Origin of the sequence: Streptomyces sp. NBC_01723 (assembly GCF_036246005.1) — a bacterium.
GTDB lineage: Bacteria > Actinomycetota > Actinomycetes > Streptomycetales > Streptomycetaceae > Streptomyces.
This window is the reverse complement of the sequence record NZ_CP109171.1, coordinates 5,101,986-6,019,171: the sequence shown is the minus strand read 5'-3', so window position 1 is coordinate 6,019,171 and position 917,186 is coordinate 5,101,986. Positions and strand designations below refer to the sequence as shown.

General features: G+C 71.7%; 806 protein-coding genes, 9 tRNA genes, 3 rRNA genes, 9 pseudogenes and 5 riboswitches (1 of these 832 only partly in view). Of the genes and pseudogenes, 311 read left to right on the top strand and 516 right to left on the bottom strand.

Annotation, left to right across the window (positions count from 1 at the left end):
- From OIE75_RS27900 to OIE75_RS27880, 5 genes are all read right to left on the bottom strand, one after another.
- Window positions 1-1,355, bottom strand: partial view of a sensor histidine kinase KdpD gene (locus tag OIE75_RS27900; RefSeq protein WP_329472444.1) — the 5' portion only. 1,192 nt of this gene lie to the left of the window's left edge; only the first 1,355 of its 2,547 coding nucleotides appear in the window; its start codon is at window positions 1,353-1,355; its stop codon lies off the left edge, out of view.
- Between the two features lie 120 nt (window positions 1,356-1,475).
- Complete coding sequence (locus OIE75_RS27895; RefSeq protein WP_329472443.1) at window positions 1,476-2,171, bottom strand: ABC transporter ATP-binding protein; 696 nt, start codon at window positions 2,169-2,171, stop codon at window positions 1,476-1,478.
- Between the two features lie 171 nt (window positions 2,172-2,342).
- Entirely contained in the window at window positions 2,343-3,095 is a 753-nt protein-coding gene (locus tag OIE75_RS27890; RefSeq protein WP_307015513.1) for a DUF3710 domain-containing protein, read from the bottom strand.
- A gap of 1 nt (window position 3,096) precedes the next feature.
- Window positions 3,097-3,648, bottom strand: coding sequence for a dUTP diphosphatase (gene dut, locus OIE75_RS27885; protein ID WP_307015512.1), 552 nt, complete (start codon window positions 3,646-3,648; stop codon window positions 3,097-3,099).
- Window positions 3,645-4,229: a PaaI family thioesterase gene (locus OIE75_RS27880; protein ID WP_064730235.1), complete on the bottom strand. Its 585-nt coding sequence runs from the start codon at window positions 4,227-4,229 to the stop codon at window positions 3,645-3,647. The genes dut and OIE75_RS27880 overlap by 4 nt, the downstream gene beginning before the upstream one ends.
- A 57-nt stretch (window positions 4,230-4,286) precedes the next feature.
- Between OIE75_RS27880 and OIE75_RS27875 the strand changes: the two genes are divergently transcribed.
- Complete coding sequence (locus tag OIE75_RS27875) at window positions 4,287-4,748, top strand: DUF3093 domain-containing protein (RefSeq protein WP_307015511.1); 462 nt, start codon at window positions 4,287-4,289, stop codon at window positions 4,746-4,748.
- Between the two features lie 31 nt (window positions 4,749-4,779).
- Here the strand turns inward: OIE75_RS27875 and OIE75_RS27870 are convergent, their stop codons facing one another.
- The 4 genes from OIE75_RS27870 to OIE75_RS27855 form a co-directional block, all read right to left on the bottom strand.
- Window positions 4,780-5,709: a hypothetical protein gene (locus OIE75_RS27870; RefSeq protein ID WP_329472441.1), complete on the bottom strand. Its 930-nt coding sequence runs from the start codon at window positions 5,707-5,709 to the stop codon at window positions 4,780-4,782.
- Between the two features lie 13 nt (window positions 5,710-5,722).
- The gene (locus tag OIE75_RS27865) at window positions 5,723-6,019 is read right to left on the bottom strand and encodes a DUF4193 domain-containing protein (RefSeq protein ID WP_003993510.1); all 297 of its coding nucleotides are present in this window, start codon (window positions 6,017-6,019) and stop codon (window positions 5,723-5,725) included.
- 405 nt (window positions 6,020-6,424) lie between these two features.
- Window positions 6,425-7,669 (bottom strand): sensor histidine kinase, encoded by a 1,245-nt coding sequence (locus tag OIE75_RS27860; RefSeq protein ID WP_329472440.1) that lies wholly within the window; start codon window positions 7,667-7,669, stop codon window positions 6,425-6,427.
- Between the two features lie 6 nt (window positions 7,670-7,675).
- Window positions 7,676-8,329 (bottom strand): response regulator transcription factor, encoded by a 654-nt coding sequence (locus tag OIE75_RS27855; RefSeq protein WP_122618459.1) that lies wholly within the window; start codon window positions 8,327-8,329, stop codon window positions 7,676-7,678.
- Between the two features lie 414 nt (window positions 8,330-8,743).
- Here OIE75_RS27855 and OIE75_RS27850 point away from each other — a divergent pair, with 414 nt between their 5' ends.
- Complete coding sequence (locus OIE75_RS27850; RefSeq protein WP_163016070.1) at window positions 8,744-8,917, top strand: hypothetical protein; 174 nt, start codon at window positions 8,744-8,746, stop codon at window positions 8,915-8,917.
- Between the two features lie 284 nt (window positions 8,918-9,201).
- On the opposite strand, the gene OIE75_RS27845 is transcribed toward OIE75_RS27850, so the two are convergent.
- Window positions 9,202-10,020: an inositol monophosphatase family protein gene (locus OIE75_RS27845; RefSeq protein WP_307015507.1), complete on the bottom strand. Its 819-nt coding sequence runs from the start codon at window positions 10,018-10,020 to the stop codon at window positions 9,202-9,204.
- An 8-nt stretch (window positions 10,021-10,028) separates the two neighbouring features.
- Window positions 10,029-11,156 carry a ferrochelatase gene (locus OIE75_RS27840; RefSeq protein ID WP_329472439.1) on the bottom strand — a complete coding sequence of 376 codons (1,128 nt, stop codon included), beginning with the start codon at window positions 11,154-11,156 and terminating at the stop codon, window positions 10,029-10,031.
- A 164-nt stretch (window positions 11,157-11,320) separates the two neighbouring features.
- Between OIE75_RS27840 and OIE75_RS27835 the strand changes: the two genes are divergently transcribed.
- A complete protein-coding gene (locus OIE75_RS27835; RefSeq protein ID WP_307015505.1) occupies window positions 11,321-12,577 on the top strand; it encodes an MFS transporter in 1,257 nt (418 codons plus the stop codon).
- A complete protein-coding gene (locus OIE75_RS27830; protein ID WP_329472438.1) occupies window positions 12,519-13,856 on the top strand; it encodes a D-arabinono-1,4-lactone oxidase in 1,338 nt (445 codons plus the stop codon). The genes OIE75_RS27835 and OIE75_RS27830 overlap by 59 nt, the downstream gene beginning before the upstream one ends.
- Here OIE75_RS27830 and OIE75_RS27825 read toward each other — a convergent pair.
- Complete coding sequence (locus tag OIE75_RS27825) at window positions 13,780-14,634, bottom strand: hypothetical protein (RefSeq protein ID WP_329472437.1); 855 nt, start codon at window positions 14,632-14,634, stop codon at window positions 13,780-13,782. The two genes, OIE75_RS27830 and OIE75_RS27825, sit on opposite strands and share 77 nt — an antisense overlap.
- A 473-nt stretch (window positions 14,635-15,107) precedes the next feature.
- On the opposite strand from OIE75_RS27825, the gene sepH reads away from it, so the two are divergent.
- Window positions 15,108-16,169: a septation protein SepH gene (gene sepH / locus OIE75_RS27820; protein WP_329472436.1), complete on the top strand. Its 1,062-nt coding sequence runs from the start codon at window positions 15,108-15,110 to the stop codon at window positions 16,167-16,169.
- A gap of 263 nt (window positions 16,170-16,432) precedes the next feature.
- Here sepH and OIE75_RS27815 read toward each other — a convergent pair whose 3' ends face one another.
- A complete protein-coding gene (locus tag OIE75_RS27815) occupies window positions 16,433-17,284 on the bottom strand; it encodes a sulfurtransferase (protein ID WP_329472435.1) in 852 nt (283 codons plus the stop codon).
- Between the two features lie 238 nt (window positions 17,285-17,522).
- On the opposite strand from OIE75_RS27815, the gene OIE75_RS27810 reads away from it, so the two are divergent.
- Complete coding sequence (locus tag OIE75_RS27810; RefSeq protein WP_307015500.1) at window positions 17,523-18,362, top strand: VOC family protein; 840 nt, start codon at window positions 17,523-17,525, stop codon at window positions 18,360-18,362.
- Here the strand turns inward: OIE75_RS27810 and OIE75_RS27805 are convergent.
- The 4 genes from OIE75_RS27805 to OIE75_RS27790 all read right to left on the bottom strand — a co-directional run bounded on the left by OIE75_RS27805 (window position 18,351) and on the right by OIE75_RS27790 (window position 23,855).
- Complete coding sequence (locus OIE75_RS27805; RefSeq protein ID WP_122618467.1) at window positions 18,351-19,001, bottom strand: thymidine kinase; 651 nt, start codon at window positions 18,999-19,001, stop codon at window positions 18,351-18,353. The genes OIE75_RS27810 and OIE75_RS27805 overlap by 12 nt on opposite strands.
- Before the next feature lie 48 nt (window positions 19,002-19,049).
- Window positions 19,050-20,297 carry an alkaline phosphatase family protein gene (locus OIE75_RS27800; protein ID WP_307015498.1) on the bottom strand — a complete coding sequence of 416 codons (1,248 nt, stop codon included), beginning with the start codon at window positions 20,295-20,297 and terminating at the stop codon, window positions 19,050-19,052.
- On the bottom strand, window positions 20,297-20,893 hold the full coding sequence (locus OIE75_RS27795; RefSeq protein ID WP_307015497.1) for a DUF5998 family protein: 597 nt from the start codon (window positions 20,891-20,893) through the stop codon (window positions 20,297-20,299). The genes OIE75_RS27800 and OIE75_RS27795 overlap by 1 nt, the downstream gene beginning before the upstream one ends.
- Window positions 20,894-20,954: 61 nt before the next feature.
- Window positions 20,955-23,855, bottom strand: coding sequence for a bifunctional acetate--CoA ligase family protein/GNAT family N-acetyltransferase (locus OIE75_RS27790; RefSeq protein WP_329472434.1), 2,901 nt, complete (start codon window positions 23,853-23,855; stop codon window positions 20,955-20,957).
- 209 nt (window positions 23,856-24,064) lie between these two features.
- On the opposite strand from OIE75_RS27790, the gene OIE75_RS27785 reads away from it, so the two are divergent.
- The 5 genes and pseudogenes from OIE75_RS27785 to OIE75_RS27765 all read left to right on the top strand — a co-directional run bounded on the left by OIE75_RS27785 (window position 24,065) and on the right by OIE75_RS27765 (window position 28,336).
- On the top strand, window positions 24,065-24,346 hold the full coding sequence (locus tag OIE75_RS27785; RefSeq protein WP_122618470.1) for an HPr family phosphocarrier protein: 282 nt from the start codon (window positions 24,065-24,067) through the stop codon (window positions 24,344-24,346).
- Window positions 24,347-24,433: 87 nt separating this feature from the next.
- Window positions 24,434-24,775 (top strand): annotated as a pseudogene (locus OIE75_RS27780) (aminotransferase class I/II-fold pyridoxal phosphate-dependent enzyme); the annotation flags it as partial.
- 61 nt (window positions 24,776-24,836) lie between these two features.
- Window positions 24,837-25,166 (top strand): hypothetical protein, encoded by a 330-nt coding sequence (locus OIE75_RS27775; RefSeq protein ID WP_329472433.1) that lies wholly within the window; start codon window positions 24,837-24,839, stop codon window positions 25,164-25,166.
- A 582-nt stretch (window positions 25,167-25,748) separates the two neighbouring features.
- Window positions 25,749-27,146: an MFS transporter gene (locus OIE75_RS27770; RefSeq protein WP_329472432.1), complete on the top strand. Its 1,398-nt coding sequence runs from the start codon at window positions 25,749-25,751 to the stop codon at window positions 27,144-27,146.
- Window positions 27,143-28,336: an FAD-dependent monooxygenase gene (locus OIE75_RS27765; RefSeq protein ID WP_329472431.1), complete on the top strand. Its 1,194-nt coding sequence runs from the start codon at window positions 27,143-27,145 to the stop codon at window positions 28,334-28,336. The genes OIE75_RS27770 and OIE75_RS27765 overlap by 4 nt, the downstream gene beginning before the upstream one ends.
- 187 nt (window positions 28,337-28,523) lie before the next feature.
- Here the strand turns inward: OIE75_RS27765 and OIE75_RS27760 are convergent, their stop codons facing one another.
- From OIE75_RS27760 to OIE75_RS27745, 4 genes are all read right to left on the bottom strand, one after another.
- Window positions 28,524-29,219 (bottom strand): GntR family transcriptional regulator, encoded by a 696-nt coding sequence (locus OIE75_RS27760; protein WP_329472430.1) that lies wholly within the window; start codon window positions 29,217-29,219, stop codon window positions 28,524-28,526.
- A 200-nt stretch (window positions 29,220-29,419) separates the two neighbouring features.
- Entirely contained in the window at window positions 29,420-30,184 is a 765-nt protein-coding gene (locus OIE75_RS27755) for a M23 family metallopeptidase (protein WP_307015491.1), read from the bottom strand.
- Window positions 30,185-30,196: 12 nt separating this feature from the next.
- A riboswitch (cyclic di-AMP (ydaO/yuaA leader) is annotated at window positions 30,197-30,359 on the bottom strand.
- Between the two features lie 191 nt (window positions 30,360-30,550).
- Window positions 30,551-31,939, bottom strand: a complete 1,389-nt coding sequence (locus tag OIE75_RS27750; RefSeq protein WP_307015490.1) for a M16 family metallopeptidase — start codon at window positions 31,937-31,939, stop codon at window positions 30,551-30,553.
- On the bottom strand, window positions 31,936-33,288 hold the full coding sequence (locus OIE75_RS27745) for a M16 family metallopeptidase (protein ID WP_307015489.1): 1,353 nt from the start codon (window positions 33,286-33,288) through the stop codon (window positions 31,936-31,938). The genes OIE75_RS27750 and OIE75_RS27745 overlap by 4 nt, the downstream gene beginning before the upstream one ends.
- 312 nt (window positions 33,289-33,600) lie before the next feature.
- Here OIE75_RS27745 and OIE75_RS27740 point away from each other — a divergent pair, with 312 nt between their 5' ends.
- Window positions 33,601-36,060 (top strand): DNA gyrase/topoisomerase IV subunit A, encoded by a 2,460-nt coding sequence (locus OIE75_RS27740; protein ID WP_329472429.1) that lies wholly within the window; start codon window positions 33,601-33,603, stop codon window positions 36,058-36,060.
- Window positions 36,061-36,272: 212 nt separating this feature from the next.
- Window positions 36,273-36,470: pseudogene (locus OIE75_RS27735) on the top strand (helix-turn-helix domain-containing protein); the annotation flags it as partial.
- 223 nt (window positions 36,471-36,693) lie between these two features.
- Here the strand turns inward: OIE75_RS27735 and OIE75_RS27730 are convergent.
- Window positions 36,694-37,785, bottom strand: coding sequence for a CobW family GTP-binding protein (locus OIE75_RS27730; protein WP_329472428.1), 1,092 nt, complete (start codon window positions 37,783-37,785; stop codon window positions 36,694-36,696).
- Between the two features lie 318 nt (window positions 37,786-38,103).
- Between OIE75_RS27730 and OIE75_RS27725 the strand changes: the two genes are divergently transcribed.
- The 3 genes from OIE75_RS27725 to OIE75_RS27715 all read left to right on the top strand — a co-directional run bounded on the left by OIE75_RS27725 (window position 38,104) and on the right by OIE75_RS27715 (window position 39,132).
- Complete coding sequence (locus OIE75_RS27725) at window positions 38,104-38,655, top strand: DUF6082 family protein (protein ID WP_234958488.1); 552 nt, start codon at window positions 38,104-38,106, stop codon at window positions 38,653-38,655.
- A gap of 122 nt (window positions 38,656-38,777) precedes the next feature.
- Window positions 38,778-39,014 carry a hypothetical protein gene (locus OIE75_RS27720; RefSeq protein ID WP_307015486.1) on the top strand — a complete coding sequence of 79 codons (237 nt, stop codon included), beginning with the start codon at window positions 38,778-38,780 and terminating at the stop codon, window positions 39,012-39,014.
- Complete coding sequence (locus OIE75_RS27715) at window positions 39,007-39,132, top strand: hypothetical protein (RefSeq protein ID WP_307015485.1); 126 nt, start codon at window positions 39,007-39,009, stop codon at window positions 39,130-39,132. Before OIE75_RS27720 ends, OIE75_RS27715 begins: the two co-directional genes overlap by 8 nt.
- A gap of 44 nt (window positions 39,133-39,176) precedes the next feature.
- Here the strand turns inward: OIE75_RS27715 and OIE75_RS27710 are convergent, their stop codons facing one another.
- A complete protein-coding gene (locus OIE75_RS27710) occupies window positions 39,177-40,370 on the bottom strand; it encodes a citrate synthase/methylcitrate synthase (protein ID WP_307015484.1) in 1,194 nt (397 codons plus the stop codon).
- Window positions 40,371-40,482: 112 nt separating this feature from the next.
- Here OIE75_RS27710 and OIE75_RS27705 point away from each other — a divergent pair, with 112 nt between their 5' ends.
- The 4 genes from OIE75_RS27705 to OIE75_RS27690 all read left to right on the top strand — a co-directional run bounded on the left by OIE75_RS27705 (window position 40,483) and on the right by OIE75_RS27690 (window position 45,276).
- Window positions 40,483-41,742 carry a citrate synthase gene (locus OIE75_RS27705; protein WP_329472425.1) on the top strand — a complete coding sequence of 420 codons (1,260 nt, stop codon included), beginning with the start codon at window positions 40,483-40,485 and terminating at the stop codon, window positions 41,740-41,742.
- 54 nt (window positions 41,743-41,796) lie between these two features.
- Window positions 41,797-42,741, top strand: a complete 945-nt coding sequence (locus tag OIE75_RS27700; protein ID WP_307015482.1) for a sucrase ferredoxin — start codon at window positions 41,797-41,799, stop codon at window positions 42,739-42,741.
- Window positions 42,742-42,907: 166 nt separating this feature from the next.
- Window positions 42,908-44,599: a sensor histidine kinase gene (locus tag OIE75_RS27695; protein WP_329472423.1), complete on the top strand. Its 1,692-nt coding sequence runs from the start codon at window positions 42,908-42,910 to the stop codon at window positions 44,597-44,599.
- Entirely contained in the window at window positions 44,596-45,276 is a 681-nt protein-coding gene (locus OIE75_RS27690; protein WP_307015480.1) for a DUF7342 family protein, read from the top strand. Before OIE75_RS27695 ends, OIE75_RS27690 begins: the two co-directional genes overlap by 4 nt.
- Window positions 45,277-45,305: 29 nt before the next feature.
- On the opposite strand, the gene OIE75_RS27685 is transcribed toward OIE75_RS27690, so the two are convergent.
- The 6 genes from OIE75_RS27685 to OIE75_RS27660 form a co-directional block, all read right to left on the bottom strand.
- Window positions 45,306-46,898, bottom strand: coding sequence for a solute symporter family protein (locus tag OIE75_RS27685; RefSeq protein WP_329472420.1), 1,593 nt, complete (start codon window positions 46,896-46,898; stop codon window positions 45,306-45,308).
- On the bottom strand, window positions 46,895-47,473 hold the full coding sequence (locus OIE75_RS27680; protein ID WP_329472419.1) for a DUF485 domain-containing protein: 579 nt from the start codon (window positions 47,471-47,473) through the stop codon (window positions 46,895-46,897). The genes OIE75_RS27685 and OIE75_RS27680 overlap by 4 nt, the downstream gene beginning before the upstream one ends.
- Window positions 47,474-47,542: 69 nt before the next feature.
- Window positions 47,543-48,226, bottom strand: a complete 684-nt coding sequence (locus OIE75_RS27675) for a response regulator transcription factor (RefSeq protein WP_329472418.1) — start codon at window positions 48,224-48,226, stop codon at window positions 47,543-47,545.
- A complete protein-coding gene (locus OIE75_RS27670; protein ID WP_329472417.1) occupies window positions 48,223-49,377 on the bottom strand; it encodes a sensor histidine kinase in 1,155 nt (384 codons plus the stop codon). The genes OIE75_RS27675 and OIE75_RS27670 overlap by 4 nt, the downstream gene beginning before the upstream one ends.
- A complete protein-coding gene (locus OIE75_RS27665) occupies window positions 49,374-49,514 on the bottom strand; it encodes a hypothetical protein (RefSeq protein WP_307015475.1) in 141 nt (46 codons plus the stop codon). Before OIE75_RS27665 ends, OIE75_RS27670 begins: the two co-directional genes overlap by 4 nt.
- A 202-nt stretch (window positions 49,515-49,716) precedes the next feature.
- Window positions 49,717-51,840, bottom strand: coding sequence for a DNA gyrase/topoisomerase IV subunit B (locus OIE75_RS27660; protein ID WP_122618488.1), 2,124 nt, complete (start codon window positions 51,838-51,840; stop codon window positions 49,717-49,719).
- Window positions 51,841-52,280: 440 nt separating this feature from the next.
- Here OIE75_RS27660 and OIE75_RS27655 point away from each other — a divergent pair, with 440 nt between their 5' ends.
- Window positions 52,281-52,511 carry a DUF7455 domain-containing protein gene (locus OIE75_RS27655; protein WP_059297960.1) on the top strand — a complete coding sequence of 77 codons (231 nt, stop codon included), beginning with the start codon at window positions 52,281-52,283 and terminating at the stop codon, window positions 52,509-52,511.
- A gap of 102 nt (window positions 52,512-52,613) precedes the next feature.
- Here OIE75_RS27655 and OIE75_RS27650 read toward each other — a convergent pair whose 3' ends face one another.
- From OIE75_RS27650 to OIE75_RS27625, 6 genes are all read right to left on the bottom strand, one after another.
- Window positions 52,614-53,492, bottom strand: a complete 879-nt coding sequence (locus OIE75_RS27650; RefSeq protein ID WP_307015474.1) for a S1 family peptidase — start codon at window positions 53,490-53,492, stop codon at window positions 52,614-52,616.
- A gap of 133 nt (window positions 53,493-53,625) precedes the next feature.
- The gene (locus OIE75_RS27645; RefSeq protein WP_307015473.1) at window positions 53,626-55,164 is read right to left on the bottom strand and encodes an RNA polymerase sigma factor; all 1,539 of its coding nucleotides are present in this window, start codon (window positions 55,162-55,164) and stop codon (window positions 53,626-53,628) included.
- 429 nt (window positions 55,165-55,593) lie between these two features.
- A complete protein-coding gene (whiH, locus tag OIE75_RS27640; protein WP_329472415.1) occupies window positions 55,594-56,481 on the bottom strand; it encodes a sporulation transcriptional regulator WhiH in 888 nt (295 codons plus the stop codon).
- A 161-nt stretch (window positions 56,482-56,642) separates the two neighbouring features.
- Window positions 56,643-59,033 carry an ATP-binding cassette domain-containing protein gene (locus OIE75_RS27635; RefSeq protein ID WP_329472414.1) on the bottom strand — a complete coding sequence of 797 codons (2,391 nt, stop codon included), beginning with the start codon at window positions 59,031-59,033 and terminating at the stop codon, window positions 56,643-56,645.
- Between the two features lie 68 nt (window positions 59,034-59,101).
- On the bottom strand, window positions 59,102-59,860 hold the full coding sequence (locus OIE75_RS27630) for an NUDIX hydrolase (RefSeq protein ID WP_329472413.1): 759 nt from the start codon (window positions 59,858-59,860) through the stop codon (window positions 59,102-59,104).
- Window positions 59,861-60,022: 162 nt separating this feature from the next.
- On the bottom strand, window positions 60,023-61,519 hold the full coding sequence (locus OIE75_RS27625; RefSeq protein WP_329472412.1) for a DUF4192 domain-containing protein: 1,497 nt from the start codon (window positions 61,517-61,519) through the stop codon (window positions 60,023-60,025).
- A gap of 153 nt (window positions 61,520-61,672) precedes the next feature.
- Between OIE75_RS27625 and OIE75_RS27620 the strand changes: the two genes are divergently transcribed.
- Together OIE75_RS27620 and OIE75_RS27615 are read left to right on the top strand one after the other, a co-directional pair.
- Window positions 61,673-63,838, top strand: coding sequence for a RecQ family ATP-dependent DNA helicase (locus OIE75_RS27620; protein ID WP_329472410.1), 2,166 nt, complete (start codon window positions 61,673-61,675; stop codon window positions 63,836-63,838).
- Window positions 63,839-64,087: 249 nt separating this feature from the next.
- Entirely contained in the window at window positions 64,088-64,702 is a 615-nt protein-coding gene (locus tag OIE75_RS27615; protein WP_307015467.1) for a hypothetical protein, read from the top strand.
- Window positions 64,703-64,904: 202 nt separating this feature from the next.
- On the opposite strand, the gene OIE75_RS27610 is transcribed toward OIE75_RS27615, so the two are convergent.
- From OIE75_RS27610 to OIE75_RS27600, 3 genes are all read right to left on the bottom strand, one after another.
- On the bottom strand, window positions 64,905-65,573 hold the full coding sequence (locus OIE75_RS27610; protein WP_307015466.1) for a hypothetical protein: 669 nt from the start codon (window positions 65,571-65,573) through the stop codon (window positions 64,905-64,907).
- A gap of 68 nt (window positions 65,574-65,641) precedes the next feature.
- A complete protein-coding gene (locus OIE75_RS27605) occupies window positions 65,642-66,343 on the bottom strand; it encodes a ribonuclease HII (RefSeq protein ID WP_161328815.1) in 702 nt (233 codons plus the stop codon).
- Between the two features lie 81 nt (window positions 66,344-66,424).
- A complete protein-coding gene (locus OIE75_RS27600) occupies window positions 66,425-67,045 on the bottom strand; it encodes a TetR/AcrR family transcriptional regulator (RefSeq protein WP_307018168.1) in 621 nt (206 codons plus the stop codon).
- Window positions 67,046-67,230: 185 nt separating this feature from the next.
- Here OIE75_RS27600 and OIE75_RS27595 point away from each other — a divergent pair, with 185 nt between their 5' ends.
- Complete coding sequence (locus OIE75_RS27595) at window positions 67,231-68,778, top strand: MFS transporter (protein WP_329472406.1); 1,548 nt, start codon at window positions 67,231-67,233, stop codon at window positions 68,776-68,778.
- A gap of 236 nt (window positions 68,779-69,014) precedes the next feature.
- On the opposite strand, the gene OIE75_RS27590 is transcribed toward OIE75_RS27595, so the two are convergent.
- From OIE75_RS27590 to OIE75_RS27580, 3 genes are all read right to left on the bottom strand, one after another.
- Entirely contained in the window at window positions 69,015-69,920 is a 906-nt protein-coding gene (locus tag OIE75_RS27590) for an ADP-ribosylglycohydrolase family protein (RefSeq protein WP_307015464.1), read from the bottom strand.
- A 12-nt stretch (window positions 69,921-69,932) separates the two neighbouring features.
- On the bottom strand, window positions 69,933-70,592 hold the full coding sequence (locus OIE75_RS27585) for a histidine phosphatase family protein (protein ID WP_122618500.1): 660 nt from the start codon (window positions 70,590-70,592) through the stop codon (window positions 69,933-69,935).
- A gap of 107 nt (window positions 70,593-70,699) precedes the next feature.
- Complete coding sequence (locus OIE75_RS27580; RefSeq protein WP_307015462.1) at window positions 70,700-71,305, bottom strand: YdbC family protein; 606 nt, start codon at window positions 71,303-71,305, stop codon at window positions 70,700-70,702.
- A gap of 158 nt (window positions 71,306-71,463) precedes the next feature.
- On the opposite strand from OIE75_RS27580, the gene OIE75_RS27575 reads away from it, so the two are divergent.
- Window positions 71,464-71,997 carry a TerD family protein gene (locus OIE75_RS27575; RefSeq protein WP_307015461.1) on the top strand — a complete coding sequence of 178 codons (534 nt, stop codon included), beginning with the start codon at window positions 71,464-71,466 and terminating at the stop codon, window positions 71,995-71,997.
- A gap of 72 nt (window positions 71,998-72,069) precedes the next feature.
- Here the strand turns inward: OIE75_RS27575 and OIE75_RS27570 are convergent, their stop codons facing one another.
- Complete coding sequence (locus tag OIE75_RS27570) at window positions 72,070-74,973, bottom strand: vitamin B12-dependent ribonucleotide reductase (protein ID WP_307015460.1); 2,904 nt, start codon at window positions 74,971-74,973, stop codon at window positions 72,070-72,072.
- A 167-nt stretch (window positions 74,974-75,140) separates the two neighbouring features.
- The gene (gene nrdR, locus OIE75_RS27565; RefSeq protein WP_122618504.1) at window positions 75,141-75,698 is read right to left on the bottom strand and encodes a transcriptional regulator NrdR; all 558 of its coding nucleotides are present in this window, start codon (window positions 75,696-75,698) and stop codon (window positions 75,141-75,143) included.
- Window positions 75,699-76,260: 562 nt separating this feature from the next.
- On the opposite strand from nrdR, the gene lexA reads away from it, so the two are divergent.
- Window positions 76,261-77,040, top strand: coding sequence for a transcriptional repressor LexA (gene lexA, locus OIE75_RS27560; protein ID WP_122618505.1), 780 nt, complete (start codon window positions 76,261-76,263; stop codon window positions 77,038-77,040).
- A gap of 121 nt (window positions 77,041-77,161) precedes the next feature.
- On the opposite strand, the gene OIE75_RS27555 is transcribed toward lexA, so the two are convergent.
- The 4 genes from OIE75_RS27555 to OIE75_RS27540 form a co-directional block, all read right to left on the bottom strand.
- Window positions 77,162-79,180, bottom strand: coding sequence for an ATP-dependent DNA helicase (locus OIE75_RS27555; RefSeq protein WP_329472403.1), 2,019 nt, complete (start codon window positions 79,178-79,180; stop codon window positions 77,162-77,164).
- Window positions 79,181-79,346: 166 nt separating this feature from the next.
- Complete coding sequence (locus OIE75_RS27550; protein WP_307015458.1) at window positions 79,347-80,003, bottom strand: GNAT family N-acetyltransferase; 657 nt, start codon at window positions 80,001-80,003, stop codon at window positions 79,347-79,349.
- 76 nt (window positions 80,004-80,079) lie between these two features.
- Complete coding sequence (locus tag OIE75_RS27545) at window positions 80,080-82,044, bottom strand: IucA/IucC family protein (RefSeq protein WP_443078394.1); 1,965 nt, start codon at window positions 82,042-82,044, stop codon at window positions 80,080-80,082.
- Between the two features lie 45 nt (window positions 82,045-82,089).
- A complete protein-coding gene (locus tag OIE75_RS27540) occupies window positions 82,090-83,391 on the bottom strand; it encodes an aminotransferase class III-fold pyridoxal phosphate-dependent enzyme (protein WP_443078393.1) in 1,302 nt (433 codons plus the stop codon).
- A gap of 293 nt (window positions 83,392-83,684) precedes the next feature.
- On the opposite strand from OIE75_RS27540, the gene OIE75_RS27535 reads away from it, so the two are divergent.
- On the top strand, window positions 83,685-84,911 hold the full coding sequence (locus tag OIE75_RS27535; RefSeq protein ID WP_307015456.1) for a trypsin-like serine peptidase: 1,227 nt from the start codon (window positions 83,685-83,687) through the stop codon (window positions 84,909-84,911).
- Window positions 84,912-84,976: 65 nt separating this feature from the next.
- The gene (locus tag OIE75_RS27530) at window positions 84,977-86,194 is read left to right on the top strand and encodes a trypsin-like serine peptidase (RefSeq protein ID WP_329472398.1); all 1,218 of its coding nucleotides are present in this window, start codon (window positions 84,977-84,979) and stop codon (window positions 86,192-86,194) included.
- 112 nt (window positions 86,195-86,306) lie between these two features.
- On the opposite strand, the gene hflX is transcribed toward OIE75_RS27530, so the two are convergent.
- The 6 genes from hflX to miaA form a co-directional block, all read right to left on the bottom strand.
- Complete coding sequence (hflX, locus tag OIE75_RS27525) at window positions 86,307-87,800, bottom strand: GTPase HflX (protein ID WP_122618511.1); 1,494 nt, start codon at window positions 87,798-87,800, stop codon at window positions 86,307-86,309.
- A 146-nt stretch (window positions 87,801-87,946) separates the two neighbouring features.
- Window positions 87,947-89,530: a M1 family metallopeptidase gene (locus OIE75_RS27520; protein ID WP_329472395.1), complete on the bottom strand. Its 1,584-nt coding sequence runs from the start codon at window positions 89,528-89,530 to the stop codon at window positions 87,947-87,949.
- 75 nt (window positions 89,531-89,605) lie between these two features.
- Complete coding sequence (locus tag OIE75_RS27515; protein WP_329472394.1) at window positions 89,606-91,831, bottom strand: RelA/SpoT family protein; 2,226 nt, start codon at window positions 91,829-91,831, stop codon at window positions 89,606-89,608.
- A gap of 216 nt (window positions 91,832-92,047) precedes the next feature.
- Window positions 92,048-92,932, bottom strand: a complete 885-nt coding sequence (gene dapF, locus OIE75_RS27510) for a diaminopimelate epimerase (RefSeq protein ID WP_329472393.1) — start codon at window positions 92,930-92,932, stop codon at window positions 92,048-92,050.
- Window positions 92,933-93,004: 72 nt separating this feature from the next.
- Window positions 93,005-93,505 carry a hypothetical protein gene (locus OIE75_RS27505; RefSeq protein WP_307018165.1) on the bottom strand — a complete coding sequence of 167 codons (501 nt, stop codon included), beginning with the start codon at window positions 93,503-93,505 and terminating at the stop codon, window positions 93,005-93,007.
- A 107-nt stretch (window positions 93,506-93,612) separates the two neighbouring features.
- Entirely contained in the window at window positions 93,613-94,551 is a 939-nt protein-coding gene (miaA, locus tag OIE75_RS27500) for a tRNA (adenosine(37)-N6)-dimethylallyltransferase MiaA (RefSeq protein ID WP_307015451.1), read from the bottom strand.
- A 183-nt stretch (window positions 94,552-94,734) separates the two neighbouring features.
- Between miaA and OIE75_RS27495 the strand changes: the two genes are divergently transcribed.
- Both OIE75_RS27495 and OIE75_RS27490 read left to right on the top strand, forming a co-directional pair.
- Window positions 94,735-95,010 carry a hypothetical protein gene (locus tag OIE75_RS27495; RefSeq protein WP_307015450.1) on the top strand — a complete coding sequence of 92 codons (276 nt, stop codon included), beginning with the start codon at window positions 94,735-94,737 and terminating at the stop codon, window positions 95,008-95,010.
- Window positions 95,011-95,034: 24 nt separating this feature from the next.
- Complete coding sequence (locus tag OIE75_RS27490; protein ID WP_329472390.1) at window positions 95,035-95,325, top strand: antitoxin; 291 nt, start codon at window positions 95,035-95,037, stop codon at window positions 95,323-95,325.
- Window positions 95,326-95,435: 110 nt separating this feature from the next.
- On the opposite strand, the gene OIE75_RS27485 is transcribed toward OIE75_RS27490, so the two are convergent.
- From OIE75_RS27485 to OIE75_RS27470, 4 genes are all read right to left on the bottom strand, one after another.
- The gene (locus tag OIE75_RS27485) at window positions 95,436-96,158 is read right to left on the bottom strand and encodes a class III extradiol dioxygenase subunit B-like domain-containing protein (protein WP_307015448.1); all 723 of its coding nucleotides are present in this window, start codon (window positions 96,156-96,158) and stop codon (window positions 95,436-95,438) included.
- A 49-nt stretch (window positions 96,159-96,207) separates the two neighbouring features.
- Window positions 96,208-97,725 (bottom strand): tRNA (N6-isopentenyl adenosine(37)-C2)-methylthiotransferase MiaB, encoded by a 1,518-nt coding sequence (gene miaB / locus OIE75_RS27480; RefSeq protein ID WP_307015447.1) that lies wholly within the window; start codon window positions 97,723-97,725, stop codon window positions 96,208-96,210.
- 67 nt (window positions 97,726-97,792) lie between these two features.
- Window positions 97,793-98,452, bottom strand: a complete 660-nt coding sequence (locus OIE75_RS27475) for a response regulator (RefSeq protein ID WP_307015446.1) — start codon at window positions 98,450-98,452, stop codon at window positions 97,793-97,795.
- Window positions 98,452-99,522, bottom strand: a complete 1,071-nt coding sequence (locus OIE75_RS27470; RefSeq protein WP_307015445.1) for a sensor histidine kinase — start codon at window positions 99,520-99,522, stop codon at window positions 98,452-98,454. Before OIE75_RS27470 ends, OIE75_RS27475 begins: the two co-directional genes overlap by 1 nt.
- 102 nt (window positions 99,523-99,624) lie before the next feature.
- Here OIE75_RS27470 and OIE75_RS27465 point away from each other — a divergent pair, with 102 nt between their 5' ends.
- Both OIE75_RS27465 and OIE75_RS27460 read left to right on the top strand, forming a co-directional pair.
- The gene (locus tag OIE75_RS27465; RefSeq protein WP_329472387.1) at window positions 99,625-100,110 is read left to right on the top strand and encodes a cation:proton antiporter regulatory subunit; all 486 of its coding nucleotides are present in this window, start codon (window positions 99,625-99,627) and stop codon (window positions 100,108-100,110) included.
- Window positions 100,111-100,114: 4 nt separating this feature from the next.
- Window positions 100,115-101,353, top strand: coding sequence for a cation:proton antiporter (locus tag OIE75_RS27460; RefSeq protein ID WP_307015443.1), 1,239 nt, complete (start codon window positions 100,115-100,117; stop codon window positions 101,351-101,353).
- Between the two features lie 8 nt (window positions 101,354-101,361).
- Here OIE75_RS27460 and OIE75_RS27455 read toward each other — a convergent pair.
- Window positions 101,362-101,843: pseudogene (locus OIE75_RS27455) on the bottom strand (hypothetical protein).
- Between the two features lie 105 nt (window positions 101,844-101,948).
- On the opposite strand from OIE75_RS27455, the gene OIE75_RS27450 reads away from it, so the two are divergent.
- The gene (locus tag OIE75_RS27450) at window positions 101,949-102,944 is read left to right on the top strand and encodes a TAXI family TRAP transporter solute-binding subunit (RefSeq protein WP_307015442.1); all 996 of its coding nucleotides are present in this window, start codon (window positions 101,949-101,951) and stop codon (window positions 102,942-102,944) included.
- Between the two features lie 12 nt (window positions 102,945-102,956).
- On the opposite strand, the gene OIE75_RS27445 is transcribed toward OIE75_RS27450, so the two are convergent.
- Both OIE75_RS27445 and OIE75_RS27440 read right to left on the bottom strand, forming a co-directional pair.
- Entirely contained in the window at window positions 102,957-104,402 is a 1,446-nt protein-coding gene (locus OIE75_RS27445; protein WP_329472386.1) for a HAMP domain-containing sensor histidine kinase, read from the bottom strand.
- A 9-nt stretch (window positions 104,403-104,411) separates the two neighbouring features.
- Window positions 104,412-105,098 carry a response regulator transcription factor gene (locus OIE75_RS27440; RefSeq protein WP_329472385.1) on the bottom strand — a complete coding sequence of 229 codons (687 nt, stop codon included), beginning with the start codon at window positions 105,096-105,098 and terminating at the stop codon, window positions 104,412-104,414.
- Between the two features lie 296 nt (window positions 105,099-105,394).
- Between OIE75_RS27440 and OIE75_RS27435 the strand changes: the two genes are divergently transcribed.
- From OIE75_RS27435 to OIE75_RS27400, 8 genes are all read left to right on the top strand, one after another.
- Window positions 105,395-106,171, top strand: coding sequence for an amino acid ABC transporter ATP-binding protein (locus OIE75_RS27435; RefSeq protein ID WP_122618525.1), 777 nt, complete (start codon window positions 105,395-105,397; stop codon window positions 106,169-106,171).
- A gap of 59 nt (window positions 106,172-106,230) precedes the next feature.
- Entirely contained in the window at window positions 106,231-107,067 is an 837-nt protein-coding gene (locus tag OIE75_RS27430) for a glutamate ABC transporter substrate-binding protein (protein ID WP_307015439.1), read from the top strand.
- A gap of 85 nt (window positions 107,068-107,152) precedes the next feature.
- Entirely contained in the window at window positions 107,153-107,818 is a 666-nt protein-coding gene (locus tag OIE75_RS27425; RefSeq protein WP_307015438.1) for an amino acid ABC transporter permease, read from the top strand.
- On the top strand, window positions 107,815-108,702 hold the full coding sequence (locus OIE75_RS27420; RefSeq protein WP_307015437.1) for an amino acid ABC transporter permease: 888 nt from the start codon (window positions 107,815-107,817) through the stop codon (window positions 108,700-108,702). Before OIE75_RS27425 ends, OIE75_RS27420 begins: the two co-directional genes overlap by 4 nt.
- A gap of 184 nt (window positions 108,703-108,886) precedes the next feature.
- Window positions 108,887-110,512, top strand: a complete 1,626-nt coding sequence (locus tag OIE75_RS27415; protein ID WP_329474068.1) for an FAD-dependent monooxygenase — start codon at window positions 108,887-108,889, stop codon at window positions 110,510-110,512.
- Window positions 110,513-110,581: 69 nt separating this feature from the next.
- Window positions 110,582-110,668 carry a putative leader peptide gene (locus OIE75_RS27410; protein WP_309546919.1) on the top strand — a complete coding sequence of 29 codons (87 nt, stop codon included), beginning with the start codon at window positions 110,582-110,584 and terminating at the stop codon, window positions 110,666-110,668.
- A gap of 79 nt (window positions 110,669-110,747) precedes the next feature.
- Window positions 110,748-111,287, top strand: a complete 540-nt coding sequence (locus OIE75_RS27405; RefSeq protein WP_329472381.1) for a cysteine dioxygenase — start codon at window positions 110,748-110,750, stop codon at window positions 111,285-111,287.
- Entirely contained in the window at window positions 111,284-111,682 is a 399-nt protein-coding gene (locus tag OIE75_RS27400; RefSeq protein WP_329472379.1) for a rhodanese-like domain-containing protein, read from the top strand. Before OIE75_RS27405 ends, OIE75_RS27400 begins: the two co-directional genes overlap by 4 nt.
- On the opposite strand, the pseudogene OIE75_RS27395 reads toward OIE75_RS27400, so the two are convergent.
- The 5 genes and pseudogenes from OIE75_RS27395 to OIE75_RS27375 all read right to left on the bottom strand — a co-directional run bounded on the left by OIE75_RS27395 (window position 111,676) and on the right by OIE75_RS27375 (window position 116,489).
- Window positions 111,676-112,418: pseudogene (locus tag OIE75_RS27395) on the bottom strand (sugar ABC transporter substrate-binding protein). The gene OIE75_RS27400 and the pseudogene OIE75_RS27395 sit on opposite strands and share 7 nt — an antisense overlap.
- 366 nt (window positions 112,419-112,784) lie before the next feature.
- Entirely contained in the window at window positions 112,785-113,561 is a 777-nt protein-coding gene (gene recX, locus OIE75_RS27390) for a recombination regulator RecX (protein WP_329472377.1), read from the bottom strand.
- Window positions 113,562-113,564: 3 nt separating this feature from the next.
- A complete protein-coding gene (recA, locus tag OIE75_RS27385) occupies window positions 113,565-114,680 on the bottom strand; it encodes a recombinase RecA (RefSeq protein ID WP_307015433.1) in 1,116 nt (371 codons plus the stop codon).
- 270 nt (window positions 114,681-114,950) lie between these two features.
- Entirely contained in the window at window positions 114,951-116,234 is a 1,284-nt protein-coding gene (locus tag OIE75_RS27380; RefSeq protein ID WP_307015432.1) for an AI-2E family transporter, read from the bottom strand.
- Window positions 116,235-116,294: 60 nt separating this feature from the next.
- On the bottom strand, window positions 116,295-116,489 hold the full coding sequence (locus tag OIE75_RS27375) for a DUF3046 domain-containing protein (RefSeq protein ID WP_122618534.1): 195 nt from the start codon (window positions 116,487-116,489) through the stop codon (window positions 116,295-116,297).
- A gap of 81 nt (window positions 116,490-116,570) precedes the next feature.
- Between OIE75_RS27375 and OIE75_RS27370 the strand changes: the two genes are divergently transcribed.
- Complete coding sequence (locus tag OIE75_RS27370) at window positions 116,571-117,536, top strand: hypothetical protein (protein WP_329472374.1); 966 nt, start codon at window positions 116,571-116,573, stop codon at window positions 117,534-117,536.
- Between the two features lie 6 nt (window positions 117,537-117,542).
- Here the strand turns inward: OIE75_RS27370 and OIE75_RS27365 are convergent, their stop codons facing one another.
- Genes OIE75_RS27365 through OIE75_RS27355 form a run of 3 tightly spaced genes read right to left on the bottom strand, consistent with a single transcriptional unit; the run spans window position 117,543 to window position 119,475 of the window.
- Window positions 117,543-117,851, bottom strand: a complete 309-nt coding sequence (locus OIE75_RS27365) for an AzlD domain-containing protein (RefSeq protein ID WP_161331283.1) — start codon at window positions 117,849-117,851, stop codon at window positions 117,543-117,545.
- Window positions 117,848-118,612: an AzlC family ABC transporter permease gene (locus tag OIE75_RS27360; RefSeq protein WP_329472372.1), complete on the bottom strand. Its 765-nt coding sequence runs from the start codon at window positions 118,610-118,612 to the stop codon at window positions 117,848-117,850. Before OIE75_RS27360 ends, OIE75_RS27365 begins: the two co-directional genes overlap by 4 nt.
- The gene (locus OIE75_RS27355) at window positions 118,609-119,475 is read right to left on the bottom strand and encodes an AraC family transcriptional regulator (RefSeq protein ID WP_329472370.1); all 867 of its coding nucleotides are present in this window, start codon (window positions 119,473-119,475) and stop codon (window positions 118,609-118,611) included. The genes OIE75_RS27360 and OIE75_RS27355 overlap by 4 nt, the downstream gene beginning before the upstream one ends.
- A 157-nt stretch (window positions 119,476-119,632) precedes the next feature.
- Between OIE75_RS27355 and OIE75_RS27350 the strand changes: the two genes are divergently transcribed.
- Window positions 119,633-124,651, top strand: a complete 5,019-nt coding sequence (locus OIE75_RS27350; protein ID WP_329472369.1) for an ATP-dependent helicase — start codon at window positions 119,633-119,635, stop codon at window positions 124,649-124,651.
- A gap of 18 nt (window positions 124,652-124,669) precedes the next feature.
- Complete coding sequence (locus OIE75_RS27345; protein ID WP_329472368.1) at window positions 124,670-125,539, top strand: Fpg/Nei family DNA glycosylase; 870 nt, start codon at window positions 124,670-124,672, stop codon at window positions 125,537-125,539.
- Here the strand turns inward: OIE75_RS27345 and OIE75_RS27340 are convergent.
- The 11 genes from OIE75_RS27340 to OIE75_RS27290 all read right to left on the bottom strand — a co-directional run bounded on the left by OIE75_RS27340 (window position 125,469) and on the right by OIE75_RS27290 (window position 140,884).
- Window positions 125,469-125,954 carry an SRPBCC family protein gene (locus OIE75_RS27340; RefSeq protein WP_307015426.1) on the bottom strand — a complete coding sequence of 162 codons (486 nt, stop codon included), beginning with the start codon at window positions 125,952-125,954 and terminating at the stop codon, window positions 125,469-125,471. The genes OIE75_RS27345 and OIE75_RS27340 overlap by 71 nt on opposite strands.
- A gap of 48 nt (window positions 125,955-126,002) precedes the next feature.
- The gene (locus OIE75_RS27335) at window positions 126,003-126,302 is read right to left on the bottom strand and encodes a hypothetical protein (RefSeq protein WP_307015425.1); all 300 of its coding nucleotides are present in this window, start codon (window positions 126,300-126,302) and stop codon (window positions 126,003-126,005) included.
- Between the two features lie 6 nt (window positions 126,303-126,308).
- Complete coding sequence (locus tag OIE75_RS27330) at window positions 126,309-126,779, bottom strand: Dps family protein (RefSeq protein WP_307015424.1); 471 nt, start codon at window positions 126,777-126,779, stop codon at window positions 126,309-126,311.
- 171 nt (window positions 126,780-126,950) lie between these two features.
- Window positions 126,951-127,331 carry a helix-turn-helix domain-containing protein gene (locus OIE75_RS27325; RefSeq protein WP_007387871.1) on the bottom strand — a complete coding sequence of 127 codons (381 nt, stop codon included), beginning with the start codon at window positions 127,329-127,331 and terminating at the stop codon, window positions 126,951-126,953.
- 109 nt (window positions 127,332-127,440) lie between these two features.
- Window positions 127,441-127,986, bottom strand: coding sequence for a CinA family protein (locus tag OIE75_RS27320; RefSeq protein ID WP_307015423.1), 546 nt, complete (start codon window positions 127,984-127,986; stop codon window positions 127,441-127,443).
- Complete coding sequence (gene pgsA, locus OIE75_RS27315) at window positions 127,983-128,756, bottom strand: CDP-diacylglycerol--glycerol-3-phosphate 3-phosphatidyltransferase (protein WP_307015422.1); 774 nt, start codon at window positions 128,754-128,756, stop codon at window positions 127,983-127,985. Before pgsA ends, OIE75_RS27320 begins: the two co-directional genes overlap by 4 nt.
- Complete coding sequence (gene rimO, locus OIE75_RS27310) at window positions 128,753-130,234, bottom strand: 30S ribosomal protein S12 methylthiotransferase RimO (RefSeq protein ID WP_329472366.1); 1,482 nt, start codon at window positions 130,232-130,234, stop codon at window positions 128,753-128,755. Before rimO ends, pgsA begins: the two co-directional genes overlap by 4 nt.
- A 91-nt stretch (window positions 130,235-130,325) precedes the next feature.
- Window positions 130,326-131,189 (bottom strand): helix-turn-helix domain-containing protein, encoded by an 864-nt coding sequence (locus OIE75_RS27305; protein WP_307015420.1) that lies wholly within the window; start codon window positions 131,187-131,189, stop codon window positions 130,326-130,328.
- A gap of 261 nt (window positions 131,190-131,450) precedes the next feature.
- Entirely contained in the window at window positions 131,451-134,198 is a 2,748-nt protein-coding gene (locus tag OIE75_RS27300) for a DNA translocase FtsK (protein ID WP_329472365.1), read from the bottom strand.
- Between the two features lie 173 nt (window positions 134,199-134,371).
- The gene (locus OIE75_RS27295) at window positions 134,372-135,046 is read right to left on the bottom strand and encodes a response regulator (protein WP_114529589.1); all 675 of its coding nucleotides are present in this window, start codon (window positions 135,044-135,046) and stop codon (window positions 134,372-134,374) included.
- A 366-nt stretch (window positions 135,047-135,412) separates the two neighbouring features.
- A complete protein-coding gene (locus tag OIE75_RS27290; RefSeq protein ID WP_307015418.1) occupies window positions 135,413-140,884 on the bottom strand; it encodes a HAMP domain-containing protein in 5,472 nt (1,823 codons plus the stop codon).
- A 392-nt stretch (window positions 140,885-141,276) separates the two neighbouring features.
- Here OIE75_RS27290 and OIE75_RS27285 point away from each other — a divergent pair, with 392 nt between their 5' ends.
- Complete coding sequence (locus tag OIE75_RS27285; RefSeq protein WP_307015417.1) at window positions 141,277-144,027, top strand: SpoIIE family protein phosphatase; 2,751 nt, start codon at window positions 141,277-141,279, stop codon at window positions 144,025-144,027.
- Window positions 144,028-144,073: 46 nt separating this feature from the next.
- On the opposite strand, the gene OIE75_RS27280 is transcribed toward OIE75_RS27285, so the two are convergent.
- From OIE75_RS27280 to thyX, 8 genes are all read right to left on the bottom strand, one after another.
- Window positions 144,074-144,149, bottom strand: a tRNA-Thr gene (locus tag OIE75_RS27280).
- 75 nt (window positions 144,150-144,224) lie between these two features.
- Complete coding sequence (locus tag OIE75_RS27275; RefSeq protein ID WP_329474067.1) at window positions 144,225-144,890, bottom strand: DegT/DnrJ/EryC1/StrS family aminotransferase; 666 nt, start codon at window positions 144,888-144,890, stop codon at window positions 144,225-144,227.
- Window positions 144,891-145,004: 114 nt separating this feature from the next.
- A 5S ribosomal RNA gene (gene rrf / locus OIE75_RS27270) occupies window positions 145,005-145,121 on the bottom strand.
- A gap of 87 nt (window positions 145,122-145,208) precedes the next feature.
- Window positions 145,209-148,330, bottom strand: a 23S ribosomal RNA gene (locus OIE75_RS27265).
- Window positions 148,331-148,627: 297 nt separating this feature from the next.
- Window positions 148,628-150,153: ribosomal RNA gene (locus tag OIE75_RS27260) — 16S ribosomal RNA — on the bottom strand.
- Together the 16S, 23S and 5S rRNA genes form the textbook arrangement of a ribosomal RNA operon.
- A gap of 501 nt (window positions 150,154-150,654) precedes the next feature.
- Window positions 150,655-152,340 (bottom strand): ribonuclease J, encoded by a 1,686-nt coding sequence (locus OIE75_RS27255; RefSeq protein ID WP_307015416.1) that lies wholly within the window; start codon window positions 152,338-152,340, stop codon window positions 150,655-150,657.
- 153 nt (window positions 152,341-152,493) lie between these two features.
- Complete coding sequence (dapA, locus tag OIE75_RS27250; protein ID WP_122615090.1) at window positions 152,494-153,393, bottom strand: 4-hydroxy-tetrahydrodipicolinate synthase; 900 nt, start codon at window positions 153,391-153,393, stop codon at window positions 152,494-152,496.
- Between the two features lie 197 nt (window positions 153,394-153,590).
- A complete protein-coding gene (thyX, locus tag OIE75_RS27245; protein ID WP_329472364.1) occupies window positions 153,591-154,331 on the bottom strand; it encodes an FAD-dependent thymidylate synthase in 741 nt (246 codons plus the stop codon).
- 177 nt (window positions 154,332-154,508) lie between these two features.
- Here thyX and OIE75_RS27240 point away from each other — a divergent pair, with 177 nt between their 5' ends.
- Together OIE75_RS27240 and OIE75_RS27235 are read left to right on the top strand one after the other, a co-directional pair.
- Window positions 154,509-154,748: a hypothetical protein gene (locus tag OIE75_RS27240; protein WP_125492860.1), complete on the top strand. Its 240-nt coding sequence runs from the start codon at window positions 154,509-154,511 to the stop codon at window positions 154,746-154,748.
- A 119-nt stretch (window positions 154,749-154,867) separates the two neighbouring features.
- Entirely contained in the window at window positions 154,868-155,422 is a 555-nt protein-coding gene (locus tag OIE75_RS27235) for a hypothetical protein (protein ID WP_307015414.1), read from the top strand.
- Window positions 155,423-155,434: 12 nt separating this feature from the next.
- Here OIE75_RS27235 and OIE75_RS27230 read toward each other — a convergent pair whose 3' ends face one another.
- The 5 genes from OIE75_RS27230 to rpsO form a co-directional block, all read right to left on the bottom strand.
- Window positions 155,435-155,890 carry a hypothetical protein gene (locus OIE75_RS27230; RefSeq protein ID WP_125492862.1) on the bottom strand — a complete coding sequence of 152 codons (456 nt, stop codon included), beginning with the start codon at window positions 155,888-155,890 and terminating at the stop codon, window positions 155,435-155,437.
- Window positions 155,891-155,927: 37 nt separating this feature from the next.
- The gene (dapB, locus tag OIE75_RS27225) at window positions 155,928-156,680 is read right to left on the bottom strand and encodes a 4-hydroxy-tetrahydrodipicolinate reductase (RefSeq protein WP_307015413.1); all 753 of its coding nucleotides are present in this window, start codon (window positions 156,678-156,680) and stop codon (window positions 155,928-155,930) included.
- 26 nt (window positions 156,681-156,706) lie between these two features.
- Window positions 156,707-158,086, bottom strand: a complete 1,380-nt coding sequence (locus OIE75_RS27220) for a M16 family metallopeptidase (RefSeq protein ID WP_307015412.1) — start codon at window positions 158,084-158,086, stop codon at window positions 156,707-156,709.
- Complete coding sequence (locus OIE75_RS27215; protein ID WP_307015411.1) at window positions 158,083-160,302, bottom strand: polyribonucleotide nucleotidyltransferase; 2,220 nt, start codon at window positions 160,300-160,302, stop codon at window positions 158,083-158,085. Before OIE75_RS27215 ends, OIE75_RS27220 begins: the two co-directional genes overlap by 4 nt.
- A 300-nt stretch (window positions 160,303-160,602) precedes the next feature.
- Window positions 160,603-160,890, bottom strand: a complete 288-nt coding sequence (rpsO, locus tag OIE75_RS27210; protein WP_064730122.1) for a 30S ribosomal protein S15 — start codon at window positions 160,888-160,890, stop codon at window positions 160,603-160,605.
- A 334-nt stretch (window positions 160,891-161,224) separates the two neighbouring features.
- Between rpsO and OIE75_RS27205 the strand changes: the two genes are divergently transcribed.
- From OIE75_RS27205 to OIE75_RS27175, 7 genes are all read left to right on the top strand, one after another.
- Window positions 161,225-161,518 carry a DUF397 domain-containing protein gene (locus OIE75_RS27205; protein ID WP_307015410.1) on the top strand — a complete coding sequence of 98 codons (294 nt, stop codon included), beginning with the start codon at window positions 161,225-161,227 and terminating at the stop codon, window positions 161,516-161,518.
- 373 nt (window positions 161,519-161,891) lie between these two features.
- On the top strand, window positions 161,892-165,065 hold the full coding sequence (locus OIE75_RS27200; protein ID WP_329472363.1) for an SCO5717 family growth-regulating ATPase: 3,174 nt from the start codon (window positions 161,892-161,894) through the stop codon (window positions 165,063-165,065).
- Between the two features lie 305 nt (window positions 165,066-165,370).
- Window positions 165,371-167,233, top strand: coding sequence for an ABC transporter substrate-binding protein (locus OIE75_RS27195; RefSeq protein ID WP_329472362.1), 1,863 nt, complete (start codon window positions 165,371-165,373; stop codon window positions 167,231-167,233).
- A complete protein-coding gene (locus tag OIE75_RS27190; RefSeq protein ID WP_307015407.1) occupies window positions 167,226-168,287 on the top strand; it encodes an ABC transporter permease in 1,062 nt (353 codons plus the stop codon). The genes OIE75_RS27195 and OIE75_RS27190 overlap by 8 nt, the downstream gene beginning before the upstream one ends.
- Window positions 168,284-169,228, top strand: coding sequence for an ABC transporter permease (locus tag OIE75_RS27185; protein WP_307015406.1), 945 nt, complete (start codon window positions 168,284-168,286; stop codon window positions 169,226-169,228). Before OIE75_RS27190 ends, OIE75_RS27185 begins: the two co-directional genes overlap by 4 nt.
- Complete coding sequence (locus OIE75_RS27180) at window positions 169,225-170,265, top strand: ABC transporter ATP-binding protein (RefSeq protein ID WP_329472361.1); 1,041 nt, start codon at window positions 169,225-169,227, stop codon at window positions 170,263-170,265. The genes OIE75_RS27185 and OIE75_RS27180 overlap by 4 nt, the downstream gene beginning before the upstream one ends.
- Window positions 170,262-171,296 (top strand): ABC transporter ATP-binding protein, encoded by a 1,035-nt coding sequence (locus OIE75_RS27175; RefSeq protein WP_307015404.1) that lies wholly within the window; start codon window positions 170,262-170,264, stop codon window positions 171,294-171,296. The genes OIE75_RS27180 and OIE75_RS27175 overlap by 4 nt, the downstream gene beginning before the upstream one ends.
- 3 nt (window positions 171,297-171,299) lie before the next feature.
- Here OIE75_RS27175 and OIE75_RS27170 read toward each other — a convergent pair whose 3' ends face one another.
- The 9 genes from OIE75_RS27170 to rimP all read right to left on the bottom strand — a co-directional run bounded on the left by OIE75_RS27170 (window position 171,300) and on the right by rimP (window position 183,521).
- Window positions 171,300-172,259 (bottom strand): bifunctional riboflavin kinase/FAD synthetase, encoded by a 960-nt coding sequence (locus OIE75_RS27170; RefSeq protein WP_307015403.1) that lies wholly within the window; start codon window positions 172,257-172,259, stop codon window positions 171,300-171,302.
- 91 nt (window positions 172,260-172,350) lie between these two features.
- A complete protein-coding gene (locus OIE75_RS27165) occupies window positions 172,351-176,199 on the bottom strand; it encodes a trypsin-like peptidase domain-containing protein (protein ID WP_329472360.1) in 3,849 nt (1,282 codons plus the stop codon).
- Window positions 176,200-176,454: 255 nt separating this feature from the next.
- Window positions 176,455-177,360, bottom strand: a complete 906-nt coding sequence (truB, locus tag OIE75_RS27160) for a tRNA pseudouridine(55) synthase TruB (protein ID WP_329472359.1) — start codon at window positions 177,358-177,360, stop codon at window positions 176,455-176,457.
- Window positions 177,357-177,830: a 30S ribosome-binding factor RbfA gene (gene rbfA, locus OIE75_RS27155; protein WP_307015400.1), complete on the bottom strand. Its 474-nt coding sequence runs from the start codon at window positions 177,828-177,830 to the stop codon at window positions 177,357-177,359. The genes truB and rbfA overlap by 4 nt, the downstream gene beginning before the upstream one ends.
- Window positions 177,831-177,889: 59 nt before the next feature.
- Entirely contained in the window at window positions 177,890-178,183 is a 294-nt protein-coding gene (locus OIE75_RS27150; protein WP_064730112.1) for a DUF503 domain-containing protein, read from the bottom strand.
- 153 nt (window positions 178,184-178,336) lie between these two features.
- A complete protein-coding gene (gene infB, locus OIE75_RS27145) occupies window positions 178,337-181,405 on the bottom strand; it encodes a translation initiation factor IF-2 (RefSeq protein WP_329472358.1) in 3,069 nt (1,022 codons plus the stop codon).
- A gap of 176 nt (window positions 181,406-181,581) precedes the next feature.
- Window positions 181,582-181,863 (bottom strand): YlxR family protein, encoded by a 282-nt coding sequence (locus OIE75_RS27140; RefSeq protein WP_079163683.1) that lies wholly within the window; start codon window positions 181,861-181,863, stop codon window positions 181,582-181,584.
- Between the two features lie 102 nt (window positions 181,864-181,965).
- Window positions 181,966-182,988 carry a transcription termination factor NusA gene (nusA, locus tag OIE75_RS27135; RefSeq protein ID WP_307015398.1) on the bottom strand — a complete coding sequence of 341 codons (1,023 nt, stop codon included), beginning with the start codon at window positions 182,986-182,988 and terminating at the stop codon, window positions 181,966-181,968.
- Between the two features lie 2 nt (window positions 182,989-182,990).
- Window positions 182,991-183,521, bottom strand: a complete 531-nt coding sequence (gene rimP, locus OIE75_RS27130; protein ID WP_307015397.1) for a ribosome maturation factor RimP — start codon at window positions 183,519-183,521, stop codon at window positions 182,991-182,993.
- Window positions 183,522-183,784: 263 nt separating this feature from the next.
- Here rimP and OIE75_RS27125 point away from each other — a divergent pair, with 263 nt between their 5' ends.
- The 3 genes from OIE75_RS27125 to OIE75_RS27115 are packed head-to-tail and all read left to right on the top strand — an operon-like array spanning window position 183,785 to window position 185,802.
- Window positions 183,785-184,342, top strand: a complete 558-nt coding sequence (locus tag OIE75_RS27125; RefSeq protein WP_307015396.1) for a hypothetical protein — start codon at window positions 183,785-183,787, stop codon at window positions 184,340-184,342.
- A 2-nt stretch (window positions 184,343-184,344) separates the two neighbouring features.
- Complete coding sequence (locus tag OIE75_RS27120; protein ID WP_161331256.1) at window positions 184,345-184,836, top strand: ferritin-like domain-containing protein; 492 nt, start codon at window positions 184,345-184,347, stop codon at window positions 184,834-184,836.
- Between the two features lie 39 nt (window positions 184,837-184,875).
- Window positions 184,876-185,802 (top strand): aminoglycoside phosphotransferase family protein, encoded by a 927-nt coding sequence (locus tag OIE75_RS27115; RefSeq protein ID WP_307015394.1) that lies wholly within the window; start codon window positions 184,876-184,878, stop codon window positions 185,800-185,802.
- A 324-nt stretch (window positions 185,803-186,126) separates the two neighbouring features.
- Here OIE75_RS27115 and OIE75_RS27110 read toward each other — a convergent pair whose 3' ends face one another.
- The 7 genes from OIE75_RS27110 to OIE75_RS27080 all read right to left on the bottom strand — a co-directional run bounded on the left by OIE75_RS27110 (window position 186,127) and on the right by OIE75_RS27080 (window position 195,409).
- A complete protein-coding gene (locus OIE75_RS27110) occupies window positions 186,127-187,830 on the bottom strand; it encodes a proline--tRNA ligase (RefSeq protein WP_329472357.1) in 1,704 nt (567 codons plus the stop codon).
- A gap of 73 nt (window positions 187,831-187,903) precedes the next feature.
- The gene (locus tag OIE75_RS27105) at window positions 187,904-188,434 is read right to left on the bottom strand and encodes a GNAT family N-acetyltransferase (protein ID WP_329472356.1); all 531 of its coding nucleotides are present in this window, start codon (window positions 188,432-188,434) and stop codon (window positions 187,904-187,906) included.
- 30 nt (window positions 188,435-188,464) lie between these two features.
- Window positions 188,465-189,313 carry a GNAT family N-acetyltransferase gene (locus OIE75_RS27100; RefSeq protein ID WP_307015391.1) on the bottom strand — a complete coding sequence of 283 codons (849 nt, stop codon included), beginning with the start codon at window positions 189,311-189,313 and terminating at the stop codon, window positions 188,465-188,467.
- Window positions 189,314-189,410: 97 nt separating this feature from the next.
- Complete coding sequence (ispG, locus tag OIE75_RS27095; RefSeq protein ID WP_125495191.1) at window positions 189,411-190,568, bottom strand: flavodoxin-dependent (E)-4-hydroxy-3-methylbut-2-enyl-diphosphate synthase; 1,158 nt, start codon at window positions 190,566-190,568, stop codon at window positions 189,411-189,413.
- Window positions 190,569-190,785: 217 nt separating this feature from the next.
- The gene (locus OIE75_RS27090) at window positions 190,786-192,078 is read right to left on the bottom strand and encodes a M50 family metallopeptidase (RefSeq protein ID WP_307018157.1); all 1,293 of its coding nucleotides are present in this window, start codon (window positions 192,076-192,078) and stop codon (window positions 190,786-190,788) included.
- A gap of 8 nt (window positions 192,079-192,086) precedes the next feature.
- On the bottom strand, window positions 192,087-193,343 hold the full coding sequence (gene dxr / locus OIE75_RS27085; RefSeq protein ID WP_307015390.1) for a 1-deoxy-D-xylulose-5-phosphate reductoisomerase: 1,257 nt from the start codon (window positions 193,341-193,343) through the stop codon (window positions 192,087-192,089).
- Window positions 193,344-193,462: 119 nt separating this feature from the next.
- Window positions 193,463-195,409 (bottom strand): acyl-CoA dehydrogenase family protein, encoded by a 1,947-nt coding sequence (locus tag OIE75_RS27080; protein ID WP_329472355.1) that lies wholly within the window; start codon window positions 195,407-195,409, stop codon window positions 193,463-193,465.
- A 289-nt stretch (window positions 195,410-195,698) separates the two neighbouring features.
- Here OIE75_RS27080 and OIE75_RS27075 point away from each other — a divergent pair, with 289 nt between their 5' ends.
- A complete protein-coding gene (locus OIE75_RS27075) occupies window positions 195,699-196,712 on the top strand; it encodes a LacI family DNA-binding transcriptional regulator (RefSeq protein WP_122615118.1) in 1,014 nt (337 codons plus the stop codon).
- A 39-nt stretch (window positions 196,713-196,751) separates the two neighbouring features.
- On the opposite strand, the gene OIE75_RS27070 is transcribed toward OIE75_RS27075, so the two are convergent.
- From OIE75_RS27070 to OIE75_RS27050, 5 genes are read right to left on the bottom strand one after another with little or no spacing between them, the layout of a single operon-like run.
- A complete protein-coding gene (locus tag OIE75_RS27070) occupies window positions 196,752-197,459 on the bottom strand; it encodes a glycoside hydrolase family 12 protein (protein ID WP_307015388.1) in 708 nt (235 codons plus the stop codon).
- Between the two features lie 40 nt (window positions 197,460-197,499).
- Window positions 197,500-199,476: a beta-galactosidase gene (locus OIE75_RS27065; protein WP_329472354.1), complete on the bottom strand. Its 1,977-nt coding sequence runs from the start codon at window positions 199,474-199,476 to the stop codon at window positions 197,500-197,502.
- A complete protein-coding gene (locus tag OIE75_RS27060; protein ID WP_443078392.1) occupies window positions 199,476-200,429 on the bottom strand; it encodes a carbohydrate ABC transporter permease in 954 nt (317 codons plus the stop codon). Before OIE75_RS27060 ends, OIE75_RS27065 begins: the two co-directional genes overlap by 1 nt.
- Entirely contained in the window at window positions 200,426-201,466 is a 1,041-nt protein-coding gene (locus OIE75_RS27055) for an ABC transporter permease (RefSeq protein ID WP_329472353.1), read from the bottom strand. Before OIE75_RS27055 ends, OIE75_RS27060 begins: the two co-directional genes overlap by 4 nt.
- A gap of 27 nt (window positions 201,467-201,493) precedes the next feature.
- Window positions 201,494-203,179 (bottom strand): extracellular solute-binding protein, encoded by a 1,686-nt coding sequence (locus tag OIE75_RS27050; protein WP_329472352.1) that lies wholly within the window; start codon window positions 203,177-203,179, stop codon window positions 201,494-201,496.
- Between the two features lie 311 nt (window positions 203,180-203,490).
- On the opposite strand from OIE75_RS27050, the gene OIE75_RS27045 reads away from it, so the two are divergent.
- Window positions 203,491-206,349, top strand: coding sequence for a glycoside hydrolase family 3 C-terminal domain-containing protein (locus OIE75_RS27045; protein WP_329472351.1), 2,859 nt, complete (start codon window positions 203,491-203,493; stop codon window positions 206,347-206,349).
- On the opposite strand, the gene OIE75_RS27040 is transcribed toward OIE75_RS27045, so the two are convergent.
- Together OIE75_RS27040 and OIE75_RS27035 are read right to left on the bottom strand one after the other, a co-directional pair.
- A complete protein-coding gene (locus tag OIE75_RS27040; RefSeq protein WP_307015383.1) occupies window positions 206,314-207,009 on the bottom strand; it encodes a response regulator in 696 nt (231 codons plus the stop codon). The genes OIE75_RS27045 and OIE75_RS27040 overlap by 36 nt on opposite strands.
- A gap of 29 nt (window positions 207,010-207,038) precedes the next feature.
- Complete coding sequence (locus OIE75_RS27035; RefSeq protein WP_307015382.1) at window positions 207,039-208,235, bottom strand: sensor histidine kinase; 1,197 nt, start codon at window positions 208,233-208,235, stop codon at window positions 207,039-207,041.
- A gap of 143 nt (window positions 208,236-208,378) precedes the next feature.
- Between OIE75_RS27035 and OIE75_RS27030 the strand changes: the two genes are divergently transcribed.
- The 3 genes from OIE75_RS27030 to OIE75_RS27020 all read left to right on the top strand — a co-directional run bounded on the left by OIE75_RS27030 (window position 208,379) and on the right by OIE75_RS27020 (window position 211,203).
- Entirely contained in the window at window positions 208,379-209,521 is a 1,143-nt protein-coding gene (locus tag OIE75_RS27030) for a glycosyltransferase 87 family protein (protein ID WP_329472350.1), read from the top strand.
- Window positions 209,518-210,699 (top strand): glycosyltransferase family 4 protein, encoded by a 1,182-nt coding sequence (locus OIE75_RS27025; RefSeq protein ID WP_329472349.1) that lies wholly within the window; start codon window positions 209,518-209,520, stop codon window positions 210,697-210,699. Before OIE75_RS27030 ends, OIE75_RS27025 begins: the two co-directional genes overlap by 4 nt.
- Before the next feature lie 90 nt (window positions 210,700-210,789).
- Window positions 210,790-211,203 carry a cytidine deaminase gene (locus OIE75_RS27020; protein ID WP_329472348.1) on the top strand — a complete coding sequence of 138 codons (414 nt, stop codon included), beginning with the start codon at window positions 210,790-210,792 and terminating at the stop codon, window positions 211,201-211,203.
- Window positions 211,204-211,276: 73 nt separating this feature from the next.
- Here OIE75_RS27020 and OIE75_RS27015 read toward each other — a convergent pair whose 3' ends face one another.
- The 3 genes from OIE75_RS27015 to OIE75_RS27005 all read right to left on the bottom strand — a co-directional run bounded on the left by OIE75_RS27015 (window position 211,277) and on the right by OIE75_RS27005 (window position 216,789).
- On the bottom strand, window positions 211,277-212,722 hold the full coding sequence (locus tag OIE75_RS27015) for an aldehyde dehydrogenase family protein (RefSeq protein WP_329472347.1): 1,446 nt from the start codon (window positions 212,720-212,722) through the stop codon (window positions 211,277-211,279).
- Window positions 212,723-212,897: 175 nt separating this feature from the next.
- Entirely contained in the window at window positions 212,898-214,532 is a 1,635-nt protein-coding gene (locus tag OIE75_RS27010) for a PucR family transcriptional regulator (RefSeq protein ID WP_307015377.1), read from the bottom strand.
- Between the two features lie 124 nt (window positions 214,533-214,656).
- Window positions 214,657-216,789 (bottom strand): ATP-binding protein, encoded by a 2,133-nt coding sequence (locus OIE75_RS27005; protein ID WP_329472346.1) that lies wholly within the window; start codon window positions 216,787-216,789, stop codon window positions 214,657-214,659.
- A 268-nt stretch (window positions 216,790-217,057) separates the two neighbouring features.
- On the opposite strand from OIE75_RS27005, the gene gabT reads away from it, so the two are divergent.
- Entirely contained in the window at window positions 217,058-218,392 is a 1,335-nt protein-coding gene (gene gabT, locus OIE75_RS27000) for a 4-aminobutyrate--2-oxoglutarate transaminase (protein ID WP_307015375.1), read from the top strand.
- Window positions 218,393-218,821: 429 nt separating this feature from the next.
- Entirely contained in the window at window positions 218,822-219,451 is a 630-nt protein-coding gene (locus OIE75_RS26995; protein WP_443078453.1) for a phosphatase PAP2 family protein, read from the top strand.
- On the opposite strand, the gene OIE75_RS26990 is transcribed toward OIE75_RS26995, so the two are convergent.
- The 8 genes from OIE75_RS26990 to OIE75_RS26955 form a co-directional block, all read right to left on the bottom strand.
- Window positions 219,439-221,289 carry a chitinase gene (locus tag OIE75_RS26990; protein WP_307015374.1) on the bottom strand — a complete coding sequence of 617 codons (1,851 nt, stop codon included), beginning with the start codon at window positions 221,287-221,289 and terminating at the stop codon, window positions 219,439-219,441. The genes OIE75_RS26995 and OIE75_RS26990 overlap by 13 nt on opposite strands.
- 87 nt (window positions 221,290-221,376) lie before the next feature.
- Window positions 221,377-221,832 carry a hypothetical protein gene (locus tag OIE75_RS26985; RefSeq protein ID WP_329472345.1) on the bottom strand — a complete coding sequence of 152 codons (456 nt, stop codon included), beginning with the start codon at window positions 221,830-221,832 and terminating at the stop codon, window positions 221,377-221,379.
- Window positions 221,833-221,952: 120 nt separating this feature from the next.
- Window positions 221,953-223,380, bottom strand: a complete 1,428-nt coding sequence (locus OIE75_RS26980) for an NAD(P)/FAD-dependent oxidoreductase (protein ID WP_329472344.1) — start codon at window positions 223,378-223,380, stop codon at window positions 221,953-221,955.
- Between the two features lie 35 nt (window positions 223,381-223,415).
- Window positions 223,416-224,216, bottom strand: a complete 801-nt coding sequence (locus OIE75_RS26975) for an ABC transporter permease (protein ID WP_234960135.1) — start codon at window positions 224,214-224,216, stop codon at window positions 223,416-223,418.
- Window positions 224,217-225,149 carry an ABC transporter permease gene (locus tag OIE75_RS26970; RefSeq protein ID WP_307015371.1) on the bottom strand — a complete coding sequence of 311 codons (933 nt, stop codon included), beginning with the start codon at window positions 225,147-225,149 and terminating at the stop codon, window positions 224,217-224,219.
- Entirely contained in the window at window positions 225,149-226,309 is a 1,161-nt protein-coding gene (locus OIE75_RS26965) for an ABC transporter ATP-binding protein (protein WP_329472343.1), read from the bottom strand. Before OIE75_RS26965 ends, OIE75_RS26970 begins: the two co-directional genes overlap by 1 nt.
- 5 nt (window positions 226,310-226,314) lie before the next feature.
- Entirely contained in the window at window positions 226,315-227,562 is a 1,248-nt protein-coding gene (locus OIE75_RS26960) for a polyamine ABC transporter substrate-binding protein (RefSeq protein ID WP_329472342.1), read from the bottom strand.
- A gap of 54 nt (window positions 227,563-227,616) precedes the next feature.
- The gene (locus OIE75_RS26955) at window positions 227,617-229,152 is read right to left on the bottom strand and encodes a gamma-aminobutyraldehyde dehydrogenase (RefSeq protein WP_329472341.1); all 1,536 of its coding nucleotides are present in this window, start codon (window positions 229,150-229,152) and stop codon (window positions 227,617-227,619) included.
- A gap of 202 nt (window positions 229,153-229,354) precedes the next feature.
- Between OIE75_RS26955 and OIE75_RS26950 the strand changes: the two genes are divergently transcribed.
- Entirely contained in the window at window positions 229,355-229,951 is a 597-nt protein-coding gene (locus OIE75_RS26950; protein ID WP_329472340.1) for an NADAR family protein, read from the top strand.
- 79 nt (window positions 229,952-230,030) lie between these two features.
- Here the strand turns inward: OIE75_RS26950 and OIE75_RS26945 are convergent, their stop codons facing one another.
- The gene (locus OIE75_RS26945; protein ID WP_329472339.1) at window positions 230,031-230,810 is read right to left on the bottom strand and encodes a hypothetical protein; all 780 of its coding nucleotides are present in this window, start codon (window positions 230,808-230,810) and stop codon (window positions 230,031-230,033) included.
- Window positions 230,811-231,083: 273 nt separating this feature from the next.
- Between OIE75_RS26945 and OIE75_RS26940 the strand changes: the two genes are divergently transcribed.
- The 3 genes from OIE75_RS26940 (at window position 231,084) to OIE75_RS26930 (ending at window position 234,187) form a co-directional block, all read left to right on the top strand.
- Window positions 231,084-232,145, top strand: a complete 1,062-nt coding sequence (locus tag OIE75_RS26940) for an adenosine deaminase (RefSeq protein ID WP_307015365.1) — start codon at window positions 231,084-231,086, stop codon at window positions 232,143-232,145.
- A 13-nt stretch (window positions 232,146-232,158) separates the two neighbouring features.
- Complete coding sequence (locus tag OIE75_RS26935) at window positions 232,159-232,869, top strand: glycerophosphodiester phosphodiesterase (protein ID WP_307015364.1); 711 nt, start codon at window positions 232,159-232,161, stop codon at window positions 232,867-232,869.
- 148 nt (window positions 232,870-233,017) lie between these two features.
- A complete protein-coding gene (locus tag OIE75_RS26930; RefSeq protein ID WP_329472338.1) occupies window positions 233,018-234,187 on the top strand; it encodes a serine hydrolase domain-containing protein in 1,170 nt (389 codons plus the stop codon).
- On the opposite strand, the gene OIE75_RS26925 is transcribed toward OIE75_RS26930, so the two are convergent.
- The 3 genes from OIE75_RS26925 to OIE75_RS26915 all read right to left on the bottom strand — a co-directional run bounded on the left by OIE75_RS26925 (window position 234,165) and on the right by OIE75_RS26915 (window position 237,255).
- The gene (locus OIE75_RS26925; protein ID WP_329472337.1) at window positions 234,165-234,452 is read right to left on the bottom strand and encodes an HXXEE domain-containing protein; all 288 of its coding nucleotides are present in this window, start codon (window positions 234,450-234,452) and stop codon (window positions 234,165-234,167) included. The two genes, OIE75_RS26930 and OIE75_RS26925, sit on opposite strands and share 23 nt — an antisense overlap.
- Before the next feature lie 12 nt (window positions 234,453-234,464).
- The gene (locus OIE75_RS26920; protein ID WP_307015362.1) at window positions 234,465-235,655 is read right to left on the bottom strand and encodes a polyamine ABC transporter substrate-binding protein; all 1,191 of its coding nucleotides are present in this window, start codon (window positions 235,653-235,655) and stop codon (window positions 234,465-234,467) included.
- Between the two features lie 160 nt (window positions 235,656-235,815).
- Window positions 235,816-237,255, bottom strand: coding sequence for a gamma-aminobutyraldehyde dehydrogenase (locus OIE75_RS26915; RefSeq protein ID WP_307015361.1), 1,440 nt, complete (start codon window positions 237,253-237,255; stop codon window positions 235,816-235,818).
- A 165-nt stretch (window positions 237,256-237,420) separates the two neighbouring features.
- Here OIE75_RS26915 and OIE75_RS26910 point away from each other — a divergent pair, with 165 nt between their 5' ends.
- From OIE75_RS26910 to OIE75_RS26885, 6 genes are all read left to right on the top strand, one after another.
- Window positions 237,421-237,936 carry an Lrp/AsnC family transcriptional regulator gene (locus tag OIE75_RS26910; RefSeq protein ID WP_329472336.1) on the top strand — a complete coding sequence of 172 codons (516 nt, stop codon included), beginning with the start codon at window positions 237,421-237,423 and terminating at the stop codon, window positions 237,934-237,936.
- Window positions 237,937-237,938: 2 nt separating this feature from the next.
- The gene (locus tag OIE75_RS26905) at window positions 237,939-239,312 is read left to right on the top strand and encodes an aspartate aminotransferase family protein (RefSeq protein WP_161328385.1); all 1,374 of its coding nucleotides are present in this window, start codon (window positions 237,939-237,941) and stop codon (window positions 239,310-239,312) included.
- Between the two features lie 214 nt (window positions 239,313-239,526).
- Window positions 239,527-240,303 carry an ABC transporter ATP-binding protein gene (locus OIE75_RS26900; protein ID WP_307015360.1) on the top strand — a complete coding sequence of 259 codons (777 nt, stop codon included), beginning with the start codon at window positions 239,527-239,529 and terminating at the stop codon, window positions 240,301-240,303.
- Entirely contained in the window at window positions 240,285-241,685 is a 1,401-nt protein-coding gene (locus tag OIE75_RS26895; RefSeq protein ID WP_307015359.1) for a hypothetical protein, read from the top strand. The genes OIE75_RS26900 and OIE75_RS26895 overlap by 19 nt, the downstream gene beginning before the upstream one ends.
- A 128-nt stretch (window positions 241,686-241,813) precedes the next feature.
- Window positions 241,814-242,221 (top strand): VOC family protein, encoded by a 408-nt coding sequence (locus OIE75_RS26890; protein ID WP_161328180.1) that lies wholly within the window; start codon window positions 241,814-241,816, stop codon window positions 242,219-242,221.
- Window positions 242,222-242,428: 207 nt separating this feature from the next.
- A complete protein-coding gene (locus OIE75_RS26885) occupies window positions 242,429-243,139 on the top strand; it encodes an LAETG motif-containing sortase-dependent surface protein (RefSeq protein ID WP_329472335.1) in 711 nt (236 codons plus the stop codon).
- A 96-nt stretch (window positions 243,140-243,235) separates the two neighbouring features.
- Here OIE75_RS26885 and OIE75_RS26880 read toward each other — a convergent pair whose 3' ends face one another.
- The 9 genes from OIE75_RS26880 to rpsB all read right to left on the bottom strand — a co-directional run bounded on the left by OIE75_RS26880 (window position 243,236) and on the right by rpsB (window position 253,178).
- Window positions 243,236-244,255: an ABC transporter ATP-binding protein gene (locus tag OIE75_RS26880; protein WP_307015357.1), complete on the bottom strand. Its 1,020-nt coding sequence runs from the start codon at window positions 244,253-244,255 to the stop codon at window positions 243,236-243,238.
- Between the two features lie 31 nt (window positions 244,256-244,286).
- Entirely contained in the window at window positions 244,287-245,969 is a 1,683-nt protein-coding gene (locus OIE75_RS26875; protein ID WP_443078452.1) for an ABC transporter permease, read from the bottom strand.
- On the bottom strand, window positions 245,945-247,030 hold the full coding sequence (locus OIE75_RS26870) for a thiamine ABC transporter substrate-binding protein (protein ID WP_329472334.1): 1,086 nt from the start codon (window positions 247,028-247,030) through the stop codon (window positions 245,945-245,947). Before OIE75_RS26870 ends, OIE75_RS26875 begins: the two co-directional genes overlap by 25 nt.
- Window positions 247,031-247,108: 78 nt before the next feature.
- Window positions 247,109-247,214: riboswitch (TPP riboswitch) on the bottom strand.
- Window positions 247,215-247,255: 41 nt separating this feature from the next.
- Window positions 247,256-248,362, bottom strand: coding sequence for a 23S rRNA (adenine(2503)-C(2))-methyltransferase RlmN (gene rlmN, locus OIE75_RS26865; protein WP_329472333.1), 1,107 nt, complete (start codon window positions 248,360-248,362; stop codon window positions 247,256-247,258).
- A gap of 113 nt (window positions 248,363-248,475) precedes the next feature.
- Entirely contained in the window at window positions 248,476-249,600 is a 1,125-nt protein-coding gene (locus tag OIE75_RS26860; protein WP_329472332.1) for a phosphatidate cytidylyltransferase, read from the bottom strand.
- Entirely contained in the window at window positions 249,600-250,157 is a 558-nt protein-coding gene (gene frr, locus OIE75_RS26855; RefSeq protein ID WP_307015353.1) for a ribosome recycling factor, read from the bottom strand. The genes OIE75_RS26860 and frr overlap by 1 nt, the downstream gene beginning before the upstream one ends.
- Before the next feature lie 179 nt (window positions 250,158-250,336).
- The gene (gene pyrH / locus OIE75_RS26850) at window positions 250,337-251,095 is read right to left on the bottom strand and encodes a UMP kinase (protein ID WP_064730053.1); all 759 of its coding nucleotides are present in this window, start codon (window positions 251,093-251,095) and stop codon (window positions 250,337-250,339) included.
- A gap of 206 nt (window positions 251,096-251,301) precedes the next feature.
- Window positions 251,302-252,147: a translation elongation factor Ts gene (gene tsf, locus OIE75_RS26845; protein WP_329472331.1), complete on the bottom strand. Its 846-nt coding sequence runs from the start codon at window positions 252,145-252,147 to the stop codon at window positions 251,302-251,304.
- Between the two features lie 95 nt (window positions 252,148-252,242).
- Complete coding sequence (gene rpsB, locus OIE75_RS26840) at window positions 252,243-253,178, bottom strand: 30S ribosomal protein S2 (protein WP_307015350.1); 936 nt, start codon at window positions 253,176-253,178, stop codon at window positions 252,243-252,245.
- Between the two features lie 312 nt (window positions 253,179-253,490).
- Between rpsB and OIE75_RS26835 the strand changes: the two genes are divergently transcribed.
- Entirely contained in the window at window positions 253,491-254,198 is a 708-nt protein-coding gene (locus OIE75_RS26835; protein ID WP_329474063.1) for a murein hydrolase activator EnvC family protein, read from the top strand.
- Here OIE75_RS26835 and OIE75_RS26830 read toward each other — a convergent pair.
- From OIE75_RS26830 to OIE75_RS26750, 17 genes and pseudogenes are all read right to left on the bottom strand, one after another.
- Window positions 254,152-254,709 carry a TetR/AcrR family transcriptional regulator gene (locus OIE75_RS26830; RefSeq protein ID WP_307018151.1) on the bottom strand — a complete coding sequence of 186 codons (558 nt, stop codon included), beginning with the start codon at window positions 254,707-254,709 and terminating at the stop codon, window positions 254,152-254,154. The two genes, OIE75_RS26835 and OIE75_RS26830, sit on opposite strands and share 47 nt — an antisense overlap.
- Window positions 254,710-254,837: 128 nt before the next feature.
- Entirely contained in the window at window positions 254,838-255,680 is an 843-nt protein-coding gene (gene whiG, locus OIE75_RS26825; protein ID WP_307015347.1) for an RNA polymerase sigma factor WhiG, read from the bottom strand.
- A 280-nt stretch (window positions 255,681-255,960) separates the two neighbouring features.
- On the bottom strand, window positions 255,961-257,103 hold the full coding sequence (gene dprA, locus OIE75_RS26820) for a DNA-processing protein DprA (protein WP_329472330.1): 1,143 nt from the start codon (window positions 257,101-257,103) through the stop codon (window positions 255,961-255,963).
- 386 nt (window positions 257,104-257,489) lie between these two features.
- Window positions 257,490-259,115 (bottom strand): YifB family Mg chelatase-like AAA ATPase, encoded by a 1,626-nt coding sequence (locus OIE75_RS26815; protein ID WP_307015343.1) that lies wholly within the window; start codon window positions 259,113-259,115, stop codon window positions 257,490-257,492.
- Entirely contained in the window at window positions 259,115-259,477 is a 363-nt protein-coding gene (locus OIE75_RS26810) for a YraN family protein (protein ID WP_329472329.1), read from the bottom strand. The genes OIE75_RS26815 and OIE75_RS26810 overlap by 1 nt, the downstream gene beginning before the upstream one ends.
- Window positions 259,478-259,605: 128 nt before the next feature.
- Window positions 259,606-259,914 carry a DUF2469 domain-containing protein gene (locus OIE75_RS26805; protein WP_003965949.1) on the bottom strand — a complete coding sequence of 103 codons (309 nt, stop codon included), beginning with the start codon at window positions 259,912-259,914 and terminating at the stop codon, window positions 259,606-259,608.
- Window positions 259,915-259,971: 57 nt separating this feature from the next.
- A complete protein-coding gene (locus tag OIE75_RS26800) occupies window positions 259,972-260,502 on the bottom strand; it encodes an NUDIX hydrolase (protein WP_329472328.1) in 531 nt (176 codons plus the stop codon).
- The gene (lepB, locus tag OIE75_RS26795) at window positions 260,492-261,262 is read right to left on the bottom strand and encodes a signal peptidase I (protein ID WP_307015339.1); all 771 of its coding nucleotides are present in this window, start codon (window positions 261,260-261,262) and stop codon (window positions 260,492-260,494) included. Before lepB (OIE75_RS26795) ends, OIE75_RS26800 begins: the two co-directional genes overlap by 11 nt.
- A 101-nt stretch (window positions 261,263-261,363) precedes the next feature.
- The gene (lepB, locus tag OIE75_RS26790; protein ID WP_307015337.1) at window positions 261,364-262,353 is read right to left on the bottom strand and encodes a signal peptidase I; all 990 of its coding nucleotides are present in this window, start codon (window positions 262,351-262,353) and stop codon (window positions 261,364-261,366) included.
- Window positions 262,247-263,326 (bottom strand): annotated as a pseudogene (gene lepB, locus OIE75_RS26785) (signal peptidase I); the annotation flags it as partial. The gene lepB (OIE75_RS26790) and the pseudogene lepB (OIE75_RS26785), both read right to left, overlap by 107 nt.
- On the bottom strand, window positions 263,319-264,071 hold the full coding sequence (gene lepB / locus OIE75_RS26780; RefSeq protein WP_307015335.1) for a signal peptidase I: 753 nt from the start codon (window positions 264,069-264,071) through the stop codon (window positions 263,319-263,321). The pseudogene lepB (OIE75_RS26785) and the gene lepB (OIE75_RS26780), both read right to left, overlap by 8 nt.
- 44 nt (window positions 264,072-264,115) lie before the next feature.
- Complete coding sequence (rplS, locus tag OIE75_RS26775) at window positions 264,116-264,466, bottom strand: 50S ribosomal protein L19 (RefSeq protein WP_122615168.1); 351 nt, start codon at window positions 264,464-264,466, stop codon at window positions 264,116-264,118.
- Window positions 264,467-264,602: 136 nt separating this feature from the next.
- The gene (gene trmD / locus OIE75_RS26770; RefSeq protein WP_307015333.1) at window positions 264,603-265,436 is read right to left on the bottom strand and encodes a tRNA (guanosine(37)-N1)-methyltransferase TrmD; all 834 of its coding nucleotides are present in this window, start codon (window positions 265,434-265,436) and stop codon (window positions 264,603-264,605) included.
- Window positions 265,436-265,999: a ribosome maturation factor RimM gene (rimM, locus tag OIE75_RS26765; protein ID WP_307015331.1), complete on the bottom strand. Its 564-nt coding sequence runs from the start codon at window positions 265,997-265,999 to the stop codon at window positions 265,436-265,438. Before rimM ends, trmD begins: the two co-directional genes overlap by 1 nt.
- A gap of 127 nt (window positions 266,000-266,126) precedes the next feature.
- Complete coding sequence (locus OIE75_RS26760) at window positions 266,127-266,366, bottom strand: RNA-binding protein (RefSeq protein WP_003973401.1); 240 nt, start codon at window positions 266,364-266,366, stop codon at window positions 266,127-266,129.
- Between the two features lie 2 nt (window positions 266,367-266,368).
- Complete coding sequence (rpsP, locus tag OIE75_RS26755) at window positions 266,369-266,797, bottom strand: 30S ribosomal protein S16 (RefSeq protein ID WP_307015329.1); 429 nt, start codon at window positions 266,795-266,797, stop codon at window positions 266,369-266,371.
- A gap of 256 nt (window positions 266,798-267,053) precedes the next feature.
- Window positions 267,054-267,650 (bottom strand): hypothetical protein, encoded by a 597-nt coding sequence (locus OIE75_RS26750; RefSeq protein ID WP_122615172.1) that lies wholly within the window; start codon window positions 267,648-267,650, stop codon window positions 267,054-267,056.
- A 681-nt stretch (window positions 267,651-268,331) separates the two neighbouring features.
- Between OIE75_RS26750 and OIE75_RS26745 the strand changes: the two genes are divergently transcribed.
- The gene (locus tag OIE75_RS26745) at window positions 268,332-269,219 is read left to right on the top strand and encodes an SAM-dependent methyltransferase (protein ID WP_307015327.1); all 888 of its coding nucleotides are present in this window, start codon (window positions 268,332-268,334) and stop codon (window positions 269,217-269,219) included.
- Between the two features lie 171 nt (window positions 269,220-269,390).
- Window positions 269,391-269,996: a hypothetical protein gene (locus OIE75_RS26740; RefSeq protein WP_329472327.1), complete on the top strand. Its 606-nt coding sequence runs from the start codon at window positions 269,391-269,393 to the stop codon at window positions 269,994-269,996.
- Between the two features lie 13 nt (window positions 269,997-270,009).
- Here OIE75_RS26740 and ftsH read toward each other — a convergent pair whose 3' ends face one another.
- The 6 genes from ftsH to nsdA form a co-directional block, all read right to left on the bottom strand.
- Window positions 270,010-271,956 (bottom strand): ATP-dependent zinc metalloprotease FtsH, encoded by a 1,947-nt coding sequence (gene ftsH / locus OIE75_RS26735; RefSeq protein WP_329472326.1) that lies wholly within the window; start codon window positions 271,954-271,956, stop codon window positions 270,010-270,012.
- A 105-nt stretch (window positions 271,957-272,061) separates the two neighbouring features.
- Window positions 272,062-273,612 (bottom strand): signal recognition particle protein, encoded by a 1,551-nt coding sequence (gene ffh, locus OIE75_RS26730; RefSeq protein WP_307015322.1) that lies wholly within the window; start codon window positions 273,610-273,612, stop codon window positions 272,062-272,064.
- A 103-nt stretch (window positions 273,613-273,715) separates the two neighbouring features.
- On the bottom strand, window positions 273,716-276,187 hold the full coding sequence (locus OIE75_RS26725; protein ID WP_329472325.1) for a [protein-PII] uridylyltransferase: 2,472 nt from the start codon (window positions 276,185-276,187) through the stop codon (window positions 273,716-273,718).
- Window positions 276,188-276,215: 28 nt separating this feature from the next.
- Window positions 276,216-276,554, bottom strand: coding sequence for a P-II family nitrogen regulator (locus tag OIE75_RS26720; RefSeq protein WP_122615177.1), 339 nt, complete (start codon window positions 276,552-276,554; stop codon window positions 276,216-276,218).
- A complete protein-coding gene (locus OIE75_RS26715) occupies window positions 276,551-277,888 on the bottom strand; it encodes an ammonium transporter (RefSeq protein WP_307015319.1) in 1,338 nt (445 codons plus the stop codon). Before OIE75_RS26715 ends, OIE75_RS26720 begins: the two co-directional genes overlap by 4 nt.
- A 315-nt stretch (window positions 277,889-278,203) precedes the next feature.
- On the bottom strand, window positions 278,204-279,691 hold the full coding sequence (gene nsdA / locus OIE75_RS26710; protein ID WP_307015317.1) for a transcriptional repressor NsdA: 1,488 nt from the start codon (window positions 279,689-279,691) through the stop codon (window positions 278,204-278,206).
- A 446-nt stretch (window positions 279,692-280,137) separates the two neighbouring features.
- Between nsdA and OIE75_RS26705 the strand changes: the two genes are divergently transcribed.
- Entirely contained in the window at window positions 280,138-280,809 is a 672-nt protein-coding gene (locus OIE75_RS26705) for a bifunctional DNA primase/polymerase (RefSeq protein WP_329472324.1), read from the top strand.
- A 337-nt stretch (window positions 280,810-281,146) separates the two neighbouring features.
- On the opposite strand, the gene ftsY is transcribed toward OIE75_RS26705, so the two are convergent.
- Window positions 281,147-282,355 carry a signal recognition particle-docking protein FtsY gene (gene ftsY, locus OIE75_RS26700; protein WP_307015315.1) on the bottom strand — a complete coding sequence of 403 codons (1,209 nt, stop codon included), beginning with the start codon at window positions 282,353-282,355 and terminating at the stop codon, window positions 281,147-281,149.
- A gap of 176 nt (window positions 282,356-282,531) precedes the next feature.
- Here ftsY and OIE75_RS26695 point away from each other — a divergent pair, with 176 nt between their 5' ends.
- On the top strand, window positions 282,532-283,986 hold the full coding sequence (locus OIE75_RS26695) for a cytosine permease (RefSeq protein ID WP_329472323.1): 1,455 nt from the start codon (window positions 282,532-282,534) through the stop codon (window positions 283,984-283,986).
- Window positions 283,987-284,385: 399 nt separating this feature from the next.
- Here OIE75_RS26695 and OIE75_RS26690 read toward each other — a convergent pair whose 3' ends face one another.
- The 4 genes from OIE75_RS26690 to OIE75_RS26675 form a co-directional block, all read right to left on the bottom strand.
- Window positions 284,386-285,804, bottom strand: a complete 1,419-nt coding sequence (locus tag OIE75_RS26690; protein ID WP_307015312.1) for a sugar porter family MFS transporter — start codon at window positions 285,802-285,804, stop codon at window positions 284,386-284,388.
- Window positions 285,805-285,989: 185 nt separating this feature from the next.
- A complete protein-coding gene (gene smc, locus OIE75_RS26685) occupies window positions 285,990-289,550 on the bottom strand; it encodes a chromosome segregation protein SMC (protein WP_329472322.1) in 3,561 nt (1,186 codons plus the stop codon).
- 262 nt (window positions 289,551-289,812) lie between these two features.
- The gene (locus tag OIE75_RS26680) at window positions 289,813-290,025 is read right to left on the bottom strand and encodes a hypothetical protein (RefSeq protein ID WP_329472321.1); all 213 of its coding nucleotides are present in this window, start codon (window positions 290,023-290,025) and stop codon (window positions 289,813-289,815) included.
- Between the two features lie 380 nt (window positions 290,026-290,405).
- Window positions 290,406-290,687 carry an acylphosphatase gene (locus OIE75_RS26675; protein ID WP_125491686.1) on the bottom strand — a complete coding sequence of 94 codons (282 nt, stop codon included), beginning with the start codon at window positions 290,685-290,687 and terminating at the stop codon, window positions 290,406-290,408.
- A gap of 167 nt (window positions 290,688-290,854) precedes the next feature.
- Between OIE75_RS26675 and OIE75_RS26670 the strand changes: the two genes are divergently transcribed.
- A complete protein-coding gene (locus OIE75_RS26670; protein WP_329472320.1) occupies window positions 290,855-292,018 on the top strand; it encodes a CAP domain-containing protein in 1,164 nt (387 codons plus the stop codon).
- A gap of 73 nt (window positions 292,019-292,091) precedes the next feature.
- Complete coding sequence (locus tag OIE75_RS26665; protein WP_307015304.1) at window positions 292,092-292,496, top strand: winged helix-turn-helix transcriptional regulator; 405 nt, start codon at window positions 292,092-292,094, stop codon at window positions 292,494-292,496.
- Here the strand turns inward: OIE75_RS26665 and mutM are convergent.
- From mutM to OIE75_RS26620, 9 genes are all read right to left on the bottom strand, one after another.
- Entirely contained in the window at window positions 292,486-293,346 is an 861-nt protein-coding gene (mutM, locus tag OIE75_RS26660; protein ID WP_122617669.1) for a bifunctional DNA-formamidopyrimidine glycosylase/DNA-(apurinic or apyrimidinic site) lyase, read from the bottom strand. The genes OIE75_RS26665 and mutM overlap by 11 nt on opposite strands.
- A gap of 102 nt (window positions 293,347-293,448) precedes the next feature.
- Window positions 293,449-294,279, bottom strand: a complete 831-nt coding sequence (gene rnc, locus OIE75_RS26655; RefSeq protein ID WP_051783480.1) for a ribonuclease III — start codon at window positions 294,277-294,279, stop codon at window positions 293,449-293,451.
- Window positions 294,280-294,286: 7 nt separating this feature from the next.
- Window positions 294,287-294,460, bottom strand: coding sequence for a 50S ribosomal protein L32 (gene rpmF / locus OIE75_RS26650; protein ID WP_003951102.1), 174 nt, complete (start codon window positions 294,458-294,460; stop codon window positions 294,287-294,289).
- A gap of 2 nt (window positions 294,461-294,462) precedes the next feature.
- Window positions 294,463-295,116, bottom strand: coding sequence for a YceD family protein (locus tag OIE75_RS26645; protein WP_307015300.1), 654 nt, complete (start codon window positions 295,114-295,116; stop codon window positions 294,463-294,465).
- Window positions 295,117-295,265: 149 nt separating this feature from the next.
- Window positions 295,266-296,378, bottom strand: coding sequence for a cell division initiation protein (locus OIE75_RS26640; RefSeq protein WP_329472319.1), 1,113 nt, complete (start codon window positions 296,376-296,378; stop codon window positions 295,266-295,268).
- 121 nt (window positions 296,379-296,499) lie between these two features.
- Window positions 296,500-296,979 (bottom strand): pantetheine-phosphate adenylyltransferase, encoded by a 480-nt coding sequence (coaD, locus tag OIE75_RS26635; RefSeq protein WP_307015296.1) that lies wholly within the window; start codon window positions 296,977-296,979, stop codon window positions 296,500-296,502.
- Window positions 296,980-297,005: 26 nt separating this feature from the next.
- Entirely contained in the window at window positions 297,006-297,593 is a 588-nt protein-coding gene (rsmD, locus tag OIE75_RS26630; protein ID WP_307015294.1) for a 16S rRNA (guanine(966)-N(2))-methyltransferase RsmD, read from the bottom strand.
- A 104-nt stretch (window positions 297,594-297,697) separates the two neighbouring features.
- Window positions 297,698-299,920, bottom strand: a complete 2,223-nt coding sequence (gene recG / locus OIE75_RS26625; RefSeq protein ID WP_329472318.1) for an ATP-dependent DNA helicase RecG — start codon at window positions 299,918-299,920, stop codon at window positions 297,698-297,700.
- A gap of 41 nt (window positions 299,921-299,961) precedes the next feature.
- The gene (locus OIE75_RS26620; protein ID WP_329472317.1) at window positions 299,962-301,692 is read right to left on the bottom strand and encodes a DAK2 domain-containing protein; all 1,731 of its coding nucleotides are present in this window, start codon (window positions 301,690-301,692) and stop codon (window positions 299,962-299,964) included.
- A gap of 263 nt (window positions 301,693-301,955) precedes the next feature.
- Here OIE75_RS26620 and rpmB point away from each other — a divergent pair.
- Window positions 301,956-302,066: pseudogene (gene rpmB, locus OIE75_RS41480) on the top strand (50S ribosomal protein L28); the annotation flags it as partial.
- 200 nt (window positions 302,067-302,266) lie between these two features.
- Here rpmB and thiD read toward each other — a convergent pair.
- Window positions 302,267-303,064 (bottom strand): bifunctional hydroxymethylpyrimidine kinase/phosphomethylpyrimidine kinase, encoded by a 798-nt coding sequence (gene thiD, locus OIE75_RS26610; protein WP_329472316.1) that lies wholly within the window; start codon window positions 303,062-303,064, stop codon window positions 302,267-302,269.
- Window positions 303,061-304,029, bottom strand: a complete 969-nt coding sequence (locus OIE75_RS26605) for a thiamine-phosphate kinase (protein WP_064730013.1) — start codon at window positions 304,027-304,029, stop codon at window positions 303,061-303,063. The genes thiD and OIE75_RS26605 overlap by 4 nt, the downstream gene beginning before the upstream one ends.
- A gap of 227 nt (window positions 304,030-304,256) precedes the next feature.
- Between OIE75_RS26605 and OIE75_RS26600 the strand changes: the two genes are divergently transcribed.
- Window positions 304,257-304,490: an Lrp/AsnC ligand binding domain-containing protein gene (locus OIE75_RS26600; protein ID WP_122617661.1), complete on the top strand. Its 234-nt coding sequence runs from the start codon at window positions 304,257-304,259 to the stop codon at window positions 304,488-304,490.
- 227 nt (window positions 304,491-304,717) lie between these two features.
- Here the strand turns inward: OIE75_RS26600 and OIE75_RS26590 are convergent, their stop codons facing one another.
- From OIE75_RS26590 to OIE75_RS26580, 3 genes are all read right to left on the bottom strand, one after another.
- Window positions 304,718-305,875, bottom strand: a complete 1,158-nt coding sequence (locus tag OIE75_RS26590; RefSeq protein ID WP_329472315.1) for a D-alanine--D-alanine ligase family protein — start codon at window positions 305,873-305,875, stop codon at window positions 304,718-304,720.
- Between the two features lie 92 nt (window positions 305,876-305,967).
- On the bottom strand, window positions 305,968-306,978 hold the full coding sequence (locus OIE75_RS26585; RefSeq protein ID WP_307015284.1) for an NAD(P)H-dependent glycerol-3-phosphate dehydrogenase: 1,011 nt from the start codon (window positions 306,976-306,978) through the stop codon (window positions 305,968-305,970).
- On the bottom strand, window positions 306,975-307,778 hold the full coding sequence (locus tag OIE75_RS26580) for a lysophospholipid acyltransferase family protein (RefSeq protein WP_307015282.1): 804 nt from the start codon (window positions 307,776-307,778) through the stop codon (window positions 306,975-306,977). The genes OIE75_RS26585 and OIE75_RS26580 overlap by 4 nt, the downstream gene beginning before the upstream one ends.
- Window positions 307,779-307,921: 143 nt before the next feature.
- Here OIE75_RS26580 and cofC point away from each other — a divergent pair, with 143 nt between their 5' ends.
- Together cofC and OIE75_RS26570 are read left to right on the top strand one after the other, a co-directional pair.
- Window positions 307,922-308,560: a 2-phospho-L-lactate guanylyltransferase gene (cofC, locus tag OIE75_RS26575; protein WP_329472314.1), complete on the top strand. Its 639-nt coding sequence runs from the start codon at window positions 307,922-307,924 to the stop codon at window positions 308,558-308,560.
- A 9-nt stretch (window positions 308,561-308,569) separates the two neighbouring features.
- A complete protein-coding gene (locus tag OIE75_RS26570; RefSeq protein ID WP_122617656.1) occupies window positions 308,570-308,773 on the top strand; it encodes a hypothetical protein in 204 nt (67 codons plus the stop codon).
- 87 nt (window positions 308,774-308,860) lie between these two features.
- Here the strand turns inward: OIE75_RS26570 and OIE75_RS26565 are convergent, their stop codons facing one another.
- The 4 genes from OIE75_RS26565 to leuC all read right to left on the bottom strand — a co-directional run bounded on the left by OIE75_RS26565 (window position 308,861) and on the right by leuC (window position 312,188).
- Window positions 308,861-309,517 carry an HU family DNA-binding protein gene (locus tag OIE75_RS26565; RefSeq protein WP_307015279.1) on the bottom strand — a complete coding sequence of 219 codons (657 nt, stop codon included), beginning with the start codon at window positions 309,515-309,517 and terminating at the stop codon, window positions 308,861-308,863.
- A gap of 137 nt (window positions 309,518-309,654) precedes the next feature.
- Window positions 309,655-309,885, bottom strand: coding sequence for a hypothetical protein (locus OIE75_RS26560; RefSeq protein WP_122617654.1), 231 nt, complete (start codon window positions 309,883-309,885; stop codon window positions 309,655-309,657).
- A 273-nt stretch (window positions 309,886-310,158) separates the two neighbouring features.
- Window positions 310,159-310,752, bottom strand: coding sequence for a 3-isopropylmalate dehydratase small subunit (gene leuD / locus OIE75_RS26555; protein WP_329472313.1), 594 nt, complete (start codon window positions 310,750-310,752; stop codon window positions 310,159-310,161).
- A gap of 5 nt (window positions 310,753-310,757) precedes the next feature.
- Window positions 310,758-312,188, bottom strand: a complete 1,431-nt coding sequence (gene leuC / locus OIE75_RS26550; RefSeq protein ID WP_307015276.1) for a 3-isopropylmalate dehydratase large subunit — start codon at window positions 312,186-312,188, stop codon at window positions 310,758-310,760.
- Between the two features lie 198 nt (window positions 312,189-312,386).
- Here leuC and ndgR point away from each other — a divergent pair, with 198 nt between their 5' ends.
- The gene (gene ndgR / locus OIE75_RS26545) at window positions 312,387-313,103 is read left to right on the top strand and encodes an IclR family transcriptional regulator NdgR (protein ID WP_053137572.1); all 717 of its coding nucleotides are present in this window, start codon (window positions 312,387-312,389) and stop codon (window positions 313,101-313,103) included.
- 167 nt (window positions 313,104-313,270) lie between these two features.
- On the opposite strand, the gene OIE75_RS26540 is transcribed toward ndgR, so the two are convergent.
- The 9 genes from OIE75_RS26540 to OIE75_RS26500 all read right to left on the bottom strand — a co-directional run bounded on the left by OIE75_RS26540 (window position 313,271) and on the right by OIE75_RS26500 (window position 317,379).
- Window positions 313,271-313,343, bottom strand: a tRNA-Glu gene (locus tag OIE75_RS26540).
- A 44-nt stretch (window positions 313,344-313,387) separates the two neighbouring features.
- Window positions 313,388-313,459, bottom strand: a tRNA-Gln gene (locus OIE75_RS26535).
- Window positions 313,460-313,479: 20 nt separating this feature from the next.
- Window positions 313,480-313,552, bottom strand: a tRNA-Glu gene (locus tag OIE75_RS26530).
- A gap of 29 nt (window positions 313,553-313,581) precedes the next feature.
- A tRNA-Glu gene (locus OIE75_RS26525) sits at window positions 313,582-313,654 on the bottom strand.
- A 22-nt stretch (window positions 313,655-313,676) separates the two neighbouring features.
- Window positions 313,677-313,748 (bottom strand) — tRNA-Gln (locus OIE75_RS26520).
- A 93-nt stretch (window positions 313,749-313,841) separates the two neighbouring features.
- A complete protein-coding gene (locus tag OIE75_RS26515) occupies window positions 313,842-314,576 on the bottom strand; it encodes an HAD family hydrolase (RefSeq protein WP_329472312.1) in 735 nt (244 codons plus the stop codon).
- Window positions 314,577-314,787: 211 nt separating this feature from the next.
- A complete protein-coding gene (gltX, locus tag OIE75_RS26510; RefSeq protein WP_307015273.1) occupies window positions 314,788-316,275 on the bottom strand; it encodes a glutamate--tRNA ligase in 1,488 nt (495 codons plus the stop codon).
- Window positions 316,268-317,053, bottom strand: coding sequence for a fumarylacetoacetate hydrolase family protein (locus OIE75_RS26505; RefSeq protein WP_307015271.1), 786 nt, complete (start codon window positions 317,051-317,053; stop codon window positions 316,268-316,270). The genes gltX and OIE75_RS26505 overlap by 8 nt, the downstream gene beginning before the upstream one ends.
- Window positions 317,054-317,190: 137 nt before the next feature.
- Window positions 317,191-317,379, bottom strand: coding sequence for a hypothetical protein (locus OIE75_RS26500; RefSeq protein ID WP_064730001.1), 189 nt, complete (start codon window positions 317,377-317,379; stop codon window positions 317,191-317,193).
- A 602-nt stretch (window positions 317,380-317,981) separates the two neighbouring features.
- Between OIE75_RS26500 and OIE75_RS26495 the strand changes: the two genes are divergently transcribed.
- The 8 genes from OIE75_RS26495 to OIE75_RS26460 all read left to right on the top strand — a co-directional run bounded on the left by OIE75_RS26495 (window position 317,982) and on the right by OIE75_RS26460 (window position 328,759).
- Entirely contained in the window at window positions 317,982-321,899 is a 3,918-nt protein-coding gene (locus OIE75_RS26495) for a sensor histidine kinase (protein ID WP_329472311.1), read from the top strand.
- Between the two features lie 9 nt (window positions 321,900-321,908).
- Window positions 321,909-322,322: a roadblock/LC7 domain-containing protein gene (locus tag OIE75_RS26490; protein ID WP_005479910.1), complete on the top strand. Its 414-nt coding sequence runs from the start codon at window positions 321,909-321,911 to the stop codon at window positions 322,320-322,322.
- Between the two features lie 111 nt (window positions 322,323-322,433).
- Window positions 322,434-322,832, top strand: coding sequence for a DUF742 domain-containing protein (locus OIE75_RS26485; RefSeq protein WP_003973454.1), 399 nt, complete (start codon window positions 322,434-322,436; stop codon window positions 322,830-322,832).
- Entirely contained in the window at window positions 322,813-323,388 is a 576-nt protein-coding gene (locus tag OIE75_RS26480) for a GTP-binding protein (RefSeq protein ID WP_003973455.1), read from the top strand. The genes OIE75_RS26485 and OIE75_RS26480 overlap by 20 nt, the downstream gene beginning before the upstream one ends.
- Before the next feature lie 421 nt (window positions 323,389-323,809).
- Complete coding sequence (locus OIE75_RS26475) at window positions 323,810-327,106, top strand: nitrate- and nitrite sensing domain-containing protein (protein WP_329472310.1); 3,297 nt, start codon at window positions 323,810-323,812, stop codon at window positions 327,104-327,106.
- Between the two features lie 10 nt (window positions 327,107-327,116).
- Window positions 327,117-327,530 (top strand): roadblock/LC7 domain-containing protein, encoded by a 414-nt coding sequence (locus OIE75_RS26470; RefSeq protein WP_004983065.1) that lies wholly within the window; start codon window positions 327,117-327,119, stop codon window positions 327,528-327,530.
- Window positions 327,531-327,624: 94 nt separating this feature from the next.
- Window positions 327,625-328,197, top strand: a complete 573-nt coding sequence (locus OIE75_RS26465; RefSeq protein ID WP_064729998.1) for a DUF742 domain-containing protein — start codon at window positions 327,625-327,627, stop codon at window positions 328,195-328,197.
- On the top strand, window positions 328,178-328,759 hold the full coding sequence (locus tag OIE75_RS26460) for a GTP-binding protein (RefSeq protein ID WP_009314218.1): 582 nt from the start codon (window positions 328,178-328,180) through the stop codon (window positions 328,757-328,759). Before OIE75_RS26465 ends, OIE75_RS26460 begins: the two co-directional genes overlap by 20 nt.
- A 228-nt stretch (window positions 328,760-328,987) precedes the next feature.
- On the opposite strand, the gene OIE75_RS26455 is transcribed toward OIE75_RS26460, so the two are convergent.
- The 3 genes from OIE75_RS26455 to OIE75_RS26445 all read right to left on the bottom strand — a co-directional run bounded on the left by OIE75_RS26455 (window position 328,988) and on the right by OIE75_RS26445 (window position 333,310).
- Window positions 328,988-329,185, bottom strand: coding sequence for an acyl-CoA carboxylase epsilon subunit (locus OIE75_RS26455; protein ID WP_307015262.1), 198 nt, complete (start codon window positions 329,183-329,185; stop codon window positions 328,988-328,990).
- 17 nt (window positions 329,186-329,202) lie between these two features.
- Window positions 329,203-330,786: an acyl-CoA carboxylase subunit beta gene (locus OIE75_RS26450; RefSeq protein ID WP_125491979.1), complete on the bottom strand. Its 1,584-nt coding sequence runs from the start codon at window positions 330,784-330,786 to the stop codon at window positions 329,203-329,205.
- A gap of 154 nt (window positions 330,787-330,940) precedes the next feature.
- Window positions 330,941-333,310 (bottom strand): polysaccharide lyase 8 family protein, encoded by a 2,370-nt coding sequence (locus OIE75_RS26445; protein ID WP_443078391.1) that lies wholly within the window; start codon window positions 333,308-333,310, stop codon window positions 330,941-330,943.
- Window positions 333,311-333,478: 168 nt separating this feature from the next.
- Here OIE75_RS26445 and OIE75_RS26440 point away from each other — a divergent pair, with 168 nt between their 5' ends.
- Window positions 333,479-334,036, top strand: coding sequence for a YceI family protein (locus OIE75_RS26440; protein ID WP_329472309.1), 558 nt, complete (start codon window positions 333,479-333,481; stop codon window positions 334,034-334,036).
- On the opposite strand, the gene OIE75_RS26435 is transcribed toward OIE75_RS26440, so the two are convergent.
- Both OIE75_RS26435 and OIE75_RS26430 read right to left on the bottom strand, forming a co-directional pair.
- Window positions 334,023-334,571 (bottom strand): cysteine hydrolase family protein, encoded by a 549-nt coding sequence (locus tag OIE75_RS26435; RefSeq protein ID WP_329472308.1) that lies wholly within the window; start codon window positions 334,569-334,571, stop codon window positions 334,023-334,025. The genes OIE75_RS26440 and OIE75_RS26435 overlap by 14 nt on opposite strands.
- 25 nt (window positions 334,572-334,596) lie before the next feature.
- Window positions 334,597-335,196 carry a TetR/AcrR family transcriptional regulator gene (locus OIE75_RS26430; protein ID WP_329472307.1) on the bottom strand — a complete coding sequence of 200 codons (600 nt, stop codon included), beginning with the start codon at window positions 335,194-335,196 and terminating at the stop codon, window positions 334,597-334,599.
- A gap of 87 nt (window positions 335,197-335,283) precedes the next feature.
- On the opposite strand from OIE75_RS26430, the gene OIE75_RS26425 reads away from it, so the two are divergent.
- Entirely contained in the window at window positions 335,284-336,240 is a 957-nt protein-coding gene (locus tag OIE75_RS26425; protein ID WP_329472306.1) for a DMT family transporter, read from the top strand.
- A gap of 14 nt (window positions 336,241-336,254) precedes the next feature.
- Here the strand turns inward: OIE75_RS26425 and OIE75_RS26420 are convergent, their stop codons facing one another.
- From OIE75_RS26420 to ureA, 6 genes are all read right to left on the bottom strand, one after another.
- A complete protein-coding gene (locus OIE75_RS26420) occupies window positions 336,255-337,598 on the bottom strand; it encodes a hypothetical protein (RefSeq protein ID WP_329472305.1) in 1,344 nt (447 codons plus the stop codon).
- Window positions 337,599-337,669: 71 nt separating this feature from the next.
- Window positions 337,670-339,274 carry a citramalate synthase gene (gene cimA, locus OIE75_RS26415; RefSeq protein WP_307015250.1) on the bottom strand — a complete coding sequence of 535 codons (1,605 nt, stop codon included), beginning with the start codon at window positions 339,272-339,274 and terminating at the stop codon, window positions 337,670-337,672.
- A gap of 304 nt (window positions 339,275-339,578) precedes the next feature.
- Window positions 339,579-340,181: a TetR/AcrR family transcriptional regulator gene (locus OIE75_RS26410; protein WP_307015249.1), complete on the bottom strand. Its 603-nt coding sequence runs from the start codon at window positions 340,179-340,181 to the stop codon at window positions 339,579-339,581.
- Between the two features lie 9 nt (window positions 340,182-340,190).
- Complete coding sequence (locus OIE75_RS26405) at window positions 340,191-341,225, bottom strand: agmatine deiminase family protein (protein WP_307015248.1); 1,035 nt, start codon at window positions 341,223-341,225, stop codon at window positions 340,191-340,193.
- An 11-nt stretch (window positions 341,226-341,236) separates the two neighbouring features.
- Complete coding sequence (locus OIE75_RS26400) at window positions 341,237-342,952, bottom strand: urease subunit alpha (protein ID WP_329472303.1); 1,716 nt, start codon at window positions 342,950-342,952, stop codon at window positions 341,237-341,239.
- Complete coding sequence (ureA, locus tag OIE75_RS26395) at window positions 342,949-343,665, bottom strand: urease subunit gamma (RefSeq protein WP_329472302.1); 717 nt, start codon at window positions 343,663-343,665, stop codon at window positions 342,949-342,951. The genes OIE75_RS26400 and ureA overlap by 4 nt, the downstream gene beginning before the upstream one ends.
- Before the next feature lie 145 nt (window positions 343,666-343,810).
- Between ureA and OIE75_RS26390 the strand changes: the two genes are divergently transcribed.
- On the top strand, window positions 343,811-345,256 hold the full coding sequence (locus tag OIE75_RS26390) for a cytosine permease (RefSeq protein ID WP_329472301.1): 1,446 nt from the start codon (window positions 343,811-343,813) through the stop codon (window positions 345,254-345,256).
- Between the two features lie 58 nt (window positions 345,257-345,314).
- Here OIE75_RS26390 and OIE75_RS26385 read toward each other — a convergent pair whose 3' ends face one another.
- The 5 genes from OIE75_RS26385 to OIE75_RS26365 all read right to left on the bottom strand — a co-directional run bounded on the left by OIE75_RS26385 (window position 345,315) and on the right by OIE75_RS26365 (window position 350,839).
- Window positions 345,315-346,403 carry a branched-chain amino acid aminotransferase gene (locus OIE75_RS26385; RefSeq protein WP_329472300.1) on the bottom strand — a complete coding sequence of 363 codons (1,089 nt, stop codon included), beginning with the start codon at window positions 346,401-346,403 and terminating at the stop codon, window positions 345,315-345,317.
- 259 nt (window positions 346,404-346,662) lie between these two features.
- On the bottom strand, window positions 346,663-347,715 hold the full coding sequence (locus OIE75_RS26380) for a 3-isopropylmalate dehydrogenase (RefSeq protein ID WP_307015243.1): 1,053 nt from the start codon (window positions 347,713-347,715) through the stop codon (window positions 346,663-346,665).
- Between the two features lie 72 nt (window positions 347,716-347,787).
- Window positions 347,788-347,919 (bottom strand): hypothetical protein, encoded by a 132-nt coding sequence (locus OIE75_RS26375; protein WP_107420291.1) that lies wholly within the window; start codon window positions 347,917-347,919, stop codon window positions 347,788-347,790.
- A gap of 306 nt (window positions 347,920-348,225) precedes the next feature.
- Window positions 348,226-349,866 carry an L-glutamate gamma-semialdehyde dehydrogenase gene (pruA, locus tag OIE75_RS26370; protein WP_307015242.1) on the bottom strand — a complete coding sequence of 547 codons (1,641 nt, stop codon included), beginning with the start codon at window positions 349,864-349,866 and terminating at the stop codon, window positions 348,226-348,228.
- 46 nt (window positions 349,867-349,912) lie between these two features.
- Window positions 349,913-350,839 carry a proline dehydrogenase family protein gene (locus OIE75_RS26365; protein WP_307015241.1) on the bottom strand — a complete coding sequence of 309 codons (927 nt, stop codon included), beginning with the start codon at window positions 350,837-350,839 and terminating at the stop codon, window positions 349,913-349,915.
- A gap of 164 nt (window positions 350,840-351,003) precedes the next feature.
- On the opposite strand from OIE75_RS26365, the gene OIE75_RS26360 reads away from it, so the two are divergent.
- Complete coding sequence (locus OIE75_RS26360) at window positions 351,004-352,194, top strand: PucR family transcriptional regulator (RefSeq protein ID WP_329472299.1); 1,191 nt, start codon at window positions 351,004-351,006, stop codon at window positions 352,192-352,194.
- Here the strand turns inward: OIE75_RS26360 and OIE75_RS26355 are convergent.
- Entirely contained in the window at window positions 352,175-352,762 is a 588-nt protein-coding gene (locus OIE75_RS26355; protein ID WP_329472298.1) for a TetR/AcrR family transcriptional regulator, read from the bottom strand. The genes OIE75_RS26360 and OIE75_RS26355 overlap by 20 nt on opposite strands.
- Window positions 352,763-352,846: 84 nt before the next feature.
- Here OIE75_RS26355 and OIE75_RS26350 point away from each other — a divergent pair, with 84 nt between their 5' ends.
- Window positions 352,847-354,394: an MFS transporter gene (locus OIE75_RS26350; protein WP_329472297.1), complete on the top strand. Its 1,548-nt coding sequence runs from the start codon at window positions 352,847-352,849 to the stop codon at window positions 354,392-354,394.
- Between the two features lie 12 nt (window positions 354,395-354,406).
- Here OIE75_RS26350 and serA read toward each other — a convergent pair whose 3' ends face one another.
- The 6 genes from serA to OIE75_RS26320 form a co-directional block, all read right to left on the bottom strand.
- Window positions 354,407-355,996, bottom strand: a complete 1,590-nt coding sequence (gene serA / locus OIE75_RS26345) for a phosphoglycerate dehydrogenase (RefSeq protein ID WP_307015237.1) — start codon at window positions 355,994-355,996, stop codon at window positions 354,407-354,409.
- 261 nt (window positions 355,997-356,257) lie between these two features.
- Complete coding sequence (ilvC, locus tag OIE75_RS26340; protein ID WP_329472296.1) at window positions 356,258-357,256, bottom strand: ketol-acid reductoisomerase; 999 nt, start codon at window positions 357,254-357,256, stop codon at window positions 356,258-356,260.
- Between the two features lie 118 nt (window positions 357,257-357,374).
- A complete protein-coding gene (gene ilvN / locus OIE75_RS26335) occupies window positions 357,375-357,899 on the bottom strand; it encodes an acetolactate synthase small subunit (protein WP_122617626.1) in 525 nt (174 codons plus the stop codon).
- A gap of 34 nt (window positions 357,900-357,933) precedes the next feature.
- On the bottom strand, window positions 357,934-359,781 hold the full coding sequence (locus OIE75_RS26330; RefSeq protein ID WP_307015236.1) for an acetolactate synthase large subunit: 1,848 nt from the start codon (window positions 359,779-359,781) through the stop codon (window positions 357,934-357,936).
- Between the two features lie 243 nt (window positions 359,782-360,024).
- Window positions 360,025-363,087 (bottom strand): EAL domain-containing protein, encoded by a 3,063-nt coding sequence (locus OIE75_RS26325; RefSeq protein WP_329472295.1) that lies wholly within the window; start codon window positions 363,085-363,087, stop codon window positions 360,025-360,027.
- Window positions 363,088-363,425: 338 nt separating this feature from the next.
- Window positions 363,426-364,367: a 2-hydroxyacid dehydrogenase gene (locus OIE75_RS26320; RefSeq protein WP_329472294.1), complete on the bottom strand. Its 942-nt coding sequence runs from the start codon at window positions 364,365-364,367 to the stop codon at window positions 363,426-363,428.
- Window positions 364,368-364,443: 76 nt separating this feature from the next.
- On the opposite strand from OIE75_RS26320, the gene OIE75_RS26315 reads away from it, so the two are divergent.
- Together OIE75_RS26315 and OIE75_RS26310 are read left to right on the top strand one after the other, a co-directional pair.
- The gene (locus OIE75_RS26315) at window positions 364,444-365,442 is read left to right on the top strand and encodes an aldo/keto reductase (protein WP_161331433.1); all 999 of its coding nucleotides are present in this window, start codon (window positions 364,444-364,446) and stop codon (window positions 365,440-365,442) included.
- A 99-nt stretch (window positions 365,443-365,541) separates the two neighbouring features.
- Window positions 365,542-366,711, top strand: a complete 1,170-nt coding sequence (locus OIE75_RS26310) for a PQQ-dependent sugar dehydrogenase (protein ID WP_329472293.1) — start codon at window positions 365,542-365,544, stop codon at window positions 366,709-366,711.
- 6 nt (window positions 366,712-366,717) lie between these two features.
- Here the strand turns inward: OIE75_RS26310 and OIE75_RS26305 are convergent, their stop codons facing one another.
- From OIE75_RS26305 to OIE75_RS26235, 15 genes are all read right to left on the bottom strand, one after another.
- Window positions 366,718-366,918: a DUF6191 domain-containing protein gene (locus OIE75_RS26305; protein WP_329472292.1), complete on the bottom strand. Its 201-nt coding sequence runs from the start codon at window positions 366,916-366,918 to the stop codon at window positions 366,718-366,720.
- A 39-nt stretch (window positions 366,919-366,957) separates the two neighbouring features.
- A complete protein-coding gene (locus OIE75_RS26300) occupies window positions 366,958-370,044 on the bottom strand; it encodes a helix-turn-helix transcriptional regulator (protein WP_307015230.1) in 3,087 nt (1,028 codons plus the stop codon).
- Between the two features lie 98 nt (window positions 370,045-370,142).
- Complete coding sequence (locus OIE75_RS26295; RefSeq protein WP_307015229.1) at window positions 370,143-370,328, bottom strand: hypothetical protein; 186 nt, start codon at window positions 370,326-370,328, stop codon at window positions 370,143-370,145.
- A 199-nt stretch (window positions 370,329-370,527) separates the two neighbouring features.
- Complete coding sequence (locus tag OIE75_RS26290) at window positions 370,528-371,091, bottom strand: hypothetical protein (protein ID WP_307015228.1); 564 nt, start codon at window positions 371,089-371,091, stop codon at window positions 370,528-370,530.
- Window positions 371,092-371,126: 35 nt separating this feature from the next.
- Window positions 371,127-371,702 carry a GNAT family N-acetyltransferase gene (locus tag OIE75_RS26285; protein WP_122617616.1) on the bottom strand — a complete coding sequence of 192 codons (576 nt, stop codon included), beginning with the start codon at window positions 371,700-371,702 and terminating at the stop codon, window positions 371,127-371,129.
- Window positions 371,680-373,926 carry an MMPL family transporter gene (locus OIE75_RS26280; protein WP_329472291.1) on the bottom strand — a complete coding sequence of 749 codons (2,247 nt, stop codon included), beginning with the start codon at window positions 373,924-373,926 and terminating at the stop codon, window positions 371,680-371,682. The genes OIE75_RS26285 and OIE75_RS26280 overlap by 23 nt, the downstream gene beginning before the upstream one ends.
- A gap of 211 nt (window positions 373,927-374,137) precedes the next feature.
- Window positions 374,138-375,652 carry an Asp-tRNA(Asn)/Glu-tRNA(Gln) amidotransferase subunit GatB gene (gene gatB, locus OIE75_RS26275; RefSeq protein WP_307015226.1) on the bottom strand — a complete coding sequence of 505 codons (1,515 nt, stop codon included), beginning with the start codon at window positions 375,650-375,652 and terminating at the stop codon, window positions 374,138-374,140.
- A 15-nt stretch (window positions 375,653-375,667) separates the two neighbouring features.
- Window positions 375,668-375,907 carry a hypothetical protein gene (locus OIE75_RS26270; RefSeq protein ID WP_055421828.1) on the bottom strand — a complete coding sequence of 80 codons (240 nt, stop codon included), beginning with the start codon at window positions 375,905-375,907 and terminating at the stop codon, window positions 375,668-375,670.
- Window positions 375,904-377,397, bottom strand: a complete 1,494-nt coding sequence (gatA, locus tag OIE75_RS26265) for an Asp-tRNA(Asn)/Glu-tRNA(Gln) amidotransferase subunit GatA (protein WP_329472290.1) — start codon at window positions 377,395-377,397, stop codon at window positions 375,904-375,906. The genes OIE75_RS26270 and gatA overlap by 4 nt, the downstream gene beginning before the upstream one ends.
- A 5-nt stretch (window positions 377,398-377,402) precedes the next feature.
- A complete protein-coding gene (gene gatC, locus OIE75_RS26260) occupies window positions 377,403-377,699 on the bottom strand; it encodes an Asp-tRNA(Asn)/Glu-tRNA(Gln) amidotransferase subunit GatC (protein ID WP_003973500.1) in 297 nt (98 codons plus the stop codon).
- Window positions 377,700-377,927: 228 nt separating this feature from the next.
- A complete protein-coding gene (locus tag OIE75_RS26255) occupies window positions 377,928-380,165 on the bottom strand; it encodes a putative bifunctional diguanylate cyclase/phosphodiesterase (RefSeq protein WP_329472289.1) in 2,238 nt (745 codons plus the stop codon).
- A 268-nt stretch (window positions 380,166-380,433) separates the two neighbouring features.
- A complete protein-coding gene (ligA, locus tag OIE75_RS26250; protein ID WP_307015223.1) occupies window positions 380,434-382,638 on the bottom strand; it encodes an NAD-dependent DNA ligase LigA in 2,205 nt (734 codons plus the stop codon).
- A gap of 9 nt (window positions 382,639-382,647) precedes the next feature.
- On the bottom strand, window positions 382,648-383,655 hold the full coding sequence (locus tag OIE75_RS26245) for a methionine synthase (protein ID WP_329472288.1): 1,008 nt from the start codon (window positions 383,653-383,655) through the stop codon (window positions 382,648-382,650).
- 30 nt (window positions 383,656-383,685) lie between these two features.
- A complete protein-coding gene (locus OIE75_RS26240; protein ID WP_307015221.1) occupies window positions 383,686-384,375 on the bottom strand; it encodes an SDR family oxidoreductase in 690 nt (229 codons plus the stop codon).
- 26 nt (window positions 384,376-384,401) lie between these two features.
- Window positions 384,402-384,941, bottom strand: a complete 540-nt coding sequence (locus OIE75_RS26235; RefSeq protein ID WP_329472287.1) for a TIGR00730 family Rossman fold protein — start codon at window positions 384,939-384,941, stop codon at window positions 384,402-384,404.
- Between the two features lie 89 nt (window positions 384,942-385,030).
- Between OIE75_RS26235 and OIE75_RS26230 the strand changes: the two genes are divergently transcribed.
- Together OIE75_RS26230 and OIE75_RS26225 are read left to right on the top strand one after the other, a co-directional pair.
- Window positions 385,031-385,354: a DUF427 domain-containing protein gene (locus OIE75_RS26230; RefSeq protein WP_307015219.1), complete on the top strand. Its 324-nt coding sequence runs from the start codon at window positions 385,031-385,033 to the stop codon at window positions 385,352-385,354.
- Window positions 385,355-385,407: 53 nt separating this feature from the next.
- Window positions 385,408-386,187 carry an alpha/beta fold hydrolase gene (locus OIE75_RS26225; protein WP_307015218.1) on the top strand — a complete coding sequence of 260 codons (780 nt, stop codon included), beginning with the start codon at window positions 385,408-385,410 and terminating at the stop codon, window positions 386,185-386,187.
- A 70-nt stretch (window positions 386,188-386,257) separates the two neighbouring features.
- Here OIE75_RS26225 and mnmA read toward each other — a convergent pair whose 3' ends face one another.
- The gene (gene mnmA / locus OIE75_RS26220) at window positions 386,258-387,388 is read right to left on the bottom strand and encodes a tRNA 2-thiouridine(34) synthase MnmA (protein WP_329472286.1); all 1,131 of its coding nucleotides are present in this window, start codon (window positions 387,386-387,388) and stop codon (window positions 386,258-386,260) included.
- 61 nt (window positions 387,389-387,449) lie between these two features.
- On the opposite strand from mnmA, the gene OIE75_RS26215 reads away from it, so the two are divergent.
- Complete coding sequence (locus OIE75_RS26215; RefSeq protein ID WP_329472285.1) at window positions 387,450-388,178, top strand: N-acetylmuramoyl-L-alanine amidase; 729 nt, start codon at window positions 387,450-387,452, stop codon at window positions 388,176-388,178.
- A gap of 18 nt (window positions 388,179-388,196) precedes the next feature.
- Here the strand turns inward: OIE75_RS26215 and OIE75_RS26210 are convergent, their stop codons facing one another.
- The 3 genes from OIE75_RS26210 to OIE75_RS26200 are packed head-to-tail and all read right to left on the bottom strand — an operon-like array spanning window position 388,197 to window position 389,886.
- Window positions 388,197-389,366, bottom strand: coding sequence for a cysteine desulfurase family protein (locus OIE75_RS26210; RefSeq protein ID WP_307015216.1), 1,170 nt, complete (start codon window positions 389,364-389,366; stop codon window positions 388,197-388,199).
- Between the two features lie 56 nt (window positions 389,367-389,422).
- A complete protein-coding gene (locus tag OIE75_RS26205; RefSeq protein WP_307015215.1) occupies window positions 389,423-389,698 on the bottom strand; it encodes a DUF4190 domain-containing protein in 276 nt (91 codons plus the stop codon).
- Between the two features lie 20 nt (window positions 389,699-389,718).
- Window positions 389,719-389,886 carry a hypothetical protein gene (locus OIE75_RS26200; RefSeq protein WP_122617602.1) on the bottom strand — a complete coding sequence of 56 codons (168 nt, stop codon included), beginning with the start codon at window positions 389,884-389,886 and terminating at the stop codon, window positions 389,719-389,721.
- A 105-nt stretch (window positions 389,887-389,991) separates the two neighbouring features.
- Between OIE75_RS26200 and OIE75_RS26195 the strand changes: the two genes are divergently transcribed.
- Window positions 389,992-390,618 carry a TetR family transcriptional regulator gene (locus tag OIE75_RS26195; protein WP_307015214.1) on the top strand — a complete coding sequence of 209 codons (627 nt, stop codon included), beginning with the start codon at window positions 389,992-389,994 and terminating at the stop codon, window positions 390,616-390,618.
- A gap of 45 nt (window positions 390,619-390,663) precedes the next feature.
- On the opposite strand, the gene OIE75_RS26190 is transcribed toward OIE75_RS26195, so the two are convergent.
- Both OIE75_RS26190 and OIE75_RS26185 read right to left on the bottom strand, forming a co-directional pair.
- Entirely contained in the window at window positions 390,664-391,524 is an 861-nt protein-coding gene (locus OIE75_RS26190; RefSeq protein WP_329472284.1) for a thioesterase family protein, read from the bottom strand.
- A gap of 76 nt (window positions 391,525-391,600) precedes the next feature.
- Complete coding sequence (locus tag OIE75_RS26185; RefSeq protein WP_329472283.1) at window positions 391,601-392,389, bottom strand: TioE family transcriptional regulator; 789 nt, start codon at window positions 392,387-392,389, stop codon at window positions 391,601-391,603.
- Window positions 392,390-392,447: 58 nt separating this feature from the next.
- Here OIE75_RS26185 and OIE75_RS26180 point away from each other — a divergent pair, with 58 nt between their 5' ends.
- Window positions 392,448-393,668, top strand: a complete 1,221-nt coding sequence (locus tag OIE75_RS26180) for an erythromycin esterase family protein (protein ID WP_329472282.1) — start codon at window positions 392,448-392,450, stop codon at window positions 393,666-393,668.
- Between the two features lie 3 nt (window positions 393,669-393,671).
- Here OIE75_RS26180 and OIE75_RS26175 read toward each other — a convergent pair whose 3' ends face one another.
- The 9 genes from OIE75_RS26175 to OIE75_RS26135 all read right to left on the bottom strand — a co-directional run bounded on the left by OIE75_RS26175 (window position 393,672) and on the right by OIE75_RS26135 (window position 403,611).
- Window positions 393,672-394,331, bottom strand: a complete 660-nt coding sequence (locus OIE75_RS26175) for a trimeric intracellular cation channel family protein (RefSeq protein WP_122617597.1) — start codon at window positions 394,329-394,331, stop codon at window positions 393,672-393,674.
- A gap of 68 nt (window positions 394,332-394,399) precedes the next feature.
- On the bottom strand, window positions 394,400-395,713 hold the full coding sequence (locus OIE75_RS26170) for an ABC transporter ATP-binding protein (RefSeq protein WP_329472281.1): 1,314 nt from the start codon (window positions 395,711-395,713) through the stop codon (window positions 394,400-394,402).
- Between the two features lie 29 nt (window positions 395,714-395,742).
- On the bottom strand, window positions 395,743-396,840 hold the full coding sequence (locus tag OIE75_RS26165) for an ABC transporter ATP-binding protein (RefSeq protein ID WP_307015209.1): 1,098 nt from the start codon (window positions 396,838-396,840) through the stop codon (window positions 395,743-395,745).
- Entirely contained in the window at window positions 396,837-397,835 is a 999-nt protein-coding gene (locus OIE75_RS26160) for an ABC transporter permease (RefSeq protein WP_307015208.1), read from the bottom strand. Before OIE75_RS26160 ends, OIE75_RS26165 begins: the two co-directional genes overlap by 4 nt.
- A 108-nt stretch (window positions 397,836-397,943) precedes the next feature.
- On the bottom strand, window positions 397,944-399,737 hold the full coding sequence (locus OIE75_RS26155; protein ID WP_307015207.1) for an ABC transporter substrate-binding protein: 1,794 nt from the start codon (window positions 399,735-399,737) through the stop codon (window positions 397,944-397,946).
- A gap of 70 nt (window positions 399,738-399,807) precedes the next feature.
- Window positions 399,808-400,815 carry an ABC transporter permease gene (locus tag OIE75_RS26150; RefSeq protein WP_122617592.1) on the bottom strand — a complete coding sequence of 336 codons (1,008 nt, stop codon included), beginning with the start codon at window positions 400,813-400,815 and terminating at the stop codon, window positions 399,808-399,810.
- 313 nt (window positions 400,816-401,128) lie between these two features.
- On the bottom strand, window positions 401,129-401,926 hold the full coding sequence (locus tag OIE75_RS26145) for an enhanced serine sensitivity protein SseB C-terminal domain-containing protein (RefSeq protein ID WP_329472280.1): 798 nt from the start codon (window positions 401,924-401,926) through the stop codon (window positions 401,129-401,131).
- Window positions 401,927-402,091: 165 nt separating this feature from the next.
- Window positions 402,092-402,868: an enhanced serine sensitivity protein SseB gene (locus tag OIE75_RS26140; protein ID WP_307015205.1), complete on the bottom strand. Its 777-nt coding sequence runs from the start codon at window positions 402,866-402,868 to the stop codon at window positions 402,092-402,094.
- A gap of 74 nt (window positions 402,869-402,942) precedes the next feature.
- On the bottom strand, window positions 402,943-403,611 hold the full coding sequence (locus tag OIE75_RS26135; RefSeq protein WP_307015204.1) for an AAA family ATPase: 669 nt from the start codon (window positions 403,609-403,611) through the stop codon (window positions 402,943-402,945).
- A 178-nt stretch (window positions 403,612-403,789) separates the two neighbouring features.
- Window positions 403,790-403,884: riboswitch (glycine riboswitch) on the top strand.
- Window positions 403,885-404,001, top strand: a riboswitch (glycine riboswitch). It abuts the riboswitch before it with no gap.
- Between the two features lie 43 nt (window positions 404,002-404,044).
- Here OIE75_RS26135 and gcvT point away from each other — a divergent pair.
- The 4 genes from gcvT (at window position 404,045) to OIE75_RS26115 (ending at window position 408,425) form a co-directional block, all read left to right on the top strand.
- Window positions 404,045-405,178: a glycine cleavage system aminomethyltransferase GcvT gene (gcvT, locus tag OIE75_RS26130; RefSeq protein WP_307015203.1), complete on the top strand. Its 1,134-nt coding sequence runs from the start codon at window positions 404,045-404,047 to the stop codon at window positions 405,176-405,178.
- Between the two features lie 111 nt (window positions 405,179-405,289).
- The gene (gcvH, locus tag OIE75_RS26125) at window positions 405,290-405,667 is read left to right on the top strand and encodes a glycine cleavage system protein GcvH (RefSeq protein WP_122617587.1); all 378 of its coding nucleotides are present in this window, start codon (window positions 405,290-405,292) and stop codon (window positions 405,665-405,667) included.
- Between the two features lie 14 nt (window positions 405,668-405,681).
- On the top strand, window positions 405,682-406,959 hold the full coding sequence (gene glyA / locus OIE75_RS26120; RefSeq protein WP_307015202.1) for a serine hydroxymethyltransferase: 1,278 nt from the start codon (window positions 405,682-405,684) through the stop codon (window positions 406,957-406,959).
- 98 nt (window positions 406,960-407,057) lie between these two features.
- Window positions 407,058-408,425: an L-serine ammonia-lyase gene (locus OIE75_RS26115; RefSeq protein ID WP_329472279.1), complete on the top strand. Its 1,368-nt coding sequence runs from the start codon at window positions 407,058-407,060 to the stop codon at window positions 408,423-408,425.
- A 55-nt stretch (window positions 408,426-408,480) separates the two neighbouring features.
- On the opposite strand, the gene OIE75_RS26110 is transcribed toward OIE75_RS26115, so the two are convergent.
- The 4 genes from OIE75_RS26110 to OIE75_RS26095 form a co-directional block, all read right to left on the bottom strand.
- Entirely contained in the window at window positions 408,481-409,821 is a 1,341-nt protein-coding gene (locus OIE75_RS26110) for a serine/threonine-protein kinase (protein WP_329474060.1), read from the bottom strand.
- An 11-nt stretch (window positions 409,822-409,832) separates the two neighbouring features.
- On the bottom strand, window positions 409,833-411,752 hold the full coding sequence (locus OIE75_RS26105; protein WP_329472278.1) for a caspase, EACC1-associated type: 1,920 nt from the start codon (window positions 411,750-411,752) through the stop codon (window positions 409,833-409,835).
- Window positions 411,753-411,754: 2 nt separating this feature from the next.
- Window positions 411,755-412,180 carry an effector-associated constant component EACC1 gene (locus tag OIE75_RS26100; protein WP_329472277.1) on the bottom strand — a complete coding sequence of 142 codons (426 nt, stop codon included), beginning with the start codon at window positions 412,178-412,180 and terminating at the stop codon, window positions 411,755-411,757.
- A 205-nt stretch (window positions 412,181-412,385) separates the two neighbouring features.
- The gene (locus tag OIE75_RS26095) at window positions 412,386-413,015 is read right to left on the bottom strand and encodes a TetR/AcrR family transcriptional regulator (RefSeq protein ID WP_329472276.1); all 630 of its coding nucleotides are present in this window, start codon (window positions 413,013-413,015) and stop codon (window positions 412,386-412,388) included.
- A gap of 161 nt (window positions 413,016-413,176) precedes the next feature.
- On the opposite strand from OIE75_RS26095, the gene OIE75_RS26090 reads away from it, so the two are divergent.
- Window positions 413,177-413,965 (top strand): SDR family NAD(P)-dependent oxidoreductase, encoded by a 789-nt coding sequence (locus OIE75_RS26090; RefSeq protein WP_329472275.1) that lies wholly within the window; start codon window positions 413,177-413,179, stop codon window positions 413,963-413,965.
- An 83-nt stretch (window positions 413,966-414,048) separates the two neighbouring features.
- On the opposite strand, the gene OIE75_RS26085 is transcribed toward OIE75_RS26090, so the two are convergent.
- Complete coding sequence (locus OIE75_RS26085) at window positions 414,049-415,857, bottom strand: flavin-containing monooxygenase (protein ID WP_329472274.1); 1,809 nt, start codon at window positions 415,855-415,857, stop codon at window positions 414,049-414,051.
- Between the two features lie 172 nt (window positions 415,858-416,029).
- Between OIE75_RS26085 and OIE75_RS26080 the strand changes: the two genes are divergently transcribed.
- Complete coding sequence (locus OIE75_RS26080) at window positions 416,030-417,058, top strand: SMP-30/gluconolactonase/LRE family protein (protein WP_329472273.1); 1,029 nt, start codon at window positions 416,030-416,032, stop codon at window positions 417,056-417,058.
- Between the two features lie 12 nt (window positions 417,059-417,070).
- Here OIE75_RS26080 and OIE75_RS26075 read toward each other — a convergent pair whose 3' ends face one another.
- Both OIE75_RS26075 and OIE75_RS26070 read right to left on the bottom strand, forming a co-directional pair.
- Entirely contained in the window at window positions 417,071-417,664 is a 594-nt protein-coding gene (locus OIE75_RS26075) for a TetR/AcrR family transcriptional regulator (protein WP_307015196.1), read from the bottom strand.
- A 38-nt stretch (window positions 417,665-417,702) separates the two neighbouring features.
- A complete protein-coding gene (locus OIE75_RS26070; RefSeq protein WP_307015195.1) occupies window positions 417,703-418,437 on the bottom strand; it encodes a D-Ala-D-Ala carboxypeptidase family metallohydrolase in 735 nt (244 codons plus the stop codon).
- Between the two features lie 177 nt (window positions 418,438-418,614).
- On the opposite strand from OIE75_RS26070, the gene OIE75_RS26065 reads away from it, so the two are divergent.
- Window positions 418,615-419,172, top strand: coding sequence for a GH25 family lysozyme (locus tag OIE75_RS26065; RefSeq protein ID WP_329472272.1), 558 nt, complete (start codon window positions 418,615-418,617; stop codon window positions 419,170-419,172).
- 5 nt (window positions 419,173-419,177) lie between these two features.
- Here OIE75_RS26065 and OIE75_RS41475 read toward each other — a convergent pair whose 3' ends face one another.
- From OIE75_RS41475 to OIE75_RS26035, 7 genes are all read right to left on the bottom strand, one after another.
- A complete protein-coding gene (locus OIE75_RS41475) occupies window positions 419,178-419,624 on the bottom strand; it encodes an endonuclease domain-containing protein (protein WP_443078390.1) in 447 nt (148 codons plus the stop codon).
- Window positions 419,625-420,063: 439 nt separating this feature from the next.
- The gene (locus OIE75_RS26060) at window positions 420,064-420,279 is read right to left on the bottom strand and encodes an EF-hand domain-containing protein (protein WP_064729931.1); all 216 of its coding nucleotides are present in this window, start codon (window positions 420,277-420,279) and stop codon (window positions 420,064-420,066) included.
- A gap of 92 nt (window positions 420,280-420,371) precedes the next feature.
- A complete protein-coding gene (locus OIE75_RS26055) occupies window positions 420,372-420,983 on the bottom strand; it encodes an ADP-ribosyltransferase (RefSeq protein ID WP_307015193.1) in 612 nt (203 codons plus the stop codon).
- A gap of 98 nt (window positions 420,984-421,081) precedes the next feature.
- Window positions 421,082-421,585, bottom strand: a complete 504-nt coding sequence (locus OIE75_RS26050) for an ATP-binding protein (RefSeq protein WP_307015192.1) — start codon at window positions 421,583-421,585, stop codon at window positions 421,082-421,084.
- Window positions 421,586-421,882: 297 nt separating this feature from the next.
- Window positions 421,883-422,650 (bottom strand): enoyl-CoA hydratase/isomerase family protein, encoded by a 768-nt coding sequence (locus OIE75_RS26045; protein ID WP_122617576.1) that lies wholly within the window; start codon window positions 422,648-422,650, stop codon window positions 421,883-421,885.
- 179 nt (window positions 422,651-422,829) lie between these two features.
- Window positions 422,830-424,038 (bottom strand): L,D-transpeptidase, encoded by a 1,209-nt coding sequence (locus OIE75_RS26040; RefSeq protein ID WP_393567645.1) that lies wholly within the window; start codon window positions 424,036-424,038, stop codon window positions 422,830-422,832.
- 141 nt (window positions 424,039-424,179) lie between these two features.
- Window positions 424,180-425,406, bottom strand: a complete 1,227-nt coding sequence (locus OIE75_RS26035) for a L,D-transpeptidase (RefSeq protein ID WP_307015191.1) — start codon at window positions 425,404-425,406, stop codon at window positions 424,180-424,182.
- A 155-nt stretch (window positions 425,407-425,561) separates the two neighbouring features.
- Between OIE75_RS26035 and glgX the strand changes: the two genes are divergently transcribed.
- The 8 genes from glgX (at window position 425,562) to OIE75_RS25995 (ending at window position 440,108) form a co-directional block, all read left to right on the top strand.
- A complete protein-coding gene (gene glgX / locus OIE75_RS26030) occupies window positions 425,562-427,829 on the top strand; it encodes a glycogen debranching protein GlgX (RefSeq protein ID WP_329472270.1) in 2,268 nt (755 codons plus the stop codon).
- Between the two features lie 101 nt (window positions 427,830-427,930).
- On the top strand, window positions 427,931-429,772 hold the full coding sequence (locus OIE75_RS26025) for an ABC transporter ATP-binding protein (RefSeq protein WP_329472269.1): 1,842 nt from the start codon (window positions 427,931-427,933) through the stop codon (window positions 429,770-429,772).
- Window positions 429,769-431,640 (top strand): ABC transporter ATP-binding protein, encoded by a 1,872-nt coding sequence (locus OIE75_RS26020; RefSeq protein ID WP_329472268.1) that lies wholly within the window; start codon window positions 429,769-429,771, stop codon window positions 431,638-431,640. The genes OIE75_RS26025 and OIE75_RS26020 overlap by 4 nt, the downstream gene beginning before the upstream one ends.
- A gap of 37 nt (window positions 431,641-431,677) precedes the next feature.
- Entirely contained in the window at window positions 431,678-433,474 is a 1,797-nt protein-coding gene (locus tag OIE75_RS26015) for an ABC transporter ATP-binding protein (RefSeq protein WP_329472267.1), read from the top strand.
- On the top strand, window positions 433,471-435,240 hold the full coding sequence (locus OIE75_RS26010; protein ID WP_307015186.1) for an ABC transporter ATP-binding protein: 1,770 nt from the start codon (window positions 433,471-433,473) through the stop codon (window positions 435,238-435,240). Before OIE75_RS26015 ends, OIE75_RS26010 begins: the two co-directional genes overlap by 4 nt.
- Before the next feature lie 290 nt (window positions 435,241-435,530).
- Entirely contained in the window at window positions 435,531-437,582 is a 2,052-nt protein-coding gene (locus OIE75_RS26005; protein WP_443078389.1) for a M4 family metallopeptidase, read from the top strand.
- Between the two features lie 307 nt (window positions 437,583-437,889).
- Complete coding sequence (locus OIE75_RS26000; RefSeq protein WP_307015185.1) at window positions 437,890-439,527, top strand: M4 family metallopeptidase; 1,638 nt, start codon at window positions 437,890-437,892, stop codon at window positions 439,525-439,527.
- Between the two features lie 71 nt (window positions 439,528-439,598).
- Complete coding sequence (locus OIE75_RS25995; protein WP_307015184.1) at window positions 439,599-440,108, top strand: DUF1990 family protein; 510 nt, start codon at window positions 439,599-439,601, stop codon at window positions 440,106-440,108.
- Between the two features lie 38 nt (window positions 440,109-440,146).
- Here OIE75_RS25995 and OIE75_RS25990 read toward each other — a convergent pair whose 3' ends face one another.
- Complete coding sequence (locus OIE75_RS25990) at window positions 440,147-442,765, bottom strand: glycosyltransferase family 1 protein (RefSeq protein WP_329472266.1); 2,619 nt, start codon at window positions 442,763-442,765, stop codon at window positions 440,147-440,149.
- 397 nt (window positions 442,766-443,162) lie between these two features.
- On the opposite strand from OIE75_RS25990, the gene OIE75_RS25985 reads away from it, so the two are divergent.
- The 4 genes from OIE75_RS25985 (at window position 443,163) to glgB (ending at window position 450,887) form a co-directional block, all read left to right on the top strand.
- Window positions 443,163-445,205: an alpha-1,4-glucan--maltose-1-phosphate maltosyltransferase gene (locus OIE75_RS25985; RefSeq protein ID WP_329472265.1), complete on the top strand. Its 2,043-nt coding sequence runs from the start codon at window positions 443,163-443,165 to the stop codon at window positions 445,203-445,205.
- A complete protein-coding gene (gene treS / locus OIE75_RS25980) occupies window positions 445,202-446,920 on the top strand; it encodes a maltose alpha-D-glucosyltransferase (protein ID WP_307015181.1) in 1,719 nt (572 codons plus the stop codon). Before OIE75_RS25985 ends, treS begins: the two co-directional genes overlap by 4 nt.
- 88 nt (window positions 446,921-447,008) lie before the next feature.
- Window positions 447,009-448,403, top strand: a complete 1,395-nt coding sequence (locus tag OIE75_RS25975; RefSeq protein WP_329472264.1) for a maltokinase N-terminal cap-like domain-containing protein — start codon at window positions 447,009-447,011, stop codon at window positions 448,401-448,403.
- A 42-nt stretch (window positions 448,404-448,445) separates the two neighbouring features.
- Window positions 448,446-450,887 (top strand): 1,4-alpha-glucan branching enzyme, encoded by a 2,442-nt coding sequence (glgB, locus tag OIE75_RS25970; RefSeq protein WP_329472263.1) that lies wholly within the window; start codon window positions 448,446-448,448, stop codon window positions 450,885-450,887.
- 48 nt (window positions 450,888-450,935) lie between these two features.
- Here the strand turns inward: glgB and OIE75_RS25965 are convergent, their stop codons facing one another.
- The 4 genes from OIE75_RS25965 to OIE75_RS25950 form a co-directional block, all read right to left on the bottom strand.
- On the bottom strand, window positions 450,936-453,188 hold the full coding sequence (locus tag OIE75_RS25965) for a HelD family protein (protein WP_329472262.1): 2,253 nt from the start codon (window positions 453,186-453,188) through the stop codon (window positions 450,936-450,938).
- A 137-nt stretch (window positions 453,189-453,325) separates the two neighbouring features.
- Window positions 453,326-453,640, bottom strand: a complete 315-nt coding sequence (locus tag OIE75_RS25960) for a thioredoxin family protein (protein WP_329474056.1) — start codon at window positions 453,638-453,640, stop codon at window positions 453,326-453,328.
- An 11-nt stretch (window positions 453,641-453,651) separates the two neighbouring features.
- The gene (locus OIE75_RS25955; protein ID WP_307015177.1) at window positions 453,652-454,050 is read right to left on the bottom strand and encodes a MerR family transcriptional regulator; all 399 of its coding nucleotides are present in this window, start codon (window positions 454,048-454,050) and stop codon (window positions 453,652-453,654) included.
- Window positions 454,051-454,194: 144 nt separating this feature from the next.
- Window positions 454,195-455,586, bottom strand: coding sequence for a cation:dicarboxylate symporter family transporter (locus OIE75_RS25950; RefSeq protein WP_307015176.1), 1,392 nt, complete (start codon window positions 455,584-455,586; stop codon window positions 454,195-454,197).
- Between the two features lie 154 nt (window positions 455,587-455,740).
- Between OIE75_RS25950 and OIE75_RS25945 the strand changes: the two genes are divergently transcribed.
- A complete protein-coding gene (locus tag OIE75_RS25945) occupies window positions 455,741-457,408 on the top strand; it encodes a sensor histidine kinase (protein ID WP_307015175.1) in 1,668 nt (555 codons plus the stop codon).
- The gene (locus OIE75_RS25940; RefSeq protein ID WP_307015174.1) at window positions 457,405-458,091 is read left to right on the top strand and encodes a response regulator; all 687 of its coding nucleotides are present in this window, start codon (window positions 457,405-457,407) and stop codon (window positions 458,089-458,091) included. Before OIE75_RS25945 ends, OIE75_RS25940 begins: the two co-directional genes overlap by 4 nt.
- A 31-nt stretch (window positions 458,092-458,122) precedes the next feature.
- Here OIE75_RS25940 and OIE75_RS25935 read toward each other — a convergent pair whose 3' ends face one another.
- Window positions 458,123-458,662, bottom strand: coding sequence for a hypothetical protein (locus OIE75_RS25935; RefSeq protein ID WP_329472261.1), 540 nt, complete (start codon window positions 458,660-458,662; stop codon window positions 458,123-458,125).
- A gap of 27 nt (window positions 458,663-458,689) precedes the next feature.
- Here OIE75_RS25935 and OIE75_RS25930 point away from each other — a divergent pair, with 27 nt between their 5' ends.
- The 6 genes from OIE75_RS25930 (at window position 458,690) to OIE75_RS25905 (ending at window position 465,733) form a co-directional block, all read left to right on the top strand.
- A complete protein-coding gene (locus tag OIE75_RS25930; protein WP_307015172.1) occupies window positions 458,690-459,556 on the top strand; it encodes a 5'-methylthioadenosine/S-adenosylhomocysteine nucleosidase in 867 nt (288 codons plus the stop codon).
- Between the two features lie 148 nt (window positions 459,557-459,704).
- The gene (locus tag OIE75_RS25925; protein WP_329472260.1) at window positions 459,705-461,654 is read left to right on the top strand and encodes a tetratricopeptide repeat protein; all 1,950 of its coding nucleotides are present in this window, start codon (window positions 459,705-459,707) and stop codon (window positions 461,652-461,654) included.
- Between the two features lie 77 nt (window positions 461,655-461,731).
- Window positions 461,732-463,102: an extracellular solute-binding protein gene (locus OIE75_RS25920; protein WP_329472259.1), complete on the top strand. Its 1,371-nt coding sequence runs from the start codon at window positions 461,732-461,734 to the stop codon at window positions 463,100-463,102.
- Complete coding sequence (locus OIE75_RS25915; RefSeq protein WP_443078388.1) at window positions 463,099-464,061, top strand: carbohydrate ABC transporter permease; 963 nt, start codon at window positions 463,099-463,101, stop codon at window positions 464,059-464,061. The genes OIE75_RS25920 and OIE75_RS25915 overlap by 4 nt, the downstream gene beginning before the upstream one ends.
- Window positions 464,062-464,075: 14 nt before the next feature.
- Window positions 464,076-464,915, top strand: a complete 840-nt coding sequence (locus OIE75_RS25910) for a carbohydrate ABC transporter permease (RefSeq protein WP_329474054.1) — start codon at window positions 464,076-464,078, stop codon at window positions 464,913-464,915.
- A gap of 104 nt (window positions 464,916-465,019) precedes the next feature.
- Window positions 465,020-465,733, top strand: a complete 714-nt coding sequence (locus tag OIE75_RS25905; protein WP_373463016.1) for a helix-turn-helix domain-containing protein — start codon at window positions 465,020-465,022, stop codon at window positions 465,731-465,733.
- Between the two features lie 38 nt (window positions 465,734-465,771).
- Here the strand turns inward: OIE75_RS25905 and OIE75_RS25900 are convergent, their stop codons facing one another.
- Window positions 465,772-466,797: an ATP-dependent 6-phosphofructokinase gene (locus OIE75_RS25900; RefSeq protein WP_064729906.1), complete on the bottom strand. Its 1,026-nt coding sequence runs from the start codon at window positions 466,795-466,797 to the stop codon at window positions 465,772-465,774.
- Window positions 466,798-466,994: 197 nt separating this feature from the next.
- Between OIE75_RS25900 and pta the strand changes: the two genes are divergently transcribed.
- The 3 genes from pta to pyk all read left to right on the top strand — a co-directional run bounded on the left by pta (window position 466,995) and on the right by pyk (window position 471,822).
- Window positions 466,995-469,088 carry a phosphate acetyltransferase gene (pta, locus tag OIE75_RS25895; protein ID WP_307015168.1) on the top strand — a complete coding sequence of 698 codons (2,094 nt, stop codon included), beginning with the start codon at window positions 466,995-466,997 and terminating at the stop codon, window positions 469,086-469,088.
- Window positions 469,085-470,317: an acetate kinase gene (locus OIE75_RS25890; protein WP_329472257.1), complete on the top strand. Its 1,233-nt coding sequence runs from the start codon at window positions 469,085-469,087 to the stop codon at window positions 470,315-470,317. Before pta ends, OIE75_RS25890 begins: the two co-directional genes overlap by 4 nt.
- A gap of 74 nt (window positions 470,318-470,391) precedes the next feature.
- Window positions 470,392-471,822 carry a pyruvate kinase gene (pyk, locus tag OIE75_RS25885; RefSeq protein WP_307015166.1) on the top strand — a complete coding sequence of 477 codons (1,431 nt, stop codon included), beginning with the start codon at window positions 470,392-470,394 and terminating at the stop codon, window positions 471,820-471,822.
- Between the two features lie 99 nt (window positions 471,823-471,921).
- Here pyk and OIE75_RS25880 read toward each other — a convergent pair whose 3' ends face one another.
- The 4 genes from OIE75_RS25880 to OIE75_RS25865 all read right to left on the bottom strand — a co-directional run bounded on the left by OIE75_RS25880 (window position 471,922) and on the right by OIE75_RS25865 (window position 476,314).
- Window positions 471,922-473,337 carry a hypothetical protein gene (locus tag OIE75_RS25880; RefSeq protein ID WP_329472256.1) on the bottom strand — a complete coding sequence of 472 codons (1,416 nt, stop codon included), beginning with the start codon at window positions 473,335-473,337 and terminating at the stop codon, window positions 471,922-471,924.
- Window positions 473,327-473,965 (bottom strand): DUF6114 domain-containing protein, encoded by a 639-nt coding sequence (locus OIE75_RS25875; RefSeq protein ID WP_307015164.1) that lies wholly within the window; start codon window positions 473,963-473,965, stop codon window positions 473,327-473,329. The genes OIE75_RS25880 and OIE75_RS25875 overlap by 11 nt, the downstream gene beginning before the upstream one ends.
- Window positions 473,966-474,085: 120 nt before the next feature.
- Window positions 474,086-474,718: a DUF6230 family protein gene (locus tag OIE75_RS25870; protein WP_307015163.1), complete on the bottom strand. Its 633-nt coding sequence runs from the start codon at window positions 474,716-474,718 to the stop codon at window positions 474,086-474,088.
- A gap of 618 nt (window positions 474,719-475,336) precedes the next feature.
- A complete protein-coding gene (locus tag OIE75_RS25865; protein ID WP_307015162.1) occupies window positions 475,337-476,314 on the bottom strand; it encodes a tetratricopeptide repeat protein in 978 nt (325 codons plus the stop codon).
- A gap of 247 nt (window positions 476,315-476,561) precedes the next feature.
- Between OIE75_RS25865 and OIE75_RS25860 the strand changes: the two genes are divergently transcribed.
- Window positions 476,562-477,209: a TetR/AcrR family transcriptional regulator gene (locus OIE75_RS25860; RefSeq protein WP_307015161.1), complete on the top strand. Its 648-nt coding sequence runs from the start codon at window positions 476,562-476,564 to the stop codon at window positions 477,207-477,209.
- Between the two features lie 126 nt (window positions 477,210-477,335).
- On the opposite strand, the gene OIE75_RS25855 is transcribed toward OIE75_RS25860, so the two are convergent.
- The 5 genes from OIE75_RS25855 to OIE75_RS25835 all read right to left on the bottom strand — a co-directional run bounded on the left by OIE75_RS25855 (window position 477,336) and on the right by OIE75_RS25835 (window position 480,751).
- Window positions 477,336-479,036: an acyl-CoA mutase large subunit family protein gene (locus tag OIE75_RS25855; RefSeq protein WP_307015160.1), complete on the bottom strand. Its 1,701-nt coding sequence runs from the start codon at window positions 479,034-479,036 to the stop codon at window positions 477,336-477,338.
- A gap of 74 nt (window positions 479,037-479,110) precedes the next feature.
- Complete coding sequence (locus tag OIE75_RS25850) at window positions 479,111-479,449, bottom strand: DUF3817 domain-containing protein (RefSeq protein ID WP_163015798.1); 339 nt, start codon at window positions 479,447-479,449, stop codon at window positions 479,111-479,113.
- A gap of 80 nt (window positions 479,450-479,529) precedes the next feature.
- Window positions 479,530-480,039 (bottom strand): MarR family winged helix-turn-helix transcriptional regulator, encoded by a 510-nt coding sequence (locus tag OIE75_RS25845; protein ID WP_125493325.1) that lies wholly within the window; start codon window positions 480,037-480,039, stop codon window positions 479,530-479,532.
- Window positions 480,040-480,116: 77 nt separating this feature from the next.
- Window positions 480,117-480,410, bottom strand: a complete 294-nt coding sequence (locus OIE75_RS25840) for an MTH1187 family thiamine-binding protein (RefSeq protein ID WP_329472255.1) — start codon at window positions 480,408-480,410, stop codon at window positions 480,117-480,119.
- Window positions 480,407-480,751, bottom strand: coding sequence for a DUF3817 domain-containing protein (locus OIE75_RS25835; RefSeq protein WP_307015159.1), 345 nt, complete (start codon window positions 480,749-480,751; stop codon window positions 480,407-480,409). Before OIE75_RS25835 ends, OIE75_RS25840 begins: the two co-directional genes overlap by 4 nt.
- 170 nt (window positions 480,752-480,921) lie before the next feature.
- Here OIE75_RS25835 and OIE75_RS25830 point away from each other — a divergent pair, with 170 nt between their 5' ends.
- From OIE75_RS25830 to OIE75_RS25815, 4 genes are all read left to right on the top strand, one after another.
- Entirely contained in the window at window positions 480,922-481,554 is a 633-nt protein-coding gene (locus OIE75_RS25830; RefSeq protein WP_122616283.1) for an AIM24 family protein, read from the top strand.
- A gap of 2 nt (window positions 481,555-481,556) precedes the next feature.
- Window positions 481,557-482,207, top strand: a complete 651-nt coding sequence (locus OIE75_RS25825; protein ID WP_122616282.1) for an AIM24 family protein — start codon at window positions 481,557-481,559, stop codon at window positions 482,205-482,207.
- Window positions 482,204-482,980, top strand: coding sequence for an AIM24 family protein (locus OIE75_RS25820; protein WP_307015158.1), 777 nt, complete (start codon window positions 482,204-482,206; stop codon window positions 482,978-482,980). Before OIE75_RS25825 ends, OIE75_RS25820 begins: the two co-directional genes overlap by 4 nt.
- A 101-nt stretch (window positions 482,981-483,081) precedes the next feature.
- Window positions 483,082-483,558 (top strand): MarR family winged helix-turn-helix transcriptional regulator, encoded by a 477-nt coding sequence (locus OIE75_RS25815; RefSeq protein ID WP_122616280.1) that lies wholly within the window; start codon window positions 483,082-483,084, stop codon window positions 483,556-483,558.
- Between the two features lie 12 nt (window positions 483,559-483,570).
- On the opposite strand, the gene OIE75_RS25810 is transcribed toward OIE75_RS25815, so the two are convergent.
- On the bottom strand, window positions 483,571-485,004 hold the full coding sequence (locus OIE75_RS25810; protein ID WP_329472254.1) for a sensor histidine kinase: 1,434 nt from the start codon (window positions 485,002-485,004) through the stop codon (window positions 483,571-483,573).
- Window positions 485,001-485,723 (bottom strand): response regulator transcription factor, encoded by a 723-nt coding sequence (locus OIE75_RS25805; RefSeq protein ID WP_307015156.1) that lies wholly within the window; start codon window positions 485,721-485,723, stop codon window positions 485,001-485,003. The genes OIE75_RS25810 and OIE75_RS25805 overlap by 4 nt, the downstream gene beginning before the upstream one ends.
- Window positions 485,724-485,849: 126 nt before the next feature.
- On the opposite strand from OIE75_RS25805, the gene OIE75_RS25800 reads away from it, so the two are divergent.
- Complete coding sequence (locus OIE75_RS25800; protein WP_329472253.1) at window positions 485,850-486,569, top strand: PepSY domain-containing protein; 720 nt, start codon at window positions 485,850-485,852, stop codon at window positions 486,567-486,569.
- Here the strand turns inward: OIE75_RS25800 and OIE75_RS25795 are convergent.
- The 3 genes from OIE75_RS25795 to OIE75_RS25785 all read right to left on the bottom strand — a co-directional run bounded on the left by OIE75_RS25795 (window position 486,505) and on the right by OIE75_RS25785 (window position 490,369).
- The gene (locus OIE75_RS25795; RefSeq protein WP_329472252.1) at window positions 486,505-487,800 is read right to left on the bottom strand and encodes an MFS transporter; all 1,296 of its coding nucleotides are present in this window, start codon (window positions 487,798-487,800) and stop codon (window positions 486,505-486,507) included. The two genes, OIE75_RS25800 and OIE75_RS25795, sit on opposite strands and share 65 nt — an antisense overlap.
- 324 nt (window positions 487,801-488,124) lie before the next feature.
- On the bottom strand, window positions 488,125-489,081 hold the full coding sequence (meaB, locus tag OIE75_RS25790; protein ID WP_329472251.1) for a methylmalonyl Co-A mutase-associated GTPase MeaB: 957 nt from the start codon (window positions 489,079-489,081) through the stop codon (window positions 488,125-488,127).
- Window positions 489,082-489,163: 82 nt separating this feature from the next.
- Window positions 489,164-490,369, bottom strand: a complete 1,206-nt coding sequence (locus OIE75_RS25785) for an acetyl-CoA C-acetyltransferase (protein WP_329472250.1) — start codon at window positions 490,367-490,369, stop codon at window positions 489,164-489,166.
- Window positions 490,370-490,518: 149 nt separating this feature from the next.
- On the opposite strand from OIE75_RS25785, the gene mce reads away from it, so the two are divergent.
- From mce to OIE75_RS25750, 7 genes are all read left to right on the top strand, one after another.
- Complete coding sequence (mce, locus tag OIE75_RS25780; RefSeq protein WP_307015152.1) at window positions 490,519-490,959, top strand: methylmalonyl-CoA epimerase; 441 nt, start codon at window positions 490,519-490,521, stop codon at window positions 490,957-490,959.
- Window positions 490,960-491,192: 233 nt separating this feature from the next.
- Window positions 491,193-495,107 (top strand): polarized growth protein Scy, encoded by a 3,915-nt coding sequence (gene scy, locus OIE75_RS25775; RefSeq protein ID WP_329472248.1) that lies wholly within the window; start codon window positions 491,193-491,195, stop codon window positions 495,105-495,107.
- Between the two features lie 207 nt (window positions 495,108-495,314).
- Complete coding sequence (locus OIE75_RS25770; RefSeq protein ID WP_307015150.1) at window positions 495,315-496,250, top strand: cellulose-binding protein; 936 nt, start codon at window positions 495,315-495,317, stop codon at window positions 496,248-496,250.
- A gap of 96 nt (window positions 496,251-496,346) precedes the next feature.
- A complete protein-coding gene (locus OIE75_RS25765) occupies window positions 496,347-497,342 on the top strand; it encodes an ABC transporter ATP-binding protein (protein WP_329472247.1) in 996 nt (331 codons plus the stop codon).
- A gap of 2 nt (window positions 497,343-497,344) precedes the next feature.
- Window positions 497,345-498,115: an ABC transporter permease gene (locus tag OIE75_RS25760; protein WP_307015148.1), complete on the top strand. Its 771-nt coding sequence runs from the start codon at window positions 497,345-497,347 to the stop codon at window positions 498,113-498,115.
- A 143-nt stretch (window positions 498,116-498,258) separates the two neighbouring features.
- The gene (locus OIE75_RS25755; protein WP_307015147.1) at window positions 498,259-499,497 is read left to right on the top strand and encodes an ABC transporter ATP-binding protein; all 1,239 of its coding nucleotides are present in this window, start codon (window positions 498,259-498,261) and stop codon (window positions 499,495-499,497) included.
- Window positions 499,494-500,363, top strand: a complete 870-nt coding sequence (locus OIE75_RS25750; RefSeq protein WP_307015146.1) for an ABC transporter permease — start codon at window positions 499,494-499,496, stop codon at window positions 500,361-500,363. Before OIE75_RS25755 ends, OIE75_RS25750 begins: the two co-directional genes overlap by 4 nt.
- 6 nt (window positions 500,364-500,369) lie before the next feature.
- Here the strand turns inward: OIE75_RS25750 and OIE75_RS25745 are convergent, their stop codons facing one another.
- Complete coding sequence (locus OIE75_RS25745) at window positions 500,370-500,702, bottom strand: ATP/GTP-binding protein (protein WP_307015145.1); 333 nt, start codon at window positions 500,700-500,702, stop codon at window positions 500,370-500,372.
- Between the two features lie 212 nt (window positions 500,703-500,914).
- On the opposite strand from OIE75_RS25745, the gene OIE75_RS25740 reads away from it, so the two are divergent.
- The gene (locus OIE75_RS25740; protein WP_329472246.1) at window positions 500,915-501,943 is read left to right on the top strand and encodes an LLM class flavin-dependent oxidoreductase; all 1,029 of its coding nucleotides are present in this window, start codon (window positions 500,915-500,917) and stop codon (window positions 501,941-501,943) included.
- Window positions 501,944-502,022: 79 nt separating this feature from the next.
- On the opposite strand, the gene OIE75_RS25735 is transcribed toward OIE75_RS25740, so the two are convergent.
- A complete protein-coding gene (locus tag OIE75_RS25735) occupies window positions 502,023-502,415 on the bottom strand; it encodes an SCO5389 family protein (RefSeq protein ID WP_055421911.1) in 393 nt (130 codons plus the stop codon).
- A gap of 279 nt (window positions 502,416-502,694) precedes the next feature.
- Between OIE75_RS25735 and nucS the strand changes: the two genes are divergently transcribed.
- Window positions 502,695-503,366 (top strand): endonuclease NucS, encoded by a 672-nt coding sequence (gene nucS, locus OIE75_RS25730; RefSeq protein WP_064729874.1) that lies wholly within the window; start codon window positions 502,695-502,697, stop codon window positions 503,364-503,366.
- A gap of 84 nt (window positions 503,367-503,450) precedes the next feature.
- Here the strand turns inward: nucS and OIE75_RS25725 are convergent, their stop codons facing one another.
- The 4 genes from OIE75_RS25725 to OIE75_RS25710 all read right to left on the bottom strand — a co-directional run bounded on the left by OIE75_RS25725 (window position 503,451) and on the right by OIE75_RS25710 (window position 508,437).
- Window positions 503,451-506,087, bottom strand: a complete 2,637-nt coding sequence (locus OIE75_RS25725; RefSeq protein WP_329472245.1) for an ATP-binding protein — start codon at window positions 506,085-506,087, stop codon at window positions 503,451-503,453.
- 226 nt (window positions 506,088-506,313) lie between these two features.
- Window positions 506,314-506,637 carry an STAS domain-containing protein gene (locus OIE75_RS25720; protein WP_003973611.1) on the bottom strand — a complete coding sequence of 108 codons (324 nt, stop codon included), beginning with the start codon at window positions 506,635-506,637 and terminating at the stop codon, window positions 506,314-506,316.
- Window positions 506,638-506,810: 173 nt separating this feature from the next.
- Window positions 506,811-507,659, bottom strand: a complete 849-nt coding sequence (locus tag OIE75_RS25715; RefSeq protein WP_307015143.1) for a 3-hydroxyacyl-CoA dehydrogenase family protein — start codon at window positions 507,657-507,659, stop codon at window positions 506,811-506,813.
- Window positions 507,660-507,795: 136 nt separating this feature from the next.
- The gene (locus tag OIE75_RS25710) at window positions 507,796-508,437 is read right to left on the bottom strand and encodes a TetR/AcrR family transcriptional regulator (protein ID WP_329472244.1); all 642 of its coding nucleotides are present in this window, start codon (window positions 508,435-508,437) and stop codon (window positions 507,796-507,798) included.
- Between the two features lie 81 nt (window positions 508,438-508,518).
- On the opposite strand from OIE75_RS25710, the gene OIE75_RS25705 reads away from it, so the two are divergent.
- The 3 genes from OIE75_RS25705 to OIE75_RS25695 all read left to right on the top strand — a co-directional run bounded on the left by OIE75_RS25705 (window position 508,519) and on the right by OIE75_RS25695 (window position 510,704).
- Window positions 508,519-509,301: an ABC transporter ATP-binding protein gene (locus OIE75_RS25705; protein ID WP_307015141.1), complete on the top strand. Its 783-nt coding sequence runs from the start codon at window positions 508,519-508,521 to the stop codon at window positions 509,299-509,301.
- 67 nt (window positions 509,302-509,368) lie between these two features.
- Complete coding sequence (locus tag OIE75_RS25700; protein ID WP_122616260.1) at window positions 509,369-510,118, top strand: ABC transporter permease; 750 nt, start codon at window positions 509,369-509,371, stop codon at window positions 510,116-510,118.
- A 13-nt stretch (window positions 510,119-510,131) separates the two neighbouring features.
- The gene (locus OIE75_RS25695) at window positions 510,132-510,704 is read left to right on the top strand and encodes a cob(I)yrinic acid a,c-diamide adenosyltransferase (RefSeq protein ID WP_122616259.1); all 573 of its coding nucleotides are present in this window, start codon (window positions 510,132-510,134) and stop codon (window positions 510,702-510,704) included.
- 37 nt (window positions 510,705-510,741) lie between these two features.
- On the opposite strand, the gene OIE75_RS25690 is transcribed toward OIE75_RS25695, so the two are convergent.
- Entirely contained in the window at window positions 510,742-511,344 is a 603-nt protein-coding gene (locus OIE75_RS25690; protein WP_329472243.1) for a hypothetical protein, read from the bottom strand.
- A 152-nt stretch (window positions 511,345-511,496) separates the two neighbouring features.
- Between OIE75_RS25690 and OIE75_RS25685 the strand changes: the two genes are divergently transcribed.
- The 3 genes from OIE75_RS25685 (at window position 511,497) to OIE75_RS25675 (ending at window position 515,349) form a co-directional block, all read left to right on the top strand.
- A complete protein-coding gene (locus OIE75_RS25685; RefSeq protein ID WP_329472242.1) occupies window positions 511,497-512,693 on the top strand; it encodes a sensor histidine kinase in 1,197 nt (398 codons plus the stop codon).
- Window positions 512,690-513,331, top strand: coding sequence for a response regulator (locus tag OIE75_RS25680; protein WP_122616255.1), 642 nt, complete (start codon window positions 512,690-512,692; stop codon window positions 513,329-513,331). The genes OIE75_RS25685 and OIE75_RS25680 overlap by 4 nt, the downstream gene beginning before the upstream one ends.
- A gap of 158 nt (window positions 513,332-513,489) precedes the next feature.
- The gene (locus OIE75_RS25675; protein ID WP_307015137.1) at window positions 513,490-515,349 is read left to right on the top strand and encodes a glycoside hydrolase family 18 chitinase; all 1,860 of its coding nucleotides are present in this window, start codon (window positions 513,490-513,492) and stop codon (window positions 515,347-515,349) included.
- A gap of 74 nt (window positions 515,350-515,423) precedes the next feature.
- On the opposite strand, the gene OIE75_RS25670 is transcribed toward OIE75_RS25675, so the two are convergent.
- The 26 genes from OIE75_RS25670 to OIE75_RS25545 all read right to left on the bottom strand — a co-directional run bounded on the left by OIE75_RS25670 (window position 515,424) and on the right by OIE75_RS25545 (window position 543,483).
- Window positions 515,424-515,870, bottom strand: coding sequence for a DUF2550 domain-containing protein (locus OIE75_RS25670; RefSeq protein ID WP_122616253.1), 447 nt, complete (start codon window positions 515,868-515,870; stop codon window positions 515,424-515,426).
- A gap of 129 nt (window positions 515,871-515,999) precedes the next feature.
- Window positions 516,000-516,374: a F0F1 ATP synthase subunit epsilon gene (locus tag OIE75_RS25665; protein WP_064729863.1), complete on the bottom strand. Its 375-nt coding sequence runs from the start codon at window positions 516,372-516,374 to the stop codon at window positions 516,000-516,002.
- Window positions 516,375-516,504: 130 nt separating this feature from the next.
- Window positions 516,505-517,953: a F0F1 ATP synthase subunit beta gene (gene atpD / locus OIE75_RS25660; protein WP_307015136.1), complete on the bottom strand. Its 1,449-nt coding sequence runs from the start codon at window positions 517,951-517,953 to the stop codon at window positions 516,505-516,507.
- Window positions 517,953-518,870 carry a F0F1 ATP synthase subunit gamma gene (locus OIE75_RS25655; protein ID WP_307015135.1) on the bottom strand — a complete coding sequence of 306 codons (918 nt, stop codon included), beginning with the start codon at window positions 518,868-518,870 and terminating at the stop codon, window positions 517,953-517,955. Before OIE75_RS25655 ends, atpD begins: the two co-directional genes overlap by 1 nt.
- 21 nt (window positions 518,871-518,891) lie before the next feature.
- Window positions 518,892-520,481, bottom strand: a complete 1,590-nt coding sequence (atpA, locus tag OIE75_RS25650; protein ID WP_307015134.1) for a F0F1 ATP synthase subunit alpha — start codon at window positions 520,479-520,481, stop codon at window positions 518,892-518,894.
- Window positions 520,482-520,638: 157 nt separating this feature from the next.
- The gene (locus OIE75_RS25645; protein ID WP_329472241.1) at window positions 520,639-521,454 is read right to left on the bottom strand and encodes a F0F1 ATP synthase subunit delta; all 816 of its coding nucleotides are present in this window, start codon (window positions 521,452-521,454) and stop codon (window positions 520,639-520,641) included.
- Window positions 521,451-522,011: a F0F1 ATP synthase subunit B gene (locus OIE75_RS25640; RefSeq protein WP_185832462.1), complete on the bottom strand. Its 561-nt coding sequence runs from the start codon at window positions 522,009-522,011 to the stop codon at window positions 521,451-521,453. Before OIE75_RS25640 ends, OIE75_RS25645 begins: the two co-directional genes overlap by 4 nt.
- A 40-nt stretch (window positions 522,012-522,051) precedes the next feature.
- Window positions 522,052-522,273: an ATP synthase F0 subunit C gene (atpE, locus tag OIE75_RS25635; RefSeq protein ID WP_004925497.1), complete on the bottom strand. Its 222-nt coding sequence runs from the start codon at window positions 522,271-522,273 to the stop codon at window positions 522,052-522,054.
- Window positions 522,274-522,350: 77 nt separating this feature from the next.
- Complete coding sequence (gene atpB / locus OIE75_RS25630) at window positions 522,351-523,190, bottom strand: F0F1 ATP synthase subunit A (RefSeq protein WP_307015132.1); 840 nt, start codon at window positions 523,188-523,190, stop codon at window positions 522,351-522,353.
- A 210-nt stretch (window positions 523,191-523,400) separates the two neighbouring features.
- Window positions 523,401-523,835 carry a hypothetical protein gene (locus OIE75_RS25625; RefSeq protein ID WP_114529189.1) on the bottom strand — a complete coding sequence of 145 codons (435 nt, stop codon included), beginning with the start codon at window positions 523,833-523,835 and terminating at the stop codon, window positions 523,401-523,403.
- A 287-nt stretch (window positions 523,836-524,122) separates the two neighbouring features.
- Window positions 524,123-525,436 (bottom strand): MraY family glycosyltransferase, encoded by a 1,314-nt coding sequence (locus OIE75_RS25620; protein ID WP_307015131.1) that lies wholly within the window; start codon window positions 525,434-525,436, stop codon window positions 524,123-524,125.
- A gap of 130 nt (window positions 525,437-525,566) precedes the next feature.
- Window positions 525,567-526,823, bottom strand: coding sequence for a serine hydroxymethyltransferase (gene glyA / locus OIE75_RS25615; RefSeq protein ID WP_329472240.1), 1,257 nt, complete (start codon window positions 526,821-526,823; stop codon window positions 525,567-525,569).
- An 86-nt stretch (window positions 526,824-526,909) separates the two neighbouring features.
- Window positions 526,910-527,590 (bottom strand): arsenate reductase/protein-tyrosine-phosphatase family protein, encoded by a 681-nt coding sequence (locus OIE75_RS25610; RefSeq protein ID WP_122616248.1) that lies wholly within the window; start codon window positions 527,588-527,590, stop codon window positions 526,910-526,912.
- A complete protein-coding gene (locus OIE75_RS25605; RefSeq protein ID WP_122616247.1) occupies window positions 527,587-528,234 on the bottom strand; it encodes an L-threonylcarbamoyladenylate synthase in 648 nt (215 codons plus the stop codon). Before OIE75_RS25605 ends, OIE75_RS25610 begins: the two co-directional genes overlap by 4 nt.
- 50 nt (window positions 528,235-528,284) lie before the next feature.
- Entirely contained in the window at window positions 528,285-529,130 is an 846-nt protein-coding gene (gene prmC, locus OIE75_RS25600; protein WP_307015129.1) for a peptide chain release factor N(5)-glutamine methyltransferase, read from the bottom strand.
- A gap of 51 nt (window positions 529,131-529,181) precedes the next feature.
- Entirely contained in the window at window positions 529,182-530,258 is a 1,077-nt protein-coding gene (gene prfA, locus OIE75_RS25595; RefSeq protein WP_125493192.1) for a peptide chain release factor 1, read from the bottom strand.
- Window positions 530,259-530,366: 108 nt separating this feature from the next.
- Window positions 530,367-530,591: a 50S ribosomal protein L31 gene (gene rpmE / locus OIE75_RS25590; protein WP_064729851.1), complete on the bottom strand. Its 225-nt coding sequence runs from the start codon at window positions 530,589-530,591 to the stop codon at window positions 530,367-530,369.
- A gap of 136 nt (window positions 530,592-530,727) precedes the next feature.
- Window positions 530,728-531,873, bottom strand: a complete 1,146-nt coding sequence (locus tag OIE75_RS25585) for an LCP family protein (protein WP_329472238.1) — start codon at window positions 531,871-531,873, stop codon at window positions 530,728-530,730.
- Between the two features lie 340 nt (window positions 531,874-532,213).
- Window positions 532,214-533,989 (bottom strand): trypsin-like serine protease, encoded by a 1,776-nt coding sequence (locus tag OIE75_RS25580; RefSeq protein WP_329472237.1) that lies wholly within the window; start codon window positions 533,987-533,989, stop codon window positions 532,214-532,216.
- Between the two features lie 204 nt (window positions 533,990-534,193).
- The gene (rho, locus tag OIE75_RS25575; protein ID WP_329472236.1) at window positions 534,194-536,248 is read right to left on the bottom strand and encodes a transcription termination factor Rho; all 2,055 of its coding nucleotides are present in this window, start codon (window positions 536,246-536,248) and stop codon (window positions 534,194-534,196) included.
- A gap of 411 nt (window positions 536,249-536,659) precedes the next feature.
- Window positions 536,660-537,589: a homoserine kinase gene (gene thrB, locus OIE75_RS25570; RefSeq protein WP_329472235.1), complete on the bottom strand. Its 930-nt coding sequence runs from the start codon at window positions 537,587-537,589 to the stop codon at window positions 536,660-536,662.
- Window positions 537,590-537,872: 283 nt separating this feature from the next.
- Window positions 537,873-538,931, bottom strand: coding sequence for a threonine synthase (thrC, locus tag OIE75_RS25565; RefSeq protein ID WP_307015124.1), 1,059 nt, complete (start codon window positions 538,929-538,931; stop codon window positions 537,873-537,875).
- A gap of 6 nt (window positions 538,932-538,937) precedes the next feature.
- A complete protein-coding gene (locus tag OIE75_RS25560; RefSeq protein WP_307015123.1) occupies window positions 538,938-540,230 on the bottom strand; it encodes a homoserine dehydrogenase in 1,293 nt (430 codons plus the stop codon).
- Window positions 540,231-540,402: 172 nt separating this feature from the next.
- Window positions 540,403-541,794 (bottom strand): diaminopimelate decarboxylase, encoded by a 1,392-nt coding sequence (gene lysA / locus OIE75_RS25555; protein WP_307015122.1) that lies wholly within the window; start codon window positions 541,792-541,794, stop codon window positions 540,403-540,405.
- Window positions 541,795-541,819: 25 nt separating this feature from the next.
- Window positions 541,820-542,923 (bottom strand): ArgS-related anticodon-binding protein NrtL, encoded by a 1,104-nt coding sequence (gene nrtL / locus OIE75_RS25550; protein WP_329472234.1) that lies wholly within the window; start codon window positions 542,921-542,923, stop codon window positions 541,820-541,822.
- Window positions 542,924-543,021: 98 nt separating this feature from the next.
- A complete protein-coding gene (locus OIE75_RS25545) occupies window positions 543,022-543,483 on the bottom strand; it encodes a response regulator (protein WP_307015120.1) in 462 nt (153 codons plus the stop codon).
- A 188-nt stretch (window positions 543,484-543,671) separates the two neighbouring features.
- Between OIE75_RS25545 and OIE75_RS25540 the strand changes: the two genes are divergently transcribed.
- Both OIE75_RS25540 and OIE75_RS25535 read left to right on the top strand, forming a co-directional pair.
- Window positions 543,672-543,743: transfer RNA gene (locus tag OIE75_RS25540), tRNA-Arg, on the top strand.
- Window positions 543,744-543,980: 237 nt separating this feature from the next.
- Window positions 543,981-544,430 (top strand): hypothetical protein, encoded by a 450-nt coding sequence (locus OIE75_RS25535; protein ID WP_329472233.1) that lies wholly within the window; start codon window positions 543,981-543,983, stop codon window positions 544,428-544,430.
- Between the two features lie 43 nt (window positions 544,431-544,473).
- Here OIE75_RS25535 and OIE75_RS25530 read toward each other — a convergent pair whose 3' ends face one another.
- The 4 genes from OIE75_RS25530 to OIE75_RS25515 form a co-directional block, all read right to left on the bottom strand.
- Complete coding sequence (locus OIE75_RS25530) at window positions 544,474-544,914, bottom strand: VOC family protein (protein ID WP_329472232.1); 441 nt, start codon at window positions 544,912-544,914, stop codon at window positions 544,474-544,476.
- A gap of 115 nt (window positions 544,915-545,029) precedes the next feature.
- Window positions 545,030-545,593: a dihydrofolate reductase family protein gene (locus tag OIE75_RS25525; RefSeq protein WP_307015117.1), complete on the bottom strand. Its 564-nt coding sequence runs from the start codon at window positions 545,591-545,593 to the stop codon at window positions 545,030-545,032.
- 130 nt (window positions 545,594-545,723) lie between these two features.
- Window positions 545,724-546,608 carry a patatin-like phospholipase family protein gene (locus OIE75_RS25520; protein ID WP_307015116.1) on the bottom strand — a complete coding sequence of 295 codons (885 nt, stop codon included), beginning with the start codon at window positions 546,606-546,608 and terminating at the stop codon, window positions 545,724-545,726.
- A 138-nt stretch (window positions 546,609-546,746) separates the two neighbouring features.
- Window positions 546,747-548,699: an FAD-dependent oxidoreductase gene (locus OIE75_RS25515; protein WP_329472231.1), complete on the bottom strand. Its 1,953-nt coding sequence runs from the start codon at window positions 548,697-548,699 to the stop codon at window positions 546,747-546,749.
- Between the two features lie 329 nt (window positions 548,700-549,028).
- Here OIE75_RS25515 and OIE75_RS25510 point away from each other — a divergent pair, with 329 nt between their 5' ends.
- The 11 genes from OIE75_RS25510 (at window position 549,029) to OIE75_RS25460 (ending at window position 557,950) form a co-directional block, all read left to right on the top strand.
- Window positions 549,029-550,273 carry a SchA/CurD-like domain-containing protein gene (locus OIE75_RS25510; protein WP_307015114.1) on the top strand — a complete coding sequence of 415 codons (1,245 nt, stop codon included), beginning with the start codon at window positions 549,029-549,031 and terminating at the stop codon, window positions 550,271-550,273.
- 160 nt (window positions 550,274-550,433) lie between these two features.
- Window positions 550,434-550,874: a cupin domain-containing protein gene (locus OIE75_RS25505; RefSeq protein WP_122616220.1), complete on the top strand. Its 441-nt coding sequence runs from the start codon at window positions 550,434-550,436 to the stop codon at window positions 550,872-550,874.
- A complete protein-coding gene (locus tag OIE75_RS25500; protein ID WP_329472230.1) occupies window positions 550,871-552,154 on the top strand; it encodes a beta-ketoacyl-[acyl-carrier-protein] synthase family protein in 1,284 nt (427 codons plus the stop codon). Before OIE75_RS25505 ends, OIE75_RS25500 begins: the two co-directional genes overlap by 4 nt.
- Window positions 552,151-553,419, top strand: coding sequence for a ketosynthase chain-length factor (locus OIE75_RS25495; RefSeq protein ID WP_307015112.1), 1,269 nt, complete (start codon window positions 552,151-552,153; stop codon window positions 553,417-553,419). Before OIE75_RS25500 ends, OIE75_RS25495 begins: the two co-directional genes overlap by 4 nt.
- Window positions 553,420-553,491: 72 nt before the next feature.
- Window positions 553,492-553,761 (top strand): acyl carrier protein, encoded by a 270-nt coding sequence (locus OIE75_RS25490; RefSeq protein ID WP_064729823.1) that lies wholly within the window; start codon window positions 553,492-553,494, stop codon window positions 553,759-553,761.
- A 1-nt stretch (window position 553,762) separates the two neighbouring features.
- Entirely contained in the window at window positions 553,763-554,242 is a 480-nt protein-coding gene (locus OIE75_RS25485) for an SRPBCC family protein (RefSeq protein WP_329472229.1), read from the top strand.
- Window positions 554,243-554,280: 38 nt separating this feature from the next.
- Window positions 554,281-554,616, top strand: coding sequence for a TcmI family type II polyketide cyclase (locus OIE75_RS25480; RefSeq protein WP_122616215.1), 336 nt, complete (start codon window positions 554,281-554,283; stop codon window positions 554,614-554,616).
- A gap of 234 nt (window positions 554,617-554,850) precedes the next feature.
- Window positions 554,851-555,702 (top strand): DUF3152 domain-containing protein, encoded by an 852-nt coding sequence (locus OIE75_RS25475; protein WP_329472228.1) that lies wholly within the window; start codon window positions 554,851-554,853, stop codon window positions 555,700-555,702.
- Window positions 555,703-555,770: 68 nt separating this feature from the next.
- Complete coding sequence (locus tag OIE75_RS25470) at window positions 555,771-556,205, top strand: PPOX class F420-dependent oxidoreductase (RefSeq protein WP_307015109.1); 435 nt, start codon at window positions 555,771-555,773, stop codon at window positions 556,203-556,205.
- A 103-nt stretch (window positions 556,206-556,308) separates the two neighbouring features.
- Window positions 556,309-557,055, top strand: a complete 747-nt coding sequence (locus tag OIE75_RS25465; protein ID WP_307015108.1) for a DUF4142 domain-containing protein — start codon at window positions 556,309-556,311, stop codon at window positions 557,053-557,055.
- 304 nt (window positions 557,056-557,359) lie between these two features.
- On the top strand, window positions 557,360-557,950 hold the full coding sequence (locus OIE75_RS25460) for a hypothetical protein (RefSeq protein WP_329472227.1): 591 nt from the start codon (window positions 557,360-557,362) through the stop codon (window positions 557,948-557,950).
- 258 nt (window positions 557,951-558,208) lie between these two features.
- Here the strand turns inward: OIE75_RS25460 and ku are convergent, their stop codons facing one another.
- Window positions 558,209-559,300, bottom strand: coding sequence for a non-homologous end joining protein Ku (gene ku / locus OIE75_RS25455; protein ID WP_329472226.1), 1,092 nt, complete (start codon window positions 559,298-559,300; stop codon window positions 558,209-558,211).
- Window positions 559,301-559,391: 91 nt separating this feature from the next.
- Between ku and ligD the strand changes: the two genes are divergently transcribed.
- Window positions 559,392-560,273: a non-homologous end-joining DNA ligase gene (ligD, locus tag OIE75_RS25450; protein WP_307015105.1), complete on the top strand. Its 882-nt coding sequence runs from the start codon at window positions 559,392-559,394 to the stop codon at window positions 560,271-560,273.
- A gap of 36 nt (window positions 560,274-560,309) precedes the next feature.
- Here ligD and OIE75_RS25445 read toward each other — a convergent pair whose 3' ends face one another.
- Window positions 560,310-561,113, bottom strand: a complete 804-nt coding sequence (locus tag OIE75_RS25445; RefSeq protein WP_329472225.1) for a nuclease-related domain-containing protein — start codon at window positions 561,111-561,113, stop codon at window positions 560,310-560,312.
- A 131-nt stretch (window positions 561,114-561,244) separates the two neighbouring features.
- On the opposite strand from OIE75_RS25445, the gene OIE75_RS25440 reads away from it, so the two are divergent.
- From OIE75_RS25440 to OIE75_RS25390, 11 genes are all read left to right on the top strand, one after another.
- Window positions 561,245-561,697 carry a protein-tyrosine phosphatase family protein gene (locus OIE75_RS25440; RefSeq protein ID WP_329472224.1) on the top strand — a complete coding sequence of 151 codons (453 nt, stop codon included), beginning with the start codon at window positions 561,245-561,247 and terminating at the stop codon, window positions 561,695-561,697.
- 234 nt (window positions 561,698-561,931) lie between these two features.
- Window positions 561,932-562,708 carry a hypothetical protein gene (locus tag OIE75_RS25435; protein ID WP_329472223.1) on the top strand — a complete coding sequence of 259 codons (777 nt, stop codon included), beginning with the start codon at window positions 561,932-561,934 and terminating at the stop codon, window positions 562,706-562,708.
- Window positions 562,705-563,949, top strand: a complete 1,245-nt coding sequence (locus OIE75_RS25430; RefSeq protein WP_329472222.1) for an ATP-binding protein — start codon at window positions 562,705-562,707, stop codon at window positions 563,947-563,949. The genes OIE75_RS25435 and OIE75_RS25430 overlap by 4 nt, the downstream gene beginning before the upstream one ends.
- A gap of 144 nt (window positions 563,950-564,093) precedes the next feature.
- Window positions 564,094-564,528, top strand: coding sequence for an SH3 domain-containing protein (locus OIE75_RS25425; RefSeq protein ID WP_329474052.1), 435 nt, complete (start codon window positions 564,094-564,096; stop codon window positions 564,526-564,528).
- Window positions 564,529-564,571: 43 nt separating this feature from the next.
- A complete protein-coding gene (locus OIE75_RS25420) occupies window positions 564,572-565,933 on the top strand; it encodes an FtsW/RodA/SpoVE family cell cycle protein (protein ID WP_163015790.1) in 1,362 nt (453 codons plus the stop codon).
- Complete coding sequence (locus OIE75_RS25415; protein WP_329472221.1) at window positions 565,930-567,387, top strand: penicillin-binding transpeptidase domain-containing protein; 1,458 nt, start codon at window positions 565,930-565,932, stop codon at window positions 567,385-567,387. Before OIE75_RS25420 ends, OIE75_RS25415 begins: the two co-directional genes overlap by 4 nt.
- Window positions 567,388-567,432: 45 nt before the next feature.
- Window positions 567,433-567,936 carry a DUF3291 domain-containing protein gene (locus OIE75_RS25410; RefSeq protein ID WP_329472220.1) on the top strand — a complete coding sequence of 168 codons (504 nt, stop codon included), beginning with the start codon at window positions 567,433-567,435 and terminating at the stop codon, window positions 567,934-567,936.
- Window positions 567,937-568,071: 135 nt separating this feature from the next.
- Complete coding sequence (locus OIE75_RS25405; RefSeq protein ID WP_307015099.1) at window positions 568,072-569,010, top strand: AurF N-oxygenase family protein; 939 nt, start codon at window positions 568,072-568,074, stop codon at window positions 569,008-569,010.
- 62 nt (window positions 569,011-569,072) lie between these two features.
- The gene (locus OIE75_RS25400; protein WP_307015098.1) at window positions 569,073-569,726 is read left to right on the top strand and encodes a TetR/AcrR family transcriptional regulator; all 654 of its coding nucleotides are present in this window, start codon (window positions 569,073-569,075) and stop codon (window positions 569,724-569,726) included.
- Window positions 569,727-569,757: 31 nt separating this feature from the next.
- Window positions 569,758-570,087: a hypothetical protein gene (locus OIE75_RS25395; RefSeq protein ID WP_307015097.1), complete on the top strand. Its 330-nt coding sequence runs from the start codon at window positions 569,758-569,760 to the stop codon at window positions 570,085-570,087.
- 103 nt (window positions 570,088-570,190) lie between these two features.
- Window positions 570,191-571,345, top strand: coding sequence for a C40 family peptidase (locus OIE75_RS25390; RefSeq protein WP_329472219.1), 1,155 nt, complete (start codon window positions 570,191-570,193; stop codon window positions 571,343-571,345).
- Between the two features lie 162 nt (window positions 571,346-571,507).
- On the opposite strand, the gene OIE75_RS25385 is transcribed toward OIE75_RS25390, so the two are convergent.
- From OIE75_RS25385 to OIE75_RS25365, 5 genes are read right to left on the bottom strand one after another with little or no spacing between them, the layout of a single operon-like run.
- A complete protein-coding gene (locus OIE75_RS25385; protein WP_307015095.1) occupies window positions 571,508-572,761 on the bottom strand; it encodes a styrene monooxygenase/indole monooxygenase family protein in 1,254 nt (417 codons plus the stop codon).
- A 33-nt stretch (window positions 572,762-572,794) separates the two neighbouring features.
- Window positions 572,795-573,436 carry a GTP-binding protein gene (locus OIE75_RS25380; protein ID WP_122616199.1) on the bottom strand — a complete coding sequence of 214 codons (642 nt, stop codon included), beginning with the start codon at window positions 573,434-573,436 and terminating at the stop codon, window positions 572,795-572,797.
- On the bottom strand, window positions 573,417-573,857 hold the full coding sequence (locus OIE75_RS25375; RefSeq protein WP_122616198.1) for a DUF742 domain-containing protein: 441 nt from the start codon (window positions 573,855-573,857) through the stop codon (window positions 573,417-573,419). Before OIE75_RS25375 ends, OIE75_RS25380 begins: the two co-directional genes overlap by 20 nt.
- Window positions 573,854-574,357, bottom strand: a complete 504-nt coding sequence (locus OIE75_RS25370; protein WP_163015789.1) for a roadblock/LC7 domain-containing protein — start codon at window positions 574,355-574,357, stop codon at window positions 573,854-573,856. Before OIE75_RS25370 ends, OIE75_RS25375 begins: the two co-directional genes overlap by 4 nt.
- Entirely contained in the window at window positions 574,354-577,176 is a 2,823-nt protein-coding gene (locus OIE75_RS25365) for a sensor histidine kinase (protein WP_329472218.1), read from the bottom strand. Before OIE75_RS25365 ends, OIE75_RS25370 begins: the two co-directional genes overlap by 4 nt.
- A gap of 450 nt (window positions 577,177-577,626) precedes the next feature.
- Between OIE75_RS25365 and OIE75_RS25360 the strand changes: the two genes are divergently transcribed.
- A complete protein-coding gene (locus OIE75_RS25360; protein ID WP_329472217.1) occupies window positions 577,627-578,418 on the top strand; it encodes a protein phosphatase 2C domain-containing protein in 792 nt (263 codons plus the stop codon).
- A 16-nt stretch (window positions 578,419-578,434) separates the two neighbouring features.
- Here OIE75_RS25360 and OIE75_RS25355 read toward each other — a convergent pair whose 3' ends face one another.
- Entirely contained in the window at window positions 578,435-578,929 is a 495-nt protein-coding gene (locus tag OIE75_RS25355) for a MarR family winged helix-turn-helix transcriptional regulator (RefSeq protein WP_307015092.1), read from the bottom strand.
- Window positions 578,930-579,366: 437 nt separating this feature from the next.
- On the opposite strand from OIE75_RS25355, the gene OIE75_RS25350 reads away from it, so the two are divergent.
- Window positions 579,367-580,194, top strand: a complete 828-nt coding sequence (locus OIE75_RS25350) for a lysozyme (RefSeq protein ID WP_307015091.1) — start codon at window positions 579,367-579,369, stop codon at window positions 580,192-580,194.
- Between the two features lie 51 nt (window positions 580,195-580,245).
- Here OIE75_RS25350 and OIE75_RS25345 read toward each other — a convergent pair whose 3' ends face one another.
- The gene (locus OIE75_RS25345) at window positions 580,246-581,187 is read right to left on the bottom strand and encodes an EamA family transporter (RefSeq protein WP_307015090.1); all 942 of its coding nucleotides are present in this window, start codon (window positions 581,185-581,187) and stop codon (window positions 580,246-580,248) included.
- 69 nt (window positions 581,188-581,256) lie between these two features.
- Between OIE75_RS25345 and OIE75_RS25340 the strand changes: the two are divergent.
- A pseudogene (locus OIE75_RS25340) lies at window positions 581,257-582,105 on the top strand (LysR family transcriptional regulator); the annotation flags it as partial.
- Between the two features lie 91 nt (window positions 582,106-582,196).
- Here OIE75_RS25340 and lon read toward each other — a convergent pair.
- Entirely contained in the window at window positions 582,197-584,620 is a 2,424-nt protein-coding gene (gene lon, locus OIE75_RS25335) for an endopeptidase La (protein WP_329472216.1), read from the bottom strand.
- 164 nt (window positions 584,621-584,784) lie between these two features.
- On the opposite strand from lon, the gene OIE75_RS25330 reads away from it, so the two are divergent.
- The 4 genes from OIE75_RS25330 (at window position 584,785) to OIE75_RS25315 (ending at window position 591,558) form a co-directional block, all read left to right on the top strand.
- Window positions 584,785-585,483, top strand: a complete 699-nt coding sequence (locus OIE75_RS25330) for a spermidine synthase (protein ID WP_307015088.1) — start codon at window positions 584,785-584,787, stop codon at window positions 585,481-585,483.
- 113 nt (window positions 585,484-585,596) lie between these two features.
- Window positions 585,597-586,337 carry a response regulator transcription factor gene (locus OIE75_RS25325; protein ID WP_064729795.1) on the top strand — a complete coding sequence of 247 codons (741 nt, stop codon included), beginning with the start codon at window positions 585,597-585,599 and terminating at the stop codon, window positions 586,335-586,337.
- The gene (locus tag OIE75_RS25320; RefSeq protein WP_064729794.1) at window positions 586,334-587,458 is read left to right on the top strand and encodes a sensor histidine kinase; all 1,125 of its coding nucleotides are present in this window, start codon (window positions 586,334-586,336) and stop codon (window positions 587,456-587,458) included. Before OIE75_RS25325 ends, OIE75_RS25320 begins: the two co-directional genes overlap by 4 nt.
- Window positions 587,459-587,739: 281 nt before the next feature.
- A complete protein-coding gene (locus OIE75_RS25315) occupies window positions 587,740-591,558 on the top strand; it encodes a multifunctional oxoglutarate decarboxylase/oxoglutarate dehydrogenase thiamine pyrophosphate-binding subunit/dihydrolipoyllysine-residue succinyltransferase subunit (protein ID WP_329472215.1) in 3,819 nt (1,272 codons plus the stop codon).
- 85 nt (window positions 591,559-591,643) lie between these two features.
- Here the strand turns inward: OIE75_RS25315 and fxsT are convergent, their stop codons facing one another.
- From fxsT to OIE75_RS25280, 7 genes are all read right to left on the bottom strand, one after another.
- Complete coding sequence (gene fxsT, locus OIE75_RS25310) at window positions 591,644-594,604, bottom strand: FxSxx-COOH system tetratricopeptide repeat protein (protein ID WP_329472214.1); 2,961 nt, start codon at window positions 594,602-594,604, stop codon at window positions 591,644-591,646.
- Window positions 594,605-594,706: 102 nt separating this feature from the next.
- Entirely contained in the window at window positions 594,707-595,924 is a 1,218-nt protein-coding gene (locus tag OIE75_RS25305; protein WP_393566412.1) for an FxsB family cyclophane-forming radical SAM/SPASM peptide maturase, read from the bottom strand.
- Window positions 595,921-596,073, bottom strand: a complete 153-nt coding sequence (locus OIE75_RS25300) for a hypothetical protein (RefSeq protein ID WP_307015085.1) — start codon at window positions 596,071-596,073, stop codon at window positions 595,921-595,923. The genes OIE75_RS25305 and OIE75_RS25300 overlap by 4 nt, the downstream gene beginning before the upstream one ends.
- Window positions 596,070-599,441 (bottom strand): SAV_2336 N-terminal domain-related protein, encoded by a 3,372-nt coding sequence (locus OIE75_RS25295; protein ID WP_329472213.1) that lies wholly within the window; start codon window positions 599,439-599,441, stop codon window positions 596,070-596,072. Before OIE75_RS25295 ends, OIE75_RS25300 begins: the two co-directional genes overlap by 4 nt.
- A gap of 3 nt (window positions 599,442-599,444) precedes the next feature.
- Entirely contained in the window at window positions 599,445-600,443 is a 999-nt protein-coding gene (locus OIE75_RS25290) for an AAA family ATPase (protein WP_307015083.1), read from the bottom strand.
- Between the two features lie 136 nt (window positions 600,444-600,579).
- Window positions 600,580-602,538: a VMAP-C domain-containing protein gene (locus OIE75_RS25285; protein ID WP_329472212.1), complete on the bottom strand. Its 1,959-nt coding sequence runs from the start codon at window positions 602,536-602,538 to the stop codon at window positions 600,580-600,582.
- A complete protein-coding gene (locus tag OIE75_RS25280) occupies window positions 602,535-602,855 on the bottom strand; it encodes a CU044_2847 family protein (protein WP_329472211.1) in 321 nt (106 codons plus the stop codon). Before OIE75_RS25280 ends, OIE75_RS25285 begins: the two co-directional genes overlap by 4 nt.
- A gap of 197 nt (window positions 602,856-603,052) precedes the next feature.
- On the opposite strand from OIE75_RS25280, the gene OIE75_RS25275 reads away from it, so the two are divergent.
- The gene (locus OIE75_RS25275) at window positions 603,053-603,241 is read left to right on the top strand and encodes a DUF6104 family protein (protein ID WP_136236161.1); all 189 of its coding nucleotides are present in this window, start codon (window positions 603,053-603,055) and stop codon (window positions 603,239-603,241) included.
- Window positions 603,242-603,404: 163 nt separating this feature from the next.
- Here OIE75_RS25275 and OIE75_RS25270 read toward each other — a convergent pair whose 3' ends face one another.
- Window positions 603,405-604,214 (bottom strand): hypothetical protein, encoded by an 810-nt coding sequence (locus OIE75_RS25270; protein WP_329472210.1) that lies wholly within the window; start codon window positions 604,212-604,214, stop codon window positions 603,405-603,407.
- Between the two features lie 137 nt (window positions 604,215-604,351).
- On the opposite strand from OIE75_RS25270, the gene OIE75_RS25265 reads away from it, so the two are divergent.
- Together OIE75_RS25265 and OIE75_RS25260 are read left to right on the top strand one after the other, a co-directional pair.
- Window positions 604,352-605,302, top strand: a complete 951-nt coding sequence (locus OIE75_RS25265; protein WP_329474050.1) for a DUF4097 family beta strand repeat-containing protein — start codon at window positions 604,352-604,354, stop codon at window positions 605,300-605,302.
- A gap of 1 nt (window position 605,303) precedes the next feature.
- Window positions 605,304-606,359, top strand: coding sequence for a PadR family transcriptional regulator (locus OIE75_RS25260; RefSeq protein WP_329472209.1), 1,056 nt, complete (start codon window positions 605,304-605,306; stop codon window positions 606,357-606,359).
- A gap of 59 nt (window positions 606,360-606,418) precedes the next feature.
- On the opposite strand, the gene OIE75_RS25255 is transcribed toward OIE75_RS25260, so the two are convergent.
- The 4 genes from OIE75_RS25255 to OIE75_RS25240 all read right to left on the bottom strand — a co-directional run bounded on the left by OIE75_RS25255 (window position 606,419) and on the right by OIE75_RS25240 (window position 609,623).
- Window positions 606,419-606,991, bottom strand: a complete 573-nt coding sequence (locus OIE75_RS25255; RefSeq protein WP_307015077.1) for a Clp protease N-terminal domain-containing protein — start codon at window positions 606,989-606,991, stop codon at window positions 606,419-606,421.
- Window positions 606,991-607,200: an HTH domain-containing protein gene (locus OIE75_RS25250; RefSeq protein WP_122616179.1), complete on the bottom strand. Its 210-nt coding sequence runs from the start codon at window positions 607,198-607,200 to the stop codon at window positions 606,991-606,993. Before OIE75_RS25250 ends, OIE75_RS25255 begins: the two co-directional genes overlap by 1 nt.
- A 56-nt stretch (window positions 607,201-607,256) precedes the next feature.
- Complete coding sequence (locus OIE75_RS25245) at window positions 607,257-608,222, bottom strand: zinc-binding dehydrogenase (protein ID WP_122616178.1); 966 nt, start codon at window positions 608,220-608,222, stop codon at window positions 607,257-607,259.
- Window positions 608,223-608,393: 171 nt separating this feature from the next.
- Window positions 608,394-609,623, bottom strand: coding sequence for an NAD(P)-dependent malic enzyme (locus tag OIE75_RS25240; protein WP_329472208.1), 1,230 nt, complete (start codon window positions 609,621-609,623; stop codon window positions 608,394-608,396).
- Between the two features lie 641 nt (window positions 609,624-610,264).
- Between OIE75_RS25240 and OIE75_RS25235 the strand changes: the two genes are divergently transcribed.
- The 3 genes from OIE75_RS25235 to OIE75_RS25225 are packed head-to-tail and all read left to right on the top strand — an operon-like array spanning window position 610,265 to window position 612,963.
- Window positions 610,265-611,224: an ABC transporter substrate-binding protein gene (locus tag OIE75_RS25235; RefSeq protein ID WP_307015075.1), complete on the top strand. Its 960-nt coding sequence runs from the start codon at window positions 610,265-610,267 to the stop codon at window positions 611,222-611,224.
- Window positions 611,225-611,254: 30 nt separating this feature from the next.
- A complete protein-coding gene (locus tag OIE75_RS25230; protein ID WP_161331681.1) occupies window positions 611,255-612,205 on the top strand; it encodes an amino acid ABC transporter permease in 951 nt (316 codons plus the stop codon).
- Entirely contained in the window at window positions 612,202-612,963 is a 762-nt protein-coding gene (locus tag OIE75_RS25225; RefSeq protein ID WP_329472207.1) for an amino acid ABC transporter ATP-binding protein, read from the top strand. The genes OIE75_RS25230 and OIE75_RS25225 overlap by 4 nt, the downstream gene beginning before the upstream one ends.
- A 77-nt stretch (window positions 612,964-613,040) precedes the next feature.
- Here OIE75_RS25225 and OIE75_RS25220 read toward each other — a convergent pair whose 3' ends face one another.
- The gene (locus OIE75_RS25220; RefSeq protein ID WP_329472206.1) at window positions 613,041-613,829 is read right to left on the bottom strand and encodes a class I SAM-dependent methyltransferase; all 789 of its coding nucleotides are present in this window, start codon (window positions 613,827-613,829) and stop codon (window positions 613,041-613,043) included.
- 99 nt (window positions 613,830-613,928) lie between these two features.
- Here OIE75_RS25220 and OIE75_RS25215 point away from each other — a divergent pair, with 99 nt between their 5' ends.
- Window positions 613,929-614,579, top strand: coding sequence for a CGNR zinc finger domain-containing protein (locus OIE75_RS25215; RefSeq protein ID WP_329472205.1), 651 nt, complete (start codon window positions 613,929-613,931; stop codon window positions 614,577-614,579).
- Here the strand turns inward: OIE75_RS25215 and sodX are convergent.
- Complete coding sequence (gene sodX, locus OIE75_RS25210) at window positions 614,462-614,899, bottom strand: nickel-type superoxide dismutase maturation protease (protein WP_329472204.1); 438 nt, start codon at window positions 614,897-614,899, stop codon at window positions 614,462-614,464. The genes OIE75_RS25215 and sodX overlap by 118 nt on opposite strands.
- Window positions 614,900-615,044: 145 nt before the next feature.
- Here sodX and sodN point away from each other — a divergent pair, with 145 nt between their 5' ends.
- Complete coding sequence (gene sodN / locus OIE75_RS25205) at window positions 615,045-615,440, top strand: superoxide dismutase, Ni (protein WP_064729779.1); 396 nt, start codon at window positions 615,045-615,047, stop codon at window positions 615,438-615,440.
- Window positions 615,441-615,568: 128 nt separating this feature from the next.
- On the opposite strand, the gene OIE75_RS25200 is transcribed toward sodN, so the two are convergent.
- The 4 genes from OIE75_RS25200 to OIE75_RS25185 all read right to left on the bottom strand — a co-directional run bounded on the left by OIE75_RS25200 (window position 615,569) and on the right by OIE75_RS25185 (window position 619,764).
- Entirely contained in the window at window positions 615,569-616,153 is a 585-nt protein-coding gene (locus tag OIE75_RS25200) for a dihydrofolate reductase family protein (protein WP_329472203.1), read from the bottom strand.
- A 76-nt stretch (window positions 616,154-616,229) separates the two neighbouring features.
- Window positions 616,230-616,850 (bottom strand): GNAT family N-acetyltransferase, encoded by a 621-nt coding sequence (locus tag OIE75_RS25195; protein ID WP_329472202.1) that lies wholly within the window; start codon window positions 616,848-616,850, stop codon window positions 616,230-616,232.
- Between the two features lie 259 nt (window positions 616,851-617,109).
- On the bottom strand, window positions 617,110-618,270 hold the full coding sequence (locus OIE75_RS25190) for a family 2 encapsulin nanocompartment cargo protein polyprenyl transferase (RefSeq protein WP_329472201.1): 1,161 nt from the start codon (window positions 618,268-618,270) through the stop codon (window positions 617,110-617,112).
- A gap of 87 nt (window positions 618,271-618,357) precedes the next feature.
- Window positions 618,358-619,764, bottom strand: a complete 1,407-nt coding sequence (locus OIE75_RS25185; protein ID WP_307015067.1) for a family 2B encapsulin nanocompartment shell protein — start codon at window positions 619,762-619,764, stop codon at window positions 618,358-618,360.
- Between the two features lie 329 nt (window positions 619,765-620,093).
- Between OIE75_RS25185 and OIE75_RS25180 the strand changes: the two genes are divergently transcribed.
- Both OIE75_RS25180 and OIE75_RS25175 read left to right on the top strand, forming a co-directional pair.
- Entirely contained in the window at window positions 620,094-620,672 is a 579-nt protein-coding gene (locus tag OIE75_RS25180) for an N-acetylmuramoyl-L-alanine amidase (RefSeq protein ID WP_329474049.1), read from the top strand.
- A gap of 36 nt (window positions 620,673-620,708) precedes the next feature.
- Window positions 620,709-621,617, top strand: a complete 909-nt coding sequence (locus OIE75_RS25175) for a 1-aminocyclopropane-1-carboxylate deaminase/D-cysteine desulfhydrase (RefSeq protein ID WP_329472199.1) — start codon at window positions 620,709-620,711, stop codon at window positions 621,615-621,617.
- 22 nt (window positions 621,618-621,639) lie between these two features.
- Here the strand turns inward: OIE75_RS25175 and OIE75_RS25170 are convergent, their stop codons facing one another.
- Complete coding sequence (locus tag OIE75_RS25170) at window positions 621,640-623,232, bottom strand: Na+/H+ antiporter (protein WP_329472198.1); 1,593 nt, start codon at window positions 623,230-623,232, stop codon at window positions 621,640-621,642.
- 60 nt (window positions 623,233-623,292) lie between these two features.
- On the opposite strand from OIE75_RS25170, the gene OIE75_RS25165 reads away from it, so the two are divergent.
- The 3 genes from OIE75_RS25165 to OIE75_RS25155 all read left to right on the top strand — a co-directional run bounded on the left by OIE75_RS25165 (window position 623,293) and on the right by OIE75_RS25155 (window position 625,311).
- Complete coding sequence (locus OIE75_RS25165) at window positions 623,293-623,553, top strand: UBP-type zinc finger domain-containing protein (RefSeq protein ID WP_122616162.1); 261 nt, start codon at window positions 623,293-623,295, stop codon at window positions 623,551-623,553.
- A gap of 250 nt (window positions 623,554-623,803) precedes the next feature.
- Window positions 623,804-624,217, top strand: a complete 414-nt coding sequence (locus OIE75_RS25160) for an anti-sigma regulatory factor (protein ID WP_003973726.1) — start codon at window positions 623,804-623,806, stop codon at window positions 624,215-624,217.
- A 29-nt stretch (window positions 624,218-624,246) separates the two neighbouring features.
- Window positions 624,247-625,311, top strand: coding sequence for an RNA polymerase sigma factor SigF (locus OIE75_RS25155; protein WP_307018128.1), 1,065 nt, complete (start codon window positions 624,247-624,249; stop codon window positions 625,309-625,311).
- 34 nt (window positions 625,312-625,345) lie between these two features.
- Here OIE75_RS25155 and OIE75_RS25150 read toward each other — a convergent pair whose 3' ends face one another.
- The gene (locus tag OIE75_RS25150; protein ID WP_125492797.1) at window positions 625,346-625,792 is read right to left on the bottom strand and encodes a hypothetical protein; all 447 of its coding nucleotides are present in this window, start codon (window positions 625,790-625,792) and stop codon (window positions 625,346-625,348) included.
- Window positions 625,793-625,918: 126 nt separating this feature from the next.
- Here OIE75_RS25150 and OIE75_RS25145 point away from each other — a divergent pair, with 126 nt between their 5' ends.
- A complete protein-coding gene (locus OIE75_RS25145; protein WP_307015064.1) occupies window positions 625,919-626,887 on the top strand; it encodes a diacylglycerol/lipid kinase family protein in 969 nt (322 codons plus the stop codon).
- A 319-nt stretch (window positions 626,888-627,206) separates the two neighbouring features.
- The gene (locus tag OIE75_RS25140) at window positions 627,207-627,464 is read left to right on the top strand and encodes a WhiB family transcriptional regulator (RefSeq protein ID WP_003973730.1); all 258 of its coding nucleotides are present in this window, start codon (window positions 627,207-627,209) and stop codon (window positions 627,462-627,464) included.
- A 194-nt stretch (window positions 627,465-627,658) separates the two neighbouring features.
- On the opposite strand, the gene OIE75_RS25135 is transcribed toward OIE75_RS25140, so the two are convergent.
- Together OIE75_RS25135 and OIE75_RS25130 are read right to left on the bottom strand one after the other, a co-directional pair.
- Complete coding sequence (locus OIE75_RS25135) at window positions 627,659-629,134, bottom strand: sensor histidine kinase (protein WP_329472197.1); 1,476 nt, start codon at window positions 629,132-629,134, stop codon at window positions 627,659-627,661.
- 354 nt (window positions 629,135-629,488) lie between these two features.
- On the bottom strand, window positions 629,489-630,190 hold the full coding sequence (locus OIE75_RS25130) for a TetR/AcrR family transcriptional regulator (RefSeq protein ID WP_329472196.1): 702 nt from the start codon (window positions 630,188-630,190) through the stop codon (window positions 629,489-629,491).
- 97 nt (window positions 630,191-630,287) lie between these two features.
- On the opposite strand from OIE75_RS25130, the gene OIE75_RS25125 reads away from it, so the two are divergent.
- A complete protein-coding gene (locus tag OIE75_RS25125) occupies window positions 630,288-631,040 on the top strand; it encodes an SDR family NAD(P)-dependent oxidoreductase (protein ID WP_307015061.1) in 753 nt (250 codons plus the stop codon).
- Window positions 631,041-631,160: 120 nt separating this feature from the next.
- A complete protein-coding gene (nagB, locus tag OIE75_RS25120; RefSeq protein ID WP_329472195.1) occupies window positions 631,161-631,946 on the top strand; it encodes a glucosamine-6-phosphate deaminase in 786 nt (261 codons plus the stop codon).
- A gap of 160 nt (window positions 631,947-632,106) precedes the next feature.
- Here nagB and OIE75_RS25115 read toward each other — a convergent pair whose 3' ends face one another.
- Window positions 632,107-632,739: a type III effector protein gene (locus OIE75_RS25115; RefSeq protein ID WP_329472193.1), complete on the bottom strand. Its 633-nt coding sequence runs from the start codon at window positions 632,737-632,739 to the stop codon at window positions 632,107-632,109.
- A 128-nt stretch (window positions 632,740-632,867) separates the two neighbouring features.
- Between OIE75_RS25115 and OIE75_RS25110 the strand changes: the two genes are divergently transcribed.
- Both OIE75_RS25110 and OIE75_RS25105 read left to right on the top strand, forming a co-directional pair.
- Complete coding sequence (locus tag OIE75_RS25110; protein ID WP_307015058.1) at window positions 632,868-633,299, top strand: Hsp20/alpha crystallin family protein; 432 nt, start codon at window positions 632,868-632,870, stop codon at window positions 633,297-633,299.
- Between the two features lie 266 nt (window positions 633,300-633,565).
- Window positions 633,566-634,009: a DUF2267 domain-containing protein gene (locus tag OIE75_RS25105; RefSeq protein WP_307015057.1), complete on the top strand. Its 444-nt coding sequence runs from the start codon at window positions 633,566-633,568 to the stop codon at window positions 634,007-634,009.
- A gap of 82 nt (window positions 634,010-634,091) precedes the next feature.
- On the opposite strand, the gene OIE75_RS25100 is transcribed toward OIE75_RS25105, so the two are convergent.
- The 4 genes from OIE75_RS25100 to OIE75_RS25085 all read right to left on the bottom strand — a co-directional run bounded on the left by OIE75_RS25100 (window position 634,092) and on the right by OIE75_RS25085 (window position 638,779).
- Window positions 634,092-635,582 (bottom strand): glycoside hydrolase family 3 protein, encoded by a 1,491-nt coding sequence (locus tag OIE75_RS25100; protein ID WP_307015056.1) that lies wholly within the window; start codon window positions 635,580-635,582, stop codon window positions 634,092-634,094.
- Between the two features lie 9 nt (window positions 635,583-635,591).
- On the bottom strand, window positions 635,592-636,422 hold the full coding sequence (locus OIE75_RS25095; RefSeq protein WP_307015055.1) for a carbohydrate ABC transporter permease: 831 nt from the start codon (window positions 636,420-636,422) through the stop codon (window positions 635,592-635,594).
- Window positions 636,419-637,405: a carbohydrate ABC transporter permease gene (locus OIE75_RS25090; RefSeq protein ID WP_064729764.1), complete on the bottom strand. Its 987-nt coding sequence runs from the start codon at window positions 637,403-637,405 to the stop codon at window positions 636,419-636,421. The genes OIE75_RS25095 and OIE75_RS25090 overlap by 4 nt, the downstream gene beginning before the upstream one ends.
- A 96-nt stretch (window positions 637,406-637,501) precedes the next feature.
- Window positions 637,502-638,779, bottom strand: coding sequence for an extracellular solute-binding protein (locus tag OIE75_RS25085; RefSeq protein WP_307015053.1), 1,278 nt, complete (start codon window positions 638,777-638,779; stop codon window positions 637,502-637,504).
- Window positions 638,780-639,232: 453 nt separating this feature from the next.
- Here OIE75_RS25085 and OIE75_RS25080 point away from each other — a divergent pair, with 453 nt between their 5' ends.
- From OIE75_RS25080 to OIE75_RS25055, 6 genes are all read left to right on the top strand, one after another.
- Window positions 639,233-639,997, top strand: a complete 765-nt coding sequence (locus tag OIE75_RS25080; protein WP_104633722.1) for a GntR family transcriptional regulator — start codon at window positions 639,233-639,235, stop codon at window positions 639,995-639,997.
- Between the two features lie 146 nt (window positions 639,998-640,143).
- On the top strand, window positions 640,144-640,401 hold the full coding sequence (locus OIE75_RS25075) for a DUF3311 domain-containing protein (protein WP_234954777.1): 258 nt from the start codon (window positions 640,144-640,146) through the stop codon (window positions 640,399-640,401).
- Window positions 640,398-642,008: a monocarboxylate uptake permease MctP gene (gene mctP / locus OIE75_RS25070; RefSeq protein WP_307015050.1), complete on the top strand. Its 1,611-nt coding sequence runs from the start codon at window positions 640,398-640,400 to the stop codon at window positions 642,006-642,008. The genes OIE75_RS25075 and mctP overlap by 4 nt, the downstream gene beginning before the upstream one ends.
- A gap of 87 nt (window positions 642,009-642,095) precedes the next feature.
- Window positions 642,096-642,602, top strand: a complete 507-nt coding sequence (locus OIE75_RS25065) for a GNAT family N-acetyltransferase (RefSeq protein WP_329472191.1) — start codon at window positions 642,096-642,098, stop codon at window positions 642,600-642,602.
- Between the two features lie 64 nt (window positions 642,603-642,666).
- A riboswitch (cobalamin riboswitch) is annotated at window positions 642,667-642,811 on the top strand.
- Between the two features lie 123 nt (window positions 642,812-642,934).
- Window positions 642,935-645,340, top strand: a complete 2,406-nt coding sequence (locus tag OIE75_RS25060) for a ribonucleoside-diphosphate reductase subunit alpha (protein WP_329472190.1) — start codon at window positions 642,935-642,937, stop codon at window positions 645,338-645,340.
- Window positions 645,341-645,396: 56 nt separating this feature from the next.
- A complete protein-coding gene (locus tag OIE75_RS25055; protein WP_329472189.1) occupies window positions 645,397-646,404 on the top strand; it encodes a ribonucleotide-diphosphate reductase subunit beta in 1,008 nt (335 codons plus the stop codon).
- Here the strand turns inward: OIE75_RS25055 and OIE75_RS25050 are convergent.
- The gene (locus tag OIE75_RS25050; RefSeq protein WP_307015046.1) at window positions 646,317-646,562 is read right to left on the bottom strand and encodes a hypothetical protein; all 246 of its coding nucleotides are present in this window, start codon (window positions 646,560-646,562) and stop codon (window positions 646,317-646,319) included. The two genes, OIE75_RS25055 and OIE75_RS25050, sit on opposite strands and share 88 nt — an antisense overlap.
- A gap of 92 nt (window positions 646,563-646,654) precedes the next feature.
- Between OIE75_RS25050 and OIE75_RS25045 the strand changes: the two genes are divergently transcribed.
- Window positions 646,655-647,623, top strand: coding sequence for a GlxA family transcriptional regulator (locus OIE75_RS25045; protein WP_329472188.1), 969 nt, complete (start codon window positions 646,655-646,657; stop codon window positions 647,621-647,623).
- A gap of 3 nt (window positions 647,624-647,626) precedes the next feature.
- Here OIE75_RS25045 and OIE75_RS25040 read toward each other — a convergent pair whose 3' ends face one another.
- The 10 genes from OIE75_RS25040 to OIE75_RS24995 all read right to left on the bottom strand — a co-directional run bounded on the left by OIE75_RS25040 (window position 647,627) and on the right by OIE75_RS24995 (window position 657,731).
- Window positions 647,627-649,003 (bottom strand): bifunctional albaflavenone monooxygenase/terpene synthase, encoded by a 1,377-nt coding sequence (locus tag OIE75_RS25040; protein WP_329472187.1) that lies wholly within the window; start codon window positions 649,001-649,003, stop codon window positions 647,627-647,629.
- Window positions 649,000-650,085 carry an epi-isozizaene synthase gene (cyc1, locus tag OIE75_RS25035; protein ID WP_329472186.1) on the bottom strand — a complete coding sequence of 362 codons (1,086 nt, stop codon included), beginning with the start codon at window positions 650,083-650,085 and terminating at the stop codon, window positions 649,000-649,002. Before cyc1 ends, OIE75_RS25040 begins: the two co-directional genes overlap by 4 nt.
- Before the next feature lie 259 nt (window positions 650,086-650,344).
- Complete coding sequence (def, locus tag OIE75_RS25030) at window positions 650,345-650,995, bottom strand: peptide deformylase (RefSeq protein ID WP_307015041.1); 651 nt, start codon at window positions 650,993-650,995, stop codon at window positions 650,345-650,347.
- Window positions 650,996-651,145: 150 nt separating this feature from the next.
- Complete coding sequence (locus tag OIE75_RS25025; protein WP_122616143.1) at window positions 651,146-652,126, bottom strand: tetratricopeptide repeat protein; 981 nt, start codon at window positions 652,124-652,126, stop codon at window positions 651,146-651,148.
- 113 nt (window positions 652,127-652,239) lie between these two features.
- Window positions 652,240-653,559, bottom strand: a complete 1,320-nt coding sequence (locus OIE75_RS25020) for an HD-GYP domain-containing protein (RefSeq protein ID WP_443078387.1) — start codon at window positions 653,557-653,559, stop codon at window positions 652,240-652,242.
- The gene (locus OIE75_RS25015; RefSeq protein WP_329472184.1) at window positions 653,556-654,890 is read right to left on the bottom strand and encodes an HD-GYP domain-containing protein; all 1,335 of its coding nucleotides are present in this window, start codon (window positions 654,888-654,890) and stop codon (window positions 653,556-653,558) included. The genes OIE75_RS25020 and OIE75_RS25015 overlap by 4 nt, the downstream gene beginning before the upstream one ends.
- A gap of 109 nt (window positions 654,891-654,999) precedes the next feature.
- On the bottom strand, window positions 655,000-655,311 hold the full coding sequence (rsrA, locus tag OIE75_RS25010) for a mycothiol system anti-sigma-R factor (RefSeq protein WP_125491929.1): 312 nt from the start codon (window positions 655,309-655,311) through the stop codon (window positions 655,000-655,002).
- The gene (gene sigR / locus OIE75_RS25005) at window positions 655,308-655,991 is read right to left on the bottom strand and encodes an RNA polymerase sigma factor SigR (RefSeq protein ID WP_234955406.1); all 684 of its coding nucleotides are present in this window, start codon (window positions 655,989-655,991) and stop codon (window positions 655,308-655,310) included. Before sigR ends, rsrA begins: the two co-directional genes overlap by 4 nt.
- A gap of 257 nt (window positions 655,992-656,248) precedes the next feature.
- Entirely contained in the window at window positions 656,249-656,914 is a 666-nt protein-coding gene (locus OIE75_RS25000; RefSeq protein ID WP_329472183.1) for an alpha/beta hydrolase family protein, read from the bottom strand.
- A gap of 1 nt (window position 656,915) precedes the next feature.
- Window positions 656,916-657,731, bottom strand: coding sequence for an SOS response-associated peptidase (locus tag OIE75_RS24995; RefSeq protein WP_307015037.1), 816 nt, complete (start codon window positions 657,729-657,731; stop codon window positions 656,916-656,918).
- A gap of 50 nt (window positions 657,732-657,781) precedes the next feature.
- Here OIE75_RS24995 and OIE75_RS24990 point away from each other — a divergent pair, with 50 nt between their 5' ends.
- The 4 genes from OIE75_RS24990 to OIE75_RS24975 all read left to right on the top strand — a co-directional run bounded on the left by OIE75_RS24990 (window position 657,782) and on the right by OIE75_RS24975 (window position 661,465).
- The gene (locus tag OIE75_RS24990; protein ID WP_122616139.1) at window positions 657,782-658,504 is read left to right on the top strand and encodes a M50 family metallopeptidase; all 723 of its coding nucleotides are present in this window, start codon (window positions 657,782-657,784) and stop codon (window positions 658,502-658,504) included.
- 134 nt (window positions 658,505-658,638) lie between these two features.
- Complete coding sequence (aroA, locus tag OIE75_RS24985; RefSeq protein WP_329472182.1) at window positions 658,639-659,955, top strand: 3-phosphoshikimate 1-carboxyvinyltransferase; 1,317 nt, start codon at window positions 658,639-658,641, stop codon at window positions 659,953-659,955.
- A 12-nt stretch (window positions 659,956-659,967) separates the two neighbouring features.
- The gene (rsgA, locus tag OIE75_RS24980; RefSeq protein ID WP_307015035.1) at window positions 659,968-660,981 is read left to right on the top strand and encodes a ribosome small subunit-dependent GTPase A; all 1,014 of its coding nucleotides are present in this window, start codon (window positions 659,968-659,970) and stop codon (window positions 660,979-660,981) included.
- Between the two features lie 160 nt (window positions 660,982-661,141).
- The gene (locus OIE75_RS24975) at window positions 661,142-661,465 is read left to right on the top strand and encodes a DMT family transporter (RefSeq protein WP_122616136.1); all 324 of its coding nucleotides are present in this window, start codon (window positions 661,142-661,144) and stop codon (window positions 661,463-661,465) included.
- A gap of 7 nt (window positions 661,466-661,472) precedes the next feature.
- Here the strand turns inward: OIE75_RS24975 and OIE75_RS24970 are convergent, their stop codons facing one another.
- The gene (locus OIE75_RS24970) at window positions 661,473-662,084 is read right to left on the bottom strand and encodes a TetR/AcrR family transcriptional regulator (protein WP_307015034.1); all 612 of its coding nucleotides are present in this window, start codon (window positions 662,082-662,084) and stop codon (window positions 661,473-661,475) included.
- Window positions 662,085-662,273: 189 nt separating this feature from the next.
- Here OIE75_RS24970 and hisN point away from each other — a divergent pair, with 189 nt between their 5' ends.
- Together hisN and OIE75_RS24960 are read left to right on the top strand one after the other, a co-directional pair.
- Complete coding sequence (hisN, locus tag OIE75_RS24965; RefSeq protein WP_161329941.1) at window positions 662,274-663,074, top strand: histidinol-phosphatase; 801 nt, start codon at window positions 662,274-662,276, stop codon at window positions 663,072-663,074.
- Between the two features lie 133 nt (window positions 663,075-663,207).
- The gene (locus OIE75_RS24960) at window positions 663,208-663,615 is read left to right on the top strand and encodes a CBS domain-containing protein (protein ID WP_307015032.1); all 408 of its coding nucleotides are present in this window, start codon (window positions 663,208-663,210) and stop codon (window positions 663,613-663,615) included.
- An 82-nt stretch (window positions 663,616-663,697) separates the two neighbouring features.
- Here the strand turns inward: OIE75_RS24960 and OIE75_RS24955 are convergent, their stop codons facing one another.
- On the bottom strand, window positions 663,698-665,149 hold the full coding sequence (locus OIE75_RS24955) for a catalase (protein WP_329472181.1): 1,452 nt from the start codon (window positions 665,147-665,149) through the stop codon (window positions 663,698-663,700).
- Window positions 665,150-665,292: 143 nt separating this feature from the next.
- Between OIE75_RS24955 and OIE75_RS24950 the strand changes: the two genes are divergently transcribed.
- A complete protein-coding gene (locus OIE75_RS24950) occupies window positions 665,293-665,709 on the top strand; it encodes a Fur family transcriptional regulator (RefSeq protein ID WP_125491922.1) in 417 nt (138 codons plus the stop codon).
- A 138-nt stretch (window positions 665,710-665,847) separates the two neighbouring features.
- Here the strand turns inward: OIE75_RS24950 and OIE75_RS24945 are convergent.
- The 4 genes from OIE75_RS24945 to OIE75_RS24930 all read right to left on the bottom strand — a co-directional run bounded on the left by OIE75_RS24945 (window position 665,848) and on the right by OIE75_RS24930 (window position 671,169).
- A tRNA-Met gene (locus tag OIE75_RS24945) sits at window positions 665,848-665,921 on the bottom strand.
- 77 nt (window positions 665,922-665,998) lie between these two features.
- Window positions 665,999-667,810, bottom strand: coding sequence for a tetratricopeptide repeat protein (locus OIE75_RS24940; protein ID WP_329472180.1), 1,812 nt, complete (start codon window positions 667,808-667,810; stop codon window positions 665,999-666,001).
- A gap of 240 nt (window positions 667,811-668,050) precedes the next feature.
- Window positions 668,051-668,124, bottom strand: a tRNA-Met gene (locus OIE75_RS24935).
- Window positions 668,125-668,202: 78 nt separating this feature from the next.
- Window positions 668,203-671,169, bottom strand: coding sequence for a UPF0182 family membrane protein (locus OIE75_RS24930; protein WP_307018124.1), 2,967 nt, complete (start codon window positions 671,167-671,169; stop codon window positions 668,203-668,205).
- A 164-nt stretch (window positions 671,170-671,333) separates the two neighbouring features.
- Between OIE75_RS24930 and OIE75_RS24925 the strand changes: the two genes are divergently transcribed.
- Window positions 671,334-671,876, top strand: coding sequence for a PPA1309 family protein (locus tag OIE75_RS24925; RefSeq protein WP_307015029.1), 543 nt, complete (start codon window positions 671,334-671,336; stop codon window positions 671,874-671,876).
- A gap of 32 nt (window positions 671,877-671,908) precedes the next feature.
- Here OIE75_RS24925 and OIE75_RS24920 read toward each other — a convergent pair whose 3' ends face one another.
- The 4 genes from OIE75_RS24920 to OIE75_RS24905 all read right to left on the bottom strand — a co-directional run bounded on the left by OIE75_RS24920 (window position 671,909) and on the right by OIE75_RS24905 (window position 675,088).
- On the bottom strand, window positions 671,909-673,003 hold the full coding sequence (locus OIE75_RS24920) for a YlbL family protein (protein ID WP_307015028.1): 1,095 nt from the start codon (window positions 673,001-673,003) through the stop codon (window positions 671,909-671,911).
- Window positions 673,004-673,054: 51 nt separating this feature from the next.
- Window positions 673,055-673,219: a hypothetical protein gene (locus OIE75_RS24915; RefSeq protein WP_007444545.1), complete on the bottom strand. Its 165-nt coding sequence runs from the start codon at window positions 673,217-673,219 to the stop codon at window positions 673,055-673,057.
- Window positions 673,220-673,367: 148 nt separating this feature from the next.
- On the bottom strand, window positions 673,368-673,826 hold the full coding sequence (locus OIE75_RS24910) for a molybdenum cofactor biosynthesis protein MoaE (RefSeq protein WP_125491918.1): 459 nt from the start codon (window positions 673,824-673,826) through the stop codon (window positions 673,368-673,370).
- A gap of 140 nt (window positions 673,827-673,966) precedes the next feature.
- Window positions 673,967-675,088 (bottom strand): SDR family oxidoreductase, encoded by a 1,122-nt coding sequence (locus OIE75_RS24905; RefSeq protein ID WP_307015027.1) that lies wholly within the window; start codon window positions 675,086-675,088, stop codon window positions 673,967-673,969.
- A gap of 192 nt (window positions 675,089-675,280) precedes the next feature.
- Here OIE75_RS24905 and OIE75_RS24900 point away from each other — a divergent pair, with 192 nt between their 5' ends.
- Both OIE75_RS24900 and OIE75_RS24895 read left to right on the top strand, forming a co-directional pair.
- Window positions 675,281-676,753 (top strand): zinc-dependent metalloprotease, encoded by a 1,473-nt coding sequence (locus tag OIE75_RS24900; RefSeq protein ID WP_329472179.1) that lies wholly within the window; start codon window positions 675,281-675,283, stop codon window positions 676,751-676,753.
- Complete coding sequence (locus OIE75_RS24895) at window positions 676,750-677,265, top strand: NUDIX hydrolase (RefSeq protein ID WP_307015024.1); 516 nt, start codon at window positions 676,750-676,752, stop codon at window positions 677,263-677,265. Before OIE75_RS24900 ends, OIE75_RS24895 begins: the two co-directional genes overlap by 4 nt.
- A 99-nt stretch (window positions 677,266-677,364) precedes the next feature.
- On the opposite strand, the gene OIE75_RS24890 is transcribed toward OIE75_RS24895, so the two are convergent.
- The 4 genes from OIE75_RS24890 to OIE75_RS24875 form a co-directional block, all read right to left on the bottom strand.
- Window positions 677,365-678,120, bottom strand: a complete 756-nt coding sequence (locus tag OIE75_RS24890) for an AIM24 family protein (protein WP_307015023.1) — start codon at window positions 678,118-678,120, stop codon at window positions 677,365-677,367.
- Between the two features lie 15 nt (window positions 678,121-678,135).
- Window positions 678,136-678,816 carry an AIM24 family protein gene (locus OIE75_RS24885; protein WP_307015022.1) on the bottom strand — a complete coding sequence of 227 codons (681 nt, stop codon included), beginning with the start codon at window positions 678,814-678,816 and terminating at the stop codon, window positions 678,136-678,138.
- A gap of 13 nt (window positions 678,817-678,829) precedes the next feature.
- The gene (locus OIE75_RS24880; protein WP_329472178.1) at window positions 678,830-680,557 is read right to left on the bottom strand and encodes a TerD family protein; all 1,728 of its coding nucleotides are present in this window, start codon (window positions 680,555-680,557) and stop codon (window positions 678,830-678,832) included.
- Window positions 680,558-680,695: 138 nt separating this feature from the next.
- Complete coding sequence (locus tag OIE75_RS24875) at window positions 680,696-681,292, bottom strand: M48 metallopeptidase family protein (protein WP_307015020.1); 597 nt, start codon at window positions 681,290-681,292, stop codon at window positions 680,696-680,698.
- Between the two features lie 257 nt (window positions 681,293-681,549).
- Between OIE75_RS24875 and OIE75_RS24870 the strand changes: the two genes are divergently transcribed.
- Window positions 681,550-682,764 (top strand): TOMM precursor leader peptide-binding protein, encoded by a 1,215-nt coding sequence (locus tag OIE75_RS24870; RefSeq protein ID WP_329472177.1) that lies wholly within the window; start codon window positions 681,550-681,552, stop codon window positions 682,762-682,764.
- Window positions 682,757-684,172: an ABC1 kinase family protein gene (locus OIE75_RS24865; RefSeq protein WP_307015017.1), complete on the top strand. Its 1,416-nt coding sequence runs from the start codon at window positions 682,757-682,759 to the stop codon at window positions 684,170-684,172. The genes OIE75_RS24870 and OIE75_RS24865 overlap by 8 nt, the downstream gene beginning before the upstream one ends.
- A 108-nt stretch (window positions 684,173-684,280) precedes the next feature.
- Here OIE75_RS24865 and OIE75_RS24860 read toward each other — a convergent pair whose 3' ends face one another.
- The 4 genes from OIE75_RS24860 to OIE75_RS24845 all read right to left on the bottom strand — a co-directional run bounded on the left by OIE75_RS24860 (window position 684,281) and on the right by OIE75_RS24845 (window position 687,841).
- Window positions 684,281-684,604 carry a hypothetical protein gene (locus OIE75_RS24860; protein WP_307015016.1) on the bottom strand — a complete coding sequence of 108 codons (324 nt, stop codon included), beginning with the start codon at window positions 684,602-684,604 and terminating at the stop codon, window positions 684,281-684,283.
- Window positions 684,601-684,969 (bottom strand): WhiB family transcriptional regulator, encoded by a 369-nt coding sequence (locus tag OIE75_RS24855; protein WP_003973786.1) that lies wholly within the window; start codon window positions 684,967-684,969, stop codon window positions 684,601-684,603. The genes OIE75_RS24860 and OIE75_RS24855 overlap by 4 nt, the downstream gene beginning before the upstream one ends.
- A gap of 173 nt (window positions 684,970-685,142) precedes the next feature.
- Window positions 685,143-685,475 carry a hypothetical protein gene (locus OIE75_RS24850; protein ID WP_307015015.1) on the bottom strand — a complete coding sequence of 111 codons (333 nt, stop codon included), beginning with the start codon at window positions 685,473-685,475 and terminating at the stop codon, window positions 685,143-685,145.
- Between the two features lie 164 nt (window positions 685,476-685,639).
- Window positions 685,640-687,841: an ATP-dependent DNA helicase UvrD2 gene (locus OIE75_RS24845; RefSeq protein ID WP_329472176.1), complete on the bottom strand. Its 2,202-nt coding sequence runs from the start codon at window positions 687,839-687,841 to the stop codon at window positions 685,640-685,642.
- 187 nt (window positions 687,842-688,028) lie between these two features.
- On the opposite strand from OIE75_RS24845, the gene OIE75_RS24840 reads away from it, so the two are divergent.
- Complete coding sequence (locus tag OIE75_RS24840; RefSeq protein WP_122616113.1) at window positions 688,029-688,286, top strand: mycoredoxin; 258 nt, start codon at window positions 688,029-688,031, stop codon at window positions 688,284-688,286.
- A gap of 261 nt (window positions 688,287-688,547) precedes the next feature.
- Here the strand turns inward: OIE75_RS24840 and nudC are convergent, their stop codons facing one another.
- From nudC to OIE75_RS24815, 5 genes are all read right to left on the bottom strand, one after another.
- Complete coding sequence (nudC, locus tag OIE75_RS24835) at window positions 688,548-689,492, bottom strand: NAD(+) diphosphatase (RefSeq protein WP_307015014.1); 945 nt, start codon at window positions 689,490-689,492, stop codon at window positions 688,548-688,550.
- Between the two features lie 74 nt (window positions 689,493-689,566).
- On the bottom strand, window positions 689,567-690,979 hold the full coding sequence (locus tag OIE75_RS24830; protein ID WP_329472175.1) for a dipeptidase: 1,413 nt from the start codon (window positions 690,977-690,979) through the stop codon (window positions 689,567-689,569).
- Between the two features lie 10 nt (window positions 690,980-690,989).
- Window positions 690,990-694,481 (bottom strand): ATP-dependent DNA helicase, encoded by a 3,492-nt coding sequence (locus OIE75_RS24825; protein ID WP_329472174.1) that lies wholly within the window; start codon window positions 694,479-694,481, stop codon window positions 690,990-690,992.
- Between the two features lie 166 nt (window positions 694,482-694,647).
- Entirely contained in the window at window positions 694,648-698,169 is a 3,522-nt protein-coding gene (locus tag OIE75_RS24820; RefSeq protein WP_329472173.1) for an ATP-dependent helicase, read from the bottom strand.
- 275 nt (window positions 698,170-698,444) lie between these two features.
- Entirely contained in the window at window positions 698,445-698,831 is a 387-nt protein-coding gene (locus tag OIE75_RS24815) for an MGMT family protein (RefSeq protein ID WP_307015010.1), read from the bottom strand.
- 185 nt (window positions 698,832-699,016) lie between these two features.
- On the opposite strand from OIE75_RS24815, the gene OIE75_RS24810 reads away from it, so the two are divergent.
- From OIE75_RS24810 to OIE75_RS24800, 3 genes are all read left to right on the top strand, one after another.
- Window positions 699,017-701,821, top strand: a complete 2,805-nt coding sequence (locus tag OIE75_RS24810; protein WP_329472172.1) for a lysylphosphatidylglycerol synthase transmembrane domain-containing protein — start codon at window positions 699,017-699,019, stop codon at window positions 701,819-701,821.
- A 100-nt stretch (window positions 701,822-701,921) separates the two neighbouring features.
- Complete coding sequence (locus tag OIE75_RS24805) at window positions 701,922-703,472, top strand: alpha/beta hydrolase (RefSeq protein WP_329472171.1); 1,551 nt, start codon at window positions 701,922-701,924, stop codon at window positions 703,470-703,472.
- Between the two features lie 139 nt (window positions 703,473-703,611).
- Window positions 703,612-705,153: an alpha/beta hydrolase gene (locus tag OIE75_RS24800; protein WP_329474048.1), complete on the top strand. Its 1,542-nt coding sequence runs from the start codon at window positions 703,612-703,614 to the stop codon at window positions 705,151-705,153.
- 83 nt (window positions 705,154-705,236) lie between these two features.
- On the opposite strand, the gene moeZ is transcribed toward OIE75_RS24800, so the two are convergent.
- From moeZ to OIE75_RS24765, 7 genes are all read right to left on the bottom strand, one after another.
- Window positions 705,237-706,415, bottom strand: a complete 1,179-nt coding sequence (gene moeZ, locus OIE75_RS24795; RefSeq protein ID WP_161331531.1) for an adenylyltransferase/sulfurtransferase MoeZ — start codon at window positions 706,413-706,415, stop codon at window positions 705,237-705,239.
- A 63-nt stretch (window positions 706,416-706,478) separates the two neighbouring features.
- Window positions 706,479-707,228, bottom strand: coding sequence for a spherulation-specific family 4 protein (locus OIE75_RS24790; protein WP_329472170.1), 750 nt, complete (start codon window positions 707,226-707,228; stop codon window positions 706,479-706,481).
- Window positions 707,216-708,274, bottom strand: coding sequence for an NAD-dependent epimerase/dehydratase family protein (locus tag OIE75_RS24785; protein ID WP_307015005.1), 1,059 nt, complete (start codon window positions 708,272-708,274; stop codon window positions 707,216-707,218). Before OIE75_RS24785 ends, OIE75_RS24790 begins: the two co-directional genes overlap by 13 nt.
- A 99-nt stretch (window positions 708,275-708,373) precedes the next feature.
- A complete protein-coding gene (locus OIE75_RS24780) occupies window positions 708,374-709,642 on the bottom strand; it encodes a hypothetical protein (RefSeq protein ID WP_329472169.1) in 1,269 nt (422 codons plus the stop codon).
- Complete coding sequence (locus OIE75_RS24775) at window positions 709,639-711,357, bottom strand: DUF3492 domain-containing protein (protein WP_329472168.1); 1,719 nt, start codon at window positions 711,355-711,357, stop codon at window positions 709,639-709,641. Before OIE75_RS24775 ends, OIE75_RS24780 begins: the two co-directional genes overlap by 4 nt.
- A 211-nt stretch (window positions 711,358-711,568) precedes the next feature.
- Window positions 711,569-713,023 (bottom strand): DUF3152 domain-containing protein, encoded by a 1,455-nt coding sequence (locus OIE75_RS24770; RefSeq protein WP_329472167.1) that lies wholly within the window; start codon window positions 713,021-713,023, stop codon window positions 711,569-711,571.
- An 8-nt stretch (window positions 713,024-713,031) separates the two neighbouring features.
- A complete protein-coding gene (locus OIE75_RS24765; protein ID WP_307015001.1) occupies window positions 713,032-714,066 on the bottom strand; it encodes an alpha/beta fold hydrolase in 1,035 nt (344 codons plus the stop codon).
- Between the two features lie 212 nt (window positions 714,067-714,278).
- On the opposite strand from OIE75_RS24765, the gene OIE75_RS24760 reads away from it, so the two are divergent.
- From OIE75_RS24760 to OIE75_RS24745, 4 genes are all read left to right on the top strand, one after another.
- Window positions 714,279-714,500 carry a hypothetical protein gene (locus OIE75_RS24760; RefSeq protein ID WP_125492222.1) on the top strand — a complete coding sequence of 74 codons (222 nt, stop codon included), beginning with the start codon at window positions 714,279-714,281 and terminating at the stop codon, window positions 714,498-714,500.
- Window positions 714,501-714,678: 178 nt separating this feature from the next.
- On the top strand, window positions 714,679-715,320 hold the full coding sequence (locus OIE75_RS24755) for a TetR/AcrR family transcriptional regulator (protein WP_055418932.1): 642 nt from the start codon (window positions 714,679-714,681) through the stop codon (window positions 715,318-715,320).
- 156 nt (window positions 715,321-715,476) lie between these two features.
- On the top strand, window positions 715,477-715,704 hold the full coding sequence (locus OIE75_RS24750; RefSeq protein WP_125492221.1) for a DUF3107 domain-containing protein: 228 nt from the start codon (window positions 715,477-715,479) through the stop codon (window positions 715,702-715,704).
- Window positions 715,705-715,913: 209 nt separating this feature from the next.
- Window positions 715,914-716,183: a hypothetical protein gene (locus tag OIE75_RS24745; RefSeq protein WP_307015000.1), complete on the top strand. Its 270-nt coding sequence runs from the start codon at window positions 715,914-715,916 to the stop codon at window positions 716,181-716,183.
- 40 nt (window positions 716,184-716,223) lie between these two features.
- On the opposite strand, the gene OIE75_RS24740 is transcribed toward OIE75_RS24745, so the two are convergent.
- Window positions 716,224-716,997 (bottom strand): ferritin-like domain-containing protein, encoded by a 774-nt coding sequence (locus OIE75_RS24740; RefSeq protein WP_122616098.1) that lies wholly within the window; start codon window positions 716,995-716,997, stop codon window positions 716,224-716,226.
- A gap of 493 nt (window positions 716,998-717,490) precedes the next feature.
- On the opposite strand from OIE75_RS24740, the gene OIE75_RS24735 reads away from it, so the two are divergent.
- Complete coding sequence (locus tag OIE75_RS24735) at window positions 717,491-719,983, top strand: DEAD/DEAH box helicase (RefSeq protein ID WP_329472166.1); 2,493 nt, start codon at window positions 717,491-717,493, stop codon at window positions 719,981-719,983.
- A 96-nt stretch (window positions 719,984-720,079) separates the two neighbouring features.
- Window positions 720,080-720,976, top strand: a complete 897-nt coding sequence (locus tag OIE75_RS24730) for an alpha/beta fold hydrolase (protein ID WP_329472165.1) — start codon at window positions 720,080-720,082, stop codon at window positions 720,974-720,976.
- On the opposite strand, the gene OIE75_RS24725 is transcribed toward OIE75_RS24730, so the two are convergent.
- On the bottom strand, window positions 720,973-721,866 hold the full coding sequence (locus tag OIE75_RS24725; RefSeq protein WP_307014997.1) for an NYN domain-containing protein: 894 nt from the start codon (window positions 721,864-721,866) through the stop codon (window positions 720,973-720,975). The two genes, OIE75_RS24730 and OIE75_RS24725, sit on opposite strands and share 4 nt — an antisense overlap.
- A 244-nt stretch (window positions 721,867-722,110) precedes the next feature.
- Here OIE75_RS24725 and OIE75_RS24720 point away from each other — a divergent pair, with 244 nt between their 5' ends.
- Window positions 722,111-722,263 carry a hypothetical protein gene (locus OIE75_RS24720; RefSeq protein WP_087807363.1) on the top strand — a complete coding sequence of 51 codons (153 nt, stop codon included), beginning with the start codon at window positions 722,111-722,113 and terminating at the stop codon, window positions 722,261-722,263.
- An 87-nt stretch (window positions 722,264-722,350) separates the two neighbouring features.
- Here OIE75_RS24720 and OIE75_RS24715 read toward each other — a convergent pair whose 3' ends face one another.
- The 3 genes from OIE75_RS24715 to OIE75_RS24705 all read right to left on the bottom strand — a co-directional run bounded on the left by OIE75_RS24715 (window position 722,351) and on the right by OIE75_RS24705 (window position 724,661).
- The gene (locus OIE75_RS24715) at window positions 722,351-722,956 is read right to left on the bottom strand and encodes a MarC family protein (RefSeq protein ID WP_122616094.1); all 606 of its coding nucleotides are present in this window, start codon (window positions 722,954-722,956) and stop codon (window positions 722,351-722,353) included.
- A gap of 62 nt (window positions 722,957-723,018) precedes the next feature.
- On the bottom strand, window positions 723,019-723,876 hold the full coding sequence (locus OIE75_RS24710; RefSeq protein ID WP_329472164.1) for a PHP domain-containing protein: 858 nt from the start codon (window positions 723,874-723,876) through the stop codon (window positions 723,019-723,021).
- Between the two features lie 143 nt (window positions 723,877-724,019).
- A complete protein-coding gene (locus OIE75_RS24705; protein ID WP_329472163.1) occupies window positions 724,020-724,661 on the bottom strand; it encodes a DUF6758 family protein in 642 nt (213 codons plus the stop codon).
- A gap of 171 nt (window positions 724,662-724,832) precedes the next feature.
- Here OIE75_RS24705 and OIE75_RS24700 point away from each other — a divergent pair, with 171 nt between their 5' ends.
- Complete coding sequence (locus OIE75_RS24700; RefSeq protein WP_307014993.1) at window positions 724,833-726,092, top strand: MFS transporter; 1,260 nt, start codon at window positions 724,833-724,835, stop codon at window positions 726,090-726,092.
- Between the two features lie 30 nt (window positions 726,093-726,122).
- On the opposite strand, the gene OIE75_RS24695 is transcribed toward OIE75_RS24700, so the two are convergent.
- Entirely contained in the window at window positions 726,123-726,719 is a 597-nt protein-coding gene (locus tag OIE75_RS24695) for a suppressor of fused domain protein (protein ID WP_122616090.1), read from the bottom strand.
- Between the two features lie 524 nt (window positions 726,720-727,243).
- Here OIE75_RS24695 and OIE75_RS24690 point away from each other — a divergent pair.
- Together OIE75_RS24690 and OIE75_RS24685 are read left to right on the top strand one after the other, a co-directional pair.
- Window positions 727,244-728,359 carry a magnesium and cobalt transport protein CorA gene (locus OIE75_RS24690; RefSeq protein WP_329472162.1) on the top strand — a complete coding sequence of 372 codons (1,116 nt, stop codon included), beginning with the start codon at window positions 727,244-727,246 and terminating at the stop codon, window positions 728,357-728,359.
- Between the two features lie 33 nt (window positions 728,360-728,392).
- The gene (locus OIE75_RS24685) at window positions 728,393-728,902 is read left to right on the top strand and encodes a hypothetical protein (RefSeq protein WP_329472161.1); all 510 of its coding nucleotides are present in this window, start codon (window positions 728,393-728,395) and stop codon (window positions 728,900-728,902) included.
- A 29-nt stretch (window positions 728,903-728,931) separates the two neighbouring features.
- Here OIE75_RS24685 and OIE75_RS24680 read toward each other — a convergent pair whose 3' ends face one another.
- A complete protein-coding gene (locus OIE75_RS24680) occupies window positions 728,932-729,672 on the bottom strand; it encodes a hypothetical protein (protein ID WP_307014989.1) in 741 nt (246 codons plus the stop codon).
- Between the two features lie 272 nt (window positions 729,673-729,944).
- On the opposite strand from OIE75_RS24680, the gene OIE75_RS24675 reads away from it, so the two are divergent.
- The 3 genes from OIE75_RS24675 to OIE75_RS24665 are packed head-to-tail and all read left to right on the top strand — an operon-like array spanning window position 729,945 to window position 733,010.
- Window positions 729,945-731,252, top strand: a complete 1,308-nt coding sequence (locus OIE75_RS24675; RefSeq protein WP_307014988.1) for a magnesium transporter MgtE N-terminal domain-containing protein — start codon at window positions 729,945-729,947, stop codon at window positions 731,250-731,252.
- A complete protein-coding gene (locus OIE75_RS24670; protein WP_307014987.1) occupies window positions 731,236-731,832 on the top strand; it encodes a DUF1003 domain-containing protein in 597 nt (198 codons plus the stop codon). Before OIE75_RS24675 ends, OIE75_RS24670 begins: the two co-directional genes overlap by 17 nt.
- 44 nt (window positions 731,833-731,876) lie before the next feature.
- A complete protein-coding gene (locus OIE75_RS24665; protein WP_122616084.1) occupies window positions 731,877-733,010 on the top strand; it encodes an Mrp/NBP35 family ATP-binding protein in 1,134 nt (377 codons plus the stop codon).
- A gap of 72 nt (window positions 733,011-733,082) precedes the next feature.
- Here OIE75_RS24665 and OIE75_RS24660 read toward each other — a convergent pair whose 3' ends face one another.
- From OIE75_RS24660 to sigE, 5 genes are all read right to left on the bottom strand, one after another.
- Window positions 733,083-733,754 (bottom strand): hypothetical protein, encoded by a 672-nt coding sequence (locus OIE75_RS24660; RefSeq protein WP_163015780.1) that lies wholly within the window; start codon window positions 733,752-733,754, stop codon window positions 733,083-733,085.
- Window positions 733,755-733,971: 217 nt separating this feature from the next.
- On the bottom strand, window positions 733,972-734,430 hold the full coding sequence (locus tag OIE75_RS24655; protein ID WP_307014986.1) for a sec-independent translocase: 459 nt from the start codon (window positions 734,428-734,430) through the stop codon (window positions 733,972-733,974).
- Window positions 734,431-734,551: 121 nt separating this feature from the next.
- The gene (locus OIE75_RS24650) at window positions 734,552-736,405 is read right to left on the bottom strand and encodes a S1C family serine protease (protein WP_329472160.1); all 1,854 of its coding nucleotides are present in this window, start codon (window positions 736,403-736,405) and stop codon (window positions 734,552-734,554) included.
- 94 nt (window positions 736,406-736,499) lie between these two features.
- Window positions 736,500-737,501 carry an anti-sigma factor family protein gene (locus OIE75_RS24645; protein ID WP_329472159.1) on the bottom strand — a complete coding sequence of 334 codons (1,002 nt, stop codon included), beginning with the start codon at window positions 737,499-737,501 and terminating at the stop codon, window positions 736,500-736,502.
- On the bottom strand, window positions 737,498-738,169 hold the full coding sequence (sigE, locus tag OIE75_RS24640; RefSeq protein WP_122616079.1) for an RNA polymerase sigma factor SigE: 672 nt from the start codon (window positions 738,167-738,169) through the stop codon (window positions 737,498-737,500). The genes OIE75_RS24645 and sigE overlap by 4 nt, the downstream gene beginning before the upstream one ends.
- 288 nt (window positions 738,170-738,457) lie before the next feature.
- Here sigE and OIE75_RS24635 point away from each other — a divergent pair, with 288 nt between their 5' ends.
- Window positions 738,458-739,156: an O-methyltransferase gene (locus tag OIE75_RS24635; RefSeq protein WP_163015818.1), complete on the top strand. Its 699-nt coding sequence runs from the start codon at window positions 738,458-738,460 to the stop codon at window positions 739,154-739,156.
- 91 nt (window positions 739,157-739,247) lie between these two features.
- On the opposite strand, the gene OIE75_RS24630 is transcribed toward OIE75_RS24635, so the two are convergent.
- Window positions 739,248-739,415 (bottom strand): DUF3117 domain-containing protein, encoded by a 168-nt coding sequence (locus OIE75_RS24630; RefSeq protein ID WP_003966491.1) that lies wholly within the window; start codon window positions 739,413-739,415, stop codon window positions 739,248-739,250.
- A 349-nt stretch (window positions 739,416-739,764) separates the two neighbouring features.
- Between OIE75_RS24630 and OIE75_RS24625 the strand changes: the two genes are divergently transcribed.
- Window positions 739,765-740,568, top strand: a complete 804-nt coding sequence (locus tag OIE75_RS24625) for an enoyl-CoA hydratase/isomerase family protein (protein WP_329472158.1) — start codon at window positions 739,765-739,767, stop codon at window positions 740,566-740,568.
- 93 nt (window positions 740,569-740,661) lie between these two features.
- Here the strand turns inward: OIE75_RS24625 and OIE75_RS24620 are convergent, their stop codons facing one another.
- Together OIE75_RS24620 and OIE75_RS24615 are read right to left on the bottom strand one after the other, a co-directional pair.
- Window positions 740,662-741,249, bottom strand: coding sequence for a DNA-3-methyladenine glycosylase I (locus OIE75_RS24620; RefSeq protein ID WP_307014982.1), 588 nt, complete (start codon window positions 741,247-741,249; stop codon window positions 740,662-740,664).
- Window positions 741,246-741,605 (bottom strand): DivIVA domain-containing protein, encoded by a 360-nt coding sequence (locus OIE75_RS24615; RefSeq protein WP_122616075.1) that lies wholly within the window; start codon window positions 741,603-741,605, stop codon window positions 741,246-741,248. Before OIE75_RS24615 ends, OIE75_RS24620 begins: the two co-directional genes overlap by 4 nt.
- A 128-nt stretch (window positions 741,606-741,733) precedes the next feature.
- Between OIE75_RS24615 and folP the strand changes: the two genes are divergently transcribed.
- Complete coding sequence (folP, locus tag OIE75_RS24610; protein ID WP_307018122.1) at window positions 741,734-742,594, top strand: dihydropteroate synthase; 861 nt, start codon at window positions 741,734-741,736, stop codon at window positions 742,592-742,594.
- Window positions 742,595-742,627: 33 nt separating this feature from the next.
- Here folP and OIE75_RS24605 read toward each other — a convergent pair whose 3' ends face one another.
- A complete protein-coding gene (locus tag OIE75_RS24605; protein WP_307014981.1) occupies window positions 742,628-743,386 on the bottom strand; it encodes a TIGR00730 family Rossman fold protein in 759 nt (252 codons plus the stop codon).
- A gap of 118 nt (window positions 743,387-743,504) precedes the next feature.
- Window positions 743,505-744,584, bottom strand: a complete 1,080-nt coding sequence (gene dapE / locus OIE75_RS24600; RefSeq protein ID WP_125494855.1) for a succinyl-diaminopimelate desuccinylase — start codon at window positions 744,582-744,584, stop codon at window positions 743,505-743,507.
- 84 nt (window positions 744,585-744,668) lie between these two features.
- Between dapE and OIE75_RS24595 the strand changes: the two genes are divergently transcribed.
- Both OIE75_RS24595 and OIE75_RS24590 read left to right on the top strand, forming a co-directional pair.
- The gene (locus tag OIE75_RS24595) at window positions 744,669-745,649 is read left to right on the top strand and encodes a heavy metal transporter (RefSeq protein ID WP_329472157.1); all 981 of its coding nucleotides are present in this window, start codon (window positions 744,669-744,671) and stop codon (window positions 745,647-745,649) included.
- Window positions 745,650-745,971: 322 nt separating this feature from the next.
- Window positions 745,972-746,418: an ATP-binding protein gene (locus OIE75_RS24590; RefSeq protein WP_329472156.1), complete on the top strand. Its 447-nt coding sequence runs from the start codon at window positions 745,972-745,974 to the stop codon at window positions 746,416-746,418.
- 232 nt (window positions 746,419-746,650) lie between these two features.
- On the opposite strand, the gene OIE75_RS24585 is transcribed toward OIE75_RS24590, so the two are convergent.
- Window positions 746,651-747,748, bottom strand: a complete 1,098-nt coding sequence (locus OIE75_RS24585; RefSeq protein ID WP_329472155.1) for a bifunctional succinyldiaminopimelate transaminase/glutamate-prephenate aminotransferase — start codon at window positions 747,746-747,748, stop codon at window positions 746,651-746,653.
- Between the two features lie 111 nt (window positions 747,749-747,859).
- Window positions 747,860-748,180 carry a ferredoxin gene (gene fdxA, locus OIE75_RS24580; RefSeq protein ID WP_003973842.1) on the bottom strand — a complete coding sequence of 107 codons (321 nt, stop codon included), beginning with the start codon at window positions 748,178-748,180 and terminating at the stop codon, window positions 747,860-747,862.
- Between the two features lie 140 nt (window positions 748,181-748,320).
- Between fdxA and OIE75_RS24575 the strand changes: the two genes are divergently transcribed.
- Together OIE75_RS24575 and OIE75_RS24570 are read left to right on the top strand one after the other, a co-directional pair.
- Window positions 748,321-749,331, top strand: coding sequence for a GNAT family N-acetyltransferase (locus tag OIE75_RS24575; RefSeq protein WP_307014976.1), 1,011 nt, complete (start codon window positions 748,321-748,323; stop codon window positions 749,329-749,331).
- Window positions 749,328-750,182, top strand: a complete 855-nt coding sequence (locus OIE75_RS24570) for a transglutaminase-like domain-containing protein (RefSeq protein WP_329472154.1) — start codon at window positions 749,328-749,330, stop codon at window positions 750,180-750,182. The genes OIE75_RS24575 and OIE75_RS24570 overlap by 4 nt, the downstream gene beginning before the upstream one ends.
- Before the next feature lie 63 nt (window positions 750,183-750,245).
- Here the strand turns inward: OIE75_RS24570 and OIE75_RS24565 are convergent, their stop codons facing one another.
- From OIE75_RS24565 to OIE75_RS24545, 5 genes are all read right to left on the bottom strand, one after another.
- A complete protein-coding gene (locus tag OIE75_RS24565) occupies window positions 750,246-752,486 on the bottom strand; it encodes a hypothetical protein (RefSeq protein ID WP_329472153.1) in 2,241 nt (746 codons plus the stop codon).
- Window positions 752,487-752,643: 157 nt separating this feature from the next.
- Complete coding sequence (locus tag OIE75_RS24560) at window positions 752,644-753,066, bottom strand: DUF6113 family protein (protein ID WP_329472152.1); 423 nt, start codon at window positions 753,064-753,066, stop codon at window positions 752,644-752,646.
- Window positions 753,063-753,956, bottom strand: coding sequence for an N-acetyl-1-D-myo-inositol-2-amino-2-deoxy-alpha-D-glucopyranoside deacetylase (gene mshB, locus OIE75_RS24555; protein ID WP_329472151.1), 894 nt, complete (start codon window positions 753,954-753,956; stop codon window positions 753,063-753,065). Before mshB ends, OIE75_RS24560 begins: the two co-directional genes overlap by 4 nt.
- A 10-nt stretch (window positions 753,957-753,966) precedes the next feature.
- A complete protein-coding gene (locus OIE75_RS24550; RefSeq protein WP_307014971.1) occupies window positions 753,967-754,581 on the bottom strand; it encodes a Uma2 family endonuclease in 615 nt (204 codons plus the stop codon).
- A gap of 49 nt (window positions 754,582-754,630) precedes the next feature.
- Window positions 754,631-755,524, bottom strand: coding sequence for a helix-turn-helix domain-containing protein (locus OIE75_RS24545; protein ID WP_329472150.1), 894 nt, complete (start codon window positions 755,522-755,524; stop codon window positions 754,631-754,633).
- A 377-nt stretch (window positions 755,525-755,901) separates the two neighbouring features.
- On the opposite strand from OIE75_RS24545, the gene OIE75_RS24540 reads away from it, so the two are divergent.
- Complete coding sequence (locus OIE75_RS24540; RefSeq protein ID WP_329472149.1) at window positions 755,902-756,765, top strand: helix-turn-helix domain-containing protein; 864 nt, start codon at window positions 755,902-755,904, stop codon at window positions 756,763-756,765.
- The gene (locus OIE75_RS24535) at window positions 756,762-756,956 is read left to right on the top strand and encodes a DUF397 domain-containing protein (protein WP_329472148.1); all 195 of its coding nucleotides are present in this window, start codon (window positions 756,762-756,764) and stop codon (window positions 756,954-756,956) included. The genes OIE75_RS24540 and OIE75_RS24535 overlap by 4 nt, the downstream gene beginning before the upstream one ends.
- Here the strand turns inward: OIE75_RS24535 and OIE75_RS24530 are convergent.
- The gene (locus OIE75_RS24530) at window positions 756,946-757,140 is read right to left on the bottom strand and encodes a hypothetical protein (protein ID WP_029393692.1); all 195 of its coding nucleotides are present in this window, start codon (window positions 757,138-757,140) and stop codon (window positions 756,946-756,948) included. The two genes, OIE75_RS24535 and OIE75_RS24530, sit on opposite strands and share 11 nt — an antisense overlap.
- A 196-nt stretch (window positions 757,141-757,336) precedes the next feature.
- Here OIE75_RS24530 and OIE75_RS24525 point away from each other — a divergent pair, with 196 nt between their 5' ends.
- Window positions 757,337-759,460 carry a S9 family peptidase gene (locus OIE75_RS24525; RefSeq protein ID WP_329472147.1) on the top strand — a complete coding sequence of 708 codons (2,124 nt, stop codon included), beginning with the start codon at window positions 757,337-757,339 and terminating at the stop codon, window positions 759,458-759,460.
- 133 nt (window positions 759,461-759,593) lie between these two features.
- Here OIE75_RS24525 and OIE75_RS24520 read toward each other — a convergent pair whose 3' ends face one another.
- From OIE75_RS24520 to OIE75_RS24465, 12 genes are all read right to left on the bottom strand, one after another.
- On the bottom strand, window positions 759,594-760,658 hold the full coding sequence (locus OIE75_RS24520) for an ABC transporter ATP-binding protein (RefSeq protein ID WP_307014966.1): 1,065 nt from the start codon (window positions 760,656-760,658) through the stop codon (window positions 759,594-759,596).
- A complete protein-coding gene (locus OIE75_RS24515; RefSeq protein ID WP_307014965.1) occupies window positions 760,651-761,634 on the bottom strand; it encodes an ABC transporter ATP-binding protein in 984 nt (327 codons plus the stop codon). Before OIE75_RS24515 ends, OIE75_RS24520 begins: the two co-directional genes overlap by 8 nt.
- Before the next feature lie 9 nt (window positions 761,635-761,643).
- Window positions 761,644-762,624, bottom strand: a complete 981-nt coding sequence (locus OIE75_RS24510) for an ABC transporter permease (RefSeq protein WP_307014964.1) — start codon at window positions 762,622-762,624, stop codon at window positions 761,644-761,646.
- On the bottom strand, window positions 762,617-763,540 hold the full coding sequence (locus OIE75_RS24505) for an ABC transporter permease (RefSeq protein ID WP_122616061.1): 924 nt from the start codon (window positions 763,538-763,540) through the stop codon (window positions 762,617-762,619). The genes OIE75_RS24510 and OIE75_RS24505 overlap by 8 nt, the downstream gene beginning before the upstream one ends.
- A 9-nt stretch (window positions 763,541-763,549) precedes the next feature.
- The gene (locus OIE75_RS24500) at window positions 763,550-765,181 is read right to left on the bottom strand and encodes a peptide ABC transporter substrate-binding protein (RefSeq protein WP_329472146.1); all 1,632 of its coding nucleotides are present in this window, start codon (window positions 765,179-765,181) and stop codon (window positions 763,550-763,552) included.
- 189 nt (window positions 765,182-765,370) lie between these two features.
- Window positions 765,371-766,516 (bottom strand): ABC transporter ATP-binding protein, encoded by a 1,146-nt coding sequence (locus OIE75_RS24495; RefSeq protein WP_329472145.1) that lies wholly within the window; start codon window positions 766,514-766,516, stop codon window positions 765,371-765,373.
- A gap of 27 nt (window positions 766,517-766,543) precedes the next feature.
- Window positions 766,544-767,605 (bottom strand): ABC transporter ATP-binding protein, encoded by a 1,062-nt coding sequence (locus tag OIE75_RS24490; RefSeq protein ID WP_329472144.1) that lies wholly within the window; start codon window positions 767,603-767,605, stop codon window positions 766,544-766,546.
- Between the two features lie 10 nt (window positions 767,606-767,615).
- Window positions 767,616-768,593 (bottom strand): ABC transporter permease, encoded by a 978-nt coding sequence (locus tag OIE75_RS24485; protein ID WP_307014960.1) that lies wholly within the window; start codon window positions 768,591-768,593, stop codon window positions 767,616-767,618.
- Window positions 768,594-768,704: 111 nt separating this feature from the next.
- On the bottom strand, window positions 768,705-770,504 hold the full coding sequence (locus OIE75_RS24480) for an ABC transporter substrate-binding protein (protein ID WP_307014959.1): 1,800 nt from the start codon (window positions 770,502-770,504) through the stop codon (window positions 768,705-768,707).
- 112 nt (window positions 770,505-770,616) lie between these two features.
- Entirely contained in the window at window positions 770,617-771,648 is a 1,032-nt protein-coding gene (locus OIE75_RS24475; RefSeq protein ID WP_307014958.1) for an ABC transporter permease, read from the bottom strand.
- 865 nt (window positions 771,649-772,513) lie between these two features.
- On the bottom strand, window positions 772,514-774,421 hold the full coding sequence (typA, locus tag OIE75_RS24470; RefSeq protein ID WP_307014957.1) for a translational GTPase TypA: 1,908 nt from the start codon (window positions 774,419-774,421) through the stop codon (window positions 772,514-772,516).
- A 142-nt stretch (window positions 774,422-774,563) separates the two neighbouring features.
- Window positions 774,564-776,795, bottom strand: a complete 2,232-nt coding sequence (locus tag OIE75_RS24465) for an ABC transporter family substrate-binding protein (protein ID WP_329472143.1) — start codon at window positions 776,793-776,795, stop codon at window positions 774,564-774,566.
- A 306-nt stretch (window positions 776,796-777,101) separates the two neighbouring features.
- On the opposite strand from OIE75_RS24465, the gene OIE75_RS24460 reads away from it, so the two are divergent.
- Genes OIE75_RS24460 through OIE75_RS24445 form a run of 4 tightly spaced genes read left to right on the top strand, consistent with a single transcriptional unit; the run spans window position 777,102 to window position 781,003 of the window.
- The gene (locus OIE75_RS24460) at window positions 777,102-777,392 is read left to right on the top strand and encodes a hypothetical protein (RefSeq protein ID WP_307014955.1); all 291 of its coding nucleotides are present in this window, start codon (window positions 777,102-777,104) and stop codon (window positions 777,390-777,392) included.
- A 27-nt stretch (window positions 777,393-777,419) separates the two neighbouring features.
- Complete coding sequence (locus OIE75_RS24455; protein WP_307014954.1) at window positions 777,420-778,256, top strand: hypothetical protein; 837 nt, start codon at window positions 777,420-777,422, stop codon at window positions 778,254-778,256.
- A 36-nt stretch (window positions 778,257-778,292) separates the two neighbouring features.
- Window positions 778,293-780,239, top strand: coding sequence for a fumarate reductase/succinate dehydrogenase flavoprotein subunit (locus OIE75_RS24450; RefSeq protein ID WP_329472142.1), 1,947 nt, complete (start codon window positions 778,293-778,295; stop codon window positions 780,237-780,239).
- Window positions 780,236-781,003 (top strand): succinate dehydrogenase/fumarate reductase iron-sulfur subunit, encoded by a 768-nt coding sequence (locus tag OIE75_RS24445; RefSeq protein WP_307014952.1) that lies wholly within the window; start codon window positions 780,236-780,238, stop codon window positions 781,001-781,003. The genes OIE75_RS24450 and OIE75_RS24445 overlap by 4 nt, the downstream gene beginning before the upstream one ends.
- Window position 781,004: 1 nt before the next feature.
- Here the strand turns inward: OIE75_RS24445 and OIE75_RS24440 are convergent, their stop codons facing one another.
- The 9 genes from OIE75_RS24440 to OIE75_RS24400 all read right to left on the bottom strand — a co-directional run bounded on the left by OIE75_RS24440 (window position 781,005) and on the right by OIE75_RS24400 (window position 791,910).
- On the bottom strand, window positions 781,005-782,165 hold the full coding sequence (locus OIE75_RS24440) for a glycoside hydrolase family 18 protein (RefSeq protein WP_329472141.1): 1,161 nt from the start codon (window positions 782,163-782,165) through the stop codon (window positions 781,005-781,007).
- 91 nt (window positions 782,166-782,256) lie between these two features.
- Window positions 782,257-784,851 (bottom strand): SpoIIE family protein phosphatase, encoded by a 2,595-nt coding sequence (locus OIE75_RS24435; protein WP_307014950.1) that lies wholly within the window; start codon window positions 784,849-784,851, stop codon window positions 782,257-782,259.
- A 229-nt stretch (window positions 784,852-785,080) separates the two neighbouring features.
- Window positions 785,081-785,491 (bottom strand): ATP-binding protein, encoded by a 411-nt coding sequence (locus OIE75_RS24430; RefSeq protein ID WP_307014949.1) that lies wholly within the window; start codon window positions 785,489-785,491, stop codon window positions 785,081-785,083.
- Between the two features lie 134 nt (window positions 785,492-785,625).
- Window positions 785,626-786,048 carry a (deoxy)nucleoside triphosphate pyrophosphohydrolase gene (locus tag OIE75_RS24425; RefSeq protein ID WP_307014948.1) on the bottom strand — a complete coding sequence of 141 codons (423 nt, stop codon included), beginning with the start codon at window positions 786,046-786,048 and terminating at the stop codon, window positions 785,626-785,628.
- A gap of 54 nt (window positions 786,049-786,102) precedes the next feature.
- Complete coding sequence (locus tag OIE75_RS24420) at window positions 786,103-786,294, bottom strand: SPOR domain-containing protein (RefSeq protein ID WP_307014947.1); 192 nt, start codon at window positions 786,292-786,294, stop codon at window positions 786,103-786,105.
- Window positions 786,295-786,884: 590 nt separating this feature from the next.
- Window positions 786,885-787,637, bottom strand: coding sequence for a GntR family transcriptional regulator (locus tag OIE75_RS24415; protein ID WP_307014946.1), 753 nt, complete (start codon window positions 787,635-787,637; stop codon window positions 786,885-786,887).
- Between the two features lie 147 nt (window positions 787,638-787,784).
- Window positions 787,785-788,999, bottom strand: coding sequence for a DUF4190 domain-containing protein (locus OIE75_RS24410; RefSeq protein WP_329472140.1), 1,215 nt, complete (start codon window positions 788,997-788,999; stop codon window positions 787,785-787,787).
- A 246-nt stretch (window positions 789,000-789,245) separates the two neighbouring features.
- Window positions 789,246-790,826, bottom strand: coding sequence for a S8 family peptidase (locus tag OIE75_RS24405; RefSeq protein ID WP_329472139.1), 1,581 nt, complete (start codon window positions 790,824-790,826; stop codon window positions 789,246-789,248).
- Window positions 790,827-791,046: 220 nt separating this feature from the next.
- Window positions 791,047-791,910: an SDR family NAD(P)-dependent oxidoreductase gene (locus OIE75_RS24400; RefSeq protein WP_329472138.1), complete on the bottom strand. Its 864-nt coding sequence runs from the start codon at window positions 791,908-791,910 to the stop codon at window positions 791,047-791,049.
- A 115-nt stretch (window positions 791,911-792,025) separates the two neighbouring features.
- On the opposite strand from OIE75_RS24400, the gene OIE75_RS24395 reads away from it, so the two are divergent.
- The gene (locus OIE75_RS24395; RefSeq protein ID WP_329472137.1) at window positions 792,026-792,958 is read left to right on the top strand and encodes a LysR family transcriptional regulator; all 933 of its coding nucleotides are present in this window, start codon (window positions 792,026-792,028) and stop codon (window positions 792,956-792,958) included.
- A 7-nt stretch (window positions 792,959-792,965) separates the two neighbouring features.
- On the opposite strand, the gene OIE75_RS24390 is transcribed toward OIE75_RS24395, so the two are convergent.
- Window positions 792,966-795,191, bottom strand: coding sequence for a DEAD/DEAH box helicase (locus OIE75_RS24390; RefSeq protein ID WP_329472136.1), 2,226 nt, complete (start codon window positions 795,189-795,191; stop codon window positions 792,966-792,968).
- A gap of 53 nt (window positions 795,192-795,244) precedes the next feature.
- Window positions 795,245-795,817, bottom strand: coding sequence for a helix-turn-helix domain-containing protein (locus OIE75_RS24385; protein ID WP_125492664.1), 573 nt, complete (start codon window positions 795,815-795,817; stop codon window positions 795,245-795,247).
- 134 nt (window positions 795,818-795,951) lie between these two features.
- Here OIE75_RS24385 and OIE75_RS24380 point away from each other — a divergent pair, with 134 nt between their 5' ends.
- Window positions 795,952-796,578: a class I SAM-dependent methyltransferase gene (locus OIE75_RS24380; RefSeq protein ID WP_307014939.1), complete on the top strand. Its 627-nt coding sequence runs from the start codon at window positions 795,952-795,954 to the stop codon at window positions 796,576-796,578.
- A 118-nt stretch (window positions 796,579-796,696) separates the two neighbouring features.
- Window positions 796,697-797,197 carry a DinB family protein gene (locus tag OIE75_RS24375; RefSeq protein ID WP_329472135.1) on the top strand — a complete coding sequence of 167 codons (501 nt, stop codon included), beginning with the start codon at window positions 796,697-796,699 and terminating at the stop codon, window positions 797,195-797,197.
- Here the strand turns inward: OIE75_RS24375 and OIE75_RS24370 are convergent, their stop codons facing one another.
- Together OIE75_RS24370 and OIE75_RS24365 are read right to left on the bottom strand one after the other, a co-directional pair.
- On the bottom strand, window positions 797,198-798,451 hold the full coding sequence (locus OIE75_RS24370; protein ID WP_329472134.1) for a hypothetical protein: 1,254 nt from the start codon (window positions 798,449-798,451) through the stop codon (window positions 797,198-797,200).
- Window positions 798,448-798,825: pseudogene (locus OIE75_RS24365) on the bottom strand (ThiF family adenylyltransferase); the annotation flags it as partial. The pseudogene OIE75_RS24365 and the gene OIE75_RS24370, both read right to left, overlap by 4 nt.
- Before the next feature lie 296 nt (window positions 798,826-799,121).
- Between OIE75_RS24365 and OIE75_RS24360 the strand changes: the two are divergent.
- Both OIE75_RS24360 and OIE75_RS24355 read left to right on the top strand, forming a co-directional pair.
- Window positions 799,122-800,438 (top strand): M14 family zinc carboxypeptidase, encoded by a 1,317-nt coding sequence (locus tag OIE75_RS24360; RefSeq protein ID WP_307018119.1) that lies wholly within the window; start codon window positions 799,122-799,124, stop codon window positions 800,436-800,438.
- Window positions 800,439-800,731: 293 nt separating this feature from the next.
- On the top strand, window positions 800,732-801,310 hold the full coding sequence (locus OIE75_RS24355; RefSeq protein ID WP_122616033.1) for a dihydrofolate reductase family protein: 579 nt from the start codon (window positions 800,732-800,734) through the stop codon (window positions 801,308-801,310).
- Here OIE75_RS24355 and OIE75_RS24350 read toward each other — a convergent pair.
- On the bottom strand, window positions 801,292-802,014 hold the full coding sequence (locus OIE75_RS24350) for a helix-turn-helix domain-containing protein (protein ID WP_329472133.1): 723 nt from the start codon (window positions 802,012-802,014) through the stop codon (window positions 801,292-801,294). The genes OIE75_RS24355 and OIE75_RS24350 overlap by 19 nt on opposite strands.
- A gap of 48 nt (window positions 802,015-802,062) precedes the next feature.
- On the bottom strand, window positions 802,063-803,151 hold the full coding sequence (gene ychF / locus OIE75_RS24345) for a redox-regulated ATPase YchF (protein ID WP_329472131.1): 1,089 nt from the start codon (window positions 803,149-803,151) through the stop codon (window positions 802,063-802,065).
- 178 nt (window positions 803,152-803,329) lie between these two features.
- Here ychF and OIE75_RS24340 point away from each other — a divergent pair, with 178 nt between their 5' ends.
- The gene (locus OIE75_RS24340) at window positions 803,330-803,941 is read left to right on the top strand and encodes a DUF6542 domain-containing protein (RefSeq protein ID WP_329472130.1); all 612 of its coding nucleotides are present in this window, start codon (window positions 803,330-803,332) and stop codon (window positions 803,939-803,941) included.
- Between the two features lie 28 nt (window positions 803,942-803,969).
- Here OIE75_RS24340 and ppgK read toward each other — a convergent pair whose 3' ends face one another.
- Window positions 803,970-804,710, bottom strand: a complete 741-nt coding sequence (ppgK, locus tag OIE75_RS24335) for a polyphosphate--glucose phosphotransferase (protein WP_329472129.1) — start codon at window positions 804,708-804,710, stop codon at window positions 803,970-803,972.
- Window positions 804,711-804,740: 30 nt separating this feature from the next.
- Window positions 804,741-805,757 (bottom strand): 4-hydroxy-3-methylbut-2-enyl diphosphate reductase, encoded by a 1,017-nt coding sequence (locus OIE75_RS24330; protein WP_329472128.1) that lies wholly within the window; start codon window positions 805,755-805,757, stop codon window positions 804,741-804,743.
- Window positions 805,758-805,897: 140 nt separating this feature from the next.
- On the opposite strand from OIE75_RS24330, the gene OIE75_RS24325 reads away from it, so the two are divergent.
- The 3 genes from OIE75_RS24325 to OIE75_RS24315 all read left to right on the top strand — a co-directional run bounded on the left by OIE75_RS24325 (window position 805,898) and on the right by OIE75_RS24315 (window position 809,122).
- The gene (locus OIE75_RS24325) at window positions 805,898-807,271 is read left to right on the top strand and encodes an APC family permease (RefSeq protein WP_329472127.1); all 1,374 of its coding nucleotides are present in this window, start codon (window positions 805,898-805,900) and stop codon (window positions 807,269-807,271) included.
- A 369-nt stretch (window positions 807,272-807,640) separates the two neighbouring features.
- Complete coding sequence (gene xseA / locus OIE75_RS24320) at window positions 807,641-808,849, top strand: exodeoxyribonuclease VII large subunit (RefSeq protein ID WP_329472126.1); 1,209 nt, start codon at window positions 807,641-807,643, stop codon at window positions 808,847-808,849.
- A 9-nt stretch (window positions 808,850-808,858) separates the two neighbouring features.
- Window positions 808,859-809,122, top strand: coding sequence for an exodeoxyribonuclease VII small subunit (locus tag OIE75_RS24315; protein WP_307014926.1), 264 nt, complete (start codon window positions 808,859-808,861; stop codon window positions 809,120-809,122).
- Here OIE75_RS24315 and OIE75_RS24310 read toward each other — a convergent pair.
- Complete coding sequence (locus tag OIE75_RS24310; RefSeq protein ID WP_122616024.1) at window positions 809,119-809,337, bottom strand: DUF4287 domain-containing protein; 219 nt, start codon at window positions 809,335-809,337, stop codon at window positions 809,119-809,121. The genes OIE75_RS24315 and OIE75_RS24310 overlap by 4 nt on opposite strands.
- A 238-nt stretch (window positions 809,338-809,575) precedes the next feature.
- On the opposite strand from OIE75_RS24310, the gene OIE75_RS24305 reads away from it, so the two are divergent.
- A complete protein-coding gene (locus OIE75_RS24305; protein WP_329472125.1) occupies window positions 809,576-810,166 on the top strand; it encodes a malonic semialdehyde reductase in 591 nt (196 codons plus the stop codon).
- 85 nt (window positions 810,167-810,251) lie between these two features.
- On the opposite strand, the gene OIE75_RS24300 is transcribed toward OIE75_RS24305, so the two are convergent.
- The gene (locus OIE75_RS24300) at window positions 810,252-810,785 is read right to left on the bottom strand and encodes a DUF4245 domain-containing protein (protein WP_307014923.1); all 534 of its coding nucleotides are present in this window, start codon (window positions 810,783-810,785) and stop codon (window positions 810,252-810,254) included.
- Between the two features lie 126 nt (window positions 810,786-810,911).
- On the opposite strand from OIE75_RS24300, the gene glpX reads away from it, so the two are divergent.
- The gene (gene glpX / locus OIE75_RS24295; RefSeq protein WP_161325871.1) at window positions 810,912-811,943 is read left to right on the top strand and encodes a class II fructose-bisphosphatase; all 1,032 of its coding nucleotides are present in this window, start codon (window positions 810,912-810,914) and stop codon (window positions 811,941-811,943) included.
- Window positions 811,944-812,137: 194 nt separating this feature from the next.
- Here the strand turns inward: glpX and OIE75_RS24290 are convergent, their stop codons facing one another.
- Together OIE75_RS24290 and OIE75_RS24285 are read right to left on the bottom strand one after the other, a co-directional pair.
- Complete coding sequence (locus OIE75_RS24290) at window positions 812,138-812,518, bottom strand: WhiB family transcriptional regulator (RefSeq protein WP_307014921.1); 381 nt, start codon at window positions 812,516-812,518, stop codon at window positions 812,138-812,140.
- A gap of 104 nt (window positions 812,519-812,622) precedes the next feature.
- Window positions 812,623-813,303, bottom strand: coding sequence for a DUF1707 SHOCT-like domain-containing protein (locus OIE75_RS24285; RefSeq protein WP_307014920.1), 681 nt, complete (start codon window positions 813,301-813,303; stop codon window positions 812,623-812,625).
- 199 nt (window positions 813,304-813,502) lie between these two features.
- On the opposite strand from OIE75_RS24285, the gene OIE75_RS24280 reads away from it, so the two are divergent.
- The 4 genes from OIE75_RS24280 to OIE75_RS24265 all read left to right on the top strand — a co-directional run bounded on the left by OIE75_RS24280 (window position 813,503) and on the right by OIE75_RS24265 (window position 819,798).
- Complete coding sequence (locus tag OIE75_RS24280; RefSeq protein WP_307014918.1) at window positions 813,503-815,170, top strand: fumarate hydratase; 1,668 nt, start codon at window positions 813,503-813,505, stop codon at window positions 815,168-815,170.
- A gap of 59 nt (window positions 815,171-815,229) precedes the next feature.
- Complete coding sequence (locus tag OIE75_RS24275; protein WP_329472123.1) at window positions 815,230-816,615, top strand: class II fumarate hydratase; 1,386 nt, start codon at window positions 815,230-815,232, stop codon at window positions 816,613-816,615.
- Between the two features lie 104 nt (window positions 816,616-816,719).
- Window positions 816,720-817,421: a cytidylyl-2-hydroxypropylphosphonate hydrolase gene (gene fomD / locus OIE75_RS24270; RefSeq protein ID WP_122616016.1), complete on the top strand. Its 702-nt coding sequence runs from the start codon at window positions 816,720-816,722 to the stop codon at window positions 817,419-817,421.
- A 283-nt stretch (window positions 817,422-817,704) separates the two neighbouring features.
- Window positions 817,705-819,798, top strand: a complete 2,094-nt coding sequence (locus OIE75_RS24265; protein ID WP_307014914.1) for a SpoIIE family protein phosphatase — start codon at window positions 817,705-817,707, stop codon at window positions 819,796-819,798.
- Between the two features lie 70 nt (window positions 819,799-819,868).
- Here the strand turns inward: OIE75_RS24265 and OIE75_RS24260 are convergent, their stop codons facing one another.
- Entirely contained in the window at window positions 819,869-822,172 is a 2,304-nt protein-coding gene (locus OIE75_RS24260; protein ID WP_329472121.1) for a transglycosylase domain-containing protein, read from the bottom strand.
- A gap of 246 nt (window positions 822,173-822,418) precedes the next feature.
- Between OIE75_RS24260 and OIE75_RS24255 the strand changes: the two genes are divergently transcribed.
- The 5 genes from OIE75_RS24255 to OIE75_RS24235 all read left to right on the top strand — a co-directional run bounded on the left by OIE75_RS24255 (window position 822,419) and on the right by OIE75_RS24235 (window position 827,371).
- Complete coding sequence (locus OIE75_RS24255) at window positions 822,419-823,357, top strand: SPFH domain-containing protein (RefSeq protein ID WP_307014911.1); 939 nt, start codon at window positions 822,419-822,421, stop codon at window positions 823,355-823,357.
- Complete coding sequence (locus OIE75_RS24250) at window positions 823,354-823,641, top strand: hypothetical protein (RefSeq protein ID WP_307014909.1); 288 nt, start codon at window positions 823,354-823,356, stop codon at window positions 823,639-823,641. The genes OIE75_RS24255 and OIE75_RS24250 overlap by 4 nt, the downstream gene beginning before the upstream one ends.
- Window positions 823,642-823,821: 180 nt before the next feature.
- Entirely contained in the window at window positions 823,822-824,346 is a 525-nt protein-coding gene (locus OIE75_RS24245; RefSeq protein ID WP_122616012.1) for a PadR family transcriptional regulator, read from the top strand.
- The gene (locus tag OIE75_RS24240; RefSeq protein WP_125492687.1) at window positions 824,343-825,032 is read left to right on the top strand and encodes an ABC transporter ATP-binding protein; all 690 of its coding nucleotides are present in this window, start codon (window positions 824,343-824,345) and stop codon (window positions 825,030-825,032) included. The genes OIE75_RS24245 and OIE75_RS24240 overlap by 4 nt, the downstream gene beginning before the upstream one ends.
- Complete coding sequence (locus OIE75_RS24235; protein WP_329472120.1) at window positions 825,029-827,371, top strand: ABC transporter permease; 2,343 nt, start codon at window positions 825,029-825,031, stop codon at window positions 827,369-827,371. The genes OIE75_RS24240 and OIE75_RS24235 overlap by 4 nt, the downstream gene beginning before the upstream one ends.
- Before the next feature lie 91 nt (window positions 827,372-827,462).
- On the opposite strand, the gene OIE75_RS24230 is transcribed toward OIE75_RS24235, so the two are convergent.
- Window positions 827,463-828,401 (bottom strand): LysR substrate-binding domain-containing protein, encoded by a 939-nt coding sequence (locus tag OIE75_RS24230; RefSeq protein WP_329472119.1) that lies wholly within the window; start codon window positions 828,399-828,401, stop codon window positions 827,463-827,465.
- Between the two features lie 133 nt (window positions 828,402-828,534).
- Between OIE75_RS24230 and OIE75_RS24225 the strand changes: the two genes are divergently transcribed.
- Window positions 828,535-829,089 (top strand): peroxiredoxin, encoded by a 555-nt coding sequence (locus OIE75_RS24225; RefSeq protein WP_122616009.1) that lies wholly within the window; start codon window positions 828,535-828,537, stop codon window positions 829,087-829,089.
- A gap of 6 nt (window positions 829,090-829,095) precedes the next feature.
- Window positions 829,096-829,632 (top strand): alkyl hydroperoxide reductase, encoded by a 537-nt coding sequence (locus OIE75_RS24220; protein ID WP_307014905.1) that lies wholly within the window; start codon window positions 829,096-829,098, stop codon window positions 829,630-829,632.
- 90 nt (window positions 829,633-829,722) lie between these two features.
- On the opposite strand, the gene OIE75_RS24215 is transcribed toward OIE75_RS24220, so the two are convergent.
- The 3 genes from OIE75_RS24215 to OIE75_RS24205 form a co-directional block, all read right to left on the bottom strand.
- Window positions 829,723-831,099, bottom strand: a complete 1,377-nt coding sequence (locus OIE75_RS24215) for an AI-2E family transporter (RefSeq protein ID WP_307014904.1) — start codon at window positions 831,097-831,099, stop codon at window positions 829,723-829,725.
- 150 nt (window positions 831,100-831,249) lie between these two features.
- Window positions 831,250-831,948 (bottom strand): transglycosylase SLT domain-containing protein, encoded by a 699-nt coding sequence (locus OIE75_RS24210; RefSeq protein WP_307014902.1) that lies wholly within the window; start codon window positions 831,946-831,948, stop codon window positions 831,250-831,252.
- Between the two features lie 439 nt (window positions 831,949-832,387).
- A complete protein-coding gene (locus OIE75_RS24205) occupies window positions 832,388-833,713 on the bottom strand; it encodes a PhoH family protein (RefSeq protein WP_122616005.1) in 1,326 nt (441 codons plus the stop codon).
- A 1,098-nt stretch (window positions 833,714-834,811) separates the two neighbouring features.
- Here OIE75_RS24205 and OIE75_RS24200 point away from each other — a divergent pair.
- Window positions 834,812-836,011, top strand: coding sequence for a winged helix DNA-binding domain-containing protein (locus OIE75_RS24200; protein WP_329472118.1), 1,200 nt, complete (start codon window positions 834,812-834,814; stop codon window positions 836,009-836,011).
- A 46-nt stretch (window positions 836,012-836,057) separates the two neighbouring features.
- On the opposite strand, the gene OIE75_RS24195 is transcribed toward OIE75_RS24200, so the two are convergent.
- The 10 genes from OIE75_RS24195 to OIE75_RS24150 all read right to left on the bottom strand — a co-directional run bounded on the left by OIE75_RS24195 (window position 836,058) and on the right by OIE75_RS24150 (window position 844,791).
- On the bottom strand, window positions 836,058-836,858 hold the full coding sequence (locus OIE75_RS24195; protein ID WP_329472117.1) for a class I SAM-dependent methyltransferase: 801 nt from the start codon (window positions 836,856-836,858) through the stop codon (window positions 836,058-836,060).
- Between the two features lie 120 nt (window positions 836,859-836,978).
- The gene (locus OIE75_RS24190; protein ID WP_329472116.1) at window positions 836,979-837,851 is read right to left on the bottom strand and encodes an LLM class flavin-dependent oxidoreductase; all 873 of its coding nucleotides are present in this window, start codon (window positions 837,849-837,851) and stop codon (window positions 836,979-836,981) included.
- 42 nt (window positions 837,852-837,893) lie between these two features.
- Window positions 837,894-838,547, bottom strand: a complete 654-nt coding sequence (locus OIE75_RS24185; RefSeq protein ID WP_329472115.1) for a hypothetical protein — start codon at window positions 838,545-838,547, stop codon at window positions 837,894-837,896.
- 36 nt (window positions 838,548-838,583) lie between these two features.
- On the bottom strand, window positions 838,584-839,243 hold the full coding sequence (locus OIE75_RS24180; RefSeq protein ID WP_329472113.1) for a hypothetical protein: 660 nt from the start codon (window positions 839,241-839,243) through the stop codon (window positions 838,584-838,586).
- 16 nt (window positions 839,244-839,259) lie between these two features.
- A complete protein-coding gene (locus OIE75_RS24175; protein ID WP_329472112.1) occupies window positions 839,260-839,577 on the bottom strand; it encodes a hypothetical protein in 318 nt (105 codons plus the stop codon).
- A 298-nt stretch (window positions 839,578-839,875) separates the two neighbouring features.
- Window positions 839,876-841,252, bottom strand: a complete 1,377-nt coding sequence (locus OIE75_RS24170; RefSeq protein WP_329472111.1) for an IS1380 family transposase — start codon at window positions 841,250-841,252, stop codon at window positions 839,876-839,878.
- An 85-nt stretch (window positions 841,253-841,337) separates the two neighbouring features.
- Complete coding sequence (locus tag OIE75_RS24165) at window positions 841,338-842,255, bottom strand: putative T7SS-secreted protein (protein WP_329472110.1); 918 nt, start codon at window positions 842,253-842,255, stop codon at window positions 841,338-841,340.
- Entirely contained in the window at window positions 842,252-842,569 is a 318-nt protein-coding gene (locus OIE75_RS24160; RefSeq protein WP_329472109.1) for a hypothetical protein, read from the bottom strand. The genes OIE75_RS24165 and OIE75_RS24160 overlap by 4 nt, the downstream gene beginning before the upstream one ends.
- Window positions 842,570-843,106: 537 nt before the next feature.
- Window positions 843,107-844,135, bottom strand: coding sequence for a hypothetical protein (locus tag OIE75_RS24155; RefSeq protein ID WP_443078386.1), 1,029 nt, complete (start codon window positions 844,133-844,135; stop codon window positions 843,107-843,109).
- The gene (locus OIE75_RS24150; protein ID WP_329472108.1) at window positions 844,123-844,791 is read right to left on the bottom strand and encodes a hypothetical protein; all 669 of its coding nucleotides are present in this window, start codon (window positions 844,789-844,791) and stop codon (window positions 844,123-844,125) included. The genes OIE75_RS24155 and OIE75_RS24150 overlap by 13 nt, the downstream gene beginning before the upstream one ends.
- A 256-nt stretch (window positions 844,792-845,047) precedes the next feature.
- Between OIE75_RS24150 and OIE75_RS24145 the strand changes: the two genes are divergently transcribed.
- Window positions 845,048-845,440 (top strand): DUF192 domain-containing protein, encoded by a 393-nt coding sequence (locus OIE75_RS24145; RefSeq protein ID WP_329474046.1) that lies wholly within the window; start codon window positions 845,048-845,050, stop codon window positions 845,438-845,440.
- A gap of 7 nt (window positions 845,441-845,447) precedes the next feature.
- On the opposite strand, the gene OIE75_RS24140 is transcribed toward OIE75_RS24145, so the two are convergent.
- The 13 genes from OIE75_RS24140 to OIE75_RS24080 form a co-directional block, all read right to left on the bottom strand.
- The gene (locus OIE75_RS24140) at window positions 845,448-845,972 is read right to left on the bottom strand and encodes a hypothetical protein (protein ID WP_329472107.1); all 525 of its coding nucleotides are present in this window, start codon (window positions 845,970-845,972) and stop codon (window positions 845,448-845,450) included.
- Window positions 845,973-845,979: 7 nt separating this feature from the next.
- A complete protein-coding gene (locus tag OIE75_RS24135) occupies window positions 845,980-846,600 on the bottom strand; it encodes an OmpA family protein (RefSeq protein ID WP_122615994.1) in 621 nt (206 codons plus the stop codon).
- A 7-nt stretch (window positions 846,601-846,607) separates the two neighbouring features.
- A complete protein-coding gene (locus OIE75_RS24130) occupies window positions 846,608-847,186 on the bottom strand; it encodes a hypothetical protein (protein WP_329472106.1) in 579 nt (192 codons plus the stop codon).
- A 33-nt stretch (window positions 847,187-847,219) separates the two neighbouring features.
- On the bottom strand, window positions 847,220-847,819 hold the full coding sequence (locus OIE75_RS24125) for a pilus assembly protein TadG-related protein (protein WP_329472105.1): 600 nt from the start codon (window positions 847,817-847,819) through the stop codon (window positions 847,220-847,222).
- Window positions 847,816-848,016 (bottom strand): Flp family type IVb pilin, encoded by a 201-nt coding sequence (locus OIE75_RS24120; RefSeq protein ID WP_329472104.1) that lies wholly within the window; start codon window positions 848,014-848,016, stop codon window positions 847,816-847,818. The genes OIE75_RS24125 and OIE75_RS24120 overlap by 4 nt, the downstream gene beginning before the upstream one ends.
- Window positions 848,017-848,360: 344 nt before the next feature.
- On the bottom strand, window positions 848,361-849,260 hold the full coding sequence (locus tag OIE75_RS24115) for a DUF5936 domain-containing protein (protein ID WP_329472103.1): 900 nt from the start codon (window positions 849,258-849,260) through the stop codon (window positions 848,361-848,363).
- A gap of 11 nt (window positions 849,261-849,271) precedes the next feature.
- Entirely contained in the window at window positions 849,272-850,216 is a 945-nt protein-coding gene (locus tag OIE75_RS24110) for a type II secretion system F family protein (protein ID WP_307014882.1), read from the bottom strand.
- A 55-nt stretch (window positions 850,217-850,271) separates the two neighbouring features.
- On the bottom strand, window positions 850,272-851,609 hold the full coding sequence (locus OIE75_RS24105; RefSeq protein ID WP_307014881.1) for a CpaF family protein: 1,338 nt from the start codon (window positions 851,607-851,609) through the stop codon (window positions 850,272-850,274).
- Between the two features lie 18 nt (window positions 851,610-851,627).
- Window positions 851,628-851,999, bottom strand: coding sequence for a TadE/TadG family type IV pilus assembly protein (locus tag OIE75_RS24100; protein ID WP_307014879.1), 372 nt, complete (start codon window positions 851,997-851,999; stop codon window positions 851,628-851,630).
- Between the two features lies 1 nt (window position 852,000).
- Window positions 852,001-852,390 (bottom strand): TadE/TadG family type IV pilus assembly protein, encoded by a 390-nt coding sequence (locus OIE75_RS24095; RefSeq protein ID WP_307014877.1) that lies wholly within the window; start codon window positions 852,388-852,390, stop codon window positions 852,001-852,003.
- The gene (locus tag OIE75_RS24090) at window positions 852,387-853,643 is read right to left on the bottom strand and encodes an AAA family ATPase (RefSeq protein ID WP_329472102.1); all 1,257 of its coding nucleotides are present in this window, start codon (window positions 853,641-853,643) and stop codon (window positions 852,387-852,389) included. Before OIE75_RS24090 ends, OIE75_RS24095 begins: the two co-directional genes overlap by 4 nt.
- Window positions 853,644-853,651: 8 nt before the next feature.
- Window positions 853,652-854,359 carry a Flp pilus assembly protein CpaB gene (gene cpaB, locus OIE75_RS24085; protein ID WP_307014874.1) on the bottom strand — a complete coding sequence of 236 codons (708 nt, stop codon included), beginning with the start codon at window positions 854,357-854,359 and terminating at the stop codon, window positions 853,652-853,654.
- A 71-nt stretch (window positions 854,360-854,430) separates the two neighbouring features.
- The gene (locus OIE75_RS24080; protein ID WP_329472101.1) at window positions 854,431-855,378 is read right to left on the bottom strand and encodes a hypothetical protein; all 948 of its coding nucleotides are present in this window, start codon (window positions 855,376-855,378) and stop codon (window positions 854,431-854,433) included.
- Between the two features lie 263 nt (window positions 855,379-855,641).
- Between OIE75_RS24080 and OIE75_RS24075 the strand changes: the two genes are divergently transcribed.
- The 5 genes from OIE75_RS24075 (at window position 855,642) to OIE75_RS24055 (ending at window position 862,218) form a co-directional block, all read left to right on the top strand.
- Window positions 855,642-857,354 carry a chitinase gene (locus OIE75_RS24075; protein ID WP_307014871.1) on the top strand — a complete coding sequence of 571 codons (1,713 nt, stop codon included), beginning with the start codon at window positions 855,642-855,644 and terminating at the stop codon, window positions 857,352-857,354.
- 180 nt (window positions 857,355-857,534) lie between these two features.
- Window positions 857,535-858,044, top strand: a complete 510-nt coding sequence (locus OIE75_RS24070) for a SigE family RNA polymerase sigma factor (protein WP_307014870.1) — start codon at window positions 857,535-857,537, stop codon at window positions 858,042-858,044.
- A 56-nt stretch (window positions 858,045-858,100) separates the two neighbouring features.
- Window positions 858,101-859,351 carry a hypothetical protein gene (locus OIE75_RS24065; protein ID WP_329472100.1) on the top strand — a complete coding sequence of 417 codons (1,251 nt, stop codon included), beginning with the start codon at window positions 858,101-858,103 and terminating at the stop codon, window positions 859,349-859,351.
- Window positions 859,352-859,572: 221 nt separating this feature from the next.
- Complete coding sequence (locus OIE75_RS24060; RefSeq protein ID WP_307014868.1) at window positions 859,573-860,475, top strand: hypothetical protein; 903 nt, start codon at window positions 859,573-859,575, stop codon at window positions 860,473-860,475.
- A 453-nt stretch (window positions 860,476-860,928) separates the two neighbouring features.
- Entirely contained in the window at window positions 860,929-862,218 is a 1,290-nt protein-coding gene (locus tag OIE75_RS24055; RefSeq protein WP_307014867.1) for a hypothetical protein, read from the top strand.
- A gap of 13 nt (window positions 862,219-862,231) precedes the next feature.
- Here the strand turns inward: OIE75_RS24055 and OIE75_RS24050 are convergent, their stop codons facing one another.
- From OIE75_RS24050 to OIE75_RS24025, 6 genes are all read right to left on the bottom strand, one after another.
- On the bottom strand, window positions 862,232-863,557 hold the full coding sequence (locus OIE75_RS24050) for an Nramp family divalent metal transporter (protein WP_307014866.1): 1,326 nt from the start codon (window positions 863,555-863,557) through the stop codon (window positions 862,232-862,234).
- Window positions 863,558-863,624: 67 nt separating this feature from the next.
- Window positions 863,625-864,326 (bottom strand): hypothetical protein, encoded by a 702-nt coding sequence (locus tag OIE75_RS24045; RefSeq protein ID WP_329472099.1) that lies wholly within the window; start codon window positions 864,324-864,326, stop codon window positions 863,625-863,627.
- A gap of 64 nt (window positions 864,327-864,390) precedes the next feature.
- Window positions 864,391-865,869: a GntP family permease gene (locus tag OIE75_RS24040; protein WP_307014863.1), complete on the bottom strand. Its 1,479-nt coding sequence runs from the start codon at window positions 865,867-865,869 to the stop codon at window positions 864,391-864,393.
- A 132-nt stretch (window positions 865,870-866,001) separates the two neighbouring features.
- A complete protein-coding gene (locus tag OIE75_RS24035) occupies window positions 866,002-866,412 on the bottom strand; it encodes a RidA family protein (protein WP_114532128.1) in 411 nt (136 codons plus the stop codon).
- Window positions 866,409-867,173, bottom strand: a complete 765-nt coding sequence (locus OIE75_RS24030) for an IclR family transcriptional regulator (RefSeq protein WP_307014861.1) — start codon at window positions 867,171-867,173, stop codon at window positions 866,409-866,411. The genes OIE75_RS24035 and OIE75_RS24030 overlap by 4 nt, the downstream gene beginning before the upstream one ends.
- Window positions 867,170-868,219, bottom strand: a complete 1,050-nt coding sequence (locus OIE75_RS24025) for a sugar kinase (RefSeq protein ID WP_329472098.1) — start codon at window positions 868,217-868,219, stop codon at window positions 867,170-867,172. The genes OIE75_RS24030 and OIE75_RS24025 overlap by 4 nt, the downstream gene beginning before the upstream one ends.
- A gap of 182 nt (window positions 868,220-868,401) precedes the next feature.
- Between OIE75_RS24025 and OIE75_RS24020 the strand changes: the two genes are divergently transcribed.
- From OIE75_RS24020 to OIE75_RS24005, 4 genes are all read left to right on the top strand, one after another.
- Window positions 868,402-869,697, top strand: a complete 1,296-nt coding sequence (locus OIE75_RS24020) for an amino acid deaminase (RefSeq protein ID WP_329472097.1) — start codon at window positions 868,402-868,404, stop codon at window positions 869,695-869,697.
- 10 nt (window positions 869,698-869,707) lie between these two features.
- On the top strand, window positions 869,708-871,318 hold the full coding sequence (locus OIE75_RS24015; protein WP_329472096.1) for an N-acyl-D-amino-acid deacylase family protein: 1,611 nt from the start codon (window positions 869,708-869,710) through the stop codon (window positions 871,316-871,318).
- A gap of 83 nt (window positions 871,319-871,401) precedes the next feature.
- The gene (locus tag OIE75_RS24010; RefSeq protein WP_122615972.1) at window positions 871,402-872,613 is read left to right on the top strand and encodes a pyridoxal phosphate-dependent aminotransferase; all 1,212 of its coding nucleotides are present in this window, start codon (window positions 871,402-871,404) and stop codon (window positions 872,611-872,613) included.
- Between the two features lie 65 nt (window positions 872,614-872,678).
- Window positions 872,679-873,104 (top strand): SCO4983 family protein, encoded by a 426-nt coding sequence (locus OIE75_RS24005; RefSeq protein WP_329472095.1) that lies wholly within the window; start codon window positions 872,679-872,681, stop codon window positions 873,102-873,104.
- Window positions 873,105-873,340: 236 nt separating this feature from the next.
- On the opposite strand, the gene OIE75_RS24000 is transcribed toward OIE75_RS24005, so the two are convergent.
- Complete coding sequence (locus tag OIE75_RS24000) at window positions 873,341-875,179, bottom strand: phosphoenolpyruvate carboxykinase (GTP) (RefSeq protein WP_307014855.1); 1,839 nt, start codon at window positions 875,177-875,179, stop codon at window positions 873,341-873,343.
- A 286-nt stretch (window positions 875,180-875,465) separates the two neighbouring features.
- Between OIE75_RS24000 and trhA the strand changes: the two genes are divergently transcribed.
- On the top strand, window positions 875,466-876,170 hold the full coding sequence (trhA, locus tag OIE75_RS23995) for a PAQR family membrane homeostasis protein TrhA (RefSeq protein WP_307014854.1): 705 nt from the start codon (window positions 875,466-875,468) through the stop codon (window positions 876,168-876,170).
- Between the two features lie 29 nt (window positions 876,171-876,199).
- Window positions 876,200-876,934: a Mut7-C RNAse domain-containing protein gene (locus OIE75_RS23990; RefSeq protein WP_329472094.1), complete on the top strand. Its 735-nt coding sequence runs from the start codon at window positions 876,200-876,202 to the stop codon at window positions 876,932-876,934.
- A gap of 61 nt (window positions 876,935-876,995) precedes the next feature.
- Here OIE75_RS23990 and OIE75_RS23985 read toward each other — a convergent pair whose 3' ends face one another.
- On the bottom strand, window positions 876,996-877,364 hold the full coding sequence (locus OIE75_RS23985) for a MerR family transcriptional regulator (RefSeq protein WP_329472093.1): 369 nt from the start codon (window positions 877,362-877,364) through the stop codon (window positions 876,996-876,998).
- Between the two features lie 67 nt (window positions 877,365-877,431).
- Between OIE75_RS23985 and OIE75_RS23980 the strand changes: the two genes are divergently transcribed.
- Window positions 877,432-877,767, top strand: coding sequence for an EthD domain-containing protein (locus OIE75_RS23980; RefSeq protein ID WP_329472092.1), 336 nt, complete (start codon window positions 877,432-877,434; stop codon window positions 877,765-877,767).
- A 34-nt stretch (window positions 877,768-877,801) separates the two neighbouring features.
- Here OIE75_RS23980 and OIE75_RS23975 read toward each other — a convergent pair whose 3' ends face one another.
- Window positions 877,802-878,995, bottom strand: a complete 1,194-nt coding sequence (locus OIE75_RS23975; protein WP_329472091.1) for a glycosyltransferase family 2 protein — start codon at window positions 878,993-878,995, stop codon at window positions 877,802-877,804.
- A gap of 177 nt (window positions 878,996-879,172) precedes the next feature.
- Complete coding sequence (locus OIE75_RS23970; RefSeq protein WP_307018113.1) at window positions 879,173-881,200, bottom strand: thioredoxin domain-containing protein; 2,028 nt, start codon at window positions 881,198-881,200, stop codon at window positions 879,173-879,175.
- Between the two features lie 269 nt (window positions 881,201-881,469).
- Here OIE75_RS23970 and OIE75_RS23965 point away from each other — a divergent pair, with 269 nt between their 5' ends.
- A complete protein-coding gene (locus OIE75_RS23965) occupies window positions 881,470-881,673 on the top strand; it encodes a hypothetical protein (RefSeq protein WP_329472090.1) in 204 nt (67 codons plus the stop codon).
- A gap of 9 nt (window positions 881,674-881,682) precedes the next feature.
- Here OIE75_RS23965 and OIE75_RS23960 read toward each other — a convergent pair whose 3' ends face one another.
- Entirely contained in the window at window positions 881,683-882,543 is an 861-nt protein-coding gene (locus tag OIE75_RS23960; RefSeq protein ID WP_329472089.1) for an SDR family oxidoreductase, read from the bottom strand.
- A gap of 90 nt (window positions 882,544-882,633) precedes the next feature.
- On the opposite strand from OIE75_RS23960, the gene OIE75_RS23955 reads away from it, so the two are divergent.
- Window positions 882,634-883,362, top strand: a complete 729-nt coding sequence (locus OIE75_RS23955) for a TetR/AcrR family transcriptional regulator (RefSeq protein WP_307014846.1) — start codon at window positions 882,634-882,636, stop codon at window positions 883,360-883,362.
- Window positions 883,363-883,589: 227 nt separating this feature from the next.
- Entirely contained in the window at window positions 883,590-886,799 is a 3,210-nt protein-coding gene (locus OIE75_RS23950; protein ID WP_329472088.1) for a tetratricopeptide repeat protein, read from the top strand.
- A 26-nt stretch (window positions 886,800-886,825) separates the two neighbouring features.
- Here the strand turns inward: OIE75_RS23950 and OIE75_RS23945 are convergent, their stop codons facing one another.
- Window positions 886,826-887,068: a hypothetical protein gene (locus tag OIE75_RS23945; protein ID WP_307014843.1), complete on the bottom strand. Its 243-nt coding sequence runs from the start codon at window positions 887,066-887,068 to the stop codon at window positions 886,826-886,828.
- A complete protein-coding gene (mca, locus tag OIE75_RS23940) occupies window positions 887,061-887,921 on the bottom strand; it encodes a mycothiol conjugate amidase Mca (protein ID WP_307018111.1) in 861 nt (286 codons plus the stop codon). Before mca ends, OIE75_RS23945 begins: the two co-directional genes overlap by 8 nt.
- A gap of 146 nt (window positions 887,922-888,067) precedes the next feature.
- On the opposite strand from mca, the gene OIE75_RS23935 reads away from it, so the two are divergent.
- Both OIE75_RS23935 and greA read left to right on the top strand, forming a co-directional pair.
- Window positions 888,068-888,466: a DUF4307 domain-containing protein gene (locus OIE75_RS23935; protein ID WP_122615958.1), complete on the top strand. Its 399-nt coding sequence runs from the start codon at window positions 888,068-888,070 to the stop codon at window positions 888,464-888,466.
- Between the two features lie 180 nt (window positions 888,467-888,646).
- Complete coding sequence (gene greA / locus OIE75_RS23930) at window positions 888,647-889,144, top strand: transcription elongation factor GreA (RefSeq protein WP_125492249.1); 498 nt, start codon at window positions 888,647-888,649, stop codon at window positions 889,142-889,144.
- A gap of 84 nt (window positions 889,145-889,228) precedes the next feature.
- On the opposite strand, the gene OIE75_RS23925 is transcribed toward greA, so the two are convergent.
- The 3 genes from OIE75_RS23925 to ilvA form a co-directional block, all read right to left on the bottom strand.
- The gene (locus OIE75_RS23925) at window positions 889,229-890,086 is read right to left on the bottom strand and encodes an ABC transporter permease (protein ID WP_329472086.1); all 858 of its coding nucleotides are present in this window, start codon (window positions 890,084-890,086) and stop codon (window positions 889,229-889,231) included.
- Window positions 890,083-891,102: an ATP-binding cassette domain-containing protein gene (locus OIE75_RS23920; RefSeq protein ID WP_329472085.1), complete on the bottom strand. Its 1,020-nt coding sequence runs from the start codon at window positions 891,100-891,102 to the stop codon at window positions 890,083-890,085. Before OIE75_RS23920 ends, OIE75_RS23925 begins: the two co-directional genes overlap by 4 nt.
- A 255-nt stretch (window positions 891,103-891,357) precedes the next feature.
- The gene (gene ilvA / locus OIE75_RS23915) at window positions 891,358-892,587 is read right to left on the bottom strand and encodes a threonine ammonia-lyase (protein ID WP_234955082.1); all 1,230 of its coding nucleotides are present in this window, start codon (window positions 892,585-892,587) and stop codon (window positions 891,358-891,360) included.
- 162 nt (window positions 892,588-892,749) lie between these two features.
- Between ilvA and OIE75_RS23910 the strand changes: the two genes are divergently transcribed.
- The 3 genes from OIE75_RS23910 (at window position 892,750) to OIE75_RS23900 (ending at window position 894,438) form a co-directional block, all read left to right on the top strand.
- A complete protein-coding gene (locus OIE75_RS23910) occupies window positions 892,750-893,256 on the top strand; it encodes a MarR family winged helix-turn-helix transcriptional regulator (RefSeq protein WP_307014839.1) in 507 nt (168 codons plus the stop codon).
- 110 nt (window positions 893,257-893,366) lie between these two features.
- A complete protein-coding gene (locus tag OIE75_RS23905; protein WP_329472084.1) occupies window positions 893,367-893,873 on the top strand; it encodes a sigma factor-like helix-turn-helix DNA-binding protein in 507 nt (168 codons plus the stop codon).
- 307 nt (window positions 893,874-894,180) lie between these two features.
- On the top strand, window positions 894,181-894,438 hold the full coding sequence (locus OIE75_RS23900; RefSeq protein ID WP_307014836.1) for a hypothetical protein: 258 nt from the start codon (window positions 894,181-894,183) through the stop codon (window positions 894,436-894,438).
- A gap of 16 nt (window positions 894,439-894,454) precedes the next feature.
- Here the strand turns inward: OIE75_RS23900 and OIE75_RS23895 are convergent, their stop codons facing one another.
- Entirely contained in the window at window positions 894,455-895,609 is a 1,155-nt protein-coding gene (locus tag OIE75_RS23895; protein ID WP_307014834.1) for a cystathionine gamma-synthase, read from the bottom strand.
- A gap of 96 nt (window positions 895,610-895,705) precedes the next feature.
- On the opposite strand from OIE75_RS23895, the gene OIE75_RS23890 reads away from it, so the two are divergent.
- Window positions 895,706-896,824: a hypothetical protein gene (locus OIE75_RS23890; RefSeq protein WP_307014833.1), complete on the top strand. Its 1,119-nt coding sequence runs from the start codon at window positions 895,706-895,708 to the stop codon at window positions 896,822-896,824.
- 71 nt (window positions 896,825-896,895) lie between these two features.
- Here the strand turns inward: OIE75_RS23890 and msrA are convergent, their stop codons facing one another.
- A complete protein-coding gene (msrA, locus tag OIE75_RS23885) occupies window positions 896,896-897,408 on the bottom strand; it encodes a peptide-methionine (S)-S-oxide reductase MsrA (protein ID WP_125492241.1) in 513 nt (170 codons plus the stop codon).
- A gap of 195 nt (window positions 897,409-897,603) precedes the next feature.
- Here msrA and OIE75_RS23880 point away from each other — a divergent pair.
- Window positions 897,604-897,759, top strand: a pseudogene (locus OIE75_RS23880) (DUF4291 family protein); the annotation flags it as partial.
- 235 nt (window positions 897,760-897,994) lie between these two features.
- Entirely contained in the window at window positions 897,995-898,279 is a 285-nt protein-coding gene (locus tag OIE75_RS23875) for a hypothetical protein (protein WP_329472083.1), read from the top strand.
- Between the two features lie 556 nt (window positions 898,280-898,835).
- On the opposite strand, the gene OIE75_RS23870 is transcribed toward OIE75_RS23875, so the two are convergent.
- On the bottom strand, window positions 898,836-899,075 hold the full coding sequence (locus tag OIE75_RS23870) for a hypothetical protein (RefSeq protein WP_307014829.1): 240 nt from the start codon (window positions 899,073-899,075) through the stop codon (window positions 898,836-898,838).
- A 62-nt stretch (window positions 899,076-899,137) separates the two neighbouring features.
- Between OIE75_RS23870 and OIE75_RS23865 the strand changes: the two genes are divergently transcribed.
- Window positions 899,138-899,809: a hypothetical protein gene (locus OIE75_RS23865; protein ID WP_307014828.1), complete on the top strand. Its 672-nt coding sequence runs from the start codon at window positions 899,138-899,140 to the stop codon at window positions 899,807-899,809.
- A gap of 842 nt (window positions 899,810-900,651) precedes the next feature.
- Here OIE75_RS23865 and OIE75_RS23860 read toward each other — a convergent pair.
- Complete coding sequence (locus OIE75_RS23860; RefSeq protein WP_307014827.1) at window positions 900,652-901,263, bottom strand: TetR/AcrR family transcriptional regulator; 612 nt, start codon at window positions 901,261-901,263, stop codon at window positions 900,652-900,654.
- Between the two features lie 157 nt (window positions 901,264-901,420).
- On the opposite strand from OIE75_RS23860, the gene OIE75_RS23855 reads away from it, so the two are divergent.
- Entirely contained in the window at window positions 901,421-902,440 is a 1,020-nt protein-coding gene (locus tag OIE75_RS23855) for an aldo/keto reductase (protein ID WP_329472081.1), read from the top strand.
- A 29-nt stretch (window positions 902,441-902,469) separates the two neighbouring features.
- On the opposite strand, the gene OIE75_RS23850 is transcribed toward OIE75_RS23855, so the two are convergent.
- Together OIE75_RS23850 and OIE75_RS23845 are read right to left on the bottom strand one after the other, a co-directional pair.
- On the bottom strand, window positions 902,470-903,273 hold the full coding sequence (locus OIE75_RS23850; protein WP_329472080.1) for an SDR family oxidoreductase: 804 nt from the start codon (window positions 903,271-903,273) through the stop codon (window positions 902,470-902,472).
- Window positions 903,274-903,435: 162 nt separating this feature from the next.
- Window positions 903,436-904,476 carry an NAD(P)-dependent alcohol dehydrogenase gene (locus OIE75_RS23845; RefSeq protein WP_307014822.1) on the bottom strand — a complete coding sequence of 347 codons (1,041 nt, stop codon included), beginning with the start codon at window positions 904,474-904,476 and terminating at the stop codon, window positions 903,436-903,438.
- A gap of 168 nt (window positions 904,477-904,644) precedes the next feature.
- Between OIE75_RS23845 and OIE75_RS23840 the strand changes: the two genes are divergently transcribed.
- On the top strand, window positions 904,645-905,520 hold the full coding sequence (locus OIE75_RS23840; protein ID WP_307014821.1) for a helix-turn-helix transcriptional regulator: 876 nt from the start codon (window positions 904,645-904,647) through the stop codon (window positions 905,518-905,520).
- Between the two features lie 110 nt (window positions 905,521-905,630).
- Window positions 905,631-906,059, top strand: a complete 429-nt coding sequence (locus tag OIE75_RS23835) for a hypothetical protein (protein ID WP_329472079.1) — start codon at window positions 905,631-905,633, stop codon at window positions 906,057-906,059.
- Window positions 906,060-906,095: 36 nt separating this feature from the next.
- Here the strand turns inward: OIE75_RS23835 and OIE75_RS23830 are convergent, their stop codons facing one another.
- On the bottom strand, window positions 906,096-906,377 hold the full coding sequence (locus OIE75_RS23830; protein ID WP_329472078.1) for a Scr1 family TA system antitoxin-like transcriptional regulator: 282 nt from the start codon (window positions 906,375-906,377) through the stop codon (window positions 906,096-906,098).
- Between the two features lie 34 nt (window positions 906,378-906,411).
- A complete protein-coding gene (locus OIE75_RS23825) occupies window positions 906,412-907,014 on the bottom strand; it encodes a TetR/AcrR family transcriptional regulator (protein WP_329472077.1) in 603 nt (200 codons plus the stop codon).
- Between the two features lie 101 nt (window positions 907,015-907,115).
- Between OIE75_RS23825 and OIE75_RS23820 the strand changes: the two genes are divergently transcribed.
- Window positions 907,116-907,898 (top strand): MBL fold metallo-hydrolase, encoded by a 783-nt coding sequence (locus OIE75_RS23820; protein ID WP_307014814.1) that lies wholly within the window; start codon window positions 907,116-907,118, stop codon window positions 907,896-907,898.
- Between the two features lie 30 nt (window positions 907,899-907,928).
- On the opposite strand, the gene OIE75_RS41470 is transcribed toward OIE75_RS23820, so the two are convergent.
- The 6 genes from OIE75_RS41470 to OIE75_RS23795 all read right to left on the bottom strand — a co-directional run bounded on the left by OIE75_RS41470 (window position 907,929) and on the right by OIE75_RS23795 (window position 912,713).
- Window positions 907,929-908,279, bottom strand: coding sequence for a hypothetical protein (locus OIE75_RS41470; RefSeq protein ID WP_393566168.1), 351 nt, complete (start codon window positions 908,277-908,279; stop codon window positions 907,929-907,931).
- A complete protein-coding gene (locus tag OIE75_RS41465) occupies window positions 908,207-908,461 on the bottom strand; it encodes a hypothetical protein (RefSeq protein WP_443078451.1) in 255 nt (84 codons plus the stop codon). Before OIE75_RS41465 ends, OIE75_RS41470 begins: the two co-directional genes overlap by 73 nt.
- Before the next feature lie 51 nt (window positions 908,462-908,512).
- Entirely contained in the window at window positions 908,513-909,196 is a 684-nt protein-coding gene (locus OIE75_RS23810) for an ABC transporter ATP-binding protein (protein WP_329472076.1), read from the bottom strand.
- Window positions 909,197-909,228: 32 nt separating this feature from the next.
- Entirely contained in the window at window positions 909,229-910,722 is a 1,494-nt protein-coding gene (locus tag OIE75_RS23805; protein ID WP_329472075.1) for an ABC transporter permease, read from the bottom strand.
- A gap of 170 nt (window positions 910,723-910,892) precedes the next feature.
- Entirely contained in the window at window positions 910,893-912,137 is a 1,245-nt protein-coding gene (locus OIE75_RS23800) for a L,D-transpeptidase (protein WP_307014811.1), read from the bottom strand.
- Window positions 912,138-912,359: 222 nt separating this feature from the next.
- Complete coding sequence (locus tag OIE75_RS23795) at window positions 912,360-912,713, bottom strand: hypothetical protein (protein WP_307014809.1); 354 nt, start codon at window positions 912,711-912,713, stop codon at window positions 912,360-912,362.
- A gap of 109 nt (window positions 912,714-912,822) precedes the next feature.
- On the opposite strand from OIE75_RS23795, the gene OIE75_RS23790 reads away from it, so the two are divergent.
- Entirely contained in the window at window positions 912,823-913,149 is a 327-nt protein-coding gene (locus OIE75_RS23790; RefSeq protein WP_206328607.1) for an LPXTG cell wall anchor domain-containing protein, read from the top strand.
- Window positions 913,150-913,284: 135 nt separating this feature from the next.
- Here OIE75_RS23790 and hutH read toward each other — a convergent pair whose 3' ends face one another.
- The 3 genes from hutH to OIE75_RS23775 form a co-directional block, all read right to left on the bottom strand.
- Window positions 913,285-914,877 carry a histidine ammonia-lyase gene (gene hutH / locus OIE75_RS23785; protein WP_373463011.1) on the bottom strand — a complete coding sequence of 531 codons (1,593 nt, stop codon included), beginning with the start codon at window positions 914,875-914,877 and terminating at the stop codon, window positions 913,285-913,287.
- Window positions 914,878-914,983: 106 nt separating this feature from the next.
- Window positions 914,984-916,132, bottom strand: coding sequence for a GGDEF domain-containing protein (locus OIE75_RS23780; protein ID WP_307014807.1), 1,149 nt, complete (start codon window positions 916,130-916,132; stop codon window positions 914,984-914,986).
- A 56-nt stretch (window positions 916,133-916,188) separates the two neighbouring features.
- Window positions 916,189-916,989, bottom strand: coding sequence for an enoyl-CoA hydratase/isomerase family protein (locus tag OIE75_RS23775; protein ID WP_234955107.1), 801 nt, complete (start codon window positions 916,987-916,989; stop codon window positions 916,189-916,191).
- Between the last annotated feature and the right edge of the window lie 197 nt (window positions 916,990-917,186).

The window sequence follows — 917,186 nt, the reverse complement described above, 5'->3', positions numbered from 1 at the left end:
GCGATCGTGATCCGGTTGACGGGCGGTGTGAAGAACCAGTTCAGCAGGACCGAGCCGACCGCGGCCGAGGCCAGCGCCGGGTACAGCCCGCCGAGCAGCGCGGCGGCCACCGTCAGCGCGAGGTAGAGCAGCACGTCGTTGGCGAGCCCGAGGTTGACGGCGTTGAGCAGCAGGGTCAGCAGCACCGGGCCGACCAGGCCCACGAACCAGCCCCAGACGCTCCGGGAGCGCCCCAGGCGCGCGCCCCTGGCCACCGGCAGTCCGCGGCCCTTGGCGACCTCCTCGTGGGTCACGATGTGGACGTCCAGGTCCGGGCCGGACTCGCGGGCGACCGTGGCGCCGACGCCGGGGCCGAAGACGTACTGCCACGTCTTGCGGCGCGAGGAGCCGAGGACGACCTGGGTGGCGTTGACGCCGCGCGCGAAGTCGAGGAGGGCGGCGGGTATGTCGTCGCCCAGGACGTGGTGGAAGGTGCCGCCGACGTCCTCGACGAGGGTGCGCTGGAGTGCCAGCTCCTTCGGGGACGCCGAGGTCAGCCCGTCGCTGCGGGCTATGTACACGGCCAGCACCTCGCCGCCGGCGCCCTTCTCCGCGAGGCGCGCGGCCCGGCGTATCAGCGTGCGGCCCTCGGGGCCGCCGGTCAGGCCGACCACGATGCGCTCGCGCGAACCCCAGATCTTCGAGACGCGGTGCTCGCTGCGGTACTGCTGGAGGTACTCGTCGGCCCGGTCGGCCACCCAGAGCAGGGCCAGCTCCCGCAGGGCGGTGAGGTTGCCGGGACGGAAGTAGTTGGACAGGGCCGCGTCGACCTTGTCGGGCTGGTAGATGTTGCCGTGCGCCATGCGCCTGCGCAGCGCCTGGGGCGACATGTCGACCAGCTCGGTCTGGTCCGCGCGCCGCACCACCTCGTCCGGCACGGTCTCCCGCTGCCGTACGCCGGTGATCGACTCCACGACGTCGCCGAGTGACTCCAGGTGCTGGATGTTGACGGTCGAGACCACGTCGATCCCGGCGGCCAGCAGCTCCTCGACGTCCTGCCAGCGCTTGGCGTTGCGCACACCTGGGACATTGGTGTGCGCCAGTTCGTCCACCAGGGCGACCTGCGGCTTCCGGGCCAGTACGGCGTCCAGGTCCAGCTCCGTGAAGGACCCGCCGCGGTACTCCAGCTCCCGGCGCGGCACCTGCTCCAGGCCGCGCAGCATCACCTCGGTGCGGGCCCTGCCGTGGTGCTCGACGAAGGCGACCACGCAGTCCGTGCCCCGCTCGACGCGGCGGTGCGCCTCGGCGAGCATCGCGTACGTCTTTCCGACGCCCGGGGCCGCCCCCAGGTAGATCCGAAGCTTGCCGCGTCCCATGGCCTCATTGTCTTCCGGTCACCGCTGATTGCGCAGCGTCGACCCTACGACCCACAAACGCGACATAACGGGGCGGGGTGCGGTGGCGGGCCGTCTTTGACGGAACCCTGACGCCCGGCGTCACTGCTCGACGATCTCCCCGTCCCGCAGTTCGAGCACCCGGTCGGCGAGGTCGAGGAGGGTCGCGTCGTGGGTGGCGACCAGGGCGGTGACCCCTTCGCTGCGCACGACGGCCCGCAGCAGCTCCATCACGGCGTGCCCGGTCTCGGCGTCCAGCTGGCCGGTGGGCTCGTCGGCGATCAGCAGGGCGGGGTTGTTGGCGAGGGCGCGGGCGATGGCGACCCGCTGCTGCTGTCCGCCGGACAGTTCGCCGGGCCGCTGGGCCGCGTGGTCGGCGAGGCCCACCAGGGCGAGCAGGAGGGCGACGCGCTCCTCGCGCTCGCGGGCCGCGGCCCGGCGCAGCCGCATCGGGACGCCCACGTTCTCGGCGGCCGTGAGGATCGGGATGAGCCCGAAGGACTGGAAGACGAAGCCGACGCGGTCCCGGCGCAGGGCGAGCAGCCCGTCCTCGTCCAGGTCCGCCAGGTCACGGCCGTCGACCTCGACCCGTCCGGCGTCCGGTACGTCGAGTCCGCCGACGACGTTGAGCAGCGTGGTCTTCCCCGACCCCGACCGCCCCTTGAGGGCGACCAGCTCGCCCCGCGGCACCTCGAAGGAGACGCCGCGCAGGGCGTGCACGACGGCGGTCCCCTGGGCGTACGACTTGCGTACGTCCTCGACCCGCACCATGGTCTCGGTGACCACCACCTGGCTCATGAGCCCCTCCCCCGCCGGACGGCCGGGCGCCAGTATCGCCAGCGGAGGCCGCCGGATTCAACGGCCCGGCACCTCGGTCCCGCCGGGCGGGCCGGCAGCACGAAGGGCCGCATCCCCCTGGGGAAGCGGCCCTGGTGGCGCGCGTACGGAGAAACCGCACGAAGTCTTTGCCTAGCGGACCTCGGTGATCTCCGGTCCGCGCTGGAGCTGGCCCATGCCTCCGGAGAAGCGGGAGCCCTCTTCCTGCTGGACACCCTCGGGGACCATCTGCGCGTCGTCCGGCAGCTTGAGGACGATCGGGTCCCGGGGGGCCATGGGGCCGTCGCCACGGACCACGACCGTGTCCCGGAAGATCTGCTCCAGCAGACCCGCGGCCTGCGGCTGCACCGCGCCCTGACCCGAGATCACGCCCCGCAGGAACCAGCGGGGACCGTCCACGCCGACGAACCGCACGACCTGGAAGCCGCCCGTGCCGTCCGGCAGCTGCACCGGCACCTGGGCCCGCAGCTCCCAGCCCAGCGGACCCTCGACCTCGTCGATGATGCCGCCCTGCTGGGTGATGCCGGAGCCGATCTCCTCGCGCACCTCGCCCCAGATGCCCTCGCGCTTGGGCGCGGCGAATCCCTGGAGCTGGATGGCGCTGTCGCGCAGCACGACGGTCGCGGCGACGATCGCGTCTCCGGCGACCTCCACCCGCAGTTCCATGCCCTCCACACCAGGGATGAACATGCCGCCCAGGTCCACGCGTCCCTCGGCGGGGTCGCGGACCTCGGTGCTGTCCCAGGGCCCGTCGGGCCGCGGCTCGGGGTCGAGCCGCACGCGCTCGCGCTCTCCGTCCGCCTCGGTGTCGACGCTGTCGACGACCTGCTCGGTCTCGCCGGCCGCGTCCTCGGCGGCATCCCTCTTCTTGCGACGTCCGAACACGTCACTGTCCTTCCCGGTCGGATACGACCGAAGCGTATCGATTCCCACCCGTCGGGCCGCCCTCGGCGGCCTGACCGCTTGTGCCGCTTGCACGGTCCGTCCCGGCGTGGCCGCCGGTGGACCCGAAGCCCCCCTCGGCCCGCGCCGAGCCGGGAAGCTCCGCGACCTGCCGGAAGCGGACCTTCTCGACCTGCTGGACGACCAGTTGGGCAATCCGGTCGAAGCGCTCGAACCGCACCGTCTCGCGCGGGTCGAGATTCACCACGATCACCTTGATCTCCCCACGGTACCCGGCATCAATCGTCCCCGGGGCATTCACGAGGGCGACACCGCAGCGCGCGGCCAGTCCGGAACGTGGGTGCACGAAACCCGCGTACCCCTCCGGGAGCGACACAGACACGCCGGTGGGCAGTACGGCGCGCTCACCGGGGGCCAGCGCGCAGTCGACGGTGGTGCGCAGGTCGGCGCCCGCGTCACCGGGCTGCGCGTACGTCGGAAGCGGTACGTCGGGGTCGACGCGGCGGATCAGCACCTCGAGCTCGGCGCGGGTCACGGGTTCACCTCGAAGGCACGGGTGCGGCGGATCTGGTCGGGGTCGTCCATGGCCGCGCGGATCTCCTCCTCGCGGCCGTGGTTCACGAAGTGGTCGACCTTGACCTCGATGAACAGGGCGTCGGCACGGACGGCCACGGGCCCGTCCGGCCCGCCGATCCGGCCGGTGGCGGTGGAGTAGATCTTCCGGCCGGCCACCGCGGTCACCTCGGCCTCCAGGTACAGCGTGGTGTCCACGGGCACCGGCCGCCGGAAGTCGGTCTCCAGCCGTCCGGTCACCGCGATCGTCCGCAGCAGCCAGTTCAGCGAGCCCAGGGTCTCGTCCAGGGCGGTGGCGAGGACGCCGCCGTGCGCCAGACCGGGCGCGCCCTGGTGGGCGGGCCGGACCAGGAACTCGGCGGTGATCGACACGCCCTCGCCGGCCCGCGCCTGGAGGTGCAGGCCGTGGGGCTGGTCGCCGCCGCAGCCGAAGCACTGGCCGTAGTGGGCGCCGAGCAGCTCGCCGGGGGCGGGCGCGTCGGGGTGCCGTACGGGTTTCACGGCGTCGGCGGGAGGCTGAAGACCTGGGGAAGTACCACTCACAGGCGCAGACCTTACCCGCGCGTCGGCCGAACACCGCCACCGTGCCAAGCTTGTTGCATGCAGCCCTCCCCCGCCCCGTACGAAGAACGCCTCACCGCGCCCCGCTCCTGGTGGCTGGTCTCCTTCCTGGTGGGGCTCGCGTTCGCGCTGATCCTGCTGCCCTTCGGGACGCTGCCGATGCTGGGCGGCCTCGCCGGCGGCACCGCGGTGGCGGCGGTGGCGGCCAGCTCGTACGGCGCGGTCCGTATCCGTGTCGTGGGCGACTCGTTGATCGCGGGCGAGGCGCGGGTGCCGGTCTCGGCGCTGGGCGAGGCGGAGGTCCTCGATCCGGAGGAGGCTCGCGCCTGGCGCACGTACAAGGCCGACACCCGGGCGTTCCTGCTGCTGCGCGCCTACATCCCGAGGGCCGTGCGCGTGGTGGTCACGGACCCGCAGGACCCGACTCCGTACCTGTACCTGTCGACGCGCGAGCCGGAGCGGCTGATCGAGGCCCTCACGGCGGCGAAGGCGGCCGCGTAGCCGGACCGCACGCGCGCGGGCGCGTGCGTGGTCAGTGGTCCGGCCGGCCGACGGGTCCGGGTCCTCTGCCCAGCTCGCCCATCTCGAGGGCGTCCTTGGGCCGTTCCAGGGCCGGGAGGTCGCCGAGGGCGCTCCAGGGGACCTGGCGCTTGCGCAGGTCGTTCCGGATCTTTTCGGCGAGCTTTCTGGTGTCACGGCGGTTCATGACGGCTCCTACGGCCGCTCCCACCATGAAGGGCATCAGGTTCGGCAGGTTGCGCACCATCCGCTTCATGATCTGCTGGCGCAGCTGGCGCTTCATGTGGCTGTTCATCGCCGCGCCGAGGGTCGACGGTTTGGCCACGTCGACGCCGCGTTCGTCCGACCAGGAGTTCAGGTACGCGGTGCTGCGCTGCCCGAGGCCACCGGGCGGACGTACGCCGTAGACCTCGTGGAGTTCGGCGATCATCTTGAGCTCGATCGCCGCCACGCCGGTGACCTCGGCGGCCAGTTCGGTGGGCATCGCGGGCGGTACGGGCATCATCGCCGCCGCGCCGATCCCCGCTCCCACGGTCGCGGTGCCCTTGGCGGCGCCGGCCACGAGGCGGTCGGCGAGCTCTTCGGGTCCGAGGCCCGGGAACTGTCTGCGCAGCGTCGCCAGGTCCCGTACGGGCACGCGCGGGGCCAGATCGATGATCCGGTCGGCGAGGTGCCCCAGGGCGGCTCTGGCGCGGGTGCCACCCTCGCGGACGGTCTGTCCGGCCTTTTCCCGGAACGCCGCTGCCCGGCGCCGGGCAGCGGGCGCCGGGGTGTTCGTGGTCGCCGGGAGGTCACTCCGGCCGGCCACTGCTTCGAGCGAGGCCGTACCGGAGTCGGTCGTGCCTCGCTCGTCGTCACGCGCGCTGTGCGGACCGTCGGACGGTCCTTGGTCCGCTCCCCGCTGGGGGAAGCGGCGCTTCCAGGGAGGGGTCGAGCCGGTCACGGCCGACCCCGCCTCAGTCGCAGTCGCGGCAGATGGGCTGGCCGTTCTTCTCCCGGGCCAGCTGGCTGCGGTGGTGCACCAGGAAGCAGCTCATGCAGGTGAACTCGTCCTGCTGCTTCGGCAGTACACGGACCGCCAGTTCCTCGTTCGAGAGGTCGGCGCCGGGAAGTTCGAGGCCTTCCGCGGCCTCGAACTCGTCGACGTCGACGGCCGAGGCGGACTTGTCGTTCCGCCTCGCCTTCAGCTCTTCGAGGCTGTCCGAGTCGACGTCGTCGTCGGTCTTGCGTGGAGTGTCGTAATCGGTTGCCATGGTCGCTCTCCCCCTCTGGGTGTCTGCGGTGTCTCCAGCGCACGTAACGCGTGAGAGGCCGGACTTGTGCCCGACCTGAGGCGGAGATTTTGCCTCACATCAAGGTCTGTTACTCAATCGACACCCAACCGGACCCCTCATGAGTGATCGGCTTGGATGGCGATGGGGACCGTACACGGTCCCAATACCGCACTTCAAAGGCGTCTCACCGTGTACTTCCCGTGATCAAGACCCCTGAAAACCGGGATTTTCCCGGCTTTCCGACAGGGTGCATGATCACGGAGAGTAGATGGCGCGAAAGCCGCTGCTGTGATCGATCACACAGGCGACTCCAGGGCCGCTGGCCTGGAAATTCCGCTCAAAGCGAACATCCTCGGTTCTCGGTGAGATGTCGGGGTCATGATCTCAGACGGGCAGCGTGACGCGCATGACGAGCCCCCCGCCCTCGCGCGGCTGCGCGTAGATGTGCCCGCCGTGCGCCCGGGCCACGGACCGCGCGATGGAGAGGCCGAGCCCCACACCCTTGTCGCTGCCCGTCCGCTCGGTGCGCAGCCGCCGGAACGGCTCGAAGAGGTTGTCCACCTCGTACGCCGGTACGACCGGGCCCGTGTTGGTGACCACCAGGACCGCCTGGCCGTTCTGCACGGCGGTGGAGACCTCGACCCAGCCCTCTTCCGGCACGTTGTACCGCACGGCGTTCTGGACGAGGTTCAGGGCGATCCGCTCCAGCAGGACGCCGTTGCCCTGGACCACCGCGGCCTCGCGGGCGCCGCGGACCTCCACGCCCTTGCTCTCCGCCTCGGCGTGCACCTGGTCGATGGCCTGACCGGCCACCTCGGCGAGGTCCACCGGTTTGCGCTCGACGATCTGGTTGTCGCTGCGGGCGAGAAGCAGCAGGCCCTCGACGAGCTGCTCGCTGCGTTCGTTGGTGGCCAGCAGCGTCTTGCCGAGCTGCTGGAGCTCCACCGGGGCGTTCGGATCGGACAAGTGCACTTCCAGGAGGGTGCGGTTGATCGCCAGGGGCGTGCGCAGCTCGTGGGAGGCGTTGCCGACGAAGCGCTGCTGGGCGGTGAACGCCCGCTGCAATCGCTCCAGCATGTCGTCGAAGGTGTCGGCCAGCTCCTTCAGCTCGTCGTCCGGTCCGTCCAGCTCGATCCGGCGGGAGAGGTCGGAGCCCGCCACCGCGCGGGCGGTGCGGGTGATCCGGCCCAGGGGCGACAGGACGCGCCCGGCCATGGCGTAGCCGAACGCGAAGGCGATCACGGCGAGGCCGAGCAGTGCCAGCAGCGAACGGCTGAGCAGGTTGTCCAGGGCGACCTTGCGCTGGTGGTCTATGCAGTCGCTGATCGCGGCGTTGAACGCGGACAGCGACAGGTTGCCGTTGTCCACGACCGGACAGTCGCTGCTGGAGACCCTGAGGTCGGTGAAGTCGACGATCTTGTACAGCGGTTCGTTGCCGGTGCGCACCGCCTGGGCGGCGAGCAGATAGATGATCGACAGCAGCAGGATGCCGGCGATCAGGAACATGCCGCCGTACAGCAGCGTGAGCCTTATGCGGATGGTGGGGCGCAGCCACGGCAGGGGGGTGGCCGAGCGCGGGTCCCACGTGGGCTTGGGGGGCGCCCCGGGGGGCGCGGGTGTCGTCGCCACGGCCGGTCAGATCCGGTAGCCGGAGCCGGGGACGGTGACGATGACGGGCGGCTCGCCCAGCTTGCGGCGCAGGGTCATGACGGTCACGCGTACGACGTTGGTGAACGGGTCGGTGTTCTCGTCCCAGGCCTTCTCCAGAAGCTGCTCCGCGGAGACCACGGCGCCCTCGCTGCGCATGAGCACCTCCAGCACGGCGAACTCCTTCGGGGCGAGCTGGACCTCCGTGCCGTCGCGGAAGACCTCGCGGCGGTTCGGGTCGAGCTTGATCCCGGCGCGCTCCAGGACGGGCGGCAGGGGCACGCTGGTGCGGCGGCCCAGGGCGCGCACCCGGGCGATCAGCTCGCTGAAGGCGAAGGGCTTGGGGAGGTAGTCGTCGGCGCCGATCTCCAGGCCCTCGACGCGGTCGCTGACGTCGCCGGAGGCCGTGAGCATCAGCACGCGCGTGGGCATGCCCAGTTCGACGATCTTGCGGCACACGTCGTCGCCGTGCACGAGGGGGAGGTCGCGGTCGAGGACGACCACGTCGTAGTCGTTGACGCCGATGCGCTCCAGGGCGGCCGCACCGTCGTACACGACGTCGACGGCCATGGCCTCCCGGCGCAGTCCGGTGGCCACCGCATCGGCGAGCAGTTGCTCGTCCTCGACGACGAGTACGCGCACGTCGCTTGTCCTTCCTGTGTCCACCCGCGTAGCGCCGTCGGCGCACGAGGGCAGGGGCCTGGTGGGTGTGTTGCCTCCATCCTGCCCTTTTCGGCCATAAGTCGGCTGTAAGGCGGGAGACGGGGCGGCGACGCGGAAAGTCCCGTGGGCGGGAATGAAGGATTTTCTCGCGTGGTTGAGGTTTCCGCGAAGAGGAGCGGGGGGAGGACGGCTTTACACCCCGCGATCACGCTCTGCCTGTACCGCGTTACCGCGCGGTACGCCGCGGTCCGCTTCCGCAGAGCGGGCGTGGGTGTCCGGCACCGTCGCCGCCCGGCAGGGCAGCGCTGGGCACTCCACCGGAGACGTGATCGCCCCTTCCGAACGGCACACCCCCGTGCCAACGACCCACGACCCAGGACGAGGGGGCGCAGCATGGACGCTTTCACCGCAGGACTTCTGCAGCGCATACAGACGACCGAGTCCGACCTGTCCCGGGCCCGAGACGAGGGCGACGAGTTCCTTGTCGACGTGGAACTGGGAGAGCTCGACGACCTGCGCCGCCTCGCCGCCGAGCACGGCGTGGAGGTAAGGGCGACCAACGCCTGACCGACCCAGGAATGACGAAGCCCCGGCGATCCAGCGCCGGGGTTTCGTCGCGTCCGGGTGCGCTGCCGGGCGCGGAGGCGGCGGGCCGGCGCGCGGACTCGGGCCGAGGCCCGTGACGACGGGCACCCGGGGCCGGCCCCGCGGTGGCCCGGCCGGCCCTGCCAAGTGGCCCCGGGCCGCGCCGCCCGCGCATCGCGCGGGAGCCATGGGACCGGCCGGGTCGTGCCCTGCCGCGCCGATGGGCCCGGGGTCCGGCCGCCCCCCCCTGATCCACCGCCGGAGGCCTACGCCCCGAAGTCCGTCAGCAGGTGCTGGAGGGGTTCGAAGACGGATGGGGTGGCCGCGATGGTCAGGGTGCCGGAGGGGCGCTCACCCGGGCGTCCTCCGGTCACCGCGCCCGCCTCACGTGCGATCAGGTCGCCTGCCGCGAGGTCCCAGGGGTGCAGCCCGCGTTCGTAGTAGCCGTCGAGGCGTCCCGCGGCCACGTCGCACAGGTCGATCGCGGCCGAGCCTCCGCGCCGGATGTCCCGCACCAGCGGGATGAGCCGCCGCGCGATCTCGGCCTGCTCCGCGCGGACGTCGGCGACGTAGTTGAAGCCGGTGGAGACCAGCGCCTGGTCCAGCGGGGCCGCGGGCCGGCAGGCGAGCGCGCGTTCGCCCTCCCAGGCTCCGGTCGCCCAGGCTCCGCCGCCCAGCACCGCGTGGTAGGCCTCGCCCCGCATCGGGGCCACGACCGCCGCCGCCACCCGCTCGCCGTCCTGCTCGGCGGCGATGGAGACCGCCCAGGTGGGCAGCCCGTACAGGTAGTTGACCGTCCCGTCGAGCGGGTCGATGACCCAGCGGATGCCGCTCGTGCCCTCGGCGGCTGCGCCCTCCTCGCCGAGGAAGCCGTCCTCGGGGCGGCGATCGGCGATCAGCCCGGTGATCAGCTTCTCCGCCGCGATGTCCATCTCGGTGACCACGTCGATCGGGCTGGACTTGGTGGCGGCGACCGCGAGGTCGGCCGGCCGTCCGTCGCGCAGCAGCGCGCCCGCGCGGTGGGCGGCCTCCCGGGCGATCGTCAGCAGCTCGGCGTGGAGCGGGTCGGTCGTCAGGTCGGTCACGGGCTTCCTCACGCGTAGGGGCTGTCGGCGCCCGCCGCGGCGGGCCGGGGGGCGCGGGCGGGGCAGCAGCCGACCGGGCACAGGTTGTGGCTCGCGCCGAGCGCGCCGAGCGCGCACGGGTCGGCCTCCTCGCCGCGTTCGTCGGCGGCCCGCTCCACGACGAGGTCGCGGACCGCAGCCGCGAACCGCGGGTCGGCACCGACGGTCGCCGAGCGGCGCACCGGCAGCCCCAGCTCCCCGGCCTTGGCGGTGGCCTCGGTGTCGAGGTCGTACAGGACCTCCATGTGGTCGGAGACGAACCCGATGGGGGCCATCACCACCGCGGGCGCACCAGCCGCCCGGCGCTCCTCCAGGTGGTCGCAGATGTCGGGCTCCAGCCACGGGATGTGCGGGGCGCCGGAGCGCGACTGGTAGACGAGCTGCCAGGGGTGGTCGACGCCGGTGCGCTCGCGGACGGCGTCGGCGATCACCTGGGCGACGTCGAGGTGCTGGCGGACGTAGGCCCCGCCGTCGCCGTGGGCCTCGACCGGACCGGAGGTGTCCGCGGCCGAGGTGGGGATCGAGTGGGTCGAGAAGGCGATGTGCGCGCCGTCGCGGACCTCGTCGGGCAGCTCGGCGAGGGACCGGACCACCCCGTCGACCATGGGCTCCACGAACCCCGGGTGGTTGAAGTAGTGCCGGAGCTTGTCGACCCGGGGCGGCTCCAGCCCCTCGGACTCCAGGGCGGCCAGCGCGTCCGCGAGGTTCTCCCGGTACTGGCGGCAGCCCGAGTACGAGGCGTAGGCGCTGGTCGCGAGGACCAGGACCCGGCGGCGGCCGTCGCGGACCATGTCGCGCAGGGTGTCCGTCAGGTACGGCGCCCAGTTGCGATTGCCCCAGTAGACCGGCAGGTCCAGGCCGTGCTCGGCGAAGTCCTTGCGGAGGGCTTCGAGCAGGGCGCGGTTCTGGTCGTTGATCGGGCTGACCCCGCCGAAGAGGAAGTAGTGCTGCCCGACCTCCTTGAGGCGTTCCTTCGGGATGCCCCGCCCTCGCGTCACGTTCTCCAGGAAGGGGACCACGTCGTCCGGGCCCTCCGGGCCGCCGAACGAGAGCAGGAGCAGGGCGTCGTACGGACTGACATCGAGCACGTCTGGCATGTCTCGATCCTGCCACCAGGCACTGACAGCGAGGAAACGGCGGGGTACCGACCGTGCGTTTCACCAGGTCCGCGGGGGTGTTTCCGGGCGTTCCGGCGAGTAATCTGTATCGACTGTGTTCGCACCTTACTGAGCGCGTTGCCGAGCCTTTTCCGGAGACCTCGTTGGCCAGCCCCTACCGCGCCCTGTTCGCCGCCCCCGGAAGCAAGGGCTTCTCCGCCGCGGGCTTCCTCGGCCGGATGCCGCTGTCGATGATGGGCATCGGCGTGGTGACCATGATCTCGCAGCTCACCGGGCGGTACGGACTGGCCGGGGCGCTGTCGGCCACCATCGCGCTCGCCGCCGCCGTGGCCGGACCGCAGGTCTCCCGTCTGGTGGACCGCTACGGGCAGCGGCGGGTGCTGCGCCCGGCGACCCTGGTGTCGCTGACCGCGGCGGCGGTGCTGCTGCCGGCCGCGCACTACGGGTGGCCGGACTGGGTGCTGTTCGCGGCCTGCGTCGGCATCGGCTGCGTGCCGAGCCTCGGCGCGATGGTCCGGGCCCGCTGGGCGGCCCTGTACCGGGGCACCCCACAGCTGCACACCGCGTACTCCTTCGAGTCCGTGGTGGACGAGATCTGCTTCATCTTCGGGCCGATCATCTCCATCGGCCTGTCCACGGCGTGGTTCCCGGAGGCCGGGCCGCTGCTCGCCGCCTGCTTCCTGGCGACCGGCGTCTTCTGGCTCACCGCGCAGCGGGCCACCGAGCCGGTACCGCATCCGCGTGAGCACAAGGGCGGCGGCACCGCGCTGCGCTCGCGGGGCCTCCAGGTCCTGGTCTGCACGTTCGCGGCCACGGGGACGATCTTCGGTGCCATCGACGTCGTCACCGTGGCGTTCGCCGAGGAGGAGGGGCACAAGGCCGCCGCCAGCCTCGTCCTCGCCCTGTACGCGGCGGGGTCGTGCACGGCGGCCATGATCTTCGGGCTGCTGCGCTTCGCCGGTCCGCCCGAGCGTCGCTGGCTGCTGGGCGTGTGTGCGATGGCCGTGAGTATGATCCCCCTGCTACTGGTCGGAAACCTGCTGTTTCTGGCCGCGGCGCTGTTCGTTGCGGGTCTGTCCATCGCTCCGACGATGATCACGACGATGTCCCTCATCGAAGAGCACGTACCACGCGCGCAGCTCACCGAGGGCATGACCTGGGTGAGCACCGGACTCGCGGTCGGGGTCGCGCTCGGCTCCTCGGGGGGCGGCTGGGTGATCGACGCCTCCGGGGCGCGTGCGGGGTACTGGGTTCCGGCGGTGGCCGGGGCTGTCGCGGTCGCGGTCGGTTTCCTCGGGTACCGCCGGCTCAAGCGGCCGGATCCGCGTCGGGGAGGCACCGTTGAGCAGCACACGCACGGCGAGCGGCAGGGCGAACGGCCGGAACGGCACATGGCGTAACTGGGGCGGCAACGTCTCCGCGCGCCCCGCGCGGGAGGTCACTCCCGCCTCCGTCGAGGAGCTGGCCGACGCGGTCCGCGCGGCGGCCGGGGAGGGACTGCGGGTCAAGGCGGTCGGCACCGGGCACTCCTTCACCTCCATAGCGGCGACGGACGGCCTGTTGATCCGCCCTCAACTGTTGACGGGCATCCGCGACATCGACCGTGCCGCCATGACGGTCACGGTGGAGGCGGGCACCCCGCTCAAGCGGCTCAACCTGGCCCTCGCGCGTGAGGGGCTGTCGCTGACCAACATGGGCGACATCGTGGAGCAGACCGTCTCCGGGGCCACCAGTACCGGCACCCACGGCACGGGCCGCGAGTCGGCCTCGATCGCCGCCCAGATCCGGGGGCTGGAAATGGTCACCGCGGACGGCTCGGTGCTGACCTGTTCCGAGCGGGAGAACCCCGAGGTGTTCGCCGCCGCCCGGATCGGCCTGGGCGCGCTGGGCGTCGTCACCGCCATCACCTTCGCCGTGGAGCCGCTCTTCCTGCTCACCGCGCGTGAGGAACCGATGCCCTTCGAGCGGGTCCTCGCCGACTTCGACGAACTGTGGACCGAGAACGAGCACTTCGAGTTCTACTGGTTCCCGCACACCGGGAACACCAACACCAAGCGCAACAACCGCAGCGCCGGACCGGAGCAGCCCGTCGGCCGGCTCCAGGGCTGGTTCGAGGACGAGTTCCTGTCCAACGGCGCCTTCCAGGCCGCCAACTGGATCGGCCGCGCCGCCCCCGGCGCCATCCCGGCGATCGCCCGGTTCTCCAGCAAGGCGCTCTCCGCGCGGACGTACACGGACACCCCGCACAAGGTCTTCACCTCGCCACGCCGGGTGCGGTTCATGGAGATGGAGTACGCCGTGCCGCGCGAGGCGGTCGTCGAGACGCTGCGCGAACTCAAGGCGATGGTCGACCGGTCACGGCTCAGGATCAGCTTCCCGGTCGAGGTGCGCACGGCCCCGGCCGACGACATCACGCTGTCCACCGCCTCAGGCCGCGACAGCGCGTACGTCGCCGTGCACATGTTCCGGGGCACGCCCTACCAGGCGTACTTCACCGCCGCCGAGCGCATCTTCACGGCGCACGAGGGGCGGCCGCACTGGGGCAAGGTGCACACCCGGGACGCCGAGTACTTCTCCCGGGCCTACCCGCGCTTCGGCGAGTTCACTGCGCTGCGGGACCGCCTTGACCCTGACCGTCTGTTCCTGAACGACTACTTGCGCCGGGTTCTGGGGCCGTAGCCGAGTCGTCGGGGGCGGGGCTCCCGGAGTCGCCGGAACCCTCGCCCTCGGTGGCACCCGGGGTGGGCGTCGGGCTGGTCGCCGTACCGCCGTCCTGCCCGGCGTCACCTCCCGAGGATGTGTCGTCGCCGGTTCCGCTCGGGGTTCCGGACGGCGTGGCGGCCGGGGTGTCGCTTCCCGACCCGTCGCCCCCGGAGTTCCCGGAGCCGCCCGGGTCGCCCTTGCCGTTCTCGGAGTTCCCGGAATCGCCGGAATCGCCCGAATCATCGGAGTTTCCCGAATCCGAAGCGGACTTGTTGTGTCCGGAGAGGGCGTTGCCGACCGTGGTGCGGTGACCTCCGCTCAGGTTCTCGCCGGAGGCGACCTCGTACGTGGTGATCCCGGCCATGGCGACCCCGAAGACGAGGGCCGCCGCGAGCACCGGGCGCTTCCAGCCCGTGGTGCGCGCGCGGTAGACGGTGCCCTTGGAGAACTCGCCCGGAGGCGGCGCCGCTCCGTGTCCCGCCCCCTGGGCGACGGCGGCCGTGCGCTTGACCCGGAACTGCTCCCCGGTGCGCTTGAAGAAGTGCTGGAGGACCGAGCCCCCGCACGTGGCGACCACACTGATCACACCGGCACCCAGGATCGTGCCGTAGACGCCGAACGAGGAGGCGAGCTTGGCGGCCACCACCGCGGCCAGCGCGCTGCCCGCGACCTGGGCCACGCTCAGGTCGATCCGCCTGGCCTCCCCCTCCGTACGCACGTCCGCCTCCCCGGCGCCATCGGACTTTTCGCGCATCCTCTGACCTTGCCTGCCTTTCCCCTACGGGACCGATCAACTGCACGAGAAAGGGACGTGCGACCGAAACCATTAGTTCCGTTTCTGGTGATTGCGTGAAGTACGCCACGTCCAAGATCGCGCAATTCGCGGCGGGGGCGGCCGAGTACCCCCTCTTGCCAGAAGTTGGGCGGCGCGCCAATCCACGCACGTGGCCCGAATGGAGTACTGTTGCGAGCCCTGGGTCCGGTCTCCCGACAGGGGGTTCGGAGCCTTGAAGGACCGCCGGGAGGGGAGCTAGTTGCACAGGGTGACGGAGTTGGTCACTTAGCGTTGCGAACAAGTAACCGTGCCATAACGGCGATCCAGGGCCCGCGCCCGACACGCCGGGCAACTCGGCAAGGTTGTGGCAGGCTGCACCCGGGCAGGCCACACTCGACAGAGCGGAAGCAGCGACGCACGTGACGTCGGCAGGCACCACCCGGGAGGTCCCCATGCCCGAACTGCGTGTCGTGGCCGTCTCGAATGACGGCACACGGCTGGTGCTGAAGGCTGCGGACAGCACGGAGTACACGCTTCCGATCGACGAACGACTCCGGGTCGCCGTGCGCGGCGACCGTCCCCGCCTCGGCCAGATCGAGATCGAGGTGGAGAGTCATCTCCGCCCCCGCGACATCCAGGCGCGTATACGTGCCGGCGCGACCGCGGAAGAGGTCGCCCAGATGGCCGGCATCCCCGTCGACCGCGTACGGCGCTTCGAGGGTCCCGTGCTGGCCGAGCGCGCCTTCATGGCGGAGCGGGCCCGCAAGACCCCCGTCCGCCGCCCCGGCGAGAACTCCGGGCCGCCCCTTGGCGAGGCGGTCCAGGAGCGGCTGTTGCTGCGCGGCGCCGACAAGGACACCGTCCAGTGGGACTCCTGGCGCCGCGACGACGGCACCTGGGAAGTACTCCTGGTCTACGTGGTCGCCGGGGAACCGCACTCGGCGAGCTGGACGTACGACCCGCCCCGGCGGCTCGTCCAGGCCGTCGACTCGGAGGCACGCGCGCTGATCGGCGAGTCCGACGACCTCGCCGCGGCCGAGCCCAGCTTCCCGTTCGTGCCGCGCATCGCACGGCTGCCGCGCGACCGGCCGCTGGACCGTTCCCTCGACCGGGAGCAGCGGGAGCGGCCGAGCCTGCCCCCGCCGCCGTCCGAGCCCGCCGAGGAGAGCGCGGCCACCGCCTCCGCCGAACGCGAACGGGACTCGCTCACCAGCCTCCTGGAGGCCGTACCGAGCTTCCGCGGCGACCTGGTGGTGCCCGAGCGCGCCCCGGAACCGATGGTGGAGGAACCGGCCGAGGAGCCCGAGGTGGAGGAGCCCCCGGCGCCCGCAGCGTCGGCCGGTTCCGCCTATGCCGACGTGCTGATGCCGCGCTCGGTGGCCAGTCACCGCGACCGGCTCACCGGCTCCACCGACCGCCAGGCGGAGGCCGACGGCGTCCGTCCGGGCCGCCGCGCGGCGGTGCCGAGCTGGGACGAGATCGTCTTCGGCACCCGCCGCAAGAAGCAGGACTAGGGCCCGGGCACCCTTACGTCCGGGACCGGGGCCGTACCCACGCGGGTGCGGCCCCGGTGCCGTGCGCGGGACCCTCGTGCTGTTCGGTCGCGGGGCCGACCGGTCACCCGTCGGGTGCGCCCTGGCCGCCCCGCCCGCGTCCGCCTCCCCGGCCGAGCGCGCACACGGCCCGTTGGCTCCGGTCGCCACCGACTGGCGCCACCGGAGCCCTGCGTCCACCCCGCTCCGCGAACAGGCCCGCCCCGTATGCGCCTTCCGCGCCCCTACTGCGGGTCCGGTCCCACCGCGACCGGCCGGGACGGGTCCGAGGACCACTCCGACCACGAACCCACGTACAACGCCGCCGGGATGCCCGCCACCGCCAGGGCGAGCACCTCGTGGGCGCCCGACACGCCCGAGCCGCAGTAGACGCCGACCTCGTCGCCCTCCGTGGCGCCGAGTGTCTTGAAACGCGCCCGGAGTTCCCCGGCGGGCAGGAAGCGGCCGTCCGCCGTCACGTTGTCCGTCGTCGGTGCGGACACGGCCCCCGGGATGTGACCGCCGACGGGATCGATGGGCTCGACCTCGCCCCGGTAACGCTCGCCCGCGCGGGCGTCGAACAGCACCCCGGAGCGGGCCAGCGCGGCGGCATCGTCCGCCTCCAGCAGCCCCGACACGCCCGGCGACGGGGCGAAGTCGCCCTCCTCGGGGACCGGGACGTCCGTCGACAGCGGCGCCTCCCAGGCCGGCAACCCGCCGTCGAGAACCCGCACGTTCGGGTGACCCGTCCAGTGCAGGAGCCACCACGCGCGGGCCGCCGCCCACCCCTGCCCGCCGTCGTAGGCGACTACCGGACGGCCCGACGACACGCCCGCCCGGCGCATCGCCGCGCCGAACTCGGCCACGTCCGGCAGGGGATGCCGGCCGCGTCCGCCGGGCGCGGAGGCGAGGTCCCGGTCCAGGTCGACGTAGACGGCGCCGGGAAGATGCCCGGCGGCGTACTCGGCCCGGCCGTCGAAGGGCGGGGCCCCCGCCGCCCTGGCCGTGCTCAACTGCCAGCGGACGTCGAGCAGGACGGGCGGGTTGGCGCCCGCCAGCTCCTTCATGAGTTCGGATGCGGAGATGATGGCGTTCATGGCCCCATCCTGGCGTACCGAGTGGCCGAGGCGCCGATGTCGGGCTACTCTGCCCGCCGGACAGTACCGATCACGAGGCGTGCGGGTTCGGGCACATGCTGTACCACCCGGGCAGGCCGGGCCGCCCCACGAGCGCACCCGAGGCGCACGGCGCCGGGACCGGTGCCGGCATCGGCGCGGGGTCCGTCGGAGCGAAAGCGGACGCACGGCCCGCGCAAGGGCCGAGAAGAGAGTGACGATGACGGACGCACGGGGGTCGGTCGGCCGGAACGGTGAGACGAACGCCCGGCGCACACCCGGCGCACCCTGCTGGGTGAGTCTGATGGTGCACGGACCGGCCGCGACCCACGAGTTCTACGGGGGCCTGTTCGGCTGGGAGTTCCGGCCCGGACCCCAGCAACTGGGCCCCTACGTGCGGGCCCTGCTCGACGGGTACGAGGTGGCGGGAATCGGCCAACTGCCGCCGGACCGCCAGCTCCCCACCGCCTGGACGCCCTACTTCGCCTCCGACGACGTGAACCGCACGGCCGAGACGGTGCGCCTGTGCGGTGGCACGGTCGGCGTCGGCCCGCTGGACGCGGGCGAGGCCGGCCGGCTGGCCATCGCCTCGGACCCATCGGGCGCCGTCTTCGGCGTCTGGCAGGCGGCGGAACACCTCGGCACCGCCGTCACGGGCGTGCCCGGCACACCTGTGTGGAACGAACTGATCACGTTTGAGACGGCGAACGTCGCCAAGTTCTACGAGACGGTGTTCGGCCTCGAGTCGGCGCCGTCGGTCTCGGCCGGCTTCGACCACGTGACCCTGCGCCTCGACGGCCGCCCGGTCGCCGGCATCCACGGTCTGGGCAACGCGCTCCCCCGGGAACGGGGGCCGCACTGGCTGACGTACTTCGAGGTGGCCGACGCGGACGCGGCCCTGGAGCGGCTCGTCGGCCTCGGCGGGCATGTGGTCGAGCCGGTCCAGGACTCGCCCCGGGGCCGGACGGCCATGGTCGCGGATCCGGAGGGGGCGCGGTTCTCGCTGCTGCAGAACCTGGAGGGCGGGGCTCCGGCCCCCACGGGTCCCTCAGGCGGGTGACACCGGCAGCACGTCCGGCGACAGCGCCGCCGCGCGGGCCGTCGCAGCGGTCGTACGGCGACGATGGTGGCGTCGGCACAGCACCTCGTAGCCGATCTCGTCTGGGGACTGGGCGACGTCGCCGACGACCACCTGGGCGCCCTCGACGACCATGACGCCGCCCACGGTGCGGGCGTTGTGCGTGGCGCGGGCGCCGCACCAGCACAGGGCCTCGACCTGGAGCACCTCGACCCGGTCGGCGAGTTCGACCAGGCGCTGGGAGCCGGGGAAGAGCTTGGAGCGGAAGTCGGTGGTGATGCCGAACGCGTACACGTCGATGTCGAGATCGTCGACGACGCGCGCGAGCTGGTCGATCTGGTCGGGCGCGAGGAACTGCGCCTCGTCCGCGATCACGTAGTCCACGCGTCCGCCCTGCGAGAGGTGGTCGACGACGTGGGCGTACAGGTCCTGTCCGTCCTTGACCTCCGCCGCGTCGGTGACCAGACCGAGGCGCGAGGAGAGCTTGCCCTCGCCCGCGCGGTCGTCGCGGGTGAATATCATCCCGGCGAGTCCGCGCGCCGAGCGGTTGTGCTCGATCTGGAGAGCCAGTGTCGACTTCCCGCAGTCCATCGTTCCGGAGAAGAACACCAGCTCGGGCATGAGGGGTTGGGCACCTTTCGGCAACGGGGTCGGGTGTGCGGCAGGGCGTCAGGAGCGTACTTCGAGCAGGGGGACGAGCTGCTCGGCAGGGGTCATCGAACCGTGGTTGCCGACCATCGCCGACTCCTTCGGCTCGCGCTCGGAGGCGATGAGCAGGACGTCGTCCCGCGCGGCGGCGACCACGTCGCCGATGCGGTCGTACACCCGGTCGTCGATCCGGGGGCCGAACCAGCCCGCCTCGATCGCCTCGTCCCGGGACGCCACCCAGAACTGCTCGCCCAGCACCTCGCGCCAGCAGGTCAGCACGTCGTTGCGGGCACCCGGGACGGCGTACACGTGCCGGGCGCGGCCCTCGCCGCCGAGGAGGGCGACGCCTGCCTTCAGCTCCCAGTCCTCGTCGAAGTCGATGCGGTGCTCCTCGTCGAAGGGCACGTCGACCATGCCGTGGTCGGCGGTGACGTAGAGGGCGCTGCGCGGTGGCAGCTGCTCGGCGAGGCGCTGGACGAGCCGGTCGACGTGCCCGAGCTGGCCGCGCCAGGTGTCGGAGTCGACGCCGAAGCGGTGGCCGGCGCCGTCGACCTCGGAGTAGTACGTGTACACGAGGGCGCGGTCGGCTCCGGCCAACTGCGCGGCGGCGCTGTCCATCCGGTCCTCGCCGGACAGCCGGCCCACGAACGTGCCGCCGCTGAGCGCGACCTTGGTCAGCGGGGTGTTCACGAACGTCGGCGAGGACACCTGCGCCGCGTGCACGCCCGCCTGCTCGGCGAGTTGGAAGACGGTGGGGTACGGCTGCCAGACGGCCGGCGCGGTCCACGGCTGCCAGCGCAGCTGGTTCATCAGCGCGCCGGTGGCCGGGTCGCGCACGGTGTATCCGGGCAGGCCGTGGGCGCCCGGCGGCAGGCCGGTGCCGACCGAGGCGAGGGAGGTCGCCGTGGTCGCCGGGTAGCCGGCGGTGATCGGACGCCCGGTGCCGCCGCGCGAGGTGCCGAGGAGCGAGCACAGGAAGGGGGCTTCGTCCGGGTGGGCCATCAGCTGCTCCCAGCCGAGGCCGTCGATCAGGAACACGCAGTTCCGATCGGCCGGGGTCAGTTCGGTGATGCCCGCGGTCATGCCGGGGACACCGAGTCCGGCGGCCAGGGTGGGCAGCAGGTCGGCGAGGGAGCCCTTGCCGTACTCGGGTACGGGGGCGGAGTCGACGGGGAGCGGTTCCGGGTCGGTGTCCCAGGGGGCGGAATCGAGAGGGGTGGGCGCGAAGCGCCCTCGGTCATGGGCGGCGGAGGGAGGCGGGTGGGCCATCAGCGGCCGGTCTCCGCGGTCGCCTCGGAGAGGGCCTGCGCGAAGGTGAGCGCCTGGCGCACCGTCTCGGGGCCGTCCCCGGCCTCGCTGACCCGCAGGCTGAGGTCGTCGGCCGTCGAACTGCCCGTGTAGCCGTGGTCGGCCTCGCAGTTGGGGTCGCCGCAGGCGGCCGGCTCCAGGTCGAGTCTGGAGACGGCGCCCCAGCCGATGGTGAGCACGATCTCGCGGGGCAGGGTGCCCGGCTTGTACTTCTCCGGGTTGGCGACGACGCGGCTGACGACGATGGACGAGATCCGGCCGAGCTTGACGGACTCCGTGGACGTCGTGGCGTACGGCGTCGGGGAGGTGTCGTCGGCGGCCTGCTCGTCGGTGTGGCTGACGATGAAGCGGTTGCCGGTGAGCACGAGCACGGTCACGTGCCGGCGCACCTCGTTCTGGTCGAACGTCGTCTCCTGGTGGACCAGGTACGACCGCACGGGCTCGCCGCCCACGGCGGCCTCCACCGCCTCGGCCACGAGGGCCGGGTAGTAGCCGCTGCGCTCGATCGCCGCTCGCAGCCCCTGGGTCGTCGTACTGGTCTTGGCCATGCCCTCCATCCTAAGGGGGCCCACTGACTGTGCGGCACGCTCCCGCGGGACCCGGTCCGGCCGTGCGCGTTCAGTACGCGGGGAGGGTCCGGGGGCCGAGGTCGTCCCTGGCGGGAGGGGGCGCGAGCCGGACGGAGGCGCCGAGGACGCTCAGGCCGTGCGGGGCCACCACCACCGGTTCCAGGGTGACCGCGACGACCTCCGGGTGGTCGTCGACCAGCCGCGAGACCCGCAGCAGCAGCTCCTCCAGGGCCGGGGCGTCGACCGGCGCCGAGCCGCGCCAGCCGAAGAGGAGGGGGGCGGTGCGGACCGAGCGGATGAGCGAGGTGGCGTCGCGGTCGGTGACCGGAATCAGCCGGTGCGCCGTGTCGCCGAGCAGCTGTGTGGCGGCGCCGGCGAGTCCGAAGGAGAGCACCGCGCCGGCCGCCGGGTCGATGACGGCCCGTACGACGGTGTCGACGCCGCGCGGCGCCATCCCCTGCACCACCGGGCGCAGCTCCGCGGGCTTGCCGAACAGCTCGGTCAACTCGGCGTACGCCCGGCGCAGTTGCTCCTCGTCCGCGAGGTCCAGGCGTACGCCGCCCAGGTCGGCGCGGTGGCGCAGGTGGGGAGCGGTGGCCTTGAGGGCGACGGGGTAGCCGATGGTCCGCGCGGCGGACGCGGCCTCGTCGGGGTCGGGGGCGGGCAGCGCGCGGTGGACGTCGATGCCGTACCTGCCGAGCAGCTCGCAGGTCTCCGCCGCGCCGAGGGTGAGCCCCTGCCCGCGCGGGAGGTACCCGGCAATCTGCTCGGCGGCGCCCTTCTCGTCGATGTCGTCGTACTCCGGCACCTTCCCGGGGTCCCCGGCGTCGCGCCGCCACTGGGCGTAGGCGACGGCCTCGGCGAGGGCGCGGACCGCGCGTTCGGCGGCGGGGTAGGCGGGGATGAGCCGGGTGTCGTCGCCGGGGGCGGGAGCCTCCCGGGGTCCGGGAGGCTCCGGGGCCGTGGCCGCTCCGGGCTCGGCGGGCGTCGGCCGCCGGGGCTCAGCGGGTGGCGGCGCCTGCGGCGCGGTGCTGGCCGCGGCCGAGAGGGCCTCCGCCAGGCCGCCCAGTTCCACGTGGACCACCAGGACCGGCTTGGCGGGCACCGCTGCCGCCGCCGACCGCAGGGCCTCCGCCAGCGCGGCGTCCCCGGCCGGTCCCTCCCCCACCGTCGGGATGGCGGTCACCACCACCGCGTCGCAGGTGTCGTCGGCGAGCGCCCGGGAGAGCGCCGCGTGGAAGTCGTCCGGCGAGGCCGCCGTCGTCAGGTCCAGCGGAGGGTGCGGCCGCAGCCCCTCGGAGAGGCACGCGTCGTAGGTCAGGAGGCCCAGTGATTCGGAGTTCCCCAGGATGGCGACCTTGGGTCCGGCGGGCAGCGGCTGGCGGGCGAGGAGCAGTCCCGCGTCCACCAGGTCGGTGATCGTGTCGACCCGGATCACGCCGGCCTGGCGGAGCAGCGCGGAGACCGTGGCGTGCGGCAGCCGGGTCGCCCGTACGGCGTGACCCTGCGGGGCCACGCCGCCGTGTCGTGCGCCCTGCACCACGACCAGCGGCTTGACGGCCGCGGTCCGGCGCGCCAGGCGGGTGAACTTGCGCGGGTTGCCGATGGACTCCAGGTACATCAGCGCGACGTCTGTCTCCGGGTCGTCGTACCAGTACTGGAGGACGTCGTTGCCGGAGACGTCGGCCCGGTTGCCGGAGGAGACGAAGGTCGACACGCCCGTGACGCCGGTGACCCCCCCGCCGCGCCGGTGCAGCCGGGACAGGAGGGCGATGCCGATGGCGCCGGACTGGGCGAAGAGGCCGATCCGTCCGGGGCGCGGCATCTCGGGGGCGAGGGAGGCGTTGAGCCGGACCTCCGGTGAGGTGTTGATGATCCCGAAGGCGTTGGGACCGATGATCCGCATGCCGTAGCTGCGCGCCTGCCGTACGAGGGCCCGCTGGCGTTCGCGTCCTTCGGCGCCGCGGTCGGCGTATCCGGCGGAGACCACCACCAGTCCCTGCACCCCGTGCTCGCCGCACTCGTCGACGACCTCGGGGACCTGCTCGGCGGGCACGGTGACCACGGCGAGGTCGACGGGGCCGTCGACGGCGCGCACGGAACGGTGCGCCGGCACGCCGTCGAGATCCGTGAGGTCGTCGGCGAAGGACCTGTTCACGGCGTAGAGCCGGCCGGTGTAGCCCGCGTCGCGGATGTTGCCGAGGACGCTGCGGCCGACACCGCCCGGCGTCCGGCCGGTGCCGATGACGGCCACCGAACCCGGCTGGAGCAGGCGCTGGACGGAGCGGGCCTCCGCGCGGTGCTCGCGCGCGTACTGCACGGCGAGGGAGCGGTCGGTGGGTTCGAGATCGAACTCCAGGCGGACCACGCCGTCCTCGAAGCTGCGCTTCTGGGTGTACCCGGCGTCCATGAACACCTTGATCATCTTGGTGTTGGCGGGCAGCACCTCGGCGGCGAAGCGGCGGATCCCGCGCTCGCGGGCGACGGCGGCGATGTGCTCCAGGAGCGCGGAGGCGACCCCTCGGCCCTGGTGGGCGTCCTGGACGAGGAAGGCGACCTCGGCCTCCTCGGAGACGGAAGGGGTGGTCGCGAAGCGCTCTCCGGCAAGGGTGGACGTGGGCGACGGGTGGGAGGAAGCAGGTGCTCCGGTGGGGCCGATCCGGTCGTAGCGTACGGTGGCGATGAACTCGCCGCCGATGGTGGCCGCGAGTCCCACCCGGTCCACAAAGTCGTGGTGGGTGAAGCGGTGGACGTCCTTGGCGGACAGGCGAGGGTACGGCGCGAAGAAGCGGTAGTACTTCGACTCGTCGGAAACCTGCTCGTAGAAGCTGACCAGGCGCTCGGCGTCATCAACGGTGATGGGGCGGACGCGCGCGGTGCCGCCGTCGCGCAGCACCACGTCGGCTTCCCAGTGGGCGGGGTACTCGTGCCGGTCCGACGAGGTCTGCATGGGCCCCAGAGTACGGCTCGCGTACGACAACGGCGCGGGGCAGTCTGTGGGGTACACGAGGACGGCACGAGCTCGGACCGAGGCCGCGGTCCGACCGCCACACGGGACGGCACAGGGCCGTCCCGGCACGCTTCACGATGTGGGAAACTGGTCTAGACAACACTGGTCTAGACAACTCAACCCTCTGAACACCTGAAGGGCAGCATCACATGGCTGAGCGCCGCGTCAACGTCGGCTGGGCCGAGGGTCTCCACGCCCGCCCCGCCTCCATCTTCGTCCGAGCCGCCACGGCCACAGGCGTCCCGGTGACGATCGCCAAGGCCGACGGGTCCCCCGTCAACGCGGCCTCCATGCTGGCCGTCCTCGGCCTCGGCGCGCAGGGCGGCGAGGAGATCGTCCTCGCCTCCGACGCCGAGGGCGCGGACATCGCCCTGGACCGGCTGGCGAAGCTGGTCGCCGAGGGCCTCGAGGAGCTTCCCGAGACCGTCTGACGGACGGCAACCCCGCGACGACGGCCCGCACTGCCCGCTTGGGGCAGTGCGGGCCGTCGTCGTGGTCGGGCCGGCCGACTGCTCTTGATGGCGTTCGGGCCGGTGGGTTCTCGCCCGCCCGGGCCACGACGCCGTCGGGACGGTGGTGACACATCCGGCCGCTACTGTCGGCGGCGATACAGGTGGCGGGCGGGAGACCTGACCGGGCCGCGCGAGGTGGTGGACGCGGTGGCGCAGGCGCACCGAGCCTGGAACGGCGCGTCGAACACGGCGGTCCAGCACGCGGTCCTCGCCGCCCTCGGCCTGCCGGACGGCGTCGTCGACGCCATGCCCGACCGGTACCGGAGGCGTCGCGAGCCGGCGGTCGCACGGCTGTCCGGGGTGCTCGGCCTGCACCTGGGCCGGCCGGAGGGAGCGCTCTACGGGTTCCTCCGTCACGACACCGGCCTGGCCTCCGAGACGGCGGGGGCGCCCGCTGTTCGACGCCCTCGTGGACACGTGGGTGGACCTTCTCGCCGAGCACGGTCCGGCACTGGTGCGGCTCGGGTCCCGGCGCGGCTACCTGGAGCGGCTGCGCGACGGCGACGAGATCGTCGTCGCCCTGCGGGACGCCTGGCGCGAGCCCGTGCGCGGGCTGCTCGGCGACATCGGCCTGCCGGACGCGCCGCTCGAGCACGCCCTCTTCCTCAGCAACATGATCTTCGATCCGCGGGAGATCCGGGACCTGCTGCGGGAGACGGGTCCGTCCCGCCGCGAGGTCGTCGCCCGGCTGACCGAGGCGTACTGCGGGACGCCGCGCGGGTGGGTGCGGGCCGGCTGACCGGACTCGTCTCCCCTGCACCCCCTACCGCGGTATCACTCCCACCTTGGCTCCCGGGTATGACGCCCGGCGCATAGCCGTCCACCCACTCTGAACCCCGTCGCCCGGCACCACCGCACCCGCGTTGGAGCCCGGCTTCACGCGGCTCGTGAAGTGACAGCTCTCTCTCAAATAGGACAATTGCTCCTTTTTCTGTATCCGTATGGGAGGTCCAGCGGTGATCAGTTCGCCCCGCTCCACGCGCGGCTCGGCGCGGGGATCCCGGCGATCTCCCACGACCAACCGTGAACCCGCCGGATCCCGCGTGCCGAACGCCGAGCTGTGTCCGATCGAAGGCGGGGACCACGCCGGAGTGATCAGCGCCGCCGACTCAGTTGTGTCGCGCCGTACACACCACCGCTCGTCGCTCGCGGTACCCCCGACGGGCCGACGGCGTGGGAGAGCCCACGTCGGCGCCGACGGCTACGGCGCCCGCGCGTGGAGGGCGGCGCCGGGCGGTTCAGCGACAACGGCTGGTTCCGCGACCACTTCCTCGACCGCTCCTTCGACGGCCCTCACCCGGCCATGACGGAAAGGACGCCCATGACCACAACCCTGGCTCCCCCGGTCCCCATCAGGAAGGCCGCTGTCGGGGCCCTCGGCATACTGGCGCTGTCCACCGGTGCCCTGGAGTCGGTGGTGGCACCGACGATCCCGCTCCTGGAACGCGAACTGGACATGAGCCAGTCCGAGGGGGCGCTGCTCAGCATCATCCTCCTCATCACCGGTGCGCTCATCACCCCGCTGGCGGGCAAGCTCGGCGACCGCTACGGCGGGAAGAAGATCCTGATCCGGCTGATGGCGGTGGTCTCGGTCGGCGGCACGGTGTCGGCCCTGGCCCCGAACCTGCCCGTGCTGCTGGTCGGCCAGGTGTTGCAGGGCGCGATGATCGGCGCGCTGCCCCTGTCGTTCATCGTGGTCCGCGAACACCTCCCCGCCGGGGAGTCCAAGGTGGCCATCGGTGTGGTCAGCGGACTCTTCGTCGGCGGGTCGATGGTCGGCATGCTGTCGGCCGGTCCGGTGGCGGAACAGCTCTCCCGGCACTGGATGTTCGCGCTGCCGACGCTCGCGGTCATCGGCGCCACCCTGCTCGTGAACCGGCTGATGCCGACCGATCCGCCGGGCCGGTCGGACGGCTCCGGGATCGACTGGCCCGGCCTGCTGCTGCTGAGCGGGATGCTGGTCACCCTCATGCTCCTCCTCGCGCTGGCGCCCGAAGCCGGCTCGCAGCCGCTCGCGTTCGTCGCCCTCGTGCTGGTTCTGGCCGCGTTCGTCGCCGGATGGGTGAGGGTCGAACGGCGCGCGGCGGCGCCGATGATCGACCTGCGCATGCTGGCGCGGCCCGCGATATGGAAGGCGTGCGTGCTCACGTTCGTCATCTGCCTCGGTGCCACGATGGCGGTCTATCTGATTCCGCAACTGCTCGACGAGCGCGGCGACGGGTACGGATTCGGGGCCGGCGCCACCGAGATCGGCTTCTTCCTGCTGCCCGGCGCCGTCGCCGCCACCCTGGCCGGACCGCTCGGCGGGATCGGGGAACGGCGTTTCGGCTCGCGTGCCGTGGTCAACACCGGCGTCGTCATGATGACCGTCGGCCTGCTCGCCGTGGCGGCCGTGCACACCGAGGTGTGGCATCTCGTCGTCGGCAAGATGCTGATCGCGCTGGCCAACGGCCTCTGCGTCACGGCGATGATGACCAGCACCGCCACCGCCGTCGACCAGGGCGACACCGGCATCGCGACCAGTCTGATCCTGGTGAGCCGCGTGGTCGGCTCCGCCGTCGGCGGGCAGCTGGGCGGCGCTCTCCTCACCGCCGGAACCCCCTCCGGGACGAAGGTCGCGGCCGAATCGGCCTACGTCACCGGGTTCGTCATCGCCGGCGTCGTCGTGTCGCTGGCCCTGTTCGTCACCCGCACCATGAGCAAAGGAGTCAAGGCATGACCCGCACCGCACCGGGGCCCAAGGTCCTGATCTGTGGGGCCAGCATCGCCGGTCCCGCCCTGGCCTTCTGGCTCAACCGCCAGGGGTTCGAGGTCACCGTGGTGGAGAAGGCCGGCACGCTCCGCAGCGGCGGCTACCCCATCGACGTACGCGGCACCGCACTCGACGTCGTGGAGAGGATGGGGATCCTGCCGCGATTGCGGGACGCGCACATCGACCTGCGCCGGCTCACCTTCCGGGACGGGGACGGCGGCGAGGTGGCCTCGCTCCACCCGCACGCCGTCACCGGCGGTGTCGCGGGACGGGACCTGGAGATACGCCGCGGGGATCTGACGGACGCGCTGTACATGGCGGTCCGGGACGACGTGGAGTTCCTCTTCGACGACTCCGTCGACACCCTCGACCAGACCGGGCACGGGGTCGACGTCACCTTCCGCGGTGGCGGCAGCCGCACCTTCGACCTGGTGTTCGGCGCGGACGGCATGCACTCACGTACCCGGGAGATGCTCTTCGGTCCCGAGGAGCGGTTCCACCGGTACCTCGGCTACTGCTTCGCCGTGTTCACCATGCGCAACACCTTCGGCCTCTCCCACGAGACGGTCATGTGGAACACGCCGGGCCGGGCCGCCGCCCTCTACGCCGTGGGGGACGACGACGAAGTGCACGCCTTCCTGAACTTCGCCCGGCCGGAGCCGCCCGTCGACGCCTTCGGCAGCCCGGACGCCCAACGGGACCTGCTCGCCGAGGTCTTCGCCGACGCAGGCTGGGAGGTCCCGGGCATCCTTGCCGCCCTCCACGACGCGGACGACGTGTTCTTCGACGCGGTGGGCCAGATCCGCATGCCCCGCTGGTCCCGCGGCCGGATCGCGCTGCTGGGCGACGCCGCCTACGCGCCCTCGTTCCTCACCGGGCAGGGCACCAGCCTCGCCCTCGTCGGCGCCTACATGCTGGCCGGTTCCCTGGCCGACCGGGACCACGCCGCGGGCTTCGCCGCCTACGAGAGCGGCACCCGTGACTTCGTGACCCTGAACCAGAACCTGGTCGGCCAGGGCGGCGCCACCCTCTTCCCGACCACCGCGCGGGCCCTGGACCAGCGCAACGACCGGCTGCGCGGCCTCAGCGCCATGCCCGCACCGGAGCCCCGCCCGGCCCATTCGGCCCTCACGCTGCCCGCCTTCGGCGACCGCTGACTCCGCTCGGTTCTCGCGGCGCCGTTGCCCGAGCGGAAGGCACCCGGTCACCCCGAATACCCCGCCGGGGTGACCGGGTGCCTTTTTGTCGCACCGTTCCGCTGCCCGTATTTCCGCCCGACGGCAGAAATACGGGCAGGCTAAAAAAGCCCCTCGAATTTCCTGCTCTTTGTATACGGGACCCGTGTTAATGTCGCAGGCTCGCCGTGTTTACGGGACGTTGCGAGTTCCTCACACGCTCCGTTCTGCCTCCGCCGGAGGCGAATCGCAGGCGGTGCCCCGGCGCCGACCGCTCGGCGTGCAGCGCCATGAGCGCCCGCGCGCGGTCGCCGTCGCCCCGGGCCACCGCGTCGAGGATCGCGCCGTGCTCGGCCCAGTACTCCACCGGCCCGGCCGGCGCCTCCACGTCGTACATCCAGGCGATCTTGTGGCGCAGCTGGGTCAGCAGCGCCGTCAGGGAGGGGCTGCCGGCGGCCTGCGCGAGCGTCTCGTGGAACCAGCCGCCCAGGGAGCGCAGATCCTCGCCGCTGCCCTGCCTGGCGCGTTCCTGCCCCAGGCGGACCAGGCCGCGCAACACCTTGAGGTGGGCGTCGGTCCGGCGGCGGGCGGCCCGGGCGGCGCCGAGGGGCTCCAGGAGCGTACGGGTCTCCAGCAGATCGGCGGCCTCCTGCTCTGTCGGTTCCGCGACGCAAGCGCCCGCGTGCCGCCGGGTCACCACGAAGCCCTCGGCCTCCAGCGTGCGCAGGGCCTCGCGGACGGGGACGCGGGAGACGCCGTAGCGGCGGGCGAGGAGTTCCTCGGTGAGCCGGACCCCGCGCACGTGGACGCCGGCGACGATGTCGTCCCGGATCGCCGTGCACACCGAATGCGCCGGAATACGCATGACCGACCTCCGCCTTAATCCCCGTGAAACGTCGATGATTGACGTTTCCAGCGACTCTAGGCCAATCAAGAGGATATTCCGACGGCGGAGCGGATTTCATGGATGTTTTTTGGCCTACTACGGGCGGCCGCGCGCCGAGGAAAGCCGAAAGCCCCGGCTCGGACGGCCGGGGCTTTCGGGTGGTGTCGCGGGGTCCGCCGTCAGACGTTCACGCCGTGCGAGCGGAGGTAGGCGACGGGGTCCATGTCCGAGCCGTACTCGGGGCTCGTACGGGCCTCGAAGTGCAGGTGGGGCCCGGTGACGTTGCCGGTGGCGCCGGAGAGGCCGATCTGCTGGCCGGGGTCGACCGACTGGCCGACGGAGACGCCGATGGACGACAGGTGCCCGTACTGCGTGTAGGTGCCGTCGTGCATCTTGATCACGACCTGGTTGCCGTACGCCCCGCCCCAGCCGGCCTCGACGACGGTGCCGACGCCGACCGCGTGCACGGTCGTACCGCTGGAGGCGTGGAAGTCGATGCCGGTGTGGCTGCCGGAGGACCACAGGGAGCTGCCCGCCTGGTACGCGGTGGAGACGTAGGACGCGGTGATCGGCGGGACGAAGGTGTTGAGGCGCTTGCGCTCCGCCTCCCGCGCGGCGCGCTCCTTGGCCTCGCGTGCCTCCTTGGCCGCCTCGGCGGCCCGCTCGCGCGCGGCCTCCTGGGCCGCCTCACGGGCGGCGGCGTCCGCGGCGGCCTGCCGCTGTGCGAGGGCCTGGGCGTCGATCTCCTCGGCCAGGGAGTCGCCGATGGTGATGACCGGGGTGATTCCGCTCCGCTCCACCTCGGGCTCGGCGGCGAGCGCCGGAGCCGCGAGGGTGCCGACGACGCCGGTGGTGGCGAGGGCCGCGACACCCGCCGCGCGGGCGGTACTGCGATGCATCCTGCTGGGACGCCGGTGCTTCCCGGTGGCGCGCGTGAACGCCATGTAGAGGCTGGTCCTTTCCTTCCCTCTCGCCTACCGGGTTAGCTGACGGGTTCGGAGGTGGAAGGTCTCCTACGGACCCCCTCGCTGCGCGCGGGCGTCCGATTCACCCCAGGGACTACGGTGGGTCCCCGGCTCCCCTGGCTCGCGCCGTACGGGGACTCGGCGATGACTGTCCGGTGCCGCGGGTGCGGCGCACTGCCTGACGAACAGCCCGGACGACGCTAAACGCGGCTGTCTTCAATCCTCAAACGCAACAGCGTTTTTGTAGCGCATGCCACAGGGCAGACGGGCAGCCTCTCCCTCAATTCGGACAAACGGCGGCCCCGGTGACACTCCGGTCACCGGGGCCGCCCTCCGCGCGTACCGCTACTCGGCCGCCACCACCGTGACTTCACCGATACCGAGGGCCTCGACGGGCTCCTTGATCTGCGCGGCGTCACCGACGAGGACGGTCACCAGCCGGTCGACCGGGAAGGCGTTCACGACCGCCGCCGTGGCCTCCACGGTGCCCGTGGCGGCCAGTTGACGGTAGAGCGTCGCCTGGTAGTCGTCGGGCAGGTGCTGCTCGACCTGGTCGGCCAGGGTGCTCGCCACGGCCGCGGCCGTCTCGTACTTCAGCGGCGCCACACCCACCAGGTTCTGCACGGCCACGTCGCGCTCGGGGTCGGTGAGCCCTTCCGCGGCGAGCTTGCGCAGCACCGTCCACAGGTCCTCCAGGGCGGGACCGGTGTTCGGGGTGTCGACGGAGCCGCTGATGGCGAGCATGGCGGCGCCGGTGCCGTCCGGCGCGGACCGCAGCACCTGCCCGAACGCCCGGACGCCGTAGGTGTAGCCCTTCTCCTCGCGCAGGACGCGGTCCAGGCGGGAGGTGAGGGTGCCGCCGAGGCAGTAGGTGCCGAGCACCTGTGCGGGCCACACGCGGTCGTGCCGGTCGGACCCGGTGCGGCCGATCAGCAACTGCGTCTGAACGGCGCCGGGCCGGTCCACGATGACGACGCGGCCCCGGTCGTCGGCGGTCACCGGCGGCACGGGACGGGGTTCGGCGGCGGAGCCGGTCCACGCGCCCAGGGTCTCGCCCAGCAGCGCGTCCAGGTCCAGGCCGGTGAGGTCGCCGACGACCACGGCGGTGGCCGTGGCGGGGCGGACGTGCTTCTCGTAGAAGGCGCGTACGGAGCCGGAGTCGATGGCCTCGACCGTCTCCTCGGTGCCCTGGCGCGGGCGCGACATGCGGCTCCCGGCCGGGAACAGCTCCTTGGAGAGCTCCTTGGCCGCGCGGCGGGCCGGGTTGGCCAGCTCGTGCGGGATCTCGTCGAGGCGGTTGCGGACCAGCCGTTCGACCTCGCTGTCCGCGAAGGCGGGTGCCCTCAGGGCGTCGGCGACGAGGCCGAGCGCCTTGGCGAGGCGCGAGGCGGGCACCTCCAGGCTGAGCCGGACGCCGGGGTGGTCGGCGTGCGCGTCGAGGGTGGCACCGCAGCGCTCCAGCTCGGCGGCGAACTCCTCGGCGGAGTGCTTGTCGGTGCCCTCGGAGAAGGCGCGCGCCATGATCGTGGCGACACCGTCGAGGCCGGCCGGCTCGGCGTCCAGGGGCGCGTCGAGGAGCACCTCGACGGCGACGACCTGCTGGCCGGGGCGGTGGCAGCGCAGTACCGTCAGCCCGTTGTCCAGGCTGCCGCGGCCGGGAGCGGGGAACGCCCACGGCTTGGGCTCGCCGGCCTGCGGCTGGGCGTGGAAGTCCATGGTGGCGAGGTCGGTCACTTGGCCGCCTCCTCGTTCTCGTCGGTGGCGTCGTTCTCGGCGGTGGGGGCGGTCGGCTCGTAGACGAGCACCGCGCGGTTGTCGGGGCGCAGGCGGGCCTTGGCGACCTCCTGGACTTCCGCCGCCGTCACCTCGAGCACCCGCTGCACGGCGGTGAGGGCGAGCTGCGGGTCGCCGAACAGCACGGCGTACCGGCACAGTTCGTCGGCGCGGCCGGCGACCGTGCCCAGCCGGTCCAGCCACTCGCGCTCCAGCTGGGCCTGGGCACGCTCCATCTCCTCGGCGGTGGGGCCCTCCTCGGCGAACCGGGCCAGCTCCTCGTCGATGGCGGCCTCGATGACCGGCACCTCGACGTCACCGGACGTCTTCACGTCGAGCCACCCCAGGGAGGGCGCCCCGGCGAGCCGCAGCAGGCCGAACCCGGCGGCGACGGCCGTACGGTCGCGCCGCACCAGCCGGTTGTACAGGCGGGAGGACTCGCCGCCGCCCAGGACGGTGAGCGCCAGGTCGGCCGCGTCGCTCGCGCGCGTGCCGTCCTCCGGGAGGCGGTAGGCCGCCATCAGGGCGCGGGCCGGGACCTCCTCCTCGACGACCTCGCGCAGCTGGCCGCCCATGACGTCGGGCAGCGAGCCGTCCCGGGGGGCCTGCTTGCCGTCGTGCGAGGCGATGGAACCGAAGTACTTCTCGATCCAGGCCAGCGTCTGCTCGGGGTCGATGTCGCCGACGACCGACAGCACCGCGTTGTTCGGCGCGTAGTACGTGCGGAAGAACGCGCGGGCGTCCTCCAGGGTGGCCGCGTCCAGGTCGGCCATGGAACCGATCGGCGTGTGGTGGTAGGGGTGACCCTCCGGGTAGGCGAGGGCGGTCAGCTTCTCGAAGGCCGTGCCGTAGGGGACGTTGTCGTAGCGCTGGCGGCGCTCGTTCTTGACGACGTCCCGCTGGTTCTCCATCGACTCTTCGTCGAGGGCGGACAGCAGGGAGCCCATGCGGTCGGCCTCCAGCCAGAGGGCGAGCTCCAGCTGGTGGGCGGGCATGGTCTCGAAGTAGTTGGTCCGCTCGAAGCTGGTGGTGCCGTTGAGCGAGCCGCCGGCGCCCTGCACCAGCTCGAAGTGACCGTTGCCCTTGACCTGGGCGGAGCCCTGGAACATGAGGTGCTCGAAAAGGTGAGCCAGGCCGGTACGTCCCTTGACCTCGTGGCGGGAACCGACGTCGTACCAGAGGCACACCGCAGCGACCGGGGTCAGGTGGTCCTCGGAGAGCACCACGCGCAGGCCGTTGGCCAGGCGGTGCTCGGTCGCTGTCAGGCCGCCGGAGTCTGCCTGGGCTGTGGCCGTGTGACCCATGGGCATGTACGTCCCTTCGATCGCGGAATCCTTGGTGGAATCACTGGGTGGATCATTGGGCGGAACTGCGGAATTCCGCCGATCCTGCCACTGTATGCAAGCGTGCGGGCCGCCGGTGGAGTTCCCGGGCCTCCTACGCCGAGAGCGAGAACGGGGTTGGCGGCCCGCCGGGAACGAGGGCGCGGGAGGAGGGCGTACCCTGCGGGCAGCGCCGGGCCGGGCAGCCCGTGACGGGTCCTGGTCGGTGGCTGTCAGTGCCGCAGTCCACAATGGACGGCGTCAGATCACCGTTCACGCTTCAGCAAGGAGCCGGCAGCGATGGCCCGCCGTAGCACGAAGACCCCGCCGCCCGACGACTCGTACGAGGAGAAGATCCTCGACATCGACGTCGTCGACGAGATGCAGGGCTCCTTCCTCGAGTACGCGTACTCGGTCATCTACTCCCGTGCACTGCCGGACGCCCGCGACGGCCTCAAGCCGGTGCACCGCCGGATCGTGTACCAGATGAGCGAGATGGGCCTCAGGCCGGAGCGCGGCTACGTGAAGTGCGCCCGCGTCGTCGGCGAGGTCATGGGCAAGCTGCACCCGCACGGTGACTCGTCCATCTACGACGCGCTGGTGCGCATGGCCCAGCCCTTCTCGATGCGCGTGCCCCTGGTGGACGGCCACGGCAACTTCGGCTCCCTCGGCAACGACGACCCGCCGGCCGCCATGCGGTACACCGAGTGCCGGATGGCCGAGGCCACCAGCCTGATGACGGACTCCATCGACGAGGACACCGTCGACTTCGGGCCCAACTACGACGGCCAGGAGCGGGAGCCGGTGGCCCTGCCCGCCGCCTTCCCGAACCTGCTGGTCAACGGCGCCTCCGGCATCGCGGTCGGCATGGCGACGAACATGCCGCCGCACAATCTGCGCGAGGTCATCGCCGCCGCCCGGCACCTGATCCGGCACCCGAACGCCGATCTCGACGCCCTGATGAAGCACGTGCCGGGCCCCGACCTGCCCACCGGCGGCCGGATCGTGGGCCTGCCCGGCATCCGGGACGCGTACGAGACCGGCCGCGGCACCTTCAAGATCCGCGCGACGGTGTCCGTGGAGACCGTGACGGCCCGGCGCAAGGGCCTCGTCGTCACCGAGTTGCCCTTCGCGGTCGGCCCCGAGAAGGTCATCGCGAAGATCAAGGACCTGGTGGGCTCGAAGAAGCTCCAGGGCATCGCGGACGTCAAGGACCTCACCGACCGCGAGCACGGACTGCGCCTGGTCATCGAGATCAAGAACGGCTTCGTGCCCGAGGCCGTCCTGGAGCAGCTGTACAAGCTGACGCCGATGGAGGAGTCCTTCGGTATCAACAACGTCGCCCTGGTGGACGGCCAGCCCCTCACCCTGGGCCTCAAAGAGCTGCTGGAGGTCTATCTCGACCACCGCTTCAACGTCGTACGGCGCCGCAGCGAGTTCCGCCGGGGCAAGAAGCGCGACCGCCTGCACCTGGTGGAGGGCCTGCTCACCGCGCTGGTCGACATCGACGAGGTCATCCGCCTCATCCGCTCCAGCGAGAACTCCGCGCAGGCCAAGCAGCGCCTGATGGAGCAGTTCTCGCTGAGCGACGTGCAGACGCAGTACATCCTGGACACGCCGCTGCGCCGGCTCACCAAGTACGACCGCATCGAGCTGGAGTCCGAGAAGGAGCGGCTGAACGCGGAGATCGAGGAGCTGACCCGGATCCTCGACTCGGACGCGGAGCTGCGCAAGCTGGTCTCCACCGAACTGGCGGCGGTCGCCAAGAAGTTCGGCACCGACCGTCGTACGACGCTGCTGGAGTCGGGCGGCGTCCCGGTCGCCGCCGTGCCGCTCCAGGTGGCGGACGCCCCGTGCCGGGTGCTGCTCTCCTCGACGGGCCTGCTGGCCCGCACCGCGAACGCCGACCCCCTGGTCACTCAGGCCGGTGCCAAGCGCGTCAAGCACGACCTGATCGTCTCGGCGGTGGCGGCCACCGCGCGCGGCGAGGTCGGCGTGGTGACGTCCGCCGGGCGCCTGCTGCGGGTGAACGTCGTGGACCTGCCCCAGCTCCCCGAGTCCATGCCCGCACCGAACCTGGCGGGCGGCGCGCCGCTGGCCGAGTTCGTGTCCCTGGAGGACGACGAGACCGTCGTCTGCCTGACCACCCTGGACGAGTCCTCGCCGGGCCTGGCGCTCGGCACGGAGCAGGGTGTGGTCAAGCGGGTGGTGCCCGACTACCCGTCCAACAAGGACGAGTTGGAGGTCATTTCCCTCAAGGAGGGCGACCGCATCGTCGGCGGCGTCGAGTTGCGCACCGGTGACGAGGACCTGGTCTTCATCACGGACGACGCGCAGCTCCTGCGCTACCAGGCCTCACAGGTGCGCGCCCAGGGCCGTCCGGCGGGCGGTGTGGCGGGCATCAAGCTCACCGACGGGGCCAAGGTCATCTCCTTCACGGCGGTGGACCCGGCCGTGGACGGGGTGGTCTTCACGGTGGCCGGTTCACGCGGCACCCTGGACGACTCCGTGCAGACCACGGCCAAGCTCACGCCGTTCGACCAGTACCCCCGCAAGGGGCGGGCCACGGGTGGCGTGCGCTGCCAGCGGTTCCTGAAGGGCGAGGACTGCCTGGCCTTCGCCTGGGCGGGCCCGACCCCGGCGCTGGCCGCCCAGAAGAACGGCACACCGGCCCAGCTCCCGGACATCGACCCGCGCCGCGACGGCTCCGGCGTGTCGCTGCCGAAGACGGTGTCGGTGGTGGCGGGCCCCGCCCAGTGACCTGGTTTTGAGGTCGTGGGTCGCCACGTGAGGCGTCCCATGCTTCAGATCTCCGACAGCACGACCGGTTCCAGCCGGGTATCGCCCATGCCCACAGCACAGCGCGAACGTGTGACCTGCCGCAGGCGAAAACCGCTGCCGAGCGGCTGACGCTGGAGAACTGGGCCAAGCGCCGCTCGACCGCGCAGGGGCTGGCCGTTCGCGCACGCATCGTGCTGGCGTGCGCGAACGGCTGGAACAACACCGCCGTCGCCGCGCGACTCGGTGGCGGCAGAGACACCGTGCGCCGCTGGCGCACACGGTTCCTGGCCCAGCGCCTCGACGGACTCGCGGATGAGCCCAGGCCCGGGGTGCCGCGGACCGTTACCGATGCCCAGGTGGAAGAGGTCGTGGTCCGCACCCTGGAGCAGACGCCGCCCGCAGGGACGCAGGTCGAACGGTGGTTCGCCGAGCTGGAACGGCGCTGTCTCGCACGCGGCGTGTTCTGCTCCCTGGACGACCTCCAAAAACCGCCCTCGAAGAGTGGCTCAAGGTCTGGAACGACGATGCCCGGTCCTTCAAATGGACCAAGACCGCCGACCAGATCCTCGACCGCATCTGTCGCTACTGCTCACGCATCTCCGAACCAGGTCCCTAGGCGGTGGGTGGCGGCTCCTCACCGTCCGGGGCTTCGCCGTCCGGGGCTTCGCCGTCCGGGGACGGTACGTAGCGCAGGACGCCCCACATGCCGTGCTCGTCGGCGTGCGGGGTGTCGCCGCGGCAGGCGTCGAGTTCCTTGTCGAGGGCGGGCGCGTCGATGCCCGAGCCGATGAGGACGAGTTGGGTGCGGCGGGCGGCGCCGGGCGGCCAGGGCTCCGGGTAGAAGCGCAGGAAGCGTCCCACGGCGTGCACGGCGTATCGGTTGCGCGGGTCGTACGGGCCGAAGTCGACGTACCCCTTGATCCGGTACAGGCCCTCGGGCCGGCTGTCGAGGAACCGCATGAGCCGGCGCGGGTCGAGCGGCTCGGCGGAGACGAACGAGAGGGTGTCGTACGCCGCGTGCAGGTGCTCGGTGTGTGCGCCGTCCGCGTCGCGGTCGTGCAGGTCGTCGAAGGACAGCTGCCCCACACGCTCCTCGCTCGGCCGGCACTCGTAGAGGAACGCGGGGTCGATACGGCCGTAGGTCGCGGGCACGACGGCGGCGCCGTCGCTGAGCGAGCGGACGAGGGCGAGCACGCGCTCGGCGTCCTCGGCCCGGTCGGTCTTGTTGACCACGACCAGGTCGGCGAGGGCCAGGTGCCGGTCGATCTCGGGGTGCCGGGCGCGCGTGTCGTCGAACTCGGCGGCGTCGACGACCTCGACGAGTCCGCCGTAGACGACCTCCGGCTGTTCGCCGGCGAGCACCATGCGCACGAGTTCCTGCGGCTCGGCCAGGCCGCTCGCCTCGATGACGATGACGTCGATGCCGGCCTCGGGCCGGGCGAGCCGCGCCAGGTACCCGTCGAGTTCGCCTGCGTCGACGGCACAGCACAGGCAGCCGTTGCCGAGCGACACGGTGGAGTCGCCGAGGGCGCCGGCGACGGCCATCGCGTCGATCTCGATCGAGCCGAAGTCGTTGACGACGGCGCCGATCCGGTTGCCTCCGCTGCGGTGGAGGAGGTGGTTGAGCAGTGTGGTCTTCCCGGAACCGAGGAACCCGGCGAGTACGACGACCGGGATCTGCTGCCGTGTCGGGCGCTGCCCCACCGTGCGACCTCTCTCTCACCTACGCGTACGCCGTTGCGCGGCAAGTCGTGCACCGCGCGCGGAATGGCCTGCTCAGGATACGAGTCGCCGCGGCCGACGCGGAGTGAACGATTGTTAGCAGCACTCTCGGGGCATGCGTCTGGCAAGGCGCCGGAGTGTGCGACCCTCGCTTCCCTCCGTGCGCCTCCTCTCCGCCTCCCCGCCGATCAGCGCCGCTCGGCACTCTGGAGGTGGCACGCGCCGCCCATCGCTCGCCGGTCCCCGTCAGCCGACCCGCACTCGACGACCGGCGGGCGGTCGCCTGATTCGGGGGTTGACATGGCCACACGCAAGAAGATCACGGGGAGGTTCGGCTCCGCGGCGACCGGGCTGCTGCTCGCCACGGCGGGACTGTCGCTGGCCGCGCGGCAGTGGCGGCTGGAGACGGTGCGCTTGCAGGAGCGAATACTGGAGCTGGAGGAGCTGACCAGTCGGCGGCAGTCGCTGGCGCATCAGCAGCGTATGCACTGGGAGTTGCTCACCAGGGCGATCGACGACCCGTCCCTCGCCGAGGTGATCGACACCTACGACAAGGGCATCCCGGCCGAACGGCGCCGCCAGTTCTTCTACGCGAACGCCTGGTACGTGAACCTCTACCACGTGCACCAGGCAGGACTCCTGGATCAGGAAGGGCTCCAGGGGCGCCTGCGGGAGTTCTTCCAGAGTCCGATCTTCCGTGAGTACTGGGAGGCGTCGAGGAACATGCGCGCCTCCCTCGACGAGCGCTCCGAGGAAGCCCGACTGGGGCGGGTGGTCGACGCTCTCGTCAGGGACCTGGACGAGGCCGACACGGAAGAGTGGTGGGTCGTGGGCACGCCTCCGAACGACTGAGGCCACCCAACGGAGTTAGCGACGGAGTGTCTCTCGGCGTACGGGCCGACGTGGTCCGCGATCACCCAGTACGGTGTGGCCTCGTCACTCCGCCAGCCCCTGTCTCTAAGGACCGGTACCCCTTGAAAATCGTGCGCCGCATCGGTGTGCCTCCCAGCGCTCGTGGCAGTACCACGGGATCCACCTGCCCGGACGTCTTCGAACTGAGCGACGGCAACTTCGCCGTCATCGGCACCGAGGCCACCGAGACGCTGGAGCGTGAACTGCCCGCCGACGCCGCCCGCGCCGACTACGAACGCATCGTCGTCGTGAGCCGGGAGACCCTCATCCGGGCCAAGGCGGACATCCCCGATGTCTGAGATAGCCAACCTGGTGGGCGCCATCGGCGGATTCCTGGGCGGCCTCGCGGCGATGGTCATGGCTGTTCGCTCGTTGCGCAAGCGCCGCGACGACACCTCCGAGGACCCTCCCGCATAGGCCCGCCGGCCGAGCCCGGCACCTGATCGTGCCGGGCTACGTGCTCACGCGGACGCCGGCACCACGGCCGGCGCCCCCGGCCCCACATACCGCGCCGCCGGACGGATGATCTTCGAGTCCCGCGCCTGTTCCAGGATGTTCGCGCTCCAGCCCACCACCCGCGCCGCCGCGAACGTCGGGGTGAACATCTCGCGCGGCAGACCGCACAGTTCCATGACCACGCCCGCGTAGAACTCGACGTTGGTGTGCAACTCCCGTCCCGGTTTCAGCTCCGCGAGGATCGCCTCGACCCGGCGCTCCACCTCGACGGCGAACTCCACGCGCGGACCGCCGAACCCCTGCGCCACCTCACGGAGCATCCTGGAGCGCGGGTCCTCGGTGCGGTAGACGGCGTGGCCGAAGCCCATGATGCGGTCACCGGCGAGCACCCGCTCGCGGATCCAGCCGTCGATGCGTTCCGGTGTGCCGATGGCGTCCAGGGTGTCCAGCGCCCGGCTGGGCGCACCGCCGTGCAAGGGCCCGGACAGCGCCGCCACGGCTCCGGTGAGGCCCGCCGCGACGTCCGCGCCCGTCGAGGCGATGACCCGCGCGGTGAACGTTGACGCGTTGAAGCCGTGGTCAATGGTGGAGATCAAGTACTGCTCGATCGCCCGTGTGCGCCGGGCGTCCGGCTCCTCGCCCGTCAACATGAAGAGGTAGTTCGCCGCGTAGGACAGGTCCTCGCGCGGCTCGACCGGGTCGAGTCCGCGTGCCAGCCGGTGCAGGGCGGTCAGCAGCGTCGGGACGGCGGCCGCGGCCACCAGGGTGTCCTGGCGGCGCTGCTCTGCCGACAGGTCGTACACGGGTCTGAAGCCCCGGGCCGCGCCCAGCAGCGACAGGGCCGTGCGCATGCCGGCGAGTGGGCCGGAGTGCCCGCCGGCCGCAGCGATGGCAGGAAGCGCCGCGCGCACCGCGTCGGGGAGGCTCCGCATCGCCGCGGTCTCGGCGGCGAAGGCCGCGCCGCGCCGCGCGTCCGGGAGCTCCCCGTGCACCAGGAGATGCCAGACGTCCTCGAAGCCGCGGCTGCGCGCGAGTTCGACGGCCGAGTACTGGCGGTAGTGGTAGAAGCCCTCGAGCCCCCGCACGTCGCCGACCTCGGTCTCGGCCACCACGACACCGGCGAGCCCGCGCGGTACCTCGACGGACGCCGCTGGGGACGCCACTGGGGACGGACCGGCCGCGGTTCTGTTGACAGACATGATTGCCTCCTCGAACTTGAGTCAACTGTCTATACTTGACCGAGCCACTGTCAATATTGATTGCATCAATATGCAGCTCGGGCCGGACCCTCAGGATCGATACGGTGACCCCATGCGCGATCAAGACCCCGGCCGCCCGGACGACGCCGAACGGCGCCTGACCACCAAGGAGGCGGCCGAACTCCTCGGCGTGAAACCCGAGACCGTGTACGCGTACGTCAGCCGCGGCCGGCTCGGCAGCCGGCGCACCCACGACGGCAGGGGCAGCACCTTCGACGCGGAGGAGGTACGGGCCCTCGCCCGGCGCAACCGGCGCGACACCGGCACCCCCGCGACCTCCGGCCAGGAACTGGCCGTGCGCACCCGCATCACGCTCATCGAGAGCGACCGGTACTACTACCGGGGCGTCGACGCGGTCGAACTCGCCGCGCGCCACAGCTACGAAGAGGTCGCCGAATGGCTCTGGACCGGGGAGCTGCGCTCCGGTGCCGCCTTCTCCGCACCCGAGTCCTCCGTGACCGTCGCCCGCCGGGCCGTCGGCGCCCTGCCCGAACACGCCGCCCCCACCGACCGGTTGCGGGTCGCGGCGATCGCCGCCGCGGTCGCGGACCCGCTCCGCTTCGACCTGTCCGAGGGCGCGGTACTGGGCACCGCGCGCATCCTCATCCCCACCCTCGTAGCCGCGCTGCCGCCCGTAGCGCGCGACAGCGACGACCGGGCTCCCCTCGCCCACCGCCTGTGGACCCGGCTCAGCGGGCGTCCCGCCGACGAGCCGACACTGCACGCCCTGGACACCGCGCTCTCCCTGCTCGTCGACCACGACCTGGCCGCCTCCACGCTCGCCGTGCGCGTGGCGGCGTCGGCCCGGGCGCACGCCTACGCCGCGGTGTCCGCCGGGCTCGGCGTGATCGAGGGGCCGCTGCACGGCGCAGCGGGCGGGCTCGCGCACCGGATGCTGCTGGAGGTGCTCGACCAGGGCAACGCGGCACCCGTGGTCGCCGAGGAGCTGCGGGCCGGCCGGCGCATCCCGGGCCTGGGGCACCGGCTCTACCCCGGCGAGGACCCACGCGCGCGTGCCCTGTTCGCGCTCCTGGAGGACATCCCGCGAGCCGGGCCCGCGCTCGCCGCGGCCCGGGACGTCCAGGCCACCGCCGCCCGCCACACCCCGCTGCACGCCAACGTCGACCTGGCCCTCGCCGTCCTCACCGCCTCCTCCGGCATGGCGCCCTCCGCGGCCGAGACGATCTTCGCGGTGGCCCGCACGGCGGGCTGGATCGCGCACGCGCTGGAGGAGTACGGGGAGCGCCCCCTGCGGATGCGGCCGAGTGGGCTCTATACGGGCCCGCGGCCGCCGCAGCCACTGCCGGAGTAGCGTTCCCGCGCGGTGGGAAGTCACCGCGCGGGAAGTCAGGTTAGGCTCACCTCTGTGAGTACGTGCTCAACCGTCTCCCGGGACCTCGACGAGCCCGTTTCGGGCACCGCGCCCACCGCGACGACCTGGCTGCTTCTCGAACAGCCCGGCCCGTGGGGCGCCAAGGCGCTGACGTCGAGCCACCTGGACCCCGCACTCGGCCGCACGCTGGAAGAGGCGGTGAAGGGTACGGGTGTGCGCGTCGGGCTCATCCGCCGGCCCGGACGGCACGCGGACCGCGGCACTCCGGTCGAACGCAGGGTGTACGCGGCCCACACCGTGCCGGGGAACGTGTGGGTGCACGCCACCACGATCAGGGATCCCCGACGACTGCTCGACCTCGATTTCGCGGCGCTCGGCCGGGGCGATCACCGCGGCTTCGACTCGGCCCTCGACGGCGGCCCCCATCTCGGCGATCCTCTGGCTCTCGTCTGCACCAACGGCAAGCGGGACCGCTGCTGCGCACTCCTCGGCCGCCCGCTGGCGGCCGAACTCGCCGCCTCCGGGGCGACGGGCGTCTGGGAGGTCACGCACCTGGGAGGCCACCGCTTCTCGCCGACCGTGCTCGTCCTGCCCCACGGATACGTCTACGGCCGCGTCCAGGCCCACGACGTCAAGGAGATCCTGCACGGCGCCCGGGAGGGCCGGATCGTCGTCGAGGGCTGCCGCGGGAACTCGGCGTGGGAGCGTCCCGGCCAGGCCGCCGAGCTGGCCCTGCGCTCGACCCTGGGCGAGGCCGGGGCCGGGGCGCTGAGCGTCGTACGGACGGACGGTGCCGCGCCCCGCTGGGAGGTGACCCTGGCCCACGCGGACGGGCGGCACTGGCGGGTCACCGTCGCCCAGGGCCCGTCGTCGCCGCCGCGCCCGGAGAGCTGCGGGGCCTCGGTCCTCGGCTCACCGGCGCGCATGGAGGCCACGGCGGTGCGCGCACTGACCGTGACGGCGGCTCTCGCGAGCTGACGCACCGGCCCGCGCGGACGCGTCATACGCACCGGCACGCCCGTCCCGCGGGGCCGCACCGCCCCGCCGGAACGCGTGGACGGACCGGCCCGCCCGGAGCGCGTACGGGAGATCCGCGCCACATCCCTCTACGGGATGCCCCCGCCTCCCACGTACGGTCATGGGTATGAGCTCCACTCCCCCCGTACGCCGCAGGCGCCTCGGCCTGCCGCGGCGGGTGTTCTCGCAGGTGCTGCTGATGCAGCTGGCGATCGCCGCGGGAGTCGCGGTGCTCGCGACCGGGCTGTTCCTGGCACCCCTCGGCGACCAGCTGGACGACCAGGCGATGCGCCGGGCGCTGGCGATCGCGCAGACCACCGCGCAGCAGCCGCAGGTCGCCGAGGAACTGCGGACCACCCGTCCGACGACGGACGGGCCGGTGCAGGCGGAGGCGGAGCGGATCCGGAAGGCCACACAGGCCGAGTACGTCGTCGTGATGGACCGGCAGGGCGTGCGCTGGTCGCACACCGACCCGTCACGGATCGGCGAGGTCGTCTCGACCGACCCCGGGCAGGCGCTGGCCGGACGGGACGTGATGGAGATCGACGACGGCACCCTCGGCCGCTCCGCACGCGGCAAGGTGCCCCTGCGCGACGCCGACGGCGACATCGTGGGAGCGGTCTCGGTCGGCATCGCCTACGACAGCGTGCGGGCACGGCTGATCCACGCCATTCCGGGCCTGTTCGCGTACGCCGGGGGCGCCCTGGCCGTGGGCGCGCTGGCGGCCTGGCTCATCTCGCGCCGGGTGCAGCGGCAGACCCGCGACCTGGCCTTCTCGGACATCGCAGGCCTGCTCGCGGAGCGCGAGGCCATGCTGCACGGCATCCGGGAGGGTGTGGTCGCCCTGGACCGCGAGGGCAGGATGCGGCTGCTCAACGACGAGGCGCAGCGGTTGCTCGGCCTCGGCGCCGAGGCCGTCGGCCGCTCCCCCGACGAGGCGCTCGGCGCGGGGCGCACGGCCGACGTCCTGGCGGGCCGGGCGACCGGCACCGATCTGCTGACGGTCCGCGGCCAGCGGGTCCTGGTGGCCAACCGGATGCCCACCGACGACGGAGGCGCGGTCGCCACCCTGCGCGACCGCACCGAGCTGGAGCAACTCGGCCGGGAGCTGGACTCGACACGCGGCCTGATCGACGCCCTGCGCGCTCAGGACCACGAGCACGCCAACCGCATGCACACCTTGCTGGGGCTGCTCGAACTGGAGATGTACGACGACGCCGTGGAGTTCGTCGGGGAGGTGGTCGGCGATCACCGGGTGACCGCGGAGCAGATCACCGAGCGGATCCAGGACCCGCTGCTGGCCGCCCTGCTGGTCGGCAAGGCGACCGTCGCGGCGGAACGCGGAGTGACCCTCTGGGTGTCGGACCGGACGCGGCTGCCGGACCGGCTGGTCGACCCCAGGGGGCTCGTCACGATCGTCGGCAACCTGGTGGACAACGCCCTCGACGCCACCGCTGGGACGCCGCACGCGCGCGTGGAGGTCGAACTGCGCGCACAGGGGCGCGCCACCACGCTCCGGGTGCGCGACACCGGGCCCGGGATCCCGGCGGAACACCGCGAGCTGGTGTTCACGGCGGGATGGTCGACCAAGGAGCCGCCGGCCCACCGCCGGCGCGGTATAGGGCTGTCGCTGGTGCGCAGGCTGGCCGAGCGGCAGGGCGGCAGCGCCACCGTCGACGCGGCGCACGGCGGAGGCGCGGAGTTCGTGGTCGTCCTGCCCGAGGCACTGGCGGAGGCGGACCTGGAACGCGTCCCCAGTGCCCGCGCGGTACCGGCCCCCACCCCCGTGAACACCGCTGCCGAGGAGGAGTCCCGATGATCGAGGTCCTGATCGTGGACGACGACACGCGGGTCGCGCGGGTCAACGCCGCCTACGTCGAGAAGGTGCCGGGCTTCCACGTTGCGGGCGAGGCGCACAGCGCCGTGGAGGCGCTGCGCAGCGTGGAACGGCTGCCGCGCCTCGACCTGATCCTGCTCGACCACTACCTGCCCGACCGGACCGGCCTGGAGGTCGTCCAGGAGATGCGGCGGCGTGGCCACCAGACGGACGTGATCATGGTGACGGCCGCCCGGGACGTGTCGACCGTCCAGGCGGCGATGCGGCAGGGAGCCCTGCAGTATCTGGTGAAGCCCTTCGCCTACGCGGGGCTGCGCGCCAAGCTGGAGGCGTACGCGGAGCTGCGGCGCACCCTCGACGGGGGCGGTGAGGCGGAGCAGGCGGAGGTGGACCGGATCTTCGGCGCCCTGTCGGCGCCGTCGGAACCGGGGCTGCCCAAGGGCCACTCCCCCACCACAGCCGAGTCGGTGCGCCAGTGCCTGATGAAGTCCGAGAGACCGCTCTCAGCCCAGGAGATCGCCGAACGGACCGGGGTGAGCCGCCAGACCGCACAGCGCTATCTGAAGCTACTGGAGCGCACGGGACGAGCCAGGCTGACGCTCAAGTACGGCGACGCGGGCCGCCCGGAACACCGCTACGAGTGGGCGACCCGCCCGTGAACCGGGCGTGTCGCACCTGCACCCACTCACTACACGGCCCCCGCCCCGGTCAGTGACCGCACCTCCGTCTCGGCGTGCTTGGCCTCGTCCGGGCTTTCCGGCGAGGTGACCGTGCCCAGCCAGCCGGCGAGGAAGCCGAGGGGGACCGAGACCAGACCCGGGTTCTGCAACGGGAAGTACTGGAAGTCGACGTCCGGGAAGAGCGACTGCGGACCGCCCGACACCACCGGGGACAGCAGCACGAGCACCACCGCCGGGACCAGGCCGCCGTAGACGGCCCACACCGCTCCGCGCGTGGTGAAGCCGCGCCAGAACAGCGAGTAGAGCAGCACGGGCAGGTTTGCCGAGGCGGCGACGGCGAAGGCGAGGCCCACCAGGAACGCGACGTTGAGATCGCGGGCGAGCAGGCCGAGTCCGATCGCGACGGCACCGATCCCGACAGCGGCGATCCGCGCCACGGCGACCTCGCTGCGCGGCTCCGTCTCGCGGCGGCGCAGGGACGCGTAGAGGTCGTGGGCCACGGACGCGGAGGACGCCAGGGTGATGCCGGCGACCACCGCCAGGATGGTGGCGAAGGCGATGGCGGCGACGACCGCGAACAGCACCGTCCCGCCGGTGGAGCCCGCGCCCCCGCCCAGGTCGAGGGCGAGCAGCGGGACCGCCGTGTTGCCGGCCGCGTTGGACGCGCGCACGGCGTCCGGTCCGACCAGGGCGGCGGCGCCGAAGCCGAGCACGATCGTCATCAGGTAGAAGCCGCCGATGAGTCCGATCGACCAGACGACGGACCGCCGCGCCGCGCGGGCCGTGGGCACCGTGTAGAAGCGGGACAGGATGTGCGGCAGCCCGGCCGTGCCCAGCACCAGGGCCAGCCCCAGGCTGATGAAGTCGAAGCGGGAGGTCCAGTCCCCGCCGTACGCCAGCCCCGGCGCCAGGAACGCCTCCCCGTGGCCACTGCGTTCGGCCGCCGTGCGCAACAGTCGGTCGAAGTCGCCCTGGAAGCGCACCAGGACGAGCGTGGTCAGGGCCGCGGTGCCGCCGAGCAGCAGCACCGCCTTCACGATCTGAATCCAGGTGGTGGCGCGCATCCCGCCCAGCGACACGTAGATCACCATCAGGGCGCCGACGCCGATGACGGTCCAGGTCCGCGCCGCCTCGGTGGTGCCGCCGAGCAGCAGGGCGACCAGACTGCCCGCGCCGACCATCTGCGCCACCAGGTACAGGACGGACACGGTGACCGAGGAGGTCCCCGCCGCTATCCGCACCGGCCGCTCCCGCATCCTGGAGGCCACGACGTCGGCGAGGGTGAACCTGCCGCAGTTGCGCACCAGTTCGGCGACTAGGAACAGCACGACGAGCCAGGCCACCAGGAAGCCCACCGAGTACAGCATGCCGTCGTAGCCGTAGAGCGCGATGAGCCCCGAGATGCCGAGGAAGGACGCGGCGGACATGTAGTCGCCCGCGATGGCAAAACCATTCTCCATCGGTGAGAAGAGACGGCCGCCCGCGTAGAACTCCTCCGCCGACCCCTGCCGGTGGCGGCTCACCCACGTGGTGATGCCCAGTGTGACGGCGACGAACGTGCTGAACAGCAACAGCGCCAGCGTCTGGTGGTCGCCGGTCATGACGCGCCACCCCGTACGCCGCGGGTCAGTTCCTGGGTGTCCCAGCGCAGTTCGAGCGCTGCCCGGTCCCTGCGCAGTCGGGCATGCCGGGCGTAGGCCCAGGTGAGCAGGAAGGTGGTGAGGAACTGCCCGAGCCCCGCGACCATCGCCACGTTCACCGCGCCCGCCACCGGACGGGCCATCAGCCCGGGTGCCGTGGTGGCGGCCACCACGTAGGCGAGGTACCAGACGAGGAAGGCGGCGACCGCCGGCCCCACGAACCTCCGGTACCGGCTGCGCACCTCCTGGAAGGCGGGGCTGCGCTGCACCTCCAGGTACACCTCGGCCGCACCCCGGGACGGTTCCCCGGCCGGTTCCCTGCGCATCCCCGGCAGCGCCGGCTCAGGGGGCGCGGCATCCGCGGACTCACCCCAGCCGGACGCGAGCGCGTCGTACCACGGGTCGTCGTACCGGATGTCGTCGTACCGGGGGGCCGGGGACGTCTCGACGTATGCCCGGCCCGGTACGGCGCGGGGGTCGACCGCGCTCTCGGGACCACTCCCGGCGCCGCGGGAACGGTCATTGCTTGACTGCATGCCCAAGGATGGACAGAACGGGAAGATCCCCGACTCTTCTTCCCTTACCGCTTCACCCCATCAGGTGACTCAACCCCTGGGCGGTGGGACCAGCCCCTTCCCGTAGGCGTAACGCACCGCCTGAGCGCGGTCCTTGAGCCCCGTCTTGGCGAACAGGTTGTTGATGTGCGTCTTCACGGTCGCCGTGGAGACGTGCATTCTGCTCGCGATCTGCTGGTTGTTGAGCCCTTCGGCGATCAGGACCAGGACCTCGGTCTCCCGGGTGGTGAGTCCGTCCGGCGGCTCCTGCGGGCCGGCCGGCCGGGGCCCGGACTCGGACAGGTGCTCCAGCAGTCGCCGCTGGATGCTCGGCGAGAGCCCCGCGTCCCCGGACAGGACGCTGTGCACCGCCCGGACGATCTCCTCCCCGCCCGCGTCCTTGGTGAGATAGCCCCGCGCTCCCGCCGTCAACGCCGGGAACAGCGAATCGTCGTCCGCATACGTCGTGAGCACGACGACCTGGGTCCCGGGGTGCTCGGCGCGGATTCTGCGGGTCGCCTCGACGCCGTCGCAGCGGGGCATGCGCAGGTCCATCAGCACCACGTCCGGGGCGAGTTCGGCGACCAGGCGCACCGCCTCCTCGCCGTCGCCCGCGGCGCCCACGACCTCGACGCCGGGCAGCAGTCCGAGGAGCATCACGATCCCCTCCCGCACCACGGTCTGATCGTCCGCGACGACCACCCGCGCGGGTGTCGCCCGGGCCTCCTCCGTCATACCGGCACCTTCAACGTCACCACGAACCCCTCCTCGCCCGGACCGGCCCGCAGCGAGCCGCCCAGCAGTTCGGCACGCTCCCGCATGCCCAGCAGACCGTACCCGCCTCCGGTGGTGGTGAGTTCGCCGCGCGAGCCTCCGGAGTCCCGCACGTCGAGCGTCACCTCATGGGCGCCGTAGTCCAGGCGCACCCGCACGCCGGCGCCCGGGGCGTGCTTGCGGACGTTCGTCAGGGCCTCCTGGGCCACTCTGCGCACGGCCTGCGACGCCTCCGCCGGCAGAGGTCTGCGGTCCCCCGCAATGGTCACCTCGGCGTCGCTCTCGGTCGCCCGGACGAGGTGGGCCAGGAAGTCCTCCAACGGCGTCAGCTCACCGCGCAGGGCGGACAGCGCCTGCCGGGTCTCGGTGAGTCCGTCGCGGGCCATGCCGCGCGCCGCCACCACCCGGTCGAGGATCCGCTCCCGGTCGGCTCCCCGCTCGATCAGCAACCGGGCCGCCTCCAGGTGCACCAGTTGCGCGGAGAGGCTGTGCGCCAGTACGTCGTGGATCTCCCGGGCGATGCGGGCCCGCTCGGCGAGCGCGGCGGACTCGGCCTCGGCCGCCCGCGCGGCTCGCTCCTGCGCCAGCAGCCGTATCGTGCTGCCTCTGCCCTCGGCGTCCAGCCGCAGCACGTACCCGGCGAGGGCCAGTCCGGCCGTCGTCGCCAAGGTGGTCAGCCACGGGTCGTCCGCGGCGATGGCGTAGGAGGTCAGGGCCACCGCCGTCATGGGCAGTGCCGCCACGAGGGGCATCCTCTCCATGGCCGCGACGGCGCTGGCGCACCAGATGACCAGGGCGGGCACCCGGAAGCCTCCGCTCTGGGCGGCGACCGCCACCCCCAGCAGCGCCGTGAGGAGCGCAAGGGAGGGCCACAGCTGGTGCGCGAGCGTGGTCCTGGAATAGGCCCATGCCAGGAACACCGCCACCAGCAGTCCGGCGGCCGCCGCGGCCGCGCCCCAGCCGTGCACATGACTGCTCGTGAACGCTCCCCACAGCAGCGCCCCGAACACCACCAGCCGCGCGAACCAGGCCAGCAGGCGACGGGGTGTGGAGACTCCCTCGTGGCGGAGCGCCTCCTTGGAGGGCCACCTCGTCCAGACGTCCTCCGTCACGCGGGCTCCTTCCAGGCGGGCCGGGAGACGGCGGCACCGTACGCGGGCCCGGTCGCTCCCGCCGCGAGAGCGAAGGCGGGGAGCGGGGCGGAGCTGTCCTGGCGGACTCCGAGGGCGGCGCACGGCCCGAGCATCATGCCTCCGTGAGCGGGAGAAGGATGTGCCGGCGGCGGATCCCGCCGGCGCCTTCGACGTTACGGAAACGGCGAGGCCACGGGATCGGAGCCCGGGTGGATCATGGGTGGAGCCCGGCACGGCCGGGAACTCCACCCATGGGTGGAGAAACCAGTACCGGGCCCGGACACGAGTCCCGGGCCCGGCTTCAGCGGCTGAGCGTGGTCACGCGTCGATGCGCGACCGGTCCAGCGTCGCCGCCGAGTTGGAGATGAACTCCTTGCGCGGCGCGACGTCATTGCCCATCAGCAGGTCGAAGACCTGCTCGGCGGATTCCAGGTCGGTCAGGTTGATCCGGCGCAGCGTGCGGCGCCGGGGGTCCATAGTCGTCTCCGCGAGCTGGTCGGCGTCCATCTCGCCCAGACCCTTGTACCGCTGGATGGAGTCCTTGTACCGGATGTTCTTGCTCTGGAACTCCATGAGCCTGTCCCGCAGCTCGCGGTCCGAGTACGTGTAGACGTACTTGTCCTGGCCCTTCTTCGGCTGGATCAGCTCGATGCGGTGCAGCGGCGGCACGGCGGCGAAGACCCGGCCGGCCTCCACCATGGGCCGCATGTAGCGGTGGAACAGGGTGAGCAGCAGGGTGCGGATGTGGGAGCCGTCGACATCGGCGTCGGTCATCATGATGATCTTGCCGTAGCGAGCCGCGTCGATGTCGAAGGTGCGGCCGGACCCCGCTCCTATGACCTGGATGATCGCGCCGCACTCGGCGTTCTTGAGCATGTCGGTCACGGACGACTTCTGTACGTTGAGGATCTTGCCGCGGATCGGCAGCAGCGCCTGGAACTCCGAATTCCGGGCGAGCTTCGCCGTACCCAGCGCGGAGTCTCCCTCGACGATGAAAAGCTCGCTGCGGTCGACGTCGTCGCTGCGGCAGTCCGCGAGCTTCGCCGGCAGCGAGGAGGACTCCAGGGCCGTCTTACGGCGCTGTGCGTCCTTGTGCTGGCGGGCGGCGATCCGGGTCCGCGCCGCGGCGACGGCCTTCTCCATCACCACGCGAGCCTGCTGGGCGGCGTCCCGCTTGGTGGAGGTCAGGAACGCCTTCAGTTCCTTGGTGATGACGTTGTTCACGATCCGGCGGGCCGCCGAGGTGCCGAGGACCTCCTTGGTCTGACCCTCGAACTGCGGCTCCGCGAGCCGGACCGTGACGACCGCCGTGAGCCCTTCCAGGGCGTCGTCCTTGACGACGTCGTCCTCGGCGACGCGCAGCATCTTCTTGGTCCGCAGCACCTCGTTCATCGTCCTCGTCACCGCCTGCTCGAAGCCGGCGACGTGGGTGCCGCCCTTCGGGGTGGCGATGATGTTGACGAAGGACCTGAGCGTGGTGTCGTAGCCGGTGCCCCAGCGCATGGCGACGTCGACGCCGAGGTCGCGGGTGACCTCGGTGGGCGTCATCTGGCCGTGCTCGTCGAGCACCGGGACCGTCTCCTTGAAGCTGCCCTGACCGCTGAAGCGGAGGACGTCGCAGACGGGCCGGTCGCTGGCCAGGAACTCGCAGAACTCGCTGATGCCGCCGTCGAAGCGGAACGACTCCTCGCCCTTGCTGCCGCCGTCACCGAGGCCGAGCTCGTCCCTCACCACGATGGTCAGTCCGGGCACCAGGAAGGCGGTCTGCCGGGCCCGCTGGTGCAGCGTGTCCAGGGAGAGCTTGGCGTCCTTGAGGAAGATCTGGCGGTCGGCCCAGTAGCGCACACGCGTGCCGCTGCGGGTCTTGGGGATCTTCTTGGCCTTGCGCAGCCCGTTCTTGGCCTCGAACTTGGCGTCCGCGCCCGCCCCCGCGAAGGCGCCGGGGACCCCGCGCCGGAAGCTGATGGCGTGGGTGTGCCCGTCGCGGTCCACCTCGATGTCCAGGCGGGCGGACAGGGCGTTCACCACGGAGGCACCGACGCCGTGCAGACCGCCGGAGGCGGCGTATGAGCCGCCTCCGAACTTGCCGCCGGCGTGCAGCTTGGTCATGACGACCTCGACGCCGGACAGGCCGGTCTTGGGCTCGACGTCGACGGGGATGCCCCGCCCGTTGTCCCGGACCTCCACCGAACCGTCGTCGTGGAGGATCACTTCGATGTGGTCGCAGTAGTCGCCCAGGGCCTCGTCGACGGAATTGTCGATGATCTCCCACAGGCAGTGCATCAGGCCGCGGCTGTCGGTGGATCCGATGTACATGCCCGGACGCTTGCGTACGGCCTCGAGCCCCTCGAGGACGAGCAGGTGCCGCGCGGTGTAGTTGGACCCGTCCCGGTCTGCTCCTGCCAGCAGCGCAGTGGACGGCACGGATGTCTCGGCGGTCACGCGGTTCGCTCCTCGCTGAATTTCAGATGGGGCCCCGCTGGGTAAGGGCGCGGCTCGGTTCACCGGTCAGAGGGTACCGAGCCCTGGTAGAGCCGTTGCAACGCCACCCTCGTCGCTGTCCCACCCTAGTCCAGAGTCGTATGCCTGTTCGATCCCTCGATGGGGTGAAGTACACATCACGTTCCCTTCGAGGCATGAACCATTTAGGCTCCGGGCACGTCCTCATGAACAAACCGGCAACCCAGCCGGCCGGACCGACACTGACCGACTGCGCGAACCCGTACGACACAGAGACACGCAATACGGCACATTCGCCGCCAATCGGCAACAGCCGGCCCCTCGGAAAGTTTTTTCGAGGAAAAGCCACGAGCGGGAACGTTTTGGGGCTGGTTGGATGTTGACCCTGGTACGACAGCTCGTCGAGCTAGAGAAGAGGCGACGTGACTACTGTTCTGACTTCCGCAAGCCCGCTGACGGCCGCCGATCGCTGCGACCGCTGCGGCGCCCAGGCATACCTGCGCGTCGTCCTGCTGAGCGGCGGAGAACTGCTCTTCTGCGCCCACCACGGGCGCAAGTTCGAGCCGGAACTCAAGAAGATCGCCGCTGAGATACAGGACGAGACGGAGCGGCTCACGGCCGTTCCGGCTTCTTCCACCGAGGAAGAGCGCTGACACTACGCGCCCGACGACGAGCCGAATCGGCGCTAGGCCGATGAACGGGCGGCCGCCTCCGGAATCCGGAGGCGGCCGCCCGTGCTCGTGTCCCAACGGCCCTCAGCGGCCGTCAGGCGCCTCGCGCCGTCGCTCGGCGGCGCTCACGGTGGGCCTGTCCCAGCCGAGCGTCCGCAGCATCGAGGAGACGCGCGTGTACACACCGGGACTGCCCGGGCGCCCGCAGCCGCTCCCCCAGGACACCAGGCCAATCAGCCTGCCCTGGCCTACCAGCGGCCCCCCGCTGTCCCCCTGGCAGGCGTCCCGCCCGCCGGCGTCCTCGCCCGCGCAGAGCATGCCGCTCGCGAGGTAGCGCCCCTCGTCGCTCCCCGGGTACGCCCGTTGACAGCTCGCGTCGGGGAGTACGCGCACGCGTGCCGCCCGCAGGCCGTTCGCGTAGTCCCCGGCCCCCGAAGCGTCCCCCCAGCCGTACACCAGCGCTCCCGTGTCCGGCGTGTAGGCCGGGTCGCCCTCGGCCGCCATCCCTATGACCGAGCCCGCGGGCAGGGCTTCGGAGAGGGTGAGTACCGCGAAGTCGCCGGCGTTGCTGGCGTCGTCGTGCCCCGGGTTGACCCAGACGGCACGGACGCGGATCTCCTGGCCCTTGTCCGACTGCAGGTCCGTCCGGCCGGCGATGACCTTCAGATCGTCCACCTGCTCCGGCGGCGAACCGAGCACTTCCTCCCCCAGGCAGTGGGCGGCCGTGAGTACGGTGGTCCGGCCGACGGCCACTCCCCCGCAGAACTGTCCCGCCCGCGCACCTCCGAACCGGTCACGGCTGGACAGGGCGACGGTCCACGGGCTGTCGGCGACTTCGACCGGAAAGCCCCCGACGACGATGCTGTCGGCGGACGCGGGGGCCGCTGATCCCAGCGGTATCGCGGTCGCCGCGGCCGCCAGGACCAGCGGCCGGGCCAGTGCCCGGGCAAAGAGGCGACGCATGCAGGCTCCTCACTCCTAGGTGATCGTGGGACACCCAGAGTGATCCAGTACGCCCGGACATGCACCCGCTGATCAACGCGAAGGCCCGGTTCCGCTGTGCCGGAACCGGGCCTTGTCGCTCGTACGACGAGTCCTAGTCGAGGTAGTCGCGCAGCACCTGGGAGCGCGACGGGTGACGCAGCTTCGACATGGTCTTGGACTCGATCTGGCGGATGCGCTCGCGCGTGACGCCGTACACCTTGCCGATCTCGTCGAGGGTCTTCGGCTGACCGTCGGTGAGACCGAAGCGCATGGAGACGACGCCTGCCTCGCGCTCGGACAGGGTGTCGAGAACGGAGTGCAGCTGCTCCTGCAGGAGGGTGAAGCTGACCGCGTCGGCCGGGACGACCGCCTCGGAGTCCTCGATGAGGTCACCGAACTCGCTGTCGCCGTCCTCGCCCAGGGGGGTGTGCAGCGAGATGGGCTCGCGACCGTATTTCTGGACCTCGATGACCTTCTCCGGGGTCATGTCGAGTTCCTTCGCCAGCTCCTCCGGGGTGGGCTCGCGGCCCAGGTCCTGGAGCATCTGGCGCTGCACACGGGCCAGCTTGTTGATGACCTCGACCATGTGCACCGGGATACGGATGGTGCGGGCCTGGTCGGCCATCGCGCGGGTGATCGCCTGGCGGATCCACCAGGTGGCGTACGTGGAGAACTTGTAGCCCTTGGTGTAGTCGAACTTCTCCACCGCGCGGATCAGACCGAGGTTGCCCTCCTGGATGAGGTCCAGGAAGAGCATGCCGCGGCCGGTGTAGCGCTTGGCCAGGGAGACCACCAGCCGGAGGTTGGCCTCCAGGAGGTGGTTCTTGGCGCGGCGCCCGTCCTCGGCGATGATCTCCAGCTCGCGCTTGAGCTTGGGCGCGAGCTTGTCGGAGTTCGCGAGCTTGTCCTCGGCGAACAGGCCGGCCTCGATGCGCTTGGCGAGCTCGACCTCCTGCTCGGCGTTGAGCAGGGGGACCTTGCCGATCTGCTTCAGGTAGTCCTTGACCGGGTCGGCGGTGGCACCGGCGGCGGCGACCTGCTGGGCCGGGGCGTCGTCCTCGTCGTCGTCGGACAGCACGAAGCCCGCGTTCTCGGTGCCCTCGGGCTCCTCCGTCGCGGCCTTCGGCTCCTCGATCGCCTCGTCCTCGGGAAGCTCGCCGTCTTCCTTCTTGGCGGTCGTCTTCTTGGCCGCGGTCTTCTTGGCGGTCGTCTTCTTGACCGCCGCCTTCTTGGCGGTGGTCTTCTTGGCCGCCGCCTTCTTGGCGGGCGCCTCCACCTCTTCGTCGACGGCGGGCTCGGGGGCGGGCGCCGTCGGGGTGGCGGGAGCGGCGGCCTTCCTGCCGGGCACCGCCTTCGCCGCGACCGCCTTCGTGGCGGTGCGCTTGGCGGGGCTCTTCGCTGCGACGCTCTTTCGGGTGCGCTTGGGCTCTGCGGCACTGACCATCAGCGTCACACCCTCTTCCTCGAGGATCTGGTTGAGGCTGCGCAGTACGTTCTTCCACTGAGTGGCCGGAATCTGGTCAGCTTCGAAGGCCCGACGCACGTCGTCGCCGGCGATCTGCCCCTCAGCCTTTCCCCGCTCAATGAGCGCCATGACAGAGACGGACTCGGCGATCTCCGGCGGGAGCGTACGGGATGTGCTGGCCGACACGAACAACCTCTCGGAACGTTGGAAAACGGCTTCCGGCCCCGTCCACGGTGGACTGGAGCCGACCACCGGCTTGGGGATGGGCCGACGGCGCGGGCGCCGCCGGGGGAGATGCACAGCGCCGTGAACGGCGCCCGTATTCCCTCCGCGGCTGTCACCTCTTAGGTCATCGTGTTGTTCCCAGGAGCGTTACGCCCAATCCGCGTGGCCCGAGTCACACCCCGTAAGCAATCAAAATCAGTCATACACGGATAAACAAGGTCATCAACTCACACGATTCGACCGAGCGGGGAGGCTCAGCCTCTCATCACACGGTCGGACCCCGTGGCGTCACGGAGGACTCCACGGGGTCCGACGGTGGCGGCGCTCGTCCGGTCACTGCCACAGGAGGGGTCTGGCGTGCCCGGACCGCGCCATTCCGGCGGGACGCGGTCAGTGCTCGCGCGGGGCGGGCACCACGCGTTCCACCTCGGGGTGGACGGTCAGAACCTGGCGCATGGCGGCTTCAGCCGCCGCGCCGTCGCCCGTGGCGAGGGCGTCGACGATCCTGCCGTGCTGGGCCAGCGACACGTCGTTCGGCCGGTCGCAGCCCGTGACCGGGCCGCCGGAGACGTGGAGGGCGGCGGAGACGATGCCCGAGAGGTGGTCCAGCATGCGGTTCCCGGCAATCTGGATGAGCAGTGCGTGGAACTCGGTGTCGGCACGCGAGAAGGTCAGCGCGTCACCCTGCCCCATGGCGTGGCCCATGATCCCGACCATGTCCGACAGGCGCTGCTGGATGTCCTCGCGCCCGTGCCCGGCGGCCAGGCGCGCGGCGAGCGGCTCGATCGTCCAGCGCAGCTCGCTCAGCTCGCGGCGCTGGTCGTCGCGCTGCGGCCCGAAGGCACGCCATTCGATGATGTCGGGGTCGAGCAGGTTCCAGTCGCTCACGGGACGCACACGCGTGCCCACGTTCGGGCGCGCGCTGACCAGGCCCTTGGCCTCCAGCACCCGGAGCGACTCCCGGACCACGGTGCGGGACACCTCGAAACGCTGGCCGATCTCCTCGGGCACCAGCGGGCGGTCGGCACCGAGGTCACCCGAAACGATCATCTGGCCAAGCTGCTGGACGAGTTGCCCGTGCAGCCCGCGGCCACGGTTGCCCGCGGTGCGTCGGCCCACGCGCCCCAGCTCGGGTTCCACCCCTTCCCAGGAGGGCGTCCCGACGCGGTCGACGGCGGGCGTCTCCGCGTAGGGGTAGCGGTCGAGTTCGCCCGGGTTCGCGAGGCCGGAGTCGGCGGAGCGGGCGGCGGTCATCATGGTGTGCGCAAGGGTACTCACGCATCCTTTGTCGGCGCCGTTCCCAACTCCCTTGAGGTCTTTGGTGAAAAGCACACGAAAGGGTGATCGCTCACCCCGTCGCAATTGACGCCTTATCGGAAAGAAATGGGCTTTCCCCGGGGACTTGCGCGCAGGGTCGGACCGGAAGAGCGCGACGACCGTCACCGGACCCTGCTGCGCAGGCTCGTGAGCAGGAAGGCGCAGAGCAGAGCGGTCAGCGACAACGTCATTGCGCCGCCCACCGGTTGGACGACGACGCGCAGCACCTCTGCCACATAGCGCTCCCCCCCGAACGGCCACTGCGTCAGGAGGACCTCGCGCACCCGCAATGGAAGGCCGGCAGCGGTCCGTACGTCCGGGCCCTCCCAGGCCTTCTGTACGAGCGGCACGACGACGACCGGAACGGCGACCACCGCGGCGAGTCCGGCGGTGGTGGAACGGAAGAGACCCGCGGCGAGCACACCGGACCAGGCGCACCCGACGACGAGCCCGGCCCAACCGGCGCCCAGCACGGACCAGTCTGCGGGAATTCGCGCGAGTTCTCGCCCGTAGAACAGATGGAGCACTTCGGCGTTGCAGCCGGCCGTCAGGGCGGCCAGCACGAGTGCGACGGCGGCGGACACGACCAGTTTCGCGGTCAGCAGCCCCAGCCTGCGCGGCACGGTGCCGCGGTCCGCCGCCAGGGCGGGGTGGCGGAACTCGTCACCGAAGGCGAGCGCCCCGAGCAGCCCCGCGCCGAGCGCCGCCGGCGGCAGGGGCAGTTCCCGCGGCCACGCCGCCAGGAGCCGCGCCTGGGGGGTGTGGCCGACCCGCGCGAGGACGACAGCCATGACGGCGGACACGACGAGCACGACGGCGCCGATGACGAACCCGGTGCTGATGCCGACCGCACGCCGGATCTCGTAGCGGAGCGGACGGAGCGGGCTGGGGGCGGAGCGCACGGAGATGGGTGGCGGAAGCACGGACGCCGCGCCGGGGGTGAGGGCGGCGTACGTGCGCTGGGTGTGCCGGGGGCGGTCGGTGGGGCCGGGAATCGCGGGGGCTGCTGGAGCCGCGGGAGCTTCGACGGCGATGGACTCGGCGACTTCGGGACGCCGGTCCCCGGCGGGGGACGTCCGGTCATCGCTGCTTGAGGATGCCTGGTCGCCACTGGTGACGGTGGGGTGCTCGCCCGGGGGCGGCTGTGGGGCGTCGGCACGGGGAGGGTCGGAGGCGGGCGACGAGGGAGCCGTCGGCGGCAGCGCGGTCATCGGCGGGTCGACCGCCGGTGACTCTGGCGCTTGTGGCTCGGTCGCCGGCGACTCTGGCGCATGCGGCTCGGTCGCCGGCGACTCTGGCGCATGTGGTTCGGTCGCCGGTCGATCGGTCGCCGCGGGGCCAGCCCCCGGCAGCTCGGCCGCCGCGGCTCCGGTCGCCGCAGGATCCATCGCCGAGGAATCGACCACCGCAGAATCGACCACCGACGGCTCGGGCTCCGGTGGATCGGTGGCGGCGGTCGGGCGCGGTGGGCCCGTGGGTGAAGGCCGGGTGACGGTCGGCCTGCGGGGGGCCGGTGCCCGTTCGCCGTCCGCCGCCCGGTGACGCGCCGGGGGAACGACCGCGCCGGCCCCGGCATCCGCACAGGCACCGCTGCTGTCACCGGCCCCACACGCGTCACCGGCACCGGCACCGGCACCGGGGCCCATGTCGCCCACCTCGTCAGCGAGTTGATGTACGAGGATCCCGTGCCGGAAGGCGGTTTCGCCGATGTCCGCGCATGTGCTGCCGTACACCGCGAGCCGGTTGCCGCCCTCGCGTACGACCTCGACCGAACGGCGTGCCGAACGGGCCTCTTGGGCCAGCAGAGCGCCGAGGCGCGCGGCATGCGGGCTGCGGACGGCGACGCGTGGGCGCAGCCGGGTGCGGGAGAAGTCCGCCGCCTCCTGGTCGGCGACCACCCGGCCCTGTTCCAGCGTGACGACGTGGTCGGCGGTACGCGCGGCCTCCTTGGGGTCCGCGGTGCTGAACAGGACGGTGCCGCCCTGGACGGCGTGCGCGCGCAGGGCGCCGTGCAGCCAGCGGGCCTCGCGCGCGGAGAGTGCGCCCGCCGGGTCGTCGAACACCAGGGTGTGCGGATCGGGGACCAGCGCACAGGCCAGTCCCAGGCGGCGGTCCATGCCCCGGGACAGGGTGCCGAGGCGTTCGTCGCGCAGGCTCACGAGTCCGACCGACTCCATGACTTCGTCCGCCCGCTGGACCGGGACGCCTGCCGCCGCGCACAGCATGCGGAGGTGCCCACGCACGGTGCGGGCCGGATGTCCCGGGACGTCTCCGAGCAGTACGCCGACCTCGCGCGAGGGGTGGGCGATGCGGTGCAGGGGGCGGCCTCTGAAGTAGGTGAGCCCGCGACCGTGTTGCAGTTCGAGCATCAGTCTGAGTGCTGTCGTCTTGCCGGCGCCCGGCGCTCCGAGCAGTGCGGTGACGCGGCCCGCGCGCACTTCGAAGGAGACGTCGTCGACGGCGGGCGGAAGCTCCTTGCGAGGGCTGCTGGTCAGTCCGAAGGCCTGGATCACCCGCAGCAAGATAGCGTGCCAATTCCGGTTTTTCGGGCACCGCAGGGCCTATCGGGGGCGAGGAACCCTCAGACCTCGGGACGCAGCATCGGGGGGTTGAGGAGCGTGGCGCCGCCCGCCCGGAAGAGTTGGGCGGGCCGGCCGCCCTGGCGGGTGGTCGTGCCCCCGGTGGGGACGAGGAATCCGGGCGTGCCCGTCACCTTGCGGTGGAAGTTGCGCGGGTCGAGGGCCACGCTCCACACCGCCTCGTAGACACGGCGCAGCTCGCCGACGGTGAACTCGGGCGGACAGAACGCGGTCGCCAGCGAGGAGTACTCGATCTTGGAGCGGGCCCGCTCCACCCCGTCCGCCAGGATCTGGGCGTGGTCGAAGGCAAGCGGCGCCAGAGGCTCGCCCACGCGGCCGTAGCCGCTCTGTTCCAGCAGTTCCTCGACCGGCGCCCAGCGTGCGTTGCTGGCGTCACCGCCCGCGCGCGGTGCGGGGAGGTCGGGGGCGAGCGCGAGGTGGGCGACACTGACCACGCGCATCCGGGGGTCGCGCTCGGGGTCGCCGTACGTGGCGAGCTGCTCCAGGTGGGCACCGTTGTCCTGGGTGGGCGCGGCCGGGTCGTGGACGCACAGCCCCGTCTCCTCGGCGAGCTCGCGCGCCGCCGCCTGCGCCAGATCCTCGTCCGCCCGTACGAAGCCTCCGGGCAGGGCCCAACGGCCCTGGAACGGCGGCTCCCCCCTGCGCACCGCCAGCGCGCACAGGGAGTGACGGCGCACGGTCAGCACGACCAGGTCCACAGTGACGGCGAAGGGCGGAAAGGCTGACGGGTCGTAGGGCATGCGGCGATCATAGTCGTCTGCCTGACGATAAACACTCCCTTCCCCGACCGCTTCGCACGCTGATCCACATCAGTTCGACGGGTACCTCACCGTCTCCTCCCGATGTCCGGGCGGGGCCATGTCATGCCAGGTCAGGCTCAACTTGCGACCTCCACTCCGCCATCACTCACCGCCTCCTTCGGCCGCTGTCCCCGGGGTACGCGAACACGTCCGTCCAGTCCGTCCGGCTCCAGAGCGTTCAGCCCTGGACGGGGGACGGGGGCGCCCGTTCTCCGGCCGCGGTTCGCGGTTCTGCGGCTTCGCACGGCGCCGGGTGCCGTCCGCCGAGGTGAGGGGGCGCTCGCGGCGCCGACGGCCGGACGGCGGCCGCGGAGCAGGGGAAGGCGCACCCGACCCGCGGGACCCGGTCGCGCCGGCCCGCTCGCCTTCGTCGGGGCTGCGGACTTCCGCGCCGCCACGGTCCTCGCGTTCCGCGCGCAGGCAGCGGCGGATCGACTCGGGGTCCAGGCCCTCGTTGCACGCCTGGTGCAGGAGCCGGGCGAAGAGGTAGTCGGAATCGGCGCCGAGTGCCATGGCCAGCGCCTCGCGTGCCTCCAGTTCGTCACCCGTGGACCAGGCGACCCAGCCCGCGAGGGTGAGCGGCGCGGCCGCGTGTTCCCCGTACGGCCCGACGCAGCGACGGGCGAGGGCCCGCCAGAGGCGCAGCGCGGGTCCTGCCTCGTCGCCCTCCATCCACCCGGCCGCGCGGTCGCGGGTCGTGCGGTCCTGGAGGCCAAGGATCAGGGCCGCCGCCTCGTCGTGCCCGAGCAGGTGGTCGTCGCGCAGATCCTCGGCCGGCATGCCGGACACCGGCGGGGCACCGGCGAACCGTCGCATGACCCGCTCCGCCGTCTCCAGCGTCTCCCGGGCCACCTCCGAGCGGCCGTCGGGGTCGAGGATCCGCGCGACCAGAGTCGTGGCGGCGGCGTCCAGGGCGGCGGTCTGCTCGTCCGCCATCGCGTTCTCCCCCGGCAGCAGCCTGGCGCGCAGGTCGCTCAGCGAGCCGCGCACCTGAATACCGGCGTAGGCGGCCGCCGCGGCCAGCACCGAGGTCCCCGGCAGCCCCATGGGCAGGCCCTCGGCCGGGCAGCATGCCTCGTCGTCGCAGCAGTACGACCAGAAGCGTCCGGCCGAGATGCACAGCGCCTCGACCACGGGCACGTCGAGCGCGCCGCACTCGACGCGCAGGCGCTGGGCGAGTGGTCGCAGTCGCTCCATCACGTCTCGGCCGGTCTCGCCCCGTGCCGGCTCCTGGCAGAGGTAGGCGACCATCTGCTCGGGACGGACGCCTCGGCGCTCGCTGCCGGTGACCAGGCCGTGGACCAACTGTCCGGCCGCACACGCCCAGTCGTCCGGACTCGCCGGGATACCGAGCCGCGCCCGTCCGCCGAAGCGCCCGCGCCCCTCCCTGTCACGCAGGGCGGCCAGGACGATGCTGTCCTCCGGGCGGTAGCCGAGGAGATAGGGCAGGGCGTCGGCCAGTTCGGCGGGCGTGCGCAGAGTGACCTGGTGCTCGTCACCGGGACCCTCGTACGAGGTCAGGGCCTTTCGGCTCGGCTGCTCGGGGCGCGGGATGTCACCGCTGTCGGAGGGTCCGGTCGTTTCGCTGTGGTTCGTCATGACCCGACGATCTCGCGGATCGAGATGTTCCGCTTTGCCCTGTGGATAACTTCAATCAGGGACACGTCATCCTCGGACGTCGAGCCGGCTTCGGCACCGTCCTCCCGTCCACAGCTCGCCCGCTTGTCGGTCCCGTCCTGTTGTATGGAACGCATGGAGCACACGAACAACGCGGATCTGCGGACAGCGGCCGACGCGGTCCTCGCCCGTCTCGTCGGGGACACCTCCTGCGGCGCCCGGCTGCGGGAGGACCAGTGGCGGGCGATCGAGGCGCTGGTCGCCGAGCGACGCCGGGCCCTGGTGGTCCAGCGCACGGGGTGGGGCAAGTCCGCGGTGTACTTCGTGGCGACCGCTCTGCTCCGTGACCGGGGCGCCGGGCCCACGGTGATCGTCTCCCCACTGCTCGCGCTGATGCGCAACCAGGTCGAGGCCGCGGCCCGGGCCGGCATCCGCGCCCGGACCATCAACTCCTCCAACACCGAGGAGTGGGACACCGTCCAGGACGAGATCGCGGCGGGCGAGGTCGACGTGCTGCTGGTGAGTCCCGAGCGGCTCAACAACCCGGACTTCCGCGACCAGGTACTGCCCAAGCTCTCCGCCGCGACCGGACTGCTCGTGGTGGACGAGGCCCACTGCATCTCCGACTGGGGCCACGACTTCCGCCCCGACTACCGGCGGCTGCGCACCATGCTCACCGACCTCCCGCCCGGTGTCCCCGTCCTGGCGACCACGGCCACGGCCAACGCGCGGGTGACCGCCGACGTGGCGGAGCAGCTCGGCACGGGTGGCACGTCCGACGCCCTGGTGCTGCGCGGTCCGCTGGACCGGGAGAGCCTCAGTCTGGGGGTGCTGCGGCTGTCCGACGCCGCGCACCGGATGGCCTGGCTCGCCGACCACCTCGACCGGCTCCCGGGTTCCGGCATCATCTACACGCTCACCGTGGCCGCCGCCGAGGAGGTCACCGCCTTCCTGCGGCAGCGCGGCCACACCGTCGCCTCCTACACCGGCAAGACCGAGAACGCGGACCGGCAACAGGCCGAGGACGACCTGCTCGCCAACCGGGTCAAGGCGCTGGTGGCCACCTCGGCGCTCGGCATGGGCTTCGACAAGCCCGACCTGGGTTTCGTGGTGCACCTGGGTTCGCCGTCCTCCCCCATCGCGTACTACCAGCAGGTCGGTCGCGCGGGGCGCGGTGTCGAGCACGCCGAGGTGCTCCTGCTGCCCGGGAAGGAGGACGAGGCGATCTGGCAGTACTTCGCCTCGCTGGCCTTCCCGTCGGAGGATCTGGTGCGCCGCACGCTCGACGTCCTCGCGCGCGCGGAGCGTCCGCTGTCGCTGCCCGCGTTGGAGCCGCTGGTGGAACTGCGCCGTTCCCGCCTGGAGACCATGCTGAAGGTCCTCGACGTGGACGGAGCGGTCAAGCGGGTCAAGGGGGGCTGGATCGCGACCGGACAGCCCTGGACGTACGACGCGGAGCGCTACGACTGGGTCGCGCGCCAGCGCAAGGCCGAGCAGCAGTCGATGCGCGACTACGCCGCGACGACCGAGTGCCGGATGGAGTTCCTGCAACGACAGTTGGACGACGAGGGCGCGAAGCCCTGCGGCCAGTGCGACAACTGCGCGGGCCCGCGTTTCACCGCCGACACCTCCTCCGACTCCCTCGACGCCGCGCGGGTCGACCTGGGGCGGGCCGGCGTCGAGGTGGAGCCGCGCCGTATGTGGCCGACGGGGCTTCCGGCGATCGGCGTCGATCTGAAGGGCCGGATTCCGGCGGCGGAGCAGGCGGCGCCGGGCAGGGCACTGGGCCGGCTGTCCGACATCGGCTGGGGCAACCGGCTGCGGCCGATGCTCGCGGCCCAGGCGCCGGACGGCCCGGTGCCGGACGATGTCGCCCAGGCCGTCGTGACGGTGCTGGCCGACTGGGCGAAGGGGCCCGGCGGCTGGGCCTCGGGCGCGGCCGACGCCCAGCCACGGCCCGGCGGCGTGGTGACCGTCTCCTCACGCACGCGGCCTCAGCTGATCCACTCCCTCGGTACCCGCATCGCCGAGATCGGCAGGCTGCCGCTGCTCGGTTCGGTCGAGTACACGGGGGAGGCGCCCGGCGGCTCCCGCAGCAACAGCGCGCAGCGGCTCAAGGCGCTGGACGGTGCGCTGACGGTGCCGCCCGCCCTCGCCACGACCCTCAGCGGGCTGGACGGCCCGGTTCTCCTCGTGGACGACTGCACCGAGACCGGCTGGACCCTCGCGGTGGCCGCCCGGCTGCTCCGCCGCGCCGGCGCCCAAGGGGTGCTGCCGCTCGTCCTGGCGGTGCAGGGGTGATCGCGCGCGCCGCGCGCCTGCCGCGTCCCAGGCGTCACCCCGCGGCACTCCGGGTAGGGATATAGGACGCGCATCAGCAGATAACGGTCGTCGGTCCCAATTGCTCGTTGCCGCATCCAAGTTCGACAGGAAGAATTGAAGTCCGCTCCCCGCACGGCCCGGCCGTGATCCGGCAGGGCTTCACTGCGGTGCGCGCTCCCCGAATCCGACCCCTGCCCGCAGTGTGGGCGCGTAGCCGAAGGGAGGAACGTGACCTTCGGATTCGCTCCGTCCTCCGCCGCCTCGTTTTCCTCGTCCGCCGCTTCCGCCACTCGCCTGCTCGAACCGGCGGAGTGGGCCGCCGCCGGAATTCCGCTGCTGCGCAATCCGCGGGAGGTCGTCAGCGGCCTCCACTCGCGGCACCGCCCCAGGCCGGCGACCGCGATCGTGGCCGTACTCGATCCGGACGAACGGCTGCGCGCCAGTGCCTCGTTCACCAGTCGCCGGTCACCGGCGGACGGCTGGATGTTCCGCAACGCGCTGCTCTCGCAGTTGCGCCGCGTCATCCCGCACGATCTGCGGCGCCGCGCACCGGTGCGCACCGCCGTGCTGCTCTACTGCCGTGACGGCGACGCGCGTTGGACGGAGGAGGACGGTGCGTGGATGTGGGGGCTGCGGGACGCCTGTACATTGCACGGGCTGCGCTGCGGCGCGTACATCACGCTGACCCGGGACGGGTGGCAGGTCCTCGGCGAGGGCCGCGGCGGGCGCCGGCCCAACGCCGCGTCGGCGCCGGAGCCCTTCGCCACGTCGGAGACGCCTCCCCCGCCACCTCGCACAGGCGGTGTCGCCTCGGAGGTTCTGCGCCGCGCGGCGGCTCGCTGAGCGCCACGGACACACCACGGCGCTTCGGCGGGCGCGGGGGTCCCACCGCGGTGTTACCGCCGCGGTGCGCCGAGCAGGCACACCACGGCGGTCCGCACCGATGCAACCCTGGTCGGCCCAGGGGCGGAAGCACAGGCGCACGCCGCAGCGACCACCGTGCCAGTACCCCTGACCCACGTCCGCCGCACGCGGCGGAAACGGCTCAGACGCCCGCGCCCAGCACCGAGTTGATCCGCTGCGGGTCCCCGCAGACGATCATCAGGGCACCGGCCCGGGAGTGGGCCACGCCGAGGGCACGGGCGGCAGCCGCTTCGGGGCCGCCGTTGACCGCGACCACGACCACGGCCCGCGAGGCCGCACGCTCCGCGACGGCGGCGTCCGCGTAGAAGACGTCGTCGCCCGCGTCGTGCTGCGCCCAGTAGGCGGCGTCGCCGAAGGACAGTTCGTGGGCGGCCCACGGGTGCGGTTCGCCGGTGGTGAGCACCAGCACGTCACCGGGGGTACGACCCGAGTCCAGCAGCAGGTCCACGGCCTCTTCGGCGGCGTCGAGCGCGCCGTCGGGGGTGGCCGGGATCAGCTGGATCTGCGGGGCCGCGACGGTGGCCGCGTTCGCCGCCGGAGCGGCTTGGGCGGCCGGAGCGGCCGGGGCTGCCGGACCCGGGGGTCCGGGCTTGGTGGTGGTCGTGTCGCGTGGCGCGCGTTGCGCCGGCGCGGTCGGCCGCACCGGGCCGGGACGACCGGGGCGCGGCGGGGCCGCGGGACGGGGGCCGGGTACGGGGCGAGGGGTCGACGCGGTGCGGCCGCTGGCCGGAGTGGCGCGGGGACCCTGGGCCTTCTCGTGAATCTGAGGCTCCTCGGGAATGAGAGGCATGAGCTGATATTTATCAAACGTTGGTGCGGCTCGCGTCGGCGGGTGGCACATGCCTGCGAGCGGAACCGTCAGAAATCGAATCCGAGCTGACCCTCGATTTCCGGAACGCTTCCCTCCACCCAACTGCGGACCTTCTTGAGATGCCGCCACTGGGGCAGCGCATCAAGATACGCCCACGACAACCGGTGGTACGGGGTGGGCCCCCGCTCCTCCAGCGCGGCCCGGTGCACGGGTGACGGATACCCGGCGTTGTCCGCGAAGGCGAAGTCTGCATGGTCGATGCCCAGTTCGGCCATCATTTTGTCGCGCTGGACCTTGGCCAGGACCGAAGCCGCGGCAACGGCCACACAGGACTGGTCACCCTTGATCACCGTACGGACCCGCCAAGGCGCCCCGAGATAGTCGTGCTTGCCGTCGAGGATGACGGCGTCGGGGCGGACCGGCAGGGTCTCCAGGGCGCGTACCGCCGCCAGTCGCAGCGCGGCGGTCATCCCCATGGCGTCGATCTCCTCGGGAGAGGCGTGCCCCAGGGCGTAGGAGGTGACCCAGGTCCGCAACTCGACGGCGAGTTCGGTGCGTCGCTTGATGGTGAGCAGCTTGGAGTCGGTGAGACCGGCCGGGGGCCGGCGCAGTCCGGTGATCGCGGCGCAGACGGTCACGGGACCGGCCCACGCACCGCGCCCCACCTCGTCGACACCGGCAATGATCTTCGCTCCGGTCGTGGCGCGAAGGGAGCGCTCGACGGTGTGAGTGGGTGGTTCGTACGGCATGGCGCACCTAGCGTACGCCGCTGGGAACCACCGGCGACACCCCGGTTCCCCAAACGGGCCCGGGGCCCTCCACGGCGAGGATCAGGCGCCGTCGGGCCGCAGCAGCGGGACCATCAACTGGTCGATCATTTCCTCCAGCTCCAGGTCCGGCCATTCACTTGCACAAATCTTGGATCGGTACATCATCATCGCCGGGATGGCGTCGAAGACGTATCCGTTGGCCGCGTCGCGCCTGACCTCTCCCCGCTCTATTCCACGGTTGATTACCTCGCGGAGCATCTCGAGCGTTGGCTCGACCACGCCCTTGAAGATCACCGTGTGGAAGCGCTCGGCCTGTGCGCTGTCGCATTCGTGAATGACCGAGCGAAGGGCGAACCCCGGCCGGGAGTACATCGCGTCGCGCGCCCTGCGACACAGCGCCAGCAGGTCCTCGCGCACGCTTCCGAGGTCGGGCACCGTGTCGAAGCGCGGCAGCCCGGACCGCAGCGCGTCGGCGACGAGGTCCTCCTTGGACGGCCAGCGCCGGTAGACCGCCGCCTTGCCGGTCTGGGCGCCGGCGGCGACACCCTCCATCGTGAGGCCATTCCAGCCGACGGTGCCGAGTTGCTCCAGCGCGGCGTCGAGGATCGCGCGTTCGAGGACGGCTCCACGCCGCCGCGAGGACGTCTGGGCAGAGGCGGCCGCCCAGTTCGAAGCAACCATGTCGCGGGTCTCCAGTAAGCGAGTGCAGCGGTTTTCGGGGGCGGGGGAAGCGCCGCGCGGCCACAAGGGGGACGGGACACACGACGACGCCACAAGTGAACGGTTGCGTTCACTGTCCGCGAGTCACTAACGTTGGCGCAACAGTGAACGCGGGCGTTCACTAAGTGATTCGTGGGGGACACACAGTGACAACCTCATCTCTGATCCGTGACCAGAAGCCGGGAGCGGCCCGCCGGGAGGGGCATCCCGGCATCGCGCTCACCGTCATCGCGGCCTGCCAGCTCATGGTGGTACTCGACGCGACGATTGTGAACATCGCACTCCCGCACATTCAAGACGCGCTCAAGTTCAGCACAACCGACCTCACCTGGGTCGTCAGCGCCTACACGCTCACCTTCGGCGGCCTGCTCCTGCTCGGTGGCCGAGCCGGTGACATCCTCGGCAGGCGCCGGGTCTTCATGACCGGCATCCTGCTGTTCACCTTCGCCTCGCTGCTCGGCGGCTTCGCCCAGGAACCCTGGCAACTGCTGGCGGCGCGCGTCCTGCAAGGTGTGGGAGGCGCTATCGCCTCGCCCACGTCGCTCGCCCTCATAACCACCACGTTCCCCGAGGGCCCGGAACGCAACCGGGCCTTCGGTGTCTTCGCGGCCGTGTCCGCGGGTGGTGGCGCCATCGGTCTGCTGGCCGGCGGCATGCTGACCGAGTGGCTGGACTGGCGTTGGGTGCTCTTCGTCAACGTGCCGATCGGCGTGCTGATCGCGGTGCTCACCCCGATGTACATCAGTGAGTCCGAGCGGCACTCCGGCCGCTTCGACATCACCGGGGCGGTGACCTCGACGGCGGGTATGGCCTCCCTCGTCTACGGCTTCATCCGCGCCGCGGACGACGGCTGGCGGGACAGCCTGACCATCGGTTCCTTCGTGGCGGCCGTGGTGCTGCTGCTGTCCTTCGCGTTCATCGAGTCGCGGGCCAAGGAGCCGATCACCCCGCTGCGGATGTTCGCCGACCGCAACCGCTCGGGCACGTACGTGATCATGCTCAGCCTGGCCGCGGCGATGTTCGGCATGTTCTTCTACATCGTGCTGTTCGTCCAGAACGTGCTGGGCTACACCCCCATCGAGGCGGGGCTGGCCTTCCTGCCGGTCACGGTGGTGATCGCGCTCGGCGCGGGCATCTCGCAGCGGTTCCTGCCGGTCCTCGGACCCAAGCCGTTCATGATCGTGGGCTCGACGCTCGCCGCGGTGGGACTCGGCTGGCAGGCCCTCATCAGCTCCGACAGCTCCTATGTCGGCGGCGTGCTGGGGCCGATGCTGATCTTCGGCTTCGGCATGGGCCTGAACTTCGTGACGCTGACGCTGACCGCGGTCTCCGGGGTCGCCCAGCACGAAGCGGGCGCCGCCTCCGGTCTGCTCAACGCCATGCAGCAGGTGGGCGGATCGATCGGCCTGGCCATCCTGACCACGGTCTTCGGCACGGCCAGCAGGGACGAGGCCGAGAAGCAGGTGCCGGACTTCCTCGCCAACGGCTCGCCGGAGCAGAAGGCCGAGTTCGCCCAGACGCAGCAGCTGCCGGCGCCGTGGGGGCACGACGTCCTGGCGCAGGGCATATCGGCGGCCTTCATCCCGGCCGCCGCGATGGCCGTACTCGCCCTGGCCACGGCATGGCTGGTGATCCGGGTCCGCAAGAGCGACCTGGAGGCCCTGTCCGGCTCGGCGGGTCCGGGGGTCGGCTGACCGCATGGTCGCGCGGGGGCGGGCATCGGGCGGCGTCAGGGCCGCCTCCCGGCGTCCGCCCCGTCGTCGGCGTCCGGCGGTCGGCAGCGCGAGCACGTCCATGTCCCACCCCCTCGTGAATCTCCCGGCCCCGTCCGGGGGCCGGACCGCGCACAGCGGATGTCCCGACAACGCGCGACCCGTCACGGAGAGTTCCCCTCGCACACGGAGAGTTCCCTCCGTGTGCGAGGAGTCGACTAGGACCGGGCCGCCATCCACTCGGGCAGCTCCTCGACCCGCCCCGCCCACTCGGCCGGGGGCGTGCCCGCCTCGCCGGCCGCGATCACTCCGCCCACGATCGCGCAGGTCGTGTCCACGTCCCCGCCGACCTGGGCGGTCGTCCAGAAGGCCGTTTCGTAGTCCCCGAGGGCGCGGGCGGCGGACCAGAGGGCGAAGGGCACCGTGTCGTGCGCGGTCGTACGCCTGCCGCAGCCGAGGACAGCCGCGACCGTGGCCGCGTCACCGTAGTCCAGCATGTCCCGGGCGCGCCGGAGTCCGGCGCCCACCGCGCTCTTCGGCACCAGGGCGATCACCCCGTCGAGGAGCGCGTGCGCCTTGGGCGGTCCGGCCGGGTCCGCGGCCAGTGCGGCGGCCGCGGCGACCGCCATGGCGCCGACCACGGCTTCGCGGTGCTGATGCGTGGGGTAGGAGGAGATCTCGGCCTGGTGGGTCGCCTGTTCCGGATCGTCCGCGTACCAGGCGCCCAGCGGGGCGATGCGCATCGCGGCGCCGTTGCCCCAGGAGCCCTGGCCGTTGAACAGGGCGGCGGCCAGCTCGCGCCAGTCGCCGCCCTCGCGGACCAGCCGCAGCAGTCGGTTGACCGCGGGGCCGTAGCCGCGGTCGAAGTCGTGGTGCTGGGCGAAGGAGAGGGCCAGTGCGTCCTGGTCGACGCGCTGGTGGGTGGCGAGGACGGAGACCACGGAGCAGGCCATCTCCGTGTCGTCCGTCCACTGCCAGATGCCGGGCGGCAGCTCGCGGCGCTTCAGCAGCGGATAGTTCGCGGGCACGAAGAACTGGGAGCCCAGCGCGTCGCCCACCGACAGTCCGCGCAGGCTGGACAGGGCCCGGTCCAGGCGCCCGTCAGGAGATGAATGAGCGGTCATCGCCCTGCCACTCTATCCGGTGATCCCGTACGGTTCCGGATCTCGCCAGCGTTCGAAGGGCCGGTCAAGGGTGTACTTGCCGTCCTCACCGAGAACGAGCATCCGCATCTCGGCGTTCCCGGGGTTCGACAGGGACTCGAACTCCGCGACCGTCCAGTGGAACCACCGCATGCAGAACAGCCGCATGGCCAGTCCGTGGGTCACCAGCAGCACGTTCGGCGGATGGTCGGGGTCCTCGAAGCTGCGGAAGAGGCTCTCCAGGAAGCCGCCGACCCGGTCGTACACGTCGGCGCCGGACTCCCCCTGGGCGAAGCGGTAGAAGAAGTGGCCGTAGGCGTCGCGGTAGGCCTTCTGCAGGCGTACGTCGTCGCGGTCCTGCCAGTTGCCCCAGTCCTGCTCGCGCAGTCTGGGCTCCTCCCGTATCCGTATCAGCTCCGGGTCCAGGTGGAAGGCGCGGAGCGTCTCGTGGGTCCGGCGGTACGGGGAGACGTACACGCTGACCCGCTCGCGGCCGAAGACGTCGCGCAGCTCCTTGCCGGTCTCCTCCGCCTGCACCCGGCCCCGGTCGGTGAGGGCCAGCGCGTGGTCGGGTTCGCGCTCGTACACGGTGTCATCGACGTTTCCGGTCGATTCGCCGTGCCGGACAAGAACGATGCGCCGTGGTCGTGCCATGCCAGCACCCTAGATCGAGTCGGCCGGAACCAAGCACTCGTACGGGCGCCGTACGGCGTACGTCACACAGTTTCCACACCCCGGCGGCGGGACGGCGGGTCCGGATCTCAAATCGTCCAGGTGGGTTCCATCTGGACGACGTCCCCGGTCAGCGCCGCGATGTCGGCCTCCGTCTGAGCGCGCAGGGCGAGGCGTTCGACGCGCTCGGTGCGGTACTTGCCGTGCTCGGCCGCCGACCGCCACATCGACAGCACGAGGTACTCGTGCCCCGGGGCCTCGCCGAACAGGCCGCGGACCATGCCGGGCGAGCCGGCCATCGCGGGGTTCCAGACCTTCTCCTGCATGAGGACGTAGTGCTCGGCCCGCTCCTCGTGGACCCGGCAGAGCGCCACCCGCAGCAGGTCGGCGTCGGTGAAGCGCGGTTCGAAGCCCGTCTTCACGTCGAAGCGGTAGTCGAAGAGCCTGACGCGGGCGTCCTTGAAGGTGCCCACCTGGGCGGAGGCCAGCCGGTCGTGGGAACGGGCCATGAAGGAGTCGTAGAAGGCACGGCTCTCCCAGAACGCGAAGACGTGCGCCACGTCCGGATGCCGTCGGCTCCAGCCACCCCCCTGTCCCCGAAATCCCGGCTCCCCCGGAAGCCCCGCCCACTTCCGCTGCCCCCGCTCGAAACCGCGGCGGTCCACCACGGTGCAGCGAATCCACTTGACCAGCACCGCGCCATGGTAAGGCCAGAGAACGTGGCACCGGTCACGCTTCCGGCGGACCGCTCGTCCCACGTGCGTCGCTGTGCGTGGCAGGATGGACAACCGGCCGTCACCGCTCGGCAGTTCAGGTCGCCGGGCAGGGCGGGGGACCTGGGAAGGGGAAGTCTGTGAACGGCCTCAGCAAGGGGACCGGCAAGGTCGAGATCGCGCTGCGGTGGGACCCGAGTCCGGCGGGAGAGCCACCCGCCGACCTGGACCTCGTCGCCGGGACGTATGCGGCGGACGATCCGTACGGCGAGCCCTCGTACATCGTGCACTTCGACAGCCGCTCCCCCGACGGCACCATCTATCTCAACCGGGACAGCAAGGACGGCAAGGGCTTCGGCTTCGACGAGGTCATGATGATCGAACTGGAGCGGCTCGACGCCCGGTACGCGCGCGTGGTGGTGGGTGTCGCCATACAGCAGCGCGCCGAGGACCGGACCTTCGCCGACGTGACCAACCCGGGTCTGCGCATCCGGGAGGGCTACACGGACCTGGCCGCGGACGACTTCACCGGCGTCCTCGGCGCCACCGCGGCGACGGTCGCGGAGTTCGTCCGGGACGAGACCGGAGCGTGGGAGTTCCGGGCCGGGGTGCACGGCTTCGAGGAGGATCCGGCGACGTTCACCCGCGCCATGGGTGCGGCGCGCCGTTCCTGACCCCACAGGCGCGAGTAAGGGGCGTCCGCCATGGCGGACGCCCCTTACTCAACGGTGATCAGGCTTCAGTGATCAGCTGCAACCGCTGGTCGAGCCGCAGCCCTCGCAGATGTAGCAGGAACCGGCCCGCTGCATCTTCGTGCCGCAGGAGAAGCAGAGCGGGGCGTCCGCCTGGATGCCCAGCTGCATCTCCACCAGCTCGGCGCTGGTGTGTGCCTGCTGCGGGACGGGCTTGACCGCCTCGACCTCGGTCTTCGGCGTGGCGACGGCCTTCAGCTCCTGGGCGCGCGGCGCGGACTGCGCCAGGCCCTCGACGTCGACCTCGTCGTCCGAGGGCTCGTACGAACCCGTCTCCAGGTGGCGCTGACGCTCCTCGGCGGAGTGGATGCCGAGCGCGGAGCGCGTCTCGAAGGGCAGGAAGTCCAGCGCCAGGCGGCGGAAGATGTAGTCGACGATCGACTGCGCCATCCGCACGTCCGGGTCGTCCGTCATGCCGGCCGGCTCGAAGCGCATGTTGGTGAACTTCGAGACGTACGTCTCCAGCGGCACTCCGTACTGCAGGCCGACCGACACCGCGATGGAGAAGGCGTCCATCATGCCCGCGAGGGTCGAGCCCTGCTTGGACATCTTCAGGAAGACCTCGCCGAGGCCGTCGTCCGGGTAGGAGTTGGCCGTCATGTAGCCCTCGGCGCCGCCGACCGTGAAGGAGGTGGTGATGCCGGGACGCCCCTTCGGCAGACGCTTGCGGACCGGGCGGTACTCGATGACCTTCTCGACGGTCGCGCGGATGGCCGCCTCGGTCGTCTCCGTGACGGCGTCGGCCTCGGTCTTCTCCTTCTCCTTGGTCTTGGCGGAGAGGGGCTGACCGACCTTGCAGTTGTCGCGGTAGATGGCGAGCGCCTTGACGCCCATCTTCCAGGCCTCGAAGTAGACCTCCTCGACGTCCTCGACGGTCGCCGACTCCGGCAGGTTCACCGTCTTGGAGAGCGCGCCGGAGATCCACGGCTGGATGGCGGCCATCATGCGGACGTGGCCCATCGCGGAGATGGAGCGCTCGCCCATGGCGCAGTCGAACACCTCGTAGTGCTCGTGCGCGAGACCGGGGGCGTCGATCACGTTGCCGTTGTCGGCGATGTGGGCGACGATCGCCTCGATCTGCTCCTCCTGGTAGCCCAGGCGGCGCAGGGCCTGCGGGACGGTGCCGTTGACGATCTGCATCGAGCCGCCGCCGACCAGCTTCTTGAACTTGACCAGCGCGAGGTCGGGCTCCAGACCGGTGGTGTCGCAGGACATCGCCAGGCCGATGGTGCCGGTCGGGGCGATGACGGACGCCTGGGAGTTACGGAAGCCGTTCTTCTCGCCGAGGCGCAGCACGTCCTGCCAGGCCTCGGTGGCGGCGGCCCAGACCGGCGTGTCCAGGTCGTCCATGCGGACGGCCTTGGCGTTCTCGTCGGAGTGCTGCTTCATGACCCGCAGGTGCGGGGCGGCGTTGCGGGCGTAGCCGTCGTACGGGCCGACGACCGCGGCCAGCTCGGCGGAGCGCCGGTACGACGTGCCGGTCATCAGGGAGGTGATGGCGCCGGCCAGGGCCCGGCCGCCGTCGGAGTCGTACGCGTGGCCGGTCGCCATCAGCAGGGCGCCGAGGTTGGCGTAGCCGATGCCGAGCTGGCGGAAGGCGCGGGTGTTCTCGCCGATCTTCTGGGTCGGGAAGTCCGCGAAGCAGATGGAGATGTCCATCGCGGTGATGACCAGCTCGACGACCTTCGCGAAGCGCTCGGCGTCGAAGGACTGGTTGCCCTTGCCGTCGTCCTTGAGGAACTTCATCAGGTTCAGCGAGGCGAGGTTGCAGGACGTGTTGTCCAGGTGCATGTACTCGCTGCACGGGTTCGAGCCGTTGATGCGGCCGGACTCCGGGCAGGTGTGCCAGGCGTTGATGGTGTCGTCGTACTGGATGCCGGGGTCGGCACACGCCCAGGCCGCCTCGGCCATCTTGCGGAAGAGCGACTTGGCGTCGACCTCCTCGATGACCTCGCCGGTCATCCGGGACGTCAGGCCGAACTTGGCGCCGTCCTGGACGGCCTTCATGAACGTGTCGTTCACGCGGACCGAGTTGTTGGCGTTCTGGTACTGGACGGACGTGATGTCGTCGCCGCCCAGGTCCATGTCGAAGCCCGCGTCGCGCAGGGCGCGGATCTTCTCCTCTTCCTTCACCTTGGTCTGGATGAAGTCCTCGATGTCGGGGTGGTCGACGTCGAGGATGACCATCTTGGCGGCGCGGCGGGTGGCACCGCCGGACTTGATGGTGCCGGCGGAGGCGTCGGCGCCGCGCATGAAGGAGACCGGCCCGGAGGCGTTGCCGCCGGAGGAGAGCAGCTCCTTGGAGGAGCGGATCCGGGAGAGGTTCAGGCCGGCGCCCGAGCCGCCCTTGAAGATCATGCCCTCTTCCTTGTACCAGTCGAGGATCGACTCCATGGAGTCGTCGACGGACAGGATGAAGCAGGCGGAGACCTGCTGCGGCTGGGGCGTGCCCACGTTGAACCAGACGGGGCTGTTGAAGCTGAAGATCTGGTGCAGGAGGGCGTAGGCCAGCTCGTGCTCGAAGATCTCGGCGTCGGCGGGCGAGGCGAAGTACTTGTTGTCCTCGCCGGCCTTCCGGTACGTCTTCACGATGCGGTCGATGAGCTGCTTCAGGCTCACCTCACGCTGCGGGGTGCCCACGGCACCGCGGAAGTACTTGCTGGTGACGATGTTGACCGCGTTCACCGACCAGAACTCGGGGAACTCGACGCCACGCTGCTCGAAGTTGACCGAGCCGTCGCGCCAGTTGGTCATGACGACGTCACGACGCTCCCAGGCCACTTCGTCGTAGGGGTGGACTCCGGGAGTGGTGTGGACGCGCTCGACGCGGAGTCCCTTGCCCGCCTTGGTGCCCTTGGCGCGGGTGCTCCGTGCCGGACCGCTCGCCGTCTCTGTCATGCCGCCTCCCTGTACGGGCGAAAACGCCCTGAAGTGCCGCGTTTGTTCCCGTGGCACGGTGTTTCTGTCTGGTGCCGAGGACATCTCTCACTGCGTCCCCGGCAGGTCTTTGTGGCGCGCCGCCGCCCGGCCGGGCCCCGGCGCCGAAACCGGGTCCGGCCCGCCGGTCAGTCGGCGGCACCGGCGGGCTCGGGGACCTGTGCCGCCCCCGTGGACCCGCGGTCCTTCTCGTTCTCCCGGCTCCCCTCGACGGCCCCGTCGCCGTCGTCGCCGGGATGCCCCGTCGCCTCCCTGAGCTCCGCGATCGCGGCCTCGAAGTCGTCGAGCGAGTTGAACGCCCGGTAGACGGAGGCGAATCGCAGATAGGCGACGAGGTCGAGTTCCTGCAACGGGCCGAGTATGGCCAGCCCCACGTCGTGGGTGGTCAGCTCGGCGCTTCCGGTGGCCCGCACCGCCTCCTCGACCCGCTGGCCGAGCTGGGCGAGCGCGTCCTCGGTGACGGGCCGGCCCTGACAGGCCTTGCGCACACCGTTGATGATCTTGGTGCGGCTGAACGGTTCGGTGACCCCGGACCGCTTCACCACCATGAGCGAGCACGTCTCCACGGTCGTGAACCGACGGGAGCAGTCAGGGCACTGGCGGCGCCTGCGGATCGACGTGCCGTCGTCGGTCGTACGGCTGTCGACGACACGGCTGTCGGGGTGCCTGCAGAAGGGACAGTGCATGGCTTCCGAACCCTCCTCACAGCAGACTCCATAGCCCCGAAAGGCCCTTCAGCCCCCTCGAAGCAGCCCCCAGCATAGGCGATCTCGGCGGCCTCGAAGACCCGGGGGACCACAACTTATGGGCTGCTGCTGCAATCCAACCACTAGATGTGGGGATTGGCGCATACGGACACGCCCCGCACACATGCCGTCTCCGTACGCACAGGCCCGCCCGGCGCCCCGCACACCCGGACGGGCGTATCGCCGGAAGGCATGCGGAGATAGCGTGGGCACGGCGCGGAGGGGACGTGGGACTACCGCAACAGATGCGGGCCCCACCCCGTCGAACGGGCTGCCGGGTGGCAGACTGGGTCGACATCCCCGAGGTTGTCACCACGGCGGTGAAGAGTACAGCAATGTGCCCTTTTGTTGCGTTTTTGCCTGTAGGCCACCGCGGTAGCCATACACCCAGACACGCAGTACGAGCGAGCGATTCACGTTTTTTCACTCGAACGTGTGTTTGGCGCAACCTTTCGAAAGCTACTACCGTTGTGCAGCAGGGAGACCATCGAGAGGGGCCGACGTGACCACCACCGCCGACAGTGCCACCATCACTGGCCAGGACCGCCCCCAGGGCCGACCTGAGCCGGCGCACGCGATGAGCGACGCCGCGAATCCCGAGGGACACAAGCGCTCCCTACCGGGCCGACCTCCCGGCATCCGGGCGGACAGCTCGGGGCTCACCGACCGCCAGCGCCGGGTGATCGAGGTCATCCGCGACTCCGTGCAGCGCCGCGGATACCCGCCGTCGATGCGGGAGATCGGGCAGGCCGTCGGCCTCTCCAGCACCTCCTCCGTCGCGCACCAGCTGATGGCACTGGAGCGCAAGGGCTTCCTGCGCCGCGACCCGCACCGCCCGCGCGCCTACGAGGTGCGCGGCTCCGACCAGGCCGCCAGCGTGCAGCCGACGGACACGGCAGGGAAGCCGGCCGCGTCGTACGTCCCGCTCGTCGGCCGCATCGCCGCCGGTGGCCCGATCCTCGCCGAGGAGTCCGTCGAGGACGTCTTCCCGCTCCCCCGGCAGCTGGTCGGTGACGGCGAGCTGTTCGTCCTCAAGGTCGTCGGCGACTCGATGATCGAGGCCGCCATCTGCGACGGCGACTGGGTCACGGTCCGCCGCCAGCCGGTCGCCGAGAACGGCGACATCGTCGCCGCGATGCTCGACGGCGAGGCCACCGTCAAGCGCTTCAAGCGCGAGGACGGCCACGTCTGGCTGCTCCCGCACAACTCGGCCTACGAGCCGATCCCCGGTGACGACGCGACCATCCTCGGCAAGGTGGTGGCCGTACTGCGTCGCGTCTGAGCGCCACGGCGGGCGGGCACGCCACGACAGCGCCCCGCCGACCCGACCGGGCCCCGGAACCTCTGCGCCGGTTCCGGGGCCCAGCGCTGTGCGGGACCCGCGCGGTGCGCGAGGCCGGTGCTCAGGCGCCCTCCGTCTCCTGAGCGTCCTCCGCCTCGCGTGCCTTCGCGTCAATGGCGGCGAGGGACCTGCGGACCTGATTGCGGTCGGTGGTGAACCAGAAGTCGGGCAGGGACGCCTTCAGGTAGCTTCCGTACCGGGCCGTCGCCAGCCGCTGGTCCAGTACGGCGACCACGCCGCGATCGCCCGACGCCCGCACGAGCCGGCCCGCGCCCTGCGCCATCAGCAGGGCGGCGTGGGTGGCGGCGACCGCCATGAAGCCGTTGCCCCCGGCCTCCTCCACCGCCTTCTGGCGCGCGCTCATCAGCGGGTCGTCCGGACGCGGGAAGGGGATCTTGTCCATGACGACCAGCTGGCAGCTGGGGCCGGGGACGTCGACGCCCTGCCACAGCGACAGGGTGCCGAAGAGGCAGGTCGCGGGGTCGGCCGCGAAGTTCTTGATCAGCTCGCCCAGGGTCTCCTCGCCCTGGAGGAGGATCGGGTACTCCGGAATGCGGGAGCGCAGCTCCTCGGCGGCCAGCTGAGCGGCGCGCATCGAGGAGAACAGGCCCAGGGTGCGGCCGCCCGCGGCCTGGATCAGCTCCGTCAGCTCGTCGAGCATGTCGCCCCGGTCGCCGTCGCGCGCGGGGCGGGCCAGGTGCTTGGCGACGTAGAGGATGCCCTGCTTGCGGTAGTCGAAGGGCGAGCCGACGTCGACGCCCTTCCACTGGGGCACGTCGTCGCCCTCGGTGCCCTCGGGTGCGAGGCCGAGGGAGGCCCCGACCCCGTTGAAGTCCCCGCCCAGCTTCAGGGTCGCCGAGGTCAGGACGACCGAGCGGTCGGTGAAGAGCTTCTCGCGCAGCAGGCCCGCGACGGACATCGGCGCGACCCGCAGCGAGGCCCCACTGTGCCGATATGCGGCTCCGCCGCGGGGCTCATGCCGCTCGTACCAGACGACGTCCCACTCGGAGCCGTTCGTGATGCGCTCCGCGACGTCGTGCACGGCCTCGACGGAGGCCAGGGCCTGCTTGCGGACCGCGTCCTCGTCCTGCACGGACTTGTCGCGGGTGGCGCCGATGGCCGAGATGACCGTGCGGCTGGCGTCGCGCAGTGCCATCAGGGCGTAGCCGAGGTCCTCCGGGATCTCCTCCAGGCGGCCCGGCAGCGCCAGCTCCATCAGCCGCTCGAAGCCCTCGGCGGCCGTCTGGAGCTGGTCGGCGGCCTTCTCGTTGGCCAGCTTCGCGGCGCGGCGCACGGCGCGGTTGACCTGGCCGGGGGTCAGCTCGCCGGTGGCGACGCCGGTGACGCGGGAGACCAGCTCGTGCGCCTCGTCGACGATCAGCACCTCGTGCTGCGGCAGGACGGGGGCACCCTCAATGGCGTCGATCGCGAGCAGGGCGTGGTTGGTGACGACGACGTCGGAGAGCTTGGCGCGCTCGCGGGCCATCTCGGCGAAGCACTCGGCGCCGTAGGCGCACTTCGTGGCGCCCAGACACTCCCGGGAGGAGACCGACACCTGCGACCAGGCCCGGTCGGAGACGCCCGGCGTGAGGTTGTCGCGGTCGCCGGTCTCGGTCTCGTCGGCCCAGTCGCGCATCCGCAGCAGGTCCTGGCCCAGCTTGCTGGTGGGGGCGGCGGCCTCGAACTGGTCGAAGAGGCCCTCCTCCTCGTCCTGCGGGGCGCCCTCGTGCAGCCGGTGCAGGCACAGGTAGTTCGACCGGCCCTTGAGCATCGCGAACTCCGGGCGGCGGCGCAGCTGGGGGTGGAGCGCGTCGACCGTGCGGGGCAGGTCGCGCTCGACCAGCTGGCGCTGGAGGGCCAGCGTCGCGGTGGCCACGACGACCCGCTCCCCGTGCGCGAGCGCGGGCACCAGGTAGCCCAGGGACTTTCCGGTGCCGGTTCCGGCCTGGACCAGCAGATGGGAGCCGCCGTCGATGGCTTCCTCGACGGCTTCGGCCATGGCCACCTGGCCGGGACGCTCCGTGCCGCCGACGGCGGTGACGGCGGCGTGCAGGAGTTCGGGGAGTGAGGGCTTCGTCATAGCGCGACCACCCTACGACCCGGCACTGACAAACGGGCGGGCAAGGCGGGTTCGAGGGACGGGAGAGGCGATGCGGGGGGCTGGGGGGACGGGTGGGGCAAGAGTGTCTCCGGGACGGGCGACTGGCCTACGGGGGGATGCGGCCCCAGGGGGGCGGGCCCGCGCTTCACGGTGACACGCGCGGCGCCCGTTCGCGGATCATGAGGGCGGCCCGCTTGGCGGGCAGGTCGACCTCGGCGGAGTACCGGTACCCGGCGCCGAGGAACGCCGCGACGGAGGGCGCGTTGCGGACGTCGGGTTCGGCGAGGACCCGCGTGCAGGCGGGCCGTGCGGCGAGGACGAGGTCGGTGACGGCCCGGATGAGCGTGGTCCCGAGGCCCTGCCCGCGGTCGGCGCCGTCGCCGATCAGGAGGTGGAGGCCGGTGTCCTGCGGCCGGACGGGACAGTACCGGGCCAGCGGGTCGAGGTCGGCCCGGTAGATCTCCCAGTAGCTCATCGGCACACCGTCGAGCACGCCTACGCACGGGACGCTGCGTCCGTCGCCGGTGAGCTGCGCCCTCACGTGGTCCGCCGTCACGCTCGGCGGCCCGGTCAGTTCCCAGTACGCGGCGACGGCGGGGTCGTTCATCCAGCGGGCGACGAGCGGAACGTCCCGCTCGGCGTGGACCGGCACCAGGTGGAACACGCCCGCGGGTGTGTCGGCCGGGCCCCAGTCCGAGACCCGGCCGAGCAGGTCGTCCCCCGTCCTCCCGTAGAGGGCGACGAACTCCGCGGGAAGGTGCAGGTCGAGGGTGTCGTCGGCGCTCGCGTCGGTGGAAACCAAGGGTTCGCTCCTTCGGGGACGGAGGGGACACAGGGGCTGGATGGCTGGATGGGCCGGAGTCGGGGCGGCGCCCCGCTCAGGCGCGCAGTGGGTTGGCGATGGTGACGTAGACGGACTGGGTGTCCACCGGGCCGACCAGTTCGTCGAGTCCGCGCAGCCGGGTCAGCAGGTTCGCCTTGCAGCGCAGGACTGGCGAGTCGAGCAGGTGCGCCGGAAGTGAGCCGCCCGGCGCGGCGGAACCCGGGGCCGACCCGCTCAGGAACCGTCGGAAGGCGGCGAGCAGCAGTGTTTCGTCGGCAAGGCCCTGGGAGCCGAAGGCACCGATGAGCCCGAACACGTTGTTCACCGCGAGGTAGTACGCGAAGCGCTCGTCGGTGACGGCGTCGGCGACGAACGTGTCGCTCCGCTCGCCGATGCCCGGCAGCCGGGCGTCGAGTACCGCGCGGTGGGACTCCCGGAAGTAGTAACCCTGGTTGTCGCGGTAGCGGCCGCCGGCGGGCCAGCCGTCGGCGTCCAGCAGCAGGAGCGTGTTCTGCTGGTGCGCCTCCAGGGCGATCCCCGCGTGCGCGTCCAGCCACAGGACGGGACGTACGACGTGGTGAAGGTAGCGCAGGAACCACTCGGCGGCGACGGCCCCGCGCGTGCGGCCGGTCCGCCGGGCGAGTCGGGTGACGAGACCGGCCAGCCGGGAGCTGGGGGCGTCGGCGTCGGTGTCTTCCGGCCCGCCGGAACCGTCCACCCGCGCGTGCGGGCGCGGCGCGACGAGGCCGGCCACGCACGACACGTCGTCCGAGGGCCGGAAGGGGTTGTGCCGGACGACCACGTCGAGTCCGCGCTCGGGACCACCGTCCGGTCCGTCGACGGCGAGCCAGGCCGGGTCTCGGACGATGTCGAAGTCCGGGTGGACGGCCTGCCACTCGCGGGACAGTCCGCCGCGCAGCAGCCGGTGGACCTCGACGCCGCGGTGGAGTTCCTTGCGGAGGTTCTCGCGCCGGGAGTTGGTGACGTGCAGGGCCAGCGAGAGCTTCAGCATGGCGGGCGCGCCGGTGCGGTGGACGGTCCGCAGCGAGGATGTGGGATGCCAGCGGGCGCCCCCGGCACCGAGGTCCCTGAGCAGCCCGGCGTCCAGCAGCGCGGCGGTCGTGGGGCGGTGTTGTACGGCGCGGAACTGCCAGGGGTGCAGGGGCAGGAGCGCGTATCCGTCCGGCGGCACCGGCCCGTCTCCCGCCAGGCGGGCCGTGAGGTCGGGCGCCGTGACCCGGCGGCCGCGCTCGGTCCAGGCCGAGTCGGTGGCGAGGACGGACGGGGCGACGGCCACCCAGTGCAAGGGGAAGGAGCCGCGCAGTTCGGGTGAGTACCGCCGGGCCTCCGCCCCGGTGAGGCCCTCACGGCTCTTGGGGGTGGGATGCAGCGGGTGCCCCAGGAGGAGCGCCTGCTCGGCGGCGAGGAACAGGTCGGTGCCGGCTTCGGCCGGGGAGCCGCCGTCGGGGCTTGCCTCGCGGTCGCGGAGGAATACGGCGGTGCGGCGGACGGAGTCGGCCACGCGGCCGACGAGATCGGTGCCGTCGGGACCGGGGTCGCCGGACGACTCACGCGCGAGCAGCGCGGCGAGCATGACCGCGTCCACGGGCGGCGCCGAGGCCGGGGCGCCGGCCGGCCGCGGGAGGCCGAAGCGGTGGTGTCCGGTGGGGGACCGGTAGCGGACGGGAACGGCCAGGGCGGAGCGGGAGGCGGGGAGGGGGAGGCGCAGGACGCCGTCGTCCGGAACGTCCAGGCCGGCCTCGCGGACCCAGCAGCGGAGCAGGTTCTCGACGGTGGCCGCCTGGGCCGCCGCGTGGTGGCCTGCCATCGGGACATCAGGCGTTGCCGTTGCCGGGGCACCAGGCGTTGCCGGGACACCGGGCGTTGGCGCAACAGCGGGCGTTGCCGGAACCGCGGCGGTCGCCGGTCTCGGAGCGGGGACCGTCCTCGCGGCGAGGGCCGCCGGTGGGGTGGCGGGCGGGCGGGTACCGGTCGGCTCGGGTGCGGGGGTGGTGTGCAACGTGGTCCTCGTGACGTACGGAAGTGGGTGCGGACGGTCTCGGTCTCAGCGCGCCTCGCGCGGCCGGTGGGGTGGGCCGTGGTCGGCGCGGCCCCGTTCCACCGCCTGCACGGCGTCGGCGAGGCGCTCCAGGACCGCCGACGTCTGCTCCTCGGTGACGATCAGGGGCGGCAGCAGTCGTACGACGTTCCTGGCCGGACCGGTCAGATCCACGATCAACCCGCGGCGCAGGCACTCCCGTTGGACGGCGGCGGCGAGTTCGCTCGCGGTGTCGCGGCGCCCGTCGCGGCCAGGTGCCTCGCACCCACCGCCCGGCGCCGTCAGTTCCATGCCGATCATCAGTCCTCGCCCGCGCACGGCGCCGACGCACGCGAACTCCTCGGCCAGGGAACGCAGTCGGGACAGTATCCGGTCACCCAGGGCGGCGGCGTGCGCGGCGAGGCGGTGCTCGCGGACGTGGGCGAGGGTCGCCGCGCCCGCGGCCAGGGCGAGTTGGTTGCCGCGGAAGGCGGCGGCCCCGGGTCCTGCGGCGTGTCCGCCGTCCAGGTCGGCCCGGTGGACCACCGCGGCCAGCGGCAGGCTGCCACCGATCGCCTTGGAGAGGACCAGCACGTCGGGGGTGACTCCGCTGTGCTCCACCGCCCAGAAGGCACCGGTCCGGCCGACGCCCGTCTCGGTCTCGTCGGCGATGAGCGGGACGGACCCTTCGGCCGTGATCCGCCGCAGGTCGCGCAGCCAGGGGTCGGGGACGGGCAGGACGCCGTCCTCGCAACGTACCGGTTCGAGGAGCACGCCGGCGGGCGGTTCACCGGCGTCGGCCGGGCAGCACGCCGTGACGTCCGCAGCGTGGTGGGCGCCGGTGAGGGTGACGACGCGGGTGCGGCCGGTGGCGGCGCGGACGAGGGCGACTGCGGTGGCGACCGGGTCGGTTCCGCCCGGTCCGCAGAAGCGCACGCGCGCGTGGTCGGCGAGGCCGGGCGGCAGGGTGCGCAGCAGTTCGGTGACGAAGGCGTCCTCGACCGGGGTGGTGAGGCCCATGACCTGCAAGGGGGCGCCCGAGTCGAGAACCCTGCGGATCGCCTCCAGCACGACGGGATGGTTGTGCCCAAGGGCCAGGGACCCCGCTCCCGAGGCGCAGTCGAGGTAGCGGCGGCCGTCGGCGTCCTCGATGGTCAGCCCCCGGGCCCGCACGGGCACCACCGGCAGGGCGCGCGCGTAGGTACGCGCCGCGGTCTCGCGCGCCGGCTGACGCCTCGGAACGCCCTCGCTCCCGCCCGCGGGCCGGGCACACGAGCGCACGGCACTGCCGCCGCCGGCCGCGATCACCTCGTACGCGGAACCCCTCACGGCCTCCCCCACCTCCCGCTGTCCGGATGCGATCCGTCGACGGCGGACCCCCACCGCTAGCAACCGCGGCGCGTGCCGGGGGTTACGGGTTGCCCGAAGATCCTTGCCGGCCGGGCGGCTGTGTCCGAACCGTTGCCGTTCCGTCGGAACTCCCCCACAGGCGGCGCATAGTGTGTGGTCCCGTTCCAGGTCGCCGCCGCTCCGGGGAGTTCGGGAAGTCCGGGAGACCGGGCCGGGGCAGCGGAGCGAGCGGCGCGGCACCACGTTCGTTCACAGCAGGGGGAGTCAACACCATGCGATCCATACGTCCGTCGTTCAGCATGCGCGGAAAGGGGCGCGGACGGCGCGGGAGCTCCTCCGCGGCCGCCGTGGCGCTCGTCTCGGCGCTCGCGCTCACCGCCACGGCGTGCGAGTCCGGGGACCCGGAGGCGGGCGGCGACGCCTCCGCCTCCGCGACGGCCGCGGAGGACGGAAACGGCGGGATCCGGATCCCGGACCACATCAAGGACAAGCTCAAGGAACGCGGGATCGACGTCGACGACTGGAAGAACGGCGCCTGGCGGGACTGGAGCAAGGACGACTGGCTGCGCGAGGCGCAGGACTACGTCAACCCGATCATCGCGGGCCTGTGGGACCCGGACCGCATGCGGGACGCCGAGGAGCCGGGCAAGGAGGTCGACGACAACGACCTCTCGGGTGACCAGGGCGTCACCGACCCGGAGCCGGCGCCCGTCGAGGCGCGGGCCGTCGAGCCCAAGTACCACGACAACGCCGCCACCGCGGGCAAGGTGCTCTTCGACTCCCCCCAGGGCTCGATGGTCTGCTCGGCGACCGTGGTGGAGGACCCGGCCAACCCCGGAAAGTCCAACCTGGTCTGGACGGCGGGCCACTGCGTGCACGCCGGCAAGAAGGGCGGCTGGTACCGCAACATCGCCTTCGTGCCGTCGTACAACGACGCCGGCAAGTCGGCCGAGCAACTGCAGAACGCCACCAAGGAGGAGGTCGCTCCGTACGGCGTCTGGTGGGGCGACTGGGCGCAGACCTCGGACCAGTGGATCGAGCAGGGCGGTGCGACGGGCGGTGACGGGGCCTCGTACGACTACGCCGTCATCCATGTGACGCCGGAGAAGGGCAGCGGCGGCAAGTCGCTGGAGGAGACGGTCGGCGCCGCGCTGCCGGTGGACTTCGACGCGCCCGCGGTGCCCGAGGTCGAGAGCATCGAGGCGACCGGCTACCCGGCCGCCCCGCCGTACGACGGTCAGAAGCTGTACCAGTGCCAGGACAAGCCCGGGCGGCTGTCCATCAACGCCGCCGACCCGACGATGTACCGCATCGGCTGCACCATGACCGGCGGCTCCTCCGGCGGCGGCTGGGTCGCGACCGGCTCCGACGGCAAGCCGGCGCTGGTGTCGAACACCTCGATCGGTCCGGTGACGGCGGGCTGGCTGGCCGGTCCGCGGCTGGACAAGGGCGCCAAGGGCGTGCTCGACGCGGTGAGCGGCAAGTTCGCCGGCCAGTGAGCGCGACCCGTACACCGCGCTGAATCAAGTTCACTCACACACGTTCCAACGGGGGTCGTCCCAGCATGCGTTCCACACCCAGGTCCGCCGCGCCACGGCGCGCGCGGCGCACCGCACTCGCCGCCGCCGGTCTCGTCACCGCGCTGACGCTCACCGCCACCGCCTGCGGCGGCTCGGAGCAGGACGAGGCCGCCGCCAAGCCCGGCGGTGACACCTCGCAGGCCGCCGACGCCGGTGACACCGGTGGTGGCGAGGGCGGTCTGCCCGCAGGTGTCGCGGACCGGCTCAAGGAGCAGGGCATCGACGTCGACCGGTGGAAGGACGGCGGCTGGAAGAACTGGGACAGGGACAAGTGGCTCACCGAGGCCAAGGACTTCGTCAACCCGGTGATCGAGGGCCTGTGGAAGCCTGATCGGATGAAGTCCGCGAAGGAGGCCGACAAGACGGTCACCACCCAGGACGCGTCCGCCGACCAGGGCGCCACCGACCCCGAGCCGACCCCGGTGGAGGCCGTCGCCGAGAAGACGCCGTACCACGACAACGCCGCCCCGGTGGGCAAGGTCTTCTTCGACTCCCCCGAGGGCTCGATGGTCTGCTCGGGCACCGTCATCAAGGACGTCAACCACCCGGGCAAGTCCAACCTGGTGTGGACGGCGGGCCACTGCGTGCATGCCGGTGGCAGCGGCGGCTGGTTCCGCAACATCGCCTTCGTGCCGTCCTACAACGACCTCGGCAAGTCCGAGGCGCAGCTGGCCGACGCGACCACCACCGAGATGGCGCCGTACGGCACCTGGTGGGCGAACTGGGCGTCGACCTCGAACCAGTGGATCCAGGGTGGTTCGGAGAACGGCGGCGACGGGGCCGCGTACGACTACTCCGTGCTGCACGTGAAGCCCGAGCAGGGGAGCAAGTCCCTGGAGGAGACGGTCGGTGCCGCGCTGGAGGTGGACTTCTCCGCCCCCTCCGCGACCGAGGTTCCCAGCATGGGTGCCTGGGGCTACCCGGCCGCGGCGCCGTACAACGGGCTGGAGATGTTCAAGTGCGTCGACCGGCCCGGCCGGCTGTCGCTGAGCCCGTCGCTGCCGACGATGTACCGCATCGGCTGCACCATGACCGGCGGTTCGTCCGGCGGCGGCTGGTTCCGGGTGGTGGACGGCGAGACCAAGCTGGTCTCGAACACCTCGATCGGCCCGCTGGAGAACACCTGGCTGGCGGGTCCGCAACTGGGCCCGGAGGCCCGGTCGATGTACCAGAACATGAGCAAGACGTACGGCGGCCAGTGACCGCGCGGCCTGCCGGGGGCTCCTGCTCCCGGCAGGCCGAAGGCCCGCCCCCGCGATGTGCGGGGGCGGGCCTTCTTCGCGCTTGCGGCGCTCGTGCGCTGGGGTGCTCGGGTCAGAGCGCGGGCGCCGGAACGTACGGCGTCAGTTCCGCCGCCAGCTCCTCGTGCACCCGGACCTTGAGCAGGGTGCCCTCCGCGGTGTGCTCCTCGGAGATCACCTCGCCCTCGTCATGGGCGCGGGCGACCAGCTTGCCATGGGTGTACGGCACGAGCGCCTCGATCTCGACCGAGGGGCGCGGCAGCTCGTTGTCGATCAGCGCGAGCAGCTGGTCGATGTTCCGGCCGGTGCGTGCCGAGACGGCGATGGCCCGCTTCTCGACCCGCAGCAGCCGCTGGAGCACCAGCGGGTCGGCCATGTCGGCCTTGTTGACCACGACGATCTCGGGTACGTCGGTGGCGCCGACGTCCCTGATCACCTCGCGCACGGCGGCCAGCTGCTCCTCCGGGACCGGGTGCGAACCGTCGACCACGTGGAGGATCAGGTCGGAGTCGCCGACCTCCTCCATCGTGGAACGGAACGCCTCGACCAGGTGGTGCGGCAGGTGCCGGACGAAGCCGACGGTGTCGGCCAGCGTGTACAGCCGGCCGCTCGGCGTCTCCGCGCGGCGCACGGTCGGGTCCAGGGTGGCGAACAGGGCGTTCTCCACCAGCACGCCCGCGCCCGTGAGGCGGTTGAGCAGCGAGGACTTGCCGGCGTTGGTGTAGCCCGCGATGGCGACGGAGGGCACCTTGTGGCGCTTGCGCTCCTGGCGCTTGATCTCGCGGCCGGTCTTCATCTCCGCGATCTCCCGGCGCATCTTCGCCATCTTCTCGCGGATCCGGCGCCGGTCCGTCTCGATCTTGGTCTCACCGGGGCCACGGGTGGCGAGGCCGCCGCCCTTGCCGCCGCCCATCTGACGGGACAGCGACTGACCCCAGCCGCGCAGCCTGGGCAGCATGTACTGCATCTGCGCGAGCGCCACCTGCGCCTTGCCCTCTCGGGACTTGGCGTGCTGGGCGAAGATGTCCAGGATCAGGGCCGTACGGTCGATGACCTTGACCTTGACGACGTCTTCGAGGTGGATCAGCTGTCCGGGGCTCAGCTCACCGTCGCAGATGACGGTGTCGGCGCCGGTGTCGAGGACGACGTCGCGCAGTTCCTCGGCCTTGCCGGAGCCGATGTACGTCGCGGCGTCGGGCTTGTCGCGGCGCTGGATCACGCCGTCGAGGACGAGGGCGCCGGCGGTCTCGGCGAGGGCGGCGAGCTCGGCGAGCGAGTTCTCCGCGTCCTGCACGGTGCCCGATGTCCACACGCCGACGAGGACGACCCGCTCCAGGCGGAGCTGGCGGTACTCGACCTCGGTGACGTCCTCGAGCTCGGTGGACAGGCCGGCGACGCGGCGCAGTGCCGCGCGGTCGGAGCGGTCGAACTGCTCACCGTCCCACTGCGAGCCGGTCTCGTGGTTCCAGGCGACGTCCTCTTCCATCAGGGCATCGGCCCGGAGGCCCTCGGGATAGGTCTGCGCGAGACGCTTGGTGTCCTGGGAGGGGGAAGAAGAGGAGGTCATTGGATCCTTACGTAGCTGGGAAGGGGGTCGCGCTGCACTTCGGCCGCGACACTCTGCACAACGCACGAGCCGCCGGGGAGATTCCCGCGGCCCGTACCGCGCCGTCCCGAAGATGGTCGCACGGCACGGGCCGTCTCGTCACCGGCTTATTCGCCGTTCGCCTTCTGGGACCCGTGAGCCTTCTTGGACCCGTGAGCCTTCTTGGACGCGGGCGCCTTGGTGGCGGCCGTCGGCTTCCAGTCCGGGTGGCCGGGCATCGGCGGGGTCTTCTCCCCATACAGCCAGCCCTGGAAGAAGGCGCCGAGGTCGCGGCCGGAGATCTCGGAGGCGAGCCGGACGAAGTCCGCGGTGGTGGCCTTGGCGTCCCGGTGGCGGTCGACCCAGACGGACTCCAGGCGCTCGAAGGCGGTCCGGCCGATCTCCTGGCGCAGCGCGTAGAGCACGAGCGCGGCACCGTCGTAGACGTTGGCGCGGAAGATGCCGGTCTTGCTGCCGGAGGTGGGCGGCTTGGGTGCGGCCGGGGGCCCTCCCTTGGCGCGCCAGCCGTCGGAGGCGCCGTAGGCGGCCTTCATGCGCGCCGCCACGGACTTCTCCGCCTTCTCCTCCGCGTACAGCGCCTCGTACCAGGTGGCGTGCCCCTCGTTGAGCCACAGGTCGGACCAGGTGCCCGGGCTGACGCTGTTGCCGAACCACTGGTGGGCCAGCTCGTGGACCATGATCGACTCGACGTACCACGCGGGGTAGCCGGGCTCCGTGAACAGTTCGCGCTCGAAGAGGGAGAGCGTCTGGGTCTCCAGTTCGAAGCCGGTGGTGGCGTCGGCCATGAGCAGGCCGTACGTCTCGAAGGGGTAGCGCCCGACCTTCTTCTCCATCCAGGCGATCTGGTCCGGCGTCTTCCGCAGCCACGTTTCGAGCGCCGCGCGGTGCTTGGTCGGCACGACGTCCCGTACCGGCAGTCCGTGCGGGCCGGTGCGGTGCAGCACCGTGGAGCGGCCGATGGACACCTGGGCCAGCTCGGTCGCCATGGGGTGCTGGGTCCGGTAGGTCCAGGTGGTCGAGCCCCCGGTGCGCTCGACGCCCGCCGGCAGTCCGTTGGCGACGGCGGTGAGGCCGTCGGGCGCGGTGACGCGGAAGGTGAAGCTCGCCTTGTCGGAGGGGTGGTCGTTGCAGGGGAAGACCAGGTGGGCGACGTCGGCCTGGTTGGCCATGGCGAGGCCGTCGGCGGTGCGCACCCAGCCGCCCTGGCGGTCCTCGGCGTACACGGGATCGCTGCTGTGCCGCACGGTGATCCGCGTCCACTCGCCCTCGTCCAGGGCGTCCGCGGGTGTGACGACCAGGTCCTCGCCGGCCGTGGCGAAGGCCGCGGGCTCGCCGTCGACCTCGACGGAGTCGACCTTGCCGTGGGCGAAGTCGAGGTTGACCCGGTCCAGGTCGGCCGTCGTCCGGGCGTCGATGGTGGTGACGGCCTTCAGTGGCTTGGTGTTGCTGCCCGAGTAGGTGAAGGAGAGGTCGTACGCCGTGACGTCGTACCCGGGGTTTCCCAGGTGCGGGTAGAGGCGGTCGCCGACGCCGAGCGGGGCCGGCGGGGCGCTCGCGGCGACCAGGCAGACGGAGACGGCGGAGGCGAGCAGGGCCGCCGCCCCGAGCCTGCGGCGGGAGCCTACGCGGGGGCGCGGACGCGGGGACTGAGAGGCGCGAGGGGCGTGAGCGGTGTAAGGGGTGTACGGCATCCCTCACGGCTATCAGCGCGCGTGTGCCCCGCGGCGACGGCGCGCGCCCGGTGCACCCGAACGGGTACGTCCCGCTCAGGCCCCGGTGGGCTGCGGCTGGGACCGGCTGACGTCGTACACCCCGGCCACGTCGCGCATCGCGCGCATCAGGGCGGGCAGCCGGGCCGCGTCCGGGAGCAGCACGGTGTAGGTGTGGCGGACCCGCTGGCGGTCCGGGGGCTCGACGGTCGCCGAGACGATCTCGGCGCCTTCGAGGGCCATGGCCTCGGTGAGGTCGGCCAGGAGGTGCGGGCGGCCGAACGATTCGGCGAGCAGCGTGACCCTGCACTCGGTGCTCTCGCCCCAGCGCACATCGACCTCGGGGCGCCCGGCGCTCGTCATGCGGGCCACCGCGGGGCACTCCGCGCGGTGCACGGTCACCACTCCCCCGCGGACGGCGAAGCCGGTGATCCGGTCCGGTGGCACGGGCGTGCAACAGCCGGCCAGGCGGACGGTCGCGCCCGGCAGGTCGACCAGTACGTCGGGGGAACCGGCTCCGGAGCCGGGACGGACCTCCGGCACGTCCGCCGTCGGGCGTGGGGCGGGCGCGGGGGCGTCGTCTGCCGGGGCGGCGCCGCGGGCCGGGTTCCCGGCCGCCGCCTCTCCCCCTGCCGCCGCCTCGGTCTCGGGGTCGGCGGACGTGGGCGCCGGACGCGCGGCGAGACGGCGCTGAATGGCGATCCGCGCGGCGGGCGTGTGGGCGTGCTCCAGCCAGTCGCTGGAGGGCTCGGAGGCGGGGTCCTGGCCCATCAGGAGCTGCACGCCGTCGCCGTCGCGCAGCACCGTGCTCATGGTGGCCAGGCGGCCGTTCACCCGGGCGCCCATGCAGGCGTGCGCGTCCTCGCCGTACTGGGCGTAGGCGGCGTCGACGCAGGTGGCGCCCTCGGGGAGGCCGAGGGTGCGGCCGTCGGGGCGGAAGACGGTGATCTCGCGGTCCTGGGCGAGGTCCTCGCGCAGGGTGGACCAGAAGGTGTCGGGGTCGGGTGCGCCGCGCTGCCAGTCGAGCAGCCGGGAGAGCCAGCCGGGGCGCGTCGGGTCGGCGCGTTCGCCGTCGCCCGCGGACTGCTCCTCCGGCGGCGTGGCGTACGGGTTGCCGAGCGCGACGACGCCCGCCTCGGCGACCTTGTGCATCTGGTGGGTGCGGATGAGGACTTCGACGACCTGGCCGTCCGACGGGCGGGCCACCGCGGTGTGCAGCGACTGGTACAGGTTGAACTTCGGGACGGCGATGAAGTCCTTGAACTCCGAGACGACGGGCGTCATACAGGTGTGCAGTTCGCCGAGGACGGCGTAGCAGTCGGCGTCCTCCTGCACGAGCACCAGGAGGCGGCCGAAGTCGGCGCCGCGGAGCGGATCGCGTTTGCGGGAGACGCGGTGCAGGGAGACGAAGTGGCGGGGCCGGATGAGGACTTCGGCGTTGATGTCGGCCTCGCGCAGCACCTTGCGGACGTCCTCGGAGACCTCGGCCAGCGGGTCGTCCGCGCGGGCGGCGTTCTCGTCGACCAGCTCGCGTGTGTGCTCGTACTCCTCGGGGTGCATGACCGCGAAGACGAGGTCCTCCAGCTCGGACTTGAGCGCCTGGACGCCGAGCCGTTCGGCGAGCGGGATGAGTACGTCCCGGGTCACCTTGGCGATGCGCTCCTGTTTCTCGCGGCGCATCACGCCGAGGGTGCGCATGTTGTGCAGCCGGTCGGCGAGTTTGATCGACATCACGCGGACGTCGTTGCCGGTGGCGAGGAGCATCTTGCGGAAGGTCTCGGGCTCGGCGGCGGCGCCGTAGTCGACCTTCTCCAGCTTGGTGACGCCGTCGACGAGGTAGCGGACCTCGGCGCCGAACTCCTCGCCTACCTGATCGAGCGTCACATCGGTGTCCTCGACGGTGTCGTGCAGGAGCGAGGCGGTCAGGGTGGTGGTCTCCGCGCCGAGTTCGGCGAGGATCAGGGTCACGGCGAGCGGGTGGGTGATGTACGGCTCGCCGCTCTTGCGCATCTGGCCGCGGTGCGAGGACTCGGCCAGCACGTAGGCGCGGCGCAGCGGGTCGAGGTCGGCGTCGGGGTGGTGGGCGCGGTGGGCCTCGACGACGTGGCCGATGGCGTCGGGCAGCCGGCCGCGGGCGGTGGAGCCGAGCAGCGCGGCGCGGCCGAGGCGGCGCAGATCGATCCGGGGGCGGGCCTTTCTGCGGGCCGCCGCGGGCGCGACGGGGCCGACGCTCGCGGGCGTCACGGGGCCGGGGCTCGCTGGATTCACGGCCTCCGCGTTCATGGGCACCTCCGGCTGCGTAAACCGGCGGACGGGGTATCCCAGGGCGGACACGGCTCAGGGGATGGTGTCGGTCCCCCGTCCGGGCCGGTGCTTGATGCTATCGAGCCCACCACGTGCGGCCGACCGCCTCTCGCCGAGCGTGAAACGGATCACCCATTCGAGCGATGAGCCGAGGGTTTACGTTTTCGTACTGAGTGTCACGGACCGGGCTGTGGTTCACCCGGCCGTCGTGGTGGCGAGTACCCCTTCCAGCCATGCGGAGTCGAACTCTCCCTCCGCCACGATCACTGCCGGACCGGTCATCTCGACCTCGCCGTCGGGGCGCTCGGTGATCACCAGAGTGCCGCCGGGCAGGTCGACGGTGTAGGTCGCCGGGGTTCCGGTGACCGCCGGGTCGGCGCCGTCCCTGCGCGCGGTGGCGACGGCGACGGCACACGCGCCGGTGCCGCAGGAGCGGGTCTCCCCGGAGCCGCGCTCGTGCACCCGCATCGCGACGTGGCGGGGGCCTCGGTCGACGACGAACTCGACGTTGACCCCGTCCGGGTAGGCGGCGGCCGGCCCGACGGGCGGGGCGGTGTACAGGTCGCCCGCGTGGTCGAGGTCGGCGACGAAGGCGACCGCGTGCGGGTTGCCCATGTTCACGTTCCGCGCGGGCCAGTGGCGCTCGCCGACGCTCACCTCGACGTCGCCCTCGGGGAGCAGCGCGCGGCCCATGCCGACGGTGACGTCACCGTTCTTGGCGAGGTGCACGGTCTTCACGCCCCCGCGCGTGGCGACGGCGAGGTCTCCCTCGGTGACGTGCCCGGCGCGCTGGAGGTAGCGCGCGAAGACCCGCACGCCGTTGCCGCACATCTCCGCGACCGAGCCGTCGCCGTTGCGGTAGTCCATGAACCACTCCGCCTCGGCCGCCATGCCCCGGGCGTCGGGGTGCGCCGCGGACCGCACCACGTGCAGGAGTCCGTCACCGCCGATGCCCGCGCGGCGGTCGCACAGGGCGGCGACGGCGGCGGGGGGCAGGTCGACGGTGTTCTGCGGGTCCGGGACGATCACGAAGTCGTTCTCGGTGCCGTGACCCTTGAGGAAGGCGATCCGCGTGCTCATTCCTCGATCGTACGGGTTGGGTACGACGAGCCGGGGGCGGGAGCCGGGGGGGGGCGCGTGCGGGCGGGGGTCTCAGCCCCGCAGGCGGGCCACTCGCCACACGGCCAGGACGACGATCGCGGCGACCGCCAGGGCGTAGACGATGATCATCCGCCAGTCGGCACGGCGTCCGGATCCGCGCTGCGGGAGGCCGGGCCAGGTGTAGCCGACGCGGCGGGCGGCCATCATGCCCCAGCCGGCCGCGCACGAGCAGATCAGCAGCCCCAGCATGGCGATCACGGCGCCGCTGTCGCCGAAGTCGAAGGCGAGCGGGAAGGCGAACATCAGGGAGCCGAGGGCGGCCAGGCAGACGATGGGCGCGAGCTGCCAGATCCGCAGTCGCCGCTGGGGCCGCAGCTCGACCTCGACCTCGTCCCCGTACATCTCGTCGGGCTCGGGGCCGTCGGCCGCCACGCCCTGCGGGGTCTCGTCGGGGCCGTCGGGGCTCAGGGCGGGCCCGTCCGGCTCCGGGCCACCGGGGCCGGCGGTGCCGTGCTCGGTGCTCGGTGCGGTGTCGCGAGGGCCGGCCTCCATCGCCACGCGCCCTCCCAACTAGGACTCACTCGGTCGATCGAAGCTCGATGATGGCACGCCGTCGGAGGCCGGGATGACGGCCGGGGCGTCCCGATGCCATCACGTGATCAGGCTGTAACCGGTCGTTCGACCAACGACAGGGCGAGCCGCGGAAGTTCCGTGCGATCCGCCACACCCCCACTCAACCAGTGCACCCGCGGGTCGCGCCTGAACCATGAATCCTGACGGCGCGCGAAGCGCTTGGTGGCACGGACGGTCTCCGCGCGCGCCTCGTCGAGCGTGCAGTCACCGGCGAGCGCCGTGAGCACCTGCTGGTAGCCGAGCGCGCGCGACGCCGTACGCCCCTCGCGCAACCCCCGCGCCTCGAGTGCGCGCACTTCCTCGACCAGTCCCGCCTCCCACATCCGGTCGACGCGGCGGGCGATGCGCTCGTCCAGTTCGGGGCGTGCCACGTCGACGCCGATCTGCACGGTGTCGTAGACGGAGTCGTGACCGGGGAGGTTGGCGGTGAAGGGGCGGCCGGTGATCTCGATCACCTCGAGCGCCCGCACGATCCGGCGGCCGTTGCCGGGGAGGATGGCCCGCGCGGCCTCCGGGTCGGCGGCGGCGAGCCGGGTGTGCAGCGCCCCCGAGCCCAGCTCGGCGAGTTCCTCCTCCAGCCGGGCCCTGACCTCGGGGTCGGTGCCGGGGAACTCCAGGTTGTCGACGGCGCCGCGGACGTAGAGGCCGGAGCCGCCGACGAGGACGGGCCAGCGCCCCTCGGCGAGCAGGGCGTCGATCCGCTCCCGGGCCAGCCGCTGGTACTCGGCGACGGACGCCGCGACCGTCACGTCCCAGATGTCCAGGAGGTGGTGCGGGACGCCGCCGCGTTCCCCGGGCGTCAGTTTGGCGGTGCCGATGTCCATCCCACGGTAGAGCTGCATGGAGTCGGCGTTGACGACCTCGCCGCCCAGCCGCTGGGCCAGGAAGACGCCCAGATCGGACTTTCCGGCCGCGGTGGGTCCGACTACGGCGATGACACGGGGGGCGGAGGGTGCGCTGCTCACCGCACCAGTCTCGCAAACCCCGCACCTCGCCCTCGAACGAGTTACGTGACGGTCCGCAGCCGGGGTCGTTGCCCGTTGCGAGGTTCCCGCTCCCCGGACGGCCGGGGCAATGGCCCAGGCCACGCAGTCGGACGCACCGGCTGCCGCGGGATTTCGCCCGCACGAGTAACGTATGGAGTTGAAATGGGCGTTTTTGCACGGCTTCTCCGGAAGTCGAAGAACACCGAGGAGGCGTCGGCCGCCGAGACCGGGGCCGACGGCACGGAGACCGAGCGGGCCGCGGAGGAGACCACGGCGGAGGCCGCGGAGACGGCCGGGTCCGGCCCTCGGAACACCGCGGAGACCGACGAGGCCGCCACGGCCCCGGAGGCCGCCGACTCGGACGGTGTCGGCATCCCCAAGCAGCAGTCCGCCGGGGAGGCCGTCGACAACGAGGCCGACAAGGGCGCCCACACCTGACCGCCCCGTGAGGGAAGGCGAACCATGGGTCTCCTGGACAACTTGAAGGCCAGACTCGGACCGGCGAAGGGCAAGGTCTCCGACCTCGCGCAGCAGCACGAGGACAAGATCGATCGCGGCCTCGACAAGATGGCGCGGACCGTCGACGAGAAGACCAAGGGCAAGTACAGCGACCGGATCCAGACCGGCACGGGCAAGGCCAAGGGTGCCGTGGACCGTCTCGCTCACAAGGACGAGGGAACGGGCGGAGGCGGCGGTACGCCGGGCAGCACCCCGGGCGGTCCTCCGCCGGCCGGACCCCCTCCGGCCTCCTGACCCGTCACACCGGCGGGGTCACCCCCGCGTCGGCGGACGGTCACGGAGCGGATCAGCGCCTCGGCTGACCGGCTCCGTGGCCGTCCGCCGACGCGCTGCCTCGACTACGACTACGACCACGCGGCCGCGACGTACCCCACCCCGTACGGAGCGTCCTCGTACAGCAGCGTGCCCGACAGTCCCGTTCCCCCGGCCGCGCCCGCGAGGACCTGCCAGGGGGCCCGGCCGGACACCTTCAGCCGACGGGCGAGGGAGACGTCCAGCCCGGCGAGGGCGGTCACGTCCGCCGTGCCCAGCGCGCGCCCCGCCGCCGCGTCGAAGGGCGCCGCCCGCTCGTCGAGGTAGCCCGGCGCCTTGAGCGTGCGGCACGCACTGGCGTCGCCCAGCACCAGCAGCGCCATCCGCCCGGCCCGCCCGGCGAGGTCCCGGCCGACGGCGGCGCACCGCTCGGCGGGAAGGTCCTCCCCCACCCCGACGCCCTCGACGGGCGCGTGGGACCAGCCGGTACGCGCGAGCAGCCAGGCCCCGACGGCGAAGCCGTACGGCAGTTCGCTCCCGGCCGCCGGCGTGGCCGCCCCGGTGTCCGGGCCCAGCCGCACGTCCAGGTCCACGCCGAAGCCGCGGAACGAGCCCGGCGTCCCCTGCGGGTAGATCTCCGGCCCGGCCGAGTCCGCGGGTCCGACCACCACGAGCCGGTCGGGCCGGGCGGCGGCAAGCACGCCCAGCGCGTCCGTGCACGCCGCGCGGGCGGCGTCCAGCTCGGGTGCGGCGCCCGCGGCGACCTCCGGGACGAGGAGCGGCGGGCAGGGGCAGACGGCGGCGGCGACAAGCATGATCGGCAGCGTAACCCCGCGCCCCGCCCGGGGTCGCACTCCCCCGCGATCAGTCGCAGCCGCAGCCGCTCGCCACCGCCGGCTGGGGCTCGGGCACGCCGATCTTCGGCAGGCCGAGCATCACGCCCGCGGGCTTGGCCTGGTCGGCCGCGTTGCGCTTCTCCCAGGCGTCGCCCGCGCGGGTGCGCCGCACGTCGAGGACCGCGCCCTCGGCGAGGAGGTGGTGGGGGGCGGCGTAGGTGATCTCGACCGTCACCACGTCGCCCGGCCGGACCTCCTGGCCGGGCTTGGTGAAGTGCACCAGGCGGTTGTCGGGGGCGCGGCCGGAGAGGCGGTGGGTGGTGCCGTCCTTTCGGCCCTCGCCCTCGGCGACCATCAGCTCCAGGGTGCGGCCGACCTGCTTCTTGTTCTCCTCCCAGGAGATCTCCTCCTGGAGGGCGACGAGGCGCTCGTAGCGCTCCTGGACGACCGCCTTGGGGATCTGGCCGTCCATCTCGGCGGCCGGGGTGCCGGGCCGCTTGGAGTACTGGAAGGTGTACGCCTGGGCGAACCGGGCCTCGCGCACCACGTGCAGGGTCTGCTCGAAGTCCTCTTCGGTCTCGCCGGGGAAGCCCACGATGATGTCGGTGGTGATCGCCGCGTGCGGGATGGCGGCCCGCACCTTCTCGATGATCCCCAGGTAGCGCTCCTGCCGATACGAGCGGCGCATCGCCTTCAGCACCGGGTCGGAGCCGGACTGGAGCGGCATGTGCAGCTGCGGCATGGCGTTCGGCGTCTCGGCCATGGCGGCGATCACGTCGTCGGTGAAGTCGCGCGGGTGCGGGGAGGTGAAGCGGACGCGCTCCAGGCCGTCGATGCTCCCGCAGGCGCGCAGCAGCTTGCTGAACGCCTCGCGGTCGCCGATGTCGGAGCCGTAGGCGTTGACGTTCTGCCCGAGGAGGGTGATTTCCGAGACGCCCTCGGCGACCAGGGCCTCGACCTCGGCGAGGATGTCGCCGGGACGGCGGTCCTTCTCCTTGCCGCGCAGCGCCGGGACGATGCAGAAGGTACAGGTGTTGTTGCAGCCGACGGAGATGGAGACCCAGGCCGCGTAGGCGCTCTCGCGCCGGGTCGGCAGCGTGGACGGGAACGCCTCCAGGGACTCGGCGATCTCGACCTGCGCCTCCTCCTGCACGCGGGCGCGCTCCAGCAGGACCGGGAGCTTGCCGATGTTGTGCGTGCCGAAGACGACGTCCACCCAGGGGGCGCGCTTGACGATGGTGTCGCGGTCCTTCTGCGCGAGGCAGCCGCCGACCGCGATCTGCATCCCGGGGCGGCTCGCCTTCTTCGGGGCGAGGTGGCCGAGGTTGCCGTACAGCTTGTTGTCGGCGTTCTCCCGGACGGCGCAGGTGTTGAAGACGACGACGTCCGCGTCGCCGTCGGTGCCCTCGGCGGCGCGGACGTACCCGGCGTCCTCCAGCAGGCCGGACAATCGCTCGGAGTCGTGGACGTTCATCTGGCACCCGTAGGTGCGTACTTCGTAGGTGCGCGTGCCGCCCACTGTCTGGCTCCGGTCGATGCTGCTCATGGCAATAAGGGTAGGCGGTCGGCGGCGATGGCCCGGGCCGCCTGTGGACAACCCGGATCGGGGCTGGTCAGGGCTCGATCAGGCCCGCGCGGATCGCGTACCGGGTCAGCTCCAGGCGATCGCGTACGCCCAGCTTCTGCAGGAGGTTGGCGCGGTGGCGTTCGACGGTCTTGGCGCTGATGAAGAGCAGTTCGCCGATCTCCTTGGAGGTGTGTCCCTCGGCGACGAGCTTGAGGATCTCCTCCTCGCGTTCCGTGATGGGCCGCTCCGGCAGGTCGCCGCCCCGGTCCATGCGGTCCAGGTAGGACCGGACGAGGGCCCGTTCGGCGCCGGGGTAGATGAACGGTTCGTCGCGCACGGCGGCCCGGCACGCCTCGACCAGGTCGCGGTCGGCGACGGACTTGAGGACGTATCCGCAGGCACCGGCCTTGAGGGCCTCGAAGAAGTACTGCTCGTTGTCGTACATGGTCAGGATCAGGATGCGCAGCCCGGGAAGCCGTCGGGAGAGTTCGCGGGCCGCTTGGAGGCCGGTCATGCGGGGCATCGCGACGTCCAGGACGGCCAGGTCGACCTCGGTGGCCCGGGCCGCCGCGACCGCCTCGGCACCGTCACCGGCCTCGGCGACCACCGTGAGGTCGGGTTCGCCGTCCAGGATGAGGCGTACCCCGCGCCGGACGAGGGTGTGGTCGTCGGCGAGCAGGACGCGGATCGGGGGCCGTGCGGACATCAGGGGCTGTCTCCGGTTCGGTCTGCGGAACGCTCCCCGGGCGGGGCGGGGACGCGCAGGCGTACGTCGGTGCCCCCTGCGGGGGCGGGTTCGAAGTGGATCTCGGCTCCGATCAGCAGGGCCCGCTCACGCATCCCCCGGATCCCGGCGCCCTCGGCGGCCGTGCCGAGACCGGTGCCGTTGTCGCGGACGAGCAGTTCGACACCGCCGGCCAGCGGACGCAGGCTGAGCGCGGCGTGGTCGGCGGCGGCGTGCCGGGCGGTGTTGGTCAGGCCCTCCTGGGCGACCCGGTAGAGCACCAGTTCCGCCTCCGGGGCAAGCGGGGGCAGGTCGCCGGGGACGTGGTGCTCGACGGAGAGCCCGTGGTGGGTGAACTCGGCGGCGAGGGAGCGCAGCGCGCTGGGCAGGCCGAGTTCCTCCAGGACGCCGGGGCGCAGTCGGCGGGCGATGCGGCGGATCTCGTCGAGGCCTGACCGGGTGGCCTCCTGCGCCAGCGACACCTCTTCGCGCAGCTCGCCGGGGACCCGGTCGGCGACCCGCTTGAGCTGGAGGAGGACGGCGGTGAGGGTCTGGCCGACCTCGTCGTGCAGTTCGCGGGCGATGCGGTGGCGTTCTCGCTCCTGGGCCTGGAGCGCGCGGCCGGCGCCGGCCGCCCGTTCGGCCTGGAGCCGGTCCAGCATCGTGTTGTACGTGGCGATCAGCTGGGCCGCCTCCGCCGGCCCGGCGACCGCCGGGCGGGCGCCGGGCACCAGCAGGTCGGCGGTGGCCATGGCGCGGCCGAGCCGGTGCAGGGGGTTCAGGCCGATGCGCAGGACGACCGCGTTCCCGGCGAGCAGTGCCGCGAGGCCCACGAGCAGGATCAGAGCCTCGCCGGGCAGGACCGGCGTCGAGACGGTGAGCGGTCCCAGGAGCAGGGCGGTGGCGACGAACAGGCCCGCGGCGTTGAGCGAGAAGATCCGCCAGAAGAGCGACACGGTCCTCTTTCCGCTCCTCCCGGCTTCCGCGCACGACACCGCCGCGGCCAGTCTGCGCGCCCGCGACCGGCTGCGTATATCCGTCACGACACCCATATCGCCACCGTACGTGCGGATGACAGCATGGCGGGGCCGTGAGCACGTCACGTACGTGCGGGAAGTGCGGCAAAGGAAGCAAGACGAATGAGGGGACAGCTCGTGTCAGCACCACGTCTGAGGGCGACGCCGCTGCCGGGTATCGGGGTCCAGTACGACCTGGTGACCCGGGAACACCGCCACCTGTCGGTGGTGGCACACCGCGACGGCGCCCGCACGGTGAACGTCTACCGGGCCGACGACCCCGATTCGTGCGCCCACTCGCTGCGGCTGAGCGGTCCCGAGGCGGGCGCGCTGATCGACGCGCTGAAGCCCTCGCACCACAGCGCCAACCTGCTCTACACCACGGACCTGGGCCTGGTCGCCGAGCGGATCGAGGTGTCCGCCACCTCCCGCTGGAACGGGCGGCTGCTGGGTGAGACGTCCATGCGGACCGAGACCGGCGCGTCGATCGTGGCCGTGCTGCGCCGGGCCGAGGCGATCCCCTCCCCGGCGCCGGACTTCCGGCTCGTGGGTGGTGACACCTTGATCGTCATCGGCACCCGTGAGGGCGTCGACGCCGCCGCGGCGATACTCGGGCAGGAGTGAGCCGGTGCACTCCGCGGTCCTCCTGATCGAGTTCGGTTCCATCATCCTGGGGCTGGGGCTGCTCGGCCGGTTCGCCGGGCGCTACCGGCTCTCCCCCATCCCGCTGTACCTGCTGGCCGGTCTGGCCTTCGGCGAGGGCGGGCTGCTCCCGCTCGGCGCGAGCGAGGAGTTCGTCGCCATCGGCGCCGAGATCGGTGTCATCCTCCTGCTGCTGATGCTGGGCCTGGAGTACACGGCCAGCGACCTCGTCACGAACCTCAAGTCCCACTATCCGGCCGGCCTCGTCGACTGCGCGCTCAACGCGGTGCCGGGTGCGGTCGCCGCGCTGCTGCTGGGCTGGGGCCCGGTGGCGGCCGTCGTCCTCGCCGGCGTCACGTGGATCTCGTCGTCCGGTGTCATCGCCAAGGTGCTGGGCGATCTGGGCCGGGTCGGCAACCGCGAGACGCCGGTGATCCTCAGCGTGCTGGTCCTGGAGGACCTGGCGATGGCGGTGTACCTGCCGATCGTCACCGCGCTGGTCGCCGGTGCCGGGCTGATGACCGGCAGCATCACGCTGGCGGTCGCGCTGGCCGCGGCGGGGCTGGTGCTCTTCGTGGCGCTGCGCTACGGCCGGCTCATCTCGCGGTTCGTCTCCAGCGACGACCCGGAGAAGCTGCTGCTGGTGGTGCTCGGCCTGACGATCCTGGTCGCGGGTGTGGCGCAGCAGCTCCAGGTGTCGGCCGCGGTGGGCGCCTTCCTGGTGGGGATCGCGCTGTCCGGGGAGGTCGCGGAGGGCGCGCACACGCTGCTGAGCCCGCTGCGGGACCTGTTCGCCGCCGTGTTCTTCGTCTTCTTCGGCCTGCACACGGACCCGGCCAGCATTCCGCCGGTCCTGCTGCCGGCCCTCGCGCTGGCCCTGCTCACGGCGGTGACGAAGATCGCCACCGGGTACTGGGCGGCACGGCGCGCCGGGATCTCCGTCAAGGGCCGCTGGCGTGCGGGCGGGGCGCTGGTGGCGCGCGGCGAGTTCTCGATCGTCATCGCCGGTCTCGCGGTCTCGGCCGGCATCGAGCCGTCCCTGGGCCCGCTGGCCACGGCCTACGTCCTCATCCTGGTCGTCCTCGGCCCCCTCACGGCCCGCTTCACCGAGCCGCTGGGGATGCGCCTGTTCGGCCGCCGTGACCGTCCCGACCACCCGGGTGGCGGCGCCCCCGACGGGGCGTCCCGGGCGACTACGGGGGCGGAGGCGACGGTCGGCGACTGACGGCGGGGTCAGCCGCGCGGGGGCTCGGCCATGTCCGGCGTCTGCAGTGTCTGCGGTCTCTGCGGTGTCCCCGCCGCGTCCGGCGTCCGTGGCGCCCACCCCTGGCGGCGCAGGACGGCGGAGACGTCCGGTGCCTCGTAGTGGTCGTCCTTGAGGACCTTGCCGTCGGCGCGACGGCTGACGCTGCCGTCGGGGCCGAGCTTGGTCATGTCGGAGCGGTGGATCTCGGCGATCACCTCGTCCAGGTCGATGCCGTGGACGAGGGCCGTGCCGTGCCGTAGGCGACGTACACGACGTCGGCCAGTTCGTGCGCGAGCCGGTCGAGCGGACCCGTCACCGACACCTCCGCGGCCTCGGCGGCCTCCTCGGCGAGCAGCTCACCTCTGTGCGCGGCCAGGCCGGGCGAGACCTCGGTCGGGATGCTGCGGGCGTCCAGCCCGAAGGCGAGGTGGAAGGCGCGGACCAGGTCGGCGGGCGAGGTGTCGCTCATGCCGAGGACTCTGGCGACCGCCACCGGCAACGGTCCCGCGCTCTCGGGGCCGCGGTGTGAGCTCGGCCCTGGTCAGTGCCGGTGCGGGCTGGCAGGATCGGCCCCATGTCCACGCTGCTCTCCCGTATCGGCAGGCGCCGGGCCGCCCAGGGCGCGGTCGCCGGTGCCGTCGTGCTCGGGCTGCTGCTGTGGTGGCTGCTGCCGCTGGGTGAGAAGCCGCCGGGCGGGAGCATCACGTTCAGCACGGGCACCCGCGCGGGCGTCTACCAGAGGTACGGCGAGCTGCTGCGCTCCGAGCTGCGCAAGGACATGCCGGGTCTGGACGTACGGCTGATGACCAGCGCGGGCTCGCAGGAGAACGTCGAGCGGGTCGCGTCCGGGGAGGCCGACTTCACGATCGCCGCGGCCGACGCGGTGGAGACGTACAAGCTGGCCGGCCGTCCCGGGGCCGAGGCACTGCGGGGGGTCACCCGCCTCTACGACGACTACGTGCAGCTCGTGGTACCGACCGACTCGGACATCCAGTCGGTCGCCGACCTGCGGGGCAAGCGGGTCGCGATAGGGCTGCCCAACTCGGGCGTACGGCTGATCGCCACGCGGCTCCTGAAGGCCGTCGGCATCGATCCGGAGACGGACATCACGCCCCGCGCGGACGGCATCGACACCGGCCCCGGGCGGCTCGGCGACGAACTGGACGCCTTCTTCTGGTCGGGCGGCGTGCCGACCGACGGGCTCAGGCAGATCGCGGAGACGTCCGCCTTCCGGTTCGTGCCGATCGGCGACGACCTCGTGACCGAGCTGCACGAGTCGGGCGGCGCGACCCGCTACTACCGCACCACCAACATGCCGGAGTCGGCCTACCCCACCGTCCAGAACGGCGCCGTGGTGCCCACCATGGCGGTGTCCAACCTGCTGGTGACCCGCGCGGACGTCGATCCGCGGCTCACCGAGTGGCTGACCCGGACCGTGCTGGACAGCCGCGACGGCATCGGGGCGCACGTCCACTCCGCGCAGCTGGTGGATCTGCGTACCGCCATCTACACCGACCCGCTGGAGCTGCACGAGGGCGCCCGGCGCTACTACCGGTCGGTCAAGCCGTAGGCGCCCTGCCGTCTACCGGCCACCGGAGCCGTAGGGCCGCTCGGGCTCCTTGAGCACCGTGCCCGTCCTCGGCACCGTGACGGTCACTACCAGACCGTGCGGCGAGTGGTGGCCGAAGGAGATCGAACCGTCGCCCGCCGCGAGCAGCGCCCGGCAGATGGACAGACCGAGCCCCGAGCCCTTGATGTTCTGGTGCCGGCCGCTGCGCCAGAAACGGTCGCCCACGCGCGCGAGCTCCTCGTCGGTGAGCCCGGGGCCGTTGTCGGTGACGACGACGGAGGCGGCGTCCCCGGTGGAGGCCACCTCGACCCGGACGGTCTCCTCCGGCGGCGTGAACTTCACCGCGTTGTCGATGACCGCGTCCAGGGCGCTGGAGAGGGCCACCGGGTCGGCCCAGCCCGTGGTCGGCGGGCACTCCCCCACCAGCCGTACGCCCTTGGCCTCGGCCGTCGGCGCCCAGGCCGCCACCCGCTCGGCGGCCAGCGCGCCGACGTCGGTGACCTTCAGGTCGGCCTGGCTGTGCTCGGCCAGCGCCAGGTCGAGCAGGTCGTCCAGGACCCGGGCCAGGCGTTTGCCCTCGGTCTGGACGGAGGCGATCTCCTCGTTGCCCTCCGGCAGTTCCAGGGCGAGCAGTTCGATACGCAGCAGCAGGGCCGCGAGCGGGTTGCGCAACTGGTGCGAGGCGTCGGCGACGAAGGCGCGCTGCTGCTCCAGCACGTCCTCCACGTGGTCGGCCATCTCGTTGAACGACCCGGCGAGGCGTCTCAGCTCCGGCGGCCCGCCGGCCGGCGCGACCCGGGACTTGAGCCGCCCGGTGGCGATGTCGTGGGTGGTGGCGTCGAGGACCCGCACCGGCTTGAGCACCCAGCCGGTCAGCCGGAGCGCGGCGCCGACGGCGAGCAGCATCGCGGCGATCTCACCGGCGCCGATCACCAGCCAGCCACGCAGGGTGCTCGACCGCATCGAGTCGGTCGGCGACTCCGTCACGACGACCGCGACCACGTCGCCGTCCCGGATGACGGGCGAGGCCACCACCAGTTGTCCGTCCTGCCAGGGCCACACCTGTCGCGGGTCGTGGCTGCGACGGCTCAGCAGCGCCTCGTCGAAGGAGTCGCGTACCTCGCCGGTCTGGGGCAGGAACCAGGTGGTCGGCGCGTTGGCCATCGGGATGTGGTTGCGGTAGAAGACGCCCGCCTTGATGCCGTAGACCTCGTAGTAGCTGGTCAGCTCGGTCTGGAGGGTCTCCAGGCGTTCGTCCGTGCTGGTCGGGCGGGAGCCGCCCGGCGCGTCCTCGGTGACGAACTGGGCGAGCGCGGCGAAGCGTGCGGTGTCGTCTATGCGGTCGATGACGACCTTCTGCTGCTCCGCGCGTGCGACGCTCACGCCGAGCGGAACGCCGAGCGCGAGCAGTACGGCCGCCATCAGGACGATGAGCAGCGGGAGCAGGCGTGTGCTCACCCGGCCCCGCTATCCGGTGGGCGCGACGAGGCGGTAGCCGACGCCGCGGACGGTCTCGATGAGCGCGGGCATGCGCAGCTTGGCGCGCAGGGAGGCGACGTGCACCTCCAGGGTGCGGCCGGTCCCCTCCCAGCTGGTCTGCCAGACCTCGCTGATGATCTGCTCGCGGCGGAACACCACGCCGGGGCGCTGGGCGAGCAGGGCGAGGAGGTCGAACTCCTTGCGGGTGAGCTGGACGGCCGTGCCGTCGACGCTCACCTGGCGGGTCGGCAGCTCGATGCGCAGGGCGCCGTGGCGCACCGCGGTCTCGGTGCTCCCGGTGGCGTCCTCCTGGACGGTGCGCCGGCTGACGGCGTGGATCCGGGCGAGCAGTTCCCCGGTGTCGTACGGCTTGACCACGTAGTCGTCGGCACCGAGGTTGAGGCCGTGGATGCGGGAGCGGACGTCGGAGCGGGCGGTGACCATGATGACCGGGGTGCTGGTGCGCTTGCGGATCTTGCCGCAGACCTCGTAGCCGTCCTGGTCGGGCAGGCCGAGGTCGAGAAGGACGACGCCGAAGCCGTCGACCTCCGGGACGAGCGCCTGGAGCGCCTCCTCGCCGCTGCGCGCGTGGGTGACGTCGAAGCCGTGCCGTGCCAGGATCGCGGACAGGGCGGCGGCCACGTGGTTGTCGTCCTCGACGAGCAGCAGTCTCATCCGGGCTCCCTTCGGTTCATCGGCCGTACGCCCAGGTCGCGTAGAAAGTGCGAAAGACGCGTGCAGGCGCGTGCGCGCCCTGTGCAGTGACGCTGATACAGAGGGACCGCGTCAAGGGGCTTCGGGTTGCGGCCGCTCGAAGTTATCCGGCCGATATGCGCCCTGCTCACAAGTGCTACGACCAGTGTCCGATTGCTATCGGATCGTGATGCTCAGATCTCCCTCAGATGTAGAGACGCGCAGTGGCCCCGGTCACTACTGTCCTCCGAAACCGAGGAGGACGGAGCCCGAGAGCGATGACCGAAGTATCGGTGGCCAAGGAAGACAAGGCCGCGACCGACGAACTGGTCGTCCTGAAGAGTGTCAACAAGCACTTCGGCGCGTTGCACGTGCTCCAGGACATCGACCTGACGATCACCCGCGGCGAAGTTGTCGTGGTCATCGGACCCTCCGGGTCCGGCAAGTCCACCCTGTGCCGCACCATCAACCGTCTGGAGACCATCGACTCGGGGTCGATCGCGATCGACGGCAAGCCGCTTCCCGCGGAGGGCAAGGAACTGGCCAGGCTCCGTGCCGACGTCGGCATGGTCTTCCAGTCCTTCAACCTCTTCGCGCACAAGACGGTGCTGGAGAACGTGACCCTGGGCCAGGTCAAGGTCCGCAAGGTCGACGCCAAGAAGGCCGAGGAGAAGGCCCGCGCGCTGCTCGACCGGGTCGGCGTGGGCGCCCAGGCGGACAAGTACCCCGCTCAGCTCTCCGGCGGTCAGCAGCAGCGCGTCGCCATCGCGCGGGCGCTGGCCATGGACCCGAAGGTCATGCTCTTCGACGAGCCGACGTCGGCTCTCGACCCCGAGATGATCAACGAGGTCCTGGAGGTCATGAAGCAGCTCGCGCGTGACGGCATGACCATGGTCGTGGTCACGCACGAGATGGGCTTCGCCCGCTCGGCGGCCAACCGCGTGGTGTTCATGGCCGACGGCCGCATCGTCGAAGAGGCGACGCCGGACCAGTTCTTCAGCAACCCGCGCAGCGACCGTGCCAAGGACTTCCTGTCGAAGATCCTTCACCACTGAGACCTCGTCTCCCGCGCCTGATCGCCAGATCGTCTGATCACAGCCAAAGGATGTTCACCATGAAGCTTCGCAAGGTCTCCGCCGCCTCGGCCGCCGTGCTCGCCCTCGCCCTGACCGCCACCGCGTGCGGCGGCGACGACAAGGACAGCGGCTCCTCCGGCGGTGACGGCAAGAAGATCACCATCGGCATCAAGTTCGACCAGCCCGGCCTCGGCCAGAAGACCCCGGACGGCTACGCCGGCTTCGACGTGGACGTCGCCACGTACGTCGCCAAGAAGCTCGGCTACACCGAGGACCAGATCGAGTGGAAGGAGTCGAAGAGCGCCGACCGCGAGACCATGCTCCAGCGCGGCGACGTCGACTTCATCGCCGCGACGTACTCGATCACCCCGGAGCGCCAGGAGAAGGTCGACTTCGCCGGGCCGTACCTGCTCGCGCACCAGGACGTGCTCCTTCGCGCCGACGACAGCAAGATCAAGTCGCCTGAGGACCTGAACGACGCCAAGCTCTGCTCGGTCACGGGTTCGACCTCGGCGCAGAACGTCAAGGACAAGCTGGCGCCCAAGGCCCAGCTCCAGCCGTACCCGACCTACTCGGCCTGCCTGCCCGGCCTGCAGAACGGCGCCATCGACGCGCTGACCACCGACGACTCGATCCTCGCCGGTTACGCCGCCCAGTCGCAGTTCAAGGGCAAGTTCAAGCTCGGCGGCTTCAAGCTGACGAACGAGAACTACGGCATCGGCGTCAAGAAGGGCAGCGACCTCAAGGACAAGATCAACACGGCCCTTGAGGAGATGGTCTCCGACAAGTCCTGGGACAAGGCCGTCGAGGACAACTTCGGCCCGGCGAACTACAAGAACGAGCCGGCGCCCAAGATCGGCGACATCAAGAGCTGAGGCCAGAGCCTGACGGGGTGCGCCGCCCCGAGGAGGGGCGGCGCACCGGGGGCGGGCATCCCTACACGCGGAAGCGCGGGAGATCGTGTTCGACTTTGTTAAGGATTACGACCTACTGGGAGCCTTCTGGACGACGGTGCAGCTCGCTGTGCTCTCGGCCGTCGGCTCCCTGATCTGGGGCACCGCACTGGCCGCCATGCGCGTCGGGCCGGTGCCGCTGATGCGCGGCTTCGGGACCGCGTACGTGAACACCGTGCGGAACATCCCGCTGACCGTCATCATCCTGTTCACGTCGCTGGGCCTGAACCAGACGCTGAGTGTCTCCCTCGGCGCGAACGACGTCGAGACGATCAACTTCCGGCTCGCTGTGCTCGGCCTGATCCTCTACACCTCGTCCTTCGTGTGCGAGGCCCTGCGCTCCGGCATCAACACGGTGCCGGTCGGACAGGCGGAGGCGGCACGGGCGATCGGGCTCAGCTTCGGACAGGTGCTGCGCCACGTGGTGCTGCCCCAGGCCTTCCGTTCCTCCGTCGTCCCCATGGCGAACGTACTGATCGCTCTCATCAAGAACACCACGGTGGCTGCCGCCATCGGTGTAGCCGAGGCGGCGCTCCTCATGAAGGAGATGATCGAGAACGAGGCACAGCTGCTGCTGATCTCCGCGGTCATCGCCTTCGGTTTCGTGGTCCTGACCCTGCCGACCGGCCTGTTCCTCGGTTGGCTGGGCAAGAAGGTGGCGGTGAAGCGATGAGTTCCGTTCTCTACGACGCCCAGGGCCCTCGTGCCAAGCGGCGCAACATCGTCTTCACGGCGGTGTTCATAGTCGCCCTCGCGGCCCTGCTGTGGTGGGTGTTCAGCACCCTCGACGAGAAGGGCCAGCTGGAGTGGGCCCTGTGGAAGCCCTTCTTCTCCGGCACCGAGGCCTGGACCACGTACATCTGGCCGGGCCTGGAGAACACCCTCAAGGCCGCCGCCCTCGCGGTGATCATCGCCCTGCCGCTCGGCGCGGTCCTCGGCATCGCCCGGCTCTCGGACCATGTGTGGGTGCGGGTCCCGGCGACGGTAGTGGTCGAGTTCTTCCGGTCCATCCCCGTGCTGGTCCTGATGATCTTCGGCCTCGCCCTGTTCGCCGAGTACACGAACGTCAGCTCGGACGACCGTCCGCTGTACGCCGTGGTCACGGGCCTGGTGCTGTACAACGCCTCCGTCCTCGCGGAGATCGTCCGGGCGGGCATCCTGGCTCTGCCCAAGGGCCAGTCCGAGGCGGCCATGGCGATCGGTCTGCGCAAGGGCCAGGTGATGCGGACCATCCTGCTGCCGCAGGCGGTCACCACGATGCTGCCGGCGATCGTCAGCCAGCTCGTCGTCATCCTGAAGGACACCGCCCTCGGCGGCGCGGTCCTCACCTTCCCCGAGCTGCTCGCCTCGGCCAACACGATGAGCGGCTACTACGGCGCCAACGTGATCGCCAGCTTCACCGTGGTCGCGGTCATCTACATCGCGCTCAACTTCCTCCTCACGAGCTTCGCGAGCTGGCTGGAACGCCGACTGCGGCGGGCCAAGAAGTCGACCGGTGCCGTGCTCAAGGCGGACGACACGGAGGCCGTGGGAACCGGAACCGGCCGCACGACCTGACGCGCGAGGCGGTTGATCACTTCGTACGACCATCACGGAGGCAGTGGCATGATCGCCACTGCCTCCGTCACTTGACGCAAGCAGCGGCAATAGGTTGCATACGTTCTGTGACCGTGCACCCTGCTCCAACGTCCTGTTCACCTACGTCCCCCGGGACACCGCCACGGGCAGGGGGCGCCGCACCGTGGACCCGGTGATCATCACCGGAGCGGGGCCCGTCGGGCTCACGCTCGCCCTGGCGCTGGCGCGGCAGGAGGTGCCCTGCGTCGTCCTCGACGAGGGCCCCGGCAAGGACGAACCCCGCCCCGCCCGCACCGTCGTGCTGCGCCCGGAAGCCGTCGCGCTCGTCGAGCGGCTCACCGGCACACCGCTGGCCGGGCTGGGATCCCGTTGGGCCGGATGGCGGTCCGTGCGGCGCAAGCAGGTGATCCGCGACGTCGAGTTCGGCGAGGACGAGCCCCCGCCGCTGCACATCGCCCAGCACGAGCTGACCGAGGTCCTGCGCACGGCACTCGCCCGCGAGTCCCTGGTCAAGGTGGCGGTGGACAGCCGCCTGGACGGCGTCGAGCAGGAGAAGTCGGGCGTCACCGCGCACACCCGCGGCCCGGCCGGCACCTGGTGGCGCGGCAGTTACCTGGTCGGCTGCGACGGCCCCCGCTCCACCGTCCGCAAGCTCCAGGACATCCGCTTCCCCGGCCGTACGGCGGTGGAACGATACGCCGTCGCCGCGCTGCGCACCGAACTCCCCTGGGCCGACCAGGCGTTGCTGCACCGGATGCCGCCGTGGCGGACGTCCGGCCCGTCGGCCGGCGAGGTCGTGGCCCGCCCCCTGCCGGACGGCGTCTGGCGTCTGGACTGGCTGCTGCCGCCCGGCAAGGACCTGGTCACGCCCGAGCTGCTGGTGAACCGCGTCCGCGAGACCCTGACCGGCTGGTCCGACGGCGCGCCCGCGGCCTACGAGCTGCTCGACACCGGCGTGCACACCGTCCACCACAGGCTGGCCCGGCGCTGGCGGGTGGGCCGCGTGCTCCTCGCCGGGGACGCCGCCCACCTGCTGGGTGCCCTGGGCACACAGGGTTTGGAGGAGGGGTTGCTGGACGCCGACAACCTCGCCTGGAAACTCGCCCTGGCCTGGCATCACGGGCCGCGCGAGGCACTGCTCGACAGCTACCAGACCGAGCGGCGCACGGCGATCGCCGCGCGGCTGCGCGCCGCCGACCAGGTGCTCCCGCTGCTGCGCGGGGGCGGCGGACTGCGGGCGTACGTCCCCGGATCGTCCCGCGGCCACGACACGCTGCTCGCCGACGGTCACCTGGGGCGCGGCGCGCTGGGTGCGCCGGGAACGTACGCCGGCTCGCCCCTCGCCCCCGCGGACCTGGCCGGAGCGGCGGAGGTCGGCACGGCGCCCGGGTCGCCCGTCACCGATGTGCGGGTCACTGCGGAGGACGGCACCTTCGTACAACTGCGCGACCGGCTCGGGCGCGGGGCGCTCCTGGTGGTGCTGATCGCGCCGGGCACGGGAGTGTGGGAGCGCAAGCACTGGGTGACGGCCGGGATCATGCCCCGGCTGGCGGCGGCGGTGACGGCGCTGCCCCACCGGGCCGAGCTGCTGGTCGCCGAGAGCTATCCCGGTGCCGCCGCGCACACGGTGCTGCTGGTGCGGCCGGACGGTCATCTGGTCACGGCCCTGGCCGGGGTGCGCCCGGCCGATCTGTACGCGGCCGCGGAGGCGACGCTGGGCGGGCCGTCGGTCACGGCGGGTGCCGCGGAACAGGAGAGGGGCGCGGGAGCTTCGGCAGGTTCCCGCTGACCGGGCGGTCGTCGTCCGCATGTTGACGGTGAGTTGACCGGTCCGCACCATCATGGTCTACTCCGGATCGTGACCGACACCTGCGTGTGCCTGTGGCGGAGGGTCCATATGGACCTCGTCCGCTATGCGGGCTGCGTGTGTCGGCCGTCCTGCTGAATTCGCTTCCCTCTCCTTCGCGCGCGCCGCGTCCGACGGCTCACCGCGCGCCCCCTCGCGAACTTCCAGGACGGTATCCGTGTCTGTCTCCTCCCCTGCCGCGGCCTCCCGCGCCGCGGCTCCGGCCGCTCCCACGCAGGCCGAACTCCTCGACTTCGCCCGGCGCACCGCCGCCGACGCCGCGCTGATCGCCTCCCTGCCGCTCGACCCCGAGGGCCGCACCTGGGTGCGGCTGGAAGGGCCCGGTGGCAGCGAGGCGTGGCTGATCGGCTGGCCGCCCGGCACGGGCACCGGCTGGCACGACCACGCCGAGTCCGTGGGTGCCTTCGTGACCGCCGCGGGCGAGCTCAAGGAGAACGCGCTCGCCGCCCGCCTGCCCACCGACGGCTGGAAGACCCTGGAACTCGCCGACGACGTGGACCGGGAACGCCGGCTCCCGGCCGGCCGGGGGCGTGCCTTCGGCCGGCACCACGTGCACGAGGTGCTCAATGAGTCGCCCGACCGGCACGCGGTCTCCGTGCACGCCTACTACCCTCCCCTGCCGCAGATCCGCCGCTACAGCCGAGGTGGGCAGACCCTGCGCCTGGAGCAGGTCGAGCGCCCGGAGGACTGGCAGTGAGCGAGCCGACCGGGGTGGACGAGCTGCTGGAGCGGGTGCGCGCCGGGTACCGGCGGATCGCTCCGGACGAGGCGTACGACGCCGCCGAGGCCGGTACGGCGCTGCTGGTGGACATCCGGTACGCCGCCCTGCGGGAGCGGGACGGCGTGATCCCCGGCGCCCTGGTGGTCGAGCGGAACGAGCTGGAGTGGCGGCTGGACCCGCGAGGCAGCCACCGGCTCCCCGAGGCCACGGACCACGACGTGCGGGTCGTCGTGGTGTGCAACGAGGGCTACGCCTCCAGTCTGGCGGCGGAGTCGCTGCACCGGCTCGGACTGCACCGGGCCACCGATCTGGTCGGCGGCTTCCAGGCCTGGCGCGCGGCGGGGCTGCCGGTGACCGCCGCGGTTCAGTAGTCGACGGGGCAGTACAGGAGGGCTGTGTCCGCGTTGCCCTTGGTGACGAGGCGGATCGGCGTGTGCCTCTCGGCCGCCCTGCCGCGCAGCAGGGCGATGGTGTTGCGGACGGCCAGTTCGCCGGTGTTTCCCGCCGAGTTGGAGACCGTCGCGGAGAACCGGCCGTCCTTCAGCGCGGCCAGGGCCTCGTCGGTGCCGTTGACCGTCACGATCCTGACCCGGTCGGCGCCGGCCGCGTCGAAGGCCTCGCGGACGGCGAAGGCCATCTGCTCGTTGGCGACGAAGGCGTAGTGGAGGCCGGGATGGGCCCGGGCCCTCCTGCCGGCGACCTCCCCGGCCGTCCCGGCGTCGAACCTGCCGGGCTGCTCGGCGACGACTTCGGCGTTGTCCGGCAGGGCGTCGGTGAAGCCGCGGACGAGCAGGTCGGAGGCGGCGCCGGGGGCGCCCGCGACGATGCCGACCTGCACGTCCCGGCCGCGTCGTCTGCGACCCAGCGGGCGTCCAGCCGGCCGACGGCCTCCAGGCCGACGACGACCGCTCCCAGGAGGTCGTCCGGATCGGTGCTCACGGGGGTCAGGAGGACGGGGACGTGCGCCTTCCGGGCCTGCTCGACATCCCGCTTCAGCGCGTCCGTGTCGACGGTCCGAAGGATGATCGCGTCGACCTCGCGCTCGATCATGCCGGCGATGTTGGACAGCTCGGTCGCCGCGTCCTGTTCGGAGTTGGCGGTGACCATCCGCGCGAAGTTGTTCCTGGCCGTGATCTCCACGGACCGTTGCAGGCAGGTGTGGAAGGTACCGTCGCCGCCGTTGACGAACCCGAGGGTGAGCGGGCCGTCGTCCGCGGAAACCGGCCCGGAGGAGTGGAGACCGCAACCGCTCAGGAGCAGCCGGCGCCGAGGAGCAGAACGTGCGTCGCTCTTCGGCGGCGCGCGGACGTGGGCATGGCGGGGCCGCCTTTCGGGCGTGCTGGAGGGTGTCCGCGGCTCGGGCGGTCACGCGACGGCGCAGACGGTACCGCCGTGCGGAAGGTGTTCACCCCGCCGGGAGCGCAAGGTTTTCCTGCGCGCTCGTCGCCCCCGCGCAGCGGCGACCGTGACGCGTCAGAAACCGTCCTCGCCGAGGAACTCCGTGTCCTCGCCCTCTTCCTCCAGTGCCTGGCGGACCACCCGCAGGGCCATGCCCTCGGGGTAGCCCTTGCGGGCCAGCATGCCCGCGAGGCGGCGCAGCCTCTTGTCGCGGTCGAGCCCTCTGGTGGCGCGCAGCTTCCGGGCGACCAGTTCGCGTGCGGTCTCCTCCTCCTGCTCGGAGTCCAGCCGGGAGACCGCGGCGTCGATGAGTGTGCTGTCGACGCCCTTGGTCCGCAGTTCCCTGGCGAGGGCGCGCCGGGCCAGGCCGCGGCCGTGGTGCCGGGACTCCACCCAGGCCTCCGCGAAGGCGCTGTCGTTGATCAGGCCGACCTCCTCGAACCTGGACAGCACCTCTTCGGCGGCCTCGTCGGGGATCTCCCGCTTGCGCAGGGCGTCGGCGAGCTGGCTGCGGGTGCGCGGGGTCCCGGTCAGCAGGCGCAGGCAGATCGCCCGTGCCTGCTCGACCGGGTCCCGCGGAGGCTCCCCCTTCTCGGCCCTCGACGAGGAAGTGGCACCTCCGTCCTCGGTGAACGGCTCCGCACGCCCGCGCCGCCGGCGCGTGCCGCCCGTCGCACTGGCTCGTCCGCCTCTCCGGCGCGCCTCGCCGTCACCTTGGCGCTCCTGGCCGCCGTCGGGTGGGCCGACGGCGGTCTGTTCCGTCTCGTACGGGGCCGCGGTCGCCCCGTACGCGCCGTCGCTCGTCCCGGCGGGGCCGTTGGCGTACTCGGCCCAGTCGGTTCGTCGTGTCACGGGTCAGCTCTTGGCTGCCGCGGCCTTGGACTTGGTGGCCTTGGCGGTCGCGGGGGCGGGCACCGCCGGTGCGGCGTCGGCCGGGGCGGCGTCCGTACCCGGCTCGGCGGCAGGCTCCTCGGGACGCACGCCGACGCCCAGCTTCTCCTTGATCTTCTTCTCGATCTCGTTGGCCAGGTCGGGGTTGTCCTTGAGGAAGTTGCGCGCGTTCTCCTTGCCCTGGCCGAGCTGGTCGCCCTCGTACGTGTACCAGGCGCCGGCCTTGCGGACGAAGCCGTGCTCCACGCCCATGTCGATCAGGCCGCCCTCGCGGCTGATGCCGTGGCCGTAGAGGATGTCGAACTCGGCCTGCTTGAAGGGCGGCGCGACCTTGTTCTTGACGACCTTGCAGCGGGTGCGGTTGCCGACCGCGTCCGTGCCGTCCTTCAGCGTCTCGATGCGGCGGATGTCGATGCGCACGGAGGCGTAGAACTTCAGCGCCCGGCCACCGGTCGTGGTCTCCGGGGAGCCGAACATGACGCCGATCTTCTCGCGGAGCTGGTTGATGAAGATCGCGGTGGTCTTGGACTGGTTGAGCGCGCTGGTGATCTTCCGCAGGGCCTGGCTCATCAGCCGGGCCTGCAGACCGACGTGGCTGTCGCCCATCTCGCCCTCGATCTCCGCGCGCGGTACGAGCGCGGCGACGGAGTCGATGACGATGAGGTCGAGGGCACCGGAGCGGACCAGCATGTCCACGATCTCCAGGGCCTGCTCACCGTTGTCCGGCTGGGAGAGGATCAGGTTGTCGATGTCGACGCCGAGCTTCTTCGCGTACTCGGGGTCGAGGGCGTGCTCCGCGTCCACGAACGCGACCTGGCCGCCCGCCTTCTGCGCGTTCGCCACCGCGTGCAGGGTCAGGGTCGTCTTGCCCGAGGACTCGGGGCCGTAGACCTCCACGACCCGGCCGCGCGGGAGGCCGCCGACACCGAGGGCCACGTCGAGCGCGGTCGATCCGGTGGGGATGACCTCGATGGGCTCGTTCGGCCGCTCGCCCATGCGCATGACCGCGCCCTTGCCGAATTGCCGTTCAATCTGTGCGAGCGCGGCATCCAGGGCCTTCTCGCGGTCGGTTCCTGCCATGGGTTCCACCCGGTTTGCTTGATTCGATCGCTTCACGTCGAAGACGCTAATGCCTGCCACTGACAATGCCCCGCGCCGCGGGTCCGGCCTGTGGATAACTCGGGCGCTTCTCCGTCCAAACCCCGTCGAATCACCCGTCATGAGCCTCGCCGGAGCCTCCATGAGAATGGATGTTCGATTTTCGTGTCAAGCGCACCGCGCGGCACTTCCGAGCGTACGTCCGCCGCACCGGCGGGGGCCCGAACCGGCCGCGCACACCGAGGTGGACGCTCAGGCGGAGGGGCCGCTGCCGGTCCCTTCCGGTCCGGGGCGTCCCAGTTCCCGCCGCCGGGTCCACAGCTTGCGCAGGCGCGTGGCGCCGCCGGGCCCGGACGGACGGTTCCGGCGCCCGTGGACGCGGGGGTCGTCGGTGACGTCGTAACGCTTGACGTACGCGCCGAGGAACGCCTGGAGCGTGGCGATCGCCGGGATGGCGATCAGTGCGCCGACGGCGCCGAGCAGCGCGGTGCCCGCGACGACCGAGCCGAACGCGACCGCCGGGTGGATGTCCACGGTCTTGGAGGTCAGCTTCGGCTGCAGCACGTAGTTCTCGAACTGCTGGTAGATCACCACGAAGATCAGGACCCACAGCGCGTACCAGGGGTTGACCGTGAAGGCGATCAGCATGGGCAGCGCACCCGCGAGGTAGGTGCCGATGGTGGGGATGAACTGCGACACCAGGCCCACCCAGACGGCGAGCGCGGGGGCGTAGGGCACCTCCAGGATTTCCAGCAGGACGTAGTGCGCCACACCGGAGATCAGCGCCATCAGGCCGCGCGAGTACAGGTACCCGCCGGTCTTGTCCACGGCGATCTCCCACGCGCGCAGGACCTCGGCCTGCCGGGCGGGCGGCAGGACGGAGCAGAGCCCGCGACGCAGCCGGGGGCCGTCGGCGGCGAAGTAGAACGAGAAGAGCAGGACCGTCAGCAACTGGAAGAGACCGCCCAGGACCTGAGTCGACACGTCCAGGACACCCGTGGCGCTGTTCTGCACGTAGTTGCGCAGCCAGTCGGAGCGCAGCAGGCCCTCCTGGATGTCGACCCGCCGCAGATCGGTGTGGAAGTGGCCGTTGATCCAGCTGATCACCGAGTCGAGGTAGTCCGGGAAGTCCTCGACCATCTTGACGATCTGGCCCGCGAGCATGGACCCGAGCAGTGTGACGAACCCGGCGGCGGCGACCAGCACGGCGAGGAAGACGAGGAAGGTGGCGAAACCCCGGCGCAATCCGCGTCCGGCCATCCAGCTCACCGCGGGTTCGATGGCGAGCGCCAGGAAGAACGCGATGAGGATGTTGATCAGCAGGCCGGTGAGCTGGTGGAAGGCCCAGCTGCCGAGCTGGAAGGCGGCGATGAGCGCGAGGGCCAGCACCATGGCGCGCGGCAGCCAGCGCGGCATGCGGGAGCCCGGACCCGCGGGCCCCGCGGTGCCGTCGGCCGGAGGACCGGAGGGCGGCGTCGGGCCGGGCGGGGGAGCGGGCTGCCGGGGCGTCCGCCCGGTCTCGTCAGTGGATGCCACGGAGCAAGTCTCGCCCACTCCACGCACCCCGGATGACCGTGCGTCGGTCTTCGCGCACCGTCACCGCTGTTCCCGCGGCACGTCCATGACGGTGCAGACCACCCGCCACACCTCCTTGGCGTCCCAGCCCGCGTCCAGCGCCCCGTTCACCGTGCGCCCGCCCAGCTCCGCCATCACGTGATCGCGCGCGAAGGTGTCGGCGTACCCCGGACCGAAGTGATCCGCCATCCGCTCCCAGAAGACCGTCAACCGCATGACACCAGTATCCCGCCCCTGAGAGTGGGCCCTGAGCCGGGACGGGGTACGGGGACCGCTTTCCGGCCTACGGTCTGTGCCATGGCCGAATCCGGAGCTTCCGCACTCACCCCGACCCCGCGCTCGCCCGTGCAGGCGCCCGCGTCGCGCTCGTCGCTCGCCCGCGCGGAGCAGTTCGTCTGGCTCACGGCGCGCGTACTGGAGCAGCGCCTCTTCGCGTACCACTTCCGGGGTGGCGACGCCGGTCCGGTGGAGACCGCGCTGGACGCCTACCGCAACGAGGACGGCGGGTACGGCCACGGGCTGGAGCCCGACCTGCGCGGCCCCGTCAGCCGCCCGCCGCACACCGCGCGTGCGCTGCGCGTCCTGGACGCGCTCGGACGCTGCGGCGGACAGCGCGTGGAGCGGATGTGCCGCTATCTGACCTCCGCGTCCACGCCGGACGGCGCCCTGCCCGCGGCCCCGCCCGAAGGGCACGGGTATCCGGCCGCGCCCTCCGGGCCGGTCGTGGACCGCCCTCCGGGCGAGCTGCTCGCCACCGGTCCGGTGGTCGGCCTGCTGCACCGCAACGAGGTCTGGCACGCCTGGCTGTTCCGCGCCACGGACTTCTGCTGGCGGGCGGCCGAGTCGCTCCAGACCCCGCACCCGTACGAGGTCGAGGCCGCCGTGACCTTCCTGGACACCGTCCCCGACCGCCCGCGCGCGGAGGCGGCGGCCGGCCGGCTGGGCCGCCTGGTACGCGATCAGCGGCTCGCCGTGCTGGACCCGGACGATCTCGGCGCGCACCCGGTCTCCCCCGGCCGCGCCCCGCGCGAGCACCACTTCCCGCACGACTACGCGAGGCACCCGCACTCCCTCGCACGCGCGTGGTTCACGGACGCCGAGATGACCCGCTCCCTCGACTTCCTCGCGGCGGAGCAGGAGGACGACGGCGGCTGGCCTCTCCGCCGGCCCCGCCGGGCGCCCGCCCCGGCGCTGGAGGCGCGCCCCGCGGTGACGCTGGAGGCCTTGCGCACGCTCCGGGCGTACGGCCGTGCCCTCGGCTGACTCCGGTCAGCCGCCCAGGGCCCGTACGCCCGCGGTGACCACCACGGCGGCCGCGACCACGAGGAGGAACGGCGCACGCAGCACCAGTGCCACGGCGGCCGCGGCGACTCCCGCGGCCCGTGCGTCCAGGACGAGCGTCTGGCCGTCGGCGAAGGTCTGCTGGGCGGTGAGCGCCGCGAGCAGGGCGACGGGCAGCAGGGCGGCGAGTTTGCGGACCAGCGGCCGCTCCAGGGCTCCGGCGGGCACGAGCAGTCCGGCGAGCTTGACGACGTAGCAGCCCACCGCGGTCCCGATGATCGCGATCCAGACGTTCACCGCTCTCCCTCCCCCGCGGACGCCTCGCGGTCGTCGCGGTTCTCGACGGCTCCTCCCGCGCGGCGTCCGCGGGCCCACAGGACGAGCGGCGCGGCCAGCGCGGCCACCAGGACGGGCACACCGGCCGGCAGCACCGGCAGCAGGCCGAGGCCCAGGAGTACGGCCAGGCCCGCGACGGTGCGCTCGGTGGTGCTCTTCAGCATCGGCGCGAGCAACGCCAGGAAGACCGCGGGTCCGGCCGCGTCGAGCCCCCAGGCGGCGGTGTCCCCGATGGCCTCCGCGCCCAGCGCGCCGAGCAGCGTGGTGAGGTTCCACAGCAGGTAGAGGGTGAGTCCGGTGACCGTGAACCCGATCCGTACGCCGCGCCGCGTGGGCTGGGCCAGGGCCACGGCGGTCGTCTCGTCGATGACCCATTGCGCCGCGAACGGCCGCACCGCGCGCGGGAGGGCCAGCAACTGGGAGAGACGCAGCCCGTAGAAGGCGTTGCGCACGCCCAGGAAGAAGGCGCCCGCCGCCGCCGTGAGCGGGTTGCCGCCGGCCGCGAGCGCCCCGACGAGCGCGAACTGGGACGCTCCGGTGAACACGAGAAGGCTGAGCGCGCAGGTCTGGGCCAGGGTCAGTCCGCTGCCGGCCGAGGTCACCCCGAAGGCGAACCCGGAGAGTCCGACGGCGACGCCGACTCCGAGGGCGTCCCGTACGACGGCGGCGTCGGGCTTGCCCTCGACGGCTCCGGTCTCGGGAAGGGCTGTCTGTTCTGTCACGCCTCGGACGGTAGGAGCAGACGGCGCCGCGCGTCTTGTACGTTCTTGCGCTCCCGCTGGTAGGCGCCGGGCGGCACGCCCACGATCCGCGCGAAGTGCCGGTTCAGGTGCGGCTGGTCGGTGAACCCCACGGCGACGGCGGCCTCGGCCGGTGACGTACCGGTGTCGAGCAGCCGCCGCGCGCGGCGCACCCGGGCGTCCGTCAGCCAGGTGTGGGGCGGCATGCCATAGGCGTCCCGGAAGGCCCGCAGCAGTGCGAACGGGCTGGTGCCGAGCTCCCCGGCGAGCCGCTCCAGGCTCGGCGGTTCGGCCATCCGCTCCTCCAGCACGGCACGCGCGCGTGCCGCGACCCCGCCCCCGGCCGTCGGCACCTCCCGGCGGGGCAGCGGCCCGCCGTTCAGCCGCAGCAGCCGCGTCACGGCCGCCCTGAGCAGGGTGTCGGCGGCGAGCGCGTTCCCCTCGTCGGCGGCCCGCAGCACGCGGTGCACCAGCTCGACGGCGTACGGATCGTCGAGGACCGGCCGGACGAACCCGGGTGTCCCGCGCAGCGTCGTCGTCTCCGCCGCGATCCCGGCCACCAGCTCCGGCGCCGGGTAGACCGCGCCGTACCGCCACCCCTCCGGCACCCCGGCCCGTCCCGTGTGCGGCGTGTCCGGGTTGACCAGGGCCAGTGACCCCGCCCCGGCGTACTGGTCGCCTCCGCCGTGGTGGAAGACCTCCACGCCGTCGGCTATGGCCGCGATGACGAAGTGCTCGTGCGTGTGGCGTACGAAGGTCTTCCGTATGTACTGGGCCCGCAGCAGGTCGACGTCGGGGAGTTCCTCGTACTGCCAGTGCCGTGCCCGCTCGCCCTTTCCCGCCATGCCCCCATTCTCCGTCACCGGGCCGCGGCCTCCACCGACGGCCGCCGCCACCTGCCCCGCCGTCCCGGCGACCACTCCGCCCCGCCGTCCCGGCCCGTCCACACGGCCCTCCGCCCGGCTCGGGCCGATTGTCAGTGGCGGGGTGCACGATGGATCCATGGTCAGCTCCGCGCACCGAGCCCTGGACGGCTTCTCCCCCGCGACCCGCGGTTGGTTCACGGGTGCCTTCTCCGCGCCCACCGCCGCACAGGCGGGGGCGTGGCAGGCGATCTCCGCGGGCTCGGACGTCCTGGTGGTCGCCCCCACCGGCTCCGGCAAGACGCTGGCCGCGTTCCTCGCCGCCCTGGACCAGCTCGCCTCGACGCCCCCGCCCGCCGACCCCAAGAAGCGCTGTCGCGTCCTGTACGTCTCCCCGCTCAAGGCGCTGGCCGTCGACGTCGAGCGCAATCTCCGCAGTCCGCTGACCGGCATCCGCCAGGAGTCGGTCCGCCTCGGGCTGCCCGAGCCCGAGATCAAGGTCGGCATCCGCTCGGGCGACACCCCGGCCGCTGAGCGCCGCGCCCTGTCCACCCGGCCGCCCGACATCCTGATCACCACCCCGGAGTCCCTGTTCCTGATGCTGACGTCGGCCACGCGCGAGGCGCTGACCGGCATCGAGACGGTGATCCTGGACGAGGTGCACGCGGTCGCGGGGACCAAGCGCGGCGCGCATCTGGCGCTCACCCTGGAGCGGCTGGACGAGCTGCTCCCGAAACCGGCCCGTCGCATCGGCCTGTCGGCGACGGTCCGCCCCGTGGACGAGGTCGCCCGGTTCCTCGCCCCGCGCGGCCGGGTGGAGATCGTCCAGCCGGACTCGGGCAAGGAGTTCGACCTGTCCGTCGTCGTCCCGGTCGAGGACCTGGGCGAGCTGGGCGGCTCCCCGGTCGCGGACAAGGACGAGGGCGCCGAGCGGCCGTCGATCTGGCCGCACGTCGAGGAGCGGATCACCGACCTGGTCCAGTCGCACCGCTCCACGATCGTGTTCGCGAACTCCCGGCGCCTCGCCGAGCGCCTGTGCAACAGGCTCAACGAGATCGCGTACGAGCGGGCGACCGGCGAGCCCCTGGACGAGCACCACTCCCCCGCCGACCTGATGGGCGGCTCGGGAGCAGCCCAGGGCGCCCCGGCCGTCATCGCCCGCGCGCACCACGGCTCGGTCTCCAAGGAGCAGCGCGCTCTCGTCGAGGAGGACCTCAAGGCGGGCCGGCTGCCCGCGGTGGTCGCCACCTCCAGTCTGGAGCTGGGCATCGACATGGGCGCGGTCGACCTCGTCGTCCAGGTCGAGTCGCCGCCCTCCGTCGCCTCCGGACTCCAGCGCGTCGGCCGCGCGGGACACCAGGTCGGCGCGGTCTCCACCGGCGTGGTCTTTCCCAAGTACCGCGGCGACCTCGTGCAGTCGGCCGTGGTGACCGAGCGGATGCGCAGCGGCGAGATCGAGGCCCTCAGGATCCCGGCCAACCCACTGGACGTCCTCGCCCAGCAGCTCGTCGCGATGACCGCGCTCGACACCTGGCAGGTCGACGACCTCCTCGCCACCGTCCGCCGGGCCGCCCCGTTCGCCTCGCTCCCGGAGTCGGCCTTCACCGCCGTCCTGGACATGCTCGCGGGCCGCTATCCCTCCGACGCCTTCGCCGAGCTGCGCCCGCGCGTGGTGTGGGACCGGGTCGCCGGCACGGTCACCGGCCGCCCGGGCGCGCAGCGCCTCGCCGTCACGTCCGGGGGCACGATCCCCGACCGCGGGCTCTTCGGGGTCTTCCTGGCGGGCGCCGACCCCAAGAAGGGCGGCGGCCGGGTCGGCGAGCTGGACGAGGAGATGGTCTACGAGTCCCGCGTGGGCGACGTCTTCACCCTCGGCACCAGCTCCTGGCGGATCGAGGACATCACGCGCGACCGGGTCCTGGTCTCACCCGCCCCGGGCGTCCCGGGCAGGCTGCCGTTCTGGAAGGGCGACCAGCTGGGCCGCCCGCTGGAGCTGGGACGCGCGCTGGGTGCCTTCCTGCGCGAGGTCGGCTCCCTCTCCAAGGAGGACGCGCGGCTGCGCCTGGTCACCGCCGGCCTGGACGCCTGGGCCGCGGACAACGTCCTCGCCTACCTCGACGAACAGCGCGAGGCCTGCGGTCACGTTCCCGACGACCGCACCATCGTCGTGGAGCGTTTCCGCGACGAGCTGGGCGACTGGCGGGTCGTGGTGCACTCCCCCTTCGGCGCCCAGGTGCACGCCCCCTGGGCCCTCGCCCTCGGTGCCCGCCTGACCGAGCGGTACGGCATGGACGCCCAGGTGATGCACGCCGACGACGGCATCGTCCTGCGCCTGCCGGACGCCGACCTGATGAGCCTGGACCTCCTCGACCAGGAGCCTTCGAAGCCGGGCCTGGAGTACGACGCGGAGCAGGCACCCGTGGGCGCGGCCGACGTCGTCTTCGACAAGGGCGAGGTCGACCGGGTCGTCACCGACCAGGTGGGCGGCTCGGCGCTGTTCGCCTCCCGCTTCCGCGAGTGCGCCGCCCGCGCGCTGCTGCTGCCGCGCCGCAGCCCCGGCAGGCGGACCCCGCTGTGGCAGCAGCGCCAGCGCGCCGCGCAACTGCTGGAGGTGGCGAGCGAGTACGGCTCGTTCCCGATCGTCCTGGAAGCGGTCCGCGAGTGCCTCCAGGACGTCTTCGACGTACCCGGCCTGGTCGAGCTGATGGGCGACCTGGAAGCCCGCAAGGTGCGCCTGGTCGAGGTCACCACCCCGGAGGCGTCCCCGTTCGCCCGGTCCCTGCTCTTCGGTTACGTCGCCCAGTTCCTGTACGAGGGCGACTCACCGCTCGCCGAGCGCAGGGCCGCGGCGCTCTCGCTGGACTCGCGGCTGCTGGCCGAGCTGCTCGGCCAGGCGGAGCTGCGGGAGCTGCTCGACGCGGAGGTGCTCACCGAGCTGGAGCGCGAGCTGCAGTGGCTGACCGAGGACCGGCGCGTCAAGGACGCGGAGGGCGTCGCGGACCTGCTGCGGCTGCTCGGGCCGCTCACCGACGCCGAGCTGGCCGAGCGGGGCGCCGAGCCGCAGTGGGCGCCGGAGCTGGCCGGGGCCCGCCGCGCGATCAGTGTGCGGATCGCGGGCGCCGACCACTGGGCGGCGATCGAGGACGCGGGACGGCTGCGCGACGCGCTGGGCACGGCGCTGCCCGTCGGGGTGCCCGAGGCCTTCACCGAGCCGGTCAAGGACCCCCTGGGCGACCTCCTCGCGCGGCACGCGCGTACCCACGGCCCCTTCACGTCGGTCACCGCGGCGGCCCGCTTCGGACTGGGCGTGGCGGTCACCGAGGGCGCGCTGCAGCGGCTCGCCGGGGCGGGCCGGGTCGTGCAGGGCGAGTTCCATCCGGCCGGCATCGGCCAGGAGTGGTGCGACGCGACCGTGCTGCGCAGGCTGCGCCGTCGTTCCCTGGCCGCGCTCCGGCACGAGCTGGAGCCGGTGCCGCCGGCCGCGCTCGGGCAGTTCCTGCCCCAGTGGCAGCACATCGGCAAGGGGCACGCGCTGCGCGGCATCGACGGCCTGGTGCGCGCGGTCGAGCAGTTGCAGGGCGCCTCCGTGCCCGCGTCCGCCCTGGAGAAACTGGTCCTGCCCTCCCGCGTGGCGAACTACAACCCCGCGATGCTGGACGAGCTGACGGCCGCCGGTGAGGTGGTGTGGGCCGGCGCGGGTTCGCTCCCCGGCAAGGACGGCTGGGTCTCGCTGTACCTCGCGGACGCCGCGCCACTGCTGCTGCCGCCCGCGCATCCGCTGGAGACGACCGCCCTGCACGAGTCCGTGCTGAGCGCCCTCTCGGGCGGGTACGGCCTGTTCTTCCGCCAGATCGGCGACCAGGTCCGCGCGACCACCCATCCGGACGTCACCGATCCGCAGCTCGCCGACGCCCTGTGGGACCTCGCGTGGTCCGGACGGCTGACGAACGACACCCTCGCCCCCCTGCGCTCGCTGCTCGGCTCCGGTCGCACCGCGGGCTCCACCGCCCACCGCGCCAAGCGAGCGGTGCCCCGGGGCCGGTACGGCTCGCTGACCGCCGCCGCCCGCCCGGCCTCCCGCACCGGTCCGCCGACCGTCGCCGGCCGCTGGTCCCTGCTGCCCGCCCGCGAGGCGGACGGCACCGTGCGTGCCCACGCCCTGGCCCGCACGCTCCTCGACCGGCACGGCGTGGTGACCCGAGGCGCCGTCGCGGCGGAGGGCGTCGAAGGCGGCTTCTCGGCGGTGTACCGGATTCTGGCCGCCTTCGAGGAGAGCGGCCAAGCCCGGCGCGGCTACGTCGTGGAGGGGCTCGGCGCGGCGCAGTTCGCCATGGAGGGCGCCGTGGACCGGCTGCGCGCGGTGGCGAACGCCCGCGAGCGCGGCGACGGCTCACCCGGGCCGACGGCGGCCGCTCCCGCCGACGTCCCACCCTTCGCCGACTTCCCCGAAATCCCCGACTTCGCCCCCTCCGGCAACCGCGCCTCCGACGGTCGGGGCGAGCCCGACGCCCTCAGCCCCGACGACGACGTCTTCGCGGACCCCGACCGGCTGGGCCGCTCACCCTCCCGAGGCGACTACATCTCGCCCCGCGACTACGCCGAACCGGGCGCCGGAGGCCCGCGCGGGGGCGGCGCGCAGGGCGGCTCCGGCGGCCCGCGCGGCCAGTACGGCACCGGCCCGAACGGCACCGTCCCGTACGGAACGGGCCCGTACGACAGCACCTCGTACGACCGCTTCCCCGGCCGTCGCGATCGCCCCGCCCCCGGACCGCGGGCCGTCGTCCTGGCCGCCGCCGATCCGGCGAACGCGTACGGTGCCGCCCTCACCTGGCCCGAGCCACCGGCCGGCGCCACGCACAAGCCCGGCCGCAAGGCGGGCTCCCTGGTGGTACTCGTCGAGGGCGAACCGGCGCTGTACATGGAGCGCGGCGGCAAGACGCTCCTGCTCTGGCCCTCCGAGCCGGACGCCCCGCCCACCGACGACGCGCGTCTGCACGCGGCCGCGGAGGCGCTGGCCGGCGCCGCCCGCGCCGGCTCCCTGGGCACGGTCACGGTGGAGCGGGTCAACGGGGAGGCGGCCCTGACCTCGCCCTTCGGCCCGCTCCTGGAGGAGGCGGGGTTCATCGCCACCCCGCGCGGTCTGCGGATCAGAGCGTGAGCCTGCCACCCTTGTCCCATGCCCGAAGGTGACACGGTCTGGCAGGCGGCGCGACGGCTGCACGACGCCCTCGCGGGCAAGGTGCTGACCCGCAGCGACTTCCGCGTGCCCCGGTACGCGCTGGTCGACCTCACCGGCCGTGCGGTCCTCGATGTCACCGCGCGCGGCAAGCACCTGCTCACCCACGTCGAGGGCGGCCTGACGGTCCACTCGCACCTGCGGATGGACGGTGCCTGGAAGATCTTCGCGCCCGGTCGGCGCTGGAGCGGCGGCCCGGCGCACCAGATCCGCGTCATCCTCGGCACCGCCGACCGCACGGCCGTCGGCTACCGCCTGCCGGTGCTGGACATCCTGCGCACCGCCGACGACCAGCGCGCCGTCGGCCATCTCGGCCCGGACCTGCTGGGCCCCGACTGGGACCCCGATCTGGCGATGGCCAACCTGAGCGCGGACCCTGCCCGCCCCCTCGGCGAGGCCCTGCTCGACCAGCGCAATCTCGCGGGCGTGGGCAATGTCTACAAGAGCGAGATCTGCTTCCTGCTGGGCGTCACGCCCTGGCTCCCGGTCGGCGAGCTGCCCCCCGACCGGGCCGGGTACCTGCCCGCGCTGGCGCAGAAGCTCCTGGAGGCCAATCGCGACCGGCCGGTGCGCCGTACGACGGGTCTGCGCGGCCACGACCTCTTCGTGTACGGCCGCGCGTCGCGCCCCTGCCTGCGCTGCGGCACGCCGGTCCGGGTGGCCGACCAGGGCGACAGCTCGAGCGAACGCCCCACGTACTGGTGTCCGGCCTGCCAGAGCGGACCCGCGCCGCGGCGGCTCAGCCGGCGAGGAGACCGTCCATCTGGCCGACCGCCTCCCGCAGCCCCTCCTCCATCCCCATGGTCATGAGCTGGTCCATCTGCTCCCGGGTGTCGAAGACCGCACGCATCTCCATGCGCGTGCCGCCGTCGCGCTCGGTGAGCGTGACCCGGTTCGTGGTCGTCGGCATGGCGGCGTTGGGCACCCCGTCCGCGTCGGCGAACCCGTCGGTGAACTCCAGCGAAGCGGGCGCGTCGACCGTGGCCACCCGCCACCAGCCGCGGTACTTGTCGCCCTCCGGGCCGGTCATGAAGTACGTGACGTCCCCGCCCGGGGTCAGGTCGTGCTCCTCGACCGTCGCCGGGTACGTCGGCGGGCCCCACCAGCGCTCCAGCTGGCGGGGGTCGGCCCACAGCTGCCACACCCGCGCGGCGGGGGCGGCGAAGTCGGCGATCAGGGTGAGGGTCAGGTTGTCGAGATCCTTGTCCAGGCTGGTGACACTCATCGACTCCGTGTCCTTCCGTCGGTTCGGGGTGACCCGCTCATGACCTGCTCACGCCCCGCCCGACCCGGACGCCCTGCCCGGCCCCGCCCCCTCGCCCGGCCCGGACGTCCCAGGACCACGCACCGCGGTACGCAGCGCCCGCCGCCACCGCCCCTCCTCCAGCGCCCCCGCGGCCCGGCGTCGCGGTGCGCAGTGCACCGGCAGCACGCTAAGCCCCCAGCCGCCGACCGCGACCGCCCCTTCGAGCACCCCCGCACCGGGCTCCAGCGCCAGCCGCAGCACGGCCCACCACCACAGCCCGCCGAGGCCCAGCGCGGCCGCCCGGCGGGCAGCCCGCGCCGGCGCCATCGCGCGTCATCCGTTTTCGGCCTGGAACATCCAGTGCTGTTTCTCGAGATCGGCCGTGATCTGGATGAAGATGTCCTGGCTCACGGGATCCGGGTCGCCGGTCGACGTGATCCGCTCGCGCATCCGCCCGATCACCGCGCCGAGCGCGTCCACCATGGTCTGCACGGCGGTGGTGTCGTCGACCCAGCCCTCAGGGGTCACGTCGATGCCGCTGCCCACGGCCACCGTCGCGGCCCGCCCGTCCGGGGACACACCGAGCGCGGAGGCCCGCTCGGCCACGGTGTCCGAGTGGGTGCGCGCGGTGCCGACGAGTTCGTCGAGCTGGAGATGTACGGAGCGGAACCGGGGGCCGACCACGTTCCAGTGGATCTGCTTCGCCACCAGGGCCAGGTCCACGAGGTCGACGAGGGCGCCCTGCAGCGCCTCGGAGACGGTCTTCAGGTCCGCGTCGGACAACGGACTCTTCACGACGTACATCCACACCTCCGGCGGTTCGCCCCCCGGCCATCTCCCTCCACGATGACCGCACCACCACGGACCGGCAACCTGCGGCCGGCCACCCCGGGCACGCGAAGACCCCGGCCGCACCCCTCCGGTCTCCCGGAGAGGCCCCGGCCGGGGTCTCACACGCACATGTTCCGCGGGTGCTCAGGCGGCGACGACGTCCACTGCCTCGGCGGGTGCCTTGATGGTCACCCGTTCCGGTGGCACGCCGGTCACCGAGACGGAACCCAGCATCGGGCGCACCGGTGCCGGCACGGTCTCGCTGGGCGTCGCCGCAGCGGACTGGGCCAGCTCGGCGAGGGCGAGTTCGTCACTCACTTCCCGCATGAGCTCGGACATCCGTACGTCCAGCGCGTCGCAGATGGCGGAGAGCAGCTCGGAAGAAGCCTCCTTCTGCCCCCGCTCCACCTCGGAGAGATAGCCGAGTGAGACTCGGGCGGACGAGGAGACTTCGCGCAGAGTACGGCCCTGGCGTTGGCGCTGCCGACGCAGCACGTCACCCAGCAGGCGACGGAGCAGAATCATCGGTGGCTCCCTCCTCGGACCGTGTAACCGCATCCTTCACGCCCCACCGTACCGCCTCGCGCCGCGGCCGTGCGGGGAGCGATGTCGTGTTCACTCAGGGCTGCAAACATCAAAACCCCCCGTTCCGTTCCGTATCCTGTGCCCGCTCATTCCCGGTCTGTTCGCCCGCAAGCTCCCTCAGAAGGAGTGCGAGTACGCTCCGTACACTCTCCATACGAATTTCCGCACGGTCGCCGTTCAACCGCAGCGCCTCCACTTTTCCGCCACAGGCGGAACCGTCATCGGCTCCCGAAGGCCCGTCGACGGCCACGAAAACCGTCCCCACGGCCTGCCCGTCCTGCGCGTCCGGACCGGCGACGCCGGTCGTGGCGATGCCCCAGTCGGCGCCGAGAATTTTCCGGGCTCCCGCCGCCATCTGGGCCGCGACCTGCGCGTCCACCGCTCCGCGGGACGCGAGCAGTGAGGCGTCGACGCCGAGGATCTCCCGCTTCAGCTCCGTCGCGTAGGCGGTGACGGATCCCCGGAAGGCCTTGGACGCCCCGGGCACCGACGTGACCTCGGACGCCACCATTCCGCCGGTCAGGGACTCGGCGACCGCGAGGGTCTCTCCCCTCACGGTGAGTAGTCGCACCACGTCCGCAGCAGTGGAACTCAAGCTTCCGACCCCTTCAACGCCGCCCGGCGCTCGGCGATTCCCCGGCGGCGCAGCACAATGGCCTGCTTCACATAGTCCAGCCCGGTCACGACGGTCAGGACGACCGCCGCGGCCATCACCCAGAACCTCAGGGTGGCCAGGGGCCCCGTCAGCGCCAGGACGTACATCCCCACGGCGATGCCCTGGGTGAGCGTCTTGAGCTTGCCGCCGCGGCTGGCCGGGATGACGCCGTACCGGATGACCACGAAACGCAGCACGGTGATCCCGAGTTCCCGGCCGAGGATCACGGCCGTGACCCACCACGGCAGATCGCCGAGCACGGACAGGCAGATGAGCGCCGCCCCCATGATCGCCTTGTCGGCGATGGGGTCGGCGATCTTCCCGAAGTCGGTGACGAGGTTGTAGGCCCGTGCCAGATGGCCGTCGAAGAGGTCGGTGATCATGGCGATGGCGAAGGCGGCCCAGGCGAAGGAGCGCCAGGCCGGGTCGTACCCGCCGTTGCCGAGCATCAGGGCGACGAAGGCCGGGACCAGCAGCAGCCGGAGCATCGTCAGGAGGTTGGCGACGTTCCAGACACTCGCCTGGTTGACGGCCGCGGCCACGACCTTGCCGCCCCGCAGCGCGGCACTGCCTTCGGTCGCTCCCCGCTCCGGGGTGGCTCCCGGGGTCGTCCGCCCGGCCGGTTCCTGCGTGGCTCCGGAGGGGGCGCGCGGGCCGGTCCTGCGCGCGCCGGAGGGGCCACCCGCCGCGGACGCCGGGGCTCCGGTCATCTGCCGGCCTCCTCACTACATTCGGACGAGCCCGGCAGCGGTTCGGCCACCAGGTCGACACCCTCCGTACCGACCACCTTCGCGTCGACCATACGACCGACACTCAGGCCTTCGCCGCTCGTGAGCAGCACCTGGCCGTCCGTCTCGGGCGCCTGGTGCTCCGCGCGGCCACGGACACCGTCTCCGTCGTCGGCCGACTCCACGGACTCGACGAGTACCCGCACCGTCGCGCCGACGCGCTCCTCGGCCCGCTGCGAGACGAGTTCCTCGGCCAGGCGGGATACACGTGCCAACCGCTCGGCGACGACGTCCTCGTCCAGCTTGTGCTCGTAGGTGGCCGCCTCGGTGCCCTCCTCGTCGGAGTAGCCGAAGACGCCGATGGCGTCGAGCCGCGCGTGGTTCAGGAAGCGCTCCAGCTCGGCGAGGTCGGAGGCGGACTCGCCGGGGAAGCCCACGATGAAGTTGGAGCGCACGCCCGCCTCGGGGGCCTTGCTCCGGATGGTGTCCAGCAGTTCCAGGAAGCGGTCGGTGTCGCCGAAGCGGCGCATCGCGCGCAGCACGTTCGGCGCGGAGTGCTGGAAGGAGAGGTCGAAGTAGGGCACGACCTTCGGAGTGGAGGTCAGCACGTCGATGAGGCCGGGGCGCATCTCGGCCGGCTGGAGGTAGCTGACGCGCACCCGCTCGATGCCGTCGACGTCGGCGAGGTTGGGCAGCAGGGACTCCAGCAGGCGGATGTCACCGAGGTCCTTGCCGTAGGAGGTGTTGTTCTCGGAGACCAGCATGATCTCCTTGACGCCCTGCTCGGCCAGCCACCGCGTCTCGTTCAGCACGTCGCTCGGGCGGCGGGAGATGAAGGAGCCGCGGAAGGACGGGATGGCGCAGAAGGAGCAGCGCCGGTCGCAGCCGGAGGCGAGCTTCACCGAGGCGACCGGGGAGCCGTCCAGGCGGCGGCGCAGGGGTGCGCGGGGTCCGGAGGCGGGGGCGACGCCCTCGGGGAGATCGGTCGGGCCGTGTCCCGGCAGGGCGACGGCGGCACCGGCCTCCTGACGCTCGGCGGGGCTGATCGGGAGCAGCTTGCGCCGGTCGCGCGGGGTGTGCGCGGCGTGGATGCCGCCGCCGAGGATGGTCTGGAGCCGGTCGGAGATGTCGGCGTAGTCGTCGAAGCCCAGCACGCCGTCGGCCTCGGGGAGGGCTTCGGCGAGGTCCTTGCCGTACCGCTCGGCCATGCAGCCCACCGCCACGACGGCCTGCGTTCTTCCGCGCCCCTTGAGGTCGTTGGCCTCCAGGAGGGCGTCCACGGAGTCCTTCTTGGCGGCCTCGACGAAGCCGCAGGTGTTCACGACGGCGACGTCCGCTTCCTCGGCGTCCTCGACGAGCTTCCAGCCGTCCGCCTCCAGACGGCCTGCGAGCTCCTCCGAGTCCACCTCGTTACGGGCGCAGCCAAGGGTGACGAGTGCGACGGTACGGCTTTCAGGCATGGGCTCAAGACTACTTCGTCCCGCCGACAGCCCATGTCGACGGGGTTGGCCGATCCCGGCCAACCCCGTACCGACTCGTTCCCCGGGTCCCCTATCCGACCTGCGGGTCGCCCTTCGTGTAGGTCAGGCGCTCCACGGAGCCCGGCCGGAAGTCGTCCTCGATCTTCTTGCCGTTGACGTACAGCTGGATGACGCCGGCGTCGCCGAGGACGAGGTTGACCTTCTCGTTGTCCTGGAAGGTCTTCGAGTCGCCCTGTTCGAGGAGCCCGTCGAAGAGCAGCCGGCCGTTGTGGTCCTTCGCGGAGATCCAGCTGCGTCCCTCGACGGCGCTGACCTTGACGGTCACCTTGTCGCGGGGCGCGGCGGCGATGGCGCTGTCGGAGGGTTCCGGCTTGGGATCGGCCGGCTTCTTAGGTTTGGCGCCTGCCGAGGCGGAGCCGCCGGTCGAGGGCTGGGCGCCCTCGGCGACGCTCGCCTCGTTGCCGCCGTCGTCGCCGCCCTTGGCGAACGTGAACCCGACGAAGCCGATCACCGCGACGATCGCGGCGACCATGGCGGCGGTCCAGTTGGGTCCGCGGCGCTCCGGACGGATACGTTCCGCCTCGAAGAGGGGGGCGGCGGGGGTCGGCGCCGGGCGGCCGCCGTGCGCGTCGTCGAACTGCGCGAGCAGCTCGGCCGGGTCGAGCCCGACGGCCTTGGCCAGGGTGCGGATGTGACCGCGCGCGTAGACGTCGCCGCCGCAGGGCGCGAAGTCGTCCGCCTCGATGGCGTGCACGATGGCGATCCGGACGCGGGTGGCGGTGGTGATGTCGTCGACGGTCAACCCGGCGGCGATCCGCGCCTGCTGGAGGGCACGGCCGACGGAGGGGCGGGTTTCCTCGGAGACGTGTTCAGTAACGTCTGGGGAAACGTCTTCGATCGGACGCTCGTCTTCAGGGGAGTTGCCGTTGGACACGGGGGCGCCTTTCGAGCGTTTAGCCGCCTGTGCTGGACTTCAGTCTAGGGGGGTTGCGAACGGGTCGGGCAACCGGGCGGTACGACCCTTTACGCCATCCGAATGGCCCGGCATCCCGATGGTGGACTACCTGTTGTCACTTCCCTCAAGTTGACGTACGTCATGGGGAAACGGTTGCTCAATGATCCCTAACGGGTGAGTCACGATCGGCCACCCGGCCGTCCCGGCCCTCCGTCGGCGGAATCCTTGGCCCACGATTTCCTACCCTTCAGACTCCCCCCGGATCACGGCGAGCACTCCGTCCAGCTCATCAGGCTTCACAAGAACGTCACGAGCCTTTGAGCCTTCGCTCGGTCCGACGATGCTCCGCGACTCCATCAGGTCCATCAGCCGCCCCGCCTTGGCGAAGCCGACGCGCAGCTTGCGCTGGAGCATGGAGGTCGACCCGAACTGGGTGGAGACGACCAGCTCGGCCGCCTGGCACAGCAGGTCGAGGTCGTCGCCGATGTCCTCGTCGATCTCCTTCTTCTGCTTGGTCCCCACGGTGACGTCGTCCCTGAAGACGGGCGCCATCTGGTCCTTGCAGTGCTGGACGACGGCCGCGACCTCCTCCTCGGTCACGAACGCGCCCTGCATACGGGTCGGCTTGTTCGCGCCCATGGGCAGGAAGAGGCCGTCGCCCTTGCCGATCAGCTTCTCGGCGCCGGGCTGGTCGAGGATGACCCGCGAGTCGGCGAGCGAGGAGGTGGCGAAGGCGAGCCGGGAGGGCACGTTGGCCTTGATCAGGCCGGTGACGACGTCCACGGAGGGCCGCTGGGTGGCGAGCACCAGGTGGATGCCGGCCGCCCGCGCGAGCTGCGTGATCCGCACGATCGCGTCCTCGACGTCGCGCGGCGCCACCATCATCAGGTCGGCCAGCTCGTCCACGATCACCAGCAGGTACGGGTAGGGCTGGAGTTCGCGCTCGCTGCCCTCGGGCGGCTTGGCCTTGCCCTCGCGCACCGCGCGGTTGAAGTCGTCGATGTGCCGGTAGCCGTAGGCGGCGAGGTCGTCGTAGCGCAGGTCCATCTCGCGCACGACCCACTGGAGGGCCTCGGCGGCGCGCTTCGGGTTGGTGATGATCGGCGTGATCAGGTGCGGGATGCCCTCGTACGCGGTCAGCTCGACGCGCTTGGGGTCGACCAGGATCATGCGGACGTCCTCCGGCGTCGCCCGCATCATGATCGAGGTGATCAGGCAGTTGATGCAGGACGACTTGCCGGAGCCGGTGGCACCCGCGACGAGCATGTGCGGCATCTTCGCCAGCGAGTGCATGACGTAGCCGCCCTCGACGTCCTTGCCGAAGGCGACCAGCATCGGGTCGTCGTCCTCGGCGGACTCGGCGAGGCGCAGTACGTCGCCGAGGTTGACCATCTCCCGGTCGGTGTTGGGGATCTCGATGCCGACCGCGGACTTGCCGGGGATCGGGCTGATGATCCGCACGTCGGGACTGGCGACGGCGTACGCGATGTTCTTGGTCAGCGCGGTGATCCGCTCGACCTTGACGGCGGGGCCCAGCTCGACCTCGTAGCGGGTCACCGTCGGGCCGCGGGTGAAGCCGGTGACCCGGGCGTCGACCTTGAACTCGGTGAAGACGGTGGTCAGCGAGTCCACTATGGCGTCGTTGGCGGCGCTGCGCGCCTTGCCGGGGCCACCGCGCGTGAGGAGGTCGAGGGCCGGCAGGGAGTAGGTGATGTCGCCGGAGAGCTGGAGCTGCTCGGCGCGCGGCGGCAGGTCACGCTCCTGCGGCAACGGCGTCTTGGTGAGGTCGGGGACGGCGCCCGGCGTCGCGGGCTCGGCGGACTTGGCGGGGTCCTTCTTGAGCTTGCCCGGCTGTGGGCGCGCGGCCGGCACGGGCGTCGGAGTCGGCGTCGTCGACTCGCGGTCCCCGGGGCTGACGCCCTGGGTGAGGTCGGCGACCAGCGGCGACGGCGGCATTCCGTGCATGACGGCGCCGTCGAGCGCGGCGGCGGCGGCCGCGGCGACGTCCACGGCGTCCATCGGCCGGTTCATCTCGGGCTGCGGCACGGCGGACCGGCGGGGCCTGCCGCGGCGCCTGCTCAGCACCTCCTGCTCGGCCGCGTCCGGGTCGTACGGCTCGGCGGGCGCTCCCCCGCGCCTGCGGGTCCGCTCGGGCAGCGCCTCGCGCCACTGGTCGTCGTAGCGCTCGTCGTCGTCGGTGAACGCGTCCGCGTCGGGGTCGTCGACCACGCCGAGCCGCACGCCGAGCTGGCGCAGCCGCTGCGGAATGGCGTTCACCGGTGTGGCGGTGACGACCAGCAGCCCGAAGACGGTGAGCAGCGCGAGCAGCGGCACGGCCAGGACGTCGGTCATCGTGTACGACAGCGGGGTGGCCGCGCCCCAGCCGATGAGCCCGCCGGCGTCCCTTATGGCCTGCATGCCCTCGCCGCGGGCCGGTGAGCCGCACGCGATGTGCACCTGGCCGAGCACGCCGACGACGAGCGCGGACAGGCCGATCACGATCCGCCCGTTGGCCTCGGGCTTCTCGGGGTGCCGGATCAGACGCACGGCGATGGCGCCGAGCAGGATCGGCACGAGCAGGTCCAGCCGGCCGAAGGCGCCGGTCACCAGGATCTCGACGAGGTCGCCGACGGGGCCCTTGAGGTCGGCCCAGGTGCCCGCGGCGACGATCAGGGCGACGGCGAGCAGCAGCAGCGCGGAACCGTCCTTGCGGTGGGCGGGGTCGAGGTTCTTGGCGCCCTGCCCTATGCCGCGGAAGACGGCGCCGACCCCATGCGCCAGGCCGAGCCAGAGCGCGCGCGCCAAGCGGTAGACACCGCTGGTGGGGCTCGGGGCCGGTTTGGGCGCGGGCTTCTTCGCGACGGCCTTCTTGGCGGGCGCCTTCTTCGGAGGTGCCTTCTTGGCAGCGGCCTTCTTGACCGGCCCCTTCGCGGGAGCGGCCGCCTTCTTCGCGGGCTGCTTCTTGGCTGCGGAGGGACGTGAGGCCATAGGTGTGAGGTTACCGGGGGAGGCGGCGGTCGACACGTGCGCCTACCGCTTCACCCGTTCGTGTCGTCCGGAGCGAGTTGCGGAACTGACGCCTCCGGTGCAGCTCCTGACAAGTCCTCACAGACCGGACCACGGGGCTCGCGAGCCGCCCGGCGGCGGACCCACGGCGGGCCTCAGTTGACGGCGGGCTGACCGCCGGACGTGCCGGGCTCCAGGGCGTCCAGGGCCCTCCGCAGTCCGGTGAGCTTGCGTTCCAGGTGCGCCGCGGTGGCCACCGCCGCCGCGTCCGTGGACTCGTCGCCCAACTGCTTGGAGAGCGCCTCCGCCTGCTCCTCCACGGCCGCCAGCCGGGCCGACAGCTCGGCGAGCAGCCCCGCAGGCTCCTTGGCCTCGCCGGCCGCGGCCTTGTCGCCGCCCTCCAACTGGAGCCGCAGCAGGGCCGCCTGCTCACGCAGCTGGCAGTTCTTCATGTACAGCTCGACGAAGACCGAGACCTTCGCGCGCAGCACCCACGGGTCGAACGGCTTGGAGATGTAGTCCACCGCGCCCGCCGCGTAACCGCGGAAGGTGTGGTGCGGACCGTGGTTGATCGCGGTGAGGAAGATGATCGGGATGTCCCGGGTCCGCTCCCGTCGCTTGATGTGCGCGGCGGTCTCGAAACCGTCCATGCCCGGCATCTGGACGTCCAGCAGAATGACCGCGAAGTCGTCCGTGAGCAGTGCTTTGAGCGCTTCCTCCCCGGACGATGCCCGCACCAGCGTCTGATCGAGCGCCGAGAGGATCGCCTCCAGCGCCAGCAGATTCTCCGGCCGGTCATCGACCAGGAGGATCTTGGCCTTCTGCACCATGGCCCGCCCTCCTCGCCCCGGCGTGGGGCCTCCCCTGTCCGCAGGACTTGGCGCGGCACCGGCGGGTGCCACCCCGGGGGACGACTCCCTTGCGTCGCCCGTCCTTGTGCCGGTCATCGTAGCCGCACCCCGCCTGTCGCCACACCCTGTCACCGTGATGTCACTGTGCACATAGCAGAAACGCAGCGGGAGACCAGAAGGTTCCCCGAATCCCGCACCTCTACACGGCTCCGGGCACGCTGAGTCAGCGACTCCGCGCGGGTCCCGGAGGTTCCCGCCGTTCACGCACACCCCACGTTCGCACACTGTCCGGACGCGGCGCACGGAAGGTGCCCCTCCGTACCAACGACACGGTGCCCGAACGTACTACTCCTCGCGCATCCACTGCTGCATCACCGTCAACAGGTGATCGGGGTCGACCGGCTTCGTCACGTAGTCGGAGGCGCCCGACTCGATCGCCTTCTCCCGGTCTCCCTTCATCGCCTTGGCGGTCAACGCGATGATCGGCAGCCCGGCGAACTGCGGCATCCGACGGATCGCCGTGGTCGTCGCGTACCCGTCCATCTCGGGCATCATGATGTCCATCAGGACCACCGCCACGTCCTCGTGCTGCTCCAGCACCTCGATGCCCTCGCGCCCGTTCTCCGCGTACAGCACTGACAGCCCGTGCTGCTCCAGGACGCTGGTCAGCGCGAACACGTTACGGATGTCGTCGTCGACGATCAGCACCTTCTGCCCGCCGAACCGGATCCCGCGGCTGGAGTGCGTCGTCTCCTGCTCGGGGCTCGGCTGCCGCTCCCGCACCGCGGGCAGCTCCTCGGTCTCCGCCGAGCGGCGACGACGCCGGAACAGGGCCGCGGCACCGTTCTGCGAGTCCTGGTACGACCGCACCTCGGCCGGCGTCTCGGCCTCCGTCTCCGGCCGCTCGTCCGTCGCCCCGGAGCCCGCCGGCAGCTCGCCTCCCCCGGCGGGCGGCAGGGGCTGCGGGTAGCCGTGCGACGGCAGCTCGCTCGGGCGCAGCGGCAGGTAGAGCGTGAACGTCGAGCCACGGCCCGTCTCGCTCTGCGCGTGGATCTCACCGCCCAGCAACTGCGCGATCTCCCGCGAGATGGACAGCCCGAGGCCCGTGCCGCCGTACTTGCGGCTGGTGGTGCCGTCGGCCTGCTTGAACGCCTCGAAGATCACCCGCATCTTGCTGGCCGCGATCCCGATCCCGGTGTCGCTCACGGAGAACGCGATCAGCTCGGCGTCCGGGTCGGTCATCGAACCCGCCTCCAGCAACTGCTCCCGGATGCCCTGCGGAACGTCGTCCCGGGCCGGCCTGATGACCAGCTCGACCGCCCCCGAGTCGGTGAACTTCACCGCGTTGGACAGCAGGTTGCGCAGCACCTGGAGCAGCCGCTGCTCGTCGGTGTGCAGCGTGGCGGGCAGCTCGGGCGACACCCGCACCGACAGGTCCAGGCCCTTCTCCGCGGTCAGCGGCCGGAAGGTGGCCTCCACGTAGTCGACCAGCTGGACGAGCGCGATGCGCGTCGGGGAGACGTCCATCTTGCCCGCCTCGACCTTCGACAGGTCGAGGATGTCGTTGATGAGCTGGAGCAGGTCGGAACCGGCCCCGTGGATGGTCTCGGCGAACTCGACCTGCTTGGGCGACAGGTTCGCGTCGGCGTTGTCGGCGAGCAGCTTGGCCAGGATCAGCAGCGAGTTGAGCGGCGTACGCAGTTCGTGCGACATGTTGGCGAGGAACTCGCTCTTGTAGCGCATCGAGACCGCCAGTTGCTCGGCGCGCTCCTCCAGGACCTGCCGCGCCTCCTCGATCTCGGTGTTCTTCACCTCGATGTCGCGGTTCTGCTGCGCCAGCAGCTCGGCCTTCTCCTCCAGTTCGGCGTTGGACGACTGCAGCGCCTTCTGCCGCTGCTCCAGCTCCTCGGACCGCTCCCGCAGTTGCTCGGTCAGCTCCTGCGACTGGCTCAGCAGCACCTCCGTCTTGGTGTTGACGGAGATGGTGTTGACGCTGGTCGCGATCATCTCGGCGATCTGGTTGAGGAAGTCCTTCTGGATCTGCGTGAACGGCGTGAAGGACGCCAGCTCGATCACGCCGAGCACCTGCCCCTCGAACAGCACCGGCAGGACGATCACCTGGGCGGGCGGGGCCTCCCCGAGCCCGGAGGAGATCTTCAGATAGCCGCTCGGCGCGTTCTCCACGAGGATCGTGCGCTTCTCCTCGGCGGCCGTGCCGACCAGCGCCTCCCCCGGCCGGAAGGACGTGGGCATCGACCCCATCGAGTAGCCGTACGACCCCAGCATGCGCAGTTCGTACTGGTCCTCCTGGGCGCCCGCCTGATCCTGGCCGTCGACGACCAGGGGCATCGCGAGGAAGAAGGCCCCGTGCTGCGCGGAGACCACCGGGGTCAGCTCGCTCATGATCAGCGAGGCGACGTCCTGGAGGTCCCGGCGGCCCTGCATCAGTCCCGAGATGCGGGCCAGGTTGCCCTTGAGCCAGTCCTGCTCCTTGTTGGCGATCGTGGTGTCGCGGAGGTTGGCGATCATCTTGTTGATGTAGTCCTGAAGCTCGGAGATCTCGCCGGAGGCGTCCACGTCGATCTTCAGGTTCAGGTCGCCGCGCGTCACCGCGGTCGCCACCCTCGCGATGGCGCGCACCTGCCGGGTCAGGTTCCCGGCCATCTCGTTCACCGACTCCGTCAGGTCCCGCCAGGTGCCGTCGACGTCCCGCACGCGCGCCTGACCGCCCAGCTGCCCCTCCGTGCCCACCTCGCGGGCCACGCGGGTGACCTCCTCGGCGAAGGACGACAGCTGGTCGACCATCGTGTTGATGGTCGTCTTCAGCTCCAGGATCTCGCCGCGCGCGTCGATGTCGATCTTCTTGGTCAGGTCGCCCTTGGCGATGGCGGTGGTGACCATGGCGATGTTGCGCACCTGACCGGTCAGGTTGGACGCCATCTGGTTCACCGACTCGGTGAGGTCCTTCCACGTACCCGACACGCCCGGCACGTGCGCCTGCCCGCCGAGGATGCCGTCCGTGCCCACCTCACGGGCCACCTTGGTGACCTGCTCGGCGAACGAACTCAGCGTCTTCACCATGGTGTTGAACGTCTCGGCCAGCTGGTGGACCTCACCGCGCGCCTCGATCGTCACCGTCCGCGTCAGGTCGCCGTTGGCGACGGCGGCGGCCACCTGGGAGATGTTCCGCACCTGGACGGTGAGGTTCTTCGCCATCAGGTTGACGTTGTCGCTGAGGTCCTTCCAGATGCCCACGACACCGGGCACGTGCGCCTGGCCGCCGAGAATGCCCTCCGTGCCGACCTCACGGGCCACGCGCGTGACCTGCTCCGCGAAGGACGACAACTGGTCGACCATCGTGTTGACGGTGGTGACGAGTTCGAGGATCTCGCCCTTGGCGTCGACGGTGATCTTCTTCGACAGGTCGCCCTTGGCCACGGCCGTGGTGACCTCGGCGATGTTGCGGACCTGCATGGTCAGGTTGTTGGCCATGCCGTTAACCGACTGCGTGAGGTCCTTCCAGGTGCCGGAGACACCCTGCACCTCCGCCTGGCCGCCGAGGATGCCCTCGGTGCCCACCTCGCGCGCGACGCGCGTGACCTCCTGGGCGAACGACGACAGCTGGTCCACCATCGTGTTCAGCGTGTTCTTCAGCTCCAGGATCTCCCCGCGCGCGTCCACGGTGATCTTCTGGGACAGGTCACCGCGCGCCACCGCCGTGGCGACCTGCGCGATGTTGCGCACCTGCGCGGTGAGGTTGCCGGCCATGCCGTTCACCGAGTCGGTCAGGTCGCGCCAGACGCCGGCGACCCCGGGCACCTGGGCCTGACCGCCGAGGCGGCCCTCCGTGCCGACCTCGCGGGCCACACGCGTGACCTGCTCCGCGAAGGACGACAACTGGTCGACCATCGTGTTGATGGTGTTCTTCAGCTCCAGGATCTCCCCGCGCGCGTCCACGGTGATCTTCTGGGACAGGTCACCGCGCGCCACCGCCGTCGTCACCTGGGCGATGTTGCGCACCTGGGAGGTCAGGTTCCCCGCCATCGAGTTGACGGAGTCCGTCAGCTCCTTCCAGGTCCCCGACACGCCGTCGACCCGGGCCTGACCGCCGAGACGGCCCTCCGTGCCCACGTCCCGGGCCATCCGGGTCACCTGGTCGGCGAAGCTGGAGAGCTGGTCGACCATGGTGTTGACGGTGTTCTTCAACTGGAGCATCTCGCCGGAGACGTCCACGGTGACCTTCTGCGACAGGTCGCCGTTGGCCACCGCCGTCGTCACCTGGGCGATGTTGCGCACCTGGCCGGTGAGGTTGCGGAACGCGGTGTTGACGGAGTCCGTCAGGTCCTTCCACGTCCCCGCCGCGCCCGGCACCTGCGCCTGACCGCCCAGCTCCCCCTCGACCCCGACCTCGCGGGCCACCCGGGTCACCTCGGCACCGAAGCTGGAGAGCTGGTCCACCATCGTGTTGACGGTGTTCTTCAGCTCCAGCATCTCGCCGGCGACGTCCACGGTGACCTTCTGCGACAGGTCACCACTGGCCACCGCCGTCGTCACCGCGGCGATGTCACGCACCTGAGTGGTCAGGTTCCGGAAGACGGTGTTGACGGAGTCCGTCAGGTCCTTCCAGATCCCGGCCGCACCCGGCACGTTCGCCTGGCCGCCCAGCTGGCCCTCGCCACCGGTCTCGTTGGCCACGCGCGTGACCTCGTCCGCGAAGATCCGCAGCGTCTCGGTCATCTGGTTGATCGTCTCGGCGAGCTGCGCGACCTCGCCCCGGGCCGGCACCGTCACCTTCTTCGACAGGTCGCCGTTGGCCACCGCCGTCGTCACGTGCGAGATCTCCCGCACCTGGGCCGTCAGGTTCCCGGCCATGGTGTTGACGGAGTCGGTCAGCTCCTTCCACACCCCGGCCACGCCCGGCACCTGGGCCTGCCCGCCCAGGGCACCCTCGGTACCCACCTCACGGGCCACCCGCGTCACCTCGGAGGAGAACGCCGAGAGCTGGTCCACCATCGTGTTGACGGTGTTCTTCAGCTCCAGCATCTCGCCGGCCACGTGCACCGTGACCTTGCGCGACAGGTCGCCCTTGGCCACCGCCGTCGTCACCAGCGCGATGTCCCGCACCTGAGCGGTGAGCCGGTACGCCATGGTGTTGACGGAGTCCGTGAGGTCCTTCCACGAACCGGACATACCGCGCACCCGGGCCTGTCCGCCCAGCTTGCCCTCGGTACCGACCTCGCTGGCCACCCGCGTGACCTCGTCCGTGAAGGTCGACAACTGGTCGACCAGGTTGTTCACGGTCCGCCCGACCTTGAGGAACTCACCGCGCAGCGGCTGCCCGGCCCCTTCCTCCACCTGCGTCCGCAGCTCCATGCGCGGCGACAGATCACCGTCCGCCACCGCCGACAGCACCCGGCTGACCTCGGAGACGGGCCGCACGAGATCGTCGACCAGCGCGTTCGAGTTGTCGATCGCGGTCGCCCAGGCACCGTCGCAGGCCCCGGTCTCCAGCCGCTCGGTGAGTTTTCCCTCACGTCCGACCACGCGCCGCACCCGCGCCAGCTCACCCGTGAGGTGCAGGTTGCGGTCGGCCACCTCGTTGAAGACCGCCGCGATCTCGGACATCACGCCGTCGCCGGACACCGTCAGCCGTTTGCGGAAGTTTCCCTCACGCATGGAGACGAGCGCCGCGAGCAGACGATTCAACGCGGCCGTGTCCACCGTCGTAGTGCCGCCCCGCGATTTGCCCTTGTTACTCAGGGACTGTCCGCCTTTCGCGCGCGTCTTCGTGGCCCGCGTCGCTGCGCCAGACTCCACTGTGTCCCTCCCGCAGGGGTCGACCAATACTGCTGTGCCCGGCCGCGCACGCTCGGCGGACCGGTTACTGCCGCGTACTTCCCATGATGCCGAGCGATCCGGCCCGGCTCACCGGACCCGCTCCAGAGGCTGCTGCCCACCCCACTCGGCGCGCATTCACCTGCCCGGACCTCACAAGAAGCCTGCCCAGTGTTTCACCCCGGCCGAACCAGGCCATAACAGTTCGGCAGCTTCGCACATCGTCCGCACACCCTCTGGGCGGAAACACTGCAGACCGGCATCCGCATGGGCGGCGAAGGTAAGTAACCTTGCATGCGGCTGTCCAGCCAAGCCGGTGCGTCCGGTCTGGGCGGTGGTACGGAGACGAAGCGGGCATCAGAGGGGCGGCCGGAATGACCACCGGACTGATCCCGGGGGAGCAGCCCCCGGATCCCGGGCCGACGGGTGGACTGCCGCAGCAGCGGCACGACCGGGTCGGCCATGAGGCCGTGCACGGGGAGAGAGGGTCGAGGAGTTCTGTGATCACCGCGCGCGCGGCCGCCAGCTTCGAGCCCGTCGGACGGTCCGTGGCGAGTGCCCGGTCCTTCGTCCGCGACACACTTCAGGGCTGGGGCCATGCCGACATCGTCGACGACGCCGTGGTGCTGACCAGCGAACTGGTGACCAATGCGGTGGTGCACGCCGGCACCACCGCAGACGTCGAGTGCATGCGCAGCGACGACGGTGTACGGATCGAGGTCGCCGACCACTATCCGGAGCGCGAGGTCCCGCTCCAGGGCTCCCCCGCCAACATGGGCAGCCCCGACCGCGAGGGCGGCCGCGGCCTCCAGCTGTGCGCGGCCCTGGCCGACCGCTGGGGCGTCGAGTACACGCCCACCCACAAGAACGTCTGGTTCCACCTCCACCTGCCCGAGCGCCCGGTCGGCACCCGCGCCGCCGGTCCCTCGCTCCCCGCCGACCTGCTGCCGCTCGCCGACGGCCGGGTCCGCGTCGCCGTCGTCCAGATCGACCGCACCGGCTCCGTCACGTCCTGGAACGAGGACGCCGAGGAGCTCTTCGGCTACCCGGCCGAGCAGGTCACCGGCAAGCCCCTCACCGACTTCGCCGCCTGGCCGCACACTCCGGGCACCAGCACCGGCATCGCCGAAGCGCTCCAGCTCTCCCGCTGGGAGGGCAGCTACGGCATAAGGGGCGCCAACGGCCGCGTCACCCCCGTGTACGCCTCCCACCTGCGCGTCCGCGACGCCGGCGGCGAACCGTCCACGGTCTGCCTCCTCGTCCGGGACCACGAACGGGCGGTCCTCCAGACCCCGATGCGCGTACCGGCCGCCGACTCCTCGTCCTCCGAGGGCCAGAGCACCGACCCCTTCGAGGTGTTCATCGGCTCCCCGGCCCCGGACGACCTCGACGGCCTCCTCCAGCGCACGGTCGAACGCGCCCGCGACATGCTCGACGCCGACGCCGCCTTCCTGCTGCTGGCCACCGACGACGAGACGGAGCTGGAGGTCCGCGCCTCCACCGGCCTGCCCTCCGCCCGCCAGCGCTTCGCCCGCGTCCCCGTGGAGGCCGGCCCCGGCCGCTACGGCTCCGCGCGCATGCCCGCCGTCCACGACGACCTCGCGGCCGTCCCCGGCGCCGTCCCGCTGCTGAACGGCACCGGCATGCGCTCGGTCGTCACCGTCCCCCTCAAGGTCGAGGGCCGCCTCACCGGCTCCCTCGGAGTCGCCGCCGAGGCCGCCGGCCGCTACTCCAACGAGGAGGCGCTGCGCCTCCAGTTCGCCGCCGACCGCATCGCCCTGGCCGTCGAGTCGGCCCGCCTGGGCGAGCTGGAGCGGCTGCGCCGCGGCTCGCTCAGCTTCCTCGTCGAGGCCTCCGACCTCCTCGCCGGCACCCTGGACCGGGACCAGACGCTGGCCCTGATGGCCCAGATGACGGTCCCCACCCTCGCCACCTGGTGCGCCGTCTACACCATCGCCGACCAGGCCTCCGAACCGTATCTCTCCTACGTCCTGCACGAGGACGAGGAACTCATCGACGGCATCAAGTCCCTGCTGTCGAAGATCGCGCCGCCCGACCCGGTCCCCGCCCCGGGCGCCCGCGTCTGGACGACCCCCGCCGACATGGCCCATCAGGCCGCGCTGCGCACCTCCATGCGCGACCTCGGCCTGAGCGGCGGCCCGACACACCAGTTGAGCACCGGTATCGGCCCGACCCTCGCCACCGCGTCCGCGGTCGGCGGCGAGACCGTGGTCCTGCCACTGGTCGCCCGTAACCGCGTCATCGGCATGCTCACCCTGGGCAAGCCCACCGACGACCACTTCCGCCAGGAGATCCTCGAACTCGCCGAGGACCTGTCCCGCCGAGCCGCCCTGGCCCTGGACAACGCCCGCCTGTACTCGGAGCGCACGGCCATCAGCCAGTCCCTCCAGCGCAGCCTCCTGCCGCCCGAACTGCCCCTCATCGACGGCGTCGAGGTCGAGGTCATCTACCGCGCGGCCGGCGAGGGCAACGAGGTCGGCGGAGACTTCTACGACCTCTTCCCGATCAGCGACGGCGCCTACGGCTTCGCCATCGGCGACGTCTGCGGTACGGGCCCGAACGCGGCCGCCGTCACGGGCCTGGCCCGGCACGCCTTGCGCCTGCTGGCCCGCGAGGGTCTCAGCGGCCCGGCGGTCCTGGAGCGCCTCAACTCGGCCATCCTCGACGAGGGCGCCCGCAGCCGCTTCCTCACGCTGCTGTACGGCGAGATGCGCCCGCAGGACGACGGCAGCGCGGAGTTGAAGGTGGTCTGCGCCGGCCATCCGCTCCCGCTCCGGCTGCGCCAGGACGGCTCGGTCGAACCCGCCGCCGAACCCCAGCCGCTCCTCGGCGTGATCGAGGACCTGGAGCTCTACGAACAGACGGTCACCCTCGAACCGGGCGACGTCCTGCTCTGTGTCACGGACGGCGTCACCGAACGCCGCGAGGGCACCCGCATGCTGGGCGACGACGGCCTCGCCGACGTCCTCACGTCGTGCACGGGCCTGACGGCGGGTGCGGTGGCCGCGCGCATCATGCGCGCGGTGGAGCGCTTCGCCTCTGACGCCCCGTCCGACGACATGGCGATCCTCGCTATGCGCGTCCCGGAGCCGCACGCGGACTGACCAGGGCAAGCGAAAGGCCCCGCCCAATTGGGCGGGGCCTTTGTGGTGGAGCCCCCAAACGGAATCGAACCGTTGACCTTCTCCTTACCATGGAGACGCTCTACCGACTGAGCTATAGGGGCCTGTCGCTTTCGGGTTTCCCCGCGGCAACGGAATAGATCATACCCCGAACAAGCCGGTGCTCCCAACCACGGACTTCATCCGAACGCGGGTTGCAGCAGCCCGCCCAGGGCGTTGCACGCGGACACGATCCGCTGCATGTCCCGCCTGGTCAACGATGCCTCGACCGGCAACGCGAGGGTCTCGTCGACGGCCCGCTCGGTCTCGGGCAACGACACGCATCGCCGGAAGCCCGGCAACCGGTGCACGGGGGTCTTCACCGGCACCCGGCAGTCGACTCCCCGTCCCCGCACGGCACGCGCGAACGCGTCCCGGTCCGGCCGTCCGTTCCCCGGCACCCGCACGACGTACTGCTGATAGGTGTGCCCGTCGCCCCAGTCGGGGGTCCGCACCCCCCTCAGCTTCCCGTCGAGGTAGGCCGCCCGCTCCCTGCGCCGCGCTATCTCGTCGTACGGCGCCTCGGACTCCCCCTGCTCCAGCACGAGCAGCCCGTGCCGCTGCCCGACCCCGTGCAGCAGACCCATGTCCGCCGGGTGTCCGAACCGGTGCACGGCGACGATGGCCGCGGTCCGCGACGTCAACGACGCCTCCACCGCGGCGGCGTCGAGGCAGTACGTCCCCGGATCTATGTCGGCGAACACCGGCAGCGCGCCGGCGAGAGCCACGGCCTCGGCGACTTCCACGTTCCCGAAGGCAGGTACGACGACCTCGTCGCCGACGCCTACGCTGGCGGCCCTGAGCATTGCTGAGGTACCCATACGAACGATCGTCGTAGCGCAACGTGAACTTCAAGTGACGCAAAACAAAAAAGGGTTGGACCCAGAACCGAAGTTCTGGGTCCAACCCTTTAAATGATTGTTCGGCGGCGTCCTACTCTCCCACAGGGTCCCCCCTGCAGTACCATCGGCGCTGTAAGGCTTAGCTTCCGGGTTCGGAATGTAACCGGGCGTTTCCCCTACGCTATGACCACCGAAACACTATGAAACAGACAACCAGCCGCCCCTGTGACCGGGGGCGGGTTGTTCGTGGTTTCAGAACCAACACAGTGGACGCGAGCAACTGAGGACAAGCCCTCGGCCTATTAGTACCGGTCACCTCCACACCTTGCGGTGCTTCCAGATCCGGCCTATCAACCCAGTCGTCTACTGGGAGCCTTAACCCCTCAAGGGGGTGGGAGTCCTCATCTCGAAGCAGGCTTCCCGCTTAGATGCTTTCAGCGGTTATCCCTCCCGAACGTAGCCAACCAGCCATGCCCTTGGCAGGACAACTGGCACACCAGAGGTTCGTCCGTCCCGGTCCTCTCGTACTAGGGACAGCCCTTCTCAAGACTCCTACGCGCACAGCGGATAGGGACCGAACTGTCTCACGACGTTCTAAACCCAGCTCGCGTACCGCTTTAATGGGCGAACAGCCCAACCCTTGGGACCGACTCCAGCCCCAGGATGCGACGAGCCGACATCGAGGTGCCAAACCATCCCGTCGATATGGACTCTTGGGGAAGATCAGCCTGTTATCCCCGGGGTACCTTTTATCCGTTGAGCGACGGCGCTTCCACAAGCCACCGCCGGATCACTAGTCCCGACTTTCGTCCCTGCTCGACCCGTCGGTCTCACAGTCAAGCTCCCTTGTGCACTTACACTCAACACCTGATTGCCAACCAGGCTGAGGGAACCTTTGGGCGCCTCCGTTACTCTTTAGGAGGCAACCGCCCCAGTTAAACTACCCATCAGACACTGTCCCTGATCCGGATCACGGACCCAGGTTAGACATCCAGCACGACCAGACTGGTATTTCAACGACGACTCCACCCACACTGGCGTGTGAGCTTCAAAGTCTCCCAGCTATCCTACACAAGCCGAACCGAACACCAATATCAAACTGTAGTAAAGGTCCCGGGGTCTTTCCGTCCTGCTGCGCGAAACGAGCATCTTTACTCGTAGTGCAATTTCACCGGGCCTATGGTTGAGACAGTCGAGAAGTCGTTACGCCATTCGTGCAGGTCGGAACTTACCCGACAAGGAATTTCGCTACCTTAGGATGGTTATAGTTACCACCGCCGTTTACTGGCGCTTAAGTTCTCAGCTTCGCCCCACCGAAATGGAGCTAACCGGTCCCCTTAACGTTCCAGCACCGGGCAGGCGTCAGTCCGTATACATCGCCTTACGGCTTCGCACGGACCTGTGTTTTTAGTAAACAGTCGCTTCTCGCTGGTCTCTGCGGCCACCCCCAGCTCGGAGTGCAAGACTCGTCACCGGATGTGGCCCCCTTCTCCCGAAGTTACGGGGGCATTTTGCCGAGTTCCTTAACCATAGTTCACCCGAACGCCTCGGTATTCTCTACCTGACCACCTGAGTCGGTTTAGGGTACGGGCCGCCATGAAACTCGCTAGAGGCTTTTCTCGACAGCATAGGATCATCCACTTCACCACAATCGGCTCGGCATCAGGTCTCAGCCGTATGCAAGGCGGATTTACCTACCTTGCGGCCTACACCCTTACCCCGGGACAACCACCGCCCGGGATGGACTACCTTCCTGCGTCACCCCATCACTCACCTACTAACCGCTTGGTTCGGCGGCTCCACCACTCCCCTCAACTCCGAAGAGATCAGGGCGGCTTCACGGCCTTAGCATCACGATGCTCGATGTTTGACGCTTCACAGCGGGTACCGGAATATCAACCGGTTATCCATCGACTACGCCTGTCGGCCTCGCCTTAGGTCCCGACTTACCCTGGGCAGATCAGCTTGACCCAGGAACCCTTAGTCAATCGGCGCAAACGTTTCTCACGTTTGTATCGCTACTCATGCCTGCATTCTCACTCGTGAACCGTCCACAACTCGCTTCCGCGGCTGCTTCACCCGGCACACGACGCTCCCCTACCCATCCATACAGGCGTTGGCCCTATTGTATGAATGACACGACTTCGGCGGTACGCTTGAGCCCCGCTACATTGTCGGCGCGGAATCACTAGACCAGTGAGCTATTACGCACTCTTTCAAGGGTGGCTGCTTCTAAGCCAACCTCCTGGTTGTCTGTGCGACTCCACATCCTTTCCCACTTAGCGTACGCTTAGGGGCCTTAGTCGATGCTCTGGGCTGTTTCCCTCTCGACCATGGAGCTTATCCCCCACAGTCTCACTGCCGCGCTCTCACTTACCGGCATTCGGAGTTTGGCTAAGGTCAGTAACCCGGTAGGGCCCATCGCCTATCCAGTGCTCTACCTCCGGCAAGAAACACACGACGCTGCACCTAAATGCATTTCGGGGAGAACCAGCTATCACGGAGTTTGATTGGCCTTTCACCCCTAACCACAGGTCATCCCCCAGGTTTTCAACCCTGGTGGGTTCGGTCCTCCACGAAGTCTTACCTCCGCTTCAACCTGCCCATGGCTAGATCACTCCGCTTCGGGTCTTGAGCGTGCTACTGAATCGCCCTGTTCGGACTCGCTTTCGCTACGGCTTCCCCACTCGGGTTAACCTCGCAACACACCGCAAACTCGCAGGCTCATTCTTCAAAAGGCACGCAGTCACGAGACACCAAGCAAGCTTGATGTCCGACGCTCCCACGGCTTGTAGGCACACGGTTTCAGGTACTATTTCACTCCGCTCCCGCGGTACTTTTCACCATTCCCTCACGGTACTATCCGCTATCGGTCACCAGGGAATATTTAGGCTTAGCGGGTGGTCCCGCCAGATTCACACGGGATTTCTCGGGCCCCGTGCTACTTGGGTGTCTCTCAAACGAGCCGCTGATGTTTCGACTACGGGGGTCTTACCCTCTACGCCGGACCTTTCGCATGTCCTTCGCCTACATCAACGGTTTCTGACTCGTCCCACGGCCGGCAGACCGTGGAAGAGAGATCCCACAACCCCGCACACGCAACCCCTGCCGGGTCTCACACGTATACGGTTTGGCCTCATCCGGTTTCGCTCGCCACTACTCCCGGAATCACGGTTGTTTTCTCTTCCTGCGGGTACTGAGATGTTTCACTTCCCCGCGTTCCCTCCACACTGCCTATGTGTTCAGCAGCGGGTGACAGCCCATGACGACTGCCGGGTTTCCCCATTCGGAAACCCCCGGATCAAAGCCTGGTTGACGACTCCCCGGGGACTATCGTGGCCTCCCACGTCCTTCATCGGTTCCTGGTGCCAAGGCATCCACCGTGCGCCCTTAAAAACTTGGCCACAGATGCTCGCGTCCACTGTGCAGTTCTCAAACAACGACCAACCACCCATCACCCCGGGAGAAATCCCGAGTGCACTGGGGCCGGCAACTGAAGGAAACTCATTCCCTCAGATACCCAACAGCGTGCCCGACACAGTTCCCTCTCCAGAGTCACGTTCCACGCCGAAGCAGTACTAGTGATCCTTCAAGTCGACCGTGCCGAGTAGTCAACGTTCCACCCATGAGCAACCAGTGCGAGACATTCGCTCGCATGCTGGCCTCTGACCAGCCAGAGGCTGGTAAGAAGTGCTCCTTAGAAAGGAGGTGATCCAGCCGCACCTTCCGGTACGGCTACCTTGTTACGACTTCGTCCCAATCGCCAGTCCCACCTTCGACAGCTCCCTCCCACAAGGGGTTGGGCCACCGGCTTCGGGTGTTACCGACTTTCGTGACGTGACGGGCGGTGTGTACAAGGCCCGGGAACGTATTCACCGCAGCAATGCTGATCTGCGATTACTAGCGACTCCGACTTCATGGGGTCGAGTTGCAGACCCCAATCCGAACTGAGACCGGCTTTTTGAGATTCGCTCCACCTTGCGGTATCGCAGCTCATTGTACCGGCCATTGTAGCACGTGTGCGGCCCAAGACATAAGGGGCATGATGACTTGACGTCGTCCCCACCTTCCTCCGAGTTGACCCCGGCGGTCTCCCGTGAGTCCCCAGCACCACAAGGGCCTGCTGGCAACACGGGACAAGGGTTGCGCTCGTTGCGGGACTTAACCCAACATCTCACGACACGAGCTGACGACAGCCATGCACCACCTGTACACCGACCACAAGGGGGCGACCATCTCTGGCCGTTTCCGGTGTATGTCAAGCCTTGGTAAGGTTCTTCGCGTTGCGTCGAATTAAGCCACATGCTCCGCCGCTTGTGCGGGCCCCCGTCAATTCCTTTGAGTTTTAGCCTTGCGGCCGTACTCCCCAGGCGGGGCACTTAATGCGTTAGCTGCGGCACGGACAACGTGGAATGTTGCCCACACCTAGTGCCCACCGTTTACGGCGTGGACTACCAGGGTATCTAATCCTGTTCGCTCCCCACGCTTTCGCTCCTCAGCGTCAGTATCGGCCCAGAGATCCGCCTTCGCCACCGGTGTTCCTCCTGATATCTGCGCATTTCACCGCTACACCAGGAATTCCGATCTCCCCTACCGAACTCTAGCCTGCCCGTATCGACTGCAGACCCGGGGTTAAGCCCCGGGCTTTCACAACCGACGTGACAAGCCGCCTACGAGCTCTTTACGCCCAATAATTCCGGACAACGCTTGCGCCCTACGTATTACCGCGGCTGCTGGCACGTAGTTAGCCGGCGCTTCTTCTGCAGGTACCGTCACTTTCGCTTCTTCCCTGCTGAAAGAGGTTTACAACCCGAAGGCCGTCATCCCTCACGCGGCGTCGCTGCATCAGGCTTTCGCCCATTGTGCAATATTCCCCACTGCTGCCTCCCGTAGGAGTCTGGGCCGTGTCTCAGTCCCAGTGTGGCCGGTCGCCCTCTCAGGCCGGCTACCCGTCGTCGCCTTGGTGAGCCATTACCTCACCAACTAGCTGATAGGCCGCGGGCTCATCCTGCACCGCCGGAGCTTTCGACCCTCACAGATGCCTGCGAGGTTCAGTATCCGGTATTAGACCCCGTTTCCAGGGCTTGTCCCAGAGTGCAGGGCAGATTGCCCACGTGTTACTCACCCGTTCGCCACTAATCCCCACCGAAGTGGTTCATCGTTCGACTTGCATGTGTTAAGCACGCCGCCAGCGTTCGTCCTGAGCCAGGATCAAACTCTCCGTGAATGTTTACCCGTAATCGGGTGACACCACGAGAGCGGAACGGTCGAAGGAATAATCCGACCGTTCACAGCGTCCTCGCTGTGTGTATTTCAAAGGAACCTCAACCTGAACCGGATGAACCGATCAGGCCGGAGGTATCAACATATCTGGCGTTGACTTTTGGCACGCTGTTGAGTTCTCAAGGAACGGACGCTTCCTTTGTACTCACCCTCTCGGGCTTTCCTCCGGGCGCTTCCCTTCGGTCTTGCGTTTCCGACTCTATCAGATCTTTCCGATCCGATTTCCTCGGTGCTTTCCAGGTTCCCGCTTTCGCGTTTCCCTTTCCGGCGGCTCCGACTTTATCAGAGATTCTGAGTCGGAATTCCCGCCCTCCGGGGCGGCTCCGATCCACGAAGTGGTCGGGTGCCCGTCCGAGCGGAGATGTAAACGTACTGGAGCGGGGCGGCTCGATGCAAATCGAGCCGCCCCGCTCCAGGTTGACGCTGCCGGAGATCCGACGGACCGTCAGACCTCCACCACGACAGGGAGGATCATCGGCCGGCGCCGGTACGTGTCCGAGACCCACTTGCCGAGCGTCCGGCGCACCAGCTGCTGGAGCTGGTGGGGCTCGACGACCCCGTCCTGGGCCGAGCGCTCCAGTGCTTCGGTCACCTTGGGGAGCACCGCGGTGAACGCTGAGTCCTCGATGCCCGAGCCGCGGGCCTGGACGTGCGGACCCGCGGTGATCTTGCCGGTGGACGAGTCGATGACCACGAAGACCGAGATGATGCCCTCGTCACCGAGGATCTTGCGGTCCTTGAGGGCGGGCTCGCCGACGTCACCGACGGAGAGGCCGTCGACGTAGACGTATCCCGCCTGGACCTTGCCGGAGATCTTCGCCTTGCCCTCGACGAGGTCGACGACGACGCCGTCCTCGGCGATGACGATGCGGTCGTGCGGGACGCCGGTGAGGGCGCCCAGTTCGGCGTTGGCGCGCAGGTGGCGCCATTCGCCGTGGACCGGCATCAGGTTCTTCGGGCGGCAGATGTTGTAGAAGTACAGCAGCTCGCCGGCCGAGGCGTGGCCCGAGACGTGGACCTTGGCGTTGCCCTTGTGGACGACGTTGGCCCCCCAGCGGGTCAGGCCGTTGATCACGCGGTAGACCGCGTTCTCGTTGCCCGGGATCAGGGACGAGGCCAGGATCACCGTGTCGCCGTTGACGATGCGGATCTGGTGGTCCCGGTTGGCCATGCGGGACAGCGCGGCCATCGGCTCGCCCTGGGAGCCCGTGCAGACCAGGACCACTTCGCTGTCCGGCAGGTCGTCGAGGGTCTTGACGTCCACGACGAGGCCCGGCGGCACCTTGAGGTAGCCGAGGTCCCGGGCGATGCCCATGTTGCGGACCATGGAGCGGCCCACGAAGGCGACCCGGCGGCCGTATTCGTGCGCCGCGTCCAGGATCTGCTGGATGCGGTGGACGTGGCTGGCGAAGCTCGCCACGATGATCCGCTTGCGGGCTCCGGCGAAGACCTGGCGCAGGACGTTGGAGATGTCCCGCTCCGGCGGGACGAAGCCCGGGACCTCGGCGTTCGTCGAGTCGGACAGGAGGAGGTCGATGCCCTCCTCGCTGAGGCGCGCGAACGCGTGCAGGTCCGTGAGGCGGCCGTCCAGCGGGAGCTGGTCCATCTTGAAGTCGCCGGTGTGGACGACCATGCCCGCGGGGGTGCGGATGGCGACGGCCAGCGCGTCCGGGATGGAGTGGTTGACCGCGACGAACTCGCAGTCGAAGGGGCCGACGCGTTCGCGGTGCCCCTCCGCCACCTCGAGGGTGTACGGGCGGATGCGGTGTTCCTGGAGCTTGGCCTCGATGAGGGCGAGGGTCAGCTTGGAGCCGATCAGCGGGATGTCCGGCTTCTCGCGCAGGAGGAAGGGGACGCCGCCGATGTGGTCCTCGTGCCCGTGGGTGAGGACGATGCCCTCGATGTCGTCGAGGCGGTCCCGGATGGACGAGAAGTCCGGCAGGATCAGGTCGATTCCGGGCTGCTCCTCCTCGGGGAAGAGCACTCCGCAGTCGACGATCAGCAGACGGCCGCCGTACTCGAAGACCGTCATGTTGCGGCCGATTTCGCCCAGGCCGCCGAGCGGGGTGACCCGGAGGCCGCCCTTCGCGAGCGCCGGGGGCCGGCCCAGTTCAGGGTGCGGATGACTCAAAAGACTCTCCTCACCACACGCGCCACGTACCGGTGGGCACGTGGCGCGCGTGACGTTCGTGCAGAAGCAGTTGTCGTGTGGGGTGCGGGCACCGGTGGCCCGCCTATTCAGTTGTGAAGTCCGTGCGGCCGTGCGGTGGTGCGAAGTCTGTTGTCAGAGCTGTACCCCGCCGGCGGCAAGATCGATCTTGAGCTGGTCGGTCTCCTCGGGCGTGAGACCGACCATCGGCGCGCGCAGCGGTCCGGCGGGCAGTCCCTGGAGGTCGAGCGCGGCCTTGGCGGTCATGACGCCCTGGGTGCGGAACATGCCGGTGAAGACCGGGAGCAGCTTCTGGTGGATCTCCAGTGCCTTCTGTACGTCACCGGCGACGTGCGCGTCCACCATGGCGCGCAGTTCCGGGGTGACGACGTGGCCGACGACGGAGACGAAGCCGACCGCGCCCACGGAGAGCAGCGGCAGGTTCAGCATGTCGTCGCCGGAGTACCAGGCGAGGCCGGAGCGTGCGATGGCCCAGCTGGCGCGGCCGAGGTCGCCCTTGGCGTCCTTGTTCGCGACGATCCGGGGGTGCTCCGCGAGGCGGACCAGGGTCTCCGTGTTGATCGGGACGCCGCTGCGGCCGGGGATGTCGTAGAGCATGACCGGCAGCTCGGCGGCGTCGGTGATCGCCGTGAAGTGCAGGTAGAGGCCCTCCTGCGGGGGCTTGTTGTAGTACGGCGTGACCAGCAGGAGGCCGTGTGCTCCGGCGCGCTCGGCGGCGCGGGCCAGCTCGATGCTGTGCTGGGTGTTGTTGGTCCCGACGCCGGCGACGACGTGGGCCCGGTCGCCGACCGCCTCCACTACGGCTCGTACGAGGTCCGCTTTCTCCGCGTCGCTGGTGGTGGGGGACTCGCCGGTGGTGCCGTTGACGATCAGGCCGTCGTTGCCTGCGTCCACCAGGTGGGTGGCGAGCCGCTGGGCGCCGTCGAGGTCGAGTGCGCCGTCCGCCGTGAAGGGCGTGACCATGGCGGTGAGGACCCGCCCGAAGGGGGTCTGCGGAGTGGAGGTCGGAGCCATGGGTTACACGCTACTCGTTGCTCAGGGCGGGGTCTGCCTTAGGGCCTGTCGAGAGGTATGTGGAGCCCGGCACTGCCTGCTCGGGGGTTCAAGCAGTGCCGGGTCCCTTTGATCAGGCTAGATGAACTTCTCCAAACGCCGCAATACGGACACTTCGCACGGCTGATGCGCACATGTGTGCCCGGCTCCGGGACGCGCTACGGCGCGACGCGGCCGTTGGCGTTGAAAGCGGCATGGGTGAGGGGCATGAGCCGGGCCCACTCCGCCTCCATCTTCTCGCCGACCATCTCGATCTCCCGCTGCGGGAAGGAGGGCACCTTCGCCAGCTCGTGCTGGGTGCGCAGGCCCAGGAAGTGCATCAGCGAGCGGGCGTTGCAGGTGGCGTACATCGAGGAGTACAGGCCGACGGGGAGCACCGCGCGGGCCACCTCGCGGGCGACGCCGGCGGCGAGCATCCGCTGGTACGTGGCGTACGCCTGGCGGTAGGAGTCCTCCATCGCGCCGCCCACCAGCTCGTACTGCTCCGGGCTGCCCTCGACGAAGACGTACTTGCCGGGCCGGCCCTGCTGGACCAGCTTGCGGGAGGTGTCCGGGACGTAGAAGACCGGCTGGAGCTCCCGGTAGCGGCCCGATTCCTCGTTGTACGACCAGCCGACGCGGTGCCGCATGAACTCGCGGAAGACGAAGATCGGGGCGCTGATGAAGAAGGTCATCGAGTTGTGCTCGAACGGGCTGCCGTGCCGGTCCCGCATGAGGTAGTTGATCAGGCCCTTGGAGCGCTCCGGGTCCTTGTCCAGCTCCGCGAGGGACTGCTCCCCGACGGTGGAGACACGGGCGGCGAACAGCACGTCGGAGTCGGTCGCGCTGCTCTTGACCAGCTCGACGGTGACGTCGCTGCGGAGTTCGATCTTGGAATCGTCGGCGGGGGTGTCGGTCACGGTGTGGAGGGCCTTCCCATCTCGTCGCTTGGCGGGGGCCACTCTACGGCCCCCGCCGAATCGGGCTTTCACTGCCGTGCCGCAATGAAGTCGGCGAAACAGGGCACCTGGAGGGGCGTTCGTTCGTCTGTATGAGTAACAGCGAACCATCAAGTCCCCGAAAGGAGACACAGCTACATGATCCGCCGGCGTGAACCCGTGCCGTTCGCCTTCGTCGCCGAAGCCGACAGGTTCCGCAGCAATGTCACACCCCCTCCCCGCGAGCGGGCGTCCTTCGGCCAGCAGGCCGGACGCTGGCTGCTCGGTCTCACCGTCGTCGCCGGAATCGCGGGCTCCCTGCTGATCGGGATGCCCGCCCTGTCGACCGACCAGCCCTCGCCGCACAAACAGCCGTCACAGGCGTCCGAGGGACGCTAGACGGGCCGGGGGACGGTCGGGGGCAGCTCCCGTCCGGACCCCCGAGAGTGGTGACCGCAGACACAGGTCGGTAGCCTCACCGGGCACAGCACTTGCCATGGAACGAGTGAGGACCAGCCGTGCCCCTGCCCTTCCTGACGGCCGACCGCGCCTTCGACGCGGCCGACGACGTCGCGCTGCCGTACGACGACCGCGACCTGTGGCGCCGGCCCTACCGGCCGGGGCCCTGGCGGGTGGGGGCGGCGGCGGTGATGCTGCTGCTCGCCTCGTTCGTGCTGTTCGCGGCGGTGATCATCGCCGCTACGGGCACGCTGTCCTCGGCCGCCGTGGTCTTCGGCATCGCGGCCGTCGTCATCGCCTGCGCCCTGCGGATGCTGCGCATGGGCGTGTGGGTGAGCGCGCACGGAGTGCGTCAGGTGAGTTTCCTCAGCACCCGCACGGTGGCCTGGCAGCAGGTCGCCAGCATGCGCACGGTGCAGCAGCCGGTGCGCTGGCTCGGGCTGCCGCGCACGGTGCAGGGGCAGGCGCTGCTCCTCGTCCGGCAGGGCCGGTCCACGGACCCGCTGCCGCCCCTGCTCACCACGCACAACTCCGACTTCCTCGCCCGCGAGGACGCCTTCGACCGGGCGGCCGACGCCGTGGAGGCGTGGGCCGCCGAGTACCGGCGGGACTGAGCCGCGCAGAGGTCAGGCCGCCTCGACGGGCTTGCCGTCGTGGAGGGCGATCGCCCGCTGCATCGCCTTGCGGGCCCGCGGGGTGTCCCGGGCGTCGTGGTAGGCGACGGCCAGGCGGAACCAGCTGCGCCAGTCGTCCGGGGCGTCCTCCGTCTCGGCCTTGCGCAGGGCGAAGACCTCGTCGGCCGACTCCCGGTCGACGCGGCCGCTGGGGGTGCGCTTCAGGTCGTCCACGGGCAGTCCGCCCTCGGCGTCGAGTTCCGCGGCGAGCTGGTTGGCCCTGCGGACGAACTGGGTGTTCTTCCACAGGAACCAGATGCCGATGACCGGCAGGATCAGCACCGCGACGCCGAACGTGACGGTGAGGGGTGTGCCGGCCTCGATGAGCATCACGCCGCGGCCGCCGGCCAGGACGAAGTAGAAGACCAGGACGGCGGCCGTGACGAGGTAGGAGATCTTCGCGCGCATGGGGGTCAGGGGCTCTGTTCGGGGTCCGGGCCGGGTCTCAGTTCAGGTCCAGGAAGTGTTCCAGGCCGAAGGTGAGGCCCGGGGTGGTGACCACCCGGCGGGCGCCCAGCAGGATGCCCGGCATGAAGCTGCTGTGGTGCAGGGAGTCGTGCCGGACGGTGAGGGTCTCCCCCTCTCCGCCGAGCAGGACCTCCTGGTGGGCGAGGAGGCCGCGCAGGCGGATCGCGTGGACCGGGACACCGTCGACGTCCGCGCCGCGGGCGCCGTCCAGGGCGGTGGCAGTGGCGTCGGGCGCCGGAGCGGAGCCTGCCTTCTGCCGCGCCTCGGCGATCAGCTGGGCGGTGCGGGTGGCGGTGCCGCTGGGGGCGTCCACCTTGTTCGGGTGGTGCAGCTCGACGACCTCGACGGACTCGAAGTACGGGGCGGCGAGCTGCGCGAACTTCATGGTGAGCACGGCGCCGATGGAGAAGTTGGGCGCGATGAGCACACCCGTCTCCGGGGAGGCGTCGAGCCAGGAGTTGAGCCGCGCGAGGCGTTCGTCGGTCCAGCCGGTGGTGCCGACGACGGCGTGGATGCCGTGGCCCACGCAGTAGTCGAGGTTGTCCATCACCGAGGCGGGGGTGGTCAGCTCGACGACGACCTGGGCGCCGGTGTCGGCCAGCGTGTCCAGGCTGTCGCCCCGGCCGAGGGCGGCGACCAGCTCCATGTCCTCGGCGGCCTCGACCGCCCGTACCGCCTCGGAGCCGATCCGGCCCTTGGCACCGAGGACGGCCACGCGCAGCTTGCTCATGTCTCTTGCTTCCTTACCGGGGATCGTTAGGCGACGGCGTCGTGCAGCCGGGACGCCTGCTTGTCCTTCAGCGGGCCGATGACCGACAGCGAGGGCCGCTGCCCCAGGACGTCGCGGGCGACCGCGCGGACGTCGTCCGGCGTGACCGAGGCCATCCGGGCCAGCATGTCGTCGACGGACATCTGCTCGCCCCAGCACAGCTCGCTCTTGCCGATGCGGTTCATCAGCGCGCCGGTGTCCTCCAGGCCGAGGACCGTGGAGCCCTGGAGCTGGCCGACGGCACGGCCGATCTCGTCGTCGGTCAGGCCGTGCTCGGCGACGTGGTCCAGCTCGTCGCGGCAGATCTTCAGCACGTCGTGCACCTGCGAGGGCCGGCAGCCCGCGTAGACGCCGAAGAGGCCGCAGTCGGCGAAGCCCGAGGTGTACGAGTACACGCTGTAGGCGAGGCCGCGCTTCTCGCGGACCTCCTGGAACAGACGCGAGGACATGCCGCCGCCGAGGGCGGTGTTGAGCACGCCCATCGCCCAGCGCCGGTCGTCGGTGCGGGCCAGGCCCGGCATGCCGAGGATGACGTGGGCCTGCTCGGTCCTGCGGCCGATCAGCTCCATGCGCCCTGCGGCCCGGACGGTGCGCCGTCCGTCGCGCGGGGCCACGGGCGCGGCCACCGGCTCCCGGAAGGCGCCGGCCTTCTCGAAGGCGGCCCGGACCTGGCGTACGACCTTGTTGTGGTCGACGTTGCCGGCCGCGGCGACCACCAGGTGGGTGGGGTCGTAGTGCTTCTTGTAGAAGCGGCGGATGCGGTCGGCGGTGAGGGCGTTGACCGTGTCGACGGTGCCGAGGACGGGGCGGCCGAGGGCGCTGTCGCCGAACATGGTGTGCGCGAAGAGGTCGTGCACGCAGTCGCCCGGGTCGTCCTCGGTCATCGCGATCTCTTCGAGGATGGCGCCGCGCTCGACGTCGACGTCCTCCTCCTGGATCAGGGAGCCGGTCAGCATGTCGCAGACGACGTCGATGGCGAGCGGCAGGTCGGTGTCGAGCACGCGTGCGTAGTAGCAGGTGTACTCCTTCGCCGTGAACGCGTTCATCTCGCCGCCGACGGCGTCGAGGGCGGCGGAGATGTCCAGGGCGCTGCGCTTGCGGGTGCCCTTGAAGAGCAGGTGCTCCAGGTAGTGGGTGGCGCCGTTCAGGGCCGGGGTCTCGTCGCGGGAGCCGACGTGGGCCCAGATGCCGAAGGTCGCCGAGCGGACCGAGGGCAGCGTCTCGGTGACGATGCGCAGGCCGCCCGGGAGGGTGGTCCGGCGGACCGTGCCGGTGCCGTGCTCGCCCTTGATCAGGGTTTGGGTACGGGCGACGGCCCGCGCCTCCGAGGAGGTGCGGGCCGTCGCCTTCGAGCTACGAGACGTCACTGGTCGGCGTCGTCCTTCTTCTCTTCGCTGCCTTCTTCGCCCTCGACCACGGGGATCAGGGAGAGCTTGCCGCGGGAGTCGATCTCGGCGATCTCGACCTGGACCTTGGCTCCCACGCCGAGCACGTCCTCGACGTTCTCCACGCGCTTGCCGCCGGCGAGCTTGCGGATCTGCGAGATGTGCAGCAGGCCGTCCTTGCCGGGCAGCAGGGAGACGAACGCGCCGAAGGTGGTCGTCTTCACGACCGTGCCCAGGTAGCGCTCGCCGACCTCGGGCATGGTCGGGTTGGCGATGCCGTTGATCGTGGCGCGGGCGGCCTCGGCCTGCGAGCCCTGGGCGGCACCGATGTAGATGGTGCCGTCGTCCTCGATCGTGATGTCGGCGCCCGTGTCCTCCTGGATCTGGTTGATCATCTTGCCCTTGGGGCCGATGACCTCGCCGATCTTGTCGACCGGGATCTTCACGGTGATGATCCGCGGCGCGTTCGGGGACATCTCGTCCGGCGTGTCGATCGCTTCCATCATCACGTCGAGGATGTGGAGGCGGGCGTCACGGGCCTGCTTGAGGGCGGCGGCCAGGACGGAGGCCGGGATGCCGTCCAGCTTGGTGTCGAGCTGGAGGGCGGTCACGAACTCCTTGGTGCCGGCGACCTTGAAGTCCATGTCGCCGAAGGCGTCCTCCGCACCGAGGATGTCGGTGAGGGCGACGTAGTGCGTCTCGCCGTTGATCTCCTGGGAGATCAGGCCCATGGCGATACCGGCGACGGGGGCCTTCAGCGGCACACCGGCGTTCAGCAGCGACATGGTGGAGGCGCAGACCGAGCCCATCGACGTCGAGCCGTTGGAGCCGAGGGCCTCGGACACCTGGCGGATCGCGTAGGGGAACTCCTCGCGCGTCGGCAGCACCGGCACGATCGCGCGCTCGGCGAGGGCGCCGTGGCCGATCTCGCGGCGCTTCGGGGAGCCGACGCGGCCGGTCTCGCCGACGGAGTACGGCGGGAAGTTGTAGTTGTGCATGTAGCGCTTGCGGGTCACCGGGGAGAGGGTGTCCAGCTGCTGCTCCATGCGGAGCATGTTGAGGGTGGTGACGCCCAGGATCTGGGTCTCGCCACGCTCGAACAGCGCGGAACCGTGCACGCGCGGGATGGCCTCGACCTCGGCGGCCAGGGTGCGGATGTCGGTGACACCGCGGCCGTCGATGCGCTTCTTCTCCTTGATGACGCGCTCACGGACCAGGGACTTGGTCAGCGAGCGGTACGCGGCGGAGATCTCCTTCTCGCGGCCCTCGAACTCCGGGAGGAGCTTCTCGGCGGCGAGCGTCTTGACGCGGTCCAGCTCGGCCTCGCGCTCCTGCTTGCCGGCGATGGTGAGCGCCTGGGAGAGCTCGGGCTTGACGGCGGCGGCGAGGGCCTCCAGGACGTCGTCCTGGTAGTCCAGGAAGACCGGGAACTCGCCGGTCGGCTTGGCGGCCTTCGCGGCGAGGTCGGCCTGGGCGCGGCACAGCACCTTGATGAAGGGCTTCGCGGCCTCCAGACCGGCGGCGACGACCTCCTCGGTGGGCGCCTCGGCGCCGCCCTCGACCAGCTTGACGGTCTTCTCGGTGGCCTCGGCCTCGACCATCATGATCGCGACGTCGCCGTCCTCCAGGGCGCGGCCCGCGACGACCATGTCGAAGACGGCGTCCTCGAGCTCGGTGTGCGTCGGGAAGGCCACCCACTGACCGCGGATCAGCGCGACGCGGACGCCGCCGATCGGGCCGGAGAAGGGCAGGCCGGCCAGCTGCGTGGACGCGGAGGCGGCGTTGATCGCCACGACGTCGTACAGGTGGTCGGGGTTGAGGGCCATGATCGTGGCGACGACCTGGATCTCGTTGCGCAGGCCCTTCTTGAAGGACGGACGCAGCGGGCGGTCGATCAGGCGGCAGGTGAGGATGGCGTCCTCGGAGGGGCGGCCCTCACGGCGGAAGAAGCTGCCGGGGATCTTGCCGGCGGCGTACATCCGCTCCTCGACGTCCACCGTGAGCGGGAAGAAGTCGAGCTGGTCCTTGGGGTTCTTGGAGGCGCTCGTGGCCGATAGCACCATGGTGTCGTCGTCCAGGTACGCCACGGCGGAACCGGCGGCCTGCCTGGCCAGCCGGCCCGTCTCGAAGCGGATGGTGCGGGTGCCGAATGCGCCGTTGTCGATCACGGCTTCGGCGTAGTGGGTCTCGTTCTCCACTAGTGTCTTCTCCGTTACTTGTCGTCTTTCGTCCCTCCTCGCCCGTGTGGCGGGGGGACGGTCGGAGAAGCGCTCCGTGCAATGCGGGCCGGTCTTCGATCGAAGCACCCGGGGTTCTGCCCCCGGGGGCCACTACCGAGGACCGGCGGCGGCGAAGCGCGCTTCTCCTCGTTTCGTTCGTTGGGTCCTACGTCGTACGTGCTGTGTCTGATACCACACTACAAAGCGTCGGCGACACCGCGCACGTACAGCAAAGGGAGCGGCCCCCGAACGAATGGGAACCGCTCCCTTCACGGCGTCCTACTTGGCGCCCGCCGCACCGCGGCGGATGCCGAGGCGCTCGACCAGCGCACGGAAGCGCTGGATGTCCTTCTTGGCGAGGTACTGCAGCAGCCGGCGGCGCTGGCCGACCAGGATCAGCAGACCACGACGGGAGTGGTGGTCGTGCTTGTGGGTCTTGAGGTGCTCGGTCAGGTCGGAGATCCGACGGGACAGGAGCGCGACCTGGACCTCGGGGGAGCCGGTGTCGCCCTCCTTGGTACCGAACTCGGAGACGATCTGCTTCTTCACTGCGGCGTCGAGCGACACGCGTACTCCTCTTAGTCTGTGTGTGGCCACCGAGTGCCCCCGGTCTACGTCTCGGGGGATCTTCCGTAACTCGGAAGGCGGGGATCCGCTGGGCGCGACCTCCAGGGCTCAGGCTCCGGGGGCGCGTACACATACGGCCGTCACACAGCGTACCAGTCCGGGCGGACGCCCTTGTCCGCGGCCCGGGCGGACGCCGGGGAGGGCCTCGTGTGGGGGGCCGCGCAGGCCGTCACCCGTGCCGGGGACGTACATGGGCGAACCGCTGACCTGGAGTAACACGGACAAGTAGGGTGACGGCACAGCTCGTTGGCACAGCAGGAAGGACCGGACCGCGATGGCCGAGGCCGAGGACCAGGAACTCAGGGCACGCAAGGATCGGGAGCGGGACGAGCTCTATGCCCTCGACATCTCGGGCGTCGAATGGCACAGCGCGCCCGGCACCGAGGAGCACGAGGAGCGGGTCGAGATCGCCTACCTGCCCGAGGGTGCCGTGGCCATGCGGTCGTCGCTGGACCCGAGCACCGTGCTCCGTTATACCGAGGCGGAGTGGCGGGCCTTCGTGCTCGGCGCCCGGGACGGCGAGTTCGACCTGGAGCCGGCGGCACGGGACGTCGAGGCCGCCGAGTAGAGGCGTGACAGGGGGCGGTACCGGGATTCGCAGCGCGGGGTTCGGGCAGGCTCGGAACGGGTGGTGCCGGGTTCTGTCCGAATTGTTCACCGGTATCGCCCGCTTTGTTCATTGACAGGTGCCGCCCGTGTCATTTTCTGCCGGACTGTGACGCGGAGGGCTCACGTCGGCGGGCGGACGGGCCTGCCGTGGCGGGGCTTGCGGTGATTAGGCTGGGACCGGCGCGACGCCAGAACCCGTGGACCGGGCGTCGGCGTCTCAGGGGGAAGAGCCGGTTCATCGGACGACCTCGAACGGCCTTGGACAACTTCGAATGACAAGCAAGGGTCGCCCCAGCACGGCTTGAGGGTGCTCGACCACACCAGGAGGAACTGTGAGCAGCGACCGGGACGGGAACCGCGGGGGCTGGGCTACACCCGGCGATGACCAGCCCGACGCGGAGTCCTCAGTCGAGACGACCGGCGAGTTCACCATCGACTACGCGCCGCCCGCCTGGTACACGCAGAACGCGTCCAGCGAAGCGGGGCAGGATGACGAGGGGGCGGGGAGCGGTTCGGCGTCCGGTTCGGCGTCCGGTTCCTCTGGCGCTTCCGATTCTGCCGCTCCGGGCTCGCCCTCCGCTCCGCCTGCTCCCCGTGGTCCGGTTCCGCCGTTGCCGGGGCTGACGCCTCCGCCGCACGCGGCGCCGGCCGGCGGGCCTTCCGCCGTTCCGGCTCCCGCGCCGGGCGCGCCCTTCACGCCGCCGCCTCCCGCACCCGCGCCGGGTGCCCCGTACACGCCGCCTCCGCCGCCCGGGCCCGGGGCGCCCTTCACGCCGCCCGCGCCGCCTGCCGGAGGGCCCACCGGGGTGCCGCGGCTGCCGGTCGGGAGCGGGTTCGAGCCGCAGCCGCCGCAGCAGCCGTCGGCGCGGCCCGAGCCGACGCCCGAGCCCGAGCCCGAGCCGACGCCCGAGCCCGAGCCCGAGGTGCAGGCACCGGAGGCCGCGCCCGCGCCCGCCCCCGGTGCGGACTTCAGCTCCCCCACGGCCGTGCCGACCTTCCCGGCCGGAGGGTTCCAGCTCCAGGCGCCCGCCGCCCCTCCGGGTCAGGAGCCGCAGCCCGAACCCGAACCGGAGCCGCAGCCCGAACCGGAGCCGCGGCCCGAACCGGAGCCGCGGCCCGAACCGGAGCCCGAGCCCGAGCCCGAGCCCGCCAACGGTGATCTTGAGAGCGGCGCGACCATGCGCTTCTCCGCGGCCGCTCTCCAGCGGGAGATCGCCGAGCGTGCCGCGGCGGACGCCGACACGGACACCGACGACGACGCCGTGGAACCGGAGGACGAGGACGCCTCTCGCTCCGAGACCGGCGACGCCGACGAGGACGAGGACGGTACGGACGACGCCGCTGTCGGCGAGGTCGCCGACGAGGTGTCCGAGCCCGAGCCCGAGGACAGCGTCCCGGCGGTGGACGAGCCCGAGGACTCAACGCCCGAGGACGACGCCCCGCGGGACGCCGTTCCCGAGGACACGCCGCCCGCGGCCCAGGGTGGGATGATGCCGCCCGCGCCTCCGTCGTACCCGCCGACCGCACCCGCCCCGGCCCACCAGTGGCCCGCGCAGCCGGCACCCGGCGCCCCGGAGCAGCCCGCCGTACCGGCCCAGCAGCCGCCGTTCCAGCCGCAGGCTCCGCAGCCGGCGCCCGCCGCGTGGAACCCGCCGCCCGCGCAGCCCGCTCCGCAGGCCGGGTACGGCTTCCCGCAACCCGGCGCCACGCCTCCGGCACCGCAGCCTCCGGTCCAGCAGCCGGGCGGCGCTCCCACGCCCGTGACCGATGGCGGGTACGGCTTCCCGCAGGCCGCCGCGCAGCCGCCCCAGCCGCACTCCCCCGCCCAGCCCGGTGCCTACGGGTTCCCGCAGGCACCGCAGGGGCAGTCGCAGCCCGACGCCGCCCAGGTTCCGCCGGTCGCGCCGCAGGCGACCCCGCAGGGCTACGCCCCGCAGGTCCCGCCCGCCCAGCCGATGCCGCAGCCGGGCCAGGCACCGCAGTCACCACCCCAGACACCCCAGACGCCGCAGGCGGTGCAGGCGGTGCAGCCCGGCGCGCCCGGTCAGCCGGGCCAGGCAGGTGTGCCCGGTCAGCCCGACCATCAGCCGCAGCACCAGCACCCCCAGACACCGCAGCAGCCTCATATCCCCCAGCAGCCCCAGGCACCTCAGGCACCCGAGCCGCAGCACCAGTACCCGCAGCAGCCGGACGCCCCGCAGCATCCGCAGCAGCCCGTCGACCCCCGGCTCGGGGCCGCCTGGCCGCAGCCCATGCAGCACGACCAGCGTCAGCCCACCAACCCGGGTGCCGCGCCGCTCGGATACACCGCGGCCGTGGAGCTGTCGTCCGACCGGCTGCTCAACAACAAGCGGCAGAAGGCGAAGAGCAGCCGTCCGGCGGCCGGCGGTTCGCGGTTCAAGCTGGGCGGCAAGAAGGAGGAGGCCGAGCGGCAGCGGAAGCTGGATCTGATCCGCACCCCGGTGCTCTCCTGCTACCGCATCGCCGTCATCAGCCTCAAGGGCGGTGTCGGCAAGACGACCACCACCACCGCCCTCGGCTCCACGCTCGCCACCGAGCGGCAGGACAAGATCCTCGCGATCGACGCCAACCCGGACGCCGGCACGCTCGGCCGCCGCGTGCGCCGCGAGACCGGGGCCACCATCCGTGACCTCGTGCAGGCGATCCCGCACCTCAACTCGTACATGGACATCCGGCGGTTCACCTCGCAGGCCTCGTCCGGTCTCGAGATCATCGCCAACGACGTCGACCCGGCCGTGTCCACCACGTTCAACGACGAGGACTACCGGCGCGCGATCGACGTGCTCGGCAAGCAGTACCCGATCATCCTCACCGACTCGGGCACCGGGCTCCTCTACAGCGCGATGCGCGGCGTGCTGGACCTCGCCGACCAGCTGATCATCATCTCGACGCCCTCCGTGGACGGTGCGAGCAGCGCCAGTACGACGCTGGACTGGCTGTCCGCGCACGGGTACGCCGACCTGGTGTCACGGTCGATCACGGTCATCTCCGGGGTCCGCGAGACCGGCAAGATGATCAAGGTCGACGACATCGTGGGGCACTTCCAGACGCGGTGCCGGGGCGTCGTCGTGGTCCCCTTCGACGAGCACCTGTCCGCCGGTGCGGAGGTCGACCTCGACATGATGCGGCCGAAGGTGCGGGAGGCGTACTTCAACCTCGCGGCGATGGTCGCCGAGGACTTCGTCCGCCACCAGCAGTCGCACGGCCTGTGGACGTCCGACGGCAACCCGCCGCCGGTCGCCGCCCCGCCGATGCCGGGCCAGCAGCAGCCGATGCCGGGTCACCCCCAGCCGGGCCAGGCCTATCCGCAGCAGCCCGGCCAGCCTTATCCGCAGCAGCCCGGCCAGCCGTACCCGCAGCAGCCGGGGCAGGTGCCGCCGCAGCAGCCGGGGCAGGCCTACCCCCAGCCCGGGCAGCCCCATGCCCAGCCCGGGTACGGGTATCCGCAGCAGGGGCAGACGCCTCCGCCCCCGCCGCAGCAGTAACCCCGCCGGAGTCCCGAAGGCCCGCGTCGTCCCGGACGGCGCGGGCCTTCGCGTGTGCGCGGGCAGAACCGGTGAAACACGGGCGCCAGGCTCTCACCAGGGAAGCGCCAGAGGTCTGTGCCAATGAGAGTGACGGGTTGGTCAACTCGCCGTTTCCGCAGGCCACATGGGGTTTGACGGACCGTTGACGCGCGCAGACTGCCGCTGGTAGACACACACTTCATTCCGCGTTCACCACTGTTCAAGCCCGCCTCACGCGGGGACGTCCGGCGTTCCCGCGTGCGATGACGCGAGGTCAGGTAGTCATGAGCACACACGATCAGCACGGCAGTGGACGTACCGCCCCCCGCCGGTTCAGAGCCCGGCTCCTCGCCGCGGCGGGCGCCTGCGCGCTGCTCCTCACGTCGGGGGCGGTCGCTCCCGCGGCCACGGCGGCCGAGGACGGCGACGGGGGCGGCGACAAGACGCTCACCGTCGCCGTGGCGCAGAGCGTCGACTCGCTCAGCCCCTTCCTGGCGGTACGCCTGCTCAGCACGAGCATCCACAAGCTGACGTACGAGTACCTGACCAACTACGACGCCAAGGACAACCACGTCATACCGGGTCTGGCGACCGAGTGGAAGGCGTCGTCCGACAAGCTGACCTGGACCTACAAGATCCGCTCCGACTCCAAGTGGTCGGACGGGCAGCAGGCCACCGCCGAGGACGCGGCGTGGACGTTCAACAAGATGATGACCGACCAGGGCGCCGCCACCGCCAACGGCAGCTTCGTCGGCAACTTCGAGAAGGTGACCGCGCCCAGCCCGACCCAGCTGGTGATCCGGCTGAAGAAGCCGCAGGCCACGATGACCGCGCTGGACGTGCCGATCGTGCCCAAGCACGTCTGGGAGAAGGTCGGGGACTTCTCGAAGTTCAACAACGACAAGGACTTCCCGATCGTCGGCAACGGGCCGTTCATCCTCACGGACTACAAGCCGGACAGCTATGTGCGGCTCAAGGCCAACAAGGACTTCTGGCGGGGCGCCCCCAAGTTCGACAACCTGGTGTTCCGCTACTACAAGGACCAGGACGCCGCCGTCGCCGCCCTGCGCAAGGGCGAGGTGTCGTTCGTGGCGGGGTCGCCGTCCCTGACGCCCGCCCAGGCCGACTCCCTCAAGGGCGAGGAGAACATCCGCGTCAACGACGCCCCCGGCCGCCGCTTCTACGCCCTCGCCACCAACCCGGGCGCCCGGGCGAAGGACGGCACGGAGTTCGGTGACGGCGATCCCTCGCTCCTCGACCAGCGGGTGCGGAACGCGCTGTTCATGGCGGTGGACCGCAAGGCGATCGTCGACAAGGTCTTCCAGGGCCACGCGGTCGAGGGCGCGGGCTACATCCCGCCGCGCTTCTCGCAGTACTTCTACGAGCCGACGGCCGAGCAGGAGCTGGCGTACGACCCGGCCGAGGCGGCCCGGCTGCTGGACGAGGCGGGCTACGAGAAGAACGCCGACGGCAAGCGCGTCGGCAAGGACGGCAAGCCGCTGAACTACCGCGTCCTGTGCCATGCCACCGACCCGAACGACAAGGCGGTCGGCAAGTACCTCCAGGAGTGGTGGGGCGAACTCGGGATCTCGATCACCCTCGACTGCCTCGACAACGTGACCGACCCGTGGCTGGCCGGCAAGTACGACCTCGCCTTCGACGGCTGGTCGGTCAACCCCGACCCGGACTTCGTGCTCTCCATCCACACCTGCGCGGCGCTCCCGGCGACACCCAAGGACACCGGCGCCACCGACAACTTCATCTGCGACAAGAAGTACGACGACCTGTACGCCCAGCAGTTGGGCGAGTACGACGCCGGCAAGCGCGCGGACCTCGTCAAGCAGATGCAGTCCCGGCTCTACGACACCGGCTACATGAACGTCATGGCGTATCCGAACGCGGTCGAGGCCTACCGCACGGACCAGATCGAGTCGATCACCACCATGCCGTCCGACGCGGGCAACATCTACGGCCAGGACGGGTACTGGAGCTGGTGGTCGGCCGTCCCCGCGGACTCCGGTGACTCCTCGGGCGGTTCGTCGTCGACGGGCACCGTGATCGGGATCGTCGCGGGTGTCGTCGTCCTCGCCGGCCTCGGGGTGCTCTTCGCCGTCCGCCGCCGGGCGACGGCGGACGACCGTGAGTAGCGCGACGGATTCCGCGCCCCTCGCCGCGACCGGCGCCGCGCTCGGCAAGCGGCCGTCCGGGCCGTCGCGGCGCGGGAGCAGTGGGTATCCGCGGTACGTGGCGGGGAAGCTGGGCGGAGCGGTCGTCTCCCTCTTCGCCGTCCTGGTCACGAGCTTCTTCCTCTTCAGGCTGATCCCCGGCGACCCGGTGAAGTTCATGACCGGCGGCCGTCCGGTCTCGGCCGAGCAGCTCGCCGTCTACCGGGAGGAGTTCGGGCTCGACCTGCCGATGTGGCAGCAGTTCACGGACTACTGCCTCAAGGCGCTGAGCGGGGACCTCGGCACGTCGTACCAGTTCCACGCGCCGGTCGTCGACAAGATCGTCGAGGCGCTGCCGAACACGCTGCTGCTCACCGGCACGGCCTTCGTGATCTACACCGCGCTGGGTGCCTTCCTCGGCACCCGGTCGGCGTGGCGGCACGGCGGGCTGGGTGACCGGCTCAACACCGGTCTGGCGCTGACGCTCTACTCCATCCCGTCGTTCTGGCTGGGGCTGCTGCTCATCATCGTCCTGTCGGTCGGCGTGGACCCGATCCCGGGCCTGTTCCCGACCGGCGGCATGGAGTCGGGCGGCGAGGAGGGCTTCGCCCACGTGCTCGACGTCGCCCACCATCTCGTCCTCCCGGTGGTGACGCTGGTCGCCGTGGAGTACGGGCAGACGCTGCTGGTCACCCGGTCGGCGCTGCTGGACGAGATGGGCGGCGACTACCTGACGACCGCGCGGGCCAAGGGGCTCAGGGACGACCTCGTGCGGCGCCGGCACGCCGTGCCCAACGCGTTGCTGCCGACCGTGACGCTGGTCTTCGTCAACCTGGGTCGGACGGTGGCGGGTGTCATCCTGGTCGAGACCGTCTTCTCCTGGCCGGGGCTCGGCGGGCTGTTCTACCAGGCGCTGAGCGTGCCCGATCTGCCGTTGGTGCAGGGGCTGTTCTTCGTCTTCGCCGCGGCGGTGATCCTGATGAACACGCTGGCCGACCTCCTGTATCCGCTGCTCGACCCGAGGGTGGGCCGATGACCGCCGAGACCACCGAGACCCCTGCGGAGCCCTCCGGGAAGGCGGGCGGGCCGAGTCCGCGTGCGCTCGCCCGGCGGCGGCGCCGTGCCTCCGTCGCGCGCTTCTGGAAGGAGTACCGCCGGCACCGGGCGGGCCTCTTCGGGCTGGCCGCGCTGTCGCTGTTCGTGCTGGTCGCCCTCACCGCGCCGTTGACGGTCGGGTCGGACGTGGACAGCGTGACCGACGCGCCGGGGCAGCCGCTGGAGAGTCCGAGCGGCCAGTTCCCCCTGGGCACGGACCAGTTCGGGCGGAACCTGCTCGGCCTGCTGATCTGGGGCTCGCGCGTGTCCCTGCTCGTCGGGCTGCTCGCGGCCGCGCTGTCGGTGGCGATCGGCGCGGTCATCGGGATCACGGCCGGGCACTTCCGCGGGTGGTACGCCACGGTGATGATGCGGATCACGGACTGGTTCCTGGTGATGCCGACGCTGGTGCTGGCGATCGTGCTGGCGACGGTCATGTCCCGTTCCCTCGCCACGATCGTGCTGGCGATCGGGGTGACCACGTGGCCGACCACGGCACGGCTGGTGCGGGCGCAGACGCTGGCGGTGGAGTCGCGGCCGTACATCGAGCGCGCGAAGGCGCTGGGGGGCGGGCACTGGCACATCATGTCCCGGCACGTGCTGCCCAACGTCATGCCGCTGGTCCTCGCGCAGACCACCCTGATCATCTCCTCCGCGATCCTGGCCGAGGCGACGCTGGCCTTCCTCGGGCTCGGGGACCCGACGGTGGTGTCCTGGGGCGGGCTGCTTCAGGACGCGCGGGAGGCGGGGTCGGTGAGTTCCGGCGACTGGTGGTACCTGGTGCCGCCGGGCGTCGGGATCGCGGTCGTGGCGCTGGCGTTCACGCTGTGCGGGCGTGCGGTGGAGGCCGTTCTCAATCCCAGGCTGGGGGTGTCCCGTTGAGTCTCCTGGAGGTCCGGGACCTGAAGGTGACGTATGCCGGTGGCGCGGCCGCCGTGCGCGGGGTCGACCTGCGCCTCGACGCGGGCGAGAAGCTCGGCATCGCGGGCGAGTCCGGCTGCGGCAAGTCCACGCTGGCGCTGGCGCTGCTGCGGCTGCTGCCGCCCGGCGCCCGGACCGGCGGGGAGATCCTGCTGGACGGCGAGGACGTGCTGACCATGAAGTGGGGGCGGCTGCGGGCGGTGCGCTGGGCGGGGGCGTCGATCGTTTTCCAGGGCGCGATGCACTCCCTGAACGCCGTGCACCGCATCGGTGACCAGATCGCCGAGCCCGTCCTGCTGCACCGCGGGGCGACGGCGGCCGGCGCGCGCAGGAAGACGGGCGAGCTGCTGGAGCAGGTGGGGCTGCCCGCCTCGCGGGCGAGTGCCTACCCGCACGAGCTGTCCGGCGGGCAGCGGCAGCGCGTGATGATCGCGATGGCGCTGGCCTGCGACCCGCGTCTGATCGTCGCCGACGAGCCGACCACGGCGCTCGACGTGATGATCCAGGCGCAGATCCTGAGGCTGATCGAGGGCCTGGTCGGCGAGCAGAACGTCGGCCTGATCATGATCAGCCACGACCTCGCGGTGCTGGCCGACACCTGCGACCGCCTCGCGGTGATGTACGCGGGCCGGGTGGTCGAGGAGGGACCGGCCCGGCAGGTCTACGAGGACGCCCGGCATCCGTACGGCCGCGCGCTGTCGGCGGCCTTCCCGACGATCGGCGACCCGGCCTCGCGGTTCGCGCCCCGCGGCCTGCCCGGCGACCCGCCCGACCCGACGGCGGTGCCCTCCGGCTGCGCGTTCCACCCGAGGTGCCCGGTCGCCCTGGACCTCTGCGCCACCCAGGACCAGGCACTGCGCGAGGCGGGAGCCCGTCGGCGGGCGGCCTGCGTCCACGTGGGCGCGGGGGACGGCGGAGCGCCCGGCAGTACCGAGGCGGCCGCCGGCCCCTCCGGCGGCGCCGTGACGAACGACGGAGTGAGGAGCAGCAGCCCATGACGAGCACCACACCCCCGTTGCTGAGCGTCCAGGGGCTGCACGTCACGTTTCCCGGCCGGCGCGGGTCGGCCGACGCGCGGGCGGTGGACGGGGTCGATCTCGACATCCGGCGGGGCGAGATCGTCGCGCTGGTCGGCGAGTCGGGCTGCGGCAAGACCACCCTCGCGCGTTCCCTGCTCGGCCTGGTCCCGCCGACCGGGGGCCGCGTCACCTTCGACGGGGCCCCGCTCGCCCGCTCGGGGCGCGCGCTGAAGGCGTACCGCAAGCGGGCCCAGCTGGTCCTCCAGGACCCGAGCGGCTCGCTCAACCCGCGGCACACGGTGTACGACATCGTCGCCGAGGGCCTGCGCATCCACGGTCACGCGGGGGACGAGCGGACGGCGGTCGCCGAGGCCCTGTCCCGGGCCGGACTGCGGCCACCCGAGCGGTTCTTCCTGCGCTACCCGCACGAGCTGTCCGGCGGCCAGCGGCAGCGGGTCGTCATCGCGGGCGCGCTGGTCCTGGAGCCGGAACTGCTCGTCGCGGACGAACCGGTGGCCTCCCTCGACGCGTCGGTACGCGGCGAGATCCTCGCGCTGCTGCTGCGGCTGCGCACCGAACTGGGCCTGTCGGCGCTGGTCGTCACCCACGACCTGGGCCTGGCCTGGAACATCGCCGACCGGGTGGCGGTGATGTACCTCGGCCGGATCGTCGAGACGGGCCCGGTGGAACAGGTGCTGACGGCGCCCCGGCATCCGTACACGCAGGCGCTGCTGTCGGTCCTGCCGGAGGCGCCGGGCACGCCGGTCGTGCTCACCGGCGAGCCCCCGGACCCGTCGTTCATCCCCTCCGGCTGCCGCTTCCACGTCCGCTGCCAGGTGCTGGCCGGCGGTGAGGCGGAGCGGGCCGGGGTGGCCGACGCGTGCCGGCACGGGGAGCTGGAGGTCCTGTCCGGCGGCGACGAGGCCCAGGTCGCCTGCCACTGGGCCCGGTCGCGAGCGGAGCGGCCCACGGCCGGAGCAGGCGACGAGGCGACCGTCCGGCCGGGCTGAACGTCAGGGGCGGTGGACGTCCGACGCCGCGATGATCTCGCGGCACCTCTGGACGTCCTGGCCCATCTGCTCCAGCAGCGCGTCCAGGGTCTCGAACCGGGCCTGGCCGCGTACGAAGGCGAGGAAGTCGACGGCGACGTGCAGGCCGTACAGGTCGAGGTCCACGCGGTCGATGGCGTACGCCTCCACCGTGCGCTCGGTGCCCTCGAACTGCGGGTTGGTGCCGACCGAGATCGCGGCCGGCATCGCCTCGCCCTGGGCGTGCAGCCAGCCGGCGTAGACGCCGTCGGCCGGGATCGCGGTGTGCGGGAGGGTCTCGACGTTGGCCGTCGGGAAGCCCATCTCGCGCCCCCGCTGGGCGCCGCGCACGACCACGCCCTCCACGCGGTGCGGGCGGCCCAGGATCTCCGCGGCGCCCTCGACGTCGCCCTCGGCGACCAGGCGGCGGGTCAGGGTGGAGGAGAACGGCTCGCCGCCGCCCGCGTCACCGGTCACGTACAGGTCGACGACCTCGACCTCGAAGTCGTAGACCTTGCCCTGCTCGGTGAGGAAGTCCACGTTGCCCGCGGCCTTGTGGCCGAAGCGGAAGTTGGGGCCCTCGACGACCGCCTTGGCGCGCAGCCGGTCGACCAGGACCTTCACCACGAAGTCCGCCGCGGAGAGCTTCGAGAACTCCGTCGTGAACGGCAGGATCAGCACCGCGTCCACACCCAGGTCCGCCATCAGTTCGGCACGGCGGTGGTGCGCGGCGAGCAGGGGCGGGTGACTGCCGGGGCGGACGACCTCGCTGGGGTGCGGGTCGAAGGTGACGACGACGGCGGGGACGCCCAGCTCGCGGGCGCGGTCCACGGCGTGCTTGATGATCAGCTGGTGCCCGCGGTGGACGCCGTCGTAGGAGCCGATGGTGACGACGCTGCGTCCCCAGTCCTCGGGGATGTCCTCCAAGCCACGCCAGCGCTGCACTGTGTCTGCTCCTTGGTGGTTTCCGTGATCTCGGTGGGTCCGGTGCTGACCCTTACGCAGGTCTAAGGGTGCCATGCCGTCCGGGCCGGGGTCAGGCGGGGACCCGGGCTCCCGCGAGGTTCTCGATCGTGCGGCGGGCGCTGGGGCCGACCAGCGCGGCCCAGTCCGGCGGCGCGTCGGCCAGCCAGCCGGTCAGCCGGGTGGCGAAGCCCGGGAGGTGTCGGGCCAGGTCGACCAGCCCGCGGTCGAAGCGGGTGGCTCCGTCGGGGGTGCGGACGAGGAGGAGACCGGTGCGGTGGACGAGGGCGCGCCGGTCCTCACCGGCGCACCGGGCGGCCGCGTACAGCAGCGCTTCCAGGACGGCGGGGGCCTGCTCGTGGGCGAGGAGGCGCTCGCGCAGTTCCCGGCGGAGCGGGCCGGCCGCGGCGGTGCCGTCGGCGGGGAGGACACCGGCGAGGGCGGCCCGCGCGGGCTCGGGTCCGTCGTCGAGGAGAGAGGTGACGAAGGGGAGGAGTACGGCGCGGTCGGCGGGGTCCCGGTCCAGGCGCCGGTCGACGTAGGCGGCCAGGTGTCCGGCGGTCTCGGGGCGGTCCGCGACGGCTCGCGCCACGAGGGCGGCCACCCGGCGGGCCAGCGCGGGGGTGGTGGCGTCGGCGAGCACGCGGAGCGCCTCCCCCGCGTCGGGGCCGCGCAGCCGGGCCCGGAAGGCTTCGAGGACGGCTTCCGGATGGGTGGGCAGGGCGGTGGCCACCGCGCTCGGCGGGAGGTGGGGGTCGCCGGCCGCGAAGTGGTCCAGCGCTCTCGGAAGATGGCGTTCACGGCTGTCCGGGTCGTGCACGAGCAGGGCGAGCGCGCCGCCGTGCAGCGGGCTGTCGGCGGGCCCGGCGAGCAGGACGAGGGCGGCGTGCCGGAGCAGGGTGCGGTCGGCGGCGGTGCGGGCGTTCGGGGCGGTGCGCAGTCCGTGGGTGACGGCGGCGCTCCGCCGCTCGGGGCGCTCGTCGCGCGCCCACCGTTCCACGGCGCGGCACAGGGCCGAGGGTTCCTCCTCGGCCAGGACGGCGAGCAGTTCGTCGGCCCGTCGGTGGGTGCTGTCGACGAGGACCTCGGTGAGTCCGTCCAGGCCGCGGTGGCGGTGGGTGTGCAGCAGCGCCTGCGCGGCCGTCGCGACGGTGGCGTGCGGGGTGGCGGGCAGCGGCCGGTCGTCGTCGAACCAGCGGACCAGGAGCGCCTGTACGGCCCCGGGAGCGGCGGTGAGCAGTGCCGCGACGGTGTCGAGGTGGCGGGGGCCCGGCTCGCTCGGGGGGCCGTCGGCGAGGACCAGGCGGCGCAGCAGGTCCAGCCGGAGGGCGTCGGGCAGCCGCAGGCCCGTCCAGAAGGCGGGCCCGAACTCCGCCGGCGCCGGCCGTCCCTCTCCGCGCCGTTCCGCGAGGCCGTCGGCGAGGAGCCGCAGCACCTCCGTGTACGGCGTCGCGTCGGGCACGCGCGCGAGGACGCGGGTGAGCAGCCGTGGGGCCCACCAGGAGTGGGGGTCGGCGTCGAGGGCGTGCACCAGCTCCTCGAGGGTCAGGGCGAGTTGGAGGACGCCGTGCTGCCGGGCGAGGAGCAGGACGGCCTCGACGACGGGGCCGATGCGGTGGTGGGGCACCGGGAGGGTGTGCGTGTCGTGCGGGGTGCCGCGGCGGTGGACGAGGGCGCGCAGGGCCTCGTGCAGGTCGAGGTGGACGCCCTGGATCCAGTCGGCCAGCTCCTCGTGCGCGAAGCGGTAGCCGGGGCCCGCGGGGACGAGGAGGCCCTCGGCGAGCACGGCCGACGCCCAGCCGGTGCCGCCGCCGAGCCGGGCCGGGGCGGGCCCCCACGGGAACAGCGCCTCGAAGGACTCCCGGTCAAGCGCGCCCTGTCCGGGGCCGAGACTGCGCCGGGCGGCCTCGTGGACCTGCCCGGAGACGTTCGCGGCGAGCCGTCGTACGGCGGTGCCGTGGAGGCCGTTCTCCCGGGCCAGGCGGGTCGCGACGCGCAGGCACGCGAGGTCCAGGTACGCCTGGAAGACCTCGTCCCGGTCGACGGGCGCCGCGGGCAGGTCGAGGCCTTCGCGGACCTCGCCGAACAGGCGCAGGGTGAGGGGGTGCCGGTCGTCGGGGGCTCGAAGGGCGCCGTCCGGGACGCCGTGGCGGGCGCGCGCCTCCCGGGCCTCTTCGTCGCCCAGGTCACCGAGCGGAACGCAGGGCGGCAGCACCGGCCCGGGAGCCGCCGGCTCCACGCCGTCGAACCCCGGCCGGGGCACGCCGACCGCCGTCCCGGCCACCACCGCCCCGGCCGACGGGCGTGTTCCGGCGACCGCCCAGGACGGCACGGGTACGCCGGCCCCGCCCTGCACGACCGCCGCCCCGGCCGACGACACGACACCGGCCGACGGGCGCCCCCCGGCGACCGCCCGGGACGGCACCGGTACGGCGGTCCCGCCCCGGCGTGACGCCCCCGGCGTCGCCCACAGCGGCCTCCCGGCGCCGTCCGCCGCGACCGGCGCGGCGGCGCGCTCCTCGGGCGCCGGGCCGTACAGCAGGTCCCGGGGGAACTCGGCCCCCGCGTGCTCCCAGTACTCCGCCCGGCAGGCGATGACCAGCCGGATGCCCGTCTCCCCCAGCCAGGCCGCGGTGCCCTCGGTCCACTCGGGGAGGCGGTGGGCGAGGACGGGCGGCATCTCCTCGGGGCCGTCCAGCACCAGGAGGAGGGGCCTTCCGGCGGTGCGGGCCAGGCGGGCGAGGCGCTCCGGGTCGATGTCTCCGAGGTCGTCGGGGTATGCGCGGTCCGAGGCGGCGACGATGCGGGCGGCCCGGTCCAGCGTCCGGCGCACGGCGTCCGCCAGCGACATGTCCTCGTCGCACAGGTCGGCGCCGCGCAGCCACAGCGTGGGGGCCGGTGCGGGGCCCCGGGAGCGGCGGGCGACGAGGGCCGTCAGCTCGGTCGTGCGGCCGCTGCCCGGCGCGCCGACCAGGCCCAGTACGCCGGCGCGGCCGGCGGCGAAGGCGGTGAACGCGCGGGTCACCGCGGGCCGTTCGACCGGCTTCACCACCGGCCCCACCGAGGGTGCGCCCCCTTGCGGCCCGGAGCCCTCGACCGCACGGACGTCCCCGCACTCCCCCGACGCGCCCCGCGGACCGTCCTGCCCGACCGACGTCGCCGTGAGGGCGAGGACACCCGCGAGATTGAGATCGGCTCCGTAGGCCGGGACCGTCGCGGCGTTCTCGGCGAGGAGGGCGGCGAGCGGGCCCGTGTCCGGGCGGCGCAGCGGTACGGCGAAGCCGACGTCGCTGTGCCCGGAGCTGAGCGCGGTGCCGAGGACCCCGAGGACGGCACCGGTCTCGATGTCGACGACGGGGCCGCCGGCCGCCCCGCCGCCGAGCCGCAGCGCGTCCCGCCCGGAGGTGCCGCAGGCCAGTTCCAGCGCGTCGCCGAGGAGGTGGAAGCGGTCGGTGGCCGTGTAGGTCACGCCGGTGGTGCCCAGGACGCGGGCCTCGCGCCAACCGCCGGCGGCGATGCGCACGTAGGTGCCGGCCTCGATGCGGTCCCGCGTGGTGACGGGCAGCGGGCGCACGCCCAGGCCCTCGGTGCGGACCAGGGCCAGGCCGAGGGCGGGCAGCGGGGTCACGTCGGCGGCGGCGACCACGCGGCGCCGGTCCCCGGCGGTGCGCAGGACCAGCCGGGAGAGGCCGTCGACCGCTTCGTGGCTGGTGAGCACGGTGCCGTGGTGGTCGGCGACGAATCCCGTGCCGCGGGGGCGTCCGGCGAGGTCGTGCACCTGGACCAGGGCGCCGTCGGGCGCGTGCCGGGCCGGAGCGGCCACCCGGGCCGGAGGCCCGCCGCGCGCGTCCCGGGCTCCGTCCCGCGGCCCCGGTCCCGCCCTGCCGCCCGCCGCCTCCCGGGACCGGTTCCTCGACGCCATCGCCGGACCTCCCCGCCGTACACCCGTGCTGTGTGTTCGACGGTAGGCGCGTGATGATCAGCGGGACAGATCCCCTGGCGAACGCGCCCCCTCCCACTCCCCCGGTTCACTCCGAGCGCCTGCCCGGACGGGTGAACAGGAGGGGGCGGTTGGATACACCCTAGGAGGCGGGGGAACCGAGGGGGGACCGTGGAGCGGCGACAGTGAGGTCCCCGTGATCGCCGCTCCACGGGCGGACGCCGACGGCGCGTCGGCTCAGCCGAAGACGGCCAGGCTCTTCGCCTTGCCCTGGTGCTCCTCGACGAGCGCGAGCAGTCCGCCCTCGGGACCGTAGACGGCGACGGCACCGGCGCCCGCGTAGACCTCGGGCATGTCCAGGCGGACCCCGTTTCGGAGCAGCTTGGCCCGCCTGGTGTCGACGTCCCAGCGCGGGAAGGCGGCGCCGGCCGCGTCCGCGACGGGCATGACGGTCAGCTCCTGCTGGAGCTGGTCCAGCGTCCGGGCGGTGTCCAGCTTGTAGGGCCCGACCCGGGTGCGGCGCAGCGCGGTGAGGTGGCCGCCGACGCCGAGACCGCCGCCCAGGTCGCGCGCCAGGGCCCGGATGTAGGTACCGGAGGAGCAGACCACGGAGACGACCAGGTCCAGCACCGGGGTGCCGTCCTCGGCGACGGCGTCGCGGACGTCGTACACGGAGAACGAGGAGACGGTGACGGGACGGGCGGGGATCTCGAACTCCTCGCCCTCGCGCGCCCGCTTGTAGGAGCGCACGCCCTTGATCTTGATGGCGCTGACCTTGGACGGCACCTGCATGATCTCGCCGGTCAGTTCGGCGATCCCGGCGTCGATCGCCTCCCGGGTGACCTTCGAGGCGTCCGCGCACCCCGTGATCTCGCCCTCGGCGTCGTCGGTCAGGGTGGTCTGCCCGAGCCGGATGGTGCCCAGGTACTCCTTCTCGGTGAGGGCGAGGTGCCCGAGGAGCTTGGTCGCCCGCTCCACACCGAGGACCAGGACGCCCGTCGCCATCGGGTCGAGCGTGCCGGCGTGCCCGACGCGCCGCGTCCGGGCGATGCCCCGCATCTTGGCGACGACGTCGTGCGAAGTGAAACCCGACGGCTTGTCGACGATGACAAGGCCGTCGGGCGTGGTGTGCTTCTCGGTCATTTAGCGGTGTCGTCCGTCTCGTCGGCCTCGGCGGCCTCGTCCTCGGACTCGTCCGGCTTGCGGTACGGGTCGGCCTCACCGGCGTACGCGGCGCCCGCGGACGCCTCGCGCACCTTGGCGTCGGACTGGCGCGCCTTGTCGAGGAGGTCCTCGATGTTGCGGGCGGTGTCCGGGAGGGCGTCCATGACGAAGGTCAGGGTCGGCGTGAACTTCACGCCCGCCGCCTTGCCGACCTCGGAGCGCAGGATGCCCTTGGCGCTCTCCAGGCCCGCCGCGGCGGCATTGCGCTCCTCGTCGTCCCCGTACACCGTGTAGAAGACGGTCGCCTCCCGCAGGTCACCCGTGACCCGGGTGTCCGTGATGGTGACGTGCGAGCCGAGCCGCGGGTCCTTGATCCCGCGCTGCAGCTTCTGGGCCACCACCTCTCGGATGAGGTCCGCCAGCCTTTTCGCCCGCGCGTTGTCGGCCACTGGTCCGTCTCCCGTTCTTTCTTCTCTTCGTGTTCTTGCGTGGTCTGGCGTGCTGCTGGTCAGTCGTCGTCGCCGTGGAGGCGCCGTCGCACCGACAGCAGTTCCACCTCGGGCCGGCCGGCCACCAGCCGTTCGCACCGGTCGAGTACGTCGCTGAGGTGGCCCGCGTCGCCGGACACCACGGCCAGGCCGACGACCGCCCGGCGGTGGAGGTTCATGTGCTCCACCTCGGCCGCGCTCACCGCGTACTTCCGCTGGAGTTCGGCGACGATCGGGCGGACCACGGAGCGCTTCTCCTTCAGCGAATGTACGTCGCCGAGGAGGAGGTCGAAGGACAGCGTCCCCACATACATGTATGCAACCGGTTCACCCGCCGGTTCGGGATCGATGGCCCCGCCGTTCACCGGCGGGGACATCAGAACCGTACAACGAACGGCCGGGGCCGATCGACGGATATTGTGCTCCGCCGACCGGCCCCGGGCCGCACCGTCTCGGAAGTCGGGGTGTTACACCCGCGGCTTCTCGCGCATCTCGTACGTCGCGATGACGTCGTCGACCTTGATGTCGTTGAAGTTTCCGAGGTTGATACCGCCCTCGAAGCCTTCGCGGATCTCGGTGACGTCGTCCTTGAAGCGACGCAGGCCCACGATGTTGAGGCTCTCCGCGATGACCTTGCCATCGCGCAGCAGGCGCGCCTTGGTGTTGCGCTTGACCTCGCCGGAGCGGATGAGAACACCCGCGATGTTGCCCAGCTTGGACGAGCGGAAGACCTCGCGGATCTCCGCCGTGCCCAGCTCGACCTCTTCGTACTCCGGCTTGAGCATGCCCTTGAGGGCCGCCTCGATCTCCTCGATCGCCTGGTAGATGACCGAGTAGTACCGGACGTCCACACCCTCGCGCTCGGCCATCTGCGCGGCACGCCCGGCGGCGCGCACGTTGAAGCCGATCACGATGGCGTCGGAGCCCATCGCCAGGTCGATGTCGGACTCCGTGACCGCACCGACGCCGCGGTGCAGGACGCGGATGTCGACCTCTTCGCCGACGTCCAGCTGGAGCAGGGAGGACTCCAGGGCCTCGACGGATCCGGAAGCGTCGCCCTTGATGATCAGGTTCAGCTGCTGGACCTCGCCGGCCTTGAGCACCTTGTCCAGGTCCTCCAGCGACACGCGGCGCGTGCGCTTGGCGAACGCGGCGTTCCGCTCGCGGGCGGCACGCTTCTCCGCGATCTGGCGGGCCGTACGGTCCTCCTCGACCACGATGAAGTTGTCGCCGGCGCCCGGGACGTTGGTCAGACCCAGCACCTGGACCGGGGTCGACGGACCCGCCTCGGCGACGTTGTTGCCGTTGTCGTCGAGCATGGCGCGGACGCGGCCGTAGGCGTCGCCCACCACCATCGTGTCGCCGACCCGCAGGGTGCCTCGCTGCACGAGGACCGTCGCCACGGCACCGCGGCCGCGGTCGAGGCGGGACTCGATCGAGATGCCCTGCGCGTCCTGGACCGGGTTGGCCCGCAGGTCGAGCGAGGCGTCCGCGGTGAGGACCACGGCCTCCAGCAGGGAGTCGATGTGCAGACCCTGCTTGGCGGAGATGTCGACGAACATGGTGTCGCCGCCGTACTCCTCGGCCACCAGGCCGTACTCGGTCAGCTGACCGCGCACCTTGCTCGGGTCGGCACCCTCGACGTCGATCTTGTTGACCGCGACGACGATTGGGACCTCGGCCGCCTTGGCGTGGTTGAGCGCCTCGACCGTCTGCGGCATGACGCCGTCGTTGGCCGCGACGACCAGGATCGCGATGTCGGTCGACCGGGCACCACGGGCACGCATGGCGGTGAACGCCTCGTGACCCGGGGTGTCGATGAAGGTGATCTTGCGCTCTTCTTCGTTGACCTCGGTCGCGACCTGGTAGGCACCGATGTGCTGGGTGATGCCGCCGGCCTCGCCCGCGATGACGTTCGTCTTGCGGATGGCGTCGAGCAGCCGGGTCTTACCGTGGTCGACGTGACCCATGACGGTCACGACCGGCGGACGGACGACCAGGTCCTCCTCGGAGCCCTCGTCCTCGCCGAACTCCAGGTCGAAGGACTCGAGCAGCTCGCGGTCCTCCTCCTCCGGGCTGACGATCTGAACCGTGTAGTTCATCTCGCCGGCGAGGAGGTGGAGCGTCTCGTCGGAGACGGACTGGGTCGCGGTGACCATCTCGCCGAGGTTCATCATGACCGCGACGAGCGACGCCGGGTTGGCGTTGATCTTCTCCGCGAAGTCGGTGAGCGACGCACCGCGCGACAGGCGAATGGCTTCGCCGTTACCGCGAGGCAGCATCACGCCGCCGACCGACGGGGCCTGCATGGCCTCGTACTCCTGGCGCCTCTGCCGCTTCGACTTGCGACCGCGACGCGCGGGACCGCCGGGACGGCCGAAGGCGCCCTGCGTGCCACCACGACCACCGGGACCACCGGGACGACCGCCGAAGCCGGGACGGCCACCGCCGCCACCGAAGCCACCGCCACCGGGACGACCGGCGAAACCGCCGCCGCCACCGGGACGACCGCCGCCGCCACCGCCACCGGGACGACCGGCGAAGCCGCCGCCGCCACCGGGACGACCGCCGCCGCCGCCGGGACGACCGGCACCGCCGGGACCGCGACCGCCGCCACCGGGGCCCGGACGCGGGCCGGCAGCGGGACGCTGCGGCATCATGCCGGGGTTCGGACGCGGACCGCCGCCGGGACGGGGACCGCCCTGGCCGCCGCCCTGCGGACGCGGCATCGAGCCGGGGCTCGGACGGTTGCCGCCCGGAGCCTGGGGACGGGGACCGCCGCCCTGGCCGCCGGGGGCCTGCGGACGCGGGCCGGCGCCGGGTGCACCGGGGCCGCCGGGGCGCGGACCGCCCTGCGGACGGGGCGCCTGCGGGCGCGCCATGCCGGCGTTGCCGCCGGAGGTGAAGGGGTTGTTGCCCGGACGCGGACCGCCGGGGCGGCCGCCGGGACGCTGCGCGGGGGCGCCGGGACGCTGGCCACCGGGACGGCCCTGGCCGCCCTGCTGACCACGGTCCTGACCCTGACCGGACGGACGTCCGCCGGGCTTGGGGGCACCGGGACGCGCACCGCCGGGCTTCGGGCCGGCCGGAGCGGGCGTCGAGGCGGCGGGGGCGGCCGGAGCGGCCGGCGGAGCGGTGAACTCCGGCGCGGCCGGAGCCGGACGCGGCGCGGGCTTCGGGCCCGGCGTCGGACGCGGACCCTGGGACGGCGCCGTAGCGGGGGCCGCCGGGGCCTCGGGCTGCTGGTCAGCCGCGGGCTTCGGGGTCGCCGGACGCGGCGCGGCCGGACGAGCCGCCTGCGCCGGAGACGGCGCGGCGGGCCTGGGGGCGGCCTTCTTCGGGGCGGCGGGGCGACCGGCTGCCCGGCCGTTGCCACCACCCTGCTGGAAGGCGTCTGTCAGCTTGCGTACTACGGGCGCTTCGATGGTCGAAGACGCCGAACGGACGAATTCACCGAGCTCCTGGAGCTTGGCCATGACGACCTTGCTCTCAACGCCGAACTCCTTGGCGAGTTCGTAGACCCGGACCTTAGCCACTTCGCTCCTCTGAGGTCCGGGTTGCGTCCGGACCGTCGCTAGTTCATGGGCGTACTCATCGCGTACTCATCGAGTGCTCATCGCAATCTCGACCTGCTTTCGACTCGCGAGGTACCGGGCCGCGCGGTGGGTTCCGCACGGCTCGTCTTCCTTACCACGTTGCTTACATGCTGCTTTCAGCAACCTTGTGCCTGCTCGACGTAGTGGCGCAACGCCTTTACGTCGAGCGGACCCGGGACGCGGAGCGCCCGCGGGAACGCCTTGCGGCGCACTGCCTGGTCGACACAGACCGGTACGGGGTGTACGTACGCACCCCGGCCGGGCAGCGTACCGCGTGGATCAGGGGTGCAATGACCCTCGACCGCCACGGTGCGCAGCAGCTCGCTCTTGACCGCTCGCTCCCGGCACCCCACGCAGGTGCGCTCAGGGCATGCTCGGGTACGTGTCCGGCCAGACACTCCTAAGTCTACCTCCCCCGGCCGACCTCACCCCTTCGGGGCAAGAATCGAACACGTGCCGCACGCAAAGCTGACGTGATCTCAGCGCCGTACGGCTTGGATCTATTCCCCGTGCTCGCCCGAGGGCTGCTCGGAGGGCTGTCCGGACGGCTGCTCGGTGTCCGGGCGGATGTCGATGCGCCAGCCGGTCAGCCGGGCCGCGAGGCGGGCGTTCTGGCCCTCCTTGCCGATGGCCAGCGACAGCTGGTAGTCCGGCACGATCACCCGCGCGGAGCGGGCGGCCAGGTCCACGACCTCCACCTTGGAGACGCGGGCCGGGGAGAGAGCGTTCGCCACCATGTCGGCCGGGTCGTCCGACCAGTCGACGATGTCGATCTTCTCGCCGTTCAGCTCCCCCATGACGTTGCGCACCCGGCCGCCCATGGGGCCGATGCAGGCGCCCTTGGCGTTCAGGCCCGAGCGGGTCGAGCGGACGGCGATCTTGGTGCGGTGGCCGGCCTCGCGGGCGATCGCGGAGATCTCGACGGACCCGTCGGCGATCTCCGGCACCTCCAGGGCGAAGAGCTTCTTCACCAGGTTGGGGTGGGTGCGGGACAGCGTCACGGAGGGACCGCGCACGCCCTTGGCCACCCGGACCACGTAGGACCGCAGCCGCATGCCGTGCGGGTAGGTCTCGCCGGGCACCTGCTCCTGCACCGGCAGGATGGCCTCCAGCTTGCCGATGTCGACCAGCACGTTCTTCGGGTCGCGGCCCTGCTGGACCACGCCGGTGACGATGTCGCCCTCGCGGCCGGCGTACTCGCCGAGCGTCGCGTCGTCCTCGGCGTCGCGCAGCCGCTGCAGGATGACCTGCTTGGCGGTGGTGGCGGCGATGCGGCCGAAGTCGGACGGGGTGTCGTCGAACTCGCGGGCCGCCTGGCCCTCTTCGAGGTCGTCGGGGTCCTCCTTCGCCCACACGGTCACGTGTCCGGTGTCCCGCTTGAGTTCCACGCGCGCGTGCCGGCGGCTTCCCTCGGTGCGGTGATAGGCGATGAGGAGGGCCGACTCGATCGCTTCGACCAGCAGGTCGAAGGAGATCTCCTTCTCCCGTACCAAGCCCCGCAGGGCGCTCATGTCGATGTCCACGGCTACGCCTCCTCTTCCGTCGTGTCGCTGTTCTGGGTGTGATCGGTGTTCTGGGTGTCCTTGCGGTTGAACTCGACCTGGACGCGTGCCTTGTCGATGTCACCGAAGGCGAGTCTGCGGGTGGTGGCCTTGCGGCCCTTGACGCCGGGCACCTCGAGGTCGATTCCGTCCTCGTCCACGGCGACGATGCGGGCGACCAGCTCGCCGCCCTCGTGCAGCTGGAAGCGGACCAGGCGGTCCGTGGCGCGCACGTAGTGGCGGTGCTCGGTCAGGGAGCGCTCCGCGCCCGGGGTGCCCACTTCGAGGGTGTACTCCGCGTCGCCCATCGCGTCGGTCTCGTCCAGCTTCGCCGAGAGCACGCGGCTCGCATCGGCGATCCGGTCCAGGTCGGCACCGGTGTCGGAGTCGACGACCACTCTCAGCACACGCTTGCGGCCGACCGAGTCCACCGCGATCTCCTCGAGGTCCAGTCCCTGGGAGGCGACGAGCGGCTCAAGCAGCTCTCGCAGCCTCTCGCTCTGGGTGGTGCTCATCCGGGTGACTCCTCGGCCGCGTGTGCTGTTGTGGGATGGGGCGCGTGTCTGGTCAAAGGGTATCGGGTCCCGGGGGGTGTTGCCGTCCACCCCGGCTCGGCGGTGCCGATGACCGGCGCCCGGCCGGGGCCCGGGTACCGTGATCACGGGCCGGCCGCACCGTGGGTCGCCGCCGCGTCGCCGGTCGCTCTGCCCGTCGCTGTGTCCGTCGCTGTCCGTCGCTTTGCCGCCGCTTCCGTACGAGCTTGTCGAGGACGTCTGCCGTGTCGTGTTCCGCATCGCCGCGCCCGCCGTCGGGGCCGCGCAGAAGGAGTCTGCTCGTGTCGGCCGCCGGGGCCGCCGGGGCCGTCCTGCTCGTCGGGTGCTCCGGCGACCCGGAGGCCGGGGAACCGGCCGCCGAACGGTCCGCGGCCGACGCGGCACGCGCGCGTGCGGGCCGGGACAGCGAGGCGCTGGCCGCGCGGTACGCGGCGGTGATCGCCGCTCATCCGGGGCTGGCGGAGCGGTTGCGTCCGCTGCGGGAGGAGGTCCTGCGGCACGTGGGGGCGTTCGGTGCGGGTCGGGCGGCCTCGCCGGGGGCGTCGGCGTCGTCGGGGGCCTCGCCTTCGGTGTCCGCGCGGGCTGCCGGTCCGGGGGACGACGTCGGGCGGGTGCCGGCGGACGAGAAGGACGCGGTGGCCCTGTTGGCCGGTGCCGAGCGGAAGCTGGCCGACCGGCGGGCGGAGGCGCTGCTGGAGGTGCCGGGTGAGCTGGCGCGGCTGCTGGCGTCGGTGGCGGCGGCCGGGGCGGCGCACGTGTATCTACTGACGGACGGAGGGTGACGGTGAGCGAGGCGGAGGACCGGGAGCTGGACGCCCTCCAGGCGGCGCTTTCGGCCGAACACGCGGCCGTGTACGGCTACGGGGTCGTCGGCGGGCGGATCGGTGAGGAACGGCGCGGCGAGGCGCGGACCGCGTATGACGCGCACCGGGCACGGCGGGACGCGCTGGTGCGCGACGTGCGGGGCCTGGGCGGGCGGCCGGTGGCCGCGTCCGCCGGATACGCGCTGCCCTTCTCCGTGCCGGACGCGGCCGCCGCGGTGCGACTGGCCGGCGAGCTGGAGGAGCGGCTCGCCGGGGTCTACTCCGACCTGGTGCGGGCGGCCGAGGGCGACCGGCGGGCCGCTGCCGCCGGGGCTCTGCGGGAGGCCGCGGTCCGGGCGGCGCGGTGGCGGGGCGGGAGCGTAGCCTTCCCTGGGCTCGCGGAGCGGACCGGCACGTCGTCGGCGCGCACCTCGGCTCCCGATGCCTCGGCTTCGGCCACACCGACTGGGTAACGCGTACGGCTGCACGTACGGGAAGGGAACGGCTCGCGCATGGCTTTCGAAGCGCCGCGGCGGCTGGTCAGGGCGCTCGGCGAGACGGCACCTGGCGGCGACGACTGGCTGGCGCGGCTGCCGGAGGCGGCGGAGCGGGCGGTGGCGCTGCGCGGGCTGAGCGCCGAGCGGGTGCAGGTGCCCGGTGGGCGGAGCAGCCTCGTGGTCCTCGTGCGGGATGCCGACGGGACGCCGGCGGTGCTGAAGCTGGCGCCGCGGCGGGCGCGTCCGGAGAGTGAGCGGGCCGCGCTGGCGCACTGGGGTGGGCTGGGGGCGGTTCAGCTGCGCGAGGAGGCCGCTGTCGACGAGGCCGCTGTCGGGGAGGGCGGCGAGGGGGTGCTGCTGCTGGAGCGGCTGCATCCGGATGTGTCGGTGCGGTCGTTGCCGGAGGCGAAGGCGTTGCTGGAGGCGGCGGGGGCGCTGCGGCGGCTGTGGGTCGAGCCGCCGGACGGTCACCCCTTCGAGACGGTGGCCGAGCGGACCGGGCGGCAGGCGGAGGCCATGCGGGCGGGGGCGGCGGCGGACCCCGAGGTGGCGCCGCTGGTCGACGCGGCGCTCGGGTCCCGGGAGGAGTTGCTGGCGGGGCCGCCTCCGGCGCGGCTGCTGCACGGGACGTTTCGGCAGAGCAAGGTGCTGGCCGGGGATCGGATGCCCTGGCTGGCGGTGGGGCCGGATCCGGTGGTGGGCGAGAGTGCGTTCGACCTGGCACGGCTGGTGCGGGATCGGGTCGAGGACCTGATCGCGCAGCCCTCGGGGGCCTCGACCACCCGGCGTCGTGTGAAGCGGCTCGCGGAGTCGCTGGAGGTCGATCAGGAGCGGCTGCGGGGGTGGACGCTGTTCCGCGCGGTCGAGTCGGGGGTGCGGGCTCGGCGGGTGGGTCGGGAGAAGGACGCGGAGCTGTTGTTGGAGTTCGCGGGCTGGCTGTGAGGTGGGGGGCGTGCGGGTGCCTGCGGCGGCCTGAGCGGGTTGGGCGGGGGTGCGCGTGGCGCGGTGCGTTGCGTTGTGGGACGGGGTCGCGCCGGGGAGGTGTCCGTCCTCGGAACGGCGCGAATCGGTCGGCCACAGAAGCGACGCTCGTTGACGCGCCAACCGCTGCGGGCGGACACCCCCCGACACGACCACTTCTCGCCGTACGCGGCTCTCCCGCGTAGCTGCGGGCCCCCGTGCCGCCGGGGCGGCACGGGGGCGCGGCGGCACCCGGCAAGCGCCGGACCGCGACACCCACCCCCGCGCCCGCACCCCCGGCAGGGGTCAGCTGGTGAGGCGGGTGATGGCCTCGTCGACCGTCAGTTCCTCGCGTGCGCCCGTGCGGCGGTCCTTGAGTTCCAGGACGCCGTCGGCCGAGCGGCGGCCGGCGACCAGGATCTGGGGGACGCCGATGAGTTCCGAGTCGGTGAACTTGACGCCCGGGGAGACGCCCGCCCGGTCGTCCACCAGGACGCGTACGCCGGCCGCGGCCAGCTTGTCGGAGACTTCGAGGGCCAGTTCGGTCTGGAGGGCCTTGCCGGCCGCGACGACGTGGACGTCGGCCGGGGCGACCTCCTTGGACCAGACGAGGCCCCTGTCGTCGGCGTGCTGCTCGGCGAGGGCCGCGACGGCGCGGGAGACGCCGATGCCGTAGGAGCCCATCGTGACGCGGGCCGGCTTGCCGTTCTGGCCGAGGACGTCGAGCTTGAGGGCGTCGGCGTACTTGCGGCCCAGCTGGAAGATGTGGCCGATCTCGATGGCGCGGTCCAGCTTGAGGCCGGTGCCGCAGTTCGGGCAGGGGTCGCCCTCCCGGACGACCACGACGTCGACGTAGGTGTCGACCTCGAAGTCGCGGCCCGCCACGACGTTCTTGGCGTGGGTGTCGGCCTTGTTGGCGCCCGTGATCCATGCGGTGCCGGGCGCGACGCGGGGGTCGGCGATGTACTTGACCTTGTCGCCCAGGCCCTGCGGGCCCACGTAGCCGCGGACCAGGTCGGGGCGGCCGACGAAGTCCTCCGCGGTGACCAGTTCGACGGCGGCGGGGGCGAAGTGCGCCTCCACCTTGTCCATGTCGACCTCGCGGTCGCCGGGGACGCCCACGGCCACGATCTCGCCGTCCACCTTGACCAGGAGGTTCTTCAGCGTGGCGGAGGCCTCGACGCCGAGGGAGGCGGCGAGGGTCTCGATGGTGGGGGTGTCGGGGGTGGGGATGTCCTCGGCGGCGGGTACGGAGGCCGCGTCCACCGGCTTGAGGGTGTACGTGATCGCTTCCGTGTTGGCGGCGAAGTCGCAGTTCGGGCAGTCGGCGAAGGTGTCCTCGCCGGCCTGCGCGGGGGCCAGGAACTCCTCGGACTTCGAGCCGCCCATCGCGCCCGCGGTGGCCGCGCAGATGCGGTAGTCCAGGCCGAGGCGCTCGAAGATGCGCTGGTAGGCGGCGCGGTGCAGGGCGTAGGACTCGGCCAGGCCCTCGTCGGCGACGTCGAAGGAGTAGGAGTCCTTCATCAGGAACTCGCGGCCGCGCAGGATGCCGGCCCGGGGGCGGGCCTCGTCGCGGTACTTGTTCTGGATCTGGTAGAGGATGACCGGCAGGTCCTTGTAGGAGGACGCCTGGTCCTTCACCAGGAGGGTGAAGATCTCCTCGTGGGTCGGGCCGAGGAGGTAGTCGCCGCCCTTGCGGTCCTGGAGGCGGAACAGCTCGGGGCCGTACTCCTCCCAGCGGCCGGTGGCCTCGTACGGCTCGCGCGGCAGCAGGGCGGGGAGCTGGACCTCCTGGGCGCCGATGGCGTCCATCTCCTCGCGGACGATGCGCTCGATGTTGCCGAGGACCTTCTTGCCGAGCGGCAGCCAGCTCCAGAGGCCGGCGGCGGTGCGGCGCACGTAGCCGGCGCGGACCAGCAGCTTGTGGCTGAGGACCTCGGCGTCCGCCGGGTCGTCGCGCAGCGTCTTCGCCATCAACTTCGACATGCGCTGGACCGGTGCGTTGGCCATGGATCTCGTGTCTCCTGCTGCGTAAGGGTGGTGCTAGGAGGTTAGCCGGGTGGTCCTGCCCGGTGGAAATCGGTTATCGCCTGTGCAGCGGGAGCGGGGCCCCCATCACCGCGTACGGCTTGGGGGCGCTCGGGAAGAGGACCTGGCGGGCCAGGTCCTGGTAGCCGAGGGAGCGGTAGAGGCCGCGGGCGGGGCTCTCGGTGTCGATGGCGGAGAGGATCGAGCGGGGTTCCGTGGCGCTGTCGGTGATCGTGGTGATCAGGGTGCGGCCCGCGCCGCGGTTCTGGTGGGCCGGGTGGACGTGGAGTTCGGTGATGACGAAGGAGTCGTCGAGCCAGTCGTCCGTGCCCTGGGCGCGGAGGTAGGGCTCGACCACGGTGGACCACCAGTGGGTGCGGTCGTTGGGCATGCCGTAGACGAACCCGACGAGGTCGCCGCCGACGGTGGCCCCGAGGGCCCGGGCGCCCGGGTGGGTCATGTGGCGCAGGACGATCTGGCGGCGGACGGCGACCTCGTCGGGGCCGAGTCCGAACGCCGCGGCTTGCACGGCCAGGGCCTCGTCCACGTGCGAGGAGAGGTCCAGTGGGCCGATCACGAGGTCCATGGCGGGGAGCCTACAGCCCTGTCGCGGGGCTCAGAACAGCACGCTCATGAAGGCGCCGACCTCTCGGAAGCCCACCCGGAGGTACGTCCGTCGTGCCGCGGTGTTGAAGTCGTTGACGTACAGGCTCGCCACCGGGGCCACGTCCGCGAGGGCGTAGCGCAGGACCGCCGCCATGCCCGGTGCCGCCAGGCCCTTGCCCCGGTACTCGGGGGCCACCCACACGCCCTGGATCTGGCAGGCGCGGTCGGTGGCGGCGCCGATCTCGGCCTTGAAGACGACCTTGCCGTCCGCGTCGAAGCGGGCGAACGAGCGGCCGGAGCCGACGAGTTCGGCGACCCGGGCCTGGTAGAGCAGGCCGCCGTCGCCGGCCAGCGGGGAGATGCCGACCTCCTCGGTGAACATCGCCACGCAGGCCGGCATGACCCGGTCCAGCTCGTCCTTGCGTACGCGGCGGACGTAGGGGTCGGGGACGATGTCCCCTGGCATGCGGTCGGTGACCATGAGGGGCTGGCGGGTGCGGACCTCGCGGGCGGGGCCCCAGCCGGGTTCGAGCAGCCGCCACAGCTGGGCGGTCTGGTCGGCGGGGCCGACGATCGAGGAGCAGCGGCGGCCGGCCCGGCGGGCGCGGTCGGCGAAGGCGCGGACGGCGCGTTCGTTGGCGCAGATGGGGACCAGGTTGGCGCCCGCGTAGCACAGGGACGTCAGCATGCCGTGCTCGTACCAGCCCCACATCTCCCCGCCGAGGCGCCACGGGTCGAGTCCGGCGATGTTCACCCGGGCGGCGACGAAGGCGTTCGCGACCGGCTCGCTGTCGAGGATGGCGAGCGCGGCGTCCAGGTCGCTCGGTTCGAGCACGCGGGAGGTGGTCTGCGTCAACACGTGCGGGGGCCTCACCCTGAGATCTGCTGGTCCCCGCACTGTACCTGCCACGCATTTGCCGCGCCGCCCTCCGGGCGACGCGGCCGGAGCGGGAGGGTCAGCCCGCGATCGAGACGGAGGGTTCGCCGGAGGTCACGCCGTCCTTCTCCATCTGCTCGGCGATCTTCATGGCCTCCTCGATGAGGGTCTCCACGATCTTCGACTCGGGGACGGTCTTGATGACCTCGCCCTTGACGAAGATCTGGCCCTTGCCGTTGCCGGAGGCGACGCCGAGGTCGGCCTCGCGGGCCTCGCCGGGGCCGTTGACGACGCAGCCCATGACGGCGACGCGGAGCGGGACCTCCATGCCGTCGAGCCCGGCGGTGACCTCTTCGGCGAGCTTGTAGACGTCGACCTGGGCGCGGCCGCAGGACGGGCAGGAGACGATCTCCAGGCCGCGCTGGCGCAGGTTGAGCGACTCCAGGATCTGGATGCCGACCTTGATCTCCTCGACCGGCGGGGCGGAGAGGGAGACGCGGATGGTGTCGCCGATGCCCTGGGAGAGCAGCGCGCCGAAGGCGACCGCCGACTTGATGGTGCCCTGGAAGGCTGGGCCGGCCTCGGTCACGCCGAGATGCAGCGGGTAGTCGCACTGGGCGGCGAGCTGGCGGTAGGCCTCGACCATCACGACCGGGTCGTTGTGCTTGACGGAGATCTTGATGTCGCGGAAGTCGTGCTCCTCGAAGAGGGACGCCTCCCACAGCGCGGACTCGGCGAGCGCCTCGGGGGTGGCCTTGCCGTACTTCTGGAGCAGGCGGCGGTCCAGGGAGCCCGCGTTCACGCCGATGCGGATCGGGGTGCCGTGGTCCTTCGCGGCCTTGGCGATCTCCTTGACCTTGTCGTCGAACTGCTTGATGTTGCCCGGGTTGACGCGGACCGCCGCGCAGCCCGCCTCGATCGCCGCGAACACGTACTTGGGCTGGAAGTGGATGTCGGCGATCACCGGGATCTGCGACTTCCGCGCGATCACCGGGAGCGCGTCCGCGTCGTCCTGGGTCGGGCAGGCCACCCGGACGATCTGGCAGCCGGACGCGGTCAGCTCGGCGATCTGCTGGAGCGTCGCGCCGATGTCCGACGTACGGGTCGTGGTCATGGACTGCACCGACACGGGGGCGTCGCCGCCCACCGCCACGGCGCCGACCTGGATCTGCCGGCTCTTGCGGCGCTCCGCGAGCCTGGTCGGAACGTCCGGCATGCCGAGAGAAATGGCAGTCATCTGCTGTGCAACCCCAAGTCGTGGATCAAGGTCCGGCCCCGTTCTGCGGCGGGCTCCGGCAATCGAGATTACGGCACGCGCATGAACGCCGGGGACACGGTGCGCGGGAGATGCACCCGTTGGCGTCCATCTGCCGGACGAACGGAGTGAAGCCCGACCCGGAGGGACAGGCTCTCCGGATCGGGCTTCTCATCGGATCGTTCGGATTGTGCCGATATCAGGAGATTCGCACGGGATTGACGACGTCCGCCACCAGCACCAGCAGCGTGAAGCAGACGAAGATGCCCGCCACCACGTAGGCCACCGGCATCAGCTTGGCGACGTCGAAGGGGCCCGGGTCGGGCCTGCGCAGCACCTTGGCCGCGGCCCGGCGCAGCGACTCCCACAGCGCGCCCGCGATGTGGCCGCCGTCGAGCGGCAGCAGCGGGAGCATGTTGAAGAGGAACAGGGAGAGGTTGAAGCCGGCCACCAGCATGACGAACATGGCCAGCTGCTGGGTGGGCGGGATGTCCAGGGTGGCGATCTCACCGCCGACCCGGGCGGCGCCCACCACGCCCATCGGTGAGTCGGCCTCGCGGGGTCCGTCCCCGAAGGCGGCGTCCCACAGGGCGGGGATCTTGGCGGGCAGGGCCGCGAGGGAGTCGACGGCGTCGCCGATCCGGTCGCCCATCCAGGTCACGGACTGGCCGAAGTCCTGCTTCACCACGCCGGTGGCGGCGCTGAAGCCGAGGAAGCCGGCGGTGACGTACTCGCCCTCGACGATCTGGCCGTTCGCGTCCTTCTTGGCGACCTGGTTGGTGGCGATGGTCGCGTTCAGGGTGATCTCCTCACCCTTGCGCTCGACGACGACCGGCACCTGCTCGCCGGGGTTGGCGCGGATCAGGTTGGACAGCTTGTCCCAGTCGTCGGTCCGTACGCCGTCGAAGGAGAGGATCTTGTCGCCGGCCCGGAGGCCTGCCGCCGCGGCCGGGGAGGCGGGGTCGGACTTGGTGCAGTCGTCGCGGTTCTCCGTCTGTGAGATGACGCACTGGGAGACGGAGCTGACGGTGGTGGTCTGCTGCGAGATGCCGAAGCCCATCAGGACGGTGAGGAACAGCACCACCGCCAGGATGAGGTTCATGAACGGGCCCGCGAACATCACGATGACCCGTTTCCACGGCTTGCGCGTGTAGAACAGGCGCTTGTCGTCGCCGGGCTGGAGCTCCTCGAAGGCGGCCGAGCGGGCGTCCTCGATCATCCCGCGCCACGGCGAGGTGGAGCGGGCCTCCATGCGGCCGTCGGCACCGGGCGGGAACATGCCGATCATGCGGATGTAGCCGCCGAACGGGATGGCCTTGACGCCGTACTCGGTCTCGCCCTTCTTCCGCGAGAAGATCGTCGGTCCGAAGCCGACCATGTACTGCGGCACCCGGATGCCGAAGAGCTTGGCCGTGGAGAGGTGGCCCAGCTCGTGCCAGGCGATGGAGAACAGCAGGCCGACGGCGAAGAGGACTATGCCGAGGATGAACATCAGGGTCGTCATGCACGGGCCTCCGCCGTCTGTGCCGCCAGTTGCCGGGCCCGGGCGCGTGCCCAGGTCTCCGCTTCGAGGACGTCCGCGACGGTGAGCGAGGTTCCCGTACGAGGGGTGCCGTGCTCCTCGACCACCCGCGTGACGGTCTCCATGATCCCGAGGAACGGCAGCGCGCCGGAGCGGAACGCCTCGACGCACTCCTCGTTGGCGGCATTGAACACCGCCGGGGCCGTGCCCGCGAGCTGTCCGACGTGCCGGGCCAGGTTCACCGAGGGGAAGGCCTCGTTGTCCAGGGGGAAGAACTCCCAGGTGGAGGCCTTGCTCCAGTCGAAGCTGGGGGCGGCGTCGGGGACGCGTTCGGGCCAGCCCAGGCCGATGGCGATGGGCCCGCCCATGTCGGGGGGCGTCGCCTGGGCCAGGGTCGATCCGTCCGTGAACTCAACCATCGAGTGGACATACGACTGCGGGTGCACGACCACCTCAATGCGGTCGAAGGGAATGTCGTAGAGGAGGTGCGCCTCGATCACCTCCAGGCCCTTGTTGACCAGGGTGGCGGAGTTGATCGTGATCACCGGGCCCATCGCCCAGGTGGGGTGGGCGAGGGCGTCGTCGACGGTGACGCGGGCCAGCTGGTCCCTGGTCCGGCCGCGGAAGGGGCCGCCGGACGCGGTGACGACGAGCTTGCGTACGTCGGCGCGGGTGCCGGCGGCCAGGGCCTGGAAGAGGGCGGCGTGCTCGGAGTCGACCGGGATGATCTGCCCCGGCTTGGCAAGGGCCTTGACCAGCGGGCCGCCGACGATGAGCGATTCCTTGTTGGCCAGCGCGAGGGTGTGGCCGGCCTCCAGGGCGGCGAGGGTCGGAGCGAGTCCGATGGAGCCGGTGATGCCGTTGAGGACGGTGTGGCAGTCGGAGGCGGCCAGCCGGGTCGCCGCGTCCGGTCCCGCGAGGATCTCGGGGAGCGGCTCCCGCCCGCCGTACCGAGCACCCAGTGCCTCGCGCAGCGCGGGGACGACGTCCTCGCGGGCGACGGCGACGGTCCGCGGCCTCAGCCGGTGCGCCTGCTCGGCGAGGAGGTCGACCCGGCCGCCGTTGGCGGACAGGCCCGTGACCCGGAAGCGGTCCGGGTTGCGCAGCACGAGGTCGATGGCCTGGGTCCCGATCGACCCGGTGGACCCGAGGATCACCACGTCCTTCGGGCCGTCGCCCGCCACCGGGTCGTAGACGAGGTGGGGGTCGGCGAGTGGGGCTGGACTGTCGCTCATCCCCCCATTGTGGCCGCAACGGCCCTCAGCGAGGACAGCGCGTCCCTCGCACGGGTGTCGCGGGGAGGGCGTGCCGGGCGGCGGCCCCGGCCACAGGGCCGGGACCGCGGCTGGCACGCTCAGGGGATGGGGCGGTGGACGTTCTCCCGCTGGGAGGCTCCCGGGGTCGCGTCCGCGATCCAGGGGCCGTCTCCCGACGGGTCGACGATGCCCTGCTCGAGCCACTCGTACGCGCCGCCCAGCACGCCCTTGACGACCTTGTGGTCCAGGTCGTCGGTGTTGGTCCAGAGGCGGCCGAAGAGTTCCTCGACGCGGATCCGGGCCTGGCGGCAGAAGGCGTCGGCGAGCTGGTAGGCCTCGCGGCCGTGGTCGTCGGTGGCGCGCAGGTGTTCGGCGCGGACGCAGGCGGCGCTCATCGCGAACAGCTCCGCGCCGATGTCGACGATCCGTCCCAGGAAGCCCTGCTTGGTCTCCATCCGGCCCTGCCAGCGGGACATGGCGTAGAAGGTGGAGCGGGCCAGTTTGCGGGCGGCGCGTTCGACGTAGCGCAGGTGGGCGGCGAGGTCGGGGTGGCCGGAGGGATGGAAGTCGGCGTAGGAGCGCGGGAGTTGGCCCGGCCCCGCGACGAGCTTGGGCAGCCACTTGGCGTAGAAGGCGCCGGCCTGCGCGCCCGCCTTCGCCTTGTCGGCCAGGGTCTTGTCGGGGTCGATCAGGTCGCCGGCGACCGAGAGGTGGGCGTCGACGGCCTCCCGCGCGATCAGCAGGTGCATGATCTCGGTGGAGCCCTCGAAGATGCGGTTGATGCGCAGGTCGCGCAGGATCTGCTCGGCGGGCACGGCCCGCTCGCCCCGCGCCTCCAGGGAGGCCGCGGTCTCGAAGCCGCGGCCGCCGCGGATCTGGACCAGTTCGTCGGCCATCAGACAGGCCATCTCGGAGCCGTAGAGCTTGGCTAGGGCGGCCTCGATGCGGATGTCGTTGCGGTCCTCGTCGGCCATCTGGGAGGAGAGGTCGAGGACCGCCTCCAGGGCGAAGGTGGTGGCCGCGATGAACGAGATCTTCGAGCCGACCGCCTCGTGCAGCGCGACCGGCTTGCCCCACTGCTCACGCACCGCCGACCATTCGCGGGCGATCTTCAGGCACCACTTGCCGGCGCCGACGCACATGGCGGGCAGCGAGAGGCGGCCGGTGTTGAGGGTGGTGAGGGCGATCTTGAGGCCGGCGCCCTCGGGGCCGATGCGGTTGGCGGCGGGGACGCGCACCTGGTGGAAGCGGGTGACGCCGTTCTCCAGGCCGCGCAGGCCCATGAAGGCGTTGCGGTTCTCGACCGTGACGCCGTCGGAGGCGGCCTCCACGACGAAGGCGGTGATGCCGCCCTTGTGGCCCTCGGACTTCGGGACGCGGGCCATCACGACGAGCAGGTCGGCGACGACGCCGTTGGTCGTCCACAGCTTCACGCCGTCGAGGACGTACTCGTCGCCGTCCGGAACGGCGGTGGTGGCGAGCCGGGCCGGGTCGGAGCCGACGTCCGGCTCGGTCAGCAGGAACGCCGAGATGTCGGTGCGGGCGCAGCGCGGCAGGAACGCGTCCTTCTGCTCCTGGGTGCCGAACATCTTCAGCGGCTGGGGCACGCCGATCGACTGGTGGGCGGAGAGCAGCGCGCCGATCGCCGGGTTCGCGGATCCGACCAGGGCGAGGGCCTTGTTGTAGTAGACCTGGGTCAGGCCGAGACCGCCGTACTTGGTGTCGATCTTCATGCCGAAGGCGCCCAGCTCCTTCAGCCCCGTGATCACCTGGTCCGGGATGCGCGCGTCGCGCTCGATCACGGATCCGTCGATCTTCGTCTCGCAGAAGTCGCGCAGCTTGGCGAGGAACTCCTCGCCGCGCTGGACGTCGTCGTCGGCCGGCAACGGGTGGGGGTGGATGAGGTCGAGGCGGAAGCGGCCGAGGAACAGCTCCTTGGCGAAGCTGGGCTTGCGCCAGTCCTGTTCGCGGGCCGCCTCGGCGACCTGGCGGGCCTCACGCTCGGTGACCGTGGGCCGGGAGGAGGGGGTGGTTGCTGCGGACATGAGGCTCACCTCAACGATTCGTCCTGCGCGAACTTGCGGACGTACGTTACTAGTCGGTGCTACCCGATCGTATGTACCCGATACCGGGCCACCCCACCACCCTTCGTGCGGCCGTTCGGCCGATGCCGCGGCGGGTTGTGCGGAGCGGAGAATCGGCGGAGTACGCTGTCGAAGCGCTTCGACAGGCTATGGACACCCGTCCGCCCCGAAGCTACTGTCGAACCACCCTCGTCCGCCCCATATCAACCCCGCGCGCTGTCGAAGCGCTTCACAACGCTTGGAGAGCTGGATGGTCACCCTCGCCGAGGTCGCCCAGCACGCCGGAGTCTCCGCGAGCACGGTGAGCTACGTCCTCAGCGGCAAGCGGTCCATCTCCACCACCACCCGGCAGCGGGTCGAGGAGAGCATCCGCACGCTCGGCTACCACCCGAATGCCGGCGCCCGCGCCCTGGCCAGCAGCAGGTCGAACATCATCGCGCTCATGATCCCACTGCGCAGGGACATGTACGTGCCGGTGATGATGGAGATCGCCATCGCCGTCGCCACGACCGCGCGCACCCACGGGTACGACGTCCTGCTGCTCACCGGTGAGGAGGGCCCCGACGCGGTGCGCCGCGTCACGGGCAGCGGGCTGGCCGACGCGATGATCGTGATGGACGTCGAGCTGGACGACGAACGGCTGCCGCTGCTGCGGGGCACCGACCGGCCGTCGGTGCTGATCGGTCTGCCGGCCGACACCGACGGGCTGACCTGCGTCGACCTCGACTTCCGGGCGACCGGCGCGCTGTGCGTGGAGCATCTGGCGGGGCTGGGCCACCGCGACATCGCCGTCATCGGCGAGGCCCCCGCGGTCTACGAACGGCACACCGGCTTCGCCGAACGCACCCTCGACGGGCTGCGCGGCGGGGCCCGGGAGCTGGGCCTGCGGCTGCTGCACCGGCCCTGCGAGGGCGGGTACGACGCGATGGCCGCGACCCTCGCCCGGGTCTTCGACGAGCGTCCGGACACCACGGGCTTCGTCGTCCAGAACGAGTCGGCCGTCGAGCCGCTGCTCTCCCTGCTGCGCCAGCAGGGCCGGGCCGTCCCCGAGGACGTGTCGGTGGTCGCGGTCTGCCCGGAGCAGGTCGCCACCCATGCCTCGGTGCGGCTCACCTCGGTCGCCCTGCCCGCGCAGGAGATGGGCCGGCAGGCCGTGGAGCAGCTGATCGCCAAGCTCGACGGACGCGGGAGCGACGAGGTCGTGCTGCTCGCGCCGGAGCTGACCGTCCGGGCCAGCTCGGGACCGGCGCCCGCGCGGTCGTGAGCGCGGGGCCGGCCCCCGGGCCGGGGTGCGTGCGGTGGGTCAGCCGCCGCTGACCGTCAGGTTGTTGGTGGTGAAGTCGAGGCCGCCGGCGGACGAGGTGATCTCGTAGCCGAACTGCACGTCACCGATGGTCTCGTCGCCCATCCAGCCCTTGGTGTCCTTGATCCACTTCAGGATCGGCAGGATGTCGACCGTACCGGAGCTGGAGTCCGAGGTGCGCAGGAACGAGAAGACCTCGTTGGCGCCGTTGCTGCCCTTGTAGACGTTCCAGGAGTGGCCGCCGAGCGTGACGGAACCCTGTGGGCTGCCGAGCGGGCCGACGGCTCCGTGGTGGTTGACCCAGAGCATGATCTCGTAGTCGTAGTCCGTGTCCCAGATGTCGTACGACGTGTTGTACGCGCCGGACGCCGGGACCGTGACGTCGTAGCTGCTGCGGAGCGAGCCGAGGGAGGTGATCGGCTTGTTGATCACCTTCTTGGCGTTCGGGTAGGACTTGATGCCGCCCGTGTTCGGGTGGTCGGCCCAGGTGCCCCAGTTGGTGCCGGAGTTGGCCCAGACGCACTGGGCGCCGGCGCCGGAGCCCCAGATGTTGTTGTAGAGGATGTAGCCGTCCAGGGTGGTGTTGCCCCACTGGTCGCACGAGTTCCAGACGGCGGCCTGGGCGGGGGCGGAGGCCAGACCGAGGGTGGCGCCCAGGGCGAGGGCCGGGGCGAGGAGGGCTTTCAGAGTGCGGGTGCGTAGTGCCATGGGGTTCCTTCCATGGGTGGGGGGAGTGCACGGGTGGCGCTCATGAAGCGGGTTCGGTGAGGACGGCCGCGCCGTGGCGGCCGAGGGTGACGCGGTCGGTGACGGTGGCGTCGGTCAGCAGGTCGCGGTGGGTGCCGGGGACGGCGACGGTGACGGGGTCGCGGCCGTGGTGGAGGAGGAAGAGCAGGCCGCCGCGGCGCACCGCCTCGACGTCGGCCGGGAGTCCGTCGAGCGCCGGCCGGACGCCGGCGTCGGCGGCGATCCGGGCGAGCAGGTCGCGCAGGGCGTCCGGTTCGGGGAGGGTCGAGAGGTACCAGGCGCCGCCCTTGCGCAGGACGGCCGGACGTCCGTCCAGCTCACCGCCCCGATACGGGATCACCTCGTCGGCGGTGCCGTCCGGTTCGATCTCCTCCGACCACAGGACGCCCCCGAAGCCGTCGCAGTCGGCGCGCTCGTCCTCCTCCAGGGGCCACCACTCGTGCAGGGTGCGGATGCCGAACAGCTCGCGCAGCCGGGCGTCCATGCCGCCGGGCCTGACCCGGTCGTCCCGGTCGGCGACGCCGGTGAGGAAACCGCAGACGAGGGTGGAGCCGCGGCGGACGTGGGCGAGGAGGTTGTCGACCGCGGTGTCGGTGAGCGCGTACAGCTGGGGGACGAGGACCACCTTGTACGGGGTCAGGTCGTGGTCGGGGTGGGCGAAGTCGGCGGTGAGGTGGGCCCGCCACAGCGCGCGGTGCCAGGCGCGCAGGACGTCGGCGTGGTCGACGCGGGCGGAGGGGCGGGCCTCCTGGTCGGAGGCCCACCAGGAGTGCCAGTCGTGCAGGACGGCGAGGTCGGCGGTGACGCGGGTGCCGGCGGCGTGCGGGCCGAGCTTCGCGAGGTCGGCGCCCAACCGCACGACCTCCTCGTACGTGCGGCCCCGCGGGCCCGCGTGGGAGACCATCCCGGAGTGGAACTTCTCGGCGCCCTGTCTCGACTGGCGCCACTGGAAGTAGCAGACGGCGTCCGCGCCCCGGGCCACGGCCTGCAAGGACCACAGGCGGTTCAGGCCGCGGGGCTTGGGGTGGTTCACACCGCGCCAGTTGACCGGGCCCGCCGCCTGCTCCATGAGCATCCACGGGCCGCGCGCCTGGGAGCGGGTCAGGTCCTGGACGAGGGCGCCCTCCTGCGCGCCGTACGGATCGCGCGGGTCGGGGTAGAGGTCGACGGAGACGACGTCCTCCTCCTCGGCCCAGCGCCAGGCGTCCTGGCCGGACCAGAGCGGCATGAAGTTGGTGGTGACCGGGAGGTGCGGGGTGTGGCGGCGGACGATGTCGCGCTCGGCGACGAAGCACTCCAGGAGCATGTCGGAGGTGAACCGCCGGAAGTCCAGGACCTGCGCGGGGTTCCTCAGGTAGTGGGTGCGGCGGGGCGGCATGACTTCGGCCCAGTCGCCGTAACCCTGGCTCCAGAAGGCCGTGCCCCAGGCGGTGTTGAGGGCGTCGAGGGTGTCGTACCGGTCCTGGAGCCAGCGGCGGAACCGGGTGGCGGCCTCGTCGCCGTGGTCATGGGTGCAGTACTCGTTGTTGATGTGCCACATGGTGAGGGCGGGATGGCTCGCGTAGCGCGCGGCCAGGGCCTCGGTGATGGCGGCGGCCCGCCGGCGGTACGTGGCGCTGGAGTGCGAGAAGTGCTGCCGGCCGCCCCACCACTCGGTGCGGCCGTCCGCGTCGCGGGGCAGGGTGTCGGGGTGCAGGTGGCCGAGCCACGGCGGGGGTGAGGCGGTGGGGGTGGCGAGGACGACGCCGATGCCGCCCGCGTGCAGCAGGTCCATGACCCGGTCCAGCCAGGCGAAGTCGTGTGCGCCGGGCCGGGGTTCGAGCCGCGCCCAGGAGAAGACGCCGACGGTGACGGTGTTGACGCCGGCGGTTCTCATCAGGCGGACGTCCTCGGGCCAGGTCTCCTCCGGCCACTGCTCGGGGTTGTAGTCGCCGCCGTAGAGGATGCGGTGCCGGGTCACGTCCGAGAGGTCCGGCATCAGCCCTTCACCGCCCCCGTGAGCATGCCCTTCCTGAAGTGGCGCTGGACGAACGGGGACAGGACGGCGACCGGCAGCAGGGCCATGACCATCACGGCCATCTGCACGGCGAGGCCGGAGAGTTCGCCGGTCTTGATGGCCTGGCCGAGGCCGACCGGCGCCTCCTGCTTCTGGACCAGCTGGATCATGACGTTCTGGAGGGGCAGCATGTCCTGGTCGTTCAGGTACAGGGAGGCGTTGAACCAGGCGCTCCAGTAGCCGACCGCGTAGAACAGCGTGATCACCGCGACGACCGCGCGGGACAGCGGCAGCACGATCCGCCACAGGATGCGCAGGTCGCCCGCGCCGTCGATGCGGGCGCTGTCGATCAGTTCCGGGGAGATGCCCATGAAGAAGCCGCGCAGCACCAGGATGTTGAAGACGCTGATGGCGCTGGGCAGGATCAGGGCGAGGTAGCTGTCCATCAGGCCGAGGGACTGCACCAGCAGGTAGGTGGGGATGAGGCCGGCGCTGAAGAACATCGTGGCCAGCAGCAGCATGAGGATCCAGCGGTGGCCGAGGGAGCCGCTGCGGGAGAGTCCGTAGGCGCACAGCACGGACACCGCCATGGAGAACAGGGTGCCGACGAGCGTGACGCCGACGCTGACGATCGCCGCCCGGGTGACCTGGCCGCCGCTGAGCAGTTCCTGGTAGGCGACGAAGGTGACGTCCTTGGGGATCATCACCAGGCCGCCGGCCTCGTCGATGGTCCTGCGGGTGGACAGGCTGGTGACGACGACGATCCAGAGCGGGAACAGGATCCCCAGGCAGGCCAGGAGCAGCACCAGCCCCTTGCCCGCGAGTCCGGCGCGGCTGGGCTGCTCCTCCCACACCGGGCGGGGCGGGGCCGTCCACCGGCCGGGCGTGCGCGCGGGCCTCGGGGGCTTCGCGGGTCTGTCGATGAAGGCGGTCACTTCTTGTACACCCCCTGCTCGCCCATCACATGGGCCACCTTGTTCGCGGCCAGGACCAGGCCGAGGCTGATGACGCCCTTGACGAGGCCGGCGGCGGCCGCGTAGCCGAAGTCCTGGTTGCGTACGCCGTTCCACCACACGAAGGTGTCCAGGACCTCGGCGGCGCCCGGCCCCACGGCGCCGCGCTGCAGGAGGATCTGTTCGAAGCCGACGGTCAGGGCGTCACCGACGCGGAGCACCAGCAGCAGGGCGATGACCGGCCGCAGGGCGGGCAGGGTGACGTGCCACATGCGGCGCCAACGGCCCGCGCCGTCCATCGCCGCCGCCTCGTACAGGTCGGGACTGACCGACGCCAGGGCGGCGAGGAAGACGATGATCCCCCAGCCGGCGTCCTTCCACACGCTCTGCGCGGTGATCAGGAACTTGAAGGTCTCCGGGTCGGTCATGATGTCGAGCCCGTCGTACCCGTGCGCCCGCAGCAGCTGGGAGAGGAGCCCCGCGCCGCCGAGCAGCTGCTGGAAGACGGCGACGACCAGCACCCACGAGAAGAAGTGCGGCAGATAGAGGATGGCCTGCGAGATCGCGCGCACCCGGGGCCGGACCACGCTGTTGATGAGCAGCGCGAGCAGGATGGGGATCGGGAAGTACAGGACGAGCTGGAGGACGAAGAGGACCAGCGTGTTGCGCACCGCGTTCCAGAAGGCGGAGTCCTGGAAGATCCGCTGGAAGTTCTCCAGCCCCACCCACGGGCTGTGCAGGATGGAGACGACGCCGTTGTCGCTGAGGTAGGGGTCGTACTCCTGGAAGGCGACGACGTTGCCGAGGATCGGTACGTAGTTGAAGAGCAGCACCAGCAGGACGGCCGGCAGGGTCATCAGCAGCAGGACGCGGTCGCGGCGCAGCCTGAGCCGCAGGCCGAGCTTCCCGCCGGGCGGTCTCCCCCGGGGCCCGGGGCCACCGCGGTGCGCCGCCGGGGGGTTCTCCTTCACTTCTGCTTCGGCCTCGGTGTCGGTCCGAGGCACCGTGCTGTGCGACACGGCGGTTCTCCTTGCCTCGGTACCTGGTCAGCCGGCCGCGGGTCCGTTCTCGTCGAGGATCTTCCGGTACCAGTCGCGGAGCTTGTCGCCGCCCTTGCTCTTCCAGTCGGCGACGGCCTGCTGCATGTCGCCGATCTTCTTGCGGCCGCGGACGACGTCGTCCTCCAGCTGCTCGAAGTCGTTGGCGAGGTTGGTGTAGCGGGCGGGTTCGGTGATCTGCATGCCGTAGAACGCGGGCTTCTTCGTGACGGCGCCCATTCGCTGCTGCCACTCGACCTGCCCGCGGGCCACCTCGGGGAAGTCGGGGTGGGCGATGGTCGCGGCGGGACTCGCCACCATCACGAAGGCGTTCAGCACGTCGATGTTGCCCTGGTCGGTCTTGGTGGGCACGCCGTCCTTCACGGTGTAGTGGGTGCCCTCCACGCCGTAGTTGGTCGCCATGTACTCCTTGGTGCCGTACGGCGCCGCGGTGACGTTGGCGACGGCCAGCACGTCGCGGATCACGGACTCGGAGGCCTTCTTGCTGACGAAGGCGAAGATGCTCGCCGGGTTCTGCGCCCACAGCGTGGGGGCGCCGCCGTCGTGCCCGAAGATGTCCATGCCCCAGATCTCGAACTCCGGGTTCTGCGTGGCCTGTTCGGCAGTGCGGCTCCACCACTGGGAGGCGTCCTGGTTGTAGACCAGGAACTCGCCGGCGGCGAACTTGGGGCCGGGGTCGGCGGCGTTGCTCTTGCCCAGCCTGGCGTCGGGGTGCACGACACCGGCGGCGAAGAGCTTGCGGGTCCACTCCAGCGCTTCGAGGTACTCGTCGGTCTCGATGCGGTACACGAGCTTGCCGTCGACCTCGTTCCAGCCGAGGGACTTCTCGTTGCCGGAGAGCACCCCGAAGGCGTTGAAGGCGGTCCACTTCATGTCCAGGCAGGCCCAGCGCTTGGCCTTCGCACTGGTGGCGTCCTTGGCCAGCGCCATGAACTCGTCGCAGGAGCGCGGGACTTCGTAGCCCTCCTTCTCGAAGACGTCCCGCCGGTACAGCGGAACGATGGCGGTCACGTAGGAGGAGGGCATCGGCAGGCCGCGGAGCTTGTCGCCGAAGATCGAGCGCCGCCAGGCGTCGGTCGGGATCGCGGCGAGGTTCGGGTACGCCTTGACCGCGTCGCCGGAGAGGTGGGGGCCGAGGTCGGCGAACTTGCCGATGATGGCGCTGGGAATCCTGCCGGTCATGTTCCAGCCGGGCACGACCACCACGTCGGGCACCTCGCTGGAGGCGAGGACCGCGCCGAGCTTCTGGTCGTAGGTGTTGCCGTCCTGGTTCTGCCAGGCCACGTCGACGCCGACGAGGTCGTTCATCGCCCGGTAGTAGGCGTTGTCCTCCTTGGGCGGTGACCCCCAGAACGGGGACATGACGGTGACCCGGCCGCCCTTGCCGAGCTTCTCGGGCACCGAGGTCTTCAGCTCCGCGAGGTCCAGCTTGCCGGTGAAGCCGACCGCGGAGCCGTTCTTGCTGGGGATGTCGGGGGTGACCACGCCGGCCGCCACGTACGCCGGCAGCAGCTTGTCGGCGTCCTTGCCCGACGTGGTGCCGTCGCGCGAGCCTCCGTCGGATCCCCCGCAGGCGGAGAGAAGCGGCACCCCTCCGGCCACCGCTGCGGTGGCGACCGCCGTGGAGGCGAGGAAACTTCTCCGGCTGGGACCGGAGGCGGCGTTCGGCGTCATTTGCGTCAACCCTTCGTGGCGCACCGGGACACGCGGCGGTGGCCGTCGGCTGCGATGTGGGGAGGCTTAGTCGAAGCGCTTCGATGTTGCTGCGAGGTTAAGTGAACCCCTGGGGGCGCACAAGAGCCGATCCCAGAATTCCTCCGGGGTGGACGCAGGGCCGGATCGACCGAACCTGCTTATGTGGCAACTGGGTTGGGACGAGCAGTCGAAGGTGGGACGCTCAAGCGCCTTGACACCCACCCCTGCGGCAAATCAGCATCGAAGCGCTTCGAATGCGCCTGGCCGACCCATCGCAAGGGGAACCCCACGTGACCGCATCCACGCCGCCCGCGCCACCCTTCCGTGATCCGCGTCTGCCGTTCGCGAAGCGCGTCGACGACCTGATGTCGCGGCTCACGCCGGACGAGAAGACCCGGTTCCTGCACCAGTTCGCGCCCGCCGTCGAACGGCTCGGCATCGCCGCCTTCCGGACCGGACAGGAGGCGCTGCACGGCGTGGCCTGGATGGGCCCGGCGACCGTGTTCCCCCAGGCCGTGGGGCTCGGCGCGACCTGGAACGAGGACCTTCTGCGCCGGGTCGGCGAGGCGGTGTCCAAGGAGGCCCGGGCGATGCGCGCCCGCGACGACCGGGTCGGCCTCAACGTCTGGTCGCCGACCGTGAACCTGCTCCGCCACCCCCTGTGGGGCCGCAACGAGGAGGGCTACTCCGAGGACCCGAGGCTCACCTCCGCCCTCGCCACCGCCTACACCCGGGGCCTGCGCGGCGGACATCCGGTGTACTGGCGTACGGCGCCGGTCCTCAAGCACTGGCTCGCGCACAACAACGAGCGGGACCGGGACACCTCCTCGTCGTCCGTGCGCCCGCGCGTCCTGCACGAGTACGACCTGCGCGCCTTCCGCGCGACCGTCGAGGCAGGCGCGGTCGCCGGGGTGATGCCGGCCTACAACCTCGTCAACGGCCGCCCCAACCACGTCTCCCCTCACCTCGCCGGACACCTGCGCACCTGGACGGAGGACGACCTGCTGGTCTGCTCGGACGCGGGCGCGCCCTCCAACCTGGTCGACTCCGAGCACTACTTCGCCACCCACGAGGAGGCGACGGCCGCCGCGCTGCGGGCCGGCGTGGACAGCTTCACCGACCACGGCACGGACTCCTCGACGACCCTCGCGCGCGTCCGCGGCGCCCTCGACCGGGGCCTGCTGACCGAGGCCGACGTGGACGCGGCCGTGCGCCGCCAGCTGTCGGTCCGCTTCCGGCTCGGCGAGTTCGACCCGGAGCACGACCCGTACGCCGTCACGGCCGACACCGCCACGGACGTCGACACGCCGGAGCACCGGGCGCTGGCCCTGGAGGCGGCCGAGCAGGCGGTGGTCCTGCTGCGGAACGACGGCGTCCTGCCGCTGGCCCCCGACACCCGCGTCGCCGTCGTCGGGCTGCTCGCCGACGAGTGCAAGCTCGACTGGTACAGCGGCACGCTCATCCACCGCTCCACTCCGCTGGAGGGCCTGTACGAGCGGTTCGGCGCCGACCGGGTGAGCTTCGCGGAGGGCGTGGACCGGGTCCGGCTGCGCACTGCCGACGGGTCCCACCTGCACGTGCTCCCGGCCGACGGCTCCGCCGACGAGGCGCACGGCGCCGAGGGCGCCCTCGACCCGGCCCTGCTGGCCGGCCGCACCGACCTGCCGCCGCTCACCACCGACGCCGTCGGCACCGAGTTCGCGCTGACCGACTGGGGCGAGGGGGTCCTCACCCTGCGCGCCCCCGACGGCCGCTACCTGTCGGTCGCCGGGGACGGCCGCCTGCGTGCCTCCGCCGACCAGCCCGGCGGCTGGGTCGTGCAGGAGACGTTCCGTCTCGAACCGCACGGGAACGGTCACCTCCTGAGGCACCTGGGAACGGGTCGTCACGTCCGGGTCGCCGCCGACGGCGTGAAGGTTGCCGCCCCGGACGAGGACGCCGCCGAGGTCTTCGGCCTGGTCGTCACCGAACGCGGCGAGGACGCGGTGGCGCGGGCGGCGGCCGAGGCGGACGTGGTCGTGGTGGTCGCGGGCAACGACCCGCACATCAACGGCCGGGAGACCGAGGACCGTACGACCCTGCGGCTGCCCGCCCACCAGGAGCGGCTGCTGCGCGCGGCCCGCGCCGCCGGTCCGGCCACCGTGCTGGCGCTGGTGTCCGCCTATCCGTACGCGGTGGACACGGAGGGGCTCGGGGCGGTGCTGTGGACCGCGCACGGCGGACAGGCGGCCGGCACCGCGCTGGCCCGGGTCCTCGCCGGGGACGTCTCACCGGGCGGCCGGCTCCCGCAGACCTGGTACGCGGACGACGCCGACCTGCCCGATCCGCTCGACTACGACGTGATCGGCGGCCGTCAGACCTACCTCTACTTCGAGGGCACCCCGCTGTTCCCGTTCGGGCACGGCCTGTCCTACGCGTCCTTCGGCTACGGCGACCTGACCGCGCGAGCCGCCGACGGGCGGGTGTCAGTGTCCTTCACCGTCACCAACACCGGGGACGTCACCGCCGACGAGGTGGCCCAGCTCTACGTCCGGGCCGGGTGCGGGTCGGTCCCGCGTCCGCGCCGGGAGCTGCTGGCGCACCGCCGGTCGGGCCTCGCTCCGGGCGAGACGGCCCGGGTGTCCTTCGACGTGCCGCTGTCCGCCTTCGCGTTCTGGGACGTCGCGCACGGCCGGTGGCGGCTGGAGCCGGGGCCGTACGCGCTGCTGGTGGGGGCCTCCAGCGAGGACGTGCGCCTGGAGACGACCGTCGTCCTGGACGGAGAGCTGGCCGCGCCCCGCCCGGTGCGCGAACGCGGCCTGGCGGCCGCCGACTTCGACGAGCAGAGCGGCACGGAGATCGTCGACCGGACGAGGGTGGCGGGCGACGCGGTGGCGCCGGTGGCGGACCGGACCGGTGAACTGCTTTACCGGGACTGCGGCTTCGGGTCCGGTGTCACCGGGGTGACGGTGTCGGTGGCAGGCGGGGGCACGGTCGAGATCGCCCTCGACGGGGGGCCGCCGGTGGCGGTGCTGTCGCCGGACGCGCCCACGCCGGGGCCGTACGACTACGTGGACCTCGACGGCGCCTTCACCGCCGGGGGCGTCCACGACGTCCGCGTCAGGCTCCGCGGCTCACTGCGGCTCGCGCACCTCGGTTTCTCCGGCTGAGGGTCCCCCGCCCGCCCGGACCAGGCCCAGTTCGTAGGCCACGATCACGGCCTGGGCCCGGTCCCGCAGTTCCAGCTTCGCGAACACCCGGTTGATGTGCGTCTTCACGGTGTGGTCGGTGATGGTGAGGCGGCCGGCGATCTCCGCGTTGGACAGGCCCCTGGCGATCAGGGTCAGCACCTCCGTCTCCCGGACGGTGAGGTCGCCGGCCGCGTGGACCGGCAGCCTGGACCCGCGCGCGTGGACGAACTCGGCGATCAGCCGCTTGGTGATGCCGGGCGAGAGCAGCGCGTCGCCGGCCGCCACCACCCGGACCGCGTGCAGCAGTTCGGGGAAGGTGGCGTCCTTGAGCAGGAAGCCGCCCGCCCCGGCGGCGAGGGCGTCGTACACGTACTCGTCGAGACCGAAGGTCGTCAGCATCAGGACCTTCGTCGCGCCGCCGGAGGCGGCCAGGATCTCGCGGGCCGCCTCGATGCCGTTGCGGTGCGGCATGCGGATGTCGAGGAGGGCGAGGTCGGGCCGGGTCTCGGCGGCCACCCGGACCGCCTGCACCCCGTCCGCCGCCTCGCCGACGACCTCGATGTCGTCCTGGGTGCCCAGGAGGTTCACGAAGCCGGTGCGGACGACCGCCTGGTCGTCGGCGACCAATGCCCTGATCACGCCCGTACCCCTCGCTCCCGCCACCGGATTCACCCGCTCCCCCACGGCAGCTCCGCCTCCACCAGGAACCCGCCGTCCGGTCCCGCCCCGGCACTGAGCCGCCCGCCGACCAGGGCCGCCCGCTCCCGCATCCCGGTCAGGCCGTGCCCCGCGCCGGGACCGGAGCCGGCACCGCGGCCGGGGCCGTCGTCGCGGACGCGGAGGGTGAGGAGCCGGCCGGCGCCGTAGTCGACCTCCACCACGGTACGGGCACCCGGCGCGTGCTTGCGCGCGTTGGTCAGCGCCTCCTGGGTGATCCGGTAGGCGGACAGCTCCCATGCGGCGGGCAGCGGCACCCGCTCCCCCGTGATCCGCAGCTCGGCCACGCCGCCCACCGCCCGGTGCTGCTCGACCAGTTCGCCGAGGTGGTCGAGGGTCGGCTGCGGAGCGGTGAGGGCCACCTCGCCCTGAGGAGTGCGCAACACCCCGAGCAGACGGCGCAGTTCGGCCATCGAGGAGCGGGCGGTGGCGGCGATCTGCTGGAAGCCGTCGCGGGCCTCGGGGGTGAGTCCGGGGGTGGTGTAGGTGGCGCTCTCGGCCTGGACGGCGATCATCGACACCGAGTGCGAGACGATGTCGTGCAGTTCACGGGCGATGGCGGCCCGTTCGGCCTCGGCGGCCTGCTGCCGCTCCATCGCGATCATGCGGGCCTGGGCCAGATGCCGTTCGGTGCGGGTCTCCTCGCGGGAGCGCACCGCGTCACCCATCATGACGGCGCCGAAGACCACCACGGTCAGCAGGAACGACTCGGCGAACAGGCTGAGCGAGCCCTTCTCCCACAGCGCCGGGACCGGCAGCTCCATCCGCGACCAGGTGTTGATGTGCACCAGGTTCACGCAGACGGCGCCGAGCGCGCCCCCCGCGACGGTCAGCGCCGGGTGCAGCACCCGGCGCCGGCCGAGGCAGTAGCAGCCGATCAGTCCGCTCACCATGATCGAGACGTAGAGGTTGATGTCGCCGGCGAAGCCGAGGAGTCCCGCGGCGACGGTGAGCACGGCGATCGGCGGGAAGGAGCGCCGCCACATCAGCGAGGCGGCCGAGACGAGCACCCCGATGGTGGTCGTCACGCCCGCGGGGATGACGATCAGCTCGGCGACCGCTCCGGCCGTCACGACGCCACCGGTGACCCAGGGGTAGGCGGGTGCGGCGATCCAGTCGCGGACCCGCCGCTGCAGCGGCGAACTCATACGACCCATGATCCCGGCCGGGGCGGGACCGCGCGTCACCGCTCGGGTGGAGTCCGGCGGCGGATGTCGTACCACGGGTTGAGTCCCGGGTGCGGAGCCTCGGTTGACGCCGTGCGAGCTGCGCGTTCGTAGCGTCGACGGACATGGGGAAGAGTCTTGGACAGCGGGCGGCGGCGTTCTCGCCGGCGCGACTGGAGCGCGGGGTCTGGGCCGGATGCGCGGTGGTCGCGCCGGGCTTCGCGCTCGCCTCGGACGTGGGAACGCACCGGGTGTGGGGGTGGACGGCCGGGGCCGGGTACGCGCTCGCGGCGCTGCTGTCGTCCGGTCCCCGGCCGCGCCGCGCCGCCCGTGCCGTGGCCGTGCTGGGGGCCGTCCTGGTGCCGCTCGCCGGTCTGGTGGCGGCGGGGCTCGCGCAGTCGGAGGTCGCCGTCGTCGAACGGTCGGGGCGGCTGCTGCTGACGACCGGCAGCCCGTACGTCTCCGCCCCCGTGGCCGTCGGCGACTTCAACCCCTATCTGCCGGGGATGGCGCTCTTCGGTGTGCTGCCCGGGGACGCCCGCTGGTGGCTGGGCGGCGCGTTCGTCGCCTGCCTCGCCGCCGTCGGACTGGGCCGCGCCCGGCTGCTGGCCTGCCCGTTGGTGGCGCTGCCCTGCGTGGTGGGCGGTGTCGACCTGCCGCTGGCCGGGCTGATGTGCCTCGGTGTCGCGCTGGCCGGGCGGGGGCGGACGGGCCGGGCCGGTCTGGCGCTCGGGGCCGCCGCCGCGCTCAAGTGGACGGCCTGGCCCGCCCTGCCGGTGGCGTTCGCGCTCGTCGCCGCGAGCCGGGGCGGGCGGTCCGCGCTGCGGTGCGCTGCCGTGGGGCTGGCCACCGCGACGGCGGCGGTGCTGCCCTTCGCGCTCGCCGATCCCGCCGGCTTCCACCGCAACGTCGTCGCCTTCCCGCTCGGCCTCACCGCCGTCGCCTCCCCCGCCGAGAGCCCGCTGCCCGGACACCTGCTCTCGGCGTACGTCCCCGGCGGCACGGTGATCGCCCTCGCGCTCCTCGCGGCGGGGGCGCTGCTGATCGGTCTCTCGCTCGCGCTGCGTCCGCCCGGGACGGTGCGGGCGGCGGCCGCGCGGCTCGCGCTCGGGCTGGGCCTGGCGACGGCCCTGATGCCGGCGACGCGCTTCGGCTACCTGGTCTATCCGCTGGTCCTCGGGGCGCTGGCGCTGCGCACACCGCCGCGCGTGATCCCCGTCGTCGCCGTCCGGAAGCCCGCCCCCACCGGAGAGAAGGCCCCCGCATGACACCCGACGCCCGCGGCGGAACCCGCCCCCGCACGCTGATCGTCACCAACGACTTCCCGCCCCGGCAGGGCGGCATCGAGACCTTCGTCCGGGAACTGGCCGACCGCTTCCCGCCAGACGAGGTGGTCGTCCTCACCTCGGCGGCGGACCCGGCGCGGGACGGCGGCCCCTTCCCGTACCCGGTGATCCGGCACCCGGCCCGCACCCTGCTGCCGACGCCCCGCGCCACCGCGCACGCCGCGTCCGTGGCCCGGCGCCACGGCTGTGACCGGGTGTGGTTCGGCGCGGCGGCGCCTCTCGGGCTGATGGCGGACCGGCTCAGGCGTACGGCGGGGATCCGCACCGCCGTCGCCACCACCCACGGCCACGAGGTGTGGTGGGCCCGCACTCGCGGCACCCGGGGCCTGCTGCGCCGCATCGGCACGCGTGTGGACACGGTGACCTGGCTGGGCGAGAGCACCCGCGGGCCCGTCGAGGCGGCCCTCGCGCCCGGGACCCGCACCGCGCGCCTGGCCCCCGGCGTGGACACCGACGCCTTCCACCCCGCGGTGGACGGCGGGCCGGTCAGGACCCGGTACGGCCTGGGGCACCGTCCGGTGATCCTGTGCACGGCCAGGATGGTCCCGCGCAAGGGGCAGGACACGCTGATCAGGGCACTGCCCTGGGTCCGCAGGGCGATCCCGGACGCCGTACTGCTGCTGGTGGGCGACGGCCCGTACGCGCCGGAGCTGAGCCGGCTGGCCCTGCGCGAGGGCGTGATGGACGCCGTCGTCCTGGCCGGCGGGCAGCCCCACCAGGCGCTTCCGCCGTTCTACGCCGCCGCCGACGTGTTCGCGATGCCGTGCCGGACCCGCCGGGCCGGCCTGGAGGTGGAGGGCCTGGGCATCGTGTACCTGGAGGCCGCCGCGTCCGGACTCCCGGTCGTGGCGGGCGACTCGGGCGGCGCACCGGACGCCGTGCGCGACGGCCGGACGGGGCATGTCGTCGACGGGCGTTCGGTGGCCGCGACGGCGGACCGGCTGATCAGGCTGTTGCGCAACCCCGCCGAGGCCCGCGCGATGGGCGGCGGGGGCCGCGCGTGGGTGCGGGCCGAATGGACCTGGGACCACGCCCACACGACGCTGCTCGACCTGCTCGGCGTCGAAGCCGCCGCCCGGCCGGGGCCGTTGCCGCGATGACGCCGACCCGGTGGCCGCGCATCGCCGAATCCGCTTGCGCGGGCGCGGGGTCCGGGGCACCGTCGGCGGACACCGAGGAAGGCGAGAAGGATGACCACGCAGACCCACCCCGTCGACCACGAGCTCGTCGAGGCCGCGGCCGACGTCGCCCGCACCCGGTGCCGCGGCGACCACCACACCATGGCGGCCGCCGCCCGCGCCCGGGACGGCAGGATCGTCACGGCGGTCAACGCCTTCCACTTCACCGGCGGCCCCTGCGCCGAGCTGGTCGTCATCGGCGCGGCCGCCGCCCAGGGCGCCCACGAGCTGGACACGATCGTCGCCGTGGGCGACCGGGAGCGGGGCGTCGTCCCGCCCTGCGGGCGGTGCCGCCAGGTGCTGCTCGACTACTTCCCCGCGCTCCGGGTGATCGTCGGCGGCGGCGACCGTCTGCGGGCCGTCCCCGTCGCCGAGTTGCTGCCCGAGACCTACGTGTGGGCCGACCACCAGCTCGACGCCGGATAGGACGGGGCCCACACGCACCGGCGGCCCGAACCCCCGCACAGTGGGTTCGGGCCGCCGGTCTTCCCGGGGTGCCTCAGAGAGCGAGGTCCGTCAGGACCAGCACGCGCTCGTAGGTGTAGTCGTCCATCGCGAACCGGACGCCCTCGCGGCCCACGCCGGACTGCTTGGCGCCGCCGTACGGCATCTGGTCGGCCCGGTAGGAGGGGACGTCGCCGATGACGACGCCGCCGACCTCCAGGGCGCGGTGGGCACGGAAGGCGGTCTGCAGGTCGTGGGTGAACACGCCCGCCTGGAGGCCGTACTTGGAGTCGTTGACCGCGGCGAACGCCTCGGCCTCGCCGTCGACCTTCTGCACGCTGAGCACCGGGCCGAAGACCTCCTCGCGGGCGAGGGTGACGTCGGCCGGCAGGCCGGTGAGCACGGTCGGCGCGTACGTGGCGCCGTCCCGCTTGCCGCCGGTGTGCAGCGTGGCGCCCGCGTCGACGGCCTCCCGCACCCACGCCTCGACGCGCTCGGCGGCGGCCTCGCTGACCAGCGGGCCGACGTCCGTCGCGTCGTCGTTCGGGTCGCCGGTCACCTGGGCCTCGACGGCGGCGACGACGCGCGGCAGCAGGCGGTCGTAGACGGCGGCGTCGGCGATCACGCGCTGCACCGAGATGCAGGACTGGCCGCCCTGGTAGTTGGAGAAGGTCGCGATGCGCTGCGCGGCCCGGTCCAGGTCGGCGTCGCTCGCCCAGTCGCCGAGGACCACGGCCGCGCCGTTGCCGCCCAGCTCCAGGGTGCAGTGCTTGCGCGGCACCGAGTCCATGATCGCGTAACCGACGGTCTCGGAGCCGGTGAAGGAGATGACCGGCAGCCGCTCGTCCTGGACGAGGGCGGGCATCTTGTCGTTGGGCACCGGGAGGATGCTCCAGGAACCGGCCGGCAGCTCGGTCTCGGCCAGCAGCTCACCGAGGATCAGGCCGGAGAGAGGGGTGGCCGGGGCCGGCTTCAGGATGATCGGCGCGCCCGCGGCGATCGCGGGGGCGATCTTGTGGGCGCACAGGTTCAGCGGGAAGTTGAACGGCGCGATGCCCAGGACGACACCCTTCGGGAAGCGGCGGGTCAGCGCGAGCCGCCCCTGACCGCCCGCGTCGGTGTCCAGGCGCTGGGCCTCGCCGCCGTTGAAGCGGCGGGCCTCCTCGGCCGCGAAGCGGAAGACGGAGACCGCGCGGCCGACCTCGCCGCGGGCCCACTTGACCGGCTTGCCGTTCTCGGCGGAGATCAGGCGGGCGATCTCCTCGGTGCGCTCGGCCAGCCGTCGGCTGACGTGGTCCAGCGCGGCGGCGCGGACGTGGGCGGGGGTGGCGGCGAACTCGTCCCGTACGGCGTACGCGGCGGCCACGGCCTCCTCGACCTGGGCATCGGTCGGCAGGCTCACCGCGCCGACCCGGCTGCCGTCCCAGGGGGACGTGACGTCGAAGGCGGCCTCGCCGGTGGCCTGGCGGCCGGCGAGCCAGAAGGCGTGGGTGGAAGTCATGTGGCGTCCGGGCCCTTCCGCGTTGGGGGTGTGTACGGGATGTACGGGGGCTGCGGGTCCACGGTAGGGCGGGGTCCGGCGGGGAGCGTTTGTCCGGGGTGTAGTGGTGGGGGTGGGTTGTTCGACGCGGTGGCCAGGTGAGGCGGCTTGCGCCGGGCCTCCGGCGCCGGACGGGCTAGTCGGGCGAGGTCGCCTTCAGGGCCAGCCACAGCTCCATCCGTACGTCCGGGTCGTCCAGGGACCGGCCGAGGATCTCCTCCACGCGCCGCATCCGGTAGCGCAGCGTGTGGCGGTGGACGCCGAGGTCGGCCGCGGCCGCGTCCCACTGGCCGTGGCGGGAGAGCCACGCGCGCAGGGACGCCACCAGGTCGCCCCGGCCGGTCGCGTCGTGGTCGCGCAGCGCCCGGAGCAGGCCGTCGGCGAAGGCGCGCACCGCGTCGTCCGCGAGCAGCGGCAGCACCGATCCGGCCGCCAGGTGTTCGTGCTCCACGCAGACGCGTCCACGCCGCCGGGCCACCGACAACGCCTGCTCGGCCTGCTTGTAGGCGGCGGACGCGGCGATGGGCCCGGACGGCGCCGACAGGCCGACGGTCAGGCCGTCCTCGTCGGCGCCCGCCGGGTCGGGCGCCGGGCGGCCGGTCTCCAGCGCGGACGCGTACTCGACGCAGGCGGCGACGGCCGCGCCCCCGTCCGTGGCGAGCACCACCAGCCGCTCACCCTCGGGGACGGCCAGCACCGCCTCCCCGGCACGGGCCGCCGCTGACTCCACGACCTCGGCGAGCGCGCCCAGCCGGTCGCCGCCGGTGCCCGCGGCGGACCCGCGCCCGTGCGCCCGCGCGGCGGATGCCGGCACCGACTCGGCGACGATGATCCGGAAGGGCGCGTCCAGCAGGCCGCCGTACAGGTCCCCGGCGACCGTCCGCGCGTGGTCCGGTTCGCCGGCCAGCAGCATGCGCAGCACGGCCTCGTCTATGCGCAGTCCGGCCTCGTACAGGGAGCGCGAGCGTTCCGTGGTGAGCGTCAGCAGGGCGACGGCCGAGTGGACGGCGTACCGCTCGGCGGTGCCGAGGGCCGCGGCGGTGCCGACGGCGAGGGCGGAGCGGGGCCTGCGCGAGGTGCCGAGGGAGTGCAGTTCGACCCGGTCGGCGTTCTCCGGGTGCTCGGGTTCCTCGGCCCCGCCGACCACGGCGGAGGCGGGCGCGGGCCGCTCGCGCAGCCGCCGTACGTCGGCGGTGAGCCGGCCGGCCCTGCGCCCGGCCCACTCCGGAGCCGTGGCGACGACCGCGCCCGAGGCGTCGTACAGCGCCGCCCACCCGTCGACCTGGGAGGCGAGCGCGGCCAGCAGCCCCTCCGGGCCGTCGGTCAGCGCCCGCCTGGTCAGCTCCCGCTGGGCGGCGAAGCCCGCGGTGACCGCCCGGTACTGGTCGGCGGCGATCGCGGCGGACACGGCCTTGCTGATGGCGAGGAAGGGCGTGCGGCGGGGCACCTCCAGGAGCGGCAGGCCCTCCTGCCGGGCCGCGTCGACCAGTGCCCCGGGGATCTCGTCGTAGTTGACGCCGACGGCGAACCCGAGGCCGACCACTCCGGCGTCCGCCAGCCGCTTCACGTACCGGTGCATCGCCGCGGGGTCCTCGGCGTCCAGCTTGAGGGCGGTGATCAGCAGCAGCTCCCCGCCCTCCATGTAGGGCACGGGGTCGGCGAGTTCGCTGACGTGGGCCCAGCGCACCGGGGTGTCCAGACGGTCCTCGCCCGCGCGCACGGTCAGTTTGAGCGCCGAGTGGTGGACGAGCGAGGCGAGCGTGGGGCGCATGGGGTCCTGGGCCTTCGGATCCGTGTCAGTGGTGTGAGATGGCTGTGATCTTTTGGCCGTCGCGTATGAACGACCTGTGTCGATTCTGCCTCACTGTACGGTCCCGGGCGCCCGGCCCGGACGGTCACCCGCGCAGATCCACCAGCAGCGGCGGCGCGTGCTCGCCCTTGACGGTGGTCAGCGACAGCACCGCGTGCCCGGCCGGCACGGCGTGCGCCAGCTCGGACGCCGACCAGCGCTCACGCTCGACCTGCCGGACGGTGACCGCCCGCGCGGTGGGCGCCTTCCCGGTGATCACCCGGCGCACCATGTGCGCGGCCTTGCCCGCCGGGGTCTCGGCGATGATCTGCCGGTCGGTGACGTCGCGGGCCTCGGTCCACTCCTTGCCCCACACCTCGGCGAAGTCCTGCCCGTCCCAGGGGGTGAGCCCGGACAGTGCCATGCGGCAGCCGATGGCCCCGAGCAACGGCCCGCGCAGCGGTCGCGGTACGTCGTCCAGGGTGCGCAGCGTCAGCACGGCCCCGGCGCCCGCCGAGCGCAGCCGCTGCACGCCCCGTACCGCCTCCGGCGTCACCACCCCGCTCGCGTCGTCCAGCACCAGGCAGGCGAAGAGCGACCGGTCCTCCCGTACCGAGACGCTCGCCGTGAACTGGGCGAGGACCAGCCGGGCCAGCATCCGGGAGGCGTCGGCGTGACCGCGTTGCGGCAGGTCGATGCGGACCCGCACCGGGTGGTCGAGGGACTTGAGGGAGAAGGGCCGGGACTGCCCCGAGGTGTCGAAGAAGGGTGCGAAGGCCGGCCGGTCGAGGAGCGCCACGCGGTCGGCCAGCACACCGCCGACGTCCCCGGGGTGGCCCATCTGCCGCTCGCGGGCGTCCAGCTCGCGCAGCAGGGACTCCTGCCCGGCCGCCCGCAGGCCCTGCCGCAGTTCGGCCAGCGGTCCGGGTGTCCCGTCGAGCAGTTGCCGCAGCTCCGGTACGCCGGGGAAGCGGCCGTGCACCGCGCGGAAGGGGCCGAGCAGCTGGGCGAGGACGGTGGTGGAGCGGCGGGTGTCGCTGCCCGGATGCGGGTCGGCGAGGTCGCCGACCAGGGCTTCGGCGAGCACGACCGCGGCTTCGTCCGGGTCGGTGGTGCCGCCGTACAGGTCGAGGTCGTACACCGAGTCCGGGTGGCCGATCCGTACGACGACGTCGTAGGCGTCGGCGGGGCCGAGGTCCGCGCCCGCGGCGCCGACCACGACGACCGCGGCCCGCCCGGCGAGCGCGTGCAGGCACAGCGACTCGGTGAGCGGCCGGACCACGCTGTCGGTCTTGCCGGAGCCCGCCGGGCCGACGGCCAGCAGGGAGGTGCCGAGCAGGTCGGGGCCGAGGGCGAGGCCGGCGCCGCGGTAGGCGTAGGGGTTGCGGGCGTCGTCGGCGGCGGTGCCGATCCGCACCTGTCCGGTGAGCAGGTCGTGCCGGGCCCGCCGGGCGGGCAGGTCGCGGTCGCCCGAGGGGTGCGGGCAGGCGCCGGCGCCCGCGCCGAGCACGGCTCCGGTGAAGGTGGCCAGGCTGTGCCGGCCGCGCTGCACGCCCTGCCAGGCCCGTGCGATGCGGGCGTGGTCGACGTCCCGCATCAGCCCCTGGCGCGCTTCGGTGGCGAGCCGCTCGGCGGCCTCGACGGCACCGGCGGCGCGGAGCGCGGGCCAGGCGGCGGGGTCCTCCTCGGGGGCGGGCGGGGGTCCGGCGGCGGGGGTGGCGGGGCGCCAGGCGGGCGGGCCGTAGCGCCGCCAGATCTCGTCCCAGCGACCGAGTCGGCCGACGCCGACCATGATGATGCCGGCGATCAGGGCGTAGTAGGCGTAGACGGCCACGACCGAGCCGAAGCTGTGCGGCTCGGCCCAGGAGTCCGGGATCATCGCGTACAGGGGCAGCAGCCACCAGCCGCCCAGGTAGCCGTTCCACAGCAGGGACCAGATCAGCCAGCCCACCAGGAAGGCGATCACCGCCCCGCTCACCAGCTGCCGTCCCGGCACCCGCTCGGGCTCCTCCGCCGGTCGCGGCCGGTGTCCGAACCGCCACACGCCGGGCAGCGCCTCCGGCCGCGGGGTGCGCAGCCAGGACAGGAACGCGGACCCGTCGGGCAAGGGCGGCACGCCCGGCGTCCCGGGCGCCCGGGAGGGCCGCGGCGGCGCCCCGGGCACCTCGGGAGGCCCCGCCGGACGCGGCACAGGATTCGCATGCGTACCCCGCGCGTCCCGGTTCCCGTCGCTGTCCATCGCCCTTGCCCCCTGACCAGCCGCTCCGTCCACCATCAGCGAGCCAATCTAACGCCCTCCCAGGGGGAGTTCACCGCTTACGCGGCCGGGCCCGCCCCGACGTGTCCCGATGTCGCCGTACCCGTCAGGTGTCCGACACCTGTCCAGGACGGACAACCGACACCACGGACAACGCCCACATGGAGCATGCCCACCCCACCCCACCGGTCCTAGCCTGCGAGAAAAGAAGGCAAGAGTCCGCAAGATCCCGCAAGCCCCAGGAGCCCTCATGACCGCACTTCCGCAGGAGCGCCGCGTCGTCACCGCCATCCCCGGCCCGAAGTCGCAGGAGCTGCAGGCCCGGCGCACGGCCGTGGTCGCGCAGGGTGTGGGCTCCGTCCTGCCCGTCTTCACCGCGCGCGCCGGCGGCGGCATCATCGAGGACGTCGACGGCAACCGCCTGATCGACTTCGGTTCCGGCATCGCCGTGACCTCGGTCGGCGCCTCCGCCGAGGCCGTGGTACGCAAGGCGTCCGCGCAGCTCGCCGACTTCACCCACACCTGTTTCATGGTGACGCCCTACGAGGGCTACGTGGCCGTCGCCGAGGCGCTGGCCGAGCTGACGCCGGGCGACCACGCCAAGAAGTCGGCGCTGTTCAACAGCGGCGCCGAGGCCGTCGAGAACGCCGTCAAGATCGCCCGTGCGTACACCAAGCGGCAGGCGGTCGTCGTCTTCGACCACGGCTACCACGGCCGGACCAACCTGACGATGGCGCTGACCGCGAAGAACATGCCGTACAAGCACGGCTTCGGTCCCTTCGCGCCCGAGGTCTACCGCGTCCCGGTCGCCTACGGCTACCGCTGGCCGACCGGTCCGGAGAACGCCGGCCCGGAGGCCGCCGCCCAGGCGATCGACCAGATCAGCAAGCAGGTGGGCGCGGAGAACGTGGCCGCGATCATCATCGAGCCGGTGCTCGGCGAGGGCGGCTTCATCGAGCCGGCCAAGGGCTTCCTGCCCGCCGTCAGCCAGTTCGCCAAGGACAACGGCATCGTCTTCGTCGCCGACGAGATCCAGTCCGGCTTCTGCCGCACCGGCCAGTGGTTCGCCTGCGAGGACGAGGGCATCGTCCCGGACCTGATCACGACCGCGAAGGGCATCGCGGGCGGTCTGCCGCTGGCCGCGGTCACCGGCCGCGCCGAGATCATGGACGCCGCGCACTCCGGCGGCCTCGGCGGCACCTACGGCGGCAACCCGGTGGCCTGCGCCGGCGCGCTCGGCGCCATCGAGACGATGAAGGAGCTGGACCTCAACGCCAGGGCGAAGCACATCGAGGGGGTCATGAAGTCCCGCCTCACCGCCATGGCGGAGAAGTTCGACATCATCGGCGACGTCCGGGGCCGCGGCGCGATGATCGCCGTCGAGCTGGTCAAGGACCGCGCCACCAAGGAGCCGAACCCGGAGGCGACCGCCGCGCTCGCCAAGGCCTGCCACGCCGAGGGCCTGCTGGTCCTGACCTGTGGCACCTACGGCAACGTGCTGCGTTTCCTGCCGCCGCTGGTGATCGGCGACGACCTGCTGAACGAGGGCCTCGACATCATCGAGCAGGGCTTCGCGGGCCTGTAGGACGGGCAGGTGCGCGAGCGCCCGAACGCGCATCTGAGCTGCGTTTCGCACGCCTGGCGTGGGGAGCGGCAGAGCGTGTGAAGAAGGTGTGCGGGGTGGATGGCAGGACGCCGATGCCCCTGTCCTGAGCGCACCCCCTGCCGTAGGTTCTACGCAGATGAGAGATACACCCCGCCCACAGGGGACTGTGGGCGGATCTCAGGCCGCGGCTTCCCCAGCTTCGACCTGGTCGTGCCTCGCGCACACCGCCGGAACCCGTGGGTTCCGGGTCTCCTCACCGATCGGACGGTCGCCCGCCCCAAACCCCCCGGGGCGCGCGGCGTTCCGGTCAGGACGGCCGCCTCGGCACCCGGGACGGCGGTTCACCGAAGGGCCGGCACACTCCCCCCCTTGTGCCGGCCCTTCGGTGTGTTTGCCAAGCTGTGCGCCATGCTGCTGCTCGGGCTCCCCGTCCTCCTCTTCGCGCTGATCACCTGGCAGGTCGTCGCCGACGGCCCGCTGGTCGGCGTGGACGAGCGGCTGAGCCGGGCGCTCGTCCGTCCGGACCGCCTCTCCGAGCTGCTGGCCGATCTCGGCAACGTGCAGGTAGCCGTGCCCGTTCTCGCCGTCGCGCTGGCGTACGTCGCGTGGCACGGGCGGGCGCGGGGTGCGGACCGCTGGTGGCTGCCGCCGCTGGCGGGCGCCCTGGTGATGGCGCTGGTGCCGGCGCTGGTGGCCCCGCTGAAGGCGTGGACCGACCGCGCCGGCACCCCGGCGGTGCCGCCTGCCGTCGGCTACTACCCCTCCGGCCACACCGCCACGGCGCTCGTCGCGTACGGCGCGGCGACGCTGCTGCTGTTCGGCGCGGTGCGTTCGCCGGCCGTACGCCGGGTGCTGGTCGTGCTCTGCGCGCTCCTCGTCCTGGGCGCCTCCTACGGGCTGGTGCGCCGGGGCTACCACTGGCCGCTGGACGTGGTGGCCAGCTGGTGCCTGGGGGCGGTGCTGCTGGCCGGGGTGTGGCGGGTGGCCGGGGCGGGGCGGACGGCCCGGCCACGCCCCGGGGGCGGTCAGCCGAAGTAGGCGTCGAAGTTCTTCATGAACTCCCAGTTCCCCAACCGGTCCCAGTTGATCGACCACGTCATCAGGCCGCGCAGGTCCGGCCAGGTGCCGTGGGTCGCGTAGGAGCCGCAGTCGGTCTTCCTGGTCAGGCAGTTCAGGGCCTTGTCGACCTCGGCCGGGGAGACATGGCCGTTGCCGGCGTTGACGGAGGCCGGCATGCCGATCGCGACCTGGTCGGGGCGCAGCGGCGGGAAGACGTTGGCCGCGTCGCCGGCGACCGGGAAGCCGGTGAGGAGCATGTCGGTCATCGCGATGTGGAAGTCGGCGCCGCCCATGGAGTGGTACTGGTTGTCGAGGCCCATGATCGGGCCCGAGTTGTAGTCCTGGACGTGCAGCAGGGTCAGGTCGTCGCGCAGGGCGTGGATGACCGGGAGGTAGGCGCCGGCCCGCGGGTCCTGCCCGCCCCACTTGCCCGTGCCGTAGTACTGGTAGCCGAGCTGGACGAAGAAGGTCTCGGGGGCCATGGTCAGCACGAAGTCGTCGCCGTACTTGGCCTTGAGGGTCTTCAGGGCCGAGATCAGGTTGACGATGACGGGGGTCTTCGGGTTCTTGAAGTCCGTGTCGTCGGCGTTCAGCGACAGCGAGTGCCCCTCGAAGTCGATGTCGAGGCCGTCGAGGCCGTACGTGTCGATGATCGCGGAGACGGACGAGACGAACTTGTCGCGGGCGGCGGTGGTGGTGAGCTGCACCTGGCCGTTCTGGCCGCCGATGGAGATCAGAACCTTCTTGCCCGCCGCCTGCTTGGCCTTGATCGCGGCCTTGAACTCGGCGTCGCTCTCCACGTTCGGGCACTCTCCCCCACTCTCGGCTTCGCTCGAGCGGGAGGGGCCCCCATCCGGGCAGCGGTCGAAGCGGATGTCGCCGGAGGTGACCGAGGTGGGTTCGCCGAAGGCCAGGTCGATCACGTCCCAGCTGTCGGGCACGTCGGTCATCCGCGTGTAGCCGGACCCGTTGGCGAAACTGGCGTGGAGGTAGCCGACCAGGGCGTGGGCCGGGAGGTCGCCGGACCCGCCGCCGTCCGGGTGCTCGGCGGTGGTGGCGGTGACCGTCGCCGAACGCGCCGACTCACCGGCGTCGTTGACGGCGGTGACCTGGAAGGCGTACGCCGTCGAGGGGGTCAGGCCGGTGACGGTGGTGGAGGTGCCGGTGACCGTGCGGATGCGGGTGCCGTCGCGGTAGACGGCGTAGCCCGTCGCGCCGGGTACGGGCGACCAGGTCAGCGCGACGCCGGTCGACGTGACGGAACCGGTCGTCAGGCCGCCGGGGACCGCCGGGGGCTGCCCCGCCTCGGCGCCCGGGCCGGTGAGCGAGATGTCGTCGGCGTGGTAGGCGCCGGTGCCGTACCAGCCGTGGGTGTAGACCGTGACGCGGGTGGTGGACGGGCCGGTGCGGAAGGTGGTCGTCAGGCGCTGCCAGTCGGGGGCGGACTGGGCCCAGGTGGAGACGTCGGTGGTGCCGGTGCCGCTCGCGCCGAGGTAGACGTAGGTGCCGCGGACGTATCCGGAGAGCGTGTACTGGGAGTCGGGTTTCACGGTCACCGTCTGCGCGCAGCGGGCGTTGTCGGCGCCGGCCGGGGTGGCCTTGAGGGCCGCCGTGCCGCTGCGCACGGGCGCGCCGACGACCGCGCCCGCCGTGCAGGTCCAGCCGTCCAGGGCGGACTCGAAGCCGCCGTTGCGCGCGAGGTCCGCGTCGGCCGCACGGGCGGCCGACGTGAGCGCGGTCAGTCCGGACGCGGCGAGTGCCGCGGCGGTGAGCAGGGTGACGAGGGGGCGACGGGCGAGCGGTCTGGAGCGTTCCACAAGTGCCTCCGGACATGGGGGAGATGGGGAGGGTGGAGCGCGCTCAATTTGGTCCAGACCAATTCGCTTGTCAACCCCTCGCGCTGCTCATGTCCCTCCCTCCTCCCCCGCGAGTGCCGCCGCCGCCTCGTGCATCGCCAGTTCCAGCAGCGCGGGGTCGGTGAGGGTGCCGGAGCCGTCCGGCGGGATCAGCCAGCGGACCCCGCCGGACGCTCCTCCCGGGTGCGGCACCACGATCCAGGTGCCGAGCCCGGCCGTCCGGACCCCGGTGCCCACCCAGCGGGTCGCCGTGCCGGCCGGCACGAAGAAGCCCGTCCGCGCGTCGCCGAAGTCGACGAGCACCGGACCCGGCCGGTCCAGGACGCGGGAGAGCACGTCGAGGGTCGGATAGCCGAGCCTGCTCGGCAGGATGAGCACGTCCCAGGCCCGGCCCGCGGGCAGCAGCGCGACACCCAGGGGGTCGCGCTCCCACTCCCGCCGGCAGGACTCGGGATCCGGTGCGACGGATGCCAGCCACGCGACCGCCGACTTCGCACCAGGCATGTGAAGACCTCCCTCTCGCTCGTTGGACGCGGGGTGCGTCACGAGGGAGAGGGAGGCCACCGACGGGCATTACGCGAGTCGCCCCACCTCGTTCGGGTGAAGCGGCTCACACGGACTCGGCTAACTGTCGAAGCCCAGTCCCAGCTTGTCCATCGTCCGCAGCCAGAGGTTGCGCCGGCCGCCCTGGGCGTCCGCGCGGGCCAGCGACCACTTGGTGAGCGCGATGCCCGTCCAGGCGAAGGGCTCGGGCGGGAAGGGCAGCGGCTTGCGGCGGACCATCTCGAGTTCGGTGCGCTCGGTGCGCTCCCCCGACAGCAGGTCGAGCATCACCTCGGCACCGAACCGGGTCGCGCCCACGCCGAGGCCGGTGTACCCGGCGGCGTAGGCGACCTTGCCCTGGTGGGCGGTGCCGAAGAACGCCGAGAAGCGGGAGCAGGTGTCGATCGCGCCGCCCCAGGCATGCGTGAAGCGGACGCCCTCCAGCTGCGGGAAGCAGGTGAAGAAGTGCCCCGCGAGCTTGGCGTAGGTCTCCGGGCGGTCGTCGTACTCGGCGCGCACCCGGCCGCCGTACGGGTAGATCGCGTCGTAGCCGCCCCACAGGATCCGGTTGTCGGCGGAGAGCCGGAAGTAGTGGAACTGGTTGGCGCTGTCCCCGAGCCCCTGCCGGTTCCGCCAGCCGATCGAGGCCAGCTGCCCGTCGGTGAGCGGCTCGGTCATCAGGGCGTAGTCGTAGACCGGGACGGTGTACGGGCGCACCCGCTTGACCAGGTTCGGGAAGATGTTGGTGCCGAGCGCGACCGTGCGGGCGCGGACCCCGCCGTACGGGGTGCGGGCGGCCATGCCGGCGCCGTACGGCCTCAGGGTGAGCGCCGGGGTGTTCTCGTAGACGCGCACCCCGAGGTCGAGGCAGGCCCGCTTGAGGTTCCAGGCGAGCTTGGCGGGGTTGAGCATGGCCACGCCCCTGCGGTCCCACAGGCCCGCCCGGAAGGTCGGGGAGTCGACCTGTTCCCGCACCGCGTCGCCGTCCAGGTACTCGACGCCGTCCGCGAGCCCCTTCGCGCGGATCCCCTCGTACCAGTCCTTCAGCTCGGCGGCCTGGTACGGCTCGGTCGCCACGTCGATCTCGCCGGTGCGCTCGAACTCGCAGTCCAGGGAGTGGCGGGCGACCGCCGTCTCGATCGCGTCGAGGTTGCGCGCGCCCAGCTCCTCCAGCCGTTGGATCTCGCCCGGCCAGCGGCTCAGGCCGTTGGACAGGCCGTGGGTGAGGGAGGCGGCGCAGAACCCGCCGTTGCGGCCGGAGGCGGCCCAGCCCACCTCGCGGCCCTCCAGCAGCACCACGTCCCGGCCCGGGTCGCGCTCCTTGGCGATCAGCGCGGTCCACAGCCCGCTGTAGCCGCCGCCGACGACCAGCAGGTCGCAGGTCTCGGCGCCGGTGAGGGCGGGCTGCGGACGGGGACGGCCGGGGTCGTCCAGCCAGTACGGGACCGGCTGGGCGTCGGAAAGGGATTTCGTCCAGTCGTTGCTGCGGCTCATGGCGCTCGGGGCCATGATTTCAACTCCCTACGAATGCATGACTCAGTGCGCTACGCCTTGCGGCGATTTCGGCGGTTGCCGACGGCCATGGAGGCCAGGACGAACAGTACGGCGATGACGAACATGGCCGTACCGACGACATTGATCTGAACGGGCGTTCCGCGCTGCGCCGAGCCCCAGACGAACATGGGGAAGGTGACGGTGGAGCCCGCGTTGAAATTCGTGATGATGAAATCGTCGAAGGAGAGCGCGAAGGCGAGCAGCGCGCCGGCCGCGATGCCGGGGGCCGCGATGGGCAGCGTGACCCGGACGAAGGTCTGGAAGGGACCGGCGTACAGGTCCTGCGCCGCCTGCTCCAGCTTCGGGTCCATCGACATCACGCGCGCTTTGACGGCCGTCACCACGAAGCTGAGGCAGAACATGATGTGGGCGATCAGGATCGTCCAGAAGCCCAGCTGGGCGCCCATGTTGAGGAACAGGGTGAGCAGCGAGGCGGCCATCACGACCTCGGGCATCGCCATCGGCAGGAAGATCAGCGAGTTGATCGCACCCCGCGCGCGGAAGCGGTAGCGGACCAGCGCGAAGGCGATCGCGGTGCCCAGGGCCGTGGCGCCGAGCGTCGCCCAGAGGGCGATCTGGAGACTGAGCGACAGGGAACCGCACAGCCCGGCGACACCGCACGGGTCCTTCCAGGCGTCCGTGGAGAACTGCTGCCATTCGTAGTTGAAGCGCCCGTTCGGTTTGTTGAACGAGAACACCGTGACAATGACGTTGGGCAGCAGGAGATATGCGAGCGTCAGCAGTCCGGCGATGACGACCAGATTGCGCTTGAACCAGTTGACGAAGGCCATTTAAACCAGATCCTCCGTCCCGGACTTCCGAATATAGAGGGTGACCATGGCGAGAATCGCGGCCATCAGGATGAAGGAGAGTGCCGCCGCCGTCGGATAGTCCAGCACCCTGAGGAACTGCGACTGGATGACGTTGCCGATCATTCCGGTGTCGGCCGAGCCCAGGAGGGAGGCGTTGACGTAGTCGCCGGTCGCCGGGATGAAGGTCAGCAGGGTGCCGGAGACGACGCCGGGCATCGACAGCGGGAAGGTGACCTTGCGGAAGACCGTGGAGGGCTTCGCGTACAGGTCGCGCGCCGCCTCGTGCAGCCGCCCGTCGATGCGCTCCAGGGACGTGTACAGCGGCAGGATCATGAAGGGGAGGAAGTTGTACGTCAGACCGCAGACCACCGCGAGCGGCGTGGCCAGCACGCGGTCGCCCGACGTCCAGCCGAGCCAGCCGGTGACGTCCAGGACGTGCAGCGTGTTCAGGGCGCCGACGACCGGTCCGCCGTCCGCGAGGATCGTCTTCCAGGCCAGGGTGCGGATCAGGAAGCTGGTGAAGAAGGGCGCGATCACCAGGATCATGATCAGGTTCCGCCAGCGGCCCGCGCGGAAGGCGATCAGGTACGCGAGCGGGTAGCCGAGCAGCAGGCACAGCACGGTGGCGGAGGCGGCGTAGGCGACCGAGCGCAGGAACTGCGGCCAGTACTCGGACAGCGCGTCCCAGTAGGTCACGAAGTGCCAGGTGACCTTGTAGCCCTCCTCCAGCGAGCCCGTCTGCACGGACGTGGAGGCCTGGTAGATCATCGGCGCCGCGAAGAAGACGACCAGCCACAGGATGCCGGGCAGCAGCAGCCAGTACGGCGTCCAGCGGCCCCTCTTGCGCGGGGGCTTCTCCGGCTCGGGCGCGGGCGGGGTGAGCGGCGGTGGCGCCTCGGTGAGGGTGGACATCAGGCGGCCTCGCCCTCGGCGACGCCGGCGTCGATGGCCTGATCGGCGTCCAGCCCGAAGGTGTGCGCCGGGTTCCAGTGCAGGACGACGTCGGCGCCGGGCACGAGGCGGGCGTCGCGGTCGATGTTCTGGGCGTACACCTCGAAGTCGGGGCAGGCCGCGCAGTCCACGACGTACTGGGTGGAGACGCCGATGAAACTGCTGTTGCTGATCTTGCCGGTGATGCGGTTGCGGCCCTCGGGTATGGAGCCGGCCTCGTCCGCGTGGGTGAGGCCGACCTTCTCCGGGCGTACGCCGACCAGCACCTTGCCGCCCACCTGCGCGGGCACGGCACAGCGGGAGCCGGGCAGGAGCAGCTTGTCGCCGGCCGCGCGCACCACGATGTCGTCGCCGCTGCGGGTGTCGGCCTCGGCCTGGATCAGGTTGGAGGTGCCCAGGAAGTTGGCGACGAAGGTGGTCTGCGGGTTCTCGTACAGGTCGGCGGGGGCGCCCAGTTGCTCAACGCGGCCCCCGTTCATCACGGCGACCTGGTCGGCCATGGTCATGGCCTCCTCCTGGTCGTGCGTGACGTGCACGAAGGTGATGCCGACCTCGGTCTGGATGCGCTTCAGCTCCAGCTGCATCTGGCGGCGCAGCTTGAGGTCGAGGGCGCCGAGCGGTTCGTCGAGGAGCAGCACCTTGGGGTGGTTGATCAGCGCGCGGGCGACCGCGACGCGCTGCTGCTGGCCGCCGGAGAGCTGGTGCGGCTTCTTGCGCGCCTGCTCGCCGAGCTGGACCAGGTCCAGCATCTCCTCGACCTGCTTCTTCACCGACTTGATGCCGCGCCGGCGCAGGCCGAAGGCGACGTTCTCGAAGATGTCGAGGTGCGGGAAGAGGGCGTAGGACTGGAAGACCGTGTTGACCGGCCGCTTGTACGGCGGGAGGGCGGTCACGTCCTGGTCGCCGAGGTGCACGGTGCCGCCGCTGGGCTCCTCCAGCCCGGCGATCATGCGCAGGGTGGTGGTCTTGCCGCAGCCGGAGGCGCCGAGCAGGGCGAAGAAGGAGCCCTGCGGGACGGTCAGGTCGAGCGGGTGCACGGCGGTGAAGGAGCCGTAGGTCTTGCTGATGCCGGAGAGGCGGACGTCGCCGCCGCCCGGCTGAGCCTTCGTCGTATTCGTCATCGTCGTCACGCCCCAGTGAGCTTCGCGAACTTCTCTTCGTATGCCGTCTCTTCCTTCGAACTCAGGGAGCGGAAGGAGTGCGACTTGGCCTGCATGGCCTTGTCGGGAATGATCAGCGGGTTGTTCGCCGCGTCCTCGTCGATCTTCGCCAGCTCGTCCTTCACGCCGTCGACGGGGCAGACGAAGTTGATGTAGGCGGCGAGTTCCGCGGCCGGGCGGGGCTCGTAGTAGTAGTCGATGAGCCGCTCGGCGTTCGTCTTGTGCCGCGCCTTGTTGGGGACCAGCATGTTGTCGCTCGACGTGACGTAGCCGCTGTCCGGGATCACGAAGTCGATGTCCGGGTTGTCCGCCTTGAGCTGGACGACGTCCCCGGCCCAGGCCAGGCAGGCCGCGAAGTCGCCCTTGCTGAGGTCCGAGGTGTAGTCGTTGCCGGTGAAGCGGCGGATCTGACCGCGGTCGACGCCCTTCTGGAGCCGGGCGACCGCCGCGTCGTAGTCGTCGTCCGAGAAGCGGGCCGGGTCCTTGCCCAGGTCGAGCAGCACCATGCCGACGGTGTCGCGCATCTCGGTGAGGAAGCCGACCCGGCCCTTGAGCTTCGGGTTGTCGAGCAGGTCGGCGACCGTCTTCACCTCGATGCCGTCCAACGCCTTCTTGTTGTAGGCGATGACGGTCGAGATGCCCTGCCAGGGGTACGAGTAGGCGCGGCCCGGGTCCCAGTCCGGGTTGCGGAACTGGGGCGACAGGTTGGCGAAGGCGTGCGGCAGGTTGGCCGGGTCCAGTTTCTGGACCCAGCCGAGACGGATCAGGCGGGCCGCCAGCCAGTCGGTGAGGACGATGATGTCGCGGCCGGTCTCCTGGCCCGCGGCGAGCTGCGGCTGGATCTTGCCGAAGAACTCGCTGTTGTCGTTGATGTCCTCGGTGTAGGTGACCTTGATGCCGGTGCGCTTGGTGAACGCCTCCAGCGTGGGGTGGCGCCGGCCGGCCTCGTCGACGTCCATGTACTCGGTCCAGTTGGAGAAGGCGATGCGCTTCTCCTTCTCGGACCGGTCCTCGGCGGAGACGCCGCCCTCGGTCTTGCCGGCCGCCGGGATCCCGCAGCCGCTCAGCATGCCGAGGCCGCCGACCGCGAGCGCGCCGCCCGCGGAGGCGCGCAGCAGTGAGCGACGGGTGAGGGCGGCCCTGCCGCTCCTGAGACTGCGCCGCATGGCGGCCACTTGGGCCGGTGACAGGCGGTCGGGCTCGTAGTGCTCCATGCGCGTGGTGACCTTTCGGGTGGGTCGGCCGTGGTCGGCGGCCTCTCGACGTGACTATCGGTCCCCGAAGACGGTGCGGTGCCAGTCCTTGGCCGCCACCGCGGTGTTGTCGAACATGACGTGCTTGACCTGTGTGTACTCCTCGAAGGAGTAGGCCGACATGTCCTTGCCGAAGCCGGACGCCTTGTATCCGCCGTGCGGCATCTCGCTGATGATCGGAATGTGGTCGTTGATCCACACACAGCCCGCCTTGATCTCGCGGGTGGCGCGGTTCGCCCGGTACACGTCCCGGCTCCAGGCGGAGGCGGCGAGCCCGTACGGCGTGTCGTTGGCCAGCCGGATGCCCTCGTCGTCGCTGTCGAAGGGCAGCACGACCAGGACGGGACCGAAGATCTCGGACTGGACGACCTCGCTGTCCTGCGCGGCGTCGGCGATGAGGGTGGGCCGGTAGAAGGCGCCGTCCTTGAGGTCGCCCCGCGGTGCCTCGCCGCCGGCCACCACGCGCGCGTAGGCGCGCGCCCGGTCGACGAACCCGGCGACGCGGTCCCGCTGGACGTGGCTGACCAGCGGGCCGAGGTCGGTGCCCGGCGCGAAGGGGTCGCCGACCCGCACGGTCTCCATGAGGGCGGCGGTCTGCTCGACGAACGCCTCGTACAGGGGCCGCTGCACGTACGCGCGCGTGGCGGCGGTGCAGTCCTGGCCGGTGTTGATCAGCGCGCCGGCGACCGCGCCGTGGACGGCGGCGTCCAGGTCGGCGTCGTCGAAGACGAGGAAGGGCGCCTTGCCGCCCAGCTCCAGGTGCAGGCGCTTGACGGTGGCGGTGGCGACCTCGGCGACCCGCTTGCCGATCGCGGTGGACCCGGTGAAGGAGGTCATGGCGACGTCGGGGTGGGCGACCAGGTGCTCACCGGCCTCCCGCCCGGTTCCGCTCACGATGTTGATCACACCGTCGGGGATACCGGCGGCGGTCGCGGCCTCGGCGAACATCAGGGAGGTCAGCGGGGTGATCTCGGCGGGCTTCAGCACGATGGTGTTGCCCGCGGCGATCGCCGGGAGGATCTTCCAGGCGGCCATCTGGAGGGGGTAGTTCCAGGGCGCGATGGACCCGACCACGCCGATCGGCTCGCGGCGCACGTACGAGGTGTGGTCGCCGGAGTACTCCCCCGCCGACTGGCCCTGGAGGTGCCGGGCGGCGCCGGCGAAGAAGGCCGCGTTGTCGATGCTGCCGGGCACGTCGAACTCGCGGGTCAGCTTCAGCGGCTTCCCGCACTGGAGGGACTCCGCGCGGGCGAAGTCCTCGGCGCGGTCGGCGAGCACGGCGGCGAACCGGTGCATCGCGTCGGAGCGCTCACCGGGCGTTGCGCCCGCCCACCCCGGGAACGCCTCCCGCGCGGCGGCGACGGCCGCGTCGACGTCGTCGGGACCGGCCAGCTCGTAGGTCAGGACGTCCTCGCCGGTCGCCGGATCGACGACGGTGTGCGTACGCCCGGAAGTGCCCTTCGTCAGACGGCCCGCGATGTACTGGGCCCCGTCCGCGAAGCGGTCCTGGGCCGGGAATCGGTCCGGGGTGGCGTTGCCCGGGTTGTGCATGTCGGCTCTCCTCGGTCTCCCCGTGGCGGGGGCCGGCGTGGCTCAGGCTCGATGTGAGTGCCGATCCTGACAGAGCACTAGGGCTCCAACAAGTGATTCCGTTGTTGCCATTTGGTTACGCGACGGAATCTGTCGACCAGGTGTCGAGTCGCCACGGAAAAGCACGGACGGAGTGTCAGTGGCGCGTGCCAGACTCGCGTGCATGGACAGGATCACGGGGGCGGCACCGAAGGCCGGCGTCATCGACAGCAGGGAGGCGCTGCTCGGCCGGGTCCGCGCGGGCGCTCGGATCAGGTACCTCTGCTTCTGGGGTCACCGCCCGCTCCCCGACGGCCGTATCGGACCGGGCTGCCTGAGCCAGTGGTGGCCGTCGCCGTTCACCGTCGCCGGGGTGGAGTACGCGACGGCCGAGCACTGGATGATGGCCGGCAAGGCCAGACTCTTCGAGGACCCGGAGGCCGAGCGCCGCGTCCTGGCCGCCGGCCATCCCGCCGAGGCCAAGAAGGCGGGCCGACTGGTCCGCGGCTTCGACGAGGCGGTGTGGCGGCGGGAACGCTTCGCGATCGTCGTCGAGGGCAGCACCCACAAGTTCGCCTCGGACCCGGCGCTGCGCGACTTCCTGCTGAACACGGGCGACAGGGTCCTGGTCGAGGCCAGCCCGGTGGACCGCGTCTGGGGCATCGGCCTGCCCGCCTCCGACGAGGCGGCGACGGACCCGGAGCGGTGGCGGGGGGCGAATCTGCTGGGGTTCGCGCTGATGGGGGCGCGGGAGCGGTTGCGGGCCTGCGCGTCGGGCTGACGACCGACGGGGCACGTCCGTCCGCGCCACGCGTCCCCCTTCGGGGCAGCGCGATACGGCGCGGCGCGATGCCGGGCCCTCAGGGCGCGAGGATCACCAGCAGCCCGAAGCCCACGCCCAGGACCACGCCGACTATTCCGCAGATGACCCCGGCCAGCGCCTGGCCCGCGTTGGTGGCCTCGCCCCGGTTCGCCTTCGCGCGGCCGAGGGAGCCGAAGACGATCCCGAGGATGCCCACGATGATCGCGAGCGGCCAGAGGCAGAAGCCGACGGCGGCGATGATGCCGAGGACGAGGCCGGTGGTGCCCATGCCGTTGCTCGGCATCGGCCCCATGCCCGACCAGCCGTAGTAGCCGTGCGGCTGCTGCGCACCGGGGTAGCCGGCCGGGCCCGGGTGCCCGTAGCCGACCGGGCCCGGGTAGCCGTAGGGGACCTGGCCGGGGCCGTCCGGCGCGATGGGCGGCGGCGGGACCGGCTGCCGGTCCTGGGCGTACGGCGGCGTCGTGACCGGGGGTGCGAAGGGGTTGGGCGCGCCGGTGCTCGCGGCGGCCGTCGGGTCCGGTGCCGCGAAGGGGTTGGCGGGGGCGGACGGTGCGGCCCACCGCGGGGGGTCCGCGGCCGGCATGGACGTGACCGTCTGCTGGTCGTGGACGGACGGGGGCGGCCAGGACGCGCCGTCGTTCGAGGCGACGGTCGCGCCGGGTCCGCCGTCGGCCGGAGGGGCGGTGTCCGCGGGCGGCGCCCAGGGGTCGGGGCCGGCCGGACCACCGGGGACCCTCGGCACTTCCGGCGTGCCGGGCACTTCCGGCGTGTGCGGCTTGTCGAGGCCGACCCCCGGGGTGGGTGCGGTGGCGCCCACGGAAGGGCCGCCGTCGGCAGGGGTTCCGGGCGCGGCCGAGCCTGGTGCCGGATCGTTCCCCGGAGCCTGAGGCGTGTGCCGCGGGTCGTTTCTCGGCGGCTGCGCGTCGTCGGGCATGTGCGGGTCCCCCTCAGTCGAACGTCCCGTCATGCTACGGCCCGTCCCCGGCCGGCACGGGCCCGGCCTACGATGATCCCGAGTCACCGATCAGCCGATCACCCGCGCCCCGCCGGCCCACGCCGGCCCGGGACGCCGCCGTGGGGAGGAACACCCTTGACCGAGCACCTCGTCGACCCCGACGTCCCGCGTGACCTGCACGCCTTCATCGCCGGACTGCCGAAGGCCGAACTGCACGTCCACCACGTCGGTTCCGCCTCCCCGCGCATCGTCTCGGAGCTGGCCGCACGCCACCCCGACTCCAAGGTCCCCACCGACCCCGAGGCCCTGGCCGACTACTTCACCTTCACGGACTTCGCGCACTTCATCGACGTGTACCTGTCCGTCGTGGACCTGATCCGCACCCCGGAGGACGTCCGGCTGCTGACCTACGAGGTGGCCCGGGAACTGGCCCGGCAGCAGGTGCGGTACGCCGAGCTGACCATCACCCCGTTCTCCTCCACCCGGCGCGGCATCGACGAGCGCGCCTTCATGGACGCGATCGAGGACGCCCGCAAGGCGGCGGAGGCCGAGTTCGGGACCGTACTGCGCTGGTGCTTCGACATCCCCGGCGAGGCGGGGCTCCAGTCGGCGGAGGAGACCGCGCGGCTCGCCACGGACGACCGGCTGCGCCCGGAGGGCCTGGTCTCCTTCGGCCTGGGCGGGCCCGAGATCGGGGTCGGCCGGCCGCAGTTCAAGCCGTACTTCGACCGGGCGATCGCCGCCGGACTGCACTCGGTGCCGCACGCCGGCGAGACCACCGGCCCGGAGACCGTCTGGGACGCCCTGACCGAGCTGCGCGCCGAGCGCATCGGCCACGGCACCAGCTCCGCCCAGGACCCGAAGCTGCTGGCCCACCTCGCCGAGCGGCGCATCCCGCTGGAGGTGTGCCCGACCTCGAACATCGCCACCCGTGCGGTGCGCACCCTCGACGAGCACCCGATCAAGGAGTTCGTGCGGGCCGGAGTCCTCGTGACGATCAACTCCGACGACCCGCCGATGTTCGGCACCGACCTCAACAACGAGTACGCCGTCGCCGCCCGGCTCCTCGGCCTGGACGAGCGGGGCCTCGCCGGCCTGGCGAAGGACGGGGTCGAGGCGTCGTTCCTGGACGCGCCGGGCAAGGCAGCGATCAAGGACGAGATCGACACGTACACCGCCTCCTGGCTCTCCTCCTGAGGCGGCCGCCCCCATGCATCCTCCCCTGCGCGAAGTGACCGCCGTGGCCCACCGCGGCGACCCGTACCGGCACCGCGAGAACACGCTCGACTCGCTGCGCTCCGCCCTGGACCGCGGCGCGGACGCGGTCGAGACCGACGTACGCCTCACCCGCGACGGCGTGCCCGTGCTGCTGCACGACGAGACGCTGAAGAGGCTGTGGGAGCACGAGCGGCCGCTGCGCTCGCTGTCGGCCGAGGAGGTGCGGGGGCTCACGGCGGGCAGGGTGCCGACCCTCGCGGAGGCGCTGGCCGCCACCGACGGCAGCAGGCTGATGCTCGACCTGCCGGGGGCGCCCGGCGAGCGGGCGGTCCGGCGCATCGTGGACGTGGTCCGCGAGTGCGGGGCCGAGGACCGCGTGTACTACACGGCGGGGCCCGTCGCCATGCTCGCCGTACGCGCCGCCGACCCGGCCGCCGAGATCGCCCTCACGTGGACGACGTCGGCCCCGCCCCGGGCCGCCCTGCTGGCGGCGGTCCGGCCGCGGTGGCTCAACTACCGCTTCGGCCTGGTCGACCGGGCACTGTCCGACCGCGTCCACGCCGACGGCTACCTGCTGTCGGTGTGGACCCCGGACACCCGCCGCACCATGCGCCGGCTGATCGCCCTGGGCGCCGACTCGATCACGACCAACCGGGTCGACGTGCTGTGCGCCCTGCGTGACGGGGCGGGTCCGCGCCCGTAGGGGTGATCCCGCACAAGTCCCCCCGCTCGTGGGGGACTTCCCGGAGTCCGGGTCCGGGGCCCGTGCCCTCCTCGCCGACGATCCGCGGCGGGTCGCGGCGGACGAGGATGATCATCGACCTTCCCGCCCGGACCCACTGGAGCCGTCGATGCGTGGCCGTACCTCCACCGTCCTCGCCACTTCCCTCGTACTCGCCCTCGCCGCCGGCCCACTGGCGGCGCCGGCCTTCGCCGCACCGCCCTCCCCCATCGCTTCCGCGACCTCCACCCCCGGACACGGGACGGACGTACTGGACGAGGTCGCGCTGCGCGCCGCCGTCGACGCGGTCCCGAACCAGTACGCCACCGCCGCCCTCGTGCGGGTGGGCGCCACCGGCGAGACCTGGCGCGGCAGCGGGGGTGTGCGCGACCTGGCCAGTGAGCGCCCGGCACGCGCGAACGCCCGCTTCCGGGCCGGGTCGGTCACCAAGGTCGTCACCGCCGCCACCGTGCTGCGGCTGGCGGCGGAGGGCAGGGTGGACCTGGAGGCGCCGGTACAGCGCTACCTGCCCGACCTCTTCACGCCGGAGTTCCGGCCGATCGGCGTGCGCCAGTTGCTGAACCACACCAGCGGCATCCAGGCGGGAGACAGCCTCGGCGACGACTTCGCGGAGGCGTACGCGCACCGCTTCGACACCCTCACCCCGCAGCGGGTCGCGGAGTCGGCGATCGCGAAAGGACCCGAGTTCGACCCCGGAACGCGGCAGCACTACCTGAACATCAACTACACGGTCCTCGGCCTGTTGATCGAGAAGGTGACGGGACGCACGTACGCCGCCGAGGCCACCAGGCTCGTCCTGCGCCCGGCCGGCATGCGCCACACCTACTTCCCCGGCACCGACCCCCGCATCCGGGGCCCGCACAACCGGGGCTACCAGAAGGTGGATGGGCCCGACGGGACGACGAAGCCGGTCGACGTGACCGAGTGGAACCAGGCGGACCGCTGGGCGGCCGGCGACATGATCTCGACCACCGCCGACCTGGAGCGGCTGCTCACGGAGCTGTTCTCGGAACGGATCGTGCCGCAGCCGCAGTTGGAGGAGATGTTCACGACTCCGGCGGGCCTCCCGGAGGCGACCCGCAGCGCGGGCCTGGAGTACAAGAAGGTCGGCGACCAGATCCTCTGGGGCAAGTCGGGTTCCCGCTACGGCTACAGCGCACTCATCGCCGGCACCCGCGACCTGAGCCGCACCCTCGTCTATTCGGTCAACTCCACCGACGCCAAGAGCGCGGAGCGCAACCCGGTCATCGACGGCATCACCGCGGCCGCGCTGAAGTAACCCCCGTCAGCCGCCGCGCCACGGTGTGCGCCGCGACCGCCGACGCGCCCGCGAGCCCCAGCCCCCGGGCGAAGTCGCGCGGGCGCGTGGGCCGCGGCACACCGGCGCGACGCGGCCGGTGCCGGGCCGGCAGGTTGCGGCGCCACCAGCCCGGCCTGGTCGCCAGTTCCTCGCCATCGTGCAGGGCCCAGGCCGCCGGCAGCCCGGGCGTGACCGCACCGCCGACTTCCCCGGAACGCGATTCACCACTCGATGAATCGTCCATCCCGTCGGTCTGCTAGACGCCGACGATCCCGTTCCACCGCTTCGCGAACTCCGCCCGCTCCCCCGCCCCGATGTCCCGGGCGATCCTGAGGCGCTCGCGCATCTTGTCGTCCGGGAAGATCAGCGGGTCCTCGGCGAGGGCAGCCGTGTCCGGGTCGTCGGAGGAGGCGAGTACGTCCCGGGCGGCGGGGACCGGGCAGACGTAGTTGACCCAGGCGGCCAGCTCGGCGGCGACCTCGGGCCGGTAGTAGTAGTCGATCAGCCGCTCGGCGTTGCCCTTGTGGCGGGCCAGGTTGGGGATCATCAGGGACTCCGCCCACAGCTCGGCGCCCTCCTCCGGGACGACGAACTCGATGTCCGGGTCGTCGGCCTGGAGCTGGATCACGTCACCGGAGTAGGCCTGGCAGGCCAGCACGTCCCCGCTGGAGAGGTCCTTGATGTAGTCGTTGCCGGTGAAGCGGCGGATCTGGCCCCTGCCGACCTGCTTCTCCACCAGGTCGCACATCGTGTGGAAGTCGTCCGTCCGCCAGTCGGTGATGTCCACCCCGTCGCCCTGCATCAGCAGGGCGAACGCCTCGTCCATGCCGGACAGCAGGGTCACCCGGCCCTTGAGGTCGGCCGCCCACAGGTCGGACACGTGCCGGATCTCCCGGCCCAGCCGGCGGCGGTTGTAGGCGATGCCGGTGATGCCCGACTGCCAGGGCACGGTGTACTCGCGGCCGGGGTCGAAGGCGGGCGAACGCAGCAGGGGGTCCAGGTACTTGGTGACGTTCGGCTGCCGGGAACGGTCCATCTCCTGCACCCAGCCGAGCCGGACGAAGCGGCCGCACATCCAGTCGCTGATGACGATCAGGTCGCGGTCGGTGGGCTGGTGGTTCATCAGGGACGGGCTGATCTTGCCGAAGAACTCGTCGTTGTCGTTGATCTCCTCGATGTAGTCGACGGAGACGCCCGTCCGGTCCTCGAACGCCTCCAGCGTGGGCCGCCGGCTCGGGTGTTCGTCGTCGGTGTCGATGTACAGCGGCCAGTTCGCCCAGGTCAGCCGGCGCTCGGTGGCGGACCGGTCGGCGGCGGCGCGGTCGCCCGGCGCGACGTACGCGGCCGGCACACCGCAGCCGGCCAGCGCGCCGAGCGCGGCGCCGCCGCCCAGGCCGCGCAGCAGGGACCGGCGGGAGATCGAGGGCGTCCTCGGGAGCAGGGGCATGGCCGCAGGATCCCGCGCCCGCGCCCACCGGGACAATCGACGCTGCGTCGAGCGCCTCCGGCCAGGCCCGACACCCTGTCGACCGGGACGCGTTCACGATGCACGCACCGCGGCCCCGGACGGGAATCCCGTCCGGGGCCGCGGTGCGCGAACCGGGGTGTCAGGCGTCCAGCGACGTCATCACGTGCTTGACCCGCGTGTAGTCGTCGAAGCCGTACGACGACAGGTCCTTGCCGTAGCCGGACTTCTTGAAGCCGCCGTGCGGCATCTCGGCGACCAGCGGGATGTGGGTGTTGATCCACACGCAGCCGAAGTCCAGCTTCTTGGACATCCGCATCGCGCGGCCGTGGTCCTTGGTCCACACCGAGGAGGCCAGCGCGTACTCGACGCCGTTGGCCCACTCGACCGCCTGGTCCTCGTCGCGGAAGGACTGGACGGTGATGACCGGGCCGAAGACCTCCTTCTGGATGATCTCGTCGTCCTGCTTGAGACCGGAGACGACGGTCGGGGCGTAGAAGTAGCCCTTGTCGCCGACCCGGTGGCCGCCCGCCTCGACCTTGGCGTGCGCGGGCAGGCGCTCGATGAACCCGGTGACCTGCTTGAGCTGGTTCGGGTTGTTGAGCGGGCCGTACAGCACGTCCTCGTCGTCCGGCCGGCCGGTCTTGGTCTCGGACGCGGCCTTGGCGAGGGCGCTCACGAACTCGTCGTGGATCGACTCGTGGACGAGCACGCGGGTGGCCGCCGTGCAGTCCTGGCCGGCGTTGAAGTAGCCCGCGGTCGAGATGTCCTCGACGGCCTTGGGGATGTCGGTGTCCTCGAAGACGACGACCGGGGCCTTGCCGCCCAGCTCCAGGTGGACCCGCTTGAGGTCCTTCGACGCCGACTCGGCGACCGACATGCCGGCCCGCACGGAGCCGGTGATGGAGGCCATCGCCGGGGTCTCGTGCTCGACCATCAGGCGGCCGGTGTCGCGGTCGCCGCAGACGACGTTGAAGACGCCCTTGGGCACGATCGAGCCGATGATGTCGGCCATCAGGGCCGTGGACGCCGGGGTGGTGTCCGACGGCTTGAGGACGACCGTGTTGCCCGCGGCGAGCGCCGGGGCGAACTTCCACACGGCCATCATCATCGGGTAGTTCCAGGGGGCGACCTGCGCGCAGACGCCGATCGGCTCGCGGCGGACCATGGAGGTCAGGCCCTCCATGTACTCACCCGCGCTGCGGCCCTCCAGCATCCGCGCGGCACCCGCGAAAAAGCGGATCTGGTCGACCATCGGCGGGATCTCCTCGGAGCGGGTGAGCCCGATGGGCTTGCCCGTGTTCTCCACCTCGGCAGCGATCAGCTCCTCGGCCCGCTCCTCGAACGCGTCGGCGATCTTCAGCAGGGCCTTCTGCCGCTCGGCCGGTACCAGGTCGCGCCAGGCCGGGAAGGCCGCGGCGGCGGCCGCCATGGCCGCGTCCACGTCAGCCTGTCCGGACAGGGGCGCGGTCGCGTAGGCCTCTCCCGTGGCGGGGTTGACCACCTCCGTGGTCCGTCCGTCGGCGGCGTCCCGGAACTCACCGTCGATGTAATTGCGCAGACGACGCAGCTCGGTGCTCACTGCCGGCCCTCCAAGGTTGGGTGTCCAATCACTGAGACACCCACCCTAATCCGTGCACCGACGTTTTCAACACCCCCGATCGCCCCTTGATTGCGAAATCCGCAGACTGACACGACCTAGACAACGGATTTCATCGATACGACCTTGCGAAACTATCGAGACGTCGTGCACAGTGAACCCGTGGCCAGTCGAAGCGCAGACCCGAAGGACTCCCGCGAGTCCAGGAACGGCGGTCCCCAGTTGGACGCCGTCTCCCTCGCCATCATCGAACAGCTCCAGGAGGACGGCCGCCGGCCGTACGCCGCCATCGGCAAGGCCGTGGGCCTCTCCGAGGCCGCGGTGCGCCAGCGCGTCCAGAAGCTGCTCGACCAGGGCGTGATGCAGATCGTCGCCGTGACGGACCCGCTCACCGTGGGCTTCCGCCGCCAGGCGATGGTCGGTGTCAACGTGGAAGGTGACGTGGGGTCCGTCGCCGACGCGCTGACGGCCATGTCCGAATGCGAGTACGTGGTGATGACCGCGGGCTCGTTCGACCTGATGGTGGAGGTCGTCTGCGAGGACGACGACCACCTCCTGGAGGTCATCAACCGACGCATACGGGCCGTGCCCGGCGTGCGCTCCACCGAGAGCTTCGTCTACATGAAGCTCAAGAAGCAGACCTATATGTGGGGAACCCGATAATCGTGAGCACCGACAGCCCCAAGGACCTCAGCAGGACCGCGTACGACAACCTGTGGATGCACTTCACCCGCATGTCGTCGTACGAGAACGCCCCCGTCCCCACCATCGTCCGCGGTGAGGGCACCCACATCTACGACGACAAGGGCAAGCGCTACCTCGACGGTCTCGCCGGCCTGTTCGTGGTCCAGGCCGGACACGGCCGCCAGGAGCTGGCGGAGACCGCCTCGAAGCAGGCCCAGGAGCTGGCCTTCTTCCCGATCTGGTCCTACGCCCACCCGAAGGCCGTCGAACTGGCCGAGCGTCTCGCGAACGAGGCCCCCGGCGACCTCAACAAGGTCTTCTTCACCACCGGCGGCGGCGAGGCGGTCGAGACCGCCTGGAAGCTCGCCAAGCAGTACTTCAAGCTGACCGGCAAGCCGACCAAGCACAAGGTCATCTCCCGCGCGGTCGCCTACCACGGCACCCCGCAGGGCGCCCTGTCCATCACCGGCCTGCCCGCCCTCAAGGCGCCGTTCGAGCCGCTCGTCCCGGGCGCGCACAAGGTGCCGAACACCAACATCTACCGCGCCCCGATCTTCGGCGACGACCCCGAGGCCTTCGGCCGCTGGGCCGCCGACCAGATCGAGCAGCAGATCCTCTTCGAGGGCCCGGAGACGGTCGCGGCCGTCTTCCTGGAGCCCGTGCAGAACGCCGGTGGCTGCTTCCCGCCCCCGCCCGGCTACTTCCAGCGGGTGCGCGAGATCTGCGACCAGTACGACGTGCTGCTCGTCTCGGACGAGGTCATCTGCGCGTTCGGCCGCCTGGGCACGACCTTCGCGTGCGACAAGTTCGGATACGTCCCGGACATGATCACCTGCGCCAAGGGCATGACCTCGGGCTACTCCCCGATCGGCGCCTGCATCATCTCGGACCGCCTGGCCGAGCCGTTCTACAAGGGCGACAACACCTTCCTGCACGGCTACACCTTCGGCGGCCACCCGGTCTCCGCCGCGGTCGGCATCGCCAACCTCGACCTCTTCGAGCGCGAGGGCCTCAACCAGCACGTGCTGGACAACGAGGGCGCCTTCCGCGCCACCCTGGAGAAGCTGCACGACCTGCCGATCGTCGGCGACGTCCGCGGCAACGGCTTCTTCTACGGCATCGAGCTGGTCAAGGACAAGAACACCAAGGAGTCCTTCACCGACGAGGAGACCGAGCGCGTCCTGTACGGCTTCCTCTCCAAGAAGCTCTTCGAGAACGGCCTGTACTGCCGTGCCGACGACCGCGGCGACCCGGTCATCCAGCTCGCCCCGCCGCTGATCTCCAACCAGGAGACCTTCGACGAGATCGAGCAGATCCTGCGCGCCACGCTCACGGAGGCGTGGACGAAACTCTGATCATCCGTCCAGATGATCATCCGGTAGTTCCAGAAGATCACCACGAGCCCCGGCGCCGTCCGTTCGAGTGAGAACGGCGGCCCGGGGCCGCGTGCTTTCCGGCTTCCCCCGCGGCGACTCCCTACCGTGCCCAGTGACCGATCGGCCCCCTCCTCGTTCCCCCGGACGGGGGACGTGACCGGGGAAACACGGATCAGAACCGAGGTGTACGCCCATGGAGGCCCCGCCGGACAACGACGTGCTCTGGGCCCGCGCCCTGCACTTCCAGCACCAGGACGGCTCCCCCGCGCTTCAAGGCGTGTCGCTCGGCGTCCGCGAGGGCGAGATCCTCGCCGTGAGCGGCCCGCGCGGAAGCGGCAAGACCACACTGCTGCGCTGCCTGTCCGGACTGGTCCGGCCGCAGGACGGCGAGGTGTGGTTCAACAGCGTGCCGGTGCACACCATGGGACCGCTCAGCCGCGAACGGCTGCGCCGCGACCGCTTCGGCTGGATCGACCCCGCCCCCGTGCTGGTCCCGGAACTGAACGCCTGGGAGAACGCCGCCCTCCCCCTCATGCTGCGCGGCACGGGCCGGCGCCGGGCCAAGACCGCCGCCCTGGAGTGGCTGGACCGCCTGGACGTCGGCGACAAGGCCCGCCGGCGCCCGCGGGAACTCAAGCAGGCCGAGCGGCAGCGTGTCTGCATCGCCCGCGCGCTGGCCGTCGCCCCCGCGGTCCTCTTCGCCGACGAGCCCACGGCGCCGCTGCACCGCGCGGACCGCGCCCAGGTGCTGCGCACCCTCACCACGGCGGCCCGCTCGCACGGCATCACCGTCGTCCTCGCGACGCACGAGGCGCAGACCGCCGGCCTCGCGGACCGCGCGGTGGCGCTGCTGGACGGACGACGGGTACGGACCGTGCATCTGCCCCCGCTCGCCGAGACCACGGTGGCCACGGGCGCCGCCGGGGCCTCCGGAACGGAAGGCCGGGCCGCGTGCTCGCTCTCCGCCTGACCCGCGCCGCCCATCTCGCCGTCCACCTGCGCCGTCTGCTGGTCGCGGTGGCCTCGGCGGGCACGGGCTTCCTGCTGCTGTGCGCCTTCGGACACGCGATGAGCCACCCGGACGCACCCGGTTCCTCCGCCCTCCGCCTCGCCTGGTGCGCGGCGCCGCTCGCCGCCACGGTGTACCTCGCGGTCGCCGTGGCCCGCACCGACCCCGGCACCCGGCCCCGCTCGGGGCTGTCCGCGATCGGCCTCGGGCCGGGCCGGCTGATGGCCGTCTCGGCGACGACCACGGCCCTGTCGGGTGCGCTCGGCTCGGTGGCGGCCCTGCTGGCCTTCCTCCACCTGCGCGGCGACCTGACGGGCCCGCCCTTCGACGGCGTCCCGGCCGACGCGCTGGCCGTCGGCCAGTCCCTCCCGGCGCCGGCCATCCTGACGCTGCTGGCCCTGGTACCGGCCGCCGCCTCGGCCGCGGTCGCGTACTCCCTGCGCCCCCGCGAACCACGCCGCGCCCGGGCCACCGGCGCCCGCGGCTACGGCCGCTTCGGGGCGTACGGCTGGGGCAAGGCCCGGGAGACCTTCGGCGCCTACGGCCGCTTCGGCGCCCGCTGGACGTCGTCCCCGGCTCAGGCCGGTGCCCCGGCGCCCGCAGCCCGGCGGGCAGCCGCCGGTTCCGCCGAGCCCTCGGACGCCCCCTCCGGAGGAGCCGCCCTGCTGACGCGGGCCGGCGACGGCGACCCCGCGGCGGACCCGGACGGTCCTCCGCCCGCGCAGGACCCCGCCCCCGCCCTCCCGGCACCCCGCCCGCCGAACACCACCGTCCTCCCCTGGGGCATCGCCGTACTCGCCGCGGGCCTCGCCGTCGAGACCTACACCGGGCGCCCGGCCCCCACCCCCGACACCACCCCGTCGGCCGGCGTCCTCGTCGGCTGGGCCCTCACCGCCCTGGGCCTCGCCCTCGCCGGCCCCGGCCTCACCCACCTGTGCGGCCGCCTCCTCCAGGCCGCCCGCCCCGGCGCCCTGCGGCTGCTGGCCGGGCGCGTCCTCATGGACGAGGCGCACCGCATCGGCCGCCCCCTCGGCGTCGTCTGCGCCGTGGCGGCCGCGGCCTACGTGGCCACCTCGCTGTACGCCGCCGACGGCCCGGACTTCGGCGCGTTGAGCACCCTGGGCGCCCTCCTCGTGGCCGGCTGCACGGTGGCCACCCTCCTCACCGCGGCCGTGGAGGCCAAGCACGACCGCGCCGACACCACCGACGCCCTGCTGCGGCTGGGGGCGCCCCCGGCCACCCTGCGCGCCGCCGCCGCCGTACGCGCCGCCGCGCTGCTCGCCCTGTTCGGTCCGCTGACCCTGATCGTCGCGGCACTGGCGGCGCTCCCCCTGTCCCGCTGACGCCCTCGCGGCACCCGCGAGAAGAATTCTCGAAGAGATCCACGAAACGGCGATGAGTTCCGCGCCCGCCGTACGTCTAACCCTTCGAACAGCACGACCACGGCAGCGCACTTACGGGAGAGGCCCTCATGTACCAGCAGATGATCTTCGTGAACCTGGCCACCAACGACCTGGCCGCCTCGAAGAAGTTCTTCACCGGTCTCGGCTACGAGATCAACGCCCAGTTCAGCGACGACACCACGGCCTCGATCCCGCTCAGCGAGACCATCGTCGTGATGGTGCACACGCCGGAGAAGTACCGCCAGTTCACGAAGAAGGAGATCGTGGACTCCGGCAAGTCCAGCGAGGTGCTCCTCGCGCTGAGCGCCGAGAGCCGCGAGAAGGTCGACGAGCTGGTGGAGAAGGCGGTCGCGGCCGGCGGTTCGGTCAGCGGCGAGACCCAGGACCACGGCTTCATGTACGGCCGCGCCTTCGACGACGTCGACGGCCACACCTTCGAGGTCGTGTGGATGGACCCGGCGGCGGTCGAGGGCTGAGCCGGCAGGGGGCCGAGGCACCTCCCGACACGCTGAAACGTGTCGTCGGTTAATAAGACGGCAAAGTCAACGTGCTTGGCTGGCATATGCGTTGACACTGCTTATGCACCGCTTATAAACCAGTGAGGCTCATGGGTGTGCTGATGCCGTGTCATCGGGCGTCGGCACCCTGCCCACCCCCCATCTGTGCTCCCGTAAAGGACAAACGTGGCAGTCCTGTCCATAATCAGCCGCACGGCATCACGCCGTAGCGTCCGCGCCCTCGGCGTCGTCGCCGCCTCGGCGGCCCTTGCCGTCGGCGCCGCCGGCAACGCCCTCGCCTGCAACATCGGCGAGTTCTCCGCCGCCGCCAAGTGCGAAGGCGACAAGGGTGTCATCTCCGTCACCGACGTGGACCCCGCCGGCGTGCCCGCCGTCGTCACCGTCTACCTGCAGAACAACGGTGCCGACGCCGAGAAGATCGGCGAGCAGACGGTCAAGGGCTCGCGCGAGGGCAGCACCATCACCTTCGCCGCGGACTGGAAGCCGAACGCCGAGTACCGCATCCACGTCAAGGCCGACCCCTACGTCGACGAGGACATCAAGCCCAACCTCACGACCCCGTCGACCCCCTGCAAGACCGAGGACACTCCGAGCCCGACCCCGTCGGAGAGCTCCTCGACCCCGTCCGACGAGACGGAGACCCCGGCCCCCGAGCCGTCCACCTCGGCCCCCGCACCGACGGAGGACCAGAGCACCGCTCCGGCAGCCGCGCCGAGCAACGCCCCGTCCCCGGCGGCCGGTGACTCCAACCTCGCCGAGACCGGCGCCAACTCCAACACCGGCATGATCGCCGGCATCGCGGCGGCCCTGGTCGTCGTCGGTGGCGGTGCCGTCTTCTTCGGCCTGCGCCGTCGCGGAGCGAACAGCACCCGCTGACGCCCGCCCACAGATGGTCAGCGGCGGTGGCCCGTCCCCGGTCCGGGGGCGGGCCACCGTCATGTCCGGGAAGCGCCGCCCGTCGCGGGCCCGCGCTCAGCCGAGCACGACGACCTCCGCCGCGTCGAACTCCACCCCGACCGCGTCCCCGACCTCCGGTGCCGCCCGCAGCGCGCACGCCGCCTCCAGGCGCGGCGCGTCCTCCGGCTGGAGGCGCACGGCGACATGGGTGCCCCGGAAGGTGCGGGCCGCGACCGTGCACCGCAGGCCCGCGTCGGCGCTGACGATCCGGACCCCGGCCGGCCGCACGAGCACCGTCCGCGTCCCCTGGAGGGCGTCCTCGGGAACCGGGACCTTGCCCCACGGCGTGTCCGCGACCTGCCCGGCGACGGTCGCCTCCACCACGTTGTCGAAGCCGAGGAAACGGGCCACGAAGGCGTCGGCCGGCCGCTGCCACACCCCGAGCGGCGTCCCCGACTGGGCGATCCGCCCGTCCCGCATCACCACGACCCGGTCCGCGAGCGCGAACGCCTCGCCCTGGTCGTGGGTCACGGCGAGCACCGTGGTGCCCAACCGGCCGAACAGCTCCCGCAGTTCGACCACGAGGCGCTCCCGCAGCGAGCGGTCGAGCTGACCGAGCGGCTCGTCCAGCATCAGCAGCCGGGGCCGGGGCGCGAGCGCCCGGGCGAGGGCCACCCGCTGCTGCTCGCCGCCCGAGAGCGCGGCGACCGACCGGCGTCCGGCGCCCGGCAGCCCGACCAGCTCCAGCAACTCCTCCACCCGGTCCCGCTGTTCGGCGCGGGACGCGCCCCGCATCCGGGGCCCGAAGGCGATGTTTCCGGCCACGTCCCGCTGCGGGAACAGCTGGTGGTCCTGGAACATCAGGCCCAGCTCGCGCCGGTGCGCGGGCACACCGGACTGGTCCCGCCCGTCGAGCGCCACCCGCCCGGCGTCCAGCGGCTGGAGCCCGGCCACCGCGCGCAGCAGCGTCGACTTGCCGCTGCCACTGGGTCCGAGCACGCACACCACCTCGTGCTCGGCGACCTCCAGGTCGACGGCGTCCAGCACGGCCCGCCCGCCGAAGCGGACGGTCGCACCCTCAAGGTTCAGCAGCATCCCTGGATCACCCGCACAACCAGTCGCATCTCTAGAACTCCCCGCTCCGGTCGGTGCGCAGCCGCTCCAGCACCACCAGCGCCACGGCGCACACCAGCATCAGAATCGTCGAAAGGGCCATGGCCTGGCCGTAGTTCATGTCCCCGGGCCTGCCCAGCAGCCGCGCCACGGCGACCGGCAGCGTCGGGTTGTCGGGCCGCGCGATGAACACCGTCGCGCCGAACTCCCCGAGGGAAACGGCGAAGGCGAACCCGGCCGCGACCAGCAGCGCCCGCCGCACCATCGGCAGGTCCACCTCCCGCCACACCCGCCAGGGCGACGCCCCGAGCACCGCCGCCGCCTCCCGCAGCCGTCCGTCCACCGCCCGCAGTACGGGCAGCATGGTCCGTACGACGAAGGGGACCCCGACCAGCGCCTGGGCGAGCGGCACCAGGATCCAGGAGGAGCGCAGGTCCAGCGGCGGTTCGTCCAGCGCGATCAGGAACCCGAAACCGACGGTCACGGCGGACACCCCGAGCGGCAGCATCAGCAGCGCGTCGAAGCCCCGCACGAAGCGGCCGGCGTCCCGCCGGGTGAGCGCGGCGGCGGCGAGACCGCCGATCACCACGGCGATGGCGGTGGCGGCGACGGCGTACTGGAGGGAGTTGCCGATGGCCTCGATCGGCGGGACCAGGAAGGTGCCGCCGTCGGCACTGGTCAGCGCCCGGTAGTAGCCGAAGCCGGGTGCGCCGAGCGACCGCTGGACCAGCACGGCGAGCGGCAGCACCAGCAGCAGCGCGACGGTGCCCAGGACGCCGGCCAGCAGCGCCCACTGGCCCGTGCCCCGGGGCCTGCGCGCGGTCGTGGCGGCGTCCACCAGCCGCAGGGCGCTCTCCCGCCGCCGTACCGTCCAGGCGTGCACGGCGAGGACCGCGGCGACCGCCGCGAACTGGATCAGCGTCAGCACGGCCGCCGTGGACAGGTCGAAGATCTGAGACGTCTGCCGGTAGATCTCCACCTCCAGGGTGGAGAAGGCGGGTCCGCCGAGGATCTGCACGACGCCGAAGGAGGTGAAGGTGAACAGGAAGACCATCAGCGCGGCGGCCGCCACCGCGGGAGCGAGGGCGGGCAGCGTGACCTGCCGCCAGGCCCGCAGGCGGGAGGCGCCGAGCATCCGCGCGGCCTCCTCCTGCCGCGGGTCGAGCTGCGCCCACAGGCCGCCCACGGTGCGCACGACGACGGCGTAGTTGAAGAAGACGTGTGCGAGCAGGATGGCCCAGACGGTGGTGTCCAGCCGTACGCCCCACAGCTCGTCGAGCAGCCCGCCGCGCCCCACCAGGGCCAGGAACGCCGTCCCCACGACGACCGTCGGCAGCACGAACGGCACGGTCACCACCGCCCGCAGCGCCTGCTTGCCGGGGAAGTCGAAGCGGGCGAAGACGTAGGCGCCGGGCAGTGCGATCAGCAGGGTGAGCGCGGTGGACGCCAGTGCCTGCCAGGTCGTGAACCACAGCACGTGCCGCACGTCGGACTGGGCGAGCACGTCGCCGATCCGGCCGAACTGCCAGGCGCCGTCGACCTCCAGACCACGCGAGACGATCGCGGCGACGGGGTAGGCGAAGAACACCGCGAAGAACGCGACGGGCACGACCATCAGGGCGAGCCGCGCCGCGCTCCCGCGCAGGGTCCGGGTCCGGCCCGGGCCCCTGCCTACTTCAGTACGAGCGAGGTCCACGACTTGACCCACTGGTCGCGATTGTCGGCGATCTTCGCCGGGTCCATGGTCTGCGGGTCCTTGGCCTGCGGCCCGTACTTCACGAACGCCTCGGGGATCTGCGCGCCCTCCCGCACCGGGTACACGAACATGTTCAGCGGCATGTCGTCCTGGAACTGCTTGCCGATGAGAAAGTCGAGGAGTGCCTTGCCGCCCTCGGGGTTCTTGGCGTTGCTCAGCAGGCCCGCGTACTCGACCTGGCGGAAGCAGGTGCCGTCGGCGACGCCCGTGGGCGCGGTGGACGGCTGCGGGTCGGCGTAGATCACCTCGGCGGGCGGGGAGGAGGCGTAGGAGACGACGAGCGGACGGTCGCCCTTGGCCTTCTTGCCCCCGGCCGAGCCGGAGAACTCCTCGTTGTAGGCCTGCTCCCAGCTGTCGACGACCTTGACGCCGTTCGCCTCGAGCTTCTTCCAGTAGCCCTCCCACCCGTCGTCCCCGTACTTGGCCGCGGTGCCGAGCAGGAAGCCGAGGCCGGGCGAGGAACTGCCCGCGTTCTCGGTGACGAGCAGGTCCTTGTACTCCGGCTCGACCAGGTCGTCGAAGGAGTCCGGCGGGGTCAGGCCGTGCTTCTCGAAGTACGCCTTGTCGTAGTTGACGCAGACGTCACCGGTGTCGACGGGCGTGACCCGGTGCTTGTCCTGGTCGGCCCGGTACTCGGGCAGGACCAGGTCGGAGCCCTTCGCCCGGTACGGCTGGAACAGCCCGTTGTCGAGGGCGCGGGAGAGCAGGGTGTTGTCGACGCCGAAGAAGACGTCGCCCTGCGGGTTGTCCTTGGTGAGGACGGCCTTGTTGACGGCCTGCCCGGCGTCGCCGTCCTCCAGGACCCTGACCTTGTAGCCGGAGCTCTTCTCGAAGGCCGCGATGACGTCCTTCGAAGCGGCCCACGAGTCGTGGCTGACCAGGGTCACGGTCTTGGAGTCGCCGGAACCCTGCCCTTCGTCGGACGACGACCCGCACGCGGCCAGGCCGCCGACCATGCCAAGACCGACGGCCAGGACGGTGACCTTCTTGGTGATGCTCACTGATTCCTCCTGGGTGACCAGGAGAAGACGCGGCCCCGCCCGCGACCCCTGGTGAGGGTCCCGGGCAGGGCGCAACAGCTCGAGTGGTGACCGATCTCCCTACCCAGAATGACCTGGGCCAGGTTCGGAGGGTCTGCGGCCGGTGCCGCACTCTCAGCGCTGTGGCGCTCCCCTGTCGGAATATGAAGATGTGGTTACTGTGACGATGTACTGACGCCGGTCAGGTTACCGCTCGCTCGCGGCGAGCTGACCACACGCCCCGTCGATCTCCTGGCCACGGGTGTCCCGGATCGTCACCGGCACACCGTGCGCCGCGATCGCCTCCACGAACGCCTTCTCGTCCTCGGGCCGCGACGCGGTCCACTTCGAGCCGGGCGTGGGGTTGAGCGGGATGAGGTTGACGTGCACCGGCCGGCCCTTGAGCAGCCGCCCGAGGCGGTCGCCCCGCCACGCCTGGTCGTTGATGTCCCTGATCAGCGCGTACTCGATGGAGAGCCGGCGCCCGGACTTCGCGGCGTACTCGAACCCGGCGTCCAGCACCTCACGCACCTTCCAGCGCGTGTTGACGGGGACGAGGGTATCGCGAAGCTCGTCGTCGGGGGCGTGCAGCGAGATGGCGAGGCGGCACTTGAAGCCCTCGCCGGTGAAGCGGTTGATCGCCGGGACGAGACCGACCGTGGAGACGGTGATGCCGCGCTGGGAGAGCCCCAGCCCGTCCGGCTCCGGGTCGGTGAGCCGGCGGATGGAGCCGACGACCCGGTTGTAGTTGGCCAGGGGCTCGCCCATGCCCATGAACACGATGTTGCTGAGCCGGGCCGGACCTCCGGGGACCTCGCCGTCCCTGAGCGCCCGCATCCCGTCCACGATCTGGTGCACGATCTCGGCCGTCGACAGGTTCCGGTCCAGACCGGCCTGTCCCGTGGCGCAGAACGGGCAGTTCATACCGCAACCGGCCTGGGAGCTGATGCACATGGTCACCCGGTCCGGGTAGCGCATGAGCACCGACTCGACGAGCGTCCCGTCGAACAGCTTCCAGAGCGTCTTGCGGGTGGTGCCCTGGTCGGTCGACAGATGCCGGACGACCGTCATCAGCTCGGGCAGCAGCGCCTCCCGGAGCTCCTCGCGCGAACCGGCGGGGATGTCGGTCCACTGCTCGGGGTCGTGCGCGTACCGCGCGAAGTAGTGCTGCGAGAGCTGCTTCGCACGAAAGGCCTTCTCGCCGGCGGCGACGACGGCCTCTTTACGCTCGGCGGGCGTGAGGTCGGCAAGGTGCCGCGGCGGCTTCTTGGCTCCGCGGGGGGCGACGAATGTGAGTTCTCCGGGCTTAGGCATGGCTGTACCAGTGTCGCAGACATATGAGAAGAGACCCGCCGCCCTGTGGACAACGGGTCTCTCGTCGAAGAACGTGCAGGTGAAACCGGCCCTGCGGGCTCACGCCGGCCGGATCAGCCGGAGCCGACGAAGATCACCAGCAGGAGCCAGACCACCGGTGCCGTCGGCAGGAGGGAGTCCAGGCGGTCCATGATGCCGCCGTGGCCCGGCAGGAGGGTGCCCATGTCCTTGATGCCGAGGTCCCGCTTGATCATGGACTCGCCGAGGTCGCCCAGCGTGGCGCTGACGGCGACCGCGAGGCCGAGCAGCAGACCCTGCCACCAGACGCCGTCCTCGATCATGAACTGCATGCACAGCGCGCCCGCCGCCATCGCGAAGGCCACCGCTCCCAGCAGGCCCTCGCGGGTCTTGCCGGGGCTGATGCGCGGGGCGAGCTTGGTCCTGCCGAAGCGCCACCCGACGGCATAGGCGCCGGTGTCGCTGACGACCGTGAGCAACAGGAAGGTCAGCACGCGCTGCGCACCGTCGTCGGCCATCAGCATCATCGTGACGAACGTGGCCAGGAAGGGCACGTAGAACGCCGCGAACAGACCTGCCGTGACGTCCTTGAGGTAGCCCTCCGGCGGCTCGGTCATCCGCCACACGAGCACCGCCAGCGCCGTGAGCGCCATGGCGACCCACGCGCCCTCGGCTCCTCGCGCGTACCCGGCGACCACCATCGCCGCGCCGCCGATCGCCAGCGGCACGAGCGGCGCCTTGATGCCCTTGCGCTCCTCCAGCCGCTTGGTCAGCTCCCACAGGCCCACGACGACCGCGACCGCGACCACGCCGACGAAGACGGCCTTGACGACGAACAGCGACGCGATGATGACGGCGCCGAGTCCGACGCCGACCCCTATCGCCGCGCCCAGGTCGCGCCCCGCCGTCTTCTTCGGCGGCGGCTGTGGCTGCGCCGGCTGCGGGGCGTCGGGCATGGGCTCCGGATTCTGCGGCACCGCCGCGTACGGCTGCGCCGGCGGGTTCTGGAACAGGGGACCGCTCGCCCGAGCGGCCCCCCGGTCGTCGTCCTGGTCACCGCCGTGTTCGGGTACGTCGGGCACGATGGGCATGGGGCGAGTCTGTTGCGCGTACTGCGCATCGTATGCGGGACCCGCCGGGGCAGCGCCCTGGACAGGTCCCCCGTCGGACGGCCCCCAGTACCCGGCTTGTGGCGGCGCTCCCCAGGAAGAGTCGTTCATCAGACCTCGAGCAGCTCCGCTTCCTTGTGCTTCAGGAGCTCGTCCACCTGGGCGACGTACTTCGAGGTGGTCTGCTCGAGCTCGCTCTCCGCACGACGGCCCTCGTCCTCGCCGACCTCGCCGTCCTTGATCAGCTTGTCGATGGCGTCCTTGGCCTTGCGGCGCACGGAGCGGATGGACACCTTGGCGTCCTCGCCCTTGGTCTTGGCGACCTTGATGTACTCGCGGCGGCGCTCCTCGGTCAGCTCGGGGAACACCACTCGGATGATGTTGCCGTCGTTGCTCGGGTTGACGCCCAGGTCGGAGTCGCGGATCGCCTGTTCGATGTTGCGCAGGGCGCTCTTGTCGAAGGGCGTCACCACGGCCATGCGCGGCTCGGGCACGGAGAACGAGGCCAGCTGGTTGATCGGCGTCAGCGCGCCGTAGTAGTCGGCCACGATCTTGTTGAACATCGCCGGGTGCGCACGGCCGGTGCGGATCGCGGCGAAGTCCTCCTTGGCGACCACGACGGCCTTCTCCATCTTCTCCTCGGCCTCGAGGAGGGTCTCTTCGATCACCACTTGCTCCTGCGTGTCTTGAGTAGGCCCGGCTGCGGTCCCCTGGCGGGACGCGGCCGGCTGCGTCGCGTTCTTCCTGCACGGTTCCCGACCGGCGGGACATTGTCCATCCCCCGGCCCGGCCCCGTCCCGTCCGTCCCCCGGACAGGTGGCGTCCGCGGACAGGGGGTGTTCTCCGGTCAGTCCCGGGTGCCCTGGTCACCCACGAGCGTGCCGATCTTCTCACCCTTGACGGCGCGGGCGATATTGCCCTCCTTCAACAGCTCGAAGACCACGATCGGGAGGCTGTTGTCGCGGCAGAGCGTGACGGCGGTGGCGTCGGCGACCTTGAGGTCGCGGGTGATGACCTCGCCGTAGCCGAGCGCGTCGAACTTCACGGCGTCCGGGTTGGTCTTGGGGTCGGAGTCGTAGACCCCGTCCACGCCGTTCTTGCCCATGAGCAGCGCCTCGGCGTCGATCTCCAGGGCGCGCTGGGCGGCGGTGGTGTCGGTGGAGAAGTACGGCATGCCCATTCCGGCGCCGAAGATGACCACGCGGCCCTTCTCCAGGTGGCGCACCGCGCGCAGCGGGATGTACGGCTCGGCGACCTGGCCCATGGTGATGGCGGTCTGCACGCGGCAGTCGACGCCCTCCTTCTCCAGGAAGTCCTGGAGGGCCAGGCAGTTCATCACGGTGCCGAGCATGCCCATGTAGTCGGAGCGGGCGCGGTCCATGCCGCGCACCTGGAGTTCGGCCCCGCGGAAGAAGTTGCCGCCGCCGATGACGACGGCGATCTCGGCGCCGTCGCGTACGACGGCCGCGATCTCGCGGGCGATGGCGTGCACCACGTCGGGGTCGACGCCCAGGCCGCCACCGCCGGAGAAGGCCTCTCCGGACAGCTTCAGCATGAAGCGGCCGCGTACTTTGCCGTCGTCGCTCTTCTCGGCCTTGGTGGTCATGGAGATCTCGCCTCTTTTACGTGGGTCACACACACGAAGGAGGCCACTGCCGGTGGGGGCGTGTTTCGCATCCCATACGCGGCAATGGCCTCCTCGTCAGATCTGCTGTCGTCCGCCGCCACGCGCGCGTGCGCCACGGGCTGCGCGAACGGCGCCGACGACTGCTGTCGACCCTACCGGGGTCGAGCGTCCGTCGCGGTACGGACTCAGATGCCGACCTTGATGCGCGAGAAGCGCTTCAGGGTGACACCGGCCTCTTCCAGCACCTTCTGGACGGACTTCTTGTTGTCCAGGGCGTAGGGCTGACCCAGCAGGGTCGCGTCCTTGAAGAAGCCGTTGAGGCGACCCTCGACGATCTTCGGCAGGGCGGCCTCGGGCTTGCCCTCGGCGCGGGTGGTCTCCTCGGCGACGCGGCGCTCGGACTCGACGACCTCGGCCGGGACGTCCTCCTTGGAGAGGTACTTCGGCGCGAAGGCGGCGATGTGCTGGGCGACGCCCTTGGCGATCGCAGCGGCCTCGTCGGTCTGCTTGTCCAGCTCGACGAGGACACCGATCTGCGGGGGCAGGTCGGGCATCGTGCGGTGCATGTACGCGGTCACGAAGCCGCCGGAGAACTGCGCGAAGCGGTCCAGGACGATCTTCTCGCCGAGGTTGGCGTTGGCCTCGTCCACGTAGGCCTGGACGGTCTTGCCGGCCTCGATCTCGGAGGCGAGCAGGGCCTCCAGGTCCGCCGGGGCGGCCTTGGCGACGTGCTCGGCGATGGCCTTGGCCACGTTCTGGAACTTATCACCCTTGGCGACGAAGTCCGTCTCGCACTTCAGCTCGACCAGGACACCGGAGGTGTTGTCGTCGGCGATGATCGAGACGACGGCACCGTTCTCGGCGGAGCGGCCCTCGCGCTTGGCCACGCCCTTCTGGCCCTTGATACGGAGCGCCTCGACGGCCTTCTCGACGTTGCCCTCGGCCTCGTCCAGCGCCTTCTTGCAGTCCATCATGCCGGCGCCGGTGAGCTCACGAAGCTTCTTGACGTCGGCGGCGGTGTAGTTCGCCATGATTCAGGAATCTCTCTCGAAGTCCGAAGATCTACGGGCCGGACGGCGGGGGCTTCGTGGGCCCCCGCCGTCCAGAACCCGAAGGTGGTGAGGGGTCAGGCCTGCTCGGCGTCCGCGGCGGGCGCCTCGGCGGCGGGGGCCTCGGCGGGCTTCTCGGCCTCGTCGGCGGCCACCTCGGTGGCGGCCTCCTCGACAGCCTCGGAGACCTTGGCGTCGGGGGCGGGCGCCTCGGCGGCGGCCTCGACGGCCTCGTCCTTCTTCTCGCCCTCGAGCAGGTCGCGCTCCCACTCGGCGAGCGGCTCGCCGGCGGCCTTCTCACCCTTGGCACCACCGGCGGCACCGGAGCGGGCGATGAGGCCCTCGGCGACGGCGTCGGCGATCACGCGGGTGAGCAGGGTGACGGAGCGGATCGCGTCGTCGTTGCCCGGGATCTTGTAGTCGACCTCGTCGGGGTCGCAGTTGGTGTCGAGGATGGCGACGACCGGGATGTTGAGCTTCCGGGCCTCGCCGACCGCGATGTGCTCCTTCTTGGTGTCCACGATCCAGACGGCGCTGGGCACCTTGGACATCTCGCGGATACCGCCGAGGGTCTTCTCCAGCTTGGCCTTCTCGCGGGAGAGGACCAGCAGCTCCTTCTTGGTGAGGCCGGAGGCGGCCACGTCCTCGAAGTCGATCTGCTCGAGCTCCTTCAGGCGCTGCAGGCGCTTGTAGACGGTCGAGAAGTTGGTGAGCATGCCGCCCAGCCAGCGCTGGTTGACGTAGGGCATGCCGACGCGGGTGGCCTGCTCGGCGATGGCCTCCTGCGCCTGCTTCTTCGTGCCGACGAACATGACCGTGCCGCCGTGGGCGACGGTCTCCTTGACGAACTCGTAGGCGCGGTCGATGTACGACAGCGACTGGAGCAGGTCGATGATGTAGATGCCGTTGCGCTCGGTGAAGATGAAGCGCTTCATCTTCGGGTTCCAGCGACGGGTCTGGTGACCGAAGTGGACGCCGCTTTCCAGCAGCTCCCGCATCGTGACGACGGCCATGGCCGTTCTCCTTGGTTTTCTCGGTTGTGCCGCGCAAGCCGGACGGCTTCCGCGCCTGACGCCCGCTGTGCGCCGTGCCGCAAGGGACCGAGGGGCGCTGACACGCGCCTTGGAAGGCGTCGTGTCGGGGCGTGCGAAGTCGACCCGGTGACCCGGATCGCCACCAGAAGTGTACGGGACCGGAGGGGTACCGGGTGACGCGGCTGTCCACAACCGGGCGGTGGTCCACAGGCCCGCACGGAGGCTCGCTCCGCGCGGGACGGTTCTCGCATGCGAGCGAGGCGAAGCGTGAGTGCGTGCGTGTGTGCGTTTATGTGGGTGGTGCTGCTGTCGGCCGTCCTGGCCCCGGCGCCGTTCGGCGCCGTGCGGGCGGCGTCGGTGGTGCCGTCGTCGGACGTGGGGCGGGGTCCGGATCCGGCGGTGCCGGCCGTGGCCCGGTGGTGGCCGGTGGGCACCCGGCCCGCGGTCCTGCGGGGGTGGGAGCCCCCGGCGGACGCCTACGGTCCTGGTCACCGGGGCGTGGACCTCGCCGCGGCGGGCGGCGCCCCGGTGCGGGCGGTGGCGGCGGGGCGGGTGTCCTTCGCGGGGCGGGTGGCGGGCAGGGGCGTCGTCTCACTCGAACTGACGGGTACCGGCGACCCGCCCCTGCGCACCACGTACGAGCCGGTCGCGGCCTCGGTACGCGAGGGCGACGAGGTGGCGGCGGGCGAGGTGCTCGGCGCGGTCGAGCCGACGGGCTCGCACTGCACGGCCTGCCTGCACTGGGGCCTGCTGCGCGGGGACGTCTACCTCGACCCGCTGTCCCTGCTCCCGCCGTGGCTGCTGGACTCGGGGCCGTCGAGACTGCTGCCGGTCCTGGGGGTGCCGCTGCCGGATGAACAGTCCGAAGGGCAGTCCGGGGACCGGTCAGCAGACCCGCCCGAAGAGCGGTCCGCAGACCCGTCCGAAGACCGGTCCGGAGAGCAGCCGGCGATCAGCCGCGCACGCCCCGCAGCGCCATGGAGACCGCCGCCCGGGTGATCGCCTCGGGCTCCTCGGCCGCGCCCAGTTCGATCCGCCGCACGGCCGCGTCCACGACGCCCTGCAGCAGCATCGCCGCGAGCCTGGGCTCGGCGTGGCCCATCTCCGCCAGCGCCTCGACGATCATGGCGATCAGCCCGCCGTGCGCCGCCCGGATCTTCTCCCGCGCACCGGCGTCCAGCTCACTGGCGGAGATGGCCACGACCGCGCGGTGGCGCCGGTCCCCGACCAGGTCGAGCTGCTTGCGCACATACGCCTCGACCTTGGCCTCGGGGGTCGCCTCGCGCTCCATCGCCGCCTCGACCTCGGCAGCCCAGACCGGGAAGTCGACGGCGCACAGCTCCTCGACGACGGCCGCGCGGGACCGGAAGTACTCGTAGACCGACGACCGGGCGAGGCCCGTCCGTTCGGCGAGGGCGGGGAAGGTCAGCGCCTCCGTTCCGCCGTCGGACAGCAGGGAGCGTGCCGCGTCCAGCAGGGCGGCACGCTGCATCGACCGGTGCTCGGCCACGGAGGCCGCTCGAATCCTTGGCACGCCACCACTTTACGGACGCGTCACCCCGTACGGGAGACGGTCACGCGACCGCACAGCCGTCGAGCGGGGCGCGACGGCCGGCGTCGCGATGCCATAAGCCCAGCTCAACGGCCGAACCCGGCCAGCTTGGCGCGCAGCTGCAACACCGACTTGGTGTGGATCTGGCTGACCCGGCTCTCGGTCACACCCAGCACGTTGCCGATCTCGGCCAGCGTGAGGCCCTCGTAGTAGTACAGGGTGACGACGGTCTTCTCGCGCTCCGGCAGCGTGTTGATCGCCCGCGCCAGCAGCCGGCGCAGCTCACGGCCCTCGGCGACCTCCACGGGATTGTCGGCGGCGGTGTCCTCCAGGGTGTCCATGAGGCTGAGCCGGTCGCCGCCCTCGCTCCCCGCGTGCAGCAGCTCCTCCAGGGCCACCACGTTGGCCAGCGACAACTGGCTGAAGACCGCGTGGAGGTCGTCGACCGCGATCCCCATCTCCACGGCCACCTCGCTCTCCGAGGGGGTGCGGCGCAGCCGTGCCTCCAGCGTCGCGTAGGCGCGCTCCACGTTGCGCGCCTTCTGCCGCACCGAGCGGGGGATCCAGTCCAGCGCGCGCAGTTCGTCGATCATCGCGCCGCGGATCCGGGTGATGGCGTACGTCTCGAACTTGATCTCGCGGTCGACGTCGAACTTCTCGATCGCGTCGATCAGCCCGAACACACCGGAGGAGACGAAGTCGGCCTGTTCGACGTTGGGCGGCAGCCCCACGCTGACCCGGCCCGCCACGTACTTCACCAGGGGCGAGTAGTGCAGGATCAGCTGTTCCCGCAGCCGCTCGTCCCCCGTCGCCTTGTACGACCGCCACAGCTCGTCGAGCGTCGAGGGGGCGGACGGTCGCACGCTGCCGCCGTCGCGGGCGGCTGGGGGGACCGCCGCCCGGTCGGACCCGGAGGTGTGCTGGGGCATTCGTCGCCTTGTGCCGTTCTGCCGTGATGTGGTGCGCCTGAGGCCGCCGGTCTGCTGTCTGGTGGTCGCCTGTTGTCGGTCGTGTTCGTGAGGCCCTCGTGAGCGTAGCGTGACTGTACCGTCGCGTTGTGCGAAGGAGGGGGTGGGGAGCGTGCGCAGATACGTTCCGCTGAACGCTCCACAGGGGGGACGATGATCGCTCTGCGTGATCACTCGAATACCTCAACTGCCAGATTTCCCACGGGCGTCGGGGTTCCCCCGGACGGCCGAACACGGTGCGTCAGCAGGGGCTCCGACCCTCGCGGACCGAGATCATCGCCTGGCGTGTCAACTTCCAGCCGTCGCCGTGTCGTTCGACGTAACCAAGCGCTCGAAGCTCGTACAGTCTCGCGATCGCGTCGTCCTGCGTGGTCTGCGCACGGCGTGCCGCCTCGGCCGCCGTCGCCGTGCCGCGCGCGGGCAGTCCGGCCAGTACGTGGCGGGTCCGGGGTTCCAGGAGGTCGGTTGGCAGGACCGGCCCGCGCCGCTCCGGGGACAGCTCCCCCATGTCGCCGACCAGTTCGACGACCTCGGCGGCGTCGCTGACGAGCACGGCGTCGCCGCGCAGCAGTTCGTGCACGCCCGCGGACAGCGCGCTGGTGGCGGGCCCGGGCACACCCATCGTGTGCCGGCCCAGGCGTTGCGCGGCCCGGGCCGTGGCCAGCGAACCGCTGCGGTAGGCGGCCTCGACGACGACGGTGCCCCGGGTGAGCGCGGCGATCACGCGGTTGCGCAGGATGAATCTGCTCGGCGTCGGATGATCACCGGGTGGCAGCTCGCCGACGACCAGGCCCTGCTCGGCGATCCTGGTGATCAGCCCGGTGTGCCCCGGCGGGTAGGGCCGGTCGACTCCGCAGGCCAGCACGGCGGCGGTGGCTCCGCCCGCGCCGAGGGCGCCCCGGTGGGCGGCGCCGTCGACCCCGTAGGCGCCGCCGGACACCACCACCCAGCCCCGCTCGGCGAGGCCGGCGGCGAGGGTGGCCGCCATGTGAGCGCCGTACTCGGTGCAGGCACGGGCGCCGACCACGGCCACGGAGCGCAGCGCCCACATGCGCAGGCTGGGCGTGCCGCGCACCCAGAGTCCGAGCGGCCGGGCGTCCCCGAGGTCGTCGAGCTGCCCCGGCCACTCGGCGGTGCCGGGTGCCACGAAGCGCACGCCGGCGGCGCGCGCGACGGCCAGGTCCCTTCGGGGGTCGGCCCGGCCCGCCCGCGCGCACAGCCCGGCCCACCGTTTCGCGCTCACCCCCGGCAGGGCACGCGCGCCCTCACGCAGTCGCCGCACCACCTCCGCGACGCCGCGCTCCCGCACCCACCGCCCGCCGGTCTCGTCGCCGGGCTCGATGACCCGGGTCAGGAAGACCCGGCCGAGCAGATCGGAGTCCACGGCGCCCTCCCGGGCCGGGCTGGCTACCGCTGCCACCGCAGCCGGGGCTACGCCTCGATCCACGCCGTCTCCGACGGCCGGGGAGGCCGGAGAGACTGGGCAGACCGGCGAGGCCGGCGAGACCGGAGAGACTCTGCCCGGAGCGTCCCGAGCCCCGCCGACCCCGCCGACCGCGCGCACCTCGCCCGCCGTGTCCCCGGCCCCGCCCGCAGAGCCGGTCGGGACCTCAGCGCCCCCGTCGGGCGGGGCACCACCCGCGGTCATGTCCTCTCCTCCGGGCGTCGCGTCCTCAGCCCACCACTCTCCCCCGGGCCCGGTACTCCCGCCCGAGGCGAGGGCGCCCTCGGCAGCGCCCCCGCACACACCCGGCAGCGCATCGCGCCCGCTCACGTCAGCGCTCCCAGAGCCATCGGCACGCCGCGTGGCACCCCGGTGCGCAGTTGGAGTGCGAGGGCGACGTCCCCCGCGTCGGGGCGGTCGTGGCCGACGAGGTCCGCGACGGTCCAGGCGACGCGCAGGACGCGGTCGAGACCGCGGGCGGTGAGTACCCCGCGTTCCAGGCTGCGCTCCGCCTCGTCCAGCGCGCCCGGCGCGGCGTGCCAGCGGCTGCGCAACTCGCGGCCCGGTACCTCGCTGTTGGAGAGCCACGGCGTGCCCGTGAGGCGCGCGGACGCCCGCGCCCGGGCCGCCGCCACCCGGTCGGCGACGGTCGCGGTGGCATCCCCGCGGGTTCCGTTCCCGGTCAGCTGGCCGCGGGTGACCCGGTCGACCTCGACACGGAGGTCGACCCGGTCGAGCAGCGGACCGGACAGCCTGGCCTGGTACCGGCGGATCGCCGAGGGCGGACACTCGCAGAGGTCCTCCCGCTGCGAGAACCGGCCGCACGGGCACGGATTGGCCGCGAGCACCATCAGGAACCGGGCCGGGAAGCGCACCACGCCCGCACTGCGCGCGATGACGACGTGCCCGGCCTCCAGCGGCTGCCGAAGGGCGTCCAGGACATGGCTGCCGAACTCGGGGGTCTCGTCCAGGAACAGGACCCCCCGGTGTGCCAGCGAGACCGCGCCGGGCCGCGCGACGCCGGGTCCGCCGCCGACGAGGGCCTGCATCGTGGCCGAATGGTGCGGTGCGCAGTAGGGAGCCACGTCGATCAGGGGCTTGCCCGGCGGCAGCAGGCCCGCCACCGAGTGCACGGCCGTGACCTCCAGGGACTCCGGCCGGGTGAGCCGGGGCAGGATGGCGGGCAGCCGCTCGGCGAGCATGGTCTTCCCGGCGCCGGGCGGTCCCTCCAGGAACAGGTGATGTCCCCCGGCCGCGGCGACCTCCACCGCCGTACGCGCCGACCCCTGGCCCACCACGTCCGCGAGGTCGTGCCCCTGGTCGTACTGGGCGGCGCCCATGCTGTGCATGCCGGTGGCGGCGCCCGTGCCGGGCATGCGCAGGCCGGCGAGGAGCGGATCGGGGCGGCCCGGCTGGTCCTGTTCCTCCTCCGGCACGGGCTCGTCGGCGAGGACGGCGATCAGCTGGCGCAGGCTGCGTACGCCGAGCACCGACACCCCCGGCACCAGGGACGCCTCGGCGGCGGCGCACTCGGGCACGACCACCTGCTCGTAGCCCGCCTCCGCCGCGGCCAGCACCGCGGGCAGGATGCCGCGCACCGGCCGCACCCGGCCGTCCAGGCCCAGCTCCCCGACCATGACGATGTCCGCGAGCACCCGCGGGTCGATCCGCTCGGCGGCACCCAGGACGGCGGCGGCGACGGCCAGGTCGAAGCCACTGCCGCTCTTCGGGACCGACGCCGGGCTGAGTCCCACCGTCAGCTTCTTCTGCGGCCACTCGGCGCCCGAGTTCACCACCGCGGCCCGCACCCGGTCCCGGCTCTCGGTGAGGCTCTTGTCCGGCAGCCCCACCAGGGTGAACGCCGCCACGCCCGGTTCGAGGTCGGCCTGGACCTCGACCACCACGCCCTCGACGCCGACGAGCGCCACGGAGCACGTACGCGCGAACCCCATCACGCCACCCCCCGGGCGTGCTCGACCACGGGGGCGCCGCGCTGCGGGAGGAGGACGCCCACCAGGTCGATGCGCACACCGCCGGGTGGGGCTCCGCCATGGGTCTGGATCCAGCGCTCGGCGAGCCGCCGCAGCCGGCCCGCCTTCTCGGGGGTCACCGCGGCCATCGGGTGTTCGAAGGAGCCGCCCCTGCGCGTCTTGACCTCGCAGACGACCAGGACGTCCCCGTCCCGGGCCACGATGTCGATCTCGCCGGTCCTGCCGCAGCGCCAATTGCGCTCCAGGACCGTCATGCCGGCTCCGGTCAGCCGGCGGGCGGCGAGTGTCTCGCCGTACCTGCCCATCGCACCTCGTGCGTTCATGTCGGCACCACCTCCGGCGCCAACGATGAGGGCAGCTCAGCGAGCTTTTGGATCTTGGTGGACGGTCAGTCGACTGTGGACAACTTCGTCACCCACACGAGTGAAAAACTTCCTCGGGCGGCCCGACCTCACCCGCCCGGAAGCTCCAGGTCACTCTTGTTCAGCTCCTCGATGTTCACGTCCTTGAACGTCAAAACGCGCACCTGCTTCACGAAGCGGGCCGGCCGGTACATGTCCCACACCCAGGCGTCCGCCATCGAGACCTCGAAGAACACCTCGCCCTGGACCGAGTGCACCTGCATCTCGTAGTCGTTGGTGAGGTAGAAACGCCGCTCGGTCTCGATCACGTATTTGAACAGACCGACGACGTCGCGGTACTCCCGGTAGAGCTTGAGCTCCATCTCGGTCTCGTACTTTTCGAGGTCCTCGGCGCTCATGGCATGTTCCCCTTCAGCCGTGCGGGTCCCCCCATTGTGCGCCAGTCCCGTGCACCCCTAGACGATTTCCGTGTCCAGGGTCACCGGCCCGGCCGGGGGACCCTCGTCGAGCAGCGTGCGCAGCAGCCCGGCGAGTCTGGTCGGATACACCGTCTCACGTGCCCCGGTCAGTTCCTCACACGTCCACCAGCGTGCTCCGGCGACGCTGCGACGCTCCAGCTCGGTGAGCCCGGCGCCGACGGCCCCGGTGGCGGTCTGCCGGGTGCGGGCCAGGTAGTACCACTCGTCCTGGTCCCAGCGGCGGCCCGCGAAGGGGAAGGAACACCTGCGCCGCCACAGCACCGGGCCGAGTTCGACGTCGGCGATGCCGGTCTCCTCCAGCAGCTCCCGCCGGGCGGCCTCCTCACGGGTCTCGTCGCCCTCCACACCGCCGCCGGGCGTGAACCACCAGTCGTCTGCCGGGTCGTCCGGTTCGTGGCCGTGCAGCAGCAGGACGCGGTCGTCGGGATCGAGCAGCACGACCCGCGCGACCCTGCGCAGTCCGCCCTGGTAGGTGTCCTGCCCGGCCGGGGTCGTCTCAGCGCCCATCGGCGGGCTCCGCGGCGCGACCGGCACGCGAGGCCGCGGCCCGCTTGGCGACGGGACCGTACGCCCCACCGCCCAGGACCAGCACGGCCCCGGCGATCACCAGGACGACGACCGGAGTGAGCGGCCCCGGCGAGGAGAGGCCGCCCAGGGTCTGGAAGCCGGTCGGCCGCTCCAGCATGCCGTTCATGGGCCAGACCACGGCGTCGACGCGGGCGTCCACGGCACCGCTGGAGACGGTGCCGCGGGCCGCGTCGGTGAGGTGGGCGGTGGAGTCCACGGAGTTGTCGCGCTCGTCGCCGAGCAGGAACAGGCGGCCCTCCGGGACGTTCACGGTCTGGAAGTCCATGATCTCGGCCGGTGTGCCGGCGGGCAGGTACGGCTCGTCGATCACCTTGCCGTTGACCTTCAGCTTGCCCTCCTGGCAGCAGGAGACGGTGTCCCCGCCGACGGCGACGACCCGCTTGACCATCGGGGCGTTGGCCCAGGCCGTGTCCTTGAAGACGACGACGTCGCCACGCCGTACGTCGCTCCCGTCGATGCGCTCGGCGAGCACCCGGTCACCGACCCCGATGGTCGGGGCCATCGAGCTGGTCGGCACGGTGTAGGGCCGGTAGACCACGGCACCCCAGGCGAAGCCGCCGAGGAACAGCACCATGCCCAGCGCCACGGCGAGGCCGGACAGGCGCTGCCCGGTCCGGCTGCCCACCGGACCCTTGTTCCCCCCGCGAGGGGCCGTACGTGTCGTGCTCTCGCCACCCATGGAGCCGCACCTTACCCGGCGGTACCCCAACGGGGCAGCCCCCCTCCCGAGGGCCGGGAAGGGGGCTGTCGCGTCGATGGGGACGTAAGAGCAGGGGCGCCTCAGCGAACCCCGGCGGCGGCGCTCCGACGGCGGCGCCACCAGACGACCGGGAGGACGCCGGCGACGGCGAGCCCCTGGGGCGCGACCGACAGCGTGGCCGCGGCAGGCGACCCGGCCCGCAGGCCGTCCTGGTCGAAGGTCTCGGGGACCGGCAGGTTGTCCCAGCGGTTCATCGGCCAGGCGACCACGACCGCGCGGCCGACGACCTCCTTCACCGGGACCATGCCGCCATGCTTGTCCGCCTGCTGGTAGCGGGAGTCCTTGGAGTTCTGCCGGTGGTCGCCCATGACCCAGATGTAGCCCTCGGGCACCGTGACCTTGAACCGGCCGCCCTGGTCGTCGTCGGTGCACGGCGTGTTGCCGGGGTAGACGTACGGCTCGTTGAGGGCCATGCCGTTGACCTTGAGCGGGCCGGTCTTGTTGCACTCGACGGTGTCGCCGCCGACGCCGATGACGCGCTTGATCAGGTCCTTCTCCTCGGCGGACGGCATCAGGCCGATCCAGCTGAGCACCGTCTGCAGCGCGTTCGGGTCGGGGGTCGGCTCGCCCGCCAGCCAGTTGTCCGGGTCGTGGAAGACGACGACCTCGCCGCGCTCGGGCTCGGAGCCGAACCAGGGCGTGAGCTTGTCGACCAGGACACGGTCATTGATCTTGAGCGTGTTCTCCATCGACGAGGACGGGATCGAGAACGCCTGCACCAGGAACGTCTTGATCAGCAGCGCGAGCACCAGCGCGATACCGATCAGGATCGGCAGTTCCTTCCAGAAGGAACGCGGCTTCTTGGTCTCGCGGTGTGGCGTGGGCGGCGTCCCGCCCACTCCCTCGTCCTGCGTCCCGTTGTGTTCGTTCGTCACCCTGCCGTCCTCGGTTCCGGAGCCGTGACCGGAGTCGCGGGCGCCGTCCGGGGCCGGGCCGTCCGTCTCCTCGGGGCGTCCGCGGTTCTCCTCGCCGTCGTGTCCGGACCGTGCGCCAACCGCCACATCCCCCACGCCAACTCCTTACTCTCTGCCGCCGCCCGCCCCGTATACGGCGCAGGCCCACCACTCCCATAACGAGCGGGAGTTCCGCAGGGGTCGGGAGTTGCATCATCGCGTTCGGATCGTCGGGGGCAACCCTATGCGACAGCCGGGGAGCGGCGGTCGCACCGGAGGCCGAGTCGGTGACTGATGCATACGTTTTCGGCTCGTCCAGGGTGGTCCAGTGACCGAACGGCCAGGCGATCACCATGGCGCGTCCCACCACCTCCTCCTCGGAGACCGTGCCGAAGTCGGTGTCCTGGTGGGCGCGGGAGTCGGCGGAGTTGGACCGGTGGTCGCCCATCACCCACAGCCGTCCCTCGGGGACGGTGACGTCGAACGGCGTCCGTGACGGGGTGTCACCCGGGTACAGGTAGTCCTCGTCCAGGGGGACGCCGTTGACGGTGACACGTCCCTGGGTGTCGCAGCACTTGACCTCGTCCCCACCGACCCCGACGACCCGTTTGATGAGGTCCTTCTCGTCGTCGGACGGCAGCAGGCCGATGAAGGCCAGGCCCTCCTTGACCTGCTTGACGACGACGGGGTCGTCCTTCTTCGCGGTCTGCTCGCCCTGGAGCCAGCCGCCGGGGTCCCGGAAGACCACGACGTCCCCGCGCTGCGGTTCGGAGCCGAACCAGGGGGTGAGCTTGTCCACCAGGACCCGGTCGCCGATCTGGATGGTCTGCTCCATGGAGCCGGACGGGATCACGAAGGCCTGGACGAGGAAGGTCTTGAGTACCAGCGCTATGAGCACGGCGACGCCGATGAGGAGCGGTATCTCCTTGACGGCGCCGCGCCTGCGGCGCCGTTTGACCTTGCGCTGGAGCTTGCGCCGCTCCGTGCGGGAACGGCCGCCGGAGGGCGCGGCGGTGCGCCGGGAGCCGGTGGGCAGCAGGTTCTCCGCGGGGCTGCTGGGGGCTCCGCGCGGTTTCCCGCGGCTACCCATCGGCGCCCGCGGGCCGACGCGCGTCGCCGGCCCCTCCGTCCGCGTCGGCCTCCGGCACGCGCGCGTAGGCGTCGGGACGGTCGAGGTGGGTGGCGTGGGCGAAGGGCCAGACGATCCAGTCGGCGCGCCCGATCACCTCGTCCACCGGGATCATGCCGCCGCCCGGCGAGCCCAGGTGGTCGCGGGAGTCGCTGGAGCCGGACCGGTGGTCGCCGAGGACGAAGAGGGTGCCGTCGGGGACGACGACGTCGAAGCGCACCGTCGACGGGCGGTCACCGGGGTACAGGAACTCCGACTCGTCGACCGACTGGCCGTTCACCTGTACCCTCCCCTCCCTGTCGCAGCACACCACATGGTCCCCGCCCACACCGACCACGCGTTTGATGTAGTCGCCGGGCCCGAAGAGTCCCGTACCGTCGAAGACCACGACGTCGCCCCGCTGCGGCCGCCCACCGAAACGGTACGCCAACTTATTTACGAGAACCCGGTCACCGATCCTCAATCCACGCTCCATGGATCCGCTGGGAATCTGGAACGGCCGCAGTACGAAGGTGCTGAGCAGCAGCAGGAACAGCAGCAGCGTCAGCAGGGTGACGGTGATCCGGCCGCCCGGCACCCAGTCCGTGATCCGCCCCGCGAACGCGGAACGCGACCGTTCCTCCGGGCCCTCCGGATCCGAGGGCTGCTCGGAGTCGGAAGGGCGGGAGGAGCGGTCGCGCTCCGTGGGCTGTGCTTCGGTGTCCATCGGGGCCAGATGCTATCCGGCCCCGGCGCGGACCTCGGAGGCGCTCAGCTCTCGCGCTTCTCCTTGATCTTCGCGGCCTTGCCGCGCAGCTCGCGCAGGTAGTACAGCTTGGCGCGGCGGACGTCACCGCGGGTGACGAGCTCGATCTTCTCCACGATCGGGGTGTGCACCGGGAAGGTGCGCTCGACGCCGACGGAGAAGGAGACCTTGCGGACCGTGAAGGTCTCGCGAATGCCGGCACCCTGGCGGCGGATCACAACGCCCTTGAACTGCTGCACACGGGAGCGGTTGCCCTCGATGACGCGCACGTGGACGTTGACGGTGTCGCCGGGGCGGAAGGCGGGGACGTCGGTGCGCAGCGACGCGGCGTCGACGGAGTCGAGCAGGTGAGACATTTCGTCTGCTTTCCTCGCTGATGCCACAGGTCATCAACGGAAACTAGGTGTTTCGGATTCAGAGCCGTGCGGGTCGGGACGGGCGTCGTGTCCCCCTGTGGCAGGGGCGCGCTCCGGACGGACGCACAACAGCGGCCTATTGTTCCATGCCAGGTGTCCTGCGCCAAAATCGGCCGTACGGCTCCCCGTCCGGGTCCGGCGCCCAGCCCAGGATGGAGAGCATCTCGCGGTCCTTCTTGTCGAAGGCCTTGGGATCGCACCGCTCGATCAGGTCGGGCCGGTGGGCCGACGTGCGCCGCAGGGCCTCGTCCCGGCGCCAGCGGGCGATCTTCCCGTGGTGGCCGCTGAGCAGCACGTCCGGGATGCCGCGCCCGCGCCACTGCGGCGGCTTGGTGTGGACGGGGCCCTCCAGGAGGTTCGCCATGGCGCCGGGCGCGAAGGAGTCGTCCCGGTGGGACTCGGCGTTGCCGAGGACGCCGGGCAGCAGCCGGGCCACGGCCTCGGTGACGACCAGTACGGCCGCCTCGCCGCCGGCGAGGACGTAGTCGCCGATGGAGACCTCGTACACCGGCATCCTGGTCGCGTACTCGTCGACGACGCGGCGGTCGATGCCCTCGTAGCGGGCGGGCGTGAAGATCAGCCAGGGCCGCTCGGAGAGGTGGACGGCGAGTTCCTGGGTGAAGGGCCGGCCGCTGGGCGTGGGCACGATCAGGGCGGGCTCGCCGGAGCCGGCCTCGTAGCCGTCGGCCAGGACGGAGTCCAGCGCGTCGCCCCACGGGTCGGGCTTCATGACCATGCCGGGGCCGCCCCCGTAAGGGGTGTCGTCGACCGTGTTGTGCCGGTCGTAGGTCCACTCGCGCAGGTCGTGCACCCGGACGTCGAGCTGTCCACGCGCGCGTGCCTTGCCGACGAGGGAGACGTTCAGCGGTTCCAGGTACTCGGGGAAGATCGTGACGACGTCGAGCCGCATTACGCGCCTTCCTCCGGGGACTCCTCGGCGTCCCGCGCGGAGGCGATCTCGGCGCGGTCGTCGATCAGGCCCGGGGGCGGGTCGATGACCGCGCGCTGCTCCTCCAGGTCGATCTCCGTGACGATCTCCGACACGAACGGCACGTAGACCTCGCTGCCGTCGGGGCGTTCCACCACGAACAGGTCCTGGGTGGGCAGGTGGGAGATCTCGGTGATCCGGCCGACCTCGGTGCCGTCGGCGGTCACCACGTCGAGGTCGATGAGCTGGTGGTCGTAGTACTCGTCGTCGTCCTCGGGACGCTCGTCGGGGTCGACGTCGGCGATCAGCAGGGTGTTGCGCAGGGCCTCGGCGCCGGTGCGGTCGTGGACGCCCGCGAAGCGCAGCAGGAGGCGGCCGCTGTGCACCCGGCCGGTCTCGATGGTCAGCGGACCGGCGGTGGCGGGGTCGGTGGCCAGGACGGCGCCGGGGCCGAGCCGCAGCTCCGGCTCGTCGGTGCGGACCTCGACGGTGACCTCGCCCTTGATGCCGTGGGCGCGGCCGATGCGAGCGACTACCAGCTGCACTGTGCTTGATCTCCTGTCGAACTGCGACGAGCCCGGCGGGGCTCACGACCCCGTGCGGGGCTCTACGACTGCGGGCCGGGGACGGCCCATGGCCCTCCCCGGCCCGAGCCGGTGCTGCGTTGTGGCGTCAGCGGACGTGGTCCACGTCGACGAGGTCGACGCGGACACCGCGGCCGCCGATGGCGCCCACGACGGTGCGCAGGGCGCGTGCGGTGCGGCCGTTGCGGCCGATCACCTTGCCGAGGTCGTCGGGGTGCACCCGGACCTCGAGCACACGCCCGCGACGCAGGTTGCGCGAGGCGACCTGCACATCGTCAGGGTTGTCGACGATGCCCTTCACGAGGTGCTCGAGAGCCTCCTCGAGCATGCTCAGGCCTCGGTCGACTCGGTCGAGGAGGACTCGGCGGCGGCCTCGTCCTTCTTGTCGGCCTTCTTCTTCTGGGTGATCGCCTCACCCTTGCCCTCGTCCTCGCCACCGATCGCCTCGAAGGACGGGCGGGCCGCCTTCTCGGACGGCTGGAGCAGCGGGGCCGGGGCGGGCTCGCCCTTGAACTTCTGCCAGTCGCCGGTCTTCTTCAGGATGGCGAGCACGGGCTCGGTCGGCTGGGCGCCGACACCGAGCCAGTAGGCGACACGCTCGGCGTCGACCTCCATCACCGACGGGTTGTACGTCGGGTGGTACTTGCCGATCTCCTCGATGGCCCGGCCGTCACGGCGGGTACGGGAGTCGGCGACGACGATGCGGTAGTGAGGCGAACGGATCTTGCCCAGACGCTTCAGCTTGATCTTGACTGCCACGGGAGTGGATTCTCCTGGTTTTGACGTGATTGGGCACGGCGAGAGAGCCGCGTGGGGTTGCGGTACCCGAGTGCCCGATGGACGCGTCAGCCGGAGGAGAGAGGGGTCCTGTGCGACTGTCGAGTACAGCTTGCCATTGTGCCACACGCGGGCAGACCCCTCGGACCGGAGGGCACCGGGGCCGCCCTCCGGTCCGGCGGAGCGGGTCCGACGACGGAACCTGGCCCGGGTCCGGCTGCCACGAGCAGCCGGACCGTCAGCTCACGCCCGCGCCGACCACCTCCGGGATGCGGAACGGCTTGCCGCAGCCGCCGCACATGATCGGGGCCTGGGCCAGCACGGACGGGACGACCCGTACGTTGCGCCCGCAGTCGCAGACGGCTTTCACGCGCACCCCTCCCCCGGAGGAGCCGTGGCGGGCGGCCGGACCGCGGAAGCTGCGGGCCGAGTCGGTCGCGGTGGCTGCGGTGTGGGCCTTCAGCGCGCGCTGGAGGCGTTCGGTCGTCGGGCGGTAGCGGCGCTTCGCCTCGGGGGTGAGGGTGACCAGTGAGAAGCCGCTGCTGGGATGCGGCTCCTCGGGGTGGTCGAGGCCCAGCTCCTCTGCGATCGCCAGGAATCGGCGGTTGTGGTAGCGCCCCGCGCGGGAGGTGTCGCGTACTCCGCGCGCGGCGGCGATGCCGTGGACTGCCTCATGGAGCAGTCGCTCGAAGGAGAGCTCGTGCCCGCAGGCGGACGACGACTCTCCGATCAGGGACTCGGGCGCGGCAAGATCGGGCAGCTCGGGGTGGTACCGCTGAATGTCGGCCCACGCCTGCGCCAGCTCTGCGGCGAGAACAGGTGGTGTCGTGCTCACGTAATGACAACGAGCCGGAGTGCCGCTGTGTTCCTATTCCGGGGCATCCCAAATAATTTGCACGTACCAGTCAGTTGCCGCTGATGCGTCCCGACGAGGGCGGGTGCGCTGATCTGCGGAGAAGCCTCACAGCTCATACCAAGCTGGTGCGTAGCCCGACGTACGCCCCGGCGCGTAGCGGTCGTCCACACTCCGGGGGCGTGGGGCGCTCTCGTGCGCAAGGGGCGTTTCGGCCGCCGTCGCGCCGGAGCGGAGGCGTCCGGGCGGACGCGCCGACGGGGGCGACGTTACCGGGTGGACCACCGGGGTGCGGCACCGCCCCGCCCGCCGGCAGTCCCGCACCCCGCCCCGCGCCCCGCCGACGCCCGCGGACCCCGTCGACCTTGGCCGGAACCGCCCTCTCCGCACCCCCGGCCACCCGCTGTCATCGCCGACCGGCACGATCCGGCCATCCGGTCAAGGTGTCGCCGAGGTGCTACCGCGGGTACCGCGCGGCCGGCCCACATTGCCGGGAAGTGAAATCTCGCCATGGGGACGGGGATCGGGCAAACCGGCCCTCTCTACCACTGGACGCCGCGGCGAGCCCGGAGTTTCCTGGCATACGGGGGGAGTTCGAGCGCACTGCACGGGGGCCATGGAATCGGGCACAGCGGCAACACTCGGCGATTGGGGCGCTTTCCTATGACACCTACGCTCGTACGGCAGCACTCATCTCACACGGGGACGCTGTCTCCCGTGGACCTGCGTGCACGTGCGCGTGACTGGTCCGAGATACAGGAGAGGATGCTCGTACCGCTCTACGAGGCCGTCTTCGAGCGACTGGACGTGGGCGGCGGCACCCGGATGCTGGGCCTGAACTGCGGTTCCGGGCTCGCCCTGCTGATGGGCGCCTCGCGCGGCGCCTCGGTGACCGGTGTCGACACACGTTCTCCGGAACTCCTGGAACTGGCACGGCGGCGTCTGCTGCCCGGGGCACCCGAGGCGCCGGAACCTCCCGGCGTCCGGCCCGCCCCCACCCGCGCGGACGCGGCGCGGGTCGTGGAGGGACCACCCGGTGCCGCGGCGGACCCGTCGGCGCCGGCGTTCACCCTGGTGACCGCCTTCGAGCCCATCGGGTGCCTCGCGGGCGACTCGGAGGGGCTGGGCGGGCTGCTCGCCGAGGCGACGCCGCTCGCCGGGCGCGGGGCCGCCGTGGTGCTGGCGGGCTGGGGCCCGCCGGAGCGGTGCGCCACGACCTCGGTGCTGCGGGTGGCCACCAAACTCGCGGACCCACTGCGCAGCGCGGGCAGCTGGCGCCCCGCCCTGCGCGACGACCTGGAGGAGGTCGCACAGCGGGCCGGGCTCAGGCCGGACGGTTCGGGACGGGTGGCGTGCCCGTTCGGGTACGCGGACGCCGCGAGCGCGGCGCGGGGACTGCTGTCGACCGGGCTGTTCGACGCGGCGATCGCGGCCACCGACCGGGAACAGGTCGACAAGGAGCTGGCGGAGGCCCTGCATCCGCACCGCCGCCCTGACGGGACCGTCTGGATGCCGAATGTCTTTCGCTACTTGATCGCACGAGTTCCTTAAAGATCGATTCCGACCGATCGTGTGCGTTCTCCGGCCGACTTTTTCCGGTGCAGGTGTGAATGGCGTGAAGAAGTCCGTCTCGGGCTCCTACGGTTTCCCCAGGTGGATCATGGGCCTCTACTCTGATCCACCGTTCGGGGGAAACCACACATCTGCATACAGGAGCCTGTAGTGCCGCACCGCAAGACCGCACTGCGCCTCGCCGCGCCCGTCGCCGTCCTCGCCCTTGCCCTCACCGCGTGCGGGGGCGGAGACGAGGAGTCGGACGCCGACGCGAAGAGCCCGGCGACCACCGAGGCGTCGCCCTCGCCCTCCGAGGCGGCCTCGGGCGGCGACCTGGCGGCGGGCGAGAGCGCGACCGGGAAGGTCGCCGAGGATCCGGGCGAGGTCACCTACGACGTCGTGGCACAGAAGGTCGACGTGGGCACCGAGGCCGAGGCCGCGAAGGCGGTGGCGGACGCCGCGGACGTCAAGGGCAAGGTGCTGGCCACCGCGTACATCAAGTACACGCACAAGAGCGGACCGGCTCTGACCGAGGGCTCCGACGTGCACGACGGCGCCACGGTCTTCGCCGACGGGCAGCGCGGCAGCGTCCTCGTCGGCGCCTCCGAGGACGCCGCGGGCTGCGAGGACCCGTACGACGTCGAGAGCTGGAAGCAGGGCGAGAGCCACGTCTTCTGCGAGACGTACGTGATTCCGGCCGGCGCGAAGAGCGTGGAGGCGCACTGGTCGGAGGAGGACGGCGAGCCCTACGTCTGGAAGTTCCCGCAGAAGTAGGAACGCCCGGCGCTCACGCCTCCGGGTCCTCCTTCGTGAGCCGGGTGATCCCGGCGATGCGGTACGCCTCCGCCTCGTCCAGCGTCTCGTTGGCGAGCAGGGCCTCGGCCAGCGCGTCGAGCCGTTCGCGGTGGTCGCGCAGCTTGCGGACGGCCTCCTCGTAGCAGGAGTCGACGACCCGCCGCATCTCCCCGTCGATGGCGTCCAGCGTCTGGGGAGCGGCGGCGAGGCCGTACGCCTGCTGCGCGTCGCCGGGGAGGGCGGAGAGCCGGCCGACCCGCTCGCTCATGCCCCAGCGGGCGACCATGCCGCGGGCGATGTTGGTGACCTGTTCGAGGTCGCTCTCGGAACCGGTCGTGATCACGCCGTACACCACGTGCTCGGCCGCCATGCCGCCGAGCGCGCCGATGATCCGGCCGCGCAGGTACTCCTCGGTGTACGCGTACTTGTCCGCGTCCGGCGTCGACAGCGTCACCCCGAGCGCCCTCCCGCGCGGCACGATGGTGATCTTGCGGACGGGGTCGGCGCCCGGCTGCAACATGCCCAGCAGGGCGTGCCCGCTCTCGTGGTACGCGGTGCGCCGACGCTCCTCCTCGGGCATCACCAGGGGCCGTTCGGCGCCCAGCTGGACCTTCTCCAGGGCCTCGGAGAGGTTGGCCTGCGTCACCCGGTCCTGCTTCCGCTTGACCGCGAGCAGGGCCGCCTCGTTGGCGAGGTTCGCCAGTTCGGCGCCGGTCATGCCCGGGGTCGTGCGGGCGACCTGGGCCAGGTCGACGTCCGGGGCGAGCGGGATCTCGCGCGTGTGGATGTCCAGGATGGCCTCGCGGCCGCCGCGGTCCGGGGGCGACACGCTGACCACCCGGTCGAAGCGGCCGGGGCGGGTCAGGGCCGGGTCCAGGATGTCGGCACGGTTGGTGGCGGCGATGACGACGACGCCCTCGGAACCCGAGAAGCCGTCCATCTCGGTGAGGATCTGGTTCAGCGTCTGCTCGCGCTCGTCGTGGCCGCCCATGCCGGAGCCGCCGCCGCGCGCGCGGCCGATGGTGTCGATCTCGTCGATGAAGATGATCGACGGCGCGACCTTGCGGGCCTCGGCGAACAGCTCCCGCACCCGGGAGGCGCCCACGCCGACGATCATCTCGATGAACTCGGACGCGGACGCGGAGAAGAACGGCACCCCCGCCTCGCCGGCGACCGCACGCGCGAGGAGCGTCTTCCCGGTGCCGGGCGGACCGGTCAGGAGGACGCCCCGGGGCATCTTCGCGCCCATGCGGCGGTAGGCGTCCGGGTTCTTCAGGAAGTCGACGACGTCACTGAGTTCGCCCTCCACCTCGTCGATCCCGGCCACGTCCGCGAACGTGGTCCGTGGCTCGCCCGCCTCCAGCTCGACCGGCTTGGGCGGCGCCTTGCGGCCGAGCATGCCGCCCGCGCCGCCGCCCAGGGCGCCCCTCATGCGCCGCGCGATGAAGATCCACAGCACCACCAGGAGCAGCATCGGGGCCAGCGCGATGAGCAGGTTGGACAGGAAGCTGCGGTGCTGGACCACCGGTTCGGCCGTGACGGTGACATCGTTCTTCGTCAGGTCGTCCCAGAGCTGGTCGTCCGCGAAGGTGGGCCGCTCGGTCGTGAACTTGGTGTACGTCCCGTCGCCGTCGGGTTTGTCGCGGTCCTTCTTGAGCTGGCCCTGGATCGCGTCGCCCTTGGCGTAGATCTTGCTGACGTTGCCCTCGTCGACCTGCTTGCTGAACTCCGTGTAGGAGATGGTCGGCTCGTCGCCCTCGTTGAAGAACGAGAGCACGAGGTTGGCGATCAGGTAGACGACCAGCGCGGCCAGGACCAGGTTCCACCAGCCGCCGCGCATCCTCCTGCCACCGGGCGGCGGCTTGGGAGGCTCGTCGGGCGTGCCCTCGGTGCGCCAGGGCCGCTCGGACGCCTTGCGCGGCGGGGACGGGTTGGTCATATCCGGACGTTACGACAGTAAAGCCGCCTGGGCATGTGCATGTACGGCGCTGGGGCGCCCCCCTTCGAAGGGGGGCGCCCCAGCGCCGTACACACGGTCGGGCCGTCAGCCCATGAACTTCTTGAACTCGTCGGGCAGCTCGAAGTCCTGGCCGCCCTGCTGGGGCAGACCGAGGGCGCCCCCGTTCTGCGCGGCGGCCGCGCGGCGGGCGGCCTCCTCCTGCTCCTGCTGCTTGCGCTTCATGGGGTTGCCGGAGCGCTGCTTGCCCTTGGCCTTCTTCTGCTGCTTCTTCTGCCGGCCGGGGCCGCCGCCCATGCCCGGCATGCCCGGCATCCCCGGCATGCCGCCGCCCTGGGCCATCCGGGACATCATCTTGCGGGCCTCGAAGAACCGCTCGACCAGGCCCTTGACCGCGCTGACGTCGACGCCGGAGCCCTTGGCGATACGGGCGCGGCGCGAGCCGTTGATGATCGTCGGCTCCTGGCGCTCGGCCGGGGTCATCGACTTGATGATGGCGGCCGTGCGGTCGACGTCGCGCTCGTCGAGGTTGTTGATCTGGTCCTTCATCTGGCCCATGCCCGGCAGCATGCCGAGCAGCTTGGAGATGGAGCCCATCTTCCGGACCTGCTCCATCTGGGCCAGGAAGTCGTCCAGGGTGAAGTCCTGGCCCTTCTTGGACGCCAGCTTGGAGGCCATTTTCTCGGCCTCTTCCTGGCTGAACGTCTTCTCCGCCTGCTCGATCAGGGTGAGCAGGTCACCCATGTCGAGGATGCGGGAGGCCATCCGGTCCGGGTGGAAGGCGTCGAAGTCCTCGAGCTTCTCACCGTTCGACGCGAACATGATCGGCTTGCCTGTCACCGAGGCGATCGACAGGGCCGCACCACCACGGGCGTCGCCGTCGAGCTTGGAGAGCACCACGCCGTCGAAGCCGACGCCGTCGCGGAAGGCCTCGGCGGTGTTGACGGCGTCCTGGCCGATCATCGCGTCGACGATGAAGAGGATCTCGTCCGGCGAGACCGCGTCGCGGATGTCCGCGGCCTGCTGCATCAGCTCCTGGTCGATGCCCAGGCGGCCGGCGGTGTCGACGATGACCAGGTCGTGGACCTTGGACTTGGCGAACTCGATGGAGTCCTTGGCGACCTTGACCGGGTCGCCGACCCCGTTGCCCGGCTCGGGCGCGTAGACGGCGACACCGGCGCGCTCGGCGACGACGCTGAGCTGGTTGACGGCGTTGGGGCGCTGGAGGTCGCAGGCGACCAGGAGCGGCGAGTGGCCCTGCTCCTTGAGCCAGCGGCCCAGCTTGCCCGCGAGGGTGGTCTTACCGGCACCCTGCAGACCCGCCAGCATGATCACGGTCGGCGGCTGCTTGGCGAAGCGCAGGCGGCGGGTCTCACCGCCGAGGATGCCGACCAGTTCCTCGTTGACGATCTTGAGGACCTGCTGGGCGGGGTTGAGCGCCTTGGAGACCTCGGCGCCCAGGGAGCGTTCCTTGACGCTCTTGATGAACGCGCGCACCACGGGCAGGGCCACGTCTGCCTCGAGGAGCGCGATGCGGATCTCGCGGGCCGTGGCGTCGATGTCCGCCTCGGACAACCTGCCCTTGCCGCGGAGATTTTTGAAAGTCGCGCTAAGGCGGTCGGAGAGGGTATCGAACACGGTGGCGTCGGTCCTCGGAGTCGGGGGCGGTCTGAGCGTCTTCCAGGGTATCTGCCTTGGCAAGACATTCGTCCCCGCCCGCCGGATTCCGCGGGCCGCCCCGTCAGGAACGACCCCGCAACGCCTCCTCCAGGGTCCGTGCCACGTCCCCCGCCTCCTCCCCCGGGAGCCGCGCGCCCTCCGGGCCCGTGACGTAGAAGGCGTCCACCGCGTTCGAGCCCAGGGTCGAGGCGTGCGCGCTGCGTACCCGTACGCCGGCCGCCTCCAGCGCCCGCCCGAGCCGGAACAGCAGGCCCGGCGCGTCCTGGGCACGGACCTCGATCACGGTGGCCAGCCGGGACGCGGCCGGGGCGACGGTCACCCGGGGCGGCGGCGGCTCCACACCCCGGCGCCGCGGATGGGCGGCGTCCCGCTCGGCGAGCCGGGCGGCGATGTCCAGGGTGCCGTCCAGGGCCCTGACCAGGTCGGCCCGGAGCCGCGCGGCCTGGGGCAGCGAGCCGTACTCGGCGGCGACCCGCCAGTCCAGGAGCAGCACGGAGCCCTCGACGCCGTCCGGCAGCGGCAGGGACCGCAGCTCCGCGGTGCGGACGGTCAGCCGGTGCATGGCCAGGACCCCGGCGACGGCCGGGAGCACGCCCTCCTGGTCCGGCACGGCGATCAGCAGCTCCACACCGAGCGGCTCGGGACCGGCGACCGCCGCCGGACCGGCCGACGCGGGGCCGGCGGGCGGCTCGGTCTGGGCCCGCAGCGCCAGCACCGGCCCGCGCGTGCGGAACGCCTCGACGGCGAGCCGCTCCTGCTCGGCGGTGGGCGCGGCGGCCTCGGGCTCCTCCAGCGGGTCCCCGGCCAGCACCCCCGAGACCCGTTTCACCAGGTCGGCGACGAGGGAGCCGCGCCAGGACGACCATGCGGCGGGGCCGGTGGCCAGGGCGTCCGCCTCGGTCAGCGCGTGCAGCAGCTCCAGGGTGTGCTCCGAGCCGACCGCGTCGGCGACCGCGCGCACGGTGGCCGGGTCGTCGAGGTCGCGCCGGGTGGCGGTCTCGACGAGCAGCAGGTGGTGCCGTACGAGGGTGGCCAGGACGGCCGTGTCCGCGTCGTCGAAGCCGATGCGGGCGGCCACGTCCCGGGCGATGGTCTCGCCGGCCACGGAGTGGTCGCCGGGCCAGCCCTTGCCGATGTCGTGCAGCAGCGCGGCGACCAGGAGCAGGTCGGGGCGGTGCACGCGACGGGTGAACCCGGCGGCGCGGACGGCGGTCTCGATCAGGTGCCGGTCGACGGTCCACAGGTGCACCGCGTTGCGCTGCGGGCGGCAGCGCACCCGCTCCCAGTCGGGCAGCAGCCGGGTGACCAGGCCCTCGGCCTCCAGCGCCTCCCAGACCTGCACGGTGGGCCGGCCCGAGCCCAGCAGGGTCACCAGTTGCTCGCGGGCCTCGGCGGGCCAGGGCGTGGGCAGCGGCCGGGTGGTGGCCGCCAGGCGCCGGACGGCGTGCCGGGAGAGCGGGAGCCCGGCCTGCGCGGCGGCGGCCGCGGCACGCAGCGGGAGCACGGGATCGCGTTCGGGGCGCGCGGTGCGGGCGAGCACCGCCTCACCGTCGTGCTCGACGACGCCCTCGGCGAGCGGGGAGCGCTCGGGCGCCTGCTTCCCGGCGCCCAACATGGCCCGCAGCCGCGGCCGCACCGAACGCGAACGCAGCACGCGCCCCACCTCGCGCCAGGTGACGTCGCCGGCGTACGCGATGACCCGCGCCGTCTCGTAGACCTGCCGCAGCAGCGTGTCGGCGTCCAGCAGGCCCAGCTCGGCGGCCACCTGGTCCTGCTCCTGCAGCGCCAGCCGGTCGGTCGCCCGCCCGGTCGTCAGGTGGAGCGCGTCGCGTACGTCGAGCAGTCGGCGCCGGGCGTCGGCGAGGCCCTCGCGCGGGGCGTCGGCCAGCCAGGAGGCGGCGACGGCGCGCAGGGCGGTGGCGTCGCGCAGGCCGCCCCGGGCCTCCTTGAGGTCGGGTTCCAGCAGGAATTGCAGCTCGCCCTGGCGCTCGGCGCGCTCGGCGCACAGCTCCCGGAGTTCGGGGAGGCGCTTGGGGGCCTGGTTGCGCCAGTCGGCGAGGACGGTGGTGCGCAGGGACGCGGTCAGGCCGAGGTCTCCGGCGAGGTGGCGGGCGTCCAGGAGACCGAGTTGGACTTTCAGATCCTCCCCGGCGGTCTTACGGGCCTGCGCCGGGGTGCGCACGGAGTGGTCGAGGTCGAGGCCGAGGTCCCAGACGGGGTACCAGAGGCGGTCGGCGAGGGCGGCGACCGCCGTGTCGTCGCTCCCGTCGTGCAGCAGGAGCAGGTCCAGGTCACTGCGCGGGGACAGCTCGCCGCGCCCGTAGCCGCCGACGGCGACGAGCGAGACGCCTCTGCCCGACCCGCCGGTGCCCGCGTCGAAGAGGCCCGACAGCCAGTCGTCCGTCAGTCCGGCGAGGGCCGAACGGCGCGGCGGCCCGGACCGCGCCCCCTCGGTGAGGAGGCGCAGCCGGGCCGCCGCGTAGCCGCCGGGTCCCGAGTCCTCTGCTTCTTTCGTCACGTCCGTACTCGTCACCCGGCGACTCCTGTTCTGGCTTCCCGCCTCAGAGGGCGTCCGGACCGCGTTCGCCGGTCCGCACCCGTACGGCCGTGTCGACCGGAACCGACCAGACCTTGCCGTCACCGATCTTGCCGGTGCGGGCCGCCTTGACCACGACCTCGATCAGCTGATCGGCGTCGCCGTCCTCGACCAGCACCTCGATGCGGATCTTGGGCACCAGGTCGACGGTGTACTCGGCACCCCGGTAGACCTCGGTGTGGCCGCGCTGGCGGCCGTAGCCGCTGGCCTCGGTGACGGTCAGGCCGTGGACCCCGAAGGCCTGGAGGGCCTCCTTGATCTCGTCGAGCCGGTGCGGCTTGACGACGGCGGTGATGAGCTTCATGCGTCCACCTTCTTGCTCGCGGTCTGCGTGGCCGTCGGGGCGGCGGTCGTCCGGGCGGCACCGCCGCCGGCACCGCTGAAGTCGTATGCGGTCTCGGCGTGCTCGGCCTGGTCGATGCCGGTCACCTCGTCGTCCTCCGGTACCCGCATGCCGATCGTCTTGTGCAGGATCAGGGCGAGGATGGCGGAGACGACCAGGGAGTAGGCGAGCACCCCGAAGACGCCGGCGCACTGCTTCCAGAACTGGTCCAGGCCGCCGCCGTAGAACAGGCCCTCGACGTCGGACTGGCCCTTGCCGGAGGCGAAGAGGCCGACGAGGAGGGAGCCGAGGATGCCGCCGACGAGGTGGACGCCGACCACGTCGAGCGAGTCGTCGTAGCCGAACCGGTACTTCAGGCCGACCGCCATGGCGCACAGCACACCGGCGATGACGCCGATGGCGATCGCGCCGAGCGGGGAGACCGCGCCGCCCGCCGGGGTGATGGCGACCAGGCCGGAGACGGCGCCGGAGGCCGCGCCCAGGGTGGTGAAGGCACCGTGCCGGATCTTCTCGTAGGCGAGCCAGCCAAGGACCGCGGCACCGGTGGCGACCTGCGTGTTGACGAACATCAGCGCGCCCACGCCGTCGTCGTTGCCGAGCCAGGAGCCGGCGTTGAAGCCGAACCAGCCGAACCACAGCAGGCCGGCGCCGAGCATGACCAGCGGCAGGCTGTGCGGGCGCATCGGGTCCTTCTTGAACCCGACCCGCTTGCCGATCACCAGGATCACGCCGAGGGCCGCGGCGCCGGCGTTGATGTGCACGGCCGTACCGCCGGCGAAGTCGATCACGCCCAGCTCGAAGGCCCAGCCGCCGGCGCCCCAGACCCAGTGCGCGACCGGGAAGTAGACGACCGTGGCCCACAGGGCGATGAACAGCGCCCAGGCGGTGAACTTCACCCGGTCCGCGAGGGCGCCGCTGATCAGGGCGGGTGTGAGCACCGCGAACATCAGCTGGAAGACCAGGAAGACGAAGACGGGGATGGTGTAGCCGTCCCACAGCTCGGTCAGGCCGATGTTGCTGAGGCCGACCCAGTCGGAGTTCCAGCCGACGACGGAGCCGGTGTCGGTGCCGAACGCCATGGAGAAGCCGTACAGCACCCACAGGACGGTGACGATGCCGAGGCTGATGAAGCTCATCATCAGCATGTTCAGGGTGCTCTTGACGCGGACCATGCCTCCGTAGAAGAAGGCCAGGGCCGGCGTCATCAGCATCACCAGGGCGGAGCAGATGAGCATGAAGCCTGTGTTGGCGGCAGAGAGCTCCGTCTCTGCGGCAAGCGTGATGGCTGGAGCCATCGGCGTCTCCTCGTCGTTGGTACGGCCCCGTGCGGGCGAAGCCTGGGCGGGACTGAGGGGGCGGGCCGGTTATGCGCCACGACATTGGCGCAGCGCGGTTTCGGTCGGTGCCCCTCGTTGTTTCGCGGCCGTGACGAAGGCGCCGTGCGTGTTACGCGTGAGTGAACTGCCGGATGCGGGTCCAAGCGATCGTTATGGTGGCGCAACGTCCCGCACCGGGGGATGAGCCGGCCGCGGCGGCCTCCGAATGACCTGGCATGGGGGAGCCGAGTCGGGCAGTTCGGGAGGGCCGGCCGCGGCCGGGGTCGGTGAGTGTCAGACCGCTTCGGCGGTCTCCGGAAGCTCGACGGCGAGCCGCTCGGTGAGGTCGACGATCTCGCCGAGGTCGCCGAAATCGCGTACGGCCGTGTCGACGGTTTTGCGGATGCGGGTGTTGACGCGTTCGGAGCGGACCTTCTTGGCGATGCGCATGGCCTCGACGGCCACGCCGGCGCTGTCCTCTGGTTCGCGGCGCAGCAGGTGCACGGTGGCCATGCCGATCAGGTTCAGCGCGTAGGAGCGCTGGTGCTCGTCGTCCTCGGCGAACAGCTCCACGGCCCGGCGCATCAGGGGATCGGCCAGGGAGGCGTAGGCGGGGCTGCGGCCGGCCACGTAGGCGAGGTCGCGGAAGGAGTGGCTGTTCTCGCCGTAGAGCTCGGCCTCGGAGAAGAAGCGGATCCAGTCGGGGTCCGGCTCGTCCCACTCGGCGGCCTCGGCGAAGGTGTCCTCGGCCATGCGCACCGCGCGCTTGCAGCGGCCGGGCTGCCCCATGTTGGCGTAGGCGCGGGCCTCCATCGCGTACAGCATCGACTGGGTGCGGGGGCTGGCGCAGTCCCGGCTGCCGTACTGCGCGAGGTGGACCAGTTCCAGGGCGTCGTCGGGCCGGCCGAGGTGGATCATCTGGCGGCTCATGCTGGACAGGATGTACGAGCCGAGCGGCCGGTCCCCCGCCTCCTTGGCGGCGTGCAGGGCGAGCACGAAGTACTTCTGCGCGGTGGGCTGTAAGCCCACGTCGTACGACATCCAGCCGGCCAGCTCGGCCAGCTCGGCGGCGACCTTGAACAGCTTGGCGCGGGTGGTCTCGGTCTGCGGTTCCTGGAGCAGGTCGGTCACCTCGTGCAGCTGGCCGACCACCGCCTTGCGGCGCAGGCCGCCGCCGCACCGGGCGTCCCAGCGGCGGAACATCACGGCGGTGGACTCCAGCAGCTCCAGCTCCGGGCGGGAGAGCCTCCCGCGCGAGCGGGAGGCGGGAGCGGGCTCGCGGCCGGCGGGCGGGGGCGAGGGGACGAGCCAGCGCTGCATGGGCTCGATGAGGGACGGGCCCGCGGAGAGGGCCAGCGAGCTGCCGAGGAAGCCGCGCCGCGCCAGCATGAGGTCGCTGCGCGAGAACTCGCTGAGCAGGGCCACGGTCTGCGGGCCCGTCCAGGGCAGGTCGACCCCGGTCGCGGAGGGCGTGGGGCGGGTGGAGCGCAGGCCCAGGTCCTCGACGGAGACGACGACACCGAAGCGCTCGGAGAACAGCTCGGACAGGATGCGCGGGATCGGCTCGCGCGGATTCTCCCCGTCCAGCCAACGGCGCACCCGGGAGGTGTCGGTGGAGATGTGGCCGGCGCCCAGCTGTCGGGCCCGGCGGTTGACCTGGCGGGCCAGTTCGCCCTTGGACCAGCCGCTGCGGGCGAACCACGAAGTGAGCAGCTCGTTCGGGCGCTTGTCAGCGTGCGACGCGCTTCCCGCGCTCGTACCGCTTCCGCCGTTGCCGCTCACTGGAACGCCCCCATCCCTGAGACCACCTGTCGCCGAGTGCGCCAAGCCCTATCAGAATGCCGGTGGTTGGGGCCCTCCGTCCGGCGGTTGCCACCCTTCGAACGGAAAGCCGAGTTGCCTCCGGCATACCCACGAGTGCATGTGCCCCACGGCTCCATGCACACAAAGTAGTCCCGCGATCACTCTTCCAGCCATGGCGATTGCGGAATCGCCACCATTCGCCACCCCTTCGAATGAACTCCCCCCGGCCGGTACGCGATTCACTTGACATAGGCCAACCGTGAGTAGGTGCAAGGGTGCACACCGGGGCGTGCGCCGTCGGGCACACCACCCCGGAGTGCTTCCGGACGCTGTCTGAACCGCGCCGCACTGGGGAGTTGGAAGCAGAGAGTCACGTTTCACGTCCGCTGCGTAACCGCCGCTGCGTCGGACCCGTTGGAGGGGGCATGGGCTTCACGATCGGCATCGGCAGCAGTCGGGGCATGCGCGAGACCCGGTCCGGCGCGCGCCGACGGGGCCGCGCCGTCGAGTGCACCGTCGTGGCCGAGTTCACCGGACTCTGGGGCTGGGACGTGGTGCCCGGCGCCCGGGCCGCGGCGGGGGCCTGCTCGTGCGGGCGGTCCGACTGCCCGGCACCGGGCGCGCATCCGCTGGACTTCGCCCCCCGGGTGCCGGCCGGGGCGACCCTGGACGGAGCGAGCGAGGCCTGGGCCCAGTTCCCGGGTGCCGCGGTGATGCTGCCGGTCGGGCGGAGCTTCGACGTGATCGAGGTCGCCGAGGCCGCCGGACTGCGGGCGCTGACCCGGCTGGAGCGCATGGGCCTCCCGCTCGGTCCGGTCGCGGCGACCCCCGAGGGCCACGCCCACTTCTTCGTCGCCCCGGGCGCCGCCGCCGAACTGCCCCGGCTGCTCTACCGGCTGGGCTGGGACGACCCGTCCGCCCTCGACCTGCGCGGCCTCGGTTCCGGTACGTACATCACGGCCCCGCCCTCCGACCGCGGCGGCCGGGGCCCGGTGCGCTGGCTGCGCCACCCGGACCTCGACTCGGCCACCAAACCGCCGGCGGCCCGTCTGCTGCTGGGGACGCTGGCGTACGTGGCCCACCGCTCGCGGGCATAGGCGGCCCGCCGCTCCGGCGCGGAGGCCGTGCGGCGACCTTGCGTGAAGGCCCGTACGGCGACCCTGCGCGAAGGCCCGTGAGGCGGTTCTTCACAGAGGCCCGCGAGGCGGCTCTGCACGTAGGCCGGTAGGCGACGCGGCACGAAGGCCCGTACGGCGATGCGACCGGCCTGCCCGACACTGCGTGCCCGGCCCGTCTACGACCGCGCGAGCGCGCGCCCTGCGGCGACCAGCCCACGCCCGATACGACGAAGCGCCCACCTCCCCGGGATGATCCCGGGGAGCGGGCGCTCACGTGCGTCCGAGTCCGCTCTGGTTCGTCGCGTCGCGCGGGAGGTCACTCCCCGATGAGGGCGTCCACGAAGGCGGCGGGATCGAACGGCGCCAGGTCGTCCGCACCCTCGCCGAGCCCGATCAGCTTGACCGGCACGCCCAGCTCGCGCTGCACGGCCACCACGATGCCGCCCTTGGCCGTGCCGTCCAGCTTGGTGAGCACGATGCCGGTGATGTCGACGACCTCGGCGAAGACCCGGGCCTGGATCAGACCGTTCTGGCCGGTGGTGGCGTCGAGTACGAGCAGCACCTCGTCCAGCGGGGCGTGCTTCTCCACAACGCGCTTGACCTTGCCCAGCTCGTCCATGAGGCCGGTCTTGGTGTGCAGGCGGCCGGCGGTGTCGATGAGCACGACGTCCGAGCCCATCTCCTTGCCCTCCTTGACCGCGTCGAAGGCGACGGAGGCCGGGTCACCGGCCTCCGGGCCACGCACGGTGTGCGCGCCGACCCGCTCGCCCCAGGTCTGGAGCTGGTCCGCGGCGGCGGCCCGGAAGGTGTCGGCGGCGCCGAGGACGACGCTGCGGCCGTCGGCGACCAGGACGCGGGCGAGCTTGCCGGTGGTGGTGGTCTTGCCGGTGCCGTTGACGCCGACGACCATCACGATGCCGGGCTTGCTGTTCGGCGGCTCGGTCTTGACCTCGCGGTCCATGTCGGGGCCGACGAGGTTGATCAGCTCCTCGCGCAGCAGGGCGCGCAGCTCGTCGTGGGTGCGGGTGCCGAGCACCTTCACCCGCTCGCGCAGCCGCTCGACCAGCTCCTGGGTGGGCTGCACGCCCACGTCGGCGGTGAGCAGGGTGTCCTCGATCTCCTCCCAGGTGTCGTCGTCGAGGTGCTCCCGCGAGAGCAGGGTGAGCAGGCCCTTGCCGAGGGCGTTCTGCGAGCGGGAGAGGCGGGCACGGAGCCGGACCAGTCGGCCGGCGGTGGGCTCGGGAACCTCGATCTGCGGGATCTCGAGCTCTTCGGCGACGGGCGGCTCCTCGACGGTGGCGGTGCCGCCGTCCGGGAGGTCGACCTCCTCTATCGTCCGGCGCGTTTCGTCGCGCGGCGTCTCGGCCTCGTCGCCGACGTGCGGCTCGGCCGGAGGGGCGGTGATGTCGGGCGTGGCGGGCGGCGGCGGAGGCAGCTGCTTCTTGCGACGCGAGCCCACGAGCAGCCCGCCGAGCGCGCCGATCACGACCACGGCGATGACTACAGCAAGGATGACGATTTCCATAACGCGTCCAGTATCAGCCATGGACTCCGAGGACACCCCCCTCGTCACTTCCTCCAAAGGACAAAGGCCCCTGGAGGGCAGGAGTCGGATCAAAGTACGATGGAGGAGGCTGCGTCAACGCGCGTAGAGTCCCGACCGCCCCCTCTTCTCCCACGATCGAGGCACGGACCCCCCACATGAGCAAGACCGCCGAGAACGAAGGCGCCCTGGAAACCCGTGGCATCGAGCAGGTGCCCGACCACGAGCGCACCGCCCGGATCCGTGAGCTGTTCCCGACCTGGGTCGGCGCCAACATCAGCGTGCTGCTGCTCACGATGGGCGCGAGCCTCGTCGTTGCGTACCGGCTCAACTTCTGGCAGGCGCTGGTCGTCGCGGCCGCGGCGCCGGTCGTGTCGTACGGCCTGGTCGGGCTGATCGGCATCGCAGGGAAGCGCGGCGGGGCTCCGGGCATGGCGCTGTCGCGGGCCGTGTTCGGCCAGCGGGGCAACCTGCTGCCGGGTTCGCTGATCTGGGTCGCCCGCTGGGGCTGGGAGACGATCAACGCGGTGACCGGGGCGTACGCGGTGCTCACCGTGCTGGACATCGTGTTCGGCGTACAGGCCAACAGCGTGCTGGACATGGTGACGCTGCTCGCCTTCGTCGTGGCGACGTTCGCGATCTCGGGGCTGGGGATCAACGCGGTCCAGAAGTGCAACAAGTACGCGACGTACCTCTTCGGTGCCTTCTCTGTGCTGGTCCTCGGCTACCTGGTCGTCGACACCGACTGGTCCGCGGTCTTCGACCGGTCCGCCGGTTCGGTGGCCGCGATGATCACCGGCGTCGGTCTGATCGCGGCCGGCGGCGTCAGCTGGATCCCGTCCGCCCCGGACTTCACGCGCTACCTGCCGCGGACGGCGTCCTCGAAGGGGATCGTGGGCGTGACCGTCGGCGGGGCCGGCATCGTCGTCCTGCCCATGGTGCTGATGGGCATGATCATGGCCGTCTCCACGCCGGACCTGGCCTCGGCCGCCGACCCGGTCTCCTTCCTCGGCGAGATCCTGCCGACCTGGATCGCGGTGCCGTACCTGATCATCGCGCTGATCGGCATGCTGCTGATCAACTCGATGTCCATGTACTCGGCCGGCTTCACGGCCCAGACCCTTGGCTTCACCGTCCCGCGCCACTGGGCGGTCTCGGTCAACGCGGTGATCTCGCTGGTCTTCGGCGGTGTGCTGATGCTGGTGGCGACCAGCTTCATGGGCTCCTTCATCGCCTTCCTGTCGCTGCTCGCGGTCGCCTTCTCCGCGTGGGTCGGCGTCTTCGGCGCGGACATGCTGCGCCGCAAGGAGTACGACGGCGAGGCCCTGGCCGACACCGGCCGGACCAGCGCCTACTGGTACCGGGGCGGCTTCTCCCCCGCGGCCGTCGCCGCGTGGGCGGTGGGCCTGGCCGCCGGCCTGATGTTCACCACCTCCGACTGGTTCACCGGCCCCCTCGCCGCGAACAACGTCATCGGCGAGTACGGCCTGGGCTGGGTCGCCACGGTCGTCATCTCCGGCCTGCTGTACGTCGTACTGCCGAAGCCTGCGGTGGTCGTCCCGGCGACGGCCGCCGACCGCGCCGCCGAGCAGGCGGTGTCGGTGACCGTCTGACGCCACCCGCGGACGAATCCGCGCGCCCCCTGCACCGTGCGGTGCGGGGGGCGCCGGCGTTTCCGCGCCCATGCCCACCGACGCCATGCTCAGGGAGCCGGTTCTCGACCACGGCCGGGCTCGCATGGCGTAGGGGCCGCCGTCGTCTCCCCCGGCGCTGCCGACGGCCGCCACACCCGAGGAGCCCGTGGCCGGTCCCTCCGCCCGGCCGTACGGCGTGGACGCGCCGACACCGACGGCCCCGTACCCGCCCCGGGAGCCCGCTCGTTCCCGACGGCCATCGGGGCACGACAGACCGCCGCCCCCGGTCCGGGCGGATGCGCGGGCCGGGGGCGGCGGACAGTACGGGGAGAGGGGCAGCGGGGACTTGGCCCTTCTCCCCGGGTTCGGGGCGGGCGGTCAGCCCATCTCCTCCAGGGCCTTGCCCTTCGTCTCCTTCACGAACTTCAGGACGAACGGGATGGAGAGCGCGGCGAAGATCGTGTAGATCACGTACGTGCCGGACAGGTTCCAGTCGGCCAGCGACGGGAAGCTCGCCGTGATGGCCCAGTTCGCGATCCACTGCGCGGAGGCGGCCACGCCCAGCGCGGCGGCGCGGATGCGGTTCGGGAACATCTCGCCGAGGAAGACCCAGACGACGACACCCCAGGACAGGGCGAAGAAGAGCACGAACACGTGGGCGGCGATCAGGGCGACCCAGCCCTGGGTGGCCGGGAGCTTGCCGTCGACCAGGTCGAAGGAGAAGGCCCAGGCCTCCAGCGCCAGACCGATCACCATGCCGACGGAGCCGATGAGGGCGAGCGGCTTGCGGCCGACGCGGTCCACGAAGATCATCGCGATCACGGTGCCGACGATGTTGATGATCGAGGTCGTGAACGAGTAGAAGAACGACTGCGTCGGGTCGACACCGACCGACTGCCACAGCGTCGACGAGTAGTAGAACGCGACGTTGATGCCGACGAACTGCTGGAAGACCGACAGGCCGATACCGATCCAGACGATCGGCTTGAAGAAGAAGCTGCCGCCGAGCAGGTCCTTGAAGGAGGACTTCTCCTCGCGGTGCATCGCGTGCTCGATCTCGGCGACGCGGGCGTCGAAGTCCACGTCCTTGCCCTCGACCTCTTCGAGGATCTCCTTGGCGCGCTCGTGCTTGCCGACGGAGACCAGGAACCGCGGGGACTCCGGGATGGCGAAGGAGAGCAGGCCGTAGACGATCGCCGGGACGACCATGATGCCGAGCATGACCTGCCAGGCCTCCAGGCCCATCAGCTCACCGCGCTGGTCGCCGCCGGCGGCGTTCAGCAGACCCCAGTTGACCAGCTGCGAGACCGCGATGCCGAAGACGATCGCGGCCTGCTGGAAGGAGGCGAGCCGGCCCCGGTAGGCGGGCGGGGAGACCTCGGCGATGTAGGCGGGGCCGATCACGGAGGCCATGCCGATGGCGAAGCCGCCGATGACCCGCCACATGGCGAGGTCCCACAGCGCGAAGGGCAGCGCGGAGCCGACGGCGCTGACGGTGAAGAGGACCGCCGCGATCTGCATGCAGCGGATACGGCCGATCCGGTCCGCGATCCGGCCGGCGGTGGCGGCGCCGATGGCACAGCCGATCAGCGCGACGGCGATGACCTGGGCCAGTACCGCGGAGCCGACGTCGTAGCGGTCGCGGATGGCCTCGACGGCACCGTTGATCACGGAACTGTCGTAGCCGAAGAGGAAACCGCCCATCGCGGCCGCCGCCGCGATGAAGATGACGTGCCCGAGATGCTCGGGATGAGCCGTCCTGGCTCCTGAACTGGCTGCCTGCGGTGTGCGGGACACGTGTACTCCTCGGGCTACCGGCAACGCTGCCGGGGTGGATCGCCTTCGGACCCCCTGAAAGGAACCTGAAGGTAAAAGCAACGTTGCAGAGACTATGCCTTCAAGTATCGAAGTCAATAGGGCGAGTGCTGTGAGTTTGTAGATGCCTCAGTGAGCTACGTGTTCAAGAGTTGAAGCAATTGAGGTCAGGACTGACGCAGGCGCTGACTGATGACCTTCGACACACCGTCGCCTTGCATAGACACGCCGTACAGCGCGTCGGCGACCTCCATCGTCCGTTTCTGGTGCGTGATGACGATCAGCTGCGAGGCCTCCTGCAACTCCTGCATGATCCGGATCAGCCGCTGGAGATTGGTGTCGTCGAGCGCCGCCTCGACCTCGTCCATGACGTAGAACGGGCTGGGCCGCGCCTTGAAGATCGACACCAGCATCGCCACCGCGGTCAGCGAACGCTCCCCGCCGGAGAGCAGCGAGAGCCGCTTGACCTTCTTCCCCGGCGGCCGAGCCTCGACGTCCACGCCCGTGGTCAGCATGTTGTCGGGGTCGGTCAGGATCAACCGCCCGTCACCGCCCGGGAACAGCCTGCTGAAGACGCCCTCGAACTCCCGGGCCGTGTCCCGGAACGCCTCCGTGAAGACCTGCTCGACGCGTTCGTCGACCTCCTTGACGACCTGGAGCAGGTCGGCTCGGGTCTTCTTCAGGTCCTCCAGCTGCTCGCTGAGGAACTGGTGCCGCTCCTCCAGCGCCGCGAACTCCTCCAGGGCCAGCGGGTTGACCTTGCCCAGCTGCTGGTAGGCGCGCTCGGCGGCCTTCAGGCGCTTCTCCTGCTCGGCACGGACGAAGGGGCGCGGACGGTTGCGCGGGTGCTCGGGGTCCTCCGGGAGTTCCTCGCCCTCGGCGGGGGGCGAGGGCGGCACCTGCTGATGGGGGCCGTACTCGGCCGCCAGCCCCGCCGGTTCCACACCGAGTTCCTCCAGCGCCTTGGTCTCCAACTGCTCGATGCGCAGCCGCTTCTCGGCGCCGAGTACCTCCCCGCGGTGAACCGAATCCGTCAACTTGTCCAGCTCCGCCTTGAGGTCGCGCCCCGCGGTGCGCTCGGCGGTCAGTTCCTGCTCGCGCCGGGCCTTGGCCGCCTCGGCGACGGTGCGCTCCTCGTCCGCGCGGGTCAGCGAGACCTCGACGTGGGCGAGCAGTTGCCGGGCGCCGGCGGCGACCGCCTCGGCGACGGCCGCCTCGTGCCGCAGCCGGGCCCGGCGTTGTTCGGCACGCGCGCGTGCCTCGCGTTCGGCGCGGGCGGCCCGGTCCAGGGAGTCGGCCCGTCCGGCGAGGCCCTTGACCCGCTCCTCGTGGGTACGGACCTGGAGGCGGGCCTCCATCTCGGTCTGGCGGGCGTTGGCCCCGTCGGCGGCGAGCCGGTCGCGCGCGGAGGTGTCGGGCTCCTCCTCGACCGGCATCTCCTCGGCCACCGCCAACCGCTCGGCCAGCTCCTCGACGTCCAGCAACGCCTTGTCCAGCGCCTCCTGCGCCCGCGCCGCCGCCGCCGCGGACCGCTCGGCCTCACCGGCGGCGCCCCGCGCCTGGCCCGCGAGCCGGCCCAGCTGCTGAGCGACGGACGACTTCTCCCGGTCGGCGGCCCGGCGCCGCTCCCCCAGCTCCTCGACGAGCGCGGCGCACTCCCGGCGCCGTGCCACCGCGGCGTCCTGCGCCCCGGCCAGCTCCTCGCACCGCACGGCCAGCTCCTCCAGCTCGGCGGCGGCACGGTCCACGGACGCCTGCACCTCCAGGAGGCTGGGCGCCCCGGCGGACCCGCCCTGCGCGAAGTGCGCACCGAGCAGGTCGCCGTCGGCGGTCACGGCGGTCAGCCCGGGGCGGGCGTAGACGAGGTCCTCGGCGTCCTCCAGGGTGGCGACGACGACGATCCCGCGCAGCAGCCGCCGCACCGCGGGCATCAGGTCCGACGGGCCCCGGACGAGGGCGGCGGCGTACGGCGCCCCGTCGGCGCGAGGTTCGTCCGGTACGTCGTCGGGGCCGCCGGCCAGCAGCAGGGCGGCCCGGCCGGCGTCCTGCTTGCGCAGCAGGCGGATGGCGTCGGCGGCGGCCGCCGGGGAGGTGACCGCGAGGGCGTCGGCGGCGGCGCCGAAGGCGGCGGCCAGGGCGACCTCGTGACCGGGCGTCACGGTGAGCAGCTCGGCGGCCGGGCCCAGCAGCCCGGTGAGCCGGTCCTTGGCGGCGAGCACCGCACCGGTGCCGTCCTTGCGGCGCAGTCCGAGGGCCAGGGCCTCGTGGCGGGCCCGCGTGGCCGCGCGCTCGCGTTCCGCCACGGTGGCCGCCTCCCGGGCGGCGCCGAGCGCGGCCTCCGCCTCGGCCAGCCCGCGCTTGGCGGCATCGTGGCGCTCGGCGAGTTCCTGGTCGTCGGCGTCGAGGCCGTCGACCTCGGCCTGGAGCGTCTCGTACTCCTCCTGCGCGGCGGCGGCCCGTTCCCGGGACTCGTCCCTGGCCTCGGCCAGCCGCTCGATCTCGGCCTGCGCCGAGGCGGCGCGCGAACGTGCGGCACCGACCTGGCCGCTGAGCCGGGCCAGCCCCTCACGGCGGTCGGCGATCGCCCGTGCGGCGTCCTTGAGGCGGCGCTCCTCCTGGGCCAGCTCGCGTTCGAGGTCCGCGCGGTGGGCGACGGTGTCCTCCAGGGCGTGCTCGGCCGCCTCCAGGGCCGCTTCGAGTTCCGCCTCCTGCTCGCGGACGCGGGCGGCCTCGCGCTCCAGCTCCTCCGGGTCGCGGCCGCGGCGCTCCTCGGGAGGCGCGGAGGTGGCGCTCTTCACCCGCGCCTCGGCCAGCGAGACGGTGCCGCGCACCCGCTCGGCGAGCTGGGACAGCTCGTACCAGTTCTGCTGGGCGCGCTGGAGGCGCGGGGTCAGCCGGCGGACCTCGTCCTCCAGGTCGGCCTCGCGGCGCAGGGCCTTGCCCAGTTCCCGTTCGGCGGCCTCCTTGCGCTCCTTGAGCGCGGCCTCGTCGGCGATCTCGGCCTGGAGCGCCTCGCGCAGCCGTACCAGGTCGTCGGCGAGGAGCCTGAGTCGCGCGTCCCGCAGGTCGGCCTGGATGACGGCGGCCCGCCGCGCCACCGCGGCCTGCCGGCCCAGCGGCTTGAGCTGGCGCCGCAACTCGTCGGTGAGGTCCTGCACGCGCGCGAGGTTGGCCTGCATCGCGTCCAGCTTCCTGAGCGCCTTCTCCTTGCGCTTGCGGTGCTTGAGGACGCCGGCCGCCTCCTCGATGAAGGCGCGGCGGCCCATCGGGTCGGCGTGCAGCACGGAGTCGAGCTGGCCCTGACCGACGATGACGTGCATCTCCCGGCCGATGCCGGAGTCGGACAGGAGTTCCTGGATGTCCAGGAGGCGGCAGGTGTCTCCGTTGATCTGGTACTCGCTGCCGCCGTTGCGGAACATGATCCGCGTGATGGTGACCTCGGCGTACTCGATGGGCAGCGCCCCGTCGGAGTTGTCGATGGTCAGCGACACCTCGGCCCGGCCGAGCGGCGGGCGGCCGGTGGTGCCGGCGAAGATGACGTCCTCCATCTTGCCGCCGCGCAGCGACTTGGCGCCCTGTTCGCCCATGACCCAGCTGAGCGCGTCCACGACGTTGGACTTGCCCGAGCCGTTCGGTCCGACGACGCAGGTGATGCCGGGCTCGAACCGGAGCGTGGTCGCCGAGGCGAACGATTTGAACCCGCGCAGGGTCAGGGCCTTCAGGTGCACGCCGCCGGACTCTACCTTTCGGGGGTGTCTCACTCCATGAACCGGTGAACCACCGCGGTTTCACCGGTGAACGTGCAGGGCACATCAGACGTTGAAGAGGGTGAAAGGATGCGCGGGACAGGGAAGTCCGGTCGGACTCGGGCGCTGAGACGGGGGCAGGAAAGAAAGAAGGGACGCCGAAGCGTCCCTTGCAGACTCTGACACCTAGCGGTTGTACGGGCGGGCCCGACCACTGCGTGCCGTGCGTGGAGCGATGCAGTGATCAGGTGAGCGCAGGCTCCGCCTGGTGTGCGTCAACGCTCTCCATGCTCTCCATGATCCTTTCGTGAGAAGCGGCAGCCGCCAGCACGTCGTTCTCCGCCTGGATTCGTCCGAGCTCGGATTCCAGGTCCTGGACGCGCTGCTGGAGCCGTCGCATCTCGGCGAGGAGTCGAGGGTCGGAGCCGCCGACGTAACCGAGAAGCGCCTTTGCCATGATGGATGGTCCTCCACAATGAGTGACCGACCGAAGCGGTGTGGGTCGTGAGGGATTCGCACCCGCGGTGCTTGGCACTTTGGAGTTTTTACTGCCGTTCAACCATGCCAAACAGCTAAGGTGCGCGGGGCTTTCAGCGTCTCACCAAAAAGTTTGACGGTCAACACGATCACGCCCCGTATCGACGGGCGTCCGGGGGCATGCGGCCGGGAAGCGGCGACGCTGCGACTCCTGCGGGCCCCTCGGGGCGTGGCGATCTTTCTGGTTGCGGAGCCTCCCACGACGGGCCGTCCCTTGGCAACCACCTGCCCGTTTTCGCTCCGGCCACCCCTGCGGGGAGGGTCGGACCGGGCGCCCGGGAGGTCTCGGACGGCGCGGTGTCAGCGGATGGCGAAGCCGTCGTAGCCGCCGCGAGGTGTGTCCCAGATCTCGGTGACGCCGTCAACGCGTCCGGGCGTGTCGTCGCCGTGCAGCCAGTCGAGGAGCCCTTCGCAGCGCTCCCGCGGGCCCTCGGCGACGACCTGGACGCGGCCGTCGGCCAGATTGAGAGCAAAACCACTCATGCCGCCGAGTTCCAGCGCCCTGGCCCGCGTGAACCAGCGGAAACCGACGCCCTGGACCTGTCCGCGCACCCACGCGACCAGTCGTACATCCTCGCTCATGACTGCAACCTAACCAGTCAATGTCCCGCCGGACACTTCACCCCCTCGCGCCATGCGGTACCGTCCCGGTCCAATGAATCTCATCTGAAACTCACTCGAAGGTGTGAGTTCGGTGTTGATCGTGAGGACGCGTCGCCCGAGACGGCGAGGACGAGGAAGGCCAGGACATGGGACGCCACCGACGCTCCGCCGCCGGCCGCGCCGCCACGGGCCGCGCCACGGGGGACCATCAGCCGGACGCTACGGCGGGACGCGACGCGCGGACGCCGGAAGCGGGCGACCACCCGACCATGGGGATCGCGCCCTACCTGAACCCCGAGGCGTACGCCGAGGTCCGCGCCAGGAGCGACGCCTACCTGTACGCGGACGACCCCGACGGCGAGGGCCCGCAGGCGGGCCGCACGGTCGCCTTCCCCAGTGACGGATACGCCCCCGAGGGCGGCCCGCAGCCCGCGGGAGGCCACCGCAGGCGCCGGAAGAAGGCCGCCACCCCGGTCCGCACCGGGCTGCTCGGTGTCTCCGCCGCGGTCGCCATCGGCACCGTGGCGGTGGCCACGGGCGCGGTGCCCGGCCTCGACAACTACCGCATCGGCGGCGGCGGCGGTGGGGGCGACCGGGTGCAGGCCCAGGACACCCCGACGAACGGCCCGAGCGAGCAGGGCGGCACCTCCGGCAGCGCCGACACCGGCCGCGGCGGCGACACCTCCACGAGCCGCGGCACCGACCGGTCCTCGTCGCCGTCGTCGCCCTCCGGGTCCGCGTCGTCCAAGGACACCCCGTCTCCCGCACCGTCCTCGACCTCCCCCTCGGCCTCGAAGCCGGCGGCCCCGGCCGAGACCCCGTCGAAGACGAAGAAGCCGAAGACGACCCCGAGCGCCAAGCCGGAGCCCACGCCCTCGCGCCCGGCCGCCAAGGAGCCCACGCCGCCCAGCGCGCCGGCCGCCGTGTCGGAGGAGTCCGTCGCCGAGGCCCAGGTGCTCAAGCTGGTCAACGACGAGCGGGCCAAGGTGGGCTGCAGCCCGGTGGCCGCGAACAGCGCCCTGCGCGAACTGGCGGAGGACTTCAGCAAGGCCATGGCCACGGAGGGCTTCTTCGACCACACCGACCCGGGCGGCGCGACCCCGTGGGACCGGGCGGCGGCGGCCGGCATCAGCAACCTCGGCGGCGAGAACATAGCCCGCGGCCAGAGCGACGCCCAGGCCGTGATGGACGCCTGGATGGACAGCCCCGGCCACCGCGCCAACATACTGAACTGCGACTTCCAGACCCTCGGCGTCGGAGTCCACTTCGGCTCCGGCGGACCGTGGTGGACGCAGAACTTCGGCTACTGACCCGCCACCGCCCCCACTCTCCCCCACGCAGCGCACTCTGCGGGACAGCGCTGTGCTCACGTACGCTTGGTGCATGTCGACCACGCAGGAGTGCGCGGCTGAGCAGGAGCCGGCGTACGACGTGTTCGCCCGGGGCTGTCCCTCGCGCGGCACGCTGGAGCACGTCACCGGGCGCTGGGGTGCGCTGACGCTCGGCGCGCTGTACGAGGGTTCTTTCCGGTTCAACGAGCTGCGCCGCCGTGTCGACGGCGTCAGCGAGAAGATGCTCGCCCAGACCCTGCACGCGCTGGAGCGCGACGGTCTGGTGCACCGCGAGGCGCAGCACACCAACCCGCCCCGCGTGGACTACGAACTCACGGCGTCGGGCCGCGAGGTGGCGCAGCGGCTGATCGCGCTCATCCAGTGCCTGGAGGGGCGGATGGACGAGGTGCTGGCGTCGCGCGAGCGCTACGACACGCGGCGGATGCCTACGGCGTGACCCGGGGCGGGCGCTGGCACTTCGGGCAGAAATAGCTGGAGCGGTTCATCCAGGGCCGGCGGCGCATGGGTGTGGCGCAGCGGCGGCAGGGCAGGCCCTCGCGGCCGTACGCGTCGAGCGAGCGGTCGAAGTAGCCGGACTCGCCGTTGACGTTGACGTACAGGCTGTCGAAGCTGGTCCCGCCCACGGCGAGGGCCGCGTTCATCACGTCCCGGACGTGACCGAGGAGTTCCGCGGTGCGGGGGCGGGTGAAGGTGGCCGTGGGGCGTTCGTAGTGCAGCCGGGAGCGCCACAGCGCCTCGTCGGCGTAGATGTTGCCGACGCCGCTGATCAGGGACTGGTCGAGCAGGGCCCGTTTGATCGTGGTGCGCTTGCGGCGCAGGGCGAGGTGGAAGGCCTCGTCGTCGAAGAGTGGGTCCAGCGGGTCGCGGGCGATGTGCGCGATGACGTCGGGCAGGCCGTCGGGGGACGTGTCGTGCAGCGACAGGCCGCCGAAGGTGCGCTGGTCGACGAAGCGGAGTTCTGTGGAGAGGTCGTCGGCGAAGCGGACGCGGATGCGCAGGTGCTTCTCGGCCGGTGCCTCGTGCGGCTGGACCAGCAACTGGCCGCTCATGCCGAGGTGGGCCAGGACCGCCTGACCGGTGTCCGCCAGCGGCAGCCACAGGTACTTGCCGCGCCGGGCGGCGGTGCCGAAGCGGTGCCCCTTCAGCCGGTGGGCGAAGTCGTCGGGGCCGGCGATGTGCCGGCGTACGGCGCGCGGGTGCAGTACCTCGGCGTCGGCGACGGTGCGATGGGCGACCCAGCGCTCCAGGCCGCGCCGGACGACCTCCACCTCGGGCAACTCGGGCATGGGATCCCCTCGGGCGGGCCGGCGGACCGGGCCGGTGGTCGGACGACGAGCCGAACGCCCGCCCCGGAGGTGGGGCGGGCGTTCGGGCCGTGCGGTGGATGGTCAGGCGGAGGCGGACGCCTCGTCGGGGTCCACGTCGACGGCGTTCGCCGTCGCCTTGGCACGCTCGTCCGCCGCGGCCCGGATGGACCGCCACGCGGATTCCGCGGCCTGCTGCTCCGCCTCCTTCTTGCTGCGGCCGGTGCCGGTGCCGTACGAGACGCCTCCGACGCGGGCGGCAGCAGTGAAGGTCTTCTCGTGGTCGGGGCCGGTCTCCGTGACCAGGTACTCGGGGACACCGAGCCCTTCGGTCGCGGTGAGTTCCTGGAGGCTGGTCTTCCAGTCCAGGCCGGCACCGAGGTTGGAGGACTTCTCGATCAGCGGGTCGAACAGGCGGTGCACCAGTTCGGAGGCCGCGTCGAGGCCCTGGTCGAGATAGACCGCGCCGATCACCGCTTCGAGGGTGTCGGCGAGGATGGACGCCTTGTCCCGGCCGCCCGTGCCCTCTTCACCGCGGCCGAGCCGGATGAAGGAGCCCAGTTCGAGCCCGCGGCCCACCTCCGCCAGCGCACGCGAGTTGACCACCGCGGCCCGCAGCTTGGCCAGCTGGCCTTCGGGCAGGTCGGGGTGGGTGCGGTACAGCGTGTCCGTGACGACGAGGCCGAGGACGGAGTCACCGAGGAACTCCAGCCGCTCGTTCGTCGGCAGACCGCCGTTCTCGTACGCGTAGGAACGGTGGGTCAGTGCACGCACCAGAAGGGCGGACTCGAGCTGGTAGCCGAGCCGCCCTTCCAGAAGCGTGTGGGACGAGGCCTGGGTGTCCGCCTTCTTCTTGGCGGGTGGGTCCGCCTTGGCGTCTTCCGCCTTCTTGGGGACTGACACAGTGCCTCTCACCAGCCGCTCAGACCTCGAGGACCTGGCGCTTGTTGTAAGTGCCGCAAGACGGGCACGCGATGTGCTGCTGCTTGGGCTCGTGGCAGCGCTCGCACGCAACCAGGGTGGGGACCGCAGCCTTCCACTGCGACCGGCGGTGGCGCGTGTTGCTGCGCGACATCTTCCGCTTCGGAACAGCCACGGCTACTTCTCCTGCTTCTCGGCGGCGTCCGCGGATCCTGGCGCGTCGCCGCTCATCTCGTCCTTCTCGCCGTCTTCGAGTGAACCGGCGAGTCCCTGCAAAGCCGCCCAACGGATGTCGACGGCGTCGTGGTGGTGGTCCGGGTCGTCCGCCAGGCGTGCTCCGCACTCGGAGCACAGACCCGGGCAGTCTTCCCGGCACACCGGCTGCATCGGCAGTGCGAGCACCACCGCGTCGCGCAGCACGGGTTCGAGGCCGATCAGACCGTCCTCGATGAAGAGCCTGTCCTCGTCGTCCTCGGCGTCGTCGCCCGGTTCCGCCGCAGGGCGGCCCCGGTCGTCGGCGTCAGGGTACGAGAACAACTCCTGGAAGTCCGCTACGAGCTGCTGCTCAAGCGGCTCCAGACACCTTACGCACTCCCCCTCGGCCGTGGCACGGGCGGTGCCTGTGACGAGCACCCCTTCCATGACCGACTCGAGTCGGAGATCGAGTTCCACCGGCGCGCCTTCCGGCACTCCGATGACTCCCTGGACACCGAAGTCCTTGGGAGCGTCGACCGTGCGGGTCAGGCGCTGGAGCGCACCGGGCCGCCGTCCCAGCTCGTGTGTGTCGAACACGAGGGGGTCGCGGTGGTCGAGGCGCGCGTTCAGAACCATTCCTGCTTTCGGTCTTCGTAGCTCGGGGATGCCGCCCTCCGGTGTTTCCAGGGCAGCGGCGATCGCGGACGTACGCGCGACCGAAGAGCCAGGATACTGGACCATTCGCTCACGGCCCAATCCGGACCTGCGGGGCCCGTGGGACGGCCCTAGACTCCGCGGCCCTGCTCGTAGGCCCGCAGCTGTTCGGCGCTGATCATGCTGGTGTCGAAGAGGCTGGTCTCGTCGAGCGCCTGCGGCTGGACCTGCTGGGGCTGCTGGGGCTGCTGGGGCTGGGCGTAGCCGTGCTGGGGGTCGTAGGGCTGCTGCTGGGCGTCGTAGCCCTGGTAGGCATACGGGTCGCCGGCCTGCTGCTGGTAGCCGTACGGGTCCTGACCGGCGCCGTAGGCCTGCTGGTAGGCGGCGTACGGGTCGGGCTGCTGCTGCGCGTAGCCGTAGGCCGGCTCCTGCGCGGGCATGTCCGGCACGGCCTGGGCCGGGATCTGGGCCGCGGTCGGCTGCGGCTCGCCGTACTCGGGCTGGCGGGGCCGCTCGGCGGGGGCGTCCGACAGGGCCGCGAGGCCGGCCAGGTAGTCGGCGTCGCTGGAGTGCTGGACGGTGGTGGAGTCGTCGGCGAGGGCGCCGAGGTCGTCGGTGGCGATCCGGCCGTGCAGCTTCTGGCGGCCCCGGCCGACCGCCTCCAGGGTCTTGGCCAGCACCGCCTCGAAGGCGCCGAGCTTGGTGTCGACGTAGGTGTCGGCGTCGCGGCGCAGGGTCTCCGGGTCGTGGCTGCGCTCGGGGGCGTCCTCGTCCTCGTAGCCGTTCTCGTCGAGGCCGGGTCCGGTGCCGAGCAGCTTCTCGCGGCCGCGGCCCACCGAGCCGAGGGTCTTGGTGAGGACGACCTCGAAGTTGGCGAGCTTGGAGTCGACGTAGTCGTCGGCCTCGGCGCGGACCTCCTCGGCCTCCTGGCGGGCCTCGGCGAGGATCCGGTCGGCCTCCGCCTGGGAGCGGCGGGCGACCTCGGTGTCGGCGATCAGGGAGCCCCGCTCGGCGTGCGCGGTCTCGATGATCCGGTCGGCCTCCTGGCGGGCCTGGGCGACCATCTGCTCCCGGCCGCCGAGCAGTTCCTGGGCCTGGGCGAGCGAGCCGGGCAGCTCGGCGCGCAGCTCCTCCAGCGTGGCGAGCAGTTCCGCGCGGTTGACCACGCACGAGGCCGACATGGGCATGGCGCGGGCCCCGGAGACCATCGCAGTGATCTCGTCGAGCTTCTTCTGGACGTCCACCGTGTGCTCGCCACTCTCTACAGCTGTGTTGGAGACGGACGGGACGACTGTACGACCCTGGGGTGTCCCCGGGACACCGGGTGACGGATTGTCAGTCTCCGGAGGCGGTACGGCGGGCGGTTCAGCGCTTCTTCAGGCGCTCGGAGAGGACGTCGAGCACCAGCGGCGGCACCAGGTGGGACACGTCGCCGCCCCAGGTCGCGACCTCCTTGACCAGCGAGGACGACAGGAAGCTGTAGGTGGGGTTGGTGGGGATGAAGAGGGTCTCCACGCCCGAGAGGCCGTTGTTCATCTGGGCCATCTGCAGTTCGTAGTCGAAGTCGCTGACCGCGCGCAGGCCCTTGACGATGGCCGGGATGTCGCGCTGCTTGCAGAAGTCGACGAGGAGGCCGTGGAAGGACTCCACACGCACGTTGCCGTACTCGGCGGTGACCTGGCGGATGAGGTCGATCCGCTCCTCGATCTCGAACAGGCCCTTCTTCGCCTGGTTGATCATCACGGCGACGTAGACCTCGTCGTAGAGGCTGGAGGCCCGGGCGATGATGTCGAGGTGTCCGTTGGTGATCGGGTCGAACGACCCGGGACAGACGGCACGGCGCACTTGAATTCCCTCGCTCTCCGGTCCGGTCATCGTGCGTCTTCGCACGTAGAGGCGGCGCGACCGTACCAAAACGTTCCCTCGCCGTAGCGGCGGGCACGGATCGCCTCGAAGCCGTCCGGCCAGCCGAATTCCCCGCCTCTGGTGCTGCGCTCCACGGTGACGAGCGCTTCCCCGGCGAGCCAGCCTTCCGTACGGAGTGTGAGCAGGATCTCCCGAAGATCGTCGTCCGAGACGGCGTACGGCGGGTCCAGGAAGACGATGTCGTAAGGCTCCCCGGGGGCGGGGGTGCGGATGGTCTGCTCCGCCTTGCCCGCCCGGACCTCGGCGCCGGGCAGGCCGAGCGCCTTGACGTTCTCCCGGACGGTGCGGACGGCGCGGGCGTCGGCCTCGACGAGCAGGACGTGTCCCGCGCCCCGGGACAGCGCCTCCAGGCCGACGGCGCCGGAACCGGCGTACAGGTCGAGGACGCGCTCCCCGTCCAGCGGGCCGCCGAGCAGGGACTGCCACGTGGAGAAGAGTCCCTCGCGTGCGCGGTCGGAGGTGGGGCGGGTGCCGGTTCCCTGCGGGACGGTGAGGCGGCGTCCGCCGGCTTTGCCGGCGATCACTCGGGTCATCTGTGGTCCTTGGTTGTGAGCGACTCTACGTTCAGTGTGGCTGGTCGCGCCCACGCGGCGGAGCCGCACATCGGCACAGCCACGCGCCCCTGGGTGGGTGGTGCTCAGCCCTTTTCCAGGTACTGCTCCCTCTGCTCGTCCAAGAGTGCCTCCAGCGCCGTCTTCAGTCCGGGCAGGCCGGTCAGCTCCGGGTCGGTGGCCACCAGGGCCGCGGCCTCCTGTCGTGCCTCCGCGATGATCTCCTCGTCCTCGATGACGGCGAGGACCCGCAGGGAGGTGCGGGCACCGGACTGGGCCTGGCCGAGGACGTCGCCCTCCCGGCGCTGTTCGAGGTCGATGCGGGAGAGCTCGAAGCCGTCGAGGGTGCCGGCGACCGCGTTCAGCCGCTGGCGGGCCGCGCTCGCTTCGGGCATCTCGGTGACCAGCAGGCACAGACCGGCGGCGGAGCCGCGACCGACCCGGCCGCGCAGCTGGTGCAGCTGGGAGACGCCGAAGCGGTCCGCGTCCATGATCACCATCGCGGTGGCGTTGGGGACGTTGACACCGACCTCGATGACGGTCGTGGCGACCAGCACGTCGGTCTCCCCGGCGGCGAAGCGGCGCATGACCGCGTCCTTGTCGTCGGGCTGCATACGGCCGTGCAGGATCTCGACCTTGAGGCCCTGCAGGGCGCCCTTCGCCAGCTGCTCGGCGATGTCGATGACGGCCAGCGGGGGCCGCTTCTCGGCGTCGTCCTCCGGCGACTTCCGCGGGGCACCCTTCTTGCCGGGGTCGTCCTCCTCGTCGCCGATGCGCGGGCAGACGACGTACGCCTGGTGGCCGTTGGACACCTCCTCCCGGACCCTTTCCCAGGCCCGGGAGAGGAAGTGGGGCTTGTCGGCGGCCGGGACGACGTGGCTGGCGATCGGGGACCGGCCGGCCGGGAGCTGGTCCAGGACCGAGGTCTCCAGGTCGCCGAAGACGGTCATGGCGACGGTGCGCGGGATCGGGGTGGCGGTCATGACGAGCAGGTGCGGGGGCTGCTTCCCCTTGCCGCGCAGGGCGTCGCGCTGCTCGACGCCGAAGCGGTGCTGTTCGTCGACGACGACCAGGCCGAGGTCGTGGAACCGCACCTTGTCCTCGATCAGCGCGTGCGTGCCGATGACGATGCCGGCCTCGCCGGTGGCCAGGTCGAGCAGGGCGTGCCGCCGGGCGGCGGCGCCCATGGACCCGGTGAGCAGCACCACCTTGGTGGCGTGCTCGGCACCGCCCAGCATTCCCCCCTCGGCCAGCTCCCCCATCATCTCGACGACCGACCGGTGATGCTGCTGCGCGAGCACCTCGGTGGGCGCGAGCATCACGGCCTGTCCACCCGCGTCGACGACGGCGAGCATGGCGCGCAGGGCCACCATCGTCTTCCCGCTGCCCACCTCCCCCTGGAGCAGCCGGTGCATCGGGTGGTCGGTGGCGAGGTCGTCGAAGATTTCGCGGGAGACCTTCTGCTGGCCGTCGGTGAGGGTGAAGGGGAGGCGGTCGTCGAAGGCGGTGAGCAGGCCGTCCTGGGCGGGTTTGCGGGGGACGGCGGGGAGTTGGGTCTCGGCGTGGCGGCGGCGGGCCAGCGCGACCTGGAGGACGAAGGCCTCGTCCCACTTCAGGCGGGCGCGGGCGTCCTCGATGTCGGCCTTGGTGTGCGGGCGGTGGATCTTGAGGAGGGCCTCGGGCAGGGAGACCAGGCCCCGGCCCTCGCGCAGGGAGCCGGGGAGCGGGTCGACGGCCTCCTGGGCGCTCGGCAGCACCGTCTGGATCGCCTTGCCGATCTTCCAGGACTCCAGTTTGGCGGTGGCCGGGTAGAGGGGGATGAGGGCGCCGGCCCAGGACTCGACGCTCTCGCTCGCTTCGTCGCCATCGTCGGCGCGCAGCAACTCGTACGCAGGATGGGCCAGTTGCAGGCGGCGGTTGAAGACGGAGACCTTGCCCGCGAACATCGCGCGGGTGCCCGGCAGGAGTTCCTTGTGGGGCTTGTGGACGCCGTTGCCGAAGAAGACCAGTTGGAGGCGGCCGCTGCCGTCCGTGATGGTCACCTCCAGGCGCTGCCCCTTGCCGCGCGGGGCCCTGGACGAGGCGAAGGTGTGCAGCCGGGCGTCGGCGACCTGGGCCACCACCGTGACGTGCTCGTCCATGGGCAGGTCGGCGAGGTGGGTGAGCTGGCCGCGCTCCTCGTATCTGCGGGGGTAGTGGTGGAGGAGGTCGCCGACGGTGTGCAGGCCGAGGTGCTCGGCCATCACCTTCGCGGTGGCGGGGCCGAGGACCTTCTTCAGGGGTTCTCGCAGTGCGGGCACGAGATCCATTGCACACCACGCCACTGACAACGGTCGCGGGAAGCGCCGTACTACTCCACGCCGACCAGCAGCAGCGCCCCCTGCCGGCCGCCCCGGTGGACCACGGTGTCGACCGCGAGGTACGCCTCGCGGACCCGGGCCTCCAGGTGTTCGGTGACGGTCCCGGGCACCTCGTCGCCGAGGACCAGGGTGACCAGCTCGCCGCCGGCCGAGAGCATCCGGTCCAGGACGGTCGCCGCGACCTCCGTGACGTCCGCGCCGATGACCGCCACGTCGCCGTCGATGAGGCCGAGCACGTCACCGGCCTGGCAGATGCCCGCCGTGGTCCAGGACCGGTGTTCGGCGACGGTGACCTCGGCGTAGCGGGTGGCGCCGGCCGCGGAGGTCATCGCCACCACGTCCTCGTCGAAACGCCGCTCGGGTTCGTGCACGGCGAGCGCGGCGATGCCCTGGACCGCGGAGCGGGTGGGGATGAGGGCGACCCTGACGCCTTCGGCACGGGCCTGCTCGGCGGCCGCGGCGGCGGTGTGGCGCAGCTCGGCGTCGTTGGGCAGCAGGACGACCTCGTGCGCGTGCGCCCTCCGTACGGCCTGGACCAGCTCCCCGCTGGCGGGCGGCTCCCCGGGGCGGGCGAGCAGGGTGGTCGCGCCGGCCTCGGCGTACAGCCCGGCCAGCCCCTCCCCCGGTACCACGGCCACCACGGCGCGGCGGCTCCGTTCCCGGGGCGGGCGGCCGGTCCCGGCGGTGTGGACGTCACCGTGCCCGAAGTGGGTGATACGGATCCGGTGGGGCCGCCCGGCCTCGACGCCCGCCTCGACGGCGGCGCCCGCGTCGTCGACGTGCACGTGGACGTTCCACAGCCCGTCGCCGCCGACCACGACGAGCGAGTCCCCGAGCGCGTCGAGCCGCTGCCGCAGCCGCGTGACGGCCGCGTCCTCGGCCTCCAGGAGGTAGATCACCTCGAAGGCGGGCTCGTCGCGGCGGTCGGCCTCGGTCACCGCGCACTCCCCCGCGAGGGCCTCGTCGCCCGGCGCCGGGGACGCTTCCGGCGGGACGCCCTCGTGCGGCTCCACGCGCGCGTGCGTGACGGCGGCCACTCCCGGGCCGGGCGCCCGCCCGGTGAACGTCTCCACCAGGGCCCCGAGGACCGTCACGAGCCCGTGTCCGCCGGCGTCGACCACTCCGGCGCGCTCCAGGACCGGCAGCTGGGCCGGGGTGGCGGCGAGCGCCGCGCGAGCACCCTCGTAGGCCGCGCGGGCCACCTCCGCGCAGTCGCCCTCCGCGTCGTCGGCCGCGTCGGCGGCGGCGGAGGCGACGGTCAGGACGGTGCCCTCGACCGGGTGGGCCACGGCCTGGCGGGCGGACTCGGCCGCGTTCCGCAGGGCCAGCCGCAGGCCGGGGCCCTCGGTGTGCGCGGACTCACTCCGCGCGGTGAGCACCTGGGCCATGCCGCGCAGCAGCTGCGCGAGGATCGTCCCGGAGTTGCCCCGCGCGCCGATCAGCGCTCCGTGGGCCATCGCGCCGACGGTCTCCGTCAGCGAGGGGCCGTCGGCGGCCTCCGGCGCCCCGTCGTCCAGCTCGTGCGCCGCGAACACGGCCTCCACGGCCGCGACGGCCGATTCGAGGGTCAGATAGAGGTTCGTGCCGGTGTCCCCGTCCGCGACGGGATAGACGTTGATCGCGTCGATCTCCTCGCGCGCCCGTCCCAGCGCGCGCAGCGACAGACCGCACCAGGTACGCACCGCCAGAGCGTCGAAGAACCTCTGCGGCACCTGCGCCACCTGTGCCTCCCTGAGCTGCCGGCCGTGGCTGGCAGCGTAGACCTTGGGCGGGTGCCCGGCGGAAGAGGGCCGGGGCGGGCCCCTGAGCTGCCGTGGTAGTTTCGTTGTACGGGAGCAGCCGTTGTATGCTGCTCCGGTTGCCCGATCCCGATCGGGCCATCCCCCTGGCACCGCCACTCAGATCCCGGACCGTCGAGTCCGAGAACTTGATCCCGGCATGCCGGGATCAACCGTAAGTGCATCTGAAGTCTTTGGAGTGACCCGTGGCTGCCAACTGCGACGTCTGCGGCAAGGGGCCGGGCTTCGGCAACAACATCTCGCACTCCCACCGCCGTACGCCCCGTCGCTGGAACCCCAACATCCAGCGCGTGCGTACCGTGGAGGGCGGGACGCCGAAGCGCGTGAACGCTTGCACCTCGTGCATCAAGGCCGGCAAGGTCTCGCGCTGACGCGTCAGCTGAGCGCGCGGCCACTGCCTGGTCCGCTGCAGGGAGCCGGTCCACCTCGGGTGGACCGGCTTTTTGCCGTGCTCACAGGCCACGTTCGTAGGTCACACTCGTAGGTCACGCGCGGCTCAGGCGGTGCCCCGCCCGAGCGCCCAGCCGTGATCCACCGGCCCGATCCCGTCGCCGAGCGCGAACCCGGCCCCGATCGCCCCGGTGACGTATGCCTTCGCCCCGGTCACCGCATCCGGCACCGACCGCCCCTTCGCCAGGCCGCACGCGATGGCCGACGCGAGGGTGCAGCCCGTGCCGTGCGTGTGCCGGTTGTCGAGGCGCGGGGCGCGCAGCCAGTGCTCCTCGGAGCCGTCGGTGAGCAGGTCCACGGCCTCGCCGCGCAGGTGGCCGCCCTTGATCAGCGCCCAGCGCGGCCCGTACTCCAGCAGGGCGGCGGCCGCCCGGCGCAGGTCGCCCTCGGACTCGACGCGTACGCCGGTCAGTTGCGCGACCTCGTCGAGATTCGGGGTGGCGACGGTGGCCACCGGCAGCAGCTTGGTGCGGACCGAGTCCAGGGCGGAGGCGGCGAGCAGCGCGTCCCCGTGCTTGGAGACGCCGACCGGGTCGACGACGGCCGGGGCGTCCGTGCCGCCGAGCAATTCGGCGACCGTCTCCACCAGTTCCGCGGAGGCGAGCATCCCGGTCTTGACCGCCTGGACGCCGATGTCGTCGACGACGCTGCGGTACTGGGCCCGTACCGCGTCCACGGGCAGCTCCCAGGCGCCCTGCACGCCGAGGGAGTTCTGCGCGGTGACCGCGGTGAGCACGCTCATGCCGTGCGTGCCGAGGGCGAGCATGGTCTTCAGGTCGGCCTGGATGCCGGCGCCGCCGCCGGAGTCGGAGCCGGCCACGGTGAGCACCAGGGGCGGCCTCATGCCTCGACCTCCCCGCCGAAGTGGTCCCAGCCGCCCTTGCTGGTCCAGGGGGCCCCGTCGACGGTCACCTGGGGCAGCGCGGAGGGGTTGAGGACCTCGCCGATGACCTTCCAGCGGGCGGGCAGCTTCACGTCCGGCGGGAAGGTCGCCACGATCGCGTGGTCCTCTCCCCCGGTGAGCACCCACTGCATGGGGTCGACACCGACGGCCTGCCCGATGTCGTTCATCTGGGACGGGATGTCGATCTGGCCGGAGCGGACGTCGATCCTGACCTTGCTGGCCTCGGCGATGTGCCCCAGGTCGGCGATGAGCCCGTCGCTCACGTCGCACATGGCGGTGGCGCCGAGCCCGGCCGCGGCCGGACCCGCGTGGTACGGGGGCTCGGGGCGCCGGTGGGCCTCGACGAAGGCGCGCGGCGAGCGGAAGCCGCGGGACAGCACGGCGAACCCGGCGGCGGACCAGCCCAGCCAGCCGGTCACCGCGACGAGGTCGCCGGGCTGGGCGCCGCCCCGGGTGACGGGCTCCTGGTTGCGCAGGTCGCCCAGCGCGGTGATGGAGACGGTGATGGTGTCGCCGCGCACCACGTCGCCGCCGACCACGGAGGCGCCGGCCACCTGGCACTCGTCGCGCAGGCCGTCCATCAGCTCGGTCGGCCAGGTCACCGGCAGTTCGGCGGGGACGACCAGGCCGAGCAGGAGCGCGGTCGGCACCGCGCCCATGGCGGCGATGTCCGCGAGGTTCTGCGCGGCGGCCTTGCGGCCCACGTCGTACGCGGTGGACCAGTCCCGGCGGAAGTGCCGCCCCTCCACGAGAATGTCGGTGCTGGCCACCACCCGGCGGTCGGGCGCGGCCACCACCGCGGCGTCGTCGCCGGGTCCCACCCGGACCGCCGGGGTGGTGGTGAGACGGGAGGTGAGCTCCCTGATGAGCCCGAACTCCCCCAGCTCACCAACAGTGCCCTTCATCGCCTTGGCTCCCCTTCTGTCCCTGTCCGTGCCCGGTCGCGCGTCATCTCTGTCCTCGTTACGGTCGAAATGACCGTCGCCACGGTCGGCGTGATCGTCAACTCGTGTCATTCCGCCACCCCGGCGCGCGGGGCCCGCGGCCCACGGGTCTCCCCGCGGAGAGCGGCTACGCGATACCGTGGCGTTCCTTTTCCCCACATGATCCTCGTGGCCGCTCTGGAGGTTCCGTGGTACAGGCGTACATCCTGATCCAGACGGAGGTCGGCAAGGCGTCGACCGTCGCCGAGACGATCAGCAAGATCCCCGGGGTGATCACGGCCGAGGACGTGACAGGACCCTACGACGTCATCGTGCGCGCCCAGTCCGACACCGTCGACGAACTCGGTCGCATGGTGGTCGCCAAGGTCCAGCAGGTGGACGGCATCACACGCACACTGACCTGCCCCGTGGTTCATCTCTGACCCCCCTTCCGCCCGCTCGCTCTCGTACTGTTGATCGCCGCCGTCGGCTGCTCCTCAGCAGACGACAGCGGGTCGGCGGCGGTTCCCGGCCCGGGCCCCGGTCACGAAGCTGTGGCGGAACCCGGACAACACGCTGCCGCCTGCGGGCCGGGGAAACCCGCTGATCATACTGCGAGAAGGCGACCCCCGAGGGGGTCGCCTTCTGTAGGTGAGCGGGGCGGCAGACGTCAGCGCAGCCCCGTCGGGCGCCGCAGCGCCGCCTGGACCAGCCGGTCCACCAGCTCCGGGTAGCCGACACCGCTCGCCTGCCACATCTGCGGGTACATGGAGATGGGCGTGAATCCGGGCATGGTGTTGATCTCGTTGATCACGAACTCGCCGTCCTCGGTGAGGAAGAAGTCCGCGCGCACCAGCCCCTCGCAGGAGGCCGCGTCGAACGCCGCGACGGCGAGGCGCTGGACTTCGGCGGTCTCCTCGGGCGTCAGCGGGGCGGGCACGATGCCGGGGGTGGAGTCGATGTACTTGGCCTCGAAGTCGTAGTACGCGTGCTCCGAGGGCGGCGGGATCTCGGCGGGGACGGAGGCCCGGGGGCCGTCCTCGAACTCCAGCACCCCGCACTCGATCTCCCGGCCGCGCAGGGTCGCCTCGACCAGGATCTTCGGGTCGTGGCGCCGGGCCTCCTCGATCGCCTCGTCGAGTCCGGCCATGTCGTCGACCTTGGTGATGCCGATCGAGGAACCCGCGCGTGCGGGCTTCACGAACAGCGGCCAGCCGTGCTCGCCGGCGAAGTCGACGATCTTCCCGCGGGCGCCGGAACGGTCCTGCTCCCACTCGCGGGGCCGGATCACCACGTACGGGCCGACCTTCAGCCCGTAGGAGGCGAACACCGCCTTCATGTACTCCTTGTCCTGGCCGACGGCCGAGGCGAGCACGCCCGCGCCGACGTAGGGCACACCGGACAGCTCCAGGAGTCCCTGGAGGGTGCCGTCCTCGCCGTACGGGCCGTGCAGCACGGGGAAGACGACGTCGACCTCGCCCAGCGCCTTGGGCACCGCGCCGGGTTCGCTGTAAACGACTTCGCGGTTGGCGGGGTCGACGGGCAGCACCACGGCGCCCTCGGCCGACTCGGCCAGTTCCTCGACGTCGGGCGTACGGCGCTCGGAGATCGCCATGCGTTCCGGTTCGTCGGCGGTGAGGGCCCAGCGGCCGTCCCTGGTGATGCCGATCGGCAGGACGTCGTACTTGGTCCGGTCGATGGCCGCGAGGACGGCGCCGGCGGTGACCACGGAGATCCCGTGTTCGGAGCTGCGCCCGCCGAACACGACGGCCACACGCGGCTTGCGAGGCGGCTGCTCGGGGCTCTGGGGGAGGTTCTCGGTGCTCATATCGCGTTGAGAGTACCCGCCCGTAGGGCCGCGAGACAGCGTCGGCGGGGCCGCGTGGCGCGGGTGGCGCCCGGGGTGCCGTCCGGTGTCGCTCAGCGTCGTTCGGGCTTCGCGCTGCGCGACATCAGCTCCTTGACCGCGACGACCGGGGGCTTGCCCTCGTGCACGATGGCGACCACGGTCTCGGTGATCGGCATGTCGACGCCGTGCCTGCGCGCCAGATCCAGCACCGACTCGCAGGACTTGACGCCCTCGGCGGTCTGCTTGGTGACCGCGATGGTCTCCTGGAGGGTCATGCCCTTGCCCAGGTTGGTGCCGAAGGTGTGGTTGCGGGACAGCGGGGACGAGCAGGTCGCCACCAGGTCGCCGAGCCCGGCCAGTCCGGAGAAGGTCAGCGGGTCGGCGCCGAGGGCGACCCCGAGGCGGGTGGTCTCGGCGAGGCCGCGGGTGATCAGGGACCCCTTGGCGTTGTCGCCCAGGCCCATGCCGTCCGCGATGCCGACGGCCAGCCCGATCACGTTCTTCACGGCGCCGCCCAGTTCGCAGCCGACGACGTCGGTGTTCGTGTACGGGCGGAAGTACGGCGTGTGGCAGGCGGTCTGGAGGCGCTGGGCGACGGATTCGTCGGGGCAGGCGACCACGGCGGCGGCCGGCATGCGGGCGGCGATCTCGCGGGCCAGGTTGGGCCCGGTGACCACGGCGATGCGCTCGGCGCCGACCTTGGCGACGTCCTCGATGACCTCGCTCATCCGCATCGCGGAGCCGAGTTCGACGCCCTTCATCAGCGACACCAGGACCGTGTCGGGCGCCAGCAGCGGCGTCCAGGCGGCGAGGTTGGCGCGCAGCGTCTGGGAGGGGACGGCGAGGACCGTGAAGTCGGCGTCGCGCGCGGCCTCGGCGGCGTCGGTGGTGGCCCGCAGGCCGGCGGGGAGTTCCACGCCGGGCAGGTAGTCCGGGTTGGTCCGGGTGGAGTTGACTGCGTCGGCGAGGTCGGCGCGGCGCCCCCACAGGGTGACGTCGCACCCCGCGTCGGCGAGGACCGTGCCGAAGGCGGTGCCCCAGGATCCGGTGCCGAAGACGGCCGCCTTGACCGGCTTGCTCACGTGCTCTGCCCTTCTGCCTGCGTTCCCCGCGTCCGTGCCGGCGCCTTCTGCGACTGCGACGGTGTCTGCGACTGCGTACGGCGCCGCTGCTCGATCCGCTCGCGGCGCGGGTCGTAGGGGGTCCGGGGTGCCCTCTCGCCCCGGATCTCCTCCAGGTGGCCGGTGACGGCGGCCATGATGACCTCGGTGGCCTCCTTCAGCAGCTCCGCGGTCATCTCCCGGTCGTAGAACCGCGAGAGGTCGACCGGCGGCCCCGCCAGCACGCGATGGGTCTTGCGCGGTAGGAGGTTCGGCTTCTTGGCGTAGGGCGGCAGCAGTTCGTTGCAGCCCCACTGGGCGACCGGGATCACCGGGCACTTGGTCTGCAGGGCGACGCGCGCGGCACCGGTCTTGGCGGTCATCGGCCAGCCGTCCGGGTCGCGGGTGAGGGTGCCCTCGGGGTAGAAGGCGACGCACTCGCCGCGCTCCACGGCCTCGATCGCGGCCCGGAAGGCGCTGAGGGCGTCCGTGCTCTCGCGGTAGACGGGGATCTGTCCGGTGCCCCGCATCGCGGCGCCGACGAAGCCCTTCTTGAAAAGGCCGCTCTTCGCCAGGAATCGGGGGACGCGCCCGGTGTTGTACTGATAGTGCGCGTACGCGAAGGGGTCCACGTGCGAATTGTGGTTCACGGCGGTGATAAATCCGCCGTCGGCCGGAATGTTCTCCATTCCCCGCCAGTCCCGCTTGATCAGAACCATGAGCGGCGGTTTGCAGATCACCGCGGCCAGGCGGTACCAGAAGCCGATTCTGCGGCGGGGCACGCTGACACCTTTCCTCCAGGGCCTGGGGCCGGACAAGTGTCGCCCCGGGCCGCCCGTCTGTCGAGAACACCGTACGCCCCGGCGAGTGAACCGCCAGGTCTCCCAGGTGACAATGACGGCGACGAGAGAAGGACGGAACGCTCGTGCAGTGGACCTTGGTCGTACCCGTGAAGCCCCTCGCCCGGGCCAAGAGCAGGCTGTCGGACACCGCGGACGACGGGGTCCGGCCGGATCTCGCGCTGGCGTTCGCCCAGGACGCCGTGGCAGCCGCGCTGGCCTGCCCGGCGGTCGCGGATGTGGCAGTCGTCACGAACGACGCACGGGCCGGGCGGGAGCTGGCGGCGCTCGGCGCGGCCCTCGTCACGGACGAGCCCCGGGGCGGTCTGAACGCGGCGCTGGCGCACGGCGCCGCGACGGTCCGCGCGGCACGTCCCGGAACTCCGGTGGCGGCACTCAACGCGGATCTCCCCGCGTTGCGGCCGGCGGAATTGGCGCGGGTCCTGGCGGCGGCCGGGCAATTCTCGCGCGCTTTTCTCCCGGACGCGGCCGGAATCGGCACGACCTTGCTGACCGCAGTGACGGGCGTCGAATTGTCCCCGGCATTCGGTCCGGATTCCCGGGTCCGCCACCGGGCGTCCGGCGCGGTGGAACTGTCCCTCGGCGCGGTGGATTCCGTACGGCAGGACGTCGACACCGGCGGTGATCTGCGCTCCGCCCTGGCACTGGGGGTGGGGCCCCGGACGGCGGCGGTGGCGGCGCGGTTGCTGATCGCCGGGCAGTAGGCTGCCGCCATGCAGGCGACCGCGTACACGTACGACCCCGAAAGCCGCAGCGGGCAGGTACTGCTCGACGACGGCACGCCCGTGCCCTTCGACGCGGCGGCGTTCGACGCGGGGGGCCTGCGGCTGCTTCGGCCGGGTCAGCGGGTGCGGATCGAGACGGAGGGGGCGGGCGAGGACCGCCGGATCACGCTGGTGACGCTCCAGACCCTCTGAACGACCTGGGAAAACGCCGCGGGCCGGACTCCGAGAGGGAGTCCGGCCCGGCGCGTGAGAGCCCTGTTCGCCCGCTGCCGCCGGCTGCTACTTCTTGCGGGCGGTGGCCTTCTTGGCGGTGGTCTTGCGGGCGGTCGACTTCTTGGCCGGGGCCTTCTTGGCGGTCGCCTTCTTGGCGGGAGCCTTCTTCGCCGCGGTCTTCTTCGCCGTCGCGGTGGTCTTGGCCGCGGTCTTCTTCGCCGCGGTGGTCTTCTTCGCCGCGCCCGTGGCCTTCTTCGCCGCTCCGGTGGCCTTCTTGGCCGCGGTCTTCTTCGCCGCGGTGGTCTTCTTCGCCGCTCCCGTGGCCTTCTTCGCCGCGGTCTTCTTGGCGGCGGCCTTCTTGCCCGCGGCCTTGGAGATCGTGGCCGACGGACCGGACAGGCTGCCCTTGGGGGCCTTCTTGACCGCGATGTCGTTCTTCGGGAGCTTCTTCGAGCCGCTCACCAGGTCCTTGAAGCCCTGACCCGCGCGGAAGCGCGGCACCGAGGTCTTCTTGACCCGAACCCGCTCGCCCGTCTGGGGATTGCGGGCGTAGCGGGCGGGACGGTCGACCTTCTCGAAGGAACCGAAGCCGGTGACCGAGACCCGGTCGCCCGAGACCACGGCACGGACGAGGGCGTCCAGGACCGCGTCGACGGCGTCGGCGGCCTGCTGCCTGCCGCCCACCTTGTCGGCAATCGCTTCTACGAGCTGCGCCTTGTTCACGTCTTCCCCTTCGGAGACATCGCCAGAACGAATGTGTTCAAGCTTTTTCGCACGTTAGGCAGATATATACCGCAAATCAAACACGAAACGGGCTAATCACCCTTGTGCCGCAACGGACTCGGGCCGCCCCGGCCTGTTCAGCCGTCCTCTTCGGGGAATCGACCCTCGTCGAGGTCGGCGGTGAACCGATCCAGGCGCCTTGCCGCACCGGCGAGATCGTGTTTGGCCGCGGCCGTAATGACCAGCAGCTTCCGGGTCAGCGCCATCCGTACGCCCTCCGGGACTTGCAGTGCGCGCACTCTTGTGTGCGCTTCCTTGAGCCGGACCGCGACCGCCGCATAGAGCTCGAGTTGGCCGTCGTGGTCCATGCACAGATTGTGCCATCTGGGGCGAGTTGTCGCCTGCGCAGGGGGCAACTGCCGCCCCGAACGGCCTTCCGGGCTCTCCCGGAACCCGCGCCTCCAGAACCTCTGTACCCCGGCAACCAAGCCTCTAACGTGGGAAGTTGTGCGCCTCACCACTGACGGGCGCCCGCCGCCCGAACCAAAAACGGCCGTACCCCCGATCGGGCTGATCGGGGGTACGGCGGGGGTGTTGGGTGGCCGAAACTCGACCTTGCGGGAGCCTCTGCGGGCCCGGGGTCAGACCTGGATGGTCTGCGGCTTGTACGAAGGGCGCTTGGCCTCGTACGTGGCGATGTCCGCCTCGTTCTGGAGGGTGATCGAGATGTCGTCCAGCCCGTTCAGCAGCCGCCAGCGGGAGTTCTCGTCCAGCTCGAAGGAGGCCGTGATGCCGTCCGCCCGGACCTCGCGGGCCTCCAGGTCGACGGTGATCTCCGCCTGCGGGTCCTGCTCCGTGAGCGCCCACAGCGCGTCCACGATCTTCTGGTCGAGGACCACGGTGAGCAGGCCGTTCTTCAGCGAGTTGCCCCGGAAGATGTCGGCGAAGCGGGAGGAGATCACGGCCTTGAAGCCGTAGTTCTGCAGCGCCCAGACGGCGTGCTCACGGGAGGAGCCGGTGCCGAAGTCGGGGCCGGCCACCAGGACCGTGGCGCCCTGGCGCTCGGGCTGGTTGAGGACGAAGGACCCGTCCTTGCGCCAGGCCTCGAACAGCCCGTCCTCGAACCCGTCCCGGGTCACCTTCTTGAGCCAGTGGGCGGGGATGATCTGGTCGGTGTCGACGTTGCTGCGGCGCAGCGGGACGGCCCGGCCGGTGTGCGTGGTGAATGCTTCCATGACTCTCAGACTCCAGCGGGCGTGGGGACGTCGGCGGCGGACAGGTCGGCCGGGGAGGCCAGGTGGCCCAGGACCGCCGTCGCGGCCGCGACCTGCGGCGACACCAGGTGGGTACGGCCGCCCTTGCCCTGCCGCCCCTCGAAGTTGCGGTTGGAGGTGGAGGCGGAGCGCTCGCCGGGGGCCAACTGGTCCGGGTTCATGCCCAGGCACATCGAGCAGCCCGCGTGCCGCCATTCGGCGCCGGCCTCCTTGAAGACCACGTCCAGGCCCTCGGAGACGGCCTGCAGGCCCACCCGCGCGGAGCCCGGGACGACCAGCATCCGTACGCCGTCGGCGACTTTGCGGTCCTTGACGATCTCGGCGGCGGCGCGGAGGTCCTCGATGCGGCCGTTGGTGCAGGAACCTACGAAGACGGTGTCCACGTTGATGGAGCGCAGCGGCTGACCGGCCTCCAACCCCATGTACTCCAGGGCCTTTTCGGCGGCGAACCGCTCCGAGGCGTCTTCGTACGAAGCCGGGTCGGGGACGGCGGCGGAAAGCGGCGCGCCCTGCCCCGGGTTGGTGCCCCAGGTGACGAACGGGGACAGCTCGGCGGCCTCGATGACGACCTCGGCGTCGAACTCGGCGTCGTCGTCCGTGCGCAGCGTCTTCCAGTACGCGACCGCCGCGTCCCAGTCCGCGCCCTCGGGGGCGTGCGGGCGGCCCCGGAGGTAGTCGAAGGTGGTGGCGTCGGGGGCGATCATGCCCGCGCGGGCGCCGGCCTCGATCGACATGTTGCAGATGGTCATGCGGGCCTCCATCGAGAGCTTCTCGATGGCCTCGCCCCGGTACTCCAGGACGTAGCCCTGGCCGCCGCCGGTGCCGATCTTCGCGATGATCGCGAGGATCAGGTCCTTGGCGGTGACGCCGTCGGGCAGTTCGCCGTTGACCGTGATGGCCATGGTCTTCGGACGGGCCAGCGGCAGCGTCTGGGTGGCCAGCACGTGCTCGACCTGGGAGGTGCCGATGCCGAAGGCCAGCGCGCCGAAGGCGCCGTGCGTCGAGGTGTGCGAGTCGCCGCAGACCACGGTGGTGCCGGGCTGGGTCAGGCCCAGCTGCGGGCCGACCACGTGTACGACGCCCTGCTCGACGTCGCCCAGCGGGTGCAGCCGGACGCCGAACTCCGCGCAGTTCTTGCGCAGCGTCTCCAGCTGGGCCCGGGAGACCGGGTCCGCGATGGGCTTGTCGATGTCGAGTGTCGGGGTGTTGTGGTCCTCGGTGGCGATGGTCAGGTCGAGCCGCCGCACCGGGCGGCCGCTCTTGCGGAGGCCGTCGAAGGCCTGCGGGCTGGTCACCTCGTGCAGCAGGTGCAGATCGATGAAGAGGAGGTCGGGCTCGCCTTCGGCGCGCCGGACGACGTGGTCGTCCCAGACCTTCTCCGCGAGTGTCCTACCCATCGCTTTCCCTCCGGCCGGCGACGAAGCGTCGGCCCAACTAGAGATCTTTGGGGAAGCGGCGCCCGCACCCCTGTGTTTCCGGGCAACCGCCACCAGGCCCTTACGTCACGGGCCGTTGTGACTTCGTGCCATCCAGGGTGGCGCGTTCCATGGAAAATTGAACTTGCGTTTCACAGAGTGAGACGGGAGTATCGTTTCATGGACAACAGTAGCGGCGTCGGCGTTCTGGACAAGGCGGCCCTCGTCCTGAGCGCTCTGGAGTCCGGCCCGGCCACCCTCGCGGGATTGGTCGCTGCGACCGGACTGGCACGACCCACGGCTCACCGCCTGGCCGTGGCACTGGAACACCACCGCATGGTGGCGCGCGACATGCAGGGCCGTTTCATTCTCGGCCCGCGCCTGGCCGAGCTGGCCGCGGCGGCCGGCGAGGACCGGCTGCTGGCCACCGCGGGCCCGGTGCTCACCCACCTCCGCGACGTCACGGGCGAGAGTGCTCAGCTCTACCGCCGCCAGGGCGACATGCGCATCTGCGTGGCCGCGGCCGAGCGTCTGTCGGGCCTGAGGGACACGGTCCCGGTCGGCTCCACGCTCACCATGAAGGCCGGCTCCTCGGCGCAGATCCTGATGGCCTGGGAGGAGCCCGAGCGCCTGCACCGCGGCCTCCAGGGGGCCCGTTTCACGGCGACGGCGCTGTCCGGCGTGCGGCGGCGCGGCTGGGCCCAGTCGATCGGCGAGCGGGAGCCGGGCGTCGCGTCCGTCTCGGCGCCGGTGCGCGGCCCCTCCAACCGCGTGGTGGCGGCCGTGTCCGTCTCCGGCCCCATCGAGCGCCTGACGCGCCACCCGGGCCGGATGCACGCCCAGGCGATCATCGACGCCGCCGGCCGCCTCTCGGAGGCGCTGCGCCGCACGGGCTGACCGGCACCTTCCCCTGCGTGACCGGGGACGGGCCCGCCTCAACGCCGCGGCGGGCCCTCCCCCGGTCAGGGCCCCGACCGAGCCCGGGACGCCGAACCGACGCGGATGTACGGGGATTTGGGAACGCCAGAAGGCCCTCCGCCGAAGCGGAGGGCCTTCTGATCTCGTACCCCCGACCGGATTCGAACCGGCGCTACCGCCTTGAGAGGGCGGCGTGCTAGGCCGCTACACAACGGGGGCGTGGATCTTGCGGGCGTTTCATGCTCTATCGCCGCAGATCCGAGCTGGTCTACCAGGACTCGAACCTAGACTAACTGAACCAGAATCAGTCGTGCTGCCAATTACACCATAGACCAATGTGGTTTAGACCAGTTCGTACCCCCGACCGGATTCGAACCGGCGCTACCGCCTTGAGAGGGCGGCGTGCTAGGCCGCTACACAACGGGGGCCCTAGCGATCGTCTCGTGAGAGATCACCGTACCCCCGACCGGATTCGAACCGGCGCTACCGCCTTGAGAGGGCGGCGTGCTAGGCCGCTACACAACGGGGGCATTGCAGATATAGCTCTGCGAGCTGGCCTACCTGGACTCGAACCAAGACTAAGTGAACCAGAATCACTCGTGCTGCCAATTACACCATAGGCCACTGGAACGCAAGCCCCTGATGGGGTTTCGCTCTAGCGTCGCGCTTCCGGTTCCCGGCCCTTTCGGCCCGCTCCTCGGCGGCGCAGGAAGAACATTACCCGAAGGTGGACGGGGCTCCAAAACGGGTATCGGCGCCGAGCAGCGCGGGGAGTTCGGAGAGGGAGGCGATACGGCGCGGCCCCTCCGGCGGTTCCACCGTCGCGTAGACGCCGCCCCGGTCGATCCACACGGAGAGCAGCCCGGCCTCGGCGGCGCCGCGTCCGTCGATCTCCGGGTGGTCGCCGACGTAGGCGACCTCGGCCGGGGGGAGAGCCAGGGCGTCGCAGGCCGCAAGGAAGGCGGCGGGCTCGGGCTTGGAGACGCCCAGCTCGGCGGCGCACAGGATGGTCTCGAAGCGGTCGTGCACACCGAGGACGCGCAGCTTGCGGTCCTGGACGGTGAGGCTGGAGTTGGAGAGCACCGCGTGCCGGTGGCTGCCGGCGAGGGCGTCGAGGACGGGCACCACGTCAGGGAAGAGGGACCAGACGGCCTCGTAGTGCGTGACGTAGCGCTGGAACCACGCGTCGGCCTCGGCCTCGGTCAGCTCCGGCCGGCCCAGGAACTCGCGGATGCGGTCGCGCCGCTGTGTGACGAAGTCCACCTCACCGGCGGAGAAGCGCGCCCACTGCCGGTCGGTGATCTGCCGCCAGCGCACGAGGGCCTCCTCCGCCGACCCGTACCCGGCGAGAAGCCCTTCGGCCACCAGGTGGGCCCGCATTCCCTCGCGGTCGGCGGTGGTGTAGTCGAAGAGGGTGTCGTCGACGTCCCATACGACGGCTTTGATCGGCATGGGACCCAGCCTAGACAGCGAGAGCGGCGGGCCGGGCCGTTTCGCCACCGGCTGCCGGGCGGCGAGGCCCTCGGTCTCGATGAGCACCCGCGGGGACTCGCATCCGCAGGCCGGGCAGAGCCCTGACCTCGGACAGCCGGCCGGCCCGGCCGGGGTGGGGCAAGGGCGGCACCCGTGCGGGTGCCGCCCTCTACGCACTCGTGCTCGTGCGTTACGCGGCCGTGAGCCGGGCCAGCGCGGTGTCGATCCTGGCCAGTGCCTTCTCCTTGCCCAGGACCTCCAGGGACTCGAAGAGGGGCAGGCCGACGGTGCGGCCGGTGATGGCGACGCGGACCGGGGCCTGGGCCTTGCCGAGCTTGAGGCCGTGCGCCTCGCCGGCGGCCAGGACAGCCTCCTTGAGGGACTCGGGGGACGTCCAGTCGGCCGCGTCCAGCTTCTCGCGGGCGGTGACGAGCAGGGCGTCCGAGCCCTCCTTCATCGCCTTCGCCCAGCTCGCCTCATCGAGGACCGGCTCCGGCAGGAACAGGAAGTCGACGTTGTCCGTGATCTCGGAGAGGACCTTGAGGCGGGTCTGCGCGTGCGGCGCGATGGCCTGCCACTTGGTCTCGTCGAAGTCCTCGGGCGCCCAGGGGGCCGCCGGGGCCTTCAGCCACGGGCGGCAGCGCTCGGTGAAGTCCTTCACCGGCAGCAGCCGGATGTGGTCGCCGTTGATCGCCTCGCACTTCTTCAGGTCGAAGCGAGCCGGGTTGGGCTGCACGTCGGAGACGTCGAAGGCCGCCACCATCTCGTCGATCGTGAAGATGTCCTGGTCGGCGGAGAGCGACCAGCCGAGCAGGGAGAGGTAGTTGAGCAGGCCCTCGGGGAGGAAGCCGCGCTCGCGGTAGAGGTTCAGGCTCGACTGGGGGTCGCGCTTGGAGAGCTTCTTGTTGCCCTCGCCCATGACGTACGGGAGGTGGCCGAAGGCCGGGATCTCCTTGGCGATGCCCAGCTCGGTCAGCGCCTTGTACAGGGCGATCTGGCGCGGGGTGGAGGAGAGCAGGTCCTCGCCGCGCAGGACGTGGGTGATCTCCATCAGGGCGTCGTCCACCGGGTTGACCAGCGTGTAGAGGGGGGCGCCGTTGGCGCGGACGATGCCGTAGTCCGGGACGTTCTCGGGGAGGTAGGTGATCTCGCCGCGGACCAGGTCCGTGAAGGTGATCGCCTCGTCGGGCATCCGGAAGCGGACGATGGGCGCGCGGCCCTCGGCCTCGTACCCCTCGACCTCGGCGTCGCTCAGGTCGCGGCAGTGGCCGTCGTACCCGGAGGGCCGGCCGGCCGCGCGGGCGGCCTCGCGGCGGCTGTCCAGCTCCTCCTGGGAGCAGTAGCAGCGGTAGGCGTGGCCGGCGGCGAGCAGCTTCTCGGCGACGTCCTTGTAGATGTCCATGCGCTGCGACTGGCGGTACGGCGCGTGCGGGCCGCCGACCTCGGGGCCCTCGTCCCAGTCGAAGCCCAGCCAGCGCATCGCGTCGAGCAGCTGGGTGTACGACTCCTCGGAATCGCGGGCCGCGTCGGTGTCCTCGATGCGGAAGACCAGCGTGCCCTGGTGGTGCCGGGCGAACGCCCAGTTGAACAGGGCGGTGCGCACCAGACCCACGTGGGGGTTGCCGGTGGGGGACGGACAGAAACGTACGCGTACGGGTGAGCCGGGTGCGCTAGCCACGCTTGACAACCTTGTTGGTGAGAGTGCCGATGCCTTCGATGGTGACGGCGACCTCGTCGCCGACGTTGAGGGGGCCGACGCCGGCCGGGGTCCCCGTGAGGATCACGTCGCCGGGGAGCAGCGTCATGGCCTCGGAGATGTTGACGACCAGGTCCTCGATGGAGTGGATCATCTCGCTGGTGCGGCCGAGCTGCCGCTGGGCGCCGTTGACCGTGAGCTGGATGGTCAGGTCGGCCGCGGCGGCGAGGTCGATGTCCGTCTCCACCCAGGGCCCCAGCGGGCAGGCGGAGTCGAAGCCCTTCGCCCGGGCCCACTGCTTCTCGCGGCGCTGCACGTCGCGGGCGGTGACGTCGTTGGCGCAGGTGTAGCCGAAGATCACGTCCTGCACGCGGTCGCGCGGGACCTCGCGGCACATGCGGCCGATGACGACGGCGAGTTCGGCCTCGTGGTGCAGTTCCTCGGAGAAGGAGGGGTACTGGATGGCGTCGCCGGGGCCGATCACCGAGGTGGACGGCTTGAAGAAGGCGAACGGGGCGTCGGGCACCTCGTTGCCGAGTTCGCGGGCGTGTTCGGCGTAGTTGCGGCCGAAGGCGACGACCTTGTTCGGGAGCACCGGCGGCAGCAGCCGCACCTTGCTCAGGGGCACCTTGGTGCCGGAGAGCTCGTAGTCCCCGAACGGGATGCCCTTGATGATGTCGAGGACGAGCTGGTCCGGCTGGTCGCCCTCGACCGCGCCGAAGGCGACGTTCCCGTCGATGGAGAACCTGGCGATGCGCACGGGTTGCTTGGCCCCTTGACTGAGCTGGCTGGAGTCTGACGCCCCAGGCTAACGCGGCGCGCCCGTCCGGCATGATCCGCCGGACGGGCGCTTGGTGCTCTCGGTGCCGCCTGAACGGGCGGCCCCGGGGTGACGTACTACTCTGCGACGGCGGCCCCGACCGGTACCTCCATGAGGACGGTGCGCCGGGGGTTGGCGGTCTGGGCGGGGAGCTCGACGGCGTGCTCCGGCTGCTCCTGCGTGCGCAGGTCGTCGGCGTCGTCGAGGTGCGCCAGCGTCGTGCGCCGCGGGTTGGCGATCTGGTGGAACATCATCGTCGTCTTCACGGTTGTGGGAGGCCCTGTCTGGTCCGGGCGCCCGAGGGGCTGCGATGACCCCTGCGAGGGCGCGGGTTGTCGGTTTTGCCTTCTCTGTAAAGCGTCAGGCTAAACATGCAATTCCCCGGCAACTCGGGGAGGGCTCGCGATCTGCGTGTGAGTTTGCTCACTTATCAAGGGTCAAACCGGTCAATTGCGACTCCAGTGACACCAGGACCAATGAGACATTTCACCGCTGAAGCCCTCATTCCGCTCCTGATCATCGCGACTGGGACACCCTCCGCACCTCGACAACTCGCGGGCATACGTCCCTTTTGCGGGTGATCATCTTCTACGTCTGGTGACTCGGCCCTCACGTGCTGTCACGTATCTCACGCCGTACCCCACGGGCCTTGTTGGAGATCCTGCACTGTGCTGGAATTCCACGGACCGCCGCAGGATCGAGCCGGCGCGCAGGGGGCGCAAAGCAGCGCCGGGCGGCGGCGAGAAGGGGAAACCAGCGCCGGTCACTCACGACCACCACGGGGGCGTATTCAGGGCGCCCCCATGACGCCGACACCGTGTCCCGCCGTTCACGCGGAGGGGCGCCTGGTCCAGAGGTTGCGACGCTAGTGCAGGGACGTTTCAAGAGGGATGGCAGCGCTTCGGCGGAGCCGGAGCCGCATGGCGGGACCGGCCCCAAGGCCGTCGGCTCCTCGCCCCAGCACGCCCAGAACCAGGGCCAGACCCCGTCCGGCGACAGTGGAGAGCGCGCCGGTCAGACGGCCAATTCGGCCGCCCCCGGCCAGCAGCCGTCCGCCAAGCCGGCCAAGGGCGCGCCGAGCGGCCCCGGACCGCGAATAGCCCTGCGCAACTGGCGTATCTCCACCCGTCTGGTGTCACTGCTCGCGCTCCCGGTGGTCGCGGCCACCTCGCTGGGCGCGATGCGCATCAGCCAGTCGATGGACGACATCCAGCAGCTCGACAACATGAAGCTGCTGACCGAGATGACCAAGCAGGCCACCGAACTGGCCGCCGCGCTCCAGGAGGAGCGCGACCAGTCCGCCGGCCCCCTGGCGCACGGCTCGGCGTCCAGCGCCATCGCCGTCAAGGGCGACCGCGAGAAGACGGACCGGGCCCTCAAGAACTTCCTCGACAACTCCGAGGAGATCGACGCCGCCAGCAAGGACGGCAACCTCGTCGGTGTCCGCGACAGCCTCGTCGGCCTCGCGAGCGACCTGAACGACCTGAACAAGATCCGCGGCACGGCGTACCAGGCCAAGCAGAACTCGACCCAGACCGTCGAGGCCTACCACCGCCTGATCAACCACCTGCTCGACCTCTCGCAGGACATGGCGGAGGCGACCAGCAACCCCGACATGATTCAGCGCACGCGCGCCCTGTCGGCCTTCTCCTCGGCCAAGGAGTACGCGTCCATCCAGCGCGCGGTCCTGGCGGCGGCGCTCCCCGCGAACAACACCAGCAAGGGCAAGCTCTCCGAGAACGACCGGCTCTACGCCCAGTCGGCGCTGCAGAGCCAGACGTCCGAGATCCGCAGCTTCACCAGCATCTACGGCGACGGCGCCGAGGAACTCCTCAAGCCGATCTCCGAGGGCAACCCGGTCATCGAGGCGTCCGACCAGTACGCCGGCCGCGCCCTCAGCGGCGTCAACGGGCTGGGCGACCTCAAGCCCCGGTCGTACCAGGACTGGCTGGACGAGAGCTCCACCAAGATCCAGCAGATGAAGAACATCGAGCTGAAGCTGCTGGAGGACATGGAGCAGCAGGCCCGCGAGCTGCGCAACGAGTCCGAGCGCGAGGCCATCATCTCCGGTGTCCTCATCCTGCTCGTGCTCGGCGTCTCGCTGGTCGGCGCCTTCGTCGTGGCGCGGTCCATGATCCGCTCGCTGCGCCGCCTGGAGGACACCGCGACCAAGGTCGCCCAGGACCGCCTGCCCGAGCTGGTCAAGCAGCTCTCCGAGACCGACCCGCAGGACGTCGACACCTCGGTGGAGTCGGTCGGTGTGCACTCCCGGGACGAGATCGGCCGAGTGGCCGCGGCCTTCGACGACGTGCACCGCGAGGCGGTCCGCCTCGCCGCCGAGCAGGCCCTGCTGCGGGGCAACGTCAACGCGATGTTCACCAACCTCTCGCGCCGCTCCCAGGGCCTCATCCAGCGTCAGCTCTCGCTCATCTCCGAACTGGAGTCCCGCGAGGCCGACCCGGACCAGCTGTCCTCGCTGTTCAAGCTCGACCACCTCGCGACGCGCATGCGCCGTAACGGTGAGAACCTCCTCGTCCTCGCCGGTGAGGAGCCCGGGCGCCGCTGGACCCGGCCGGTCCCGCTGGTCGACGTGCTCCGTGCCGCCGCCTCCGAGGTGGAGCAGTACGAGCGCATCGAACTGGCCTCCGTGCCGACCACCGAGGTCGCCGGCCGCGTGGTCAACGACCTCGTGCACCTGCTCGCCGAGCTGCTGGAGAACGCGACCTCGTTCTCCTCGCCGCAGACCAAGGTCAAGGTCACCGGTCACGCGCTGCCCGACGGGCGGGTGCTGATCGAGATCCACGACACCGGTATCGGCCTCTCCCCCGAGGACCTCGCCGCGATCAACGAGCGGCTCGCCTCGCCGCCCACCGTGGACGTCTCCGTCTCCCGCCGCATGGGTCTGTTCGTGGTCGGCCGCCTCTCGCAGCGCCACGGCATCCGCATCCAGCTGCGGCCGTCCGACTCCGGTGGCACGACCGCGCTGGTCATGCTGCCCGTGGACGTCGCCCAGGGCGGTCGCAAGCCGCAGCCGAAGCCGGGGCAGTCCGCCTCCGGCAACGGCGGTCCGGCGGCCGCGCAGGCCGCCGCGGGTGTCGCAGCGGCCCGCCGCGGCGGCCAGGGCGGCGCCCTCGCCGGAGGTGCCTTCGGCGGCGGTGGCGCGCTCGGTGGCGGTGCTCCGGGCGGCCGGCTCGGTGCCGCGCAGGGTCCGCGGGCCGCGCTCCCCGGACGGGACACGGACGGTCGCCCGGGCGCGCCCGGCGGTCCGCGCGGTCCCCAGTCCCCGGCCGGTCCCGGCCAGCAGAACCGCCCGGCCCCGGCCGGCGCGGGAGCCGGTGCCGGTCAGGCGCCGGGTGCCCCGCAGGGTCTGCAGGCCGCGGGCATGAACGCGCCGCAGGGCAACGCCCCGCAGGGCCAGGACGTCTTCGGCGGTGGCCGCGGTCCCGCCGCGCCCCCGCAGCGCGGCAAGCGCGGGAACAACGGCGACGCCGGACAGGGCCGTCGTCCGCAGCTGCCGCCGCGCGGTGGTCCGCGGGCCGAGCTGCCCGGTGGCAACCCGCAGCCCCGCACGCCCAGCTGGAGCGACGAGAACGCGCAGCCGCCCGTGGAGCGCGCCTCGCTGGACGCCCCGCGCGGTCACGAGGAGCCGGACAGCTCCCGTACCCGCCGCACGCCGGACTTCGACGACCGGCAGGGCCCGGGCTCCACGGCGGAGATGCCGGCCGTGCCGCGGTTCGGCGAGCCCCAGTCCCCGGCCGCCACGGCCGAGTTCGCCCGCCCCGACTTCGACGCCCCGGCCCCTCGCCAGGACGCCCCGCAGAACACGGGCCAGTTCACGCGGCCGGACCAGAACCAGAACCAGTACGACCAGGGCGCGTACCCGCAGAACCAGTACGGCCGCGACCAGTACGGCCAGGGCGGCTCCACGGACACCCCGCGCAACGACCAGTTCGCGCGGCCCGAGCAGAACGGCCCGCAGCAGGGCAACGGCGCCTTCGTCCGCTCGGACGTCTTCGGCGGTCAGCCCCGTCAGACCGGCCCGAACGGACCCGCCCAGGCCGACCGGTTCGCCGGCGCCCAGGGCGCCCAGGGGTACGACAACGGCTCCACCGGGCAGCATGGCCAGCCGAGCCGCACGAACCCGGCCGCCCCCGGCCCGTTCGAGCGCCCGCAGGTCAACGGCGCGCAGGGCGGCAACGACTTCGGCGCACCGCGCCCGCCGGCCCCGTCCCCGCAGCAGCCCGTCCACCAGGAGCCCGCGGGCGGCAACACCAACGGGACCCCCGCGCAGCAGCGGCCCCAGGACGGCTGGGCCCTGCCCCCGGCCACCGGCCCCGGTGACGGGCGCACGCCGCTGTACGACACGCTGGAGACCAACTGGTTCCACGGCGACCGCGAGGCGAGGGCGCAGCAGCAGGCCCAGCAGCCCGCCGCGCCGGAGCCGCAGGCCGCCCAGCCCCAGACCCCGGCGGCCCCGCAGCGGCCCGCCACCTCTGCCTGGCGCAGTTCGCCCAACGACGACCTCGTCCGGCAGGCGGAACGCGTACGGCAGCCGGCGGCGGGCGGGGTCACCACCTCCGGCCTCCCGCGCCGGGTCCCCCGGGCCAACCTCGTCCCGGGGACGGCTCAGCAGCAGTCGCACCAGAACGGTCCGCAGATCTCGCGCGCGCCGGACGAAGTGCGCGGCCGGCTGACCAATCTCCGTCGGGGAATCGCACAGGGCCGTCAGGCCGGTACCAACCAGACCGGCAGCTACCCGCGGCCCACTCACCAGCAGGAGCGTTAGTTGAGCCCGATGAGCCAGGCGGCACAGAACCTCAACTGGTTGATCACGAATTTCGTGGACAACACCCCAGGGGTGTCCCACACCGTCGTCGTGTCCGCCGACGGACTCCTTCTGGCGATGTCGGAAGGATTCCCTCGCGACCGCGCCGACCAGCTCGCGGCCGTCGCCTCGGGTCTGACCTCGCTGACGGCCGGGGCGTCCCGGATCTTCGAGGGCGGCGACGTGGCGCAGACGGTCGTGGAGATGGAACGTGGGTTCCTCTTCCTCATGTCCGTCTCGGACGGCTCTTCGCTGGCCGTCCTCGCCCACCCGGAGTGCGACATCGGCCTCGTCGGCTACGAGATGGCGCTCCTGGTCGACCGCGCGGGTGCGGTCCTCACACCGGACTTGCGCGCTGAACTACAAGGAAGTCTGCTCCACTGATCCGCCCCGGCACCACCCGTGTTACCAAATCACCGTCCGGCCGCCACAATCCCCCCACCGGCCACATCAGACGGCTTGACTGACCGACTTGCTGTCCCGCCCGGAGGATTCATGACCCCGCCCACCGCCTCTCATGATCCGTACGCGGAGCCGTACGAGGACGAGGGCGACCAGCCGCTGGTACGTCCTTACGCGATGACCGGTGGCCGGACCAGGCCGCGCTACCAGCTCGCCATCGAGGCGCTGATCAGCACGACGGCCGACCCGGCAGCGCTCATGGGGCTGCTCCCGGAGCACCAGCGGATCTGCCACCTGTGCCGCGAGGTGAAATCGGTGGCCGAGGTGTCGGCCCTGCTGGCGATGCCGCTCGGCGTGGCCAGGATCCTGGTCGCGGACCTCGCGGAGGCCGGGCTCGTCGCCATCCACCAGCCCGGCGGGGACGAGAACAACGGCGGTGCACCGGACGTGACACTGCTCGAAAGGGTGCTCAGTGGACTTCGAAAGCTCTGACGGAGGCCGGGCGACCACCTCCGCGAAGATCGTGGTCGCCGGCGGCTTCGGCGTCGGCAAGACCACGTTCGTGGGCGCCGTCTCCGAGATCAACCCGCTGCGCACCGAGGCCGTGATGACCTCGGCCAGCGCCGGGATCGACGACCTCACGCACGCCGGTGACAAGACGACCACCACGGTCGCGATGGACTTCGGCCGCATCACGCTCGACCAGGACCTGATCCTGTACCTCTTCGGTACGCCCGGCCAGGACCGGTTCTGGTTCATGTGGGACGACCTGGTGCGCGGCGCCATCGGCGCGGTCGTGCTCTGCGACACCCGCCGGCTGGCCGACTGCTTCCCGGCCGTCGACTACTTCGAGAACAGCGGTCTGCCGTTCGTCGTCGCGCTCAACGGCTTCGACGGGCAGCAGCCGTACTCCCCGGACGAGGTGCGCGAGGCGCTCCAGATCGGCCCGGACACCCCGATCATCACGACGGACGCCCGGCACCGCGCCGACGCCAAGTCGGCCCTGATCACGCTGGTGGAACATGCGCTGATGGCACGCCTGCGGTAGGGCTGCGCGGGTCTGCGGGTGATCGCAGCCAAGTCGGCAGGGTCCTACGGCACTTGTCGTAGACGGGACCGAGCCGGCTGTGTCCTTTGACACGGTCGGCTCGGCTGTTCATAACGTTTCGGCAGAGGAATCGGGTGGTACCGACACGCGACGCGGTCAACTGCTCTCGCTGCGCGCACGAACGCCCCGTCTTTTGACGGGCCTCGCTCTTTATGACCGTTTTACGCGGGGCTTACATCACGTGTAACCCCCGCGTTCCACTGTTTGGAAGAGCGCTGGTCGCCGTGCTGGAATGCCAGAACTGCCCAAGGGTCAATCACGCACGAGACGTACTCAGCAGTAGCACGTACTCGTCGACGGACTGGGCTCTGAGACACAGCGGCACGACGTAGGTGCCGACCGCCGAGAGGTTGTTGGTCGAGTGAGGCGAAGCAAGAACAGTCCCGAGCCATCGGCCCGGGGCAACTTCACCCCGCCGCCGCGCACAGCGGCGCCCGCCCCCGCGTCTGCTGCGGAACCCCAGGACGAACCCGCCGCCGGTGGCCGTTTCTCGCCGCGCAACTGGCGGGTGACCACCCGGCTGAACGCGATCCTGCTCATACCCGTGCTGGTCGGCCTGGTCATGGGCGGCTTCCAGGTGAAGAGCTCCATCGACACCTGGGGCGACGCCGAGGACGCGGAGAGCACCGCGCGTCTGGTGCAGGCCTCCCTCGGGTATGCCAACGCCCTCTACAACGAGCGCGACATCACGGCGGCCCCGCTGCTGCAGGGCAAGGGCGACAAGGACGCGACCGTCACCAAGGCCCGTCAGGCGACCGACGACGCCGCCGACGCCTTCGACGAGGCCGCGGCCGGCATGCCCGCCAAGCCGGGTCTGGAGCGCCGGCTGAAGGTCTTCCGCGAGCAGGAGCCCAAGCTCCAGACGCTGCGGGCGGCCGCATACACCACCAAACTCAAGGGCGTGGAGACCGAGGAGGGCTACACCGGTGTGGCCCACCCCCTGATGGAGTTCGCCAACGAACTCGGTCTGGGCACCGGCAACATCACCTCCTACGGCCGTACCGTCTACGCGATCTCCCTGACCAAGGCGGCGCTCTCCCTGGAGCGCTCGATCGGCATGCACATGCTGGTCAAGCCCGGTCCGGACCCCAGCCACCTCGCCAGCCAGCGGGTCGCCCTCTCCTCGTACGCCTACCTGGAGCGCATCGCGATCGAGGAGTACATCGGCGGCGGTACCGAGGCGGACGCGCAGAAGCTCGAGGACGCCGAGGCGAAGCTCAAGACGGACGGCGCGGCCATGGCCAAGGAGGCCAGGGCCAAGGACCCGGACTACGTGCCGCCGCCGTCCAACCCGACCACGATGATCTCGGAGCTGGCCCAGCTGGACTCCACGGACACCGGTGCGCGGGCGGAGCTGGCCCAGCAGGGCATCACGCCGGAAAACTGGTGGGCGGTCAACACCCTCAAGTTCGACGCGTACCAGAAGATCGAGTCGGACCTGGCCGACAAGGCGGTCTCCGAGGCGTCCACGATCGCCGACGACGCCGAGCGGGACGCCTACATCACGGGTGCCGCGGTCGTCATCGCGCTGCTCGCCGCGTTCATCCTGGCCGGCATGGTGGCGCGCCAGATGAGCCGCTCCATGCGCCGGCTGCGCAACGCCGCCTTCGGCATCGCCGAGCAGCGCCTGCCGATGCTGGTCGACCAGCTCTCCCGCACCGACCCCGGCCGGGTCGACACCCGGGTCCAGCCGATCCCGATCACCTCGACCGACGAGATCGGCGAGGTCGCCCGCGCCTTCGACCAGGTGCACCGCGAGGCGGTCCGGCTCGCCTCCGAGCAGGCCCTGCTGCGGGGCAACATCAACGCGATCTTCACCAACCTGTCGCGCCGCAACCAGTCGCTGATCGAGGGCCAGCTGAGCCTGATCACCGACCTGGAGAACAACGAGGCCGACCCCGACCAGCTGGAGAACCTCTTCCGGCTGGACCACCTCGCCACCCGTATGCGGCGCAACGGCGAGAACCTCCTGGTCCTCGCCGGCGAGGAGCCCGGCCGCCGCTGGGACCAGCCGGTCCCGCTGGTCGACGTGTTGCGCGCCGCCTCCTCCGAGGTGGAGCAGTACGAGCGCATCGAGCTGTCCGGCGTGCCGGAGGCCGAGATCCACGGCCGCGCCGTGACCGACCTCGTGCACCTGCTCGCCGAGCTCCTCGAGAACGCGACCACGTTCTCCTCCCCGCAGACCAAGGTCCGCGTCACCGCGACCCGGCTGCCCGACGGCCGCGTGATGGTGGAGATCCACGACAAGGGAATCGGCCTGACCGCCGAGGACTTCGCGGACATCAACCACAAGCTGGCCAACCCGCCGACCGTGGACGCCGCGATCTCGCAGCGCATGGGCCTGTTCGTGGTCGGGCGGCTGTCCGACCGGCACGGCATCCGGGTCCAGCTGCGCCCCTCCGGCGAGCAGGCGGGCACCACCTCGCTGGTCATGCTCCCGGACGCCATCACCCACGGTGGCGGTGGCGACCAGCAGCGCACCGAGTTCACCGTCTCGCAGATCATCCCGGAGCAGGACTTCCGGGGCGAGAACTTCTCCCAGGGCGGTCAGCCCATGCGCACCGCCGCCGAGCTGGGCTTCGACGACAGCCGGTACTCCGAGGTCCCCGACGACATACGGGAGCTGGACCCCGTCGGCCGCTCGCTGATGCGGGAGGAGCGCAGGGCGGCCCTGGAGGCCCAGTCGCACCCCGAGCTGCCCGGCCCGGCGGGCCCCGAGGGCGCCGGAAACGGCGGGACGCCCGGGTTCCAGGACCAGTTCACCGGTCAGCAGCCCCAGCAGTCCCAGCAGGCCCAGCAGCCTGGCTACGACGCCGGCCGCGAGGCTTACGCGGATCAGCAGAGCGGCGCCTACGACCAGCAGCAGGCCTTCGCCGACCAGCAGCAGGCGTACCAGGAACCGCAGCAGGCGTCGTACGACGAGCGGTACTACGCGCCCAACGGCGGCCTGCAGCAGGGCGAGGGCTACCCGCAGGGCGGCGGCTACGGCGACCCGTCGTCGTACGCCGAGCAGGGCCACGGCGGGCAGCAGCAGGCCGGCGCCCCGGACACGTACGCGCCCTTCGAGCAGCGGCGTGCCCAGGACGACTGGCCGCAGCAGGACGACTACCGGGGCGGCTATCCCGAGCAGTACCCCACGGGTGCTCCCGAGGCGCAATCCGTGCAGGCCGCTGACGTGAACCAGCCGGACCGCGTAGGCTTCGACCGTCCGGGCCCGGCCCCCTCCGCCGCCCACGAGATGACCAACGCCGGTCTTCCCCGCCGCGGATCCACCGCGAGCGGCGCGGGCGATGCGGGGCCCGTGGGTCACGAGACGCCGGCCGCCGCCGCTCCGGGGGCGAACGGCCGGGACAACTGGCGGTCGGCCAACGACGACCGCTGGCAGCAGGCTTCCTCGCTGCGCAAGCCCAAGGCGGGCGGGGTGACCTCCTCGGGCCTGCCGCGGCGGGTACCCAAGGCCAACCTGGTCGAGGGCGCCGCCGAAACCACTCCACAGGGAGGCCCCCAGGTCTCCCGCGCTCCGGAGGACGTCCGGGGCAGGCTGAGCAACCTGCGGCGCGGTGTCGAGCGAGGCCGCAACGCAGGCAGTGAAACGAACGGCCAGGACACAAGGAATGAACACCGTGGTCCTGACAGCACCTACAACCAGGAGCGTTAGTGTGAGCCCGATGAGCCAGGCGGCGCAGAACCTCAACTGGTTGATCACCAACTTCGTGGACAACACCCCGGGGGTGTCCCACACGGTGGTGGTCTCCGCCGACGGACTCCTTCTGGCGATGTCCGAGGGGTTCCCGCGCGACCGTGCCGACCAGCTCGCGGCCGTCGCCTCCGGTCTGACCTCGCTGACCGCCGGTGCCTCGCGCATCTTCGAGGGCGGCAGCGTGAACCAGACGGTTGTGGAGATGGAGCGGGGATTCCTGTTCATCATGTCCATTTCCGACGGCTCGTCCCTCGCCGTTCTTGCACACCCCGAGGCGGACATCGGCCTCATTGGGTACGAGATGGCCCTTCTGGTGGACCGTGCGGGCACGGTTCTGACGCCCGATCTGCGGGCTGAGCTCCAAGGCAGCCTTCTCAACTAAAGGACAGACGGTGCGTTTTGGCGTCCCGTGGCCGTAAAGTTTCGGGACGCGGCTCCACAGCGATGGATGCCAGGCACAGTCGGAGGAGGAAAAAGTGGCAACACCCCCAGGCGGTCCGTCTTCGGGCAACTGGTCGTACGGTCCTGGTCAGGGCCAGAACGACGGCTCGGCGAACGGATACGGCTACCCCTCCGTGCCGAGTCACCGGCAGCCGTACGCGCCGCAGGGCCCCGGCCCTTCGCCGTACGACCAGCCGCACGCTCCGCGCATCCAGCCCGTGCAGCCGCAGCGCCGCACCCCTGAGCCGGCGCCCGCGGGGGCGTCGAACAACCCCCTGGTGCGCCCGTACGCCATGACGGGCGGCCGCACCAGGCCGCGCTACCAGCTCGCCATCGAGGCGCTGGTGCACACGACCGCGCAGCCGCACCAGATGCAGGGCCAGCTGCCCGAGCATCAGCGGATCTGCAACCTCTGCCGGGAGATCAAGTCGGTGGCCGAGATCTCGGCCCTCCTGACGATCCCTCTCGGCGTGGCCAGGATCCTCGTCGCCGACTTGGCGGAGGCGGGACTGGTCGCCATCCATCAGCCCGGCGGCGACGAGAACGCCGGCGGCCAGCCAGACGTGACACTGCTCGAAAGGGTGCTCAGTGGACTTCGCAAGCTCTAGCGGCGGTCCTTCCCGCTCCACCACTTCCGCGAAGATCGTGGTGGCGGGCGGCTTCGGCGTGGGCAAGACCACGTTCGTCGGCGCTGTCTCGGAGATCAACCCGCTGCGCACCGAGGCCGTCATGACATCCGCTTCGGCGGGTATCGACGACCTCACCCACACGGGGGACAAGACGACCACGACGGTCGCCATGGACTTCGGCCGCATCACGCTCGACCAGGACCTGATCCTGTACCTCTTCGGTACGCCCGGCCAGGACCGGTTCTGGTTCATGTGGGACGACCTGGTGCGCGGCGCCATCGGTGCGATCGTGCTGGTCGACACGAGGCGGCTCGCCGACTGCTTCCCCGCCGTCGACTACTTCGAGAACTCGGGGCTGCCGTTCGTCATCGCCCTGAACGGGTTCGACGGGCAGCAGCCGTACAACCCGGACGAGGTCCGGGAAGCGTTGCAGATCGGGCCCGATACGCCGATCATCACGACCGACGCGCGGCACCGTGCGGACGCGAAGTCCGCGCTCATCACGCTCGTCGAGCACGCGCTGATGGCCCGTCTTCGCTGAGCCACGCCGAGCCTGCGGGCATGCGTGCCGCCTGGGGCGGCACGGGTGGGCGCAGGCGGCACCCCGTTGCGCCGGGTTGCGACACGCCCCCTGCGGCCACCGTGCTGCCGGGGGCTGTTTCGTCACCGGGTGCGGGTGGTTGGTGGCTGGTCGCGCAGTTCCCCGAGCCCCTGAAAGCGAGCGAGGCCCCTCCTGACGGAGGGGCCTCGCTCGCATCTCGGATCAGCGTCAGCGCCAGCTGTGCGGGGCGCGGAAACCCGGCTCGCGCTCCAGGCGGCGCCAGCCCGCGCGGACGCGGCCGCCGCCGTGGGTCGGGGGGATCTCGGCGGGGCGGGCGGCGGCGCGGGCGAGGAGGAGGGCCGTGATGGCGGCGACCTCCTCGGGCTCGGCGTGGCCCTTCTCGACGCGGATGTCGGCAGTGGACATGTCGGTGGCTCCTCGGGTCACTGCGGCGGGTTGCCGTGCTTGCGGGAGGGCAGGTCGGCGTGCTTGGTGTGGAGCATCGCCAGGGACCGGACGAGCACCTCGCGGGTCTCGGCGGGGTCGATGACGTCGTCGACCAGACCGCGCTCGGCCGCGTAGTAAGGGTGCATCAGCTCGGCCTTGTACTCCTTGACCATGCGGGCCCGCATGGCCTCGGGGTCCTCGGCACCGGCGATCTGACGGCGGAAGATGACGCCCGCGGCACCTTCCGCGCCCATGACGGCGATCTCGTTGGTCGGCCAGGCGTAGGTGAGGTCGGCGCCGATGGACTGCGAGTCCATGACGATGTAAGCACCTCCGTACGCCTTGCGCAGGATGAGCGAGATCCGGGGCACGGTCGCGTTGCAGTACGCGTAGAGCAGCTTGGCGCCGTGGCGGATGATGCCGCCGTGCTCCTGGTCGACGCCGGGCAGGAAGCCGGGTACGTCCAGAAGGGTGACGATCGGGATGTTGAAGGCGTCGCACATCTGGACGAAGCGGGCGGCCTTCTCGGAGGCCTCGATGTCCAGGACGCCGGCCAGGGCCTGCGGCTGGTTGGCGACGATGCCGACGACCTGCCCGTCGAGGCGGGCCAGGGCGCAGATGATGTTGCGTGCCCAGCGCTCGTGGACCTCCAGGTACTCGCCGTCGTCGACGATCTCCTCGATGACCTTGGTCATGTCGTACGGACGGTTGCCGTCCGCCGGGACCAGGTCGAGCAGGACGTCCGAGCGGCGGTCCACCGGATCCGAGGAGTCGTGGCGCGGCGGGTTCTCGCGGTTGTTCTGCGGGAGGAGGGAGAGGAGGTAGCGGACCTCGCCCAGGCACGTCTCCTCGTCGTCGTAGGCGAAGTGGGCCACCCCGCTGGTCTCGGCGTGCACGTCGGCGCCGCCCAGCCCGTTCTGGGTGATCTCCTCGCCGGTGACGGCCTTGACCACGTCCGGGCCGGTGATGAACATCTGCGAGGTGTCGCGGACCATGAACACGAAGTCGGTGAGGGCGGGGCTGTAGGCCGCGCCGCCCGCGCACGGGCCGAGCATCACGCTGATCTGCGGGATGACGCCGGAGGCCCGGGTGTTGCGCTGGAAGATGCCGCCGTACCCGGCGAGCGCGGACACGCCCTCCTGGATGCGGGCGCCGGCGCCGTCGTTGAGGGAGACCAGCGGGGCACCGGCCGCGATGGCCATGTCCATGATCTTGTGGATCTTCGTGGCGTGGGCCTCGCCCAGCGCGCCGCCGAAGATGCGGAAGTCGTGGGCGTAGACGAAGACCGTGCGGCCCTCCACCGTGCCCCAGCCGGTGACCACACCGTCGGTGTACGGCTTCTTGGCCTCCAGGCCGAAGCCGGTCGCCCGGTGCCGGCGCAGCTGCTCGACCTCGCGGAAGGAGCCGGGGTCCAGGAGCAGCTCGATGCGCTCACGGGCCGTCAGCTTGCCCTTGGCGTGCTGCGCCGCCGTAGCCTTCTCGCTCGGTCCGGCCAGCGCCTGCGCACGGATCTCGTGCAGTTCGGCCACTCGCCCACGCGCGTCCGTCGGCTCACCCGGCGCCTCATCCAAAACGGTCATGTAGCGACTCTACGAAGCCGACCGGCGAATGCGAGCCGTCGACTCCGTACAGTCTCCGACGCGTTTTCCTGGTAGCACCGAACAGAACCCCTGCGCCATGCAGCCGTTTCGACTGCTCAGAGGGCCTCTCCCTTGTAGGGGTCGCACAAAGCCGTCAGCTGAGAGTCACCTCACATTCATGGGTGGTACATACCACCCCTGGAGTGACGCGGAGGCGCAGACGGCGGCCGGTGGCCAGGATCTCGACCGTCTCGTCGGACCGCACCGCGGCCCGTACCGGGTGGTCCCAGACGATCTCCAGGGGCTCCCCGGAGCGCGGCGGTTCACTCACGCAGAGGGTAGCGGTACGGCCCCTGCGGCGGACCAGCACACTCGCCCCGGCCGTCGCGGTGAGCGGGCCCACCGTGCCGGGGCGCCAGAAGTTCGCCGCGGTGAGGCCGAGCGAGTGGACGGCGACCGCCTGCTGCCGGTCGTCGTTGGCGAGGACCCGCACCCGGCGGCGGTCGGCGGCGCGGCGGGCGACCGCGCCCCTGGAGGCGCCGGGCATGAGGACGTAGACGTAGTCGGCGTCGGAGGGGTCGGTGCCGTGGTCCAGCCAGAGGGTCTGCCAGCGGCGGGTGCGGCGCTCGGTGGTGCTGGTGGTGTTGATGTCGGACCAGGCGCCGGTGCGGTCCTCGCGCAGGGTCCGGAGGCCGCCCCCGGGCACGATCCAGCCGCCGTGGCCCTCCAGATGGGCCCAGTCCCGGCCCCGCACGAGGGCCTGGGTGCCGCCCTCGCCGAGGTTCCGGTTGTCGACGACCGTCTCGACCGGGACCCCGTCCGTACAGGTGATGCCGGCGCCGAGGCAGACCACCTCGTCGTCGAGGAAGAACCAGGACTTGCGGGCCTCCAGGGTCGAGCCGAGGCCCTTGAGGTGCTGGCCCACGGCCGCGTACTCGCCGTCGGTGGCGCCGCCGACCCAGCGCACGCCGGGCTTGGGGGCGCCCCACTCGCCGCCCGCCCGGTCGGCCAGGCGCTTGGTGGAGACGGTGGTGCCGGGCAGCCGGTACCAGTCGACGGTGGGCCAGAACCAGTCCGTGTACTGATCGGACCGGCCGGATTCCGCCCCGTTCGCCCACCAGCTGAGCATGCCGGCGCCGGTGTGCCAGCCGCGCGGGTTCTCGCCGTTGCCGCACTCGTAGTACGAGATGCGGTCGCTCGCCATCGCGAGGCCCGCGGTGAAGGCGGGGCGGCGGTGGACGGCCCGGTCCATGGCGGCGAAGAGGCGGTGCCCGGTGGGCTCGGGCGCGGCCTCGACGGGGGCGGCGGCGATCGCGTGCAGCCGGGCCAGGTCGGCGACCGGGAACTGGGGTGCCGTGAGGACGGGCGTGACGGTGTCCCGTTCGATCCAGCCCTTGATCCGCGCATGCCAGCGGTCGCGCTCGGTCCCGCTCGCGCCGCCCGCGAGGACAGCCATGGCGGCGATGATCTGCTGGCCGTGGAAGTGGTCGCTGCGCATCACGTGCAGGTCGTCGCCGGCCAGGTAACCCCGGCTGATGGCACGGCCGTTGACGGCGTCCATCACCAGTCCGTCGTGGATGAGGGGGGCGTAGGCGTGCTCGACGCTGTCGAGGACGATCTGCTTGCCGGGGTCGGTCACCTCCCACTGCGAACCGGCGAGCAGGGTGAACAGCCGGCCGAGGCCGTCCAGCATGACCTGGCCGTACGTACCCGAGTAGGCGACCCAGGTGTGCTGCACGAACGAGCCGTCGGCGTAGAGGCCGTCTCCCTTGGTGACGTAGGGGAAGACCGGCGAGAGGGCGTCGCGGGCCAGGGCGATCTTGTCGGGTGCGCGGCCCAGGACGCCACGCAGGACGACGGAGCGGCAGAGGTCGACGCGGTTGGCGCCGGTGGAGGTGCCGGAGTAGTCGCGGAGCATCGCGTCGGGGATGAAGTGGTCCACGGCGGCGCAGGCGGCGGCGACCCGGTCGGCGCCCAAGTGGTCGTACAGGGCGGCCGTGATGTCCGTCAGGAGGCGCGGGCTGCCGATCTGCCACTCCCACCAGTTGCCGTAGCGGGTGGTGCCGGGGTTGTAGACGGTGGCCGACAGGTGGTCGAGGCCGCGCAGGACGTCGGCGAGGAGCGCGGGGTCGCCGGTGGAGCCGGTCCCCTGCTGCACGTACGCCTCGGTCATCGTCCACAGGCGGCCGTAGGCGAACGTGATGCCGGCGGGCGGGTCGAAGGGGTGGCCGGGCCACAGGGAGGTGGGGGTCGGCGCCATGGTGGCGCGGTGGTCGCGGGCGCGTTCGCCGGTCTCCGCGAGGCGGGACGCGTACGGCTCGGCGGCCGGGTCGTAGCCGGTGCCGAGGGCGATGTCGAGCCAGCGTCGGCGGAGGGTGTCGTAGGGGTCGGCGGCGGCCGCGACGGGCGTTCCGCCGAGAGCGGGGGGCAGCGCGGCGGCCACGGCGGCCGTCAGGAGGAGGGAGCGTCGGGTCGGTCCGGCGCCGGGCCGGGGGACGTGCGGCCACGTGGGGGTCATGCTCATGACCCTTCCCCGCCGCCGACGCCAACACGTCCCTCGCGGCCGTCCGGGTGAATCCGCCACGCCACGCCGCACCCATCCGTTGAATGTTCAATGGAATAGGTCTACAGTCGTGACCGTTGGATTGGTTGAACGTTCAACATCAAGCGTCCAGGCCCCCAGGAGGACATCATGAGCAGCACCCCCGACCTCGCCACCCTGACCGGCGAGTACACGATCGACCCCGCCCACACCACGATCGGCTTCACCGCGCGCCACGCGATGGTCACCAACGTCAAGGGCAAGTTTCTCGACTTCAGCGGCACGCTACACCTGGACGGCGGCGACCCGAGCCGCTCCACGGCGTCCCTGGACGTCACGATGGACAGCATCGACACGGGGTCCCCTGACCGCGACGGCCACCTGAAGAGCTCGGACTTCTTCAAGACGGACGAGTTCCCGATGATGACCTTCCGCTCCACCGGTGCGGAGTCCCTCGGCGGCGACGACTACCGCATCACCGGCGACCTCACGATCCTCGGCACCACCAAGCCGCTCGCCATCGACCTGGAGTTCAACGGCGCGGCCAAGGACCCCTTCGGCAACGAGCGCGTCGGCTTCGAGGGCAAGGCCGAGATCAAGCGCTCGGAGTGGGGGCTCACCTGGAACGCGGCCCTGGAGACGGGTGGCGTCCTGGTCTCCGACAAGATCAAGCTGAACTTCGACATCTCGGCGATCAAGCAGGGCTGAGGTCCACGTCCGCGGCGGCCCGGAGGCGGACACGCCGGCCGGGCCAGCCGATCGTCCGGTAGATCGCGTTGTACTGGGCGACGGAAAGGTCCGCCGGCATCAGATCGTCGTCCTCGGGGCCCCGGACCGAGGTGGTGTGCCCGTCGGCGACGACGACCAGGTCGTATCCCCGGCTCAGGGCCTGTCGTGCCGTGGTGTCCACGCAGATCTCGGTGGCGAACCCGGTCACGATCACCTCGGTGACGCCGAGTTCCTTCAGAAGTGCGTCGAGGCCGGTGCCCAGGAAGCTGTCCGGCGTGGTCTTGTCGACGACCGGCTCCCCCGCCCGCGGCGCCAGCTCGGGCACGACCTGCCAGCCCTCGGTGCCGAAGACCATGCCCTCGTCCCGCTGCCGGACCGTCACCACCGGCACCCCGGCGGCGCGGGCCCGTTCAGTCAGCCCCGCGATCGCGGCGACCGTCTCGGCACCCCGGTGCGCCACGGCGACCGTGGCGTTCTGCATGTCGATCACGAGGAGTGCGCTGCGGGTCGGCATGGGCTCACCGTAGCCACGCGCGGCCTCAGGCCGCCTCCGCATTTCCCAGCAGCTCCCGCACCGTGTCGAGGGCATGGCCGAACGGGTCCGGGAAGACCCCCACGCCGTGCGCGACCAGCGCGCCCTCGTGGAGCAGCATCAGCGTGCGCGCCAGCCGGTCCGCCCCGGCCGCGTCGATCTCCCGGGCGAGTCCGGTGAAGAGGTCGAGCATCCACCGCTTCTGCCCGGTGATGACCGGATACGCCGGATGGGACGGGTCGCTGATCTCGGCGTGCGCGTTGATCATGCTGCACCCCTTGGCGCCGTACTCCCCCGCCCACACGCGCGACGCCTCGAAGACCGCCAGGACCCGTGCGTCCGGCCCCTGCCCCGCGACCGCTTCGAGGCGGCCGGCGAGGAGCTCCCGCCAGCGCTCGTCACGACCGGCCAGGTACTCCACGACGATCTGCTCCTTCGAGCCGAACCGGTCGTAGAGCGTCTTCTTGGTGACCCCCGCCTCGGCGGCGACGAGGTCCACGCCCACGGCGTGGATGCCGCGCTCGTAGAACAACCGCTCGGCCGCCTCCAGGACACGTCGCGCACCGGGTGTCATGCGGACGCGGTGCAGCTTCTGAACAGGCTCCATGACGGGAAGTATACAGATCTGTATAGTGGGCACCCAAGACGAGTAAACCGATCTGTCTACTCATCGAGTCGGGAAGGTGGGGTCCTCGTGAACGGCCTGCTCTCGGTCGCCTTCGTCCTGTGCTGGAGCTCCGGTTTCATCGGCGCCAAGCTCGGCGCCGGGACCGCGGACGCGACGACGCTCCTGATGTGGCGCTTCGTGCCGCTCGCCCTGGTCCTGATCGCCGTCGCGGCCGTCTCACGCGAGGCGTGGCGCGGGCTGACGCGCCGGGAGACCGGCCGGCAGGTCGCGATCGGCGCCCTGTCGCAGACCGGCTACCTGCTCAGCGTCTACTACGCCATCCAGCTCGGTGTCTCCAGCGGCACCACCGCCCTGATCGACGGCGTGCAGCCGCTGGTCGCCGGCGCGCTCGCCGGTCCCCTGCTGCGGCAGCACGTCTCACGCCGGCAGTGGCTCGGACTCTGGCTGGGGCTGGCCGGCGTCGCCACGGTCACGACGGCCGATGCCGCCGCGGCCGGTGCGGACGTGCCGTGGTGGGCGTACTTCGTGCCCTTCCTCGGCATGCTGTCGCTGGTGGCGGCCACCTTCCTGGAGGGCCGTTCGCGGGCCGCGGTCGCACCCCGGGCCGCGCTGACGATCCACTGCGTGACCAGCGCCGTCCTCTTCTCGGGCCTGGCCTTCGGCGCCGGGGCCGCCGCGCCACCCGCCGACTCGTCCTTCTGGCTGGCGACGGCCTGGCTCGTGGTGCTGCCGACGTTCGGCGGCTACGGGCTGTACTGGCTGATCATGCGCCGGTCCGGTGTCACCGAGGTGAACACCCTGATGTTCCTCATGGCACCGGTCACCGCCGTGTGGGGCGCCCTGATGTTCGGCGAGCACTTCGGGCCGCAGACGGCCGTGGGTCTCGCGGTCGGCCTCGCGGCGGTGGTCGTCGTGCGGCGGGGGGCGAAGCACTCACGGACGACGCGGGTGGAGCGGGTCGAAGAGACCGACGGGACACATCGGGACGCGGACCGCGCAACCGTGCGGGTGTCCTCCCGATGACCACGGTCCGCCGCTCAGAAACCGCCGCCGAAGTCCCCACCGCCGAATCCGCCGCCTCCGCCGAAGTCGCCGAACCCGCCCCCGAAGTCACCGGAGTCGAAGTCGCCACCGGAGACGTCGCCGCCCTCGTGGCCGCCGAAGTCGCCGTAGCCGTCGCCGTAACCGGCGCCGTAGGCCGGGCCGGCCATCATGCTGCCGAGCAGGGTGCCGACCAGCAGGCCCGGCAGGATGCCGGCGCCGAAGTAGCCGCCCGCCCAGGGGCCGTACGCCGGACCCGCGTCCCAGTAGGGGCGGCGGCCCTGGTCGGTGTCCACCTCGCGGACCATCGGGTCCAGCCCGTCGGACAACCGGGCCTGGTCGGCCGCGCAGACCGGCACCTCGCGGGTGGCGCCGCCCGGCGGGGTCCAGGTGGCGTCGGCGACGGACGGGCCGTGACGCGGGTCGAAGAAGCAGGGTGGGCGGCGGTCGGGCAGCGGCCGTCCCTCACGGCGGGCGGCGAGCCGCGCGAGCGAGAAGCGGCCGTCCTCCAGCGACTGGGTGACCGCCCGCACATCCTCCGGTTTGCGGGCGTTGCCCATGAACGTCTTGGCCTGCTCGTACGCGTCGAGGCCGTGTTCGTAGTCCGCGCGCATCGCGTCGTCGGCGCCCGGCTCCCCGGGGTGGAAGTCCAGGCGGTCCAGCTCCTCGCCGAACGCCGTGATGTCCTCGTCGACCACCACCCGCAGCCGCTCCAGCGACTGTCGCTGCTCCTCCTCGCGGCGCAGCCGGTTGCGCCGGGCGATCGCAAAGGCGCCCGCGCCGCCGGCCGCGACGACCGCGCCCGCGGTGATCAGGGCGCCGGTCGGCACGGTGGCGCCGCCGGAGTCCCAGGAGGAGGGGGCCGAGCCGCGTACGCTGCGCAGCGCGTCGTCGACGAAGTCGTTGAGCTGGGCCTTGGTGTCGCCCGCGCCCTGCGCCGCGGTGACCAGGTTGTTCACGCCCTGGCGGCTCAGCACGCTGCTGTCGGCGCGGGCGTCGAACTCGTCGCCGAGACGGACGCCGTACAGGCCGGTGATGCCGGTCTCGGTGCGCAGGTTCTGGAAGAGGTTGTCCGTCGGGAAGTCGGCCGGGAGGACCGCCACGAAGACCGGTTCGCCCGCGTCCTCGATCTTGTCGGCGAGCGCGTCGGCGTCCGCGTCGGAGAGCAGGCCGGAGGCGGCCGGGTCGACGTACACGGGACTCTCGCGCAGGGCCGCCCCGATCTCGGAGACGTCGGCGGCGGCCTGCGCGCCGGGCGCACCGGCCATCAGCACCGCCAGGGCGGCGATGACCGGCGCGATCAGGAGGCGCAGGAGGACTTGAACACGAACGCCCTTCATACCTCGAAAGTACCCGAACACACCTCAATCAGACATAAGTGCGGGTGGGAGATTCGCCGCGGGAGACCGGGTCACGCCGCGGGCGTCACTCCCGCGCGCAGCAGCCCGTACGTGTACGCGTCCTCCAGGGCCTGCCACGAGGCCGCGATGACGTTCTCCCCGACACCCACCGTGGCCCACTCCCCCGTGCCGTCGCTGGTGGAGATGAGGACCCTGGTCGTGGACTGGGTGCCGTGCACGCCCTCCAGGATGCGGACCTTGTAGTCGACCAGGTCCAGCTTGGCCAGCTCCGGATAGAGCTTCTCCAGCGCCACGCGCAGGGACCGGTCCAGGGCGTTGACCGGGCCGTTGCCCTCGGCGGTGGCGACGATGCGCTCGCCCTTGGCCCAGAGCTTGACCGTGGCCTCGTTGGCGTGGCTGCCGTCGGGGCGGTCCTCGGTGATCGCCCGCCAGGACTCGACCTCGAAGTACTTGAGCGGCCTGCCCTCGGCCTCGGCGCGCAGCAGCAGCTCGAAGCTGGCGTCGGCGGCCTCGTAGGTGTAGCCGGCCAGCTCGCGCTCCTTGACCCGCTCGACGACCCGGCCGACCAGTTCGCGGTCGCCGCCGAGGTCGACGCCGAGTTCCTTGCCCTTCAGCTCGATGGAGGCGCGGCCGGCCATGTCGGAGACCAGCATCCGCATGGTGTTGCCGACCAGCTCGGGGTCGATGTGCTGGTAGAGGTCGGGATCGACCTTGATCGCGGAGGCGTGCAGGCCGGCCTTGTGCGCGAAGGCGGAGACCCCGACGTAGGGCTGGTGGGTGGAGGGGGTGAGGTTCACGACCTCGGCGATGGCGTGCGAGATCCGGGTCATCTCGCGCAGCCGGCCCTCGGGCAGCACCTGCTTGCCGTACTTCAGCTCCAGCGCGGCCACGACCGGGAACAGGTTGGCGTTGCCGACGCGCTCGCCGTAGCCGTTGGCCGTGCACTGGACGTGGGTCGCGCCGGCGTCGACGGCGGCCAGGGTGTTGGCGACGGCGCAGCCGGTGTCGTCCTGGGCGTGGATGCCGAGCCGGGCACCGGTGTCGGCCAGCACCGTGGCGACCACGGCCTGGATCTGCGCCGGGAGCATGCCGCCGTTGGTGTCGCAGAGGATGACGACGTCGGCGCCGGCCTCGGAGGCGGTGCGGACGACCGCCTTCGCGTACTCGGGGTTGGCGCGGTATCCGTCGAAGAAGTGCTCGCAGTCGACGAAGACCCGGCGGCCCCGGGCCTTCAGGTGGGAGACCGTGTCGGCCACCATCGCCAGGTTCTCGTCCAGCGTGGTGCGCAGGGCCAGCTCCACGTGCCGGTCGTGGGACTTGGCGACCAGGGTGATCACCTGGGCGCCGGACTCCAGGAGCGCCCTGACCTGGTGGTCCTCGGCGGCGGTCGCGCCCGGACGGCGGGTGGCGCCGAAGGCGACCAACTGGGCGTGCCGGAAGTCGATCTCCTGCTGGGCGCGGGCGAAGAACTCGGTGTCGCGCGGGTTGGCGCCGGGCCAGCCGCCCTCGATGAAGCCCACACCGAAGTCGTCCAGGTGCCGTGCGATGGCCAGCTTGTCCGCGACCGTGAGGTTGATGCCCTCGCGCTGCGCGCCGTCGCGCAGGGTGGTGTCGAAGACGTGGAACGAATCGTCGAGTTCGCTGGTTGCGGTCATGATCTGAAGGCTCCTGTATGGGATCTCGGTCTACCGGAATGACCGGTTCCACCGTCCGTCTATGATCCCTCGCGCTCTCTTCCCGGCTTGGGGTGGGCCAGGAAAACGAAAAACCCCTCGCGGGTGCGAGAGGTCTGCGCGCGGGTCGAGGACGACGGTGTCCGCCCGTACCTGGTCGTACGTGGCGGTCACTGCGGACCGGCGCGCCTGCTGCCAATAATCATGGCGAACGAGAGCACGGGGGCAGTCTGGCACATTCCGTCCATCCGCTCACCGGGCGTCTCAGGATGCGAGCCAGGGCCGGTCAGACGTCCGTGTAGAGGCCGTCCGTCAGGAACTCCCGGACGTGGTCGAGCACCTGCGCCCGGTCCGTCCCCCGCAGGCCGATCGCCACGTGGATGGCGAGGCCGTCGAGGAGCGCCCGCAGCCGGGACGCGAACCGGTCGGGGTCGACGCGGCGGAACTCGCCGCGCGAGACGCCCTCGGCGAGCAGGGCGACCAGGTCGCGGTGCCAGGCGCCCTCGATGGCGGCCTGCCGGTCGCGGGCGTCGTCCTCGGCGTTCTGCGAGCGGTTCCACACCTCCAGCCACAGCGTCCAGTGCGGGTCGCGGTGGCCGTCGGGGACGTAGAGGTCGACGTACTCCTGGAGCCGTTCACGGGCGGTGCCGGGCCGGGTGAGCAGCCGGCCGCGTTCCACGCCCAGGCGGCCCTCGCTCCACTCCAGGGTGCGCAGCAGCAGCTCGTCCTTGGAGTGGAAGTAGTACAGGAGGTGGCCGCTGCTCATGCCGACCTCGCGGCCGAGCGCCGCCATGGTCAGCTTCTCCAGGCCGCGCTCGGCGATCATCTCCATGGCGGCGGCGAGCACGTCCTCACGCGGCGGCGCCTGTCTGCGCCCACCACCGGCCATGTCCCGCTCCTAGACTTTCGGCTGCTGCTGCGTGATGCAGTGGATGCCCCCGCCACCCGCGAAGATCGTACGCGCGTCCACCAGGGTCACCGTCCGCCGAGGGTGCAGGCGGCGGAAGATGCCGGCCGCGATCTCGTCGCGCGGGTCGTCGAAGGCGCACAGGACGACGCCGCCGTTGCACAGGTAGTGGTTGATGTAGGAGTAGTCGGCCCAGTGGCCGTCGGCCTCCAGGACGGTCGGGGCGGGCACCTCGACGACCTCCAGTCGGCGGCCCCGGGCGTCGGTGGCGGCGCGCAGGACGCCGATGGCCTCCTTGGTCACCTCGTGGTCGGGGTGGGCCGGGTCCGGCTGGTGGTGGGCGACGACGACGCCCGGCGCGGCGAAGGCGGCGACGATGTCGACGTGGCCGAGGGTGCCGAACCCGTTGGGCGGGTAGTCGCCGGTGAGGCCGCGGGGCAGCCAGATCGCCCTGCTGGTGCCGAGGTGGGCGTGCACCTCCGCCTCGACCCGCTCCTTCGTCCAGCCGGGGTTGCGTTCGGGCCCGAGCTGCACGGTCTCGGTGAGCAGCACGGTGCCCTCGCCGTCGACGTGGATGCCGCCGCCCTCGTTGACGAGCGGCGAGGCATAGGTCCGGGCGCCCGCGAGGTCGGCGACGTGCGCGCCGATCTTCGCGTCGTGCTCCCAGCGGGCCCACTCCTGCGCGCCCCAGCCGTTGAAGGTCCAGTCGACCGCGGCCAGCCCGTCCGGTCCGGTGAGGAAGGTGGGGCCGATGTCCCGCATCCACGCGTCGTCCAGCTCCCGTTCAACGGTGTCGATGCCGTCGCCGAGCAGCGCCCGCGCCTCGGCGGACCGGCCCGGACCGCACACCACGGTCACCGGTTCGAAGCGGCGCACGGCGCGGGCGACACCGGCCCAGGCGATGTGCGCGGCGGCCAGGTCCCCGGGGTCCTCGAAGGTGGGGTTGGGGCCCGGCCACGCCATCCAGGTGCGTTCGTGCGGGGCCCACTCGGCGGGCATGCGGAAGCCGTCGGCGGCAGGGGTCATGGCGGGCACCTTCACAGGAAGTAGAGGCGGTTGAGGGATACGGACTCGGCGGGTTCGGAGCGCAGCGGGTCGCCGTCCAGGGTGACCAGGCCGGTGCGCCGGTCGACGTCGACCTGTCCGGTGCGGGAGTTCAGGCGCAGGTCGGCCGGTCCGATGCCGCGGGTGCCGCGCACGGCGACCCGGCGGCGGCGGGTGGGCATCGTGTCGTGCCCCTGATCCACGGCGGCCTGCGCGACGAAGGCGACCGAGATCTCGGCGGGGGTGGCGCCGTGCGCGCCGAACTGCGGGCCGAGGACGAGGGGTTCGCAGGTGTCGGTCGCCGCGTTCGGGTCGCCGACCACGCCGTACGCCGGGAAGCCCGCCTTGAGGACGAGCTGCGGCTTGGCGCCGAAGTACTCCGGGCGCCACAGCACGATGTCGGCGAGCTTGCCGGCCTCGATGGAGCCGACCTCGTGCGCGAGGCCGTGGGCGATGGCGGGGTTGACGGTCAGCTTCGCCATGTAGCGCAGGACGCGCTCGTTGTCGTTGTCGTCGTCGGGGGCGCCGAACTCGGCCTTCATCTTGCCGGCCATCGCGAAGGTGCGGCGGACCGTCTCGCCGGCCCGGCCCATGCCCTGGGCGTCGGAGGAGGTGATGCCGATGGCTCCCAGGTCGTGCAGCACGTCCTCGGCGCCCATGGTCCCTTCGCGGATGCGGTCGCGGGCCATGGCGGCGTCGCCCGGCAGTTCGGTCTTGAGGTCGTGGACGGAGACGATCATGCCGTAGTGCTCGGCCACCGCGTCCCGGCCAAAGGGCAGGGTGGGGTTGGTGGAGGAGCCGATGACGTTGGGGACGCCGGCCATCTTCAGCACGTTGGGGACGTGTCCGCCGCCGCAGCCCTCGATGTGGAAGGCGTGGATGGTGCGGCCCTCCAGGACACGGAGGGTGTCCTCGACCGACAGGCACTCGTTGAGGCCGTCGCTGTGCAGGGCGACCTGGACGTCGTGCTCCTCGGCGACGCGCAGGGCGGTGTCGAGGGCGCGGCTGTGGGCGCCCATGTCCTCGTGCACCTTGAAGCCGGACGCGCCGCCCTCGGCCAGCGCCTCGATCAGCGGTGCCTCGTGGGACGAGGACCCCCGGCCCAGGAACCCGATGTTGACCGGCCAGGCGTCGAAGGCGCCGAAGGCGTGCTTCAGCGCCCAGGGCGAGTTGACGCCGACGCCCCAGACCGGCCCGAACTCCTGGCCGATGACCGTCGTCACGCCGGAGGCGAGCGACGCCTCCATGATGCGCGGGGAGAGCAGGTGGACGTGGGTGTCGACGGCTCCGGCGGTGGCGATCAGGCCCTCGCCGGAGACGATGGACGTGCCGGTGCCGACGACCACGTCGACGCCGTCGAGGGTGTCGGGGTTGCCGGCCCGGCCGATGGCGTGGATGCGGCCCTCGCGGATGCCGATCGACACCTTGCGGATGCCCTGGACCGCGTCGATGACCACGACGTTGCTGATGACGACGTCGCAGGTCTCGCGCACCGCGGCGGCCTTGAGGTGCAGCCCGTCGCGGGCGGTCTTGCCGAACCCGGCCAGGAACTCGTCGCCCTGGAGCTGGGCGTCGGACTCGACGCGGATCACCAGCCCCGAGTCGCCGAGGCGCAGCCGGTCGCCCGCACGGGGGCCGTGGGTGGCGGCGTAGGCGTACGGGTCGATGTGGATCGACTCGCTGATCTCGCGTCCCTTGGAGCGGCTCATCGCACGCCTCCTTCCGGTGATCCGTCTGCTACGGGGGGCACGCCCAGGTATCCGCAGGCCGCCGCCCGCCGCAGGGCCTCCTCCTTGGCGCCCGGCGCGTCCAGCGGCCCGTCGACCAGTCCGGCGAACCCGATCGCGACCCGCCGCCCGCCGATGGGCACCAGGCCGACCTCGGCGCTCTCGCCGGGCCCGAAGCGGACCGAGGACCCGGCGGGGACGGCGAGACGCATGCCGTAGGCCCGCTCGCGGTCGAAGTCCAGGCGCGGGTTGGCCTCGAAGAAGTGGAAGTGGGAGGTCACGGAGACCGGCACGGTCGCGCTGTTGGTGACCGGCAGCCGGAGCGCCGCCTCGGGTTCGGCGTGGTCGGGACCCGGCAGCAGGGCCCCCGGGCCCGCCGGGCCCAGTCCCCCGCCCCCGATCGGGGCGGAGACGACCGCGAGCCGGGAGCCGTCGTCGAAGACGGCCTCCACATGGACCTCGGTGACCACGTCCGCGACGCCTGGCAGCACGTCGTCCGGGCCGAGCACGGACCGGGCCCGCTCGACGGCCTCGGCGAGACGGGCACCGTCGCGAGCGGCCTCGCACACGGTGTCCGCGATCAGCGCGGTCGCCTCCGGCACGTTCAGCCGGAGCCCGCGGTTCCGACGGGCCCGGGCCAGCTCGGCCGCCCCGAAGAGCAGCAGCCGGTCACGTTCCGTGGGGGTCAGTCTCACGACGCGGCACCTCCTTGCTATCCCGACCTTAGAACACCACTCTAAACAGGGCATCCCTGGAACGGAACCATTGACGGGCGGCACAAGCAGACGTCACATTGAACGTCGCTCTAAACCAACAGGCGGCCGTCGAAGGAGACCAGCCATGCCGATCGAACAGTGCGGAGTCGACACCATCCCCGAGGAGGAACGCACCAGCGGACCCAGGGATCTCGTCTCGATCCTGCTGGGCTCCAACCTCTGCCTCGGCGTGATCGTCTTCGGCTGGCTGCCGCCGTCCTTCGGCCTGGGCTGGTGGGCGTCGGTCGGCGCGGTGGTGGCGGGCACGGTCGTCGGCACGCTGTTCACGGCACCGCTCGCGCTGGTCTCGCTGCGCACCGGCACCAACCTGTCCACGTCGTCCGGCGCCCAGTTCGGTGTGCGCGGGCGGCTGGTGGGTTCGGTGGTCGGGCTGCTGCTGGCCCTCGGCTACACGGCGCTGACCGTGTGGATCGGCGGGGACGTGATGATGGGCGTGCTCGGCCGCCTCTTCGGACTCCCGCAGGGCGGGGCCGCGTACGCCGTCGTCTACGGCCTGCTCGCCGCGGCGACCGTCGCGGGCGCGGTCTACGGCTACCGGGTGCTGCTCGCCATGTCCAAGGTGCTGGCCTACGCCATGACGGCCCTGCTGGTCCTGGGCGTGATCGCCTACGCCCCCGACTTCACCACCGCCGCGCTCCCGGAGGCCGGAGGGTACCTGCTGGGCGGCTTCTGGCCGACGTGGCTGCTTGCCGCCGTGGCCGCGGGACTGTCCGGGCCGATCGCCTTCATCACGCTGCTCGGCGACTACACCCGCTACATCTCACCGGCCCGCTTCTCCTCGCGCCGGGTGCTGCACGCGACCTGGCTGGGGCTGATGCTGGGGCTGCTCGTGCCGCAGCTCTTCGGCACCTTCACGGCGTACGCCGCCCGTGCCGCCCTCGACTACGCGGGCCCGCTGGTCGACGCCGCCCCCGCCTGGTACCTGGTCCCGCTGCTGCTGGCCGCCTCGGCCGGCTCGGTGGGCAACGCCGGGCTGATGCTCTACTCGATGGGCCTCGACCTGGACGCCATCCTGCCGCGCGCCTCCCGCGCCCGCGCCACCTGTGCCGTCGCCGTCGTCGCCACGGCCTGCGTGTTCGCCGGGCACTACGCCTGGGACGCGCAGTCGGCGATGACGTCGTTCGTGCTGCTGCTCACGGCGATCGGCACGCCGTGGGCGGTCATCACGATGATCGGCTCGGTCCGCTGCGGCGGGGTGTACGACGCCGACGCGCTCCAGGTCTTCAACCGCCGCGCGCGGGGCGGGATCTACTGGTACCGCGCCGGCTGGAACGTCCCCGCGACGGCCGCCTGGGCGGTGGGCGCGACGGTGGGCGTCCTGGCCGTGTCCCTGCCGTCCTACGAGGGCCCCCTGCTCTCCCTGACCGGCGGGGTGGACTGCAGCTTCCTGCTGTCGGGGCTGGTGGGCGGGGTGGTGTACGTACTGCTGGCGCAGAGCCCGGGCTCGTTCCCGGCGGAGCCCGCGGTGGCCCACCCGGCCCAGCCGGTGTTCGAGGACGAGGCCGTTTAGGCCGAAGCGGGGGTCCGGGGGCGCAGCCCTCAGCGAGGCCCGCCCCCACGCCGGTACGTCAGGCCAGCCGGTGCATCCAGCCGTGCTTGTCCTCGGCGGTGCCCCGCTGGATGTCCAGCAGCGCCGTACGCAGCCGCTGCGTCACCTCACCCGGCTCGCCCCCGCTCTGCTTCCACTCCACCCCGGCCCGCTTCACCGTGCCGACCGGCGTGATCACGGCGGCGGTGCCGCAGGCGAAGACCTCGGTGAGGGTGCCGTTCTCCGAGTCGCGCTGCCACTGCTCGACCGAGACGCGGCCCTCCTCCGCCTCGTAGCCGAGGTCACGGGCGACGGTGAGCAGGGAGTCGCGGGTGACGCCCTCCAGGATGGAACCGGTGAGGGAGGGCGTGATGATCTTGTCGCCGTACACGAAGTACAGGTTCATGCCGCCCAGTTCCTCGACCCACTGGTGCTCGACCGCGTCGAGGTAGCAGACCTGGTCGCAGCCCTTGGCCGCCGCCTCGGCCTGCGCGAGCAGCGACGCCGCGTAGTTGCCGCCGGTCTTGGCGTCGCCCATGCCGCCGGGGACGGCGCGGACGCGGTCCTCGGAGACCCAGATGGAGACCGGCTTGACGCCGCCCGGGAAGTAGGCGCCGGCCGGGGAGGCGATGACCAGGAAGAGGTACTCGCCGGCCGGCTTGACGCCCAGGCCGACCTCGGTCGCGATCATGAAGGGGCGCAGGTAGAGGGACTCCTCGCCACCGTGCGCCGGGACCCAGTCCTGGTCCTGGCGGACCAGCGCGTCGCACGCCTCGATGAACGTCTCCACCGGCAGCTCGGGCATGCCGAGGCGGCGCGAGGACGCCTGGAAGCGGCGGCCGTTCTTCTCCGGCCGGAAGGTGGCGACGCTCCCGTCGGGTCGGCGGTAGGCCTTCAGTCCCTCGAAGATCTCCTGCGCGTAGTGCAGGACCATGGTGGCCGGGTCGAGGGAGAGCGGGGCGTACGGGACGAGCTGGCCGTCGTGCCAGCCGCGGCCCTCGGTCCACTTGATCGTCACCATGTGGTCGGTGAAGTGGCGGCCGAATCCGGGGTTGGCCAGAATCGCCTGCCGCTCCGCGTCGGAGAGCGGGTTGGCGGAGGGCTTGAGCTCGATCGTGCGCGTCGTCATGGGTTGATGTCCTTCACCGGTTTGATTGTGACGGGCCGCTGTCACGCCCGTACGGCCGGTGGCCGGTGCTAGGACGTCCGAGCATTCCCTCATGTCACGACTTCGCGTTCGAGTATCGCGCGCGGCCGGCGACGGATGAAACGGGGTGAATGCGGCCCAGGGTCTGATGGTCGCACCTGGCGGACGCAGGAGAAAGCCGCCGGATGCCTTGTTTCTCGGACCCGGCGGCTTCGAAAGGTTGGATTTCGAGTGCGCCGGATCAGCCGGCTACTCGGGCGGCGAGCGCGTCGCCGATCTCGGAGGTGCTGCGCGCCGGCAGGTCGCCGCGCTCGCCGAGGTCGGTGGAGACGGCCCCCTCGATCCGGGCCGCCTCGCCCTCGTACCCGAGGTGGCGCAGGAGCAGGGCGACGGACAGGACCGTGGCGGTCGGGTCGGCCTTGCCCTGGCCGGCGATGTCGGGCGCGGAGCCGTGCACCGGCTCGAACATCGAGGGGAAGTCGCCGGACGGGTTGATGTTCCCGCTGGCGGCGACGCCGATGCCGCCGGAGACGGCCGCGGCGAGGTCCGTGATGATGTCGCCGAAGAGGTTGTCGGTGACGATGACGTCGAAGCGCTCGGGCTGGGTGACCAGGAAGATCGTGGCGGCGTCGACGTGGATGTAGTCGGTGGTGACCTCGGGGTACTCCGCGGCCACCTTGTTGAAGATGTCGGTCCACAGGTGGCCCGCGAAGGTCAGCACGTTGTTCTTGTGGACCAGCGTGAGCTTCTTGCGGGGGCGGGCCTGGGCGCGGGCGAAGGCGTCGCGGACGACGCGCTCGACACCGTAGGCCGTGTTGACGGAGACCTCGGTGGCGACCTCGTGCTCGGTGCCCTTGCGGATGGTGCCGCCGTTGCCGGTGTACGGGCCTTCGGTGCCCTCGCGGACGACGACGAAGTCGATCTCCGGCTGTCCGGCGAGCGGGGTGGCGACACCCGGCAGCAGCTTGGACGGGCGCAGGTTGACGTGGTGGTCGAAGGCGAAGCGGAGCTTGAGCAGGAAGCCGCGCTCCAGGACGCCGGACGGCACCGTCGGGTCGCCGATGGCGCCGAGCAGGATGGCGTCGTGGCCCTTGAGGGCGTCGAGGTCGGCGTCGGTGAGGGTCTCACCGGTGGCGTGGTAGCGCCGGGCACCGAAGTCGAACTCCTTGGTCTCCAGCTTCACATCCTGCGGAAGGACGGCGGAGAGCACCTTCAGGCCTTCGGCCACGACCTCCTGGCCGATGCCGTCACCGGGGATCACTGCGAGATTGAGGCTGCGAGAACTTGCCGACATGTGCGGCACCCTACTCCTCGTCCCACGGGATGACATGAGGCGTCCGGCATGCGGACGCCTCGCGCCCGTGGCTCAGTGTCCGGTGGAGCCGCCGTTGTCCCGGCGGTCGAGGGCGCGCTGGAGGGCGGCCGCGGCGTTCTTGCGGTCGGAGTCGGCGCTGCGGGAGAGGTGGCGGACTCGGCGGCGGACGGTCGTCTCGGCCATGGGAATCGACTCCTTCGGCACTAAGGGAGCGCGGAGAGCGAGCGGTACGGAGAGACGCCGGAAGGGGCGGGGAGCGCGGTGCCGCAGGGGTTGCCTGCGCGGGGCCCGGCTCACGACCGCCATCCGCTCGATCGAGCGGTACGTTCGGCTCCTACAAAGCTAAGGGAGTGCGGAGCGTCTGTCTCCACAATTACTCGGACTTCCTACTATCTGAGACGGTGCCCTCGGTCACACGCCCCCGAACTGCGAAAACGCCCGGGGGGCCAGGTCGGTCGACCTGGCCCCCCGGGCGTCACTCACAGGGCGTCAGCCCATGTGCGGGTACGTGTAGTCGGTCGGCGCGACCAGCGTCTCCTTGATGGCGCGGGTCAGCGTCCAGCGCATCAGGTTCTGCGGGGCGCCGGCCTTGTCGTTGGTGCCGGAGGCACGACCGCCGCCGAAGGGCTGCTGGCCGACCACGGCGCCGGTCGACTTGTCGTTGATGTAGAAGTTGCCGGCCGCGTAGCGCAGCTTCTCCATCGTGTACGCCGCCGCCGCACGGTCGTTGGAGATGACCGAGCCGGTGAGGGCGTAGTCGGAGACGGACTCCATCTGGGTGAGCATCTCGTCGTACGCGTCGGCCTTGCTGTCGTCGTAGACGTGCACGGCGAGGAACGGGCCGAAGTACTCGGTGCGGAAGACCTCGTTCTCCGGGTCGGTGCACTCGACGACGGTCGGGCGGACGAAGTAGCCGACCGAGTCGTCGTAGGAGCCGCCCGCGACGATGGTGCAGGTCTCGTCGGCCTTGGCGCGGTCGATGGCCGCCTTGTTCTTGGCGAAGGACCGCGCGTCGATGACGGCGCCGACGAAGTTCGACAGGTCGGTGACGTCACCCATGGTGAGGTAGTCGACCTCGGCGGCGAACTCCTCCTTGAAACCGGAGTTCCAGATGGACGCCGGGATGTACGCGCGGGAGGTGGCGCTGCACTTCTGGCCCTGGTACTCGAAGGCACCGCGGGTCAGCGCGGTCTTGAGCACCGCGCGGTCGGCGCTCGGGTGGGCGACGAGGAAGTCCTTGCCGCCGGTCTCGCCGACCAGGCGCGGGTAGGTGCGGTACTTCTCGATGTTGTTGCCGACCGTCTTCCACAGGTGCTGGAAGGTCTTGGTCGAACCGGTGAAGTGGATGCCCGCGAGGTCCCGGTGCTCCAGGGCGACCTCGGAGACCGCGATGCCGTCGCCGGTGACGAGGTTGATGACGCCCTTGGGCAGCCCGGCCTCCTCGAGGAGCTGCATCAGCAGCACGGCGGCGTGGGTCTGCGTCGGGGACGGCTTCCAGACCACCACGTTGCCCATGAGGGCCGGGGCGGTGGGCAGGTTGGCCGCGATCGCGCTGAAGTTGAACGGCGTGATCGCGTAGACGAAGCCCTCCAGCGGGCGGTGGTCCATGCGGTTCCACACGCCCTGGGAGTTGGCCGGGGGCTGCTCGGCCAGGATGTTGCGGGCGTAGTGGACGTTGAAGCGCCAGAAGTCGATCAGCTCGCAGGGGCTGTCGATCTCGGCCTGCTGGGCCGTCTTGGACTGGCCGAGCATCGTGGAGGCGGCGATGGTCTCGCGCCACGGGCCGGACAGCAGCTCGGCGGCGCGCAGGATGATCGCCGCGCGGTCGTCGAAGGACATCGCGCGCCACGCCGGGGCCGCGGCCAGGGCGGCGTCGATCGCGTCCTGGGCGTCCTGCTGGGTGGCGTTGGCGTAGGTGCCCAGGCGGGACTTGTGGTTGTGCGGCTGCACGACGTCGAAGCGCTCACCGCCGCCCATCCGCTTGACGCCGCCGATGGTGCAGGGCAGGTCGACCGGATTGTCGGCCAGCTCCTTGAGCTTGACCTCCAGACGGGCACGCTCGGGCGAGCCGGGGGCGTAGCCGTGCACCGGCTCGTTGACGGGGGTGGGGACCTGGGTCACAGCGTCCATGGTTTCCGTTACTCCTTACTGAGCGGTCTTGCGAGCGGGTGCGGGCTCAGCCCTTGCTGACCATCGAGCGGGCGAAGAACCGGAGGTTCGCCGGCTTCTCCGCCAGACGGCGCATGAAGTAGCCGTACCAGTCGGTGCCGTAGGCGGTGTAGACGCGCATGCGGTGGCCCTCGGCGGCCAGCCGCAGGTGCTCGTCGCCGCGGATGCCGTACAGCATCTGGAACTCGTACTCGTCGAGCTTGCGCCCGGCGGTGCGGGCCAGCTCCTGGGCGATGGAGATCAGGCGCGGGTCGTGCGACCCGATCATCGGGTAGCCCTCGCCCTCCATCAGGGTGCGCAGGATGCGGACGTACGCCTTGTCGATCTCGTGGCGCTGCTGGTACGCGACCTCTGCGGGCTCCTTGTAGGCGCCCTTCACCAACCGTACGCGAGAGCCGCTGTCGGCGAGGCGGCGCGCGTCGGCCTCGGTGCGGAAGAGGTAGGCCTGGATGACGCAGCCCGTCTGCGGGACGTCCTTCCGCAGCTCGTCGTGGATGGCGAACATCGAGTCGAGGGTGGTGTGGTCCTCGGCGTCGAGGGTGACGGTGGTGCCGATCTCGGCGGCGGCCTCGACGACCGGGCGGACGTTCTTCAGGGCCAGCTCGTGGCCGCCGTCCAGCGCCTGGCCGAACATCGACAGCTTGACCGACATCTCGGCGCGGGTGCCGAGGTCCAGCGGCTTCAGCCGGTCGATCAGCTCCAGGTAGGCGTCGCGGGCGGCCTCGGCCTGCTCGGGGGTCGTGATGTCCTCGCCGACGACGTCCATCGTCAGTTCCAGGCCCCGGTCGGTCAGGTCCCGGATGATCGGCACGATCTCGTCGACCGTCTCGCCGGGGATGAACCGGTCGACGACCGGCTTGGTCACGGGCGCGGCCGACACCAGCCGGCGCATCCGGTCGCTGCGCGACGCGGCGAGAATCACGGGACCCAGCACGGGGCACCTCCACTTACCAACCAACACGAGGCCGTAGCCCGACGGACGGGGGACGGCACGGAGAACCACCGTGAAATCTAAGGATCCCCCCGATCGTCGGCCATCGACAGCTGTCACGCATCCGTGCCGCAGATCTCAGACATGTGTATGAAAGCGGCGCGCAAATGCGGCAGAATGCCCGGGTGACGACGGATTCCAAGGGTGACTACCAGGAGCTGGTCGACGAGATCTCCGAGCTGCTGGGCGCCCCGGCGACCCTGGAGAACCGCGACTTCGAGCTGATCGCCTTCGGTGCCTACGACAGCGAGGGCGACCTCGACCCCTCCGCCCTGGACCCGGTGCGCACCCGCTCGATCCTCACCCGGCGTTCCACCGCGGCCGTCCGGGCCTGGTTCGAGGGCTTCGGCATCACCCGCGCCACCGGCCCGGTCCGCATCCCGCCGACCCCGGAGGCGGGGGTGTACCGGGGGCGCACCTGTCTGCCGGTACGCCATCGGGGCGTGGTCCTCGGCTATGTGTGGCTCCTGGACACCGACCCCGGTCCGACGGAGCGGCAGCTGACCGCGGCCATGGCGGTGACCGCCCGGATCGGCGCGCTGCTCGCGGACGAGGCGCAGCACGGCGCGGACCTGAGCCGGGAGCTGCGGGCGGTGCTGACCGCGGAGCGGGACTGGCAGCGGGACATGGCGGTGGCGGAGCTGCGCACCGCGCTGGGTGCCCGCGCGGACGCCCTGCACGCGGTGGTCTGCGTGGCGCCCTGGCCGTCGGCCGATCCCGAGGACGCGCCCTCGGTCCGCACGGTGCCGGCGGCGACGGCGCTGTGCACGGTGCCGTGGGGCACCGCGGGCGAGTCGCTGGCCCTGCTGGTGCGGCTGCGCTCGGCGGACGTGCTGACCCCGGCGACCTCGGCGGCGGGCCGGCTCCTCGAACGGGCCCGTGGCGGCGGGCTCGCGGCCGGGGTCTCCGCGCCGCGCTCCGGACTGGCGGAGCTGGGGGCGGCCTGGTGGGAGGCGTCGGCGGCGGCGCGGGCGGCACGCGCGGAGTCCCGCTTCGGTCCGGTCGCGGAGTGGACGTCCATCGGGGCGTTCCGCCTGCTGACCGCGCTGCCCGCGCGGTCCGCGCACGACCCCGCCCTACGGGTCCTGCTCTCCCCCGCCCACCGGGAGCTGGTCCGCACCGCCGAGACCTACCTCGACCGCGCGGGCCAGGCCGGCCGCGCCGCCGCCGAGCTGGGCATCCACCGCCAGACCCTGTACTACCGCCTCTCCCGCGTCGAACAGCTCACCGGCCTGGACCTGGACGACGGGGAGGACCGGCTGCTGCTGCACATGGCGCTCAAGGCGCGGCGTCTGTAGCGGCCTCCATCACCCGGCGCAGGCCGGCGGCGAGCGCCGCGCCGTCGGGCGCCGACTCCGGGTCGAACGTCCACTGGGCGATGAGGCCCGTCATCAGGGTCACGTAGAACATGCCGAGGGTGTCCGCCGTGTCGTCGGTCACGTCCTCCTCCCGGCCGCCCATCAGCAGCGGGATCAGACCGCGTCCGGCCTCGCGCTGGGCCGCCGCCAGATGGGCGCGGACCTCGGGGAGCCGGTCACCGAAGGCGACGATCTCCATGCTGAGCCGCCACAGCGAGCCGGGCTCCTTCATGGTGGCGATGATGTTCGACCACACCCGCTCGAACCGCTCCAGGGAGCCGGGCCGTGCCTCGTCCAGGGTTCCGTCCCCCTCGAAGGCGTCGCCCATGCCCTCCACCAGCGCGACGTAGGCCTGCGCGAGCAGCGCGTCCTTCGACCCGTAGTGGTAGCCGATGGAGGCCAGGTTGGTACCCGACTCCCGCACGATGTCGCGTGCGGTCGTGCGCACGAAGCCCTTGTCGAGCAGGCAGCGCTTGGCGCCCTCGAGCAGATCCTCACGGTGTCCCATGGCCACACCCTACCCGTCGCGCTATACATGTGTCTTACACAGTCGTTCTAGACACACGTATAAGACGTGCGTACAGTCCTCGGCATGACACCGAACCCGACCCGGGCCGGCCGCCGCGAGTGGACCGCCCTGACCGTGCTGATGCTTCCGCTGCTCCTGGTCTCGATGGACGTCTCGGTCCTCTACTTCGCGATCCCCGAGATCAGCGCGGACCTGGCCCCGAGCGGCACCCAGCAGCTGTGGATCTTCGACATCTACGGCTTCGTGCTGGCCGGGCTGCTGATGACCATGGGCGCGCTGGGCGATCGCATCGGCCGGCGCAGGCTGCTCCTCGTGGGTGCGGTTGCCTTCGGTGCCGCCTCCCTGCTCGCGGCCTACGCGCACACCGCCGAGACGCTGATCGCGGCCCGCGCGGTCCTCGGCATCGGCGGCGCCACCCTGATGCCGTCGACGATGGCGCTGGTCCGCACGATGTTCACCGACCCCTCCCAGCGGGCGAAGGCGATCGGGCTGTGGTCCGGGGTGATGACGGCCGGGATCGCGCTCGGCTCGGTCATGAGCGGCGTCCTCGTCGAGCACTTCTGGTGGGGGTCGGTCTTCCTGGTCAACCTGCCGGCGATGGCCCTGCTGCTGATCCTCGGCCCGCTGCTGCTCCCCGAGTCCCGCAACCCCTCCCCCGGCCGCTTCGACCTGCTGAGCGTCCCGCTGTCGATGGCGGCCGTGCTGCCCGTCGTCTACGGCCTGAAGGAACTGCCCTCCGAGGGCTGGAACGTCCGCTACGTCGTCTCGATCACCGTCGGTCTGCTGTTCGCGGCGCTGTTCGTGCACCGTCAGCGCACGTCGGCCTCGCCGATGATCTCGCCGGCCCTCTTCCGCGGCCACGGCTTCACCCCGGCGCTCGTCCTCAACACCGTGTCGGCCTTCGGGATGATGGGCTCCGCGTACTTCTCCACGCAGTACCTTCAGTCGGTCCTGGGCAAGAGCGCGCTGGAGGCCGCACTGTGGAGCCTGCTGCCGTCGGTGCTCATCGGCGTCGCCGCACCGGTCGCCGCCCAGCTGGTCCAGCGCGGTGTCGAGCGCGCGTACGTCGTGACGGCCGGCTTCGGCACGGGGGCGGTCGGTTACGTGCTGATGGCCCTGGCCGGTACCGGCTCGCTGTGGCTGGTGCTGACCGCGTGCGGGGTACTGGCCGCCGGCATCGTCGTCGTGATGTCCCAGCTCACCGACCTGGCGCTGAGTTCGGCCCCGGTCGAGAGGGCGGGCTCGGCCTCCTCACTGCTGGAGACCGGCACGGAGTTCGGCGGCGCGCTGGGGATGGCCGCCCTCGGCTCCATCGGTACCGCGCTCTACCGCCACGGCATGCCGTCGGACGCACCCGCTCCGGCCCAGGAGACCCTCGGCGGCGCGCTGGCCGTCGCCGCCGAACTGCCCGGGCGCGCGGGAGACGTCCTGGCGACGGCGGCACGCGAGGCGTTCGCCGACGGCATGCGGGGCGCCGCGCTCGCGGGGGCGCTGGTGCTCCTGGCGGCCGCGGGGCTGGCGGCGATGGGTCTGCGGCACATCAGGGTGCGTCCGGAAGCGCCCACGGAAAACGCCGAACAGGCTGACCGACTCAGCCCGTCCGGCGCTTGAGAACGCGGTTGTTCAGACCAGGTTCACCGACCGGGCCGACGTCGCGCCGATCTCCGCCGCGACCTCCGCCAGCACCCCGGAGGGCACCGTGTCGTCGACGGTCAGCACGGCCAGCGCCTCGCCGCCGACCGTCGCACGGGCGACCTGCATGCCGGCGATGTTGATGCCGGCCTCGCCGATGACGCGGCCGACGGTGCCGACGACGCCGGGACGGTCCTCGTAGCGCAGGACGACCATGTGGTCGGCGAGGGCGAGGTCGACGTCGTACTCACCGACGGCGACGATCTTCTGGAGGTGCTTCGGGCCGGCCAGCGTGCCGGAGACCGACACCTCCTCGCCGTCCGCGAGGGTGCCGCGCACCGTGACGACGTTGCGGTGCTCCGGGGACTCCGAACTGGTGGTCAGCCGGACCTCGACGCCGCGCTCCTGGGCGAACAGCGGGGCGTTGACGTAGGACACCGTCTCGTCGACGACGTCCTCGAAGACACCCTTGAGGGCGGAGAGCTCCAGCACCTTCACGTCGTGCTGGGTGATCTCGCCGTAGACCTCGACGTCGAGGCGGACGGCGACCTCGCCGGCGAGCGCGGTGAAGATCCGGCCGAGGCGCTCGGCGAGCGGCAGACCCGGCTTGACGTCCTCGGCGATCACTCCGCCCTGGACGTTGACCGCGTCCGGGACCAGCTCACCGGCGAGGGCGAGCCGCACCGACTTGGCGACCGCGATGCCGGCCTTCTCCTGGGCCTCGTCGGTGGAGGCGCCGAGGTGCGGGGTGGCGACGACCTGGTCGAACTCGAACAGCGGCGAGTCCGTGCACGGCTCCTTGGCGTACACGTCCAGGCCGGCGCCCGCGACGCGGCCCTCCTTGAGCGCCGAGTACAGCGCCGCCTCGTCGACGATGCCGCCACGCGCGGCGTTGACGATGCGGACGCTCGGCTTGACCCTGCGCAGCGCCTCGTCGCCGATCAGGCCGAGGGTCTCGGGGGTCTTGGGCAGGTGGACGGTGATGAAGTCGGAGACCTCGAGCAGCTCGTCCAGCGACAGCACCTTGACGCCCATCTGCGCGGCCCGCGCGGGCTGCACGTAGGGGTCGTAGGCGACGACCTTCATGCCGAAGGCCGACATGCGCTGCGCGACGAGGGCGCCGATGCGGCCGAGGCCGACGACACCGAGGGTCTTCTCGGCCAGTTCGACGCCGGTGTACTTGCTGCGCTTCCACTCGCCGTTCTTCAGCGCGGCGTTGGCCTGCGGGATGTTGCGGGCGGTGGCGACGATCAGGCCGCAGGCCAGCTCGGCGGCGGTCACGATGTTGGACGTCGGCGCGTTGACGACCATCACGCCGGCCTTGGTGGCGGCGGAGACGTCGACGTTGTCCAGGCCGACCCCGGCCCGGGCGACGACCTTCAGCTTCTTGGCGGCGGCGATGGCCTCGGCGTCGACCTTGGTGGCGGAGCGGACCAGGATCGCGTCCACGTCGGCGATGGCGGGGAGCAGTTCGGCCCGGTCCGCGCCGTTGCACTGGCGGATCTCGAAGTCGGGGCCGAGCGCGTCCACGGTCGCGGGCGACAGCTCTTCGGCGATGAGTACGACAGGTTTCGAGCTCACGTGAGTCCTCACAAGTCCAATGCGGACGGCCGTCCCGACGGCCGCATTCGGTGTCGCTAAGCCGCGTGGAAGACGCACGACGCTGTGGGCCTGACGCGTATGTGTTCAGCAGTCTAGTGGCGTGGCGGACGTCGTCCCGCGCCTCTGCGGAAGGATCACCCGTCCGTGGCTGGACGGGATGGACAACGCCGTGCGCCCGACGTTACCCCGGGTTCGCCGAAGGGGCCGGAGCGGCGTCGCTCCGGCCCCCGGCGGTGAGGACTACGCCTCTTCGTCGACCCAGCTCATGAGCTTGCGCAGCTCCTTGCCGGTGGTCTCCAGCAGGTGCTCGGAGTCCTGCTTCTTGTACTCGTTGTACTTCTTCAGACCGCCGTGGTACTCGTCCATCCACTGCCGGGCGAAGGTGCCGTCCTGGATCTCGGCGAGAACCTTCTTCATCTCGGCCTTGGTGGCGTCGGTGATGATCCGCGGGCCGGTGACGTAGTCGCCCCACTCGGCGGTCTCGGAGATCGACCAGCGCATCTTCTCCAGGCCGCCCTCGTACATGAGGTCCACGATCAGCTTCAGCTCGTGCAGGCACTCGAAGTAGGCGATCTCCGGCTGGTAGCCGGCCTCGGTCAGGGTCTCGAAGCCCGCCTTGACCAGCGCGGCCGTGCCACCGCAGAGGACGGCCTGCTCGCCGAAGAGGTCGGTCTCGGTCTCCTCGGTGAACGTCGTCTTGATGACGCCGGCGCGGGTGCCGCCGATGCCCTTCGCGTACGACAGGGCCAGCGCGAAGGCGTTGCCGGAGGCGTCCTGCTCGACGGCGGCGATGCAGGGAACGCCGCGGCCCTCCTCGTACTGACGGCGCACCAGGTGGCCCGGGCCCTTGGGGGCGACCATGCAGACGTCCACGCCGGCCGGGGGCTTGATGAAGCCGTAGCGGATGTTGAGGCCGTGACCGAAGAACAGCGCGTCGCCGTCCTTAAGGTTGTCCTTGATGTGCTTCTCGTAGACCTCGGCCTGGATGGGGTCCGGGACGAGGATCATGATGACGTCGCCCTCGGCGGCGGCCTCGGACGGGCTCACCACGCGCAGGCCCTGCTCCTCGGCCTTGGCCTTGGACTTCGAGCCCTCGTGCAGACCGACGCGCACGTCGACGCCGGAGTCGCGCAGCGACAGGGCGTGGGCGTGGCCCTGGCTGCCGTACCCGATGACCGCGACCTTGCGGCCCTGGATGATGGACAGGTCGGCGTCGGCGTCGTAGAACAGCTCGGCCACTGGGTTCTCTCCTTGTGTGCAGGTGTTGCGTCCCACCGTATGCCGGTGGGGGGAAGGGAAGTTTCGGGGTCTCGGCATACGGGCGGCCGGTCGTCGCTCCGGCCGCCCGTCGCCGTCGTTATGCGGACCGGTCGAGTGCGCGCAGCGAGCGGTCCGTGATCGAACGGGCGCCGCGGCCGATGGCGATCGTGCCGGACTGGACGAGTTCCTTGATGCCGTACGGTTCCAGCATCCTGAGCATGGCGGACAGCTTGTCGCTGCTGCCGGTGGCCTCGATGGTGACGGCCTCCGGGGAGACGTCGACGGTCTTGGCGCGGAACAGCTGGACGATCTCGACGATCTGGGAGCGCGTCTCGTTGTCGGAGCGCACCTTCACCAGAACGAGTTCACGCTGGACGGCCTGGGCGGGCTCCAGCTCGACGATCTTGAGCACGTTGACGAGCTTGTTGAGCTGCTTCGTCACCTGCTCCAGCGGGAAGTCCTCGACGCTCACCACGATGGTGATGCGGGAGATGTCGGCGTGCTCGGTGACGCCGACGGCGAGCGAGTCGATGTTGAAGCCGCGGCGGGAGAAGAGGGCGGTGATCCGGGCGAGGACGCCGGGGGTGTTCTCCACCAGGACGGAGAGCGTGTGCTTGGACATGGTCTGCTTCCTCTGCTTGAAGTCCTGACGGCTCTCAGTCGTCTTCGTTGTCGCCGAAGTCCGGGCGGACGTCCCGGGCGGCCATGATCTCGTCGTTGGAGGTGCCGGCGGCGACCATCGGCCAGACCATCGCGTCCTCGTGGACGATGAAGTCCACGACGACGGGCCGGTCGTTGATGGAGTTCGCCTCCTCGATGACCTTGTCGAGGTCGGCGGGGTCCTCGCAGCGGATGGCGTGGCAGCCCATGGCCTCCGACAGCTTCACGAAGTCGGGGACGCGGGTGCCGCGGGCGTCCGGGTTGACGTCCTCGGGGCCGGAGTGGAGCACGGTGTTGGAGTACCGCTGGTTGTAGAACAGGGTCTGCCACTGGCGGACCATCCCGAGGGCGCCGTTGTTGATGACCGCGACCTTGATCGGGATGTTGTTCAGGGCGCAGGTGGTCAGTTCCTGGTTGGTCATCTGGAAGCAGCCGTCGCCGTCGATCGCCCAGACCGCGTTGCCGGGCATGCCGGCCTTGGCGCCCATGGCGGCCGGGACCGCGTAGCCCATGGTTCCGGCGCCGCCGGAGTTCAGCCAGGTGGCGGGCTTCTCGTACTGGACGAAGTGCGCGGCCCACATCTGGTGCTGGCCGACGCCGGCCGCGAAGATCGTGCCCTCGGGCGCCAGCTGCCCGATGCGCTCGATGACCTGCTGCGGGGAGAGCGAGCCGTCCTCGGGCTGGTCGTAACCGAGGGGGTAGGTCTCGCGCCAGCGGGTCAGGTCCTTCCACCAGGCGGTGTAGTCGCCCCGGTTGCCCTCGTCGTGCTCCTTCTGGACGGCCTGCACGAGGTCGGCGATGACCTCGCGGGCGTCGCCGACGATCGGGACGTCGGCGGCGCGGTTCTTGCCGATCTCGGCCGGGTCGATGTCGGCGTGGACGATCTTGGCGTACGGGGCGAAGCTGTCCAGCTTGCCGGTGACGCGGTCGTCGAAGCGGGCTCCGAGGGCGACGATCAGGTCGGCCTTCTGCAGCGCGGTGACGGCGGTGACCGCACCGTGCATGCCCGGCATTCCCACGTGCAGCGGGTGGCTGTCGGGGAACGCGCCGAGCGCCATCAGGGTGGTGGTGACGGGCGCTCCGGTGAGTTCGGCGAGGACCTTCAGCTCGGCGGTGGCCTGCGCCTTGAGCACGCCGCCGCCGACGTAGAGCACGGGGCGCTTCGCGGCCGAGATGAGCTTGGCGGCCTCGCGGATCTGCTTGGCGTGCGGCTTGGTGACCGGGCGGTAGCCGGGCAGGTCCGTGACCGGCGGCCAGGAGAAGGTCGTCCGCGTCTGCAGCACGTCCTTCGGGATGTCGACGAGGACCGGCCCCGGACGGCCGGTCGAGGCGATGTGGAACGCCTCGGCGATCGTCTTCGGGATGTCCTCGGCCTTGGTGACCAGGAAGCTGTGCTTGGTGATCGGCATCGTGATGCCGACGATGTCCGCCTCCTGGAAGGCGTCCGTGCCGATCGCCTTGGAGACGACCTGGCCGGTGATCGCGACCAGCGGCACCGAGTCCATGTTGGCGTCCGCGATCGGCGTCACCAGGTTGGTGGCACCGGGACCGGAGGTCGCCATGCAGACGCCGACCTTGCCTGTGGCCTGCGCGTAGCCGGTGGCCGCGTGGCCCGCGCCCTGCTCGTGACGGACGAGCACGTGGCGCACCCGGCTGGAGTCCATCATCGGGTCGTAGGCGGGAAGGATCGTGCCGCCGGGAATGCCGAATACGGTGTCGACCCCGACCTCCTCAAGCGAGCGGATGAGGGACTTCGCACCCGTCACGGACTCGGGGGCGGACTGCTGTCCTCCGGAACGGGGCCGCGGCTGCGGGTGATGGGCCCCGGTGGCCTGCTCGGTCATCGGCATTCTCTTCTCGATGCTGAGGGTTTTTGCGAGGTTTCGTGCGGTCTGCGGCTGCTGCTCGGCGGGTGCCTGTGCAACAAAAAACCCCTCGTGCCATAAGGCAAGCGAGGGGAGCGCGTCGGGTGTGGGTCGCCGGGAGTCCGGGTGGACCGGACATCACCAGCTTCAGCCGACGCGCTTTCCAAGTACGAGAATTCGGGTGCGCATGGCACTGACCCTCCCCCCGGCGCGCACCCACTGTCAAGTGGGTGGGACGGGAGTCTCATTATGTGAGCGCAGTGCCGTACCACCACCGAGGACGGCCGGCAGTCCCGACGGAAGCCCGCCGGGGACCTGGCCGGCGGCGGTGGCGCCGACGCTCTTGCCGTACACCCCCTTGGCGCCGCCCGCGAAGGCCGGTTCGGCCGGTCCGTGCGGCACGGGGTAGTGGCCGGTGCCCAGCGCTCTGCGCAGCCGGTACTCGTCCAGCGGCCCGGAGAACGCCATGCCCTGTCCGTGCGTGCAGCCCATCGCCCGCAGGGCGACGATCTGCTCGGGCAGGTCCACCCCGTCGGCCACGGACTTCAGCCCGAGGTCGGTGGCGATGCGCAGCAGACCGCTGGTGATCTTGTGCAGCCGCGCCGACTCCACGACGCCCTCGATCAGCCCGCGGTCGAGCTTGAGCACGTCCACGGGCAGGCGCCGCAGCGCGGTGATCGCCGCGTAGCCGCTGCCGAAGCCGTCGAGCGCGATCCGGACACCCACCCTGCGCAGCGCGTTCAGCCGGCGGTCCAGCTCGTCCAGGCCGACCCGTGGGTCGATGTCCGACAGCTCGATCAGGAGAGAACCCGGCGGGAGTCCGTGCCGGGTCAGCTGGGCCTCCACGGAACCCAGCGGCATCGAGCGGTCCAGCAGGCGGCGGGCCCCGATGCGTATGGCCACGGTGACCGGCAGTCCGGTCGCCGCGCGTTCGGCGGCCTGCTCGACGGCCTCCTGGAGCACCCAGCGGTCCAGTTCGGCGGTCTTGTCGGCGTCCTCGGCGACCCGCAGGAACTCGGCGGGGGTGAACAGCACGCCCTGCGAGGAGCGCCAGCGCGCCTGGGCGCAGACCGACGTGATCCGGCCGTCCGTCAGGGAGACCACGGGCTGGTGCAGCAGTGCGAACTCGCCGTCGTGCAGCGCGACCCGCAGCCGGGTGGCCAGCTCGGCCTTGCGCACGACGTCCTGCTGCATCTGCGGCCGGTACAGCTCGACGCGGCCCTTGCCACCCGCCTTGGCCCGGTACATCGCGAGGTCGGCGTTGCGCAGCAACTCGCCCGCACCGAGGCCCGGTTCGGCGAAGGCGACGCCGATGGAGGCGTTGACACGGACGTCGTTGCCGTCGATGAGGTAGGGCTGGGAGAGGGTCATCCGCAGACGGTCGGCGAGTTCCCGGATGTGGCCCTCGCGCGCGGCCCGGTCCCGGGCCCCGTCCCCGACGATCAGGGCCGCGAACTCGTCGCCGCCCAGTCTGGCGGCGGTGTCCCCCTTGCGGACGGCCTCGTGGAGTCTGCGGGCGGCCTGTACGAGCAGTTCGTCCCCGGCCTGGTGGCCGATGGTGTCGTTGACGCCCTTGAAGCCGTCGAGGTCGATGAAGAGCACCGCCGTACCGCGCAGGGCGGCACCGCAGTCCAGGGCGCGGCGGCCGGAGAGGGCCTGCTGGACGCGCCGGGTGAACAGGGCGCGGTTGGGCAGGTCGGTGAGCGGGTCGTGTTCGGCGTTGTGCTGGAGCTGGGCCTGGAGGCGCACCCGCTCGGTGACGTCCCGGCTGTTGAAGATGAGGCCGCCGTGGTGGCGGTTGACGGTGGACTCGACGTTGAGCCAGCCGCCGTCCCCGGAGCGGAAGCGGCACTCGATGCGCGCGGTCGGCTCCTCGACGGGACTGGCGGCGAGGAACCGGCGCACCTCGTGCATCACGCAGCCGAGGTCCTCCGGGTGGATGAGCCCGGCCAGTTCGCTGCCGACCAGTTCCTCCGCGGGGCGGCCGTAGACACCGGCGGCGGCCGGGGAGACGTAGCGGAGGATGCCGGAGGGCGCGGCGATCATGATGACGTCGCTGGAGCCCTGCACCAGGGAGCGGAAGTGGTTCTCCTTCTGGGCCAGTTCCTGGGTGAGGACGATGTTGTCGAGCAGCATGATGCCCTGCCGGACGACGAGGGCGAGCACCACGGTGCCGCCGGTCAGCAGCACCACGCGGTCGACGCTGCGGCCGTTGAGCACGTTGTAGAGGATGCCCAGGGTGCAGACCGCGGCGGCGAGGTACGGGGTGAGCGCGGCCAGGGATCCGGCGATGGGCCGGGCGGTCGGATAGCGCCCCCGCTCACCACCCGGTGCCGGCGCGGGCGGTGGTGCCTGCGGGTGGCCGGAGCCGCGCTGTCCGGGCACGTGCTCGCGCACCACGCGTGTGTGCCCGCCGGCGCCCTCCGTGTCCGGGGCCCGTCCGCGCCGGGTCGCGGCCCAGGGGGCGTAGGCGAGCAGCAGGGAGCCGGCGAACCAGCCCGCGTCGAGCAACTGGCCGGAGCGGTAGTTGTTGTGGAACAGCGGAGAGGTGAAGAGGGCGTCGCACATCACCGTCAGGGCGAGCGCCCCGATGGCGGTGTTGACGGCCGAACGGCAGACGGGCGAGCGCCTGAAGTGCAGCGCCAGCACCATGCTGACGAGCGCGATGTCGAGCAGCGGATACGCCACCGAGAGCGCGGAGTGCGCCACGCTGGACCCGCCCTCGGCCTTGGCCGCCTGGGCGAGCGCGAGGCTCCAGGCCAGCGTCAGCAGCGAGCCGCCGATCAGCCAGGCGTCCAGGCCCAGGCAGATCCAGCCGGCCTTGGTGACCGGCCGTTTGGCCAGGACGAGCAGCCCCACGATGGCGGGCGGCGCGAAGCACAGGAAGAACAGATCGGCATAGCTGGGACTGGGCACGGGCACCCGCAGGACGACCTCGTACCACCCCCAGACCAGGTTGCCCAGGGACGCCATGGCCGAGGAGAGGGCGAAGAGCAGCCACGCCGGCCGGAAACGGACGCGGCGTCCGCGGGCGTAGAGGAAGCAGGAGACGGCGGCGGCGCCCGCGGCGGCGCTTAGCCCGAAGTCGCCCATGATCTTGGCGGCGTACTCCGAACCCCAGCCGAGCGCGGACCCGACGGCGTAGCACGCGCAGACCAGGGCCAGCACGAGCTGGCGGACGAAGGTGGGGCCGCGGGAGGCGGCCGAGGGCCGGGGCAGCAGCGGTCCCGGGGTCGGCTGTGCGCGCAGCGCTCCGTCCAGCGTGGGCGCGGACGGCGGGCTCACCGGGGCCTCCCGCGGCCGCCCGGCCGGCGGCGGTGAGGCTCGCACTGGGCGGGATGGCTGTGCCGACCCCGTCTGCGCGCGGTCGTGGTCGTGCGCCAGGGTCGCCGGCGGCGGCTCCGCCGCGTCGGGTCGTTCGTCCATAGGCCGTGCATCGCCCGTCGCCCCCCTCACAGTCTGAGATGTCCATCCCCGGCGCCGAACGGTGCGCGGCGCATCCCCTGTCGGACGATACACCAGGATCGTCACTCAGGGACATAGGTTCTCTACGCTCCGTGACGACCAGCGGATATGCCCGCACCCACCGCATCCGGGGGATTGCGGAGGGTGCCCGAAACGGATTACGCGCCCGTCGTCAGGATCACGTTGCGCAGTGGTTCCTGGTTCACGAAACGGTTCAACTGGTCCACCAGCAGCCGCTTGGCGCGCGGCAGGAAGGCGGAGGTCGGCCCGCCGGCGTGCGGGCTGATGACTATGCCGGGAGCATGCCACAGCGGGTGGCCCGGCGGCAGCGGTTCGGGGTCGGTCACGTCGAGGGCGGCGGTGAGGCGTCCGCTCTCCAGTTCGGCGAGCAACGCCTTCGTGTCGACGACCGGCCCGCGCGCGACGTTGACGAGCAGGGCGCCGTCCTTCATCCGGGCCAGGAACTCCGCGTCGACGAGCCCGCGGGTGGTCTCGGTGAGCGGCGTGGAGAGGATGACGACGTCGGCCTCCGGGAGCAGGGCGGGCAGTTCGGTGAGTGGGTGCACCGGACCGCGCGCCGTGGTGCGTGCGGAGCGCGCGACGCGCACGACCGGCGCGACCTCGAAAGGCACGAGCCGGTCCTCGATCGCGGCGCCGATCGATCCGTACCCGACGACGATCACCCTCCGGTCGGCGAGCGCCGGCCGGAACCCGCCGAGCCACTCGCCCCGGTCCTGGGCCCGAACGAAGTCCGGGATACCGCGCAGCGACGCCAGGATCAGGGCGAGGGTCAGCTCCGCGGTGCTGGCCTCGTGCACCCCGCGGGCGTTGCACAGCCGGACGCCCGGGGGCAGGTGCCGGAGTCCGGGCTCCACGTGGTCGATGCCCGCGGAGAGGGTCTGGACGACCTGGACGGAGCGCATGCCGGGCAGCGGGCGGGTCCCGATCCCGCTGGGCTTCATGTAGGGGACGACGTAGTACGCGCAGTCGGCCGGGTCGGCGGGGAAGGTCTCCTCGCCGTTCCAGTGGCGGTACACGGGGCCCTCGGGGAGGCCCTCGATCTCGTCCGGCGGGATGGGCAGCCACACGTCAGCAGTCATGGTCAGGAGGCTATGTCAGGGAGGCGGAGGGGCAGAGGTTAGGTTGGGTGGCCTGACGAGGGAGGGTCACGACCAGGTGGAGCGCAGGACGATCGGCGCGACGGCGCTCGCGGTGGGGGCCGTCGGACTGGGATGCATGCCGATGAGCTGGGCGTACAGCACGTCGCGGCAGCGGGGTGACGAGTCGGTCAGGGCGGTGCACCGGGCCCTCGACCTGGGCGCCACCCTGCTGGACACGGCGGACATGTACGGCCCGTTCACCAACGAGCTGCTGCTGGGGCGGGTGTTGCGGGAGCGGCGGTCCGACGCCTTCGTGTCGACCAAGGTCGGACTCCTCGTGGGCGAGCAGCACATCGTGGCCAACGGCCGCCCCGGCTATGTGCGACGGGCCTGCGACGCCTCGCTGCGCCGGCTCCAGACGGACGTCATCGACCTCTACCAACTCCACCGGGCCGACCCCGAGATACCGGTCGAGGAGACCTGGGGCGCGATGGCCGACCTGGTGCGGGCGGGGAAGGTGCGGGCGCTCGGGCTCTGCGCGGTCGGCGCGCGGTCGGCCCGGCGGCCGGGGGCGCGGCTGCACGACGCGACGATCGGGCAGCTGGAGCGGGTGCAGCAGGTCTTCCCGGTGAGCGCGGTACAGGCCGAGCTGTCGGTGTGGTCGCCGGAGGCGCTGCGCACCCTGCTGCCGTGGTGCGTCTCGCGCGGCGTGGGCTTCCTCGCCGCGATGCCGCTGGGCAACGGCTATCTGACCGGCACGCTGACGCCCGGGCAGGGCTTCGAGCCGGAGGACCTGCGCGCCCGGCATCCCCGCTTCACCGCCGAGATGATGGCCGCCAACCAGCCGATCGTGGCCGGCCTGCGCCGGATAGCGGCCCGGCACGGCGACGACGTCACCCCGGCGCAGGTGGCGCTGGCGTGGGTGCTGGCCCAGGGACGGCACGTGGTGCCGGTGCCGGGCACCAAGCGGGAGCGCTGGGTGGGCGAGAACGCCGGGGCGGCCGGGCTGCGGCTGACCGAGCGGGACCTGGCGGAGGTGCGGGGACTGCCGGCGGCGCGGGGCTCCTGGGACTGACCGGCGCCGGGGGCTGCCCGGGTTCGGGTTGCGGCGATCGGGAACCTGGAAGGCCCGTGCGGTGTATGACAGGGAAGAACCCGCCGCGTCGAAGGGACCATGATCGTGCAACGTCGAGCCGTGTCGGCCGTGTTGGCCGCCGCCGCCCTCCTGCTGACGGCCGGCTGCTCCTCCGGCGACGGGGACCCGTCGGACACGGACGGCGGCGCCTCCTCCGCGACCACGACCGCGCGGTCCTCGCCGTCCGGACCGGCCGCCGAGGAGACGCCGCCGGCGAAGGGCTCCGTGAAGGTGCTCCGTACGGTCACCACGGGACTGGACAGCCCCTGGGGACTGGCCCCAATGCCGGGCGGCGACCTGTTGGTCTCCTCCCGCGACGACGCCACGATCACGCGCGTCTCCGAGAAGAACGGCGACAAGACGGAGCTGGGCGAGGTGCCCGGGGTCTCCGCGTCGGGCGAGGGCGGCCTCCTGGGCATCGCGCTCTCCCCCGACTACGCCTCGGACCACATGATCTACGCGTACTACACCTCCGCCTCGGACAACCGCATCGTGCGCATGCTGTACGACGAGAAGAAGCCGGCCGGTGAGCAGCTGGGGGCGCCCGACACGGTCTTCCGGGGCATTCCCAAGGGCGTGATCCACAACGGCGGCCGGATCGCCTTCGGCCCCGACAAGATGCTCTACGCGGGCACCGGCGAGAGCGGTGACACCGGGCTGTCGCAGGACAAGGACTCCCTGGGCGGCAAGATCCTCCGCATGACGCCGGACGGCGAACCGGCGCCCGGCAACCCCTTCCCCGACTCCCCGGTGTACACCTACGGCCACCGGAACGTGCAGGGGCTGGCCTGGGACGGCAGGCAGCGCCTGTTCGCCTCGGAGTTCGGCCAGGACACCTGGGACGAGCTGAACGCGATCAAGCCGGGCGACAACTACGGCTGGCCGGAGGCGGAGGGCGAGGGCGGCGGCTCCGGGTTCCACGACCCGGTGACCCAGTGGAGCACCGACGAGGCCTCCCCCAGCGGCATCGCGTACGCGGCGGGCTCGGTGTGGATGGCGGGGCTGCGCGGCGAGCGGCTGTGGCGGATCCCGCTGAAGGGCACGGAGACCTCGGCCGACCCGCAGGCGTTCCTGGAGGACGAGTACGGCCGGCTGCGCACGGTGGCCCCGGCGGGCGGCGACAAGCTGTGGCTGGTCACCAGCAACACCGACGGCCGGGGCGACGCGAAGGGCGACGACGACCGGATCCTGGAGCTGGAGGTGAGCTAGGGGCTGTCACTCCTCCTCGGGAGGCGCGGGCTTCGCGGCCTCCTCGAGGTGCGGCGGGTGGACGACGACCCGGCCCGAGCCGAGGTCTATCGGGCCCCGGCCGGGGTCGCCGTCACCGACGTCCTCGCGGGTCAGCTCCAGGCGGTTCTGCTCGTCGCGGGTGTGCTTGCGGCCGGGGGAGAACAGTTCGTCGAATGCGTTGAACACGCGTGCCTCCGTCGTTCGGCGTCCCTTACAGCGTAAGCGTCACTCCGTCGAACCGGACGTGAGCCGTTCGGCGGGGAACAGCGCCAGCCGGTGGGCCAGTGCCGCCGCCTCGCCACGGCCGGAGACGCCGAGCTTCGCCAGGATGTTGGAGACGTGCACGCTGGCCGTCTTGGGCGAGATGAACAGCTCCTCGGCTATCTGGCGGTTGGTGCGGCCGTCGGAGACCAGGCGCAGCACGTCGCGCTCGCGGCCGGTGAGGCCCAGGGCCTCGGCCGGATCGGCGGGGGCGGTGTCGGGGCCCGTGCGGTGGCCGAGGGTGAGGCGAGCACGCTGGGCGAGCAGCGCGACGGCGTCGGCCAGCGGGCGGGCGCCGAGGTGTTCGGCGACGGTGCCGGCGAGGCGGAGCAGCTCCGTGGCGCGGGCGCGCTCGTCCTCGCCGCCGGTGGCCAGGAGCGCGCCCGCCAGCCGGTGGCGGACGCGGGCGAGATCGTAGGGCCGCTCCAGGCGCTCGAAGGCGGTGACCGCCTCCGACCAGGTCTGCGGGGTGTCCTGGTCCCGGGCCCGGTGCAGTTCGGCGCGGACCCACTTCTCGTGGGCCTCCCAGACGGGGACGCCGGTGGTCAGGGACTTGGCGGCGGCCGCGATGCGGTCGAGGACCTCGGCCCGGCCCTCGTCGGCGGCCGGCAGCGTGCGGGCGTCGGCCTCCGCCTCGGCGGCGGACAGCAGCAGCGGCCAGCCGTAGCGCTGGGTGCCGGGCGGGAAGCCCGCCTCCAGGATGCGGCCGAGCTCGGCGCGGGCGTCCGGGAGGCGGCCGTCGGCTGCGGCGATGCCGACGGTGAGGGCGGCCAGCGGCAGGTGGTGCTGCGGCATCGGGTCGTGGGTGCCGTAGGCGGCGCGGGCCTCGGCGTGCAGCCGGGCGGCCTCGGCGCGCTCGCCGCGGGCGAGGCTGACGACGGCCCGCTTGAGGGCGGCGCCGCCGCGCGGTGCGGGGCCCCGGCCGGGGGCGGCGGCCATGTCCGCGGCCCGCATCGCCTCGTCCCAGCGGCCCAGGGAGATCAGTGACTCGGCGAGATTGCCCCAGACCCAGGCCTCGGAGTCCAGCAGTCCCATCCGGCGCGTGAGGTCGATGCCTTCCCGCAGGATGCCGATGGCGTCCTCTGACCGGCCCAGGCTCTCCAGTGTCGAGGGCAGGTTGACGTGGCTGCGGGCCACCGCGGGGGAGCGTCCCTGCGCCACCACCAAGTCTCTGACCTGGAACATCTCCGCGAGTCCGGCCTCGATGTGCCCGGCGTCCACCATCAGGCCGCCGAGGGTGAGCCGGGCGTTCAGCTCGATGTCGTCGGCGCCGACCATGCGCGCGTACTCCACGGCCCGCTCGGCGGCGGTCACCGCGCCGGGGCCCGGGCTGTGCAGCATCTGCCAGTTGGCGGCCATGGCGAGGACCTCGGCGTGCACCTGGGAGGGCGGCAGGCCGCGGACCAGTTCCTGCGCGATGCCCAGCTCGCGCCAGCCGTCGCCGCGGCCCTGGGCCTGGACCAGGAGGGAGCGCTGCGTCCAGAACCAGGCGGCGCGCTGCGGGTCCCGGCCGCTCGCGCCCGGCCCGGCCCCCGTGTCCGGCTCGTCCTCCAGGAGCCGCAGCGCCCGCTTGGTGATCTTCATCGCGCGTTCGCGCTCCCCGCACAGCCGTCCGGCGACTGCGGCCTCGGCCATCAGGTCCAGGTAGCGCAGGGGCGTGGTGGCCGGGTCGCAGCCGCAGGGCGGGTAGACCTCGGTGTAGTCGACGGGGCGCAGCGTGTCGCGTACGTCGTCGGGGGCGGAGTCCCACAGCTCCATGGCCCGCTCCAGCAGCCGGAGCTGTTCGGAGTAGGCGTGGCGGCGGCGGGCCTCGACGGAGGCGTCGAGGACGGCGGGCAGGGCCTTCGCGGCGTCGTGGGCGTGGTACCAGTAGCTCGCCAGGCGCATCACGCGCTCCGTCGCGGGCACCAGCGTGGGCTCGGCGTCGAGAGCCTCGGCGTAGCGGCGGTTGAGGCGGGAGCGCTCGCCGGGCAGCAGGTCGTCGCCGACGGCCTCGCGGACCAGGGAGTGGCGGAAGCGGTAGCCGTCGCCGTCGGGCGCGGGGAGCAGGATGTTGGCGTTCACCGCGGACCGCAGTGCCTCGATGAGGTCGTCCTCGGCGAGCCGGGCGACCGCGGCGAGCAGCCGGTACTCGACGGTGGAGCCGCCCTCGGCGACGATCCGGGCCACCCGTTGGGCGCTCTCGGGGAGGGCCTCCACGCGGACCAGGAGCAGGTCGCGCAGGGAGTCGGTGAGGCCGGTGCAGCTGCCCTCGTGGGCGGCCACGGCGAGTTCCTCGACGAAGAAGGCGTTGCCGTCGGAGCGTTCGAAGATCTCGTCGACCTGGAGCGGGTCGGGTTCCTGGGCGAGGATGCCGGCGATCTGACGGCCCACCTCGTCGCGGGTGAAGCGGCCCAGTTCGAGGCGGCGGACGGTGCGCAGCCGGTCGAGTTCGGCGAGCAGCGGGCGCAGTGGGTGGCGGCGGTGGATGTCGTCGGAGCGATAGGTGGCCAGGACCACCAGGCGGCCGGTGCGCAGGGTGCGGAAGAGGTAGGCGATCAGGTGGCGGGTGGACGCGTCGGCCCAGTGCAGGTCCTCCAGGACGAGGAGGACGGTGTGCCGGGCGGCGACGCGCTCCAGCAGGCGGGCGGTGAGTTCGAAGAGGCGGGCCATGCTCTCCTCGTCGTGCCGGCCGCCGGTGCCCGGGGTGGCCTCGCCCACTTCGGGCAGCAGCCTGGCCAGTTCCTCCTCCTGTCCGGCGGCCGCGGCGGCCAGCTCCGTGGGCAGGTGGCGGCGCAGGGCGCGCAGCGCGGTGGAGAAGGGCGCGAAGGGCAGCCCGTCGGCGCCGATCTCGACGCAGCCGCCCAGCGCGACGACGGCGCCCTGCCGGCCGGCGCCGGCGGCGAACTCCTCGACGAGGCGGGTCTTGCCGACGCCCGCCTCGCCGCCGAGCAGCAGGGCCTGCGGTTCGGCGGCGTCGGCGCGACCGAGCGCGTCCTTCAAGGTGTCCAGTTCGCCGGCGCGACCGACGAACACGGGACTCACGGACCTGGTCTCCACGGACCAGAGCATCGCACGCGGGTCCGACAGCGGAGCACCGGTTGGCGGGACGGCCACGGAGACGACGGCGGGGAGGGAGGCCGTGCGGCCTCCCTCCCCGGTCCCCCCGTTCACGCGACCCGGGCGAACCGGTGCCGGCGCTGTCGCGGCGTATGGCTCTCCGTCTCGGCGGCGTCGTGCCGGGCCTGGCGGCGCTCGGCCCGACGGGCCTGGACGGCCTCGCGGGCCAGCCGGGCCTCGTCGGCGCGGCGGATGAGTTCGGCGGAACGGTTCCGGTGGATCTCGTACTCGAACATGGTGTGTCCCTTTTCCCTGGTGTGAGGCCGGTTTCGGCTTCGCTCTCCGCGATGCCTCAACCTTCGTCTCCCAGGGGGGTCCGCCACATCGGGCAAGTGCCGCATCTTCGGCGCCGGGCGGGGCCTTAGACGTGCGTGAGGGGCCTTAGGGACGGCGCCAGGTGCGCGCCCATGTCCTAAGACCCCTCAGAGAGCCGGGTCAGCCGGCGGACGGCAGGCCGAGAAGGATGTCCGTGTACTTCAGGACGGCCAGCAGCAGGCCGATGACGCCGAGGCCGACGCCCGCCCAGGCGACCGACTTGATCCACGGGGCCTGCGGCCGGCCGGGCGCGCCGAACGCGGGGCGGGCCAGCACCACGACGCCGACGATCAGGGCGACCAGGGCGAAGATGCCGCCCCACATCGCGGTGGCCTGCCAGGCGTTGCCGTAGCCCTTCTCGATCAGCGCGCCGACGTCGGAGGACGACGTCGACTGGAGCTGGCCGATCAGCGACTCGCGCGCGGAGGCCACGGTGCCGACCCAGCTGCCGGTCAGGGAGACGATGCCCAGTCCGGCGGAGACGACGGCGCCCGCGCCCTGGCCGACGCCGGTGGGGCCCTCGTTCTCGGTGGCACCGGTGACGGCGTCGTCCTCCACTGCCTCGTCGTTCACGGCGTCGGCGGTCTCGACCTCCGCGTTCTCGGGCGCCTCGGGCGCCTCGGCCACCGCGTCCGTCTTGTCCTCGGTCTTCACGCCGGTCTCGTCCACTGTCTTCGTTCCCATGCCTCGCACCGTACGGACGCTGTCTGAGAGGTCCCTTAATGATCCCTGTGAGCGGCACGCGCGCGTGCTTCACGCCACTCGGGCGCGAGGACCGCCCACACTTCCATGTCCTGGCGGGCACCCCGGTAGGGGAAGCTCTCGCGCAGCACACCCTCACGCATCATGCCGAGTCGCCGCGCGGCGTTGACACTCGGGGTGTTCGCCGAGGAGGCGTGCCACTCCACGCGGTGCATGCCGCGCTCGTCGAAGGCCCAGTCGATCAGGACGCGGGCGCCGCGAGTGACCAGGCCGCGGCCGGTTCCGGCGGGCTCCAGCCAGCAGCCGATCTCGCAGACGCCGGTGGCGGCGTCGAAGACGCGGTAGAGCAGGCCGCCGACGAGCTTGCCGTCCAGCCACAGCCCGTGCAGGAAGCCGCTGTCGGCGGCGTGCCGGTCGGCGTACGCCTGGAGCACCTCGCGCGCGGAGTCGACGTCGGTGGCCTTCGCCCCGAAGGGAATGTGCTCGGTGATGAAGTCCCGGCCACGGTCCAGATGGGCCAGGAACTCCTCGGCGTGCCAGGTCTCCAGGGGGCGCAGTTCGGCGCCGTCGTCACCCAGTGATATCGCGTACATCCCGCTGCCGCTCCTCCTCCGCGAGAACGTCCGCCACCTCGGCGTCCGTCGCAGCGGCCAGCCTCTCATGGGCGGCCCGGCACTCGGGCGGCTCGATGCTGATGCGCGGCAGTACGGCGTCCAGGCGGCGCGGCAGCCACCAGTTGGCGCGGCCCAGGAGGTGCATCAGGGCGGGCACCAGCAGCGTGCGCAGGACGAAGGCGTCCAGGGCCACGGCGGCGGCGAGCGCGATGCCGAACATGGCGATCACCCGGTCGCCGCTGAGCACGAAGGCGAGGAAGACCGAGATCATGATGACGGCGGCGGAGTTGATCACACGGCCGGTCTCGGCGAGCCCGACCCGGACCGCACGGCGGTTGTCGCCGGTCTCCAGCCACTCCTCGTACATCCGGCTGACCAGGAACACCTGGTAGTCCATGGAGAGCCCGAAGAGCACCGAGACCATGATCACGGGCAGGAAGGGTTCGATCGGTCCCGCGCTGCCGAGGCCGAGCAGTTCGCTCCCCCAGCCCCACTGGAAGATCGCCACGACGACGCCGAAGGCGGCGGCCACGGCGGCGACGTTCATGACGGCCGCCTTGAGGGGGATGCCGACGGAGCGGAAGGCGAGCAGGAGCAGCAGGCAGCCCAGGCCGACGACGACGCCGACGAAGAGGGGCAGCTTGCCGACGATGACCTCGGCGAAGTCGTCGTAACCGGCCGTCACGCCGCCCACGTGCACGTCGAGCGCGGTGCCGGCCTCGGCACGCGGCAGCACTTCGGAGCGCAGCCGCTCGACGAGGTCGCTGGTGTCCCGGGACTGCGGGGCGGACTCGGGTACGACGGTGAGGTACGCGGCGTCGCCGGCCGAGTTGTACGTCACCGGAGCCACCGAGGAGACGCCCTCGGTGGTGCGCAGGGTGGCGTCGAGGTTGTCCAGCGCGAGGCGGTCCTCGGCGCCGCGGACGTCGGTGACCAGGGTGAGCGGGCCGTTGACGCCGGGGCCGAAGCCGTCGGCGAGGAGGTCGTAGGCCTGGCGGGTGGTCGAGGAGCGGGGGTCGTTGCCCTGGTCGGAGGTGCCGAGGCGCAGATCGAGGGTGGGCAGCGCGAGCACGGTGATGACGACGAGGGCGACGGCGCCGAGCAGCTTGGGGTGCCGCTCGACGAGGGCCGACCAGCGTGCGGCGAAGCCGGTCGTCACCTCGGGTTCGGGCCCCTGCTCCGCGAGGCGGCGCCGCTCACGCCGGCTCAGCGCCCGCGGGCCGATGTACGACAGCAGGGCCGGCAGCAGGGTCACGGAGGCCGCGACGGTGAGGAGCACGGTCAGCGAGGCGGCGACGGCGACGCCGTTGAGGAAGCTGAGCCGGAGGATCAACATGCCCAGCAGCGCGATGCAAACGGTCGCACCCGCGAAGACGACGGCCCGTCCCGTGGTCGCCACGGCACTGGCGGCGGCCTCGGTGACGGACAGGCCGCGCTTCAGTCCGCGCCGGTGCCTGGTGACGATGAACAGGGCGTAGTCGATCCCCACGCCGAGTCCGATGAGGGTGCCCAGCATGGGCGCGAAGTCGGCGACGGTCATGAAGTGACCGAGGAGCGTGATGCCGGCGTAGGCGGTGCCGACGGAGACCAGCGCGGTGGCGATGGGCAGCAGGGCCGCGGCCACGGAGCCGAAGGCGAGGAACAGCACGACCGCGGCCACGGCCACGCCGACGGCCTCGGCGAGGTGGCTGCCGGCCGACTCGGTGAGCGCGACGGCGCCGCCGCCCAGTTCGACCCGGAGCCCGTCGGTCTCGGCCGCCTCGGCGGTCTCGACCACGGCCCGCGCCTCCCCCGCGTCGATGTCCCGGGAGGCGTCCCCGAAGGTGACCGTGGCGTACGCGGTGCGGGCGTTCTCGCTGATCCGGGGCGAGTCGGGGTCGTCGTACGGGTTGGTCACCGCGGCCACCCCGGGCAGTTCGGCGATGCGCTCCAGGGTGCCGGTCATGGCCTGTTCGACGTCGGGGGCGCGGACGGTGCCGTCCGTGGTGTGCCAGACGACCGTGTCGCTCTCGCCGTCGAGGCCGGGGAAGCCGGAGGCGAGCAGCCGGGAGGCGCGGTCGGAGTCCGTGCCGGGGATCGCGTAGTCGTTGGAGTAGGCGGAGCCCGTGACGGCGGCGGCCGTGGCCACGCCGCCGAGGGCGAGGAGCCACAGCAGGACGGCGATGAGCCGACGTCGAACACACCAGCGTGCGAGGGCTGCCACGAACGTGCTCCCAGGTGTCTGATTGTGGATCTTTGACCGGGGGCAGTCGTCCATGGTGTGAACGGCCCGCAAAGAACGCATGAGCAATGCGGAATCACTCTTGCAGGCAGAATTGATCGTTTGCGGACTTAGTGGGCTTATTCACAACAACGGCCATGGGGGGACGCGCCGTGGCCGGCGCGTCCCCCCATGGCTCTCGGTGTACCGGTGCTCAGCCCTCGGCCACGCCCAGCTTCTCCAGGATCAACTCCTTGACGCGGGCCGCGTCCGCCTGGCCCCGGGTCGCCTTCATGACCGCGCCGACCAGGGCGCCGGCCGCGGCCACCTTGCCGCCGCGGATCTTGTCCGCGACGCCCGGGTTGCCGGCGATGGCGTCGTCGACGGCGGCGGTCAGCGCGCCCTCGTCGGAGACGACCTTCAGGCCGCGCTTGTCGACGACCTCGTCCGGCGTGCCCTCACCGGCGAGGACGCCCAGGATGACCTGGCGGGCCAGCTTGTCGTTCAGGTCGCCCTTCGTCACCAGTTCGGCGACGCGGGCGACCTGGACCGGCGTGATCGCCAGCTCGTCGAGCCCCTTGCCCGACTCGTTGGCGCTGCGGGCCAGCTCGCCCATCCACCACTTGCGGGCGGAGGTCGCGTCGGCTCCGGCGTCGATCGTGGCGACGATCGGGTCCAGTGCTCCGGCGTTGAGGATGGACTGCATGTCGTTGCCGGAGATGCCCCACTCCTCGCGGAGCCGGTTGCGGCGCACCAGCGGCAGCTCGGGCAGGGTGGACCGGATCTCCTCGACCCACGCCCGGGTGGGGGCCACCGGCACCAGGTCGGGCTCCGGGAAGTACCGGTAGTCCTCGGCCTCCTCCTTCACGCGGCCCGAGGTGGTGGACCCCGTGTCCTCGTGGAAGTGGCGGGTCTCCTGGACGATGGTGCCGCCGTCGTTGAGCACGGCGGCGTGCCGCTGGATCTCGAAGCGGGCCGCGCGCTCCACGGAACGCAGCGAGTTGACGTTCTTGGTCTCGCTGCGGGTGCCGAACTTCTCCCGGCCGTGCGGGCGCAGCGACAGGTTGACGTCGCAGCGCATCTGGCCCATCTCCATGCGGGCCTCGGACACGCCGAGGGCACGGATCAGCTCGCGCAGCTCACGGACGTAGGCCCGGGCGACCTCGGGGGCGCGCTCGCCCGCTCCCTCGATCGGCTTGGTGACGATCTCGATGAGCGGGATGCCGGCGCGGTTGTAGTCGAGCAGGGAGTGCGAGGCGCCGTGGATACGGCCCGTCGCGCCACCGACGTGTGTCGACTTGCCGGTGTCCTCCTCCATGTGGGCGCGCTCGATCTGGACGCGGAAGGTTTCGCCGTCCTCCAGTTGCACGTCGAGGTAGCCGTCGAAGGCGATCGGCTCGTCGTACTGGGAGGTCTGGAAGTTCTTCGGCATGTCCGGATAGAAGTAGTTCTTCCGGGCGAATCGGCACCACTCGGCGATCTCGCAGTTCAGCGCGAGACCGATCCGGATCGCCGACTCGACGCCGGTCGCGTTGACGACCGGGAGGGCGCCGGGCATGCCGAGGCAGACGGGACAGGTCTGGGTGTTCGGGTCGGCGCCGAGCGCGGTCGAACAGCCGCAGAACATCTTGGTCTTGGTGCCGAGTTCGACATGGACCTCGAGGCCCATGACGGGGTCGTACGACGCGAGTGCGTCCTCGTACGACACCAGGTCGGTCGTGGTGGTCACGGTGAAACTTCCCTCTCAGCCCAGCAGGACGTCGTCGTCGCCGAGCCGCTTCAGCTCGCGGTAGAGGATGGCGAGGTTGGTGACGACCGCGGCGCCCGTGACGACGGCGTCGAGCAGCCGCAGCGTGTCGTTGTCACCACGGGCCTTCTTGATCTGCTTGTAGACCCCGACGGCGCCGAACGCCGACGTGGCCATCGAGACGTACAGGCCGGACCGGGACTTCTTGAAGCCCTTTGCCTTGGTCAGTGCGCTCACAGCGACGGTGCCTCCTCGATCAGCGGGTGGCCCCACTGTTCCACGAAGGCGGCCTCTACGGCGGCGCCGACCTTGTACAGGCGGTCGTCCTTCATGGCGGGGGCGATGATCTGCAGACCCACCGGCAGGTTGTCCTCGGGGGCGAGGCCGCAGGGCAGCGACATGGCCGCGTTGCCCGCCAGGTTGGTGGGGATGGTGCACAGGTCGGCCAGGTACATCGCCATCGGGTCGTCGGCGCGCTCGCCGATCGGGAAGGCGGTGGTCGGGGTCGTCGGGGAGACGATCACGTCGACCTGCTCGAAGGCCCGCTCGAACTCCTGCTTGATGAGGGTGCGGACCTTCTGCGCGCTGCCGTAGTAGGCGTCGTAGTACCCGCTCGACAGGGCGTACGTGCCGAGCATGATGCGGCGCTTGACCTCGGGGCCGAAGCCGGCCTCGCGGGTCAGGGAGGTGACCTCCTCGGCGGAGTGCGTGCCGTCGTCGCCGGTCCGCAGGCCGTAGCGCAGGCCGTCGAAGCGGGCGAGGTTGGACGAGCACTCGGACGGCGCGATCAGGTAGTACGCCGACAGCGCCAGGTCGAAGGACGGGCAGTCCAGCTCGACGATCTCGGCGCCCAGCGACTTCAGCAGCTCGACGGACTCGTCGAAGCGCTGGATGACGCCGGCCTGGTAGCCCTCGCCGCGGAACTGCTTGACGACGCCGACGCGCATGCCCCCGACGCTGCCGTTGCGGGCGGCCTCGACGACCGCGGGGACCGGGGCGTCGACGGAGGTGGAGTCCATCGGGTCGTGCCCGGCGATCACCTCGTGCAGCAGGGCCGCGTCCAGGACCGTGCGGGCGCAGGGGCCGCCCTGGTCGAGGGAGGAGGAGAAGGCCACCATGCCGTAGCGGGAGACGCCGCCGTAGGTCGGCTTGACGCCGACCGTGCCGGTGACGGCCGCGGGCTGGCGGATGGAACCGCCGGTGTCGGTGCCGATGGCGAGCGGGGCCTGGAAGGCGGCGAGGGCGGCGGAGGAGCCACCTCCGGAACCGCCGGGGATCTTGGTGAGGTCCCAGGGGTTGCCGGTGGGGCCGTAGGCGCTGTTCTCGGTGGAGGACCCCATGGCGAACTCGTCCATGTTGGTCTTGCCGAGGATGACGACGTCGGCGGCCTTGAGGCGCTTGGTGACGGTCGCGTCGTACGGCGGGATCCAGCCTTCGAGGATCTTCGAGCCGACGGTGGTCGGGATGCCCTCGGTGGTGAAGATGTCCTTCAGCGCGAGGGGGACGCCGGCCAGCGGGCCGAGCTTCTCGCCGCGCTCGCGCTTGGCGTCGACCTCGCGGGCCTGGGCCAGCGCGCCCTCGCGGTCCACGTGCAGGAAGGCGTGCACCTTCTCGTCGACGGCCTCGATGCGGGCCAGGTGGGCCTCGGTGACCTGGACGGCGGTCAGCTCGCCGGCGGCGATCTTCGCGGCGATCTCGGCCGCGGTGAGCCTGATGATGTCGCTCATGGCGGTTACTCCTCCCCCAGGATCTGCGGCACCTTGAAACGCTGCTGCTCCTGGGCCGGGGCGCCGGAGAGCGCCTGCTCGGGCGTGAGCGACGGACGGACCTCGTCCGGCCGCATGACGTTCGTCAGCGGGAGCGGGTGCGAGGTCGGCGGTACGTCTTGGTCGGCGACCTCGCTGACGCGGGCGACCGCGCCGATGATGTCGTCGAGCTGTCCCGCGAAGTGCTCTAGCTCTTCGGGCTTCAGCTCCAGACGCGCCAGCCGGGCGAGGTGGGCGACCTCCTCGCGCGTGATGCCAGGCATGCAGCGTTCCTCTGGGGTGAGTGTGTTTCTACGGGCAAGTCGGTTTGGCCCAATCCTATGGGGCGGGACCTCGTGCACGTTAAACGGTTTCCCTCAGCGCCCCGGATACGGCGCGGGAGCGCCGCAAAGGAGCGCGGGGCTGTGTCGATCAGCGGCTCCGCCGCGCGGGCGCGACCAGCCACGACGAAGCCGCACCCGACCGACGGCCGAACCATGGCACCGGCGTGCCTACCCGGCCCGCCCCGGGTCGTCCCCGGCGGCAGCCGGCAGCGCCGGCGCGGGCCGCTGCCACCCCCGCGACCCCCGCGCCCGCAGCCACGCCGTCGTCTCCTCCGGCGGCATCGCCGCCGCGACCAGCCACCCCTGTACGGCGTCGCAGCCCAGGTCGCGCAGGCCCTCCCAGGTCTCGTCGTCCTCGACGCCCTCGGCGACGACGAGCAGGCCGAGCGAGTGGGCGAGGTCGACGGTGCAGCGCACGATGGCCGCGTCCTCGGCATCCACGGCCAGCCGGGCCACGAACGAGCGGTCGATCTTCAGCTCGCTGACCGGGAGCCTGCGCAGATGGACGAGGGAGGAGTAGCCGGTGCCGAAGTCGTCCAGGGACATCTTCACGCCGTGCCCGGTCAGCGCGTTGAGGGTGTCGGCGGCGCGCTGCGGGTCCTCGAGGAGGACGTGCTCGGTGATCTCCAGTTGGAGCGCTCCCGCGGGGACTCCGTGCCGGGCCAGCCGGGCGGCCACCGAGCCCGCGAAGCCGGGGGTGTGGACGTCGCGCGGGGAGACGTTGACCGCGACCGGCACGAAGAGTCCCTGCGAGCGCCACTGGGCGACCTGTTCGAGCGCCGTCTCCAGCACGTACTCGGTGAGGTGGGGCATCAGCCCGGAGGACTCGGCGATCGCTATGAACTCGTCCGGCGGGACCTTGCCGCGCTCGGGGTGCACCCACCGGACCAGCGCCTCCAGGCCGGCGACCTGTCCGTCGAACCGCACCTTGGGCTGGTAGTGGAGCTGGACCTCGTGGGCGTCCAGGGCCCGGCGCAGGTCGCCCAGCAGGCCGAGGCGGTCCGGGGTGTTGGAGTCCCGCTTGGACTCGTAGACCTCCACGCCCGTACGGTCCCGCTTGGCCTGGTACATCGCCACGTCGGCGCGGCGCAGCAGTCCTTCGGCGTCCAGCGCGTGGTCGGGGAAGACGGCGACGCCGGCGCTGGCCTCCAGGACGAGGGTGAGTCCGTCCAGGTCCATCGGGGAGCTGAGCGCGGCGACGAGTCCCCGGGCGATCCGGGTCGCCGACGTGGTGGAGTCGGCGACGGGCAGTAAGACGGCGAACTCGTCGCCGCCGAGCCGCGCGGCCTCCGCCCCGCGCGGAAGGGCCTGCCGCAGCCGGTCGGCGGTCTGAAGCAGCAGCCGGTCGCCGGCGAGGTGGCCGAGGGTGTCGTTGACCGAACGGAAGCGGTCGAGGTCGATCAGCATCAGGGCGGTGCGGGCGCCGATGCGCTCGGCGTCGTCCAGCGCGGTCCAGGTCCGCTCCAGGAGCCACTGCCGGTTGGGCAGTCCGGTGAGGGGGTCGCGGAGCTGTTCCTCGGCGCGGGCGCGGGCGATCCACAGGGTGGAGTCGAGGGCGATCAGCGGGATGGCGAACAGCGGCAGCAGCAGCGGCTTGGCGACGGCGACGACGCAGATCAGCGGGGCTATGCCGAGCAGGGCGACGGCGACCAGGCCGTGCCTGACCAGGGCGGTGCGGGCAACGGTGCTCAGACCGGGGCGGGGCGTCTGGAGGTACCACAACAGGCCGCGGGTGACGGCGAGATAGGCGGCGGCGACGAGCACCACCTTGGGCGCCGCGTACACGCCCCAGGTGTTGGGGTCCCAGGGCTCCTCCACCGACGGTACGGAGCCGCAGACGCCCAGCAGCAGGGCGCCCGCGGCGACGCCGAGGAGGTCCACCGCGCCGTGCAGGACGCCCTGCCGCCAGCGGCCCCGGCGGGCTATGCCGACCAGGACGACGACGGTGAGGCTGACCATGCCGGCCGGAAGCCAGCCGTACAGCAGCAGGACGGCGAGGGTGAGGGCGGCGCCGGAGCCGGTACCGCCCCACCAGCGGGAGCGGCCGAGCATGACGAGGTGGCCGACGACGACGCCGGCCAGTACGGCGAGGGACCACCCGGCGGTGCCGTCCGGGAAGAGGGCGTGGCCGCCGGTGAACGCCCGGTAGAACCCGGCGCCCAGCACGAAGGCGGCGGTCGCGACGACGGCCGCGGGCAACGCGGGCCAGGACGGGTGCCGTTCGCTCTCGGCGCCGGACAGGCCGGGGGCGTGGCCCGGGACCGGCGGCACCGATCCGCGGACGCTCGCCGCGGGATAGAGGGCACCACCCGCGCGTAGCCCCACCCACCGGCCCGCGTGCCACGCGTCCGTCATGCGACGCAGGCGCAGCCGTGAGCCCGCGGCGGCGCTCTCGGTCGGTTCCATTCCCGTCCCTCTCACAGCCTGCGGTGCCCACGCCACGCGGTCGGACGCCCGACAACCATCAACGGCTCCGCGTTGGAAGACCCTGCCCCTGTCCCTGTCCCTGTCCCTCGCGGCAGGGGGTGCCCCGACCGCGGCTGGGCACGGCAGGTGCACACCTCAACAGTAGGCCGCGGAAGGCTTCCAGGGGCACCGGTCGTCGACGGTTGCCCGAATGCGACCCGGCCACCCTTATGCATCTGATATGCGCCGATCGGGTGGCCTTCAACCGCTATTCCTCAGCCGAAAGTGCGACGTCGGCCGCCGCTTCGGCTCCTTGTTCGAGCAGGACGGTGAAACCGTCCTCGTCCAGAACCGGCACCTTCAGCTGCATCGCCTTGTCGTACTTCGACCCGGGGTTGTCACCGACCACGACGAACGACGTCTTCTTGGACACCGATCCGGTCACCTTGGCGCCCCTGCCCTGGAGGGCTTCCTTGGCGGCGTCGCGGGTGAAGTTCTCCAGGGTGCCGGTGACGACGACGGTGAGCCCTTCGAGGGGGCGCGGCCCCTCGTCCTCGCCGCTCGACCGGTCCTCAAGGGGAACCCCGGCCGCCTTCCACTTGCGCACGATCTCGCGGTGCCACTCCTCGGCGAACCACTCCTTGAGGGCGGTGGCGATGATCGGGCCGACGCCGTCGGTGTTCGACAACTCCGCCTCGGTGGCCTGCTCGATGCGGTCGAGTGAGCGGAACTCGCGGGCCAGGGCCTGCGCGGCGACGGGCCCGACGTGGCGGATGGAGAGCCCGTTGAGGAAACGGGCGAGGGGGCGGGTGGTCTTGGCCTCCTCGATGTGCTGGAGCAGTGCGAGGGTGTTCTTCTTCGGCTCGCCCTGCTTGTTGGCGAAGACCGTGACGATCTTCTCCTCGCCGGTCTTCGGATCGCGCTTGGGCAGTCCGCTGTCCTGGTCGAGGACGTACGCCTTGATGGGCAGCAGTTGCTCGACGGTGAGGTCGAAGATGTCCCCCTCGTCCACCAGCGGCGGCTCGGCGGGCTCCAGCGGCCCGGTCAGCGCGGCCGCCACGACGCCGCCGAAGTGCTCGATGTCCAGGCACTCCCGGCCCGCGAGGTAGGCGACCCGCTCACGCAACTGGGCGGGGCACGCACGCGCGTTGGGGCACCGCAGGTCGATGTCGCCCTCCTTCATCGCCTTCAGCGGCGTCCCGCACTCGGGGCACTCCGCCGGCATCACGAACTCCCGCTCGCTGCCGTCCCGGAGGTCGGCGACCGGTCCGAGGATCTCCGGGATGACGTCGCCGGCCTTGCGGAGCACCACGGTGTCGCCGATGAGCACGCCCTTGGCCTTGACGACCTCCTGGTTGTGCAGCGTGGCGAACTCGACCTCGCTGCCGGCCACGGTGACCGGCTCGACCTGCGCGTAGGGCGTGACCCGGCCGGTGCGGCCGACGCCGACCTTGATGTCGACGAGCTTGGTGTTGACCTCCTCCGGCGCGTACTTGTAGGCGATGGCCCAGCGGGGGGCGCGGGCGGTGGAGCCGAGCCGCCCCTGGAGGCGGATCTCGTCGAGCTTGACGACGACCCCGTCGATCTCGTGGGCCACGGAGTGCCGGTTCTCGCCGTAGTGGGCGATGAACTCGCGTACGCCCTCCAGGCCGTCGACCACCCTGTTGTGCGGGGAGGTGGGCAGGCCCCAGGTCTTCAGCAGGTCGTACGCCTGGGAGAGGCGGGTCATGCCCGAGTAGCCCTCCAGGACGCCGATGCCGTGGACCACCATGTGCAGCGGGCGGGTGGCGGTGACGCGCGGGTCCTTCTGGCGCAGGGAACCGGCGGCCGCGTTGCGGGGGTTGGCGAAGGGCTTGTCCCCCGCCTCGTTCAACCGGGCGTTGAGTTCCTGGAACTTCTCCATCGGGAAGTAGACCTCGCCGCGGATCTCCACGCGGTCGGGGACCTTGTCGCCCTTGAGGCGCTCGGGGATCTCGGCGATGGTGCGCACGTTGGGCGTGATGTCCTCGCCGGTGCGGCCGTCGCCGCGGGTGGCCGCGCGGACGAGGCGGCCACGCTCGTAGGTGAGGTTGACGGCGAGTCCGTCGACCTTCAGCTCGCACAGGAAGTGGTACTCCTGCTCGCCCAGCTCCCTGGCGATGCGCTCGGTCCAGGCGGCCAGCTCCTCGTCGTTGAACGTGTTGTCGAGGGAGAGCATGCGCGTGGGGTGCGCGACGGCCGTGAACTCGGTCTCGTAGGAGCCGGCGACCTTCTGGGTCGGGGACTCGGGGGTGCGCAGCTCGGGGTGGCGCTCCTCCAGCTCCTCCAGGGTGCGCAGCAGCCGGTCGAAGTCCGCGTCGCTGACGACGGGGGCGTCCTTCACGTAGTACCGGAAGCGGTGCTCCTCGATCTGCTCAGCGAGTTGCGCGTGCTTCTCGCGCGCCTCGGCGGGCACGCTTGTCGTCTCCGCTTGCTTGTCGCCGGCCACCGGCATGTCCTCCCGTTACTCTGGGTTGTCCGCGAGGGATCTCGCCGCCCGGACGCACTGGGCGAGGGCCCGGCGGGCGTACGCGGGGGAAGCGCCCGCGAGTCCGCACGACGGGGTGACGGTGACCGCCTCCGCGAGCAGCTCCGGCCGCAGCCCCAGCCTGCGCCACAGCGTCCTGACACCCATGACGCTACCGGCAGGGTCTGACAACGGGCCGTCGGTGCCGGGCACGACACCGGCGAAGAGCCGGGTGCCCGACTCGACCGCCTCGCCGAGCGCCTCGTCGTCACGCTCGGTGAGGAGCGAGAAGTCGAAGGAGATGCCCGCGACGCCCGCCCGGCGCAGCAGGGCGAAGGGGACGTCCGGTGCGCAGGAGTGGACCACGACGGGGTCGCCGCCGTGCGCCCCGGCGACGTCGCGCAGGGTGGCCTCGACGACCTGGCGGTCCACGGCACGGTGGGTGCGGTAACCACTGGCGGTGCGTACCTGGCCGCGCAGGACGGCGGTGAGCGAGGGCTCGTCGAGCTGGAGGACGACACGGGCGCCGGGCACGCGGCGCCGCACCTCCGCCAGGTGCAGGCGCAGGCCCTCGGCGAGCGAGGCGGCGAGGTCGCGGCAGGCGCCGGCGTCGGACAGGACCGCCTCGCCGCCCCGGAGTTCGAGGGCCGCGGCGAGCGTCCACGGGCCGACGGCCTGGACCTTCAGCGGCCCCTGGTAGCCCTGCGTGAACTCCTCCAGGGCGTCCAGGTCCTCCCCGAGCCAGGCGCGGGCCCGTTTGGTGTCGCGTCCGGGCCGGTCGCCCAGCCGCCAGCCGCTGGGCTCCACGCGCGCGTACAGCTCGACGAGCATCCCGGCGGTGCGGCCGATCATGTCGGCGCCGGGGCCTCGGGCGGGCAGTTCGGGGAGGAAGGGGAAGTCCTCGAAGGTGCCCGTGGCGGTCTTGACGGCCTCGCGGGCGTCGTCCCCCGGGAGGGAGCCGACGCCCGTGGCGGGACCGAAGCTGGACTGGCTGTTTTCACTCACCGCAGCAGCCTACGGAACACCCCGCCGGCGTCACCTTCCCGGGCGGACCGTGAGGTCGTTGATCTCGGCGTCCCTCGGGAGGTCGAGGGCCGTCAGGATGGTCGTGGCGACCGACTCGGGGTCGATCCACCGCGACGCGTCGTACTCCTTGCCCTCCTGCTGGTGGACCTTGGCCTGCATCGGGCTGGCGGTGCGGCCCGGGTAGACGGAGGTGACGCGGACGCCGTTCGCGTGCTCCTCCTGGCGCAGGGCGTCGGCGAGCGCCTTGAGGCCGTGCTTGGAGGCGCCGTACGCCGACCAGCCGGCGTGGGCGTTGAGGCCGGAACCGGAGTTGACGAACAGCACCTGGCCCTGGGCGACCCGGAGCTGGGGCAGGAAGAGGCGGGTCAGCTCGGCGGGGGCGACGAGGTTCACGGCCAGCTGGTGGCGCCAGGTCTTCGGGGTGAGGTCGCCGACCGGTCCGAGGTCGACGACGCCGGCGATGTGCAGCAGCGAGTCCACGCGCTCGGGCAGCGTCTGGTGCGAGAAGGCCCAGGAGAGCTTCTCCGGGTCGGCCAGATCGCCGACCAGCGTCTTCGCACCGGGGTAGGCGGCCGCCAGTTCCTTGGCGCGGCCCGCGTCGCGCGCATGCAGGACGACTTCGTCGCCGCGCTCGTGCAGGCGGCGGGTGACGGCCGCGCCGATGCCGGAGCCCGCTCCGGTGATCACATGTGTAGCCATGCCGCCATGCTCGCACCACCGGGGGGCTACTCGATGCCCTGGCTCTCCTCCAGGTAGGCCAGCGCGCCGACCGGCTCCTCGGCGAAGAAGACCAGCTCGGCCAGGGGGCGGGGCAGGAAGCCCTCGTCCTCCATGCGGCGGAACTGCTCCTTGAGGCCGTCGTAGAAGCCGGCCGTGTTGAGCAGGACGACCGGCTTGTCGGTGTGCCCGTGCTTCTTCAGCTCCAGGATCTCCGTCGCCTCGTCGAGGGTGCCGGTGCCGCCGACCATGATCACCACGGCGTCGGCCTTCTCCAGCAGCAGCCGCTTGCGCTCGGCGAGGTCCCCCGCGATCACCATCTCGTCGGCGCCCTCGCGCGCCTTGGCGGCCAGGAAGTCCACCGAGACACCCAGCAGCCGCCCTCCGGCCCCCTGCACGCCGTCGGCGACCACCTTCATCAGGCCGACGTCGGAGCCGCCCCAGACGAGGGTGTGGCCGCCCTTGCCGAGGAGTTCGGCGAACTCCTTCGCGGGGCCGGTGTAGCGCGCGTCGAGGTCCGCGGCGGAGAGGAAGACGCAGATGTTCATGGGGCAACGGTACGTTCGGCGCCCGGCGGGGAAGAACCCGGCTTCCGGACGCGCTGAAGTGACCGAACCCACTGTCCGAGGAGGACGACGTGACCAAGGGACACATCATCACCGTGGAGCCGAGCGACCGGCACGTGCGCGCGGTGCACGGCGGCCGGGTCCTGGCGGAGAGCGACAAGGCGCTGGTCCTGCACGAGACGGGCTGTCCGGACCGCTTCTACATCCCGGCCGAGGACGTACGGCTCGACCTGCTGACGCCCTCCGGCACCCGGACGCACTGCCCCTTCAAGGGCGACGCGTCCTACTGGTCGCTGCCCGAGGCGGCCGACCTGGTCTGGGCGTACCCGGACCCGAAGACGGAGGTGGCGGAGATCAAGGACCACCTCTGCTTCTACGACGTCGAGGTCTCCTGAGCCGTCCGTGTCCTGAGCGGTTAATCGCGTGCATTGGGGCACTCTGCACAGACATGGAGAAGAACACCCTTTCGCGCGACGGCACGCGCATCGCCTACGAACGCAGCGGGCGGGGACCCGCGGTGGTCCTCGTCAGCGGCGCGATGTCGACGGGCGCCACGACCGCGCCCCTGGCAGCGGAGCTGTCGGACCGCTTCGACGTCACCGTGTACGACCGCCGGGGCCGCGGCGGGAGCGGCGACACGGCCCCCTACGCGGTCGAGCGCGAGATCGAGGACCTGGCCGCCCTGATCGAGGCGGTGGGCGGCGAGGCGAGTCTCTACGGCATGTCGTCGGGCGGCGCGCTGGCGCTCCGCGCGGCGGCGAGCGGGCTGCCGGTGCGCCGGGTCGCCGTGTACGAGGTGCCGTACGCGATGGACGACGCCGCGGCGCGGTCCGCCGCGGAGTACACCGAGGGGCTCGCCGAGGCGCTCGGCAAGGACCGGCGCGGGGACGCGGTGGAGCTGTTCCTGCGCCGGACCGGCCTGGGCGAGGACATGATCCGGGGCGCCCGGCAGTCGCCGATGTGGGCGGGCATGGAGTCGGTCGCGCCGAGTCTGGCGTACGACGACGCGGTGATGGGCGACAGCCGGGTCCCGGAGGCCGGGATCGCCTCGATCACCGCTCCCCTGCTGGCCCTCGCGGGCGGCGCGAGCGACGCCTGGTGGCACGAGGCGGCCCGGGCGGTCGCCGACGCGGCACCGCGCGGCACCTACGGCACCGTGGCGGGACAGGCCCACATGGTGGAGCCGGGCGTACTGGCGCCGGTGCTGACGGAGTTCCTGGGTCAGTGAGCCCGGGCGGGCCCCAGGGGACGACGCCGGTTGTCTCCGGTGGCTTCGGTCCGGACGACGGGCTCCGTGTTCAGGCCGCGCCGGCGGTCGCGCGCGTGGTGGAGGCGATCGTCGCCGAGCCCACCACGCGTGTGCCGTCGTACAGCACGATCGCCTGGCCGGGGGCGACGCCGCGCACCGGCTCCGCGAAGGACACCTCCAGTGCGTCGTCGACCAGCTCGGCCCGCACCTCGGTCTCGCCGCCGTGGGCGCGCAGCTGGGCCGTGTAGGTGCCGGGGCCGACGGGGGCGGCGCCGCACCAGCGGGGCTTGATCGCGCGGAGGGCGTCGACGTCCAGCGCCGCGGCCGGGCCGACCGTGACGGTGTTGTCCACGGGCGAGATGTCCAGGACGTAGCGCGGCTTGCCGTCGGGGGCCGGGGTGCCGATCCGGAGCCCCTTGCGCTGGCCGATGGTGTAGCCGTAGGCGCCCTCGTGGGTGCCGAGCCGGTTGCCCGCCTCGTCGACGATGTCGCCCTCGGCGCGGCCGAGGCGGTCGGCGAGGAAGCCCTGGGTGTCGCCGTCCGCGATGAAGCAGATGTCGTGCGAGTCGGGCTTCTTGGCCACCGCGAGGCCCCTGCGCTCCGCCTCCGCGCGGATCTCGTCCTTGGTGGTGAGCGTGTCGCCGAGCGGGAACATCGCGTGGGCGAGCTGCCGGTCGTCCAGCACGCCGAGGACGTAGCTCTGGTCCTTGGCCATGTCGGAGGCGCGGTGCAGTTCGCGGACGCCGTCCTCGCGCAGGATCACCTTGGCGTAGTGGCCGGTGCAGACGGCGTCGAAGCCGAGGGCCAGCGCCTTGTCGAGCAGCGCGGCGAACTTGATCTTCTCGTTGCAGCGCAGGCACGGGTTCGGGGTGCGGCCGGCCTCGTACTCGGCGACGAAGTCCTCGACCACGTCCTCGCGGAACCGGTCGGCGAGGTCCCACACGTAGAACGGGATGCCGATGACGTCCGCGGCGCGGCGGGCGTCGCGTGAGTCCTCGATGGTGCAACAGCCCCGGGCGCCGGTGCGGAAGGACTGCGGGTTCGCGGAGAGCGCGAGGTGGACGCCGGTCACGTCGTGCCCCGCCTCGGCCGCGCGGGCGGCGGCGACGGCGGAGTCGACCCCGCCCGACATGGCGGCGAGGACGCGAAGGGGACGGGTGCGCTGCGGGGTGTCAGTCATAACCCTTCCAGAGTAAGGGGAGGGCGGGAACCGGAGCGCGCGAGTATGCGTTGAAGATCGCATGGGGGCGAAGCACGAATCCACGAGTGGGTCCGCGGACGGGTCGGCGGGCGGGTCCGGCGACGCGGACCGGCGGATCGGCCGGCGCGCGCTGATCGTCGGCGGTGCCGCCGCGGCCGTGGGCACGGCCGTGCTGGCCCGCGACGAGCTGGCCCGGCTGTGGTGGCGGGTGCCGGGCGTCGAGCGGCCCCGCGAGGAGGGCGCGGTCGACTACTCCGGCGCGCGCTGGGTGGCGGCGGCGGACGCGAACTGGCGGCGGGCCGACCGGCCGGACGACTTCGGCGTCGACATGGTGATCGTGCATGTGACGCAGGGCAGTTTCGACAGCGCGGTGAAGGCGTTCCAGGACCCGGGGCACCAGGCGGCCACGCACTACATCGTGGGCCAGGACGGGGGCGTCACCCAGATGATCCGCGAGCTGGACGTGGCGTACCACGCGGGCAACCGCGACTACAACGAACGCAGTGTCGGCATCGAGCACGAGGGCTTCGTGGACCGCCCGCAGGACTTCACCGACGCGATGTACGCCGCCTCCGCGCGGCTGACGGCGGGCATCTGCGCGCGGTACGACATACCCCTGGACCGCGAGCACATCATCGGCCACGTGGAGGTGCCGGGCACCGACCACACCGACCCGGGCCCGCACTGGGACTGGGAGCGGTACATGAAGCTGGTGCGCCGGGCGGCCACGAGCACCCCGTCACCCAGTCCGTCCCGGTCCGGGGCGTAGGCCGCCCGGCTCGCGGGCCTACGTCAGCCCGGCCGCCCGCGCCCGCTCCACCGCGGGTCCGATCGCCTTGCCGAGCGCCTCCACGTCGGCCTCCGTGGAGGTGTGGCCGAGGGAGAAGCGCAGGGTGCCGCGGGCCAGGTCGGGGTCGGTGCCGGTGGCCAGCAGGACATGGCTGGGCTGGGCGACGCCCGCCGTGCAGGCGGAGCCGGTGGAGCACTCGATGCCCTGGGCGTCGAGCAGGAGCAGCAGGGAGTCGCCCTCGCAGCCGGGGAAGGTGAAGTGGGCGTTGGCCGGCAGGCGCCCCTCCGGTGCCGGATCGCCGCCGAGGATGGCGTCCGGGACCGCCGTGCGGACGGCGTCGACCAGGTCGTCGCGCAGGGCGCCGATCTCGCGGGCGAACCACTCGCGCTGCTCGGCGGCGAGGCGTCCGGCGACCGCGAAGGAGGCGATGGCGGGGACGTCGAGGGTGCCGGAGCGGACGTGGCGTTCCTGGCCGCCGCCGTGCAGGACGGGCACCGGGGTGTACTCGCGGCCGAGGAGCAGCGCGCCGATGCCGTAGGGGCCGCCGATCTTGTGGCCGGAAACGGTCATCGCGGCGAGCCCGGAGGCGGCGAAGTCGACCGGGAGCTGGCCGACAGCCTGGACCGCGTCGGCGTGCAGCGGTACGCCGAACTCGGCGGCCACGTCGGCGAGTTCACGGACCGGCAGGATGGTGCCGATCTCGTTGTTGGCCCACATGACGGTGGCGAGGGCGACGTCGTCGGGGTTGCGGGCGACGGCCTCGCGCAGCGTGTCGGGGTGCACGCGGCCGTGGGCGTCCACGGGCAGGTACTCGACCCGGGCGCCCTCGTGCTCGCCCAGCCAGTGCACCGCGTCGAGGACCGCGTGGTGTTCGACGGGGCTGGCCAGCACCCGGGTGCGGGCCGGGTCGGCGTCGCGCCGGGCCCAGTACAGGCCCTTGACGGCGAGATTGTCGGCCTCGGTCCCGCCGGAGGTGAAGACCACCTCGCTGGGGCGGGCGCCGAGCGCTTCGGCGAGGGTCTCGCGGGCCTCCTCGACGGTGCGCCGCGCACGGCGGCCGGACGCGTGGAGCGAGGAGGCGTTGCCGGTGACGCCCAGGTGCGCGGTGAGTGTCTCGACCGCCTCGGGAAGCATCGGGGTGGTCGCGGCGTGGTCGAGGTAAGCCATGGTGAGGCCGATTCTACGGGGCCCTCGCGCCCGGCCTCAGGGCAAGGTTGGCCGGTTCACATACTCCACGACATCGTGTTGTCCGTGGCCATGAACGCCACCAGGACCAGCAGGTCGGCGACGCCCAGGCCGAGACCGAGGAGGGCCCGGCCGCGGCGGGCGGTGCCGCGCCACAGGGCGACCGAGGCCAGGGCGATGGCGATCGGGCCCAGGAAGACGTTGAGGACGAGCAGGCCGAGCAGGCCGAGGACGAAGGAAGCGACGGCCATGCCGTCGGTGTCCCGGATGCCGGTGGGGCGGGTGGAGCGGTTGGCCGGTGCGGTGAGCTGCATGAGGTTCTCCCTACCGTGCGTCAGTGGGCGGAGGTGCTCCGTCGGCGGCCGTGCCGCTCGCGGATCGCGAAGACGCCGAGCCAGACGGCGATGACCAGGCCGACGGCGACGGAGAAGGTGAGCGGCGCGTGGGCGACGGTGCCCAGCACCACACCGAGGAGCAGCAGTGCGACAACGAGAAAGATCATGGTGCGCGGATCCCCCCAATCTCTGGTTACAGTTGTTCACTGACTACCCAGTCTAGCGCTCCACACCGCTTTCCAATTCCAGAGAACAGTTGTTAACTGCATGGTATGAGTCACACTCCCGGCGTTCGGCAGGCCCAGAAGCGCAAGACCCGGCAGGCGCTCCTGGACGCGGCGCTCGGGCTGCTGGAGGAGCAGAGCCTGAGCAGCCTGGGTCTGCGCGAGGTCACCCGCGCCGTGGGCGTCGCCCCGACCGCCTTCTACCGGCACTTCCGCTCCACGGCGGACCTGGGGGTGGCACTGGTCGAGGAGGCGCTGGGCAGCCTGCATCCGATGATCCGGACGACGGTGTCTCCGGCCGAGGACAGTGACGAACGCATCGCCCGCGCGGTCGAGTTGATCGCCGGGCATGTGGCCGCGCACCCGGCGCACGTCCGGTTCGTCGCCCGTGAGCGGCACGGCGGCGTGCAGCCGGTGCGCGAGGCGATACGGGAGCAACTGGCCCGGTTCGCCGAGGAGGTGCAGGCCGAGCTGGCCAAGGACGCGGAGTCCGCGGGCTGGAGCGAAGCGGACCTGCGGATGCTGGCCGGCCTCTACGTCGACCAGATGCTGATCACGGCCTCGCTGTTCCTGGAGGCCCTGGACGCCCCCGAGGAGGAGCGCAGGCGCGCCGCGGAGACGGCGACGCGCCAACTGCGGCTGATCAGCGTCGGCCGCCGGCACTGGCTGGACTGACCGAACCGCCGCGGCCGGAGCGCCGGGCGGCCGACGCGGCGCGGGTCAGGCGAGCCGGACCCGGGCCAGCTGCCGGGACTGGGCGACCAGGCGGTCGGCGCTGTCCCAGACCTCGCCGTCCTCCTCCAGGAAGCCGCCGGCGAGGTTGCGGGTGGTGATGGAGACCCGCAGTGGGCCCGGCGCCGGGCGGCACCGCACGTGCACGGTCAGCTCGACCGTGGGCACCCAGCCCTTCAGCCCCATCTCGAAGGCGGTGGGGGGCAGCGCGTCCACCGCGAGGAGCAGCGAGAGCGGGTCGGCGTCGCGGCCGTCGGCCAGCCCGAACCAGGCGCGCATCTCGCCCCGGCCCGAAGGCTGTCCGAGCGCCCAGCCCAGCGTGGCGGGGTCGAGCTTCAGCTTCAGCCGGTCGGCGATGGCGGAGCTGCCGTCGACGGGGGCGGGGCCGTCCTCCGGGCCGAAGCAGTGCTCGACCGGCGGGATCGCGGGCGGCTTCACGGAGGTGCGGACGTCGTCGGGCAGCGTGTCGAGGTCGCCGTAGGAGGCGAGGACGCGGATGCGCTCGACCTCGTTGCCCTCGTCGTCGTACTGGAAGAGGGATGCCTGCCCCGTGGAGAGGCCGCGTCCCGCGCGGACGGTCTCGGTGCGCACGACCGCGGGGCCCGGGTGCGAGGCGGTCAGGTAGTGCGCCGAGACCGTGAAGGGGTCCGGATGCGGGAGGGCGTCGCCCAGGGCGCGGCCCAGGACGGCCAGCAGGTAGCCGCCGTTGACGGCGTTGATGATCGTCCAGCCGGCGGAGAGGTCGATGTCGTAGACGCCGGGGGCGCGCCGGGTGACGTGGGTGTCCCGGTCGAACTCGCTGTCGCCGACGGTGGCCGCTACGGCCGGGGCGGAGGCTGCTTCTGACATGGCTGCACGGTACAACAGGGAACTACTAAGCGGTAGCTTTTCCCTGCCTCATGCGTGCGGCCGCACGGCTGCGGCTTCACGCCCGCTCCTCCCGTGCCCGCAGGTACGCCTCCAGTTCCGCGGCCCCGGCCAGCAGCGCCCTGCCGCGGGCGGAGAGGCGGTCGTGCCAGTCGCGCAGGGTGGCCTCCAGGGGCTCCAGTCCGCCGGCCGACCGCACCTGCTCGATCACCGGCGCGATCCGTGCCAGCGGGTAGCCGCCGCGCCTGAGCTGGTGCGCCAGCTTGGCGTCCCGTACGTCGGCCTCTCCGTAGACCCGGTAGCCGGTCAGCGGGTCGCGGCTCGGACGCACCAGCCCGGCACGCTCCCACTTGCGCAGGGTCGCGGGCCGGATGCCCAGCTCCCGGGCGAGTGGCCCGACGAACCTGCCCGCGGGCGCGGACGTCACGGCGGTGGCGGCGGTGGCGGCGGTGGTGGTGGTGGCGGCGGTGGTGGTGGCGGTGACACCGGACCCCGGCCGCCCGAGGTCCCGCAGCGCGCCCTCGACGGCCTCCAGGGTCCGCCGGTCGTCGAGCAACTGCGCGTGGCTCTCGTCGATCAGCCGGAACGCCTCGGCCGTCGCGCCCTCGTTCACCGCCCGCATGACCGCGGTCGCCGTCCGGTGGCCGTGGCCGGGCAGCAGGGCGAGGAAGGCGTCCAGCGCCCGCGCGTGCAGCGGGGTGTAGGTGCGGTAGCCGTGGGCCGTGCGGTCGGCGGCCGGAAGGATGCCGGCCTCCTCGTAATTCCTGACCGCCTGCGTGGACAGACCGTGCCCGCGGGCCAGATCGACGGGCCTGAGCTTTCCCCGACTTTGAGGGTTTTGCGCCACGCACTGGACGATATCGCGGCCAACTCTCAACCGGAAGTTCAGCGATACGGTTTAGTGCATGGCTACTGGCATCAAGGACATCACGCTTCCCGCGGACGCCGCTGCCGTCCTGGGCATGCTCCCGGCCCGGCCCCGCGTGCTCGCCCTGGGCGAGCCCACCCACGGCGAGGACACCCTCCTCGACGTGCGCAACGATCTCTTCCGGCAGCTCGTCGAGCAGGAGGGCTACCGGACCCTCGCGATCGAGAGCGACTGCCTGGCCGGCCTGGTCGTGGACGACTACGTCACCTCGGGCGCCGGCACGCTCGACGACGCGATGGAGCACGGCTTCAGCCACGGCCTCGGCTCCTCCGACGCCAACCGTGACCTCGTGCGCTGGATGCGCGCGTACAACGAAGGCCGGCCCCCGGCCGAGCGGGTGCGCTTCGCCGGTCTCGACGGCCCGCTGGAGATCACCGGCGCCGCGAGCCCCCGGCGGGCCGTCACCGCGCTCCACGACCACCTGTCGGCACACGTCGGCCCCGGCCTGCTCCCCTGCACCGCCGGGACGCTCGACCGCCTGCTCGGCGCCGACGACCGGTGGACCGAGCCCGCGGCGATGACGGACCCGGCGCGTTCGGTGGGGCGGTCGGCCGAGGCCGGGGAATTGCGGGCCCTCGCCCACGACCTGGTGGCGCTCCTCGACGAGCAGACGCCGCACCTGCTCGCGACGGCCTCGCGGGACGACTGGGACCGGGCGCGGCTGTACGGGCGTACCGCGACCGGACTGCTGGATTACCACCGCTGGATGGCCGACGCCTCCCCGGCCCGGATGAACCGGCTGCTCGGCGTGCGGGACCGGATGATGGCCGGCAACCTCCTCGCGCTCGCGGAGCGCGGCCGGGTGCTGGTCCACGCCCACAACTCCCACCTCCAGCGCGAGAGGAGCTCGATGCGCATGTGGCAGGGGCCGGTGGCGTGGTGGAGCGCCGGTGCGCTGGTGAGCGCCCGGCTCGGCGCGGAGTACGCCTTCGTGGCCACGGCCCTCGGCACGATCCGCCACCAGGGTGTGGACACTCCCCCGCCCGGCACCCTCGAAGGCCACCTGTACGCGCTGCCGGAGGACCGCTGCGTCGTGGACGCCGGACGGCTGGCCTCCGCCCTCGGCGACCCGCGGCCCGCGCCCCGGGTGTCCCCCTGGTTCGGCTACGCCCCGCTCGATCCCGCCCACCTGGACACGATCGAGGGCGTCGTCTTCATCAAGGACATGCCGGACAGGGACGTGCCGGACAGGCCCTGACGGTCACTCCCCCTCCACCACCGTCGACCGCCGGTTCCAGGCGCGGGGGGCCCGCCAGTGGAAGCGCAGCGCGAGCAGCCGCAGGACGAAGGCGGTGACGACCGCGAGTGCGCTGGTGAACGGGGTGAGGGCCTCGTAGCGGATGCACAGGGCGACCATCGCGGAGCCGACGATGGCCGGGACGGCGTACAGGTCGCGGTCCCAGCGCAGGAGTGAGGGCACCTCGTTGGCGAGCACGTCGCGCAGGACGCCGCCGCCGACCGCGGTGGCCAGGCCCAGGCAGGCGGAGGCGGTCAGGCCGAGCCCGTAGTCGTACGCCTTGGTGGTGCCGGCGACGCAGAACAGGCCGAGACCGGCCGCGTCGAAGATGTTCACGCCGTTCTGGAGGCGCTCCACGTGGGGGTGGAGGAAGAAGACCAGCACCGTGGCGAGCAGCGGGGTGACGAAGTACCCCAGGTCCGTGAACGCGGCGGGCGGCACCGCCCCGATGACCAGGTCCCGGAACAGCCCGCCGCCCAGGGCGGTGACCTCGGCGAGGACGGCGATGCCGAACACGTCGAAGTTCTTGCGTACGGCCAGCAGCGCGCCGGAGATGGCGAAGACGAAGATGCCGATCAGGTCGAGTGTGTGCTGGACGGTGGGGCTGAAGAGTTCCTCGTACACCCGGCCATTCTCACCCGCCGACGAGCCCCCGCCTCACGAGTGAGGGCGGGGGCTCGTCGACGGACGGGTCACTTCTCCTTGGCGGGAGGCTCCTCGTCGGTGGCCTCGGAGGTGGCCTCGGTGCTGGTGGCCTCGGCGGACGCCTCTTCGGCCTCGGCGGACGCCTCTTCAGCCTCGGCGGACGCCTCTTCAGCCTCGGCGGACGCCTCTTCGGCCTCGGCGATCGCCTCGACCTCCGCGGCCACGGCCGCCGAGGTCGCCGCCGACTCCGCGAGGGCGTCCTCCGACACCAGCTCCGCCGCCTCCTTGGCGGCCGTGAGCAGGACGACGTCCTGCGGGGCCTGGTCCTCGAAGTTCTCCGGGTGGTGGCAGGCCACCTGCTGGCCGGGACGCAGCTCCTTGAGCGGCGGCTCGGTGGTGGTGCAAATCTGCGTCGCCTTCCAGCACCGGGTGTGGAACCGGCAGCCGCTCGGCGGCGCGATCGGCGAGGGCACGTCGCCCTTGAGCAGGATGCGCTCGCTCTTGGCACCGCGGCGCGCCGGGTCCGGAATCGGCACCGCCGACATCAGGGCCTTGGTGTACGGGTGCATCGGCGACTTGTAGAGCAGGTCGCGGTCGGCCAGCTCCATGATCTTGCCGAGGTACATCACCGCGATCCGGTCCGAGACGTGCCGGACGACGGACAGGTCGTGCGCGATGATCACGTACGTCAGACCCAGCTCGGTCTGGAGGTCGTCGAGCAGGTTGACGACCTGCGCCTGGATCGACACGTCCAGGGCGGACACCGGCTCGTCCGCCACGACCATCTTCGGGTTGAGCGCGAGCGCGCGGGCGATGCCGATGCGCTGGCGCTGGCCGCCGGAGAACTCGTGCGGGTAGCGGTTGTAGTGCTCGGGGTTGAGGCCGACCACCGACAGCAGCCGCTGGACCTCCTTCTTGACCCCGCCCTCGGGCTCGACGCCCTGGAGCTTGAAGGGGGCGCTGACGATCGTGCCGATGGTGTGGCGCGGGTTCAGCGAGGAGTACGGGTCCTGGAAGATCATCTGCACGTCGCGGCGCAGCGGACGCATCCCGCCGACCCCGAGGTGGGTGATGTCCTTGCCCTCGAACTCGACCTTGCCCGCGGTCGGTTCGAGCAGCCGGGTGATGAGCCGGCCCATGGTCGACTTGCCGCAGCCCGACTCGCCCACGACGCCGAGGGTCTCACCGGCGCGGACCTCGAAGTCGATGCCGTCGACGGCGCGCACGGCGCCGACCTGGCGCTGCAGCAGGCCCTTCTTGATCGGGAAGTGCTTCTGCAGCCCGGTGACCTTCAGCAGGGTCTCGCCGGGGGCGGCGTCCTTGGTGAGGGTGGCGCCGCTGCTCTGTGCGGGGATGGTCACCGCTGTGTCCTCTGCCTTCGCTTTGTCACTCACAGCTTCGGCGCAATCTCTTCGGTCCAGATACGCTCCCGCTGCTCCTGCGACATGTGGCAGGCCGCCCAGTGCCTGCTGCCGACCTCGGACAGCTCCGGGCGGACCGTACGCGTGACGTCGTCCTTGGGCACGTCGGCGTACGGGCAGCGCGGGTTGAAGGCGCAGCCGGACGGGAGGTTGATGAGGGAGGGCGGGGAGCCCTTGACCGGGATGAGGCGTTCCTGCTGGTCGCGGTCGAGGCGCGGCATCGAGCCGAGCAGGCCCCAGGTGTAGGGGTGCCGGGGCTCGTAGAACACCTTCTCCGCCGGACCCCGCTCGACGCACCGGCCGCCGTACATCACCAGGAGGTCGTCGGCCAGTTCGGCGACGACGCCCAGGTCGTGGGTGATGATGATGACCGCGGAGCCGAACTCCTTCTGCAGATCCCGGATCAGGTCCAGGATCTGCGCCTGGACGGTCACGTCCAGGGCGGTGGTCGGCTCGTCCGCGATGAGCAGCTCGGGGTTGTTGACCAGCGACATGGCGATCATCGCGCGCTGGCGCATACCGCCGGAGAACTCGTGCGGGTAGCTGTCCACCCGCTTGTCCGGCTGCGGGATGCCGACGCGGTCGAGCATCTCGACGGCGCGGCGCTTGGCGGTCTTCTTGTCCACGTCGTGGTGGATGCGGTACGCCTCCACGATCTGCTGCCCGATCGTGTAGTACGGGTGCAGCGCGGACAGCGGGTCCTGGAAGATCATCGCCATGTTCCGGCCGCGCAGCTTGCGCACGTGGTCCGGGTCGGCGGAGAGCAGCTCGGTGCCGTCCAGCCAGATCTCGCCGGATATCCGGGCCTTGCGCTTGCCGTACTGGCCGGCGGTGTGCAGGCCCATGATGCCGAGCGAGGTCACCGACTTGCCGGAGCCGGACTCGCCGACGATGCCGAGGGTCTTGCCCTTCTCCAGCTGGAAGCTGAGCCCGTCGACCGACTTGACCAGACCGTCGTCGGTGGGGAAGTGCACCTTGAGGTCGCGCACTTCCAGGAATGCCTTCGGAGCGGGCGAGGTGGCGGTGGGCTCGCCCACGGCCGCCCCGCTCTTGCTGAGTTCGGTCATGCGAGCCTCACTCGGGGGTCGATCACGGCGTACAGGACGTCCACCACGAGGTTGGCGATCAGCACCGCGAGAGAAGTGATCAGGACGACACCCAGGATAAAGGGCAGGTCCTGGTTCTGGATCGCGTCCAGCACCTTCTGGCCGAGGCCGGGGAGGCTGAACGTGGTCTCGGTCAGGATCGCGCCGCCCATGAGGGCGCCGAGGTCCATGCCGAGCATGGTCAGCAGCGGGGTCAGGGTGGACCGCATCGCGTGCTTGCGGATGACGACCACCTCCTTGAGGCCCTTGGCCCGCGCCGTGCGGATGTAGTCCTCACCGAGGATCTCCATCATGGTCGCCCGGGTGATCCGGGCGTACATCGCGGCGTACAGGAAGGCCAGGGTGATCCAGGGCAGGATCATGCCGCCGAACCAGCCGGACAGACTCTCGTCCAGCGGGACGAACTCCGCGTTGATCCAGCCCAGGCTGTGGGAGAAGATCGCGAGGCTGAGCAGACCGGTGAAGTAGATGGGGAGGGAGACGCCCGCGAGCGCGACGACCATCGCACCGCGGTCCCACAGGGTGCCCCGCTTGAGCGCGGAGAGCACACCCGCCGCCAGACCGAAGATCAGCCACAGCACGGCCGCACCGAGCGCGAGAGCCAGGGTCACCGGGAATCGCTCGGTCAGCACCGGCCAGACGGCCTGTTCGCTGCGGAAGGAGTAGCCGAAGCAGGGGGCGGAGCACTGGGTGACGTCGCCGCCGCCCGCGTAGGTCCGGCCCGCGAAGATGCCCTTGAAGAACTCCCAGGCCTGGACGAAGATCGGGTCGCCCAGACCCAGCTTCTGCCGCACCGCTTCGACGGAGGCCGGGTCGGCCTGCTTGCCCACGAAGCTCGTGGCGATGTCGACGCCCGCCCACTTGGGGACGAGGAAGAAGATGCCGAAGACCACCAGGATGATGACCACGAGCATCACTACGGCGGCGAACAGCCGCCTGATGAGGTAAGCGAGCACAGCTTACGGCCCGCCGCGGATCGCGGGCCGCCGGAGGTCTTCCGGCGGCCCGCGGTCACGCCGCGCCGGCCTTCACCTGCCTTTCGTGCCGTACGGCGGGTGTACCGGTTACTTCGAGGACTTCAGGCCGAGGTTGACGAAGTCGTACATACCGCTGTAGCCGTCGGTCGTGTAGACGTTCGCCAGTCGGCTGGAGCGCCAGTTGATGAACTTCTCGAAGACGAAGGGCAGGTAGTAACCGCCCTCCATCACCTTGTGGTTGATCTGCTTGGCGATGTCCGCCTTGCCGGTGTCGTCCAGGGTGGTGACGTACTTGTCGAACAGGCCGTCGATCTCCTTGTCCTTGATGAGCGCGTAGTTGTTGTTACCGCTCTCGAGGATGTAGTCGCTGCTCCACAGCGGGAGACCGTAGCCCTGGACCGACGGGAAGTCGGGGCCCCAGCCCATGATGATGATGCCGTAGTTCTTCTTGACCACGTTCGAAGGGCTGCCGATGATGCCGGCGGTCTGCGAACCGTCGTACTGGTCGATGTCGACCGTGATGCCGATCTTCTTCAGCGACGCCTGGAGCGACTCGGCGGTGGCCACCTCGACCGGCTTGTTGTTGCGGACCGCGATGGTGGTCTTGAAGCCGTTGGGCTTGCCGCAGGCCTTCAGCTCTTCCTTGGCCTTGGCGACGTTGCCCTTCTTGTTGGCACCGGCCATCTCGTACGGGTCGTACTTCTGGCCCTCGGAGCCCGGCACCGCCGGCGGCAGCATGTTGGTGCCGATGTCGCCACCGGCCTGCGGGCCACCGCGCGCGGTCTGGAGCGAGACGTGGTCGGCCCCGTAGAGCACGGCCTTGCGGCAGTGGATGTTGTCGAACGGCTTCACGCTCTGCGGGAAGACCGCGTAGCGGATGTAGCCGGAGACCGGGTTGTCGACGTTGCCCTTGTGCTGCTTCAGGGCGGTGGTGCGGCCCTGGGGCGACAGGCCGGTCTGGGCCAGGTCGATGTCGTAGTCGCCGGCGATCAGACGCTGGTCCAGCTCGTTGGCGTTGGTGAAGAACTTGATCGTGATCTTGTCCGGGTACGCCTTGCGGACCGGGTCCGAGTCCTGCTTCCACGAGGTGTTGCGGACCAGGGTGAGGTCCTTGCCCGGGTTGTAGGACTGGAACTTGTACGGGCCGGAGGAGAACGGCTTCAGGCCGTACTTGGACTTGGTGTCCTTGTCCTGGCGGACCGGGGACGCCGAGGTCAGCGCGAGCATCTCCTCGAAGTCCGAGTTGGCCTGCGGGAGCTTGAAGACGATGGTCTTGTCGTCCGGCGTCTCGATCGCCTTCAGACCCAGCTTGTCCGCGGACTTGTCCTTGTAGGGGCCCTGGTACTTGTCCTCGGGGTCGAGCACCTCCTTGAGGTACGTCGGACCGCCGGAGAGGACGTCCTGTGCCCACACGCGCTCGATGCCGTACTTGATGTCCTTGGAGGTGATCGGCTTGCCGTCCTCCCAGGTGACGCCGTCACGCAGGGTGTACGTATAGGTCTTGCCGTCGTCCGAGACCTTGGCGACGTCGGTGGCGAGGTCGGGGGTGACGCCCGCGCCCTTCTCACCCGGCGCCGGCGTGTTCGTCACGAGCTGGCGGGAGTAGTACCGCGAGAAGTTCCACATGAAGCCGTAGTAGCCGCGGGTGGTGTCCCACGAGTCGGCGTCCTGGACGCTGGCGAACTTCAGCTCGCCGCCCTTCTTGGCCTGGTCGGCCTGGGCGATCTTGTTGTTCGCGGCGTCGAAGCCGGCCGCGCCGTTCTTCGACCCCTCGCCGTCGCTGTCACCGCCGCCGCACGCCGCCGTGGTCAGCAGCGCGGCGACCACTGCGGCAGCGGCCATGGCCTGCTTGCGCCGCCCTGAGGTGCGTTGGGTAGTCACGATCTCGGATCCTCCGGATTAGATGAGAGACCCCGTGCAGGTGCCACGGGTCGCTTGCCGGTACGGCAGGTCAGCGGGAGCCCTTCGGGTCCAGCGCATCGCGTACGCCGTCTCCGAAGAGGTTGAAGGCAAGAACGGTGATGAAGATCGCCAGACCGGGGATCACCATGTACATGGGATCCGACTGGTAGTAGTCGATCGCGCTCGAGAGCATCTGCCCCCAGGACGACGTGGGCGGCTTGACGCCCACACCCAGGAAGCTGAGTGCCGCCTCGGTGAGGATGTTGGTGGGGATCATCATCGTCGTGTACACGATGATCGGGGCCACCAGGTTGGGCAGCAGTTCCTTGAACAGGATGTAGAAGCGTCCGGCCCCCAGGGACCGGGCGGCCTCCACGTACTCCCGTTCACGCATGGAGAGCGTCTGGCCACGCACCACGCGCCCGATGTAGGGCCAGCCGAAGAAGCCGATGACGAGGATCATCACGAAGAGGCGCACGCCCGTGCCGCTGAGTCCCAGCATCTCGTTCGGCATCACCGAGACCAGCGCGATGATGAAGAGCAGCTGCGGGAAGGCCAGCAGGCCGTCCATGACCCGGCTGATCAGGGCGTCGACCCAGCCGCCGAAGAAGCCGGCGAGCACACCCAGGACGGTTCCGATGATCACGGCGACGATCGCGGACAGGAAGCCGACGAGCAGCGAGATCCGGGCGCCGTGGACGATGCGGGCGAAGATGTCGCGGCCGTTGACCGGCTCGACGCCGAACCAGTGGTCGCCGCTGATGCCGCCGAGTGACCCCCTGGGCGTGCCGAACAGCGGGTCGATCAGGTCCTCGTGGTAGACGTCCGGGTCCTGCCCGACGATGTTGGTGATCAAGGGCGCGAAGATCGCGACCACGACGAGTAGGAGCACGACGACACCGCCCGTCAGGGCGAGCTTGTCCCGCTTCAGGCGCTCCCAGGCGATCCTGCCAAGGGAACGCCCCTGTACCGCCTTGGCTTCGGCGCCGGCAACCGCCGCTTCCTCGGCCGCACTCGGGGCCGCTTCCGCGGTCGGCTCGTGCAATGGTGCCGTCATCTGGCAGGGACCCCTCTCAACCGGCGGTAGCCGGCCCGCACTTGCCGCTGTAGCGGCGTGATCCGTCCGTCGTACAAAGGGGCGAGCATCCACCCCTTGTTGCGGGAGTCTTCAACGCTTTGGCGATCTGTAGCCAGACTTGACGGTGAATGGATGCGCAACCGTGATGCTGTTCGAGGTGTTCCGTTATCCGGACAGTGGGTAACGGGGGCCGGACACGGACGAGTTGGGACAGAGGGGACAAGACGGCGCTTTGCGCCCTCATCTACGCGCGAAGATCGCCACCGGTCACGCCGGGCCGGACCCGCGACCGTCAGTACCGGCCCCCGGCCGGAGGGTATCCGTACCCGCCCACCGGCGCCTGCGCGGGGGCGGGGGCGTGGGCCTCGCGGTCGTAGAACGGACGGGCGTGGGCGCGCAGCCACATGGCGACCGGGTCGTGGACGTCGGTCATCGCCACCGTCGACACCGCGAGCCCGTCCGGCACCGCGCCGACGGACTGCTGCATCATCGCGCGCACCGCGTCGACGGCCGGCGGGGAGGCGTCGTAGACCTCGAGACCGATGGCGAGGTACGGCGCCCCGAGCGCGGGCTGCACCCAGGCGCGGCGCAGCGCGCGGACCGCCGGGGTGCGGTGGGCGTTCTGCGTGAGCAGGGCGTAGAACTGGGGGATCTCGATGGCCGGTTCGGACAGCCGCAGGGGTCCGGCGGGCTGGCGGTCCAGGCCGGAGGCGATCCGGCGCAGGTCCGGCCAGGGGATGCCGACGCCGCCGCCGGGGGCGTGCGGGTTGAGCCAGAGGCCGAAGTGGTCCGGGTAGAGGGCGCGGGCCGCCTCCAGGCCGTCGACCACCTCGTACGACCTGTTCCAGCCGCTGGCCGACAGCTCCTGGGCGGAGGTGACGCACGGCGCGTAGCCGTAGCCCTCGACCTCCATGTTTCCGTACTGGGCGTCCGGGGAGCCGGCCTGGCCCTGCCACAGCAGCATCCAGACCTGGCCGGAGGTGGGGGTGGCGAGCGCGCGCAGCAGGGCCTCATAGGCGTCGTAGCGCCCGGGCGTCACCTGGCGCAGCATGTGCTCGACCTGCCCGGTCGTGGTGCCGCTGGCGCTCACGTCTGTGGCCCTTTCTGGAAGTTCCCGGTCGTGGAAACAGCTTACGGCTCCGCGGGGTGGGGGGCGCCTATGAGCCGGGGGCGCTGTGTGCGTTGGCGGGTGCGGGTTCGTCGTGGCTGGTCGCGCAGTTCCCCGCGCCCCTGGGTTGGCTGCCCTGACCGGCGTTTACAAGTCCCGGTCGTAGAAGGGGCGGACCCTTTCCCTCATCCAGTCGCAGACCGGGTCCTGGGCGGCCTCCAGGAGGACCAGGTTGACCGGCCACGTCGGCGGGGCGGCGGTGAGGGCGCGGCCCAGGGCGTCCAGGGGGAGGGCGCGGGCGTCGCCCTCCCAGTGGGTGAGTTCGACGCCGACGAACAGGGTCGGGTCGGCGGTCTCGACGGCGGCCAGGCAGCGGCGGGCGGTGCGCACCACGCCGGTGGCGGCGAACTCTGCGGAGGCCGCGGCGAGGAAGTCCACCGGGTCGTCCTGCCAGTCCGGCTCGAAGAGGCGGACCCGGCCGCCGGACGCGGGCCCGTCCAGCGGGGTGCGGCCGGCCCGGCACAGCTCGGCCACGGCGGGCGGCGGCAGCGGGATGCCGACCACGCCCTCGGGGTTCACGGCGATGCCGATCTGCGGGGGCAGACCGCGGGCGAACTCCGCGGCGGGGGCGACGGTGTACGCCATCTGCGCCCCGGCGACCTGGCGGAGCTGCTCCTCGGAGCTGAACACCGGCACGTACGCCTGGCCGTCGATCTCCAGGGAGGGCAGGTCGAGGGGGCCGCTGTGCGGGCCGCCGCCGTTCGGCAGGGGGACCCAGAGGACACTGCGGCCGAGCACCTCCACGATCCGCCCGCCGGCGCCCGGTACGCCGAGGGAGGCGGAGAGCACCTCCTCCAGCTCGTTGCCGGGCCAACCGCCGTGCGGGTGGGGGTGTGCCTGTGCCGGGAACCCGGGGAAGTCCATCTGCCTACCGCCTGCCTGGTACCGCTGTATTGGCTGAAAAGGCTAACCCGTCCGACCCGGCTCCCCGCGGTCCGTCATCCGGTGAAGGCGATGCGGCGGAGGGCGTTAGCGGCCGCCCGGTCCAGCACGATCGCCGAGGTGCAGCCGGCCGGCAGGGCGCCCCCGGTCACGGCGTGCAGCAGGCGGGAGTTGGCCGCGCGGTGCCGCAGGAACGCGTACCGCGAGACGCCGCGGCCGCGCTCGCGCTGCCCGGCCAGGGCCTGGTCGACGCCGACGTCGAGGAGCAGCAGGTGCAGGGTGCCGTCGCGGCGGCGGGCCTCCCGGGCCAGCCAGCCGCGCACCCAGGACTGTGTGCCGCAGTCGTGCACGACGACGCCCTCGCCGGAGCGCAGCGCCTTGCGGAGCCCCGCGTAGTGGGCGAGGCGGACCAGGGGGCGGTAGAGCGCGTACGGCAGGAAGCCCGGCATGCGGCGCTCCCAGCGGTCGCGGGTGTCCTGGGAGTCGATGCGCGGGCCGCGCACGGTGCGCGCCATCAGGGTGGACTTGCCACTGCCGGGCAGGCCGGTGATCACCACCAGGTCCCGGGGTCCGAAGAGCAGGGCGTGCGGGCTGTGCCCGTCCCGCTCGCGCAGGTCGCGGACGACGGCCGCGGGCCGCTCGGCGCACGACTGCGGGGCCGGGGCGGAGGGCTGCTCGGGCAGCGCGAGGCCCGAGGTCGTGGCGTAGGCCGTGGTCCTGTTCACCGTGATCGTCTCCCCTGGGGCGGTTCACGAGTTCCCATCCCCGTCGAGTGTAAAGAGAAGGTAATGCGCAGGTCTCGCGATTTCGTTCGCTTACTGCCACAAGCCGGTTACAGATCACGGTCTGCCACGAATCGGCCGGTCGTGCAATGATGGCGGCGCCAACTGCATACCGGCCGTTTGAATCCGCGCGGGAGAGTCCCCGGCCACGCCGGGGCGCCGAAGGAGCAAGTCCCTCCCTTGAATCTCTCAGGCCCCCGTTACCGCGCGGGCGAGGCACATCTGAAAAGCGGGCCGCCGTCCGACGGCTGCCCCACCCAAGGTGCAAGCCCTGATCGCCGTACTCCGGTGGTCGTGGCGAACCTCTCAGGTTCCGATGACAGATGGGGAGGACCGACCTCGCCCGTGCCGTCCTGTCCTGGGAGACGACCGACCGATGAGCAGTTCGAATATCCGCCGTACCGCGCTCGACGCCACCCATCGCGCGCTGGGCGCGACGATGACCGACTTCGCCGGCTGGGACATGCCCCTGCGCTACGCCTCCGAGCGTGACGAGCACGTCGCGGTGCGCACCCGGGCCGGTCTCTTCGACCTCTCGCACATGGGCGAGATCACCGTCACCGGGCCGCAGGCCGCCGCGCTGCTGGACTTCGCGCTGGTCGGCAACATCGGCGGCGTGAAGCCGGGCCGCGCCCGCTACACCATGATCTGCCGCGAGGACGGCGGCATCCTGGACGACCTGATCGTCTACCGCCTGGACGAGGCCGAGGCCGGCTCTTCTCACTACATGGTCGTCGCCAACGCCTCCAACGCGCAGACCGTGCTCGACGCGCTGACCGAGCGGGCGGCCGGCTTCGACGCCGAGGTGCGCGACGACCGCGACGCCTACGCGCTGCTCGCCGTGCAGGGCCCCGAGTCCCCGGGCATCCTCAAGAGCCTCACCGACGCCGACCTGGACGGCCTGAAGTACTACGCCGGTCTGCCCGGCACGGTGGCCGGCGTCCCGGCGCTGATCGCGCGCACCGGCTACACCGGCGAGGACGGCTTCGAGCTGTTCGTGAAGCCGGAGCACGCCGTCGAGCTGTGGCAGGCGCTGACCGAGGCGGGCGAGGGCGTCGGTCTCGTCCCCTGCGGCCTGTCCTGCCGGGACACGCTCCGCCTGGAGGCGGGCATGCCGCTGTACGGGCACGAGCTGACCACCTCCCTGACGCCCTTCGACGCCGGGCTCGGCCGGGTGGTGAAGTTCGAGAAGGAGGGCGACTTCGTCGGTCGCGCCGCGCTGACCGGGGCCGCCGCCGAGGCCGAGCAGAACCCGCCCCGCGTGCTGGTCGGCCTGGTCGCCGAGGGCCGCCGGGTCCCGCGCGCCGGGTACCAGGTCGTCGCCGGCGGCGAGGTGGTCGGCGAGGTCACCTCCGGCGCCCCCTCCCCCACGCTGGGCAAGCCGATCGCCATCGCGTACGTCGACGCGGCGCACGCGGCTCCGGGGACCGAGGGTGTGGGCGTGGACATCCGGGGCAGCCACGAGCCGTACGAGGTCGTGGCACTGCCCTTCTACAAGCGCCAGAAGTAGACACTGAGGGCGGAGGGCCACCGACCCCCGCGCGTGTCCTTGCTGCTCAACGGCAGTGTCAGCAGTCCCCCCATTCATCAGCAGTCACCCGCGTACAGGAGAATTCAGGCCATGAGCAACCCCCAGCAGCTGCGCTACAGCAAGGAGCACGAGTGGCTGTCGGCCGCCGAGGACGGCGCCTCGACGGTCGGCATCACGGAGCACGCGGCCAACGCGCTCGGTGACGTCGTCTTCGTGCAGCTTCCCGAGGTCGGCGACTCGGTGTCCGCGGGCGAGACCTGCGGCGAACTGGAGTCGACCAAGTCCGTCTCCGACCTGTACTCCCCCGTCTCCGGTGAGGTCACCGAGATCAACGAGGACGTCGTCAACGACCCGTCGCTGGTGAACAGCGCCCCCTTCGAGGGCGGCTGGCTGTTCAAGGTCCGGGTCACGGACGAGCCGGGCGACCTGCTCTCCGCCGACGAGTACACCGCATTCGCCGGCGCCTGAGGAGTCACGGACGCATGTCGCTTCTGAACACACCCCTGCACGAGCTCGACCCCGACGTCGCCGCCGCCGTCGACGCCGAGCTGGACCGCCAGCAGTCCACCCTGGAGATGATCGCCTCCGAGAACTTCGCGCCCGTCGCGGTCATGGAGGCCCAGGGCTCGGTCCTGACCAACAAGTACGCCGAGGGCTACCCCGGCCGCCGCTACTACGGCGGCTGCGAGCACGTCGACGTGGTCGAGCAGATCGCCATCGACCGGGTCAAGGCGCTCTTCGGCGCCGAGCACGCCAACGTGCAGCCGCACTCCGGCGCCCAGGCCAACGCCGCCGCGATGTTCGCGCTGCTCAAGCCCGGCGACACGATCATGGGTCTGAACCTCGCCCACGGCGGGCACCTGACCCACGGCATGAAGATCAACTTCTCCGGCAAGCTCTACAACGTCGTCCCGTACCACGTCGGTGACGACGGCCAGGTCGACATGGCCGAGGTGGAGCGGCTCGCCAAGGAGAGCAGGCCGAAGCTGATCGTCGCCGGCTGGTCCGCCTACCCGCGTCAGCTGGACTTCGCCGCCTTCCGCAAGGTCGCGGACGAGGTCGGCGCGTACCTCATGGTCGACATGGCGCACTTCGCCGGTCTGGTCGCGGCGGGCCTGCACCCGAACCCGGTGCCGCACGCGCACGTCGTGACGACCACCACGCACAAGACGCTGGGCGGCCCGCGCGGCGGTGTGATCCTCTCCACGGCCGAGCTGGCCAAGAAGATCAACTCTGCGGTCTTCCCCGGTCAGCAGGGTGGACCGCTGGAGCACGTGGTCGCCGCCAAGGCCGTCGCCTTCAAGGTCGCCGCGAGCGAGGACTTCAAGGAGCGCCAGACCCGTACGCTGGAGGGTGCCCGCATCCTTGCCGAGCGCCTGGTGCGGGACGACGCGAAGGCGGCGGGCGTGTCGGTCCTGACCGGTGGCACGGACGTCCACCTGGTCCTGGTCGACCTGCGCGACTCCGAGCTGGACGGCCAGCAGGCCGAGGACCGCCTCCACGAGGTCGGCATCACGGTCAACCGCAACGCCGTCCCGAACGACCCGCGTCCGCCGATGGTGACCTCCGGGCTGCGCATCGGTACGCCGGCCCTGGCGACCCGCGGCTTCACGGCCGAGGACTTCGCCGAGGTCGCGGACGTGATCGCCGAGGCACTGAAGGCGCCCTCTCCCTTCGGGGCCGCCGACGCCGAGGCGCTGGCGGCCCGGGTGAAGGCCCTGGCCGACAAGCACCCGCTGTACCCGGGTCTGAACAAGTAGACACCGCGTGATCGGGGCGCCGCGCCCGCCACAAGCGAGTCCGGCGCCCCGCCCCGAAGCACCACCCTCTGCACCACCCCCGTTCTGAGGAGACCCCCGTGGCCATCTCGGTCTTCGACCTGTTCTCGATCGGCATCGGCCCGTCGAGCTCGCACACGGTCGGCCCGATGCGCGCGGCCCGCATGTTCGCCCGCCGCCTGCGCAACGAGGAGCTGCTGGACTCCGTCGCCTCCGTCCGGGCCGAGCTGTACGGCTCGCTCGGCGCCACCGGACACGGCCACGGCACCCCCAAGGCGGTGCTGCTCGGCCTGGAGGGCGACTCGCCGCGCACGGTGGACGTGGAGACGGCCGACGACCGTGTCGAGACGATCAGGACCTCGGGCCGCATCCGCCTCCTCGGCGAGCACGAGATCGCCTTCGCCTACGACGACGACATGGTCCTGCACCGCCGCGAGACCCTGCCCTACCACGCCAACGGCATGACCCTGTGGGCGTACGACGCCGAGGGCGCCGAGGTGCTGACCAAGACCTACTACTCGGTCGGCGGCGGCTTCGTCGTCGACGAGGACGCGGTGGGCGCGGACCGCATCGTGCTCGACGACACGGTGCTCAAGTACCCCTTCCGCACCGGCGACGAGCTGCTCCGCCTGGCCCGGGAGACGGGCCTGTCCATCTCCGCCCTGATGCTGGAGAACGAGCGGGCCTGGCGCGACGAGGACGAGATCCGCGAAGGCCTGCTGGAGATCTGGCGGGTGATGCGGGCGTGCGTGGACCGCGGCATGACCCGCGAGGGCATACTCCCCGGCGGCCTGAAGGTCCGCCGCCGCGCCGCCAACACCGCGCGCAAGCTGCGCTCCGAGGGCGACCCGCAGGCCCTGGCCATGGAGTGGATCACCCTCTACGCGATGGCCGTGAACGAGGAGAACGCGGCCGGCGGCCGTGTCGTCACCGCCCCGACGAACGGCGCGGCGGGCATCATCCCGGCCGTCCTGCACTACTACGTCAACTTCGTGCCCGGCGCCGACGAGGACGGCGTGGTCCGCTTCCTGCTCGCGGCCGGCGCGATCGGCATGCTCTTCAAGGAGAACGCCTCCATCTCCGGCGCCGAGGTCGGCTGCCAGGGCGAGGTCGGCTCCGCCTGCTCGATGGCGGCGGGCGCCCTCGCCGAGGTGCTGGGCGGCTCCCCCGAGCAGGTGGAGAACGCCGCCGAGATCGGCATGGAGCACAACCTCGGCCTGACCTGCGACCCGGTCGGCGGCCTCGTCCAGATCCCGTGCATCGAGCGCAACGGCATGGCCGCGGTGAAGGCGGTCACGGCGGCCCGGATGGCGATGCGCGGCGACGGCTCCCACAAGGTCTCCCTCGACAAGGTCATCAAGACCATGAAGGACACCGGCGCCGACATGTCCGTCAAGTACAAGGAGACGGCCCGGGGCGGGCTGGCGGTGAACATCATCGAGTGCTGAGCAGAGGGCCCTGACCAGCGCGTTCACGCCCCTGACTTCGGGAATTCCGCTACGGTCAACGCGTACCGTGTCGGCCCGGCAGCCAGCGGCGCCAGGAGCGGCGCGGGATCCGCGGCAGCGGTGGCAGGTCCGCGGGCAGGGGGACCGTGTGGGTCCGCAAGGACATGTCGTTCGCCGGATCGAGCTCTGGACCGTCGGCCTCATAAGGGACTGGGGAGCCTGGCGGACTGCCGTTCCGAGGTCCGGCCACACTGTTGGCAGGCACGGTCGGAGGCTCCGGGACCGGCTCGCGCACAGGGGCGTCACCGCCCAGGATGATGGTGTGGTCCTGTTGCGATCTCGGGTCCGGCTGCGACCGTGGTTGCTGGGAGAACGTCCCGGTGTGAGAGTCGCGCTCGCCGTCCTCGTGATGACCCGGGTCCGCCGCGGGCAGGGCGGACGGGCGCATATCGTCCCGTTCGAAGACCTTTCCCGCGTGTTCCTCCGTCTGGCGCCGGATGACCTCGGGCAGCCACCTGCCATGGGCCAGCAGCCGGGACACCTCGTCCGTCTCCGCTGCGGGCAGCATGTTGATCAGCTCGGTGATCGAGGGCCGGGACAGTGGATCCTTGTGGAGGCAGGGGCGGATCAGTGAGGCGATCTGGTCCGGCACACGGCTGAGGTCGGGTTCGTCATGGACGACCCGATACATCACCCCCAGCGGGTCCGCCCCCTCGAACGGGGCGGCACCCGTCGCGGCGTACATCAGCGTGCACGCCAAGAGGAACACATCGCTCGGGGGTCCCGACTCGCCGCCCTGCAACTGTTCCGGCGCTATGTATCCAGGGGTTCCGACGACCATTCCCGTACGGGTGAGTCTGGTCTCGTCGGTGATGGCGGAGACTCCGAAGTCGATCAGTCTAGGGCCGTCGTCTGCGAGCAGTACGTTCGACGGTTTGAGGTCGCGGTGCACGATGCCCACCGCATGGATCGACTCCAACGCGCCGAGCAACCCCAGCCACAGGGCCAGCAGTGTCGGCGGGGCCAACGGCCCGAACGCGGAAACCGCCTGGTTCAGGGAGGGCCCTGGAACGTACTGGGTCGCCATCCACAGACGCTCTTCGCCCATGTCGGACGACGTCAGGACGGCAGCGGTGAAATGACCGCTGACCCGCGACACCGCGGCCATTTCGCGCTCGAAGCGGGTACGGAACTCCCGGTCCTGCGCGAACGCGTCGTGCAACACCTTGACCGCAGCCAGGTGCCCCGTGCGGGAGCGGCCGAGATAGACCTTGCCCATGCCTCCGGACCCCAGTCGGCCGATCAGTCGGTAGGGGCCGATCCACGCAGGATCCGAACTCTCCAGAGCGGATCCGACTCCAGGGCCGGCCCCCCGCCCCTCCCGTACGCCGTCCATTTCCCATCGATTCACGGCGAGCCTCCACGGGGCCCGGTGCCGTAGAAGATCTGCTCCTTGAGCCGCCGGTCCGCCTTCTTGCGCCAGAAGGCCAGCAGCGCGCGATTCTCGACCGTCTCGGGAGCGTCCGGGCCCAGTATGCGGTTGAGATCCGGCAGAACCGCGTGAAATTGGCGAATGGCGTCACCCACCTCACCCTGTACCGCAGTCCAGTGGGCCAGCCGCGCCCTGCTGACCAGCGTGGCCCTGTCATCGGAACCGAGGACCCAGGCGATGTCGCTCACCAGCAGGACGAATATGCGCACCGCTTCCGCGGCTTCCCCCGTCTCCCCGGTCCAGTGGGCGAGCTGGCTGCGTGCGAGGAGGGTCTCGCGGTCGTCGGGCCCCAGTACCCGCTCGAGATCCGGTACGGCGGCGGCGAACAGCCGCCGTGCCCGGCGCCGCCGTCCCGCGGCGCCCGACCAGTGGGCCAGTCGCGAGCGGCTGAGAAGGGCGTGCCGATCATCGGGTCCCAGGGCCCAGGACACGTCGGGCACCAGCTCCGTGAGCAGGCGTATGGCACGCTTGCTCTCACCGGCCCGGCCCGTCCACTGGGCCAGGTTCAGACGCCCGGTGAAGGTCTCCCGGTCCTCCGCGCCCAGGACGCGGGACAGATCCGGTACGAGTTCATCGGTCAGCCGCGCCGCCGCGGACGGGTCACTGGACTCCCCGGTCCAACGAGCCAGCCGGGCACGCCCGATGAGGGTCTCGCGGTCGTCGGGGCCCAGGACACGCACAAGGTCGGTCAGGACTGAGGTGGTGCGCCTCAACGCCTCCTTGTGTCTCCCCGACTCACCTATCCAATGCGCGAGTTGACTCTGGCCCACAAGTGTGGCGCGGTGGTGCGGACCGAGCACGCGCGTCATGTCGCCGACGGCGGCGGTGGACAGCCTGAGCGCCTCGTCGGTGTCGCCCTCTCGCCCGGTCCAGTAGGCGAGGTTGATCCGCCCGACGAGGGTGACCGGATCGTCCGGCCCCAGCGTCCTGGTGAGATCTGGCAGCACTTCGTTCAGCAGACGCATGGCCTCGCCGGTCTGGCCTGCCTCGCCACGGCGGCGGCCGAGGTCCCAGCGGGCCAGCAGCCCTTCCCGGTTGCCGGGAGGCCCACCGACCTCGGCCTCGGTGACCGGTCCCCGTCTGGGACCCGGGCGGGGCCGGGTCAGAATCAGGAACTCTGCGGTGTCCGTGCCGCATTGCTGGGGCTCCGGTAAACCCTTGGCCGGCAGCACCCGCTTGAGGTGCCGGAACAAAGCACCCAGTGTGACGTCGGTCGAGGACGTGGTGGGAATGCCGTCCCGCAGTGTGAGCAACAGTTCACCAGTGAACGCGGTATGCCGTTCGCCGTCTTCGAAGCGGGCCGGTTCGTTGGCGGCTGCCGACGTCAGCGTATAGGTGCCAGTGATCTCCATCTGGTCGATGAGCGGCTCGTACCTTCCGGACAGCCCACCTGTGATGGCGCGTCCGGAGAAACAGCAGTCGAGGATGAGCACCCGGTTGCGCGCCGGAGTGGCCAGAAACGCCTCGCGGATTCCCTGGAACGGGAAGGCCGTGAACGACGGTGCCTCGCTGACGGACTTGGACAGTCCGAGATACAACTCCCGCCGCTCGTGGCCGATCAGTCCGTGCCCCGCGTAGTAGACGAGAAAGACGTCTTCGGCCTGGCGCGCGGCCTCCAGCAGCGGCAGTCCGAGATCTCTCGGCGTGGCCGGGTCCAGAACCATCCGGGTGGATTCCGTGGAGAAGGCCCCTGGCCGGCCTGCGGTGAGCAGTCGCTGAAGATCGCGGACGTTGTTGCGTACGGCCGAGACGACGGGCAGCAGGGCATCCTCGGTGTACTCCGCTGTGCCGACCAGAACAGCGCGTGAACGAGCCGGGTCGGGTGGGCGCATCATGGTCAGCTCTCCGCTTCGGACGCCCCACCGAGAGCGGGGGCGGCTCCACCAGAGACAGCCTCCCTGCCTGCATCCGGGTCCGCATGCAGGGCCGTGCGCAGCAGGTTCTCGACCTCGTCGAGGTTCTTCGCGTGTTGAACCGTCAGTTCCGTACGCGCTCCGTCGGGGGCGACCACTTTGACCCGTACTGTGCTGCGGCGCGGCTGGCGCACGTACACCGCAACCGCCCTGGCCAGTGCCGTCAGTGCGCCTCCGGCGCCGACCGCCACGATGAGGGTGTCGCTCCAGGCGCCCAGTTCGCCCGCACCGGGTGCGGACGGCGGAACGTGCACGCGTCCACGCAACAGTGCCTCGTCGCTGAGCCAATCTCTGAGGTCCGCAAGGGAGTCGGGACCTTCGGAGCCGTCCACCGCCAGCAGGGATCGCATGGCAAACCGCCTCTCCACCGCACGCCTTTTCTCATCGGGCCCGCGGACAGGCGGCCCCCCGTGTGCTCTTCCTCACATCAGTGTGCCACTTCGCGAATCATGGGGTGCCGAGAAGCAGCCGATCGAGGCAGGCGGCAGACCCGAGACCTTCTGGGTGGAGCCTCTCCGCAGCAGCAGGGCTCCGTTGAAAATGCTGCCCGCCGTGTCAGACGATTCCGGCCGCCGCGACGGCGAGCGCGGTCCGCAGGGTCGTCGCCAGATCCGCCCGCGCGGACGCGGCGTCGGCGCCCTGACCGGCTGGGCGAAAGGCGTGGTGCTCGACCGCCGCGCGCAGGGCGGCGTTGAGCATGGCGGCCCAGACGGCCGGCCGTACGTCGTCGGCGGGGAGTCCGGCCCGCTCGGCGAGGGCCCGTGCGAAGACGGGTTCGGCCTCGTCGTGGGTCTGCAGCCAGACGGCGCGCAACCCCGCCTCGGTCCGGGCCAGGCGGAGCAGGGCGCCGACGTCGGGGCCGGGCAGGGCGGCGTCGTCGTCGGCCCACAACTGGCCGAAGGCGTCCGGCAGGGGGCGTCCGCGTTCCCAGTGCCGCAGGGCCTCGGCGATCGTGTCGACGCCGGTCGCCAGCAGCGGCCGTACGCAGCTCTCCTTGGTGGGGAAGTAGCGCCAGACGGTGCGGGCCGAGACACCGACCGCCCGTCCGATCTGCTCTCCGGTGGTCGCGGCCACACCTTGGGCGACGAACAGGTCGACCGCCGCCCTGGCGATCTCCAGCCGGATGGCGGTCTTCCGCTCCTCGGTCAACGGCGGCCGTCCGGTCCGTCCGCTGGCTGCGGTCATCTGTCCTCCGGCCCCTGTGGTCGTCGATGCCGCGTCCATTCTCCCTCCCGTTCCGGTCGCCACAACTTTCTGTCACTCAGAGACATGAAGGGGCTAGGATGCCGGTGCGGTGGCGCGGCGCCTCACCGCACCGACAGGCACCTCAGCGGACGGAGCACGTCATGACCGGCGACACCGCCGACACCGCCGACACCGGCCATCCGAACGGACGCGGCGTGATCGTCACCGGAGCCGGATCAGGCATCGGCCGCGCGGCCGCCCTCGCCTTCGCCGCCCAGGGCGACCGAGTCGTGGTGGCCGACCTCAACAGCGGCGGGGCCGCGGCGGCCGTCGAGGAGATCGAGCGGTCGGGCGGCACCGCGGTGGCCGTCACGGGCGACCTCAGTGAGCAGAGCGTGGTGGACCGCGTCACGGCGACGGCCGTCGAGCGGTTCGGCGGCGTGGACGTCCTGGTGAACAACGCGGGGATCATGGACAGCATGTCGGCCCTGGCCGACGTGAGCGACGCCGAATGGGAACGGCTCATCCGGGTCAACCTCACCGCTCCCTTCCTTCTCACCCGCGCCGTACTGCCGCACATGCTGGCCGCGGGCCGGGGCGCCATAGTGAACACCGCGTCCGAGGCCGCCCTGCGCGGCAGCGCGGCGGGTGCCGCGTACACGGCGTCCAAGCACGGCGTGGTGGGGCTGACGAAGTCGCTGGCGGTGATGTACCGCAACCACGGCATCCGGTCCAACGCGATCTGCCCGGGCGGCACGGCGACCGCGATCGGAGTGCGGGCCGACGCGACGGCACACGGCCCGTCGGCGATCGGCCCGCACTTCGTCAACCTCGGCCGGGTGTCGCAGCCGGAGGAGCAGGCGGCCGCGATCCTTTTCCTCGCCTCGGACGCGGCGAGCAACATCAACGGCGCGATCCTGCCGGTCGACGACGGCTGGTCCGCCGTCTGACGGGCTTCGGGCCAGGCTCCCGTCAAGGGACTCCGCCGGAGGCCCGTTGACGGGCCTCCGGCGTCCCCGGTCGCCACGGACGCTCAGGTCCGCGCCCGCCCGCGGGGCGTGAGGACCTCGCCCACGGACGTCTCGCGCCACGCCGCCAGGAGCTGGTGGAAGGCGAACGCGCCGTGCGGGTAGGCGTTCGGGCCGTTGGGCCGGCCGCGCCCCTCGCCGTTGTAGTAGCCGGGGGTGCACTCGGCGTGGAACCACTCGTGGTCCGGGGCGTGCTCGGCCAGCACCGCGAGCCAGGCGTCCTCGGCCTCGCGGGACGGCTCGATCACCGCACCCCGGTCCTCGGCGGCGGCGACCAACGCCGCGGCGTGCACGGCGTGTTCGTCGAGCACGTGGGTGAAGTTGACGCTGGCGGCACCCTGGACGCCCCCCAGCTGGATCAGGTTCGGGAAGCCGTTGCTCGTGAACCCGTGCAGTGTGCGCGGCCCCCGCTCCCGCCAGGCGTCCCGCAGCGCGACCCCATCCCTGCCGTACACGGGCAGTCGGCCGGAGTGGACGCCGGAGTTCCCGACGGAGAATCCGGTCGCGAAGATCAGGCAGTCGAGGGCGTACTCGGTGTCGCCGACCACCACACCGCGTGCGGTCATCCGCTCGATGCCCTGCGTGTCGGCGGTGTCGACCAGGGTGACGTTGTTCCGGTTGAAGGCCTGGAGGTAGAGGTCGGAGAACGTGGGACGCTTGCAGGCGTACCGGTACCAGGGCTTGAGCAGCTCGGCCGTGTCCGGGTCGGTGACGACCCGCTCGACCCGGGCCCGGATCTCGTTCATCTTCGCGGCGTCCGCGGCCTCGTAGGCCGCCTCGAAGGCCACCGGGTCCCCCTGCCGCCGGAAACTCGGCAGGAGCTTCTCCAGGAGGCCGGCCGACGAGGTCCACCGGTCCGCCACGAGGTCGTCGTCGACGTGCTCGCCGGAGACGATGCCCAGGAAGTTGTCGCGGCGTTCCCGCGCCCAGCCGTCACGGTCGGCGCCGACGTCCCGAGCGGTGGTGCGCCGGTTGCCGCGGACGTCCACCGTGGACGGCGTGCGCTGGAAGACGTAGAGGTGTCCGGCGTCCTCGGCCAGCGCGGGGACGACCTGGATACCGGTGGCGCCGGTGCCCACGACCCCCACCCGCTTGCCCGCGAGACGGGTCAGACCGCCCTGCGGGGTCCCTCCCGTGTACGCGTAGTCCCAGCGCGACGTGTGGAAGGTGTGGCCCTCGAACTCCTCGATTCCGGGTATGCCGGGCAGCTTGAGCTCGGTCAGGGTGCCGGTGGCCGTGACGACGTACGTCGCGCGGAACTCGTCACCCCGGTCGGTCGTGACGGTCCACGCACCACAGGTGTCGTCCCAGGTCAGGGACGTCACCGCCGTGGAGAACAACGCGTCCGCGCGGAGGCCGAACTTCTCGGCCGTCCGCACCGCGTGCCGGCGGATCTCCTCGCCGGGCGCGTACTTCCACTCCGGCACGTACCCGGTCTCGTCGAGCATCGGCAGGTACACGTGCGACTCGACGTCGCAGTGGATGCCCGGATACCGGTTCCAGTACCAGGTGCCTCCGAAGTCACCGCCCTTCTCGACGACCCGGATGCGGCGGACGCCCTGCTGGCGCAGCCGCGCGCCCGCGAGGATGCCGCCGAACCCGCCGCCGACGACCACGACGTCCACGGTGTCCCGCAGCGGCTCCCGCCCGGTCGCCGCGCCCGCGTAGGGGTCTTCGGCGTAGTAGCCGAAACGGGCCTCCGCGGCGAGGTACTGCCGGGCGCCGTCGGGCCGTACCCGGCGCTCCCGTTCGAGGCGGTAGCGCCGCCTCAGCTCGGCCAGCGCCTCGGGGGACAGCGCTTCGCTGTGCGTCATGTGGGGGGCCTCGATCCTTCCGGTTCACTGCCAGACGCCCGCTCCGTCCGTGAAGTAGCCGCAGGGGCACCGGACTTGAGCAGGCATGCACTACCGTAGCAAGTACCGGACAGCGTTGTCCGGTTGCGATCGAGACAGCTTCCGCATCCCTCGGACAGGAAGAGTGACCCCCATGCGACGACTCCCGATCCGATCTCTGACCGCGCTCGCCACGACCGGCCTGCTGGCCCTCACCGGGTGCGGCACCGCCACCACCACGGGCCCGGCCGCGGACACGCCGGCCGCGACCGGCGAGGGCAGGACCGTCCGGGCGGAGAAGGTCATGCGGCTGACGCAGCCCCACGAGGAGACCGGCATGACCCTGCTGGAGGGCCCCACCTTCGACGAGAACGGCGACCTGCTCGTCGTCGACGTCACCGCCCCCGCCGGTGAGCCCAAGGTGCTGCGCGTCGACGTCCACCGCAAGACGTCGCGCGCCGTCCACACCGACGACCGCGGCACCTACACGTCAGCGCAGTTCAGCCCGTACGACGGACGCGTCTACCTGACGGACTTCTCCCACGGCGACATCGTCAGCCTGGCCCCGGACGGCGGCGACCCGCGGACCTTCTTCTCCGGCGAGGTCGGCGGCGCCCCCATGAACCCCGACGACCTCGCCTTCGACCGGGACGGCAACCTGTACGTCAGCGACTCCCGCGGCATGTCCGAGGGGGAGCCGAAGGGCCGCGTGGTGCGCATCGACCGGACCGGGAAGAACGCCACGGTGCTGGCGGCCGGGCTGGCGGCGCCGAACGGGATCTCGTTCGACGCGCGGTACCGCGGACTGTGGTTCAGCGAGCTGACGGAGAACCGCGTCTCCTACCTTCTCCTGGACGACGATGGCGGTGTCGCCTCACGGCACACCGCCATCCGGGTCGACGGGGGCGTCGCCCAGACCGACTCGATCGCCGTGGACGCGGACGGCAACCTCTACCAGGCCCTGCACGGCCGCCCCGCGATGGCCGTCTACAGCCCGCACGGTGAACGTCTGGCGACCGTCGAGGTCCCCGCCCGCGCCGCCGCCGGCCTCCAGTCCGCGACCAATGTGGCGATCACGCCCGGAGGCACCAAGGCCTACCTCACCGTCAGCGGTCCCGCCGGCGGCTATCTGTACGGCTTCGAGGCCCTGGGGCGGGGCGTACGGCAGTCCAACGGCGGCTGAACGCGCAGCCGGTCACTTCTCGTAGGGCCGCACCGCGCCCACCTCGACACCGAGCAGCCGCCAGGCCGCCAGCGCCCGGCGTTCCCTGTGCTCACGGGTGGGGCCGGTGACGGCACCGGAGACCATCGCGACGGCGACCATGAGGTCCTCCCGCTCTCCGCCCAGCCGATGCCCTGCCGGCAGGTGTTCACGCAGGGCCCGCTCGACCCGCTCGGACAGGGCGGAGGCGTACTTCGGGACCGCGGACATCTCGCCCGCCCTGTCCGCGTGCAGCAGGCTGATGAAGGCCGCGGACTGCGTCTGGTGCCACGTCAGGACACCCAGAACTCCGGCGATGTCCGCTCCCGGCTCCGCCGCGGCCTCCTCGATCTGCCGCACGTTCTCGTCCAGGACCGCCGTCGCCACGGCGGCCCGGTCGGGGAAGTGCCGGTACAGCACACCCTGGCCGACGCCGGCCCGACGCGCGATCGCGGACAGCGGGGCGTTCAGCCCGGAGTCGGCGTAGATCTCCCGGGCAGCGGCGATCAGCGCGGCCCGGTTGCGGGCGGCAGCCTTGCGCCCGTCGTTCGCGGGCCGCCGTTCGTCGCGCGTGCGTTGCTGCGTCACCCCGAGAGCGTATCGGGCGGGCGCCGGGCCCCGGCACGTCAGATGCCGCAGTTCGGCGCCGACCAGTACGGCGAGGGGTCGAAGGCCACGTGGGTGTGGTCGTTGTGGCCGGGGTAGCCCGGGCCGAGGATCTCCGAGAAGCCGTGGGTCCTGGACTGCTGTGCCAGGCGGCAGAAGCTGGGTGATCCGGTGAGGTCGGCCGCGTCGCCGTAGAGGTGCCGGCTGGTGGCCGAGCCGCCGACGGCGTTGTTGCAGGCTCGGGAGCGGAAGCCGCTGGAGATGGTGATCGGCACGTCCCCGAGGGCGTGCCGCATCGCCTCCAGTTTCCACATGGTCCTCAGCGCGTTCGCCTTGGCGGTGGCGGCGGATACCGCGCCGCCGGACCAGTCGGAGTTGCACTTGTTGAGTTCCGCGTAGCTGAAGTGGACGGGCGTGCAGTCCGCGTCCTGGAGGGCGTAGATCTTGCTGAAGGTGGCCGGTCCGGCGACGCCGTCCGCGCCCAGCCCGTACGCGGCCTGGAACTTCTTCACGGCGGCGGCGGTGCGGGCGCCGTACTGCCCGTCGTAGGAGAGCCGCTCCCCCGAGGTGACCCAGCCGGCGACCCTGATCTGGAGCTGGGTGACGTCGCCGCCGGAGGATCCCTGGGAGAGGGTGCGGTTCCAGGTGTAGCAGGAGTCGGCGTGCGCGGCGGTGGCGGTGACCCCCACACCCGCCGCCGCTCCAGCCATGAGCATGACAAATGAGAGAAGCAAGCGTGACGCGCGTCTGAACATCCCGGCCTCCCGACCGTCGAGCCGAACACGGACCGGACCAGCGTGCGATACGGGGCTACGCGCGTCAACAGCGCCCAGGGCAAGCGAAGTCGACGTTTCCGCTTCGGGCGGGGATCACCCGTGCCATGGTGGGGAATAACCAACTCCCGTTCCCCCACAGCTCCTCAGGGAGGGCCCATGCTGCGCGGCATCGACGTCAGCGCGTACCAGTCGTCCAGTTACGGCACGGACGGCCTCTCCTTCGTCTTCGTCAAGGCGACGGAAGGCCGCACCTACGTCAACCCGAAGCTCGCGGCACAGACGGAGCGCGGCCGCGACGCCGGGCTCGTCGTCGGCTTCTACCACTTCCTGTGGCCGGGCAACCTCGACGCCCAGGCCTCGTACTTCGTCTCCAAGGCCCCCGACCGCAAGGGTGACATCCTCGCCGTCGACTGGGAGACGACGGGCGAGGGCACCCACGCGAGCAACGCGGAGAAGGACAGCTTCATCCGGAAGGTCAGAGCCCTGCGGCCGGACAACCGGGTAATCCTCTACGCCAACAGGCATTTCTGGTTGTCCGTGGACACGACCTCGTACGCCGGTGACGGACTCTGGATCGCCGACTACGTGACGGCGGGCAAGCCGAGGATCCAGGCCGCGTGGCGCTTCCATCAGTACACCGACAATCCCCTCGACACGAACGTCGCCGCGTTCGAGAGCAAGGCTGCGCTCAAGAAATGGGCCGACGGCGCCTGATCGGGCTATGCGGCTGAGGGACGGCTTCGCTCCGCCCGCAGCCGCTTCGCCGGGGGATCCGACAAGTAACTGTTGAGCAGCTCGAAGGTCCGAAGCTCCGGAGGCAGGCCTTCGTACCAGCCCAGGCCCCCGAAATTGCAGCGGTTGCACAGCAAGCCCCGCACACAGGCTCCGCAGCTCCGCTTGCCCGGGCAACACGCGTGGTCGTGGTCGATGTGCATGGCCCCCTCATCCGGGCTCGGCGCCCCACAGATCGCGCACTTCCCCTCCTGCAGCAGGAGCAGCAGACCGACGGACTCCTTCGTCAGGTTGTAATGCCCAAGGCGAACGCGCTCCGCGTTGCACGGTTTGCAGTACGGTCGCGGAGCCCCCGACGCGTTGAGGCGCGAATACTCGGACACCGGTTTGTGCTCGCGGCAGTGGAGGCACTCGACCACTCCGAGCTGAACCATCTGGCGGACGGCGCCGTTCTCCCTCTTCGCCCGCAGTGGCGCGAGCGGCCTCCCGCTCCGATGCTGCTGATAGTGGCCCCTACAGAGCCCGCTGGCGGACACCGCCCTCCCGCAGCCGTCGAAGCCGCACTCGCGGCCTTCCGCCGAGGCCTTGCCCGGGTCGATGGGTGCCAGCGCACCGCGCCTGCGCTCTTGCGCGTAGTGCGTCCTGCACAGGCCTCGCGTGAACGAGTAGCGGTCCGAAGAGCGGTCACAGGCCCACCCGGCGCCGGTCGCACGGCATGTCTTCATGTTCCCCCCTCTGGCGGGCCCGCGTGGCGCGGGCCCTTCGCGTGGACAACGAAGCGGGCGAACACACGTAACGTCTTGGCTCAGGCATGCGAACGGGGGCGCCTCCGGCCCGGCCGGTAGGCGCCCCCGTCGTGCGGGTGGAGCGGGTTCAGGACTTGTTCAGGGGGGCCCAGAACTCCTCGAACGACATCAGCTTGTCGCCGTCGAGGTCGCGGTTGGCGATGATCGCCTCGGCCACCGACTCGGTGACGTTCCAGTCGCCGCCCTGGGCGAGGGCCTTCTTGAACTCGGCGGCGGTGATGTATCCGTCACCGTCCGTGTCGATGCGGTCGAACTGCCTGCGTGCTTCCTCGATGTCCGCCACCGGTCCGCCCCTCATTCCTGCTCGGCTGTGCTGCTCTGCTCGCCCCGTGGACGAATCTGACGCGAGTCAGAATATCTGCCCGCGCTGCGGCGTCAGTGCCAGGGCCGGTAGTGCGGGTTGCTCTCGCAGTCGCTCATGATCTCGGTCTTGGTCTGCCGGTCGACCGGACACACCCCGACGATGTACTGCCGCTGGATGCCTCCGGGGAAGGCCACCTCGACCTGGTCGGCCCACCTGTGCTTGTCACCGATGGTCTTGTTGACGTCGATGCCGCCGGGGGCGTCGATGTAGTAGTTGAAGCCGGACTTGTACCAGGTCTTGTACAGGTCGTGGTCGTAGCTCGTCGAGACGTACGGCGAGGGCTGGTTGACCAGGACGTACTTCTCGACGTCGTACTGGCCGTTGTACACGTCCTTGGCGTGGAAGCCCTCCTCGAAGACGACCTGCGGGCCCCGGCTGTCGCTGCGGTAGAGGGTGCCGCAGGTGGTGCGCCAGACCGGCTCGGGGGTGATGCGGTCGACGTCGACGCCGCGGTCGGCGGCGGCCTTGGTCTTGTCGTCGAACTCGGGGCAGGCCGGTGCGGCCTTGGCGGGCGCCGTCGCGGTGGCGGCCGAGCCCGGGACGGTGGCGGCCGACGTGGCGAAGACGGCGGCGAGCGACAGGACGGCGGCGGCGGCCCTGCGGCGCAGACGAGGAGTGATCATGCGGACCACGATCCCGTTCGCGGAGCGGCGCGTTCCGGATTCTCACCCGTAGGTGGCGTGTCCGGTGAACCGTGTTGCTCCCGGCCCCGGACGGTCACTCACCGGTCCACGACCCTCATCTCGAACCACGTGGTCTTGCCGCGCGGCAGCAGGTCGACGCCCCAGCGGTCGGACAGCTTGTCCACGAGGAAGAGGCCTCGCCCGCTGATGTCCGTCTCCTGCACCGGCATCAGACAGGGCAGCCCCCGGGAGGGGTCGCGGACCTCGACGCGGATCCAGCCGGGGCGGCGGCGCATGTGGAGGCCGAACACCCGGGCGCCGGTGTGACGGACGGCGTTGCCGACCAGCTCGGAGACGAGCAGGACGGCGTCCTCGGTGACCTTGGGGCCGAGCTGCCACTGACGCAGCGCCACCACCTGGGCAAGCCGGCGGGCGGTGGCGGCGGACTCGGGGCGGGACGGTAACGGAACCTCGTGCTCCGTGGGGTTGCCGAACAGCTCCAGCGCCTGGTGCGCGCGTTCGTCCTCCACCGCCGGCGACCAGCGCGCCGCGGTCGCACGTCCGGCTCCCCGCGGCTGTTCCGTACCCTCCAGCCCCGCCATGCCCCCATCATGGCCGCCCCTGGGGGGCTCCGGGGCCGTTCCCGGGGAATACACCCCCGCGCGGGAGTGGCCCGACGGGGGTCGACCGGCATATGCCGGAGGCAGCTCAGCACCGGGAAAGGCCCCGGTGACCTGGGCGGACGACTCGGCCGGAGACAAGCGGCGGCCTCCCTCGACATGACACGCTTAATGGTGCGTTAAGGCTGCCATAAACCGTCCCATCGAGGGACCCGGATCAGACATCGCGTCAATTGCGAGTGCTACGGGCCCACTTCGGGCGAACGTCCGCCCGGACGGTCAGCCGAACTTCGCCTTCCCGGGGCCCTCCTCCACGAAGCTGCGCATGCCGCGTTCGCGGTCCTCGGTGGCGAACAGACCGGCGAACCAGTTGCGTTCGACGGCGAGGCCGGTCTCGATGTCCGTCTCCAGGCCCGTGTCGACGGCCTCCTTCGCCGCGCGCAGCGCGATGGCCGGCCCCTTGGCCAGCCGCGCGGCCCAGGCGTGCGCCTGCGCGTAGACCTCACCGGCCGGGACCACGCGGTCGACCAGGCCGAGCGTCAGCGCCTCATCGGCCTTCACCTGCCGGCCGGTGAAGATGAGGTCCTTGGCCCGGGAGGGGCCGACCAGCCGGGAGAGCCGCTGGGTGCCGCCGGCGCCGGGGATCAGGCCGAGCAGGATCTCGGGCTGGCCCAGCTTGGCGTTCTCCCCGGCGATGCGGAAGTCGGCGCAGAGCGCGAGTTCGCAGCCGCCGCCCAGCGCGTAGCCGGTCACGGCCGCGACCACCGGCTTGGGGATGCGGGCCACCGCGGTGAAGGAGTCCTGCAGGGCACGGGCGCGCGCGATCATCGCCGCGTGGTCCATCGCCTGCATCTCCTTGATGTCCGCGCCCGCCGCGAACACCTTCTCGCCGCCGTAGATCACCACGGCGCGCACGTCGTCGCGGCGGGTGGCCTCCTCGGCGAGTTCCTTGAGCCGGTCCTGCGTGGCGACGTCCAGGGCGTTCATGGGCGGGCGGTCGAGACGCAGCGTGCCGACGCCGTCGGCGACTTCCAGATTCACGGTCATGCCCAGCAGGTTAACGGGGACTAACGGCAACGTGGTCGGTGCGGTCGCTCACACTCGGCCGGGGGTCCGGGGGTTGCCCCCCAGGCAGGCACAGCACGGGGACCAACGACGTGGGCCCCGGTGCCGTACCTCACACGGAGGCGGACACCGGGGCCGTACGCGCTCTGCTGCCGGCAGGCTCAGGCCTTCCACTTCTCCCAGGACATGTTCCAGCCGTTGAGGCCGTTGTCCGGGGCGATGGTCGCGTCCTCGGAGTTCTTCACCACGACCACGTCGCCGATCAGCGAGTTCTCGAAGAACCACGCGGCCGGAGCCTTCTCGTCCCAGCCGCCGCGCACGTCCCGCAGCCCGATGCAGCCGTGGCTGGCGTTGCGGTTGCCGAAGGCGTCGCCGCCCCAGTAGTTGCCGTGGATGAAGGTGCCGGAGGTGGACAGGCGCATGGCGTGCGGGACGTCCTTGATGTCGTACTCGCCGCCGTAGCCGACCGTCTCGCCGTTCATCCGGGTCACCGCGAGCCGCTCGGTGATGACCATCTGGCCGTTCCAGGTCTCGTAGCCGGGCGAACCGGTGGTGACCGGGACGGTCCTGAGCGTCTTGCCGTCCCGGACGACCTTCATCGTGTGCTTCTTGGCGTCGACGACGGAGACCTGGCTGCGGCCGACGGTGAAGGAGACCGTCTTGGCCTGCTTGCCGTAGACGTCCTCGCGGCCCTCGACGCCGTCGAGGTTGAGGTCGACGGTGACCTTGGTGCCGGGCTTCCAGTACTTCTCGGGCCGGAAGTCGAGGCGGTCGTTGCCGAACCAGTGGCCCGCGACCTCCACGGCCGGCTCGGTCTTGATGCGGATGGCCTTCTCGACCTCCTCGGGGTTGGTGATGCCCCGGGTGAAGCGGATCGAGAACGGCATGCCCACGCCGACCTTCGAACCGTCCTCCGGCGTGAAGGTGCCGATGAAGGTGTTCTCGGGCGTCAGCGTGGTGAAGCGGGAGTCCTCGGCCGCCGAACGCCCCTCGGCGTCCTTGGCGACCGCGTGCACGGTGTACGTGGTGGAGGCGGCCAGGTGGGTGGACGGCGTCCAGGTGGCGCCGTCCCCGGATATCTTCCCGTCGACCTTCGCGCCCTCGTTGTCCTTGACCACGACCTCGGTGAGCTTGCCCTCGGCGGCCGCGACCTTGAGCGCGCCGCTGGTGTCGACGGCCTTGGCCCCGTTCTTCGGCGCGATGGTGACGACGGCCTCCGACTGCTTGCTCTGTGCCGCGGTGGAGTCCCCGTCCTTGGCGTTCTTGCCGTTCCCGGAACCGCCCCCCGAGCCCGATCCGCCCCCGCCGCACGCGGTGACCGCCAGCATCAGCACGGCGAGCACCGCCCCCGATATCGGACGCACGTTCAACTTGTCTCCCCTCGCCGGGCCCGGTCCGGCCCGCACCCCGGTGCGCCCGCGCGCACCGGCGCATCGTAACCGCAGGCCAGGGGCTCAGGGGACTGGTGAAATGTCACCGTTCCGTACCGAGTTGACGCCGGGGCGACGGGGTCACCTCACGGCGCTGCCGGCCGTCCACTTCTTCCAGCCCATGTTCCAGCCGCCAAGTCCGTTGTCCGGGGCGACCGTCTTGTCCTTGCTGTTGACCACCTCGACGACGTCGCCGACGAGGCTGCGGTCGAAGAACCAGCCCCCGGGGGTGTCGGAGCCGCCGCCCTTGTCGTCGCGCAGCCCGATGCAGCCGTGGCTGACGTTGGCCCGGCCGAACGTGTCCTCCGGCGCCCAGTAGTTGCCGTGCAGGAAGGTGCCGGAGCTGGTCAGGCGGATGGCGTGCGGGACGTCCGGGATGTCGTACTCGCCGCCGAAGCCGACCGTGCGGCTGTTCATGCGGGTGACGTCGAGCATCTCGGTGATCACCATCCTGCCGTTGTACGTGGGGGTGGAGGGCGCCCCCGCGGTGATCGGCACGGTGGCCAGCAGCGACCCGTCGCGGCGCACCTCCATGGTCCGCAGGACCGCGTCGACCCGCGAGACCTGGCTGCGGCCGACGGTGAAGGAGACCTTCTTGTGCTGGAGGCCGTAGGTGCCGGGCGCGCCCTCGACGTCGCGGAGGTCGAGGTCGACGGTGACCTCGGTGCCGGGCTTCCAGTACTTCTCGGGGCGGAAGTCGAGGCGTTCCTTGCCGAACCAGTGGGGCCGGACCTCGACGGCGGGCTTCGCGGTCACCGAGATGGCCCGTTCGACGGCGGCCCGGTCGGTGATCTCCCGGTTGAACTCCAGCGAGACGATCATTCCGGTGCCGACGACCGAGCGGTTCTCGGGAGCGACGTACGCGATGAAGCGCTCTTCGGGGACGTAGGTGGTGAAGGTGGTGTGCCGGGCCGAGCGGTGCCCACCGCCGTCCAGGGCGACGGCGTCGACCGTGTACTTCGCGGCGAGGGCGAGCCGGTCGTCGTGGGGGCGCCAGCTGAGTCCGTCGTCGGAGATCCGGCCGGGTACCGGTGTCTCCTGCGCGTCCTGCGACCTGACGACCTTCACCGACTCCAGCCGTCCGTCGGCCACCCGCACCGACAGCTTCTTCTCCGGCCTGACGGCCTTGCTCCCGTCGTCCGGGGTGACGCGGATGACGTCCTCGGCGGCGGGTGGCTTGCCGAACACCCCGCCGATGCCGCCGCCGTCCGAGGTGCATCCGGCGGCCCCGGCCAGCAGTCCTGCCCATGTCAGTACGGCGGCCAGAGCGGCCCCCGCGCGCCGTGCGCGCCCATGTACGTGCCTCACATCCACCCGTAACGACCGGCCCGCCCTGGGGAAACGTGAGTGCGAGCCAACCGGTGGGCAGAACTGTGGGGAGGACGACGCGACGGGGAGCAGCGGCCGGGACGCCGCACGCCCTCTTGCCGGACGTCGTTCCATGAGCCGTGGGAGGCTGACAGGTGTCCAGCGCAGCCGAGCAGGAGGCGGTGGCCGGGAATCGGGCCGCCGACGACGCGCGCCCCTCCGTCGTGGTCAACGGCGCCCGGCGCGCCGCACCGCCGCCCACCGTGCCGGCCCGGCCGGGCACCCCGGTGCCGCTGGGCGCACGCTTCCGGACCGGCCCCGATCAGGTGGCGGGGACGAACTTCGCGCTGTGGGCGGGGGGTGCGGAGGCGGTGGAGCTGTGCCTGTTCGACGGGCCGGGGCCCGGGGGCGGGGAGCGCCGGGTGCGGCTGACCGAGCTGACCCACGAGATCTGGCACGGTTTCGTGCCGGGCGTCCTGCCGGGGCAGCGTTACGGCTTTCGGGTGCACGGCCGCTGGGACCCGTGGACCGGAGCCCGCTGGAATCCGGCGAAGCTGCTGCTCGACCCGTACGCGCGCGCCGTGGACGGCGACTTCGGGCTGCCGCCGCAGGTGTACGGGCACGTGCGGGACTGGCCGGAGCAGCGGGTGGCGGACACCGTGCGCGACGAGCGGGACTCGGCGCCGTACGTCCCGAAGGGTGTCGTGGTCGACGACGGCGGTCCCGACGACGAGTGGACGTACGACCGGCGGCCGAAGACGCCGTGGGCGGACTCGGTCATCTACGAGCTGCACGTGCGCGGCTTCACCAAGCTGCACCCGGGCATCCCCGAGGAGCTGCGCGGCACGTACGCGGGCCTCGCGCACCCGGCGGCGATCGAGCATCTGACACGGCTGGGCGTGACGGCGGTGGAGCTGCTGCCGGTGCACCAGTTCGCGCACGAGAGCCATCTGCTCGACCGCGGGCTGAAGAACTACTGGGGCTACAACTCGATCGGCTACTTCGCCCCGCACGCCGCCTACGCCGCCTCCGGCACCACCGGTGAGCAGGTCGGCGAGTTCAGGCGGATGGTGCGGGCGCTGCACGCGGCGGGCATCGAGGTGATCCTCGACGTGGTCTACAACCACACGGCGGAGGCCGGCGAGCTGGGCCCGACGCTCTCCCTGAAGGGCATCGACAACCGCGGCTACTACCGCCTCCAGACCGACGCCCGCCGGTACGCCGACTACACGGGCTGCGGCAACACGCTGCACGTCGTCCAGCCGCACGTACTGCGCCTGATCACCGACTCGCTGCGGTACTGGGTGACGGAGATGGGCGTGGACGGCTTCCGCTTCGACCTGGCGGCGGCGCTGGCCCGCTCGATGCACGACGTCGACATGCTCTCCCCGTTCCTCGCGGTGATCGCGCAGGACCCGGTGCTGCGCCGGGTGAAGCTGATCGCCGAGCCGTGGGACGTCGGCTCGGGCGGCTACCAGGTGGGCGCCTTCCCGCCGCTGTGGACGGAGTGGAACGACCGCTACCGCAACGCGGTGCGGGACTTCTGGCGGCACGCGCTGCCGGACGTGCGGGAGATGGGCTACCGCCTGTCGGGCTCCAGCGACCTGTACGCGTGGGGCGGGCGAAGGCCGTACGCGTCGGTCAACTTCGTCACCGCGCACGACGGCTTCACGCTGCGGGACCTGGTGAGTTACGAGCGCAAGCACAACGAGGCGAACGGCGAGGGCAACCGGGACGGCACGGACGACAACCGGTCCTGGAACTGCGGTACGGAGGGGGAGACGGAGGACGCGGACGTACGGGCGCTGCGGCGGCGTCAGCTGCGCAACCTGCTGACCACGCTGCTGCTGTCGACCGGGGTGCCGATGCTGGTCGCGGGCGACGAGATGGGCCGCACCCAGCGCGGCGGCAACAACGCCTACTGCCAGGACAACGAGATCAGCTGGGTGGACTGGAGTCTGCTGGAGGACCCGGAGTGGCGCCCCCTGTTCGAGCTGGCCTCCCGCCTGATCGCCCTGCGCCACCGGCATCCCGTGCTGCGCCGCCGGGCCTTCTTCTCCGGCCGCGCGCACTCCGCGGACGGCCTGCGCGACCTGGCCTGGTTCACCGCCCGGGGCACGGAGATGACGGAACGGGACTGGTACGCCCCGGCCGCCACGCTCGGCATGTACCTGTCCGGGCGGGACATCCCGGGCCGCGACGAGCGGGGCGAGGCGATCTCCGACGACAGCTTCCTGGCCGTGCTCCACGCGGGTGAGACGCCGGCCGACTTCGTCCTGCCGGGCGCCCCGTGGGCGGAGCGGTACGAGGTGGTCGTCGATACCGGGCAGGAGGAGCAGGGCGAGGCACCGAGCACCGCGTATCCGGCGGGAGCGCCGGTCAGGGTGCCGGGACGGACGGTCCTGCTGCTGCGGGCGGGGTAGCGCGGACGGCGGACGGCCCGGTGGAGGATGCCCCCGTACGACCCCCGTGCGCGCGAAAACTCGGTGGGAAGTGTCAGTGGTGAACCGTAGGCTCGCTGCTGATGCCCACTACACCCGTTCCCGCCCCGGACTCCTCCGGCAACCGTTCCACCGTGCGCTCGCTGTCGCGGTTGTGGCCGTACGTACGCCCCGTGCGCGTGCGGTTGGCGACCGCGGCGTGTGTCGCGATCCTCGCCTCCTGTGTGGGGCTGGTGATCCCCCTCGTCCTGAAGTGGATGGTGGACGGGCCGGTCGCCGACCGCGATCCGGCCGGCGTGTGGCTCGGGGCGCTGTACCTGCTGCTGCTCGGGCTGGCGGAGGCGCTGCTGTTCGGGTTGCGGCGGTGGATGGTGGCCCGTCCGCTGGCCGGCGTGGAGGCGGCGATGCGCGCGGACCTGTACGGGCGTCTGCAACGGCTGCCGGTGGCCTTTCACGACCGTTGGGCGTCGGGGCAGTTGCTGTCGCGCGGGACGACCGACCTGATGCTGCTGCGCATGTTCCTCGCGTTCCCGTTGACGTTCCTGCTGGTCAACGGGGTGACGATCCTGGTCGGCGTGGGCATCATGCTGGTTCAGGACTGGACGCTCGGCCTGGTCGTCCTCGGGCCCGCCATCCCCGTGATCGTCACCTGCGTGATCTTCGAGAAGAAGTACTCCGACGTGGCGCGGAAGGCGCAGGACCAGGTCGGGGATCTGACGACCGTGGTCGAGGAGAGCGTGCTCGGCATCCGGATCGTCAAGGGGTTCGGCCGGCACCGCAGCCAGGCGCGGGCCTTCCACGAGCTGTCCCACACGCTGCGCGGGACGGAGCTGCGCAAGGCGCGGCTGCTGGCGTCCATCTGGGCGGTCATCGTCGTCCTGCCGGAGGTCGCGATCGGGGCGGCGCTGGTGGTCGGGTCGGTGCAGGTGGCGGACGGGTCGCTGTCGGCGGGGACGCTGGTGGCGTTCCTGTCCACCGCGCTGGCCCTGCGGTGGCCGGTGGAGTCCATCGGCTTCCTGCTGGCGATGAGCCAGGAGGCGGCGACGGCCACGGACCGGTACTTCGAGGTGATGGACGCCGACGTCGAAACGCAGGGCGACGCCGCCCCCACCGCGGCACGACTGCCCGCGGCCGAGCGGGCCGACGGTCTGCGGTTCGAGAACGTCCGGTTCCGGTATCCCGACGCGGCCCCCGACTCCCCGCCCCTCCTGACGGACGTCGACCTGCACATCCGCCCCGGTGAGTCCATGGCCCTGGTCGGCGCCACCGGCAGCGGCAAGACGACGCTGACCGCGCTCGTCCCGCGCCTGCACGAGGTGACCTCCGGACGGATCACGCTGGACGGCGAGGACATCACCGCGCTGTCCCGCGAGGAGCTGCGCTCGATGGTCGCCGTGGCCTTCGAGGAGCCCACCCTCTTCTCGGCCACCGTCGGCGAGAACGTGCTGATGGGCGCGGGCGACGACGCCGGCGACGAGGAGCTGGGCCGGGCGCTGTCGGTCGCGCAGGCCGACTTCGCGCACGCCCTCCCCCGGGGCACCGGCACCCAGGTCGGCGAGCAGGGCCTCAGCCTCTCCGGCGGCCAGCGCCAGCGCCTCGCGCTCGCCCGGGCCGTGGTCGGCAGACCGAGGTTCCTCGTCCTGGACGACCCGCTGTCCGCGCTCGACGTGCACACCGAGGCCGCCGTGGAGGCCGCGCTGCGCGACGTCCTCGCGGACACCACCGCCCTGATCGTGGCCCACCGCCCCTCCACCGTCATGCTCGCCGACCGCGTCGCCCTGCTCTCCGGGGGCCGTATCGCGGCCGTCGGCACCCATCACGAACTGCTGCGCGGCAACGCCGAGTACGCCCACCTGATGTCCGGGCTCGACGGGCACGAGGTGCCCGACGCGCCCGGGGGACTCCAGAAGGAGGACGCCCGATGACCGCGCCCACCGCCACCGCGCCGGACCGGGAGCAGCCGGACGGCGTGGACCCGGCCGGGAGCGGGGCACACGCGGACGGCGACCTGTTCGACCAGGACGTCCTGCCCAGCCCGCCCGGCGCGACCGGCGGCCTGCTGCGCTCCCTGCTGGCGCCCCTGAAGGCTCGCGTCGCCCTGACCACCGTCCTCCTGCTGCTCCAGCAGGCGGCGGTGCAGGCGGGCCCGCTGCTGGTGGCGTACGCCATCGACCACGCGGTGCCGGCGCTGCGGGACGACGACCACGGACCGCTGGTCGCGGTGGGCGCCGGCTTCCTGCTGTGCTCGCTGGCGGCGGGCGGCCTCCAGTACGCGTTCATCGCGGCGGCCGCCCGGGTCAGCCAGGACGTCCTCCTCGACCTGCGCGGGCGGATCTTCCGGCACGCGCAGGCGCTGAGCGTCGACTTCCACGAGCGCTACACCTCGGGCCGGCTCATCTCGCGTTCCACCACGGACGTGGAGTCCCTGCGCGAACTGCTCGACGAGGGGCTCCAGGAGCTGGTGACGGTCATCCTCTCCTTCGTCTACATCGCGGCCCTGCTGCTCTGGCTGGACTTCGGCCTGGGCGCGGTCGCGGTGGCCTCGTTCGTGCCGCTGTACGCGCTGGTGCGGCTGTACCGGCGGCGCGCCGAGCGGGTGTACCGGCACCGGTCCACGGCGATCGCGGCGGTGATCGTGAAGTTCGTGGAGACGATGAACGGCATCCGTCCGGTGCGCGCCTTCCGCCGGGAGGCCGCCAACGACGCCGACTTCGCGGTCCTGAACCGGCGCCACGAGCGGACCAACGGCGACGCCCTCCTGGAGATGGCCCGTTACGTCGTCGGGTCCCGGCTGGTCGCCAACACGACCGTCGCGGGCATCGTGCTGTGGGGCGCCTACCGGGTCGCGGGCGGCACCCTGGCGCTCGGTGTGCTGGCGGCGTCGGTGCTGTACCTGCGGCGGCTGTACGACCCGATCGACCGGCTCGGCATGTTCCTGAACTCGTACCAGTCGGCGGCGGCCTCCCTGGAGAAGATCGCCGGGCTGCTGGCCCAGACACCCTCGGTGCCCGAACCGGCCGCGCCGAAGGAGCTGCCCCCGGCGGTCTCCGAACACCCCGGCCGCGAGGTGGTCTTCGACGCGGTGAGCTTCGGCTACCGCACCGGCGGCGAGGTGCTGCCCCGCTTCGACCTGACGCTCCCGGCCGGGCAGACGGTCGCCGTCGTGGGGTCGACCGGCGCGGGCAAGTCGACGCTGGCCAAGCTGCTCGCCCGGTTCTACGACCCCTCCCACGGGCGGGTCCTGCTCGACGGCGTCGACCTGCGCGACCTGGCGGTGCCCGAGCTGCGGCGCGGGGTGGTGATGGTGACGCAGGAGGCGTTCCTGTTCTCCGGCACGGTCGCCGACAACATCGCGATCGGCCGGCCGGAGGCGACGCGGGAGGAGATCGAGCGGGCCGCGAAGGCGATCGGCGCCCACGACTTCATCGCCGCGCTGCCGGACGGCTACGACACCGACGTCCGCAAGCGTGGTGGCCGCATCTCCGCCGGTCAGCGGCAACTGGTGTCGTTCGCCCGGGCGTTGCTCGCGGATCCGGCGGTGCTGATCCTGGACGAGGCGACCAGCTCGCTGGACGTGCCCGGCGAGCGTGCGGTGCAGCGGGCGATGACGACGGTGCTGAAGGGCCGTACGGCGGTGGTGATCGCGCACCGGCTGTCGACCGTGGAGATCGCGGACCGGGTGCTGGTCATGGAGCACGGCCGGATCGTGGAGGACGGCCCCCCGGACGAACTGATCGCCGGCACGGGCCGGTTCGCGGATCTGCACCGGGCATGGCGGGACAGCCTCGCGTGAGGACGGGCGGGCCCGGGGCCTGTGGGGGGAGGCATCGGTGATCGACGCGTACGAGGATCCCGGCACGCCGGACCGCCGGGGCGGCTGGCGGTACCTGGCCTGGCTGGTCGCGCGGCAGTGGCCGCGCTGTCTGGCGGGTGCGGTGCTCGCCAGTACCTGGATGGTGCTGCTGGCGGCGACGCCGTACCTGATGGCGCGGGCCGTCGACCACGGCCTGGAACCCGGTGACATGGGCGCGCTGGCGGGCTGGACGGGCGCGCTCGTCGCCGTCGGGGCGGTCAACGCCTGGCTGGGCATGCTGCGGCACCGCACGATGACGCTGGTGCGGATGGACGCCAACTTCCGCACGGTCAAGGTGGTCGTGGGACACGCCACGCGGCTCGGTGCCGCGCTGCGCGGGCAGGTGGGGGCCGGCGAGGTCGTCACCATCGGCGTGGGCGACGTGCAGACCATCAGCACCTCGCTGACGGCCGTGGGGCCGGGCATCGGGGCGGTCGTCGCGTACGCGGCGGTCGGCGGTCTGATGCTGTCGGTGTCGACGCGGCTCGCCCTGGTGGTGCTGATCGGGGTGCCGGTGCTCGGGGTGCTGCTGGGCCCGCTCATGGGGCGCCTCCAGGGCCGGGAGACCGACTACCGGGACGGGCAGGCCGTGCTGACCGCGCGGATCGGCGACCTCGCGGGCGGGCTGCGGGTGCTGAACGGGCTGGGCGGCAAGGGCCTGGTCGCGGACGCGTTCCGCCGGGACTCGGAGCGGCTGCGCGAGCGCGGCTACCGGGTCGGTGCGGTGACCAGCTGGATCCAGGCCCTCGGGGTGGGGCTGCCGGTGCTGTTCCTGGCGCTGGTCACCTGGCTGGGCGCGCGGCTGGCCGCGCAGGGCCGGATCAGCGTGGGTGAACTGGTGTCGGTGTACGGCTATGTGGTCGCGCTGGGCTGGCCGGTGGCGTTCCTCATCGAGATGGGCCACCAGCTCAGCCGGGGTGTGGTGGCCGCCCGCCGGGTGGTCGCCTTCCTGCGCCTGGAGCCCGAGCCGGACACCGGCACCCGGGACGCCCCCGCGGAGCCCTCGATGCTGTACGACCCGGCCTCCGGCGTACGCGTCCTCCCTGGCCGGCTGACCGCCCTGGCCGGCTCCCGCCCCGCCGACGCCGCCGAGGTCATCGACCGCCTGGGCCGCTACACCCCGTCCGACGCGACGTGGGGGGACGTCCCGCTGTCCGACATCCCCCTCCCCCAGATCCGCGACCGCATCCTGGTCGCCGAGGCGGAGGCCGACCTGTTCGCGGGCCCCCTGCGCCATGTAGTAGGCGGTCAGGACATGCCGCTCAGGGGCGCGGGCAGTGTCGATTTGCGGCTCCGCCGCGTGGGCGCGACCAGCCACAACGCACCCGCAGACGCCCGACAACAGCACCCGGCAGACGATACGGCGCACCTCGAAGCCCTCCACGCAGCCGCCGCCGACGACATACTCCAGTCCCTCCCCGACGGACTGGACTCCCCCGTCGCCGCCCAGGGCAACACCCTCTCCGGCGGCCAAAGACAACGCGTCCGCCTGACCCGCGCCCTCCTCACCGCGCCGGAGGTGCTCCTGGCCGTGGAACCGACCTCCGCCCTGGACGCCCACACCGAGGCAACGGTCGCGGCCCGTCTCCGGGGCGCCCGCGAGGGCCGCACGACCGTGGTCGCGTCCACCTCCCCCCTCGTGCTGGACCGCGCCGACACGGTGGTGTACCTGGTCGACGGCAAGGCCGCCGCCACCGGCGCCCACCGCGAACTCCTCACCACGGAACCGGGATACCGCGCGCTGGTCGCGCGGGACGAAGAGGTGGCCCGATGACGTCCGCGGGCCAACTCCCCGTCGCCGACCGCGCCGACGTCCGACGCGCCGCGGCCCGGCTGCTCGGCGAGGACCGCCGCGCCCTCGCCACCGTCCTCGGCCTCAACGCCCTGGCCGCCGCGGCCGGACTGGCCGGCCCGTGGCTGCTGGGCCGGATCGTCGACGAGGTGCGCGCCGGCGGCGGGGTCGGCGCCGTGGACCGGATGGCCCTCGCCATTCTGGTCTGCTCGCTGGCGCAGCTGCTGCTGGCCCGCTGGGCCCGCTACGTGGGCCACCGCTTCGGGGAACGGACGCTCGCCCGGGTGCGGGAGCGGTACGTGGACCGGGCGCTCGCCCTGCCCGCGTCGGTGGTGGAGCGGTCCGGCACGGGCGACCTGACGACCCGCGGCACCGCCGACGTGACCGCCGTCGGCACCACGCTGCGGGACGCCGGACCCGATCTGCTCGTCAACTCGGTGCAGGCGCTGTTCCTGATGGGCGCGGTGTTCGTGCTCGACCCGCTGCTCGGCGCGGTCGGGGTGCTGGGGCTGACACCGGCCTGGGTCGCGCTGCGCTGGTATCTGCGCCGGGCGCGGGCCGGGTACCTGGCCGAGGGCGCGGCCACGTCGGAGGTGGCGGAGAGTCTCGCGGCCACGGTGGCGGGGGCCCGGACGGTCGAGGCGTTCCACCTGGCCGCCCGGCGCGTGTCGACCAACCGGGAGGCGCTGGAGGCCTCGCGCCGCACCCGGATGCGGACGCTGTTCTTGCGCTGCGTGTTCTTCCCGGCGGTGGACATCTCCTACGTCCTGCCGGTGGCGGGCGTCCTGCTGTGCGGCGGGTTCCTGCACGCGCGCGGGTCGGTGAGCCTCGGGGCGGTGGTGGCGTGCGCCGTGTACCTCCAGCAGCTGGCCGGGCCGCTCGACGAGGTGCTGATGCGGACCGAGCAGCTCCAGGCGGGCGCGGCCTCCTTCGCCCGGGTGGAGGGGCTGGCCCGGGCCCCGCGGACGGAGCCGGACGGGTCGGCGGTCCCGGCGGACGACCGCATCGACGTCCGTGGGGCGCGGTACGCCTACGAGCGGGGCGGCGAGGTGCTGCGCGGCGTGGACCTGACCGTGCGGCCGGGCGAGCGGCTGGCGGTCGTCGGTCCGTCGGGCGCCGGCAAGACCACGCTGAGCCGGCTCCTCGCGGGCGTCGACGCGCCGACCGCCGGCTCGGTGACGGTGGGCGGGGTGCCCGTGGTCGCCCTCGGTCCGGAGCGGCTGCGCCGCCAGGTCGTGCTGGTCACCCAGGAGCACCACGTGTTCCTGGGCACGGTCCGGGACAATCTCCTGATCGCCGAACCGGAGGCCGGGGACGACGAGTTGTGGGCGGCGCTCACCGCGGTGGGTGCCGAGTCCTGGGTGCGGGAGCTGCCCGGGGGCCTGGACACCGAGTTGGGCGCGAAGGGGCACCGGACGGACGGCTCGCAGGCCCAGCAGCTCGCCCTGGCCCGGGTGGTGCTGGCCGACCCGCACACGCTGATCCTGGACGAGGCCACCGCCCTGCTGGACCCGACGACGGCCCGGCACACCGAGCAGGCGCTCGCCGCGGTGCTGAAGGGCCGTACGGTCATCGCCATCGCGCACCGGCTGCACACCGCGCACGACGCGGACCGGGTGGCCGTGATGGAGGGCGGCCTGCTGACCGAACTGGGCACGCACGACGAACTGGTGACGGCCGGCGGGGCGTATGCGGCGCTGTGGGGGTCCTGGCACGGGGAGCCGTCCGAGCGGACGGCTACTGACTGAGCGGGCAGTCAGTAGTGGCGCCCGGGCGACGGTTCCGTTTATCGAACGTGAACTCCCGGTCAACGAACCATTTCCAGCCAACTTACTGACGCGCCCCTGACAAAGAGGGCGTACTCCTGCCACTCTTCCGTCGGTCCCTTCACAGCGCCCCCACAGCTTCCTCACGAGCGTTGTGCGGCGACCAGCTCCCGCACGTGATCTCTGCGTATCGCACAGTTCCGCCCGGCCGGCCACCCGCCGACCGGTCTCCCCTGGCCGCGCACCCCGCGGCCACGCAGAAGGAGTCGGTGTTGAGCAGCAGTTCTCCCCACAGACGCACCTCCCACACCATGTCCCACACCCCCTCCCGCCGCGTCGCGCACCGGCGTGCCGCGGCGGTCGCGCTGGCCGGTGTCGCCGCGCTGATCGCCACGGCGGTGCAGTCCGGCGCCGCCACCGCCGCGCCCGCTCAGGCCCCCGCACCGGGCGCCGAGTCGGTCACGCTGACCCCGGCCCAGCGCGCCGAGCTGATCCGCGACGCCAACGCCACCAAGGCCGAGACCGCCGGCGACCTGGGCCTGGGCGCCAAGGAGAAGCTGGTCGTCCGCGACGTGGTCAAGGACCGCGACGGCACGCTGCACACCCGCTACGAGCGGACCTACGACGGGCTGCCCGTCCTCGGCGGCGACCTGGTCGTGACCAGCGACGCCGGGACGACCGAGCGGGTCGTGAAGGCCACGTCCAAGGCGATCAGGCCGGCCACGGTGACGCCGAAGATATCCGCCGGCAAGGCGGAGCAGCAGGCCGTGTCCGTCGCGAAGGCCGCCGGAGCCGAGGGGGCGGCGGCCGACCGGGCCCCGCGCAAGGTGGTCTGGGCGGCGCAGGGCACCCCGGTCCTGGCGTACGAGACGGTCGTGGGCGGCCTCCAGGAGGACGGCACCCCGAACGAGCTGCACGTGATCACCGACGCCGCCACCGGCGCCAAGCTCTTCGAGTACCAGGCGATCCACAACGGCACCGGCAACACGATGTACAGCGGCTCGGTGACGCTGGGCACCGCGCAGTCCGGGTCGTCGTACACGCTGAGCGACACCACGCGCGGCAACCACAAGACGTACAACCTGAACCGCGGCACCTCCGGCACCGGGACGCTCTTCAGCGGCCCCGACGACGTCTGGGGCAACGGCCAGCCCTCGAACGCCGAGACCGCCGGCGCCGACGCCCACTACGGGGCGGCGCTGACGTGGGACTACTACAAGAACGTCCACGGCAGGTCCGGCATCCGCGGCGACGGGGTGGGCGCCTACTCGCGCGTCCACTACGGCAACAACTACGTCAACGCCTTCTGGTCGGACAGCTGCTTCTGCATGACGTACGGCGACGGTTCGGGCAACGTGAACCCGCTGACGTCCATCGACGTGGCCGCGCACGAGATGACGCACGGCGTCACCTCCAACACCGCGGGCCTGATCTACAGCGGCGAGTCCGGCGGGCTCAACGAGGCCACCTCGGACATCTTCGGCGCGGCCGTCGAGTTCCACGCGAACAACTCCAGCGACGTCGGTGACTACCTCATCGGCGAGGAGATCGACATCAACGGCGACGGCACGCCGCTGCGCTACATGGACAAGCCGAGCAAGGACGGCGCGTCCAAGGACGCCTGGTACTCGGGCATCGGCAACATCGACGTCCACTACTCGTCGGGCCCGGCCAACCACTTCTTCTACCTGCTGAGCGAGGGCAGCGGCACCAAGACCATCAACGGTGTCGCCTACGACTCGCCCACCTCGGACGGCCTCCCGGTCACCGGCATCGGCCGCGACAAGGCGGCGAAGATCTGGTTCCGCGCGCTGACCACGAAGTTCACGTCGACCACCAACTACGCGGCGGCCCGCACCGGCACCCTCGCGGCCGCCGGTGAGCTGTACGGCACGGACAGCACCGAGTACAAGCGGGTGCAGGACGCGTGGGCCGGCATCAACGTCGGCGCCCGCTCCGGCGGCGGCGGTGGCGGCACCTCCTTCGAGAACGCCGCCGACGTGGCGATCCCGGACAACGGCGCGGCGGTCACCTCGTCGGTCACCGTGACCGGCCGGGCGGGCAACGCCCCGGCCAACCTCCAGGCGGCGGTGGACATCGTGCACACCTGGCGCGGCGACCTGGTGGTCGACCTGCTGGCCCCGGACGGGACCGCGTACCGCCTGAAGAACTCCAGCTCCTCCGACTCGGCGGACAACGTGAACCAGACGTACACGGTGAACGCCTCCTCGGAGACCGCCAACGGCACCTGGAAGCTGCGCGTCCAGGACGTGGCGGCCCGCGACACCGGCTACATCAACTCCTTCAAGCTCACCTTCCCGTAGGCCCGCACGCGGGGCCCCACGGTCAGGGCGCCGTCCCGGTGGTTCGAATCCCCGGGGCGGCGCCCTCCCGCGTCCACCCTCTTTTTTTGCCAAGGCCATACGCACCGAGGGTTGCCGCTTTGCCGAGGTCACGCGGGTTCACACACCCGCAACATTCACCCGGCCGTCAACTTTCGGCCAACATCATTCGACCCTCCTGACATGTACGCGCCCCGGGTGTCAGTCTTCGGTGATCCACCGCACAACTTCGCAGTCAACTCCGGCCGGACACCCCACGCCGACCGGGTCCCCCACCGAAGGAGTCTGTGTGTCCCCCCACTTCGCGCGCCACAAGCGCACCACCCTCGCCCTCGCCACCGCGGTCGCCGCCGGCGCCCTGCTCAGCACCGCTCTGGGCACGGGCAGCGCCACCGCGAGCCCGGCCCTCCCGGGCGCCCCCCTCCTGCTGTCCGACACCGCCCGTACCGCGCTCATCCAGGAGCAGCAGGCCGGCGCGGCCGGCACCGCGCGCGAGATAGGCCTCGGCGCCAAGGAGAAGCTGGTCGTCAAGGACGTGGTCAAGGACCGCGACGGCACCGTGCACACCCGCTACGAGCGCACCTACGACGGACTGCCCGTCCTCGGCGGCGACCTCGTGGTGCACCGCTCGGAGTCCGGCGCGGCCGAGGGCGTGACCAGAGCGACGAAGGCCGCCGTCAAGGTCGCCACCGTGACGCCGAAGGTCGACGCGGCCAAGGCCGAGCGGCAGGCGCTGTCCGCCGCCAAGGACGCCGGTTCGTCGAAGACGGCGGCCGACTCCGCGCCCCGCAAGGTGATCTGGGCGGCCACCGGCAAGCCGGTGCTCGCCTACGAGACCGTGGTCGGCGGCCTCCAGGACGACGGCACCCCGAACGAGCTGCACGTGATCACCGACGCCGCCACCGGCGCGAAGCTGTACGAGTACCAGGGCATCGAGACCGGCTCCGGCAAGAGCCTGTACTCGGGCGAGGTGACCCTCGGCACCACCAAGTCGGGCTCCTCGTACCAGCTGTACGACACCGGACGCGGCGGCCACAAGACGTACAACCTCAACCGAGGCACGTCCGGCACCGGCACCCTGTTCACCGACGCGGACGACGCGTGGGGCACCGGCAGCGCCTCCGGGTCCGGCTCCGACCAGACCGCCGCCGTCGACGCCGCCTACGGCGCGCAGACCACGTGGGACTTCTACAAGGACACCTTCGGCCGCAGCGGCATCAAGAACGACGGCAAGGCGGCCTACTCCCGCGTCCACTACGGCAACAACTACGTCAACGCCTTCTGGTCCGACGCCTGCTTCTGCATGACCTACGGCGACGGCACGGGCAACACCAACCCGCTCACCTCGCTGGACGTCGCCGGGCACGAGATGAGCCACGGTGTCACCTCCAACACCGCGGGCCTCAACTACAGCGGCGAGTCCGGCGGCCTCAACGAGGCGACCAGCGACATCTTCGGCACCGGCGTCGAGTACTTCGCGAAGAACTCCACCGACAAGGGCGACTACCTCATCGGCGAGAAGATCGACATCAACGGCGACGGCACCCCGCTGCGCTACATGGACAAGCCCAGCAAGGACGGCGCGTCCAAGGACTACTGGTCCTCCGGCCTCGGCGGCGTCGACGTGCACTACTCCTCGGGCCCGGCCAACCACTTCTTCTTCCTGCTGGCCGAGGGCAGCGGGGCGCGGACGGTCGACGGGGTGCAGTACGACTCCCCGACCTCCGACGGCTCCACCGTCACCGGCATCGGCCGCGAGAAGGCGCTGCAGATCTGGTACAAGGCGCTGACCACGTACATGACGTCCACGACGAACTACAAGGCGGCCCGCACGGCCACCCTGAGCGCGGCGTCGGACCTCTACGGCGCGGACAGCACCGAGTACAAGACGGTGGGCGCGGCCTGGACCGCGATCAACGTGAGCTGACCCCGTCCCAACACGCGGCGGACGGCACCCGGGACCAGCGGTTCCCGGATGCCGTCCTAGTCTTGGTGCCCATGTCCTTCACGTACGACGACGTCGGCGCCACCCGCGAGCAGGGTCACTGCCCGCCCGGCTTCCGCCCCATGCACGTACGCACCCGCCTCGGTGAGGGCGAACCGGTGTTCCAGCGGGCCGTGGAGGCCGTACTCACCTGGGAGATGCACCGGGAGATGGGCGTCGGGATCGAGGCGAGCGCGGAACGGGCCGCGCCGGGCGTCGACGTCACCGTCACCCTCGCCGGGATGATCAAGGCGCCCTGCCGGGTGGTGTGGACGCTGGACGAGCCCCGCCGGGCCGGCTGGGCCTACGGCACCCTGCCCGGTCACCCGGAGTCCGGCGAGGAGGCCTTCGTGGTGGACCGCACCGGTGACGGCACGGTGTGGCTCACGGTGAGCGCCTTCAGCCGGCCCGCCAAGTGGTACGCCAAGGCCGGCGGCCCGGCCGCCCGCGCCTTCCAGCACGCCTACGCCCGCCGGTGCGGCAGCGTGCTGCGACGGCTGAGCGGCGGCGACGAGGAGAGCTGAAACGCCCTCCCCGGCCGCCGCCGCCCGGCCGCCCGGACTCACCTCATCAGCAGCCCGGCCGCCTGGGCCAGGTCGTCGGAGGGCACGGCCACGAGCCCCGTCTCCGCGCCGGACGCCAGCAGGCGGTGCGCGGGCAGCACGCGGACCGTGTAGCCGAACGGGCCGGTGCGGTCCAGGGCCAGCGGGCCCTCGTACACCCAGCGGCCCTCCAGGTCGGGCCCGCCCACCGGCTTCAGCGGCACCTTCGACGCGTCGGTGATCCGGTCCTCTGAGTCCACCCGCCCGGAGACCGCCTGCACCTCGACGTCCTCCGGCGCGAGATCGCCCAGCTTCACCCGCACCCGCAGCCCGAGCGTCGCGCCCAGCTCCGCCAGCGCGGTGGCGGAGCCCGTCTCCACGTGGTCGACGCTCACTCCGGACCAGGCCGACCGCACCCGGGCCTTCCACTCCGCGAGACCGCGGGCGGAGTCCGGGTCCATCGCGCGGTGGGCCTCGGCGGCCGGGGCGTAGAGCCGCTCGACGTACTCGCGGACCATGCGGCCGGCCAGCACCTTGGGACCCAGCAGACTGAGGGTCTTGCGGACCATCTCGATCCACCGGTCGGGCAGCCCGCTCGCCGCCCGCTCGTAGAAGCGGGGGGTCACCCGCTGCTCCAGCAGGTCGTAGAGGGCGGCGGCCTCTATGGCGTCGCGCCGGTCCGGGTCGGTTCCCGGTCCGTCGGCGGTGGGGATCGCCCAGCCGAAGTCGGGCTGGAACCACTCGTCCCACCAGCCGTCGAGGACCGACAGGTTGAGGCAGCCGTTGAGCGCCGCCTTCATGCCGGAGGTGCCGCACGCCTCCAGCGGCCGCAGGGGGTTGTTCAGCCAGATGTCGCAGCCCGGGTAGAGCTTCTGCGCCATCGCCATGCCGTAGTCGGGCAGGAACACGATGCGGTGCCGCACCCGCGGGTCGTCCGCGAACCGCACCAGCTCCTGGACCAGCCGCTTGCCGCCGTCGTCGGCCGGGTGCGCCTTGCCGGCGACGACGATCTGGATCGGCCGCTCGGGGTGGAGCAGCAGGTCCATCAGCCGGTCGCGGTCGCGCAGCATCAACGTCAGCCGCTTGTACGACGGGACGCGCCGCGCGAAACCGATGGTGAGCACGTCCGGGTCGAGGACGTCGTCGATCCAGCCCAGCTCCGCGGTGCCGGCGCCGCGCTGCCGCCAGGAGGCACGCAGCCGCTCCCGCACCTCCTCGACCAACTGCTCGCGCAGGGTGCGGCGCAGCTCCCAGATGTCCTGGTCGGGGACGTCGGCGACCGAGTCCCAGCGGTCCGAGCCGCCGACGGTCATCGCGTCCTCGGCCCGCTGCGCGCCGATCTGCCGGGCGCCGAGCCGGAACACCTCGGGCGCCACCCAGGTCGGGGCGTGCACGCCGTTGGTGACGGAGGTGATCGGCACCTCGTCGGCGTCGAAGCCGGGCCAGAGTCCGGCGAACATGGAGCGGCTGACCCCGCCGTGCAGCAGGGAGACGCCGTTGGCCCGCTGGGCCAGCCGGAGGCCCATCACGGCCATGTTGAACAGGTTGGGTTCGCCGCCGGGGTAGGTCTCCATGCCGAGCCGCAGGACGCGCTCGACGTCGATGCGCGGCAGTTCGGAGTCGGGGCCGAAGTGGCGGGCGACCAGCTCGCGGTCGAAGCGGTCGATGCCGGCCGGCACGGGGGTGTGGGTGGTGAACACGGTCCCGGCCCGCACCGCCTCCAGCGCCGAGCCGAACTCCAGCCCCTCGTCGCAGAGTTCGGCAATGCGTTCCAGACCCAGGAAGCCGGCGTGGCCCTCGTTGGTGTGGAACACCTCGGGACCGGCGTGGCCGGTGAGCCGGCAGTACGTGCGCACCGCCCGGACACCTCCTATGCCGAGCAGCATCTCCTGGAGGAGCCGGTGCTCGCTGCCGCCGCCGTAGAGCCGGTCGGTGACGCCCCGTTCGCCGAGGTCGTTCTCCTCGACGTCCGAGTCGAGGAGCAGCAGGGGCACCCGGCCGACCTGGGCCAGCCAGACGCGGGCGCGCAGCTCCCGGCCGCCGGGCAGGGCGAGGGCGACGTGGGCGGGGGTGCCGTCGGGCTCCTTGAGGAGGGCCAGGGGCAACTCGTGGGGGTCGAGGACGGGGTAGTGCTCCTGCTGCCAGCCGTCCCGGGAGAGGGACTGCCGGAAGTAGCCGTGCCGGTAGAGCAGGCCGACGCCGATGAGCGGCACGCCCAGGTCGCTGGCCGCCTTGAGGTGGTCGCCGGCCAGGATGCCGAGCCCCCCGGAGTACTGGGGCAGGGCGGCGGTGATGCCGAACTCGGGCGAGAAGTAGGCGACGGCGGCGGGCAGTCGGCCGGACTGGGCCTGGTACCAGCGGTCGCCGGTCATGTAGTGGTCGAGGTCGTCGGCCACCGCGGTCAGCCGGCGCAGGAACCGCCGGTCCTCGGCCAGCTCCGCGAGGCGCGCGGGCGGCACGGTGCCGAGCAGTCTCACCGGGTCGCGGCCGGACGAGGCCCAGCACCCGGGGTCGACGGACTGGAAGAGGTCACGGGTCTCCGGGTGCCATGACCAGCGCAGATTGCGGGCCAGGTCACTGAGCGGCCGGAGGGGGTCGGGGAGAACGGGACGGACGGTCAGTCGACGGATCGCCTTCACCCCCACGACGTTACCGGGGCGATGTGTCCCTCGCCGGGGGCTTCGCCCGCCAACCTCCGATTCGGCCTGAACGGCCTCGTCGGCAAACGCCGGACGGGCTAATACGGACCGGCCCGGCGATATGGCCGGATCTCCTCCCGTCGGCCTCCTTGTGGCACTTCGCCCCCGCGCGAAAGGCTGCACATGTCGTGAAGGCGCTGATTGCGGCAACGGCATCCGGGAAGGCGTTGGGACAGGCCCGTCGTGTGTGTCGACATACGCGCGAGTAGTTAACAAAGTGCCGGATTGCCCACCAGAAGAGTGTGGGAAGGCTCCTGCGGTACGCCCCGCACGAACCCGCAGGACCCACCTCCCCAGAGTCATCCGCCCACCCATGTTGACGCGGACAGGAGCGGTCATGCCCGCCACGCACCACTCGTCACCGACCGAGCCGGACAGCACCGGCGCGGACCGGACCACCTCCGTCGGACGCATCCCCGTCCTGGACGTCCGCCCGGCCGTCCGGCAGGGACGCCGGCCCGCCAAGGCCGTCACCGGCGAGTCCTTCGAGGTCTCCGCCACCGTGTTCCGCGAGGGCCACGACGCGGTCGCGGCCAACGTCGTCCTCCGAGATCCGCGGGGCCGGCCGGGGCCCTGGACGCCGATGCGGGAGCTGGCGCCCGGCACCGACCGCTGGGGGGCGACCGTCACCGCGGGCGAGCCCGGCACGTGGTCGTACACCGTGGAGGCGTGGGGCGATCCGGTCTCCACCTGGCGGCACCACGCGCGCATCAAGATCCCGGCCGGCATCGACACCGACCTGGTCCTCGACGAGGGCGTCCGGCTGTACGAGCGCGCCGCCGCCGACGTGCCCGGGAGCGAGGACCGGCGGGTGCTGCTGGCCGCCGTCGAGGCACTGCGGGACGAGACCCGGCCGGCCGCCACCCGGCTGGCGGCGGCGTTGACGCCGGAGGTGGACGCGGTGCTGGCCCGCCACCCGCTGCGGGAACTGGTCACCTCCTCCGACCCGCTGCCCCTGCTGGTCGAACGCGAACGCGCCCTGTACGGCGCCTGGTACGAGTTCTTCCCCCGCTCCGAGGGCACCCCCGAACAGCCCCACGGCACCTTCCGCACCGCCGCCCGCCGCCTGCCCGCCATCGCCGCCATGGGCTTCGACGTCGTCTACCTCCCCCCCGTCCACCCCATCGGCACCACCCACCGCAAAGGCCGCAACAACACCCTCTCCGCCACCCCCGACGACGTCGGCGTCCCCTGGGCCATCGGCTCCCCCGAAGGCGGCCACGACACCCTCCACCCCGCCCTGGGCACCTTCGACGACTTCGACCACTTCGTACGCACCGCCACCCAGCACGGCCTCGAAGTCGCCCTCGACTTCGCCCTCCAGTGCTCCCCCGACCACCCCTGGGTCCACAAACACCCCGACTGGTTCCACCACCGCCCCGACGGCACCATCGCCTACGCCGAGAACCCGCCCAAGAAGTACCAGGACATCTACCCCGTCGCCTTCGACGCCGACCTCGACGGCCTCGTCACCGAGACCCTGCGCGTCCTGCGCCTGTGGATGAGCCACGGCGTGCGCATCTTCCGCGTCGACAACCCCCACACCAAACCCGTCGTGTTCTGGGAACGCGTCATCGGCGAGATCAACCGCGCCGACCCCGACGTCATCTTCCTGGCCGAGGCCTTCACCCGCCCCGCGATGATGCACACCCTCGCCCAGATCGGCTTCCAGCAGTCCTACACCTACTTCACCTGGCGCAACACCAAGCAGGAACTGACCGAGTACCTCACCGAACTGACGGGGGACGCCGCCTCCTACATGCGGCCCAACTTCTTCGCCAACACCCCCGACATCCTGCACGCCTACCTCCAGACCGGCGGCCGCCCCGCCTTCGAGGTCCGCGCCGTCCTCGCCGCCACCCTCTCCCCCACCTGGGGCATCTACAGCGGCTACGAACTGTGCGAACACACCCCCCTGCGGGAGGGCAGCGAGGAGTACCTCGACTCCGAGAAGTACCAGCTCAAACCCCGCGACTGGGCCGCCGCCGCCCGCGAGGGCCGCACCATCGCCCCCCTCGTCACCAAGCTCAACACCATCCGGCGTGCGAACCCGGCACTCCACCAACTGCGCGATCTGCACTTCCATCCCACGGACAAGGAGGAGGTGATCGCCTACTCGAAGCGGCAGGGGTCGAACACGGTTCTGGTGGTCGCCAACCTCGACCCCCACCACACCCAGGAGGCCACGGTCTCGTTGGACATGCCGCAACTCGGCCTGGACTGGCACGAGTCGGTGCCGGTGCGCGACGAGCTGACCGGCGAGACCTACCACTGGGGCAGGGCCAACTATGTGCGCCTGGAGCCGGGCCGTTCGCCCGCGCACGTCTGCACGGTTCTGCGACCGTCCCACCCGCAGATCGGAGGGTCACCCACCATATGATCGTCAACGAGCCCGTGCCGGACACCTTCGAGGACACCCCGGCCAAGGACCGCGACCCGGACTGGTTCAAACGAGCCGTCTTCTACGAGGTCCTCGTCCGCTCCTTCCAGGACAGCAACGGCGACGGCGTCGGCGACCTCAAGGGCCTGACCGCCAAGCTGGACTACCTGCAGTGGCTGGGCGTGGACTGCCTCTGGCTCCCGCCCTTCTTCAAGTCACCGCTGCGCGACGGCGGCTACGACGTCTCGGACTACACCGCCGTGCTCCCCGAGTTCGGCGACCTCGCCGACTTCGTCGAGTTCGTCGACGCCGCCCACCAGCGCGGCATGCGCGTGATCATCGACTTCGTCATGAACCACACCAGCGACCAGCACCCGTGGTTCCAGGAGTCCCGCAAGAACCCCGACGGCCCCTACGGCGACTACTACGTCTGGGCCGACGACGACACCCAGTACGCCGACGCCCGCATCATCTTCGTCGACACCGAGGCGTCCAACTGGACCTACGACCCGGTGCGCAAGCAGTACTTCTGGCACCGGTTCTTCTCCCACCAGCCGGACCTCAACTACGAGAACCCGGCCGTGCAGGAGGAGATGATCTCCGGGCTGAAGTTCTGGCTGGACCTCGGCATCGACGGGTTCCGGCTGGACGCGGTGCCGTACCTGTACGCCGAAGAGGGCACCAACTGCGAGAACCTTCCGCGCACCCACGAGTTCCTGAAGCGGGTGCGCAAGGAGATCGACGCGCAGTACCCGGACACGGTGGTGCTGGCGGAGGCCAACCAGTGGCCCGAGGACGTGGTCGACTACTTCGGCGACTACTCCGCGGGCGGCGACGAGTGCCACATGGCGTTCCACTTCCCGGTCATGCCGCGCATCTTCATGGCGGTCAGAAGAGAGTCCCGCTACCCGGTCTCCGAGATCCTCGCCAAGACCCCGGCCATCCCGTCCGGCTGCCAGTGGGGCATCTTCCTGCGCAACCACGACGAGCTGACCCTGGAGATGGTCACCGACGAAGAGCGCGACTACATGTACGCGGAGTACGCCAAGGACCCGCGGATGCGCGCCAACATCGGCATCCGGCGGCGCCTGGCCCCGCTGCTGGACAACGACCGCGACCAGATCGAGCTGTTCACCGCGCTGCTGCTCTCCCTGCCCGGCTCGCCGATCCTGTACTACGGCGACGAGATCGGCATGGGCGACAACATCTGGCTCGGCGACCGCGACGCGGTGCGCACCCCGATGCAGTGGACCCCGGACCGCAACGCGGGCTTCTCGTCGTGCGACCCGGGGCGGCTGTTCCTGCCGACGATCATGGACCCGGTCCACGGCTACCAGGTGACGAACGTCGAGGCGTCCATGGCCTCGCCCTCGTCGCTGCTGCACTGGACCCGGCGCATGATCGAGATCCGCAAGCAGAACCCGGCCTTCGGCCTGGGCACCTACAGGGAACTGCCCTCCTCCAACCCGGCCGTCCTGGCCTTCCTGCGGGAGGCCCCCCCGAATGGGGAAGGGGAGGACGACCTGGTGCTGTGCGTGAACAACTTCTCGCGGTTCGCGCAGCCCACCGAACTCGACCTCAGCGCCTTCGGGGGACGCCACCCGGTGGAGCTGTTCGGCGGAGTCCGCTTCCCCGCGGTCGGCGACCTGCCGTACCTGCTGACCCTCGGAGGCCACGGCTTCTACTGGTTCCGGCTCCGCAAGGACGCCGTCTGACCGAGCCCCCGGGCGGGACGGTTTCCACCGCCCCGCCCGGGGCACGCATCAGTAACACCCCGACGATCCGGGGAAAGGACGCTACGCCATGCCGGAAGCCGTCACACGTACCGTCACGAGCCCGCCGGGCCTCCTAGCGTCTCTTGATCCACTTCTGCGGGACTGGCTGCCACGGCAGCGCTGGTTCGCCGGCAAGGGTCGCCCGGTCACCGGCTTCTCGCTGGTCGCCGCCACCGACCTGCTCCCCGCCGACTCCCGTCTCGGCCTCCACCACGTGCTGGTCCGCGCCCACCAGCAGTCCGCCCCGGCCGCGGGCGCGCCCGAGGAACCCGGCGACTGCTACCAGCTGCTCATAGGCACGCGCGAGGCGCTGCCGCCCCGGCTGGCGCCCGCACTGATCGGACACGTGACCGAGGGCCCGTCGGCAGGCCGCACCGCCTACGACGCCCTGTACGACACCCGGCCCGCCGAGGTGCTCCTGGAGGCGATGCGCACCGGGGCCCGTATCGGCGGGCTCCGCTTCGAGCGGGAGGAGGACCGGGAGATACGCGCCGGCCTGGTGCCCCGGCTGATGACCGCCGAGCAGTCGAACTCGTCGGTCGTGTTTGGAGATACGTTCATTCTCAAGGTGCTGCGCCGGATCGTGCCCGGCGTCAACCCCGACCTGGAGCTGCCGCTGGCGCTGGCCCGCGAGGGCAGCGCCCGGGTGCCCGCCCCGGCGGGCTGGATGACGGCCGACCTGGACGGCGGGACCTGGGTGCTGGGTGTGCTCCAGCCGTACCTCCAGGGCGCGACCGACGGCTGGGAGCTGGCGCTGCGCGAGCTGGCCAAGGGCGAGGACTTCGCCACCGAGGCGCGGGCGCTCGGCCGGGCCACCGCCGAGGTGCACACCGCGCTGGCCCGCGCGCTGCCGACCGTCACCCTCGGCCACGCCCAGGTGCGGCAGCTCGCCGACGGCATGATCGCGCGGCTGGAGGAGGCCGCGCGGGCGGTGCCCTTGCTGCGGCCGTACGCGCCCGCTCTGCGCACCGCCTTCACCGCGCTGGGCGACCTGGCGGCCGAGGGCCGCACCTGGACCGCGCAGCGCGTCCACGGCGACCTGCACCTCGGCCAGTGCCTGCGCTCGCCCACCGGACGGTGGTCGCTGATCGACTTCGAGGGGGAGCCCGCGAAACCGCTGGCCGAGCGGCGGCTGCCGCAGCCGACGGTGCGGGACGTCGCCGGGATGCTGCGCTCCTTCGACTACGCGGCGCACTCGGCCGAGGCCCCGGTGCCGGGGTGGGCCGCGGGCTGCCGGGCGGCCTACTGCACCGGGTACGCGGAGGCCGGCGGCGCCGACCCGCGCACCGATCCGGTGCTGCTGCGCGCCTACGAGACCGACAAGGCGGTCTACGAGGTCCTGTACGAGGCCCGGCACCGTCCCGACTGGCTCCCGGTGCCGCTGGCCGCGGTCCGCCGCCTGTCGGCACCCGAACCGGCCTGACGCCCCCGTCCGTTGCTCCCACTCGCCCAGGAGGCTCCACCCGTGACCCCCCGCCCCTCGTCCAGCGGTCCCGACCCGAAGAAGACGGCCGCCAAGCAGGCGGCCGCGAAGAAGACGACCGACAAGCAGGCCGCCGCGAAGAAGGCGCCCTCGAAGAAGACGGCCAAGACGACCGAGGGGGCCGGGACGGCGAAGGCCGGCGTGAAGAAGGCCGCGACGAAGAAGGCCACCCCCAAGAAGGCCACCGCCAAGAAGCCCGGTGCCCGGCAGGTCACCGCTCCCGCCGTCGAGATCGCCGTCTCCCCCTCCCTGGACGCCGTCGACCGGGAGCGGCTGCTGGCCGGCACGCACCACGACCCCCACTCCGTGCTCGGCGCCCACCGGGTGCCCGGCGGGGTCGCCTTCCGGGCCCTGCGGCCCTACGCCCGCGAGGTGACCGTCCTCTCCAGCGACCTGCGCGTCGAGCTGCACAACGACGGGGACGGCTTCTTCTCCGGGCTGCTGCCCCTGCGGGAGGTCCCCCTGCACCGGCTGCGCGTGGCGTACGAGGAGACGGTGCAGGAGGTCGAGGACCCGTACCGCTTCCTGCCCACCCTGGGCGAGCTGGACCTGCACCTGATCGGCGAGGGCCGGCACGAGCAGCTGTGGCAGGCGCTCGGCGCGCACCCGATGACGCACGACGGCGTCGCGGGCACCCGCTTCACGGTGTGGGCGCCGAACGCGCGCGGGGTCCGGGTGGCCGGCGGCTTCAACTTCTGGGACGGCACCGGCCACCCCATGCGGTCGCTCGGCGCCACCGGCGTGTGGGAGCTGTTCCTGCCCGGCGTCGGCGCGGGTGAGCTGTACAAGTTCGAGATCACCCGCGCGGACGGCTCGCGCACCTTTCGCGCCGATCCGCTGGCCCGCGCCACGGAGGTCCCGCCGGCCACCTCGTCCGTCGTCCACGCCTCGCACTACACGTGGGGCGACCAGGAGTGGCTGGCCCGCCGCGCCGACGCGCCCGCGCACGAGGCGCCGATGTCGGTGTACGAGGTCCACCTGGCCTCCTGGCGGCCGGGGCTGACGTACCGGGAGCTGGCCGAACAGCTCCCCGCGTACGTCGCCGACCTCGGCTTCACGCACGTCGAGCTGATGCCGGTCGCCGAGCACCCCTTCGGCGGCTCCTGGGGCTACCAGGTCACCGGCTTCTACGCGCCCACCGCCCGGCTCGGCGACCCCGACGACTTCAAGTACCTGGTCGACCGGCTGCACCAGGCCGGCATCGGCGTCCTGATGGACTGGGTGCCGGCGCACTTCCCGCGCGACGACTGGGCGCTGGCCGAGTTCGACGGGCGCCCGCTGTACGAGCACTCCGACCCGCTGCGGGCCGCGCATCCCGACTGGGGGACGCTGGAGTTCGACTTCGGGCGGCGCGAGGTGCGCAACTTCCTCGTCGCCAACGCCGTGTACTGGTGCGAGGAGTTCCACATCGACGGGCTGCGGGTCGACGCGGTCGCCTCGATGCTCTACCTGGACTACTCGCGCGAGCCGGGGCAGTGGACGCCCAACGCGCGGGGCGGCCGGGAGAACCTGGACGCGGTGGCGTTCCTCCAGGAGATGAACGCCACGGTGTACCGGCGGGTGCCGGGCGTGGTGACCGTCGCCGAGGAGTCGACGGCCTGGGACGGGGTCACCCGGGCCACCCACCACAAGGGGCCGAGCGGCTTCGGCGGGCTCGGGTTCGGGCTGAAGTGGAACATGGGCTGGATGCACGACTCGCTCCAGTACATGAGCCACGAGCCGGTGCACCGCAGGTACCACCACGGGGAGATGACCTTCTCCATGGTGTACGCGTACAGCGAGAACTACGTGCTGCCGATATCCCACGACGAGGTGGTGCACGGAAAGCGGTCGCTGGTGTCGAAGATGCCCGGCGACTGGTGGCAGCAGCGCGCGAACGAGCGGGCGTACCTGGCCTTCATGTGGGCCCACCCCGGCAAGCAACTGCTCTTCATGGGGCAGGAGTTCGCCCAGGGCGCCGAGTGGTCCGAGGCGCACGGCCCCGACTGGTGGCTCCTCGACCCGGAGTACGGGGCGGCGGCGGACCACCGGGGCGTGCGGGACCTGGTGCGGGACCTGAACACCGTCTACCGGACCACACCCGCGCTGTGGCGGCTCGACACCCACCCCTCCGGGTTCGCCTGGGTGGCCGGGGACGCCGCCGAGGACAACGTGCTCGCGTTCCTGCGGCTGGACGCCGACGGCACCCCGCTGCTCGCCGTGTCGAACTTCGCCCCGGTCGTCCGCGCCGACTACCGCCTCGGCGTCCCGGACGACATCCCCGCCTGGCACGAGGTGCTCAACACCGACGCCGCGCGCTACGGCGGCGGCGACGTGGGCAATCCGGACCCGGTCAAGCCGGAGCCGCAGGGCCGGCACGGCCGGCCGGCGAGCGTGCGGCTGACCCTGCCGCCGCTGGCGACGGTGTGGCTGCGTCCGGCGTGACGGCGCGTCCCCGGCCGCCGACGGCGGCCGGGGACCCCGCGCGGTCGCCTAGCCGGCCGCGTCCACCAGCCCCTTCGGCAGCGGCCCGGTGTGCAGGACGCCGAGCCGCTGGGTGGCGCGGGTGAGGGCCACGTAGAGGTCGCTGGTGCCGTAGCGGCCCGGCTCGACGACGAGGACGGAGTCGAACTCCAGGCCCTTGGACTGGCGCGGGTCGAGCAGGACGACCGTCCGCGTCAGGTCCGGCTCGGCGCCCGGCGTCACGCCGTCCAGCCGGGCGGCCAGGACCCGGTGCAGCTCGCGCGGGGCGATGACGGCGAGGCGCCCCTCCTCGGGGGTCAGCTCCCGGACGGCCTCGGCGACGGCTGCCGGGAGGTCTCCGGTGGCGCGGACCCAGGGGCGTACGCCCGTGGAGCGCACCGAACTCGGCGGCGCGAACGCCGGGTCCTCGGCCCGGACGACGGCCGCCGCCACGTCCATGATCTCGGCCGGGGTGCGGTAGTTGACGCCCAGCCGGGTGTGCTCCCAGCGGTCCTCGACGTAGGGGGCGAGGATCTTCGACCAGGAACCGACCCCGGCCGCCTCCGCGGTCTGCGCCGGGTCGCCGACCAGGGTCATCGAGCGGGTCGGGCAGCGGCGCATCAGCAGCCGCCACGCCATCGGCGACAGTTCCTGCGCCTCGTCGACGATGATGTGCCCGAACGCCCAGGTGCGGTCGGCCGCCGCGCGTTCGGCGGCGCTGCGGTGGTCGTCCTCCTCCTGGCGCTCGGCGAACCGTTCGGCGTCGATGATGTCGTGCGCGGACAGGACCTCGGCGTCGTCCTCGTGCTTGTCCTCGAACTCGTAGGTCCGGGACGCGTACGACACGTCCAGCACGCCCTGCGCGTAGGCGATCTGCTCCGCCCGCTCGCGCTCGGCGCGGGAGCGGGCCACCCGGTCGTCCACGCCGAGCAGTTCCGCGGCCTCGTCCAGCAGCGGCACGTCGGCGACGGTCCAGTGCCGGGTGACCGGGCGGCGGACGGCGGCCGCGTCCTCGGCGGACAGGAACGGCTCGGGACCGGCGAGGAAGTCGGCGACCAGGCGGCGCGGGGTCAGGCGCGGCCACAGCTGGTCGACGGCGGACCAGACCTCGGGGTTCTCGGCGAGTTCGTCGCGGATCTGGGTGATGTCGCTGGGGTCGAGGAGGTTGGAGCCGTCGTAGGGGTCGGTGCCGATGCGTTCGGCGACCATGTCGGTGAGGGTGTTGAGGATGTGGCCCTCGAAGTGCTCGCGGGCCGCGTTGTGCGGCAGCCGCGCGGCGCGGGTGCGCTCACGGGCGACGTTCACCAGGTCGTCGTCGAGCATCAGGATCTCGCGGTCGTGCTCGATCGCGATCACCGGGTCGGGCAGCGCCTGCCGGTCCCGGACCACCTCGGCGAGCACGTCGGCCATGTCCGCGCGGCCCTTCACCGCCGCCGCCTGAGGGGTGTCCGTCGCCGTGGCCCGCACGCCCGGGTACAGCTCGCCGACCGTCGACAGCAGGACGCCGGTCTCGCCCAGGGAGGGCAGCACCTCGCCGATGTAGCCGAGGAAGGCGGGGTTGGGGCCGACGACGAGGACGGCGCGCTTGGCGAGCAGTTCGCGGTGCTCGTAGAGCAGGTAGGCCGCCCGGTGCAGGGCGACGGCGGTCTTGCCGGTGCCGGGGCCGCCCTCGACGACCAGCACGCCCCGGTGCGGGGCACGGATGATGCGGTCCTGGTCGGCCTGGATGGTCTGCACGATGTCGCCCATGCGGCCGGTGCGCGCGGAGTTCAGCGCCGCGAGCAGCACGGCGTCGCCGGACGGGTCCTCGTGACCGGTCCGCGTCTCGTCGCCGAGGTCCAGGATCTCGTCGTGCAGGGCGGCGACGCGGCGGCCCTCGGTGGCGAGGTGCCGGCGGCGGCGCAGGCCCATCGGAGTGTGGCCGGTCGCCAGGTAGAAGGGGCGGGCGACGTCGGCCCGCCAGTCGATCAGGACCGGGGTGCGTTCGGCGTCGTCGGTGCGGAGCCCGATACGGCCGATGTGGTGGACGTCCCCGGAGGCGAGGTCGATCCGGCCGAAGCAGAGGGATCCGTCCACCGCGTTGAGCGCGGCGAGCAGCCCGGAGCGCTCGGCCACCAGGATGTCCCGCTCCAGCCTGGCCTGCTGGGGGGTGTTGCCCTGCGCGAGTGCGTCCGTGACCGAGACCTCGGTGTCGCCGCGCAGCGCGTCCACGCGCGCGTAGAGTCCGTCGATGAATTCCTGCTCGTGCCGCAATTCATCGTCCGGAAATTCGGTGTTTGACAATTCCACTCCCGCCCGGATATACTGTACTCACTGAACTTCTTCATGACCTCATTTTCTTGAAGTCACGAATCCCCGAATATACGCAGAGAAATCCCCCGAGCGCAATTGCTCGGGGGATTTCTCGTATGGCGTGCGGGTCAGATCACGTCGGCCAGCTCCGCCAGCAGCCGCCGCTTGGGCCGCGAGCCCACCATCGACTTCACCGGCTCACCCCCGCGGAACACCATGAAGGTCGGCATCGACAGCACCTTGTACGCGTTCGTCGTCGCCGGATTCCGGTCCACGTTCAGCTGCACCACGCGCAGCCGGTCGCCCTCCTCCTCGGCCAGGGCGCTGAGCACCGGCGCCATCTGCCGGCACGGCGGGCACCAGTCCGCGGTGAACTCCACCAGCACGGGCAGCTCACTGCCCAGCACCTCGCTGCCGAACTCCGCGTCCGTCACCTCGGGCACCCCGTTGCTCGTCATGCGTGTCCTCCCAGTTCGCACCTGGGCTCCGGACCCCCCGGAACCGCCGCCTCGGCCCGCGCCAGCTGCGCGCCCACCTGCGCCCGCACCGACGTGAGCTCCTCGATCAGCGAGTCCAGCTGCGCCAGCTTGCGCCGGTAGACCACGAGGGACGCCGGGCACGAGTCTCCCTCGGGGTGCCCGGCGCGCAGGCACTCCACGAACGGGCGGGTCTCCTCCAGGTCGAACCCGAAGTCCTGGAGCGTCCTGATCTGCCGCAGCAGCCTCAGGTCGTCCTCGTCGTACGTCCGGTAACCGTTGCCGGTGCGCCGCGCGGGCAGCAGCCCCCGCGACTCGTAGTACCGCAGCGTCCGCGTCGTGGTCCCGGCCCGTGCGGCCAGCTCGCCGATTCGCATGGCACGAACGTAGGCGTTGACCCGGACGTCAAGGCAAGAGGCCCGGCGCCGGGGGGGGCGCGGGGCCTCTTGTGGGGGGACCGGGCGGCTGAGCAACGGGGGGAGCACCTCAGCCGCCCGGAGCGTGCGGGCCGGGCCTCGGGGTCAGGCCCGCGCCAGCTCCTTCTCGCCGCCCTGCTCGGGCAGGTCGGGTGCGTCGTCGGCGTCGTCGGCGCCGTGGTCGTCCAGCAGGGTCTTCTCGTCGAAGGGGGCCCGGCCGGCGAGCACCTCGTTCACCCGCTCCTTGTCGATCTCCTTGGTCCAGGTGCCGATCAGGACCGTGGCCACCGCGTTGCCGCCGAAGTTGGTCAGGGCACGGGCCTCGCTCATGAAGCGGTCGATGCCGACGATCAGGCCGATGCCGTCCACCAGGGCGGGCTTGTGCGAGGAGAGGCCGCCGGCCAGCGTGGCGAGACCGGCGCCCGAGACACCGGCGGCGCCCTTGGAGGCCACCAGCAGGAAGAGCAGCAGCGGGATCTGCTCGCCGATGGACATCGGCGTACCCATGGCGTCGGCGATGAACAGCGAGGCCATGGTCATGTAGATCATGGTGCCGTCGAGGTTGAAGGAGTAGCCGGTCGGGACGGTGATGCCGACCACCGGCTTGCTGACGCCCAGGTGCTCCATCTTGGCGATCAGGCGCGGCAGCGCCGACTCCGACGAGGACGTGGACAGGATCAGCAGGAACTCGCGGCCCAGGTACTTGAAGAGCGTAAGGACGTTCACCCCGGCGACCAGGCGCAGCATCGCGCCCAGCACGAGGAAGAGGAAGAGGAAGCAGGTCACGTAGAAGCCGAGCATCAGCACGGCCAGGCTCTTCAGCGCTTCGACGCCGGCCGATCCGGTGACGGCCGCGATGGCACCGAAGGCGCCGACCGGGGCGGCCCACATGATCATGGCCAGGACGCGGAAGACCAGCCGCTGGATGTGCTCGATGCCGCGCAGGACGGGCTGCCCGGCGGACCCCATGGCCTGCAGGGCGAAGCCGCACAGCAGGGCGATCAGCAGGGTCTGGAGGACCTCGCCGGCGGTGAACGCGGAGACGATGGTCGTCGGGATGATGCCCATCAGGAAGTCGACGGTGCCCTTGGCCTCCGCGTCGACCTGCGCCTGGCCGGTCTCCTTGACGGCGTCGGTGACCGCGAGGCCCGTGCCCGGGTCCAGGATGTTGCCGACGATCAGGCCGATGGCGAGCGCCACCAGCGACATCACCAGGAAGTAGACCAGCGCGATCCCGCCGACCGCGCCGACCTTGGCGGCCTTGCGCACCGATCCGATGCCCAGCACGATCGTGCAGAAGATGATCGGCGAGATCATCATCTTGATCAGGTTCACGAAGCCGGTGCCCAGGGGCTTCAGCTCGGTGGCGAAGTCCGGAGCGATCAGACCCACCGCGATACCGAGGGCGACCGCGATGATCACCGCGATGTAGAGATAGTGCGTGCGGTCTCGCTTGGCTTTGGGTGCGGCAGGTGCCGTAGCGGCTTTGCTGGTCACGGCGGCCCTCCTTGACGACGTCGTCGGCATCACCGGCGTGCGGCTCACGTCCGGGGGTTTGTATCGGGGATGCGGTGACTATCTCCCGGCGTGTGAGGGCGGTCACCCTTGCGTTCATTGAGTTCACGATCCGGCCAGGAGGGAGACTGACGGCATGCACCTCCACGTCCCGAGACCCCGAAGCCTGGCCGGGCAGCTCTTCGCCATGCAGGCCGTACTGATAGCGGTCGTCGTGGTCGGGTACGCGCTGTTCAGCTGGATCAGCGACCGGGGGCAGGCACAGGACGCGGCCGGGCGGCAGGCCAGGGCGGTGTCGCTGGCCATCGCGGACTCGCCGTCCGTGGTGGCGGCGATCGGCACGCCGGATCCGACGGCGCGGCTCCAGCCGTACGCGGTGCGGGTCATGCGGGACACCGACGTGGACTTCGTGACGATCATGGATCCGTACGGCATCCGCTGGACCCATCCCGACCCGGCGCAAATCGGCCACCCCTTCCAGGGGCACATCGAGCGCGCGCAGCGGGGCGAGACCTTCACGGAGACCTACACGGGCACGCTCGGGCCCTCGGTGCGGGCGGTCACGCCGGTCCTGGACGGGGACCGGGTGGTCGGACTGGTCAGTGCCGGGATCAAGGTCGAGGAGATCAGCAAGCGGGCGCAGGAGCAGCTCACCGCCCTGACGGGGGTGGCGGCCGGGGCGCTGCTGCTCGGCGCGGTCGGCACGTACGTGATCAACGCCCGGCTGCGCCGGCACACGCACGGCATGAACGCGGACGAGCTGAGCCGGATGCACGACTACCATCAGGCCGCGCTGCACGCGGTGCGCGAGGGGCTGCTGATGCTGGACGGGCAGCACCGGGTCGCGCTGATCAACGACGGTGGACGGGAGCTGCTGGGCGTGACCGGTGACGTGGTGGGCGCCTCGGTGGCGGACCTCGGGCTGCCGGCGCAGCTGACGGGGGCGCTGCTGGCGTCGGAGCCCCGAGTGGACGAGGTGCACCTGGCGGCCGAGCGGGTGCTGGTCGTCAACACCTCGCCGGTCTCCGGCGGTGAGCGGCGGGGCACGGTGGTGACGCTGCGGGACGTGACCGAGCTGCAGTCGCTGACGGGCGAGCTGGACTCCGAGCGCGGGTTCACGCAGGCGCTGCGCTCGCAGGCGCACGAGGCCGCGAACCGGCTGCACACGGTCGTCTCGCTGATCGAGCTGGGGCGCGCGGAGGAGGCCGTGGAGTTCGCGACGGCCGAGCTGGAGCTGGCGCAGGCGCTCACCGACCAGGTGGTGGCGGCGGTCGGCGAGCCGGTGCTGGCGGCGCTGCTGCTGGGCAAGACGGCGCAGGCGAACGAGCGGGGAGTGGAGCTGGTGGTGTCGCGGGAGAGCCGGCTGGACGACGGTCTGCTGCCGCCGTCGCTGCCCGCCAGGGACCTGGTGACGATCCTGGGCAACCTGGTGGACAACGCGGTGGACGCGGCGCAGGGCGCGGTGCCCTCGCGGGTGACGGTGGCGGCGTACACCGAGCCGGCGGGGGACGGTTCCGAGCTGGTGATGCGGGTGTCGGACACGGGGGCCGGGGTCCATCCCGCCCATGCCGACCTGGTCTTCCAGCGGGGCTTCTCCACGAAGCCGTCCGGTGAGGGCGGCCGGGGCCTGGGCCTGGCTCTGGTGCGCCAGGCGGTACGACGGCACGGCGGCACCCTCACGGTCACGGAGGCCGAGGGCGGCGGCGCCCGCTTCGAGGCGCGGCTGCCGCTGGGCGATGCCTGGGGCGGCACGGCGACGCCGGCCACCGTGGCGGGCAGACCGGACTCGGGAGGCTCCGCATGACCGAGGAGCAGCCCATCCGGGTCCTGGTCGTCGAGGACGACCCGGTCGCCGCCGACGCGCACGTGATGTACGTCGGCCGGGTCCCCGGGTTCGTCGCCGTCGGCAAGGCGCACACCGGGGCGGAGGCGCGGCGCCTGCTGGACCGTACGCCGGTGGACCTGCTCCTGCTGGACCTGCACCTGCCGGACGTGCACGGGCTGCAGCTGGCCCGTTCGCTGCGGGCGGCCGGACATCACACCGACGTGATAGCGGTGACGTCGGCGCGGGACCTGACGGTCGTGCGGGAGGGCGTGTCGCTGGGCGTCGTCCAGTACGTGCTGAAGCCGTTCACCTTCGCCACCCTGCGGGACCGGCTCGTCCGGTACGCGGAGTTCCGCGGCACGGCCGGCGAGGCGAGCGGCCAGGACGAGGTCGACCGCGCCCTGGCGACCCTCCGCGCCCCCGGCCCGGCCGCCCTGCCGAAGGGCCTGAGCGGACCGACCCTGGAACGCGTCACGGGCGCCCTGCGCGGCTCTCAGGAGGGCCTGACGGCGGCCGGGGTCGCGGAGGCGGTGGGCATCTCCCGGATCACGGCCCGGCGTTACCTGGAACACCTGGTGGACGCGGGGCGGGCGGGGCGGAGCCCGCAGTACGGCCAGGTGGGGCGACCGGAGTTGGTCTATCGGTGGGCACGGGGCCGGTAGCGGGCCGGCCGCAGGCATCCCCTGCTCGCGCTCACGCCGCCCTCGCGTACCGCACCACCTGCGAGGCGAGCCCCGCCACCGCGAGCGCCTCCAGCGCCGAGACCCCGACGAGCAGGCCTCCGACGTCGCCGTTGGACCAGAAGACGATCAGAGCGGCCAGCGGTACCGCGCAGAACGCCGTCAGGTCGATCAGGGTCTGTATCGCCTTGCGGGACCGGCGCCGGGTGTCGCCACGGTGGTACGCCTCCCACCCGAACGTCGTGAAACCGGCCCCGTGTGCCGCGAGGGCGGCCAGCCGGGGGCCCAGATCGTCCCGGACGTAGAGCCCGATCGCGGAGATCTTCTCGTCGTTGACGAGATAGGTCCATCCGAGCACGACGCACACCGGCGGCAGCGCCAGCAGCATCGACGGCTGCTTCGCCTGGGCCGTCGCGGCGACGACGGCCGCCACGACCGCGAGTGTCACGTAGAGGAGGTTGTCCCGGAACCCGATCCTCGCCCTCTGCTCACTCTTCACGCTCTCGTACTCGGCGAGCAGCAACTGCCCGACGGTGACGTCCTGTTCCGGCACTCGAACCCCTTCTCCCAGCGGTAACTTATGACTATGCCGGACATCCAGCCCACCGCTCTGGTGCTGACCGCACTCCCCCTCGAATACGCCGCCGTCCGCGCGCACGCCGAGGAGCGGGAGGAACTGGTGCACCGGGACGGGACCCGCGTCGAACGGGGACGGCTGCCGGGCACCCCCTGGCACGTCGCCCTCGCCGAACTGGGCATGGGCGCCGAGCAGGCCGCCGCACTCACCACCCAGCTCATCAACTGGCTGCGCCCCGAGGCCGTGTTCTTCGTCGGAGTCGCCGGCAGCCTCAAGGACGACGTCGAGATCGGCGACGTCGTCGTGGGCACGCAGGTGTACGAGATCCACGGGGGCAAGCAGACGCCGGAGGGTTTCCTGGTCCGGCCGAAGGCACTGCCGGGCTCGCACGCGCTGGAGCAGGCGGCCCGTTCCGCCGTACGGGACATGCCCGACGTGCGGGCCCACTTCATGCCGATCGCCACGGGCGACGTCGTCCTGGCGGACGCGGAGTCCGAGATCGCCCGGTTCATCCGCGGGAACTACAACGACGCGGGCGCGATCGAGATGGAGGGCTCCGGGGCGCTCCGGGCGGCCCACCTGAACGGCCAGTTGCCCGCCCTGGTGGTCCGGGGCATCAGCGACCGGGCCGACGCCGGCAAGCACAGGGCCGACGCCTCGGGTTCGCAGCAGCGCGCCGCCGCGCAGGCCGCGGCGGTGACGACGGCGGTCCTGCACAAGCACCGGCCCCGCGAGGCTTCCTCCCCCGGCGCCTCCGACTCCGAGGAGGGTCCCCAACGACGCGGCGACGGCACGGCGACGTACGGCGGAGACCACATCGACTTCCGGGGCGGCACCTTTCACGGGCCCGTCACCGGCAGCCAGGGGTAGGAACGGCAGGGGTGCCGCTCACGGCCCCGTACCGCGAGCGAGCGCCACGCTCCCGCCCCGGCCCCCGGGCTTCACCGGCCGGTCGGCCGAGCTGGACCGTCTGCTTCCGCACCTCTCCCCCGGCGAGGACGACACCGCGGCACTGCCCGTGCTCATCTTCGCCGTCACGGGGATGGGCGGCGTCGGCAAGACCGCTCTGGCGGTGGAGGCCGCGCACCGGGCCCGCGCGCGGGGCTGGTTCCCGGGCGGGACGCTCTTCGTTGACCTGCGCGGGTACGACGAGACCCCGGTCACCGCGGATCAGGCGGTACTGGCGCTGCTCGACGCGCTCGGCGTACGGGACGGGGAGCTGCCCCCGACGACGGACCGCCAGTACGACGCGTACCGCGCGCTGCTCGTCGAACGACGGGACCGGATGCTGCTGATCCTGGACAATGCCTCGGATCCCGCCCAGTACCTTCCGCTGCTGCCCGGCACGGACCATCACCGGGTGCTCATCACCTCCCGGGACCGTCCAGACGCCCTTCCGCTACGCGTGATCGACCTGGAGAAACTCGATCCGGACGAATCCGTCGCCCTCGTGGCCCGCGCTCTGCACGACACGGACGAACGGGACGAACGTCCGGTGCGTGAGCCCGGCGCCTTGCGTGAACTGGCGGATCTGTGCGGCCACTTGCCGCTGGCCCTCCAAATCGCGGCGGGGGTGCTGCGTCGGCGTCGCCATCGGGACATCGCGTCTCTGGTGACCGAGATTCGGGAGGCCGGGGACGCGACGGCCGTCCTCGACCACGGCAGCCCCGGAACCGACCTCTTTGGACGCCCGCTCGCCCTACGGCCCGTGCTGGAGACCTCCTATCGCCGCTTGCCACCCGATCAGGCCCGGCTGTTGCGCCTGCTGTGCCTCGCGCCGGAGGCGGATACCAGCACGCGGGCGATCACTGCCCTTGCCGACCTCGACACCGAGAGCGTGCTGTCACTGTTGGAGCACCTGGCAGCCAGACATCTCGTCATCCCGGTGGGCAACAACAACGGGACGACCTGCGACATACGCTGGCGGTTGCACGACCTGGTGCGTGGATTCGGCGCAGGTGTGGTGGCGGCGGACGCGAGGTTGCGCGAGGAGGGTGACGCGGCGCGGGATCGGGTGCTGGCGTTCTACCTGCGGTGGGCGAATGCAGCTGATGACCGGTTGCGGTGGCTGCCGGGAGCGGCGGAGCCGGAGTGGTTCGACGACCGGGAACAGGCATTGGCATGGATGGACTCGGAGCGAGCGAGTCTGGTCGCGATCGTGGGATGGGGGTGGGAGGAGCGGTTCGCGCACGGAACTCTGCGGCTGGCACCGTGCCTCGGGGAGTACCTCGCCTGGCGGCGATACTTCGACGACTGGATCACCGTCGCGGAAACCGCGCGGGAGTCCGCGCGCCTCGTCGGAAACGGGTTGGGCGAGGCCATCGCGTGGGACCACCTGGGGCTCGCCCTGCGGCGGGCGGGCCGCGACGTGGAAGCGATCGAGGCCCACAACAGCGCCCGCGACCTGTACCGGGCTGCCGGAGACCTCCGGGGCGAGGCCATCGCGTGGAACAACTGTGGGCTCGCACTTCAGCAGGCGGGCAGGGCGGAGGAGGCGATCGAGGCCCACATCCGCGCCCGCGACCTGCACCAAGCCGCTGAGAATCCCCACAGCGAGGCCATCGCGTGGAACAACCTCGGCAATGCCCTGGACGAGACGGGGCGAGCGGAGGAGGCGATCGAAGCCCACATCCGCGCCCGCGACCTGCACCAAGCCACCGGGGATCGCCATGGCGAGGGTATGGCGTGGAACAACCTCGGCCTCGCCCTGCGCAAGGTGGGCCGGTTGGACGAGGCGATCGAGGCATGCGAGAAGGATCTCGAGATCTGCCGAGAGTTCGAGGACTGGTACGGCGAGGGGCAGACCCTTCTCAACCTTGCCCTCGCTCACGAGGCGGCCCACCGCCTCGTCGAGGCCCGCGCCGCCTACCTCCAGGCCTCAGACGCCTACACCCGCGCCAACGCCCTCACCGAAGCAGCCCAAGTCCGCGCTCGGGCTTCGCGGAATCCCCACTCGCAGGAGCATTGACCTGACTAGACCACTCCTCTTACGTTCGCCGAGCAGCCGTCCCGGCCACAGTGTCGTGCCCGTAGGAGGTCGTGTCCGTGCGTCCCAGCTTCCGGTTCACCGCTCTGTTCACCCTCACCGCGCTCACCTCCACGGCGATCGCCGCCTGCGGAAGCGGCTCCGGCAGTGATCCGGACACGGTGAAGGTCTCCTTCAAACAGTCGACGGACAACTCCATCAAGGTGATGGACACGTATCTCGCCGACATCAAGAAGCAGTTCGAGAAGGCCAACCCGGGGAAGAAGGTCGAACTCGTCCCCATCAAGGCCCCGGACTCGGAGTACTACACCAAGCTCCAGCAGATGCTCCGCTCCCCCAAGACCGCGCCGGACCTCGTCTACGAGGACACCTTCCTCATCAACTCCGACATCACCAGCGGGTACTTGAAGCCTCTCGACCCGTACCTGGAGAAGTGGAAGGACTGGGACCAGTTCATCGACACGGCCAAGGCGGCGACCGCGGGCGAGGACGGCAAGACGTACGGCGTCCCGGACGGCACCGACACCCGCGGGCTGTGGTTCAGCAAGGACGTCTTCGCCAAGGCCGGGCTGCCCGCCGACTGGCAGCCGAAGACGTGGGCCGAGGTCCTCGACGCCGCCCGCGCCATCAAGGAGAAGGTCCCCGGCGTCACCCCGATCAACGTGTACACCGGCAAGCCGGCCGGTGAAGCGGCCACCATGCAGGGCTTCGAGATGCTGCTGTACGGCACGAACGACGGGACCACGGACCCGCTGTACGACAAGGACGGCAAGAAGTGGATCGCGGCGGGGAAGGGGTTCGAGGACTCCCTCGCCTTCGTCGAGAGCGTGTACAAGGAGAAGCTCGGCCCGGAGGTCTCCGACGCCCTCGACCCCAACTTCGGCACCGCCGTCCGCGGTGAGCTGCTGCCGCAGGGCAAGCTCGGCATCGCCCTGGACGGCTCCTGGCTGCCGCAGGACTGGCTGGAGGGCAGCGGGCACGAGTGGCCCGAGTGGTCGAAGGAGCTGGGCCTGGCGGCCATGCCGACGCAGAACGGCCAGGCGCCCGGCAAGGTGAGCATGTCCGGCGGCTGGGCCTGGTCGATCCCGGCCAAGGCGGCCAATCCGGACCTGGCCTTCGACTTCGTCAAGACGATGCAGACCAGGGCCAACGCCCAGAAGTGGTACATCGCCAACTCCGGCATCGCGGTCCGCGAGGACGTCGCGAACGATCCCGCGTACGTCGACGCCCAGCCCGGCATCAAGTTCTTCACCGACCTGGTCGAGAGCACCCACTACCGGCCCGCGTACCCGGCGTACCCGAAGGTGTCGGTGGCCATCCAGGAGGCGATGGAGGGCGTGACGACCGGCGACCTGTCGGTCGAGGAGGCGGCGCGCGGGTACGACGAGGCGCTCAAGGAGGCCACCGACAACCAGGTGGTGAGCAAGTGACCGCGGCCGCGCAGCGGCCAGTGGGTCCGGAGGTCGCCAAGGCTCCGCCGGGCCCGCCCGCCCCGGCCCCGGGCCAGGCCGGGGGCGGGCGGTCCGTCACCGCCCGCCGCTCCCTGCTGCGCGCCCTGCCCGTCTCCCCCGCCGTCGTCCTGCTGCTGCTCTTCCTCGCCGGCCCGATCGCCTACTGCGTGGTCATCGCGTTCACCGACCTCCAGCTCACCGGTCAGGCCGAGGAGTCCTTCGTCGGCTTCGAGAACTTCCAGCGGGCGTTCCAGGACGAGGCGTTCCTCAACGCGGTGTGGCTGACCCTGGTGTTCACGGTGCTGTCCTCGCTGATCGGGCAGAACACCCTGGGGCTCGCGCTGGCCACGCTGATGCAGCGGGCCTCGAAGCCGGTCCGCACGCTCGCCGGTGGCATCGTTGTCACCGCCTGGGTGCTGCCGGAGGTGGTGGCCGGCTTCCTGCTCTACGCCTTCTTCCGCCGCGAGGGCACCCTCAACGCCATCCTGGACTGGCTCCATCTGCCCTCCCAGAACTGGCTGTTCACGCTGCCGATCCTGGCGGTGTCCTTCGCCAACGTGTGGCGGGGCACCGCGTTCTCGATGCTGGTCTACTCGGCGGCCCTGAACGAGATCCCCAAGGAGGTCACCGAGGCCGCCGAGGTCGACGGCGCGGGCGGCTGGCGCCGCATGTGGCACGTGACGCTGCCGATGATCCGGCGCTCCATCGCCACCAACCTCATGCTGAACACCCTCCAGACGCTGTCGGTCTTCGGGCTGATCTGGGTGATGACCCGGGGCGGCCCCAGCGGCAAGAGCCAGACGCTGCCGCTGTTCATGTACGAACAGGCCTTCCAGAACAGCCTGATCGGCTACGGCACGGCGGTGGCGCTGCTGCTGTTGCTGATCGGCTCGCTGTTCTCGGTCGTGTACCTGCGCCTGCTCCGGACGGAGGTCTGATCCCGATGGCCCTCATGACGCGCCCGCCCGCCAGGCGCCGCACACGGCGCAGGCTGGCCGCCGACGCCGGTCTGCTGGTGGTGGCGGCGGCCTTCGTCCTGCCGCTGGCCTGGGTGGTGCTGTCCGCGCTGGACCCGGACGCGGGCCTGCGGGTGAAGGTCCCCGACGGGCTGACCCTGGACAACTTCGACGCGATCCTCACCCCGGAGATCACCTTCACCCCGCTGCTCAACAGCCTGATCCTGTGCGGCGGAGCGACCCTGCTGACGGTGGTCTGCGCGGCGCTCGCGGCGTATCCGCTCTCCCGTTTCCGGTCCCGGCTCAACCGGCCCTTCCTGCTGACGATCCTGTTCGCGACCAGCCTGCCGATCACGGCGATCATGGTGCCGGTCTACGCGCTGTTCGTGCGGGTGAACATGATCGACACGATGCAGGGGACGATCTTCTTCTTCGCCGCCTCCCAGCTGCCCTTCGCCATCTGGCTGATGAAGAACTTCATGGACGGCGTGCCCAAGGAGCTGGAGGAGGCGGCGTGGACGGACGGGGCGTCCTCGTTCCAGTCGCTGCTGCGGATCGTGCTGCCGCTGATGGGGCCGGGGGTGGCGGTGGTGACGGTGTTCTCGTTCGTGATGATGTGGGGGAACTTCTTCGTCCCCTTCATGCTGCTGCTCTCCCCGGACCAGATGCCCGCATCGGTCAGCATCAACGACTTCTTCGGCAACCGGGGCATGGTGGCTTACGGGCAGCTGGCGGCGTTCTCGATCGTCTACTCGACGCCGGTCGTGCTGCTGTACGTGCTGATCTCCCGGCGGCTGGGCGGCGGGTTCGCGCTGGGCGGGGCGGTCAAGGGGTGAGCGCGGCGCGAGGGGCGCACGGGGGTCCGTGCGCGCCCGTAGGTTCGCACAATCCGTATCGCTGGCTGAACAGCCCGTAGTCAGCCCGGCCCCGGACCCCTACGGTGTGGCGCGTGCGCCGACCCTCATCCGGCCCGAACCAGTCGGGCCCCCCGTTCAACGCCCTCGCCGCCCGCCGGCTGCGTGCCGCCCTCAACATGGGCCCCGAGCACGTCGCCCACAACATACGGGTCTCGTACGGGCTGCCGTACGTCACCCCCGACCTCGTCATCGCCTGGGAGCGGGGGACGGTCTCCCCCGGGAACCCGGAGCTGACCGCCCTCGCCGGGGTGCTGTGGTGCTCCCCCGGTGAGCTGATCGGCCGGCCGCAGACGCTGCGCGAGCACCGGGTCGCCCGCGGTCTCGCGCCGGAGGACGTGGCGCGGACCGTCGGACTCGCGCTCGCGGCCTACCTGCGGATGGAGGAGACCGACGACTGGCGCGGCACCGACCGCCAGTCGGCCCAGCTGGCCGACGTGCTCGGGCTGTCGCTGCCGGACTTCGTCACCGTCACGGGCCGCGAGGAGAAGCTGGCCGACCTGCTGACCAGCGCCGTGAGCACCCGCTGGCAGGGGTATGTGCGCCCGGTCGCCAAGCTGGCCCCGCTGGACCGGCGCGTCCTGGAGAACGTCCTCCAGGTGCTGCACCAGGACTACCAGGGGCACATGGCCTCCACCCTCAGCTGGGGCGGGGGCGGCGGTGACGCCGGCGCCGGGGGGCGCGACTTCCTGGACCGCATCGTGGAGCACTTCTGGTCGGCGGTCGAGAGGCACCCGTGAACGTCGGCGGGCGGCCGGGCGGCGGTCCGGGCCGGCGGCTAGAAGACCGACTCCGCCTCGTCCATCCGGTCCTTCGGCACCGTCTTCAGCTCGGTGACGGCCTCCGCGAGCGGCACCATCACGACGTCCGTGCCGCGCAGCGCGGTCATGTGGCCGAACTCGCCGCGGTGCGCCGCCTCCACCGCGTGCCAGCCGAAGCGGGTGGCGAGCACCCTGTCGTACGCGGTCGGCACGCCGCCGCGCTGGACGTGGCCGAGGATGACGGGCTTGGCCTCCTTGCCGAGCCGGCGCTCCAGCTCGTACGCCAGCGCGGTGCCGATGCCCTGGAACCGCTCGTGGCCGAACTTGTCGATCGCGCCCTTGCCGTAGTCCATGGAGCCCTCGGCGGGGTGGGCGCCCTCGGCGACGCAGACGACGGCGAACTTCTTGCCGCGGGAGAACCGCTCCTCGACCATCTTGACCAGGTCGGCGGGGTCGAAGGGGCGCTCGGGCAGGCAGATGCCGTGGGCGCCGGCGGCCATGCCGGACTCCAGCGCGATCCAGCCCGCGTGCCGGCCCATGACCTCGACGACCATCACGCGCTGGTGGGACTCGGCGGTGGTCTTGAGGCGGTCCATGGCCTCCGTGGCGACGCCGACGGCGGTGTCGAAGCCGAAGGTGCGGTCGGTGGAGGAGATGTCGTTGTCGATCGTCTTCGGCACGCCGACCACCGGCAGGCCGGCGTCGGAGAGCATCCGGGCGGCGGTCAGCGTGCCCTCGCCGCCGATCGGGATCAGCGCGTCGATGCCGAAGTTCTGGATCATGTCCGAGGCGTTCTCACAGGCCTCGCGGAGCCGGTCGCGCTCCAGCCGGGAGGAGCCGAGGATGGTGCCGCCGCGGGCCAGGATGCCGCTGACCGCGTTCAGGTCGAGGGTGCGGTAACGGCCGTCCAGCAGGCCCGCGTAGCCGTCCTCGAAGCCGATGACCTCGTCGCCGTAGTTGTCGACCGCTCGGTGCACGACCGACCGGATCACTGCGTTCAGGCCGGGGCAGTCGCCGCCTGCGGTGAGAACTCCGATACGCATCGTGCTGTGTCTCCTGCTCGCTGTGGACACCGGTGAGCCGATGCAATTGTTCCACGGCCCGGGGAGCGAGGGGCACTGGCGGGCGCCTTAGCTACTGAGAGAGGTATTGTCAAGAGGGTTCCGCTCACCCCGGTGGGCGATTTTTGTGCACGGGTCAGCCGCCGCCAGACCGACACCAGACGAAACGGAGAGCACGCGTGACGCGCAGCGTGTACGTGACCGGTATCGACCGCGGGGACGGCCGTCAGGTCGTCGAGCTGGGGGTCATGGAGCTCCTGACCCGGCAGGTCGACCGGGTCGGCGTCTTCCGCCCCCTGGTGCACGACGGGCCGGACCGCCTCTTCGAGCTGCTGCGCTCCCGCTACCGGCTCTCCCAGGACTCCGCGACGGTCTACGGCATGGACTACCAGGAGGCGTCCGCCCTCCAGGCCGAGCAGGGAACCGACGAGTTGGTCTCCGCGCTGGTCGACCGCTTCCACCTGGTCGCCCGGGACTACGACGTCGTCCTCGTCCTCGGCACCGACTTCGCCGACACCCAGTTCCCGGACGAGCTGGCGATGAACGCCCGGCTCGCCAACGAGTTCGGCGCCTCGGTCGTGCCGGTCGTGGGCGGCCGCAAGCAGACCGCGGAGTCGGTGCTCGCCGAGACCGTGAACGCCTTCCGCGCCTACGACACTCTGGGCTGCGACGTCCTTGCCATGGTGACCAACCGGGTCGCCCGGGAGGACCGGGACGAGATGGCCGAGCGGCTGGCGAACCGGCTGCCGGTGCCGTGCTGGGTGGTGCCGGACGAGCCGGCGCTGTCCGCGCCGACCGTCTCCCAGATCGCGCACACCCTGGGTGCCGAGGTGATCCTCGGCGACGACTCCGGGCTCGCCCGCGACGCCCTGGACTTCGTCTTCGGCGGGGCCATGCTGCCCAACCTGCTGGCCGCGCTGACCCCGGGCTGCCTGGTCATCACGCCGGGCGACCGCGCCGACCTGGTGATCGGCTCCCTCGCCGCGCACAGCGCGGGCACCCCGCCGATAGCCGGCCTGCTGCTGACCCTGGACGAGGTGCCCGGCGACGGCATCCTCACCCTCGCCGCCCGCCTCGCCCCCGGTACGCCGGTGCTCTCGGTGACCGGCAACAGCTTCCCCACCGCCGAACGGCTGTTCTCCCTGGAGGGCAAGCTCAACGCGGCCACCCCGCGCAAGGCGGAGACCGCCCTCGGCCTGTTCGAGCGGTACGTCGACACCGCCGAGCTGAGCAGCCGGGTCTCCGCCCCGAGCAGCGACCGGGTCACGCCGATGATGTTCGAGCACAAGCTGCTGGAGCAGGCCCGCTCCGACCTGCGCCGGGTCGTCCTCCCGGAGGGCACCGAGGAACGGGTGCTGCACGCGGCGGAGGTGCTGCTGCGCCGGGGCGTGTGCGAGCTGACCCTGCTCGGACCGGTCGAGCAGATCCGCAAGAAGGCCGCCGACCTGGGCATCGACCTGGAGGGCGCCGAGCTGACCGACCCCGCGGTCTCCGAGCTGCGGGACTCCTTCGCCGAGAAGTACGCCGAGCTGCGCGCCCACAAGGGCGTGACCGTGGAGCTGGCGTACGACGTGGTGTCGGACGTGAACTACTTCGGCACCCTGATGGTGCAGGAGGGGTACGCGGACGGCATGGTGTCCGGGTCGGTGCACTCCACGGCCGCGACCATCCGGCCCGCCTTCGAGATCATCAAGACCAAGCCGGACGCCTCCATCGTCTCGTCCGTCTTCTTCATGTGCCTGGCCGACAAGGTCCTGGCCTACGGCGACTGCGCGGTCAACCCGGATCCGAACGCGGAGCAGCTCGCCGACATCGCGATCCAGTCGGCGGCCACGGCGGCCCGGTTCGGGGTGGAACCGCGCATCGCGATGCTGTCCTACTCGACGGGCACCTCCGGGTCCGGCGCCGACGTCGACAAGGTGCGCGCGGCGACGGAGCTGGTCCGCGCGCGCCGTCCGGACCTCAGGATCGAGGGGCCGATCCAGTACGACGCCGCGGTGGAGCCCTCGGTGGCCGCGACCAAGCTGCCGGACTCGGAGGTCGCCGGGCAGGCCAGCGTGCTGATCTTCCCCGACCTGAACACCGGCAACAACACCTACAAGGCCGTGCAGCGCTCGGCCGGCGCCATCGCGGTGGGCCCGGTGCTCCAGGGTCTGCGCAAGCCGGTCAACGACCTGTCCCGGGGCGCGCTCGTGCAGGACATCGTCAACACCGTCGCCATCACGGCGATCCAGGCCCAGCAGTCCCCCACCGAGAAGGCTTCCGACCAGTGAGTCCCACGCGTGTCCTCGTCCTCAACTCCGGCTCCTCGTCGGTCAAGTACCAGCTGCTGGACATGCGCGGCAGCGACCGGCTGGCCGTGGGCCTCGTCGAGCGGATCGGCGAGGAGACCTCACGCCTGAAGCACACGCCGGCCGACGGAGAGAGCCGTGAGTGGAGCGGCTCCATCCCCGACCACGAGTCCGCGCTGAAGGCCGTGGCGGCCGAGCTGGCCAAGGACGGCCTCGGCCTGGACTCGCCGGAGCTGGCCGCGATCGGCCACCGGGTGGTGCACGGGGGGAAGCACTTCACCGAGCCGACCGTGATCGACGACGCCGTGCTCGCCGAGATCGAGCGGCTCATCCCGGTCGCCCCGCTGCACAACCCGGCCAACCTCACCGGCATCCGCACCGCGCAGGCGCTCCGCCCCGACCTGCCGCAGATCGCCGTCTTCGACACCGCCTTCCACACCACGATGCCGGAGTCCGCGGCCCGCTACGCGATCGACGTGGAGACCGCCGACGCGCACCGCATCCGCCGCTACGGCTTCCACGGCACCTCGCACGCGTACGTGTCCCGGGAGACCGCGCGGCTGCTGCGCCGGGCGCCCGAGGACGTGAACGTGATCGTGCTGCACCTGGGCAACGGGGCGTCGGCCTCGGCGGTGCGGGGCGGGCGGTGCGTGGACACCTCCATGGGGCTGACGCCTTTGGAGGGGCTGGTGATGGGTACGCGCTCGGGAGACATGGACCCGGCCGTCATCTTCCATTTGATGCGCGTCGGCGAAATGTCCGCCGACGAGATCGACACTCTCCTCAACAAGAGGAGCGGTCTGATCGGGCTGTGCGGTGACAACGACATGCGGGAGATCCGCCGCCGCGTCGACGCCGGCGACGAGCGGGCCCGGCTGGCCTTCGACATCTACATTCACCGGCTGAAGAAGTACATCGGCGCCTATTACGCCGTTCTCGGACGCGTGGACGCGGTGGCCTTCACGGCCGGGGTCGGCGAGAACGCGGCGCCGGTGCGGGAGGCCGCCGTGGCGGGCCTGGAGGGGCTGGGTCTGGCGGTCGACGGCGGGCTGAACGCCGTACGCGCCGACGGGGCGCGGCTGATCTCGCCCGCGGACGCGCGGGTGGCGGTGGCCGTCGTACCGACCGATGAGGAAATGGAGATCGCGACACAGACCTACGCGCTGGTAATTGGTTCATGTGGTTCGACGGGTTCTGAGAATCTCACCTGAGCGGCATCCCGCCCTTTTGTATTTTCCGCCAGACGGAATATTCCGCGCCGAAACAAACCGATAGGATGGCACCCATGCGCCGTTCGAAAATCGTCTGTACTCTCGGCCCCGCGGTCGACTCCCACGAGCAGCTCGTCACGCTGATCGAAGCCGGCATGAACGTGGCCCGCTTCAACTTCAGCCACGGCACTCACGCCGAGCACCAGGGGCGGTACGACCGCCTGCGGGCCGCCGCCAAGGAGACCGGAAGGGCCATCGGCGTCCTCGCCGACCTCCAGGGCCCGAAGATCCGTCTGGAGACCTTCGCGGAGGGCCCCGTCGAGCTGGTGCGCGGTGACGAGTTCACCATCACCACCGAGGACGTGCCGGGTGACAGGACGATCTGCGGCACGACGTACAAGGGCCTGCCCGGCGACGTCACCAAGGGCGACCAGGTGCTCATCAACGACGGCAACGTCGAGCTGAAGGTCACCGGCGTCGAGGGCCCGCGGGTGAGGACGATCGTCATCGAGGGCGGCGTCATCTCCGACCACAAGGGCATCAACCTGCCCGGCGCCGCGGTCAACGTGCCCGCGCTGAGCGAGAAGGACGTGGAGGACCTCCGGTTCGCCCTCCGCATGGGCTGCGACCTGGTCGCCCTCTCCTTCGTCCGGGACGCCAAGGACGTCGACGACGTGCACCGCGTGATGGACGAGGAAGGACGCCGGGTCCCCGTCATCGCCAAGGTGGAGAAGCCGCAGGCGGTGGAGAACATGGAGGGCGTCGTCGCGGCCTTCGACGCCGTCATGGTCGCCCGTGGCGACCTGGCCGTCGAGTACCCGCTCGAGAAGGTCCCCATGGTGCAGAAGCGCCTGATCGAGCTGTGCCGGCGCAACGCCAAGCCGGTGATCGTGGCGACCCAGATGATGGAGTCGATGATCACCAACTCCCGGCCGACCCGCGCCGAGGCCTCCGACGTGGCCAACGCGATCCTGGACGGGGCCGACGCGGTCATGCTGTCCGCGGAGTCGTCGGTGGGCGCGTACCCCATCGAGACGGTCAAGACGATGTCGAAGATCGTCACCGCCGCCGAGCAGGAGCTGCTCTCCAAGGGCCTCCAGCCGCTGGTGCCGGGCAAGAAGCCGCGCACGCAGGGCGGTTCGGTGGCCCGTGCCGCCGCCGAGATCGCCGACTTCCTGGGCGGCAAGGGCCTGGTGGCCTTCACCCAGTCCGGCGACACCGCCCGCCGCCTGTCCCGCTACCGCGCGGCCCAGCCGATCCTCGCCTTCACCACCGACGAGTCCACCCGCAACCAGCTGGCGCTCAGCTGGGGCGTGGAGCCGCACGTGGTGCCGTTCGTGAACAGCACCGACGAGATGGTCGACCTGGTGGACCAGGAGACGGCCCGGCTCGGCCTGTTCAGCGACGGCGACATCGTCGTGATCACCGCCGGTTCGCCCCCCGGCGTCCCCGGCACCACCAACATGGTCCGCGTCCTGCACCTGGGCGAGACGCGGCGCGGCTGAGACGGCGCGCACGGCCTCCGTACGGCGCTGAGGGCGCCCCCTGCGAACAGGGGGCGCCCTCAGCGGTTTCGCGGCTCCCGAACGGGCTTGTGGGCGCGCTCAGTCGGTCACGAACTGGTGCAGGCCCGGGACGTGGAGCGTGCCGCCGAACTGACCGGCCTGGACGACCGTCACCTTGGTGAAGTAGATCAGCGGGATGTCCAGCGGCGGCGGGTTCTCCGGGTCGAAGGTGATCGGGATCAGCCCGAGCAGGTTGCCCGAGATGCTCTCGGTGTACATCACCGTCTCGCCGTCGCGGATCGTGGACGTCGAGCCCTCGGCCGCCTGGACGTGGTGCGTCTTGCCGGCCTGCTTGTCCTTGACCGTCTGGTGCAGGTCGCCGATGTCGGTGCCGTTGGATATGACGTACTTCAGCACCTTCTTGGTGGTGCCGTTGGCCGTCTTCACCTCGACGACGCCCTTGTAGGAGGCGCCCTTCAGCAGCAGCGAGCTGGCGTTGAGGTACCAGGGGTCGTCGGGCAGCGGCACCTTGTTGTCGACGCCGCCCTCGTCGTCGGTGGCGACGGGACAGTCGTCGGCGTCCACACCGGCGCTCTCGGAGGCACTGGGCGTGGGTGAGGCGGTGGCCTCCTCCTTCGCCTTCTCGGCAGCCTCCTTGGCCTTCTCGGCCTCCTCCTTCGCCTTCTCGGCCGCCTCGTCCACCGACTTGCCGGTGTCCTCGGCCGCCTTCGACGCCGCGTCGGTCGCGCCCTCGACGGTGTCCTTCGCCGTGTCGGTGACCTTGTCGGTCGTGTCCTTCACGGTGTCGGAGGCGTCGTCGCCGGCCTCTTCGGACGCGGACAGGGTCTCGGAGGGGGTCGCCTCGGGGCTCGGGGTCTCCTCGGCCTTCTTGCCGCCGGTGAAGATGCCCTCGATGGCGTCGCCGATGCCGTCCAGCAGCCCGCCCTTGCCCTCCGACTCGGAGGGTGCGGGCGCCGGGGCGTCATCGCCGGCCGACTCCCCGCTCTGCGACGCGGAGGGGCTCGGGGCGGGCTGGGACGTGTCGTCCTTGCCGGCCTCGTCGCCCTGGCCGTCCTTGTCGTCGGAACCTGAATCCGACGAAGAGGACTCACCCTTGTCCGCGCCCGAGTCCGAGGCGTCGGGCTCCTTCGCGTCGCCCTTGTCCTCCGTGTCGCCCTTCTCGTCGGTCTTCCCGTCCGTCGCCGAGGGCGACGGGGTGGGCGACGCGGACGTGTCCTTCTCGGCGTCCTCCAGGGCCGCCACGCAGTCCTTGTACTCGTCGGCCGTCAGGCTGTTGGAGGCCGGCGCCGCGTCGTTGCCGTCGGCGAGGGCGAGCGTCGGCGTGAACCCCATCCCCATGAGCACGGCCGTGGGCATCGCCGCGATGGCTATCGCCTTGCCGGCCGGCATGTGGAACCTGGTGAACAACGGCTTTTTGGGTGCCGCGTGGCGCGGCCCGGTTCTCGCACGGGACGACTCCACGTCAGTCCCGCGGGTCACCTCGTCAGCCGGCACTGTGCCTCCCGTTCGCCCCGTTGGCCGGGCTCGTTCCTGACAGATCGTGCGCCCCCAGTGCCTCGAAGGTCTGGGTGGGACCCCCGCCCTCCACCCCTTCGCGCGGCCTCGGCACCGTGGCGTCGGAGGCCGTGCTGCCGGGCGCCGGGATGCCGGGGAGCTCGGTGCCGGGGACCGCGCCCTCGGGCGCGTCACCCCTTCCCCTGCCCTCCACCGGCGGCTCGTCCTGCGGCGGTTCGCCCGGCACCCACGAGACGGCCATCGCTCCGCCGACCAGCGCGAGCAGGAAGCCGATGAGGAAGCCGCCGAGGTTGGACACGGGGATGGAGACCAGCGCGAGCAGGATCGCCGCCACGCCCGCGAAGACACGGATGTGCTTCTGGAACCACAGGCTGACGCCCAGGACGACCAGCAGCACACCGATGATCAGGGACCCGGATCCCGCGGTGGTGGCCATCGCGAGGGTCAGGTGACCGATCTGGAGGTTGGCGTACGGGAAGTAGGCGATGGGGAGTCCGCCGAGCGCGATGAACAGGCCGGCCCAGAACGGCCGCCCGCCTCGCCAGGCACGGAACTGCAGCCTCCGGCGGGTGAACTGGCCGGCTGCGGCAGGAGTCTCGGCGCTCATGGAAAACAGCTCCCTGGTACGGCTTTGCTGTGGTGGAGATGCGGTCCGCGCGCGAGGGCGCGGCCGGAGGGAGAGTGGACGGGCGGGGGCGCCATGGCTCCCCCGCCCGTCAAGGGGTGCTTAGTAGCACTCCTTGACACCCTTGGACAGCGACATCTTCAGACCGCTGAGCTTGAAGGTTCCGGCGGTGGTCGCCCACGCCGTCTGCTTCACGTTCTTCAGCGTGGCCGAGTCTGCCTGCTGCGCGAATCCGTACGGGTTCGCGGTGTCGCCCTTCTTGATGCCGGGACCCTTGTTGGCGTCCTTGGCAGCCACACCGATGTCGATGCCGCGGAACGTGGCATCGGCCTCGAGATTCTCGACGTCGATGTACAGGTTCTCGGCCTCGACCGCCTGCTTACCGCCGCCGGCCTTCAGCATGAGGCTGACGGAACCGATCAACGGGATGTCCGGGGTGACCACGGACTGGCACATGTTCTTGATCGACGCGGACTTGAACGCCGAGACCGCGACGGGGTGAGCCGTCTTCTCGCCCTTCAGCGTGTAACCCGAGTCGATCGCCCCGTACTGGGAGAAGCCCGTGCCGTCGAGCTGGTCCGCCGTCACCTTGAACGACTGGCCGGAAACGCTGAACGACGCGGCGAGAGCGCCCTGCGCGAGCGCGACGCCTATCGCAGCCGTGGCGGCAACGCTGGGCACCATCACCACAGCGAACCGCTTCCATCTGGTCCCGCCACGCACCTGGGACTCCATATTTCCTCCTTCTCGGACGTACATCTCCTGGCCTCGGCCGGCCGCCGGTTCGGCGGCTCGGTCTGGCAGGGATGGGAGAAGTGCTACGTCCTCGGGAAGGAGAGCGCCCGAACTCGGCGGCGCGTACCACGCGCCCGAGTCACCGGCGATCACCCCCGAGCGACAACCACTGGTCGCGCCTGACACGCATCACGCACAACCCTGCTGGACAGGCTTCGCCGGGTGAGCGAAGACCCCCCTGCCCAAGAGCCGGCTCCACTGCCGCCGGCTCTGCTCGGTGGGGACCCAGGAACCCCCGCGACCCGACTGGCTTTCGGGGTACGGGAATGGACCGAGCGTCGCCGATCGTGGTGCATTCTCGCCGCCGACACAAGGGGGTTCGTTACTCACTAGTAACGGCCGGATAACCACGGGACGACGCACCGGGCCCGGACGGCGACGCTGGGTGTGCCAAAGGGGCGGAACAAAACTATTGATCGATGGACAGAGTCCGACAGACCGACGCCACTGACTTACTGGCAGTAACAGCGGCCGCGATTGCCAAGTTTTGGCAAAGCGCGGCCGCATTGACGCCTCGTCGACAGCTCCTTCACACCGGCAACACTCCGGTGGACACCTCTAGAAGAGGGCGCGAGCCAGTGCCCTGCGGGCCGCGGTGACCCGCGGATCGTCGGCGCCGACCACCTCGAACAGCTCCAGCAGCCGCACGCGTACGGCGTTGCGGTCGTCGCCGGCCGTGACGCGCACCGCGTCGATGAGACGGCCGAAGGCGTCCTCCACGTGACCGCCCACCAGGTCCAGGTCGGCGGCGGCGATCTGCGCCTGCGCGTCGCCCGGCTTGTCGGCCGCCTCCTGGCGGACCTTCTGCGGGTCGGCGTTCTGCACCCGCTGGAGCAACTCGGCCTGCGCGAGACCGAGTTTGGCCTCCGTGTTGCCCGGGTCATCGGACAGCACGTTCTTGTACGACTGGACGGCACCGCCCAGGTCGCCCGCGTCCAGCGCCTGCACGGCGGCCTCGAGTGCCGCGTCGTGCGGTCCCGCGGGACGCTCCTCGGCGGCGGGCCGGGGGGCACCGGGCTGGGCCTCGGGGTCGACGACGAGACCGGTCAGGCCGAAGCGCTCCTCGGCGACCTGCACCAACTGGTCCAGGGTCTGGCGGATCTGCGTCTCGCCCGCGGCCCCCTGGAAGAGCGGCAGCGCCTGCCCGGCCACGACCGCGAACACGGCCGGGATGCCCTGGACGCCGAACTGCTGCATCAGCATCTGGTTGGCGTCGACATCGATCTTGGCGAGGAGGAAGCGCCCGCCGTACTCGACGGCGAGCCGTTCGAGGACCGGGCTGAGCTGCTTGCAGGGCTCGCACCACTCGGCCCAGAAGTCGATGACGACCGGGACCTCGGTGGACCGCTGCAGGACCTCGCTCTCGAAGCCCGCCTCGTCGACGTCGATGACGAGGTCGGCCGGAGAGACCGCCCCCGTCCCGCCGTGCCGGGCGGCCTCGGCGCGGGCCTGCTCCGCCTTCGTCTTGGCCTCCTGGGCCGCCTTCACCGCGGCGAGGTCGACGACCCCGCTCATGGACATGTTCCGTGGCTGCATGGGCCTATCCTCCCCCGTACCTCGCGCGCGTGTGAAAACCGGGTCGAAAGCCCGCCCGGATGTGTGCTGTTCGGCGCCGGGTCCCCACCCCACGCCCGTGGTCGTCGCTGGGGCACGGGCGTACCCGTGCTTTCGCTACGAGTCGTAGCGTAATACCGGGAGGGGCCGTCGGAACACCCCGCCCCGGTGATCTCCCTCACGGCCGCACAGAACCCGCCGAATGTGGCCGGGCATCTATGGTCGGGGAATGCAGAGCAGCACCCACGCCGGCCGTGCCGGGCGCCCGCGCAGTGCCGCGGCGGACACCGCGATCCTGGCCGCGACGCGGGAGGTCCTGGTCGACCTGGGCTGGTCCAGGCTCACCCTCGGAGACGTCGCCGGCCGGGCCGGGGTTGCCAAGACGACGCTCTATCGCCGCTGGGCGGGCAAGAACGAGCTGGTGGTCGACGCGGTGGCGGAGCTGTTCGACGAGCTCCGGCTCCCGGACCGCGGCTCCCTGGCCGCCGACATCGAGGGCGTGGTGCTCCAGTTCGCGGCGATCCTGGCCCGTCCGGAGGCCAAGAGCGGCCTGATGGCGGTGGTCGCCGAGTCGACCCGGGACGACGCGCTGCGCGAGCGCATCCGCACGTCGATCGTGGAACGCCAGAAGCGCCTGGTCCTGGAGGGCAGGGCGCGCGCCCAGGCCCGCGGCGAGCTGCCCGCCGAGACCGACCCGGCCGAGGCCGCCCGCACCGCCGACCTCATCTTCGACGTGGTCGCGGGCGCGGTGGTGCACCGCACCCTGGTCAGCGCGGAACCGGCGGACGGCGACTGGGTACGGGGCTTCACACAGGTCCTGCTGTGGGGCCTGACCTCCCGCCAGACCGACCCCCCGCCCGAGCCCGGCGGCGGGTGACCTCCCAACGGGCCGAGGTGTCCGGTGGGCCACCTTTCAGTTGGCCGAGTCGGGTGGCGGGTGGGCACAGGCCCGGGGGACCAGGGGGCGGAGCCCCCTGGCAACGCCCGCACCGGCACCGCCCGCCTAGAACCCCGCCGGCTCCGTGTACACCCCCCACTCGTCCCGCAGCACCCCACAGATCTCCCCGAGCGTCGCCTCCGCGCGCACCGCGTCCAGCATCGGCCCGATCATGTTGGCCCCGGACCGGGCGGCGCCCAGCATCGCCTCCAGGGCGCTGTGCACCGCCGCGTCGTCCCGGCGGGCCCTGCGCTCGCCGAGCACCCGCACCTGCTCCCGCTCCACCTCGTGGCTGACCCGCAGGATCTCCAGGTCACCCGTGACGGAACCGGTGTGCACGTTGACGCCGACGACCTTCTTCTCGTCCTTCTCCAGCGCCTGCTGGTACCGGAAGGCGGACTCCGCGATCTCGCCGGTGAACCACCCGTCCTCGATGCCCCGCAGGATGCCGGAGGTGATCGGCCCGATGGGGTGCTGCCCGTCCGGGTGCGCCCTGAGCCCCCGCTCCTTGATCTGCTCGAAGATCTTCTCGGCGTCGGCCTCGATCCGGTCCGTCAGCTGCTCGATGAACCAGGAACCGCCCAGCGGGTCGGCGACGTTGGCGACGCCGGTCTCCTCCATCAGCACCTGCTGCGTGCGCAGGGCGATCTCGGCGGCCTGCTCACTGGGCAGGGCGAGGGTCTCGTCGAGCGCGTTGGTGTGCAGGGAGTTGGTGCCGCCGAGTACCGCCGCCAGCGCCTCCACGGCCGTACGCACCACGTTGTTGTACGGCTGCTGGGCGGTCAGCGAGACACCGGCGGTCTGGGTGTGGAAGCGCAGCCACTGCGCCTTGTCGGTCTTCGCGCCGTACACGTCCCGCATCCAGCGGGCCCAGATGCGCCGGGCCGCGCGGAACTTGGCGATCTCCTCGAAGAAGTCGAGGTGCGCGTCGAAGAAGAAGGAGAGGCCGGGGGCGAAGACGTCGACGTCCAGCCCGCGCGAGAGCCCCAGCTCCACGTACCCGAAGCCGTCCGCCAGGGTGTACGCCAGCTCCTGCGCGGCCGTCGCCCCGGCCTCGCGGATGTGGTATCCGGAGACGGAGAGCGGCTTGTAGGCGGGGATGCCGGCCGCGCAGTGCTCCATCAGGTCGCCGATGAGGCGCAGGTGCGGCTCGGGCTGGAAGAGCCACTCCTTCTGGGCGATGTACTCCTTGAAGATGTCGGTCTGGAGCGTGCCGTTGAGGACGGACGCGTCCACGCCCTGCCGTTCGGCGGCGACCAGGTACATGCAGAACGCGGGCACGGCGGGCCCGCTGATCGTCATGGAGGTCGTCACGTCGCCGAGCGGGATGTCCTTGAAGAGCACCTCCATGTCGGCGGCCGAGTCGATGGCCACCCCGCAGTGCCCGACCTCGCCGAGCGAGCGCGGGTCGTCGGAGTCGCGGCCCATCAGCGTCGGCATGTCGAAGGCGACGGAGAGCCCGCCCCCGCCGTTGCGGAGGATCATCTTGTAGCGCTCGTTGGTCTGCTCGGCGTTGCCGAACCCGGCGAACTGCCGGATGGTCCACGTACGCCCCCGGTAGCCGGTCGCGTGCAGGCCCCGGGTGAAGGGGTACTCACCCGGCCAGCCGATCCGCTCGAACCCCTCGTACTCGTCCCCGGGCCGGGGCCCGTAGACCGGCTCCACCGGGTCGCCGGAGAGCGTGGTGAAGTCCGCGTCGCGCTTGCGCGCCGCGTCGTACCGGGCCTGCCACCGAAGGCGGCCTTCCTCTATGGCGTGAGCGTCCATACTCCCAATTTACTAGGACGTCCAAGTAAATGTCGATGGGAAACCGCCGCACGGGTGTCCGCACGGCGGTGGGCTCAGGCCTTGGCGGCCACCGGCTCGGCCCCGGCGACCTTGGCGTCCAGCTCCCGGCTGATCCGTCGCTCCACGAAGAAGGCGGCCGTCGGAACGGTCCCGGCGAGCAGCACCCAGAGCTGCTTCTTCACCGGCCACTTCGCCTTGGACCCCAGGTCGAAGGCGAAGATGAGGTAGACGACGTACAGCCAGCCGTGGGCGATGCTGACGACCTGGGTGAAGTCCGCGGCGCCGTCCATCTTCAGGGCGTACTTGGCGATCATGCCAAGGCACAGCGCGATCAACAGCACACCGGTGACGTACGCCATGACCCGGTAGCGGGTCAGCACGCTCTTTTTCATGCGTCCGAGCGTAACCGCCCGTTTCGCGCGATCTTCGGGCGGCCCCGGCGACTCGCCCGGGCTTGTCCCGGACCCTCGCCTCAGTCCTCGGCGAAGTCCCCGGCGGCGACCCGCAGCGGGCGGAGCATCGCGAAGATCTCGCCGCACTCCTCGGCGTCGTACGCGCCCAGGCCGAAGTCCATCGCCATGAGGTCGCGGGTGGCGGACTCGACCACCTCGCGGCCCCGGTCGGTGATGGAGGCCAGGGTGCCCCGGCCGTCGTTGGGGTTGGGGCGCTTGTCCACCAGGCCGGACCTCACCAGCCGGTCGACGGTGTTCGTCACGGACGTGGGGTGCACCATCAGGCGCTCACCGATCTTGGACATCGGCAGTTCGCCCGACTGGGAGAAGGTGAGCAGCACCAGCGCCTCGTAGCGCGCGAAGGTCAGCCCGTACGGCTTGACCACGGCGTCGACCTCGGCCAGCAGGATCTGGTGGGCCCGCATGATCGAGGTGATCGCGGACATCGAGGGCACGCCGCCCCAGCGCTGCTTCCAGAGTTCGTCGGCACGGGCGATGGGGTCGAAGGAGAGACCGAGGGGCTTGGACACGGCACCAGACCTTACCGGCCGGTCATATACCGGTCAGCTCCGTCTCGCCCTTCGATACCACCGCCCGCGGCGGACGGCTACTCGGCGAGGTGCCGCTCCACCGTGTCCACCTTCGACGTGAGGCCGTCCGTCACGCCGGGGCGGATGTCCGCCTTGAGGACCAGGGACACGCGCGGCGCCCGCGCCTCGACGGCCGCGACGGCGCGCCGGACCACGTCCATGACCTCGTCCCACTCGCCCTCGACGGAGGTGAACATCGCGTCGGTGCGGTTCGGCAGCCCCGAATCGCGGACCACCCGGACGGCGTCGGCGACGTACTCCCCGACGTCCTCGCCGACGCCGAGCGGCGTCACGGAGAAGGCGACGATCATGCGCCGACGATCCCTTCCTGGCGGGCGCGGGAGGCGATGACCGCGCTCTCGGCCTCCCGCTTGAGCATGCGCTCCGCGAAGAAGCCGCCGGTGGGCAGGACGGAGAGGACGAAGTAGAGGGCGGCGGTCTTCAGCGGCCACTTGGCGCGGTTCCAGGCGTCCGCCCAGAAGAGCACGTAGAGGACGAAGAGGATGCCGTGGACCGCGCCCATCACGGGCACCGCGTTGAAGTCGGTGGTCCGCTTCAGCACCGAGCAGACGAGCAGGAGCAGGAAGGAGATCGCCTCGGGGCCCGAGACCAGGCGGAGGCGGCGGAGGGCGGAGGCGGTCTTGAGGTCCACGGGTCACCTTCGGTGGGAGAGGAATCGGTACTCGGGCGCACCGCCGGGCGGCGGTTTGTGAACGCACGCACAAGCGCACGGCCATTGTGGCAAACCCCCGACGCGCCCGGGTGAGGGGGTCGATCCCTGTCGGTGCACCCACCCGGCGGGCTACCTTCGCATTTGTGGCGATGTTCCGACTTCAAGGAAGCAAGGTACTCGCCGTCGACATGACCGGAGATGCCGTGAAGGCGAAGAACGGCTCGATGGTCGCGTACGACGGGGAGATGGCCTTCAAGAAGCTGAGCGGTGGCGGTGAGGGCATCCGGGGGATGGTGACCCGGCGGATCACCGGCGAGCAGATGACGGTGATGGAGGTGAGGGGGCAGGGGACCTGCTGGTTCGCGGACCGGGCCTCGGAGATCAACCTCGTGGGTCTCCAGGGCGACAAGCTGTACGTCGAGTCGAGCAACTTCCTGGCGGCGGACGCCGGACTGCGCACCGGCACCAGCTTCACGGGGACGCGCGGCGCCTCGCAGGGCAACGGGCTGTTCACCACGACCGTCGAGGGGCACGGGCAGGTGGCGATCATGTCGGACGGCCCGGCGGTGGCGCTGCGGGTCAGCGCGCAGTACCCGCTGACCGTCGACCCGGGGGCGTACGTGGCGCACCAGGGGAACCTGCGGCAGTCCTTCCAGTCGGGTGTGACCTTCCGCACCCTGCTCGGGGAGGGCGGCGGCGAGGCGTTCCAGATCCGCTTCGAGGGCGACGGACTGGTGTACGTGCAGCCGAGCGAGCGGAACACGATCGCGGGGGATGTCTGACGATGGCCTTCCAGGAGATCAACCACAAGATGGTGCAGGCCACCGTGGCGCCCGGGCAGCGGCTGTTCAGTCAGCGCGGTGCCATGCTCGCGTACCGGGGCGAGGTGTCCTTCACCCCCAATCTGCGGGGCGGCCAGGGCGGCGTCATGTCGATGATCGGCCGCCGGGTGGCGAACGAGGACACCCCGCTGATGACCGTGGAGGGCAGCGGCACGGTCCTCTTCGGGCACGGCGGCCACCACGTCCAGGTGATCAACCTCGCCGGCGACACCCTGTACGTCGAGGCGGACCGCCTCCTCGCCTTCGAGGGCACCCTGGAGCAGGGCACGGTGTTCCTGGGCTCCCAGGGCGGCGTCATGGGCATGGTGCGCGGGCAGGTCAGCGGGCAGGGGCTGTTCACCACGACGCTGAAGGGCCACGGCTCGGTGGCCGTGATGGCCCACGGCGGTGTCTTCGAGGTCCCGATCACCCCGCAGCGGCCGGTGCGCGTCGACCCCCAGGCGTACGTCGCCCACCACGGCGACGTGCGCAACAAGCTGTCCACCGCCATGGGCTGGCGGGACATGGTGGGGCGCGGCTCGGGCGAGGCGTTCCAGCTGGAGCTGAGCGGCAGCGGCACGGTGTTCGTCCAGGCGTCGGAGGAGAAGCTTTGAGCACGGTCCACCACGACCCGTCGACTCTGCCGGCCGACGACAACGTGAACGCGTACACCTTCTGCGTGGAGCTGAAGGGCGGTCAGTGGTTCCTGCAGAAGGGGAAGATGATCGCCTACTACGGGACGATCGATTTCAACGGCGTCGGGCACGGCCGGCTGGACCGTCTGGTGCGTACGTCGTTCCATTCGCCACTGCACGCGAGCGACTGGGTCGTGGCCGAGGGTTCGGGCAAGATGCTCCTCGCCGACCGGGCCTTCGACGTGAATTCGTACGACCTCGAGGACGGCAACCTGACCATTCGCTCCGGCAACCTGCTCGCTTTTCAGCCAAGTCTCGCGCTGAAGCAGTCGATCGTGCCGGGTTTTCTGACGCTGATCGGAACCGGAAAGTTCGTGGCCGCGTCGAACGGTCCGGTGGTGTTCATGGAACCGCCGATCCGGGTCGACCCGCAGGCCCTGGTCGGCTGGGCCGACTGCCCGTCCCCGTGCCATCACTACGACCACGGGTACATGACCGGCCTGATGGGCGGTCTACGTGCGATGACGGGGCTCGGCGGGGCCTCCGGGGAGGAGCACCAGTTCGAGTTCGTGGGAGCGGGGACGGTGCTGCTGCAGTCGAGCGAGGCGCTGATGGCGGAGCAGGTCACGGGGGCTCCGCCGCAGCAGGCGGGGGTGCCCGGCGGCGGGTCTCCGGGAGCGCACGGAGGGCGTTCCGGGGTACCGGGGCTTCCCGGACAGCTGGGGGACCTCCAGCGCCGCTTCGGGCTGTGAGCGGTAATCTGCGGAGTGTGACATCGAACGCGTGCGCACCGTCACCGTCACGGAAAACCCCTCACTAGTTCGCCTTTCAACTTTTTAGGTAGACTTCATTCATGGAGACCGAGACGGCCACCCGCTGGCTGACCGATACGGAGCAGTGTGCTTGGCGCACCCACCTGGAGGTCAACAGGCTGTTGACGCACCAGCTAGAGAAGGACCTGCAGCCGTTCGGCCTGACAATGAACGACTACGAGATCCTGGTGAACCTCTCCGAGTCGGAGGGCGACCGCATGCGGATGAGCGACCTGGCCACCGCCACGATGCAGTCCAAGAGCCGCCTCTCCCACCAGATCACGCGCATGGAGAACGCGGACCTGGTCCGTAGGGAGAACTGCGAGTCCGACCGCCGCGGCCTCTACGCCGTCCTCACCGAGCACGGCATGGAGACCATGCGGAAGGTCGCGCCGCACCACGTGGCCTCCGTCCGCAGACACTTCATCGACCTGCTGGCCCCCGAGACCCTGACCGAACTGGACAAGGCACTCAAACCCATCGCGGAACACCTGCGCGGACAGCGCGGACGTTCCTGATCCAGCCCTGATCTAGGCGGCCGGCAGGCGGAGCTCGAACAGGGCACCGCCTGCCGGTGCGTCGTGCACGGTGAGCGTGCCACCGTGCCGCACGGCGACGTCGCGGGCGATGGCCAGCCCGAGACCCGCCCCGCCGTCGTCGCGGCTGCGGGCGGCGTCGAGCCGTACGAACCGTTCGAAGATCCGCTCCCGGTCGGCCTTCGGCACCCCCTCCCCGTCGTCGGCCACCCCGACCACGGCCAGGTCGCCGTCCCTGCGCACGGACACCTCCACCGCCGAGCGGGCGTGCCGCTGGGCGTTGTCGAGCAGATTGGCCAGCACCCGGCCCAGCTGCCCGCGCGAGCCGGCCACCGTCACCCCGCCGGCGACCCCGGCGCCCTCCCGCACGCTCACCCCGGCCCGTCCTCCGGCCTCCTCCCGCGCCAGCGCCGCGAGGTCGACCCGCGCGTCGGCGGGCCGCTCCCCCGCGTCCAGCCGGGCCAGCAGCAACAGGTCGGCGGCGAGGTGCTGGAGCCGTACGGTGTCCTCCACCGCGCCGTCCAGGTCCAGCAGCTCGGGATGGGCGGCGGCCACCTCCAGCTGGGTGCGCAGCGAGGCGATCGGGCTGCGCAGCTCGTGCGAGGCGTCGGCGACGAACCGCCGCTGCCGCTCCACGGAGGTCTGCAGCGCGGCCAGCGTCTCGTTCGTGGTCGAGGCGAGCCTGGCCACCTCGTCGTGGGTGCCGGGCACCGGGACGCGGCGGGCCAGGTCCTCGCTGGCGGTGATCGCGGCCATCTCCCGCCGGATGCCCTCCACCGGACGCAGCGCGCGCCGGGTCACCAGCCAGGTCACCCACCCGACGACCGCGAGCAGCACCGGGAAGCCGATCAGCATGACGGTCAGCGCGGTGTTCACGGCGCCGTGCTCGGCGGAGAGCGGGGCCCCGGCGTAGACGGTGAGGCGGCCCCGGTCCTCGGTCTTCACGGGGACGGCGGCGAAGCGGTAGTCCTCGGTGTCGCCGTCGATGGTCGCCGAACCGTCGCTGACGGTGGTCCGTTCGCCGATCTCCCCCGCTTCGAGCGGCTCGCCCGCGTCGTCATCGTCGTCCCCGTCGTCCGTGCCGTCGGTGCCGTCGGGCGAGGCGGCCGGCCGCGGCTTGACCGTCTCGACGCCGGTGCCGGTGATCCGCTCCAGGTCGTCACTGGCGGCGACCAGCGTGCCGTCCTCGTCGACCACCTGCACCGGGCGGTCGTCCACGTCCAGCGACAGGTCGGCGTACGGCGTCCCGACCGCCAGCTCGGTGGCGACGTCCCGCGCGGAGCGTTCGGCCTGGGTGCCGGCCTCGCCGAGCAGATTGGAGCGCAGGGAGAGCAGGACGGCGGCGCCGGCCGCGACGAGGGCGACGGCGACCACCAGGGTCGCGGCGAGCGTGGCGCGGGCGCGGACCGAGCCGAAGAGGCGGCTCATCGCCCGCCGTCCAGGCGGTACCCGGCGCCGCGCACGGTCCGGATGAGCCCGGCGCGCAGCTTGCGCCGCAGGGCGCTGACGTACACCTCGACGATGTTCGGGTCGCCGTCGTAGGCGAAGTCCCAGACGTGCTCCAGGATCTCCGCCTTGGACACGACCTGTCCGGCCCGCACCACGAGCTGCTCCAGGACCGCGAACTCCTTCGCGGTGAGGGTGACCTCGTCCTCGCCGAGGAAGACCCGGCGGGCGGCGGTGTCGACCTTCAGGTCGCCGTGGACGTGCACGGGCGAGGCCCCGCCGCCCTGCGCGCGCCGCCGCAGCAGCGCCTTCACCCGGGCGACCAGGACGACGTACGAGAAGGGCTTGGTGAGGTAGTCGTCCGCGCCCGTGTCCAGGCCCTCCGCCTCGTCGTACTCGCCGTCCTTGGCGGTGAGCATCAGGATCGGCACCTCGTGGCCGGCGGCGCGCAGGGCGGCGCAGACCCGGTAGCCGTTGAGGCCGGGCAGCATGATGTCGAGGATGACGAGGTCGTAGTCGCCCTCGCCGGCCCGGTGCAGGCCCTCCATGCCGTCGTGGACGACGTCCACGGCGTACCCCTCGGCGGTGAGGCCCCTCGCGAGCGACAGGGCCAACCGCTTCTCGTCCTCCACGATCAAGAGTCGAGAGGGGCGGCGCGAAGCGCCTCGAGCAGGGTGGTGGTGGGCGACGGGTGGGTGCATGCGTAAAGAGTGGCAAAGGGCGGCTGAAGATCCCTTCAGGAGGCTTCAGCTTCGGCTCAGCGTCGGTCCGCGACAGTGCAGAGGTCGGAAAGCGACAGCACTCTGGACGACTCGGGAGGAACCAGCATGAGGCGCAACATCGTCATCGCCGCCGTCACCGCCGCCGCACTGATCGGAGGGGGTACGGCGACGGCCCTCGCGACCACGGGCGACGACGGCCGGAGCACGACGCCCCGGGCGGACGTGAGCGTGTCGGACGACGGTGGCGTCCGGGACGAGTCCGACGACCACGACGACGACTCGGCGGACGACCGCGACGACCACGACGACGCCGCCCGCGCGTCCTCCGCCGAGGTGACGGCGGCCGACGCCATCGCCGCCGCCCTGCGGGACACGCCGGGCACCGCCGTCTCCGCCGAGCTGGACGACGCGGACGACGACGCGGACGACGGCGACGACCGCCGTGAGCGTGCCGCCTGGGAGGTCGACGTCCTCTCCGGCGACGGCACCTGGCACAGCGTCCGGATCGACCCGGCCTCCGGCAAGGTCCTCGGCTCCCACAAGGACGCCGACGAGGACGACACGGCCGAGGCGCGGGCCGCCCTCGAGGGCACTTCCGTCAGCGCGGCCGAGGCGGCGCGGGCCGCGGCCGGCAAGTCCACGGTGACCTCCGTGGACCTGGACGACGACGGCGACGACGGCCCGGCCGCCTGGGAGGTCGAGACCCGTGCCGACGGCAAGGGCGAGCAGGACTGGCGGGTCGACCCGAAGACCGGCAAGGTCACGGCCGACCGCTCGGACTCGGACGACTCCGGCTCGGACGACTCGGGCTCGGACGACGACTGACCGGCCCGGCCGACCCCGCGGACGCTTCGCGGCGGCGCCCCGGCACCAGCGCCGCCGCCACCGCGACCGCGCCGGCCACCGCGAAGCACACCGGCAGCGGCAGCCGTTCCACCAGCAGGCCCACCGCGGCGGCGCCGGCGGACATGCCGGCGTTCACGGCCGTGTTGCACCAGGCGCCCGCCCGGGTCCGGAAGCCGGGCGCGGCGCTCTCGTCGGCGATCAGGTACGCCGTCGTGAGCGCCGGTGCCACGAAGAGCCCCGCGCAGGCGACGGCCGCGATCAGCGTGCCGACGCCCGGGGCGAGACCGGCGGCGGCCAGGCTCACGCCGAGACCGGCCGCGAGGAACGGCAGCCGGGCGCGGGCGGACGAGGTCCAGGTGATGGCGCCGTTCAGCAGGCCGCCGACCGCACTGCCCGCCGACAGAGCCGCGAGCACCCAGGCGACGGCGGAGCCCCCGAGGTCGCGCTGGACCGCGTAGGCGACGGCGAGGAGGTCGACGGCGCTCACCGAGACGCCGACCCCCGCGGCGACGAGGACCGGTTGCAGCAGGGCCCGCCCCTGTCCGGCTCCGCCTCGCCCGCGCCGGGCCGGAGTAGCGTCCTTCTCCCGCTCCGCCGCCCGCGGGCGGTCCGCCGCCGGCGATGTGACGAAGCCGAGGGTGCCCACCGCCACCAGCACCGCGCTCAGCACGACGCCGACGGCGGGCGGGGCGACGCCGACCACCACGCCGACCAGCAGCGGTCCCGAGACGAAGAGCAGTTCCTCGGCGACTCCGTCCAGGCTGTAGGCGCGCTGCAGCATGGCGCGATCGGGGAGCATGCCGGCCCACACCGCCCGCATCGAGGGCCCGAGCGGCGGTGTGCAGGCACCCGCGAACGCGGCGGTCAGGGCGAGCACGGCCGCGGGCACACCCGGGCGCCAGCAGGCCGCCGCCGTCACGCAGAGCAGGACGGCGTACAGCAGGGCCATGGGGAGCAGGGCCCGGCGCGGGCCGTGCCGGTCGACCAGGCCGGCGCGGTAGGGGGACAGGAGGACACTCGTCGCGCCGAAGAGCGCCATGACCAGGCCGGCCACGGCGTACGACCCGGTGGACCGGGTCAGGGCGAGCATCAGGGAGAGGGAGACCGTGCCGTACGAGAGCCGGCCGACGAGGGCGGCCGCGAAGGTACGGCGGGCATGAGGGACACGGAGCACGGCGGCGTACGAGGGCCGCGGAAAGGGCGTGGACACGCGAAGGGTTCCTCTGCGGGGAGGCAACTGGGGGACGCCGAGGCGCGCGACGGCCGGATGCGGCGGTCGCGCGCGGGGCGGGCCCTATGCCAAGAGGAGGAACATGCGGGTCAAGGTAGCAGCGCGGCTCTCGGCGCGCGCGACCTTTTTCGGACACCGGGTGTCAGCCGTCGGACCCCGGGTGTCAGCCGTCGAACGCCGGATGCCGGCCGTCGGGCACCGGGGGTCAGCCGTCGGATGCCAGCCGTCGGGCGTCGGGCGTCGGACGTCAGGCGTCAGGCGTCAGGCGTCAGGCGTCAGGCGTCAGGCGTCAGGCGTCAGGCGTCAGGCGTTCGTAAGCCCCGTCACCAGTTCGTCCGCCGCGCGGTACGGGTCGAGTTCGCCCGCCACGATCCGTTCGGCGAGGGCGCCGAGGCGGCGGTCGCCGTGCAGGTCGCCGATGCGTTCGCGCAGGGTGGTGACGGCGATGGTCTCGACCTCGCGGGCGGCGCGGGCGCGACGGCGTTCGGCGAGGACGTCCCGCTCCTCCATCCACGCGCGGTGCTTCTCCAGGGCCTCGACCACCTCGTCGACGCCCTCGCCGCGGGCGGCGACCGTCTTGACGATGGGCGGGCGCCAGTCGCCGGCGGCGCGGGCCTCGCCGAGGCCCAGCATGTGGTTCAGCTCGCGGGCGGTGGCGTCGGCGCCGTCCCGGTCGGCCTTGTTGACGACGTAGACGTCGCCGATCTCCAGGATTCCGGCCTTGGCGGCCTGGATGCCGTCGCCCATGCCGGGGGCGAGGAGGACGACCGAGGTGTCGGCCTGGGAGGCGATCTCGACCTCCGACTGGCCGACGCCGACCGTCTCCACCAGGATCACGTCGCAGCCCGCCGCGTCCAGGACACGGATCGCCTGCGGGGCCGCCCAGGCGAGGCCGCCGAGGTGGCCGCGGGTCGCCATGGAGCGGATGTAGACGCCGGGGTCGGAGGCGTGCTCGGACATCCGGACGCGGTCGCCGAGCAGCGCCCCGCCGGAGAACGGGGAGGAGGGGTCGACGGCGAGGACGCCGACCCGCCTGCCCTGCTTGCGGTACGCGGTCACCAGGGCCGAGGTGGAGGTGGACTTGCCGACGCCCGGCGAACCCGTCAGACCGACCACGTAGGCCTGGCCCGTCAGCGGCGCGAGCGTCTCCATGACCTCCCTGAGCTGCGGGGACGCCCCCTCCACCAGAGAGATCAGCCTGGCCACGGCCCGCGGTCGGCCTTCCCTGGCCTGGGCCACCAGTGAGGAGACGTCCTGCATCACAGCTCCGTTCAGCTCCGTCCGACTACGTTCGACTGCGTTCGACTGCGTTGACGGCGTTCCTGAGACGCCGTACGGGCGCTCAGGCCTTCGGGACCCGGATGATCAGCGCGTCGCCCTGGCCGCCGCCGCCGCACAGGGCCGCCGCGCCGACCCCGCCGCCGCGCCGGCCGAGCTCCAGCGCCAGGTGCAGCACCAGCCGGGCGCCGGACATGCCGATCGGGTGGCCCAGCGCGATGGCCCCACCGTTGACGTTCACCTTTTCGGTGGACACGCCGAGGTCCTTCATTGACTGCACGGCGACGGCCGCGAACGCCTCGTTGATCTCGATCAGGTCGAGGTCGCCGACCTCCAGGCCCTCCTTCTTCAGCGCGTGCCGGATGGCGTGGGAGGGCTGCGACTGCAAAGAGTTGTCCGGTCCGGCGACGTTGCCGTGCGCGCCGATCTCGGCGATCCACTCCAGGCCCAGCTCCTCGGCCTTCGCCTTGCTCATCACGACCACGGCCGCGGCGCCGTCGGAGATCTGCGAGGAGGAGCCGGCGGTGATCGTGCCCTCCTTGGAGAACGCCGGCCGGAGCTTGCCCAGCGACTCCGCGGTGGTGTCGCCCCGGATGCCCTCGTCCTTGCTGAAGACCACCGGGTCGCCCTTGCGCTGCGGGATCTCGACCGGGGCGATCTCGGCGTCGTACACGCCGTTCTTCTGGGCGGCCGCGGCGCGCTGGTGGGACAGGGCCGCGATCTCGTCCTGGGGGCCGCGCTCGATGCCGAGGCGGGTGTTGTGCTTCTCGGTGGACTCGCCCATGGCGATGTTCTCGAAGGAGTCGGTCAAGCCGTCGTACGCCATGGCGTCGATCATCTGGACCGCGCCGTACTTGTAGCCCTCACGGGACTTCGGCAGCAGGTGCGGGGCGTTGGTCATGGACTCCTGGCCGCCCGCCACGACCACGTCGAATTCACCCGCGCGAATGAGCTGGTCGGCGAGGGCGATGGCGTCGAGGCCGGAGAGGCACACCTTGTTGATCGTCAGTGCCGGGACGTTCATGGGGATGCCGGCCTTGACGGCGGCCTGGCGGGCGGGAATCTGCCCGGCACCCGCCTGGAGCACCTGCCCCATGATCACGTACTGGACCTGGTCGCCGGTGACGCCCGCGCGCTCCAGGGCCGCCTTGATCGCGAAACCGCCGAGATCGGCCCCGGAGAAGGACTTCAGCGAGCCGAGCAGCCGTCCCATCGGGGTGCGGGCACCCGCGACGATGACGGAGGTCGTGCCGTTCGTTGCAGAAGACATGAGCTGCGATCCCCTTTTCCGGCCCGCACAGGCCGAGGAGTGAACGAGGGTTTACTCGAATGTACTGAGCGGTATCCCGCCCGTCACCCGGCGGTCGGTGTGATCGCGCGCACGTTGCGTAACCACCTCCGGAGCGCTGCACTGAATCCATGCTGACGCGAATCGACCACATCGGAATCGCCTGCCGCGACCTCGACACCACCGTCGAGTTCTACCGTGCCACCTACGGCTTCGAGGTGTTCCACACCGAGGTCAACGAGGAGCAGGGTGTCCGGGAGGCCATGCTCAAGATCAACGATACGTCGGACGGCGGAGCGTCGTACCTCCAGCTTCTCGAACCCACCCGCGAGGACTCCGCGGTCGGCAAGTGGCTGGCGAAGAACGGCGAGGGCGTCCACCACATCGCCTTCGGTACGGCGGATGTCGACACGGACGCCGCGGACATCCGGGAGAAGGGCGTACGCGTTCTGTACGACGAGCCCCGGCGGGGTTCCATGGGGTCGCGGATCACTTTCCTGCACCCCAAGGACTGCCATGGCGTACTGACAGAACTGGTCACTTCGGCGGCCGTTGAGTCACCTGAGCACTGACTCCCGTACATAGGGGCCGGTAGGGTTGGGTGCGGTCGCCGCTCAATCCAGGGTGACCCGGTCCTGTCGTCGGCGACGACGGGATCGCCGGGGTCGTGTTTCGGGGGGCGGGCGACGGGGCAGCGGCACATGCCCCGCCGTTGATCTGACACCATTCCCCGGGGGCCCCGTCCGTCGGACGGACGGAGCTCAGTCGGGAAGATTTGCGACCAGGGGACGGATGGGACCGCGCAGTGCGGGGCTACGAGAGCCAGGAGCGAGAGCCGGCGGCTGACGTCGACCACCTCTCTCGGTTCGAGGCCGAGATGAAGCGGCTGAAGACCGAGCGGGAAAAGGCGATCCAGCACGCCGAGGACCTCGGCTACCAGGTCGAGGTGCTGCGCGCCAAGTTGCACGAGGCGCGGCGCACCATCATGTCCCGGCCCGCCTTCGACGGCGGTGACATCGGGTACCAGGCCGAGCAGTTGCTGCGCAACGCGCAGACCCAGGCCGACCAGCTGCGCTCGGACGCCGAGCGGGAGCTGAGCCAGGCCAGGGCGCAGACCCAGCGCATCCTCCAGGAGCACGCCGAGCAGGCCGCCCGGCTCCAGGCGGAGCTGCACCAGGAGGCGGTGACCCGCCGCCAGCAGCTGGACCAGGAGCTGGCCGAGCGCCGGCAGACCGTCGAGTCGCACGTCAACGAGAACGTGGCCTGGGCGGAGCAGCTGCGCGCCCGTACCGAGCAGCAGGCCCGCCGTCTCCTCGAGGAGTCCCGCACCGAGGCCGAGCAGTCCCTGGCCACCGCCCGCGCCGAGGCCGAGCGGCTGACCTCCGAGGCCCGGCAGCGGCTGACCGACGACGCCGAGAGCGCCCGCGCCGAGGCCGAGCAGCTGCTGCGCCGCGCCCGCACCGACGCGGAGCGGCTGCTGAACGCCGCCTCCAACCAGGCCCAGGAGGCCACCGACCACGCCGAGCAGCTGCGCACCTCCACCGCCGACGAGTCGGAGTCCGCGCGGCGCCAGTCGCAGGAGCTGAGCCGGGCCGCCGAGCGGCGCATGGCGGAGGCCGAGGAGGCGCTACGCAAGGCGCAGGCCGAGGCCGAGAAGGTCGTCACCGAGGCCAAGGAGGCCGCCGCCAAGGCGCTGGCCGGGGCCGAGGCCACCAACGAGCAGCGCACCCGGACCGCCAAGGAGCAGGTCGCCCGGCTGGTCGGCGAGGCCACCAAGGACGCCGAGAACACCAAGTCCGAGGCCGAGCAGCTGGTCGCGGACGCCCGCGCCGAGGCCGAGCGGATCGTCGCCGAGGCCGCCGAGAAGGCCCGTACGCTCACCGCCGAGGAGTCGGCCACCCAGCTGTCCAAGGCGGCCAAGACCGCCGAGGACGTGCTGAACAAGGCGTCCGAGGACGCCAGGCGGACCACGAAGGCCGCCACCGAGGAGGCCGAGCGGATCCGCACCGAGGCCGAGGCCGAGGCGGACCGGCTGCGCGCCGAGGCGCACGACATCGCCACGGAGCTCAAGGGCGCGGCGAAGGACGACACCAAGGAGTACCGCGCCAAGACGGTCGAGCTGCAGGAGGAGGCGCGCCGGCTGCGCGGCGAGGCCGAGCAGCTGCGCGCCGACGCGGTCGCCGAGGGCGAGAAGATCCGCGCCGAGGCCCGCAAGGAGGCCGTGGCGCAGATCGAGGAGGCGGCGAAGACCGCCGAGGAGCTGCTCGCCAAGGCCAAGGCGGACGCGGACGAGCTGCGGCAGGCCGCGACGACGGACAGCGAGAAGGTCCGCACCGAGGCCATCGAGCGGGCCACCACCCTGCGCCGGCAGGCCGAGGAGACCCTGGAGCGCACCCGCGCGGAGGCCGAGCGGCACCGCACGGAGGCCGCCGAGCGCGCCGAGGAACTCCAGGCGGAGGCCGAGCGGGCCGCCCGCGAGCTGCGCGAGGAGACCGAGCGCGCCGTCGAGGCCCGCAGGACGGAGGCCGCCGAGGACCTGACGCGCCTGCACACGGAGGCCGAGGAGCACCGCACCGCCGCCGAGGAGGCGCTGACCGAGGCCCGCGAGGAGGGTGCGCGGCTGCGCCGGGAGGCCGCCGAGGAGAGCGAACGGCTGCGCACCGAGGCCGCGGAGCGGATCCGTACGCTCCAGCAGCAGGCCGAGACGGAGGCCGAGCGACTGCGCACCGAGGCCGCCGCCGACGCGTCCGCCTCCCGGGCGGAGGGCGAGTCCGTCGCCGTACGGCTGCGGTCGGAGGCGGCCGCCGAGGCCGAGCGGCTGAAGTCGGAGGCTCATGAGAGCGCCGACCGGGTGCGCGCGGAGGCGCAGACCGCCGCCGAGCGCATCGCCGCCGAGGCGTCGGAGGCGCTGGGCGCCGCCCAGGAGGAGGCCGCCCGGCGCCGCCGCGAGGCGGAGGAACTGCTCGGGTCCGCCCGGCAGGAGGCCGACCAGGAGCGCGAGCGGGCCCGCGAGCAGAGCGAGGAGCTGCTGGCCTCGGCGCGCAACCGCGTGGAGGAGGCGCAGGCCGAGGCGGTCCGGCTGGTCGAGGAGGCCGACCGGCGCGCGACCGAGATGGTGTCGGCCGCCGAGCAGCACGCGCAGCAGGTGCGGGACTCCGTCGCCGGGATGCACGAGCAGGCCCAGGAGGAGATCACCGGACTGCGCAGCGTCGCCGAGCACGCGGCGGAGCGCACCCGGCACGAGGCCGAGCAGGAGGCGGACCGGGTCCGCGCCGACGCCCACGCGGAGCGGGAGCGGGCGGGCGAGGACGCCGGACGGCTGCGGCGCGAGGCGCGGGAGGAGACCGAGGCCGCCAAGACGCTGGCCGAGCGGACGGTGTCCGAGGCCATCGCGGAGGCCGACCGGATCCGCGCGGACGTCTCGGAGCACGCCCAGCGGGTGCGCACCGAGGCATCCGACGCCATCGCCGAGGCCGAGCAGGCGGCGGCGCGCACCCGGGCGGACGCCCGCGAGGACGCCAACCGCATCCGGTCCGACGCGGCGACGCAGGCGGACACCCTGATCACCGAGGCGAGCGCCGAGGCGGAGCGGCTCACCACGCAGACGGCGGCCGAGACCGACCGGATCCGGACGGAGACGGTCGCGGAGGCGGAGCGCGTCCGTACGGAGGCGTCGAGCGAGGCGGAGCGGGTGCGGGCCGAGGCGAGCGCCCGGGCCGAGCGGCTGCTCTCGGACGCCACCGGGGAGGCGGAGCGGCTGCGGGCCGAGGCCGCCGACACCGTCGGGTCCGCCCAGCAGCACGCCGAGCGGATCCGCACCGAGGCCGACCGGGTCCGTGCCGAGGCCGCGGCGGAGGCGGAGCGGGTCACCACGGCCGCCCGCGAGGAGGCCGACCGCACCCTGGACGAGGCCCGCAAGGACGCCAACAAGCGGCGTTCGGAGGCGGCCGAGCAGGTCGACACGCTCATCACGGAGACCACGTCCGAGGCCGACAAGCTGCTCTCCGAGGCCCAGCAGCAGGCCCAGAAGACCACCGCGGAGGCCGAGTCGCAGGCCGACACGATGGTCGGCGCGGCCCGCGCGGAGGCCGACCGGCTCGTCTCGGAGGCGACGGTCGAGGGCAACACCCGTGTGGAGAAGGCCCGTACGGACGCGGACGAGCTGCTGGTCGGCGCCCGCCGGGACGCGACCGCCATAAGGGAGCGCGCGGAGGAGCTGCGCGAGCGCCTCACGTCCGAGATCGAGGAACTGCACGAGCGTGCGCGCCGCGAGGCCGCGGAGACCATGAAGTCGGCGGGCGACCGCTGCGACGCGCTCATCAAGGCCGCCGAGGAGCAGCTGGCCAAGGCGGAGGCGAAGGCCAAGGAGCTGGTGTCGGAGGCGAACTCCGAGGCGGGCAAGGTGCGCATCGCCGCCGTCAAGAAGGCCGAGGGGCTGCTGAAGGAGGCCGAGCAGAAGAAGGCCACCCTGGTCCGGGAGGCCGAGGAGCTGAAGGCCGAGGCGGTCCAGGAGGCCAGGCGCACGGTCGACGAGGGCAAGCGCGAGCTGGAGATCCTGGTGCGCCGTCGCGAGGACATCAACGCGGAGATCTCCCGGGTGCAGGACGTGCTGGAGGCGCTGGAGTCCTTCGAGACGCCGACGGGGGCCAAGGAGAACGGGGTGAAGGCCGGAGCCACGGTGGGCGCCCCACGTTCGGGTGGCAAGTCGTCAGACGGCTAGCGCGCGGAGCGGATTCGGTGTCTCCTGGAGATCTTTGGTTGACTCCCGCCCGGACCCTTGCCCAGAACTTTGGCAAGCCATCCGCGGGTCAGCCACTCAAAAGAGGTGTCATTCTCCGTATCAAACGCGCATCCGCTCGATGACACACCGCATTGGCGCCTAGGATTCCCTCTATCACCTCACCCGGTCTCTTTCGACAGGAACCCCATGAGCGACACTTCCCCCTACGGCTTCGAGCTTGTGCGGCGTGGGTACGACCGCGCTCAGGTGGACGAACGCATCTCCAAGCTCGTCTCCGACCGTGACAGCGCTCTCGCCCGCATCACCGCTCTGGAAAAGCGCATCGAGGAGCTTCACCTCGAGACCCAGAACGCCCAGGCCCAGGTCAACGACGCCGAGCCGTCGTACGCCGGTCTCGGCGCCCGGGTCGAGAAGATCCTGCGCCTCGCCGAGGAAGAGGCGAAGGACCTGCGCGAGGAGGCCCGGCGCGCGGCCGAGCAGCACCGCGAGCTGGCCGAGTCGTCGGCCCAGCAGGTGCGCAACGACGCGGAGTCGTACGCCGCGGAGCGCAAGGCCAAGGCCGAGGACGAGGGCGTCCGGATCGTCGAGAAGGCCAAGGGCGACGCCTCGCAGCTCCGTTCCGAGGCGCAGAAGGACGCGCAGTCCAAGCGCGAGGAGGCGGACGCCCTCTTCGAGGAGACCCGCGCCAAGGCCGCCCAGGCCGCCGCCGACTTCGAGACCAACCTCGCCAAGCGCCGCGAGCAGTCCGAGCGCGACCTGGCCTCCCGTCAGGCCAAGGCCGAGAAGCGCCTCGCGGAGATCGAGCACCGCGCCGAGCAGCTGCGCCTGGAGGCGGAGAAGCTGCGCACGGACGCCGAGCGCCGGGCCCGCCAGACCGTCGAGACCGCGCAGCGCCAGGCCGAGGACATCGTGGCCGACGCCAACGCCAAGGCCGACCGGATCCGTTCGGAGTCGGAGCGCGAGCTGGCCGCCCTCACCAACCGCCGCGACTCCATCAACGCGCAGCTCACCAACGTGCGCGAGATGCTGGCGACCCTCACGGGCGCCGCGGTGGCCGCCGCCGGTACGCCGGCCGAGGACGAGTCGGTCTCCCGCGGGGTGCCGGCCCAGCAGTCCCGCTGACGCGGGACCTCCCGCGGCCGCACAGAAACGGAACCAGGACGAGGCCTTCTGTCACCGGGGTGGCAGTGGGCCTCGTCCCGTTCTAGCGTGGGCGCCATGATCGAGCTCGAGGGGCTGACCAAGCGGTACGGCGAGAAGGTGGCGGTCAACAATCTCTCCTTCACCGTCAGACCGGGCATCATCACGGGCTTTCTCGGTCCGAACGGGGCCGGCAAGTCCACGACCATGCGCATGGTGCTGGGCCTGGACCGGCCGACCGCCGGGGACGTGCGGATCGACGGCAAGCACTACGACCAGTTGAAGGACCCGCTGACGTACATCGGGGCGCTGCTGGAGGCCAAGGCGTGGCACGGCGGGCGCAGCGCCTACAACCACCTGCTGTGCCTCGCGCAGAGCAACGGCATCCCGGCGGCCCGGGTGCGCGAGGTGCTGGACACGGTGGGGCTGTCGGCGGTCGCCAGGAAGAAGACCAAGGGGTTCTCCCTCGGCATGGGACAGCGGCTCGGCATCGCCGGGGCGTTGCTCGGCGACCCGCGGATCCTGATGTTCGACGAGCCGGTCAACGGCCTCGACCCCGAGGGCATCCACTGGATCCGCAACCTGATGAAGACCCTGGCCGCGCAGGGACGCACGGTCTTCGTCTCCTCCCACCTGATGAGCGAGATGGCGCTGACCGCGGACCACCTCGTGGTCATCGGCCAGGGCAGGCTGCTCGCGGACACCTCGATGGCCGACTTCATCGCGGAGAACTCGCGCAGCTACGTCCGGATCCGCACCCCGCACCGCGAGCGGCTGCTCGACGCGTTGCACGGCGCCGGCATCGAGGTCGTCGACACCGGCGCCGAGGTGCTGGAGGTGGACGGCGACAAGTCGGAGGCCGTCGGTGAGCTGGCGGCGCGCGACCAGGTCGTGCTGTACGAGCTGAGCCCGCAGCGGGCCTCGCTGGAGGAGGCGTTCATGCAGCTGACGGCGGAGTCCGTGGAGTACCACGCGCACGACGGGCAGCCGCCCGGCGCGGTGCCGCAGCAACCACAGCAACAGCAACAGCAACAGCCGCAGCAGCCGTGGGGCAGCGACTGGAAGAGGGGATGAGCATGGCGACGGCACAGGTCGTCCGGTCGGAGTGGACCAAGATCCGTTCGGTCGCGTCCACGGTGTGGACGCTGTCCCTCGCCGTGGTCGTCACCATCGCCCTCGGCATGCTGATCTCGGCCCTGTCGAAGAGCGAGTTCGACGGCATGAGCGAGCGGGACCAGCTCTCCTTCGACCCGACCTTCATCAGCTTCGCCGGCACCAGCCTCGGCCAGCTGGCGATGATCGTGTTCGGCGTGCTGGTCGTGGGCAACGAGTACAGCTCCGGCATGATCCGCACCTCGCTGGCGGCGGTGCCGCGGCGCGGCAGCTTCCTGTTCAGCAAGATCGCGGTGGCCACCGCGCTCGCCTTCGTCGTGGCCATGATCACCAGCTTCGCGACCTTCTTCCTCGGGCAGGCCATGCTCGGCGACCTCAAGGCGTCGATCGGCGACCCGGGCGTGCTGCGCGCGGTGATCGGCGGCGGCCTCTACATGACCCTCATCGCGATGTTCTCGATGGGCGTCGCGGCGATGCTGCGCTCGCCGATGCTGTCGCTGGGCATCCTGATGCCGTTCTTCTTCCTGATCTCCAACATCCTGGGCAACGTCCCGGCCACCGAGAAGGTCGGCCGCTTCCTGCCCGACCAGGCCGGCAGCAAGATCATGCAGGTGGTCACCCCGATCGACGACGACGTCCCCTACGGTCCGTGGGGCGGCCTCGGGATCATGGTCCTGTGGGTGATCGCGGCCCTCGTCGGCGGGTATGTGGTGCTGAAACGACGGGACGCCTAGGGCCGAGGGACCGGTGCTGAAAAGGTTCCGTGGAGCGTCGAATTTTGCCCTGGCTTGAACGGAACCGTCAGCGCCTGGATATCCTCCTAACCCTTACGGGGGCGTGTGCCCTGCTGTCCTGAACCTTTCGATGGGTGCGGAGCATGATCGAGGCTGTCGGCCTGACCAAGCGATACGGCGACAAGACCGCCGTGTACAACCTCTCCTTCCAGGTGCGGCCCGGTGCCGTCACCGGCTTCCTCGGGCCCAACGGCTCGGGCAAGTCGACGACGATGCGGATGATCCTCGGCTTGGACAACCCCACCGCGGGTCACGTGACGATCGGGGGCCACCCGTACCGCAGGCTGCCGAACGCCGCGCGGCACGTCGGTGCGCTGCTGGACGCCAAGGCGGTGCACGGCGGCCGGTCCGCCCGCAACCACCTGCTGAGCCTCGCCCAGCTCTCCGGCATCCCCGCCCGGCGGGTGGACGAGGTGCTCGGCGTGGTCGGCCTCCAGGACGTGGCCAAGCGGCGCTCCAAGGGCTTCTCGCTCGGTATGGGACAGCGGCTCGGCATCGCCGCGGCGCTGCTCGGCGACCCCCAGGTGCTGCTCTTCGACGAGCCGGTCAACGGCCTCGACCCCGAGGGCATCCACTGGGTGCGCAACCTGATGAAGGCGCTCGCGGCGGAGGGCCGTACCGTCTTCGTCTCCTCGCACCTGATGAGCGAGATGGCACTGACCGCGGACCACCTGATCGTCATCGGGCGCGGGCAGCTGCTCGCCGACATGAGCGTGACGGAGTTCATCTCGGCCAACTCCGCCGACTTCGCGCGGGTGCGGACGCCGGACACCGACCCGCAGCTGCGCGAGAAGCTGACCTCCGCGCTGACCGAGGCCGGCGGCCACGTGATGCCCGAGCAGGACGGCGCGCTGCGCGTGACCGGCCTCGCGCTCCCGCGGATCAGCGACATCGCGCACGGCAGTGACGTACGGCTCTGGGAGCTGTCGCCGCACCAGGCGTCCCTGGAGGAGGCGTACATGCGGATGACGCAGGGCGCCGTCGACTACCGGTCGACCGCGGACCAGAAGGCGGGGCTCCAGCAGCCGCTGCCGCCCGGCGCGCAGCCGCCGATGCCGGTGCCCGGCCAGGGCCAGCCCGGCTGGTACGCCCCGCCGCCGCCCCAGCAGGGCGGTCAGCCCTTCGCGCCGCAGGGCGCGCCGGGCCAGGCCCCGGGACCGTACGGCGCCCCGGCCGCGCCCGGCGCGCAGCCGGCCAACCCGTACGCGGCACAGCAGGCCCCGCAGGCGCCTCAGGCCGCCGCTCCGGCCCCGGCGCCGCCCGCCGCCGCCCCCGCGCCCGCGCCCGTCACCGACCCGACCAAGCCCGAGGACGCCCGATGAGCACGCCCCAGCCCCCGACCCCTCAGGCCGCCCCCGACTGGCAGTCGGCGCCCGGTTCGCCGTACCCCACCTACACGTCGCCGATCCCGGTGGTGCGCACGAGCCTCGCGCACGCGCTCGCCTCCGAGTGGACGAAGATCAAGTCGGTGCGCTCGACGATGTGGACGCTGGGCGTGTTCGTCCTGCTGGTCATCGGCATCGGCCTGCTGACCGGCGTGGTGGTGGCGAACTCGTCCTCCGACCTGGCCGGCGAGAGCGCGCTGAGCCTCGGCTTCTTCGGGCTGCTGCTCGGCAGCATCTGCGTCATCACGCTCGGCGTGATGACCACCGCCTCGGAGTACGGCACCGGCATGATCCGTACGACGATGACCGCCTGCCCCAGCCGCGGCCGGGTGCTGACGGCGAAGGCGATCGTCTTCTTCCTGGTGGCCTTCGTGGTGACCCTGGTCTCCGCGACGCTGGTCGGCCTCGCGCACGTGGCGATGCTGGAGGGCAACGGCGCGGCCGAGCCCACCGGCTCGGAGTGGCTGAAGGGCACCGTCGGCGTCTCGCTGTACATCGCGCTGCTCGGCCTGCTCTCGCTGGCCGTCGGCTCGGTCATCCGGCACTCGGCGGGCGCCATCACCATCATGATCGGCGTGCTGCTCGCGCCGCTGGTGATCGCGCTGTTCATGTTCTCGGAGTCCCTGAAGGACGTGCAGCAGGCGCTGTTCGAGTACTCGATCCCGAACCAGATGAGCATCTTCTACGCCAACTCGCTGTCCGAGTCCGGCCCCTCGGGCTGGGACCCGCTGTGGATCGTGCTCGGGGTGACCGCGGCCGCGTTCGCCGGCGCCTTCGCCCTGCTGGAGAAGCGGGACGTCTGACCCGGCTCAGAACTTCGGCGCGTTACGGGACCGCTGCACCCGCGTGGTGCGGCGGTCCTTCGCGTTCCAGCACGCCTTGTGCCAGTGCCGGCGCTCGTCGACCCCCGAGTGCGCCGGCCAGGCCACCACGTGCGGGACGCCGTCCGGAATCAACTGGTCGCAGCCCGGGCAGCGGTACGACTTCCCCTGCGCGCTCGCGCCCGCCACGTGCCGTACGTTCCACTCCTCGCCCTGCCAGTCCTCCGAGGACTGCCAGCCGCCGTACCGGCCGGCGCCGTCGCCCTCGGCGCTCCGGCCGGACGAAGCGGCTTCCTTCGGTCGGTTGCGACGCGGGGACACGGGACACCTCACGGAGCTATACAGGAAGTACGGGCGGCATCCAGCCTACGCGGCACGGACAGGGGTACCCGTGCCCTGCCGCGACGGCTGACGACGGCTGATTCTGCAGACAATCCGGAAAATCCTCCGCCCGGCCGTGTCCTCGGCACGTGTCAGGCGGTTATGCCGTGTGGGGGAGCTCCGTGTCGGGGCCGAGGAAGCAGGAAAAGGCAATGCGCGTTGGAAGTTTCGTGTTGGGGGCCCAGTTCCCGGGCCAGGGTCAGGGGGAGGCGCTGCACCGCGCGGTCCGCTCGGCCGAGGTCGCCGAGGAGGCCGGGCTCGACGCGGTCTGGCTGGCCGAACACCACTTCGTGCCGTACGGCACGTGCCCGTCGGCCGTGACGCTGGCCGCGCTGCTGCTGGGCCGCACCCGGCGCATCCGGGTCGGCACCGCGGTCAGCGTGCTGCCCACGGTCCATCCCGTGGCGCTCGGCGAGCAGGCCGCGCTGCTGCACGTCACGAGCGGCGGCCGGTTCTCGCTGGGCGTGGGACGGGGCGGCCCGTGGGTGGACCTGGAGGTCTTCGGCGCGGGCCTGGAGGCATACGAGAAGGGGTTTCCGGAGTCGCTCGACCTCCTGGTGCGCTGGCTGCGCGAACCGGCCGTCGGCACCTCGGGGGAACGCTTCAGCTTCCGCGAGGTCCCGGTCGTCCCGCGCCCCTCGGAGGCCCTCTCGGAGGCGGCGGGCCCGGAGGTCGTCGTCGCCTGCACCTCGCCGTCGAGCGTGCGGATGGCGGCCGAGCGGGGGCTGCCGATGCTGCTGGGCATGCACGTCGGCGACGAGGAGAAGGCGGAGATGGTCGCCCTGTGGCGGCGGCACGCCCGCGCGGCCGGGCGCCCGGCCGCCGAGGTCCACGCCGCGGCCCATGTCTCGGCAGGCGTCTGTCAGATCGCCGACCGGCGCACGGACGCGGCGGAGACCCTGCTCAAGGCGATGCCTGGCTGGCTGCGCCAAGGGCTGGGCGCCCATGTCACGGTGGACGGCCGCGCCCGGCAGATGCGCGACCCGCACGCGTACACCGAACTGCTCTGCGGCCTGCACCCGGTGGGCACGCCCCGGCTCTGCGCGGACCGGCTGGCGGCCACGTCCGAGCGCACCGGCATCTCCCGCTTCGCGCTGCTCGTCGAGGGCTCCGGAGACCTCGCGGCGACCGAGGACAACGTACGGCGGCTCGGCGCCGAGGTACTCCCCCAGCTCGGCTGAGGCCATGGGCGGGGAGCTTGCCGCTCCGGTACAGAACTGCACCTCCCGCGTACGGAGCGGCAAGCGGACGATCGTGGCGTCAGCAGTCGCGGAACTCGGGCGACTGGTTCAGCACCTGGCTGCGCACCGAGGTGAAGCGGGTCAGCTTCTCGTCGACAGAGGAGTCCAACGGGAACACCGCCACCCGGTGGCAGTTCTGGAAGGCCAGCCGCACCCCGAAGTGCCGCTGCAGTGCACCGCGTATGGCGTCACTCGCGAGCGCACGCAGCAGCTGACCGCGCGCCTGCTCGTCCGGCGGAGGCGTCTGGTTGTCGGCGAACGCACCGCCGTCGACCTTCAGCTGTGCCACCAGGGAGCTGACCATCTCCCATGCGTAGGGCAGGGAAGTCCGGACGCAGTCGACGAAGGCTGCTTCGTCGACCTCGCCTCGCTCGGCCTGTTCGAGTAGGGCCGGTGAGACGTCGAGCGACATGGGTTCTCCTCTCGCACCCCCGACGGGCGGGGGTTGCCGGACAGTTGAGGGAGTTCGCGATTTTGAACACGCTGCGTACACAGTTCGCGACCTCCCGTTCAATACCGTAAGCAACCGATCGTGACCGCACCAGGAGAATGCCGAGATGGACACCATCCCGTAGGCGCACAATCAGCCAGTGCGCAAGACGGGTCCAATGGGAGAAGTGGGACAGCCCACGGGGCGACCGGGTACGGGCGAATCGCGTCGGGCCGGGCACGTCGAGTAGCGTTGCCGACCATGCGTCTCGTCATTGCCCGCTGCTCCGTCGACTACGCCGGGCGGCTCACCGCCCACCTGCCCTCGGCGCCCCGCCTGATCCTGGTGAAGGCGGACGGCAGCGTCTCGATCCACGCCGACGACCGGGCCTACAAGCCCCTCAACTGGATGTCGCCGCCCTGCACCCTGAAGGAGGGCACGGGCGAGGAGGAGGGCGTCTGGACCGTCGTCAACAAGGCGGGCGAGAAGCTCATCATCACGATGGAGGAGGTCCTCCACGACTCCTCGCACGAACTGGGCGTCGATCCCGGTCTGATCAAGGACGGCGTGGAAGCACACCTCCAGGAACTGCTCGCCGACCGCATCGAGACGCTGGGCGAGGGCTACACCCTCATCCGCCGCGAGTACATGACGGCCATCGGCCCCGTCGACATCCTGTGCCGCGACGCCGACGGCGGGACGGTCGCGGTCGAGATCAAGCGGCGCGGCGAGATCGACGGCGTGGAGCAACTCACGCGCTATCTGGAGCTGTTGAACCGCGATCCCCATCTCGCCCCGGTGCGCGGCGTGTTCGCCGCGCAGGAGATCAAGCCGCAGGCCCGGGTGCTGGCCACGGACCGCGGCATCGGCTGCCAGGTGCTGGACTACAACGCCATGCGGGGCATCGAGGACGACAAGCTGCGGCTGTTCTGAGCGGGCGTCACCCACGACAGGCACACGGGAGGGCCGGGTCCGACACGCGGACCCGGCCCTCCCGTGTGCCTGTCCGCCGGGACCTCAGATGATCTGCTCCGTCGTCTGCTCCGAGCCGCTCGGCGTACCCGTACCCGAGCCCGTCCCCGTGCTGCTCTGCGAGGCGCTCGGGGCGCCCCCGGGGGAGCCGGCCGTGCTCGTCGGCGTCACCGGACCGCCGGCGGTGTCGGACGTCTCCGGCGCCGAGGGCGAGGTGGTCTCGCTCTCGGAGGGCTCCGGAGAGGTCGGCTCGGAATCCGTGGGCGTCGGCTCCGTCGGCTCGGTGTCCGTCGGCTTCGGCGAGGTCGGCTTCGTCGTCGGCGAGCTGGGCGACTTGGTGGGCGTGTCCGGCGAGTCCGGGTCGTCCGGGCTCTCGTCGCCGCCGGGGGCGCCGGTGCTGCCCGGGCTGCTCGGCGACTGCGAGGGCCGCCCCGACTCGGAGGGGGTCGGGGCGGCCGGCGTGCCGGAGTCGCTCGGCCGGCCGGTGGTGCCCTGTCCCTGCCCGTCGTCGGACGGCCGGTCCGCGCCGAGACCGCCGTCGTCGATGCCCTGGCTGGCCGAGGGGTTGACGCCGACCTCGTTGGAGGGGTCGCCCGGGTCGTTCTCGGAGGTGGCGCCGAGCGTCACCACCGTGCCGAGCACGGCGACGAGCAGCGCGCCCGCCCCGGCGGCCACCAGGTTGCGCCGGGCGAAGCCCTTGATGCCGCTGCCGACCGTGCGGGACGGCTCCTCGGCATGCTCGCGGCTGGTGACCAGGGTCGGGGACTGCGGAGGCGGCTGGAGCGGCGGGAAGGGCGTGGGGACGCCCGCGGACGGCGACGCCGACTCCTCGTGCCGGGCGTCGGGCACCTCCTCCCCCGCCGTCGGGCCGAGCCCTGCGCCGACGACGCCGAGTCCGGCGGCGGGCCCGACGGCGCCGAAGGCACCCGCGCCGCTGCCCAGGCCGGGGGTGTCCCCGGTCCGGTCGGCGACCAGGGCGAGGGCACGGCGGCCGGCGACGGCACCGTGCTTGTCGGAGAGCGCGCCGCGCAGCCCGATGGACGCCTCCAGCTCGGCGCGGGCCCGGTCGAGCTGGTCCTCGCAGAGGGCGAGGACGCCGAGCTCGTGGTGGAAGTAGGCCTGTTCGGCGACGTCCCCGGCGAGCCGGGAGGCCTCGGTGCCGGCCCGCAGGGCCCGCTCCCAGGCGCTCCAGTGCAGCCCGGCGGCGAACGCGGGCGCCGCGGTGCGGGCCAGCTGGACGGCGGGACTCTCCTCGTCGTCCGCGGTCCGGGTCGTCGTCGGCACCAGCACCGCGAGGGCGGCCAGGACGGCGTCGGCCTCGGCGCAGACCCGCTCCGGGGTGACCGAGGGGTGCCCGGTCCACCAGGCGTAGTGCTGGGCGGCGGCCAGCGCACGGGCCCCCATGCCGTCGGTGTAGCCGCCGCTCTCCAACTGGGTGAGCACCCCGGCGGCCAGCCGGTAGCGGGAGCCGACCGGCGAGACCAGTCCGCAGTCGGCCAGCTCGCCGAGGGCGGCGTCCGCGTGGGTGTCGCCGACCAGCGCGGGCAGATGCGCCTGGTGCGGCAGCTCGCCGCCGAGCGCGACGGCGAACTCCAGGGTGGCGCGGGCCGAGGCGCTCAGCCGGGAGGCGAGCAGCGGCGCGGGCGCGGCTGCCTCGCCGAGGGACGGCAGGGGCGACGCGTCGCCGGCGTCGGCCTCGGCCTCGGCGGCGTCGTAGGGCGTGTCGTCGTCGGCCGGGCGGGCGTCGGCGAAGACGCCGAACTCGTCCACCGCGTCGGCACCGGCCCGCAGCCGGTCACGGCGGCGCAGCAGGGCACCCGCCTGGACGAAGCGCAGGGGCAGGCCCTCGGACTCGAACCAGAGGTCGCCGGCCCAGTTGGCCTCCTCCTCGGTGAGGCCGCGGCCGGCGGCGCGCTCCAGCAGTTCCACGCCGTCCGAGCGGTCCAGGCCGGTGAGGAAGACCTCCTCGACGGCCGAGTCGGCGGAGGGGGCGGGCACGTCCGGGGTGGCGCCGATGAGGAAGGCGCACTCGGGGGTGGCCTCCAGCAGTTCGTCGAGGGCGGTGCCGCCGAACTCGATGTCGTCCAGGACGACGACGGCGCCGACCTCGCGCAGGTACCCGAGCAGTTCCTCCCGGCCCGGGCGGTGCAGGGGCGCGCGGTGGACGGCGTAGAAGAGGTCGTGGAGCAGGTCGTCGGCGGTGCGGTGGAAGCCGTTCAGGCGGACGACGCCGTCGGGCGCGAGGCCGGCGCAGTCCTCGGCGACGACGTCGAGGAGGCTGGTGCGGCCGGAGCCGCCGGGGCCGGTGAGACGGACGGAGCGGCCGCGGGCGAGCAGGCGTACGAGGCGTTCGCGCTCGTCCTCGCGGGCCAGCAGCCCCAGCACGGTCCTGGTGGGGCCCGGCGGGACGGGCGGCAGGGCGGCGCGGGCCGTCTCCGCGCGTTCGGCCGCGGTGAGCTTCTCCGGGCGGGCGGGCCGTTCGGCGGGCGGGCAGACCTCGATCTCGCTGCCGTCGACGGGGTTGACGGTGAGCAGGAAGTCGCCGGAGACGAGCTGCACCGTGCGGGCGAGCGCGGGCTGTCCGAAGTCGGAGGTGAGGGGATCCCTGGGAGGGCGCGGGCGCGGGCGCGGCGTGTCGCCGTCGTGGCCGTACTCCTCGGGTCCCCGGGTGTTCGGGTCCATCGGTTCAAGCCCCCCAAAAGCGTCGTGTGCAGGGCCCCGGTCGGGACCACCCTCCCGGCCTTGCCGCACACCGCGCTGTCGCTTCTGGTCCGGTCCCGCCGATGGGTTCGCAAAAGTGCGGGCAGCCAGACCCTAAACCTTCGCTCAGTATCTCCGACAGCCCGGGGTACCGCCCCGCCCGAGACGTCACGGTCTCGTGAGGATTGCGTGTGTCGGGCACGAGACGTCACACCCTGGGCAGGGTCTCCACGCCGATGCCGCCCTCGATGGCCAGGATCCTGTGCAGCCTGGTGGCCACCAGCAGGCGCTGCATCTGCGGAGGTACTCCGCGCAGCACCAGCCGCCGGCCGCAGCGGCCGGCCCGCCGGTGGGCCCCCATGATCACGCCGAGGCCGGTCGCGTCCCAGGAGTCCAGCTCTGACAGGTCCAGCACCAGGTCGCCGACTCCGTCGTCGACGGCCGAGTGCAGGACCGTACGGGCGTCCGCCGCGCTGCGGACGTCGAGGCGGCCCCCGACGACCAGCTCGACGTGGTCGCCCCTGATGTGCATATGCGCTCCCCGGCGTGGGTCCTTGTTCGTCTCTTCGATTCTTCGACGTGGTCTCTCGGCGGTATCAGGTGTTGCACCCTCTGACTGGCCGGAAGGACCGGAGGTTGCCGCCTGTAAGCGAACCGATACCGAATTCACCCCGGCGTGTGATGTCTCCCGGGGCCGATGGGACTTCAGTGCTTGTAGAAGCCCTGCCCGCTCTTGCGGCCGATGTCACCGGCGTCCACCATCCGGCGCATCAGCTCCGGCGGGGCGAACTTCTCGTCCTGGGACTCGGTGTAGATGTTGCCCGTGGCGTGCAGCAGGATGTCGACGCCCGTCAGGTCGGCGGTGGCCAGCGGCCCCATGGCGTGGCCGAAGCCCAGCTTGCAGGCGAGGTCGATGTCCTCGGCGGTGGCGACACCCGACTCGTACAGCTTCGCGGCCTCGACGACGAGGGCGGAGATGAGGCGGGTGGTCACGAAGCCTGCGACGTCGCGGTTGACGACGATGCAGGTCTTGCCGGCGGACTCGGCGAACTCACGTGCGGTGGCGAGCGTTTCGTCGCTTGTCTTGTAGCCGCGCACCAGCTCGCACAGCTGCATCATGGGGACCGGCGAGAAGAAGTGGGTGCCGACGACCTGCTCGGGGCGTTCCGTCACCGCCGCGATCTTGGTGATCGGGATGGCGGAGGTGTTGGACGCGAGGATCGCCCCGTCCTTCACCAGTTGGTCGAGCGCGCGGAAGATCTCGTGCTTGACCTCGAGCTTCTCGAAGACGGCCTCCACGACCACGTCCGCGTCCGCGACGGCGTCCAGGTCGGTGGTCGCGGTGATCCGCGCGAGCGCGGCGTCGGCCTCCTCGGCCGCCAGCTTCCCCTTGGCGACGAACCTGTCGTACGAGGTGCGGATGCCGTCCGTGCCGCGCCGCAGCGCCTCGTCGGTGACGTCCCGCAGGACGACGTCCCAGCCCGCCTGTGCGGCGACCTGGGCGATGCCGGACCCCATGAGGCCGGCTCCGATGACGGCGAGCTTCCGTGCCACTGTGCGACTCCCCTGATACAAGCTGTCCTTGGTCTCTCGGCCGGAGATTAGCGGGCGTGAGGGGCTGTGTGACCGGTTAGTAACGCGCGTCACGTCTCACATGACGGACATCACACCGGCGTGTGTCATTCGGGTGTCACTCCGCGCCCCGTACGGCGTAGTTGAGCACCTTCTCACTCAACAACTCCTCCATCTCGTCCAGCAGCAGGAGCATCTCGCGGGAGACCTGGGCCGGTTTGCCCCCGGCGACCATGCGCTGGCCGATTCCCATCATCACGGTGCCGTGCAGCCAGTTGATCTGACCGGCCATCAGGGCAGGCAGCGGATCGTCGGCCGCGGCGCCGGTCTCCTCCCTGAGGGTCTCCTCCAGATTGACCAGGACCTCCTGGCCGATGGCCCACATCCTGGACCGCAGGGCGGGCGACTCGTGCACGACCTTCATGAATCCGGCGTATCCGTCCATCAGGCCCACGCGCGGCGAGACCGACTCGACCTCGTCGCGCAGCTCGCGCAGGACGGCGTACGCGGCGGACTCCCCGGCGCCCCGCCCGCGCACCCAGCGCGACAGCCGGTCGATCACGCCCTTGGAGCGGTCGAGGAACAGGTCCTCCTTGGCCGGGAAGTAGTTGTACACGGTGTTCACGGAGACGTTCGCGGCCTCCGCGACCTCGGCGACCGTCACCGCCTCGAAGCCGCGCTCCAGGAACAGCCCCGTGGCGACGTCCGAGAGGTACTGCCGGGTCTGCCGCTTCTTCCGTTCCCTGAGTCCCTCGGCCATGCGCCCATCCTAGGCTTCGCTGGTGCCGGTAGAAAATTGGGGCTGTTGCAAAATTTAAGTGACTCTGTTTTTCTGGGGCGCATGGCAATCATCAGTACGGCCGGCCTGGCCCGGACCTTCACGACCGCGCGCGGCCCGGTCGAGGCCGTGCGCGGCATCGACCTGACCGTCCGCGAGGGCGAGATCCTCGGCTTCCTGGGCCCCAACGGCGCCGGCAAGACCACCACCCTGCGGATGCTCACGACGCTGCTCGCCCCCACCGGCGGCGCGGCCACCGTCGCGGGACACGACCTGGCGACGGACCCCGCGGGGGTGCGCCGGGCCTGCGGGTACGTGGCGCAGTCGGGCGGGGTGGACCCGCAGATCACCGTGCGGGAGGAGCTGGTCACCCAGGGCCGCCTGTACCGGCTGCCCCGGGCGCGGGCCGAGGAGCGTGCGGAGGAACTCGCCCGCGACCTGGACCTCACCGCGCTGCTCGACCGCAAGTGCGGTGCGCTCTCCGGTGGTCAGCGGCGGCGGCTGGACATCGCCATGGCGCTCACGCACCGCCCGAAGGTCCTCTTCCTGGACGAGCCGACCACCGGGCTCGACCCGGGCAGCCGCGCCGACCTGTGGGACCTGGTGCGGCGGCTGCGCGACGAGCAGGGCACGACGGTCTTCCTCACCACCCACTACCTCGACGAGGCCGACGCGCTCTCCGACCGGCTGGTCGTCGTGGACGGCGGAGTGGTGGTCGCCGAGGGCACGCCGGACGCCCTGAAGCGGGAGTACGGCGGCGCGGCCGACGCCCCGCTCCAGGACACCTTCCTCGCCATCACCGGCCGCAGCGCCGCGCCGGCCGACGCCGCGCCCGTGGCCGTGTAGAAGCCCCGAGCCGCCCCCATGGAAGCCCCAAGCCGCCGTACCGCACCCGAGATCCGAGGCTGACCCGATGCTGTTCCACGACACCGCGCTCATCTACGGCCGCTATCTGCGCCAGTCCCTGCGCTCCCGCTTCGCGCTGCTGTTCGGCGTGCTGATGCCGCTGCTGTACCTGCTCTTCTTCGGCCCGCTGCTGACCGATCTGCCACTCGGCGGGCGGGGCAGTTCCTGGCAGGTGCTGGTGCCGGGCCTGCTGCTCCAGCTGGGGCTGTTCGGCGCCTCCTTCGCCGGCTTCTCGGTCATCATCGAGAACGGTCAGGGCGTGGTCGAACGCATGCGCGTCACGCCGGTCAGCCGATTGGCGCTGCTGCTCGGCCGGGTGCTGCGGGACGCCACGGTCTTCGCCTTCCAGGCGGTGCTGCTGGTGCTGGCGGCCGTGGTGATGGGTCTGCGGGCGCCGCTGGCCGGGGTGCTGATCGGCTTCGCGTTCGTCGCCCTGCTCACGGTGTCGCTGGCGTCGCTGTCGTACGCGCTGGCGATGAAGGTCCGCACGCCGCAGTCGTTCGGGCCCGCCGTCAACGCGCTGACGATGCCGTCGATGCTGCTGTCCGGCCTGATGCTGCCGATGACCCTGGGACCGGCGTGGCTGGACGTGCTGTCGCACCTGATGCCGTTCCGCTATCTGGTGGACGCGGTGCGGGACGCCTACGTCGGCAGCTACGCGACGGCGCACATGCTGTACGGCACGCTGGTGGCGCTCGCGTTCACCGCACTGGCCGTGACGGTGGGCACACGCGTGTTCCGGAGCGCCGGTGCGTAACTAGGCTGGCCTCATGGTCAACCTGACGCGCATCTACACCCGGACCGGCGACCAGGGCACCACCGCCCTCGGTGACATGAGCCGGGTCCCGAAGACCGACCTCAGGATCTCCGCGTACGCCGACGCCAACGAGGCGAACGCGGTGATCGGCACGGCCATCGCCCTGGGCGGTCTGCCGGAGGACGTCGTCAAGGTCCTCGTCCGGGTCCAGAACGACCTGTTCGACGTGGGCGCGGACCTGTCGACGCCGGTGGTGGAGAACCCGGAGTTCCCGCCGCTCCGGGTCGAGCAGTTCTACGTCGACAAGCTGGAGGCGGACTGCGACCGCTACCTGGCCGAGGTGGAGAAGCTCCGCTCCTTCATCCTGCCCGGCGGCACGCCCGGCGCGGCGCTGCTGCACCAGGCGTGCACGGTGGTCCGGCGGGCCGAGCGCTCGACCTGGGCGGCGCTCGAGGCCCACGGCGAGACGATGAACCCGCTCACCGCGACCTACCTCAACCGCCTGTCCGACCTCCTGTTCATCCTGGCCCGCGTGGCGAACAAGGAGGTCGGGGACGTGCTGTGGGTGCCGGGCGGCGAACGCTGACCGCTCCGCGGGGAGTGGTGCGACGGCGATCGGTCGGCTACCGCTTCGTCGTGGCAGATCGCGCAGTTCCCCGCGCCCCTGCGGGGCGCTCCTCGGGGCGCTGTCCTGACGGAGCCCTTTTCGGCCAGATCGCGTAGGTGAGGGCGATCAGGCCGTGGATGCCGGCCGTGCGCCAGGCCGTGTACTGCCAGCTCTCCAGGGACGTGGTGCGGCTCGGGTCGTCGACGTACCACATGGCGATCTGGAGCAGCCCGGTCGCCACCGCGGCGGCGAGCAGCGTGCCGAGCCACACCCTGCCCTCGTGCCGGGCCCGGGCCATGCCGTGGCGCGGCGGTCCGGCCGGCTTCGGCGCGCCGCCGATCCGGTGGGCGGCGTGGCCGTCCAGCCACTTCACGGTGCGGTGGCCGTGACCGACGGTGTAGCCGATGTACAGCGCCGCGAGGCCGTGCTTCCAGCTCGGGTCGGCGCCGTTCTTCAGGTCCAGCGCGGTGACCACCAGCAGCACGACCTCCAGCAGCGGCTCGCACAGCAGCAGCACCATGCCCGTGCGCGGCATCCGCAGCAGATAGCGGACGGACAGCCCGGCCGCCAGCAGCACCCAGAAGCCGATCTCGCAGACGATGATCAGGGTGACGATCACGGTTCGCTCCTCTCGATCGCCCTTCCAGACTCCCGTGCCGCCCGCCCCGGATCGTCGTCGCCGGTGACGAACCTCCGGTACATCGAAAGATGCAGTGCGGGACCCTTCCCCGGCATCAGGCGGGCGGGCCCCGGGCCGTGTTGGATGGGGACATGGCCGCACGACTCCCCCGCCCGCGCCGCTTCGACTGCTACGTCGCCGCGGCCGGACTGCTCGGCGGCCTGCTGCTGTGGGGCATCGGGCTGGGCGTGCGACCGGCCGACGAGCCGGTCGTGCTGTTCGACGGCAAGTGGCCGCTGCTGGTCCCGCTCGTGGTCATGGCGGCCTGCGAGCTGCTGCGCCGCTCCGCTCCCCGCACCGGCCTGCTGATCGGCACCGCCGCGCTGATCGGGGACACGCTCACCCAGGGCAGCCTGGTCACGGTGATCATGTACACCGACGTGATGTACGCCGCCGTGCTCTACGGTCCGCCCGCCTCGGCCCGCCGCATCCCCTGGATCACCGGGCTTCTCACGGTGGCCGGGACGGTCGTGCCGTTCGCCCTGTGGCGGCAGCCCGAGGCGCTGCTGATCGGGGTCGCCGTCGGGATCGTGTCCTTCGCCCCCGCCTCCACCGGACTGATCGTGCGCAACCACCGCGAGGCCGCCGACGCGGCCCTGCTGCGGGCCGATCAGACCGCGTTGCTGGCCGAGATGGACCGGGTCCAGGCGGTGACGGCGGAACGCTCCCGGATGGCCCGCGAGCTGCACGACATGGTCGCCAACCACCTCTCCGCGATCGCCATCCACTCCACCGCCGCGCTCTCCCTGGACGACCCGGCCACCACCCGGCGGGCGCTCGGCGTGATCCGCGAGAACAGCGTGGAGGGGCTGGCCGAGATGCGCCGCCTCATCGGCATCCTGCGGGACGACGGCGGGGACACCGAGCCGGCCGCCGCCCCCACCCTCGACGGACTCGGCGCGCTGGTCGACGGCGCCCGCGCCAACGGCCTCGACGTCACGCTGGACGCGGCCCACGGCGAGAACCTGCCCGCGCCGGTCGAGCTGGCCGCGTACCGGATCGTGCAGGAGTCGCTGACCAACGCCCTCAAGCACGGAGCGCCGGGGACGGTCCTGGTCCGGCTCACCCGCGACGAAACGGCCCTGCGGGTGCGCGTGACCAGCCCGTACGGCGGCCGGGACGCCCCCCGGGCACCCGGTTCCGGCGCCGGTCTGGTCGGCATGCGGGAGCGTGCCGCGCTGCTGCGCGGCAGCTTCGAGGCCGGGGCGGTGGCGGACCCCGGCTCACCGGACGGCAAGATCTGGGCGGTGTGCGCCGTGCTGCCCCTGACCGAAGGAGACCTGGCATGATCCGCGTCGTCGTCGCCGAGGACCAGTCCGCCGTGCGCGCGGGACTGGTGCTGATCCTCGGCAGCGCACCGGACATCGAGGTCGTCGGGGAGGCCGCGGACGGCGAGCGGGCGGTGGCGCTGGCCCGGGAGCTGCGCCCCGACCTGGTGCTGATGGACGTTCAGATGCCGCGCATGGACGGGGTGTCGGCGACCGCGATCGTGGTCGGCGAGGGGCTGGCCGACGTGCTGGTGCTGACCACCTTCGACCTGGACGAGTACGTCTTCGGGGCGCTGCGGGCGGGGGCCGCCGGGTTCCTGCTGAAGAACACGGAGGCCCAGGACCTGCTCGCGGCCGTGCGCACGGTGGCGGGCGGCGAGGGCATCGTCGCCCCGGCCGTCACCCGGCGCCTGATCGCGGAGTTCGCGGCGAAGCCGGTGCGGGATCCGGCCGCCGACCCGGCGGTGCTGCGGGAGCTGACCCGGCGGGAGCGCGAGGTGCTGTCCTGCCTCGGCGAGGGGCTGTCCAACGCCGCGATCGCCGAGCGTCTCGACATGGCGGAGGCCACGGTGAAGACGCACGTCAGCCGCCTGCTGGGGAAGCTGTCACTGCGCAGCCGCGTGCAAGCCGCGGTGCTCGCACAGGAGTTGGGGATCTAGCTCCCGGAGCGGCACCCGGACCCGTTCCGGCTTCGACTACGGCACGCAGCACTGGTCCAGACCTATTGACCTAAGGTCCAGACCTTTCTATTCTCGCGGCACTGTGGACATGAGGCTCAGTCATGGCCACAACACAACCTCACATAAGGAGGCGCAGCATGCGCTTCAGACACAGAGTCGCGGCCCTGGTCGCGTGTCTGTCACTCCCGCTGGCCGGACTGGTCGGCCTGGCGAGTCCGGCCCAGACCGCGACATGGGGGTCCCCCCGCTCGAGCGCGGCCGAGAGTGGGGGAGCCACGGCCACGTTCAGCAAGACCTCGGACTGGGGCACGGGCTTCGGCGGCAACTGGACGGTGAAGAACACCGGCACCACGTCCATCAGCTCCTGGACCGTCGAGTGGGACTTCCCCTCCGGCACCAAGGTCACCTCCGCCTGGGACGCCACGGTCACCAACTCCGGCAACCACTGGACCGCCAAGAACGTCGGCTGGAACGGGACGCTCGCCCCCGGCGCCTCGGTCTCCTTCGGCTTCAACGGCAGCGGCCCCGGTTCCCCCTCCAACTGCAAACTCAACGGCGGCAGCTGTGACGGCGGGTCCACCCCCGGCGACGCGGCTCCCTCCGCCCCCGGCACCCCCACCGCCTCGGACGTCACCGACACCTCGGTGAAGCTGTCCTGGTCGGCGGCGACCGACGACAAGGGCATCAAGAACTACGACGTCCTGCGCGGCGGCACGAAGGTCGCCACCGTCACCGGCACCACCTACACCAACACCGGCCTGACCAAGGGCACCGACTACTCGTACACGGTCCAGGCCCGCGACACCGCCGACCAGACCGGACCGGCCAGCGGCGCCGTCCAGGTCCGCACCACCGGCGGCGGCGGGGGCGAGCCCGGCCCGAGCGGCAAGGTCAACCTCGGCTACTTCACCGAGTGGGGCATCTACGGCCGCAACTACCACGTCAAGAACCTGGTGACCTCGGGCTCCGCCTCGAAGATCACCCACATCAACTACGCGTTCGGCAACGTCAAGAACGGCCAGTGCACCGTCGACGACACCTTCGCCGCGTACGAGAAGGCCTACACCGCCGACCAGTCCGTCAGCGGCACCGCCGACACCTGGGACCAGCCGCTGCGCGGCAACTTCAACCAGCTGCGCCAGCTGAAGGCCAAGTACCCGCACATCAAGGTGCTGTACTCCTTCGGCGGCTGGACCTACTCCGGCGGCTTCGGCCAGGCCGCGCAGAACCCGGCGGCGTTCGCCAAGTCCTGCAAGGCCGTGGTGGAGGACCCGCGCTGGGCCGACGTCTTCGACGGCATCGACATCGACTGGGAGTACCCGAACGCCTGCGGCCTGACCTGCGACACCTCCGGTCCCGCTGCGTTCAAGAACCTCTCCCAGGCACTGCGCAACGAGTTCGGCTCCAACTACCTGGTCACCGCGGCCATCACCGCGGACGGCTCCAACGGCGGCAAGATCGACGCGGCCGACTACGGCGGCGCCTCCCAGTACCTCGACTGGTACAACGTGATGACGTACGACTACTTCGGCGCCTGGGCCAACACCGGCCCGACCGCCCCGCACTCCCCGCTGACCTCGTACTCCGGCATCCCGACCGCGGGCTTCAACTCCGCGGACGCGATCGCCAAGCTCAAGGCCAAGGGCGTGCCGTCCGCCAAGCTCCTGCTCGGCATCGGCTTCTACGGCCGCGGCTGGACCGGCGTCACCCAGTCGGCCCCCGGCGGCACCGCGACCGGCGCGGCACCCGGCACCTACGAGGCCGGCATCGAGGACTACAAGGTCCTGAAGAACGCCTGTCCCGTCACCGGCACGGTCGCCGGCACGGCGTACGCGCACTGCGGCAACCAGTGGTGGTCGTACGACACCCCGTCGACCATCGCGGGCAAGATGACCTGGGCCAAGAACCAGGGCCTGGGCGGCGCCTTCTTCTGGGAGTTCAGCGGTGACACCGCGAACGGCGAGCTGGTGAGCGCCATCAACAGCGGTCTGAAGTAACGAGCACCCTCAAGCGACGTTGACGCTCCCCCGGACTCCGTCCGGGGGGACCCCCAACCAGCGAGTGAATGTGGCTACGCCACATTCACTCGCTGACCGGGCGGGGCTGCCTCCAGCCACGCGAGGAATCCGGTCAGCGCGTCTTCGCTCATCGCCAGTTCGAGCCGTGTGCCCCGGTGCAGACAGGCCAGGACCACGGCGTCGGAGAGCAACGCCAGCTCCTCCTCGCCGTCCGGCACCCGGCGGCCGGCCACCTCGATCGCGGAGCGTTCCAGGACCCGGCGGGGGCGCGGGGAGTACGAGAAGACGCGGTACCACTCGACCCGGTCGCCGTTGTAGCGGGCGACGCCGTAGGACCAGCCCTTGCCGCCGGTGTCGCCCTCCTTGGGGGCGTCCCAGCGCAGGGAGCAGTCGAAGGTGCCGCCCGAACGCTGGATCAGCCGGCGGCGCAGACCGAAGACGAAGAGCCCGATCACCACCAGGGCGACGACAATTCCGCACACAGTCAGAGCGAGGACCATCGACACCGACCTCCTCGTCTCCTAGGTAACGGAACGGAAAAAACACCCGGATCTGCCTCAGCCGCGGCCGGGTCCGGATTGCTCCGGTCCCAGCCGCGGCTGAGTCACGTCATAGCACAGCGCCGTCGATCAGCGCCCCGCCGCCGCGCGCAGTCGGACGTCCGCGCGACGCTCGGCGTGGGCGTCGCCCTCCGCCTTCGCGCGCTCGAGCTCCCGCTCCGCACGCTGGACGTCGATCTCGTCCGACAGCTCGGCGATCTCGGCCAGCAGGGACAGCTTGTTGTCGGCGAACGAGATGAAACCGCCGTGCACCGCGGCGACGACCGTCCCACCGTCACTCGTACGAATGGTCACCGGGCCCGACTCCAGCACACCGAGCAGCGGCTGGTGACCGGGCATGACGCCGATGTCGCCGGACGTGGTGCGCGCGACGACCAGGGTGGCCTCGCCGGACCAGACCTCTCGGTCGGCCGCGACCAGCGCGACGTGCAGATCAGCAGCCAAGGTGGCTCCTCGGGTCACCACCCGGCGGGAGAGCCGGGTGTTGGTTACAAGTCTAAGGGGCGTGACGGAGGGGGCGGGACGCGCCCGCCCCCTCCGGTGTGAGCCGTGGGGCTCACCACGAGCGCGAGGCTCAGGAGACGCCGAGCTCCTTCGCGTTCTTCTTCAGGTCCTCGATGCCACCGCACATGAAGAACGCCTGCTCCGGGAAGTGGTCGTACTCGCCGTCGCAGATCGCGTTGAACGCGGTGATCGACTCGTCCAGCGGCACGTCGGAGCCGTCCACGCCGGTGAACTGCTTGGCGACGTGGGTGTTCTGGGACAGGAAGCGCTCCACGCGGCGGGCACGCTGGACGACCAGCTTGTCCTCCTCGCCGAGCTCGTCGATACCGAGGATCGCGATGATGTCCTGCAGGTCCTTGTACTTCTGCAGGATGTTCTTCACGCGCATCGCGGCCTGGTAGTGGTCCGCCGCGATGTACCGCGGGTCGAGGATGCGGGACGTCGAGTCCAGCGGGTCCACGGCCGGGTAGATGCCCTTCTCGGAGATCGGACGGGAGAGCACCGTCGTCGCGTCGAGGTGGGCGAAGGTGGTGGCCGGGGCCGGGTCGGTCAGGTCGTCCGCGGGGACGTAGATCGCCTGCATCGAGGTGATCGAGTGACCACGGGTCGAGGTGATGCGCTCCTGGAGGAGACCCATCTCGTCGGCCAGGTTCGGCTGGTAGCCCACCGCGGAGGGCATGCGGCCGAGCAGGGTCGAGACCTCGGAACCGGCCTGGGTGAAGCGGAAGATGTTGTCGATGAAGAACAGCACGTCCTGCTTCTGGACGTCACGGAAGTACTCGGCCATGGTCAGGCCGGCCAGCGCGACGCGCAGACGGGTGCCCGGCGGCTCGTCCATCTGACCGAAGACCAGCGCGGTCTTGTCGATGACGCCGGACTCGCTCATCTCGTCGATGAGGTCGTTGCCCTCACGGGTGCGCTCACCGACACCGGCGAACACGGAGACACCGTCGTGGTTGTTGGCGACGCGGTAGATCATCTCCTGGATGAGCACCGTCTTGCCGACGCCGGCACCGCCGAACAGACCGATCTTGCCGCCCTTGACGTACGGGGTCAGCAGGTCGATGACCTTGACGCCGGTCTCGAACATCTCGGTCTTCGACTCGAGCTCGTCGAAGTTGGGCGCCTTGCGGTGGATCGGCCAGCGCTCACCCGTGTACTGCTCGTCGACGTTCAGCACCTCACCGAGGGTGTTGAACACCTTGCCCTTGGTGAAGTCGCCGACGGGCACGGAGATGGCCGAACCCGTGTCGGTCACCGCAGCCTGGCGGACCAGACCGTCGGTGGGCTGCATCGAGATGGTGCGGACCAGGCCGTCACCCAGGTGCTGGGCGACTTCCAGGGTCAGGGTCTTGAGCTGACCCTCCTGGGCCGGGTCGGCGACCTCGACGTGCAGCGCGTTGTAGATCTCCGGCATCGCGTCGACGGGGAACTCCACGTCGACGACCGGGCCGATGACGCGCGCGACGCGGCCGGAGGCCACGCCCGACGCAGCGGTCGGCTCAACAGTGGTGGTCATTAGTTGTCACTCCCCGCGGTCGCGTCGGCCAGGGCACTGGCGCCACCGACGATCTCGCTGATTTCCTGGGTGATTTCGGCCTGGCGGGCCGCGTTGGCAAGACGGGAGAGCGTGTTGATCAGCTCACCCGCGTTGTCGGTGGCCGACTTCATCGCGCGCCGCGTGGCGGCGTGCTTGGAGGCGGCCGACTGGAGCAGCGCGTTGTAGATGCGGCTCTCCACGTAGCGGGGCAGCAGGGCGTCGAGGACGTCCTCCGCCGACGGCTCGAAGTCGTACAGCGGAAGGATCTCGTCCTTCGCCTTCGACTCCTGCGCGACCTCTTCGAGGCTCAGCGGCAGCAGCCGGGAGTCGACCGCCGTCTGCGTCATCATCGAGACGAACTCGGTGTAGACGATGTGGAGCTCGTCCACGCCGCCCTCCGCCGTCTCCTTCTCGATGGCCTCGATCAGCGGCGCCGCGACCTTCTTGGCGTCCGCGTACGAGGGCTGGTCGGTGAAGCCCGAGAACGACTCCGCGACCTTGCGCTCACGGAAGTTGTAGTGGGCCAGACCGCGGCGGCCGACGATGTACGTGTCGACCTCCCTGCCCTCGCGCTCGAGGCGCTCGGTGAGCCGCTCCGCCGCCTTGATGGCGTTGGAGTTGAAGGCGCCGGCCAGACCGCGGTCGCTCGTGAGGAGCAGGACCGCGGCACGGGTCGGGTTCTCCGCCTCCGTGGTGAGCGGGTGCTTCGTGTTCGACCCGGTACCGACCGCCGTGACCGCGCGGGTGAGTTCCTGCGCGTACGGCGTGGAGGCCGCCACCTTGCGCTGCGCCTTGACGACGCGCGAGGCGGCGATCATCTCCATCGCCTTGGTGATCTTCTTGGTCGCGGTGACGGATCGGATGCGACGCTTGTAGACCCGGAGCTGGGCTCCCATGAGTCAGGTCCCTTCCTTACGTCACTTGGCGGTGGACGGGGCGTCCTCGCCGAGCAGCCTGCCGTCCGAGGTCTCGAACTGCTTCTTGAACGACGCGATCGCCTCGGCGACGGCCTGCAGGGTGTCGTCGGACATCTTGCCGCCCTCCTTGATGGAGGTCATGAGGCCCTGCTCCTGGCGGTGCAGGTACTCCAGCAGCTCCTTCTCGAAGCGGCTGATGTCGGCGACGGGCACCTCGTCCATCTTGCCGGTGGTACCGGCCCAGACGGAGACGACCTGGTCCTCGGTGGCCATCGGCTGGTACTGGTCCTGCTTCAGCAGCTCGACCATGCGCTGACCGCGCTCCAGCTGCGACTTCGACGCGGCGTCCAGGTCGGAACCGAAGGCGGCGAACGCCTCCAGCTCACGGAACTGGGCGAGGTCGACGCGGAGCCGGCCGGAGACCTGCTTCATGGCCTTGTGCTGGGCGGAGCCACCGACGCGGGAGACCGAGATACCGACGTTCAGGGCCGGACGCTGACCGGCGTTGAACAGGTCGGACTCCAGGAAGCACTGGCCGTCGGTGATGGAGATGACGTTGGTCGGGATGAACGCCGAGACGTCGTTGGCCTTGGTCTCGACGATCGGCAGTCCGGTCATCGAACCGGCGCCCATGTCGTCGGAGAGCTTGGCGCAGCGCTCCAGCAGACGGGAGTGCAGGTAGAAGACGTCACCCGGGTAGGCCTCGCGGCCCGGCGGGCGGCGCAGCAGCAGCGACACGGCGCGGTAGGCGTCGGCCTGCTTCGACAGGTCGTCGAAGATGATCAGGACGTGCTTGCCCTCGTACATCCACTGCTGGCCGATGGCCGAGCCGGTGTACGGCGCCAGGTACTTGAAGCCGGCCGGGTCGGACGCCGGGGCGGCCACGATGGTCGTGTACTCCAGCGCGCCGTTCTCCTCCAGCGCGCGGCGGACCGACGCGATGGTGGAGCCCTTCTGGCCGATGGCGACGTAGATGCAGCGGACCTGCTTGTTCGGGTCGCCGGTGCGCCAGTTGTCACGCTGGTTGATGATCGTGTCGACGGCCAGGGCGGTCTTGCCGGTCTGGCGGTCGCCGATGATCAGCTGACGCTGACCGCGGCCGATCGGGGTCATGGCGTCGACGGCCTTGTAGCCCGTCTCCATCGGCTCGTGCACCGACTTGCGCTGCATGACCGTGGGGGCCTGCAGTTCGAGGGCGCGGCGGCCCTCGGTCTCGATCTCGCCGAGGCCGTCGATCGGGTTGCCGAGGGGGTCGACCACGCGGCCGAGGTAGCCCTCGCCCACGGCGACCGACAGGACCTCGCCGGTGCGGCTGACCGGCTGGCCCTCCTCGATACCGCTGAACTCACCGAGGGCGACGACACCGATCTCGCGCTCCTCGAGGTTGAGGGCGAGGCCGAGGGTGCCGTCCTCGAACTTCAGCAGTTCGTTGGCCATGGCCGAGGGCAGGCCCTCGACCTTCGCGATGCCGTCGCCGGCAAGGGTGACCGTACCGACCTCCTCGCGCGAGGCCGCGTCCGGCTTGTACGACTGGACGAAGTTCTCCAGTGCGTCCCGGATCTCCTCCGGCCGGATCGTGAGCTCCGCCATCTGAGTTCCCTGCTCTCCTTGTTGGGCCCGAAGTTTCACTTGGGGGGTATTCCACGAGTCGGGGACTCCCCCCAGTAAGAGGTGAATCCTCTGCACGGCCCAACCAGGGCCGTCGTAAGTACGTACTGCTTGCTGTGCTGTTGTCTCGCGCGGGGGGTCAGCTCGCCATGCGGCGGCCGGCCTCCTCCAGACGGTCCGCGATGGAACCGTTGATGACCTCGTCACCGACCTGCACCCGGATGCCTCCGACGACCTCGGGGTCCACGTCGAGATTGAGGTGCATCGGGCGGCCGTAGACCTTCGCGAGGGCGGCGCCGAGGCGCTGCTTCTGCGTGTCGCTCAGCGGCACCGCGGAGGTGACCACGGCGACCATCCGGTCCCGCCGGTCGGCGGCGAGCTTGGACAGGGACTCGAGTCCCGTCTCCAGGCTACGTCCCCGCGGCGCGGTCACGAGACGCGTGACCAGACGCCCGGTGCTCGCGTCCGCACGGCCGCCGAGCAGGCTGCGCAGCAGCTCGCCCTTGGCCGAGGTGGAGGCGGAGCGGTTGGTCAGCGCGGCGCGCAGCTCGGTGTTCGAGGAGACGATCCGGCCGAACCGGAACAGCTCGTCCTCGACGTCGTCGAGCCGGCCCGCCTTCTGGGCCGCGGTGAGGTCGGCGGTGTTCGCCAGTTCCTCCAGCGCGTCCACCAGGTCGCGGGACTGCGACCAGCGGGAGCGCACCATACCGGCCACCAGGTCGACGGCGGGGCCGCTGACCTGGGTGCCGAGGAGGCGCTGGGCAAGGTCGGCCTTGGCCTCGCCGGCCTGCGCCGGGTCGGTCAGGACCCGACGCAGCGACACCTCGCGGTGGAGCAGCGCGGTGACGGCGGCCAGCTCGTCGGCGAGCGAGCCGGCGTCCACGGACGTGGAGTCCGTCAGCGCGTCGAGACGCTCGCGTGCGGCAGCCAGGGCCTCGCGGCTCGCTCCGTTCATCGGGTTGCCTCTGCCTTCGTCGCCTTGTCGTCCAGCTCGTCCAGGAAGCGGTCGATGACGCGGCTCTGGCGGGCGTGGTCCTCGAGGGACTCGCCGACGAGCTTGCCGGCCAGGTCGGTGGCCAGCTTGCCGACGTCCTGGCGCAGCGCGGACGCGGCGGCCTTGCGGTCGGCCTGGATCTGGGCGTGACCGGCGGCGATGATCTCCTCACGCTGCCGCTGGCCTTCCGCGCGCATCTCGGCGATGAGCGTGGCGCCCTGCTCCTGCGCCTCCTGGCGCAGGCGCGCGGCCTCGTGACGGGCCTCGGCGAGCTGGGCCTTGTACTGCTCAAGGACGCTCTGGGCCTCGGTCTGCGCGGCCTCGGCCTTCTCGATACCGCCCTCGATGGCCTCGCGACGCTCTTCCAGAACCTTGTTGATGTTCGGGAGCAGCTTCTTGGCGAGGAAGCCGAAGACGATGACGAAAGCGATGAGGCCGATGACGACTTCCGGCCACGGCGGGATGAGGGGGTTCTCCTTCTCACCCTCAGCCGCCAGAAGTACCAGGGCGGAGTTCACATCAGTGCCTTTCGTCGAAAGGGTCGGTCGTCAGCTCGTCTTAGTAGACGAACGGCATGACGAGACCGATGAGGGCGAGCGCCTCACAGAACGCGAAGCCCAGGATCTGGTTGGCGCGGATCAGACCGGCCGCCTCGGGCTGGCGGGCGAGGGCCTGGGTGCCGTTACCGAAGATGATGCCAACGCCGACGCCCGGGCCGATGGCCGCGAGACCGTATCCGACGGAACCGAGGTCACCGGTGACAGCAGCAAGGTTGGACATGCTTGTTCTTCCTTCTCTTTACGGACCGGTGGGGGTTGGCCACCGGACGACTGGGGGTGTTCGAGGGGCGGGGGTGCTCAGTGGTGCTCGGCGAGCGCGCCCTGGATGAAGGTGCAGGTCAGCAGGACGAACACGTAGGCCTGAACCGCCTGGATGAAGAGTTCGAAGGCCGTCATGACGATGACCATCACGAACGAGACGCCGGCGTAGGCGATGCCGATGCCGTTGAGCATGTACCAGGTGGCGATCGTGAACAGCAGAAGCAGCGTGTGCCCCGCGAACATGTTCGCGAAGAGTCGGACGGCGTGCGTGAACGGGCGGACGATCAGGTTCGAGAAGAACTCGATCGTCATGGCCAGCGGGAGCACCGGGCCGAGCGACTTGTCGTAGCCCGTCACGTTCTTGAAGAAGCCGACGAAGCCGTGACGCTTGAAGGTGAGCGAGACCCAGAGGACGTAGACGATCAGAGCCATGCCGGCGGGGTAGGCGATGATCGACGTCACCGGGAACTGGGCGACCGGGATGATCGACCAGAGGTTCATCATCCAGATGAAGAAGAAGAGCGAGACGACCAGCGGGACGTACTTCTCGCCTTCCTTCTTGCCGATGGTCTCGTAGACGACGCCGCGGCGGATGAAGTCGTAGCCGGCTTCGGCGACCATCTGGAGCTTGCCCGGGACGACCTTCGGCTTGTTGAAGGCGGCCCAGAAGAAGCCCACGATGATGATGGAGCCGAGCAGGGCGAGCAGCATCGGCTTGTTGAAGTAAAGGCCGTTGCCGTCTGCGTTGCCCCAGAGCGGCTCGAAGAGGAACGAGTGCAGGCCGGGAGCCGGGAAGCCACACCCGTCGAAGAGGTGGCAGTCGGTCTCGAAGGCGAGCACCTGCGTCGGGTCAGCACTCACCGCGGGCTCCTTCATCGTGGCGCATGGGTACGGCAACCTCGTTGTGTCGGCGCGGCGCGGGGCCGCAGTTCGGCACGGGACTGGTGTTACGGATGTGGGGGCGGCTGTGGGGCATCTCGCCTCGCGATTGAGCAGGCGTCAGCTCGGATGCCCGCGCCCGCGATGCCGCAGTTGGCACCGGACGATAGCAGGACTTCACATGCCTCTTTATCCCGGCCCTACCCCTCACGACGAGTGGCCCGTCTTCTCGGGCTTGTCGCTCGAGGACTCGGGCTCGACGTAGAGGATCTTGGCCTTCATGTGGGCCCGCGTCTGGGCGGCGATCCACGTGAGTGTGACGACGACCAGAGTGATCGCGAAGGACCGGGGGTTGAACAGCGTGGTGTTCTTGAACGCGGCGAGGAAGACGAACAGCAGCAGGATCTGTGCCGCGTAGAGCATCAGGCCCATCGCCTGGAAAAGGTGCGGAAGTGATTTCGCCGTGCGCTGCAGGACGTAGAGACCGATCCCCATGAAGAGCATCGCCACCAAGGTCGCGACGACGGCCCCGACCGCGCCCTTGCCGCCGGCGGCCACGGCGCTGACGACGGCGGCTACTGCGCCGACGGCAGCCGTGGGCACGGCAGCCTGAAGCAAGGTCCGGACGTCATTGGACGGCATGGCGGCAACTCCGCTTTTCACAGGGGGCAGGGTGTCGTCATGGACGAGCGTAGTCCCGGGCCGAACGGAGTCCTCACGCCCAAGAGACCGTCGCATCACGGTCCTTAGGCTCTACCCGGGGGTTCTCGTGAACCGTATCACAAACTATTTGATGAGGTCTTTACCTGTGGGTGTGCTTACTGTCACACATGAGAGTGACAGTGCGCGTATGTGCAATCACTGCACCCACTTGTCTGGTAATGGGGCGATTCGCTCCACCACGACTTGGCAATGCTCTAGTCAGATTCTTACCTTGTGCGCGAACGGGGTCCGATGGCGGTGGCCCCGTTGACGCCCGAGACCCCCGCGGCGACCGGCACCCGCTCCTCGGCGGCCTCGTCCGCGACCACCGCGGCCTCCGCGGCCTCCGCGGCCTCCGTCTCCGCCCCGGCCCTCCGGCGCCGGTAGCGGGGCGGCACGAACCGCTCGGCCCAGCGCGGGGCGCGCGGCGTGAAGCGCGGCAGCAGGAGCAGGACCAGTCCGATCGCGCTGAGGAAGACCACACCCAGCACGATCCACATGGACGCGGCGTTCACGGAGTAGGCGAGCGCCCCGAAGGCGATGAGCGCCGAGAAGAAGTACATGATCAGCACCGCGCGGCTGTGCGAGTGGCCGATCTCCAGCAGCCGGTGGTGCAGGTGCCCGCGGTCCGCCGCGAACGGCGACTGGCCGCGCCAGGTGCGCCGGACGATCGCCAGGATCAGGTCGGCGGCCGGGATGGCGATGATGGTCAGCGGCATCAGCAGCGGGATGTAGACCGGCACCATCTGGTGCACGGCGTTGCGCTCGGAGCCGGAGAAGAGCTTCATCACGTCGGGGTCCACCTGGCCCGTGACGGAGATCGCGCCGGCCGCCAGCACCAGCCCGATCAGCATCGAGCCGGAGTCGCCCATGAAGATCCGGGCGGGATGCATGTTGTGCGGCAGGAAGCCCAGGCACATGCCCATCAGGATGGCGGCGAAGAGCGAGGCGGGCGCGGCGGCCTCGATGCCGTACGAGTACCAGATCCGGTAGGCGTACATGAAGAACGCCGCCGCCGCGATGCACACCATGCCCGCCGCGAGGCCGTCGAGGCCGTCCACGAAGTTGACCGCGTTGATGGTGATGACCACCAGCGCCACCGTCAGCAGGGTGCCCTGCCACTGGGTGAGCGCCACCGTGCCGATGCCGGGCAGCGGGATCCACAGGATGGTCAGCCCCTGCACCACCATCACGCCGGCGGCGATCATCTGCCCGCCCAGCTTGATCAGGGCGTCGATCTCGAACTTGTCGTCCAGGACGCCGATCAGCCAGATCAGGGCGGCGCCGGAGAGCAGGGCGCGCGGTTCGTTGGACTTCTCGAAGACCTCACTGAGGTTGGTGAGGTGGTCGGCGACCAGCAGGCCCGCGCACAGCCCGAAGAACATGGCGATCCCGCCGAGCCGCGGAGTGGGTTCCCGGTGCACGTCACGTGCCCGGATCTCCGGCATCGCTCCTGCCACGATCGCGAACTTCCGTACCGGCCCTGTCAGCAGATACGTCACCGCGGCCGTGATGCAGAGCGTCAGCAGGTATTCACGCACGGGCTTCCCCACAGGTCTCGCTGGCCATCCTCAGCCCCACACCCTAGCGATGCACGCATACGGTTGAGGACTTCCGGGTATCGACGATGGTTGCACGAGTGGCTGTGCACGTGCGTACGTCCACCCCACCTCAGTCCGGATGGGGCGGGAATTCCATGACCAGGGCGCGCACGTCGTCCCGGGCGGCGGAGGGGTCGGCGTCGCCTCGGAGCACCGCCGCGAGCAGCGTCGCGACCGCCCGCATCTCCCGCTCCCCCATGCCCTGTGTGGTGACGGCCGCCGTGCCCAGGCGCAGTCCGCGGAGGTCCGCGTGCGGCAGCGCGCAGCAGTCCAGGACGATCCCTGCCGCCGCCAGCAGGCCCCGCGCGGTCCTGCCGTCGACGCCGAGCGGGGCCGGGTCGACGGTGAGCAGGTGGGTGTCGGTGCCGCCGGTGGTGACGACCAGGCCCTCGGCGGCCAGGTGGGCGGCGAGGGCCCTGGCGTTGGCGATCACCTGATGGGCGTACGCCGCGAAGGCCGGGGTCGCCGCCTCCCCGAAGGCGACCGCCTTGGCGGCGATGGTGTGCATCTGCGCGCCGCCCTGTGTGAAGGGGAACACGGCCCGGTCCACCCGCTCCGCCAGCTCGCTCCCGCACAGCACCATGCCGCCGCGCGGCCCGCGCAGCACCTTGTGTGTGGTGGCGCACACGATGTCGGCGTACGGCACCGGACTGGGCGCGGCTCCCCCGGCGACCAGCCCCATCGGGTGGGCGGCGTCCGCGATGAGGTAGGCGCCCACCTCGTCGGCCACCTCGCGGAAGAAGGCGTAGTCGAGGTGGCGGGGGTAGGCGATCGAACCGCACACGATCGCCTTGGGCCGGCGCGACCGGGCCAGGGTGCGCACCTGGTCGTGGTCGACGAGGCCGGTCTCCGCGTCGACCCCGTAGCCGACGAAGTCGAACCAGCGGCCGGAGAAGTTGGCGGGCGAACCGTGCGTGAGGTGGCCGCCGTACGGCAGGCCGAGGGCGAGGACGGTGTCGCCGGGGCGCAGCAGGGCGGCGTAGGCGGCCAGCACGGCGGAGGAGCCGGAGTGGGGCTGCACGTTGGCGTGCTCGGCGCCGAACAGCTCCCGGGCCCGCTCCACGGCGAGCCGCTCCGCGACGTCCACGATCTCGCAGCCGCCGTGGTGGCGGGCGCCCGGGTAGCCCTCGGCGTACTTGTTGGCCAGCGGCGAGCCGAGCGCGGCCAGCACCGCGGGGGACATGAAGTTCTCGGCGGCGATCAGCTGGAGGGTCGTCGACTGCCGGCGGCGCTCGGCGACCAGGATCTCGGCCAGTTCGGGGTCCTGGCGGCCCAGTCCCGCGAGCGCGCCGTCTTCGGCCAGGGGGACGTCGTGGGTGACCGACATGGTGTGCTCCGGGCGTGCGTCGACGGTGACGTACGACCAATGTAGGCCCGAGGGCGGGATGCCGCCCGGCGTCGCGGCCGTACGCCCTACGCCCGCGCCGCGACCCCCGTCAGCGCCGTCACCACGGGATCCAGTGCCTGGTGAATCTCGTCGCCCACCGAGCGGAAGAAGGTCAGCGGCGCGCCGTAGGGGTCGTACACCTCGTCCGCCTCCACCGTGGGCGCCAGGAGCCACCCGCGTAGCGCCGCCGCCGCGCGGACCAGGGCGCGTGCGCGGGTGACCACGCCCTCGTCCAGGGACGGCAGCGTCGCCGGGTCGATGGCGTTGACCAGGCGGGTGAACTCCTTGAGGGTGAAGGTGCGCAGTCCGGCCGAGTGGCCCATGGAGATGACCTGCGCCCGGTGGTCCCGCGTGGCGGTGAGCACCAGGTCGGCGCGGATCACGTGCTCGTCGAGCAGCTCACGCCCGGTGAACCCGGCCGCGTCCGCGCCGAAGTCCGCGAGGACCGTCTCCGCGTTCGCCTCCATCGGCGCGCCCTCGTGGCCCCAGGTGCCCGCGCTCTCCACGATGAGGCCGCCGCCCAGCACGCCGAGCCGCTCCGTCACGAAATGCCGGGTCAGCCGCTCGGTGATGGGCGAGCGGCAGACGTTGCCGGTGCTGACGTGGAGGATGCGGAAGCTGTCGCGCGGAAGCCCGACGAACGTTGTCGTGATCTCCGCGGCACGTTCCCCGTTGCCTATGCCACGCCCCGTCCCAGGGGCCGTCAATTCGCCACCTCGAGGTCGGGTACCACCTTGCGCAGCTCCTCGGCGGAGAGCGCGCCCGCGCGCAGCAGCACCGGCACCTCGCGGGTGACGTCGACGATGGACGACGGGACGTTGCCGGGGGTGGGGCCGCCGTCGAGGTAGACGGAGACGGAGTCGCCGAGCATCTGCTGGGCGGCGTCGCAGTCCTCCGGCGCCGGGTGCCCGGTGAGGTTGGCGGAGGAGACGGCCATGGGGCCGAACTCGGTGAGCAGCTCGATGGCGACGGGGTGCAGCGGCATGCGCACGGCGACCGTGCCGCGGGTGTCGCCGAGGTCCCACTGGAGGGACGGCTGGTGCTTGGCGACCAGCGTCAGCGCGCCCGGCCAGAAGGCGTCGACCAGCTCCCAGGCCAGCTCGGAGAAGTCGGTGACCAGGCCGTGCAGGGTGTTCGGGGAGCCGATGAGGACGGGCGTGGGCATGTTGCGGCCGCGGCCCTTGGCGTCCAGCAGGTCGGCGACGGCCTCCCCGGAGAACGCGTCGGCGCCGATGCCGTACACGGTGTCCGTCGGGAGCACCACGAGCTCGCCACGGCGGACGGCGGACGCGGCCTCGCGCAGACCGGTCACTCGGTCGGTCGCGTCGTTGGTGTCGTATCGCCGTGCCATTTAGCGGGCCTCCTCGTACACGTACTGCGGGATGGAAGTCGGGGCGGTGCTCACGGCAGTGCCTTGCGGGCGGTCGCGAACCGCGGGCGGTTGTTGAGGTCGGGGTGGTCGGCCGCGTCGGCCCAGCCCCGCTCCTCGGTGAAGATCCACGGCACCTGGCCGCCCTGGGTGTCGGCGTGCTCGACGACGACCACGCCGCCGGGGCGCAGCAGGCGGTGCGCGGTGCGTTCCAGGCCGCGGATCAGGTCGAGGCCGTCCTCGCCGGAGAACAGGGCCATCTGCGGATCGTGGTCGCGAGCCTCGGGTGCGACGTACTCCCACTCGGTGAGCGGGATGTACGGCGGGTTGGAGACGACCAGGTCGACCTGTCCGTCGAGGTCCGGGAAGGCCGCCAGGGCGTCTCCCTGGCGCAGCTCGACCCTGGACCCCTCCATGTTCTTGCGGGTCCACCTGAGCGCGTCCTCGGACAGCTCCACGGCGTGCACGCGCGAGCGGGGCACCTCCTGGGCGAGCGCGAGCGCGATGGCGCCGGAACCGGTGCACAGGTCCACGATGCAGGGTTCGACCACGTCCATGGCGCGCACCGCGTCTATGGCCCAGCCGACGACGGACTCGGTCTCGGGGCGGGGCACGAAGACGCCGGGGCCCACCTGGAGCTCCAGGTAGCGGAAGTAGGCGCGGCCGGTGATGTGCTGGAGCGGCTCGCGCGCCTCACGGCGGGCGACGACCTCCCAGTAGCGGGCGTCGAACTCCGCGTCCGGCACGGTGTGCAGCTCGCCCCGCTTGACGCCGTGCAGGTACGCGGCGAGTTCCTCCGCGTCGGTGCGCGGTGAGGGCACGCCGGCGTCGGCCAGCCGCCGGGTGGCCTGGGCCACCTCCATGAGCAGCAGGTTCACGCTGGTCCTCCGGGGCTGAGCTGTTGTCCGGTGCGGGTGGTGCGGCGGTGCTTACGCCGCGGCGAGCTTGGCGGCCGAGTCGGCGTCGACGCAGGCCTGGATCACCGAGTCGAGGTCGCCGTCCAGGACCTGGTCCAGGTTGTACGCCTTGAAGCCGACGCGGTGGTCCGAGATGCGGTTCTCCGGGAAGTTGTACGTACGGATCTTCTCGGAGCGGTCGACGGTGCGGACCTGGCTGCGCCGGGCGTCCGCCGCCTCCTTCTCCGCCTCCTCCTGCGCGGCCGCGAGCAGCCTGGAGCGCAGGATACGCATCGCCTGCTCCTTGTTCTGCAGCTGGCTCTTCTCGTTCTGGCAGGAGGCGACGACCCCGGTCGGGATGTGCGTGATGCGCACGGCGGAGTCGGTGGTGTTGACGGACTGACCGCCGGGCCCGGAGGAGCGGTAGACGTCGATGCGCAGGTCGTTGGGGTTGATCTCGACGTCGATCTCCTCGGCCTCGGGCGTGACGAGCACGCCGGCCGCGGAGGTGTGGATCCGGCCCTGCGACTCGGTCGCGGGCACCCGCTGCACGCGGTGCACGCCGCCCTCGTACTTCAGCCGCGCCCAGACACCCTGGCCCGGCTCGGTGGCGCCCTGGCCGCCCTTGGTCTTCACGGCGACCTGGACGTCCTTGTAGCCGCCCAGCTCGGACTCGGTGGAGTCGATGACCTCGGTCTTCCAGCCGACCCGCTCGGCGTAGCGCAGGTACATGCGCAGCAGGTCACCGGCGAACAGGGCGGACTCGTCGCCGCCGGCGCCCGCCTTGATCTCCAGGATGACGTCCTTGTCGTCGCTGGGATCGCGCGGGACGAGCAGGAGGCGGAGCTTCTCGGTGAGCTCCTCGCGCTGCTTGTCCAGCTCCTTGACCTCGGCTGCGAAGTCGGGGTCGTCGGCGGCCAGCTCGCGCGCGGTCTCGATGTCGTCGCCCGTCTGCTTCCAGGAGCGGAACGTGGCGACGATCGGGGTCAGCTCGGCGTAACGCTTGTTCAGCTTGCGGGCGTTGGCCTGGTCGGAGTGGACCGACGGGTCGGCGAGCTTCGTCTCCAGGTCGGCGTGCTCGGCGACGAGTTCCTCGACGGCCTCGAACATCTTGGGCTCCTGCACTGCGGGGGAAGGGGAAGGCGGGCGACCAAAAACGCCGGTCCCGGCGCTCCCCCGGGCGGGGGATGCGGCCGTGGACCGGCGGTTGGGGGCTCGCTACTTCTTGGAGCCGGCGGAAGCCTTGCCGAAGCGGGCCTCGAAGCGGGCCACGCGGCCACCGGTGTCGAGGATCTTCTGCTTACCCGTGTAGAACGGGTGGCACTCGGAGCAGACCTCGGCGCGGACGGTGCCGGACTCGATGGTGCTGCGGGTGGTGAACGACGCGCCGCAGGTGCAGCTGACCTGCGTCTCGACGTACTCGGGGTGGATGTCGCGCTTCAAGGTGTCTCCTAGGTTCGGGAGGGCGCCGGGTCGCCGCCGCGGGATGCGGGGGCGTGAACCGGGGCCGACGTACCAGTCTGCCAGGACTGGGGTCACTCCCCAAAACCGGGGGCGGCCGTCATCTATTCCGAGGCGTTCAGGAGGCGCTCACGACGCCCTTGGCCCCACCGGCGGCGGTGCCCTCGGTGGCGCTCGCGGGGATCGGCCGGTCGTTCTTCAGGGCCGTCCACACCTGCTGGGCCTTGTCCTTCTCCATCAGGACCCGGTTGGCGTCCGCGGGGTCGTAGACCACCGGCATGGTGACCATGTTCATGCCCTCCGGGCTGATGCCCTTGAGGCCGCTCGCGAAGGACATCAGGGAGTTCACCGAGCCCAGCTCGGAGTCGGTGGTCACGGTCTTGGTGGCGGTGTCGGCGAGGTCGTACAGCTTCTTCGGGTTGCCGAGCACGCCGACGTTCTTGACCTGATCGACCAGGGCCTTGACGAAGGCCTGCTGGAGCTGGATGCGGCCGAGGTCGGAGCCGTCGCCCACGCCGTGCCGGGTGCGGACCAGGCCGAGCGCCTGCTCGCCGTCGAGGGTGTGGGTCCCGGCGGTGAGGTTCAGGTGGCTGTCGGGGTCCTTGATGCTCTCGGTGGTGGTGACCTTGACGCCGCCGAGGTCGTCGATGAGGTTCTGGAAGCCGCTGAAGTCGACCTCCAGGTAGTGGTCCATGCGCAGGCCGCTGATCGACTCGACGGTCTTCACGGCGCAGGCGGCGCCACCGGTGGAGTAGGCGGAATTGAACATCACGTCCTTGGCGGCGGGCTGCTCGTCGCCGTTGGTGCCACCACACGCGGGGCGGTCGATGAGGGTGTCCCGCGGGATGGAGACCACGCTGGCCTTCTTGTGGCCCTTGTGGACGTGCACGATCATCGCCGTGTCCGAGCGGGCGGTGCCGTCGTCGGTGCCGCCGCCGAGCTTGTCGTTGCCGCCGGCGCGGGTGTCCGAGCCGAGCACCAGGATGTTCTCGGAGCCGTTGTCGGCCTTGTCGGGCCGGTCGGCGCCGAGTGCCTGGTCGATGTCGACGCTCGTGAGGTTGCCGTTCAGCTTGAAGTACAGGACTCCGGCGCCCGTGCCGCCGAGGACCACGATGCCCGCGGCGCTCCAGGCGGCGACGAGCAGGGCCTTGCGCCGTCTGGCCCGGGGCTTGCGGCGGCGGCCCTTGCCCCGGCGGCCCGGTGCGGTGCCGCGGGACTCTCCGGGGCCGGGTATCGCGGGGTCCGGCGTGCTCTCGGCTGACATGGGCTCCTCAGTGTTCGTCCGGTCGGTCTACCCCCTGCGCTCAGGGTCGGGGTCGGTCGGCTCCGGTGGTTTTCCACCGGTACCTCACCATCGTCCCCCCGTAGCTGAGACGGCGGAACTCGGGACAGGGTTGCACAACGTTCTGTGGTGATCTGGTGGGCAAATAGTCACGCAACGTGTTCACGCCGGTGGAGAGCGCACCGTTGACCTGGGAATCCGGGGACGCCCGCCCGAGTACCCCGGGACGGCCCCGGGCTCCCGTCCTGTGGCGAAGGTCGCAGCGCGAAGGGGCCGCCTCCGTACGGAGACGGCCCCCTGACGGGCGCGGAAGGCCGCGTGGTCAGCCGAGGAGGTTGAACGCTCCCCAGCCGCCGCCGACCTTGACGCGGGCCTTGAAGGTCGCCGAGCCGGTTGAGCCGGTGCCCTTGTACAGCCACAGCACCCCGGAGGTGTCCCGGGCCAGCAGGTCGGGCCTGCCGTCGCCGGTGACGTCACCGGCGGTGGCGAAGGCGTTGTACGCCGACCAGCCGCCGCCGACCCGGACGCGGGTGCCGAGGGCCGTCGCGGCCTTGCCGGTGCCCGGGTACATCCACAGGACGCCGGAACCGTCCCGCGCGAGCAGGTCGGACCTGCCGTCGCGGTTGTAGTCGCCCTTGCCGGTGATCGTGTACGAGGTCCAGCCTCCGCCGATGCGGGCCCGGGTGCCGAAGAGGCCGTTGCCCTTGCCCGGGTACAGCCACAGGACTCCGGCCTTGTCCTTCGCGACCAGGTCGGGCAGGGCGTCGCCGGAGAGGTCGCCGGGGACGCGGATGTCCGCCATCGTGTTCCAGCCGCCGCCGACGCGGATCGACTCGTAGCGGTCGTCGCCGTTGAACGCGAAGTCGTACAGCACGCCGTCCGAGGTGCGGTACAGGTAGTCCTGGAAGGAGTCGCGGTTCAGGTCGGCCTGGCGCACCAGGTTCACCCCGCCCCAGTCCCCGAGTTCGATCCGGTCGGCCAGGTACGGCCACTGGTCGCCGCGCGAGTAGTACTCGTAGGCCGTGCCGCCCGGTGTGCGGGCGAAGAGGTCCGCGAGTCCGTCGAAGTCGAGGTCGCTGTCGTCGACGCGGGCGTTGATCTCCGCGACGTAGGAGCGGGTCTTGGCGTAGACGCCGTAGGCGCCGGAGGCGACACAGTCCTTGACGCCCCAGGACACGACGCCGGCGATCCGGCCGTTGACCACGAGCGGGCCGCCGGAGTCGCCGTTGCACGGGGAGACCGTGCCGGCGTTCTGGCCGCTGGCCGGGTTCCCGGCGCAGGCCATCTGGCCGGGCACGAAGTCGGCGCCCCAGTACGCGTCGCAGGTGGCGTCCGTGCGCATCGGCACGGTCGCCTTCTTCAGCGTCGGCGAGATGTCCTGGCTGGCGGAGTCGGTGCGCCCCCAGCCGTAGACGGTCGCCGGGGTGCCGTTCGCGTACGAGGCGTTGTCGCCGCTCGACGTGGGCTGGAGCGTCTTGAACGGCAGCGCCTCGTTCAGCGTGAGGACCGCGAGGTCTCCGCCCGAGGTGGTGCTCGGCCGGTAGGTCGGGTTGACCCATTGGCGCCACACGCCGGCCACCCGGCCGCCGTGCAGGTCGCTGCCGTCCGGCAGCTGGGCCGTGCCGCCGAGGACGGCTCCGTTCGCCGTCCAGTCCAGGCCGTAGACGCAGTGCGCCGCGGTCAGGACCTTCGCGGGGGCCACCAGGGTGCCGCCGCAGAAGTAGCCCTCGTCGTCGGCGGTGCTGGAGGTGCCCTTGTCGTCGTAGTAGTGCAGCTGCACCATCCACGGCGCCTCGGTGATGGTCGCGTCCTTACCGCCGATGATCTTCGGATCGACGCGGCCGGACGGGGCCCCGGTCTCCGGGGTGGCCCCGGGCGCGGCGGCGGTGTCGTCCTTGAGGGCGGCCCCGGAGCCCTGGATCCGCCGCACCAGCTCGGCGTCCGAGGCGGTGGGCCGCTCGGTGAGGGCGGGCTGCGGCGGCACCGGCGTGGCGTCGGCGGCCTGCGCGGGAACGGTCGAGAGGACCGCTCCCGACAGGGCGAGTGCGGCGGCGGCCGCGGGAAGAGCCAGGCGGCGTCTTCGAGGGGTTGAGGTCACTCAGGTCTCCTGTCGCTGTGTACGCAGGCAGGAGAGAAGATCCCGACGGGCGCGGGCCCGTGAAGGCAGCACAGATCGCCCCGTGGGCGTATCCGAAAATACGTTCCCCCCCACTGCAGTGCGCTGATCCTACAAGGCGGAAGTCCCGCTCCATCACCCAAGTGACGGAGCGGGACTCCCGGTGTCGAAGACGGCCGGCGGTGACTAGTCGCCGTTGCCCGGAGTGGGGGTCGTCTTCTGGATCTGCATCAGGAACTCGCCGTTCGACTTGGTCTGCTTCATCTTGTCGAGGAGCAGCTCGATCGCCTGCTGCTGGTCGAGGGCGTGCAGCACCCGGCGGAGCTTCCAGGTGACGGCCAGCTCCTCGTTGCCGAGCAGGATCTCCTCCTTGCGGGTGCCGGACGCGTCGACGTCCACCGCGGGGAAGATGCGCTTGTCGGCGAGCTTCCGGTCGAGCTTCAGCTCGGCGTTGCCGGTGCCCTTGAACTCCTCGAAGATGACCTCGTCCATGCGGGACCCGGTGTCCACCAGCGCGGTGGCGAGGATGGTCAGCGAGCCGCCGTCCTCGATGTTGCGGGCCGCACCGAAGAAGCGCTTCGGCGGGTACAGGGCGGTCGAGTCGACACCACCGGACAGGATGCGGCCGGAGGCCGGGGCGGCGAGGTTGTACGCACGGCCCAGGCGGGTGATCGAGTCGAGCAGCACGACCACGTCGTGACCCAGCTCCACCAGGCGCTTTGCGCGCTCGATGGCCAGCTCGGCGACCGTGGTGTGGTCCTCGGCCGGGCGGTCGAAGGTCGAGGAGATGACCTCGCCCTTCACCGACCGCTGCATGTCGGTGACCTCTTCCGGACGCTCGTCGACGAGGACGACCATCAGGTGGCACTCGGGGTTGTTGTGCGTGATCGCGTTGGCGATCGCCTGCATGATCATGGTCTTGCCGGTCTTCGGCGGGGCCACGATCAGACCGCGCTGCCCCTTACCGATGGGCGCGACGAGGTCGATGATGCGGGTGGTGAGAACACCGGGGTCCGTCTCCAGGCGGAGGCGGTCCTGCGGGTACAGCGGCGTCAGCTTGTTGAACTCCGGCCGTCCGCGGCCGTGTTCGGGCGCCATGCCGTTGACCGAGTCCAGGCGAACCAGCGCGTTGAACTTCTCGCGGCGCTCGCCCTCCTTGGGCTGGCGCACGGCACCGGTGAGGTGGTCGCCCTTGCGCAGGCCGTTCTTGCGGACCTGGGCGAGGGAGACGTACACGTCGTTGGGTCCGGGCAGGTAGCCGGAGGTCCGGATGAACGCGTAGTTGTCGAGGATGTCGAGGATGCCGGCGACCGGGATGAGGACGTCGTCCTCGTTGATCTGCGGCTCCTGGATCTCGTCGCGTCCGCGACGGCCCCGGCGGTCGCGGTAGCGTCCGCGACGGCCCCGGCGGCCGCCCTCGAAATCGTCGTCGTCCTGCTGCTGGCGGTCCTGGCGGCCGCCACCCTGCTGGCGCTGCTGGCCACCGCCCTGGCCCTGCTGGTCGTCGCCCTTGTTGCGGCGGTCGCGCCCGCGGTCACCGCGGTCGCCACGGTCACCGCGGTCGCCACGGTCACGGCGGTCGCGGCGGCGGCCCTCGCCCTCGTTGTCGGAGCGGCCGTCGCCCTGGCCCTGCTGCTGGCCCTGCGACTGCTGGGCCGAGTCGCCCTTCGGCTCGCGGGTCTCGACGGCGACCGTCTCGGCCGACGGGCTGCCCGCGTCGGCGGTGGCGCGGCGACGACGGCGCTCGGAGGGGGCGTCGTCACCGGCGGCACCGGACTGGTCGGCGGCGGGCGAGACCTTGGACGGCTGACCGGGGATGTCGATCTGCTGCTGGGCGGCGGCCTGGTCGGCGGTCGCCTTGTCCGCCTTCTTCTCGGCCTTGCCGGCCTTCTCCGCCTTCTCGGCGGGGGCCTCGTCGCCCGTACGGGTCCGGGAGGTGCTGCGGCGCTTCGGCTTGGTCTCGCCGGCGGCGTCCGCGGCGGGCGCGGCCTTGGCGGGGGCTCCCCCGGCGGCCTGCGCCTCCTTGATGACCTCGATCAGCTGGCTCTTGCGCATACGCGCGGTGCCCCTGATGCCGAGGCCGGACGCGACCTGTTGCAGCTCGGCCAGCACCATGCCCTCGAGGCCGGTACCGCGGCGCCGCCGGGAGCCGGCACCGGTGGCAGGCGCGGAGGCGTCCGTGGCGGGCGCGGCAGCGGTCTCCTCGACACGTGCGCCCATCAGATCGGTGGTGTCGCTCACGAAGGGTCCTTCCCTGGAGCGGACGTCGGCCTGTCTGGCTCGGCGACCGGTTGTGCTGTCCGGCTTCGGTTCTTGCTGTGCGAACCGTGCCGGGGCGGTGGTCCGCCTGAACGGCGGAAGAGATATCTGGTGATGGCGCGCCCCCTGGCCGTGGCACCCAAAGTCTGTGACACGCGGCGTGGTCGCACCGGTTCCGAAGCGTGCCCGGCGGGTCGCTCAGTGTCCGTGTCGGTCGTACTGTTCACGTACGACATCCACCACACAGTGCGACTTGGGGGGCTCCCGGAAGGATGTCTGTCCCGGACGGGGACACGAGGCACCTCGCCATGGTGGGGTCGGGTGCAGACTTGAGGTTAACACTACCGGATCCAACAAACATTCCCCCTCTCGAAATCCGGCAACCGTCCGCGTCTAGATGTCACTGGGGGTTGCCAGAGGCAGCACGCTCGCGCCCTGCTGGTCCAGGCTCAGCCGGTTGGCCGCCCAGTCCGTCCCGGCCAACGCCTCGACCTTGTCGGCCGTGTCGGCGCCGGCGAGGGCCATCACGGTGGGTCCGGCACCCGAGATCACCGCGGGGATGCCGTCGCCGCGCAGCCGTTCCACCAGCGCCGCGCTCTCCGGCATGGCCGGTGCGCGGTACTCCTGGTGGAGGCGGTCCTCGGTGGCCGGAAGCAGCAGCTCGGGGCGCCTGGTCAGGGCCTCGACGAGCAGCGCGGCGCGGCCGGCGTTGGTGGCGGCGTCGACGTGCGGGACATGGCGCGGGAGCAGTCCGCGCGCGGTCTCCGTCAGTACCGGCTTTCCGGGCACGAAAACCACCGGAACGATGGAATCGGCGGGGTCCATCCTGATCGCGCGGGCCGCGCCGGACTCCATCCAGGACAGGGTGAAGCCGCCCAGCAGACAGGCCGCCACGTTGTCGGGGTGCCCCTCGATCTCGGTGGCGAGGTCGAGCAGCGCGGCGTCGTCGAGGCGGGCCTCGCCGCCTATGGTCACCGCGCGCGCGGCGACGATGCCGGCGCAGATGGCGGCGGAGGAGGAGCCGAGGCCACGGCCGTGCGGGATGCGGTTGGCGCAGACGATCTCCAGGCCGCGGGGCTGTCCGCCCAGGAGGTCGAAGGCGGTGCGCAGGGAGCGGATGAGGAGGTGCTTCTCGTCGCGCGGCAGCGTCTCGCTGCCCTCACCGGCGATGTCGATGTGCAGCCCGGAGTCGGCCACCCGGACGACCACGTCGTCGTACAACCCCAGCGCGAGACCGAGGGCGTCGAAGCCCGGGCCGAGGTTGGCGCTGGTTGCGGGGACGCGCACCCTGACGGCGGCGGCGCGGAACGCTGGACCGGCCATCTCTCGATGACTCTCCTTGAGCTGCGTGGGTTGTCGAATGACGTTCGATCCGGCATCCGATGACGTACGGAACCTTCGGTGGCCGCCACTGCCGGCGCGGCTGGGCGGCATATGCGGCAGGCGGGTTCGGGTACAGCCTATCGAAGGAAGGTTCCGTGGCGACATAGGGCGCACAGGAGGCGCACGATGCGTGTCGCAAGCCCCCTGTGCACCCCCCATAAGTGACTTTCCCGGCCGGACGTCGCTTACGCCCTCGTACGCCGGTGGGAGTGGCGTCGCCGGCTCAGACCAGGCCGAGCCGCTCGGCCGCCGTCGCCGCGTCGACCGGGACGGTGACCGGCTGCGGGGCGCCGGCGACGGCCCAGTCCGGGTCCTTGAGACCGTTGCCGGTGACGGTGCAGACGATGCGCTGGCCCGGGTCGACCCTGCCCAGCTCGGCGGCCTTCAGCAGACCGGCCACCGACGCGGCGGACGCGGGCTCCACGAAGACGCCCTCCTGGGAGGCCAACAGCCGGTAGGCGCGCAGGATCTCACGGTCCGTCACCTCGTCGATGGCGCCGCCGGACTCGTCCCGCGCGGCGAGCGCGAGGTCCCACGAGGCCGGGTTGCCGATCCGGATGGCGGTGGCGATGGTCGACGGGTCCTTGACGACCTCGCCGCGCACGATCGGGGCGCTGCCGGAGGCCTGGAACCCCCACATGCGGGGCGTCTTCGTGCTGAGCCCGTCGGCGGCGTACTCGCGGTACCCCTTCCAGTACGCGGTGATGTTGCCCGCGTTGCCGACCGGCAGGACGTGGATGTCGGGCGCGTCGCCGAGCATGTCCACGATCTCGAAGGCGGCCGTCTTCTGCCCCTCGATACGCACCGGGTTGACCGAATTGACCAGCGCCACCGGGTAGTTGTCGCTGAGCGCGCGGGCCAGCGTGAGGCAGTCGTCGAAGTTGCCGTCGACCTGGAGGATCTTCGCGCCGTGCACGAGGGCCTGGCCCATCTTGCCGAGCGCGATCTTGCCCTGCGGCACGAGCACGGCGGACACCATGCCCGCGCGCACGCCGTACGCGGCGGCACTGGCGGAGGTGTTGCCGGTGGAGGCGCAGATGACGGCCTGCGCGCCCTCCTCCTTGGCCTTGCTGATGGCCATGGTCATGCCGCGGTCCTTGAAGGACCCCGTCGGGTTCGCCCCCTCGACCTTGAGGTGGACCTCGCAGCCCGTGCGCTCGGAGAGCACCTGTGCGGGCACGAGCGGCGTGCCGCCCTCGCGGAGCGTCACGACGGGCGTGCTGTCGGAGACGGGCAGCCGGTCCCGGTACTCCTCGATGATTCCGCGCCACTGGTGGGTCATTGCTGGTTACTCTCCTTCAACCCGCATGATGCTGGCGACACCCCGCACGGTGTCGAGCTTGCGCAGCGCCTCGACCGTACCGCCGAGGGCGGCGTCGGACGCACGGTGGGTGACGACGACGAGGGATGCCTCGCCGTCCTTGCCGGACTGCCGCACGGTGTCGATGGAGACACCGTGCTCCGCGAACACGGTCGCGACCTGGGCGAGCACGCCCGGTTTGTCGGCCACGTCGAGGCTGATGTGGTACCGCGTGACGACCTCGCCCATCGGCGAGACGGGCAGTGCGGCGTACGCGGACGCGCCGGGTCCGGTCGCGCCGCCCAGCCGGTTGCGGCATACGGCGACGAGATCGCCGAGTACGGCGGACGCGGTCGGCGAACCGCCGGCGCCGGGCCCGTAGAACATGAGCTGCCCCGCGGCGTCGGACTCCACGAAGACGGCGTTGTAGGCCTCGCGCACGTTGGCCAGCGGGTGGCTGAGCGGGATCATCGCGGGATGCACGCGCGCGGTGACCGAGCCCCCGTCCGCCGCCCGCTCGCAGATGGCCAGCAGCTTGATGGTGCAGCCCATCTCCTTGGCGGAGGCGAAGTCGGCGGCGGTGACCTCGGTCATGCCCTCGCGGTAGACGTCGTCGAGGCGCACGCGCGTGTGGAAGGCGATCCCGGCGAGGATGGCGGCCTTGGCGGCGGCGTCGAAGCCCTCGACGTCGGCGGTCGGGTCGGCCTCGGCGTACCCGAGGGCGGTGGCCTCGTCGAGCGCCTCCTGGTAGCCCGCCCCGGTCGTGTCCATGGCGTCGAGGATGAAGTTGGTGGTCCCGTTGACGATGCCGAGCACCCGGTTGACCTTGTCGCCGGCGAGCGACTCGCGCAGCGGCCGGATCAGCGGGATGGCACCGGCGACGGCGGCCTCGTAGTACAGGTCCTTGCCGTGCTCGTCGGCCGCGGCGTGCAGCGAGGCGCCGTCCTGGGCGATGAGCGCCTTGTTGGCGGAGACGACGGAGGCGCCGTGCTCGAAGGCGGTGGTGATGAGGGTCCGGGCGGGCTCGATGCCGCCGATGACCTCGACGACGACGTCGATGTCCCCGCGCTTGACCAGGGCGGTGGCGTCGGTGGTGACGAGGGCGGGGTCGATGCCCTCGCGCACCCGGTCCGGCCGCCGTACGGCCACGCCCGCGAGCTCCACCGGCGCCCCGATGCGGGCGGCGAGGTCGTCGGCGTGCGTCGTCATGATGCGCGCCACCTCTGAGCCGACCACACCACAGCCCAGCAGCGCCACCTTCAGCGGACGCGTACGCATCATCCGACCTCGTTTCCTCATACCGTCTACGGTTGGACCAGTCTCACGCACCGGACGGGATTTTCTGCCTTTCGTCCGGATCGTGAGACGTTTATTTCATTTTCGGACGGGCCCGGAACGAAAGATCTTCGCCCGCGCCCGCCTTCCCCTCCCCGACCTCCCCCGACCCCGGCGCTCAGCCGACGTCGAGACGCAGCAGATCCTCCTCGGTCTCACGCCGCACGATGACCCGCGCCTCGCCGTCCCGCACCGCGACGACCGGCGGGCGCAGCACGTGGTTGTAGTTGCTGGCCATGGAGCGGCAGTACGCGCCCGTCGCCGGTACGGCGATCAGGTCACCGGGGGCCAGGTCGCCCGGCAGGAAGGCGTCCTTGACCACGATGTCCCCGCTCTCGCAGTGCTTGCCGACGACGCGGGCCAGCATCGGCTCGGCGTCGGAGGTGCGGGAGGCGAGGGCGACGCTGTACTCGGCGTCGTAGAGGGCGGTCCGGATGTTGTCCGACATCCCCCCGTCCACGGAGACGTACGTCCGCAGCCCGTCGAGCGGCTTGACGGTGCCGACCTCGTAGAGCGTGAAGGCGGTCGGGCCCACGATGGCCCGCCCGGGCTCGACGGAGATGCGCGGCGTACGCAGCCGCGCACTCTCGCACTCCCTCGTCACGATCTCGGTCAGCGCCTTGGCGATCTCGTGCGGCTCACGGGGATCGTCGTCGCTCGTGTAGGCGATCCCGAGCCCACCACCCAAGTCGATCTCCGGCAGCTCGACCCCGTGCTCGTCGCGGATGTCCTTGAGCAGCCCGACCACCCGGTGCGCGGCGACCTCGAACCCGGACATGTCGAAGATCTGCGACCCGATGTGGGAGTGGATCCCGATCAGCTCGATCCCGTCGAGCTGGAGCGCCCGCCGCACGGCCTCCGCGGCCTGCCCGCCGGCCAGCGGGATGCCGAACTTCTGGTCCTCGTGGGCGGTGGCGATGAACTCGTGGGTGTGCGCCTCGACGCCGACGGTGATACGGATCTGCACCCGCTGCCGCCTGCCCAGCGACTCGGCGGTGTGGGCGACGCGCACGATCTCCTGGAAGGAGTCGAGCACGATCCGCCCGACGCCCGCGGCGACGGCCCGCTCGATCTCCTCCGGCGACTTGTTGTTGCCGTGGAAGGCGATGCGCTCGGCGGGCATGCCCGCGGACAGCGCGGTGGCCAGCTCGCCGCCGGAGCACACGTCGAGATTGAGCCCCTCCTCGTCCAGCCACCGCACGACGGCGCGCGACAGGAAGGCCTTGCCGGCGTAGAAGACGTCGGCGTCGGTCCCGAAGGCGGTACGCCAGGCCCGCGCCCGCTCCCGGAAGTCGGCCTCGTCGAGGATGTAGGCGGGGGTGCCGTACTCCTCGGCGAGCCGGGTGACGGCGATCCCCCCGACGGTGACGGCACCGTCCGCGTCCCGCCCGACGGTGTGGGCCCACACCTTGGGGTCGAGGGCGTTGAGATCGGCGGGCGGAGCGGAGTAGTGCCCCTCGGTGAGGACGTCGGCGTGACGGGGCCCGGCGGGGTGTGCGGAACGGCTCATTTCTTCGCTGACTCTCTCGCTGGCTTCACAGGTGGTCGGGTGCGTCGATACCGAGCAGGGTCAGGCCGCCGGCCAGCACCGTCCCGGCGGCTTCGGCGAGGGCGAGCCGGGCACGGTGGGCGGCCGAGGGTTTCTCCCCACCGCGCGGCAGCACGGCGGGGAGAAAAGGCAGCACGGCATCGGCGACGGTGACGAGGTGCCGGGCGAGGCGGTCGGGAGCGTGGTGGGCCGCGGCGGCGGCGAGTAGGCGGGGGTGGTCGCCGAGCAGCGGGTACAGCTCGCGCCCGCTTGTCCCCTCCTTGTCTGTCCCGTTCCCGTTCCCGTTCGCGTCCTCCGTGGGCCCCGGCTCGGCGGCGAAGCCGAGGTCGGCCGCGTTGCGCGCGAGGGCGCGGGTGCGGGCGTGGGCGTAGCGCACACGGAAGAGGGGGTTGCTCTCACGCTGGACCAGGTGCTCGTCACCGATCCGGGGCCGGTCGTGGGCGGCGGGGTGGAGCAGCGCCCAGCGTCCGGCGTCCCGCCCGAGGGGGAGGGGGTCGCCGGGGGCGGGAACGGGCCTGACCTGGACGGTCAGCTCGTCGCGCGCGGGTCCCTCGGCATCGACACGTACGCCGAGGACGGCGGTCCATTCCGGCTCGGGCGGGGCGGCGCAGCCGACGCGGGCGAGGGCGCCCTGGGAACGCAGGATGCGGGCGGCGGCGTCGGCGACGACGAGGGCGCGGGGATGGTGATCGCAGTGCAACTGCACGCGACGCCGTTCGCCCTCTCCGCCCTCTCCGCCCTCGGGGTCGAGGTGGCCGTACCGTGGCCCGCGCCGCAGCACCTCGGCGACCAGCTCGGCCGGGGCGGTGCGGTGGAGGCTGATGTTGAGAAACCCGGGCCCGGTGAGGACGACGTCGGCGATGCCGTCGGCGCCTGTGAGATGCGTCCGCAGCACCTCGGCGACCCGGTACGGCGGCTGCCCGGCCGGCCGGGCCAGTTGCAGGGCGATGCCGGTGGCGTAGTCACCACACCCACCGGGCCCCGGCGGCCCCACCCGGACCCGCACGGGCACGTCCACGTCCAGCTCTCCCCCGTCGACAGCGCGACGCACCGCGCGCAGCACGGTACGGGAGAGCTCTACGGGGGTCACGGGTCAAGCGTATGGGAGGAGGGGGGTGGGGAGGCCAACCGGTTTCGGGGAGTCCCGGGATATGGACGGGAAGGGTCAGAGGGGGGTGGCGGAGGCGATCACGCCTGGGCAGAGGACTCGCTCTCCTCCGCGTGGGAGGACGGGGCGGCCGCCCCGTCACCACCCACCACACCGACCCCCGTGACGGTCCGCTCGGCCAACTGCCGTACGAGTCTGACGAGCTCGGCCGGCTCGAAGGGCTTGGAGAGGAAGGCGTCGACCCCGGCGGCGAACCCCGCGTCGACCTCGTACCGCGTACAGGCGCTCACGATCGCTATCGGAAGCTCCTGAGTACGCGGATCGGCACGCAGCCGCGCAGCGGTCCGGAGCCCGTCCAGGCGGGGCATGACCACATCGAGCGTGACCACGTCGGGCCGCACCTGATGGACGACATCCAGACACTCGACACCATCGCCCGCGGTCACGACCTCGAAGCCCTCCAGCTCGAGATTGACCCTGATCAGCTGCCGGATGACCTTGTTGTCGTCCACAACAAGAACCCGGCCAGACGCCCTAGGCACAACTCGAGAGTAGGTCCGGACCGGCCACCGCGTCCGGCTTTTCCCCACTTCCACCCCTGCGGGGGACAACGCCCCGCGCGCCTGCTCCCGACAGGCCCCACGACCCGCGAAAACCCGTTCATGACCACCCCGGGGGAGCTGGTAGTGTTCTACCCGTCGCCGCGAGCAACACCGAACGCGACGAACACGCCCCCGTAGCTCAGGGGATAGAGCAACGGCCTCCGGAGCCGTGTGCGCAGGTTCGAATCCTGCCGGGGGCACACTGTGCAAGTGTGCCGGGACCTCACCACCAGCAGAGATGCTGTCGGTGAGGTCTTTTGCTGTGCGCAGGGGTTTGCCGGTGATGGTGTCGTGGCTGCGTGCTGGTCTTGGAGGCTTGCGGGCAGCTCGGAGGCTGGTCTGCCGTGGGGTCCTGGCTTGATCCGCGCGGTGCGGAGTCTTCCGGAGCGGTTCCGCTGGGTGGCGGGAGCTGGTGTTCTGTCCTCATGGACAGTGCGATGCCGGTTCTCATCGCGGTGCTGGGTACTCTGCTCGGTTCGGTGGCGACGTACGTCTTCCAGCGCAAGTCGGCCGAGCATGCGGAGAACGTTGCTCATCAGCGGCAGCTCCGGTCGGAGCGTATGGCGGTATACAGCGAGTTCGCCCAAGCTGTGACGGAGTTGCGGCGGTGCCAGTACAGCCGCTGGCACGACGGACAAGCCGGCCCCGGTCGTGATTCGGAAGCGGCCTTGGAGGCTCGTCGGCTCAGGGGAGTCGCCCAGCATGCGGTGTTTCGAGTCCAGCTCATAGCCAGTGGCGACGCGTTGCACGAAGCCGCACTGATTGCCTTCGATGCGGCTGCCGACATGCATCACGCCTCCAGCTCACAACAGTTGCGGGAGCTGGGCGACGAGGCAGGGGGCACCTTGAGCCGCTTCGTCGCCCTGGCCTCCGATGACGTGCGGTGAAGTCGCCTCACCTGCGTTGCGGGGCGGCCCCGGTTCCCGTCTCTCAGTGCAGTTCCTCGGCCAGGCCGATGATGATGCCCTCCGGGCCGCGGACGTAGCAGAGCAGGTAGCTGTTCTCGAAGTTGGCGATTTCGCCCAGGAGTTCGGCTCCGTGGGGGCGTAGGCGGGTGAGCGTGGACTTCAGGTCGTCGACGGCGTACATGACTCGGTGGGTGCCCAGGATGTTGTGGGGGCGGTTGCGGGGGGTGTCGGCGGTTGCCTTCGGGGTGCGGTACCTCGACAGTTCGAGGCGGCTGTGGCCGTCCGGGGTGCGGAGCATCGCGATGTCGCAGTGGACGCCGTCGAGTCCGGTGCACTGGTCGGCGACGGGGCCCTCGACCTCCGTCCTGCCCTCCAGCTCCATACCGAGTTCCACGAAGAACGCGATCGCGGCGTCCATGTCCTCCACGACGATGCCGATGTTGTCCATTCGCTGAATCGCCATGATCTCTGTTCTCCCTTTTCGTCCTTGTCGTGCGGCCGGTGGTGGCCGGTGACGTCCCTGGGACGGAGCCGGGGGCGCGGTCTCGACATCCGTGGACGCAGAGTCGGGGAAAGTTTTACGCCGGGACGTATCGGGTCAGGACGATGCCGCTGCGGAACGTCTTCGCGTCGGCCAGTCGGAGGCTGGGGATCTCGAAGCCGTCGGGGAAGAGCCTGCGGCCTCTGCCCTGGACCACCGGATAGACGAAGAGGCGGTACTCGTCCACGAGGCCGGCCTCGATCAGGGTGTGGGCCAGGCGGATGCTGCCCGTGAGGACGATGTCCTTACCGCCCTCCTGCGCCTTGAGGGCGCGGACTTCCTCGACCGGGTCGCCCGTCAGTACCGTCGAGTTGTCCCACATCGGGTCGGTGAGGGTGGAGGACACGACGTACTTCTGGACCTGGTTGAGGTACGCGGTGATGCCGGTGGGGTCGTCGGTCTGGTTCGGCCAGTAGCCGCGGAAGTCCTCGAACGTCCGGCGGCCCAGCAGCAGCGCGTCGGCGCGGCTGTCCTGCCGGTGGCTCTCCTCCATGACGTCGGCCATGTCGACCTCGCCCTGGGCCTGAGGGTCGAACCAGTCGGTGAGCATCTCGATCGAGCCGTCGACGGTGATGTTCTCGGTGATCGCGAGTGTGCGCATGTCGGTTCTCCTGAGCGGGCGGCCACGGGCGCGTACGGGGGTTCCGTCGCGTGACACTCTCCCAGGGTGGACGTCGCATTTGTCCGACCATGCTCGGCGCCGACCGTGTGACGACGACCGAGCCGGAGGGTCAACGAGCCGGGATGTGTTCGTTGCGGTGCGGATCCGAGCCGTCCCAGACCTCCCGGACCGTCTCCGCGTACTCCCTGCCCTGGCGTCGTCCCTCCCTTGCCGAACCCGGGATGCGGGCGGCGTTCAGGGGGTTGCGGCCGAAGGCCCGGCGGGCGGCTCGGTCGGGGGTCAGGAGGGTGGCTCGCGTGCCGTGGGTCGTCAGGGTCCGGATGTGGGACTGGGCGCTCGGGGTGGCGCCCGCCGCCTTCGGGATGGGGGCCAGGACGACCACCCTCGCGCAGTCCGTGAGCAGGTCGGCGTTGGTCGTGGAGCGTACGCCGCCGTCCATCCACCGGGCCTTGCCGATGGTGATCGGCGGGAAGAGGGGCGGCAGGGCGCAGGTGGCGGCCATGGCGTGCGGGAGGTCGACTCCGTCGGCTGCCGTGAAGGCGGTGGGGGTGCCGGTGAGGGCGTCCACCGCGAAGAGGCGTACCTGGCGCTCCGGCCAGTCCGGGACCGGGATGTGGGGGCCTATCGCCTCCAGGACCGCGGTCTCCGGCACGTCGCGTACGGAGAGGGCCAGCCGGCTCAGGTGCTCGAGCGTCTTGTCCGGGTCGCGCGAGCGCAGGGACGCCCACAGGTACCTGACCGTCATCGGCAGGGTGAAGTCCACGTCGATCATGGGGCGGTCGCGGTTGATCTGTTCCGTGTAGAGGGCGGACGGTGTCGAGCCTTTCGCCAGGTCCAGGGCCAGCAGCGAGCCGGCCGACGTGCCGGCGAGGACGTCGGCGTCGCCGAGGTGCACACCCGCGTCGGCCAGTCCCGCCAGTACGCCGACCTGCCAGCCGTAGGCGGTCAGGCCGCCTCCACCCAGGACCAGTGCGGTGTTCGGCTGCTTCGTCATTTCCGACCCCTCGCCGCAATTAACGGGGACCACTCCCCGGTTTGCTTGCCGTCGAGACGGTAGCAAATAAGTGGGGAGTGGTCCACGTTTAAGGTGGGGGCTCGTCACGTGCTAGTCACGTGCTCGTTCCCGTCCTTCTCACGGACGGGCCAGCACCGTCCTGATCACCTGGCGCAGCATCGACTCGGGGTCCGGGGCCGGGCCCGGGGAGCGCCAGGCGACGAAGCCGTCGGGGCGGACCAGGACCGCGCCGCCACGGGTCACTCCGTGGGACTTCGCCCAGTCCTTGTCCTCGTCGTCCTGGACCAGGTCGGCCTCCGGGGTGCCGCCCACGCGGTACGGCTTCAGCGGGATCCGCATCTCGGCCGCCAGCCGGGTCGCCGCCTCGTGCCAGCCGGTGGGCTGGGCCGCGTCGCTGAGCAGGACCAGGGAGTCCTCGTAGAGGTCCAGGGTGGAGACGCGGGCGTCGCCCTGGCGGAGCCAGAGGTGCGGGGCCCTGCTGCCGGGTGCGCCGGAGAGGTCGAGGCCCTCCGGGACCACCGGGGTCGCCGGGTCGGCGCCGACCACCGCGCCCTGGGGGTAGCGGTAGCCGAGGGCGACGTTCAGGATGCCGCCTGGGCCGCCGGCGGGTGCTCCGCCAGGGCCGCCAGGCCCACCGGGCCCGCCCGGGCCACCAGGAGCGCCACCGGGGCCACCGGGGCCACCGGGGCCGCCGGGGCCGCCGGGCCTACCGGCCGCACTGCCGGGACCGCCGGGCGCTCCGCCGGGCCCACCCGGCCCACCGGCTGCGCCACCGGGACCGCCCGGACCACCAGGCGCCCCACCAGGACCACCAGGACCACCAGGACGACCAGGACCGCCAGGACCGCCAGGACCACCGGGCCCTTCACCCGCACCCGGCCCCCCACCCGTCATCCCCGGCGGCGGGGCGAAGCCCGGGTGGCTGTGTTCCACCGAGCGGCCGGCGGCTCGGGCGCTGGTGGCCTCGGCGACCGGGCGGCGTTCCGCGTCGTAGGTGTCCAGGAGGCCTTCGCCCGCCCAGCCCTCCAGGACCGCGGCCAGCTTCCAGGCGAGGTTGTGCGCGTCCTGGATGCCGGTGTTGGAGCCGAAGGCGCCGGTGGGGGACATCTCGTGGGCCGAGTCGCCGGCCAGCAGGACGCGGCCGGCGCGGTAGCTGCGGGCCACGCGCTGGGCGGCGTGCCAGGGGGCCTTGCCCGTGATCTCGACGTCGAGGTCCGGGTCGCCGATCGCGCGGCGGATGTGGGCGGCGCAGCGCTCCTCGGTGAAGTCCTCGACGGTCTCGCCCTGTTCGGGGTGCCAGGGGAGGTGGAAGACCCAGTTCTCGCCGTTGTCGACCGGCAGGAGAGCGCCATCGGCGTCCTCGCCGGTCAGGTAGCAGACGATGAAGCGGCGGTCGCGCACCACGTCGGCCAGGCGGCGGGAGCGGAAGGTGGCGCTGACGTTGTGGAAGAGGTCGCCGGGGCCGCTCTGGCCGATGCCGAGCTGCTCGCGGACGGGGCTGCGGGGACCGTCGGCGGCGATCAGGTAGTCCGCGCGGATGGTGGTGTGCTCGCCGGTCTCCCGGCTCTTCACCACCGCCGTGACGCCGTCCGCGTCGTCCTCGAACGACAGCAGTTCGGTGCCGAAACGCAGGTCACCGCCGAGGTTGGTGGCGTGGGTGAGGAGTTCGGGCTCCAGGTCGTTCTGGCTGCACAGGCACCAGCCGCTGGGGCTGAAGCGGGCCAGTCCGCCGCCCGGGTCCATCTCCTTGAGCAGCCACTCCCCCTCGTCGCCCACCAGCGTGGTCGTCTGCAGGATGCCGTGGTTCTCGGCCAGCGTGGCGGCGGCCTTCCTGATGTCCGGCTCGGTGCCGGCCACCCGGAAGATCTCCATGGTGCGGACGTTGTTGCCGCGCCCGCGGGGGTGGATGGAAGTGCCGGCGTGGCGCTCCACCAGGGTGTGCCGGACGCCGAGGCGCCCCAGGAACACCGAGGTCGACAGGCCCACCAGGGACCCGCCGACGATGAGGACCGGGACCCGGTGGACCGCAGGGGCGGCGGCGCCTCCGGGCCGGTCGGCTCTTTCGTTCATTGTTCGTCCTCCGTTGTGACACACGTCCGTCGTTCGGTATGGCGGACGCAGTCCTCGCTGTGACCGACGGGCGTCCGCGTATACGGGACCGTCGTCGAGTGATTCGCCCCGCGCCAGATGTGCGCCGGGGCTCCCATGCCTTCCCCGTGCGGCCTGATGAGGCCCGCGGCGGAGGAGCTTTCACCCGCTTAACACTCCCGGCGCGCGGTCCTCGCGGGCACGGCCGACGATCGGCTTATTGCGACCGGCGTACCCGCCCGAGCCATGGCGTGCGCCGCGACGATCGCCCCCAGTCCCAGAGAAAGTTCCCCGGAGAAGAGGTGGGCCGGATGACGGTCTCTCCCGTCGAAACCACGGATGGCGTGTCGGCGGATGCCCTGACCACTGACGCCGGGGCGACGCCCGTCGCCCCGGCCGCGGACGCCGACGGCGTATCGACATCGGCGTTCGACGGATCCCGCGTACGGGTCGTGCTGATGCTGGACATCCACGACGGAATGCAGCAGGAGTTCCTGGACGCGTACGACAGCATCCGCGACCGGGTCGCCGCCGTTCCGGGACATATCACTGATCAGCTGTGCCAGTCCGTCGACAACCCCACCCAATGGCTCCTCACCAGCGAGTGGGAGACCGCCGAGCCCTTCCTGAGCTGGGTCAGCAGCGACGAGCACCTGGACATGGTCGAGCCGCTGCAGAACTGCGTCCGGGACACCCACTCCCTGCGCTACAGCGTGCTGCGCGAGACCGAGGGCGACGAGAACTCGTCCGGCGCGGCCGGTGGGTCGCCGCGGTCCGCTGCCCGGATCGGGAACAACATCGTCCGGCACGCCCTGACGTTCACCGTGCGGCCCGGCAGCGAGGCCGACGTCGCCCGGCTGCTGTCCGACTACGCGGCGCCCGCGGCCCAGGTCGACGACTCCAACCGGCTGCTGCGCACGTCGGTCTTCATGCACGGCAACCGGGTCGTCCGGGCCGTGGAGCTGCGGGGCGACCTGCAGACCGCGTTGCGGCACGTGGCCCGGCAGCCGGGCGTGCGGGCGGTCGAGGAGGCTCTCAACCCGCATCTGGAGCAGGACCGGGACCTGCGCGACCCGCGGTCCGCCCGGGAGTTCTTCACCCGCGCCGCCATGCCGGCCGTCCACCACATGGCGTCGGGGGGCCGGTCCGGCGCGAGCGCGCAGCGGATCGCGCTGCTCTACCCGGTGCGGCCGGGGGCCGGTCCGGAACTGGCCCGGCTGCTGGCCCACCGGGACGCCTCCGCCCTGCGGGCCCAGGACGGCCCGGTCCTCGCCGCCACCGTCTTCCACCGCGACGACCTCGTGGTACGGCTCGTCGACGTGGACGGCGACCCGGACGGGGCGCCCGTGTCCGCCGTCCTCGGTCTGCCCGCGGCCGCCGGGCCCGGCAGGTCGGCCGGAGCCCCCGCGGCCGCCGTGATCGAGGCCGCCGAGCGGCTCCTGGACACCGCCGCGTACGGCGTCGACGGGTCCCTCAGCGAGCCCCGCACCCTGGCGTTGCTGCTGGCGCGGGCCCGTATGACGCCCCTGACCGACCGGCACGCGTCGGACGCCTGAACCACGCCCACCGGCGCGGCTCCTTCGCGCCACCCTCCCGAACCGACCGACACCCGCACCACGCACCCGGTACGGCCCGACGGCGCGCCCGCCGGCCCGCGTGGTCTCCCGCCCCTCACCCTCCTCCCCCACCGCTTCTCGTCACCCCGGAGTGAACGACATGACAAACCAGCAGGTAAACATCATCTCCATCGGCGACGTCGCGCCCAACCGCCGCCGCGGAGGAGACATCCGCGCCATGCTCACGCCCACCAGCGCCGGTGCGACCAGCGGCTTCATGGGCGTGGCCATCGTGCAGCCCGGCGAGCGGATCGCCGAGCACTACCACCCGTACTCCGAGGAGTTCGTGTACGTCACCGAGGGCGCCCTGGAGGTGGACCTGGACGGGGCGCCGCACGCGCTCACCGTCGGGCAGGGGATGCTGATCCCGCAGGACATGCGCCACCGCTTCCGCAACGTCGGGGACGTCGAGGCGCGGCTCGTCTTCCACCTGGGACCGCTGGCCCCACGGCCCGAGCTGGGCCACGTGGACACCGAGGACGCGGCCGGCAACGCCATCCCGCACGAGCGTCCCGCCGCGACGGCCGAGGCGGTGTCATGAACCGGCGTCGGGTGGCCGTCACGGGCATAGGCGTCGTCGCCCCCGGCGGGATCGGCGTGTCCCAGTTCTGGGGCCTGCTGTCCGAAGGCCGTACGGCGACGCGCCGCATCTCCCTCTTCGACCCGGCCGGGCTGCGTTCGCAGATCGCCGCCGAGTGCGACTTCGAACCGGCCGACCACGGCCTCGGTCTGGCCACGGTCCAACGCAGCGACCGGTACGTGCAGTTCGCGCTGGTGGCCGCCGCGGAGGCGGTCCGGGACGCGAACCTCGACCTGGCCCGGCAGGACCCCTGGCGGGCCGGCGCCACGCTGGGCACCGCGGTCGGCGGCACCACCCGGCTGGAGCACGACTACGTCCTGGTCAGTGAGCGCGGCTCGCGCTGGGACGTGGACGACAAGCGGGCCGAGCCGCATCTGGAGCGGGCGTTCACCCCGGCGACGCTGTCGTCCGCGGTCGCCGAGGAGTTCGGCGTGCGCGGGCCGGTGCAGACGGTCTCCACGGGCTGCACGTCCGGGCTCGACGCCGTCGGCTACGCCTACCACGCGGTCGCCGAGGGACGCGTCGACGTGTGCCTGGCGGGCGCCGCCGACTCCCCCATATCCCCGATCACGATGGCCTGCTTCGACGCCATCAAGGCGACCTCGCCGAACAACGACGACCCCGCGCACGCCTCCCGGCCCTTCGACGCCGACCGCAACGGCTTCGTGATGGGCGAGGGCGCGGCGGTGCTCGTCCTGGAGGACCTGGAGCACGCCCGGGCCCGTGGCGCGGACGTGTACTGCGAGATCTCCGGATACGCGACGTTCGGCAACGCGTACCACATGACCGGGCTCACCAAGGAGGGCCTGGAGATGGCGCGGGCCATCGACACGGCGCTGGACATGGCCCGCATAGACGGCTCGGACATCGACTACGTCAACGCGCACGGTTCCGGCACCCAGCAGAACGACCGGCACGAGACCGCGGCCGTCAAACGCTCGCTGGGCGAGCACGCCTACGCGACGCCGATGAGCTCCATCAAGTCGATGGTGGGTCACTCGCTCGGCGCGATCGGCTCGATCGAACTGGCCGCGTGCGTCCTGGCCATGGCCCGCCAGGTGGTGCCGCCGACGGCCAACTACACGACCCCGGACCCCGAGTGCGACCTGGACTACGTGCCGCGCGAGGCACGGGAGCGGACGCTGCGGCACGTGCTGTCGGTGGGCAGCGGCTTCGGGGGCTTCCAGTCGGCGGTCGTGCTGAGCGCTTCCGGTTCCGGTTCCGAAGGAGGGCAGCGATGAGCGGACGGCAACCAACCAACGGCGGGGCCAGGCGCGCGGTCGTCACCGGGCTCGGTGTGGTGTCCCCGCACGGCGTGGGCGTCGAGGCGCACTGGAAGGCCACCGCGGACGGCAACAGCAGCCTGGGGCCCGTCACGCGGGAGGGCTGCGACCATCTGCCGCTGCGGGTGGCGGGCGAGGTGCGGGGCTTCGAGGCGGCCGAGACGGTCGAGGAGCGCTACCTCGTGCAGACCGACCGGTTCACGCACTTCGCGCTGTCCGCCACCCAGTTCGCGCTGGCCGACGCCCGGTTCGGGCGGGCGGACATCGAGTCGCCGTACTCGGTCGGCGTGGTCACCGCCGCGGGTTCCGGCGGCGGTGAGTTCGGGCAGCGCGAGCTGCAGAACCTGTGGAGCCAGGGCTCGCGGTACGTCGGCCCGTACCAGTCGATCGCCTGGTTCTACGCGGCCAGCACCGGCCAGGTCTCCATCCGCAACGACTTCAAGGGCCCCTGCGGGGTCGTGGCCGCCGACGAGGCGGGCGGTCTGGATGCCCTGGCGCACGCGGCGCTGGCCGTGCGGGGCGGCACCGACACGGTGGTCTGCGGCGCGACGGAGGCACCGCTCGCCCCGTACTCGATCGTCTGCCAGCTGGGCTATCCCGAGCTGAGCCGCGCCACCGAACCCGACCGTGCCTACCGTCCGTTCACCGAGGCGGCCTGCGGGTTCGCGCCGGCCGAGGGCGGTGCCGTGCTGGTCGTGGAGGAGGAGCGGGCGGCCCGGGAGCGCGGCGCCGAGGTGCGGGCGACGGTGGCCGGGCACGCGGCGACCTTCACCGGCGCCGGCCGCTGGGCCGAGTCCCGGGAGGGGCTGGCCCGCGCGATCGAGGGCGCGCTGGCCGAGGCGGGCTGCCGGCCCGAGGACGTCGACGTGGTCTTCGCGGACGCCCTCGGCGTCCCGGAGGCCGACCGGGCCGAGGCCCTGGCCCTGGCCGACGCGCTCGGCCCGCACGCCGCGCGCGTGCCGGTCACCGCGCCCAAGACCGGGACCGGGCGGGCCTACTGCGCCGCTCCGGTGCTGGACGTGGCGACGGCGGTGCTCGCCATGGAGCACGGGCTGATCCCGCCGACCCCGCACGTGTTCGAGGTCAGCCACGACCTGGACCTGGTGACCGGCCGGGCCCGCCCCGCCGAGTCGCGCACCGCGCTGGTGCTGAGCCGCGGGCTGATGGGTTCCAACTCGGCCCTCGTCCTGCGGCAGGGCGGCACCGCGCCGTCCGCGCACTGAGACCGACCGACCCCAATCCGAGTGAGCGCCGCGAGTGGGCGCGCGCCACCTTGAGTGAAGGAGGACACCCCCATGACCGACCAACTGGCCTACCAGGTGACCATCGAGGAGCTGGCCGCGCTGATGAAGCGCACCGCCGGCGTGCACGTCGAACCGGAGACCCTGCGTGCGCAGGCCGACGACGGCTTCGACACCTTCGGCCTGGACTCCCTCGGCCTGCTGGGCATCGTGGCCGAGCTGGAGAAGCGGTACGGCCTGGGCCTGCCCGAGCAGGCCGAGCGCTGCAAGACGCCCGCCGATTTCCTCGCGCTGATCAACGGCGCCCTGAAGACGGGAGTGTGACATGGCAGGTCACACCGAGAACGAGATCACCATCGCCGCTCCGATGGAGCTGGTCTGGGACATGACCAACGACATCGACGGCTGGCCCAAGCTGTTCAGCGAGTACGCCTCCGTGGACGTGCTCGAGCGCGACGGCGACCGCGTCACGTTCCGGCTCACCATGCACCCGGACGCGGACGGCAAGGTGTGGAGCTGGGTCTCCGAGCGGGTCGCCGACCCCGTCACCCGCACCGTCCGCGCCCAGCGGGTCGAGACCGGTCCCTTCCAGTACATGAACATCGTCTGGGAGTACGCGGAGACCGCCGAGGGCGTTCTGATGCGCTGGATCCAGGACTTCGCGATGAAGCCGGACGCTCCGGTGGACGACGCCTGGATGACGGACAACATCAACCGCAACTCCCGTACGCAGATGGCGCTGATCCGGGACCGGATCGAGCAGGCGGCGGGCGAGCGGCGGACCGCGTCGGCGCTCGCCGACTGACACCGACACCGAAGGACACCGGCGAAGGGCGTCACCCCATGCACCACACACTGATCGTCGCCCGGATGGCACCCGGCGCGGCCCCGGACATCGCGAAGGTGTTCGCGGAGTCCGACCGCGGCGAGCTGCCGCACCTGGTGGGCGTCAACCGGCGCAGCCTCTTCGAGTTCGGTGACGGTGTGTACCTGCACCTGATCGAGAGCGACGAGGACCCGGCCCCCACGATCGGCCGGCTGACCGGGCATCCGGAGTTCCGCCAGGTCAGCGAGCGGCTGGAGCCGTACGTCTCGGCGTACGACCCGGCGACCTGGCGCGGTCCGAAGGACGCGATGGCGCGCTGCTTCTACCGCTGGGACCGGACCGCCGCGGGCTGACGGTCCGTCCACGCACCGCTTCGGGGTCGCCCGGCACCGGCCGGGCGGCCCCGGGGTGCGTGGGACGACACGGCGTACCGATCGGTTGCGGGTGCACGGCGAACTCCCCTGTGAGAAGACCCACTTGGGGATCTGTGGGTTTTTCGCACAACTTTCCGCTTGGATCTTGTGGGGACACGAGCAGACGGAAGTCCACGGTGCGCGTCCCCCGGACCAGCAGAGAGGACGCACGTCGTGGGCCGATCCCCCGCCCGCCGGACCGGCCCCCGCGGAGGCGGGCGCCGCGGGCCCGCCCGCGTGGTCCTGGTCCTCCTCGCCCTCGGGGTGGTGCTGGTCACCGCGGGCGCCGCGGTGGCGTACTGGCGGGACGCCCGGCCCCCGGTGGCGGACGACCAGGTGGCCGACGTGGCCGACGCCCTGGACGCCGCGGGGACGCCCACCCCCTCGGCCGGCACCTCCGCGTCACCGTCCGCGAAGCCGTCCCCGTCGCCCTCGTCCTCCCCCTCCGCCATCGCCGTTCCTGCGACGGGCCCCGGCACCTTCGTCACCGCACGGGCCGACGGCACGACCGTGGGCACCGGCGGCCGGGTGCGCCGGTACAAGGTCCTGGTCGAGGAGGGCATCGACGTCCGCCCGAGCGCCGCCGCGGCCGAGATAGCCGACGTGCTCGCCGACCGCCGGGGCTGGACGAGGGACGGGGCCACCTCCTTCCGGCTGGTCGGCACGGGCTCGTACGACTTCGTGGTGAAGATCGCCACGCCGGGCACCGTCGACCGCATCTGCGGCGCGGCGGGCCTGCGCACCCGGGGCGAGGTGAACTGCAGCGTAGGCACGGACGTCGTGGTGAACCTCAAGCGCTGGGTGCTGGGTTCCCCGGAGTTCGACGGCCCGATCCACGAGTACCGGGCGCTGATCGTCAACCACGAGGTCGGGCACCGCATCGGTCACGGCCACGAGACCTGCCCCGGCGCCGGCCGGCCCGCCCCGGCGATGATGCAGCAGATCAAGGGTCTCAAGGGGTGCGTCGCCAACGCCTGGCCCTACGACCGCGACGGCGAGTACCTGGGCGGCCCGTCGGTGCCCTGAGCCGTGCGGCCGGGCGTTCGGCGGACGTTCGCGGGACAGCCTCCGGTGCGGCGGGTGATGATCGGACCATGACCACCACCTCGCGCTTCGACCCCCGTGCCCTGCTCGCCCAAAGCCGGCTCGGCGTGCTCGCGACGATCAAGTCGGACGGCCGCCCGCAGCTCTCGCCCGTCATGCCCGCCTACGACGCGGAGGCCGGCGTCATCCGGATCTCGACCCGCGACGGGCTGGCCAAGACCGCCAACCTGCGCCGGGACCCGCGGGCCACGCTGGAGGTGACCGCCCCGGACGGCCGGTCCTGGGCCACCGCCGAGGGCGTCGCCACGCTCACCGGACCGGGCACCGACCCGCACGGACCGGAGGTCGAGGCGCTGGTGGAGTACTACCGCGCCGCCGCGGGGGAACATCCGGACTGGGACGAGTACCGGTCGACGATGGTGGCCGACCGCCGGGTGCTGCTCACCATCACCGTCGAGCGCGTCTACGGGGCCGACATCGGCTGAACCCAAGTTTTGTGCCCGGGCGCTGATAGATCCGCCCGCCGTTTCCGTACCTCCTGGCGAATCCGTACGAGTGCGAGTCCCTCGCGTCGCCCCTGGAGGCACCATGCGCCTGTCCCGCAGCAGGATCGGAGTCGTCGTCCTGTTCGGTGCGATGACCCTGACCCTCACCGCGCTGGCCTTTCCGGCCATGCTCGGTCTGGACAAGGCCGACGGCAATCAGGACCGGGTCATCGCCAGCACCAAGTTCGGGCCGCTCACCGAGGCCGACCGGGACTTCGTGGTGAAGGTCAGGGCCGCGGGGCTGTGGGAGTACCCGCTGGGCGAGATGGTGCGGGAGCGCGGCACCACGAAGGAGATGAAGACGGCCGGCGAGCACCTGATCGTCGGGCACGCCGGTCTCGACGCGATGTGCCGCGAGATCTCCCCCGAGCTGGGCATCACGCTGCCCAACCGGGCCTCGCCGCAGCAGGAGGGCTTCGTGGCGACGGTGGACGCCAAGACCGGCAAGGAGTTCGACTCGTCGGCGGTCAACATCATGCGGGTGACGCACGGTCAGATCTTTCCGGCGATCGCCAAGATCCGGGCGTCCACCAAGAACACCCTGGTGCGGCAGCTGGCCGACCTGGCCAACGACACCGTCCTGGACCACATCACGGTGCTGGAGAAGACCGGCATGGTCGAGTACGACGAGGTCACCTTCCAGCAGACCGGCCCGGCGAAGCTGCCGCGGGAGAGGGTGACCCCGCCCCCGCCGCCCCCCGGTGAGCAGGTGCTGGTGCTCAAGCCGCGGCCCGACCTGAACGTGAACACCGCGTCCCCGACGCCCACTCCGTCCCCGGCGGCCCCCTGAGCCGTCCGGCGGGCTCGCCGCCCGCCCGGCTGAACGCGCTGAGCGCCTCGCCGAGTGCCGCCCGCCGGCTCCATCGCGCCGAGGCCCCGCCCACTCGTCCGGGAACGGCTCGACGCCATTGCGCGTTCATGGGTTGGCGGTCGACGGTGACCGCCGGACATGACCACCGGCCGCGTGCCGTACGGCGCCCGGAAGTGACGCCGTACGGTGCTGCGGCACAGGACGGCACACCGGCCGCCGGCGGGCCCCCACCCCCGCTCCCGCCCGGCCCGTCCGGGGCCGACGAGAGAGGAAGAGCGGGACGATGACCGCTTCGGGGCCGGACCGCGGCGCCACACCGGGTGAGCCGGACGAGCCCGGCGGCACGCCGCCCGTGCCGGAGCACGTGTGGCGGCTCTTCCTGGAGGACGACGAGCACGCCATCCGCGCCTCCGCGCCCAGGGAGCCCTCCGCGCGGGACCGGACCCCGGGGTGGCAGCCCGGCCCGCCCGCAAGCGGCCCGCTCGGGCCCCCGTACGCCCGGCCCGCCCCCACCCCCGCCCCCGCCCCCGCCCCCGGCACGGTCGGTGAGGCGTGGCGCCCGGAGGACCCGTGGGCCGGCCCCGGCTGGCGTGAGCTGGACCGCCGCGCCCGGCTGCGGCGGATCGGCCGGGTGATCGGCACGGCGACCGCGGTCGCCCTCGCCCTGACCGCGTGGTCGCAGCTGTCCACCGGTCCCGGAACCCCGGGCGGCGAACCGGCCGACACGATCGGGCGGCGCCTGGACGAGAGCCCCGCCCTGCCCACCCTGGCCTCCCTCGCGCCGACGGAGTCCGGCACCGCGAGCCCGGCGGCCTTCGAGCCCGCGCCGACCGCGATACCCCGGGCCTCGGCCTCTCCCTGGACCCTCGACTGAACTCGGGTGTGCGCGAGTCGCTCGCCTTCGGCCGGCGGCTCGTCTTCGCCGGGTGCCGGCGGCCCACCCTCATCGGGGCCAAATCCCTCGCCGTGGCCGCCGTCGCCACCGGCATCGCTCCCCTGCGCCGCGCCGGCGGCCCCGCTCTTCCGGCGCCCGGCGGTGGGCGCCTGGTTCGGCCCGCGCGCCGAATTCACCGCGGTCGGGCGGGCGATCTCCCGGTTCCGGACCCGCGACCGCACCCGCCGGCCGGCGGCGTCAGGCGCTGCGCTTGCGGGACGCCGTCTTCTTCGCCGTGGTCTTGGCCGTGCTCTTGGTGGCCGCGCTCTTGCCGGTGGTCTTCTTGGCGGTGCTCCCGGCCGTCGCCTTCTTGGCCGGCTGGGCGGACTTCGCCGTGGACTTCCCGGTGGCGGCCGTCGACTTCTTGGGTGCCGCCTTCTTCGCCGCCGTCTTCTTCGCCGCCGCGGACGTCGACTTCTTGCCGCCGGTCTCCTTGGGGGCCCGCCGGGACGACTTCTGGGCCCGGGACAGGGGCCGGACCTCGGCCTCCTCGGCCGGACCGGGCTCCTCGCCGCCCCGGGACTCCCGCGCCGCACGCACGCTGCTCTCCAGCGCGGCCATCAGGTCCAGCACCTTCCCGGGCCGCTCCTCCTCGCGGGCCTCGGGCGGGGCCTCGCCGGCCGACTTGGCGGCGATGACCTCCTCCAGGGCCTCCTGGTACTCGTCGTGCAGGTCGTCCAGATCGATCTCGCCGAGGGTGTCCATGAGGGCGTCCGCGAGGTCCAGCTCCTGGTCGCGGACGGTGACGCCGGCGTCCGGGGCGACGCCCTCGGGGGCGCGCACCTCGTCCGGCCAGAGCAGGCCGTGCATGGCGATGGCGTCGCCGACGACCCGGAGCATGCCGAGGCGTTCCCGGCCGCGCAGCGCGAACTTGGCGATGGCGACCCGGTTGCTGCGCTTGAGCGCCTCGCGCAGCAGCGTGTACGGCTTGGCGGCGGGGGCGCCGCTCGCCGCGAGGTAGTACGCGGAGCCCATCTGGAGCGGGTCGATGCGCTCCTCGGGCACGAAGGCGACGATCTCGATCGTCCGGGCGGTCGGGATCGGCAGGTGGGACAGGTCCTCGTCGGTGATCGGGATCATCGAGCCGTCGGCGTCCTCGTACGCCTTGCCGATCTCGGCCTGGGTGACCTCGCGGTCCTCCAGCTCGCAGACCTTGCGGTAGCGGATCCGGCCGCCGTCCTCGGTGTGGATCTGGCGGAAGGAGACCGAGTGGCTCTCGGTGGCGTTCACCAGCTTGATCGGGATGCTGACCAGGCCGAAGGAGATGGCGCCGTTCCAGATCGATCGCACGTGCAGCACCTTTCCGGTCGGGCGGTTCGTGGGTCGGTTCGCCGGGCGGTTCGTCGGGTGATTTGTCCGTGTTCCGTGCGATTCTCATGGTATGGCGCCTATCACGGAGGTGGAGGGGCGGCGGGTGGCCCTGAGCAATCTGGAGAAGGTGCTGTATCCCGCGTCCGGCTTCACCAAGGGCGAGCTGCTGCACTACTACGCGACGACCGCCGGGGTGCTGCTGCCGCATCTGCGGGACCGCGCGGTCTCCTTCCTGCGGTATCCCGACGGTCCGGACGGCCAGCTGTTCTTCACCAAGAACGTGCCGCCGGGTACGCCCGACTGGGTCACCACGGCCGAGGTCCCCCGCTCGGAGGGGCCCGCCCGGATGGTGCTGGTGCAGGACCTGCCGAGCCTGATGTGGGCGGCGAACCTGGTGACCGAGTTCCACACGCACCAGTGGACCGTCGACGACCCCGGCGAGGCCGACCGGCTGGTGTTCGACCTCGACCCGGGTCCGCCCGCGACGGTGGTGCACTGCTGCGAGGTGGCCCGGTGGCTGCGGGAGCGGCTGGCGGCGGACGGGATCGAGGCGTTCGCCAAGACGTCGGGGGCCAAGGGGCTGCACCTGCTGGCGGGGGTGCGGGGGGCGTCCTCGGAGCGGGTGTCGGAGTACGCGAAGGCGCTCGCCGTGGAGGCCGAGCGGGCGCTGCCCCGGCTGGTGGTGCACCGGATGACGCGCAGCCTGCGGCCGGGGAAGGTGTTCGTGGACTGGAGCCAGAACGCCGCCCGCAAGACCACGGCCGCCCCGTACACGGTGCGGGCCCGCCCCGATCCGGCGGTCTCCACGCCGGTGACGTGGGACGAGGTGGCGGGCTGCCGGCGGGCGGAGGAGCTGGTGTTCCGGGCGGAGGACCTCGGGCCGCGGGTACGGGACCACGGCGACCTGCTGGCGCCGCTGCTCGACCGGCGCCGGGCGGCGGCCCTGCCGTAGGCCACCGGGACCCCGGCGGGATCCGAACGGCACCCCTCAGACACGCGTCCAGGTGGCGCGGTCGCGGGCCATGGAGTGCAGGGCCTCCACGTCCGCCGGTTTGAGCACCCCTCCCCGGCGGGCCAGGTCGGGCAGCTCCCGGTCGGTGAGGACGCGGACCGCGCTCGGTGGCGCCGTGACGGTCACGTGGGCCGGGTCGACGAGGACGAGGACGGCGCGGACCTCGGCCGTCAGCGCGTAGGAGGCCCGGTCGGCGTCGGCGCGGACCCTGCGCAGCAGGGGGCGTGGTTCCCGGCGGCCCAGCGCGACCAGGGGGTCGCCGACGTGCACCCGCTGTCTGCGGGCGGGCAGTACGTGCAGCGCGAAGAGCCCGCCGGGGCCGATCAGCAGGTGGTGGACGCGGTCGCCGCCGGGCAGCGGCACGGAGTGCAGGGTGCGCCAGCCCGCGCCGTCGAGGCGGTCGAGGGCCGTGCCCGTCGCGTGCTCGGCCGCCAGGGCCCGGCGGCGCGGGTCGGGACGCAGCCGGTGCGCGGGGCCGGGGTCGCGCTCCAGGGCGATCAGCAGCGCCTCGCCGGGCCGGTTGGGGGCGAGGTCGTCGTCCGGGTGGAGGGAGAGCCGGGCCAGTTCGGCCGGGGTCGGGACCGGGGGCGGACCGACGGCGACCGGGCCGGTGAGAAAGGGGCCCAGCGCCCGGAGGACCTCGTCCCGCCGGTCGTCGCTCAGCAGGTTGACCCGGGCCGCCTCACGGTCGTACCAGGCGACGTTCCCGCCGTCCGGGAGGCAGACGTAGAGGCGGTCCCGACCGTGCCGCCGGGCCGGTACGACGCGCAGTCCGTCCATCCACACCACCCCCGCACCATGGGACCAGGCGGGGTGCCGCGGGGGCAAGAATCCGGCTACCTCGGGGAGGAGTCGGCAGACCCCCGAGACCCCCGGGCCGAGATGGGGAGGCGCTGTTGCGTACCCGCGGGATGGGATCCGACGTGCCGGCGCCGGGCCGGGCGCGGGACGGGGTCGTGCCGGGGCACTGGTTGGGCGGGCACGAGTTCCGGCGGCCGGGCGGGCGGGTGGGGTTCGCCGTGGTGCGGGACGAGTTCGACCTCGTGCAGACGCTGCTGCGGCTGCCCGGGCACGGGCCCGCCGAGGGCGTCGAGCACCACGTGTGGCCGATCCCGGACGGGCCGCTGGACGGGACGCGGCTCGCCGGGGTGATGCGGCCGGCGGAGGCCCCGAGCGAGGCGCTGGACGGGGGCGGCAAGGTCCTCGTCCGCTGTCATCACGGGTACCACCGCTCCGGGCTGGTCGTCGCGCACACGCTGATGCGCCGGGGCAGCGGCGCCGGCGAGGCGGTCCGGCCGATCCGGGCCCGGCGTTCGCCGTGGGCGCTGCACAACGAGCTGTTCGTGGCGTATCTGCGGGCCTAGGGGGTGTCGTTCGGATCTCGCCGGGGGCGTGGCCGGTCGCAAGGCACCGTCGCCTGGAGCCGGCCAGATCCAAACGACACCCCTGGCCGGCCACCGCGCGGCTGCCGGAGGACCTGGCCGAGTAGCCCGGCACGCCCGGACGCACGCAAAATGGCCTTCCGTACCGAGAGGCGTACGGTGCCGCCCACAGCCGTGCGGGACCGTCGGCGCCGCTCACCGAACCCCAGGAGTGCAGTGCTCCCGATCCGCCGTGGGCGTCCCGCCCGCGTTCCCGCCGTCGTCGCGCTGCTCCTGGCGACCGCGGCGGCCGGTGCGCTGGCGGCCTGCGGCGACTCGGGCGGGCTGCGGAGCGCGGGCGCGACCCCGGCGGCGCGGAGCCCGGCCCAGCTCTGGCCCGACCTCACCCCCGCGTCGAGTCCCGCGTACGACATCGGCGAGGTGGACAACGAGGTCGTCAAGGGCGTGCGGGTCCCCGCCGGCGGCATCCGCGAGGTGAACCCGGTGGCCGTCGTGCGGGAGGAGATCACCGCGCACCCGGACGACTACGCGGGCGCCAAGGCGCGCTACCACGAGACGTCCGTCCGGATGGCGGACTGCGGCGCCGACGGCACCGCCGGTGACCACGCGGGGTGTCCGGTGCTCCGGCCGTACTACCGCGACCTGACGGGTGACGGGCACCCCGAGATGACACTGGGTTTTCGGCTGCTGCCCGCCAAGCTGACCGCCGTGCGCGTCTACACCGTCGAGAAGGGGCGGCTCGTGCGGGTCATGTCCTACGACGACGCGGTGAGCGAGGTCGAGCTGGCCGGCCGGACGGTGATCGTCCGCTCGCCCTCGGAGGTCGCGGGCTACGAGTACCGCCTCCAGTGGACCTGGGACGCCGACCAGCGGGCCATGCTGCTCACCAGCGACGAGATGCTGCGCACCGACGACGGCGGCCTGCACACCAGGCGCCCGTCGCCGCGGGCCTCCGGGTCGCCGTCCCCGTCGCCCACGGCGAGCGCCCGGTGAGGCTCGCGCTCCCCCGGTGGGCCGGTCCGCTGGCGGTGAAGGCGGCCGTCTTCATCACCGTGATGTGCTGCGCGCTCGCCGCGCTGCTCGGCGTCCTGGTGCACGTCTCGGTCACCAACCAGACCGTCGGCCAGGCCCGTGACGTCGCCCTGACCCGGCTGGGCGAGGCTACGGAGGCGTACGAGGCCGGGGACCCGCTGCGCCGGGGCGCCGGGATCGATCCGCCCGGGCTGCCGGCCCGGCTGCGCGAGCTGGCCGTGTCGGGCCGGCGGGGCACGATGGTCGCCGAGTCCGACGGGCGCCCCACGATGTGGGCGGCGGGCCCGGCGGGCGGTGGCCGGGCGCTGGCGGTGCGGGTCGACCACTCGCAGGGCAAGCGCACCATCGACGGCCTGGACAGCGCGATCGTGTGGTCCTCGGCGCTGGCGATCGGGGCGACGCTGCTGGTCGGCGCGTTCGCCGTGACCCGGGTGACGCGCCGGCTGCACGCGACGGCACGGGTGGCGCGGCGGATCAGCGCGGGCGACCTCGACGCGCGGGTCGGCGATCCCCGGGCGCAGGATCCGACGCGGCCGCAGGACGAGGTGGCGTCGGTCGCGGGCGCGCTGGACTCGATGGCCGCCTCGCTCCAGGGCAAGCTGCTGGCCGAGCAGCGGTTCACCGCGGACGTGGCGCACGAGCTGCGCACCCCGCTCACCGGCCTGCACGCGGCGGCCGAGCTGCTGCCGCCGGGGCGCCCCACGGAGCTGGTGCGGGACCGGGTGGCGGCGCTGCGCACGCTCACCGAGGACCTGCTGGAGATCTCCCGGCTGGACAGCGGGCGGGAGCGGCTGGAGGTGGAGCCGGAGCCGCTGGGCGAGCTGGCGGAGCGGGTGGTGCGCGGCTCGGGCACCGGCACGCGGGTGGACGTCGTGCGGGACGCGCGGGTGGAGACCGACCGGCGGCGGCTGGAGCGGGTGCTCGGCAACCTGGTCGCGAACGCGCACCGGCACGGCCGGGCGCCGGTGGTGCTGACCGTGGACGGGCCGGTGATCACCGTGCGGGACCACGGGGACGGCTATCCGGACTACCTCCTGGCGCACGGCCCGCAGCGGTTCCGCACCGAGAGCGGCAGCAAGGGGCACGGACTCGGGCTGACGATCGCGCTGGGACAGGCCGAGGTGCTGGGCGCGCGGCTGGAGTTCACCAACCCGCCGGACGGCGGGGCGCTCGCCGCCCTGACGCTTCCTCAGCAGCCCTGACCCGGCGGCGGGCGCGCGGCACACGGTCCGTGCGGCGCGCGCTCCGATGGCTCAGCGTGGCGGGCGGTCGGCACCGGGCGCTCCTAATGTGGCGAACAGTCAGCTGAAGAACCGTTCGCTCCGGGAGGTACTCCCATGGCTCTGTTGTCCACGTTGTCCGTACCGTCCTCGCGCTCGCCACTGGTCCGCGGCCTGGCCACCACCCTGGCGGCCGGCGCGCTCGCCGCCGCCGTCGCCGTCACGCCCGCCGCCGCGAACGACGAGTGGGGCGGCGGGGGCTCCTCCGCCGGCGCCACCGGCGGAAACGGCGACGACTGGGGCGGCGGCGACGGCCGCCGGGAGCAGGGCCGGTACCGGGGCGTGGTCACCACCGACCGGCTCCCCCCGCTCACCTCGCCGTCCCGCGGCAGCGAGGTCATCCGGTACGCCCGCCGCGGCGAGACCGTCCGCATCCACTGCAAGGCCCCCGGCAACCGGGTGCGCGGCAATCCCCTCTGGTACCTCCTGGCGGACGGCACGTGGGCCTGGGGAGCGGCCCGCCACATCGACAACATCGGCCCGGCGCCGCGCTGGTGCTGACGCCAACGCCCCCTACACCACACCATTTGGGTAAGTTCCGGACATGACCAAGGCCGGACCCGGAACCGGAATCACCGTGGCACCAGCGGACACGCCCGCTCCCGTCGCCCGGCTCCCCCGGCGCCGGGGCATCGAACTCGCGCTCATCCTCATGGCCGTGCTGCTGTCGGTGTTCGGCTACTGCAACGTCGGACTCGCCCAGCACGGCACCCTCCCGCCCGGCGCCGCCGGTTACGGCGCGGGGCTCGGTGTGCTCGCGCTCCTCGCCCATCTGGCGGTACGGCTGCGCGCCCCCTGGGCGGACCCGCTACTGCTGCCGATCGGCGTGCTGCTCAACGGGCTCGGCCTGGTGCTGATCTACCGGCTCGACCTGGAGACGCCGGGCGACCGGGCGGCCCCCACCCAGCTGGTGTGGTCGACGCTGGGCGTCGCGCTGTTCATCGTGGTCGTCCTGCTGCTGCGCGACCACCGGGTCCTGGCCCGCTACGCCTACGTCTGCGTCGCCGCCGCGCTCGCCCTGCTCACCGTGCCGATCTTCTTCCCGGCGGTGAACGGCGCCCGCATCTGGATCCGGATCGAGGGCTTCTCCATCCAGCCCGGCGAGTTCGCCAAGGTGCTGCTCGCGGTGTTCTTCGCCGCCTACCTGGCCGCGAACCGCAGCGCGCTGGCGTACGCGGGGCGCCGCGTGTGGCGGCTGCAACTGCCCACCGGCCGCGTCCTCGGCCCGATCCTCGCCGTGTGGCTGGTCAGCGTCGGGGTCCTGGTCCTGGAGCGCGACCTCGGCACCTCGCTGCTGTTCTTCGGCCTGTTCGTGGTCCTTCTCTACGTCGCCACCGGCCGCACCGGCTGGATCGCCGTCGGCCTGCTGCTGGCCTCGCTGGGCGCGGTCGCGGTGGGCTGGCTGGAGCCGCACGTGCACACCAGGGTGGAGGACTGGCTGCACCCCTTCGCGTCCATCGAGGCGGGCGACGGACCCAACCAGCTGGCGCAGTCCCTCTTCGCCTTCGCGGCGGGCGGCGTGACCGGCACGGGCCTGGGCCTCGGGGACTCCGTGCTGATCGGCTTCGCCGTCAAGTCCGACTTCATCCTCGCGACCGCCGGGGAGGAGCTGGGCTTCCTCGGACTGACCGCGGTCTTCCTGCTGTACGGGCTGCTGGTGGAGCGCGGGTACCGGGCGGGCCTCGCCGCGCGCGACCCCTTCGGCCGGCTGCTCGCGGTCGGCCTCTCCTCGATCGTGGCGCTCCAGGTGTTCGTCATCGCGGGCGGCGTGACCGGGCTGATCCCGCTGACCGGCATGGCGATGCCGTTCCTGGCCCAGGGCGGGTCCTCGGTGGTCACCAACTGGGCGATCGTGGCGCTGCTGATCCGGCTCAGCCACGCGGCCCGGCGCGGGACGCCCTCGTGACCCGGCACATCCGGCACGCGGCCCTCTTCTGCGCCCTGCTGCTGGTGGCGCTGGTGGTGAACGCGGCCCGGGTGCAGATCGTCCGGGCCCCGGAGTACGAAGGGAACCCGGCCAACCGCCGCCCCGACATCGCCCGCTACCAGCAGCCGCGCGGCGACATCCTGGTCGGCGGCGAGGCGGTGACGGGCTCCCGGGACACCGGGGAGCACCTGCGCTACGAACGGACCTACGCGAACGGGCCGATGTACGCGCCGGTCACCGGCTTCGCCTCGCAGGCGTACGGGACGAGTCTGCTGGAGCACGCGGAGGACGGCCTGCTGTCCGGCGCCGACCCGATGCTCGCGCCGCTCCCGCTGTGGAACGACGTCACCGGCGCCCACAACCCGGGGGGCGACGTCGTGACGACGATCGACGGGGCCGCGCAGCGGGCGGCGTTCGAGGGGCTCGGCCGGCGCCCGGGCGCGGTGGCCGCGATCGAACCGGCCACGGGGCGGATCCTGGCACTGGTGTCCACGCCGTCGTACGACCCCGCGCTGCTGTCCGGCAACAGCGCGGCGGCCAACCGGACCTGGGACCGGCTGAACGGCGACCCGGGCAAGCCGATGCTCAACCGGGCGGTGCGCCGGACCTATCCGCCGGGTTCGACCTTCAAGGTGGTCACCGCGGCGGCGGCACTGGACGCGGGCGTGATCCGGGACCTGGACGCGTCGACCCGCTCCCCCGACCCGTACCCCCTCCCCGGCACCCGCACCCGGCTGACGAACGAGGCCGACGGCTGCCGCAACGCCTCGCTGCGGGAGGCGTTCGAGTGGTCCTGCAACACGGTGTTCGCCAAGCTCGGCGTGGACGTGGGGGTGACGGACATGACCGCCATGGCGGAGGCGTTCGGCTTCAACGACGACGCGGTGCGGATCCCGTTCGCCGTCTCGCGCTCCACCTTCGACACCTCGGTCGACCGGGCGCAGCTCGGGCTGGCGTCGATCGGGCAGTACAACACCCGGGCCACCCCGCTCCAGATGGCGATGGTGGCGGCGGCCGTGGCGGGCGGCGGCCAGGTGCGCTCGCCGTACCTGGTGGAGCGGACCCAGCGGGCGGGCGGCAGCCTGGTGGCGACGGCCGGGTCCCGGCCCTCGCGCGAGGTGATGCGGCCGTCGACGGCTGCGCGGCTCAAGGAGCTGATGACCGGCGTGGTGGAGAGCGGCACCGGGGCGAACGCCGCGATCCCCGGGGCCACCGTCGGGGGCAAGACCGGCACGGCCCAGCACGGCGTCGGCAACTCGGGGACGCCGTACGCCTGGTTCGTCTCCTGGGCCCAGCGCGATGGGGACATGGAGCCGAAGGTCGCGGTCGCCGTGGTGGTCGAGGGCACGGCGGCGGATCGTGAGCGTGTGAGCGGGGGCGGCCTGGCGGCGCCGATCGCGCGGTCGGTGATGGAGGCGGTGCTCAAGCCCTGAGACGGGGGTACCACCGCGCCGACGGCCCGACCTAACGTTCGGTACATGACTGACGCCGTGTACGAACTCGCCCAGGTCAACATCGCTCGCCTCAAGGCCCCTTTGGACTCACCGCAGTTGAAGGACTTCATGGACGCGCTCGACCCGGTGAACGCCGCGGCGGACGCCGCCGACGGGTTCGTGTGGCGGCTCCAGAGCGAGGCGGGGGACGCGACCGACATCCCCGTCTTCGGGGACTCCTGGCTGATCATCAACATGTCGGTGTGGCGGGACGCGGACGCCCTGACGGCCTTCATGTACCAGGGGCGGCACCGGGAGATGCCGGCCCGCCGGCGGGAGTGGTTCGAGCGGCTCGCGGAGGCGGTCACCACCTTGTGGTGGGTCCCGGCGGGGCACCGGCCCACGGTCGCGGAGGCGGAGACGCGGCTGCTGCACCTGAGGACGCACGGGCCCACGCCGTACGCGTTCACGCTGCGGACCTCCTTCCCGGCGGGGGCGACGGCGCCGGAGACGGGCGAGGTGCCGGAGGGGCTGGGCTGCTCGCCCTGACAACCTGAGCGCCACTCACTTCTTTACTCGCGGTCAACAAGTCGTGCGCGGGGGATTGACGAGCTTGCTGACACGCAGTCTCATAAGACGAGTCAGTCAGAGTGACCGCGGGTAACACGACTAGGTGGGACAGCCATGACGACCCTGACGGAAGCCGACGCGCTCGACGGTCTGCGCGACGCGCTCGGCCTGCTCAAGGACCGTGAGCAGGTGGCCGAACGGCTGCTGGACTCGTCCGCCAAGCACTCCTTCGACCCGGACAAGGAGCTGGACTGGGAGGCGCCGTTCGAGGACGGCAAGTGGTTCTGGCCGCCGGAGCTGGTGTCGCTGTACGACACCCCGATGTGGAAGCGGATGAGCGAGGAGCAGCGCATCGTGCTCTCCCAGCACGAGGCCGCCGCGCTCGCCTCCCTCGGCATCTGGTTCGAGCTGATCCTCATGCAGCTGCTGGTGCGGCACATCTACGACAAGGCGGCGACGAGCGCGCACGTGCGCTACGCGCTGACCGAGATCGAGGACGAGTGCCGGCACTCCAAGATGTTCGCCCGGCTGATAACCCGCGGCGAGACGCCCTGGTACCCGGTGAGCCCGATCCACCAGCACCTCGGCCGCCTCTTCAAGACGATCTCCACCACGCCCGGCTCCTTCACCGCCACGCTGCTCGGCGAGGAGGTCCTGGACTGGATGCAGCGGCTGACCTTCCCCGACGAGCGGATCCAGCCGCTGGTCCGGGGCGTCACGCGCATCCACGTCGTGGAGGAGGCCCGGCACGTGCGCTACGCCCGTGAGGAGCTGCGCCGCCAGATGGTGACGGCCCCGAAGTGGTCGCAGGAGTTCACCCGGATCACCTCCGGCGAGTTCGCCCGTGTCTTCTCCGTCGCCTTCGTCAACCCGGAGGTCTACACGAACGTGGGCCTCGACAAGCGCGAGGCCCTGGCGCAGGTCAAGGCCAGCGGCCACCGCCGGGAGATCATGCAGACCGGCGCGAAGCGCCTCACCGACTTCTTGGACGACATCGGGGTCCTGCGGGGGGTCGGACGGCGGCTGTGGAGGTCGTCGGGACTGCTGGCCTAGCGAGGCCGGTACGGGCCGCTCACGTGCGGGGTGGCCGGGAGGTGCGGGTTACGCTGCGGTTCATGACCCCGCAGGCTCCCACCCCCGCCTACCGCCGGCTCAGCGTCGAGGAGCGCCGCGTCCAGCTGCTCGACGCGGCGCTCGCGCTCTTCGCGCACCGGCCCCCGGAGGACGTCTCCCTCGACGACGTGGCCGAGCAGGCCGGGGTCTCGCGGCCGCTGGTGTACCGGTACTTCCCGGGCGGCAAGCAGCAGCTGTACGAGGCCGCGCTGCGGTCGGCCGCCGACGAGCTGCGGCTCTGCTTCGACGAGCCCCGCGAGGGACCGCTGCTGGCCCGGCTGACCCGGGCCCTGGACCGCTACCTCACCTTCGTCGACCAGCACGACACCGGCTTCAGCGCGCTGCTGCGCGGCGGCAGCGTGGCGGAGACCTCGCGGACCTCCTCCATCGTGGACGGGGTGCGCCGGGCCGCGGCCGAGCACATCATGAGCCACCTGGACGTGGCCGAGCCCGGCCCCCGGTTGCGGATGACCGTCCGGATGTGGATCACGGCGGTGGAGGCGGCCTCGCTGATCTGGCTGGACGAGGAGAAGCAGCCGCCCCTCGACGAGCTGCGGGACTGGCTCGTGGAGCAGTTCCTCGCGGTGCTGACGGTCACCGCCCGACGCGACCCGCAGACCTCGGCGCTGGTCGAGGCGGTGGCGGCGGACATCTGACACCGCCGCTCGGATCACTGACACTGGTGCCGTGAAGAGCGAAGACACCCCCTTCGAGGGCGGCCCGATGGACGGGCGGGTGCTGCCCGTCCTGGTCGGCATGACCGGGCACCCGCCGAAGACGTACCGCATCCCCGTACCGGACCCGGACGGCGGGCCGCCCACGGTGCTCGTCTACCGGCGCGTGCCTCGCGACGGGCGCGGCGGACTCGGGTTCGCCCGCTGGAAGTACGCGTACGACCCCGAGGGCCGGCTCGGCTCCGGCCGGAAGTGGCCCTGGTCCAAGCCGGACCCGAAGGCCGGACCGGGCGCCGCTCCAGACGCCACGCCGGGCGGCAAGCCGGACGACGCCGACGGGTGACCCCGTTGCGCCGAACCGCCCACACTCGGCGCGCGGAACCCACGGGCACGTCACAGGCTCGCGGTGCGGAGCGGACCCGCCGCCCCGCAGCGGAGGTGATGACGTGTCAGGAAGGCTTCTGCGTCTGGTGTGTACGGCGGCGATGGCGGCCGGGATCGCCCTGGCGCCCGGACCCGCCGCGGCCGCGCCCGAACCCGGCGGGGCCGGCGCGGGCCGCCCCCTGTCGGAACTGCTGACGGACCTTCAGGAGCTGTACCGGGAGGCGGAGAAGGCCACCGAGACCTACAACGGCACCGAGGTGCGGCTGACCCGGCAGCGGGCCGAGGTACGGCGGCTGGACGCCGAACTGGCCCGGACCCGGCACTCGCTGAGCGACAGCCGGGGCGCGGCCGGGCGGCTGGCCCGGCAGCAGTACCAGAACAGCAGCGACCTCTCCCCCTATCTGCGGCTGCTGCTGGCCCGCGATCCGCAGCACGCCCTCGACCAGGGCCATGTGATCGGGCAGCTGGCCCGGGAACGCGCCGAGACGGTGGGCCGCCTGACCGGCGACACGAAGAAGGCCGACGAGCTGGCCCGGCGGGCGCGCGAGGCCCTGGACGCGCAACGCTCCCTCGCCGTACGCCAGGTCGGCGAGCGGGACGCCGTACGCGACCGGCTGCACGCCGTCGAGGAGCTGCTGGCCTCGCTCAGCCCCGCGGAGCTGGCCGCGCTGGCGGAGTTCGAGCGGAGCGGGATCGCCGACGCGCAGGAGCGGTTCATGGCGTCCGGCGCGCTCGGCGACGACGCCAAGCCGTCGGGGGCGGGCGACCGGGCGGTGCGCTTCGCGGTGGAGCAGCTCGGCAAGCCGTACGAATGGGGCGCGGAGGGCCCGGCGTCGTACGACTGCTCGGGGCTCACCTCGGTGGCCTGGGGCCGGGCCGGGACGGCGATCCCCCGGACCAGCCAGGAGCAGTGGGCCCGGCTGGACCGTGTGCCGCTCGGCGAACTGCGGCCGGGTGACCTCGTCGTGTACTTCCCCGAGGCCACCCACGTCGCGATGTACCTCGGTGACGGCATGGTCGTCCAGGCCCCCCGCCCCGGCGCCGAGGTCAAGGTCTCCCCGATCGCCGCCAACCCGGTCCTGGGCGCGGTGCGCCCCGACCCCGCGGGTGAGCCCTTGGCGCGCTACACCCCACCGGGACTCCCCGAGGGGGCGACGGACGGATCGGACGAGGGGTACGCCACGGCGGGGCCGCCGCGTGTACACGCACGCGGGTGAAACGAGCCGGGCGCCCGCCGGTCGTCCGCCGACGGCCTCAAGGGCATCCCCCGGGGTCGGCGTCCCCACCGAGCCCGAGAGGAGCCCCACCGCCGCCCGTAGCCGTCCGGCAGGGGCGCGTGGGCCGAACGCGGCGAGAGTCCACGTCCGTCCGCCGGAGGCCTACGCTCCGGAGATCTCGGCGAGGTAGGCCTCGGTCTTCGCCGGCTCGTAGAAGAAGTTCTCGAAGTCGGACGGGTCGTTGAAGCCGTTGGCGAAGCGGTCGGCGGCGGGCTGGAGCTGACCGGCGGCGCCGATGAGGTTCAGGATGTGCTCCGGCGGCGGCGCGAGCATGGCGTTCGTCCACTTGGTGACGTGCTGGGCGGTCTGCCAGTAGCGGTCGAAGGTCTGCCGCATCCACGCCTCGTCGAACTCCCCGTCGCCCTGTTCCAGGATCGAGGCGAGGTAGGCGGCCGCGCACTTGGAGGCGGAGTTGGAGCCCTGACCGGTGATCGGGTCGTTGGCGACGACCACGTCGGCCACGCCGAGGACCAGACCGCCGCCGGGGAGCCGGCCGATCGGGTTGCGGACGGTGGGGGCGTAGCGGCCGGCCAGCGTGCCGCCGGCGTCGGTCAGCTCGACCTTGGTGGCCCGGGCGTACTCCCAGGGCACGAACTTCTCCATGAGCTCCAGGGTCAGGGAGAGGTGCTCGGCCGGGTCCTTGACGTCCTTGAAGGCGTCCAGCGGGCCGCCGGGTATGCCCTCCCAGAACAGGATGTCCGCGCGGCCGGAGGTGGTGAACGTCGGCATGATGAACAGCTCGCCGACGCCGGGGACCAGGTTGCAGCGGACGGCCTCGGTCTCCGGGTGCTCCGGGCGCGGGCCCAGCCCGTGCACGTAGGCCACCGCGAGGGCGCGCTGCGGCTCGGCGTACGGGGAGCGGGAGGCGTCGCGGCCGAACATCTGGACCAGCTCGCCCTTGCCCGCGGAGACCAGCACCAGGTCGTAGGCGCGGGAGAAGTAGTCCAGGTCGCCGACGGCCGCGCCGTGGATGACCAGCTGGCCGCCGCGCTGGGCGAAGGTCTCCATCCAGCCGGCCATCTTCACCCGCTGGTCGACGGACTGCGCGAAGCCGTCGAGCCGGCCCAGCCAGTCGATCGCGCGCTGGGTCGGGCCCGGGTCGTGCGAGCCGGGAGCGGCGACCGAGACGCCGAGTCCCTCGATCTTCGGGGCCTGGGACTCCCAGAAGTTCAGCTGGAGGTCGCGCTCGTGCTGGAGTGCCGTGTGGAACATGCACTGCGTCGACATGACCCGGCCGGTGCGGATCTCGTCCGCGGTCCGGTTGGACATCAGGGTGACCTCGTAGCCGTGCGACTGGAGGCCGAGGGCGAGCTGGAGACCGGACTGGCCGGCTCCGACGACGAGTATCTTCCGCATGCGGGGGACGCTCCTAAGGGGACTGCTCGGGGACTACTCGGGGGTTTCGTCGAGCGCGTGGCCCACGAGGGACAAGAGGGTCTCGATGGCCGAGATCCGACGGCGCGCATCCATGATCATTACAGGTATGTGCGCGGGGATCGTCAGCGCCTCCCGCACGTCCTCCGCCCCGAACAGCTCGCTGCCGTCGAAGTGGTTCACGGCGACGACGTACGGCAGTCCGCAGCTCTCGAAGTAGTCCAGCGCCGGGAAGCAGTCCTTCAGGCGCCGGGTGTCGGCCAGCACGACGGCGCCGATCGCGCCGCGCACCAGGTCGTCCCACATGAACCAGAACCGCTGCTGGCCCGGCGTGCCGAACAGGTAGAGCACCAGGTCGTCGTCGAGCGTGATGCGGCCGAAGTCCATGGCCACGGTGGTGGTGAGCTTGCCCGGGGTGGCGGTGAGGTCGTCGGTCTCCTCGCTCGCCTCGGTCATCAGCGCCTCGGTCTGCAGGGGCGTGATCTCCGAGACGGCGGTGACCAGCGTGGTCTTGCCGACGCCGAAACCGCCCGCCACCACGATCTTCGTGGCTATGGGCGCGCGGGTCGGGTCCGTCTGCCAGGGCTGTGCGGGCTCGTCGGGGTCGACGAGCGGGGAGACGCCGGAGGCGGCGGCGTCAGAGACGACGGAGTCCACTGAGCACCCTTTCGAGCAGAGCGCGGTCCGGGCGGCCCGTGCCGTGGCCGGTCCCGGTGCCGTACACACGGATCTTTCCCTGGTCCGCCAGGTCGCTGAGGAGCACGCGGACCACGCCGAGCGGCATCTTCAGCAGCGCGGCGATCTCGGCCACCGTACGCATACGGCGGCACAGTTCGACGATGGCCCGCATCTCCGGCATCACGCGGGAGGTCAGGCCGCCGTTCGTCAGTTCCTTGCGCTCCTCGGCGGCTTCGAGCGCGGCGGTGCCGGCCGTGGCGCCGACGAACGTCTCGACCAGCAGGACGTGGCCGAAGCGGGTCCGTCCGCCGGTGAGCGAGTAGGGGCGTACGCGGGCGGGTTTGCGGTCTGCGCCGCGTACGGGGAGGTTCCCCCGGCTGTTCCCGGGACTGCTGCTCATCGGGCGCTCCCCGTCGACTCGGACTCCAGGGACTTCCGCAGCTCGCTGCGGAGTTCGGGCGTCAGGACATGGCCGGCGCGGCCGACGAAGAGCGCCATGTGGTACGCGACGACACTCATGTCGCAGTCCGCGGAGCCGTGCACGCCGAGCAGCGAGCCGTCGCTGATCGACATCACGAACAGGCTGCCCTCGTCCATCGCGACCATCGTGTGCTTCACCGTGCCGAAGTCCATCAGCCGGGCGGCGCCGATCGTCAGGCTGCCCACGCCGGAGACGACGGTGGCGAGGTCGGCCGCCGAGCCGCGGGGACCGGTGCGGGGCGCTTCGCGGACCTGCCGGGCCTCCTCGTTCCGACCGGGGTCGGAGGAGAGGAGCAGGAGGCCGTCGGAGGAGACCACCGCGACCGATTGGATGCCGGGCACCTCCTCCACGAGGTTGGTCAGCAGCCAGTGGAGATTGCGGGCCTCACTGCTCAGACCGAAGGTACTGGGCGCGGTCAACTGCTTGCCTCCTCGACGGTGCCCCCCGTGGCTTCTTCGGTTGTGTCCGCCGCGGCGATCTCCGCCTCGACGTCGCGTCGTCCGGCTTCCGCCCCCTGGCGGAATCCTCCCAGGCGGCGGCGGAGTGCCTCGGCGTCGACGGAGCCCGAGGTGCGCGGCCGCGGTGCCGTCGCGGGTGTGCTGAGTTTCGGGGTCCGCTTGGGCAGGCCCTTGTCGGTGACGGGTTCGGCCTCGTCCGGCGCGCGGTCGTGGGCGTCGGGGCCGACGGCGTACGGGTCGCGTGCGGGCTCCGGTCCGGGAGCGGGCTCCGGGTCCGCGGCGGGCTCCAGGTCCGGTGGTCCGGCCTGGGCCGGGAGCAGGAGCGCCATCGTGGTGTCGTCGGGGAGGTCCCGGCCCAGGGCGGCGGTCTCGTCCCGGGAGCCGGGCGCGTCGGTGTCCCCTGCGTCGCTCTCGGCGGCCGGTGCGCCCTCCGGCTCCGGTTCCGGCTCCGGTGCGTCCGCGGTGGCCGGTGCGGCGGTAACGTCCCCCTCCGCGCGCCGTACGGCCTCCTCCGCCGAAGCCACCAGCGGGTCCGCGCTCCGGTGCGCACCCTTCGTCGCGCGCCCGTGCAGGACGTTGGAGTTGGCCTCCGCAGTGGCGCCGGGCAGGGAGAAGGACCCCGTGCCGTCGGACACCGGCACGGTCGGGGCCAGTGCCGCCGGCGGGGCCGGTGCGAGCAGCGGAGCGGGCAGGACGAGGACGGCCGCGACCCCGCCCTGCTTCTGCTCCCGCAGCCGCACGCGCGCCCCGTGCCGGTGGGCGAGCCGGGCGACCACGTAGAGGCCGAGCCCGAGACCGTCCTCGCCCTCCTGGTCGTACGGCGCCTGCGGGTCGAAGTCGGTGAGGCGGGCGTTGAGCCGCTGGAGCCGGTCGGTGGCCATGCCGATGCCCTCGTCCTGGACGGAGAGCATCACCTCGCCGTTCTCCAGCAGCCAGCCGGAGACCTCGACGGGCAGGTCGGGAGGCGAGAACGAGGTGGCGTTCTCCATCAGTTCGGCGAGCAGGTGCGAGAGGTCGTCGGCGGCGAACCCGGCGACGTGCGCGTGCGGCGGCAGCGCGGCGATACGGACCCGCTCGTACCGCTCGATCTCGCTCACCGCGGCCCGGACCACGTCGACCAGCGGCACCGGTGAGGCGCTGTGCTGGACGTGTTCGGTGCCGGCCAGGACGAGGAGGTTCTCGCTGTGCCGGCGCATGACGGTGGCGAAGTGGTCGAGCTTGAACAGGGTGGACAGCCGGTCCGGGTCCTGTTCGCGCTCCTCCAGGCTCTCGATGACGGCGAGTTGCCGCTCGACCAGGCCGAGGGTGCGCAGCGCGAGGTTGACGAAGGTGGAGCCGATGCTCTTGCGCACCACGTCGAGGCGGGCGGCCGACTCGGCGAGTTCGGCGCGCAGTTCCTCGCGGGCGTCGGCCATCTTCTGGCGCTGGCCGACGAGGTGCTTGCGGTCGGACTCCAGCGTGTTGACCCGCTCGGCGAGCGTCGCGGCGTGCGCGTGCAGGGCGTTGACGGAGCGGACGACCTGGGCGAACTCGTCGTTGCGGCCGGTGAAGGCGACCGGTTCCTCGGCCGCCATGTCCTCCGCGCCGGCCAGCCGTGCCGAACCCCGGCGCAGCACCGACAGCGGGCGGGTGAGGGTGCGGGCCATGGCGGTGGCGATGCCGAGGGCGAGCAGGATCAGGGCGCCGAGGGCGGCGACCCGGATCTCCAGCGCGGTGACGTCGTCGTCGCGCAGCTGCTCCAGCGCCGTGGTGCGCTTCTCGTAGAGGGCGGACTCGGCGCCGCGCATCGCGTCGACGCGGGCGGAGAGGGCGGCGTCGAGCCGCTTGGTGCTGGTGCCGAGGTCGTCGTCGGAGAGCGTCGGTTCGTCGGTGAGCCCGGCGAGGTACTTCTCGGCGGAGTTGACCTCGGGCCCGGCGACGGTGGCGTCGAAGCTGCTCCGCGCCTCCTTGGGGGCGCCCTCGCGGAAGTCGGCGAGCGCCGCGTCGGAGCGCACCCGGGCCTGCTGGGCGGCGGCGGCGAGCGCGTCGCGCTGCTTGGCGTCCGCGTCCGAGGAGCTGGTCGTCTCGGTGGGCAGGCCGGTGATCGGGTCGATGACGGTCCGGGTGCTGCTGGGCACGGAGAGCGCGGCGAGCAGGAGGCCACGGGTGGCGGCGGCCTGCTGGACGGCGGTGTCCAGTTCGGCCAGCGCGTAGGCGCCGGCGCCCGCGCGGGGCGGCATCTCCTCGGCCAGGGCGTGGAGTTCGGTGATGGCCTCGGAGTACGCCTGGTGGGATTCGAGGGCGGTGCTCTTGCCGGTGAGGGCGGCCCGGCGCAGGGCGGCGATGGCGTCCAGGTCCTCGCGCAGGGCGGAGGGCGTGTCGGTGTCGGCGCGCAACTCCTCGACCTGCCGGTCCACGCGGGCGCTGCGCTGCTCGGAGGGCGCCTTGTCCTCGGGCCGGCCGGCCGCGATGTAGGGGGTGACCTCGTCGCGCTCGTCGGCGAGGGAGTGGGCGAGGCTGAGCGCGCCCTGGGTGCGTTCGGCGAGCGTCACCAGTTCCTGGGAGTCGTGCAGTTGCCCGGAGGCGGTCACGACCGAGGGGGCGCCGGCCGCGGCGACGGCTGCGGCCACGACCGCCACGGCGACGATCAGGCGGTTGCGTACGTGGGTGGGACGACCCTTGCCGACGGGGGTCTCCGGCGGTGCCGGGGTAGAGGTGCCGGGGGTGCGCTCAGCGCTCCCCGCGGGGGCCGTCTGCTTGTCTGTGCGACGAGGCCGCGTCTTCTGCACCGGTGCTCGCATTCCTCACTCGTGTACCCGTGGGCCCGGGTGGCGCTCCGTCAACTGGCCGGTCGGCGCAGGCATCCTCCGCCGAGCTCCGGGCCGTGCCCCGGCCGCCGGCAGCGCGTCGGGCGGGGAGACCGCGTGAGCGGGGCAGGCCCCCCACAGTTTCCCGACCCTCCCAGTGCCGGTGGGTGGTGAGCACGCATCATCCGACCCGCCACCCGAAGGAGTGAACCCCGGACGGGAGTTGGTGGGCAAGTTCCCCCGGCGCGTGCGACTCGGGTGTGCGGCGAGCCGGTTGGACGTCTGCGACGGGCGGTGGCACTATGTGCCGCCACGTGTCGTCCGGGCATGTGATTCCACCCCAAATCAGGCGCCTGACCTGCACCGGCGCGCGGGTTCCGGGGGAATCCGTGGAGGGTGCCAGCCTTTTGCGGACCCTGTGAAGGGGTCGTGCAGACTGGCCGGATGCGCACCGAACTCGTCTCGGAACCCGGACTGGCCGACCACCCCAACGAGGACTTCGCGAGCGTCGGACTACCGGCCTCGGGGCAGGGCGGCTCACTCGTCGTGCTGGACGGGGTGACACCTCCGCGGACCGGGACGGGGTGTCTGCATTCCGTGCCCTGGTTCACGGCCCACCTCGGCGGCGCGCTGACCGAACTGACCGTTTCACTGCCGGATGTCCCCCTCGTCGACGCGCTGTCCCGCGCCATCGCGCGTACCTCTGCGGCACACGCGGAAACCTGTGACCTTTCTCACCCGCGCACCCCGCAGGCAACCGTGGTCGTCGCCCGCTGGTCACCCGCCGAGGTCGAGTACCTGGTCCTCTCCGACTCCGCCCTGCTGGTGGAGGCGCCCGACGGCGCGGTCTCGGCCGTCCTGGACGACCGGCTGGCCCGGATCCCCCGCTCGGCGCTCGCCACGGACGCGATGGTGGACGCCGACCTGCGCAACAAGGAGGGCGGTTTCTACACGGCCGCGGCCGATCCGGCGGTGGCGGCGCGCGCGGTGACGGGGGTGCTGCCGCGCGGCGAGGTGCGGACCCTGGCGGCGCTGACGGACGGGGCCGGGCGGTGGGTGGAGAAGTTCCGGGAGGGCGACTGGACGGACTGCCTCACCCTGCTGCGCAAGCGGGGCGCGCGAGCCCTGGTGGACCGCGTACGGGAGCTGGAGCGGACGGACGCGGCGGGCACCCGCGCGCACCTCGGCCGCAGCAAGACCCACGACGACGCGACGGTGGTGTACGCGGAGTTGTGAGGCCTGGGGGCCGGGGCTACTTCTCCATCCCGCGGTTCAGTTCGTGCAGCAGGCGGGCCAGTTCCGAGACCTCGCGCGGGTCCCAGTCGGCGAGCCGGCCGGCGTAGCGGGCGCGGCGGGCCTCGCGTACCCGGCCGACGCGGTCCTGGCCCTCCCGGGTCAGGGTGACGAGCCAGGCGCGGCCGTCGGCGGGGTCGGGTTCGCGGGCGACGAGGCCGAGATCCTCCAGGGCGCGCAGCTGCCGGGACATGGTGGCCTTGCCGACGCCGATGTAGGCGGCGAGGTCGGTGGCCCGCTGCCCGCCGCACTCCCCGAGCCGCACGAGAAGGCCGTACGCGGACGACTCCAGGTCGGGGTGGACCTCCCGGGCCATCTCGCCCTGGTTGGCCCGGGCGCGCCGCAGCAGGACCGTCAACTCCCGCTCCAGCGCCAGGAACTCCGGCTGGTTCACACCACTGCCGGCAAGCTCGGATTCGACTGCGCGACCGTCGCCGTTCCCGCTTTCGTGCACGTCAGCCCCTGCCTCGGTTCTTTCCGGTTTTTCCCGGTCCTGAAAGTTTCCGCCACGGTCCGTCATCACCGCAGCTTGGCAAGTATTTCGCAGGCTTAGACCAACGGCAGCTTCCGGTCCCCCTTCCCACCTCCCGTTCTACGTGCGTAGCGTCGTCACCGGACCCACGAATGGCATGCCCACGCCACACACGGGTTCTCCTCCCCACTCACGCATCCCCCACCAGGGGGGTGTCGTTCGGATCTGGCCGGCTCCGGGCAACGGTGCCTCGCAGCCGACCCGAGTGGGGTCTGGTGCGTGCGGCTGCAAGGCGGAGGAGGGCGACAGGGCGGAGCCCTGGCAACCGACGACGCCGCAGATGCGCGTACCGGCCCCCGCGACCCCGGCAAGAGCCGAACGACACCCCCCGGGCCCCACCGAGCCATCGGAGGCACGTCATGCTCGTGCACAGATCCGGATCGGCCCGCGGCCGGCGTCTCGCCGTCACCGGGATCCTGCTCGCCGCCCTCTCCCTGGTGTCCGCCCTCCCCGCGCAGGCGGCGTCGGCCGCCGACACCCCGCCGCGCGGCTCCGCCCACATGGGCATGGGCGTCCTCGAACACGACGGGAGCCACGGCATCCCGGTCCCGGGCGACGCCGCCCAGACGGAGGGCGTCGACGTCTCCAGCCACCAGGGCAACGTCGCCTGGTCGACCCTGTGGAACAGCGGGGTCAAGTGGGCCTACGTCAAGGCCACCGAGGGGACGTACTACACCAACCCGTACTTCGCCCAGCAGTACAACGGCTCGTACAACGTCGGGATGATCCGCGGCGCCTACCACTTCGCCACCCCGGACAGCGCGAGCGGCGCCGCCCAGGCCAACTACTTCGTCGACCACGGCGGCGGCTGGTCCAGGGACGGCAGGACGCTGCCGGGGGCGCTCGACATCGAGTGGAACCCGTACGGCGCCGCCTGCTACGGCAAGACGCAGAGCCAGATGGTCTCCTGGATCCGCGACTTCCTGAACACGTACAAGGCCCGCACCGGCCGGGACGCCGTGATCTACACGGCCACCAGCTGGTGGACCCAGTGCACCGGCAACTACGGCGGCTTCGCCGCGAACAACCCGCTGTGGATCGCCCGGTACGCCGCGTCGGTGGGCACGCTGCCGGCCGGCTGGGGCTACTACACGATGTGGCAGTACACGTCGTCCGGTCCGACGGTCGGCGACCACAACAGGTTCAACGGCGCGCTCGACCGCGTGCAGGCGCTCGCCAACGGCTGACCCGGCGCCGGCGCCGGCCGCCCGGGCCGCGGCGGCCGGCGCCGGCCCACGTCACCGGGCCCGGTCGCCGTCCCCCGCGCCGCGCCTGCCCGTCCGCACCGCGCCGACGCTCGCCGCCACCACCAGCGCGACGGCCAGGCACTGCGGCAGGGAGAGGCCCTGGTCCAGGACGAGGAAGCCGGCCAGCGCCGCGATCGCCGGGGCCAGGCTCATCAGAACCGCGAACGTGGGTGCCGGAAGCCGCCGCAGGGCCAGGAGTTCCAGGGTGTAGGGCAGTCCGGAGGAGAGCAGGGCCACGGCCGCCCCGAGGCCGAGCACCGACGGCTGGAGCAGCGCCGTACCCGCCGACCCGATCCCCAGCGGGAGGCTCAGCAGCGCGGCCACGGCCATCGCCAGGGCCAGCCCGTCGAGCCGGGCGAAACGGGCGCCGGCCCGCGCGTTGAGGACGATGTACGCCGCCCACATCGCACCCGCGCCGAGGGCCAGGGCGACACCCGCCGGGCTCAGTTCGGCGAAGCCCTCGTGCCCGAGGAGGGCGACACCGGCGAGGGCCAGCGCCGCCCAGACCAGGCTCAGGGCGCGGCGGGCGCCGAACACGCTCAGGGCGAGCGGGCCGAGCACCTCCAGGGTGACGGCCGGACCGAGCGGGATCCGTTCGATCGCCTGGTAGAAGAGGAGGTTCATGCCGCCCAGGGCCACCCCGAACGCGGTCACGACGGCCCAGTCGGTGCGGCTGTGGCCACGCAGGCGGGGACGGCAGACGGCCGTCAGCAGCAGCGCCGCGAGCGTCACCCGCAGCGCCACCACGCCGAAGGCACCGGCCCGCGGAAACAGCAGGGCCGCCACGGCCGAGCCGAACTGTACGGAGACCGTGCCGGCCAGCACCATCGCGATGCCGGTGAGGCTGCCCGCGCCGGGCGGGGCGACGGTGGTGCGGGAAGTGGGTGTGACCGCGGGCTGCGCGGCGAGGGCCGCGTGGGTCGTCTCTGCCATGGCCTCCACGCTAGGAATCCGGGCGCGGCCCGTGAAATGCCTGTCCGTCCACGGTTATGCTCACGAGGCATGACCATGGAGCTGCGCCATCTGCGGGCCTTCCTCGCGATCGCCGAGGAGGGCACGATCACGCGCGCCGCGGCGCTCCTGCACACCGGCCAGCCCGCGCTCTCCCGCACGCTGCGCCAGTTGGAGACCCACCTCGGCACCCGCCTCGTGGACCGCTCCACGCATCACCTGGAGCTGACGGCCGCCGGACGCGGCTTCCGGGACCGGGCGGCGGCCGCGCTGGCCGCCGTGGACGCGGTCTTCGACCCGCGCTCGCCGGGCGCGCTGCCGCTGCGCCTCGGCCACCCCTGGGCGGCACTCGGCGACCACACCGTCCCGCTGCTGCGCCGCTGGGACGAGGAGCACCCTGACGTACCGCTGGAGCTGCGCCGGATCGACGACCGCACCGCCGGGCTGACCCGCGGCGAGGTCGACGTGGCACTGCTGCGCGGGGCGCTCGACGCGCCGGGACTGGTCACGGAGCTGCTGAAGCGGGAGGAGCGGGTGGCGGTGGTCCCCGCGGACAGCGAGCTGGCCGGACGGGAGTCCCTGACGCTGGCGGACCTCCGGTCGTGGCCGATCGCCCTGAACACGGTGGCCGGGACCACCACGCTCGACCTGTGGCCGCCGGAGGCGCGGCCCACGGCGACGATCGAGGTCACCAACACGGACGAGTGGCTGACCGCGATCGCCGCGGGACGGGCGGTCGGCGTCTCGACCTCGGCCACCCCGCGGCTGCATCTCCACCCCGCGATCGCCTACCGCCCCCTGACGGACGCGCCGCCGGTCCCCCTGGTGCTGGCCTGGAAGCGCGGCGCCCCGGCCCACCCGGCCATCCCCGACCTGGTCCGCCTGGCCCGCGAGGTGGTTCCCGAGGCATGGGCGCGGCCCCCCGGCACGCACGGCGGAGGCCCGGACCCCCTCAGGGGATCCGGGCCTCCGTCTCATCCGGCAGCGTCCGTCACGCCGCGACCGGAGTCGTACGCGCCGCCCCGTTCGTCGCGGGGGCGAGCGCCAGTTCCAGCACCTGGCGGACGTCGCTGACGGCGTGGACGTCGAGCTTGTCCAGCACCTCCGCCGGGATGTCGTCCAGGTCGGGCTCGTTGCGCTTGGGGATGATCACCGTGGTGACCCCCGCCCGGTGCGCCGCGAGCAGCTTCTGCTTGACCCCGCCGATCGGCAGGACGCGTCCGGTCAGCGAGACCTCGCCGGTCATCGCCACGTCGGTCCGGACCAGCCGTCCGGAGAGCAGCGAGGCGAGGGCCGTGGTCATGGTGACGCCGGCGCTCGGGCCGTCCTTGGGGACCGCGCCCGCCGGGAAGTGGATGTGCGCTCCCCGGTCCTTCAGGTCGCCCACCGGCAGTTCCAGCTCGGCTCCGTGGCTGCGCAGGAAGCTCAGCGCGATCTGCGCCGACTCCTTCATCACGTCGCCCAGCTGACCGGTCAGGGTCAGTCCCGCCGCGCCCGTCTCCGGGTCGGCCAGCGACGCCTCGACGTAGAGGACGTCGCCGCCCGCGCCGGTGACCGCGAGGCCGGTGGCCACGCCCGGCACCGAGGTGCGCCGCTCCGCCGGGTCCTGGGCGGACTCGGGCACGTGGTGCGGCCGGCCGATCAGGCCGCGCAGGTCGGCGTCGGTGACGGTGAAGGGCAGCTCCCGCTCGCCCAGTTCGTGCTGGGCCGCCACCTTGCGCAGCATCCGGGCGATCGACCGCTCCAGGGTGCGTACGCCCGCCTCACGGGTGTACTCGCCCGCGAGCTTGCGCAGCGCGCCCTCGTCGACCGTGACCTCCCCGTCGTCGAGTCCGGCCCGCTCCAGCTGGCGCGGGAGCAGGTGGTCACGGGCGATGACGACCTTCTCGTCCTCGGTGTAGCCGTCCAGGCGGACCAGCTCCATGCGGTCGAGCAGCGCCTCCGGGATGGCCTCCAGGACGTTGGCGGTGGCGAGGAAGACGACGTCGGACAGGTCCAGCTCGACCTCCAGGTAGTGGTCCCGGAAGGTGTGGTTCTGGGCCGGGTCGAGGACTTCGAGCAGGGCCGCGGCGGGGTCGCCGCGGAAGTCGGAGCCGACCTTGTCGATCTCGTCGAGCAGGACGACCGGGTTCATGGACCCCGCCTCCTTGATCGCCCGCACGATCCGGCCGGGCAGCGCGCCGACGTACGTACGCCGGTGGCCGCGGATCTCGGCCTCGTCGCGGACGCCGCCGAGGGCGACGCGGACGAACTTGCGGCCCATCGCGTGGGCGACGGACTCGCCGAGCGAGGTCTTGCCGACGCCGGGCGGGCCCACCAGGGCCAGTACGGCACCGCCACGCCGGCCACCGACCACGCCGAGGCCCCGGTCGCCGCGCCGCTTGCGCACGGCGAGGTACTCGGTGATGCGCTCCTTCACGTCCTCCAGGCCCGCGTGCTCGGCGTCGAGCACGGCCTGGGCGCCCTGGATGTCGTAGGCGTCCTCGGTGCGCTCGCTCCACGGCATCTCCAGCACCGTGTCGAGCCAGGTGCGGATCCAGGAGCCCTCGGGCGACTGGTCGGAGGACCGCTCCAGCTTGTCGACCTCCTTGAGGGCGGCCTCGCGGACCTTCCCGGGCAGGTCGGCGGCCTCGACGCGGGCGCGGTAGTCGTCGGACTCCTCACCGTCCTGCTCGCCGTTGATCTCGCGCAGCTCCTTGCGCACGGCTTCGAGCTGGCGGCGCAGCAGGAACTCCCGCTGCTGCTTGTCGACGCCCTCCTGGACGTCCTTGGCGATGCTCTCGGCGACGTCCTGCTCGGCGAGGTGGTCGCGCAGCTGCTGGGTGGCGAGCTTCAGGCGGGCCACCGGGTCGGCGGTCTCCAGCAGCTCGACCTTCTGCTCGGTGGTGAGGAACGGCGAGTATCCGGAGTTGTCGGCCAGCGCGGAGACGTCGTCGATGGCCTGGACGCGGTCGACGACCTGCCAGGCGCCGCGCTTGCGCAGCCAGGCGGTGGCGAGCGCCTTGTACTCCTTCACCAGCTCGGCGACCTGGCCGGGCAGGGGGTCGGGCACGGTCTCGTCGACGCGGGTGCCCTCGACCCAGAGCGCGGCGCCGGGACCGGTGGTGCCGGCGCCGATCGCCACCCGGCCCCGGCCGCGGATCAGGGCGCCCGGGTCGCCGTCGGCCAGCCGGCCGACCTGCTCGACGGTGCCGAGGACGCCGGTGGCGGCGTGGGTGCCGTCGATGCGCGGGACGAGCAGGACCTTGGGCTTGCCGGGCTCGGACCGGGCGGCGGCCTGGGCGGCCTCCACCGCGGCCCGTACCTCGGCGTCGCTCAGGTCCAGGGGGACGACCATGCCGGGCAGGACCACTTCGTCGTCGAGCGGCAGCACGGGCAGGGTGAGCGGTGTGAAGGCGGCGGACTCAGCAGCCATGATCTCCCCTTCGGCAGTCAAGTTGAGTTACATCGACTCAATGAAAGGGAGTCCCCGATTGTTCCCCCGAGGGTGTTCGCTCTGAGCGATCACTGCTCGGAGCGCCGCCGCCCCTGCACGAAAAGCGCTCCCGGCCCGCGCGGCATTCCTGCCAGGATGGGCCGATGGCCATCACTTCCCCCGACTTCCGCGAGGCCCCCGAGGTGCTGGACCGCAGGGAGGGCCCGTACGGCGAGGTCGTCCTGCGCCGGCACGGGACACTGCTCCAGATCATCGCGAACGGCTGCTTCCTGATGGACACCTCCGACGGGCGCTCCGAGCGGCGGCTGGTCGACGCGGCGGCCGACGCGCTCGCCGGGTCCGGCGGGCGGACCGCGCCGCACCTGCTCATCGGCGGGCTCGGCGTCGGCTTCTCGCTCGCCCACGCGGCCGCCGACCCCCGCTGGGGCCGGATCGCGGTCGTCGAACGAGAGCCCGCCGTCATCGACTGGCACCGCGCCGGGCCGCTCTCCGCCCTGTCGGCGGGTGCGCTGGCCGACCCGCGCACGAAGATCGTCGAAGCGGACCTGGTGACCTACGTCAATGAGACTTCCGACACGTACGACGCGCTCTGCCTGGACATCGACAACGGCCCCGGCTGGACCGTCACCGAGGGCAACGACGGGCTGTACGGACCGTCCGGACTGGCGGGCTGCGCACGGCTGTTGAGGCCCGGCGGGGTACTTGCCGTATGGTCTGCGCAGCCCTCTCCGGAATTCGAAGAAACCTTGCGTAATGCCGGTTTCCAGCAGGTGCGTACCGAAGAGATCCCCGTTGCCCGGGGCGTTCCGGACGTCGTCCATCTCGGCGTCGGTCCTGGATAGCAATGCCGTGGGAACTCCCCGTACGCTGCTGCTCTGACACGGATCATTCAAGCGTCAATCGCAGTCATGGGATCACCCCACGGATTCCGGAAAGCACACCTCAGGGGCGGGCGATGGAGCAGACACAGACCTCCCACAACGGCTCGGCCGCGGCCACCCAGGGCGCACAGCGCCGGGTGCTGGTGGTCGAGGACGACCAGACGATCGTGGACGCCATCGCGACCCGCCTGCGCGCCGAGGGGTTCCTGGTGCAGACGGCGGGCGACGGTCCGTCCGCCGTCGACACGGCCGAGGCATGGCAGCCGGACCTGCTGATCCTCGACATCATGCTGCCGGGCTTCGACGGCCTGGAGGTCTGCCGGCGCGTGCAGGCCCAGCGGCCGGTGCCGGTGATGATGCTCACCGCGCGCGACGACGAGACGGACATGCTGGTCGGGCTCGGCGTGGGCGCCGACGACTACATGACCAAGCCGTTCTCGATGCGCGAGCTGGCCGCGCGCGTGCACGTGCTGCTGCGCCGGGTGGAGCGGGCCGTCGTGGCCGCCTCGACGCCGCGCAGCGGCATCCTGCGCCTCGGTGAGCTGGAGATCGACCACGCGCAGCGCCGGGTGCGTGTGCGCAGCGAGGACGTCCACCTCACCCCCACCGAGTTCGACCTGCTGGTCTGCCTGGCGAACACCCCGCGCGCGGTGCTCTCCCGTGAGCAGCTGCTGGCCGAGGTGTGGGACTGGGCGGACGCCTCCGGCACCCGGACCGTGGACAGCCACATCAAGGCGCTGCGCCGGAAGATCGGCGCCGAGCGCATCCGCACCGTGCACGGCGTGGGGTACGCGCTGGAGACGCCGACGCCATGAGCCGAGGGCGGGAGGCCGCACGGAGGAGCCCCGGCCCCCGCATCGCCGGGGAGCCCTGGGGCGGCGTACGCCCGTTCTCGGTGAAGACCAAGCTGGGCGCGCTGGTCGTCACGTCGGTGCTGATCACCACCGGTCTGTCGGTGATCGCGGTGCACACCAAGACGGAGCTGCGCTTCATCACGGTCTTCTCGATGATCGCCACGCTGCTGATCACCCAGTTCGTGGCGCACTCGCTGACCGCGCCGCTGGACGAGATGAACGCGGTGGCCCGGTCCATCTCGCACGGCGACTACACGCGCCGGGTGCGCGAGAACCGCCGCGACGAGCTGGGCGACCTGGCCGTCACCATCAACCGCATGGCCGACGACCTGGAGGCGCAGGACCTCCAGCGCAAGGAGCTGGTCGCGAACGTCTCGCACGAGCTGCGCACCCCCATCGCGGGCCTGCGCGCGGTGCTGGAGAACATCGTCGACGGCGTCACCGAGGCCGACCCGGAGACCATGCGGACCGCGCTCGGCCAGACCGAGCGGCTCGGCCGGCTGGTGGAGACGCTGCTGGACCTCTCCCGCCTGGACAACGGCGTGATACCGCTGCGCAAGCGGCGCTTCGAGGTCTGGCCGTACCTCTCCGGCGTGCTCAAGGAGGCCAACATGGTCGCCTCGGCCCGCGCGGGCATCGCCTCCGGCTCGGGCAGCCACACGCGTACCGACGTCCACCTGGCGCTCGACGTCTTCCCGCCGGAGCTGACCGCGCACGCCGACCCCGAGCGCATCCACCAGGTCGTCGCCAACCTCATCGACAACGCGGTCAAGCACAGCCCGCCGCACGGCCGCGTGACGGTCCGCGCGCGCCGCGGGGAGCTGCCCGAGTCGCTCGAGCTGGAGGTCCTCGACGAGGGACCCGGCATCCCGCGTTCGGAGTGGCGCCGGGTGTTCGAGCGGTTCAACCGGGGTTCGGTGTCCCGGCCGCACGGTCCGGGCAGCGACGGCGGCACCGGTCTGGGGCTCGCGATCGCGCGCTGGGCGGTGGATCTGCACGGCGGCCGGATCGGTGTGGCCGAATCCGAGCGCGGCTGCCGGATTCTCATCACTCTTCCGGGCCTGCCGTCGACGCCGGGTTGACGTAGGGTTCGAAGCGGAGCTTCAAGATCCACGAGCATCCGCCCTGGCGGACACGTGTGATCAGGGACAGGCCCGCGTTTTCCCGGCGCCGGGTCCCGCTCCGCTCTTCCCACGTGCAGCAGAACCTCGCTTGTTTCCCGCCATTTCCAGCGCCGAAACACCGTCTGCAATGTGACTTACGCGACGATGAACGGGCCCGGCCTGACCTTCGGGGTCGGCAAGGCGTAGCCTTGATTCCCGCTGTCCACCATCTTGTGAAGCGGAAGAGGGCGGTTCTCGCCGTGTCGCCACAGTCCCCCAGTAACTCGAGCATCTCGACCGACACCGACCAAGCGGGCAAGAACCCCGCTGCCGCGTTCGGTGCCAACGAGTGGCTCGTTGACGAGATCTATCAGCAGTACCTCCAGGACCCGAATTCCGTGGACCGAGCCTGGTGGGACTTCTTCGCCGACTACAAGCCCGGGGCGCCCGCGGCCCAGGCCGCCGCCCCCGCGGCCGCGGCCACGGACTCCGGCAGCGCGCCACAGGCCGCCCCCGCACCACAGGCGCAGGCTCCCGCCCCGGCCCAGCCGAAGGCGCCCGCCCAGCCGGCCGCCCCCGCGAAGCCCGCCGCCGCGGCTCCGGCCGCCAAGCCCGCCGCCGCGCCGGCGAAGCCCGCGGCCCAGCCGCAGGCGAAGGCGGCCGCGCCCGCCGCCTCCGCCGCCTCCTCGAAGGACGCCGCCGCGGCCCCCGAGGGCCCCGAGCTGGTGACCCTGCGCGGCCCGGCCGCCGCGGTCGCGAAGAACATGAACGCCTCGCTGGAGCTGCCCACGGCCACGTCCGTGCGCGCCGTCCCGGTGAAGCTGCTGTTCGACAACCGCATCGTCATCAACAACCACCTCAAGCGCGCCCGGGGCGGGAAGATCTCCTTCACGCACCTCATCGGCTACGCGATGGTGCAGGCCATCAAGGCCATGCCGACGATGAACTACGCGTTCGGCGAGAAGGACGGCAAGCCGACCCTCGTCAAGCCCGCGCACGTCAACCTCGGCCTCGCCATCGACCTGGTCAAGCCCAACGGCGACCGCCAGCTGGTCGTCGCGGCGATCAAGAAGGCCGAGACGCTGAACTTCTTCGAGTTCTGGCAGGCCTACGAGGACATCGTCCGCCGCGCCCGCGACGGCAAGCTGACGATGGACGACTTCTCCGGCGTCACGGTCTCCCTGACCAACCCCGGCGGCCTCGGCACCGTCCACTCGGTGCCGCGCCTGATGCCCGGCCAGTCGGTCATCATGGGCGTCGGCTCCATGGACTACCCCGCGGAGTTCCAGGGCACCAGCCAGGACACCCTGAACAAGCTCGGCATCTCGAAGGTCATGACGCTCACGTCGACCTACGACCACCGGGTCATCCAGGGCGCCGCCTCCGGCGAGTTCCTGCGCCAGGTCGCCAACCTGCTCCTCGGCGAGAACGGCTTCTACGACGAGATCTTCAAGGCGCTGCGCATCCCCTACGAGCCGGTCCGCTGGCTCAAGGACATCGACGCCAGCCACGACGACGACGTCACCAAGGCCGCCCGCGTCTTCGAGCTGATCCACTCCTACCGGGTCCGCGGCCACGTCATGGCCGACACCGACCCGCTGGAGTACCAGCAGCGCAAGCACCCCGACCTGGACATCACCGAGCACGGGCTCACCCTGTGGGACCTGGAGCGCGAGTTCGCGGTCGGCGGCTTCGCGGGCAAGTCCCTGATGAAGCTGCGCGACATCCTCGGCGTGCTGCGCGACTCGTACTGCCGCACCACCGGCGTCGAGTTCATGCACATCCAGGACCCGAAGCAGCGCAAGTGGATCCAGGACCGCATCGAGCGCTCGCACACCAAGCCGGAGCGCGAGGAGCAGCTGCGCATCCTGCGCCGGCTGAACGCGGCGGAGGCCTTCGAGACCTTCCTGCAGACGAAGTACGTCGGCCAGAAGCGCTTCTCCCTGGAGGGCGGCGAGTCCGTCATCCCGCTGCTCGACGCGGTCATCGACTCGGCGGCCGAGTCGCGCCTGGACGAGGTCGTCGTCGGCATGGCCCACCGCGGCCGGCTGAACGTGCTGGCCAACGTCGTCGGCAAGTCGTACGCGCAGATCTTCCGCGAGTTCGAGGGCAACCTCGACCCGAAGTCGATGCACGGCTCCGGCGACGTGAAGTACCACCTGGGCGCCGAGGGCACCTTCACCGGCCTGGACGGCGAGCAGATCAAGGTCTCGCTGGTCGCCAACCCCTCGCACCTGGAGGCGGTCGACCCGATCCTGGAGGGCGTCTCGCGCGCCAAGCAGGACATCATCGGCAAGGGCGGCACGGACTTCACCGTCCTGCCGGTGGCGATCCACGGCGACGCGGCCTTCGCGGGCCAGGGCGTGGTGGCCGAGACCCTGAACATGTCGCAGCTGCGCGGCTACCGCACCGGCGGCACGGTCCACGTCGTCATCAACAACCAGGTCGGCTTCACCGCCGCCCCGGAGTCCTCGCGCTCCTCGATGTACGCCACCGACGTGGCCCGCATGATCGAGGCCCCGATCTTCCACGTGAACGGCGACGACCCGGAGGCCTGCGTCCGTGTGGCGCGGCTGGCCTTCGAGTTCCGCCAGGCGTTCAACAAGGACGTGGTGATCGACCTCATCTGCTACCGCCGCCGCGGGCACAACGAGACCGACAACCCGGCCTTCACCCAGCCGCTGATGTACGACCTGATCGACAAGAAGCGCTCGGTGCGCAAGCTCTACACCGAGTCCCTCATCGGTCGCGGCGACATCACCCTGGAAGAGGCCGAGCAGGCGCTCCAGGACTACCAGGGGCAGCTGGAGAAGGTCTTCACCGAGGTCCGCGAGGCCGCGTCCCAGCCGGCCTCCGCCGAGCCCTCGGAGCCGCAGGCCGAGTTCCCGGTCGCGGTGAACACCGCGGTCAGCGCCGAGACGGTCAAGCGGATCGCCGAGTCCCAGGTCAACATCCCCGACCACGTCACCGTGCACCCGCGGCTGCTGCCGCAGCTGCAGCGCCGGGCGGCGATGGTCGAGGACGGCACGATCGACTGGGGCATGGGCGAGACCCTCGCCGTCGGCTCGCTGCTCCTGGAGGGCGTCCCGGTCCGGCTCTCCGGCCAGGACTCGCAGCGCGGCACCTTCGGCCAGCGCCACGCGGTCGTCATCGACCGTGAGACGGGCGACGAGTTCACGCCGCTGCTGTACCTGTCCGAGGACCAGTCCCGGTACAACGTCTACAACTCGCTGCTCTCCGAGTACGCGGTGATGGGCTTCGAGTACGGCTACTCGCTGGCCCGCCCCGACGCGCTGGTGATGTGGGAGGCGCAGTTCGGCGACTTCGTCAACGGCGCGCAGACGGTCGTGGACGAGTTCATCTCGTCGGCCGAGCAGAAGTGGAACCAGACCTCCGGCGTCACCCTCCTCCTGCCGCACGGCTACGAGGGCCAGGGCCCGGACCACTCCTCGGCCCGGCCGGAGCGGTTCCTCCAGCTCTGCGCGCAGAACAACATGACGGTCGCGATGCCGACCCTGCCGTCGAACTACTTCCACCTCCTGCGGTGGCAGGTGCACAACCCGCACCACAAGCCGCTGGTCGTCTTCACCCCGAAGTCGATGCTGCGCCTGAAGGCCGCGGCCTCGAAGGCGGAGGAGTTCACGACGGGCCAGTTCCGCCCGGTCATCGGCGACGACTCGGTCGACCCGGCCGCCGTCAAGAAGGTCGTCTTCACCGCCGGCAAGGTCTACTACGACCTCGACGCCGAGCGGAAGAAGCGCGGCGCGACCGACACGGCCATCATCCGCATCGAGCGCCTGTACCCGCTGCCGGGTGCCGAGCTCCAGGCGGAGATCGCCAAGTACCCGAATGCCGAGAAGTACCTGTGGGCCCAGGAGGAGCCGGCGAACCAGGGTGCCTGGCCGTTCATCGCGCTCAACCTGATCGACCACCTGGACCTGGCGGTCGGCGCCGACATCCCGCACGGCGAGCGCCTGCGCCGCATCTCGCGCCCGCACGGCTCGTCCCCGGCCGTCGGTTCCGCCAAGCGGCACCAGGCCGAGCAGGAGCAGCTGGTGCGTGAGGTCTTCGAGGCCTGATCGCACACGGAGGCGACAGGAGGGGCCGGTCCCGGGAACGGGGCCGGCCCCTCCGGCGTTCCGCGGTCGTCCCGCGCACCGTCCGTCAGATGGGCTGGGGTTCGAAGTCCCAGTAGGGGTGGTGCCGTTCCTGGATCTGCCGGACGTGCGGATGGTCCGCGCCGAAGAGAGCGGTGAGCCGGGTGTCCACGTCCCGGCGCAGGGCCTCGGCCTCCTCGCGCTCCCCCAGCGCCGCGAGGTCCAGCGCCAGTCCGGCCCGGAGGCTGACGGTGAGGACGTGGTTCTCGCCCAGGGCGCGGACGGACCGGGCGCAGGCGTCCCGGCCCACGGCGGCCGCGGCGTCCCGCTCCCCGGCGCCGGCGAGCGCGGCCACCTCGTTCTTCGCACAGCCGACGGACCAGGGATGGTCCCGGCCCACCGCCTTCTCCATCCGCGCGGTGCACTGCCGGGAGAGTTCCAGGGCGGCCCGGGTCTCGCCCGAGTCGCGCATGATCACGGCCACGTTGTCCCGGGCCCCCACGGTGTACGGGTGGTCCTCCCCGAGCTGCGCCGCGTAGTGCGTGGCGGTGGCCTCGGCCAGGCCGCGGGCCTCCTCCGTCTCCCCGAGCTGACGCAGCAGCATCGCGTAGTCGCAGGAGACCAGCAGCGACTCGGGGTGCAGGGCGCCGCGCCGGCGCAGCAGCTTCTGCCGCACGCCCCGCATCATGGCGTGGGCGAACTGGAGGTCGCCGACCCGGCGGGAGCACAGGGCGAGGTTGTGTTCGGCGTGCAGGGTCTGGCTGTGGTTGCGGTCGAGGACCTGGCTGTGCAGGCGGGAGTTGTGCCCCTGGATCTCCAGCGCCGCACGGTAGTTGCCGAGCAGCCGCAGCATCCAGGCGGTGCGCAGCGCCGAGTTGAGCGTCAGCGCGTCCTTGCCGCCGAGCAGTTCCACCCGGGCCTCGAAGATCCGGCGGTGCAGGGCGAGGGACTCGGTGTAGTGGCCCTGGAGGCCGAGGGCCATGGCGAGGTTGCTGCGGACGGTGAGGGTGCGCGGGACCTCTTCGCCGCCCAGCTCGACGGCCGCGGTCCCGGCGGCCTCCTCGAACAGGGCACGCGCCTCCGCGTACCGGCCGAGGGCCATGAGCGTGCCGCCCAGCCCGTCCTTGGCGCGGATCAGCTCGATGGGGCGGACGCCGGTCGCGGCCCGCAGCCGGCGGATCGTCTCGCGTCCGGTTGCCTCGGCCTCCGCGTACCGGCCGAGTCTGCGCTGCATGTTGGCGAGCTGGTGGACGGCGACCAGGACGGCCCGGTCGGTGTCGCCCGAGGTCTCGCGCCAGCGTTCCACGGCCCGTCGGCTCAGCCGCCGGCCGTCGTCGTACTCGCCGCGCATCCGCAGGTACTCGATGCAGTTCAGGACGAGGTCCCGGACGTCCTCGTCGGCCGAGTCCAGCGCCCCGGCGGGCTCCAGGTGCGGGATGAGCGCGCCGTAGCGGGTCCAGTTGCCCGGCGCGGAGGAGTCGCGGGGGTCGGCGGAGACCAGGAGCCGGCGGGCGGCCGCGAAGTGGCGTTCGGCGTCCTCGGGTGACTGGACGTACCGGACGTAGCGGTGGAAGAGCCGGTGCATGCGCAGTGTGCCGACGGTCTGGGTGTCGAGGCGCGGGCCCTGTTCGTACTCGATGCGCATCGAGGTGATCTCGGAGAGCTTGCGCAGGGCGGAGTTCCAGCTGCTGGGCTCGGCGACCAGTTCGGCCAGCTCGGGCGGCAGGTCGGTGTGCCGGGCGGTCTGCAGCAGCCGGACCGGGACCACTTCGGGGGAGAAGCAGACCAGCAGGTTGAGCAGGTGCCAGGCGGGTTCGGCGCCCTCGCGCAGGGTGTTGAGGAGCTTGGCCCAGGCGACCTGGAAGCTCTCCGGATAGTCGCGGGAGGGCATGTGGCCGAAGCGGCCCGGGCTGCCGTCGCGGATGTCGCTCACGTACTCGTCCACGGACATGGCGGGGTTCGTGTCGAGCCAGGCGGCCATCTGGTCGAGCAGTAGCGGCGTGTCCTCGACGGCGTCGGCGAGCCGGTCGGCCTGGTCGGTGCTCAGCCGCGCGGTGCGCCGGGCCACGAAGGCGATGCTCTCCCGGCGTTCGAAGACCGGGACCTGGAGGGTCTCCCCCTGCGCCGCCCACTCGGTGCGGTGCGTGGTGACCAGGACGTGTCCGCGTCCCTCGGGCAGCAGGTCGAGCACCTTCTCCGGGTCGCCCGCGCCGTCCAGCACGATCAGCCAGGGGCGGGCGGTGCGGTCGAGTTCCCGGCGTACGGCCTTGATGGTGGCGGCCAGGTCGCCCGCGTCCCGGAGGCCCAGTTCGGGTGCCAGGTCGGCGAACTGCGTGCGGGCCGTGACCCGCTGGGCGGCGGTGATCCACCAGACGATGTCGTACTCGCCCGCGAACCGGTGGGCGTACTCCAGGGCCAGCTGCGTCTTGCCGACGCCGCCGGGGCCGCGCAGCGCGAGTACGGCGCCGTCGTGTCCGGCGCCGGTGAGGGCCTCGTACATCCGCTCCAGGAGTTCGGTGCGGCCGATGAAGCGGCGGTTGCGGCGCGGGACGTGCCACACCTCGGGCGGGTCGTCCGGGAAGCGCGGGCCGCGGCGCAGGTCGACGAGGAGGCCGGGGGCCGGGACGCCGGCGCATTCCAGGACGCGGGCGCGGGCCACCTCGGGCCGCAGGCCGCGCAGTTCGACGGGGGCGAGGGGTACGACCTCCGCGGGCAGCGGCTGCGCGGTGACGCTCACGGCGGCGACGCGGTCGCGGACGTCGGGCAGCACCGCGCGGAGCACCGCGGCCCAGGCCTCGAACCGCTCGGTGCCCAGCCGCTCGTACCAGTCGTCGATGACGAGCAGGATGCGGCCGGGGGCGCCCAGCAGGTCGGTCAGGGCGTCGGCGGTCGGCGGTCGGCGCAGCGGGTTCCAGCGCACCAGGGTGGCGGTCCGGCCGGCGGCGCGGACCTGGTGGTCGATCCACTTGGCCCAGGATTCACTCTGCCCGGCGAAGACCACCGTGACGTGTCCCAGCTCCGTCACCATCTCGCAGTCCCCTCAGCTGAAACCTGGTCACGACTGAGCACAGGTTAGTCAATTGTGCGTCAAAGCGACTTGTTGCGTGCGGAGTTGGGCATGACGTCCCGCTCATGCGCCGGTACGGACGGTGTGTTCCAGCCGGTGTGCGGCGTGCCGGATCAGCCGCTCCAGGTCGGCGCAGTACACGCTGGGGTGGCGGAAGCCGGAGCCGGGCGCGAACCGGTGCACGTAGTTGCCGCCGCCGCACACCCGGACCACCGGGCAGGCGCGGCACTCGGCGGCGAGGGCGCGCTCGCCGAGCTGGCGTGCGGTGACGCCCGGGTGGCGCAGGACCGTGTCGAAGGAGTGCCGGAACACGTCGAGGCCGGTCTCGGCGGCGCCCCGGTAGGCCGACCTGAGCGAGTCGACCTGCTCGATGGTGCCGTCGGTCTCGACGACGACGGCGGCGACCGGCGACAGGCCCACGGCCTCGGCGGCGCCGGGCGAGCCGAGCAGCAGGGCGGCGATCTCCTGGAAGAGCCGGACGCGGGTGCGCGGCCGGCCCCCGTCCCACCAGGCGTCGAAGACGGTGGTGAGCCAGTCGCCGTAGGGCGTGGGGGCGGGGCGGTGCCGGCCGGGTCGGCCGCCGCGCAGGCCGGGCGGCGGCCGGTCCCAGTTGGCGTGCGGAAGGAGGAGGTCGAGGCGGGGCGGGGCGAGTTCGAGCAGCGAGTGGTAGACGTCGAGCGGGTCGGCGGCCAGGTCGACGGTGCACAGGATCCCGGCGTACGCGTCCGGGTGCGCGGCGAGGCGGCGGGCGGTGGCGAGCGCGGCGGGCCAGGCCGGCCGCCCCGCGTGGTCGACCCGGCGCCCGTTGTGGGCGGCACGGCCGCCGTCGAGGCTGAGGCCGACCCGGATGCCGTCCTCGGTGAGCTGTTCCAGGGCGCGCTCGGTGAGGCGGGTGCCGTTGGTCTGCACGGTGGCGGTGACCCGGCAGCCCTCGGGGACGGCGAGGCGGACGGCGCGGGCGTAGGCCCTGACGGGGGCGGGGCCGGTGAGCAGGGGTTCGCCGCCGTGCAGTTCGACCCGGACGTGGTCGAGGCCGTGGGCGCGGACGTGCTCGGCGATGCGGGCGGCGGCCCGGTCCATGGTGCGGGCGTCGGTGCGGGCCGGGCGGTCCCGCCAGCCGCTGTCCTGGCCGCGGTAGAGGTAGCAGTAGGTGCAGTCGAGGTTGCAGCGGCCGTGCACCTTGAGCACGAACTGCCGCAGGGGTGTGGGGACGTGGTCGGTGGCGTCGAGCCCGGTGTGCGGCCAGACGGGGTGGGCGGGCGGCCGGGGCCGGGCCGTCACGGCGCGTCCTCGTAGTGGGCGACGACGGTGGTCTCCCCGTCCCGGACGCGGAGTTCGGCGAGGACCGCGGCGAGCACCGGGTGATCGGTGCGGGCGGGGCGGTGGAGGACGGGCAGGGGTATCTCCGTCTCGTCGGTGGGGTCACTCACGCGTCGGCCGTTCCGGAGGTGAGGCGGGCGATGTCGGTGCGCAGCCGCCCCGCGAGGGTGACGTCCGTGGTCAGGCGGAGGGCCTCGCGGTAGTCGGCGAGGGCGGGGCGGGTGCGGCCGAGGCGTTCCCGGGCGCCGGCCCGGCCTCGCAGCGCCAGGGCGGTGAGGCTGTCGGCGTCCGCCTCGCGGGCGTGTCCGGCACCGCGTGCGTAGTGCTCCACGGCCTCGTCCAGGTGGCCGGCGGTACCCAGCCGGTCGTACAGGTACTCGGCGACGGTGCCGCGCAGGATGAGGCACCGCGCCAGGAACCGCGGCTCCTCGGCGGCACGGACCACCTCACCCAGCAGCCAGTCGGCCTCGTACAGGTCGGAGAGCACGTGCGCCTGTCGGTAGCGCCCGACGTGGGCGGCGGCCAGCAGGTGGCGGCGCGCGGGCAGTTCGGGGTCGTCGGGGTGGGTCTCGTCGACGGCCCGGCGCAGCACGTCGACGGCCCGGTGCGCGTCCTGGGGTGCGTCGTGGCGCTCGCCGCGCCGGTGCAGCGTGGTGCCGTGGTCGGTCAGCACCGCGGGCAGCCGGGGGTCGTCCTCGGGCAGCAGGCGTACGGCCGTGTCCCAGGCGTCCACGGCCCGGTCCAGCAGGGCGGGGTCACCGGTGCGTTCGTAGCGGTCCCGGTGGACGCGGGCGGTGCGGGTGTGGCACTCGAATTGCAAGTCCGCGTCGTCCCTGGCGGCCTCGGTGGCCCGCTTCAGGACCTCGATCAGCCGGCGGTGGTCGCCGCCGTCCTCACTCGTGATCCGGGAGAGGCCCATCGCGGACGCCAGGTCCAGCCAGGCCCGGCAGCGCTCGGCGTCCGGGAGGAAGTCCTCTCCGGCATGCGCGACCTTGAGGTTCTGGGGGGCCACCCCGTCATAGAGGTCATCGATGGCCGAGGCGGCCGCGGCCCGCGCGAGGTCCAACTGGACGACCGGGGCGGGGACCGGCCCCTGGCCGGCGAACTGGCGCGCCAGATCGAGCCAGAGGCGGCCCCGCTCCACGCGGGTGGCGTGGGAGGCGGACACGGTGACCGCCGTGGTGGCCGCGTCGAGGGCTCGGTACAGGTGGGCGCGGTACCACTCCTGCGGTCCGACGCCGTCCCGATAGGGGCCGTCCGGCCCATGCCGACCCGCACCCGCCAGCGCGACGAGGCGGCGCAGGTTCATCAATGCCCGGGCGCTCGCGTGTCGCCGGTCCGCGTCCTCACCGGGCGTGTCCAGCACGGCTTGGAAGTCCTGGTCGGCGAGGAGGAACAGGACCGCCCGGGCGAACTCCGCCGGGTCCTGGCCGTCGTGCGCGGCCGCGACGGCCCAGTCCCGCAGATCGTCGCCGACCCCCGGGAAGCCGATGCCCTCCTCGCGTACCGCGACGGCCTGGTCCCAGAGGAGCGTGCCCCGCACGAACCTCCCGCGCCCGGTGAGCCCCGGCAGGTCGGCCAGCGCCTCCCAGGCCTCCCGCAGGTCCTCGCCGTCGGCGCCCGCCTGCCACCGGCGCAGCAGCGACAGCGCCAGTTCCTCCGCGGCCTCCACGCGCCGCTCCCCCGGGCCCGCGGCGGCGAGCGCCCGGCGCAGGTGGCCGACCGCGTCGTCCAGGGCGCGGGTCAGCCCCTCCGCCTCGAAGCGGGCCTGCGCCTCGCGCCCCCGCTCCAGCAGCTCCGGCACGCTCAGCTCGGGGCCCGCGGCCGGTCGCGGCATCCGCGCCCCGAGGTCGCGCAGCACCTCCGCCGAGACCTCGGCGAAGGCGCGCAGCCCGGCGGGCTCGTCCGGGCCGGGGTCGGTGACGGGCGCCAGCCCCTCCCCGGGGGTGACGGTGCCGCGCAGGTACGCCCCGGCCAGGGCCGGGAAGTTGCGCACGCTGCGGCCGAAGCGGCGCTCCACGTACTCGGAGCAGTGCTTGAACAGCAGCTCCACGTCCTCGACGGTCAGCCGCGTCCGCAGCTCGGTGGCGACGCCCGGCAGGAAGGCGTACCGCACCGCCTTCGGGTCGTCGGCGTCCGGGCGGCGGCGCAGCAGCCCGCCGAGCAGCACCTCGGAGAGCACGTCGGGGCCGCTCCCGGCGAGCATCGCGTGCTGGACCAGCTGCATGACCGGCAGGTAGAGCGGCACCGCCGACAGGTACACGGCGAGGCGGCGGGCCTCCGGGGAGGCGGGGCGCCAGAACGCCCGGACCCGGTCGGCCCCGCCCAGTTCCTCGGCGGCGCGCACCGGAGCGGCGGAGGCGGAGTGGTCGGCGCGCACCCAGCCCGCGGCGGCGGCCAGGGACTGCCCGGTGGCGCCGGACACCAGCCGCGCCCAGCCCTCCACCGAGGGCCGGCGCAGCGCCAGTACGGGCACCGGCAGGGCGCCCCGCTCGGGTCCGCCCCGGTCGGGGCGGAACTCCAGCGCCCCGGCCGGGCCCTCGCGCCGGTGCAGCAGTCCGCGGCGGGCCGGGAGGTGGGTGCGGACCCACATCCGCTGCGGCAGCGGCTGGACGACGGCGACGGGCGCGGTCGCCGCCCAGCGGTGCAGCAGGCGCTGCATGCGGCCGCTGCGCCACATGGGTCCGGCGCAGTCGCTGAGCACCAGGGTCACGCGGCGTCCCGTCGGGTCGCTGAGCTGCTCGGGCGCGTGCAGCGGGCCGCCGGTCCCCGGCCGGGAGGAGCAGCCGGGCAGGCCGCCCGGTCCTTCGTGCAGGTACTGCACGGCGAGCTCCCGGAACGCGCCGGCGCGGGCGCAGACCTGGCGCAGTTCGTCGAGGGCCTGCTGCCAGACGACGGTGGAGGTCGAGACGTCCATCAGGAGCAGCAGGCGCGCCTCGCGGCGCCGGTCGGTGCGCAGGACGGGCAGGACGAGCCCGGACTCGGCGGCCCGTTCGGCGGTGGCCCGCTCGTCCAGGGTGCGCGGGACCGGGCGGACGGGGGCGCGGTAACGCTGGAGGGGCCGCAGGCCGCGCTGGAGGGCGAGGGGTTCGGGCAGGGCGGGCGCGGCCGGGACCCGTACGGGTGCCAGGGCGCCGCCGGTGCCGCCCTCGCCGGTGCCGGGGCCGTCCCCGCCGCCGGGGGCGAACAGCCAGGCGCTGTCGGGGGGCGTGGTCCCGCCCTGCGCGGCGGGCGGGACGGGGGCCGGTGGCGGGGCCGCGGCGCCCGGTCCGCCGGGCGGGTCACCGGCGCGGCGGCCCGCGACGGGGGCGCCGGGCGCCTGCGGACGGGCGGGGCCGGGCAGCCAGCGGGCCAGCCACAGGGCGTCCGCCAGTTCCTCGACGCCCGGCCCGATCCCCGCGTCCCGCATGCGCGCGACCAGCGCGGCGAGCACCGGTGCCGCGCCGTCGGCCGGGGGCGGGGGTTCCTGGGCGGCCATCGGCTACCGCAGCCCGCGGTCCAGGGGCTGCATCAGCAGATCCGAGATCTCCTCCCGCCGGTGCACGGCGTCGCGGGCGGCGTACTGGGCGAGGAAGATCGCGTTGAGCAGTTGGTCGGTGGGGCGCAGCGCCCCGTCCGTCTCGGCGCGGGTGAACTGGTCCACGATGTCGCGGTTGTCGTCGTACGCGCCCTGGCCGAAATGGGCCTGCACCAGGGCGGCGAGGCGCTCGTCGCGCGGGGCCCTGAGGTCGAGCGGGATGCAGCGGCGCAGCAGCGGGGCGGGGAACTCGCGCTCACGGTTGCTCGTCATGACGACGAACGGGAAGGCCCGGCACCCCACCTGACCGCCGGTCACCGCGACCCGCCCGCCGTCGGCGGTGAGGACCTCGACGACCGGGGTCCGGTCGGCGATCCGCTCCAGCTCGGGGATGGCGAACGCGCCTTCCTCCAGCACGTTCAGCAGGTCGTTGGGCAGGTCGATGTCGCTCTTGTCCAGCTCGTCGATGAGCAGCACCCGGGGCCGGTCGGCGGCGAGCAGGGCGGTGCCGAGCGGCCCGAGCTTGATGTACCGGCCGATGTCCGGGGAGCGGGGGCCGTCCGGGAGCTGGGCGTCCTGGAGGCGGCCGATGGCGTCGTACGTGTAGAGGCCGTCGCGCAGTTCGCTGCGGCTGACGACCGGCCACTCCAGGACCCGGCCGAGGCCGAGTTCGTACGCGATGGAGTGGGCCAGGGTGGACTTGCCGACGCCCGGTTCGCCGGTGACGAGGAGGGGGCGGCGCAGGTACAGGGCGGCGTTGACCAGTTCGAGGGTGCCGGGGTCCTGGATGGGCAGCGGGACGGTGCGCGCGCCGAGGCGGCGCCGGGTGGAGGAGCCGAGGTCCGGTACGTCGTAGTCCACGGCCGGGGTGTCGAAGGCCCGCCACGGAGGCGGGCCGGGCAGCTGCCCGATCCGCTCCGGGTCCGGTCGCCCGGTGCCCCGGTAGATGAACCACTCGCTCATTCGGTGCTCCTCGTCGACGGTCGGTGGTGGTCCACGGCCTGGCCGACGAGGGCGTCGCGCACCCACAACGGGCCCCTGTGAATGTACCCGCGGCGTCTCCCTGGAACGACCGTTTCCGGCCAGTTCACCCCCTCCCTCACAGCGGGGCGTCCAGGGTGCCGCCCTCCTCCGAGGGCAGGGGCCGGCGCGGATCGTCGTACAGGAGCGCGACCGGTTCGGCCCAGGCCCGGTCGGCCCGCAGCTCGCTGACGTCCTGACGCACGTGGCGTATCAGGTCCGGCAGTTCGGCGAGGGAGCCGAGGGTCCCGAGGAGCTCCTCCGCCCGGGCGTACAGGGTGTCGCACGAGGCGGGGCAGGCTCCCGAGGAGTGGCCGTCGACGTGCCAGAGCGCGACGCCGTGGCCGCCCTCCAGGGCGAGCCTCATCGCGGTGCGCCCGGGGCCGCGTCCGGCCGGCCGGCACATGACCGGGATGCGGTCGAAGGCGGCGTCGCGGTAGCCGTGTACGCCGGGGAAGTCGCCCTGTGCCGCGGTGCGCCAGCCGCTGAAGCCCTGCTGGGCGGCCATGGCCTGCCAGCGCTCGGACCAGAGTTTGTCCGGATCTCCCCGGCGCTCGAGGGCGCGCAGGACCACCCGGCGGCGCGCCCCCAGATGTCCGGCGTCGTTCAGTTCGGCGATGTCGTCGAAGCGCCAGCGGTGCACCGCGGTGTCGAAGTACTCGCCCGGCAGCGCGACTTCGAGCGGCACCGGCCGGCCCTCCTGGTCCTTGGCCCGCAGCAGCGCGCCCAGCGGTCCGCGCATGGCCTGGACCAGGGCCGCGGGGTCGTGCCCGTGCACGGAGCCGTCGGCCTCGTGGAGTTCGGGCTCGCCGTGTCCGTCGTCGTACCAGATCTGCCAGAAGAAGCGGGCGGGCCGCGCGCCGATGACGGGGTCGAGCAGGACCGCGACGGTGCCGCCCTCGCCCGGCCCCGGATAGGGGATCACGATGCGTTCCGGCCCGCCGTCGGGCGCGGGGTGCAGGGCCTCGGGGAGGCGCGCGTCGCGGACGAAGTCGTGCATGGCCCGGCGTGGTTCCCGGCGCAGGCGCACGCCGATCCAGTGGCCGAGGGCGGTGGCTTCGCCGCCCCGGGAGGCCGTGTACAGCTCGACGTAGCGCAGATAGCGCAGGAACGTCAGCGCCTCCAGCGGGCGCGCGCCCTCGTAGAGCAGTCCCGCGCCGTCCCGCCAGGTGAGCAGCGCGGGGGTGCCGCCCGGCCACTGGTTGTGGCTGCGCGCCTTCTTCGCGAGGAGTTCGACGGTGGGCGCGTCCGGCGGCGGGGGCAGTTCGGCCAGCAGGCGCAGGGCCTCGCGGCGGTCGGCGGGGGTCCACTGCTCGCCGCCGCCGGACGGCGGGCCGCCCTGGAGGTCGATCCAGTTGTCACCGGCCGGGGACTGCGGCTCGCCGCCGTGCCAGCGGTCGTGGGCGGCCATGACGGTGCGGTACGTCCGTCCGAAGCGGCGCAGCGCGGAGATCGCGACGGCCTTGCCGCCGTCCTGCTGTTTGCGCCGCGACTTGATCAGCCCGACGACGGCGCCGGTCTCCGGGTCGAGGAGCGGGCCGCCCGAGACGCCGGACGGGAAGTCGATGTCCGGTTTGATGATCAGTCCGTGCCGGTCCTCGTGGCCGTTGACCTCGGCGTCGACGATCCGGAAGTGGGTCTCGGGCGGGCCGGGGTAGTAGCCGCACACCTTGAGGACGCCGGAGTGGCGCACCGCGCGGTCGCCGAGCCACACGCACTCGTGGTGCTGCTCCTCGGGCTCCCCCGCCACCCGCACCAGGGCCAGGTCCTCCTCCAGCGGTACGGGGGTGCGGCGCGGGTCGGTGAGCAGCCACTGCTCCAGCCGGGCCTCGGCGTCGACGCCGTCGCCGCGCACCCGGAAGACGGTGCCAGTGTCCTGCGCGAGATGCGGGCGCAGCACGTGGGCGGCGGTGAGCACCCAGCCGGGCGCGACGAAGAAGCCGCTCCCCCACAGCGGCGTGTCGGCGCCCCGTGCGGGCAGCAGGTGGACGGTGGCGGCGCGGGCGAGTTCGTAGAGGCGGTCGTTCCCCTCGCTCATGCCCGGTCGAACTGCCAGGTCAGCGTGATCTCAAGCGACACCTTGGCCTCGCCCCGGGCGAGCACCGCGACGGCCACCCCCTCCTTGGCGGTCAGCTCCACGCCGAAGGTGATGGCGGCCTCGCTGGGTCCGGCCTCGCGGGCCGCGTCCAGCACCGAGGAGCCGACCCCGGTGATCAGCTCCTGGAGCTGCTCGACCTTGGCGACGGCCTTCTCTGCGAAGCCGACGTCCTCCTGGTCTTCGTACCCGTCCGCCTCGCTGATGCGGGCGGTGATCACCGTGCCGTCCGGCAGTTCCACGTCCTGGATGCGGCTCATCTCGCTCCCCCGTCGAGTCCGCCGCTCCCCAACCGCGCGCGGACACCCGCCACTTGACCCCGAGGCTAATACCCAGTCCGGCCCCACGCGACCCCCGCCGCCACACCGGGAGGGCGGGCCCGGCCGCACGGTCTACGCTGGAAGGACACGCCGTGGGCACGCCCGTGGGCACGCCCCACCCGCATCAGGAGCATGAGTTGTACTTCACCGACCGAGGCATCGAGGAACTGGAGAAGCGGCGCGGCGAGGAGGAGGTCACCTTCGAGTGGCTGGCCGAGCAGCTGCGGACCTTCGTCGACCTGAACCCGGACTTCGAGGTACCGGTGGAGCGCCTGGCGACGTGGCTGGCCCGGCTGGACGACGAGGACGAGGACGAGGACGAGTAGTCCCGGCAGCACCAGTAGGACTCGTCGGGCGCGACTCAGTCAGGACTCATCAGTCCTGATTCATGAGTCAGGACTCGGTCAGGACCCATCGGTCAGGACCCATCAGTCAGGACTCATCAGTGCCGGTCACCGGTCGCACGGACGGGAGCACCGGTCGTCGGCGTCAGGCGCGCCGCGACGACGCGTACGCCGCCCCCAGCGCCCCGTGGGCGGTCAGCAGCAGCCCCGCCGCGGTCCAGCCGCCGCTGCGGTGCCGCACTCCCCAGGCGCTGAGGGGCAGACCGGCCGCCATCTGGGCGAGCGCGAGGACCCGGGCGCCGGGGCCGCCGACCCGGGGCAGCCAGGGGGCGAGGGGGCTCTCGTCGGCGGGCGGGCGACGCGCGGCGGCCGCTGTCCGGCGGGCGTCGGGGAGGGTGCGGGCGGCCGCGCCGAGACGGCCGGCCGGCGTGCCGGGGGCGAGGCCCGCGGGGAGGGCGACTCCCGCGCGCGTGAGGACGGCGAGCAGTCCGCCCAGCCTGGCGCGCGCGTCGGCATCGGGGTCGGGCTTCGTCAGCCGCTCCAGGGACTCGAGGTCCAGGACCGGGTCCAGGCCGAGGCGGGCGGCGAAGGTGCGCATCGCCTCGCCCTCGGCGACGGGCGTGCCGTCGGTCAGCCACACGTAGCCGACCGGGCGGTGGAATCCGGACGCCAGGGTGTAACCGGCCCGGTCCGCGTCCCACCACAGGGCGAGCACGGGCCAGGGGGCGCCGACGGCGAGCGCCGCGGCCCAGCCCGTGACCACGCGGTCGACCGGTTCGCCGCCGTACCGCCAGGGCCCGCCCTCGGGGACCAGCACGCTCCACTCCCCGCCCGCCCCGGCCAGGGGCATGCGCTCGCCGAGCAGCGGGGCGACGGCGGCGACGGAGTCCGGCTCGGCGCGGCACAGCAGCAGGGCGCCGGCCGCGGGCCCTCTCCCGGACTCTTCCGTTGACATGATCACAAGGTAGGGCAATTCATCCCACTCGGCCGATCGTTGATCGTCAGAACGGGTGTCTTGACTTTCCGTGTCCGCGATATATCGTGAATTTCGGAGGACGCGATATGGCGCGTTCGGTCGAGGAGGTCTGCACCATGTCCGAGTGGTCCGTCGCGGAGCCCAGGAAACTCACCTTCGACGAGTCCGTGAGCCGCCTGCACGTACGCATCGTCAACGGAACGGTGAACGTCGTGGGCACGGACGAGGGTTCCGCCCGCCTGGAGGTCTCCGAGATCGAGGGACCACCCCTGATCGTCACCCATGAGGACGGCGCGCTCACCGTGGCCTACGAGGACCTGCCCTGGAAGGGCTTCCTCAAGTGGCTCGACCGCAAGGGCTGGCGCCGCAGCGCGGTGGTCTCCCTGGCGGTGCCGACCGGCACCCGCGTGGAGGTGGGCGCGGTCAGCGCCGCGGCCGTCGTCTCCGGGCTCGACGGGCACGCCGAGGTGAGGGGCGTCTCCGGCGACACCACCCTGGTGAGCCTCGCGGGCCCGGTCCGCGCGGACACCGTCTCGGGGAACGTGGAGGCCCAGGCCCTCACCGGAGACCTGCGCTTCAACTCCGTCTCCGGCGACCTGACGGTCGTGGAGGCGGGTTCCTCCGTGCGGGCGGACTCGGTGAGCGGATCGATGATCGTCGACCTGGACCCGGCCGGCGGACCCACCGACATCAGCCTGACCAGCGTCTCGGGCGAGATCGCCATCCGGCTGCCCCAGCCCGCCGACGCCCAGGTGGAGGCCAACACAGCCAGCGGCGCGGTCTCCAGCGCCTTCGAGGACCTCCGGGTGGGCGGCCAGTGGGGTGCCAAGCGGATCACCGGGCGGCTCGGCGCGGGCAACGGACGGCTGAAGGCCACCACGATCTCCGGCTCGATCGCCCTGCTGCGGCGGCCGGCCGCGGCGGACACTCCGTGGGAGCGGGAGCCACGGGACACCGGCCCGGCGCACGACGCGCCGGGCGCCTCGGGGGACAATTCCGCTGCCGTCCGGGACCACGGCGACACCGCCGCCCCGTCGGACGGCACGACCGACAAGAAGGTGCTCTGACATGCCCCCCGTCTTCGCCCACGGCCGACTGCGCCTCTATCTCCTCAAGCTCCTGGACGAGGCCCCGCGCCACGGCTACGAGGTGATCCGGCTCCTCGAAGAGCGCTTCCAGGGCCTCTACGCCCCGTCGGCGGGCACGGTGTACCCGCGCCTGGCCAAGCTGGAGGCCGAGGGACTGGTCACCCACACCACCGAGGGCGGACGCAAGGTGTACGCCATCACGGACGCCGGCCGCGCCGAGCTGGCCGAGCGCAGCGGCGAGCTGGCCGATCTGGAGCTGGAGATCCGGGAGTCGGTCGCCGAGCTGGCCGCCGAGATCCGGGCCGACGTGCGCGGCGCGGCGGGAGACCTGCGCCGGGAGACGCGGGCCGCGGCCAACGCGGCGCGCCAGGGCGCCGGATCGGGGACGCAGGACGAGTCGGACGCGGCCGGGGGCGTCGACGACAAGGAGGCCTGGCGGGCCGCCAAGGAGGAGATGCGCCGGGTCAAGCAGGAGTGGAAGGAGCAGGCCCGCCGCGCCAAGGACGAGAGCAGGCGCGCCCGCGACGAGGCCCAGCGGGCCCGGCGTCAGGCCAAGGAGGCCCAGGAGCGGGCCCGGACCCAGGCGCAGGAGGAGGTGCAGCGCATCGCCCAGCGGGTCCAGGAGCAGGTGCAGGACCACTTCTCGCGGGGCGACTGGCCCACGGGACTGCGCGAGGGGCTGAGCGAACTGGCGAAGGAGGTCGGCGACTTCGGCAAGGACTTCGGGAAGGAGTTCGGCAAGGACTGGGGCTTCGGCCGCACCGACGCGGGCTCCACCACCCCCCGGCCCGAGTACTCCGCCACCCCCGAGGACTTCCCCGCCGGCTACGCCCCGGCCTGGGCCAACGAGGACACCGCGGACTCCACCGGGGACCCGGCCCGTGACCTGGACCGGCTGCTCGACCGCTTCCGGGACGACATCCGTGACGCCGCCCGGGACCGGGGCGTCACCCCCGACCAGCTCCGTGACGCCCGTCGTCAGTTGTCGGCGGCGGCGGCGCACATCGGGGCGATTCTGCGGACGCCGAAGGCCTGACCTCCGGGACCCGGCCCCCGGCACCCGGCCGGGGGGGCGTCGGACGCGGGGCGTCGGGCTCAGGCCGCGCCCGCGCCCTCCCCGGAGCCGTCGCCCAGCACCCTGGTCAGCGACGCGTGGGTCACCCCGTGGTCGGCGAGCACCTCCGCGGGCACGCCGGGGCGGATCGTCAGCGCGAGGAGGAGGTGCTCGTCCCCGATGCGCCGGTCGTGCCGGGCGACGGCGACCCGCAGCGCCTTCTCCAGGACCTCCTTGGCGCCCCGGTCGAAGCCGCGGTGCCCGGACCACCGGCGTCCGCCCTTCCGCTCGCCGGACATGACCCCGACACCGTGCACCTCCTCCACCCGGGCGACGACCTCGGAGACGTCGATCCCCAGTCCGGCGAGGGCGTCGGTCTCGGCCTGCGTCAGACCGGCCCGGCGCCGCGCCTCCGCCAGCGCCCGCCGCACCGAGTCCCGGCGCTCGCCGCCGGCCCCGAGCGCCGTCAGCGCGAAGGAGGCCCGGCTGCCCTCCCGGTCCAGCAGGGCGAGCAGCAGGTGTCCGGTGTCGACGGTCCGCGCATCCGCGGCCTCGGCGTGCTCGACGGCCCCCTGCACGACCGCTCGGGCGTCCTTCGTGAATCGCTCGAACATCAATGCCTCCCGTACTTCTTGTGCACGGCCTGCCTGCTGACCCCCAGCTCCGTGGCGATCTCCTGCCACGACCAACCCTGATGGCGCGCGCTGCGCACCTGCACCGACTCCAGCTGCTCCAGCAGCCTCCGCAGTGCGGCGACGGCCCGCAGCCCGACCCTGGGGTCGCGGTCACCCGCACGCGTGGCGAGATCCGTTGCTTCGCTCATGCATGTCAACGTAGATTGACATCCGCTCGACGTCAACCCCAGTTGACATCGCGGGGTCAGGAGCCGCTGAGCACGATCTTGCCGAACAGCTCCCCGGAGGCCATCCGCTCGAACCCCTCACGGGCCCGGTCCAGCGGGAGCACATCGTCGATGACGGGACGTACACCGGTGGCGGCGCAGAAGGAGAGCAGGTCCTCCAGTTCGTCCTTGGTGCCCATCGTGGAACCGACGACCCGCAGCTCCAGGAAGAAGATCCGGGTCAGCTCCGCGTGGGAGGGCCGGTCGCCGCTGGTGGCGCCGGAGATGACCAGCGTCCCGCCCGGCCGCAGCGACTTCACCGAGTGCGACCAGGTTGCGGCGCCCACGGTCTCGATGACGGCGTCCACCCGCTGCGGCAGCCGCGCACCCGGCTCCACGGCCTCCACCGCGCCCAGCTCCAGGGCCCGCTTCCGCTTCGCCTCGTCCCGGCTGGTGGCGAAGACCCGCAGCCCCGCGGCCCTGCCGAGCACGATCGCGGCCGTGGCCACCCCGCCGCCGGCACCCTGCACCAGCACGGAGTCGCCGGGACGCACCCCGGCGTTGGTGAACAGCATCCGGTACGCCGTCAGCCAGGCGGTGGGCAGACAGGCGGCCTCCGCGAAGGACAGTTCCTTCGGCTTGGGCAGGATGTTCCAGGTGGGCACGGCGACCTGCTCGGCGAACGTCCCCTGGTAGCGCTCGGTGAGGATGGAGCGCGGCTCCCGGGGGCCGACCCCGTGGCCGGTCTGGCCGATCACCGAGTGCAGGACGACCTCGTTGCCGTCCGCGTCGACACCGGCGGCGTCGCAGCCCAGGATCATCGGCAGCCGGTCCTCCGGGAGGCCGACGCCGCGCAGGGACCAGAGGTCGTGATGGTTGAGGGAGGCGGCCCTGACATCGACGACACTCCAGCCGGGCCGGGCCTCGGGAGCCGGACGCTCCCCCAACTCCAGGCCGGTCAGCGGCTCGTCGCGGTCGATTCGGGCGGCGTAGGCAGCGAACATGGCCCTGACGATAGGGTTCCCCACCCGCCGACCGGAACCGCGACGCCCTGTGACACACACCCTCTTGCCACCAGCGCCGCCGCCGGGCCAGGCAGCGGCCTCCCGCAAAAGCGAGCGGCCCCGCCCTCCCGAGGAGGACGAGGCCGCTCAGCGCACACGCGCGTCACACCGTCACCGGCGCGCCACACCCTCCGCACGGGCCGCGGCCGCCACCGCCGCCGTGACGGCCGGGGCGACCCGCTCGTCGAACGGGGACGGGATGACGTAGTCCGCGGCGAGGTCCTCGCCCACCACGGAGGCCAGCGCCTCGGCCGCCGCGAGCTTCATGCCCTCGGTGATCCGCGACGCCCGCACCTGGAGCGCGCCCGCGAAGATGCCCGGGAACGCCAGCACGTTGTTGATCTGGTTCGGGAAGTCCGAGCGCCCCGTGGCGACGACCGCCGCGTACTTGTGGGCGACCTCCGGGTGCACCTCGGGGTTCGGGTTGGCCATCGCGAAGACGAAGGCACCCTTCGCCATCGAGGCCACCGCCTCCTCGGCCACCGTGCCGCCGGAGACGCCGATGAAGACGTCGGCGCCCGCGAGCGCGTCCTCCAGCGAGCCGGACAGCCCCGCCTTGTTGGTGAAGGAGGCCACCTCCTGCTTGACCGGCGTGAGGTCCGCCCGGCCCGCCGAGATGATGCCCTTGCGGTCGGCCAGCGCGACGTCCCCGATACCGGCCTCCACCAGCATCTTGGCGATGGCGACACCGGCCGCGCCCGCGCCCGAGATCACCGCGCGCAGCTCACCCAGCGTCCGCCCGCTCAGCCGCGCCGCGTTGCGCAGCGCCGCCAGCGTCACGACCGCCGTGCCGTGCTGGTCGTCGTGGAAGACCGGGATGTCCAGCCGCTCCTGGAGCCTGCGCTCGATCTCGAAGCAGCGCGGCGCCGAGATGTCCTCCAGATTGACGCCGCCGAACGAGGGCGCGAGGCGGACCACGGTCTCGACGATGTCGTCGGCGTCCGTGCAGTTCAGGGCGATCGGGACCGCGTCCACCCCGCCGAACTGCTTGAAGAGGATCGCCTTCCCCTCCATCACCGGGAGGGACGCCTCGGGCCCGATGTCCCCGAGTCCCAGCACCGCCGTGCCGTCCGTCACGACCGCGACGACCGAGGACTTCCAGGTGTAGTCGTGGACGAGGTCGGGCTGCTCGGCGATCGCGCTGCACACTTTCGCGACGCCGGGCGTGTACGCCAGGGACAGGTCTTCCTTGTCACGGACCGGCACGGTGGCCTGCACGGCCATCTTGCCGCCGCGGTGCAGCGCGAACGCGGGGTCGAAGGAGTCGAGCGGCTCAGCGCCCGCCCCCTGCTCCGCACCGGCTCCGTTGTCGCTGCGAGGATTGACGATCTCCGCTGCCACTTTGTCTTACCCCTTAAGAGTTCATGGTTTGAGGGTTTGTCCACTCCTGGTGAGGAATGGGCGGGCACCGCGCGGGAGGATGGCTGTACGGGCCACGAGGACCCCGCGCGACGGGCGCGCCGCACACGCGCCCTGAGCCCCTGATGAGGGGTGTAAAGAACCTTCTTACCCGACGGACGCCTCCGGCGACGAGTCGGATAAGAGCAAGCTCACATGCCGGACCCCGAACGCCGCATGTCGGTGACATGGCTCATAGCCGGGGATCAGGACAACCTCGCGGCGCCCCTTGACAGACCCGGAGAAGCCGCTTGCAACGGCCGTACACACTGACGATCCATGCTCGGATAACGAGAAATTCCGCAGATCTTCCGGCCGGAGGGGCAGATTCCCGTAAAGGTTCGGTCGTGATGTACCGACCTGATGCGGTTCGGGAGGTGACCCGTTAGCCGATTTTGACATGACGGCCCCCCTGAATGGCCGAGTCCGAATGGCAAGATGCCGTAATCACACGAGGTCGCGGCACTCGAAGGTGTGTGCTCACGTCGACCCACGGCGCCCGCCGGCCCCCCGGCAGGCGCCTTGCTCCACCGGAACACCACCGTCCCCATCGGCAACTCCTTTCATCCGCCGGAGGAACCACCATGACCGCAAGCTCCACCCGTCGTACGACCGCCGCGCACTCCCGGCTAGCAGCGGTCGGTGCGATCGCGGTCGCAGGCGCGCTGCTCCTCACCGGATGCGGCGACCAGACCGAGAACAGCGACTCCGGCAGCGACAACCAGTCCTCGAGCGGTGCTCCGCTGGCCGACAAGCTGCCGCAGTCGATCCGCGACAAGGGCACCGTCAAGGTCGGCTCCGACATCGCCTACGCGCCCGTCGAGTTCAAGGACGACTCCGGCAAGACGGTCGGTATCGACCCCGACCTCGCGGATGCCCTGGGCAAGCAGCTCGGCGTGAAGTTCGAGTTCGAGAACGGCACCTTCGACACCCTGATCACGGGTCTGCGCTCCAAGCGGTACGACATCGCCATGTCCGCGATGACCGACACCAAGGACCGCCAGGAGGGCATCGACTCGGACACCGGAAAGAAGGTCGGCCAGGGCGTCGACTTCGTCGACTACTTCACCGCCGGCGTCTCGATCTACACCAAGAAGGGCGACGACCAGGGCATCAAGACCTGGTCCGACCTGTGCGGCAAAAAGCTCGTGCTCCAGCGCGGCACGGTCTCCGAGGACCTGGCCAAGGCCGAGAACGAGAAGTGTCCGGCCGGCAAGAAGATCTCCATGGAGGCCTTCGACAACGACCAGCAGGCCCAGACCCGCCTGCGCGCGGGCGGCGCCGACGCCGGCTCCTCCGACTTCCCGGTGGCGGCCTACGCGGTGAAGACCTCCGGTGGCGGCAAGGACTTCGAGATGGTCGGCGAGCAGGTCGAGGCCGCGCCGTACGGCATCGCGGTCGCCAAGGAAAGCACGCAGCTGCGCGACGCCCTGAAGGCGGCGCTGGACGCGGTGATCGCCAACGGCGAGTACAAGAAGATCATGGACAAGTGGGGCGTGGCGGAAGGCGCCGTCACGGAGGCCACCATCAACGGCGGCAAGTGACCGCGCGGCGGGCACTGAAAGGCAACATCCGTGACTGTTGACATTGACAAGACGGGCTCCGGCCCGGCGGACACCCCGCCGGCCGGCCCGGAGGCCATCAGGGCCATCCCGGTCCGGCACTACGGCCGCTACGTCACCGCGGTCGTCGCGATCGCGCTGCTGGCCGCGGTCGTGTACGCGTTCTCCCAGGGCAAGATCAACTGGGGTGCGATCCCGGACTACTTCTTCGACGACCGGATCCTGTCCGGCATGGGCAAGACCCTGCTGATCACCGTCCTGGCCATGCTCATAGGCATCGTCGGCGGCATCATGCTCGCGGTGATGCGGCTGTCGAAGAACCCGGTGACCTCGTCCATCGCGTGGTTCTACATCTGGTTCTTCCGTGGCACCCCGGTCCTGGTGCAGCTCGTCGTCTGGTTCAACCTGGGCCTGGTCTTCGAGTACATCAACCTCGGCCCGTTCTACCGCGACGAGTGGTCCGACTTCATGACGCCGTTCCTGACGGCTCTGCTCGGCCTCGGCCTCAACGAGGCCGCGTACATGGCGGAGATCTGCCGCGCCGGTCTGCTCGCGGTCGACGAGGGCCAGACCGAGGCGGCCCACGCGCTCGGCATGAGCCACACCAAGACGCTGCGCCGGATCGTGGTCCCGCAGGCGATGCGCGTGATCGTGCCGCCGACGGGCAACGAGGTCATCAACATGCTGAAGACGACCTCGCTGGTGTCGGTCGTCCAGTACTCCGAGTTGTTCAGAGTGGCCCAGGACATCGGCCAGACCTCGGGCGCACCCGCCGAGATGCTGTTCCTGGCGGCGGCCTGGTACCTGCTGCTGACCTCGGTCTTCAGCGTCGGCCAGTACTACCTGGAGCGGCACTACGCCCGCGGCTCCAGCCGCAGCCTGCCGCCGACGCCGATGCAGAAGATCAGGGCGAACCTGTTCTCCCTGTCGAACCGCTCCAGCACGACGGGAGGTGCCGCATGACCGCCATGGTCAAGGCCGAGGGCGTCCACAAGTCCTTCGGCGCCATCGAGGTCCTCAAGGGCATCGACCTGGAGGTGAAGTCGGGTGAGGTGTTCTGCCTGATCGGCCCCTCCGGCTCCGGCAAGTCCACCTTCCTGCGGTGCATCAACCACCTGGAGAAGATCAACGCCGGACGGCTCTACGTCGACGGCGAGCTGGTCGGCTACCGCCAGAAGGGCGACAAGCTCTACGAGCTGAAGGACAGCGAGGTCGCCGTCAAGCGCCGGGACATCGGCATGGTCTTCCAGCGCTTCAACCTGTTCCCGCACATGACGGCGTTGGAGAACGTCATGGAGGCGCCGGTCCAGGTCAAGGGCGCGAGCAGGGCGCAGGCCAGGGAGCGCGCGGGCGCCCTGCTGGAGCGGGTGGGCCTGTCCGACCGGGCCGGCAACTACCCCTCGCAGCTCTCCGGCGGCCAGCAGCAGCGGGTCGCGATCGCCCGGGCCCTCGCGATGGACCCCAAGCTGATGCTGTTCGACGAGCCGACCTCGGCCCTGGACCCGGAGCTGGTCGGCGACGTCCTCGACGTCATGCGCGACCTGGCCGAGTCCGGTATGACGATGGTCGTCGTCACCCACGAGATGGGCTTCGCCCGCGAGGTGGGCGACAGCCTGGTCTTCATGGACGACGGCGTGGTGGTCGAGTCGGGCAACCCGCGCGACGTCCTGACCGATCCGCAGCACGAGCGGACGAAGGCGTTCCTGTCCAAGGTCCTCTGAGGACACGGCGGGCGCCGGCGGCAGCGTGATGAGGGGCGGTACGGAAACCCGTACCGCCCCTCATCCGTGTCACGGTCTCACTTCACCGCGAGCAGCAGCGTGTCCGACGGCGAGCACCACACCGGCCGCGCCTCGCCGAAGCCCTTCTCGCGCAGGACGCGCGCGTGCCAGGCCGCCGAGGGCATCTCGCCGTCGGCGTGCTCGCCGTAGATCTCGAAGCGGCGGGCGGTCGGTTCGGCGAGGACCGGGTCCTTGGCGGCGAGCTGCCACCACTCGGCCCAGTCGAGCGCGCCCCCGCTCTTGGCCGCGTCCATCTGCGCGTGCCGCTGCGCCCGCTCGGCCGCGTTGATCCGGGGCGTCGTGTCGTCGATCATGTGGTCCGCGTTCATGAAGACACCACCGTCGCGGACCAGGCCCGCGACCCGGCCGTAGAGATCCGCGAGGGGTTCGGCGTGGAGCCAGTGCAGGGCCGTGGCGGTCAGGACGGCGTCGTACGAGTCGTGCGGCAGCTTCGCCGGCCAGTCGGGGTCCTTGAGGTCGGCGGTGACGAAGGAGACCCGGTCGTCGCCGGCGAAGGTGCCCTCGGCGATCGCGAGCAGCGCGGGGTCGAGGTCCACGCCGGTGCTGGTGGCCCCGGGGAAGCGGGCGAGCAGCCGGGCGGTGATGGTGCCGGTGCCGCAGGCGAGGTCCAGTACGCGCGGCGCGGTGCCGACGAGCGCCTCGACCATGTCGAGCATGATCCGGAAGCGGTCCTCCCGGTCCGGCATGTACCACTCCTGCTGCCGGTCCCAGCTCTCCTGCCAGGCCCGCCAGTCGGCGCCGGCCGTGGTGGCGTCGGTGGTGTTCGTGGTGTCGGCGTCCGTCATCGGGCCCCTCCGTGCATGCGTGACGTAATACCCTGGAAGCACGATCAGCTGTTACCTGACCGCAGGCACGACCATAGAGCCCCTTCGTAAGGACTACAAGTGGAACTGGCCTATTACTCGGATTACGCCGTACGTCTCGTCAACACCGAGGAACCGTCCCGCGGACAGGACTCCCTGACCTCGGTCGAGGCCGTCCGCGAACTGTTCGGTGCCAACCAGTCGGCGGCCCGGCGGGCGGCCGACTCGGACGTGACCCGCTTCCGCTCGGTCCGGGCACGGCTGCGGGCGGTGTTCGAGGCGGCCGACGCCGGCGACGAGACCCTCGCCGTCGACCTGCTGAACTCCCTGCTCCTGGAGTTCCCGGTGAGCCCGCAGATCTCCGGCCACGACCACCGCGACGACGACGACCGCCCGCTGTGGCACATGCACCTGGCGGACCACCCGTCCAACGCCACCGCCGGTTTCGCCGCCATCGCGGCGATGGGCCTCGCCTTCCACCTCACCGAGTACGGAGTGGACCGCCTGGGCCTGTGCGAGGCGTCCCCCTGCCGCAACGCCTACCTGGACACCTCCACCAACCGCTCCCGGCGCTACTGCTCCGACCGCTGCGCCACCCGCGCCAACGTGGCGGCCTACCGCGCCCGCAAGCGTCTGGAGGCGGACCGGGAGGCCGGCACCGGCCTGAGCGCGGACAGCGCCCAGCGGGTCACGGCGAACGGGGAGCGCCGACCCGGCCGCGGCGGCCGGTAGCGCAGGCGCACCCTGCCGAGCACCAGGTCCTCGGGGACGACCCCGTAGTCGGTGCTGTCACCGCCGGCGAAGGCGTTGTCCCCGAGCACCCACCAGCCGGTCCCGCGCCGCTCGACGGCCCGCTTGACCACCAGCAGGTCCTGCTGGAAGGGATGCCGCAGCACGACCACGTCACCCGGCCGGACCCGCGCACCCCAGTGCACGAGCAGCACGTCACCGTGGTGCAACGTGGGCACCATCGACGGCCCGGTCACCTCGGCCGGCCCGAAGGGCAGCGCGCCTCTCGCGCGCTCGGTCTCCTGCGACGGCCGCTCCGGCATCACCCGGCACCTCCCGGTCTTTCCTCCACCAGTCTCAGTCTCACCCCCGGACTTTTGTCCTAAGCCCACGGGGGCACTCGCGAAATCGGGCCACCCAGGGAGTAATGTCCCCCCTGAGAAGACGATCACGAGGAAGGAACGCTTCATGCTTTCCCGCCTGTTTGCCCCCAAGGTCACGGTCAGCGCCCACTGCGACCTGCCCTGCGGCGTGTACGACCCGGCCCAGGCCCGCATCGAGGCGGAGTCGGTGAAGGCCGTCCAGGAGAAGATGGCCGGTAACGACGACCCGCACTTCCAGGCCCGCGCCACGGTCATCAAGGAGCAGCGCGCCGAGCTCGCGAAGCACCACGTGTCCGTGCTGTGGAGCGACTACTTCAAGCCCCCGCACTTCGAGAAGTACCCGGAGCTGCACCAGCTGGTCAACGACACCCTGAAGGCCCTCTCGGCCGCCAAGGGCTCGACCGACCCGGCGACCGGCCAGAAGGCCCTGGACTACATCGCCCAGATCGACAAGATCTTCTGGGAGACCAAGAAGGCCTGACCCCTGCATCCAGGGCCGGCGATCGGTGCACCATCGCGGGCCGCAGGACAGACCGGAGGGGCCCGGCCGCAACCCGGCCGGGCCCCTCCGTGCGTCCGCACCCCTGTCGCACCCGGGGCACGGACGGCTCAGCGCTTCCGGTCATAGGTCCGCACCACGACGCCGTTGCCGAAGGTGCGCACCGACCCCGTCACGAACTCCGAGACCTCGAAGCCCGAGGCGAACATCGGCATGCCGGTGCCCAGCACCACCGGGTACGTCTTGATGACCAGCTCGTCGATCTCGTCGACCAGCTCCCCGGCGACGGCCGCCCCGCCGCACAGGTAGATGCCGAAGTCACGCTCCTCCGCCTTCAGTTCGCGGACCCTGCCGACCAGGTCCGTCGAGACGATCTCGACGTTGGGGTCGGGCGACTCCGTGAGGGTGCGCGAGGCGACGATCTCGCGCATGTGTGCGTAGGGGCTGGTGATGCCCTCCTTCAGCGCCACGTCGTAGCTGCCCCGGCCCTGGATCACCGTGTCGAACCGCTTGTTCGGCAGGTCCTCGATACCGCGCAGCCGTCGGCCGAGGCTCGACACCGTCTCCGGGTACTCCGCCTTCAGGAACGCGAAGAACTCCTCGTCCACGAACGGGTACATGAACGACGCGTCGCCGTCCGGGCCGCCGATGAAGCCGTCGATCGAACAGGCGATGAAATACGTGAGCTTGCGCAAACCGGTCCCCCTCTTCCTGGCCACCCCTTGACCACTACGCACACAGTACTCCGCATGTAGTTGTCTGGTCTCCTGATTATTCGTTCCGCGGCTCGCGCCACATCGGCCACATCAGGGGACCGTCGGGCAGTTGGAGGGCCTGTCCGGTGAACTCGAAGCCCAGGCGCTCGTACAGCGCCCGGCCGCGGGCGCTGCTCGCCTCCAGGTAGGCGGGCGTCCTCTCGCTGTCGCAGCGGTCGAGCACCGACTCCATCAGCGCGGTGCCCAGACCCTCGCCCTGCCGCCCGGGGGCCACGCCGATCATCCACAGGTACTCGTGGGCCCGGCCGGTGGGGTGGATGCCCTCGGTGAGCCGGGCTATCAGCTCGACGCGCTCGTTGTCCGGGTCGACGGCCTCGCGCACCAGGGCGGGGACGTCCTCGACGGGCCCTTCGGCGGCCTGTTGGTCCCCGGCCGGTTCGTGCGCGGGTACGGGCAGCCACAGCGCGCAGGCCGCGCCGTCGTCGGTGAGATCGATGCGCCCGTCGGCCAGCACGGCGTCGGCGAAGGCCGCCATGAGCCGGTGATGGGTCAGCCGGCGGTACTCCGCGCCGGGAAAGACCCAGCTGCTGACCGGGTCGTCCTGGAAGGCCTCGTCCAGGAGCCGGACGACCCGCTCCCGGTCGTCCGCCCCCGCCGTCCGGATCACCACGCTCATAACCCGCCCCGCCCCTTCGGCTCAACGTCGTTCGTGTGTAAGGAGGTTGAGCCTATCCGGGAAGCCTCACGCGCCGGCCGGAGAGGGAAAGGGGGCGGGCCCCGCACACCGTGGGGAAGTGCGGGACCCGCCGGACCGGAGCCGTCGGCGGTGCGGCCGTACGTCGGGTCAGGTGCCGTACGGCCCTGCACGGGCTCCGGGGTCTTGCGGCCGGCCCTGGCAGGGCCGGGTGGTGCGGCGGACGGCGGTCAGGTGGCCGTCAGGTGGTGCGCCGGGTCACGAACTCGGCCAGTGCGAGCAGTCCGCCCGCCGACTCCGGGTCCGGCACGGCACGGGCCAGTTCCTGCATCGCCCGTGCCATCCGGTCGGCCGCCTGGGCCTGCGCCCAGTCCCGGCCGCCTGCCCGCTCCACGGCCAGGGCGGTGCGCTCCAGGTCCTCCTTGTCCTTGTCGTACGGTGCCGCGTACAGCGCGGCGAGTTCGGCGGCGGCCGGGGTGCCGGAGGTGAGGGCGGCGACCACCGGCAGCGACTTCTTGCGGACGGCCAGGTCCGCGCCGGCCGGCTTGCCGGTGTGGCGCGGGTCGCCCCATATGCCGATGACGTCGTCGATGAGCTGGAAGGCCAGCCCGGCCTGCCGGCCGAAGGCGTCCAGCGCCTCGACGTCCTCCTCGGCGGCACCGGCGTACAGCCCGCCGAGCGCGCAGGCGCATCCCAGCAGGGCGCCCGTCTTGGCCTCGGCCATGGCGACCGTCTCGTCGAGGGTGACCTCGTAGGGCGCGCGCCGTTCCATCGCCGTGTCCGTGTGCTGGCCCTCGCACAGTTCCATGACGCAGTCGGACAGCCGGATGGCCGCCGCCGCGGACGCCGGATGCGGGTCCGCGGCGAGCAACCGCAGGCCGAGCGCCTGAACGGCGTCCCCCGTGAGGATCGCGTCGGCGTCGCCGAACACGGTCCAGGCGGTGGGCCGGTGGCGCCGGGTGGTGTCCCGGTCCATCACGTCGTCGTGCAGCAGTGTGAAGTTGTGGATCAACTCCACCGCGGCGGCGGCCCGCACCGCCGCAGCACGGGCCGTGGGCCCGCCGAGCGCGGCGGCCGCGGTGAGGACGAGTGCGGGACGGATCGCCTTGCCCGCGTTGCCCTCCGCGGGCGTGCCGTCCGCGTGCTGCCAGCCGAAGTGATAGAGCGCGACGCGGCGCATCATCGGGGGCAGTGCGGCGATGGCGGAACGGAGTTCGGGGTCGACCGACGCCCGGGACTCGCTCAGGAGCGCCGCCGCCTCCTGCCCCTCGGACACCGGCGGCCCGGGTCCGCCGACCGGGGTGCCCGGCTCGTCCGCGCGCTGTGTGCCGATGGCCCCCTGCCTCTCCGGCGCTCCGGTGGGACCGCGGGTCGCGGTGGCGCCGCACCCGGTCTCCGTCATGGACTCACCTCCCCCATGGGCCCACTCCCGTACCCCGGGGGTGTACCCGCCCGGGAGGGCGGGGACACGACGTCGGGCGGACTGGCGTCACTGCCAGCGGCCGATCTCGACGTTTTCCAGGACGCCCAGCGCGTCCGGCACCAGGACCGCGGCCGAGTGGTAGGCCGTGACCAGGTACTTGATGATGGCCTGCTCATTGATGCCCATGAAGCGCACCGACACACTCGGCTCGATCTCGTCGGGGATGCCGGTGGCCCGCAGCCCGATGACGCCCTGCTCCTGCTCGCCGGTACGCATCGCGATGATCGAGGTCGTACGGGCCTCGGTGACCGGGATCTTGTTGCACGGGTAGATCGGCACCCCGCGCCAGGTCGGGATGCGGTTGCCGGCGACGTCGATCGTCTCGGGGACCAGTCCGCGCCGGTTGAGCTCCCGGCCGATCGCGGCGATCGCACGGGGGTGGGCGAGCAGCAGCTTGGTGCCCCTGCGGCGGCTCAGCAGCTCGTCCAGGTCGTCCGGCCCCGGCACGCCGTCGTGCGGCTGGATCCGCTGGTCGTACTCGCAGTTGTGCAGCAGGCCGAACTCGCGGTTGTTGACCAGCTCGTGCTCCTGGCGCTCCTTCAGCGCCTCGACCGTCAGCCGGATCTGCTGCTCGGTCTGGTTCATCGGCTGGTTGTAGAGGTCGGCCACGCGCGAGTGGATGCGCAGCACGGTCTGGGCGACGCTCAGTTCATACTCACGCGGCCGGGCCTCGTAGTCGACGAAGGTGTGCGGGATGTCCGGCTCGCCGCTGTGACCGGCGGAGAGGTCGATCGCCTTCTCGCCGTGCTTGTTGGTGTTCTGCTCCGGGAGCGAGCGCTGCTCCTCCAGGTGCGCGCTCAGGGACTCCGCGCGCTCCGCGACCTGGTCCACCTCGTGGCGGGGCAGCACGAGCACGGTGCAGGCGGTGACCGCGCGGGCCGTGTACTCCCAGATGGCGTCCCCGTCGAGCAGCGCCTGGTCGCCGAAGTAGGCGCCGTCGGCGAGGACACCGAGCACCGCGTCGTCACCGTAGGGACCGGTGCCGATCTTCTCCACCTTGCCGTGCGCGAGCAGGTACACCTCGTCGACCCGGCCGCCGAACGAGGCGATGACCTCGCCGGGGCCGAACTCCCGCTGCTCGCAGCGCTGTGCGAGCTCCGACAGGACCTCGTCGTCCTCGTACGACCGCAGCGCCGGCAGCTCGCCCAGCTCCGCGGGGACGACCTCGACGCGGTCGCCGGTCTTCACGAACGTCACGCGGCCGTCGCCGACGGCGAAGGTCAGACGCCGGTTCACCCGGTACGTGCCGCCCTGGATGTCCACCCAGGGAAGCGAGCGCAGCAGCCAGCGTGAGCTGATCTCCTGCATCTGAGGAACGGACTTGGTCGTGGTGGCCAGGTTCCGCGCGGCCGCCGTGCCGAGGCTCTGCTGCGGCCTGGTCTGCTCGCTGCGGACCTCTTCGCCTACCGACATAAGGAATTGCCCTCCCGGTCGTGCCGGGCGGCTGCGCCCGGCATCGATGTGCGTGCACCAGCCTTCCTCACGGAGCGTGCCGGTGCTATTACACGAAAGAGCGGGAATGGATCACCGGAAGCCGGGGCAGATATGGGAGCTTGTTTCGCCGTCTCGGCGTCTTGTCCGGCCTGTTCCAGGCGATGGGCCGGGACGAGATTGGCCGAAAACGCTCGTACGCGCGCCGGACAAGTAATAGCGGGAGCTCCGTTTCGGTACAAGCACCGTACGAGACGGCCGTGCCAAGGCGGCCGTCACACAGCGTGAAGGAGTCGGCCGTGGCCTCACCCATGTCCGCGAGCAGCTTCCTCAAGGCACTGAAGGCGGAGGGGCTCACCATCGTCGAGGTCGGCGACTGGCGTGACCACAACCGCAACCACAAGGGCCCCTGGGGGCCCGTGAACGGTGTGATGATCCACCACACGGTCACGAAGGGCAGCGCCCGGACGGTGGACATCTGCCGCAAGGGCTACGAGGGCCTGCCCGGTCCCCTGTGCCACGGGGTCATCACGAAGGACGGCCGGGTCCATCTGGTCGGGTACGGCAGGGCCAACCACGCCGGCCTCGGCGACGACGACGTCCTGCGCGCGGTGATCGCCGAGCGGGCGCTGCCGAAGGACAACGAGGCGAACACCGACGGCAACCGGCACTTCTACGGGTTCGAGTGCGAGAACCTGGGCGACGGCGACGACCCCTGGCCGGCGGCGCAGCTGGAGGCCATCGAGCGGGCCGCCGCCGCGGTCTGCCGCCATCACGGATGGAACGAACGGTCCGTGATCGGGCACCTGGAGTGGCAGCCCGGGAAGGTGGACCCGCGCGGGTTCACCATGGCGTCCATGCGGGCACGGATCGGGGACCGGCTGAGCTGAAGTGACGCGCCCTCGCCGCGGCGTGAGAATGGCCCGGTGACCGGCACCGACACCTCCGACCTCGCCACCCTCGGCCCCCGCCTGCCGTCACCCTGCCAGGAGATCGTCGACGGGCGGTTCGAGCGGCACGGCGTCCGGCTGCTGCTGAAGCGGGACGACCTGATCCACCCCGACCTGGTCGGCAACAAATGGCGCAAACTGGCGCCGAATCTCGCCACCGCGCGGGGCCGTACCGTCGTCACGTTCGGCGGCGCCTACTCCAACCACCTGCGCGCCACGGCCGCCGCCGGCCGGCTGCTCGGCCTGTCGACGGTGGGCGTGGTGCGGGGTCAGGAACTGGCCGGGCGGCCGCTCAACCCCTCCCTGGCCCGGTGCGCGGCCGACGGCATGCGGCTGCACTTCGTCGACCGCTCGACGTACCGCCGCAAGAGCGAGCCGGAGACCCTGGCCGCGCTGCTGCGCGCGGTGGCCGCCGAGGACGCGGTCGTGGTCCCCGAGGGCGGCAGCAACGCGTCGGCCGTCCGCGGCTGCCGGGCTCTCGGCGAGGAACTGGGCGGACACGCCGACGTGGCCGCCGTCGCCTGCGGCACGGGTGGCACGCTCGCCGGTCTGGCCGCGGGCCTGCCCCGGGGCCGGCGGACGCTGGGGATACCCGTGCTCAAGGGCGGCTTCCTGACCGACGACATACGACGGCTCCAGGACCGTGCGTTCGGCGGACCGCGCGGCGACTGGAGCCTCGACGACCGCTTCCACTGCGGCGGCTACGCCCGCACGACGCCGGAGCTCGACTCCTTCGCCGACGACTTCGAAGACCGCCACGGCCTGCCCGTGGAGCGCGTGTATGTAGCCAAGCTCCTGCACGCCCTGCTCGCCCTCACCCAGGAGGGCGCCTTCCCCCGCGGGACCGCCCTGGCCGCGGTCGTCACCGGCCGGCCGTTCCCCTGACCGCCTCCCGGGCGCGCACTGCTCACGTGGCCTCCCGGTAGGCCGCCGCCTCCTCCAGGTCGAGGCGGCGCAGCAGCGTTCGCAGCATCTCGTCGTCGATGTAACGGCCGTCCCGCAGCCGGACGAAGACATCGCGCTCGGCGCTGATCATCTCCCGCGACAGCCGCCGGTACGTGTCGTCGACGGTCTCGCCGGTGACCGGGTTGACCTGCCCGAGCCGCTCCCAGACGGCGTTGCGGCGGCGCTCCAGGACCGTGCGCAGGCGCTCGGCGAGGGGGCCCGGCAGGGCGTTGCGCTCGTCGGCGAGCAGCTCGTCCAGGCGCCGCTCGGCCGCCCGGGAGGCCTGTGCCTGCGCGTTGGCCTCGGCGAGCGTCTCGGTCTGCACGTCGCGAGCGGGGAACTTCAGCAGGCGGATCAGCGGCGGCAGGGTGACGCCCTGGACGACCAGCGTGCCGATGACGGTGGTGAAGGTGAGGAACAGGATGAGGTTGCGCTCGGGGAAGGGATCGCCGTCGTGCACGGTGAGCGGGATGGAGAACGCGATGGCCAGCGAGACCACGCCCCGCATCCCCGCCCAGCCGATGACGAACGGCCCCGTCCAGGAGAGGTCGCCCTCCCGCGCGCGTACGCGTGCCGAGAGGCGCGGCAGGTAGGTCGCCGGATACACCCACACGAACCTCGCCACCGCGACCACCAGGAAGAGGGCGACGGCGTACCAGGCCGCTTCGGCGCCCTCGTACTCCCCGAGCCCCTTGAGGACGACGGGCAGCTGGAGTCCGATCAGGGCGAACACGGCCGACTCCAGCACGAACGCGACCATCTTCCACACCGCCTCCTCCTGGAGCCGGGTGGCGAAATCGACCTCCCACGCGCGGTGGCCGAGATAGAGCGCGACGACGACCACCGCGAGGACCCCGGAGGCGTGCACCTGTTCGGCGACCGCGTAGGCGACGAACGGGATCAGCAGGGAGAGCGTGTTCTGCAGCAGCGCCTCCCGCAGATGGGTGCGCAGCCAGTGCAGCGGCACCATCAGCACCAGCCCCACGCCCACGCCGCCGATCGCCGCGATCACGAACTCCAGGATCCCGCCGGCCCACGTGGCGCCCTCGCCGACCGCCGCCGCGAGCGCCACCCTGAAGGCGGTGATCGCGGTGGCGTCGTTCACCAGGGACTCGCCCTGGAGGATCGTGGTGATCCGGGAGGGCAGCCCCACCCGGCGCGCGACGGCCGTGGCGGCGACGGCGTCCGGCGGCGCGACCACCGCGCCGAACACCAGGGCCGCCGTCAGCGGCAGACCCGGCACGATCAGGTACGCGGCGCAGCCGACGACGAAGGTCGCGAAGAGGACGTAGCCCACGGACAGCAGCGCCACCGGCCGCACCTGGGCCCGCAGGTCCAGGTAGGAACTGTCGGTGGCCGCCGTGTAGAGCAGCGGGGGCAGCAGCAGGGGCAGGACGATGTGCGGGTCGAGGGTGTAGTCGGGCACGCCCGGGACGTAGCTCACCGCCAGGCCCACCGCCACCAGCAGCAGCGGCACCGGCACCGGTACCCGCCGCCCCGCGGCGGCGACCGCGGCACTGCCCGCCACCAGCAACAGCAGCGGCATCACGTCCATGTCCTCGCCCGCCCTCTTTTTCCGCGCGGTGATCCACGCACCCGTCGTAACCTGGCAATCATGAAACAGTGCACGCACGCCGACGCGCTGCCGCACCCGGAGCCGGAGCCGCGCGGTGAGACCTGTCCGGAGTGTCTGGCCGAGGGCACGGACCCGGTGCAGCTGCGGCTGTGCCTCGACTGCGGTCATGTCGGCTGCTGCGACTCCTCGCCGGGGCAGCACGCCACGACGCACCACAAGGAGACCGGCCACCCGGTCATGCGCACCTTCGAGCCCGGGGAGAACTGGCGCTGGTGCTTCGTCGACCACGTCCTCGTGTGACCTCGGCCCGGTACGGTTCGACCGTCTGACGCCTGGGTACGTCAACCCGGCGCGCGCTCTTCCGATTTGGGCCCGCCGAACCCCTAGCCACTGTGCGTGTTCGTGTGTTTACTATGAGTGACAGCATGGGGTTGGGGTCTCGGGGACAGGAAACTTCGGAGCGCGATAACGTCACCGCTGAACCACGTATCGCGTTACCCCGAGGGCGACCCCCTGGCCCTGTAACGCTTGTACCACCTTGGAGGTGAGGGTGTCCCAGATCGCAGGCGAGCCCGCGACCCAGGACTTCGTCGAAGTCCGGCTGCCGGCCGCGGGTGCCTACCTGTCGGTGCTGCGTACGGCGACGGCCGGCCTCGCAGCCCGCTTGGACTTCACCCTCGACGAGATCGAGGACCTGCGCATCGCAGTCGACGAGGCCTGCGCGATCCTGCTCCAGCAGGCCGTGCCCGGCTCGGTGCTCAGCTGTGTCTTCCGCCTCGTCGACGACTCGCTCGAAGTCACCGTCTCGGCGCCGACCACGGACGGCCACGCCCCTTCGCGGGACACCTTCGCCTGGACGGTGCTGTCCGCCCTCGCGGGCAAGGTCTCCTCCGCCGTGGACGAGGACAAAACCGTTTCGATCAGCCTCTACAAACAGCGCGGCGCGGGACCCGGGCCGACGTGAGGGACGCAAACGGGGACGGGGACGGGCCGGTGCGGGACGACGAGCGCGGCACACGGGAGCGGCCGGCCGAGGGCGAGCGTTCCCCGAACGAGGCCCGGCGCACGGCGGACGGCATCGACGGCATCCCCGAGCAGGCCCGGCCGCATCCGGAGGACGAGACCTCTCCCGAGGCCGTCACTCCGGGCGACGGGCAGCGGACCGGGGACACCCCCGTCCGGCCCGTCCGAGCGGAGGAGAAGGCTCGGGAAAGGGCAACGGGCGGGACGATGAGCGAGCACGAGCGACACTCCGAGGACGGCGCGCCGGGTGCCCGGGGCACGCAGGGCACACGGCACGACCCGCAGGACCGCAGCGGGGCGCGCCTCCTGTTCGCGGAGCTGCGCACGCTGGAGAAGGACAGCCCCGCCTACGCGGAGCTGCGCAACCGGCTGGTCCGCATGCACCTGCCGCTCGTCGAGCACCTCGCGCGCCGCTTCCGCAACCGCGGCGAGCCTCTGGACGACCTGACCCAGGTCGCCACCATCGGACTGATCAAGTCGGTCGACCGTTTCGACCCGGACCGCGGGGTGGAGTTCTCCACGTACGCGACACCGACGGTGGTCGGCGAGATCAAGCGGCACTTCCGGGACAAGGGCTGGGCGGTCCGCGTCCCGCGCCGGCTCCAGGAGCTGCGGCTGGCCCTGACCACGGCCACCGCGGAACTCTCCCAGCTGCACGGGCGCTCCCCCACGGTGCACGAGCTGGCGCAGAAGCTCGCGATCTCAGAGGAGGAGGTCCTGGAGGGCCTGGAGTCGGCCAACGCCTACTCCACGCTCTCCCTCGACGTGCCGGACACCGACGACGAGTCCCCGGCGGTCGCGGACACCCTCGGCGCCGAGGACGAGGCCCTGGAGGGCGTCGAGTACCGGGAGTCGCTCAAGCCGCTGCTGGAGGACCTCCCGCCGCGCGAGAAGCGGATCCTGCTGCTGCGTTTCTTCGGCAACATGACCCAGTCGCAGATCGCGCAGGAGGTCGGCATCTCGCAGATGCACGTCTCGCGGCTGCTGGCCCGCACCCTGGCGCAGCTGCGGGAGAAGCTGCTGGTCGAGGAGTAGCCGCCCCGCCCGCGCCCGCGGGCGGCGGCCCCGCCTACTTCTCGGCGTTGCCGGGGCCCCGGATGCCGAGGGCCTGGGTGGTCTCCGGGTTGACGAGCAGCACCAGTGCCGTGACGGAGACCACGGCGAGCACGATGCCCGCGGGAATGGCCGGGCCGTTCGTCGTCAGCAGGTTGTAGGCCACGGGCAGCGCCATGATCTGCGTGATCACGGCGGGTCCCCGGCTCCAGCCCCGTCGGCCGAGCAGCCCGCGCGCGGCGAGCAGCGGCAGCAGCGCGAGGACGATCAGGGTGACGCCACCGGTGATCGCGGAGGTCCGGTCGTCGGGGTGGCCGGTCAGCCCCCCGACGAGCATCCAGGCGCCGCCCACGACGAGCGCCAGTCCCTCCAGTGCGGCGAGCGCGGCCGCGGCGGTCAGCCGGCGAGGACGCGGGCCCGCCTCTTCGGCGGCTTCGGAAACGGGGTTCGGCTCACTGCTCACCCCTGAAGGGTAGCCCTCCGGGCACCGGCGTCCGCGAGGTGTCCGCCCTATCACGTGCGCGGTTCCACCGCGGCGATCTTCACCTCGGTCTGGGCCGAGTACCACCCAGTAGGTACCCTGCAGACCATGCGTGCACTTCTCGTGGTCAACCCGGCGGCAACCACCACGAGTGCGCGTACGCGCGACGTGCTGATCCACGCCCTCGCCAGCGAGATGAAGCTGGAGGCGGTCACCACCGAGTACCGCGGGCACGCGCGCGACCTCGGCCGGCACGCGGCGCAGAGTGACGACATCGAGCTGGTGGTGGCCCTCGGCGGCGACGGCACGGTGAACGAGGTCGTCAACGGTCTGCTGCACGCGGGCCCCGATCCGGAGCATCTGCCCGGTCTCGCGGTGGTCCCCGGTGGCTCCACCAACGTCTTCGCCCGCGCCCTCGGCCTGCCCAACCACGCGGTGGAGGCCACCGGCGCGCTCTTGGACGCCCTGCGCGAGGGCAGCGAGCGGACCGTCGGGCTCGGCCTGGCCTCGGGGACGCCGGGGTCGGAGGACGAGGCGGTCCCGTCCCGGTGGTTCACCTTCAACGCCGGCCTGGGCTTCGACGCCGGCGTGGTCGGCCGCGTCGAGCAGCACCGTGAGCGCGGCAAGAAATCGACACACGCTCTCTACGTCCGCCAGGTGATGCGCGCACTCGTCGGCGAGCCGCACCGCCGCAGCGGGACGATCACCCTGGAGCGAGCGGGCGAGGACCCGGTCACCGATCTGGTGCTGTCCATAGTCTCGAACACGTGCCCCTGGACGTTTCTCGGCAATCGCCCGATCTACGCGTCACCTAAAGCCTCGTTCGACACCGCGCTCGACGTGTTCGGCCTCAGCCGCCTGTCGACGGCCGCTGTCGCCCGGTATGGCACCCAGTTGCTCACTTCGTCCCCCGAGCGCGGACCCCGGGGCCGGCACGCGGTCTCCCTGCACGACCTGACCGACTTCACCTTGCATTCGAAGGTGCCGCTCCCCCTCCAGATGGACGGTGACCACCTGGGGCTGCGAACCAGCGTGACGTTCACAGGCGTACGCCGTGCACTGCGTGTGATTGTGTGAGCAGAAGGGGCGAAAGTCCTTTCACTCGAACGTTTAGACCAGGGTCCACCCCATGGAAGTACGGCTGTGACCTAGTCGACACCGAAGAATCAAAAAAAACTTTCCTGAAGGGGTTGTATCCGCCGCCCAGGTTTGCGAGTCTCTTCTTGGCGATCGGGACGGCCCGCAAGACCGGCCTCCACAGATCACCGGAACCCCTCTTCAAACCACAGGACCACGCCAGGGAACCTGGCTGTCGGCCCTTCCCTTGTTGAGGGATTCGTGAAAGCGTTCACATTCACAAGCAACCCGCATGTAATACCAAGGAGAGGTAGCAGCCATGGACTGGCGTCACCGCGCCGTTTGCCGCGAGGAAGACCCCGAGCTCTTCTTCCCCATCGGCAACACCGGTCCCGCGCTGCTGCAGATCGAGGAAGCCAAGGCCGTCTGCCGTCGCTGCCCTGTCATGGAGCAGTGCCTGCAGTGGGCGCTCGAGTCCGGTCAGGACTCCGGCGTCTGGGGTGGTCTCAGCGAGGACGAGCGCCGCGCGATGAAGCGCCGTGCCGCCCGCAACCGGGCCCGTCAGGCCTCCGCCTGACACAGCCACCCTGCCTGAGCTTGGCGGCGCGTACAGCGAGTACGCATCCCCCGCTCCCGAGCCGCAGCGCGCAGTACCCCCGATGCGATCGCACGAGCACTGGCCTCGGACCTTCACCGGTCCGGGGCTTTTTGCTGTCCGAGGACTGCCCGAAGACCGTCCGAAGAACCGCCCGATGACCCGGCGGCCCCGCACTACTTCGCCACGGGCACGGGAATGTCCAGAATGACCTGAGTGCCACGCTCCGGGGCCGGGACCATGTCGAAGGTGCCGCCCAGTTCGCCCTCCACCAGGGTGCGGACGATCTGCAGGCCGAGGTTGCCCGAGCGGTGCGGGTCGAAGTCGGCGGGCAGACCCACGCCGTCGTCCTGGACGGTGACCCGGAGCCGGGCCTCCTTCGGCGTGCCGCCGCGGACCGCGGAGACCTCGACCGTCCCGGTGTCACCCTCCCGGAAGCCGTGTTCGAGGGCGTTCTGCAACACCTCGGTCAGGACCATCGAGAGCGGGGTCGCGACCTCGGCGTCGAGGATGCCGAAGCGGCCCGTGCGCCGGCCGGTCACCTTGCCCGGCGAGATCTCCGCCACCATCGCCAGCACCCGGTCGGCGATCTCGTCGAACTCCACCCGCTCGTCCAGGTTCTGGGAGAGCGTCTCGTGCACGATCGCGATCGAACCGACGCGGCGCACGGCCTCCTCCAGCGCCTCGCGGCCCCGGTCGGACTCGATGCGCCGGGCCTGCAGGCGCAGCAGGGCGGCCACCGTCTGGAGGTTGTTCTTCACCCGGTGGTGGATCTCCCGGATGGTGGCGTCCTTGGTGATCAGCTCGCGTTCGCGGCGGCGCAGTTCCGTGACGTCGCGCAGCAGTACGAGTGAACCGATGCGCGTTCCCTTGGGCTTGAGCGGGATGGCCCGGAACTGGATCACCCCGTCGTGCGCCTCGATCTCGAACTCGCGCGGCGCCCAGCCGCTGGCCACCTTGGCCAGCGCTTCGTCCACCGGACCGCGGGACGGGGCGAGTTCGGCGGTGGTCAGGCCCAGGTGGCAGCCGACCAGGTCGGCGGCGAGTCCCATGCGGTGGTAGGCCGACAGCGCGTTCGGGGAGGCGTACTGGACGATGCCGTCCGCGTCGAGCCGGATCAGGCCGTCGCCGACGCGGGGCGAGGCGTCCATGTCGACCTGCTGGTTCTCGAACGGGAAGGCGCCGGCCGCGATCATCTGTGCGAGGTCCGAGGCGCTCTGCAGGTACGTCAGTTCCAGGCGGCTCGGGGTGCGCACGGTGAGCAGGTTGGTGTTGCGTGCGATGACGCCCAGGACGCGGCCCTGACGGCGTACCGGGATGGACTCGACCCGGACCGGGACCTCCTCGCGCCACTCCGGGTCCCCCTCGCGCACGATCCGGCCCTCGTCGAGGGCGGCGTCCAGCATGGGGCGCCGGCCGCGCGGGACGAGGTGGCCGACCATGTCGTCCTGGTAGGAGGTGGGGCCGGTGTTGGGCCGCATCTGGGCGACGGAGACGTACCGGGTGCCGTCCAGGGTGGGGACCCACAGGACCAGGTCGGCGAAGGAGAGGTCGGAGAGGAGCTGCCACTCCGAGACCAGCAGGTGGAGCCACTCGAGGTCGGAGTCGTCGAGCGCGGTGTGCTGGCGTACGAGTTCGTTCATGGAGGGCACGGGCCTGAGCGTACCTGGCGGTACACCCGCGGGCCGCGGCGCCTGGGAGGGACCCTCAACCCTCCCGGCACCGCAGCCCGGAGCAACATCGGCCGTGGGGTGTGCGGTCCCGGTCGGCCGAAGGATGAGGAGCCGGGGCAGTCAGGGCAGAGAGCTCCGGTTCCTCGGTCCGCCCTCCTGTGCGGGGAAGGCGGAAGCCTGACGATCACTTCGCGTGAGTGGCACGGTCAGCGTCTCGTCACCATTCTGGACTAGACCACTAAGCGTGTCCATGCGGTGGACCGTGTTTGTTCTTGCGCGATCCGCCTGCTTTCCAGGCGTCCCGGCACCCGCCAGCAGCCTAACCCTGTTGGCTCACCCGCGGGGCCAGACCGCCAGGGCAATTTCCACCAGCGCCTCCAGTTCCGTCCGGCTCGCGCCGTCGCGCGCCTGTTGGGACATGCCCTGGATCATCGCGCCGGCGTGCCGGGCCAGGGCGGCGGCGTCGGTGTCCGGCGGCAGTACGCCAGCGGCCACGTCGGCCGAGATCCGGCTCTCGATCGCGGCGATGTTGGCGTTGCGCCGCACCCGCAGGGACTCCTCCACCTCGGGGGTCGAGCAGTTGGCGGCGGCGTGGACGACGAGGCAGCCGTGCGGACGGCCGGGGGCCGTGTACTCGTCGGCGGCCTCGCGCAGCATCCTCTCTATCCCCGCACGGGCGGTCGACTCCTCGGCGAGCGCGCGGTCGCCGAAGGAGCCGTACCGCACGCCGTACTCCCGGACGACCTCCTCGAAGAGCGAGCGCTTGTCGCCGAAGGCTCTGTAGAGGCTCGGGGCGCCGATGTCCATGACCCGCGTGAGGTCGGAGACGGAGGTGGCCTCGTAGCCGCGCTCCCAGAAGGCCATGAGGGCCGCCTCCAGCGCCGTCGCGCGGTCGAAGGAGCGAGGGCGTCCGCGGCCCCTGCCGGCGGCGGCCCGAGTCGGCGCCCCGGACCGCACGCCCTTCCCGCCCCGCCCGGCGCCCTGTCCCTCGCCCTGCCCGTCACCGCTCTCGCCGCCGCGCTCCCTGCTCACCATGGAGTGGATTTTATAGCGAGCACTAGAGAAATGTCGCCGGACCGCTGTACGGTCATTTTTGTAGCGACCGCTATTCAAATGCGAAGGGGGCGCCACCATGGGCGCGCTTGCGGGCAGGACAGCTCTCGTCACGGGAGCGAGCAGGGGCATCGGACGCGGGATCGCCGAGCGGCTGGGGCGTGACGGCGCCCGGGTCGCGGTGCACTACGGGAGGAACGAGGGGGCGGCGAAGGACACGGCGGCCGAGATCGAGGCGGCGGGCGGCTCGGCGTTCACGATCGGGGCGGACCTGCGCTCCCCCGGGGCCGCCGAGGCGCTGTGGGAGGAGTTCGACCGGCACGCCGACGGACTGGACATCCTGGTGAACAACGCGGGGATCGGCAGCACGCACCCGATCGCGGAGATAGACGAGGAGGAGTACGACGCGGTCTTCGCGGTCAATGTGAAGGCGCCGTTCTTCCTGCTCAAGCACGGCCTGGGGCGACTGCGCGACGGAGGCAGGGTCATCAACGTCTCCTCGGGACTGGCCCGCACCGCCGTGATGCCGGACAACGTGGCCTACGCGATGACGAAGGGCGCGCTGGACGTGCTCTCGCGCGACCTCTCCAAGGTGCTGGGCGCCCGGGGCATCACGGTGAACTCGGTGGCCCCCGGCATCATCGACACGGACAACACGGCCGAGTTGCTGCACGGCAGCGCGGAGGGCTGGGACCGGGCGGCGGCCCTCTCCGCGCTGGGCGGGGTGGGGACGCCGTCGGAGGTGGCCGACGTGGTGGCGTTCCTCGCCTCGCACGAGGGCCGGTGGGTCACCGGAAGCTGGGTCGACGCGACGGGAGGTTCCCTGACGTGACGCCTTTGTCCGCCTGACCGATTCGACGCGCCCGCTGGGCCCTGCTCTGTTAGATTGGTCTAAACCACAGAGCCAGTCCCGGGCCCCGGGTGAGTCCTCTCTTCGAAACGGCAGGCCAGCGTGGAAGTTGTCATCGTTCCCGATGCCAAGGCGGGCGGCGAACTCATAGCCGAGGCCATGGCGCAGCTGCTCCGGCGCAAGCCCGACGCCCTGCTCGGGGTGGCCACCGGTTCCACGCCGCTGCCCGTGTACGAGGCGCTGGCGGCCAAGGTGCGCTCGGGTGCCGTGGACACCGCGCGGGCGCGGATCGCCCAGCTCGACGAGTACGTGGGGCTGCCGGCGGAGCACCCGGAGTCGTACCGCTCGGTGCTGCGGCGCGAGGTGCTCGAACCGCTCGGGATCGGCATGGACGCGTTCACGGGCCCCGACGGCACGGCCGCGGACGTCCAGGCGGCGTGCGAGGAGTACGACCAGGCGCTGAGCGGGGCCGGCGGGGTCGACCTCCAGCTGCTGGGCATCGGCACCGACGGACACATCGGCTTCAACGAACCGTGCTCCTCGCTGGCCTCCCGGACCAGGATCAAGACGCTCACCGAGCAGACCCGCGTCGACAACGCGCGCTTCTTCGACGGCGACATCGAGCAGGTGCCGCACCACGTGATCACGCAGGGCATCGGCACCATCCTGGAGGCGCGGCACGTGGTGCTGCTCGCCACCGGTGAGGGCAAGGCGGACGCGGTCGCCGCGAGCGTCGAGGGCCCGGTCGCGGCCGTGTGCCCGGCCTCCGCACTGCAGTTGCACCCGCACGCCACGGTCGTCGTCGACGAGGCCGCCGCTTCCAAGCTGAAGCTCGCCGACTACTTCCGGCACACCTACGCCCACAAGCCGGAGTGGCAGGGCATCTGACCGGTCCGGCAGCACCCCGGCCGCCACGCCGCGGGGTGGTCCGAGGGACGCGCGAAGGGCGCCGGCACCCCGCACGGGGGCCGGCGCCCTTGTCGTACCGCCGACGCCGCGTTCCCGGCCGGAGGCCGACCGGGCTGCTACCGGGGTGCGCAGGGTGGGGTCACGGGGGTGACAGGGTGTCGAGCCGGGCGGCGAGCCCGGGGTGGGCGGCGGCCAGGTGGGGGCGGGTGGCGGCCAACGGGGCGATGAGGTCGGCGGGGTCGTCGTGGGCGAGGGCCGCGTGGAGCTCGCCGAGCGGGCGGTGGGCGGCGGGGGGGAGGTCGGTGAGTGCGGTGATCTGGCCGGCGAGGCGGCGCAGGTCTGCCGCGTTGCTGCGGGCCCAGGTGGCGGTGCTCCGTTCGGCGGCCCGGGCCTGGCGGGTGGCGGTCACACGCTCTTCGCCGGTGGTTCCGGCGGGGCCGGGGCGGCCGCGCAGGTAGCGGCGCTCGGCGGCCTGCCTGCTGGCGACGCCGAGGGGGTGGGCTAGGTCTGCCCAACTGGCTCCCGCGTCGCGGGCCGTTTCGATCAGGCCGGTCTCCCATCCGGCGAGCCGCTCGCGTACCTGACCCAGCAGCATCAGGGAGGCCAGCGCCTGCTCCGGCCCGGGGCCGGGGGCGTCGGGAACGTCCGCGGCCGCCTGCTGGGCGTCGCGCAGGACGTGGTCTATGGCATCAAGGGCCGCCGCGGCGGCAAGGAACGACGCCGGGCTGTGGGCGTCGGTGCGGGACGGGGACGGCTGGTCGGCCGGGGTCACGGGCACCTCCTCGGGCTTGTCATTGGGAAGATGACATCGCGTTTGTCATCCATTGGATGACATGCTACAACAGTGTCAGTGAAGCGCATTGGCAGCAACTGCCTGAACCTGCTGGAGGTGTATTCACGATGTTGATGCGCACTGATCCCTTCCGTGAGCTGGACCGGCTGACGCAGCAGCTGATGGGTCCGGGCACCTGGTCGAGGCCGGCGGCGATGCCGATGGACGCCTACCGCGAGGGCGACGAGTACGTGGTGGCCTTCGACCTGCCCGGCGTCAGCGCGGACGCGATCGACATCAACGTCGAGCGGAACATGCTGACGGTCAAGGCCGAGCGCCGACCGGTGGCGAAGGCCGACGACGTTCAGATGGAACTGTCCGAGCGGCCGCTGGGTGCCTTCTCCCGCCAGATCGTGCTCGCCGACACCCTCGACACCGAGCGCATCCAGGCCGACTACGACGCGGGCGTGCTGACCCTGCGCATCCCGATCGCCGAGCGCGCCAAGCCCCGCAAGATCTCCATCGGCATCGGGACCGGCCGCAAGGAGATCTCCGGCTGACACGGCCGGACGGTGCGGAGGACGGGCACCCCGGTCTCCCCCCTCACCCCGCCCTCCGCACCCCGTGGGCAGTCCGGCGTGCCGCGAGCCGGGCGCGGACCTCGCCCCTGCTCGACCCGCCGCGCGCCGAACCGCTACCCGAACGGTTCGTCGGCCTCCCCGTCGGCCTCCCCGTCGGCCACGAACTCTTCTTCGGCCGCCCCAGCCCATCCGACCCCTACCTCGGTGCCACACACCGCACCCCTCCACGAAAGGCATGCACCGCAGTGATCACCGACGTGCGCGTACCGTCTGAGCACCAGCAGCCGTACGGGACGGCGTACGAGCAGATGCTGGAGAAGGTCCGCTACGAAGGCGCGTACCCCACCATCGAGAGAGCCGACGAAGCCGTCCGCCTGGTCCTCTCGGGGCTGGGACGCCGGCTGACCGGCGACGAACGCGTCGACCTGGCCGCCTGCCTGCCCCAGGAGGCCGCGCGTGTCCTGACCGCGCAGATCCCCGACACCCGGCCGCTGACCGGATGGGCCTTCGTCAAGGACCTCGCCGCCCGCTCCGGGGCCTCCCTGGCCACCACCCGCTGGGACACCGGCTCCGTCTTCGCCGCCGTCGCCGCCCACGCCGGCCCCGACCTCATCACCCGCATCCTGCACCAGCTCCCCACCGGCTACGCGCTGCTGTTCGGCCGGGCCGAACTGAAGCGCGCCGCGTAGACCGGGAAGATCCTCCGAACCCCCGATCGGTCCGCACACCCGGCGGGTGTCGTCGGCGGGTGTCGTCGGACGGCGGGTGTCGTCAGATTCCGACGACCGCCTCCGCCGCCGCCCGGCCGCAGACGCGGGCCGCTCCGTAGGTGGCCAGGTGGAGGGAGCCGCGGGGTTCGGCCCGGGGAACGCCCATCTCGACGACGACCGTGTCGGGCCGGGCCGCCAGCAGCGTGTCGAGGGCCGCCGCCATCCAGGGGTGGCGGTGCTCGTCGCGGACGACCGCGACGACCCGGCGCGTGCCCGCCGCGGACAGTGCCTCGTGCCCGGCGTCGGGTCCGGTGAAGCTGCCGGTCTCCGTGCCCGGGAGCAGACGGCGGAGTTCGGCGGCGACGCCCCAGGGGGTCTCGTCGCCGACCGCGATGTTCGCGACCGGGGTGAAGGCGGCCACGAACGGCGGCGCCGTGAGCGGGCCGAAGCCCTCGGTCGCCGTGACGCGCAGGGCACGGCGGGCCGCGCGCAGGCCCACCTCCTCGTCCGGGGCACCAGCGGTGCGGGCGTCCGGGCGGTTCGCCGCGGTCCAGCGGGACAGGGCACGGACCCGGTCGGCCGCGTCGGCCAGCCGCTCCTCGGGCAGTTCGCCGGAGCGGACCGCCTCGACCAGGGCGTCGGACAGCCGCCGCACGGTGTCCTCGTCGCAGAGGCCGCCGCCCACGCAGATCGCGTCGGCGCCCGCCGCGATGGCCAGGGCGCTGCCGCGTTCGATGCCGTAGGTGCCGGAGATGGCCCGCATCTCGATGCCGTCGGTGACGATGAGGCCGTCGTAACCCAGCTCACCGCGGAGCAGGTCGGTCAGGATGCGGCGGGAGAGCGTGGCCGGGCGGTCCGGGTCCAGGGCCGGGGCCAGGATGTGGGCGCTCATCACCGCGCGGCTGCCGGCGGCGATGGCCGCGCGGAACGGGACCAGGTCGCGTTCGGCCAGCACCGCGGCGTCCACGTCGATGCGCGGCACGGCGTGGTGCGAGTCGATGCCCGTGTCCCCGTGCCCCGGGAAGTGCTTGGTGCAGGTGGCGACGCCGGCCGACTGCATGCCGGTGACGTAGGCGGCGGTGTGCCGGGCGACCAGGTCGGTGCTCGCGCCGAAGGAGCGTACGCCGATGACCGGGTTGTCCGGGTTGGAGTTCACGTCGGCGGACGGCGCCCAGTTGAAGTTGACGCCGCAGTCCGCGAGCCGGCGGCCCAGTTCGGCGGCGACCTCGCGGGTGAGGCCCACGTCGTCCACCGCGCCGAGGGCGTGGTTGCCGGGGAAGGAGGAGCCGGTGCGCACCTCGAGGCGGGTGACGTCGCCGCCCTCCTCGTCGATGGCGACCAGCACGTCCTCGCGTTCGGCGCGGAGCTGCGCGGTCAGGGCCGCCACCTGGTCGGGCGTCTCGACGTTCCGCCCGAACAGGGCGACGGAGGCGAGCCCCTCCCCAAGGCGGCGCAGCAGCCAGTCGGGGGCGGTGGTGCCGGAGAAGCCGGGCTGGAGAACGGTGAGCGCGTTCTGCGTGAGTGTGTCGGTGCCGCTGGCGATGGTCGTCATCGGGTGGCGTTATCCCTTCACGGCGCCGGCGGTCAGGCCACTGACGGCCTTGCGCTGGAGGAAGACGAAGAGGATCAGGATCGGGACGGCGAAGAGGGACGACGCGGCCATGGTCGCACCCCAGTCGTCGCCGAACTGGGTCTGGAAGCTGGACAGCCACAGCGGCAGCGTCTTGGCCTCGGTGTCCTTGTTGAGGACCAGGACGAGGGCGAACTCGTTCCAGGCGGTGATGAAGCCGAACAGCGAGGTGGACATCAGGCCCGGCGCGAGCAGCGGCAGGATGACCCGGCGGAACGCCTGGGCGCGGGTGCAGCCGTCGACCATCGCGGACTCCTCCAGCTCCTTGGGCACCGCGGCGACGAAGCCGCGCAGCGTCAGGATGGTGAAGGGCAGGATCATCATCATGTAGAAGAGCGTGAGCGGCACGAGGCTGTTCAGCATCGACGCGTCCCGCACGATCATGTACATCGCGATGACCATGACTTCCCAGGGCGCCATCTGGGCCAGCATGAAGCCGATGATGAAGCCGCGCCGCCCCCTGAACCGCATCCGCGCCAGGGCGAAGGACCCGGCCAGCGCGATGATCAGGGAGAAGACGACCGCGCAGATGGTCACCGTGAGCGAGTTGGTGACGTACGTCCAGAAGTGGTCGGCGCCCGTCGCGGTCTCGAAGTGCTCGAAGGTGATGTCGGTCGGGAACCACACCGGGTTGTCGGCGAGGATGTCGCCCCGCGGCTTGAGGGCCGTGGCGAACATCCAGTACACGGGGAAGACGAAGCCGATGAACAGGACGACCGCCGTGGCGTTGGGCCAGACGCGGCCGAAGAGCGAGCGCTTCACAGCTCGTCCTCCTCTTGCTTGAGCACGATCCTGAGGTAGTAGGCGGTCAGGCCGAGCAGGATCAGGATGGTCAGGACGGCGATCGCCGCACCCATGCCGTAGTGCTGGTTGCCGACGCCCTCGACGTAGGCGTACACGGGCAGGATCTCGGTGAGCCGGTCCGGGCCGCCCTCGTTGAAGGTGTAGACCTGCACGAACGCCTTGAAGACCCAGATGATCTCCAGGAAGGTCGTGGCGTAGAGGAAGGGGCGCAGGAACGGCATGGTGACCGTGGTGAAGCTCCGCCAGACGCCGGCGCCGTCGAGCGACGCGGCCTCGTAGAGCTCTCCCGGGATGGTGGTGGTCGCCGCGTACAGGTTGATCGCGACGAACGGGATGGACATCCAGACGATCAGCAGGGTGACGACGAAGAACGTCGACATCTGGCTGCTGGTCCAGCTGTAGTCGGCCATGGAGTGCCAGCCGAGCTTGTCCAGGACCCAGTTGACGACGCCGTAACGGGTGGCGAAGAGCCACTGGTAGACGGTGGTGGCGGCCACCACGGGCATCGCCCAGGCCAGCACCAGGCCGATCAGCAGGGTGAACCGCATCCGCCTGCCGAGGCGGGCGAGGAGCAGGCCGATCAGGGTGCCGAGGACCATGATCAGGGCGACGTTGGCCGCGGTGAAGAGGATCGAGCGGAGGGTGACCCGCCAGAACTGCTCGCTGGTGAGGGTCTCCTTGTAGTTCTCGACGCCGTTCCACTCGGTGACGTGCTGGATCAGCTGCGCCATGTTGAGGTTCTGGAAGGACAGCAGGACGTCCTTCAGCAGCGGCCAGCCGAGCAGCAGCACGGAGGCCGCGACGGCGGGCAGCAGCAACAGGTACGGGGCGAGGGCGCCGGCGCGCGACGCGGCTCTCGTTCTCGGTCCGCCGGATCCCCCGCCGTCCGCCTTGCGGACGTCCGCCGGGCCCGAGGGCGGCCGTTCGGTCTGCACGGTCATGCTCGCGTTCTCTCTTCTCGACCTGTGTACGTCGACCCGCGTACGGTCGCCGGGGCGGGGGCCGTCACCGGCCACTCCGCCCCGGCACACCCGGTGTTACTGCTGCTGCGACAGGCGCTTGTTGAACTCTTCCTCGACCTGCTTGGCCGCCTCGGCGGTGCTCTTGCCGTTGAGCACGGCGGTCATGTAGGTCTTGATCGGGTTGGGCGCGTTCTCGACCGCGGCCCACTCCGGGATCAGCGGCGTGGTGCCACCGCCACCGGCGGCGGGCGCGGCGGCCTCGGCGGCGGCGTTGCCCTTCAGGTTGGACTGGAGCGAGTCCTTGTTCGGGATGACGCCGTTGGCCTTGGCCAGGGCGCCCTCGAACTCGTCGGAGAGCGTGACCTTCAGGAACTCCTTGGCCAGCTCCTGCTTCTTGCTGCCCGCGGCGACGGCCAGGTTGGAACCGCCGAGAAAGACGCCCTCGGGCTTCTCCGCCGTCGCACCCGGGATGGTGAAGTAGCCGAGGTCCTTCTCGATCGCCGGGTCGGTCTCGATCGCGATGCCGGCTTCCCAGCCCATGCCGATGAAGGCGCCGGTCTTGCCCTTGGCGAAGACCTCACCCTGCTGCGGGGTGGCCTCGTCCTTGTCCTTGGGCGCCTTGGAGAGGGACTGGAACTTCTTGTAGGTCTCCATGGCCGCGGCGACCTTCGGGTCCGCCAGGTTGGAGACGTACTTGTCGCCGTCCTTCTTGACCAGCTCCGCGCCCTCGCCGATCGCGAGGCCGACGAAGTGGTACCAGTTCTGGCCCGGCAGGTAGATGGGCTCGGCGTCGGTCTTGTCACCGATCGTCTTGAGGTCGGCGTAGAACTCGTCGCGGGTCTTGGGCAGTTCCTTGATGCCCGCGTCCGCCCAGACCTTCTTGTTGTAGACCACCACGCGGTTGACCACGAACCACGGGGCGGCGTACTGCTTGCCGTCGAAGACGGCGGACTCGTTCAGGGACTCGGACCAGTCCGTGCCGATCGAGCTCTTCAGGTCGGCCAGGTCGGCGAGACCACCGGTCTTCGCGTAGGCCGGCGTCTGGGTGTTGCCGATCTCGAAGACGTCCGGCGGGTTCTCCTCGGACAGGGCGGTCGTCAGCTTCTGCTGAATACCGTTCCACGTCTGGACCTCGAACTTGACCTTCGCCTTCGTCTTCTTCTCGAAGGCGGCCGCCACGTCCTTCTGCCACTGGTCCGGCGAGGACCCGTCCATCACCCACACGGTGAGCGTCTCGCCGGCGTAACCGTCCGCCCCGGCCTTCTTGCCGTCGTCGCCGCTGTCGCCCCCGCACGCCGCGATCGAGACCATCATGCCCGCGATACCGATCGCGGCTATCAGCTTGCGCTTCACGCCACCCTCCTCAGGGATGCCACAAAACCCCCCTGCCTCCCCGCGGTTGCTCGTCGACGCGGACCGCCCATGGGGCCGGGACCTGGACCAATGGTGTAGACCAGTACGGGGAGCTTGGCCCAGACCAATAGGGCTGTCAAGGGTGTTCAACCACGCTCCCCGCGTCCGTGATGCGACCGAGATATGCAGGGACCTTTCATTGCGCAAGCCCCAGATCGGGCGGACCAGGACCGGGTGTACCACCACCCGCAGAACGGCGTGCCGGTACGGCCCCGAACGCGCGTACCAGCGACGCCCGACCCTGCTGTGGACTAGACCAAGGGGGGTCCCGGGGGTATACAGAAGGGATCACGGAGCGTGCCGGGCCATCCCGGCACGAAGCCGTGCCACGATGTGAGCCGTGACCGACAGGAATGCCGGTCACTTCGGCACCCGGAGCCGGGAAGGCAGAGCATGAGCACCGACGTCAGCAGTGCGGAGAACGAGGGTGGGGCGACCGTCCGTACCGCGCGCGTGCCCAAGTACTACCGTCTGAAGAAGCATCTGCTCGACATGACCCGGACACAGACACCGGGCACGCCGGTCCCGCCGGAGCGCACACTGGCCGCCGAGTTCGACACCTCGCGCACCACCGTGCGCCAGGCCCTCCAGGAGCTGGTGGTGGAGGGCCGCCTGGAGCGCATCCAGGGCAAGGGCACCTTCGTCGCCAAGCCCAAGGTGTCCCAGGCGCTGCAACTCACCTCCTACACCGAGGACATGCGGGCCCAGGGCCTCGAACCCACCTCGCAGCTGCTGGACATCGGCTACATCACCGCCGACGACCGGCTCGCCGGCCTCCTCGACATCACGGCCGGTGGACGGGTGCTGCGCATCGAGCGGCTGCGCATGGCCAACGGCGAGCCGATGGCCATCGAGACCACCCACCTGTCGGCGAAACGCTTCCCCGCGCTGCGCCGGTCCCTGGTGAAGTACACGTCCCTGTACACCGCGCTCGCCGAGGTGTACGACGTCCATCTCGCCGAGGCCGAGGAGACCATCGAGACCTCGCTGGCCACCCCGCGCGAGGCCGGCCTGCTCGGCACCGACGTGGGCCTGCCGATGCTGATGCTCTCCCGCCACTCCCTGGACCGCACCGGTCAGCCGGTGGAGTGGGTGCGCTCGGTGTACCGGGGCGACCGCTACAAGTTCGTGGCCCGCCTGAAGCGCCCCCAGGACTAGCGCAAACCGGGCAGAACATACCGCTCCCGGCCGCGAAGTTGCAGTTCAGGACCGATATGCGGACGAGGGCTTCCGCTGTCCTGACGCCGTCACCTACATTTCGTGCGCACTGCACGAGGTGATCAGCGAGGGGACGGAGCCACCGCATGTCACAAGCCCCGGAAGTGAGCAGAGGCCCGGTGGTGACGCCTGTGCGCGTCGTCATCGGCCTCTGCCTAGTCGCACCGTTCGTCGCCATGCTCTGGGTCGGTTCGTACGCGAAGACGGACCCGACCTTCATCGGCATACCGTTCTTCTACTGGTACCAGATGGCGTGGGTACTCATCTCCACCGTGCTCACGGTGATCGCGTACCAGCTGTGGCAGCGTGACCAGCGCGCCCGCCGGGAAGGCGGGGCCAAATGAACGACGGCGTGAACGGCGTCGCGCTCGGCGTCTTCATCTTCTTCTTCGTCCTCGTCACCGCCATGGGATTCCTGGCCGCCCGCTGGCGCCGGGCCGCGAACGAGCACAGCCTCGACGAGTGGGGCCTCGGCGGCCGCTCGTTCGGCACCTGGGTCACCTGGTTCCTGCTGGGCGGCGACCTGTACACCGCGTACACCTTCGTGGCCGTCCCGGCGGCGATCTACGCGGCGGGCGCGGCCGGCTTCTTCGCGGTGCCGTACACGATCCTGGTCTACCCGCTGATCTTCACCTTCCTGCCGCGCCTGTGGTCGGTCTCCCACAAGCACGGCTACGTGACGACCTCGGACTTCGTGCGCGGCCGGTTCGGCTCGAAGGGGCTGTCGCTGGCGGTCGCCGTCACCGGCATCCTCGCGACGATGCCGTACATCGCGCTCCAGCTGGTCGGCATCCAGGCCGTGCTCGACGTGATGGGCGTCGGCGGCGGCGAGGACACCAACTGGTTCATCAAGGACCTGCCGCTGCTGATCGCGTTCGGTGTGCTGGCGGCGTACACCTACTCGTCGGGGCTGCGCGCGCCCGCGCTGATCGCGTTCGTCAAGGACACGCTGATCTACATCGTGATCGCGGTGGCGATCATCTACATCCCGATCAAGCTGGGCGGCTTCGACGACATCTTCGCCGCGGCGAACGACAAGTTCACCGCGTCGGGCAACGGCGGCCTGGTGCCGAACCACGGCGGGCAGTGGACGTACGCCACGCTGGCGCTCGGCTCGGCCCTGGCGCTCTTCATGTACCCGCACTCGATCACCGCGACGCTGTCCTCGCGCAGCCGTGAGGTGATCCGGCGCAACACCACGATCCTGCCGCTGTACTCGCTGATGCTGGGTCTGCTCGCGCTGCTGGGCTTCATGGCGATCGCGGCGGGCGTCAAGGTGGAGAACGGGCAGCTGGCGATCCCGCAGCTGTTCGAGAACATGTTCCCGGACTGGTTCGCGGGCGTGGCCTTCGCGGCCATCGGCATCGGCGCGCTGGTGCCGGCGGCGATCATGTCGATCGCGGCGGCGAACCTCTTCACCCGCAACATCTACAAGGACTTCATCAAGCCGGACGCCACCCCGGCCCAGGAGACCAAGGTCTCCAAGCTGGTGTCGCTGCTGGTGAAGGTGGGCGCGCTGGTCTTCGTCCTGGGCATGGACAAGACGGTCGCGATCAACTTCCAGCTGCTCGGCGGCATCTGGATCCTGCAGACCTTCCCGGCGCTGGTCGGCGGCCTGTTCACCCGTTGGTTCCACCGCTGGGCGCTGCTCGGCGGCTGGGCGGTCGGCATGGTCTACGGCACGGTCGCCGCGTACGGTGTGGCCTCGCCGACGCAGAAGCACTTCGGCGGCTCCTCCGACGAGATCCCCGGCATCGGCGAGATCGGCTACATCGGTCTCACCGCCTTCGTGCTGAACATCGTGGTCACCGTGGTCCTGACCTTCGTCCTGCGGGCGGTCAAGGCACCCGACGGCGTCGACGAGACCAAGCCGAGCGACTACACGGCGGACGCGGGCGACCCGGGCGTCGAGGTCGAACTGCCGCCGGCCACGGCGGGCACCTCGCACTAAGGTCCTTCCCAGAGGTCCTTCCTCCTCAGCGGGCCGCCGGAGAAATCCGGCGGCCCGTTGTCGTACCCGTCGGGCACACTCGGCGTCATGGACTTCGTGATCCGGCGGGCGGCGGCCGAGGAGTACGACACCCTCGGCGAGATCACCGCACAGGCCTACCTGCGCGACGGCCTCCTCGACTTCGGGGAGGCCGACGCGTACCTGCACGAGCTGCGCGCCGTGGCCAAGCGGGCGGCGGCCGCCGAGGTGCTGGTCGCCGCGGCGGACGGCGTGGTGCTCGGCGGCGTGACCTTCGTGCCCTCCGGCGGACCCATGGCGGACATCGCCCGGCCCGGTGAGGCCGAGATACGCATGCTCGCCGTCGCCCGCGAGGCACGCGGACGCGGGACCGGCGAGGCGCTCGTGCGGGCCTGCGTCGACCGCGCCCGGTCCGTGGAGGGCTGCGCGCGCGTCGTGCTGTCCACCCAGGCCGCCATGCGCACCGCCCACCGCATCTACGCGCGCCTGGGCTTCACCCGCACGCCGGACCGCGACTGGAACCCCCTGCCGGAGCTGGACGACATCACCCTCCTCACCTACGAACTGACGCTCTGACACCACCCCGGCACGCTGACGGACACAACATCTGGGGGTGCTGGCGGAGCCCGGCACAAGATGTATGCTCGTGCTCGCTGTCGCCGCAGGGGAATCCGGTGTGAATCCGGAACTGTCCCGCAACGGTGTACATGCGTGTATCCGTACGTTCTCGGACGTACGTGCACGCGTGCCTCAGTCCGAGGACCTGCCGACAGTGCGCCCGGCCTCCCGGCCCGGGTGCCATGACGTCCGGGCCTCGTGGAGTGGGCCGGTGGACGCGACGCCGCGTGCGCTCGTGTGCTGCCCCCTGCCCTCCGCCAGGCCCCGTGCCGAGCGAGGGAGTGCCCCACGTGACCATCGCGCCAGCCGATCCGGCCGCAGCGACCCCGGTGACGACTTCAGCGATGCCGGTGACCGAGGAGTCCGACGGACCCGGTGCCGCCCTGCTGCGGACCCTGACCGCGCTGACCGCCGACCTCCCCGACGCCGACCCCGGCCGGGTCGCCGCCGCCGCGCTGCGCGGCCGGTCCGCCCACGCGGACGAGGCCGAGCTGCGCGAGCTGGCCACGGAGGCGGCGGCCGGTCTCATCTCCGAGGACCCGGTCTACTCCCGCCTCGCCGCCCGGCTGCTGACCATCGGCATCCGCGCGGAGGCCGCCTCCCAGGGCGTCACGTCCTTCACCGAGTCGGTCGCCACCGGCCACCGCGAGGGCCTGATCGCCGACCGCACCGCCGAGTTCGTGCGGCAGCACGCGGACCGGCTGGACGCGACGATCGACCGGGCCGCCGACGACCGCTTCGGCTACTTCGGACTGCGCACCCTGCACAGCCGCTACCTGCTGCGGCACCCGATCACCCGCAAGGTCGTCGAGACGCCCCAGCACTTCATGCTGCGGGTCGCCGCCGGCCTCGCCGAGGACACTCTGTCCGATTCAGAGGCGGGCGCACGCTCCGTGGACGAGGTCACCGCGCTCTACGGCCTGATGAGCCGCCTCGACTACCTGCCCTCCTCCCCCACCCTGTTCAACTCGGGCACCCGGCACGCCCAGATGTCGTCCTGCTACCTCCTCGACTCCCCCAAGGACGAGCTGGACTCCCTCTACGACCGCCTCCACCAGGTCGCCCGGCTCTCCAAGCACGCCGGCGGCATCGGCATCGCCTACTCCCGCGTCCGCTCCCGGGGTTCGCTGATCCGCGGCACCAACGGGCACTCCAACGGCATCGTCCCGTTCCTGAAGACGCTGGACGCCTCGGTGGCGGCCGTGAACCAGGGCGGCCGGCGCAAGGGCGCGGCGGCTGTCTACCTGGAGACCTGGCACGCGGACATCGAGGAGTTCCTGGAGCTGCGGGACAACACCGGCGAGGACGCCCGCCGCACGCACAACCTGAACCTGGCGCACTGGATCCCGGACGAGTTCATGCGCCGCGTGGACGCCGACGGCCAGTGGTCGCTGTTCTCGCCCGCCGACGTGCCCGAGCTGACCGACCTGTACGGCGCGGAGTTCGACGCGGCCTACCGCGCGGCCGAGGCCGCCGGGCTCGCCCGCAGGACCCTGCCCGCCCGTGAGCTGTACGGCCGCATGATGCGCACCCTCGCGCAGACCGGCAACGGCTGGATGACCTTCAAGGACACCGCCAACCGCACCGCCAACCAGACGGCCGAGCCGGGCAACGTCATCCACTCCTCCAACCTCTGCACGGAGATCCTGGAGGTCACGGACGACGGCGAGACGGCGGTCTGCAACCTGGGCTCGGTCAACCTCGGCGCCTTCGTCGACGTGGCGAAGGGCGACATCGACTGGGAGCGGCTGGACGCCACCGTCCGCACCGCCGTCACCTTCCTGGACCGGGTCGTCGACATCAACTTCTACCCGACCGAGCAGGCGGGCCGCTCCAACGCCCGCTGGCGCCCGGTCGGCCTGGGCGCGATGGGCCTGCAGGACGTCTTCTTCCAGCTGCGCCTGCCCTTCGACTCGCCCGAGGCGAGGGCCCTGTCCACCCGCATCGCCGAGCGGATCATGCTCGCCGCGTACGAGACGTCCACCGACCTCGCCGAGCGCAACGGCCCGCTGCCGGCCTGGGAGAAGACCCGTACCGCCCGGGGCGTGCTGCACCCCGACCACTACGGCGTCGAGACCGCCTGGCCGGAGCGCTGGGCGGCGCTGCGCGAGCGCATGGCCACCACCGGCCTGCGCAACTCCCTGCTGCTCGCCATCGCGCCGACCGCCACCATCGCCTCCATCGCGGGCGTCTACGAGTGCATCGAGCCGCAGGTGTCCAACCTGTTCAAGCGCGAGACGCTGTCCGGCGAGTTCCTCCAGGTCAACTCGTACCTGGTGAACGAGCTCAAGCGGCTCGGCGTGTGGGACGCCCGCACCCGGGAGGCGCTGCGCGAGGCCAACGGCTCGGTCCAGGAGTTCTCCTGGATCCCCGCGGACGTCCGCGCGCTGTACCGCACCGCCTGGGAGATCCCGCAGCGCGGCCTGATCGACATGGCCGTCGCCCGCACCCCGTACCTCGACCAGGCCCAGTCGCTGAACCTGTTCCTCGAGACGCCGACCATCGGGAAGCTCTCCTCGATGTACGCGTACGCCTGGAAGCAGGGCCTGAAGACCACGTACTACCTGCGTTCGCGCCCGGCGACCCGGATCGCCCGCGCCGCCGGCCGGGCCAGTGTCCCCGCCCAGGCCACCCCGGATCCCGAAGCGGTCGCCTGCTCCCTTGAAAACCCCGAGTCCTGCGAGGCCTGCCAGTAATGCCCGCCCGTCGCCCGACCACCACCACTGGAGGACGGCGCTCCGCGCCGACTGCGATGAACACGAAGAACCTGCTCGACCCGGGCTTCGAACTCACCCTGCGCCCCATGCGCTACCCCGACTTCTACGAGCGCTACCGGGACGCCATCAAGAACACCTGGCACGTCGAGGAGGTCGACCTCCACTCGGACGTCGCCGACCTCGCGAAGCTCAGCCCCGAGGAGCAGCACCTGATCGGCCGGCTGGTGGCCTTCTTCGCCACCGGTGACTCGATCGTGGCGAACAACCTGGTGCTGACCCTCTACAAGCACATCAACTCCCCCGAGGCGCGCCTGTACCTGTCGCGGCAGCTGTTCGAGGAGGCCGTCCACGTCCAGTTCTACCTGACGCTGCTGGACACCTACCTGCCCGACCCGGAGGACCGCAACGCCGCCTTCGCGGCTGTGGAGAACATCCCGTCCATCCGCGAGAAGGCCGAGTTCTGCTTCAGGTGGATGGACTCGGTCGAGTCGATCGACCGCCTGGAGAACCAGGCCGACCGCCGCCGTTTCCTGCTGAACCTCATCTGCTTCGCCGCCTGCATCGAGGGCCTGTTCTTCTACGGCGCCTTCGCGTACGTCTACTGGTTCCGCAGCCGGGGTCTGCTGCACGGTCTGGCCACCGGCACCAACTGGGTGTTCCGGGACGAGACGATGCACATGTCCTTCGCCTTCGACGTGGTCGACACCGTGCGCAAGGAGGAGCCGGAGCTGTTCGACGAGCGGCTCGAGCAGCAGGTCACCGACATGCTGCGGGAGGCCGTCGAGGCCGAGCTGCAGTTCGCGCGCGACCTGTGCGGTGACGGCCTCCCGGGCATGAACACCGACTCGATGCGGGAGTACCTGGAGTGCGTCGCCGACCAGCGTCTGACGCGCCTCGGCTTCGCCCCCGTGTACGGCTCGGAGAACCCCTTCTCCTTCATGGAGCTGCAGGGTGTTCAGGAGCTGACCAACTTCTTCGAGCGGCGTCCCTCGGCGTACCAGGTGGCGGTGGAGGGAACCGTCGACCTGGACGAGGACTTCTGAGGCACCTCCTCTCCCCTCCTCCCCTCCCGGGCCTCCCTGATCTGACGGTCGACGCGCCGGTCGCGCACGATGCCGATCACCGAGGGGAGGACCATGAGGACCAGGAGTCCGAAGGTCACGAGCATTCCGATCAGGGCTTCGATCTGGTTTCCGTTCATGACACCACTGTCGCGCCGGATACTCCTTACCGGGAGTGGCAGGACTGCCGTAGGGCCTCGATTTCCTGCCACTCCCGGTGCACACTGGGAGCATGCTCGAAAACGTGGCCGCCGTCCTGCTCGACGGCGTGCATCCCTTCGAACTCGGCGTGGTCTGCGAGGTCTTCGGCATCGACCGGAGCGACGAGGGCCTGCCGGAGTACGACTTCGCGGTGGTCTCGGCGGAGGGCCCGGCGCTCGGCACCCATGTCGGCGGACTGACCGTCTCCACGCCGTACGGTCTCGACCGGCTGGCCGAGGCGGACCTGATCACCGTGCCGGCCGGGAGCGACTTCGTGCGCCGGGAGTATCCGCCCGAGCTGCTGGACGCCCTGCGGCAGGCGGTGGACCGGGGCGCCCGCGTCCTGAGCGTGTGCTCCGGGGTCTTCGTGCTGGGCGCCGCGGGGCTGCTGGACGGGCGGCGGTGCGCGGTGCACTGGCACCACGCGGCCGAGCTGAGCCGCCAGTACCCGCGGGCCGTCGTCGCGCCCGACGTGCTCTACGTCGACGAGGACCCGGTGATCACCTCCGCCGGCACCGCCGCCGGGATCGACGCCTGCCTGCACATCGTGCGCAAGGAACAGGGTCCTGAGGTCGCCAACCGGGTCGCCCGGCGCATGGTGGTGCCGCCGCACCGGGACGGCGGACAGGCGCAGTACATCGAACGCCCGCTGCCGCGCTCCTCCTGCGACACCGTCGGCGAGGTGCTGGCCTGGATGGAGCAGCACCTCGACGAGGAGGTCACCGTCGAACAGCTCGCGGCCCGGGCGCACATGTCCCCACGCACCTTCGCCCGCCGCTTCCAGCAGGAGACGGGCACGACTCCCTACCGCTGGATCCTGCGCCAGCGCGTGCTGCTGGCCCAGCGGCTGCTGGAGGCGACGGACGAGACGATGGACACGATCGCCTGGCGCACCGGTTTCGGTACGGCGGCGGCCCTCAGGCACCAGTTCGTCAGGGCCCTGGACACCACCCCGCACGCCTACCGGCGCACCTTCCGGGGCCCGGAGGCCGCCGCCTGAGCGTCACCGGGCCACCGGCCTGACCAGCAGGTCGTGCGGGCGCAGGGTGATGCCGACCCGCACGGCGTCGTTCGAGCCGGCCACCTGCTCGAAGCGGTACTTCGCGGCGAGCGCGGCCGTGATCAGCGTCAGCTGTGCCATGGAGAAGTGGTCGCTGGGGCACTTGCGATTGCCCACGCTGAACGGCTTCATGGCGTATTTCGGCACATCCCGCGCCCGCTCCGGAAGCCAGCGGTCCGGATCGAACTCCAGGTTGTCGGCGTACGACTTCGCATCGCGCTGGATTGCGTACGGACTGTAGATGATGTCCGAACCGGCCGGAATGCGATAGCCACCGAGTTCGGTCTCGGCCACCGAGCGGCGGGTCAATACCCATACGGCCGGGCGCAAACGCATGGCTTCCAGGATGACATTGCCGGTGTGCGTGAGTTTGCGGACGTCCCTGAATGCCACGGGGCGTCCGCCGGTCACCGCTTCGACTTCGTCGCGTATGCGGTCGGCATGTTCCGGGTGGTCGGCAAGTGCCTGCAGCAACCACATGATCGTGGAGGCGATGGTTTCACTGCCCGGGGTGAGTATCGCGACGACCTGGTCGTGGATCTCCTGTTCCCCGATCGGGTCGCCATTGTCGTCCTTCGCCTCCAGCAATGCCGTGAGCAAATCGTCCGGCTTTTGACCGGATGCTCGGCGCTCGGTGATGATCTCGTCCACCAGCAGATGCAGATCGGCCAACGCGCTGTTGAATTTGCGGTTGGCCGGAAGGGGCAGCCGGTAGAGCGGTCCGAGCGGGACGACCATGCGCCGGTACATGCCCCGGAAGACGGTGGCGAGCGCGACGCACAGCCGCTCGGCGCGCTCGTCCATGTACTGCCCGCGCAGCAGGCAGCGGGCCGCGACGCGCACCGCCACCCGGAAGGACTCGGAGGTCGCGTCGACGGTCTGGCCCGCCCGCCAGCGCTCGGTGAGCGCGTGCGCCTCCTCCTCCATGATCGGCCCGTACGCGGGGATCGCGTCGAGTTTGAAGGCCGGCTGGATGGTGCGACGCTGACGCCGGTGGAGCGGGCCGTTGGCGGTCGCCACGCCCTCCTTGCCGAGCAGGCCCTCCAGCGACTCCCACAGCGGACCGGCTATGTGGTAGTCGGGGCTCAGCGCGAGGGCGCCGGTGAGTTCGGGGGCGGTGACCGCGTAGACGGTCTTCGGGCCCAGCCTGATGCGCACGATGTCGCCGTGGTCGCGCAGCTGGGACATGTAGGCCAGCGGGTCGCGGGCCAGCCGCCAGCCGTGGCCGAGCAGGGGTACGCCGCCACCCGCGAAGGGCGGCTCGCGCAGCTCCGGCGCCGCTTCCGCGCGGGTCTCGGGGTTGACGGACTCGACGGTCATTTCTCACCTGCCGCTTCGTTGTCGACGTACGGGGGTGTGGACCGGTCGTCCCAGCTGTCGACCATGTACCGGCCGGACTCGTGATGGAACCAGTAGACGGAACTGAACCAGTTCCGCATATTGCCGACGTTGGTCCGCACGGCGCCGCTCAGTTCCTTTCCGCGTACGGTCCCGTCGGCGAGTGCGTCGGCGAACCGTAACGCGTCCTGCTCCACCACGAGGAATTCGGTGATGGATTCCTCGACGCGTCGCCTGACTTCCACAATGGCTTCTTCCAGGGTGAGTCCCTGATGTGTGATGAGACTGATGCCGAGATTGTGGACCTCGTCGCCCGCGATTTCCTTGGGCAGCGAGCAGAGGTCGTTGTACCAGGCCGCGAATTCCTGACTCAGCAGCGCCGCCCTGCGATATGCCGGGTGTTTCCGTACCGTGTCCGGCAGTTCGCAGCCCGCGCTCGGCTCCAGCAGGTCGGTCCAGATCCAGTGGGCGAAGGTGAGCCGACGCAGTTCCAGGTACTCCTCGACTCCGGGCACGATTCCGCGGATGCGGTTGTGGAATTCCCGGTCGTACGCCTCGATCACCGCGTGGAAGTGCCGGGCGAACCGGGCGTTCCAGGTCGTCGGCAGGAAGGCGTACAGGCGCCGCACACTGTCGGCGAACCCGGCCACCAGAGTGTCCTCGTGGTGCAGGTGTTCCCCGGGTGAGTCGAGTGCCGTGTGCAACAGGTCGCGCAGTCGCCGCCAGGCGCCGGCCCGGCCGTGGACGATGTCCCGGTCGTGCCGGTCGTCCCAGACGAAGAACCACGCGCTGTAGTCCGCTATCGCCTGCAGGACCGGCTCGGGGGCGCCCAGGTAGTACCCCGCCATGAGGTCCGTGTAGCACAGGCCGTCGGCATATTCCTCGACCTTGTCCGCCGGCATGAGCCGCTTTTCGAGCAGCCAGGTACGTGTCTTCTCCTGGAGCCTCGGCCAATACGGGTGCAGTTTCCGGGGAAATGCCGCCTCGATCACCGGGAGACGGAGCGATGACGGTACTGCGATCGCGGTTGGTGTCGCTGTGGTGCCGTGTGGGAAAGCATGCACGAACAAACCCCTCTCAGCCGCCGGTGGCGCACCCCTCTCGCTGAGCGGGGCGTGCGCCGTTGCGAATCCCCGCACTTCCCATTCAGCACCACAACTGACCGTTCTGGGAACGGATTTGCTCCATTCACTACCCCCAGGTGCCTGAATTCTCCTGTTGTGTGGCAGGTTTCGGCAGACGAACGGCGCCCGCCCGGGGTGAGACCCGAACAGGCGCCGTGCGCAAGGGAGATGTGTGACCGGTGTGATCGGTGGGGCTGTTTCAGTCGTTCGCGACCACGGGGTAGCGGGGCTCGTTCTCGGCCATCTGCCGCAGCGCGTCCTTGCGCTCCCGCTTGGAGAGCCGGTCGATGTACAGGTACCCGTACAGGTGATCCGTCTCGTGCTGCAAACACCGTGCGAAGTAGCCGGTGCCCCGCACCTTGACCGGGTTGCCCTTCTCGTCCTGCCCGGTCACCTCGGCGTAGTCGGGACGGGCCAGCGGCGCGTAGGCGGTCGGCACGGAGAGGCAGCCCTCGTTGCTGTCGTCGAGGCGGCGCCGGTCGGCGGGCAGTTCGACGAGCACCGGGTTGCAGACGACGCCGACGTGGCGGACGCCCTCGTCGTCGGGGCAGTCGTAGACGAAGACCTTCTGGGAGACGCCGATCTGGTTGGCGGCCAGGCCCACCCCCTCGGCGGTGCGCTGGCTGGCGAACATGTCCGCCACCAGTTGCTGGAAATCCTCGCCGAAGTCGGTGACGTCCGCGCACTCCGTGTGCAGCACCGGATTGCCGACCACCGTGATCGGCCGCGAGGCGCCCCGCTCACGCCAGGCCGCCTCGCGCTCCTCGCAGTCCTCGGTGTCGACGACGAAGCCCTCGTCGTCCACGGGGAGCACGCCCACGTGCTGCTGATCGGTGTCCTGCTGGGCCATGACCGACGTATGCCTTCCTGGATGAACCTGGCTGAATGCTTGATACAGGGTACGGTGACGCCCCGCTTCAGGGGCGCGGGACTGTGTCGATATGCGGCTCCGCCGCGTGGGCGCGACCAGCCACGACGAACCCGCAGTCGGCCAAGAGCCTCAGCAGACCTCTTCCAGATCCCGCCAATCCCGAGAATCAGGACTGTCCGCGACCCACCCGTCCAACAACCCCTTCACCAGCGCGGCCGGCGCGGCCACCCCGCACTCCCGCTCCGGCACCCACAGCTGCCCGTCCGTACGGTGCCCGAGGGGCCCGGGATGCCCCGGTTCGCTGTGGTCGTGCGGGTCGAGGTGCTCGCCCTCGCCCTCGTCGGACGGCATCCGGGACTCCGAGCACATCCGGCACAGCAGCCGGACCGAGGACGACCAGTCCTCGGCGGCGAACCCGGCGTCGGCCGCCAGTTGCTCCAGCGCGTCCCGGTCGGACTCGGTGGCCGCCTCCAGGAGGACGACCCAGGTGGGCACGGGCGACGGCGCCCACAGCTCGATCTCGTCGAAGACGGGGTAGGAGTGCCCGGCCGCGGTGGACCGCTCTCCGTGCGGCACCCCGTCATGCAGGACGACCTCGCCCCAGCGCCGCCCGGAGGACGGCAGCGGGATGGACAGCACCTCCACGCGGGCGGGGTCCAGGCGCCGCCCCCACACGACCTCGGCCTCCCCCTCGGGGGACAGCCGTACGGCCGCGCTGCCGAGTTCCATGCCGAGCGGCTCACCGGCGTCCGTCGCGTCCCCGGGGGTGCGCAGTCCGTACGCCTGCCAGGCCCGGCGGGCCAGCGGCCAGTCCTGCAGAGCGGTCGCCGCGATGCCGACGTTCCACCAGTCGGGGGCGCCGGTGTCCCGGTCGAGGAGCGCGACGGCCCGCAGTCCGGCCGCTCTGGCCTGCTCCCAGTCGTGCCGGAACTTGTGCAGCAGGGCGAGGTTGAACCACGACTCCGAGAGCCAGGGTTCCAGGTCGGCGGCCCGCGTCAGCAGCGCCCCCGCGTCCTCGTAGCGACCGTCGCCGATCAGCGTGAACGCGCGGTCGGTGGCCTGCCGCCAGGAGGCGGAGGGCCGGTGCCGTGCCTTGCCGAAGATCCTCACGATTCCCGCCTGCCAGTTCCGTTCTGTGGGCTGGCTGTGCCTTTCGCGCCCCCGGACACCCTTTCCTGCGCATCAAACCACGTACGGGTGTAGAGGCGCTCATTACCCATGGGTTACCCAGCCGAGGGCGAGGTAAGACTGCCTCGCGAAAGCACTCGGGCCAGTGCTTCCACCACGTCCGGAGCGTAGTCGTCCGCGGTGGCCAGGCGCAGCTCCTCCAGGGCCGTGAGACCGCCGCCGGGACCGGCGTCCCGCGCCTTCTCCTCGTAGGCGTTCACGACCCGTACGATCCGCGCGGCCGCCGGCTGCTCCCGGCAGGGGTCGGCCTGGCGCTCCACGACCACCGCGACGGCCGGGTCGACGCCGGTCTGACGGACCACGGCTCCGCCGAGCAGCGCGATCCGCCGCTGTTCCGGGGCGGGCAGGCCGGCGGTGGCGCCCGCCGGGACCGGGTCGACCAGGCTGAGCTGGCCGATGTCGTGCATCAGGGCCGCGTACTCCAGCACGGTCAGCTCGGCCCCCGACAGCCCCAGGTCGCGGCCCACGGCCCCGCTCAGCTCGGCGACGCGGCGCGCGTGCCCGGCCGGGGTGTACCCGGCGATCTCGGTCGCCCTGGCCAGGGAAGCGATGGTCTGCCGGTAGGTGGCCCGGACGGCCGCGTAGCGACGGTAGGACAGCTGGGCGAGCAGCAGCGGCACGCAGAAGACGGGGAGCGCCCAGAGGCCCGCGACGCCCACCGCGAGCGCCATCACCACCCCGGTCGCGCACACCGCGGAGGTGATTCCGACCATGCCGCGCAGCTCCTCGCGCAGCAGCGGGCCGAAGGGCCAGCCGGTGCGGGCGTGCGCGGGTGCCGCGGCGAGCACGGCGTCGCACAGCGTGGTCAGGGCGAGCAGTGCGATCAGCAGCAGCGCGTACGCGGGGCCGCTCCAGTCGCGGAAGGTGCCCTGGCCGGAGAGCGGCTGGAAGCACACGGCGGCGAAGGCGACGGTGAGCACCCGCCGCGCCAGGTGGTCGAGGACGGGCCCACCGCCGCGGGCTATGTAGGGCACGCTGCCGGCCAGCGAGGCGGCGAGGACGACGGTGACGGTCTGGGCGACGCCGTGCGGGGCGGGCCGCCCGGTGACCTCTCCGAGCAGCGCGTACGCCAGTGCCCCGGCGGCGCCGAGCGGAGCCGCCTCGCGGGCCTCGGCGTCGGCGCGGCGGGTCAGCTCACCGAGGGTGACCAGCACACCGAAGGCGAGCGCGACGGGCCGGTGGACGAGCCCCGACCACAGCACGGAGGTGAGGCAGAGCACGGCGACGAGTCCGGCGGCGGCGCGGATGAGGTGGGGCACCAGAGGAAGCCGGCCCCGTAACGGGGGGACCAGCGGCGGCCGACCCCGCCACCGGGGCACCAGAGGAAGCCGCCCCCGCGGCCGGGGCTCGCTCATACGGCCCGCCTCCCGACGCTGTCGCGCGCGCCCTCGCCGCGGGGCCGGCCGGGCGTCGCCGCGGCCGTCGGGGGTGCGGGGGTGCCGTCGGCCGTGACCGACGGGTGCCAGCCGTGCCGGCCCAGGGCGCGGACCAGCGCGCCCACCATCCGGGGGTCGAACTGCTTCCCGGCACACCGTTGGAGCTCCTCCACCGCCGCGGCGACGGGGCGGGCCCTGCGGTAGGAGCGGGTGGAGGTCATCGCGTCGAAGGCGTCGGCGACGGCCACCACGCGGGCCGACTCGGGGATGCGGTCGCCGACCAGGCCGTAGGGGTAGCCGCTGCCGTCCAGCCGTTCGTGGTGGTGGAGGACGGCGGCCCGGGCCTCTCCCAGGAAGCGGATGCCGCGCACCATCTCGTGCCCGTACTCCGGGTGCAGTTCGATCACCCGCCGTTCCTCGGGCGTCAGCGCCCCCTCCTTGCGCAGCAGCCGGGTGGGTACGCCGAGCTTGCCCACGTCGTGCAGGATGCCGGCGAAACGGAGCGTCTCGACGCGCTCGTCGTCCATGCCCAGCTCACGGGCGATCATCATGGTGGCCCGGCCGACGCGCTCACTGTGTCCGCGGGTGTAGCCGTCCTTGATGTCCACGGCCTGCACCAGCGCGCGGATGGTCGCCTGGTGCGCGGCCCGCTCCCGGTGGTACTGGGCGAACGCCCACCACGCGACACACATCGGCAGCAGCACGAGCAGCGCGGCCACCGGACCGTACGGGCTGCGCCACAGGACGGCCATCATCAGCCCGGCGAGCCCGTGCACGGCGACCGGTCCGAGCGTCCTGGTGAACAGGCCCCGCCACGTCCGGCTCGCCGGCACATGGTCGGCGAGCGCCAGGATGCCGCCGTCCAGCAGGGTGAGCACCAGGCAGAACGCCAGTACCGCGGCCCCGGCCGGCACGAGCGCGTACGGGAAGTCGGGCTCGACGAGCACGTCCCGCCCGCCGAGCCGCCCGTGGACGTACGCGGCGGCCCAGACGGCGAGCGTCAGCTGTGCCGCCCGCCATGCACGCCGCAGCGCGAAGGGCCGCCTCGGCACCGGGGACAGCAGGGCTCCCGGCAGTGCGACGAGCGCCGCGGCGGACGGCGGGAGCAGGAAGGCACCCGCCAGCAGGACGGGGTAGCAGGTACCGACGGAGCGGGACCGCGCGACCAGCTCGGAGCCCGCGTACAGCCCGGCGAGCAGCAGCACCGCCCGCCAGGGCGTGGGTAGCGCGGGCAGTGGCCGCAGACAGAGCAGTGCGGCCAGGACGACACCGGCGACGTACATGCGCGCCCGAGCCGGTACCGCGTCCATGATCCCCTCCCCCCGACCACGTCTGTCAGGCTCCGGAGCCTAGGACGGCGGTGGGGAGGCCGCGGGCAGATAACCCGCGGATTAGCACGTACGAGTGACTCGTGAGGGCTCAGGACTCCTGGGGAGTCGGCGGTGCGGCCGTGACGTCGTGCTCGGGCACGGACTGTCCCGACCGGATCAGGTCGAGCCTGCCCATGACCTTGGCGCGCAGGTCACCCGGCACGTCGTCCTGTCCGCAGCACCGCTTGACCAGCTTCTTCACGGCCTGCTCCAGCCCGTACTTCTCCAGACAGGGCGAGCACTCCTCGAAGTGGTGCTCGAACTTGACGCAGTCCGAGTCCGGCATCTCCTTGTCGAGGAACTCGTAGAGATGATCGAGGATTTCGCTGCAATCCGTCTCGTGCGGCTCTCCGCAGCTCATGACCCCGAGCCTTTCGCTTCGTTCGACTCTCCGGCGCCGGCCGGGACCAGACCGCGGTCGCGGGCGTAGTCCTCCAGCATGCCGCGCAGCTGACGGCGTCCACGGTGCAGCCGGGACATCACCGTACCGATGGGTGTCCCCATGATGTCGGCGATCTCCTTGTAGGCAAACCCCTCGACGTCCGCCAGATAGACGGCGATGCGGAACTCCTCCGGGATGGCCTGGAGCGCCTGCTTCACGTCCGAGTCGGGCAGGTGGTCGAGCGCCTGCGACTCGGCCGAGCGCAGACCGGTCGACATGTGCGACTCGGCACGCGCGAGCTGCCAGTCCTCGATCTCCTCGGCCGCGCTGCGCTGGGGCTCACGCTGCTTCTTGCGGTACGAGTTGATGAAGGTGTTGGTGAGGATGCGGTACAGCCACGCCTTGAGGTTGGTGCCCTCGCGGAACTGGTGGAAGGACGCGTACGCCTTGGCGTAGGTCTCCTGCACCAGGTCCTCGGCGTCGGCCGGATTACGCGTCATGCGCAGCGCGGCCGAGTACATCTGGTCGAGGAACTCCAGCGCGTCCCGCTCGAAGCGCGCGCTGCGCTCGGCGGTCGACTCCGCGCTCGTGCCCCGGCCCTCGGGCTGCTCCGCCTGGCCGTGTTCGGTCCCTGCGTCGGTCCCAGTGACCGGACCCACCTCCTCCAGTGACGTCGTGAAACCGAGACCGGCCCCACTCGAATCGGAGGATAGACGACGATCCGGTCCGCCCGCCGCCCGAATGGGGGCGGTCTTCGCCGCGTGCAGCACCGTCCAGTCCAGGTCGGCGCGGCTGCTGCGACTCGGGCAGAAGGCTGAACCCATGCGGCGGACTTCCTTTCCTACGGCGTCGGTGCTGATTCTCAGCAACGTACGTCCGCCACAACAGTGGGCGCACGCCGGTCATTCCCAGGCGTTCACCCGAGTGAGCCGACCCACTTCGCGACCCCCTCGGTGATCAGTTCCAGGGCCGCCTCCTGGGTGATCTCCGCCCGCTTGGGCACGGCGAAGCCGTGATCGCCGTACGGCACCTCGACGAGGTCGTACGTCCCCTCCGGGGCCTCGGGGAACTCCTCCGGCTTCCCGAAGGGGTCGTTGCCGCCCTGCACGACGAGGGTGGGGACACCCGCCCCCAGCAGCTCGTCGGCGCGGGACTTCTCGGGCTTGCCCGGCGGGTGCAGGGGGAAGCTCAGGGCGAGGACGGCACGGGCGCCCAGTTCGCGGGCGGTACGGCAGGCGACACGGGCACCGGCGCTGCGTCCGCCCGCGATCACGGGCAGTCCCGGTGCGGCCAGCGCGGGCCAGATGCCGCGCCAGCCGGTGTCGAGGGTCTTCGGAGCGGGCGCCAGCTTCTTGCCGGCCACCCGCCAGGGCTGCTCGACCAGGGCCACGCTCACTCCGTGGGCGGGCAGCGCGGCCGCCAGCGCCCGCAGGTCGCGCGCCTCGATGCCACCGCCGGCGCCGTGGCTCGCGGCGAGGACGAGACGGGGCTTCCTCGCCCGGTGCCAGGTGATGCGGGCGGGTCCGGCGTCGGTCTCGACCGTCTCAACCGCCTCGGGCGTCTCCTTGGTCACATGCGTCACGTCAGAAGAGTGTGCCCTCTTCCGGCGCCTCCAGCTCCTTGAGCAGCTCCGGCCCGTTGTTGCGCACGTTGCTCACCGCGGTGGAGACCGGGAACGCCCGCATCATTCCGGCGGGCGGGGGCGCCAGCAGGGAGGTCAGCTCGTCGGGGTCGGTGCGCGCCGGGTCGAGCCAGTCGTCCCAGCGGTCCGGTGTCAGCATCAGCGGCATCCGGGGGTGGATGTCGGAGAGCGCGTGCGGCCCGTCGGCCGGGGCGACCGCCAGGGGGGTGGTCTCGGCCTCGGTCGTGATCACCGAGCACGTCACCCACCAGGCCTGCGGGTGGTCGTCCGGCAGCGTCTTGTCCCGCCAGAACTCGTACAGCCCGGCCATCGCGAACACGGACCCGTCGGCGGGCGTCACGAAGTACGGCTGCTTGCGCGGCCGCTTCTTGCGGCCCTCGACCTCCAGGTCCCGCTCCTGCTTGCCCGTGACCCACTCGTAGTAGCCGTCGGCGGGCAGGATGCACCGCCTGCTGCCGAAGGCGCGCCGGTAGGAGGGCTTCTCGTGGACGGTCTCCGCGCGGGCGTTGATCATCCGCGCCCCGCCCTCGGGCGTCTTGGACCAGGACGGGACGAGGCCCCACTTCAGTTTCCGCAGCTGCCGAACCGGCTTCGGGTCCTCGGCGTCCTTGAGAGGGCGGTCCAGGACCGCGTAGACCTCCTTGGTGGGCGCCACGTTGTAGTCGGGCTCCAAGCTCTCCTTGGGCTCCCACTTCTCGATCTCGAAGATTCCCGCGAGATCCTCGGGTCGACGACTCGCCGCATACCGTCCGCACATACGTGCCACACTGCCAGACCCCGCGCAGACACGAGGAGCCCTCACCGAACATGGACCACCTCGCAACGGCCTCGCTCCCTTCTCTGTGGGACGAGGTCTCCGGCACCCAGCCCGACCCCGACCTGTGGGTGGTGATCGCGACCCTGGTGGCCGCGCTGGTCGTCGTCGTACCGCACCGCCCGTGGCGGATAGCCCGCAACGCGATCACCATCGCGCACGAGGGCGGCCACGGGCTCGTGGCGCTGCTCACCGGCCGCACCCTGACCGGGATCACCCTGCACTCGGACACCAGCGGTCTGACGGTGAGCCGCGGCAAGCCGACCGGCGTCGGGATGATCCTGACGGCGGTGGCCGGCTACACCGCTCCCCCGCTGCTCGGCCTCGGTGGCGCCGCCCTGCTGGCCGCGGGGCGCATCACCCTGCTGCTGTGGCTGGCGACGGCGCTGCTCGTCGCCCTGCTGGTGATGGTCCGCAACGCGTACGGGATGCTGACGGTGGTGCTCACCGGCGGCACCTTCGTCCTGGTCTCCTGGCTGGCCGGACCGCAGGTGCAGGCGGCGTTCGCGTACGCGGTGGTCTGGTTCCTGCTGCTCGGCGGGGTGCGTCCGGCCTTCGAGCTCCAGGCCAAGCGGGCCCGGGGCGGCGCCGGCGACTCGGACGCGGACCAGTTGGCCCGGCTGACCCACGCGCCGGCGGGGGTCTGGTTCTTCCTGTTCCACGCGGTGTCGCTGTGCTCGCTGGTCGGCGGGGGACGCTGGCTGCTGGAGCTGTGACGCACGGGCGCCCGCACGCGCCCGGACAGACGCACCCGCATATATGCACGGCATGTGCACTGTCGCGATTTCGGTCAGGTTTCGCCGTCTTTGATCAAGATTTCCGATCGGCTTCAGCCATTAAAGTGGGGCCCATGACCGTGAACCCCACGCACACCGCCCTCTGGCCCGCACCGCACGCGAGCGGAGCCGTCGACGCGACCGTCCAGGTGCCCGGGTCCAAGTCGGTCACCAACCGCGCCCTGGTGCTGGCCGCCCTCGCCTCCGAGCCGGGCTGGCTGCGCCGTCCGCTGCGCTCCCGCGACACCCTGCTGATGGCCGAGGCGCTGCGCGCGATGGGCGTCGAGATCGAGGAGGGCGTCGGCTCGGAGGGCAGCGGCGAGTTCTGGCGGGTCATCCCGGCGGGGCTGCGCGGCCCGGCCACGGTCGACGTCGGCAACGCGGGCACGGTCATGCGCTTCCTGCCGCCGGTCGCCACGCTCGCGGACGGCCCCGTCCGCTTCGACGGCGATCCGCGGTCCTACGAGCGTCCGCTGCACGGCGTGATCGACGCGCTGCGCGTCCTGGGTGCCCGCGTCGACGACGACGGGCGCGGCGCACTGCCGCTGACCGTGCACGGCGGGGGCGCGCTGGAGGGCGGCCCGGTCGAGATCGACGCGTCGTCGTCCTCGCAGTTCGTCAGCGCCCTGCTGCTGTCCGGCCCGCGCTTCAACCAGGGCGTCGAGGTCCGCCACACGGGCTCCGCGCTGCCGTCCATGCCGCACATCCGGATGACCGTCGACATGCTGCGCTCGGTGGGCGCCCAGGTCGACACCCCGGAGTCGGGCGGCGAGCCGAACGTCTGGCGGGTCACGCCGGGCGCGCTCCTCGGCCGGGACCTGACGGTCGAGCCGGACCTCTCCAACGCCCAGCCGTTCCTGGCCGCGGCCCTGATCACCGGCGGCAAGGTCGTGATCCCCGACTGGCCGGCCCAGACCACCCAGCCGGGCGACCGGCTGCGGGAGATCTTCACCGAGATGGGTGGTTCCTGCGAACTGGCCGACTACGGGCTGGTCTTCACCGGGTCGGGCGCCGTTCACGGCATCGACGTCGACCTCGGCGAGGTCGGCGAGCTGACCCCGGGCATCGCGGCCGTCGCCGCCCTCGCGGACTCCCCCTCGACCCTGCGCGGGGTGGCGCACCTGCGACTGCACGAGACGGACCGCCTGGCCGCGCTCACCAAGGAGATCAACGAACTCGGCGGCGACGTCACCGAGACCGCCGACGGTCTGCACATCCGCCCGCGCCCCCTGCACGGCGGCGTCTTCCACACGTACGAGGACCACCGCATGGCCACCGCCGGCGCGATCCTCGGCCTCGCGGTCGAGGAAGTGCGCATCGAGAACGTGGCGACCACCGCCAAGACCCTGCCCGACTTCCCCGACCTGTGGACCGGGATGCTCGGGGCGTAGGGACTGTTCGCCATGCGCCGCTACGGCAAGCACACCGACGAGGACGACATCCGCTCCCGCCCCAACCGCAAGGGCAACCGGCCGCGCACCCACATCCGGCCCAAGCACGAGGACGCCGCCGAGGGCCTGGTCCTCACCGTGGACCGCGGCCGGCTGACCTGCCTGGTCGAGGACCGGGTCGTGATGGCGATGAAGGCCAGGGAACTGGGCCGCAAGGCGGCGGTGGTCGGCGACCGGGTGGCACTGGTCGGCGATCTCTCCGGCAAGAAGGACACCCTCGCGCGCATCGTCCGCATCGGGGAGCGCGCGTCCCTGCTGCGCCGCACCGCGGACGACGACGACCCCTACGAGCGCGTGGTCGTCGCCAACGCCGACCAGCTCGCCATCGTCACCGCCCTGGCCGACCCGGAGCCGCGCCCCCGCCTGATCGACCGCTGCCTGGTCGCGGCGTTCGACGGCGGCCTCACCCCGCTGCTGGTCATGACCAAGTCGGACCTGGCGCCGCCGGACGAACTCCTGGAGCTGTACGGCGCGTTGGACATCCCGTACGTCGTCACCAGTCGTGAGGAGCTGGAGAACGGCGCCGCGGCCGGCCTCGTGCGCGAGCACCTGGACGGGAAGATCACCGCTTTCGTCGGCCACTCCGGCGTCGGCAAGACGACGCTCGTCAACACCCTGGTGCCGGAGGACCGCCGCCGGGTGACGGGTCATGTGAACGCGGTGACGGGCCGCGGCCGGCACACCACGACCTCGGCCCTCGCCCTGCCGCTGTCGTCCGAGGCGGGCGGCTGGGTCGTCGACACCCCGGGCGTACGGTCGTTCGGGCTGGCGCACATCGATCCGTCGCGGGTCATCAACGCCTTCCCCGACCTGGTGCCCGGCACGGAGGGGTGCCCCCGCGCGTGCAGCCACGACGAGCAGGACTGCGCGCTGGACGCGTGGGTCGCCGAGGGCCACGCCGACCCGGCACGGCTGTACTCGCTGCGCCGGCTGCTGTCGACGCGCGAACGGAAGGATGGCGACTGACCTCCGCGTTGTTTGCCGAGCCGTGGCACCGGTAAGTGCATAATCGCACCAAGCCGGAACCAAGCCCGTGCACATCCGGACGAAACGACCCAGTAACGACCACCGGACACAGCACCGGACGACGCAGCGGTCACGGTACGGGACTACGGGAGGACAAGACATGGCGTGGCTGCTGGTCATAGTGGCCGGGTTGCTCGAGACCGGCTTCGCCGTCTGCTTGAAGCTGTCGCACGGCTTCACCCGGCTCTGGCCCACCGTCGCCTTCTGCGCCTTCGCCCTGGGCAGTTTCGGACTGCTGACCCTGGCCCTGAAGAGGCTCGACGTCGGCCCCGCCTACGCGGTGTGGACCGGCATCGGCGCCGCGGGCACCGCCATCTACGGCATGGTCTTCCTCGGCGACCTGGTCTCGACCCTGAAGATCGTCTCGATCAGCTTCGTCATCATCGGCGTGGTCGGGCTCCAGTTGTCGGGCTCGGCGCACTGAGCCGGCCCTACGCCATCGACCGGCGCGGCAGGGCGGTGCGCACGAGGTCGGCCACGCCGCCCTCGCCGGGCGGTGCCGCGACGCAGGACAGGGCGAGCCGCACCGCCAGTTCGCAGGAGCGGGCCAGTTCGACGGCGTCCGGCGGGGCGAGCGGGTCGGCGCCGTACAGGACGGCCACGGCACGGTCGCGGACCAGGGCCACGAAGTCGCCGGGCGAGGGCAGCGGACCGTCGGCCCGGCGCTGGGCCGGCGCGGCGGAGGAGGACGGCACGGCCGTCAGCTCCGGTGCGGGCAGCCGCTCGCTCCAGCAGCCGGTGAGCAGCGCACGGACCAGCGCGTTCTCGTGGGCGGCGGACATCATCCACTCGGCGGTCGCGGTGAGCCGTTCACGCGGGTCGCTGGGCCCGGCGAGCGCGCGGTCCACGCCCGCGAGATAGCCGTCGGCCTCCCTCCGCACGAGCGCCCGCGCGAGGCCCTCCTTGCTGCCGAACTCGTTGTACAGCGTCTGCCGGGACACCCCGGCCGCCGCCGCGACGTCCACCATCCGCACGGCGGACCACGGCCGACGCGCCAACGCCTGGTAAGCGGCGTCGAGCAGGGACTCCCGGGCTGCGGGCACCGTCGCCTCCCTCGGGCCGAGCGGCTTCGTGCCCAGATTTGACGGGTATGGGGTCACTGTCAAGGGGCCTCGCGCCGGGTCGGGCACAGCCGACGGGGCGCATCCGCCCCGCGACTCCCCCTCCGCGATCCGCCACGCCCGCCAAACCCCTGGTGGCTCCCGCGCGCCCCGGGCCGATACGGTTGCCGCATGCCCGACTACCTCGACGACCTCCGCCTCGCCCACGTGCTCGCCGACGCCGCCGACGCGGCGACGATGGACCGCTTCAAGGCCCTCGACCTCAAGGTCGAGACGAAGCCGGACATGACCCCGGTGAGCGAGGCGGACAAGGCCGCCGAGGAACTCATCCGCGGCCACCTCGCCCGCGCCCGCCCCCGCGACTCGGTGCAGGGCGAGGAGTTCGGCACCACGGGCGCCGGTACCCGTCGCTGGGTGATCGACCCGATCGACGGCACCAAGAACTACGTCCGGGGCGTCCCCGTCTGGGCCACCCTGATCGCGCTCATGGAGGCCGGCGAGGGCGGCTATCAGCCCGTGGTCGGGCTGGTCTCCGCCCCGGCCCTCGGGCGCCGTTGGTGGGCGGTGCAGGACCACGGCGCGTTCACCGGCCGCAGTCTGACCTCCGCCTCCAGGCTCCAGGTCTCCCAGGTGTCCACGCTCTCCGACGCCTCGTTCGCGTACTCGTCGCTCAGCGGCTGGGAGGAGCAGGGGCGGCTGGACGGCTTCCTCGACCTCACCCGCGAGGTGTGGCGCACACGCGCGTACGGCGACTTCTGGCCGTACATGATGGTCGCCGAGGGCTCGGTGGACATCTGCGCCGAACCCGAGCTGTCCCTCTGGGACATGGCCGCGAACGCCATCATCGTCACGGAGGCCGGCGGTACCTTCACCGGCCTCGACGGGCGCCACGGCCCGCACAGCGGCAACGCGGCGGCGTCGAACGGCCGCTTGCACGACGAACTCCTCGGCTATCTGAACCAGCGCTACTGAGCGCCCGCCGACTCCCCCTCCACGCCCCCTTGTTGACCCCCGCTTTACCTGCCACCCTGAGAGTCCCCCCACTTGTGAACTTGTGAATCCATGAACTAACTCATGGATCACCGGCAGGAGGTGGCTCCACCCCATGCTCGTCCGCGAAGTCATGAGCAAGGTAGTCCTCACCATCGGCCCCGCCCACACACTCCGTCAGTCCGCCGCCCTGATGTCCGCACGCGGCGTCGGCGCGGCCGTGGTGCACGACCCCGACGCCGACGGCATCGGCATCCTCACCGAACGCGACGTCCTGGTCTCCGTGGGCCAGGGCCAGGACCCGGACACCGAGCGCGTCCACGCCCACACCACCACCGACGTCGTCTTCGCCGCACCGTCCTGGACCGTGGAGGAGGCGGCCGCGGCGATGGCGCACGGCGGCTTCCGCCACCTCATCGTGCTCGAGGGCGGCGAGCCGGCCGGGATCGTCTCGGTGCGCGACATCATCCGCTGCTGGGCGCCGGAGCGTTCGCGGCCGGGCACCCCGGCGGTGACGGCCTGACGGGCCCGAACGACGAAACGGGCCGGACCCCCGTACCCGGGGATCCGGCCCGCCGCCGCGGCAAGCGGTCCAGTGCTGGACGTCAGCCGCGCAGGGCCTGGACCGCGGCCTCCAGCCGCTTGCCGAAGTCACCGTCGGCCTGACGGAAGTTGTTCACCGCGCGCTCGACGATGTCGTCGCGCGAGACGCCGGAGAGGGCGCCGGCCAGGTTGTCGATCAGCCGCCCCTTCTCCCCCTCCGTCATCAGCCGGTAGAGGTTGCCCGCCTGGACGAAGTCGTTGTCCTCGGCGTGCGACGGAGCCTCGGTCTCGCCGGTGACACCGGAGACCGCGACCGGCTGCCACAGCGCGCGGTCCGTCTGGAACGGACCGCCGAAGCTGTTCGGCTCGTAGTTCTTCGCACCCTTGTGGCGGCCGTCGTACAGGAAGCCGTCACGGGAGTTGGTGCGCGCCTCGGTGGCGTGCGGGCGGTTCACCGGGAGGTGGTCGGCGTTGATGCCGACGCGGTAGCGGTGGGCGTCGCCGTACGCGAAGAGGCGGCCCTGGAGCATCTTGTCCGGGGACGGGCCGATGCCGGGCACGAAGTGCGACGGGGAGAAGATCGACTGCTCGACCTCGGCGAAGACGTTCTCCGGGTTGCGGTTGAGCTCCAGCTTGCCGAACTCGATGACCGGGTAGTCCGCGTGCGGCCACACCTTGGTCAGGTCGAACGGGTTGAAGCGGTACTTCGCCGCCTCGGCGACGGGCATGATCTGCACGCCGACGGTCCAGGACGGGAACTCGCCCCGCTCGATCGCCTGACGCAGGTCGCGCTGGTGCGAGTCGGGGTCCGCACCGGCGAGCTTGTCGGCCTCGGCCTGGGTGAGGGTCTTGATGCCCTGGTCCGTCTTGAAGTGGTACTTCACCCAGAAGGCTTCGCCGGCCTCGTTGCTCCACTGGTAGGTGTGCGAGCCGAAGCCGTCCATGTGGCGGTACGACGCCGGGATGCCGCGGTCGCCGAAGAGCCAGGTCACCTGGTGCGTCGACTCCGGCGACAGGCTCCAGAAGTCCCAGACGTTGTCCATCTCGGTCGAGCCCGTGTACGGGTCGCGCTTCTGGGTGTGGATGAAGTCGGGGAACTTGATGGCGTCCTTGATGAAGAACACCGGGGTGTTGTTGCCGACGAGGTCGTAGTTGCCCTCTTCGGTGTAGAACTTCAGCGCGAAGCCGCGCGGGTCCCGGACGGCGTCCGGCGCGCCCAGGTTGCCGGCCACGGTGGAGAAGCGGAGGAAGGTCTCCGTCTCCTTGCCCACCTCGGAGAGGAACTTCGCGCGGGTGTACGGGGTGACGTCGGCGGTGACGGTGAAGGTGCCGTACGCGCCGGCGCCGCGGGCGTGCACGACGCGCTCCGGGATGCGCTCCCGGTTGAAGTGGGCCAGCTTCTCCAGCAGGAGCTGGTCCTGGACGAGCACGGGGCCGCCGACGCCCGCGGTCTCGCTGTTCTGGTTGTCGGCCACCGGTGCACCGGCTTCCGTAGTGAGCGGTCCCTGAGTCACGTACGCCTCCTGCGCCAATCCTGCAAAACCTGTCCCTTGGCTAATGCCGTTGTCGATCCTACAATAGACAATGTCTAAGTCAAGCACGGCTCCAAAGTCACACCTGTTCGGGACCTGGTCCCCCTAGCTGCTAGGCTGGTCGTATGAGTGACCTACTGGAACGACTGCGCGGTCGTGGCTGGCGCATGACCGCGCAACGGCGCGTCGTGGCCGAGGTCCTCGACGGCGAACACGTCCATCTGACGGCCGACGAGGTGCACGCCAGGGCCGTGGGCAGGCTCCCGGAGATCTCCCGGGCGACGGTCTACAACACCCTGGGCGAGCTGGTCTCGCTCGGTGAGGTGCTGGAGGTCGCGACGGACAAGCGCGCCAAGCGCTACGACCCGAACGCGCACACGCCGCACCACCACCTGGTCTGCGCCCAGTGCGGCGCGATCCGCGACGTCCACCCGACGGGCAACCCGATGGCCGACCTCCCCGACTCGGAGCGCTTCGGCTTCACCGTCTCGGACGTCGAGGTGACCTACCGCGGCACCTGCCCGAACTGCGCGGCGGCATAGGCCCCACCAGCACGCAGGAAGCCCCGGCACCGACGGTGCCGGGGCTTCGTCATGACCGCGGCCGGGGCTTCGCCCTCGTGCTCGCCGTGAATGCACCGAGGGCCGGAACCCTTTCGGATTCCGGCCCTCGGCCTTCAGTAGCGGGGACAGGATTTGAACCTGCGACCTCTGGGTTATGAGCCCAGCGAGCTACCGAGCTGCTCCACCCCGCGTCGATGAATGGAACATTACGTCACCCCCACGGCGAGAAGCAAATCGCTTCCGTCCCTGTGTCCGGCTCGGACGGGCCTCAGGCCGACAGCTCCTGCCGCAGGGCGTCCCGCAGCCGGGCCGCCCGTTCGCCGACCTCCGCCGGGCCCAGCGACACCGCCCGGTCCGCCCAGCGCTGTCCCTCCGCCAGCTCCCCCCGTCGCGCACAGACGAGCGCCAGCCGCAGCGCGGCCCGTCCGTGACCGGCGTCGGCCGCGCGGCGCCACCACACGACGGCCTCGGGCTCACTGCCCTCGCGGGCCAGCAGCAGACCCAGGTTGAACGCGCCGTTGCGGGACCCGGCCTCGGCCGCCTCCCGGTACCACCGCGCCGCCTCCACCACGTCACCGCGCGCGGCGGCGAGCATCCCGACCCGCACCTGGGCCCGGCGGTGGCTCTGCGAGGCCGCCCGTTCGTACCACTCCTCGCACTCCGACTTCTCCTGTGCCGGCTCGCCCAGCTCGTGCGCGGGCGCGGGCGGCCGGCGCGCGTCCAGCACCGTCGCCAGCCGGTACGCGGCCTCCGCGCTGCCACCCCCCGCCGCGCACCGCAGGAACCGCTCCGCCTCGCGCTCGTCCCCGGCCCGCAGGCGGGCCATGCCGACCTGGAGCGCCGCCTCCGTGTGCCCGGCGGCCGCGGCCCGCTCGTACCAGCGCAGCGCCGTCCGCTCCGCGCCCCGACCCGCGTGCAGGATCCCGAGGTTGAAGGCGGCGTCCACGCTGCCCGCCTCGGCCGCCTTGGAGAACCACGGCTCGGCGCCGGTCTCGTCCCCGCCGCGCAGCAGCAGGATGGCGAGCGCGTTGGACGCCTCCCGGTGCCCGGCGTACGCGGCCCGGCGGTACCACTGCTCGGCCTGCGCGGTGCGGCCCTGCTCGGCGCAGAGCAGGCCGAGGTTGTACGCCCCGTTGTCGTCCCCGGCGTCCATCGCGGCCCGGTACCAGCGTTCGGCGGTCTGGGTCTCGCCGCGCTCGGCGTGCAGGGCGCCCAGGGCGTTGGCGGCGTTGCCGTCGCCGTCCTGGGCGGCGCGCAGCCACCACACGGCGGCGCTCTCGGTGTCCCCGGCGTCCCGCAGCAGGAAGCCCAGCGCGCAGGCCGCGCGGGCCTCGCCTTCCTTGGCGGACGTGAGGTACCAGCGGCCGGCCTCCTTCAGTTCGCCCCGCTTCTCCAGGATCGTCCCGAGATGCAGCGCGGCCCGCCGGTGACCGCGTGCGGCGGCCTGCCGGTACCACTGCTCGACCTCCTCGCCGGCGGCGGCCGCGTCCTCGCCGTCGCGGTCCGGCCCGGCGCCGCGGTCCAGCGTCCGCGCCAGCCGGTACGCCGCCTCCCGGTGCCCGCGCTCGGCCGCGGCCCGCATCCAGCGCCCGGCCCCGGCGTCGTCGCCGCGGTGTTCCAGCAGGTCGGCGAGGGCATAGGCGCCCAGGACGTGCCCCTGCTCGGCGGACTGGCACAGCCAGTACTCCGCGGCGGGCTCGTCCCCGCGCTCGCGGAAGTGCCGCCCCAGCGCGTGTGCGGCGGCCGCGGATCCGGCGACCGCGGCGATCCGCCACCAGCCCGCGGCCTCGTCGGCGTATCCGCGCTGGTGCAGCAGAACGCCGAGGTTGTTCGCGGCCGCCCGGTCACCGGCCGCCGTGGCGGCCCGCAGCTGCGACTCGGCTCCGTCGAAGTCGCCCCGGCGCAGCAGCATCGCGCCGAGCATGCTCATCGCCTCGACGTCACCGCCGTCGACGGCCAGCCGCAGGCGCACTTCCTCCGCGGCCTCGTCGGCGGCCTCCTGAGCCTCGTCCGTGGCCTCCTCCTGACCGGACGGCTGCGCAAAACGCCCTGTCCCGAACAGATTTGCCATGTCCCCCATAACGTTCATCGTCGCACCACCCGCAGCCCTGGCACATCCGGTATAACGCAGCCAGTGAGGTCACTTCAGCGTTTTGTCGACATGCCCACAGGACGACAAGTCAAACACAGATCGGCCCAACTCCCCCTGGCGGCGCGGCCGTCGCGCTCACCGGCACATGCGTTCGCACACCAGAGAAGGCCCGGATCCCTTGTGGGATCCGGGCCTTCGAGGTCGTGTGCGCATGGCCCACGATTTCAGTAGCGGGGACAGGATTTGAACCTGCGACCTCTGGGTTATGAGCCCAGCGAGCTACCGAGCTGCTCCACCCCGCGCCGTTGTGTTCACAACCCTAGCACGGCGCGGGATGGGCTTTGACCAGCTCGAACGCCGGTCGGCAGCGGCACCGGGCGTCAGCCGGTGTCCGAGCCTCCGCCGGCCTCCTTGCTCGGGGAGGCGCTGGGACTGGCCTTGTCGTCCCCGTTCTTGTCCCCGGCGCCCTGGTCCGCCTTGGCCTGTGCGTCCTCGGCGCGCTGCAGCGCCTCCTCCAGGTCCTTCTGCGCCTCGGCGTACGCGGTCAGGTCCTTCTGCTCCAGCGCCTTCTGGCCGGCGTCGAAGGCATCCTGCGCGTCACTGAGCGCTTCCCGGACCGTCGGGTTGGTGGACGTCGGCGGCTCCGTCGTGTCCTGGCCGGGGTCCTCGCCGGTGTCCTCCGGTGGCTCCGGTTCGGCCGCCTGCGCTCCGAAGACCTTGTTGAGCGCCTCGTCGAGCGTGTTCTCGAAGGCCGTGTTGCCGCCGTAGCTCACCAACACCTTGCGCAACAAGGGGTACTTGAGGTCGCCACCGCGCACGTAGACCGGCTCGACGTACAGCAGTCCGCCGTCGAGCGGGACGGTCAGCAGATTGCCGTACTCGACCTCCGAGTCGCCGCCTCTCAGCAGCCTGATGGTCTCGGCGATGTCCTGCTCCGAGTTCAGCTGGCTCTGAACCTGTGTCGGACCGTTGACGGTCGTACTCGTGGGCAGTTTGAGGATTCTGATCTTGCCGTAGCCGTCGGTTCCCGCCTCGGCGTCGACCGCCATGAACGCGCTGAGGTTGTCACGTCCGTTGGGTGTGAACGTCGTCGTCAGCGAGAAGGCCTGCGCCTTCTGGTCGGGCATCTTCATGCTCAGGTAGTACGGCGGTACAGCGTCTCCCGACTTGTTGGTCGGGTCGTCCGGGACCTGCCACACCTCGCTGCCGCTGAGGAACGTGTTGGCGTCCTTCACGTGGTAACGCGTGAGCAGCTCACGCTGGACCTTGAACAGGTCCTGCGGGTAGCGCAGATGCTCCATCAACGCCTTGGAGATCTCGCCCTTGCCCTGCACCGTGCCGGGGAACGCCTTCATCCAGGTCTTGAGGACCGGATCCTGGGTGTCCCACTGGTACAGCTTGACGTCACCGCTGTACGCGTCGACGGTCGCCTTCACGCTGTTGCGGATGTAGTTGACCTGGTTCTGCTGGGCCACCACCGCGCGCTGGTCGTTGGCCGCGGTCAGCGAGTCCGCCGTGGTGTCGCCGAGCGTCGTGCGAGAGGCGTAGGGATATCCATTCGTCGTCGTGTACGCATCGACGATCCACTGGATACGGCCGTCCACCACCGCCGGGTAGGCGTCTCCGTCGATGGTCAGCCACGGGGCGACCGCCTCCACACGTTCCTTGGGCGTGCGGTTGTAGAGGATCTTCGAACCCTCGCCGATCGCACCCGAGTAGAGGATCTGCGGCTCGCTGAACGCCGCGGCGTACGCCGCGCGGTTGATCGGGTTGGACAGGTCGACCCCGCCGTCCCCCTTGTAGCTGAAGGTCTTCTCCCCGGTGTCGTCGGAGTAGTCGATCTCCTTCTGGGGACCGCCGACGATCGAGTAGGTGGTGGTCTTCTCGCCGTAGTAGACGCGTTGCTCGTACGTACCGAGGTCACCCTTGGACGGCAGGTCGGACTCGGTGAAGACCGGGCGTCCCTCGGAGTCGACCGCGGTGCCCTTGGCGGCGACCACACCATAGCCGTGGGTGTAGCGGAAGTGGTTGTTGATCCAGTTCTTCTTCGGGATGCCGGCCAGGTTCAGCTCGCGCAGACCGATGACCGTGTCCTGGTCCTTGCCGTCCTTGGAATAGCGGTCGACGTCCAGGTTGGTCGGGAACGCGTAGTAGTTACGCATCTGCTGGAGCTGCTGGAACGTGGGCGAGATGACGTTCGGGTCCATGATCCGGATTGACGCGGCGGCGTCCGCGTCGTCACGGAGCTTGGTCTTGTCCTTGGTCTCGGACACTCCCGGGTACTCGGCGACCTGGGTCCCCTCGATCCCGTACGCATCGCGCGTGGCCGCCAGGTTCTTCTCGACGTACGGCGCTTCCTTGGCCTGCTCGTTCGGCTGGACCTGGAACTTCTGGACCAGCGCCGGGTACAGGCCGCCGATGAGGATGGCGGAGAGGACCATCAGGCCGAAGCCGATCACGGGCAGCTGCCAGGTGCGCCGCCACAGGGTGGCGAAGAACAGCAGCGCGCAGATGACGGCGATGCAGAACAGGATGGTCTTGGCGGGCAGGTAGGCGTTGGCGTCGACGTACCTGAGGCCGGTCCAGTTGTCGGTCGCCTTGAAGTCGCTGGACTTCACCGCCAGCCCGTACCGGTCCAGCCAGTAGGCGACCGCCTTGAAGGCGACGAAGACGCCGAGGAGCACCGACAGGTGCCCGGTGGCGGCGGCCGTGGCGCGCGCGCCCGGGCTGGTGACGCGGAGCCCGCCGTACAGGTAGTGGGTGAGCGCGGCGGCGATCACCGAGATGATCACCGCGGCGAAGCCGAAGCCGAGCAGGAACCGGTACCAGGGCAGGTCGAACGCGTAGAAGGAGACGTCCAGCTTGAACTGGGGGTCCTTCTGCCCGAAGGGCACGCCGTTGACCCACATCAGCCAGGTCCGCCACTGGCCGGACGCGGAGGCGCCGGCGATCAGGCCGACCAGGGCGGTGATGCCGAGCAGCAGCCACTTCTTGTACGGGGCGATGCCCATCCGGTACCGGTCGAGGTTCTGCTGCTCCATCGACATGGCGCTGAGCGGCGGGCGCAGGCGGTGGGCCAACCAGATGTTGAACCCGACGGCGAGCGCCATCAGCAGGCCGAAGACGAAGAAGAGCCCGATCTTGGTCCACAGGGTCGTCGTGAACACCGACGAGTAGTTGACCGACCGGTACCAGAGCCAGTCCGTCCAGAACCCCGCGAACATGGTGAACGCCATGAGGAGCACGGCGAGGACACCAAGTGTCAGCAGCAGGGTTCGGACACGCCGGGACGGGCGGCCCACTCTGATCCGCGGCCCCGACGGGGGGCCTCCGCCGCGGTCCGGCATCTGGAAAGCCAAGGTGCGCACCTCGAAGTTCGCTGTTGATCCGTCAGGCCCTCGGGTTCGCGGGCCCCCCGTGGGCCCCCGTGATCGCGGGCCCACACTTATGCAACTTACTCATCGTTTACTCGGTTCCCGATTCGGGCCAGTAACGAGGCAGGATTGTGACCATGTCCAACACCCCCATGGCTGCGAGCCCCCTCACCCGGGCCGTACTCGAGATCGACGAGTACGTCTCCGGGCTCGGCTGGGACCAGCCCGCACGCCTCTTTGCACTTGTCGACACCGCGCGGCTGAGGACCGATCAGCCCTCACTCGCGGACCGGCTCGGCCTTCAGGACGAACCGGACACTTCCGGCCTGACCCCTATCGAGCAGGACGAGATTCCAACGGACCAGCCGCTCGACGAGTTCCTGGGCACCATCGCCTGGCCCGACGCGGTGGTCGGCTGCGCGCTCGCCGTGGAACGCCTGATGCTGCCGCCGTCCGCCGAGGCCCAGGTTCCGGAGGGCCTGAACGAGGCGAGGCTGGCGCGGTGGGTGGCGGAGCACCCGGACCGTCAGGAGGTCCGCATGACGGTCGCGGTCCTGCGCGACGGTTCCCGCGACTCGGCCCTGCGGCTGCGCGCGAAGGACACCGCCACCGAGGTACTCACCGGTTCCGACCTGGTGCCGGGTCTGGCCCAGGCGCTGACTGCGACCTTCGCCGAGTAGCCCCGGCCACCCTGCGGCCGCCCGCCCGCCGGCTATCCCTTCGCGCACTCGGGCAGGTCGGAGGTCTTCCCGGAGCGGATGTCGCTCAGCGCGCCGAGGGCGTCGTCGATGGTGTCCACCTTCACGAGGGTGAGCCCGTCGGGGACGTCCGCGGCGGCGGTCGCGCAGTTGTCGGCGGGCGTCAGGAAGTACTGGGCGCCCTTGTCGCGCGCGCCGATCGTCTTCATGCTGATGCCGCCGATCGGACCGACCTTGCCGGTGTCGTCGATCGTCCCGGTGCCGGCGACGAAGCTGCCGCCGGTGAGGTCGCCCGGCGTGAGCTTGTCGTAGATGCCGAGGGCGAACATCAGGCCGGCGCTCGGACCGCCGACGTCGGCCAGCTTGATGTCGATGGAGAACGGGAACGTGTGGTCGGTCCCGGCGGAGATCCCGACGATGGCCCGCTTCTCCCCCTTGTCGTCGGAGGTCTCGGTGGTGATCTCGACCTTCTCCGTCTTCGTGGGCGTCCGGCGCTCCTTCTCCGCGTCGGCCTGCTCGTCGGCGGGCACGATCGTGAAGACGACGTCCTCTCCGGGCTTGTGCTTGGTGACCAGGTCGGCGACGTCGGAGGGCTTCTTGACCGTCGTACCGTCCACGGCCTTGATCACGTCACCGGCGTGCAGCCTGCCCTGCGACGGGGAGTCCTTGACGACCGTGGAGACGACCACCCCGGACTTCACCGGGATGTCGAGCGCCTCCAGGGCGGCGACCTTCGCGCTCTCCTGGGACTGGCTGAACTCTTCGGCGTTCTCCTGGGTGGCCTCTTCCTCGGTCTTGCCGTCCGGGTAGATCGTGTCGTGGGGCACCACACTGTTGTCGTGCGCCAGCCAGCCGTAGACCGCCTCCACGAGGTTCATCCTGTACTCGGCGCTGGTGACCCGGACGGTGGTCATGTTCAGGTGACCGCTCGCCTCGTAGCTCTTGCGGCCGGAGATCTGCAGCACCGGCTCGCCGTCATGGTCCCCGAGGGTGTTCACCGTCGGCCCGGGTGACATCTCCGAGTAGGGCACGGGGATGAACACACCCGCGCACAGGATCGCGATCAGCATCAGGGTGGAGGCGAGCATCGTCGCAGTGCGGCGTGGCATGGCACGACAGTACGGGACGCGGCTGTCGGAACACCGTCAGGGCGGGTCCCGTCAGGCGCCGGTGCGGGGCTTCTCCATGGCCTCGCGGAACCGGGCGTACCCGTCCAGTTCGGGACCGTCGCTGCGGGCCTTGCGGGTCCGGTTGGCCCAACTGCCCCACAGCCCGGCGCCGACGGCGGCCACAAGCGGAATCAGCAACCAGGCAAGCGCTGCCATGCCCGACCTCCCAGCCCCATGAACGTCCGCAACTGACTGATCAGCAGATTAACCATCCGCAGTGACAACGCTCACGCCGGGGGGCGGGTTACGCAACCGGAGCCATGAGGGCGGAACGGCAGGGCCGGGAGGGGGTCGGCGGCGTCCCTCAGCAGGCGCCCACCCACTCCTCGGTGCCGTCGGAGAACGTCTGGTGCTTCCAGATCGGCACCTCGTGCTTCAGGTCGTCGATCAGCTTCCGGCAGGCGTCGAAGGCCTCGCCCCGGTGCGGGCAGGAGACGGCGACGACCACGGCGAGATCCCCGACCTCCAGGTCCCCCACGCGGTGGACGGCCGCGAGCGCCCGTACGGGGTACTCGGCGACGACCTTCTCGGCGATCCGGCGCATCTCGGCCTCGGCGCTGGGGTGGCACGAGTACCCGAGCCGGTCGACGTCGGTGCCCCCGTCGTGGTTGCGGACGGTCCCCACGAACAGCGCGGTCCCGCCGGCCGCGTCGTCCCCGACGGCCCGGAAGACCTCGTCCACGGACAGGGGCGTCTCCCGGACACCGATCAGCTTGACGGGGTCCGCTGCGGCCAGCTCGCCGGGATGGTCGTTGGTTGCCATACGACCATCGTGCCGCACTCCGCGGACGGCGCGGAATAGCGTGATCGCCCGGCGCGCGCGCGTACCGCGTTGGAGCGTCCTACAGGGGTGCCCCTCACCGCGGGTGCCGAATGCGGCCGCCCGCGCGAGGGCCGGGGACGTCAGATGCGGCGCCGGGCCTTGCGGGCCCGCCGTACCACCGCCGCCGCGCCCAGCAGCGCCACCGTCGCGCCCGCGGCTCCCGCGGCCGTCGCGTCCTTGCGGCCGAGGCGCCGACCCGCGACGGTGTGCCGTCCGGAGACCTCGTCCAGCAGCTCCGAGAGCACCTCCTCGTTGGTGTACTTCGGCCGCCATCCGGCGTCGTGCAGCCGGCTGCCGCTGACCACCCAGGGGTACATCGTGTACGCCAGGTCACCGGCCGGGGAGGGCGTCAGTCCGATCCGGTGCAGCCGGGCCGCCGCGCCGAGGGCGACCGCGGACGGCAGCTCCATGCGCCGGATGCCGCTCAGCTCCTCGACCTCCTCCTGCTCCAGCCAGCCGTCGCACCCCACGGCCAGCTCGCCGTCGGCCTTCTCCAGGACGGCGTACTCCAGGGCGCTGCACAGGTCGTCGACGTGGCAGAACTGCCAGGCCGGCCGCGAACCGGCCACCACAAGGAGACGGGGCGACTCGAAGTACCTGGTCAGCGCGGTGTCCATGCCTCCGACCAGCACCGCGGGCCGGACGACGGTCACGTTGAGTCCGGGGTGCGCCCGCGGGGCGCGCCGGGCCAGCCGTTCGATCTCCAGCAGGTCCCCGACGCCCGTGGCCTCGGCCGTGGCGCGCAGCTCGGCGTCCTCCGACAGCGGCAGCTCGTTGTCCGGGAGGGCGCCGTAGACCATCGCCGAGGTACAGAGCACGACCCGGTGCACACCGGCCGCCGCGGCGGCCGTCAGGACGGTCTGCGTCCCCCGGACGTTGTAAGCCGTCCGGGCGGCCGCGTCGGTCTCCAGGTCGAGGTCGAGCGCCAGGTGCACCACGACGTCCGCACCACGGAGTTTCTCCGCGATGGCGGGGTCCCGCACGTCCAGGATCTGCCACCGCGCCGCCTCGCACTCGCCGCGTCGTTCGTCGATGGCCACGACCTGTCTGACCTCGTCGGACGCGGCCAGCCGCGCGGTGAGCAGCGCCCCGACCCCGGACGCGGCACCGGTGACCGCGACCACGGGTCCGCGCGCGCCGGGGCGGGGGGAACTGGTTGACTGGTTTCGCGCTGCGCGAACCTGCGGATCTGGGGAACTCACCGGGCGTCTCCAGCGGTTGTCTTCAGTACGAGCGCGAGCGACGCGTGCGTACCAGGTGGCATCCATCCTGCCGCAGGCCGTCAGTCGGCGAAGCACCGAGGCCCGAACCGCCCCGGGTGTCTACGCTGGGTGGTGAAGTCGGGCAGCCGTGCCGCCGGAAAGAACCGGCGGCCCTACCAGCCGAGGAACCCCGTGAGTGACACCCCATTCGGATTCGGCCTTCCGCCGGAGGAGCCGGACGACGGCGACGAGGGCAAGAAGAAGGACCAGCAGAGCGGCGGTGGTCAGGGACCGGCCAACCCGTTCGGATTCGGGACGCCCGGAGCCGGTGGCCTGGGTGGCCCCGGTGCGGACAACCCGTTCGCTGCCATGTTCGGTTCCATGAACCCCAACGACCTGGGCGCCGCCTTCCAGCAGCTGGGCCAGATGCTCTCCTACGAGGGCGGCCCGGTGAACTGGGACATGGCCAAGCAGATCGCCCGCCAGACCGTCTCCCAGGGCACGCCGGACGGCCGCAAGGACGCCAGCGTCGGTCCCGCCGAGCGCAATGCCGTCCAGGAGGCCGTGCGCCTGGCCGACCTGTGGCTGGACGACGCGACGGCCCTGCCGTCCGGCGCGGGCACCGCGGTGGCCTGGAGCCGTGCGGAGTGGGTCGAGGCGACCCTGCCGGCCTGGCGCGAGCTGGTCGACCCGGTCGCCGAGCGCGTCGGCAACGCCATGGGCGACGTGCTGCCCGAGGAGATGCAGGCCATGGCCGGCCCGCTGATCGGCATGATGCGGTCCATGGGCGGCGCCATGTTCGGCACGCAGATCGGACAGGCCGTCGGCGTGCTCGCGGGCGAGGTCGTCGGCTCGACCGACGTGGGCCTGCCCCTCGGCCCGGCCGGCAAGGCCGCGCTGCTGCCGGCCAACATCGAGGCCTTCGGTCAGGATCTCGGCGTGCCCCAGGAGGAGGTGCGGCTGTATCTCGCCCTGCGCGAGGCCGCCCACCAGCGCCTCTTCGCGCACGTGCCGTGGCTGCGCTCGCACCTGTTCGGCGCCGTCGACGGGTACGCCCGTGGCATCAAGGTCGACACGGCCAAGCTGGAGGACGTGGTCGGCCAGTTCGACCCGCAGAACCCCGACCAGTTGCAGGAGGCGCTCCAGCAGGGCATGTTCCAGCCGGAGGACACGCCGGAGCAGAAGGCGGCCCTGGCCCGGCTGGAGACGGCCCTGGCGCTCGTCGAGGGCTGGGTGGACGCGGTGGTGCACGCCGCCGCCAAGCCCCGGCTGTCCTCGGCCGACGCGCTGCGCGAGACGCTGCGCCGCCGTCGCGCCTCGGGCGGCCCGGCGGAGCAGACCTTCGCCACGCTGATCGGTCTGGAGCTGCGCCCGCGCCGGCTGCGGGACGCGTCCCGACTGTGGGCCTCCCTCACGGACGCGCACGGCGTCGACGGCCGGGACGGCCTGTGGGCCCACCCGGACATGCTGCCGACCGCCGACGACCTGAACGACCCGGACGGCTTCGTGCACCGCGAGCAGCTCGACTTCTCCGAGCTGGACAAGATGCTCGGCGAGGCGGCCGGCAAGCCCGACCTGAAGAAGAAGGACGCACCGGGCCAGGACGAGAAGGGCCGGGACGAGGCCGACGGGAAGGCCGACGGCAAGGGCGACGACACCGAGTGAGCCTCCATGACGACGCGGTCCTGGTCCTGAAGGACCACCAGGGCCAGGACGAGTTGCGTCAGGTCTACCTGGACCATCTGGCCGCCCACCCGGACGGAGTGTGGAAGGCCTGCGGGGACGGGCACATCACGGCGAGCGCGCTGGTGATCGACCCCTCGCACGGGCGGGTCCTGCTGACCCTCCACAAGAAGATGCGGATGTGGCTCCAGATGGGCGGTCACTGCGAGCCCGTCGACGCGACGCTGGCGCGGGCGGCCCTGCGCGAGGCCACCGAGGAGTCGGGCATCGACGGCCTGGCCCTGGCCCCCGGCGGCCCGGTGCGGCTGGACCGGCACCACACGCCCTGCGCCTGGCACCTCGACGTCCAGTACGCGGCGGTGGCCCCGGCCGGGGCCGTGGAGGCGATCAGCGACGAGTCCCTCGACCTGCGCTGGTTCCCGTACGCGGAGGTCGCGGATGTCGCCGACGACTCGGTGGTACGTCTGCTGGAGGCGACGCTCGCACGGATCTGAGCCGTGCGGGGCGTACGGGGGCGGCCGCCACGGCCGTGGTCGCCTCAGCCGTAAGGGGTGACCGCCAGGCGATCACCCCTTACCGCACACGCCGCGCGCTCAGCTCCAGACGTTGCCCTGGTTCTGCCCTCGCGCCCCCTGCTGGCCCATGCCGAACTGGGCGGCGGCACCCGAACCGACCTGGGCGTTCTGCGGCGGCAGCAGCTCACTGGGCTGAACGAGCGCGAAACCGCTGCCCATGAAGCTCAGCTCCCAGCCCTCGCCGGTGTTGCCGCGGCGCCGCCACACCCCGGAGGAGTGCGTCTGGGCCTGCATCTGCACCCGCAGACCGGTGGACCAGGCGACGATCGCGTCGGCGTCGCAGTTGACGTACTTGTCCGGCGTCACCTGCATGAACAGGGGCACGCCCGAGGTCATCAGGGCGACCTTGCCACGGCCCGTGATGTTGAGCTGGTACTTCCCCGAGCCGGAGATGCCGTAGAGGCTGTCCACGGCGATGACCTCGTGGTGCAGGGACGAGTCCATCGCCAGCACGTAACTGCTGTCGACGGTGAGACCGTCCTGGTCGACGTCGACCACGTGGACGCACTGGGCGAGGTTGGCGAAGAACACCGTGCCCTGCCCGTGGCAGCGCATCAGGTCCAGGCCTTCACCGGTGTGCGCACGCGCGCGTGACTGGTTGTTGCTCTGGTACTCGGCGTCGAACTCGACGAGACCCTGGTAGGCGACCATCGTGCCCTTGCGGGCGAGCACGTCGTCGTGGCCCTCCAGGGCGACACGGAGCATGTGCTTGTTCTGCAGGCTCCAGGCTTCCTGGGTCTGCTGGTCGCTGTAGGCGAAAATCGGGCTCTGCATGATGGTGGCTCCCCCTCAGCCCCGGGCCCGGAGGCGGTCGGTGCTGTCCTCGCTGGGCTGGACGACGACGATGCCCTGACCGGAGAAGGCCATCTGGAAGGCCTCCCCGCTGCCGCGGCCGATCAGTGACTGCGCCTTGAAGCTGCGCTTGCCCTTCACCTTGAGGTTCGGGGACCAGGCGACCAGTGCGTCCGGGTCGACGTACGTCTCGTCCTCACCGCCGCCGCAGTCGACCACGATCGGCTTGCCCCGTGAGGTGAGCGCGACCCAGCCCTGCCCGGAGATCTTGGTGTTCCACAGGCCCTGCCCGGCGAACTTCGCGAGGCCCTTGACCCGCTCCACGCCCCACGTCAGGTGGGCGTCGAAGGCGAGGAGGTTGGTGGCGTTGACGGAGATCCCTTCGCCGTTGAGGTTGATCACGACGACGTTGGCGCCGTAGTCGGCGAGGTAGAGCAGTCCGTCGCCGGAGCACTTCATGAGGGGCGCGCCCTCGCCGGTCATCCAGTCCTTGGCGATCTGGCGGACGGCCGGCGGGTTGGGCTCGTACTGGACGAAGCCCTCGTAGGCGACCATCGAGCCCACGCGCGCGAGGAGGTCGCTGCCGGTCTGCATGGCGACCTTCAGCATGTGGTTGCCGTGGTTCTCCATGCGGGCGGTGACGGGTGCGGGGGCGTAGCCCGCGAGCGGCTGGTTCATCTCGGGCTCTCCCTCAGATCTCGTACGGCTGGACGACGACGAAGCTGCCGGGCGCCGCCCGGAACTGGAGGTTGACGCTCTCGCCGGTGTCGCCGGCGTAGGAGTTGCGGCGCATCCGCACCTGGCTGGAGACGACCACCTGGGCGGCGGCGGACCACGCGACCACCGCGTTGCAGTCGGCGAACGTCGTGGGCGTGACCGGCAGGAGGACGGGCACACCGCGCGTCTTGACGACGATCGTGCCGGTGCCCTGGAACTGCATGGTGAACAGCGCGCCACCGGGGATGCCGTGTCCCTCGATGCGGCGGACCTCGTACTGGAGGCTCTCGTCGAAGGCCAGGACGTTCTCCGCGGAGACGCACACGGCGTCGCCCTGGAGCTCGATGGGGTGCAGCATCGCGGAGTTGTCCGCGAGGAACACCTGTCCCTTGCCGGTACAGCGCATGAGCTGCATCTCCTGGCCGGTGGCGTTGCCCACGACCCGTCCGGCGAACCCGGCGCCCTTGTAGCTGAAGTCGACCTTGCCCTGGTAGAGCACCATGCTGCCCTGCCGCGCCAGCACCGGCTGGCCCTCGGCGCCGAGGTCGACGCGGACCAGCTTCTTGTTCTGCTGGGTCCAGCGCTGACCGGTCGCCGTCTCGCGGAACTGCTGGAGCGCCGCGGTGACGCCGGCGCCCTGCGGCGCGCCCGAGGGCACTCCCTGAGGTGCGCCCTGGGGGGCCTGCTGGCCGTAGCCCGGAGGCGGGGTGGGCTGACCGTAACCGGGGGGCGCGGTCGGCTGACCGTAACCGGGGGGCGCGGTCGGCTGACCGTAACCGGGCGGTGCGGTCGGCTGACCGTAGCCGGGCGGCGGGGGCGGGGCCTGGGGGGCTTGAGGTGCCTGGTGGCCGTAGCCGGGGGGCAGGGGCGCCGCCTGCCCGGGGACCTGGCCGTGCGGCGCGGGCGCCGGGGCCGGTGGCGGTACCGGGGCGCCGCCGGGCGGCGTGTGCATGGGCGCGACGATGGTCTGCGCGGCGTGCACGTCCGGGGCGGGAGCCTGCGGCGGGGTGGCGGCGGGCGGAGGGGCGAAGCCCTGCGGCGCGGGCTGCGCGGGCGTCGGCGCGGGTGCGGCGGGGGCGCCGAAGGCCGGCGGGGCCGAAGCCTGGGCGGGCGGCGCGAAGCCGGGGGCGGCGCCGGTCTGCGGCTGTTGTGCCTGCGGCTCGGGCGTCTCCTCCTCGGCCACCTCGCCGCCGAAGTTGCGCAGCAGCGCGTCCAGCCCGCCGTCGAAGCCCTGGCCGACGGCAGCGAAGCGCCACACGTCCTTCAGATAGAAGTCGCCCAGCATCACCGCGCGCTCGGTGGAGAACTCGGAGCCGTTGAACGGGTACCGGGCCACCTCCTCGCCGCCCGCGACGATGCGGATGTAACCGGGCCCCACCTGCGACATCTGTCCCGCGCCGTCGATCGTCGCCGTGAAGGACAGCTTCTGGACGCCCTGCGGAATCCTGTCGAGGGTGACCCGGAAGGACTCCGTGTCGCCCGCCTGCGCACCCAGGAGCTGGATGGACTCCTCGGGGGTCTTCGGTTGGTTGAAGAACACGAAGTACCGGTCGTCCGACAACCGCTCCTCGGCGTCGAGACCGAAGCAGCTGATGTCGAAGCTCAGTCCGGGGCCGGAGATCTGCACGCCTACGTACAGATCCGTGCCCGCGGTGAGGTCACTGATCCTGGCCTTGTGGCCGCGTTGAAATTCCCTGGCCATGCGTGTCGACCGTCCCCCATCCGAATGCGAGTGCGTCGCGACAGGCTAACGGCAAAGCCCGACACCGGAGGAAGTCGGTACAGACCCGGTACGAAACCCGTGCGCCGCCGTGTCGGATGCTCCGACCGCGGGGCCCGGCTACTCGTTGCGGGCGCCGGGCACGTGCGGCAGCCGCTCCGCGGCGACCACGCCCTCCAGGTAGCCCCGCGCCCGCTCGGTGCGCGGATACGCCTCCAGCAGCCGCCAGAACCGGGGCCCGTGGCCGGGGACGAGCAGGTGGGCCAGTTCGTGGAGCAGGACGTAGTCGACGACGTATTCGGGCATGCCCTGAAGGCGGTGTGACAACCGGATGCTTCCCTCGGAGGGGGTGCAGGATCCCCAACGGGTGTTCTGGTTGGTGACCCAGCGGACCGAGGTGGGCCGGGCCCTCCCCTCGAAGTACTGGCCCGACAGCCGCTGCGCGCGCTCGGCCAGCTCGGTGTCGCCGAGGACCCGCTTGCTCTCCTGGGCGGCCAGCTTGTCCAGCATCACGCTCACCCAGCGTTGCTCCTCCGCCTTCGACATCCGGGCGGGGATCAGCACGACGGTGCGATCGCCTTCGCGGTACGCGGAGACCGTCCGGCGGCGCCGGGTGCTCCTGCGGACCTCGATCGCGCTCGTCCCCGAGCCGTTCGGCGGCGGATTCGTGGGCGTGCGCTGGGGCGCCCCGGCACGGTGCAGTGGGTCGGCGGACACGCCACGACGTTACCCGCTGCACACGGGGAAGTCCCGGCTCCGGGACGGTTCGGTGCCGATCCGCCGCCCCTCCTTCGAGAGGACTGCGATGGACGGCCGAGTTGTACGTCGAGATGGCCGTCGGACTTGTCCGACGAATACCCACCGCCTGTGGACAACTTTCGCCGCCTCTTCTCGCGGCCGGGCATGCTGGCACTCGTCGGCGGATTCACGACCGCCCGCATGCCCGCACATTCGAAGATCACGGGGGATCCGGAATGCATCCGATGGTGAAGCCCGCGCTCCGGCGCGGCTGGCGCGATCTGAACACCGTGCAGTTCGGGATGACACCGGCGCACGCGCTGACGCTCGCCCCGGTGGACACGGCGACGGGCAGCTTCCTCGAACTGCTCAACGGCACCCGCGGACCGAAGCTCCTGCGTGAGGAGGGGCACCGCATGGACCTGCCGGAGGGGCATGTCGACCGGGTGGTGGAGCGACTGGCGCGGGCCGGGCTGCTGGACGACGCCACGGGCGGCGGACCGGCCGCCGACGTCCTGCGGGAGAAGAAGGAGGTCCTCGACCGGCTCCGCCCCGACCTGGCCTCCCTGTCCCTGACCACCTCCGAACCGGGGGACGCGATCAGACACCTGGCGGCCCGCCGTGCCCTGCGGGTGAGCGTGAGAGGTGCGGGACGGGTGGGCGCGGTGCTCGCCGGCCTGCTGTCAGGGGCGGGGATCGGCGATGTCGACGTCCGCGACGGCGGACGGGTCGAGCCGTGGGACGTCGCCCCGGGCGGGCTGCCCGCCGACTCCGTCGGCGACCGGAGGGACGAGGCCGCCCGTCGGGTGGTGCGCCGGGCCGCCCCCGACCGGCCGCCGCGACGCGGCCCAGCGATGCCGTCCGAGGCCGACACCGCGGGCTTCTCCCTGGTGATCGTCACCCCACGCGACGACGTCGCGGTGCACACGCCCGATATCGTCGCGGCCGAGTCCCTGATGGCTTCCGGCACACCCCACCTGTATGCCGGCGTCGTGGAGGGGACGGGTGTCGTCGGCCCCTTGGTCCTGCCCGGCGAGACCGGGTGCGCGGGCTGTCTGCACGCGGAGCGCACCGACCGGGATCCGGCCTGGCCCCGCCTGGTGGCCCAGTGGCGTTCCGGCCGCCGGCCCGAGGTACGGCCCTGCGACCTCACCCTCGCGGCGACCGTCGCGGGACTCGCGGCGGCCCACGCGCTCGCCTTCCTGGACGGCGGGAGCCCGTCGAGCACCGGCGTCCGCTGGGAGGTCTCGCTGCCCGGTCTGCGCTGGCAGTCCCGTCCGGTCCGGACCCACCCCGAGTGCCCGTGCGCGGCGGCGGGGAAGGGTAAGGAGGAACACATCGCCGAGGACGGGGAGTGGCGCGCGACAATGGCGGGGCAAGGGCCGACAGCAGGAGTACGCCGTGAGGCGGAACCCGCGCGGCCGGCTGCGACTTGGAGGGCTCATGTCTGATCTTCCCCGCAAGGCGGTCACCCGGACCGCCAAGCTCGCCGCGCTCCCGCTCGGCTTCGCCGGGCGGGCGACCTGGGGGCTCGGCAAGCGGATCGTGGGCGAGTCGGCGGAGCTCGTCGGCCAGCAGTTGCAGCAGCGCACCGCGGAGCAGTTGTTCAAGGTGCTGGGCGAGCTGAAGGGCGGGGCGATGAAGTTCGGGCAGGCACTGTCCGTCTTCGAGTCGGCGCTGCCCGAGGAGGTCGCCGGGCCCTACCGGGCGGCGCTGACCAAACTCCAGGAGGCGGCACCGCCCATGCCGACGCGCACCGTGCACGCCGTGCTCGCGGAGCGCCTCGGGGAGAGCTGGCAGGACCTGTTCCTGGAGTTCGAGGACAAGCCCTCCGCGGCCGCCTCGATCGGCCAGGTGCACCGGGGGGTGTGGCACGACGGCCGCGAGGTGGCGGTCAAGGTGCAGTACCCGGGCGCGGGCGAGGCGCTGCTGTCGGACCTCAACCAGCTCAGCCGTTTCGCCCGCCTGCTCGGCCCGCTGGTCCCCGGCATGGACGTCAAGCCGCTGATCACGGAGCTGAAGGACCGGGTCTCGGAGGAGCTGGACTACGACCTGGAGGCGCAGGCCCAGCGGATCCACGCCGAGGAGTTCGCGGACGACCCGGACATCCTGGTGCCGGACGTCGTCCACCAGTGCGACCAGGTACTGATCACCGAGTGGATCGACGGCATCCCGATGTCGGAGATCATCTCGGACGGCACGCAGGAGCAGCGTGACCGCGCCGGCCAGTTGCTGGCCCACTTCCTCTTCTCCGGCCCGGCGCGCACCGGGCTCCTGCACGCCGACCCGCACCCGGGCAACTTCCGCCTGCTGCCCGGTGGCCCGGAGGGCGAGGACGACTGGCGCCTGGGCGTCCTGGACTTCGGCACCGTCGACCGGCTGCCGGGCGGTCTGCCCGAGCCCATCGGGGATGCCCTGCGGATGACGCTGGACGGCGAGGCGGACTCCGTCTACGAGATGCTCTGCGCGGAGGGGTTCGTCAAGGAGTCGATAGAGCTGGACCCCGACGCCGTCCTGGACTATCTCCTGCCGATCATCGAGCCGGCCCGGGTCGACGAGTTCACCTTCACCCGCGGCTGGATGCGGAGTCAGGCGGCCCGCATCGGCGACCCCCGCTCCCCCGCCTACCAGCTGGCCAAGCAGCTGAATCTGCCGCCGTCCTACCTCCTGATCCACCGAGTGACCTTGAGCACGATCGGGGTGCTGTGCCAGCTGGGAGCGACGGTCCGGCTGCGTGACGAGCTGGCGGACTGGCTGGTGGGCTTCGTCCCGGAGGAGGAGACGGAAGAAGAGGAAGCCGCGGCCGCCGAGGACGCGTTCGAGGAGTACGAGGACGAGGAGAAGGCGGCGGAGGCCTGAGCCGCCCGCGTCCGAACGGACCGTGGGGGCCGGTCCGTTCGGACGGACCGGCCCCCACGGGCAGAGCTCGTCTCCCGGGCCGGGAGACCACCGCTTCAGGTGTGTCGCTTACTGCATGACCGCCATGGCGAGCGCACGCCGGGCACGCATCGAGGCGCGCTCCGCCCGGCGCTGCATGCGGCGAGCGGTAGCCAGGCGCATCGCCCGGCGCTCCTGCTCCGCCTCGACCAGGCGGTCGTGCATATGCGCACGGGCCAGGGCTTCTGGGATGAGTTGCATTTCACGGGTCCTGTTCTGACGCGAGTCCATCGCGCCGGTGGTGGTGAAGTCTTCAGGCGCGGAGCCTGCGGTGTCGTGGGGGGACGGCTTCATCGGGGCCTGCTTCTGGGGGTCGTACGTGAGGGGGCGGTCGATCGTTCCGGTGATGTTCATGCCGAGACCGGGTTCTTGCGCGGGCGACCACGGGGCCGCTTCCGGGCGACGACGACACCCTGGACGAACAGCTCGCCGCCCCAGACGCCCCAGGGCTCACGCCGCTCCTTGGCACCGGCGAGGCAGGCCTCGATCAACGGGCAGGTGCGGCAGAGGGACTTGGCGTACTCGACGTCCGCCGGCGACTCGGCGAAGAAGACCTCCGGGTCGTAGGAACGGCAGGGGACGGGCACGCCGAGGTTCTCGATGGCGTCGTCGAGCGCGGTGAGCGCGGTGAGCGGGGTCAAGGTGGAGTCCTCCGTGGAACAGGGCTTGGGGATCGTGTCGGAAGGCGGTACGGACGGGGCGTGCGCTTCGAGTTGCACGGGTGGTCTTCCTCGTCTGGTCGTTCCGGCCGGTTGGCCGGTTGGCGGCTTGGTACCGGGTTCTTTTCTTGTCCCGAGGCTCCTTCGTGCTGTCGTCCGTTCGGGGACAAACAGAAGGGCCGCGGATCCCGGGTGGGGTTCCGCGGCCCTGAAGGCGCCGGCCTGATCGACGATCAGGCTGGATCACTCCAGGGTTCTGGCCCACGGAAGGCCCACATCAGGTGGTGCTGCGTCGCCTGCTTCCGGAATCCGGCACCGGTCGCGGTAAAGGCATAGGCCTGCGCCTGTGCCGTTACAGCTGCTTCCAGTGCCTTGGTCGGTCGCTCATTGCGCTCACGGACGGGAAGGCCCGCGGGGGCAACGGAGGAGGCGGCCGGACGCACGGCACGGATGCCGGACAGACCGGTGCCCGAGTTCGAGGCGCCGAGGATGCACAGGGAGACGGCCGAGCGATCGGTCATTTCGGCGGTGAAGCCGACGTTGCTGCTGGTGTTGATGCTGATCACTGGACTCGCCTCCTCTCGGCGTCTCGGGGGACTGGGATGAACCAGTCCGTGTATATGCAAGTACAACACGGAGTCAGGGCCTTCGGGAAGGCCGCTGTTCCCGTGACCAAGAACCTATGGGGATTCCCGGGGCATGCGCAAACTATTTTCTCGACGAGTTTGTATCAGTCGCCCTCGTCCAGCCCCACTCCCTCTTGACCTGCGCAGATGGCCAGGACGTCGGCTCCGTAGCGGTTGAGCTTGCGCGCTCCGACGCCCGGGATCCGGGCCAGTTCTCGCTCGTCCTCGGGGACGGACTCGGCGATCGCCATCAGTGTCTTGTCGGTGAAGACGCAGAACGCGGGCTGCCCGCTGCGCCCCGCCTGGACCGCCCGCCACTCGCGCAGCCGCTCGTAGACGCCCTCGTCCATGTCGGACGGGCAGTCCTCGCAGCGCATCAGTTTCATCTCGCCGGCGTCGGTGAGCGTGCGCCCGCAGACACGGCAGCGGGCAGGCGTCCGCTGTGTCCGTCTCGGGACCGGGGCCGCGGCGCCGCCTCCTCCGCGTCCGCGCTCGACTCCTCCGCTGCCGCCCGCCGCGGCCTGACCGCCCGCCGTGCCGGAGCCGGGCCGCAGGCCCTTGAGGAAGCGGCTGGGCCGACGGCTCGGCCTGCCGCCGGGCGAGCGGGCGAGCGCCCAGGAGAGGTGCAGGCGTTCACGCGCGCGGGTGACGCCGACGTAGAGCAGGCGGCGCTCCTCCTCGATCTGCTCATCGGTCTTTGCGTAGGTGATCGGCATCATTCCCTCGGCGACGCCCACCAGGAAGACGACGTCCCACTCCAGGCCCTTGGCCGAGTGCAGGGAGGCGAGGGTGACGCCCTGCACCGTGGGGGCGTGCTGGGCGCCCGCCCGCTCGTCGAGTTCCACGACCAGGTCGCTCAGCGTCACGCCCGCTCGCGCGGCGGCGAAGTCCTGGGCGAGCCCGACCAGGGCGGCCAGCGACTCCCAGCGTTCCCGGACCGCGCCCGACCCGGCCGGGGGCTCCGAGGTCCAGCCCTCCCCCGACAGCACCGCGCGCACCTGCGAGGGCAGGTCGACGACGTCGTCCAGGAGGGAGTCGTTGCCGCCGAAGCGGGCCGCCGCCCGCAGGGCGCTGTGGGCCTTGCGCACTTCAGGGCGGTCGAAGAAGCGCTCCGCACCCCGCAACTGGTACGGGACACCGGCGTCGGCGAGAGCCTGTTCGTAGGTTTCCGACTGGGAGTTGGTCCGGAACAGGACCGCGATCTCGGCGGCGGGAACGCCCGCGTCGACGAGTTCGCGGATGCGGCGGGCCGCGCCCTCGGCCTCGGCCGGCTCGTCCGGGTACTCGGTGTAGGCGGGCTCGGGGCCGACCGGTCGCTGGGAGACCAGTTCCAACCGGTGGTCGGCGGCCCGGCCCCGGGCCTGGGCCAGCAGCCCGTTGGCGAGGTGGACCACCTGGGGGGTGGAGCGGTAGTCGCGGACCAGTTTGACGACGGTGGCACCGGGGTGCCGGACGCGGAAGTCGAGCAAGTGGTCGGGCGTTGCTCCCGTGAACGAATAGATCGTCTGGCTGGCGTCGCCGACCACGCACAGGTCGTCGCGGTCGCCGAGCCACAGCTCCAGCAGGCGCTGCTGGAGCGGGCTGACGTCCTGGTACTCGTCCACCACGAAGTGCTGGTACTGGGCGCGGACCTGGTCGGCGACGTCGTGCCGGTCCTGCAGGACGGCCACCGTCAGCAGCAGCACGTCCTCGAAGTCGATGACTCCGCGACCGCGCTTGAGGTCCTCGTAGGCGGCGTAGAGCTGGGCGATCTCCGCCGGGTCGCGGGGTGTCTCGCGGCCGGCCTTGGCTGCCGCGGCGGCGTAGTCGGCGGGGACGGTCTGGGTGACCTTGGACCACTCGATCTCCGCCGTGGTGTCGCGCAGCTCACCCCGGTCGAGGCGGATGCGGCAGGCGGCGGCCGCGTCGGCGACGAGCTGGATCTTGCGGTCGACGAGCCTGGGCAGGGAGCCGCCGATCGCTTTCGGCCAGAAGTACTGGAGCTGGCGCAGCGCCGCCGAGTGGAACGTGCGGGCCTGGACACCGGAGGCGCCGAGCTGGCGCAGCCGGCCTCGCATCTCCCCCGCGGCGCGGTTGGTGAAGGTGACGGCGAGCACGCTGGTGGGCTGGAGGATCCCGGCGCGCACCCCGTAGGCGATGCGGTGGGTGATCGCCCGGGTCTTGCCCGTGCCGGCGCCCGCCAGCACGCACACCGGTCCGCGCAGGGCGGTCGCCACCTCGCGCTGCTCGGGGTCGAGCCCGTCGAGCACCGCGTCGGCCGAGTCCGGTACCTGCGGGAAGAGGGTGGAGTGCGTTGCTGCTGTCACACCGCCATGCTGCCAGGTCTCGCGGGACGGGTGAGCCGGTTGTCCACAGGCACGCTCCGATAGTCGTACCAATGCCGATGTGACGGCCTCACGGGGCGGGAATGGTGGCGCCGTCGCGGACGTTCCCCTCCTGCGACCTCATCCCCGAGCCGCCGGATCCCCGAGTCGCCGAAGGAGCGCGAGAGACATGCCGGGCACTGTGACGATGTACAGCACCACGTGGTGCGGATACTGCCGTCGGCTGAAGAGCCAGATGGACCGCGAGGGCATCGCGTACACCGAGATCAACATCGAGCACGACCCGGACTCCGCGGCCTTCGTGGAGAAGGCCAATGGCGGAAACCAGACGGTCCCCACAGTTCAGGTGATCCCCACCAACGGCGGCACCGAGGTCGTCATGACGAACCCGAGCCTCGCCCAGGTGAAGCAGGCGCTGGGCGCCTGACCTCCGCGAGACACAGCCCTCGACCCGGCCTCGTGCCGGTCGGGGGCTGCGGTGTTTCGTGCGCCGGGCCGCCGCCGCCGAGGGCGCGCAGCATCCCCTCCTTGATCGCGACGGCCGCGATCACCAGCGCGGCGATCGGGCCGGCACGTCGATGTCGGAGGCAACGGTCAGCACCCGACGAAAGCACACGACTTCCCGAGTTCAGGGCATCGTGAACTCGTCGACCGCTCCACACCGCCCGGTCCGGGCCGCCGACCGCCCTCAGAACGCCGCGCGCGTCGGCAGTGGCCTGCCGTACCAGAGCTCGATGAGGCGGGCGGCGATCGAGATCCCGTAGGGCGGGAGCACCTCGCCCGACTCGAAGGCGGCGCCCAGTTCGTCGCGGGAGAACCAGCGCGCCTCGTGGATCTCGTCGCCGTCGACCTCGATCTCGGTCGACGTGGCGCGGGCCATGAAGCCGAGCATCAGGCTGGACGGGAAGGGCCAGGGCTGGCTGGCGACGTATTCGACGGGGCCGACGGTGACCCCGGCCTCCTCCTGGACCTCGCGGCGCACCGACTGCTCGATGGACTCGCCGGGCTCCACGAAGCCGGCGAGCGTGGAGAAACGGCCCTCGGGCCAGTGGACCTGGCGGCCGAGCAGTATGCGGTCGTCGTCGTCCGTGACGGCCATGATCACGGCGGGGTCGGTGCGCGGGTAGTGCTCGGCGCCGCAGGCGGGGCAGCGGCGGATGTGGCCGGCCGCGGCGATGACCGTGCGCTCGCCGCACCGGGAGCAGAACCGGTGCAGGCGCTGCCAGTTCTCCAGGGCGACCGCGTGAACCATCAGGCCCGCGTCACGGGGGGCCAGGAGCAGGCCCGCCTCCCGCAGGCCCGCCGGGCGCGCCGACTGGTCCATGCGGCCGGGCAGCGAGTCCTTCTGGAGGGCGAAGTAGCTGACCCCCTCCTCGTCGGTGCCCAGGAAGTAGCGGTGCGCCTCGGTGAGCGGGGCCTCGAACGAGGGGGTCATGACGAGCTCGGTGCGCCCGTCGGGCGTCTCGTCGATGAGGACCTGGCCGCCGGATACCACGAAGCAGCGCGTCGAGGGGTGGCTCCACGCCGCCGCGAGCCAGGCCTCGTCGAGGCGGTGGTGGGCGGCGCGGTCGATGCCGCTCGGCGCGGTGAGCGAAATGGGACGGTCGGCGGTGCGGTCGGTCCAGGTGGTCACGGGTGCTTCCAACTCCCCCGGTGAGCGGTTCGGTTCGGCAGGCGGGTTCGGCGGGTCGTAGGGCGGCGGGGCGCTCAGGGTGCGTGGCGCCAGTGCTCCCCCAGGTCCCCCCACAGGTGGGCGGCGGTCTCCACGCCCTTGAGCAGCAGGTCCAGTTCCACCTTCTCGTCGGGTGCGTGCCAGCCGTCGGACGGGACGGAGATGCCGAGGAACAGCACCGGGGTGCCGAGCACCTCCTGGAGGTCGGCGGCGGGTCCGGAGCCACCCTCCCGCGTGTAGCGGACCGGTTTCCCGAAGGCCAGGCCCATCGCGCGGGCCACCGACCGCAGGGCCGGGTGGTCGAGCGGCGTCAGGCACGGGCGGGTGGCCGGGGCGAAGTCGATCTCGCAGCGGATCCCGGTGGGGACCTGTTCGGCGATCCACGCGCGGACGGCCTTCTCCACGTGCTCCGGCTCCTGGCCCGCGACCAGCCGGAAGGAGAGCTTCACCATGGCGGACGACGGGATGATCGTCTTGCTGCCCGGGCCCTGATAGCCGCCGCCGATGCCGTTGACCTCGGCGGTGGGGCGGGCCCAGACACGTTCCAGTGTGGTGTGGCCGGCCTCGCCGTGGGCGGCGTGCGACTTGGCCGTCTCCAGCCACCGCCGCTCGTCGAAGGGCAGCTCGGCGAAGAGGTCGCGTTCCTCGTCGGTGAGTTCGATCACGCCGTCGTAGAAGCCGGGGATCGTCACGCGCGCGTGCGCGTCGTGCAGGGCCGCCACCAGGCGGGCGATCGCGGTGGCGGGGTTGGGGACCGCGCCGCCGAAGGAGCCCGAGTGGATGTCCTGGTCGGGGCCGTGCAGTCGGATCTCGCATTCCGCGAGGCCACGCATGCCGGTGCACACCGTGGGGGTGTCCTCGGACCACATGCCGGTGTCGGAGACGATCACCGCGTCGGCGGCGAGCCGGTCGGCGCGCTCCTCGACCAGGGCGCGGAAGTGCGGGGAGCCGGACTCCTCCTCGCCCTCGACGAGCAGCTTGAGGTTCACCGCGGGGGTGGTGCGGCCTGTGGCGGCCAGGTGGGCACGGACGCCGAGTGTGTGGAAGAACACCTGCCCCTTGTCGTCCGCCGCCCCGCGCGCGTAGAGACGGTTCTCGCGGACGACCGGTTCGAAGGGCTCGCTGCTCCACCCGTCCTCGCGGGCGGCGGGCTGCACGTCGTGGTGGCCGTAGACGAGGATCGTCGGTGCCTGGGGGTCTTCGGAGGGCCACTCGGCGAAGACGGCCGGGGCGCCCGGGGTGGGCCATACCTCGGCGGTCCCGAAGCCGGTCTCCTTCAGCTTGGCGGCGAGCCAGTCGGCGCTGCGTCGCACATCGGTCGCGTGGTCGGGCTGCGCGGACACCGACGGGATGCGCAGCCAGGCGACGAGGTCGTCGAGGAAGGCGGCACGGTGCTGCTCGATGTACGTACGGACAGCGCTGACAGCATTGTCAACGGGGTGGCTCATACTCACGAGCCTATCGGCCCGCACGGACACCCCGATCGTGCGGTTCGTCACCGACCGGTTCGGCCAGCAGCAGGTTCTCCAGCGCGGCGCGGTCCGGCAGCCGGTCGGGCCGGACGACCTCCCCGGTGCGTACGTAGAGGAATGCGGCCGTCACCGACTCCAGCGGTACGTGCTGCTGCTCGGCCCAGGCGAGGCGGTAGAGCGCGAGCTGGAGCGGGTCCGCGGTGCGGGATCGGCTCGTCTTCCAGTCGACGATCTCGTACGTCGCCGTGGTGCCGTCGCCCTCCTTGTAGACGGCGTCGATACGGCCGCGCACGACCCGGCCGGCGAGCGAGAGCTGGAACGGCGCCTCGACGCGGTGGGGGGTGCGGCGAGCGTACTCGGTCCGTTCGAAGGCCTCCTTGAGGAACTCCAGGTCCTGCTCGTCGGCGATCTCGGCGTCGTCGCCGGGCAGTTCCCCGGGTTCCAGCAGGGGGAGCGTCAGCGGTTCGAAGCGTGCCTCGACCCAGGCGTGGAAACGGGTGCCGCGGCGGGCGGCGGGCCGGGGCGGTCGGGGCATGGGGCGGGCCAGCTCCTGGGCGAAGCCGTCCGGGTCGGCCGCCAGGTCCAGCAGCTGGGAGGCGGTCAGCGACGCCGGAAGTGGCACCTCGGTGACGCTTTCGCGGGCGCGCAGCAGTTCGCCGGTGAGGGCGTCGAGGTCGCGGTCCCAGGAGGCGACGGTGCGGGACTCCTCGGGGGTGAGGCGGGCGGGGGCGTCCTGCGCGGAGCCGTGCTCGCCGGATGCCGGTCGGGGCAGGTCGGTACCGGCGGGCCGTCCCGGAGCGGTCGCCTGGTGCGGGACGGTGGGGCGGTCCGTGGTCCAGGAGTCCCAGTCGTCGGCCGGGTTCTCGGGCCCGGCGGGATCCGCTTCCTCCAGGGGTGGCTCTTCGTCCTCGGGGGGCGGCGGCCAGTCGGGGTCGCCGTAGGTGTCCGGGTCGTGCGGGGCGGTGTCCTCCTGTGTGGCGAGGCGGTCCAGGTGGGCGAGGACGGTCTCGGCGGCGGCCCGGCGCCGGGCGAGGGCCTCGTCGTCCAGGGGCAGCGGCCAGACCTGGTCGGCGGTGGCCCGGTGCAGGGCCGGGTTCTCCTCGTCCTCGGCGGGTTCGTCCGCCCATGCCTCGATCTCGCCGTGCCCGGCCGCGCAGTGCTCGTACAGGGCCGTGAGGAAGTCGGACGGCCCCCGGGGCTTCTTCTGGCTGGGTCCCCACCAGTGGCCGGAGCCGAGCAGCAGGGAGCGGGGGCGGGTGAAGGTGACGTAGCCGAGGCGGAGTTCCTCGGTGTGCTGATGCTCCTTCATGGCCTCGTTGAAGGCCTTCAGGCCGCGGGAGTCCCAGGACTCGACGTCGGGCAGGGTGTCGGAGTCGCCGCGCAGCCCGTGCGGGAGCACCTTGCCCTGGGCGGTCCACTTCTCGCGGCCCCGGCCGCTGGGGAAGGAGCCCGTGACCAGACCGGGTACGGCGACCACGTCCCACTCCAGGCCCTTGGACCGGTGCGCGGTGAGCACCTTGACGGTGTTCTCGCCGCCGGGCAGGGCGTTGTCGAGGCCCTTCTCGTACTGGGCGGCGGTGCGCAGGAAACCGAGGAAGGCGAGCAGGGTGGCCTCGCCGTCGCTCGCGGCGAAGGAGGCGGCGACGTCCAGGAAGTTCGACAGGGTCTCGCGGCGGCGGGCGGCCAGGGCGTGCGGGGACGCCGACAGCTCGACCTCCAGGCCCGTGACGGCGAGGACGCGGTGCAGCACGTCCATGAGGGGGTCGGACAGGGCCCGGCGCAGTTCCCGCAGCTCGGTGGCCAGCCGGGCGAACCGCACGCGCGCGTCCGGTGAGAAGGGCAGCCCGTCGTCGTCCCCGGTGCCGTCCAGCGGCGTCTCCAGGAAGGTGTCGAGCGCGTCGGCGAGCGATATCACCTCGGAGGGATCGACTCCCTCGACGGCCTCGGCGAGCCTCCGGTCGGGGTCGTCGTCGCCGTCCACGCGCGCGTGGCTCACCAGACGCCGTGCGCGGCGGCCGAGGAGGGCGAGGTCGCGCGGGCCGACGCGCCAGCGAGGGCCGGTGAGCAGCCGCACCAGGGAGGCGTTGGCGCCCGGGTCCTGGAGCACTTCGCAGACGGCGACCAGGTCGGCCACCTCGGGCAGGTGCAGCAGCCCGGAGAGGCCCACGACCTCGACGGGGACGTCCCGGGCCACCAGCGCGCCCTGGATCTCGGCGAAGTCGGTCGCGGTACGGCACAGGACGGCGATCTCCCCGGGCGCCTGCCCGGTGCGCACGAGGTGGGCGACGGAGTCGGCGATCCAGTCGATCTCCTCGGCGTGGGTGCGCAGCAGGGCGCAGCGGACGATGCCGTCGCGTTCGGCGCCGGGTGCGGGGCGCAGGGCCTCCACGCCCGCGTGCATGGCGCGCAGGGGCTCGGCGAGGCCGTTGGCCAGGTCGAGGAGTCTGCCGCCGCTGCGGCGGTTCTCGCTGAGCGCCTGCCGGGCGGCCGGGCGGCCGTCCGCGTCCTCGAAGTGGGCGGGGAAGTCGTCGAGGTTGGCCACGGAGGCGCCGCGCCAGCCGTAGATCGCCTGGCAGGGGTCGCCGACGGCGGTCACCGGGTGGCCGGTGCCGCCACCGAACAGGCCCGCCAGGAGGACGCGCTGGGCCACCGAGGTGTCCTGGTACTCGTCGAGCAGCACGACCCGGAACTCGTCGCGCAGGACACGGCCCACCTCCGGGAGCCCGGCGAGCCGCGCGGAGAGGGCGATCTGGTCGCCGAAGTCCAACAGGTCCCGTTCGCGTTTGGCGGCGCGGTAGCGGATCACCAGGCCGGCCAGTTCGCGCCGCGCGGCCGCGGCCTCGGGGACCTTGCGCAGCTCGGCGTTGCTGAGCCGGACCCCCTGGAGGGAGTCCAGGAGTCCGGTGTCCCAGGTGAGCAGTTCCTCGGGGCGTACGAGGTGCTCGGCGAGTTCGGAGTCGAGGTCGAGGAGGTCGCCGACCAGGTCGGGAAAGGAACGGGTGAGGGCCGGGTAGGGGCCGGGGGCCTCACGCAGCACCCGCGCGGCGAGCTGGTAGCGGGTGGCGTCGGCCAGGAGCCGGGAGGACGGCTCCAGTCCGAGCCGCAGGCCGTGGTCGGTCAGGAGACGGCCCGCGAAGGCGTGGTACGTCGAGATCACGGGTTCGCCCGGCGGGTGGTCCGGGTCGATCACGTCCGGGTCGGTGACGCCCGCACGGATCAGGGCCTTGCGGACCCGCTCGGCGAGTTCACCGGCCGCCTTGTTGGTGAAGGTGAGGCCGAGGACCTGCTCCGGGGCGACCTGGCCGGTGCCGACCAGCCACACCACGCGCGCCGCCATGACCGTGGTCTTTCCCGACCCGGCTCCGGCCACGATCACCTGCGGGGCGGGCGGCGCGACGATGCAGGCCGTCTGCTCCGGGGTGAAGGGGATCCCGAGGAGCTCCTTGAGCTGATCGGGATCGGTGAGATGGGCAGGCACGTCAGAGAGGCTAGCGGCGGCCACTGACAGCCGGTGCCGGACGGACCGAGGATCCGGCGGAAGCGCTGGTCAGCACCTGTGGTGCGGCTCGTCACACCGGTCGCGGCGGGGCCCGTCACACCGGTCGCGGCGGGGCTCGGCACGCCGCCGGTCGCGCCTGCCCCGTCTACTCCACGACGTGCCGTCCCTCGGGCCGCGCGCTGCACGACGCGCGGAAGGCGCAGTGCGTGCAGTGCTGGCCGGCGGTCGGGGTGAAGCGTTCGTCGAGGACCTTGCCGGCGGCCGTGGCCAGCAGATCGCCGACCCACTCGCCCGCCGCTCCCTCCGCCGACTCCTGTGCCTGCACCTTGGGCAGGGTCTCGCCGCCGTCCCGGGCGGCCGCGCCCTGACGGAGCTGGACGAGTTCGGCTCCGCCCGGTTCGGGGCGTACGCCGTCGAAGGCCTCGTCGACGGCGCCCTCGCGGACCGCGAGCTGGTAGACGGCGAGCTGCGGGTGGTGGGCCACCTCGGCCGCGGTGGGCGCCTGCTTGCCGGTCTTGAAGTCGACGACGTAGGCGCGGCCGTCGCCATCCCTTTCGACGCGGTCCATCTGGCCGCGGATGCGCACCTCGTACTCGCCCGCCTCCAGGGTCACGTCGAAGTCGTGCTCGCTGGCCACGGGCGTACGCCCGGCGCGGTCCATGACGTGCCACTTCAGGAAGCGTTCGAGTGCCACGCGCGCGTTGGCCTTCTCCTGCGCGGACTTCCACGGCGCGTCGAAGGCGAGCGCGTTCCACACGGAGTCGAGGCGTTCCATGAGGACGGCGAGGTCGGCCGGGGTGCGCCCGGAGGCCACCTCGTCGGCCAGGACGTGCACGACGTTGCCGAAGCCCTGGGCGGCCGTGGCGGGCGCGTCCGCCTTGACCTCGCGGCCCAGGAACCACTGCAGGGCGCACGTGTTGGCCAACTGGTCCAGGGCGCTGCCGGAGAGCGTGACGGGGTGGTCGCGGTCGCGCAGCGGCACCTTGCTATCGGTCGGGTCCCACATGCCCCACCAGCGGTACGGGTGGGCGGACGGCACCAGCGGGCGGCCGTCCTCGTCGGCGAGGGCGGCCAGCCGGGCCAGACGGCGGGCGGCGGCCTCCCTGAGGGGTTCGGATACGCGGGGGTCGACGGTGGTGGCCCTCAGTTCGGCGACGAGCGCCGCGACGGCGAGGGGGCGGCGCGGGCGGCCCGCGACGTCGGTGGGTTCGACGCCGAGTTCGGTCAGGAACCGGGAGGGCTGGTCGCCGTCGTCGGCCGGTGCCTTCACCGCGGTCACGACGAGGCGTTCACGCGCGCGCGTGGCGGCCACGTAGAACAGGCGCCGTTCCTCCGCGAGCAGCGCTCCGGGTGTCAGCGGTTCGGCGAGACCGTCGCGGCCGATCCGGTCGGCCTCCAGCAGGGAGCCGCGGCGCCGCAGGTCCGGCCAGAGTCCCTCCTGGACGCCCGCGACGACGACCAGCCGCCACTCCAGCCCCTTCGAGCGGTGCGCGGTCATCAGGCGGACGGCGTCGGGGCGTACGGCACGCCGCGTGAGGGTGTCGGCGGCGATGTCCTCGGCGTCGATCTCCTCCAGGAAGTTCAGGGCGCCCCGGCCACCGGTGCGCTCCTCCGCGCGGGCGGCCGTCGCGAACAGCGCGCACACGGCGTCGAGATCGCGGTCGGCATTGCGTCCGGCGGCACCGCCACGCCGGGCGGAGCGTTCCAGACGGGTCGGCCACGGGGTGCCGTCCCAGAGGTCCCACAGAGCCTCCTCGGCGCTGCCGCCGTCCGCCAGGCGCGCGCGGGCCCGGCGGAGCAACGCACCGAGACGCTGCGCCCCGCGCGCGTAGGCGGGGTCGTGGACCGCCAGCCGCTCGGGCTCGGCCAGCGCACGCGCGAGCAGTTCGTCCGAGGGCGCGGGCAGTGCGTTGCCGGCGGCCCGCTCCTCGTCGCGCAGGGCGCGGCCCAGGCGGCGCAGGTCGGCCGCGTCCATGGCGGCAAGGGGGGAGGTGAGAAGGGTGAGGGCGGTCTCGGTGGGGAGCCAGCAGGGGGCCGCAGCCTCGGCGTCCGGTCCTGTCCCCGTCTCCGGGTCCGGCTCTGCTTCCGGGGCCGTCGCGGTCGCCGGGGCGGTCGCGTTCGCCGGGGCCGCCTCAGTCTCCGCGTCCGCCGCAGTCTCCGCGTCCACCGCGATGCCGGTCCCGGCCCCGGTCCCGGGCTCGCCCGCACGCGCGTCACGGGAGCCGTCGGCCACGGCACCGGCCGCGTGCCGGGGCTCCCCCGCACCCATGCCCGCCTCCGCCTCCGCCACCGCCCGCAGTGCCGTCAGCAGGGGTGCCACCGCGGGCTCGTGGCGCAGGGGAAGGTCGTCGCCGTCGATGTCCAGCGGGACGCCGGCCGCGGTGAGGGCCCGGCGCATCGTGGGGATGGTGCGTGAGCCGGCGCGCACCAGGACGGCCATGTCGCCCCAGGGGACGCCGTCCTCCAGGTGGGCCCGGCGCAGGATGTCGGCGACGTTGTCCAGTTCGGTGCCGGACGTCGGGTACGTGTACGCCTCGACGCGCCCCCCGTCCCGCACCGGGGTCAGCTCGCGGTGGGCTCGTACCTTGGCGGCGGGCAGGCGGGTCAGCGGCATCCGCTGGGTCAGCAGACGGGTGCCGGCCAGCAGGGCCGCCCCGGAGCGCCGCGAGGTCCGCAGTACCTCGACCGGCGCCGGACGGCCGTCCGCGCGCGGGAAGGCGCCCGGGAAGTCCAGGATGCCGTTCACGTCCGCGCCTCGGAAGGCGTAGATCGACTGGTCGGGGTCACCGAAGGCGACGAGGGTGCGCCCGCCGCCGGCCAGGGCGTGCAGCAGCCGTACCTGGGCCGGGTCGGTGTCCTGGTACTCGTCGACGTAGACCGCGTCGTACTGACCCGCGAGGTGTGCGGCGACCTCGGGGCGGCGGGCGAGGAGCACCGCGCGGTGGACGAGTTCCGCGTAGTCGAGCACGCCGTGGAGGTCGAGCACGTCGAGGTACTCGGCGAGGAAGACGGCGGCGGCCCGCCAGTCGGGGCGGCCGATGCGCCGAGCGAAGTCTCCCAGCGCCTCCGGGCCGAGACCGAGTTCGCGGCTGCGGGCGAGCACCGCGCGGACCTCGTCGGCGAAGCCGCGGGTGGTCAGGCAGGCGCGCAGTTCGTCGGGCCAGCGCACGTGGGCCAGTCCGAGCCGCTCCAGGTCGACCTGCCCGGCGAGCAGCTCGCGCACCGTGACGTCCTGCTCCGGGCCGGACAGCAGGCGCAGGGGCTCCACGAACAGGTCGCTGTCCTGGTGGGCGCGGACCAGGGCGTAACCGAAGGAGTGAAAGGTGGTCGCCCGCGGGGCACGGGCGGCGCCCATGCGCAGGGCCATGCGGTCGCGCAGTTCGACGGCAGCCTTGCGGCTGAAGGTCAGCACCAGGATGCGCTCCGGGTCGCCGCCCTTGGCGATCCGGTCCGCCACGGACTCGACGAGCGTGGTGGTCTTGCCGGTGCCCGGACCCGCGAGGACGAGCAGCGGCCCGGCGGCGTGGTCAACCACGGCACGCTGTGCGGCGTCCAGACGAGGGGGGTCCCTTCGCGCCGGAGGGGTACGCACCAGTCGGTAAGCGCCACGGCTCCCCCGTCGCACCTGGGGGTGCGACGGGTGTCCGGTGGAGGAAGAGGAGCTCACGTGGTTCGCCGGTCCTGGTGGGTGTGCTGGTGGGCCGTCCGCGTCGCGCGCACGGCGGTGACCGCGGGATGAGGGGGACGCGTGCGGCCGACGCTACGCCGACGGACGAGATGGAAGCAGAGCTTCCTCTTCTTCCCTCTCTTCCCTCGGGTCACTCGCGACGCGCGTGTCCCCCGCCCCACGAACGTACGTCATGCCACAGACATGCCCGATGTGCCCCGTTTCCCTCATCCGGATCACAGGTCACACGCCGACCGGTCTCATGGCGGAAGCTGTCAGGTGTGACCCTGCGCACGTCCGCCGCCGTCCCACCGCGCCCGCTTCAGGTCGAGGCGCGGCTGATGGCCCTCCGCGGCCCTGCTCGCCTCCTTCAGGGGCGTGCCCTCGTCCCGGTAGCGGTCGAGGGCCTCCAGTTCGTGCCCGGCGAGCAGCGCCCCGTCCGCGCGGACGACACGCCACCAGGGGACGCCTCCCCCATAGAGGGACATCACGCGGCCGACTTGACGAGGTCCCCCCTCCTCCAGGTACTCGGCGACGTCCCCGTAGGTCATGACGCGGCCCGGCGGGATCAGTTCGGTCACGTCGAGGACCCGCTCGGCATACTCGGGCAGCGCGTCCGCGTGCTCCGCGCGGGCGCCGTCCGGAAGGCTCTGCTCGCTCATCCGCCCCATCCTGCCGCACCCCTGCGACAACGCGACGCGCTCCCGAGGGTGCGATTCCCTCGCCCGGACGCGGCGCTTCGGGCAGACTGTGCGGCCCGCACGGGCACCCTGATGCCTGCCGAGGCCGACGCGGCATGCCACCATCGTGCGGGCGGTGACCAGTGATACGAGAGCAAGAAGAGGCGATGAAGCAGCAGGGTGTGCACCCCGAGGACGCCGAGGGCACCTCTGACGCTTCGTCGCGCCCGGACACCGTGGACGACGGCGGCGGGAAGTCCGCCCGGCGTGCGGCGGCGGGCAGGTCGGCCACGGCCGCCGATCCCGACGACGTGGCGCACATCGACGAAGTGGAGGGCGACGAACCGCTCCTCCCCGCGCGCGTGCACCGCCCCTCCGACCTCATGCGGCTGCTGGTGGGCGTACTCGCCGTCGCCGTACTCCTCGCCGTGGCCGCCTTCGCGCACGGCACCACCTCCGGCCTCGAACAGGACATCAACAAGGGGACCGGGCAGGCTCCCGACCTGCTCATCAAGATCGCGGGGCTGGCGTCCAGCATCGCGATCCTCCTGGTGCCGGTCGCCTTCGCGATCGAACGGCTGATCAAACGGGACGGGCTGCGGATCGCCGACGGCGTACTGGCGGCGGTCCTCGCGCACGGGGTGACCCTGGCCACTGACCTGTGGGTCGCCAAGGCCGCCCCGGGGTCCATCCAGGAGGCGCTCACCCAGCCGTCGCCGGGCGACATCCACGCGCTGACCGACCCCGTGCACGGTTATCTGGCTCCGGTCATCGCGTACATGACCGCGGTCGGCATGTCCCGCAGACCCCGCTGGCGCGCGGTGCTGTGGATCGTGCTGCTCCTCGACGCGTTCTCGATGCTCGTCACCGGCTACACCACGCCGTTCTCGATCATCCTGACCGTCCTCATCGGCTGGACCGTGGCCTACGGCACGCTGTACGCGGTCGGCTCCCCCAACGTCCGGCCCACCGGTCGGACGCTGATGGCGGGCCTGCGGCACGTCGGCTTCCGCCCGGTGACCGCCGCACGCGAGGAGGCACCGGCGGACAGCGCGGAGACCGGCGACCGCGGCCGCCGCTACTTCGTCACGCTGGAGGACGGGCATCCGCTCGACGTGACGGTGGTGGACCGGGAGCAGCAGGCGCAGGGCTTCTTCTACCGCGCCTGGCGCAACCTGACGCTGCGCGGCTTCGCCACCCGCAGCAGCCTCCCCTCCCTGCGGCAGGCCCTGGAGCAGGAGGCGCTGCTCGCCTACGCGGCGATCGGCGCCGGCGCCAACGCCCCCAAGCTGATCGCGACGTCCGAACTGGGTCCCGACGCGGTCATGCTCGTCTACGAGCACACCGGCGGACGCACCCTCGACTCCCTGCCGGACGAGGAGATCACGGACGAGCTGCTGCGCGGCACGTGGGAACAGGTCCAGGCGTTGCAGTCCCGGCGCATCGCACACCGCAGGCTGGTGGGCGACGCGATCCTGGTGGATCGTTCCGGCGCGGTGATCCTCACCGATCTGCGCATCGGCGAGATCGCCGCCGGAGACCTGCTGCTGCGCATGGACATCTCGCAGCTCCTGGTGACACTCGGCCTGCGGGTGGGCGCCGAACGCGCGGTCGCTTCGGCGGTGGGCGTGCTCGGTCCCGACGCCGTGGCGGACTGCCTGCCGATGCTCCAGCCCATCGCGCTCAGCCGCTCCACCCGCGCGACGCTGCGCAGACTCGCGCGGGAACGCGCCGAGCGCGAGCGCGAGGCGGTCCTGGAGTCGTCCCGGCAGGCCAAGCCGGCCCGTGCCGAGGCGGCCGCCGGGGAGGACGCGGGCGACACACCCGAGAAGAGCGTCCAGCTCACCAAGACGGAAGACACCAGCAAGACCGAGAAGACAGACAAGTCCGACAAGAAGGCCGCGCGTGCGGAACAGCGGGCCGAGAAGCGGGCCGTGGAAGAGGCGCTGGAGGAGGCTCGCGAGGAGGACCTGCTGACCCTGATCCGGCACGCCGTGCTGCGCATCAGGCCGCAGGCCCCGGTCGAGCCGGCCCGGCTGGAACGCGTGCGTCCGCGCACGCTGATCAGCTTCATCGCCGGGGCGATCGGCGCCTACTTCCTGCTGACGCAGCTCACCCACATCGAGTTCGGCCCGCTGATCTCGAACGCCCAGTGGGGCTGGGTGGCCGCGGCCGTGCTGTTCTCGGCGGCGAGTTACCTCGCGGCGGCGATGGCCCTGCTGGGCTTCGTGCCCGAGCGGGTGCCGTTCCTGCGGACCGTGGCCGCGCAGGTCGCCGGCTCGTTCGTGAAGATCGTCGCCCCGGCGGCGGTCGGCGGCGTGGCGCTGAACACCCGCTTCCTCCAGCGCGCGGGCGTGCGCCCGGGGCTCGCGGTGGCGAGTGTCGGGGCCTCCCAGTTGTTCGGGCTCGGCTGCCACATCCTGATGCTGATGGCCTTCGGCTATCTGACCGGCACGGAGAAGACGCCGTCGCTGTCCCCGTCCCGGACGGTCATCGCGGGTCTGCTGACCGTGGCGGTGCTCGTGCTCGTGGTGACCTCGGTGCCGTTCCTGCGCAAATTCGTCGTCACGCGCGTGCGCTCGCTCTTCGCCGGGGTCGTGCCGCGCATGCTGGACGTGCTGCAGCGGCCGCAGAAGCTGATCACCGGCATCGGCGGCATGCTGCTGCTCACCGCCTGCTTCGTGATGTGCCTGGACGCCTCGATCCGGGCCTTCGGCGACGACTCGACGTCGATCAGCCTGGCGAGCGTCGCGGTCGTCTTCCTCGCGGGCAACGCCCTGGGATCCGCCGCGCCGACGCCTGGAGGTGTGGGCGCGGTCGAGGCGACGCTGACGGTCGGCCTGATCGCCGTCGGCCTCCCGAAGGAGGTCGCCGCCCCCGCGGTGCTGCTCTACCGGCTGCTGACCCTGTGGCTGCCGGTCCTGCCGGGCTGGCTGATGTTCAACCACCTGACGCGGAAAGAGGCGCTCTGACCCAGGCGTCGAACGCGCGTCGAGTCGCGTGGCAACCCGCCCGTCCCTCGTACGGCCCCTGCCCCGAGCGCACCGCCCGGCGCGACCGCACGATGGACGCATGCCGAATCCCTCCCGGCTGCGCGCCGCCGCCCTGACCGCCACCGCCGTCACGCTGTCCGCCCTGATGGCAGGGTGCGGCGGCGGTTCGCAAGAGGACGACGAGAACCTCTCGCAGCAGAAGCTCAGCTGGAAGGAGTGCCCGGCGCCGTCCGAGGCCGAGGGCGGTGGTGCCTCCCCCTCCCCGCTGCCGGACGGCGACGAGTGGCAGTGCGCCACCATGAAGGCACCCCTCGACTACGACGACCCCGAGGGCGACACGATCGACCTCGCGCTGATCCGGGCCGAGTCGAGCGGTCCGGCCGACCGGCGGATCGGCTCGCTGATCTTCAACTTCGGCGGCCCCGGCGGATCGGGCGTGACCACACTGCCCGCCTTCGGGCAGGACTACGCGAAGCTGCGCACGCGCTACGACCTGGTCAGCTTCGACCCGCGCGGCGTCGGCCGCAGCGCGCCGGTGGAGTGCCTGGACGACAAGCAGCTCGACACCTACTTCCAGCAGGACGCCACCCCCGACGACGCGGCCGAGCGCACCGAGCTGGTGGACAACACGGAGGAGTTCAACGCGGCCTGCGAGAAGAACTCGAAGAAGGTCATCCCGCACGTCCCCACCACCGACGCGGCCCGCGACATGGACCTGATGCGCCAGGTCCTCGGCGACGACAAGCTGTACTACTTCGGCATCTCCTACGGCACCGAACTCGGCGGCGTCTACGCCCACCTGTTCCCGAAGCGGGTGGGCCGGGCCGTCTTCGACGCGGTCGTCGACCCCACGCAGACCCCGGAGCAGGGCTCGCTCGGACAGGCCGAGGGATTCCAGCTCGCGCTCGACAATTTCGCCGAGGACTGCGTGTCCAAGGTCGAGGACTGCCCCATCGGAGACACCGCCGACGACGTCAAGTCCCGTATCGCCCGGCTGCTGAAGGACCTGGACCGCAGACCGATCCCCGGCATCTTCCCCCGCGAGCTGACCGAGACCGCGGCGACTGGCGGCATCGCACAGGCGCTGTACTCGAAGGACTTCTGGGAGTACCTCACCGAGGGCCTGGAGCAGGCCTACGACGGTGACGGCCGGGTCCTCATGGTGCTGTCGGACTCGTTGAACGGGCGCAACGAGAACGGCCAGTACAGCAACATCACCGCGGCCAACGTCGCGATCAACTGCGCCGACGACAAGCCCCGGTACGACTCCGCCTACGTGGAGAGCAAGCTGCCCGCATTCCGGAAGGCGTCACCGCTGTTCGGCGACTTCCTCGCCTGGTCCATGCTCAGCTGCACCGACTGGGCGGTGGCCGGCGCCGCCGACCATCCGGACGTCAGTGCTCCGGGTTCGCCGCCGATCCTGGTGATCGGCAACACCGGTGACCCGGCGACGCCGTACGAGGGAGCCGGGAGGATGGCCGAGGAGCTGGGCGAGGGCGTCGGTGTGGAGCTGACCTACAAGGGCCAGGGCCACGGTGCCTACGACAGCCAGGACAAGTGCGTGCGGAACGCGGTGGACGGCTATCTGCTGGACGGGAAGGTACCCGCGGCCGGCGCCGTCTGCCCTTGACCGCGACATCGCCCCAGGACTGGGAAACACCAGGTCAAAGCGTTATCCACAGGCTTCGGCGGGCGCTGCGTGGTCCGCCTACCATGGCATGACCGCCATCCGCCGCACGGCGCGGACGGCTCGCGTGGGGGGAGAGGACATGGGGCGTCTCGTACGGTGGACGGCTCTGACGGCCGCCGCCGCACTGCTGACGGCGGGCTGCAGCGGCGGCTCGTCCGACGAGGACGGGGACGAGGGAGGCCGGAGCAGCGCGGGGCCCTCGGCGGCGGCACCGTCCGGGGTGCCCGAGGCGCTGGCCTCCCAGTCGCTGGACTGGGGCCGCTGCGAAGGCACCGCCGACTCCCCCGCACCGGGCGGCGACTGGCGGTGCGCCACACTCAGGGCGCCGCTGGACTGGTCCGACCCGGACGGCGAGACCATCGACCTCGCGCTGATCCGGGCCAAGGCCAAGGGCGAACAGCGCGTCGGCTCCCTGCTGTTCAACTTCGGCGGCCCGGGCGGATCCGGCGTCTCCATGATGCCTTCCTACGGCGAGCTCGTCTCCTCGCTGCACGAGCGGTACGACCTGGTGAGCTGGGACCCACGCGGAGTGGCCGCCAGCGAAGGCGTCCGCTGCCGCGGCGACGAGGCGATCGATGCGGCCGAGACGGTGGACTCCACGCCGGACACCGCGACCGAGGAACAGGCGTACCTGAAGGACGCGGCCGACTTCGGGAAGGGCTGCCAGAAGGCCGCCGGCAAGCTGATGGCGCACGTCTCGACCACGGACACGGCCCGCGACATGGACCTGATGCGCCATGTGCTGGGCGACGAGAAGATGCACTACTTCGGAATCTCGTACGGCACCGAACTGGGCGGGGTGTACGCCCACCTGTTCCCGAAGCGGGTGGGGCGCATGATCCTCGACGCCGTCGTGGACCCGGGCGCCGACACGATGGGCCACGCCGAGAACCAGGCCAGGGGCTTCCAGCGGGCGCTGGACGACTACCTGAAGTCGACCGGGCAGGAACCCCGGCAGGGATCACGGAAGATCACCGCCCTGCTGGAACGGCTGGACGCGGAGCCCCTGCCGACGTCGTCGCCGGGACGGAAGCTGACGCAGACGCTGGCGCTCACCGGCATCGTGCTGCCGCTCTACAGCGAGGCCACTTGGCCGACGCTGACCAGCGCGCTGGCGGCGGCCGAGGAGGGCGACGGCTCGGAGCTGCTCGCCCTGGCCGACGGCTACAACGAACGGGACGACTCGGGTCGCTACGGCACGACGACCCACTCCCAGCGGGTCATATCGTGCCTGGACGACAGGCAGCGGCCGACCGTGGAGGAGACGAAGGCGCTGCTGCCGAGGTTCGAGAAGGTCTCGCCGGTCTTCGGAGCCTTCCTGGGCTGGGACACGGCCGGCTGGTGTCACGACTGGCCCGTTCCCGGACAGCACGAGACCCCGGACGTGAGCGCGGCGGGCGCGGCCCCGATCCTCGTGGTCGGCAACACAGGCGACCCGGCCACGCCCTACGAGGGTGCCCGCAGGATGGCGGACGAGCTGGGCGAGGACGTCGGCGTGATGCTCACCTGGAAGGGCGAGGGGCACGGGGCGTACGGGAGCGGGAGCGACTGTGTCGACTCCGCGGTGGACGCCTACCTGCTGAAGGGGACGGTGCCCGAGGCCGGCAAGGTCTGCTCATGACGACGGCGGGGGCTTCGGGCACCCGTGGTGCGCGAAACCCCCGCCGTCCGCGGGACGAGTCTCGGCCGGTGGACCGGCTTCGGTCAGTAGACCGGCTTCGCCGGCTCGATCTGGTTGACCCAGCCGATCACGCCGCCGCCGACGTGCACGGCGTCCGAGAAGCCGGCGGACTTCAGGACCGCCAGGACTTCCGCACTGCGGACACCGGTCTTGCAGTTCAAGACGATCTTCTTGTCCTGCGGCAGGCTCTCCAGGGCGGAGCCCATGAGGAACTCGTTCTTCGGGATCAGCCTGGCGCCCGGGATGGAGACGATCTCGAACTCGTTCGGCTCGCGGACGTCGATCAGCTCGATGTTCTCGCCGTCGTCCATCCACTCCTTGAGCTGCTTGGGAGTGATCGTGGAGTCGGCGGCCGCCGCCTGGGCCTCCTCGGACACGACGCCGCAGAAGGCCTCGTAGTCGATGAGTTCGGTGACGGTCGGATTCTCGCCGCAGACCGCGCAGTCGGGGTCCTTGCGGACCTTGACCTGGCGGTACTGCATCTCCAGGGCGTCGTAGATCATCAGACGGCCGACCAGCGGCTCACCGATGCCCGCGAGGAGCTTGATGGCCTCATTGGTCTGGATGGAGCCGATGGACGCGCACAGCACGCCCAGGACGCCGCCCTCGGCGCAGGAGGGGACCATGCCGGGGGGCGGGGGCTCCGGGTAGAGGCAGCGGTAGCACGGACCGTGCTCGGACCAGAAGACGGACGCCTGGCCGTCGAAGCGGTAGATCGAACCCCAGACGTAGGGCTTGTTCAGCAGCACACAGGCGTCGTTGACCAGGTAGCGGGTCGCGAAGTTGTCCGTACCGTCGACGATCAGGTCGTACTCGCGGAAGATGTCCATCACGTTGTCGGCCTCGAGCCGCTCCTCGTGAAGGATCACGTCCACGTACGGGTTGATGCCCTTGATGGTGTCGCGGGCGGACTCGGCCTTCGAGCGGCCGATGTCGGCCTGGCTGTGGATGACCTGCCGCTGCAGGTTGGACTCGTCGACCTCGTCGAACTCGACGATGCCGAGCGTGCCGACACCGGCTGCCGCCAGGTACATCAGGGTCGGCGAACCGAGGCCGCCCGCGCCCACGGCGAGCACCTTGGCGTTCTTCAGCCGCTTCTGCCCGTCCATCCCCACGTCGGGGATGATCAGGTGGCGGGAGTACCTGCGGACCTCGTCTACGGTGAGCTCGGCGGCCGGCTCGACCAGGGGTGGCAGCGACACGGGGACTCCGTTGGTCGGTCAGTGATTACGGTTGCTCTGCCAGTAACACTGCCATGGCCTTTTTCATTCCGAGACACCCGTCCCGACCCGCGAGACGATTTCGTCCCAGTAGCCGGGCATCGTCTCCCAGGGGTCCACCCGGCCGCCCAGGTCCGTGCGATCGGTGAAGTAGATCGTCGCGGCACCCTGCCAGCGGGCGATGCGCAGCGCCTCCTCCAGGTGCCCGCGCGGGACGCCGTGGACGAAGTGGCAGAAGCGCTCGGGCGGATAGTCGGCGCTCCACTCGGCCGCCTGCGACCAGCGGTAGTCGGCCCAGGTGCCGGAGAAGGTCACGAGTTGGTCGGCGTTCTCGGCGTAGCCGGGGTAGGGGTGGGCGCCGTGGCAGAGGACGATGTGAGCGTCGTCACGGATCACGCGGAGTGTGCCGACGGTGCGGCGGATCTCGGGGAGGGCGGCCCGTTCGGACGGGCAGCGGTCGAGGAGGAAGCCGTCGACCTGGTACCAGTCGAGATACCGGTGGGCCTCGGAGATCTGATCGCCGAGGCTTCGTGCACCGTACGCGGCGTCGACGTGGCCGAGGACGCGGACGCCCGCGTTGCGCAGGCGCCCGGCGGCCTCCAGGCAGCGCGGGTCCGGGTGGGCGCCGGGGCCGTCGGCGATGTTGAGGACGACCCAGTGCAGGGGGGTACCGGGGCAGGTGAGGCCGGCCCACTCATCGGGGGCGACGAGGGGGTGGGCCAGCCCGGGGACGCCGAGGCCGGTGCGTATGCCGGTGCTCGCGGTGCCCGTCCTCGTGCTGGTCAGATACGACACGCCGCCTCCATCCAGATGTCCGCGAGGGACTCTTCGAGACCGATCCGGGGCCGCCAGCCGAGCCGGTCGCGCGCGGTGCGCACATCGGCCTGCTGCCAGCTGCCGCAGCCGTCCGGGTAGGGGTAGGAGACCGGCGCGGCGTGCTCGGTGTCGGCGCGGTCACCGCGGTGCCCGAGGGGTTCCGGGCGGTGGTGGCCGAGGCCGTCGGCGCGGTGGTGGCCCAGGGCGTCGACGCGGTGCCCGACGGATTCGGTGCGGGGATGGCCGATGGTGGGCCGCAGCGCGCCGGGCGGTCCGTCGAGTTCGTGCAGGGCGCCGCCGTAGCCGGCCACGCGGGCGAGGGTGGCGGCGGCGTCGCGCAGGCGGACGGCGCGGCCGGAGCCGATGTTGATGACGCCCTGGGCGGCGGAGAGCGAGGCGGCGTGCACGGCGCGGGCGACGTCGCGGACGTCGATGAAGTCGCGCTGGGCACCGAGACCGCCGAGCCGCAGCTCACCGTCCCCGGACTGCATGGCGCGGCGCATGGCCTCGGCGAGGCGGCCCAGCGGTGAGCCGGCGGGGGTGCCGGGGCCCGCGGGTGAGAAGACGCGGAGGACGACGGCGTCCAGGCCGGAGCCGAGGACCAGCTCGGTCGCGGCGAGTTTGCTCACGCCGTACGGGCCGCCGGGGCGGGGCACGGCGTCCTCGGCGGTGGAGGAGCCGGGCTGGCTGGGCCCGTACTCCGCGCTGCAGCCGACCTGCACCAGCCGGGCGCCGCACCCGCTGCGGCGCAGGGCCTCGCAGACGGTGGCGACGGCGACGGTGTTGTGCCGGGTGAGTTCGCGGGCGCCGCCCCGGGTGGCGCCCGCGCAGTTGACGACGACGCCGGGGTGGACCGCGTCCAGGAAGCGGGTGAGGGCGCCGGGGCTGCCGGTGGCGAGGTCGAAGCGGACGTCGGCGTCGTCGCCGCGGCCGAGAGCGGTGAGCTGGACGGCCGGGTCGGCGAGGAGACGGTCGGCGACGAAGCGTCCGATGTAGCCGTTGGCTCCGATCAGCAGGACTCTCATCGGGCGGCTCCCGGTGCCGAGGCGTCGGGTCGGGAGGTGGTCATCTGGGGCTCCTTCAGGGGGTGTTTGCGGACGTGTGCAGGGCTGCCCGGGGCGTGCTCATCCCGGCCGCTCCGTCGCTGCGTCGGCATGGGCGTGGGCGCTCGCCCTGGTCAGGCGACGGGACGCGTGCACCAGGAGGGTCAGCGCGCCGAGGCCGCAGGCCGCCGTGGGCACACCGGCCGGGCCGCAGGCGGCCACCAGGGCCTCCACGGGCACGGCCAGGAAGTCACAGCCGGGGAGGCGGCCGGCGAAGAGCGTGGCCAGGGCGGCTCCCTCGGCGGCGGCCGTGGCGGTGAGGACGAGCGTGGCGGAGTGGGCGTGGCCGTGCACGGTGAGCAGCCGGGCGAGCAGCAGCAGGGCGCCCAGGGCGAGAGCCTGGGGGTGTGCCGCGGGCTCGTCCAGGACCGCGCCGGTCAGCGTGAGCAGGGCGGTCAGAACGCCCATGTACAGGGCGAACGTGCCGAGCAGGAGGGGGCGTACGGAGGCGGAGAAGTCGGCGAGGCCGCGGCTGGACGTCAGTTTGCGCCGGGCGCGCACGGCGAAGAGGTGGGCGCAGACCGCGGCGGGCGCACAGGACAGCGCGAGCGCCACGACGGGGGCGGCGGTGAGGGGCCACTCCCCGTCGGCCGTGCCGTCCGGCAGGGCGTCGGGGCCTCCGGCGAGGGCGGTGCGCAGGAGTCCGTCGCCGAGGAGGGCGTAGCCGACCAGCCAGCAGGTCCAGGTACCGGAGGTTCGGGTGGCGGCGCTCAACGGGCCTCGGCGCAGTGCCGCGCGCAGCGCCATCGTCACGGCGAGCGCGCCGACGGCGGCCGCGATCAGGCGTGGCCTCCCGTCGGTGAGGCGCAGGCCGGCCACGGCGGCGGCGCACAGGACGCCGGGCAGCAGGGCGAGCAGGAGCCACGCGGCGCGGACGCTCGGGGCCGGCGGGTTCGTGAGGCGCGGCGCCGGGTCGTCGTCGCGCGGGACGCGGGCGTACATCTCCTCCGCGAGGGAGAAGACGTCCCGGTGCCGGAAGCGTGCGGCGGTACGGTCGGTGACGCCGTGCGCCTCCAGGCCGGCCGCGATCTCCAGCGGGTCCACGGCGCGTTCGCACAGGTCGCGGTGGCGGTGCATCAGGGCCTTCACGGGGTCCGCGTTGGACCGGCGGGCGCGGGAGGGCGACTGCCGGTCTCGCGAGGACGCCACCGCGCCCGCGCCACGGCTCCCGCTCTCATCCGTCCCGCCCTCGTCGCCACCGACGTCCGTCAGGGAACGGCGTGAGCGTTCGTCCCAGGCCCCCGGACTGCTGGGCGTCTCGGGCCGGTCCAGTTCGCCGAGGCCGCTCATCGGGACACTCCCTCGGGCGCGGCGGAGACGGGGGTCGTGGCCGCGACGGGTGTGTCCGTCGCCCAGCCGGGGCCGCCGCGTACGGCGATCCGGGCCGCGGGGTCGGCCCACCGGCCCGGGACGTGGGCCTCGGCCGGTACGCCGAACGGCAGGGGTGCGCCCATGTCGTCGAGGAGGACGCGCCGCACCGGTGTGCGCGAGAGGATCTCCAGGTAAATGCCGTGAAATGCCGCGACGTTCTGCTCGACGGTGAACAGCTCCAGTGCGCGGGCGCGCGCGGCGGCTCCGAGGCGCTCGCGGCGCTCGGGGTCGCGCAGCAGGGCGACGCACGCCTCGGCGAGCGCCCGCGGATTGCGCGGGGGCACGACGAGTCCGGTGCCGCCGATGGCCTCCACCACCGCGCCGACGTCCGTGGACACGGTCGCGCGACCGCAGAACATGGCCTCGACCAGCCCGGCCGGGAAGCCCTCGACGACGCTGGAGAGCACCACCAGGGCGGCGGAGGCGTACGCGTCGGCGCGGGACGGAAGTTCCGGCCCGCCGGTCTCCTCGAAGGAGACCGGGTTGCGGCCGACGGCGTGCGGACCGTCGGCCTCGTCGGGGAACAGCTGTGCGGCCAGGGCCTTGCAGTGCGCGAGGTAGGCCGCGCCCTCGGGGCCGGACGGCGTGCCGACGACCCGCAGGCGTGCCCCGGGCTCGGCCCTGCGGATCTCCGCGAAGGCGTGCAGCAGCGAGACCAGGTCCTTCGCCGGCTCCACGCGGCCGACCCAGACGAGGGTCCGCGGATCGGCGCACTCCGGCGACTCCCCCGCTTCGGCGAAGGGCGCGGCGTCCATGCCCGGGTGGACCGTGCGGAGCTTGGCACGGTCGGCACCGCAGCGTTCCTGCCAGCGGCGGGCGTGCGTGTTGCCGGGTGTGATCACGGCCGCGCGCCGGTAGGTCTCGGCGGCCAGCCGCCCGTGGAACGCGGCGAGCAGGGTCCGTGTGGACGGCGGGGCGTCGGGTTCCGTGAGGTAGTGCGAGCGCAGCCGGACCCCGTACTCGGTCACCAGCAGCGGCACGTCGTGGAATTGACGGGCGAGCAGACCGGGCAGGGCGGCCGGGCCGCCGGAGGCCGCGTGGCACAGGTCCACGGCTCCGAGGCCGTCGTCCTCGTACCAGTCGAGCGACAGGGGGCGCAGGGCGCGTTCGAGGCGCGCGGCGACGGCGAGCAGGTCGGGGACGCGCGCCTCGCGGGCGGAGCGGTGGGCGCCGGGCGCGCGACAGGCGCGTTCCAGGGCGCGCACGGCGATGTCCGACCGGAGCGCGGCGGACAGCCCGCCCTCGTCGCGGGCGAGTTCGGCGAGGCCGTACAGCGCGCTGGCGAAACGGTCCGCCTCTAGGGCCGACGCCTCCTCGGAGACCGCGGACGGATCTCCGGGTGCGGCCGTGCACAGGGCCGTGGCGATCTCGCCGTAGCAGTCGGCGAAGCGCCGGCGCGCGCGCCGTCCGAGCACGATCCCGTCGTCCTCGGTCTCCCACAGCGAGGCGGTGCGCACCCGGCTGACCTGCGGCGGCAGCGGCACCCACCCCTCGGCCTCCTGGTGCTCGCTGCGGCTGAGCGCGTAGACGTCGAACTCGTGCCGATCCAGCCCGCGCACGAGCCGGTCGCACCAGAGTCCGGCCTCACCGCTCACATACGGATAGCCACCCTCCGTAAGCAGTCCGATGCGCACGCGCGCACCCCCGATCTCCCGTCTGGGGAGCCGCCGTTGGCCCGGCGGCTCGCAGCGGGACGAACGTATGCGGACAACGCGGTGGCGCGATGGACGGTTGTCCGTCGCACCACCAAAAGGGGTGAACGGTCGTAACTTTCCCGTGCGGGGCGCGTTCCGTCGCGCTAAGAGATCAAGAGGTCACCACGCGTGACACTACGGCCAGGCCCGGTCAGCCCTTCGGGAAGGCCCAGGCGTTGGGGCGGCAGTCGATCCCGTCGTGGTCGACGAACTTGGTCTGCTGCTGCATGACCGGGGCGAGTTCGCCGTCCTTGTCGCAGGTGACGTGGTTGAAGCCGAGGCGGTGGCCGACCTCGTGGTTGATCAGCATCTGGCGGTACGCGAGCATCGCGTCACCGTAGGGCTCCGCGCCCTGCGCCCACCGGTAGGCGTTGATCATCACGCGTTCGGTGGCGGCGGAGTCGCAGGAGACGTTGTCCTCGGTCGTGTCCAGGCCGGACTTGGCGCACCAGTCGGCGGTGGTGCCGGGGCTGGCCAGCGTGATCACGAAGTCGGGCTGCCCCGAGTGGATGCGCTCGAAGGTGCGGGCACCGCCGTGGGCCCAGCTCCGCTCGTCGTTGAGGGTCTTCTGCACGGCCTCCGCGAAGAGGTCTCCGTCGAGGCCGAGCCCCCGTTCGACGTCCACACGGTAGGTGTACTTCTGCCCCTCGCCGGGCGCCTTGGCGATGCCGGGGATCGCGTCGAACTTCCCCGACGCCTTGAGCTCGGGGCTGAGCGGGTACCTCTTGCCGAGCTTCTGCCCGTACGTCAGGGGTGCGGCGGCCTCGGGCGCGGAGGGTGTCGGCCGCTCGTCGTCGCGGGACGCGGGGGCGTGGGCGTCGCGGGCCTGGCCGGCGGCCGACTGCGACCGCGTACCGCCGTCTCCGTCCGCCCCGTCGGCGACCTGGCCCGCCACGACCACCGCGAGCACGGTGGTGACGGCGGCCGCCGCGATGCCGGTGAAGGTCCTGCCCTTGCCGCCCTTGGCCGGCGCGGGCTCGCCCGTGGGCGGGGCGTCGTCGTCGCCGCCGTCCGCGCCCGGCCCCGCGTCCGCGCCGAGGCGGCCGCCGCCGTCCGCGCTCCAGTCGGTGACGGAGGCATACGGGTCGGCGGACGGCGCGGGGGCGGGCGTACGGCGCGGAGGACGGGCGGCGAAGACGTCGTCGTCCTCGGTGAAGGCGTCCAGGTAGTCCTGGCGCGGCCCGCCCTGAGGCGCCTGCCGCTGCCGCGGGAGGGACGGACCCGGCCGGGTGAACCGGTCGGGAGCCGCCGCCCGGCCGTTCAACTCGCCCCAGCCGCCGCCCGCTTCACGCTGCTCGGGGTGACCGCCCCGAACCCGCGGCACACCCTGAGCCGGAGTGCCGTCGGGGAACCGCGGTCCCCCGTACGCGGGCGTACCCCCCGGGGCGCCCTGCGTCCCCGGGAAACCTCGCGCCGGTCCGCCGCCGCCCGGAAGCGTCGGGGAACCGTGCGCGGGCGTACCGTCCGGGAACCGTGGATCAATGCCTCGCCCCGGAGCCGGGCGTCCCTGGGGCCCGCTCTGGGGGCCGAGGGGCCCACCCCGTGCCTTGGCGGTGTCCGCGGCGTCGGCCTTCGGGGCGGGTCCACGGCGGCTGTGGCGTCCCACGTCGCGCCTCAGCCTCCTGTGCTCTGGTTGGCGGGTTCGTCGTCGACGATCCCGTCGGTCCGTTCGCCGACCGTCGGCCGCTCGGTGTCCGCGAGGAGCTCGCGGAAGGCCGTGGCCACGGTCTCCGGGTATTCCATCATCGCCACGTGACCCGCGTCCGGCAGGGTCAGCAGCCGGGAGTCACGGAAGGCGCGGACGGCCCGCCGGGCCATGCGGTAGCCGACGAGTTGGTCGCGTCCACCGTAGACCAGCAGGGTCGGTGCGAGAACCCGTTCGGCCTGTCGCCACAGACCGTACTGGCCGCCCACCGTGTACGCGTTCACGATCCCGCGGGCGGAACGCGCCATCGCGTCCCAGAAGTACGGCAGCCCCAACCGCCGCTCCATCTCCTCGACGGCGTTGCGGAAGCCCTCCGGCGAGACCTGCCCCGGATCCCCGTAGCAGAGCGCCGTCACCCCGCGGACCCGCTGTTCCGGGGTCCACTCCCGGGTGAGGCGCGAGAAGAGCGTCACCACCCCCGGCAGGGCCAGCAGCCCCGTGGGCACGGCGCTGCGCTGCACGCGGATCTCGGGCAGCGCGGGCGAGATCAAGGTCAGGGTGCGCACCAGGTCGGGCCGGGCCGCGGCGACCCGCGTGGCGACGGCGCCGCCGAGGGAGTTGCCGAAGAGGTGCACCGGGCCGCGCCCGGACGCGTCGAGGTGCCGGACGACCGCGCGGGCGTGGCCGGTGATCGAGTAGTCGCCGTCGTCCGGCGGCGGGGAGTCGCCGAAGCCGGGCAGGTCGAGCGCCTCGCTCTCGACGATCCCGTCCAGCAGCGGCATCAGCGCCGACCAGTTCTGGGAGGAGCCGCCGAGGCCATGGACGTACAGGGCGGGCGGCAGGCCGTCGCGGAGCGGTCGCCTGGAGCGCACCGTCAGGGTCATGCCGGGCAGGTGGACCGACCGGAGCCGCTCGCCGTCGGCGACCTTGACGGATCCGACCTTCGGCAGCACGTTCGCGGGCGGCGCGGTGGGCGGCTCGGAGTACGGCTCGGTCGAAGGCATGCGGCAATGTTACGAGACGATCACGCCGCTACTCGTGTGTCGGCAGTCACAGGCGAGGGTGAGCCGGTGCCGGGCCGGCGGGCGGGACGGGCGGCCCGGACCGGACGTGCGCGACGCATGGCGTCCGGATCGGGTGTCTCCTAGGCTCGTGGAGTGGGCACCCGCATGTTGCCCCCGCATCCGCGGGGACGTTCGTACGAAGGGAGCCCATCATGACCGTCGACCCGACCGATCCCGAGACCTTCGACGCCGAGACACCGAGCCCCGAGGAAATCGATGTCGAGGCACCCGACGCCGACGCGGCCGAGCAGCAGGCGGATCTCGCGCCGGAGCACGACGAACCGCTCACCGGCGCCGACACCGACCGCGCCAACGAGGCCGACCTGGCCGAGCAGGCCCGCGTCGTCTCCAGCGACGAGGACGACTACCGCTGAGTGCCGAACCGAAAGAAGGCGCATCCCTGCCCGGCCTGGCACCTTTTGAAACCTGTTGTGCGGCTTTCGGCACCGTCCGGTCCGTGAAATTCTGCGCTCGCAGCACACACACCACGGTTACCGAAAAGTACGATGACGACGCGGCGCACACCGCACGAGGACGACTATGGGAGGCGGCGTGACAGCCATCGAGCAGACAGAGGCGGTACGCCCGCGGGGCACACGCCTTCCCCGCCGAGCCCGACGCAACCAGCTGCTGGGCGCCGCACAGGAAGTGTTCGTGGCGCAGGGCTACCACGCGGCCGCGATGGACGACATCGCCGAGCGGGCCGGCGTCAGCAAGCCCGTGCTCTACCAGCACTTCCCGGGCAAGCTCGACCTCTACCTCGCCCTGCTGGACCAGCACTGCGAGGCGCTGATCCAGTCCGTGCGGAGCGCGCTCGCCTCGACGACCGACAACAAGCAGCGCGTCCGGGCGACGATGGACGCGTACTTCGCGTACGTCGAGGACGACGGCGGCGCCTTCCGCCTGGTCTTCGAGTCGGACCTGACCAACGAGCCCGCCGTGCGCGAGCGCGTCGACAAGGTCACGAACGAGTGCGCCGAGGCGATCTGCGACGTCATCGCCGAGGACACCGGCCTCTCGCGCGCCGAGTCGATGCTGCTGGCCTCCGGTCTCGGCGGCCTCGCCCAGGTGGTGGCCCGCTCCTGGCTGCACAGCGACCGCAGCGTGCCGCGCGACCAGGCGGTGCAGTTGCTGACCTCGCTGGCCTGGCGTGGCATCGCCGGCTTCCCGCTGCACGGCACCGAGCAGCACTGACGGTCGCGGTACGGGGGCGCGCGGCGGGTCTGTTCCCGCCCGCTGTTCGCTCCTGGCGTTCTCCGACGCACCGTGTACGTCCCCTCACCGGGCTAATGTGTGCTGGGTACGGCGCGGAAGATCGCGCACTTCACTGACCGTCGGAGGGACATAGCCGTGGAGGTCAAGATCGGCGTGCAGCACGCGCCCCGCGAGATCGTTCTGGAGAGCGGTCAGAGTGCCGAGGAAGTCGAGAGTGTGGTGGCCGAGGCACTGGCCGGCAAGTCGCAGCTGCTGAGCCTCGTGGACGAACACGGCCGTAAGGTCCTGGTGCCGGCCGACCGGCTCGCCTACGTCGAGATCGGCGAGCCGTCCCCGCGCAAGGTGGGCTTCGGCGCGCTGTAGCCCGAAAGCGGGACGACGGACGAAGTCGCGGGAGGGGCCCGGCGGTGCGTGTCACCGCCGGGCCCCTCCCGTTTCCGCGGAGTCGACGGAGTCGTCCCGTGCACGGGTGGAGCACAGTTCACCCACAGGGGGAGGGTTGTATTCCGCAGGTCAGGGGTAAGACGGCTGTGACCGTTCGGGCAGGCCGGCCATGTGGGAGGGACCCCGACATGCTCTTGGAAGCGCTCAGCGCCGCGATCCTCGGATTCGCCCTGGCATGGGCGGCCGTCCATCGCCTGCCGCACCGCCTCCCCGCCCGGGTCCTGGTCCTGCCGACGGGCATCGCCGGAGCGCTCTTCGGGGCGTTCGTCACGCACACCGCGCTGGGCGCCGGCGGCCTGCTGCTGGTGCTCCTGGGCTCGGTCGCGCTCTCCGCGGCCTCGCTGTCGCTGCTGCTGCGCCCCGCGGGAAGACTCCGCCGCAGCTCGGCGACCGCCTGACCGGCCGCCGAGGTCCGGGGCGGGCCCGAGCCGACAGCGGTCAGGCCGCCAGGCCCAGCGCCGCCATCCGCTTGGTGTGCGCCTCGGTGATCCGGGAGAACATCCGGCCGACCTCGGCCAGGTCGAAGCCGTCCGCGACACCGCCCACGAGCATGGTCGACAGCGCGTCCCGGTCGGCCACCACCCGCTGGGACTGCGAGAGGGCCTCGCCCATCAGCCGCCGCGCCCACAGCGCGAGCCGCCCGCCCACGCGCGGGTCGGCGTCGATCGCCGCACGGACCTTCTCCACGGCGAAACCGGCGTGCCCGGTGTCGTCGAGCACGGCCAGCACCAGCTCACGTGTGTCCGCGTCGAGGCGGGCCGCGACCTCGCGGTAGAAGTCACTGGCGATGGAGTCGCCGACGTAGGCCTTGACGAGTCCCTCCAGCCAGTCCGACGGGTCCGTCTGCTTGTGGAAGCCGTCGTAGGCGGCCACGAACGGCTCCATCGCCGCGGTCGGCTCCTCGCCGATCTCCGCGAGCCGGCCGCGCAGCCGCTCGAAGTGGTGGAACTCCGCCGACGCCATCTTCGCCAGCTCCGCCTTGTCCGCCAGCGTGGGCGCCAGCTTGGCGTCCTCCGCCAGCCGCTCGAACGCCGCCAGCTCGCCGTACGCGAGCGCGCCGAGCAGGTCCACGACGGCGGCGCGGTACTGCGGGTCGGCCGCGGCCGACGCCCAGTCCCGGGCGGCCACTCCGGTGGGGCCGGTGGCTTCGGCTGCTCCGGTGGTTTCGGCGGGGGCGTCTGCGGCGGTGCCAGGCTTGTCAGAGCTCGTCATGCAGCGCACAATAGCCCGCTCTCCGACGACGGTAAGGCCCTGGTCAGTCAGTGTGACGACGACTACGTGACCAATTCGGCCATCGCATGTGCGCGAATCCGGGGTATGGTGGTAATGCGCCTGCCGAGTATGTGACGTACGGGTACGTGACATCGTCGTCGGGCCGCACGCATGAGGATGCCCGGTCGGTGGCCCGATCGGCTCCGACCCGACAGCCCTCCCTGCCGTACGCCACAGTGCGTACGGAATCCGGAGGGGGACCCTCAGTGGTACGAGCGCTGGAGCGTCGACAGAGGTCCCGTGTCCTACGGCTCACCCGTACGGGCAGCCGACGTCCCCGACACGATCCGTCAAGACCCGCGCGCTCGCCTCGCACCACGTACACAGAAGAGGCAGCACCCTGACTACGACGTTCCGATCCCTCGGGATCCTCCCCGAGACCGCCGAAGCCCTCGAAGCCGTCGGCATCATCAACCCCTTCCCCATCCAGGAGATGACGCTCCCCGTGGCCCTGTCGGGCACGGACGTCATCGGCCAGGCCAAGACCGGCACCGGCAAGACGCTGGGCTTCGGCCTTCCGCTCCTCGAGCGCGTCACCGTCCCCGCGGACATCGAGGCGGGCCGCGCCGCGCCCGAGGCCCTGACCGACGCCCCGCAGGCCCTCGTCGTCGTCCCGACGCGCGAGCTGTGCCAGCAGGTCACCAACGACCTCCTGACCGCCGGCAAGGTCCGCAACGTGCGCGTCACCGCGATCTACGGCGGCCGCGCCTACGAGCCGCAGGTCGAGGCCCTGAAGAAGGGCGTCGACGTGATCGTCGGCACCCCGGGCCGCCTGCTGGACCTCGCGGGCCAGAAGAAGCTCAGCCTGGCGCACGTCAAGTGCCTGGTCCTCGACGAGGCCGACGAAATGCTCGACCTGGGCTTCCTGCCCGACGTCGAGAAGATCATCAACATGCTGCCGACGCGGCGCCAGACCATGCTGTTCTCGGCGACCATGCCGGGTGCGGTCATCGGACTCGCCCGCCGCTACATGTCGCAGCCCACGCACATCAGCGCCACCTCTCCGGACGACGCGGGCGCGACGGTCGCGAACACGAAGCAGTTCATCTACCGCGCGCACAACATGGACAAGCCCGAGATGGTGGCGCGCATACTGCAGGCCGACGGCCGGGGACTGGCCATGGTCTTCTGCCGCACCAAGCGCACGGCGGCCGACCTGGCCGACCAGCTCAAGCAGCGCGGTTTCGCCTCCGGCGCGGTCCACGGCGACCTCGGCCAGGGCGCCCGCGAGCAGGCCCTGCGCGCCTTCCGCAACGGCAAGGTGGACGTGCTCGTCTGCACCGACGTGGCCGCCCGCGGCATCGACGTCGAGGGCGTGACGCACGTCATCAACTACCAGTCGCCGGAAGAGGAGAAGACGTACCTGCACCGCATCGGCCGCACCGGCCGCGCGGGCGCCAAGGGTACGGCGATCACGCTGGTCGACTGGGACGACATCCCCCGCTGGCAGCTGATCGACAAGGCGCTGGACCTGGGCTTCAACGACCCGCCGGAGACGTACTCCACCTCCCCGCACCTGTACACCGACCTCGGTATCCCCGAGGGCATCAAGGGTGTGCTGCCGCGCTCGGAGCGCACCCGCGCCGGGCTCGACGCCGAGGTGCTGGAGGACCTGGGCGAGCCGGGCGGCCGCGGTGGCCGTACCCGCGGTGGCCGTGGCGGCCGGGACGAGTCCCGCTCCGCCGAGCGCGAGCGTTCCTCCCGTGAGACGCCGCGTCGCCGCCGCCGGATGCGCGGCGGGGCTCCGGTGGACGCGGACACCTCCGCGAGCGCCGCGGCCGAGGCCGTGACCGGCGGTGCCGACGGCGCCACGGGCACGGACGAGGCAGGTGCGCCCCGCACGCTGCGCCGCCGCCGTCGTACGCGTGGCGGGGAGCCGTCGCGCCGTCCGGTGCAGGCCGCCACGGCCGACGCCCCGGTCGCGCAGGCCGCCGAGGACAGCGCGGTCGCGGTCTCCGAGGTCACCGACGTGGCTCAGGCCGCGGAGGTCGTGGAGACCCCGGCCAAGCCGCGTCGCCGCCGTACCCGCAAGTCGGCCGAGGCGCCGGCCGCTCCGCTGGAGACCACGCCCGCGACCGAGCCTGCGGCCACCGCCACGGCGGTCGTCGAGGCCCCGGTCGTCGAGGCACCCGTGGAGACCAAGCCGCGCCGCACGCGCAAGACGGCCGCCCCGAAGGCGGAGCCCGCCGCCAAGGCGGAAGCGGTCGCCACCAAGGCGGAGGCCGTCGCCGACACCGCCGAGGGCACGGAGACCAAGCCGCGCCGCCGCACCCGCAAGGCCGCCACCGCCGAGCCCGTCGAGGCGACCGAGGCCACCCAGGCCCCGGAGACCGCCGAGGCCAAGCCCCGCCGCACCCGCAAGACCGCCGCCGCCAAGGCGGAGGCCGTCGCGGACACCGCCGAAGGCACCGAGGCCAAGCCCCGCCGCCGCACCCGTAAGGCCACCCAGGCCGCGGGGGATTCGGCCGAGGCCACCGAGGCCACCGCCGGTATCCCGGCACAGACGGCGCCGGAGACGGAGGCGGTCGAGGCCAAGCCCCGACGCACCCGGAAGACCACCGCCGCCAAGGCCGAGGCCGTAGCCGACACCGCCGAAGGCACGGAGACCAAGCCGCGCCGCCGCACCCGCAAGGCCGCCACCGCCGAGCCCGTCGAGGCGACCGACGAAGCGGTCGAGGCCAAGCCCCGACGCACCCGCAAGGCCACCGCCGCCAAGGCCGAGGCCGTAGCCGACACCGCCGAAGGCACCGAGGCCAAGCCCCGCCGCCGCACCCGCAAGGCCACCCAGGCCGCGGAGCCGGCCGAGGCCACCGCCGGTATCCCGGCACAGGCCGTCGAGGCGCCGGACGAGGCGAAGCCGAAGGCCCGCCGCACCCGTAAGGCGGCCGCGGCCGCCACGCAGCCCGCGGAGTCCGGCGAGAGCTGATCCGCACCGCGTACCCGGACGTCGGCCCGGTCCCGCCACCCAGGCGGGGCCGGGCCGACGGCGTTCCCGCGCGCCACCGACCGATAGCCTCTGCCCGTGAGCAGGAACGCCGCCTTCAGTCCACCGCCCGGCGCCCGCGCGTACCGGATGTCCACCGCGCGCGGTGAGTTCGCCGTCGTCGACTCGCCCGTGGCCGACGGGGTGGCGGCGCGGGGAACGGTCCTGATGCTGCCCGGGTTCACCGGCAGCAAGGAGGACTTCACGCTGCTGCACGCACCGCTGGGGGCGCGCGGGTACCGTACGGTCGCCGTCGACGGGCGGGGGCAGTACGAGTCGGACGGCCCCGAGGACGACGAGGCCGGCTACGCGCGCCCCGAGCTGGCCCGGGACGTACTCGCGCAGGTCGCCGCCCTCGGGACGCGCGTCCATCTCGTCGGGCACTCCCTCGGCGGCCAGATCGCGCGGGCCGCCGTCCTGCTCGACCACGCCCCCTTCGTCTCCCTCACGCTGGTCTCCTCGGGCCCGGCGCGGATCTCCGAGTCCCAGCGGCTGCGCGTGAAGCTGCTGCGGGACGCGCTCGACACCATGACGATGACCGAGGTCTGGCAGGTGATGCAGGCCATGGGGCCGCCCGAGGAGGTCGGTGCCCCGGCCCCCGCCCACGGCCCGGAGGACCCGGTGCGGCTGCGCGAGCGCTGGCTGGGCACCAGATCCGCCCAACTGCGCGCGACGGGGAGGCAGTTGTGCACGGAGCCGGACCGGGTCGCGGAGCTGGCCGCGCTGGCGCTGCCGTATCACGTGCTGTCCGGCGCCTACGACGACACCTGGCCCATCCCTCTTCTGGACGAGATGGCCGTACGCCTGGACGCGCGCCGGACCGTGATCGCCGGCGCCGAGCACTCCCCCAACACAGACCAGCCCCTGCCGACCGCCCGCGCACTCGCCGACTTCTGGGACGGCGTCCCCCGGCTCTCCGCGGAGGCCGGACCCTAGTACTGCGCCCGCAGGTGCTCCCAGAAGCCGTCCCGCAGGGCCCGTCTCAGGTCGGCCTGGCCGCGCAGCGAGTACTGGAGCAGGCCCTCGGCCTCCACCAGCAGGTCCTGGTCGACCGAGCCGGGGAGGTAGGGGTGGCCGGGGAGGAGCTCCAGCAGGGTGTCGCGGCCGCGGGCGGCCAGCCACTTCGCCGCGATCTGCGCGCCCACGAAGCGGACGTCCTCGCGGGCCGGCCGGGTGCCCGCCGCGTCGAAGGCATGGGCGGCACGCCGGGAGACGTACGGCTTGAAGAACTCCAGGTCGAAGGTGCGCTGACTGTCGACCTCCCAGAGCAGCGGGTCGGCCTGGTTGCGGCCGTCGGGCGCCTCGATGCCCCACAGGTGGACGCGGGCGCCGTACCCCTGCGCCGCCTCGACCGCGGAGACCAGGTCCTCGTCGCCGCCGAGCAGCGCCGCGTCGCTGATGGCGCGGTACCGGGCGAGGGACTCCAGGTCGGAGCGGATGAGTGAGTCGACGCCCTTCTGCTGGTTGTTGGCGTTGAGGTTGCCCAGGCGCACCTTGACGTCCGGCAGTTCGGCGATGGACTGCTGCTCGGCGGTGTGGATGCGGCGGCGGGCGCCGTCGTACCAGTAGACGCGGAGCAGGCGGCTGTCCGCGAAGATGGTGCGCGCCTTGTCGATGAGCGCCTCGATCAGGCCCTCGGCGTCCAGGTCGAAGGCCCGGCGGTCCTCGGTCCCGGTCACCAGCCGCCCCGCCGCCGCGTACAGGTATCCGGCGTCGACGAAGATCGCGTGGGTCGAGGGTGTCTTCGCCACCTCGGCGAGCATGCGCAGCAGCAGCTCGTTGGTGCGGTCGATACGAGCGTTCAAGGACGCGAGGTCGGCGTTCATCGCCTCCATTGTCCCGGCGGTCACGCTACGAACACAACTGGTCCCGGTCAGTCTTGTAACGGACACTTGGCGCACGGCAACAAGCCGCTTACCTGTCAGTAATTAGTCGTTCGAAAAATTTCCTTAGCGTAGGGAATGTTTGCATCGGGCATCCCGTTGACTCCTACGGAAGCCCGGGCACCGACGACCCAGGAGCCACACCAGTAGTTCTCCTCAGGAGGATGACCAGATCAAGGGAGAGGCCATGCGCTTTGAAGTCATGCGACTCGACGATGTCGACGGGACCCCCGTCGACACGACTGTCGTGGACGCCGCCTCCGTAAACCGGATCGTCCAGCAGGCCGCCGCCATCGGACAGCGCCTGTGGATCCGCCCCGCCGAACCTTCGGCCTTGTAGCGCGGACCCTTCACACACACCCGGGGCCCCCGTACGGAACGCCGTACGGGGGCCCCGTGCGTGTCGGGTGCGGGGCCGGGACCGCGCTCAGGCGCCCTGGATCACCTGCGTGACACCGTTGATGATCTGCTGGACCGCGATCGCGGAGAGCATCATGCCCGCGAGCCGGGTCACCAGGACCACGCCGCCGTCCTTGATGACGCGGATGATCAGCAGCGAGTACCGCATCACCAGCCACAGCACCACGTGGATGGCGAGGATCGCCGCCCACACCGAGACCTGGCCGGTCACCCCGTCCGCCTTCTGCACGGCGAGGATGACCGACACGATCGCCCCGGGCCCCGCGAGCAGCGGCATGCCCAGCGGCACCAGCGCCACGTTGACGTCCTTGGTCTGCTTCGGCTCGTCCGTCTTGCCGGTGAGCAGGTCGAGGGCGATCAGCAGGAGCAGCAGCCCGCCCGCGATCATCAGGGCGGGCACGGACACGTGCAGGTAGTCGAGGATCTGGTGCCCGAGCAGACCGAACACGGTGATCACGCCACCGGCGACGCAGACCGCCTGGAGGGCCATCCGCCGCTGCACCTTGGCGGGGCGCCCGGAGGTCAGCGCGAGGAAGATCGGGGTGATCCCCGGGGGATCCATGATGACGAAGAGGGTCAGGAAGAGGGAGCCGAAGACGGCGAGGTCGAACATGGGTGAGCTACTGGCCTTGCGAGAGAGGACGGGAGAGGGGCAGGTCGCGCGGGAGGTGAGGCTCAGGCCCCGCCGGCCCCCGGCACGGGGAACGCCCCGAACGCCCGTCGCGTGATCTCCCCGTACACCTCGGGGTCGGTCGTGTACTGGCCGAGCACGCAGGTCTTCCGGCTGCCGTGGTAGTCACTGGAGCCGGTCGTCAGGAGCCCCAGCTCCTTCGCGACCCCGCGCAGCCGTGCCCGGGTGTCCGCGTCGTGGTCCATGTGGTCGACCTCGATGCCGTCGAGCCCGGCGGCGGCCAGGTCGGCGATCGCGGTCTCCGGCACGGTGCGGCCCCGCTTGACGGCGGCCGGGTGGGCGAAGACGGCGACCCCGCCGGCGCCCTTGATCAGCCGGAGCGCCTCGAAGGGGTCGGTCTCGTGCTTCTCGACGAAGGCCCGGCCGCCGTCGGCCAGCCAGTCCGCCGTGAAGGCGTCGCCCACCGTCGGCACCACGCCGAGTTCCACCAGCGCGGTGGCCACGTGCGGCCGCCCGACCGAGCCGTCGCCGGCGATGCGGGCGACCTGCTCCCAGGTGACGGGCACGCCCAGGCCGTTGAGCTTCTCGACCATGCCACGGGCCCGCGGCACGCGGTCGTCGCGGACCAGCTCGCGCTCGGCGAGCAGGGCGGGCTCCTCGGGGTCGAAGAGGTAGGCCAGCATGTGCATGCTGACGCCGTCGAGTCGGCAGGAGAGCTCGGCCCCGGTGACCAGGGTCAGTCCCTCGGGCAGCGCGGCGAGGGCCTCGGCGTGGCCACGGGTGGTGTCGTGGTCGGTCAGCGCGACGACGTCGAGACCGGCCGTGGCGGCCTTGCGCACCAGCTGGGCCGGGGTGTCCGTGCCGTCGGACGCGGTGGAGTGGGTGTGCAGATCGATGCGCACGACGCTGACTCCAAACGGCGACGGGACGGAAGGGGACGCTCGAGGACAAGAAGGGAACCGCTCAAGGATAACCGGTGCCACACCCCGCCCTGTCACACCCGCAAGGGCCCTGCACCCCCTACACCCGGCCCGCGCCGAGGCGCCTAGGGCTGGAGCAGCCGAGGCGACAAGGCCCCGCACGGCACCAGGTCGATCTCGGCGCCCGCGTCCCGCAGGTCGGTCAGCACCAGTTCCTCGTACATCAGCAGCCCCGACCGCTCGGGCCACACGACGGCCCACAGCCACATGCCCAGGGCCTCCCCGGCGAAGACCGCGCGGTCGACGGGGCCGCCCGAGACGTGCCAGAGGGGGGTCGGACGCCCGGCGGCCAGGACCTTGGCCTGAGCCGGCTTCTCCACGTCCATGTACGGCCCCGGATCGGGGGCGTCGAGGCCGGCGTAGCGCGCGCCCAGACCGACACCGAGCTCCTCGGCGATCAGGATCAGCTCACCGATGCCGCCGAGCGGTCCCGGTCCGGAACAGGCCACCGCGGTCGCGCGGCCACCGGTGCGGTCGTCGCCCGCGCAGGCCACCCCGGTGAACAGCCAGCCGACCGGCAACGGCCAGGGCATCCAGACCGGCACCTGGGTGCGGTGCACCACGACACCGAGCGCCTCGACGCTGGGCGGGAGCACGGGCTGGAGCGGATGCACGGTGCCGTGCAGGTCGCACTGCCAGGAATCGGCGAAGAGACCGGGAGCCCTGACCCGGCCACCACACTTCGGGCAACTGGGTTCGCCCCTCATACAGCCCCACGGTCCTACCCTCGCTCCCCCACGTCAAGGACGATCACCCATCCGGAGGGAAGCCCGCGCCCCGGGTCCACATCCGCGAGATTAGATGTACGTTGCATTATTTAGCCGACCTAACTTAGTATGTGTAAACACCAACCATCTCGTCGGCATTGGAGCACTGGCATGGACCCCTTCGACGCGGGTGCGGGCGGCATCCTGCGACAGCCCAAGGCGGTGTGGGCGACGGCCGGCGCGTCCGTCGTGGCCTTCATGGGCATCGGGCTCGTCGACCCGATCCTGCCGTCCATCGCGAAGGGCCTGGACGCGAGCGCCGGCCAGGTCTCCCTGCTGTTCACCTCGTACTTCCTCATCACCGCGCTCGCGATGCTGGTCACCGGCTTCGTCTCCAGCCGTATCGGCGGACGCAAGACCCTGCTGCTCGGCCTGGCCTTCGTCGTGGTCTTCGCGGGCCTCGCGGGCACCTCGGACACGGTCGGCCAGCTCGTCGGCTACCGGGCCGGCTGGGGCCTGGGCAACGCGCTGTTCGTCTCGACCGCCCTCGCCGTCATCGTCGGCGCCGCGGCCGGGGGCAGCGCGGCGGCGATCCTGCTCTACGAGTCCGCGCTCGGCCTCGGCATGGCGTGCGGCCCGCTGCTCGGCGCACTGCTCGGCGACGCCAGCTGGCGCTACCCGTTCTTCGGCACGGCCTTCCTGATGGCGATCGGCTTCCTGTGCATCACCGTGTTCCTCAAGGAACAGCCGAAGCCGGCCCGCAAGACGTCCCTGCTCGACCCGATCAGGGCGCTCGGCCACGGCGGCCTCGCCTCCGCCGCCGTCTCGGCCTTCTTCTACAACTACACGTTCTTCACGGTGCTGGCCTTCACGCCGTTCGTACTGAACATGACCCCGTACAAGTCCGGCGCGGTGTTCTTCGCCTGGGGTGTGCTGCTCGCCGTCTTCTCGGTCCTCGTGGCGCCGCGCATGCAGAAGCGGTTCGGCTCGCTGAAGGTGCTCGGCGGCTCGCTGGTGCTGCTCGCGGCCGACGTACTGGTCCTCGGCTACGGCAACCACACCGCCGCGATCGTCTGCACGATCCTGTCCGGCGCGTTCATCGGTGTGAACAACACCGTCTACACCGAGCTGGCCCTCGGGGTGTCGGACGCGCCGCGGCCCGTGGCGAGCGCCGGGTACAACTTCGTGCGCTGGTTCGCGGCGGCGGCCGCGCCCTACTTCGCGCCGAAGATCGAGGAATGGACCGACATCCACATCCCGTTCGTGGTGGCGGCCGTCACCGCCGTGCTGGGCGCGGTCGTGGTCCTCGTACGGCGCCGGGCGCTCACCCTCCCCCACTCTCGGCTTCGCTCGAGCGGGGGGACCCCCATGGCGGAGGAGCCGGAGACCGGGCACGCGACCGAGGACAGCGTCACCGTCTTCACCAACTGAGGAGCGGGGAGGCGTACTTGGTGAGTTCCGTCACTCCAGTGGGACGGACCTGCGGGACGGGTCGCGCAGGTCCGTCCCGTGCGTCAGCCAGCGCTCCTGGAGGGCCTGCGCGCCGTGCACGCGCTTCCAGGCCGCCTCGTTCGGCGTCATCGGCAGCAGCGGCAGGAACCGTACGGGGTCCAGCGGAGCGTCCAGCTCCAGGTCCTCGACCAGGCCGCCCGGCTCGGCGACCAGGACCGAGGTGAACGGCGCCCCGGGCCACAGCGCCTCCCCCACGTCCAGCGAGGCGCCCGGCGCCACGATCACGCCCTCGACCTGCGGGGAGGCCGCCAGCACGGCGAGCGGCCGCAGCACCTTGCCGGTGTCGGCGAGGCCGGCCCGGACGGAGAGCACCAGCTCGGCGCGGGGCCCCTTGACCGGGTCGGCGAGCGGGGCGGTGGGGTCCGCCATGGGCTGCGCCGACATGCCGAGGGTGGCGTAGCGGACGATGTCGCCCTCCTGGCCCGCGGCGGGGAAGCGCAGCACCTCGATGCGGTCGGTGCCGAGGAAGGTGACCGCCGCGCGTGCGTCCGGTTCGCCCAGCGCGCTGCGCAACCGGGCCTCCACCAGAGGAAGAACATCAGCCATGCGGCGAGCATAGAACTCGTCGTGAACCGGCAAAGCGGCGCCTTGACACCTTGGGTGACTGGTACTGTGGGCCAGCGGTTCGGGGCAGCGCTCAGCGCATCGCGATCAAGCACCCGACGCTATGAAGACTCCCCTACGGGGAACCCCTCCAAACAAGGGGTATGGATCGTCCCTCACGAGGGACCGGCCGGAGGAGGTGGGCGGCATGGACCGAAGTCGACCGTGCAGTACCACCCGCTCTTCCGGCCACTGACGCAGCTGTTCCGGTTCCTGCCGCTGCCGCTTTCCGTCCGCGCGCCCTTCACGCGGAAGAGCACTTCGTCTCGTAGTGCCTGATCCGATCCATCGACGCCCCTCGCGTCGATCCGTGTCAGCAGCTGAATCAGCAGCGAAGCCGGCCACCGCGACGGTGCGGTGCCCCCCGCTTTGTGGACGCGCCGAGCACGCGTAGCCAGGACGTCCCCATTCCGGGCGGTTCCACCCGTCTCCGGCCCCGTTCGCTGCCCGTCGCGAAGGAGCCTGCCATGTCGATGATCCGTGACCTGCGCGCCGCGGTCCGCCCGTCCCGCGTCTCTCTGCGCAAGGACACCGGCGCCTACGACACCACCCGCGACCCGGGCAACCCGTCCGCCGTCGTCGACTGCGCCGTCTACCGCGACGGTGCTCGCGTCGAGACGGACACGCCGCTGACCCCGCACACGGCGATGCGCCAGGTGCGCCGCGACGGCGGCTTCGTGTGGATCGGTCTGCACGAGCCCACCGAGGACGAGTTCGCCGGTATCGCCCGGGAGTTCGGTCTGCACCCGCTGGCCGTGGAGGACGCCGTCCAGGCCCACCAGCGGCCCAAGCTGGAGCGCTACGACGACTCCCTGTTCACCGTCTTCAAGACCATCCACTACGTCGACCACGACGAGCTGACCGCCAGCAGCGAGGTCGTCGAGACCGGCGAGGTCATGTGCTTCACCGGGCGGGACTTCTTCATCACCGTCCGGCACGGCGGCAAGGGCTCCCTGCGCGCGCTGCGGCACCGGCTCCAGGAGGACCCCGAGCTGCTGCTCAAGGGCCCCTCGGCGGTGCTGCACGCCATCGCCGACCACGTCGTGGACGGCTACATCGCGGTCGCCGACGCGGTGCAGGACGACATCGACGAGGTCGAGACGGAGGTGTTCTCGCCGGGCCGCAAGGGCAGCCCGCGCGGCACGGACGCCGGCCGGATCTACCAACTCAAGCGCGAGGTGCTGGAGTTCAAGCGGGCGGTGGCGCCGCTGCTGCGCCCCATGCTGCTGCTGAGCGAGCGGCCGATGCGGCTGATCGACCCCGAGATCCAGAAGTACTTCCGGGACGTCGCCGACCACGTGGCCCGGGTGCAGGAACAGGTCGTGGGCTTCGACGAGCTGCTGAACTCGATCCTCCAGGCCAACCTCGCCCAGGCGTCCGTCGCGCAGAACGAGGACATGCGCAAGATCACCTCGTGGGCGGCGATCATCGCCGTACCGACGATGGTGTGCGGGGTGTACGGGATGAACTTCGACTACATGCCGGAGACCCACTGGAAGTTCGGGTATCCGCTGGTCCTGTCCGTCACCGTCGTCCTCTGCCTGGGCATCCACCGCACGCTCAAGCGCAACGGCTGGCTCTGACCGGGGCGGACGGGCGCTGGATAGGCTGACCGCATGACACGCGAGCTGCTCGACCAGGCCCTCGTCGAGGAGGCCACGAAGAAGTCCGGCCTCATCTGGGCCAAGGGCCCCGGGGTGCCCGCCCGGGCGCTGTGGCACGTCTGGCACGAGGGCGCGGCCTGCGTCGTCGGCGACGGGCCCGGTGAGCAGCCGCTGCCGGGGCTGACGGACGGGGCCGCGGCCGAGGTCACGGTGCGCAGCAAGGACAAGGGCGGCCGGCTGGTCACCTGGGCGGCCCGGGTCGTGGAGCTGCCCTCCGGCTCCGAGGCGTGGCAGGCCGCGGTCGGCGACCTCAAGGGCAAGCGCCTCAACGCCCCCGACGGCGAGGCGATGACCGACCGCTGGGCCCGCGAGTGCCGGGTGCTCCGGCTGGAACCGACCGGGACCACGGCCCCGCTGCCCGACGGCGCGCTGTCCGAGCCACCCCAGCCGACGCCGGCGACCACCCGGAACCCGGCACCGGCCGGACTCCCCCGCCTGCTGCTGAAGCGGCGCCGCCGGTAGGGCCGGACAGCTTCCACGGCCGTCCGGCCCTAGGACGACGGGAGCTGTTTGCCGTAGTCCAGGGTGTCGTCCTTCGGGGGCTCCTTGAGTGCGAAGTCCTTGTTCCAGTCCGAGAAGCTCAGCGTGCCCGCGCTGCCCGCCCGCACCAGCCCCAGCGGGTACGGCGCGCCCTCCAGGGAGACGTCGAGCGAGCCGCCGGCGCCGTCGTCGCCGGTGATCCGGATGGTGCGGACACCCGCCTGCTCGTGCCGGCCGTCGGTCTTGACCTCGCCGTGCAGCGTCAGCAGACCCGCGAGGAGGACGTCCTTGTCCGTGAAGCCGCTGAACTTCTTGTACACGGGGTCGCCCTGCGGCACCTTCACGTACTTGCCGGCCAGCTTCTCCGCGGCCTTGGCGTCACCGCCGTCGTGGCTCCAGAACCCGGCGTCGGCCTTGAGGAAGAGCTGCTCCCCGACGCGCAGCAGCCCGAACGTCGTCCCCTCGGCGGCGACCGAGCCGGTGCCTCCGTCGGCCTTCAGCCGCATGTCGAGGCGGTACGTGCTCCCGCCGGCGGCCACGGTGCCGTGCAGGCGTACCGCCTCGGCGGACTGGGCGACCGCGCGGGACTTGGTCTGGATCGTGTCGGCCGGAAGCTTCCCGAGGCCGTTGGTCCCCGCGTCCGGGTCCTCGCCGCCGCATCCCGTCAGCCCCGCGCCCGTCACCGCGGCCAGGGCACACACCACGCCCTTGAGAGCAGCCCTGCGGACACGACGCCGGGGAGTCACAGACACAGGTGGAACTGCCTTTCTGACAGGGGCTGACACGACGCGGACGGACGCCGGTGGCGGGCTGGCCGCCCGGGCGGCGTACCGCAGCGTACCGGGGCCCCGGAGGGCGAACGGAGCCAGTCCGTCCGGACCGGCCGCCGGGGCGCGGCCGATCGGGACGGGCTAGCCTGAAGCCCGTCCGAGCGGGCAATTCGGAAAAGAGACACCAACGAATCAGCCGTCACGCACTCCGAGCCACGCACTCTGAGGCACGCTTACGAAAAGGAGCCGCGGCCATGGCAGCGGGCGCCCCCCGGATCTTCGTCTCCCATCTCTCCGGCATCGCCGTGTTCGACCCGGCGGGCGACCAGGTGGGCCGGGTGCGCGACCTGGTCGTCATGCTCCGGGTCGGCCGCAAACCCCCGCGGGTGCTCGGGCTGGTCGTCGAACTCACCACCCGCCGCCGCATCTTCCTGCCCATGACCCGGGTCACCGGCATCGAGTCCGGCCAGGTCATCACCACCGGGGTGGTCAACGTCCGGCGCTTCGAGCAGCGGCCCACCGAGCGCCTGGTCTTCGGCGAGCTGCTCGACCGGCGGGTCTCGCTCACCGAGACGGGCGAGGAGGTCACCGTGCTCGACCTGTCGGTGCAGCAGTTGCCGGCCCGCCGGGACTGGGAGATCGACAAGGTCTTCGTGCGCAAGGGCAGGAAGGGCGGCGCCTTCCGGCGGGCCAAGGGCGAGACCCTCACCGTCGAGTGGTCCGGCGTCACCGGCTTCTCCGTGGAGGAGCACGGGCAGGGCGCCGAGAACCTCCTCGCCACCTTCGAGCAGCTGCGCCCCGCCGACCTCGCCAACGTCCTGCACCACCTGTCCGCCAAGCGCCGCGCGGAGGTCGCCGCCGCCCTCGACGACGACCGCCTGGCCGACGTACTGGAGGAGCTGCCGGAGGACGACCAGATCGAGATCCTCGGCAAGCTCAAGGAGGAGCGCGCCGCGGACGTGCTGGAGGCGATGGACCCCGACGACGCGGCCGACCTGCTGGGCGAGCTGCCCGAGGCGGACAAGGAACGGCTGCTGAGCCTGATGCAGCCGGACGACGCGGCCGACATGCGGCGCCTGATGGCGTACGAGGAGCACACGGCGGGCGGTCTGATGACCACCGAGCCGATCGTGCTGCGGCCCGACGCGACCGTCGCCGACGCCCTGGCCCGGATCCGCAACCCCGACCTGTCCCCGGCGCACGCCGCCCAGGTCTACGTGTGCCGGCCGCCGGAGGAGACGCCGACCGGCAAGTACCTGGGCACCGTCCACTTCCAGCGCCTGCTGCGCGATCCCCCGTACACCCTGGTCGGGTCGATCCTCGACGACGATCTGCGGCCCCTGGAGCCGGACGCCGCGCTGCCCGTCGTCGCCGGGTTCTTCGCCGCGTACGACATGGTCGCGGCGCCGGTCGTGGACGACTCCGGGTCGCTCCTCGGCGCGGTCACCGTGGACGACGTACTGGATCACATGCTGCCCGAGGACTGGCGGGAGACCGAGTACCACCTCGACGAGCCGGCCGGGGCGGCGAAGGAAGGGAAGGCCGATGGCGCCCGATCGTGAGACGGCGACCCGGGAGCGGGCCGCGTCGGGAGCCACGGCCTCCCGTTCCCGGGCCCGCCTGGACCAGCCCCGCGCGCCGCGCCGCCGCATCCTGCCCGAGTGGGACCCGGAGTCCTTCGGCCGGCTCTCGGAGCGGGTCGCGCGGTTCCTGGGCACCGGGCGGTTCATCGTCTGGATGACGGTCGTCATCATCCTGTGGGTGGTGTGGAACGTGTCCGCGCCGAGCGGGCTGCGGTTCGACGAGTACCCGTTCATCTTCCTGACGCTGATGCTCTCGCTACAGGCTTCCTACGCGGCCCCTCTCATCCTGCTCGCGCAGAACCGGCAGGACGACCGGGACCGGGTCAATCTCGAGCAGGACCGCAAGCAGAACGAGCGGTCGATCGCCGACACCGAGTACCTGACCCGGGAGATCGCGGCACTCCGCATCGGCCTGGGCGAGGTCGCCACCAGGGACTGGATCCGCTCCGAGCTGCAGGATGTGCTCCGGGACCTGGAGGAGCGGCAGAACGGCCACCACCCCGACCGCGGGGTATTCCCGGCGGATCGCCCGCCGGGGCGTGACGTACACGACCGTTGACGGGGCTTACCCTGCCCGGTGTGCGGCGCCGTACCATCGTCACTATGGCTACGGAAGACGCGGTGCGCGAAGCACTGGCGACGGTGAACGACCCCGAGATCAACCGGCCCATCACCGAGCTCGGGATGGTCAAGTCGGTGGAGATCGGTGCGGACGGAGCGGTCGCGGTCGCGGTGTACCTGACCGTCTCCGGCTGCCCCATGCGGGACACCATCACACAGCGGGTGACCGACGCGGTCGCGCGGGTCGAGGGCGTCACGCGCGTCGACGTCGAGCTGGACGTGATGAGCGACGAGCAGCGCAAGGAGCTGGCGAGCGCCCTGCGCGGCGGCCAGACCGAGCGCGAGGTCCCCTTCGCCAAGCCCGGCAGCCTCACCCGGGTCTACGCGGTCGCGTCCGGCAAGGGCGGCGTCGGCAAGTCGTCGGTGACGGTGAACCTGGCGGCGGCGATGGCGGCGGACGGCCTCAAGGTCGGGGTCGTCGACGCCGACATCTACGGCCACTCCGTGCCGCGCATGCTGGGCGCCGACGGGCGCCCCACCCAGGTCGAGAACATGATCATGCCGCCGTCGGCGAACGGCGTGAAGGTCATCTCCATCGGCATGTTCACCCCGGGCAACGCGCCGGTCGTCTGGCGCGGCCCGATGCTGCACCGCGCGCTCCAGCAGTTCCTGGCGGACGTGTACTGGGGCGACCTTGACGTCCTGCTGCTCGACCTGCCGCCCGGCACCGGTGACATCGCGATCTCGGTGGCCCAGCTGGTGCCGAACGCCGAGATCCTGGTCGTGACGACCCCTCAGCAGGCCGCCGCCGAGGTGGCGGAGCGCGCCGGGGCCATCGCCGTGCAGACCCACCAGAAGATCGTCGGCGTGGTCGAGAACATGTCCGGCCTGCCCTGCCCGCACTGCGGCGAGATGGTCGACGTGTTCGGCACGGGCGGCGGCCAGTCGGTCGCCGACGGCCTCACCCGCACCACCGGCGCCTCCGTGCCGGTGCTCGGCGCCATCCCGATCGACGTCCGGCTCCGCGAGGGCGGCGACGAGGGCAGGCCCGTCGTGCTGTCCGACCCTCAGTCCCCGGCGGGCGCGGCCCTGCGCTCGATCGCGGGCAAGCTGGGCGGCCGTCAGCGCGGCCTCTCGGGCCTGTCGCTGGGGATCACGCCGAAGAACAAGTTCTGATCCTCCCCGCGAGGTGACCGGGGCGCTGTCCGGCTGGACGGCGCCCCTCGTCGTGCGTGAACGGCCGCCGGGCTAGGCGTAGGCGGCGATGTCCTTGACCACGGAGAAGGCCAGGCCGTACGCGCTCATGCCCCGGCCGTAGGCGCCGAGGTGCACGCCCTGCTCGGTGGAGCCCGCGAGTACCCAGCCGAACTCGGACTCCCGGTAGTGGAACGGCGTCGGCACGCCGTCCACGGGGAGGGACAGGGTCGTCCAGTCCTCGCCGTCGAGGTCGTCCGCGAGGACCCAGGCCGTCTCCGTCTGCTGCTCCAGCCAGTCGTCGCGCAGCGAGTGGTCCATCTGGCCGGGCCAGGTGAAGGACAGCAGGCCCACGCCGGCGAGCCAGGCCGCCGAGGAGACCGAGGTCGCCTCCAGCAGGCCCGTGCCGTCGGCGCTGCGCCGGTCCGGGTTGGCCGCCACGGTCACGACGACCGCGAACTTCTCCTTGGCGTCCTGCTCCTCGCCCGCGACGTGCTCGTTGCGGACCGACGGTTCGTCGCCGTGCCCGATCGAGCCGTGCTCCACGCTGCCGTCGGCCGCCGTACCGATCTGCATCAGCCGGCGCGGTCCCGTGAACGCCTCGTCGAGGCCGTACCACGGGAAGGGCGCGCTCAGGTAGCCGTCGATCGTCTGCCGGCCGGAGGGGGACTGTGGTCCGCCCTCCGCGGCCGGCGCCTGCGCGACCGCCTGACTCGTCGTCTCCATGTGCCCGGACGCCTCCTCGCTCTCGTCGGACCGGAACGGCCCGCCCCCCTTCGGGCGCACTCGTCCGGTCCGCACAACAACTCGGGAAGCATAGCCACACCACTGGCGGCAGCCGGGAAAGCGCCCGGCGCGTGGGTCGCCCGGAGGTCGCCTCAGGGCCCGGTACGCCCCGTCCGGAGTATGAGACGCGTCACTCGCGGCGCGGCGGCGGGCGGGCTCAGGTGGCGTCGGCGTCGAAGGGCGGGCGGTCCTCGGCGGCGGGCTTCCCGGGCTGCTCGGGTTTCTTCGACATGTCGATACGGCCGCCGCCCGAACCGGACGAGGACGCGGACCCGGACGACGAGGACTCCGTGTCGCGGCTGTGCACCGCGTCGGTGACCTCCGCCATCTCCTTCTTCAGGTCGAAGCCGTTGCGGAGTTCCTTGAGCCCCAGCTCGTCGTTCTCCATCTGCTTGCGGATGAACGTCTTGGGGTTGAGGTCCTCGAACTCGAAGTCCTTGAACTCGGGGCCCAGCTCCTGGCGGATGTCCTGCTTGGCGCTGTCCGAGAACTCCCGGATCTTCCGGATGGTGCGCGTCACGTCCTGGATGACCTTGGGGAGCTTGTCCGGACCGAAGACGAGCACGGCGAGAACAACGAGCGCGACCAGCTCGAGTGGTCCTATGTCATTGAACACCTGAAGCTCCTTGGGATGTCCGGGCCGCCACCACGGTACCCGCCGACCCCGCGTGACCGGTACCGTCCCGTGAGTCCCGAGTGCGTGTATGCGAGCGCTTTCCGAATTGTTTGCCTTCCGCTCAGCCGCCGTCGGAGGAGCCGAGGACCAGGGAGACCTTTGTTTCCTTGCCGCCGCGTTCAAGGGTGAGTTCGAGGCGGTCGCCGGGGCGGTGGGCGCGGGTCTTGACGATCAGTTCCTCGCCGGAGTGGACGCGTTGTCCGTCCACCGCGGTGATCACGTCACCCGGCTTGATGCCGGCCTTGGCGCCCGGACCGCCCTTGGTGACCGCGGATCCGCCGGCGCCGACCCGGGCGCCGTCACCCGTGTAGTTCATGTCGAGGGTGATGCCGATGACCGGGTGGCTGGCCTTGCCGGTGTTGATCAGTTCCTCGGCGACGCGCTTGCCCTGGTTGATGGGGATGGCGAAGCCGAGCCCTATGGAACCGGACTGGCCGCCGTCCGACTCGGCGCTGCCGCCGCCCGCGGAGCGGATGGCGGAGTTGATGCCGATGGCCCGGCCCTGGGAGTCCAGGAGGGGACCGCCGGAGTTGCCCGGGTTGATGGGGGCGTCGGTCTGGAGGGCGTCGACGTACGACACGTCGCTGGCGTCGCCCTCCTCGCCGCCGGCGGTGATGGGGCGCTCCTTGGCGCTGATGATGCCGGAGGTGACCGTGCCCGCGAGGTCGAAGGGGGCGCCGATGGCCACGACGGGGTCGCCGACCCGGACGTTGTCGGAGTTGCCGAGGGGCATGGGGGTGAGGCCGCTGACGCCCTTCACCCTCACCACGGCGAGGTCGTATCCGCTGTCGCGGCCGACGACGGTGGCCTCGGCGGTGTCACCGCTGTTGAAGGTCACCGTTATCTCGCCGCCGTCTCCGGCGGGGTCCACGACGTGGTTGTTGGTCAGGATGTGGCCGCGGTCGTCGAGGACGAAGCCGGTGCCGGTGCCCGCGGCGTCGCTGCCGCTGACGTGCAGGGTCACCACGCTGGGCAGGGCGCGGCCGGCCAGCGCCGCGACGCTGCCGGGCGCCCGCTCGGCGGACTCGGCACCGGCCTGCGGCAGCTCCACGGTGCCCACGCCGCCGTTGCGCTCCAGGTAGACGCCGATGGCGCCGCCCACGGTGCCGGAGATCAGCGCGATGAGCAGCGCTCCGCCGATCAGCGCCTTCCTGATCCCCCTGCGCCGCTCGTCCGGCGCGCCCGGGGGCCTGCCGCTGTGCTGGAGGGGCTCGGGGGCGGGCGACGCGGCCCAGGGGTCGTAGCGGCCCCAGGGGTCGAGCGGGGGCTCGGCGCCCTGCACCGCCGTCGGCTCGGGAGCGTGGCCGGCCGCTCCCACGGGCTCGCCTGCCGGGGCGGGCGCGGGGACGCCGAGGGACGCCGAGGGACGCGTCCCCGCGGGCCGCCGGGCCGGCGGGACCGGGGGCGGGGCGTCGGTCAGCGCCGGGTCGGGGGACGCGCCGGGCGGGGGCGTGGGGAGGGCGTGTGCGGGCGGCGGCGTCGTGCCGTGGGGCATGGGCGGCGCCGGGTCGCGGGTCGCGCCGGGCGGGGGCGTGGGGACGGCGGGCGCAGGGGGCGTCGCCGTGCCGTGGGCCGGGGTCGTCGCCGGGTGCTGGACGGGTGGGGCGGGTGCCCAGGGGCCCGGTTCGCCGTACGGCGGGGTGCTGTACGGGTCGGGGTCGTGGAGGGGCTTCGGGCGCTCGGCGGCCGGCGTGGGCAGGGGGACGTCACCGCCGGGCGCCGGGCGGTCCAGCTCGTAGTCCCCCTCGTCGGCCGCGCGGGGCGGCGCCGGGCGTTCGAGCTCGAAGTCGCCGCCGTCGGTGCGGTCGGGACCCGTACCGCGAGGCCGTTCCAGCTCGAAGTCGCCGTCCGTCGCGTCCTCGGACGAGCGGGGACGAGTCCACCACTTCGCCTTCGTGGGCTTCGCCTCGTTCATGTTCTCCCCCGCAGCTGGCCGCAGATCGTCGGCCCCAAGGGCTCTGGCGCCACCCCGGATTCAATCAGGTTCCGGGCCCGGCGCGCAGAGCCCGTCAGCGGACCGGACGGTGCGAGGACGCCGCCGGGGCCGGAGACACGGCCGGGCCGGGGGCGGGGGCGGCGAACAGGCCGGGCGGCCGGACCTCGGGCGCCGTCGACCAGGACGCGAGCGAGAGCGGCGACACCGCCTCCAGCGGGCGTATCAACGGGGACATCGCGGCGGCACCGGCCGTCACCGGGGCGGTCAGCGCGTGCACGGCCTGCCGACGGGCGTCGGCGGCGGGCAGCCCCGGCACCAGCGGCGCGGAGGCGCTGGTGGGCGCGACGGGGGCGTCGCCGAGCGACCGCTGCGCCTGGGCCTGCCCCAGCAGCGGACCGGCCGTGCGGCGGCGCTGGCTCTCGGACGTGGCGGCCGCTCCCGCGCCTTGAGTCCGGGTCGGCGTCACGTTGCTGCCGTTCCCCGAGCCGCGGGCGTCGGTGGTGATGTCCGGCGTGCCGATGGTGACGCCGCCCAGGGCGATGGCGGCCAGCGAGACCGCGCCGGCGGCGGCGAAGGCGAACCGCAGCCCGCGCGAGCCCGACCGCTCGGACTCCTGGCGGCTGACGTCGTGGATCCGGAAGCCCCGTCCGGGTGCGGACGGTGGCAGGACGGAGGCGTGCGGCCGCAACGGCGCGTAGTCGAACTCGAACCGCTCGCCCCGCTTCGGGCCGAGGGCGCCGGGGCTACCGAGCCTGCCGGGCAGCCCCGTCAGGTCGTCGGCGAAGCCGCCGCCGAACGGCGGCAGGCCGCCACCGTCCCCGTCACCTCCCGCGGGCAGCCCCTGGAGGCGGGCCAGGAAGCTCTCGGAGGGGGCCGGCGGGGCGGCTTCCGCGAAGACGTTCTTCAACCGGCGCTGCGCGTCGACCTCCGTCTTGCACTTCGGGCAGGTCGCCACGTGCGCCAGTACGCGCTCACGCGCGTCATGACCGAGCTCTCCGTCCACCAGGGCGGAGAGTCGGTCTCCCAGATGCTGCTCTGCGAGGTGTCCCTCGGATTCAGGCCGTGACCCACTCACGCGCTCGTGCCCCCTCCTCCCAGTGCGGGAACGCCGGCCGCGAAGGAACGACGCTCGGCGCGCGACTTGGGTGAACGGTGGGCGAGCGCCTTGCGGAGCTGGGAGCGGCCGCGGTGGATGCGCGAGCGGACGGTGCCGAGCTTGACGCCGAGGGTCGCGGCGATCTCCTCGTACGACAGCCCCTCGATGTCGCACAGGACGACCGCGGCACGGAACTCGGGCGCGAGGGTGTCCAGCGCCTGCTGGACGTCCGCGTCGAAGTGGGCGTCGTGGAAGATCTGCTGCGGGGTGGGCTCCTTGCTGGGCAGCCGCTCGGCCGCGTCGTCACCGAGCGCGTCGAAGCGGATGCGCTGCTTGCGGCGCACCATGTCCAGGAAGAGGTTGGTCGTGATGCGGTGCAGCCAGCCCTCGAAGGTGCCCGGCGTGTACGTCGACAGGGACCTGAAGACGCGGACGAAGACCTCCTGGGTCAGGTCCTCGGCGTCGTGCTGGTTGCCGGTGAGGCGATAGGCGAGGCGGTAGACCCGGCCGCTGTGGGTGCTGACGATCTCCTCCCAGGTGGGCGGAGTCCACGCCTGCCCGTCCGCGTCGCTGGTGAAGGTCGCGGTCTGCGCGGGTCCCGTGGCGGGACCGGCGGCGTGGCTGTGGTCAGCAGCGGTGTCGTTCACGGATTTCGGCCTGCCTGCCGATCCGAGGAAGCGCCGCAGCACTCCGCCCCGATCCGCGGGTGCGGCCGCACCTCCCCTGTCGGCTCTGGTGGTGTCCAGTGGAGCCCCTACCATAGCCACCTCGCCCGTTAGCTCCGGATAAGCGGTTTTACGAGAATTTGATCTGCGCCGGCCCGGCTCGTACGGCTGCGTCAGCAGTTGGTCGACGCCCTGGTCCATCCGCCGCCCCCGTCCCTGTCCCCGGCCGCTCGATCGTCTCTTTGCTCCCCCCTTTAAACGACCGGTCCCATCTGCGGGTTCCCGACGCCAACGGATACAGTCACGCCGAGGCTTCAACGGGGACAGGAGAGGGTCATTACCGGCAACCGGCAGACGAGCTGGGCGTTCTCCGACGCCTATGTCGCCGAGGACGACGCGCTGCTCTGGGCACGTGACCGGGCCCGCGAGGCGGGTCTGCGCTCGGTGACCCCGGGCACGGGTTCGGCCCTGGGGCTGCTCGCCGCCGCCGTGGACGCGAAGGCGGTCGCGGAGATCGGCACCGGCTGCGGCGTCTCCGGGATCCACCTGCTGCACGGGATGCGACCGGACGGCGTGCTGACCACGGTCGACCCCGAGCCGGAGCACCAGCAGTTCGCCCGCCAGGCCTTCCGCGCCGCGGGCTTCGCCAGCAACCGGGCCCGGTTCATTCCCGGGCGCGCCCTGGACGTGCTGCCCCGGCTCGCGGACTCCGGCTATGACCTCGTCTTCTGCGACGGCGACCGCCTGGAGTACCTGGACTACCTCGCTGAATCGTTGCGCCTGCTGCGCCCCGGGGGCCTCGTCGCGTTCGAGGGCGTCTTCGGCGCCGGCCGGACGATCGACTCCGGACCGCAGCCCACCGAGGTGCTGCGGCTGCGGGAGGTCCTGCGCGCGGTGCGCGAGAGCCAGGAGCTGGTGCCGTCGCTGCTGCCGGTCGGCGACGGGCTGCTCTGCGCCGTGAAGCGCTGAGCGGAACACCTGGGGCGACACCTGAGACGAACAGTCGCCCCGGCACCACGTGCGGCACCGGGGCGACTGAACGGGTATGGTCGCTCGCGCGTCAGCCGACGACCTTCTTGAGGGCGTCGCCGAGCGCGTCGGCCTCATCGGGGGTCAGCTCGACGACGAGCCGCCCGCCGCCTTCGAGCGGAACGCGCATGACGATGCCCCGCCCCTCCTTGGTCACCTCGAGCGGGCCATCGCCCGTCCGCGGCTTCATGGCCGCCATGCTCGTTCCCCTTCCTGATACCAGCTCACCGTCACCGCCGACGGCCCGTGAGGGCACGCGCAGTCCGGCCCGGACGCGCGACACCGGCATCGAACACATTGCTTCCCGGCCATTATCCCGCATCCCAGGACCCGATGACCAACATCGGTCGGCATCGCTTGGGCAACGCGCGCGAGCAAAACCACTCAATTCGGGGATGTGACTGCGATACTGCGCGCCCTCACCCACTTCCACCGAATGGATACGGACCGGAATTCTTTGACGCAGGTCACATCTCCGCGGCCCCGCGCCGGCGGCGATCTCCGTCATGCTGTTGCCCGACACTCGCGACGAAGCGGAGGGGAATTCCATGGCCGACACCGTGCTCTACGAGGTGAGCGACGGGCTCGCGACGATCACGCTGAACCGCCCCGAGGCGATGAACGCGCTGAACATCGAGACCAAGGTCGCGCTCCGGGACGCGGTGCGCTCCGCGGCGGTGGACGGCGGGGTACGGGCGGTGCTGCTGACGGCCGCCGGCGACCGGGCGTTCTGCGTCGGCCAGGACCTCAAGGAGCACATCGGTCTGCTGGCCGCCGACCGGGAGGCGGGCTCGGGCGAGACCATGAGCACGGTGCGCGAGCACTACAACCCGATCGTGCGGGCGCTCGCGGACGCCGAGAAGCCGGTGGTCGCCGCCGTGAACGGCGTGGCGGCCGGGGCGGGCCTCGGCTTCGCACTGGCGGCGGACTACCGGATCGTCGCGGACACCGCCGCCTTCAACACGTCCTTCGCCGGGGTCGCGCTCACCGCGGACTCGGGGATCTCCTGGACGCTGCCGCGTGTCGTCGGCCCCGGGCGCGCCGCCGATCTGCTGCTCTTCCCGCGCAGCATCCCCGCCCAGGAGGCGTACGAGCTGGGCATCGCCACCCGGGTCGTGCCCGCCGCCGAGCTGCGCGCCGAGGCCGAACGGACGGCGCGGGCGCTGGCCGAGGGGCCGACGGTGGCGTACGCGGCGCTGAAGGAGGCGATGGCGTACGGGCTGACGCACTCGCTCGCCGAGACGCTGGAGAAGGAGGACGAGCTGCAGTCGCGGGCGGGTTCCTCCGAGGACCATGCGATCGCGGTGCGGGCGTTTGTCGAGAAGCGGAAGCCTCGCTATTTGGGCAGGTGAGCTCGGGACCTGAGCGCCGTCGGAGGGTGCGGGTGCGTCGTGGTTGATCGCGCCCACGCGGCGGAGCCGCACATCGATACAGCCCCGCGCCCCTTATGGGGCGTTTCTTGCGGCGCATGTCTCCAAGTGGTCGTTGACCAGGCCGCACGCCTGCATGAGGGCGTATGCCGTCGTGGGGCCCACGAAACGCAGGCCCCGCTTCTTCAGAGCCTTGGACAGTGCCGTGGACTCGGGAGTGATGGCGGGGACGTCGGCGAGGGTCTTCGGGGCGGGGCGGGCCGCCGGGTCGGGGGCGTGGGACCAGATCAGCTCGTCCAGCTCGCCCGGCGCCCAGTCGGCGAGCACGCGCGCGTTGGCGAGGGTCGCGTCGATCTTGGCGCGGTTGCGGATGATGCCCTCGTCGGCGAGGAGCCGCTCGCGGTCCTCGTCGGTGAAGGCGGCCACGTCGGCGATGGCGAAGCCGGCGAAGGCGGCCCGGAAGCCGGCGCGGCGGCGCAGGATGGTGATCCAGGACAGGCCGGACTGGAAGGCCTCCAGGCTGAGCCGCTCGTACAGGGCGCCGTCCCCGTGGACCGCCCGGCCCCACTCCTCGTCGTGGTACGTCACGTAGTCCGCGGTGGACAGGGCCCAGGGGCAGCGCAGCGCGCCGTCCGGGCCGGCCACGGCCTCGCCGGTGCTCACTGCTGCTCCTCCGGGGCCGGCTTGTCCATCACCACGTGCTGGTGGGCGGCGGCGGCCCGGGCACCGGCCAGGGCGGACTCCAGGTCGGCGATGCGGGAGTCGCGCTCGGCCAGCTCGGCGCCGAGGCGGGCGAGGGCGTCGTCGACGTCCGTCATGCGGTAGCCGCGGAGGACGAGCGGGAAGCGGAGCCGTTCCACGTCCGGGCGGCCCACCGGGCGGTCGGGGGGCAGGGAGTCCCGGAGCCGTTCGGGGTCGGCGTCGGGCAGCGGCCCGCTGTCGCCGCCGCTCACCACGGCCAGCGTCACTCCGGCCACCACGACGACCAGCGCGATGACGAGGAACAGGAACATGACCATCGCTGAGGCCCCCACGGTCGGATCGGTTGGGTCGGGTCGGTTGTGTCGGGTCAGATCGTGCCATGCGAGTCTGACAGCCAACGGCACTGGGACGAGAGAACGGTATGGACGAGGAGATGTCACAGGGGATGCTCAGGCTGGGCAGGCGTGTATTCGCGGCGCACGAGCCGGTGATCATGGCGATCGTGAACCGGACCCCGGACTCCTTCTACGACCAGGGGGCCACGTTCCTCGACGAGCCCGCTCTCGCGCGCGTGGAGCGGGCGGTGGCCGAGGGGGCCGCGATCATCGACATCGGCGGGGTGAAGGCCGGGCCCGGCGACGAGGTGTCGGCCGAGGAGGAGGCGCGGCGGACGGTGGGGTTCGTCGCGGAGGTGCGGCGGCGGTTCCCGGACGTCGTGATCAGCGTGGACACCTGGCGGCACGAGGTCGGCGAGGCCGTGTGCGAGGTGGGGGCGGACCTGCTGAACGACGCGTGGGGCGGGGTCGACCCGAAGCTGGCGGAGGTCGCCGCGCGGTACGGGGTGGGGCTGGTGTGCACGCACGCCGGGGGCGCTGAGCCGCGGACGCGGCCGCACCGGGTGACGTACGACGACGTCGTGGCCGACATCTTGCGGGTGACGCTGGGGCTGGCCGAGCGGGCGGTGGCGCTGGGGGTGCCGCGGGAGTCGGTGCTGATCGATCCCGGGCACGACTTCGGGAAGAACACCCGGCACAGTCTGGAGGCGACGCGGCGGCTCGGGGAGATGGTGGAGACGGGGTGGCCGGTGCTGGTGTCCCTGTCGAACAAGGACTTCGTCGGGGAGACCCTGGACCGGCCGGTGAAGGAGCGCGTGCTCGGGACGCTGGCGACCACGGCGGTCTCGGCGTGGCTGGGCGCGCGGGTGTACCGGGTGCACGAGGTGGAGGAGACCCGGCAGGTCCTGGACATGGTGGCGACGATCGCGGGCCACCGGGAGCCGGCGGTGGCGCGGCGAGGGCTGGCGTAAGGGCGGGAGCCGGAGCCCCCGCCCGGCCGGAAGCTAGCGGCCCGCCTCCTTGGAGACCAGGGCGACCGCCTCGTCCACGTCGTCCGTGACGTGGAAGAGGAGGAGGTCCTTCTCGGCGGCCTTGCCCTGGGCCACCAGGGTGCCCCGGAGCCAGTCGACCAGGCCGCCCCAGTAGTCGGAGCCGAAGAGCACGATGGGGAAGCGGGTGACCTTCTGGGTCTGCACCAGCGTGAGGGCCTCGAAGAGTTCGTCGAGGGTGCCGAGGCCGCCGGGCAGGACCACGAAGCCCTGCGCGTACTTCACGAACATCATCTTGCGGACGAAGAAGTAGCGGAAGTTCAGGCCGATGTCGACGTAGGGGTTGAGCCCCTGCTCGAAGGGCAGCTCGATGCCGAGGCCGACCGAGATGCCCTCCGCCTCCAGGGCGCCCTTGTTGGCCGCCTCCATGGCGCCGGGCCCACCGCCGGTGATGACCGCGAAGCCCGCCTCGACCAGGCCGCGGCCCAGCCGGACACCGGCGTCGTACTCCGGCGAGTCGACCGGCGTGCGGGCGGAGCCGAAGACGCTGATCGCGGGGGGCAGTTCGGCGAGCGTGCCGAAGCCCTCGATGAACTCCGACTGGATGCGCAGGACCCGCCAGGGGTCGGTGTGCACCCAGTCCGTCGGAGCGCGCTCGTCCAGCAGGCGCTGGTCCGTGGTGCTCTTCTGGACCTGACCCCGCCGCCGGAGGACAGGGCCCAGGCGCTGCTCCTCCGGTGGCCGCTTCTTGCCCTCGGGGTTGCCAGTAGCCATGCGCGCTCCCTCCAGTTGCAGGTTCTTCCACCTCAGCGTAGATCTACGCGGGTTACGTACGAGGGACCTCAGCATGTCCGCCACGCGCCGGGGTAAACCCCTTTCCGGCGCGCGTGGATCAAGCCGTCAGCCAGGACCGCAGGCGCTCCTCGCCCGCGAGGACCTTCGCGACCTCGACCCGCTCGTCCCGCTTGTGCGCCAGGTGCGGGTTGCCCGGGCCGTAGTTCACCGCCGGTACGCCGAGCGCCGAGAAGCGGGACACGTCGGTCCAGCCGTACTTGGGCTGCGGAGTGCCGCCCACCGCCTCGATGAAGGCGGCCGCGGCCGGGTGGGAGAGGCCGGGCAGGGCCGCGCCGCTGTGGTCGTCGACCACGAACTCGGCCACCCCGCAGTCCGCGAAGACCTCGCGCACGTGCGCGAGGGCGTCCTCGGGGCTGCGGTCGGGGGCGTAGCGGAAGTTGACCGTGACCACGCACTCGTCGGGGATGACGTTGCCGGCGACTCCGCCCGTGATGCCGACCGCGTTCAGTCCCTCGCGGTACTCCAGGCCGTCGATCACCGGGTAGCGGGGCTCGTAGGCGGCCAGGCGGGCGAGGATCGGGGCGGCCGCGTGGATCGCGTTGGAGCCCATCCAGCTCCGTGCCGAGTGCGCCCGCTCCCCCGACGTCCTGAGCAGCACCCGCAGGGTGCCCTGGCAGCCGCCCTCCACCTGCCCGTCGGACGGTTCGAGGAGCACCGCGAAGTCGCCCTCCAGCCACTCGGGGTGCGCCTCGGCGACGTGCTTCAGGCCGTTCAGGTCGGCGGCGACCTCTTCGTTGTCGTAGAAGACGAAGGTCAGGTCGCGGTTGGGGGCCGGGACGGTGGCCGCGATGCGCAGTTGCACCGCGACGCCGGCCTTCATGTCGCAGGTGCCGCAGCCCCACAGGACGCCGTCCTCGTCGAGCCGGGACGGCACGTTGTCCGCGATGGGGACGGTGTCGATGTGGCCGGCCAGGATCACGCGCTCCGCGCGGCCCAGGTCCGTCCGCGCGACGACGTTGTTGCCGTACCGCTCGACCGTCAGGTGCGGCAGGCTGCGCAGGGCGCTCTCGACCGCGTCCGCCAGCGGCTTCTCGGTGCCGCTCTCGGAGGGGAAGTCGACGAGCCGCGCGGTAAGCTCGGCGGCGTCCAGCGTGAGGTCAAGCGGGGTGTCGGCCATGGCTCCGACCCTAACGCCCCCGCCCTTTCGGGCACTGTGCGTACCCGGCGTACACCGGACCCTACCCTCCAGTACCTTGTACGCGTGCTTCAGCCCTCCCCGTCGCCCAAGCGCCGTGGCCGCCTCGTCCGTTCCGGCGCGGCCGCCATGGCCCTGTTCGCCGTCGCCGGTTATCTGGCGGTGCAGTACGTCACCGGGGGCGCGGGCGCTCCCGGCTGCAAGGTGGTCTCCGGCGGGAGCGAGGGGACGACGTACGAGTTCACGCCGGAGCAGGCGGTGAACGCGGCGACGATCACCGCCGTGGGCACCGCGCGCAAGCTGCCGGAGCGGGCGGTGACGATAGCGCTGGCGACCGCGCTGCAGGAGTCCACGCTGCGCAACCTCGACCACGGCGACCGGGACTCGCTCGGCCTGTTCCAGCAGCGCCCCTCGCAGGGCTGGGGCACGCCGGAGAAGATCATGGACCCGGCGTACTCGGCGGGCCTGTTCTACGACCACCTGGTCGAGATCCCCGGCTACCAGGACCTCGAACTGACCGACGCCGCCCAGCGCGTGCAGCGCAGCGCCTTCCCCGACGCGTACGCCAAGCACGAGCCGGACGCCACGCTGCTCGCGGCCGCCCTGACCGGACGGTCCGCGGCGACCCTGACCTGCGACGGACGCCCCGGCGCGACGCGGGAGAAGGGGCCGGACGCGGTACGCGCGGCGCTGGTGCGGGACTTCGGGCGCGCGGTGTTCCAGCCGGCCGGCGCGACGGCGGGCGACGCCTCGGCGGAACCGGCCGCGGCGTCCCCCGACGGTGACGGCGCCGACGAGCGGACCGTGACGCTGCCCGTGACCGCCGACGCCGCCTCGGACGACGGTGAGGACCTGCGGCAGCGCGGCTGGCAGTTGGCGCACTGGGCGGTGGCCAACGCCTCCTCGCTGCACGTCGAGCGGGTCTCGTACGCGGGCCGGGAGTGGACCGCGGGCAACACCGACAGCAAGTGGGCCCCGTCGGGCACCCGCGGCGCCCAGGGCGCGGAGCGGGCGGCGGGCGCGGTGCGCATCACGTCCATGCGGTAACGGTCACCCGTACGATCCGTCACTCCCGCGGGTGACGCGCGCGGGCCTCGGGTCGGGCGGAGCACGCCTTTTCGCGTGGTCACCCCCCAACGTTCCGCAGCTCGGGAAAATCAAGGGCTGTAAGGATTCGGCAGTCCTTCCGACCGGAGCCCTTTTGCCCGTTTTTCTGTGCACCCGATAATGCGACACATTGCCAACTCTTTACGCTGTGCCGCCGCAACCTTCGCCGCCTTCGAGCGGTAGTCACTGCGTCCGAGCCCGGTGGTTCACCCGCCGGGATCGGTTCGGTACCTCACCAGTTGACTTCCGTCGAAGGAGCATCATGTCCCTCCCCCTGACCCGCCGGATCGCCCGTGCCGCGCTGCTCGTCGCTGCGGGAGCGGCCGCCGGGGTCGGTGCGGCCGGCTCCGCCAGCGCGGCTCCCGAAGTGCCCGCCACCCCGAACCTCGGGGGACTGACCGCCCTGGACGGCGCGAACGTCGGCACCACCGTGGACTCCGCCGCCCAGAGCCTGACCGCGACCGCGGGCGACACCGGCAGCAAGGCCGTCAAGAAGGCCACCGTCAAGAAGGCCGCGCCCAAGGCCGGCAAGACTGGTGGCTCGGTCGTCAAGAAGGCCACCCCGGCCGCGCAGGGCGCCGCCGGGCAGGTGGCGGGTCTCACCGGGGACATCGTCGGTGACACGGCGCGGACCGCCACGAAGGGCGGGCTGCCGACGGACGCGCTGGGCAAGGGCGGGCTGCCGGTGCAGGGTCTGCCGATCGGCTAGCGCCGGGCTTGTACGGCGCCGGGGCCCAGGGTCTTCCTTCCTGGGTCCCGGCGTTTTTTCGTGCCTACGTCGGTGCGGTGGGCGTGTGTTGGCCGTGGCCCGGCGTCGGTGGCTGTGCCCACCCGTTCCGCCCTGCGGAACGACTGCCCGGCGTCGGTGGCTGTGCCCACCCGTTCCGCCCTGCGGAACGACTGCCCACAGCCGGGCCGCCGGGCCGAGAGCCCGACAGGCGTCAGGACTTCAGGCGGTCTGTCGCTGCCCGGACGCGTTCGTCCGTGGCCGTCAGGGCCACCCGGACGAAGTGGTCGCCCGCGGGGCCGTAGAAGTCGCCGGGGGCCACCAGGATGCCGCGTTCGGCCAGGTGGGCGACCGTGTCCCAGCAGGACTCGTCGCGGGTGGCCCAGAGGTAGAGGCTGGCCTCGCTGTGCTCGATGCGGAAGCCGTGGCCGAGCAGTGCCTCGCGCAGCGCCGTGCGGCGGGCCGCGTACCGCTCACGCTGGACGCGCACGTGCTCGTCGTCACCGAGGGCCGCCACCACGGCCGCCTGCGTCGGCGCCGAGGTCATCATGCCGCCGTGCTTGCGGATCTCCAGCAGCGGGCCCAGGACGGCCGGGTCGCCGGCCAGGAAGGCCGCGCGGTAGCCGGCGAGGTTGGAGCGCTTGGAGAGCGAGTGCACGGCCACCAGGCCGTCGTAGGAGCCGCCGTTGACGTCCGGGTGCAGCACGGAGACCGGGTCGGCCTCCCAGCCCAGCTCCAGGTAGCACTCGTCGGAGACCACGAGGACGCCGTGCTCGCGGGCCCAGGCCACGATCCGGGCCAGCTCCGCCTTCGGCAGCACCCTGCCGGTCGGGTTCGACGGCGAGTTGAGCCACAGCAGCCTGAGCCCCGCCGGGTCCAGGTCGGTCGGGTCGTCGTACGCCTCGTACTCCGCGCGGGCCAGGCGCGCGCCGACCTCGTAGGTCGGGTAGGCCAGGCGGGGGAAGGCCACCCGGTCGCCGGGGCCGAGGCCCAGCTGGGTCGGGAGCCAGGCGACGAGTTCCTTGGAGCCGACGATGGGGAGCACGTGGCGGTGGGTGACGTCGCGGGCGCCGAGGCGGCGCTCCACCCAGCCGGTGATCGCGTCGCGCAGCGCCGGGGTACCCCAGACGGTCGGGTAGCCCGGAGAGTCCGCCGCGTGGGTCAGGGCCTTCTGGATCAGCTCGGGGACCGGGTCGACCGGCGTGCCGACGGAGAGGTCGACGATGCCGTCGGAGTGGGCCGCGGCCGTCTTCTTGTACGGCTCCAGCTTGTCCCAGGGGAAGGTGGGAAGCCGGTCGGAGACTGCGGACACGATGCTGGCTCTCTTTCGTCTTCGTCCTGCGGCAAACGCCTCGGTCCCGTACCGCGCCGATCGGAACGATCAGGCCGTACGGGACCGAGGCGGCGCTGGTACGGGCCGCTCTTACTGGTTCTGCGGCGGCAGCGCGGCGACGAAGGGGTGATCGCGCTCGATCAGACCCAGCTTGCTGGCGCCGCCCGGCGAACCGAGCTCGTCGAAGAACTCGACGTTCGCCTTGTAGTAGTCCTTCCACTCCTCCGGAGTGTCGTCTTCGTAGAAGATCGCCTCGACCGGGCAGACCGGCTCACAGGCACCACAGTCGACGCATTCGTCCGGGTGGATGTACAAGGACCGCTGGCCCTCGTAGATGCAGTCGACCGGGCACTCCTCGATGCACGCCTTGTCCTTCACGTCGACACAAGGCTGCGCGATGACGTAGGTCACGCTGTCGTTCCTCCTCGATAGGGCGCTGGCGGGCCTCCTCAGGCTCCGCCGCCTGGCGCGCGGGAGCGCGGCGTCGTCGATGCCCGCCCCTAGTATCTCCGTTCTTGGGCATGATCCGAACAGGAGGGGTGGACAGACCCGTGGAAATCTCTGCCGCCGGGCGTCTTGAGGTTCGTATCACCGCTGCTGACGTGGGCAAACGAGTCTCCGTGCGGCGCTTGAGCGAACCGGGTGGCGCGGGTGAGAAGTTCACCGACACGGTTGGTGTTCTCACATCGTGGACCGACGGTGTGCTGCTGATCACACGGAAGGGTGGCGAGTCGGTACGTATCGCGGAGTCGGCCCTGGTCGCCGGGAAGGTCGTGCCGTCCGCGCCCGCGCGCCGCCGCGGTCCCGCCGCGTCGTACGAGGAGCTGGCGCGGATCGCGGCGCGGGCCTGGCCGCCCGTCGAGAGCGAGTGGCTCGGCGAGTGGCAGCTGCGGGCGGCGGCCGGCTTCACGCGGCGGGCCAACTCCGTGCTCCCGCTCGGCGATCCGGGGCTGCCGCTCGACGACGCGCTGAGCGCCGTACGCCGCTGGTACGGCGCGCGCGGGCTGCCCGCGTTCGTGCAGACCGCCACCGGTGCGGAGGGCACCCAGGAGCGGCTGTGCGCGGAGCTGGAGCGGCGGGGCTGGGTGCGTGAGGTGTCGGCCGAGGTGTGGACCGGCGCCCTGGCGCCGGTGGCCGACCTGACCGAGGGCGCCGGCGTGGTCCTGTCCCGGGACGCGGACGACGCGTGGCTGGGCCGGTACCAGCGCAAGGGCGTCAGCGAGGTGGCCCTGCGGGTGCTGGGCGGCGGCCCCTCGGTGTGGTTCGCCACGGTGCCCGGCGCGGACGCCCCGGCCGCCATCGGGCGGTGTGTGGTGGACGGGCGGTGGGCCTCCTTCGCGGCCGTCGAGGTCGACCCCGCGCAGCGGCGCCGGGGGCTCGCGACCGCCGTGATGGCCGCGCTGGCCCGGCGGGCGCTGGACGAGGGCGCGTCGGCGGCGTGGCTCCAGGTGGAGACGGAGAACGCGGGGGCGCGGGCGCTGTACGCCGGGATGGGCTTCTCGGCGCACCACGCGTACCACCATTACCGTGAGCCCGCGGACGCCGGGACGGCGACGCCGTGACGGGGCACCTGCGGCCGCCCTCGCCGGAGCGCTCCGCCGAGGTGCGGGGGCGGTTCGCCGAGGAGGCGCGGTCCGAGCGGCCCGACCTGGCCACGCTGTGCCTGCTGCTGGGCGCGGAGGCGGACGGGGGGCTGGACGAGGCGGGGCTCGACGCCGCGCAGGTGGAGCTGGACCGGCTGGCCGGGGAGCTGCCCTTCCGGCCGGGTTCGCCGCGGGCCTGGGCGGTGGCGCTGCGGGATCTGCTCGGCGAGCGGTACGGGTTCCACGGGGTCGCCGCGGACTACCAGCGGCTGGAGTCGTCCCTGCTGCACGAGGTGCTGCGGCGGCGGCGCGGGCTGCCGATCATGCTGTCGGTGGTGTGGCTGGAGGTCGCCCGGCGGGCGGGGGCGCCGGTGTACGGGGTCGCCTTGCCGGGGCACTTCGTGGTCGGGTTCGGGCCGGAGGAGGAGCGGGTGCTCGCCGATCCGTTCGACGGCGGCCGGGTGCTCGGCGGCGGGGACGCGGAGGTGCTGGTCGCCGGGGCGACGGGGGCGGGGCTGCGGCCGTCGATGCTGGAGCCCGCGGCGCCGTTGGAGGTGGTGGCGCGGGTGCTCAACAACATCCGGGCGTGGGCGGCGGGCCGGCCCGAGGAGTCGGCGGTCGGGCTGTGGGCGATCGAGCTGGCGCTGCTGCTGCCTGCGCATGCGGCGCGGTTGCGGTACGAGCGGGCGCGGTTGTTGGTGGGACGGGGGGAGTTCTCGGCGGGGGCCGGGGAGTTGGAGGCGTACGCGGAGGTCGTGGGGGCGGTGGACGAGGAGGTCGCGGAGGAGGTCCGGGGGGAGGCGCGGGCCGCTCGCGCGATGCTGAACTGACGCGGGCGCCTGGGCGCCGGCCCGGCCAGGGGGCACCCGGCACCCCCTGGCGGAGCTGTTTCGTCAGGTCGGGTTGGTCTCGATGACGGCCACCCGGTCGGTCTTGCTCTTCAGGGCCTGGCGCAGGGCGCCGTAGACGTCCTCGGGGGTGACGGGCGTCTTCTTGCCGTTGGCGCGGGTGATGAGCACGCCGTCGAACGTCTGGCCGTAGAGGCCCTTGAGGGCGTTCAGGTCGGGCTTGTCGACCAGCTTGCCGCCGACGGCCGTGACACCGAGGAACTTCCAGAGCGACTTCTCGGGGCTGAACTTGACCTCGGCGCCGCTCGCCCGGACCGTCACTATGCCCGACATGGCCGGCTCGGCGAACTCCTTCAGCATCCGGTCGACCTCGGCCTTGGAGACCGTCGGCTGCTGGGTGGTCGTCGGCACGCTCACCGCGGCCGCGGTGCCGGTCTCCACCTGGGTGCGGTACGCCGCCTGCACGGACTCGGTCGACTTGGCGACGTCGATGCCGTTGCCCGCCTTGCCGTAGACCGGCACGGCCCTGCCGGACTCGAACTTGATCGTGCCCTCGGTCACGGATCCGGCGCCGCCCGCCGCGTCCTCCAGGGCGGCGTGCAGCTTCTCCTCGTCGACCGGCATGACCGGGTCGACGACCCGCTTCTGGCCGAAGAGCGAGCCGATGACGGAGACCGGGTTGTAGTCGCTCTTGGCCGCCGAGCTGGCGGTGGCCTGCGAGTCGAGCTGGAGCCCGGCCTGGTCCGGCTTGAGGGAGACGGTCTCGCCGCCCACCGTGAGCTTCAGCGGCTTGCCCGCGCGGGCGGCGAGCGTGTCGTCCAGCTTCTCGACGGCGTCGTCGCGGGTGCCGCCGCCGATGTCGACGCCGAGCACGGTGGTGCCCTTGGGCACGTCGGAGCGGTTCATCAGCAGGCCGGCGCCGTAGGTGACACCGGCGACCACGACCACGCCGCCGACGAGCAGCGGCAGCTTGCCGCGCCCCTTCTTCTTGGCGGGCTTGGCGGAGCCGGCCGGGGGCGTGGAGACCGGTTCGGGCAGCTTGGGGGGCGTGTGCGGCAGGGGCCCGTCGCCGCCGGGGCCCTGGAACGGCGCGGTGCGCTCGCTCGGTACGACGGGGATGCCGCTGGTGACGGTGTTGCCGGAGATGTTGTCCGGGTTGCCGTAGCCCGGCGTGCCCGGCTCGGGGGCCGGCTTCTGCGGGGTGAGGATCGCGGTGTCGTCGCTGAGACCACCGCCGGGACCGGTGCCGGGGCCCTGCGTCCTGCCGGGGGCGGCGGGACCTCCCGGGCCCCGCACGCCGGTCGGCGCGGGCCCGCGCTGTGCCGGGGGCGCTCCGGTCCCCGCGGCCGCCCCGGGGGCGCCGAAGTCGCCGAGATCGCCGAGGTCGCCCACCGGGGGCGGCGAGAGCCGGCCCTCTCCGGTGACCGGGCCGCCGGTCGGACCCGCGGGGCCCGGGCCGCCGCCGTAGGGGGACTGCCCCTTCGGGCCGGCGCCCTGGGTGCCCGGTCCGTCGCCGGAGAAGTACGGCAGGTCGTCGCGGCGCGGCTCGCCGCCGGGGCCGGTGCCGGGGCGGGCGCCGTTGCCGCCGAGCGGTCCGGCCGCCAGCGCCTCGGTCACGTCGAAGGAACCGGTGCCTCCGCCGTGGCCGGGCGCCACGGGGCCGCCGGTCGCCCCGGGGAGACCGGCGCCGTTCGTGGAGCCGGGCCGGGAGCCGCCGGGCACGTTCATGGAGCCGACGACGCCCCCGGGACGGCCGCTGCCGCCTCCCGGACGCGCACCGGCACCGGACGCGCCCGCGCCGGGTGTGCCGGCCGGGGCACCGGGTGCCGGGCCCGAACCTCCGGGCACACCGGCGCCGTTGGTGGAGCCGCCGCCCTGAGTGCTCTTGCCGGGACCGGACTTGCGGGGCGCGAACCAGTCGCTGGTCGGCTTCTCCTCGGCGGACCCGGCGGGCTCGGCGGGAGCCTCGGGCGCGCTCGTGGGCGCGGCCGCGCTGGGCGCGGGCTGCTCGGCCGTCGTCTCCGCGTCGCCCGCGCCGCCCTCGGCGTCCGTGACGGGCTTGCGCACGACGACGGGCGGGATGGGCCGCGACCCGGGGATGTTGATCCGGATACGGGTCGTCAGCGTCGTCTCGGTCTTGCGCTCCTCCGGTCGCGCGGCCGAACGGCCCGCGTCCGCACCGGCGTCGGAAGCCGTGGGTGTCCCGTAGGGCGGGGTGCCCGACGGGTACGCGGCTCCGCCGCGCCCGTGGGGCCCGGAGGACGAACTGTCAGTTTCACGACTCAAAGCAGGTTCTCCCGGTTGGCTCCGCCGCCCGTCACCCCTTCGGAGCGGGCGGCTCGGCGGCGCGCACCACCATACTGGCCACTTCTCACGCGTATCCCGTGACCGCCGGGGAAACCCACACGGGACTCGCACGAGCACGCTATGGCGAAGTAGTACGTCACTTGCGAAGTCGGGCGGCGTCGCCGTCCGGTTGCCTCACCGGCGCGAGGGTGGCGCACATCACAGCAACCGCGATCCCACCGAGCAGGAAGAGATAGGAGCCGATCCCCGCGGCGAACACGAAGTCGCCCTCGGGGCGGCTGGTGGTGAGCAGCACCACGGCGAGCGCCCAGCCGGCGGCCGGCGCGACGGCGCTGCCCCGGCGTCCCACGGCACGGCCCGCCCCGAGACACAGCCCGGCCTCGGCGGCCAGGGCCAGCAGCAGCCCCCCGGGGAACCAGGCCGGCTGGAGCAGCGCCCCGGCGACGCCGATCACGGCGCCGAGTACGAAGAGCCCCACATAGAGGGCGGCGCGGCCGAGCGAGGGCGGGCGCAGGGGCTGGGCCGGCGCGGAGGTGGCCGGCGGGGTGCGTCCGCTCACGACGCCTCCTGTGTCTCGTGGGTCCCGGTTCCGGTCCCGATCCCGGCGAAGAGGTCGCTCTCCCGCCCCTCACCGGCCCGCTCGCCCCGCACGAGTTCGTAGTACTCGGTGGTGAGGACCGGCTGGGCCAGGTCGTTGGAGAGGACGAAGTACGGTTCGGCGACCGTGATCTGCGTGGCGTGGGCGCGCATCGCCGCGGCCTTGGCGGCGGCGTACGCGGTGCCCTCGCCGCGGATCTCGGTGGTGATCTTCCCGTCGTCGACGACGCCCGGTACGTCCTCGACGCCGGCCGCCCTGTCGAACGGCGTGCCCGGCAGGTCGGCACGGAGGCGTGCGAAGTCGTCCTCGACGCGGGAGCGCGGGACGCGGTTCCAGTACACCTTCTCCACCGGGCAGCCCGCCTCGGCCGCCAGCTCCACCGCCCGCATGGCGATGCGGTGGGCCTGGATGTGGTCGGGGTGGCCGTAGCCGCCGTCGGGGTCGTAGGTGACGAGCACCTGGGGACGTACCTCGCGGATCACCTCGACGAGGAGCGCGGCGGCCTCGTCGAGGTCCGCCTGCCACAGGCAGCCGGGGTCGTCGTTGTCGGGCAGGCCCATCATCCCGGAGTCCGCGAACCGGCCCGGCCCGCCGAGCAGCCGGAAGTCCTCGACGCCGAGGGCGCGCATCGCGTCCGCCAGCTCACCCCTGCGGTGTCCGCCCAGGGCGGCACCGGACAGGTGCGCCAGCCCGGGCGGGATGACCTCCCCCCGCTCACCGAGGGTGCAGGTCACCAGCGTCACGTGGGCGCCTTCGGCGGCGTACCTGGCCATGGTGACGCCGTTGTTGATCGACTCGTCGTCCGGGTGCGCGTGCACCAGCAGCAGACGCCGGGCGGGGAGGTCCGTCATGGGCTCCACCCTATGAGGACGCGTCCTCGTCCTTGTAACGCGGGAGACCGTCCGTGGAGATCGTCCACTCGGCTACGGTGACCTCCTCGCCGTAGACGAAGTCCTTGCGGGTGGCGTAGCGAGGGCCGTCCGGGGTGGCGTGGATGTCGGTGAAGACGGCGCCGGTTCCGGTGCGGGGGTCGAAGACCGCGTAGACCGGCACCCCGATCAGAGGGTAGTCGCCGACCTTGCCCACCCAGTCGTTGTCCGGGTTGGAACGCGAGACGACCTCGATGGCCGCGTGCAGCGTGCGCGGGTCGAAGGAGCCCGGCACATCCATGTCCACCAGGTCGATCACCATCACGTCGGGGCGGCGCATGACGCCCTCGTGCGCGTCCTCGACGTCGGGCTCCCCCGTGTGGGCGACGATCTCCTCCGGCATCACCTTCTCAAGGCGCTTGCGCAGATGCAGGGTGGTCAGCTCGTGCGGACCGATGGGCGCCATCATGTCGTGGACGATCCCTTTCCTGGTGATCTCGAACCTGCCCGGGACGGTGTCGGCGTCGTCCATCGACTGAACGACGTCCCGCATGGCCCGGTAGATGTGGGAGGCGCCCTGGCGTGCGTGGTCCTGTGCGGTGGTCATGGGGCTCGCTCCTCGTCTGTGCCCAGGGGCAAGGATCGTCCCGTTCATGCTAGGCGGCCCGCGGGTGTCCGGTTCGGCAGTCGCGGCAGCGGCCGGGTTCCGGGGCGCGGAAGGCGCGGTCGCAGTCGTCGCAGGTCTGGAGGGGGTGCCGTACGGACGGTGGCGCGGCGGGCGCGCGGAACGGGGGCGGGGGTGGCAGCTGTGCCGTGAGCCGGTGGGCGAGGAGGGCGGCGGGGCGGCGCGGCCCCTCGGCGGGCAGATCGGCGGTCAGGGCGTGGCGTACGGCCGCCGGGGAGACGTCGCGCTCCAGCCAGGCGGCGACTCCGGGGGCCAGGTGGGCCGTGTCGCAGGCGGAGAGGAGCAGGCGGGAGTCGTGGCGACGGAGGTCCGCGAGAAGGTCGGTGGCCGCCTGGAGCAGCGTCTGGGCGGGGAACCCGGGGCGCGGGACGGCGGGGAGCGGCTTGCGGGGCGGGCGCTTCTCTCGTGTGCCCGGCTGCTCGGACTTCTGTTGCCCGGCCTTCTGCGGCTGCTCTCGCGACTCGCACTTCCGGCGGGTCGCCGCGGGCTGGTTGCAGGAGACCGTGCGGGTGACGATGCGGCCGTCGGGGGCCCGTACGCGTTCCCGTCGCAGGTAGCCGTGGGCTTCCAGTTCGCGCAGGGCGGCGGAGATGCGGGTGGCTCCCTCGGGGAAGCGGGCGACGAGGGTCTTGATGTCGGCCTGGGCGCCCTTGGGCAGCGACTGGAGGTGGAGGCCGAGCCCGATCGCGAGCAGCGACAGCTCGGCGTGCTGGGCCAGGTGGTTGCCGACCACCGTGAAGCGGGTGGTGTGGCGGGTGTTGTCGTGCACGAGCCCGCCGGTGTTCGAACGCCGCCGGTTCGGGTGCTTGTTGCCCGCAGGGCGGGCCTGGGCGTGCGGGGGCGCGCTAGGGTTCTGGGTACCCATCGGGAAGGTTCTCTCTTCCTCGGTGGTCAGGCCCTCGCATTGGGATTGCCGTCCCGGCGGGGGCCGTCGCATGTCTGCTGTTGTCCTGCGCCGAGCGTGGAGCCTCGGCCGCCACGAAATCCAGCCGAGCCCGGGATGTTCACCCGCCCGAGTGAGCTTTGGCCACGGGCGGAGAGGGTGGGGCTTGGTCGGGTTCTTTCCCTCTTCCTTCTTGGTCTTTGGCCGTTTGCGGCACCGGAGCACGAGGACGCGGGTTCCGGTGCCTGAGGAAAGCGCGTCCGGGACTGTCCAGGGCTTGTCCAGTGCCGTCCGGGCTGTCCGTGCGTTGCTCCGGGTAAGGCGTGGCGGTACGGCACGGGAGTACGGAGGGGCGCGACATGTCGGTGGACGTCGAGACGGAGCAGGTGGACGAGCCGGGGTGGGAGGTGGACCCCAACGACGACTGGGCGCTCGCCGTGATCGCGACGGTGGGGCGGCAGTTGAAGCTGCGGCGCGAGGCGGCGGGCATGCGGGCCGCCGACTTCGCGGTGGCGGTCGGGTACGGGGAGGACCTGGTCTACAAGGTCGAGGGCGGGAAGCGGATCCCCCGGCTCGACTACCTGGACACGGCGGACCGCGTGCTGGACGCGGGCGGGCTCATCTCCGCGATGAAGGAGGACGTGCGGAGGGTCCGGTATCCGAAGAAGGTGCGGGATCTCGCGCAGATGGAGGCGCGGGCGGTGGAGCTTCAGCTGTACGACCCGTTGCACATCCACGGCCTCTTGCAGACCCCCGAGTACTCGCGAGCCCTTCTGTCGATGCGGCGTCCCACCTACGCAGCCGACGAGATCGAGCGCTTCATCGCGGCGCGCGTCGCACGCAAGGCGATCTTCGATCGGGAGCCCGCACCCGAACTCGGTTTCATCCTGGAGGAGTGGACGCTCAGGCGCCCACTGGGCGGGAGGCAGACCCTGCGCGATCAGCTCGCGCATCTGCTGGAAGTCAGCGGCTTGCCCAGCATCGAGCTTCAGATGATGCCGATGGACCGCGAGGAACACGCGGGGGTGGACGGCGGCATCGAGGTACTGAAGTTCGCGGACGGGTCGGCGGTCGGGCGCTCGCCTGCCGTCGCCGGTGGACGGCCCGTGTCGGCCCCCAGGCAACTCCGTATCCTGGAACTGCGGTACGGGATCATCCGGGCTCAGGCCCTCTCACCGCGTCAGTCGACAGCCTTCATCGAACAACTGCTGGGGGAGACATGAACCGCGACACCAGCCTGGCATGGTTCAAGAGCAGCTACAGCAGCGGCAGCGAAGGCGACTCCTGCGTGGAGGTCGCCCTCGAACCCCGCGCCGTCCACGTCCGCGACTCCAAGAACCGCCCGGACGCCGGCCCCCGGCTCGCGCTGACTCCGGGGGCCTGGGCCGACTTCGTGGCCGCCGTCAGAAGTTGATGCTCCCGATCATCCCCGCGATGTTCGTCGTCAGCTCACTGATCGTGGGCGCGACGGTCGAGGAAGCCAGGTAGAAGCCGAGCAGCATGCACACCACCGCGTGCCCCGCCTTCAGACCGGACTTCTTGACCAGCAGGAAGACGATGATCGCCAGCAGCACAACCGCCGAAATCGAGAGTGCCACGGCGGCTCACCTCCAATAGGCCCAGGGACATGGGGGGGTCGGTCGCAGTCGGAGCTTGGGACAGTGCACGCAGATAAATCCACGCTGCGGGCACCTGGTTGATACCCACTATGCGCTAGTGATCATAACTATCCGTGCGCGCGCATCTCTCGGCGCACGGCCGCACAAGGGGGCGCATGGCCAATATGGTCGAGGCATGACGACCGAGTCCGACTCCTTCCCCAAACGGCACGCCCGCACCCAGCGGTTCACGCTCGGCGCGCCGCGTTCGTTCACCGTGGCGCCCGACGGTTCACGGGTCGCCTTCCTGCGCTCCGGCTCCGGCACGGACCGGGCCAACTCCCTCTGGGTTCTCGACATCGACGGGGGCACGGAGCGCGTCGCCGCCGACCCGCGAGCCCTCCTCGGCGGCGCCGAGGAGGCCCTGTCGCCCGAGGAACGGGCACGGCGCGAGCGCAGCCGTGAGGGAGGTGCGGGCATCGTCGGATACGCCACCGACTCGGCGGTCGAGCTGGCCTCCTTCGCCCTCTCCGGGCGGCTCTTCGCGGCCGAACTGCGGGCCGGCACCGCCCGCGAACTGTCCACGCCCGGGCCGGTGATCGACCCCCGCCCCTCCCCCGACGGCCGGCACATCGCCTATGTCGCGCAGGGCGGCCTGCGGGTCGTGGGCGCCGAGGGGGACGGGGACAGGGCCCTGGCCGAGGCGGACGGCGAGGGCGTCACGTACGGGCTCGCCGAGTTCATCGCCGCCGAGGAGATGGGCCGCAGCCGGGGCTTCTGGTGGAGCCCCGACTCGGACCGGCTGCTGGTGGCACGGGTGGACGACACGCCCGTGCAGCGCTGGTGGATCTCCGACCCGGCCCGCCCCGAGCGTGATCCACAACACGTGCCGTACCCGGCGGCCGGCACCGCCAACGCGGACGTACGGCTGTTCGTCCTCGGCGTCGACGGGGGGCGCACGGAGGTTCTGTGGGACCGGGCACGGTACCCGTATCTGGCGCGAGTGCACTGGTCAGCGTCTGGTGCGCCACTCCTTCTCGTACAGGCGCGCGACCAGCGCAGCCAGTTGTTCCTGGCCGTGGACACGGTGTCCGGGACGACCCGGATGGTGCACGCCGACGAAGATCCAATTTGGCTGGAACTCTTCCCCGGCGTGCCCTGCTGGAGCCCGTCCGGGCAGTTGGTGCGGATCGCCGACGAGGGGGGTGCGCGGGTGCTGGCGGTCGGTGAACGGCTGCTGACCGGGGGCCAGTTGCACCTGCGGGCGGTGCTGGACGTCGGGGACGACGACGTGCTGGTCTCGGCGTCGGCGGGCGCGGAGGCGGCCGACCCGGAGACGGGCGAGGTGCACGTCTACCGGGTGAACGAACTCGGCGTGGAGCGCGTCTCGCAGGAGCCCGGCGTGCACACCGCGGTGCGCTCCGGGGACGTGTCCGTTCTGGTCTCCGCGACGCTCGGCCACCCGGGCGCCCGGGCGCGGGTTCTGCGGGACGGCAAGACGGCGGCCACCGTCGCCTCGTATGCCGAAGACCCCGGTTTGTCCCCGCGCGTGACACTCACCCGAGGGGGCGCACGCGCTGTCCCGTGCGCCGTGCTTATGCCAACGGACTACCACGGTGACACCCTCCTCCCGGTGCTCCTGGACCCGTACGGTGGCCCGCACGGCCAGCGGGTGGTCGCGGCGCACAACGCCCACCTCACCTCGCAGTGGTTCGCCGACCAGGGGTTCGCGGTGATCGTCGCCGACGGGCGGGGCACGCCGGGGCACTCCCCCGCCTGGGAGAAGTCCATCAAGGACGACGTGGCCGCGGTCGTGCTCCAGGACCAGGTCGACGCGCTCCAGGCACTCGCCGCCGACTTCCCGCTGGACCTGAACCGAGTCGCCGTGCGCGGCTGGTCCTTCGGCGGCTACCTGGCGGCGCTGGCGGCCCTGCGCCGGCCGGACGTCTTCCACGCGGCGGTGGTCGGGGCGCCGGTCACCGACCTGCGGCTCTACGACACCCACTACCAGGAGCGGTACCTCGGCGACCCCGGCGAGCAGCCGGACGTCTACCGGCGCAACTCGGTGATCGACGACGCCGGGCTGGTGGACGCCGCCGAGCCGCACCGCCCGATGATGGTCATCCACGGGCTCGCCGACGACAACGTGGTGGTCGCGCACTCCCTGCGCCTGTCCTCGGCCCTGCTGGCGGCCGGCCGCCCGCACGAGGTGCTGCCGCTGTCCGGCGTCACGCACATGACCCCGCAGGAGTCGGTCGCCGAGAACCTGCTGCGGCTCCAGGTCGACTTCCTCAAGCGGTCGCTGCCCGCACCGTCGTGACGACTTGCGTCACCCGTACGCCAACCGCCTTAACACACAGGCAACTTCGCCGAAGCGGCTCCGATATACGGACGCGCGAGGCTGTTCAGCGTACGGCCGTGCGGGTGCCGTAAGCGGGCCGGGGAGCGCCATGTCACCCCGGCCCGCTGCCGTGCCCGGCGTCGCCGTCCGTCTCGGGCGGCACCACCTGCTTCTCCTCCGCGAAGTGGCACGCCGAGTCGTGGGCCGCGGGTCCGGAGACCGAGCGGAACTCCGCGGGGACGGCGAGGGCCGGTACCTCCAGCGCGCACCGCTCCTTCGCCTTCCAGCAGCGGGTGCGGAAGCGGCAGCCGGAGGGGATGTTCGTCGGGGACGGGACGTCGCCGGCCAGGATGATCCGCTCCCGGCGCTCCCGGGCCTCCGGGTCGGGCACCGGTACGGCGGACAGCAGGGCCTGGGTGTAGGGGTGGGTCGGGTGGTCGTAGATCTCGGCGTCCCGGCCGGTCTCCACGATGCGGCCGAGGTACATCACCCCGACCCGGTCGGAGATGTGCCGGACGATCGACAGGTCGTGCGCGATGAAGATGTAGGACAGGTCGAACTCGTCCTGGAGGCGGCCCATCAGGTTGATCACCTGGGCCTGGACGGAGACGTCGAGGGCCGAGACGGGTTCGTCGGCGACGATGATCTCCGGACGCAGGGCGAGGCCGCGCGCGATGCCGATGCGCTGGCGCTGGCCGCCGGAGAACTGGTGGGGATAGCGGTTGATGTACTCCGGGTTGAGGCCGACCACGTCCAGGAGGTGCTGGACGCGGGCCCGCCGGTCGCCCTTCGGCGCCACCTCCGGGTGGATGTCGTACGCCTCCCCGATGATGTCGCCGACCGTCATGCGGGGGTTGAGGGAGGTGTAGGGGTCCTGGAAGACCATCTGGATGTTCCGGCGGACCGCCTTGAGGGCCTTGCCGGACAGCCGGGTGACGTCCTCGCCCTTGTAGCGGATCTCGCCGGCTGTCGGCTTCTCCAGGTTGACCAGCATCTTGGCGACCGTGGACTTGCCGCAGCCGGACTCGCCGACGATGCCGAGGGTCTCGCCGCGGTCGAGGTGGAAGTCGACGCCGTCGACCGCCTTCACCGCGCCGACCTGCTTCTTGAAGAGGATGCCGGTCGTCAGCGGGTAGTGCTTGACGAGCCCGGTGACCTGAAGGATCGGCTCAGCCATGCAGGCACTCCCTCCAGAAGTGGCAGGCGCTGCCCCGCTCCGCGTCGGACTCGGTGACGTCGTACAGCGGCGGTACGTCGGTGCGGCAGACGTCCTGGGCCATCGGGCAGCGCGGGTGGAAGGCGCAGCCGGGCGGGATGCGGGTGAGGTTGGGGGGCAGGCCCTTGATGGCGTACAGCTCCTGGCCCTTCTGGTCCAGGCGCGGGATCGACTCCAGCAGGCCGCGGGTGTAGGGGTGGGCGGGGTTCTTGTAGATGTCGTGGACCGGGGCGGTCTCGACGATGCGGCCCGCGTACATGACGGCGATCTTGTCGGCGACGTCGGCGACCACGCCCAGGTCGTGGGTGATGAGGATGAGGCCCATGTGCAGCTCGCGCTGGAGTTCCGCGAGCAGGTCCATGACCTGGGCCTGGACGGTGACGTCGAGGGCGGTGGTCGGTTCGTCGGCGATGATCAGCTTGGGCTCCAGGGCCATCGCCATGGCGATCATGATGCGCTGGCGCATGCCGCCGGAAAACTGGTGCGGGTACTGCCGCACCCGCTCCTTCGCGGCCGGGATGCGGACCCGGTCCATCAGCTCGACGGCCTTGGCGCGGGCGTCCTTGCGGGACATGCCCCGGTGCACGGTGAACATCTCGCCGAGCTGGTCGCCGACGGTCAGGACCGGGTTCAGCGAGGACAGCGCGTCCTGGAAGATCATCGCCATCTCGGCGCCACGGACCTTCCTGCGCTCCTCCTCCTTCAGCTTCAGCAGGTCCCGGCCCTCGAAGAGGACCTGGCCCGAGGTGATCCGGCCCGGCGGGATGTCGAGGATGCCCATGATCGTCTGGGCGGTGACGGACTTGCCGGAGCCGGACTCGCCGAGGACGGCCAGGGTCTCGCCCGCGTCCACGCCGTAGCTGACGCCGTTGACGGCCCTGGCGACACCGTCCCGGGTGTGGAACTCCACGTGCAGGTCGCGCACTTCGAGCAGCATGGCGCCGGCTCACCTCAGCTTCGGGTCGAGGGCGTCGCGCACCGCGTCGCCGAGCATGATGAACGCGAGGACGGTGACGGCCAGCGCGCCCGACGGCCACAGCAGGGCGTGCGGGGCGTTGCGGACGTAGGGGGCGGCGGCGGAGATGTCGATGCCCCAGGAGACGCTGGGCGGCTTCAGGCCTACGCCGAGGAAGGACAGGGTCGCCTCCAGGGAGATGTAGGTGCCGAGCGCGATGGTCGCCACGACGATGACGGGAGCGACGGCGTTGGGCGCGATGTGCCGGAGCAGCAGCCGGGAGTTGGAGGCGCCGAGGGCGCGGGCGGCCTGGACGTAGTCGTTCTGCTTGGCGGTGATGACGGAGCCGCGGGCGATGCGGGAGATCTGCGGCCAGCCGAGCAGCACGATGAAGCCGATGACGGGCCACACGGTGTTGCTGGTGATCACGGAGAGCAGCACCAGGCCGCCGAGGACGACCGGGATCGCGAAGAAGATGTCGGTGATCCGGGACAGCACCGCGTCCCCGCCCCCGCCGAAGAACCCGGCGAGCCCGCCGAGCACGCTGCCGAGGACGGCGACCCCGAGGGTGGCGAGGACACCGACCGCCACGGAGGTACGGGCGCCGTAGACGGTGCGGGTGTAGACGTCGCAGCCCTGGCCGTTGAAGCCGAAGGGGTGGCCGGGCTGGGAGCCCTCCTGGGCCTTGGCGAGGTCGCACTTGAGGGGGTTGCCGGAGGCGATCAGCGACGGCCAGATGGAGATGACGATCAGGAAGAGGATCACCAGCGCGGAGATGATGAAGACGGGGTTGCGGCGCAGGTCGTGCCACGCGTCGGACCAGAGGCTGCGGGGCTTGTCCTGCGGGCTGCCGCCGTCGGGGCCCGGTGCCTTCTCCAGGGTCACGGCCTCGCTCGCGCCCAGGTCCATGGTGCCGCCCATGCCGGTGCCCGCGATGGCGCGCTCGGGCTCGTAGGGCTCCTGTTCAGGCATAGCGGATCCTCGGGTCGAGTACGGCGTACAGGAGGTCGACGACGAGGTTGGCGACGAGGAAGACGAGGACCAGGACGGTGACGAAGCCGACCACGGTCTGCGTGTTCTGGCGCAGGATGCCCTGGTAGAGCTGGTAGCCGACGCCGTGGATGTTGAAGATCCGCTCGGTGACGATGGCGCCGCCCATCAGGGCGCCGATGTCGGTGCCGATGAAGGTGACGACGGGGATGAGGGAGTTGCGCAGCAGGTGCCGGGTGATGACCCGGTGGCGCGGCAGGCCCTTGGCGATGGCCGTGCGGACGTAGTCGGAGCGCCGGTTCTCCGCGATGGAGGTGCGGGTCAGCCGGGTGACGTAGGCCAGGGACACCGAGGCGAGGACCAGGCCCGGGACGATCAGCTCGTCGAAGGGCGCCTCGGAGGAGACGGCCGGGTCGATCCAGCCCCACTTGACGCCGAGCAGCAGCTGGAGCAGCAGGCCGGTGACGAAGGTGGGCACGGAGATGACGACCAGGGTGAGCAGCAGCACCCCGGTGTCGACGGGGCGGCCGCGGCGCAGGCCGGTGACGACGCCGAGGACGATGCCGACGACGATCTCGAAGAGGATCGCGATGATCGTGAGCCGGATGGTGACCGGGAAGGCCGTCCCCATCAGCTCGGTGACCGGCTGGCCGTTGAAGGCGGTGCCGAAGTCGCCGGTGAAGACGTTGCCCATGTAGGTCAGGTATTGCTGCCAGACGGGCTTGTCGAGGCCGAACTCCTTCCGCAGCTGGGCCGCGGTGGCCGGGTCGCACTCCCGGTCGCCGCAGAGTCCCGCGACGGGGTCGCCCATCACGTTGACCATCAGGAAGATCAGCAGCGTGGCCCCGATGAAGACCGGGATCATCTGGAGCAGCCGCCGGACGACGTAGCGTCCCATGGCGCCCCCTCAGCTCACCTTGATCTCGTTGTACACCGGGACGCTGAACGGGTTGAGTTCCACGTCGGTGAGGCGGTCCGAGTAGCCGGCGCTGCCGTTCTGGTACCAGAGCGGGATGGCGGCCATGTTGTCGCGGACGACCTCCTCGGCCTGCTGGAAGGTCTTGACGGCCTCGGCCTCGTCCGTCTGGCCGTTGGCCTTGTCGACGAGGTCGTCGAACTCCTGGTTGGACCACTTGCCGTCGTTCGAGGAGGCGTTGGTGTAGTAGAGCGGCTGGAGGAAGTTCTGGATGAGCGGGTAGTCCATCTGCCAGCCGGCGCGGAAGGGGCCGCTCATCTTCCGGTCGGTGATCTGGCTGCGGAAGTCGGCGAAGGTGCCGACCGGGTTGCCGACGCAGGCGCGGTCGTTGTCCAGGGCGTTGTTGATGGAGTTGCAGACCGCGTCGACCCACTGCTTGTGGGAGCCGGTGTCGGCGTTGTAGGTGATCTTGACCTGGCCGCCGGGGAGGCCGCCACCGTCCTTGACCAGCTTCTTCGCCTCTTCGGGGTTGTAGTCGCAGGCGTCGCCGCAGAGGCCCGCCTTGTAGCCGCCGTCCTCGCCGAGGACCGGCGAGGTCCAGTCGGTGGCCGGGGTACGGGTCTGCTGGAAGATCGTGTCGGTGATCTGCTTGCGGTCGATCGCCATGGACAGGCCCTTGCGCACCTTCTCGGACCCGGACTTGTTCCAGTCGCCGTCGTAGAACGGGAAGGCGAGGGTCTGGATGATGCCGGCCGGGGTGTTGATGTACCGGTCGCCGAGGTCGTTCTTCACGTTCTTGAGCTGGGCGGCCGGGACGTCGTCGACGAGGTCGAGGTTGCCGGCGATCAGGTCGGTGTAGGCCGTGTTGTTGTCGGTGTAGACCTTCAGGTCGACGCCGCCGTTCTGGGCCTTGTCGTCGCCGGGGTACTGGTCCCAGGTGCGCAGCGACATCTGGTTGCCGCGGGTGTAGTTGTCGACCTGGTAGGGGCCGTTGCCGACGGGCTTCTGGAGCCAGGCGTCGTGGTCGTCGAAGAACGCCTTGGGCAGCGGCGCGAAGGCGTTGTAGCCGAGGGTGTCGGGGAAGCTGGAGAACTTCTGGTTGAGCTTGACGGTGAAGGTGCGTTCCCCGGTCACCTTCAGCCCGGAGAGCCTGTCGGCGCTCTGGTCGCCGCCGTCCTCGGGGTGCACCTTGTCGTAGCCGTCGATGTAGGCGAAGAAGTAGGCGTTGCGCTGGTTGTTCTTCAGGCTCGCGCCGTAGTTCCAGGCGTCGACGAAGGACTGGGCGGTGACCTTCTCGCCGTTGCTGAAGGTCCAGCCGTCCTTGACGGTGATGTCGTAGGTCTGCGAGTCGGAGGTCTCGATCTTCTCGGCGAGCATGTCCTTGGCCTCGCCGGTCTTCGGGTCGTACTTCTTCAGGTTCCGGAAGATCATGTCGAGGACCTTGCCGCCCTGCACCTCGTTGGTGTTGGCCGGCTCCAGCGGGTTCTGGGGGTCGCCCCACGAGGAGCTGAGCACGCCGCCGCTGTCCCCACCGCTGTCCCCGCCCCCGCCGCCGCAGGCCGTCGCCGCGAGGGCTACCGCCGCCGCGCATGCGGCCCATTTGGCGTGCGTCGCTCCGCGCATGGAGTGCCTCCTCGTGCCCTGACTCGTCCGCTGGTGCGTTCCCGCTCAGCTTCGGGGGGCTCGTGGCACGGCGCACACCCGTACGGTCCGTACGGGTTGCGGATGTCCGCCGGACGGGTGTCGGCGGTGGGCGGGCACGACGAAGGCGGGGACGGAAGTGATGCTCCCGTCCCCGCCTCTGTCGTCGGTTCAGCTCTTGGTGAGCGTCGTTCCGCCGTCGGCGTCGTCCTCCAGCGCCTTCAGACCCGGGTCCATGACGATGTCCACGTCCCTGGCCTCGGTCGTGGGCTCCTCCGGGAAGTGGCAGGCCGTCAGGTGGCCCGCGCGGTTGCCGGAGAGCTGCACCAGCGGCGGCTCCTCGGTGGCGCACTTGTCCTGCGCCTTCCAGCACCGGGTGCGGAACCGGCAGCCGGACGGCGGGGCGACCGGCGAGGGCACGTCGCCCTGCAGGCGGATCCGCTCCCGCTTCTCCGCGTCGAGGTCGACCTCCGGCACCGCCGACAGCAGGGCGTGCGTGTACGGGTGGCGGGGCCGGTTGTAGAGCGAGTCGCGGTCCGCGATCTCCACGACCTTGCCGAGGTACATCACCGCGACGCGCTGCGAGAAGTGCCGCACGATCGCCAGGTCGTGGGCGATGAACACGAACGCGATGCCCATCTCCCGCTGCACTTCCTGCAGCAGGTTGACCACCTGGGCCTGGATCGACACGTCGAGGGCCGAGACCGGCTCGTCGGCGACGATGAGCTTCGGCTCGAGGGCGACGGCGCGCGCGACGCCGATGCGCTGGCGCTGACCGCCGGAGAACTCGTGCGGGAAGCGGTTGTAGTGCTCCGGGTTGAGACCGACGATCTCCAGGAGCTCGCGGACGCGCTTCTCCCGGCCGCCGGGCGGGTTGATCCCGTTGATCTCCATCGGGCCGGAGATGATCGTGCCCACGGTCTGCCGCGGGTTCAGCGACGCGTACGGGTCCTGGAAGATCATCTGGATCTCGGACCGGATCGGCGCCAGCTGCCGCCGGTTGGCGCGGGTGATGTCCTGGCCCTTGTACTCGATCGTGCCCTGCGTGGGCTCGTAGAGACGGGTCAGCAGCCGGCCGGTGGTCGACTTGCCGCAGCCGGACTCGCCGACGAGGCCCAGGCTCTCCCCGGGGTAGACCTCGAAGTCGACGCCGTCGACGGCCTTGACGTGGCCGACGGTGCGTTTGATCGGGAAGCCGCCCTTGATGGGGAAGTGTTTCGTCAGGCCCCTGACCTGGAGAAGCGGCGCGGTGTCGCCGTCCCGCTGCTGCGGGAACGAGTCGGCCACCGCCGTGGTGGTCTTGGTGTTGTCGCTCATGGTGATGCCCCAGTCGCCGGTTTCCGCTCAGCCCAGCCGGGGCTGAATCTTCTCGATGAACACCTGCTGCCGCTGGTCTCCCGTCAGGTGACAGGCGGCGGCGCGGCCCCCGGGGAGCACCGGACGCTCACCGGAGCACCGGGTGCCGGAGACCAGGTCGGTGAAGCCGCACCGCGGGTGGAAGGCACATCCCGAGGGCGGGTTCATCAGCGAGGGCGGCGATCCCGGGATCGGCATCAGCGGCTCGTCGATGTCCGAGGAGAGACTCGGCATCGATCCCAGCAGACCCCAGGTGTACGGGTGCTGCGGCGCCTTGAGCACCTCGCGCACCGTGCCGCGCTCGACGGCCCGGCCCGCGTACATGACCAGGATGTCGTCGGCCATGTTGCCGACCACGCCGAGGTCGTGGGTGATCATGATGATCGCGGAGCCGAACTCCTGCTGGAGGTCCTTGAGCAGGTCGAGGATCTGCGCCTGCACCGTGACGTCGAGGGCCGTGGTCGGCTCGTCGGCGATCAGCAGGTCCGGGTTGCAGGAGAGCGCCATGGCGATCATGGCGCGCTGCCGCATACCGCCGGAGAACTGGTGCGGGTAGTCGTCGACCCGCTTCTCCGGACTCGGGATGCCGACCTTCTGGAGCAGGTCGATGGCGCGCACCCGGGCGTCCCGCTTGGACGCGCCGTTGTGCTTCATGAACGGCTCGCCGATCTGCCGGCCGACCGTGTAGTACGGCGACAGCGCGGTGAGCGCGTCCTGGAAGATCATCGCCATCTTCTTGCCGCGCAGCTTCTCCAGCTGCTTCTCACTGGCGTCGGTCAGCTCCTGGCCGTCCAGGGTGATCGAGCCGTCGATGGCGGTCTTCCGGCGGTCGTGCAGGCCGAGGACGGCCAGGTTGGTCACCGACTTGCCGGAGCCGGACTCGCCCACGATGCCGAGGGTCTTGCCGCGCTGAAGGTCGAAGGAGAGTCCGTCCACGGCCTTGACGACGCCGCCCTCGGTGGAGAAGTGGACCTTGAGGTCGCGCACCGAGAGAAACGCGTCCCCCGCGGCGGCGGCCGGGGCCTCTTCGGGCTTGGTCTGAGTGGTCACGGTGGTTCTCCTAGGACAGGCGCACGCGCGGGTCGATGACGGCGTACAGGGCGTCCACGATCAGGTTGAAGACGATGATGAGCGCGGCGCTGATCAGCATGACGCCCATCAGCATCGGCAGGTCCTTGTTGATGACGGATTCCAGCGCGAGCCGGCCGATCCCGGCGAGGCCGAACGTCATCTCCGTCACCATGCCGCCGCCCATCAGCGCGGACAGGTCGATACCGAGGATGGTGACGATGGGGACGAGCGAGCCGCGCCACGCGTAGCGGAAGAAGGTGTAGTTGCCCGACATGCCCTTGGCGCGGGCCGCCTTCACGTGTTCTTCCTGTAGCTGCTCGATCATCGACGAGCGGCTCATGCGGGTGTAGTTGGCGGTGAAGATGGTCGCCATGACGAGCCATGGGATCAGCAGACCCGCGAACCACCCTGCGGCGTCCTCCGAGATCGGCACGTACTTCGGCTTCTCCAGCCAGCCGGTGCTGTAGACCAGGGCCAGCAGCACGAGCGGGCCGAGGAAGTAGATCTGAAGGGAGCTGATGACCAGCGAACCGGAGCTGAACACCTTGTCGATCCACGTACCGCGGTTCCTGGCGGCCAGCAGACCGGCGCCGAGGCCGACGATGAGGAAGACCACGAGGCTTCCGACGGTCAGCGAGACCGTCAGCGGGAAGCGGTCCATGATCGTGTCCCAGACGTTCTGGTTGTTCGCGAAGGAGACGCCGAAGCACGGGGCAGCGCAGTGTCCGACGGCGAAGTCACGGCCGGCGAAGATGCCGATCAGGAAGTTCCAGTACTGGACGGTGACCGGCTTGTCGAGGCCGAGGTTCTTGTGAATGACGTCCAGCGCGTCCGGAGTGCAGTTCTTGCCACACGCCAGCAGGGCCGGGTCCTGCGGGATCGCGAAGAACATGAAGAAGGTGAAGGCACTGATCAACACCAGGATCAGCACCGCGCCGAAGGACCGGCGAATGAGGAATTGAAGCATGGCAGACAGCTGCTCTCAGGACTGCGGCAGTCGGATGGGGAGGTCTAAAGGAATCCGGGCCCGGTGGGGGCGCTCCGCCGCGCGCCCCCACCGGTTTCCCGACCGAACGGACTACTTCTTGAGGAAGACCCGGGTCACGTCCACGTAGCTCGAGTCCGAGCTGTAGCGGATGCCGCCGATGTTCGAACCGAAGATCTGGAAGACCTTGGTGTAGTAGATCGGGGCGGCCGGGTTGACTTCCTTGGAGATGTACTCGTTCAGCTCGGCCCAGGCCTTCGTGGCCTCCGCCGGCTCGGCGATCTTCTGGATGCGCTTGATCTCGGAGTTGACGTGGTCGTCGTTGATGTGCGAGTAGTTCGACGCGCCGTCCTGGATCTGCGTACCGTCGTACACCGGCGGGATGACCGTGGAGGCGGACGGCCAGTCCTGGCCCCAGCCGGTCATGTAGAGGTCGTAGCCGTTCTTGACCTTGCCGACCTGCTCGTACCAGGTGGCGGAGTCGATCTCCTTCTTCTGGATGTCGAGACCGATCTTCTCCAGCGCGGTGGCGATCAGGACGGCCTGCTTCTGGCGGGTGGGCGTGTTGCCGTAGGCGTAGACGAGGCTCTTGCCCTCGAAGCCGCCCTCCTTGATCAGCTTCTTGGCGGCCTCGATGTCACCGTTCGGCTTCTTGGCGCGGTTGAACGGGTCGAACTCGCCGTCGTAGCCCGGGGTCGTGGGCGACATCAGGGAGTTGGCGACCTCACCGCCGTAGGCTCCACCGTCGGCCTTGAAGACCGAGTCGGAGGGCAGTGCCAGGGTGATCGCGTCACGGAGCTTCTTGTCCTTGATGCGGTCCAGGTTGAAGTTGAGCTGCCACACGTAGGGGGCGTAGCCCTGGATCGTGCGGTTCTGCATCGCCTGCTTGTCGCCGACGACCTTCTGGAGCTGGGTGGTGGCGACCTGGCCCGTGAACATCATCGCGTTCTTGGCCTCGCCCTGGTCGGCGAGGAGGGTCTTGGTCTGGTCCTCGTCGTCGTGGTTCATCGAGATGTTGAACCCGTCGACGTACTGGTGGCGCACCGAGTCGGACTTGGGGTCCCACTGGGTGTTCTTGACCAGCTTCATCGACTTGCCCGGCTTGAAGTCGGCGATCTTGTACGGGCCGACGGCGACGGGGGCGGAGTCGTACTTCGCCTTGGTGTCCGTCTCCTCCGGCACGACGCTGTAACCGGGCATGGTCAGCATCTGCGGGACGTCCGGGCGGGCTTCCTTGAAGTGGAAGACGATCGTCTTGTCGTCCGGCGTCTCCAGGACGGTGTCGGGCAGGTGCTTGCCCTTGTCCGGACCCGCGTAGGCGTCGCGGTAGGTGGTGCCGTCACCGGACAGCCACTGCTGGAGGTAGGTCGGGCCGTCGGTGATGTAGTTCGAGTACAGGCGCTCGACCGTGTTGCGGATGTCCGCGGCGTTGATCGGGTTCCCGTTCGCGTCCTTCAGGTTGTCCTTCAGGGTGTACGTCCAGGTCTTGCCGCCCTCGGAGGACTTGCCCGCGTCGGTGGCGAGGTCGCCCACGACGGTCAGGTTGCCGTTCTCGTCCTCGTCGTACTGGGTCAGGCCGCGGAAGATGAGGCGGCTGAGCAGCTTGCCGTCCGAGACGTAGATCTGACCCGGGTCCAGGTGCGAGAAGTCCGCCTCCTGGTAGACGGTCGCGACGCCGCCCGGCTTGGCGCCCTCGACGTCGGGAGCCGGACCGGTGGACGCCGCGGCGTCACCGATCTTGACCGGCTTCGACTGCGACTTGGCGTCCTCCTTCTGCTTGCTGTTGTCCTTGGAGGAGCTGTCGCTGCCACCACCGCAGGCGGTGAGAGTCAGTGCGCCGGCGGCGACCGCGACTATGGCGGCCGTGGCGGTGCGGTTACGGAAGATGCTCATAGGGACGAATCCACCTGCCTGTGAGTAGTGAGCACTGCTGGTACATGGCCGGGGCCGGGCTGAGCGGCACCGAACCGGCCGGGCGAGGATGTGGGGGGATATCCCCTGGATCTCAGCGGTTCGTCTTGGGATCGAAGGCGTCCCGCACCGAGTCACCGAGGAGGTTGAAGGCCACAATGAAGATCACCATGGCCACTCCGGGGAAGAGCATGTAGTACGGATCCTGCTCGACGATGTCGGCGCCGATGGCGAACATCCGCCCCCAGTCCGGCGTGGGCTCGACGTACCCCACGCCCACGAAGGACAGGAACGCGATGCTGAGGATGGTGCTCGGCAGCGTGAGCGTCGCCTGTACCAGCGTCGGGGTGACGATGTTGGGCAGCAGTTCCTTGCGGAGGATGCGCCAGGGCGAGGCCCCGGAGATGCGCGCCGCCTCGATGAACTCCCGGTCGCGCAGGGACATCGTGGCGCCGCGGACGATGCGGGCCATGCTCATCCATCCCAGGAAGGACAGCACGATGATGATCGCGGCGGCGCGCACGTAGGTGGGCGTCTCCTTGTCCGGGGCGACGAACACCGTGGTGATGACGGGCATCGCCGCGACGAAGAACAGCTGGCTGGGCAGGGCCATGAAGAAGTCGGTGATCCGGCCGAGCCAGTAGTCGATCTTCCCGCCGAAGTAGCCGCCGGCGAGACCGATCAGGACACCCAGCACCGTCATGATAAGGGTGGCGGCCAGTGCCGTGGCCATCGAGTTGCGCATGCCGTACAGCAGCTGGGTGAGCACGTCCCGGCCCAGGCCCGGTTCGATACCGAACCAGAACTCGCCGTCGATGCCGCCGAACGGCGCGGCGGGCATGGTGAACATGTCCAGCAGCTCGGGGTTGTCCTGCCCGTAGAGCGTGTACGGGTCCTTGCCGTACACCATCGAGATCAGCGGAGCCGCCGCCGCGATCACGAAGAAGAACAGGACGACGAAGGCGGAGATCACACCGGCGCGGTCGCGCTTGAAGCGCGCCCACATCAACTGTCCGGGCTTGCGCCCTTCCGGCTCCTTGGTCTCCGGGGCGTCACCCTGCGGCGCGCTCTCTTTGTCCAAGACGGAAGAGGCTTCAGCACCCTCAATCTCGATTGGACTCGTCATGATTCGTCCATTTCACAGGTTGGAGGTCGTCGGGAGTGCACGAGGCCCGACGGCCTTCGCACGGCGTACGTCTTTCGCAGCGCGCGAGGAGAACAACGACTCAGGGGCGGCACCGCCCCCTGGAGAACCCTGGCTCGCGGTCGGAACCACCGACCGACGGCACGCGTCGTCAAGGAAGTTGGCGACGCCTCGCCGCTGCCGCATCAACCGTGGCGGCACGGAACGCACCCGCGGGGCCTACACCTGCCATCGGGAACGATGCGACCCATATGGCGCTTGTGGCACCTCGCATGGGTTCCTCCTCATGAATCCGCTGGTTCACCGCAAAGAGGAGCACGCGACACATCCCGGCCACTCACCGATGACCGGAGACCGCCTGGCGTCCTCGTGCTCGCGAGCCTGCGCCCCGTCAGCGCGTGACCCGTTTATCCGAGCTCTACGCGCCTAACTATCTGCCATCCTCCGGCTAACGAACCACAGGTTCGAGGTCTCGGTTCGATCACAGATAGGGGCCAGATCTTTCAAAATCCGGACAAAGGGTTTGGTGCGAGATCGCTGCGAAACGGACTTGTTACACATCTAACGGGAGTCACTGTCCGTATAACGGACGTCCGCGCGACGGAAATTGATTGCGCGTGACCCTGGAGAGGTGCAAGCTGACAGACAGCTCTGTCTCGCGTCGGACTCGGACCTCGTCCTTGAGCGCGATGCCCCGGGTGCTCCCGCGCAGGTTAGTGCCGACGGGACCGCCCGGCGCCGGCCCGCGGCAAAATCGAGGGTTTTCCCTACTGTTCTCTTCGGCCATACGAAACGGCACCGGACACCACGTCAGCCGTGGTGTCCGGTGCCGTTCGCTACAGGAGGGTCAGCCGTGCTTGGCGCGGCTCGCGGCGCGGGCGCGCTCGCGGGCGTCCAGGTTCACCTTGCGGATGCGGACCGCCTCCGGGGTCACCTCGACGCACTCGTCGTCGCGGCAGAACTCCAGGGACTGCTCCAGGGAGAGCTTGCGCGGCGGGACGATCGCCTCGAACGAGTCGGCCGAGGACGACCGCATGTTGGTGAGCTTCTTCTCCTTGGTGATGTTGACGTCCATGTCGTCGGCGCGGGAGTTCTCGCCGACGATCATGCCCTCGTACACCTCGGTGCCGGGGTCGGTGAAGAGCACGCCGCGCTCCTGGAGGTTCGTCATCGCGAACGCGGTGACGGCACCGGAGCGGTCGGCGACCAGGGAGCCGTTGTTGCGGGTCGTCAGGGTGCCGAACCAGGGCTCGTGGCCCTCGTGGATGGAGTGGGCGATACCCGTGCCGCGGGTCTGGGTGAGGAACTCCGTCCGGAATCCGATCAGACCGCGGGAGGGCACCACGAACTCCATGCGGACCCAGCCCGAACCGTGGTTGGACATGTTGTCCATGCGGCCCTTGCGCACGCCCATGAGCTGCGTGACGGCGCCCATGTGCTCCTCGGGCACGTCGATCGTCATGCGCTCGACGGGCTCGTGCGTCTTGCCGTCGACCTCCTTGGTGACGACCTGCGGCTTGCCGATGGTCAGCTCGAAGCCCTCGCGGCGCATCTGCTCGACCAGGATGGCCAGCGCCAGCTCACCGCGGCCCTGCACCTCCCAGGCGTCCGGGCGCTCGGTGTCCAGGACGCGGAGCGAGACGTTGCCGATCAGCTCGCGGTCCAGGCGGTCCTTGACCTGGCGGGCGGTGACCTTGCGGTCCTTGACGGCCGCCTTGTTGTCCGCGCCCTTGCCGGTGGCGCCGCGGCCGACCAGCGGGGAGGTGTTGGTGCCGATGACCATGGAGATCGCGGGCTCGTCCACCGTGATCAGGGGCAGCGGGACCGGGTTCTCCTGGTCGGCCAGGGTCTCGCCGATCATGATGTCGGGGATACCGGCGACCGCGCAGATGTCGCCCGGGCCGGCCTTCTCGGCGGGCTTGCGGGTGAGGGCCTCCGTCATCATCAGCTCGGAGATCCGCACGTTGGACACGGAGCCGTCGCGCTTCATCCAGGCGACGGTCTGCCCCTTCTTCAGCTCGCCCTGGTGCACGCGCAGCAGGGCGATGCGGCCGAGGAAGTTGTCCGCGTCCAGGTTGGTGACGTGCGCCTGGAGCGGGGCGGCCTCGTCGTAGACCGGGGCCGGGATGTAGTCCAGGATCGTCGAGAAGAAGGGCTCCAGGCTGGTGGAGTCCGAGGGGACCGTGCCGTCGTCGGGCTTGGTCAGGGAGGCGACGCCGTCCCGGCCGCAGGCGTAGACGATCGGGAACTCGATCTGCTCCTCGTCCGCGTCCAGGTCCAGGAAGAGGTCGTAGGTCTCGTTGACGACCTCGTCGATCCGGGCGTCCGGGCGGTCCGTCTTGTTGATGCAGAGGATGATCGGCAGCCGCTGGCTGAGCGCCTTGCGCAGCACGAAGCGGGTCTGCGGGAGCGGGCCCTCGGAGGCGTCCACGAGCAGGACGACGCCGTCGACCATCGACAGACCGCGCTCGACCTCGCCGCCGAAGTCGGCGTGGCCGGGGGTGTCGATGATGTTGATCGTGATCGGGTCCCCGCCGTCCTTCGGGTGGTACTTCACCGCGGTGTTCTTGGCGAGGATCGTGATGCCCTTCTCACGCTCCAGGTCGTTCGAGTCCATCATGCGGTCGTCGACGCCCTCGAGCTGGTGGGCGGCGAAGGCACCGGCCTGCTTCAGCATGCCGTCGACGATGGTGGTCTTGCCGTGGTCGACGTGGGCGACGATGGCGACGTTGCGGATGTCGTGGCGCGTGGCCATATGAGGCGTACTCCCGGAGGGTGTGAGGACGGCCCTCGCGTACGTCCGTGTCACGCGGGCCTGCCGGGCGGTACATGCCACGGCCTCACCCAATGGTACGGGGCCCCGGGCACTGGAGCTTGCCGGGAGGGTGAGGGCGGGCTCAGGACGAGGGCGTGGCCGAGGGCCGGGAGCCGTTCGCGCCCTTCTTCAGGAAGCCCATGTCCTGGTAGACCGGCGTCTCGAAGCCGAAGGCGCCCGCGTTGGCGAGGTTCTTGCGGGCCGCGATCAGCTGGGGGCGCTGGTAGAGCGGGATGGAGCCGGCCGCCGCCCAGATCCGCGAGTCGGCCTTGCGCAGCAGGTCCCGCGCCTCCCCCTCGTCCAGCGTGCCCATCGCCCGGTCGAAGAGCTGGTCGACCTGGTCGGTGCCGACCCGGGTGTAGTTCTGCGCGACGTTCAGCGAGCCGTCGGCGGCCGGGACGGGCTTGGCGTAGATGGGGCGGGCGTCGGTGGCGGGGAAGGCGGAGGCGGGCCAGGAGTAGAGCGCCAGGTCGTACTCGCCGGCGGCGATGTGGTCCTTGAAGTAGCTCTCGTCCGGCACCTTGGTGATGTCGGTGCCGACGCCGATCCTCTCCAGCATGTCCGAGACGCGGTCGGCGACGGTGCGCAGCGCGTCGGAGCCGGGTCCCGAGGGGAGCACGAAACGCAGGGTGAGCGCCTTGCCGTCCTTGGCGACGGGGGCCTCGGCGGCGGCCGGGGCGGCGGTGCCCTTGGGGGCGTAGGCGCCGGGGGCGCCGCCCTGCGCGGTGTTCTTGCCGCTGCTGTGCTTCTCGCCGCTCTCCTGGTCGGTGCCGGCGTCCTCGTTCCTGGCGCCGCCCTCGTTCTTGCCGTCGTTCTTCTCGTCCTCGCCGACGATGTACGTCCCGTCGTCGTCGCCGTCCTCGGACTTCTTGCCGTCGCCGTCCTTGTCGCCCTCGGCCCCGGCCGCCTTCTCGCCCTCCTTGCGCTTCTTCACCGGGCCGCCGGGCACCCATCCCGCGTCCGCGAGCAGGGCCCTGGCCTCCTTGGCGTTCTGCTCGCCGAGCGCGCCGCTGCCGTCGGCGTAGGCGGGCTGACCGGCCAGCGCGATGTGGCTGCCGACCGGCTCGGCCGGCAATCCCAGCGGCCCCAGGACCGCCTTGGCCAGCTTCCCCCGGTCCAGGGCGCGGGCCACGGCGCGGCGGACGCGCTCGTCGGCGAGGGGACCGTCGGCGCCGTTGAGGGCGAGCTGGGTGTAGGCGGGCTCCAGGGACTTGCGCACCTCGAAGCCGCTCAGCGCACGCTGCCTGCGTTCCCGCTTGGCCAGCGCCTCCTCCCGTTCCTCGCGGGCGAGGGTCTCCTCCTCGGCGTCGTCCTCGTCGGATCCCTTGGCGAGCGCCCAGGAGCGCAGCGCCTGCGCGGCGGACCTGCCCTGCCGGCTCGCGGAGGGGCTGCCCTGCGGGCCCATCAGCGGGGTGCCGGTGCCGGCGTCCCGGGGGCCGGCGGCCACGGCGACCTCCTCGGCCGTGTCCGGGTCGATCTCCGCGAGGTCGAGCTCGCCCGCCGCGAGCTGGGAGACCCGCTTCTCGCGGGGGACGGCGCGCAGGACGATCTGCTTCAGCTTGGCCGGCTCGCCCCACCAGCGGGGGTTGCCGGTGAGGACGACCTCGTCCTCCTTGGTGTCGACCTTCTTGACCGCGAAGGGCCCTGCGGTGGTCTTCAGCTCGCGGCGCGCGCCGTCGTTGAAGGCGTCGGGGGTGCCCATGACGTCCTTCGGGTACAGCGGCGTGAACAGGGACTTCCAGTCGGCGTAGGGCCGGCTGAAGGTGACCTTGACCTCCAGGTCGTCGCCGCCGCGCTCGATCTTCTCGATGCGGTCGTAGCCGGCGTTGCGGGCGGTCCAGTACGCGCTGTCCTTGCCGGACAGGGCGCGCCACTGGGCGGCGAAGTCGGCGGCGCCGATCTCGCGGCCGTCGCTCCAGACCGCCTGCTGGTTCAGCTTGTACACGACGACCTGTTTGGGCTCGGTGTCGACGACCTCGGCCGACTCCAGGTAGTCCGGGTTGCGGACCGGGCGGCCGGTCTCGTCCATCCGGTACATCGAGGGCAGCACGGCCTGCGCGACGCGGGTCGTGGTCGCGTCGGCGTCGGACTGGAAGGCGTTCAGGGTCTCCGGCACGGAGTCCGCGGCCCAGCGCAGGGTGGCGCCGTCGGCGATCCGCGCGCGGGCCGCGGCGGCGGTGTCCTGCCCGGCGAGCGGCTTGCCCTTCGGTTCCTCGGAGGTGCAGGCGGCCAGCGCGGGGACGGCGAGCGCGCCCGCGGTGAGGAAGGCGACCGAGCGCATCACAGCGCGCGGTCCGACGCCGACGTGGGACATCTCTGCTACCTCCGGAAGGCCGCGGGCGCGGTGATCGCTCTAGCGGTATTTGGAGTTGATCATTTGTATTCAGCCGGTCTGTGGCCACTGAAGGGGAAAGGATTCGGCAACGGAGGGCGACACGGCGGCGACGGCCAGTAAGGCCACCCGAGTGGAGCAACGGACCCAGGAGTGCATCCACGCGCCTCGATCAATCGGTGCACATCCCTTCCCACCGCCGGGTGTGACGCGCAACACTCGCAGGCGCATGAACGTCGCCATCCAAGGCCGGCCCCTGGCCGCGGCCGAAGGAAGTGAGGTCACGTCATGTCCGTGCACGAGGAACTGACAAGGATCCAGCACACCCTCGACGACCTGTCCCGCTCGGTGGGCCGCCTGGAACAGCAGGTCGGCAGCGGAGGCCTGGAGATGCGCCGGGTCCGCACCGACGCCGAGCACCTGCGCGAGAGCGTCGCGCTGCTGCGGGAGGCCGCCGCCTCGCCGGGCGCGCCGAAGCGGCCCGACCTCGTCACCATCTCCGACGATCCGTACGACCTCTCGCTGTGGACGGACACGGACGACGAGGGACTGGGCGCCCGCGACCGCCACGCCCCCTGAACCCGCCCCGACGACCGGAGTCGCCCAGTGGCCACTGGTACCGAACCTCCAGACACCGACCCCCATCCCCGGGGCGGCGGCGTCCACACCCCGACGCGCGCCGCCATCCGCGCCCCGCACCTGCGCACCGACCGCTGGTGGCTGGCCCCGGCCGCCACCGCCGCGGGCCTGCTGGCCTTCATCGTCTACTCGACCTGGCGGGCCTTCGCCAACGCGGACTACTACGCGGCCCCCTACGTCTCGCCCTTCTACTCCCCCTGCCTGGCGGAGAACTGCGAGCCGATGCGCGGCGGGCCCAACTGGGAGCTGTTCGGCGGGTGGTGGGGCATCTCACCCGCGATCATCATCCTGGTCTTCCCGCTCGGCTTCCGCCTGACCTGCTACTACTACCGCAAGGCCTACTACCGGGGCTTCTGGGCCTCGCCGCCCGCCTGCGCCGTGGCCGAGCCGCACAAGAAGTACACCGGCGAGACCCGCTTCCCGCTCATCCTGCAGAACGTCCACCGGTACTTCTTCTACGCGGCGCTGCTGGTCGCCCTGATCCTCACCTACGACACCGTGCTCGCCTTCCGCGACGAGGACTACGCGTGGGGCCACATGGGTCTGGGCACCCTGGTGTTCCTCGCCAACATCGTGCTGATCTGGGCGTACACCCTGTCCTGCCACTCCTGCCGGCACATCGTCGGCGGCAAGCTCAAGCACTTCTCCCGGCATCCCGTGCGCTACCGGATGTGGCAGTGGGTCGGGAAGCTCAACGCCCGGCACATGCAGCTCGCGTGGGCGTCGCTGGTGAGCGTGGGGGTCGCCGACCTCTACGTGTATCTCGTCGCGTCCGGTGCCTTCGACGATCCGCGCTTCTTCTGATGAGTTCCGACGAGTTCCGATGAGTGAGGCCTTCTGATGTCCGTGGTCGACCGGCAGCAATGGGACGTCGTCGTGGTGGGCGCGGGCGGCGCCGGGCTGCGCGCCGCCGTCGAGGCCCGCGAGCGGGGCGCCCGTACGGCCGTGATCTGCAAGTCGCTGTTCGGCAAGGCGCACACCGTGATGGCCGAGGGTGGCATCGCGGCCGCCATGGGCAACGTCAACTCCGGGGACGACTGGCAGGTCCACTTCCGCGACACCATGCGCGGCGGCAAGTTCCTCAACCAGTGGCGGATGGCCGAGCTGCACGCCCAGGAGGCGCCGCAGCGGGTGTGGGAGCTGGAGACCTGGGGCGCGCTGTTCGACCGGACCGAGGACGGCCGGATCTCCCAGCGCAACTTCGGCGGCCACGAGTACCCGCGCCTCGCCCACGTCGGCGACCGCACCGGCCTGGAGCTGATCCGCACCCTCCAGCAGAAGATCGTCTCGCTCCAGCAGGAGGACTTCCGGGAGACCGGCGACCACGAGTCCCGGCTCCGGGTCTTCCAGGAGTGCACGGTCACCCGCGTGCTCAAGGACGGCCGCCAGGTGTCCGGCGTCTTCGGCTACGAGCGGGAGACCGGCCGCTTCTTCGTGCTGGAGGCGCCCTCGGTGGTGATCGCCACCGGCGGGATCGGCAAGTCCTTCAAGGTGACGTCGAACTCGTGGGAGTACACCGGGGACGGCCACTCCCTGGCGCTGCTCGCCGGAGCGCCCCTGCTGAACATGGAGTTCGTGCAGTTCCACCCGACGGGCATGGTCTGGCCGCCCTCGGTGAAGGGCATCCTCGTCACCGAGTCGGTGCGGGGCGACGGCGGGGTGCTCAGGAACTCGGACGGCAAGCGGTTCATGTTCGACTACGTCCCGGACGTCTTCAAGGAGAAGTACGCCGAGTCCGAGGAAGAGGGCGACCGCTGGTACGAGGACCCCGACCACAACCGGCGTCCGCCCGAGCTGCTCCCCCGCGACGAGGTCGCTCGCGCTATCAACGCCGAGGTCAAGGAGGGCCGGGGCTCCCCGCACGGCGGGGTCTTCCTGGACGTGTCGACCCGGATGCCCGCCGAGGTGATCAGGCGCCGGCTGCCCTCCATGTACCACCAGTTCAAGGAGCTGGCCGACGTCGACATCACGGCCGAGGCGATGGAGGTCGGGCCCACCTGCCACTACGTGATGGGCGGCATCGCGGTCGACTCCGACACGGCCGCCGCGCGCGGGGTGCCGGGGCTGTTCGCGGCCGGTGAGGTGGCCGGCGGCATGCACGGCTCCAACCGGCTGGGCGGCAACTCCCTCTCCGACCTGCTGGTCTTCGGGCGCCGGGCGGGCCGGCACGCCGCCGAGTACGCGGCGGGGAGCGCGTCCGGGACGCGTCCGCGGGTGGACGACCCCCAGGTCGACGCCGCCGCGGCCGAAGCGCTGCGGCCGTTCTCCGCGGAGGCGGAGGCGCCCGAGGACGGCCCGCCGGAGAACCCGTACACCCTCCACCAGGAGCTCCAGCAGACGATGAACGACCTGGTGGGCATCATCCGGCGGGAGCCGGAGATGAAGCAGGCCCTGGAGAAACTGGCCGAGCTGCGGGTACGGGCCCGCCGGGCGGGCGTCGAGGGGCACCGCCAGTTCAACCCCGGCTGGCACCTCGCCCTGGACCTCAGGAACATGCTGCTGGTCAGCGAGTGCGTGGCCCGGGCCGCGCTGGAACGCACCGAGTCCCGCGGCGGGCACACCCGCGAGGACCACCCGTCGATGGACCGCCGGTGGCGCCCGGTCAACCTGCTGTGCTCGCTCGCCGACCCGGCGGGCGGCCTGGGCGCGGCGGACCCGGAGCGCGGCCAGATCACCCTGGAACGGCAGACCACCGAGCCGATCCGGCCCGACCTGCTCGCCCTCTTCGAGAAGGAGGAGCTGGTGAAGTACCTCGCCGACGAGGAACTGGAGGGGCGGTCCGAATGAGCGGCTACAAGGCCCGCTTCAAGGTGTGGCGCGGTGACGTCGGGGGCGGCGCACTGGAGGACTTCGAGGTCGAGGTGAACGACGGCGAGGTGGTCCTCGACATCATCCACCGCCTCCAGGCCACCCAGGCCCCCGACCTCGCCGTGCGCTGGAACTGCAAGGCGGGCAAGTGCGGTTCGTGCTCCGCGGAGGTCAACGGGCGGCCACGGCTGCTGTGCATGACCCGGATGTCCGTCTTCACCCGCGAGGAGACGATCACCGTCACGCCACTGCGCGCCTTCCCCGTCGTCCGCGACCTGGTGACGGACGTCGGCTTCAACTACACCAAGGCCCGCGAGATCCCGTCCTTCGTCCCGCCCGCCGACCTCGGGCCGGGCGAGTACCGGATGGCGCAGGAGGACGTGGACCGCTCGCAGGAGTTCCGCAAGTGCATCGAGTGCTTCCTGTGCCAGGACACCTGCCATGTGGTGCGTGACCACGAGGAGAACAAGCCGGCCTTCGCGGGTCCGCGGTTCCTCATGCGCGTCGCCGAACTGGACATGCACCCGCTGGACGCGGCCGACGACACCGGCCTGGACCGCGGGCGCACGGCCCAGGACGAGCACGGCCTCGGCTACTGCAACATCACCAAGTGCTGTACGGAGGTCTGCCCCGAGGGCATCAAGATCACGGACAACGCGCTGATCCCCCTCAAGGAACGGGCCGTGGACCGCAAGTACGACCCGCTGGTCTGGCTCGGTTCCAAGATCCGGCGCCGGTCCTAGATCACGGGTCCTGACGGACCCAGCCCTCGCGGTATTCGTCCCAGTTCTTCTCGGTCGCCGCGAAGTCGATGTACGGGGCGACTCCGAACAGTTCCCGGTCGGCGTCCGTCCGGGACAGTCCGAGGCGGACGCCGCGGACGGCGGCGGCGACGGTCTCGGCGTGGCCCCAGTGGTCGAAGTTGCTCTCGTGGTAGAAGGGCAGGCCCATCAGCAGGTGGGTGGCGGGCGGCGTGACCTCCAGGGCGAGGGAGGTCTGCTGGGCCACGTAGCCGCCGTAGGTGCCCTCCAGGGGCTGCGCGGTGTCGTACGACATCACGGCGATCTGGTCGACGCGTCGGGCGACCTGGCCGAAGAACTCCTGCGACCACCACTTGGGGTGCTTGGTGAAGAGGCCGAAGACGGAGTGCAGTTCGGGGAGCGGGTCGATCTGGTGGGCGGCGACGGAGAGCTGCGCGTCCCGGTCCCGGGTGACGGCGCGTACGTCGTCCAGGAGGGAGAGGAAGTCCCGGTCGCCGGAGTGCATGGGCTCCAGGTCGAGGTGGACGCCTTCGTAGCCCGCGTCGAGGACCTGGCGGGCCGAGTCGACGACGGCGGCGCGGGTGGCGGCCTTCTCCAGGCGCATGCCGTCGGGGCCCTCGGTGGCGAGGACGTCGCCGAGGAACGCCTGGACGCGGACGCCGGGCAGTTCGCGGTGCACGCCGTCGATCAGCCAGCGGGCCTTCGGGTACAGCGACTTCGGCAGGGTGCCGTCGTGCTCCATCGGGCCGGTGTGGACGTACAGGTCGCGGATGCCGGTGGTCTTGACGCGGCGGGCGAAAGCGGCGAGGTCGGCGTCGTCCTTGCGGCCGTCGACCCAGGCGTGGCCGAGCCAGATCGCGTCGCGGTTCCTGGTGTACGTGCCGTCGGCGGGGTCGCCCATGTAGTTGACGCGGAGGGCGGTCTCGGCGGTGAGGAGGGGGAGGAGCAGGACCAGGAGGACGGCGAGGGTGATGCGGCGGAGCCGCCTTCTTCTCTTGGGTTTCCCACCCGCACCGCTCGTGCCGCTTTCGTCGTCGGGTGCGGATGGCCCCTGTAGGGGCTGATCGCCCTCGGCGGCTGACGGGTCGGTGGGTTTCGGGTCGGTGGGTGTCTGGTCGGTGGTCTGCGGTTCCGTGTGATCCACGGGGGTCCCCTCCCTGCGGCGCGCGTACGCTGCGAGCGTGTGCCTGCGGGGACGAGCCGGACCGGTGTTCCGGTTGCGGTCAGGGGTGCGGTCAGAACAGGCTCAGCAGGGCCTCCGCCGGGTCCGTGAGCTGGGTGTCGCCGCCCGGCAGGGGCAGTTCGAACCACACCGTCTTGCCCCGCGGCGTACGGCGGGAGCCCCAGGCCGCGCTGAGCAGCCCGACCAGTTGCAGGCCCCGGCCGCCCTCGTCGGTGTCGCGGGCGCGGCGCCTGCGGGGCTGGACCAGGCCGGAGTCCCAGACCTCGCAGACCAGGGTGCGGTCGAGCAGCAGGCGGAGCCTGATCTCGCCCTCGCCGTACCGGAGCGCGTTGGTGACGAGTTCGCTGACCAGCAGCTCCGTCGTGTCGACCAGCGGTTCCATGTCCCAGTCGAGCAGCTGTGCGCGGGCCAGCTCGCGGGCCCGGCCGACGCTGCGCGGCTCACGCGGCAGGGTCCAGTCGCCGACGGACTCCGTGGGCAGGCCCTGGACGCGGGCCATCAGCAGGGCGATGTCGTCCTCGCCGTGGTGGCTGTCGAGGGTGTTGAGGACCTGGTCGCAGACGTCCTCCAAGGGCTGGGTGGGGTCGGTGAGGGCGCCCACGAAAGCCTGGAGTCCCTCGTCGAGGGGGTGGTCGCGGCTCTCGACCAGGCCGTCGGTGTAGAGGGCGAGCAGGGCGCCCTCGGGCAGTTCGACCTCCACCTCCTCGAACGGCTCCCCGCCGACACCGAGCGGCAGGCCGGGCGGCACGTCCAGCATCAGCGCGGACTCGCCGGGCTCGACCAGGACGGGCGGCAGGTGGCCGGCGTTGGCGAAGGTGCAACGCCGGGTCACGGAGTCGTAGACGGCGTACACGCAGGTCGCCAGGTAGACCTCGGAGAGGTCGGCCTCGCGGGGGCGGCGGGCGGCCCGGGTGGCCTGCTGGACGCCTCCGGGTGCGCCGAGGCCGCGCGCGATCTCGTCCAGCTGGGAGAGCACCTCGGCCGGTTCGAGGTCGAGCTGGGCCAGGGTGCGGACGGCGGTGCGGAGTTCGCCCATCGCGACCGCAGCGCGCAGACCGCGGCCCATGACGTCCCCGACGACCAGCGCGGTGCGGTGGCCGGGGAGTTCGATGACGTCGAACCAGTCGCCGCCGACCTCGCTGGCCCGGCCGGTGGCCGCTTCGCCGGGCAGGTAGCGGCAGGCGATGTCGAGCCCGGAGGCCTCGGGGTCGCCGGGCGGGAGGAGTGAGCGTTGCAGTATCAGCGCGCGTTCGTGCTCGCGCCGGTAGAGGCGGGCGTTGTCGATGCAGACGGCGGCACGCGCGGCCAGCTCCACGGCGAGGTCGCGGTCCCGGTCGCCGAAGGGTTCGCTGCCCTTGGTCCGGGCGAACTGGGCGAGCCCGACGACCGTGTCGTGGGCGACCATCGGCACGGCGAGCGTGGACTGTACGAGGCTGCCGTCCTCGGCGGGGACGGTGCGCGGGCGGCCGGTACGCAGGGCGTCCGCGCAGGGCGAGTTGAAGGGGTAGTGGTGGACGGCGCCGAGCTGGACGCGCTCGCCGGCGCCGTGCAGGGGCGCGTCGGAGACGGCACTGGAGTAGGCGACGCGGCGCAGCTCCGCGGAGCCGTCGGCGAGGCCGGCCGGGGTCTCGTCGCCGACCAGGAGGCCCTGGTAGAGGTCGACGGTGGCGAGGTCGCAGAAGCCGGGGACGACGACGTCGAGGAGTTCGCGGGCGGTGGTCTCCAGGTCGAGGGAGTTGCCGATGCGGGCGCCGGCCTCGTTGAGCAGGGCGAGGTTGCGGCGGGCGGCGGCGGCCTCGCGGGCGGCGGCGCGGCGTGCGGTGATGTCGGTTCCCAGCCAGGCGACGCCGATGGGGCGGCCCGAACCGCTGTGGACGCGGTAGAGGTTGACCGACCAGTGGCGGCGTTCCTCCGAACCCGGCACGAATCCCGTGACGTGCATGTCCGTGATGGAGTCGCCGCTCTCCAGCACCCGGCGCAGGGTCGCGGAGACCCGGTCGGCCTCGGCGCGCGGCAGATAGTCGTGTACGCCCTTGCCGCGGTGGTCGTCGGGCGTGCCGCCGAAGGTGGAGGCGAACCGCTGGTTGGCGCGGCGCACCCGGAGGTCGGGGTCGATCAGCAGGAAGCCGAACGGAGACTGGCCGAATATGGCCTGCGAGGCGGCGAGGTCGGTCTCGATGCTGCGCAGGACGCGCACGTCGACGACGATGCAGACGGCGGCCTTCTCGCCGTCCTCCGTCCGCGTCGGCATGACGTACACCTCGGCGAGGCCGCGTGTTCCGCGACGGGTCCCCGTCCCGGTCCCGGAGCCGCTGTCCGCGTCCGGCGCGCGGAAGGGGACCACACCGGTCCACTCCCGGCCGTCGAGGATCTCGGCCATCTTCCGCTGGCCGCGCTCCCGCAGGTCGGGGTCGATGAAGGCGTCGATGGGGTCGGTACCGACGGCGTGTTCGGCGGGGATGCCCAGCAGTTGCTCCGCACGCAGGCTCCACTGGTCGACGAGCCCGTCTGCGCCGATGGAGAAGGACGCGACCTTGATGTAGTCGTAGATGGAGCCGGGCGGGCTGCTCTGCCACACCGCGTCACCGAGTGGCGCGTCGTCCGACGGGCCCTCCGACTTCGTGGGCCTCGCTGGTATCTCGCTCACGCGAACCGTCCCCTCCAGCTCACCGCGTCCGGCACCGGTCACCAAAGGCGGCTGCCCGCAGTATCCAGCACTACGGCGCCGCACAACACGGTGTTCACGATCACAGCACGGTCCCGATGGTTTTCGGTCCGGGCCGCGCCAACACTTCCAGTCTTCTAACCAGCGGGCACGGCATCGAATCACGCTGTTCCACAACTGCCACTGGCCTGAACCAGTTGTAGCCGTTCTGTCATCCCGGGAGCGTGAGTTCGAACCACACCGTCTTGCCCGCGTCGCCGGCCCGGGTGCCCCAGCGGTGCACGGAGGATGCCACCAGCTGGAGACCGCGGCCGTCCTCGTCCTCGGGACGGGCGACGCGCTCGCGCGGCGGGTCGGGCAGCGGGTCGGAGACCTCCACCAGCAGGATCCCGGGCGGTGCGGCGGGGCGGCGGAGCAGGCGGACGCCTATGGGGCCGGTGGCGTGCCGCAGGGCGTTGGTCACCAGTTCGCTGACGAGCAGGATGGCGATGTCGCCGACACTGTCGAGGTCCCACTCGCGCAGGGCGCCGCGGACCTGCCGGCGGGCGGTCCGCACGGCGTCCGGCACCGCGGGAAAGACCCACTCCGCGCGGCCGCCCTCGCTGTCGATCACGCCGCTCACTTCCTGGCCGGCGATCCCCCACCCATGTCCGGTTTCATGGGGTTAATGGGCACATACCCGTGATTCGGGCTCGGTACCGCTCGGGAGGGCGCACTGTGTCACGAACGGCGTGCGGGGCGCCCGTGGCGGCACGTTCACGTACCCTTCGCGTCCGTCGCGCCCAGCCCGAGGTGCGCGAGCGCCCGCTCGACGGCCGGCACGTCCTGGTCGAGCCAGGGCACGTCCCAGATGCGGGCGGGGGTCAGCCAGCGCAGGGCGTCGTGGTCCTCGAGGGGTTCGGGGTCGGGGGAACCGGGGAGGAGCCGCGCGGTCCACACGTGCAGGACGAAGGGTGATCTCAGGGGCCATTGACCCGGGACACGCTCCCCGGCTTCGGCCGCCACTCCCAGTTCCTCGCGCAGTTCCCGCACGAGGGCGGCCTCGGGCGTCTCGCCCGCCTCGACCTTGCCGCCGGGCAACTCCCAGCGTCCGGCCAGTTCGGCCGGAGCGCTGCGGCGCGCGGCGAGCAGACGTCCGCCGTCGACCAGGGCGGCGCCCACCACGATCCGTTCCGTCATGCGCCGGAGCCTACGGGCTGCCGGACGGGCTCGTCGGCCCCGGTCAGTCCGCGGTCAGTCCGCCCCGCCCTTCCCGTTCGCGCCGAGCCGCTCGACCCAGTAGAGCTGCTGGTGGCCGCGGCCGTCGAGGGTGTCCGCGATCTTCTGGGCCTCGGCCCGGGTCGCGTACCTGCCCACGCGGTAGCGATTGCCGTTGTCGTCCTGCCGGAAGACCAGCCAGGGAAGAGTGACCGTGCTGTCGTTCATCGCGCCCCTCCACTTCCCGCCCGCGGCTCGTGCCGCGCCCCACCCGCCAAGGAAACCCCGATCCGCATATGCCCGAGCCTACGCCCAACCTTCACGGAGCGAATACGGCTTTACACAAAGAGGTACGCAACCAGCCAGAACGCAGGGGGCGCACGATGCGGAACGCGCCGCCTCCGCGCCCCGATGCGTCCGGTCGTAGGCATGCCGGGTCCAAGGGAGGCCACCTGCGGGAACGACCGGATTGACCGGATTCATGCGCTGCGCGGAGGGCGGGACCGGGCGGCCGGGCGGGCCGACGGGCACGGGAAAGGGGCGCGGGAGGCGCACGGGAGGCGTGCGCCATCTCACACCCCTACGGGGCACCCCAACTCGCCCGGCGGCGCTGCTGGTTGATGAGCGGGGGCGCCGCCGGGGTGACGGGCGGGGGCCGTCGGCGGGTGACGGACGAGGCCGTCGGCGGGTGACGGACGAGGCGTGACCGGCGGACGGACGGGGGCCATCGGGTGGCGGCGGGAGGCGCCATCGGGTGACAAACCGGGACCGCGACCGCCGGACGGACGGGCGGCGGCGCCTGCCGGTGGAAGAGGGCGCTACCTCACCGGCAGGTGGTAGGCGACCCGGTATCGGTCGGCGGGGACGACCACCTCGGCCGTTTCCACCGCGCGGCCCGAGGCGTAGAACGTGCGCTGGACGACCAGGACCACATGTCCGGGGACACCTCCGAGGGCGAGCAACTCCTCGGCGAGGCCGGGGCGGGCGCCGACCTCCTCGGTGACGTTGTCGACGACGACGTCGATCGCGGCCATCCGCTCGACGACGCCCATGCCGCCGAGCGGCCCCTCCTCGGGCAGCATCACGGGCGTGCGGCCGGTGAGGTCGAGCGGCTCCCAGGAGGTGGAGAGCATCATGGCCTCGCCTGCCTCCCGGAAGACGTACCGCGTGCACATCACGCGGTCGCCGGGCTTGATGGCGAGCCGCTCCGCCACGGCGACGCTCGCCTCGGCCTGCTCGCTGCGCGACTCCCACGTGCCGTGCGCGTCGCCGTCGGCCTGCTCCTGCCGGAAGGGGGTGGCGCCCCCGGTCGGCCGGTACCCGGAGCGGGCGACGCGGCGGGGCACGGGCCGCTCGCGCACATACGTCCCGGAACCGGAGCGGCCCTCGACCAGCCCCTCGGCCATCAGCACCTTGCGCGCCTCCAGGGCGACGGTGTCCGAGACGCCGTACTCCTCGCGGATCCGCGCCTGCGACGGCAGGCGGGCATGGGGCGGCAGCAGGCCGTCGACGATTCTCTTGCGGAGATCACCCGCGACACGCAGATACGCCGGCTGCTCACCGAATGTCACTGGCCGCTCCCATCAGGTTGTACAGACAGCAACAGCGTGGCAACCGTAGGTTGTACCAGGCAAGCAAAGGCCAGAGAATCACTCGATGTGATGACTTGTGCCGCCCGAGGGCTTTACGCAGGCACTTTCTCCCCGTTATAGGAGCGATCACACCTCCAGACCGGAGTCACCCCCGCCGCCGTCGCCACCGCTCCCGTACTCCGGCGGCGTGGTGGCCAGCCCCAGGGCCTTGCGGGCGGTGACCGTGGTGTCGGCGACGACGAGGTCGTAGCCCTTGCCGTAGTGCTCGTAGTACGCGTCGACGTCGGGGGCCTTCGCGGCCAGCGCCCACTCCTTCTGCGCCGCCTTGAGGTCCTCGACCAGTTCGGCGACCGGACGGTCGGCGTCGGCGGGCCAGTCGTGCCGTTCGAGCATCGTGACCTCGCCCCTGAGCGCCTCCGACACCTGCCCCGCCCAGACCCGGTAGCCCGCGAAGTCGTCCTCGACGGCCTCCGCGTCGGGCACCTCGTCCATCGCCCGGTTGAGGTACCCCTCCGCCACCAGGTACGTGTGCTGGTCCGAGTCGAGTCCGGCGCCGTCGTTGCGGAGCGAACCGGTCAGCGTGGCCCGCTCGTCCGTGTTCCCGAACAGGCAGGTGATCTCCCGGTCGCCGGTCCGCCAGCTCTCGGAGGTCGGGGTCAGGTAGTACACGTCGACGTCGGCCGGCAGCGCCCACCGGTCCATCGCGTAGGCGTCCTGGAGGGCGTAGCACTGGTCGTCCGCGGCCCGCGTGATCTCCGCGTCGCCGGGGAAGGAGCCGCCCGGCAGCTCGAAGGCGGCGAACACCTCGCCGTCGTGCTCCTCTTCGCAGGACACCTCGTCGACGTCGTACGTCACGCCCTGGAGGGAGCCGCTGGGGGTGGTGAAGCACTGGCCCTTCTCCAGCGCGTAGGCGGTGCCCTCGCCGCGCGCGGCGTCCCGGAAGCCGTCCCAGAAGTCGGCGGCGCCACCCGTGGCGAGCGACACGGCCCACAGGACCAGCCCCACGGAGGACAGCACGGAACCGGCCACCGCGAACCCCTTGCCGCGCTCACCCCGCTTCCTGATCTGCGCCAGCGCGACCAGACCCAGCACGAGCCCGACCGCCGGCACGAAGCACAGGACACCGAGCACGAAGGCGGCGATCGCGAGGCCGTTGACCGACGGCCGCGCGGGGTACGCCCCGTAGGGGCCGTAGGGGTTCCCGGGCTGCCCCGGATGCCCCCAGGCGCCCGGGTACGGCTGCGGAGGCACCGGATACGGCCCCGGCGGCAACTGCTGTCCCGGCGGGTACGGCCCCTGCGGATGGGGCCCTTGGGGCCCGGGCGGCGGCGGTATGGACACGTGTACCGTGCTCCTGTTTCGGACGGTGACGCGAAGGCGCCGCGGAACTGCGGCCGCGCCCCACGCGGTGGCCGGCCGATCACTCAGCGCATGGTAAGCGACCGCCGCTTCGGCCTCCGCGCCGCGTTCCCGCATTCGCGCCTCGTCCTCGCGGCGGGCCGGGTCGCCGACCCGAAGCCCCGCCGCGAGGACGAGTTCGTTCACCGAGCTGCCGTCAGAGCACCGTCGGAACTCCGTCGGAACTCGTCAGAACTGCAGAGCCCAGGCGTCGATCCGCCCGGTGTCCCACGACGCGTTGTCGCTGACGCGGAGCTTCCACGTGCCGTTCGCGGTCTCCGAGGAGGCGTTCACCGTGTACGTGGTGTTGATGTCGTCCGCGCTGCCGCCGGTGCCGTAGGCCTTGAGGGTGTACGCCGTGCCGTCCGGGGCGACCAGCTGGACCTGGAGGTCACCGATGTAGGTGTGGACGATGTTCACCTCGACCGCGAGCGACGACGGGGCGTTGCCCGAGACGCCGGAGACGGTCACCGGGGACTCGACGGTGGCGTTGTCCCGGATGGTGTGGTCGCCGGTGTTCTCGAAGCGGTCCCCGGTCGGCGGGGGCGTGTCGCCGTCGCCGACGTACAGCAGGCGGTTGGGCGAGCCGCTGCCCGGGTTCGTGACGACGCCGGTCGTGGCGGCGGACGTCAGCGCGGTCGCGACCTGCGCGGGCGTGGCCGAGGGATGGTCGGCCAGGTGGAGCGCGGCGGCGCCGGCGACGTGCGGGCTGGCCATGGACGTACCGGAGATGGTGTTCGTGGCCGAGTCGCCGCTGTTCCAGGCGGAGGTGATGGACGAGCCCGGCGCGAACAGGTCGAGGACCGAGCCGTAGTTGGAGTAGCTCGCGCGGGCGTCGCTCGACGTGGTGGCGCCGACCGTGATCGCCTCGGTCACCCGGGCCGGGGACTTGGTGGAGGCGTTGGTGGACTCGTTGCCGGCCGCGACGACGAAGGTGACGCCGGACGCGACGGCGTTGCGCACGGCCGTGTCGAGGGCGCTGTCGGCGCCGCCGCCGAGGGACATGTTGGCGACGGCCGGCTTGACCGCGTTGCGGGCGACCCAGTCGATGCCGGCGACGACCTGGGCGGTGGTGCCGGACCCCGAGTTGTCGAGCACGCGGACGCCGACGATCTCGGCCTGCTTGGCCACGCCGTAGGAGCTGCCCGCGACGGTGCCGGCGACGTGGGTGCCGTGGCCGTGGCCGTCCTGGGCGGTGTTGTCGTTGTCGATGGCGTCGTAGCCGTAGGAGGCGCGGCCGCCGAAGTCGCTGTGGGTGATGCGGACGCCGGTGTCGACGACGTACGCCGTCACGCCCTGTCCGGCGCTGTCCGGGTAGGTGTACGAGCTGTCCAGGGGGCGGTTGCGCTGGTCGATGCGGTCCAGGCCCCAGGACTGCGGGTTGGGCTGGGTGCCGGTGACGTGGAAGGTGCGGTTCTGGACGACGGAGGCGACGGCCGGATCGGCGGCGAGACGTTTCGCCTCGGTCTCGGAGGCCTCGACCGCGTAGCCGTTCAGGGCCTTGGTGTAGGTGCGCTCGATGTCGGCGCCGTACTTCTTCGCCAGCGCGCGGCCCGCCGCGGAGCCGGACTTCGCCTCGTCCGCCTTCAGGGTCACGATGTAGCTGCCGGCGACCGCGTTCGCCGCGTCCGCGTACTGGACGTGGCCCTCCGCCGCGGTGGCGGGGAGCGCGGAGACGAGGCTCGCGGCGAGGGCCGCGGTGGCCACGGCGCCGACGGCGGACAGTCTTCGCCGGTTGGTGCGAGGGGGGTTGTGACGCAGCACTGCCATGTGAGGGGTCCTCCTCAGTCGGTGGTGCGTGGTGGGGTTCGTGCACGCCGAGCAGACCGCCCCCGGAGGCCATTAGGTCATGACCATGTCAAGGTGGGGCGGTTTTGGTGCGTCAGCCGAAAGATTGAGGCTTCCAGAGGAATTGCACAAGGGGCCTGCACGGATGTGCGGTCCCCTGTGTCGTTTGAGCGCACGGCTCGCCGACCGGGTCTACCGGCGCTCAGTCGTCCCTCAGTCGGCTTTCGGCCGGCTCTCGGTCCTCGAACGCCGTGGCCCGGGTCTGCTTCTCCCACGCCTCGACGTCCGCCCGCACCTGGTCCAGATGGCCGAGGACCGCGCCGACCCCGTCGTCGCCGAGCGGCAGACGCAGCGGGGTGTGCTCGGCCGCCAGGGCGGCGCGGATGACGGCCGCCGCCCTGGCGGGGTCACCGGGCTGGCTGCCGTCGCCGCCGGCCACCATCCCGCGGGTCTCGCCGACCTTGGCGTACACACCACTGTCCGCGCTGGTCCCGGCGTTGTCGGCCGCGAACAGGCTGGTCCGGAAGGCGCCCGGTTCGACGATCAGCACCTTGATCCCGAACTCCCGCACCTCGTCCGCGAGCCCCTCGGACATCCCCTCCAACGCGAACTTCGTGCCGCTGTACGCCGAGAAGCCCGCGACCGACATCTGCCCGCCCATGCTGCTCATCTGCACGATCGCGCCCGAGCGCCGCTCCCGCATGTGCGGCAGCACGGCCCGGGTCAGCGCGGCCGGCCCGAAGACGTGCACGTCGAACAGTGCCCGCAGCTCCTCCTCGCCGGTCTCCTCGAAGGCACCGACGTGGGTCCGGCCCGCGTTGTTGACGAGGAAGTCGATCCGTCCGTGCCGCGCCACCACGTCCCGCACGGCGTCCCCGGCGGCGGCCGTGTCGGCGACGTCCAGACGCAGCGCCTCCATCTGGTCCGGGTGCGCGGCGACGAGGTCGTCGAGCGCCTCGGGACGCCGCGCCGCGCCGACCACCACGTCGCCGTCGGCCAGGGCCGCCTCGGCGATCGCCCGCCCGAAGCCGCTGCTCGCACCGGTCACCAGCCACACCTTGTTCATGCCGACTCCCTCGTCACTCTTCCGTCACTCGCGTCCGTCGCATCCCTGCAACCGCCAACCACCCTGCCGGGAAACCCGGTTGCCCGTCCAAGACCCCCGCTGATAACCAACGGGCATGACGACGGACGTACATGTGCGGGAGCTGCGCTACTTCACGGCGGTGGCCGAGGAACTGCACTTCACGCGGGCCGCTGAGCGGCTGTACGTGTCCCAGCCGGCGCTGAGCAAGCAGATCCGGGCGCTGGAGCGGCAGTTGGGCGCCGAGCTGTTCCGCCGTGAGCCGCGGGGCGTGTCGCTCACCGAGGCGGGCGCCGCGCTGCTGCCGCACGCCCGGCGGGTGCTGGCCGGCTGGGGCGAGGGCGCGGCGGCGGTCGAGGCGGTCCGGGCCGCGCGGCGCGGCACCCTGGTGGTCGGCATGAGCACCAGCCCCGGCCGGGACGGTCTGCTGCCGTCCATCCGCTCCCGCTTCACGGCGGCCCACCCGGAGGCGCTGGTGCGGCTGCGGCAGACGCGCTGGGAGGACCCGACGGCGGGCCTCGCCGACGGTACGGCCGACGTGGCGTACGTGTGGCTGCCGCTGCCCGACGCCGACCGCTACGCCTGGACGGTGGTCGCCGAGGAGCCCCGGCTGGTCGCCCTCCCCGAGGCCCATCCTCTCGCCGCGCGCCCGGTACTCGACTTCGCCGACCTGACCGACGAGCCGTTCCTCGCCCTGCCGCCGGAGGCGGGCGTGCTGCGCGACTTCTGGCTGGCGCTGGAGGAACGGCGTGCCCTGGGGGGTGCCGCCGCCCGGCCGCCGCGCATCGGCGCGGAGATCGCCGGCACGGAGGAGACGTACGAGGCGCTGGTCGCGGGCCTCGGCATCTGCCTCGTGGCCACGGGCAACGCTCCGCTGATCACCCTCGGGGGCGTGACCACCCGGCCGGTCCGCGGCCTGGGCCCCAGCCGTTACGCCCTGGCCCGGCGCCGGGAGGACGAGGGGCGGCCCCTGGTGCGGGGCTACCTGGAGGCGTACCGGAGGGTGCGGGCCGGGGGCGAGGCAGGGTGACGGGAGTTCAAGGCGTCGCGGTCCGTTCGTCGTTCACGCCCAGGCGGGCCTGTTCCTCCTCGACGATCCTGCGCGCCAGGTCCGTGTCCGACACGTCCACGGCGTCCGGCGTCGCCTCGGCCACCGCGCTGCGCCGGGCGTAGGCGTCGAAGAGACGGGTCTTCTTCTCCAGGAGCCGCACCATCCGCTCGTCCACCCCGCCGGTGGCGAGGAGCCGGTGCACGCGCACCGGCCTGACCTGGCCCATGCGGTGGGCCCGTGCGACCGCCTGGTGCTCGATGGTCGGCTTGATCTGGGGCTCGCACACGACCACCACCGAGGCGGCCTGCATGTTGAGCCCGATCCCCGCCGCCTGGATCTGCGCCAGCAGCACCGCCGGGCCGGGCACCGCCGTGAACGCGTCGACGAGCGCCTGCCTGCGGGCGGGCGGCACTGCGCCGGTGAGCGGGCCGAACACCGTTCCGTACGGCCGGGGTTCCGCGCCGTCGGGAGCGCCGAGGGCGTCATCGACCACGCGCAGGACGTCCCGGAAGTTCGAGAAGACCACGACCTTCAGCCCGTTCTCCCCGGCCTCCCGCACGATCTCCCGGAGCCGGCCGAGCTTGGCGGACTTCTCGGGGCGGGCGTACGCCGCCCTGCGCATCGCCATGAAGTTGCCCTCGCGCACGGCCTCCCGGTAGGCGTCCTCGTCGGCGGCGCTCAGCTCCTCCCACTCGTCCGTGTGCTGGAGGCTGGGCAGTTCGGTGAGCACGTCCTCCTGGTTGCGGCGCAGGTAGACGGGGGCGACCGCCTTGCGGAAGGCGACCGAGCCGGTCAGCCCGGTGCCGTCCTCCAGCCGGTCCGCCAGCGCGGGGTCGAGCATCCGGACCAGGTTGCGGAACTCCGCGACCCGGTTCTCCATCGGCGTACCGGTCATGAACAGGACGTGCTCGCACCGGCCGGCCCATCGGTCGACCGCCTGCGACCGCAGTGCCTGCGGGTTCTTCACGGAGTGCGCCTCGTCCACGACGAGCATCGCCGGTGCGAGCGGCCCCGCCGGCCCGGCGCCGTCCGGCCCGGCGTCGCCGCCCGGGCCCGGGAACCCGCGCAGGGAGTCGAAGGTGGTCACGGCGACCCCGCCCCGCTCCCGCCAGTCGGCGAACGCGTCCTGCCGGTCGGGGCCGTGCAGCGGGCGGACCGGCAGGGTGCTGCGGGCCTCGATCTCGCGGGTCCAGTTGACCAGGACGCTGGCCGGGCAGACGACCAGGAAGTGCGTGTGCCCGCCGGCCGCCAGGTGGGCCAGGGCCGCGATGGCCTGGATGGTCTTGCCGAGCCCCATCTCGTCGCCGAGGATCACCCGGCGCCGCGCGAGGGCGAACCGCGCGCCGAACGCCTGGTAGCCGCGCAGGGAGACCCGGCGCCGGGAGTCGTCGAGCCGCAGTCCGCGGACCCGCTCGGCGATGTCGTCGGGCAGGAACCCCTCGGCCGCGGCGGTGTCGGAGGCGTGTCCGGCGATCTCGCCCAGCACGCCGTAGTACTCGGCGGAGCGCAGCTCGAAGTCCGTCCAGGCCGCGAGGTCGCCCGCCGGTCCCCGCAGCAGGTCCACCGAGGCCTGGGCCAGCAGTCCGGGCGTGTCCGCCCGCTCGGCCTCCTCGGTGACGGACCGGATCTCCGCCACGGCCTCCAGCGCGCGGGCCTTCTTCGCCCGCCCGGCCAGCAGCAGCCCGATCCGCCCGGCGGCCGGACGCGCGTCGGCCAGCAGCGGGCCGAGCCGCCGTGTCAGCCCGGCCGCCGCGTCGAGCGCCCGCCGCGCCTCTGGGCCCGCCCCGACCAGCACGTGCAGGGCGGCGACCAGGGCGGTCGTGCGCGGTTCGGGCCGGTCCACGTCCAGGTGCACGGCGGCGGCCTCTCCGGCCGCCTCCGCCAACTGCCGTCCGGCGGCGATGATCTGGTCGACGGTGCGCTGTCCCACTCCGGGGATCTGCCGCAGCCGGTAGGGGCCCGCGTCCAGGACCGCGCGGACCGTGCCCAGGCCGCTCTTCTCGACGGCCCCGAGCCGCAGCCGCCCATCGGTGACGTCCTGCAACCGGGTCACGGGGATGGCGTCGAGGGCCTGCTCCACCGCCTCCTCGTGCAGCGGCTTCAGCGCCGCCCGCACCGCCTCGACGGCCCGCTCGTGGTCACCGGCCAGCGACCGGGCCGCCTCGTGCAGCCGCGTGCCGCGTGCGACCGCCTCCCGCTCACCGCGCCCCATCCGGTACCGCGCCCCCTCCCGGCCGCTCCCCGGCCGTCCCTCCGGCCCGCCGTTCAGCCGCTGTGCACATGCGCGCGCACTCCCTGCAGCCCGAACAGGACGAGCAGTTCGACCGCGCCCCCGTCGGCGCTGCCCAGCCAGTGCGGCAGGGACGTGTCGAACTCGGCGGCCTCACCGGAGGACAGCGTCAGGTCGCGCTCCCCGACCAGCAGCCGCAGCCGGCCGCTCAGCACGTACAGCCACTCGAAGCCCTCGTGCGTCTGCGGGGTCGGTTCGAGCGGCGCCGGCCGGCTCGGGATGATCATCTTGAACGCCTGGGTCCCGCCGGGCCGCCGGGACAGCGGCACGAAGACCATGCCGAAGCGCCGGACGGGCTTCAGGTGGATCCGCGGATCACCCGTGCGCGGGGCGCCGACCAGGTCGTCCAGCGGGACGTCGTAGATCCGCGCGAGCGGCAGCAGCAGCTCCAGGGTGGCCCGGCGCTGTCCGCTCTCCAGCCGCGACAGGGTGCTCTCCGACACCCCGGTCGCCGTCGCGAGGTGGGCCAGGGTGATGCCCCGGTCCCGGCGCAGCGCGCGCAGCCTCGGGCCCACCGCGTCGAGTACCTCGTCCGTTCCGGCGTCCATCCGGCCACCTTGCCACAACGGCAAGTTTTCGTGCCACATGGCCGGGGGCCGCTGAGACTGGCGGCATCAACACACGAGCGCGACGACACGAGCGTCACGGCATGAGCATCACGACAGGAGAGGAAGGAGTTCCGATGAGCGCCACCGACGAGGTCACGTTCTGGGACGGGCTCTACGCGGCCCGGCCCGCGGCGAACGACGCGCGGCCGAACCACCGGCTCGTCGAGGCGGTCTCCGAGGTGCCGCCCGGCGACGCGCTGGACCTGGGATGCGGCAACGGCGGCGACGCGCTGTGGCTCGCCCGGCGGGGCTGGCGGGTCACCGCCGTCGACATCTCGGCCGTGGCGACCGAACGGCTCGCCGCGCACGCCCGCGCGCAGAGCCTCGGCCACCTGGTCACCGCCGAACGGCACGACCTGCGCGCGTCCTTCCCCGAGGGCCGGTTCGACCTGGTCTGCGCCCACTACCTGCACACACCCTTCGACCTGGACCGGGCCGCGCTCCTGCGCACGGCCGCACACGCGCTGCGTCCGGGCGGGCGGCTGCTGGTCGTCGACCACGGCTCGACCGCGCCGTGGTCGTGGAACCAGGACCCCGACGCCCGGTACCCGAGCCCGCGCGAGGTCGCGGCGGACATCGGCCTCGACCCGGCGGCGTACCCGGTCGAACGGGCCGACTCCCCGCGCCGCCGCGCGACCGGCCCCGGCGGTCGCACCGCCGAGGTCGTCGACCACGTCCTGCTCGTCCGGCGCGCCGCCTGACGCGGCGGCGACGCGACGCCTGACCGGGCGACGCCCGACGGAGAGAGGTCCGACCGGGCGTCGCCCGACCGAGCGGCCGGGAACGGTCGGTCGCCCCACCCCGACCAAGGAGGTCACCATGCCCCCCGCCGCTCGACGCGCCCGTCGCCGGGACGCCCCGCCGCCCCGGACCGGCAGCAGCGAGGCCGAGACCCTGCGCGGGTTCCTCGACTACCTCCGGACCTCGGTCGCCGGCAAGGTCGACGGCGCCCCCGAGCCCCAGGTCCGTACCGCCGCCGTGCCGTCCGGCACGAACCTGCTCGGCCTGCTCCACCACCTGACCCACGTCGAGCGCGCGCTCTTCCTCGGCGCGGAGGTACGGAACTGGCAAGCGACGTTCCGGGCCGCGCCGGAGGACGGCGTGGCCGAGGTCGTCGCCCGCTACCGGGAGGCCGTCGAGCGCGCGAACGTGGTGCTCGACGCCTGCACCGACCTCGCCGCACCACTCCCCCGGCACCCGTCCGGCAAGCCCGCCCCCAGCGTCCGCTGGGCCCTCACCCACATGGTCGAGGAGACCGGCCGCCACGCGGGGCACGCGGACGTCCTGCGCGAGCTGATCGACGGCGCGACGGGGCGGTGATCAGCGCGTACGGCGGTCAGCGGCGCGGCGGTTGCGCCACCAGGTGACCAGCCACAGGACGTTGACCCCGCCCAGCGTCACCAGCACCGCGGCCGCGTCGGCATTGCGGGCGAGACCGTGCTCCGGCCCCAGTCCCCGCGCCGCCCGCACCAGCAGCGCGACGTCGACGGGGATCGTGACGACGGCCATGAACGTCAGGCAGGCGGCCGTGCCGACCACCAGGACGACGCTGTAGAGCCGCACGGCCCGGCGTTCGTGCGGGGGCAGCCGGGCGCTCGGATCGTCGGCCCGGGTGGCCCCGGGGGTCCGCGGACGGACACGCGGCACCCGCAGCAGCCGCCGCCACCGGTACCGGGCGTACGCGAGTCCGTCGCCGTACGGGTCCCGGCAGCCGGTGAGGTCCTGGAGGACGAAGTAGAGGTCGGTGCGCGTGAAGACCATGCACTGGAAGGGCAGCGGCAGGAGGGACAGCAGCAGGGCCGCGGCCAGCAGCCGGTGGGCGGTCGTGCCGGTGTCGGTCGGGGTGAGGGCCAGGACCAGGGACGAGGCGACGGACAGGTTGAGGGCGGTGCCGGACAGGTAGGCCGTCAGCCGGTGGCGGCGCGGCGCGAGTTCGATGCCGCTGATGTCGGTCTGCATGACGAGGAACTGGAGCCGGGTGCCCAGCCGCATCCGTCCCGGCACACCCGCGGCACGGGCGGTGACCAGATGAGCCAGCTCATGGGCGAGCAGCAGCGTCCACCCGGCCGCCGCCCCACTGAGCAGCACCACGCTGCCGTGCGGGCTCCACAGCAGGTCGCGGTAGCCCGGTACCAGGTCGGGCCGGCGGAACAGGACGACGACGGCGGCCGTCAGCAGTACGCCGACGAGCACCGGCAGCGCCGGGTGCAGGGCGAGCCGGACCCGGTGGGGGCGCAGCCACGGAAGTGACGCGCGCGGCGGTGTCGGGTCCGGCACCGGACGGTCCCCGATCCGCGCCACGAAGCCCAGCGCGGTCAGATCCCCGACGAATTCCGTGACCTCGAAATCCTCGCCGGTCTCGGCGCGCAGGGTCCGGGCGGTACGGGCCACGCTGCACCCCTCGCCCAGGAGTTCCACCGCGCGCGCCCCGGCCGCCGGAAGCGCGACGAAGGTGCGGGTGCTCAGGCGGCCGACGATCCACTCGTCCCGGTCCCGCCGTACCGCCAGGTCGTGCAGCCGGACGCGGGTCGACGGGTCGATCCGGGGCTGGTCGTCGGCGGCGGTGTCCGTCACGAGGGGTCCGTGGGGGTGCCGTCCGCCTGACGCGCCCCGCAGGCCGGGCAGTCGGGGTGCCGCTCCGCGCGCTGCTCGATCGGGTCGCCGGGCAGCATGAGGTTGAGGCCGAACCGGCATCCGGGCTCGATCCGCGGGACGCCGCACAGCAGCATCAGAGCGGCGTGCGCCAGCAGTCCGCCGGAGAGGCCCGCGGTCACCGCGTTGGCCGGATTCCACGGCATCCGGGGTGAGGCGACGTCCTCGTCCTGGCCGGGCGCGAGCCGCAGGTCGCGCCGCTCGATCTCGGCGTCGCGCAGGCACTCCCAGCAGGCGCCCCGGCCCGGTGTGAAGACCCCGACGCTGACGAGGGGCCCGCGATAGCCCGGGGCCGCCGCATCGCGGGAACCGTCATTTTCGCGCCAATCTCGCCAGCCCCAACCACCCCGACAACAACGGACGTTGACAACAGTGACCCGGTGAGCGAACGCTGACAAGAGCACACCGGACACGGTGCGCCACGATCCCACGGGGAGGAGACGGCATGGCGAACAAGATCGAGATCCGTCCGCTGGACAAGAAGGAGACCACCGGCGACAGCGGTGGCAACGGCGGTTCCTGACCCGGTACGCGAGTCGACGCGGAGCCGTACGCGATGAACCGCGCGACGAACGTGGCGACGCACCGCACGATGAACCGCTACCCCACGGTCGCGGAAGTCACCGAGTCGGCGCGGCGGCTGGTCGCCCGGTTCCCCGGGGCCTGCCGCCTGCGCCGCATCGGTGTGTCCCGCGCCGGACGAGCGATCGAGATGCTGTCCGTGGGGCACGGGCCGCGCCACGTCCTGGTGGTCGCGCGGCCGCACCCGGACGAGCCGGTCGGCGGCGCGACCGCTCTGGTGCTGGCCGAGTGGGTGGCGCGGGGCGACGGACGGTCCGCGGCGACCGACCCCTCCCTCGTCACCTGGGACATCGTCCTGTGCCTCGACCCGGACGGCGCCGCGCTGAGCGACGGCATCGAGGCGGCGACCGCCGGCCCCGACCACACCTTGGCCGGTTACTACCGGGCCGCCTTCCGTCCGGTCGCCGCGGAGCAGCCGGAGTGGGCGCCGATCGTCTCGCGACGACTCCCCGAGAGCCGGGCCCTGTTCGACGTCATCGAGGAGCTGCGTCCCCACCTCCAGTGCTCCCTGCACAACGTCGACGCGGGCGGCGGCTGGGTCCAGCTGACCCGCGACCTCCCCTCACTCGCCGCACCCTTCGGGACCTCCGCGGCCGAACTCGGCATCCCGGTCCAGCACGGCACGTACGACGCCCTGTACTGGGACAACCCCGCTCCCGGGATCCACGTCCTGCCACCGCCGGACAGCGCCGCACGCCTGGCGGCCGGGTCCGAGAACATCGGGCTGTCCACCTGGTGCGCGCCCCAGCGGTACGGCGGGGTCACGGCGATCGTCGAAGTGCCCATGTGGGCCACCGACCTGGCCGACGACCTCTCCCCGCATCCGGAGGCCGCACACGTCCTGCGGGACCTGTCCGGGCTGGTCCGCGAGAGCGGCCGACAGGTGACCGCCGTCTTCGACCAGGCCCGCGGATTCCTGCCCCCGGCCGAGGACGACCCGCCCCGGCGCGTACTGGAGTGGATGGCCGACGACCTGTACGACCTGGTCGCCGACTCCTGGACCCGGCTGGCCCGGCAGACGGCCGACGCCTCCCGCACCGGCGGGCCCGCGCCCCTGACCAGGGCCGAGGTCTGCGCCCTCGACGTCGTCGCCCGACGCCAGCCACTGCGCGCGGCGGGCCTGCTGCTGCGACTCCTCGAGGCGTCGGACGACCGGGCCGCCCCGGGACTGCACCGGGAGCTGAGCGGCCTGTTCACCGCGTGGTGCGACGACTTCGAGCAGGCGCTGCGGCTGCGCTGGGTGCCCGTGTCCCATCAGGTGGAACACCAGGCACGGACGGTCGTGGCGGCCGCCGAGTGCGCGCTGGAGACGACCCTCACCCGGTAGGGGCCGCCCCGGGCCGCCGCCGTCGGGTCACCGACAGCGCCCCCGGTGGCGCCGCGGACGGCCCGAGCGCCACGCCGTGGCGTGCAGGCGTCCGTCCAGGTCATCGCGAACGCGGTACGGGGGATCGGGGTGCAGGGCGACGGGCGGGGCGGGGCGGGGCCGTGGGCGACCCGGTGGCCACCACGGATACCTCCCTCGGCCCTCCCCGGTGTCGTTTCCGTCCAAGACGAGCCCCCGGGCCCCGTTCTAACGTGGCCTCAACAGCTCGCCGACCACCCAGAGGAGACACCACCATGCGTGACTTGGTCTACACCGGCTTCATGTCGCTCGACGGCGTCGTGGACTCACCCGGCGGCGGGCCCAGTGAGGGGCACCGCAGCGGCGGCTGGGTCTTCAAGGACCTCGAGTTCGTGCCGGAGGCCTGGTCGCTGAAGGCCGAGGAGCTGGCCGACACGACGGCGCTGATGTTCGGCCGCCGCAGCTACGAGGCGTTCGCGCCGGTCTGGCCCGGCTCGGAGGACCACGCCGCCTACAAGGAGATGCCCAAGTACGTCGTCTCGACCACGCTGTCCGACGACGCCCTCGTCGACGGGTGGGGGCCGACGACCATCCTGCGCTCGACCGAGGACGTCGCCGCGCTCAAGGAGGGCGAGGGAGGCGGGATCTTCATCCACGGAAGCGCGGAACTCGCCCGGCGGCTCTCGGACGCGGGCCTGATCGACCAGTACAACCTGCTCGTCTTCCCCACGCTGCTCGGTGCCGGGAAGAGCCTGTTCGGCCGGTCCGACCGCGACAAGCAGATGCTGACGCTGCGGGAGTCGCAGAGCTACTCGAACGGCATCCTGAAGCTGGTCTACGACGTCAAGCGCTGACCCGCGCGCTGATCCAGGTCGAGGGCGATCGCACCACCGGCACCGTCGCGCAACTGCCCGGCGGTGCGCCCGACATACACACGCAGGGCCCGAGCCAGGTGCGGCTCGTCGAAGTACTCCAGCTTGCCGACGACATCGGCGGTCGGCTCCCCGGCCGCCAGCAGCTCCGCCGCCGTGCGGGCCCGCTCGATCTGCCGGACGGCGCCCCTGGTCAGCCCGGTCGCGGCCCGGAACCGCCGCTCGACCGTACGCCCGGAGACGTCCGGTCGAGCCCCCCGGAGCACCTCGGCGACGACCGGATCGCGAACCAGCACTCCGTCCCTGACCAGACGCTCGACCAGAGCCTCGGCGTCATCGGCCCCGGGCGTCTCCCAGCGCCCTCCGTCCAGCCGGAACGTCCGCCGCGTGGTGTCGGGCAGCACGAGACCCCCGTCGACCAGCCCCGGCACGGGCACGGCCCGCAACGACGTACCCACGGCGAACTCGATCCCGGTGAACCGCGCCCCCTCCGGCACCGGCGCCGTACCGGCCCGGGTCCCGGGCCCGGTCACCCCCGCGAAAGCCCGCCCGCCCTGCTCCCAGAACACCAGGCCCCAGCGCACCCCGGCGACGGAGGTCATCCCCGTCACCCGCTCACTCCGGCAGGTCCACACGGCGTCGACCCACGACGAGTCGGACCCACGAGTCTCAAAGCGCAGCGACACGGCGGCAGAATACGCGCCGCCGTGTCGACACGGGCCCCCGTCTCTCCACTACACGTTGAAGCGGAACTCCACCACGTCGCCGTCCCGCATCACATACTCCTTGCCCTCCATCCGCGCCTTGCCCTTCGCGCGGGCCTCCGTCACCGAGCCCGTGGTGACCAGGTCGTCGTAGGAGATGACCTCGGCCTTGATGAAGCCCTTCTGGAAGTCGGTGTGGATGACTCCCGCGGCCTCGGGGGCCGTGGCGCCCTTCTTGATGGTCCAGGCGCGGGATTCCTTGGGGCCGGCCGTCAGGTAGGTCTGGAGGCCGAGGGTGCGGAAGCCGACGTGGGCGAGGGTGGCGAGGCCGGGTTCCTCCTGGCCGACGGACTGGAGGAGCTCCAGGGCCTCGTCCTCGTCCAGCTCGGCGAGGTCCGACTCCAGCTTGGCGTTGAGGAAGATCGCCTCGGCGGGGGCGACCAGCGCGCGCTGCTCGTTCTTGAAGGACTCGTCGGTCAGCTCGTCCTCGTCGACGTTGAAGACGTAGAGGAAGGGCTTGGTCGTGAGGAGGTGGAGGTCGTGGAGGAGCTCGTTGCGCTCGGTGCCCTGGACGATGCCGTGGGCGAAGAGCGTGTCGCCCTTCTCCAGGATCTCCTTGGCCTCCTCGACGGCCTTGACCTTCGGCACGACGTCCTTCTTGATCCGGGACTCCTTCTGGAGGCGCGGGAGGACCTTCTCGATGGTCTGGAGGTCGGCGAGGATCAGCTCGGTATTGATCGTCTCGATGTCGTCCTTGGGCGAGACCTTGCCGTCGACGTGGACGACGTTCTCGTCCTTGAAGGCGCGGATGACCTGGCAGATCGCGTCGGACTCGCGGATGTTCGCGAGGAACTTGTTGCCCAGGCCCTCGCCCTCGCTCGCGCCGCGCACGATGCCCGCGATGTCCACGAAGTCGACCGTGGCCGGAAGGACCTTCTCCGAGGAGAAGATCTCGGCCAGCTTCGTCAGGCGGGGGTCCGGGACTCCCACGACGCCGACGTTGGGCTCGATCGTGGCGAACGGGTAGTTGGCCGCGAGCACGTCGTTCTTGGTCAGGGCGTTGAACAGGGTCGACTTGCCGACATTCGGCAGACCGACGATTCCGATCGTGAGCGACACGTTGCGACTTCCCGTACGTGAGGATGCGGAGGAGGTGGGGCGGGCCAGGCAGGGGCCGATCCACCAGTCTACGGGGTGGCCGGTACCGCCCCCGCGTGGTGTCGAACGCTTGGCCAAGGTCTGGCCGACGGCGTGTCTGTCGGCCTATTCGGCACATAAACCGACCTAAGTTGGTCCAGTGGAGCAACACGGGACGCGACCTGCGCAGTACGGACCGCGACGGAGCCGGGCGGCGCTGCCCCCACAGGGGCGGGGCGGCGCCGCTGCCGGCCGTCCGGTCGGGCGGCCGACGGGTCCGCGGGCGGGCGGCGGTCCGGCGCGAGCCGCGGGGCGCCAGGCGGGCCGGCCCGGTCCGGCGGCGGCGCGGGAGGCGGGTGCCCGGCGCACGATGCCCAACCCGCGGCTGACGGGTCTGGGCAGCGGTCTGTTCTGCGCCGCCGTCATGGTCGTGCTCGGCTACCTCGACGCGCTGCTCCTCGGAGCGTCCCTGACCGTCTACGGCGTGCTGTTCGTGCCGGTGTGCCTGCTCACCGCGGTCTGGGTCCGCCGGGGCGACCTGCTGACCGCCCCCGTCGTCGTGCCGATCGCCTTCGCGGTGGGGCTGGTGCCCGTGGCCGAGAGCGGGGACGGCGGCCTCGGCGGGCGGCTGATGGGGATCGTGACCGCACTGGCCACCGAGGCCGGGTGGCTGTACGGCGGGACGCTGGTCGCGGGGTCGACGGTGATCGTCCGCAGGATCCGGCTGATGCGCCGGCGGCGGGCCGCCGGCCGGAACCGTCCGCCGGGGTGACCCGCGGCGGACGGTGCGAGGGCCGCGGTCAGTGGGACGCGTGCATCGCCGCGCCGACGATCCCCGCGTTGTTCTGGAGCTGGGCGGGGACGATCTCCGCCTGGATGCCCTCGATGTAGTGCAGGAACTTGTGGGACTTCCGGCTGACCCCGCCGCCGATGATGAACAGCTCCGGCGAGAACAGCATCTCGACGTGGGCGAGGTACTTGCGCACCCGGTGGGCCCACTGCTCCCACGACAGGTCGTGGTCCTCCTTGACCTTGCTGGAGGCGCGCTTCTCCGCGTCGTGGCCGTCCAGCTCCAGGTGCCCCAGCTCGGTGTTGGGGACGAGGACGCCGCCGTGGAAGACGGCACTGCCGATGCCCGTGCCGAAGGTGAGCAGGACGACCGTGCCCTGCCGGCCGCGCCCGGCGCCGAAGTTCATCTCGGCGACGCCCGCCGCGTCCGCGTCGTTGACGACCGTCACGTCCAGGCCGCCCAGCCGCTCCGCGAACAGGCTCCGCGCGTCCGTGTCGACCCAGCTCTTGTCGACGTTGGCCGCGGTGCGGACCATGGCGCCGCCGGTCACCACGCCCGGGAAGGTGAGTCCGACCGGACCGGTCCAGCCGAAGTGCTCGACGACCTCCTTGACCCCGTCGGCCACGCCGCCGGGGTCCGCCGGTTGCGGAGTCAGTACCTTGCAGCGCTCCTGGGCCAGGTCGCCCCTGTCGAGGTCCACAGGGGCGCCCTTGATCCCGGATCCGCCGATGTCCACGCCGAAGATCTGCATGGCACCCACGTTACGGCCTGCGACTGACGGTCACGCCCCGGCGTTACCCGAGCCGCCCCGCTCCGCCGCCAGGCTCGCGGCCTCCTCGCGCAGGTCGCGGCGGAGCTCCTTGGGCAGCGAGAAGGTGATCGACTCCTCGGCGGCCTTGACGATCTCCACGTCCTCGAAGCCGCGCTGCGACAGCCACTCCAGGACCTGCTCGACCAGGATGTCCGGGACGGACGCGCCGGAGGTGACGCCGACCGTGGTCACGCCCTCCAGCCAGGCCTCGTCGGCCTCGTCGGCGAAGTCCACGAGGTACGCCTCGCGGGCGCCCGCCTGCTTGGCGACCTCGACGAGGCGCTTGGAGTTGGAGGAGTTGCGCGAGCCGACGACGATCACCAGGTCGGCCTCGGCGCCCATCTGCTTGACCGCGAGCTGGCGGTTCTGCGTGGCGTAGCAGATGTCGTCGCTCGGCGGGGAGATGAGCTGCGGGAACTTGTCCTTGAGCGCGTCGACGGTCTCCATGGTCTCGTCGACGGACAGGGTCGTCTGGGAGAGCCAGACCACCTTGGAGGGGTCGCGGACCTCGACCTTCGCGACGTCCTCGGGGCCGTCGACGAGCTGGATGTGGTCGGGGGCCTCCCCGGAGGTGCCGATGACCTCCTCGTGGCCCTCGTGGCCGATCAGGAGGATGTCGTAGTCGTCGTTGGCGAAGCGGACGGCTTCCTTGTGGACCTTGGTGACGAGCGGGCAGGTGGCGTCGATGGTGGCGAGCCGGCCGCGCTCGGCCTCCTCGTGGACGACGGGCGCCACGCCGTGCGCGGAGAACATCACGATGTTCCCCGGGGGGACCTCCTCCGTCTGCTCGACGAAGATCGCGCCCTTCTTCTCCAGGGTCTGGACGACGTACTTGTTGTGAACGATCTCGTGCCGGACGTACACCGGAGCCCCGTACTGCTCCAGGGCTTTCTCGACGGCGATCACGGCGCGGTCCACACCCGCGCAGTAGCCACGGGGGGCGGCGAGCAGGACACGGCGGCCAGGCGAAGCAGTCATGGCACCCATCGTAAGGCCGCGTTCGGCGGGTCAAAGATCGCGTGGGTACGGCGTTGCCGGGGAGACTGACGGGAACATTCCGAGGCGGAGTTCGATGCGCGGTTCGAGGCGGAGTCCGAGGCGGAGTCCGAGGCGCTGGCGGAGGCACGATGTCGGAGACCGGTACGACGGCCCCAGGGGCCGGTGAGGAACACCAGCTGCGGCGCAGTCTGGGCTTCAGGGACCTGGTCGTCTACGGCCTGCTGTTCATCGCGCCCATGGCGCCGGTCGGCGTGTTCGGCACGCTGGACGCCAAGTCGCACGGCGCGGTGGCGCTCGTGTACGTCGTCGCCACCATCGCGATGGCGTTCACCGCGTTCAGCTACGCGCAGATGGTGCGGGTGGTCCCCCAGGCCGGGTCGGTGTTCGCGTACGCGCGCGTGGGGCTCGGCAACGGGGCGGGGTTCATCGCGGGCTGGATGGCGATGCTCGACTACGTCCTCATCCCGGCGGTGGCGTACCTGTTCTCCGGGATCGCGATGGAGGCGCTGGTTCCGGAGGTCTCCCGGTGGGTGTGGACGGCGATCGCGGTGATCGTCACGACGTTGCTGAACCTGTGGGGGGTACGGGCGGCGGCCCGGGTGGGCTTCCTAGTGCTCGCCATGGAGATCGTGGTCCTGGTGGTGTTCGTGGTGGCGGCGATCGTGGTCCTGGCGCGGGACGGGGCCGCGCGCGACTGGCTGTCGCCGCTGTCCGGGGACGGCACGCAGGGGGCCTTCGCGCTGTCGGCGGTGGTCGGCGCGGTGTCGGTGGCGGTGCTGTCGTACCTGGGCTTCGACGCGATCGCGACGTTCGCGGAGGAGGTCACCGGCGGGTCGGCGAAGGTCGCGCGGGCGCTGCTGTTCTGCCTGGCGCTGGCGGGAGTGCTGTTCGTGGCGCAGACGTATCTGGTGGCGCTGCTCGAGCCCGTGTCGTCGGCGCAGCTGGCGGCGGAGCCGGAGCGGCAGGGGTCGGCCTTCTACGACGCCGTGGACGCGTCGGTGGGGACGTGGCTGCACGACCTGGTCGCGGTCAGCAAGGCGATCGGCGCGGCGTTCGCGGCGCTGGCCGGGCAGGCGGCGGCCGGGCGGCTGCTGTTCGCGATGGGCCGCGACCGGCGGCTGCCGGGGGTGCTGTCGCGGACCGACTCCGGGGTGCCGCGCGTGGCGATCCTGGTCTCGGCGGTGATCACGATGGCGGCGGCGGTGTGGGCGGCGCGCCGGGACGACGGCCTCGACCACCTGGTCTCCGTGGTCGACGTCGGCGCGCTGACCGCGTTCACGCTGCTGCACGCGAGCGTGGTGGGCTGGTTCGTGGTCCGTCGCGGGGACGCCCCGGTCAACTGGTGGAAGCATCTGGTGGTGCCGGTCCTGGGCGCGGCGATCACGATCGCGGTGATCGTGGAGGCGTCGGGCAGCGCGCAGGTCGTGGGGGCGATCTGGCTGGCGGTGGGCCTGGTGGTCCTGGCGGCGCAGGCACGCGGGAGGCGCGCGGCGGGGATGTGACCCGCCGCGCGCCTCCCGGCGGGGGTGGGCGGCGCCCGCGACGAGGGTGCGCTCCACGACGAGGGCGGTCCGCACGCGCGACGCGCACCGGATGTACGCACGTCCGCGCGCTCCGGGCCGGGCCGGGCACGCGGGTCGCGCCGCCCCGCCCAGCTCACGGACGCGCCGTACGCACCGCACGCCGCCCGAGCCGTGTGCGTACGCGTGTTGCCCGAACCTCGTCCGCCCGCGCGGCGGCGTACCCGGACGCGCGCGGCGGCGGTCGCCGCGCGTGGAGCACGGTTCCACCACCGATCAGGCGCGCGCGTGCCGAGGCCCGGCCGCCCAAGCCCCGCGGGGATGTCGTACCCGGCCGTTACGCTCGGGCGCATGGCTGTTAACTCCACTCCCGAAAGCCCGCTGCCCGTGGGTGAGGTGTCGCGGCTGATCGGAGGGTGGATCGACCGGCTCGGCGCGGTCTGGATCGAGGGGCAGATCACACAGCTGTCGCGGCGGCCGGGCGCGGGGGTCGTGTTCCTGACGCTGCGCGACCCGTCGTACGACATCTCCGTGAGCGTCACCTGCTACCGGCAGGTGTTCGACGCGGTGGCGGACGTGGTCGGCGAGGGTGCCCGGGTGGTCGTGCACGCCAAGCCGGAGTGGTACGCGCCGCGTGGGCAGCTGTCGCTGCGGGCCGCCGAGATCAAGCCCGTGGGTGTCGGGGAGCTGCTGGCGCGGCTGGAGCAGCTGAAGAAGGCCCTCGCGCGGGAGGGGCTCTTCGCGCCGGAGCGGAAGAAGCCGCTGCCGTTCCTGCCGCGGTTGATCGGCCTCGTGTGCGGCCGGGCCTCGGCGGCCGAGCGGGACGTCCTGGAGAACGCCCGGCACCGCTGGCCGGCCGTCCGCTTCGAGGTGCGCAACGTCCCCGTGCAGGGCGTGCACGCGGTGCCACAGGTGGTGCAGGCGGTGAAGGAGCTGGACGCGAGGGACGACGTGGACGTGATCGTCGTCGCGCGCGGCGGCGGCAGCGTCGAGGATCTGCTGCCGTTCTCCGACGAGCAGCTGGTGCGCGCGGTCGCCGCGTGCCGTACGCCGGTCGTCTCGGCGATCGGGCACGAGCCGGACAATCCCCTCCTCGACCACGTCGCCGACCTGCGCGCCTCCACACCGACCGACGCCGCGAAGAAGGTCGTGCCGGACGTCGGCGAGGAGTACGAGCGGGTACGGCAGCTGCGCGACCGCGCCCGCCGGTGCGTGGCGGCGTTCGTCGACCGCGAGGAGCGGGGACTGGCCCACGCGCTGGCCCGGCCGTCGATACAGGATCCGCACCGGATGACCGAGGAGCGGGCCGAGCAGGTGACGGCCCTGCTGGACCGGGGCCGCCGCTCGCTGCGGCACCACCTCGACCGGGCCGACTCCGAGCTGACGCACACACACGCGCGCGTGGTGGCCCTCTCCCCCGCCGCGACCCTCAAGCGGGGGTACGCCGTGCTCCAGCGGGCGGACGGCCACGCCGTCCGGGACCCCGGCGAGGTGGAGCCTGGTGAGACGCTGCGGGCGCGTGTCGCCGAGGGCGATTTCTCCGTACGAGTCGACGCATAGGGTGGGTGGATGACCAGCGAGGTGGAGCAGCCGACGGCCATGTCCGAGGCGCTCGGGTACGAGCAGGCGCGGGACGAGCTGATCGAGGTCGTCCGGCGGCTGGAGGCCGGCGGTACGACGCTGGAGGAATCCCTCGCCCTGTGGGAGCGGGGCGAGGAACTGGCGAAGGTGTGCCGCCGCCGCCTCGACGGCGCCCGGGCCCGCCTGGACGCGGCCCTGGCCGAGGAGACGGGCACGGAGGACGAGGGCGACGAGGGGGACGAGTCCCTCTAGCCCTCCTTCGCCGTGCCCTCCGCCAGCGTGTGCGCGACCAGCGCGTTGGCGTGCCCGTGGCCCAGGCCGTGCTCGGTCTTGAGCCAGCCGACCAGTTCCATGTGCTTGGTGAGCGGCGAGGAGCGGATGAGCTCCTTCCACTCGGCGACCGGACGGCCGTACTTCTTCTCGATGGCGGGGAAGTAGGAGGCCGGGCCCTTCACGGTGGCGGTCATGTCGAGTGGTCCCATCTGTGTGAGGCGGTGTGCCGCCCTTTACGACCCCGGCGCCCGCGACAAGTAATCGCCGGCGCGGCGTGATCCACGCCACTCCCCCTTCACCGACGATGTGAAGCGGATCACCGCGCTCCTCTTTTGGTTGAACCTTGAACTTCTTTCCCGTACCGTCGGTCCGGTCAATGGCTCCCGGCGCCCCACCGGCATGGAGCCGACGCACCACCGAGGAAGATCACGTATGTCTCTCGTTCTTGACCCCGCCGCCCAGGACCTGCTGTTCCGCGAGGCCCGCACCGCGAACACCTTCACCGACGAGCCGGTGACCGACGAGCAGGTGCAGGCGATCTACGACCTGGTCAAGTACGGCCCGACCGCCTTCAACCAGTCCCCCCTGCGCATCACGCTGGTCCGCTCCCCCGAGGCCCGCGAGCGCCTCGTGCAGCACATGGCCGAGGGCAACCGGCCCAAGACGGCCGCCGCCCCGCTGGTCGCGATCCTCTCGGCGGACAACGAGTTCCACGACGAGCTGCCGCAGCTCTTCCCGCACTTCCCGCAGGCCAAGGACGCCTTCTTCAGCGAGCGCCCGGCGCGCGAGGGTGCCGCCCTGCTGAACTCCGCGCTCCAGGCCGCGTACTTCATCGTCGGCGTCCGCGCCGCGGGCCTGGCCGCCGGCCCGATGACCGGCGTCGACTTCGAGGGCGTCCGCAAGGAGTTCCTGGACGACGACCACACCCCGCTGATGGTCGTCAACATCGGCCGCCCGGGCCCGGACGCCTGGTTCCCGCGCTCCCCGCGCCTCTCCTACGACCAGGTCGTCACGACGGTCTGACCCCCGGCACCGTCCGCACGGACGCATGACGAAGCCCCCGGCCGATGGATGGGACGGGGGCTTCGTCATGCGTCCGTGCGGGGGTTCACGCCAGCTTCAGCGCCGCCGCCATCTTCCCCAGCTGCTCGAACGACCCCGTGCCGGCCACGACCGTCGTCGCGCCCTTCATGGCGGAGTCACCCTCCAGCACCAGCGCGTCGTACCGGCCACCCGTGTACCGGGTCCACGTGCGGCCGCCGATCTCCTCGGTCCGCTCGGTGGCCCGCGACCCCTGGCTGGCGTCCTCGATGAACGAGGCCGGCTTCTGCGTGGACTGCTCGACCGCCACGTACTCGCCGTCCGGGGCGTGGAAACCCAGGTGCCAGGCGTCGAAGTCGTCGCCCTGGAAGCGGACGGAGGTCGGCTTCCAGTCCTGGGACAGACCCTCGGGCGCCGCCACCGGGTACGACGCGGCGCGCTGCGCGGTCAGCAGCTCCACCCGGTAGTCGACCCGCTTGACGTCCGGTTCGCCGTCGTCGTGCGGGATGAAGATCCAGATGACGCCCGCCGCGAGGACGATGAGCCCGAGGGAGAGAATCATGTCCCGGGCCGACTTCTGCTTGCCTTTCGTACCTGCCACGCCCCCTATCGTCGCAGGTGCCTGATCCGCTCAAACGTGGGGTCCCCTGCTCATTTTGTCGGACTGACGATAGAGTCGTGGCCATACCCTCATCCGGCCGTCGTCGTATCAGAAAGGTGCGCTCCGATGACCGAGCATCATCTGCCGTCCGAGCTGGACGTCCCCTCAGAGGCCCCCGACCGCAACCTCGCCATGGAACTGGTGCGGGTCACCGAGGCCGCGGCGATGGCCGCCGGCCGCTGGGTCGGGCGCGGTGACAAGAACGGCGCCGACGGTGCCGCCGTGCGTGCCATGCGGACCCTCGTCCACACCGTCTCGATGAACGGCGTCGTCGTCATCGGTGAGGGCGAGAAGGACGAGGCCCCGATGCTCTTCAACGGGGAGCGGGTCGGCGACGGGACCGGCGCGGAGGTCGACATCGCCGTCGACCCGATCGACGGCACCACGCTGACCGCCAACGGCATGACCAACGCCATCGCGGTGCTGGCCGCCGCCGAGCGCGGCTCCATGTTCGACCCGTCCGCCGTCTTCTACATGGACAAGCTGGTCACCGGCCCGGAGGCCGCCGACTTCGTCGACATCAACGCGCCGGTGTCCGTGAACATCCGCCGGATCGCCAAGGCCAAACGGCGCACCCCCGAGGACGTCACCGTCGTCATCCTCGACCGCCCTCGCCACCAGGGCCTGATCAAGGCGGTCCGGGAGACCGGCGCCCGCATCAAGCTGATCTCCGACGGCGACGTGGCCGGCTCCATCCTGGCGCTGCGCGAGGGCACCGGCATCGACCTGCTCCTCGGTGTCGGGGGCACCCCCGAGGGCATCATCTCGGCCTGCGCGGTGAAGTGCCTGGGCGGCACCATCCAGGGCAAGCTGTGGCCGAAGGACGACGAGGAGCGGCAGCGCGCGATCAGTGCCGGGCACGACCTGGACCGCGTCCTGACCACCGACGACCTGGTCTCCGGGGACAACGTCTTCTTCGTCGCGACCGGCATCACCGACGGTGAGCTGCTGCGCGGGGTGCGGTACCGGTCGGAGACGGCGACGACCGACTCGATCGTGATGCGGTCCAAGTCGGGGACGGTGCGGAGGATCGATTCCGAGCATCGGCTGAGCAAGCTGCGGGCGTACAGCGCGGTGGATTTCGACCGGGCGAAGTGACTCCGTCGGTCGAGGGGGCGCCTTCCGAGGTGGGGGTGCCCGTCCGCCGGCGGGTGCGGGTGGGGTGTGGCTGGTCGCGCAGTTCCCCGCGCCCCTGAGGGCGATGCCCGGAGCGGGGCGGCACAAGCGCCGTCAGCGCGTGAGAAAAGGCACCCTCTGTGCGGAGAGGGTGCCTTTTCTCGCGTCGTCGGTGATCAACCCGCCGCGGCTATGTGGGCCGCCGACGTGCGTGGGGTCTTCTTCAGTTCGGCCTCGCGGCGGCGGCGCCGGGCCAGGACCACGCGGCGTTCGGCGGCGGTGAGGCCGCCCCAGACGCCGTAGGGCTCGGGCTGGAGGAGGGCGTGCTCGCGGCACTCGACCATGACCGGACAGCGGGCGCAGACGCGCTTGGCGGCCTCCTCGCGGGAGAGCCGGGCGGCGGTCGGTTCCTTGGAGGGGGCGAAGAACAGTCCGGCCTCGTCGCGCCGGCACACCGCCTCGGTGTGCCACGGAGCGTCTTGGTCCCTGTCCCGCACCGGCCCCCGCTGGGCCGGAACGGCAGCTACCTGCAGGGACGAATGCGGCGGTTGCAGCACGGTCTACTCCTGACGACGGCTTCGCGAGCGAGAGACGATGCGTCAAGGCTTACCCGTTGTGCGCGCGCCTATGCACTGGGTTCCCAACGGCTGGGGACGGTGCGCTAGAGGTGCTTGCGCAAACCCTTCTCGACGCGGCGGTGCACCCGGTCCAGGAGGTCCGCGACCACCTTGCCGCGCTTCGGACGCGCCTCCACATGGCCCAGCACGGCCCAGCCGTCCACGTAGACGACGGGGGCGTCGGGCTCGTCGGAGTCGAGGGTGTGCACCTCGAAATTGCCGAGCACGCCACCGCCGGTGCCGCGCAGCGACACGTTCTCCGGGACGCGGACCTCGACGCTGCCGAAGACGGAGAAGGCCTTGATCACGACCTGCTGGTACTCGAAGACGGCCTCGCTCAGGTCTATCTCGACGCTGCCGAAGACCGCGTACGCGTGGATGCGGCGGCTCGCCCGCCAGCGGCCCTTGCGGACGGCGCTGCTGAACACCGCCACCACGTTCTCGTCGGGGTCCGGGGGGATGGCGCCGGCCGTGGGCCGGTTGGGGGCCGGAGCGGCGGACGGCCCGCCGTGGTGCGCGGCGGGCAGGTCGCGCACGAAGACGTCCAGCTCGCCGACGGTCTTGGCGGCCAGCACGCCCTCGACCCGCTCGGCGTGCTCGTCGGCGGTGAGCCGTCCCTCCGCGAGGGCGTCGCGGAGCATGTCGGCGACGCGGTCGCGGTCGGCGTCCGAGGCGCGCAGCTCGGAGGTGCGCGGTGCGGGCTGGGCGTGCTTCTGAAGGTCCACGGCAGCAGCGTACCCAAACGCGATAGATCGCGACCAGACCTGTGGACAACCTTGTCGCACCTTACTGAGCCTTACCTCACAAGCCCGGCGCCGCGCGCAGGTTCTACGCTGGTTGGCGCTGCCGATGGAGGCCAGCCGTCGTTGCTGAGAGATCCACCGAAATCCAGCCGCGCGCGATGTCTAGTGAGGAATGGGCGAGATGCCTGAGTTCGCGTACACCGACCTGCTCCCCCAGGGCGAGGACACCACTCCGTACCGGCTGGTGACCGCCGAGGGCGTGTCCACCGTCGAGGCCGACGGGCGGACCTTCCTCAAGGTGGAGCCGGAGGCGCTGCGCAAGCTGGCCGAGGAGGCCATCCACGACATCCAGCACTACCTGCGCCCCGCCCACCTCGCGCAGCTGCGCCGCATCGTCGACGACCCCGAGGCGTCGGGCAACGACAAGTTCGTCGCGCTGGACCTCCTGAAGAACGCGAACATCGCGGCGGCGGGCGTGCTGCCCATGTGCCAGGACACCGGCACGGCCATCGTCATGGGCAAGCGCGGCCAGAACGTGCTCACCGAGGGCGGCGACGAGGCGGCCCTGAGCCGCGGCATCTACGACGCCTACAAGAACCTGAACCTGCGCTACTCGCAGATGGCTCCGCTCACCATGTGGGAGGAGAAGAACACCGGCTCCAACCTCCCCGCCCAGATCGAGCTGTACGCGACCGACGGCGGCGCCTACAAGTTCCTGTTCATGGCGAAGGGCGGCGGCTCGGCCAACAAGTCGTTCCTCTACCAGGAGACGAAGGCCGTCCTCAACGAGTCCTCCATGATGAAGTTCCTGGAGGAGAAGATCCGCTCGCTCGGTACGGCCGCCTGCCCGCCGTACCACCTGGCGATCGTCGTCGGCGGCACGTCGGCCGAGTACGCGCTGAAGACCGCGAAGTACGCCTCCGCGCACTACCTGGACGAGATCCCCGCCGAGGGTTCGGCGCTCGGGCACGGCTTCCGGGACAAGGACCTGGAGGAGAAGGTCTTCGAGCTGACGCAGAAGATCGGCATCGGCGCCCAGTTCGGCGGCAAGTACTTCTGCCACGACGTGCGCGTGGTGCGGCTGCCGCGGCACGGGGCGTCCTGCCCGGTCGCCATCGCCGTGTCGTGCTCGGCGGACCGGCAGGCGGTCGCGAAGATCACCGCCGAGGGTGTCTTCCTGGAGCAGCTGGAGACCGACCCGGCGCGGTTCCTGCCGGAGACGACGGACGAGCACCTCGACGAGGCCGGCGACGTGGTCAAGATCGACCTCAACCAGCCCATGGACGACATCCTCGCCGAGCTGACCAGGCACCCGGTCAAGACCCGGCTCTCCCTGACCGGTCCCCTGGTCGTGGCCCGCGACATCGCGCACGCCAAGATCAAGGAGCGGCTGGACGCGGGCGAGGAGATGCCGCAGTACCTGAAGGACCACCCGGTGTACTACGCGGGTCCGGCGAAGACCCCCGAGGGCTACGCCTCCGGATCCTTCGGTCCGACCACCGCCGGGCGGATGGACTCCTACGTCGAGCAGTTCCAGGCGGCGGGCGGCTCCAAGGTGATGCTGGCCAAGGGCAACCGGAGCAAGCAGGTCACCGACGCGTGCGACGCGCACGGCGGCTTCTACCTCGGCTCCATCGGCGGGCCGGCCGCGCGGCTCGCCCAGGACTGCATCAAGAAGGTCGAGGTCGTCGAGTACGAGGAGCTCGGCATGGAGGCGGTCTGGAAGATCGAGGTGGAGGACTTCCCGGCGTTCGTCGTGGTGGACGACAAGGGCAACGACTTCTTCCAGGACCCGGCGCCCGCGCCGACGTTCACGAGCATTCCGGTGCGGGGCCCCGGCCTCGCCTAGGCGATCACGAACGGGGGCGGTGCCGGAACATCCGCACCGCCCCGCACGCTGTACCCGGTATGAGCGACTACCGCATCGAGCACGACTCCATGGGCGAGGTCCGCGTCCCCGCGGACGCCAAGTGGCGGGCGCAGACGCAGCGTGCCGTCGAGAACTTCCCGGTCTCCGGTCAGCGGATCGAGCGCGCCCACATCGAGGCGCTGGCCCGGATCAAGGGCGCGGCGGCGAAGGTCAACGCCGAACTCGGGGTCCTGGACGAGGACGTCGCCGTCGCGATCCAGGAGGCGGCCGGCGAGGTCGCCGAGGGCAGGTGGGACGAGCACTTCCCGGTCGACGTGTTCCAGACGGGGTCCGGCACCTCGTCCAACATGAACACCAACGAGGTCCTCGCCACCCTGGCCACCGAGCGCCTCGGCCGCGACGTGCACCCCAACGACCACGTCAACGCCTCCCAGTCGTCCAACGACGTCTTCCCGTCCTCGATCCACATCGCCGCCACCGCCGCCGTCACCCGCGACCTGATCCCGGCCCTCGACCACCTCGCGGACGCCCTGGAGCGCAAGGCGGAGGAATTCGCCGACGTGGTGAAGTCCGGGCGTACGCACCTCATGGACGCGACGCCGGTCACCCTGGGCCAGGAGTTCGGCGGGTACGCGGCGCAGGTGCGGTACGGCGTCGAGCGGCTCAACGCCTCGCTCCCCCGCCTCGCCGAGCTGCCGCTGGGCGGCACCGCCGTCGGCACCGGCATCAACACGCCGCCCGGCTTCTCCGCCGCCGTCATCGAGGAGGTGGCCCGCGCGACCGGGCTGCCGCTGACGGAGGCGCGCGACCACTTCGAGGCGCAGGGCGCCCGGGACGGCATCGTCGAGACGAGCGGACAGCTGCGGACCATCGGCGTCGGGCTGACGAAGATCGCGAACGACCTGCGGTGGATGGCGTCCGGCCCGCGGACGGGGCTGGCGGAGATCTCGCTGCCCGACCTCCAGCCCGGCTCGTCCATCATGCCCGGCAAGGTCAACCCGGTGATCCCCGAGGCCGTCCTCATGGTCGCCGCCCAGGTCACCGGCAACGACGCGACCGTCGCGGCGGCGGGCGCGGCCGGCAACTTCGAGCTGAACGTCATGCTGCCGGTCATCGCCAAGAACGTACTGGAGTCGGTGCGGCTGCTCGCCAACGTCTCGCGGCTGCTCGCCGACCGGACCGTGGACGGCGTCACCGCCCACCGGGACCGGGCGCGCGAGTACGCCGAGTCCTCGCCCTCCGTGGTCACGCCGCTCAACAAGTACATCGGGTACGAGGAGGCGGCGAAGGTCGCGAAGAAGGCGCTGGCCGAGCGGAAGACGATCCGTCAGGTCGTCCTGGAGGGCGGGTACGTCGAGCGCGGCGACCTCACCGGCGAGCAGCTGGACGAGGCACTGGACGTGCTGCGGATGACCCGTCCGTGACCCCGCCGCCGTGACGACCCGTCCGTGGCCCGGCCGCCGTCGTGCACGCGGACGCTCTCTCGATCTCCGGCGTGCCGGATGGCCACGGCACCTAATATCTGTGCATGGCAGACGGTGAAGCGGTGAGCGAGGCCACGGAGGCGGGCGGTGCGGCGGCCCCGGAGTTCCGGGAGCCCGGGAGTCACATCCTGTGGCGGTACCGGGAGAACGGCGGCCCGCGCTTCCACATCGCTCGCCCCGTCACCGTCGTACGGGACGACGCCGACCTGCTCGCGGTGTGGCTGGCGCCCGGCACCGAGTGCGTGAAGCCGGTGCTCGCCGACGGTACGCCCGTGCACCTGGAGCCGCTGGCCTCGCGCTACACCAAGCCGCGCACCGTGCAGCGCGACCGGTGGTTCGGCACCGGCGTGCTGAAGCTGGCGCGGCCCGGCGAGCCCTGGTCGGTGTGGCTGTTCTGGGATCCGGGCTGGCGGTTCAAGAACTGGTACGTGAACCTGGAGGAACCGCTGACCCGTTGGGAGGGCGGTGTCGACTCCGAGGACCACTTCCTGGACATCTCCGTCCACCCGGACCGCACCTGGTACTGGCGGGACGAGGACGAGTTCGCGCAGGCCCTGCGGGACCGGCTGATGGACGCCGGGCAGGCCGAGCGGGTGCGGGCGGCGGGCCGGGCAGCGGTCGCGGAGATCCGCGCGTGGGGCTCGCCGTTCGCCGACGGATGGGAGGACTGGCGCCCCGATCCGGCGTGGGCGGTACCGTCGCTGCCGGGGGACTGGGATCGCACGCCCGCGCACGTGTCCTCATGAGACCCTTGAAGTGCCCCCGGGCAAGAAACGTAGGATCGTCCTCCGCAAGGGAGCGCGGCAACGGCAACCGGCGGAGCGTGCGCTGTGCTTGACCGATCGTCACCGAGGGGCGGCAGGACGTGAGCGAGGGGTACGAGGGCAACACGGAGACGGGCCGCCGACGGCCCGCCGGTGACACAGCAACAGCCTCTGACCACGCGGGAACCCCGTTCCTCGGGCACGTATTCCGGGTATCGGGTTTTCTGCGGGACGAACTGCACGCGCCGCGCGCAGTCCCGGACGGATGGATTCGACACGCGTGACGGAGCACCCGACCTCCTTCGACCGCCCGATGACGGGCGCCGACCCCACGGATCCCCGCGGGGCGCTCATGCGTACCCCCGTGGAGCCGCGCGCCTCCGGGTCCGGGTTACCGGCACAGGGACGCGCGGGAGAGACGCCGCCCACCGCGGGCACCGACTCCCCCGGCGCCTACGAGCACGCCCAGCCGGGCGCCGAGCAGGCCGCCGAGCCCGACACGCACCGCCCGCGGCCCGCGGCCGAGGGCGTCCCGGTGCAGCCGGGCGGCATGCCGTCCACGCCCGCGGCGCCGCCCGGTACGGACCGCCGGGCCGCGCCGGAGCCGGAGCGGCGGACCGGGCAGCCCACCGCGCCCGGGCAGCCCACGCCGATGCGGCGGGACGGGGACCGGCTGCGGTTCGTGGGAGCCGCGACCCGGCGGATCGCCCGGGGCATGGACCTGGACGAGATCGTGATGGGCCTGTGCCGGGCCACCGTGCCGACGTTCGCCGACGCGATCCTCGTCTACCTGCGCGAGCCGCTGCCGGTCGGCGACGAGCGCCCCACCGGCCCGCTGGTGCTGCGGCTGCGGCGCACCGACCGGATACCGGCCGAGCGGGACACCGAGGGCGGCTTCGTCCCGGCCGCCCAGCCGGAACCCTCCGAGCTGGAGGCGGTCGGCTCAGAGCTGTGCGAGGTGCGGCCGGGCAGCGCGCTCGCCGAGGTGCTGCGCGGGGTCCGCCCGGTCTTCACGGACACCCCGGCCGCCCGCGCCGCGCTGCCGGAACTGCTCGGCGACGGGCGCGAGTTCGCCGTGCCCGACGGCCGCCGGGCGATCCTCGCGCCGCTGCGCGGCCGGCGCCGGGTGATCGGCGCCGCCCTGTTCCTGCGCGGCCCGGAGCGCGTCGCCTTCGAGGCCGACGACCTGCTGGTCGCCGCGCAGCTCGCCACGCACAGCGCCCTCGGCATCGACAAGGCGGTGCTGTACGGGCGTGAGGCGTACATCGCCGACGAGTTGCAGCGCACGATGCTCCCGGAGAACCTGCCGCGCTGCACCGGCGTACGGCTGGCCTCCCGTTACCTCCCGGCCGCCGAGACCGCGCGGGTCGGCGGCGACTGGTACGACGCCATCCCGCTGCCCGGCAGCCGGGTCGCGCTGGTCGTCGGGGACGTGATGGGCCACTCCATGACGTCGGCGGCCATCATGGGCCAGCTGCGGACCACGGCGCAGACCCTGGCCGGGCTCGACCTGCCCCCGCAGGAGGTGCTGCACCACCTCGACGAGCAGGCCCAGCGCCTGGGCACCGACCGCATGGCGACCTGCCTCTACGCGGTGTACGACCCGGTGTCGCACCGCATCACCGTCGCCAACGCCGGCCATCCGCCGCCCGTGCTGCTGCACCTGGGCGGCCACGCCGAGGTGCTGCGGGTGCCGGCGGGCGCCCCGATCGGCGTGGGCGGCGTGGACTTCGAGGCCGTGGAGCTGGACGCCCCCGCCGGCGCGACCCTGCTCCTGTACACGGACGGGCTGGTCGAGTCCCGGCTGCGGGACGTGTGGACGGGCATAGAGCAGCTGCGGGAGCGCCTCGCGGCGACCGCCCAGCTCACCGGCCCGGACCATCCGCCGCCCCTGGAAGCCCTGTGCGACGAGGTCCTCGACATGCTGGGCCCCGGCGACCGGGACGACGACATCGCGCTGCTCGCCGCCCGGTTCGACGGCATCGCGCCCAGCGACGTGGCGTACTGGTTCCTGGATCCGGAGGACGCGGCGCCCGGCCGGGCCCGTCGGCTGGCCCGGCGCGCACTGGCCCGCTGGGGCATGGAGGACCTCACGGACGCCGTGGAGCTGCTCGTCAGCGAGGTGGTGACCAACGCCGTGCGGTACGCCTCCCGGCCGGTCACCCTGCGGCTGCTGCGCACGGACGTGCTGCGCTGCGAGGTCGGCGACGACGTGCCCCAGCTGCCCCGGCTGCGGCAGGCGCGCGCCACCGACGAGGGCGGGCGCGGGCTGTACCTGGTGAACCGGCTGGCCCGGCGCTGGGGCGCGACCCGGCTGAGCACGGGCAAGGTGGTCTGGTTCGAACTGAACCGGGGCTGAGACGTACGCGAAGGGGCGCCCGGTGAGCACCGGGCGCCCCTTCGCGTGTCTTTGCACCTGCCGCCGGTTCCTACTCCCGGTCCCGGTCGGGGAGGAGCGGGTTCTCCGGCTCCGTCGTCCCGCCGCCGCCCGTGGGCGGTTCGGTGGACGGGCTGTTCGACGGCGACTGCGACGGTGACTGGGAGGGCTCCTCGGTCGTCGGCGTCTCGGACGGCGGCTCCTCGGTCGTCGGCTCCTGGGAGGGCGACTCCTCCTGTGTCTCCTCCCGCGTCGGCGACTGGCTCGGCGACTGGCTGCCCGACGGCGACCTGCTCGGCTTCACCGCGGCGCCCTGCTTGGTGTCCAGGTCGAACTTGGTGACCTCGTCCATGACGCCGAAGGTGTACGCCGCCCAGATCTCCGCGGGGAAGCCACCGCCGTTGACGCGGTAGTCGACGCCGCCGGCCTTGTACATCGGGACCTGGGCGTGGCTCTTGGCGTCCTCGCCGAAGAGGCCGACCGAGGTGACCAGGTCGGGGGTGAAGCCGGTGAACCAGGCCGACTTGTTGTCGTCGGACGTACCGGTCTTGCCGGCCACCTGCTGGCCGTCGCGCAGCGGGTTCTCCCGTACGGACGTCCTGGCCGTGCCGTCGTCGACCACGCCGGTGAGCACGGAGGTCACCGTGTCGGCGGCCTGCTCGCTGATGATCTGCTCGCCGATGGCCTCGGGTATGTCGATGGTGCGGTCCTTGTGCTCGACCGACTTGACGATCTGCGGGGTGACCTTCTTGCCGTGGTTGTCGAGAGTGGCGTAGACGCCGGCCATCTCCAGGGGGCTCGCCCCCATACTGCCCAGGGTCTGGGCGGGCACGGCCTGCTCGCCCTCGGTGTCCATGCCGAGTTCGCCCGCGACCTTCATGACCTCCGTCATGCCCACGTCGATGCCCATCTGGGCGAAGACGGAGTTGACGGACTTGTTCATCGCCTCCTGGACGTCGATGTCGCCGTAGTCGACGTCGTCCTCGTTGGGGGGCGCGAAGCCGACCTTCTGGTCGCCGTCCATCACGGGGCGCTTGCTCGTGCCGTCGTACAGGGTGTTGGCGGTGATCGGCACGCCGTCCTGGGTCTCGGCGCCCTGGTCGACGGCGGCGGCGAGGATCACCGGCTTGAAGGTGGAGGCGGGCTGGTAGTCGTCGCGGGTGGCGTTGTTCGTGTAGTGCTTCACGTAGTCCACGCCGCCGTACATCGCCAGGACCCCGCCCGTCTTCGGGTCGACGGACGCGGCGCCGGCCTGGACGTCGGCGTCGACGTCGCGCTTCTTCGGGTCGAGCTTGCTGGTGAGCTTGGCCTTGACCGACTTCTCCAGCGCGGCCTGCTTCTTCTTGTCGATGTTGAGGGTGACCGTGTAACCGCCGAGGTCCACCAGGGCCTTGGCCTGCTCCATGTCCTCGGCGGCGCCCTGGGCGACGAGCTGCTTCTTGAGCGTGTGGTTGGCCGCGTCCACCAGATAGCCGGTCTGGCCCTCCATGCCGGCGGCGGCCTTGGGCTCCTTGGGCACCGGGAACTTCATGCCCTGGCGCTCGCTCGCGCCCAGCCACTTCTGCTCGACCATGTTGTCCAGCACGTAGTTCCAGCGGTCCTGGGCCAGCTTCTTGCCGGTCTCGCTGGCGATCGCCCAGTCGTACTGGTTCGGGGCCTGGAGCAGCGCGGAGAGGTACGCGCCCTGTTCGACCGTCAGGTCCTCGGCGTCGACGCGGTAGTACGCCTGGGCGGCGGCCTGGATTCCGTAGGCGCCGCGGCCGTAGTAGCTGGTGTTCATGTAGCCGGCGAGGATGTAGTCCTTGGACTTCTCCCGGTCCAGCTTCAGGGAGATGACCAGCTCCTTGAGCTTGCGGGAGACGGTCTGCTCCTGGGACAGGTAGTAGTTCTTGACGTACTGCTGGGTGATCGTCGAGCCGCCCTGCGCGCCCTTGCCGGAGAGCGTGTTGAGCACGCCGCGCGTGGTCCCCTTGAGGTCGACGCCCGCGTCCTTGTAGAAGGTCTTGTTCTCGGCGGCGACGAAGCTGCGCTGGACGTCCTTGGGCACCTTGGCCAGGTCCACGATCTCGCGGTTGCGCTCGCCCGTTCGGGCCATGACGCTGCCGTCGCTGTACTTGTAGACGTTGCTCTGGAGATCGGCCTCGGGATTGCCCTCGGGGATGTCGATCACCATGTACAGCACGATGAAGGCGCCCATGCCGAGTAGGCAGAGGCCGAAGAACGTGCCGACGATCTTCTTCCAGGTGAACAGGCGGCGTATACCGCTCTTCCCGCCCGCGCCCGACGAACGGCGGCTTTTGGGCGCCGCGCGGCGGCCACCGCGCTGTCGCGCTTTTCTCTCTTCCGCTCGTCCCATGGGTCCGATCCGCTCCGCTTCGGTCATCCGTGTGCACGTCTCGCTCACGCGTCACACAGGTTCGTCGCTCAGGTCAGCTCAGAAAGCTAACACCGGGAGATATGACAAACGGCTACTGATCCGGCCTTGTACGGACGTGAGAATCAGCACCCGTTCCCTAGGAACCGACGTACGAAGGGGGTTCAAGGTTGCCGCTTTCAGGTAAAGTGATATCACTTAGTTAGCTCAGAGATAGGGGGACCACCCATGTCCACGCACGATGCCCCGCAGGTCACCGCGGATGTGCCCGAGATGCCGGCACCCCGTGTACGGGAGACCCAGGCACACAGCATCGGCGGCGGCTTCGCGCTGCTGCTGGGGCTGGTCGGGCTGCTCGTCGGCGCCGGCCTGATCGCCTCCGCCACGGCGGTCGACGCCACCGGCGGGAAGGCCGCCCTCATCATCGGGGGCATCGTGATCGCCCTGGCGGCCTTCCTCGCGATGTGCGGGCTGAACATGGTCGCGCCGGGCGAGGCCCGCGTGGTGCAGCTCTTCGGCCGGTACCGGGGGACGATCCGGCAGGACGGTCTGCGCTGGGTGAACCCGTTCACCTCGCGCACCAAGATCTCGACCCGGGTGCGCAACCACGAGACGGCCGTGCTGAAGGTCAACGACGCCTACGGCAACCCGATCGAGCTGGCCGCGGTCGTGGTGTGGCGGGTGGAGGACACCGCGCAGGCCACCTTCGAGGTGGACGACTACATCGAGTTCGTCTCCACCCAGACCGAGGCGGCCGTACGGCACATCGCCATCGAGTACCCGTACGACGCCCACGATGAGGACGGCCTCTCGCTGCGCGGCAACGCGGAGGAGATCACCGAGAAGCTCGCCGTCGAGCTGCACGCGCGCGTGGAGGCGGCCGGCGTGCAGATCATCGAGTCCCGCTTCACGCACCTCGCGTACGCGCCGGAGATCGCCTCGGCGATGCTCCAGCGGCAGCAGGCCGGCGCGGTGGTCGCGGCGCGGCGGCAGATCGTGGACGGCGCCGTCGGCATGGTCGAGGCCGCGCTCGCCCGGATCAGCGAGCAGGACATCGTGGAACTGGACGACGAGCGGAAGGCAGCCATGGTGTCCAACCTGATGGTCGTGCTCTGCGGGGACCGCGCCGCCCAGCCGGTCCTGAACACGGGGACGCTCTACCAGTGACGCCCCCGTCCGAGGGCTCGCCGCCCGAGGGCCCCCCGTCCGGGGGCCCCGCCCCGAAGCGCCGGCCGCAGCAGCGCAAGCAGGTACTGCTGCGGCTGGACCCCCAGGTGTACGAGGCGCTGGCCCGCTGGGCGGGCGAGGACCTGCGCTCGGCCAACGCCCAGATCGAGTTCCTGCTCCGCAGGGCACTGGCCGAGGCCGGCCGGCTGCCCGGCGACGCGGGGCCGCTGCCGCGCAGGGGCCGCCCGCCGCGAGGCGGCCCGGAAGCGGCGCCACCGCCGTGACCGACCCCGACGCCCGGCAGCACTCACCGGGACGCCGCGCCGCCGCACCTCGCGGAGGCGCGGCTTCCGTCGTTTCGGAACCGTGACAATCGGCTCCGACCTGCGGCTCCGCACCCCCGGGCACGAACTCTGCACAGGGCGTATACATGCGGCGTATACACCGTGTGTAGAGTGCTCCGCATGTCCATCGGTCACACCCTTCTGGGACTCCTGGAGTCGGGGCCACGCCACGGTTACGACCTGAAGCGCGCCTTCGACGAGAAGTTCGGTCACGACCGGCCGCTCCACTACGGCCAGGTCTATTCGACGATGTCCCGCCTGCTCAAGAACGGCCTCGTCGTCGTCGACGGCATAGAGGCGGGCGACGGTCCCGAGCGCAAGCGGTACGCCATCACCGACGCGGGGATCACCGACGTACAGCAGTGGCTCGCCACGCCGGAGAAGCCCGAGCCTTACCTCCAGTCGACGCTGTACACCAAGGTCGTCCTCGCGCTGCTCACCCACCGCGACGCCGCCGACATCCTCGACACCCAGCGGTCGGAGCACCTGCGCAGCATGCGCATCCTCACCGACCGCAAGCGCAAGGGCGACCTCGCCGACCAGCTCGTCTGCGACCACGCCCTGTTCCACCTGGAGGCCGACCTGCGGTGGCTGGAGCTGACCGCGGCGCGTCTCGACAAGCTCCGTGAGGCGGTGGCCCGATGACTCCCCCCGCAGGTTCCCTGCTCTCGGCCGAACAGCTGCGCAAGGCGTACGGCCCCACCCTCGCCCTCGACGGCGCGGAGTTCTCCATCCACCCCGGCGAGGTCGTCGCCGTGATGGGTCCCTCCGGCTCCGGCAAGTCGACGCTGCTGCACTGCCTCGCCGGCATCGTGCCGCCCGACTCGGGGACCATCACGTACAACGCGCGTGAGCTGTCCGCCATGAGCGACTCCGAGCGCAGCGCCCTGCGCCGCTCCGAGTTCGGGTTCGTGTTCCAGTTCGGCCAGCTCGTGCCGGAGCTGACCTGCGTCGAGAACGTCGCCCTCCCGCTCCGCCTGAACGGCACCTCCCGCAAGGAGGCCGAGCGGGCCGCGCTGTCCTGGATGGAGCGGCTGGAGGTCGACGACCTGCGCAAGAAGCGGCCCGGCGAGGTCTCCGGCGGCCAGGGCCAGCGGGTGGCGGTGGCGCGGTCCCTGGTCACCAGCCCCCGCGTGCTCTTCGCCGACGAGCCGACCGGCGCGCTGGACTCCCTGAACGGCGAGCGCGTGATGGAACTCCTCACGGACGCCGCGCGCTCCACCAACGCGGCCGTGGTCCTGGTCACGCACGAGGCGCGGGTGGCGGCCTACTCCGACCGCGAGATCGTCGTACGGGACGGCAAGTCCCGGGACATGGAGCGCGTCGTATGAACCTGCGCCAGTGGGCCGCGGACCTCATGCTGGGCGTCCGCTTCGCCTTCACCGGCGGTCGCGAGGGGTGGACCCGGGCCGCGCTGACGGCCGTCGGCGTCGGCCTCGGCGTGGCGCTGCTCCTGCTGACGACCGCCGTCCCGAACGCGCTCGAAGTCCGGCACGAACGGGAGAGCGACCGAACCGACTTCAACTTCTCCCTGGAGCGGATACCGAAGGCCGACGACACCCTCGTGGTCGCCGACGTCGACACCGACTTCCGGAACAAGGACGTGCGGGGCCGGGCGCTGGAGCCCGAGGGTCCGCGGGCACCGCTGCCGCCGGGCCTGGAGAAGTTCCCGGCGGTCGGCGAAATGGTGGTCTCCCCGGCGCTGAAGGAGCTGCTGGAGTCGGACTCCGGCGCGCTGCTGCGTGAGCGGCTGTCGGACCGGATCGTCGGCACCATCGGGGAGAGCGGGCTGATCGGCTCGAGTGAACTCGCCTTCTACCGGGGCGGCGACGGGCTCGCTCCGCGGATCGACGGCAGCATGGTCACCCGTATCGACCGGTTCGGGGACCCGGTTCCGGGCGAGGAGGAGTCCGACCCGGTGCTCCTCCTGCTGATCCTGGTCGTCTTCGTGGTGCTGCTGATGCCGGTCGCGGTGTTCATCGCCGCGGCCGTGCGATTCGGCGGCGAGCGGCGGGACCGGCGGCTGGCCGCGCTCAGGCTGGTGGGTTCCGACAGCCGCATGACCCGGCGGATCGCTGCCGGTGAGGCCCTGGCGGGCGCGGTGCTCGGGCTGGTCTTCGGCGCCGGATTCTTCCTGGTCGGGCGCCAGCTCGCGGGCTCGGCCGAGGTGTTCGACATCAGCGTGTTCCCGAGCTACCTGAACCCGTCTCCGCTGCTGGCGCTGCTGGTCGCGGTGGCGGTGCCGGCGGCGGCGGTGCTGGTGACGCTGCTCGCGCTGCGCGGGGTGGTCATCGAACCGCTCGGCGTGGTCCGCTCGGGGCGGCCGGCCCGGCGCCGGCTGTGGTGGCGGCTGCTGCTGCCGCTGGCCGGGCTGGCGCTGCTGTACCCGATGATCGGCAACGGGCGCGGCAACGGTGACTTCAACCAGTACATGGTCACCGGCGGCGTGGTCCTGCTCCTGGTCGGTGTGACCGCGCTGCTGCCGTGGATCGTGGAGACGGTCGTGGCGCGGCTCGGCGCCGGCGGGGTGGCCTGGCAACTGGCCGTGCGCAGACTCCAGATGAGCAGCGGTACGGCGGCCCGCATGGTCAACGGCATCGCGGTGGCCGTCGCCGGGGCGATCGCGCTGCAGATGCTGTTCACCGGCGTGGACGGCGACTACACCAAGCCCACCGGGCAGGACGTGTCGCTGGCCCAGATGGAGGTGCAGCTGCCGAGCGACGTGCCGGTGGCCCCGGCCGCCGAGAAGCTGCGGAACACCAAGGGTGTGAAGGCGGTCTTCGACTACTCCGAGGGCTGGGTCGGCGACCGTGCCCGGGACTCGGAGAACGGCACGACCATGACGGTGGGCACCTGCGCGTCACTGCGGGAGATCGCCGGCCTGAGCTCGTGCGCGGACGGGGACGTGTTCGTCGTCCGGGGTGCCGAGTGGGACGGCGACGTGGACCCCACGAAATTGGCCGTGGCGGGCCGGAAGCTGTACGTCGACCCGTCCTACGAGGGCGGCCCGAGAGGCCAGGAGGTCCCCTGGACGGTGCCGCAGGGCGTGAAGACGGCGAAGCCGCGTCTCGGGCTGCTGGCCGGGACCGACCGGGGCGGGTTCCTGCTCACGCCGAAGGCGATGCCGTCCGCGATGGCTCCCGCCCTCGACGGGCACGCCTACCTCCGGCTCGACGAGTCGGTGCCGGACGTGAAGGACTACGTCCGGAACACCACGGAGGCCGTCCACCCGCTGGCCGACGCCGTGACCTGGTCCGCGACGGAGCGCACCGACCGGTTCGACGCCATCCGCACCGGGCTGTTCGTCGGGGCGGCCTGTGTGCTGGCGCTGATCGGTGCCAGTCTGCTGATCTCGCAGCTGGAGCAGTTGCGCGAGCGCAAGAAACTCCTGTCGGCCCTGGTCGCCTTCGGCACCCGGCGTCGCACACTGAGCCTGTCGGTGCTGTGGCAGACGGCGATCCCCATCGCGCTGGGCCTGCTGCTGGCCTCGGTGGTCGGCCTGACCCTGGGCACGGTCCTCCTGAAGATGACGGACACCCCGGTCCGCGTCGACTGGACCGGCGTCCTGTCCATGACCGGCATCGGCGCGGCGGTCGTCCTGGCGGTGACGCTGTGCAGCCTGCCTCCGCTGCTGCGGCTGATGCGGCCGGAGGGGTTGCGCACGGAGTAGCCGCGCGGGCGGGTGTGGGGGTCCGTGTGCACGGGGCACGGGCCCCACGCGCGCGCCCGGGCCCGCACGGAGTTACGGGACGGGCGGGGCCTCAGACGGCGACCGTCCGTACCGGCAGGTCCCCCATCGCCTCCCTCAGCGCCCCGGCCAGCTCCTCGTACTCCGCGCTGCGCGCCGCGCCCGTGCGCATGGTGAGGGCGATGCGGCGGGTCGGGGCCGGGTCGGTGAAGGAGGCGGTGAGGAGCTGGGTGGAGCGGGAGGTCTCCACGCGGACCGCGGTGCGGGGCAGCAGGGTGACCCCGAGGCCGCCCGCGACCAGCTGGACCAGGGTGGACAGACCGGCGGCCGTGGTCGTCGCGGGGACACCCGCGCGGCCCGCCTCCCGGCAGATGTCCAGCGCCTGGTCGCGCAGGCAGTGGCCCTCGTCGAGCAGCAGCAGGTTCAGCTCCCGCAGCACCGAGCGGTCGATCCCCTCCCGGCCGCCGAGCCGGTGGTCGAGCGGGGTGACGAGTACGAAGTCCTCGTCGAAGAGGGGGAGTTCGGTGACGCCGGGCACGCCGAGCGGGACGGCGAGCAGCAGCAGGTCGAGGCGGCCGGTGGTGAGGCCGTCCAGGAGGCTCGCGGTCTGTTCCTCGTGGACCTGGAGGTCGAGGTCGGGGTAGCGCTCGTGGACGAGGCGCAGCACCGTCGGCAGCAGGTACGGCGCCACGGTCGGGATGACGCCGAGCCGCAGCGCGCCGGTGAAGGGCGCCCGTACCGCCTCCGCCTCCTCCAGCAGCGCGCCGACCTCCGCCAGTACGGCTTTCGCCCGCACCGCGAGCCGGGCGCCGGCCGGCGAGAGCAGCACCTTGCGCGTCGTGCGCTCCAGGAGGGTGACACCCAGTGCCTCCTCCAGCGCGGAGACGGCGCCCGAGAGGGCGGGCTGGCTCATCCCGATCGCCGCGGCGGCGTCGCGGAAATGCAGGTGCTCCGCGACCGCGTCGAAAGCCCGCAGCTGGGCGAGGCTGGGCTGCCTCTTCTTACCGGACACTAATAGCCACCTCCGATCAACTCGACCGAGTGTAGCTATTTCACTAATCAATGCACCCTGTGCCAACATCAAGAACGTCCAACCCATGGGAAACACCAGCAAAACGGGTGTTTCCTCGCTGCAAGGAGAGCGCGTGCTCACTGTCGGTGACAAGTTCCCCGAGTTCGATCTGACCGCCTGCGTCTCGCTGGAGAAGGGCGAGGAGTTCCAGCAGATCAACCACAAGACCTACGAGGGTCAGTGGAAGGTCATCTTCGCGTGGCCCAAGGACTTCACCTTCGTGTGCCCGACCGAGATCGCCGCCTTCGGCAAGCTGAACGACGAGTTCGCCGACCGTGACGCCCAGGTCCTCGGCTTCTCCGGCGACTCCGAGTTCGTCCACCACGCCTGGCGCAAGGACCACGACGACCTGCGTGACCTGCCCTTCCCGATGATGGCGGACTCCAAGCACGAGCTGATGCGCGACCTCGGCATCGAGGGCGAGGACGGCTTCGCCAAGCGCGCCGTGTTCATCGTGGACCAGAACAACGAGATCCAGTTCTCCATGGTGACCGCCGGCTCGGTCGGCCGTAACCCCAAGGAGGTCCTGCGGGTCCTCGACGCCCTGCAGACCGACGAGCTGTGCCCGTGCAACTGGAGCAAGGGCGACGAGACCCTCGACCCGGTCGCGCTGCTCTCGGGAGAGTGATCTGACATGTCCCTCGACTCCCTGAAGTCCGCCGTCCCGGACTACGCCAAGGACCTCAAGCTCAACCTGGGCTCGGTCATCGGCAACTCCGACCTCCCGGCGCAGCAGCTGTGGGGCACCGTGCTGGCGACCGCCATCGCCTCGCGCTCCCCCATCGTGCTGCGCGAGCTGGAGCCGGAGGCGAAGGCCAACCTCACGCCGGAGGCGTACAAGGCCGCCAAGTCGGCCGCCGCCGTGATGGCGATGAACAACGTCTTCTACCGCACCCGGCACCTGCTGTCGGACCACGAGTACGGCACCCTGCGCGCCGGTCTGCGGATGAACGTCATCGGCAACCCGGGCGTCGACAAGGTCGACTTCGAGCTGTGGTCCTTCGCGGTCTCCGCCATCAACGGCTGCGGCATGTGCCTGGACTCGCACGAGCAGGTGCTCCGCAAGGCCGGTGTGGACCGCGAGACGGTCCAGGAGGCGTTCAAGATCGCCGCCGTCGTCGAGGCCGTCGGCGTCACGCTGGACGCCGAGGCGGTCCTGGCCGACCAGTAGTCCCGCCACGCGGCACGCATACGACGGGCCCCGTCCACCTTCCGGTGGGCGGGGCCCGTCGCGTCGCCGGGACCGTCGTGCCGCCGGGACCTACGCCGGGGAGGCGTCCGACTGCGGCTCCACCTCCGGCGGCGGCGGCTTCGGCGGATCCGCCGCCGGTGAGGCGTCCTCGGCGGTCGCCCCGTGCGGCTTGGGCGTCTGCCGTAGGGCGGCCTCGCGGGAGTACGCCCGCAGGTAGCCCACGACGGTGTTCGTCACCGCCACCAGCGGTACGGCGACCACCGCGCCGCCGATGCCGGCCACCATGCCGCCGGCCGCCACGGACAGCACCACGGCCAGCGGGTGGACCCGCACCGCGCGCCCGAGGATGAACGGCTGGAGGATGTGCCCCTCGATCTGCTGCACCGCCAGCACCACCACGAGGGTCATGACCGCCGCGAACACGCCCTGCGTCACCAGCGCCACGACGACCGCGAGCGCGCCCGAGATCACCGCGCCGACCAGCGGGATGAAGGCGAACAGGAAGATGAACACGGCCAGCGGCACGGCCATCGGCACGTCGAGGAAGTAGATGCCGAGGCCGATGAAGATGGCGTCGATCAGCGCCACGATCACCGTGCCCCGCACGTACGCCGTCAGCGTCCGCCAGGCGCGCGGGCCGGCACCGGCGACGCCCGGCCGGGCCGCCGCGGGCACCAGCTTCAGCGTCCACTGCCAGATGCGCTTGCCGTCGTAGAGCAGGAAGAGCGTCGAGAAGGCGGCCAGCAGGATGCCGGTGAGCGCCTCGACGACGACCGTGACGCCCTCCAGACCGGCGGACGTTATCTGGTCGGTGTTGGCGCCGACCGCCTCGCGCAGGTTCTTGGCGATCTCGTTGATCTGCTTGTCGGTGACGTGGAAGGGGCTGTTCAGCAGCCAGTTGCGCAGTTCGTCGATGCCGTCCTGGACCTGGTCGGAGAGGTTGTCGATGTTCTCCATGACCTGCCAGGTGACGAACCAGCCGATCAGGCCCATCACCACGAACCCGAGTATCGCGGTCAGGGCGGTGGCCGGCCCGCGCGGGACCCCGTGCCGGCGCAGCCACGCCACGGCCGGCTGGAGCAGAGCCGTGATCAGCAGGGCGGCGACGAACGCCAGCACCACCAGCTGTACGGCGCTGATGACCCGCATGAGCACCCACACGGTGCCGGCCAGGACCAGCAGCCGCCACCCGGCCTCCGCGGCGACCCGTACGCCCCAGGGCACGGCCTGCGCGGGGTCGGGGCGGTCACGGACCACGACCGCGTGGTGCGTGGCGGCGTACTCGTGCGCCGCTTCCTCGGGGGTCGGGGGCCCCTGGTCGGAGGCACCCACTCCTGTGTCGTCGGCGGCGTCCCGCCGCGCCTCCTGACGGCGCTGCTCCAACCGCCCGCTCATCTGCGTCAGTCCGGCGCCGAGCCGGCCGAGCCACCCTGGCACTCGCGACATGATCCGTCCTCTTCCCCCGTCTTTCCCCACCACTCCCCCCGGAGTCGTCCGGTCCGACCGTACATGGCGGCAACGCGAAAGCCCCTCACCGTAGGACGGAGAGGGGCTGCGCGAGGTTGAGCGGTGTCCGCGCCGGGCGGACCGGCGGGCTCAGTACCAGTGGTTGGCCTGCCAGAAGGCCCAGGCCTCACAGGGGCTGCCGTAGCGGCCGTCCATGTAGCTGAGGCCCCACTTGATCTGGGTGGCCGGGTTGGTGCGCCAGTCGGCACCCGCGGAGGCGTACTTGCCCGCGGGGAGGGCCTGGAAGAGACCGTAGGCACCGGAGGAGGGGTTCACGGCCTGGTAGTTCCAGCTGGACTCGTGGTCCACGATGTTGCTGAAGCACTGCCACTGGCCGCTGGGCACCATCTGACGGGCCATCGCCTGGATCTGGCCGGTGCTGTAGGAGCTCTGGACGGCGAAGCTGGTGGAGTCACGCTCGGCGTCGCGACTGGCCGCCTCCTTCTCCTCCTGGCGCTTCTTGGCGGCCTCCTCGGCAGCCTGCTTGGCCTTCTCCTGCTTGGCCACGGCGGTCTTGGCGGCTGCCTTGCGGGCGGCTTCCTCCGCGCCCTTCTTGGCGGTCGCGTCCGCGGCGATGGCCTGCACGTCGGCCTGCTGAGTCAGGGACGCGGTCTGCACCTGCGCCTGCTCACCCATGGGGATGTCCGCGAGCAGCGTCGTGCCGGCGGCCGTCGCCTCCGCGTCGTTGTTCTGCGCGGTGCTGCCCGAGGCAACTCCGACGACGCTTCCGACAGCGGTGACCGCCGTGGCCGAGGCCACTGCGAATCCCCGGACCGAGATCCGGCTCACACGGTTTCCTTCCAGCATCGCCCGCTTCGGTGACCCTCGCGGACGCAATCGTGCCCCTCGCGCTGGCCTCCCCAACTACTGGTCACGGGAGGCACGGGCCCGGTGGACAACTCCCCTCGCGGGGAGCGCCGTGTGGTGCTCGGGCGGCATACGACGCTGCTATGGAGTTGAGGCTGGTGCTTCTGTGGTGCCGTACCGCTGGGGGTACAGGTGTGTCGTATGCGGGGCCTGACAGGAATGAGACTCTGCCGTAACCCGACGGGGTGAGGCAATTCTGTGTTGCGTGTGAAAGCTCACATCCCGTTTGGCCCAAGGGATTCTCGGAAACGCACACACGCCGCGGCGCCGCCCGGCTAGGCTCTTGGCCTTTCCGGACGGCGCCGATTGTCGGACAACCGACCCGTCACGGGTCGGAGTTCGCGGATGGTTCAGAGACGGGTCAGATGTGACCGTCCTCCAGCATTTCGGTCACCAGCGCCGCGATCTGGGACCTCTCGGAGCGCGTCAGGGTGACGTGCGCGAAGAGCGGATGCCCCTTCAGCTTCTCGACCACGGCGACGACTCCGTCGTACCTCCCCACCCGCAGGTTGTCCCGCTGGGCCACGTCGTGGGTCAGTACGACCCGTGAATTGGCGCCGATCCGGGACAGCACGGTCAGCAGGACGTTCCGCTCCAGGGACTGGGCCTCGTCCACGATGACGAACGCGTCGTGCAGCGAGCGCCCGCGGATGTGGGTGAGCGGCAGGACCTCCAGCATCCCGCGCGCGGTGACCTCCTCGATGACCTCGCGGCTGGTGACCGCCGACAGCGTGTCGAAGACCGCCTGCGCCCAGGGGCTCATCTTCTCGGCCTCGGACCCCGGCAGGTAGCCGAGCTCCTGCCCGCCGACCGCGTAGAGGGGACGGAAGACCATCACCTTCTGGTGCTGCCGGCGCTCCAGGACCGCTTCCAGGCCCGCGCACAGCGCCAGCGCCGACTTGCCGGTGCCGGCCCGGCCGCCCATCGACACGATGCCGACGTCCGGGTCGAGGAGCAGGTCGAGCGCGATTCGCTGCTCGGCGCTGCGGCCCTTGATGCCGAACGCCTCCCGGTCGCCGCGCACCAGCCGGACGTTGCCGTCGGGCGTGACCCGGCCGAGGGCCTTGCCGCGCTCCGACTGGATGGTCAGACCGGTGTGCACGGGCAGCTCGGCGGCCTCGGGGACGTAGACGTGCCCCTCCTCGAAGAGGATGTCCACCTGCTCGCCGGGCAGCGTCAGTTCGGACATCCCGGTCCAGCCGGAGGCGTCCGTGATGGCCAGCTCGGCGCGGTACTCCTCGGCGAGCAGACCGACGGAGGACGCCTTGATCCTGAGCGGGAGGTCCTTGGACACGACGGTGACGTCGAACCCCTCCGCCTGCAGATTGCGGGCGACCGCGAGGATGCGGGAGTCGTTGTCCCCCAGGCGGTAGCCGGTGGGCAGCACGCTGGGGTCCGAGTGGTTGAGCTCGACACGGACGGTGCCGCCGAGGTCCCCGATCGGAATGGGGGCGTCGAGGCGACCGTGCCGGACCCGGAACTCGTCGAGCAGGCGCAGGGCCTGCCGGGCGAAGTAGCCGAGCTCGGGATGGTGCCGTTTGGCCTCCAGCTCCGTGACCACGACGATGGGGAGCACGACCTCGTGCTCGTCGAAGCGGTGCAGAGCGTTCGGGTCGGCCAGCAGGACGCTGGTGTCGAGAACGTAGGTGCGCCGATCAGGCTTGTGGCGCTTTGTGCTGGTCACCACGGAAGGACGTACCCCCTCGGATGAGGTCGGGGAGCGACGGGGTGGACGCTGGGCCGGGAGGGCGTTGATGAGCCGACGGGTCCAGGACCTGGCGGACGCAGGCCCTTGGGGCCGCCCTGCACTGGCGCGGACCGTGGGCCGGTCCTCCGCCGCGTCTTCCGTGCCGTGACCGCACGGTGGAGCTGGTGCAAAGGGCCTCCCGGGCGGACGGCTCCGTGCCGTCCGCTGAGGATCCGACACCCGTGGTTCGGGCGTCGACCTGCTTGCCTTATGCCCTGGAACGAGCGCCGCCATGCCACGACCCAGGAGGGCGCACCGGTGAACTCCTCGTTACGGGAGTCCCGCAGGGAGCCCGTACGGAGCCGGTACGGAGCCGGTATGGAGCCGGTTGGGGCCCGCATGGAGCCCGTAGGGACCCCGTAGGGACCCGCGACGGGGGGCGCGGCCGACGGGCAGGCGGGGCGGGCGGGGCGGATCCTCGGGCGGACCCGCGGCCGGGCAGAAAAAACGGGCCGGTCCGTGGGGGGGGATACGGACCGGCCCGAGGGGGGGTTTCCACCATAACCCTTCGTAAGTGATGGTGCGTGCATCGGCGTGCCACAACTACTCTCCGGAGTCGCCCCGCAACGCGAAGATGCCCCCGGAAGCGCCCATTCCGCCCTGAATCATGGCCAAAACGCGGCCGCCCCCCGGGCACACACCGGATACACAGCGAATACACCGCTGATTCACAGGTGAGTGGAGTGACGAGAGGGCCACCCTCAAGGCCCCCCTGTCCCCCGACCGGGTGACGCGTGGGGCGTACGCCCGCTTGACCCGGCACCGCGCAGCCCCCTCCACTGCGCGGTGCCACACGCGCAGCTTTGCTCACGCGAATTACCTCGTTCGAATGTACGTGGCCCGCTCGCACGGAACGGACCCGAGGAGGACAACGATGAATAACGATGTGGAAGCCCTGTGAGGACAAGAGGGTGATTTCGTACCCTCGCTCCGGCCACCACGTCCTTTGCGAAGGCACGCCCCATACGCCTGGAAGCTCCCACCCCACCCCGACCCATGGGGACGAAAACCGTCCTACTACTCCCCTAACGTCACCTCATGACGAAGACGTCGCGCATCACTTGGGCCGCCGCGAGCGCACGGCGCCTCGAACGACAGTTCCTGGCCAAGTCCGCCCGAACGGGCGCCCCGGCCGCCGACGTGGCCGCCGCGATGCTCGGCGTCCACGCCCAGGTCCTGTCCGCGGCCGAACTGTCGGTCGGTCTGCGGACCGGGGACATCACCCGGGTGGACGTACGGAACGCCGTGTGGCCGCCCGCCCCACCCACCGCGCCCGGCCCGGCCCCGTCACTGATCAAGACGCACGGCCCGCGCGGCACGGTGCACCTGCTCCCGGCCCGCGACCTCCCGATGTGGTGCTCCGCGCTGCCCGCGATCCCCGGCGGCTCGGGCTCCTTCGCGCCCGACGTACGCCTCACCGAGGACCAGGCCGAGCAGGTCGTGACGGCGATCGGCGACGCCCTCGACGGCAGGTTCCTGACCATCGGCGAACTCGGCGAGGAGGTCGTCGCCCGCACCGGCCCCTGGGCCGGCGACCTGGTGATGCCGGCGTTCCAGACCATGTGGCCGCGCTGGCGCCAGGTCCTGCACCGGGCGGGCCACTGCGGCGCCCTCTCCTTCGGCCCCAACCGCGGCCGCAAGGTGACGTACACCCGCCCACCGCACTTCACCCCGCTCCCGCCCGAGGAGGCGACGCGCCTCCTGGCCCTCCGCTACCTGCGGGCGTACGGCCCCGCCACACCCCGGCACTTCGCCCGCTGGCTGGCCGCGCCACCCGCCTGGGCGAGGGACCTGTACGAGGAGCTGGCCGGCGCGGGCGAGATCGAGGAGGTCGACTTCGAGGGGACGCCGTCGTGGGTGGCGGCCGGCGACACCGACTTCCCCGCCGCCCCGGAACGGGACGACCTGGTACGCGGGGTACGCCTGCTCCCGTACTTCGACGCGTACGTCGTCGCCGCCCAGCCGCGGGAGCTGCTCTTCCCCGGCGCGGCCTACGAGCGGGCGCTCGCGGGCGGGCAGGCCGGCAACTTCCCCGTACTGCTGGTCGACGGCGTCGCGGCGGGCGTCTGGCACCAGCTGCGCCGGGGCCGCCGGACGACGGTCACGGTGGAACCGCTCGGCCGCCTGACGACACGGCAGGAACGGGAACTGGCGGTGCGGGCGGAACGGGTGGGGGCGGTCCTGGAGGCGCCTGCGGAGCTGGTGATCGGAGAGGTACGGGTGGGACCGCACGCATGAAGGCCGGCTCAACCGCCGTCGAAGACGACCTCACTCGAAGATGAACTCAGCTGCCGTGCGGCTTGCGCAGGTCGAAGAGGTGCCGCGCGCTGTGCGCCACGAAGGACCCCTCGGCCTCGATGCGCTCGTGCAGGTCGCGCAGCCGGTCGCGGTACTCCTCGACGGTGAAGCCGGGGACCATCCAGACGACCTTGCGCAGGAAGTGGACGACGGCGCCGACATCGAGGAACTCCATCCGCAGCCGCTCCGCCCGCAGACCGACGACCTCGAGCCCGGCGGCCTCGGCGTCGGCACGCTCGCGCTCGGGGTCGCGGTGGCCGTAGCTCTCCTGGGGCAGCGGCCCCAGAAAGTACTCGATCAGCTCGAAGACGCTGGCGGGACCGACGTGCTGGGCGAAGTACGTGCCGCCGGGCGCGAGTACGCGGGCGATCTCGTCCCAGTGCGGCTGGACGGGGTGCCTGCTGACGACGAGATCGAAGGCGCAGTCGGCGAAGGGCAGGGGCGCGTCGTCGGGTGAGGCGACGACGGGGACACCGCGCGGCCCGAGTAGCCGGGTGGCCTTGGCGACGTTGGGCGCCCAGCCCTCGGTGGCGACGACGAGCGGGGGCCGGCGCTCGGCCCCGCCCTTCTGGAGGGCGAAGTCCAGTACCTCCCCTCCCCCGGTCTGCACGTCCAGCACGGCGGTGGCCTCGGTCAGCCGCCCCGCCATGGACGACGCGTACCCCCAGGACGGCCGCGCCTCGGTGGCCCGCCCCTCGAACCAGGAGAAGTCCCACCCCTCGGTGGACACGGAGGCGCCTTCGGCGAGGAGCTCGTCGAAGGTACGGGGGCGAGGCTGGGAGGGCATGCGGGCGAATCCGTTCGATGGGCCTAGGAGGACAAGGAGGACAAGGAGGAGAAGGAGGAGAAGGAGGAGAAGGAGGAGAAGGAGGAGAAGGAGAAGGTGGCGAAGGTGGCGAAGGTGGGGCTACTTCACCAAGGGCCGGACCTCCTCGGCGGCGAACCGCACGAACGCCTCCGGGTCGGGCTCGTCCCCGGTCGGCTGGAGGATCACGGTGTCGGCCCCGGCCTCGGCCAACCGTCCCACGGCCTCGGCAACGGCCTCCGCGTCCCCCGCGATCCCGAGACCGGGCACGTCGGCGTCGCCCTCGGCGACCAGTTCGGCCCGCAGCCGCTCGGCCGCGCCGGACCCGGTGGCGGTGAGGAGATAGACGACGACCGTGTGCGCGTCCGTCCGCCCGGCGGCGTCCCGCCCCTCGTCGATGAGCCGCCGGGCCCGTCGGACCCCGTCGGGCGGGGTGGACGCCGTGAGCACGGTCCCGTCGGCCGCCTCACCGGCCAGCCGCAGCGAACGGGGTCCGGCGGCGCCGGCGAACACGTCGACGGCTCCGGCGGGCGGCCAGTCGAGCGCGACGTCGTCCAGCCGGACGTAGCGCCCTTCGGTCGTCACCCGCTGTCCGTCCAACAGGCCCCTCAGAGCAAGCAGATACTCGCGCAACAGAGTCACGGGCGACTCGACCCGCGCCCCCACCTGCCCCATCCAGTCCTGCACCCCGTGCCCGACGCCGAGAACGGCCCGGCCGGGGAACATCCGGTGCAGGGTGGCGGCCTCCATCGCGGTGACGGCTACGTTGCGCAGCGGCACGGGGAGCAGTCCGACCCCGACCCGGACCCGTTCGGTCCACGCGAGCGCGGCGGTGAGGGTGGAGATCCCACCCTCACGGAAGCAGTCCTCCCAGAGCCACAGCTCCTCCAGCCCGGCCTCGTCGGCGACACGAGCCACGGAACGCAGCCGCTCGGGGGCGAGCTGGGGGCGGAATACGGCACCGAGTCCAGTCATGCCCCTCTTCCTACCCGCGCCCCACCCCACCGGACAACAGCATTACGCCTCCGCCGCCAGCGGATCCGCAAACCTCACGGTCTCGACAACCTCCCGCAGAATCGCCCGGTACTCGCCTCGCCGCGCCGGCACGGTGGTACTCAACGTGAACACGGCCATGCGCTTGCAGTCGGGGTGGGGGAGGTGGGCGTGGACTTGAAGGAGGGGGAGCTGGGGGAGACCGCTGCCGGGGGCGGGGCCCACGGTGGTTTCACTGAGGGTGGCGGGGCCGCTGGGCAGGTCGACACAGGCAACGTGCGTATGCCCGCCGCTTGCCGACGTGACGGCGCGGGCCGCGGTGACGGCACGAGGGGCGACGCTGGTGCTGTGCCAGGTGATGGTGAGGAAGGAGAGCAGATGGGCGGCCGCACCCGACGCATCGATGTCGTCGCGATGCAGGCCGACCGAGCAGTGGACCGTACCGAATTGGCACAACGCCGCCAGCATCTGCTGTCCCTGCGCCAACTGTGCGACGAACCCCTGCCGGGCCGGCCCGCCGGGCGCGGCATCAAGCAACGGGGCGACGGCCACCCGCAATCCTTCGGCGGCCGGCGAACCGGGGTCAGCGAGCAGGGCGTCGAGTGGCAGGGCGATGAAGCCGGGCGGTTCGGCGAACCATAGTTCTGAGCGCGCATCACCGACAGAGTCGTCAATCACGATCGTAGGACTACTCATGGCGTCTCTCCGAAAACCTCAGGACTGAACAGAATGAACCCCCGCCCGGCGACCGCGCTCAATGTCGTAGGGCCCTGCTCCCCAGTGGCTTAGGTGCTCGCCGCCCGGGGCTTCCATGCACTGTTCGATGATCTGCAAGCGTCGAGGAGCCGATCCGCTTCTCGCGGGTACGGCAATGACGCCCACGAAGCGCACGTCGCCCGCAAACCAGATCTCCTCGATCTGGGACTTCAGATGCGGTTTGGCCCGAGGTGCCATACGCCGACACCACCATTCCAGGCGCAGATGCCGAGTGAAGACGGCCGGCAACCACTGCTCCGGACGTGCGGGGTTGGGAAGCTCGAACCAGCCGAAGTGTCTGATGGATACCTCTGGTCGATCACTCAGACCATGTGGGGCTCCATGCAGAACCTGCCACCGATAGACACGCAGAATGCGAAGCATCCACAGCGCGGCAGGAAAGTAGCGACATTGAGTCAGGGCTCGGTACGGCGCATAGACGAAGTAGGGAAGGAACACCCACACGACCCAGTCGGCCGAGTAGACAGAGATACCGAGCAATGCCACCCACCCACCCACCCACCCCACCAGGCCGACAATGTTCATCACCATGTGGCTGAACCAGGCCCGACGAGTGGGCGGGTGGTCCCAGGCAGTCGTGCAGGCAGCAGGGTTCATGAGTCCTCCCTCCCCCTCAACGGCCGAAGACGTGTCGGGCGATTTCAACGAGGCTGCCACTGTCGAGAACAAGGCGTGAGCCGTCGATACCGGCAACGGTGCCGTCCTTGATACGGCTGTCATCTGCGTCCATGGCCTTGCCGTACAGCCCGAACCCTCCCGTCCCAATACCCACCAAGCCTGATGTTCCTGAGATCGCACTGGCCGCTCTGGCGGGATCACTCAAGCCGCGCACAGCGCGGGCAACCATGGAGTTCTCCAGATTTGCGATTGCTCCCGCCTCGTCTCGAATCTTGGAGCCATAGGTACCTGTCTTCTGCCAGAAATCAAGCACCTGCCCGCTTCTCCGGACCGCTCGCGTAGCCTCGAATGAGCCCTTGGCCACTGCCGCGATTCCTGGCAAGGCACCTACCGCGTCCGCCCCCACCGAGACCGCGTTGCTCCAAAAGTCGGCATCAAGCTCCCCCTTAGCCTCGATCTTGCGTGACGGTCCGCCGACGGAGTCGGTGGACCGTTTTCGTGCTGTGGGCTGAGGCTGGGCAGGTTGAGGGCCCGAGTGTCGTCTCGGATGGACGCCGGGTTCCACTGCTCCGGCCGGAGGGTTCTCTCGTAGGGGCGGATGAATCCGCTGCTCATCCCGGGTTCGGCAGGAGTGCGAGCCGTTCGAGGGCGGCAGTGATGTGACTGGTCCAGGGCCAGTGCTGGGCCAGGCGGAGGATTTGCCGACGGCCGGTGGTCACGAGCTGTCCGGCCGTGGTGAACAGGCGGAGCCGCAGGCGGCGAGGTTCCCAGAGACGGGCCTTGCCGGTCAGGGCGAGCATCGGCATCCAGGCCAGCAGGTCGAGAGCGATCTGCACGATCTCCAGCCAGATCCGGTTCTGGGCCGTGCGGTGCAGAGGAAGATTCCGCAGGCCGGTGGCCCGGGCGGCCCGGATGCGGTCCTCGGCCCGGGCCCGCAGCCGGTGACGGAGCTCGAGCTCGGCGATCGGCCGGCCCGAGGTGTTGGTGGCGAAACAGGTCAGCCGCATGCCGTCCGCGTCCGTGAGCCTCAACTGGGCCCCGGGGTGCGGTCGTTCCTTCCTGACGATCAGCCGCATGTCCTTGGGCCAGCCGTCCAGAACGTCGCCGGTGAGTTCAGCGACCCAGGCGCCGTCGCGGATCTCGCCGCCGGTCTCGATGGCCGCCGTCCAGGCCGAGGCCGGAACCTTCAGCACGTGCTGGTGGATCGCGTCGGTGATCACCATGCCGACCGAGTAGGACAGCCACCGTCCCCGCTGGGCGAGCCATGCGACGAAGTCGTGAGTGCCGCCCGCGGAGTCAGTGCGGATCAGGGTCCGGCGCCCACGCCGGTACTTCTTCGGCAGCTGGGCCAGCGCCAGTTGGGCGGCGGTGACGTGGTCGGACGCGGTGTTCGAGCCCGCGTTTCCTGGTCTGAGCAGGGCCGCGACCGGTTCCCCCGTGCCGCCCGGTCCGTGGTCGACGAAGCCCATCAGCGGGTGATGGCCGTAGGTCCGCTTCCAGGTGGGTGCGGCGTCCTCCTTGTCCGAGTGCGCGATCACCAGCACCCCGTCGAGGTCGACGGTCACCGCCCCGCCCGCATCAGGCGCTGCCCGTCCGGCCAACCGCCAGGCACGTTGACGGACTTCAGCCCGCGCGGAACGGATGGCCCGCAGGGCCTTCTCCCCGGAGGCTGCGAGGGTGTCGATGAGGCGGGAGACCGTCGGGTCGGAGGCGACCGGCCCGAACACGGCCGGCTCGGCCCGCAGCATGCCGATATCCGCCAGGCAGTCCCCGCCCATCGCGACTGCCAGCGCGAGGTCCAGGAGGATCTTCCCGGGATCGTGGACGGCCCGCGGCTTCCGCCAGGGCGCCAGGGCTGCGGATATCGCCTGGTCAAGGCCCGTCTTGCGGACCGTCTCCAGCAGCAGGACCGCACCGGCCTGCGAGACCACCTGCCGACCGTCTCCCTGGACACGGACACGCGGGTACGACGAGATAGGCTCTCTCACCTGGAAAGTGCTCTTTTCCTTGCAGCCAACAGGACCCTCAGCAAGTCCTATCGTTGCAGGTCAAGGGCACTTTCCGTGTTTCTGATCATCTCTTGGACAGCCCACCTCGCGAAAGCGCGAGGTTAGTGAGACCGTCCCACAACGACGCGCGTACTTCTGGATCGGCGATCCGCAGACCAAGCGCGATCATGTTGAGTCCCGAGGCGCTGAGCATCAGCGCCGCGACCGTCGCGACCCCCCACCCCATCGGCCCCGCCAGAAGCAGCGCCGCCACCCCGACCAGCCCCGCCGTGAAGCTGAGGATGTCCGGCAGGTTGTCGCCCAGCCAGTCCAGGGCCTCGTCGAACCACCCCGGCTCATGCGGCACCAGCTTCTTCGTGGCGTCACGGATCTTGCGCGCCCGGTGCCCGGCCTTCTCCTCATGCTCCCCGGCCAGCCTCTTCGCCTTGCCGATGACCTTGTTCAGCTCGTCCTGGGCATCGTCCAGGTCACCGTTCGCACGGGTGAGGACCTTCCGGTCAGGGTCGTCGCCCGCCTTGTCCACGCGCCCCTGCGCCCGCTCCACCGCCGCCCGCGCGTCCCTCGCGTCCTCCTCCAGCTTCCTGGCCCGCCGCTGGAAGTCACCGAGTTCCGCTTCCCAGCGGTCGAGTTGCCGGGCCGCCTTGCGGATGGAGTGCGCCGCGTTCTTGAGGTTCAGCGGCAACGCCCCGCCGTCGAGCTGCTCGCGGAAGGCGACGGCGGCGTCGCCCTTCCAGTAGCTGCCGTCGAGCAGCTTGGTGACGAGGTCGTACGCCTCTTGGAGAACCTTGGCGCACCCGCTGAGCTTCTTCTCCAGCCCCCGCACGGCCTCCGTGTCGCCCGGCACCGGATTGAACCCGAGATGCGGATACCTCGGATTCGGCATGCGCGGCGCGGACTTCAACCCCTGCGGCTTGTCCAGATCCGCCCGGGACCGCGGATCGAGCGCGGCGCCGTACGGGTCGCTCCCGGCCGTCGCGGTCACTTCGCGCCGCCGCCCCTGCGGTCGTGCGACGCCCGCACCGCCTCCTCGAGCGCCTTGTCCACCTCGAGGTAGCTGTCCTTGCTCTTGCCGATGATCTCGGCGAGGTCCTCCGTCTGCTTGCCGATCTCCTCGGAGCCGTACTTCCAGTCCTCCTGGAAGGACTCGCACGCGGAGTCGAGATCATCCGTACCGAGCCCGACGATCGTGGCGTCGGACAACGCCTTGCGCACGCCCCTGAGCGAGCTCGACGACCGCTTCAGCGACTTCATGAACCGCCCGAGCTCGTCCCCATCGACAACCAGCCGCTCCGCCACGTACCCCGTCCCCTCTCACCGGCCCACCCGCACCGATGTCAGGAACGACGACACTCACTCCCCGTGTCGCATGCGCGGTCCGCAGCCCTCTCCAGGGGGTCACATTCCGCACGAAGGGCTGGCGACGCCTATCAACGGTTGACGCCGTCCTCAGCTGAGCGTCAGATGAACCCGGTCAATCTGCTCGGCTCGGGCCTGGACGAAAGAACGGCTCTTCCCCGTCACGACGAATCCACACTTCTCAGGCACCCGGGCGGGCGCGCTCCAACTCGATCAGTTCGGCAAGAGCTGTGGTGACTATGCCCCGACCTCAGTGAGTTCACCCTGTTGCGAGAGGTACGCCTGGTCGAGCCGTCCTGATAGTCGATGGTCAGGTCCACGGCCTTGATGGACTGCTCGCTGTCGGTGGCGGAGGCACGGGTGTAGTGGGTCTGCTGAGGCGGCATGGCCGCCCCTGTCCGCCTCCGCGCGGCCGCCGCGCCCCGAGAGGGGCGGCGGCGGATCACGGTCGGCTCCTTAGGGGGACGTTGCTTCGAATCAGCGGTTCACGGCCTGGATCTCCTGGACGACGACGTTCTGCGTTGCACCGAACGCGCCGTCGGGGAGATCACCTCCGGCGCCGTCGCTGCCGGTCCAGTGGATCTCCCACGTGACCGTCGCCTGAAGCGGGAATGTGCCGTCGCCCGAGGAACGCAAGTACTTGACTCCGCACGGTGGCGTGGCGTCCGCCTTGCCCTTCGCATACGGCTCACCGATGCGACCGTCGTTGATTTCGCATACGCCCGAAGCCGGGTAGGTCTCGGCGTCCGGGGTGCCCGGCTTGATCTCCAGTGAGACCGGCTCCGCCGTGGCCGTCGCACTGACGCCGATGGCCTCCACGGAAGCGGTCACCGAAACCGGCTTGAACTCGGCACCGTCCAGCCATGCCCACGTCGGAAGGTTCACCTTGGTCGCCTCTGCCGGCGCCAGGGTCACCTCGGTACCCGGGACGCGGATCTCCGCGTAGGCGAGTTCGGCGAGGACCTCCGGGGTTACGGCGTTCTCGATGTCGGCGGGCGGGGGGTCGCCGACATCCACCCAGAAGTAGTCTTTGTTACACGCGTCCCAGCCCGGCGGGTAGCTCTTGTCCACGTACGAACCCCACCAGTAGCCCTTGCCGGTCTTGTCCTTGTTGAAGCCCTTCTTCTCGTCGTTCGCGTTGTACTTCTCCCGTTGCTTGGCGTCCCACTCGTACCCTGTCGAGCCGACCTCCCAGATCGGTTCCAGGTAATCTTGGAGCTGCTTCGGCGTGTACTTGGGCGCATACCAGCATGCCGGCGGTTTCCATGACGTGGACGAGGTCAACGCCCCGGCAGAACCGCCGCTGCCGTTCTTCGAACGGTCGAAAACGACGCCGGCGACGGTTACCCCAACAGTGCCGTCAGGTCCGGTCTCCGCACTCTGTTCCGTTTCCCCATCCGTTCCGCCGAATCCCTTGTCCGCGTGGGCCGGGCCAACCGCACAAAGGATCAGGGTGGCCAGGCCAACAGGCAGGACCATAAATCTACTTCGGTTCATGGCTGGCACTTTGCGCTCCCCCGCTCCGAAACCAATCGCTCGGTAACCCAGACGCCCTTGCTGTTCTGGCGCAGAGTGCCTGCATACAGGACGTAGCTGTCTTTCGTCGCCGATGTGACGTCGGTCTTCCCCGTCTTAAGGAACTTGTTGAACGACTTGCTCTGGTCCTCGCAGTACACAAGTGAAGCGGTGCCGTCATCCTTGGCATTGACGCTTTCACCGTAGTAGCGAGTCACGCCGGTCGTACGTGCCTTGTGATCAATGAATTCCTGGATGTACTTCTGGCTCCCGGCGGCGGCTTCGCCTTCGGAGTAGAAGCGATAGGCCGCGTGGAGCGCGTCTTGCTCCGCAACAGCCATGTCCACGGCCTTGATGCGCTGTTCGGCATCATGCAGCACGGCGTCCTTGACTGGATCGCCGGTCTTGTCCCACTCGAACTTGTACGTCACATCGGTTGGCAACTTGATCTTCGGTCGGTCGACCTCAGCCGGAGCGGACTCGCTCGGTGAAGTCGATGGCTCGCCGCCTGTGTCAGCACCTGCGATCTTGTCGTTGTCATCCGAAGCGCTGTCGCTACCACCGTCGCCTCCGCATGCGGACAGCGTCAGGGCCGCAGCGGCGGTCAGCGTGAGCGCTGCGAGTAGGGCGGGGCGGCGGCGAGTCACGGTGGGCTCCTGGGTGGGACGAGGATTCTCTTCAGCGAAGCAACGCTATCCACCGGGCTCCGGTGGCACCAGGGTGAAACCGGCATGCCCGCGGTGCCCTATGGGGCCAAATCAGCCTTACGTGTGGCTTCTTCGGCCATAACGGTTCCGTAACACGAGAGGGTCCGCACTCCGGTTGCAGGGTCCCCGTGTTGTTCCAGAACATTTCGTAGAGGAAGCAGCAAAGGCTCAGGACGTGGCGGGGAGGCGTGTCGGGATGGCGCGGCGGCTGTGGCGGGACGGGACGGGCGTGTTGGTGGTGGAGGGTGAGGATGGGGGCCCTGGAGTGCGGGTGCCGCTGGAGGTTGCCCGGTCGTACCGTGCGCGTGCCCGCGGGTTGCTGGGGCGGGATTCCCTCGACGGGGCGATGCTGCTCACTCCCGCCAGTGGCGTGCACACCTTCCGGATGCGGATGCCCATCGACGTGGCCTACCTCGACCGGCGGTTCCGTGTCATCGCCGTACGCACCATGCGGCCGGGCCGGCTGGGGTTGCCCCGGGTGCGTTCCCGGCATGTGCTGGAGGCCGAGGCCGGGGTGATGGCCGGGTGGGGGGTGCGGGCGGGGGCGCGGGTGGAGGTCCTGGGGGATGTGGGGGAACGGGAGGGGTAGGGCCGGTTCAGGGGGAGACCACGTGGAGGGTCGCCGTGCCGTCCGCGTTCGTCGTTGCCTGGATGACCACCGCGTCCTGCTGTGCGGCCGGGCGGGTGTCCCTCAGGGGGCCGCAGGAGTTGCCGCTGCCGTTCGCCCGCAGGACCGTGAGGCAGCCCTGGCCCTTGCCGCTCGCGCCGCCCTTCGACTGGCCCTTGCCCGACTTCACCTCGTACTCGATCTCGTTCGGGCCCACCTCGGTGACCGACAGCGTTGTCGGGCTGCCGTCCGGGCCTTCCAGGCGGATCGTCACAGGCTTGGTCACCGTGATCTCGCAGTTGCCGTCGGTGCAGGCCGCGACGTCGTCGCCGTCGGCCGTGGAGACGGAGGGGGAGGGAGAGGGGCCCTCCGGGTCTGGGTGGGAGTGGGTCGACGGGGGCGGTGCGGCGGCGGGCTCCTCGGAGGAGTTGCAGGCGGTCAGCGTGAGGATGGTCAGGGTGGTGAGGGCCAGTGGCCATCCCTTGACCACGTACTTCTTGCTGTGGTTCGGCATCGGGGTCTCATCCCTCCGTGCGGGGGAAGGAGACCTCTACCCTGCGGTTCTTCTTGCGGCCGGCCTCGGTCGAGTTGTCGGCGATGGGGTACTGCTCGCCGTAGCCGCGGACCTCGTAGGTGATGCCGGCGTCGTTCAGGGTCTGGGACAGGACGTCGTGTACGGCGTTGGCCCGCTTCTTGGAGAGGACGTCGCCGTGGGCTGAGGAGCCGAGGTTGTCGGTGAAGCCGAAGACTCGGACGCGGGTGGCGTTCTGGGTCTTGATCTCCTCGGCGATTCCGGTGATGCGGGACTTCGACTCCGCGCCGAGTTTGGCGCTGTCCTTGCCGAAGAGGACTTCCGCCTGGAGCGCGAGGGTCACGCTGGTGTTGGTGTCCTCGCGGCGTTCGTCCCCGCTCTGCTCCTCCACGACGGATTTGATGTCCAGCACCTTCGCCTGCGCGAGCGTGGCGCCGTCGGGGAGCTTCAGGTCCGGGTCGTTGGGGTCTACGTCCATGGGGGCGGAGGCGGAGGGTTCGGTGCCTGGGGGGTCGTTGGGGTCGTCGTCGGCGTGGGAAGCCGTGTTGCCGTAGATCGTCGTGGCGAGTACGAGCGTGACAACGGCTGCCAGGCGCGGGGGTGAGGTCATGGTGGGCTCACCCCGAGATTTCGATGGTGCCGGTCGTGAACATGGGCAGTTGGAGTGTCACCTCGGCGGCATCGGCCGGGGGCGCGGGGAACTGCATGAAGACCGGCAGGGTCTCGCCTGTCTTCAGCGCTGGAAAGTTGGTGGTCGTGAGCGGGCGCCCGTCCGTATCACGCAGCACGTAGTAGCGCTTCTTGCCCTTGGAATCCACCAGGGTCGCACCGCCTAGCGAGCTGCCGTTCCGGATGATCTCGGTCTCGTTACCGCTGAGTTGGGCCGGAACGTTGACCGTTTTGCTGCCATCGTTCTTCAGGTCGCCGCTCACCGTGACGAAGCCCCCCGCGTCCCGCTGTGCGGCGGTGACTTTGAGGAACAGACCGTTGGGGCCCTTCAGCTCGGCCAAGGTCTCCTCGGCGTCTCCCTCCTGGGCATCCGGCTGGGCCTCACTGCTCTTGGAGGAGGAAGATGAGGCCTCCGGTTTGTCGTCGTCGCCTCCACCGCCACAACCCACCAGGCCGAAGGCCAGCACGACCGCGACGGACCAGGCGGCCAGTCCTCCGCGGGCCCGTGTCGTGAACCGAACGCTCATGTCTCCGCTTCCTTCGTCCTTGTCGTTCGCTTGTCAGCTGTCGGCCAGATGGACGTCGAACAGGTCCTCGGGTTTCGGTAGGTCCGAGAGATCGTCCGGCTCCAGATCCCACTCCTCGCCACCCTTGCAGGAGAGCCTGGGCAGCGCGTCGTCGGCAGAATCTTCGGGTAGCGGCTTGACCGAGCAGCGGGCGTCGATGACGGCGGTCGCGGTTTCGGTCGCCGTCTGGCTTTCCGTGCCCGGCACGATGGTGTCCCCCACGGTGTCGTTGGTCTCGGCGACGACTGTGTAGCCCAGGAGTCCGTCCGGTGCGCAGTCCACACTCGCGTCGTTGCGTGCCGCCAGCTCGTGGGCACGCCAGCACCCGCTCGGCAACGGCGCCTTTCCCTCGAAGATGTCCAGCCATGTGTCGGGCTCCAGGACGTTCTCGAGCCATTCGTCCGCAAGGCCGTCCCGGGTCTCCAAGGCCGCCGCGAGAGCCGCGGCGTCGGCCGCGGTCTGTGCCTCACTGCGAGTAGCGGCGGCCTGGCCGACCGCGAAGTACGCGAACGCGAGAAAGAGCAGGCCCCCCACCACCGTGATGTAGATGGGGAATGCCTGCCCCGCGTCACCACTCCGGCGAGGGGCCCTCAACCGCCGGTTACCTCGGTGATCTTGTCCTTGATCGCGTTGTAAATCGTCTGCCCGATATCCGTCCCCGTGATCGCCAGCACGATCGCCACCACCACCGCGATGATCCCCAGGTACTCCACAGCCGTCTGACCCCTGTCGTTGCGGGCGGCGGCTCGGGAGTGCAGGTAGGCGGCTGTGGTGTGGAGCCAGTTGGTCATGGTGTTCCCCTCCAGGGTGGACGGCTGCTGTGGGTCGGTCCATCGAGGTCGCCCCGGGTGCGCGGCGGATGTGGGGAGCGGGCCGCCGGCTGGTCGTGCCGGGTGCCGTGTCGTCCACGAACTCCACCCCCCTCGCGCTCCGTTGGGACCCCGACCTGTCGGGAGTACCAGACGACGACTCTCCCACAGCAGATTGCAAGTGCGAAAGGTATTGCTCGGAAGTAGCCCGACTGGGCCATAGATCATTGGTTGTTGACGTCATCGCTTGGTGTGCAGTCGCACCGTGATGGTTTACGCCGCCCCCTTTCACCGGCTGCGTGTCCGACATGGCGTCCTCCTCCTCCCTACTCGCCCGTGATCGTTCCGAAGTCCGTCCCCGAACCCAGGATCAGGCCCGCGCCGAGGAGGATCATCGTGGCCGGGACCATGAAGGTCGTGATCATCATCGTGGCCTTGGGCACCGCCCGCGCGGCCTTGCGGCGGGCGTTCTGGGCGTCGGTGCGGCGCATGTCCTTGGCCAGGGAGACCAGGGTCTCGACGATGGGGGCGCCCAGTTCCTCGCCCTGCTGGAGCGCCGTAACGAACATCGCCACCTGTTCGGAGTCGTTGCGCCGGCGCAGCTCCGCGAAGGCCTGGCGGCGGCTCATGCCGAGGTCCATCTGGCGGAGCGTGATGCGGAGTTCGTCCGCCCAGGGGCCCTCGTACCGCATCGCCACGCGGTCCAGGGCCTGGCGGAAGCCGAGGCCCGCGCTCACCACGACCGCCAGTACGTCCAGGAAGTCCGGCAGCGTGCGCTCGATGACGTCCTTGCGGATGCGGATCGCCGACCATATGCCGACCTCCGTCCAGAACGCGCCGAAGGCCAGGAGGAGGAGGGCGACCACGAACTGGCCGCGGAGGAGGAAGACCAGGAAGCCCAGCGCGCCCAGGAAGCCGTAGACCGCGCGGCGGGCGGCGTAGCGGTCGATGGTCAGGCCGCCGGGGTTGCCGGCCAGGTCGATCCGGCGGCGGTACCTGGCCACCAGGGCCGGGCCCATGAGGCGCAGGATGGCGGGTGCGTAGCGCATGCCCATGCGGTCGATGAGGGAGCCCACCGGCCCGGTGCGGGTGGAGCCGATCTCCAGGGCGAGGGCGAGGTCGTCGGGGAGTTTCGCCTCCGCCCGGTACATGCGGACGCCCGCGAAGACGCCCCAGACGGCGGCGCCCATGAGGAAGGCGAGGAGCCATTCGATTCCGGGTCCCATTCCAGCTCCCCTCAGACGTCGATGCGGGAGAGGCGGCGGATGAGGACGAAGCCCACCGCGTAGAGGGCGAAAGCGGTGATCACCGCCGCCTGTCCGATCGAGGATCCCGTCATGCGTTCCAGGGCGCCGTCCTTCACGCCGTTCATCAGGAACAACGAGCCGACGCCCAGGACGGGGACGGCGTAGGAGGTCATGTTGACCTGGGAGAGTTGCGTGCGGACCTCCCGCCGGGTCTCCTTGCGCTCCTCCAGCGTCTCCGTGAGGTTGCGCAGCGCGCTGACCACCTGGCCGCCCGCGCGGTTGGAGAGGACGAGGGTGGTGACCAGGACGACGAGTTCGCGGGAGGGGAGGCGCTCGGCGAGTTCACCGAGGGCGTCGTCCATCGAGGCGCCGATGGCGAGTTGGTCGGCGACCTTGCCGAGTTCCTCGCCGGCCGGGGCCTCCAGCTCCTCCGCCGCCATGCCGATCGCGGTGCGCAGGGCGAGGCCGGCCTGGGTGGCGTTGGCGAGGATGCGGGCGAGTTCGGGGAGCTGGTTGATGAACTTCTCGATGCGTTTCTGACGTTGCCAGTTGAGGAACTGGACGGCGGCGCCGATGCCCAGGAGTCCGGCGAGCGGGCCGAAGAAGGGGGCCAGGACGGCCTGGCCCACCAGCCACAGGCCGGCGACGGCCGCGACCATGCAGGCGAAGAACTCGCCGGGCGTGACGTCCAGGCCGGTGGCGGCCAGGCGCAGTTCCAGCTTCCTGCCGAGCTTGGTGCGGCGCAGGCGGCGGTCCAGGGTGGGGAAGCGGCGCCGTCGGCCGATGACGGGTATCTGCCCGGTGGCCGCGAGACGCTCGACCAGGGCGGCGCGCTGGGCCCGGCCTGCCGCGTAGGAGTGCAGGCCGACGACCGCCAGGACGCAGGTCAGCAGCGTGATGCCGGTGGTGAGCGTGACGAGCGTTTCCAGTTTCATCGGGCGGTCCTAGCTGGTTTCGTCCTGTGCGTCATACCTGGTTCCATCGGGCGTCCTACCTGGCCTCTCGGGTGGTGAGCTGGTCCAGGGAGTGGGCGACGCCGAAGGCCTGCGGGACGGGCTGGTTGGCCATGTAGAGGCGCTCGGCGGTGCGGTGCGGGAGGGGGAAGTACTCGTACGCGCCGTGCACGCGGCCGTCCGCCGTCATCGGGCGGGCGTTGAAGCGGGCGACCGTGGCCAGGCGGTACGGCTCGCCCCCGTGGCTGGCCAGCAGGGCGATCTCGGTGATGCGGCGGGCGCCGTCGGCGAAGCGGGTCAGCTGGACGACGACGTCGACGGAGCTGTTGATCTGGTCGTGCAGGGCGACGAACGGGATCTCCACGTCCGACATCGAGGCCAGGGTCTGGAGGCGCATCAGGGCGTCCTCCGCGCTGTTGGCGTGGACCGTGGCGAGTGAACCGTCGTGGCCCGTCGACATGGCCTGGAGCATGTCCAGGGACTCGCCGCCGCGGACCTCGCCGACGACGATGCGGTCGGGGCGCATACGGAGGGAGTTGCGGACCAGGTCGCGGATGGTGACGCGGCCCTGGCCCTCGACGTTGGGCGGGCGCGACTCCAGGCGGATGACGTGGGCCTGCTGGAGCTGGAGTTCCGCCGAGTCCTCGATGGTGATGATGCGGTCGGACTCGGGGATCAGGCCGGACAGGGCGTTGAGGAGCGTCGTCTTCCCGGTGCCGGTCGCGCCCGAGACGATGATGTTGAACCGGGCCTGCACGAGGCCGGCCAGCAGGTACAGCATGTGCTCGTCGAGCGAGCCGAGGCCGATCAGCTCGTGCAGGGTGAAGGAGCGCGGGAAGCGGCGGATGGTCAGGGTGGCGCCGGTCAGCGAGAGCGGCGGGATGATGACGTTGACGCGCTCGCCGGAGGGGAGGCGGGCGTCGACCATGGGGTTCGACTCGTCCACGCGGCGGTTGACCGTGGAGACGATCCGCTCGATGGTCTGCATCAGCTGCTCGTGGGAGGCGAAGCGGAGCGGGAGCTGTTCGACGCGGCCGCCGCGCTCGACGAAGATCGCGTCGGGGCCGTTCACCATGATCTCCGTGACGGACGCGTCCTCGAGCAGCGGTTCCAGGATGCCGAGGCCGAGGGCCTCGTCCACCACCCGGCGGATCAGCTGGGAGCGTTCGACCGTGGACAGGACCGGGCCCTCGCGGCTGATGATGTGGCCGAGGACCCGTTCCAGGCGGGCCCGGCGTTCGGCCATCGCGAGGGAACTCATCTCCGCGAGGTCGATCTCCTCCAGGAGCTTGGCCCGGTAGGAGGCGACCAGGTGTCCGTCCTCGCCCCGGCCGCCGTGCTCCTCGGGCGAGTGGATGCGCGCGCGCAGGCTCATGCGTCCTCGGCTCCTCGGTCAGTGGTCCAGCGGCATGGTGGCCGTCCGGGTGGCGGGGTCGAAGTCCCAACCGGGGACGATCGAGGGGATGTCGACGGTGGCGGTGACCGTCACCTCGTCGCCGCCGTACGACGGCGGGCAGGAGGTGCCGTCCGCCAGCCAGCTGCTGACGGCCGCCGCGCAGGCGCCCTGCGCGCTCTCCTGGAGCGAGGCGCTGCGGGCCCCGGCGCGGGCCGCGGTGCCGGCCTGCTGGGCGGTGTAGGCGATCAGGCCCAGCTGTACGACGGCCATGCCGACGATGATCAGGATCGGGACGAAGCCGAGGTACTCGATGGCCGCCTGGCCCCGGTCCCTCGCTCGCCCGCCGCCCGGGCCCCTGGAGTACGCCATCTCAGTCGTCCTCCTCCTCGACCGCCCCCGCGTGCCCGTGCACGGTGAACGGGAAGCTGACGGTGCCCGGGAAGAGGATGGGGACCTCGATGCGCACGTCGGCGGTGACGTAGCCGCCCGCGGTGCCGCAGTCCACTCCGGCGCCCCCCTCCCACGCGCCCGGCAGCTTGTCCCGGCCTGCGTCCTGGCAGGCTCCCTGCCGCGCCCCCCGGTCGGCCGCCGTGGCCGCCCGTACCGCCTCGTCCGCAGCATTCCCCGCGAGCGTGTACGTGTATCCCACGAGAACGAGCTGCCACAGCACCACCAGCGTGGCGACGATCGCCGGGATCATGCCGAGGAACTCGACGGTCACCTGACCGGAGTCCCGGCGCCCGGTCCGTAACCCGCTCATCCCGCACCGTCCTTCCGGCGCCGGAAGCTCGCCGAACCGCGGTCGCCGCGGAAGCGGCCGTGGCTCTTGCGGGCTTCCTCGGGTGCGCCGACCAGGCCCAGTTCGCCGGCGAGGGCCCACAGGGCCTGTTTCACGGTGCTCCGGGCGTCGAGTTCGTGGACGCGGCCGGCGTCCACGGCGCCCTGGAGTTCCTTGAAGTTGGCGGGGACGGTGGTGCCGGCGATCGCGGTGCCGGTGATCCGCTGGATCAGCTGGGGCTGGATCTCCGTACCCCGCGTGTGCCGGTTGACGACCACGGTCGTCTCCTCCGCCTTGCGGATCTGGAGCCGGTCCCACATCCGCACCGTCCGTTTGGCGCCCCGTACGGCGACCACGTCCGGGGTGGTGACCAGGAGCGCGGTGTCGGCCATCTCCACGGCGGCGGCGCCGGCCCCGCCGAGCTGGGCGCCGCAGTCGATGACGACGACCTCGTAGCGCTGGCGCAGGGCGCCGACGATCTGGCGGGCGGCGCGGTCGGTGACCTCCTCGCCGCGTTCGCCCTCGCCGGGGGCCAGCAGCAGGGCGATACCGCTGTCGTGCCGGAAGACGGCGTCGGCCAGGACCCGCGGGGAGAGGTCGGTGATGGCGGCGAGGTCGGCCACGGAGCGGCGGAACTGGACGTCCAGGAAGGAGGCGACGTCGCCGGCCTGGAGGTCCATGTCGAGCAGCGCGGTGGGGCGGCCCGCCGCCTGTGCGGCCAGGGCCAGCTGGATGGCGGTGAGGGTGGTGCCCACGCCGCCCTTGGCGCCGCTGACGGTCACGACGGTGCCACCGGCGCCGGTGAACACGTCGCCGCCGCTGCCGAGGTGCCGGCGTACGCCCACCGACCACTGGGCCACCGCCTGGACGCGGCTGGCGAGTTCCTCGTAGCCGAGCGGCAGGGCGACCAGGCCGCGGGCGCCGTAGTCCATGGCGGCCTGGAAGAGGCCGGGGCCGGGGTCGGAGGTGACGAGGATGACGCCGACGGCGGGGAAGCGGAGGGCGACCTCGCGGATCAGCTCCAGGGCCGGCACCGGGCCGATCCGCTCGTGGACGATCACGACCTCGGGCAGTTCGTCGACCGACTCGGCGGCGAGGCGGGCGAGGGTGTCGACGAGCTGGGTGGAGTCGGCCACAGGTGCGACCGGTTCGGCGTCCGGGAGCTGGCTGAGCAGGGTGGTGAGGGACCGTACGGCGTCCACGTCGCCGACTGCGGGGAGGATCCTCGTGGCCATACGGGCTCTCACTTGTCCTTCGCGAGTTCGTACGTCCGGTCCTTGTCCGGGACCGTGGTGTCGCCGCCGGGCGCGACGAGCGCGAGCCGGACGCGCCGGGCGAACGACTCGGCGTAGGTGATGCGCTGGGCGTCGATGGTGGACAGTGCGAAGGTGATGGGGACGGCGTCGGTGGGCTCCCGGTCGCGGCTGTTCTCGTCGGGTTCCAGTGAGGTGAGTTCGCCGACGTCGATGACCTTGGCGTTGGTGACGATGATCTTCGACTGGGCGGGGTCGCCCTCGCGCTCGCCCTCGAAGGTGGCGTACACGTTGACGGCCGAGCCCGGCGTGATCTTGCCGGCCACGCCGGTGGCCGCGTCGATCATGATGGCGACCTCCTGCTGCCCGGGCCGCAGGGCGGGCTGGTCGACGATCATGTCGGTCTGGAGCAGCGAGCCCGCCTTCAGTGTCGTCACGGCGATCTTGCCGCGGACCTGGCCGAGGTCGGTGACGGCGTTCTTCGACAGCCAGCGCTCCGGCATCTCGACCTCCTCGAACTGCCCCTCGCTCAGCGGCGTGTAGGGCTCCACGTCCGACTTGAGCCGGTAGGCGGCGACCTCCGGTCCGACCTTGGACTTCACGTCGTTCACGACCGACAGCACGCCGGCGAAGGCGCCGAGGGCGCAGAGGACGGAAAGGATCAGCAGGATGATGCCGCGGCGCTGACGGGAGTTCATGAGCCGTGCAACCTCATTGGGGGAATCGGTCGGACCGGATCGGATGGCGGGGCGGACGGGGCGCTGGGGACCTACCCGGTGAGAGCCCGTCTCTCACGGCGGCGGCCCAGGGCGGGATCGTGGCGGTGGCCGAGGGCGGGATCGGCGCCGCGGCCCGGAGCCTTGCCGCCGGGGGCGTCGTAGACGGGCGGTGTGGCCGAGCAGAACACGCAGCGGTCGCCGATGACGTCGATGCCGCACCAGTGGCAGACGCTCTGCCGCACCGAGGTGACCAGTTGGTAGAGGACCGAGAGGTCGGGCAGGTAGGCGCAGAACTCGGTCAGCCGGCCGGTCCCCCACCAGCCGGGCGACTCGGCGGGCAGCGGCATCTCGCGCAGCCCCTGCACGCGCCAGGACGGGGCGAGGGTGCCGGTGACCCAGTCGGCGGGGTGCTGCCCCTTGGCGACCAGCAGCCAGGTGCCGAACTCGGGTCCGTCCAGGCCCGCTTCGGGTCCGATCCGCACGAGCTGGGGCACGGGGTGGGCCACGACCCCGAACTGGCTGCCGGGCATCCAGGACCTGGCGTGCGTCTTCAGGCCCACCGGGACGTGGTCGAGCCGGGCGACGGAGCCGAGCACCGCGCCGGCGTGGATGTAGTGGGTGAGGAGGCGGCCGGCCGAGGCGAGCACGCCGGGGCTGAGGTCGCAGGAGGCCAGCTGGCGCAACTGCCGGGCCAGCACGGCGAGGCCGAGCGGTGGCAGGGATGGCCGGAACAGGGCGATGCGGTCGCTCTCCAGGAGGCCGCGGACGGTGTGCAGCCGTCGCTCCACGCTCGCCGGGGCGGCCTGCGAGCACACCACGATGACGTGCCCGTACTGGTCGAGGAGGGACTGGAACTCGGCCAGCACGTGCTCCAGGGGACGCTGGTCGACGTCCTGGAGCACGACCGCCGGCAGGGTCCGTTCGTCCTGCGGCGGCAGTGCCATGTCGGCACTGGTCACGGCGATGGCAGTTGGCACGCCCGGCTCCCCGTCTCCCATGCCCGTCGGTCCGCCGGCGTTGCCCCGGCACACCCGGATGACTTCACTGCGTGACTACGTGAGCACTGTATCCACGCGTCTGTGACCGGAGAACAGCGTTTCCGTCGCTCTGGAACAACTTATGTTGCACAAGGCGCAGTAAACCGGGGCAGGTTGAGCATTTCCACAGGGCCGCGAGGCTGGTCCGGACCCACCTCTTGACACCGCAATTGGTCTGGACCAACTTGTACGTCAACGTCCCCACTCCCCCACCGGAGGCCCCAGTGGAGCCCGTACGCAGACCGCTCGGCAGACGGCTCGGCAGACGGACGAAGTTCTGGGCGGGAGCCGTCACCGCGGCGCTCGCCCTCTCGGTCACGGCCGTAGGCCAGGCGTCGGCCGCCGACGTCAACAACGCGAAGAACGCCGGCTTCGAGGCCGGTCTGTCCAACTGGACCTGCTCCGCGAACAGCGGTACGACCGTCTCCTCCCCCGCACGCACGGGCTCCGCCGCGCTGAAGGCCACGCCGGCCGGGCAGGACAACGCCCGCTGTGCGCAGAGCGTCGCGGTCAAGCCCAACTCGACGTACACACTGAGCGCGTGGGTGCAGGGCGGGTACTCCTACCTGGGCGTGACGGGCACGGGCACGACGGACGTGTCCACCTGGACCCCTGACTCGGCCTCCTGGAAGCAGCTGACGACGAGCTTCACCACGGGCTCCTCGACGACCTCGGTCTCGGTGTACACGCACGGCTGGTACGGGCAGTCGGCCTACCACGTGGACGACCTGTCCGTCTTCGGCCCCGACGGTGGCGGCGGCACGGACCCCGACCCCACGGTCCCGTCGGCCCCGGCCGGCCTGAGCGTCTCCGGTACGACGTCCTCCACGGCATCGCTGGCCTGGAACGCGGTGTCGGGCGCCACCGGCTACAACATCTACCGCGGCGGTACGAAGGTGACGGCGGTGACCGGCACGTCGGCGACGGTGACCGGCCTCGCGGCCGCCACGTCGTACTCCTTCCAGGTCACGGCGGTCAACGCGGCCGGTGAGTCCGCGAAGTCGGCGGCGGTGACGGCCCGGACCACGGAGCAGGGCGGCGGGGGCGGCGACCTGCCCAAGCACGCGGTGACCGGCTACTGGCAGAACTTCAACAACGGGGCGACGGTCCAGAAGATCTCCGACGTGCCGGCCGCGTACGACATCGTCGCGGTGGCCTTCGCCGACGCGACCACGACGCCGGGCGCGGTGACCTTCAACCTGGACTCCGCGGGCCTCGGCGGCTACACGGTCGCCCAGTTCAAGGCGGACGTCCGCGCGAAGCAGGCCGCGGGGAAGAAGGTCATCATCTCGGTGGGCGGCGAGAAGGGCACCGTCTCGGTGAACGACTCGGCCTCCGCGACCAACTTCGCGAACTCGGTGTACGCCGTGATGCAGGAGTACGGCTTCGACGGCGTCGACATCGACCTGGAGAACGGCCTCAACGCGACCTACATGACGCAGGCCCTGCGCGCGCTGTCGGCGAAGGCGGGCCCGGACATGATCCTCACGATGGCCCCGCAGACCATCGACATGCAGTCCACCTCGGGCGGCTACTTCCGCACGGCGCTGAACGTGAAGGACATCCTCACGGTCGTCAACATGCAGTACTACAACAGCGGCACGATGCTGGGCTGCGACGGCAAGGTCTACGCCCAGGGCACGGTGGACTTCCTCACCGCCCTGGCCTGCATCCAGCTGGAGAACGGCCTCGACCCGTCCCAGGTGGGCCTCGGCCTCCCGGCCTCCACCCGCGCGGCGGGCGGCGGCTACGTGGCCCCGTCGGTGGTCAACGCCGCCCTGGACTGCCTCACCAAGGGCACCAACTGCGGCTCCTTCAAGCCGTCGAAGACCTACCCCGCCCTGCGCGGCGCGATGACCTGGTCCACGAACTGGGACGCGACGTCGGGCAACGCGTGGTCGAACGCGGTGGGCCCGCACGTGGACGGCCTCCCGTAGGGGCGACTGATCCGGCTCAGGCCCCTGCCCGCGGTGACGTGGGCGGGGGCCTTCCCATGTGGGTGGCCCACCGGGCAGGGCGACCACCTGCTGTGGGATTCGTATGAAACATTTCCGGGGCTCGACGCATCAATGAGGTGAAGGCAGGTCACTACAGCGGTGGGCCGGGGGAGCGTGTTCATGAGGCAGGGGCGGGCGGACGAGTACGCCGAGTTCGCGGGGGCGCGGGCCGGGCATCTGTACCGGTCCGCCTGTCTGCTCACCGCCGGGGACACGCATCTGGCCGAGGACCTGGTGCAGGAGACCCTGGGCCGGCTGTACCTGCGGTGGGGGCGGGTGGCGCGGGTGGAGAACCCGGCCGCGTACGCGCAGACCGTGCTCACCCGGACCTTTCTCGCCCATCAGCGGCGGCGCAGCAGCGGGGAGCGGGCGACGGACGTCTTCCCCGATCTGCCGGGCGCCGGTGACGGGGACGCGTCGCTGCGGCTGACGCTGCTGGACGCGCTCGCGCGGCTGCCCGCCAAGGACCGGGCCGTCGTCGTCCTGCGGTACTGGGAGGACCGGTCGGTCGAGCAGACCGCCGACGTACTCGGCGTCAGTTCGGCGGCGGTGCGGACCCGGTGTTCGCGGGCGCTCGGGCGGCTGCGGGAGCTGCTGGGCGAGGACCTGTCGGAGTACGCCAGACCCTGAGAGCCGCGGCGGCTGCCGTTCGGTTCGTCTCACCTCGTGGAAAGGGTGGTTTCGCCATGCCCCAGGAAGATGGCCGGGATGCGTTCGAGGACCGGCTCTCCGCCGCCCTGCGCGACGCCGGTGACGGCTTCGTGACCGACCGGGGTTCCCTCGTCACCGCCGGGCGGATCCGGGGGCGGCGGGCGCTGTTGCGGCGCAGGACGGCCGTGGTGGGCGGGATGGCCGGGGTCGCCCTGGCCGGGGTGGGCGGGGCCCTGGTCCTGCCGGTGGACGAACCGGCCGGGCCCGCACGGTCCAGCGTCTCCTCGAGCGGCGCTCCGACCGCCGCCACGACCGCCTACTCGGGCGACGACCTGCTGCGGGAACTCAAGGCTCAGCTGCCCAAGGGCGTGACCAGCCAGGAGGAGGCCAGGGGGACGCACGACTGGCCCGGCCCCGGCGTGGCGCTCGTGTTCGACGACAGCGCCGGGGCCGCCGCGATCTCCCTGGGCGTCGAGCGGCTCCGGCCGGGGAGCGACCGGATCCGCGACGTGGGGAAATGCCCCGACAAGAACCTCACGGACTACGACGACTGTGTCACCGACCGGCTGGCCGACGGTTCGCTGCTGCGGTTGTACCGGGGCTACGAGTATCCGGACCGCCGCGCGGAGACCAAGCTCTGGACCGCCGACCTGGTCACCGCCGAGGGGCACTACGTCACCCTGTCCGAGTGGAACTCCCCCGCCCAGAAGGGCGCCCCGGTCAGCCGCGACGAACCTCCGCTGACGACCGCGCAGTTGCGGGGGATCGTCACCGCCGGGGTGTGGCGCCAGGTGGCCGACGCCATTCCGGAGTCCAGCAAGCCGTCGGCGACGCCGAGCACCGAGCGGCCCCGTGCCGCCTCCGGCAAGGCCGTCGCCGACACCCTCGCCCGGCTGCTCCCCAAGAAGGCGAACGTCGTCGCGCAGGGCGGGCAGGAGTCCGAGTACGCGTACGTCGTCGTGGACGACGGCCGGGGCGCGAGCCTCGTCCAGATCAACGTGCAGCACGGCATGGACAAGGCCGCCGACGAGCTGTACGGCGACGGCGAGACCCTGCCCGACGGCACCCGCGTCGCCACCCGGCAGAGCCCCGGCGAGAAGGGCGGCTCCGGCGTCGTGATGTGGACCGCCGACACACTGCGCGCCGGACCGGAGGGCTTCCGCGTGGTCATCAGCGCCTTCAACACCGGCGACCAGAACGAGGCCGCCACCCGCGCCACCCCCGCGCTGACCATGGATCAGCTGCGGAGGATCGCGCTCAGCAAGGAGTGGGACCGGTTGGCATGACCGGTGCCGGAGCATCGGGTCAACTGCTCCTTGAGGCACACCTGGTGCCCCGATGTTCCCTTCCCCGACCCTTGGGCGGGTCGCCTCTGGAACGACGGGGCTAGAGTGCCAACAAGCCTTGCCCCACAGGAGGACGGATCATGCACGCCCAAGACGAACGAGCCCAGGCTCCCCGGTCCGGGAACACCCGTACGGCGCCCCGCCGGGTCGACGCCGCCGCGGTGACCGCCTCGCGAATGCCCGGTACGCCGCACTCGGCCGTCGTGTTGCAGCGCGCCATCGGCAACCAGGCGTACAGCCAGGTGGTACAGCGGGCACCGGCGAGCGGTGGTCCCGCTGCTCCGGAGGGGGCCAAGATCGGCCTCACGCTGTCGGCCGTGAAAGAGCGGTTCGAGGCGTTGAAGGTCGAGGAGCCCGAACTGGCCAAGCAGCAAGAGGCCAGGTGGAACAAACTTCTCTATGTCCTGCAGGAGTTCGACAACTGGATGCGCAGCATCGAGGTCGGGTACCGGTTCGGCGGCAGCCTCATCGCTTACATCTACGGGGGAGCCAGGGCACCGCAGGACATCGACATCGAGGTGTCGAACGGTGACAACATGCACCGGCTGCTCACCGAGATGAAGGGTTCAGGCGCCTGGTCCGGACAGCTCGGTGAGCAGGGCAACCAGCTCCTGTCCATTTATTGCAAGAACGCACGGGTGCCGGAGTTCCAGTTCGACGTGTCAAGCGAGACCCAGGGTTTCAACACCCCGTTCGAGCTGAAGGAATCCATGCAGGTGGAAGGGGACGCCGTCGTTTCGGGAGACAAGGTCTCGCGCGACGAACTGATCCTCAACTACCTGGACCGGATGATCCAGAAGCCCGACGTCGCGAGGAGCAAGGGCGATGACGATCAGATTGCCGGCCTTCTGAGGGCGGCCGGGTGCCGTACCCCCGCCCACGTCGAGGCCTACTGGGGCCGGAACCTCCAACCGGCCATCAAGGCGGGCGACTCCCGTATCCCGGCCCTGCGCGACAACCTGGCGAGCATCGCCACGGAGAAGTTCGCGCCCGAGGCCCAGGCACCGAGGGGCGCCTCGCCCGAGCCGATGGAAGTCGACGGGGACGAGATGGACCTCAGCTGATCCCGGCCCGTCCGGCCGGTCCCACCGCGGGGACTGGTCTGAGGCCCGGAAGGCGAACCAGGGCTGGAAGAACTCCGACCAAGGCTGGTCCCAGACCTGCTTCACGCACAGGACCGGGACCAGCAGCAGGCCCGCAATCGCCGGAGCGCTGTTGCCGAGGCCGCCATGCGCCGCTCACGATCGACCGCGGGATTACGAACCGTCCTTCGAGGGCATTCCTCGCTGCCCGTCCGGCTCTTTCCGGGCTCTTCCGGAAGTGCCACCCTGACGGCAGGCCGAACCGGAGGGACAAGCGTGTACTTGCGTCGTTCTCGTACGGACGAAACGACTGTGCGCCCCGACACTCCGAGGCCCTCGGCCCGGTCGCGGGGCGTGTCCTCGTCCCGCCCGCTCGATGTTCCGTCTCTCCAGCAGCTCGCGGGAAACGACGCGGTGGCGCGTGCGGTGAAGGACATGCCCGTCCAGCGAGTCGGCAGCACAACGGCTCCGGGCGTACGCGCGCCCCGGCGGCTGGAGGAGGTACTCCCCCGTGACGACTGGTGGCGGGCCCAACTCGACCCGGCCCACCACGAAGAGGCACGGCGGACACACCCGCAGAACCCCGGGGAGCTGTACGACCACCAGGAGTCGCCGGGTTACCAGTCCAGCATGACGGCCGCGTACGACCAGCACCTCAACGGCGACGACATCGGCGAACGGGTCGACTTCGCCAAGTACAACGCGATGCACGATTCCGTGGTGTCCGGGCTCGGTAAGGACTTCGACCCCTCCGGCAAGGACGGCTACGCGACCAGCTTTCCCCTGCGTGCCAGCTCCCCCACACCCTCGGTGCTGAACGAGGAGATCGACGGCAGGCGGCTGACCGTCAAGAGGGACGGGTTCGCCGGTACGGGCGTCAGACCGGACGCCCTCACCTGGTACGGCCGCATGCACGGGGCTCCCAACGTCCTCATCGAGACCCTCTACAAGCACGACGAGGTCGAGCGTTTGGTCACGCAGATCCTCGACCGTCTGTATGCGGATCTCGATGGGTCGGAGACCGACCGTGACCGCTTCAAGGCCATCGGGCGAGCGGTTCGGAGTATCCACATCATCCACCCGTTCGAGGACACCAACCGGCGGCTGAACGTGCACGTGCTCCTGCCGCGACTGCTCCTGGCGGCCGGTTTCCAGCCGGTGATCTTCAAGGACATGGACCAGCTCTTCCAGGGCGGACGGTCCCTGGACCAGATCGCCGACGCCCTGCAGAGGGGGCAGGGACTGGACCTCACCAGCGACGATCTGGAGCCCACCGAGTCCCGCTACGACCGTCCCTGGTACGAGAACGACGGGCCGGCGGTCGCGGGCACGACAGGGACCATCGTCATCCCGACCTTCTCCTCGCTGCAGACACCCCAGAGCTACTACGAACCGCTGCACGCCCCCGCTCCCGCGGGAGGCTACGAACACCTTGAAGCGGACGGCCCGGGACCGGCTCTGGTCCACGGGCAGTACGCGGAGATGGGCGGCCCGGGACCGGCTCTGGTCAACGGGCAGTACGCGGAGATGGGCGGCCCGGGGCCGACGATGAAGCATCCGCCTCAGACGAAGTCAGGCCCCGGCGGGACCGTCCGACGAACGGACACGGCCGGACGTGCCGAGCTGACCGAATACCTGGTCGGGGCCCTGCAGCAGCAACCCGCCGGTCACGGAGACCAAGCAGGCCCGGACGGGCAGCGTCCCCCGGAGCAGGGGCGCGGCTGAGCCCCCGCTGCCGCTACTGGAAGAACTCCGACCACGGCTGGTCCCAGACCTGCTTCACGCACAGGACCAGGAACAGCAGGCCCGCGATGGCCAGCATGCCGTTGCTCAGCCAGCCGTTGCGCCACTCTCGGGGAGTGCGTGAGGAGTTGAGCAGCCACAGGAGGGTCAGGGCGAGGAAGGGCATGAAGGCGGCGCCCAGGACGCCGTAGATGATGATCAGGCGGAAGGGCTCGTCCTGGAAGAGCAGGACGATGGGCGGGAAGGTGAGCCAGAGCAGGTACGCGCGGAACGCCCAGGAGCGTTCGCGGCGGCCCGAGGCCAGTTCGTCGCCGCGTGCCTCGCGCTCGCCCCGCAGGCGCGCCAGGAAGTCGGCGAACATCAGGCTCACGCCGTGCCAGACGCCGATCAGGGAGGTGAAGGAGGTGGCGAAGAAGCCGATCAGGAAGAGCTTGCCGGTGGCCGTGCCGTACTGCTCCTCCAGGATGTCGCCGAGCTGCATCAGGCCCTTGTCGCCGCTCGCGATCGCGATGTTCGCCGAGTGCAGCAGTTCCGCGCCGACGAAGAGCATGGCGATGACGAAGACGCCCGTCGTGGCGTACGCGACCCGGTTGTCCAGGCGCATGACCTTCATCCAGCCGGTGTTGGTCCAGCCCTTGGCGTTGACCCAGTAGCCGTACGCGGCCAGCGTGATGGTGCCGCCCACGCCGCCGATCAGGCCGAGAGTGTTGAGGATCGAGTCCTTCTCGTCCGGGAGGACCGGGAGGAGGCCGGCGAAGGCGTCGCCGAGGTTGGGGGTGACGCGGATCGCCAGGTAGACGGTCACGACGAACATGACGCCCACCAGGACCGTCATGACCTTCTCGAAGACGTTGTACTTGTTGAACCAGACGAACACCAGGCCCACCAGACCGCAGGCGATGCCCCACCATTCGAGGTCCATCACGTCCGGGAAGAGGGCCTGGAGCGGCAGCGCGCTGGACGACATCGCGGCCGCGCCGTAGACGAAACCCCAGATCACGGCGTATATCGCGAAGAACCACGTGGTCCAGCGGCCGAGGCTCGCCCAGCCCTCGAAGAGCGTGGTCCCGGTGGACAGGTGCCACCGGCCGCACGCCTCGGCCAGGGAGATCTTGACCAGGCAGCCGATGACCGCGGCCCACAGCAGCGTGTAGCCGAAGTTGCTGCCCGCGATCAGGGTGGCCACGAGGTCGCCGGCGCCGACCCCGGTCGCCGCGACGACGATGCCGGGGCCGATGTAGCGCCAACTGGACTTACGCGGGGCCGAGTCGGTCCCGCCCGCCACGCCCGTGTCTCTGGTGTTGCCCGTGAGGTCCGCCATGAGGGTCAAGAAAGCTCATGGCCGCCGGTCGGACAAGAGGGCGTGCGCGGATCTTCACCCGATGCGCTTACTCCTCGGCGTCCGCCGCGGGCTTCCCGCCGGACTTGGAGTCCGACTTGGCGTCCGACTCGGCGTCCGACTTGGCGTCCGGCTTGGCGAGAGGCGTCTTCGCGTCCGGCTCGGCGTCCGCCGTCGCCTCGGGCTCGGGGTCGGACTCGGAGTCGGGCTCGGAGTCGGGCTCGGAGTCGGGCTCGTCGTCCTCGAAGTACGCGTCCAGGACCTCGTCGAGGGCCGACTCCCACTCCGCGAACCGGCTCCGGGACGTCGCCTCGATCTCGATCGGGTACCAGCGGCGGTCCGGCGTGTGCACCGTGACGGTGAACCGCTTGCCGAAGCGGCCCGTCTCGGTCTCCACGGCGCCGACCTCGTCCCAGCGGAACTCGCAACTCTGGTCGTCGAGGGAGAGACGTACGCCCTTGTGGTCCGCGACGATCCGGGCGCGGCGGTCGGCGGCCTCGAAGACGGGGCCGTCCACGGGGGCCGCCTCCTCCTCGTCCGTTTCCGCGGACTCCTCGGCGGATTCCCGGGCGGGCGGCACGGCGTCCGCGACGCCGTCCGCCTCCACCCCGGTCCCCACATCCGCGTCCGCCTCGTCGCGTCTCACGTCCTCCGGCTCACCGGACACGGGCGCGGTGAGCCCGGGGATGAATGCCGGGTCGAATCCGGCGCCTTCCAGGGGCTGGCTGCTCGATCCTCTGCGCTGCTCCACAGCGGGCAGTATGGTCGACAAACCTGTGCCGGACACAGTCGGCCCCGACTTCGTTATCAGACGCCTACACGAACAGGCTCAGTACCGCCGCGACCGCGAAGCCCGCCAGCGACAGCACGCTCTCCAGGACGGTCCACGTCTTCAGGGTGTCCCGTTCGCTGATGCCGAAGTACTTGGCGACCATCCAGAAGCCGCCGTCGTTGACGTGCGAGGCGAAGATCGAGCCCGCCGAGATGGCCATGATGACCAGCGCGACGAACGCCTGCGAGTGGTCGCCCTCCGCCAGCAGCGGCGCCACGATGCCCGCCGTCGTGACGATGGCCACGGTCGCCGAGCCCTGCGCGACCCGCAGCACCAGGGAGATCAGGTACGCGAGGACGATCACCGGGAGGCCGACGTCGTTGAAGGTGTCGGAGAGGGCCTGGGCGACGCCGCTGCCCTTGAGGACGGCGCCGAACACCCCGCCCGCGCCGACGACCAGCAGGATGTTGCCGACCGGCTTCAGCGAGGCCGTCGACACGGTCTCCAGGGACTTGCGGGACCAGCCGCGCCGGATTCCGAGCAGGTAGTAGGCGAGGAGGAGCGCGATGGTCAGCGCCACGAACGGGTTGCCGAAGAACTCGACGACCGAGCGGAGCGTGGACGGGTCCAGGGCGATGGAGGAGAAGGTCGCGGCGAGGATCAGCACCAGCGGGGTGCCGATGATGCCGAGGACCGTGCCGAGCGCCACCGGGCTCTCGTGCGGCTCGACGCCGGACGCCCGCTGCTCCTCGATGACGGCCTGCTTGGCCTCGTCGGCGGCCTCGACCATGTCCTGCGGGACGGGCACGAAGATGCGGCGGCCGATCCAGGCGGAGAACACCCAGGCGGCGAGCACGGCGGGGATGCCGCAGACGATGCCCATGAGGATCACCCAGCCGAGGTCCACCTTCAGCAGCCCGGCGGCGGCGACCGGCCCGGGGTGGGGCGGCAGGAAGGCGTGGGTCATCGACAGGCCGGCCAGCAGCGGCAGGCAGTAGATCAGCACCGACTTGCCGGAGCGCTTGGCCGCGGCGTAGACGATCGGCGCGAGGACGAAGATGCCGACGTCGAAGAAGACCGGGATGCCGAAGATGAGACCGGTGAGGCCCATCGCGAGGGGGGCGCGCTTCTCGCCGAAGAGGCCCAGCAGGCGGGAGGCCAGCACCTGTGCGCCGCCGCTGACTTCGAGGATCGCGCCGAGCATGGTGCCCAGGCCGATGATGATGGCGACGTGTCCGAGGATGCCGCCCATGCCGGACTCGATGGTGGAGACCGCGTCGGACTTCTGGACGGTGCCGAAGAGTTCGGTGACCGAGAGGCCGGCGAGCAGGCCGACGGCTATGGAGACGGCGAGCAGCGCGACGAAGGGCTGCAGCCGCACCTTGATGATCAGGAAGAGCAGCAGCACGATACCGATCGCGGCGACGGTCAGCAGGCCCGCCGTGCCGTCGATCAGGGTGAGCAGACCGCCGGTGTGCGGTGGGGTCTCGGCGGCGGCGAGCTGGAGGGACGAGTGGGACATTCGGGGGTCCTCTGGCTAAACACATGGTGCTTTCGGGCAAGGCGGGGCGCGGCACGGCGCCCCCTGGGGACGGGGAGCGCCGTGCCGTGCGACAGGCGGTTCGGAACGCGGGCGGCCGGGGCCGGGCGGGGGTCAGCCCAGGACGGCGAGCGCGTCGATCTCGATGAGCAGGCCCGCGGGGAGGCCGACGTAGACCGTGGTGCGCGCGGCGGGCGGCTGGGTGAGGCCCTGCTCCGCGAAGTAGGCGTTGTAGATCTCGTTCATCTCCGCGAAGTGGTCCACGTCCGTGAGGTAGACGCGGATCATCATCACGTCGTCCCAGGAGGCGCCGCCCTCCTCCAGGATCGCCTTGACGTTGGCGAGGGTCTGGAGGGTCTGCTCGCGCAGGGTCGGGCCGGCCGGGGTGGGGGCCTTGCCCTCCTCGTGGGGGAGGAAGCCGACCTGGCCGGCGACCTGGAGGATGTTGCCCTTGCGGACACCGTGGGAGAACTTGGCCGGCGGCGTGGTGTGGGTGGCCGGGGTGAGGGCGATCTTGTCGGTCATGTGGTGACTTCCTTGACTGGGGTCCTGCCGGAGTACTCGCCGCTGATGGCGTCCGCCGTACGGCGCACCAGCGGGAGCAGGGTGAGGAGTTCGTCGGCGGTGACGACGACGTTCGGTGCGGAGACCGACATCGCGGCGACCACCCTGCCGTCGGCGCCCCGGATGGGTGCGGCGACGCAGTTGATGGACTCCTCGTGGCCACCGAGGTCGGTGGCCCAGCCCTGTTCGCGCACCTTGGCCAGCTCCTTGAGGAAGCCGTCGGCGTTGGGTGTGGAACGGGCCGTGTACATGGGGTAGTCGAGCTGCTCGACCGCGGCTCGGCGCTCGTTCTCGGGGAGGTCGGCGAGGAGCAGCTTGGCCACGGCGGCGACGGTGATGGCGACGGGCTTGCCGATCCGGGAGTACATGCGGACCGGGTAGCGGCTCTCCACCTTGTCGATGTAGAGGACCTCGCCCTCCTCGTGGACGGCGAGGTGGACGGTGTGTCCGACCTGCTCGTTGAGGCGTACGAGGTGGGGGTGGGCGATCTCCCGGACGTCGAGGTTCTCCATCGCCTCCTGGGCGAGGGAGATGAGCCGGGCGCCGAGGCGGTAGCGCTGGTCGGACTGGCGGTAGACGAAGCCGTGGTCGTGCAGGGTGCGCAGGAGGCGCAGCGCGGTGGACTTGTGCACGCCGAGGCGGTCGGCGACCCGGCCGAGGTCCGCGGGGCCCTCGGCGAGCAGCGGCAGGATGCTGAGCGCGCGGTCGACGGTCTGACTCATGGTGTACGTGCCTCCTCGTCGGCCCTCTCGCCGGCCTGGGTCCAGCCGGGGCCGAGTCGCAGTCTCCCCCACGCCGCGTCGTCGAGGGCGGCGAGGCGGTCGGCGTGGTCGCGGGCGGGGGGCGTGGCGAGGTCGCCGGGGACGGTGAGGGCGGCGGCGGCCATGAGGTGGCCGTGGCGCAGCCGCTCGCGCACGGGCAGTCCGCGCAGGGTGGCGGAGAGGAACCCGGCGGCGAAGGCGTCGCCCGCGCCGACCGCGGCGACGACGTCGACGGTGAGGGCGGGGACCGAGGTGGTCTCCGTGCCGTGGAAGGCGGTGGCGCCGGTCGCGCCCTGCTTGACGACGAGGAGGCCGGGCTCGGGCAGCGCGGCGCGCACGGCCTCGGGGCCGCCGAGCCCCCAGGCCTCGTCCTCGCCGACGAAGACGATGTCGGCGCCGCGGGCCAGTTCGAGCAGTACCTCGGGGGCCTCCCCGGACTCGCGCCACAGGCCCGGGCGGTGGTTGACGTCGAACGAGACGAGGGGGCCCCGGGCGCGGCCGGGGCGCCGGGCGGTGAGTTCGCGCATCAGGCCGAGGCAGTCGGCGGAGAGCGCGGGCGTGATGCCGGACACGTGCAGGACGCGGCCGGAGCGGAGGGCGTCGAGGTCCATGGTGTGCACGGACATCGCGGAGGCCGCCGAGCCCGCCCGGTAGTACGCGACCTCGTGGGCGTCGGTGGCGCGGTCGCCGGCGGTGCGGAAGTAGATGCCGGTCGGGCGGTCGGGGTCCCGGCGGACGAGGGAGACGTCCACGCCCCAGGCGCCGATGGCCTCGACGAGGTGGTCGCCGAAGCCGTCGGCGCCGACCCGGCCGACCCAGCGCGTGGTGTGCCCGGCGGCGGCGAGCACGCAGGCCACGTTGGACTCGGCGCCGCCGATGGCCCGGTCGAAGGAGGGGACGTCGGCGAGGCGCCCCGGCCGCGAGGGCAGGAAGGTGACCATGGACTCGCCGAGCGCGACGACGTCCACGACGTCGGGGGCGGTGCTGGTGGGTCCGGTGGCGGTCACGATGGTGGGGGCTCCCTTGCGGCTCTGTGGGTCTTCGGGGTCCGCGGGTCCGCGGCTCCCGCGGGTCTCTCGGGTCTCGGGGGATCCGTTGACCCCGCGTTGGCCGAGATGTTAGACACCAGTAAGCGACATACGCAATGACCGTTGCACACAATGCAACACTGCAAACTCATGGAGGCTCCATGGCCCTCGACACCGGCACCGATGCCCTCGCCCGTCTGGCCGAGGAGCACGTCGACCACCGCTTCAAGGGCCTCCCGCCGGACGCCGACGGCCTGACCGTCGCGGAGCTGGCCGGACAGCGCCGGAACCTCTTCACCGACGGCTTCGCCACCCCCGTGCTGGCCCTCTCCGCCGAGCGCCTGGAGCACAACCTCGCGCTGATGGAGACGTACGCGGCCCGGCACGGCCTCGCCTTCGCGCCGCACGGCAAGACCTCCATGGCCCCGCAGCTCTTCCACCGCCAGATCGAGCACGGCGCCTGGGGCATCACCCTGGCCGTGCCGCACCAGGTGCGGGTGGCGCGCGCCTTCGGCGTCGGGCGGATCTTCCTCGCCAACGAGCTGGTAGACGCCGCCGCCCTGCGCTGGATCGCCGCCGAGCTGGACGCCGACCCGGACTTCCGCTTCGTCTGCTACGTCGACTCCGTGCGCGGCGTCGAGCTGATGGACGCTGCGCTCACCGACGCGGGGGCCGGCCGACCGGTGGACGTCGTGGTCGAACTGGCCGCCGGTGACGGGGCCCGGACCGGGGCGCGCACCGAGGCGGACTGCGCGGCCGTCGCGGACGCGGTGGCCGGCACCCGGACCCTGCGGCTGGCCGGGGTCGCCGGGTACGAGGGCGAGGTGCCCGACGCCGACCCGGAGCGCGTGCACGCCTGGCTGCGGCGGCTGGTCGCGCTGGCGGCTGACTTCGACAAGGCCGGACGGTTCGGCGCGGGCGGCCTGGACGAGATCGTGCTGAGCGCGGGCGGCAGCGCCTGGTTCGACGCGGTGGCCGACGTGTTCGCCGAGGTCCCCGGTCTGTCCCTGCCCGTACTGAAGCTGCTGCGCTCGGGCGCCTACGTCTCCCACGACGACGGGCACTACCGGGAGGTGACCCCCTTCAACCGCGTCCCCGCCGAGGGCGCCCTGGAGCCCGCGTTCCGGCTGTGGAGCCAGGTGGTCTCCCGCCCCTCCTCCGAGCAGGCCTTCGCCAACGCGGGCAAGCGGGACGCGGCGTACGACCTCGACCTGCCGTTCGCCCAGGTGGTACGCCCCGCGGACGGCGGGCCCGAGCGCCCGGCCACGGGCATCACGGTCACCGGCCTGTCCGACCAGCACGCCTGGCTGCGCACCGCCCCGGAGGCGGAGCTGGCGGTCGGGGACTGGCTGGGCCTGGGTCTGTCCCACCCCTGCACGTCCTTCGACAAGTGGCAGCTCATCCCGGTCGCCGAGGCGGACGGGACGGTCGTCGAGTACATCCGCACGTTCTTCTGAAGGAGAGCACATGGAAGAGCTGGTCATCCGGGACGCGGAGGTCGTGGACGGCTCCGGAGCCGCCTCCTACCGCGCCGACGTCGTGGTCGACGGCGGCCGCATCGTCTCGATCGTCAAGGAGGCGGCGGCCGCGGGCTGCCAGCGCCCCGAGGCGCGCCGCGAACTGGACGCCGAGGGCCTGGTCCTCTCCCCCGGCTTCATCGACATGCACGCCCACAGCGACCTGGCGCTGCTGCGGGACCCCGACCACAGCGCCAAGGCCGCGCAGGGCGTCACCCTGGAGGTCATCGGCCAGGACGGGCTCTCGTACGCGCCGGTCGACGACCGCACCCTCGGCGAGGTGCGCCGCGCGATCGCCGGGTGGAACGGCCCAGGCGACGACATCGACTTCGACTGGCGGTCGGTCGGCGAGTACCTGGACCGGCTCGACCGGGGCATCGCCGTGAACGCGGCGTACCTGATCCCGCAGGGCACGGTCCGCGCCCTCGCGGTCGGCTGGGACGACCGGGACGCGACCGACGCCGAGCTGGAGCACATGCGGCGGCTGGTCGCCGAGGGCATGGAGCAGGGCGCGGTCGGCATGTCGTCCGGGCTGACGTACACGCCGGGCATGTACGCGAAGGACGCGGAGCTGACCGAGCTGTGCCGGGTGGTCGCCGGGTACGGCGGCTACTACTGCCCGCACCACCGCTCGTACGGCGCCGGGGCGCTCCAGGCGTACGAGGAGATGGTGGAGCTGACCCGGGAGGCGGACTGCCCGCTGCACCTGGCGCACGCCACCATGAACTTCGGCGTCAACAAGGGCAAGGCCCCCGAGCTGCTGACGCTGCTCGACGAGGCACTGGCCGCCGGGGCCGACATCACGCTCGACACGTACCCCTACACCCCCGGCTGCACCACCCTCGTGGCGATGCTGCCGAGCTGGGCGAGCGAGGGCGGCCCGGAGCAGATCATGAAGCGGCTGTCGGACGACGACACGGCCGAACGCATCCGGCACCACATGGAGGAGATCGGCGCCGACGGCTGCCACGGCGTGCCCATCGAGTGGGACAAGATCGAGATCTCCGGCACCGGCGACCCGGCGCTCGGGGAGTACGTCGGCCGCACGGTCATGGAGTCGGCCACCGTGCGCGGCGAGGCCCCGTGGACGGTCGCCAGGAACCTGCTGCTGGCCGACCGGCTGGCCCCGACCATCCTCCAGCACGTCGGCCACGAGGAGAACGTGCGCGCGATCATGCGGCACCGCGTCCACACCGGCGGCTCGGACGGCATCCTCCAGGGCACCAAGCCCCATCCGCGCGCCTACGGCACCTTCCCGCACTACCTCGGCCACTACGTGCGCGAACTGGGCGTGCTCTCCCTCGAGGAGTGCGTCGCCCACCTGACCTCGCGCCCGGCCGCCCGGCTGCGGCTGCCGGACCGGGGTCTGGTCCGCGAGGGGTACCGCGCGGACCTGGTGCTCTTCGACCCGGCGACGGTCGCGGCGGGCAGCACCTACGAGAACCCGCGCGTGCTGCCGACCGGCATCCCGTACGTGCTGGTCGACGGGCGGTTCGTGATGGCGGACGGGCGGCGTACGGACGTGCTGGCGGGGCGCTCGGTGCGGCGGCGTTCCCGGTGAGTGACCAAACCCGCCCATACCGAACGTCTCAAGTGGCGGATAACACGACCCATGGAACGTAACCGGGTCGTAAGCTCACGGACATGCAGGTGATCCAGTCGACCAAGCTCGCCAACGTCTGTTACGAGATCCGGGGCCCGGTGCTCGAGGAGGCGATGCGGCTGGAAGCGGCCGGGCACCGCATCCTGAAGCTGAACACGGGCAACCCGGCGGCCTTCGGTTTCGAGTGCCCGCCCGAGATCCTGGAGGACATCCTCCGCAACGTCTCGACGGCGCACGGCTACGGCGACGCCAAGGGTCTGCTGGCCGCCCGCCGCGCGGTCGTCATGCACAACCAGACCCTCGGCATCGAGACGGACGTCGAGCACGTCTTCATCGGCAACGGCGTCTCCGAGCTGATCGTGATGGCGATGCAGGGGCTGCTCGACGACGGCGACGAGGTCCTCGTCCCGGCGCCCGACTACCCCCTGTGGACGGCCGCCGTCTCGCTCTCCGGCGGCACGGCGGTCCACTACCGCTGCGACGAGCAGTCGGACTGGATGCCGGACCTCGCCGACGTGGAACGGAAGATCACCGACCGCACCAAGGCGCTCGTGATCATCAACCCGAACAACCCGACGGGCGCGGTCTACGACGAGGCGATGCTGCGCGGCCTGACCGACATCGCGCGCCGCCACAACCTGCTGATCTGCTCCGACGAGATCTACGACAAGATCCTGTACGACGAGGCCACGCACACCCCGACCGCCGCGATCGCCCCCGACCTGCTGACCCTCACCTTCAACGGCATGTCGAAGGCGTACCGGGTGGCCGGCTACCGGGTCGGCTGGATGTCCATCTCCGGTCCGCGCGCGCACGCCGAGTCCTACATCGAGGGCCTGACGGTGCTGGCGAACATGCGGCTGTGCGCCAACATGCCGGGGCAGCACGGCGTGGTCGCGGCGCTCAGCGGGCGGCAGACCATCAACGAGCTGGTACTGCCGGGCGGGCGGCTGCGGGAGCAGCGGGACGCCGCGCACGCGGCTCTGACCAGCATTCCGGGCGTGACCTGCGTGAAGCCGAAGGGCGCGCTGTACCTCTTCCCGCGGCTCGACCCCAAGGTCTTCAAGATCAAGGACGACCGGCGGATGGTCCTGGACCTGCTGCGGCAGGAGAAGATCATGGTCGTCCAGGGCACCGGCTTCAACTGGCCCGAGCCGGACCACTTCCGGGTGGTGACGCTGCCCACGGCCGGTGACCTGCGCGAGGCGGTGGACCGGATCGGGAACTTCCTGGAGGGCTACAGCCAGCCCTGAGTTCTCTCAACTTTAGATTGATTCCAATGTAGGATGGCTTCCTGGAGCAATCAGGAGGCCGTCCCATGTACGAAGCGATCCGCAGCAAGTCGGTCCACAGCACGGCGGCCGGCACCACCTCCGACTTCCCCCACCGGTCCCGGGAGGAAGAGCTGGACATCCAGCTCGCCGGCCATCTCGCGGCCCTGCTCGCCGTCACGGACGAGCTGCGCGCGCTGGCCCCCGACGCCGACCTGGACGCCGCGGCCGAGCGGCTCGCCGGGCAGGTGGCCCGGCTGCGCGGAGGCCGGGCGCCGGTCCGCGTGCCGGTGACCGCCGCCCACCCCGAGCCGCACCCGCCGGCCCTGCACCGCCGCGCGCACACGCTGGCGGGCCGTGCCCTGGTGGTGGCGGCCTCCCGCGCCGACACGGCGGCCGCGATCCTGACCGCCGAACGCATGGACGCGCATGGTGCTGCGCTGCTTGAGCAGGGGTTCGCCGCGGCATCGTGACACTGCGGGCAGTCGGGCGGCCCTCAGTGGTTCGTGGCTGCTCGCGCAGTTCGTTCCCACTGGCGCGGGCCGGGCCCCCGCACACCATTGTGCGGCGCCCGGCCCGCAACGGGGTGTCCGCCCGGCTCCGGGACATCGAGCTACAGGAGCGGGCAGAACCCCATCGCGGCCGGCTTTCGTGACGACTTCACTGGTCAGGGCTAGTCGAACCGGCCGCGAAGCAGAGAGGCTGAAGATCAGCCCAGGCGCTGCACCAGGGCCCGGTACTGGTCCCACAGCTCGGTGGGCGTGTGGTCGCCGAAGGTGTTGAGGTGCTCGGGCACGAGCGCCGCCTCCTCACGCCACACCTCCTTGTCGACGCTGAGCAGGAACTCCAGGTCGGCGTCGGGGAGGTCGAGGCCCTCGGTGTCGAGGGATCCCTTGGCCGGCAGCACGCCGATCGGCGTCTCGACGCCCTCCGCGCGGCCCTCCAGACGCTCCACGATCCACTTCAGGACGCGGCCGTTCTCACCGAAGCCGGGCCAGACGAACCGGCCCTCGTCGTCCTTGCGGAACCAGTTGACGTAGTAGATCTTCGGCAGCTTGGACTGGTCCTTGTCCTTGGCCACGTCGATCCAGTGCCCCATGTAGTCGCCCATGTTGTAGCCGCAGAACGGCAGCATGGCGAAGGGGTCGCGGCGCAGCTCGCCGACCTTGCCCTCGGCGGCGGCGGTCTTCTCGGAGGCCACGTTGGCGCCGAGGAAGACGCCGTGGTTCCAGTCGAAGGACTCGGTCACCAGCGGTACGGCGGTGGCGCGGCGCCCGCCGAAGAGGATCGCCGAGATCGGCACGCCCTTGGGGTCCTCCCACTCCGGCGCGATGATCGGGCACTGCGCGGCGGGGGTGGTGAAGCGGGCGTTGGGGTGCGCGGCCGGGCGGTATCCATTTGCTTCGCGGGCGGACTCGGGCGTCCAGTCGTTGCCCTTCCAGTCCGTCAGGTGGGCGGGCGTCTCCTCGGTCATGCCCTCCCACCACACGTCGCCGTCGTCGGTCAGGGCGACGTTGGTGAAGACGGAGTTGCCCCACAGGGTCTTCATCGCGTTGGCGTTGGTGTGCTCACCGGTGCCGGGCGCGACGCCGAAGAAGCCGGCCTCGGGGTTGATGGCGTACAGGCGGCCGTCCTCGCCGAAGCGCATCCAGGCGATGTCGTCGCCGATCGTCTCGACCGTCCAGCCGGAGATCGTGGGCTCCAGCATGGCGAGGTTGGTCTTGCCGCAGGCGGACGGGAAGGCGGCGGCGACGTACTTGGGCTCGCCGGTGGGCGGGGTCAGCTTCAGCACCAGCATGTGCTCGGCCAGCCAGCCCTCGTCGCGGGCCATGACGGAGGCGATGCGCAGGGCGTAGCACTTCTTGCCGAGCAGGGCGTTGCCGCCGTAACCGGAGCCGTAGGACCAGATCTCGCGGTCCTCGGGGAAGTGCGAGATGTACTTGGTGCTGTTGCAGGGCCAGGGCACGTCCTCCTGGCCCTCGGCCAGCGGGGCGCCAAGGGTGTGCACGGCCTTGACGAAGAAGCCCTCGTCGCCCAACTCCTCCAGGACCGGCTGCCCCATGCGGGTCATGGTGCGCATGGAGGCGGCGACGTACGCGGAGTCGGTGATCTCGACGCCGAGCGCGGAGAGCGGGGAGCCGAGGGGGCCCATGCAGAAGGGCACGACGTACATGGTGCGGCCGCGCATCGAGCCGCGGAACAGGCCCTGGTCGCCGCTGAAGATCTCCCGCATCTCGGCGGGGTCCTTCCAGTGGTTGGTCGGGCCGGCGTCCTCCTCCTTGGCGGAGCAGATGAAGGTCCGGTCCTCGACGCGCGCGACGTCGGAGGGGTCGGAGGCGGCGTAGTAGGAGTTCGGCCGCTTGATGGGGTCGAGTTTGCGGAAGGTGCCCTTCGCCACGAGCTCCCCGCACAGGCGCTCGTACTCGGCCTCGGATCCGTCACACCAGACCACGTCGTCCGGCTGGGTCAGTTCGGCGATCTCGTTCACCCACGAGATCAGCTCCTGGTGGTTGGTGGGGACGGGGGGAGCAGCGATGTCGCGCGCCACGATTGCTCCTAGGTGAGGGGTTTGTGGTTGGAGGCCCCGTGGGGGCTGCGACCCGGACGCGTGACGTTGACCTCTTGGGCGCTCATCCGGTGTCGACCGCACTCATTTGATCATCCGACGCGAGCGCCCATCTGTCCAGAGGGCGTCACACTTGAGCGGAGTGAGGATCGCCACGTGCATACGGCGGGGATGCGGGGCAGGAGGGCCCGTGAGACGATGACCACTCGCCGTTCGTCATACGTCCGTACTGATACGTAACTTACGGAACCGTAGGTACGATGCGCTCATGACTGCGTCTGTCCCCGACGAGCCCAGGGACACGCCGGCCGACGGCCGCGGCCCTGTGGCGATCTCCCTGCCACATCCGGTCAAGCCGAAGCTGCGCGGCTGGCTGCACCTGGCCATGTTCCCGGCCGTGCTGATCGCGGGCATCGTGCTCACCGCCCTCGCCGAGACGACCCAGGCCCGCGTCGCCTGCGGGATCTACGTCCTGACGGCCTGTCTGCTCTTCGGCGTCAGCGCGCTCTACCACCGGGGCGACTGGAGCCCGCGCATGGACGGCGTACTGCGCCGCCTGGACCACGCCAACATCTTCCTGATCATCGCGGGCACGTACACCCCGCTCACGATGCTGCTGCTGCCCGGCACCAAGGGCGAGTGGCTGCTCTGGGGCATCTGGGCCGCCGCGGCCGCGGGCATCCTCTTCCGCGTCTTCTGGGTCGGCGCCCCGCGCTGGCTCTACACCCCCTGCTACCTCGCCATGGGCTGGGCGGCCGTCTTCTACCTGCCCGAGTTCATGCGGGCCGGCGGCATCGCCGTCCTCGTCCTGGTGATCACGGGCGGCCTGCTCTACAGCGCCGGCGGCGTGATCTACGGCCTCAAACGCCCCAACCCGTCCCCCCGCTGGTTCGGCTTCCACGAGGTCTTCCACTCCTTCACCCTGGCCGCGTTCATCGCCCACTACGTGGGGATCTCGCTGGTCGCCTACTAGGCGGCCGGCGGCACGAGGAAGGTCACCGGGTGAACGGTTCCGAGATCCACGTCGAGTTCCCTCCCGAACTGCACCTGTTCGTACCGCGCGCCCGCCCCACCGGGGTCGCCCGCGCCACCGCCGACGGGGTCTCCACCCTCGGGCACGTCGTCGAGTCCCTCGGCGTCCCCCTGACCGAGGTCGGCGCCCTCCTCGTCGACGGCCGCGAGGTCCCGCCCGGACACGTCCCGGCGGGCGGCGAGTCGGTGCGCGTACGGGCCGTCGCGCACCCCCAGGAGGTACCCGGCGCTCCCCTGCGCTTCCTGCTCGACGTCCACCTCGGCACGCTCGCCCGCCGGCTGCGGCTGCTCGGCGTGGACACGGCGTACCAGTCGGCGGACCTCGGCGACCCGGCCCTCGCCTCGCTTTCGGCCGCCGAGCGGCGGGTCATGCTCAGCCGCGACCGGGGCCTGCTGCGCCGCCGCGAGCTGTGGGCCGGCGCCTACGTCTACAGCACCCGCCCCGAGGAACAGCTCCGTGAGGTCCTGGCCCGGTTCCGGCCCGAGCTGCGCCCGTGGACCCGGTGCACCGCGTGCAACGGCCCCTTGGCGCCGGCCACCAAGGCCGAGGTGGCCGACCAGCTCAAGGGCGGCACCGAGCGGTCGTACGACGTGTTCGCCCGGTGCGGCGACTGCGGCCGCGCGTACTGGAAGGGCGCCCACCACGACCAGCTGGAGGCGATCGTGGCACGGGCCCTCACGGAGGCCGGGCGGGGCGGGGCCTAGGCGGTTTCGCTGGGATCAGCCGGTAAGCGCCGCGAACAGCGCAACACCGTCGAGCGCCGCGTCAGCCGCCTGAAGACCGTGTCAGGTAGGTGTGGTTGTCCTCGATGAGGTCGTCCAGCGCGGCCCTGGCGGCAGCGAGGCCGTCGATGGCCTCGGACAGCCGGGCCCGCTCGCGGCCCATGATCTCCAGTGCCTGCCGCGCCCTGTCCTCGGTCGGCTCGGACATGCAGGGCGCCATCTCGGCGATGGTGCCGCTGGGCACGCCCGCTGCCAGGAACGCCTGTATGAGGCGCACCCGCTGCACGTGCTCGTCCTCGTAGTGGCGCTGTCCGGTGGGTGAGCGGGAGCTGACGAGCAGGCCCTGCTCCTCGTAGTAGCGCAGCGACCGGCGGCTGGCTCCCGTCCGGGCGGACAGTTCACCGATCCGCATGCCGAGCTCCTCCTGTGCCGATGGCGCACTTGCCCCTCACATTGATGTGAGCTTTTAGGTTAACCCCATGCTGAAGCTCATCTTCATGATCAACCGCGTCCAGGGAATGTCGTACGAGCGTTTCGTCGAACACCACCGGAACCGGCACGCGCCGCTGTTCACCTCCATCCCGGAGGCGGAGCGCTACGTGCGCAAGTACACCGTGTCCCACCCGGTCCCCGCCGGGAACTATCCGCCCCGGGCCTACGACGGCCTGACCGAGATCTGGTTCGAGAACTGGGAGGATCACGACGCCTTCTTCGCCTCCGAGAACTACCGGACGCTGGTCAACCCCGACGAAGCACGCTTCATCGACAGGGAGTCGGTGGCCGTGATGGTCACCGAGGAGAAGAAGGTCATTTGACGGACCGACTCCTACGGCCTGGGTCGGACACGGCCTAACGAGGGCGCCGGTCGCCGCGGCGCCCTCGCGGGAGGTAGACGAGCGCCTCCGTGCCGGCGAAACGCAGGACGAAGGTGACGACCAGGGCCAGGGCGGTGGCCGGCAGTACGGCGAGGCCGAACCGGCCGACCATCAGGGCGATCAGCGGGATGCGCAGCACCAGGTCGGCGTTGGCGATCAGGGCGAAGCGCAGGGTGCGGTCGGCCCAGTGCCGGTGCCGTCGCCGGTCGTGGAAGAGCAGCCGCTCCAGCAGCAGGAAGTTCCAGGCCACGCCGAACTGGTTGGCGACGATCTCGGCCGGCAGGTAGTGCAGCCCGGCCGACGTCAGCGCCCACAGGGCGGCCAGGTTCGGCACGAAGCCGCTCAGCCCGATCAGGCCGAACACGATCATGCGGGCCAGCGGCGCGGCGGTGCGCAGCCCGACCAGATGGCGCAGGAAGCGCAGCCCCTCCCGCGCGGTGGACTTGGACTCCCCGGCGAACCGCTCCTCGAAGACGAACGGCACCTCGGCGACCGTACCGGGGCGGTCGCGGACGGCCAGTTCCAGCAGGATCTTGTAGCCGAGCGGCTTGAGCGCGTCGGCGGTGACCTCGGCGCGGCGGATCGCGAAGAAGCCGCTCATCGGGTCGCTGATACCGCGCAGCCGGCGCGGGAAGAGCGCCTTGGTCAGCCAGGTCGCCGCCCGCGAGACCGCCACCCGGTAGCCGCCGGCCAGGCCCGCGCGGCTGCCGCCCTGCGTGTAGCGGGAGGCGACGACGAGCCCGGCCTTCGTCCGCTCGCCGGTGGCCACCAGTTCCGGCACGAGCGAGGGCGGGTGCTGGCAGTCGCCGTCCATGACGACGATCCAGTCCGCCCCGGCCGCCCGCATGCCCTCGACGACGGCGCCGCCCAGCCCGCCGACCGGCTCGTCCCGGTGCAGCACGGTGACCGGGAAGGGGCAGTCGGGCGCCGCCGCGCGGATCACGTCCGGGGTGTCGTCGGTGGAGTCGTCCACGAAGACGACCTCGCAGGGCAGCCGGGCCGGCACCGACTCGGCCGTCCGCCGCAGCAGCTGCCGTATGTTCCCCGACTCGTTGAAGGTCGGTACGACGATGGTGACGGCGGCCGGCTCGGGCGGCACCGCGGGCGGCTCCGAGGGACGTACGGCCGGACGGCCCAACGCGCCGGGAACGGTGGACTCGTGGCTCATCGGGCGGCTCCGGAGGGCTGGGTTCGGCGGATCTCGATGCGGTCCGCACCGATGCCGAAGACGGCGGCCGGAGCCGAAAGGTTCATGGCGGACGCGACGTCGGGCGGATCGGCCCGCCCCGCCGCGGGCCCGGACGCGTCCGCCTGCCACTCTTCGTCTACCCCCGCACGGGCCGCCTCAGCCGTTCAGCGCGGCCCGCAGCCGCTCCGGATCGGTCGTCGGCGCGTCACAGGTGAAGTTCCGGCAGACGTACGCGGCCGCCGCCCCGCCGACCAGCGGCCGATCGGCCAGCAGCGGGAACTCGTCGCTCCCCTCCGCGCCGAAGGCCACGACCGCTCCCGGCGCCGTCCCCAGCAGCGCCGTCCGGTGCAGTCCGCGCGCGGCGGTGTCGGCGGCGTCCGGTCCGACGACGGCGACCTCGCGCGGCCCGTCGAGCAGCGCCTCGGCGGCGGCCAGGCCCCAGCCGACGAAGCGCGGGACCCGCGGGCCGAGCGCCTTCACCACGCCGAGGGCGTGCTCGGCGGCGGTGCGGTGCGGCTCGGAACCGGTGTGGGCGGCGTAGGAGAGCAGGGCGTTCGCGGCGGCGCTCCAGCCCGACGGCGTCGCGTTGTCGGTGGGGTCCTGCGGGCGGCGGATCAGGTGCTCCGCGTCGGAGGCGGTGTCGTACAGGGAGCCCGTGGCGTCCGTGAAGCGGGTGAGGACGTGGTCGAGCAGGAACCCGGCGAAGTCCAGCCAGACGCCCTCACCGGTGACCGAGGCCAGCGCGAGGAAGCCCTCCGCCACGTCGGCGTAGTCCTCCAGCACCCCGGCGTTGGCACCGGCCCGGCCGTCCTTGCTGGTGCGGGTGAGCCTGACCTGCTCGTCGAGGTGCAGCCGGACCAGCAGGTCGGCGGCGGCCACGGCGGCCTCCACCAGGTCGGGGCGCTCGAAGTAGGCGCCGGTCTCGGCGAGCGCGGCGATCGCGAGGCCGTTCCAGGCGGCGACCACCTTGTCGTCCCGGCCGGGGGCGGCCCGGCCGTCCCGCGCGGCCAGCAGCCGCTCCCGCACCGAGGCGATCCGCGCGGCGTCGAAGACGCCCTCCTGCTGCGGCAGTTGCAGCACGGACGCGCCGTGCTCGAAGGTGCCCTCCTCGGTCACGCCGAAGTACTGGGCGGCGAGTTCGGCGTCCTCGGCACCGAGCACCTCGGTGAGCTGCGCGGGCGTCCACACGTAGTACGCGCCCTCGACGTGCCGGCCCGTGCCGTCGTCGCTGTCGGCGTCCAGCGCGGAGGCGAACCCGCCCTCCGCGGTGCGCAGTTCCCGCACCATGAAGTCGGCGGTCTCCAGGGCGACCCGGCGGGCGAGGTCCGAGCCGGTGGCGCGCCAGAGGTGGGCGTACACGCGGCACAGCAGCGCGTTGTCGTAGAGCATCTTCTCGAAGTGCGGCACGACCCACTCGCGGTCCACGGAGTAGCGGGCGAAGCCGCCGCCCAGCTGGTCGTAGATGCCGCCGCGGGCCATCCGCTCGCAGGTGTCCCGCGCCATCTGCAACGCGCCCTCGGCGCCGGTGCGGGCGTGGTGGCGCAGCAGGAACTCGACGGCCATGGACGGCGGGAACTTCGGCGCCCCGCCGAAGCCGCCGCGCTGCTCGTCGTACTCCCGGGTCAGCCCGAGCAGCGCCTGCCCGAGCTGCTCCTCGCCGGGCGCCTGCGCGTCGCCGTAGGAGATGTCCCGCCCGGCGAGGTCCCGCACGATCTTCCCGGCGACCTCGGTGACCTCGTCGCGCCGCTCCGCCCAGGCCTGGTGGACACCCTGGAGCACCTGGCGGAAGGACGGCATCCCGTGCCGGGGCTCGGGCGGGAAGTAGGTGCCGAAGTAGAAGGGCTCGGCGTCCGGCGTGAGGAAGACGGTCATGGGCCAGCCGCCCTGCCCGGTCGCCGCCTGCACGGCCTCCATGTAGACGGCGTCCACGTCGGGCCGCTCCTCGCGGTCGACCTTGACGCTCACGAAGTGCGAGTTGAGGTACGCGGCGGTGGCCTCGTCCTCGAAGGACTCGTGCGCCATCACGTGGCACCAGTGGCACGCGGAGTAGCCGACGCTCAGCAGCACCGGCACGTCCCGCCGTCTCGCCTCCGCCATCGCCTCCTCTCCCCATGGCCACCAGTCCACCGGGTTGTCGGCGTGCTGGAGCAGATAGGGCGACTGGGAATCAGCCAGGCGATTCATACCCGTCATCGTCGCATGATCGGGGAGTCTGGCCCAGGAGCGAGATCGACTTCCGGGGAAGGTCCCGTTCGGCCGTGGCGGCCAGGAGCGGGCCCACACGGCCCGGTCAGCGCGCGGACAGGGGTCGGGGGTGGGGGTCGAGGGTCAGGTAGAGGCCTCCCGCGGCGCGGTCGGCGGTGGTGGGCAGGTGCACCATGTCGCTGGTGCCGTGTCCGCCCAGTCCGTGCTGCGGGACCGCTGAAGCGTTGGGCGGCGTAGGAGTAGTCGCTTTGTCCCATCTCGGCCGGCTCCGGGAAACGATCCTGCCCACCCTGGACGGAGCGGAGTCGATGCTCCTGAGGGACGCGCGCACCCGCCTGGACACGGGTGGAAATGACGCCGACCGGCAGAGGCGGGCCTACCGGGAGCGACACAGGACCACTGACGTCGTGGACCATCTGATCGAGTCCGCCACCCATGCTCCGACCACGTGAGCTCCGGGTCTACTCGGCCCAGGCGCGCTCCAGCTGGGTGCGGAAGGGGGCGGGCTCTCGCCCGGTCAGTTCGGCCAGCGTCGAGTCGACGGCGGTGAACTCGCCGTCGCGCGCCGCGGCGAAGATGCTCAGCATCAGGTCGGCGATCGGGGCCGGGGCGCCGTGCGCCAGGACCTGCTCACGGAAGGCGTCGTCGGGGACGACCGAGCGGGTGAAGGGCCTCCCGGTGGCCTGGGACGCGATCTCGGCGACGGTGTCGAAGTCGAGCGCCGCCGGGCCGGTGAGCGGCGGGGTGGGACCCTCGAAGCGACCCTCTTCGAGGAGGATCGCCGCAGTGGCTTCGGCGAGGTCGTCGTGGCCGGTCCACGTGACGGGGCCGTCGGCGGGGAGGGCGATGTCGCCGGTGTGGCGGGCGGATTCCAGGAACTGCAGGGCGCTGGCCGCGTAGAAGCCGTTGCGCAGTGCGGTCCAGGGCAGACCGGTGGCGCGGAGCAGGTCCTCGGTCCGGGCGTGGTCGCGGCAGGCCTGGAAGCGGGAGTCGTGGGCGGCGCCCATCTGGCTGGTGTAGAGGATGCGGCCGACGCCGGCCTTCACAGCGGCGTCGATGGCGGTGCGATGGCCGCTGACGCACTCCTCGCCGATGCGGTCGAGGGAGACGAGGAGCAGCTGCTCGGCCCCCTCGAAGGCATGCACCAGCGAGGCGGGGTCGTCGAAGCTCCCCTGCCGGACACGGACGCCGCGCTCGGCGAGGTCCTGGGCCTTGCGGGGATCGCGGACGCTGACGCCGACGCGCTCGGCGGGGACGCGCTCCAGCAGGCGCGCGACGGTGCGGCGGCCGAGCTTTCCGGTGGCTCCGGTCACGATGATCATGAGGTTCTCCCGACCCGTGTTTCCAGTGGAATCACTACGATGGTAACACTGGAAATTCCGATGGAATCAGATCATCGGTACCATCGATTCATGGTTACGCGTGACTCAGCCGACAGCCCTCGTCGCCGCATCGTCGAGGCGGCCGTCGAGCTGCTGGAGAACGGCGGACCCGACGCGGTGAGCACCCGCGCGGTCGCCGCCGCGGCCGGAATGCAGCCGCCGGCGATCTACCGCCTCTTCGGCGACAAGGACGGGCTCCTCGAGGCCGTCGCCGAGCACGGCTACGCGCAGTTCCTGGAGAAAAAGCGCGCACAGCTCGACCCCGCCCCGCAGGACCCGGTGGAGGAGCTGCGCCGCGGCTGGGACATGGTGGTCGAGTTCGGGGTCTCCCGCCCCGAGTTGTTCGCGGTGATGAACCGGGCCGTGGGCCGGGGATCGGACGCGGCGCACCGCGCGGGCCTGGAGATCCTCCACGGGCGGGTGCGCCGGCTGGCGGCCGGGGGGTGGCTGCGGGTCGACGAGGAACTGGCCGCCCAGATCATCCAGGCAACCGGCCAGGGCGCGGTCACCACCTGGCACTCCACCCCCGCGGACCGCCGCAACCCGGCGCTGTTGACCGTCCTGCGCGAGTCCATGGTCGCGGCCGTCACGCGCGCCGAACCGGCGGTCCCCGCCGCGGAGTCCGGCTCCGCCGCGGCTGCCCGCGCGCTGCGTGCCGCCCTCCCCGACGACGCGGACGTCCTGAGCGACGCCGAGCAGCGCCTGCTGCGCGAGTGGCTCACGCGCCTGGCGGCGGACGGTGGCGCTCCGCACGCCTGATCACACGTCAGGAGCACTTGTTACGCCCAGACTCTGAGCGGAGACGCTCAGCCGTTCACACCAAGGGCTTGTCGACGAGGACCCTGAACTCGCTGTCACCCCAACGCAGCACACTTGACCCACGCACAACCGGGGAAGGACCCGGGGATGGGGCCGGGAGGGTCCCTGGGGATCCTGGGCCACCGGGGCACCCGGGAGGGCGCGGATGCCGCCGGAGGGGGCGCGACATGCGGGACAGTCATCGTGCAGAGGCCGAGGGGCTGCTGAGGCGGGCCGTGGAGGAGGAGGTACGGCGGTCGGGCGGACGCACGGACGGGAACGTACTGCTCTCCCGGGCCCGCGCGGCACTGGACTCGATGGCGGGCACGTCCGCCGAGGAGTACGACGCCTACACCCACGCCCTCGACGAGGCGGCGGCCGGGCAGCTCACGTTCCGGCAGCGGTACGCCCGTGAGGGCGCCGGCACCCCCCTGCTGGTCGCCGCCGTCGCGGCGGTCGCCGCGGTGGTGGCCGACGTGGCGCTCGGCACCGGCACCGGCACCGCGGTGGGCGCGGGCGTGGCCGTCGGCGTCGTCGGCGCCGCGGCCACCGTGCTGAAGGTGGTCGGGTCCCACCTGCCGGCCGCCCACCACCGTGCCGGTGCCGTCAGCCAGCCCGGCGGGCCCGAGCAGTTGCGGCTGCAGTGGCTCACCGCCCTGGAGGTGCGCGGCATCCGGCCCTTCCTGGACCAGCAGCGGATGCTCGCCGCGTCCACCGCTCCGGCCAAGACCGGCCCGAAACTGCGGGGCGCCGACAAGAGCGCGGCGGCCCGGGGGCGCAGCGCGCTGGAGCAGTCGTTCGGTCAACTGCCCGAGCCGGACGAGGCGTTCGCCGGCCGTCGGCAGGAGATGGCCCAGCTGCGGCAGTGGGTGCAGGCGGCCCGCGCGAGCACCGAGACGAAGCCGACGGTGGTGGTGCTGCACGGGGCGCCCGGCAGCGGCCGTACGACGCTCGCGGTGCGCGCCGTCCACGACCTGCGCGACTACTTCCGCGGGGCCTGCCTGGTCGACCTGCGCGGCGACGGCACCGCGTCGGGGGGCGAGGCACCGCTCAACACCCGGGACGCCCTGCTGCATCTGCTCAACCGGCTCGGGGCGCCGCGCGAACAGCTGCTCTTCCGCGAGCGTTCCTCCGCGGACCAGCAGGTCAAGCGGCTGAGCGAGTTGTACCACCAGCATCTGACGGGCGTACCGGTCACCGTGGTCCTGGACGACGCCGCGGACCCCGAGCAGGTGCGCACCCTGGTGCCGGAGCGGTCCGACAGCCTGGTGCTGGTCACCTCGCGAAGGCCGCTGGCGCTGCCGCCCGACCTGGCCGCGCACGTGTACGCGCTGCCGGTCGAGGCACTGGACGCGGCGGGCTCCGAGGAACTGCTGGGCGCCGCCGCACAGGACGCCTCGGGGCCGTACGACGCCGACTCCAGCGACCGGATCCGGGAGCTGTGCGGCGGGCTGCCGCTGGCGCTGCGGGTCGCCGGGTCGTCGCTCGGCCCGCGCTCGCCGCGCGCCCTGGCGGCCGACCTGGGCGCGTACGGGCCGGTGGAGCCGGTCGAGCGCGCGCTGTGGCTGCGCTACACCGACCAGCCGGAGCCGGCCCGGCGGCTGCTGCGCCGGCTGGCGCTGGCGGGCCGCACATCGATGGGGGCCGCGGCCGCCGCCGCGCTGCTGGCCACGGACGAGACCGAGGCGACCAAGCAGCTGACGGCGCTGTCCCGGGCGGGCCTGCTCGACCACGTCCGGGGCAGCCGCTACCGGCTGCACGACGTCGTCCGCGCCTTCGCCCGCGCCCGGCTCGCCGACGAGGAGGAGCCCGGCGAGCGGACGGCGGCACAGGAACGGCTGATCGCCAACTACGGCGAGCTGGCGGACTCGGTGCTGCGCCTGGTCGACGGCAACATGTCGACCCGCTCGAACCAGTTCGGGCAGTACGGCTTCACGTCCCTGGACGAGGCGCTGCGCTGGCTCGACGACGAGTCCAGCTTCATCACGGCGGCGCTCAGACACGCGGAGGGCGTCGACCAGGGCGCGGTGCTGAACCTGCTGGGCGCGCTGTGCGACTACTGCCTGCTGCGCGGCGACCTCTACCGGCTGGGTGAGATCAGCGAGCTGGCGCAGTCCGTGGACCAGGGGCTGCTGGTGCGCTCGGTGCAGTGGCGCACCGGCATCGCGGCCCGGCAGCTCGGCGAGCTGGACAAGGCGCGCACCACGCTGGCCTCCGTGGTCGACCTGTACCGGGAGGCGCATCACGACGCGGGCGCGGCCCGTGCCCTGTGCTCGCTGGGCATCACGCTGCACCACCAGGGCAACCTGACCGACGCGGCGGCGAAGCTGCGGGAGGCGCTCGACCTCCAGGCCTCGCCCGAGCTGGACACGGACCGGGCGTGGACGCTGCACGCGCTGGCGGCGGTGCAGCGCGACCGGGCCCGGCTGGCGGAGGCCCTGGACCTGCTCACCGAGTCACTGGTACTGCACCGGGCGGGCGAGTCGCTGCACGGCCAGGCGTGGGCCCACTTCCAGCTCGGGCAGCTGCACCTGCGCATGGGCGACGTACCGCGCGCGGAGTCGGACCTGCGTGCGGCCCTTGAGCTGTACGGCCGGACCCAGGACGCCCGCGGCGAGGCGTGGGCGCTGACCCAGCTGGCGCGGGCCCGGCTGGTGGACGGGGAGGCCTCCGAGGCGCTCGACGAGCTGCGGCGCGCCGCGGCCCGGCACCGGGACAACGAGGACGCCCGCGGCGAGGCGTGGACGGTCTACTACGTGGGCCAGGCGCTGGAGGAGACGGGCGACCTGGACCAGTCGGTGCGCGAGCTGGAACGCTCGCGCACCATGTTCTCCCGGATGCGGGACGTGTACGGCCTGGCCTGCGCCCGGCACCACTCGGCGCGGGTCACCCGCGACCAGCGGGCCGCGCAGACCGGCTCGCTGCGCAACTCCGGCTTCGCCCGGCAGCTCCTGGTGGACGCGCGCGCCGACTTCCAGCGCATCGGCGTCGGCCACGGCGAGGCGTGGACCTGCCTTGAGCTGGCGGTGGTGGACGCGGGCAACGCCCGTACGCCGCAGGCACTGGGCCTGTGCGACGAGGCCGCCGCCCTGTTCGCCGCGTACGGCGACCGGCGCGGCGAGGACTGGGCCCGATTCCTGCGCTGCACGCTGCTGCCGTACGCGGCCCCGGGCGGAGTGGAGGTCGGCACGGCGGTGGCGCAGGAGGAGCTGGCCCAGCTGTCCCGGGCCGGACACCCGGCGCGGGACACGAAGCTCGACGAGTACGTCGACGCGTACCAGCTGCTCCTGGAACGCGGCGTCCAGCTGGAGTCCGGCTGGCAGGCCTGGCGCCTGGGCATGGTCCCGAACCGCCAGGCCCGGGAGGTCATGGGGGTGGCGGTGACGGCCCGCTCGTGACCGGGGGTGCCGCCCCCCGGCCGTCGCTAGCCCTGCCTGGGCTTCGCCTGCTCGCCGCGGTCGGCCCCGGTCTCGGGGTCCGGGGCCTCCTTGAAGTCGACCTTGCCCATGTGGCGGGTCATGGACTTCATCAGGGCCCACACCGCCAGGGCCATCACCGCGAAGACGATGAAGCCGAGGACGCCGGGGGTGACCTTGTCCTCGTCGAGTTCGGCGAGGGTGACGAGGTGCGTCATTGCCAGGCTTGCGCTTGCACTCATGTCAGGCATTGTCCCGGACGCCCGCGAAGAGGTCGTCCTCGGGGAGGGAAGTATCGACGAGGGACTTCGCCAGCTCGTACTCCTCCGTGGGCCAGACCTCCCTCTGGAGCTCCATCGGCACCCGGAACCAGCCCCCGTCGGGGTCGATCTGCGTGGCGTGGGCGATCAGCGCCTTGTCACGGATCTCGAAGAAGTCCGCGCAGGGCACGTGCGTGGTGAGCGTGCGCTCCTTGCGCTCGAACTCCGACCACCGCTTGAGCCAGTCCCCGTAGGGCGACTCGAGACCGCGGTCCAGCATCGCGTGGTGCAGCGCCTCGGTGCGGGGGCGGTTGAAGCCCTGGTTGTAGTACACCTTCACCGGCTGGTACGCCGTGCCGTACTCGGCCTCCGGGTACTTCTCGGTGTCGGCCGCGCCCTCGAACGCCACCATCGTGATCTTGTGGGTCATGATGTGGTCGGGGTGCGGGTACCCGCCGTTCTCGTCGTAGGTGGTGATCACCTGCGGCCGGAAGGAGCGGATCTTCCGCACCAGCTCACCGGCCGCCTTGTCGACGTCCTCCAGGGCGAAGCAGCCGTCCGGCAGCGGCGGCAGCGGGTCGCCCTCGGGCAGGCCGGAGTCGACGAAGCCGAGCCACTCCTGCTTGACGCCCAGGATCTCCCGGGCCTCGTCCATCTCCTTCCTGCGCACCTCGTGGATGTTCTCCTCGATGTACGGGTCACCCTGGAGCTTGGGGTTGAGGATGGAGCCGCGTTCCCCGCCCGTGCAGGTCACCACCAGCACGTCCACCCCCTCGGACACGTACTTCGCCATGGTGGCCGCGCCCTTGCTCGACTCGTCGTCGGGGTGGGCATGGACGGCCATCAGTCGCAGCTGGTCAGTCAAGACTCAATCCTCGGGTCAGTCGGCGCCCGTGTGCATCGGCGCAATCGGAGGCTTCTATAGTGACCGAATCGGGAGCCGAATAATTCCGGGGCCCGGGAAGACCGGCTCCTGCCGAGAGGACGATCATGAGCACGGCCACGACGCGCAGGCCCGAGGGCCGCTACGGCCGTTCCTCGGACGAACAGGCCGACCGCACGCTCAAGGTCGTCGGCGCCGTGCTCGGTGCCGTCCTGCTCGCCGTGATCGGCTGGTTCGGCTACCACTATGTCGGTCAGAACAAGATCAGTGGCGAGCTGATCGGCTTCGAGCTCGCCGAGGACTCGGTGCAGGTGCACCTGGAGGTCCGCAAGGATGCCGGTGTCACCGGCTACTGCACGGTGCGCTCCCAGGCGGAGGACGGCGACGAGGTCGGCCGCGCCGACTTCCGCTTCGACGGAGACGGCACGCGCATCGACAAGGTCGTCACGCTGCGGACGAAGGCCGCGGGCACGACGGCCGAGCTGCTCGGCTGCCACCCGGAGTGACCTGACGGCGAACGTCAGCGCGAATCCATGGGCTCCCACCTGCGATGACAGGAATCTGGCGGCTTATGTCCTCCCCCTTTGGCCACTGAATTGTTAGGCTCGTGGTTTCGCCCTTCCGTGAAGGAACATCCTTCTGGGTAGGGCGTTGATTTGTATTCCCAGTACCAACGAGGAGCACCCGTGACCCAGACCAGCGAGAACGTCACCTGGCTGACCCAGGAGGCGTACAACAAGCTCAAGGAGGAGCTTGAATACCTTACTGGTCCCGCGCGCACCGAGATCTCTGCCAAGATCGCCGCGGCCCGTGAGGAGGGTGACCTCCGTGAGAACGGCGGGTACCACGCGGCGAAGGAGGAGCAGGGCAAGCAGGAGCTCCGCGTGCGCCAGCTGACCCAGCTGCTCGAAAGCGCCAAGGTTGGCGAGGCCCCGGCCGCGAACGGCGCGGTGGCCCCCGGCATGGTCGTCACGATCGCGTTCGACGGCGACGAGGACGACACCCTGACCTTCCTGCTCGCCTCGCGCGAGTACGCGAGCTCGGACATCGAGACCTACTCGCCGCAGTCCCCGCTGGGCTCGGGCGTCATCGGCCACAAGGTCGGCGAGGACGCGCAGTACGAGCTGCCCAACGGCAAGCCGGCCTCCGTGAAGATCCTCAAGGCCGAGCCGTACGACGGCTGATCCGTCCGGCGGAGCCTGGCCGGTGTGCCCGGCCGCCTGTCGTGGAAGAGCCCCCGGTGTCCTGGTGACGCCGGGGGCTCCTCGTCATGAGGCGGCCGAGCGGTACTTGCGCACCGACAGGGTCCGGAAGACCGCGATGATCAGGACGGACCACATCACCGACGCCCAGACGGGATGCTGCATGGGCCAGGCGTCCGACTGCACGACGCCGGGGTTGCCGAACAGCTCGCGGCAGGCCTGCACGGTGGCGCTGAACGGGTTCCACTCGGCGATGTGCCGGAGCCAGGGGGTCATCTGGCTGGAGTCCACGAAGGCGTTCGACACGAACGTCACCGGGAACAGCCAGATGATCCCTCCCGAGGTCGCCGCCTCCGGGGTGCGTACGGAGAGCCCGATCAGCGCTCCGATCCAGGTGAAGGCGTATCCCAGGAGCAGGAGCAGGCCGAAGCCCGCGAGGATCCGCACGGCGTTGGTCGGCTCGGCGGAGCCGGTGCGCCAGCCCACGATCAGCGCGACGATCGCGAGGACGAGCAGGGTGATCGCCGTCTGCACCAGGTCGGCGACGGTCCGGCCGGTGAGCACCGCGCCGCGGGCCATCGGCAGGGAGCGGAAGCGGTCGACCAGTCCCTTCTGCATGTCGTCGGCGATGCCCGCGGCCGATCCCGCCGTGGCGAAGGTGACGGTCTGCGCGAAGATGCCGGCCATCAGGAAGTCCTTGTAGACGTCCGCGTCGGTGGTGTTCCCGATCTGCAGGGAGCCGCCGAAGACGTACGTGAAGAGGACCACGAACATCACCGGCTGGATGACCCCGAACAGGACCATCTCCGGGATCCGGGTCATCCGGATCAGGTTTCTCCGGGCGATGACCAGGGAGTCCCTGATGGACGCCCCGACGGGGTTGGTGCTTGCCCCGGCCGGCGTGGCTTCGGTGGCGGCGCTCACTTGGCGGCCTCCTTCTTGTCCTTGTGGCCGGCGTCGGCCGTCGGGTCCTGGTCGTCGCCCTCGTTCTCGGCCTCGGCCTCGGCCACGTGGCCGGTGAGGGAGAGGAAGACGTCGTCCAGGGTGGGGCGGCGCAGTCCGATGTCGTCGATCTCGATGCCGCGGACGTCCAGCTCGCGGATGACCTCGGCGAGCAGCTTCGCGCCGCCGGTGACGGGGACGGTGAGCTTCCGGGTGTGCTCCTCGACGCTGGTCGAGCCCTTGCCGAATCCGGCGAGCACCTCGGCGGCCGTCCCCATGTGGTCGCGCTCGTGGACGACGACCTCGACGCGCTCTCCGCCGGTGCGGGCCTTGAGCTGGTCGGAGGTGCCGCGGGCGATGACGCGGCCGTGGTCGACCACCGCGATGTCGTGCGCGAGGTGGTCGGCCTCCTCCAGATACTGCGTGGTCAGCAGCAGGGTCGTACCGCCGGAGACCAGCTGCTTGATGACCTCCCACAGCTCCTGGCGGTTGCGCGGGTCGAGGCCGGTGGTCGGTTCGTCCATGAACATGACGGGCGGGGAGACCACCAGGGCCGCCGCCAGGTCGAGCCGGCGGCGCATGCCTCCGGAGTAGGTCTTCGTGGGACGGTCGGCGGCGTCCGTGAGGTGGAACTGCTCCAGCAGCTCGACGGCCCTGGCCTTCGCGGCCTTGGACCGCATCTGGTAGAGCTGGCCGACCATCTGGAGGTTCTCCCGGCCGGTCAGGTACTCGTCGACCGCGGCGAACTGGCCGGAGAGGCCGATGGAACGCCGGACGTCGTTGGGCTGCTTGAGCACGTCGATGCCCGCGACGACCGCCCTGCCGCTGTCGGGGCGCAACAGCGTCGTGAGGCAGCGGACGGCGGTGGTCTTGCCCGCGCCGTTCGGCCCGAGCAGGCCCAGGACCGTGCCCTCGGGAACGTCCAGGTCGACGCCGTCCAGAGCCCTTACGTCACCGAAAGTCTTGACCAGGCCTTCGGCATAGATGGCGCCTGGCATATGAGTCTCCACGTCGTCGGGGATGCTTCGGAAAGCCTAGGTTTATGGATTTCGCCGCGCTCAGCGAGCGAATTACGAAACACACCATAACGCGATGTATCGCGTCTCACAATCTACTTACACGAACGAGTGACAAGTGGTGGCCGGCCCTTCCGGATCCCGGTTCCCGGATCCTCGGCCCCCCGGTTCCGGCCCCCCCGCCCCCCCGGTTCCGGGATCCGCCGGTTCCAGGATCCGCCGGTTCCAGGATCCGTCTCAGCCGATGACGGGGTAGCCGGCCTCCCGCAGCGCCCTGCCGACCTCGGCGCAGTGCTCCGGGCCCTTCGTCTCCAGGTGCAGCTCGACCTCCGCCTCCGTGAGCCCGAGCCGGGGATCGGTCCGTACGTGGCTCACATCGAGGACGTTAGCGTCGACCACTGACAACACCCCGAGAAGCGTGGCCAGGGCGCCGGGACGGTCGGTCAGCCGCAGCCGGACCGCCAGGTAGCGGCCCTGGGCGGCCATGCCGTGCCGCAGCACGCCCTGCATCAGCACGGGGTCCACGTTGCCCCCGGACAGCACCGCCACGACGGGGCCCTCGAACGACCCGGGATCGCTGAGCAGCGCCGCCACCGGACTCGCCCCGGCCGGCTCCACGACGAGCTTGGCCCGCTCCAGGCAGAGCAGCAGAGCCGTGGACAGCTCGTCCTCCGAGACCGTGCGGACCTCGTCCACCAACTCGCCGACGATGCCGAACGGCACGTCGCCCGGCCGCCCCACCTTGATGCCGTCGGCCATCGTCACCGGGTGGTCGACCGCCACCGGACGCCCGGCGGCCAGCGAGGGCGGATACGCCGCCGCGCCCTCCGCCTGCACGCCCACGATCCGCACGTCCGGCCGCAGCGCCTTCACGGCGACCGCGATGCCGGCCACCAGCCCTCCCCCGCCGATCCCGACCACGACGGTCCGCACCTCGGGGCACTGCTCCAGGATCTCCAACCCGACCGTCCCCTGGCCCGCGATGACGTCGGGGTGGTCGAAGGGGTGGATGAACACCGCGCCGGTCCGCTCCGCGTACTCCTGCGCCGCGGCCAGCGTCTCGTCGACCACCTGGCCGTGCAGGCGCACCTCGGCTCCGTAGTCCCGGGTCGCGCTGATCTTCGGCAGCGGGGCACCCTTCGGCATGAACACCGTCGAACGCACACCGAGCAGCGACGACGCCAGGGCCACGCCCTGCGCGTGGTTGCCGGCGCTCGCCGCGACCACCCCGGCGGCCCGCTGCTCGGGGAGCAGCCCGGCGATCCGGACGTAGGCGCCGCGCAGTTTGAACGAGCCCGTCCGCTGGAGGTTCTCGCACTTGAGGTGCACCGGCGAGCCGACCAGCTGGGACAGGTGTCTGCTGCCCTCCATCGCCGTCACCCGCGCCACACCCGAGAGCATCTTCTGCGCTCCGCGCACGTCGTCGAGGGTGACGGGTCCGACGAGGGCGGCCGTGCTGTAGCTCATGCCTCCAGCATCGCAGTTCACGGGGGCCCGGGGCCGTTGTGACCAACCTCCGAGACCCGCTTTGCGCAGCGCTGGTACGCCCTGCCCCCCGGCCGCGTACCCTGTCCCCCAATTAGCAGCCCTCCACGAAGTGAGCCCCCGGCCATGCCCACAACACCTGAAATGTCGATGGACATGACGACCGCCGGTGACCCCGGTCTTCTCGAGACGCTCCAGCACGAGGTCGCGCTCTTCGCCCGTCGTGCCGAACAGACCCGGCTCGGCGGGGTCGGACAGGTCCGCAACTCCATGGACCGCGCCGCCTACCTGCTGCTCAACCGCCTCGACAAAGAGGGCCCGATGGGCGTGAAGGCACTGGCCGCGAGCATGGGGATCGACTCCTCCACGGTCACCCGTCAGGTGGCTCCGCTCGTGGACACGGGCCTGGTCAAGAGGACGTCGCACCCGGAGGACGGACGCGCGGTGGTGCTCCAGCTGTCCCCGCGCGGCGAGGCGCGGCTGGAGGAGGTCCGCTCCTCCCGGCGTCAGCTGATGGCCGAGCTGACCCACGACTGGGCGCCGGAGGAGCGCGAGGCGTTCTGCGCGCTCCTCGCGCGCTTCAACGGCGCCCTGTCCGCCCGGATGGCCCCTTCGGGCATGGCGGGGCAGGACTCGCCGTCGGGCTCCTGAAGCGCCTTCCCCGGCTTTACCGCGCGGTTCGGACCGAACTCTTGACCGACGGGGCACCCCTGGCCTGATATGAGACCTCAGGGGTCGTCACCGTCTGGGCGGGAGGCGCGGTGCGAGAACGGCATGTGTCTCACAATGCCCGCCGGGCCCGGGAGTTCGAGGCGTTCGTGGCGGGCGCGGCGGGGCGGCTGCTGCATGCCGCCACCCTGCTCACGGGGGAGGCGCCGGACGCCAACCCGCGCGCGCGGCGGCTGCTGTCGCTGTCCCTCGCCCACACGTACGCGTCCTGGGACCGGCTGCACGGCGAGGACCCGTACGACCGGGCCCGGCAGTATCTGGCGGCCCGCTTCGCCCGCGGCGCCTGGCACCGGCACGGCGGCCTGGTCCGGCCCCGGCGGCGACCCGTGGGACCGCTGGGCGCGCTCACCCCTCAGGAACGCCTGATCCTGGTCCTCAGGCTGTACGAGGGTGTCGCCGAGGAACAGGCGGCCGCGCTGCTCGGCCTGCCCGTGGAGCGCGTACGCACGATCTGCGACCGGGCGACGGCCACCCTGCTGCGCCCGCCCGTCACACCGGTCCGCCCGGTGGAGGCGAAGGCGAAGGCGGTTACGCCGTGAGGCGCGTGGGCGGGGCGGGAACGGCCTGCGGGCCCGGCGGGGCGGGAACGGCCTGCGGGCCCGGCGGGGCGGGAACGGCCTGCGGGCCCGGCGGGGCGGGAACGGCCTGCGGGCCCGACGGGGCGGGGTGGTGCGACGGGGCGGGCGGATCGGGTGCGTCCGCCTCTTCCCGCGGCTCCGGCGCGACCGGCGGATCGGGCGCGACCGGCCCATCCGGCAGGCCGGGGGCATCCGGCGGGCCCGGCGAGTCCCACGCGTCCGGCAGGACCGCCGCCGGTACGCGCGTGTGGTGCGTCAGGAGGGGGCGGTGAACCGCGCGCGGCGGGAGGCCGCCGCCCGGCGGATCATGGAGCAGTCGCCGCCGCGCGTGCCGCCGGAACTGTACGCGGACGCCGTGCGCCGCGGCGCCCGCATGCTGCGGCACCGGACCGCCGCCCGCCGCGCGATGTGGCTGCTGCTGTGCGCCGCGCTCGTGGCGTTCACCGTGTGGGCGCTGACCGTGCGGCCCTGGGTGGAGCCGCCGTCGGAGACGACCCCACCGGTGACGGGCTGGGAGGGCTGGTGAGCCCTTGGACCAGGGGCTAGCCCAGGGCCTGCTGGAGGTCCGCCAGCAGGTCGTCGACGTTCTCGATGCCGACCGACAGCCGCACCAGGTCGGCGGGCACCTCCAGGGCCGAGCCCGCGGCGGAGGCGTGCGTCATCCGCCCGGGGTGCTCGATCAGCGACTCGACACCGCCCAGGGACTCACCGAGCGTGAACACCTGCGCGCGGTTGCAGACCTCGACAGCCGCCTGCTCGCCGCCCTCGACGCGGAACGAGACCATGCCGCCGAAGGCCTTCATCTGCTTGGCGGCGATCTCGTGCCCCGGGTGCTCCGGGAGGCCCGGGTACAGGACGCTCGTCACGCGCGCGTGCCGGGAGAGCATGTCGGCGACCTTGACCGCGTTCTCGCTGTGCCGGTCCATGCGCACGGCGAGGGTCTTGGTGCCGCGCAGCACCAGCCAGGCGTCGAAGGGCCCGGCGACCGCGCCCATCGCGTTCTGGTGGAACGCCAGTTCCTCGCCCAGCTCCTGGTCGTTCACGATCAGCGCGCCGCCGACGACGTCCGAGTGGCCGCCCATGTACTTGGTCAGCGAGTGCACGACGACGTCCGCGCCGAGCGCCAGCGGCTGCTGGAGGTACGGCGTGGCGAAGGTGTTGTCGACGACGAGCCGGGCGCCGGCGTCGCGGGCGACCTGGGCGACGGCCGCGATGTCGGTGATCCCGAGCAGCGGGTTGGAGGGCGTCTCCACCCACACGGCCTTGGTCTTCGGGGTGATCGCGGCCCGCACGGCGGCGGGGTCGCTCGTGTCGGCCACGGACCATTCCACGCCCCACCGGGTGGCGACCTTGGCGAAGAGCCGGAACGTGCCGCCGTACGCGTCGTTCGGGATCACCACGTGGTCGCCGGGCCGCAGCAGCGCGCGCAACAGGCAGTCCTCGGCCGCCAGTCCGGACGCGAACGCGAGACCGCGGCGGCCGCCCTCCAGGGCCGCGAGGTTCTCCTCCAGGGCCGTGCGGGTCGGGTTGGCGCTGCGGCTGTACTCGTAGCCGCCGCGCAGTCCGCCGACGCCGTCCTGCTTGTAGGTCGACACCTGATAGATCGGCGGGACGACCGCGCCCGTCAGGGGATCGGCGGTGTTGCCCGCGTGAATCGCGAGCGTCTCGAAGTGCTGACTGATGTGCCTGTCGCTCATGGGCACCGAGGGTAGCGGCGCGACGGGCTTCGCGCGTTTTCCACAGGGCGGGGGACAGGTTGGCCAATTGTCGGCGGCGTCTGGTTCGCTTGAGACATGGAGATTCTCTGGGTCCTGATGGCACTGGCCATGCTGTGCGTGGTGCTGCTCCCCGTTCTGCGGCGCCGGCGAGGCGCGGTCGGTCTGGTGTCCCCCGGCCACCCGGACGCCGCGGACCCCGCGAACTACGGCTTCGCCCTGGAGGAGGAGCTGGACATCCGCATGCCGGGACCCGACCAGGACCTGCTGGAAGTCCTGGACCTGGTGCAGCGCACGCAGGACTACAGGGGGGCGCAGCAGCTCCTCGCGGGCACGGAGGCGGAGAGCGAGCGGCGCTGGCAGCGGGTGCAGGCCTTCGCGGGTGCCGCGTCGCTGGAGCTGCGGCAGCGGCCGGGCGGTGTCGGGGACACTCCGGGCGGGCAGTGGCTGCGGGTGTGGCGGGCCGAGGCGCCGAAGGACGCGGGCGGGGCGGCGGTGCACGCCGAGTTCCTGGTGCAGCAGGCCTGGCGGACGGCGACGCCGGGCACGGACGACTTCCGGATCATCATGGAGGAGGCGAAGTCGGCCTGCTCGGAGGCGGCGCTGCTGGCCCCCGGGGACCCGGTCCCGTACATCGTCGAGCTGTCGGTGGCCCGTGGCCTCGGCTATCCGCGCGAGGACTTCGAACAGCTCTGGCTGAAGATCCTGGACCGCGCCCCGAACCACATGGGCGCGCACCTGGCGGCCCTGCACTACTGGTGCGAGAAGTGGCACGGCTCGCGCGACCTGGCGTACTCCTTCGCTGAGGCGGCCGCGGCCCGCGCCCCGCGCGGTTCCCTCCTCGCGGCGATGCCGCTCTTCGCGGTCTTCGAGCACATGCCCGAGGTCAACCTGGTCAGCGGCTTCTACCAGAGCGAGGTCGTCACCAAGGCCGTCCACGGCGCCCTGCACGCGGTGCACTCGGCCCGCCCGGACGACCCGATGCAGGCGCACGTCCGCCACCTGCTGGTCTTCTTCCTGGTCCGCGGCGAGCGCTGGGCCGAGGCCATGAACCAGCTGATAGTGATCGACGGCCACGTCGGCGCCCTGCCCTGGACCCTGTCCAGCGACCCGGCGGCGGAGTTCGCGGTCTACCGCGCACTCGCGGTGGCGGGCTACGAGGCGAACGGCGGCAGCCCGGCGACCCTTCCCCAGTGACAGTCGGCAGCCCGGCCCCCTGACTGGAGGACCGGGCTGCCGACCGCTCAACCACTCACTCGCTCAACCGGTCATCCGTCGGCGCGCACCGGCAGCCGCCACCCCGGCCGCGGGAAGTGGCAGGTGTACCCGTCGGGGTAGCGCTGCAGGTAGTCCTGGTGCTCGGGCTCGGCCTCCCAGAAGGGCCCGACCGGCTCCACCTCGGTGACGACCTTGCCGGGCCACAGGCCGGAGGCGTCCACGTCCGCGATCGTGTCCTCGGCGATCCGCTTCTGCTCGTCGTCGACGTAGTAGATCGCCGAGCGGTAGCTGAGACCGATGTCGTTGCCCTGGCGGTTCTTGGTGCTCGGGTCGTGGATCTGGAAGAAGAACTCCAGCAGCGCGCGGTAGTCGGTCTGCTCCGGGTCGTAGAGGATCTCGATGGCCTCCGCGTGGGTGCCGTGGTTGCGATACGTCGCGTTCGGCACGTCTCCCCCGGTGTAACCGACCCGGGTCGCGGTGACGCCGGGAAGCCGGCGGATCAGCTCCTCCATCCCCCAGAAGCATCCGCCCGCGAGCACGGCCCTCTGTGTCTGCGCAGCCATGGTGGCCCTCCAATACCAGTCATCTAGATCACTCGGGCCACCCGGCACACACACCGGCCACCCTTGCCCTTCCCGTGCAACACCTGAGGGCACCCGGCGATTCCAGGCCCACCGGCCCGGCCTCCCGCTCCCCCAGGCCGATCGGCCACCGTAAATCGCTGGCCGATCATGAGGTTCGGCCCCACGCTGTACGGCATGCAAGCCCCGGAACGCGAGATCAGGGCGGCCTACGGGACGTCCACCGTCACCGTCTATCAGGCGTACCCGCCGGAGATCGGCCTGCCCGCCGCCCGGGAGGGACGGTTTCCGGATGTTTGGAAGCGGGACAGGATGACGTGGGTCATCAAGCCGCGTTCACAGCCTCTGCCGTGCTGCTTGCAGCCACCTGCTCAGGCGCTCCACTCCACGTCAATGCCTTCTCGTGGCAGACGTACGCAGGGCCGTGTGCCCGGGCCGGCGGCCCCCGTTCGGATCACTCGAGGCGGCCCTTCAGGTGATTGCCGGAGGCCTTACGAGCCAGGCAGCCGTCGTAGAGGTACGACGTCTCAGCAGAGGACGAGCCCGAAACGCCGTGAGGAGATTGGTGATGTACGCAGCAGTCCGGCGGTACGAAGGGGTGACCGACTCGGCCGAGGCCGCACGTCTCGTGAACGAGGGGTTCGTGCCGCTCGTGCGCCAGGTCTCCGGATTCGTGGCCTACTACTGGATCGATGCCGGGGACGGAGTGATGGTCTCGACCAGCGTCTTCCAGGACCAGGCCGGTGCCGACGAATCGATCTCGAGTGCTGCGGACTTCGTGCGGGACAACCTTGCATCGCTGCTTCCCAACCCTCCCCAGATCACGGCCGGCGAGGTGGTGGCTTCCGCATGACAGCGTGCGGACCGGACACATGAGATGGCCTCCAAGGTCGTACCGGCCCGCAATGCCCACCTGACCGCCCTTCACAACTCTCATCCCGCCCCGTGCTCGGCGGCAGAGAGAACTGTGAACATGGCTTGACATGGGTCACCAAGCCGGGTTCACAGACTTCGTAGGGGGCGTCATACGCCACGCAAGGAGTCGTCGCGTTGGGCTTGCCAGAGAGATCGCAGCGTGGCGACCGCACGCTGAGATGCCTCGTGAGGCGTGGGACGGGGTGCATGGACCCTCGGGCCTGCCAGGTCCCGACCACTGAGTGAACGGGCGGGGACCGCGCCCCAGTCAGCTCGGTCCACAACAGCTACGTGCCCGTGCTCGTGGGCAGCTTCGTCCTGCCAGTCGTCCGGCGGTGCCATGAGGACACGCAGCATCCGCTCGTCGAGCCACTCCAGTCCCAGAACTTGACGGCCGAACTCGTTCTCGATGAGAGAAGCCACGGCGCCCGACTTCAGGTGCAGGAGTAGCAACTCTCCCTCGAAGAAGTAGCCACCGTCATACTTGCCGGCACCTACCGCGAGCAGCGGGCGCCGGGAGTGGAAGGCCAGTGCGTGCACGGGAAGCGTGAGCGAACGAGCGCGCGCCGGACGAAGGAACGGCTGTCGTAGACCGCGACCGGCGTTGCTCTGCCGTGTGCCGGCGCGCCTGCCACGGCCAGGAGGCGCCGCTGCTCGTCGTGGACGACCTGGAACGGGTCCCCGACACCGAGGAAGGCCCAGCCGCCAGCCGGGTGTTCTCTGGAGGCTGTCATGCGGTGATCTTCTCAACTGCCCTGCTTGGCGGGGTAGCTGCTTGGCGCGAGATCATGAAGACATGACGAAGCAGATCAAGGAGGCGCCGCCAGCGGAGCAATCCGTCAGTGAGCCGGTGCTCTCCGCTTACCAACGGGCGCTGCGCGACCGATTGCTCGCTGCCCCAGTCGTTCCCCCGCCTGCGCCTTGGCGCCCCGTCTTCGAGTACGCGTACGGCATCCCTGTCGGCGGACTGCTCGGCATCGGCTTCGCGTCGCATTCCGACAGCGGACACGACCTGGTCATGGTCGTCTCGCACGACGGTCACGGTCTCTTCGACGCCGTCACCGGCGAGAAGATCGCAAGGGACCGCGACCCCGACCCCGAGGGCAGCACCCCCGACGGTGTCGCCGACCTGACCTGCCCCGGACTGGGCCCGATCGCCGGCAGCCGCGTACACATCGCCGGGCTCTTCGGCGGCGGGTTGCACACTACGACCGAAGACGGATGGACCCTGGAGTCCGTCACACCGGCGTGGCCCAACGATCGTGTGCTCCTCTCGGCCGACGGCGGACTTCCCCACTCCGGTCCCTACGGAGAGCAGTGGTGGCACATCTTCCACGCCACATACTCGGAGCTTCGGACCTTCGGCTTCTCTCCCTCCGGAGAGACCATCGCCGTCGCCACGAGCAGCGACCTGTCCCTTTGGACCCGCCGCCCTGCGCAGAGCAACAAGGTCGCCGCCCAACGCTGACCACTCGCAAGCGCTAGACGTCGACGGCGCCGCCAGGCCGAGGTCTTCGCCCGTTCAGTTGAACGCCACGACCAGGCGGACGCCGTCGTCACCGAAGCGGCCTCCCAGAGCCTTCGGCACGGCGAAGACATGTGGCCAAGGAGTCTCAGGCCCCAGGACAGCGCGGACGGTCAGGGTCGAGCCGCCGCCTCATGACAAACATGAATGCACCGACAGTGCTGGGCGGCTACAACGGCATGCATGACGACCTTCTGCTGTATGAAGTGCGGAGTTGAACTCATCACGGACTTGGTGGAGCTACCTCACGTGCCGGAAGTCTCGGGCCGTGACGGAGATCGAGACAAGGCGACGCGGCTGGCCCCCTCTACCGTGCCGCAAGGGCGCTACGCCAATGATCCTGAGCCGTGGGGCGCGCCGTTCACGCCGCCGACCGACGAATCTCGACCGCACCATCCACGCCAACCAGTTATGCCGCCCGAACTCACTAACTGGACTCCAGCCGGTCCGAGGGACACCGTCGTCGTGCACTTCCAAGACGTACCCGCTCTGAGCCTGCTGGGTGATGGCGGCCCGCACTGGGGTTGCTGTGGCCCGCTCGGCACCGGGGGCCGCAACATGGCTTGTGGATGCGGTGCCCTTGTCGCCACCCTCGCCGCCGACTGCATGGGTCCGTACAAACTCCACCTCGATCCCGTGCGGGTATGGGCGTTCGACACCGAAGGGACGGTGGGATGAGCAGCCGTCCGGTGCCGACGCATGCCGCTGAACTGGAACCGCTCAGGCGGCACCTCCGTAATCCGTCGCCCGTGCTCCTGGAGCGGCACACAGGCTGAGCCCCCGTTTCAGTCCCGCCCCCGCAACCCCCGGATCAGCAGCCCCACCAGCTGCCGTGCGTCGTAGCGCGGGTCGTTCTCCGCGCCGATGCAGAGGTTGCCGACGCCGCGCATGAGGGCGATGGCGCGTACGTCGGAGTGGATCTCTCCGGCGGTGGACGCGGCGGCCAGGAGGTCGGTGCACACCGGGACCAGGCGGTCGAGGAAGTACGTGTGCAGGGCCTCGAAGCCCGCGTTGTCGGACTGGAGGACCCCGGCCAGGCCGTGCTTGGTGACCAGGAAGTCGACGAAGAGGTCGATCCAGCGCGCGAGCGCGTCGTACGGGGTCGGGGCGCTCGCCAGCAGGGCGGGGCCCGCCTCGGCGCACGCCTCCACCTGGTGCCGGTAGACGCCGATGATGAGGTCGGCCCGGGTCGGGAAGTGGCGGTAGATCGTGGCCGTTCCGACGCCGGCCTCGGCCGCGATGTCGCGGACGGGGGCTTCCACGCCCGACCTCACGAACACCGCGGCGGCCGCGTCGAGCAGCGTCTTCTCGTTGCGCCGCGCGTCCGCACGCTTGGGGCGGGCCGCGTGCCCCGCGGCGCCTGAGCCGTCCCTCGTGACCTCTTGGCCGTCCTTCACCGTGCCATTCCCTCCGCCGACGCCGAGCGGCGTTGCTAAACGGGACACCGTTCCGTATCGTTAAACGGGACAGGGTTCCACTTGGCTCTCCATGATGCCAGAGCAGCGGACCCGCTACCAAGTCATGCCCCGATCTCCCCGTCCGGAGGAATTCGTCATGCAGTACCGCACCTTGGGCCGCACCGGCGTGCAGGTCAGTTCGCTCGCGCTCGGCGCCATGAACTTCGGCAGCATCGGACGCACCACCCAGGAGGAGGCCACCGCCCTCGTCGACGCCGCCCTGGAGGCCGGGATCAACCTCATCGACACCGCCGACTGGTACAGCGGCGGCGAGTCCGAGGAGATGGTCGGCAAGGCCATCGCGGGCCGCCGCGAGGACATCGTGCTGGCCACGAAGGCGTACATGCCGATGAGCGACGAACCCAACCACAGGGGCGCCTCGCGCCGCTGGCTGGTCACCGAGCTGGACAACAGCCTGCGCCGGCTCGGCGTCGACCACGTCGACCTCTACCAGATCCACCGCTGGGACCCGGACACCAGCGACGAGGAGACGCTGTCCGCCCTCACCGACCTCCAGCGCGCGGGGAAGATCCGCTACTTCGGCTCCTCGACCTTCCCCGCGTACCGCATCGTCGAGGCGCAGTGGGCCGCCCGCGAGCACCACCTGGGCCGGTACGTCACCGAGCAGCCCAGTTACTCCGTCCTCCAGCGCGGGGTCGAGAGCCACGTGCTGCCCGTGACCGAGCGGTACGGACTCGGCGTGCTGGTGTGGAGCCCGCTGGCCTCGGGGTGGCTGTCGGGAGCGGTCCGGGCGGGGCGGGAGATCGCCACGCACCGTTCGTCGGTCCTGCCGGAGCGGTTCGACACCTCGCTGCCCGCCAACCGGGCCCGCATCGACGCCGTCGAGAAGCTGGCCGCGGTCGCGGACGAGGCCGGACTCACCATGATCCAGCTCGCGCTCGGTTTCGTGACCGCCCATCCGGCCGTCACCGCCGCGCTCGTCGGCCCCCGGACCCCGGACCACCTGCGCGCGCAGCTCGCCGCCGCGGACACCGTGCTCTGCGACGACGTCCTCGACGCGATCGACGCCATCGTCGCCCCCGGCACGGACCTGGCGGCGCACGAGAAGTCCGACGCCACGCCCGCGCTCCTCGTCCCCTCGCTGCGGCGCCGCTGACCAGCCGGGTGAGCGGCGCCGGGGAGCCGTCACCGGCCGCGGCCCGCCCGTTCCGCCAGGAACTCCGCCCAGGTCAGCTTGGCCACCAGAGCCCCCGCCAAGGTGAGGTTGGCGCCGGAGCGGTACGCGCGCCCCGCTTTGCCGGGCATGCGCACCGGCAGCCTCGGGCGCCGACGGCGGCCGTGGACCTCGCGGTAGGTGTCCGCCAGCGCGGCCAGGTCGTGGACCTCGGGGCCGGTCATGTCGGGGACCCGGCCGGACGGCTCCGCCAGGGTCAGTTCCGTTAGGCGTTCGGCGACCTCGCGGGCGGCGACGGGCTGGAGGCGCAGTCCGCCCGGGGCCGGGAGGACCGGCAGCCGGACCATCTTCTCGATCATGGTCAGGGTCAGCTCGTGGAACTGGGCCGCCCGCAGCACCGTCCAGCCGATGCCCGAGTCGGCGATCGCCCGCTCCGACTCCAGCTTGGTGCGCAGCCAGGCCAGCGGCACGGTGTCGGCGCCCACGACCGAGATGTACACGAGGTGCCGTACGTCGGCCCGCGCGGCGGCGCGTACCAGGGTGCGGGTCGCCTCGTCGTCGCCCTTCGGACCGCCCGCCAGGTGCAGGACGGTGCGCACACCGCCGGCCGCGGCGTCGACGCCCTCACCGGTCAGGAGGTCGCCGGTGACGTACTCGACGCCGTCGTCCGCGGCGGAGGGGGGCCGCCGGGTGAGGATCCGCACCTGGTGACCGGCCGCCCGCAGCAGCGGGACGACGTGCCCGCCGAGGGTGCCGGTACCGCCGGTGACCAGGATGGGGGTGGTGGGGTTCGAGGGGGTGGAGGGGTTCGTCATTTCTGCTCCCGGGGTCTGCCTTGGGTGTCGTGGCGGTATGACCCGGGGCGGGACGGAGATGTGACAGGGCCGGGGAAGAAATCTTCCCCGGCCCCGAAAACGAATCGGCTGACCAGCCGGTCGACCGGTCAGGCCGGTCGACCGGTCAGACCGACCAACCGGTCAGATCGTCGCCGTGTCGATCACGAACCGGTACCGCACGTCACTCGCCTGCACCCGCTCGTACGCCTCGTTGACCTCGGACGCGGCGATCAGCTCGATCTCCGCGCCGATGCCGTGCTCGGCGCAGAAGTCCAGCATCTCCTGGGTCTCGGCGATGCCGCCGATCATGGATCCGGAGAGGGACTTGCCGCCGCCGAGCAGCGCGAACAGGTTGAGGGAGACCGGCTCCTCGGGCGCGCCGACGTTGGCCAGCGTGCCCTCCGTCTTCAGCAGGCCCAGGTAGGCGCCGAGGTCGAGCGGGGCGGAGACCGTGGAGACGATCAGGTCGAAGCTGCCCGCCAGTTCCTCGAAGGTGGCCGGGTCGCTGGTGGCGTAGTAGTGGTCGGCGCCCAGCTTCAGGCCGTCGTCCTTCTTGCGCAGCGACTGCGACAGCACGGTCACCTCGGCGCCCAGGGCGTGCGCGAGCTTGACGGCCATGTGGCCGAGACCGCCCAGGCCGACGACGGCGACCTTCTTGCCGGGGCCCGCGTTCCAGCGCCTGAGCGGCGAGTACGTGGTGATGCCGGCGCACAGCAGGGGCGCGGCCTCGTCCAGGGAGATGCCCTCGGGGATGCCGAGGACGAAGTTCTCGTCGACGACGACCTTCTCCGAGTAGCCGCCGTAGGTCGGCTCGCCGTCCTTGCCGATGCCGTTGTACGTCATCACGTTGCCGCCCGTGCAGTACTGCTCGCGGCCGGCCTTGCAGTTCTCGCACTCGCGGCAGGAGTCGACCATGCAGCCGACGCCCACCCGGTCGCCGACGGCGAACTTCGTGACGCCGGGGCCGACCTCGGAGACGATGCCCGCGATCTCGTGGCCGGGGACCATCGGGAAGATGGCCTCGCCCCAGCCCTCCTGGACCTGGTGGATGTCGGAGTGACAGATGCCGGCGAACTTGATGTCGATCAGGACGTCGTGTTCCCGCACCTCGCGCCGCTCGATGGTGGTGCGCTCCAGCGGAGCCTTGGCGGCGGGTGCTGCGTACGCGGCGACAGTGGTCATGCCGGGTTCTCCGGGATTCTCTCGTCTTCGTCTGGTGATACCTCCACCCTGCCTGCGGCCCGCGAAGTCACCCAGACCACGCTTTTGCGTACGTCCAGCGTGCGTACCACTGACGGGGACAGGCTCGCGGACGTACGACCGGGAATACGTCGGGCGATACTGGACACCATGGATGGACAGCTTGACCGGCGAGCCGAACTGAGCGAGTTCCTGCGCACCCGGCGGGCCCGGCTGAAGCCGGAGGACGTGGGCCTGGAGTCGTTCGGACGGCACCGCCGGGTCCCCGGCCTGCGGCGGGAGGAGCTGGCGCAGCTGGCCGGGGTGTCGGTGGCGTACTACACCCGACTCGAGCAGGGCAACGGACAGAACGTGTCGACGGAGGTGCTGGACGCGATCGCCCGCGCCCTGCGGCTGACCGATGCCGAGCAGGCCCACCTGACGCATCTCGCGAAGCCGAAGCAGCAGCGCCGGCGGGCCGGGGCCCCGCGGGGCAAGCAGCCGGTGCGGGTGGCACTGCTCCAGCTCCTGGAGTCGATCGAGGCGGTACCGGCGTACGTGACGGGCCGCCGTTCGGAGATCCTCGCCTGGAACCGGATGGCCGCGGCCCTCTTCGGCGACTGGGGCAAGCTCCCGGCCGCCGAGCGGAACTGGGCACGGCTGGTCTTCCTGAACCCGGACTACCGCGAGCTCTTCATCGACTGGGACCAGAAGGCGTACGACATGGTCAGCTTCCTGCGCATGGACGCGGGCCGGCACCCGGACGACCCGCGACTTTCCGCGCTCGTCGGGGAACTCTCCGTGAAGAGCGAGGAGTTCCGCCGCCTGTGGGCCACACACGACGTCAAGGAGAAGAGCTACGGCGTCAAGCGGATGCGGCACCCGCTGGTCGGTGACCTGACCCTGTCCTTCGAGACCTTCCGCCTGGTCGACGACGACGAGCAGGCCTTCATCACGTACCACGCCGAACCGGGCTCACCCTCGGCGGACGCGCTGCGGCTGCTGGCGAACTGGGGGACGGACGCGGCGGCTTCACTGTCGGCGTGACGGTGCGTCCGGGAGTCCTCGAGGGCTAGCATGGGGTGGTGTCTGATCCCGTGTGGCCGTTGTCCCCGGACGAGATACCCGAGTTGAGAACCGACAGTGGCGTCGGGACCATGCTGCTGCACAACTCACGGCCGGATGCCAGCGGCCGGTTCTTTGCCACCGCATGGTTGATGATCTTGTTCCCGGTCCTGCCGCGGGGCCGCTACTACGTGCGGCAGGGAGCGAGCAGCGAGTCTCCGGCACTCGGCGGGACGGTGCACACGACGCGCTACGAGTTCTTCGGAAGGTCCTCCATCCGAATGAGCGAAGTCATCCGATGCTATGTGTTCGCGTGGCTCGTCGTGCCGGTCTTCTTCTTGCTCCCTTCCGCGGCTGTCCTGTGGTGGTGGACGCAAGACTCCGGCTGGGCCTCCGGGCTTTGGGGGTTTCTCGCGGTGGCCCTCTGGGCGACCCTGGGCACGCTCCTCTTCATTCAGTACAGGAGGCGCTGGCGACCTGTGCGCGAAGCTCACTGGGTTCGGGCCAGGCCGTCTGTCTGATCCTGGCCCGACGTCACACTGCGAGCGTGCCCCGGCTCAGCGCGGCGACGAAGGGCGCCCATGCGCCGGCGGTGAGGAGGAGAACGGGGCCGTCGCCGTCGCGGGAGGCCGGATCGTCGATGAGCCCCCGCTGCAGGCCGCCTCGATGTAGAGGAGCGGCGGCGCGTCCGGGAAGGTCATGACCTTGATGGAGGCGGCCATCAAGGGGTACGCCCCACACTTCCGCGGCACGATCTGCGGAGTGATCCGGTGCCGCCCGGCCAGCTCCACGACCCGGTCGAGCTGGGCGGCCATCTCCCCCGGCGGCACGATCACCACGACGTCCGCCTGTGCCCGGAGCGGACGGTGAGGGTCAGGACTGAGCCAGGGCCCGTTCGATCGCGCGGCGGGCCCGGTCCGCGGCCGTCCGGTCGTGCTGGAGCTGCTTGGCCGCGTTGAGCGCCAGCCCGGCCGCGACGATCTCGAACAGCGCCTGGTCGACGTCGAACCCGGCGGGCAGTTCGCCGTTGTCCACCGCCGCGGTCAGATCCCCCCGCAGCTGTTCCTGCCAGCGCGACCACACTTCGGCCACCGCGTCGCGGACCCGGCCGGGCCGGCCGTCGTACTCACTGAGTGCCGCGGTCATCAGGCAGCCGCCGGGCAGCAGGGGTTCTTCCAGGTAGCCCACGGAGTTGGCGCAGACCGCGCGCAGCCGCCGCAGACCCGGCGGCTCGCCGAGTACCGGCTCGACCACCCGGTGCCAGAAGTCCACGAAGGCCTTGTCCAGGGTGGAGATCTGCAGCGTCTCCTTGGCGCCGAAGTGCTTGTGCACCCCGGACTTGCTCATCTCCAGCTCTTCGGCGAGCCGCCCGATGGTGATGCCGTCCAGCCCTTCCTCGGAGGCGATCTCGGCGGCACGGCCGAGGATCCGGCCCCGGGTGGCCTGCGCTTCGGCCGCTGAACGTCGTGGTGACATACGACAAAGATAGCGTACAGTCGTTCGCTATTGATTTAGCGAACGACCGTACGCTAGCGTCCGGGTTCCACCGGAACGGAACCGGAACGAAGGAGTGCGGGATGCGGGTGCGACGACTTGGCTGGGCCGGACTGGAGATCGAGGCGGGCGGCGAGCGACTGCTGATCGACTACGTGCGGGACCTCTCGCCGCTGTTCACGGGGTGGAAGCCCGGCGAGAACGTGGCGGTGCCGGGCGGGAGGGCGTCCGCCGCGCTCGTCACCCACCTGCACCGGGACCACACCGACGCGTCCGCGCTCTCGGAGGTGTTGACGCAGGGGGCGCCGGTGCTGCGACCGGCGCCCGGTCACGGTGACGACGTGGACAACGTGACGACACTTCTGGCCGAGCGCGAGCTGGTCCGGCACCGACTGGCCGTCGAGGTCGTGGACGTCTGGTCCACGCGCGACCTCGGGCCGTTCCGCGTCACGGCGGTCCCCGCCGTCGACGGGCTGGGCGACCCGCAGCTGAACTGGGTGGTGGAGGCCGATGGACAGCGGATACTCCACGGCGGCGACACGATGTTCCACGGCTTCTGGTGGCTCGTCGCACGCCGGTTCAGCCCGTTCGACGCGGTGTTCCTGCCCGCCAACGGCGCGGTGGTCGACGCACCGCACCTGCAGCCACCGAGCCCCGTGCCCGCCGCGCTGGACCCGCTGCAGGCCGCCGCGGCCGCGGAGATCCTCGACGCCCGGTTCGCGGTGCCGATCCACTACGAACCGGAGCAGCCGGACAAGATCGCGGGCTACGTCGAGGTGGCCGACCCGGAGGCCGAGTTCCGCGCGCACGCCGGGCGGCGCGCACACGTACTGACCGTCGGGGAGTGGCTCGACCTGGCCACGTGACCGGGCACCGTCCGCCCGGCCTCCTCCGGCTCACCCGGCCGGGGTCGTCGCCCAGGAGCGCAGCTTCCCGGGGTTGCGCATCGCCCACAGGTGACGGACGCGGTGGTCCGAGACGCCGAAGGAGTACACCGTCACGACGGCGCCATCCTGACAGCCGACCGGGCCGGGCCGCCCATTGCCCGTGCGTTCGAGCAGCGTCTGCCCGGACTGCCGCGGGCCGAAGCGGAGCAGTCCGCGCACGATCGGCTCGCCGCCCCGCGGTGGGTGCTCCAGGGTGCGCACCACACCGCCACCGTCGCCGACCGCGGTCACCTCGGGGTCGAGGAGCCGGATGAGCGCGTCGACGTCGCTGGTCTCCCAGGCACGCTTGAGATCGCGCACGAGGACCACGTCCTGCGCCGTCGACGTCGCGGCGGACTCCTGTGCGGTGCGGATCGCCCGGCGCGCCGTGGACGCCGGTCGGCGGCAGGCAGCCGGCGCACGGCCGACAACCCTGGCCACCTCGGGAAACGGGCGTACGCCTCCTGGACGGCGTCCTCCGCGTCGGCCGGCGAGCCGAGCACCTGGTAGGCCACGTTGATCAGTTGCCGCCGCTCGCCGGTGACCGCACATCGTCACGCCGAGGCGTTCTCCTTGACGGTGATCCGGCCCTTGCGGATCGTCGCCACCCGTGGGGCCTTCTTCGCGATCGCCGAGTCGTGGGTGACCATCACGAAGGTCAGGCCCAGCTCCTTCCACATGCGGTCGAGTACGTCCATGATCTCGTCGCGCATCGACTCGTCGAGGTTTCCGGTGGGTTCGTCGGCGAGCAGTACCTTCGGCTGCTTCACCAGCGCGCGGGCGATGGCGACGCGCTGCTGCTGGCCGCCGGACATCTCGCCGGGGAGGTGGGCGAGCCGCTCGCCGAGGCCGACGGAGGCCAGCGCCTCGGCGGCCTGCTCGCGCCGCTCCTTGGCCTTGACGCCGAGCGGGACCAGCGCGGTCTCGACGTTCTCCTGCGCGGTGAGGGTCGGGATCAGGTTGAAGGACTGGAAGACGAAGCCGATGCTCTCGCTGCGCACCCGGGTCAGCCGGGCCTCGGGCAGCGCGGCCAGGTCGGTGCCGTCGAGGACGACCCGGCCGGAGCTGGGCCGGTCGAGGGCGCCCAGCATCTGGAGCAGGGTGGACTTGCCGCCGCCGGTGGGGCCCTGGATGACCAGGCGGTCGCCGTCGGCGATGGTCAGGTCGACGCCGTCGAGGGCGGTCACGGCGTCCTTGCCGCGGGTGTAGCGCTTGGTGACGCCGGTGAGTTCGTACATGGTGGGACTCCTGGAGTACGGGGAAGGTGGAGCTACTCGACGCGGCGCAGCGCGTCCGCGGGGCGCAGCCGGGAGGCGCGCCAGCCGCCGAAGCCACCGGCGACCAGGCCGCCCGCCACGGCGAGGGCGACCGCGAGGGCGATCGTGGTGACGCTGACGGGTGCGGTGAGCGCGATGTCCAGGGTCTTCGCGGCGGTCTGCCGGGCGGGACCGCCCATGCCGCCGCCGAAGCCGCCGGGACCGCCCGCGCCCCCGCCGCCGCCCGTGCCGCCGCCGAGCTGGGCCTGGAGCGTCGGGCTGACGGCCGTCACGGCGTACGCGCCCGCGACGCCCAGCGCGATGCCGAGGACGCCGCCGACCAGGCCGTTGACGACGGCCTCGCCGACCACCTGCCGGGTGACCCGGCCCGAGCGCCACCCCAGTGCCTTGAGCGTGCCGAACTCGCGCACCCGGCGGGAGACCGCCGAGGAGGTGAGCAGGCCGGCGACGAGGAAGGCGGCCACCAGCACCACGATCGACAGCCACTTGCCGACGCCGGCGGCGAGGGAGGAGGCCGTGGACAGGGAGCCGGAGACGGTGTCGGCGAGGTCGGCGGAGGTGGTGACGGTGGTGTCGGGGATGTTCTTCTGGATGGCGGACTTGACGCCGTCGATCTTCTGCGAGTCGGTCGCCTGGACGTAGATCGTGGTGACCTTGTCCTCGGCGTCGCCCAGGGTCTGCGCCCGCTGGAGCGGTACGTAGAGATTGGCCGCCGCGTCGCCGCTGTCGGCGGTCGCGATCCCGACGACCTCGAACTTCACGCCCTTCACGGTGACCGTGCTGCCGGTCTTGAGCTTCTTCTCCTTGGCGTAGGCAGAGTCGGCGACGGCGACCGCGGCGTCGGTCTCCGACTCCTTGAAGGTGCGGCCGCTGGTGATGGTGGAGGAGGTCAGCGGGCCGAGGGCGGGCTCGGTGACGTCGGTGCCGTAGACGGAGTAGCTGTTGACGTCGAAGTCGGCGCCGCCGCCCTGGACGCGGCCCTGCGGTGACTGCCCGCCGCCCGGACCGCCGCCCTGCCCTTGGCCCTCGCTCTGGCCCTGGCCGCCGGAGCCGCCCTCCTGCTGGAACTGACCGCGGGTGAACTCTCCGCTGACCTTCACGACTTGGAGGCTCAGTCCGCCCACCGCGTCGGCGACACCGCTCTGGCCGGCGACCTTGCCTACGGTCGAGTCGGCCAGCGTCTGGAAGCCCTGCACCATGACGCGGTCGGTGCTCTGCTCTTCCTCGGAGCCGTCCTCCTGGGCGTCGAAGCGGAAGCGGGGGCGCTCGGCGGTGGTGCCGGAGGAGGGCTCCGCGGCCTTGGTGACCGTCATGTCCGTGCCCAGTCCGTACAGGGACTGCAGGACCTTGTCCTGGGCCCGGCCCATGCCGGAGGAGACGGAGTCGACGACGATGACCAGCGCGATGCCCAGGGCCAGGCCGGAGGCGACGACGAGGGCCGCCTTTCTGCGGCGGCGCAGCTCGCGCCTCAGGTAGGTGAAGAACATGGCCGAAAGGTAGGGACGGCCGGTGATGAAGGGATAAGGCCCGCGTAAGAGGAGGATGAGAACCCGGGAGACGCCGAACGCCCGCCACCCCGGTGAGGGGGCGACGGGCGCCTGGGTGAAGTGGTGGTGGACCGCGCCGCGTTGGGCTGGGTCCGGCCGGGCCGGCTCGGTCAGACCGCCGAACCGGCCTTCCACTGGGCCCAGTCCATGTTCCAGCCGTTGAGGCCGTTGTCCGGGGCGACGGTCTTGTCGCCGGTGTTCTGGACGACGACCACGTCACCGATGATCGAGTTGTTGAAGAACCACGAGCCCGGCGTGTTCGGGTCGTTGGCGCCCTTGGCGTCCTCCAGGCCCACGCAGCCGTGGCTGGTGTTGGCCTGGCCGAAGATGCCCTTGCCCCAGTAGTTGCCGTGGATGAAGGTGCCGGAGGTGCTCAGCCGCATGGCGTGGGGCACGTCCTTGATGTCGTACTCGCCCTTGCCGTCGTCGTCGGTGAAGCCGACGGTCGAGCCGTCCATCCGGGTCTCCTTGAACTTCTCGGAGATCACCATCTCGCCCTCGTAGGTCTTGTTGTCGGGCGAACCGGCGGAGATCGGGATGGTCTTGACCGTCTTGCCGTCCTGCGTGACCTTCATCTGCTTGGTCTTGGCGTCGACGTACGAGACCTGGTTGCGGCCGATCTTGAAGGTGACCGTCTTCTGCTGCACGCCGTAGACGCCGTCGGCGCCCTCGACCCCGTCGAGCGCCAGCTTGAGGGTGACGGTCGAGTTCTCCGTCCAGTACTTCTCCGGGCGGCAGTCCATGCGCTGGGTGCTGAACCAGTGGCAGGCGACCTCCTGGCCGCTGCTGGTGTTGACCGTGATGCCCTTCTGGACGGCGGCCTTGTCGGTGATCTCCTTGTCGAAGTTGATCGACACGGGCATCCCGACGCCGACGGTCTTGCCGTCGTCCGGCGTGAAGGTGCCGATGAAGCTGTTCTCCGGGGAGACCGTGGTGAACGACGCGTTCTCGTGGGCGGCGCGGCCGTCGGAGTCCTCCGCGGTCGCCGTGATCTGGTACTTGGTGGCCCGCTCCAGCTGACCGCTGGGCTTCCAGCTGGTCTTGTCGGCGGATATCTCGCCCTCGACGGCGGTGCCGTCGGAGGCGGTCATCTTCACCTCCGTGAGCGTGCCCTTGCTCACGGTGACGCCGGTGCCGTTGTTGATGGAGGCGCTGTCCGAGCCGCCCTTCGGTGTGATCTTGATCTGGGCCTCGGACGTCTTCTTGGCCGCCGCCTCGTCCACCTCGGCCTGCGAGGTCTTCCCGTCCCCACCGGAGGTGTCGGCGTCGCCGCTGGAACACGCAGAGAGCACCAGCACACCGCCGAGCAGTGCGGACGCGGCCGCCAGGCCCTTGCGCCGCTTACCGTCCGTCATCACACGCTTCTCCATCGTTGCCGATTCCCGAAACCCCGAGATACCCCGTCAATAACTTTCAACGCTACGACCGGTTCGTCCCGTTCCACATCGCTCGCGGGTGTGGGTCACGCCACGTTTACCCACCAGGGCGGGGGTACGGGGTCGGTCAGTGCGCACCGTGAGACGACGAAACCCCGGGTGGTGGTTGCCACCCGGGGTCACGAATTTCCCCACGCGGCGTCAGCCGACCCTCAATTCGTCGTCCTCCGGGTCGTTCTCGTCGTCATCATCCTCGTGCAGGTCCCACTCGGGCGAGTCGGGGTCGTAGTCGATCTGCTCACTGCTCCAGGAGGCCTGCTGGAGCTCGACCCCCGGCACCCCGCCGACCAGGTCGAACGGATCGACGAGATGGGCCAGGGCCTCGGCGGTGTCCTCCGTCACAGCACGCTCGGACCGGGCGCGTTCCGCGTCCGGCAGGTCCGCGTCGTCGGCGAGGCGCTGCAGCGCGGCCCCCGTGAGGGCCTCCTCGTCGTCGATCTCGACGACGAGCTCGACGCGAATGCGGACGAACCGGGATGTCTCTGGAGTGGTCATGCCCGGAGCGTAAGGCCGAGGGCTCCCGTGACTTTCCTGTGACCCGCGCCTTTCACTAACATCTGCCCACACGGCCAATTCGCCAGCGCCACAAGGGGATCGATATTCCGTGTCATCCGCTCGCCGTCCGTTGCTGACCGCCGCCGCCGCGGGGGGCCTCCTGTGCGCCCTGTGGTTCGTCCCGTCGGCGAACGCGACACCCGAGACACCCGCGTTCGAGTCCGCGGCCGCGACCCCGTCTCCGCAGGTCACCGCACAGGCCAGAGTCGCGTCCACGGACACGGCGGCCACCACGGCCACCGACGGGGGCACGACCCGCCTGGCCGACACCGGCAGCTTCGACAGCACCCCGTACGTCATCGGCGGCGCCCTGTGCCTCGGGCTCGGCGCCGGCTTCGTCGGGTACTCGGTGCGCCGGGAACGCCTCGATTTTTGAGAGACTTTGACGTTCTTTTGTCTTTCTTGACCGCTGCGGCCTGACCGCTACGGCTTGATCGCAAGGGTTGACCGCTATGCGGCGAGGGGTCCTGTCCGCGGACAGGGCCCCTCACGCGTGTCGGGGCTCCGCCGACTAGCGCAGCGGTCCGGTCACCGTCTCCGCCGCCGCGACCAGGTGCCCGGCCCGCACGAAGGCGTCCGCCGCGGCGAGGTCCGGCGCCAGGTAGCGGTCCGGTCCGGGCCCCTCGACACCGGCGGCCCGTACGGCGTCGATGACGGCCCGCGAGGCCGGGGCCGGGGTCAGGCCCTCGCGGAGCTGGATCGCGCGGGTGGCGGCGTACAGCTCGACGGCGATCACCCGGGCCAGGTTGTCGACGGCCGTGCGCAGCTTGCGCGCCGCCGACCAGCCCATGGAGACGTGGTCCTCCTGCATCGCGGAGGACGGGATCGAGTCCGCCGAGGCCGGTACGGCGAGCCGCTTCAACTCGCCGACCAGGGCCGCCTGCGTGTACTGGGCGATCATCAGCCCGGAGTCGACGCCCGCGTCGTCGGCGAGGAAGGGCGGCAGGCCGTGGCTGCGGTTCTTGTCGAGCAGCCGGTCGGTGCGCCGCTCGGTGATGGACCCGAGGTCGGCGACCGCGACGGCGAGGAAGTCCAGGACGTAGGCGACCGGGGCACCGTGGAAGTTGCCGTTGGACTCCACCCGTCCGTCGGGCAGCACCACGGGGTTGTCCACGGCCGACGCCAGCTCACGCTCGGCGACCAGCCCCGCGTGGGCCATGGTGTCGCGTCCGGCACCGGCGACCTGCGGGGCGCACCGCACCGAGTAGGCGTCCTGGACGCGGGGGGCGTCGTCCTGGTGGTGGCCGGTCAGGCCCGAGCCGTCGAGCACGGCGAGCATGTTGGCGGCGCTGGCTGCCTGCCCGGGGTGCGGGCGGATGGCGTGCAGCTCGGGGGCGAGCACCTTGTCGGTGCCGAGCAGGGCCTCCATGGTCAGCGCGGCGGTGACGTCGGCGGACTTGTAGAGGGTGTCGAGGTCCGCGAGGGCCATGACCAGCATGCCGAGCATGCCGTCGGTGCCGTTGAGGAGGGCGAGGCCCTCCTTCTCGCGCAGCTCGACCGGCGTGATGCCGTGCTCGGCGAGCAGCTCACCGGCCGGGCGCACGGTGCCGTCGGGGCCCTCCGCGTCCCCCTCGCCCATCAGGGTCAGCGCGCAGTGCGACAGCGGCGCGAGGTCGCCGGAGCAGCCCAGGGAGCCGTACTCGTGCACGACCGGGGTGATCCCGGCGTTCAGCACGTCGGCCATGGTCCGCGCCACCTCGGGACGGACGCCGGTCCGGCCGGAGCAGACGGTCTTCAGCCGCAGGAACATCAGTGCGCGGACCACCTCGCGCTCCACCCGCGGACCCATCCCGGCGGCGTGCGAGCGGACGATGTTGCGCTGGAGCTGGGCCCGCAGTTCCGGGCTGATGTGCCGGGTCGCCAGAGCGCCGAAGCCGGTGCTCACCCCGTACACGGGTTCCGGCTTGGCGGCCAGCGCGTCCACGATGTCGCGGGCCGCGGCCAGGGCGGCCACCGCCTCGTCGGAGAGCTCGACCCGGGCGCCGGCGCGCGCCACGGCGAGAACGTCGGAGGCGGTCACCCCGGACGCCCGCCCGTCGCCCACCACCACCCTTTCAACGCCGCGCTTCGCGCCTTCCCCGTTCCCCACAGTGTGCATATCCATATTCAGGAGCGTACGCAGTGAATTCCTTGATGTCACGAGGGGATGCGTCACCATCGGGCAGCGGTTTCACCCCTTACCGACTTTCACCCCCGCGCCGGACCCCGCCCTACGGCGAGTGCCGCCCCCGGAAGCGCCGGCGCTCCCCGCCCTCCTCCCGGGACGGCTCGTCGGCGAGCCGTACGACGGGGTCGTCCGGTCCCTCGCGGCCCGCGACGACCGGTCCCGCCGACCGCTCGGCCTTGGCGCGGTACTGGGCGGCGTCGGCGAGCCGGAACAGCCGGCGGGCGGAGCGCACCGGCCCGACCTCGTCCTCCGTGGACGCGACCCCGCAGGCCACCCCGTCACCCAGCTCCAGCTCGGCCGCCCGGCGGCACAGCTCCTCGGCCGCCTTGACCACCTCGTCGGCGGCCGGGCCGACCGCGAGCAGGCAGAACTCGTCCCCGCCCAGCCGCGCGGCCAGCGCCCCCGGCAGCATCGCCCCGCACAGCGACAGCACCGACCCGAACCGCTCCAGGAGCCGGTCCCCGACGGCGTGCCCGTGCGTGTCGTTCACCCGCTTGAGGCCGTTCAGGTCGCAGACGACGAGGCTGACGACCACGTCGTCCCTGCGGTGCCGCTCGACGGCCTCGTCCAGCGCCGCGTCCACGGCTCGGCGGTTGGCGAGCCCGGTGAGCGCGTCGGTGTACGCGAGGCGCCGGACCTCCTCGAGGCGCTCGGCCTGCGCGATCCCGGCGGCCACGACCGAGGCCAGCACGGTGGCGAAGTCGGCGTCGGGCCGCGCGAAGACCGGTTCCCCCACGGGGCGGGCCACGTACAGCTCGCCCCAGGCGCGGCCGTGCAGCACGATCGGGGCGACGACGCAGCAGCCGCGCCCCCGGCGGCGCAGCGCGGCGACGCGCTGATGGACGTACCCCGGCCGCCCGGCGGCGGGCCCCTCGGCCGTCTCCACCCAGGCGTCGGGCTCACCGCCGCCGGCCCAGCGCTCGTGCAGGAACTCGGTGATCTCCGCGAACTGGTGCACCGGGTAGGACTCGTCCTCCGGGAACTCCTCCTCGTCCTCTGCCCGCCTGCCCACGTTCACCAGGACGCGGAGCCGGCCCAGCTCCCGCTCCCACACCGACAGCGCGGCGAAGCTGCCGCCCAGCGCCAGACACGCACCGGCCGCCGCCGCCCGCCACGCCTCGCGCGAGCTGTGCGCGGCGGCCATGCCCTGCGCCAGTGCCACCACCGCCGCCAGCCGTCTGTCCTCGCCCATCACTCCAGGCTAGGGAGATTCAGGCAGAAATGTGACTCAAGCAGGGCGAACGGGGACTACTCTCCCGGCCACCGCGGCGCCCGCTTCTCGTTGAACGCCGCCACTCCCTCCGCGCGGTCGCCCGAGAACGCCACCGCGCGCCACGCGGCGTCCTCGACCTCGAGCCCCGCCCGCAGGTCCAGTCCGTGTCCGAGCCGCAGCGCCCGCTTGGCCGCCCGCAGCCCCACGGGCGAGTTCGCTGCCATCCGGGACGCCAGCTCCAGCGCCTCCTCCCGGTCCCGCCCCTCGTCCACCAGCTGGTCCACCAGCCCCAGCTCGCGCGCCTCTGCGGCCTCCACGCGCCGCGCCGTGAACACCAGCTCGGCGGCGCGCGCCGCCCCCACCCGGCGCGGCAGCAGCTGCGTACCGCCGCCGCCCGGGATCACCCCGACGGACACCTCGGGCAGGCCCACGACCGCCGTGGGGTCGGCCACGATCACGTCGCAGGAGAGCGCCAGCTCGAAGCCGCCGCCCAGCGCGAAGCCGTGCACGGCCGCGATCGTCGGCACCGGCAGCTCCAGCACCGAGGTGTACGCACCCCGCGTCACCGGGCGCTGGCGCAGCAGGTCGGCGTCGGAGAAGGAGTTGCGCTCCTTCAGGTCGGCGCCGACGCAGAACGCCCGCTCGTGGGTCGAGGTCAGCACCACCGCCCGCACGCCGCGGTCCTCGGCGAGTGCCGCGCACGCCTCGGCGACGGAGCGGGCCATCGCGGTCGAGACGGCGTTCATGGCCTTCGGCCGGTCGAGCGCGAGCTCCGCGACATGCCCGTCCCCGTGCCGCCGCACCAGGACGAAATCTCCGAACCGCTCCTCGCTCATGACACCCTCCGGTTAACGCGTGTTAACAGCCGACCGTCCGATCATCGCAGGCATGCGCGCGCGACGGAAGGCCGGACCCGCCCCGCCCTCGCGCCACGCCGTCCACCCGTTCGAGTGACGTCCGGCCGACCGTCGTACCGGGGCCACCGGCACCCCGTAGCGTCGCCCCGCCACGGCGCGACGGGGGCCCGTGGCAC

Bases quoted from the DNA above. Each gene is read 5' to 3' on its own strand.
- OIE75_RS26980 (WP_329472344.1), bottom strand. From the start codon at position 223,380: ATGGCCCCGAGCGCCATGAGCCGCAGCAACGACTGGACGAAATCCCTT.
- OIE75_RS25530 (WP_329472232.1), bottom strand. From the start codon at position 544,914: ATGGCGATTCAGCGAATGGACAACATCGGCATCGTCGTGGAGGACATG.
- OIE75_RS25875 (WP_307015164.1), bottom strand. From the start codon at position 473,965: ATGAGCGCCGAGACTCCTGCCGCAGCCGGCCAGTTCACCCGCCGGAGG.
- OIE75_RS25295 (WP_329472213.1), bottom strand. From the start codon at position 599,441: ATGGCCGCCCAGGAACCCCCGCCCCCGGCCGACGGCGCGGCACCGGTG.
- OIE75_RS24255 (WP_307014911.1), top strand. From the start codon at position 822,419: ATGTCCACGCACGATGCCCCGCAGGTCACCGCGGATGTGCCCGAGATG.
- OIE75_RS27205 (WP_307015410.1), top strand. From the start codon at position 161,225: ATGGCCGAGGCCGAGGACCAGGAACTCAGGGCACGCAAGGATCGGGAG.
- OIE75_RS25470 (WP_307015109.1), top strand. From the start codon at position 555,771: ATGACCACCACCTCGCGCTTCGACCCCCGTGCCCTGCTCGCCCAAAGC.
- OIE75_RS25675 (WP_307015137.1), top strand. From the start codon at position 513,490: ATGCGCTTCAGACACAGAGTCGCGGCCCTGGTCGCGTGTCTGTCACTC.
- OIE75_RS24460 (WP_307014955.1), top strand. From the start codon at position 777,102: ATGTCCGTGCACGAGGAACTGACAAGGATCCAGCACACCCTCGACGAC.
- OIE75_RS24190 (WP_329472116.1), bottom strand. From the start codon at position 837,851: ATGACTGGACTCGGTGCCGTATTCCGCCCCCAGCTCGCCCCCGAGCGG.
- OIE75_RS26860 (WP_329472332.1), bottom strand. From the start codon at position 249,600: ATGAACGACTCTTCCTGGGGAGCGCCGCCACAAGCCGGGTACTGGGGG.
- OIE75_RS25325 (WP_064729795.1), top strand. From the start codon at position 585,597: ATGGAGCAGACACAGACCTCCCACAACGGCTCGGCCGCGGCCACCCAG.
- OIE75_RS25165 (WP_122616162.1), top strand. From the start codon at position 623,293: ATGAAACAGTGCACGCACGCCGACGCGCTGCCGCACCCGGAGCCGGAG.
- OIE75_RS25110 (WP_307015058.1), top strand. From the start codon at position 632,868: ATGTTGATGCGCACTGATCCCTTCCGTGAGCTGGACCGGCTGACGCAG.
- OIE75_RS26950 (WP_329472340.1), top strand. From the start codon at position 229,355: ATGGACAGGATCACGGGGGCGGCACCGAAGGCCGGCGTCATCGACAGC.
- OIE75_RS26215 (WP_329472285.1), top strand. From the start codon at position 387,450: ATGGGGGCGAAGCACGAATCCACGAGTGGGTCCGCGGACGGGTCGGCG.
- OIE75_RS27370 (WP_329472374.1), top strand. From the start codon at position 116,571: ATGGCCGAATCCGGAGCTTCCGCACTCACCCCGACCCCGCGCTCGCCC.
- OIE75_RS25365 (WP_329472218.1), bottom strand. From the start codon at position 577,176: ATGCGAGCACCGGTGCAGAAGACGCGGCCTCGTCGCACAGACAAGCAG.
- rlmN (WP_329472333.1), bottom strand. From the start codon at position 248,362: ATGCCTAAGCCCGGAGAACTCACATTCGTCGCCCCCCGCGGAGCCAAG.
- OIE75_RS25320 (WP_064729794.1), top strand. From the start codon at position 586,334: ATGAGCCGAGGGCGGGAGGCCGCACGGAGGAGCCCCGGCCCCCGCATC.
- pruA (WP_307015242.1), bottom strand. From the start codon at position 349,866: ATGGACGCTGTGACCCAGGTCCCCACCCCCGTCAACGAGCCGGTGCAC.
- OIE75_RS26880 (WP_307015357.1), bottom strand. From the start codon at position 244,255: ATGCTGCTGAACCTTGAGGGTGCGACCGTCCGCTTCGGCGGGCGGGCC.
- OIE75_RS26470 (WP_004983065.1), top strand. From the start codon at position 327,117: ATGAGCCAGGCGGCGCAGAACCTCAACTGGTTGATCACCAACTTCGTG.
- OIE75_RS25040 (WP_329472187.1), bottom strand. From the start codon at position 649,003: ATGACCGTCGAGTCCGTCAACCCCGAGACCCGCGCGGAAGCGGCGCCG.
- OIE75_RS23895 (WP_307014834.1), bottom strand. From the start codon at position 895,609: ATGAGCGACAGGCACATCAGTCAGCACTTCGAGACGCTCGCGATTCAC.
- OIE75_RS27150 (WP_064730112.1), bottom strand. From the start codon at position 178,183: ATGTATGTGGGGACGCTGTCCTTCGACCTCCTCCTCGGCGACGTACAT.
- rsrA (WP_125491929.1), bottom strand. From the start codon at position 655,311: ATGAGCTGCGGAGAGCCGCACGAGACGGATTGCAGCGAAATCCTCGAT.
- OIE75_RS24695 (WP_122616090.1), bottom strand. From the start codon at position 726,719: ATGGCTGATGTTCTTCCTCTGGTGGAGGCCCGGTTGCGCAGCGCGCTG.
- OIE75_RS26745 (WP_307015327.1), top strand. From the start codon at position 268,332: ATGACACCTACGCTCGTACGGCAGCACTCATCTCACACGGGGACGCTG.
- OIE75_RS23890 (WP_307014833.1), top strand. From the start codon at position 895,706: ATGGAGATTCTCTGGGTCCTGATGGCACTGGCCATGCTGTGCGTGGTG.
- OIE75_RS26805 (WP_003965949.1), bottom strand. From the start codon at position 259,914: ATGAGCGCCGAGGACCTCGAAAAGTACGAGACCGAGATGGAGCTCAAG.
- OIE75_RS24535 (WP_329472148.1), top strand. From the start codon at position 756,762: ATGAACCGCGACACCAGCCTGGCATGGTTCAAGAGCAGCTACAGCAGC.
- OIE75_RS26960 (WP_329472342.1), bottom strand. From the start codon at position 227,562: ATGGAGCACTACGAGCCCGACCGCCTGTCACCGGCCCAAGTGGCCGCC.
- trmD (WP_307015333.1), bottom strand. From the start codon at position 265,436: ATGCGGCTCGACGTCGTCACGATCTTCCCCGAGTACCTGGAACCGCTG.
- OIE75_RS27755 (WP_307015491.1), bottom strand. From the start codon at position 30,184: ATGGCGTTCACGCGCGCCACCGGGAAGCACCGGCGTCCCAGCAGGATG.
- OIE75_RS26435 (WP_329472308.1), bottom strand. From the start codon at position 334,571: ATGCCGACCCGCAGCGCACTCCTCGTGATCGACATGCAGAACGCCACG.
- OIE75_RS24035 (WP_114532128.1), bottom strand. From the start codon at position 866,412: ATGACCGACAAGATCGCCCTCACCCCGGCCACCCACACCACGCCGCCG.
- OIE75_RS25485 (WP_329472229.1), top strand. From the start codon at position 553,763: ATGGCAGGTCACACCGAGAACGAGATCACCATCGCCGCTCCGATGGAG.
- OIE75_RS25045 (WP_329472188.1), top strand. From the start codon at position 646,655: ATGCTCGAAAACGTGGCCGCCGTCCTGCTCGACGGCGTGCATCCCTTC.
- OIE75_RS26405 (WP_307015248.1), bottom strand. From the start codon at position 341,225: ATGACCCCTGCCGCCGACGGCTTCCGCATGCCCGCCGAGTGGGCCCCG.
- OIE75_RS27420 (WP_307015437.1), top strand. From the start codon at position 107,815: ATGAGTTCCGTTCTCTACGACGCCCAGGGCCCTCGTGCCAAGCGGCGC.
- OIE75_RS25225 (WP_329472207.1), top strand. From the start codon at position 612,202: ATGACCGCCATGGTCAAGGCCGAGGGCGTCCACAAGTCCTTCGGCGCC.
- OIE75_RS26300 (WP_307015230.1), bottom strand. From the start codon at position 370,044: ATGCTCTGGTCCGTGGAGACCAGGTCCGTGAGTCCCGTGTTCGTCGGT.
- OIE75_RS26020 (WP_329472268.1), top strand. From the start codon at position 429,769: ATGACCGCGCCCACCGCCACCGCGCCGGACCGGGAGCAGCCGGACGGC.
- OIE75_RS24330 (WP_329472128.1), bottom strand. From the start codon at position 805,757: ATGGGTGCCATGACTGCTTCGCCTGGCCGCCGTGTCCTGCTCGCCGCC.
- OIE75_RS24385 (WP_125492664.1), bottom strand. From the start codon at position 795,817: ATGGACGCCGGAACGGACGAGGTACTCGACGCGGTGGGCCCGAGGCTG.
- OIE75_RS25815 (WP_122616280.1), top strand. From the start codon at position 483,082: ATGGAGACCGAGACGGCCACCCGCTGGCTGACCGATACGGAGCAGTGT.
- OIE75_RS24885 (WP_307015022.1), bottom strand. From the start codon at position 678,816: ATGAACCAGCCGCTCGCGGGCTACGCCCCCGCACCCGTCACCGCCCGC.
- gcvH (WP_122617587.1), top strand. From the start codon at position 405,290: ATGAGCAACCCCCAGCAGCTGCGCTACAGCAAGGAGCACGAGTGGCTG.
- OIE75_RS26195 (WP_307015214.1), top strand. From the start codon at position 389,992: ATGAGTCACACTCCCGGCGTTCGGCAGGCCCAGAAGCGCAAGACCCGG.
- OIE75_RS23985 (WP_329472093.1), bottom strand. From the start codon at position 877,364: ATGCGGATCGGTGAACTGTCCGCCCGGACGGGAGCCAGCCGCCGGTCG.
- OIE75_RS25655 (WP_307015135.1), bottom strand. From the start codon at position 518,870: ATGGGAGCCCAGCTCCGGGTCTACAAGCGTCGCATCCGATCCGTCACC.
- hflX (WP_122618511.1), bottom strand. From the start codon at position 87,800: ATGACCTCCTCTTCTTCCCCCTCCCAGGACACCAAGCGTCTCGCGCAG.
- OIE75_RS24720 (WP_087807363.1), top strand. From the start codon at position 722,111: ATGCGCTTTGAAGTCATGCGACTCGACGATGTCGACGGGACCCCCGTC.
- OIE75_RS27630 (WP_329472413.1), bottom strand. From the start codon at position 59,860: ATGCCCTACGACCCGTCAGCCTTTCCGCCCTTCGCCGTCACTGTGGAC.
- OIE75_RS26715 (WP_307015319.1), bottom strand. From the start codon at position 277,888: ATGGCTCCAGCCATCACGCTTGCCGCAGAGACGGAGCTCTCTGCCGCC.
- OIE75_RS27440 (WP_329472385.1), bottom strand. From the start codon at position 105,098: ATGAGACTGCTGCTCGTCGAGGACGACAACCACGTGGCCGCCGCCCTG.
- OIE75_RS26760 (WP_003973401.1), bottom strand. From the start codon at position 266,366: ATGCTCGAGGAGGCTCTCGAGCACCTCGTGAAGGGCATCGTCGACAAC.
- OIE75_RS25685 (WP_329472242.1), top strand. From the start codon at position 511,497: ATGGCCGCACGACTCCCCCGCCCGCGCCGCTTCGACTGCTACGTCGCC.
- OIE75_RS25870 (WP_307015163.1), bottom strand. From the start codon at position 474,718: ATGGAGTCCCAGGTGCGTGGCGGGACCAGATGGAAGCGGTTCGCTGTG.
- OIE75_RS27450 (WP_307015442.1), top strand. From the start codon at position 101,949: ATGTCCACGCTGCTCTCCCGTATCGGCAGGCGCCGGGCCGCCCAGGGC.
- gatA (WP_329472290.1), bottom strand. From the start codon at position 377,397: ATGAGCGACATCATCAGGCTCACCGCGGCCGAGATCGCCGCGAAGATC.
- OIE75_RS26150 (WP_122617592.1), bottom strand. From the start codon at position 400,815: ATGACGGCACCATTGCACGAGCCGACCGCGGAAGCGGCCCCGAGTGCG.
- OIE75_RS24515 (WP_307014965.1), bottom strand. From the start codon at position 761,634: ATGCTGCTCGAAGTGCGCGACCTGCACGTGGAGTTCCACACCCGGGAC.
- OIE75_RS26285 (WP_122617616.1), bottom strand. From the start codon at position 371,702: ATGTACGCGATATCACTGGGTGACGACGGCGCCGAACTGCGCCCCCTG.
- OIE75_RS26560 (WP_122617654.1), bottom strand. From the start codon at position 309,885: ATGGACCACGACGGCCAACTCGAGCTCTATGCGGCGGTCGCGGTCCGG.
- pgsA (WP_307015422.1), bottom strand. From the start codon at position 128,756: ATGACCGGAGCCCCGGCGTCCGCGGCGGGTGGCCCCTCCGGCGCGCGC.
- OIE75_RS25605 (WP_122616247.1), bottom strand. From the start codon at position 528,234: ATGGCACGGCGATACGACACCAACGACGCGACCGACCGAGTGACCGGT.
- OIE75_RS27285 (WP_307015417.1), top strand. From the start codon at position 141,277: ATGACCACCGGACTGATCCCGGGGGAGCAGCCCCCGGATCCCGGGCCG.
- OIE75_RS27585 (WP_122618500.1), bottom strand. From the start codon at position 70,592: ATGGCACGACCACGGCGCATCGTTCTTGTCCGGCACGGCGAATCGACC.
- OIE75_RS25360 (WP_329472217.1), top strand. From the start codon at position 577,627: ATGCGCACCGAACTCGTCTCGGAACCCGGACTGGCCGACCACCCCAAC.
- OIE75_RS26025 (WP_329472269.1), top strand. From the start codon at position 427,931: ATGCCCACTACACCCGTTCCCGCCCCGGACTCCTCCGGCAACCGTTCC.
- OIE75_RS25250 (WP_122616179.1), bottom strand. From the start codon at position 607,200: ATGAGCGAAGCAACGGATCTCGCCACGCGTGCGGGTGACCGCGACCCC.
- OIE75_RS24505 (WP_122616061.1), bottom strand. From the start codon at position 763,540: ATGGGACGCTACGTCGTCCGGCGGCTGCTCCAGATGATCCCGGTCTTC.
- OIE75_RS24625 (WP_329472158.1), top strand. From the start codon at position 739,765: ATGGCCGACACCGTGCTCTACGAGGTGAGCGACGGGCTCGCGACGATC.
- OIE75_RS25930 (WP_307015172.1), top strand. From the start codon at position 458,690: ATGACTATGCCGGACATCCAGCCCACCGCTCTGGTGCTGACCGCACTC.
- OIE75_RS25955 (WP_307015177.1), bottom strand. From the start codon at position 454,050: ATGCGAATCGGCGAGCTGGCCGCACGGGCCGGGACCACGACGCGGACG.
- OIE75_RS25130 (WP_329472196.1), bottom strand. From the start codon at position 630,190: ATGGTGAGCAGGGAGCGCGGCGGCGAGAGCGGTGACGGGCAGGGCGAG.
- OIE75_RS27330 (WP_307015424.1), bottom strand. From the start codon at position 126,779: ATGTACGTCGTGAAGAGTCCGTTGTCCGACGCGGACCTGAAGACCGTC.
- OIE75_RS24380 (WP_307014939.1), top strand. From the start codon at position 795,952: ATGAGCGCCACCGACGAGGTCACGTTCTGGGACGGGCTCTACGCGGCC.
- OIE75_RS27530 (WP_329472398.1), top strand. From the start codon at position 84,977: ATGCGTTCCACACCCAGGTCCGCCGCGCCACGGCGCGCGCGGCGCACC.
- OIE75_RS24265 (WP_307014914.1), top strand. From the start codon at position 817,705: ATGGATTCGACACGCGTGACGGAGCACCCGACCTCCTTCGACCGCCCG.
- OIE75_RS26815 (WP_307015343.1), bottom strand. From the start codon at position 259,115: ATGGGGTTCGCGCGTACGTGCTCCGTGGCGCTCGTCGGCGTCGAGGGC.
- ligD (WP_307015105.1), top strand. From the start codon at position 559,392: ATGGCGCCTATCACGGAGGTGGAGGGGCGGCGGGTGGCCCTGAGCAAT.
- OIE75_RS26570 (WP_122617656.1), top strand. From the start codon at position 308,570: ATGCAGGCGACCGCGTACACGTACGACCCCGAAAGCCGCAGCGGGCAG.
- OIE75_RS24305 (WP_329472125.1), top strand. From the start codon at position 809,576: ATGTCTCTCGTTCTTGACCCCGCCGCCCAGGACCTGCTGTTCCGCGAG.
- OIE75_RS24055 (WP_307014867.1), top strand. From the start codon at position 860,929: ATGCCCGTCCAGCGAGTCGGCAGCACAACGGCTCCGGGCGTACGCGCG.
- pyrH (WP_064730053.1), bottom strand. From the start codon at position 251,095: ATGACCACCAAGGCCGAGAAGAGCGACGACGGCAAAGTACGCGGCCGC.
- sodN (WP_064729779.1), top strand. From the start codon at position 615,045: ATGCTTTCCCGCCTGTTTGCCCCCAAGGTCACGGTCAGCGCCCACTGC.
- prfA (WP_125493192.1), bottom strand. From the start codon at position 530,258: ATGTTCGAGGCCGTCGAGGAACTCGTCGCCGAGCACGCCGACCTGGAG.
- OIE75_RS24840 (WP_122616113.1), top strand. From the start codon at position 688,029: ATGCCGGGCACTGTGACGATGTACAGCACCACGTGGTGCGGATACTGC.
- OIE75_RS24590 (WP_329472156.1), top strand. From the start codon at position 745,972: ATGTCCCTCCCCCTGACCCGCCGGATCGCCCGTGCCGCGCTGCTCGTC.
- OIE75_RS27070 (WP_307015388.1), bottom strand. From the start codon at position 197,459: ATGGCACTACGCACCCGCACTCTGAAAGCCCTCCTCGCCCCGGCCCTC.
- OIE75_RS25710 (WP_329472244.1), bottom strand. From the start codon at position 508,437: ATGGCCGAGGGACTCAGGGAACGGAAGAAGCGGCAGACCCGGCAGTAC.
- OIE75_RS24405 (WP_329472139.1), bottom strand. From the start codon at position 790,826: ATGGCAGTGCTGCGTCACAACCCCCCTCGCACCAACCGGCGAAGACTG.
- cpaB (WP_307014874.1), bottom strand. From the start codon at position 854,359: ATGAACTCCCGTCAGCGCCGCGGCATCATCCTGCTGATCCTTTCCGTC.
- OIE75_RS25995 (WP_307015184.1), top strand. From the start codon at position 439,599: ATGTCCTTCACGTACGACGACGTCGGCGCCACCCGCGAGCAGGGTCAC.
- OIE75_RS25385 (WP_307015095.1), bottom strand. From the start codon at position 572,761: ATGCGGAAGATACTCGTCGTCGGAGCCGGCCAGTCCGGTCTCCAGCTC.
- OIE75_RS24870 (WP_329472177.1), top strand. From the start codon at position 681,550: ATGCATCCGATGGTGAAGCCCGCGCTCCGGCGCGGCTGGCGCGATCTG.
- OIE75_RS25055 (WP_329472189.1), top strand. From the start codon at position 645,397: ATGAACACGAAGAACCTGCTCGACCCGGGCTTCGAACTCACCCTGCGC.
- OIE75_RS26045 (WP_122617576.1), bottom strand. From the start codon at position 422,650: ATGACCGTGAATCTGGAAGTCGCCGACGGCGTCGGCACGCTGCGTCTC.
- OIE75_RS25800 (WP_329472253.1), top strand. From the start codon at position 485,850: ATGAGGCGCAACATCGTCATCGCCGCCGTCACCGCCGCCGCACTGATC.
- OIE75_RS24310 (WP_122616024.1), bottom strand. From the start codon at position 809,337: ATGACCGCCACCGTGAAGGGCCCGGCCTCCTACTTCCCCGCCATCGAG.
- OIE75_RS26455 (WP_307015262.1), bottom strand. From the start codon at position 329,185: ATGTCCACTGCCGACATCCGCGTCGAGAAGGGCCACGCCGAGCCCGAG.
- OIE75_RS26605 (WP_064730013.1), bottom strand. From the start codon at position 304,029: ATGAAGGGCACTGTTGGTGAGCTGGGGGAGTTCGGGCTCATCAGGGAG.
- OIE75_RS25140 (WP_003973730.1), top strand. From the start codon at position 627,207: ATGGACTGGCGTCACCGCGCCGTTTGCCGCGAGGAAGACCCCGAGCTC.
- OIE75_RS26935 (WP_307015364.1), top strand. From the start codon at position 232,159: ATGCATCCTCCCCTGCGCGAAGTGACCGCCGTGGCCCACCGCGGCGAC.
- OIE75_RS25345 (WP_307015090.1), bottom strand. From the start codon at position 581,187: ATGGCAGAGACGACCCACGCGGCCCTCGCCGCGCAGCCCGCGGTCACA.
- truB (WP_329472359.1), bottom strand. From the start codon at position 177,360: ATGACCGAGAAGCACACCACGCCCGACGGCCTTGTCATCGTCGACAAG.
- OIE75_RS25825 (WP_122616282.1), top strand. From the start codon at position 481,557: ATGGCCTTCCAGGAGATCAACCACAAGATGGTGCAGGCCACCGTGGCG.
- OIE75_RS24005 (WP_329472095.1), top strand. From the start codon at position 872,679: ATGTACGAAGCGATCCGCAGCAAGTCGGTCCACAGCACGGCGGCCGGC.
- OIE75_RS23920 (WP_329472085.1), bottom strand. From the start codon at position 891,102: ATGCCAGGCGCCATCTATGCCGAAGGCCTGGTCAAGACTTTCGGTGAC.
- OIE75_RS27725 (WP_234958488.1), top strand. From the start codon at position 38,104: ATGGCCACACGCAAGAAGATCACGGGGAGGTTCGGCTCCGCGGCGACC.
- OIE75_RS26900 (WP_307015360.1), top strand. From the start codon at position 239,527: ATGGAGGCCCCGCCGGACAACGACGTGCTCTGGGCCCGCGCCCTGCAC.
- OIE75_RS26665 (WP_307015304.1), top strand. From the start codon at position 292,092: ATGTCGACCACGCAGGAGTGCGCGGCTGAGCAGGAGCCGGCGTACGAC.
- fxsT (WP_329472214.1), bottom strand. From the start codon at position 594,604: ATGGTGACGGAGCTGGGACACGTCACGGTGGTCTTCGCCGGGCAGAGT.
- OIE75_RS24860 (WP_307015016.1), bottom strand. From the start codon at position 684,604: ATGAACATCACCGGAACGATCGACCGCCCCCTCACGTACGACCCCCAG.
- OIE75_RS25410 (WP_329472220.1), top strand. From the start codon at position 567,433: ATGACTGACGCCGTGTACGAACTCGCCCAGGTCAACATCGCTCGCCTC.
- OIE75_RS26800 (WP_329472328.1), bottom strand. From the start codon at position 260,502: ATGGGCGCTGAGACGACCCCGGCCGGGCAGGACACCTACCAGGGCGGA.
- OIE75_RS26445 (WP_443078391.1), bottom strand. From the start codon at position 333,310: ATGAGCATGACCCCCACGTGGCCGCACGTCCCCCGGCCCGGCGCCGGA.
- OIE75_RS24260 (WP_329472121.1), bottom strand. From the start codon at position 822,172: ATGGGACGAGCGGAAGAGAGAAAAGCGCGACAGCGCGGTGGCCGCCGC.
- OIE75_RS24195 (WP_329472117.1), bottom strand. From the start codon at position 836,858: ATGCCCTCCCAGCCTCGCCCCCGTACCTTCGACGAGCTCCTCGCCGAA.
- OIE75_RS26330 (WP_307015236.1), bottom strand. From the start codon at position 359,781: ATGACCGAGCAGGCCACCGGGGCCCATCACCCGCAGCCGCGGCCCCGT.
- OIE75_RS23855 (WP_329472081.1), top strand. From the start codon at position 901,421: ATGCAGTACCGCACCTTGGGCCGCACCGGCGTGCAGGTCAGTTCGCTC.
- OIE75_RS26090 (WP_329472275.1), top strand. From the start codon at position 413,177: ATGACCGGCGACACCGCCGACACCGCCGACACCGGCCATCCGAACGGA.
- meaB (WP_329472251.1), bottom strand. From the start codon at position 489,081: ATGCAGGACGTCTCCTCACTGGTGGCCCAGGCCAGGGAAGGCCGACCG.
- OIE75_RS27675 (WP_329472418.1), bottom strand. From the start codon at position 48,226: ATGACGGAGGAGGCCCGGGCGACACCCGCGCGGGTGGTCGTCGCGGAC.
- OIE75_RS25770 (WP_307015150.1), top strand. From the start codon at position 495,315: ATGAGCGACACTTCCCCCTACGGCTTCGAGCTTGTGCGGCGTGGGTAC.
- OIE75_RS23835 (WP_329472079.1), top strand. From the start codon at position 905,631: ATGCTGCTGCACAACTCACGGCCGGATGCCAGCGGCCGGTTCTTTGCC.
- OIE75_RS27345 (WP_329472368.1), top strand. From the start codon at position 124,670: ATGCCCGAAGGTGACACGGTCTGGCAGGCGGCGCGACGGCTGCACGAC.
- OIE75_RS27065 (WP_329472354.1), bottom strand. From the start codon at position 199,476: ATGCCGGACCTCTCGGACGTGACCCGGCACCGCATCCTCTACGGCGGC.
- OIE75_RS25720 (WP_003973611.1), bottom strand. From the start codon at position 506,637: ATGCACATCAGGGGCGACCACGTCGAGCTGGTCGTCGGGGGCCGCCTC.
- OIE75_RS26010 (WP_307015186.1), top strand. From the start codon at position 433,471: ATGACGTCCGCGGGCCAACTCCCCGTCGCCGACCGCGCCGACGTCCGA.
- OIE75_RS24700 (WP_307014993.1), top strand. From the start codon at position 724,833: ATGGACCCCTTCGACGCGGGTGCGGGCGGCATCCTGCGACAGCCCAAG.
- OIE75_RS24145 (WP_329474046.1), top strand. From the start codon at position 845,048: ATGGCGCGGCGGCTGTGGCGGGACGGGACGGGCGTGTTGGTGGTGGAG.
- OIE75_RS23975 (WP_329472091.1), bottom strand. From the start codon at position 878,995: ATGAGCCACGAGTCCACCGTTCCCGGCGCGTTGGGCCGTCCGGCCGTA.
- OIE75_RS26140 (WP_307015205.1), bottom strand. From the start codon at position 402,868: ATGGACTTCCCCGGGTTCCCGGCACAGGCACACCCCCACCCGCACGGC.
- dapA (WP_122615090.1), bottom strand. From the start codon at position 153,393: ATGGCTCCGACCTCCACTCCGCAGACCCCCTTCGGGCGGGTCCTCACC.
- OIE75_RS25270 (WP_329472210.1), bottom strand. From the start codon at position 604,214: ATGTCAACGGAAGAGTCCGGGAGAGGGCCCGCGGCCGGCGCCCTGCTG.
- OIE75_RS27470 (WP_307015445.1), bottom strand. From the start codon at position 99,522: ATGGGTGTCGTGACGGATATACGCAGCCGGTCGCGGGCGCGCAGACTG.
- OIE75_RS27740 (WP_329472429.1), top strand. From the start codon at position 33,601: ATGGCCCGCCGTAGCACGAAGACCCCGCCGCCCGACGACTCGTACGAG.
- OIE75_RS27230 (WP_125492862.1), bottom strand. From the start codon at position 155,890: ATGCGCGCGAAGATCTCCTACCTCGTCACGGCCGCCGTCCTGGTCTTC.
- OIE75_RS26190 (WP_329472284.1), bottom strand. From the start codon at position 391,524: ATGTCAGAAGCAGCCTCCGCCCCGGCCGTAGCGGCCACCGTCGGCGAC.
- OIE75_RS26485 (WP_003973454.1), top strand. From the start codon at position 322,434: ATGACCCCGCCCACCGCCTCTCATGATCCGTACGCGGAGCCGTACGAG.
- rimP (WP_307015397.1), bottom strand. From the start codon at position 183,521: ATGAGCACCACCCAGAGCGAGAGGCTGCGAGAGCTGCTTGAGCCGCTC.
- OIE75_RS27340 (WP_307015426.1), bottom strand. From the start codon at position 125,954: ATGAGTGTCACCAGCCTGGACAAGGATCTCGACAACCTGACCCTCACC.
- OIE75_RS27795 (WP_307015497.1), bottom strand. From the start codon at position 20,893: ATGGAGGGCATGGCCAAGACCAGTACGACGACCCAGGGGCTGCGAGCG.
- OIE75_RS23840 (WP_307014821.1), top strand. From the start codon at position 904,645: ATGGATGGACAGCTTGACCGGCGAGCCGAACTGAGCGAGTTCCTGCGC.
- OIE75_RS27680 (WP_329472419.1), bottom strand. From the start codon at position 47,473: ATGCAGTCAAGCAATGACCGTTCCCGCGGCGCCGGGAGTGGTCCCGAG.
- OIE75_RS25490 (WP_064729823.1), top strand. From the start codon at position 553,492: ATGACCGACCAACTGGCCTACCAGGTGACCATCGAGGAGCTGGCCGCG.
- OIE75_RS25670 (WP_122616253.1), bottom strand. From the start codon at position 515,870: ATGGTCCTCGCTCTGACTGTGTGCGGAATTGTCGTCGCCCTGGTGGTG.
- OIE75_RS27075 (WP_122615118.1), top strand. From the start codon at position 195,699: ATGGTCACCCTCGCCGAGGTCGCCCAGCACGCCGGAGTCTCCGCGAGC.
- ispG (WP_125495191.1), bottom strand. From the start codon at position 190,568: ATGACTGCCATTTCTCTCGGCATGCCGGACGTTCCGACCAGGCTCGCG.
- OIE75_RS27600 (WP_307018168.1), bottom strand. From the start codon at position 67,045: ATGGTTGCTTCGAACTGGGCGGCCGCCTCTGCCCAGACGTCCTCGCGG.
- OIE75_RS24355 (WP_122616033.1), top strand. From the start codon at position 800,732: ATGCGTGACTTGGTCTACACCGGCTTCATGTCGCTCGACGGCGTCGTG.
- OIE75_RS24050 (WP_307014866.1), bottom strand. From the start codon at position 863,557: ATGGCGGACCTCACGGGCAACACCAGAGACACGGGCGTGGCGGGCGGG.
- OIE75_RS24950 (WP_125491922.1), top strand. From the start codon at position 665,293: ATGAGTGACCTACTGGAACGACTGCGCGGTCGTGGCTGGCGCATGACC.
- OIE75_RS24685 (WP_329472161.1), top strand. From the start codon at position 728,393: ATGACACGCGAGCTGCTCGACCAGGCCCTCGTCGAGGAGGCCACGAAG.
- OIE75_RS24540 (WP_329472149.1), top strand. From the start codon at position 755,902: ATGTCGGTGGACGTCGAGACGGAGCAGGTGGACGAGCCGGGGTGGGAG.
- OIE75_RS27685 (WP_329472420.1), bottom strand. From the start codon at position 46,898: ATGACCGGCGACCACCAGACGCTGGCGCTGTTGCTGTTCAGCACGTTC.
- OIE75_RS27875 (WP_307015511.1), top strand. From the start codon at position 4,287: ATGCAGCCCTCCCCCGCCCCGTACGAAGAACGCCTCACCGCGCCCCGC.
- OIE75_RS26420 (WP_329472305.1), bottom strand. From the start codon at position 337,598: ATGAAGGGCGTTCGTGTTCAAGTCCTCCTGCGCCTCCTGATCGCGCCG.
- OIE75_RS24810 (WP_329472172.1), top strand. From the start codon at position 699,017: ATGAAGCAGCAGGGTGTGCACCCCGAGGACGCCGAGGGCACCTCTGAC.
- OIE75_RS26955 (WP_329472341.1), bottom strand. From the start codon at position 229,152: ATGCACAACCCGGGCAACGCCACCCCGGACCGATTCCCGGCCCAGGAC.
- OIE75_RS25375 (WP_122616198.1), bottom strand. From the start codon at position 573,857: ATGAGCAGCAGTCCCGGGAACAGCCGGGGGAACCTCCCCGTACGCGGC.
- OIE75_RS24930 (WP_307018124.1), bottom strand. From the start codon at position 671,169: ATGCCGGACCGCGGCGGAGGCCCCCCGTCGGGGCCGCGGATCAGAGTG.
- OIE75_RS24940 (WP_329472180.1), bottom strand. From the start codon at position 667,810: ATGGGGGACATGGCAAATCTGTTCGGGACAGGGCGTTTTGCGCAGCCG.
- OIE75_RS25180 (WP_329474049.1), top strand. From the start codon at position 620,094: ATGTCCGCGAGCAGCTTCCTCAAGGCACTGAAGGCGGAGGGGCTCACC.
- OIE75_RS27010 (WP_307015377.1), bottom strand. From the start codon at position 214,532: ATGCGCCCCACGCTCGCCTCGCTCGTCCACCACTCGGCGCTCAAACTG.
- hutH (WP_373463011.1), bottom strand. From the start codon at position 914,877: ATGGATATGCACACTGTGGGGAACGGGGAAGGCGCGAAGCGCGGCGTT.
- OIE75_RS27690 (WP_307015480.1), top strand. From the start codon at position 44,596: ATGATCGAGGTCCTGATCGTGGACGACGACACGCGGGTCGCGCGGGTC.
- OIE75_RS24785 (WP_307015005.1), bottom strand. From the start codon at position 708,274: ATGAGAGTCCTGCTGATCGGAGCCAACGGCTACATCGGACGCTTCGTC.
- OIE75_RS24690 (WP_329472162.1), top strand. From the start codon at position 727,244: ATGTCGATGATCCGTGACCTGCGCGCCGCGGTCCGCCCGTCCCGCGTC.
- OIE75_RS27175 (WP_307015404.1), top strand. From the start codon at position 170,262: ATGACGAGCACCACACCCCCGTTGCTGAGCGTCCAGGGGCTGCACGTC.
- mnmA (WP_329472286.1), bottom strand. From the start codon at position 387,388: ATGACTGACACCCCGCAGCGCACCCGTCCCCTTCGCGTCCTCGCCGCC.
- OIE75_RS24745 (WP_307015000.1), top strand. From the start codon at position 715,914: ATGCTCTTGGAAGCGCTCAGCGCCGCGATCCTCGGATTCGCCCTGGCA.
- OIE75_RS24925 (WP_307015029.1), top strand. From the start codon at position 671,334: ATGTCCAACACCCCCATGGCTGCGAGCCCCCTCACCCGGGCCGTACTC.
- mctP (WP_307015050.1), top strand. From the start codon at position 640,398: ATGAACGACGGCGTGAACGGCGTCGCGCTCGGCGTCTTCATCTTCTTC.
- OIE75_RS23810 (WP_329472076.1), bottom strand. From the start codon at position 909,196: ATGTACGAACTCACCGGCGTCACCAAGCGCTACACCCGCGGCAAGGAC.
- OIE75_RS26835 (WP_329474063.1), top strand. From the start codon at position 253,491: ATGTGGGTGGTGCTGCTGTCGGCCGTCCTGGCCCCGGCGCCGTTCGGC.
- OIE75_RS27300 (WP_329472365.1), bottom strand. From the start codon at position 134,198: ATGGCCTCACGTCCCTCCGCAGCCAAGAAGCAGCCCGCGAAGAAGGCG.
- OIE75_RS27485 (WP_307015448.1), bottom strand. From the start codon at position 96,158: ATGCTTGTCGCCGCCGCCGTCTGCCCCTGCCCGCCGCTCCTCGTCCCG.
- hisN (WP_161329941.1), top strand. From the start codon at position 662,274: ATGCCCGACTACCTCGACGACCTCCGCCTCGCCCACGTGCTCGCCGAC.
- OIE75_RS26920 (WP_307015362.1), bottom strand. From the start codon at position 235,655: ATGCCCCTGCTCCCGAGGACGCCCTCGATCTCCCGCCGGTCCCTGCTG.
- OIE75_RS23845 (WP_307014822.1), bottom strand. From the start codon at position 904,476: ATGACCACTGTCGCCGCGTACGCAGCACCCGCCGCCAAGGCTCCGCTG.
- OIE75_RS26070 (WP_307015195.1), bottom strand. From the start codon at position 418,437: ATGTTCAGACGCGCGTCACGCTTGCTTCTCTCATTTGTCATGCTCATG.
- OIE75_RS24100 (WP_307014879.1), bottom strand. From the start codon at position 851,999: ATGGCGTACTCCAGGGGCCCGGGCGGCGGGCGAGCGAGGGACCGGGGC.
- OIE75_RS27240 (WP_125492860.1), top strand. From the start codon at position 154,509: ATGATCCGCCGGCGTGAACCCGTGCCGTTCGCCTTCGTCGCCGAAGCC.
- OIE75_RS27185 (WP_307015406.1), top strand. From the start codon at position 168,284: ATGACCGCCGAGACCACCGAGACCCCTGCGGAGCCCTCCGGGAAGGCG.
- OIE75_RS27800 (WP_307015498.1), bottom strand. From the start codon at position 20,297: ATGGCCCACCCGCCTCCCTCCGCCGCCCATGACCGAGGGCGCTTCGCG.
- OIE75_RS27355 (WP_329472370.1), bottom strand. From the start codon at position 119,475: ATGGCGGGAAAGGGCGAGCGGGCACGGCACTGGCAGTACGAGGAACTC.
- OIE75_RS26930 (WP_329472338.1), top strand. From the start codon at position 233,018: ATGCGTGGCCGTACCTCCACCGTCCTCGCCACTTCCCTCGTACTCGCC.
- OIE75_RS25750 (WP_307015146.1), top strand. From the start codon at position 499,494: ATGAGCACGCCCCAGCCCCCGACCCCTCAGGCCGCCCCCGACTGGCAG.
- OIE75_RS25505 (WP_122616220.1), top strand. From the start codon at position 550,434: ATGACAAACCAGCAGGTAAACATCATCTCCATCGGCGACGTCGCGCCC.
- OIE75_RS27610 (WP_307015466.1), bottom strand. From the start codon at position 65,573: ATGCCTCTCATTCCCGAGGAGCCTCAGATTCACGAGAAGGCCCAGGGT.
- OIE75_RS26720 (WP_122615177.1), bottom strand. From the start codon at position 276,554: ATGAAGCTCATCACCGCCGTCGTCAAGCCGCACCGGCTCGACGAGATC.
- gcvT (WP_307015203.1), top strand. From the start codon at position 404,045: ATGAGCAGTTCGAATATCCGCCGTACCGCGCTCGACGCCACCCATCGC.
- OIE75_RS25535 (WP_329472233.1), top strand. From the start codon at position 543,981: ATGCCGGTTCTCATCGCGGTGCTGGGTACTCTGCTCGGTTCGGTGGCG.
- whiG (WP_307015347.1), bottom strand. From the start codon at position 255,680: ATGCCCCAGCACACCTCCGGGTCCGACCGGGCGGCGGTCCCCCCAGCC.
- OIE75_RS25015 (WP_329472184.1), bottom strand. From the start codon at position 654,890: ATGGACGCGGTACCGGCTCGGGCGCGCATGTACGTCGCCGGTGTCGTC.
- OIE75_RS24180 (WP_329472113.1), bottom strand. From the start codon at position 839,243: ATGAACCCTGCTGCCTGCACGACTGCCTGGGACCACCCGCCCACTCGT.
- OIE75_RS24240 (WP_125492687.1), top strand. From the start codon at position 824,343: ATGACTCCCCCCGCAGGTTCCCTGCTCTCGGCCGAACAGCTGCGCAAG.
- lepB (WP_307015339.1), bottom strand. From the start codon at position 261,262: ATGGGTGGCGAGAGCACGACACGTACGGCCCCTCGCGGGGGGAACAAG.
- OIE75_RS25330 (WP_307015088.1), top strand. From the start codon at position 584,785: ATGGCCATCACTTCCCCCGACTTCCGCGAGGCCCCCGAGGTGCTGGAC.
- OIE75_RS24705 (WP_329472163.1), bottom strand. From the start codon at position 724,661: ATGAGGGGCGAACCCAGTTGCCCGAAGTGTGGTGGCCGGGTCAGGGCT.
- OIE75_RS27710 (WP_307015484.1), bottom strand. From the start codon at position 40,370: ATGTCTGTCAACAGAACCGCGGCCGGTCCGTCCCCAGTGGCGTCCCCA.
- OIE75_RS26105 (WP_329472278.1), bottom strand. From the start codon at position 411,752: ATGATGCGCCCACCCGACCCGGCTCGTTCACGCGCTGTTCTGGTCGGC.
- OIE75_RS24275 (WP_329472123.1), top strand. From the start codon at position 815,230: ATGAGCGACTACCGCATCGAGCACGACTCCATGGGCGAGGTCCGCGTC.
- OIE75_RS25900 (WP_064729906.1), bottom strand. From the start codon at position 466,797: ATGCGTATCGGAGTTCTCACCGCAGGCGGCGACTGCCCCGGCCTGAAC.
- OIE75_RS24865 (WP_307015017.1), top strand. From the start codon at position 682,757: ATGTCTGATCTTCCCCGCAAGGCGGTCACCCGGACCGCCAAGCTCGCC.
- OIE75_RS26225 (WP_307015218.1), top strand. From the start codon at position 385,408: ATGGAGAAGAACACCCTTTCGCGCGACGGCACGCGCATCGCCTACGAA.
- mce (WP_307015152.1), top strand. From the start codon at position 490,519: ATGCTGACGCGAATCGACCACATCGGAATCGCCTGCCGCGACCTCGAC.
- recA (WP_307015433.1), bottom strand. From the start codon at position 114,680: ATGGCAGGAACCGACCGCGAGAAGGCCCTGGATGCCGCGCTCGCACAG.
- OIE75_RS27030 (WP_329472350.1), top strand. From the start codon at position 208,379: ATGGGGAAGAGTCTTGGACAGCGGGCGGCGGCGTTCTCGCCGGCGCGA.
- OIE75_RS27115 (WP_307015394.1), top strand. From the start codon at position 184,876: ATGGCTTTCGAAGCGCCGCGGCGGCTGGTCAGGGCGCTCGGCGAGACG.
- OIE75_RS27810 (WP_307015500.1), top strand. From the start codon at position 17,523: ATGACGGACGCACGGGGGTCGGTCGGCCGGAACGGTGAGACGAACGCC.
- OIE75_RS24765 (WP_307015001.1), bottom strand. From the start codon at position 714,066: ATGCCTTCGACCGAGCCGTACTCCGAGCCGCCCACCGCGCCGCCCGCG.
- rpsB (WP_307015350.1), bottom strand. From the start codon at position 253,178: ATGGCCGTCGTCACGATGCGGGAGCTGCTGGAAAGCGGCGTCCACTTC.
- OIE75_RS24475 (WP_307014958.1), bottom strand. From the start codon at position 771,648: ATGACGAGTCCAATCGAGATTGAGGGTGCTGAAGCCTCTTCCGTCTTG.
- OIE75_RS27785 (WP_122618470.1), top strand. From the start codon at position 24,065: ATGGCTGAGCGCCGCGTCAACGTCGGCTGGGCCGAGGGTCTCCACGCC.
- OIE75_RS24995 (WP_307015037.1), bottom strand. From the start codon at position 657,731: ATGTGCGGACGGTATGCGGCGAGTCGTCGACCCGAGGATCTCGCGGGA.
- OIE75_RS24015 (WP_329472096.1), top strand. From the start codon at position 869,708: ATGGAAGAGCTGGTCATCCGGGACGCGGAGGTCGTGGACGGCTCCGGA.
- OIE75_RS26490 (WP_005479910.1), top strand. From the start codon at position 321,909: ATGAGCCAGGCGGCACAGAACCTCAACTGGTTGATCACGAATTTCGTG.
- OIE75_RS25945 (WP_307015175.1), top strand. From the start codon at position 455,741: ATGCACCTCCACGTCCCGAGACCCCGAAGCCTGGCCGGGCAGCTCTTC.
- fomD (WP_122616016.1), top strand. From the start codon at position 816,720: ATGGCAGACGGTGAAGCGGTGAGCGAGGCCACGGAGGCGGGCGGTGCG.
- OIE75_RS24520 (WP_307014966.1), bottom strand. From the start codon at position 760,658: ATGGCTGAGCCGATCCTTCAGGTCACCGGGCTCGTCAAGCACTACCCG.
- treS (WP_307015181.1), top strand. From the start codon at position 445,202: ATGATCGTCAACGAGCCCGTGCCGGACACCTTCGAGGACACCCCGGCC.
- OIE75_RS26080 (WP_329472273.1), top strand. From the start codon at position 416,030: ATGCGACGACTCCCGATCCGATCTCTGACCGCGCTCGCCACGACCGGC.
- OIE75_RS25080 (WP_104633722.1), top strand. From the start codon at position 639,233: ATGAGCACCGACGTCAGCAGTGCGGAGAACGAGGGTGGGGCGACCGTC.
- OIE75_RS24030 (WP_307014861.1), bottom strand. From the start codon at position 867,173: ATGAGTCAGACCGTCGACCGCGCGCTCAGCATCCTGCCGCTGCTCGCC.
- OIE75_RS25985 (WP_329472265.1), top strand. From the start codon at position 443,163: ATGCCCGCCACGCACCACTCGTCACCGACCGAGCCGGACAGCACCGGC.
- OIE75_RS24090 (WP_329472102.1), bottom strand. From the start codon at position 853,643: ATGGCCACGAGGATCCTCCCCGCAGTCGGCGACGTGGACGCCGTACGG.
- OIE75_RS24630 (WP_003966491.1), bottom strand. From the start codon at position 739,415: ATGGCGGCCATGAAGCCGCGGACGGGCGATGGCCCGCTCGAGGTGACC.
- OIE75_RS25195 (WP_329472202.1), bottom strand. From the start codon at position 616,850: ATGAGCGTGGTGATCCGGACGGCGGGGGCGGACGACCGGGAGCGGGTC.
- typA (WP_307014957.1), bottom strand. From the start codon at position 774,421: ATGGCCACGCGCCACGACATCCGCAACGTCGCCATCGTCGCCCACGTC.
- OIE75_RS24485 (WP_307014960.1), bottom strand. From the start codon at position 768,593: ATGCTTCAATTCCTCATTCGCCGGTCCTTCGGCGCGGTGCTGATCCTG.
- OIE75_RS27790 (WP_329472434.1), bottom strand. From the start codon at position 23,855: ATGCAGACCTCGTCGGACCGGCACGAGTACCCCGCCCACTGGGAAGCC.
- OIE75_RS27840 (WP_329472439.1), bottom strand. From the start codon at position 11,156: ATGCCAGACGTGCTCGATGTCAGTCCGTACGACGCCCTGCTCCTGCTC.
- OIE75_RS26355 (WP_329472298.1), bottom strand. From the start codon at position 352,762: ATGGGACACCGTGAGGATCTGCTCGAGGGCGCCAAGCGCTGCCTGCTC.
- OIE75_RS26205 (WP_307015215.1), bottom strand. From the start codon at position 389,698: ATGCAGCTCACCGCACCGGCCAACCGCTCCACCCGCCCCACCGGCATC.
- OIE75_RS25785 (WP_329472250.1), bottom strand. From the start codon at position 490,369: ATGTCTTCTGCAACGAACGGCACGACCTCCGTCATCGTCGCGGGTGCC.
- OIE75_RS25560 (WP_307015123.1), bottom strand. From the start codon at position 540,230: ATGATGCGTACGCGTCCGCTGAAGGTGGCGCTGCTGGGCTGTGGTGTG.
- OIE75_RS26590 (WP_329472315.1), bottom strand. From the start codon at position 305,875: ATGAGCACCGAGAACCTCCCCCAGAGCCCCGAGCAGCCGCCTCGCAAG.
- OIE75_RS23795 (WP_307014809.1), bottom strand. From the start codon at position 912,713: ATGACCACTCCAGAGACATCCCGGTTCGTCCGCATTCGCGTCGAGCTC.
- OIE75_RS25125 (WP_307015061.1), top strand. From the start codon at position 630,288: ATGGGCGCGCTTGCGGGCAGGACAGCTCTCGTCACGGGAGCGAGCAGG.
- msrA (WP_125492241.1), bottom strand. From the start codon at position 897,408: ATGGCTGCGCAGACACAGAGGGCCGTGCTCGCGGGCGGATGCTTCTGG.
- dapF (WP_329472393.1), bottom strand. From the start codon at position 92,932: ATGAGCACGCGGATCGCCTTCCTCAAGGGTCACGGCACCGAGAACGAC.
- aroA (WP_329472182.1), top strand. From the start codon at position 658,639: ATGACCGTGAACCCCACGCACACCGCCCTCTGGCCCGCACCGCACGCG.
- OIE75_RS27430 (WP_307015439.1), top strand. From the start codon at position 106,231: ATGAAGCTTCGCAAGGTCTCCGCCGCCTCGGCCGCCGTGCTCGCCCTC.
- OIE75_RS25255 (WP_307015077.1), bottom strand. From the start codon at position 606,991: ATGTTCGAGCGATTCACGAAGGACGCCCGAGCGGTCGTGCAGGGGGCC.
- OIE75_RS25810 (WP_329472254.1), bottom strand. From the start codon at position 485,004: ATGAGCCGCCTCTTCGGCTCGGTCCGCGCCCGCGCCACGCTCGCCGCG.
- OIE75_RS24105 (WP_307014881.1), bottom strand. From the start codon at position 851,609: ATGAGCCTGCGCGCGCGCATCCACTCGCCCGAGGAGCACGGCGGCCGG.
- OIE75_RS27020 (WP_329472348.1), top strand. From the start codon at position 210,790: ATGACCACGCAGACCCACCCCGTCGACCACGAGCTCGTCGAGGCCGCG.
- OIE75_RS26360 (WP_329472299.1), top strand. From the start codon at position 351,004: ATGCGGCAGAATGCCCGGGTGACGACGGATTCCAAGGGTGACTACCAG.
- rsgA (WP_307015035.1), top strand. From the start codon at position 659,968: ATGCGCCGCTACGGCAAGCACACCGACGAGGACGACATCCGCTCCCGC.
- OIE75_RS25260 (WP_329472209.1), top strand. From the start codon at position 605,304: ATGCCCCCCGTCTTCGCCCACGGCCGACTGCGCCTCTATCTCCTCAAG.
- OIE75_RS26400 (WP_329472303.1), bottom strand. From the start codon at position 342,952: ATGAGCCGCTCCAAGGGACGCGAGATCAGCGAGTCGATCCACATCGAC.
- OIE75_RS27555 (WP_329472403.1), bottom strand. From the start codon at position 79,180: ATGACGAAGCCCTCACTCCCCGAACTCCTGCACGCCGCCGTCACCGCC.
- OIE75_RS23970 (WP_307018113.1), bottom strand. From the start codon at position 881,200: ATGAATCGCCTGGCTGATTCCCAGTCGCCCTATCTGCTCCAGCACGCC.
- OIE75_RS27090 (WP_307018157.1), bottom strand. From the start codon at position 192,078: ATGTTCATCCTCGGCATAGTCCTCTTCGCCGTCGGCCTGCTGTTCTCC.
- OIE75_RS24805 (WP_329472171.1), top strand. From the start codon at position 701,922: ATGCCGAATCCCTCCCGGCTGCGCGCCGCCGCCCTGACCGCCACCGCC.
- OIE75_RS27695 (WP_329472423.1), top strand. From the start codon at position 42,908: ATGAGCTCCACTCCCCCCGTACGCCGCAGGCGCCTCGGCCTGCCGCGG.
- OIE75_RS27035 (WP_307015382.1), bottom strand. From the start codon at position 208,235: ATGAGTTCGCCGCTGCAGCGGCGGGTCCGCGACTGGATCGCCGCACCC.
- recG (WP_329472318.1), bottom strand. From the start codon at position 299,920: ATGGATCTCGTGCCCGCACTGCGAGAACCCCTGAAGAAGGTCCTCGGC.
- OIE75_RS41475 (WP_443078390.1), bottom strand. From the start codon at position 419,624: ATGGTTCAGCTCGGAGTGGTCGAGTGCCTCCACTGCCGCGAGCACAAA.
- mca (WP_307018111.1), bottom strand. From the start codon at position 887,921: ATGGCCGTCCATGCCCACCCCGACGACGAGTCGAGCAAGGGCGCGGCC.
- OIE75_RS25500 (WP_329472230.1), top strand. From the start codon at position 550,871: ATGAACCGGCGTCGGGTGGCCGTCACGGGCATAGGCGTCGTCGCCCCC.
- sepH (WP_329472436.1), top strand. From the start codon at position 15,108: ATGCCCGAACTGCGTGTCGTGGCCGTCTCGAATGACGGCACACGGCTG.
- OIE75_RS24445 (WP_307014952.1), top strand. From the start codon at position 780,236: ATGAGCGGCTACAAGGCCCGCTTCAAGGTGTGGCGCGGTGACGTCGGG.
- lepB (WP_307015335.1), bottom strand. From the start codon at position 264,071: ATGGACACCGAAGCACAGCCCACGGAGCGCGACCGCTCCTCCCGCCCT.
- rimO (WP_329472366.1), bottom strand. From the start codon at position 130,234: ATGCCTGAAAGCCGTACCGTCGCACTCGTCACCCTTGGCTGCGCCCGT.
- OIE75_RS27895 (WP_329472443.1), bottom strand. From the start codon at position 2,171: ATGAGCCAGGTGGTGGTCACCGAGACCATGGTGCGGGTCGAGGACGTA.
- OIE75_RS26705 (WP_329472324.1), top strand. From the start codon at position 280,138: ATGGGCTTCACGATCGGCATCGGCAGCAGTCGGGGCATGCGCGAGACC.
- OIE75_RS26240 (WP_307015221.1), bottom strand. From the start codon at position 384,375: ATGGCTACACATGTGATCACCGGAGCGGGCTCCGGCATCGGCGCGGCC.
- OIE75_RS24215 (WP_307014904.1), bottom strand. From the start codon at position 831,099: ATGTCGCGAGTGCCAGGGTGGCTCGGCCGGCTCGGCGCCGGACTGACG.
- OIE75_RS26065 (WP_329472272.1), top strand. From the start codon at position 418,615: ATGCTGCGCGGCATCGACGTCAGCGCGTACCAGTCGTCCAGTTACGGC.
- OIE75_RS26670 (WP_329472320.1), top strand. From the start codon at position 290,855: ATGGGACGCCACCGACGCTCCGCCGCCGGCCGCGCCGCCACGGGCCGC.
- mshB (WP_329472151.1), bottom strand. From the start codon at position 753,956: ATGACGGACCTCCCCGCCCGGCGTCTGCTGCTGGTGCACGCGCACCCG.
- OIE75_RS25245 (WP_122616178.1), bottom strand. From the start codon at position 608,222: ATGTTCGCTGCCTACGCCGCCCGAATCGACCGCGACGAGCCGCTGACC.
- OIE75_RS25975 (WP_329472264.1), top strand. From the start codon at position 447,009: ATGCCGGAAGCCGTCACACGTACCGTCACGAGCCCGCCGGGCCTCCTA.
- OIE75_RS27275 (WP_329474067.1), bottom strand. From the start codon at position 144,890: ATGCTCAGGGCCGCCAGCGTAGGCGTCGGCGACGAGGTCGTCGTACCT.
- OIE75_RS26645 (WP_307015300.1), bottom strand. From the start codon at position 295,116: ATGGTTCTGAACGCGCGCCTCGACCACCGCGACCCCCTCGTGTTCGAC.
- OIE75_RS24880 (WP_329472178.1), bottom strand. From the start codon at position 680,557: ATGGCCAGGGAATTTCAACGCGGCCACAAGGCCAGGATCAGTGACCTC.
- OIE75_RS26675 (WP_125491686.1), bottom strand. From the start codon at position 290,687: ATGAGCGAGGATGTACGACTGGTCGCGTGGGTGCGCGGACAGGTCCAG.
- atpE (WP_004925497.1), bottom strand. From the start codon at position 522,273: ATGTCCAACCTTGCTGCTGTCACCGGTGACCTCGGTTCCGTCGGATAC.
- OIE75_RS26410 (WP_307015249.1), bottom strand. From the start codon at position 340,181: ATGGCCGGTGGTGGGCGCAGACAGGCGCCGCCGCGTGAGGACGTGCTC.
- OIE75_RS25525 (WP_307015117.1), bottom strand. From the start codon at position 545,593: ATGCGCACACTCGCGATCACCGAGAACATCACCGTCGACGGCTCGATC.
- OIE75_RS25420 (WP_163015790.1), top strand. From the start codon at position 564,572: ATGACCAAGGCCGGACCCGGAACCGGAATCACCGTGGCACCAGCGGAC.
- leuD (WP_329472313.1), bottom strand. From the start codon at position 310,752: ATGGAAGCATTCACCACGCACACCGGCCGGGCCGTCCCGCTGCGCCGC.
- OIE75_RS25760 (WP_307015148.1), top strand. From the start codon at position 497,345: ATGGCGACGGCACAGGTCGTCCGGTCGGAGTGGACCAAGATCCGTTCG.
- OIE75_RS25290 (WP_307015083.1), bottom strand. From the start codon at position 600,443: ATGAGCGAGTGGTTCATCTACCGGGGCACCGGGCGACCGGACCCGGAG.
- OIE75_RS26890 (WP_161328180.1), top strand. From the start codon at position 241,814: ATGTACCAGCAGATGATCTTCGTGAACCTGGCCACCAACGACCTGGCC.
- OIE75_RS26970 (WP_307015371.1), bottom strand. From the start codon at position 225,149: ATGTCCACCCTCACCGAGGCGCCACCGCCGCTCACCCCGCCCGCGCCC.
- OIE75_RS26310 (WP_329472293.1), top strand. From the start codon at position 365,542: ATGATCGTGCAACGTCGAGCCGTGTCGGCCGTGTTGGCCGCCGCCGCC.
- miaB (WP_307015447.1), bottom strand. From the start codon at position 97,725: ATGAGCAGCATCGACCGGAGCCAGACAGTGGGCGGCACGCGCACCTAC.
- thrB (WP_329472235.1), bottom strand. From the start codon at position 537,589: ATGGCCGGTCCAGCGTTCCGCGCCGCCGCCGTCAGGGTGCGCGTCCCC.
- OIE75_RS24465 (WP_329472143.1), bottom strand. From the start codon at position 776,795: ATGTCCCACGTCGGCGTCGGACCGCGCGCTGTGATGCGCTCGGTCGCC.
- OIE75_RS26965 (WP_329472343.1), bottom strand. From the start codon at position 226,309: ATGACGAATACGACGAAGGCTCAGCCGGGCGGCGGCGACGTCCGCCTC.
- OIE75_RS27375 (WP_122618534.1), bottom strand. From the start codon at position 116,489: ATGCGGTTGACGGTCTTCTGGGAGCGGATGGCGGATCACTTCGGTCCG.
- OIE75_RS24975 (WP_122616136.1), top strand. From the start codon at position 661,142: ATGGCGTGGCTGCTGGTCATAGTGGCCGGGTTGCTCGAGACCGGCTTC.
- OIE75_RS27625 (WP_329472412.1), bottom strand. From the start codon at position 61,519: ATGACGAACCACAGCGAAACGACCGGACCCTCCGACAGCGGTGACATC.
- OIE75_RS26320 (WP_329472294.1), bottom strand. From the start codon at position 364,367: ATGACTGCTGACGTGTGGCTGCCCATCCCGCCGGACGAGATCGAGGGC.
- OIE75_RS24735 (WP_329472166.1), top strand. From the start codon at position 717,491: ATGACGCTCCCCGTGGCCCTGTCGGGCACGGACGTCATCGGCCAGGCC.
- OIE75_RS24545 (WP_329472150.1), bottom strand. From the start codon at position 755,524: ATGGGTACCCAGAACCCTAGCGCGCCCCCGCACGCCCAGGCCCGCCCT.
- OIE75_RS25400 (WP_307015098.1), top strand. From the start codon at position 569,073: ATGACCCCGCAGGCTCCCACCCCCGCCTACCGCCGGCTCAGCGTCGAG.
- OIE75_RS27165 (WP_329472360.1), bottom strand. From the start codon at position 176,199: ATGGCGTCGAGGAACCGGTCCCGGGAGGCGGCGGGCGGCAGGGCGGGA.
- OIE75_RS25495 (WP_307015112.1), top strand. From the start codon at position 552,151: ATGAGCGGACGGCAACCAACCAACGGCGGGGCCAGGCGCGCGGTCGTC.
- OIE75_RS24990 (WP_122616139.1), top strand. From the start codon at position 657,782: ATGGACCACCTCGCAACGGCCTCGCTCCCTTCTCTGTGGGACGAGGTC.
- OIE75_RS27475 (WP_307015446.1), bottom strand. From the start codon at position 98,452: ATGTCCGCACGGCCCCCGATCCGCGTCCTGCTCGCCGACGACCACACC.
- OIE75_RS24390 (WP_329472136.1), bottom strand. From the start codon at position 795,191: ATGGGGCGCGGTGAGCGGGAGGCGGTCGCACGCGGCACGCGGCTGCAC.
- ndgR (WP_053137572.1), top strand. From the start codon at position 312,387: ATGGACAACAGTAGCGGCGTCGGCGTTCTGGACAAGGCGGCCCTCGTC.
- OIE75_RS24915 (WP_007444545.1), bottom strand. From the start codon at position 673,219: ATGGCAGCGCTTGCCTGGTTGCTGATTCCGCTTGTGGCCGCCGTCGGC.
- OIE75_RS23935 (WP_122615958.1), top strand. From the start codon at position 888,068: ATGAGCACGGCCACGACGCGCAGGCCCGAGGGCCGCTACGGCCGTTCC.
- OIE75_RS27520 (WP_329472395.1), bottom strand. From the start codon at position 89,530: ATGCCGTACACCCCTTACACCGCTCACGCCCCTCGCGCCTCTCAGTCC.
- OIE75_RS24135 (WP_122615994.1), bottom strand. From the start codon at position 846,600: ATGACCTCACCCCCGCGCCTGGCAGCCGTTGTCACGCTCGTACTCGCC.
- OIE75_RS27495 (WP_307015450.1), top strand. From the start codon at position 94,735: ATGGGCGTTTTTGCACGGCTTCTCCGGAAGTCGAAGAACACCGAGGAG.
- OIE75_RS24040 (WP_307014863.1), bottom strand. From the start codon at position 865,869: ATGTCCCACTCGTCCCTCCAGCTCGCCGCCGCCGAGACCCCACCGCAC.
- folP (WP_307018122.1), top strand. From the start codon at position 741,734: ATGCTCAGGCTGGGCAGGCGTGTATTCGCGGCGCACGAGCCGGTGATC.
- OIE75_RS24140 (WP_329472107.1), bottom strand. From the start codon at position 845,972: ATGCCGAACCACAGCAAGAAGTACGTGGTCAAGGGATGGCCACTGGCC.
- OIE75_RS25190 (WP_329472201.1), bottom strand. From the start codon at position 618,270: ATGACGGAGACCGGGTGCGGCGCCACCGCGACCCGCGGTCCCACCGGA.
- gatC (WP_003973500.1), bottom strand. From the start codon at position 377,699: ATGCCTGGCATCACGCGCGAGGAGGTCGCCCACCTCGCCCGGCTGGCG.
- leuC (WP_307015276.1), bottom strand. From the start codon at position 312,188: ATGGGTAGGACACTCGCGGAGAAGGTCTGGGACGACCACGTCGTCCGG.
- OIE75_RS25850 (WP_163015798.1), bottom strand. From the start codon at position 479,449: ATGAAAAAGAGCGTGCTGACCCGCTACCGGGTCATGGCGTACGTCACC.
- OIE75_RS27005 (WP_329472346.1), bottom strand. From the start codon at position 216,789: ATGGACAGCGACGGGAACCGGGACGCGCGGGGTACGCATGCGAATCCT.
- OIE75_RS23850 (WP_329472080.1), bottom strand. From the start codon at position 903,273: ATGACGAACCCCTCCACCCCCTCGAACCCCACCACCCCCATCCTGGTC.
- OIE75_RS23820 (WP_307014814.1), top strand. From the start codon at position 907,116: ATGCGGGTGCGACGACTTGGCTGGGCCGGACTGGAGATCGAGGCGGGC.
- def (WP_307015041.1), bottom strand. From the start codon at position 650,995: ATGGCCCAGCAGGACACCGATCAGCAGCACGTGGGCGTGCTCCCCGTG.
- ppgK (WP_329472129.1), bottom strand. From the start codon at position 804,710: ATGCAGATCTTCGGCGTGGACATCGGCGGATCCGGGATCAAGGGCGCC.
- ilvN (WP_122617626.1), bottom strand. From the start codon at position 357,899: ATGTCCAAGCACACGCTCTCCGTCCTGGTGGAGAACACCCCCGGCGTC.
- OIE75_RS24510 (WP_307014964.1), bottom strand. From the start codon at position 762,624: ATGCCTGAACAGGAGCCCTACGAGCCCGAGCGCGCCATCGCGGGCACC.
- OIE75_RS26085 (WP_329472274.1), bottom strand. From the start codon at position 415,857: ATGACGCACAGCGAAGCGCTGTCCCCCGAGGCGCTGGCCGAGCTGAGG.
- OIE75_RS24725 (WP_307014997.1), bottom strand. From the start codon at position 721,866: ATGAACGCCGACCTCGCGTCCTTGAACGCTCGTATCGACCGCACCAAC.
- OIE75_RS24020 (WP_329472097.1), top strand. From the start codon at position 868,402: ATGGCCCTCGACACCGGCACCGATGCCCTCGCCCGTCTGGCCGAGGAG.
- OIE75_RS26390 (WP_329472301.1), top strand. From the start codon at position 343,811: ATGCCGATCGAACAGTGCGGAGTCGACACCATCCCCGAGGAGGAACGC.
- OIE75_RS26810 (WP_329472329.1), bottom strand. From the start codon at position 259,477: ATGAACGCACGAGGTGCGATGGGCAGGTACGGCGAGACACTCGCCGCC.
- OIE75_RS27825 (WP_329472437.1), bottom strand. From the start codon at position 14,634: ATGCGCGAAAAGTCCGATGGCGCCGGGGAGGCGGACGTGCGTACGGAG.
- OIE75_RS25940 (WP_307015174.1), top strand. From the start codon at position 457,405: ATGACCGAGGAGCAGCCCATCCGGGTCCTGGTCGTCGAGGACGACCCG.
- OIE75_RS25910 (WP_329474054.1), top strand. From the start codon at position 464,076: ATGACGCGCCCGCCCGCCAGGCGCCGCACACGGCGCAGGCTGGCCGCC.
- OIE75_RS26165 (WP_307015209.1), bottom strand. From the start codon at position 396,840: ATGACCGAACTCAGCAAGAGCGGGGCGGCCGTGGGCGAGCCCACCGCC.
- OIE75_RS26695 (WP_329472323.1), top strand. From the start codon at position 282,532: ATGAGCAAGACCGCCGAGAACGAAGGCGCCCTGGAAACCCGTGGCATC.
- OIE75_RS26255 (WP_329472289.1), bottom strand. From the start codon at position 380,165: ATGGAACCGACCGAGAGCGCCGCCGCGGGCTCACGGCTGCGCCTGCGT.
- OIE75_RS25145 (WP_307015064.1), top strand. From the start codon at position 625,919: ATGCGTGCACTTCTCGTGGTCAACCCGGCGGCAACCACCACGAGTGCG.
- OIE75_RS26680 (WP_329472321.1), bottom strand. From the start codon at position 290,025: ATGGCAAAGGCGCTTCTCGGTTACGTCGGCGGCTCCGACCCTCGACTC.
- OIE75_RS26055 (WP_307015193.1), bottom strand. From the start codon at position 420,983: ATGATCACTCCTCGTCTGCGCCGCAGGGCCGCCGCCGCCGTCCTGTCG.
- OIE75_RS25645 (WP_329472241.1), bottom strand. From the start codon at position 521,454: ATGAACGGAGCGAGCCGCGAGGCCCTGGCTGCCGCACGCGAGCGTCTC.
- OIE75_RS24715 (WP_122616094.1), bottom strand. From the start codon at position 722,956: ATGTTCGACCTCGCCGTCTTCGGCTCCCTCTTCCTGACCCTCTTCGTC.
- OIE75_RS25235 (WP_307015075.1), top strand. From the start codon at position 610,265: ATGACCGCAAGCTCCACCCGTCGTACGACCGCCGCGCACTCCCGGCTA.
- OIE75_RS24395 (WP_329472137.1), top strand. From the start codon at position 792,026: ATGACGACGGACGTACATGTGCGGGAGCTGCGCTACTTCACGGCGGTG.
- OIE75_RS25705 (WP_307015141.1), top strand. From the start codon at position 508,519: ATGGCAATCATCAGTACGGCCGGCCTGGCCCGGACCTTCACGACCGCG.
- OIE75_RS27015 (WP_329472347.1), bottom strand. From the start codon at position 212,722: ATGACTTCCACCCACGCCTTCTGGCTCGCCGGCCGCCAGGCCACCGGC.
- OIE75_RS24910 (WP_125491918.1), bottom strand. From the start codon at position 673,826: ATGGCAACCAACGACCATCCCGGCGAGCTGGCCGCAGCGGACCCCGTC.
- ilvA (WP_234955082.1), bottom strand. From the start codon at position 892,587: ATGAGCTACAGCACGGCCGCCCTCGTCGGACCCGTCACCCTCGACGAC.
- OIE75_RS27195 (WP_329472362.1), top strand. From the start codon at position 165,371: ATGAGCACACACGATCAGCACGGCAGTGGACGTACCGCCCCCCGCCGG.
- OIE75_RS25680 (WP_122616255.1), top strand. From the start codon at position 512,690: ATGATCCGCGTCGTCGTCGCCGAGGACCAGTCCGCCGTGCGCGCGGGA.
- mutM (WP_122617669.1), bottom strand. From the start codon at position 293,346: ATGCCCGAGTTGCCCGAGGTGGAGGTCGTCCGGCGCGGCCTGGAGCGC.
- dapB (WP_307015413.1), bottom strand. From the start codon at position 156,680: ATGAGCAAGCTGCGCGTGGCCGTCCTCGGTGCCAAGGGCCGGATCGGC.
- OIE75_RS24830 (WP_329472175.1), bottom strand. From the start codon at position 690,979: ATGAGCCACCCCGTTGACAATGCTGTCAGCGCTGTCCGTACGTACATC.
- rsmD (WP_307015294.1), bottom strand. From the start codon at position 297,593: ATGACCCGAGTGATCGCCGGCAAAGCCGGCGGACGCCGCCTCACCGTC.
- OIE75_RS26110 (WP_329474060.1), bottom strand. From the start codon at position 409,821: ATGGACGGCGTACGGGAGGGGCGGGGGGCCGGCCCTGGAGTCGGATCC.
- OIE75_RS25350 (WP_307015091.1), top strand. From the start codon at position 579,367: ATGCTCGTGCACAGATCCGGATCGGCCCGCGGCCGGCGTCTCGCCGTC.
- OIE75_RS26290 (WP_307015228.1), bottom strand. From the start codon at position 371,091: ATGGGAACGAAGACAGTGGACGAGACCGGCGTGAAGACCGAGGACAAG.
- OIE75_RS27815 (WP_329472435.1), bottom strand. From the start codon at position 17,284: ATGAACGCCATCATCTCCGCATCCGAACTCATGAAGGAGCTGGCGGGC.
- OIE75_RS23875 (WP_329472083.1), top strand. From the start codon at position 897,995: ATGTACGCAGCAGTCCGGCGGTACGAAGGGGTGACCGACTCGGCCGAG.
- OIE75_RS26200 (WP_122617602.1), bottom strand. From the start codon at position 389,886: ATGATCTTTCTCGTTGTCGCACTGCTGCTCCTCGGTGTGGTGCTGGGC.
- OIE75_RS24065 (WP_329472100.1), top strand. From the start codon at position 858,101: ATGCCCCAGGAAGATGGCCGGGATGCGTTCGAGGACCGGCTCTCCGCC.
- OIE75_RS25740 (WP_329472246.1), top strand. From the start codon at position 500,915: ATGCGCGTTGGAAGTTTCGTGTTGGGGGCCCAGTTCCCGGGCCAGGGT.
- OIE75_RS27745 (WP_307015489.1), bottom strand. From the start codon at position 33,288: ATGCCCATGGGTCACACGGCCACAGCCCAGGCAGACTCCGGCGGCCTG.
- OIE75_RS26095 (WP_329472276.1), bottom strand. From the start codon at position 413,015: ATGACCGCAGCCAGCGGACGGACCGGACGGCCGCCGTTGACCGAGGAG.
- OIE75_RS23805 (WP_329472075.1), bottom strand. From the start codon at position 910,722: ATGTTCTTCACCTACCTGAGGCGCGAGCTGCGCCGCCGCAGAAAGGCG.
- OIE75_RS24650 (WP_329472160.1), bottom strand. From the start codon at position 736,405: ATGAACGAGGCGAAGCCCACGAAGGCGAAGTGGTGGACTCGTCCCCGC.
- OIE75_RS24400 (WP_329472138.1), bottom strand. From the start codon at position 791,910: ATGAACAAGGTGTGGCTGGTGACCGGTGCGAGCAGCGGCTTCGGGCGG.
- OIE75_RS23980 (WP_329472092.1), top strand. From the start codon at position 877,432: ATGCTGAAGCTCATCTTCATGATCAACCGCGTCCAGGGAATGTCGTAC.
- OIE75_RS27110 (WP_329472357.1), bottom strand. From the start codon at position 187,830: ATGGCCAACGCACCGGTCCAGCGCATGTCGAAGTTGATGGCGAAGACG.
- OIE75_RS24200 (WP_329472118.1), top strand. From the start codon at position 834,812: ATGACGAAGACGTCGCGCATCACTTGGGCCGCCGCGAGCGCACGGCGC.
- OIE75_RS25090 (WP_064729764.1), bottom strand. From the start codon at position 637,405: ATGACCGTGCAGACCGAACGGCCGCCCTCGGGCCCGGCGGACGTCCGC.
- OIE75_RS24095 (WP_307014877.1), bottom strand. From the start codon at position 852,390: ATGAGCGGGTTACGGACCGGGCGCCGGGACTCCGGTCAGGTGACCGTC.
- OIE75_RS25805 (WP_307015156.1), bottom strand. From the start codon at position 485,723: ATGCACCCACCCGTCGCCCACCACCACCCTGCTCGAGGCGCTTCGCGC.
- OIE75_RS24080 (WP_329472101.1), bottom strand. From the start codon at position 855,378: ATGGGAGACGGGGAGCCGGGCGTGCCAACTGCCATCGCCGTGACCAGT.
- OIE75_RS27350 (WP_329472369.1), top strand. From the start codon at position 119,633: ATGGTCAGCTCCGCGCACCGAGCCCTGGACGGCTTCTCCCCCGCGACC.
- OIE75_RS25100 (WP_307015056.1), bottom strand. From the start codon at position 635,582: ATGACGACCATCGCCAGCGGCACCGACACACTCACGCAGAACGCGCTC.
- OIE75_RS27765 (WP_329472431.1), top strand. From the start codon at position 27,143: ATGACCCGCACCGCACCGGGGCCCAAGGTCCTGATCTGTGGGGCCAGC.
- OIE75_RS24220 (WP_307014905.1), top strand. From the start codon at position 829,096: ATGTCCCTCGACTCCCTGAAGTCCGCCGTCCCGGACTACGCCAAGGAC.
- dxr (WP_307015390.1), bottom strand. From the start codon at position 193,343: ATGAGCGACAGTCCAGCCCCACTCGCCGACCCCCACCTCGTCTACGAC.
- thrC (WP_307015124.1), bottom strand. From the start codon at position 538,931: ATGACCCACCAGTGGCGCGGAATCATCGAGGAGTACCGGGACCGGCTG.
- OIE75_RS24670 (WP_307014987.1), top strand. From the start codon at position 731,236: ATGGCGCCCGATCGTGAGACGGCGACCCGGGAGCGGGCCGCGTCGGGA.
- cimA (WP_307015250.1), bottom strand. From the start codon at position 339,274: ATGACCGCAACCAGCGAACTCGACGATTCGTTCCACGTCTTCGACACC.
- dapE (WP_125494855.1), bottom strand. From the start codon at position 744,584: ATGGCCGACACCCCGCTTGACCTCACGCTGGACGCCGCCGAGCTTACC.
- lysA (WP_307015122.1), bottom strand. From the start codon at position 541,794: ATGAGCCGTTCCGCACACCCCGCCGGGCCCCGTCACGCCGACGTCCTC.
- OIE75_RS24550 (WP_307014971.1), bottom strand. From the start codon at position 754,581: ATGACCACCGCACAGGACCACGCACGCCAGGGCGCCTCCCACATCTAC.
- OIE75_RS24115 (WP_329472103.1), bottom strand. From the start codon at position 849,260: ATGGGACCCGGAATCGAATGGCTCCTCGCCTTCCTCATGGGCGCCGCC.
- glpX (WP_161325871.1), top strand. From the start codon at position 810,912: ATGACCGAGCATCATCTGCCGTCCGAGCTGGACGTCCCCTCAGAGGCC.
- OIE75_RS23955 (WP_307014846.1), top strand. From the start codon at position 882,634: ATGGTTACGCGTGACTCAGCCGACAGCCCTCGTCGCCGCATCGTCGAG.
- OIE75_RS27515 (WP_329472394.1), bottom strand. From the start codon at position 91,831: ATGAACGCGGAGGCCGTGAATCCAGCGAGCCCCGGCCCCGTGACGCCC.
- glyA (WP_307015202.1), top strand. From the start codon at position 405,682: ATGTCGCTTCTGAACACACCCCTGCACGAGCTCGACCCCGACGTCGCC.
- OIE75_RS25405 (WP_307015099.1), top strand. From the start codon at position 568,072: ATGACGACCCTGACGGAAGCCGACGCGCTCGACGGTCTGCGCGACGCG.
- OIE75_RS26385 (WP_329472300.1), bottom strand. From the start codon at position 346,403: ATGACGACGCGCACGATCGAGCTCAAGCCCTCCGCCAACCCGCTCTCC.
- OIE75_RS24420 (WP_307014947.1), bottom strand. From the start codon at position 786,294: ATGAACGACAGCACGGTCACTCTTCCCTGGCTGGTCTTCCGGCAGGAC.
- OIE75_RS25285 (WP_329472212.1), bottom strand. From the start codon at position 602,538: ATGAGCGAGGGGAACGACCGCCTCTACGAACTCGCCCGCGCCGCCACC.
- OIE75_RS27325 (WP_007387871.1), bottom strand. From the start codon at position 127,331: ATGATTCTGCTCCGTCGCCTGCTGGGTGACGTGCTGCGTCGGCAGCGC.
- OIE75_RS24450 (WP_329472142.1), top strand. From the start codon at position 778,293: ATGTCCGTGGTCGACCGGCAGCAATGGGACGTCGTCGTGGTGGGCGCG.
- OIE75_RS24120 (WP_329472104.1), bottom strand. From the start codon at position 848,016: ATGACCAACTGGCTCCACACCACAGCCGCCTACCTGCACTCCCGAGCC.
- atpB (WP_307015132.1), bottom strand. From the start codon at position 523,190: ATGAAGGAGCCCGCGGTGAGTGCTGACCCGACGCAGGTGCTCGCCTTC.
- tsf (WP_329472331.1), bottom strand. From the start codon at position 252,147: ATGGCGAACTACACCGCCGCCGACGTCAAGAAGCTTCGTGAGCTCACC.
- OIE75_RS24010 (WP_122615972.1), top strand. From the start codon at position 871,402: ATGCAGGTGATCCAGTCGACCAAGCTCGCCAACGTCTGTTACGAGATC.
- OIE75_RS24740 (WP_122616098.1), bottom strand. From the start codon at position 716,997: ATGACGAGCTCTGACAAGCCTGGCACCGCCGCAGACGCCCCCGCCGAA.
- nrdR (WP_122618504.1), bottom strand. From the start codon at position 75,698: ATGCACTGTCCCTTCTGCAGGCACCCCGACAGCCGTGTCGTCGACAGC.
- OIE75_RS26450 (WP_125491979.1), bottom strand. From the start codon at position 330,786: ATGACCGTTTTGGATGAGGCGCCGGGTGAGCCGACGGACGCGCGTGGG.
- OIE75_RS25765 (WP_329472247.1), top strand. From the start codon at position 496,347: ATGATCGAGCTCGAGGGGCTGACCAAGCGGTACGGCGAGAAGGTGGCG.
- sodX (WP_329472204.1), bottom strand. From the start codon at position 614,899: ATGCCGGAGCGGCCGTCGCAGGAGACCGAGCGCGCGAGAGGCGCGCTG.
- OIE75_RS27505 (WP_307018165.1), bottom strand. From the start codon at position 93,505: ATGGAGGCCGGCCCTCGCGACACCGCACCGAGCACCGAGCACGGCACC.
- OIE75_RS24815 (WP_307015010.1), bottom strand. From the start codon at position 698,831: ATGAGCGAGCAGAGCCTTCCGGACGGCGCCCGCGCGGAGCACGCGGAC.
- OIE75_RS25695 (WP_122616259.1), top strand. From the start codon at position 510,132: ATGGTCAACCTGACGCGCATCTACACCCGGACCGGCGACCAGGGCACC.
- OIE75_RS25280 (WP_329472211.1), bottom strand. From the start codon at position 602,855: ATGAGCCGCATCCAGGACGTGGAACTGCCGGACGGCACGGTGATCACC.
- OIE75_RS23825 (WP_329472077.1), bottom strand. From the start codon at position 907,014: ATGTCACCACGACGTTCAGCGGCCGAAGCGCAGGCCACCCGGGGCCGG.
- atpD (WP_307015136.1), bottom strand. From the start codon at position 517,953: ATGACCACCACTGTTGAGCCGACCGCTGCGTCGGGCGTGGCCTCCGGC.
- OIE75_RS24675 (WP_307014988.1), top strand. From the start codon at position 729,945: ATGGCAGCGGGCGCCCCCCGGATCTTCGTCTCCCATCTCTCCGGCATC.
- OIE75_RS23910 (WP_307014839.1), top strand. From the start codon at position 892,750: ATGTCGATGGACATGACGACCGCCGGTGACCCCGGTCTTCTCGAGACG.
- OIE75_RS24800 (WP_329474048.1), top strand. From the start codon at position 703,612: ATGGGGCGTCTCGTACGGTGGACGGCTCTGACGGCCGCCGCCGCACTG.
- OIE75_RS24665 (WP_122616084.1), top strand. From the start codon at position 731,877: ATGGCTACGGAAGACGCGGTGCGCGAAGCACTGGCGACGGTGAACGAC.
- OIE75_RS25855 (WP_307015160.1), bottom strand. From the start codon at position 479,036: ATGGACGCTCACGCCATAGAGGAAGGCCGCCTTCGGTGGCAGGCCCGG.
- OIE75_RS26375 (WP_107420291.1), bottom strand. From the start codon at position 347,919: ATGGCCGAGACGACCGTCCGCCGCCGAGTCCGCCACCTCTCCCGCAGC.
- OIE75_RS25170 (WP_329472198.1), bottom strand. From the start codon at position 623,232: ATGGACGTGATGCCGCTGCTGTTGCTGGTGGCGGGCAGTGCCGCGGTC.
- OIE75_RS24605 (WP_307014981.1), bottom strand. From the start codon at position 743,386: ATGGCTACTGGCAACCCCGAGGGCAAGAAGCGGCCACCGGAGGAGCAG.
- OIE75_RS27535 (WP_307015456.1), top strand. From the start codon at position 83,685: ATGCGATCCATACGTCCGTCGTTCAGCATGCGCGGAAAGGGGCGCGGA.
- OIE75_RS26350 (WP_329472297.1), top strand. From the start codon at position 352,847: ATGACACCGAACCCGACCCGGGCCGGCCGCCGCGAGTGGACCGCCCTG.
- OIE75_RS24325 (WP_329472127.1), top strand. From the start codon at position 805,898: ATGTCGGAGACCGGTACGACGGCCCCAGGGGCCGGTGAGGAACACCAG.
- OIE75_RS24315 (WP_307014926.1), top strand. From the start codon at position 808,859: ATGACCAGCGAGGTGGAGCAGCCGACGGCCATGTCCGAGGCGCTCGGG.
- OIE75_RS24760 (WP_125492222.1), top strand. From the start codon at position 714,279: ATGACCGTCGACCCGACCGATCCCGAGACCTTCGACGCCGAGACACCG.
- OIE75_RS23960 (WP_329472089.1), bottom strand. From the start codon at position 882,543: ATGATCATCGTGACCGGAGCCACCGGAAAGCTCGGCCGCCGCACCGTC.
- OIE75_RS26100 (WP_329472277.1), bottom strand. From the start codon at position 412,180: ATGCGATCCCTGCTGGCGGTGGACGGCTCCGAAGGTCCCGACTCCCTT.
- OIE75_RS25520 (WP_307015116.1), bottom strand. From the start codon at position 546,608: ATGACGAAGCAGCCGAACACCGCACTGGTCCTGGGTGGAGGCGGCCTG.
- OIE75_RS25220 (WP_329472206.1), bottom strand. From the start codon at position 613,829: ATGACGGACGCCGACACCACGAACACCACCGACGCCACCACGGCCGGC.
- ligA (WP_307015223.1), bottom strand. From the start codon at position 382,638: ATGCCGGTGGCCGGCGACAAGCAAGCGGAGACGACAAGCGTGCCCGCC.
- OIE75_RS24070 (WP_307014870.1), top strand. From the start codon at position 857,535: ATGAGGCAGGGGCGGGCGGACGAGTACGCCGAGTTCGCGGGGGCGCGG.
- OIE75_RS25020 (WP_443078387.1), bottom strand. From the start codon at position 653,559: ATGAGCGAGCCCCGGCCGCGGGGGCGGCTTCCTCTGGTGCCCCGGTGG.
- OIE75_RS26180 (WP_329472282.1), top strand. From the start codon at position 392,448: ATGGCTACTGGCATCAAGGACATCACGCTTCCCGCGGACGCCGCTGCC.
- OIE75_RS25065 (WP_329472191.1), top strand. From the start codon at position 642,096: ATGGACTTCGTGATCCGGCGGGCGGCGGCCGAGGAGTACGACACCCTC.
- OIE75_RS25830 (WP_122616283.1), top strand. From the start codon at position 480,922: ATGTTCCGACTTCAAGGAAGCAAGGTACTCGCCGTCGACATGACCGGA.
- OIE75_RS25585 (WP_329472238.1), bottom strand. From the start codon at position 531,873: ATGTCAGCCGAGAGCACGCCGGACCCCGCGATACCCGGCCCCGGAGAG.
- OIE75_RS27665 (WP_307015475.1), bottom strand. From the start codon at position 49,514: ATGATGCTCGGGCCGTGCGCCGCCCTCGGAGTCCGCCAGGACAGCTCC.
- OIE75_RS24280 (WP_307014918.1), top strand. From the start codon at position 813,503: ATGCCTGAGTTCGCGTACACCGACCTGCTCCCCCAGGGCGAGGACACC.
- OIE75_RS26975 (WP_234960135.1), bottom strand. From the start codon at position 224,216: ATGGCCTTCGTCAACTGGTTCAAGCGCAATCTGGTCGTCATCGCCGGA.
- OIE75_RS25755 (WP_307015147.1), top strand. From the start codon at position 498,259: ATGATCGAGGCTGTCGGCCTGACCAAGCGATACGGCGACAAGACCGCC.
- OIE75_RS27605 (WP_161328815.1), bottom strand. From the start codon at position 66,343: ATGCCGTACGAACCACCCACTCACACCGTCGAGCGCTCCCTTCGCGCC.
- glyA (WP_329472240.1), bottom strand. From the start codon at position 526,823: ATGTCGGTCACCCACGACGTCCCCCTGGCCGAAGACGGCGCGCTCGCG.
- OIE75_RS24890 (WP_307015023.1), bottom strand. From the start codon at position 678,120: ATGCAGAGCCCGATTTTCGCCTACAGCGACCAGCAGACCCAGGAAGCC.
- OIE75_RS26210 (WP_307015216.1), bottom strand. From the start codon at position 389,366: ATGGCTTACCTCGACCACGCCGCGACCACCCCGATGCTTCCCGAGGCG.
- OIE75_RS25865 (WP_307015162.1), bottom strand. From the start codon at position 476,314: ATGCAGCCACGGAACATGTCCATGAGCGGGGTCGTCGACCTCGCCGCG.
- OIE75_RS26050 (WP_307015192.1), bottom strand. From the start codon at position 421,585: ATGGCGGGGCTGGAGGGTACGGAACAGCCGCGGGGAGCCGGACGTGCG.
- lon (WP_329472216.1), bottom strand. From the start codon at position 584,620: ATGGCTGCTGAGTCCGCCGCCTTCACACCGCTCACCCTGCCCGTGCTG.
- OIE75_RS25185 (WP_307015067.1), bottom strand. From the start codon at position 619,764: ATGTCGGTAGGCGAAGAGGTCCGCAGCGAGCAGACCAGGCCGCAGCAG.
- OIE75_RS25480 (WP_122616215.1), top strand. From the start codon at position 554,281: ATGCACCACACACTGATCGTCGCCCGGATGGCACCCGGCGCGGCCCCG.
- OIE75_RS27570 (WP_307015460.1), bottom strand. From the start codon at position 74,973: ATGACAGAGACGGCGAGCGGTCCGGCACGGAGCACCCGCGCCAAGGGC.
- OIE75_RS27760 (WP_329472430.1), bottom strand. From the start codon at position 29,219: ATGCGTATTCCGGCGCATTCGGTGTGCACGGCGATCCGGGACGACATC.
- OIE75_RS24500 (WP_329472146.1), bottom strand. From the start codon at position 765,181: ATGCGCGGAGCGACGCACGCCAAATGGGCCGCATGCGCGGCGGCGGTA.
- OIE75_RS25050 (WP_307015046.1), bottom strand. From the start codon at position 646,562: ATGAACGGAAACCAGATCGAAGCCCTGATCGGAATGCTCGTGACCTTC.
- OIE75_RS23780 (WP_307014807.1), bottom strand. From the start codon at position 916,132: ATGGGCGAGGACAGACGGCTGGCGGCGGTGGTGGCACTGGCGCAGGGC.
- OIE75_RS26295 (WP_307015229.1), bottom strand. From the start codon at position 370,328: ATGTTCGAGTACGAGATCCACCGGAACCGTTCCGCCGAACTCATCCGC.
- OIE75_RS24425 (WP_307014948.1), bottom strand. From the start codon at position 786,048: ATGACGGAACGGATCGTGGTGGGCGCCGCCCTGGTCGACGGCGGACGT.
- OIE75_RS25075 (WP_234954777.1), top strand. From the start codon at position 640,144: ATGTCACAAGCCCCGGAAGTGAGCAGAGGCCCGGTGGTGACGCCTGTG.
- OIE75_RS27335 (WP_307015425.1), bottom strand. From the start codon at position 126,302: ATGGCGCCGGCGCGGGCTGCCCGCCGGGCGGCCGCGCTGGGCCTCGGC.
- OIE75_RS27080 (WP_329472355.1), bottom strand. From the start codon at position 195,409: ATGTCCGCAGCAACCACCCCCTCCTCCCGGCCCACGGTCACCGAGCGT.
- OIE75_RS25445 (WP_329472225.1), bottom strand. From the start codon at position 561,113: ATGGACGGACTGCGCGTCGTACCGGCCCGGCGGCACGGTCGGGACCGC.
- OIE75_RS26235 (WP_329472287.1), bottom strand. From the start codon at position 384,941: ATGAACATCTGCGTCTTCCTCTCCGCCGCGGACCTCGACGCGCGCTAC.
- OIE75_RS23775 (WP_234955107.1), bottom strand. From the start codon at position 916,989: ATGAGCGAGGAGCGGTTCGGAGATTTCGTCCTGGTGCGGCGGCACGGG.
- OIE75_RS24615 (WP_122616075.1), bottom strand. From the start codon at position 741,605: ATGGTCATGTTCCTGTTCCTCGTCATCGCGCTGGTCGTCGTGGTGGCC.
- OIE75_RS27865 (WP_003993510.1), bottom strand. From the start codon at position 6,019: ATGGCAACCGATTACGACACTCCACGCAAGACCGACGACGACGTCGAC.
- atpA (WP_307015134.1), bottom strand. From the start codon at position 520,481: ATGGCGGAGCTCACGATCCGGCCGGAGGAGATCCGGGACGCACTGGAG.
- OIE75_RS27850 (WP_163016070.1), top strand. From the start codon at position 8,744: ATGGACGCTTTCACCGCAGGACTTCTGCAGCGCATACAGACGACCGAG.
- OIE75_RS27650 (WP_307015474.1), bottom strand. From the start codon at position 53,492: ATGCGTCGCCTCTTTGCCCGGGCACTGGCCCGGCCGCTGGTCCTGGCG.
- ftsY (WP_307015315.1), bottom strand. From the start codon at position 282,355: ATGGAAATCGTCATCCTTGCTGTAGTCATCGCCGTGGTCGTGATCGGC.
- thiD (WP_329472316.1), bottom strand. From the start codon at position 303,064: ATGAGGCCGCCCCTGGTGCTCACCGTGGCCGGCTCCGACTCCGGCGGC.
- nucS (WP_064729874.1), top strand. From the start codon at position 502,695: ATGCGTCTCGTCATTGCCCGCTGCTCCGTCGACTACGCCGGGCGGCTC.
- OIE75_RS25725 (WP_329472245.1), bottom strand. From the start codon at position 506,087: ATGGACCCGAACACCCGGGGACCCGAGGAGTACGGCCACGACGGCGAC.
- OIE75_RS24525 (WP_329472147.1), top strand. From the start codon at position 757,337: ATGACGACCGAGTCCGACTCCTTCCCCAAACGGCACGCCCGCACCCAG.
- OIE75_RS24780 (WP_329472169.1), bottom strand. From the start codon at position 709,642: ATGAGCGGCCTCGGCGAACTGGACCGGCCCGAGACGCCCAGCAGTCCG.
- OIE75_RS26440 (WP_329472309.1), top strand. From the start codon at position 333,479: ATGAGCAGCACCCCCGACCTCGCCACCCTGACCGGCGAGTACACGATC.
- OIE75_RS23800 (WP_307014811.1), bottom strand. From the start codon at position 912,137: ATGACGGACGGTAAGCGGCGCAAGGGCCTGGCGGCCGCGTCCGCACTG.
- OIE75_RS24920 (WP_307015028.1), bottom strand. From the start codon at position 673,003: ATGCCACGCCGCACTGCGACGATGCTCGCCTCCACCCTGATGCTGATC.
- pyk (WP_307015166.1), top strand. From the start codon at position 470,392: ATGCGCCGTTCGAAAATCGTCTGTACTCTCGGCCCCGCGGTCGACTCC.
- OIE75_RS25840 (WP_329472255.1), bottom strand. From the start codon at position 480,410: ATGATCGTCGCCTTCTCCGTGACGCCGCTCGGCGTCGGCGAGGACGTC.
- OIE75_RS27105 (WP_329472356.1), bottom strand. From the start codon at position 188,434: ATGGACCTCGTGATCGGCCCACTGGACCTCTCCTCGCACGTGGACGAG.
- OIE75_RS26430 (WP_329472307.1), bottom strand. From the start codon at position 335,196: ATGGAGCCTGTTCAGAAGCTGCACCGCGTCCGCATGACACCCGGTGCG.
- OIE75_RS27435 (WP_122618525.1), top strand. From the start codon at position 105,395: ATGACCGAAGTATCGGTGGCCAAGGAAGACAAGGCCGCGACCGACGAA.
- OIE75_RS24360 (WP_307018119.1), top strand. From the start codon at position 799,122: ATGAACCGCTACCCCACGGTCGCGGAAGTCACCGAGTCGGCGCGGCGG.
- OIE75_RS24245 (WP_122616012.1), top strand. From the start codon at position 823,822: ATGTCCATCGGTCACACCCTTCTGGGACTCCTGGAGTCGGGGCCACGC.
- OIE75_RS27805 (WP_122618467.1), bottom strand. From the start codon at position 19,001: ATGCCCGAGCTGGTGTTCTTCTCCGGAACGATGGACTGCGGGAAGTCG.
- OIE75_RS25460 (WP_329472227.1), top strand. From the start codon at position 557,360: ATGACCGCTTCGGGGCCGGACCGCGGCGCCACACCGGGTGAGCCGGAC.
- xseA (WP_329472126.1), top strand. From the start codon at position 807,641: ATGGCTGTTAACTCCACTCCCGAAAGCCCGCTGCCCGTGGGTGAGGTG.
- trhA (WP_307014854.1), top strand. From the start codon at position 875,466: ATGACTGCGTCTGTCCCCGACGAGCCCAGGGACACGCCGGCCGACGGC.
- OIE75_RS27025 (WP_329472349.1), top strand. From the start codon at position 209,518: ATGACACCCGACGCCCGCGGCGGAACCCGCCCCCGCACGCTGATCGTC.
- OIE75_RS25265 (WP_329474050.1), top strand. From the start codon at position 604,352: ATGTCCGAGTGGTCCGTCGCGGAGCCCAGGAAACTCACCTTCGACGAG.
- OIE75_RS23950 (WP_329472088.1), top strand. From the start codon at position 883,590: ATGCGGGACAGTCATCGTGCAGAGGCCGAGGGGCTGCTGAGGCGGGCC.
- ftsH (WP_329472326.1), bottom strand. From the start codon at position 271,956: ATGACCAACCCGTCCCCGCCGCGCAAGGCGTCCGAGCGGCCCTGGCGC.
- OIE75_RS25625 (WP_114529189.1), bottom strand. From the start codon at position 523,835: ATGCCGTCCAATGACGTCCGGACCTTGCTTCAGGCTGCCGTGCCCACG.
- rplS (WP_122615168.1), bottom strand. From the start codon at position 264,466: ATGTCTCACCTGCTCGACTCCGTCGACGCCGCGTCGCTGCGCACCGAC.
- OIE75_RS27770 (WP_329472432.1), top strand. From the start codon at position 25,749: ATGACCACAACCCTGGCTCCCCCGGTCCCCATCAGGAAGGCCGCTGTC.
- OIE75_RS27050 (WP_329472352.1), bottom strand. From the start codon at position 203,179: ATGACGCCGAACGCCGCCTCCGGTCCCAGCCGGAGAAGTTTCCTCGCC.
- OIE75_RS24130 (WP_329472106.1), bottom strand. From the start codon at position 847,186: ATGAGCGTTCGGTTCACGACACGGGCCCGCGGAGGACTGGCCGCCTGG.
- OIE75_RS25700 (WP_122616260.1), top strand. From the start codon at position 509,369: ATGCTGTTCCACGACACCGCGCTCATCTACGGCCGCTATCTGCGCCAG.
- OIE75_RS23870 (WP_307014829.1), bottom strand. From the start codon at position 899,075: ATGACAGCCTCCAGAGAACACCCGGCTGGCGGCTGGGCCTTCCTCGGT.
- OIE75_RS26925 (WP_329472337.1), bottom strand. From the start codon at position 234,452: ATGGACGATTCATCGAGTGGTGAATCGCGTTCCGGGGAAGTCGGCGGT.
- gabT (WP_307015375.1), top strand. From the start codon at position 217,058: ATGACCGCACTTCCGCAGGAGCGCCGCGTCGTCACCGCCATCCCCGGC.
- OIE75_RS23865 (WP_307014828.1), top strand. From the start codon at position 899,138: ATGACGAAGCAGATCAAGGAGGCGCCGCCAGCGGAGCAATCCGTCAGT.
- OIE75_RS26985 (WP_329472345.1), bottom strand. From the start codon at position 221,832: ATGCCTGGTGCGAAGTCGGCGGTCGCGTGGCTGGCATCCGTCGCACCG.
- OIE75_RS26995 (WP_443078453.1), top strand. From the start codon at position 218,822: ATGCTGCTGCTCGGGCTCCCCGTCCTCCTCTTCGCGCTGATCACCTGG.
- OIE75_RS24495 (WP_329472145.1), bottom strand. From the start codon at position 766,516: ATGAGCGACAACACCAAGACCACCACGGCGGTGGCCGACTCGTTCCCG.
- OIE75_RS25515 (WP_329472231.1), bottom strand. From the start codon at position 548,699: ATGAACGAAAGAGCCGACCGGCCCGGAGGCGCCGCCGCCCCTGCGGTC.
- OIE75_RS27715 (WP_307015485.1), top strand. From the start codon at position 39,007: ATGTCTGAGATAGCCAACCTGGTGGGCGCCATCGGCGGATTCCTGGGC.
- OIE75_RS24110 (WP_307014882.1), bottom strand. From the start codon at position 850,216: ATGAAACTGGAAACGCTCGTCACGCTCACCACCGGCATCACGCTGCTG.
- OIE75_RS25510 (WP_307015114.1), top strand. From the start codon at position 549,029: ATGACGGTCTCTCCCGTCGAAACCACGGATGGCGTGTCGGCGGATGCC.
- OIE75_RS27295 (WP_114529589.1), bottom strand. From the start codon at position 135,046: ATGGTGCAGAAGGCCAAGATCCTCCTGGTCGATGACCGGCCGGAGAAT.
- OIE75_RS26515 (WP_329472312.1), bottom strand. From the start codon at position 314,576: ATGCCGATCAAAGCCGTCGTATGGGACGTCGACGACACCCTCTTCGAC.
- OIE75_RS24235 (WP_329472120.1), top strand. From the start codon at position 825,029: ATGAACCTGCGCCAGTGGGCCGCGGACCTCATGCTGGGCGTCCGCTTC.
- OIE75_RS27705 (WP_329472425.1), top strand. From the start codon at position 40,483: ATGCGCGATCAAGACCCCGGCCGCCCGGACGACGCCGAACGGCGCCTG.
- OIE75_RS25440 (WP_329472224.1), top strand. From the start codon at position 561,245: ATGGGATCCGACGTGCCGGCGCCGGGCCGGGCGCGGGACGGGGTCGTG.
- OIE75_RS25860 (WP_307015161.1), top strand. From the start codon at position 476,562: ATGCAGAGCAGCACCCACGCCGGCCGTGCCGGGCGCCCGCGCAGTGCC.
- OIE75_RS27490 (WP_329472390.1), top strand. From the start codon at position 95,035: ATGGGTCTCCTGGACAACTTGAAGGCCAGACTCGGACCGGCGAAGGGC.
- OIE75_RS27620 (WP_329472410.1), top strand. From the start codon at position 61,673: ATGGAGCACACGAACAACGCGGATCTGCGGACAGCGGCCGACGCGGTC.
- OIE75_RS24660 (WP_163015780.1), bottom strand. From the start codon at position 733,754: ATGGAGACGACGAGTCAGGCGGTCGCGCAGGCGCCGGCCGCGGAGGGC.
- OIE75_RS24480 (WP_307014959.1), bottom strand. From the start codon at position 770,504: ATGAGCATCTTCCGTAACCGCACCGCCACGGCCGCCATAGTCGCGGTC.
- OIE75_RS25465 (WP_307015108.1), top strand. From the start codon at position 556,309: ATGCGCCTGTCCCGCAGCAGGATCGGAGTCGTCGTCCTGTTCGGTGCG.
- OIE75_RS24960 (WP_307015032.1), top strand. From the start codon at position 663,208: ATGCTCGTCCGCGAAGTCATGAGCAAGGTAGTCCTCACCATCGGCCCC.
- OIE75_RS24375 (WP_329472135.1), top strand. From the start codon at position 796,697: ATGCCCCCCGCCGCTCGACGCGCCCGTCGCCGGGACGCCCCGCCGCCC.
- OIE75_RS27590 (WP_307015464.1), bottom strand. From the start codon at position 69,920: ATGACCGCTCATTCATCTCCTGACGGGCGCCTGGACCGGGCCCTGTCC.
- OIE75_RS23945 (WP_307014843.1), bottom strand. From the start codon at position 887,068: ATGCCTGACATGAGTGCAAGCGCAAGCCTGGCAATGACGCACCTCGTC.
- OIE75_RS25735 (WP_055421911.1), bottom strand. From the start codon at position 502,415: ATGTCGCTCGACGTCTCACCGGCCCTACTCGAACAGGCCGAGCGAGGC.
- OIE75_RS26380 (WP_307015243.1), bottom strand. From the start codon at position 347,715: ATGTCGGCAAGTTCTCGCAGCCTCAATCTCGCAGTGATCCCCGGTGAC.